General features: G+C 42.1%; 644 protein-coding genes, 3 tRNA genes, 3 pseudogenes and 1 riboswitch (1 of these 651 only partly in view). Of the genes and pseudogenes, 329 read left to right on the top strand and 321 right to left on the bottom strand.

The features are described 5' to 3' along the window. The 5 genes from HFD85_RS06850 to HFD85_RS06870 form a co-directional block, all read left to right on the top strand. Positions 1–1,444, top strand: a 1,444-nt coding sequence (locus HFD85_RS06850; RefSeq protein WP_167606812.1) for a T9SS type A sorting domain-containing protein, incomplete at its 5' end; no start/stop codon positions are given. Positions 1,445–1,706: 262 nt separating this feature from the next. Then, complete coding sequence (locus HFD85_RS06855) at positions 1,707–2,225, top strand: glutathione peroxidase (protein WP_240925018.1); 519 nt, start codon at positions 1,707–1,709, stop codon at positions 2,223–2,225. Between the two features lie 262 nt (positions 2,226–2,487). Then, a complete protein-coding gene (locus HFD85_RS06860) occupies positions 2,488–3,099 on the top strand; it encodes a helix-turn-helix domain-containing protein (protein ID WP_167606815.1) in 612 nt (203 codons plus the stop codon). Positions 3,100–3,363: 264 nt separating this feature from the next. Next, positions 3,364–3,558 carry a hypothetical protein gene (locus HFD85_RS06865; protein WP_167606818.1) on the top strand — a complete coding sequence of 65 codons (195 nt, stop codon included), beginning with the start codon at positions 3,364–3,366 and terminating at the stop codon, positions 3,556–3,558. Positions 3,559–3,746: 188 nt separating this feature from the next. Continuing rightward, the gene (locus HFD85_RS06870) at positions 3,747–3,998 is read left to right on the top strand and encodes a hypothetical protein (RefSeq protein WP_167606821.1); all 252 of its coding nucleotides are present in this window, start codon (positions 3,747–3,749) and stop codon (positions 3,996–3,998) included. A 76-nt stretch (positions 3,999–4,074) separates the two neighbouring features. Here HFD85_RS06870 and mnmE read toward each other — a convergent pair whose 3' ends face one another. Then, complete coding sequence (gene mnmE / locus HFD85_RS06875) at positions 4,075–5,472, bottom strand: tRNA uridine-5-carboxymethylaminomethyl(34) synthesis GTPase MnmE (RefSeq protein ID WP_167606824.1); 1,398 nt, start codon at positions 5,470–5,472, stop codon at positions 4,075–4,077. Between the two features lie 61 nt (positions 5,473–5,533). Here mnmE and HFD85_RS06880 point away from each other — a divergent pair, with 61 nt between their 5' ends. The 4 genes from HFD85_RS06880 (at position 5,534) to HFD85_RS06895 (ending at position 10,114) form a co-directional block, all read left to right on the top strand. Continuing rightward, a complete protein-coding gene (locus HFD85_RS06880; RefSeq protein ID WP_167606827.1) occupies positions 5,534–6,271 on the top strand; it encodes an SIR2 family NAD-dependent protein deacylase in 738 nt (245 codons plus the stop codon). A 150-nt stretch (positions 6,272–6,421) separates the two neighbouring features. Beyond that, on the top strand, positions 6,422–7,168 hold the full coding sequence (gene fabG, locus HFD85_RS06885) for a 3-oxoacyl-[acyl-carrier-protein] reductase (RefSeq protein ID WP_167606831.1): 747 nt from the start codon (positions 6,422–6,424) through the stop codon (positions 7,166–7,168). 109 nt (positions 7,169–7,277) lie between these two features. Further along, on the top strand, positions 7,278–8,153 hold the full coding sequence (locus HFD85_RS06890) for a PfkB family carbohydrate kinase (RefSeq protein WP_167606834.1): 876 nt from the start codon (positions 7,278–7,280) through the stop codon (positions 8,151–8,153). A 41-nt stretch (positions 8,154–8,194) separates the two neighbouring features. After that, positions 8,195–10,114: a SpoIIE family protein phosphatase gene (locus HFD85_RS06895; RefSeq protein ID WP_167606837.1), complete on the top strand. Its 1,920-nt coding sequence runs from the start codon at positions 8,195–8,197 to the stop codon at positions 10,112–10,114. Between the two features lie 30 nt (positions 10,115–10,144). On the opposite strand, the gene HFD85_RS06900 is transcribed toward HFD85_RS06895, so the two are convergent. Beyond that, the gene (locus HFD85_RS06900) at positions 10,145–12,670 is read right to left on the bottom strand and encodes an ATP-dependent Clp protease ATP-binding subunit (protein WP_167606840.1); all 2,526 of its coding nucleotides are present in this window, start codon (positions 12,668–12,670) and stop codon (positions 10,145–10,147) included. A 249-nt stretch (positions 12,671–12,919) separates the two neighbouring features. Here HFD85_RS06900 and gyrA point away from each other — a divergent pair, with 249 nt between their 5' ends. The 6 genes from gyrA to murI all read left to right on the top strand — a co-directional run bounded on the left by gyrA (position 12,920) and on the right by murI (position 22,053). Beyond that, a complete protein-coding gene (gene gyrA, locus HFD85_RS06905) occupies positions 12,920–15,505 on the top strand; it encodes a DNA gyrase subunit A (RefSeq protein WP_277345451.1) in 2,586 nt (861 codons plus the stop codon). A gap of 161 nt (positions 15,506–15,666) precedes the next feature. After that, entirely contained in the window at positions 15,667–16,842 is a 1,176-nt protein-coding gene (locus tag HFD85_RS06910; protein WP_167606843.1) for a tetratricopeptide repeat protein, read from the top strand. A gap of 326 nt (positions 16,843–17,168) precedes the next feature. Next, positions 17,169–18,362: a M24 family metallopeptidase gene (locus tag HFD85_RS06915; RefSeq protein ID WP_167606846.1), complete on the top strand. Its 1,194-nt coding sequence runs from the start codon at positions 17,169–17,171 to the stop codon at positions 18,360–18,362. A 265-nt stretch (positions 18,363–18,627) separates the two neighbouring features. Next, positions 18,628–19,107, top strand: coding sequence for a nuclear transport factor 2 family protein (locus tag HFD85_RS06920; RefSeq protein WP_167606849.1), 480 nt, complete (start codon positions 18,628–18,630; stop codon positions 19,105–19,107). Positions 19,108–19,273: 166 nt separating this feature from the next. Further along, on the top strand, positions 19,274–21,142 hold the full coding sequence (locus HFD85_RS06925; protein ID WP_206081895.1) for a glycosyltransferase: 1,869 nt from the start codon (positions 19,274–19,276) through the stop codon (positions 21,140–21,142). Positions 21,143–21,216: 74 nt separating this feature from the next. Beyond that, positions 21,217–22,053, top strand: coding sequence for a glutamate racemase (gene murI, locus HFD85_RS06930; RefSeq protein WP_167606852.1), 837 nt, complete (start codon positions 21,217–21,219; stop codon positions 22,051–22,053). 122 nt (positions 22,054–22,175) lie between these two features. On the opposite strand, the gene HFD85_RS06935 is transcribed toward murI, so the two are convergent. Further along, entirely contained in the window at positions 22,176–23,261 is a 1,086-nt protein-coding gene (locus HFD85_RS06935; RefSeq protein ID WP_167606855.1) for a phosphotransferase enzyme family protein, read from the bottom strand. A 41-nt stretch (positions 23,262–23,302) separates the two neighbouring features. Then, positions 23,303–24,205: a nucleotidyltransferase family protein gene (locus HFD85_RS06940; RefSeq protein ID WP_167606858.1), complete on the bottom strand. Its 903-nt coding sequence runs from the start codon at positions 24,203–24,205 to the stop codon at positions 23,303–23,305. A 323-nt stretch (positions 24,206–24,528) separates the two neighbouring features. Here HFD85_RS06940 and gluP point away from each other — a divergent pair, with 323 nt between their 5' ends. Continuing rightward, the gene (gene gluP / locus HFD85_RS06945; RefSeq protein WP_206081896.1) at positions 24,529–25,746 is read left to right on the top strand and encodes a glucose/galactose MFS transporter; all 1,218 of its coding nucleotides are present in this window, start codon (positions 24,529–24,531) and stop codon (positions 25,744–25,746) included. Between the two features lie 37 nt (positions 25,747–25,783). Here gluP and HFD85_RS06950 read toward each other — a convergent pair whose 3' ends face one another. Next, positions 25,784–26,299, bottom strand: coding sequence for a gamma carbonic anhydrase family protein (locus HFD85_RS06950; RefSeq protein ID WP_167606861.1), 516 nt, complete (start codon positions 26,297–26,299; stop codon positions 25,784–25,786). A 358-nt stretch (positions 26,300–26,657) separates the two neighbouring features. Between HFD85_RS06950 and HFD85_RS06955 the strand changes: the two genes are divergently transcribed. The 4 genes from HFD85_RS06955 to HFD85_RS06970 all read left to right on the top strand — a co-directional run bounded on the left by HFD85_RS06955 (position 26,658) and on the right by HFD85_RS06970 (position 30,761). Next, positions 26,658–28,499 (top strand): 2-oxoacid:acceptor oxidoreductase subunit alpha, encoded by a 1,842-nt coding sequence (locus HFD85_RS06955; protein WP_167606864.1) that lies wholly within the window; start codon positions 26,658–26,660, stop codon positions 28,497–28,499. Positions 28,500–28,502: 3 nt separating this feature from the next. Beyond that, the gene (locus HFD85_RS06960) at positions 28,503–29,555 is read left to right on the top strand and encodes a 2-oxoacid:ferredoxin oxidoreductase subunit beta (protein WP_167606867.1); all 1,053 of its coding nucleotides are present in this window, start codon (positions 28,503–28,505) and stop codon (positions 29,553–29,555) included. A 137-nt stretch (positions 29,556–29,692) separates the two neighbouring features. Continuing rightward, the gene (locus HFD85_RS06965; protein WP_167606870.1) at positions 29,693–30,223 is read left to right on the top strand and encodes an RbsD/FucU domain-containing protein; all 531 of its coding nucleotides are present in this window, start codon (positions 29,693–29,695) and stop codon (positions 30,221–30,223) included. Positions 30,224–30,332: 109 nt separating this feature from the next. Beyond that, entirely contained in the window at positions 30,333–30,761 is a 429-nt protein-coding gene (locus tag HFD85_RS06970; protein ID WP_206081897.1) for a dihydrofolate reductase family protein, read from the top strand. A 45-nt stretch (positions 30,762–30,806) separates the two neighbouring features. Here HFD85_RS06970 and HFD85_RS06975 read toward each other — a convergent pair whose 3' ends face one another. From HFD85_RS06975 to HFD85_RS06985, 3 genes are read right to left on the bottom strand one after another with little or no spacing between them, the layout of a single operon-like run. Continuing rightward, positions 30,807–31,547 carry a DUF3667 domain-containing protein gene (locus HFD85_RS06975; protein ID WP_167606873.1) on the bottom strand — a complete coding sequence of 247 codons (741 nt, stop codon included), beginning with the start codon at positions 31,545–31,547 and terminating at the stop codon, positions 30,807–30,809. A gap of 47 nt (positions 31,548–31,594) precedes the next feature. Further along, on the bottom strand, positions 31,595–32,881 hold the full coding sequence (locus HFD85_RS06980; protein ID WP_167606876.1) for a cryptochrome/photolyase family protein: 1,287 nt from the start codon (positions 32,879–32,881) through the stop codon (positions 31,595–31,597). 52 nt (positions 32,882–32,933) lie between these two features. Next, complete coding sequence (locus HFD85_RS06985) at positions 32,934–33,404, bottom strand: hypothetical protein (RefSeq protein WP_167606879.1); 471 nt, start codon at positions 33,402–33,404, stop codon at positions 32,934–32,936. 312 nt (positions 33,405–33,716) lie between these two features. Here HFD85_RS06985 and HFD85_RS06990 point away from each other — a divergent pair, with 312 nt between their 5' ends. The 5 genes from HFD85_RS06990 to HFD85_RS07010 all read left to right on the top strand — a co-directional run bounded on the left by HFD85_RS06990 (position 33,717) and on the right by HFD85_RS07010 (position 38,439). Then, a complete protein-coding gene (locus HFD85_RS06990; protein WP_167606882.1) occupies positions 33,717–34,208 on the top strand; it encodes a hypothetical protein in 492 nt (163 codons plus the stop codon). A gap of 298 nt (positions 34,209–34,506) precedes the next feature. Next, positions 34,507–35,538 carry a sensor histidine kinase gene (locus HFD85_RS06995; RefSeq protein ID WP_167606885.1) on the top strand — a complete coding sequence of 344 codons (1,032 nt, stop codon included), beginning with the start codon at positions 34,507–34,509 and terminating at the stop codon, positions 35,536–35,538. 1 nt (position 35,539) lies between these two features. After that, on the top strand, positions 35,540–36,637 hold the full coding sequence (locus HFD85_RS07000) for a sensor histidine kinase (protein ID WP_167606888.1): 1,098 nt from the start codon (positions 35,540–35,542) through the stop codon (positions 36,635–36,637). Then, positions 36,606–37,643 (top strand): histidine kinase, encoded by a 1,038-nt coding sequence (locus HFD85_RS07005; RefSeq protein WP_167606891.1) that lies wholly within the window; start codon positions 36,606–36,608, stop codon positions 37,641–37,643. The genes HFD85_RS07000 and HFD85_RS07005 overlap by 32 nt, the downstream gene beginning before the upstream one ends. 76 nt (positions 37,644–37,719) lie before the next feature. Next, a complete protein-coding gene (locus HFD85_RS07010) occupies positions 37,720–38,439 on the top strand; it encodes a LytR/AlgR family response regulator transcription factor (RefSeq protein WP_167606894.1) in 720 nt (239 codons plus the stop codon). Here HFD85_RS07010 and HFD85_RS07015 read toward each other — a convergent pair. Beyond that, positions 38,430–39,002 carry a hypothetical protein gene (locus tag HFD85_RS07015; RefSeq protein ID WP_167606897.1) on the bottom strand — a complete coding sequence of 191 codons (573 nt, stop codon included), beginning with the start codon at positions 39,000–39,002 and terminating at the stop codon, positions 38,430–38,432. The genes HFD85_RS07010 and HFD85_RS07015 overlap by 10 nt on opposite strands. Positions 39,003–39,050: 48 nt before the next feature. Between HFD85_RS07015 and HFD85_RS07020 the strand changes: the two genes are divergently transcribed. Next, entirely contained in the window at positions 39,051–39,872 is an 822-nt protein-coding gene (locus HFD85_RS07020; protein WP_167606900.1) for an aminotransferase class IV, read from the top strand. A gap of 22 nt (positions 39,873–39,894) precedes the next feature. On the opposite strand, the gene HFD85_RS07025 is transcribed toward HFD85_RS07020, so the two are convergent. Then, the gene (locus tag HFD85_RS07025; protein WP_167606903.1) at positions 39,895–41,049 is read right to left on the bottom strand and encodes an iron-containing alcohol dehydrogenase; all 1,155 of its coding nucleotides are present in this window, start codon (positions 41,047–41,049) and stop codon (positions 39,895–39,897) included. A 45-nt stretch (positions 41,050–41,094) separates the two neighbouring features. Here HFD85_RS07025 and HFD85_RS07030 point away from each other — a divergent pair, with 45 nt between their 5' ends. Together HFD85_RS07030 and HFD85_RS07035 are read left to right on the top strand one after the other, a co-directional pair. Next, positions 41,095–41,703, top strand: coding sequence for a hypothetical protein (locus HFD85_RS07030; protein ID WP_167606906.1), 609 nt, complete (start codon positions 41,095–41,097; stop codon positions 41,701–41,703). 102 nt (positions 41,704–41,805) lie between these two features. After that, complete coding sequence (locus tag HFD85_RS07035; RefSeq protein ID WP_167606909.1) at positions 41,806–42,501, top strand: head GIN domain-containing protein; 696 nt, start codon at positions 41,806–41,808, stop codon at positions 42,499–42,501. A 200-nt stretch (positions 42,502–42,701) separates the two neighbouring features. On the opposite strand, the gene HFD85_RS07040 is transcribed toward HFD85_RS07035, so the two are convergent. From HFD85_RS07040 to HFD85_RS07060, 5 genes are all read right to left on the bottom strand, one after another. Then, a complete protein-coding gene (locus HFD85_RS07040; protein ID WP_167606910.1) occupies positions 42,702–44,627 on the bottom strand; it encodes a glycoside hydrolase family 97 protein in 1,926 nt (641 codons plus the stop codon). Between the two features lie 453 nt (positions 44,628–45,080). Then, on the bottom strand, positions 45,081–45,608 hold the full coding sequence (locus HFD85_RS07045; RefSeq protein WP_167606913.1) for a 3-oxoacyl-ACP synthase: 528 nt from the start codon (positions 45,606–45,608) through the stop codon (positions 45,081–45,083). A gap of 24 nt (positions 45,609–45,632) precedes the next feature. Next, positions 45,633–47,045, bottom strand: a complete 1,413-nt coding sequence (locus HFD85_RS07050) for an NAD(P)(+) transhydrogenase (Re/Si-specific) subunit beta (RefSeq protein ID WP_240925019.1) — start codon at positions 47,043–47,045, stop codon at positions 45,633–45,635. A gap of 11 nt (positions 47,046–47,056) precedes the next feature. Further along, entirely contained in the window at positions 47,057–47,362 is a 306-nt protein-coding gene (locus tag HFD85_RS07055; RefSeq protein WP_167606916.1) for an NAD(P) transhydrogenase subunit alpha part 2, read from the bottom strand. A gap of 10 nt (positions 47,363–47,372) precedes the next feature. Further along, positions 47,373–48,503 (bottom strand): Re/Si-specific NAD(P)(+) transhydrogenase subunit alpha, encoded by a 1,131-nt coding sequence (locus HFD85_RS07060; protein ID WP_167606919.1) that lies wholly within the window; start codon positions 48,501–48,503, stop codon positions 47,373–47,375. Between the two features lie 290 nt (positions 48,504–48,793). Here HFD85_RS07060 and HFD85_RS07065 point away from each other — a divergent pair, with 290 nt between their 5' ends. From HFD85_RS07065 to HFD85_RS07075, 3 genes are all read left to right on the top strand, one after another. Next, on the top strand, positions 48,794–52,807 hold the full coding sequence (locus HFD85_RS07065) for a PAS domain S-box protein (protein WP_167606922.1): 4,014 nt from the start codon (positions 48,794–48,796) through the stop codon (positions 52,805–52,807). A gap of 143 nt (positions 52,808–52,950) precedes the next feature. Further along, positions 52,951–53,730: a Mut7-C ubiquitin/RNAse domain-containing protein gene (locus tag HFD85_RS07070; RefSeq protein WP_206081898.1), complete on the top strand. Its 780-nt coding sequence runs from the start codon at positions 52,951–52,953 to the stop codon at positions 53,728–53,730. 93 nt (positions 53,731–53,823) lie between these two features. Continuing rightward, positions 53,824–54,315, top strand: coding sequence for a hypothetical protein (locus HFD85_RS07075; protein ID WP_167606925.1), 492 nt, complete (start codon positions 53,824–53,826; stop codon positions 54,313–54,315). A 10-nt stretch (positions 54,316–54,325) separates the two neighbouring features. Here HFD85_RS07075 and HFD85_RS07080 read toward each other — a convergent pair whose 3' ends face one another. Beyond that, a complete protein-coding gene (locus HFD85_RS07080) occupies positions 54,326–56,095 on the bottom strand; it encodes a sensor histidine kinase (RefSeq protein WP_167606928.1) in 1,770 nt (589 codons plus the stop codon). Positions 56,096–56,282: 187 nt separating this feature from the next. Between HFD85_RS07080 and HFD85_RS07085 the strand changes: the two genes are divergently transcribed. Beyond that, a complete protein-coding gene (locus HFD85_RS07085) occupies positions 56,283–58,427 on the top strand; it encodes a S46 family peptidase (RefSeq protein WP_167606931.1) in 2,145 nt (714 codons plus the stop codon). A gap of 76 nt (positions 58,428–58,503) precedes the next feature. On the opposite strand, the gene HFD85_RS07090 is transcribed toward HFD85_RS07085, so the two are convergent. From HFD85_RS07090 to HFD85_RS07100, 3 genes are all read right to left on the bottom strand, one after another. Next, a complete protein-coding gene (locus tag HFD85_RS07090) occupies positions 58,504–59,481 on the bottom strand; it encodes a hypothetical protein (protein ID WP_167606934.1) in 978 nt (325 codons plus the stop codon). Positions 59,482–59,562: 81 nt separating this feature from the next. Continuing rightward, positions 59,563–60,369 carry a hypothetical protein gene (locus HFD85_RS07095; protein WP_167606937.1) on the bottom strand — a complete coding sequence of 269 codons (807 nt, stop codon included), beginning with the start codon at positions 60,367–60,369 and terminating at the stop codon, positions 59,563–59,565. Between the two features lie 34 nt (positions 60,370–60,403). After that, positions 60,404–60,649, bottom strand: coding sequence for a hypothetical protein (locus HFD85_RS07100; RefSeq protein ID WP_167606940.1), 246 nt, complete (start codon positions 60,647–60,649; stop codon positions 60,404–60,406). Between the two features lie 194 nt (positions 60,650–60,843). Between HFD85_RS07100 and HFD85_RS07105 the strand changes: the two genes are divergently transcribed. Beyond that, positions 60,844–62,901 carry an acetate--CoA ligase family protein gene (locus HFD85_RS07105; RefSeq protein ID WP_167606943.1) on the top strand — a complete coding sequence of 686 codons (2,058 nt, stop codon included), beginning with the start codon at positions 60,844–60,846 and terminating at the stop codon, positions 62,899–62,901. Between the two features lie 20 nt (positions 62,902–62,921). On the opposite strand, the gene HFD85_RS07110 is transcribed toward HFD85_RS07105, so the two are convergent. The 3 genes from HFD85_RS07110 to HFD85_RS07120 all read right to left on the bottom strand — a co-directional run bounded on the left by HFD85_RS07110 (position 62,922) and on the right by HFD85_RS07120 (position 66,449). Continuing rightward, positions 62,922–63,350, bottom strand: coding sequence for a hypothetical protein (locus tag HFD85_RS07110; RefSeq protein ID WP_167606946.1), 429 nt, complete (start codon positions 63,348–63,350; stop codon positions 62,922–62,924). Positions 63,351–63,482: 132 nt separating this feature from the next. Next, entirely contained in the window at positions 63,483–65,795 is a 2,313-nt protein-coding gene (locus HFD85_RS07115) for a M1 family metallopeptidase (protein WP_167606949.1), read from the bottom strand. 81 nt (positions 65,796–65,876) lie between these two features. After that, the gene (locus HFD85_RS07120; protein ID WP_167606952.1) at positions 65,877–66,449 is read right to left on the bottom strand and encodes a HupE/UreJ family protein; all 573 of its coding nucleotides are present in this window, start codon (positions 66,447–66,449) and stop codon (positions 65,877–65,879) included. A gap of 121 nt (positions 66,450–66,570) precedes the next feature. On the opposite strand from HFD85_RS07120, the gene HFD85_RS07125 reads away from it, so the two are divergent. The 4 genes from HFD85_RS07125 to tsaA are packed head-to-tail and all read left to right on the top strand — an operon-like array spanning position 66,571 to position 68,376. Then, positions 66,571–67,059 carry a DUF6702 family protein gene (locus HFD85_RS07125; RefSeq protein WP_167606955.1) on the top strand — a complete coding sequence of 163 codons (489 nt, stop codon included), beginning with the start codon at positions 66,571–66,573 and terminating at the stop codon, positions 67,057–67,059. A gap of 53 nt (positions 67,060–67,112) precedes the next feature. Beyond that, positions 67,113–67,493: a hypothetical protein gene (locus tag HFD85_RS07130; RefSeq protein ID WP_167606958.1), complete on the top strand. Its 381-nt coding sequence runs from the start codon at positions 67,113–67,115 to the stop codon at positions 67,491–67,493. A 1-nt stretch (position 67,494) separates the two neighbouring features. Further along, the gene (locus HFD85_RS07135) at positions 67,495–67,839 is read left to right on the top strand and encodes a translation initiation factor (protein WP_167606962.1); all 345 of its coding nucleotides are present in this window, start codon (positions 67,495–67,497) and stop codon (positions 67,837–67,839) included. 39 nt (positions 67,840–67,878) lie between these two features. Then, positions 67,879–68,376, top strand: coding sequence for a tRNA (N6-threonylcarbamoyladenosine(37)-N6)-methyltransferase TrmO (gene tsaA, locus HFD85_RS07140; RefSeq protein ID WP_167606965.1), 498 nt, complete (start codon positions 67,879–67,881; stop codon positions 68,374–68,376). 221 nt (positions 68,377–68,597) lie between these two features. On the opposite strand, the gene HFD85_RS07145 is transcribed toward tsaA, so the two are convergent. From HFD85_RS07145 to HFD85_RS07160, 4 genes are all read right to left on the bottom strand, one after another. Continuing rightward, positions 68,598–70,979, bottom strand: coding sequence for a penicillin-binding protein 1A (locus HFD85_RS07145; protein ID WP_167606968.1), 2,382 nt, complete (start codon positions 70,977–70,979; stop codon positions 68,598–68,600). A 62-nt stretch (positions 70,980–71,041) separates the two neighbouring features. Then, positions 71,042–71,524: a DUF456 domain-containing protein gene (locus HFD85_RS07150; RefSeq protein WP_167606971.1), complete on the bottom strand. Its 483-nt coding sequence runs from the start codon at positions 71,522–71,524 to the stop codon at positions 71,042–71,044. A gap of 70 nt (positions 71,525–71,594) precedes the next feature. Next, a complete protein-coding gene (locus tag HFD85_RS07155) occupies positions 71,595–72,419 on the bottom strand; it encodes a CPBP family intramembrane glutamic endopeptidase (protein WP_167606974.1) in 825 nt (274 codons plus the stop codon). Positions 72,420–72,474: 55 nt separating this feature from the next. Continuing rightward, complete coding sequence (locus tag HFD85_RS07160; protein ID WP_167606977.1) at positions 72,475–72,996, bottom strand: GtrA family protein; 522 nt, start codon at positions 72,994–72,996, stop codon at positions 72,475–72,477. Positions 72,997–73,147: 151 nt separating this feature from the next. On the opposite strand from HFD85_RS07160, the gene HFD85_RS07165 reads away from it, so the two are divergent. Together HFD85_RS07165 and HFD85_RS07170 are read left to right on the top strand one after the other, a co-directional pair. Next, complete coding sequence (locus HFD85_RS07165; RefSeq protein WP_167606980.1) at positions 73,148–74,281, top strand: hypothetical protein; 1,134 nt, start codon at positions 73,148–73,150, stop codon at positions 74,279–74,281. A 5-nt stretch (positions 74,282–74,286) separates the two neighbouring features. Continuing rightward, entirely contained in the window at positions 74,287–76,749 is a 2,463-nt protein-coding gene (locus HFD85_RS07170) for an IPT/TIG domain-containing protein (RefSeq protein WP_167606983.1), read from the top strand. A 13-nt stretch (positions 76,750–76,762) separates the two neighbouring features. Here the strand turns inward: HFD85_RS07170 and arfB are convergent, their stop codons facing one another. Together arfB and HFD85_RS07180 are read right to left on the bottom strand one after the other, a co-directional pair. Then, positions 76,763–77,179, bottom strand: a complete 417-nt coding sequence (gene arfB, locus HFD85_RS07175) for an alternative ribosome rescue aminoacyl-tRNA hydrolase ArfB (protein ID WP_206081899.1) — start codon at positions 77,177–77,179, stop codon at positions 76,763–76,765. A gap of 2 nt (positions 77,180–77,181) precedes the next feature. Then, positions 77,182–77,838 carry a Crp/Fnr family transcriptional regulator gene (locus HFD85_RS07180; protein ID WP_167606986.1) on the bottom strand — a complete coding sequence of 219 codons (657 nt, stop codon included), beginning with the start codon at positions 77,836–77,838 and terminating at the stop codon, positions 77,182–77,184. Positions 77,839–78,016: 178 nt separating this feature from the next. On the opposite strand from HFD85_RS07180, the gene HFD85_RS07185 reads away from it, so the two are divergent. From HFD85_RS07185 to HFD85_RS07215, 7 genes are all read left to right on the top strand, one after another. After that, complete coding sequence (locus HFD85_RS07185) at positions 78,017–78,361, top strand: NifB/NifX family molybdenum-iron cluster-binding protein (protein WP_167606989.1); 345 nt, start codon at positions 78,017–78,019, stop codon at positions 78,359–78,361. A 26-nt stretch (positions 78,362–78,387) separates the two neighbouring features. Further along, the gene (locus HFD85_RS07190) at positions 78,388–78,738 is read left to right on the top strand and encodes a thioredoxin family protein (RefSeq protein WP_167606993.1); all 351 of its coding nucleotides are present in this window, start codon (positions 78,388–78,390) and stop codon (positions 78,736–78,738) included. A gap of 71 nt (positions 78,739–78,809) precedes the next feature. After that, complete coding sequence (gene trxB, locus HFD85_RS07195) at positions 78,810–79,730, top strand: thioredoxin-disulfide reductase (RefSeq protein WP_167606996.1); 921 nt, start codon at positions 78,810–78,812, stop codon at positions 79,728–79,730. A gap of 61 nt (positions 79,731–79,791) precedes the next feature. Beyond that, entirely contained in the window at positions 79,792–80,214 is a 423-nt protein-coding gene (locus HFD85_RS07200; protein ID WP_167606999.1) for an OsmC family protein, read from the top strand. Between the two features lie 3 nt (positions 80,215–80,217). After that, positions 80,218–80,640, top strand: coding sequence for a thioredoxin (gene trxA / locus HFD85_RS07205; RefSeq protein ID WP_206081900.1), 423 nt, complete (start codon positions 80,218–80,220; stop codon positions 80,638–80,640). 290 nt (positions 80,641–80,930) lie between these two features. Next, entirely contained in the window at positions 80,931–82,340 is a 1,410-nt protein-coding gene (locus HFD85_RS07210) for an FAD-binding oxidoreductase (protein ID WP_167607002.1), read from the top strand. 79 nt (positions 82,341–82,419) lie between these two features. Further along, positions 82,420–84,144: a tetratricopeptide repeat protein gene (locus HFD85_RS07215; protein ID WP_206081901.1), complete on the top strand. Its 1,725-nt coding sequence runs from the start codon at positions 82,420–82,422 to the stop codon at positions 84,142–84,144. Positions 84,145–84,196: 52 nt separating this feature from the next. On the opposite strand, the gene HFD85_RS07220 is transcribed toward HFD85_RS07215, so the two are convergent. After that, the gene (locus HFD85_RS07220; RefSeq protein WP_167607005.1) at positions 84,197–85,540 is read right to left on the bottom strand and encodes a PQQ-binding-like beta-propeller repeat protein; all 1,344 of its coding nucleotides are present in this window, start codon (positions 85,538–85,540) and stop codon (positions 84,197–84,199) included. Positions 85,541–85,695: 155 nt separating this feature from the next. On the opposite strand from HFD85_RS07220, the gene HFD85_RS07225 reads away from it, so the two are divergent. From HFD85_RS07225 to HFD85_RS07245, 5 genes are all read left to right on the top strand, one after another. Continuing rightward, a complete protein-coding gene (locus tag HFD85_RS07225; protein ID WP_167607008.1) occupies positions 85,696–86,253 on the top strand; it encodes a Tll0287-like domain-containing protein in 558 nt (185 codons plus the stop codon). Between the two features lie 167 nt (positions 86,254–86,420). Beyond that, positions 86,421–87,833 (top strand): Gfo/Idh/MocA family oxidoreductase, encoded by a 1,413-nt coding sequence (locus HFD85_RS07230; RefSeq protein ID WP_167607011.1) that lies wholly within the window; start codon positions 86,421–86,423, stop codon positions 87,831–87,833. A gap of 307 nt (positions 87,834–88,140) precedes the next feature. After that, positions 88,141–88,977 carry a heparin lyase I family protein gene (locus HFD85_RS07235; RefSeq protein WP_167607015.1) on the top strand — a complete coding sequence of 279 codons (837 nt, stop codon included), beginning with the start codon at positions 88,141–88,143 and terminating at the stop codon, positions 88,975–88,977. 26 nt (positions 88,978–89,003) lie between these two features. Continuing rightward, positions 89,004–90,023, top strand: a complete 1,020-nt coding sequence (locus tag HFD85_RS07240; protein ID WP_167607018.1) for a glycoside hydrolase family 16 protein — start codon at positions 89,004–89,006, stop codon at positions 90,021–90,023. 239 nt (positions 90,024–90,262) lie between these two features. Then, positions 90,263–90,877 carry an ankyrin repeat domain-containing protein gene (locus tag HFD85_RS07245; protein ID WP_167607021.1) on the top strand — a complete coding sequence of 205 codons (615 nt, stop codon included), beginning with the start codon at positions 90,263–90,265 and terminating at the stop codon, positions 90,875–90,877. A 251-nt stretch (positions 90,878–91,128) separates the two neighbouring features. Here the strand turns inward: HFD85_RS07245 and HFD85_RS07250 are convergent, their stop codons facing one another. Further along, a complete protein-coding gene (locus HFD85_RS07250; RefSeq protein WP_167607024.1) occupies positions 91,129–91,383 on the bottom strand; it encodes a type 1 periplasmic-binding domain-containing protein in 255 nt (84 codons plus the stop codon). 598 nt (positions 91,384–91,981) lie between these two features. On the opposite strand from HFD85_RS07250, the gene HFD85_RS07255 reads away from it, so the two are divergent. From HFD85_RS07255 to HFD85_RS07325, 15 genes are all read left to right on the top strand, one after another. Further along, positions 91,982–93,325, top strand: a complete 1,344-nt coding sequence (locus HFD85_RS07255; protein WP_167607027.1) for a sugar porter family MFS transporter — start codon at positions 91,982–91,984, stop codon at positions 93,323–93,325. Between the two features lie 32 nt (positions 93,326–93,357). After that, positions 93,358–94,260: a carbohydrate kinase family protein gene (locus tag HFD85_RS07260; protein WP_167607030.1), complete on the top strand. Its 903-nt coding sequence runs from the start codon at positions 93,358–93,360 to the stop codon at positions 94,258–94,260. 43 nt (positions 94,261–94,303) lie between these two features. Then, positions 94,304–97,465 (top strand): SusC/RagA family TonB-linked outer membrane protein, encoded by a 3,162-nt coding sequence (locus HFD85_RS07265; protein WP_167607033.1) that lies wholly within the window; start codon positions 94,304–94,306, stop codon positions 97,463–97,465. A gap of 11 nt (positions 97,466–97,476) precedes the next feature. Beyond that, complete coding sequence (locus HFD85_RS07270; RefSeq protein ID WP_167607036.1) at positions 97,477–99,204, top strand: RagB/SusD family nutrient uptake outer membrane protein; 1,728 nt, start codon at positions 97,477–97,479, stop codon at positions 99,202–99,204. Positions 99,205–99,231: 27 nt separating this feature from the next. Next, positions 99,232–100,407 (top strand): DUF4960 domain-containing protein, encoded by a 1,176-nt coding sequence (locus tag HFD85_RS07275; RefSeq protein ID WP_167607039.1) that lies wholly within the window; start codon positions 99,232–99,234, stop codon positions 100,405–100,407. 78 nt (positions 100,408–100,485) lie between these two features. Then, positions 100,486–102,747 carry a GH32 C-terminal domain-containing protein gene (locus tag HFD85_RS07280; protein ID WP_167607042.1) on the top strand — a complete coding sequence of 754 codons (2,262 nt, stop codon included), beginning with the start codon at positions 100,486–100,488 and terminating at the stop codon, positions 102,745–102,747. Positions 102,748–102,749: 2 nt separating this feature from the next. Beyond that, positions 102,750–104,306 carry a glycoside hydrolase family 32 protein gene (locus HFD85_RS07285; protein WP_167607045.1) on the top strand — a complete coding sequence of 519 codons (1,557 nt, stop codon included), beginning with the start codon at positions 102,750–102,752 and terminating at the stop codon, positions 104,304–104,306. Between the two features lie 123 nt (positions 104,307–104,429). After that, a complete protein-coding gene (locus tag HFD85_RS07290; protein WP_167607048.1) occupies positions 104,430–107,171 on the top strand; it encodes a substrate-binding domain-containing protein in 2,742 nt (913 codons plus the stop codon). A 528-nt stretch (positions 107,172–107,699) separates the two neighbouring features. Further along, complete coding sequence (locus HFD85_RS07295; protein ID WP_206081902.1) at positions 107,700–108,467, top strand: DeoR/GlpR family DNA-binding transcription regulator; 768 nt, start codon at positions 107,700–107,702, stop codon at positions 108,465–108,467. A gap of 167 nt (positions 108,468–108,634) precedes the next feature. Then, on the top strand, positions 108,635–110,128 hold the full coding sequence (gene glpK, locus HFD85_RS07300; protein ID WP_167607051.1) for a glycerol kinase GlpK: 1,494 nt from the start codon (positions 108,635–108,637) through the stop codon (positions 110,126–110,128). Between the two features lie 88 nt (positions 110,129–110,216). Next, on the top strand, positions 110,217–111,632 hold the full coding sequence (locus tag HFD85_RS07305; RefSeq protein ID WP_167607054.1) for an L-fucose/L-arabinose isomerase family protein: 1,416 nt from the start codon (positions 110,217–110,219) through the stop codon (positions 111,630–111,632). A 79-nt stretch (positions 111,633–111,711) separates the two neighbouring features. Next, entirely contained in the window at positions 111,712–112,566 is an 855-nt protein-coding gene (locus HFD85_RS07310; RefSeq protein ID WP_167607057.1) for a transketolase, read from the top strand. A 13-nt stretch (positions 112,567–112,579) separates the two neighbouring features. After that, positions 112,580–113,542, top strand: a complete 963-nt coding sequence (locus HFD85_RS07315) for a transketolase family protein (protein WP_167607060.1) — start codon at positions 112,580–112,582, stop codon at positions 113,540–113,542. A 55-nt stretch (positions 113,543–113,597) separates the two neighbouring features. Continuing rightward, on the top strand, positions 113,598–115,496 hold the full coding sequence (locus HFD85_RS07320) for a substrate-binding domain-containing protein (RefSeq protein ID WP_167607064.1): 1,899 nt from the start codon (positions 113,598–113,600) through the stop codon (positions 115,494–115,496). 35 nt (positions 115,497–115,531) lie between these two features. Then, positions 115,532–117,313, top strand: coding sequence for a T9SS type A sorting domain-containing protein (locus tag HFD85_RS07325; RefSeq protein WP_167607067.1), 1,782 nt, complete (start codon positions 115,532–115,534; stop codon positions 117,311–117,313). 57 nt (positions 117,314–117,370) lie between these two features. Here the strand turns inward: HFD85_RS07325 and HFD85_RS07330 are convergent, their stop codons facing one another. From HFD85_RS07330 to HFD85_RS07345, 4 genes are read right to left on the bottom strand one after another with little or no spacing between them, the layout of a single operon-like run. Next, positions 117,371–119,401 (bottom strand): aceric acid hydrolase, encoded by a 2,031-nt coding sequence (locus tag HFD85_RS07330; protein WP_167607070.1) that lies wholly within the window; start codon positions 119,399–119,401, stop codon positions 117,371–117,373. A gap of 1 nt (position 119,402) precedes the next feature. Continuing rightward, positions 119,403–122,051 (bottom strand): alpha-L-rhamnosidase, encoded by a 2,649-nt coding sequence (locus HFD85_RS07335; RefSeq protein ID WP_167607073.1) that lies wholly within the window; start codon positions 122,049–122,051, stop codon positions 119,403–119,405. 22 nt (positions 122,052–122,073) lie between these two features. Beyond that, entirely contained in the window at positions 122,074–122,265 is a 192-nt protein-coding gene (locus HFD85_RS07340; RefSeq protein WP_206081903.1) for a hypothetical protein, read from the bottom strand. Further along, positions 122,262–123,770, bottom strand: coding sequence for a purine-cytosine permease family protein (locus HFD85_RS07345; RefSeq protein ID WP_167607076.1), 1,509 nt, complete (start codon positions 123,768–123,770; stop codon positions 122,262–122,264). The genes HFD85_RS07340 and HFD85_RS07345 overlap by 4 nt, the downstream gene beginning before the upstream one ends. A 276-nt stretch (positions 123,771–124,046) precedes the next feature. Between HFD85_RS07345 and HFD85_RS07350 the strand changes: the two genes are divergently transcribed. The 28 genes from HFD85_RS07350 (at position 124,047) to HFD85_RS07485 (ending at position 174,351) form a co-directional block, all read left to right on the top strand. Continuing rightward, complete coding sequence (locus tag HFD85_RS07350) at positions 124,047–124,637, top strand: RNA polymerase sigma factor (protein WP_167607079.1); 591 nt, start codon at positions 124,047–124,049, stop codon at positions 124,635–124,637. 66 nt (positions 124,638–124,703) lie between these two features. Beyond that, positions 124,704–125,882, top strand: a complete 1,179-nt coding sequence (locus HFD85_RS07355) for a FecR family protein (RefSeq protein WP_167607081.1) — start codon at positions 124,704–124,706, stop codon at positions 125,880–125,882. Positions 125,883–126,036: 154 nt separating this feature from the next. Then, positions 126,037–129,306: a TonB-dependent receptor gene (locus tag HFD85_RS07360; protein ID WP_206081904.1), complete on the top strand. Its 3,270-nt coding sequence runs from the start codon at positions 126,037–126,039 to the stop codon at positions 129,304–129,306. A 108-nt stretch (positions 129,307–129,414) separates the two neighbouring features. After that, the gene (locus tag HFD85_RS07365) at positions 129,415–130,992 is read left to right on the top strand and encodes a RagB/SusD family nutrient uptake outer membrane protein (protein ID WP_167607087.1); all 1,578 of its coding nucleotides are present in this window, start codon (positions 129,415–129,417) and stop codon (positions 130,990–130,992) included. A gap of 301 nt (positions 130,993–131,293) precedes the next feature. Then, positions 131,294–134,026, top strand: a complete 2,733-nt coding sequence (locus HFD85_RS07370; protein ID WP_167607090.1) for an alpha-d-galacturonidase — start codon at positions 131,294–131,296, stop codon at positions 134,024–134,026. A 20-nt stretch (positions 134,027–134,046) separates the two neighbouring features. Continuing rightward, positions 134,047–135,105 (top strand): uroporphyrinogen decarboxylase/cobalamine-independent methonine synthase family protein, encoded by a 1,059-nt coding sequence (locus tag HFD85_RS07375; protein ID WP_167607093.1) that lies wholly within the window; start codon positions 134,047–134,049, stop codon positions 135,103–135,105. Next, positions 135,102–136,226 (top strand): uroporphyrinogen decarboxylase family protein, encoded by a 1,125-nt coding sequence (locus HFD85_RS07380; protein ID WP_167607096.1) that lies wholly within the window; start codon positions 135,102–135,104, stop codon positions 136,224–136,226. Before HFD85_RS07375 ends, HFD85_RS07380 begins: the two co-directional genes overlap by 4 nt. Next, entirely contained in the window at positions 136,227–137,501 is a 1,275-nt protein-coding gene (locus HFD85_RS07385) for an MFS transporter (protein WP_167607099.1), read from the top strand. Between the two features lie 10 nt (positions 137,502–137,511). After that, positions 137,512–141,045, top strand: coding sequence for a malectin domain-containing carbohydrate-binding protein (locus tag HFD85_RS07390; protein ID WP_206081905.1), 3,534 nt, complete (start codon positions 137,512–137,514; stop codon positions 141,043–141,045). 49 nt (positions 141,046–141,094) lie between these two features. Further along, entirely contained in the window at positions 141,095–142,258 is a 1,164-nt protein-coding gene (locus tag HFD85_RS07395) for a glycoside hydrolase family protein (protein WP_206081906.1), read from the top strand. Positions 142,259–142,377: 119 nt separating this feature from the next. Further along, positions 142,378–145,194, top strand: a complete 2,817-nt coding sequence (locus HFD85_RS07400) for a glycoside hydrolase family 2 protein (RefSeq protein ID WP_167607103.1) — start codon at positions 142,378–142,380, stop codon at positions 145,192–145,194. A 12-nt stretch (positions 145,195–145,206) separates the two neighbouring features. Then, positions 145,207–147,621, top strand: a complete 2,415-nt coding sequence (gene galB, locus HFD85_RS07405; protein ID WP_167607106.1) for a beta-galactosidase GalB — start codon at positions 145,207–145,209, stop codon at positions 147,619–147,621. A 73-nt stretch (positions 147,622–147,694) separates the two neighbouring features. Beyond that, a complete protein-coding gene (locus HFD85_RS07410; RefSeq protein WP_167607109.1) occupies positions 147,695–149,947 on the top strand; it encodes a glycoside hydrolase family 31 protein in 2,253 nt (750 codons plus the stop codon). A 130-nt stretch (positions 149,948–150,077) separates the two neighbouring features. Further along, the gene (locus HFD85_RS07415; RefSeq protein WP_167607113.1) at positions 150,078–151,142 is read left to right on the top strand and encodes a uroporphyrinogen decarboxylase/cobalamine-independent methonine synthase family protein; all 1,065 of its coding nucleotides are present in this window, start codon (positions 150,078–150,080) and stop codon (positions 151,140–151,142) included. A gap of 5 nt (positions 151,143–151,147) precedes the next feature. Then, complete coding sequence (locus HFD85_RS07420) at positions 151,148–152,209, top strand: Gfo/Idh/MocA family protein (protein ID WP_167607116.1); 1,062 nt, start codon at positions 151,148–151,150, stop codon at positions 152,207–152,209. Positions 152,210–152,235: 26 nt separating this feature from the next. Continuing rightward, positions 152,236–153,825 carry a sodium:solute symporter gene (locus HFD85_RS07425; protein ID WP_167607119.1) on the top strand — a complete coding sequence of 530 codons (1,590 nt, stop codon included), beginning with the start codon at positions 152,236–152,238 and terminating at the stop codon, positions 153,823–153,825. A gap of 184 nt (positions 153,826–154,009) precedes the next feature. After that, positions 154,010–155,053, top strand: a complete 1,044-nt coding sequence (locus HFD85_RS07430; RefSeq protein ID WP_167607122.1) for a uroporphyrinogen decarboxylase family protein — start codon at positions 154,010–154,012, stop codon at positions 155,051–155,053. Further along, positions 155,050–155,373, top strand: a complete 324-nt coding sequence (locus HFD85_RS07435; RefSeq protein WP_167607125.1) for an L-rhamnose mutarotase — start codon at positions 155,050–155,052, stop codon at positions 155,371–155,373. The genes HFD85_RS07430 and HFD85_RS07435 overlap by 4 nt, the downstream gene beginning before the upstream one ends. A gap of 26 nt (positions 155,374–155,399) precedes the next feature. After that, positions 155,400–156,446 carry an L-rhamnose/proton symporter RhaT gene (locus HFD85_RS07440; RefSeq protein WP_167607128.1) on the top strand — a complete coding sequence of 349 codons (1,047 nt, stop codon included), beginning with the start codon at positions 155,400–155,402 and terminating at the stop codon, positions 156,444–156,446. A 12-nt stretch (positions 156,447–156,458) separates the two neighbouring features. Then, positions 156,459–159,719, top strand: coding sequence for a glycoside hydrolase family 2 TIM barrel-domain containing protein (locus HFD85_RS07445; protein ID WP_167607130.1), 3,261 nt, complete (start codon positions 156,459–156,461; stop codon positions 159,717–159,719). Positions 159,720–159,726: 7 nt separating this feature from the next. Beyond that, positions 159,727–163,140: a glycosyl hydrolase gene (locus tag HFD85_RS07450; protein WP_167607133.1), complete on the top strand. Its 3,414-nt coding sequence runs from the start codon at positions 159,727–159,729 to the stop codon at positions 163,138–163,140. Between the two features lie 36 nt (positions 163,141–163,176). Next, positions 163,177–164,625, top strand: coding sequence for a sialate O-acetylesterase (locus HFD85_RS07455; protein ID WP_206081907.1), 1,449 nt, complete (start codon positions 163,177–163,179; stop codon positions 164,623–164,625). A gap of 14 nt (positions 164,626–164,639) precedes the next feature. Next, positions 164,640–166,955 (top strand): DUF5703 domain-containing protein, encoded by a 2,316-nt coding sequence (locus tag HFD85_RS07460; RefSeq protein WP_167607136.1) that lies wholly within the window; start codon positions 164,640–164,642, stop codon positions 166,953–166,955. Between the two features lies 1 nt (position 166,956). Further along, positions 166,957–168,198 carry a ribulose-bisphosphate carboxylase large subunit family protein gene (locus tag HFD85_RS07465; RefSeq protein ID WP_167607139.1) on the top strand — a complete coding sequence of 414 codons (1,242 nt, stop codon included), beginning with the start codon at positions 166,957–166,959 and terminating at the stop codon, positions 168,196–168,198. 6 nt (positions 168,199–168,204) lie between these two features. Further along, positions 168,205–169,596 (top strand): four-carbon acid sugar kinase family protein, encoded by a 1,392-nt coding sequence (locus HFD85_RS07470; protein ID WP_167607143.1) that lies wholly within the window; start codon positions 168,205–168,207, stop codon positions 169,594–169,596. Positions 169,597–169,601: 5 nt separating this feature from the next. Beyond that, positions 169,602–170,264, top strand: coding sequence for an aspartate/glutamate racemase family protein (locus HFD85_RS07475; protein WP_167607146.1), 663 nt, complete (start codon positions 169,602–169,604; stop codon positions 170,262–170,264). After that, on the top strand, positions 170,264–171,559 hold the full coding sequence (locus HFD85_RS07480) for a bile acid:sodium symporter family protein (RefSeq protein WP_167607149.1): 1,296 nt from the start codon (positions 170,264–170,266) through the stop codon (positions 171,557–171,559). The genes HFD85_RS07475 and HFD85_RS07480 overlap by 1 nt, the downstream gene beginning before the upstream one ends. Then, positions 171,556–174,351: a family 78 glycoside hydrolase catalytic domain gene (locus tag HFD85_RS07485; protein ID WP_167607152.1), complete on the top strand. Its 2,796-nt coding sequence runs from the start codon at positions 171,556–171,558 to the stop codon at positions 174,349–174,351. The genes HFD85_RS07480 and HFD85_RS07485 overlap by 4 nt, the downstream gene beginning before the upstream one ends. 251 nt (positions 174,352–174,602) lie before the next feature. On the opposite strand, the gene HFD85_RS07490 is transcribed toward HFD85_RS07485, so the two are convergent. Genes HFD85_RS07490 through HFD85_RS07505 form a run of 4 tightly spaced genes read right to left on the bottom strand, consistent with a single transcriptional unit; the run spans position 174,603 to position 184,393 of the window. Then, positions 174,603–177,323, bottom strand: coding sequence for a chitobiase/beta-hexosaminidase C-terminal domain-containing protein (locus HFD85_RS07490; RefSeq protein ID WP_167607154.1), 2,721 nt, complete (start codon positions 177,321–177,323; stop codon positions 174,603–174,605). Between the two features lie 8 nt (positions 177,324–177,331). Then, the gene (locus HFD85_RS07495) at positions 177,332–180,067 is read right to left on the bottom strand and encodes a chitobiase/beta-hexosaminidase C-terminal domain-containing protein (RefSeq protein WP_167607156.1); all 2,736 of its coding nucleotides are present in this window, start codon (positions 180,065–180,067) and stop codon (positions 177,332–177,334) included. Between the two features lie 8 nt (positions 180,068–180,075). Continuing rightward, positions 180,076–181,254 (bottom strand): glycoside hydrolase family 88/105 protein, encoded by a 1,179-nt coding sequence (locus HFD85_RS07500; RefSeq protein WP_167607158.1) that lies wholly within the window; start codon positions 181,252–181,254, stop codon positions 180,076–180,078. Positions 181,255–181,258: 4 nt separating this feature from the next. After that, the gene (locus tag HFD85_RS07505) at positions 181,259–184,393 is read right to left on the bottom strand and encodes a glycosyl hydrolase (protein ID WP_167607160.1); all 3,135 of its coding nucleotides are present in this window, start codon (positions 184,391–184,393) and stop codon (positions 181,259–181,261) included. A gap of 308 nt (positions 184,394–184,701) precedes the next feature. Between HFD85_RS07505 and HFD85_RS07510 the strand changes: the two genes are divergently transcribed. From HFD85_RS07510 to HFD85_RS07675, 34 genes are all read left to right on the top strand, one after another. Beyond that, positions 184,702–185,697, top strand: a complete 996-nt coding sequence (locus HFD85_RS07510; RefSeq protein WP_167607162.1) for a LacI family DNA-binding transcriptional regulator — start codon at positions 184,702–184,704, stop codon at positions 185,695–185,697. Positions 185,698–185,864: 167 nt separating this feature from the next. Further along, complete coding sequence (locus tag HFD85_RS07515; protein ID WP_167607164.1) at positions 185,865–189,098, top strand: DUF4957 domain-containing protein; 3,234 nt, start codon at positions 185,865–185,867, stop codon at positions 189,096–189,098. Positions 189,099–189,369: 271 nt separating this feature from the next. After that, a complete protein-coding gene (locus HFD85_RS07520; RefSeq protein WP_167607166.1) occupies positions 189,370–190,518 on the top strand; it encodes an iron-containing alcohol dehydrogenase in 1,149 nt (382 codons plus the stop codon). Continuing rightward, complete coding sequence (locus HFD85_RS07525) at positions 190,518–191,432, top strand: dihydrodipicolinate synthase family protein (RefSeq protein ID WP_167607168.1); 915 nt, start codon at positions 190,518–190,520, stop codon at positions 191,430–191,432. The genes HFD85_RS07520 and HFD85_RS07525 overlap by 1 nt, the downstream gene beginning before the upstream one ends. 11 nt (positions 191,433–191,443) lie before the next feature. After that, positions 191,444–192,475 (top strand): 4-hydroxythreonine-4-phosphate dehydrogenase PdxA, encoded by a 1,032-nt coding sequence (pdxA, locus tag HFD85_RS07530; protein ID WP_206081908.1) that lies wholly within the window; start codon positions 191,444–191,446, stop codon positions 192,473–192,475. Positions 192,476–192,496: 21 nt separating this feature from the next. After that, positions 192,497–193,678, top strand: coding sequence for a four-carbon acid sugar kinase family protein (locus HFD85_RS07535; protein WP_167607171.1), 1,182 nt, complete (start codon positions 192,497–192,499; stop codon positions 193,676–193,678). Further along, on the top strand, positions 193,678–195,246 hold the full coding sequence (locus tag HFD85_RS07540) for a sodium:solute symporter family protein (RefSeq protein WP_167607174.1): 1,569 nt from the start codon (positions 193,678–193,680) through the stop codon (positions 195,244–195,246). Before HFD85_RS07535 ends, HFD85_RS07540 begins: the two co-directional genes overlap by 1 nt. A 48-nt stretch (positions 195,247–195,294) precedes the next feature. Next, a complete protein-coding gene (locus HFD85_RS07545) occupies positions 195,295–196,317 on the top strand; it encodes a T9SS type A sorting domain-containing protein (protein ID WP_167607176.1) in 1,023 nt (340 codons plus the stop codon). A gap of 9 nt (positions 196,318–196,326) precedes the next feature. After that, entirely contained in the window at positions 196,327–197,367 is a 1,041-nt protein-coding gene (locus HFD85_RS07550; RefSeq protein WP_167607179.1) for a T9SS type A sorting domain-containing protein, read from the top strand. Positions 197,368–197,423: 56 nt separating this feature from the next. Beyond that, positions 197,424–200,654, top strand: coding sequence for a SusC/RagA family TonB-linked outer membrane protein (locus HFD85_RS07555; RefSeq protein ID WP_167607181.1), 3,231 nt, complete (start codon positions 197,424–197,426; stop codon positions 200,652–200,654). A gap of 45 nt (positions 200,655–200,699) precedes the next feature. Next, on the top strand, positions 200,700–202,544 hold the full coding sequence (locus HFD85_RS07560) for a RagB/SusD family nutrient uptake outer membrane protein (RefSeq protein WP_167607184.1): 1,845 nt from the start codon (positions 200,700–200,702) through the stop codon (positions 202,542–202,544). Between the two features lie 26 nt (positions 202,545–202,570). Further along, entirely contained in the window at positions 202,571–204,364 is a 1,794-nt protein-coding gene (locus tag HFD85_RS07565) for a T9SS type A sorting domain-containing protein (protein ID WP_167607188.1), read from the top strand. A gap of 106 nt (positions 204,365–204,470) precedes the next feature. Then, positions 204,471–206,156 carry a pectate lyase family protein gene (locus HFD85_RS07570; RefSeq protein ID WP_167607191.1) on the top strand — a complete coding sequence of 562 codons (1,686 nt, stop codon included), beginning with the start codon at positions 204,471–204,473 and terminating at the stop codon, positions 206,154–206,156. Between the two features lie 49 nt (positions 206,157–206,205). Continuing rightward, the gene (locus tag HFD85_RS07575) at positions 206,206–206,871 is read left to right on the top strand and encodes a DUF3826 domain-containing protein (RefSeq protein ID WP_167607194.1); all 666 of its coding nucleotides are present in this window, start codon (positions 206,206–206,208) and stop codon (positions 206,869–206,871) included. After that, positions 206,868–210,014: a DUF6298 domain-containing protein gene (locus tag HFD85_RS07580; protein WP_167607197.1), complete on the top strand. Its 3,147-nt coding sequence runs from the start codon at positions 206,868–206,870 to the stop codon at positions 210,012–210,014. The genes HFD85_RS07575 and HFD85_RS07580 overlap by 4 nt, the downstream gene beginning before the upstream one ends. Before the next feature lie 2 nt (positions 210,015–210,016). Further along, positions 210,017–211,417 carry a glycoside hydrolase family 140 protein gene (locus HFD85_RS07585; protein WP_167607200.1) on the top strand — a complete coding sequence of 467 codons (1,401 nt, stop codon included), beginning with the start codon at positions 210,017–210,019 and terminating at the stop codon, positions 211,415–211,417. Beyond that, a complete protein-coding gene (locus HFD85_RS07590; protein WP_167607203.1) occupies positions 211,417–212,364 on the top strand; it encodes a glycoside hydrolase family 43 protein in 948 nt (315 codons plus the stop codon). The genes HFD85_RS07585 and HFD85_RS07590 overlap by 1 nt, the downstream gene beginning before the upstream one ends. Then, the gene (locus HFD85_RS07595; protein WP_167607206.1) at positions 212,357–215,662 is read left to right on the top strand and encodes an MGH1-like glycoside hydrolase domain-containing protein; all 3,306 of its coding nucleotides are present in this window, start codon (positions 212,357–212,359) and stop codon (positions 215,660–215,662) included. The genes HFD85_RS07590 and HFD85_RS07595 overlap by 8 nt, the downstream gene beginning before the upstream one ends. Positions 215,663–215,681: 19 nt before the next feature. Continuing rightward, complete coding sequence (locus HFD85_RS07600; protein WP_167607209.1) at positions 215,682–216,770, top strand: sialidase family protein; 1,089 nt, start codon at positions 215,682–215,684, stop codon at positions 216,768–216,770. 5 nt (positions 216,771–216,775) lie between these two features. After that, positions 216,776–218,980 (top strand): sugar phosphate isomerase/epimerase family protein, encoded by a 2,205-nt coding sequence (locus HFD85_RS21695; protein WP_206081909.1) that lies wholly within the window; start codon positions 216,776–216,778, stop codon positions 218,978–218,980. A 78-nt stretch (positions 218,981–219,058) separates the two neighbouring features. Then, positions 219,059–220,933 (top strand): right-handed parallel beta-helix repeat-containing protein, encoded by a 1,875-nt coding sequence (locus HFD85_RS07610; RefSeq protein ID WP_167607212.1) that lies wholly within the window; start codon positions 219,059–219,061, stop codon positions 220,931–220,933. A 430-nt stretch (positions 220,934–221,363) separates the two neighbouring features. Further along, positions 221,364–225,413 (top strand): hybrid sensor histidine kinase/response regulator transcription factor, encoded by a 4,050-nt coding sequence (locus HFD85_RS07615; protein WP_167607215.1) that lies wholly within the window; start codon positions 221,364–221,366, stop codon positions 225,411–225,413. Positions 225,414–225,858: 445 nt separating this feature from the next. Further along, complete coding sequence (locus tag HFD85_RS07620) at positions 225,859–229,098, top strand: SusC/RagA family TonB-linked outer membrane protein (RefSeq protein ID WP_167607218.1); 3,240 nt, start codon at positions 225,859–225,861, stop codon at positions 229,096–229,098. A 17-nt stretch (positions 229,099–229,115) separates the two neighbouring features. After that, positions 229,116–230,951 carry a RagB/SusD family nutrient uptake outer membrane protein gene (locus HFD85_RS07625; protein ID WP_206081910.1) on the top strand — a complete coding sequence of 612 codons (1,836 nt, stop codon included), beginning with the start codon at positions 229,116–229,118 and terminating at the stop codon, positions 230,949–230,951. Between the two features lie 32 nt (positions 230,952–230,983). Continuing rightward, complete coding sequence (locus tag HFD85_RS07630; RefSeq protein WP_167607222.1) at positions 230,984–232,615, top strand: DUF4957 domain-containing protein; 1,632 nt, start codon at positions 230,984–230,986, stop codon at positions 232,613–232,615. A gap of 120 nt (positions 232,616–232,735) precedes the next feature. Further along, the gene (locus HFD85_RS07635; RefSeq protein ID WP_167607225.1) at positions 232,736–234,109 is read left to right on the top strand and encodes a pectate lyase family protein; all 1,374 of its coding nucleotides are present in this window, start codon (positions 232,736–232,738) and stop codon (positions 234,107–234,109) included. Between the two features lie 15 nt (positions 234,110–234,124). Then, entirely contained in the window at positions 234,125–235,756 is a 1,632-nt protein-coding gene (locus HFD85_RS07640; protein ID WP_167607227.1) for a glycoside hydrolase family 43 protein, read from the top strand. 3 nt (positions 235,757–235,759) lie between these two features. Further along, positions 235,760–236,593: a rhamnogalacturonan acetylesterase gene (locus tag HFD85_RS07645; RefSeq protein ID WP_167607230.1), complete on the top strand. Its 834-nt coding sequence runs from the start codon at positions 235,760–235,762 to the stop codon at positions 236,591–236,593. After that, positions 236,583–237,551: a pectinesterase family protein gene (locus HFD85_RS07650; RefSeq protein ID WP_167607233.1), complete on the top strand. Its 969-nt coding sequence runs from the start codon at positions 236,583–236,585 to the stop codon at positions 237,549–237,551. Before HFD85_RS07645 ends, HFD85_RS07650 begins: the two co-directional genes overlap by 11 nt. Before the next feature lie 10 nt (positions 237,552–237,561). Then, entirely contained in the window at positions 237,562–239,256 is a 1,695-nt protein-coding gene (locus tag HFD85_RS07655; protein WP_167607236.1) for a glycoside hydrolase family 28 protein, read from the top strand. Positions 239,257–239,261: 5 nt separating this feature from the next. Then, on the top strand, positions 239,262–240,017 hold the full coding sequence (locus HFD85_RS07660; protein ID WP_167607239.1) for a rhamnogalacturonan acetylesterase: 756 nt from the start codon (positions 239,262–239,264) through the stop codon (positions 240,015–240,017). Between the two features lie 68 nt (positions 240,018–240,085). After that, complete coding sequence (locus tag HFD85_RS07665) at positions 240,086–244,255, top strand: pectinesterase family protein (RefSeq protein ID WP_167607242.1); 4,170 nt, start codon at positions 240,086–240,088, stop codon at positions 244,253–244,255. After that, complete coding sequence (locus HFD85_RS07670) at positions 244,255–245,205, top strand: pectinesterase family protein (protein ID WP_167607245.1); 951 nt, start codon at positions 244,255–244,257, stop codon at positions 245,203–245,205. Before HFD85_RS07665 ends, HFD85_RS07670 begins: the two co-directional genes overlap by 1 nt. 20 nt (positions 245,206–245,225) lie before the next feature. Beyond that, the gene (locus HFD85_RS07675) at positions 245,226–246,911 is read left to right on the top strand and encodes a T9SS type A sorting domain-containing protein (RefSeq protein ID WP_167607248.1); all 1,686 of its coding nucleotides are present in this window, start codon (positions 245,226–245,228) and stop codon (positions 246,909–246,911) included. Between the two features lie 131 nt (positions 246,912–247,042). On the opposite strand, the gene HFD85_RS07680 is transcribed toward HFD85_RS07675, so the two are convergent. The 4 genes from HFD85_RS07680 to HFD85_RS07695 all read right to left on the bottom strand — a co-directional run bounded on the left by HFD85_RS07680 (position 247,043) and on the right by HFD85_RS07695 (position 253,830). After that, positions 247,043–249,322, bottom strand: coding sequence for a pectate lyase family protein (locus HFD85_RS07680; protein ID WP_167607251.1), 2,280 nt, complete (start codon positions 249,320–249,322; stop codon positions 247,043–247,045). Positions 249,323–249,368: 46 nt separating this feature from the next. Next, positions 249,369–250,343: an alpha/beta hydrolase gene (locus HFD85_RS07685; RefSeq protein WP_167607254.1), complete on the bottom strand. Its 975-nt coding sequence runs from the start codon at positions 250,341–250,343 to the stop codon at positions 249,369–249,371. Positions 250,344–250,668: 325 nt separating this feature from the next. Then, positions 250,669–250,742: transfer RNA gene (locus HFD85_RS07690), tRNA-Pro, on the bottom strand. A 565-nt stretch (positions 250,743–251,307) separates the two neighbouring features. Further along, positions 251,308–253,830 (bottom strand): DUF349 domain-containing protein, encoded by a 2,523-nt coding sequence (locus HFD85_RS07695; RefSeq protein WP_167607257.1) that lies wholly within the window; start codon positions 253,828–253,830, stop codon positions 251,308–251,310. Between the two features lie 370 nt (positions 253,831–254,200). Here HFD85_RS07695 and HFD85_RS07700 point away from each other — a divergent pair. Next, positions 254,201–254,611, top strand: a pseudogene (locus HFD85_RS07700) (arsenate reductase/protein-tyrosine-phosphatase family protein); the annotation flags it as partial. Between the two features lie 56 nt (positions 254,612–254,667). Here the strand turns inward: HFD85_RS07700 and HFD85_RS07705 are convergent. Further along, positions 254,668–256,059 (bottom strand): aminopeptidase P family protein, encoded by a 1,392-nt coding sequence (locus HFD85_RS07705; RefSeq protein WP_167607263.1) that lies wholly within the window; start codon positions 256,057–256,059, stop codon positions 254,668–254,670. A 259-nt stretch (positions 256,060–256,318) separates the two neighbouring features. Here HFD85_RS07705 and HFD85_RS07710 point away from each other — a divergent pair, with 259 nt between their 5' ends. Next, positions 256,319–257,041 (top strand): cytidylate kinase-like family protein, encoded by a 723-nt coding sequence (locus tag HFD85_RS07710; protein ID WP_167607266.1) that lies wholly within the window; start codon positions 256,319–256,321, stop codon positions 257,039–257,041. A 16-nt stretch (positions 257,042–257,057) separates the two neighbouring features. Here HFD85_RS07710 and HFD85_RS07715 read toward each other — a convergent pair whose 3' ends face one another. The 9 genes from HFD85_RS07715 to HFD85_RS07755 all read right to left on the bottom strand — a co-directional run bounded on the left by HFD85_RS07715 (position 257,058) and on the right by HFD85_RS07755 (position 269,367). After that, on the bottom strand, positions 257,058–258,524 hold the full coding sequence (locus HFD85_RS07715; protein ID WP_167607269.1) for a DUF1080 domain-containing protein: 1,467 nt from the start codon (positions 258,522–258,524) through the stop codon (positions 257,058–257,060). Positions 258,525–258,645: 121 nt separating this feature from the next. Beyond that, positions 258,646–260,208 carry a M81 family metallopeptidase gene (locus tag HFD85_RS07720; RefSeq protein ID WP_167607272.1) on the bottom strand — a complete coding sequence of 521 codons (1,563 nt, stop codon included), beginning with the start codon at positions 260,206–260,208 and terminating at the stop codon, positions 258,646–258,648. A 70-nt stretch (positions 260,209–260,278) separates the two neighbouring features. Beyond that, the gene (locus tag HFD85_RS07725) at positions 260,279–261,622 is read right to left on the bottom strand and encodes an MFS transporter (RefSeq protein ID WP_167607275.1); all 1,344 of its coding nucleotides are present in this window, start codon (positions 261,620–261,622) and stop codon (positions 260,279–260,281) included. Positions 261,623–261,721: 99 nt separating this feature from the next. Next, positions 261,722–262,342, bottom strand: a complete 621-nt coding sequence (locus HFD85_RS07730; RefSeq protein ID WP_167607278.1) for a YdeI/OmpD-associated family protein — start codon at positions 262,340–262,342, stop codon at positions 261,722–261,724. Positions 262,343–262,851: 509 nt separating this feature from the next. Beyond that, the gene (locus tag HFD85_RS07735) at positions 262,852–263,226 is read right to left on the bottom strand and encodes a heavy-metal-associated domain-containing protein (protein WP_167607281.1); all 375 of its coding nucleotides are present in this window, start codon (positions 263,224–263,226) and stop codon (positions 262,852–262,854) included. Between the two features lie 90 nt (positions 263,227–263,316). Next, positions 263,317–265,539 (bottom strand): TonB-dependent receptor, encoded by a 2,223-nt coding sequence (locus HFD85_RS07740; RefSeq protein ID WP_167607284.1) that lies wholly within the window; start codon positions 265,537–265,539, stop codon positions 263,317–263,319. A 99-nt stretch (positions 265,540–265,638) separates the two neighbouring features. Next, positions 265,639–266,130, bottom strand: coding sequence for a hypothetical protein (locus HFD85_RS07745; protein ID WP_167607287.1), 492 nt, complete (start codon positions 266,128–266,130; stop codon positions 265,639–265,641). A 140-nt stretch (positions 266,131–266,270) separates the two neighbouring features. Then, complete coding sequence (locus HFD85_RS07750; RefSeq protein ID WP_167607290.1) at positions 266,271–267,914, bottom strand: dipeptidyl-peptidase 3 family protein; 1,644 nt, start codon at positions 267,912–267,914, stop codon at positions 266,271–266,273. An 85-nt stretch (positions 267,915–267,999) separates the two neighbouring features. Continuing rightward, on the bottom strand, positions 268,000–269,367 hold the full coding sequence (locus HFD85_RS07755; RefSeq protein ID WP_167607293.1) for a M20/M25/M40 family metallo-hydrolase: 1,368 nt from the start codon (positions 269,365–269,367) through the stop codon (positions 268,000–268,002). 224 nt (positions 269,368–269,591) lie between these two features. On the opposite strand from HFD85_RS07755, the gene HFD85_RS07760 reads away from it, so the two are divergent. Continuing rightward, entirely contained in the window at positions 269,592–270,467 is an 876-nt protein-coding gene (locus HFD85_RS07760; protein WP_167607296.1) for an enoyl-ACP reductase FabI, read from the top strand. A 147-nt stretch (positions 270,468–270,614) separates the two neighbouring features. On the opposite strand, the gene yidC is transcribed toward HFD85_RS07760, so the two are convergent. The 10 genes from yidC to HFD85_RS07810 form a co-directional block, all read right to left on the bottom strand. Beyond that, positions 270,615–272,561, bottom strand: coding sequence for a membrane protein insertase YidC (yidC, locus tag HFD85_RS07765; protein ID WP_167607299.1), 1,947 nt, complete (start codon positions 272,559–272,561; stop codon positions 270,615–270,617). A gap of 3 nt (positions 272,562–272,564) precedes the next feature. Beyond that, on the bottom strand, positions 272,565–274,172 hold the full coding sequence (locus HFD85_RS07770; protein ID WP_167607302.1) for a CTP synthase: 1,608 nt from the start codon (positions 274,170–274,172) through the stop codon (positions 272,565–272,567). Between the two features lie 612 nt (positions 274,173–274,784). Continuing rightward, positions 274,785–275,294, bottom strand: coding sequence for a flavodoxin (locus HFD85_RS07775; protein WP_167607305.1), 510 nt, complete (start codon positions 275,292–275,294; stop codon positions 274,785–274,787). A gap of 11 nt (positions 275,295–275,305) precedes the next feature. After that, the gene (locus tag HFD85_RS07780) at positions 275,306–277,357 is read right to left on the bottom strand and encodes an alpha-ketoacid dehydrogenase subunit alpha/beta (protein ID WP_167607308.1); all 2,052 of its coding nucleotides are present in this window, start codon (positions 277,355–277,357) and stop codon (positions 275,306–275,308) included. Positions 277,358–277,363: 6 nt separating this feature from the next. Continuing rightward, positions 277,364–278,671 carry a dihydrolipoamide acetyltransferase family protein gene (locus HFD85_RS07785; protein ID WP_167607311.1) on the bottom strand — a complete coding sequence of 436 codons (1,308 nt, stop codon included), beginning with the start codon at positions 278,669–278,671 and terminating at the stop codon, positions 277,364–277,366. 272 nt (positions 278,672–278,943) lie between these two features. Continuing rightward, positions 278,944–279,855: a dihydroorotate dehydrogenase gene (locus HFD85_RS07790; protein WP_167607314.1), complete on the bottom strand. Its 912-nt coding sequence runs from the start codon at positions 279,853–279,855 to the stop codon at positions 278,944–278,946. Then, complete coding sequence (locus HFD85_RS07795) at positions 279,849–280,625, bottom strand: dihydroorotate dehydrogenase electron transfer subunit (protein ID WP_167607317.1); 777 nt, start codon at positions 280,623–280,625, stop codon at positions 279,849–279,851. The genes HFD85_RS07790 and HFD85_RS07795 overlap by 7 nt, the downstream gene beginning before the upstream one ends. Positions 280,626–281,408: 783 nt before the next feature. Beyond that, a complete protein-coding gene (locus HFD85_RS07800) occupies positions 281,409–281,831 on the bottom strand; it encodes a helix-turn-helix domain-containing protein (protein ID WP_167607320.1) in 423 nt (140 codons plus the stop codon). Positions 281,832–282,793: 962 nt separating this feature from the next. After that, positions 282,794–285,673: a TolB-like translocation protein gene (locus HFD85_RS07805; RefSeq protein ID WP_167607323.1), complete on the bottom strand. Its 2,880-nt coding sequence runs from the start codon at positions 285,671–285,673 to the stop codon at positions 282,794–282,796. A 99-nt stretch (positions 285,674–285,772) separates the two neighbouring features. Continuing rightward, positions 285,773–286,474 carry a DUF7847 domain-containing protein gene (locus HFD85_RS07810; protein ID WP_167607326.1) on the bottom strand — a complete coding sequence of 234 codons (702 nt, stop codon included), beginning with the start codon at positions 286,472–286,474 and terminating at the stop codon, positions 285,773–285,775. A 198-nt stretch (positions 286,475–286,672) separates the two neighbouring features. On the opposite strand from HFD85_RS07810, the gene HFD85_RS21840 reads away from it, so the two are divergent. Then, positions 286,673–287,620, top strand: coding sequence for a helix-turn-helix transcriptional regulator (locus HFD85_RS21840; protein WP_277345452.1), 948 nt, complete (start codon positions 286,673–286,675; stop codon positions 287,618–287,620). A 6-nt stretch (positions 287,621–287,626) separates the two neighbouring features. Here HFD85_RS21840 and HFD85_RS07820 read toward each other — a convergent pair whose 3' ends face one another. The 7 genes from HFD85_RS07820 to HFD85_RS07850 all read right to left on the bottom strand — a co-directional run bounded on the left by HFD85_RS07820 (position 287,627) and on the right by HFD85_RS07850 (position 294,079). Continuing rightward, positions 287,627–288,874, bottom strand: a complete 1,248-nt coding sequence (locus HFD85_RS07820; protein ID WP_167607328.1) for a tetratricopeptide repeat protein — start codon at positions 288,872–288,874, stop codon at positions 287,627–287,629. 64 nt (positions 288,875–288,938) lie between these two features. Then, entirely contained in the window at positions 288,939–290,360 is a 1,422-nt protein-coding gene (locus HFD85_RS07825; protein ID WP_167607331.1) for a M56 family metallopeptidase, read from the bottom strand. Next, a complete protein-coding gene (locus HFD85_RS07830; protein WP_167607334.1) occupies positions 290,344–290,739 on the bottom strand; it encodes a BlaI/MecI/CopY family transcriptional regulator in 396 nt (131 codons plus the stop codon). The genes HFD85_RS07825 and HFD85_RS07830 overlap by 17 nt, the downstream gene beginning before the upstream one ends. A 100-nt stretch (positions 290,740–290,839) precedes the next feature. After that, entirely contained in the window at positions 290,840–291,235 is a 396-nt protein-coding gene (locus HFD85_RS07835) for an energy transducer TonB (protein WP_167607336.1), read from the bottom strand. Positions 291,236–291,262: 27 nt separating this feature from the next. Next, complete coding sequence (locus HFD85_RS07840; protein ID WP_167607339.1) at positions 291,263–291,955, bottom strand: energy transducer TonB; 693 nt, start codon at positions 291,953–291,955, stop codon at positions 291,263–291,265. A 313-nt stretch (positions 291,956–292,268) separates the two neighbouring features. After that, entirely contained in the window at positions 292,269–293,036 is a 768-nt protein-coding gene (locus HFD85_RS07845; RefSeq protein ID WP_167607342.1) for an amidohydrolase, read from the bottom strand. Positions 293,037–293,038: 2 nt separating this feature from the next. Then, positions 293,039–294,079, bottom strand: coding sequence for a zinc-dependent alcohol dehydrogenase family protein (locus tag HFD85_RS07850; RefSeq protein WP_167607345.1), 1,041 nt, complete (start codon positions 294,077–294,079; stop codon positions 293,039–293,041). A 145-nt stretch (positions 294,080–294,224) separates the two neighbouring features. Between HFD85_RS07850 and HFD85_RS07855 the strand changes: the two genes are divergently transcribed. Beyond that, positions 294,225–295,493, top strand: coding sequence for a metallophosphoesterase (locus tag HFD85_RS07855; protein ID WP_167607348.1), 1,269 nt, complete (start codon positions 294,225–294,227; stop codon positions 295,491–295,493). Between the two features lie 80 nt (positions 295,494–295,573). Here HFD85_RS07855 and HFD85_RS07860 read toward each other — a convergent pair whose 3' ends face one another. Beyond that, entirely contained in the window at positions 295,574–297,178 is a 1,605-nt protein-coding gene (locus HFD85_RS07860) for a fumarate hydratase (RefSeq protein WP_167607350.1), read from the bottom strand. Positions 297,179–297,416: 238 nt separating this feature from the next. Here HFD85_RS07860 and HFD85_RS07865 point away from each other — a divergent pair, with 238 nt between their 5' ends. The 6 genes from HFD85_RS07865 (at position 297,417) to HFD85_RS07890 (ending at position 305,185) form a co-directional block, all read left to right on the top strand. Then, on the top strand, positions 297,417–298,034 hold the full coding sequence (locus HFD85_RS07865) for a hypothetical protein (RefSeq protein ID WP_167607352.1): 618 nt from the start codon (positions 297,417–297,419) through the stop codon (positions 298,032–298,034). After that, positions 298,027–298,323 (top strand): transcriptional regulator, encoded by a 297-nt coding sequence (locus HFD85_RS07870; RefSeq protein WP_167607355.1) that lies wholly within the window; start codon positions 298,027–298,029, stop codon positions 298,321–298,323. The genes HFD85_RS07865 and HFD85_RS07870 overlap by 8 nt, the downstream gene beginning before the upstream one ends. 136 nt (positions 298,324–298,459) lie before the next feature. Further along, on the top strand, positions 298,460–299,677 hold the full coding sequence (locus HFD85_RS07875) for a T9SS type A sorting domain-containing protein (protein ID WP_167607358.1): 1,218 nt from the start codon (positions 298,460–298,462) through the stop codon (positions 299,675–299,677). Positions 299,678–299,756: 79 nt separating this feature from the next. Beyond that, complete coding sequence (locus HFD85_RS07880; protein WP_167607360.1) at positions 299,757–301,763, top strand: sialate O-acetylesterase; 2,007 nt, start codon at positions 299,757–299,759, stop codon at positions 301,761–301,763. Positions 301,764–301,848: 85 nt separating this feature from the next. Then, positions 301,849–304,257 carry a TonB-dependent receptor gene (locus tag HFD85_RS07885; RefSeq protein WP_167607363.1) on the top strand — a complete coding sequence of 803 codons (2,409 nt, stop codon included), beginning with the start codon at positions 301,849–301,851 and terminating at the stop codon, positions 304,255–304,257. A 145-nt stretch (positions 304,258–304,402) separates the two neighbouring features. Further along, positions 304,403–305,185, top strand: coding sequence for a PhzF family phenazine biosynthesis protein (locus HFD85_RS07890; protein ID WP_167607366.1), 783 nt, complete (start codon positions 304,403–304,405; stop codon positions 305,183–305,185). Here the strand turns inward: HFD85_RS07890 and HFD85_RS07895 are convergent. Then, on the bottom strand, positions 305,175–306,422 hold the full coding sequence (locus tag HFD85_RS07895) for an outer membrane protein assembly factor BamB family protein (RefSeq protein WP_167607369.1): 1,248 nt from the start codon (positions 306,420–306,422) through the stop codon (positions 305,175–305,177). The genes HFD85_RS07890 and HFD85_RS07895 overlap by 11 nt on opposite strands. A 99-nt stretch (positions 306,423–306,521) precedes the next feature. On the opposite strand from HFD85_RS07895, the gene HFD85_RS07900 reads away from it, so the two are divergent. From HFD85_RS07900 to HFD85_RS07915, 4 genes are all read left to right on the top strand, one after another. Then, positions 306,522–307,247 (top strand): class I SAM-dependent methyltransferase, encoded by a 726-nt coding sequence (locus tag HFD85_RS07900; protein WP_167607372.1) that lies wholly within the window; start codon positions 306,522–306,524, stop codon positions 307,245–307,247. 167 nt (positions 307,248–307,414) lie between these two features. Beyond that, entirely contained in the window at positions 307,415–307,648 is a 234-nt protein-coding gene (locus HFD85_RS07905) for a hypothetical protein (RefSeq protein ID WP_167607374.1), read from the top strand. Positions 307,649–307,755: 107 nt separating this feature from the next. Beyond that, positions 307,756–308,565 carry an FRG domain-containing protein gene (locus HFD85_RS07910; protein ID WP_167607376.1) on the top strand — a complete coding sequence of 270 codons (810 nt, stop codon included), beginning with the start codon at positions 307,756–307,758 and terminating at the stop codon, positions 308,563–308,565. Positions 308,566–308,613: 48 nt separating this feature from the next. Continuing rightward, complete coding sequence (locus HFD85_RS07915) at positions 308,614–309,522, top strand: aldo/keto reductase (protein ID WP_167607378.1); 909 nt, start codon at positions 308,614–308,616, stop codon at positions 309,520–309,522. A gap of 17 nt (positions 309,523–309,539) precedes the next feature. Here the strand turns inward: HFD85_RS07915 and HFD85_RS07920 are convergent, their stop codons facing one another. Next, a complete protein-coding gene (locus HFD85_RS07920) occupies positions 309,540–310,586 on the bottom strand; it encodes a Gfo/Idh/MocA family oxidoreductase (RefSeq protein WP_167607380.1) in 1,047 nt (348 codons plus the stop codon). 207 nt (positions 310,587–310,793) lie between these two features. On the opposite strand from HFD85_RS07920, the gene HFD85_RS07925 reads away from it, so the two are divergent. The 3 genes from HFD85_RS07925 to HFD85_RS07935 all read left to right on the top strand — a co-directional run bounded on the left by HFD85_RS07925 (position 310,794) and on the right by HFD85_RS07935 (position 316,038). Beyond that, entirely contained in the window at positions 310,794–311,474 is a 681-nt protein-coding gene (locus HFD85_RS07925) for a cytidylate kinase-like family protein (protein WP_167607383.1), read from the top strand. 303 nt (positions 311,475–311,777) lie between these two features. Next, positions 311,778–312,233, top strand: coding sequence for an RNA recognition motif domain-containing protein (locus HFD85_RS07930; RefSeq protein ID WP_167607386.1), 456 nt, complete (start codon positions 311,778–311,780; stop codon positions 312,231–312,233). Between the two features lie 142 nt (positions 312,234–312,375). Continuing rightward, positions 312,376–316,038, top strand: a complete 3,663-nt coding sequence (locus tag HFD85_RS07935) for a T9SS type A sorting domain-containing protein (protein WP_167607388.1) — start codon at positions 312,376–312,378, stop codon at positions 316,036–316,038. Positions 316,039–316,065: 27 nt separating this feature from the next. Here the strand turns inward: HFD85_RS07935 and HFD85_RS07940 are convergent, their stop codons facing one another. The 3 genes from HFD85_RS07940 to HFD85_RS07950 all read right to left on the bottom strand — a co-directional run bounded on the left by HFD85_RS07940 (position 316,066) and on the right by HFD85_RS07950 (position 320,715). After that, a complete protein-coding gene (locus tag HFD85_RS07940; RefSeq protein WP_167607391.1) occupies positions 316,066–317,061 on the bottom strand; it encodes an isoaspartyl peptidase/L-asparaginase family protein in 996 nt (331 codons plus the stop codon). A gap of 95 nt (positions 317,062–317,156) precedes the next feature. Further along, positions 317,157–318,944 carry a chloride channel protein gene (locus HFD85_RS07945; protein ID WP_167607394.1) on the bottom strand — a complete coding sequence of 596 codons (1,788 nt, stop codon included), beginning with the start codon at positions 318,942–318,944 and terminating at the stop codon, positions 317,157–317,159. Then, positions 318,937–320,715 (bottom strand): chloride channel protein, encoded by a 1,779-nt coding sequence (locus HFD85_RS07950; RefSeq protein WP_167607397.1) that lies wholly within the window; start codon positions 320,713–320,715, stop codon positions 318,937–318,939. Before HFD85_RS07950 ends, HFD85_RS07945 begins: the two co-directional genes overlap by 8 nt. Before the next feature lie 103 nt (positions 320,716–320,818). On the opposite strand from HFD85_RS07950, the gene HFD85_RS07955 reads away from it, so the two are divergent. Beyond that, the gene (locus HFD85_RS07955; protein WP_167607400.1) at positions 320,819–321,697 is read left to right on the top strand and encodes a TIGR01777 family oxidoreductase; all 879 of its coding nucleotides are present in this window, start codon (positions 320,819–320,821) and stop codon (positions 321,695–321,697) included. Between the two features lie 129 nt (positions 321,698–321,826). After that, positions 321,827–323,971 (top strand): FUSC family membrane protein, encoded by a 2,145-nt coding sequence (locus HFD85_RS07960; protein ID WP_167607403.1) that lies wholly within the window; start codon positions 321,827–321,829, stop codon positions 323,969–323,971. An 81-nt stretch (positions 323,972–324,052) separates the two neighbouring features. Here HFD85_RS07960 and pckA read toward each other — a convergent pair whose 3' ends face one another. Together pckA and xerD are read right to left on the bottom strand one after the other, a co-directional pair. Next, positions 324,053–325,657 carry a phosphoenolpyruvate carboxykinase (ATP) gene (gene pckA / locus HFD85_RS07965; protein ID WP_167607406.1) on the bottom strand — a complete coding sequence of 535 codons (1,605 nt, stop codon included), beginning with the start codon at positions 325,655–325,657 and terminating at the stop codon, positions 324,053–324,055. A 241-nt stretch (positions 325,658–325,898) separates the two neighbouring features. After that, positions 325,899–326,798, bottom strand: coding sequence for a site-specific tyrosine recombinase XerD (xerD, locus tag HFD85_RS07970; protein ID WP_167609579.1), 900 nt, complete (start codon positions 326,796–326,798; stop codon positions 325,899–325,901). Between the two features lie 140 nt (positions 326,799–326,938). Between xerD and aroQ the strand changes: the two genes are divergently transcribed. Both aroQ and pyk read left to right on the top strand, forming a co-directional pair. After that, positions 326,939–327,355 carry a type II 3-dehydroquinate dehydratase gene (aroQ, locus tag HFD85_RS07975; protein ID WP_167607409.1) on the top strand — a complete coding sequence of 139 codons (417 nt, stop codon included), beginning with the start codon at positions 326,939–326,941 and terminating at the stop codon, positions 327,353–327,355. Between the two features lie 103 nt (positions 327,356–327,458). After that, on the top strand, positions 327,459–328,871 hold the full coding sequence (pyk, locus tag HFD85_RS07980) for a pyruvate kinase (RefSeq protein WP_167607412.1): 1,413 nt from the start codon (positions 327,459–327,461) through the stop codon (positions 328,869–328,871). 72 nt (positions 328,872–328,943) lie between these two features. Here pyk and HFD85_RS07985 read toward each other — a convergent pair whose 3' ends face one another. Continuing rightward, a complete protein-coding gene (locus tag HFD85_RS07985; protein WP_167607415.1) occupies positions 328,944–329,414 on the bottom strand; it encodes a hypothetical protein in 471 nt (156 codons plus the stop codon). 256 nt (positions 329,415–329,670) lie between these two features. Between HFD85_RS07985 and HFD85_RS07990 the strand changes: the two genes are divergently transcribed. Continuing rightward, the gene (locus HFD85_RS07990; RefSeq protein WP_167607418.1) at positions 329,671–330,198 is read left to right on the top strand and encodes a nitroreductase family protein; all 528 of its coding nucleotides are present in this window, start codon (positions 329,671–329,673) and stop codon (positions 330,196–330,198) included. Here the strand turns inward: HFD85_RS07990 and HFD85_RS07995 are convergent. The 8 genes from HFD85_RS07995 to rpmB all read right to left on the bottom strand — a co-directional run bounded on the left by HFD85_RS07995 (position 330,191) and on the right by rpmB (position 335,503). Beyond that, positions 330,191–331,336, bottom strand: a complete 1,146-nt coding sequence (locus tag HFD85_RS07995) for a pyridoxal phosphate-dependent aminotransferase (protein ID WP_167607420.1) — start codon at positions 331,334–331,336, stop codon at positions 330,191–330,193. The two genes, HFD85_RS07990 and HFD85_RS07995, sit on opposite strands and share 8 nt — an antisense overlap. A 56-nt stretch (positions 331,337–331,392) precedes the next feature. Further along, complete coding sequence (locus tag HFD85_RS08000; protein WP_167607423.1) at positions 331,393–332,331, bottom strand: SIS domain-containing protein; 939 nt, start codon at positions 332,329–332,331, stop codon at positions 331,393–331,395. Between the two features lie 82 nt (positions 332,332–332,413). Then, a complete protein-coding gene (locus HFD85_RS08005; protein WP_167607425.1) occupies positions 332,414–333,298 on the bottom strand; it encodes a fructosamine kinase family protein in 885 nt (294 codons plus the stop codon). Between the two features lie 92 nt (positions 333,299–333,390). After that, positions 333,391–333,723, bottom strand: coding sequence for a TraR/DksA family transcriptional regulator (locus HFD85_RS08010; RefSeq protein WP_167607428.1), 333 nt, complete (start codon positions 333,721–333,723; stop codon positions 333,391–333,393). A 2-nt stretch (positions 333,724–333,725) separates the two neighbouring features. After that, positions 333,726–334,676 carry a signal recognition particle-docking protein FtsY gene (gene ftsY / locus HFD85_RS08015; protein WP_167607431.1) on the bottom strand — a complete coding sequence of 317 codons (951 nt, stop codon included), beginning with the start codon at positions 334,674–334,676 and terminating at the stop codon, positions 333,726–333,728. Positions 334,677–334,904: 228 nt separating this feature from the next. Next, positions 334,905–335,057, bottom strand: coding sequence for a DUF4295 domain-containing protein (locus HFD85_RS08020; protein WP_167607434.1), 153 nt, complete (start codon positions 335,055–335,057; stop codon positions 334,905–334,907). A gap of 9 nt (positions 335,058–335,066) precedes the next feature. After that, the gene (gene rpmG / locus HFD85_RS08025; RefSeq protein WP_167607437.1) at positions 335,067–335,249 is read right to left on the bottom strand and encodes a 50S ribosomal protein L33; all 183 of its coding nucleotides are present in this window, start codon (positions 335,247–335,249) and stop codon (positions 335,067–335,069) included. A gap of 11 nt (positions 335,250–335,260) precedes the next feature. Further along, positions 335,261–335,503, bottom strand: a complete 243-nt coding sequence (gene rpmB, locus HFD85_RS08030; RefSeq protein ID WP_167607440.1) for a 50S ribosomal protein L28 — start codon at positions 335,501–335,503, stop codon at positions 335,261–335,263. Between the two features lie 197 nt (positions 335,504–335,700). Between rpmB and HFD85_RS08035 the strand changes: the two genes are divergently transcribed. The 27 genes and pseudogenes from HFD85_RS08035 to HFD85_RS08165 all read left to right on the top strand — a co-directional run bounded on the left by HFD85_RS08035 (position 335,701) and on the right by HFD85_RS08165 (position 368,240). Beyond that, entirely contained in the window at positions 335,701–337,137 is a 1,437-nt protein-coding gene (locus tag HFD85_RS08035; RefSeq protein WP_167607444.1) for an MBOAT family O-acyltransferase, read from the top strand. A 3-nt stretch (positions 337,138–337,140) separates the two neighbouring features. After that, a complete protein-coding gene (locus tag HFD85_RS08040) occupies positions 337,141–338,103 on the top strand; it encodes a hypothetical protein (protein WP_167607447.1) in 963 nt (320 codons plus the stop codon). A 302-nt stretch (positions 338,104–338,405) separates the two neighbouring features. Then, positions 338,406–339,059: a peroxiredoxin gene (locus HFD85_RS08045; RefSeq protein ID WP_167607450.1), complete on the top strand. Its 654-nt coding sequence runs from the start codon at positions 338,406–338,408 to the stop codon at positions 339,057–339,059. Between the two features lie 197 nt (positions 339,060–339,256). Continuing rightward, positions 339,257–339,793 (top strand): UpxY family transcription antiterminator, encoded by a 537-nt coding sequence (locus tag HFD85_RS08050; RefSeq protein WP_167607453.1) that lies wholly within the window; start codon positions 339,257–339,259, stop codon positions 339,791–339,793. A 118-nt stretch (positions 339,794–339,911) separates the two neighbouring features. Then, a complete protein-coding gene (locus HFD85_RS08055) occupies positions 339,912–340,760 on the top strand; it encodes a hypothetical protein (RefSeq protein WP_167607456.1) in 849 nt (282 codons plus the stop codon). Between the two features lie 268 nt (positions 340,761–341,028). After that, positions 341,029–341,556 carry a helix-turn-helix domain-containing protein gene (locus HFD85_RS08060; protein ID WP_167607459.1) on the top strand — a complete coding sequence of 176 codons (528 nt, stop codon included), beginning with the start codon at positions 341,029–341,031 and terminating at the stop codon, positions 341,554–341,556. 24 nt (positions 341,557–341,580) lie between these two features. Continuing rightward, entirely contained in the window at positions 341,581–341,982 is a 402-nt protein-coding gene (locus HFD85_RS08065) for a BT0820 family HAD-type phosphatase (protein ID WP_167607462.1), read from the top strand. 139 nt (positions 341,983–342,121) lie between these two features. Beyond that, positions 342,122–342,826, top strand: a complete 705-nt coding sequence (locus HFD85_RS08070; RefSeq protein WP_167607465.1) for a polysaccharide biosynthesis/export family protein — start codon at positions 342,122–342,124, stop codon at positions 342,824–342,826. Positions 342,827–342,904: 78 nt separating this feature from the next. Next, a complete protein-coding gene (locus HFD85_RS08075) occupies positions 342,905–345,259 on the top strand; it encodes a GumC family protein (protein ID WP_167607469.1) in 2,355 nt (784 codons plus the stop codon). A 638-nt stretch (positions 345,260–345,897) separates the two neighbouring features. Beyond that, entirely contained in the window at positions 345,898–347,697 is a 1,800-nt protein-coding gene (locus tag HFD85_RS08080) for an SLC13 family permease (RefSeq protein WP_167607472.1), read from the top strand. 1,384 nt (positions 347,698–349,081) lie between these two features. After that, entirely contained in the window at positions 349,082–349,312 is a 231-nt protein-coding gene (locus HFD85_RS08085; protein WP_167607475.1) for a hypothetical protein, read from the top strand. After that, positions 349,302–349,568, top strand: a complete 267-nt coding sequence (locus tag HFD85_RS08090; protein ID WP_167607478.1) for a type II toxin-antitoxin system RelE family toxin — start codon at positions 349,302–349,304, stop codon at positions 349,566–349,568. The genes HFD85_RS08085 and HFD85_RS08090 overlap by 11 nt, the downstream gene beginning before the upstream one ends. 1,031 nt (positions 349,569–350,599) lie before the next feature. Then, complete coding sequence (gene cysC, locus HFD85_RS08095) at positions 350,600–351,214, top strand: adenylyl-sulfate kinase (protein WP_167607481.1); 615 nt, start codon at positions 350,600–350,602, stop codon at positions 351,212–351,214. 957 nt (positions 351,215–352,171) lie between these two features. Then, complete coding sequence (locus tag HFD85_RS08100) at positions 352,172–353,713, top strand: oligosaccharide flippase family protein (RefSeq protein ID WP_206081911.1); 1,542 nt, start codon at positions 352,172–352,174, stop codon at positions 353,711–353,713. A 334-nt stretch (positions 353,714–354,047) separates the two neighbouring features. After that, positions 354,048–354,314 (top strand): annotated as a pseudogene (locus tag HFD85_RS21890) (LbetaH domain-containing protein); the annotation flags it as partial. Next, positions 354,314–355,099: a hypothetical protein gene (locus tag HFD85_RS08110; RefSeq protein ID WP_167607484.1), complete on the top strand. Its 786-nt coding sequence runs from the start codon at positions 354,314–354,316 to the stop codon at positions 355,097–355,099. The pseudogene HFD85_RS21890 and the gene HFD85_RS08110, both read left to right, overlap by 1 nt. Then, positions 355,087–356,082 carry a hypothetical protein gene (locus tag HFD85_RS08115; RefSeq protein WP_167607487.1) on the top strand — a complete coding sequence of 332 codons (996 nt, stop codon included), beginning with the start codon at positions 355,087–355,089 and terminating at the stop codon, positions 356,080–356,082. Before HFD85_RS08110 ends, HFD85_RS08115 begins: the two co-directional genes overlap by 13 nt. Then, positions 356,083–357,066: a hypothetical protein gene (locus HFD85_RS08120; RefSeq protein WP_167607490.1), complete on the top strand. Its 984-nt coding sequence runs from the start codon at positions 356,083–356,085 to the stop codon at positions 357,064–357,066. It begins immediately after the preceding gene. Between the two features lie 37 nt (positions 357,067–357,103). Next, complete coding sequence (locus HFD85_RS08125) at positions 357,104–358,339, top strand: hypothetical protein (RefSeq protein ID WP_167607493.1); 1,236 nt, start codon at positions 357,104–357,106, stop codon at positions 358,337–358,339. A gap of 1 nt (position 358,340) precedes the next feature. Continuing rightward, positions 358,341–359,174, top strand: coding sequence for a glycosyltransferase family 2 protein (locus tag HFD85_RS08130; protein ID WP_167607496.1), 834 nt, complete (start codon positions 358,341–358,343; stop codon positions 359,172–359,174). A gap of 17 nt (positions 359,175–359,191) precedes the next feature. Continuing rightward, the gene (locus HFD85_RS08135; RefSeq protein WP_167607499.1) at positions 359,192–360,310 is read left to right on the top strand and encodes a glycosyltransferase; all 1,119 of its coding nucleotides are present in this window, start codon (positions 359,192–359,194) and stop codon (positions 360,308–360,310) included. A 19-nt stretch (positions 360,311–360,329) separates the two neighbouring features. After that, complete coding sequence (locus tag HFD85_RS08140) at positions 360,330–361,193, top strand: ATP-grasp fold amidoligase family protein (protein WP_167607502.1); 864 nt, start codon at positions 360,330–360,332, stop codon at positions 361,191–361,193. Next, a complete protein-coding gene (locus tag HFD85_RS08145) occupies positions 361,190–362,365 on the top strand; it encodes a glycosyltransferase family 4 protein (protein WP_167607505.1) in 1,176 nt (391 codons plus the stop codon). The genes HFD85_RS08140 and HFD85_RS08145 overlap by 4 nt, the downstream gene beginning before the upstream one ends. After that, the gene (locus tag HFD85_RS08150) at positions 362,359–363,108 is read left to right on the top strand and encodes a WecB/TagA/CpsF family glycosyltransferase (protein ID WP_167607508.1); all 750 of its coding nucleotides are present in this window, start codon (positions 362,359–362,361) and stop codon (positions 363,106–363,108) included. The genes HFD85_RS08145 and HFD85_RS08150 overlap by 7 nt, the downstream gene beginning before the upstream one ends. A gap of 548 nt (positions 363,109–363,656) precedes the next feature. Further along, a complete protein-coding gene (locus HFD85_RS08155; protein ID WP_167607511.1) occupies positions 363,657–364,403 on the top strand; it encodes a hypothetical protein in 747 nt (248 codons plus the stop codon). 837 nt (positions 364,404–365,240) lie between these two features. After that, positions 365,241–366,674 carry a capsule assembly Wzi family protein gene (locus HFD85_RS08160; protein WP_167607513.1) on the top strand — a complete coding sequence of 478 codons (1,434 nt, stop codon included), beginning with the start codon at positions 365,241–365,243 and terminating at the stop codon, positions 366,672–366,674. Positions 366,675–366,854: 180 nt separating this feature from the next. After that, entirely contained in the window at positions 366,855–368,240 is a 1,386-nt protein-coding gene (locus tag HFD85_RS08165; protein WP_167607526.1) for an exopolysaccharide biosynthesis polyprenyl glycosylphosphotransferase, read from the top strand. A gap of 248 nt (positions 368,241–368,488) precedes the next feature. On the opposite strand, the gene HFD85_RS08170 is transcribed toward HFD85_RS08165, so the two are convergent. Then, complete coding sequence (locus HFD85_RS08170) at positions 368,489–368,722, bottom strand: hypothetical protein (RefSeq protein ID WP_167607528.1); 234 nt, start codon at positions 368,720–368,722, stop codon at positions 368,489–368,491. 562 nt (positions 368,723–369,284) lie between these two features. Here HFD85_RS08170 and gmd point away from each other — a divergent pair. The 3 genes from gmd to HFD85_RS08185 all read left to right on the top strand — a co-directional run bounded on the left by gmd (position 369,285) and on the right by HFD85_RS08185 (position 374,883). Beyond that, positions 369,285–370,442, top strand: coding sequence for a GDP-mannose 4,6-dehydratase (gene gmd / locus HFD85_RS08175; protein ID WP_167607530.1), 1,158 nt, complete (start codon positions 369,285–369,287; stop codon positions 370,440–370,442). Between the two features lie 226 nt (positions 370,443–370,668). Beyond that, positions 370,669–371,778: a GDP-L-fucose synthase family protein gene (locus HFD85_RS08180; protein ID WP_167607532.1), complete on the top strand. Its 1,110-nt coding sequence runs from the start codon at positions 370,669–370,671 to the stop codon at positions 371,776–371,778. 237 nt (positions 371,779–372,015) lie between these two features. Further along, positions 372,016–374,883, top strand: a complete 2,868-nt coding sequence (locus tag HFD85_RS08185; protein ID WP_167607535.1) for a bifunctional fucokinase/fucose-1-phosphate guanylyltransferase — start codon at positions 372,016–372,018, stop codon at positions 374,881–374,883. Between the two features lie 1,205 nt (positions 374,884–376,088). Here the strand turns inward: HFD85_RS08185 and HFD85_RS08190 are convergent. Together HFD85_RS08190 and HFD85_RS08195 are read right to left on the bottom strand one after the other, a co-directional pair. After that, complete coding sequence (locus HFD85_RS08190) at positions 376,089–376,469, bottom strand: RidA family protein (protein WP_167607538.1); 381 nt, start codon at positions 376,467–376,469, stop codon at positions 376,089–376,091. Positions 376,470–376,583: 114 nt separating this feature from the next. Then, positions 376,584–379,259 (bottom strand): putative LPS assembly protein LptD, encoded by a 2,676-nt coding sequence (locus HFD85_RS08195; protein ID WP_167607541.1) that lies wholly within the window; start codon positions 379,257–379,259, stop codon positions 376,584–376,586. 208 nt (positions 379,260–379,467) lie between these two features. Here HFD85_RS08195 and HFD85_RS08200 point away from each other — a divergent pair, with 208 nt between their 5' ends. The 8 genes from HFD85_RS08200 to HFD85_RS08235 all read left to right on the top strand — a co-directional run bounded on the left by HFD85_RS08200 (position 379,468) and on the right by HFD85_RS08235 (position 387,141). After that, on the top strand, positions 379,468–380,643 hold the full coding sequence (locus HFD85_RS08200; protein WP_167607543.1) for an N-acetylmuramoyl-L-alanine amidase family protein: 1,176 nt from the start codon (positions 379,468–379,470) through the stop codon (positions 380,641–380,643). A 45-nt stretch (positions 380,644–380,688) separates the two neighbouring features. Beyond that, the gene (locus HFD85_RS08205) at positions 380,689–381,942 is read left to right on the top strand and encodes an MlaD family protein (RefSeq protein ID WP_167607546.1); all 1,254 of its coding nucleotides are present in this window, start codon (positions 380,689–380,691) and stop codon (positions 381,940–381,942) included. 288 nt (positions 381,943–382,230) lie between these two features. Continuing rightward, on the top strand, positions 382,231–383,658 hold the full coding sequence (gene dnaA / locus HFD85_RS08210) for a chromosomal replication initiator protein DnaA (protein WP_167607548.1): 1,428 nt from the start codon (positions 382,231–382,233) through the stop codon (positions 383,656–383,658). Between the two features lie 41 nt (positions 383,659–383,699). After that, positions 383,700–384,554, top strand: coding sequence for an EamA family transporter (locus HFD85_RS08215; protein WP_167607550.1), 855 nt, complete (start codon positions 383,700–383,702; stop codon positions 384,552–384,554). Beyond that, entirely contained in the window at positions 384,554–385,156 is a 603-nt protein-coding gene (locus tag HFD85_RS08220; RefSeq protein WP_167607553.1) for an IMPACT family protein, read from the top strand. Before HFD85_RS08215 ends, HFD85_RS08220 begins: the two co-directional genes overlap by 1 nt. 313 nt (positions 385,157–385,469) lie before the next feature. Beyond that, positions 385,470–386,378, top strand: a complete 909-nt coding sequence (gene pyrB / locus HFD85_RS08225) for an aspartate carbamoyltransferase (RefSeq protein WP_167607556.1) — start codon at positions 385,470–385,472, stop codon at positions 386,376–386,378. 7 nt (positions 386,379–386,385) lie between these two features. After that, the gene (gene pyrI / locus HFD85_RS08230) at positions 386,386–386,862 is read left to right on the top strand and encodes an aspartate carbamoyltransferase regulatory subunit (protein WP_167607559.1); all 477 of its coding nucleotides are present in this window, start codon (positions 386,386–386,388) and stop codon (positions 386,860–386,862) included. Between the two features lie 192 nt (positions 386,863–387,054). Further along, a tRNA-Leu gene (locus HFD85_RS08235) sits at positions 387,055–387,141 on the top strand. 502 nt (positions 387,142–387,643) lie between these two features. Here HFD85_RS08235 and HFD85_RS08240 read toward each other — a convergent pair. From HFD85_RS08240 to HFD85_RS08525, 59 genes are all read right to left on the bottom strand, one after another. Further along, entirely contained in the window at positions 387,644–390,508 is a 2,865-nt protein-coding gene (locus HFD85_RS08240) for a TIM-barrel domain-containing protein (RefSeq protein WP_167607561.1), read from the bottom strand. A gap of 355 nt (positions 390,509–390,863) precedes the next feature. Next, complete coding sequence (locus HFD85_RS08245; protein WP_167607564.1) at positions 390,864–391,790, bottom strand: alpha/beta hydrolase; 927 nt, start codon at positions 391,788–391,790, stop codon at positions 390,864–390,866. Between the two features lie 2 nt (positions 391,791–391,792). Beyond that, positions 391,793–393,580, bottom strand: coding sequence for a glycoside hydrolase family 2 protein (locus tag HFD85_RS08250; protein WP_206081912.1), 1,788 nt, complete (start codon positions 393,578–393,580; stop codon positions 391,793–391,795). A 71-nt stretch (positions 393,581–393,651) separates the two neighbouring features. Continuing rightward, positions 393,652–395,199 carry an alpha-L-fucosidase gene (locus HFD85_RS08255; RefSeq protein WP_167607566.1) on the bottom strand — a complete coding sequence of 516 codons (1,548 nt, stop codon included), beginning with the start codon at positions 395,197–395,199 and terminating at the stop codon, positions 393,652–393,654. A 103-nt stretch (positions 395,200–395,302) separates the two neighbouring features. Beyond that, positions 395,303–397,726: a glycoside hydrolase family 2 TIM barrel-domain containing protein gene (locus tag HFD85_RS08260; RefSeq protein WP_167607568.1), complete on the bottom strand. Its 2,424-nt coding sequence runs from the start codon at positions 397,724–397,726 to the stop codon at positions 395,303–395,305. 126 nt (positions 397,727–397,852) lie between these two features. Then, positions 397,853–399,379: an alpha-N-arabinofuranosidase gene (locus tag HFD85_RS08265; protein WP_167607570.1), complete on the bottom strand. Its 1,527-nt coding sequence runs from the start codon at positions 399,377–399,379 to the stop codon at positions 397,853–397,855. Between the two features lie 148 nt (positions 399,380–399,527). After that, positions 399,528–401,165: an alpha-L-fucosidase gene (locus tag HFD85_RS08270; protein WP_167607572.1), complete on the bottom strand. Its 1,638-nt coding sequence runs from the start codon at positions 401,163–401,165 to the stop codon at positions 399,528–399,530. A 13-nt stretch (positions 401,166–401,178) separates the two neighbouring features. Then, complete coding sequence (locus HFD85_RS08275; protein WP_167607575.1) at positions 401,179–403,221, bottom strand: beta-galactosidase; 2,043 nt, start codon at positions 403,219–403,221, stop codon at positions 401,179–401,181. A 138-nt stretch (positions 403,222–403,359) separates the two neighbouring features. Then, positions 403,360–404,970: a glycoside hydrolase family 43 protein gene (locus HFD85_RS08280; RefSeq protein ID WP_167607578.1), complete on the bottom strand. Its 1,611-nt coding sequence runs from the start codon at positions 404,968–404,970 to the stop codon at positions 403,360–403,362. A 28-nt stretch (positions 404,971–404,998) separates the two neighbouring features. Then, complete coding sequence (locus HFD85_RS08285; RefSeq protein ID WP_167607581.1) at positions 404,999–406,918, bottom strand: T9SS type A sorting domain-containing protein; 1,920 nt, start codon at positions 406,916–406,918, stop codon at positions 404,999–405,001. 219 nt (positions 406,919–407,137) lie between these two features. Then, a complete protein-coding gene (locus HFD85_RS08290) occupies positions 407,138–408,493 on the bottom strand; it encodes an alpha-L-fucosidase (protein WP_167607584.1) in 1,356 nt (451 codons plus the stop codon). Positions 408,494–408,524: 31 nt separating this feature from the next. After that, positions 408,525–409,697, bottom strand: a complete 1,173-nt coding sequence (locus HFD85_RS08295; protein WP_240925020.1) for a sialate O-acetylesterase — start codon at positions 409,695–409,697, stop codon at positions 408,525–408,527. Positions 409,698–409,790: 93 nt separating this feature from the next. Further along, positions 409,791–411,737 (bottom strand): sialate O-acetylesterase, encoded by a 1,947-nt coding sequence (locus HFD85_RS08300; protein WP_167607587.1) that lies wholly within the window; start codon positions 411,735–411,737, stop codon positions 409,791–409,793. A 12-nt stretch (positions 411,738–411,749) separates the two neighbouring features. Beyond that, positions 411,750–413,744, bottom strand: a complete 1,995-nt coding sequence (locus HFD85_RS08305; protein ID WP_167607589.1) for a glycoside hydrolase family 97 protein — start codon at positions 413,742–413,744, stop codon at positions 411,750–411,752. A 165-nt stretch (positions 413,745–413,909) separates the two neighbouring features. Continuing rightward, the gene (locus HFD85_RS08310) at positions 413,910–415,397 is read right to left on the bottom strand and encodes a cellulase family glycosylhydrolase (RefSeq protein ID WP_206081914.1); all 1,488 of its coding nucleotides are present in this window, start codon (positions 415,395–415,397) and stop codon (positions 413,910–413,912) included. 119 nt (positions 415,398–415,516) lie between these two features. After that, the gene (locus HFD85_RS08315) at positions 415,517–417,076 is read right to left on the bottom strand and encodes a glycan-binding surface protein (RefSeq protein WP_167607592.1); all 1,560 of its coding nucleotides are present in this window, start codon (positions 417,074–417,076) and stop codon (positions 415,517–415,519) included. A 23-nt stretch (positions 417,077–417,099) separates the two neighbouring features. Further along, the gene (locus tag HFD85_RS08320; protein ID WP_167607595.1) at positions 417,100–418,695 is read right to left on the bottom strand and encodes a RagB/SusD family nutrient uptake outer membrane protein; all 1,596 of its coding nucleotides are present in this window, start codon (positions 418,693–418,695) and stop codon (positions 417,100–417,102) included. Positions 418,696–418,707: 12 nt separating this feature from the next. Beyond that, positions 418,708–421,908, bottom strand: coding sequence for a SusC/RagA family TonB-linked outer membrane protein (locus HFD85_RS08325; RefSeq protein ID WP_206081915.1), 3,201 nt, complete (start codon positions 421,906–421,908; stop codon positions 418,708–418,710). 528 nt (positions 421,909–422,436) lie between these two features. Continuing rightward, a complete protein-coding gene (locus HFD85_RS08330) occupies positions 422,437–423,261 on the bottom strand; it encodes a hypothetical protein (protein ID WP_167607598.1) in 825 nt (274 codons plus the stop codon). A 23-nt stretch (positions 423,262–423,284) separates the two neighbouring features. Further along, entirely contained in the window at positions 423,285–424,928 is a 1,644-nt protein-coding gene (locus tag HFD85_RS08335; protein ID WP_167607601.1) for a RagB/SusD family nutrient uptake outer membrane protein, read from the bottom strand. Between the two features lie 21 nt (positions 424,929–424,949). Continuing rightward, complete coding sequence (locus HFD85_RS08340; RefSeq protein ID WP_240925021.1) at positions 424,950–428,123, bottom strand: SusC/RagA family TonB-linked outer membrane protein; 3,174 nt, start codon at positions 428,121–428,123, stop codon at positions 424,950–424,952. Positions 428,124–428,241: 118 nt separating this feature from the next. Continuing rightward, on the bottom strand, positions 428,242–432,255 hold the full coding sequence (locus HFD85_RS08345; RefSeq protein WP_167607604.1) for a hybrid sensor histidine kinase/response regulator transcription factor: 4,014 nt from the start codon (positions 432,253–432,255) through the stop codon (positions 428,242–428,244). Positions 432,256–433,110: 855 nt separating this feature from the next. Further along, positions 433,111–433,296 (bottom strand): hypothetical protein, encoded by a 186-nt coding sequence (locus tag HFD85_RS08350; RefSeq protein ID WP_167607607.1) that lies wholly within the window; start codon positions 433,294–433,296, stop codon positions 433,111–433,113. A gap of 496 nt (positions 433,297–433,792) precedes the next feature. After that, complete coding sequence (locus HFD85_RS08355; RefSeq protein WP_240925041.1) at positions 433,793–435,928, bottom strand: ATP-dependent helicase; 2,136 nt, start codon at positions 435,926–435,928, stop codon at positions 433,793–433,795. Between the two features lie 5 nt (positions 435,929–435,933). After that, on the bottom strand, positions 435,934–436,230 hold the full coding sequence (locus HFD85_RS21895; protein WP_420844392.1) for a DUF5681 domain-containing protein: 297 nt from the start codon (positions 436,228–436,230) through the stop codon (positions 435,934–435,936). A gap of 277 nt (positions 436,231–436,507) precedes the next feature. Then, entirely contained in the window at positions 436,508–437,047 is a 540-nt protein-coding gene (locus HFD85_RS08360) for a hypothetical protein (RefSeq protein ID WP_167607613.1), read from the bottom strand. A gap of 9 nt (positions 437,048–437,056) precedes the next feature. Then, complete coding sequence (locus HFD85_RS08365; RefSeq protein ID WP_167607616.1) at positions 437,057–437,530, bottom strand: hypothetical protein; 474 nt, start codon at positions 437,528–437,530, stop codon at positions 437,057–437,059. Between the two features lie 11 nt (positions 437,531–437,541). Beyond that, a complete protein-coding gene (locus HFD85_RS08370; RefSeq protein WP_167607619.1) occupies positions 437,542–438,876 on the bottom strand; it encodes a replicative DNA helicase in 1,335 nt (444 codons plus the stop codon). Positions 438,877–438,879: 3 nt separating this feature from the next. Further along, the gene (locus HFD85_RS08375; protein WP_167607622.1) at positions 438,880–439,512 is read right to left on the bottom strand and encodes a hypothetical protein; all 633 of its coding nucleotides are present in this window, start codon (positions 439,510–439,512) and stop codon (positions 438,880–438,882) included. Between the two features lie 511 nt (positions 439,513–440,023). After that, entirely contained in the window at positions 440,024–440,200 is a 177-nt protein-coding gene (locus HFD85_RS08380; protein WP_167607625.1) for a hypothetical protein, read from the bottom strand. 5 nt (positions 440,201–440,205) lie between these two features. Continuing rightward, positions 440,206–440,502, bottom strand: a complete 297-nt coding sequence (locus HFD85_RS08385) for a helix-turn-helix domain-containing protein (protein ID WP_167607628.1) — start codon at positions 440,500–440,502, stop codon at positions 440,206–440,208. Positions 440,503–440,953: 451 nt separating this feature from the next. After that, positions 440,954–442,228, bottom strand: a complete 1,275-nt coding sequence (locus tag HFD85_RS08390) for a tyrosine-type recombinase/integrase (RefSeq protein WP_167607631.1) — start codon at positions 442,226–442,228, stop codon at positions 440,954–440,956. A 250-nt stretch (positions 442,229–442,478) separates the two neighbouring features. Continuing rightward, positions 442,479–442,952, bottom strand: a complete 474-nt coding sequence (locus HFD85_RS08395) for a sugar-binding domain-containing protein (RefSeq protein WP_167607634.1) — start codon at positions 442,950–442,952, stop codon at positions 442,479–442,481. Positions 442,953–443,051: 99 nt separating this feature from the next. Continuing rightward, positions 443,052–444,467, bottom strand: a complete 1,416-nt coding sequence (locus HFD85_RS08400; RefSeq protein WP_167607637.1) for a sulfatase-like hydrolase/transferase — start codon at positions 444,465–444,467, stop codon at positions 443,052–443,054. Between the two features lie 77 nt (positions 444,468–444,544). Beyond that, positions 444,545–446,089: a sulfatase family protein gene (locus tag HFD85_RS08405; RefSeq protein WP_167607640.1), complete on the bottom strand. Its 1,545-nt coding sequence runs from the start codon at positions 446,087–446,089 to the stop codon at positions 444,545–444,547. 12 nt (positions 446,090–446,101) lie between these two features. Further along, on the bottom strand, positions 446,102–447,115 hold the full coding sequence (locus tag HFD85_RS08410) for a family 43 glycosylhydrolase (protein ID WP_167607642.1): 1,014 nt from the start codon (positions 447,113–447,115) through the stop codon (positions 446,102–446,104). Positions 447,116–447,632: 517 nt separating this feature from the next. Then, positions 447,633–449,123 carry a RagB/SusD family nutrient uptake outer membrane protein gene (locus HFD85_RS08415; RefSeq protein ID WP_167607645.1) on the bottom strand — a complete coding sequence of 497 codons (1,491 nt, stop codon included), beginning with the start codon at positions 449,121–449,123 and terminating at the stop codon, positions 447,633–447,635. Between the two features lie 12 nt (positions 449,124–449,135). Beyond that, positions 449,136–452,192, bottom strand: a complete 3,057-nt coding sequence (locus tag HFD85_RS08420) for a SusC/RagA family TonB-linked outer membrane protein (RefSeq protein WP_167607648.1) — start codon at positions 452,190–452,192, stop codon at positions 449,136–449,138. Positions 452,193–452,488: 296 nt separating this feature from the next. Beyond that, a complete protein-coding gene (locus tag HFD85_RS08425; protein WP_167607651.1) occupies positions 452,489–456,499 on the bottom strand; it encodes a hybrid sensor histidine kinase/response regulator transcription factor in 4,011 nt (1,336 codons plus the stop codon). Between the two features lie 335 nt (positions 456,500–456,834). After that, the gene (locus tag HFD85_RS08430; RefSeq protein WP_167607655.1) at positions 456,835–458,262 is read right to left on the bottom strand and encodes a sulfatase-like hydrolase/transferase; all 1,428 of its coding nucleotides are present in this window, start codon (positions 458,260–458,262) and stop codon (positions 456,835–456,837) included. Between the two features lie 81 nt (positions 458,263–458,343). After that, positions 458,344–461,217: a glycoside hydrolase family 2 protein gene (locus tag HFD85_RS08435; RefSeq protein WP_167607657.1), complete on the bottom strand. Its 2,874-nt coding sequence runs from the start codon at positions 461,215–461,217 to the stop codon at positions 458,344–458,346. Between the two features lie 89 nt (positions 461,218–461,306). After that, positions 461,307–462,572, bottom strand: coding sequence for a uroporphyrinogen decarboxylase family protein (locus HFD85_RS08440; protein WP_167607660.1), 1,266 nt, complete (start codon positions 462,570–462,572; stop codon positions 461,307–461,309). Between the two features lie 257 nt (positions 462,573–462,829). Then, entirely contained in the window at positions 462,830–465,697 is a 2,868-nt protein-coding gene (locus tag HFD85_RS08445; RefSeq protein WP_167607663.1) for a sugar-binding domain-containing protein, read from the bottom strand. Between the two features lie 57 nt (positions 465,698–465,754). Then, on the bottom strand, positions 465,755–468,181 hold the full coding sequence (locus HFD85_RS08450) for a beta-galactosidase (RefSeq protein ID WP_167607666.1): 2,427 nt from the start codon (positions 468,179–468,181) through the stop codon (positions 465,755–465,757). Between the two features lie 156 nt (positions 468,182–468,337). Then, on the bottom strand, positions 468,338–469,069 hold the full coding sequence (locus HFD85_RS08455; protein WP_167607669.1) for an SGNH/GDSL hydrolase family protein: 732 nt from the start codon (positions 469,067–469,069) through the stop codon (positions 468,338–468,340). Positions 469,070–469,096: 27 nt separating this feature from the next. Next, the gene (locus HFD85_RS08460; protein ID WP_167607672.1) at positions 469,097–471,007 is read right to left on the bottom strand and encodes a sulfatase family protein; all 1,911 of its coding nucleotides are present in this window, start codon (positions 471,005–471,007) and stop codon (positions 469,097–469,099) included. Positions 471,008–471,057: 50 nt separating this feature from the next. Next, positions 471,058–473,847, bottom strand: coding sequence for a sugar-binding domain-containing protein (locus HFD85_RS08465; protein WP_167607675.1), 2,790 nt, complete (start codon positions 473,845–473,847; stop codon positions 471,058–471,060). Positions 473,848–473,867: 20 nt separating this feature from the next. Then, on the bottom strand, positions 473,868–477,203 hold the full coding sequence (locus HFD85_RS08470; RefSeq protein WP_167607678.1) for a DUF5107 domain-containing protein: 3,336 nt from the start codon (positions 477,201–477,203) through the stop codon (positions 473,868–473,870). 40 nt (positions 477,204–477,243) lie between these two features. Continuing rightward, on the bottom strand, positions 477,244–478,629 hold the full coding sequence (locus HFD85_RS08475; RefSeq protein ID WP_167607681.1) for a sugar porter family MFS transporter: 1,386 nt from the start codon (positions 478,627–478,629) through the stop codon (positions 477,244–477,246). A gap of 472 nt (positions 478,630–479,101) precedes the next feature. Continuing rightward, positions 479,102–480,400 (bottom strand): NHL repeat-containing protein, encoded by a 1,299-nt coding sequence (locus tag HFD85_RS08480; protein ID WP_167607684.1) that lies wholly within the window; start codon positions 480,398–480,400, stop codon positions 479,102–479,104. 18 nt (positions 480,401–480,418) lie between these two features. Continuing rightward, positions 480,419–481,771 (bottom strand): ligand-binding sensor domain-containing protein, encoded by a 1,353-nt coding sequence (locus HFD85_RS08485; RefSeq protein WP_167607687.1) that lies wholly within the window; start codon positions 481,769–481,771, stop codon positions 480,419–480,421. A gap of 4 nt (positions 481,772–481,775) precedes the next feature. Further along, positions 481,776–483,665: a glycoside hydrolase family 30 beta sandwich domain-containing protein gene (locus tag HFD85_RS08490; RefSeq protein ID WP_167607690.1), complete on the bottom strand. Its 1,890-nt coding sequence runs from the start codon at positions 483,663–483,665 to the stop codon at positions 481,776–481,778. A gap of 34 nt (positions 483,666–483,699) precedes the next feature. Beyond that, positions 483,700–485,436 carry a DUF362 domain-containing protein gene (locus HFD85_RS08495; protein ID WP_167607693.1) on the bottom strand — a complete coding sequence of 579 codons (1,737 nt, stop codon included), beginning with the start codon at positions 485,434–485,436 and terminating at the stop codon, positions 483,700–483,702. 6 nt (positions 485,437–485,442) lie between these two features. Next, entirely contained in the window at positions 485,443–486,444 is a 1,002-nt protein-coding gene (locus tag HFD85_RS08500; RefSeq protein ID WP_167607696.1) for a beta-propeller domain-containing protein, read from the bottom strand. 12 nt (positions 486,445–486,456) lie between these two features. Next, positions 486,457–488,394: a glycoside hydrolase family 30 protein gene (locus tag HFD85_RS08505; protein WP_167607698.1), complete on the bottom strand. Its 1,938-nt coding sequence runs from the start codon at positions 488,392–488,394 to the stop codon at positions 486,457–486,459. A gap of 36 nt (positions 488,395–488,430) precedes the next feature. Beyond that, positions 488,431–491,247 (bottom strand): glycoside hydrolase family 2 protein, encoded by a 2,817-nt coding sequence (locus HFD85_RS08510; protein ID WP_167607701.1) that lies wholly within the window; start codon positions 491,245–491,247, stop codon positions 488,431–488,433. A 70-nt stretch (positions 491,248–491,317) separates the two neighbouring features. Next, positions 491,318–494,167: a sugar-binding domain-containing protein gene (locus HFD85_RS08515; RefSeq protein ID WP_167607704.1), complete on the bottom strand. Its 2,850-nt coding sequence runs from the start codon at positions 494,165–494,167 to the stop codon at positions 491,318–491,320. Positions 494,168–494,495: 328 nt separating this feature from the next. Then, positions 494,496–495,977: a RagB/SusD family nutrient uptake outer membrane protein gene (locus HFD85_RS08520; protein ID WP_167607707.1), complete on the bottom strand. Its 1,482-nt coding sequence runs from the start codon at positions 495,975–495,977 to the stop codon at positions 494,496–494,498. An 11-nt stretch (positions 495,978–495,988) separates the two neighbouring features. Continuing rightward, positions 495,989–499,120: a SusC/RagA family TonB-linked outer membrane protein gene (locus HFD85_RS08525; protein ID WP_167607711.1), complete on the bottom strand. Its 3,132-nt coding sequence runs from the start codon at positions 499,118–499,120 to the stop codon at positions 495,989–495,991. Positions 499,121–499,386: 266 nt separating this feature from the next. Between HFD85_RS08525 and HFD85_RS08530 the strand changes: the two genes are divergently transcribed. Next, a complete protein-coding gene (locus tag HFD85_RS08530) occupies positions 499,387–500,304 on the top strand; it encodes an AraC family transcriptional regulator (protein WP_167607714.1) in 918 nt (305 codons plus the stop codon). Between the two features lie 328 nt (positions 500,305–500,632). Here the strand turns inward: HFD85_RS08530 and HFD85_RS08535 are convergent, their stop codons facing one another. Together HFD85_RS08535 and HFD85_RS08540 are read right to left on the bottom strand one after the other, a co-directional pair. After that, on the bottom strand, positions 500,633–502,105 hold the full coding sequence (locus HFD85_RS08535; RefSeq protein ID WP_167607716.1) for a sulfatase family protein: 1,473 nt from the start codon (positions 502,103–502,105) through the stop codon (positions 500,633–500,635). 514 nt (positions 502,106–502,619) lie between these two features. Continuing rightward, positions 502,620–506,168, bottom strand: coding sequence for a family 78 glycoside hydrolase catalytic domain (locus HFD85_RS08540; protein WP_167607719.1), 3,549 nt, complete (start codon positions 506,166–506,168; stop codon positions 502,620–502,622). 654 nt (positions 506,169–506,822) lie between these two features. On the opposite strand from HFD85_RS08540, the gene HFD85_RS08545 reads away from it, so the two are divergent. From HFD85_RS08545 to HFD85_RS08595, 11 genes are all read left to right on the top strand, one after another. Then, entirely contained in the window at positions 506,823–507,569 is a 747-nt protein-coding gene (locus tag HFD85_RS08545; protein WP_167607722.1) for a hypothetical protein, read from the top strand. A 36-nt stretch (positions 507,570–507,605) separates the two neighbouring features. Continuing rightward, the gene (locus HFD85_RS08550; RefSeq protein WP_167607725.1) at positions 507,606–508,475 is read left to right on the top strand and encodes a universal stress protein; all 870 of its coding nucleotides are present in this window, start codon (positions 507,606–507,608) and stop codon (positions 508,473–508,475) included. Between the two features lie 28 nt (positions 508,476–508,503). Further along, on the top strand, positions 508,504–510,279 hold the full coding sequence (locus tag HFD85_RS08555; RefSeq protein WP_167607728.1) for a V-type ATP synthase subunit A: 1,776 nt from the start codon (positions 508,504–508,506) through the stop codon (positions 510,277–510,279). Further along, positions 510,276–511,580: a V-type ATP synthase subunit B gene (locus HFD85_RS08560; RefSeq protein ID WP_167607731.1), complete on the top strand. Its 1,305-nt coding sequence runs from the start codon at positions 510,276–510,278 to the stop codon at positions 511,578–511,580. Before HFD85_RS08555 ends, HFD85_RS08560 begins: the two co-directional genes overlap by 4 nt. Positions 511,581–511,599: 19 nt before the next feature. After that, positions 511,600–512,205, top strand: coding sequence for a hypothetical protein (locus tag HFD85_RS08565; RefSeq protein WP_167607734.1), 606 nt, complete (start codon positions 511,600–511,602; stop codon positions 512,203–512,205). Between the two features lie 11 nt (positions 512,206–512,216). Further along, a complete protein-coding gene (locus HFD85_RS08570) occupies positions 512,217–512,705 on the top strand; it encodes a DUF2764 family protein (protein ID WP_167607737.1) in 489 nt (162 codons plus the stop codon). Continuing rightward, a complete protein-coding gene (locus tag HFD85_RS08575) occupies positions 512,705–513,313 on the top strand; it encodes a V-type ATP synthase subunit D (protein WP_167607740.1) in 609 nt (202 codons plus the stop codon). The genes HFD85_RS08570 and HFD85_RS08575 overlap by 1 nt, the downstream gene beginning before the upstream one ends. Then, a complete protein-coding gene (locus HFD85_RS08580; RefSeq protein ID WP_167607743.1) occupies positions 513,310–515,145 on the top strand; it encodes a V-type ATP synthase subunit I in 1,836 nt (611 codons plus the stop codon). Before HFD85_RS08575 ends, HFD85_RS08580 begins: the two co-directional genes overlap by 4 nt. Before the next feature lie 21 nt (positions 515,146–515,166). Further along, complete coding sequence (locus tag HFD85_RS08585) at positions 515,167–515,637, top strand: hypothetical protein (RefSeq protein ID WP_045026960.1); 471 nt, start codon at positions 515,167–515,169, stop codon at positions 515,635–515,637. Between the two features lie 117 nt (positions 515,638–515,754). After that, a complete protein-coding gene (locus HFD85_RS08590; RefSeq protein WP_167607746.1) occupies positions 515,755–516,993 on the top strand; it encodes a sensor histidine kinase in 1,239 nt (412 codons plus the stop codon). A 9-nt stretch (positions 516,994–517,002) separates the two neighbouring features. Further along, positions 517,003–517,659: a response regulator transcription factor gene (locus tag HFD85_RS08595; protein WP_167607749.1), complete on the top strand. Its 657-nt coding sequence runs from the start codon at positions 517,003–517,005 to the stop codon at positions 517,657–517,659. Between the two features lie 126 nt (positions 517,660–517,785). On the opposite strand, the gene HFD85_RS08600 is transcribed toward HFD85_RS08595, so the two are convergent. The 5 genes from HFD85_RS08600 to thrS form a co-directional block, all read right to left on the bottom strand. Beyond that, positions 517,786–519,114: an MFS transporter gene (locus HFD85_RS08600; protein WP_167607752.1), complete on the bottom strand. Its 1,329-nt coding sequence runs from the start codon at positions 519,112–519,114 to the stop codon at positions 517,786–517,788. Positions 519,115–519,338: 224 nt separating this feature from the next. Further along, entirely contained in the window at positions 519,339–519,683 is a 345-nt protein-coding gene (gene rplT / locus HFD85_RS08605) for a 50S ribosomal protein L20 (RefSeq protein WP_167607755.1), read from the bottom strand. 137 nt (positions 519,684–519,820) lie between these two features. Beyond that, the gene (gene rpmI / locus HFD85_RS08610) at positions 519,821–520,018 is read right to left on the bottom strand and encodes a 50S ribosomal protein L35 (protein WP_038562273.1); all 198 of its coding nucleotides are present in this window, start codon (positions 520,016–520,018) and stop codon (positions 519,821–519,823) included. A gap of 98 nt (positions 520,019–520,116) precedes the next feature. Then, the gene (infC, locus tag HFD85_RS08615) at positions 520,117–520,674 is read right to left on the bottom strand and encodes a translation initiation factor IF-3 (protein ID WP_167609603.1); all 558 of its coding nucleotides are present in this window, start codon (positions 520,672–520,674) and stop codon (positions 520,117–520,119) included. Between the two features lie 17 nt (positions 520,675–520,691). Next, on the bottom strand, positions 520,692–522,641 hold the full coding sequence (gene thrS / locus HFD85_RS08620) for a threonine--tRNA ligase (protein ID WP_167607758.1): 1,950 nt from the start codon (positions 522,639–522,641) through the stop codon (positions 520,692–520,694). A gap of 429 nt (positions 522,642–523,070) precedes the next feature. Between thrS and HFD85_RS08625 the strand changes: the two genes are divergently transcribed. Both HFD85_RS08625 and HFD85_RS08630 read left to right on the top strand, forming a co-directional pair. Then, positions 523,071–523,400: a chorismate mutase gene (locus tag HFD85_RS08625; RefSeq protein WP_167607761.1), complete on the top strand. Its 330-nt coding sequence runs from the start codon at positions 523,071–523,073 to the stop codon at positions 523,398–523,400. 138 nt (positions 523,401–523,538) lie between these two features. After that, entirely contained in the window at positions 523,539–524,489 is a 951-nt protein-coding gene (locus HFD85_RS08630) for an aldolase catalytic domain-containing protein (protein WP_167607764.1), read from the top strand. Positions 524,490–524,552: 63 nt separating this feature from the next. Here HFD85_RS08630 and HFD85_RS08635 read toward each other — a convergent pair whose 3' ends face one another. Together HFD85_RS08635 and HFD85_RS08640 are read right to left on the bottom strand one after the other, a co-directional pair. Beyond that, the gene (locus tag HFD85_RS08635) at positions 524,553–525,485 is read right to left on the bottom strand and encodes a PorP/SprF family type IX secretion system membrane protein (protein WP_167607778.1); all 933 of its coding nucleotides are present in this window, start codon (positions 525,483–525,485) and stop codon (positions 524,553–524,555) included. 14 nt (positions 525,486–525,499) lie between these two features. Beyond that, positions 525,500–527,611, bottom strand: a complete 2,112-nt coding sequence (locus HFD85_RS08640) for a T9SS type B sorting domain-containing protein (RefSeq protein WP_167607795.1) — start codon at positions 527,609–527,611, stop codon at positions 525,500–525,502. 249 nt (positions 527,612–527,860) lie between these two features. Here HFD85_RS08640 and HFD85_RS08645 point away from each other — a divergent pair, with 249 nt between their 5' ends. From HFD85_RS08645 to HFD85_RS08665, 5 genes are all read left to right on the top strand, one after another. Further along, positions 527,861–530,077, top strand: coding sequence for a S9 family peptidase (locus HFD85_RS08645; RefSeq protein WP_167607798.1), 2,217 nt, complete (start codon positions 527,861–527,863; stop codon positions 530,075–530,077). 76 nt (positions 530,078–530,153) lie between these two features. After that, positions 530,154–530,741, top strand: a complete 588-nt coding sequence (locus HFD85_RS08650) for a DUF502 domain-containing protein (RefSeq protein ID WP_167607801.1) — start codon at positions 530,154–530,156, stop codon at positions 530,739–530,741. 147 nt (positions 530,742–530,888) lie between these two features. Continuing rightward, entirely contained in the window at positions 530,889–532,046 is a 1,158-nt protein-coding gene (locus tag HFD85_RS08655; RefSeq protein ID WP_167607803.1) for an efflux RND transporter periplasmic adaptor subunit, read from the top strand. A 10-nt stretch (positions 532,047–532,056) separates the two neighbouring features. After that, on the top strand, positions 532,057–535,218 hold the full coding sequence (locus HFD85_RS08660; RefSeq protein ID WP_167607806.1) for an efflux RND transporter permease subunit: 3,162 nt from the start codon (positions 532,057–532,059) through the stop codon (positions 535,216–535,218). A gap of 8 nt (positions 535,219–535,226) precedes the next feature. Next, a complete protein-coding gene (locus tag HFD85_RS08665) occupies positions 535,227–536,645 on the top strand; it encodes an efflux transporter outer membrane subunit (RefSeq protein ID WP_167607809.1) in 1,419 nt (472 codons plus the stop codon). Between the two features lie 268 nt (positions 536,646–536,913). On the opposite strand, the gene HFD85_RS08670 is transcribed toward HFD85_RS08665, so the two are convergent. From HFD85_RS08670 to HFD85_RS08710, 9 genes are all read right to left on the bottom strand, one after another. Beyond that, positions 536,914–537,792, bottom strand: a complete 879-nt coding sequence (locus HFD85_RS08670; RefSeq protein ID WP_167607811.1) for a tetratricopeptide repeat protein — start codon at positions 537,790–537,792, stop codon at positions 536,914–536,916. A gap of 741 nt (positions 537,793–538,533) precedes the next feature. Then, on the bottom strand, positions 538,534–539,718 hold the full coding sequence (locus HFD85_RS08675; protein ID WP_167607814.1) for an alpha/beta hydrolase-fold protein: 1,185 nt from the start codon (positions 539,716–539,718) through the stop codon (positions 538,534–538,536). Positions 539,719–540,004: 286 nt separating this feature from the next. Next, a complete protein-coding gene (locus HFD85_RS08680) occupies positions 540,005–541,072 on the bottom strand; it encodes a hypothetical protein (protein ID WP_167607817.1) in 1,068 nt (355 codons plus the stop codon). Positions 541,073–541,132: 60 nt separating this feature from the next. Beyond that, on the bottom strand, positions 541,133–541,849 hold the full coding sequence (locus HFD85_RS08685) for an alpha/beta fold hydrolase (RefSeq protein WP_206081916.1): 717 nt from the start codon (positions 541,847–541,849) through the stop codon (positions 541,133–541,135). Between the two features lie 2 nt (positions 541,850–541,851). Beyond that, complete coding sequence (locus tag HFD85_RS08690; protein ID WP_167607824.1) at positions 541,852–542,940, bottom strand: SGNH/GDSL hydrolase family protein; 1,089 nt, start codon at positions 542,938–542,940, stop codon at positions 541,852–541,854. A gap of 73 nt (positions 542,941–543,013) precedes the next feature. Further along, positions 543,014–543,307 carry a 4a-hydroxytetrahydrobiopterin dehydratase gene (locus HFD85_RS08695; protein ID WP_167607826.1) on the bottom strand — a complete coding sequence of 98 codons (294 nt, stop codon included), beginning with the start codon at positions 543,305–543,307 and terminating at the stop codon, positions 543,014–543,016. Between the two features lie 245 nt (positions 543,308–543,552). Beyond that, positions 543,553–545,250, bottom strand: coding sequence for an FAD-dependent oxidoreductase (locus HFD85_RS08700; protein WP_167607828.1), 1,698 nt, complete (start codon positions 545,248–545,250; stop codon positions 543,553–543,555). A 39-nt stretch (positions 545,251–545,289) separates the two neighbouring features. Further along, positions 545,290–545,865, bottom strand: a complete 576-nt coding sequence (locus HFD85_RS08705) for a flavodoxin family protein (protein ID WP_167607830.1) — start codon at positions 545,863–545,865, stop codon at positions 545,290–545,292. A 32-nt stretch (positions 545,866–545,897) separates the two neighbouring features. Then, positions 545,898–548,534: a VPS10 domain-containing protein gene (locus tag HFD85_RS08710; RefSeq protein ID WP_167607832.1), complete on the bottom strand. Its 2,637-nt coding sequence runs from the start codon at positions 548,532–548,534 to the stop codon at positions 545,898–545,900. Between the two features lie 136 nt (positions 548,535–548,670). Here HFD85_RS08710 and HFD85_RS08715 point away from each other — a divergent pair, with 136 nt between their 5' ends. Together HFD85_RS08715 and HFD85_RS08720 are read left to right on the top strand one after the other, a co-directional pair. Continuing rightward, on the top strand, positions 548,671–549,354 hold the full coding sequence (locus HFD85_RS08715; protein WP_167607835.1) for a DUF6962 family protein: 684 nt from the start codon (positions 548,671–548,673) through the stop codon (positions 549,352–549,354). An 81-nt stretch (positions 549,355–549,435) separates the two neighbouring features. After that, positions 549,436–552,060, top strand: coding sequence for a DUF5916 domain-containing protein (locus tag HFD85_RS08720; RefSeq protein WP_167607838.1), 2,625 nt, complete (start codon positions 549,436–549,438; stop codon positions 552,058–552,060). Positions 552,061–552,063: 3 nt separating this feature from the next. Here the strand turns inward: HFD85_RS08720 and HFD85_RS08725 are convergent, their stop codons facing one another. Next, the gene (locus HFD85_RS08725; protein WP_167607841.1) at positions 552,064–554,679 is read right to left on the bottom strand and encodes a glycoside hydrolase family 3 C-terminal domain-containing protein; all 2,616 of its coding nucleotides are present in this window, start codon (positions 554,677–554,679) and stop codon (positions 552,064–552,066) included. 100 nt (positions 554,680–554,779) lie between these two features. On the opposite strand from HFD85_RS08725, the gene HFD85_RS08730 reads away from it, so the two are divergent. Continuing rightward, positions 554,780–555,307 carry a YkgJ family cysteine cluster protein gene (locus HFD85_RS08730; protein WP_167607844.1) on the top strand — a complete coding sequence of 176 codons (528 nt, stop codon included), beginning with the start codon at positions 554,780–554,782 and terminating at the stop codon, positions 555,305–555,307. A gap of 1 nt (position 555,308) precedes the next feature. Then, entirely contained in the window at positions 555,309–555,728 is a 420-nt protein-coding gene (locus tag HFD85_RS08735) for a DsrE family protein (protein WP_240925023.1), read from the top strand. A gap of 66 nt (positions 555,729–555,794) precedes the next feature. Here the strand turns inward: HFD85_RS08735 and HFD85_RS08740 are convergent, their stop codons facing one another. The 3 genes from HFD85_RS08740 to HFD85_RS08750 all read right to left on the bottom strand — a co-directional run bounded on the left by HFD85_RS08740 (position 555,795) and on the right by HFD85_RS08750 (position 557,448). After that, a complete protein-coding gene (locus tag HFD85_RS08740; RefSeq protein ID WP_038562297.1) occupies positions 555,795–556,016 on the bottom strand; it encodes a DUF2795 domain-containing protein in 222 nt (73 codons plus the stop codon). 92 nt (positions 556,017–556,108) lie between these two features. Beyond that, positions 556,109–556,666 (bottom strand): cob(I)yrinic acid a,c-diamide adenosyltransferase, encoded by a 558-nt coding sequence (locus HFD85_RS08745; RefSeq protein WP_167607847.1) that lies wholly within the window; start codon positions 556,664–556,666, stop codon positions 556,109–556,111. Positions 556,667–556,746: 80 nt separating this feature from the next. Then, entirely contained in the window at positions 556,747–557,448 is a 702-nt protein-coding gene (locus HFD85_RS08750) for an ABC transporter ATP-binding protein (RefSeq protein WP_167607850.1), read from the bottom strand. A 235-nt stretch (positions 557,449–557,683) separates the two neighbouring features. On the opposite strand from HFD85_RS08750, the gene recG reads away from it, so the two are divergent. Next, complete coding sequence (gene recG, locus HFD85_RS08755; RefSeq protein WP_167607853.1) at positions 557,684–559,786, top strand: ATP-dependent DNA helicase RecG; 2,103 nt, start codon at positions 557,684–557,686, stop codon at positions 559,784–559,786. Between the two features lie 5 nt (positions 559,787–559,791). Here the strand turns inward: recG and HFD85_RS08760 are convergent, their stop codons facing one another. The 11 genes from HFD85_RS08760 to HFD85_RS08810 form a co-directional block, all read right to left on the bottom strand. Further along, positions 559,792–560,454 carry a cation diffusion facilitator family transporter gene (locus HFD85_RS08760; RefSeq protein WP_167607855.1) on the bottom strand — a complete coding sequence of 221 codons (663 nt, stop codon included), beginning with the start codon at positions 560,452–560,454 and terminating at the stop codon, positions 559,792–559,794. A gap of 244 nt (positions 560,455–560,698) precedes the next feature. Further along, the gene (locus HFD85_RS08765) at positions 560,699–561,172 is read right to left on the bottom strand and encodes a hypothetical protein (RefSeq protein ID WP_167607858.1); all 474 of its coding nucleotides are present in this window, start codon (positions 561,170–561,172) and stop codon (positions 560,699–560,701) included. A 146-nt stretch (positions 561,173–561,318) separates the two neighbouring features. Beyond that, on the bottom strand, positions 561,319–562,164 hold the full coding sequence (dat, locus tag HFD85_RS08770; RefSeq protein WP_167607861.1) for a D-amino-acid transaminase: 846 nt from the start codon (positions 562,162–562,164) through the stop codon (positions 561,319–561,321). A gap of 85 nt (positions 562,165–562,249) precedes the next feature. Next, on the bottom strand, positions 562,250–562,444 hold the full coding sequence (locus tag HFD85_RS08775; protein ID WP_167607864.1) for a cold-shock protein: 195 nt from the start codon (positions 562,442–562,444) through the stop codon (positions 562,250–562,252). A gap of 2 nt (positions 562,445–562,446) precedes the next feature. After that, complete coding sequence (locus tag HFD85_RS08780) at positions 562,447–562,767, bottom strand: RNA recognition motif domain-containing protein (protein ID WP_167607867.1); 321 nt, start codon at positions 562,765–562,767, stop codon at positions 562,447–562,449. A 325-nt stretch (positions 562,768–563,092) separates the two neighbouring features. Beyond that, positions 563,093–563,806, bottom strand: coding sequence for a tRNA threonylcarbamoyladenosine dehydratase (locus HFD85_RS08785; protein ID WP_206081917.1), 714 nt, complete (start codon positions 563,804–563,806; stop codon positions 563,093–563,095). 24 nt (positions 563,807–563,830) lie between these two features. Beyond that, on the bottom strand, positions 563,831–564,517 hold the full coding sequence (locus HFD85_RS08790; protein ID WP_167607870.1) for a TatD family hydrolase: 687 nt from the start codon (positions 564,515–564,517) through the stop codon (positions 563,831–563,833). Positions 564,518–564,524: 7 nt separating this feature from the next. Then, the gene (gene elbB / locus HFD85_RS08795) at positions 564,525–565,175 is read right to left on the bottom strand and encodes an isoprenoid biosynthesis glyoxalase ElbB (RefSeq protein WP_167607873.1); all 651 of its coding nucleotides are present in this window, start codon (positions 565,173–565,175) and stop codon (positions 564,525–564,527) included. A gap of 92 nt (positions 565,176–565,267) precedes the next feature. Beyond that, positions 565,268–566,185 (bottom strand): homoserine O-acetyltransferase MetA, encoded by a 918-nt coding sequence (metA, locus tag HFD85_RS08800; protein ID WP_167607876.1) that lies wholly within the window; start codon positions 566,183–566,185, stop codon positions 565,268–565,270. A gap of 106 nt (positions 566,186–566,291) precedes the next feature. Then, positions 566,292–567,593, bottom strand: coding sequence for an O-acetylhomoserine aminocarboxypropyltransferase/cysteine synthase family protein (locus HFD85_RS08805; RefSeq protein ID WP_167607878.1), 1,302 nt, complete (start codon positions 567,591–567,593; stop codon positions 566,292–566,294). A 28-nt stretch (positions 567,594–567,621) separates the two neighbouring features. Next, entirely contained in the window at positions 567,622–568,938 is a 1,317-nt protein-coding gene (locus HFD85_RS08810; protein WP_167607881.1) for an aspartate kinase, read from the bottom strand. A gap of 349 nt (positions 568,939–569,287) precedes the next feature. Here HFD85_RS08810 and HFD85_RS08815 point away from each other — a divergent pair, with 349 nt between their 5' ends. Continuing rightward, positions 569,288–569,773, top strand: a complete 486-nt coding sequence (locus HFD85_RS08815) for a MarR family winged helix-turn-helix transcriptional regulator (RefSeq protein WP_167607884.1) — start codon at positions 569,288–569,290, stop codon at positions 569,771–569,773. A 14-nt stretch (positions 569,774–569,787) separates the two neighbouring features. On the opposite strand, the gene HFD85_RS08820 is transcribed toward HFD85_RS08815, so the two are convergent. Continuing rightward, complete coding sequence (locus HFD85_RS08820; RefSeq protein ID WP_167607887.1) at positions 569,788–571,593, bottom strand: glycoside hydrolase family 15 protein; 1,806 nt, start codon at positions 571,591–571,593, stop codon at positions 569,788–569,790. 82 nt (positions 571,594–571,675) lie between these two features. Then, a complete protein-coding gene (locus HFD85_RS08825; RefSeq protein ID WP_167607890.1) occupies positions 571,676–573,883 on the bottom strand; it encodes a bifunctional alpha,alpha-trehalose-phosphate synthase (UDP-forming)/trehalose-phosphatase in 2,208 nt (735 codons plus the stop codon). A 230-nt stretch (positions 573,884–574,113) separates the two neighbouring features. On the opposite strand from HFD85_RS08825, the gene kamA reads away from it, so the two are divergent. The 5 genes from kamA to HFD85_RS08850 all read left to right on the top strand — a co-directional run bounded on the left by kamA (position 574,114) and on the right by HFD85_RS08850 (position 579,100). Next, on the top strand, positions 574,114–575,418 hold the full coding sequence (gene kamA / locus HFD85_RS08830) for a lysine 2,3-aminomutase (RefSeq protein WP_167607893.1): 1,305 nt from the start codon (positions 574,114–574,116) through the stop codon (positions 575,416–575,418). A 117-nt stretch (positions 575,419–575,535) separates the two neighbouring features. Continuing rightward, entirely contained in the window at positions 575,536–576,378 is an 843-nt protein-coding gene (gene ablB, locus HFD85_RS08835) for a putative beta-lysine N-acetyltransferase (protein ID WP_167607896.1), read from the top strand. A 167-nt stretch (positions 576,379–576,545) separates the two neighbouring features. Next, positions 576,546–576,800 (top strand): hypothetical protein, encoded by a 255-nt coding sequence (locus HFD85_RS08840; RefSeq protein WP_167607899.1) that lies wholly within the window; start codon positions 576,546–576,548, stop codon positions 576,798–576,800. Beyond that, positions 576,797–578,203: a sodium:solute symporter family protein gene (locus tag HFD85_RS08845; RefSeq protein WP_167607901.1), complete on the top strand. Its 1,407-nt coding sequence runs from the start codon at positions 576,797–576,799 to the stop codon at positions 578,201–578,203. The genes HFD85_RS08840 and HFD85_RS08845 overlap by 4 nt, the downstream gene beginning before the upstream one ends. A gap of 57 nt (positions 578,204–578,260) precedes the next feature. After that, complete coding sequence (locus HFD85_RS08850) at positions 578,261–579,100, top strand: mechanosensitive ion channel family protein (protein WP_167607904.1); 840 nt, start codon at positions 578,261–578,263, stop codon at positions 579,098–579,100. A gap of 47 nt (positions 579,101–579,147) precedes the next feature. On the opposite strand, the gene HFD85_RS08855 is transcribed toward HFD85_RS08850, so the two are convergent. The 3 genes from HFD85_RS08855 to HFD85_RS08865 form a co-directional block, all read right to left on the bottom strand. Continuing rightward, the gene (locus HFD85_RS08855; protein ID WP_167607907.1) at positions 579,148–579,699 is read right to left on the bottom strand and encodes a 1-acyl-sn-glycerol-3-phosphate acyltransferase; all 552 of its coding nucleotides are present in this window, start codon (positions 579,697–579,699) and stop codon (positions 579,148–579,150) included. Between the two features lie 202 nt (positions 579,700–579,901). After that, positions 579,902–583,132: a S41 family peptidase gene (locus HFD85_RS08860; protein ID WP_167607910.1), complete on the bottom strand. Its 3,231-nt coding sequence runs from the start codon at positions 583,130–583,132 to the stop codon at positions 579,902–579,904. A gap of 390 nt (positions 583,133–583,522) precedes the next feature. Then, the gene (locus tag HFD85_RS08865; protein WP_167607913.1) at positions 583,523–583,963 is read right to left on the bottom strand and encodes a hypothetical protein; all 441 of its coding nucleotides are present in this window, start codon (positions 583,961–583,963) and stop codon (positions 583,523–583,525) included. Between the two features lie 460 nt (positions 583,964–584,423). On the opposite strand from HFD85_RS08865, the gene HFD85_RS08870 reads away from it, so the two are divergent. Next, positions 584,424–584,900, top strand: a complete 477-nt coding sequence (locus HFD85_RS08870; protein WP_167607916.1) for a hypothetical protein — start codon at positions 584,424–584,426, stop codon at positions 584,898–584,900. Positions 584,901–584,941: 41 nt separating this feature from the next. On the opposite strand, the gene HFD85_RS08875 is transcribed toward HFD85_RS08870, so the two are convergent. The 17 genes from HFD85_RS08875 to HFD85_RS08955 all read right to left on the bottom strand — a co-directional run bounded on the left by HFD85_RS08875 (position 584,942) and on the right by HFD85_RS08955 (position 618,255). Continuing rightward, the gene (locus tag HFD85_RS08875) at positions 584,942–586,339 is read right to left on the bottom strand and encodes an alpha-L-fucosidase (protein ID WP_206081918.1); all 1,398 of its coding nucleotides are present in this window, start codon (positions 586,337–586,339) and stop codon (positions 584,942–584,944) included. After that, entirely contained in the window at positions 586,340–587,392 is a 1,053-nt protein-coding gene (locus tag HFD85_RS08880) for a glycoside hydrolase family protein (RefSeq protein ID WP_167607919.1), read from the bottom strand. Positions 587,393–587,410: 18 nt separating this feature from the next. Next, complete coding sequence (locus HFD85_RS08885) at positions 587,411–588,331, bottom strand: endonuclease/exonuclease/phosphatase family protein (RefSeq protein ID WP_167607921.1); 921 nt, start codon at positions 588,329–588,331, stop codon at positions 587,411–587,413. An 11-nt stretch (positions 588,332–588,342) separates the two neighbouring features. After that, positions 588,343–590,328 carry an alpha-L-fucosidase gene (locus HFD85_RS08890; protein WP_167607924.1) on the bottom strand — a complete coding sequence of 662 codons (1,986 nt, stop codon included), beginning with the start codon at positions 590,326–590,328 and terminating at the stop codon, positions 588,343–588,345. A 416-nt stretch (positions 590,329–590,744) separates the two neighbouring features. Then, positions 590,745–591,713 carry a glycoside hydrolase family 43 protein gene (locus tag HFD85_RS08895; RefSeq protein WP_167607928.1) on the bottom strand — a complete coding sequence of 323 codons (969 nt, stop codon included), beginning with the start codon at positions 591,711–591,713 and terminating at the stop codon, positions 590,745–590,747. A gap of 156 nt (positions 591,714–591,869) precedes the next feature. Further along, positions 591,870–593,012 (bottom strand): endo-1,4-beta-xylanase, encoded by a 1,143-nt coding sequence (locus HFD85_RS08900; protein ID WP_206081919.1) that lies wholly within the window; start codon positions 593,010–593,012, stop codon positions 591,870–591,872. 58 nt (positions 593,013–593,070) lie between these two features. Further along, positions 593,071–594,525, bottom strand: coding sequence for an MFS transporter (locus HFD85_RS08905; protein ID WP_167607931.1), 1,455 nt, complete (start codon positions 594,523–594,525; stop codon positions 593,071–593,073). Between the two features lie 24 nt (positions 594,526–594,549). Then, positions 594,550–596,475 carry a sialate O-acetylesterase gene (locus HFD85_RS08910; RefSeq protein WP_167607934.1) on the bottom strand — a complete coding sequence of 642 codons (1,926 nt, stop codon included), beginning with the start codon at positions 596,473–596,475 and terminating at the stop codon, positions 594,550–594,552. Between the two features lies 1 nt (position 596,476). After that, positions 596,477–599,029: a glycosyl hydrolase 115 family protein gene (locus tag HFD85_RS08915; RefSeq protein WP_206081920.1), complete on the bottom strand. Its 2,553-nt coding sequence runs from the start codon at positions 599,027–599,029 to the stop codon at positions 596,477–596,479. A gap of 12 nt (positions 599,030–599,041) precedes the next feature. Continuing rightward, on the bottom strand, positions 599,042–600,259 hold the full coding sequence (locus HFD85_RS08920; protein WP_167607938.1) for a glucuronyl esterase domain-containing protein: 1,218 nt from the start codon (positions 600,257–600,259) through the stop codon (positions 599,042–599,044). Between the two features lie 284 nt (positions 600,260–600,543). Next, positions 600,544–602,688, bottom strand: coding sequence for an endo-1,4-beta-xylanase (locus tag HFD85_RS08925; RefSeq protein WP_167607941.1), 2,145 nt, complete (start codon positions 602,686–602,688; stop codon positions 600,544–600,546). 20 nt (positions 602,689–602,708) lie between these two features. Next, complete coding sequence (locus HFD85_RS08930; protein ID WP_167607944.1) at positions 602,709–603,743, bottom strand: DUF5627 domain-containing protein; 1,035 nt, start codon at positions 603,741–603,743, stop codon at positions 602,709–602,711. A gap of 36 nt (positions 603,744–603,779) precedes the next feature. Then, on the bottom strand, positions 603,780–605,558 hold the full coding sequence (locus HFD85_RS08935; protein ID WP_167607947.1) for a RagB/SusD family nutrient uptake outer membrane protein: 1,779 nt from the start codon (positions 605,556–605,558) through the stop codon (positions 603,780–603,782). A 25-nt stretch (positions 605,559–605,583) separates the two neighbouring features. Continuing rightward, positions 605,584–608,448, bottom strand: coding sequence for a SusC/RagA family TonB-linked outer membrane protein (locus HFD85_RS08940; RefSeq protein WP_167607949.1), 2,865 nt, complete (start codon positions 608,446–608,448; stop codon positions 605,584–605,586). A 44-nt stretch (positions 608,449–608,492) separates the two neighbouring features. Continuing rightward, positions 608,493–610,427 (bottom strand): RagB/SusD family nutrient uptake outer membrane protein, encoded by a 1,935-nt coding sequence (locus HFD85_RS08945; RefSeq protein ID WP_167607952.1) that lies wholly within the window; start codon positions 610,425–610,427, stop codon positions 608,493–608,495. Positions 610,428–610,438: 11 nt separating this feature from the next. Then, positions 610,439–613,594 carry a SusC/RagA family TonB-linked outer membrane protein gene (locus tag HFD85_RS08950; RefSeq protein ID WP_167607955.1) on the bottom strand — a complete coding sequence of 1,052 codons (3,156 nt, stop codon included), beginning with the start codon at positions 613,592–613,594 and terminating at the stop codon, positions 610,439–610,441. Between the two features lie 740 nt (positions 613,595–614,334). After that, entirely contained in the window at positions 614,335–618,255 is a 3,921-nt protein-coding gene (locus HFD85_RS08955) for a hybrid sensor histidine kinase/response regulator transcription factor (RefSeq protein ID WP_167607958.1), read from the bottom strand. Between the two features lie 219 nt (positions 618,256–618,474). Between HFD85_RS08955 and HFD85_RS08960 the strand changes: the two genes are divergently transcribed. Next, a complete protein-coding gene (locus tag HFD85_RS08960) occupies positions 618,475–619,170 on the top strand; it encodes a hypothetical protein (protein WP_167607960.1) in 696 nt (231 codons plus the stop codon). Positions 619,171–619,325: 155 nt separating this feature from the next. Here HFD85_RS08960 and HFD85_RS08965 read toward each other — a convergent pair whose 3' ends face one another. From HFD85_RS08965 to HFD85_RS09170, 42 genes are all read right to left on the bottom strand, one after another. Continuing rightward, positions 619,326–620,861, bottom strand: a complete 1,536-nt coding sequence (locus tag HFD85_RS08965; protein WP_240925024.1) for an alpha-N-arabinofuranosidase — start codon at positions 620,859–620,861, stop codon at positions 619,326–619,328. A 47-nt stretch (positions 620,862–620,908) separates the two neighbouring features. After that, positions 620,909–622,207: a family 8 glycosyl hydrolase gene (locus HFD85_RS08970; protein ID WP_240925025.1), complete on the bottom strand. Its 1,299-nt coding sequence runs from the start codon at positions 622,205–622,207 to the stop codon at positions 620,909–620,911. Positions 622,208–622,217: 10 nt separating this feature from the next. Then, positions 622,218–624,671, bottom strand: a complete 2,454-nt coding sequence (locus HFD85_RS08975) for a glycoside hydrolase family 95 protein (RefSeq protein WP_167607962.1) — start codon at positions 624,669–624,671, stop codon at positions 622,218–622,220. A 52-nt stretch (positions 624,672–624,723) separates the two neighbouring features. Next, positions 624,724–626,073, bottom strand: coding sequence for a family 43 glycosylhydrolase (locus HFD85_RS08980; protein ID WP_167607964.1), 1,350 nt, complete (start codon positions 626,071–626,073; stop codon positions 624,724–624,726). 10 nt (positions 626,074–626,083) lie between these two features. Then, positions 626,084–628,693: a glycoside hydrolase family 9 protein gene (locus HFD85_RS08985; RefSeq protein ID WP_167607967.1), complete on the bottom strand. Its 2,610-nt coding sequence runs from the start codon at positions 628,691–628,693 to the stop codon at positions 626,084–626,086. 55 nt (positions 628,694–628,748) lie between these two features. Next, positions 628,749–630,821 carry an alpha-glucuronidase gene (locus HFD85_RS08990; protein ID WP_206081922.1) on the bottom strand — a complete coding sequence of 691 codons (2,073 nt, stop codon included), beginning with the start codon at positions 630,819–630,821 and terminating at the stop codon, positions 628,749–628,751. A 34-nt stretch (positions 630,822–630,855) separates the two neighbouring features. Beyond that, entirely contained in the window at positions 630,856–632,805 is a 1,950-nt protein-coding gene (locus HFD85_RS08995) for a glycoside hydrolase family 97 protein (RefSeq protein WP_167607969.1), read from the bottom strand. A gap of 268 nt (positions 632,806–633,073) precedes the next feature. After that, positions 633,074–633,964 (bottom strand): alpha/beta hydrolase family protein, encoded by an 891-nt coding sequence (locus HFD85_RS09000; protein ID WP_167607971.1) that lies wholly within the window; start codon positions 633,962–633,964, stop codon positions 633,074–633,076. Between the two features lie 33 nt (positions 633,965–633,997). Beyond that, positions 633,998–635,563, bottom strand: a complete 1,566-nt coding sequence (locus HFD85_RS09005) for a carboxylesterase/lipase family protein (RefSeq protein WP_167607973.1) — start codon at positions 635,561–635,563, stop codon at positions 633,998–634,000. A 109-nt stretch (positions 635,564–635,672) separates the two neighbouring features. Continuing rightward, on the bottom strand, positions 635,673–636,863 hold the full coding sequence (locus tag HFD85_RS09010; RefSeq protein WP_167607976.1) for an esterase: 1,191 nt from the start codon (positions 636,861–636,863) through the stop codon (positions 635,673–635,675). A gap of 18 nt (positions 636,864–636,881) precedes the next feature. Continuing rightward, the gene (locus HFD85_RS09015; protein ID WP_206081923.1) at positions 636,882–638,054 is read right to left on the bottom strand and encodes an alpha/beta hydrolase; all 1,173 of its coding nucleotides are present in this window, start codon (positions 638,052–638,054) and stop codon (positions 636,882–636,884) included. A 10-nt stretch (positions 638,055–638,064) separates the two neighbouring features. After that, positions 638,065–639,207, bottom strand: coding sequence for an alpha/beta hydrolase-fold protein (locus HFD85_RS09020; protein WP_167607979.1), 1,143 nt, complete (start codon positions 639,205–639,207; stop codon positions 638,065–638,067). Positions 639,208–639,210: 3 nt separating this feature from the next. Beyond that, complete coding sequence (locus tag HFD85_RS09025; protein ID WP_167607983.1) at positions 639,211–640,335, bottom strand: alpha/beta hydrolase-fold protein; 1,125 nt, start codon at positions 640,333–640,335, stop codon at positions 639,211–639,213. Positions 640,336–640,577: 242 nt separating this feature from the next. After that, positions 640,578–641,753 (bottom strand): alpha/beta hydrolase, encoded by a 1,176-nt coding sequence (locus HFD85_RS09030; RefSeq protein ID WP_167607986.1) that lies wholly within the window; start codon positions 641,751–641,753, stop codon positions 640,578–640,580. Positions 641,754–641,781: 28 nt separating this feature from the next. After that, complete coding sequence (locus HFD85_RS09035) at positions 641,782–642,981, bottom strand: alpha/beta hydrolase (RefSeq protein WP_206081924.1); 1,200 nt, start codon at positions 642,979–642,981, stop codon at positions 641,782–641,784. A gap of 25 nt (positions 642,982–643,006) precedes the next feature. Further along, positions 643,007–646,819 (bottom strand): glycoside hydrolase family 3 C-terminal domain-containing protein, encoded by a 3,813-nt coding sequence (locus HFD85_RS09040; RefSeq protein WP_167607988.1) that lies wholly within the window; start codon positions 646,817–646,819, stop codon positions 643,007–643,009. A 122-nt stretch (positions 646,820–646,941) separates the two neighbouring features. Next, entirely contained in the window at positions 646,942–647,913 is a 972-nt protein-coding gene (locus HFD85_RS09045; protein WP_167607991.1) for a hypothetical protein, read from the bottom strand. A gap of 20 nt (positions 647,914–647,933) precedes the next feature. Further along, a complete protein-coding gene (locus HFD85_RS09050; protein WP_167607994.1) occupies positions 647,934–651,803 on the bottom strand; it encodes a glycoside hydrolase family 3 C-terminal domain-containing protein in 3,870 nt (1,289 codons plus the stop codon). 24 nt (positions 651,804–651,827) lie between these two features. Further along, entirely contained in the window at positions 651,828–652,979 is a 1,152-nt protein-coding gene (locus tag HFD85_RS09055) for an alpha/beta hydrolase-fold protein (protein ID WP_167607997.1), read from the bottom strand. A 28-nt stretch (positions 652,980–653,007) separates the two neighbouring features. Further along, positions 653,008–654,897 carry a sialate O-acetylesterase gene (locus HFD85_RS09060; protein WP_167608000.1) on the bottom strand — a complete coding sequence of 630 codons (1,890 nt, stop codon included), beginning with the start codon at positions 654,895–654,897 and terminating at the stop codon, positions 653,008–653,010. Positions 654,898–654,942: 45 nt separating this feature from the next. Continuing rightward, positions 654,943–656,511: a glycoside hydrolase family 43 protein gene (locus HFD85_RS09065; RefSeq protein WP_167608003.1), complete on the bottom strand. Its 1,569-nt coding sequence runs from the start codon at positions 656,509–656,511 to the stop codon at positions 654,943–654,945. 18 nt (positions 656,512–656,529) lie between these two features. Further along, positions 656,530–658,053 carry a DUF5605 domain-containing protein gene (locus tag HFD85_RS09070; RefSeq protein WP_167608006.1) on the bottom strand — a complete coding sequence of 508 codons (1,524 nt, stop codon included), beginning with the start codon at positions 658,051–658,053 and terminating at the stop codon, positions 656,530–656,532. A gap of 6 nt (positions 658,054–658,059) precedes the next feature. Continuing rightward, positions 658,060–660,456, bottom strand: a complete 2,397-nt coding sequence (locus tag HFD85_RS09075; RefSeq protein ID WP_167608009.1) for an alpha-L-fucosidase — start codon at positions 660,454–660,456, stop codon at positions 658,060–658,062. A gap of 19 nt (positions 660,457–660,475) precedes the next feature. After that, positions 660,476–662,869: a glycoside hydrolase family 127 protein gene (locus HFD85_RS09080; RefSeq protein ID WP_167608011.1), complete on the bottom strand. Its 2,394-nt coding sequence runs from the start codon at positions 662,867–662,869 to the stop codon at positions 660,476–660,478. Between the two features lie 16 nt (positions 662,870–662,885). Beyond that, on the bottom strand, positions 662,886–664,967 hold the full coding sequence (locus HFD85_RS09085) for a discoidin domain-containing protein (RefSeq protein WP_167608014.1): 2,082 nt from the start codon (positions 664,965–664,967) through the stop codon (positions 662,886–662,888). Positions 664,968–665,009: 42 nt separating this feature from the next. Continuing rightward, positions 665,010–667,409: an alpha-L-fucosidase gene (locus tag HFD85_RS09090; protein ID WP_167608017.1), complete on the bottom strand. Its 2,400-nt coding sequence runs from the start codon at positions 667,407–667,409 to the stop codon at positions 665,010–665,012. Between the two features lie 22 nt (positions 667,410–667,431). Then, positions 667,432–669,519, bottom strand: a complete 2,088-nt coding sequence (locus HFD85_RS09095) for a beta-galactosidase (protein WP_167608020.1) — start codon at positions 669,517–669,519, stop codon at positions 667,432–667,434. Positions 669,520–669,759: 240 nt separating this feature from the next. Beyond that, positions 669,760–671,142, bottom strand: coding sequence for a glycoside hydrolase family 43 protein (locus HFD85_RS09100; protein ID WP_167608022.1), 1,383 nt, complete (start codon positions 671,140–671,142; stop codon positions 669,760–669,762). A gap of 33 nt (positions 671,143–671,175) precedes the next feature. Then, positions 671,176–671,739, bottom strand: coding sequence for a DUF3237 domain-containing protein (locus tag HFD85_RS09105; RefSeq protein WP_206081925.1), 564 nt, complete (start codon positions 671,737–671,739; stop codon positions 671,176–671,178). A 17-nt stretch (positions 671,740–671,756) separates the two neighbouring features. Beyond that, entirely contained in the window at positions 671,757–674,234 is a 2,478-nt protein-coding gene (locus HFD85_RS09110) for a glycoside hydrolase family 31 protein (RefSeq protein WP_167608025.1), read from the bottom strand. Positions 674,235–674,264: 30 nt separating this feature from the next. Then, a complete protein-coding gene (locus HFD85_RS09115; protein ID WP_167608028.1) occupies positions 674,265–674,444 on the bottom strand; it encodes a hypothetical protein in 180 nt (59 codons plus the stop codon). A gap of 17 nt (positions 674,445–674,461) precedes the next feature. Continuing rightward, complete coding sequence (locus HFD85_RS09120) at positions 674,462–676,516, bottom strand: glycoside hydrolase family 5 protein (protein WP_240925026.1); 2,055 nt, start codon at positions 676,514–676,516, stop codon at positions 674,462–674,464. 50 nt (positions 676,517–676,566) lie between these two features. Then, positions 676,567–679,356 carry a carbohydrate-binding protein gene (locus HFD85_RS09125; RefSeq protein WP_167608031.1) on the bottom strand — a complete coding sequence of 930 codons (2,790 nt, stop codon included), beginning with the start codon at positions 679,354–679,356 and terminating at the stop codon, positions 676,567–676,569. A 9-nt stretch (positions 679,357–679,365) separates the two neighbouring features. Then, entirely contained in the window at positions 679,366–680,736 is a 1,371-nt protein-coding gene (locus HFD85_RS09130) for a glycoside hydrolase family 43 protein (RefSeq protein ID WP_167608033.1), read from the bottom strand. Then, a complete protein-coding gene (locus tag HFD85_RS09135; protein ID WP_167608036.1) occupies positions 680,733–683,069 on the bottom strand; it encodes an endo-1,4-beta-xylanase in 2,337 nt (778 codons plus the stop codon). The genes HFD85_RS09130 and HFD85_RS09135 overlap by 4 nt, the downstream gene beginning before the upstream one ends. A gap of 44 nt (positions 683,070–683,113) precedes the next feature. Next, positions 683,114–685,723 (bottom strand): xylan 1,4-beta-xylosidase, encoded by a 2,610-nt coding sequence (gene xyl3A, locus HFD85_RS09140; RefSeq protein ID WP_167608038.1) that lies wholly within the window; start codon positions 685,721–685,723, stop codon positions 683,114–683,116. 13 nt (positions 685,724–685,736) lie between these two features. Further along, positions 685,737–687,662, bottom strand: a complete 1,926-nt coding sequence (locus HFD85_RS09145) for a glycoside hydrolase family 97 protein (RefSeq protein WP_167608041.1) — start codon at positions 687,660–687,662, stop codon at positions 685,737–685,739. A 111-nt stretch (positions 687,663–687,773) separates the two neighbouring features. Further along, a complete protein-coding gene (locus tag HFD85_RS09150) occupies positions 687,774–689,525 on the bottom strand; it encodes a glycoside hydrolase family 43 protein (RefSeq protein WP_167608043.1) in 1,752 nt (583 codons plus the stop codon). A gap of 140 nt (positions 689,526–689,665) precedes the next feature. Beyond that, positions 689,666–690,502 carry an alpha/beta hydrolase gene (locus tag HFD85_RS09155; RefSeq protein WP_167608047.1) on the bottom strand — a complete coding sequence of 279 codons (837 nt, stop codon included), beginning with the start codon at positions 690,500–690,502 and terminating at the stop codon, positions 689,666–689,668. Between the two features lie 215 nt (positions 690,503–690,717). Continuing rightward, on the bottom strand, positions 690,718–692,553 hold the full coding sequence (locus tag HFD85_RS09160) for a RagB/SusD family nutrient uptake outer membrane protein (protein WP_167608050.1): 1,836 nt from the start codon (positions 692,551–692,553) through the stop codon (positions 690,718–690,720). Between the two features lie 27 nt (positions 692,554–692,580). Further along, on the bottom strand, positions 692,581–695,835 hold the full coding sequence (locus HFD85_RS09165; RefSeq protein WP_167608052.1) for a SusC/RagA family TonB-linked outer membrane protein: 3,255 nt from the start codon (positions 695,833–695,835) through the stop codon (positions 692,581–692,583). Between the two features lie 310 nt (positions 695,836–696,145). Further along, positions 696,146–696,409 (bottom strand): hypothetical protein, encoded by a 264-nt coding sequence (locus HFD85_RS09170; protein ID WP_167608055.1) that lies wholly within the window; start codon positions 696,407–696,409, stop codon positions 696,146–696,148. 388 nt (positions 696,410–696,797) lie between these two features. Between HFD85_RS09170 and HFD85_RS09175 the strand changes: the two genes are divergently transcribed. Genes HFD85_RS09175 through HFD85_RS09185 form a run of 3 tightly spaced genes read left to right on the top strand, consistent with a single transcriptional unit; the run spans position 696,798 to position 702,571 of the window. Next, entirely contained in the window at positions 696,798–699,314 is a 2,517-nt protein-coding gene (locus HFD85_RS09175; protein WP_167608058.1) for a glycoside hydrolase family 9 protein, read from the top strand. Between the two features lie 44 nt (positions 699,315–699,358). Then, positions 699,359–700,663, top strand: a complete 1,305-nt coding sequence (locus tag HFD85_RS09180) for an AGE family epimerase/isomerase (RefSeq protein ID WP_167608061.1) — start codon at positions 699,359–699,361, stop codon at positions 700,661–700,663. A 27-nt stretch (positions 700,664–700,690) separates the two neighbouring features. After that, entirely contained in the window at positions 700,691–702,571 is a 1,881-nt protein-coding gene (locus HFD85_RS09185) for a hypothetical protein (protein WP_206081926.1), read from the top strand. 100 nt (positions 702,572–702,671) lie between these two features. Here HFD85_RS09185 and HFD85_RS09190 read toward each other — a convergent pair. Continuing rightward, positions 702,672–702,745, bottom strand: a tRNA-Arg gene (locus HFD85_RS09190). Positions 702,746–702,847: 102 nt separating this feature from the next. Beyond that, a complete protein-coding gene (gene asnA / locus HFD85_RS09195) occupies positions 702,848–703,882 on the bottom strand; it encodes an aspartate--ammonia ligase (protein WP_167608064.1) in 1,035 nt (344 codons plus the stop codon). 122 nt (positions 703,883–704,004) lie between these two features. Between asnA and HFD85_RS09200 the strand changes: the two genes are divergently transcribed. Next, on the top strand, positions 704,005–705,180 hold the full coding sequence (locus tag HFD85_RS09200) for an MFS transporter (protein ID WP_167608067.1): 1,176 nt from the start codon (positions 704,005–704,007) through the stop codon (positions 705,178–705,180). 121 nt (positions 705,181–705,301) lie between these two features. Beyond that, positions 705,302–706,801, top strand: a complete 1,500-nt coding sequence (locus HFD85_RS09205; RefSeq protein ID WP_167608071.1) for an esterase/lipase family protein — start codon at positions 705,302–705,304, stop codon at positions 706,799–706,801. A 44-nt stretch (positions 706,802–706,845) separates the two neighbouring features. Here the strand turns inward: HFD85_RS09205 and HFD85_RS09210 are convergent, their stop codons facing one another. Beyond that, complete coding sequence (locus HFD85_RS09210; RefSeq protein ID WP_240925027.1) at positions 706,846–707,631, bottom strand: MBL fold metallo-hydrolase; 786 nt, start codon at positions 707,629–707,631, stop codon at positions 706,846–706,848. Positions 707,632–707,699: 68 nt separating this feature from the next. Here HFD85_RS09210 and HFD85_RS09215 point away from each other — a divergent pair, with 68 nt between their 5' ends. Further along, entirely contained in the window at positions 707,700–708,401 is a 702-nt protein-coding gene (locus tag HFD85_RS09215) for an SAM-dependent methyltransferase (protein ID WP_167608074.1), read from the top strand. A gap of 95 nt (positions 708,402–708,496) precedes the next feature. On the opposite strand, the gene tnpA is transcribed toward HFD85_RS09215, so the two are convergent. The 5 genes from tnpA to HFD85_RS09240 all read right to left on the bottom strand — a co-directional run bounded on the left by tnpA (position 708,497) and on the right by HFD85_RS09240 (position 712,437). Next, on the bottom strand, positions 708,497–708,949 hold the full coding sequence (tnpA, locus tag HFD85_RS09220; RefSeq protein WP_167608077.1) for an IS200/IS605 family transposase: 453 nt from the start codon (positions 708,947–708,949) through the stop codon (positions 708,497–708,499). Positions 708,950–709,086: 137 nt separating this feature from the next. Beyond that, positions 709,087–710,157, bottom strand: a complete 1,071-nt coding sequence (locus tag HFD85_RS09225; protein ID WP_167608079.1) for an NUDIX domain-containing protein — start codon at positions 710,155–710,157, stop codon at positions 709,087–709,089. Between the two features lie 21 nt (positions 710,158–710,178). Further along, on the bottom strand, positions 710,179–710,706 hold the full coding sequence (locus tag HFD85_RS09230) for an FKBP-type peptidyl-prolyl cis-trans isomerase (RefSeq protein WP_167608082.1): 528 nt from the start codon (positions 710,704–710,706) through the stop codon (positions 710,179–710,181). A 56-nt stretch (positions 710,707–710,762) separates the two neighbouring features. Further along, entirely contained in the window at positions 710,763–711,275 is a 513-nt protein-coding gene (locus tag HFD85_RS09235) for an FKBP-type peptidyl-prolyl cis-trans isomerase (RefSeq protein ID WP_167608085.1), read from the bottom strand. Between the two features lie 133 nt (positions 711,276–711,408). Continuing rightward, positions 711,409–712,437, bottom strand: coding sequence for a DHH family phosphoesterase (locus HFD85_RS09240; protein WP_167608088.1), 1,029 nt, complete (start codon positions 712,435–712,437; stop codon positions 711,409–711,411). A gap of 107 nt (positions 712,438–712,544) precedes the next feature. Here HFD85_RS09240 and HFD85_RS09245 point away from each other — a divergent pair, with 107 nt between their 5' ends. Beyond that, entirely contained in the window at positions 712,545–712,964 is a 420-nt protein-coding gene (locus HFD85_RS09245; protein ID WP_167608091.1) for a nucleoside-diphosphate kinase, read from the top strand. A gap of 7 nt (positions 712,965–712,971) precedes the next feature. Here the strand turns inward: HFD85_RS09245 and HFD85_RS09250 are convergent, their stop codons facing one another. Together HFD85_RS09250 and recF are read right to left on the bottom strand one after the other, a co-directional pair. After that, the gene (locus HFD85_RS09250) at positions 712,972–713,262 is read right to left on the bottom strand and encodes a DciA family protein (protein WP_167608094.1); all 291 of its coding nucleotides are present in this window, start codon (positions 713,260–713,262) and stop codon (positions 712,972–712,974) included. Beyond that, entirely contained in the window at positions 713,259–714,365 is a 1,107-nt protein-coding gene (recF, locus tag HFD85_RS09255; RefSeq protein WP_167608097.1) for a DNA replication/repair protein RecF, read from the bottom strand. The genes HFD85_RS09250 and recF overlap by 4 nt, the downstream gene beginning before the upstream one ends. Positions 714,366–714,546: 181 nt before the next feature. Here recF and HFD85_RS09260 point away from each other — a divergent pair, with 181 nt between their 5' ends. Beyond that, positions 714,547–715,233, top strand: a complete 687-nt coding sequence (locus tag HFD85_RS09260; protein ID WP_167608100.1) for a tetratricopeptide repeat protein — start codon at positions 714,547–714,549, stop codon at positions 715,231–715,233. Between the two features lie 130 nt (positions 715,234–715,363). Next, a complete protein-coding gene (ribH, locus tag HFD85_RS09265; RefSeq protein ID WP_167608103.1) occupies positions 715,364–715,852 on the top strand; it encodes a 6,7-dimethyl-8-ribityllumazine synthase in 489 nt (162 codons plus the stop codon). A gap of 76 nt (positions 715,853–715,928) precedes the next feature. Here the strand turns inward: ribH and HFD85_RS09270 are convergent, their stop codons facing one another. Both HFD85_RS09270 and HFD85_RS09275 read right to left on the bottom strand, forming a co-directional pair. Next, the gene (locus HFD85_RS09270; protein WP_167608106.1) at positions 715,929–716,327 is read right to left on the bottom strand and encodes a DUF4890 domain-containing protein; all 399 of its coding nucleotides are present in this window, start codon (positions 716,325–716,327) and stop codon (positions 715,929–715,931) included. Between the two features lie 84 nt (positions 716,328–716,411). Next, the gene (locus HFD85_RS09275; RefSeq protein ID WP_167608108.1) at positions 716,412–717,050 is read right to left on the bottom strand and encodes a DUF2490 domain-containing protein; all 639 of its coding nucleotides are present in this window, start codon (positions 717,048–717,050) and stop codon (positions 716,412–716,414) included. Between the two features lie 181 nt (positions 717,051–717,231). Between HFD85_RS09275 and HFD85_RS09280 the strand changes: the two genes are divergently transcribed. Further along, entirely contained in the window at positions 717,232–717,810 is a 579-nt protein-coding gene (locus HFD85_RS09280; RefSeq protein WP_167608111.1) for a TetR/AcrR family transcriptional regulator, read from the top strand. A gap of 69 nt (positions 717,811–717,879) precedes the next feature. Continuing rightward, positions 717,880–718,545, top strand: coding sequence for a porin family protein (locus HFD85_RS09285; RefSeq protein WP_167608114.1), 666 nt, complete (start codon positions 717,880–717,882; stop codon positions 718,543–718,545). A gap of 269 nt (positions 718,546–718,814) precedes the next feature. On the opposite strand, the gene HFD85_RS09290 is transcribed toward HFD85_RS09285, so the two are convergent. From HFD85_RS09290 to HFD85_RS09305, 4 genes are all read right to left on the bottom strand, one after another. Beyond that, positions 718,815–719,654 carry a DUF4843 domain-containing protein gene (locus HFD85_RS09290; protein WP_167608117.1) on the bottom strand — a complete coding sequence of 280 codons (840 nt, stop codon included), beginning with the start codon at positions 719,652–719,654 and terminating at the stop codon, positions 718,815–718,817. 26 nt (positions 719,655–719,680) lie between these two features. Continuing rightward, on the bottom strand, positions 719,681–721,189 hold the full coding sequence (locus HFD85_RS09295; protein ID WP_206081927.1) for a RagB/SusD family nutrient uptake outer membrane protein: 1,509 nt from the start codon (positions 721,187–721,189) through the stop codon (positions 719,681–719,683). Between the two features lie 26 nt (positions 721,190–721,215). Then, complete coding sequence (locus HFD85_RS09300) at positions 721,216–724,416, bottom strand: SusC/RagA family TonB-linked outer membrane protein (RefSeq protein ID WP_167608120.1); 3,201 nt, start codon at positions 724,414–724,416, stop codon at positions 721,216–721,218. 392 nt (positions 724,417–724,808) lie between these two features. Beyond that, on the bottom strand, positions 724,809–725,699 hold the full coding sequence (locus tag HFD85_RS09305) for a M23 family metallopeptidase (RefSeq protein WP_167608123.1): 891 nt from the start codon (positions 725,697–725,699) through the stop codon (positions 724,809–724,811). A gap of 56 nt (positions 725,700–725,755) precedes the next feature. Here HFD85_RS09305 and HFD85_RS09310 point away from each other — a divergent pair, with 56 nt between their 5' ends. Beyond that, positions 725,756–726,232: a DUF4268 domain-containing protein gene (locus HFD85_RS09310; RefSeq protein ID WP_167608126.1), complete on the top strand. Its 477-nt coding sequence runs from the start codon at positions 725,756–725,758 to the stop codon at positions 726,230–726,232. A 6-nt stretch (positions 726,233–726,238) separates the two neighbouring features. Here HFD85_RS09310 and HFD85_RS09315 read toward each other — a convergent pair whose 3' ends face one another. The 4 genes from HFD85_RS09315 to HFD85_RS09330 form a co-directional block, all read right to left on the bottom strand. Then, positions 726,239–726,724: a cupin domain-containing protein gene (locus HFD85_RS09315; RefSeq protein WP_167608128.1), complete on the bottom strand. Its 486-nt coding sequence runs from the start codon at positions 726,722–726,724 to the stop codon at positions 726,239–726,241. Continuing rightward, positions 726,724–727,098 carry an SRPBCC domain-containing protein gene (locus tag HFD85_RS09320; protein ID WP_167608131.1) on the bottom strand — a complete coding sequence of 125 codons (375 nt, stop codon included), beginning with the start codon at positions 727,096–727,098 and terminating at the stop codon, positions 726,724–726,726. Before HFD85_RS09320 ends, HFD85_RS09315 begins: the two co-directional genes overlap by 1 nt. A 185-nt stretch (positions 727,099–727,283) precedes the next feature. Then, positions 727,284–729,281 carry a DUF3078 domain-containing protein gene (locus HFD85_RS09325; protein WP_167608134.1) on the bottom strand — a complete coding sequence of 666 codons (1,998 nt, stop codon included), beginning with the start codon at positions 729,279–729,281 and terminating at the stop codon, positions 727,284–727,286. A 122-nt stretch (positions 729,282–729,403) separates the two neighbouring features. Beyond that, entirely contained in the window at positions 729,404–729,862 is a 459-nt protein-coding gene (locus HFD85_RS09330; RefSeq protein ID WP_167608136.1) for a CYTH domain-containing protein, read from the bottom strand. 88 nt (positions 729,863–729,950) lie between these two features. Here HFD85_RS09330 and HFD85_RS09335 point away from each other — a divergent pair, with 88 nt between their 5' ends. Then, on the top strand, positions 729,951–730,505 hold the full coding sequence (locus HFD85_RS09335; RefSeq protein WP_167608139.1) for an HD domain-containing protein: 555 nt from the start codon (positions 729,951–729,953) through the stop codon (positions 730,503–730,505). 81 nt (positions 730,506–730,586) lie between these two features. Here the strand turns inward: HFD85_RS09335 and HFD85_RS09340 are convergent, their stop codons facing one another. Genes HFD85_RS09340 through HFD85_RS09350 form a run of 3 tightly spaced genes read right to left on the bottom strand, consistent with a single transcriptional unit; the run spans position 730,587 to position 734,927 of the window. Beyond that, positions 730,587–732,086 carry a TolB family protein gene (locus tag HFD85_RS09340; protein WP_167608142.1) on the bottom strand — a complete coding sequence of 500 codons (1,500 nt, stop codon included), beginning with the start codon at positions 732,084–732,086 and terminating at the stop codon, positions 730,587–730,589. A gap of 10 nt (positions 732,087–732,096) precedes the next feature. Then, entirely contained in the window at positions 732,097–733,095 is a 999-nt protein-coding gene (locus tag HFD85_RS09345) for a GntR family transcriptional regulator (protein WP_167608144.1), read from the bottom strand. A 50-nt stretch (positions 733,096–733,145) separates the two neighbouring features. Continuing rightward, positions 733,146–734,927, bottom strand: coding sequence for an L-fucose isomerase (locus HFD85_RS09350; RefSeq protein ID WP_206081928.1), 1,782 nt, complete (start codon positions 734,925–734,927; stop codon positions 733,146–733,148). 277 nt (positions 734,928–735,204) lie between these two features. Between HFD85_RS09350 and HFD85_RS09355 the strand changes: the two genes are divergently transcribed. Together HFD85_RS09355 and HFD85_RS09360 are read left to right on the top strand one after the other, a co-directional pair. Beyond that, a complete protein-coding gene (locus HFD85_RS09355; protein ID WP_167608147.1) occupies positions 735,205–736,371 on the top strand; it encodes an MFS transporter in 1,167 nt (388 codons plus the stop codon). A gap of 146 nt (positions 736,372–736,517) precedes the next feature. Next, positions 736,518–739,163, top strand: coding sequence for a DUF5686 and carboxypeptidase regulatory-like domain-containing protein (locus HFD85_RS09360; protein ID WP_167608149.1), 2,646 nt, complete (start codon positions 736,518–736,520; stop codon positions 739,161–739,163). Between the two features lie 271 nt (positions 739,164–739,434). Here the strand turns inward: HFD85_RS09360 and HFD85_RS09365 are convergent, their stop codons facing one another. Continuing rightward, entirely contained in the window at positions 739,435–745,365 is a 5,931-nt protein-coding gene (locus HFD85_RS09365) for a hypothetical protein (protein ID WP_167608152.1), read from the bottom strand. Positions 745,366–745,546: 181 nt separating this feature from the next. On the opposite strand from HFD85_RS09365, the gene nhaC reads away from it, so the two are divergent. From nhaC to HFD85_RS09380, 3 genes are all read left to right on the top strand, one after another. After that, a complete protein-coding gene (gene nhaC, locus HFD85_RS09370; protein ID WP_167608154.1) occupies positions 745,547–747,016 on the top strand; it encodes a Na+/H+ antiporter NhaC in 1,470 nt (489 codons plus the stop codon). 395 nt (positions 747,017–747,411) lie between these two features. Continuing rightward, positions 747,412–748,209: a hypothetical protein gene (locus tag HFD85_RS09375; protein ID WP_167608157.1), complete on the top strand. Its 798-nt coding sequence runs from the start codon at positions 747,412–747,414 to the stop codon at positions 748,207–748,209. A 122-nt stretch (positions 748,210–748,331) separates the two neighbouring features. Further along, positions 748,332–748,670, top strand: coding sequence for a helix-turn-helix domain-containing protein (locus tag HFD85_RS09380; RefSeq protein ID WP_167608160.1), 339 nt, complete (start codon positions 748,332–748,334; stop codon positions 748,668–748,670). 320 nt (positions 748,671–748,990) lie between these two features. On the opposite strand, the gene HFD85_RS09385 is transcribed toward HFD85_RS09380, so the two are convergent. Together HFD85_RS09385 and dinB are read right to left on the bottom strand one after the other, a co-directional pair. Further along, positions 748,991–751,984 carry a DNA polymerase III subunit alpha gene (locus tag HFD85_RS09385; RefSeq protein ID WP_167608162.1) on the bottom strand — a complete coding sequence of 998 codons (2,994 nt, stop codon included), beginning with the start codon at positions 751,982–751,984 and terminating at the stop codon, positions 748,991–748,993. A gap of 316 nt (positions 751,985–752,300) precedes the next feature. Continuing rightward, positions 752,301–753,515: a DNA polymerase IV gene (dinB, locus tag HFD85_RS09390; RefSeq protein WP_167608165.1), complete on the bottom strand. Its 1,215-nt coding sequence runs from the start codon at positions 753,513–753,515 to the stop codon at positions 752,301–752,303. A 281-nt stretch (positions 753,516–753,796) separates the two neighbouring features. Here dinB and HFD85_RS09395 point away from each other — a divergent pair, with 281 nt between their 5' ends. The 9 genes from HFD85_RS09395 to HFD85_RS09435 all read left to right on the top strand — a co-directional run bounded on the left by HFD85_RS09395 (position 753,797) and on the right by HFD85_RS09435 (position 761,443). Then, entirely contained in the window at positions 753,797–754,507 is a 711-nt protein-coding gene (locus tag HFD85_RS09395; RefSeq protein WP_167608168.1) for an XRE family transcriptional regulator, read from the top strand. A gap of 73 nt (positions 754,508–754,580) precedes the next feature. Further along, positions 754,581–755,894: an outer membrane protein assembly factor BamB family protein gene (locus tag HFD85_RS09400; protein WP_167608170.1), complete on the top strand. Its 1,314-nt coding sequence runs from the start codon at positions 754,581–754,583 to the stop codon at positions 755,892–755,894. Positions 755,895–756,550: 656 nt separating this feature from the next. Beyond that, positions 756,551–756,871, top strand: a complete 321-nt coding sequence (locus HFD85_RS09405) for a NifB/NifX family molybdenum-iron cluster-binding protein (RefSeq protein ID WP_167608173.1) — start codon at positions 756,551–756,553, stop codon at positions 756,869–756,871. 5 nt (positions 756,872–756,876) lie between these two features. Then, entirely contained in the window at positions 756,877–757,134 is a 258-nt protein-coding gene (locus HFD85_RS09410; protein ID WP_167608175.1) for a DUF5320 domain-containing protein, read from the top strand. A 7-nt stretch (positions 757,135–757,141) separates the two neighbouring features. Further along, the gene (locus HFD85_RS09415; protein ID WP_167608178.1) at positions 757,142–757,483 is read left to right on the top strand and encodes a NifB/NifX family molybdenum-iron cluster-binding protein; all 342 of its coding nucleotides are present in this window, start codon (positions 757,142–757,144) and stop codon (positions 757,481–757,483) included. 142 nt (positions 757,484–757,625) lie between these two features. After that, on the top strand, positions 757,626–758,495 hold the full coding sequence (locus HFD85_RS09420; RefSeq protein WP_167608181.1) for a nucleotide-binding protein: 870 nt from the start codon (positions 757,626–757,628) through the stop codon (positions 758,493–758,495). Beyond that, positions 758,492–759,361, top strand: coding sequence for a 4Fe-4S binding protein (locus tag HFD85_RS09425; RefSeq protein WP_167608184.1), 870 nt, complete (start codon positions 758,492–758,494; stop codon positions 759,359–759,361). The genes HFD85_RS09420 and HFD85_RS09425 overlap by 4 nt, the downstream gene beginning before the upstream one ends. A 65-nt stretch (positions 759,362–759,426) precedes the next feature. Continuing rightward, positions 759,427–760,644 (top strand): MFS transporter, encoded by a 1,218-nt coding sequence (locus HFD85_RS09430; RefSeq protein WP_240925030.1) that lies wholly within the window; start codon positions 759,427–759,429, stop codon positions 760,642–760,644. A 16-nt stretch (positions 760,645–760,660) separates the two neighbouring features. Beyond that, the gene (locus HFD85_RS09435) at positions 760,661–761,443 is read left to right on the top strand and encodes an MBL fold metallo-hydrolase (RefSeq protein ID WP_167608187.1); all 783 of its coding nucleotides are present in this window, start codon (positions 760,661–760,663) and stop codon (positions 761,441–761,443) included. Here HFD85_RS09435 and HFD85_RS09440 read toward each other — a convergent pair. After that, positions 761,440–762,792, bottom strand: coding sequence for a M23 family metallopeptidase (locus HFD85_RS09440; RefSeq protein WP_167608189.1), 1,353 nt, complete (start codon positions 762,790–762,792; stop codon positions 761,440–761,442). The two genes, HFD85_RS09435 and HFD85_RS09440, sit on opposite strands and share 4 nt — an antisense overlap. Before the next feature lie 228 nt (positions 762,793–763,020). Between HFD85_RS09440 and HFD85_RS09445 the strand changes: the two genes are divergently transcribed. After that, on the top strand, positions 763,021–765,312 hold the full coding sequence (locus tag HFD85_RS09445) for a patatin-like phospholipase family protein (RefSeq protein ID WP_167608192.1): 2,292 nt from the start codon (positions 763,021–763,023) through the stop codon (positions 765,310–765,312). A 4-nt stretch (positions 765,313–765,316) separates the two neighbouring features. Here the strand turns inward: HFD85_RS09445 and HFD85_RS09450 are convergent, their stop codons facing one another. Together HFD85_RS09450 and HFD85_RS09455 are read right to left on the bottom strand one after the other, a co-directional pair. Next, positions 765,317–765,670, bottom strand: coding sequence for a PAS domain-containing protein (locus tag HFD85_RS09450; RefSeq protein WP_167608196.1), 354 nt, complete (start codon positions 765,668–765,670; stop codon positions 765,317–765,319). Beyond that, positions 765,667–767,490, bottom strand: a complete 1,824-nt coding sequence (locus HFD85_RS09455) for a glycoside hydrolase family 16 protein (protein ID WP_167608199.1) — start codon at positions 767,488–767,490, stop codon at positions 765,667–765,669. The genes HFD85_RS09450 and HFD85_RS09455 overlap by 4 nt, the downstream gene beginning before the upstream one ends. 243 nt (positions 767,491–767,733) lie before the next feature. On the opposite strand from HFD85_RS09455, the gene HFD85_RS09460 reads away from it, so the two are divergent. Further along, positions 767,734–768,603 (top strand): nucleoside phosphorylase, encoded by an 870-nt coding sequence (locus tag HFD85_RS09460; protein WP_167608202.1) that lies wholly within the window; start codon positions 767,734–767,736, stop codon positions 768,601–768,603. 2 nt (positions 768,604–768,605) lie between these two features. Beyond that, entirely contained in the window at positions 768,606–769,478 is an 873-nt protein-coding gene (locus tag HFD85_RS09465; protein WP_167608205.1) for a transglutaminase-like domain-containing protein, read from the top strand. A 407-nt stretch (positions 769,479–769,885) separates the two neighbouring features. Here the strand turns inward: HFD85_RS09465 and rplS are convergent, their stop codons facing one another. Together rplS and HFD85_RS09475 are read right to left on the bottom strand one after the other, a co-directional pair. Then, the gene (gene rplS / locus HFD85_RS09470) at positions 769,886–770,233 is read right to left on the bottom strand and encodes a 50S ribosomal protein L19 (RefSeq protein ID WP_167608208.1); all 348 of its coding nucleotides are present in this window, start codon (positions 770,231–770,233) and stop codon (positions 769,886–769,888) included. Positions 770,234–770,436: 203 nt separating this feature from the next. Beyond that, positions 770,437–773,706 carry a S41 family peptidase gene (locus tag HFD85_RS09475; RefSeq protein ID WP_167608211.1) on the bottom strand — a complete coding sequence of 1,090 codons (3,270 nt, stop codon included), beginning with the start codon at positions 773,704–773,706 and terminating at the stop codon, positions 770,437–770,439. Between the two features lie 264 nt (positions 773,707–773,970). Between HFD85_RS09475 and HFD85_RS09480 the strand changes: the two genes are divergently transcribed. From HFD85_RS09480 to HFD85_RS09535, 12 genes are all read left to right on the top strand, one after another. Beyond that, complete coding sequence (locus HFD85_RS09480; RefSeq protein WP_167608214.1) at positions 773,971–776,604, top strand: LuxR C-terminal-related transcriptional regulator; 2,634 nt, start codon at positions 773,971–773,973, stop codon at positions 776,602–776,604. Positions 776,605–776,783: 179 nt separating this feature from the next. Further along, positions 776,784–776,915, top strand: coding sequence for a LuxR C-terminal-related transcriptional regulator (locus HFD85_RS21900; protein WP_167608217.1), 132 nt, complete (start codon positions 776,784–776,786; stop codon positions 776,913–776,915). A 241-nt stretch (positions 776,916–777,156) separates the two neighbouring features. Further along, entirely contained in the window at positions 777,157–778,821 is a 1,665-nt protein-coding gene (locus HFD85_RS09490; protein ID WP_167608220.1) for a M81 family metallopeptidase, read from the top strand. 46 nt (positions 778,822–778,867) lie between these two features. After that, the gene (gene bla / locus HFD85_RS09495) at positions 778,868–779,869 is read left to right on the top strand and encodes a class A beta-lactamase (protein ID WP_167608223.1); all 1,002 of its coding nucleotides are present in this window, start codon (positions 778,868–778,870) and stop codon (positions 779,867–779,869) included. Positions 779,870–779,986: 117 nt separating this feature from the next. Beyond that, a complete protein-coding gene (locus tag HFD85_RS09500) occupies positions 779,987–781,486 on the top strand; it encodes a serine hydrolase domain-containing protein (protein ID WP_167608225.1) in 1,500 nt (499 codons plus the stop codon). Positions 781,487–781,534: 48 nt separating this feature from the next. Further along, positions 781,535–781,705, top strand: a complete 171-nt coding sequence (locus HFD85_RS09505) for a hypothetical protein (RefSeq protein WP_167608228.1) — start codon at positions 781,535–781,537, stop codon at positions 781,703–781,705. Between the two features lie 138 nt (positions 781,706–781,843). Then, positions 781,844–782,011, top strand: coding sequence for a hypothetical protein (locus HFD85_RS09510; protein WP_167608231.1), 168 nt, complete (start codon positions 781,844–781,846; stop codon positions 782,009–782,011). Positions 782,012–782,179: 168 nt separating this feature from the next. Next, positions 782,180–782,437, top strand: a complete 258-nt coding sequence (locus HFD85_RS09515) for a hypothetical protein (RefSeq protein WP_167608234.1) — start codon at positions 782,180–782,182, stop codon at positions 782,435–782,437. Between the two features lie 42 nt (positions 782,438–782,479). Beyond that, complete coding sequence (locus HFD85_RS09520) at positions 782,480–784,153, top strand: amidohydrolase family protein (protein WP_167608236.1); 1,674 nt, start codon at positions 782,480–782,482, stop codon at positions 784,151–784,153. 104 nt (positions 784,154–784,257) lie between these two features. Beyond that, positions 784,258–785,679 carry a DcaP family trimeric outer membrane transporter gene (locus tag HFD85_RS09525; protein WP_167608239.1) on the top strand — a complete coding sequence of 474 codons (1,422 nt, stop codon included), beginning with the start codon at positions 784,258–784,260 and terminating at the stop codon, positions 785,677–785,679. A gap of 4 nt (positions 785,680–785,683) precedes the next feature. Then, positions 785,684–786,466, top strand: a complete 783-nt coding sequence (locus HFD85_RS09530; protein WP_167608241.1) for a hypothetical protein — start codon at positions 785,684–785,686, stop codon at positions 786,464–786,466. A 71-nt stretch (positions 786,467–786,537) separates the two neighbouring features. After that, positions 786,538–787,110, top strand: coding sequence for a hypothetical protein (locus HFD85_RS09535; RefSeq protein WP_167608244.1), 573 nt, complete (start codon positions 786,538–786,540; stop codon positions 787,108–787,110). A gap of 80 nt (positions 787,111–787,190) precedes the next feature. Here the strand turns inward: HFD85_RS09535 and HFD85_RS09540 are convergent, their stop codons facing one another. The 4 genes from HFD85_RS09540 to HFD85_RS09555 all read right to left on the bottom strand — a co-directional run bounded on the left by HFD85_RS09540 (position 787,191) and on the right by HFD85_RS09555 (position 793,966). Beyond that, complete coding sequence (locus HFD85_RS09540; RefSeq protein ID WP_167608247.1) at positions 787,191–788,879, bottom strand: dipeptidase; 1,689 nt, start codon at positions 788,877–788,879, stop codon at positions 787,191–787,193. 198 nt (positions 788,880–789,077) lie between these two features. Beyond that, positions 789,078–790,337: an outer membrane protein assembly factor BamB family protein gene (locus HFD85_RS09545; protein WP_167608249.1), complete on the bottom strand. Its 1,260-nt coding sequence runs from the start codon at positions 790,335–790,337 to the stop codon at positions 789,078–789,080. Positions 790,338–790,534: 197 nt separating this feature from the next. Continuing rightward, on the bottom strand, positions 790,535–791,716 hold the full coding sequence (locus tag HFD85_RS09550; RefSeq protein ID WP_167608252.1) for an aminotransferase class V-fold PLP-dependent enzyme: 1,182 nt from the start codon (positions 791,714–791,716) through the stop codon (positions 790,535–790,537). Between the two features lie 555 nt (positions 791,717–792,271). Further along, on the bottom strand, positions 792,272–793,966 hold the full coding sequence (locus tag HFD85_RS09555) for a M23 family metallopeptidase (RefSeq protein WP_167608254.1): 1,695 nt from the start codon (positions 793,964–793,966) through the stop codon (positions 792,272–792,274). Positions 793,967–794,171: 205 nt separating this feature from the next. On the opposite strand from HFD85_RS09555, the gene HFD85_RS09560 reads away from it, so the two are divergent. The 3 genes from HFD85_RS09560 to rny all read left to right on the top strand — a co-directional run bounded on the left by HFD85_RS09560 (position 794,172) and on the right by rny (position 796,425). Then, positions 794,172–794,465 (top strand): hypothetical protein, encoded by a 294-nt coding sequence (locus HFD85_RS09560; RefSeq protein WP_167608257.1) that lies wholly within the window; start codon positions 794,172–794,174, stop codon positions 794,463–794,465. 6 nt (positions 794,466–794,471) lie between these two features. Beyond that, entirely contained in the window at positions 794,472–794,774 is a 303-nt protein-coding gene (locus HFD85_RS09565; RefSeq protein WP_167608260.1) for a cell division protein ZapA, read from the top strand. Positions 794,775–794,862: 88 nt separating this feature from the next. Beyond that, positions 794,863–796,425: a ribonuclease Y gene (rny, locus tag HFD85_RS09570; protein WP_240925031.1), complete on the top strand. Its 1,563-nt coding sequence runs from the start codon at positions 794,863–794,865 to the stop codon at positions 796,423–796,425. A 191-nt stretch (positions 796,426–796,616) separates the two neighbouring features. Here rny and HFD85_RS09575 read toward each other — a convergent pair whose 3' ends face one another. Then, positions 796,617–797,708, bottom strand: a complete 1,092-nt coding sequence (locus HFD85_RS09575; protein WP_167608263.1) for a ligand-binding sensor domain-containing protein — start codon at positions 797,706–797,708, stop codon at positions 796,617–796,619. A 120-nt stretch (positions 797,709–797,828) separates the two neighbouring features. Continuing rightward, positions 797,829–799,136: an alpha/beta hydrolase family protein gene (locus HFD85_RS09580; protein ID WP_167608265.1), complete on the bottom strand. Its 1,308-nt coding sequence runs from the start codon at positions 799,134–799,136 to the stop codon at positions 797,829–797,831. 472 nt (positions 799,137–799,608) lie between these two features. Between HFD85_RS09580 and HFD85_RS09585 the strand changes: the two genes are divergently transcribed. Then, positions 799,609–800,619: an LLM class flavin-dependent oxidoreductase gene (locus HFD85_RS09585; RefSeq protein WP_167608268.1), complete on the top strand. Its 1,011-nt coding sequence runs from the start codon at positions 799,609–799,611 to the stop codon at positions 800,617–800,619. 317 nt (positions 800,620–800,936) lie between these two features. On the opposite strand, the gene HFD85_RS09590 is transcribed toward HFD85_RS09585, so the two are convergent. The 6 genes from HFD85_RS09590 to HFD85_RS09615 all read right to left on the bottom strand — a co-directional run bounded on the left by HFD85_RS09590 (position 800,937) and on the right by HFD85_RS09615 (position 810,002). After that, positions 800,937–802,250, bottom strand: a complete 1,314-nt coding sequence (locus HFD85_RS09590; protein ID WP_167608271.1) for a Gfo/Idh/MocA family protein — start codon at positions 802,248–802,250, stop codon at positions 800,937–800,939. 107 nt (positions 802,251–802,357) lie between these two features. After that, positions 802,358–803,284, bottom strand: coding sequence for a DUF6807 family protein (locus HFD85_RS09595; protein ID WP_167608274.1), 927 nt, complete (start codon positions 803,282–803,284; stop codon positions 802,358–802,360). Continuing rightward, entirely contained in the window at positions 803,271–804,212 is a 942-nt protein-coding gene (locus HFD85_RS09600) for an FAD:protein FMN transferase (RefSeq protein WP_167608276.1), read from the bottom strand. Before HFD85_RS09600 ends, HFD85_RS09595 begins: the two co-directional genes overlap by 14 nt. A gap of 129 nt (positions 804,213–804,341) precedes the next feature. Further along, positions 804,342–805,685 (bottom strand): Gfo/Idh/MocA family protein, encoded by a 1,344-nt coding sequence (locus HFD85_RS09605; RefSeq protein WP_167608279.1) that lies wholly within the window; start codon positions 805,683–805,685, stop codon positions 804,342–804,344. A gap of 237 nt (positions 805,686–805,922) precedes the next feature. Next, positions 805,923–807,251 (bottom strand): 3-keto-disaccharide hydrolase, encoded by a 1,329-nt coding sequence (locus HFD85_RS09610; RefSeq protein WP_167608282.1) that lies wholly within the window; start codon positions 807,249–807,251, stop codon positions 805,923–805,925. Positions 807,252–807,278: 27 nt separating this feature from the next. Continuing rightward, positions 807,279–810,002, bottom strand: coding sequence for a glycoside hydrolase family 78 protein (locus HFD85_RS09615; RefSeq protein WP_167608285.1), 2,724 nt, complete (start codon positions 810,000–810,002; stop codon positions 807,279–807,281). Positions 810,003–810,299: 297 nt separating this feature from the next. On the opposite strand from HFD85_RS09615, the gene HFD85_RS09620 reads away from it, so the two are divergent. Together HFD85_RS09620 and HFD85_RS09625 are read left to right on the top strand one after the other, a co-directional pair. After that, the gene (locus HFD85_RS09620; protein ID WP_167608288.1) at positions 810,300–812,303 is read left to right on the top strand and encodes a M14 family metallopeptidase; all 2,004 of its coding nucleotides are present in this window, start codon (positions 810,300–810,302) and stop codon (positions 812,301–812,303) included. 2 nt (positions 812,304–812,305) lie between these two features. Further along, positions 812,306–814,033, top strand: a complete 1,728-nt coding sequence (locus HFD85_RS09625) for a M14 family metallopeptidase (protein ID WP_167608291.1) — start codon at positions 812,306–812,308, stop codon at positions 814,031–814,033. Positions 814,034–814,356: 323 nt separating this feature from the next. Here the strand turns inward: HFD85_RS09625 and HFD85_RS09630 are convergent, their stop codons facing one another. From HFD85_RS09630 to HFD85_RS09640, 3 genes are all read right to left on the bottom strand, one after another. Beyond that, on the bottom strand, positions 814,357–814,818 hold the full coding sequence (locus tag HFD85_RS09630) for a magnesium-dependent phosphatase-1 (protein WP_167608294.1): 462 nt from the start codon (positions 814,816–814,818) through the stop codon (positions 814,357–814,359). Between the two features lie 71 nt (positions 814,819–814,889). After that, positions 814,890–816,218: an Omp85 family outer membrane protein gene (omp85, locus tag HFD85_RS09635; protein WP_167608297.1), complete on the bottom strand. Its 1,329-nt coding sequence runs from the start codon at positions 816,216–816,218 to the stop codon at positions 814,890–814,892. 137 nt (positions 816,219–816,355) lie between these two features. Then, positions 816,356–818,029, bottom strand: a complete 1,674-nt coding sequence (locus HFD85_RS09640) for a M20/M25/M40 family metallo-hydrolase (RefSeq protein WP_167608300.1) — start codon at positions 818,027–818,029, stop codon at positions 816,356–816,358. 335 nt (positions 818,030–818,364) lie between these two features. Between HFD85_RS09640 and HFD85_RS09645 the strand changes: the two genes are divergently transcribed. Further along, positions 818,365–819,090 carry a hypothetical protein gene (locus tag HFD85_RS09645; protein ID WP_167608303.1) on the top strand — a complete coding sequence of 242 codons (726 nt, stop codon included), beginning with the start codon at positions 818,365–818,367 and terminating at the stop codon, positions 819,088–819,090. Positions 819,091–819,137: 47 nt separating this feature from the next. On the opposite strand, the gene HFD85_RS09650 is transcribed toward HFD85_RS09645, so the two are convergent. Then, positions 819,138–819,737 (bottom strand): superoxide dismutase, encoded by a 600-nt coding sequence (locus HFD85_RS09650; RefSeq protein WP_167608306.1) that lies wholly within the window; start codon positions 819,735–819,737, stop codon positions 819,138–819,140. Between the two features lie 183 nt (positions 819,738–819,920). On the opposite strand from HFD85_RS09650, the gene HFD85_RS09655 reads away from it, so the two are divergent. Next, positions 819,921–821,222, top strand: a complete 1,302-nt coding sequence (locus tag HFD85_RS09655) for an MATE family efflux transporter (RefSeq protein WP_167608309.1) — start codon at positions 819,921–819,923, stop codon at positions 821,220–821,222. On the opposite strand, the gene HFD85_RS09660 is transcribed toward HFD85_RS09655, so the two are convergent. Next, complete coding sequence (locus tag HFD85_RS09660; RefSeq protein ID WP_167608312.1) at positions 821,223–821,981, bottom strand: SGNH/GDSL hydrolase family protein; 759 nt, start codon at positions 821,979–821,981, stop codon at positions 821,223–821,225. A gap of 336 nt (positions 821,982–822,317) precedes the next feature. Between HFD85_RS09660 and HFD85_RS09665 the strand changes: the two genes are divergently transcribed. Then, entirely contained in the window at positions 822,318–823,058 is a 741-nt protein-coding gene (locus tag HFD85_RS09665; protein WP_167608315.1) for an energy transducer TonB, read from the top strand. 57 nt (positions 823,059–823,115) lie between these two features. On the opposite strand, the gene HFD85_RS09670 is transcribed toward HFD85_RS09665, so the two are convergent. Continuing rightward, the gene (locus tag HFD85_RS09670; protein WP_167608318.1) at positions 823,116–824,318 is read right to left on the bottom strand and encodes an FprA family A-type flavoprotein; all 1,203 of its coding nucleotides are present in this window, start codon (positions 824,316–824,318) and stop codon (positions 823,116–823,118) included. 100 nt (positions 824,319–824,418) lie between these two features. Between HFD85_RS09670 and HFD85_RS09675 the strand changes: the two genes are divergently transcribed. Together HFD85_RS09675 and mltG are read left to right on the top strand one after the other, a co-directional pair. After that, entirely contained in the window at positions 824,419–824,649 is a 231-nt protein-coding gene (locus HFD85_RS09675) for a hypothetical protein (protein ID WP_167608321.1), read from the top strand. Between the two features lie 84 nt (positions 824,650–824,733). Next, positions 824,734–825,795 carry an endolytic transglycosylase MltG gene (gene mltG, locus HFD85_RS09680; RefSeq protein WP_206081929.1) on the top strand — a complete coding sequence of 354 codons (1,062 nt, stop codon included), beginning with the start codon at positions 824,734–824,736 and terminating at the stop codon, positions 825,793–825,795. 76 nt (positions 825,796–825,871) lie between these two features. On the opposite strand, the gene murB is transcribed toward mltG, so the two are convergent. Continuing rightward, complete coding sequence (gene murB, locus HFD85_RS09685; RefSeq protein ID WP_206081930.1) at positions 825,872–826,888, bottom strand: UDP-N-acetylmuramate dehydrogenase; 1,017 nt, start codon at positions 826,886–826,888, stop codon at positions 825,872–825,874. 109 nt (positions 826,889–826,997) lie between these two features. On the opposite strand from murB, the gene HFD85_RS09690 reads away from it, so the two are divergent. The 3 genes from HFD85_RS09690 to HFD85_RS09700 are packed head-to-tail and all read left to right on the top strand — an operon-like array spanning position 826,998 to position 828,706. Next, entirely contained in the window at positions 826,998–828,113 is a 1,116-nt protein-coding gene (locus tag HFD85_RS09690; protein WP_167608324.1) for a glycosyltransferase, read from the top strand. A gap of 58 nt (positions 828,114–828,171) precedes the next feature. Beyond that, the gene (locus tag HFD85_RS09695; protein ID WP_167608327.1) at positions 828,172–828,381 is read left to right on the top strand and encodes a hypothetical protein; all 210 of its coding nucleotides are present in this window, start codon (positions 828,172–828,174) and stop codon (positions 828,379–828,381) included. After that, a complete protein-coding gene (locus tag HFD85_RS09700) occupies positions 828,353–828,706 on the top strand; it encodes a type II toxin-antitoxin system RelE/ParE family toxin (protein ID WP_167608330.1) in 354 nt (117 codons plus the stop codon). Before HFD85_RS09695 ends, HFD85_RS09700 begins: the two co-directional genes overlap by 29 nt. Here the strand turns inward: HFD85_RS09700 and HFD85_RS09705 are convergent. Then, a complete protein-coding gene (locus HFD85_RS09705) occupies positions 828,695–829,417 on the bottom strand; it encodes a cell division ATP-binding protein FtsE (protein WP_167608333.1) in 723 nt (240 codons plus the stop codon). The two genes, HFD85_RS09700 and HFD85_RS09705, sit on opposite strands and share 12 nt — an antisense overlap. A 206-nt stretch (positions 829,418–829,623) precedes the next feature. On the opposite strand from HFD85_RS09705, the gene HFD85_RS09710 reads away from it, so the two are divergent. The 6 genes from HFD85_RS09710 (at position 829,624) to HFD85_RS09735 (ending at position 840,129) form a co-directional block, all read left to right on the top strand. Further along, positions 829,624–832,698: a tetratricopeptide repeat protein gene (locus tag HFD85_RS09710; protein WP_167608336.1), complete on the top strand. Its 3,075-nt coding sequence runs from the start codon at positions 829,624–829,626 to the stop codon at positions 832,696–832,698. A gap of 12 nt (positions 832,699–832,710) precedes the next feature. Beyond that, positions 832,711–834,486: a TonB-dependent receptor gene (locus HFD85_RS09715; RefSeq protein ID WP_167608339.1), complete on the top strand. Its 1,776-nt coding sequence runs from the start codon at positions 832,711–832,713 to the stop codon at positions 834,484–834,486. Positions 834,487–834,787: 301 nt separating this feature from the next. Continuing rightward, positions 834,788–836,770 (top strand): DNA topoisomerase (ATP-hydrolyzing) subunit B, encoded by a 1,983-nt coding sequence (gene gyrB, locus HFD85_RS09720; protein ID WP_167608342.1) that lies wholly within the window; start codon positions 834,788–834,790, stop codon positions 836,768–836,770. Between the two features lie 138 nt (positions 836,771–836,908). Then, the gene (locus tag HFD85_RS09725; RefSeq protein ID WP_167608345.1) at positions 836,909–837,499 is read left to right on the top strand and encodes an LOG family protein; all 591 of its coding nucleotides are present in this window, start codon (positions 836,909–836,911) and stop codon (positions 837,497–837,499) included. Between the two features lie 220 nt (positions 837,500–837,719). Then, the gene (locus HFD85_RS09730; RefSeq protein ID WP_167608348.1) at positions 837,720–839,162 is read left to right on the top strand and encodes a Do family serine endopeptidase; all 1,443 of its coding nucleotides are present in this window, start codon (positions 837,720–837,722) and stop codon (positions 839,160–839,162) included. A gap of 106 nt (positions 839,163–839,268) precedes the next feature. Continuing rightward, positions 839,269–840,129: a sigma-70 family RNA polymerase sigma factor gene (locus HFD85_RS09735; RefSeq protein ID WP_167608351.1), complete on the top strand. Its 861-nt coding sequence runs from the start codon at positions 839,269–839,271 to the stop codon at positions 840,127–840,129. Positions 840,130–840,184: 55 nt separating this feature from the next. Here HFD85_RS09735 and HFD85_RS09740 read toward each other — a convergent pair whose 3' ends face one another. The 3 genes from HFD85_RS09740 to HFD85_RS09750 all read right to left on the bottom strand — a co-directional run bounded on the left by HFD85_RS09740 (position 840,185) and on the right by HFD85_RS09750 (position 844,977). Continuing rightward, the gene (locus HFD85_RS09740) at positions 840,185–841,462 is read right to left on the bottom strand and encodes a cation:proton antiporter domain-containing protein (RefSeq protein ID WP_167608354.1); all 1,278 of its coding nucleotides are present in this window, start codon (positions 841,460–841,462) and stop codon (positions 840,185–840,187) included. A gap of 253 nt (positions 841,463–841,715) precedes the next feature. Further along, complete coding sequence (locus HFD85_RS09745) at positions 841,716–843,026, bottom strand: PKD domain-containing protein (RefSeq protein WP_167608357.1); 1,311 nt, start codon at positions 843,024–843,026, stop codon at positions 841,716–841,718. Positions 843,027–843,048: 22 nt separating this feature from the next. Next, positions 843,049–844,977, bottom strand: coding sequence for a TonB-dependent receptor (locus HFD85_RS09750; RefSeq protein ID WP_167608361.1), 1,929 nt, complete (start codon positions 844,975–844,977; stop codon positions 843,049–843,051). A gap of 83 nt (positions 844,978–845,060) precedes the next feature. Then, positions 845,061–845,288: riboswitch (cobalamin riboswitch) on the bottom strand. A 167-nt stretch (positions 845,289–845,455) separates the two neighbouring features. Between HFD85_RS09750 and HFD85_RS09755 the strand changes: the two genes are divergently transcribed. Both HFD85_RS09755 and HFD85_RS09760 read left to right on the top strand, forming a co-directional pair. After that, positions 845,456–846,523 (top strand): sensor histidine kinase, encoded by a 1,068-nt coding sequence (locus HFD85_RS09755; protein WP_167608364.1) that lies wholly within the window; start codon positions 845,456–845,458, stop codon positions 846,521–846,523. A gap of 5 nt (positions 846,524–846,528) precedes the next feature. Further along, positions 846,529–846,900 (top strand): response regulator, encoded by a 372-nt coding sequence (locus tag HFD85_RS09760; protein WP_167608367.1) that lies wholly within the window; start codon positions 846,529–846,531, stop codon positions 846,898–846,900. Here the strand turns inward: HFD85_RS09760 and truA are convergent, their stop codons facing one another. After that, positions 846,901–847,662 (bottom strand): tRNA pseudouridine(38-40) synthase TruA, encoded by a 762-nt coding sequence (gene truA / locus HFD85_RS09765; protein WP_167608370.1) that lies wholly within the window; start codon positions 847,660–847,662, stop codon positions 846,901–846,903. It lies immediately after the preceding gene. Positions 847,663–847,910: 248 nt separating this feature from the next. Here truA and HFD85_RS09770 point away from each other — a divergent pair, with 248 nt between their 5' ends. From HFD85_RS09770 to HFD85_RS09835, 14 genes are all read left to right on the top strand, one after another. Then, positions 847,911–848,906 (top strand): AAA family ATPase, encoded by a 996-nt coding sequence (locus HFD85_RS09770; RefSeq protein WP_167608372.1) that lies wholly within the window; start codon positions 847,911–847,913, stop codon positions 848,904–848,906. Between the two features lie 99 nt (positions 848,907–849,005). Continuing rightward, positions 849,006–849,884: a DUF58 domain-containing protein gene (locus HFD85_RS09775; RefSeq protein WP_167608375.1), complete on the top strand. Its 879-nt coding sequence runs from the start codon at positions 849,006–849,008 to the stop codon at positions 849,882–849,884. A 5-nt stretch (positions 849,885–849,889) separates the two neighbouring features. Further along, positions 849,890–850,900, top strand: coding sequence for a hypothetical protein (locus tag HFD85_RS09780; RefSeq protein WP_167608378.1), 1,011 nt, complete (start codon positions 849,890–849,892; stop codon positions 850,898–850,900). A gap of 6 nt (positions 850,901–850,906) precedes the next feature. Next, positions 850,907–851,914 (top strand): vWA domain-containing protein, encoded by a 1,008-nt coding sequence (locus HFD85_RS09785; protein ID WP_167608381.1) that lies wholly within the window; start codon positions 850,907–850,909, stop codon positions 851,912–851,914. A 12-nt stretch (positions 851,915–851,926) separates the two neighbouring features. Then, entirely contained in the window at positions 851,927–852,964 is a 1,038-nt protein-coding gene (locus HFD85_RS09790) for a vWA domain-containing protein (RefSeq protein WP_240925032.1), read from the top strand. A gap of 9 nt (positions 852,965–852,973) precedes the next feature. Beyond that, positions 852,974–853,786 (top strand): tetratricopeptide repeat protein, encoded by an 813-nt coding sequence (locus tag HFD85_RS09795; protein WP_167608384.1) that lies wholly within the window; start codon positions 852,974–852,976, stop codon positions 853,784–853,786. Positions 853,787–853,897: 111 nt separating this feature from the next. Next, positions 853,898–855,715 carry a BatD family protein gene (locus tag HFD85_RS09800; RefSeq protein WP_167608387.1) on the top strand — a complete coding sequence of 606 codons (1,818 nt, stop codon included), beginning with the start codon at positions 853,898–853,900 and terminating at the stop codon, positions 855,713–855,715. A gap of 4 nt (positions 855,716–855,719) precedes the next feature. Then, complete coding sequence (locus HFD85_RS09805; protein WP_167608390.1) at positions 855,720–856,475, top strand: tetratricopeptide repeat protein; 756 nt, start codon at positions 855,720–855,722, stop codon at positions 856,473–856,475. A 122-nt stretch (positions 856,476–856,597) separates the two neighbouring features. Continuing rightward, positions 856,598–857,350 carry an NYN domain-containing protein gene (locus tag HFD85_RS09810; protein WP_167608393.1) on the top strand — a complete coding sequence of 251 codons (753 nt, stop codon included), beginning with the start codon at positions 856,598–856,600 and terminating at the stop codon, positions 857,348–857,350. Positions 857,351–857,409: 59 nt separating this feature from the next. After that, entirely contained in the window at positions 857,410–860,550 is a 3,141-nt protein-coding gene (locus HFD85_RS09815; protein WP_167608396.1) for a WD40/YVTN/BNR-like repeat-containing protein, read from the top strand. A gap of 372 nt (positions 860,551–860,922) precedes the next feature. Next, complete coding sequence (locus tag HFD85_RS09820) at positions 860,923–863,184, top strand: aconitate hydratase (RefSeq protein WP_167608399.1); 2,262 nt, start codon at positions 860,923–860,925, stop codon at positions 863,182–863,184. A gap of 181 nt (positions 863,185–863,365) precedes the next feature. Further along, on the top strand, positions 863,366–864,592 hold the full coding sequence (locus tag HFD85_RS09825) for an isocitrate dehydrogenase (NADP(+)) (protein WP_167608402.1): 1,227 nt from the start codon (positions 863,366–863,368) through the stop codon (positions 864,590–864,592). Positions 864,593–864,750: 158 nt separating this feature from the next. Continuing rightward, complete coding sequence (icd, locus tag HFD85_RS09830) at positions 864,751–866,016, top strand: NADP-dependent isocitrate dehydrogenase (protein WP_167608405.1); 1,266 nt, start codon at positions 864,751–864,753, stop codon at positions 866,014–866,016. A gap of 32 nt (positions 866,017–866,048) precedes the next feature. Continuing rightward, on the top strand, positions 866,049–867,368 hold the full coding sequence (locus tag HFD85_RS09835; RefSeq protein ID WP_167608408.1) for a citrate (Si)-synthase: 1,320 nt from the start codon (positions 866,049–866,051) through the stop codon (positions 867,366–867,368). 69 nt (positions 867,369–867,437) lie between these two features. On the opposite strand, the gene HFD85_RS09840 is transcribed toward HFD85_RS09835, so the two are convergent. From HFD85_RS09840 to HFD85_RS09855, 4 genes are all read right to left on the bottom strand, one after another. Next, positions 867,438–868,019 carry a nitroreductase family protein gene (locus HFD85_RS09840; protein WP_167608411.1) on the bottom strand — a complete coding sequence of 194 codons (582 nt, stop codon included), beginning with the start codon at positions 868,017–868,019 and terminating at the stop codon, positions 867,438–867,440. A 1-nt stretch (position 868,020) separates the two neighbouring features. Beyond that, positions 868,021–868,917, bottom strand: coding sequence for a pirin family protein (locus HFD85_RS09845; RefSeq protein WP_206081931.1), 897 nt, complete (start codon positions 868,915–868,917; stop codon positions 868,021–868,023). Positions 868,918–868,941: 24 nt separating this feature from the next. Next, the gene (locus HFD85_RS09850; protein ID WP_167608414.1) at positions 868,942–869,559 is read right to left on the bottom strand and encodes a YceI family protein; all 618 of its coding nucleotides are present in this window, start codon (positions 869,557–869,559) and stop codon (positions 868,942–868,944) included. A 93-nt stretch (positions 869,560–869,652) separates the two neighbouring features. Beyond that, positions 869,653–870,225: a Crp/Fnr family transcriptional regulator gene (locus HFD85_RS09855; RefSeq protein ID WP_167608417.1), complete on the bottom strand. Its 573-nt coding sequence runs from the start codon at positions 870,223–870,225 to the stop codon at positions 869,653–869,655. A gap of 253 nt (positions 870,226–870,478) precedes the next feature. On the opposite strand from HFD85_RS09855, the gene HFD85_RS09860 reads away from it, so the two are divergent. The 7 genes from HFD85_RS09860 (at position 870,479) to creD (ending at position 880,329) form a co-directional block, all read left to right on the top strand. Beyond that, positions 870,479–872,719, top strand: coding sequence for a GH92 family glycosyl hydrolase (locus tag HFD85_RS09860; protein ID WP_167608420.1), 2,241 nt, complete (start codon positions 870,479–870,481; stop codon positions 872,717–872,719). 29 nt (positions 872,720–872,748) lie between these two features. Next, positions 872,749–874,998, top strand: coding sequence for a GH92 family glycosyl hydrolase (locus tag HFD85_RS09865; RefSeq protein WP_167608423.1), 2,250 nt, complete (start codon positions 872,749–872,751; stop codon positions 874,996–874,998). Between the two features lie 69 nt (positions 874,999–875,067). Next, entirely contained in the window at positions 875,068–876,327 is a 1,260-nt protein-coding gene (ilvA, locus tag HFD85_RS09870) for a threonine ammonia-lyase (protein ID WP_167608426.1), read from the top strand. An 18-nt stretch (positions 876,328–876,345) separates the two neighbouring features. Further along, positions 876,346–877,887: a T9SS type A sorting domain-containing protein gene (locus HFD85_RS09875; protein WP_167608429.1), complete on the top strand. Its 1,542-nt coding sequence runs from the start codon at positions 876,346–876,348 to the stop codon at positions 877,885–877,887. An 89-nt stretch (positions 877,888–877,976) separates the two neighbouring features. Continuing rightward, positions 877,977–878,648, top strand: a complete 672-nt coding sequence (locus HFD85_RS09880) for a hypothetical protein (protein ID WP_206081932.1) — start codon at positions 877,977–877,979, stop codon at positions 878,646–878,648. A gap of 4 nt (positions 878,649–878,652) precedes the next feature. Further along, positions 878,653–878,949: a winged helix-turn-helix domain-containing protein gene (locus HFD85_RS09885; RefSeq protein WP_167608432.1), complete on the top strand. Its 297-nt coding sequence runs from the start codon at positions 878,653–878,655 to the stop codon at positions 878,947–878,949. Positions 878,950–879,006: 57 nt separating this feature from the next. Beyond that, the gene (gene creD / locus HFD85_RS09890) at positions 879,007–880,329 is read left to right on the top strand and encodes a cell envelope integrity protein CreD (protein ID WP_167608436.1); all 1,323 of its coding nucleotides are present in this window, start codon (positions 879,007–879,009) and stop codon (positions 880,327–880,329) included. 152 nt (positions 880,330–880,481) lie between these two features. Here the strand turns inward: creD and HFD85_RS09895 are convergent, their stop codons facing one another. Further along, complete coding sequence (locus HFD85_RS09895) at positions 880,482–882,941, bottom strand: outer membrane beta-barrel family protein (RefSeq protein ID WP_167608439.1); 2,460 nt, start codon at positions 882,939–882,941, stop codon at positions 880,482–880,484. Between the two features lie 174 nt (positions 882,942–883,115). Between HFD85_RS09895 and HFD85_RS09900 the strand changes: the two genes are divergently transcribed. The 5 genes from HFD85_RS09900 to HFD85_RS09920 all read left to right on the top strand — a co-directional run bounded on the left by HFD85_RS09900 (position 883,116) and on the right by HFD85_RS09920 (position 886,867). Further along, positions 883,116–884,696, top strand: coding sequence for an arylsulfatase (locus HFD85_RS09900; protein WP_206081933.1), 1,581 nt, complete (start codon positions 883,116–883,118; stop codon positions 884,694–884,696). Between the two features lie 164 nt (positions 884,697–884,860). Further along, positions 884,861–885,217: a 30S ribosomal protein S6 gene (rpsF, locus tag HFD85_RS09905; RefSeq protein ID WP_206081934.1), complete on the top strand. Its 357-nt coding sequence runs from the start codon at positions 884,861–884,863 to the stop codon at positions 885,215–885,217. Between the two features lie 3 nt (positions 885,218–885,220). Beyond that, positions 885,221–885,490 carry a 30S ribosomal protein S18 gene (gene rpsR / locus HFD85_RS09910; RefSeq protein ID WP_158872365.1) on the top strand — a complete coding sequence of 90 codons (270 nt, stop codon included), beginning with the start codon at positions 885,221–885,223 and terminating at the stop codon, positions 885,488–885,490. A 14-nt stretch (positions 885,491–885,504) separates the two neighbouring features. Next, on the top strand, positions 885,505–885,951 hold the full coding sequence (rplI, locus tag HFD85_RS09915) for a 50S ribosomal protein L9 (RefSeq protein WP_167608441.1): 447 nt from the start codon (positions 885,505–885,507) through the stop codon (positions 885,949–885,951). A 151-nt stretch (positions 885,952–886,102) separates the two neighbouring features. Further along, positions 886,103–886,867: a hypothetical protein gene (locus HFD85_RS09920; RefSeq protein ID WP_167608444.1), complete on the top strand. Its 765-nt coding sequence runs from the start codon at positions 886,103–886,105 to the stop codon at positions 886,865–886,867. A gap of 115 nt (positions 886,868–886,982) precedes the next feature. Here the strand turns inward: HFD85_RS09920 and HFD85_RS09925 are convergent, their stop codons facing one another. The 5 genes from HFD85_RS09925 to HFD85_RS09945 form a co-directional block, all read right to left on the bottom strand. After that, positions 886,983–887,831 (bottom strand): tetratricopeptide repeat protein, encoded by an 849-nt coding sequence (locus tag HFD85_RS09925; protein ID WP_167608447.1) that lies wholly within the window; start codon positions 887,829–887,831, stop codon positions 886,983–886,985. 204 nt (positions 887,832–888,035) lie between these two features. Further along, positions 888,036–888,314, bottom strand: coding sequence for a hypothetical protein (locus HFD85_RS09930; RefSeq protein ID WP_167608451.1), 279 nt, complete (start codon positions 888,312–888,314; stop codon positions 888,036–888,038). 7 nt (positions 888,315–888,321) lie between these two features. Then, positions 888,322–889,431 (bottom strand): glycerate kinase, encoded by a 1,110-nt coding sequence (locus HFD85_RS09935; RefSeq protein ID WP_167608454.1) that lies wholly within the window; start codon positions 889,429–889,431, stop codon positions 888,322–888,324. Between the two features lie 7 nt (positions 889,432–889,438). Next, positions 889,439–891,628: a RelA/SpoT family protein gene (locus HFD85_RS09940; protein WP_167608457.1), complete on the bottom strand. Its 2,190-nt coding sequence runs from the start codon at positions 891,626–891,628 to the stop codon at positions 889,439–889,441. Between the two features lie 137 nt (positions 891,629–891,765). Next, complete coding sequence (locus tag HFD85_RS09945; RefSeq protein WP_167608459.1) at positions 891,766–892,278, bottom strand: ferritin; 513 nt, start codon at positions 892,276–892,278, stop codon at positions 891,766–891,768. 283 nt (positions 892,279–892,561) lie between these two features. Here HFD85_RS09945 and HFD85_RS09950 point away from each other — a divergent pair, with 283 nt between their 5' ends. The 6 genes from HFD85_RS09950 (at position 892,562) to HFD85_RS09975 (ending at position 898,595) form a co-directional block, all read left to right on the top strand. Then, positions 892,562–893,872 (top strand): acetyl-CoA hydrolase/transferase family protein, encoded by a 1,311-nt coding sequence (locus tag HFD85_RS09950; RefSeq protein WP_167608462.1) that lies wholly within the window; start codon positions 892,562–892,564, stop codon positions 893,870–893,872. Positions 893,873–894,081: 209 nt separating this feature from the next. Beyond that, positions 894,082–894,486: a methylmalonyl-CoA epimerase gene (mce, locus tag HFD85_RS09955; protein WP_167608465.1), complete on the top strand. Its 405-nt coding sequence runs from the start codon at positions 894,082–894,084 to the stop codon at positions 894,484–894,486. Positions 894,487–894,513: 27 nt separating this feature from the next. Next, on the top strand, positions 894,514–896,073 hold the full coding sequence (locus HFD85_RS09960; protein WP_167608468.1) for an acyl-CoA carboxylase subunit beta: 1,560 nt from the start codon (positions 894,514–894,516) through the stop codon (positions 896,071–896,073). 9 nt (positions 896,074–896,082) lie between these two features. After that, on the top strand, positions 896,083–896,454 hold the full coding sequence (locus tag HFD85_RS09965) for an OadG family protein (RefSeq protein ID WP_167608471.1): 372 nt from the start codon (positions 896,083–896,085) through the stop codon (positions 896,452–896,454). A gap of 58 nt (positions 896,455–896,512) precedes the next feature. Further along, on the top strand, positions 896,513–896,938 hold the full coding sequence (locus HFD85_RS09970) for a biotin/lipoyl-containing protein (RefSeq protein ID WP_167608474.1): 426 nt from the start codon (positions 896,513–896,515) through the stop codon (positions 896,936–896,938). 13 nt (positions 896,939–896,951) lie between these two features. Further along, a complete protein-coding gene (locus HFD85_RS09975; protein ID WP_240925033.1) occupies positions 896,952–898,595 on the top strand; it encodes a sodium ion-translocating decarboxylase subunit beta in 1,644 nt (547 codons plus the stop codon). A gap of 148 nt (positions 898,596–898,743) precedes the next feature. On the opposite strand, the gene HFD85_RS09980 is transcribed toward HFD85_RS09975, so the two are convergent. From HFD85_RS09980 to HFD85_RS09990, 3 genes are all read right to left on the bottom strand, one after another. After that, positions 898,744–899,421 (bottom strand): hypothetical protein, encoded by a 678-nt coding sequence (locus HFD85_RS09980; protein WP_167608477.1) that lies wholly within the window; start codon positions 899,419–899,421, stop codon positions 898,744–898,746. A gap of 417 nt (positions 899,422–899,838) precedes the next feature. After that, entirely contained in the window at positions 899,839–901,740 is a 1,902-nt protein-coding gene (locus HFD85_RS09985) for a CocE/NonD family hydrolase (protein ID WP_167608480.1), read from the bottom strand. A gap of 102 nt (positions 901,741–901,842) precedes the next feature. Next, on the bottom strand, positions 901,843–902,883 hold the full coding sequence (locus HFD85_RS09990) for a GMP reductase (protein WP_167608483.1): 1,041 nt from the start codon (positions 902,881–902,883) through the stop codon (positions 901,843–901,845). A 158-nt stretch (positions 902,884–903,041) separates the two neighbouring features. On the opposite strand from HFD85_RS09990, the gene HFD85_RS09995 reads away from it, so the two are divergent. Then, positions 903,042–903,644, top strand: coding sequence for a short chain dehydrogenase (locus HFD85_RS09995; RefSeq protein WP_167608486.1), 603 nt, complete (start codon positions 903,042–903,044; stop codon positions 903,642–903,644). 239 nt (positions 903,645–903,883) lie between these two features. On the opposite strand, the gene HFD85_RS10000 is transcribed toward HFD85_RS09995, so the two are convergent. From HFD85_RS10000 to HFD85_RS10010, 3 genes are all read right to left on the bottom strand, one after another. Then, complete coding sequence (locus tag HFD85_RS10000; RefSeq protein WP_167608489.1) at positions 903,884–905,137, bottom strand: T9SS type A sorting domain-containing protein; 1,254 nt, start codon at positions 905,135–905,137, stop codon at positions 903,884–903,886. Positions 905,138–905,398: 261 nt separating this feature from the next. Beyond that, positions 905,399–906,694 carry a 30S ribosomal protein S12 methylthiotransferase RimO gene (gene rimO, locus HFD85_RS10005; RefSeq protein ID WP_167608492.1) on the bottom strand — a complete coding sequence of 432 codons (1,296 nt, stop codon included), beginning with the start codon at positions 906,692–906,694 and terminating at the stop codon, positions 905,399–905,401. Positions 906,695–906,803: 109 nt separating this feature from the next. Continuing rightward, entirely contained in the window at positions 906,804–907,100 is a 297-nt protein-coding gene (locus tag HFD85_RS10010; protein WP_206081935.1) for a DMT family protein, read from the bottom strand. 267 nt (positions 907,101–907,367) lie between these two features. On the opposite strand from HFD85_RS10010, the gene HFD85_RS10015 reads away from it, so the two are divergent. From HFD85_RS10015 to HFD85_RS10030, 4 genes and pseudogenes are all read left to right on the top strand, one after another. Further along, a complete protein-coding gene (locus tag HFD85_RS10015) occupies positions 907,368–907,904 on the top strand; it encodes a DUF2975 domain-containing protein (RefSeq protein WP_167608495.1) in 537 nt (178 codons plus the stop codon). Between the two features lie 2 nt (positions 907,905–907,906). Then, on the top strand, positions 907,907–908,113 hold the full coding sequence (locus HFD85_RS10020) for a helix-turn-helix domain-containing protein (RefSeq protein WP_167608498.1): 207 nt from the start codon (positions 907,907–907,909) through the stop codon (positions 908,111–908,113). A gap of 24 nt (positions 908,114–908,137) precedes the next feature. After that, entirely contained in the window at positions 908,138–908,695 is a 558-nt protein-coding gene (locus HFD85_RS10025; RefSeq protein WP_167608501.1) for a DUF2975 domain-containing protein, read from the top strand. A 70-nt stretch (positions 908,696–908,765) separates the two neighbouring features. Beyond that, positions 908,766–908,903 (top strand): annotated as a pseudogene (locus HFD85_RS10030) (helix-turn-helix domain-containing protein); the annotation flags it as partial. 97 nt (positions 908,904–909,000) lie between these two features. On the opposite strand, the gene HFD85_RS10035 reads toward HFD85_RS10030, so the two are convergent. Continuing rightward, complete coding sequence (locus HFD85_RS10035; RefSeq protein WP_167608507.1) at positions 909,001–909,876, bottom strand: creatininase family protein; 876 nt, start codon at positions 909,874–909,876, stop codon at positions 909,001–909,003. A 90-nt stretch (positions 909,877–909,966) separates the two neighbouring features. Between HFD85_RS10035 and HFD85_RS10040 the strand changes: the two genes are divergently transcribed. The 5 genes from HFD85_RS10040 to HFD85_RS10060 all read left to right on the top strand — a co-directional run bounded on the left by HFD85_RS10040 (position 909,967) and on the right by HFD85_RS10060 (position 916,641). Then, positions 909,967–911,253: a glycosyltransferase family protein gene (locus HFD85_RS10040; RefSeq protein WP_167608510.1), complete on the top strand. Its 1,287-nt coding sequence runs from the start codon at positions 909,967–909,969 to the stop codon at positions 911,251–911,253. Beyond that, positions 911,210–912,127, top strand: a complete 918-nt coding sequence (locus HFD85_RS10045) for an HAD family hydrolase (protein WP_167608513.1) — start codon at positions 911,210–911,212, stop codon at positions 912,125–912,127. The genes HFD85_RS10040 and HFD85_RS10045 overlap by 44 nt, the downstream gene beginning before the upstream one ends. Beyond that, on the top strand, positions 912,124–913,575 hold the full coding sequence (locus HFD85_RS10050; RefSeq protein ID WP_167608516.1) for a glycosyltransferase family protein: 1,452 nt from the start codon (positions 912,124–912,126) through the stop codon (positions 913,573–913,575). Before HFD85_RS10045 ends, HFD85_RS10050 begins: the two co-directional genes overlap by 4 nt. Before the next feature lie 136 nt (positions 913,576–913,711). Next, complete coding sequence (locus HFD85_RS10055) at positions 913,712–914,929, top strand: glycosyltransferase family protein (protein ID WP_167608519.1); 1,218 nt, start codon at positions 913,712–913,714, stop codon at positions 914,927–914,929. Between the two features lie 14 nt (positions 914,930–914,943). Further along, the gene (locus HFD85_RS10060) at positions 914,944–916,641 is read left to right on the top strand and encodes a sugar phosphorylase (RefSeq protein ID WP_167608522.1); all 1,698 of its coding nucleotides are present in this window, start codon (positions 914,944–914,946) and stop codon (positions 916,639–916,641) included. A gap of 53 nt (positions 916,642–916,694) precedes the next feature. Here the strand turns inward: HFD85_RS10060 and HFD85_RS10065 are convergent, their stop codons facing one another. From HFD85_RS10065 to HFD85_RS10075, 3 genes are all read right to left on the bottom strand, one after another. Then, a complete protein-coding gene (locus HFD85_RS10065; protein ID WP_167608525.1) occupies positions 916,695–918,365 on the bottom strand; it encodes a ribulokinase in 1,671 nt (556 codons plus the stop codon). Between the two features lie 87 nt (positions 918,366–918,452). After that, entirely contained in the window at positions 918,453–919,136 is a 684-nt protein-coding gene (gene araD / locus HFD85_RS10070; protein WP_167608529.1) for an L-ribulose-5-phosphate 4-epimerase, read from the bottom strand. Between the two features lie 276 nt (positions 919,137–919,412). Next, the gene (locus HFD85_RS10075) at positions 919,413–919,859 is read right to left on the bottom strand and encodes an Hsp20/alpha crystallin family protein (protein ID WP_167608532.1); all 447 of its coding nucleotides are present in this window, start codon (positions 919,857–919,859) and stop codon (positions 919,413–919,415) included. Between the two features lie 254 nt (positions 919,860–920,113). On the opposite strand from HFD85_RS10075, the gene trmD reads away from it, so the two are divergent. Both trmD and HFD85_RS10085 read left to right on the top strand, forming a co-directional pair. Continuing rightward, entirely contained in the window at positions 920,114–920,806 is a 693-nt protein-coding gene (gene trmD / locus HFD85_RS10080; protein ID WP_167608535.1) for a tRNA (guanosine(37)-N1)-methyltransferase TrmD, read from the top strand. Between the two features lie 4 nt (positions 920,807–920,810). Continuing rightward, positions 920,811–921,449 (top strand): DUF2817 domain-containing protein, encoded by a 639-nt coding sequence (locus tag HFD85_RS10085; RefSeq protein ID WP_167608538.1) that lies wholly within the window; start codon positions 920,811–920,813, stop codon positions 921,447–921,449. On the opposite strand, the gene HFD85_RS10090 is transcribed toward HFD85_RS10085, so the two are convergent. Continuing rightward, positions 921,450–922,746, bottom strand: the 3' portion of a protein-coding gene (locus HFD85_RS10090) for a PD-(D/E)XK nuclease family protein (protein WP_167608541.1). It continues 1,547 nt past the right edge of the window; only the last 1,297 of its 2,844 coding nucleotides appear in the window; its start codon lies off the right edge, out of view; its stop codon occupies positions 921,450–921,452.

Below are 922,746 nucleotides of genomic sequence, written 5' to 3' on the forward strand. Positions count from 1 at the left end.
TGATGCCTGTGGCGGCAGTGTAGATGTGATGTGGATAGTAAGCAGTGACTGTGCTGATACGATACGAGCCACCCGGACCTTTACGGTAACGGATGCACCGGCAATAGAGGCAACACCACCTGCAGATCTGACTTTGGGTTCATGTCTGACCCAGGATTCAGTTAATACGGCCTATGATGCATGGGTAGCCAGCGGCGTAGTAACCGGCGGCTGCGGCTTGGTAGTTGACATTGTTAAGCCAGATGCACCTGATGCCTGTGGCGGCAGTGTAGATGTGATGTGGATAGTAAGCAGTGACTGTGCTGATACGATACGAGCCACCCGGACCTTTACGGTAACGGATGCACCTTTAATTGATGTAAGTTGTCCAGCTCCTGTGAATATGAGTTGTGCATCACTTGAAGCAATCCAGGAAGCATACGAAACTTGGGTAGCTGGATTTGTAATACACGAATCCGGATGTTCAGGTATCGACACAATTACCGATATACCGGAACTTCCGGAGGATGTAACTTGTGCAGGCGCAGATTTAAGCTATACTTTGCACGTGGAAGATAATTGCAGTAGTGATGAATGTACCAGTACATTTGTTGTTACACCGTGTAAGGAAAGCTGCGAAACAGCATTTGCAAAATTGCCTATGATTGGTGAAGAAGAAAATCCAAATACTGAATGCTTTATTGATCATGGATTCAATAGATGGGGCTGGACGAATAGTTTTGAACCAGTTGACAGCACCTATACTTTGCCACTTTATGCAGGCGCAGCACAATGTGACGTTGATAAAGGCATGCTTGTAGGTATGGTAGAAATAACATATAGCGGTGGTACATTAACGGTACATTACGTGATGGATGATCCACATTATCTGAGCGAAGTTCACGTAAATGTTGGATGCGAAATGTTCCCATCAATGAAGAATGGCAAGGAAACAGTTGCGCCAGGACAATTCACTTATGGTGAAAGCGGACTGGATAAAGTAACTGAATACACTGTTGAATTTTCAGAGATATATGGTAATTTCTGGGTAATCGCACATGGTGTATCCTGTTATGTTGAATACTGTTCACCAGTCGCAAATCCTGGCGATGGCGAATATGTATTTGATGGAGGTACGCTTGAATGCGGTCCAAAATCTGCAACTATAGGATCTACGGTAACTGATGTTATTAGTATCGAACAAAACGAGTTAAAAGTTTACCCGAATCCATTTGACGAGGTAGTAAACATCGAATTTGTTTCATCGGTAAGTGGTCATGCAGTACTCGAGATACACAATATGGTTGGTCAGAGAGTAGCAACACTCATGGATCAATTTATTGAAGCAGGAGTAGAGAATAAGGTACAATTCCGTCCGGATTCTGAAGTTTCAGGATTCTATCTCTACAAACTGAATATAGATGGTGATATTCAAATAGGTAAAATGATTTACCGACATGAATAATAACGAAATACCCGAAATTAATTCAGATCAATTATTGCAAAAGACTCTTATTTATAGTAGTTGATTTCGGGAGGTTCTACTTTAAAAAGTAAGATTGGAGGCCGACTCAGAGGAGCGGCCTCTTTTCTTTTTGTAGATATGGATGAAAGAAAAGATTCTAAACTTTTCTCCAAAATTCTTGTTTGCTAATTTGTATATGAATTAGTTATATTGTTTAGAGCTATTCAATAACATAATTTACCATGAAAAAAAATATATTCTGTTGGCGTCTTTAATTTTTGTTCATGTCATCTCTTTTAGTCAGTCAGATTTTTATGACTTTACAGTAAAAGATATCGAAGGAAAGAATTTCGAATTTTCCAAATTAAAAGGAAAAAAGGTGTTGATTGTGAATACCGCATCAAAATGTGGTTTTACACCGCAGTACGAAGAACTACAAAACCTTTACGAAAAGTATGGAGGAGAGGATTTTACAATTATTGGATTCCCTGCCAACAACTTTTTGAAACAGGAACCTGGCACGAATGAAGAAATCAAGTTGTTTTGCGAACAGAATTACGGAGTAACTTTTCCAATGATGGCCAAGATCTCGGTAAAAGGAGATGATATGCATCCAGTATACAAATGGTTAACCGAGAGGAGTAAGAACGGTATTATGGATTCAAAAGTCTCTTGGAACTTTCAAAAATACCTTATTAATGAAGAAGGGCAGCTGGTTGATATGGTCATACCGAAGATAAAACCAGATGATCTGAGTATTGTTAGTTGGATTACGCAATAAAAGCTATATACTTCTAATTATTCGCATTTTGCTTTCTTCACATATCAATCAGTTATCCTCTATGGTAAATGATGGATTTTTTCACTCGTTTTTGTGATAAAAGAATTATTCATTGTAATAACTGGAAGAAATTTTAATAATTCCATGCTGATATAATTTTTAAATGATTTTAAAAATTACCAAACTTATTGGTTAAATTTAGGTAGTATTCAAAGTTCTTTTGTCATGCCCCATTGATTCGTATACTTTAAAGACCACTCTTATGACCTGGATAAGCAACCTGAAGCAAATAATGACTGAGAAGCAGATCAATATTGAAGGCCTAAAAAATAAGATCTCTCAGAACGGCCATTCGTTAAGTCGAAATTCTATTGGCAATATTCTCAATGAAAGGAATAGTCCCAAATTTGACACCATGCAGATTATTGCTGATGCTTTGGAGATAGACCTTTCCGAGTTATTCTCTAGTCCTAATAGCGCGATTAATTCAGAAGTTGCAGAAATTGTTGGATTTATTGATTTTGCAGGAGACTTATACCGAATTAAATCCAGGGAAGAATTAAAGAATCTTTACGTGAAAGTCTACGGAACTGATCTAGTTTCGAATAAAGAGGAAAATGTAGTGATAATTGAAAATCAGCAAGCTGATTCAGGAAGACCTCTGCTTGCCAGGGCAAGAAACAAAAGAACTTTAAATCGATTTCAACGTCGTGTTTTTGATCGTTATAATGTTACTGTTGGCACCAGAAAGGAATTGGAATACCCCAATAACTTACCCAGAGATGTTAAAATATGGATTTTCAGTTCAAAACAGGATGAATTACAGGCAAGAACTACACTCCATCGATTGCTGAAATTCAGTTTTAATGCATAATATATTTGTTATCATTGACAACTACTTAACTTGTTTATATCCAGTCGATAATACATTGGTATTCCTTCTTGATCGATCTTATTAATTCAATTTATTCATTTTTTTTTTCTAACTGAATTGGGTAATAATTATATAGGAAGAAAACTTGTTATGAATTAAGTAATTTAGTAAGAATATTTGTATGTTCTTGTTCTTATAAATAATTGATAAACAATAATATATTTTATAAATTTAGGTGTACGAAACAACTTAACTGATTTGGATATGGATACTGAAACCAAACTCTTGGGTTTGTTGCAAGAAGCCGCAACTATTGTTCACAAGTATTCTTACGAAACTGCAATGCCAATAAAGGATGTTTGCTCAATTGTTCAGCTATTGGCAAATAATTATGCCGAGAATATTTACGAGATGCCCGAGGATGAGTACACCATCATGAAAGCTGAGTTAGATTATTAGTGGTTTAATTGATTTTACGTTAATGATGTTGATGGTTACGAAAATATTACTGACTGAATTTCATTGTGAGTATAACAGGATTATATGAGTGTATGAACAATTTTAGCTATCCATTAAAAATACTTCGATCGAGAGATATATACTAAAGTTTGTAAAATACCTATTATTAACGATTAAAAAATAAGATCATGGATGTTGAAAAGAAATTACTAGGATTACTAAAAGACGCGGCTGTAATGGTTCACAAGTATTATTACGAAACAAACATGCCAATAAAGGAAGCATGTATGATAGTACAGTTACTGGCAGAAAATTATGCAAATAATATCGATGAACTGCCGGAAGATGAGTATTCTTTAATGAAAATAGAAGAAGAACCTGCACCGGTAAAGAAGAGGGTCGCTCCAAGCGTTAAAAAGGAAGAAGAAGTTGAAGAATAACTCAATAATGAATCTGGTTTTTTCAATTTTAATTGATGATTAAGCCAGATTCTTATTTTTATTAGTTTGACTTTAATTACTTCCCGATACAAAAATTCTTAAAAATATGCCCCAAAACTTCGTGGTTGGATATTTCTCCAGTGATCTCTGAAAGATAATGTAAACATTCGCGAATATCCTGTGAAAGTAAGTCTCCAGGAATTTGCTGATCTAATCCATTTAATACACGTAGAATGGCCTCGTGTGCATTCTTTAATATTTCGTAATGTCGGGCATTGGTGACGATCACGTCCTGCTGCTCGGTAGCATCAAGGTTTATCGCGTGCTGCATGTAATCAATCAGTTCATCAAGGTTTCTTTTTTCTTTGGCCGCGATAAAAACCATTTTTTCGTTATCAGTCAGGTCAATAACTTCAAGTTGTTGAATGGTTTCCTGTAAGCCTGAATCAATTTTATTGGCAACAATTATCAGCATCTGTTGATGTGCAACACGTTCCCTGATTTTATCGATCCTGCTTTTTACCAACTCGAATGAATTATTGGTATCAACCACAAGCAAAACCACAGTTGCCTGTTCCAGTTTGCTGTAACTTCGCTCAATTCCAAGGCTTTCGATGTGATCGCTGGTCTCGCGGATTCCGGCTGTGTCGAAAAAGCGAAATGCAGTTCCGTGTATATTCACCACATCTTCAATAACATCGCGGGTGGTGCCGTGAATATCGGATACAATAGCTTTATCTTCATTTAATAAGGCATTTAATAGGGTCGATTTTCCAACATTTGTCTCGCCAACAATGGCAACGGGAATTCCATTTTTAATGGCATTTCCAAGTTGAAATGAATCTTTGAGTTTTCGTAACAGGACTTCAATGCGTTCAGTTAAATTCCTGAGTTCGGTTCGATCAGCAAATTCCACATCCTCTTCACTAAAATCAAGCTCCAGCTCAACCATAGCTGTAAAATGCAAAAGTTGTTCACGGAGCGCTCCGATTTCCTTAGAGAATCCTCCGCGCATTTGATTGATGGCCAGTTTATGTGCAGCTGCATTAGATGAAGCAATAACGTCGGCAACAGCTTCAGCCTGAGATAAATCCATTTTGCCATTCAAAAAGGCACGCTGCGTAAATTCTCCCGGCAATGCCATTCGTGCACCGTTTTCAATCATAACTTCAAGAATCTTCTGCTGGATGAAAGTTGAACCATGACACGAAATCTCCACAATATCTTCGCCGGTATATGAATGAGGACTTCTGAAAATGGCAACAACAACTTCATCAATCACCGTGTCGTTATTAACAAGCTGGCCGAAATGTAATGTAGTAGCAGACTGATCCGTGAGTTTTTTGCCTTTCTTAGGGCTGCGGAAAACCTGGTCGGTAATGTTTACGGCCCGTTCACCCGACAAACGAATAACAGCAATAGCACCTGCTCCGGGCGATGTTGATATGGCACAAATGGTAGATTGATCGAGCATGGATAAATTTGTTTTCGCAAAGATAATTCATAAATTTAATTCTTTGATTTCACTTTAACATATGGAACTTCTTATAAAGGAAACAGCCAAACTAATTAAGCAATCGAAATTTACCATTGCATTTACCGGTGCCGGTATCTCTGTTGAAAGTGGTGTTCCACCGTTCAGAGGCGAGCATGGTCTATGGAACAAATACGACCCAAAGGTGTTGGACCTTGGGTATTTTAATGAGAACGGAGCAGAATGCTGGCATTACATCCGCGAGATTTTTTACGATTTTTTTGCCAATGCCAAACCAAACAAAGCGCACGAAGTACTTGCGGAAATGGAAAAGCATAAACTGTTGAATGCTGTAATAACTCAGAACATCGATAATCTGCATTATGAAGCAGGAAGCTTGACGGTGTATGAATTTCACGGAAACTCAAAAAAACTAAAATGTAGGAAATGTGGCCGAATACACGAAGCCGCAGAAATTGATTTTAATACCATTCCACCACGATGCATTGACGACGGAGAAATTTTAAAGCCAGATTTCATTTTCTTTGGTGAAGGTATACCTCAGGATAGCTATGCCAATTCGTTTGAAGCGGCTGAAGCGGCTGAAGTGTGCCTCATTATTGGTTCAACCGGCGAAGTTACGCCGGCATCGTTTGTGCCGCGAACTGCCAAACAACAGGGGGCAACAATCATTGAAATAAATCCGGAAGAAACCTTGTTTACACGACAAATAACCGATATCCATTTGAAAGGTAAAGCATCGGAAGTACTGGAGAAACTAGCTGCACATTTGTTTTGAACTTTTCACTCAAAAGTTTGAACTTTAAACAAGAAAAACGGATTCTTCGACTGATTGTATCAAAATGAAAGCGCCAAATTTTAATAGAGGTGAATATCGTTTATATTTGCGCATTCGACTTGAAAGCATAATTTATTAATTATATACGAAATGAAACTACTCGAAGGAAAAACAGCGATCATCACCGGAGCATCGCGTGGTATCGGAAAAGCTATTGCAGTAAAATTTGCACAGGAAGGCTGTAACGTTGCTTTTACCGATCTGTTTAACGATGAAAACATGAAAGCTACTGAAGCCGAATTAAAAGAACTTGGCGTGCAGGCAAAAGGTTATGCATCGGATGCAAGTAATTTTGCCGATACCGATAAAGTGGTGAACGAAATTGTAAATGATTTTGGCCGTATCGATGTGCTTGTAAATAATGCGGGCATTACAAAAGATACGCTACTAATGCGTATGACCGAAGAACAGTGGGATGCTGTGATTAACGTAAACCTGAAATCAGTTTTCAACTTCACGAAAGCTGCACAACGTACCATGCTAAAACAACGTAGCGGATCGATCGTAAACCTGAGTTCAGTTGTTGGAGTTAGTGGAAATGCAGGACAAGCCAACTATTCAGCTTCAAAAGCAGGGATTATCGGTTTTACCAAGTCTGTTGCACGCGAACTCGGATCTCGTGGGATTCGTTCAAACGCCATCGCACCCGGTTTCATCATTACCGAAATGACTGGAAAAATACCTGAAGAAGCGCGTAAAGCATGGGAAGAGTCAATCCCGATGAAACGTGGTGGTACACCGGAAGAAGTAGCTGGAGTTGCAACTTTCCTGGCATCAGATCTTTCATCATACGTTAGCGGACAGGTAATTACCGTTTGCGGCGCCATGAATACCTAATCATGATAAGGCGAATACGTTAAGTTAATTTCGTGGAAATGGAATAACTTAATTGTATAACATAATATTATTTAATAAATTAGCTGTCAAAATACTGGCAGCTTTTTTTATGATTTTTAAAGGACTCTTTTTCGGATTAACAACTATCGATATTCAGTATTTTGTTGATTCCTTTCCCACGAGTAATCAAAAAGTAAAAACCGATACACCTGAATTTCTGGTGGGAGGTCCGGCGACAAATGCTGCAGTTGCTTTTTCTTTTCTGAATAACGGAACTTTCCTGGTTTCATCGGTAGGAGAGAACAGTTTTTCGCCATTTATTATAGAAGATTTCCTAAAAAACAATATTCAGTTCATCGATCTGGGAAATAGCGAATCAATGCCAGTGGTCGCATCCGTTGTAACCTCGTCAAACGGCGACAGAACTATTTTTACGCACCACCCGGAATTAAAAGACAATAATTTCGATGTAAACGAGGTTTTAAATTTAGTGCAGCCGGAGATAATATTACTCGATGGATTTTATCCTGAAGCGGCTGTTTTACTGGCAAAGGCAGCGTTCAGTAAGAAAATACCAATAGTGTTGGATTGCGGAAGCTGGAAACCACAATATGACGAGCTTCTGAAATATTCGGAAGTTGCAATTTGTTCAGCCGATTTTCTGCCACCGCATTGTGAAACTAACGACGATGTATTTTCATTTCTGAAAAATAAAGGAGTGAGGAATATTGCGATTACGAGGGGGGAAAAAAGTATTCTGTTTGAAACCGTTGAAAGTAAGGGCGAAGTTGAAGTAACAACAACAACCGTTGTTGATACCCTGGGAGCTGGTGATTTTATACACGGCGCATTTTGTTTTTACAGACTTAAATATAAAAGCTTCGAGCAGGCCTTGACCAAAGCATCAGAACTGGCTACATTTACCTGTTCGTTTAAAGGAACACGCCAGTGGCTTAATATGAAAAGCATGATGAGTTTTATATAAAATTTACTTAAATTGTAATTACAAGTTGAAATCCGGGCTACATGTTAAATAAATCGATAGCTTACAGGCTAAGTATATATATATCGCTTGCAGTAATAAGTGTATTTGTGGCATTTATTATTATTAATTTTCTTTTCAACTTAAAGATTATAAAAGAGAATATACAATTCAAGGCTGATAATACGAGCGTTGAAGTAAATTCTGTTGTTAAAAAATACGTGGTCACTACCCAGGAGGTGGCAAAGAATATTGCCGATCAGATTATTTTTTACGAAAAAGAGGATGCTATTGGGCCATTTCTGGATAAAATACTTGAGAAATATCCGTTTATCAATAGTATTCATATCAGACTTGATTCAACTATAGAAGTTTCGCATCATTACCTGTTTACATTTAGAGAGGCTGATTCTACATATATGTATGAATCCAATAAGCCCATTGTTACTTGTGTCGATAAAAATCCGAACTACATCGAATTAGTACAGGATCCTGATGTAATTTGGTCTGAGCCAATAGTCTGTGAAAGAAATAAGCATGTTGTAGCCTCCTATTATTCGCCGGTTACACAATCAGAACCAAACAATAAAAACAAGCTTGTTGGTTCGGTCATATGTGAGCTTTCGCTATTGCACATTAACGATGCTGTAAATAAGATTAAAGTTGGAAAAAGTGGCTATTCCATTTTATTGTCAAGAAAAGGTGTTTATATTTCACATCCAAGAAAAGATTTTATCCTCGAGAGAAACGCATATGATATTCCTAAAAAGGTTATTGATCTGGATGTGTCCGAAATTAATGATATACTTTCGGGGAATAAAGGCGCCGGAATAATCGCCTATCCTGAGGTTCTTGATTATCAAAAAAGCTGGTTGTCATTTTCCAAAATTCCGGAAACGGGCTGGCTTGTTGTTATGGTTATTCCATATGCCGAGCTTTTTGAACCGCTTTATCTGCCAATTCTTAAAATGTTGTTTTTCTCTGTGCTTGGAATTCTGGTAGTATATATTTTGATCACCTATATCTCGAATAAACAGATTCAACCTTTGAGCAGTTTAACTTCTCAGTTAAAGCGCTTTAGTGATATTTCAGGAGAAGCCTATGCCGGTGAAGCCTCATTAAATGAAATTCAACAGGTTTCTGACAGTCTGAACCTGATAAAAGCGTGGTATGAAAAAAATAGACTCAAAGTATCGCAGGATGCCAAACTCGACAAAATCAGGTATGATGATATTCTCGAAGCTGCCGAAATTCAGCAAAGCCTCATAAAATTGGAATATCCGGCATGCCCGAATGTGAAAGAGATTGATCTGTTTGCTTTGTATAAACCAGCAAGGATCGTAAGTGGCGATCTTTTCGACTATTTTTTCAGAGACGAAAAACAAATGGTTTTTACGATGGGAGATGTTTCAGGAAAAGGTGTACCTGCTGCATTTTTTATGAGCATGTCGCAAACAATTATAAAGTCGGTTGGAGCCAATCCTGAATTAAAGCGAAGTGCCGGCATTGTTGAGGAAGTAAATGAACAGCTGTACTCTAACAATATTCACCAGTTTTTTCTCACACTATTTCTGGGTATCATTAACATTGAAACCGGAAAACTCTCGTATTGTAATGCGGCCCATACAACATCTTATGTTTTAAAAACCAACGGACACTTGGATGAATTAAAGGAAGCGCATGGTCTGCCTCTGGGGCTTTATCGCGACAGGGGTTATCACGAAAGTAAATACCAACTGGAAAAAGGCGATTCAATAATTGTTTATACCGATGGAGTAACAGAACTTCAGGATGAAAATAATTTACAATATGGTGATTTTCGGCTTCAGGAGAATCTAAAAAGTTTGGCAGGATTAAAACCAAAAGAAATGGTAAAGAGGCTTGAGAAGAGCTTGAAGCAGTTTATCGGAGATACTGATCAAAGTGATGATATCAGTATTTTAGTCATCAAATATGAGGGATAAAAAAAGACCGGGAAAACCCGGCCTTTCATTTTATTCTTTCAATGCTTTATTCTTAGATAAGATTCGCATTTGTAATTTTTCATTCTTCTTATCGAAACCAACTGAAATGGTATCTCCTTCCGTTATCGAGGCTTTTATAATTATTTCAGCCATCTCATCTTCCAGGTATTTCTGAATAGCTCTCTTTAGCGGGCGTGCACCGAATTGTGGATCGTAGCCTTTTTCAGCTATGAAATCCTTCGCTGCAGGAGAAATTTTCAGTTTGTAATTTAATGCCTCCACGCGTTTATATAAGCCCTCGATTTCGATGTCGATAATCTGGAAAATATGTTTTTTCTCCAATTGGTTAAACATGATAACATCATCGATCCTGTTTAGGAACTCAGGCGCAAAAGCTTTTTTCAAAGCCTTCTGAACGATGTATTTTGCATGTTCGTTATCCTGTTCCGGTGTTTTGGCAGAAGAAAAACCAACGCCACGCCCGAATTCTTTTAACTGGCGTGATCCAATGTTGGATGTCATAATGACAATGGTATTTTTGAAATCCACACTTCTTCCAAGGCTATCTGTTAGGCGACCTTCATCCAGAAGCTGTAACAGCAGGTGGAAAACATCGGGGTGTGCTTTTTCAATCTCATCGAGCAGAACAACCGAATAGGGTTTTCTGCGTACTTTTTCTGTCAGCTGACCACCTTCTTCATAACCAACATATCCGGGAGGCGCTCCAACCAAACGTGATACCGCGAATTTTTCCATGTATTCGCTCATATCAACACGAATCAAAGCATCCAGGTTATCGAATAAGTAGGTGGTCAAAACTTTTGCAAGTTGCGTTTTCCCGACACCGGTTGGGCCAAGAAATACGAAGGATCCAATTGGCCGGTTCGGATCTTTCAATCCTGCACGGTTACGTTGAATGGCCTTTACAATTTTTGCAATGGCTTCGTCCTGTCCAATAACTTTACCTTTCAGGTCTTTACCCATGTTCATCAGGCGCTTGCCTTCGGCCTGGGCGATTCGCTGAACGGGAACACCTGACATCATGGCAACAACCTCGGCAACTTTGTGTTCGTCAACGGTTTCACGATGGTTGATCAACTCTTTTTCCCAACGTTCCTTTTCCTGTTCCAGTTGATTCAACAGGTTTTTTTCTTTATCTCTGTAATTCGCAGCGAGTTCAAAATTCTGGCTTTTTACGGCACTGATTTTTTCCTCTTTTGTTTTTTCGATCTTTTCTTCCAGTTTAACAATCTTCTCCGGAACATTAATGTTGGAGATATGAACACGCGATCCAGCTTCGTCAAGTGCATCAATTGCTTTGTCCGGTAAATACCTGTCGGTGATGTAACGTGCCGTCAATTTTACACAGCTTTCAATGGCTTCAGGCGTGTATATCACATTGTGATGTTCTTCGTAACGTTCTTTAATGTTATTGAGAATTTCAATTGTTTCATCTACTGAAGTAGGATCTACCATTACTTTCTGAAACCGACGTTCAAGAGCACCGTCTTTTTCAATTTGCTGACGATATTCATCGAGTGTTGTGGCACCAATACATTGAATGTCGCCACGCGCCAGTGCAGGTTTTAGCATGTTTGCAGCATCGAGCGATCCGGTAGCACCTCCGGCACCAACAATGGTATGTATTTCATCGATAAACAAAATAACGTTGTTTACTTTGGCCAGTTCATTCAGAATGGCTTTCATTCGCTCCTCAAACTGACCGCGGTATTTTGTACCGGCTACAATTGAAGCGATATCAAGACTAACAACACGTTTGTCAAATAATATGCGTGATACTTTTTTACTGACAATTCTTAAGGCAAGACCTTCAGCAATAGCCGATTTACCAACTCCGGGTTCTCCAATCAGGATCGGGTTGTTCTTTTTACGGCGGCTCAGGATTTGTGCCAGGCGTTCGATTTCTTTTTCACGACCCACAATAGGATCCAGACTGTTTTCCTCGGCAAGTTTGGTAATGTCAATTCCAAAGTTATCGAGTACAGGGGTATCCGATTTGGCGCCGGCACCTTTTTTGCCTTGCTGCGAACCCGACGGATTTTTTGAAAAACCTTCTCCCGGTCCGTCATCTTCACTCTCCGGAAAATCTGATTTGGCTTCAGGCAGTTTGTAATCCTGAAGTTGTGATTTTACCATATAGTAATTTACCCCCATTTCAATTAGCAATTGAGTTACCAGACAATTACTGTCTTTAAGAATAGCTAGCAAAAGGTGTGCACTGTTAGCAGTAACGCTTTTAAAAGAACGGGCTTCAAGATAAATCAGTTTTAAAGTCTTTTCGGTTGATTTTAACATCACCAAATCAGATTTCGAATTGATAGATTTATCTGTTTTTATCTTTTTTTCAACAAGCTGTTTTACCTCAGCAAGATCAATTCCAAGATTTTCGAGGATGTCGGTGGCAATACCCTCACCATCCCGAAGAATTCCCAGAAAGAGGTGTTCCTGTCCGATGTAGTCGTTTCCCAAACGAATCGCTTCCTCCCTGCTGTATCCTATTATATCCTTTATTCTTGGCGAAAATTGTGAATCCATATATTTAATTGTTTACATCGTTTCAACAAATACTGTTCCCAAAAGGTTGAACGACTAAATTACTTAAAATCTCAAATCCGGGGGAATCCTATTGTCATAAGTTATCAAATCATTAAACCTAAAACTGCATTTATGGCAGTTGAATTGTTGATATCTTATCTAAATTGTAGATTCAAAAGACTTTCGAGAGCGGCTTAAAAATCAATGATTTTACTATTTTTGTGGGTCTTTTAAAAGTGATAATTTTTAGTGAAAGGAGATATAATGTCAGAAGGTGAAAAGATTATTCGAATAAATATTGAAGAGCAGATGAAGTCTGCTTACATAGATTATTCAATGTCTGTAATTGTGTCACGTGCATTACCTGATGTACGCGACGGTTTTAAACCAGTGCACCGCAGGGTTTTATTCGGTATGCACGAACTTGGAATTCTTTCAAACAGACCCTATAAAAAGTCGGCCAGGATTGTTGGTGAGGTACTTGGTAAGTACCACCCGCACGGTGACTCTTCAGTATATTTTACCATGGTACGTATGGCCCAGCACTGGTCGTTGCGCTACCCAATGGTAGATGGTCAGGGAAACTTTGGTTCGGTTGATGGCGACAGTCCTGCTGCCATGCGTTATACCGAGGCCAGGATGTCGAGAATTTCGGAAGAAACCCTGGCAGACCTGGATAAAAATACAGTAGATTTTAACCCAAACTTTGATGAATCGCTGAGCGAGCCTTCGGTGTTGCCAACAAAAATACCGCAATTGCTGGTTAACGGTACATCGGGTATTGCGGTTGGGATGGCTACCAATATGCCACCACATAACCTTACCGATACCATCGATGCCATTATCGCATACATCGAAAATACCGACATCGAAATTGATGATTTGGTTGAGATCATAAAAGCACCCGATTTCCCTACAGGTGGTATTATTTATGGCTACCAGGGAGTGAAAGATGCTTATGAAACCGGCCGCGGGCGTGTTGTAATTCGTGGTAAAGCACATATTGAGAATGAAGGTGGCCGCGAAAAAATCGTTGTTACGGAAATTCCTTATATGGTTAACCGTGCCGAAATGATTCAGAAAACGGCGGACCTGGTGAACGAAAAGAAAATTGAAGGTATTTCGAACATCAACGACGAATCGGACCGTGAAGGTATGCGTGTGGTTTACGACCTGAAACGCGATGCCATGAGCAACGTTGTACTGAATAAGCTATACAAGTACACGGCGCTGCAAACTTCGTTCAGTGTAAATAATATTGCGTTGGTAAAAGGCCGGCCAAAATTACTGAACCTGAAAGAGCTGATTCATCACTTTGTGGATCACCGTCATGAGGTAGTTACCCGCCGCACCCAGTACGAACTGGAACAGGCCGAAAAACGTGCACATATTCTTGAAGGGCTTATTATTGCCAGCGACAACATCGACGAAGTGATCGCAATTATCCGTGGATCTTCAACTCCCGAAGAAGCTCGTAATAGTTTGATTGAACGCTTCAATCTTTCTGATGTACAATCGCGTGCAATTGTTGAAATGCGTTTGCGTCAGTTAACCGGACTGGAACAGGACAAACTTCGAAAAGAATACGAAGAAATCATGTTACAGATTGAAGAATACAAAAAGATTCTGGCGGATGTGAATCTTCGTATGCAGATTATCAAAGATGAACTGCAGGAGATGAAGAACAAATACGGCGACGAAAGACGTACTGAAGTAGTGCCAAACGCTGAAGAGTTCAATCCTGAAGATTTCTATGCTGATGAAGATATGGTAATCACCATTTCGCACCTGGGGTATATTAAACGTACACCGCTTACCGAATTCCGTACACAGGGAAGGGGAGGTGTTGGCTCGAAAGGAAGTACAACCCGCGATGAAGATTTCCTGGAACACATTTTTATTGCTTCGATGCACAACACGCTGTTGCTGTTCACCGAAAAAGGAAAATGTTACTGGTTGAAAGTTTACCAGATTCCTGAAGGAACGCGCTCATCGAAAGGCCGCGCCATTCAGAATGTGCTGAACATTGAACCGGATGACAAAGTGTTGACCTTTATAAAAGTAAAAACACTTGCCGACCAGGAATTCATCAACAACAATTATATTATTCTGGCTACTAAAAAAGGTATCATCAAAAAAACCACTTTGGAGGCTTACTCTCGTCCGCGTCAGAATGGTGTGAATGCCATTACCATTAAGGAAGGCGACCAGCTGCTTGAAGCAAGGTTGACCAACGGCAGCAGCGAAGTAATGATCGCAGTTCGTTCGGGTAAGGCTATTCGCTTTAACGAAAGCATTGTTCGTCCGATTGGTAGAACAGCTTCGGGAGTTCGTGGTATTACACTTGGAAGTGAGCAGGATGAGGTGATTGGTATGATTTGTGTAATGAATGAGAACGAAGACATCCTGGTTGTTTCTGAAAACGGCTACGGAAAACGTTCTAAAATTGATGATTACAGGGTAACCAACCGCGGTGGAAAAGGTGTAAAAACCATTAATGTAACCGAAAAAACCGGTGACCTGATTGCAATCAAAAATGTCTCGGACGAAAACGATCTGATGATCATTACCGAAAAAGGATTAACTATCCGACTGGCTGTAAGCTCGATTTCAGTTTTGGGCCGTGCCACTCAAGGGGTTCGGGTAATTAATCTTCGTGATGACGACAGTATTGCATCGGTAGCCCGTGTTACAGTGGAAGATACCAACGGAGAAGAAGAAGCTTCTGAAACTGAAGGTCCTGAGAATGGAAGTCCTGAGGATGACGCTTCAGAAAATGTAAATCGTGAAAATGAAGGTTCTGAAAATGAAGAAAATAACTTAGAACAGGAATAAATAACTGATATTTTTTGTTCGGGTTGCGATAACATTTGAAAACGTATATTTTTGCATAAATTTTTAAAAACAAAAAATTATAAAATAATATGATGAGTCGCGGCACTTCTGAACAGTAAAAAAGAAGACGTGATGGACAAAAAACTTTAAAATTTTATCAGATGAAAAAATCAATTATTCTACTGGCCTTATTGTTTGCCTTTGGAGGTGCTTTTGCCCAAAAAGGTAAGGTTACAAGTGCTCAGAATTTTAAAGACACCGGTAAACTCGACAAGGCTTTGGAAGCCATTAAGGAAGCCACTGATCCTTCTAACGAGAAGGCTGAAAAATCTATTCCATGGTCAAAAACATGGGAAGTTCGTGGCGAAATTTACCAGGCAATATTTGAGAGTCAGGATGCCAATGTGAAAGCTTTAGCGGAAGATCCGTTAACAACAGCTTTGGAATCGTACAAAAAAGCTTTGGAACTCGACGACAAAGGTAAAGGCTCTAACAGCGTTAAAATTAAACTGACACTGTTGACCAACGACCTGACCAACCAGGCAGTTGAAGCTTTTAATACTAACGATTACGAAACTGCACTGAGATCTTTCGAGCAGATTCTTGATATTCAGAACATCGACATAGTAAAAGCTGATAATCCTGATGCTGTTGATACTGTAATTATTTTCAACACCGGTTTGGCTGCATACAATGCGAAGAAGTATACCAAAGCTATTGAGTATTACGGGGAAGCTGCAAAACATGGTTATAATGCAGAAAGCTGTTACCGAATGATGTCGGATTCTTACCTGCAGATGAATGACACTACAAGTGCCTTGAAAGTGGCTCAGGAAGGATTTGAAAAATATCCGGACGATAATAATATTCTGACCAGCATGATCGACTTGTACCTTAAAACCAATCAGACTAAGGAAGCGATGAAATATTTGGACATGGCAATCAAGCAGGATCCAAATAACGTTACTTATCACTTTGCACAGGGTACTTTATACGAGCGTTTTGGCGATGAAGAAAATGCAATTAAATGCTACGAAAAAGCCATGGAAGTTGATCCGACTTTCTTTAATGCCTACTACAACCTTGGCGCTTTGTATTACAACAAAGGTGTGAAGCAAATAGATGTGGCCAGAGAGGTTCCTGCAAACGAAAACGAGAAATACGAAGCAGAACTGAAAAAAGCTGATCAGTGGTTCGAAAAATCATTGCCTTACATGGAAAAATGCCTTGAGCTGAATTCTGAAGATATTAATACGCTTGAGTCGTTGAAAAACCTGTACTACCGTATGAAAGATATGGACAAGTACAACGCCATTCTTGAAAAACTGGGGCAGTAATCACACTGTTTCTTTAAGATATCGAAAGCCGTTCTGTTTGCAGAGCGGCTTTTTTTGTGCTAGCACGGATCCGATCCGAACGTGTTTCAACAGACTCGGATCCATATTTTACATTGTCTGTGGCTTGACTATCCCCGGTCTTAAAAATAGGGATTGAATAAAAAAGGCGTGATAGACTTGAGCCAGGGTTTCATATAGAAAAGTTGAATGTTTCCTCTAAAGTTGTGTTAGCACAGTATTAAGCCACAACATTTGCCTGTTCTTTGCACGCAGCTAAAAACTAAAGATCGCATTAATGCTTTACTTTTGCAGGCAAATATAGTAGTATGAATATCAAGACTCCTGCCTCCGAGTTAAACCAAAGAATGACGGTTTTCTGTGGAATTATGGATGAGCAACATCCGGATTGGAAAATGGCCATGATTTTCAGTAAGATCAACCTGTTTTATTTTACGGGAACCTACTCTGAAGGTATGTTGATAATAGAACGCGACAGAAGTTCGGTTTTCTGGGTACGCAGAAGTTACGACCGGGCAATCGCTGAATCTGAATTCGCCAACCTGAGGCCGATGAACAGCTATCGCGATGCCGCTGTGACTTATTCTTCGGTGCCGGATGAAGTGTACCTGGAGGTTGAGTTTGTACCTCTGGCAATGCTAAGCCGCGTTCAGAAACATTTTCCTTTTAAAAACTACCAATCGCTCGACTTTCAGCTAGCCATGACACGATCGGTGAAATCAAATTGGGAGTTGAAATTTATGGAAGAGGCCGGAGAAATTCACCGCAGTATTCTCGAAGAAAAAGTGCCGGGTTTATTGCGCGAAGGAATGAGCGAAGCCGATCTGGCAGCCGAGTTGTTTGAGTTGATGGTGAAGGAAGGCCACCAGGGAACGGCACGTTTTGCCATGCACGATACCGATATTGTTGTTGCACAGCTCGGCTTTGGCGAAAGTTCACTTATGTCGACCAACTTCGATGGACCGGGTGGAAACCGTGGTTTATCAGCTGCCGTTCCAAGTCTGGGAAGTCGCGAGCGGCTTTTGAAAAAGGGCGACCTGGTATTTGTAGATATGGGATTGGGCGTAAATGGCTATCATTCCGACAAAACAATGACATACATGTTTGGTACCCCGCTTCCAGCAGAAGTTCAGGAAATTCAAAAGCAATGTGTTGAGATTCAAAATAGCGTGGTCGATTTACTCAAGCCAGGCAATTCTCCGGAGGTGATTTACGAAACGATTATGGACAGCCTAAGTCCTGATTTTCAAAGAAATTTTATGGGTTTTGGAAGCCGACAGGTGAAATTCCTGGGGCACGGTATTGGATTAACTGTTGATGAATTGCCGGTAATTGCAAAAGGTTTCAAACTGCCCTTGCAGGAAAATATGGTTTTTGCAGTTGAACCTAAAAAGGGAATTGCCGGAGTTGGAATGGTTGGAATTGAAAACACCTTTGTGGTTACACCAAACGGCGGGCGAAGCATCACCGGAAACCATCCTGGGCTTATTTTTGTGGAGTAAATCTCTAATGGTTATTGCTATCCGAATTAAATTTATTCTTTTGTTCGGCTGCAATGCAAATCCTTTCCCAAGCAGTTAAATCTTTTATGTTACGCGATACATTTGCGTAAGAGCGGCGAAGATCCAACCAAATATTTTCTTTTTGGAATGGCAGAAGGTGGAGTGTATACGTTTAACGGAAAATCGTTTGATAAAAGGTTTTGAAATGAAAGACGAACAAACAACAATTGCTTGCGTTTAAACCAAAATCCTTATTTTACATACCATGAAGCTTCAATTACCTTTTACATTTTTAACCGGATTAGTGTTTTTGATTTCAAGCTGTGTTCAGCTGACAAATAGTAAGGAAACTGATACAGCGGTGGTCATTGACCAGGTTAAAAGCCGTGTTTATGATTTTCATGCGGCTGATACAGCCATGAATGCACAGGCAATAATCGATTTATTATGGCCCGAATTTACCATGCTGGCTGATCGAAATTATACGAACTACGAGCAGGTAAAAGCCGGCTCATTTGCATTCATGGAATCATTGGCAGCCTTTCATTCCGATTGGACAGACTTGAAAATTATTCCGCTCGGAGATCAGTATGCGGTTTCTTCTTTCATTTTTACTGACTCGATTGTTGCCAAAGACGGTACCATCACCCGTGCTACCGGCCCCAATACTTTTGTGTGGGAAAAACGTGAGGGAGAATGGAAGCTGATTTATGCCGATGCCGACCATTATCCTGTTAAAGAATGAATTTCAAAATAACGCGTGAGGCTTTTCGAATAAATGCAAGAATCGTTTTTAAGAAGTATTCATTGCCTAAAAAATAAACGAATTTTAATAAAATACCACTTGTTTTACGACAGGTGGCTTTTTTATTGGCTGGTGTTGGTGGGAAAAGAGATTAAACTTATATTTAGTGTCAACTAACTTTAATGAATCAAAGAAGATGAGCACCGCCGAAAAGAAAAAAGAGGGGACAAGCCGGGCAACTGTACGGAGTACGAAATTATTCGAGATTGCATGGGAAGTATGTAATCAGGTTGGCGGAATATATACGGTCATACGTTCGAAAGTTCCATCGGTGATCGATAAATGGGGAGTTGGTAATTATTTTCTGGTTGGGCCTTATTTCGAAGACCAGGCGGCAGCACATTTCGACCCGGCAACGGATTATTCAACACCCATCGGCAAGGCTGTTCTTGAAATGCAGTCGCGCGGTTTCGATGTGCACTACGGAAAGTGGATCGTTTCAGGCCGGCCCAATGTTGTTTTGTTCAACCCGTATTCGGTTTACGATAAGCTCGACGAAATAAAGCACATGCTTTACCAGGATTATCACATTTCTATACCTAACGGCGATGAGTTGCTGGATAAGGTTGCTGCGTTTGGTTTCCAGGTAAAAGAATTCTTTCATTTTCTGTGTGCCAACAACTATTGCGAAAGTAATGTGATCGCACATTTCCACGAATGGATGGCCGGAATACCAATACCCGGAATCAGAAAGTCGAACCTGAATATTAAAACCGTTTTTACTACGCATGCCACCTTGCTTGGCCGCTACCTGGCTATGAATGATCATGAGTTTTACCACCACCTGCCGTTTTACAACTGGGAACAGGAAGCTATCAAGTTTAATGTAAAACCTATTGCCGAAATTGAACGGGCCTCGGCACACGGAGCACATGTTTTTACCACGGTAAGTGAAGTTACTGCCAAAGAATGTACGCATTTGCTTGGCCGAACTCCCGACAGAATTCTCCCGAATGGATTGAACATTCAGCGCTTCGAGGCGATACATGAAATACAGAACCAGCACGTGCAGGTGAAGAACCAGATCCATGAATTTGTGATGGGGCATTTCTTTCAGAGCTATCCTTTCGATCTGAATAAAACACTTTACTTTTTTACGTCGGGGCGCTACGAATACCAGAATAAAGGCTACGACCTGACACTGGAAGCTCTGGCCCGGCTAAACTGGAAAATGCAGCAAGCCGGCACCGACATGACCGTGGTTTCGTTCTTTATTACCAAGCGGCCGTTTTACACCTTTAATCCCGATGTGTTACAGTCGAAGGCGATGATAGAAGACGTTCACCGCGTGGTTGACGAAATAAAGGAACAGTTGGGACAAAGACTATATACACGAATTACAACAGCCAGCGGTGCCTACGAATTTCCTGACCTGAGTGCCATGGTGGATGACTACCTGAAACTGAAACTCCGACGAAATGTTCAAAGTTGGAAATCGCACAATTTACCAAAGGTTGTTACCCACACTTTGGTGGATGATGCCAAGGACGAAATACTAAATTTCCTGCGTACCTCGAACCTGGTGAACAACCGGCACGATAAGGTTAAAATTGTATACCATCCGGATTTTATATCTACTTCGAATCCTTTGTTCAAAATGGATTACACGCAGTTTGTAAGGGGATGCCACCTGGGTATTTTTCCGAGCTTGTACGAACCTTGGGGTTACACACCGCTCGAGTGCCTTGCAAGTGGAATACCATCGGTTACCAGTAACCTGGCAGGTTTTGGCGATTATGTGGTGAATAATGTTAAGGATCACGAAGAAAAAGGTATGTTTATTATCGACCGTACCGACGGTAATTTCCACCGTGGTGCCGAAGAACTGGCCAATATCCTGTTCGATTTTGTTCAGAAATCGCGCCGCGACAGGATTGCCTTGCGCTACAAGTGCGAAGAAGCATCGATGCATTTCGACTGGTCGAACCTGGGTAAATTTTACGACGACGCTTACGAACTGGCAGTTCAACGTTAATAAAGTTGATTGAAGTAAGAAAAAGGATGAATTAATTAGAAGCGAACACTTTTTCAACTTTTGATATCCTCAATATGTCAGAAAAAACTTACGCACCAATCGGTGTTTTCGATTCAGGTTATGGTGGTCTTACTATTTTAAAGGAACTCGAAAAGACCTTGCCGAAATACGACTTTCTTTATCTTGGCGACAATGCCCGGACGCCATATGGAACACGTTCGTTCGATGTGGTTTACCGTTATACTTTGCAAGCGGTTAAATACCTTTTCGAGCAGGGCTGTCCTCTGATTATTATAGCTTGTAATACCGCTTCAGCCAAAGCATTGCGAAATATCCAGATGCTCGATTTGCCAACTCTTGCGCCCCGGAACCGGGTGCTTGGAGTTATCCGGCCAAGTGTTGAAAAGGTGGCCGAAATAACTAAAAACGGCCATGTGGGGGTGTTGGGTACCGCGGGGACTGTTGTTTCCGAATCGTATCCGATTGAGTTGGAAAAGTGGTCGGAAGGCAGTGTGAAATCTACGGTGCAGGAAGCTTGTCCGATGTGGGTGCCGATAGTTGAAAACAACGAGATTGAAAGCGAGGGCGCCGACTATTTCGTTCGTAAGAACATTGAAAATATCCTGGCAAAAGATAAAGACCTCGATACGTTGATCTTAGGTTGTACGCATTATCCATTGCTCGAACAGGTGATCAAAAAATACGTTCCCGATCATATCAGTATTTTGAAACAGGGGCACATTGTTGCCGAGAAACTGGTGGATTACCTGCAGCGTCATCCCGAAATTGAAACACGACTGTCGAAATCGGGACAGGTGGTTTTTGACACCACCGAATCAGCTGAAAACTTTAACAACAAAGCCAGCCTTTTTATGGGGCGGCCTGTTGAGGCAAAAACCGTTTCGTTTTAAGTTGTTTTTTCAATATTCAGCCTTCAATAATGAATCAGCGGACTAAACCGCATGAAAAATCAACGGGTGACTCTTTGTTTTCACCTAAAGTCACCCGCCGAAATATGAATTGCTTCAAACTATTAACTTAATTCTTTAATCGCATTTTGCATGGCTGCATACTGTTCTTCCATGCTTTGCAGCAATTTATATTGTGCGCGAGTACGAACCAAATTGTGTTCCGGCGATTTTACTTTGTAGTAATTGTCCCCGTCAATATAATCCATTAAAAAGCGAAGCACCTGCTCGTAGGTAATGTATTTTGCCGAAAATGCCAGGTAATCTTTCTCCAGCGGCGTTAAGAAATGGCTGGTTTCCTCTAAATAACCTTTTGCAAAAGCTTTGTAGATTTCAAGATCCATCGAAACATTGTCGAGGTTCTCGTCGTCTTCGAGCCCGGTGTTGGTGTAGAAACGCATGGCATCGCCAAAGTCGTTCAGAACGGTGCTGCTAAGCACGGTATCCAGGTCAATCACGCAAAGCACATCACCTTTTTGGTCGAATAGTATATTGTTGATTTTGGTGTCGTTATGGCTGATTCGGGTTGGAATGCTTCCATCTTCCACCAACTTCCAGAAATCGAGCATTTCCTGTCTTCTTTCTTCAATCCAGGCAATTTCTGTTGCAACACTTGCTTTGCGGCCAACAGGATCTTTTGCCAACACTTCGTCCCACTGTTTAAAACGGTAACGGATATCATGAAATCCGGGCAGGATATTTACCAGCGTTTCATCTAAATCGGCCACCAGCGACTGGAAACGACCGATACCTTTTCCACCCGAATATGCTAATTCAGGAGTTTCGGCAGCTGCATAAGCAATGGTGTCTTCAATAAACAGGCAAACCGCCCAGAATTCTTCTTCTTCATCCACAAAATACAGTTTTCCGTCGTTTGCCGGAATAATGGTCATTGCTTCACGCAGCGGATCGCCGCCTGCAGCTTCAACCTTTTCTTTAATATGGAGACACACCTTCTGGATATTATCCATCATATCCGGAATAGGAGAGAAGATGTTCTTGTTTTTACGCTGAAGAATGTATCGGGGCGAGTTGCCCGCAGTTTTAATAATGTAAGTATCGTTAATAAAACCTTCGCCGAGAGGAGCTACTTCTGTTATTTGTCCTTCAAGCTGAAAGTTTGCTGCAATTTCTGTTAAGTGTGTCGTCATAAATGTTTGTAGAATAGTTTAGTAATTAATAATAAGTGCGTTTAGTCCCACAGTTTTTCAGGGTATTCGCCGGCATCGATCAGTTTCCGAAGTTTTTCCACAACATAAGGTTTGTCTTCTTTGTAGGTTACCCCGAACCACGGCGAATTCGCTTCCAGCACTTTTACTGTCGCCAGTTTTTCACCGATCATTTCGAAAACAACCGACGGGATATACATTTCCGATTTTGGTTTATCAATATCAGCTTTCAGAAACTCGATGAATTTTTGTTCCAGCGTTTGAAATATCGAAGGCATAAATCCCCAAAGGTTCATCGAAACACTTTCGTTTCCGGTCATCGGGTGTTCGCTTCCGTCTTCTTCGATTGAAACTACACTGTTGCCCTTTTTTACGATTTTGGTTGTTTCAACAATCTTTTCCAGGTTGTTGGCAGCGTCAACCGAACAAACACCACGCGAAACCGAACCAAATTCGGAAAGTGTATTTTTGAGTTGATAACCTACCATCGAATATTCCGACTCGCTTTTTGTGGTACTCAGGAAATTAGCCATCACACTGTAGGCTTCGCGGCCATAAAAGTCGTCGGCATTAAGTGCACAGAAAGGTTCATGAATAACATCTTTTGCAACCAGGATAGCATGGGCAGTTCCCCAGGGTTTTTCGCGGCCTTCGGGCAAGGTAAAACCTTCGGGCAGATTATCCAGTTCCTGGTACACGTATTCCACGTCGATTTTCCCCTTTAGTTTGGCATCGAATTTCTCGCGGAACGCATCGGCAAAACTTTCCCGAATAATAAAAACTACTTTGCCAAAGCCTGCGCGAATGGCATCAAAAATGGTATAGTCGATTATTGCTTCGCCGTTTGGCCCAACCGGTTCAACTTGCTTTAATCCGCCGAAGCGGCTGCCCATTCCGGCTGCTAAAATTAGAAGTGTAGGTTTCATTTTATTTTCACTATTTAGTATTCCCGACAAAAGTACATATCAATTTAAATGACAGCAGCATTTGGTGAGGAAAGTAACGTTCTTTAATTCTCTTTTAAAGCTATTGCGAAGAAATAAAAATTAATTCAGGAAAAAAAACAAAAGACTTAAAAGAAATTAAAAAAATTAAAAAGAATGGCTGGTTATTTGAAAATAAATCGAAACGATTATCTTCGCAATGGTATAATTTTTAAAGTATTAAAACGAGAAAATGACGTGGTTTTGCCAGGCTTTTTTCTATGAAAATACCGATTAACTAATTTAATAATAATAATTTACAACGAATGAAGACAAATTCATCCAACAATGCAGCGCGCTATTTATGGCCTCTGGTCATTATCGGAGTCATGTTTTTTGCCATTGGCTTTGCGCTCGGTATTAACAGTTACCTGGTGCCATTACTGAATAATGCACTTGAAATTTCTTCAGGTGAATCGTACCTGGTTCTGGCAGCAACCTTTTCGGCATTTTTGATTTTTGGTTATCCGGCTTCACTGCTTATTTCAAAAATTGGGTACAAACGTACTATGGCTGCATCGTTTCTGTTGTTTGCTGTTGGCTTTGCGCTTTTTATCCCGTCAGCAAAGAACGAAAGCCTGATGTTGTTTCTGGTAGCCTCGTTTATTAGTGGGGCAGGAAATGCTTTTCTGCAGGCATCAGTAAATCCATACATTACTATTATGGGGCCGATTGAGAGTGCCGCCAAGCGAATGAGTTTTATGGGTATCGCCAATAAACTGGCCTGGCCGATTGCTCCGCTGTTCCTGGCGCTTGTTATCAGCAAAAGTGTTGATGAAGTTGTACTTACCGATATTTACCTGCCATTTGCTATAATAATTGGTGTATTTCTGGTGTTGGGTGTTCTGGCACTTTTGGCGCCGCTACCTGAAGTTAAAGCAGCAGGAGAAGATGACGAAGCTGCTGAAGATTGTCCGTACGCCGTTGGAAAGACGTCAATCTGGCAATTTCCGCACTTGCTGTTAGGCGTACTTGCCCTGTTCATTTATGTGGGGGTTGAAACCATTTCGCTTGGAACGCTGATCGATTATGCCGAAAGTATTGGCTTGCCAAATCCAGAAGCTTATGCCTGGATTGCTCCGGTAGGAATGGTGCTGGGGTACATTGGAGGTATTCTGTTTATCCCAAAATATTTGAGCCAGTCGCAGGCACTCAAAATCGTTTCAATCATTGCCATTTTTGGTTCGCTGATGGTTGTGCTCATGCCTGAAAATATTTCTATCTTCTTTATTGTATTTATGGCATTGGGATGTTCGCTGATGTGGCCGGCACTTTGGCCACTTGCCATGACCGATTTGGGTAAATTTACAAAAACAGGATCGTCGCTAATGGTAATTGCCATTGTAGGTGGAGCAGTGTTCCCAACATTATATGGTTTTGTAAAAGATGCAGTTGGTGCGCAGGATGCTTATTGGATCGTAGTTCCGGGATTTCTTTACATCCTCTACTACGGATTGAAAGGACATAAAATCAGAACAAAATAAATTTCAGATAAGCCGGGATTCCTTCAGGGATTCCGGCTTATTCTTTATACCAGCCAGCATAAATGTGGTAGGCGTTGGCAATTCGGTTGACTTCGCCATGCAGCAGTTCCGGGCTGATATCTTTTACCTTCTTAGCAGGAATTCCTGCATACACACTTCCCGATTCCACAATCGTACCTTTTGTAACCACCGATCCGGCAGCAACAATCGAGTTGCTTTCAACAACAGCATTGTCGAGTACCACTGCATTCATTCCAATCATTACATTGTCCTGCAAAGTACAACCGTGAATAATGGCGCCGTGTGCAATGGTTACGTTATTACCAATGTTAGTTGGCGACTTCTGATAAGTGGCATGAATGGTTGCGTTATCCTGTACATTTGTATTGTTACCAATCTTTATATAATGAACATCTCCGCGCAGCACTGCACTGTACCAGATACTACAGTTATCACCTATTTCAACATCACCGATCAACGTAGCTGTTTCAGCCAAAAAACAGTCCTTCCCAATCTTCGGCGTTTTCCCTTTTAGTGTCCTTATTAGTGCCATTATCTGTATTGAATTTAAATAGGATACAAAAATATAAAATCCCAAAAACTATCATATAAGTCATTAATATACTTATTAAATAATGCTTACATTTGTCTTGTAAGTAGACATCAACCATCAGCGAAATCGGTTCTGAAATTATGAATTATTAATTTTAGAGTCGTTTTTTTTATGATTTGAATATTCTTTACGGAATAGAAAAACAGAAAGAAAGCGTACCGGGATGTTGGAATTCGAGATGAATGATCCGGTTTAATTAAACAGAAATCGGATGCTTAAAACTGATATGAACTGACAATTTTTCAACAGTTGGGATGAGTTTCAGGCGATGCTGTTGAAAATAAACAATTTTAATCGTATGAAAGATACTAAGGTAATAGAACTTGAGGAGGTTGCGATTCGGTTCTCCGGTGACTCGGGTGACGGAATGCAGCTGACGGGAACTTTGTTTTCAGATGCTACGGCGCTACTGGGAAACGATATCTCCACTTTTCCTGATTATCCGTCCGAAATTCGTGCGCCCCAGGGAACAGTTGGTGGTGTTTCCGGTTTCCAGGTACAATTCGGACACAAACAGATTAACACACCGGGTGATAATGCGCATGTACTGATTGCCATGAATCCGGCCGCAATAAAAGCTAATGCCCGTTTTATGAGTCCGGGCGGTACCATTATTTACGATTCGGATTCTTTTACAGAAAAGAATCTGAGGAAGGCCAACTTTGCAACCGATGATCCTTTTGCAGAACTTAACATGCTGGATTATACTAAGATTGCAGTTCCAATCTCCAGTCTTACACAGGAAGGATTAAAGGAATTTGGGCTCGACAATAAAAGTGTACTCCGAAGTAAAAATATGTTTGCCCTCGGATTGGTTTGCTGGATGTTTAACCGTCCGCTGGAATATATCGAGGAGTTTATTCAAAACAAATTCAAAAAGAAACCGGTAGTTGTCGATTCCAACATTAAAGTGTTGCGAGATGGTTACAACTACGGAATGAATATGCAGCACATGACACCAAGTTATCTGGTGCATCCTGCTGAAATTGAAAACGGAACCTACCGGAATATTAACGGAAATCAGGCTACTGCCTGGGGACTTTTAGCCGCAGCCGAAAAATCAGGTCTGCAGCTTTTCCTCGGATCGTATCCGATCACTCCGGCTACAGATATTCTTTCAGCACTTTCGCAACGTAAAGATTTAGGTGTGAAAACTTTTCAGGCTGAAGACGAAATTGCCGGTATTGCTTCTGCAATTGGTGCTGCTTTCACAGGAAGTCTCGCTGTTACAACAACATCAGGCCCCGGTTTGGCATTAAAGTCAGAAGCCATTGGTTTGGCTGTTATGGCTGAACTGCCGCTGGTTATTGTCAACGTTCAGCGCGGGGGTCCATCAACCGGATTACCGACTAAAACCGAACAATCTGATTTGATGCAGGCACTGTATGGAAGAAATGGTGAGAGCCCGGTTGTTGTGCTGGCTGCCAGTACACCTTCTGATTGTTTCTACTATGCTTACATGGCATCGAAAATTGCGCTCGAACGCATGGTTCCGGTATTGTTGTTAACCGATGGTTTCCTCGGAAACGGCAGCGAACCATGGAAAATTCCGTCAATGGCTGAGCTTCCTTCCATAACACCACGAATTGCAAAAGATGCCGAAGTATTCCAGGCTTATCGCCGCGATGAAGAAACTTTGGCACGCGAATGGGCTTACCCGGGAATGAAGGGATTTGAGCATCGGATCGGTGGCCTGGAGAAGAATGTATCGGGAACCGTTAGTCACGATCCTGAAAACCACCAGGTAAATTCCGAGATCCGCGAGAACAAAGTGCAGCGGGTAGCTGATATGATACCAGAACTTGAAATCTGCGGTGATGACGATGGTGGAGAAGTTTTAGTTGTTGGCTGGGGTGGAACCTACGGTCACCTGATCAGTTCGGTGCGCCAGCTGCGTATGGAAGGAAAAGATGTAAGCCTGGTACAATTCAATTATATCAAGCCACTTCCAAAAAATACAGCAGAGATCTTCAGCAAGTTCAAAAAGATCATAGTTTGTGAATTGAACCTTGGACAGTTTGCCGCTTATCTGCGCGATCAATTGCCACAGTTCACCTATCATCAGGCAAACAAGGTAAAAGGATTGCCATTTACGGTTAGCGAGTTGAAAGAGAGTATCAACAAATTGCTGGAGGACTAAACAATGACTGAATTAAATTACACAATAAAAGATTTTAAGAGCGACAACGAAGTACGCTGGTGTGCCGGTTGTGGCGACTTTGCCATTTTAAATGCCGTGCAACGTACAATGGCCGAAATGGGAATTCCGAAAGAGCAATTTGCCGTTATTTCAGGTATCGGTTGTTCGTCGCGTTTTCCGTATTATATGAATACTTTTGGTTTTCATACCATCCACGGTCGTGCAGCGGCCATTGCATCGGGTGTGAAAGCTGCCAATCCCGAACTGAGTGTTTGGGTGATGAGTGGCGACGGCGATTCAATGGCTATTGGCGGAAACCATTTTATACATGTTATTCGCCGTAACATCGATCTGAACATGATCGTGTTTAACAACCGGATTTACGGGCTTACCAAAGGACAGTATTCACCAACTTCCGACCGAGGTTTTGTAAGTAAAACATCGCCATTCGGAACAGTGGAAGATCCTTTCGTTCCCGGGCAGCTTGTAATTGGTGCACGTGGTTCGTTCTTTGCCCGTTCAATTGACGGTAACCTGAAGCTCAGCCAGTCTGTTTTAAAGGAAGCTGAAAAGCACAAAGGAACTTCGGTGGTAGAAGTACTGCAGAACTGTGTGATCTTTAACAATGGAATACACTCAGAAATTACTGACCCGAATCACCGTGCCGATCGTCAGCTGATACTGGAACATGGAAAGCCAATGTTGTTTGGTGCCGAAAACGAAAAAGGACTGATTTTCGATAAAGGTAAACTCAGAGTTGTGGTTATTGGCGAAAACGGCGTTACATTGGATGATATTCTTGTTCATGATGCCATGGAAGAGGATCCGACTTTGCACCTGGCACTCATCAATATGAAATTGCCGGATTTCCCTGTTGCCTTTGGTGTGATTCGTGCAGTACCTGCTCCGGTTTACGACGTGGAAATGGAAGCCCAGATAAATGAAATTCAGAAAACCAGGAAAATTACCTGTGTTGATGATTTGCTGAAATCGGGCAATACCTGGGAAGTTACCGGAAATGTCAATGGTAGTGGGAGTTCTAAAAAATGTTTGTAAAATAGCACTTGAAATATAATTAATAAAGACCCTGCAGCAATGCAGGGTTTTTTTATGACTTGATTCAAATCTCGAAGCTTGTACATTCGTCAGCTTTTGATAATTTTGAAAAAAGGGGTTTGTTAATATTTTATATCATGAATAAATTCGTAATTGCATTTATAAGTGTACTCTTTATGACATCAACAAGCTTTTCACAAAATAACTGGAGAGAGGAACTAAAGGAACAACTGCCTTTACTCGGACATCGAAACTGGATTTTGGTAGTTGATGCCGCTTATCCGCTTCAAAGCAAACCAGCAATTAAAACACTGGTAACAGGAGAAGATCAGTTGGAGGTAGTAAAAGAAGTTTTGGACGCTGTTGAAAAGGCTTCTCACGTATTTCCTGAAATATACCTGGATAAAGAACTTGATTATGTGCCGGAGGGAGAGACAGCGGGAATTGAAGCTTATCGCGATAATTTGTACAAGCTGATACAGGGCAGGAACACAACAAAAGTCTTGCACGAAGAGCTTATAGCTGATATTGACGGTGCTGCCAAGTTATTCAATGTTCTGGTATTGAAAACCAACCTGACAATTCCATATACATCAGTATTTATTCGTTTGGATTGTGGTTACTGGGGAGCTGAGCAGGAAGAAAAATTACGCGAACTGATGAAATAAGAGTGATGACTAACCGCGCTTTTTTAGCCTGCAGCCTCGACGGTTATATTGCCGACAGTAACGGGGAATTGATTGGTTAAATGATATTCCTATTCCAGATCAGATTGACATGGGTTATCGCACTTTTATGGAGCGCACTGATGCTTTATTAATGGGACGAAAGACTTATGAAAAAGTGCTGAGTTTTGGAATTCCCTGGCCTTATGAAAAACCCGTTTTTGTTTGGAGTAGCAAGTTAAAGACCGTACCTCAGGAGTTGGAAGGCAAAGTTGGTTTGGTAGCCGGCCCGGTCGCGAAGATTCTTTCAGAGATTCATAGCCAGGGCTATTCGCAATTGTATGTTGATGGCGGATCAACCATTCAGGTATTTTTAAAAAAAGACCTGATTGATGAAATGATCATTACCAGAATTCCCGTTTTGTTGGGTGGTGGAATTCCCTTGTTCGGAGAACTTTCCAATCGTATGAGGTTTTCTCTGGTAAAATCAGAAGTGTTTTTGGGTGAGATGGTTCAGGATACCTATCTGCGGAAGCGATAGCTCCAAAATGGCATTTTCAGTTGTATTGTTAGCTTTTTTGTTGACCTATTTAAGTACTAAAATTCCAAGGAACATTATTAAAACTACAAAAATATAAAAGCTTATAAATGACAAAAAGTTGGTTAGCAATGCCAGCGTTATGGATTTAATTCTGCGTACTTGTTTGAAAAATTGTGCATAAATCCAGGCAATTAAAACAAAACTAATGATAACTGTGCTGTCAGTGTAAAAGTTGTATTCCAGATTTAAAATATAAAATACCGGGAAAATAAGAAATCCGACAACAATTCGCTGGGCAGCAACAAAGATATTCAGAATGAGCAGCTCGGCGTAATTATAGTTCTGACGCCTAAAGAACAGCCGGGTCCAAAAAGCATAAAATGGCAGGGAAGCTAATATAATGATCGACTGATGTTGATCCATCCACTCGCTCATAGCCTCCAGTTGAGTCGCAAATTCAGAATTCGGATCAAAAGTTGCTACCTCATTTTTAAAGCCGGTGAAATGAAAAAGCAACGCTTCGATTGTGGTAATTACTATCAGGAACGAAACTGGTCGAAAATGAGCCACTCGTTTACCCTCGATAAATTCACGGGCGGTATGCCCCGGGCGGGAGAGTAGTTGCTTAACGGTGTAAAAGAATCCGGTATCGAAATTGAGCAATCCCTGTGTTAAATCAAACCAAAGGTATTTCAGGTTGATTTTGTGAAGACTGGCATTCTGGCCACAATTGTTACAAAATTGTCCGTCAAATTCGTTATCGCAGTTTTTACAGGTTTGTGGCATGGTAGTTCATTTGATCCAACTAATTTAAATATTTTGAAAATATCACGCTAGTCAGTTTCAATTATCCCTTTTTTGTAGGTCCTCAATGCACGTTCGCGGGCGTACTTGTGGTCGATCATCGGGGGAGGGTAGCTAAAGCTGTCCAATTCGGGGATCCACTTTTTGATGTAGCTCAGATCCTTGTCGAACTTTTTTTGCTGTTCAGCCGGATTAAATACCCGGAAGTATGGAGCTGCATCGCAACCGGTTCCAGCAGCCCATTGCCAGTTCCCGTTGTTCGACGCTAATTCAAAATCGAGTAATTTCTTTGCAAAATAAGCTTCTCCCCAGCGCCAGTCGATGAGCAGGTGTTTGCAGAGAAAACTTGCGGTTATCATTCGCACACGGTTGTGCATATATCCGGTAAGGTTGAGTTGCCGCATGCCGGCATCCACCATCGGGTAACCTGTTTCGCCACGGCACCAGCGTTCGTACTCCATTTCATTGTTTCGCCACTGAATACCATTGTATTTGAGCTTAAAATTTTCGTGAACAACACGAGGATAGCGATAAAGTATCTGCATAAAGAACTCGCGCCAGATCAATTCACTTAAAAAGACAGGGTATTTCTCGTATACTTTTCTAACAATTTCGCGAATACTTACGGTACCAAAACGCAGATGAACACTTAAATAACTGGTTTCGTCTTTTCCGGGGAGATTACGGACCTTGTTGTAATTTTCAAGATTTGAAAGATCGTAACCTCGCACTTTTATCGAAGATGCCTTAAAGCCGAAAGATTCAAGCTCGGGAAACTGTTCATCGAGTTTAGCCAGGTGTTTCCATTGTGTTTCCTGTACAGGCGGCAAACCTGTTTCCTTGAATTTATCGAGCCATTTGTTTTTGTAAGGCGTGAAAACAGTGTAATTGCTGCCGTCGGCTTTTACTATTTCATCTTCTTCGAAAATTACCTGGTCTTTGAAATTTTGTACGGACACGTGATTTTGTTGCAGCAACTCATTTATTTTTTTCTCTCGTTTCAGGGCATACGGCTCATAATCTTTATTATAAAATACAGCTTGTGGTTGGAGTTCTTTTAACAGTTGGCGCCAAACATGAACAGGTTTGCCATTGCGAACTATCAAACCCGAACCTTTAGCTTTTAATTGCAGGTGAAGCGACTCCAGTTGCTGGTAGATAAATGAAACGCGAGCGTCGTCAGCCGGTAATTCATCCAGAATGTTGGTGTCGAAAATAAAGAGTGGAATAACCCGATCGTATTGCTTAAGCGCTTGAATGAAAGCTGTGTTGTCTTCTAAACGCAAATCCCTTCGAAACCAGAAAATAGCAGTCATGTTTGAATGTTATATATAGTGCAACACCGGGTTTAGTTAAAAGTTTTGGCGCTTAAAGTGCTTCCAGCGCTTCGCGGTAATCGTATTGCAGATCTTCATGCATCATGGAAATAACCTTTTCAATACGTTTTACCTGGTTAATGTACAAGTTAAAAATTACGCGGCTTGATTTATAATTTAATTTTGAATTTTTTAGCTTTTTACAGAAATACAATAAAAGTTCAATTTCTGTTTCTTTCTTCCCTGAAAAACGAATGTATTTCTTGGTAGTGCGCAGCACTTTTCGAATGGTTTTCTTGGCGAGGTAAAAACTGCTTCGGTTTAAACTCCGAAATTCCAGGTCGATTTCTTCTTTTGCTTGACGTATGTATTCATTTTCGTTCCATGCATCGAAAAGCAGGTAGCTGAGCAGCTCCTTATTTTCTTTTTTGTACTTGGCCAGTCGAAGAATGATCTCATTGAGCTCCTCAGGTGGCAAATTTTGCAGTTCCTTTTTTATCTGACTGATCGATGCAATTTCCATGATATATACAAAGAAAACAGATAAATGCAGAACTTTGAAATGCTTTTCGCAATATTTAATGCTGGTCGGTAAAAATGGGTGTATCTACGCCAAAATAGCCTTTCGCTCTGCAAAATGGGTATTTCGATCTTCAAAAAGCTACTAAATACTCTTTTATTAGGGTGTTTGTGGTGCAAAACCAGTGAATCAAATTCGTAGAATAAAATTACCGTTCGCAGATGTTCGTATGTTGCTTGCTGAATTAAGTGGCGCTGCATCAAAGTCTTATCTATATTTGATTACGAAAACAATAAACAATTAAAACAGTAAATCATGAAAACAAGATCAGTTCTTTTAGCAATTTGTGTCATTCTTCTTAGTGTAGTTGCCAATGCAAAAATTAAAGACGGACAATCAATGAGTGGAAATTCATTGAGTGAATTAGGACAATACACTATTACGCACTCTGAAGCACCTATCGTGTTCGACAACCAGGTTCTTGAAACTTACGATTTGAGGTATGAAAATGCAACCAACGGAGTTAAAATAGCAGTGGTGGACGAGAAAAAATGCAAAACTTTCATTGTACGCAACGACGATTTCGAAGTTCAGTACAACTGTCAGAACGGAGTTTTTGGAGTAAAGAAAATTGAAAAACGTTTCCAGGAAATTCCTGAAGAAGAAATGAATATGAAATTAAACAGGGTAAGTTACTATTCACAACGCGTAATCTGCCAGGGTAAAAAATCAACCGACGATTACCTGGGATTGATTGCCTGTTACTTCCCTGAACTGGTAAATGAAGAATACCAGGCAAATTTCTAACAAAGTAGAAAACATTTAAACAGCGCAATTTTTCATAGAAATGTATGAATTGAAAGGACCCCGCCAGAGGGCGGGGTTTTTTTTGTTGACAACACCGAAACATTATAATAGTGAGAATTTTTGAGAGTGAGATTTAAAATACCTCGTGTGAAACACGGGGTATTTTTTCATAATTAAACTAATAAGCTAACATTATTAAAGAAACCGACTTCCTTTCGTAAACATGGTGATACTTGCAAGTAAATTCAATAACTTTAATCGGACAAAAAGATAATTCTAGGGATTTGTGTATCAAACTTTGATTTCTGAAACAACAAAAAAGACAATAACCCGAATCAGTCTGCATGTGGCTTTTTGGGCGTTTTATGTCTTGTTTTTTGGCCTGTTTTATGGCAAATACGGTAAGAACTACAATCAGCATCTAATTGAGACAGCTGTAATGTTACCATTTGTAATGTCGGCCACTTACCTTACAATTTACGGTATTTTGCCTTCGTATCTGAAAAGCAGGAAACTTCTGAAAAACTTCGTTCTAATCGTACTTCTAATGTTTTTTACGACCATTGGCGAAGCTGTTTCTCTGATGATCATTAGCGGAGTGCCGCTTACCTTTGGTGCGATTTTCGATTTAACGTCGATATACCTGCTGCTGGAAACAAACTTTATGGTGGCCATTGCTTTTGTCATCAAGTTTTACAAATTGTGGCACGAGCAGCAGGAAGAAAAATACAAGATTGAAAAACTAAACCTCGAGAAAGAGCTCAATCTTCTAAAAGCACAATTGCATCCGCATTTCCTTTTTAACACCATGAATAACCTCTATGCACTATCTTTGGAGAATAAGACAAAAACATCGGAAGGCATTGCAAAAATATCCGATCTTCTGCGCTCGGTTTTGTATGAATGTAACGAACGCGAAATACCGCTGGAACGCGAGATAGGAATTATTCAGAATTACATTGAACTGGAAAAAATGCGGTATGGCGATCGTCTTCGTATAGATTTTAAGGTAGATGGCGATGTTACGCGTATGAAAATAGCTCCGATGATTTTGTTCACATTCGTTGAAAACTGTTTCAAACATGGGTGTTCACCCGATCCGGATCGTCCATATATAAATATCGGCATAAAGCTACAAAACGGACAGTTTCAATTTAGAACTAAGAACAGTCAACCCAAAATTCAGCGCGGCTCCAATTCAAAGAAAAAGGGTGGAGTTGGCCTTGCAAATGTGAGAAAACGGCTTGAAATTTTATATCCCGGAAAGTATGAGTTAAATTGCATGGGTGATGAAATATGTTACAATGTTTCGTTAACGCTGAGGCACTAAAATGAGAAAGCTTTTGTATGATAACTCGTTTGCATACCGGGGAACCAGGCATCTCCTGTTTTTTTCGTTAACGGTACTGTTGTTTTCTGTCATTCTGTACAGTCAGAACAATAGTGGAAAGTACTTTCACTTTCTTCTGGTTACTTTTATAAATGCCATTTTCTTTTTCGGTTACGCCTATCTAACCATTTTTTTGCTTATCCCTGAATTTCTCATTAAAAAGAAAATCGGGATTTTTATTTTGTTGTTCGTGCTCGTAGGATTCGGACTTTCAGCTGTAAAGTTGCTTGCTTCCGGAACCATTTTCTATGCCTCCATTTCGCCTGAAAATATGACTGGAGAAGAGTACTTCGATTTGCGGCTTATTCTGGTCAACACCAAGGACATGTCGTTTATAGTAGCCGTATTTTGTATTGCCAAATACATAAAGGATTTTATTTATGCCGAACGAATACGCAGCAATCTGGAACAGCAACAAAAAGCCGCCCAGAAAAAACTTCTGGGCTCGCAGTTCGATCCGCATTTCATGTTCAATACCATAAATAACCTGTATGCCCTTTCTTTGCTGAATCCCGGGAAAACCAGGGAAGTTATTTTCAGAATTAAAATCGTACTGAATTATATTATCGACGAAAGTCAAAAGGAATTTGTGGACTTAGCACAGGAAATTTCGCTGGTCGAGAATTACATTCAACTTGAAAAACTACGATATGGGAAACGCTTGAAAGTCAGTTTCGACTGGGTAGGAGAAGTTGAAAACACACGGATTCCTCCAATGATACTCTTCTTTTTGGTTGAAAACTGTTTTAAACACGGCAGCAGTTTAGATGCCGGAGTTCCGTGGATACAAATTAATGTGAGGGTTGAGAATGATAAAATTCGGTTGACTACCGAAAACAGCAAACCCAGATCGGTTATTGAAAAAAAAGGAAATGAGCTGGAAGGCGAAGGTTTTAAAAACCTCGTTAAACGGCTAAAAATATTATATACGTCCGAAGGTTATTCTTTGCGTATTGAAAACCACGAGGATATTTTTAAAGTTGACCTTGAGCTATTAACAAAGCATAATGTTGAGATTTTACAAACAACATATCGATAGGAATGACATTCTGATGCACATCCTTTTCTGGATGACCTGGATATTTTCGTTTGTGATTATTCAGAGTCTTGGACATGGAAGGCACGAATATTTTGTATGGCTGATGTACTACCTGATTACATTGCCCATTTTTGTTGTACATACCTATCTGATCGCGTACTGGCTGGTTCCGGCATTCTTTTTCCGACGTCACTATTTAATGCTAACAATAATTGGTTTGGCATTTCTGGTTATTTTTTCGGTGATTGAGCTGGTGGTCAGCAACGAGTTGGTTTTTAAAGTCTTCGATCCAAAGAAAGCATTCAGTCCCGGATACCTCAATCTGAAGAATATTTTGATCAGCGGATTGGGCAATCACTACATCATTTTTGTTTTTTTGGCCATCAAAGCCGGAAAGTCGTGGTACAGTTCAGAGCAGCGAAAAGACGAACTTTTGCTCTCGAGTGTTGAAACGGAACTGGAGATTTATCAGTACCAGTTGCAGCCAAAACTTATTTTATCGCTGGTTGAACAGATGGAACAGCTGGCGCATCAGCATCCCGAAAAAGCGCCCCAAATGATTGTTAAGATCTCGGGCTTCCTAAACCGCTTTCTTTTCGAAGGGAAAGAGGATTTGATCTCTTTACAGCTTGATGTAAATCTTTTGCAGGAATACCTCGAAATCCATCGTGTGGCATTGGATGATCGATTAAAACTGAATTTTGTTGTAAGCGGTAACCTGAAGCCCTATGTTGTTCCACCGCTTTTATTGCTCCCGTTTTTATACGAATCGTTAAAAATTGTTTACGCGTGTAACAATTCATTCGAAATTTCAGTCCTTATAAAGACGGAGCGTAATTACCTGCTAATCTCTTTTTCGGTATGGAGTGATAACGATTTCAGAATAAACGATGATAACGATTTAGAGATTACCAGAAAACGCTTGAATTACAGGTTTCGTGGTAAACATCGATTGATAGAAAACATCGATGAGAATTTTCGTGAGATCAGCCTCGAGATTTACTAATGATGATTTGTAACATTTTTTTCCTTATATTACTAATAGAATAGCTAGAACAGAAAACAAAACTACCGTGTTATCCATGAAAACTAAGTGCCTCATTATCGATGATGAGCCTCTCGCGCGCGATTTGATGCGGAGCCACATCGAAAAACTTGAAAATTTTGAAATTGTCGCTGAATGTGGCGATGCAATGAAAGCTCTCCAGGAATTACGAAATAATTCCATCGATCTCATGTTTATGGATATTCAGATGCCGCAGATTACCGGTATCGAATTCCTTAAAACACTTAAAAACCCCCCAAAAGTCATCCTTACAACGGCCTATCGGCAATATGCAATCGATGGGTTTGAACTGGATGTTGTTGACTATTTGTTAAAACCCATTACTTTCGAACGTTTCCTGAAAGCCGTAAACAAATACTACGAATTAAGCACCGATGAATCGATGAGCAACGGTTCGGTGGTGATGCACAACCATAGTAATGGTGAAGAAGCCTTTATTTATGTGAAGGAAAACAAGAAAGTATTAAAAGTTCATCTGAATGATATCCTCTATCTTGAAGGATTAAGTGAGTATGTACAGATTTACACCGAAAACAAAAAGATCGTTACAAAAAACAGCATGACCAACATGGCCAGTAAATTGCCCGACACTGAATTTATGCGCATTCATAAATCGTATATTGTTTCTATGTCGAAAATACAGGCTTTTACGACAAGCAGTGTTGAAATTCCGGGGAAACAGTTGCCCATCGGACGGAGTTACAAAAACTCGGTCATTGAAGCGCTTCAGGTATAAAGTCGATTTTGGAATAACTCCCAAAGACGCAAAATTCCTGATTCGCTTTTGTGCAGCGACTTGATTGGCGAAAGGCCAAGCAGGTCCATACGCGCCGTATTCACCGCTTCCAGATTTTTTGCTGCGACAGGATGCTGTCTTACTGATAAAATTTCGAGCGCCAGTACCGTTTTTAGTGTGCTTGCACGAACGCGTATGCTGTGTTTCGAGTACTTTGCCGGATGGATGTGAATGAAGCGTTCCGGATCATCACCTTGTTTGATTAACCATTCGGATTGATCGGACAGAACGATCTTTTTCCAGTGTGGCGGGTTTAGCCATTCCAGAAAAGCATCGTAACTCAACAGTTGCCGTTTTCTAAAATAATCGAGCGTTTCCGCTACTAATGTTTCAACCGGGAGACTGCCGGTATAAAAGTCGACAAGGTTTTTCCCGATTTTCAGTAATGATTCATTGCCTTCTGACATTGGCTGTTTCCTCCACACGTCCAGCTCGTTAAGTAAAAAACGAAAATGATGTTTGTACGGATTAAACGTTATTGGAACAGGAATTTCTATCGGCATCTCGTGGTTTTAGAAACATTTCAATAAATTTACCATAAATCACTTACAATGGCACTTTTCCCGATCCATCAATATTTTTATCGTAACGGAAAGCTAAAACCCTGCGGCGAGTTTGTTGCATCAGAAAATGAAGGAGGAGTTTACGAAGTACTTCGTGTAGTTGATGGCATTCCTTTGTTTGTTGAAGATCATTTGGAGCGTTTTTACTGTTCTGCTGAAATTGCAGGAAAAACTTTGCATTTCAGTGCTGGCGAACTATTGAAAATGCTTTATGAGTTGATTAAAAAGAACGGTGTGAACGAAGGCAATATTCTTATTTCCTGCAAAGTAAATTTAAAGGCTTTTTTTATTGCGCACTCCTATCCGGGGGTTAACGATTACATGAATGGTGTAAGCTGCGGACTTTTGCATGCTGAGCGCCATAATCCGAATGCCAAAGTTTTTCAAACACAGGTGCGAACGGAAGCAAACCGGTTAATTGCAGAACACGATTATTACGAAGTGCTCCTGGTCGATCACAATGGAAATATTACAGAAGGTAGCCGAAGCAACGTTTTTGTTGTTCGCAACGAAAAAATACTTACTCCATTAGCCAGTAAAGTACTTGTGGGAATTACACGACAAAAAACCATGGAATGTGCCCGTAATTTGAATATCGGGATTGAAGAAAAGGAATTGCCGCTTTCCGGTCTTCAGGAAAATGATGCTGTATTTCTGACCGGTACTTCACCTAAAATATTGCCGGTAAATAGAATTGAGAATGTTGAGTTTGACGTGAACAGCCTGCTTTTAAGACAATTGATGCGTGAATACGACCGGATGATCGAGGATTATGTAGCTGAAGAAAAAAAACGCCCCTTTCGTTCGTAACAAAAAGGGCGCTTCGTTTATTTTAAAGACGGTCTTTCAAAATGGCTTCAACTCCCTGGTAGTCAATGTCTCCTTTTTCCCCGAATTTCATGCCACTTTCTTTAAAACGCAGCGTAATTCTATCAATGGTACTTGCCGGAACATCATACTCGGGCAGGGTAGTAGGTACCCCCAACGATTCGAAGAATTCAACGGTTTTAGCAATCGTCGCATCAATGCGTTCATCTGTCGTTCTGTCGCTAATTCCCCAAATGCGTTCACCAAACTGAAGCAGTTTATCTTTTTTGTTCTCGCGTTTCAGGTTCATCATCCCCGGTAGTACGATGGCCAGTGTTCTTCCGTGGTCGATACCATGAAAAGCTGTGAGTTCGTGCCCGATAAGGTGGGTGCCCCAGTCTTGAGGAACGCCAACAGCAATCAAGCCATTCAGTGCCATGGTTGCACTCCACATAAAGTTAGCTGCTGCTACGTAGTCTTTTCTGTCCGCGAGAACTTTTGGTCCTTCTTCAACCAGTGTCAGTAAAATTCCTTCGGCCAAACGGTCCTGTAAAGGAGCATTCACATTAAAAGTGAGGTATTGTTCCATTACGTGCACAAAGGCATCAACAACACCATTGGCCACCTGTTTGTCGGGGAGGGTGAATACACATTCAGGATCAAGGATGGAAAATTTGGGCATTACAAGTGGCGAGCCAAAGGCTTTCTTTTCCTGTGTTGCGGCCTTTGTAATTACTGAATTTCCGTTCATTTCCGAACCGGTAGCAGGTAGTGTTAGTACATCTGCCAGTGGCAGGGCTGCTTTTACTTGCGCTCCTTTGGCAAGAATATCCCACGGATCGTCGCCTTCGTAAAGCGCTGCGGCCGCAATAAATTTGGTGGCATCGAGTACCGAACCTCCGCCAACTGCCAACAGGAAATCGATGTTTTCTGCTTTCACCACTTCAACGGCTTTCATACAGGTTTCGTAATGCGGATTTGGCTCAATGCCGCTAAATTCAACAAGTACACAATCTTTAAGCGCATTTTTTACCTGGTCGTAAACGCCGGTGCGTTTAATACTTCCGCCTCCGTAAGTCATCAGTATTTTAGCTCCTTTCGGAACTTCGTTGGCTACCGAAGGAATAGTGCCTTTTCCAAAAATAATTTTTACCGGATTTTTGTATTCGAAATTGTACATGATGTAAAATTTGTGTATTATGATTTTATATTTAAATCGATTCCATTGTCAAAATTACAGCAAATATTTAAAAGGAGGGCAAGCGAGAAGCAGAAGGATTTTCATGATCTGATTCCGGGAAGTAGCGACGAAGAACTGATCCGGATTTTGAAACAAAGAACTTATTTTATTCCCGAAGCCGCGCAACTGGCAGTTGAAGAGGCCATTAAACGGGGGATCATTCATTCTGAAGACGACCTGTTGCATGAAGATTACCGGGTGAAGGAACTACGCTTTTCCTGGTTTCCGGAACCTGCCAACGATAAAAACCGGAAACGACTGATCAAGAGCCTGGGACGAAGCCTGGTTTTTTGCGGAATTTTTCCACTGGTTTACGGCTTAATTAAGATGAATGCCGGCCATCAGTTTGAAGGCGCATTACTTGCTCTTTTCGCCCTGATATGGATGTCGCTGGCATCGCAATTAACGCGCACGTTTCATAAACAAATTGTATTTGTTATGCTAGCTGCCAATGCAGTTGGTGCTTCTTATGTTTTTATTCGCCTGATTAGTTTTAACCAGTCTCCGTTAATGGATCTATTTGTTGCAGTGGTACTGTTTGCGCTTATCACCTATGCCCTGATTTATATGTACACTATCCGCAACCGAGTGTAAAAACTGTCGGCTGGTTCCATTTATCTACTAAAATCCTCTATTCATCGAAATAAAGCGCATCTGGAGGCGTTCTTCCCTTACTTTTACATCAAATTGAAAACAATGAAGACTTTTGTAACCGTTTTATTAGCCGTTTTACTTTTTGCCCCCGGAGCTTTTGCCCAGGAAGATGAAGATTGGGCAAGCCGTGATTATTCAATCGACGATTTCTCGGAACTCTATCTGTATGGTGGCTATAAAGTGTTTCTCAGCCAGGGAAAGAAGACAGCGCTCACCATAAAATCAAGTGACGAAGATGTTCTGGATAACCTGAAAGTAAACAACCGCGGTGATGAATTGCGTATTGAAATGAAAGAAGATTATATCACTTATCGACGTATTCGGGTATACCTTACATTCAGGAACCTGGAAGAAATTGAAGTGCAGGGTGGATTGAAACTGGAATCGGATGGCTACCTCGATCTGAAAGATCTTTTCATCAGTGTTGAAGGGGGTGCCAAAGTTGATTTGCAACTGAAAGCAGACGATGTGGAAGTGCGTGGTGAAGGCGGTGTACTGGTCGACCTTGAAGGTGTTGCCAATTCGCTGGAAGTTAGGTTGTCGGGAGCCGGTCATGTTGGCGCCGACGAACTAAAGACCAAAGACAGCCACATTGAAATTGAAGGAGTTGGCACTGCCAGTGTTTATGCTACTGAAAAACTGTTTGCCAAAATCGATGGCGTTGGAAAGGTCTCGTACAAAGGCGATCCGAAGGTTACGGAAGATATTAACGGATTAGGTTCGGTAAGTAAGAATTAACAAAATACTACAGCCGGGTACTCATACCGGCACATTTTTTAGGTTTGGTTTAGGTTTTATTAAAGGCTGCTATTGAGCAGCCTTTTTCTTTTATGAGTGTGGTAAACTCCACCATTCAGAATTTTGTACGAACAACACACTTCGTCATTTTTACTCCATTGCCACATCGCCTGACAATACTTAAAAAAGTTGGCATTTCGTTATTCTTTTACATTAGAAATAGCTTTGAAATAAATTGCATTGCCACCTCCTGGTGCCAAATGTACAGTAAGTTCACTTTTCGAATCGACAAGTTCTTTGCGTATGTTATAAGTCTCCTTATTATTCATGAAATGGGTATCTTCAGCATCTTCATATATGGTTGCCTCGTATTTTTTCCCGTCTGACAAAAAACTTAAATCCATTGTAATTGAACGTGAATCTCTATTGGTAAGCGAACCAACAAACCAGTTTTCACCTGATTTCCGAGCAACACATACAAATTCACCCAATTCAGCATCAAGTACTTCAAAGCTGTCGTACTGTGTTGGCATCTTTCGTACGCATTCGAATAAGTCATCTTTCTTTGCATACTCCTCGGGACTATCGGGCAACACCATCCAACCCGAGTAATTTGTTATCAATTTGGCTACCTCTGCCACTACCGTTCCTGGAATTTCCTGAAATACCCTTACCCGGGATTGCGCATTGTTTAATCCGAACCAACCGTTCGTTGCGTCTATCGGTCCGGCAACCATATTAATTAACACCTGATTAACCGCAGTCTCCGGGAAGTAAGAGCGCAAGCCATCGGCCTGAGCATGGCAAAACTCCTTTGTAACCAGGTTTGGATACGTCCTGCGGTCACCACTTGGTGGTATCGGATAGTCATGAAAGTCCACCATCAGCTTATATTTTGCGCATAACTCAACCACTCTCCGGGTTTGTTTTACTTTATCCTCCGGACTCCCTGTCATAAATCCGTATTTCACTCCAACTGCTCCCCAATCTGAAAATTGTTTTAACACTCTTTCCAGCCCAAACCTTTTAGCGCCAACGTCATTCAAATACAGGATGATACCAACGCCTTTTTCTGAAGAATATTCCATACATTCTTCAATGTTGATCCCTTCCCGGGCAGATGTTGGGTCGGAGTTTTCGTTAAATTCTTCACCATACCAGTCAGCATCGATCAACAGATACTGAATGTTGTTTTCTGCGGCAAAATCGATTAGCCTTTTATGTGACTCGGTATTTAAGCCATATTCGTAACCGTCCTGTGCTTTGTATCCCCATACGCGCCAGTCCCATAGCGATTTACCGGGCTTAATCCACGAAGGATCGTCTATTTTGCAAGGTTCGTTTAAGTTTACAAGCAAGTCTGATTCAACCAGGTCGCCAACATGATCGCCCAACATAAAGGCTCTCCATGAAGTATTAAATGTTTTGTTTCGCTCGGAGAACCTGGTGTTAAACGAGAGTGAAAGATTGTCTGAAGCGGCATTGACAGTAAATGGTGCGAATTCAACAATTTCAGCCTCATGAATAGCAATGAAGCTTTCCGGACCAAACTGCATCACAACTGGCGGAGTAATAGTTTCAACTTTCTTTTCCGATCTTACTATTGGCCCCAGGTTATGATGTTCTCCATTGGTTGCCCAATAGGTAAAATCGCGGTTGAAATTGATGTTCGTTAATTCTTTCTTTATTAATAAAGTATCATGAACTGCCTCTGCAGGAAAGCTGTACCGATAGGCAAAGCCATCGTTATAAAGCCTGAAGATGATGTTATAGAATTGCAGTGGATTATCAATCCGTTCAACCTTTATGGTATATTCATTATAATGGTTACGCACACTCAATTGCTTCCCGTTTATAGTTGTCCACGTTTCATCAAATTCTTTTTCAGTAAAGCCGGAAAAGGAAACGTTTTGCGTGAAATCTGTTTCCATAACCTGCAACCCCAATGCAGAAGGCTGAACCAGTGTATCGCCGTTATATGTTACCAAAAAACTACACGTAGTATTCTGGTTCGAAACATAAATGCCGAGGTCTTTATCAGGAGACAAAAGCTGAAAATTATCCTTTTTTGAACAGGATATTAAGCTTATTACTAGCAATGTCAGTGTGTAAAGTTTAAATTTCATTTTTCAATATTTTATTGGTTATTTGAGTGAACGTTGCTATAACGTATGTGTATCATTACTAGTGATGTTATATTCATTATATTTGTGTTAAAGGTAATATTATACCTCCAAATCGGCGGGATAACAACATTTATTATGTTGAATTGTCAAAAATATCATCCAGCATATTCTTAATCCCTTCGATATAGCGTTTCGATACATGAGTATATTTTTCTGTGGTTTTAGTCGATTCATGTCCTGGTAAATTGGTGTCAATCGCACATCGAATCCAGGCAAATATGATATAGAAAGTGCAGTACAACTACTTTGTGTTGTCGGTGTGTGCCGTAATCAGGTTTTATTTGCAGGAGCGTAGGCAAGGTGCATTGTTTTTGGTGCTTCTAAAATTAAACATAAAATCAGAAACAGGCTGGCTCTAAATGCAATAAATGGCACCAATAATTGGAATCTTTTTTAGCTCAGTTCCAGAATTTTGAGCTCCCGGCCCTGGAAAATCACCGATTCGCCGATGCTTTTACCGGCCAGTGCCTGGCCAATGGGAGAGGCCAGCGAAAGACAGAAAACGGGTGTTCCTTCTACCTCTATTTTGCCGTAGGGGAGTGCAAAAAAGTAAAGCCCCTGCGAAGTAAGTACGAGGCTCCCGAATGTTATCGCGCGCACTTGGGTGTTGCTGTCTATTTTTGTTAGGCTGTTTTTAAAAGCCTCTGTTTTACTCAGCTGTGCCTGGTTCTTCTCGATTTCCATTTGCACCATGGCACGGCCGGTTTCGTACTTATCGCCAACACTGCTTTTGGTTTCGTTGTCGCGCGATTCTTTGGCAGCTGCAATCGCTTCGTGCAAGAGCTGTATCTTCTTATCGATCTCAAACGTTAGCCGGTCGATAAGCTGAGTTTTAAACGATAGCTTGTTTGGTATCATACGCTGTTCCTCACAGGCAAAGTAAACAAAAATGCCACTCCTGTCAAACGACGGAAGTGGCATTTTTTAAGCCCTAGGCTCTTCGCCCTACATGCTCTTAATTTCGTTCACCAGCTTGGTGATACTGCTTTTGGCATCGCCAAACAACATTCGGGCCTTGTCGTTAAAGAACAGGAAGTTCTCGATTCCTGCATAACCTTTACCCATACCACGTTTCATAATGATGATGTTTTTAGCAAGGTGGGCATCGATGATCGGCATGCCGTAAATAGGGCTGCCCGGATCGTCGTAAGCCGCCGGATTCACCACGTCGTTGGCACCCACTACAATGGCCACGTCAACGTTTGGCATATCCGGATTAATGTCGTCCATCTCAACCAGTTGTTCGTAAGGTACATCGGCTTCGGCAAGCAACACGTTCATGTGCCCCGGCATACGACCGGCAACCGGGTGAATGGCATATTTCACTTCAACACCTTTACTTCCAAGCAGGCTGTCGAGTTCGTGTGCAATATGTTGTGCCTGAGCCACGGCCAAACCATAACCCGGGATGATCACCACTTTTTGAGAGTAGCTCAGCAATACAGCGGCATCGCTCAAGGTAATTTCCTTGATGCTTCCCTGCACTTCGGCATTGCTTGCACCACCGCCACCAAAGGCTCCAACGATCACGTTGATCAGCGAGCGGTTCATGGCTCTGCACATTTGAATGGTAAGAATGGTTCCGGCTGCACCTACAAGGATACCGCCAAGGATCATCGCTTCGTTCTGATAAATAAAACCGGCCATAGCGGCTGCAATACCTGTTAACGAGTTCAGCAGCGAGATAACTACCGGCATATCGGCTCCACCAATCGGCATTACAAAGCTTACCCCGTAAACCAAACTTAAAACCAGTAATCCGTACACCAGGTAAGTTCTGGTTTGAACGTCGAATCCGCCAAAAATTACGAGCAGGATCAAGGCAACGATCATAGCCATGAACAGCAGGTTTACATAGGTCATTACCTTCGAGAAGATGTCGCCAACTTTGCCGTCGAGTTTTCCGTAGGCGATCATACTACCGCTAAAAGCAACACTACCTACCATTAAACCCAGCAAAGTAACCAATACTGCATTGTTCGGATCTTTATTAAACTCAATTAAAGCAACGGCTGCCGAAGCGGCACCACCTGTTGCGTTGAAGAAAGATACCATTTGTGGCATGGCGGTCATTTTCACTTTACGCGCCATAATCGAGCCGACGATAGTTCCTGCACCGATAATCAATAAAATGGCAATTACATTCACCAGTCCAATTCCTTCGCCTGCGGCATTTTTATTCAGCACTAAAGTGGTGATCATAGGCAGGATCATTCCCGAGGCCGCCCAGAAATTTCCTTTACGCGCTGTTTCGGGGTGACTTTCCAGTTTAAGACCGATCACAAACATGATCGCCGACAGCAAATAGCTGTATTCCAGGACTACCTGTCCCGGCATCATTGTATTTAGTAAAATCATAGCGTTCATGGTTATTTTTTCTTCTTTTTAAACATTTCGAGCATACGGTCTGTCACTACAAAACCACCGGCCACATTCAGTGTAGCCATAAAAAGTGCTACGGAGCCCAACACCCATTCAAGGGTTGTAGTGGCGTGACCAACCAATATGATCCCCCCAATGATAATAACCCCGGAAATTGCGTTGGCTCCCGACATCAGGGGAGTGTGCAACACCGAAGGCACATTTGAAATAACCTCAAAGCCAAGAAAGACGGACAACACAATAATGAATATCGCGTCCTTATTTGCGGTTAAAAAGCTTAATACGTTTTCCATATTTTAGATTTTATTTTGTTTCGATTACTGATTTTACGCGTTCGTTGTAAAGTTCCTTTGCGTGAGTGATACAAGTTCCTTTTACAATATCGTCTTCAAAATTCAGGTTCAATGCACCTTCTTCACCGATAATGAGTTTCATAAAATTCAGCACATTCTTTCCAAACATTCGGCTGGCATCCACTGGCTTTTGTGCCGGGTAATTCGATTGCCCGATGATGGAAACACCATTGTGAACAACGGTTTCGTCGTTTTTGGTGAGTTCGCAGTTTCCACCCGATGAAGCTGCCAGGTCGATGATAATCGATCCGGGTTTCATGCGTTCAACTGCTTCTTTCGGAATCAACAGCGGAGCTTTCTTTCCGGGGATCTGTGCGGTACAGATCACCACGTTTGCTTTGGCAGCGTGATCATTGATCGCCTCCTGTTGTTTCTTTTTGTATTCTTCGGTTTGCTCAACGGCATACCCCCCCGCGGCCTTGTCTTCAGTGGCACCTTCCACTTCAACAAACTTTCCGCCCAAACTCATTACTTCTTCTTTTACGGCCGAACGCACGTCGAAAACCTGTACCTGTGCGCCCAGTTTACGCGATGTTGCAATGGCCTGTAACCCGGCAACTCCGGCTCCCAGGATCAACATATTTGCCGGACGGATAGTACCGGCAGCCGTCATAAACATAGGGAAGAAGGTTGGTAATTTTACTGCAGCTTCCAAAACTGCCATGTAGCCCGATACCGTGGCCATCGACGAAAGGATGTCCATTGCCTGCGCACGCGTGGTACGTGGGATCATGTCGAGGCTGAATGTCGTGATCCCCGCATCGAGGAACTTTGTAACCAGATCAGTTTCCCATAAAGGGTTAAAGGCACTGATCCAAACCTGCGAATCTTTAATTTTCTGGATATCTTCATCAGCCGGCGGCTGAATCTGCAAAAGCACTTCGGCCTTTGCAAACACATCGCTTCGGCTTGCAATTTTTGCACCGACAGCTTCATAATCGGCATCTGCAGCGAATGCACTAGCCCCGGCACCTTTTTCAACCAATACCTCAACTTTCAAATCGGTAAAGGCTTTAACGGTTTCCGGTAACAATGCAACACGGGTTTCTGTACCGTACTCTTTTAGTAAGCCAAGAATCATAAATTTTGATTTAGATGTTTTTTAATGGAAAGTAAAGCTAACAAATAAATATTAGCGTGTGCGTTAACGGAAAATCATTTTATTATGATTTATCTCAAATTTTTCAACATTTTTTTGTGACCGTAGTCACTAATCGCCTAAAAATCATCTTTAAATACCAAAATCAATAAGCAATTTGCTGAATTCGTATAGCAAACAACAATTATTTTGAAAATGAAAAAATAATATTACATTCATGAACTTTGACGCATGTTTTACTCAATTGCTTTATAAAAAGAAATCTAAACGTTATGAAAACCAAAAAACTGACCTTCACTGATTTTTTTGATGTCATTGAGTTACAACGTTTACAAGATCTTTTTTCCGATGTACATGAAATAGCGTCAATAATTACGCTGCCGGATGGAACTCCTGTTACAAAGGGATCGAATTTTTGCCGCTTGTGTAACGAATTCGTCTGCAAATCGGCAAATGGTTTTTCGTTGTGTTATAGGGGTGATACTGAAATTGTCAGGAAGAATCCTACGGGCCCACACTTGCAGAAATGTGAGAAGGCAGGATTACTGAATGCCGGAGTTAATATCATGATTGGAGACAATCACATTGGAAATTGGATAATTGGCGAGGTAAGAGATAATGCTATCGACCGGGAAGAAATACTAAAATATGCAAATGAAATAAAGGTAAGCCAATCCGACTTTTTAGCAGCATATAACGAGGTGCAGTACATGCCTGCCGGGAAGCTCAAAAAGATTGCCGACTTGTTGTCTGCTTTTGTTAAAGAACTGTCAGATAGAGTGCTTATAAATGATCAGTTAAGAGCTGAAAAGGAAAGAACTGAAAAAGTAGTTTTGCAAACTATCGAAAAAGAACGGAAACTGGAAAGTGCGCTGTCGGAAATAAAAATCATTTCAGAAAATTTGCCCAATATAATTTGGAAGGCAGAAATTACATCCGAAGGAAATTTTGTAAATACATACATCTCCGACATTGCGGATGAACTCCTTGAACTTCCCGCAAGAACGATTGGAAACAGTTTTGAAAAGTTCTTTTCATATATTGTTCCTGAGTACTTACCCAAATTGAAGGAAACTATTGCAAAAGGACTAAGCCATCCCGGCAGGTCATATGCGGCTTCTTATCAGGTAATTAAGGGAAATAAAGAATCGGCCTGGTTTGAAAGTACAGGTAAGGGGTACATTTTTGATGGCAAAGTTCAGATATTTGGAATAACTGTTGACATAACCGAAAACAAACAAATAGAAAACGAACTTAAGGAAAGCGAATTGCTGCTCAGCCAATCTCAGAAAGTGGCGAATATCGGTTCATATTACTTTGATATTGAATCCGGACATTGGATAAGCACTGCATATTTGGATGAGATTTTTGGAATAGATGAAACATTCCCTAAAAATGTTACGGGGTGGTTGGAAATTATTCACCCCGAGGATAGAATAATGATGCAGGAATATCTGCTTTCTGAAGTGATTGAACAAGGTAAACCTTTTAATAAAGAATACCGGATTATTAACAGAAAGGATGGTAACTTAATCTGGATTCATGGTTTGGGACGTCTTGAATTCAACCAATCGGGGCAAGCCGTTAAAATGATTGGTACCATTCAAAACATCAACGAAAGAAAGCTGGCTAACGAGTTGCTGACGGAAAGTGAAACCCGGTACCGTAGTTTGTTGGAAAATTTACCTGTTGGCGTATTCCGGTCAACATTAAAGGGCGAAGTTCTTTCGGCCAATTCAGCGATGGCCAAAATTTACGGCTACCAATCGGTTGAAGAACTTTTAAAAGTACCTGCGGCAGATTATTATGCCAGTGAAAATCCACGCGAAGTTGTTATAAGCAAATTATTGGAAAAAGGATCCATTCTCGATTATCAAACGCTCGAATATCGAAAAGACGGTTCTCTGATATGGGTTTCTGCAAACTACAAATTAACCATCGATCAAGTAAAAGGGGAATCGTATATCGATGGCGTTATTCAGGATATTACAGTACGTAAAAAAACTGAAGAAGCCATTTCGATTAGTGAAGAAAAATTTCGGAGCATTACTGAGCAGACCAGCGATTTTATTGGATTAACCGATGGAAATGGACTTATAACTTATGCTTCACCTGCAGCCAATAAACTTTTTGAATGTCCTCCGGAAGAAATGATCGGTCGTAATTTTCTGGATTTTGTTGACGCACCAGATGCTTCCAATGCAATTTCGGCATTTGGTGATGTAATGAGAACCGGAAAAAAATTGAGAAACCTGGAGTTCACGCTGAAGCGAAAAGATGGTTCAACATTTATTTGTGAGTTAAATGGATCGCAATACAATATCGCTTCAGCCAATGGCACAATTGTAAATATCAGAGACATCTCCAAACGTAAACAGGCAGAAATCGAACTTCAAAAAGCAAAAGAAGAAGCCGAAGAAAATGAAAAACGTTTTGAGGCACTTCATAATGCTTCTTTCGGTGGAATTGCAATTCATGACAAAGGTTTAATCCTGGATTGTAATCAGGGGCTATCTGCCATGACAGGCTATAGCCATGAAGAACTAATCGGGATGAACGGGCTGCTGCTTATTGCCGAAAATTCGCGTGAACAAGTGATGGAAAATATTTTGAAGGAGTATGAATTGCCTTATGAATCCATCGCATTGCGTAAAAGTGGCGAAGAATTTCCGGTTAGGATTGAGGGTAAAATGATTCCGTATGAAGGGAAAAGAGTACGTGTTGTTGAATTCAGAGATATTACAGAGATTAAAAAAGCGGAAGAGACACTGAGGCAGAGTGAAGAAAATTTCAGGTTATTAGTGAGTAATACATTTGACGGGATAATAATCAGCGACAAAAATGGTGATTACTTGTACGCTAATAAAAAAGCTGCCGAGATAACAGGCTATTCTATTGAAGAGTTGTTACATATTAATACCAGGCAATTAACACCCGAAAGGTACAGAAAAGAAGTAGAACAAAGAATCGCAGATCATTTTTCAAAAAGGAGTGAGCAAGCTAAGTATGAAGCAGTACTTGTTCAGAAATCGGGTAAAGAAATTCTAATCGAAATTACAAGTTCTTTAACTTCCTGGAAAGGCGTTCAGGCCCAGATTATTTCGTTTAGGGATATTACTTTACGAAAAAAGAACGAACTGGAGTTAATAGAAGCAAAGCAAAAGGCAGAAGAAAGTGATCGCCTGAAGTCGGCATTTTTGGCAAATATGAGCCACGAGATCAGAACTCCAATGAACGGAATCCTTGGTTTTACCGATCTTTTGCAAGATCCGGATCTTAGCGGCGATGAACAGCAGAATTATATCGAAATTATCAAGAAAAGCGGCAACCGCCTTTTAGATACCGTTAATGATATTATAGAAATATCAAAAATTGAAACGGGCCAGGTAAGTTTGTCAATGAATGAAATTAATGTAAATGACCAACTGGACTATTTATATAATTTTTTCAGTCCCGAAGTGCAGGCTAAGGGAATGCAACTGGTTATCCGTAACAATCTGTCGTCAGCTCAGTCAGCGATTGTAACCGATGAAGTAAAGCTACATTCCATACTTTCGAACCTGATTAAAAATGCGATCAAATTCACTAATTCAGGTTCAATAAGTATTTCCTGTAATCAAATCGGCAGGTACCTTCAATTCGACGTTACAGATACAGGAATTGGCATTCCGCAAAAGAGGCTCGACGCCATTTTCGATCGTTTTGTTCAGGCCGATATTAGCGACACTCGTGTTCATGAAGGTTCAGGGCTGGGTCTGGCCATTTCGAAATCTTATGCAGAAATGCTGGGGGGAAGTATTGGGGTTGAATCAGAAGTGGATAAAGGAAGTAGGTTTTATTTTACAATAGAATTTATCCCGGTTGAAACTCTTACCGGTAAAGAAAAACGAAAGGTTATTAAAAAATTGGCGGAGCCTGAGAACTACCATTCCATATTGGTTGCCGAAGATGAAGATATCAGCTATTTGCTAATAAAAAGCATTCTTTCAAACGAAAACTATAGCTTATTAAGGGCAAAAAATGGTGCAGAAGCTGTTGCTTTGGTTCAAAATAATGCTGAAATAAAAATGATACTAATGGATTTGAAAATGCCGGAAATGGATGGATATGAAGCTACGAAAAGGATAAGGGAGTTTAATCCTTCTATCCCGATTATTGCGCAAACGGCACATGCATTGTTCGGAGATATGGAGAATGCGCTTAAAGCAGGCTGTAACGATTATGTTTCCAAGCCAATTAATAAAGAAGTTTTACTGGAGAAAATTGAAAAGTTGATTAAAAAGTAAATTTGGACCCCGATCTGAGAATGCCTTCAATTACTCGCGGGAATTTGTCTGTTTTGTTCGCTTCTGATTAATTGTCATGTTTTTCTGTTTGCCCTTATTTTGAGCACGTTTTATTTTGAATTACCTTTATTTATGTGAGCACAGTGCATAAAAATAAGCCGATAGTCGATCATGCTCCACGCATCAGGAACGCCAGGTTCCGGTTTTACGAAGAGCTTAACGATCATCTTCCGGAGGCATTCAAAAAGAAAGCCTTCGCCCATAATTTTAAAGGGAATCCATCGGTAAAAGATACAATTCAGGCACTGGGAATACCGCACGGCGAGGTTGATCTGATTCTTGTAAATGGCGAACCTGTAGGCTTCGATTATAACTTGCAGGGTGGGGAAGAGATCGCGGTTTACCCGGTTTTCGAATCACTGGACATTTCGCCCCTCATGCGTTTGCGAAAAGAACCTCTGCGGCAGGTGAAATTTATTGTTGATGTAAATCTTGGAAAACTGGCACTAAAACTCCGCTTGCTGGGTTTCGATACGGTATTTAGAAACGATCTCGTCGACGATGAGATCATCAGAATTGCACAAACCGAGCATCGCATTATCCTAACCCGTGACCGGGGAATATTAAAGCAAAATGCAGTCAGTCACGGTCTTTTTGTGAGAAACGACAATCCGAAAAAGCAACTCACCGAAGTGATCAGTCGCCTGCAACTTCAAAATTTATTCCGGCCGTTTTCGCGGTGTTCAGCATGTAACGGAAAACTGGAGGCGGCAAACAGGTCGGAAATTGAAGATGAAATAAATGCTGATACTATTAGGTTTTTCAATGAATTCTGGCGTTGTAAAAGTTGCAGTAAGATTTATTGGAAAGGTTCGCATTACGATCGTATTGAACATTGGATAGATGAACTCCGATCGATTTAATGAATAGTTGATCAGGAAATTTTATCTTTTGCCGAAAACATTTTACACGCTTGTTGGTTGTATTTGCTCTGTTACAATTTTTTTATTTATCAAATGACGAAAAAGTTTTTATTAGTAGTTCTTATTGCCTTGTCGTTTTTAAGTTTGGAAGCTCAGGAACACGATCAGCACGACGATCACGAACACGAACATCATCATGTACATGAGATCGGTGTATCGGCTGCTTCGGTATATTTTACCGGAGAAGGAGAATTAAGTATGGCCACGCATTTTCATTACACCTACAATTTTCCGCACACGAAATTCGGGCTGGGAGTTGGTTACGAACGTATTTTCGATGAGCACAAACACAATTTCGTGGGAGCCGAACTTTCTTATCGTATCGTGCATCCACTTAGCATCAGCCTGTCGCCCGGCATTGCCTTTGAAGGCGAACATCGCGATGAAAAGGAGTTTGCGTTGCATTTCGAAACGGTGTATGAATTTGAACTGGGCGTTTTTCATTTAGGCCCGGTATTGGAGTTGGCTTATCATCCTGAAGATTTTCATGTGAGCCTTGGCATTCACATTGGGTTAGGTCTGTAAAATACATTGCCTATTCAGCGGGAAGAATAAAGAAGAACTCGGCTCCTTCACCTTTCTTCCCGGTACTTTTTACTCCCACCGTTCCATCCATTTTTTCTACAACCCGTTTTGCAATAGAAAGTCCAAGGCCATAACCAAAGGCCTTATCCGGGTCGAGCCGGGTGTGTTTTTTGAATAATTCCGGTTGCTTCTCGGGTAGTATTCCGTCGCCCTTATCTCTGATCCAGAATTTCACTTTACCGTTGTCGAGTTTGTGGCTACCCACTGTTATTTTTGGTGGTGTACCACCATATTTTATGGCATTGCTGATGAAGTTGGTCCACACTTCAATGATCCACGGACCATAGGCAACAACCGGCACCCAGTCAGTTTCTATTTCAATTTGTGCACCATACTCTTTTATCAAATTGGTTACCTGTGCTTTGGCATCATCGAAAATCAGTTGCATGTCTACCTCGTTTTTCTGAACATCGGTATAGCTGGTAGTAGCCAGCCGCATGAGTTCGTCGGTGATCTTAATGGTTTGAGAAGCCGAATTTTTTAACAGCTTCGCAATTTCCCTGATTGTTTCCTTATCACCTTCTTCCTGAAGATCAACAAGAATTTCGCTGGAAGAATAAATGCCACCAAGCAAGTTTTTTAAGTCGTGAGCAACTGTATGAGCAAAGGAATCAAGATCTTCAATAAGCTTTTCGTTACGTTCAATTTCTTTCAGTAACTGGTGGTTTCTGTTTTTTAAGTGTACTTCCGATTTTCGAATCGAAGTTACATCTGTAATAATGATAAGTTTGCCCGATGGTTGTTTGTTATTGTCGAAAAGCGGCGACATTTTTACCATGTAATATTTTGTGCCAGCATTTCCTTTCAGGTGCAACTCTATTGTATTCTCCTGTGCTTTTTCTATGCACGAAATCAGGCTTTTATGGTCCTTGAATACTTCCTGGAATGAATGATTTTTGAGCTTCGTTTCGTCGAGGTTGAAAATTGAAATTGTAGCGGGATTGTATTGTTCAATTTCCCACTGTTTATTTACCACAATTACACCATCCTTCAACTCTTTAATCAGCTTTTGGGTGGCCAGCGGAATAATATCGAACATGCGGTGCTGGTAAATACCAATGGCAATGATCAGTCCGGTTAATACAAAGCAGGCGGTTGTCCAGTCGAAACCCGGAATGGGATTTAAATTAGTAATGTAAACCAGGTTACCAATAACCGGAATGACGGATGCAATGATTAATATGGAAATTTGTGCACGATAATAGCGGCTGAAGCGGAAATACGCACGGATGAGGTTCAGCAATCCAAGGGCGATCAATAAAAATGTATAGCCGTAGAAAATCCAAAACCAGGGTCCGTGCTCGTAAAACATGATATTGGAATTCTCGGGCAGACTAATTTTCTTCCATACCCAGTGATGTTGCTGGTTGGTTAATACCAAAGCAATGGTAACAAAGGATAGAATGCTCAGCAGTAAATAGTTTTTTGTGCTAACAAAATGGTGTTTTTGATTGTATGCCTGTGTAAAAAAGAAGAAACTTACCGGCAAAAAGGCAATTCCGAAATACGAAAGTTGCGACCAGAAGATTTTGGTTTCGAGTACCGGGGTGCTAAATTCGCAGGCGTAGGCAAAGGCCCATACTGCAACATTTATTTCAATAAGAATCAGGTAGCGGACTTCCACCAGGCTCCTGTTCTTCCATAACATCGACACCACCAGCAACGCAGCTATAGTGGTTACAAACTGAATAATTCCGTTCGTAGAGAGTATATCAAGCATGTAATCGTCAGGTCCTATTATAATCGGTAAAAATAGCTAAATAATTCAAAGACCTTCTCGTATTTTAATCGAGTAATTAACAGCTTTGATTAGCCCGAACCTTCCGGCCTTGCCGAAAATCATGTTTTATTTCTTCATTCTAAGCTTATTTGCACCTCCAATTTTTAATTTGAATTCAATAGTGAAAATGAAGAAATTTCTTTTACCGGTACTGCTTTTAGTTGCGAGTTGGCAATTAACGGCGAAAGAGGGAATGTGGATTCCCATGTTACTCGAAAAATACAACCTGGCCGAGATGCAGGAAAAAGGTTTTAAACTGAGTGCTGCTGATATTTACGATGTAAACAATGCCAGCATGAAGGACGCGATTGTTCTTTTTGGAAGAGGTTGTACCGGCGAATTGATTTCGAATGAAGGATTGCTGATTACAAATCATCACTGTGGCTACAGTAATATTCAGGCACACAGTTCGGTTGAAAACGACTACCTGACCGATGGTTTTTGGGCGATGAAAAGAAGTGAAGAACTTCCAAACCCGGGATTAACTGTAAGTTTTCTGGAATACATGGAAGATGTAAGTGATCGTGTCTTGAAGGGCACCGAAGGACTGGAAGATGAAGCATTTCAGAATAAAATTCAAGAGAATAGCGAGCGAATAAAAAGCGAGGCAGCGCAGAACGGGAAATTTAAAACCGATGTAAAACCTTTGTTTTACGGGAACCAGTATTTCCTGTATGTTTACAAAGTATACCGCGATGTTCGTTTAGTAGGGGCGCCTCCTTCGGCGATTGGCAAATTTGGCGGCGATACCGATAACTGGATGTGGCCGCGTCACACCGGCGATTTCTCTGTATTCAGAATTTACGCCGGAAAAGACAACGAACCTGCCGATTACTCGCCCGAAAATGTTCCGTATCAACCCAAAAAGTTTTTCCCGGTGTCGTTGAAAGGTATTCAGCCCGGCGATTTTACAATGGTTTTCGGGTATCCGGGAACTACCATGCAGTACTGGCCGCACCAGGCTGTTGAACTTACCATGGATCAGCGCGATCCGGATCGTGTAATGTTGCGCGATAAAAAACTGGAAATTATTGGCCGCGATATGGAGGCTGACCGCAAAGTGCGGATTCAATACGCCTCCAAGTATGCCAGTATCAGCAATGCCTGGAAAAAGTGGCAGGGCGAAATAAATGGCTTGGAGCGTTTGGATGCCGTTGCTAAAAAGCTGGAGTATGAAGCCGCTTTTAAAAACTGGGCTACCGGCAACGGCCGTTGGGAAAGTGAGTACAAACCGGTGTTCGAAAATTTTGATACCCTGTATACAGAATATGGAAAATACATTAAAGCCAGCGATTATTATTCGGAAGTGGTGTACAGAGGTGTGGAGTTGTTTGGGCGGGCGAAAACGCTGAATTCAATTCTTGCAGACATTGAAGGAAAACAAGCCGATAAGGCAAAGGCATTGTGCGAGTCGATGAAAAAGGGGCTGGATGGTTTTTATAAGAATTTTAATCAGCCTACCGATGAAAAGTTGTTTGTATCCTTGTTGCCAACACTTGTAAATGATCTGGATGCTGATTTTATTCCTGTCGAGGTGAGTGAAATTGTGCATAAATATTCAGCTGAGGAACTCATTAGTAAAGTATACCGAAAATCTATTTTGGCAGACAGGGCCAAACTTGAAAAACTACTTGAGAGTGGTTCTGATAAACAAATCCTAAAGCTGCGTAAAGACCCGGTTTTGGCGATATTTAACGCGCTAAATTTTCTGCATGAAACTGCCATTTTCCCAAATGTTAAAAGCTTGAGTGCAGCTATCGATGCTAATTTGAAAAAGTACGTGGCAGGATTGATGGAAATGAAAAAGGAACAGGCATTTTATCCGGATGCCAACCTTACCATGCGTGTTACATATGGACAGGTTGAAGGTTACAAACCTCGCGATGGTGTTACCTACGACTATTTTACTACACTAAAGGGAATTATGGAAAAAGACAATCCTGAGATTTACGATTACGATGTTCCGGAACGATTAAAAGAATTGTACCGGGAAAAAGATTTTGGCCGCTATGCCGCGCATGGAAGTGTGCCGGTAGCCTTTGTGGCATCGAATCACACCAGTGGCGGAAACTCCGGCAGCCCGGTAGTTAATGCCAATGGCGAGCTGATAGGTGTAAACTTCGACAGATGTTGGGAAGGAACCATGAGTGATATTATGTACGACCCGGAAGTCTGTCGTAACATTTCTTTGGATATCAGATACGCATTGTTTATTATCGACAAGTTTGCCGGTGCCGGTTATTTGCTCGATGAAATGCAGATTGTGGAGTAAAGAAATCAGTTCAGAGTTCAGAGTTCGAAGAACCGAAAAAGGATGTCATCCCGCAGCTGAGGGATGACATCCTTTTCTATTTGCCAAAAACATAAATAATCGACAACTGTTGCTGCTGGTCAATTGTTTCCCAGTCAACAATGTGCATCGAAAGGTTGAATTTTCCTTTTATTTTTTCGTGATTGATAAAGTACCAGATCAGGTCGGTGCGTGAGTAGTTTTTTGCGCGGTAATACGGATCGCCCATCATAAATTTATGGCCTCCTCCGAGGCTCATTACCGATTTTATTCCAAGATTTTTATAACGCATGGCGGCTTCGGCAAAAAAGCTGTTCGAAGTCAGGTAACCATCGGTCACACTCCGTTCGCGGTAGATCGAAGTAAGAACGCCCATTTTTAGCTCTCCCTGAACGGCGACATTTTCAGGAATCCTGAAACCTCCCTGGATGGCAAATCCCATGTAATCTTCAATATGCAGCGGTGGATCGTTGTACAACGTGTGCGCATTGTGAAACATTAACAGGTAATTCTGTAAAAACAGGTTTTTATGGAAAATCTCGCCTGAAAAACCGGCCATAAACTGTTCGCGTTGGACTTCGGTTTGGCGGCCTACCCAATCAACAAAACCCAGTTGATGTCCCCAGTCCCAGTTTATTTTTCCATAAAGTCCTTCAATATTTGGCCGGTAATACAGGAGCGTATCGGTGAGCATAGCCAGCGGAAAATCAATTTTATCGCGCCGTGGGAAAGCCCCAAAAAGGAATTCCTTTTCTTCATCGAGGTATTGATAATACAAGGTCAGTTTAGGTTTCCGGGCATCCACATCGCTTCCAAATTCAAACAAGTGACTCAGGCCACCACGTAATCGGTGATTATCAATGGCGACACCCAGTTCAAAAGCTCCGCGTGTTCCCAATATCGTTTGGGGCATGGAATATTCGCGGGTAAACTCACGGTTATCGCCGATTCCTTCAAACAGAACCTGGTATTCAAAATCCTGAGCAGAGGTGAATAATCCAGTCAGCAAAAATATAATGATAAGCCCTTTTTTCATTTAAGTCGGTTGAAGTTGCTAAAGTAATAAATCATTTAGGATGTCTCAAACTCTGAACACTTAACTCTGAACCTTGAACTTTTAGTCACAAAGAATATAATTGTCACGGCGGGGATTAATGACCATCACAGGAAGTTTTCCGGCCTTGTTTATGATTTTCCGTTCGGGCAAACCAACCAGGTAGTCAAGTGGCGTTATGCTCGAACTTCCCAGTAAAACAAAAAGGTTGCAATCGGACGCCAAAGCATGATCAAGCACTTCAAACGCATTTCTGAAACTTGATCTGCTTCCCTTGTAAACAGTGTGCTTTATACCAAATTTGGTATAAAGTTTCCGGCTTAGAACCACATTCTTTGCTACATTTTGTTTGCCTTCTTTCGATTTGTCGTTGGCTGCAACCATCACGATTTCTGCCTCGTTATAACGACCGAAATACGAGCACCACAAACTGCCGTCGCTGTTCTCCTTTCGCAGATCCATTGGCTGAACCAGCCGGTTGTACTCGATTATTTGCGATTCAGGATGAACAAAAATAAACGGAATCGGACTTTCGCTAAGCGAGCTTGAATACTGCTTAAACCTGTTGGCATTGGCCACGATCAGTACACCTTCATGGTTTTCGGCCAAAACATCAGGCAAAGCACTTTTTTTCTCCGAAAGAATTAAAGTAGAAAGGGCTAATGCAGGCAGCTCCTCTTTTATTTTTTGAACATATCGTGAAAGCTGTTCCCGACAGGCTTCTTTTTGCTTTTTCGCTGCAAGATTGTATACCAGGCAAAGTTCCTTTTTGAAAATAAAAGCAAGTTTAATCGCGTGTTGGATAATGACGTCATCGCCTTCTCCCAAGGTAGTAAACACAATAATTTTTTGTTCCTGGATAGTTGGCATTCCGGTTAAGGCTTTTTAGCTCGAACTTAAACTGCTACTTTTTTGTCCAGGCTTTCCAAGTTTCCTTCAACATAACCGGAAAACCCTTCATCTTCAACTTTTGGCCCGACTGGGTATCAATGACTTCGAAACGTGGAGATAATACGAGTGCGGAAATGGTTATAATCAACACAGCCATACGCGGAACTGCACCAAAAATGGCCCAATATCCCAGAAAAACAATTATTCCTACAAGTACGACTATCAATAAACGGTAAATAAAACTTTTAAAATAAATCATCTGAATAGTTATTTGCTACAACGGTTTTGTTTCGTGTAGTATTTTGATTTAACACCATTTCACGTTTGTGCAATTGCATAAACAATGGCTACCCAACAAAAATAAAGATTTAGTGATAGCGACCTCACTGATATTGAAAAAAATCAGGAAAGGTTAAGTGTGATTTGTCTACTTTTATAACCAAAATCAAAAGCATGATCAACGAACAGTTGCTAAATCCCAAAAGTATAGTAGTTGTTGGCGCCTCGAATAACATTCATAAGCCCGGTGGCAAAATTGTTAAGAACCTGATTGACCACGGTTTTAAAGGAAAACTGTATGCCATTAATCCAAAGGAAGACCGGATTCAGGGGATTCCGTCGTTTGCATCGGTTGATGAATTGCCTTCGGTTGAGCTGGCAGTTTTGGCAATTCCGGCAAAATCGTGTTTACCCGTTGTGAAATTGCTGAGCGAGCAAAATGATACCAAAGCTTTTATAATTATTTCTGCCGGTTTTTCGGAAACCGATGAGCAGGGGAAGCAGCTGGAAAATGAACTTGCTGAAGTTGTAAACAAACACAATGCCTGTTTAATAGGTCCGAATTGCATTGGGGTGATGACACCTTATCACGTCAGCGTATTTACGACACCGGTACCGGAATTGATCCCCGATGGTTGCGATTTTATTTCAGGATCGGGCGCAACTGCAGTTTTTATCATCGAGTCAGGAATTCCGAAAGGCTTGCGATTTGCCAACGTTTTTTCGGTAGGTAACAGTGCCCAAACCGGGGTAGAAGATGTTCTGGCATACCTCGATGAAAATTACGTGGAAGGGAAAAGCCCGAAAGTAAAATTATTGTACATCGAAAATATTGACGACCCGGATAAGTTGTTGTTTCATGCTTCGTCGCTCATTCAAAAAGGATGCAAAATAGCCGCGATTAAAGCCGGAAGTTCATCGGCCGGAAGCCGTGCTGCATCGTCACATACCGGTGCACTAACCAGCTCCGATGCTGCTGTTGATGCTTTGTTTCGGAAAGCAGGGATCGTTCGGTGCTACGGACGGGAAGAATTAACAACTGTTGCCAGCGTTTTTATGTGTAAAGAGCTGGAAGGAAAGAAAATGGCCATTATTACACATGCAGGAGGTCCGGGAGTTATGCTCACCGATGCACTGGAAGATGGCGGATTGAAAATACCGGCTATCGAAGATTCGCCGGAAAAAACAGCGCTGCTTCAAAAATTATTTCCAGGTTCATCGGTTGAAAATCCGATCGACTTTCTGGCTACAGGAACAGCAGAGCAAATGGGCGAAATAATCGACGCTTGCGAGCATGAATTCGATGTGGATGGCATGGCCGTGATCTTTGGCAGCCCCGGACTTTTCCCGATTCGTGATGTGTACGATGTACTTTCTGAAAAAATGAAGGTTTGCAAAAAGCCCATTTACCCGATTCTTCCTTCGATTATAAATGTGAAGGAGGAAGTATCGCGGTTTATTTCACTTGGCCATGTTAATTTCCCGGATGAAGTTTTGCTGGGACGTGCACTTACGAAGGTGATTCATACTTCGAAACCAACTTTGGAGAATCAACCTGCACATAAAATAGCTGTTGATGAAATAAGGGCTGTGATAGATGCAGCCGAAAATGGTTATCAACCGCCGGCAATCATTCACCGTTTGTTTGATTTGGCCGGAATACCGCGTGTAAAGGAAATTGTTGCCACCAGCGAATCGGAAGCAGTTCTGGCAGCTATGAATATCGGATTTCCGGTAGTGATGAAAGTAGTTGGCCCGGTGCATAAAACCGAAGTTGGGGGAGTGATCCTAAATGTCAGAAATGTGGCGCAGGTGCGAAAAGAATTTCATCATCTTTTCGAAATTGAAGGAACTGAAGGTGTTTTGATCGCTCAAATGGCTTCTGGTACCGAGCTATTTCTGGGCGCCACATATGAGGAAAAATTTGGTCACGTAGTTTTGTGCGGGATGGGCGGAATATATGTTGAAGTGATGAAAGACGTAGCATCCGGCCTGGCTCCTTTGTCGAATGTTGAGGCGATGGCAATGATCAAAAGCCTGAAATCGTACAAAATATTAAAAGGTTACCGCAAACAACCCAGTGTAAATATTGAGCGATATGCCGATATCATTGTACGTTTATCGTGGCTGCTGCGCTATGCAACAGAAATAAAGGAAATCGATATTAATCCACTTTTAGGAAACGAACAGGAAATTCTGGCTGTTGATGCCCGAATCAGGATTGAAAAATAAGTGCACACGCTTTTTATGTTTTACAAAAACAGATTGGCGAGCTTGTACTTTTTGGTTAGCGGCTCAATGTTGTTTTTAATGAGTTTGTAATAATCGGCGGCTTTACCTTCACCCAGTAAATTCTCAATAAAATCTTTGCGTTCGCTCTGCAGCGCATTAATTTTTGTTGTTTTTTCATCTTCAGTGCCCGAACCGTTCACAACACCTAAAATATTGCTCACATAATCTTTGTTGTTACCCAGTAATTTCAAAAGCTTGTCAGGCGATGTAAAGCTTTTTCCCGGATCGAGTGCTTTTAAAATATCTTTGCTGAAATCGCTGTTAGTTACGTCATCGATAACTGAGGTATCAACTTTTTTTACAGAAGCAGGAACCTGAATTTGAGCTGAAACGCGGTTTGAAATGAATAGAGTAAATACAAAGCTGAAAAGGAAAATGCATTTTTTCATGATCATGTTTTTTGAAAGTTAATACAAGAAAAACACAAATATAGATGAATTGTTGCCGGAAGCTTATCAAAAAAAATCCTCTGACTTTGTTACTAAAAGTCAAAGGATTGATCTATAATTACCTAAATCCTGTTATTGCTTGTCTTTTGCTTCCTGCATCGGATTCCGTCCTCCACCATAATTACCGCTTCCGTAGCGCGATTTGTACACCTGGAAACGACTTGGTTGCTGACGTTCAGGCCAGTAGTTATTGTCCATGTCGGTATCTGCAGTCTCGTAAAAAGGATCGAGCATAATTTGTTTCACTTCTTTGTTGAACATAAACAGTTTGCTCACTTCTTCATTATTTTTTCTCCAGATCTCGGCAGGAATACGTTGCACTTCTTCTGTTCCGTCGGTAAACTCGAATTTGATGATCAATGGCATAACCAAACCTCCAACATTTTTAAAATCCAGTTGGTAGAAATTCAGGTTGCTGCCCAGCAATTCTTTTTCATCTTCATCGAGCGATGAAAGGAAACGCTCGTATTCTTTTTTGTCCTTTTCGGTTACTTTATATTTATCGTAAGTAGTGTAAAAGTCGGCTGCTTCCGGATTATTTGCCAGGTAAGTTTCATCGGCAAGTTTTGCGTTTCGAATATCAATCATTGTAACTTCTTCGGTATCCAACTTTTTCTTTAGAGGTTTTTCAATTTCAGGATTTTGTGTATCCGGTTGGTACCAGCTTACTTTTTCCAGCGCGATATCGCAATTGTCGGTAGTGTAAAACCAACCTCTCCAGAACCAGTCAAGGTCAACCGCCGAGGCATCTTCCATTGTGCGGAAAAAATCAGCAGGGGTAGGGTGTTTAAACATCCAGCGCTGTGCATATTCTTTAAAAGCATAATCAAAAAGCTCGCGCCCCATAACGGTTTCACGAAGAATATTTAGCGCAACTGTTGGTTTTGCATACGCGTTACTTCCCAGGTTCCAAACCGATTCGGAGTTGGTCATGATCGGTGAAATGAATTTTTTATCGCCTTTCATGTAAGGTACAATTGAACTTGGCATACCGCGGCGCGATGGATAATTAGGTTCCCATTCCTGTTCGGCAAGAAACTCGCAGAAAGTATTCAGCCCTTCGTCCATCCAAGTCCACTGACGTTCGTCGGAGTTAACGATCATGGGGAAAAAGTTGTGTCCTACCTCGTGAATGATCACGCCGATCATTCCGTATTTGGTGCGTTCGCTGTAAGTACCGTCTTTTTCAGGACGACCGCCGTTGAAGCAGATCATCGGGTACTCCATCCCAATTCTGTCGGTATGTACCGAAATAGCAACCGGATAAGGATAATCGAAAGTATATTTTGAATACGTTTTTACGGTATGTGCCACTACCCGGGTTGAATACTGTTCCCAAAGCGGATTTCCTTCTTTTGGATAATAGGACATGGCCATAACCGTACGATCGCCGAATTTTACTCCCATTGCATCCCAAATGAATTTTCTTGAGCTTGCAAAGGCAAAATCACGAACGTTTTCAGCTTTAAAAATCCAGGTTTTTTCTTTATCCGATTTGCTTTGTTCTGCCTTTTCAGCATCTTCCTGAGAAACAATCATAACCGGTTCATCAGAAGTTTTGGCTTTTTCAAACGAGTTGATTTGTTGCTTCGTCAGCACATCTTTTGGATTTTGCAGTACTCCGGTAGCACCAACAACATGGTCGGCCGGTACAGTAAGCGAAACTTCAAAGTCGCCAAAAGGCAGCGTGAATTCACCGGTTCCAAGGAATTGTTTGTGCTGCCAGCCTTCAACCTCATTATAAACCGCCATTCGCGGATAAAACTGTGCAATGGTGTAGAGGTAATTGTCTTCGTCTTCGAAGTATTCATAGCCTGAACGACCACCGTCTTCCAAACGGTTATTGATGTTGTACCACCATTTTACCGAGAAAGAAAATGTTTCTCCGGGTTTCAGTGGCTGTGGTAATTCAACCCGCATCATGGTCTTATTAACGGTTGATACAAGATCGTTTCCTTTTGAATCTTTTATATAATCGAGTTTAAATCCACCATCGAAATCGTTTTGCATGTTCTGAAGCTGACCAAATGAAACACGTTCACGTAACGATGAACTTTGAATTTTATAAGTATCCGAGTTTTTTGCACGCATGTTTTGATCGAGCTGCAGCCAAATGTATTTTAATACGTCGGGCGACTGGTTATGGTAGGAAATGCTTTCTTCTCCATAAATGCGTTGATTCGCATCGTCGAGCCGAATCTTAATTTTATAATCAGCTTTTTGTTGCCAGTATTCGTGACCGGGTGCACCCGAGGCCGTTCGGTAAACGTTAGGAGTTGCTAACTCTTCCTTTAACTGTTTGAACTTGTTGTAATTGTAATTTTCCTGGCTGAAAAGTGTTAATCCCGAGATTAATAAAATGATTAAAAATAGCGTGCTTTTCATTTCTTTTTGATATGATAATATAAACTTAGTTGGCATTTTGATGGTTGCTAAAGTAATAATTCTTGTCACTTATTGTTCTTTTTACCAGAATTTATTCTCAATTAATAAAATTAGGGAAATTCCGAAACCGGCTCCCGAAACGTACAATTTCCAGAAATCGTGTCTGACTTTTAATAAGTTAACCGTAATCAACAGTATTAAAAAATACGCGGCTAAAATTACAATCTGTCCGGCTTCGAGCCCGAGGTTAAAAGCCAGCAGGGGAGTGAATATATTCGACTCGCGTCCGAGCAGCTCTTTCAGGTAGTTTGAAAATCCCAGTCCGTGAATCAACCCAAATAAAAGTGTAACCACATAAATAAAACTTTGTCGGCCCGATTTTAAAGGGAGAACATTTGAAACCGCCGTCATCAGGATCGTTGCAGGGATCATAAATTCCACAATATCAGAAGGGATACTAACAATATTCAGGGTTGATAAAGCCAGGGTTAACGAATGGCCGATGGTAAATGCCGTGACCAGAATGAGTACTTTCCTGATCTGGTTCAGGCTGTAACCCGCACATAAAACCAAAACAAAAACAATGTGATCGTAACCATGAATATCAATAATGTGCTGAAAACCCAGCCGAAGGTACATTTCAAACAGACTCATAAATTTTTATAATTTAGCAGCGCATTTAATCGGAACGATTACACTTCAATTTGTTTTGAAGCGTTGACCAAAACCGACAAACAGTAATTTTAAGCGCGTGAAAATAGCTAAAAAATATTTTTTGGTACTTTTATTTTTCGTTTTATCTGCGAGTGCATCTCTGGCGCATCCGTATTATGTGAGTATTTGTCAGATTGAATACAATCGCGAAACCCATGCACTTGAGATTTCATTGAAAGTATTTGCCGACGACCTTTTACTGGGGCTTGAAAAAGCCGGACACAAAGAGGTCTTTCTGGGTGAAGAGCGCGAAAATCCTAATACCGACAGCCACATCAATCAATATGTCCATTCGAAGTTAAAATTTGAGGTTAACGGCAATCCGGTTGAATACAAGTTTATTGGTAAAGAGTTGGAGGACGATGTGGTTTGGTCGTATTTTGAAATAAGCAACGTGGAGGAACTTAAAACCATTGATGTGCACTGTACCTTGTTAACAGAAATTCACGAAACGCAAAGTAACGTTATACAGGTAGACAAGGATAAAAACATAAAAAATTTATTACTTGGCAGAAGAAAAACATCGGGAGTTCTTAGTTTTGAAGATTAACAATAAGAAACTATTTAGCCCTTTCGGGTGTTCATACTGAAATAAAAAAAAATATGGATCCGGTTTCAGTTATTGGAGCGTTTATTATGACCCTGGCTTTTTTAGCTTATGGTCTTGGCAGTATTACCCTCGAAAGGTTTCGAATCGTTGGGAATGTTGTACTGGTTTTTATGACATTGGGTATCATATTCGAAACCACAGCGATTATCCTTATGATGTTGGGAAGTGGTAGTGCCGAATTCAACCTGCACATGGTGGTTGGGGCTTTCGCATTTATTTTGCTCCTGGTAAATTCCAGTTGGTCGTGGTTGGTTTATATACGATACGGAATTGACGCCTCGGTAAGCAAGTCTTTATTGACGTATACCAAAACGGCCTATTTTGTATGGGTATTGGCATACCTCTCGGGAATAGTATTTTTAATTTGGACGTAAGATGGCAAACGATTGGAAAGATAGGTTGGGAGTAGTATTTTCTACAAATCCCGATTTTCAGTTTAATAAAGACGATCAGGAAGAAGCAGCAACACTTCCTCCGCAGCAGCAGAATCTTAAAGTGATGCTCGATCGCAAGAAGCGAAAGGGCAAGTCGGTAACACTGGTAACCGGATTTATTGGTTCCGATGATGATCTTAAAGATTTGGGAAAAATGCTAAAAAGCAAATGTGGAGTGGGAGGTACTGTTAAAGATGGTGAAATTCTGATTCAGGGAGATTTTTGCACGCGTGTAATAGATATTTTAAAAGCCGAAGGCTACAAAGTAAAAAGAGCAGGCGGGTAACTCAGCTTCATTGTTTTCTGCTTCTAAATCTTAAAAACCATGTCTGAACCTATCGAATCAGTTAACCTAATAGTAATTGGCAGAATATCCACGGCACATTCCGAAATTGCAAATATGCCCATTCAATCGAGCGTGGCAGCCCATCAGGAAGGTGTTGCTGAGGTATTCCCTCAATTTGCTGAAGGACTAGCCGATATCGAAGGATTCTCTCACCTGATTTTACTGTACAATTTTCATCGCCAGGATGGTTATAAACTCATGGTAAAACCATTTATGGATGATGTTGAACACGGTGTTTTTGCAACGCGTTCGCCCAAACGGCCGGCAGCTATCGGAATGTCGATCGTTAAGGTTTTAAAAGTAGAAGGCACTAAAATTTATTTCGAAGGTGCAGATATGCTGGATGGTTCGCCGCTGATTGATATTAAACCTTTTTTCAAAGTTTTTGATAACCGCCTCGATGCGGTTAGTGGCTGGCTTGAAGGGAAGGATGAAACGCAGATCAAAAAGGTGCGATCTGATGATCGGTTTAAGTGAATACCGGATACTTGATACCAGATGTTGGATTCTGGATTTCATGCCCAAAAAATGTTTGAGATTTCTAATGTAGAATATACAATATTCAATGCTGAATTTCCAACTTACAAAATGTTGAAAATTGAATATTGATCATTCATTATTGGATATTAGATACTTGATCCATGATACTTGCTCAAAGCTCATTGCCCTATGCTCTTGGCTCAAGGCTCCATGCTCTACTACTTCTTTTTCTTAAAAATACTTTTTATTTTTTTCCAGATCTGACCGTCATCTTTCTTCTCAGCTTCAACTTTCTTTCTGTTTCCAAGTTCACCAGGTTTTTCCCGGTCTCTTCTGAAAATATCGGCCAGATTAAAATCATGTTTTTGAATATCGAGAACATCACGGTACCCCGGCTCGCTAAGCATGGCCAGCATTTCTTCGCTGGGTTGCTGAAAAGTGTGAGTAGCCAGGTTGGCAAATTTCCGGTCGCGATAAGTTTTGTAAAAGAATTTACCAACAATTGGCAAGGCCATATACGCTCCCTGACCGTAGGTTGTAGTTCGGAAATGTACCCGGGGATCGTCGGCGCCAACCCAGCACCCGGTTACCAGATCAGGTGTAATTCCGATGAACCAGCCATCTGAGTTATTCTGTGTGGTTCCGGTTTTCCCGGCAAAGTCGCCCGGAATATTGTAAACGGTGCGGATACCACGGCCGGTTCCCGTATTGGTTACTTCTTCCATCATATTAATAATGGCTCTGCAATTTTCGGGCGCCACAACCGGGTAATAGCCCGATTCGTGTTTGAAAGTGTGTAATACTTTACCGTTCTTATCTGCAATTTCAACCAGGTAGTTGCTCTCAACCGGCACCCCGTCATTGACAATTCCGGCATAAGCTTCTACAATTTCCTTTAACGAGATAGAAGCCACACCCAGCGCGAGCGAAGGGTACTCTGGTAGGTCGGAGGAAATGCCAAGATCGCGCGCAATTTCAATTGTTTCATCAATACCTGCTTCAAGCAAAACATCTACCGAAACGGTGTTGATCGATTTGGCCAGCGCGCCTTTCATATTGTAATAGCCTTCGTAATCGTCGTGCGAGTTACGTGGTGCCCAATCGTTATATTCTTCGTAAACTTTATACTGATTCGGGAAATAGGTGTCGGCGGGGATATTTTCCTCCAATGCCGTCAGGTACACAAAAGGTTTAAATGTAGATCCGGTCTGGCGTGGAGCCTTCACATGGTCGTATTTAAAAAAGCGGTAATCAATTCCACCCACCCAGGCTTTCAGAGTTGAATTATGCGGATCGATAGCAATGAAACCGGCATTCAAAATTTTTAAGTAATGCTTTAATGAATCAAGGCGGGTAACATCTCTGTTTTCGAGGCCATCCCAGGTGAAAAGTGTTGTGTTTATTTTCTTATCATATTTCTTCAGTTCTTCGCTGTACGAACTTCCGCTGTGATTGTGATTTTGAACGGCACTTTTAATTATTTCCGGATTTTCCTTAAAAATATCGCGGTTGCGCCAGTGGTTATCGAAAACCTTTTGCAGGTCTTTCATGTATTCTTTTACGGCTTGCTGAGCGTACGTCTGCAGGTTGTAATCCAGAGTCGTTGTGATCTTTAAGCCATCGGTATACAGGTTGTATTTATCGCCTTTTTCGTTGGTATGAGCCTCGCACCAGTCCATCAGTTCGGGCTTGATCATTTCGAGGAAATACGGTGCCGGACCCTGATTATAAGATATCAGGCGATATTTTACGCCCAGCGGTTTTTCTTTGTAAACAGCCGCTTTTTCTGCGCTCAGGTAATTATGGGTTACCATCAGATCTATAACCACATTGCGGCGTCCGAGCGCGCGATCGGGGTGTGTTCGCGGATTGTAGTAATTATTGGCCTTCAGCATTCCAACTATAACCGCTGCTTCATGCACATCGAGGTTTTTAGGCGATTTGCTGAAAAAACGTTCGGCAGCCACCTCAATACCATAAGTATTTTCTGCAAAGGGCACGGTATTCAGGTAAAGTGCAAGAATTTCGTACTTGTTGTAAATCCGCTCCAAGCGATAAGCAATTATCGCCTCACGCAGTTTATTGACAGGCATTGAAAGCGGGCCGTAATTTACACGAGGAAACAGGTTTTTTGCGATTTGCTGACTGATGGTACTACCTCCGCCGGAGTTGTCTTTCCGAAGAATGATAGATTTTACGAGAACTCGCGCCAAAGCGATCTCGTCGATTCCACGGTGTTCGTAAAAACGGGCATCTTCGGTTGCAACCAGCGCATTAATCACGTTTGGAGAAATCTCTTCGAAAGTGGCGTAGCTACGATTTTCAATGTAGTAACGTCCCAAAATTTTTCCATCGGCCGAATATACTTCCGATGCCAGTGGATTGTTGATCTGGTGAAGTTGTTTTTTCGACGGTACCGGCCCTAACACACCCAGAAAAACCAGGATGAAAAACAGGCAGCCCAATAAAAAAAGTACCAGTGCACTTTTCCATAGCCACTGCCAGATGGGGTACTTAGAGTTTTTCTTTTTCGATTTTCCGCTGTTCTTCTTCACCGGTTTTCGGCTGGAAGTTGTTGTATTTGTTTTCTTTTTTGCCACACGACAAAACTATAATTTAATGGTAACCTTTGCTGATTAAACTCAAAATTATGTTGTTTATTTTACGAAACGATTAATTCTTTGAAAAAGTACCAGGTCATCATTCCTGAGGTAATCAGTTTTAGAAGAGTGCCAACAAGAAATCCAATAAAAGAACCAAAACCTGATTTGATGGCAACACCCGAATCTTTTCCTGAAGTTAATTCGCCAATTACGGCACCCAGAAATGGCCCTATAATAATACCGAAAGGTGGAAAGAAAAACAAACCGATTACCAGCCCGATCACACTGCCCCAAACACCGCGTTTACTGCCACCAAAGCGTTTGGTTCCCCAGGCCGGGATGACGTAGTCGAGCGCATAAACTACTGCGGTTATTATTCCCCAGATTACAAGGAAACGGGTGGAGAACTGATAGCGTTCGGTAAAGTGCAGTAAAAGTAAACCAAGATAATTCAGCGGTGGCCCCGGAATTACGGGTAAAACACATCCCAGTATTCCGCTGATCATAAAAAGTACTCCTAATCCAATCAATACATAATCCATTCTCAGGCTTGTTTAAATTTTGCTCAAAAATAGGTTTTTGCTTTGGTCAGGTGCAAACTTTTCGGTGAACTCACGACTTTTCTCGGTGTTTGCGAAACCAGCGAATACTTGTGAAGTAAATCAGAATTAAAGAAATTCCCATAACAAGTCCGCTTACAGCCAGGAACTTTTCCTGTTCCAAAAGGTATATAGGGTGCTCATGCATCCGATCGCCATAAGTGACCGCCAACAGAACAAGCGAATTATTAATGGAGTGACCAAGAATAGCGACCAGAATGTTATTGGTACGAAGCATCAGCCAACCCAGTAACAGGCCAAGCACGAAGGTGGCCGGCATTTGCCACGGATTCAGGTGAAAAAGCGAAAATAACAGGGCCGACATAAACACCGCCACAAAACCATTGTAATTCTTACGGAAGCCGTTAAAAATAAGTCCTCTGAAAATCAACTCTTCAACTACAGGAGCAATGACCGCAACTTTTAAAAATACACCCATAAATCCATAATCGCCTTCAAAAATTTTATTGAATAATTCCCAGAACCAGGGGGGTGGTGGAATTGCTTTACCAACCCAGATATTTACCAGGTCGAGAAAATTATGCGCACCCCAAAGAAAGGTGATAATCGGAATGATAACCAAAGGATTGAACAACTTAAAAGGGAAGATCTCCAGAATCGGTTCCTTCGATTTTTTGATCCCGTATATAAGGATAAAAAGCACCGACCCTACGCCCAAAACAACTTTTTTTATAGGATTGTACAGGTATTCGGTGTCCTTGTAATAATCAATCAGCGCCAGCGGAAAATCAACCAGCGTCTGAATAAAAATATACAGAATAACCAGGTGGATCCCCTTTAAAATCGTCGGATAATATCTTTTCTCGTACGTTTCCATACAAGAACTAAAGATAGCTAAATAGGGAGAAGTTCAAATGAAAGCGAAATAAAAATTATGCACGGCTTCGGCTGGCTACCTGCCGTTTCCCGGTTTGAAAGGTGAAATAACGCTGAGCCACATAACTATAGATCACAACAAGGAAAGTAGTTATTACTTTCGAAAGCGGTGCATACCAGCCAAAGTATTCGACAAACAGTTTCAGGAAAACGTAATTCAAAAGGATAGAACCGCCTACAGAAAGTAAATAGCGGAATAACTGAATACGTCCTTTTAACTCTGAAGCTGTGAAAGTAACATATTTAGCCAGAAAGAAACCGGAAGTAAAGGTAACAGGGAAGACCATCAGAAAAGCGGCAATGTGTCCGCTGATGGCCACAAAGCCCAAATGAACGATTTGACCCTGAAGGATGTATTGATAGACTACAAAGTACAGAATGATATCGAGCAGGGTATTGGCACCACCTGTTGCCGCATACCTGAAAATTTCGCGTGGAATAAAATGCAAGAATGGAAAATAAAACCAATCTACAATCCGGATAATAAAGTTGCCTATTCTGTCAAAAATGTTCCGCATGAATTTGTGTTAGACAAATTATGCTTGCAAAGAAAAGAAAACAATTTAAAATATGCCGGATTTACGTTTTTCTATGGCGGGTATTTTAAAACATTTTGTAAAATATTATGTACATTCGCCATCCAAAAATTATTGAACCTTTACACATATCATGAAATCTTTTATCGTTATTTTATTCCTGATCGTTTTAGCAAAAACAATTTATGCTCAACCTAAGGGATACATTGTGGCAGGCAACGATACCACAAATGTTATACTTAGTGTTAAGAAGAAACATCAGGAATATACTGTTAATTTTAGGCGTCTGCATGATGTTCAAATGAATTCATTAACAGCTCCGAATGCCAACGAAGTATTCGTTCCGGGGCAATGGAAGTACGTTTCTGTTAAGTTGGATTCTTTGGGCAATAATGTGTGGGCCAAATGTATTTTTGAAGGCGAGTACAGCCTGTTGGAATATAGGTCGGAATATTATATTGTTACAGCAACTGAAGTGTTCCATTTACCTGCTCCCGATGACAAAAACAATCGCAATAAGTATAGCGGAATAATGACCATGTTGTTTTTTTCAAAGATAGATTACAATTACAGGTCGCTGGATTATTCTGCCAAATCGTTGGTAGAACCATTGATTATCTATCATAAAAAGAACAATCTCCCTTATTTTGATTACAACAGTTATTTAACTGTGTCGTCATCAAATTTTGTGGAAGCTAATCTTGGTACTACACAAGGATTTTACCTTGCTGACCTAAATAAATATTCCTTTGACGGGCAATCGCTGGGGCTTGCTTTCAACAAAACATTTTTGTTTCCAGACTGGTCAAAAAAGTTAGGACTTTCTACAGGAGTAACACTCAATGTCGTATTTTTCGACGAGTATGCCAAAACTACGCTGGTAAATGGAAACGCTTATGCTGATTTCAAAAATACCCTGTATTCTGCCGGCATTGTTGGGGCCATTGATTTTTATGTTGTCGATAATGCGAAGCTTACCGTAATGTTTGAAGCCGGCGTTGAATATGCCAGGTTATTTGCTTCTGATACGGAAGTCAGGATTGAACAAGAACGTGGGAATATTGTCAACACAGCAGTTAGGCCCGCTTCCTTAAATCAGAATTATCTTATTTCCCAATTCGATCGGCTAATTATTGGGGTTCCAAAACTGAATGAGTCAATTTTAGTAGGGTTGGGAGCTAAATTTCCATTGGGCACAAATTCAGAGGAAGCGAATGAGTTCGGTGTCGGGCAGTCACTTTGGTTATCCGTTTTTTATAAATTTTAGCAATCATGAAAAAATTATATTTCCTGTTAATTGGTTTAATATTACTTCTTGCCGGATGCCAAAAAGAAGAATCCAGGGAATTTCCTTCAGTTCTTACTTCGCCTGATATAATAATCGAAGAGGATGGAGTATCCGTAACGGGATTGGTTGATGGTGATTGGTCTTCAGCAATTACCGATTATGGTTTTGTTTATAATATTAACGGTTTGGGCGAATCCAATGAAATTCGTATTTCGTTGGGGGCAACCATTCCAGGCACTAATATTTTCGGTACTAAGATCGAACGAAACCTGCAAATTGGAGAAACATATACTTATAAAGCTTATGTTGTTACTTCGTCATACGTTGTGTATGGAGAGGAGAGATCATTTGTAAGCCTCGGAGGGAAAGCTCCTGAACTGGAGAGTTTTACCCCGGCAGTAGCTTCTATTGGCGATACGCTTACGATTAGAGGAAAGTATTTTTCTGATTTAAAGGGAATGAATAAAATATATTTCAACAATGCTTTTGTATATCCAGAAACTTCGAATGATACAATTTTGACTGTGATCGTTCCCAACACTTTAACTTCATATGAAAGTAAAATCCGGGTTGAAGTTGCAGGGAAGAGTTCGTTTTTTTCGAAAACCTTTAAGATAGCAGATCCGCTGATCGAAGAGATATATCCGAAACAAGTACTCCCAGGCGGCACAATTTATATAAAAGGGAAAGGTTTGGACGCGGTTAAAAATGTTATAATCAATCAAAGATCAGTCTCTGTTCAGTATCGTCCTGATTCCATTGCCCAGTTTAAAATACCAACAGATATTTCCACAGGAACTCAGGATTTAAGTGTTATGGTCTTCGAAAAACAAATTGACCTGGGGCAGAAGATCGAAATTGTATTGCCCAAAATTGTATCGGTAACTCCCGAAATCGCATGGATCGATACAATCCTTACAGTTACCGGAAGCTACCTGAACTATTTGACTAATTTCAAACTTGGCGAATATCAATTACAGGAGGTTTTAAAAACTGACAGTTTAGTACAGCTTCGGATTCCTGACATATTTACATCATCAACAATTACCGCCAGCTTTTATTCCTACACTATTCAATCGGGTCGGCAAATAAAATTGAATATGCCCGTTATTACGTCTATTACGCCCGATGTCGCTTATGCAGGGCAGATTATTACCTTAAAGGGTGAACGTTTCTTTTACGGTATGTCTCCAAGTATCGGAACCTTTCAATCCATAAGTTCAAATGAAGCTACTTTGGCCCTTCCATGGAATCTGGATGCCGGAGAATACACCATTGATTTGGAGTACTGGTACAGCATTTCGGAGGGGACTGTTAGTTTTTCAATTCCCGAAATATCAATAATCGATTACTATCCTAAACAAATTAAGAGAGGAGATACGGTAAGCGTAGTTGTGGAGAATCTGCCTGAACAACTTGCCGGATATTATGCCGTAGCTTTTGATAACAAACCCAGCGAATTTTTCGAAAAAAAAGGAAACATTTTAAAGGTAACGGTTCCACAGAATGCAGAAATAAGTGCGTCCCCAAAATTGTCGGTTTATTTGGGAGGGCAGGTTGCCGAAATTCCCAATGCATTTGTTTTTAGCGATCCCTGGATTAAACTGGATAAAAATTATTCCATGTTAAACGGTGCCTGTACCTTTGTTGAAAGCGCAGGAGAACACTATTTGCTATACCAGGATCAGCTAAAATCTTCGCTAAAGAAATTTAATCAGGATACCGAAGAATGGGTACAAATATCAAATACCGATTTGTTTAATTCTGTTCAGGTTTTAACTGCCTTTTCAACAGCCGATAATATTTATTTCCTGGTTAGCGGGTGGAATTCGCAAAAAATCAGTTACTGCTATTCTATTTCGAACAACAAGTGGTCGCGGGTTGCCGATTATCCGGTTAGGGAGGATTATATTGCCACGACGTATTCATTTGTTTTCGATAATGTTGGCTACGCCGGAAATATCGATGCCTTATACAAATATGATGAAGCGACAAATACATGGGAAAAGAAGTCTACTTTGCCTACCACACATTACGAGTTAGAGGATCCTTTCTATTTCAACACATCAGGTCGCGGTTATGTAGGTTTTAAAAAGTCAATTATAAATTCAACAGAATATAACGAGTTCTGGGAATATAATCCCGTGTCTGATACCTGGTCCGACCTGGGTAGCGCACCCATGCATGTGTACAGAGGGGGGAGTGCTGTTGTTTTAAATAACCGTGCTTACATTATTGGAAAAGGATATACTATTTTAGGTGAATTTGTCAGCTATGATTTGCAAACGCGGGCTGTAACTAAATTAACTTCTCCTCCCGGCTACTGGGATAGAGACTATTATCTTTTTTACGAGAACGAAACTGTATATTTTATGACCAGGCCTTATCCCGAGGGATGGAAAATTTATAAAATTCCGGCAGAAGAATTGTCCAATCAGGTTCGGTAATCAATTGGAAAGACTACAAATCTGGTCGACGTCTTAAATTCTTTTTTAGCGAAAGTATTTTTTTTGTTTCCATGCGTTTTAAGCGCGACGCACGTGTTGGAGCTGTTTTCTTTCGAGGTTTTTGTTTGGTAAGCGCTTTTTCCAGTAAATCGAAAAATAAGGCGGTAACTTTCATTCGGTTCCGAAACTGACTGCGTTCGGCATCGGATGCTAATATCAGTTCACCCTCGGCATTTATCCTGTTTTTCAGTTTTTGAAGTAAAGTGCTTTTTTCATCCTCTGAAAAAACTTCAGAATCGGGTATTGAGAAACGTAATTCCACACGCGTGTTCACTTTGTTCAGGTTCTGTCCGCCCGGGCCACTGCTTCGGGTTGCCGAAAAGCGGCACTCATTTTCGAGTTGTTGTTGTATGGCTTCAGAAAGTAGCACGATCACCCATTTTTGCTGATACCAACAAGCAACTTCGCGTCAGTAATTTCTATATTCTTGCCGTTTAGTGCGATCATGCCTTCTTTCTCGAACTCTTTCAAAAACTTGATGGCACTTTCGGTAGAAATAGAGGCAAAATCAGCCAGATCCTGGCGGGTGAGGTAACTAAAAATATCTTCCTTCAGGAAATCTTCCTGCGAAAGATAAAGCAGTGCAGAAGCCAGTTTACCGCGCATTTGTTTGTATGAAACATTTTTGATAATCTCGAGCAAATGTTTTTCCTGTCGGTAATTTTTAGAGGTAATCTGCAAGGCAAATTCAGGCTGATCGAGCAGTATTTTCTTAAGGCTTTCTTTTTCTATCATGCAGATCTCGGCAGTTGTAAGCGCCTGTGTTGAATAGGTATGCACGTTCTCTCCAAAAATGGAAGCGAAGGCCAGAAAATCGCCGGGTTTGGCGATTGCAATGTTAATCTGTTTATCGAAACCGGTTTGCAGGTAAACTTTTACCAGGCCCTTCACCACATAGATCACGTATGGCGCAAAAGCTCCCTGTTTAAAAATATTCTCGCCTTTTAAATACTCAACTCTTGTTTTGTGTTCGTCGAGATCGGTAAAATGTTCCAGGCGGCAATCGTTATATGGTTCCGGATTATCCATTTTTGTATAACTGCAAATTTATCATTTCCGCTCAAATATCAGGCTTTAAAAATCAATTCTGTTATTTGACAGGAAAAAAGCTGCGAAAGTTCATTCGGCCGGCTACCACCTTACAGCATCAATTTCTGGCACAGGTCAAGGGCTCAATCTATCTTTGTAAACGTAAATAAAACAAAAAATGAGACGGGTAGCCATACCAATATTGGATAACACTTTAAGCGAATATTTCGGAGGATGTAATTTCTACGAAATTTTCGAGATCGAAGACGGAGAAGTCAGGAAGTCGTCGGTGGAAATACCAACGGTTGATGCGGTTGACCAACTTCCGCAATGGCTTGGAGAACGGGGGATAACCGATGTGATCGTATACAAGATCAAAAAAGAGATCATTCGCTTATTTGCTTCTCAAAAGATCAATCTGTTTGTTGGTATTCACCAGGATACACCCGAAAACCTGATAGCAGACTATCTGCATGGAAATCTGGAATCGGATGAAAAAATCATTCAGGAAATAACAGTTTAATAAATAACATTCTAATACAATTTATCATGAAATTATTGAGTACCGCACTGCACGAGATTGAAACTGCAGCAGAATTGGAAAAATTCATCAACGAAAACGAAAATGTAATGGTATGCTGTGGCCGCATGGGCCCAATGTGTCTGCCGGTTTACGATGTTATGGAAGAACTGGAGGAAGAGCGTACCAATGTAAAATTTGCGGTAATGGGATTTGATAATCCTGAAGCAGCCGTAATTCGAAATGCACCCGAATGTCGTGGTTTTATGGGCTTACCATTTACCATGTATTACAAAAACGGTGAGGTTGCACATGCTACCAGCAGCATTCAGAATATGCAGCAGGTAACCGACATCCTCGACGAGCGATTTGGTGCATAATAAAAACCATTCAAGATACAGTCATCCCCGGTTCGCCGGGGGTGGCCCTTTTTAAAAGAAATTCCAGAAAGATGAACGAAGTTTTCGATACCATAATTGTAGGTGCAGGGGCTGCCGGATTAACAGCCGGAATCTATGCATCACGGGCAAAACTTTCCACTTTAATTTTGAATGAAGGAGCTGTTGGCGGCCAAATGGTGTTGACAGAGGAAATTGCCAACTATCCGGGTGTGCCAACAACCAAAGGATACATGCTGGCCAATAACATGAAAATGCAGGCCAAAAGTTTTGGTTGTAAAATCAAGTCGAACGTTAAAATTGCAAAGTACGATCTTGATGGCGATATTAAAACCATTGAACTGGAAGACGGCCGCACGTTTCAGGGAAGGTCGGTTATTCTTACTCCCGGAGGAAGGCCACGATCGTTGAATATCGAGGGCGAAGATCAATTTAAAGGAAAAGGAATTTCGTACTGCGCAACCTGCGACGGTGATTTCTTTACCGGAAAAGAAGTGGTGGTAGTAGGCGGTGGAAATTCAGCTTTGGAAGAAGCAGTTGCACTTACAAATTTCGCCACAAAGGTTACTATTGTTCATCAGTTCGATCAATTTCAGGCGTTCAAACATGCGGTAGAAGAGGCCGAGAAAAATCCAAAAATCGAATTTGTAATGGAATCGGAGCTGCGTGGCTTTTATGGTAACGGATCACTTCAGAAGGTTTCAATAGAACACTTGCCCACAGGAAACCGATCGGAATTAACAACCGACGGTACCTTTATTTTTATCGGTTATCAACCCAATACCGAAGATTTAAAAGAGGTAATTGAATTGAATAATCACAATGAAATTGTTGTGGATGCCGATATGAGAACCAGTGTTAAAGGCGTTTTTGCTGCCGGCGACTGCATCAACAAACGCTACCGTCAGGTTACAACTGCTGTAGCCGATGGTACAATCGCTGCTTTAAGTGCTTCAGACTACCTGCGTAATTAAGTATTGTTTGCAGTAATTCTATCTTTGCAGCGCAAAAAGAAATTTTATCAAAAAAAAATACATGTCGAAACAACAGGTAAAAGTAGATTGGTTAGAGAATATGGCATTTGAAGCCGATGTTAATGGTCATAAAATTGTATTGGATGCCGCCGACGGAGTTGGAGGCGAAGACCGTGGTCCACGCCCAAAACCATTGATGCTGACCGCACTGGCAGGGTGTACCGGAATGGACGTGGTTTCCATCCTTAAGAAAATGCGGGTAGAACTCGATGGATTTAATGTGGTGGTTGAAGGCGACCTTACCGACGAACATCCTAAACAGTTTTATAAAATGAATGTTATCTATGAATTCACAGGGAAGGACCTGCCATTGGAAAAACTTCAAAAAGCTGTTTCTTTGTCGGAAGAAAGATATTGTGGAGTCAGTGCTTTGTATAAAAAAGCCATCGAACTGACTTCGGAAATTAAAATAAAAGAAGTATAAGTTATGTCTGTTACACTCATTGTTATTTTAGCTGTTGTGCTGGCCCTGGTTGGAATGATTACGTTCACTTATTTCAAAACAAAAAATGCCAAGCCGGTTGAAAACAGCAAAAACATCAAAGTTTTAAACAAAAAGAATTTTACTGCAGTCACCAAAAGGGGAGTGGTGCTGGTCGATTTCTGGGCAGCCTGGTGTGGCCCCTGCAAAATTATTGCTCCAACATTGAATGAAATTGCCGATACGCAAAATGAATTCAAGGTTGCAAAAGTAAATGTCGATCACAACCAGCAGTTGGCTAAACAATTCAAGGTGATGAATATTCCTACTTTGCTGATTCTCAAAAATGGAAAAGAAGCAGGAAGAATTGTTGGCATTAAAACAAAACGCGCCATCCTGAAAGAGGTGGAAGCTGTAATGGCGAGTTAATTCGAAAATAAACAAAATTTAGATAATTTATTATCAATTGAAGGAGGCAGAAGCCTCCTTTTTTTATGTCTAAAATATTGGTATTAAGTAATATTAGGATAAAATACTTGTTCGTCTTAAATATAGTTCTTAACTTGAATAGACTCCCTAAATTTCAATTAGTTGTATATGATAAGCATTTGAAAAAGATCCAGAGTCCATTTTCTTAATCCGTTATGTGCGAAAGAATCGAGACAATTTCTTTTGCAGTTATTGAATCTTAATAATAGCTAACTAAAAAAAGTAAAGAAATGGAAAAATTAAAGGTGTGCCTGAATTCGGGAGAACTATCCGAACTGGATGTGACTAAACTTGAGGAATTCAAGAGTGGATTAAAAGGTGAGTTATTAACGCCTGTAGACCCCGGTTATAACGAAGTTCGCGCGGTATACAACGGTATGATCGATAAAAAGCCAGGGTTGATCGTAAAATGTGTAGATGTTGCTGATGTTATTTATTCGGTAAACTTCGGACGGGCTAATAACCTTTTAACAGCAGTTCGTGGAGGTGGCCACAATGCCGGAGGACTTGGTTCTTGTAACGATGGTATGGTAATAGATCTTTCGGGAATCAAATTTGTCAAAGTTAATACAGCCGATAATACGGTTTTTGTAGGTGGAGGAAATACCCTAAATGAACTGGACCATGCGACCCACGCGTTTGGATTAGCAGTTCCCGGGGGAATGGTCTCGAGTACAGGTGTTGGAGGCTTAACGCTCGGCGGAGGGGTGGGGTATCTTTCCCGCAAATATGGATTAACGATCGACAATTTACAGGAGGCTGATATGGTTTTGGCAGATGGCAGTTTTGTTACCGTAAATGAAAATCAGAATACCGACCTATTTTGGGCGATCCGCGGTGGTGGCGGTAATTTCGGAGTTGTTACCTCATTTAAATTTCAGGCTCATCCGGTAAAAACAATTTATGGTGGTCCAACTTTTTGGCCTAATGAGAGAACCGAAGAAATAATGGAATGGTTTGATGGATTTATTCACAGTGCCAATGAAGATTTGAATGGTTTTGTAGCCACACTGGAAATACCAGGCCCGCCGTTTCCTCCTCATTTGCACAATAAGAAATTTTGTGCTGCTGTTTGGTGCTATACCGGTGATTTAAATAATGCAGAAGAAGTTTTCAAGCCTATCAGGGCCAAAAATCCAATATTTGAACATGTTGGTGCAATGCCGTATCCTTCTTTACAAAGCTTATTCGATGGACTAATGCCTCCTGGCATGCAATGGTACTGGAAAGCCGACTTTTTTAACGATATTCCAAAGGAAGCTGCGGCTCTTCATAAAAAGTTTGGCTCCGAAATTCCAACTCCACTCTCGCAAATGCATCTCTATCCCATCAGTGGTGCTGCGGGCCGCGTTGGTAAAAATGACACTCCGTGGGTTTATCGCAACGCGAAATATGCCGGTGTATTTGTTGGCATCGATCCCAATCCTGCCAACGCCGGTAAAATTACCAAATGGGCAAAAGATTACTGGGAAGCTCTTCATCCTTATTCATCGGGAGGTGTTTACCTTAATTTTATTATGGATGAAGGACAGGAGCGAATTAAAGCGAGTTACGGCGAAAATTATGAGCGACTGGTTCAGATCAAAAGAAAATATGATCCTGATAATTTCTTCAAAGTCAATCAGAACATTAAACCTTAATTGCTCAGATGATTATTTTGTGTGTGATTAGCAAAATGAAAACTCTTAATCAAACAGAACGGATTAAATATATGATGAAATGAGAACACTTTTAAATTACACTCTCATTGTTTTGCTATTTTCTTTGGGAAGTTGTAGCATGGGTAATAAGGAGAAACAACAACTGAGTTATACTACCGTAACTTGTGGTTCATTACCTGTATTTTCAGATGATGACTGGTACAAGTCAGGCAAAAAGGCTCCGTTGTTCAACAACCTGGGCGACTATTCTTTTCCCGTCAGTACAAAAAATGAACTGGCACAAACATATTTCAATCAGGGATTGGTATTGACTTACGGCTTTAATCACGCCGAAGCCGCGCGTTCTTTTTATTACGCTGCAACTCTCGATCCAGAGTGTGCAATGGCTTATTGGGGCTATGCCTACGTTCTGGGGCCCAATTATAATGCGGGTATGGAAAGCAAGAATTATCCAATTGCGTTTGACGCCATTCAGAAAGCAATTTTATTAGCCGAAAATGCTACGCCTAAGGAAAGGGATCTGATTCAGGCCACTGCGAAACGATATTCACAAACAGTACCAAGAAATAGATCCGAATTGGATGCGACGTATGCTGAAGCCATGAAAACGGTATACGAAACTTATCCGGATGATCCTGATATCGGTACCATTTATTCGGAATCGTTAATGAATCTGCATCCCTGGGATTTATATGAATTTGACGGAACGGCCAAACCATGGACCGCAGAAATCGTGGAAACGCTGGAAAATGTGATATCAAAAAATCCCGATCATCCCGGTGCCCATCACTTTTATATCCATGCAGTTGAAGCCTCCGATTCACCTGATCGGGGACTGCAATCGGCAAAAGTATACGACGACGGACTGGTTTCAGGTGCAGGTCACCTCGTGCATATGCCATCACATATTTATATTCGTACCGGCGATTATCACAAAGGTACATTGGCCAATATTCGTGCTGTTGAAAGCGATAGTTTGTACACCACAAGCTGCCATGCTCAGGGAGTTTATCCATTAACTTATTATCCGCATAATTATCACTTTCTGGCGGCTACCGCAACACTTGAAGGCAATAGTTTCTGGGGAATTCTGGCTTCCGAGAAAATGTCGGATCAAATCAGCATTCAATTAATGCAGGAGCCCGGATGGGGGACTCTGCAGCATTTTTATGCCATTCCATACTATGTATATGTGAAATTTGGTAAATGGGATAAAATTCTGGATCACCCAGATGAAGTGCCTTCTTTGACTTATCCTGCGGCAGTTCGGGCTTATGCGCGGGGAATGGCGTTTTTGGGTAAGGACGATATTACTAATGCACATAAGGAGCTCGAAAAACTGGAAATACTGGCCCGCGACGAAAGTTTAAAGGATCTGACCATTTGGGATATCAATTCAACCTATGATTTGGTACGGATTGCCCAAAATGTGCTGACAGCTGAGATTCTCGCCAGTGAAAAAGATTATAATCAGTCGATTCAGTTATTGGAGGCAGCAATTAAAATTGAAGATGCCTTGAATTACAACGAACCACCGGATTGGTTCTTTTCGGTGCGGCACCATTTGGGGGCTGTGCAACTTGAAGCTCAGAAATACGAGGAAGCGATTGAAACATATCAGGAAGATTTGAAACATTTGCCCCGAAATGGCTGGGCTTTACACGGAATGAAATTAGCATACAACAAGCTTGGAGCAGCCGACAAGGTTGCAGAGATCAATCAGCAATTAGCTGAAGTATGGTCAACCGCCGATACGCAAATCAGTAGTTCCCGAATAAAATGATAAAAAAAGGCCGGATTATTCCGGCCTTTATATTGTTACATGAGGTGCAATTTTACTTTCCGATACAGTAGATCTTTTCCACTCCTTTAAAAATGTAATCACTACCGGCAACGGCAACCGACGCCCAGAATTTATCGTTGAGTAAGTTACTGCCCAGTACTTTAAATTCCGATCCGGTTTGAACAATTTGAGTCACTCCCTTTTCATCGTAGAAATAAAGCTGATCCTTGTATATCCAGGGTGTTGACCAGCATGCTGCTGCTTTGCCGGCCTTTTCCTTGTACAAATGTTCTCCCGTAGAAGCATCGATGCATATTACATCTCCACCACGATCGGAAACAAGGTAAATGAGTCCATTGTAAAGTACAGGCGATGGATTACCCAAACCTGCAAGTGTATCCGACCAGGCCACAAATTCGTTGCTGTTACCGAAAGCCGGAGATAATTGTCCGCTGGCACCGGCTTTTACTGCGTGCAACGGACCAACATCACGCGGACCACCTGAGAGACCGACGTAAATTTTTTCTTTGTCGAAAACAGGTGATGCAACAGCTCTTCCTATATTAAATTCGAGCTCCCAAAGCACTTCACCCGTTTCCGGGTTATACGAACGCGCCTTTGATCCAAGCGTAACTAATTCACTTCGCACATTGTTCTCCCAGATTACCGGAGTACTGTATGTTGTTTTTTCATCGCGGCTTACTTTCCATTTTTCATCCCCGGTTAATGCGTCGTAAGCTATCAGAAATGAGCTTTTTTCGTTATCCACAAGTACGTACAAGGTATTGTTGTATAGTGCCGGTGATGAGCCGGTTCCCCAGTCGTTCAGCGTTGGATAGGCTCCGGGATCTTGTTTCCATACTAAACTACCGTTTAAATCGTAACAATAAACGCCATGCATGCCGTAGTAAACCCACACATGTTTTCCGTCAGTTACGGGTGTTTCACAGGCATAAGTGCTCCCCGAATGTTTTTTAATTCTTGGTGTTCCTTCGTAGGAAACCACATTCCAGAGTTCATTTCCGGTTTTAACATCGAGGCAGGTAAGTTGCCAGCGGTAAATGTCTTCGGGCAAGCTATTTTTATCGGCATCCTGTTGGGTCGGGTCTTCCGATTTGGGTTTCTCAGGTGCTTTTTTAAGCAGAATTGCTGAAGAATAAAATACTTTATCGCCATAAACGATGGGTGACGACCAGCTTTCGCCGTTCAAACTTTGTGTCCATTTTACATGGGTACTGTCGTTCCATTCAGTTGGTAATTCTCCGGCGCTAATAACCATGCTATCATTAGGTCCACGGAAATTTGGCCAGTTATTGGTGCTGCAGGCTGATAAAATTATTACCAGAACAAAAAGTGAAAATACTCCCCTTAGCAGGTTGAAATGTTGTTTTTTCATACGGATTACAGTTGTTAATTTTTGGTTGAATCAGGATAAATTTATGAAAATTAGTGAAAGAAGAGAATCTTTCCTTCGAATATTAATAGACTATCAGATAATGATTTAACCCAGTATTTTTTTTATCTTTTTGTGAAAATAAACATATGATAGTTATGTACAGAAAATTATTATTTGCGGGAATGCTCGTTTTAAGTCTTTCAACATGTAAGCAAGGGATTGATAAAGAGACGTATACTAAGTTTCAGACCAGAGGGAATGAAGTTACAAATTTAGCACAGGGAACTTTGCTGGCTAAGGTAGGTAGTGCCATTCAACAGGGCGGTCCTGAATATGCCGTTGAGTTCTGTAATCTGAAAGCCGGAAATATTGTAGATAGTTTAAACCAGGTTTACAACTGTACAATTTCGCGGGTTTCAGAAAAAAACAGAAATCCGGAGAATGAATTAAAAGATAAGATTGATGAAGATATTTGGCGTGCCTTTTCGACAAATAATCAAAGTGATACTCTGCTGGTGGGGAAAAATAATTTTGTTTATTACAAACGAATTAACACTGCTATGCCGGCTTGTTTAAAATGCCACGGAAATCCGGAAACTGATATTACTGCTGCTACTAAAGAAAAGCTGATGACACTGTATCCAAATGATTTGGCTGTCGGTTATAAACTGAATGAGTTCCGCGGCTTGTGGAAGGTTGAATTCATGCCGTAAAATAAACCGGATATTGTTGGGGTTGCTGTTTGGTGGAACTAATATTTGTTAGATTCCATTTATGTTGTTCAATTGGATACTTTTTCTAAATTTATGTGCTCAAGAAAAGTTAATGTTGGATAAAATCGAACCTATTAGTATTATATAAACAACTAAATCAATAAACTATGAAAAATAGCAGAAGAAATTTTATTCGGAACTCCGTTCTGGGAGTAGGTGCAGTAACCATACTTCCATCGCATGTTGTATTTGGAAAACCAGGCAGGGTAATGCCCAGCGATAAAGTAAATGTGGCATTTTGCGGTATTGGAAACCGCGGAGGTCAGATTCTTGGTCAGATTATGCAGACCGGAATGGTAAATAATGTGGCCATGTGCGATACCGACATGGGAGCCCCGCACACAACGCGTTCGATTGAAGCTCACCCCGATGCACAACAATTTCAGGATTTCAGGGTGATGTTCGATAAAATGGACAAATCAATCGATGCCGTAGTGGTTGGAACACCCGATTTTTCGCACTTTCCGATTGCAATACTCGCCATGTCGATGGGGAAGGGCGTATATGTGGAGAAACCATTAACGCGCACCTTCCAGGAGTCGGAATTGCTAATGGCAGCTGCAAAAAAATACAAAGTAGTTACTCAAATGGGCAACCAGGGACATTCTGAAGGCAATTATTTTCAATTTAAAAGCTGGGTTGAAAACGGCATCATAAAAGATGTTACCAAAGTAGTGGCGCACATGAACAGTGCCCGTCGCTGGCACGGCTGGGATACAAGCATGACCTCATTCCCTAAAGGAGAGCCTGTGCCTGAAACACTTGCCTGGGATACCTGGTTGGGGACGGCACAGTTTCATGAGTACAATCACGATTACATAAATGGCCAGTGGCGTTGCTGGTACGATTTCGGTATGGGAGCACTTGGCGACTGGGGCGCACACATTATCGATACGGTTCACGAATTCCTGGACCTGGGACTTCCTTACGAGGTTGATCCGGTAAAAATTGAAGGTCATAATCCGTTGTTTTATCCACAGGCTTCTACTCTCGATTTTAAATTTCCAAAACGTAAAGGAATGCCGGCGCTTACCATTTCGTGGTACGACGGTGTTGATAATGTTCCTGAACTGCCATCGAACTATGGCGAATCGGAACTGGCATCGGATATCCCGGCAGCCAGTACAGGACAAATTGAGAAACGGAAACTGAATCCTGGTAAAATCATTTACAGTAAAGATCTCACTTTTAAAGGTGGTTCGCATGGCAGCACGCTTTCTATTCTGCCTTCGGCAAAAGCTAAAGAAGTTGAGAAGCAGTTACCGAAAGTACCTGAAAGTCCCTCGAATCATTTCGAAAATTTTATTTTGGCCTGCAGGGGAGAAGAGAAAACGCGATCGCCGTTTGAAGTATCTGCACCACTCAGCCAGGTTTTTGTTCTGGGAACATTGGCGCAGCGACTCAATACCAAAATTACATTCGACAGGAAAACGAAACAAATTACCAACAACAAAATGGCAAATGATCTTCTGGTTGGCACTCCGCCACGAAAAGGCTGGGAGGAATTCTATCGATTATAGATTAGATCTTCGATAAAACATCAAAAGTCCGAAATTCAACTGATTTACGGGCTTTTGGTGTTTTTTCACTTTTGTCTAAGTCGGGATTGACAGGATTGTAACCCGATCTGTTTAGTGCCTTTATATCAGTTTTTTTACTGAAGTTTTTTTCTGGTTCATTGTTTATGCAATTTAAAGAACTTTGCTTATTTGAACTAAAAATAGTAACCTATTCAAGCGGTATGTATATGATAAAGGTGAGGAATGAAAAATGGAAAAATCGTAAAATAAGAAATTGATAATCAGATAAAACTTAGCTATTACAACAATGAAAAAGATAATTACTTCTTTTCCGTATTCAGTCCTACTTTTAATAATATATGCTGCGCCGGTAAAATCGCAGGTTATTTGGTATGGAGATCCCAACCAGGGATTGAGAGATGTTTTTTATCGTTTCGATATTACCGGCTATACCAGCGGAGAATATTGTGTTGATAATGTTACCGCCGATCCAACGATGTCTACTCCAACCGATTCGATTCATGGAAAACACTGGGAAATATTTAAGCCTGCAAATAGAAAAAGAGCCGAGTTTGCGCGAACTAAAGGCTTTATTCCGCAGGAAAACGGAGAATATTATTTTGGTTGGAGATGGAAGATTTCTTCTTCTCCATCACTTAATAAAGGTATTGCTGTATTTCAGTGTAAAACCGAAGCCGGCACAAATAAACCCAGTACTCAAAATTATCCATTTACACTTGAATACGATGGCACCAACCTGGCACTTGCCTGCTTTGGTCCGGGATATCCCGACTGGTCGGTAGGCTCTTCAATAACTAACCGTAAGACAACAATATGGAGACAAGCCGTCCCTCAGGATAAATGGGTGACTTTCGTTTTTCATGTTAATTTTTCGAGAGACGAGTCGGTGGGTTTTATTGAGTTTTGGTACAACGGTGAACAACAAACTTTAATGAATTCGAATTATAAAGAGTACCAGGTTACTTTATCGGATAACAATAAACGGGCCTACCATAAAACCAACGATGGTAACCAGGTCTATTTCAAGTGGGGATCGTATGGTAAAAATGCGTGTGAATTTAATATTACCACCAAATATGACGAGATGCGCGTAACACATAACTTCGAGGAGGTTGCTGATTAACGAATAAACTAACTAACATATAACTTATGCCTAGCTTTGCCACAATTAAAATAATACTTTCCCTATTCGTTTTTTTGGGGCCGAATTTCTTCTGCACAAAAGGAAATTCGCCTAAAAACCTTGGTCAAATCAACAGTAAAATACCGGAGAACAGAGAGTCATCTGCAATCGATCCTTATCTGCCTGATCTTAACACAGCACCACAAAAAATTGGAGCTTATGAATTGGTTTTTTCTGATGAGTTTAATCATGAAGGCCCGATGAAGGAAGAATACTGGAATGCAGAAACCGGATTCAGACGAAACAATGAGGCTCAGTGGTACCAGACAGAAAATGCAACTTGCACCGGAGGACGTTTGCTTATTACCGCCAAAAGGGAAAAGGTTAAAAATCAGGCTTTTGTTGAAGGAAGCGACGACTGGAGAAAACAGCGCGAATATGCTTATTACACCTCGTCGAGCTTTATAACAAAAGAAGCATATCATCAGAAATATGACAATATAATGATGATTGCCCGGGCAAAGCTTCCGTTAATAACCGGCGGTGACGAAGATTATGGTGTTTGGCCTGCCTTCTGGACAACCGGAAGTGGTTCCTGGCCGCATGGAGGCGAAATTGATATTATGGAGTACTATACCGGGAGAATGATGGCTAATTTTGCAACCAAGGGAAAAAACGGTGCAAAATGGACTTCCAACAAAGACCAAAACCCGACTACTTCCTACATCCAAAATATAATCGACGGCACTGCAGAGGGATTTGATGCAGACCCTGACTGGCTGAAAAAGTACCACGTTTGGAAACTTGTCGGGGACGGGGAGTGGTTAACAATTTATCTCGATGACGTTTACATGGCCAGAATTGCACTAGATACAAAGAATATTGATACATCAAAAAGAGAGTATCCGTTTAAAGGTAATCTGTGTAATTTTTGGCTTAACCTTGCTGTTGGTGGAAACCCGCATCCGGATAAAGCAAAAATTGAAACGGTTCTGTTTCCCCGAACTTATGAAGTTGATTATGCCAGGATATATGTAAAGAAGTAGTTAGACTTGTCGGAAAAAACGATTTGTCGGTACAGTTTCCTGAGGTGAAAACTCAATTGGTAGAAAAGCTCAATTGTTGAATCGCCTCTCTTTTTTATGGAAGTCATGAGCCCACCGGGGTTACGAAAAAGACTCGTGGATAAAACAAACCAAGCAACTTAGCGCTGCAAAGGTTCCTTTTGCACCATAAAGTATTACATTTGGATGATCCAACATTTTAAATAACAAACAATTAACAAATGAGTAAACCAGGTATTTTAGTTATAATTCTGATTTTCAGCATTTTCATTCTATCATGCGCTTCCAAGACCAGAAATGAATCAAAGACGGTCCAATCTACTACTGAGCGCAGTTTATCCGAATATGAAATTACAGATTTTGACACAACATTAATTTTTCAGGCCTCACTTGAAGGAAATACACAAATTGTACAAAATGCTCTGGACAAAGGATTTGATCCTAATTCTGTTGATGTAAATAAAAGAACAGCATTAATGCTGGCAGCATACAATGGAAATACTGAGATTGTAAAACTTCTGATTAATAAGGGCGCAAGCGTAAATTTTACTGACGAGATTAATCGAACAGCTTTAATGTATGCATCAACGGGGCCTTTTGTAAACACTGTTTTAACTTTATTAGAGGCTGGGGCAGAGCCGAATTTGATAGAGAAAGAAGAAAATTGGACCGCTGCTATGATGGCAGCTGCAGAAGGTCAGCTAGATGTTTTAAAAATACTTATTGCTTATGGTGCCGATCTTGACATGGTCGATGTTGATGGCGAATCTTCATTGGATTTTGCCAATTCAAACGGACATACGGCTGTAGTTGAATACATTAAATCAAAAAAATGAGAAGTCAATTTTTGTTATAGAGATTTAATTTATTGATGTTTTTAGACTTTGTAAAAAATAGAAAGCCCGCAAATCAACTGATTTACAGGCTTTTGATGTTTTTTAGATTTTGAATCTGTCGGGATGACAGGATTGTAACCTGACCTTGTATGTGCCTTTGTATCAGTCTTTTAGTGGAGATAATTATTTTTGGCTCACCGTTTAGTTCACATTGAAAGAACTTTTCATTATAACCTTAAAATTACATAAAATTAGAAGCAAAAGCAAAATGTTCTCGATATAGTCTCTCTTCTATCAACCAATACCGGTATACTTTTTTTAAATACCGCATCGATAACCGGTTGTACGGGATCAATTTGATAGGGAGATACAATTAACAAGTCGATACCCATTTCAACCAATTCGTGAATCTGTTGCACCTGTAAGTTGGCATCGTCATAGGACTGTTTTATGATCAAGGATAAATCATCATGAAACATTATTTCACGCTCCATTTCAGCTTCCATGTTTAGTCGCCAATCTCCATGTTGGGCGCACTGAGAAAAACCTATTAGGTATTTATCTTTGGCGAATCCATATTCTGAAATGAAAAGAAGGAGTAGAATTGTTGATATTTGTTTTAAAAAAACTCATTCCTAATATTTGAATAGCCTGACTAAAATAGAATAAATTTGCTTAACGTTCTTACCAAACCAAATAAATCGAGTGCTAGTCCCACTCTTATTCTGGGTACTCGTTAACATTATTATCAATAAATAAATTAACGGTCTGAAAATTTGATTCATATTGATAAGAAAGGGTGATAAGCTGTGAGTAATAATAAAAATTTCAAAATGAATCTCGTTCATTTTGCATAAATATAATGCTTAAATCAAAATTCGAGGATAATTATTGTTTGCTATTTATAATTGGAACAATGGAATAAGATTCCTCTTACACTAATGTTACATTTACTTGTAAAAATGTTTCAGTGGTGTTGCTTGTAGGCCTAGTTGCTAAAGTGTTGAAACATCATTGCTTGTATTTGTAACATTCATTAATGCCTTCAAATTGGCGTCCCGCTACTTTTGGTTCAGAGTTTTAAACCAATAATTCTGAATCGAAATGAAACAACAGAACGTTTTAACCGTCGCATTGATCATAGCTTTAGGCGGATTTCTCTTTGGCTACGATATTGCCATGATGTCGGGGACGACAACACAACTTGAAGAGCAATATAATTTAAATAGTTTTTGGTTAGGTTTTACCATAGCAATAGCTATTGTAGGTACTATAATTGGTACTATTATAATAGGGAAACCAGCTGAAAAGTTTGGCCGACGTAAATCTTTAATCATTTTATCAGGTATCTTTTTTATTTCAGCTTTAGGAAGTGCTTTTTCAATAGGCTGGGGTATGTTGCTATTTTTTAGATTGGTAACAGGCATAATGCTAGGTTGTATTTCAGTGGTTACACCCATGTTCATTGCTGAAATATCACCGGCAAAAAAACGTGGGCAATTAGTGTTACTCAATCAGTTTTTTGTTGTAATAGCTATTTTCCTGGCATTTGCAGTTAATTATTTTTTGGTCAGCACCATTGATCTCGATTCCTGGCGTTGGATGATTGGAATTGAGGCAATTCCTGCCCTTTCATTCTTTTTATTGTTGAATCTGGTTCCTGAGAGTCCGAGATGGTTAATTAACCATGGACGATATGAAGAGGCTTTGTCCACTTTTGAACGTATCAAAGCTGAGGATCCGGAAGAGGAAGTCAGGATTGTGAAAGAATCAGTTGAGCAGGAAGAAGCTATCGGTTATGGTAAATTGTTTGTAAAAGAAAACCGTTTCCCGGTGATGATTGCCATAATGATTGCTGCTTTCAACCAATTAGCCGGTATTAATGCCATAATGATTTATGCTCCGCGTGTTTTTGAAATGGCAGGATTCGAAACCGATATCTCTTTACTCCAATCTATTTCGGTAGGCGCTACCAACCTGCTTTTTACTTTTATAGCCCTGTTTCTTATTGATAAGTACGGACGCCGTACTTTATTAATGGCCGGATCGGTTGGGATGGTATTTTTTCTCGGAATGCTTTCAAAATCTTTCTTTACCCAAAATTACTCCGATCTGGGAGGCTACGGGGTAATGATTTACCTGATGGGCTTTATCGCGTTTTTTGCGTTCTCGCAAGGAGCTGTTCTTTGGGTAGTTATTTCAGAAATATTTCCCAACAAAGTGCGTTCGCAGGGACAAGCGCTTGGAAGTTTTACCCATTGGATTTTTGCGGCTGCGCTTATATGGGGATTTCCGGTTTTAAACAATGCAGTTGGCGGCGGAGTCTCCTTTGGTTTTTTCGCGATCATGATGGTATTCCATTTCTTTTTTGCATGGAAAGTTCTTCCTGAAACCAAGGGGAAATCGCTGGAGGAAATTCAGCTTGAAATGAAAATGAAAAGAAAATAATACCCATAATTTAATTTCAAAAGAAACTAATCATGAAAATTAAAAACAAAGAAATATTGTGTATTGGTGAAGTGCTTTGGGACAAGTTGCCTTCAGGAGCAAAACCCGGCGGGGCTCCAATGAACGTCGCACTTCACCTGAATGCTATCGGAATGGATGTTGCCATTGCAAGCAGTATAGGGAATGATAATGAAGGAAAGGAATTGAAAGCTTTTTTGAATGAATCTGGGCTAGGAACTTCGTTAATCCAGGAAGATGGATATCTACCAACAAGTGAAGTTCTTGTTCACCTTGATGAAAATAATAATGCAACCTACGAAATATGTGAACCAGTGGCATGGGACAGTATTCGACTAACGGATGATCTAATGAATAGGGCAAAAAGTGCCGGGCTGCTAATTTATGGTACACTGGCTTCCCGAAATCCGATTTCTCGTGAATCTATTATGTATTTGATTGATTATGATGGGATAAAGCTTATTGATGTCAATTTTAGAAAACCATATGATTCGCAATTTGTGGTTGAAGAGTTATTGAAGAAATCAAATATTGCAAAACTTAACGATGATGAACTGGTTGTTTTTGCCAACTGGTACAATAAACACAAATACGACGAAAAGAGCTTGGTAAAATGGTTTGCCAGACAATATAATCTACAAATGGTCTGTGTTACAAAAGGAGAAAATGGAGCCATGCTATATTCGGATGGTGAATTTTATGAGCATCCGGGCTTCAAAGTAAACGCAGTTGATACAGTTGGAGCCGGCGACGCATTTCTGGCTGGATTAATTTCTTCGCTTATGAATGGAAAAACCCCAGATGAAGCCTTGGCATTTGCATGTGCAACCGGCGCCTTTGTAGCCACAAAAACGGGAGCGACTCCGAATTACGATATGAGAGAAATCAATTCGATACTATCTAATATTTCAGTGTAAGTGAGAAACAAATTATACTAAAACAAAGTAATCTTATCTAATTATGATGAAACTATTCAAATTTAAAAAAGCAGGCAAAGGGATAATTATAGTCCTGTTGAGTTTGCTTTCAACAGTGTCGTTTGCACAGCAAACTACTGTTAACGGGAATGTTACCGACTCTAATGGAGAAAGTTTGCCCGGCGTTACTATTGTTGAGAAAGGAACAACAAACGGAACTGTTACTGGTGTTGACGGAGATTATACTCTTTCAGTTTCAACAGAGGCAACACTTGTATTCAGTTTTGTAGGTATGCGTACTCAGGAAATTACGATAGGCGGACAAACAACGATTAATGTACAATTGCATGAAGAAGCAGTTGGTCTGGAACAGATTGTTGTAACTGGCTATCAAACTCAGAAAAAAGCTGATTTAACAGGCGCTATCAGTGTAGTTGAAATGGATGAAGTGAAAGAAACGCCAACAGGAAATGCTATTAAAGCATTGCAGGGTCGTGTTGCCGGGGTTTATGTAACCACTGACGGTAATCCGGGTTCTTATGCAACTGTTAGAATCAGGGGAGGTAGTACTATGGGAGGCGGAAGCAACGACCCTTTGTATATCATCGATGGAGTTCCCACAACAGGCGGGATAGAACAACTTAACCCCAATGACATTGAAACAATGCAGGTATTAAAAGATGCATCGGCTGCCAGTATTTATGGTTCTCGGGCAAACAATGGTGTAATTTTAATAACTACTAAAAAAGGGAAAGAAGGTGTCTCTAAAATTGAATTCAGCTCTTATGCTTCGGTGCAGCAATATACATCGAAACTTGATGTGTTAGACACATATGGCAGAGGGTATGTTAACTGGCAGGCTGCTATTAACGACGGATTGACACCAACTTCAAGTATTTATAAATACGACTGGCATTTGGATGGCGACAATGCAGTGCTCGACAGGATATTATTGCCTGAATATATCGATCCGGCACAAACCATGCGTCCGGCTGATACGCGCTGGTACGACGAGATTTCTCAGACTTCACTCATTCAGTCCTATAACCTCACAATCTCTAACGGAAATGAAAGGGGAAGTTCACTTATTTCTTTGAATTATTACAACCACGATGGAATTATTAAAGAAACCAACTCGAATAAAATTACCGCACGTATTAATTCCGATTATAATTTTTGGGATGGTAAATTAAAAGTGGGAGAAAACCTAAATGTTTCAAAAATATACAATGCCGAAATTCCTACTGGCGATGTAATGTATCTTGCACTGGTGCAACAACCCGTGGTTCCGGTACATTCTGTTGACGGTGGTTGGGGTGGCCCGGCACCGGGAATGACAGACAGGCACAATCCTGTACGTTTAATCGAGCAGAATAGGCAAAACAAAGGAAAATCAGCAAGAATATTTGGGAATATTTATGCCGATCTTGAAATAATAAAAGGATTTCATTTTAGAACCAGTTATGGTGTGGATTACACCCAGACGTACCGACGTAAAATGGATTACAGTTATGTGTCTGGCTTTTTGATTAGCGATATTAACCGTACAACCACCTCTCAGTCGCACAATTTATCGTGGACCTGGACCAATACAGTGAATTATAAGTTCGAAAAAGAAAAACACAACATCGATGTAGTAGCTGGTACAGAAGCCATAAAATACGAAGATGAATGGTTCTGGGCAAGCCGTGAAGGTTTTGTTCTTGAAGATCCGGATTATATGTATCTCGATGCCGGAACTGAAAAAGTACTAAATGGAGGTGGTGGGGCAGGTAATTCATTATTTTCTGTTTTTGCGAAAGCTAACTATGTATATGATTCAAAATATTTGTTTTCTGCAACTCTTCGCCGCGATGGTTCATCACGTTTTGGTAAAGATAATTTGTACGGAATCTTCCCGGCCTTTTCTTTAGGATGGAGAATCAGCGAAGAAAACTTTATGGAGTCTGTTTCATCTGTTTCGAACTTGAAACTAAGAGCTGGTTGGGGTATTACGGGAAACCAGCAGATAAGTAACGAAGCCATTTATTCAATCTATCGTACGGATTATGGGGTTGACCCTACTTGGGTTTTCGACTCTGGAACAGCTTATGATATAATGGGAGTTGATACTGGAACGCTGCCTTCCGGATTTAGAAAGATACGTGAGGGAAATCCATTGCTCAAATGGGAAGAAGCCAATCAAACTAACCTCGGTATCGATTTTGGTTTCTTCGACCAAGCGATTTACGGAAGTATCGATTATTTCTTTAAGGAAACAAAGGATATTTTAATTGAACCTCCCTATCTCGCAGTTAAAGGTGAAGGTGGAAACCAATGGGTAAACGGAGCAACGCTTGAAAACAAAGGATGGGAAGTAGTATTCGGTTACAGAAAAGATTTTGCAAGTGGACTTAGTATGGATTTAGCGGCGAATGTATCGTCGTATAAACGGGAAGTAACCTATTTGCCCGATGAAGTTCTTACCGGATACCCTGGCGACCCGGGAACTAACAAAACTGTAATCGGACATTCTGATTTGGTTCATTTTGGATATATCGCGGATGGAATATTCCAGAACCAGGATGAAGTGAATGCCCATGCTGAACAAACCGGCAAAGGAGTTGGTCGTATTCGATATAAAGATATTGGAGGATTGGATGCCGATGGTAATTTCGTTTATGAACCAGATGGTGTTGTTGACGCTCTTGACAGGACTTGGCTTGGAGATCCCAACCCGGATTTTGAATACGGATTAAACGCCAGTTTCTCCTATAAAAATTTCGATTTAAATATATTCTTTCAGGGAATTTATGGTGCCGATGTTTACAACGAATTTAAACACCTCACCGATTTCACTTCAATCTGGCAGGGAACAAACTTTGGAACAAGAACTTTGGACGCCTGGACACCGAATAATATGAATTCTACTATTCCAATGTTGACTCTGACCGATACCAACAACGAAAACCGGGGATCAACCTATTTCATTGAAAACGGTTCGTACCTGAAATTAAGAAATTTACAGTTCGGTTATAATCTTCCTAAGGATCTGGTTAATAAAGCAAAACTGTCATCAGCACGGGTTTATCTGCAAGGACAAAACCTTTTCACAATAAAAGATTCGAAAGGTAACGACCAGTTTACAGGTGTTGACCCTGAATCACCCGGATTTGCATATCCGATTCCGGCAAGTTATACAATTGGTGTTAATCTAACTTTTTAAAACGGACTATCATGAAAAATAAAACAATAAAAGTATTAGCAATCGTAGCAGCAGGATTTTTGATTTCCTGTTCGGACTCCTTTCTGGAGATGACTCCAAAGAGCATCATCAGCAACGACCAGCTTTTAACCCCCGAGAATGCAGAAGGAATGGTAGTTGCGGCTTATGCCGAGCTTGGCAATGACCATTATACAGCGCCCAATTCACTTTGGCCTTATGCCGACAATACCAGTGGAGATTCTTATAAAGGTGGAGGTGGTACCGGTGATATCTGGGAATTTAATTTTATGGAACTTTTTGCTTTCAACACTACTGATAATCCTCTTGTTGACCAGAAATGGTACAGGTTGTATGTGGGTGTTGGGCGTGCAAACGAAGCGCTTAAAGTTATCAACCAGCTTTCGGTAGAAGATTACCCAGAGAAAACAGAACGTGAGGCAGAAATGCGTTTTCTCAGGGCGCATCATTATTTCATTCTGAAAACTATGTTTAAATACATTCAGTGGATTGATGAAACAGTAGTTGGCGAAGCTTATGGCGAGGTATCGAATCGTGAATTTACTGACCAGGAACTTTGGAATAAAATTGCAGCCGAATTTACATTTGCAGCCGATAACCTCCCCGAAACACAAAGTGACAAAGGGAGACCGAATAAATTTGCTGCTAAGGCTTATCTTGCAAAAACAAAACTTTACCAGGCGTATGAACAAGGTGAAGATAACTCAGTAACCAGTATCAATTCATCAAAATTGCAGGAGGTTGTAAGTCTTGTTGATGAAGTGATAAACTCGGGCCAGTATGCTTTGTTTGCCGATTTTGGCTACAACTTTCTTTGGAGCCACGATGAAGGGAGTACGGAATCTGTTTTTTCTATTCAACGTTCAGTTGACGACGGAACACCAAAAGGACGTTTGGATTGGGGAAATATGTTGAACTATCCTATGAATCCTGAATATGGCTGTTGCTGGTTCCATATTCCAACACAGAACCTGGTTAATTCATTTAAAACCGATGGGAAAGGTTTGCCTCAGTTCGTTACCTTCAACGACTCCGATGTACTTGAAGGCGCTGATTTTTACGACAATTCTTTTGATGTGCGATTAGATCATACCGTTGCCATTCCGGGGCATCCCTGGAAATACGACCCCAATTTTATCTATCAGAAAGACTGGGCCAGGGCAACACATATTTATGGGCATTTCTCCTCACTGAAAGAAAATCAATCGCCTGATTGCGCTTGTTTCCAAAAAGTTCCGCCGTTTATGGCAAGCTCGAAAAATACCGACATTATTCGTTTTGCCGACGTGCTACTATGGAAAGCTGAAGCATTAATTGAACTGGGACGCCAGGATGAAGCACTGCCGATTATTAATGAGATTCGGCAACGTGCAATCAATAGTACAGCCATGTTGAAAATGAACGACGGTACCCCAAGCTCAAACTACAAAATGGACATTTACAAACCGGGCGAAAATTGCGACTGGACCCAGGATTTTGCCCGTCAGGCTTTGCGCTGGGAAAGAAGGCTTGAATTGGCCATGGAGGGAATTCGTTTTTATGATTTGGTGCGTTGGGGAATTGCCGGGGACTATATCAATAGCTATTTTGAAATTGAAAAGTCAAAGAGGGAATACCTGAAAGATGGACATTTCACCAAGGGGAAACATGAATATTTTGCAATTCCTCAAAACCAAATTGATTTTAGTAAAGGATTATATCAACAAAACCACGGTTGGTAACAGGTCTAACATTTAAAGGAAAATAAAATGAAAAAATATTTAATATATCTAATACTATTCACCATTTCAGCCGGATTATTTTCTGCCTGTGAAGAGGAATACAACAGCCCGCTAAATCTGGATGCTGATGTAAAAATAAAGAGTTTTTCAGTTGATGGCACTGAAGGCGAAATTGATGAAGTAAACAAAACCATTACCGTAACCATCGAAAGCGGTAGCAATATTGATCTTAGCAATATAAGCCCAGAGATTGTGCTTCCTGAAGGAGCTGTTATTACTCCCGCAATCACATCTAATATGGATTTTACCAATCCTGTTGAGTTTACGATTGTTAACGGCGATATTTATTGCCAATATGTAGTAACAGTATCAGAGAAATTCTACTTTGCCTTTTTGGGCGAACCGGCCAGTGTTTCGGCTATGACAATTTTAGACGACCAGAGAGCAGCAGAATGGTTTTTAAAGAAATATCCTTCCGCTGAATATGTAAGCTTCAGCCAGGTTGCCGATGGCTCTGTTGATTTGAGCAAGTTCAATGCTGTTTGGTACCATTCCGACCAGGGTACACGCCCGTGCTGGCCTGATGCCCAAATGCTTTACGGAGTTGCCGATAATCCTGCAATTGTATCGAAACTGAAAGCGTATTACGAAAATGGAGGTAACATCCTGTTAACCAACTTTGCAGGTTCGCTTGTTGATGAGTTGGGAATTGTTAGCGAAGCAAAATATGCTCCGAACAATGCTTTTGGCGATATCGAGGCAAATCCAGACTCACATAACTGGGGCGATTGGGATTTGAGATGGTACGGTGACCCGGAAAGTCCGTTAGCTCAGGGTTTAAACTATAAAAGTGACGACCCAAGCAAATTCATTATGTTGCCTAACGGAGTTGCACGCCGTAACCGTACCAACCAGTATAACGTGGATGACTGGACGGATTACGCGGTTGGTGGCTCAACGATTGAAGAACGGGTGGCATACTTCGAGACAGTTAATAATTGCAAGGCTTTGGTTACTAACTGGAATGGGATGGAAATTAACCTGGTACTTTGGGATAAACAAAATGGTAAAGGTGCGGCTATTTTTATCGGTTCAGGAACTTATGATTGGTATGCTGAGAATGATGTTGAAAACACCGCAGGTAACCGCGAGAAACTGACCTCGAACAGCATTGCGTATCTTTTGGCAAAATCGAAAGAATAATACTTAAAGGAAGGAAGCCTGGAAATGGTTTCCTTCCTATACCGGCTTTGGGAGATTAAATGATTAAAAGGAATTTTTATGAAAACAATATCTGTGACCATACTATTGGTTGTCTTGCTCAGCTTCCCGCTTTTTATTAAAGCTCAGGACTATAGTGAGCAGTACCGGCCACAATTCCATTTTTCTCCCAAAAGTGGCTGGATTGGTGACCCGGACGGAACCATAAAATTCGACAGTCTGTACCATCTTTTTTGGTGGGGACACGCCGTTTCCGAAGATTTGGTGTACTGGAAAGAATATCCCTGGCCCATGCAGGGAGGAAACTCGTCTTTCGATTACTACACAGGTTCGGTAGTTGTAGATACTGCAAACACTGCCGGGTTTGGAACCGGAGATGACACGGTTGCCGTGGCGATTTATACCATGCACAATAGAACAACAAATATTGAAACGCAGGGAATCTCATCGAGTACTTCGCCCGATTTTAAATACTTCAATTATTACAACGATAACCCGGTAATTCCTTCCACTTCAACCGATTTCAGGGACCCCTCTGTATTTTGGGATACGCAACTCAACCGTTGGGCAATGGCTATTACACGTCCGGGTGAACATCGTATTGAAATTTATAGCTCTCCTGATTTGAAAAACTGGACTAAACAATCGTCTTTTGGGCCACTTGGTGCACGAACAGGCGCCTGGGAAGTCCCCGACCTTTTTCAACTCCCATTAGATGGTAATCCTGAAAATAAGAAGTGGGTTATGATTTGTGGGATGGGTCCTAATCGTGGGCAATACTGGGTAGGCGATTTTGATGGAAGTACTTTCACTCCTGACGGTACAACCCTGGCTTATTTGAAAAATGGCACCGGTATCAACGGTGAACTATTTACTGATTTTGAAGCTTCTGATTACGGAACATGGACTACAGAAGGAACTGCTTTTGGCACGGGCCCGGCAAATGGATCCCTGTCCGGCCAAATGGATGTATCAGGTTATTTGGGCGACTACCTGGTGAATTCTTTTAATGGTGGCGATGCCGCAACCGGGAAACTGGCATCTCCGGAGTTTACGGTTTCCAAGAATTTTATCAACTTTTTAATATCTGGCGGAAACCACAATAATTTAACCTGTATTAACCTACTTGTAAACGGAGAAGTTGTAAGAACGGCTACCGGTGACAATTCGGAACAGCTAAAATGGTTTGGCTGGGATGTAAGTGAATACATCGGACAAACTGCTGTATTACAAATTATCGACAATTTCTCAGGTAGTTGGGGACACATTAATATCGACCACATTATGTTCTCGGATATTCTTACCGACCATAGATACGAACATGCCTACTGGATTGATTACGGCCCCGATTTTTATGCTGTAAGAACTTATCGGAATTACGATGCAGATGACGACCGTACCGTTTGGCTTGGTTGGATGAATAACTGGGATTATGCCAATAGCATTCCGACCTCCTGGGGAGGAAGTACAGCTGAGTCGCTGCCCCGCGAAATACAGCTGGTTAGCACTCTTCAAGGTTATATAATCACTCAAAAGCCAATTGAGGAATTGAAGAAGTTAAGAAAGGAAGAAGTAGTACTAACGAACAAAACAGTAGAAGGAACAACTGTATTAACAGAGTTTAAACCTCTGAAAAATACTTATGAGTTTGAAGCAGTTTACGAAGTAAACCCGGGAAGCGATCAGAAAGTCGGCTTTAATCTTTGTGTGTCGGATGCCAATAAAATGGTATTGGGTTACGACGCTAAAACCTCGAATGTTTTTATCGACCGTACACAAAGCGGATATGTAAGCTTTAACAGCAAATTTCCGCGGGTTATAAATGCTCCTGTGCAGTTAAAAGAAAATAAAATCAGTTTTCATGTTTTTGTTGACCAACTGTCGCTTGAAGTTTTTGTGAATGATGGAGATGTTGTATTAACTTCATTGATGTTTCCTAATCCTTATTTTCAAAAAGGCATCGAATTATTTTCTGAAAATGCACCTACTTTACTACAATCATTTAATGCCTGGGAGCTTAAATCAATTTGGGCAGAAGATCCGGGCACAGGAATACAGGACAGAAGAGAAAACATAAAATCGATTGATGTATATCCTAACCCGGCCAACCACAAAATACACTTTACGCTGAATGCTGGAACCAGTAGAACCGCCACTGCAAAAGTTATAAACCTGCTGGGACAAACCCTGAAAGAAAAAATAATATTTCCCGGTATTTCCTCGTCCGAAATCGATATAAGCGATTTAAAAACGGGACACTACATTCTTTATGTTTTGAATGACAACCAAATATCAACTCAACAATTTATAAAAGTAAATTAATAATGATGAAGACATTTTATAAGCTTCTGGTGGTAGTTTTTATCTTAAGTGCCTGCGAGCCGTCGGCAAACAACCAACAAGAAAAATACAATGAACAATACCGTTCCAAGGTTCATTTCTCGTCTGAAACAGGGTGGGCTAATGACCCGAATGGGATGGTGTATTACGATGGTGAATACCACCTGTTTTTTCAGCATAACCCGGATACTACAATCTGGGGGCCAATGCACTGGGGGCATGCGGTAAGCAAAGACCTCATTCACTGGGAACAGCTCCCAATAGCATTATACCCCGACAGTTTAGGCTGGATATTCTCGGGAAGTGCTGTAATTGACTGGGAAAACACATCTGGTTTAGGAGAAAACGGCGTTCCGCCCATGGTGGCTATTTTTACCTATCATAATCGGGAGTTGGAAAATACTGGGACTGATAAATTTCAGTATCAGGGAATTGCATATAGCCTTGATAAAGGGTGTAGCTGGACGAAATATGAAAACAACCCGGTTTTACCTAATCCCGGAATTCGTGATTTTCGTGACCCAAAAGTGATGTGGCACCCCGAAAGTGAGAAATGGATAATGACCCTTGCCGTGCTCGACCATATCAATTTCTATTCTTCGCCTAATTTAATCGACTGGACCCTGGAAAGCGAATTCGGAACTGGTATTGGGGCGCATGGTGGCGTGTGGGAATGCCCCGATTTATTCCCTTTGCAAATTGAAGGAACAGACGAAATTAAGTGGGTATTACTGGTTAGCATCAATCCTGGTGGTCCTAATGGAGGTTCGGCTACACAATACTTTGTCGGCGAATTTGATGGACATGTTTTTGAACCGCACGGAGAAAAAACCAAATGGCTCGATTACGGCAAAGATAATTACGCTGGTGTGACTTGGTCGGATATCCCGGATGAGGATGGCAGAAGGATTTTAATTGGCTGGATGAATAACTGGCAATATGCAAATAAGATTCCGACATCAGTCTGGAGGGGTGCTTTTACCCTCCCGAGAACCCTGGAATTGACAGAAATTTATCACGACTATCTACTTGTATCTCATCCTGTCAAAGAATTAAATAAAATTAAATTGGATACAAAGGAGATTCCGACTTCCAAAATTGAGGAGGAAATGGAGATTAACCTGAAACCAGAATATCCAATGGAGATTGACCTGAGTTTCAATACTGGCAACAATACTGCCATCAATTTTGGCGAACGCTTTGGAATACAGTTTGCGAATGACAAGAATGAATTGGTTAAGATAGGCTATGATAATCTGAACAAACTGTTTTTTATTGACAGGAGTAACTGTGGCTGGGACAGTCCGAACCAGGAATTTGCAGGTATTCATTATGCACCTTATGTTGTGAGTTCCCCGTCGCTGGATATAAAACTCATCATAGATGAATCCTCAGTTGAACTATTTGCGGTGGATGGTCTGGTAGTAATGACAGAGCAATTCTTTTCAAATGAGAAATTCACCATGATCAGCTTGTTTTCTGAAAAAGGCGAAGTTGAGCTTTTAAAAGGTAATATAAGTAAACTATCATCAATTTGGTAGTATGGGAATAATCCGATACATGGTTTAGTTAGAACTTAAAGGTCTGGTGAATACATCAGGCCTTTTTGTCCATTATCATGATATAATTTTGTTAATTTTAGAGGTTATAATTTTTAAAAATTAATGCGTCATCTGTTACTCGTAATATTGCTGATATTTTGTTTGAACCTGCATGCAAAAGAAAAATTCCTAATCGGTTTTTCTCAATGTTCTGCCGGTGACTGGCGAGAGAATATGGAAGCGGAGATGGAGCGTGAACTCATGTTTCATGATGACATTGAGCTTATTAAAAGACAGTCTGAAGACAACACACTTTTACAGGTTCAGCAAATAAAAGAATTATTAGAGGTGGGGGTTGATTTAATGATAATAGCTCCAAATGAAATTGATGCCCTTCAACCTGTTATTGAAAGAATTTATGATTCCGACATCCCGGTTATTCTTGTTGACAGAAAAATCAATTCACAAAAATATACAGCTTACATTGGTGGTAATAACCTTGAAATAGGGAATGCTGGTGGTGTTTACATTGCGAATAAGTTAAACAACCGGGGGCAGGTAGTTGAACTGTTAGGCATGCTTAGTTCTTCTCCAGCCCTGGAGCGTATGAATGGGTTTAACAGTACACTTGATAGGTTTCCGCACCTTCAGAATGTACATAAAATTTATGCACAGTGGGAAGTTGACTTAGTGCGGGACAGTCTGGCATCTGTGTTACAAAAATATCCTTTGGTTAAAGCAATTTTTGCCCATACCGATTTAATGGCTGAGGCAGCAGGTGAAATCATAAGTGAGCAATTTCCTAATCGTAATATATTAGTAGTTGGTGTTGATGGTTTACCAAATGAAGGAGGAGGTATAGAAATGGTTGAGAAAGGAACTATTTCAGCAACGTTGATTTATCCGTCAGGAGGGAAAGAGGCGATTCAAATAGCTGCTAAGATATTACATAGGCAGCCTTTCCAAAAGAACAATTTATTACCAACCACTCTTATTGACCGTTCGAATGTAGATATCACCAGGATACAATTTCAGAACATAAATGCGTTGCAGGAAGACATAACAAAATCGAAGAATATGCTTGAAATGTTGAACGTAAGATATCGCGACCAACAGATTTTGTTATTCGTTAGCCTTGTGTTACTAACTCTTGTGGCCATATTGTTTGGTATGTATTTATGGTCATTCAAACGTTTGAAAATATCGAATCGAAACCTTGAAAAACAGAAAGAAGCCATCTCGGTACAAAACATTGAATTGAAAAGATTGTCAGACGAACTGGAAAAGGTAACACAGGAACGATTAAGATTTTACACCAACATATCTCATGAGTTCAGGACACCGCTAACATTAATATCAGGGCCGGTTGATAATTTATCCAGGAATAAAAACCTGACAAGTGAACAAAGAGATTTACTTCAAATTGCACAAAAAAACGTTTCCATTCTTTTAAAACTTATCGAACAAATAATTGATTTCAGGAAGTATGAATTAGGGAAACATGATTTTTCGCCTGTCTCGGCTGATTTAAAAAAACACATTGAGGACTGGAATGGACTTTTTGCCGAAGCAGCAAAACTTAAACAAATTGATTTCAGGATGGAAGCTGTGTCTGAAGACGATTTCATAATCGATTTTGATGTGGAAAAAATGGAACGGATTTATACCAACTTATTATCCAATGCATTCAAATTTGCACCGGAAAAGGGCATTATTCAAATTTTGATGGGTCGGAAACTTATTGAAGGGAAAAACTCTGTAGAGGTGCAGGTAATGAATTCCGGTAAATCAATTCCTGAAAATAAGATAAAAGAGATATTCGACCGTTTTTATCAAGCTGGCTCAAAAACCGGTGGCTCTGGCCTCGGCTTGGCACTTGTGAAGGGTTACATCGATTTACATGGAGGGAAGATTGAGGTTACTAACCGTAATGGTTTTGTTTGCTTTACTTTTTCGATTCCTGCAAAGCAGGAAGATAAGAACATAAAAATTGAAGTGGAAGAGTCTGATGAAAAAATAGTCGCCAGAAAGGAAATTCAAGATGTTATTTCTTCCGTAATCGGGAGTGAAGATTTGTACATTTTTGATGATGAGTTTGACAAGGAGAAAACAACAATTTTACTGGTTGATGATCATCCCGGAATACGTTCTTATCTGAAATCTCTCCTGAAAGAAAATTATTGTGTGCTTGAAGCCCGTGACGGTATCGAAGGAATAAGAAAGGCAGTGAAATATGTTCCCGATCTGATTATCTCTGATGTGATGATGCCTGGAATTGATGGTGTAGAAATGTGTAGCCATCTAAAAAAAGAATTGTCAACCAGTCATATCCCCATTATTTTACTTACGGCAAATGCGCAGGATGAAAAACGAATTTTGGGTTTTGAAAGTGGTGCAGATGATTACATGTCAAAGCCGGTGAATTTTGATATACTTGAAGTCCGAATCCGTAATCTAATTGAAGGTAGAAAACAGCTAAAAACTACATATAGTTCAGATAATGTTCCAAACGAACTGCCTATAAATACTTCTAAAATTGAGAAATCGTTTATTGATAAACTGGAGGAACAAATTGATAAACATATTGAGAATACTGAACTAAGTGTTGACTTTTTAAGCAACGAATTGGGCATGTCTCGAATTCAGTTGTACCGAAAGGTAAAAGCTTTAACTAACTATTCTCCTGTTGAATTCTTAACAATATTTCGTCTAAGAAAAGCGGTTCATTTAATGAAAATGACAGATTCTAATCTGGCACAAATAGCATATCAGGTTGGTTTTTCAGCTCCATCTTATTTTTCTAAAAGTTTTAAAAAGTATTACCATAAAAGTCCTTCTGAATTTTTGAAAGAAATGAGGAAATAGTAAACTATATTCTGTTGTGAATCCCATTATTTATTGGCAGCGAGAGGCGGGATTGAAACGCCGACCTCATGATATGAATTATGTGGAGCAACATAAATTTGAAATTATACCTATTTAATTGTACTTGATGAGAAGTGGGGATAGAAGATTTCTATTGGCTATTTTAGAATATTTTCGAAATTTTCTTTGTTGATACGGAAAACAAAAAGGTGTAATCAGAATATTTAATTTCGATAGAAGTAATGATTCTAGTGACCTAGGCCTACTATACAATGATTGCAAAAATGATAATCTAGTATAAGTTTCCAGAGCGGTTTACTTGGCTACTAATGTGCGTTTCATAATGTTTTTTCTAAACGTTATTAATCTTGAATGTTTAATGATTACCATTTCGAAATATTAATAGTTTTATTTCGAATATTTATCTTATGCTTTTTTATCTTTGTATTTCTTTCGTTTAAGGGTTTCGAAAATGAGTGTATTCGAAAGTATGATAATATTGAAGTAAATAGAACCAATTATCAAAAAATGAAAATATTACCAAAACAACGGCGACAAAAAATATTTGAATTGATTCGTGAAGACGGACAGGCAAAGGTTTTGAATTTAAGCAGAATCTTTAAAGTTACTGAAGTAACCATACGCCAGGACCTGGAAAAACTCGAAGAAGAAGGACTAATAGTTCGGGAGCACGGAGGAGCCTACCTCAAGGATATTGGAATGAGCGTTAGAAACATTGAGGTACTCAGTAAGGAGAATATGCCGGAAAAAGGCTCTATTGCTCAAAAGGCCATTGATTTGATCAGTGATGGTGATACGATTATCCTGGATTCAGGTTCTACTGTAACAGAGTTAGCAAAACTGATCACCGGATATAAGAACCTGACTGTGATAACAAATGCTCTGAATATTGCTTTTATTCTGGGTGCTGATCCCGACATTAATCTGATCCTTACCGGTGGTGAATTTAAGGCCCCGACGCTTTCTTTGACGGGACAAAAAGCTGCCGATTCGCTCGAAGGTCTGCACGTAGATAAATTATTTCTGGCAACCGCCGGAATTACCCTGAAGTCAGGATTAACTTACCCCAGTATCAGCGATATAGTTGTAAAGCGAGCGATGATCGAGTCAGCTGAGGAAGTGTATTTGCTTGCCGACTCATCCAAAATAGGCAAAAGTTCTTTTGCCAGCCTTGGTGCCCTTTCGTTGATCGACTACTTGATTACGGATTCTCAAATTAAGGAAGAAGACAAGGAAATGTTTTTGCAAAATGATATTAAACTGATCATCTCATAACATCGCTGTTCAGCGAATTGAAGAATGATTTGCAAAAGACGGTAAATCAGCCCTATATTAAGTTTTCGTTCTTCAAAATTAAAATTTGGTATTTTCATTAATTTTCATTTATATTTGAAAACGAAAATAAACGAAAGAACAGACTTGCAGCTATTACCATTTCTAAAATGAATTCAAAAACAAAATACATTCTGGCCATCGACCAAAGTACTTCGGCAACCAAGGCGATGATATTCAATCGCAATGCCGAACTGATACATCGTGTAAGCATCCCACACCAGCAATTTTATCCACAAGCCGGATTTGTTGAACACGATGTTGTTGAGATATTCAACAACGTGATCACCGGGATGAACCGCGTGGTGAGCGATGCCAAAATCGATACGAAAGAAATCGAAAGTATTGCCATAACAAATCAACGCGAAACTTCGGTGATCTGGGATAAAAACACCGGAATTCCGGTGGCAAATGCTGCTGTCTGGCAATGTCAGCGTGGAGTAGAGTTTTGTAACGAATTAAAAGCAAAGAAGCTTGAAGCTTTTGTTCAGGATAAAACCGGATTGATCATCGATCCGTATTTCTCGGCCAGCAAATTAAGCTGGATGATGAACAACATTGACGGGCTAAAGGAAAAAGCCATAAAGGGCGACCTTCTTTTAGGAACCATCGACAGTTGGTTACTTTTCAAACTGACAGGCGGAAAAGTCCATGCTACGGATTATTCAAATGCCTGTCGCACAATGCTTTTTAATATTAACACGCTGGAATGGGACAAAGAACTTGCCGAACTTTGCAACCTTGAAATGTCGATGTTTCCGGAAGTGAAATTCAGCGACGAGGTTTTTGCTCATACCGATCCCGAATTGATTTTTGATGAACCGCTTCCAATTGCCGGTCTTCTTGGTGATTCGCATGCAGCCTTATTTGGTCAGAATTGCTTTATCCCCGGATTTGGGAAAGCTACCTACGGAACCGGCTCGTCGGTGATGATGAACATCGGCAAAGAACCACTGGCCGCACCCAAAGGATTGGTAACGTCTATCGGATTTGGCCGGGCCAAAAGCATCGACTATGTATTTGAAGGAAATATTCATGCCACCGGCGATACCTTAAACTGGTTAAAAAACGAACTTCAGCTGATTAACGATGCCTCGGAAACAGAAACTTTGGCAGAATCAGTTGAAGGGAACGACGGTGTTTACCTCGTGCCTGCTTTTGTAGGACTTGGTGCACCTTACTGGGACAATGAAGCACGTGCCTGCATTGTTGGAATGTCACGAAATTCAACAAAAGCTCATGTGGTTCGGGCTGCACTCGAAAGCATTGCTTATCAAATAAAAGATCTTACCGACCTGATGGGATTGGGAGCTGCAGTTCAATTGAAAGAATTGCGGGTTGACGGTGGCCCGACAAGAAACAATTTTCTGATGCAGTTTCAGGCCGACATGCTGCAAGGAAAAGTTGAGCGCTCGAATATTGAGGAGATTTCGGCGCTTGGCGCCACTTTTATGGCAGGTCTGGCAACAGGTTTCTGGAAAGACCTCGATGAAATAAAATCACTGCGTTTAACCGATCGTACTTTTCACCCGGAGATGAAAGAAAGCAAATCTGGTGAGCTTTACAAAGGCTGGAAAAATGCCGTTCGCAAATCAAGATTATGAAACGAGTCCCGATTTATCGGGGCGAGTTCCATGCTATGCCATTGAAAATAAACAATTTGAATAGTATGAATTAAAAAATGAAAATAAAATGAAAAAACTGGAAGTCTCATTTGGAGTTATCATTGCCACACGAAACATTTTCAATTTTCAACTGGCGGTTGATTCACGGAAAAAGGTGTTGGACAAACTCGCGTCGATGGGTTTTAATACGGTTATTTTGCCCGAAAGCGAAACGCCAACCGGAAACATTGAAGGCTATGAAGATGCCAAGAAATGTGGTGCTTACTTCAAGCAACATGCTGAAAAAATTGATGGAATTATCGTAGTCCTTCCCAACTTTGGCGACGAACTGGGAGTAGTGAACTCTATAAAATTATCGGGTTTGAAAGTACCGGTGCTGGTAGTTGCTGTTGACGATGAAAACGACAAAGTAGATGTAAAAAGTCGTCGCGATGCCTTCTGCGGAAAATTGTCGGTATGCAACAATTTCTACCAGTATGGCATTAAATTCACCGATACCATTTACCATACGTACAGCCTCGACAGCGCTGAATTCACAAAAGACATTTACAAGTTTGCAGGAATTTGCCGGGTGGTAAAAGGTTTTAGCAACCTGCGTGTTGGTGCTATTGGCACACGCCCCATCGGTTTCCAGACCATGCGTTTTAGCGAAAAGTTATTGCAGGAATACGGAATCACCATCGTTCCTGTAGATATGTCGGAAATTCTGGCTGCAGCCGAAAAGATCGATGAAAATTCACCTGAAGTTGCAAAAATGGTGGAATCGATTGAAAACTACGGAACCTGCAATATTCTTCACCGCGGACAGATTTATAAGCAAGCTCGCTTTGGTCTGGCCGTTGAAAACTGGATCAAAGAAAACGATATTGATATCTCGGCTTTACAATGTTGGGAGTCTATCGAAAAGAATTTTGGCTGTGCTGCCTGCGTTACCATGAGTATGATGGGCGAAAAGTTCATGCCGTCGGCCTGTGAAGTGGATGTTGCCGGCACAATTTCGATGTATGCGCTGGCACTGGCTGCTCAAAAACCGTCTGCAATTCTCGACTGGAACAACAACTTTGGTGAGGATCGCGATAAAGTGGTTTGCACACATTGCAGCAACTATCCGAAATCATTCTTCGAGAATGAAATTGAAATCGGTAGCCTCGATGTACTGGGAACTGTGCTCGGAAGTGAAGATACTTTTGGAGCGGTGAAAGGAAAAGTTGCCGCAGGCAATATGACGTACTTCAGAATTTCTACCGATGATAGCAAAGGCCTGATCAAATCGTACCTGGGCGAAGGGAAAATGACCGATGATCCTTACGGAATGGACGGAGGAATTGCCGTTTGCGAGATTCCAAACCTGCAAAACCTGATGAAGTACATGTGCAAAAACGGATACGAACATCACGTTGCCATGGTACGTGGTCATGTTTCTGAAATTTTGGAAGAAGCCATTGGAAATTACCTGGGCTGGGACGTTTACAAACATGAATAGAGTTTAGAGTTTAGAGTTCAAAGTTCGGACTTGCAGCTTGTGACTTGTAGCTTTAATATTCTTGGAGAAATAATTAGAAATGAAAAAATTCACTGATCTTGAACTTCAGATAAAATCGGTAGAGTACCGTTTGGCTTTGTTGAAATACATTAAAATAGCCAAGGCCGGTCATACCGGGGGAAGCTTGTCGTGTACTGATATTTTGAATGTTTTATATAACGATGTGCTGGATGTTACCCCTGAAAGTTTCGGTGACAAAAACCGCAACCGTTACATTCAGAGTAAGGGGCACTCGGTAGAAGCTTTGTATGTTGTTCTGGCGGATAAAGGATTTTACCCCGAGTCGGACCTGGAAACCTTATGCAAAGGCGGGTCGAAATATGTTGGACACCCGACGCGGAAAATTCCGGGCATCGAATTTAATACCGGAGCGCTGGGCCACGGCCTGCCGATAAGTGCAGGAATTGCTTTGGCAGCAAAAAAAGATGAGGCCGATTACAAAGTATTTACTTTACTTGGCGATGGTGAGCTGGCCGAAGGTTCGAATTGGGAAGCGGCTCAAATGGCGGCTCATTACAAACTCGATAACCTGGTGGCCATTCTCGACCATAATGCACTGCAAATTACAGGTACCAACCGCGAAGTGAACAGTCCGTACCCGATTGATGAGAAGTTCAGGGCTTTTGGCTGGCATGTGGTTGAAGTGGATGGTAACAACATTACCGAACTGCGAAAAACATTTCAGGCTGTTCCTGAAGTGAAAGGAAAACCAACTTTCGTGATTGCAAACACCGTGAAAGGAAAAGGCGTGAGCTTTATGGAGAACGAAAAGAAATGGCATCACGGCGTTCCTTCGGATGAGCAGTATGAGCTGGCGATGAAAGAGCTGAACGGGGAGTTGGAACGGCTTTCAGCAATAAAGGTGGGGGAGTAATTCAAAAAACACAATGATGACAACGATTGAAAAGAAAGAAACACTAATAAAAGGGAAAGCGAACCTGGAAGTTTTTTCAGAAACGCTGATCAGCCTGGCCGAAAAGGATAGAAACATTCTGGCCGTAACCAGCGATTCCCGTGGCTCGGGTAAGCTGGTTCCTTTTGCTGATAAATTACCTGATCAGATTGTTGAGGTGGGTATCGCCGAGCAAAACCTGGTGGGTGTTGCCGCCGGTCTGGCTTCTGCAGGTAAAAAGGTTTATGCCGTTTCACCGGCTTGTTTTCTGACAGCCCGCTCGCTCGAACAGATCAAAAACGACGTTGCCTATTCCGATTTTCCGGTAGTGTTGGTGGGCATCAGTGCCGGAGTGAGTTATGGCGCACTGGGCTCTACTCATCACTCCATCCACGATGTTGCCGTTTTGCGTGCTATAAATAATATTGAAGTTGTTGTTCCGGCTGATAATTTCGAAGCCGAACAGACAATCATTGCAGCATCAAAAGCTACCAAACCGGTTTTTATCAAGTTCGGTAAAAAAGCAATGCCGGTTTTACCACGTTTGGAGCAAACTTTTGAAATAGGAAAAGCAAGTACCATTTGCGAAGGTAGCGATGTGGCTTTTATTGCCTGTGGCGAAACGGTGTTGCCTGCATACGAAGCAGCCCAGATTTTAAAAGAAAAGGGGATAAGTGCCGAAGTGATAAGCATGCATACCGTAAAACCACTGGATGAGCAGGCAGTGCTGAAAGCCGCTCAGAAATGCAAGGCTGTAATCACGGTTGAAGAGCACAGCGTTCATGGCGGTTTGGGCGAAGCCTGCGCTTCGTTGCTGATGCAAAACGGAGTTTCACTACCGTTTAAAATTGTCGGCATTCCAGATGAGGATACAGCCACCGGCTCGCAGGAAGAGATTTTTGAATATTATGGAATAACAGGTGATGCATTAATGGAAACTGCATTAAAACTAGCGTAGCAATGTGTAAAACTTAAACCTTTAATTGCCATCATGGCAATCAACAAACCTGAAGATGAAACGACCAAAACTAATAAAACTTATACTTCTACTGATTATTCTTTCCGGAACATTTGCTTGTTCCAGAAAGAATGTATTTCAGTCCTCAAACAAAATTGCTGTTGTAATTTCCACATTAAACAATCCATGGTTTGTAGTACTGGCCGAATCGGCTGCCGGAAGAGCGAAAGAATTGGGCTACGAAACTCAAATTTTTGATTTGCAGAACGACCCAGCAAAAGAGGCCGAACACCTTGATAACATTCTGGCCATGGGCTGCTCAGCCATCCTGTTTAATCCTACTGATGCCGATGGTTCTGTTCTTAATGTAAACAGAGCAAAGGCAGCCGGCATTCCTACATTTTGTATGGATCTGGAAATCAATTCACAAGATGCAGCCATCACTCAATTGCTCTCCGACAACTTTACCGGATGTGTAAAACTTGGGCAGTATTTTGTTAAACAAATGAAAAATAAAGGCAAGTATGTTGAAATTCTGAGATTGGTTGGTGACAACAATACCTGGAACCGTTCCAACGGTTTTCACAGTGTTGTTGATGAGTTTCCGGAATTGAAAATGGTAGCCCAACAGCTTGCATTCCCAACCGCCGAAGGATATGGGAAATATGCCAAGGGAGGTCGTGGTGGAGTTGTTTTTGAAGTAACCAATTTAAATGACAGCGGAGAAGGAAGTTTAAGGGCCGCAGTTGAGGCTTCAGGTCCCAGAACAATTGTATTCCGATTATCGGGAAACATCGAACTTGAAAGCCCGATAACAATCAAAAATCCGTACATCACCATTGCAGGTCAAACTGCTCCCGGTGATGGCATTTGTCTAAAAAATCATCCTCTTAGCATTAATGCCGACCATGTAATTGTCAGGTATATTCGGGTAAGGCCGGGAGATGTATCAGGTAAAGATTACGACGCGGTGTCAAGCAGGTATTGTAAACACCTTATCGTTGATCATGTTTCTGCTAGTTGGAGTGTCGATGAATGCCTTTCCATATACCATTGCGACAGTATTACCGTTCAATGGTGTTTAGTTGCTGAAAGTTTGTATGGCTCCAACCACATTAAAGGGCATCATGGATTTGGTGGTATTTGGGGCGGTAATCATAGTACGTATCACCACAACCTGTTAGCAGATCATAGTAGTCGGAATCCCCGTATGGCTTCTGGTTCAGGATATACGGATTATCGGAATAATGTAATTTATAATTGGGGATACAATAGCTGCTATGGCGGTGAGGCACAACAACAGGGACAGAAACTTGAAAAATTTAATTTTTCAAGTTTCAATCTTGTGGCAAATTATTACAAACCCGGCCCAGCTACAAGACCTGGAGAAATAGCTTATCGAATTGCGAATCCTGGTTTTAGAAATGAAGCCGATGATTTTGGGCTTTGGTATATCTCTGATAATATTGTTGAAGGGAATGCAAAGGTGTCAGCCGACAATTGGGATGGAGGTGTGCAAACCAGGATAGCTTTTGATAAAATAAAACTGGATAAACCCTGGCCAGCAATGCCGATCCATCAACAAACGGCAGAAGAAGCATATCACTTAGTTCTTAACAATGTCGGTGCAACTTTACCCAAAAGGGACGCTATTGACTTGATGATCATCAAAGATGCACGCAGTGGCACTGCCACCTATGAAGGTAAATATTATAAAAAGGAAAATGAAGTTGCCGACGCTTCAAAGATATGTGGCATTATCGATTCTCAAAATGATGTTGGTGGTTGGCCGGAACTGAAAAGCTTACCTGCCCCTGTTGACACCGACCATGACGGAATGCCTGATAGCTGGGAAACAAAGAATAATTTAAATCCTAAAGATGCCAGCGACAGAAATAAAGTTGGCAAAGATGGATACACGATGTTGGAGAAATATTTAAATAGTATTGATTGACCACGAAATAAACTTTAAATTCAAAATTAAAAGGGATGCATAAATATCTCAGCAAATCAATATTTGCAGTTATTTTATTGTTAAGCCCAGTGTTTGGTTTCGCTCAAAATCTGTTGGCATTTCCCGGCGCAGAAGGTTATGGGAAATATGCATCAGGAGGTAGGGGTAATGGACAAAACGGAAGAATTGCTATTGTTACCAATCTTGAAGATGATTTGGATAATCCTCCCGTTGGTAGCATGCGCTGGGCCATTAAACAAGGAGTTGATACCTTAACCGATCCAATTATAGGAAAATATCCGGTGAAGCGTCCTTTAACAATTGTCTTCCGGGTTGGCGGAGTTATTAACCTAAAAGGGGATCTTCGTGTAAACCGCGATAATCTTACCATTGCCGGACAAACAGCACCTGGCGATGGTATCTGTTTTCGGGGTGCCACCCTAAATTTTGGAGGATCACATAATCTTATTGTTCGATACATTCGTTCCCGGGCGGGCGATGAATTGGGACTGGAAACATCGGCCTTCCGTGTTGAAAATGGTGGTAATTTCATTATCGATCATTGTTCGTTTAGCTGGGCGATTGAAGAAACCACTCATTTTTCAAGCAGCCCGAATTTCACGGTGCAGTGGTGTATTATCAGCGAATCTTTATATCATTCATTTCATAAAAAAGGCGAACGAGGTTATGGTTCCCAACATGGAGGAATGTATGCTTCCTATCATCATAATTTAATGGCACATCATAATTCCAGAACGCCACGAATTAATGGTTCAAATGAAAATGATGTGGAAGCCCTGGTAGATTACCGAAACAATGTAAATTACAATTTTGGCAGAAGTGGTTCTTTTTATGGAGGAGAATGGATGAAAACCAATGGCTTGGGGTTTGCCCATACCAATGTTGTCAATAATTATTTTCTTCCCGGTCCGGGCAATTACGGAACGCTTTATTTTGCAAGCCCGGGGACAGGCGATAATGGCTATGCCGGATGGTATTTTAGTGGCAATGTAATGGTAGGTGATGATGCAAAAACCGCCGATAACTGGTTGGGTGTTAATTACAGTTTTAAAGACAGTATCAGATCCGATGTTGTATTTGTGCATACCGATGGAGTTGTCGAAGATTACGAAAACTATACTCAAAGTGCCGAAGAAGCCTACCAGTCGATAATACACGGGGTGGGAGCCACTTTGCCCAAACGTGATGTACATGATATCCGACTGATTAAAGAAATGACGGGTGAGATTGAAATTGTACGTTATGCGTATACCGACAAGAGCGGACAGGAATCACCGGTTAAAGGTTTAGAAACCGGGATAATTGATACACAAAATAATCTTGTTTCACCCGAAGATCGGGCAGCAGGAAAAACGGCCTGGGATGTTTATCAATCAACTCCGGAAACTGAGGCACCGGTTGATAGCGACAAAGATGGAATGCCCGATTCATGGGAAACGGAACATGGCCTTAATTCTCAGGATAATACTGACTTCAGATTAATCGCTGAAAATGGTTATAGCAATCTCGAAAACTATTTGAATGCAATGGATGTCGGAACATCTGTCTCGAAAACAGAGCTAAAGGAAATGCCTGCATTTTACCCGAATCCCTTTTCAAATTCTCTGTTTATTGATTCTAAATATCAGGTAAATAAAATTGAGGTGTATAATTTATACGGCAGTTGTGTTTATAGCGAGGAGAATAGATCTGGAATTAGAAGTATTGAATTGCCAATGCTCGTTCCAGGAGTTTATTTGGTAAAGACGACCGATATAAGAAAACAATTTAATGTGGTAAAAGTGGTTAAACACTAATCAGAATTGAGCTTAGGAGCAGTTGGATTTCAATAATCCAAATATTAAAAATTTCGTTTATTCAGCAAAAGGTATCCAAACAGTCATTTCTGAAGGCCCGCGGTTGTTCCAGGCGTAATAGGGAATCAGTTTAATTTTTGTTTTAGTGATACTTTTGTTCGAAACCTCGCGGTACAATTTGTTGTTCCAGTTCACGGGGTCATTTGAGATAAATTCCCCTTCGAGTGCAACCAACTTTGAATTGGCAATCTCAATCTCTTTTGGATGTAATTCAATATCTGCAGGGATTTTATAGTCAAAAATGCGCTTACCATCTTCTACATCAGGCGATTCGAGGCAATAAACCACCGGACCACGTTTAACAGCCACCTGGTTGCGTGTTTCTTCCACCAGCGGGTTGGCTTCAATCAGCATCGTTCCCATGGGCAGAATCAGTTCTATAATATCTTCCTGTTTCCATTTCCGGCTTAGTTCAAGGTAGGTTTCCGATTCAATTGGCTTTTGCAGCGACTCTCCATTGATGCTTAATTTAGCTCCTTTTGCCCATGCCGGAATTCTAAACGAGAGGGTGTAATCAGCAGGTATTTCATCCAGGAACAAGGTAATTTTCCCATTCCAGGGATAATCACTTTGTTGGCGAATTTTGATTTTTGTTCCATCGTCCATCGTTGTTTCCAACTTGTTGCTACCGTAAAAATTTATGTAAACACTTTTCTCTGCAAGAGAATATGCATATTCCTGTATTTCGGCAATGGTGCGGATGGTATTTGGTGGACAGCAGTTGCAATACGAAATATACGGCTCGCGGTCTTTCGACCAGCGCAGGTCATCGCTCAGTTCATGCGCCACCATCAGCGGATTGGTATAGAAATACCCTTTGCCATCAAGGCTCACTCCTGCGAGCAGGCTGTTATACATCACGGTTTCCATGATGTCGGCATATTTTGCATCGCCGGTAACCTGCAACATGCGCCAGTTCCAAAGCAGGTTGCCAATGTTGGCACATGATTCGTTGTGTGCTGATATATTGGGCAATTCGTAGTCGTGTCCGTAGGCCTGATGTACCTGTTGAATAGAAGGCTGATCGTAAGTAGTGCCGTTTGGTGAAACACCGTCGTACAGGGCACCGCAAGCTCCGGTAATGTAAATCTTGCGTTCTACCAGATCGTTCCAGATTTCATTGAGGGCGATCATTAGTGAATCATCGCCACTTTCGGCATAAACATCCGCTACACCGGCATACAGGTAATTGGCGCGCACAGCATGTCCGATAGCTTTGGTTTGCTGATTAAAGGGAATGCGGTCCTGGTTGTGGTCCGTGCCATTTTCAACCAGACTGCGTATTTTTATAAGGTTTTCGGCCAGTTCCAGGTATTTCGGATCGCCGGAGGTGCGGTACATTTCAACCACACCCATGTAATGCGACGGACAAATGGCATTTCTCGCCAGTTCAGCCGAAGCCCTTTTGAAAAAATCGTACAAGTAATCGGTAGCTTTTATCGCGATATTCAGCAGGTCTTTTTTCCCGGTTGTCCGGTAATGTACGCAGGCGGCTGTCATCAGGTGTCCCATGTTGTACGTTTCAAAATCCATCCGCTCGTTGAACTCGTGCTTCAAGGTTGGATCTTTTAGTTCTTTAATCGATGTTGGCGTATGGATGTAGCCATCTTGACGCTGGGCTCTTCCGATCATTGAAATGATCTCATCGATCTGCTTACCCAGTTTTTCATCTCCTGAGATTGCGTAAACCATAATTTCCGCTTCCAGCATTTTGTAAAAGTCGCCATCGTGAAACGGAGGCCCAACATGCGAACCGGTATCAAGTCCGGCTGCAATCTCAAAGTTTTTGTAGGCGTGACTGATCTCGTCGTCGAGGTAGCAGCCCATCATATGTGGCACCATCGAATCTTTGCAAACCTCAAAACGTTCGGCCCAAAAACCATCGGTCCACTTCACGTCGCCAATATTGGTGCTTTGCAGTTTGGCAAATTTGCTGCCGGAGGTGTTGGTTAATGCCTTTTCCTGGGCTGAAATATTCCCGCTCCAGATCAAAACAGCAAGGATAAGTATGGATAAACTATGCTTCATTTCAATTCATTTTAGATTTAAATGAGTAGGTTCCTGAGCCTACTTCGTGAATTTCGTACCCGTTCGCATTTTTAGAAGGGACAAAAACGGTTGCAGTGGTATTGACAGGAATGGTGACTTTTAGTTCAAAATTTTCTCCATTCTGTTTCCATTCCGAGGCTGCCAGGCCATACATCGTATTCAGGCTCGCTTTGGCAAAATCTAGTTTTTCATTGATCACCGGTTTGATGATTAACTTTTTATAACCCGGAACTTTCGGATCTGTTTGTAATCCGGCCACTTTTGCGTAAAGCCAATTACCGACAGCACCGTAGGCATAATGGTTAAAAGAATTCATCCCTTCGTTTTGAAAAGTGCCGTCGGGCTTAATGCCATCCCAGCGTTCCCAAATGGTAGTGGCACCCATAGTGACTGGATATAGCCACGAAGGATATTTTTTATTGAAAAGCAGCTTGTAAGCCAGATCCGGCCATCCTACATCGGTGAGCGCATCGCAAAGCACAGGAGTGCCCAAAAAACCGGTAGTCAAATGCTGAAAATGTTCTACATTTTTTGCCAGTTCCTCAGCAGCTTTTTCAAGGTATTCATCCGGAATTATTCCAAAAGTAAGCGCAACGGCGTAAGCTGTCTGGGTATTCGAAATTAGTCGTCCGTTTGGCGTGATGAATTCATTTTTAAATGCAGCTTTTATCTTAGGAAGAAGAGCAGCGTACTTTTTAGCATCCTCTTGTTTCCCCAAAATCTCAGCAGTTTGCTGCATAATTTTGGTAGAATAGTAAAAGTAGGCAGTAGCCAGCAAATCTTTTTCGGTGTGGGCTCCTGCATACCCATAATCGGGTGCGTTGTATATGTAGCTCGAATACTCGGCAAACGACAGCCAGTCGCCAAAATGAAAACCGGTGTTGTACAGGTGGCTTTCTCCTGCCTCGCGGATCATGAATTCTTCCCAGACCTGCATGGAGTTGTACTGTTGCTCGAGTATGCGTTTATCGCCAAAACGTTGGTAAACCACCCAAGGGATTATGGTTGCAGCATCGGCCCAACCGGTGCCACCAAAACCATCCGACCATCCGGTCCCGCCACCGTCTTCAATTAAATTAGGAACCACCCACGGCACATTTCCGTCTTCGCGTTGTTCGGCTTCCAGGTCCTTTAACCACTTTCCAAAAAATGGCGCGGCATTAACATTGAAACAGGCTGTTGGAGCAAAAACCTGTGCATCACCGGTCCAGCCCATGCGCTCGTCGCGTTGCGGACAATCAGTGGGAACATCGAGGAAATTGCCACGCAATCCCCACTGGATGTTTTGCTGAAGACGGTTCACCAAAGCATCAGAACATTCAAAATTTCCGGTGAATTCCATATTGGAATGCATCACTTCGGCAGTAAAATCTTCCGGATTAATTGCTCCCGAATAGTCTTCAATTTTTATGTAACGGAAACCCATAAAAGTGAAATGTGGACGGTAAGTCTCCGTGCCTTCACCTTTAAAAGTATATTCTATGCGTTGTTTTGCAGGCCGAAGGTTGGTAGTGTAAAAGTTACCTTCATTATCCAGCACTTCGGCGTGATAAATGCTGATTTTTTCTCCCGCTTTTCCTCTTAATGAAAAACGGATCCGACCGACCAGGTTCTGCCCAAAATCAAGAACCGTTTCTCCTAATGGTGTTACAATATTTTCTATTGGTTTGATTTCCTGAGTAACTTTTACTTTGGGGCCGGTTGAGGAAACAAGTTCTTCAAATCCGTAATTTTTTTCAACTACTCTTGTCCACAGCGCATCATCAAAGCTGGGTTTGTCCCAGTCAACTTGTTCGAGCCGGGCATTGTATACTTCGCCGTGGTAGATTTCTGATTCGAGAATCGCACCTGTGGATGCTTTCCAGCTGTTATCGCTCACTATGGTTTCTGTTGTTCCGTCGGAAAAAGTTAGGTGCAACTGCATTAACAAGGCTGTTTTTTCGCCGTAATGGTTTTTCTTGCCCTGCCAACCAAAAAATCCACGGTACCAGCCGTCTCCCAAAATTGCGCCGATGGCATTTGCTCCGGTTTTGACCTGTTCGGTGACATCGTAAACCTGGTATTGAATGCGTTTTTGGTAGGCTGTCCAGCCGGGTGTAAATTCTTCATCACTTACCTTTCTGCCGTTAAGATGTAGATGGTACAAACCGCGTGCTGTGGAATAAATCCTCGCGCTTTGTATTTCTTTATCAATTTTGAATTCTTTGCGAAGAAGCGGGCAGGGGTTCGATTTGATAATGTCTTCCTCCAATTCCGGTTCTATCCATTTGGCTTTCCAGTCTGAAGTATTCAGTAATCCCATTTCCCAGAAGGCTGTTTCGCTCCAATCTGATTCTTCCCCCCGGTTGTTCCAGACTTTTACCTGCCAGTAAATTCGATCGCACGAATGCAGCGCTTTTCCTTTGTATTCAACATGAACTGACTGATCGGACGCAACCTTTCTGCTGTCCCAGGCCAGGTTTGTCGTATTTTCGAGATCGGCAACGGAATAGGCACAGCGGATCTGGTAAGCTGTTTGTACAATGTTTTTTCCGTCACATTCCAGTTTCCAGCTTAGCCTGGGCGACTGGCAGTCGATCCCAAGCGAATTTTTATGGTACTCGATTACTAATCCAATAACTTTTACCACGGTAGTTTACTAATTGCAGTTTCTATTCTTCTTCAGTTTCGTCGAGCGATTTGCTTCTCATCCAGAACGGAGCGGAGGCAAACCACAGTATCATTCCAACCCCCATCAACCAGAAGTGGTTTTGCAGGGTAACAACTCCTTTTAGCACAAGTATCGAAGGGAGAAAGGTAAATGCCAGTCCTGTGTACGATATAGTTGTAAGTAGCTTTTTCATGATAAACCTCCTTCTTTTATCAATTGAGCGTTAGTTTTTTGTTTCTGTTGATAATAACTAAATGCCAGGTATAAAATGGCTGCCATTATCCATTCCGGGCCTACGAGGAACGTAAGGTCCATTTTTATAGAGTGGAGCCAATCGGGCAGTTTCCCGTCAGTCATGCGCTGTAAAAAGGCGATATTGTCCTTACCATATATAAACATCGAAATCAGGAAGGGGCCGAACCAGGCAATAGCCGCCGGCCAGCTAAATGTTTTTCCCGATTTTTCGGTAAAATCGCTGATTAAGCCAATTTTTGGGAACAACCAGACATCTAGAATAATAAAAGCGCCCAGCGGAACAAAAAAGAGTCCGTAGTAGGCAACAATCCTGTCTAGATTAGCAGTAACTGCGGGGATGCAGGCAGTGATGATCATAAATACTCCGGCGGCAAAAGTTACTTTCCAACGTTGCCAGTTCGGTGTTGCCACCTGGATGGCTAAACCGGCTCGGTACAGGGTAGGGTTGGCGGTTGTCCATCCGGCAATCACTACTGCAACGGCACCGGCAAAACCGGCTCCGTATAGCGCAATGGTTCCGGGTTGTGGATTGGTAAAACCATCAGCCAGATATGCGGCACATAAAATCCCTGATGCGATCCAGGCGCCAAAGTGGCCTAGGAACATTCCGAATGCTGAGGCAAATCCCTGTGTCCAGCTTTTGGCATAACGAAAAATGGTGACATCCGACATTCCTAAATGCTGGGTGGCGTTACACAGCCAGGCAAAACCGGCTACGTGCCAGAAGGTATATTTCGAATTATTCCCAATGGGCTCGCCTGTAAATATCCTGTCGCTCATGATCTGCCAGAATCCTTCGTCGGGCGTGGCTGCCTTAAGTTTGGCTAAAATAGCAATGGCAGAAGCAAAGAAAACCAGTACCATCCAGGGCGCACAAATTTTTGAGAACTGAGCTATTTTTTCGAATCCAAGTACCGCCAGCAGAGCAATTACAATACCTACAATCAAAGCAATCATCATCCAGGGGAAGGTCGGGATTACGTCTCCCATTGCGAAATTCGGATTTGGTACGTCAAAAGGAATGGAAATTGCTGTAACCGCCACGTTTACCATCGATCCGGCGAGTAGGCATAGAATAAAGGCATAAAAGGCACTGTAGGCAATGGTGAGGTAAGGGCCAACAATTTTTTTAAGTTGCCAGTAGATGGTCAGTCGGGTTTTTACAGCTACCGGTGCGGTTAACAAAGCCCAGCTTAGTACTGCCAGTGTATTGCCCACAAGCAGTCCCCAGAAAAAATCTTTGGCCGAAACGCCGTGCATCACCATCAGCGGGCCAAGGACAAACTCGGTACCGGCAACGTGCTCGCCGGCAAACATGGCAATAAATGTTTTCCAGCCGTGGAGTTTTTTCTCGGAAACAGGTTCCCTGTCGTATTCATACAGTGCGTCGAGTCGTTCGATCATACTCGACTTACCCGCCGATAGTTCTTGGTTCGAATTCATAATGTTATTGGTTAGAAAGAACTTAATTTTTGAATGCCTACAAATCTAAATTTAATTCTTGGTATTTGCAATAAAACGTTTGCATTAATTAAGATATTTGAAAACTTGAAGAGCCTGAAATATAAACTAAAAGAGAAATGTAAACGTTAACATTTTTTTGTATGTTTGTGAAGGAATCGAGACCGGTGAATATGCAAATAATTAGCATTTTTAGTAATTGTGTTAAGAACAATATTGCAGAATATCCGGGGTCAGTGAAAAAAATAAACCAATAGAATGAAGGATTGGCGTCAAACCTGGCTTAAATTCAAAGGAGGTGATATGGATGCATTTCATCGTATCTATGTGGCTTATTTCGACAAGCTTTACGCCTATGGTTCCAAACTCACAAACGAACATTCAGTTCTGGAGGATAGCATTCAGGAACTTTTCTTGCAGTTATACACCCGAAGAAGCCATTTGAGGGAAGACGTTAATCTGGAATATTACCTGTTAAAATCCTTAAAACTTACCATTTACCAGCGTCTGCGCAGAAAAGAGCGCATTATTCCTTCCGGTTTGGCGAATGAAGATCACGAAAGCAGCCTCTTTAAGTTTAAAATTGAAAACGCGGATGAACAGACTGACAAAGAAGGAAACGATGAATTGCTGCAGGCCCTTAGTGGTCTCGATCCCAAACAACGCGAATTGCTATATTTGAAATTCTACAACAGTTTGTCATACAAGGAGATTGGTGATATTTTGGGAATTAATCCCGACTCGGCCAAAAAGCAGGTTTACCGGATCATCAAGAAACTAAAACACAATTTCAGGGGATTTTCTATCGAATTATTCTTGTATGTTGTGCAGCATGTAAAAAAAAGCTAAGAAGCTGTCCACTTTTTACTTCCCCATTCAATTATATACAAACGCCATCAGCGAAAAATGACAAAATTGGAAAGATATATAGAAGATAAACGCTTTGTAAAATGGGTGTTTCTGCCCGATACAGAAGTGAAACACTACTACGCCAAGTACTTTCGGAAGCATCCTGAAGAAAAGGAGGAAATGGTAAAATTGCGCGATCAACTCCGCTGCCTCGAATTCTCGAACAAATCGTATGCGACCGAACTGCCTGAAAATATTTTCAGAAAAATACAGGCTGATATTATTGAACTCGAATCAAGCAAAAAATCACAGATCAGAATCCTGTCAGTATTAAAATATGCAGCCATAGCTGTATTGCTTTTGTCTACCGGATTTTTTGCCAACTTCTTTGCGGGTGGAAATAGTAGCGGTCATCAGTTTTCAGAGGATCTGCTACTGATAGGAACCATGGTTGAGCCCAGGCTTTACCTGTCGGACGGAAGTAGTGTGATCGTTCCCGGGCCTGACTACGAAGTCAGTTATGCTCAGGCTAACAAAATAATTGTTGGGCACGATACCATTGAGGTAAACCGACTGAAAAAGAATGACCGGGGAAAAGATGCCCTTGTTGTTTCTTATGGCAGAAAAGTAAAGTTGGTGTTGCCCGACCACAGCGAGGTGTGGGTGAATTCTGGTAGCCGTCTCATTTTTTCACACAACTTCGAATCTAAAATACGTGAAGTTTTTCTTTCGGGAGAGGGGTATTTCGATGTGGAAAAAAATCCTGAGCAACCATTTTACGTGCGCACAACTGCTATGGCAGTAAAAGTGTTGGGTACCGAATTTAATGTGTCGGCTTATCCTGAAAATGAGACCATTGAAGCGGTTTTGGAAAAAGGCAGCGTTCAGATTGAAGAGAATGACCGGATGTGGTTTGGTAAAAAAGCGGTACTTGTTCCCAACCAAAGAGCATCTTTCGATAAGCAAACCCACGAAATTAAAATAGCAGAAGTTGAACACGAAAATTATACCCTTTGGAAAGAGGGGCTGGTTACCATCGACGATGAAACACTCGACGATGTTTTCGGAAAAATTGAACGGTATTTCAATATAGATATCAAGATTGCGGACAGGGAAAAAATTGATATGCAGATCTCCGGGAAACTCGACTTTAATGTCGGGCGCGAACGGGTATTTGAATACATAGAGAAACTTACTGATGGTAAGTTCACTGAAATCGGACCTGCTAAATACAAGTTTGAATGAAAAGAAGCCGGGAAATGGTGGCTCATCTCCCGGCTGAAATTAGTTACATATTAAACCTATTTACATTTAATAATTACTAACAATCAAATGTATGAAAAATGAACTAAAAACTATCTTCTCGGAAACGGGAAGGCTAAAACAATTGTGGAGAATCATGAAACTAACAGTACTCGTGTCTCTGTTTTTTGTGGTATCGGTTGCAGCCAAAACCACGTATTCGCAGGCTACCAAATTAAGCCTGAATCTAACTAACAAGACTGTCAAAGAAGTGTTTAAGCAAGTAGAGGAACAAAGTGAATTTGTTTTCCTTTACAAAACGAACGAAGTTAACGAGAACCGCCTGGTTTCCGTAAACGTTGAAAATGCCCGGATTAACGACATCATGGATGATGTTCTTGAAGGGCAAAATCTCGATTATTTTATTCTCGACCGGCAGGTGATCATCCGTGAGAAAGTAGAAGCTAATAACCCGGAGACCGTATCGATCAATATGCCACAGGAAAAAGTGGTAAGTGGAACGGTAACGGATGCATATGGCAGTCCTTTACCTGGGGCTACCATTGTTGTTAAGGGAACTACTTCTGGAGTTTTGTCCGGCCCCGACGGAAAATTTACCATCGAAGGTGTGAGTGCCTCTGATGTGCTTGTTTTTTCATTTGTAGGTATGGTAACCAGCGAGATGCCTGTTGGCGGACAAACAACAATTAATGTACAGCTTCAGGAAGATGTTATTGGTCTGGAAGAAGTGGTAGCCATTGGTTATGGTACCATGAAAAAAAGCGACCTGACCGGTTCTGTGGTTCAGGTGAAATCGGAAGACCTTGCAAGTGTTTCAACTTCAAACCCGATTGAAGCTTTACAGGGACGTGCATCGGGTGTGGCCGTTGTTAATGCAGATGCTTCACCGGGTAGTACACCTACCATCAGAATTCGTGGTGTTGGTTCTATCAGTGCCGGCAACGAGCCTTTGATTGTAGTTGATGGATTTCCACTGGTTAATAGTAATCTGAACGATATTAGTACAAACGACATTGCATCGATGGAAGTGCTAAAAGATGCTTCGTCAGCAGCTATTTATGGTTCACGTGGTGCTAACGGCGTAATTCTTATTACCACTAAGAAAGGTGCAAAAGGAATGAACGATCTTGAAGTAAAAGCTTCCTATGGAGTTTCTACTCCGGCCAGAGTTCCTGAGATGTTGGGACGTGATGAGTTTATTACCTTTATCAATGAAGCATATACTTATTCTTCAGGTAACCCGGTTTATTCAAATTCGAATCCGGCCCCGGCATACGATACTGACTGGCAGGATGAGATCATCAAAAATTCTTCAGCAACACAGGATTATTCGATAATATTCCGTGGAGGTAAAGACAAAACAACCTATATGATCTCCGGAAATATTTACGACCAGGAAGGAATGCTGGAAGCGTCAGGTTTTAATAAATATACCCTTCGTACCAATCTCGATCACGAATTCAGATCTTGGTTAACCATCGGTACGCATCTTCAGGTTGGGCGCACGCAACGTGATGTTCGTGAGAATGCCACCGGAAATATTTTCCGTTATGGCTGGCCAACTTTGCCCGTTAAAAATGAAGATGGAAGCTGGTATTATGCCACTGAAGATCCATCGATCAGTTCTTATTTCGAAGGTACATGGAATCCTGTTTCAGAGGCTTCTGAAGTGACCAATACATTGTCGACCGACAGGATTCTTGGAGATGTGTATGCTGTTTTCAAACCGATTGAAAACCTTACCTTCAAAACAAACTTCGGTGTTGATATTGCCAACCAGAAAAACTATCAGTATTATTCTTCGTTATCAACTGCCGGAATTGGTTCGGGAAGTACTGGTGTTGGCCAGCAAAGCTATTTCAGAAAAACAAGTCAGTTGACTGAAAATATTCTGACTTATTCAAATACCTGGGATAAACATCGCTTAACGGCCACCGGCGTTTATTCGTGGCAGGAATATGTATATGAAAGTTTAACAGCCAGCGGATCGGGATTCGAGAATGATGCAACCGGGGCAAACGATATGTCTTATGCCAGCCAGGAAAGTATTACAATTGGTTCTGATAAATATTCAAACCGCCTGATTTCTTGGACCGCAAGGATGTCGTATACCTATGCTGATAAATACCTGGTAACTGCAACCGGAAGATACGACGGTTCTTCACGTTTCGGTGAAAACAACAAGTGGGGATTTTTCCCGTCGCTGGGATTGGGTTGGAAAGTCGACCAGGAAGCATTTATGCAGGATGCCGACGCGATCTCAAATTTAAAATTAAGAGCCAGTTATGGTGTGACCGGTAACCAGGAAATTGGAAACTACAGATCACTATCTTCCTTGAATCCCTCTTATTATGTATTTGATGGTGTGCCGCTGTTAGGCTTTGTAGAAACCATTGGAAATCCCGACTTAAAATGGGAACGTAATATTCAATATAACCTTGGAGTTGATTTGAGTTTATGGGGACGTTTGGATTTGAATTTCGACTATTATCAGCGTCGAACATCCGACTTGCTGTATAATGTTCCAATTCCAACAACATCGGGTTACAACAGTATGCTTAAAAATATTGGTGAAGTTAAAAACGTTGGTTTTGAATTCAATGCGCATGCAAGAATAATCGATACGGAACTGAAATGGGATGTAAGTGCAAACTTGTCGACTAATAAAAACGAAGTTGTTGAGCTGTATGGCGATGTTGAAGAAATCAACCTTGGATCTTCAACAGCTGGTATCGCACGCTATTTAAAAGTTGGTGAACCTGTAAACAGCCTGTGGGCACGTGAATCGGCCGGAATTATTACAACACAGGAACAACTGGATGCCTACCGCGAAATTCGTTCTTCGGCTCAGTTTGGCGAAGAAATGTACGTTGATCATATCGACGATAAAAGCATAAATAGTGAAGATTATATCAATATCGGATCAACCGAGCCTGATTTCTTCTACGGTATTTCTACTAATCTGTCGTTCAAAAATTTCACACTTGATATTTACGGACAAGGAGCTACCGGGATTTCTGCCCAGGAAAATAACTCTACTGGATATTTGCTTTATGGTGAAAATCAGATACAAAACCGGAATTATCTTCCAACAAAATATGCGTATGATAAAATGTGGAGTGAAAGTAATCCTTCAGGTACTTTCCCAAGAGCGGGAGCTCAGGAGATCTACTTGTCAGACCGGACCAACGGAAACTGGAAGTACTTTGTTTTGAAAAATATAAAATTAGGATACGACCTTTCTTCTCTGATCGACAATGCAAGCTGGGTAAAAGAGTTAAACTTCTATGTTAATGCTCAGAATTATTTTACAACTGCTAATCACAGAGGATATAATCCTGAGACGGGATACACAAACTATCCTTATGCAAAAACAATGTTGTTCGGAATCAGTGCTAAATTTTAAACTTAAAAAACTATGAAACGAGCGAATGGTGATTTTATCAAAAAGAATGATGGATTTATTTTAAGCGAGTTACATGAGTTACCGTTGAAAACTAAAAAAAATAAACGAATGAAATTCATTAAATATATAATACTGAGTTGTACAGTTCTGATCTTTTCACAATGTACAGACTTAACGGAGGTGCCTTATACGTTTTTATCGCCAAATAACTATTACAACAATGCTGATGAGCTCGGTACAGCTCTAACAGGTGTTTACGATGGGTACCGCGATGCTTTTGATGGTTATAACAAGTACGTTATGTACCTTGAAGTTTTAACTGAGTTTGGTTCGCCCGCCTATGCAAAAGATAACATGCATCTTTGGAACGTATGGAGCGATATGAACAACGCCGATAAAATGGTAATTACCAATTGGGATAATGCATATGATGTGATTAACCGGGCAAACCTGGTTATCGGTCGTGGCGAAGATGTTGAAATGGATGAAACGCTGAAAGCAAGATTCTTTGCAGAGGCGCGTTTTATCAGAGCAGCTACCTATTTTAATTTGGTTCGCCTGTGGGGCGGAGTACCAATTCCAGAAACATACACCGAAGGTCTTGAAGGCCTCGAGATTCCAAGAGAATCGTTTGACGCAACTTACGAATACATCATCAAAGATTTGGAGTATTGTATTCAGAATTTACCCAAAAAATCGGAATATGACGCAACAGATATCTGGAGAGCATCAAAAGGCGCCGCTCAGTCGCTTCTTGGTGACGTTTACCTTACCTATGCCGATATGAGTGGGGATGCGACGTATTACGCAAAATCAAGAGATGTTTTAAGTGATGTGATTAGTTCAGGTGAATATGAGTTGGAGCCGGATTTTAAAGATTTATGGTTTTGGTGGAATACAAACAATAAAAATGGGATTGAATCGGTTTTTGAACTTCAGTTTGCAAACCTAAGCGGCCAGCACAATAATAACCATGTAATGTTTGGTGTAAATATCACCGAATATACTTTGGGTTGTTATATGTATCGCCGCTTCCATCCATCAATCCAGCATTACCTCACTTACAGCGATACCGATGCACGAAAAGAAGGTACCTTCCTTACCAAATTCAATACTACAGAAAAAGGAAATCCAAGTCATATTCTGGATACTTTGGTGTGGCTTCCCGAAGACAAAGGTTTTTACCCGGGAACTCGTGGATGGAAAAGTGCCGGCCCTGGTAACGTTAAGTTTTACGACCGAACTCCTGAATCTGCAACCTTGAAAAGGCCTCAGGCTCAGATGTATGTAATTCGTTATGCCGATGTGTTGCTGAACTATGCTGAAGCTGAAAATCACGTAAACGGAGGTCCGAATGCAGCTGCTTATGATGCCATTAATGCGGTGCGCAACCGGGCTAATCTCGACGATCTTCCCACAGGATTGTCACAACAGGAATTTGCGGATGCTATCTTCCGTGAACAAGGCTGGGAATTGGTTGGTGAGGCCAAGTTGTATTACGATGAAATTCGTACCGATCGTATTGGAGAGAATGTGAAAAAACACGTACAGTATGGTAACGACGAGGGGATTTATATGTATGTGGAAACTCCTCTGGAAATGATTCCTTCGAAAGACTTCTTATTTAAAATTCCACAGTACGATTTTGATTCAAATCCGGCACTGGTACAAAACCCGGATAACTAGTGAAATTGTGACCGATTTTAGTTCATAGTTTAGATGGGGGACAGTCAGTTTGGTTGTCTCCCATTTTTGCAAGAGAACGTTCTTGTTTAAACTTTGTAAGCCTAAAATACACACTGCTTATTTCTAGTGTATATGCAAAATATCGCCAAATAATTCAAGGGTTTGATATTTAGTGGTATTGAATAAAACGTTTGCATATTTTGTGTTTTCTAATTTATCAAACTACTTGAATAATAAGAACAATAAACCATGTAAACGTTAACATTTTTTTATACATTTGTAATCCTAAATTTTGTGAACTATGATTTTTCGAGCGCTAAATCTTTGCCGTTTTTCAGTAGTCCTTTTATCTGTTTCAGTTTTGCTTATTTCATGTAGTAAGCCCAAAACTGTTATCCTTGTTTCCGCCAACTCAAATGTTCGCACACAGTTTGGGGTCGAACGGTTGTCGGAGACGCTTAAAGATGCTGGCTTTAATGTAATTTTAGGCGAAGCAAAAACCGCAGATACAGAAAGTCATAAAATCATAATCGGTAAAGCCGACGATGCTGCCGTCTCAGGTTTGGATTGGATTGGAGAGCCAAATGTAACAAAGGAAGGTTTTCATATTCAGTCGAACCAAAATACGATAGTAATTTCCGGAGCTGATGAAAGCGGAACTTTGTATGGCTGTATCGAATTATCGGATCGAATTAAAAAAGAAGGCGAATTACCAACTTCTATTGATTTTTCCGATCAACCTGAAATGGTGTTGCGAGGTACTTGCATTGGCTTACAAAAAACCGAGTACCTGCCGGGCTATCACGTTTACGAATACCCGTACACTCCTGAAAATTTCCCTTGGTTTTATGATAAGGAACAGTGGATTGAATACCTCGATATGATAGTGGAGAACCGCTATAATTCACTATATCTGTGGAACGGTCATCCTTTTGCATCGCTGGTTAAACTCGACGATTATCCCTACGCAGTGGAGGTGGATGACGAAACCTTCAAACTGAATGAAGAAATGTTTGGTTTCTTAACTGAAGAGGCCAACAAACGTGGTATTTGGGTGATTCAGATGTTCTATAATATCATCGTTTCAAAACCTTTTGCCGAACATAACAACATTAAGACACAAGACCGTGGCCGACCGATCATTCCGTTGATTGCCGACTATACTCAAAAATCGGTAGCTGCATTTATCGAGAAATATCCGAATGTAGGTTTGCTGGTTTGCCTGGGAGAAGCCATGAATACCATCGACGACGATGTAGAGTGGTTCACAAAAACAATCCTTCCGGGTGTGCAGGACGGGCTCGAAAATCTTGGTGTCACCGAAGAGCCTCCGATAGTTTTGCGTGCTCACGACACCGACGCTGAACAGGTGATGAAAGCAGCGCTGCCCATTTACAAGAACCTTTACACGATGTCGAAATACAACGGCGAGTCGCTGACTACTTACGAACCGCGTGATTCCTGGGAAAGCATTCCACGCAGTTTGAGTGAACTTGGATCGGTACACATTGCCAATGTTCATATTCTTGCCAATCTTGAGCCTTTTCGTTATGGTTCACCCGATTTTATTCAGAAAAGTACGCAGGCCATGCACGATATTCAGGGCGCCAACGGACTGCATCTTTATCCGCAAGCTTCTTACTGGGATTGGCCATACTCAGCAGATAAAACTGAGCCTAGGTTAAGAGAAATGGAACGCGACTGGATCTGGTACCAAGCCTGGGCACGCTACGCCTGGAACTGTCGCCGCGATCGCGCTGAAGAAATTGATTTCTGGACGGAGCAGTTGGGTGATTTCTACGGATGCGGTGATTATGGCAAAGACATTCTTGCTGCATACGAGCAAACGGGAGAAATCGCACCGAAGCTGTTACGACGATTTGGAATCTCGGATGGTAACCGCCAAACCTTGTTGCTCGGTATGTTTATGAGCCAACTCGTGAACCCCACAAAATGGCATGTTTACCAGAACTTTTATACATCGAATGGTCCCGAGGGCGAAATACTTATCGATTATGCTCGTAAAGAGTGGAAGGGTGAAGAACATCAAGGTGAGTTGCCACCTCAGATTATTGATGAAGTGGTTGAACATGGAAAACTGGCTGTTGATGCCATTGAAAAAGCTGCTTTACATGTAGGGCTGAACAATGAAGAGTTTGAACGATTACGCAACGATGTACATTGTTACAATGCTTTTGCCAATTTCTTCGACCAAAAAGTAAAAGCGGCCATGTTGGTGCTTCGCTACAAATATTCTAACGATGTGGCTGATTTGGAAGCTGCAGTTCCTTTTCTAGAAAAAAGCTTGGAATACTGGCAGGAACTGGTGGACTTGACTAAAGACACCTACCTGTACGCCAACAGCATGCAAACCCAGCAACGTCGCATCCCGATCACCGGCCGCGACGGTACCAATAAAACCTGGGTGGAAATGCTGCCTCATTACCAAAACGAGCTCGATAATTTTAAACGCAACATTGAAACCTTGAAAACGACCGGAGCAGGAGGTCAGGAAGTTCCTGTACTTCAGCCTGCAAATGTGAAAGTGCTGAATGCAAATGCTCAGACTTATTCGCTGCTACCCGGTCAAAAAGCATATTCCGATCAGAATACTGAAATAATTGAAGTTGCTGATGAGCTGAAACTGCTGAAAGGTGTTCAGTTCTCGGATAAAACACAGCAGGAAGAAGGAACGGTACTTCGTTTTGAAAATGACAAGCCAGTAAAAGTGGTGGTGGGATATTTCAATACCAATAGTTACACGGCGCTTCGTCCGCCAACTCTGGAAACCAATGCCACTGCTAACGACCGCGGTCAGGCCGACATAAAAATTGCCAACGCCATGCGTTTTAATGGTTTGTATCCGGTAAATGTTTACACCTATTTATACGAACCCGGAGTGAATGAACTTAGTCTCGGAAAAGGCCGCGTTTTGATTCTCGGATTTATTGATGGTGCTGTGGACATACCGGTTCACGATGCCGGAATTTCGGACACAAAAGACGGCGTGCCGGTTGACTGGTTATTTTATTAATCTAAAGAAATTTGAACGAGATGCTGACCAACAGAAAAATGTTACCTGTCGATATTGTTTTGGCTCCCGAATGGTGGTACCACAACGAAGGACTAACCTTCGATGAGGACTTTTTTTATCATCCTGTGCGACGTGTAGAGGCAGAGCAGCAAATGGAGAAAGCTCTGTATAACAGATGGGGACAATACGGACTGGGAGCGCATCATCGCGAAGCCAGACCCGAAATCGGCGCGGTTCATCTGGCAGCCGGTTTTTTACTTTCCGAAATGTTGGGCTGCAAGGTGAATTATTCTGAAAATCATCCACCGTTGGTGATACCGGCCAACTTCGATTCGCTTGAAATTGATGTGGAGGAGCCTTTTAAAAATCCGGCTTTCAAAAAAATGATTGCATTGCTTGAGGAGCTTCGGCTTAAGTTCGGTTATCTAAGCGGCGATATTAACTGGGGCGGCATTCTCAACCTGGCACTTGATCTGAAAGGCGAAAACATTTTTATGGACATGATGATGGAGCCTGATCAGGTGAAAAAGTATTTCACGCAAATCGCTTCTGTCATCCAGCGATTTACTTCGCTTATGGAGAAGGAAACCAAATCGACCTCCATTTCAGTAAACCGGGTGGTCGGACATTTCAACGAACCAGTGTTTTTGCACTCCGAGTGTTCTCACACCATGATCTCAGCCGAAGATTATGAAGAATACCTGCTTCCTTTCGATATTGAATGGAGTAAGCAACACCGACCCTTTGGGATTCACTACTGTGGCTCCGATCCGCACCGAATGGCCGAAAAATTTGAGAAAATTCCAAAGCTCGACTTTCTTGACGTCGGCTGGGGAGGCGATCTTAAAGTGCTGAGAAAACATTTACCAAATACTTTTCTGAATATTCGTTTGAGCCCGGTGGAGATCATTCATCAGTCGAAAGAAGAGATCAGGGAAACCATAACACGTCTTGTAGATGATTCGGGCAATCCCGATCTGACAGGAGTGTGTTGCATTAACATTGACGAAAAAGTAACCGATGACAAAATCGAGACGATCTTCAAAACGGTAGAAGAGTTAAGGGAGGTGCTTGTATGAAAAAATTCAACACTCAACTGGCCGATTCGCAGGCGACAGTGGTAAAGCCCATTTCTCCCGAAAACTTTAATTTCGGGGATTATGCTGAATATGCCTCGAACCTGAACCGGAGATGTTCTGCTTTCTGGCAATCTGACTCCGGTGTTGTTGTGTACCGTAGAATGCGCGTTGCAGCTTGTTTTTCGTATGGCTGTTCCGATATGCAACAGTCACTTGAATGGCAATTGGGTGCCCTCGAAAAAAGTATGCTGTTCAACGCCGACGTACCCAATTTTCTGGAGCCCTGGTACGGGCTTGGAACGATAGCAAGCGCTTTTGGCTGCGAATACAGCTGGAAGCAGGGGAATGCCCCGGTGGTTAAACCTCCTTTCAAAAATTTGGACGAGGTGCTGGATTACCCGGTGAAAAAAGTAGCAGAAACCGCTATCGGGAAACATACATTGAACATGATCGAATATTTCATGGACAAGACAAAAGGCCAGGTTCCGGTTTCTTTCACCGATTCTCAGTCTCCGCTCAATAGCGTGGCCAATCTCCTTCCGCTTGATCAGTTTTTTGTCGAAGTATTACTCAATCCTGATAAGGTTCTCTCGCTTTTCGATCTGCTGGCCGACCTCTCAGTTGAGTTCAACAATGAACAACAGAAGTTAATCGGGGATGCTTTGGCACTTCCCGGTCATGGATTTGCATCGTCACAAAAGTGGTCGGGAATGGGCATGAGCGACGATAACGCGATTATGATCTCGCCCGAGCAATATACCGAACTGGCTGTTCCTTCGGCTATAAAGGTCTGTGATCCGTTTGGGGGCGTAGCTTTTCATTCCTGCGGCGACTGGTCGGGATGGATTGATGCCGTGCTGAATATCGAAGGCATAAAAATGGCAGATGGTGCCTTTTCTCTTGAAACCGATCCGGGAGCTACCAATAATTTGGAAGCCTTTCATGCCTTTGCCGGAACAGGAGTGGTGTTAAATGCAAGGATCGTAGGGGATACCGAAACCATCGAACAGCAGGTTAAACGCGTGTGGATGCCCGGAATGAAACTAGTAGTGGTTACCTATTGTGAGACACCTGAAGAGCAAACAAAAGCATACAATCGAATTAAAGAAATTTGCAGATAGATGATGGCAGTAAGAACAGATAAAATCGGGAATTACAGGTGGCGTATCGTCGTTTTGTTGTTCTTTGCTGCCACAATCAATTATATCGATCGTCAAGTGTTGGGAATACTCGCTCCCGATCTGCAGAATCAGTTCAATTGGTCGGAAGCCGATTACGGTTTTATTATCATGGCCTTTCAATTGGCCTACGCCATTGGTTTACTTACCACCGGCGCCATCCTCGACCGGATTGGAACCAAACGCGGATTTTCGATAGCAATTATTGTTTGGAGTCTTGCCGGAATGCTTCATGCAGCGGCGAGAGGAGCTTTTTCTTTTGCCGTTTCCAGATTTGCACTTGGGATAGGCGAATCGGCCAATTTTCCGGCTTCTGTGAAAACTGTGGCCGAATGGTTTCCGAAAAAGGAAAGGGCATTGGCCACTGGTATTTTTAATACCGGCCCGAATCTGGGCGCAATCGTAACTCCACTCCTCATTCCTTTCATAGCACTTAAATGGGGCTGGGAATGGGCATTTATAAGTACCGGAGCTTTGGGATTTGTCTGGCTGTTCTTTTGGTTAATAGCATACAACCGTCCGGAAGATGAAAAGAAACTAAGTGAAAAGGAAAGAGAATTCATCCTACAGGATGGAGAAGAATCTGTTCAGGAGCGCGTTTCATGGAAAGAGATTATCCGCCATCGTCAAACTTTGGGCATCAGCCTGGCGCGTTTTGTAACTGATCCGATCTGGTGGTTTTTTCTGTATTGGCTGCCAAAATTTTTAAATACAAATTACGGCATCGACTTAATGAACATTGGTCTGCCTCTGATTACTATTTATGTTATTTCAATGGGTGGTTCGGTGCTGGGAGGCTGGATCTTGTCGCGAATGATCGGAAAAGGAAAAAATCCGGTTAAGGCACGTAAATTCACCATACTAATTATGGCGCTGCTAGTGGTCCCGATCTATTTTGTGTCGGGAATTTCGAATATGTGGCTGGCTGTCTTGTTCATCTCTATGGCAGCTTTTGCACACCAAGGCTATGCGGCCAACATTTTTACCATTGTTTCCGATATTTATCCCAAAAATGCAGTCGCTTCGGTGGTCGGATTATCAGGATTTGCAGGTGCAATCGGAGGAGTTCTGTTTTCAATGGTCGTAGGACTTATCCTCGAATTTACCGGAAGTTACCACGTGGTTTTTGCCATTGCCAGTTTGGCTTACCTGCTGTGCTGGTTGTTACTCAAAGCTTTGGTGCCGGATGATGAAACGATCAGAATTTCGGGAAAATGAAAGTAATGGAATGAGAATACAAATAACAGTCATATTAGTATTGCTGGTTTTTGCCGGGTGTAGCGGGGACCAGGCATCCCGAAAAGAAATTCGTTTTAGCCAGAATCTGAATGAAAGTTGGTTTACTTCGTTTGCCGATTCTTCGGATTTTTATGCTGAATTCGAAAAAAATGAATTCAACATTACGGCATGGAATGAGGTGGATGTCCCGCACAACTGGGACGACTACGGAGGTTACCGACGCCTGCGTCACGGAAACCTACACGGAACAGCGTGGTACCGCAAAACTTTTTCGCTTGAAAATCCTGATCCCGCAAAACAGTATTTCCTGTTTTTTGAAGGCGTTGGTTCCTATGCCACCATTTGGTTAAATGGCGATTCAGTGGGCTACCATGCCGGAGGACGAACAACATTCACGCTCGACATTACTCCATTTGTAAAGCTCGATGGAGAAAACCTGTTGGCCGTTCGTGCCGATCATCCTGCAGATATTCGCGACCTGCCGTGGGTTTGTGGTGGTTGCAGCCCCGAGTGGGGGTTTTGCGAGGGTAGTCAGCCGCTTGGAATTTTTCGTCCGGTGACTTTAATAGCCACTGATCCAGTTCGTTTGGAGCCTTTTGGTGTTCATATCTGGAATGACTCAACCATTTTGTCGGGAAAGGCTACTTTGAATCTGATTACTGAAGTCAGAAATTACGGCTCAGAAAATAAAATCATACAGCTTAAAAATATTTTAATTGATGCCGGCGGAAAACAGATCACGTCGACTGAAACTGAGATTGAGCTGGATGCGAAAAATCAGCAAGTGATTCAGCAACAGATAGAGGACATTACGAATCCGCATCTGTGGTCGATTGAAGATCCTTATTTGTACACTGTTCGAACCGAGATCCTTCAAAATGAAAAAGTGATCGACAGAATTGAAACGCATTACGGAATACGTTCTTTAAAGTGGGATATTTTCGGAGAAAATGCTTCCAATCGTTTTTATCTGAACGGAGAGCCAGTCTTTATCAACGGTACTGCCGAATACGAACACATGATGGGGCAGGGGCACGCTTTTTCCGACGAGCAGGTGAAAGCCCGTACCAAGCAGGTAAAAGCCATGGGATTTAATTCTTTCCGCGACGGACATCAACCGCACAACCTACGCTACCAAGAAGTTTGGGACGAAAGTGGTTTGCTGTGGTGGCCGCAAATGACCGCGCACATTTGGTTCGATAATCCTGAATTCAGAAGAAACTTTAAAACGCTGTTAACTGACTGGATCAAGGAACGACGTAACAGTCCATCGGTTATTTTATGGGGGCTTGAAAATGAAAGCACCCTTCCCGAAGATTTTGCCCAAGAATGCACTGATCTGATCCGAAAACTCGATCCTACAGCTTCATCCCAGCGCCTCGTAACCACCTGCAACGGAGGTACCGGTACTGACTGGAACGTAGTGCAAAACTGGTCGGGCACGTATGGTGGCAATCCTGATAATTATGCCAACGAACTCTCGGAACAATTGCTAAATGGAGAATACGGTGCCTGGCGCAGCCTTGACCTGCACACCGAAGGCGAATTTGATCAGAACGGAATCTACAGCGAAGACCGCATGAACCTGCTGATGGAATCAAAAATCCGATTGGGAGAAGAGGCGGCTGATAAAAGTTGTGGACAGTATCACTGGCTGATGGCCTCACACGATAATCCCGGCCGCACACAAAGTGGTGAGGGGATGCGAGACATCGATCGCATTGGACCTGTGAATTACAAGGGAGCGCTCACGGTTTGGGGTGAACCGCTCGATCTGTTCTATATGTTTCGTTCGAATTACGCACCCAAAGAAAGCGAACCGATGGTTTACATTGTTTCGCATACCTGGCCGGATCGCTGGACCGAACCAGGCATAAAATACGGCATTCGCATTTTTACCAATTGCGATGAGGTGGAGCTGTTCAACGGTGTAAAAGAAAATTCGCTGGGCAGAAAAAAACGTGGTCCGCTTGGTACACACATCGTTTTTGATAATGTAAATGTGCAAAATAACCTGCTGTATGCCGTAGGCTATGTAGATGGAAAAACGGTTGCCGAAGATCAGGTATTACTACATCACTTACCGGAAGATCCTGGTTTGCATAAACTGTCAGGTGAAACCTTACCGTTAACAGAAAACGGAAGGAATTATATCTACCGTGTAAACTGTGGCGGCGATGAATATACCGATCAACAGGGAAATCTTTGGATGGCTGATGTGCATCAAACCGATCCGGGAACCTGGGGCTCGCGTTCCTGGACCGATGATTATAACGGTATGCCCGCGTTTTACGGTAGTCAGCGACAAACGCATGATCCGATTTCCGGAACTTACGACTGGCCGTTGATACAAAGTTTTCGTTACGGGCGACACAAACTCAGCTATAACTTTCCGCTGCCTGATGGAAAATATAAAGTTGAATTCTTTTTCACAGAGCCGTGGTATGGAACCGGTGGCGGATTGAATTGCACCAACTGGCGGGTATTTGATGTGGCTATCAACGATAAGGTGGTAATCGACGATTTAGACATTTGGGCCGAAGTTGGCCACGACCGACTGCTTAAGAAAACGGTTGAAGCTGAAATTGAAGGTGGCGAACTAAAAATTTCATTTCCGCAGGTAGAATCAGGGCAGGCAGTGATTTCCGCAATTGCCGTTTCTTCGGAAGATAAGGATATTCAACCGGCTCCGGCAGCTTCAGGGGTGATTTCAAAATTAAATACAAAAAACAACGCTTGGTCAGCCAAAAAATGGATGGACACCGGCATCGATCAATATTCCGATGCCAAAGGCAGGTTTGCCCAACTTGCTCCTGAATTATACGGTGCTGAATGGATTAAAACACCTTCAATTCTCAAATCTGGGGAGCAGATTCCATCTTTCGAAATTACTGCTGAATCGGATGTTTGGATTGGAATAGATACGACGCTGAGTAATCTTCCGGACTGGCTGAACGATTGGAAACCACTGGATAAATATGTAGAGTCCACCTTCGAAGGAAGAACTGATTATCAGATTTACCAGAAACGGTTTAAGAAAAGAGCTGAAGTACAACTGAAACGCTTTGCTGAAGACGATTTTGAAATGTACCCGATAGCAGTTTTGCCGGTGACGAATTTGGATGATCCGATCGATCTGCGGACATCAACACGTTGGGAAGCCGAGGACGGAAAACTTTATGGCAGTGCGCGTAAGGTAAATCACCTGGATAAAGTCTGTGTGATGACATCCGGCGAAACAGGAACGATTGGTCCTGAATTCGCTGTAGGTCTGGCATCAAAATATGGTTTGGAGTTCCGCTACATCAACCTGTCGGGAAGTGAGTTAAAAGCCGATATTCAGATTCTCGCCGCTGATGGCCGTGAAATGTGGGCAGGTGAATGGACTTTCCTGCCGACTCCGAATCAATGGAAAAGCTTCCGAACCGATACGCAAACAACGATCAATGCGGGAACTTATACAATAAAAATTACGCCCAAAAGCAATGGGCCATTGTATTTGGATTGGGTAAAGGTTCAGTAACCCCTCCAAACCTCCCCAAAGGGGAGGTGAAAAGGAAAAAGTTTAATGAATGAAAAAAGGAGATAAAATGATAAAACAGGTAAAACCATGGTTCTCCCCCTTTGGGGAAGTTAGAGGGGGTTTACTTCTTCTAACAATCGTGCTGATATCAGCCTGCTCGGGTAAAAAGGAGCTCCCAAAAACGGTTTCGCCTGAAAAAATGCAGGAAGTTTACGAGGAGGTGAAAACGCCTTTTAAATACGGTCTTGTTGTTGCTCCAACAGCTGATTCGTTAATGATCGACTGCCCAACAGTTTTTCAATACGAAGGCAGTTGGTACATGACTTATTTTTATTTCGATGGCCGTGGCTACGAGACCTGGCTGGCTAAAAGCGGTGACCTGCTCCACTGGGAAGAGATGGGGCGCGTACTTTCATTTTCGGATTCCACCGATTGGGATGCCAACCAGAAAGCCGGTTACCCAAGTCTGCAGGACCCGACCTGGGGAGGCAGTTACGAGTTGAATCAGGTGGATGGAAAATACTGGATGCCGTATTTTGGAGGAAGTTCTACCGGTTATGAACACGGTTTGCTTTCGATCGGAATGGCTTACTCCGACCAGTCGCCGGCTATGGTGCACGAGTGGGATCGTCATGATCACCCGATTTTTAAAGCTACTGATGCGGCTGCCCGTTGGTGGGAAAACAGTACCATCTACAAAACCTGGGTATTGCTCGACGAGAGTAAAACTACCGGGTATCCATATGTGATGTACTACAATGCCCGTGGCGACAGTATCAATCCCGGGCGCGGTGCGGAACGCATTGGGATGGCGGTTTCTGACGACATGATCAACTGGCAGCGTTTTGGTGAGAGTCCGGTGATCAATCATCACAAGGGAATCTCAGGCGATGCCGTGATCCAGAAAATGGGCGATGTTTGGGTGATGTTCTACTTTGGTGCTTTTTGGCCCGATCGCAAAGATCACGATGCCTTTAACCGTTTTGCCTGTTCGTACGACCTGGTGAACTGGACCGAGTGGGAAGGTGAAGATCTGATCGCTCCTTCAGAATCCTACGACAACTGGTTTGCACATAAATCGTATGTGGTAAAACACGATGGCGTGGTGTACCATTTCTATTGCGCCGTAAACAAAGACAGTCAGCGTGGAATTGCTGTCGCAACATCGAAAGATTTAGGGAAAAGTGAATTGAGTTTTCAGCCAAAAAATTAATGTTGACTGCGATAAAATATTATTCATTATATCCCCGGCCCCTAAAGGGGAACCGGAAAAGTCCCCTTTAGGGGATTTAGGGGTAACGGTAACTTAATAATTGAACTAAAAATAAGACCATGCTTCAAAGGCTTAAAAAACTATATCTGATCATCATCCTTGCATTGTTTGCATTAGGAATAGCGGCACAGCAAACCGAGAAAATCTACCTCTCGGGAACTGGAAGTGACAACACTGTTGATTGGGAATTTTTCTGCACCGGTGGTAGTAATTCAGGTGAGTGGACTACCATTCCGGTGCCATCAAACTGGGAGTTACAGGGATTTGGAAAGTACAATTACGGCCATGCCAAAGACGAGGAGCGTGGGAAAGAGTCGGGTTTGTACAAGTACGAATTTGAAGTTCCTGCAGCGTGGAAAGGAAAGCAGGTGGAAATTGTTTTCGATGGCTCGATGACCGACACTGAAGTAAAAATCAATGGTAAGTTGGCCGGTCCGATTCATCAGGGGGCATATTACCGCTTTCGTTACAACATTACTCCCTTGCTGAAATTTGGCAAACAAAACCTTTTGGAGGTAAAAGTCGACAAACATTCAGCCAACGAATCGGTGAACAAAGCCGAGCGTTATGCTGATTTCTGGATCTTTGGTGGCATTTTCCGGCCGGTATGGCTCGAGGCAAAACCCGGTGAAAACATAAACCGTGTAGCCATCGATGCCAAAGGCGACGGTACTTTTTCGGCAGAGGTTTTTCTGAATAATATAAAAAACGCCGACCAGCTTGTGGTACAAGTTATTACTCTGGCCGGAGAACCGATTAGTGAAAATTTTTCAGTCCCGGTAAAAAATGCCGATGAAAGTGTTTTCATTAAAAGTAAAATTAACGACATAAAATCGTGGAATCCCGAATATCCGAATTTATACAAAGTCAACTTTAACCTGATTCAGGATGGGAAGATTGTTCATCAATTTACCGAACGTTTTGGTTTCCGTACAATCGACGTGCGAAAACGTGATGGAATTTATGTAAACGGCGTCAAAATAAAAATCAAGGGCGTAAATCGTCATACTTTCTGGCCTACAACCGGGCGTGCGTCAAGTAAAGCCCGAAGTATTGAGGATGTGTTGACGATTAAAAGCATGAACATGAACGGAGTGCGCATGGCACACTATCCGCCAGATTCGCATTTTCTTGATGTTTGCGATTCGCTGGGGCTTTTTGTGCTCGATGAACTCACCGGCTGGCACGATGCTTACGACACCGAAGTGGGTACAAAACTGGTTGAAGAAATGATCGTTCGCGATGTGAACCACCCTTCCATCATTTTGTGGGACAACGGCAACGAGGGCGGACACAATGAAGAATTACTGCCTTTGTACGCCAAATTCGATATTCAGAAACGTGAAGTCCTTCAGCCCTGGCAAACTTTCAACGGATTTTCTACCGAACACTACCGCAGCTACGATTACGGAACCGGTACTTTCTGGCACGGGCACGAAATTGTTCTGCCCACCGAATTTTTGCACGGAATGCACGACGGCGGACAAGGCGCCGGCCTTTACGATTACTGGGAACTTATCTGGAAAACACCCGTGGCAGCTGGCGGTTTTATTTGGGATTTTGCCGATCAGGGAGTGGTTCGTGTGGATAAAAACGGTGAATTGGATACCTACAACTCAAAAGGTGCCGATGGTATTCTGGGATCGTATCACGAACCAGAAGGCAGCTATTTTGCGATCAAGGAAATTTTGTCGCCGGTGCAACTCGAAGAACGGAACCTGACCGAAAAATTTGACGGGAAAATATACATCGAAAACCGGTACCTGTACACCAACCTGAATACGTGCAGGTTTAGTTGGAAACTTGTGAAAGAACCTACTCCGGTAGAAACCGAAATTGAAAAAGAAGTGTCGGGAACTATTGTTTCACCCGATCTCGAACCGCGGCAAAGAGGACATATTCAGCTTGATTTACCAAAGGACTGGATGACTTACGATGTGCTTTACATCACCGCAACCGATCAGTACGGACAAAAATTGTATACCTGGAGTTACCCGGTTTCACTGCCTGATGATGTGGTTAGCGAATTGATTGCAGAAACGAAAGTGAATGCTGCCATTACTTTTACCGAAACTGATTCTGCGTATCAGGTGAATGCAGGAGGCATTACATTTACCATCGGAAAAACGGGTGGTTTGCTAAAAAAAGTGGAGAATGCGAATGGTGAAATTCCGTTTAACAACGGACCGGTTATTTCTGCCGGGATAACCGATTTTAAGGAAATTTCAGCTCAAATGGTGGAAGACACGTTGACGATCACCAGTACTTTTGAAAAAGATTCGAGGATGAAAGAATTTACCTGGTCGTTTTTTTCAAGCGGTTGGGCAAAACTCAGTATCTACTATCTTGCCAAAGAATACGATGTGCCTTACGATTACATGGGCGTTAATTTTTCGTATCCCGAAAATCTGGTTGAAGGCGTAAAATGGATGGGACACGGCCCGTATCGTGTTTGGAAAAACCGCATGCAGGGGGTTGAACTGGGAGTATACCAAAAAGACTACAACACAACCTTGACTGGAATTCCTCCGGTGATTTATCCCGAATTTAAAGGATATCATTCCAATTTGTACTGGGCAAAAATTCAAAGTAAAGACCAATCGTTTACAGTGGCCACAGGAACAGAGGATGTGTTTCTGCGACTGTTTACGCCCGATAAACCGGAAGTTGCCGATCAGCGGTTAACGCCACCATTCCCCGATGGCGATATCTCGTTTATGCAGGGCATTCCGGCAATCGGAAGCAAAACCAACGATTCGTGGAACATGGGGCCATCGGGAAAAAAGAACCAGTTTTTCGATTTTGGGCCCTACGATCATTGGCGCAAACGCTGTAAAAAGATGGAACTGTACTTCGATTTTCGTGTAAATCAATAAGACAATGAAACGATGAAAAATATAAAGTGGCTGAGTTTTGCGATATTGATATCCCTGTTTTCCTGTAGCGAAAAACAGGAAACAATTCGGGAAAGGCTCGATTTCAACGCCGCCTGGAAATTTTCGTTGGGCGACGATCCGGCCTGGCAAAATCCCGGTTTTGATGATGCCGCCTGGAGAACCTTGAACCTGCCTCACGACTGGAGCATCGAAGGTGAATTCAGCAACGATAATCCTGCCGGAACGGCCGGTGGTGCCCTGCCGACAGGAATTGGTTGGTACCGAAAATCGTTTACTGTTCCGGCTGCCGACAGCACGAAAACGATCTACATCGATTTTGATGGCGTTTACCGCAACAGCGAAGTCTGGATCAACGGAAAATACCTTGGCAAAAGGCCGTATGGCTATACTTCGTTTCGATACAATCTCACGCCGTTTCTACATTTCGGACAGAAAGAAAATGTGCTGGCTGTGAAAGTGGACAATTCGCTGCAACCCAACTCTCGCTGGTACACCGGCTCCGGCATTTACCGTAACGTGTGGCTGGTAAAAACCGGAAAAACGCATGTCGCTCATTGGGAAATGTTTGTAACAACTCCCGAAGTTTCTTCGGAAAAAGCTACTGTTCAGGTGCAGGTTTCGCTGTTGACAGCAGCTGCGGAACAAAAGCAGGTTGAGCTAAAAACAATAATTACTAATCCTCAAGGACAGGAAGTTGCGAACAAAAAGTCTTCGTTTAAAATTCCTGCTTCGGATAATTCAGTAACACAACAATTCAAAATTCAACATCCACAGCTTTGGTCGGTGGATACACCTCAACTTTATTCGGTAAAAACCACTGTTTTTGTTGAAGGGAAACTCACTGATAATTATGAATTCAAATTTGGAATCCGCACTTTTCATTTCGATCCTGAAAAAGGATTTTTCCTGAATGGTGAGCACCTGAAAATTCACGGAGTGAACCAACATCATGATCTGGGCGCATTGGGAGCTGCATTGAATACACGTGCCATAGAACGTCAACTCGAAATTCTGAAAAAAATGGGCTGCAATGCCATACGAACTGCCCACAATCCGCCGGCTCCCGAATTTCTTGATCTGTGCGACAAGATGGGATTCCTGGTAATGGACGAGGCGTTTGACCAGTGGGCAAAAAAGAAAAACAAATACGATTACAACATCGATTGGGAAGCGTGGCATCGGGCTGATTTGGTAGATATGGTACTGCGCGACCGCAATCATCCTTCGGTGTTTATGTGGAGCATTGGCAACGAGATTCGCGAGCAGTTTGATAGTACCGGAACAACGATTGCCCGTGAACTGACAGAGCTGGTAAAAAGCTTCGACAATACACGGCCGGTTACCTGCGGCCTCACCGAACAGGATCCGGAAAAGAATTACATTTACCAGTCGGGTGCACTGGATGTGTTGAGTTTTAATTACAAACATTTGGAGTACCTCGATTTTCCAAAAAACTATCAGGGAGAAGCGATGCTGGCATCCGAAAATATGTCGGCGCTTTCAACCCGCGGGCATTACGACATGCCATCGGATGAAGATCGTTTGTGGCCACCGGCGCATGACCAGGAATTCGACGGTAATCCCGATTATACGGTTTCGGCTTACGACCATGTTTACGCTTACTGGGGATCAACGCATGAAAACACCTGGAAAGTGGTTTCCGGGAACGACTTTGTGGCGGGCATGTTTATTTGGTCGGGTTTCGATTTTATTGGCGAACCGGTGCCTTATGAGTGGCCTGCACGCAGTTCGTATTATGGCATCATCGACCTCTGTGGTTTCCCGAAAGATGTTTATTACCTCTACAAAAGTCTCTGGACGAATGATACGGTTCTGCACGTTTTCCCGCACTGGAACTGGCATGAAGGTCAGGAAGTGGATGTTTGGGCTTATTACAATAATGCCGATGAAGTGGAATTGTTACTGAACGGAAAATCATTGGGAAAAAAAAGTAAAGAACAAGAAAAATTCCACGTAATGTGGCGTGTAAAATACAAACCGGGAATCTTGACAGCCATTTCATACAAGGATGGTAAAAAAATACTCGAAAGGACCATAAAAACTGCGGGAGAGCCTGCAAAAATTGAATTAACTGCCGATCGCTCAACAATTACTGCCGACGGTCGTGATCTGTCCTTCATCACCGTTAAAATCCTCGATAAGGATGGCAATATGGTTCCAGATGCTGATAACCTGGTGCATTTCGATATATCAGGAGCAGGTTTTAATGCCGGTGTTGATAATGGTTACCAAGCCAGTATGGAATCCTTCAAAGCCGACCACCGAAAGGCGTTCAACGGCATGTGTTTGCTGATCGTTCAGTCGGACGGTGACAAAGGAGAAATTAAGGTAGAAGCTACTTCCGATGGTTTGGAAGCGGCTCAATTACAAATAAACGCGAACTAATTTCAATAAAACAAACCTGGCGACGAAGCGCCCCCGTCTGAATGGTTCAGCCGGGCAGATTTGCGAGAAATATATGAAACAAACAAATTATCAATTATACGATTTTCTGGATTTTGATCCTGCAGCACCCGATTCGGAAGGGTTATGGCGGGCCTGTCATCCGGTCGATATTGTAAAGGAAGGAACCGATGTAACGGTTTTTATTCCCTTCCAGAAACAAAATCCGGGAAATGATATTTATCCGGATCTCACTATTCCGAGGCAGTATTATTACATGAAGCTGCGTGCTTACGGCGAAAAGATCCTGCGGGTAGCCATCAGTTTTAACGGCGAATCGATGGAACATTCCCCGATGCTGCAAATGGATGCTGAACTGGAAGTTGTTCCGCTTCAGTTTGAAAAGCAAAAAGACCAGTGGATCATTTCGGATGAGAAAGGGGTGAAGCGGGCAGTGATCAATTTCAAGGAACCTGAGACCGACCATTGGAGCGACCTGTTGCCTCCGCCCAATGAAACGCTGGATGTGACTTTTTATCCCGATGGAAAACGCGAGGTGAAGTTGAGCGCCTACGACCAGTTTTTCCCGGCACGACACGATGCACACGCGTTGGCTTTTGTTGAAAAGGACGAGAAAGTGAATCGTGCCACTGTTTCGTTTCATTCCGAGCCCGATGAGGTGTTCGTGGGAAGTGGCGAACGTTTTACCAAGCTCGATCTTTCGGGAAAAACCTTTCAGCTAAAAAACCAGGATGGCCAGGGAGTAAATAACCGCCGTACCTATAAAAATATTCCATTTTACCTTTCGAGCCGGATGTATGGCGTATTCCTGCACACCAGTTCATACAGTAAATTTTCATTTGCCGACCATTCTACGCGGTCAGTGCAGATTCTTTGCGAACAAAAAGTGCTTGATCTTTTCCTTTTCGGTGGAGACACAGCAGAAGAAATTTTATACGGTTACAGACAAATCACCGGCTTCCCGTCGATGCCGCCGCTCTGGAGTTTTGGCACCTGGATGAGCCGCATGACCTATTTTTCGGCCGATGAAGTGGAAACGATCTGTAACCGCTTGCGAAAAGAGGATTATCCCTGCGATGTGATCCATCTCGATACCGGTTGGTTTCGTACCGACTGGTTGTGTGAATGGAAATTCAATCCTGAACGTTTTCCTGATCCAACGGGATTTATATCAAAGTTGAGGAAAGATGGTTTCAAAGTGAGTCTATGGCAAATGCCCTATGTAGCTCGTGAAGCCGAACAACTGGAGGAAGCAACACAAAACAATTACATCTCGAAACCTAAGGAAATAAAACAGGCAGGCGGCTCTAATTTTAGCGCACTTGATTATGCCGGCACCATCGATTTCACGTATCCGAAGGCGGTGGAATGGTACAAAGGCTTATTGAAAAACCTGCTCGACATGGGCGTGGTGTGTATCAAAACCGATTTTGGTGAAGACATTCATATGGATGCCGAATACCATTCGATGTCGCCTGAGAAACTGAATAATTTGTATGCACTTTTGTATCAGAAAGCGGCTTACGAAATCACCAAAGAAGTTACAGGTGATGGCATTGTTTGGGCACGGGCCGGCTGGGCCGGTTGCCAGCGTTACCCGTTGCACTGGGGTGGCGACGCAGCCGCTTCATGGGCAGGAATGGCAGGTTCGCTTAAAGGCGGACTGCATCTCGGATTATCAGGCTTTGCTTTCTGGAGCCACGATGTCCCCGGTTTTCACGGCGTACCCGATTTTATGAATTCGATGATCCCAAATGATCTTTATGTGCGCTGGACACAGTTTGGTGTATTCTCTTCACACATCCGCTATCACGGAACTTCAAAGCGAGAACCCTACGAATATCCTGAGATTGCAGACGTGGTGAGGAAGTGGTGGAAGCTGCGTTATGCACTCATTCCATACATTTTGAAACAAAGTGAAAAAGCAACTACAAGCGGATTGCCTGTGCTTCGTGCTTTAATGTTCCATCATCCGGAGGATAAAATTTGCTGGCACATCGATGACCAGTATTATTTCGGAGACGATTTCCTGGTGGCTCCGGTGATGAATTCGGAAGACAAACGCGATGTATATATCCCTGCGGGAATCTGGGTGGATTTCTTCTCGGGCAAAATTGTGGAAGGCGGAAAGTGGCTGAAAAACCTGGAAATACCATTGGATGAAATGCCGGTTTTGGTAAAATACGGAAATGAAATTCCATTTTATCCCGGGCATGTGAACAGTACCGACGATATTGATTTTGAGAAAGTAATAAAACTGAAAATTGATAATTCCTTTACAGGAGTTTTTAATCTGGATTTAAAATAATTCTTAGCGACTCAACGCCTTTGCGAGAAAATAAATCTCACGCAAAGCCGCAGAGACACAAAGAAATAGAATAAAATAAATACACAACAAGGAAATAACTCGGCGTCTTCGCGCCTTAGCGGTAAAAGAAATGAAAACCTGGAAAACAAACTGGGAAGAATCCCAAAAACGATACATCGATTGGTGGAACCAGAAAGGAATTGTGCTCACTATGTGGGAACATCTTGAAAGGGAAGGTGAACCGCGTGAAAATATAGCAGCCCCTGCGGCTGCAGTTGATTTGAATCAGTACTGGTTTGATCCAAAATGGCGGGCGCAGAATCTGGATTACCAGCTTTCAAGAAGCTCGTTTAAAGCTGATATTTTACCGGTCGCCAACACGCATTTGGGACCTGGTTCACTGGCGGCCTGTTTGGGAGCGGAATTGTCGGGAGGAGAAGATACCATCTGGATCAAAGAAAACCACGCTTTTGATGGTGAGATCAAACTCGATGAAAACAATAGGTGGTGGAAGTTGCACCAGGATCTGTTGACCGAATGCAAAAAACTCTCCGCCGGAAAATATTATGTGGGCTGCCCCGATTTGATTGAAGGATTGGACACACTTGCCAGTTTACGAGGGACAGATACAGTTTTGATGGACATTATGCTTCAACCAGAAGTGTTGGAAGAACAACTGCAAAAAGTAAACGATATTTATTTTGAGGTGTTCGAACGCATTTATAACATCATTCGCGAAGGTGATGAAATGACCTTCTGTTATTTCTCACTTTGGGCACCCGGAACGGTTTCGAAACTGCAGAGTGATATTTCGCTGATGATTTCGGAAGAAGATTTTCGTCGTTTTGCACAACCCTATTTACGCGAGCAGGCGCAAAAAATCGATTATACCCTATACCACCTCGATGGAGTAGATGCCATGCGCCATTTGGATGCCATTCTCGAAATTGAGGAATTGAATGCCGTGCAATGGACTCCGGGCGTTGGCGAGCCGCAGGGCGGCGATCCCCGCTGGTACGATCTTTACAAAAAGATTCTGACCAGAGGAAAATCGATAATGGCCAACTGGGTAACGCTTGACGAATTGGAGCCGCTAATTGATAATGTGGGCAACCAGGGTTTGCACATCAATGTCGATTTCAAAAGCGAAAAAGATATTGAAACTGCAGTGAAAATTGTAGATAAATACAGATAGGAAAAATGAAAAAGCTGGGAATTTTAGGACTGGGAGAAGGACGAAGCACCGTTTCGGCGGCGTTGAAGAGTGAGAAAGTAGAGCTCGTAAAAATGTGCGATCTAAACAGAAGCATGTGCGAGTTGAGGGCCAAAGAATTTAATTTCCACAAGTATACAACGGCTTACATGGATCTGCTTACCGATAAGGAGATCGATATTATTGCCATTTATACGCCCGATTTTTTGCATGCCGAACACATAAAAATGGCGCTGAAATACGGCAAACATGTTATCTGTACCAAACCTTTGATCGACGATCTGAAAGATGCAAAAGAACTGTTGCAATTGCAGCAGGAAAGTGGCAGGAAGGTATTTGTGGGGCAGAGTTCGCGGTTCTTCGAACCGATGAGCCGCCAGCGCAAAGACTTTGAAAAAGGATTGATTGGCGATTTGGTGACTATTGAGTCGAACTATAATGCCGATCATCGCTGGTTTTTGGGTAAAGGCTGGTCGCTTGAAGAGCGCTTTAAATGGTTGTACGGCGGACTGAGTCACCCCGTGGATTTTGTTCGGTGGTACCTGCCCAATATCGAAGAGGTGATGGGTTACGGAATGCTCAGCCCGAATGGCTTTGCCGGCGGACTAAAGAACGAAGATACGATGCATTTCATATATAAGGCCGATGATGGCCGTGTAGCCAGTGTGAGCGGAACTTATTCGTCACCTACTCAACCAGCCGTTCGCGAAAGTGAAATGACCTGTATTTTGCGCGGAACAGAAGGCGCCAGTCAGGGCGATTACCCGGTATTACGCTATGCCATAACCGATAAAGACGGCGAAGAGCGGATGGTTACTTTCGATCATCGCGATAAACATTACTTCCGTTTCGAAGGCCACAGTCACCATGCCGGCGAATACCAGAATTACATCGAATATTTTGTGGATTGCCTCGGAAATGGCGAAACAGCTTACCCCGATCTGAAGGAAGGCATCGGGACGATCGCACTGTTGAAAGCGATGGAAAGGTCGCTGGAAAGCGGAAAACCAATCAGCGTAAAAGACTTGTTAGACGATCATAATTTATAGCTAAAACCGGAATCAATACCAGACGTATGAACAACATTTATGAATTACTAAAACCTATTGATTTTGCGGTAGTTGGAATTTACCTGCTGGTGCTGATCGGCATTGGTTACTGGGTGAGTTTTGTAAAAGCCCGCAATAAAGACGAAAACCTTTTTCTGGCCGGTCATTCACTGGGTTGGGGTAGTATTGGCTTAACCATGTGGGGAACCAATGTAGGCCCGTCAATGTTGATCGCTTCGGCAAGTATCGGTTACACCACCGGTATTGTAGCAGGTAACTTTGCCTGGTACGCCTTTGTTTTTATTCTCCTGCTGGCGGTGGTTTTTGCCCCACGTTACCTCGATGCCAAAGTACTTACACTGCCTGAATTTATGGGTAAACGTTTTGGCGATTCAACCCGAAATATTCTGGCCTGGTACACACTCGCTACCATCCTCATTTCCTGGCTGGCACTTACGCTCTTTGCCGGTGGAATTTTAGTGGGCCAGATCCTGAATCTTCCCTTGTGGTTGTCTGTGATCATTTTGGTAATGATTGCTGCTTTTTTTACCATTGCCGGAGGATTAAAGGCAATTGCCTATACCAATGTTTTTCAGATGTTGCTGCTCATTGTCGTTTCGCTGATTTTAACTGTCGTTGGCGTCCATAAAGCAGGCGGAATCATGGCGGTTTATGAAAATACTCCAGGCGAATTCTGGAACCTGCTTCGCCCGATGGACGATCCGAATTACCCGTGGCTGGCCATCGTTTTGGGTTACCCGATCATGGGAGTCTGGTTCTGGTGTACCGATCAGTCGATGGTGCAGTCGGTACTGGGGGCAAAAAATCTGAAGCAGGGACAACTTGGCGCCAATTTTACCGGCTGGCTAAAAATCCTTGACGTAGCTTTATTCATCATTCCCGGAATTGTTTGTTTCATTCTTTTTCCCGACCTGAAAGATCCCGATGAAGCGTACATGACCATGGTGACCCGCTTGTTTCCGGCAGGAATGACCGGACTGGTTATGGCCGTTCTGATTGCTGCATTGGTTAGTACGATCGACTCGGCACTGAATTCGTTGAGTACCGTTTTCACGATGGATATTTACGTAAAAAAATACAAGCCGGAAGCCACCCAAAAACAAATCATTGCCATAGGTAGAATAGTAACTGTTTTGGGTGCCGCTCTCGCAATTCTGATGACGCTGGCCATCGACAGTATTAAAGGACTCAATCTTTTCGATGTGTTTCAGGCCGTTCTTGGGTTTATTGCACCACCGATGTCGGTAGTGTTTTTATTTGGTGTGCTTTGGAAACGAACTACCACCAAAGCAGCCAACTTTGCGCTTTCGTTTGGTACTGTTTTCAGTATGGGAACCGGTATTTTTTATTTATGGGTTTTTCCGAATGAGCAATACGATTTCTGGCCGCATTTTCTGTTACTGTCGTTTATCATCTTTGTGATCCTGGCCGTTTTGACATGGCTGATCGTGGTAACCGATAAAAAATCGAAAGCAGAAGCAGCGAAAACCATGAGCTTTGAAAATCTGCCCAAACCGGGTAAAACAGTCTGGGCACTTTGGATAGTTCTGATTATAGTGATGATAAGTATGTATATTGTTTTTAACGGACATTAAAAAAGATCTTTATATTTCAGACTTTTAGACAATTATAACGCTCTCACCAATAGGCTTTAAATATTGAATTTCAAATAATGATAAGATTTTTACGAAATACGTACCTAGATAGTGATGAGATGACAGGAAGTGATCATTTTGATCGTCTCAAAGTCTAATCTTCTCATGTCTCAAAATCTAAATAATGAACCATAAAGAACGATTTTTAGCAACCATAGCCAATGCACCGGTCGACAGGCCGGCATCCTGGATGGGGTTGCCGGTTCCGGCAGCAATTCCAGGTCTAACAAAGCATTTTGGTCTGAAAACAATGGAAGAAGTAAAAACACTTCTCGATGACGATATTTATCCGATTGAAGTACCGTATAATTATGCACCTTCGAACCACATTGCCTGTGCTTTCGATTTTGCCAAACGCGATCATCTGGACAAACCCGATGACCGGACCTTAACAGCTCCGGGCTTTTTCGAAGATTACGACGATCCTGCTGACGTGGATAAATTCAATTGGCCAGATCCGGCAAAGTACCTCGATAGCCAAGAAGCAAAACGAAGAGTAAAAGCAGCGGGAAGTGATTATGCAAAAATGGGCATAATGTGGAGCGCTCATTTCCAGGATTCATGCTCGGCTTTTGGAATGGAAACCGCGTTGATAACGATGTTGATGAATCCGGACATATATCAGGCAGTTTTGAAGAAGATTACTGATTTCTATCTGAAAGCAAATGAGATATTTTACGAAGCTACCAAAGGCCAACTGGATGCGGTTTTGTTTGGCGACGATTTTGGCAGCCAGACCGGTTTAATGCTCGATCCCGATCTCATCCGTCAATATATTTTCCCGGGTACAAAACTGTTGATCGAACAGGCAAAAACTTACGGACTGAAAGTGATGTATCATTCCTGTGGATCGATCTTCCCCATTATTGAAGATATTTTTGACCTGGGAGCCGATATCGTTCATCCTTTGCAGGCACGCGCTACCGATATGAGTGTGGAAAATATTCAAGCAAATTTTGCCGGTAAAGGCGCTTTTTGCGGTGGCATCGATGCCCAGTATTTAATGGTGGAAGGAAGTCCTGAGGATGTCAAAAAAAGAGTGAATGAAGTGATCGATCTTTTCCCAACCGGACTGATTGTTTCACCAAGTCACGAAGCAGTTTTACCTGATATTCCACCGGCAAATATTCAGGCGCTTTTTCAAACCGTAAAAAACAGAACTAAATGAAACGATTTGGACAAACGATATACTTGAAGCCTGAGGGAGCAGAAGAATACATCCGGCAGCATGTAGCAGTTTGGCCGGGAGTCCTGGCCAAAATCAAGGAATGCAACATTTCTAATTATTCCATTTTTGTTCGCGACAATGTGTTGTTTGCCTATTTTGAATATGTGGGCAACGATTTCGAAGGAGACATGAAACTTATGGCTGCTCACGAAGAAATGCAACGCTGGTGGGACGTGGTAAAGCCATTGATGCAACCCATTGAAAGTGCCGGACCAAAAGAATTTTGGGCCGATATGCAGGAAATTTTTCATCTCGACTAACTCTAAAGTATGAACACTGAACTAATATGATCACACCAAATCCAATAATAGGGACAGGATATCACGCCATCGGAGGAATTTCGGCCTCTACTTGTTACTTACCTTTTCAGAAAATAAAAAAGTGGTCGTGGGGAACCTATTGGCTGGTGCAGGCCTTTTTTGCATGGATCGTTCTTCCGCTGGTGATCGGCTGGATCACCGTTCCCGGTTTTTTTCATATTCTGGCAACCGCGCCGAAAAATGTGATTTGGGGGGCTTTTCTGTTGGGAGCCGTTTACGGTTTTGGCGGAATGAGTTTTGGCTTTGCGATTCGCCACATTGGCTATTCGCTTACCTATACTTTTGCGATCGGGCTTTCCGCCATCCTCGGAACCTTTGTTCCGCTGATCGTCTATGGCGGCCTTGTTGAATATTTCACTGCTCCCGGAGGCATGGTTATTTTGCTGGGAATCGTTATAGCATTACTGGGTGTTGCTCTTAGTGGGCTTGCCGGTTTCCGAAAGGAAAAAGACCTGAAAGCTCAAGCCGGTGAGAAAGTGCAGTTCAACATGAAAATTGGTTTGGTGCTAGTGATGATTGCCGGAGTTTTATCTGCGGTTTTCAATATTTCGCTCGAACACGGACAGCCTATTTCCGATATGGCCCGCGCAAACGGCGCCGGAAATTTTGAAGGAAATGCCAAATACATTGTCTCTACTTCCGGAACTTTTCTGGTGAACCTGGCGTGGTTTATAGTAGCCGGAATCCGTCAAAATACCTTAAAAGAATTTTCGCTGAAATCAGGTATCAGCGCCGGTAACTGGATGAAAAACTTTTTCTGGTCTGCGCTATCCGGAGCTTTGTGGTTCGGGCAGTTCTTTTTCTATGGATTGGGACACGTTAAAATGGGCAAATTCCAGTTTATCAGCTGGGTGCTCCACATGTCGATGCTTATCTTCTTCAGCTACATCGTTGGAGTAATCATGAAAGAATGGCGAAACGTTTCAGGCAGGACATTCTGTACACTGATTGTCGCACTTGTAGTGCTGATCCTTTCGTTTATTGTTATAACTTATGGAAGCTCATTCCAGTAAACCGGTACGATAATGAAACAATCAATTGTATATATTTTATTGCTGATCATCGCTTTTCGAGGTAATGCGCAAACAGTAACCGGTGAACCGGCTGGTATTCCGCCTGCACCTTCGGTTTATACTTCCGAGCCCTGGGAAGATCCACTGGTAACTTCCATTAACCGCGATGCTCCGCGAACAACGGCGTATTCTTTCCCATCCGAAAAGGAGGCGCTCACATATAACCGAAACCGTTCAAGAATGCTCTTGCTGAATGGTGAATGGGATTTCCATTTTGCGATAAATCCCGGAGAAGCTCCGGTCGATTTTTACCTTAGTCGCGTTTCGGGGTGGGATAAGATCGAAGTTCCTTCCTGTTGGGAGATGAAAGGCTACGACAAACCCATTTATAAAAGTGCGGTTTATCCCTTCCGACCGGTAAATCCGCCGTGGGTACCGCGCGATTACAATCCGGTGGGTTCGTACCAAATCACTTTTTCGGTTCCTGCCAACTGGGAAAATATGAACATTACCCTTCATTTTGGTGGGGTGCGTTCAGCCTATAAAGTTTGGGTGAACGGAAAATTTTTAGGTTATGCCGAAGACAGTGCTTTGCCTTCAGAATTCAATGTTACACCTTATTTGAAAGATGGTGAAAATATTTTGTCGGTTCAGGTGATCCGCTGGAGCGATGCTTCGTATTTGGAAGATCAGGACCACTGGCGGATGAGCGGCATTTACCGGGATGTGATGTTGCTGGCCGAACCGAAATTACGAATTGCTGATTTTCATGTGCAAACTAAACTCGACAAGAATTACAAAGATGCCACGCTGAGCATTCGTCCAAGGATGGAAAACCTGACCGGCGACACTGTAAAAGGCTATGTTCTGAAAGCACAGCTTTACGACGAAAATGAAGTGGCGGTTTTAAGCGAACCATTGAAAATTGATGTTCAGAAAGTTCTGGATGAAAGTTATCCGCGGCTAGATAATGTGAAATTTGGTTTGTTGGAAACGACTGTCAAAAATCCCAAAAAATGGAGCGACGAAACCCCAAATCTGTACAAGCTTTTGCTGACACTGGAAGATAAGGATGGAAATATTCAGGAAGTAAAAACTGCAAGAATCGGTTTTCGCAGCATCGAATTTTCGAAAACGAATAGCAAGTTGCTTATCAACGGAAAGGAAACGTATTTGTATGGCGTCAATCGTCACGATCACGATCCGATAAAAGGGAAAACCTTATCGCGTGAAGATATTGAAAACGATGTCAAACAAATCAAACAGTTCAACTTTAACTGTATCCGAACAGCCCATTATCCGAACGATCCGTATTTCTACGATCTGTGCGACAAATACGGTATTTTGGTGATGGACGAGGCCAATCTCGAAACCCACGGACTAGGTGGCAAACTGAGTAACGACCCGATGTGGACGCACGCGCATATGGAACGCATGACACGAATGGGTTACCGCGATAAAAACCATCCTTCGGTAATTATCTGGAGTTTGGGTAACGAAGCAGGCCGTGGTCCCAACCATGCTGCCATGGCCGGATGGACACACGATTTCGATATCACCCGACCAATACATTATGAGCCTGCACAGGGTAATCCACATGTGGAAGGTTATAAAGATCTTTCGCATTTACCAAACGTAGGACGTCTCGGTAATCCGATCGACGAATTTTATGTGGACATGGTTAGCCGTTTTTATCCTACGATTCCATACATCACAGAACTGTTGGCGCAACCCGGCGACAATCGACCTGTGATTTTTGTGGAATACGCGCACTCGATGGGAAATTCAACGGGGAACATGAAAGATTTCTGGGATTTGTTTCGATCGACACCACGGTTGATTGGTGGTTGTATCTGGGATTACAAAGATCAGGGCCTGCTAAAAACTGACGCGCTCGGTAATGAATTTTATGCTTATGGCGGCGACTTTGGCGAAACACTTCACGATGGTAATTTCTGCATAAACGGAATTGCTGCTGCCGACAGACGCCCCAAAGCGGCCATGTACGAATGCAAGCGCGTTTATCAGCCTGTATGGTGCGAACTTGTTTCCGGTACTACAATAAAAGTTGAGAACCGGCACGCAGTGTTGTCGCTCGATGAATACGACATTGTGTTAACCGTCCTTGAAAATGGTTTTGAGATCGACAAAATTTCGCTGCCCGACATGGATCTGGCCGCTGGTGAAGGCACAACAATTGATCTTTCGGCTTATCTACCAGAAGTGAAAGCCGGCAACGAGTACCTGGCCACCATTCATTTTCTGTTGAAGAATGACAAAACCTGGGCCGACAAAGGTTTTGAGGTGGCTTCTAATCAGTTTGCTTTGACGGGACTTGCACAACCAGGCGAAAAGACAAAGAAAGATGCTGACCTGCGTTTAACAGGCGATGAGGAGCACATTCAGGTGATGGGCGATGACTTTGAAGTCGTTTTCAGCAAAAAGGACGGAGCACTGGTGTCATATCTAAATAAGAGACAAGAGCAGATATTCGCACCCTTGTTACCCCATTTTTCTCGTCCGCTTACTGATAATGATGAACGAGGCTGGAAGCCACAAAAGAAACTGAAAGTGTGGTACGAAGCACAACCTGTCATGATTGAAATGGAAACTTCGAAACCGCAGTCTGACGAAGTGAAAATTACCAGCACTTATCGGATCGTTGATGGGCTGGCAAAAGTGATTGTTGATTATACGGTACGTGGATCGGGTGTGATAAAAATAGACTACAAATTGCAGGCCGATAAGACGCTTCCTAATATCCCAAAAATTGGAATGACAATGGGCATTAAAAACGATTACAGAGACATTACCTGGTACGGTCGTGGTCCTTTGGAAAATTACCTTGACCGCCGTTGGGGATTTGATGCTGGCGTTTACATATTGCCAATCGACCAGTTTAACGAACCTTACATTATGCCGCAGGAAACCGGGAATCACACCGATGTGCGTTGGATGTACCTGGCAGATCCTGAAAATGATGGATTACTCGTTGTGGCCGACAGTCTGTTGAATATGAATGCATGGCCATGGACCGAGGACGAAATCAACAAGGCAAAACATACCAACGAATTAAGCGAAAGTGGATTTATAACTCTGAATATCGATCTCATTCAGATGGGTATAGGTGGTAATTCATCGTGGTCGGATGATGCACAACCGATGGAAAAGTATCAGGTTCCTGCAGGAAATTATTCGTACTCTTTCTTTATTCTGCCTGGAAAATTTGATCTGAAACAATTGAAAAAAGTGCCGCAAACCATAAAGTTCTAACCAAAGCATGAGGACCATAATTCCATATCTTTTTTTGTTTCTGATTCTTATCTTCAGTGGCTGTAAAAACGGACATCAAAGTCCGGAAGAATTTCAACCTTTAGGGAAGGTAGATGATGCCAAACCCTGGGTGTACTGGTTTCTGACAGACGCAAGCATTTCAAAAAAAGGAATCACTAGAGATTTGGAGGCGATGAAAGAAAACGGGATCGGTGGAGCCTTTCTATTTACCATTCGCGGAGCAGCCGAGCCTTCGTTGTACGAGCCGGTTGCCGTGCAGCTAACGCCTGAGTGGTGGGATATGATGAAGTTTGCGGTAAGCGAGGCCAACCGCTTGGGAGTAAAGCTTGGAATTCACGCCTGCGACGGATTTACAGCTGCCGGCGGTCCGTGGATCGCGCCCGAACTTTCGATGCAAAAAGTGGTATGGGCCGATACGATCGTGGTTGGAGGGCAACATTTTGAGGGGCAGCTTCCACAACCTGAGAGAATGGAAAATTATTACGAGGATATTGCCACATTTGCCTATCCTGCTCCGGCAGGAAGTGGTGTTTCATCCTATAAACTAAAACCCACAATTACAACGAGTATTCCCGGTAAAGACGCTTCTTTTTTAGCTAAAAAAGGAAATACCGAAAACTTTTCGAGTCGGGAAAAATGCTGGATACAGTATCAATTCGACGAGCCTTTTGCCTGTCGTTCGATTACCCTGCAGTCGGGCTGGAATAACTACCAGGCCAATCGCCTGATCGTAGAAACAAGTAATGACGGTTCAAATTTCACGCGTCACGGCCGACTGGAAGCATACCGTCATGGTTGGGACGATCGTGGTGTTACAGTTACACACTTGATTGAACCCGTTGACGCAAAATATTTTCGTTTTGTTTTCGATCCCGAGGGAACTGAGCCGGGTGCTGAAGATTTGGATGATGCCAAGTGGCGACCGCGTCTAAGGATTTCAGGCATTGAATTATCGGGTGAAGCAAAGATTCACCAGTACGAAGGGAAGTCAGGGGCAGTTTGGCGCATCAGTAAGTCAACTAATGAGGATTATTTGCAGGAATCGGTTTGTATTGATCCTGAAGAAATGATTGATATAAGTTACAAACTCGGAACGGATGGAAAACTGTCGTGGGATGTTCCCGAAGGCCGGTGGGTGATTCTTCGCATGGGGCACACTTCAACTGGAGCAACCAATTACATTGGCGGAGGTGGTGTTGGCCTGGAAGCCGACAAATTAAATCCGGAAGCGGTGAAAGTACAGTTCGAAAACTGGTTCGATTCCATATACAATCACATGGGGGATTTGGCCGAAAGTACGATTGAAGAATTGTATAACGACAGCTGGGAATGCGGTAGCCAGAACTGGTCGCCGGTTTTGCTCAACGAGTTTAAACAACGTCGTGGATATGATTTAGGTCCGTACCTGCCTGCATTGGCCGGAGTTCCTCTGAGAAATACACATTTTTCGGAACAGGTTTTACACGATGTGCGCACAACAATTGCCGAAGTACTCGTGGACAATTACCACGGAACCATGAAAAAGCTGGCACACGAAAAAGGTGTTCTTTACAGTTCCGAAAGTGTGGCTCCGGTTTTTGTAAGCGATGGGATGTTGCATTTTAAAAATACAGATGCACCAACCGGCGAGTTCTGGTTTCGCAGCCCCTCGCACGATAAACCCAACGATATTTTAGATGCCGTTTCAGGTGCCCATATTTATGGCAAGAAACTGGTGCGTGCTGAGGCCGGAACTGAAATCCGCCTCGATTGGGACGAGCATCCCGAAATGCTAAAAACGCTTTTCGACCGTAATTTTGCGATAGGCGTCAATAAAATGATCTTTCATGTTTTTGTACACGATCCCTGGACCGATCAGTTGCCCGGAAAAACACTTGGAGTGGTGGGAACTTTTTTTCAGCCCAACCAAACCTGGTGGAAGCCCGGTAAAACATGGATTAATTACATTGAAAATTGTCAAACTCAATTGCAGCAAGGAATTCCAGTTGCTGATATTGCCGTTTTTACCGGTGAAGAAATTCCCCGGCGGGCTGTTTTACCCGACCGACTGGTGCCTGTTCTTCCCGGAATATTTGGTAAAGAGAAAGTACGCGCGGAACAGCAGCGGCTTGAAAATGTTGGTCAGCCTTACCGCCAGTTGCCTAAAGGTGTAACTACTTTAGAAAATCTGGCCGATCCTGTCGACTGGGTAGATCCTCTAAATGGATATTCGTATGATTCCTTTAATAAGGATGCCTTGTTAAATCTGGCTTCGGTACAAGATGGAAAGATCGTATTGCCGGGCGGAGCAAGTTATTCTTTGTTTGTGGTTCCCGGCGAACGCCGGATGAATCCTAACGGAGGAATGAGCCTTGATGTTGTTCAAAAACTTTTCAGTTTGGTTAAGGACGGAGCCATGATTTATTTCCAGGAAAAGCCTGCCAAGTTCTTAGGCGCTGAAGAAGATGAGTTGGTTTTTGAAAAAGTAACAAACGAATTATTCGCGGAGGAAAATAGTACAACGATTTCGGAAAACCTGCGTAGTCATAAAATTGGAAAAGGGCAGGTTCTGATAGGTAAATTCGATTTGCCGTCGTTTGCTCCCCTGGATATTGAAAAAGACTTTTTCGCGCTTGAAAACAAGAAACCGGCAGAAAAACTGGCATGGATTCATCGCACTGATGGTGAAAAAGAGATTTATTTTATCGCCAATCAAAAAAACGAACGACGTGATGTTGAGCTCTCCTTCAGAGTTGATGGAAAGGTTCCGGAGTTTTATTTTCCTGTCAGTGGAGAAACAAGATCCTGCAAAGACCGCCGCATCGAAAACGGCAGAACAATAATTCCATTTCAGTTTGAAAGTAATGAATCAGTTTTTGTGCTTTTTGAAGAAGGGATTGTTGATTCTGAAGTAACGGGAGCGAAAAATAATCCGGAGTTTGTACAACAGCTAATACTGGATATCGATTGGCTGGTTGAATTCGATAAAGCACTGGGAGGGCCGGAAAGTCCGGTGGCACTTCAGCAACTAAGCGACTGGAGCAAAAATAAAGACGAAAAAATAAAGTATTATTCAGGCACGGCTGTTTACCGGAAATCGTTTGAGTGGAGCGGTAACATTGAAAATGCCTTCCTCGATGTGGGAGAAGTATACAATCTGGCTGAAGTAACGATTAATGGAATAAACTGCGGCGTTGCATGGACGGCACCTTATCGTGTGGATATTTCAAAAGCAATTAAAGAAGGTACCAACCAACTCGAAATTGCCGTAACAAATACCTGGGCAAACCGCTTGATAGGCGATCATGAGCTGCCGGAAGAAGACCGAATTACATGGACAACCTGCGCGTATCGTTTGGAAGGAAATGAATTGTTGCCGGCCGGTATGATGGGGCCGGTGAGAATCCTTGTAGAAAAATAGAAGTAAAACGAAACATACCTGAAAAAGGAGAATAGAATGAAAGTAATGAATACGGAATTAAAAAGAACAAGTGTAGCGTTTATGCTACTTGTTTTTTTGATGAGTGGATTAACTGCAAATGCCAAAGTAAAACTTCCGGCGCTTTTTGCCGACCACATGGTGTTGCAACAACAGACTAAAGTTGCTGTGTGGGGATGGAGTGAGGCAAGAGCTACGGTTGAAGTAAGTGGTTCGTGGAACAACGAAAGTGTAAGTACAAAAGCCGATAAAGACGGGAAATGGAAACTGATGCTTCAAACACCTGAAGCAGGCGGACCTTATCAATTGTCAGTTAGCGATGGAGAAGTCATAACATTAGAAAATGTAATGATCGGCGAAGTATGGATTTGTTCCGGGCAGTCGAATATGGAAATGCCTATGAAGGGTTTTCAGGGGCAACCCGTAAAAGGATCAAATATGGACATCTTGAAGTCTGAAGATCATACTATCCGGATGATCACTGTTCCCCGTAATGCGCAAACCACACCGCAGGATAATTTTGAAGCAAAATGGAAAGAGGCGGATGCGGCGGCGGTACGAAATTTCAGCGCCACCGGTTATTATTTTGGCAAATTATTGAATGAGATGCTCGATGTTCCAATTGGTTTGATCGAGGTGAGTTGGGGCGGTTCCTGTATTCAGGCCTGGATGAGCAAAGAAACTTCTACGGCTTTCGAAGACAAGGAAATTCCGGCACCCGGCGATTCCATATTGGTTGAAAACCGGACTCCGACCGTACTATTTAACGGCATGCTGAATCCGGTTATCGCTTATGGAATAAAAGGTTGTATCTGGTACCAAGGCGAAACCAATTACCAGGAACCCGATCGTTACCTGGAGTTGTTTCCGAAAATGGTGAAAGAGTGGCGAAATTTATGGGGCATCGGAGACTTCCCGTTTTATTACGCCCAGATAGCACCTTTCGATTATTCGGTTTTTACTCCCGATGAACCGCTTGAAAAATACAACTCAGCTTTTTTACGTGAAGCGCAGTTAAAGGCTATGGACATCATTCCAAATAGCGGCATGGCAGTGTTGATGGATGTTGGTGAAGAAACTAATATTCACCCGATGCGGAAAAAAGAAGGAGGCGAACGATTGGCGCTCTGGGCTCTTGCAAAAACTTACGGATTTCGCGATTTTAGCTATCAAAGTCCTGGCTATTACGCGATTGAAATTAAAGGAAGCCAGGTAATCGTGTCGTTTAAAAATGTAGCGAACGGATTAACCACTTTTGGAAAAGAACTAATGGGATTTGAGATTGCAGGCGAAAACAAGGTATTTTATCCTGCCACTGCTTTTCTGCGCTCCAAATCAGTGATTTTATCTTCTCCGCGAGTTGAAAAACCGGTGGCTGTGCGCTACTGCTTTAAGGATTATGCTTTCGGAAACTTGTTTGCAACCGACGGTTTGCCGGTTTCATCATTTCGTTCGGATGATTGGTAATTTTAATGAATTGCATGAAAAATATTCTGTACATATTATTTCTGATTATTCCCGCAGTCTCGGCTGGACAAACCTTATTACCTGAAAATTACAATGTGGTTTGGAACAGTCAGAGTACCAACTCATCGGAATCGATGCCATGTGGTGGTGGCGATATAGGCCTGAATGTTTGGGTGGAAAACGGAGATCTGCTCTTCTACATGGCACGGAGCGGCACTTTCGATGAGAACAATACCATGCCAAAGCTGGGGCGGGTGCGCATTCAGTGCGATCCCAATCCCTTTGTTGGAGCAACTTTCCGGCAAGAACTTCAGCTCGAAAAAGGAAGTGTACTGATTTCAGCCGAAAAAGAGGGAACTAAAACTCAGTTCGAAATTTGGGTCGATGTTTTTAATCCGATTATTCATGTTGAGGTGGAAAGCGATAAGGCTATCGATTTTCAAGCTTCATACGAAAGCTGGCGGTATGAAGACCGCAAGCTCCGCAAATTTGAAAGTTTTCAGAATTCCTACAAATGGGCACTATCCGAAGGCCTGCTTACAAGAAAGGATGAAATCTATTTTGACGGGGACGCAGTACTGTTTTATCACCGAAACCAAGGAGAAACAATTTTTGATGCCACGGTAAATCAGCAAAAACTAAATTCCGTTAAAGACAGCCTTTTTAATCCGCTTGAAAAACTCACTTTTGGTGGATTGATGTGGGGCGAGAATCTTGTTCAGGGTGAAACATCCGAAGGAAAATACCAGCAAACAGCATTTAAAAGCTGGAGGCTGAAAAGTAAAAAAGCAGCTAAGAAATACCATCTGAAAATTGCCTTAAATACAGGACAATTCGATGGTGTGGATGAATGGAAAGCTGAATTGGAAAATCGTATTCAGAAAGAGAATAAGCAAAAAAGTACACGAAAGTTGACGTTGGACTGGTGGCGGGATTACTGGCAACGAAGTTTTGTTTTAATTCAACCTGAAAATACTGATTACAGCAATCCTTCCTGGCAAGCAGGGCGCAATTATCAGTTGTTTCGTTACATGCTGGGTTGCAATGCTTACGGGAAATATCCCACAAAGTTCAACGGAGGATTGTTCACGGTTGATCCAATTTTCACCAACGATGAACGGCCTTTTACTCCAGATTTCAGGAATTGGGGTGGCGGTACTTTTACTGCACAGAATCAGCGCCTAATATATTTCCCAATGTTGGCATCAGGCGATTTCGACATGATGAAACCACAACTGGACTTTTACCTGAGGATTTTAAGAAATGCTGAGCTGCGAAGCCGGTGTTACTGGGATCATGATGGTGCTTGTTTTACCGAGCAGATTGAAAATTTTGGCCTGCCAAATCCCAGTGAATACGGCTGGAAACGACCAGAAAATTACGACCCTGGAATGATGTACAACGCCTGGCTCGAATACCAGTGGGATACTTCGCTTGAAATTTGCTGGATGGTTTTGCAATTAAACAAATACCAGAGGGCAGATATTTCTGACTACTTGCCATTGATTGAAAGTTGCCTGACCTTTTTCGATGAGCATTACCAATATCTGGCGAAACAACGGGGCACAAAAGCTCTCGATGAGAACGGAGATTTGATATTGTACCCGGGATCGGCCTGCGAAACCTACAAAATGGCTTACAATGCCACTTCAACAGTTGTTGCGTTGTATAAGGTTACCGAAGGACTTCTTCAACTAGCGGAATACTATCCTCAGGAAATTGATAGCGAGAAATGGCAAGCTTTCCTGGAAAGAATTCCGCCATTTGCTTTTCGTCAGTTTGGAGATAAGGTAACCATTGCACCGGCAAAATTATGGGAGCGCATAAATAATACGGAGGCGCCGCAACTGTACCCCGTTTATCCCTGGGGGATTTATGGAGTTGGAAAGCCGGGTTTGGACATTGCACAAAACACCTACCTCTACGATCAGGATATCATCAAATTCCAGGATCACCAAAGCTGGAAGCAGTACAATATTTTTGCTGCCCGGCTCGGATTGACAGAAGAAGCTGTAAAATATACTTTGCTGAAAATGAAGGATTCCGGCCGTCGTTTTCCGGCATTCTGGGGACCAGGTTTCGACTGGGTGCCTGACCATAATTGGGGTGGATCGGGAATGATCGGAGTTCAGGAGATGTTACTGCAAACCAACGGCGATAAAATTTACCTTTTCCCGGCCTGGCCGAAAGAATGGAATGTGCATTTTAAATTGCATGCTCCCGGAAATACAAGTGTTGAAGCAGAATTGAAAGATGGTATGGTAAATATTATTGATGTTCAGCCTGAAACACGGAAAACAGATATTGAAATCCTATTGAAACAAAATTAGCATGGAACGAATTATTGCGACATATTTGATTGAAACGCCACATGATGTGGAAAAAGCTGCTGCGGTGCTGGCCGGCGAACAGTCGAGCGGAACTTTTGTGGCTGTTCCCGGCGAAACCGATGAACTAAAATCGCGGTTTGCTGCGCGAGTAGAAGAGATTAAAATTCTGGGAGATGTTACTGAACCAAGCATGCCCGGCGATGATCTGGGATTTAAAACCTATCATCGGGCAAAAGTAAAAGTGTCGTGGTCGCTCGAGAATTTTGGCTACAATATTCCGGCATTGGTCTCCACGGTTCAGGGAAATTTATACGAATTGCGCCAGTTTACAGGTTTGAAATTGGATGACCTGGAACTGCCTGCTTCTTATGCAAAACATTTTCGGGGACCCACTTATGGCATGCGCGGAACTAAAGAGTTGGCGGGAGTGGGATCGGAACGACCAATGATAGGAACCATCATAAAACCCAGCGTTGGACTGACTCCCGAATATACAGCCGACCTGGTAAAAACATTGGTAGAAGCCGGAATTGACTTTGTGAAAGACGATGAGCTGATGACTTCAACGGTCAACTCGCCTTTTGAAGTTCGGCTCGAAAAAATAATGAAATTAATAAATACCTATGCCGACAAAACCGGTAAAAAAGTGATGTATGCTTTTAACATTACTGGCGATCTTGATACCATGAAAACCAACTACGAGAAGATCGTAAAAGCCGGGGGAACCTCTGCCATGCTTAGCATTAACAGTGTTGGTTGGACCGGGGTAAAAGAAGTTTGCAGTTGGGGGGAGTTATCCATTCATGGTCACCGAAACGGATGGGGAATGATCAACCGCCACCCTTTGCTGGGAATCAATTTTCCGGCATACAATAAATTATGGCGATTAGCCGGAGTGGATCAGATGCATGTAAACGGCATTCAAAATAAATTTTGGGAATCAGACGATTCGGTGGTACGATCAATAAAATCCTGTCACAAGCCCTTTTTAAACAATGAAGCTGTTTTGCCGGTGGTTTCATCGGGGCAGTGGGGCGGACAGGCCTTTGAAACCTGGCAACGAACAAAAACCACCGATTTATTGTACATGGCCGGTGGTGGAATAATGGCACATCCTTCGGGACCTGCAGGCGGAGTGAAAGCCCTGCACCAGGCCTGGCAGGCTGCAGTTGATGGACTTTCGCTGGAACAAGCCGCGAAAAAGTTCAAGGAGTTTGGCGAATCAGTGGAAAAATTTGGGTAGTGAATAATGGCAGAGAATAACAAGATACAACTGGCTTTTTACGGCGACGATTTTACGGGATCGACTGATGCGCTGGAGTTTTTGACCCGGGCCGGACTTAGGACGGTTTTGTTTTTGGATAATCCAAGTTCGGAACAAATAGAACGTTTCGGAAATCCTGCAGCGATTGGTGTTGCGGGAATGACCCGCGCTATGATTCCATTTGAAATGAAACAAGCGCTTGCAAAGGCTTTTACCGAATTGAAAAAGTTAAATCCGCGCCACGTTCATTACAAAGTGTGTTCAACTTTCGATTCATCGCCGGAAATTGGCAACATTGGAATGGCCATCGAAACCGGTCAGGAAATATTCAAAAATGATTTCACGCCGGTGTTGGTAGCGGCACCTCACCTGGGGCGTTATTCGGCCTTTGGAAATCTGTTTGCAAGAATGGGAATTGGTAGCCAGGGAAAGATTTTCCGCCTCGACCGGCATCCTTCAATGTGTGCACACCCTGTAACGCCGGCCACTGAAAGTGATTTGCAGGTTCATTTAGGGCGCCAAACGCAGCTTCCTATCGGATTGATTGATCTTGTAGATTTGCAAAGCCCGGTCGAGGAAATTCAGCAAAAAATTGAGCAAGAGCTTTCAACCGGCAAGCGAATTCTTTTTTTCGATGGTATATACGAATCACAAATGGCCAAAATCGGAGAAGTGCTCGACCGGCAGGTATTTGAAGAGCGGCCACTTTTTTCGGTAGGATCATCGGGAATTGAAAAAGCCCTGGGTGATTATTGGGCTGAAGAAAATCGCTGTCAGCCGCGACAAACCTGGGATGAATTAGTAGTAAGCAGTCCGCTGATGGTGCTTTCGGGGAGTGTTTCTCCGGTAACAGCAGAGCAGATTAACCGCGCAGTGGAACATGGATTTGAGGAAATTGCGGTTGATGCGATGAGCCTGGATGTGGATGATCCTGAATCGTTTATTAATGGATATCAGCAAAAAATCGTTTCGTGCTTTAAAAATGGGAAAAGTGTTATTTTGCACACTTCAAAAGGCCCTGATGATGTGCGTGTTAAGCAAATAAGTGAGCTGCTTAAAAGAAAAGGCTGGGACGAACAAAACCGACGCATTGAAACTGCCAAACGCTTTGGAAAAATCCTTGGGCAATCTGCACGGAGAGCTTTGGAAGAGTTTCCGGTGAAACGCATGGTTATTGCCGGAGGCGATACATCGGGTTATGTGGCGCGTGAACTGGGCATTGAAGCCGTGGAAATGATCGCACCTGTATTTCCGGGAGCGCCGGTGTGCAGGGCTTTTGCAAGTGCCTCGCCGGTTGATGGTTTGGAAGTGAATCTGAAAGGCGGACAGGTTGGAGATGCGAATTATTTTATAAAGATTAAAAACGGGAAAATTTAAATACTATGACTAAAACATTGGGATTGATACATACTTCGGCGACACTGGTTCCCGTATTTCAGGAACTGACAGATAAATACTTAGCCGGGAAAGACATCAAGGTTTTTAATATTGCAGATGATAGTCTGATCAAAAATACAATCGAACGTGGAAAACTCACACCCGATACTTCACGCAGGGTAGTGGGGCATGTTGCCTCCGCCGAAGAAGCAGGGGCCGATTATATTTTGGTTACCTGCTCTTCCATCGGACCTGCAGTGGAAATGGCTGCAAACCTTGTGAAAATACCAGTTTTGCGGGTCGATCAACCCATGGCCGACAAAGCCGTGCAGATGGGTAAAAAGATTGGCGTGGTAGCAACCTTGTCAACAACTTTGGAACCTACAAGCGATTTGGTGCGTCGTCGTGCGATTGTTGCAGGAAAAGACATTGAGCTGACTTCAAAACTTTGCGAAGGTGCATTCGATGCGCTCATGGGAGGGAAACCGGAGATTCACGACGAAAAGGTGGCTGCTGCATTAAAAGAATTGTCGCAGGAAGTGGATGTGATCCTGTTAGCACAGGCATCGATGGCACGTGTTGTTGATCAGCTTTCGGAAGAAGATAAAAAAGTTCCTATCATTACCAGCCCCGAATTGGCGGTTCAATACCTTGCGGAGGTGCTGTAATGAAACAAAAGCTTCAAAGACTTGCGCTTTGGATCGGACTGACGGCACTTGCACTGTTGCTGTTTTCGCTGGTGCTCAAATATCATCAGGCGTCACAGGTACTGGCAGTGATAGCTTCCGTAGGAATTGCGTTTGGTTTGGCATCGGTTCATTCATTCCGTTCCTACCAGTACACAGCCTGGATTATTGTAGCTATTGTTTGTGGCATGATCTATCCCTCAGCCTTTCTTCACTGGGGCAACTTCGATCTCCGCAATAAATGGATGATCATGTTCATCGTGCAGCTGGTAATGTTCGGTATGGGAACACAAATGAGTTTTCGCGATTTTACCCACATCAAAACTATGGGCAAAGGCGTTTTTGTCGGAATTTTGAGTCAGTTTACCATTATGCCGATTGTGGGATTTACGCTCACAAAAATATTCAATTTTGAACCTGAAATTGCCGCCGGAATTATCCTGATCGGCTCCTGTTCAAGCGGACTGGCATCGAATGTGATGGTTTACCTGGCAAGAGCAAATCTTACTTTGTCGGTGACCTTGACTTCTGTAGCCACTTTACTGGCGCCGGTTATGACGCCGTTCTGGATGAAGGTTCTGGCCGGAACCTATGTGGAGGTGAAATTCTGGGCTATGTTTGTGCAGATCATCGAGATTGTTATTGTTCCCATAGGTGCTGCCATGTTATACGACGTTTTCAAATCGGGTTCAAAAAAATGGATAAACAGGATCAATCTTGTCCTGGTCGTTTCAGTTTTGTGGTTGATGGCATTGATTTTTGGATTCTGGCCAGTACTTGAAACGCGTTTTGGAAACACCGGGATGAAGGTTTTTGAATTGGTATCTTTTTTTGCAGGAGCCTTTATTGTCGGGAAATTGTATTACTTGGCAACCCGGTACTGGGGAAAGATCAAAGATTTTATGCCCAAACTTTCAATGTTTGGCATCGTATATTTTACGGTGGTTACAACAGCAGCCAGCCGCGAGAATATCCTTTCCATTGGTTTGCTGATGTTGCTGGCATCGATCATGCACAATTCACTGGGTTATACTTTTGGCTACGGAATCAGTCGTTTGCTGGGACTCGATAAAAATTCGTGCCGAACTGTGGCGCTTGAAGTCGGTCTGCAAAACGGAGGAATGGCATCGGGGCTGGCTGGGGTGATGGGCAAACTGGCAACCCTTGGACTGGCAGCTGCGGTTTTCAGCCCCTGGATGAATATTTCAGGATCTGTACTAGGAAATTACTGGCGGAAGAAATCCGAACGATTTGAGAAAATTAATAGTCAAGAATGATGAAAAACGCTGTTTTAATCCATAGTGTTGTTTTGATATTTGTTCTGCTTTCCTGCCGGAGCAATGCTGATTTTCAAGTTACTGAAGCCAGTGTTAATAATGCTATCGTAGCTACAGGAGTTGATCCTTCGTCATTCTTTTTTAGCTGGAAGCTGGCTTCTTCAGAAAAAAAAGTAGTACAAACCGCTTATCAGATTCAGGTATCTGAACAAAACAACTTTGCCAATCAGGTTTGGGATTCAGGGAAGATCCGAAGCGAGAAAAGTATTTTGGTCGATTATGCAGGAATGGAACTTCACCCCGGACAAACGTATTTTTGGCGGGTAAAAACCTGGGATAATTACGGAAATGAAACTTCGTGGAGCATGATAAAAACCTTTACTACCGGAATTTTTGCAAAAAGTGATTGGAGCGGAGCACAATGGATTGCTTACGATAAACTGCCGGAAGAAAAGAGGATAGTTCCCGGTATTCACCTTCCCGGGAAATCATGGAGAGGGAAAGATCAGGGATCGCATAAACTGCCGCTTTTGCGCAAGGAATTCGAAGTGAAGGAAGGACTGAAACAGGCGTTGGTTTTTGTTTCGGGAATGGGACATTACGAAATGCATTTGAATGGCGAAAAGGTGGGCGATCGCTTTCTTTCGCCCGGCTGGACCAATTACGATGAAACCATTTTGTACAATACCTTCGATTGTACCGACCTGCTAAAGACTGGTAAAAATGCGGTTGGAATACTGCTTGGGAACGGCTTTTTCATTATTCCCAACGAGCGCTACCGGAAAACCATGACAGCCTATGGAAATCCCATGATGATCATGAAACTGAAGTTGGTTTACGAGGATGGCAGTGAGGCAGAAATCGTTTCCGACGAAAGCTGGAGAACCGTTCCGGGCCCGATAACATTTTCGAGTATTTTTGGCGGCGAGAATTACGATGCCCGGCTTGAACAAGCAGGTTGGGACCAACCGGAATTTGATGAGGTGAACTGGCAGAAAGCGATTGTTGTGGAGCCGACAACTGATGAATTGCATCCCGAAACCGATTACCCGGTGAAACTCACACAGGAACTGAAGCCACAAAAGATCACCAAAATTGAGAACTCCAATAACTCCTGGCTGTATGATTTCGGTCAAAATGCATCGGGAATTTTTGAATTAACAGTCAAAGGAAATGCAGGAGACACAGTGGTTCTAACCCCGGCAGAACTGATTTTTGAAGACGGTAAAGTCAATCAGCGTGCTACCGGAAGGCCACACTATTACACCTATGTTTTGAAAGGAGATGGCGAAGAAGCCTGGCGTCCGCGATTCTCGTTTTACGGCTTGCGTTACATACAGGTTGATGGTGCTGTGCCTGCCTCTGAAAATGGGGAATCCAATGTGCCGGAGATTGTCAGCCTGAAAATGTTACATAATCGAAACGCTTCACCAGAAACGGGCAGTTTTCATACCTCGTTCGAGCTTTTTAATCAAATTTATACGCTTATAAAATGGGCTATAGAAAGTAACTTCCAAAGTGTGTTGACCGATTGTCCGCACCGCGAAAAGCTGGGCTGGTTGGAACAGAGTTTCCTTATGGGCGGCAGCGTTCACTATAATTTTGATATCTACCATCTTTATTGCAAGATTGTAGACGATATGATTGAGGCACAAACAGCGAACGGGCTGGTTCCGACCATTGCGCCTGAATATGTGCTTTTCGATTTTGCCAATGGCGATTTTCGCGATTCACCCGAATGGGGAAGTGCAGCGGTGATCCTTCCCTGGCTAATCTGCAAATGGTACGGCGATTTGGAGCCGATGAAAAAAGCCTGGCCAATGATGGAACGCTATGTGGCATACCTGGAAAGTCGGTCTGAAAATCATATTCTTGATCATGGTTTGGGCGATTGGTACGATCTTGGGCCCGAACGTCCCGGTTTTCCGCAACTCACCCCGCGAGCACTTACCGCAACTGCCATTTATTTCTACGATGTAAAACTGATGTCGGAAATGGCTGCTTTAATTGGAAAGCAGGATGAAGTAAAGCATTTAACTGACCTGGCTTCCGAAATAAAAAACGCATTCAACGCTACTTTTTTCAATCCGGAAACAAAGATCTATTCCACCGGAAGCCAAACGGCTATTGCCATGCCTTTGGTAGTGGGCCTGGTAAATGAAAATGATCACGATGCAGTGGTGAAGACGCTCGTTGAATCGATACAAAACTCGGGAAAAGCGCTAACTGCAGGAGATATCGGTTTAAATTACCTGGTAAAAGCTTTGCAAAATAACGGACTAGGTGAACTGCTTTTTGAAATGAATGCCCGCGACGATGTTCCGGGATATGGTTTTCAACTGAAAAAAGGAGCTACAGCGCTTACCGAATCGTGGCCCGCGCTGGAGGTGGTTTCGAACAACCACTTAATGTTGGGGCACTTAATGGAATGGTTTTACAATGGCTTGGGAGGAATCGGTCAGACCGAAGAATCAGTGGCATATAAAGAAGTTAAGATCGAACCACAAGTAGTTGGCGGTATCGCCAAAACCAGTGCAAGTTTTGAGTCGCCTTACGGGACGATACGCTCCGTATGGCAGGATGCTGAAGCTACATTTGAACTCGATATTGAGATTCCGGTGAATACCACCGCAATTATCGTGTTACCGGCCAAGAATACGGATCAGGTTTTTGAAAGCGGAAAGTCATTATCTGACAAACCAGGTATTGAATTCATCAATCAGACTGATGGCGAAATTTTGCTTCGTACGGGTTCCGGACAATATTCTTTTGAGGTCGTAAAGAACAGATAATTGCCTTATCTCAAGTACATGGTACTCGTTTCGTCGCTTGTATTACCTTGCCGTCGATGTAGTCAATTGGATCGAATGCCATTTCTACTATAATTACTTTGCAACTTATAAAAACTATTGGCACGCCATCAGGTCTGATTTTTACCTTATTAAGAAATTGGAAGAGGGAAAAAGAAAAACAAATAAAAAAGGATGGCATCCGTTTCCGAATTGTCTCGACGGATGCCATCCCTTTGCCCAAATAATACAACTTATTTCTTCCGGATCATTTTTCCGGTCAGCACTTCTTCGTTGGCTTTAATCCTGTAAATAAACATTCCAGTCACGTCGGATTGCGGGCTCCAGTTAACGCTGTATTCACCTTCAAACTGATATCCTGAATACAATTTGTCTATCCAGTGCCCGTCGATTGTATACACGTCGATCTCCACTTCGCTGCTTTTGGGAAGCGAATAGGCGATGGTAGTGGAGCGGTTGAAAGGATTTGGATAGTTGGTAGCAGCAAGTCCTGTTTCCTGCTCGATCAATTCCGGTAATCCGGTTACAAAATCGTAGGTGGCTGTGGTTACAGCCGACCACTCGTTGCCTGACTTGGTGCGTGCTGTAATGGTTACACTTGACGATAGCGGCAGTGATCCGGTGTACAATGCTGCAGAAGCTGATGTTGCAGAAGTAATCTGCTCACGTGGATCGCTGCCATCGGTTGTGTAATAGATTTCGCCCATATCCGCGCCCATGTTCAGGTTGATTGCCGAGGGCCATTCTCCCCCTGCATGACTGAAAACCGGTGCATCCAGACTGTTCAGATAACCTTTATCTTTTAGCTGCTGTATTACGATATCCGTTCTCACCGGGAAATAATTACTAAGCAGTTCCTCTTTTCGAGGCAGCCAGTTGTCGTTTTTTGTGTACAGTTGATTGGCAATGTTGCAATCGCCCCAACGTGCCGATTCGCCAATAATTGGCATATCAATTTCATCAGCCAGCCTGTTGTAACGTTCAGCAACTGCTGATGGAGTCAATGCTCCGCCTTCATCCTGCATATGCCGTTTTACCCGGTCGGCAAAAAGCACTTTGAAATCTTTGTTGCCCATAAGGAACTGAATAAACCACGCCGGATTTTTGGCATCCATTTCTTCACGTACAATGTTTACTTCCGGATCGGTCATGCTGGTTTCGGCATCCCAGCATAAAAACCGGAACCCTTCTTCGTTTGAATTGCGGTTACGCATCATCACCCAGTTATTTTTGTTCCAGTCCTTATTGCCGATGTAGTAATTTAGCAACATGTAATCGATGTAGTTTTCTACTTCCAGCAGATTCTGATAGGAAGCATTCACGCTACCATCCGCATTTTTACCTTGAATTTTCTGATAATTCGAATTATCAGACAAAGCAGAGGTCATCTGACTGACCAGCGCATTAAATGCCGTAATCGTTCCTGAAGAAACTTCCTGTTTTTCTTTGATAATATCAAAGTCTTCTTCCTTTCCTTTCAGGTACTCTTCGGCAAAGTCGTTGGTATATTCTTCGGCAACGTTGTACAATCCCCAGTATAGTCCATTAATGTAGAGGTGAGCAAAGCGCTCGTGTCCCGAAAGGTTTCCCATTTCAAGCTGGGTGGTTTTTGTCCAGGGATCCTGTAAATACTGGGCTTTCTCGCGGCCTTCTATATGACTGCTGTAGAACGTGCTCATTAGTGCCCAGGAATAATTGTAACCGGCACGCAGTACCAGCGAGTTAAATTCGTTGGTGGCATCTTCTTCATCGAATAAATTAAAATTGAGTTTGGAAGGGCCGTACGAAGAACTGAATTTAAATTCGAAACCGTGCTTCAGACTGTTTGAAGGATTTCGGCTGTTGCCACCGTGCAGTTTTAAGCGACAATTTAGCTGGAATTCTTTGCCTGTTTTGGGGTCGTAATATTCAACCGATGTTGGACGAACCCAGTCTTTTCCGGTTGCGTTTGGTTTTCCGGTGTAAATATAAATACCGCCGGTGGTGGCATTATTAGCACTCGAAAATAAATAGTCCTTGGTGGTAACAATGCTTATTGATGGAATTGATGTGAGCGCTTCTTCCATTTGATTTTTGTAGTCCGTTCCTTCGCACACTTCCGGATCCATTTCATAATCAGGTTTGATGCTTGTTGAAGAAATGTCCATTTTCCAGTCGGCAGGATAGCCTTCAGGAAGCACCGGCTGCTTGAGTATATCTTCGATAAACCAGTAGGTGTTTGTTACAATCTCGCTGCTTTCGTCAGAATCGTTGATGACTACCGCACTTAGCGGTGTTGTTTTTTCGACATGAATTGGTGTGGAATACAACGTTCCCGTGGTTTTGTTAGGCCTTGTACCATCAAGGGTGTAATAGATCGATCCACTTACCGGGGAGGATAATGCTACATCGACTGGTGTGGTATAAAAACCTCTTTTTACGCTGAAGCTCGGTGAAAAAGGTAAACTACTCGGTACATTTTCGGCCCCGGGTGTCGGCGTCGAAAAAAAGACATATTGATTTTGGTAAAGCCCGTATGAAACATCGTTGCGTTGAGCCGGGAACATCGGACTATAGGAAAAAGAAATTGAGCTGTCCGGTTCGCAGATGGCGAGGAATTCGCCCGAACCCGAAAGCTTGAAATTGGTATGCAGGTTATTGGCCGGATCATTCCGTTTTTTTTCCGAAGCAAAAATCACCAGGTATTCATTCCTTTTTAAAACAACAGATGGAATTTTCCACTTCATGAGGTTATCAGCTTTGTCGGTCAGGAACCAGCCTTCGAGATTAATATCAGTTTCGCCGGGGTTATACAATTCAATCCAGTCGGAATAGTCGCCATCTTCATCCGCAAGCGTCATTGAATTGATGGCCATGAATTCAGAAATAATTACTTTCCCGCTTTGGGCAAAAAGGTGAGTGGTGTTCAGAATAAGGACAAGAAGAATTGCATATTTCAATACGTTTATTTTCATTATAGCTTTTAGTTTCTGATTATTTTTCCGAAGTAATAGCGGTTTTCATATCTGATTTTACAAATAAAAACTCCTCTTTCGTGCGGTGGAGGTGTCCAGTTTAAGGTAGTTGCACCCTGAGGTACAGATCCTTGAAAGATAGTTTCAACCAATCGGCCATCAATAGTGTATGCATCCAGCTGAATTTCTCCCTCATGGGGCAGATTCAACTTTATAGTTGCTGAAACCGAAAAAGGATTCGGATAAATGTTAAAATCTATTCCAACAATATTTTCTAAATCGTTTGTGGCGGTAACCTTATCGAAATTGTATGTAGCTTCTGTAATTGGCGACCACTCGTTGCCCGATTTCGCTCTCGCTTTTACCGTTACGTTTGAAGCAAGGTAAACATTGGCGGAGAACAGGTTTGCTGAAGATCCAACGTTTGAGGAAATTTGTTCCCGTGGATCAGAACCATCCGTGGTAAAATAAATGTCACCATAGTTACTTGACATTGCCAGATTTATAGCCGCCGTTTTTTCTCCGCCTTCCTCGCTAAAAATCGGCGCTTCAATGTTCGGGAACAAACCAATATCTCGAAATTGCTGAACAACGATATCGGTTCGGTAAGGGAAATAATTGTTTAGCAAAAATTCTTTTTGTATCAGCCAATGCTTGTTTCTGGTGTACAAAATTCGCTCGTTGTCAGAAGGAAATACATCTTTTCTGTAATCTCCCCAACGCGCAGTTTCAGCAATAATAGCCAAATCAATTTCATCGGCAAGTTTTGTGTATCTTTCAATACACGCTTCGGGAGTTAAAGGACCACCGTTAAAAAAGTTCTTTTGCAGATGATCGGCAAACAACACCCGAAAATCTTCATTTCCTTGCATGAGATGATAAAACCAGCTCGGATTTTCCTCGTTGTTTTCGTCTACAATATTTGTATTCAAATTAGTTAATGAGGTTTCAGAATCCCAGGCAAAAAAACGAAATCCGACATTGTTGGTCACTCTGTTTCGGGCAGCAATCCAATTATTGTGGTCCCAGTCGACGTTTCCAATATACATATTGAATTGCATGTAACCAATCAGGTTTTCAACGTCGAGCAAGTTGTCGTAGCTTGAATTTATGCTTCCATCAGGATTTCTACCTTGTACTTTTTGGTAGTTGGTATTACTCGCCAAACCGGCTTTTGCCTGGTTGTAAAGCTTCGTCCACGAAGTCCAAAAACCATCTACCACATTTCCATGGTCACTTATCACATCGTAATCATCTTCATTCCCGCCTAAGTACGACTCCATAAAATCGTTGGTTATTTTATCCGAAATATTATACAAGCCCCAATACAAACCATTGATGTACAGGTGAACAAACTTCTGGTGGGCAGAAACCTGGCCAATGGCCCGTTGTGTGTCTTTTGCAAAAGGATCGCGAAGAAATTGTGCATTTTTGCGCGAATTTGGCACATTGGTCATGTACGAATAATTGTATCCGGCACGAAGAACCAGCGCATTGAACTCGTCGCTTGCCGTTTCGTCATCAAAAAGTTGATAGTTTAGTTTCGAAGGACCATAAATGCTTCTGAAGGACAAGCGAAAGGAATGTTTAGCGCTGTTGTCGGGTATTCTACTGTTTCCGCCATGTAGCCGCAAACCGCAATTTACCTGAAACTGCTTTTGTGTGGCGGGGTCGTAATATTCAACCGAAGCCGGTCGCTCCCAGTCTTTACCGGCAAATCCCTGCCCGGTATTGCCAGTGTAAATATAAATTCCACCTGTTTCCTGGTCCAGCTCGTGCGAAAATAAGTACCCGGGATTTGTAACAACAGAAAGACTAGGAATGGCTGTTAGCGCATCATCCATCAAATCTTTGTAGTTGGTACTCTTGCAAATTTCAGGATCCATTTCGTAATCGGCTGGGGCATTTTCGGACTTGAATTTTAAGGGCCCCCAGGTTGCGGGATATCCATCGGGGTTATTGGGTTGCTTCACAATATCGTCAATAAAAAGATAGGTGTGGGAAACGATTTGACTGGCTACTCCAGTTTCGCTAATAGCCACGGCACTTAATGGGGTAGTAGTAGAAATGGGCACTGGTCCTGTGTACAATGTTCCGCTGCCGGCATCTGGCCGTATGCCGTTGGTCGTATAGTAAATTTTTGCATTCCCCACTATTGAAAGTGAGACCGAAAAAGGTGAATTGTAAAATCCTCGAGTGTGGCTAAATTGTGGTTCCCGGACCAAATCGCCTAATTCATTTTGGATACCTGGAGTGGGATGATCAAAAAATACGCTTTGCCCCTGGAAAAGCCCATAAGAAATATCCTGTTGTTGAGGTGGAAATTGCTGGCCATAAGAATGCGAAATTGTGGTTCCGTCAGCTTCAACCAAAGCCAGAAATTCGCCTGAAGCGGAAAGTTTGAAGTTAGTATGTAACGCGCTGTTTGGATCGTTACGTTTTTTTTCAGAGGCAAAAACCACTAAGTATTCGCCGGCACCAAGAGTAATGGATGGAAAATCCCATTTCGGAAGGTTATCTGCTTTATCGGTCAGGTACCAGTTTTTCAGATTTATTGCTTCATCACCCGGATTGTAAAGTTCGATCCAGTCCGAAAAGTCCCCGTCTTCATCGGCGAGGGTAGCCGAGTTGCTTGCCATGAATTCATTGATCAAAACTTTCCTGCTTTCAGCAAAAAGATTTATAGCAACAAGAAGCATAAGACTAGTCAGCAATCCTTTACTGAACAAGAAGTTGTAATTCATTTCCTGATCTATTGGTTGAGTTCGATGGCTGCAAGTATAAAGGGAGCAACACCTTTGCAATCGTTTTTAACAATTTTTTCGCCGATGTAATAGTCGTACGAACCGTCGCGGTATGGATTTCCGCCCAGTCCGCAGCTTCCGCAAATATTGATCATGCTGGGCAGTCCGTCTTTATCGGTTATAATGAAAGTTTTTACCATATCGTCGAAAGCACTGTTTGCCACATCGAGGTACGATTTATCGAGGTAGCCTTTTTTTGCTCCTTTGGCAAAAGCATAAATGTACATCGCCGTTCCCGATCCTTCAGGGTAATTGCCTTCATCTCCTGCCCGGTCGAGCACCTGGTACCAGACACCTGTTTTCGGATCGCGCACTTTTATTAAAGCATCGCAGGTTTCTTGCAGAATGTTAATTAATTCGTTTCGTTGTGGGTGATCTTCAGGCAGGTAGTCCAGCACATCAACGATGGCCATTACATACCAACCCATTGCACGGCTCCAAAAGTGTGGCGATTGACCGGTTTCAGGATCGGCCCATTTTTGCTCTTTACTTTCGTCCCAGGCATGGTACAACAGCCCGGTTTCCGGATCACGTGTTTTTTCGTAAACCAGCTCTATATCGTGTGTCACTACATCAAACCACTGCGGTTGCTTGTATTCTTTGGCGTACTCTGCCAGAAAGGGAAGACCCATGTATACACCGTCGAGCCAAATCTGCCAGGGGTAAACCTGTTTGTGCCAGTAACCACCCGAGTGAGTTTTCGGGTGTTTTTCCAACTGCTCAACGAACTGCGGAATGGCCTTTTTGTAACGCTGATCGTCGGACCGTTGTGCCAGGGTGAGCAGGTTTGTCGCCGGGCGAATCAGGTCGATATTGTATTTTCCCATATCGTATCGTTCGATGTTGCCACTACTGTCGACCAGCATGTCGATGGAGGTTTTCAGGTAGGCTGAATATTTGGGATCAATTTCGCCAAGCATGTCGATGGCACCTCCTAAAAAGAACACATCGTACGACCAGCCTGCCCGCGTGCGGCCATTGTAAAATGCGAGTGTATCGTAGCGTTGCATCACTGCATCTGCCATTTTTACGCTCCACTTTTCCGGAGCCGGTTTTTGTGCCGGTTTACATGAAAAGAGTAGTACGATAAGACTTGCTATAACTATTAAGTTGACTTTTTTTATCATGATGTTAATTGCTTTCAATGCTTGTTATTTTGGCCGATTCGATTAAGCCAAACGGAATGTTATAATATTGGTCGGTCCAAATAGGATTATCGCCATATGTTTTTCGGATGTCGTACCAGTCTTTTTTGCCCCGTCCATCGGGGAATCCGCCGGCACCCGTAAAACTGTTGGGGCCAACTTTAACCAACTCACCTTCTTTATGATGGTGTGGCCCCAGCAGGTTTCGAAGCGAGTTAACCAGAACTAAACTGACCCGGTTTTCACCTTCGACCAGGTATTCTGTAATGTCGGTTTTAAACGGCGACCAAACCAGTGAGTCAACAGCCTGTCCGTTAATTTTCACAACGCTTGCAATGGCTTCGCAATTGGGCAGTTCAAGAAAATAGTTTTTATTCGGTTCCAGCGGATCGATATTCACGTTTTGTGACAACTCGAAGGCTCCGGCATAAAAAGGATAACCGGATTTGGTTAATTCGCCACTAAAACTGTCTTTTTCTTTGCCAATGCTAAACGAAGTAAACGAATAAACCGGTCTTTCCTGAAAATCTCCGGTACCGTTTCGTTGTGTATTGTTTGTGATTTCTTCGTTGTTGCCAAATACTGCAAAATCACCAGTCAGGTAAATGCTTTCAATTTCGGTTCCGTAACGCGATTTCGGATCGTCGCTCAAAGGTTGTGGCGCTTCAAAATTCAGCCTGAACTGAATTGAATTTTGTCCTTGTTTAAGCAATCCTGAAATATCCGACGAGCGGAAGGTGTGATCGATATAGAAGCCTTCGTCGCTAAACGAATATTTTTCTCCGTTCACTTTAATTTCACTGAACATCCTGGGTTGTTCAACAACCAGTTTGCAGTTTGCAGGTACTGCTTCAATGTCAACTGAATAATCAAGAATCAGTTTGCCCGAATAATTTTGGTCGGCCAGCCGGTTAAAAATACCGATTACAGGTTCAGGGTTACTGAAAACTTTACCATTTGTGGAATAGCTTGCGAAATCAAGTGTTAACGCATTTGGCGACAGGCGATGACCTGTCCAGTTATTGTCCAAAATAATGTCGTCTTTGCCCGGGTTGGGCAATTGATATGTTCCACAAATTACAGCTTCTTTACTCAAGTTGCTTGAAGTAATCCAGAAGTTAGAGGAAGCCGGCAATTCCAGCGTGAATATTTCATTTGATCCGGCTTCAAGTTTGTAGCATTTTACTGCCGATGGATCCCATAAAACAATTTCTTTGGTTAATAAAGTGCTACTCATTTTAAAACGAATGGCTCGGGTATGTGAGGTGTTGGCCAGCTGAATTAAAGTTCCGTTGGGAACGACGCGGGTTTGCACCCAAATTTTATCTGATCCATCGCCCGAAACAAGAACTTGCGGATTAACATACTTTTCTAAAGTGGTCCCAGGATTATCTTCGGATAAATCAATTATCGTATTTTTCAAGGCATCGAGTTGCTCCCGATCCGCTTTGCCATCAACAAACTCAGGAAACCGGCCGGTGTTAAATACGAGTCCACCTTTCAATTGCAATTCTTTTATAAGATCGATCGTACTCTGCCTGATCGAGATCATATCGGGAAGCAAAATGTGCTGATAGTTCATTTCGCCGATAACCAGGTTTTCGCCATCAACAAAAGCTGTGTCGGCCATAATTTGTTCGTCACCAATATCGTAATCGTAATGATGCGCCTGCAGCATTTCAAGCACTTTTAACATTCCCGAAGTAAATTCACCTTCGCTGTTACTTTTGATGTATTCACTTTCCAGCGGACTAATCACCAGTAATTGAGGCTGGTATTTTCCGATGGAAGCGGCGTATGCAATGCGCCCCAGGTAATCTTCTATTTTTTTGTTGTAGTTCCAGTATGGCTGCTGGTACGAAAAAGTTGGCGGATAATCTCTTTTACGGTGGCCTTTCATACTGTATAAAGTAAGATGCGGGCAAAAGTGGTTCACGCCCAGGATACTGTGCCATCCTGCCAGCCATTTTCGGTCTTCGAAATTCATGTTCTGCCCGCTGATTCCAAACAGTTCGCTCAGCCTTTTTTGTTTTCCGAACTGGTTGGCAACGCTACTCAGATTTCGGGCTGTGATCAGTTTGTTATCGATGGACAGTCCCAGCATATCCATTCCGGGCTGCTGCATGGTGCGGTAGTGCAACATGGTGTTGGCCGCACGGTCACGTACTTTTTGAAGCACATCTTCAGCCAGGTAATGGCCGGTGTAATCCATGTTGTTGGCGGCACAAAAATCGCTTAGTTGTTTGGTATAGCTTTCTTCGAACAGGAGTGCTTTGGCCCGGTAATACTGCATCCGAACTTCACGCCAGTTATCCTTCTCTTCGTATAAAAGCGGCAGTTTGGTTTTCAGATCGTAACCGTATAATTCTTTAAACTTTTTTTCGAGCCAGGGCGAGTAGGAGAGTGTTCCCAGGTTGGGTGTATTTCGATCGAAGTACCGGGCATGAACGTGGGGTTCATCAGAAAATATGGCGGGGGTGTAAGTGGTGATCTGTGAGCGGTATTTCTCCGAATAAGGACGGTAAGAAACATCGATAAATGCCTGAACCGCTTCAGGATTGAACAAATCGACATAACAAGTGCCATTAAAAATATCGTAGCCAAACTGCGCGGTATACAATACATAATTGTATAGACTGTCGCTGGCAATTATTTCAGCACCAGCGGGTAGCTTCGTTTTTTTATCAAGTTTAGCCAGGCATTTTGCCCGGTAGTCTTTGCTCATACGCGGAATAATACCACCGGCATAACCGCTCGGCCATTTGTCCTCGTCGTAAAACATGCAACGCAAACAGGATTCGTTGGCGGCGTCGACAGCGGCCTGCATCACTTTCCACCAGTCATCGCCCAAAAAATCGGTGATCAGTCCCGAGCGACTGTGCAGGTAAAATCCACCAAATCCTGCATTTTTAAAATCTTTAATCTGCCAAGCTATTTCTTCCTCGGTCAGCGAATCATTAATGGAATAAAACGGGTGTGAACGGAATTCATTGATTGGATCAACAAAATAACTGTAAGGTAAGCTATTCAGCGCATTAGCATCCGGTTCTGTGTCCGATTTTACGCAACTCCAGCATAGTGGAATCAGCAGAAATACAATATATAATAAGGTTTGCCTCATTTCTTTACCGGATTGTCAGAACCTCAAAATTAAGAAGATTTTTGATAATGTAAACGTTACCATAGTTATTCTTTGTAATCTTTCAGAAAAGGCACTTCACAGAATTTTCTTTTTTAAAGAATAGTATTTTCTGAAATATATCGAAATTAACTTCAAGTTCCTTTATTACAGAGTTTTGTTTGAGAGGAAGGCATGTGCTTTCGCGAAATATTAAAATAAAATAATGTGAATCGTTTTTATTTTTGAGTGAAAACGTTTACATTAGCTGCACTGAATTGAACGGTAAAACTAAATTAAAACTTTGTCTTATGGCCAGTATGGATGATGTAGCAAAACGCGCCGGGGTTTCAATAGCCACGGTTTCGCGTGTACTCAATAATAATGGCAAAGTAAACGAAGCCACCCGCGCTCGCATCCTTAAAGCAATCAAAGAACTTAAATATCAACCCAGTAGAGTTGCCAAGCGTTTGCGGTCGAAAAGTGTTTCGAGCAATTTGCTGGGTGTTCTAATTCCTGATATTCAGAATCCTTTTTATGTTGAAGTATTGGAAGGCATTGAAGAAGTAGCTTACAATAATAATTATGCGCTTATCATGTGCAATTTTGGTCAGGATGAAAAAAAGGAGAAGCTTTACCTTGAAATATTGCAGTCGGAAGCGATTGATGGTTTGATTGCGGCGCCAGCCAGCGAAGAAGATGTTCAGCTAAAAAAAATGGTAAAAGACGGTTTGCCGGTAGTTTGTGTCGATCGAGGGCTTTCCGGAATCGATGTCGACGTTGTATTGATAGATAATGAAACCGGTGCTTACAATGCCGTGGATTTTTTGGCAAAGTCGGGTTATAAGCGAATTGCTCACATTACGGGTTTGTTATCGATTCCGTCGAGCGTTTTAAGGGAGAAAGGATATAGAAATGCATTGATCGACAATGGCTTGCCGGTAATCGATGAGTTAATCAAAAACGGCGATTCGAAATTGCCCAGTGGAATAAAACTGTGTGAAGAACTGCTCGCATTACCCGAGCCTCCTGATGCTATTTTTACTGGTAATAACCTGATTACACTGGGCGCACTCGAAGTCATTCATAAAAAGAATTTAAGAATACCTGATGATGTTGCCATCCTCGGATTCGATGATATGTTTTGGGCCAGCTCACTCAATCCTCCGTTAACTGCGGTGCGTCAACCGGCGCGCGAGATCGGAAGAAGAGCCGGTGAATTGTTAATCCAACGGATAAATGAGCCCGATCGCTCGAGTATTCAAATGATTTTAAATACCGAATTAATGAAACGTAGCTCGGCCTAAATGCGTAATAGTTCAGACAGAATTTTATGTCTCCAAAAATGTAAACGTTATCATTTAGTAGGTTATTTCGCTAGTGTAATGATCTGTAATATAGGGTGATAAAAGAGAAAAACGTAAACAAATAGCAAATCAGATTAAATTTTATTGTGAAACTAAAAATTATACCTATGAGAAATTCTACTTTTAAGATTCTTTTGATGGCTTGCATGGTTATCATTGCAGGCTTTGCAAATGGTCAGGCAAAACCAGAGAATTATCCTACAATCGGACAATCTTTTGTTAAAGACGCCGAGACCGCAACTGCGGTTTTTACCATCGATTTTAATACTACTGTTGTGCCCGCCAGTTCGTGGACCCAGGTAAATGATTCAACCGTTGAGTTTGATATGAAAAAAGCTCGTACAGGTAGAGGTATTGCAGCGTGGGTTTATGCATCAGATACTGCCGGTGCTCCAACATTGAATCCGAACGAAGATTTTAAAGTAAGAGCTTCAGGACGGTTTCGTAGCAATGAAAATCCCAACCACGTAGCGAGTGTCGATTCTTTGCAGGCAATTCTTGCGAAGTGGGAAGAAGTTTATGCCGGAACTGATAAGGCTGGTGATAACACACTCAATAACTATTCTGCCTGTGTTTTTGATGTAGATGGCGACCCAAACAACCAGGCATACGGTGTGCACCCCGGTATTTACAAAAAACTGGATAACGAGTTTGTTTTCAGATGGGCAGGTCAGGTACTGACATCTGATTTCGAGTTTGATATGTGGACTTACGATCCGGGAAATACGGATTCAACTGCAACTTATTATTTGCGTGTTGATTTTAGTGATATCGATACAACTATTGAGAATATCTATACTACAGGAAGTGGCCTGAAACATATTAAACTTGCCGAACTAACCGGCCTTGAACTTTCTGATTTTAGCAATCAAAGCGAGGTTCATATTTTTATTGGAACCGAAGGTACGAATACAGAAATTGCAGAAGGTGTTTATGATCCTGTAGTTGTATTTGATAACATGACTGTTTCTTTTGCTGCTCCTGCATGGATTGAACCCGCAGGTGGTCAGGACGGAGGAACTTTCGGAAATGCTGATGCACCATTTGAAGGTGTTATTGGAGAAAATACTATGGTTTCTATTCCTCTTAAATTGAAAGGTCGTGTTGCTCCGATGACAATAACCGATAAACTTTATAAAAATAATACAGGTGATAAAATGAACAAAGTGCTAACTTTTCCTGACACTTTGGGTATAATGGCCAATGACGGTAGTGGTAACTATACGGTTGAGGTTCCTTATACATTTACACCTGCAGCTTTTGACATGGGAACTCAGACATGGTCAGAGCAGAAAATTACCATTGCTGCTCCTGAAATGGCTGAGGATTTTGATGTAATGTTTTCGTTTGAGGTGCTTCCGCAATCTAAAAGTTATTTTTCAAACATTGAGATAGAATCTACTGTTCGTGTTACCTATCAGGCTCATGTAGTTGGTAATGGTTCTACTATTATTGATTTAACTGGTGTTGAGGACGGGTATAGTCTTGCAGATACTCTTTCGGGGGTACCAGATAGTGCACAGGTGCTGCTCGCTCCGGGGAAAACCTATAATGTTGGCGGATATTCTTTCGATAAGTCAATGGTAATTACAAGCAGCAATCCTGATGCAGCCGATATGCCTCATATCTTTAGTGATTCAAACTTTGATATGGTAGAAAATGCGTCTGTTGGGTATTTAGTTTTCAGAAACTTACACGTAACTGGTGAATTTGACAGTGATTATCTGATCAACATTAGTAAACAAAGTAATATTGGTGACTTTGTAATCGAATCATGTAAAATAAAAGCTTTGCGTGGTATTGCGCGAATAAAAGATAATCCATCAACTATCGAAAATTTCATGGTGTCGGACTGCGTAATGGACAGTATAAATAATTATGGTCTGTTAACCATGGATAAGGATGGTGGTGCAGTGAATAACATCATGATTACGAACTCAACATTCTCGCGTTTTGTTTATTTTATTGTAAGCAGAAACAATTCTAATTCATTGGTTATTGATCACTGTACTTTATTTGAAGTTCCGGAGAAAGGTCGTCAACTATTAAGATATAGAGGAGGAGATGGGAAAAATAATATTTTTGGAGGATTGTCAATTCAAAAATCTATCCTTGGTCACGGCTGGAACCTGAGCGGTGAAGATGATTATGGTATTAAAGGAAAAGAAGGTCTTGTGTCGACACCCATATCCCTTAAAGACGTGTATGCAACAAGTGATTTTGCATATTCAGGAGATACTATTCCAGGTGTGCCGACACATACATTTGATGTAACTTCAATGGATCTTTGGATAGCTCCGACAGCTGGTAACTTCAATTTCTCAGATATGGATATCGCTAACAAAAAATTGGGCGATCCACGTTGGGTATATGAAGATACTACTGTTTATCTGTTATATGCCGGTGCCGGTACTCCTGAAGCAATGGAGCCAAGTGATTCACTCGCTGTTGATTACCTGACAGGTGCAGGATACAATGTAATGTATGTTGATGATAACGATCTGGTTGCCGGTTACGATTATTCTTCGTACCAGGCACTTGTGATTGGTGAATCTTGTAGCTCGAGCAGAGTAGTTCCTTTTGGAAAAGACGATAATTATCCAATTCCATTAGTTTCAATGGAAGGATTTGGTGTTAGAGATGACAAGTGGGGATGGATTAGTACAAGAGATTATTTCCAGGAAAGCAGAGCTGCTGTTCAGAATATGGATATGAAAATCCTCAACAATTCGCATTACATTACTGAGGAACTTGCAATGGATCAGGTTGTATCCTTATCAACTGCCGATCCAAGTGGCAATATTTATGCCTGGGGTCTTGCCCTGGCCACAGATGTTCCGGGAGCGATCGCATTAGGACAAAATACCAATTCGGAAATCACAGCTCCAATGATGTGGGCTGTTCCAAGAGGAACATTGCTTGGTGCTTCAGGACAGGTTAATATGAATCGTATAGTGATTTTTGCCGCAAACGCCAAGGGATTGGATGCATCAACCAGCGACTTCTTTATGTTGCTCGACCGTTCTATTCAGTGGGTACTGGGAGCCGGAACAACTGTTGGTATTAAGCCAGAAATTGAATTCGCCAGCGATGTAGTATTCTATCCCAACCCAGCAAGAGAAATGGCAACTTTACGTTTCTCAATGGACAGAATGGATGATGTGAACCTGTCGGTTTACAACCTAGTTGGACAGAAAATGAGAGTTGAAACCCCATCATTCCTACCCGAAGGCCAGCATGAAATTCAAATTCGTACCGGCGAGATGAATGACGGAATGTACATTTACGTTCTTCAGATTGGTGACGAAGTGCACAAAGGAAAATTCAATGTTATGAAATAAGAACAAGTTGTAATCCTAATATAAGGTGGGGCTTTGCTCCACCTTTTTTTTGTCTCTTTTTGTCAGGTTTAAAGGCTTGATGCGGCTTTTATGATAAAGGTGTATTATTCTCAGTGCTATATAGAAAAACGTTTACACCGAAGTTCATATTTGGTAATTTAAATACTTTGTTAATAGCGAAAATAAATAATGTAATCGTTTACATTATTTTGCACTTTTTTTTCTATTTTTACAGTCTGATATATAAAACTAATTTGTTCGAACTTTACTTATGGGGCCTATCATATCGATATATAATCCATCAAAGCTGGTTTTTGGGGCTGATAGCTTCTCTTCCTTTGTTGCCGATATTATTACATCGGGTGCAAAACGCATTTTTATTTTAACCGTTTCCGAAATCCTGGAGCAGGTTGAATCGGGTTTTGCACAAATTCGTAATTCAGGTTGCGAAGTTGCAGTCAATACCGATATCAGACAAGAACCTTCGTTCGACGATTATAAAAAACTGTTGGCAAAAGTCGATCAGTTTAATCCGGATGCGGTTGTTGGAATAGGAGGAGGAAGTGTGCTTGATGCTGCAAAGCTGATTGCTGCGACTACCGGAAACGAAGTAAAAATTGAAGAGTTTTTAAAGGGAAATAAGAAACTAAACCGGAATACGCAACTGATATGCCTTCCTACTACTTCTGGTACCGGAAGCGAAGTTTCGCCAAATGCCATTTTTTTCGATCCTGAAACCGGAGGCAAGGTTGGAGTTATCGATCCGCAACTTGTTCCCGATGCAGCATACATCGATCCGATGTTGACCATTAGTGTGCCGCCTGCCGTTACAGCTTCTACCGGTCTCGATGCTTTAACGCATTGCATTGAAGCTTATGCGAACCGTTTAGCAAATCCGATTAACGATTTGCTGGCTTTTGAAGGCATAAGGCTGATCGGACAAAACTTAAAAACAGCTTTCGAAAACGGTAACGATGTAAAAGCACGCGAGAAGGTAGCCCTGGGAAGTATGTATGGAGGAATGTGTCTGGGGCCGGTAAATACAGGAGCCGTGCATGCCTTGGCCTACCCACTCGGAAGCAACTATAAGATTGCACATGGTGTGTCGAATGCCATGTTGCTGCCTTTTGTGTTGGAATATAACCTGGAAGCTGCGGAAGAGAAATATGCCAATGTAGCCTTAGCATTGGGTGTTGACGACGAAGGCAACGATAAAGAAACGGCTTTGGCGGGAATTCAGTTGATTCGTGAAATGATTCGGGATTTTAAAATTCCAGGAAGTTTGTCCGACTTGAATATTGGCGAAAATGAAATTGAGGAAATGGCGCATTCGGCACTAAAAATTCAGCGCTTACTAAAAAACAACGTACGCGAGGTGAAACTGCAGGATGCCATTGATATTTATACGAAAGCAAAGTGATGAAGAGCGATTTGAAAAAATATGAAGGTGTAATTGTGCCTATGGTAACACCGGTTAATGCTGATTATTCCATCGATAAAAAAGCGGTAGGAAAAATCATCAATTCATTTATTGATGCCAAAGTGCTGCCATTTGTTTTGGGTACAACCGGGGAGGTAGCGTCGCTTTCACCCAGTCAGAAAACTACGCTGGTTAAGGAAGCAGTTGATGCAGTGGATGGGAGAGCACCTTTATTTGCAGGTCTGGCCGGTAACTCCATTCTGCAAACCATCGACGAAGCAAAACGATATACCGATATGGGAGTTAATGCACTTGTTGCTCTGGCTCCCAACTATTATCCCATCGAAGCGAAACATGCTCTGAAGTGGTTCGAAAAACTGGCTGACAGTGTAACCTTGCCTTTGTTTTTATACAACATCCCGGCAACTACACATCATTCTATCTCGCTTGATGTGGTGGAAACGATGAGCCATCATCCGAATATAGTCGGTATTAAGGATTCGGAAAACAACCAGACCCGCTTGGAAGAATCGCTGGAAAGATGGGCTTCGCGCGAGGACTTTTTATTTTTGGTAGGTTGGGCGGCTATGTCGGCTTTCGGATTAAAACGTGGAGCCAATGGAATCGTCCCGAGTGCGGCCAACCTCATTCCTGAATTGTATGCGGGATTATATGAAGCTGCAAAAAATAACGATTTTGTTGAAGCTGAAAGAATTCAGGGACTCACCGACAAAGTTTCGGCTTACAACCAAAGTGGCCGAACTGTAACAGAAGCCATTCCTGCACTTAAAGCACTGATGTCGTTAAAAGGATTGTGCGGAACGCAGGTAATGCCGCCAATGTTACAAATGGAAGAAGCAGAATTGAAAGCTTACCTGGATGAAATGGAAAATAAAATACTGAACCTGGCTTAACAGGAAAATATATGAACGGTACTAAACCAATTTTAGCAATCACGATGGGAGATCCGGCCGGTATCGGTCCGGAAATCGCCATAAAAACATTCGAAAATCCTGAACTTCATAACTTGTGTCGCCCGATACTTGTGGGCAATACGGCCATTATGGAGCAGGCACTTCAGTTTTCAGAAAACGCTTTGCTGGTTAAAAAGATTGAAAGCGTTAAAACTGCCACTTTCGAACCGGGAGTAATGGAGGTTTTGGATATTGATCTGGAACCTGGACAACCCATTCATTTTGGTGAAATTTCAGCGACTGCCGGCAATCTTGCTTTTCACTCGGTTGTAAAAGCTATCGAACTGGCAAAAAGTGGCGAAGTTGACGGGACGGTTACAAATCCTATTCATAAAAAAGCTATTAACGAGGCAGGTCATCATTTTTCGGGACACACCGAAATTTATGCCGAATACACGAATACGCCAAAATATGCCATGTTGCTTGCCGACGATGCTATTAAAGTAATTCACGTGAGCACACATGTTTCGTTGCGCAAAGCTTGCGACCTGGTAAAAAAAGCGCGTGTGCTTGAAGTGATTGAGATCATGAATGCAGGTCTGAAACGACTTGGAATTTTGAATCCGAGAATTGGTGTAGCCGGATTAAATCCGCATGCAGGCGACGAAGGATTGTTTGGCGACGAGGAGATCAACGAAATAAGTCCGGCCATTAAAGAAGCCCGTAGCAAAAGGATTGATGTAACAGGGCCGGTACCACCCGATACTTTATTTGCACTAGCCAGCGGTGGCCGGTTCGACGGGTGTGTGGCCATGTATCACGACCAGGGGCATATTCCGTTTAAACTGACCGGTTTTCACTGGGACCAGGAAAAAGGGAAAATGAAAAGCGTGAACGGTGTGAACATCACTTTGGGGCTCCCGATCATCCGCACATCGGTTGATCATGGAACCGCTTTCGAAATAGCCGGAAAAGGAATAGCCAGTCCCGATGCATTGTTGAACGCAGTTCAATATGCAGTAAAACTGACAAGGAACAAATAATATAAAAAGAAGAATTGCTAAATGATTGCAATAATTGCAGATGATTTTACAGGAGCCGCCGAGATTGGAGGGGTTGGATTAAAGTACGGGCTCAATGTGGTCATCGAAACTAAGTTTGAAAACAACGTTTCGGTTGATCTTTGGATTATTGCTGCAGATACCCGCTCACTTTCTGCGAAAGAAGCCTCAAAAGAAATCGAAAAGATTACCACCCAGTTACAGGTAAAAAATCCAAAATACATATTTAAAAAGCTGGATTCGGTTTTGCGGGGCAATATTGCTATCGAGATCGAAGCACAATTAAAGGCAATGGGTAAGAGTCGGGCTATTTTAATAGCAGGAAATCCTTCATTCGGAAGAACAATAGAAAATGGCAAGTACCTCGTGGATAATATTCTACTTGAAAATACTTCATTCTCTGAGGATCCAGATTTTCCATTACAATCTTCCAATGTTTTAGATATTGTCAAGTCGACCGATATAAGCGTTTACTCCATACCTGTGAATTCAGAATTACCTGAGAAAGGCATAATTATTGGTGATGTAAAGAACCAGGAAGAAATGGAATATTGGGCGGATCAACTCGATGAAAATACAATGGTGGCAGGCGGGGCCGGTTTTTTCGATGTTTTATTGAGTAAAAATCACCACGAAAATATAAGTGATTGTCGGGGCTGTCTCGAACTTGGCAATAAAACACTGTTCATTTTTGGTAGCAAATTTCCCAAAGATCAAAACCTGCCGATGGGGATTAAGAAAGAAGAAACCGTGAGGCTGAACATGCCCGATGAAATATACGGAAACCGGGATTTTAGTCCGGAGCTTATACTGGTTTGGGCCAATCAGATTGTTGCTGAGCTCGAAGGCGGAAAGAAGGTGATAGTTACTATTGAGCAGGATTATAGTAATGAAGATCGTCTGTCGGCCAGAATTCGTAAAAATATTGCCGAGATGGTAAAAACAGTTGCTGAAACTACCGAACTTACCGATTTGCTTATGGAAGGAGGGGCAACTACTTCGGAAATTTTGAGGACACTTGAAATTGTAAAGCTTTTCCCTACGAAATTATTATACCCGGGAATCATACAGCTTTCAACCAGCAAGTATCCGGGGCTTACGATCACCACAAAACCCGGGAGTTACCCCTGGCCCGATAATGTAATGCTAAATTTAACCGATAACGAAGAACTTGAACAAACCTGATGAACAATACATCAATACATATCATCGACTGGATCATTATCATTGCCACTTTTGTCCTCACAATAGGAGTAGGATTATACTTTTCGAAACGGCAAAAAGATACTGGCAATTATTTTAAGGCGGGTGGAAAAATTCCATCGTGGGCGATTGGAATGTCAATTTTAGCAACATTGATCAGCGCCGTTACTTTTCTGGCTTATCCGGGTGAAGGTTATTCATCTAATTGGATTCGTTTAGTTCAGGGACTGATGGTACCGCTTGTGCTGGTGTTTATTGTTGGTATTATTGTGCCTCTTTTCCGAAAAGTGATCCGATTGAGTGCCTATGAATATTTCGAACGACGATTTGGATTTTTTGCCCGTTTGTACGCTTCACTTGGATTTGTCCTCAATCATTTTGCAAAAATGGGGACGGTTTTTTATCTGGTTGCAGTTACTTTGAACGGGATGACCGGTATAAATACGGTTGTTATAATATTGGTGATTGGAGTAATTGTGGTACTCATCACCATGATAGGAGGAATGGAGGCTGTTATATGGCTCGACGTGATACAGGGATTTTTATTGATAGTTGGAGGTTTAATCTCGCTTGGGATTTTGCTTTTCTCTGTTGACGGAGGACCATCGGCAATTTGGAATGTAGCTATGGAAAACGGGCGAATCGGATTTGGTCCGTTCGACTTTGAATTTGTGCGGCTGACATTCTGGGTAATGGCACTTAACGGAATCTTTTATGCCATCCAAAAATACGGAACCGACCAAACAATTGTTCAGCGCTACCTTGCTGCAAAAAACGATAAGGAAGCAGTAAAAGCTTCGTTGATTGGCGTGTTGTTGAGTGTTCCGGTTTGGGCTTTATTCATGTTTATTGGTACGGCGCTATTTAGTTATTATAAAATTATGGGTGGCTTACCCGACGATATTATCGGCGATCAGGTCTTTCCGCATTTTATTATGTCGAATCTACCAGTTGGAGTAGTAGGATTGATCTTGTCAGCGCTTATCGCGGCTGCATTTTCCAGTCTCGATTCCGATCTTAACTGTCTGTCAGCAATTTGTCTCGAGGATTATTACCTGAGATGGAAACCGGAGACTCCGGAAGCGAAACAATTAGTATTAAGTCGCTTATTTACCTTGTTTGCTGGTGTTGGTGCCATTGCTGTTGCCCTGTTCTATGTGGCTGCCGGAGGACAAGGAGTGCTGGGAATCATTTTTACCCTGTACGCCATTTTCTCGGGCGGAATTGCAGGTATGTTTCTCCTCGGCATTTTTAGTAGAAAAGCCGGGAAGAAAGGTATTTATGCGGGAATCGCAGCCAGTATATTATTTACACTTTATGCCTTGTTATCATCAACACCAATGGGTCTTGGCGAAAATAAAATTTTGTTGCTCGACCTCGGTAGGCTAAATTTTCATCAACATAAATATATGATTGGAGTTTACAGTCATATTGTACTGATGATAGTAGGGATTGTTACAAGTTACCTTGTTAACGAAAAGCCGGTGGATGACAGCCTTACGTATTATGGCTGGTTAAAGTTAAAACGGGCAGATAAGAGAACTGAATAGAAAAAAACGCGTAGATAAACAATCAATAACTAATTAAAATATAAGACTATGAAAGAAAAGATTTTTACTTTAATTATCGCTTTAGTTGTTGGTATTGGTATTTCAGCCAATGCTCAGCTCAATATGGGTACCGGAGTTCCTTGGGGAAGTCTGGGGGCAGGAGAACCACTTGTTTTGAACGAAGACTTTAGCGGATTCACCTTTTATCATTCGGATAGTACTACCGATATGGGAAACAGTAATAACTATTACGATACTGATGGTACAACCGTTATATACGGTTATAAAAATGACACAACGGAGACACCCATTCTCGGTTCTACATCCGGTAAGATTAAATACTATTTCGACCAGTGTGCTTTTGCACCAGAATGGAAGACTGCCTGGGCTTTTAAAGATGGTGGCGGCCAAACAGCTAACGTTAGCAATGGTTTTGTTGAGATAAGCAGGGATTACGGTGCATCGGGTGAATACCTGCCAACAGTGCGTGGTAGCTTTGTTGTTGATTTGAGAGAATTGGAATTTGTTGAAGTAATTCAATGGACGCATTCGAGTTGTGGAGGAAACAAGCGTGGCGTAATGCTCGAATTCTCGTTGGATGACGGAAACTCGTGGGATACCTTGAGGTATCAACCTGCAGGGGGACTTTGGGGATATAGTTTTACCAAAGATGTAATGACGCTTGAAAAAACTTCCAACGGTTATAACTGCCAGCCGTCTGCCTATGGAATGACGTGGGAAGATGGCATCTATGCTGAGAATGTGATGCTGCGTTTTGGTGAGGCTGGAGGTCAGGTTCCTCGTATTCACGACTTAAAAGTATATGGTACGTACACACCACCTACATCAGTTAATGTAGTAGATAAAGAGGAGTTGAAAATCTATAGCTTCAACAAAAAAATTCGAATTTCAGAACCTGCTGATGTACGTGTTTATTCCATTATGGGAAATTTGATTAAACACGCTGTTAACACCAATTCCATCCAAATGAATGATGTGCCCAATGGTATCTACCTGGTAAAGGCAAAAAATCTTAATAGTGAGGCCGTTTCGAAAGTATTAATACGATAAATAGAAAATATGAAAGCAAAGATTTTTACGTTAATGATTGCTTTAATAACTGGAATTGGTTTTTCAGCTAATGCACAGAATTTTGGGACTGGTGTTCCATGGGGGACAAACGGATTGGGAGGAAGTCCGCTGGTATTAAATGAGGATTTTAGTGGCTTCCCATTTTTTCATACCGATGAAAATCCAGGCCAGGGGAACAGTGAAAACAGCCTTGATGGTGAGACTGTAATTTATGGGTATAAAGATACAACTTCAGAAGTCCCCATATTAGGATCTGCTTCAGGGAAGATAAGCTACACATTTCGTCAATGCGCTTTTGCACCCGAATGGACAGTTTCTGCAGTACCTGAAACAGGTGGTTCGCAAACTCTAAATGTTAGTAACGGTTTTGTTGAAATAAGCCGTTTCGATACAGTTTACTCCGAGGTACCTACTGCCGAAGGATATTTCATTGTGGATTTACGTCAACTGGAATTTGTGGAAGGTATTCAGTGGACCCATTCAAGTACCGGAGGAAATAAACGTGGAGTAATGTGTGAAATTAGTTTTGATGACGGGACAACATGGGATACCTTGCGATACCAACCAGCTGGAAATTTATGGGGCTACAGTTTTACCAAAGATTTTTCAATGGGAGATCCGGCACCAAAAACATACAATACCTTCAATTGCCAGCCTTCAGCTAATGGGATGACTTGGGAAGAACTTATTCTTGCAGAGAATGTAATGCTGCGTTTTATTGATGCCAGGCCCCTGGAAGGTTTAAGTGGAACCATTCAAACTGCCCGTATTCACGATTTGAAAGTTTATGCCGATTTGCCTACTTCAGCGAACATTATCGAACAGGATGAATTGAAAATTTACACGGCAAATAAAACTATTCATATTTCCGAACAGGCAAAAGTAGCAGTATACAATATTTCAGGAGCCCTGGTACGCCAAGCTAATTTCACCAACACAGTTTCGATGAACGACATGCCAAACGGAATTTATTTGGTAAAAGCCCAGACCGAAAAATTAATCAGAACTGCAAAAGTTATCGTACACTAATCAGCTATAAATATTGCTGATTGATATAAACCAATAACATGATAAATCTATAGGCAATGAGTAAAAACAGAACGAATCAAATCACGAAACAAATTTCGGGAACAATTCCCCAAAGGGTCATTGTCCTGATAGCTTTTATTGTGCAGTTGTTTGCCGTTTCAGTGGCGTTCGGGCAGAACCAAATTATGGTTAGCGGTAAGGTTACCGACAATAATGGCGAACCAATGGTGGGTGTAAACATCATTGTAAAAAACACGCTAAAAGGAACAGTAAGCGATATTGATGGAAACTACACTTTGTCGGTTGCTTCAACCGATACCTTGCAGGTTTCCTTTATTGGTTTCGTTCAGCAGTTTGTACCTGTAAAAGGGCGAACCTCAATAGATATTGCGCTGGAAGAGGCAACAACTGACCTCGATGAAGTTGTTGTAGTGGGGTATGGCGAAGTTAAACGGGCCAACCTGTTAGGATCTATCTCCAGTATTTCTGCTGATGAAATCGAGGATATTCCTGCTGTGAGTATGACCAACCTTTTAGAAGGACGAATGGCAGGTGTATCTGTTTCTCCAGCGCAACCAACTGGTAACCCGGGTGCTTCAACAAGGGTAACCATTCGAACTGAGACAACTTTTGGTAACTCGGGAGAAGGAGCAAAAGATCCTTCTCCGCTATATATCGTTGACGGTTTCGAGGTTTCACAGGAAGAATTTGATATTCTAGACCCTTCTGAGATTGAAAGTTATTCGGTGCTGAAAGATGCTTCGGCCTCGGTCTATGGTAGTAAAGGAGCCAATGGTGTAATCCTTGTTAAAACAAAGCGTGGAAAAGAAGGTAAACTTCGTGTAAGTTATTCAGGGAGTGTGGGAGTCAGCGATGCAACCACTCAAACCGAAATGTTAAGTGCTTACGATCACGCGCGTATGATCAATGCACGCTATCGCGACGATACTACAGCACTAATCAGTTCTGCGGAAATGGCTGATATGAAGAATCAGAATTTTCAGTGGTTGGATGAAGCCTGGCAAAAATCCATGGTTACACGTCATACCGTTAATATTTCAGGGGGTAGCAAAGCTGTAAAATATTTTGCCGGAGGTACCTACATGTACACCGAAGGTAACTTTCCCGAAATGGGAGTTGGTAAATTTTCTTATCGTCTTGGAATTGACGCCAATATTACCGATCAATTAAAGGCTTCGGCAACTATTTCAATCGATAGCCGCGATTTCAAGCGTCCGTACATTTCCGGTGTTGGGTCAAATACCCTCGAAGACCTGTTTCAGCAGTTGTTGCAGGCACCAAAATGGACTCCGGCGTACATCGACGGTTACCCGGTTTCTAACAACCTTGACTTTAATCCTCTGTACTTGTTTGAGACCAACAGTTACAAACAGTCAGTTGATAAAGGACATACACTTAATTTAAATTTATCGTACGATTTCGAAAGGGTAAAAGGCTTAAGAGCTTCAGTTAGGTATAGCCGAAGAGAGGGACACAGTTATGCAAAAGATTACCTCGTTCCCTATACACTTTATCAATTCAAACCACTTGGAAACGGGTATAAATATATATTGAGTAATGAAATTGAAGAGGTAGTTACCATACAAAACAATAACCGGATATCGGAAACATACGGATACAACGAAAATTACCAGTTGAATGCCAGCTTAAATTATACCCGTACTTTTGGAAAGCACGATGTGGCTGCATTTTTTACGTACGAGCAGTCTGAAGGCAGGTCAAACGATTTTAGGGCAGTTGGTGAAAATATTGAAGTCTTTGGTCTGGAAAATCAAAATGCTTTTCAAACCAAAACTACTAGTGGTGGAATGTACGAAAGTGGAGATATTGGAGCTGTATTTCGTTTGAATTATTCGTACGCTAACAAATACCTGTTCGAATCAGCCACGCGTTACGAAACCACAACCAAATTTGCGCCCGGAGAAAGGGAAGGAATTTTCCCGTCCGGATCAGTGGGTTGGGTGATCTCTGAAGAAAATTTTATGAAAGATAATGTTAGTGCCATCAACTTTATGAAATTAAGATTCTCCATAGGTTTGACTGGCTATGCTTCGGTTTCTCCGTACGAATATGAATTGCAATATGCATTGAAAACCAGCAACGATCGTTACCTGTTCGGAGGTGATTCACCGGTTGGAGGTATTGGCATTGGAGGAAAAACCGATGTGGTAAGTTCCGGTGTAAGTTGGGAGAAATCATTGATGCACAACCTTGGGCTCGACATGAAATTCTTTAACAATAAGCTAGGACTCTCATTCGATGCCTACTATACTTATCAGTACGATATCCTTGACAAACGTACGGTAGAATTCCCCGAGACTGCCGGATTAGGTGTGATGCCGGGGGAAAACCTTGGCCGTCTCGAAGCCTGGGGGTACGACATGTCGATCAATTACCACGGAAGGATTACAGATGACATTTATTTTGATATAACCGGAATTTTCAACTATGGTACAAACCGTATTATCGAACGTCCAACTGAGTATATTCCCGATGATTTCAGGTATCCGATCGGTCAAAGTACAATGGCGGCTGGACGTGAAGAAGGATTTATTTCTAACGGAATCATTCGCACCCAGGAACAACTTGATGCTTTAAATGCACAATGGCAGCAATTGTGGGGTCACGATTACATGATTGAGGGTCGACCTGTAAGTTTGGGAGCCCTGATTTTTGAAGATATTGGTCGTCCGGGTAACACCGGCGCCGGTGAGCCAAGAACCGTTTTCGAACCAGATGGTGTAATTAACGAATACGACAAAAAATATGTTGAACGTGTGGGCGATGAATTAAGCTGGAAACACATGCTGCCAACCAGCATCAATATTGGTGGAGGATGGAAAGATCTGAAAATTACAACGCTGTGGACCATGGAATACGGTATTCGCAACCAGGCCGTCGATAAACTGGCAAGGACAGTACCTACAACCAGTGAAAACTCGCCGGCTTTCTGGAGCGATTTTTGGACTCCGGAAACTCCCAATGCAGCTTACCCAAGTCCATATTATGCAAGTTCCGACCAATGGGTGTCAACTTTCTGGATGAAAGATGTTTACCAGTTAAGGTTGAGGACCTTGAACATTTCTTACAGCATTCCAAAAGAACTGTCGAAAAAATGGGGTGTTCCCGAATTGCGCGTCTACTTTGTAGGAACCAACTTATGGTCACCCATTCAGACGTTTGATTATAAGGAAGATGCGATCGCAAGGTACAACACCTATCCTCTGCTTAAAACTTTTAGTTTTGGCTTAAGCTTTAAAATATAGAAAGTAAAAGGAAAGTAATTAAAGAACATTTTAAAATTGAAAAAGATGAAAATCAAAATACAACATACGAATTCACTTCCTTTGGCTTTAGTTATTCTGGTTTTAATGCTGGTATTTCCGTCATGTCAGGATGTGTTAGATAAAAGAGACCTTAACGTTCTAAGCGAGGAGATTTGGAACGACGAGGATCAGGCAACATTGTACGTTAATAACTTGTATAACGATAACATGCCAAAAACTTATTTTGGCACCAACAGTCAATTAAGCGACGAAACCTATTCAGCTGATCTTCAATATGGTGACTTGTTATACGGATTCAAAACTCCAAGTGATATCAACTCAGTTACCGTAATGCACAAAGATAAATATGCGCTGATTCGCAGAATCAATATTGCACTAGAAGGTTTGGATGGATCGAACCTCAGTACTGAGGTGAAAGCACCTCTTCGCGGTCAGGCTTTGTTTTTCAGAGCATGGCGAAACTGGGAAATGGTACGTTTATATGGCGGCATTCCAATTATTAATACAGTTCAGGATCCTTATACCGAGGATTTGAACGTAGCAAGGAGCACAACTGCTGCTTCAATTGATGCTATTGTTGCTGATTTAGACGAAGCAATAACTTTGTTGCCCACCGACTGGACTTTCGATAACGATAAAGGCCGGATTACCCGTGGTGCAGCTGCAGCCTTTAAAGGCCGGATTCTGCTGAACTGGGCAAGTCCGTTATTCAATAGAAATAACGTTCAGAGTCGCTGGCAAAGAGCTTATAATGCCAACCTGGAGGCTCTGAGTATTTTAGCTCAACAGAATATTCCAGGTGCATTGTACCCCGATTATTCCGGAATTTTTACTTCTGATGTTACCTCAAATCCTGAGGCGATTATTTACCGTCGTTTTAGTTTGAGTGCAGGAACGGCTTACACGCAAGGGTGGGAAAACAGTGTGCGTCCTCCTTCAGGTGGTGGAAATGGCGGATACACCCCAACCTGGCAGTTGATTGAAGCTTTCCCGATGGCGAACGGTAAACTCACCCACGAAGAAGGTTCAGGATACGATTCGACATATTTCTGGCAAAATCGTGATCCACGCTTATATGCTACCATCGCTTATAATGGAGACCAATGGGAAATGAGTGGCCGCGACCAGGTAAATGTATGGACATTCAGAAACACCAAAGAACTAAACCGTGTACCAAGTTCGGGCTTTTACAATAAGAAGGCGACTGATCCAACAATCGCTCGCGAAGATATCAATCAGACCAGCACATCCTGGATTGAACTGAGATATGCCGAAGTGTTACTGAATTTTGCCGAATGTGCCAACGAATTGGGAAAAACAGCCGAGGCGCTCGAAAAAGTAAGAGCTATTCGAGAGCGCGCTGGCATCGAAGCCGCTGACGGAAGTTACGGTATCGATAATTCAGTTTCAAAAGAGGTGCTAAGGCAAATTATTATGATAGAAAGACAAGTGGAATTTGCTTTCGAAAATAAACGCTACTGGGATATTCGCCGTAGATTGATGTTCCGTGAGGACCTTGGCGAGTATGTGAAAAAGCTTAACGGTACAATGAGAACGGGATTTACCTATCGTACCATTGGTGCCTGGGGTCGTGAAATAACCGACGAATCGTCGCCTTATTACGGACAGTTACGTATTGATGAGGCATTGGCCAAAGGTGATCTCAATCTGGATGATATTGAAAGTTCGGGTAAGTATTTTTCACAAACCGAGAAAGTGCTTGACGTTTACTTGGGAAGCAATCAAACCATAAATTACCTGGAACTCTACGACTTTTTTGCCATACCGACATCCATGATAGAAAAAAGTCCTGCCGTAGAACAGACAGCAGGATGGCTGAACGGTACATTTGATCCGCTGGCTGAATAAATATTTATTTAAAAGATAGTAAAGCAATGAATTGGATGTATCGGTTTTTGGGAGCAAGTTTATTATTGGTTACCGTCTTGTTTACTTCGGCTCAGCAAGTCGCTTTCCCGGGCGCCGAAGGATATGGACGTTTTGCATCCGGAGGCCGTGGAAATGGCTCCACCGGCCGCGTTGTTGAAGTAACCAATCTTGAGGATGATCTCACTAATCCACCGGAAGGAAGTTTAAGGTGGGCTTTTAAACAGGCAATAGAAATAGTGCAGAATCCGATATTGGGGCCAATTGAAACTCCAATGCCGCTTACAATTGTATTTCGGGTTGGGGGTGTTATCAATTTGAAAGGAGAATTACGCGTACAACGAAACAATATGACCATTGCGGGACAAACAGCTCCGAGCGATGGGATTTGTATACGTGGAGCGACGGTTAATTTTTCGGGCTCAAAAAATGTAATTGTCCGATATATGCGTTTTCGCCCTGGCGACGAACTGGGAGAAGAAACATCTGCTTTCAGAATCGAAAACGGTGAAAATTTCATTATTGATCATTGCTCAATGAGTTGGGCAATTGAAGAAACTACGCACTTTTCGAGTAATAAAAACACAAGTGTTCAGTGGTGTATCATCAGCGAATCGCTTTACAATTCCGTCCATAAAAAGGGAGAACGGGGTTATGCCACACAGTGGGGAGGAGAATATGCCAGTTATCATCATAACCTGTTAGCACATCATAATTCACGCATGCCACGCATCAATGGTTCAAATAAAAACGATATAGAAGCACTGGTAGATTACCGCAACAATGTGAATTACAACTGGGGCAGTACGGGCGCTTTTTATGGCGGCGAATGGGAGGAAACAAACGGTCAGGGATTTTGCCATACCAATGTAGTGAACAACTACTTCATTCCCGGACCGGCTACACCTTCGTCACCAATTTTTGCTCGCCCTTCTTATAAACGTTCCGCCACGCAGGTGGATGGTTATGCAGCCTGGTATTTCAACGGAAACGTGATGGAAGGAAACAGCAATATGACAAGTGATAACTGGCTTGGTGTTGATGGCTCAAACATTCCGGGAGGAAAAGACAGTATACACAGCGAATTTGAATTCGTAAAATCCGATGGCGTGTTGGAAGATTATGAGGCGTACACCGAATCAGCCGAAAATGCACTGGAATCGGTGTTGAAATCGGTTGGTGCCATTCTTCCTCAGCGCGATACCATCGATGCCCGGGTTATTGCCGAATTAAAAGGCGAAATTCCGGTGGTGAGGTATAAACACATCACTGACGATAATCAGATCACACCTAAAAAAGGTACTTCATCGGGCATAATCGATACACAAGCAAATCTGGTACCTGAAGATCAGCAAGACTCGGTAAGTGCCTGGGATGTCTATTCCGAATCATCCGATGCTCCTGTAGATACCGATCACGATGGAATGCCGGATATATGGGAAATGGAAAATGGACTAAATCCTGAAGACATTACGGATGGAAGGTTAATTGCCGAGAACGGATATAGTAATCTGGAGAATTATTTGAATGGTCTGACCTTGACAGTCGAGATAAATGATATTTATGAAAATTCAGGCTTAATAATCTTCCCCAATCCCGCGGCGGACGTCATTCAATTGAGCTCTGACAAAATCATTCAAAAGATCGAGATTTACGCTTTGAATGGCAGCTTGATAAAGTTGGTTGACCAAAGCAGCGGTATTACTGAGATTAATGTACAAGCTATTCCTGCCGGGATGTATGTTTTAAAAGCGAAAACAACCAATAAACAGGAATACATTCGGAAACTGATAAGAAAGTAATTAGAGTTAAAAAATTTGATCTGGCTTGATTCAGATTGAACACAGTTGAGGAAACAAATTTAGTGAGAACAGAGATATTTGGCTTAATAGAGAAGAAGATAGTATTATGAAGGTATTAAGATTAATTGCAACAATCGCAATCGTAAGTTTAACAACACAAGTAACATTTGCACAGTATCCGAACATTCCGGATTCGGTGAAACACGCAGAAGCCGAATTGATGCAAAAAGCGGAGGCACATTCCAACATGATGTGGGAAAAAGCGATTCCGGCCATCGAAAAGGAAGCCGCCGAGGGCAAACCTTATGTGCCATGGGCCAAACGTCCGACTGATTTACCTCAGGCCAGTATTCCGGCTTTCCCCGGAGCTGAAGGCGGAGGTATGTATACCTTTGGTGGTCGTGGCGGACAGGTAATTACCGTTACCAATCTTAATGATGACGGCCCCGGAAGTTTTCGCGAAGCCTGCGAAACAGGAGGTTCCAGAATCATTGTTTTCAATGTTTCAGGTATTATTCGTCTGAAATCGCCGCTGATTATACGTGCACCATACGTAACCATTGCAGGGCAAACTGCACCAGGAAACGGTGTCTGTATTGCCGGCGAAACTGTTTGGATCAACACCCACGATGTAATTATTCGCCATATGCGTTTCCGTAGAGGGGAAACCTGGGTAGGCCGTCGCGACGATGCAATTGGTGGCAACCCAATCGGTAATATCATGCTCGATCACATTTCAGCCAGCTGGGGACTCGATGAAAACATGTCGATCTATCGTCATATGTATTTAACCGATCCGCGAAAACCAGAAGAAAAACTGGGTACCGTAAATATTACCATTCAGAATTCAATTTTTTCGGAAGGTCTTGATACCTGGAACCACGCTTTCGGAAGTACCATCGGTGGCGAAAACTGTTCGTTTATGCGTAACCTGTGGGCCAATAATACCGGACGAAATCCTTCTATTGGCTGGAACGGCGTTTTCAATTTTGCCAATAACGTAATGTTTAACTGGGTACACCGCTCGGTTGACGGTGGCGATCAGACTGCGCGTTACAACATCATAAACAATTATTATAAACCTGGCCCGCTTACACCGAAAGACAGTCCGGTGGGACATCGAATACTGAAACCTGAATCGCGTTTTACAATGAACGGCCGCAAAGTGTACGGTTTGGTTTATGTGAACGGAAACGTAGTTGAAGGCAACGAAAAAGTGACCAAAAACAATTGGGATGGCGGTGTTCAGATTGAAGACATGGAAGATGCCGGTGAGTTTACTCCTTATATCAAGTGGGATAAACCACACCCAATGCCTTACATGACCATTACTTCTGCAAAGGATGCTTTCGATTTTGTGCTGAAAAATGCAGGAGCAACATTTCCGCAACGCGATGCTGTCGATCAGCGAATTACCCGTGTGGTTAAAACCGGAAAACCAGAATACGTTGAAAATGTAGATCTCTCGGATGTTCCAAAATTCAAGTATAGAAGATTACCCGAAGATTCCTACAAAAATGGTATCATCACCGATATCCGTCAGGTTGGTGGTTATCCTGAATACAAGGGAACTCCTTATATTGATATCGATAAGGACGGAATGCCCGATGAGTGGGAAAAGAAATATGGGCTGAATCCAAACGATGCTTCCGATGCCAATGGCGACCTTAGTGGTGACGGATACACCAACATCGAAAAATACATCAATGGTATTGATCCTACTAAAAAAGTGGACTGGACCGATTTGAAAAACAATACGGATACTTTGGCCAAAAAGGGAGGAGTTCGATAGATTGACACGAGATTGTTAGACTTGGTATTGAGGCAAGGAGGATTTGAATATGAAGATTAAACATACAATACTGTTTTTAGGAATTCTGCTGACAAGTTTTTCCCTTTCAGCACAACAAGAAGTTGAATCACCGCAGGATGAGTATACCAAGGTGATCACTGGTCGTGCCGACAAAATCGTCGACGGAATGGAGTTTGCAGATCAGGCTGTTAAAATCCAGGTGCGCGATATCATTGTTGAACACTATCGTTTTCTGAATGATGCTGAAGAAGCACGGAATGCCGATGTTGCTAAAATCCGCGAAGAATACGCCGATCAAAAAGAATTGCGCGACGCAAAAATCGATCTTCGGAAAGCTGAGCAGGAGCTCAAAATCAGAGATCATCATTTTTCATTTTGTTCGCAACTTAAAAATCTTATTTCCGAAGAGCAGATTGATCAGGTAAAAGACGGATTGACCTACAACGTTTTAAATGTAACTTACGCAGCCACATTGGATATGATTCCCACTTTAACGGATGAGGAGAAAGCGCAGATAAAAGTCTGGCTCACCGAAGCCCGCGAACATGCCATCGACGGTGGTTCTTCGAAAGAAAAACACGGGTGGTTTGGTAAATACAAAGGACGAATTAACAACTACCTCTCGGCAAGAGGTTACGATTTACAGGCCGAGCGAAAAGCCTGGGAAGAACGTTTGAAAGAAGAGAAAAAGTGACAGGTCACATTTATAAAGAAGGTAAAGTAAAGCGGCAGCACATGATTCATGTGTTGCTCGCTTTTATTATGTTTGTTTCCTTTTTATCGAATGCACAAGAAGCACAACTTCCATTATTGCGCTGGGAAAAAGGACAACTTGCATACCGTGCCGACAGTCTGGGCAATCAAATTCCTGATTATTCCTGGTGCGGTTACCGTGCTTCTAACGAGGCCATTCCAACAGTTCCGGTCAAAGTTGTAATTCCGGCAACTTCCGGCGATGTAACTTCCGATCTCCAAAAAGCTATCGATTATGTTTCAGCTTTGCCGCTTGATAAGAACGGTTTTCGTGGTGCCATACTTTTGGAAAAAGGCACCTTTAAAGTCAGCGGTCGTTTTACGCTCACCACTTCAGGAATTGTAATTCGGGGTAGTGGTGCTGAAACGGTTATAAAAGCCACTGGCACCGATCGGTCAACCTTATTGCGCGTGGCCGGACAAAACAATATTCAACTTGAAAATACGGTTGCAATAGTTGCTGATTATATTCCTGTTGGTTCAACCGAAATTTCGGTCGAAAATGTTTCAGCATTTAAAGCAGGACAGAATATAATCATTGAGCGGCCTTGTACCCAGGAATGGATCGACGAATTGGGGATGAAAGATTATGGTGGCGAAACCGGTTGGTTAGGCTGGAAACCCGGTCAGCGTGTAGTTCGCTGGGAGCGTACCATTGAGAATATACAGGGAAATAAGCTAATTATTGATGCCCCACTGACTACAGCCATCGATAAGAAATTTGGTGGGGGAGAAGTCCACGCATTTTCGTGGCTTGGAAGAATTTCCAACATTGGTATTGAAAACTTATCACTTGAATCGGAATTCAATGCCGAAAATCTGAAGGATGAAAACCATTGCTGGTTTGCAGTAACCATGGAAAACGTTGAAAATGCATGGGTGCGACAGGTTCAGTTTAAACATTTTGCGGGTTCGGCAGTGGCACTTTACGAAACAGCCGGGAAAATTACGGTGGAAGATTGTATTGCTACCGAACCGGTTTCTGAGATTGCAGGCTGGCGCCGAAATACTTTCTTTACAATGGGACAGCAAACGCTTTTCCTGCGTTGTTATTCCGAAAATGGCCGGCACGATTTTACCACCGGTTTTATGGCTGCAGGTCCAAATGCATTTGTTCAATGCGAGGCCATGAATCCGTACGGTTTAAGCGGCGGACTAGATAGCTGGGCGTCAGGAACGCTGTTCGACATCGTGAGCATCGACGGACAAACGCTAAGTTTTAAAAATCGTGGTCAGGATGATCACGGTGTTGGCTGGTCGGCAGCCAATTCCATGTTTTGGCAGTGTTCGGCTGCCCGCATCGAATGTTTTGCTCCACCAACTGCTCAAAATTGGGCTTATGGTGCGTGGTCGCAATTTGCCGGCAACGGACTGTGGTACGAAGCCAACAGCCACATCAATCCGCGCAGTTTGTTTTTTGCACAACTTGCAGCCCGACAAAAAAAGAATTTAAAAGAATTTCACGAGGAGGTACTACCTTTTGAGGGTGAATCAACCTCAAGTCCTACCATTGAACAGGCAACTGTTTTCACTGCTCAATCAACAGCACCTCCGGTTCAGTTAAAAGATTATATTTTGAGTGCTGCAAAGAGAAATCCGATCTCGCTTGAAATGGTTGGTGCCGTAAAAGTGAAAACTATCGCTTCAATAACGATGGAGAAATCACTTCCGGGCAATCCTATAATTTTTAAAAATGGCTGGTTGACATACAATAACCATGTTGTATTCGGAAGAAGATTGAATGTACCGTGGTGGCGCGGCGATGCACGACCTTACGAGGTTCCAAAATCTCAACCGGCGATCACGCGGTTTGTCCCCGGCAGAGTTGGCCTTGGTTACACCGATGATCTCCAACAGGTGGTTGATACCTTGGATCAGTTTGGAGTGGTGGCTGTCGATCATAATTACGGCTTGTGGTACGATCGCCGACGCGATGATCATGAACGCGTAAAACGCCTCGACGGAGAAGTTTGGGCACCGTTTTACGAGCAACCATTTTCGCGCAGCGGACAGGGAGAAGCCTGGGATCGACTCAGCAAATACGACCTGACCAAACCCGATCCGTTTTATTGGGGCCGATTGCGGCAGTTTGCCGATCTGGCGGCACAACAAGGAAAAATGTTGATCCATCAGAATTATTTTCAGCACAATATTTTGGAAGCAGGAGCACACTGGGCTGACTCACCCTGGCGTCCTGCCAACAACATCAACAACACCGGTTTCCCCGAACCGCCGCCATATGCTGGAGACAAACGAATTTACCTGGCCGAACAATTCTACGATATCAATTATCCGGTTCGCCGCGAATTGCACCGGCAGTTTATTCGCCAGTGTCTCGACAATTTTAAAGGACAGTCGAATGTTATCCAGAGCATCAGTGCCGAATTTACCGGCCCGCTACATTTTGTTGAATTCTGGCTCGACGTAATTGCCGAATGGGAAAAGGAAACAGGTGAGCAGCAGTTGATAGCTTTGAGCACTACAAAAGATGTTCAGGATGCTATTTTGGCCGATCCGGTACGTTCAAAACTTATCGATATTATCGACATCCGTTACTGGGCTTATCGGCCCGATGGAACAGTGTATGCACCGCCGGGTGGGGCAAATCTCGCACCCCGTCAACATGCCCGACAGGTAAAACCGGGGAAACGGTCATTTGAAAGTGTTTATCGTGCCGTTGCCGAATACCGGACGAAATTTCCTGAAAAAGCAGTCATTTACTCCGAAGGAAATTACACCGATTTTGGCTGGGCAATTTTGATGGGAGGCGGGTCGATGCCGGTCTTGTCGCCACAAACAAATAAGGAACTGTTAGAAGCCGCAGTAACCATGCTTCCGTTCGACACTGGAAATGAATATAGCTATGGACTGCAAAATCATGAAATGGGAATGATTCTCTACAGTAAGGCTGGGGAGAATGTTTCGGTTGACCTAAGTGATTTCAAAGGAAAATATACCGTTCGTTTTGTTCAGCCTGAAAATGGTAATGAACTTGGACAAACACAAGAACTAAAAGGAGGTTCGAAACAACAGATCGAATTACCCGAAAATAAAAAACAAATAATCTGGATTCAAAAGAAATAGACATGAAACAAGTTCTGGCAATACTGGGATTGATAATTGTTTTTGCATGTACGCCAACAGAAAAGAAACAGCATGAAGAACCGGCAGGTTTACCCTTGTTGAAAGTATCGGAAAATGGCCGTTTTCTCGAAACCGAAGATGGCGATCCCTTCTTTTGGCTGGGCGATACAGGCTGGCTACTGTTCTCGAAACTTACTCGCGAGGAAGCGGAAAAGTACCTTGACAATCGTGTGGAAAAAGGTTTTAATGTAATTCAGGTGATGGTCGTTCACAGCATAAGTGTTTGTAATATTTACGGCGATTCGGCATTGGTAAACGGGAATGTGGCACAACCTAACACTACGCCTGGAAGTGATTTCAACGATCCTGAAGCTTACGATTTTTGGGATAATATGGACTATGTTATCAATCTGGCAGAAAAAAAGGGACTGTACATGGCACTGGTACCGGTTTGGGGAACCAATGTAAAAGAAGGTGGAGTAAGCCGCGAACAGGCTGATGTTTATTCCACATGGCTGGCCAAGCGATATGCCGGTAAATCGAACATCATCTGGCTGAACGGTGGCGATACACACGGAAATGATTCTACTTCTACCTGGAATATTATCGGGGAGAACATTCATAAATACGCTCCTAATCATTTGGAAACTTTCCATCCTTTTGGGAGAACGCAGTCGTCGCTGTGGTTTCATAATGCCGACTGGCTCGATTTTAACATGTTCCAGAGCGGACATCGCCGTTACGATCAGGATGATACTGAAAAAGCTTACGGACAGGATAATTACAAATACGTTCGCGACAATTATGCCATGGTTCCGCCAAAACCAACGATTGATGGAGAACCATCTTACGAAGGTATTCCGCAGGGATTACACGATCCGGCCGAGCCATTTTGGAACGACGCCGACTTGCGCCGCTATGCTTACTGGTCGGTATTTGCAGGTGGATTTGGTTTTACTTACGGAAACAGTGCCGTAATGCAGTTTTACAAACCAAGCGACGAAACACCGGCTTACGGAGCGCGTGAATACTGGACCGAAGCTATTGATATGCCCGGAGCCGGACAGATGCAGTACCTGAAAACGCTGATGCTCTCAAAACCTTATTTCGAACGGGTACCTGATCAGAGTTTAATTGCCGGCGTACAGGGAGAAAAATACGATTATCTGGCGGCAACACGAGGCGAAAATTATGCAATGATCTACACTTACAATGGAAGAAACTTGGACATTGCTATGGGCAAAATTGCCGGTGAAAGAGTAAATGCCTGGTGGTTCAATCCACGAAACGGCGAATTAACAACGATCGGTTCTTTTGAAAATACGGGAGAACATCTTTTCGATCCTCCGGGTGAAGTGGTAGATGGAAATGATTGGGTACTGGTTTTAAATTCTGTTGAATAATGAGAATTCTAAGAAATATTATTCCGCTTGTGTTGATCATTTTGTTTTTCGGATGTAAAAATGAAAAACAGGTATACCTGTTCAGCACTTTCCGCGAACCGGCCGACAAAGGTTTGTACCTGGCTTACAGTTACGATGGTTACACCTGGAACGATCTTGGCGGCGCATGGTTGGCTCCCGAAGTTGGACAACAAAAAGTAATGCGCGATCCATCGGTGGTAAAAGGTCCCGATGGAACTTTTCATATGGTCTGGACTTCCTCATGGAGAGGTGATCTGGGTTTTGGTTATGCGAGCTCAAAAGACCTCGTGAATTGGTCAGAAGAGCAATTTATTCCGGTGATGGCCTACGATACATCAACGGTGAATGTGTGGGCACCCGAACTTTTTTACGACGACGAAAAGGATGAATACATCATTATCTGGGCCTCAACAATTCCGTTCAAATTCGAGAAAGGACAGGAGGAAGAGCGCAACAATCATCGGATGTACTACACAATCACTAAAGATTTTAAGGCATTTTCGGACACAAAGTTGTACCTCGATCCGGGTTTCAGTGTGATCGATTGCGTGATCGTAAAGCGTGGCAAAGGAGATTATGTCCTGGTTTTGAAAGATAATACCCGCCCGGAACGAAATATTAAAGTGGCTTTTGGAAATACTCCGCTTGGTCCCTGGAAAAATATCTCGGAGCCATTCACCGATAACTTTACGGAAGGGCCAACAGTCTTGCGTTTGGGCGATAAATATCTGATTTACTACGATTCGTATCGCGATAAGACCTATTCAACTCAACTTACCACCGATTTTGAAATTTTTACCGACATTTCGGATGAAGTAAGTTTCCCTGAAGGACACAAACACGGAACGGTTTTTCAGGCCGATGAAAAGATTTTGAATAATCTGATCAAAATATCAGAAGAGAAAAAGGAAGAAGGAAATGAGTAAGTGGATTCGAAATAGCATTCTTATATTTTTAACGGTAAGCGTATTCGGAGCGAATGCGCAGGATACGGTGCATTACGTTGGCGAAACTTTGGTGAACATCGATTACCACCACGGACAATTGAGTCCGGCACTTGGTGTGCACAATATTCAGGTAATGCGCGCCAATCGCGAGCAACCACAGTACGCCGACGATTTGGGCTGGACATACAACCACGCACCTAACCTGGCCTACTGGAACAACACTTTTTACTATCATTACCTGAACGATCCGGTGGGCGAGCACATTCCACCCGGTCGCACTATGTTGCAGACTTCAAAAGATGGCTACAACTGGACGAAACCAGTAACGCTTTTCCCTGAATACAAAGTGCCAAACGGATTTACAAAAGAAGGCGTGGAAGGCAGAGCCAAAAACCTGGTTGCTGTGATGCACCAGCGGATGGGCTTTTTTGTTTCTTCCGATAATCGCCTGCTGACGTTGGCTTTCTATGGAATTTCGCTGAATGAAAAAGACAGCCCCAACGACGGCAACGGCATTGGCCGCGCTGTTCGCGAGATAAATGAAGACGGCAGTTTTGGTCCCATATATTTTATCCGATACAATCACGGATGGAGCGAAGAAAACACAGATTTTCCCTTTTACAAAAGTTGCGACGACAAAGGTTTTGTTGACGCCTGCGACGAGATGCTCGCCGATCCGCTGCAAATGCAACAGTGGGTGGAAGAAGCCGACCGCGACGATCCATTGATCCCGATTCAGAAAGAATACAAGGCATTCAATTTTTACCACGTTCCTGATGGAACAGTTGTAGGACTTTGGAAACATGCTCTTACTGCCACCAGTACTGATGAAGGAAAAACATGGACGGTGCCGCTGCGGGCTCCCGGTTTTGTAAATGCCAATGCCAAAATCTGGGGACAACGTACTTCGGATGGTAAATACCTCACCGTGTACAATCCTTCAGAATTTCGCTGGCCATTGGCACTTTCGGTAAGTAATGATGGCTTCGAATACGATAAATTACTTTTGGTGAATGGCGAAATTTCTACCATGCGTTATGGCGGAAACTATAAATCGTATGGCCCGCAATATGTTCGTGGAATCCAGGAAGGAAATGGAACTCCGCCCGACGGAAATGCCTGGGTGGCCTATAGCATGAACAAGGAAGACATGTGGATTTCGCGGATAAAAGTGCCGGTACTCGATCGTGAAGCGCAGGAGGTGAACGAAGTTTTTTCTGAAATTAAGGAAGGAACTGAACTCGACCGTTGGAACATTTACAGTCCGGTGTGGGCTCCAGTGAAAATAGAAAAAATAATCGACGAACGTGTTCTTTCCTTAAAAGACAAAGATGAATTCGACTTCGCCAAAGCTACCCGTTTATTTCCATCTACCAAGCAAGCAGATGTTGAATTCACCATAAAAACCGGGCAAAACAATACGGGGAAACTTGACATAGAATTGCAGGATGCTAAAAACACTCCTGCCATTCGCCTAACATTTGACAACGACGGCTATTTAAAATACAAGGCCGGTTACCGGGTGAACAACCTGCGGGAATACGAAGCAGGCAAAGAATACATAATCCGCATTGTGGCAACCACGGAAGATCGTTTTTATAATGTTTATATTAACGGAGAACAAGTGCTTCGACGCTTGTTTTTTGCGCCTGTTCATGAGTTAAACAAAATTGTTTTCAGAACCGGCGATGTGCGTCGTTTCCCTAATGCTGATACACCAACCGATCAGGATTATGACGTGAAACAAAACGGGAAGCCGCTTTCTGAAGCTGCTTTCTACATCAAAAGTTTGAAAACACAGAATGCTGAAAGTGCTGCAATTCTAAAAGCGGATGACTACAAACATTACGTCGACTATTTCAACGGAATGGAAGATGAGAATATCATTCAGATGATCCCGAACTCGGAGTCGTGGAAATGGATGAAAAAAAATATTCCGCTGTTTGAATGTCCGCAGGAAAATTTCGAAGAGCTGTTTTACTATCGCTGGTGGAATTTGCGAAAACACATTAAAGAAACGCCTGTCGGCCTAGCAATGACCGAATTTTTGGTTGAAAGAAGCTATTCCGATAAATACAATCTGATTGCCTGTGCTATTGGCCATCATACTTACGAATCGCGCTGGCTCCACAATCCTGAGTACGTAAAGCAGAATTTGAAAGTTTGGTATCGAGGAAATGAAGGGGGACCGATGAACAAATTACACAAGTTCAGCAGCTGGACACCCGATGCTGTTTACAATTATTACCTGCTCACCAGAGACACCGATTTTGTAGTTGATTTGCTTCCTGATTTGGAGGCCGATTACAGAAAATGGGAACAGGAAAGAAGAAAACCGAGAGGAATGTTCTGGCAAGAAGATGTTAAAGACGGTATGGAAGAGCAGATATCGGGGGGAAGACGCGTGAAAAACGAGCGACCAACCATAAACAGCTACATGTTTGGAAATGCCGTAGCAATCTCGAAAATGGCTGCTTTGGCCGGAAAACCGGAATGGGAAAAACTATATGCCGCTAAAGCCGACACGATGAAACAACTGGTGGAACAAAACCTGTGGAATCCTGAAAGCAACTTTTTTGAAACGGTAAAAGAAGAGGGTGGTTTTGCTGAGGTTAGGGAAGCCATTGGTTACATTCCATGGTATTTTAACCTGCCTGAAAAAGGTTACGAAAAGGCATGGGAGCAAGTGAAAAATCCAGCAGGATTTCTGGCACCGTTTGGTTTGACGACAGCTGAGCAACGACACCCTGAATTCCGAACGCACGGTTGCTGCAAATGTGAATGGGACGGTGCTGTGTGGCCTTTTGCCACCTCGCAAACGCTTACCGGAATGGCAAATCTGCTGAATAACTATAATCAAAATGTGGTGAACGATTCGGTGTATTTCGATCTGTTGGAAACTTACGTGGAATCACAATATTACCGCGGGCGCCCATACATCGGTGAGTACCTCGATGAAACCACCGGCTACTGGCTGAAAGGCGACCAGGAACGAAGCCGGTATTACAACCACTCAACGTTTAACGATTTACTGATTACCGGACTGGTTGGATTACGTCCGCGTGCTGATGAGAAAGTAGAAGTAAATCCACTGATCCCTGAAAACAAATGGAACTGGTTCTGCCTTGACAATGTGTTGTACCACGGAAAAACCGTGACCATTGTCTGGGATAAAAACGGTGATAAATACGAGCTTGGAAAAGGGCTATTTGTATTGATAGATGGAAAAGTAGCCGGACATTCTGAAAACATTGGACGCATAATTTGCGACCTCTAACATTTGAAAATTTAGATTGATGAAAAAATACACAGCTATTTTAGGTTTGATTCTGATTGTATTATTGTTTGCACAATGTTCGCAACAAGTCGATTTCAAAAGCGGCATTTTGGTAGAAGAATTCATATACACCGAAGCGCCTTATCCATCTTGCCATGCTTCAACCATTGCAGAAACACCTAATGGATTGGTGGCTGCCTGGTTTGGCGGCGAGTATGAACGACATCCGAACGTAGGGATTTGGGTGAGCCGACATGTAGACGGCGAATGGATGCCCTCCGTGGAAGTGGCTAATGGTGTGCAGAATGATACTTTGCGTTACCCGACCTGGAATCCCGTCTTGTTTCAGGTGCCGGATGGAGATTTGTTGCTGTTTTACAAAATCGGACCAAGTCCATCGACATGGTGGGGAATGATGATGCGTTCATCGGACAGTGGCGTAAGTTGGTCGGATCCGGAAAAATTACCGGAAGGAATTATTGGTCCGGTAAAAAATAAACCGGTTCTGCTTGAAGATGGGACATTGCTGTGCCCAACCAGCACGGAAGGAGACGGTTGGCGTGTTCATTTCGAAATGACCAAGGATTGGGGAAAGACCTGGGAGAAAACCAACGCCATCAATGAACCTAAGATATACAACATTATTCAACCGAGTATTCTTTTTCATAAAGATGGTCGACTGCAAATGCTTTGTCGCAGCCGAAACAGTGTGCTGGCTTCAGCGTGGTCGGATGACAATGGCAAAAGTTGGTCACTGGTTCAGGATTCCGGGCTGCCAAACAACAACTCGGGAACCGATGCTGTGACGCTTAAAGACGGCCGGCAACTGGTGGTTTATAATCACGTGAAAACACCGATAGGTGCAAGCAAAGGACATCGCACTCCTTTGAATGTTGCCGTGTCTGAAGACGGTAAGCACTGGGAAGCCGCGTTGGTACTCGAAGATTCAGAGATCAGTCAGTATTCCTATCCGGCTGTTATTCAAACTTCGGATGAAATGGTGCATGTGGTTTATACCTGGCGACGCGAGCGGATCAAACACGTTGTAATCGATCCTGCAAAATTGAAATCCCTGCCAATCGTTTATGAGCAATGGCCTGAAAATTAAGCTTTATGTCTGCTAAAAAAATCATAGGACTTTTCACCCTGAACTTGCTTGTATTATTCGTTCTGGCACAAACTTCCGATACAAAATATGCCCGTCCTTTAACTGATGTTCTAAAGGATATTGAACAAAGTTATGATGTAAAATTGCGTATTTCCGGCGATCCTATCGATGGTTTGATACTGGACTATGCCAACTGGCGGTTTCGTCCCGATGTGGAAAAAACACTGACCAATGTATTGACTCCTTTCGATTTGATTTTCATCCCCGATGGGGCTCCAAATAAATTCAAGATTCAGGGTTATCGTTATCATCAGCGTTCGGTGGAAGATGCCGGGGAAACGCTGAATTACCTGGCCTCGCTTTACAGCAATAAAAGCGAATGGGAAAAGCGTCGTGACGAGCTTAAAAAGTGTATCATGGAAGCAATCCGCCTGGATAAAATGCCGGCTAAACCAGCTACTAAGCCGCTACTTTCGGATATAAGAAAAATGGATGGTTATACAGTGCAAAATATCGGGTTGGAAGTATTGCCCGGTTTTTATGTGGCAGGTTCCATTTACCGTCCTTCGAAAATAGAGGGAAAGATTCCGGTCGTTCTATGTCCGAATGGTCATTTCCCGGATGGAAGATATCATGAACAGATTCAAAAAAGGTGTGCAGGTCTGGCCCGAATGGGTGCCGTTGCCGTAAACTACGATCTGTTTGGTTGGGGAGAATCAGCTTTACAGGTGGGCTACGAATCGCATCGAACCAGTATGGCCAATACCACTCAGGCACTGAACAGTTTCAGGATGTTGGATTATTTGTTGGCGCTGGATTATGCCGATCCTGACCGTGTTGGGATTACCGGTGGTTCGGGTGGTGGAAGCCATACAATTCTTATGTCGGCCATCGACGACCGCATTGACGTGTGTGTTCCAACGGTGATGATGTCGGCTATTCATTACGGTGGCTGTCCCTGCGAAAGTGGGAATCCGATTCATTTCTGCGGCAGCGGAACAAATAATGTTGAACTGGGTGGCATGTTTGCACCAAAACCACAATTGGTAATTTCCGATGGTGGCGACTGGACAGCGAATGTTCCTGACCTGGAATTTCCTTTTCTGAAACGCATTTATGGTTTTTATGAGGGAGCTGTTGTTGAAAATGCACATTTCCCGAAAGAGAATCATGATTATGGCCCTTCGAAACGAACAGCCATGTATCACTTCATGGCGAAACAATTGGAACTGGATGAATCAAAAGTATTTGATAAAAAAGGCAATCTGGATGAATCTGCCATCACAGTTGAATCGGCAGACGACATGAAAATATTTGGCAAAGAAGGTGATAAGCTTCCTGAAAATGCAATTAGGAGTTTTGATAAACTGGTGCAGGTGTTCAATCAGCAAACCGGTCGGAAACCAAAGTCGGGTGTATATAAAATTGCGGTTTGCGACTGGATGATCCTTAAGCGCCAGAAGCTTGGCGTATTCGAACGTACTGCAGAAATAGGCGCCGACGGAATTGAACTCGATATGGGCGGCCTTGGAAACCGTCCAACTTGGGATAATAAAATGCTGGATCCGGTTGAACGTAAGATCTTCCTCGATAAACTGAAAGATTACAAGCTTGAATTTTCATCGGTGGCAATGTCGGGCTTTTATTCACAGCCCTTTCCTACACGCGACGGAATTGAGCGCCTGATTGACGACTGCATCAACACCATGAACCTGATCGGGGTAGAAGTGGCTTTTCTTCCGCTCGGAGTGGAAGGCGATCTGACGAAATATCCTGAAAGACGGGAAGCCATTATTGAACGTTTGAAGATGGCCGGAAAGAAAGCAGAAGCTGCCGGTGTGGTAATCGGAATTGAGACTTCGCTGGATGCCAAAGGCGAAATTGAGCTACTCAATGAAATTGGATCGCCGGCCATCAAAATCTACTTTAATTTCCAAAACCCGCTGGAAGCCGGTCGTGATTTGTACAGCGAATTAAAAACACTTGGTAAGGATCGCATCTGTCAGATTCACTGCACCGATACCGATGGCGTTTTGCTGGAGAATAATACGCGGCTCGATATGCACAAGGTGAAAGCAACATTGGATGAGATGGGTTGGTCGGGCTGGCTGGTGATAGAACGCTCGCGCGATGCGAATGACGTAGGAAATGTGGTGGGGAATTTTGGGGCCAATACAAGATATTTAAAGTCCATATTCCAGAATAAATAGCCTCTCGCAAAGACGCAGAGTCGCAAAGAAATAATCTTGTAGACTTTGTGTATTAGCGAGATTAAAACCAATAAAACTATGAAATACCTGATCTTTTTAATTCTTACAACGCTGTTTTTACAATTAAATGGCCACGAAATATGGGTGTCAAAGTCGGGGAACGATAAAAATCCCGGTACAAAAGAGCAACCTATGGCAACTCTGCTCAAAGCACAACGAAAAGCAAGGGAATTACGACGCTTAAACGATCCTTCAATAAAAGAAGGCATTCGAATCATTCTAAAAGGAGGTACGTACTTTTTAGATGAAACCTTGTTTTTTCGCCCTGAAGACTCGGGTAATATTCACAGCCCAACAATAATAATAAGTGCTGATAATGAAAATGCTGTTTTAAGCGGAGGTGTAAAAGTAAGCAGCTGGCAAAAAGCTGGCCCAATAAAAGGTTTACCCAAAGAAGCGCGCGGGAAGGTGTGGGAGGCAAATGTTCCCAAAGTTGGAGGCCGTGCAATTGAGTTTAGGCAAATGTGGGTGAATGGCGAAAAAGCTACGCGTGCATCGACATTGGGCGATGGAGTTTTACCACGTATTTTGTCTGTTGATAATGAGAATGAAACTTTTGGAATACCAGTTCCAGATTTTGAAGTTGATAATGTTAAACAACTCGAATTTGTCATTCACCAATGGTGGGCAATTGCTAATTTGCGTGTGAAAGATTTGGTTAACTCGGGAGACAGCACAATCATTTCATTTCATCAGCCTGAAAGCAGGATTGAATTTGAACACCCATGGCCTGCGCCATTTCTCGATGTTGAAAAAAATCAAAATGGTAATTCAGCTTTTTATTTTGTCGGTGCAATAGAATTACTTAACCAACCAGGCGAGTGGTACGAGGATTTGGACGCAGGAAAAGTTTATTACTGGCCAAGAGAAAGCGAGAATTTAACCATGGCTGAAGTAATTGTTCCAAATCTTGAAACACTTGTAAGAGTTAAAGGAACACTTGAAAGTCCGGTGTCTAATATTATTTTCGAAAACATTGGTTTTGAACATACAAGTTGGCTACGACCTTCACAAAGTGGACATGTTCCGTTACAGGCTGGATTTTATTTGTTAGACGCCTACAAACTGAAAGTTCCAGGAACTCCGGATAAGGCAGGATTAGAGAACCAGGCGTGGGTTGGAAGACAGCCTGGAGCCGTTGAAGTTCTAAATTCGACTAATATAATTTTTGAAGGTTGTAATTTTCAACATTTTGCAGCAACCGGCTTAGATTTTATTGCTGGTGCCAGTCATTCTCAAGTTGAGGGTTGTGTTTTCAGTGACATTGGCGGAACCGGAATTCAGGGTGGCTTTTTTGGAGACGATGCGTTTGAAGCTCACCTGCCATATAATCCAAGCGATGAACGAGAAATATGTCACCATATTAAAATATCAAATAACTTAATAACAGATTGTACCAATGAAGATTGGGGTTGCGTGGGAATAAGCTTTGGTTTTGCTTCGGATATAAACATCGAACATAACGAAGTGAGTCATCTAAATTATTCCGGTATTTGCACCGGGTGGGGGTGGACATCTACTGTTTCATGTCAGAAAAATAACAGGGTACATGCCAATTATATTCACCACTTTGCAAAAATGATGTACGATGTTGGCGGAATCTATAATCTTTCGGTTCAGCCTAAAATGGAAATTAGCAATAATCGAATAGAAGATCTGCTAAAGGCGCCGTATGCACATATTCCTGAACATTACCAGTATATTTATTTGGATGAGAATTCAGCCTACGTTAAAATCATTAATAACTGGACTGAAAAAGATAAGTTCTTTTCGAATTCACCCGGTCCCGGTAATGAGTGGGAAAATAATGGCCCTCAGGTTTTGGATGAAATAAAAAATGCTGCGGGAATTCAACCTGAATACAAGCATATTTTGAATTCAATAGCAAAATAGTAACTACTCTTAGAGATCATCTACAATAGATTTAAGAGAACATTTAAACAGTTTTTATAGTTATTGAATTTGAAACTAATATTGCTTCCGAGTAATCATACTCAACCAGCTTAACCGCCTAATACCGATTTGTAATTGAAAGTCAATAAATTCAATCCGTTCTTTGTTAACTTTCATCGGCATTATACCACAATTACCAGGTAAATTGAGTCCTAAAAATGCTATATGTGAAATATATCAGTCTTTTTTAAAATAGATTCTAATGTATACAAAAATAATACTTGGTCGCTTTCTTTTAACATCTTTAGTGACAGAGATCGGGTATTATTTCCCATATTTAAACAAATGAGAATGTAGGTTTTGAATGTTTTATTTAAAACTCGTTATTTTAAAATACTGAATTGTATTCCATTATAGAATAGACTATGAAATGAAAAGTAAATTAAATTTATTGCCATTTACTATATTGGTATTTCTATTTTTATTGAAATACCAAAAAGCTGTTTCAGAAACAAACGAATTTAGTTTCGATATTTTTACCCAAGAGAACGGTTTGCCCAACAATCAGATACAAAGCCTTTTTCAGGACCGCAAAGGTTGGATGTGGATTGGGACCAGTCAGGGATTAAGTCGTTTCGACGGTTACGACTTTGTGAACTTCTTCCCTAATGATGCAGATGAGAACGGTTTACACGGAACACTTGTAAGGGTTATTAAAGAAGATCGGGCAGGCAATCTGCTGGTTGGAACCGAAACTGGTGGATTAAATATTTTCGATCGCGAAAAAGAAACTTTTAGTCATCCGCTGAAAGATGTGGAGGGCTTTCAGTACCGTGAAATTTCGGTGAATGATGTTATTGAGGATGAGGAGAGGAATTTGTGGCTGGCCACCGATTTTAATGTTCTTATCTTAGATTCAGCGCAACATATAACTCCGCTTACACCTTCAAATTCGGAAATTTCGTTAGATGGTATTTATGTCAGAAACCTTGTTGCTGATTTGAGTGGAAAACTTTGGATTGGAACTGATAATGGATTGTTTACTTACAACAAATCAACAGAACGTCTTGTCTATTTTGAATTGCCTTTTGAGGATAGTGATAATCACGAAATCTGGGAGATCTACCTGGATGACGACGGTATTTTGTGGGTTGGAACATATGCTGCCGGTTTATTCCAGATCGATCCGGACGAAAATTCCTATAAAAGGGTATTGCTGGAGCCGGTTGCACCTCGTACAGAAACGGTAAAAGCAATTTCGAAAGGGATTTTTGGCGAATACTGGATTGGTACGCGTGGTGGTTTATTCAAATATTCAAAAGAGAAAGGTGTTACCGGTTTTTTCAGACATAGTGTCCAGGAACCAAGGAGTTTATCGAATAATTCAATACTTTCGATATATCACGATTCAAAAGGTGAATTATGGATTGGTACCCGTGGAGGTTTGAATGTTCTGGCAAAAAGCAAACAGGTATTTCATAATTTTACAGCGCTCCCGGGCGACAACAAATACCTTAACAGCGGCATTGTTTATGCTATCTGGATCGATGACCAGGGAAAAATATGGTTGGGGACCGAAGACGGTGGAATAAATATTTACAATCCTAAAACGCAAACCTATCGCTACCTTACAGCCGATAAAAATCAGCCAAATCCTCTTTCTCAGAATTGTATAAAAGCGTTTGTCGATGATGGTAGAGGAAATCTTTGGGTGGCTACTTACATGGGAGGTATTGATGTAATTGACCGGAACAACGGAAATGTTAAGAACTACCAATACGATCCGGAAGTTAAGGGGAGTATTTCTGATAACCGCGTTTGGGATTTGTGTTTGGACAAACAGGGACAGATCTGGGCCGTTACCAACAGAGGTGTTGACAGGTTTGACAACCAAACCGGAACTTTTATTCATTATCCCCAGCTTAATGGTTACGAGGCGGTGAACTGGATTGAATGCGACCTGAACGGGAATTTATGGATGGGAAGTAGCGATGAAGTTATGATTTTCAATCCCCGGAGGAATACAATAAAACGATATTTTGAGCATTCGCGTGCCATGTTCGAAGACAAGCAAGGACGGCTGTGGGTGACGACCAACGATAAAGGCATAGCTCTGTATTCAATTGGTTCAGGACCATTAAAGTATTATACCGAAGACGAAGGACTGGCCAATAACCAGGCCTTATGTATTTTACAGGATAATAATGACAACCTTTGGATAAGTACAACGAATGGTTTATCGAAATTTGATCCGGTAAGCGAATTTTTTCAGAATTTCACCAGCAGCGACGGACTCGGTAACAACCAGTTTTGTTATGGAGCTGCCTGTAAATCAAAATCAGGCGATCTGCTGTTTGGTAACGTAGAAGGTTTTAACAGGTTTAATCCCGACGAAATTCTTCAGGTTGATATGGATGTGCCGCTTGTTTTTACGAATCTAAAAATCTTCAATAAAATCGTAGGAATCAGCGATGATAAAAATGCGGTATTGCATAAAAGCATTTCCGAAACCGACCGTTTGGTTTTTAATCATACCCAAGATGTGTTTACTATAGAATTTGCGGCGTTGAATTATGTGAACAGCCAAAACAACCTCTATTCTTACAAACTGGAAGGATTTAACCGCGAATGGATTGGCCCCTCAAAAGACCGCAGTGCACCCTTTACCAACTTGAATCCGGGAGATTATACCTTACGTGTAAAAAGGGTAGTTCCGGGAAGCAGGCAGGAGAGTTCAGAATTGCAAATGGCCATTACCGTTCTTCCTCCATTCTGGAAAACAAATTGGTTTATTTCAATAATACTAGCCCTGATTCTTACACTTGGTTACCTGATTATACGTTTCCTGCTTAATCGCGAAAAAATTAAAAACCAGTTAGTGCTCGAGCGGGTAAATGCCCGAAAGCTTCACGAATTAGACATGATGAAGCTTAAATTCTTCACCAATATTTCACACGAAATTCGAACGCCGCTGACACTTATCCTGGGACCGCTCGAGAAACTCACCAAAAAAACGGATGTTGATGCCGAGGTAAAAGAAAATTTGCACATGATGCAGCGCAACGCGCAGAACCTGAACAGGTTGATCAATCAGTTACTTGACTTCCGAAAACTTCAAAGTGGCAATCTGAAACTGAATTTGACCGAAGCCGACCTGGTTTCTTTTATTCGAAACATAGTAAACTCGTTTACCGATTATGCCATTGAGAAAGATATTAAGCTTACGTTTAAAACATTAAAGAAAAGGTTGTTTGTGTCGTTCGACCCTGATAAGATCGAGAAAATTATGAATAACCTTTTGTCGAATGCCTTTAAGTTTACCGAAGCCAAAGGATCGATCTCGGTGAATCTTTCTCTGATTTTTGATGCCGACAGTGATGAGTTTTCAGAAGAAGGAGGCGAAAAGCAATATGTAGAGATCAGTGTAAAAGATACTGGCAAGGGCATTTCAAATAGAAATGTAGAAAAAATATTTATGCGCTTTTTCCAGTCGGATGAAAGCGATAAAGACGCCGGAGCGGGAATTGGATTGGCGCTGGTTAAAGAACTGGTACAACTGCATAAAGGAAAAATATTTGTCACAAGTAAACCTGGGAAGGGATCGAAATTTACCATTCGCTTTCCTTATGCCATGGCTCACGAAACCGAAGTTGCAACCGAGGTTGAAGAACTTGAAACACAGGAACAGAAAATAGTTGAGCAACCTGAGAACATGAATGCCCGTGTGATGCTAATAGTTGAAGATAATGCGGACGTAAGGCAATTCATTCGAAATCATTTTAGCCCGTTTTACAAAATTTACGAGGCAACTAACGGTGACGAAGGTTGGAAAATGGCACTAGAAACAATACCTGATATTGTGCTTAGCGATATTATTATGCCAAAGTTGGATGGATACGAACTTACCAAACATCTGAAAAACGATGAACGAACTTCGCACATTCCGATTCTGCTGTTAACTGCCATGCACTCCAAAGATCACGAATTAAAAGGTTTATCTTCGGGAGCCGACGATTATATTACAAAACCGTTCGATCTGTCGGTACTACAAGCCAAAGTGGAGAATATGCTTTCGATGCACGAGCTACTAAGGGACAAATACACGGCCACCATGGTACTCGAACCATCAAATGTGGTGTTAGCTTCTCCCGACGAGCGTTTTCTGCAAAAAGTGATCAGCGTGGTAGAAGAAAATATTGCCGACAGCGAACTGGATATCGAGCAGTTTGCGACCCTGGTGGGAGTTAGCCGTATGCAACTCTATCGGAAACTGAACGCGCTTACCAACATGACGGTGAAAGAATTTATCCGTCACATTCGTTTAAAGCGGGCTACGCAATTACTCGAGCAGCAAAAACTCAACATTTCAGAAATTGCATATGCTGTAGGGTTTAAAGATCTTTCGCATTTCCGAAAGTGCTTCAAACGCGAATACGGCATGAGTGCCACCGAATTTCTTAGTCGAAAGGCTGATAATTAGCTCTCTTTTTTTTACTTTTTTAACATCCTGTGTTGGCTGCTGAAAATCAGTTAGTAATGTGATTTTTGGGGCCAAATTGACCCATTCTATGGGAAAAATATCCCGCTATTTGGGAAAATTTTCATCGAACGGGAAGTCTGCCACTAGGTTTTGGGAAAATTTTAAGCCGGCTATCCGGCAGTTGCAATTAACTTGCACACCTACCTAAGTGAGAACTAAAGCGAATGGGACAAATGCAACAAAACCTAAAAAAAACCAATTGGATAATTATTATTTCAATTGCGGTGCTTGTGGTTCTGTTAATTGTTTTGCTCAATCTCGTATTAAAATAGGTATTAGGCTAAACGAATATTATTTAATTAAATCTAAATGGTAAACTATGGTAAATTCTGAAAAGAAACGTCATGCTCTGTCTCGGAACGGTCTGTTCCGTAGCCTAGGAGTTATGATTCTCATCCAGCTATGTTTTGCATTTACAATCTACGCGCAAAACATTACAGTTACGGGTAAAGTTACCGACGCAAGTTCGGGAGAAGAACTGCCTGGTGTAAATGTAATCCTGAAAGGAACAACAAAGGGAACAATTACGATGGCAGATGGTACGTATACGTTAGAAGTGCCAGCAACCAATGCAGTTCTGCAATTTTCATTTATTGGTTACACGTTAAAGGAAGTGCCGGTGAATGGAAACACAACTGTTAATGCGGCACTTGAAACCGAAACTACTCAATTAGATGAAGTAATTGCGGTAGGTTATGGTACAGCCCGAAGACGCGATCTTACCGGATCGGTATCAACGGTAAACAGTGAAACTTTAAAAAAGATCCCGGTTGCTAACGCTGCTGAAGCCATCAAGGGACGACTCCCCGGAGTAAACATCATTACAACCGATGGTTCGCCCGATGCTGAGATCGTAATCCGCGTGCGTGGTGGTGGTTCTGTAACTCAGGACAATTCACCCTTGTATGTTGTTGACGGTTTTATTACCAGCAGCATCCGAGGCATTCCGCCTAATGACATTGCCAACATCACCGTATTAAAAGATGCTGCAGCTACAGCAATATATGGTGCACAGGCTGCAAACGGAGTAATTCTTATTACCACCAAAAGTCCAACCGAAGGAAGAACAACGGTAAGTTATAATGGGTATGTTAAAATTAGTACGCTCCCTCAGGAACGTAAATACGATGTACTTGATCCGTATGAATTTGTGATGATGCAGTATGAATATGCTGCTCTTCGCTCAGATGCAGATTTAAGAAACTTTGAACGTTATTATGGGAAATATGATGATCTTGAGTTGTACCAAAAAAAACCATATACCGATTGGCAGGATGAACTCTTTGGAGATCCGGTAATTTCACAATCGCATAACGTTAGCATTAGCGGGGGAACGGCAAAAACCAAAATGAGTTTAAGCTTAACTTCTGATAATGAAGAAGGTATTATGATTGGTAACGGATATAAAAGAAATGTAATCAATTTCAAATTAAACCACGATATATCCAATAAACTGAAACTGGAAGCTCAGACAAGGATTACCGATACCAAAGTGGATGGAGCCGGAACTTCGGGAAGTTCGCAGTTACGTGTCAAGAATGTAATTACTGCTCGCCCGTTGAATGGTATTGCCGACGAACTCGATATTGATCTTACAACGGTTGATTCTGATGATGATTATCAGTCTTTCCTATTAAGCCTGATCAATCCGGTTGAATTGGCGAAACAAGATTGGAGACAGCGAAATACAACTACTTATGTCTTGCAGGGAGGACTTACCTGGGAAGCCATGGAAGGACTTACGCTGAAGTCAACCATCTCGAGCAGTCAGAGTTACGAAGAGCGCCTTAGGTATTATGGCCCACTTACCAGTACTGCACAACAACAAGGAAACAGCCTTCCATTGGGAGACATTAACAATCGCAAAAATACTTCCATTCGCTGGTTGAATACAGCTCAGTATGTATTCCAGGATTTGGGTGAACACAACCTGGATATTATGTTGGGGCACGAAGTTTATTCAAACGGTGGTAAATCAGACGATGTTAGGGCGATAAACTTCAGAGAATCAATGCAACCCGACGAGATGTTTGCAAATATGGCGCTGGGTACTGTAGTGTCTTATTCTACATCTCAGAGTACGGATCAGAACCGACTTTCATTCTTTGGTCGTGCCAATTATCAGTTTAAGAATAAATACCTGTTAACGGCTACATTGCGTTCCGACGCCTCGAGTAAATTCTCAAAAGACAACCGGGTAGGTATTTTCCCGGCAGTTGCTCTGGGTTGGAAAATCAATGAAGAAGCATTTATGGCAAATGCCAACAATATTGATGAACTGAAACTAAGACTTAGTTATGGTGAAACCGGTAACGACCGTATACCGGCAAATGCTACCAAATTCCTCTTTAGTGCTGATACAAATAATGGCCCTGGCATGGGTACCAATGCATACAACGCCTATTATTCACCTGACGGATCAACCCTATATAATCCGAATATTCTCTGGGAAACTACAGTGAACCAGAATATTGGTCTCGATTTTATGTTCTTCGGGGGTCGACTGAGCGGTAGTTTAGATGCTTACAACAACAAAACCAAAGACCTCTTGCTCGCATCGGCTATTTCCCCGATTTCGGGTTTTAGTACACAGTGGAACAACATTGGTAGCACTTCCAACAAAGGTTTTGAAATGATGTTAAATGCCACCCTGATTGAAACTGGAGATTTTCAGTTTCGTACGAACTTCAACTTTGGTATCAACAAATCCAGGATAGAAGAATTGGATGGCACTGATGAGCGATTTATCCAATCGAACTGGGCGAGTACCGACCTGAAAGACCGCGACGATTACTACCTGGCAGTTGGCGAAACCATAGGTTTAATCTACGGCTATGTAAACGATGGCATGTATACAGTGGACGATTTCAGCGGCTACAACGAGGTTTCTGGAACTTATACCTTAAAAGATGGTGTTCCCGACAATAAAAATACGCTGGGAGTATCAAGTCTCCGTCCTGGATACATGAAACTTAAAGATATTTCTGGCCCTGACGGAAAGCCGGATGGTGTAATCAACAGCATGGACCGCAAAGTGATAGGCAGCGCATTGCCCGATGCATTTGGAGGTTTCAGTTTCGAAGCAACCTGGAAAGGTTTCGACGCTTCCGTTCTGTTTAACTGGATGGTTGGTAACGACGTGTATAACTCAGGAAAAATCGATTACAACCAGCTTTACAGAACCAGATATGGTAATATGCTGGCTGATATGAGTTCTGACAAACGATTTACATACATTAATGTAGCAGATGGTTCGGTAATTACCGACCTCGAAGAATTGCGCCAACTTAATCAGGATAAAACCATTTGGAGCGGTAGCAACTCTTTCGGACAGGCAACTGCTGTTGTTAACGATTGGGCAGTAGAGGATGGTTCCTTCCTGCGCTTGAGTACACTAACACTGGGATATACCATCCCAACAAACATTAGCTCTAAAGTTGGAATTTCACAATTCCGCTTATATGCAACAGGTTATAACCTGTGGTTGTGGACGAAGTATTCAGGATACGATCCTGAAGTAAGTACTTCGAGAAGCAGCAACTATGGATCTCTGATCCAGGGACTCGATTATTCATCGTACCCACGAAGCCGATCGTTTACCTTTGGTGTTAATGTAACCTTCTAATCTAAAATGAATATAAGATGAAAGAGATGAAAATTAAACATTTATTATATGCGCTGGTGGTATTCTTTTCGGTTACTGCCTGCCAGGATTTCTTAGAGCCGGAATCACTTTCGACCTTCGACTCTAAATACATCTTTTCGAATGCTGAAGATGCAAGGAAAGCGGTTAACGCCATGTATGTTCACTTCAGTCACGACGGTTTCCGCTCGCGTTTGTCGAACAACATGACCGGAAATACCGATATTGAACACGCCGGTGGTACGAGCGATGGAGCCCGTTACCAGATTTGGAGACTCGATGCCCAGGAAAACAATGGTGACTTGGGTTATGTATGGGATATTGGTTATAAGGCCATTCGCGATGCCAATATTGCCATCGAAGGTATTTTGGCCAGCGATGCTTTAAATTCAGAAGATGTAACACTTTCAAAAAATATGTACCATCTTTTAGGAGAAGCATACACCATGCGTGCCTACTGGTACAGTATGCTGATCTACTATTTCGGAGATGTGCCATTCTCAACCAATGCTCCTTCGGTGGATGTTGAATTTAACTTGCCAAAAGAAGACCGCAATGTTATCCTGTCTACCGTGATACAGGATATGATTGATATCGAAGAGAAAATGATGTGGGCTGACGAGTTACAGTTTGGTATAGAACAGATCAACCGCGAATATACACTGGGAATGATTGCACGCTTAGCCCTTCAGCGTGGAGGTTACTACCTCACGCCTGAATTAACCATGGAGCGCGAGAGCGACTATCTGGATTATTATACCATTGCGAGAGATTATACTAAAAAGCTGATGACGCTGAAAGACCGCGATCTTCCTTCTGATTTCCGTCAGATCTTTATGAATCAATGTAAGTTTATTTCGCCAAGTAACGACGATATTCTTTTTGAAGTTCCTTTTGCAGTAGGCGAAGGCGACGTGGGCTGGAACATTGGTATCCGGGTTGATGCAGGAAGCCATCCTTACGGTAGCGGATCGAACTACATGGCCATGCCACCTACTTATTACTATTCTTTCGACCAGGAAGATAAACGTCTTCCGGTAACCTGTGGACTTTATATGATTAACGGCGATTTTGTGCAGGAACTGATAAGTACAAGCAGCATGAACATTTCTCAGGGTAAATGGAGTAGGGCATACCTGGATAATCCTCCCGGCCCTTCGACCAATAAAGGAACAGGTATAAACTGGCCAATGTTGCGTTACGCCGATGTACTATTAATGTTCGCCGAAGCCGAAAACGAATTGAACGGACCAACAGCTGCCGCACAGGAAGCTTTCAAAAGGGTACGTCAACGTGCATTCGACGAAGCCGCATGGGATACTAAAGTCGATCAGTATATTGCCGGAATCTCGGGTAGTAAGGAAGCTTTCTTCAATGCTATTGTTGATGAGCGTGCCTGGGAATTCGGTGGTGAAATGATTCGTAAATACGAACTTATTCGATGGAACCTGTATTCAGAAAAGGTAACTGAAACAGTAGAAGGCTGTAAAAAAATGGCCGACGATGCGGTTGCAGGTACCGGAACATTACCTGATTACGTGTATACCAAACTGGATGAAAAGGGTGACCTGGTTATTTTAAATACTCACGAAAAAGTAGTTTCAAATCCTGATGAAGATGTTTGGGAGCGTCAATCCTGGTTGATTTCTCTATCAAGCGAAACAACAGCAGATGGATACGCCGAATGGATCAGCCGAGATTGGGATAACTACATCAATCCAGGGAATATTGGAGTGCCGGATGGTATAGTCCGTTACATCTTCCCAATCCCGGTACTTGGAATTGATAATAGTAAAGGATTATTGAAGAACGATGGATACAACTTCGGATTCTAAGTTCAATCAATTAAAATTAAAAGTTGATAATTATGAAAATAAATATTAAAAGTTTAGTTTATATCATGCTTGCCGGGCTTTTGGGAATTATAGCCTGCAATAATGATGATGAAGTCTTTGAAAGAACGAGGTTATTTCAACCTGTTCTGAATGAAGATTTGTATTCGGAAGATAACACCATTATCGTGAATCTTGGCAACATGAAGCAGGCGGAGAATTATTTTATTGAAGTAAGCCGTGATTCCGGAGTTACGATCGATTATTCCTTTACGGTGGATACCAACTATTTTATTATTGACGAGAATTTGGTTGGTGAAGAACTGTTATGGTATACACTATACCAGGTTCAGGCAACAGCTAACGCCGATGAATCACAATACAACAGTTTGCCATCATTTCTGGGAAGTGTTCGTACACAGAAATTTCCTTCGAACATGGGTACACCTACCTATTTCGATATTCTCGACAACCGTGCTAAAGTATTCTGGACACCATCAGGTTCATCAATCACTACTATAAAAGTGTTTGCTGCCGACGATGCCCGACTGACAAATCCTTTGTCGGTAAAAGAGCTGACGGAAGAAGAAATGTCAGCCAGTGAAGCCGTTGTTGGGGGGCTTTCTCCTGCAACGGAATACCAGATTGCCATATTCAGTGGAGAAACCATTCGTGGCTGGGAAGTGTACCAAACACGTGAAGCACTTGAGTTGGGTGATAATGTGATTGATCTGACAGGAATTGATACTATGGTTAACTTTGCAACGGCGTTGGCCGATGCTACCGAAGGAGCCGTGGTAGTGCTCGAAGGAGGTAAAACTTACGAAGCCGGTGGGTATGAATTCAACGTTTCATTAGCCTTTGTTTCAGGTTACAGTTTTGTTGCTGCACTGCCGGTTATCGATTGTAATTCGAACTTTAACCTGCTCGATGGCGCTACTGTTGGAACCATTTCATTTAAAGATATCAAACTTACTGCTTCCGATGGTGGCTTTGGTGGCCGGTATGTATTCAATATCGACAAATCCGGAACCATCGATGAGATTAAGTTCGATGGATGTGTTATCCGTACGCTTCGCGGTATTGGCCGTATGAAAGGCGGAGAAGGTGTATTAAATAATTATACCATCAACAATTGTCAAATCGACAGCATCAACGGATATGGCGTGATCAGTGTAGATAAGAATACCTGGGCGTGTAATAATATAACTTTAAAGAATTCGTCTATTTCAAAATGTCAGTATTTCCTTGTTAGCCGTAATAACACAAACTCGCTGACCATCTCTGATTGCACAATAAACGAAGCTCCTGAAAAAGGACGTCAGCTATTGCGTTGGAGAGAAGCGGGACAGGACGAAGTTACCAACGTTAGTATTACCAATACAATAATTGGTCACGGTTGGAATATGACCGGTGAAGAGGATTACGCCATTGACGGATTTGATGGAATGGCCAGTACAAACTGGAATGTCGTTAATTGTTACACCACAGGAGATTTTAGTTATGGTGAAGGCAAAGACGAAATTCCCGGATTACCGATAGGAAACTATACAGGTTCGGTTAACGACCTGTGGACCGATCCTGGCAATGCGATCTTCGAAATAAAAGACAACGGATTTGCCGGTAAAAACGACTCGGGTGATCCACGATGGAGACCCGGATTGTAACTGTATTACACTTAAAGTTCATAAGTAACATAGTTAGTTAGTTAGTTAGTTAGTTAGAAACCGGGGTGCATGTTGATGTACCCCGGCTTTAACTTTCTTTTCTGGAAAAGGTATTTTGCAATGAGATTTTTACTGGCTTTCCTTTTGGTTATTGCAGCCCATTTTACACAGGCTCAAACGCCTGCTTTCCCCGGAGCCGAAGGTGGTGGCAAATATGTTACCGGCGGGCGTGGCGGAAAAGTACTGTTCGTTGATAATCTCAACGATAAAGGAAATGGAAGTTTCAGAAAAGCCATCGAAACTGAAGGCCCGCGAACCATTATTTTTAGGGTTTCAGGAACCATTGAACTCAAAAAAACTTTACATATTAGAAACAACGATTTAACTATTGCAGGACAAACTGCTCCCGGAGACGGGATATGCCTGAAAAATTATGGCATTCGTGTCGATGCTGACAATGTGATTATCCGATATATTCGTGTTCGTCCCGGCGATGAGGCACAGGAAGAAAATGACGCCATTTACGGACTTCGCCGAAGAAACGTGATCATCGATCATTGTAGTTTTAGCTGGGCCGACGATGAAGTGGCTTCGTTTTACGACAACGAAAATTTCACGCTACAGTGGTGTATTCTTAGCGAAAGCATGTACCATTCTTTTCATCACAAAGGGAACCATGGCTATGGTGGAATCTGGGGCGGTTTAAATGCCTCCTTCCACCATAATTTGATTTCCGATCACACCAGCCGAAATCCACGGTTTTGCGGATCGCGTTACAGCAACGATCCCGAAAGCGAAAAAACCGATTTCAGAAACAATGTGATTTATAACTGGGGATTTAACAGTGCTTACGGTGGCGAGGAAGGTTATTATAATATGGTAAATAATTACTACAAACCTGGCTCGGCAACCAGAAAAGATGTCCGTGACCGGATACTGAACCTTACGCAGGAATTTTTTAATGCCAGTTACAATACTGATACACTTGGTGCAGGTTGGTTTTACATCAATGGAAATGTGGTGGAAGGCCATCCCGAAATTTCGTCTGATAACTGGAACGGCGGAGTTCAGGGAAAAGGGGTGAATGAAACCACTTTGAAAAAGTCGAGATTATCAGAACCCGTTGAACATGCACCTGTCACAACCACCGATGCAGAAACGGCTTACAAACAGGTACTTCAATCGGTTGGCGCCAGTTTGGCTCGCGATGCTGTTGACAAAAGAGTAATTGAAGAAGCCAGAACAGGAAACGAAAAATACGGAAAAACATTTGGCGGAGGAGGTGTAGGTATCATCGATTCGCCTGCCGAAGTGGGAGGTTGGCCCGAGTTAAAATCGCTTGAACCACCGCTGGATTCGGATAAAGACGGGATGCCCGATGACTGGGAAAAGAAATACGAACTTGATCCAACGAAAGCAGACAATAATTTGTATACGATCGATAAAGCATACACCAACCTTGAGGTATACATTAATTCATTGGTAACAAAATAGAACTAGTACAAACAGATGAAAAACAGACATTCATATAAAATATACCTGGTGCTTTTGGCTGGAATATTTATTTCTGTTCAGTCCATGGCACAGAATGATATCTCGAAAGTTTGGGTGGCCGACAATGGCGACGGAACCTACAAAAATCCGATTCTCCATGCCGATTATTCCGATCCTGATGTGGTGCGCGTTGGAGCCGATTACTACATGACAGCTTCGTCGTTTAACTGTGTTCCGGGATTGCCGATTTTACATTCAAACGACTTGGTAAATTGGAGGCTTATCGTTTATGCACTCGACAAACAAGTGCCGGAGGAGGTATTTAATACGCCGCAACACGGAAATGGTGTATGGGCACCCTGCATTCGTTATCACAACAATGAATTTTACATTTATTACCCCGATCCTGATTTTGGAATTTATATGATTAAGGCCGAAAAAGCTGAGGGACCCTGGTCGAAACCTGTTTTGGTAAAAGGGGGTAAAGGTTTGATCGATCCTTCGCCGCTTTGGGATGACGATGGTAAAGTATACATGGTTCATGCATTTGCAGGAAGCCGGGCACGAATAAAAAGTGTAATAGTGGTAAATGAGCTGAATGCTGAAGGTACCGAAGTGATTGGAGAAAATGTAATGGTATTTGACGGTCATGACGGTCATTCAACCATTGAGGGCCCCAAATTCTACAAAGCAAACGGTTACTATTACATTTTTGCTCCGGCCGGAGGTGTTTCAACAGGTTGGCAAACAGTGCTGCGTTCAAAAAATGTTTACGGGCCCTACGAAATAAAAACGGTAATGGCACAAGGCCATACTGATATTAACGGACCGCATCAGGGAGCTTGGATCAACTCTTCCACAGGTGAAGACTGGTTCATCCATTTTCAGGATAAAGAAGCTTATGGACGGATTGTTCATCTGAATCCGATGAAATGGGAAAATGACTGGCCGGTAATTGGTATTGATGAAGATGGTGACGGAATAGGTGAACCTGTGTTGACCTATAAAAAACCCAATGTAGGGCAAACTTACCCGCTTGCAACTCCACCGGAAAGTGATGAGTTTAACGGCAATAGTTCGGGAGTTCAATGGCAGTGGCATGCCAATCCACATATTTCTTTTGGTTTTCCATCTGGAAACCTGGGTTTTTACCGACTGAACTGTATTGTTCGTCCAGGAGGCAGCGAAGGACTTTGGGAAGTTCCCAACATTCTCGCACAAAAATTTCCTGCTGAAGAATTTACGGCTACTACCAAACTCGATTTTACTGCCAGAACTGCCAGTGAAGAAACCGGTTTTGTGGTGATGGGTGAAGATTATCAATACATCTCGCTGCGCAACCTGGAAGATAAAATGGTGTTGCGTGTTGTGCGATGCAAAAATGCGCGGACTGGTGGAAAGGAAGAAGAACTGCATGTTGAAGATTTCGATGGAACTGAGATCTACTTCCGTGTAAAAGTGCAAAAAGGAGCCATGTGTAGTTTTAGCTACAGCACCGATGGAAAGAAATTTAAGGAAGTGGCAAATGGTTTCGAAGCCAGACCCGGACGCTGGATTGGGGCTAAAATAGGATACTTTGCTTTGCGCGATGACATAACAAACGATTCGGGAACAGCTGATATCGACTGGTTCAGAATTACAAAATAGTACATGACGAGATTTCAAAAATATATATTGATTGTCGCTCTTCTGGCTTTTTTCGCTTGTACTCCATCCGAAAAAAGTGAGGAAAAGAAATCCATTACCGTTTGGTTAATTGGAGACTCAACGGTTGCCAATTATGCTGATAATTATGATCCGGTCGGCGATTATATGAAAGACAGATATCCGGTAACCGGTTGGGGGCAGGTTTTTCAGCCTTTTGTTTCGGGAGAAAACCTGAAGCAACTCTATCCGCTGCTGCAAGCCGATAGCGCAGCAGTTGACGACCGTGCACGTGGTGGCCGAAGCACCCGTACCTTTTTCCAGGAAGGAAGATGGCGTACAGTTTATGAATCTCTTCAATCCGACGATTTTGTGTTGATGCAATTCGGACCTAACGATGCTTCGGAAAGTAAACCGGAACGCTACGTAAACGAAGAAGGTTATAAGGAATTTTTGCGTTTGTTTATTCAGCAAACACGCGAGAAAAAAGCCACCCCGATCTTGTTAACGCCTGTTGCCCGTAATTACCCGTGGGAAGACGGTCGTCTGATAAATGTACACGGCGGCTACCCGGCGGCTGCAAAAGAAGTTGCAACCGAAACCAACACCATGTTGATTGATTTAAATGAAATGTCGATCGAGTTTTTTTCGGAGAAAGGCCGCGACTTTGTTTCGCAGAATTATTTCATGAATCTGCCTGCTGGCAAATACGAAGCTTATCCCGAGGGTCAAAACGACAATACCCATTTTCAGCCCGAAGGTGCAAAAGCGATAGCCGGATTGGTGTTTCAGGGATTGAAAGAGCTGGCCAACAAAAAGGAGTTAAAAGATGCCAATTAAGTACCTGATCATATCACTTTTGTTCTTATGTTGGGTAGTTCCAACATCGGCTTTCGATTTTGTTGTGGCAAAAGATGGCAGCGGTGATTTTTCCACTGTTCAGGAAGCCATCGATGCGGTACCCGATTTCAGAAAAAACAGGACAACAATATTTATTAAAGCTGGTGTTTACAAAGAAAAGTTGGTACTTGCAGCAAGTAAAACCAATGTCACTTTTATTGGGGAAGATCTTGAAAAAACGATTTTAACTTACGATGATTTCGCATCCAAAAAGAATCGTTTTGGCGAAGAAATGGGAACAACCGGTTCAACATCGTTTTACATTTTTGGCGATGGTTTTATTGCCGAGAACATCACCTTCGAAAATGCCGCAGGTCGGATTGGGCAAGCCGTTGCTGTTCGCATCGATGGAGACCAGGTGGCTTTCCGAAATTGCCGTTTTCTCGGAAATCAGGATACGCTGTACCCACACGGAGACCGCAGTCATCAATATTTTAGGAATTGCTACATCGAAGGAACCGTAGATTTCATTTTTGGCTGGTCTATCGCCCTGTTCGACGGGTGTACGATCTTTTGCAAAGATCAAGGTTACGTAACAGCTCCTTCAACTTTGGAAGAAACGGAATTCGGATTTGTATTTCTGAATTGTGTCATCACCGGCGATGCTCAAAAAGGCTCGTTCTATCTTGGACGTCCGTGGCGGCCATACGGAAAATCGGTTTTTATTCAGTGTGAATTGGGAAATCATATCAAACCCGAAGGCTGGCACAACTGGGGTGATCTGAACAAAGAAAAGACTGCCTTTTTTGCCGAATACAAAAACACCGGTCCCGGAGCCGATATTAGCGAACGCGTAAAATGGTCGCATCAACTTAGCGAAGAAGAGGCTCAAAATTATACCCCGCTGGTTGTTCTTGGAGAATGGATTGAGAAAATTGAATGGTTTGAAAATAAATAAATGATAAAAGATGATAAAGCTACCTTTTTTAAAACTGATTGTACTGCTTCTGGTAATAGGTACTTCATGCAGTGTTGACAGCACAAATAAGGAGGAAAATAATACCATTTCTTTTGAAGGAATTGAATTTGATATGCCCGCGATATCCGAACCGATAATTCCTGATTATTCGGTTTCCATAACCGATTTTGGGGCAGTTAACGGTGGAAAGGTTCTAAATACGCAGGCCTTTTCCGACGCTATTGATGCTGTTACTGAAAAGGGAGGTGGCAAGGTAGTTATTCCTCCTGGTGTGTGGCTCACAGGTCCAATAATACTGAAAAGCAACCTGGAGTTACATGCCGAAGCAGGTGCGTTAATTATATTTTCCAAAGATAAAGACCTGTACCCCTTGGTACATACCAGTTTCGAAGGATTGAATACCTGGCGGTGTATTTCGCCTATTTACGGTGTTAACCTCGAAAATATTGCCTTTACCGGCAAAGGAGTTTGGGACGGTTCGGGCGATGCATGGCGCTTCGTTAAGAAAAGCAAGGTAACCGAATCGCACTGGAAAAAACTTGTAAAATCGGGAGGTATTGTGAATGAAGATGGCGACGAATGGTATCCGTCGGAACAATACCTGGAAGCTGCCTCAGGGCCTGCCGATCAGAATGTTCGATCAGATCTGAAAACCAAAGAGGATTTTATGGCCATCCGCGACTTTTTGCGCCCGGTGATGCTAAGTATCCAAAACAGTAAAAGAGTAATGCTCGACGGACCCACATTTCAGAATTCGCCCGCATGGTGCCTGCACCCACTTATTGTTGAAGATCTGATCGTCCGGAACGTTACCGTACGCAATCCCTGGTATTCGCAAAACGGCGATGGCCTGGATGTGGAATCGTGTAAAAATGTACTGGTTGAAAACTGCAGTTTCGATGTTGGCGACGATGCCATCTGCATCAAATCAGGTAAAGACGAACATGGCCGCGAACGTGGTGTTCCCTGCGAAAACCTGGTCATCAGAAATAACATTGTATATCATGGTCACGGCGGAGTTACCGTTGGAAGCGAAATGTCGGGTGGCGTAAAAAATATGCACGTTTCAAACTGTACTTTCATTGGTACCGATGTTGGTTTACGCTTTAAAAGTAACCGTGGTCGTGGCGGAGTTGTCGAAGGCATTTACATTTCAGGCGTTCAAATGAAAAATATCCCAACTTTTGCCATTTCGTTCAACTTGTATTACGGTGGAAAATCAGCTTCCGAAATGCTTGAAGAAGGAGGTGCAGATAAAAAGTCGGGAGAAGAGCCGGTCACCGAGAAAACGCCGCAGTTCAAGGATATTGAAATTTCTGACATTGTAGTTGATGGGGCCAACCAGGCTGTTTTGTTGCAAGGTCTTCCCGAAATGAACCTCGAAAATGTGAAATTAAGCGACATGATACTTTCTGCCGATATGGGAATTACGATAGCTGATGCCACAGGTATTGAAATGAAGAACGTTCAACTCGAAACCAAAGACGGTAAGGCGATTGCCATGTACAACGTGAAAGACGTGGATGTCGAAAATATTAGATTCGATTTCGATGCAGCCGATAATGTTATTATCATGGGAAATAAATCAGCAGAAGTTTCAATAAAAAGTGCCGAAACAGGTGATTTAACAACTTTTGTTACCGTTGGAGCTGAAGTTAATAAAGCAAGCATCAAATTAAAATAACGGAGATGCGTAATTTTCTGAAATACCGTTTACTGGTTTTGTTAACAGGAATTATTCTTTTAAGTGCGTGTAAGCAAGAACAGGCAATGAATATTTTTTGCATTGGCGATTCAACAATGGCCAACAAAAAAGCTGAGGTCTATCCCGAAACAGGATGGTGCCAGGTAGTTGGCGATTATTTCGATGAATCGGTAACCATCCATAACCATGCAGTAAATGGCAGAAGTTCAAAAAGTTTTATCGACGAGGGCCGCTGGCAGGTGGTGCTTGATAGCATGAAAGAAGGCGATGTGCTTTTCATTCAGTTTGGACACAACGACGAGAAATATTATGACTCCACACGATATACAACTCCCTGGGGAACCTACACCGAAAATCTTGAACGATTTGTAACTGAAGCCCGTAAAAAGGGTGCCGAACCTGTTTTGTTTACTTCCATTGTACGCCGTAAGTTTGGCGATGATGGCAAGCTGATCGATACCCATGGCGATTATCCACCCGCAACAAGAAAGGTGGCCGAAAAATTAGAAGTTCCGCTGATCGACCTGCAGAAACTTACAGAAGATTGGGTTAACGGAATAGGCGATGAACCTTCGAAAGCCATGTTTTTATGGACCGAACCGACCGACCGCTATCCGAATGGTAGGCAGGACGATACGCATTTACAGGTTGAAGGAGCAAAAAACGTGGCACGGCTTGCAATGGAAGAATGCCATCGTCAGGATTTGGATTTTTCGGGCAGAATAAAATTGAATAACTAGATTTTAAAACACAAGACCATTTACGACGGTTTTTGTGAGAAACACAGATCAATAAACGAATTACGAAGATGAAAAGAATTTTACAACTGGCAATTTTAACCCTGGTATACTTTGCATTTCTGCCGCTTGTTTCGGCGCAGAATCCGCAGGATGCCGACATGGTAGTAGCCGCCGATGGCAGTGGCGATTTTACGACGCTCCAGGCAGCCATCGATGCAACACCATCAAACAGCAACAAACGCACGGTAATTTATATAAAGCGTGGCGTTTACGATACAGAAAAACTGATCGTACCAGCCGATAAAATTAACCTCACGCTAATTGGTGAGAGCCGTGAAGAGACAATTATCAGCTATCATATTTACGATTGCGGCACAGCTGCATTGGGGAAGTGTCCGGAAGAGGATGCTACAAAATGGACCGGCGATAACATACGTACCTCGGCTACACTTACAATTATGGCGGATGGCTTTAGAGCCGAAAACATGACCATCCGAAATACTGCCGGACCGGTTGGTCAGGCTCAGGCCATTACCGTAAGAAGCGATAAATGTATTTTTATCAATGTTGATTTTTACGGTTACCAGGATACCATGTATTTCTGGAGCGATAAAAAACGTAGCTATTTTGAAGGCTGTCTGGTGGTTGGTCGTACAGATTATATTTATGGTTCGGGAACCGTATTTTTTCAGTCGTGCGAAATTCGTACCTGGGGCGGAGGTTATATTACTGCGCCTTCAACCTACAAAGATCAACCCTACGGATTTGTGTTCAACGAGTGCGACATTACTTACGGAACAAACAGCCCACGTGGAGGCGACGATGGTCAGATGATCCGGATGGGGCGTCCATGGCACGAGTATCCAAAAGTCGCCTGGTTGCGCTGCAACATTACAGAAATGATGAATCCACTTGGATGGGGTGACAAATGGAACATGGATTATGCCGATACCAGCGAAGACCTGCATTTGTACGAATATCAGAATACAGGCCCCGGTGCCGATATGAGTGGTCGCGCAAACTGGGCCGGAATAAAAGAACTTACAACTGAAGAAGCCGCTGATTATACGGTTCAAAAAGTAATGGCAGGTAACGATGGTTGGGATCCAACCGCTGAGGCACCACTGGTTACTACCTACAAATGGGTAGGAGCTGCAAGTGGCACAGGCTGGAAAGAAGCTGAAAACTGGAATCCTGCAGGAATACCTGCAACAGGCGAACTGGCAACCGTAGACAGTGCATTTACACTAACTTCAGGAAACGATACTTTTCAGGCTGACCTGGCGCTAAAAAATTATGCCCAACTCGAGGTTGCAGGCAACAGTGTTGCCACTTATATTTCTGCAGCCAATGCGGTTTTATCTGCCTCAGGCGATGCTGTGTTAGATGGAAAAATAGCTACAAAAGATTCCTTACATTTTGATGTAGATGGAACACTTACTGTGAATGCAGATTTACAAGGTATACATGCTCTTACTAAAACGGGTGAAGGGACAGTGATTCTTGCTGCGGATAACTCCAATTTCTCGGGAGATGTTCTGGTGAAAGAAGGAACTTTGGAGGCAACAAACAGCGGATCGCTTGGGAAGAGCTCCGTAACAGTCGGAGTTGGCGGGACTTTGTCGGTTTCAAATGATAATGCCTTTTATGCAAAAGCACAACTTTCAGTGGTTACGGGTTCGAAGCTAATTCTTAACTCTACCGTAACTCTTAGCCAGTTTTATGTAAATGGCGTAATGCAGCCGGTAGGAGAATACAATGCAACGTTTGAACCTGTTTCTATTAGTGGTCCGGGTAAAATAGTCATCGGTAGGCCCGATACACTAACCTTCCACCGGTCGGGCAACGGAAACTGGGATGAAGCTGCTAATTTTATACCTGCACTGATTCCTCAAACTGGTGAAACAGTTATCGTGCAAGAGGAAATGGAAACGACCTCAACCGTTTTTGAGGCAGACATCCTTTTGCAAAGTCCCGGAAATATTAGGATGCGCGGTGCTCACAAAAGCACCGGAACTTTATACATGGGCGATGGCACTAACTTTAAATACAACACCGGAGGTACTGGAATGTCACTCGAAGCACCCATCGTTATTCAGGGCGATGTGCAGATGATCATGGAAAGTGGCAACACTGCCGGAAGTACTCTGGGCTTATCAGGTCCAATTTCAGGAAAATATTCTCTTCAGGCTTTAAACAATGGAAAAGGAACCGTAAATAATGGTAAACTTTTATTGAGCGGTGATAATTCAGGATTCTCCGGAACCTGGGATTTAACAGCGTATAGTAGGAAATATCCTGGTGTAAATGGATACAATACATTAATAGAAGGAGAAAGCGAAAATGCTTTTGGACATGGTACGATCATTGCCGGACATGAAAATCAGGTAATTTTCAGCCATGCAAAAGTTGCAGGTGATTCCTTAAGACTAACGTTAAATGAATCAGCAACTGCGGTTTTAAATGCCAATGTTGAGGTTAAATATTTTCTTTTCAATGGCGAAGAAATGGCTGAAGGAGAATATGATGCCACAACTCATCCGGATTTATTAACTGGTGGCGGAAAAATTATAGTAGGCAATGGTGGCGGTGGACCGCTAGAAGAACTGGCAGCATTTCCGGGAGCCGAAGGCCATGGAAGATATGCAACCGGAGGTCGTGGTGGCCAGGTGATTTACGTTACCAATCTCGAGGATAATAATAATCCCGGATCTTTGCGTTGGGCAGTCAATCAATCCGGACCAAGGATCATTCTTTTTAAAGTGTCTGGTACCATTGACCTTAAGTCAAAATTGAGCATCAAAAATGATAACATTACTATTGCCGGACAAACTGCGCCCGGCGACGGAATTACTTTGCGAAATTATTCTGTTAATGTTGACGCCGATAATGTAATCATACGTTTTATGCGTTTTAGAATGGGAGATACAGCTCAACAGGAAGACGATGCACTGGGTGGGCGTTTTCATAAAAATATAATTGTCGATCACTGTTCCATGAGCTGGTCAACCGATGAATGCGTATCATTTTATGTAAATGAGAACTTTACTTTGCAGTGGAGTATCGTTTCTGAAAGCTTAAGAAATTCTGTTCATGATAAAGGGGCTCATGGATATGGTGGTATTTGGGGCGGAAAGAATGCTTCATTCCATCACAACCTGCTGGCGCATCATGATAGCCGCAATCCACGTCTGGGTGAATCGGCCGGAACGACCTATGCACTAACCGATTTGGTTGATTTACGAAATAACGTTATCTACAACTGGGGTGGAAACAGCTGTTATGGTGGCGAAGGAATGAATGTAAATATTGTGAATTGCTATTATAAACCGGGTCCGGCAACTTCTAAAATCGAAAGGATTGTTTCCATCGATAAAAACAAAACTGAAGGAACACCTATATATGGAATTTGGGGGAAATTCTATATTGATGGAAATGTGCTCACTGAATCTGCCCGGGCAACCAACGATAACTGGACTTATGGAGTCTACAACCAGTTTCATAGTAGCAATGGTACGGTAACCCAGGAAGAACGGGATGCAATGAGGATATCACAACCACACGATCCGGGCAAAGTAACCACACACACCGCCGAAATGGCTTACGAAAGAATCCTGGAATATTGTGGTGCCAGTTTGGCGACAGATTCTGTCGACTTGCGTATCATTCACGACGTTTCTACGGGAACGGCTACCTACATGGATGGTGGAAACGGAAGTAAAAACGGGATTATTGATACACAAGGTGCAGTGGGAGGCTGGCCGGTATTAAAATCGGAACCGGCCCCGACCGATACCGACGACGATGGCATGCCGGATGATTGGGAAACTGCTAATAGTCTGAATCCAAACGATCCATCGGATGCTCAACTCAAATCGGTAGATGGTGTTTATCCGAATATCGAAGTTTACATCAACAGTCTGGTATCGCATATTGTTGAAGCACAAAACGAAGGCGGAGAATGGACCGATGCAGGAGAAATCCGCTTGGACGATAACGGAGATCAGCAAACGATTAAAGCATATATCGATCATTCAGCGGCTAAACTGGTTATTTCACATAAGGAAAAAATCAGTGATGTGAAAATTTACTCCATAACCGGTCAGTTACTGATCAACCGCGAATTCAACGAAAGAGATGTTCGCATAGATGTATCTGCTTTAAAAAACGGACTGTACATCATTTCGGTTAGAGATGAAAACAATCGGGTTTATTCCGAAAAAATAATGACATTTTAATGAAGAATATTTTGTTCAGCCTTTTGTTCGTAGCCAGTGTTCTTCAGCTAATGGCGCAAAATGGCGTTCAATATGAAATAACGGTGGCGCAGGATGGATCGGGTGATTTTACCACGATCCAGGCTGCCATTGATGCTACCAAGGCGTTCCCCGATAAACGAATTACTATTTATATTAAAAATGGTGCTTACAAGGAGAAGGTTTTAGTTCCCTCTTGGAATAACAAATTATCGCTGATCGGCGAAGATGCCACAAAAACAATAATTTCCTGGGACGATTATTTCAAAAAGATTGACCGCGGGCGAAACAGTACGTTTTTTACATATACCTTAAAAGTTGAAGCAGATGATTTTTATGCCGAAAACCTGACCGTAGTAAATGCTGCAGGTCCGGTAGGACAGGCGGTAGCTCTGCATGTTGAGGGCAATCGTTGTATGTTCAAAAACTGCAAAATTTTGGGGAACCAGGATACGATGTATCTGACGGGAGAAAACAGCAAACAATATTTTAAAAACTGTACCATCGAAGGCACCACCGATTTTATTTTTGGCTCGGCAACTGCTGTTTTTTCGGAATGCACCATTATCAGCCTTGCTGATTCGTACATTACGGCAGCCAGTACGAACGAGGGAAAAGCATTCGGTTTTGTTTTTGTGAAGTGCAAGTTACAAGCCCGAAAAGGCGTATCAAAAGTTTATCTCGGACGCCCCTGGCGACCTTATGCTAAAACAGTTTTTATGAATTGTGAAATGGGCGAGCATATTGCTCCTGAAGGTTGGAAACAATGGAGCAATGCAGACCAGTTGAATACCACTTTTTATGCTGAATACAAAAATACCGGTTTCGGTTCTTCTATAGAAAACCGGGTGAAATGGTCGCATCAATTAAATAATAGATCCGCTAAAAAATATAATAAAGAAAACATTCTGGGAAACTGGATTTCAAAATGAAAATAGAGGGAGGATAAGTGATGAGGAAATTAGTTGGAGGCATTTTGTTAATGCTATTTGGAATTTTTAGTGGTGTTGCTCAAAGCAACGAGGTGCCGGCTTTCCCGGGTGCCGAAGGTTTTGGAAAATACACCACTGGCGGACGCGGGGGAAATGTTTATTATGTAACTACCCTCGAAGACAATGATAGTGCAGGCAGTTTGCGTTATGCTGTCAGCAAGTCAGGGCCCCGGATCATCCTTTTTAAAGTGGCCGGTACAATAAAGTTGAAAAAGAGTCTGAGCATCAGTCATGGTGATGTAACTATTGCAGGGCAAACTGCTCCCGGTGACGGAATTACCTTGCGCGACTATCCGGTAAGCGTCAGTGCCGACAATGTGATCATTCGTTTTATTCGCTTCCGAATGGGGGATGTTACCATCCAGGAAGCCGATGCGTTGGGAGGCAGACGGCATAAAAGAATTATTGTTGATCATTGCTCCATGAGCTGGTCGACAGATGAGTGCGCCTCCTTTTACGACAACGAGGAATTCACACTTCAATGGAGTATTCTATCTGAAAGTCTGCGAATTTCAGTACACGAAAAAGGTAAACATGGATATGGCGGAATCTGGGGCGGGCGAGGAGCTTCTTTTCATCATAACCTGCTGGCACATCACGATAGTCGTAATCCTCGCTTTTGTGGAAGTCGTTATTCCAACCGTCCTAAAGATGAGTTGGTGGATTTTAGGAATAATGTGATTTATAATTGGGGTGGAAACAGCGGTTATGCCGGAGAAGGAGGTCGCTACAACATGGTCAATAATTACTACAAAGCCGGACCGGCTTCTTCAAATAAATCCAGGATTTTTCAACCTTATCCGGATAATGGATCAAATAGTCAACCTGCCGGAGTTTATGGTACTTTTTTCGTTGATGGCAACTATATGACGGCCAGTTCGCAAGTTACAAATGACAACTGGTTGGGAATAAACATGCATTCCTCATTTTCGACTTATGCTCCCGGAGTTACACTGGAAGATATAAAATCGGATGCTGAATATGATGCTGGAGAAGTGACTACTCACTCTGCTGAACTGGCATTCGAACGGGTACTTGATTTTGTAGGTGCCAGCCTGGCACGGGATTCTGTGGATATTAGAATTACCCACGAGGCTTCAACGGGCACGGTAACTTATCCCAACGGTGGCAATGGTAGTTCGAATGGATTAATCGATACACAGGATGCTGTTGGAGGCTGGCCGGTTTTGCAAACGGGTAATGCACCTGCAGATTCCGATGGCGACGGAATGCCTGACGATTGGGAAACAGCAAACGGATTATTACCAAACGATCCGAGTGATGCACAGTTGAAGTCGGTAGATGGTGTTTATCCAAACGTTGAAGTGTATATAAATTCATTGGTAGCCACAATTGTTGACAACCAAAATCAGGGTGGAATACCAACTTCCGCCCCAACCATCTCCGCACCACGTTCATTTATAAATGCATACTATAACGGGGCAGTAAATGAAGTGGTTATTAAGCATACAGTAGCACTACAAAATGTTGATATTTACGATATCTCAGGCAAGTTGCTCATTCAGAAAAATGTAGATGGAACAATTGTGAATGTTCCGGCACATGAACTTAAGAAAGGAATTTATATTCTACGGGTACAAGATGCAGAACAACAGATTTTTGCAAAAAAAATAGTTGTGTTCTAAGTCACATTTCCAAAAAGAAAAAAATGAGCTGTGAAGTCATTTTATAGCTCATTTTTTTTAAAAAACTATAACCGAAACAAATAGTTGTTTTTCCTGAATTTGAGAAAGAAAACCATTGCCGAAAGAGTGATTTATTTCTTGACGATTTTTTTAGTAATGGTTCCTTCTTTCGTTAAAATCCGGAGTAAATAACTTCCTGATTTCAGCTCACCCACATCAATGTTTTTGATATTGCCTTCTGACTTTTTAACCAATCCACCATTCAAATTATAGATTCCCACGCTGGTTATTATTTGGGAGGATTTTATGGTCAGTTGATCATTCACCGGATTTGGAAATACAATCAGACCGGATAATTCATTATCACGAATTCCTGTTGCCAGGTCGAGGTTGATCAGGTAAAGGTTGGCCACATCGGTTTTTGTAATCTGATGGGAGCCTGCCGGGATGGTTAGTGTTATAATTCCGTTTGTTGCCGAGTAATTGGTTCCATCCACTTTAATTCTTCCAGAGTAATTGTCATTAAATACTAAAGTAAGAACTGCTTCTTCAGTAGTTGTAAATTCGATAAGGGTAGTCGACTCAATCTTCAAACACTGTGTTAATGTCAGTCCGCCATATACCACTGTTCCTTTCGAATCAGAAAGATTTCCGGTAATGCTGAAATAGTCGCTGGTCAGACCCGATTTGGTAAAATTATGAACGATATCGCCGCTTATTTCACTACCTCCAGTTCCGCCGCCACCTCCTGTTGTATCTTCTACTGTAACCGTGTCGCCCATAACTGCGATCAGGCTGGTCTGGTAATCGACAAGTGCAGTCTTTAAAGCAGAGTTTGCGGAATACGAAGCATCATCTACCGAATTATTGAAAGTCCACTGAAAGTCGCCTCCGTTCATACGGCCCGCATATTGCATCACTTTTTCTTTGGCTGCCTCCGGTTCGTCGGGAGTATACGTATACATCACCGCTTCGTTGGTATCGAAGTTGTTGTAAGTGTTACTTCCATATGCTGATTTTATAGAACTGTCAATCTTTTCGTCCCTGCTGTCGGCCACGTAGGCGTCAAAATCAACCGTTGAATTCGGATATGCAGCATCGCCGTAAGGCACAAACCGACGTTGTCCGCTCATGCAGTTGTTCCAGGCTTTAATGGTTCCGCCATCTTCTTTCGAGAAAGTAGGCATATCGGAATAGTCGTTCGACTGGGTGTTCTCATCAAACACATCGGAACCCTGCATCGAAGTCAGCATCGGATACCTGCAATTGCGGAAATAATTCGCCTCCACAAATACTGACGACCCCATAGTTGAACCTACGCCATACTTTGCAATTCCATCGTAATAATTATTGTAAACGTGTGCCGAATAAAAACGAACACGTGGGTGGCGCGAATCGGAATGATCGTACCAGTTGTGGTGGTATGTTATAAAAAGTCCTTCGGTAGTATCTTCGTTAAGGCCTAAAAGGTTGCTTTTGCCGGTGTCCCAAAAGTGGTTGTACGATAAAGTTACATAGGTCGACCGTTTACAATCCATGGCGCCATCGCCTTTTGCTTGGTCGGCATCGCCACCGGCATCGCCATAAAAAAGATCGCAATGATGTACCCAAATGTATTCATTCTCTTGTTGCAGACCAATATCGTCGCCTTCATCGCTGTTGGTATTCATCAACCCAATATTCCGGATCTCAACATTAGAGGCATTTTTTACCCGGATTCCCCAGCCATCGGCAACTGCGTCGTTACCCACACCTTCGAAGGTAATGTAACCTGATTGATTGTTGTTGTTTTCAATTACAATATCGCCTTTGTCCATATATTCCAGGTCGGTAATTTGTCCGATTAAACGAACAATCAGCGGCCTGTTGTCTTTACCTTTCTTGAAGCCTTCAAGAATCGTTTGCAAACCCACGCAGGGATTGGCATTTGCTCCTGTTACATCAAGCGAAATGGTATTTTTTGTGTTCTGGGTGATGTACAAAATCACAGCATTGTCTTTGGGTGTTCCATTGGCTTTGTAGGCGCCCGGAACTTTCTCGTTTGCAAAAGCGAAACCAGTTCGGTCGTGGGCAGTTATGATTAATGAACCGGTTTCAGTGCTTTCACCTGCAGTGCCGGCAATCACCGGTATTATTTTCAAGGTATAAGTTCCCGGTGCCAGCCCCAGTGCATCGGCGCGAAAATAAGCCCCGTAATCACGAACGAGCTGTCCGTCGATTTGTTGATTGGTAATGCCTTCTCCGCTTACATATACGTTGTAGCTTTCAGCTCCTTCTACAGCGTGCCATTTTACCCAGACCGATTCAAGCCACCCCCCGGCATCTTCAATCGTTACCGGTTGTGACCAGGCAGCCGGGTTGGCCAAACAGAGAGTCAAGAACAGGAGAAATATTTTAATTCGATGTTTCATTTGTATCAATTGGTTATGGCATTTTTACTACCGTTCATAGCAACGATTATTCTTCTTTAAAAACGTAATCCAGGAAATTCACCACTTTGGGCCAGGTTTCGTCGAACCAGGGATAAAACAGCCAGAACGGATGCGGTGTTTTTGGAATGTTATGTACTTCGTTATAGGTTCCGTAGCTGTCGAGCACTTTTAAAAAATCGCCTCGCCCGGCATGAAAACGGGCATTCTTGCTATTTATGAAAATTGTTGCTGGTGTTTCTGCATCCACGTAATTAACGGCAGAAGCTTCCTTCCAAAGCTCCGGTTTTTGTTTATAGGTGGCACCAAACCAACGTGCACCTGCTGAAGGTTTTGCCGGATCTTCGTCTTTTGCACTTTCCGATGGAGTAGTAAAATCAGGTACACCGTCGATGTTTACCAACGCTTGCACACGATCACCCGCATTCCCTTCCGCTTTGTGCGAAGGGTAAACAGCTTTACCGCCGGTTGTGGCCAGCAAACTGGCCAATGTAGCACCTGCCGACGTGCCGAGCACAGCAATAAGCGAACTGTCGCATCCAAAGCCCGAGGCATTAATTTTCAGCCATTTTACTGCAGTCTTCAAATCGATTACTGCAGCCGGGTATAGTGCTTCGGGCGACAGACGGTATTCAACACAGGTAGCTACATAACCATGTTCTGCCAGTTTTTGGGCCAGCGGAACAAGATGCGACTTGTCTCCCGATGCCCAGCCTCCTCCGTGGATTAGAATTACACCGGGATATGTTTCCGATTTGTCTGACGGATAAAAAACATCCGCATGCAGTTTTCGTTTTCCAAAAGAATAATAAACCACATCTCTTTTTTCCTGAACTCCCTTTATGTTGAATGCCTTAACCGGCTCGATAAAAGGGTAATATTTTCGTTCTTTCAGATAGGTATCGTGAATATTAAAAGAGGTATCTCGCGGAAAATCTCCACCGCTGATTTGTGATAACCCAACGAACGGTAAGAACAGAAGGGAAATAATTAACAACTTCATATTCTATGCTTATTGTTAGTTTTTCGCTTTTCAAGAAAACGGATAAACTTTTTCATTGTATTAATCTCAGGATCACGGGCACAAGCCGATGATACCCATATTTCTAATTGCTTGCAAGGTGTACTGATTAAAAGAAACAGTGTACCATCATAAATATAATAGATATATAAGCGTTTCCGGTGAACCAATTCCAAAAAATATTTTGGTTCACCGTTTTGTTCACATTTACGATGGTTTTAAATGGTGTTATTTAACTTCATAGAAATAAAAAAGCCCGCAAATCAACTGATTTACAGGCTTTTGGTTTTTTTGACTTTTGTCTCAGTCGGGATGACAGGATTTGAACCTGCGACCCCGTCGTCCCGAACGACGTACGCTACCGGACTGCGCTACATCCCGAATATTTCAAAGAATGCTCGCCATGTGTCCTTAACGGACTACCTGCCCGAAAGAATTCGTTCAGGCGGGCGCTACATCCCGAAATGATTATTTAAAATTTACTGTTCAAATAACCGATAGCAAAAATAAACATTTTTTACTTTTTACAATAGGGAATCGGTTTTCATTATTCCTGTAAAAATCCACAACATTTCAATATATATAAATTAACATAATATAAATTATAAGACTTGTCAGAGATTGGATTTTATTAAGGTTTTTATATCCCAATTTATGTCTGACTCCGCTGTTTTCCTAAAATCAGATATTTGGCAGTAACTGTTGAATATCGCAAGGGATTTATGAAAAGTTAATAGAATGTACTTTAAAACAATTTTCAGATAATACATTTCCTTCATTGATAGAATTGAAAAAAAATCAAATACTAAACGCATCGAGATTTTGTTTTTCTGTACAACCGCACATAAATATTTTTTTATGCGATTCTCGCTCGTTATGAATATTCGTGCATTTAGTCGTTGAACCAGGCATAAAAAAAGCCGGTTTAAAACCGGCTTGTATTCTTTTACTCATTTTCGTCTACTTCATCAATAACCCTGATCTTTTCCTTGAGCAATTCAATTTTCTGTTTGGTCATTTCTATTTTCTTCTGCACATCTTTAATCAACGATTCAGCATTTTTCGATTCAGCAAAGAAACCAATATTATTGTCTAACAATACCAGATCGTTTTCCAGTTGCTTCATCTTATTCATGTATTTATCGCGCTCAAATCGCATTTTATTCTGACCACGTGATGATTCAGAATAAGTAGTCATTTTTGTCCTGAATTTAAGCAGATTACGTTGCTCATCATCAATTTTCAGGTCGTCATACAATTTATTGATCGCTTCACGGAAATTAACCTGAATTTCGTCTTTCTTTTTAAAAGGAACATGGCCTATTTCGGCCCAGCGACGTTGAAATTCCTTCAGTCTGTCAAGATTATTTTCCACATCTTTAGAAGACTTGAAGTTCTTAATCTCCTCAATTAGATCTTCTTTTAATTTCAGGTTATCAACCTGTTCAGTATCCATTTCAGAGAAATGTTCCGATTTCTTATCAAAGAAATAATCACAGGCAGTGCGGAAGCGTTTCCAGATACTGTCGGACTGTTTGCGCGGTACCGGACCTATCTCCTTCCATTTTTTCTGAATTTCAATCAAATCCTGTGTGGTTTTCTTCCAATCGTTGCTGTCTTTCAACGATTCTGCCTGAACACAAAGATCAATTTTCAGCTGCAGGTTATTCTGCTGCTCTTCTTTATTTTTGGAATAAAAGGCACGTTTAGCATCAAAAAAGCGATCACAGGCAGAACGGAAACGATCATAAATCCGGTTGTTATCCTTGCGTGGAGCAAAGCCAATTGTGCGCCAAACTTTCTGTAATTCAACAAGTTCTTTCGAATGTTTATCCCATTCCTTGTGCGAGTCTATTTCGTCGATTTTGATTGCTTCAACTTTCTCGCAAAGTGCGGTTTTGGCATCCAGGTTATTTTTTTGTTCCTGTTTACGCTCTTCGAAAAATTCCTGGTGCTTTTTATTGATTTTAGTTGTTGCAGCTTTAAAACGCTCCCAGATATCGTCTTTTTGTTCGCGCGGAACAGGTCCGATCTCGCGCCACTGTTCGTGGTATTTTTGTAGCGTATTAAAAGCCCTGATAATGGATGAATCCAACAACAATTCTTCGGCTTTTTCGCACAACTTTATTTTGGCTTCCAGGTTTTTCTTCAGATCAAGATCACGCAGTTCGCGGTTGATCTTTACGTAATCGTAAAAATTCTCGACATGAAAATGATACGTATCCCACAATGTTTTCATTTTCGACTGCGGAACCAAACCAATTTCGCGCCATTCCTGTTGCAAACTTCTGAATTCGTTAAAGGTTTTATTGATCGATTCTTCGTTATTGATTAATCCTTTTATTTTTTCGATTACCTCGTATTTTTTTGCGAGGTTTTCTTCTTTTTCCTGCTCATGTTTCTTACTGTACTCAATCCGAATCTGACGGTATTCTTTCAGCAGGTCTTTTATGTCGTTTTCGTATGGATCTTCTTCTTCAACAAAATCTTCTTCTGCCCCACCCGCTTCTATAAACTGCTTTTTAGCTTCCTCAACTGCGTCTTTCATATTTTTGTAGAAGGCAGCCTTCATGGCGTCGACATCGGCTTTTACATCACGATCGTCGCTTTCACCCAAAACATCGCGCATGGCATTTACCAGCTCGATTTGAGAGAATTTTGTGTAGTCAACTTTCTCTTCAACCTTTTTTTCCTTTTTGGGCGCCTCCTCTGAAACATCCTTTTCTTTTGTATCCTCAGGAGTATCTTCCTTCGTTGCTTCTTCAATTACAGGAACAGATTCAGGTACCGTATCAATAGGAACTGTTTTCTCTTTGGATGCTTCTTTCTTTTCCTCTTCTTTTTCCTTTTTCGGCGCAGGAGTTTCTTCTGCTACTTCATCCTCAATTACCGGAACTGATTCAGGAACAGTATCGATTGGAACCGTATTTTCGGCTGATGCTTCAGTCGCTTCCTCTTTCTTTTCCTTTTTTGGTGCAGGATTTTCTTCTACTACTTCATCCTCAATTACCGGAACTGATTCAGGAACAGTATCGATTGGAACTGTATTTTCGGCTGTTGTTTCAGTCACCACCTCTTTCTTTTCCTTTTTTGGTGCAGGAGCTTCTTCCTCAGCTACTTCTTCAATTACAGGAACAGATTCAGGGACTGTGTCGATTGGCACTGTTTTCTCACTTGTTTCTTCTTCCTCAACATCCTTTTTTGCCTTTTTAGGCGCAGGCGTTTTTTCTTCAGAAATAGCCTCAATCACCGGAACTGATTCCGGTACCGTGTCGATCGGAATTTTATCTGATGCGGTGGTTTTCACCGCTTCTTCTTTCTCTTTTTCTTGTTCGGGTGCTGGTTCCGCTTGAACCGGTTCTTCTTTTTTTACTTCTTCAGTAACCGGTTTTGTTACGTTCTCTTTCTTAAGGTCCTCCTTTTCCGGACTTTTTAACTCGTCAGAGTTTTTTAGATCTTTAGGTTCCATACGCAGTTTATTTTACCATTTTAGAATGGTGTACATTGTCATTCAATTCTCTACGAAAATAGGCAAAAGCGCAGTAATACTCAATTTTTAGCCTGAAATAAAAAGGCAATTGTCTATTTTGTTTTGATTTTCAATTATTTGTAGCTGATAATCTTCTGGATCGGTAACTCTAATATCTTCATTTTGAGGTATTTTTAACAAAAACTGATTGCTGCATTAAAATATTATGTTGCTCCTGATTATGCTCCAAAACATTGCCATAGTTATTTAAGCAGGACTTTCAGCATATTTTGAGCTTCAATTTTTACTTATCTTTTCCATTCAATAACAGTAAAACCAGTGGAAAAATGGGGTAAGTGTATTTTTCTTAAGCGAACGAAATTCATGCCGGAGCCAGATGGCAGAAGCAATTTTGCGAAGTTTCGATAGCGATCTTGAAATTTATTCAGCAGGTATCGATCCGGCCGATCATGTTAGTCCGATAGCCATTGAAGTGATGCAGGAAATTGGCATTGATCTACAGCCCGGTTTGCCCAAAACGGTGGAGGAAATTAAAGTACATTCTTTTGATTTTCTGATTACAGTTGGCGAAGGGACACAGGAAGAGCTGGAAATCCCGGAAATACAATACGAACGTAAACTTCACCTGGGGTTTCACAGCCCTTATAAAAACTCGAAATCGCACGACGAAATCCGGGAAAAATGTCGAGAAGTAAGGGATGAACTTATGACAGAACTGGAATATTTCTATTATCGAATAATAAAAAAGAGCGTCTGTTAAACGCTCTTTTTTATTAATTATGTATACAGTATTCCTACTATATATTTTGCAATGCTTTATTTGCTGTTTACCGTTGCTTCAACTTCTTCAGGAGTTATCGGGATACGCTTTCCAAGAATCCGACTTCCTGTTTCAGTTACCAGGATATCGTCTTCTAACCTGACGCCGCCAAATCCACGGTATTCATTCACCTTATCAAAATTGATGAAGTCTTTGTTAATGCCTTCGGCCTGCCATTTGTCAATCAGTGCCGGAATAAAATAACATCCTGGTTCGTTGGTGATTACATAACCTGGTTTCAGGCGTTTTCCAAGTCGCAGAGCCGCTGTGCCAAACTGATCAACCGGACGGATTTCATCGTCGTAACCCACATAAATCTGTCCCAGATCTTCCATGTCGTGAACATCGAGCCCCATCATATGGCCGAGTCCGTGCGGGAAAAACAGAGCGTGAGCTCCGTTCTCAACAACTTCTTTTACATTGCCTTTTAACAACCCAAGATCAATCAAACCTGAAGCAATAACTTCTGCCGCAGCCAGGTGAACCGATAAATAGGTTACGCCCGGTTTAGTTAGCTCAGTGGCTTTGTTGTTGGCGGCCAGGACTATTTCGTATATCTCGCGCTGCTTTTGGGTGAATATTCCCCCTACCGGCGTTGTGCGTGTAAAATCGCTGGCATAGTGCATTGCAGATTCAGCACCGGCATCGGTAATGATGAGCCTGCCTTTTTCGAGGTATTGTGAATGATTATGGTTATGTAGTGTTTCGCCGTTTTGTGACAAAATAATGGGGAATGCAGTCATCGATCCTCCGGCAATAGCAATTCCTTCAATAGTACCTGCTATTTTTTGTTCCCAAACTCCCGGATGTGCCATTTTCATAGCAGCAACGTGCATGTCGTAACCAATTGCACAGGCCTTTTCAATTTCAGTAACTTCCTGGTCTTCTTTAACCTCACGCAAAGAAATTACAGCCTTTACAAAATCGAGGGAAGCATGTGCATTGATTGATAAAGCGGACAAGCCGGTCAATTTCTCGAGCAATATTTTGTTGTCTCCACGGTATGGCGGCAGGAAATGTACTTTTCGGCCTTTTTGCTGAGCATCGCGCACCAGATCGAAAACTTTTGCAAAAGGCGCGGTTTTTTCTACTCCCACTTTTGCGGCATTTTCCTTTAATGTGACTTGTGGTCCAGTCCAGATAATGTCATCGATTTCAAAATCATCGCCAAAAATAAAATCTTCTCCACTTTCGAAATCTATAACACCGATCAATCCCGGGAAATCAAGTCCGAAAAAATACAGGAAATTACTGTCCTGGCGATAATGATAAGTATTATCGAGGTAATTCATGGGGGCTTCACCATTTCCGGTAATGATGCCAATTCCGCTTAATCCTTTTTCTTTTAATGCTTTACGTCGGTTTGTATAAGTATTTTTATCGAACATATTACTTCTTTATTTTGATGATAATTGAAATTACAATACTCGTTCAGTTTTGTTCATATTCAAAACCGGGCATGAAATTAGAAATATCCTGCTGAATATTCGATGATGCATGTCATTCCTCCCCGAATTTAAGGCTAATTAACAACTATAAAATTTTCAACTGATAATGCGAATGTATTTATCGCTAAAATATTTTCTGTAAAACATAACCAAAAGGTAATTGCCTCGTAAATTAAACTGAACTTTAAAAAACTGCGCCATGGGAAACGCCCTTTTAAATTACCTGAATAAGCGACTGGAAGAATCAAACTCCTTTCACAAAGTCGCAAAAGGGCCGGCCGGTCCGGTAATCACTATTTCGAGAGAAGTAGGTTGCAACGGTCTGCCTCTGGCCCGCGAACTTGCAGCGCATTTAAACCAACAACGCATGTTTACCGAGTGGAAAGTGTTGAGCAAGGAAGTGTTTTATAAAAGTGCACAGGAATTGAACCTTGAACCGGAAAAGGTTCAACGCATGTTCAAAAAAGCCGATAAATACACTTTTGAACAAATCCTTACAGCCTTTGGCGAAAAGCGTTATAAAAGCGAAGCGAAGATATCGAATACAGTTCGCGATGTAATTCATTCGCTTGCAGTAGACGGCTTTAATATTATTGTGGGCCGCGCCAGCCATATAATTGCCGGCGATATTAAAAATGCTTTTCACCTTCGTTTAACGGCACCACTCGACTACCGTGTTGCAAACATTATGGAAAACAATAAGTTGAGCCGTAATGATGCCATTAAATTTATTGACCGTGTTGAAAAAGAACGCGATGCTTTTCGCAAGGCTATTAAGGCAGGCGATTCGCAGGATGATAACTTTGATATGACCATTAACCGCGCAACTTTTACAACAACACAATGTATTGAAATTATTATGATGGCCATCGAAAAGAAAAGCATTCTCTCCGATTACAAACAAAAGGTGGAATTCTTCTGAAATGTCACATTATGAATTACCCCGTTATTTTAGCCGGCAGACCTTTTACAATAACCGGTTTTAATGAATTGGGTTTGATTTCGAACATATCATTCGGTTCCAGTTCACATTCTTCGAGCATTTGCAGGCAATAATCCAGTTTTCCCAATTCATGGGTTACGTTATTTGTTCCGAAAGTGAATTTAACTCCGGCTGCTTTGGCCATTTTAATCATTTCAGCATTTGGCGTTTTATACCTTGCGTTAATCTCCAATGCAATTCCATTATCGGCCAGTACTTTCACTACCCTTTCCATTCTTTCTTTTGTCCAGAGTGTTTCGTATTCGGGCATCAGCGAGGCGGGTAAAACCGTTGGATTCACGTAAATATCAACCGGTTCCTGTGAAAATATGGCCTCAATCTTGGCCACCAAATCATCCATGAATTGTTGTTTGTCATCCACCCAAACTTCTTCGGGTATCCAAATACGGTTTCTACGGCCTTTCCTGTCGGTAAAAGTCATGGCGTCGGTAAATACATAATCAAATTTGGCCACAGCTTCCGGCGAAAATAAAGTAATCCACTCCCTGCCCTCGGCTTGCATTCCTTTGAAAGTGGGGCTTCCTTTTACTTCTTCCATGTAAGAATAAAGTGATTCGTCGTCGGTTACCGGGAAATGCAGCCCGCAATTGGGTGCAATGCCGTAATTAATTCCCGTTTTTTGTGAATTGGCCACACAATCTTCCAGCGTTAATCCGCCCTTTAAATGCACGTGGTAATCGACTAATGGAAATCCGGCCCGCATTAATTTGGTCACTTTGGTATCCCACTCCAAATCATCCACTTTTTTGCGTTCGCCATCGGGTAAAGCTTTAATACGAAGGTTCCGGAAATAAACTGTACTTCCCGGATCATGCGCCTGTAAAGCAACCGTGCCATGACTCAATCTAATGTTTTCACCGCCTTCCCATCGCCATGGATCTTCCGGTTCGGTGTACTCATTTACCTTCACATCGTTTACAAAAACCTCGACGAAATTTTCCACCACTTTTATTCGCATCGTAAACCATTCGTCGTCTCCGGCCAGTGGGTAATAAATGTTTCGAATATTGTATACACTCGCCGTCTTTCTTAGTTCAGGATGTTCTTCCGAGCCACGAAAAGAGTTGTTTACCTGTATCTCGTAACCTTTAGCCGGCCAGCCTTCACTTTGGTATTCAGTATGAATAAAAACGCCTGAATTGGAATGTTCCTGCGCCTTAATTTCAGCTTCAAACTCAAAATTTTTATAATCGCCTTTGTAAAACAGATGCGAACGTTTGCCCGAACATTTTATCATTCCGTCCTCAACGCTTATGCTTTCGGGATTTTCGGCGGCTTTTTGCCAGCCATTCAACGATTCGCCATCGAATATACTTTGCCACTCTCCTACCGGAGCTTGGGTGTTACAGGAAATAAGTCCTATCAGAAAAGCGAGTAAGACTGCCAATTGAAGTTTTTTCATTTTATTTCAGGTTTTAGTTGGTTTCAGCTATGATTTGAGAAGATTAATGATTCTTAATCATGTATTCAAAGTTAAAAAATAATACTTCTACATTCATCCTTCGTTAATCTTCATTTATAATTCACTTCAGTGCTTCATCGGCCAGTGGTATAAGCTGCGCATTCAGGTCGGGATCCGTCATGTCTTTATCGAGCGGAAACATTGGCCGATTGATTCTTTTGTAGCCCAGTCGCTCCAGGTCCTGATCAACACCTCCCGGTGTCAGTGCCATCAGCCAGCCTGCGCGCATGTTGTATAATTCCGGTACCAGATAGCCAATTTTTACAACTACTATATCGGTTTTCCTTGGGTTCAGTCCCAGGTCAGTGAAATCTTTTTCGTAGTGATAAGGTTTTCGTTTTTTGGTAACGATTACCTGAACACTGCCGGCCTGAACCACGACTTCGGTTTCGGCATTTTTGTCGCCTTGCTTTATTGCTTTTACGGTACCAGTGAGTTTTAATGGTGGAGCAAAGCGGTCGTCAACGATTGCGCCAACATATCCACTAACTTTTCCTCCAACACCAGCTTGAACAGCTTTAGCCACCAGGTCAGGCCCCGGAATAGAAGCATAAATTAACGATGGTCCGTTTTCGCTACTGAATGCTTTATGTTTCAAAATTTCTGTCAAGGTCCAGGTGACATCACCGGCACCTCCTGCGGTTGGATTATCGCCCATGTCGCTGATTATAAAAGGTTGTCCTTTGAAAGCAATAGCTGTATCCAAACATTCCTCAAGCGAGGCGACAGGGGCTACAAACTCAAATTCATTGCGAACATTCCAGAAACTATTTGCCAGTTGTTCGGCTGCAAAACTTACGGCTTCCTTATCGTCACCATAAGCCATTACAACGCCATGATTTCGCGGTTCGTCGGCCCAGGCATAACCAATCCAGATAGCTGCATCAATAACACCTTCCTGTTCGGTTAATGGCTGAACCTGTGCATATAAACTTTTACCGGGTTCGATGCGGGTACTTGTTTTTTCGCCCGGCAACAGTATCGGAACCGGGATCCAGGCTTTGTATTTTGGCTTGCCTAAGCCGCTTTCCATGCGATCGAACAAATTTTCAAGTGCCCGTTGTTTCGATTCCAGGGCGTCCTCGTGTGGTGCCAATCGGTAGCAGGTGATCAGATCGGAATAACGTGCGAGCGTTTTACTCACATTTCCATGCAGATCCATTGAGGTTGAAATCATGGTTTCAGGCCCTACAACTTCGCGGATTCGCGTAATAAAATCACCTTCAGGATCGTCGAGTCCTACAACGCTCATGGCGCCATGAATATCGAAAAACAATCCATCGTAAGGCAGGTTTTCACGGAGGCGATCGAGCGTTTCACCAACCAGCGTTTCGTAGGCTTCGCGCGTTACTATTCCGCCAGGTATTGCATGGCCGCGCAATGTTGGAAACCACTCGGCACGGCTGCGGTCGGGGGCAGTGTCGGCCATAAACGGATAATATGAAAAAATCTCGTCACCCCTGCGTGCCTGAAAAGCATCTATATCCGATTGAGCAGGCGAAAACGTGCTCGATTCAATGGCCAGTCCGGCAATGGCTACACGAGGCAGCTTTTTCTCTTTTGGTTGACAGGAAAACAGTACTACCTGTGCTATCAGTATAGTTAAAACAAGAAATTTCTTCATGATCATTCAAATTAGACTCGAAATACACAAAGTTAAACGAAACAGGGAGAAACAAAAGCCTTTCGGGTCTTTAATCGCCTGTCCTTTCACTTTCATATTTATCCTGCGGATTATGCGCTTTATAAGCCAGCGCCGACAGGATAAGTATTGCTATGAGAAGCAGGTAGCTGGCGTGCGAATACGTTCCGAAATGTGAGTGCGACAAACTAAAAAGAATCGGCCCCAGTGCACTGGCAAACACAATTATCGCCATTACAAAACCGGTGATTTTACCGAGGTGATCGCGGCCATAAAAACGTGGCCAGGTTACCGAAAGCAACACATTATACATTCCACTCGGAATACTACTCCCGATGATGAATGCGTAGTAATAGAATCCGTGGTTGATACGAGCCAGAGAAATAAGTGCAACGATCATTCCTGCAAGCATCAAGAACAGTAAATATTGCAATTTAATTTTATCACTTATCCAACCTCCTGCAAATGCGAGGGTAACCGAAATCAGAGAAATAGGAATAAACACCGAGAGTGCCTTATCCTTGTCGATGTCGGCTTCAGCAAATACCGAAACCAAATGAAATACATAACCGGTTATAAACATGGCATAAATGGCTATCGGTAGCACAAACAACCAGAAAGTAAGTCCGCTGCGGGCTTCTTTTAAAGTAAACTGTTTGAATGGTCTGATAATCACATCGCGTTCTTTGTTGCCATGCTGTTCGCCGTCGGGAATCTGGTCGCAATCTTCCGGGTTGTCGCGGAAAAAGATAAAAACAAATAAGAAGAAACCAATTCCGATTCCCATCGCCATTAACAACCAGGCCCAGCGCCACGAAGTACCTTCAATGAGTAAATCGAAACTCAGGGGAGCTATTGAAAAGCCCAACGAAACAAATACCGATGAGATACCGTTTACCAGCCCCCTGCGGGCAATAAACCACTTCATCAGCATGTTCCGCGAAACCATGGTTATAACTCCCTGGCCCGAAAAACGCAGCATGAAAAAGAACAGGATGCAGGTGGCAATAGCCACACTTACATAAGCACTTGAATGCTGTGGAACGATGGCTTTTATAATGCGATCGGATTGACTGAAAAGCACCAGTACAAATCCCATGAGCAATGCTACGGCCATCCCCACCCAACGTGCTCCGTATTTGTCGTAAAGTTGCCCGGCATAGGTAAGAATAAACGAACTTCCAATGGTCCCGAACATATAGGCAGTACTGATCTGGTCGCGGCTGATGCCGATGTTTTCAATCAGGTAATCGGTGAATGTAGCTACGCCGGTTGTTTGGCCCGGGGCACTGAACAATACACCAATGGTAGCGGCAAATACCACCACCCAACCGTAAAAGAATGGGATTTTTGATGGATTAAACGGGAAGTTATTGAACCGCTGTTTTAACTGCATGGGCGTATTCTTTATACAAAGCTAAACTTAAACCAACGATTGAATACCGAAAAAGGGAAATAGTAAACATTGGTAACGTTTTTTTATTGGGTAAGAATACTACCGATCGTGAATACCCTTCCCGTTTAGAATATCGGAAATGTGTTTTTCAATTCTTGCTTCACGTGTTTTTGATTGTTTTGGTGCCGAGAAAAAAAGAATATAGCCACGTTGCCGGCCAGGAGTCAGGACTTCGAAAGCCGATTGCAATTCGGGCATTTCAGAAAACTTATTCAGTAGCTCTTCAGGCAAAGGCTCCGATTCTTTTTTAAAGCTTACTTTTAATCCGGCCTTTTCCACTTCGATGGCTTCGTAGACATAGGCTTTGATATCGGCCTCCAGTTTCCTGATATCAGCAACACTCGTAAACCGAAACTGGCGCGTGGCCTGCGAATTTTCACCGGGTTTTGCCAGTAAATTGTTCGAGTCCTTTAATAACGAACCTTTAAAGAATGCGATTGCTGCATACTCTTTGAATGCTGTAACCAATAATACATTATTGCCTTTCCAGGTATAGCAGGGTTGTTTCCATTTGAATTCTTCGGTGAGGCCACAGCTGAGAACAATGCTTCGCAGCAATTTCAATTCTTCCTGCCAGCTGTTTACTTTACATTCGGGCGTTTTGTAGAACGAACAGCGGCCGCAACCGTCTTCCAGGTAGGTATCAATTTTTGGATTCATGATTTCACAGATTTCGAAAATAGAAACATACTAATTAGAAATTGGTTTGATTTCTTTTTGAATCAATTCGGTTTGTTAAGAAAGAAGAGGTCATGTAATTGCTTTATCATGAACGCTTGTTCGATAACATGTTTTTTAAACTTGACTCGAAACAATGAAAAGCCTAACTTTAATTAACAAAAATTAAAATAACCTGATAACACGTTTCTGAATTCCCAAACAGAAGCCCGTTTCAGCAGATAAACCAAAAAACAGACAGGACCTCGGCATGAACTATAAGCATTATAAGGAATTAACGTTTTGCAGGTGGTCTTTTGCAATTCAATAAAAGCTTGGAGGAAGAGGACAGCCCTGTTGTTTCTATTGAAGAATAACAGGTTACACATTCCCGGAAAGGCACCCAGTTGGGTGCCTTTTTAGTTTTTTGTTTCCGTTATTCTTAAAACAAAACGGACCGGACAATTATTGCCCGGTCCGTTTCAAATAATATTACTAACAACTAAGTTAGTTTAATTCTGTGTCCGGTCTTTATGCTGTTCACTGCCATGTTCGTGGCCATGTGCACTGGCAGCAACAATCTTTTCGTATTCCCCGGTACTGATTTTTTCAGCTTTATAGCCCTTTTTCTCAATTGCCTTGGCCAAACCTTCATCGGTATTCTTTCCGTCATTATATTCCACTTTAATGGTGTTTGTAACATGATCTACCTTCAGGTCTTTCACTCCCTTCTCGAATTTAAGGTAATCGCTAATGGTTTGTTCGCAGTTGCTGCAATCCATATTGCTTTTAAAACAAACCACCTTGTTTTCTTTTTTCTGTGCATACAGCGGATTGGCAGCAACACCAATCAGCAAAGCAACGGCAATAATCAATAGTTTCTTCATTTTTCTTTAGCTTTTAGTTTCGAGCAACGAGCTTCTAGTCTGTGAGTCCGATTAGCTCGTTACTCATAGCTCACAGCTCGTAGCTTCTTATTATTCATAATTCAAATTAAATCGTAATCCTAAATATACTTTTCGACCCATAACCGGACCCCATATGTTGGTGGCATCAAAGTCCGACCCGAAAGGATTGTCGGCACCGGCCACCGGATTGGCTTGCGTAAAGTCGGTAAGGTTTTCGGCCCCTAAATAAATACTCCAGTAACGGAAATATTTGGTTACCTGGGCATTCATGATCGTGTAAGGCTTAAAATGCCCGAAATCTGATGACATATCTACTCTGCTCATCCACTCCTCATAAACATAGGGAATACGTCCACCCCCGTTAAACTGAAGGGTATAATCGAACATCCACTTTTTCAGATTCGTGGTGTAATTCAGATTAATCAAACCCTTGTAATCACTTTGCAAAGGTTTATCACGCAACTCGCCGCCAACGGTTTGTTTGATATCGTTTACCCGATAAGCCAACAAAAGATCCAGTCTTTCAATCGGTTGCCAACGCACATCGAACTGAAGGCTGTTGGCGTATGAAGTGCCATCAAGCGGTGCCAAGATCACGTAATCGGCCGAAGTTTCGCGGTCGATTACCAGTTGCGTTTTAAAATCGGTGCGGAAAAATTCGGCATTCAGTGTAAGGTCGCGCCCCAGCAGCATGTAATTCTGAATCAGCGAAAATCCATAATTCCAGGCTTCTTCCTGCATTACATCGTCGGTGTATTGTAAAGCACGCGAGCTGGCCAGCAAATAGGTGTTCTCCGATAAAACATTTGCCGTTCGATAACCTTTCCCTGCATTGGCCCGAACCGTAAAATGCTCGGCAAATCGATAGCGGAAGTGCATACGTGGTGTTACAAAGGTTCCGAAAATATTGTGGAAATCGGTGCGAATCCCTGTCATCAGCGTCAGGTTCTCATTGGGTTTGAAGGTATATTCAGCAAACAATCCGGGCACTTTTTCGGTACGTTGAATAGCGTCGGAATAAAGCTGCTCGTTAAAATCATCGTAAATATAACTTCCCCCCACATTTAAAGTATGCTCCTCGAGCGGGCCCATGTATTTGGTGTAAATGGCACTGGCAAAAAGGCGTGTTTCGTCGCCGATATAGTCAGTCAGACCATAAAACGACTCGGTTTCGTGACGCGAGAAATTCGACAGCCAGGCAATGGCATTTTTGCCGTTTGGTGTTACATAACCTCCTTTTAGAAAAGCTTCCAGGCGTTTGGTATCGATACTTACTCCGTAAGGATTGCTCAGCGAAGGTGTCATGTCCCAGTCCACTCCCGTTTGTCCGCCAAGGCGGTCTTCCTGAAGGTAAGTAAACCCGGTTTGCAGCATCAATCCTTTGTGGTTGTTGTATTTCCAGCGGTTGGAAATCTGGTACATTTGCGACATGGGAATATCCAGAAATCCATCATGGTTGTGATCGTTTTTTGTCATTAACTGATTGGCATGAACAAAAATTCCCGTTGTAAGCGTGTCTCCGATAAGCCTGATATTTCCATTAGCGTTAAACTCATAACGCCCTTCCATATTTCCAAATGCATTCAGAAATAGTTTTTCGTTGCTATCCGGCTTTTTCAATTCAGCATTGATCTGGCCGGCAATAGCATCGTAACCGTTCAGTACCGAAGCCGCACCTTTCGAAACCTGTATCGATTCCATCCATGGTCCTGGAATATAAGTCAGTCCGAAGGTTGTAGCCAAACCACGCAGGTTAGGCATGTTTTCTACCTGCATCAGCGAATAGGTTCCGTCGAGGCCCAGCAGTTTAATTTGCTTGGCACCGGTCACAGCATCACTGTAACTCATATCCACCGAAGGATTGGTCTCGAAACTTTCGGCCAGGTTACAACAGGCTGCCTTGTGCAGTTCGGCACCACTGATACTTTCGGTTTGAATAGGATTAATAACCGACAAATAGGTACCGCGGTCTTTCCTGATCACGGTTACTTCCTCCAACTCCACGTTGGGTTCCATAAGCACTTCCAGTGCTCCTGCGCTCTCAACACGAACTACTTGTTGTTTGTAGCCAACGAAGCTGAACACCAGCATATGTTGCCCGTCTTTTTGTTGAATACTGAAACTTCCGTCGTCAACTGATGCTGTTCCCTGAGTTGTTCCCTCCCAGTAAATATTTACACCCGGGAGCGGTTGTTTTCCGCCTTCCTCTCTTGTAAATACAAAGCCTTTAATTTCGTCGGCAAACGAGAAGACGGGTAAAAAAATAAGTAGTAAAAAATAAAATCGTTTCATTGCTTAAGATTTATCAATAACACGGCTGAACTGCTGTTCAACCATTATCCTGATAGTACGACATTGTAATTTTCTCTGCCAATGCAGAGAAGCTGAATCTTAAGCCGTTAATGAAGGGATTTTAAGTTGTTGTATCTCAACCAGGAAGTCGAGAGAGGTGTCTTTTACAGGTGGAGGATCGCCCTTGAAATTTTCAACCTCTGTATCGTCAATTACCGGAAGTAATAATTCAAAAACCTGAAGTCTGGCAATAAGCATGACAATCGGTTCTGTCTTTACAAATCTTATTCCTTCGTTGGTGACGTCATGTTTCAATTTAAAAAAGAAAACTATCGGCGATTCACAACCACAATCATCGGAATGGTCCGAACAGTCGTGGCATGTTTCTGCTGAGCATAAAAACTCACTTCCATCATCTTCGTGTTGATGATGTTTATGAAAAGAAGTCTCGCAGGTTTCGGGCCGAATGAAGACACTTGTTTGCTCCTCTCCTGTACATGAACAGCTGCTTTGGTACAAAACATAACCCGACGAAGACAATAGGAAAATTGCCCCGAAAAGGAATATCGTAATGTTTTGCAACAGTTTCATTTCACAAATATAACAGAAAATGCAGGCAGGATGTTGTTAACGCAATGTTAAACAGAAATGTTAAGCCAATGAAAAAGGGATGACATCTTAACAGAAAGATGTCATCCCTTTTCTTATAACTTGAAGCTTGTAGCTTGAAGCTATTTCAACACTTCCGGGCCTTGCTCAAAAACAATATCACGCGGAATACCGGCCTCTCCTATCCTGTCGAGGTCTTTTTGTAATTCTTCGCGGATAGTGCCTTTTTCCTCGATCATAGCTTTTGCCAGGTCATAATCGCCATCGCCCTGAAGTTTCAGAATGGTTCCGGAAAGATCGAGCATGGCCTGTTTCATTTTTTCGTAATCAACACGGTAGGTTCCGGTAGCTTCGTCGCGGGTAAAAGCGCCGGCTTCCTGGAAATAATAGAAGCGCATCATGTTGGCTTTTCCATGTGCGCTGGCAGCTCCAAAGCGCACCGAGCGGAAAATGCCGGCCATAAATGTCACGAAATTATCCATCATGTCTTTTTCGCCCAATTCGCCCATTTCATTCAACTGGTACACGCACCATAAGCCCAAAATGTCGGCTTTCCCTTCTTCAATCGATGAATAGGTATCTTTTAAGGCCTCGCGAACTGTTGAACGCTGGTCTACAGTATTTCCAAGTCCCAGCCCGTGAGCTACTTCGTGAAACATGGTATTTTCGAAAAAGGCATCGAATTTCACATGTTGGCGCTGATCTTCGGCAATTAACAAATCCGCAATCGGAACGAGTATCTTATCGAATTTCGCCTGCATCGAGTTTTTCAACTGCAACTTGCGACTACCTTTTGATTCGCGAACTTTCTCGTCGTTGGGCAGGTTAATGGCAATGGTTTTACTTCCGGCATTACAGTCTCCGGCATAATAAATGGCATCGTATACATTCATGTCTGACTCTACACCAGGCGTTTCATCCTTGTATTTTTGCTCGCAAGGCAGGGCTTTCTGCAAACCGGGCAGCAGCGCAGCATATTTCACCAACTTCTCGCTCCAGTCTTTATCTTTTACAAGAATGAATGATTCATGGGCGGCTTTGTAACCGTACAATTGATCTTCGTAATTTTCGATGGGGCCAATAATAAATTCAATCGTATTGTTTTTCATCTCTATCCAGGCCACGTCACTCTCGTAATAGTCATCGGTGCGCAATGCGTCAGCACGTTTTTCGAGGTAAGATTTTAAGCCGGCATCTTCGGCCAGTTCAGCGGCCTGCATCAACAAATCAGCTGCTTTATCAATCTGTTCTTCAAATGCGATGTGGTACGGAATCGATTTTAATTTGCCGTCTTCGTCGCGTCTGATCAAAGTGTACAGGCTTGTTTTTGTTGCATCGTCCCAGGCTTCAAATTCTTCCTTCGTCATATCATTCGGGTAGAAATTGGCACCGGCAGGCTTAGCTCCATAGCCCGGTAAAAAAGGCTCGTTGTTGTTCAGGCGCTCCCACGGGCCGTAATTTATTTGAAGAAATTTCCGGGTGTATTCATCCATGTCTTTCGAAAACAGCTCGTCTTTATCTCCAAAAGCTTCCATCCAATAAATGTCTTCCATTAATTTGGCTGCTTCGAACAAGAGCGGAAGCATCTGTTTCTCTTTTTCTGAGAGTACACTTAAATCAGTAGTAAGCCTGAAAGAAGCGAATTCCTCAGCTTTTTGCTTAATCTCCTCGTTATTCATTGTTTTCTTACTTGTTTCTTTTGTTGTGTTCGTTGTGCATGCAAATGCCAATAGTCCGGCCAGCATCAGAATAAAACCTCGTTTCATTATGAATAGTTTTGAATTTGTTTCAAATTTATAAAAGTGCTGGCGGAAAATAGCCTGTATTCGTCAGCTTTTATACCAGTGTGAATTACAAATCGTATTTGTCAATCAGGTAGATAAACGAAGCGATGGCAGCACTTCCCATCTGAAATTCACGAAAATTCACCTGCTCAAATGTGTCGAATCCCGAATGGTGAAAATCGAAATATCGCTGATCATCGGGAATGTAAGAACTCAAGGGAGTGCCAAACTCGCGCAGCGGACTGATATCAACTCCTCCACCGCCTTTTATAAAATCTGTAATTCCGTAAAGTTCGAAATACTTTTTAAGCGCAAGAATCTTTTCTACACGTTCTTCAGGGCCACTAACACCAAAGCCGCGAGGTACCAATGCACCACGGTCGGATTCCAGGGCAAAATAATGTTTCTCGCCTTTCATTGCCGCCTGACGGGCGTATTCTTTACCGCCACATTGCGCTACTTCCTCGTCCATAAACATGACAGCACGAATGGTTCGTTTGGGTTGAATTCCCAGCTGTTTGTATAGGCGAAGGACTTCGATGCTTTGCATGCAACCAGCCCCATCGTCGTGTGCCCCTTCCCCATTTTCCCAGGCATCGAGGTGGCCGCCAACAGTGATTATCTCTTCGGGGAATTCACTGCCGCGAATCTCGCCAATCACGTTATTCGATTCTACATCCGGTAGTGTTTTGCAGGTAGTTCGGAAATAAAACTTCAGCTCCGGATCTTCAGCAAGCTGTTTGTGTAGTAATTCAGCTCCATTTGTGCTGATTGCTACAGCAGGTATTTTCTCCACTTCAGGATTGTAACGCATCACGCCGGTGTGCGGATAATCGTCGAGGGCGGTTGTTATTGAACGTACAACCACACCCACGGCACCATATTTCGCGGCACGAGCAGCTCCAGTGGTACGATAAGAACTTGCCTCGCCATAAGCTAAAAAAGTGTTTATTGAAGTAATTTTCATGGGATAATTAAAAAACACTATTTTTCCTTTTATCTGTGCTTCACCCGCGTTTTCCATTTCATCGAAATTGTTGAATTCAATAATCCTGGCCTGTAATCCGTTGTTTCCCGTTCCGATGGTCATTCCCAATGCAGTAACAGGAACCTCAGTTTTCCCGAATTTAGATGAAGTAATGTAGGCTTGTTCATCCTCTCCTCTCACCCATTGCGGCACCTGGACGGGCTGTTTGTCAACTGCATCCAGGTTCATTTTATTCATTAATTCATAGGTATATTCCACTGCGTTTTCAGCTTCAGGAGAACCTGTGATTCTGCCTTTGTGTTCTTTGCATAAAACACGCAAATTTTCGTATGCAGTTCTGTCGGTCAATGCTTCATCAAAAATGCTTTTTAAAGTTGAGGCGTCGTCCTGTGCGAAGGTTCCCAATTGTGCGAATAGTAGAACTACCAGAAATATTTTGTGTTTCATCTTCCATATTTTGCTTCTAAATTTAACAAGATCGCTTTCTCAATCATCCGATTTCCAGCAAATATTTGAAAAATTGCGCGTAACTTAATTTTTGAACATTAGCGAACAATATTCGGCTAGTTCGGTTAATTATGCTGAAGTTTTAAATGGAAACAGCTAGCTTTTACCTGTATTTATTTAAACTCAATTAAATTTGCAGCTTGTATATTTATAAAAACAAACCAATGGGTAATAACTTACTAAAAGGAAAAAAAGGAATCGTATTCGGGGCTTTAAACCCTGATTCAATCGCCTGGAAAGTGGCTGAAAGAGCCCACGAAGAAGGCGCAACATTAACCTTAACCAATACTCCGGTTGCCATTCGCATGGGCGAAACCCAGGCATTGGCTGACAAACTGAATACCATTGTAATTGGTGCCGACGCCACAAACACCGACGATCTTAAAAACCTGTTTGAGAAATCGATGGAGTACCTTGGAGGCAAAGTGGATTTTGTCCTCCACTCGATTGGAATGTCGCCAAACGTTAGAAAAGAACGACACTACAGTGACCTTGACTATAACTATCTGGATAAAACGCTTGATGTTTCTGCCATTTCGTTTCATAAAGTGATGCAGACGGCACGCAAACTGGATGCCATTAACGAATGGGGTTCGGTAGTAGCATTGTCGTACGTGGCCGCACAACGGACATTTTATGGCTATAACGATATGGCTGATGCCAAGGCCCTACTTGAGTCGTTTGCCCGTAGTTTCGGATACATTTACGGACGCGAACGTCGTGTACGTGTAAATACAATATCTCAATCGCCAACCTTAACCACTGCCGGCAGTGGTGTTAAAGGTTTCGATCGCTTGCTGGATTTTGCAGAACGCATGTCGCCGCTTGGAAATGCTACATCAGACGAATGTGCCGATTACTGTATCACCCTGTTCTCTGACCTTACACGTAAAGTAACCATGCAGAACCTGTTTAACGATGGAGGATTCTCGAATATGGGTATGAGTTTGCGTGCTTTGGAACAGTATGAGAAAGGCTTGCATAAAGATTGTGCATGTGGCGAAGATTTGCCATCTGCAGACGAGCACCGTTACGATTAATCGTAATTACTTATTAATATATATCTAAGCCGTTCTTTTTAGGACGGCTTTTTTTGTTTCAAATTCTGCTGCACCTTCGGGTTATAAAGCAAAAAAAACAGTGGCTACATCGTAACCACTGTTTTCTTTTATATCGTCGTTTTCAGCTTATTTCTTTTTCTTCTGAACTTGCTGCTGTTGTTTGGCCATATCTTCCAAACGTTTCTGGAAACCCGATTTCTTGGTAGGTTTCTTTTTGTTGGCCTGCAGTTGTGCCCTGATCTTTTCATCATCAACAAACTGACGGATTGCATAGGTTTGACCGATGGTGATTAGGTTGGCCAGAAAGTAGTAGTAACTTAAACCTGAAGGGTAACTGTTCAACAGGAAGAAGAACATTACCGGCATCATGTACATCATGGTTTTCATTCCCGGCATTCCCTGTGAAGTGGCCGACGATTGGCTCAATTGAGTTGAAATAATTGTTGTAATCGTCATTAAAATGGTAAACAAACTCAGGTGGTTACCCATGAAATTACCAATTATCGGGATATTGAAATTCCAGCTAACAATGGAATCGTAAGTCGATAAATCGTGTGCCCATAAGAAACTTTGTCCCCTTAATTCAATAGAAGTCGGGAAGAAAAAGAACATGGCAAACAGGATTGGCATTTGCAACACCATTGGCAAACACCCGCCCATCGGATTCACTCCGGCCTTTCGATACAGGTTCATGGTGGCCTGTTGTTTTTCCATCGCCTTATCACTTCCGTATTTTGCATTAATCTCGTCAACCTCAGGTTTCAATGCACGCATTTTTGCCTGACTCATGTACGACTTGTAGGTGAACGGGAACAATGCCATCTTGATCATGATGGTGAGCAACAGGATAATGATACCGAAATTATCGATGTATCTTCTCAGAAAGTTAAAAACCGGGATAATGATGTATTTATTTACCGGACGAACAATGGCATAACCAAGGTCGATCTGGCGCTCCATATCCAGGTCATATTGTTTTAAAGTCTGGTAGTGGTTAGGTCCAAAATAAAAACGCATATCCATATTTTCGTTGGGTGCGCCATTATATGGAATCGCTATATCGGCTTTAAAATAAGCCAGGTAATCTTTGTTATCCTCGTATTCGTATTTATCCTGCTTTACCGATGCATTCGGAAAAGCATCGTCGGCAATGATTGTTGAACTAAAGAAAAGCTGTTTGAACCCGATCCATTTTACACGGGTAGTCAGGTTTTCTTCGTCAGTCTTTCCTTTTGTCAGGTTATCCACCTCGTCTTCGAAAAACTTATAGGTAATATTGGTATAACGGTCTTCACCAAAACGCGAATAATGCTCCTGGCGTGGCACGTCGTAAGCCCAACTAAAATTCAGGTACGATTGATTCCCTGTGATATACTCGTTCATCCCTTTCATGTTCACGCTAAAATCAACCATAAATGAGTTGTGTGACAGCGTGTACACGTATTCGATGTATTTTCCCGGTTCAGGTTCCAAACGGAAAGTAACACTTTCTTTGCCACCCGGATTTTCGCGGTTAACTTTTATTCTTCCTTCATCTCCGGTTTTAACGGCAGGCCCGGTTACTTTTATATTTTTCTGACCTCCCAACTGCTGGAAAAACAATTGTTCGGTCTGAATACTGCGGTTTTGTGAGAAAAAGTTAAGACCAAATTGCGTTTCAGGTCCGTCGAACAGTACCAACGCCGTTGAATCATAACGCTTATAATCTTTTAACTGAACTGAATAAATACGCCCTCCTTTGTTGGAGAAGGTAATGATCATCCGGTCGTTTTCCAGGGTCGAGAACTCCTCTTTTCCAAAAGCTGCTGTTCCGAAAATACCAAGTTCATTCTTTTTTTCCTGTTCCAGTTCGTTCCGTAAAGTGCTGTCACCCGATTCAATCGCAGTTTCGTTAACGATTTGTTGCTGCTGAATTTGCTGCTGTTCGAGTGCTCTCTGGGCTTCTACTCGCTCTATGGAATCGCGACGGATGTTTGCTGCTTCAATCTCTTCTTTCGAAGGCTTGGTGACGTATTGAAACACCACCAATATGGCAAAAATCAGAACGATTCCGATTATCGATTTTCTATCCATTTTTTATTTTTGAACTATTGCGTTTTTAATAAAATCAACAAAAAGCGGGTGAGGATTAAGTACTGTGCTTCGGTATTCGGGGTGAAATTGTACGCCAACAAACCATTTGTGTGATGGAATTTCCATAATTTCTACCAAATCGGTATCCGGGTTAATTCCTACCGGAACCATTCCATTTTCGGTGAATTGCTCACGATAAATATCGTTGAATTCGTAACGGTGACGGTGTCTTTCGTGAACCGTTAATTTATTGTAGGCTTTGCAAACATTCGAATCTTTTTCAACAATTCGGCATTCATAAGCACCCAGTCGCATGGTACCTCCGTAGTTGGTAATGCCTTTTTGCTCTTCCATTAAATCGATTACAGGATGCGGAGTTTTCGGATTCATTTCCGATGAATCGGCACCTTCGAGATTGAGCACATTACGTGCGAATTCAATTACTGCCACCTGCATTCCCAGACAAATTCCCAGGAAAGCGATATTATTTTCACGAGCATACTGTGCTGCCAGAATTTTACCTTTCATTCCGCGATGTCCAAAACCGGGAGCAATGATAATTCCATTCAAATGCGAAAGCATTTCTTCCGTATTTTCAGCATCTATCTCTTCAGAATGGATCCAGTGTAAGTTGACTTTACACCTGTTTTCGGCACCTGCATGGGTAATGGCTTCGGCAATCGATTTATACGCATCGTGCAATTCCACATATTTTCCTACCAGGCCTATCTCAACTGTTGTGGTCGGATTTTTATGCTTATCGAGGAAGTTGTTCCAGGCATCAAGATCAATCTCTTCATTTATGGCCAGATCCAGTTTTTTAAGTACCGTAATGTCCAGCTTCTCCTCCAGCATTTTTAGAGGAACTTCGTAAATAGTAGGTACGTTTACCGATTGAATAACAGCATCGAGACCAACATTGCAGAAAAGGGCTACTTTTTTACGTATCGAAAGATCGATGTCATGTTCCGTGCGCAATACAAGAATATCCGGCTGTACTCCGGTTTCAAGCAGCATTTTTACTGAGTGCTGTGTTGGCTTGGTTTTCAATTCGCCGGTTGCCGAAAGATAAGGAACCAAAGTGAGGTGAATTACCATGGCCTTGTTTCCAAGCTCCCATTTTAACTGCCTTACCGCTTCAATATAGGGTAACGACTCAATGTCGCCAACCGTACCACCGATTTCAGTAATAACAATGTCATATTTACCTTTTCCGCCGAGGATCTTGATACGTCTTTTAATTTCATCAGTAATATGCGGAATGATTTGAACTGTCTTTCCGAGATAATCTCCCCGACGTTCTTTGTCGATAACTGACTGGTAAATCCTGCCGGTTGTTACGTTGTTTGCCTGCGATGTTGTTTCATTCAGGAAACGTTCGTAATGCCCCAGGTCGAGGTCGGTTTCTGCACCGTCTTCGGTTACAAAACACTCACCGTGTTCATAAGGGTTCAGGGTACCGGGATCCACATTAATATAAGGATCGAGTTTTTGAATGGTGACATTATAGCCACGCGCTTGCAGTAACTTGGCCAATGATGCGGCCAAAATACCTTTTCCGAGCGATGAAGTAACTCCACCGGTAACAAATATGTATCTTGTTTCAGGCACGACAAAAAACTTTAGAATTCGAAGCCACAAAATTAATTAAATCTGCTGAACCATAAACTAAACCCAAACTAAAATGCCGGATATTCTGAATAGTTAACAACACTGCTCTTTTAACAACTTGTTTTATTTAACAATAATTAAACGCATTTCCTTGTCGTATTTCAGAACACATTGATTCATGGTCGGAAATTTTAAATTTATTGTAATCGTTCGATTTTTTACGTTAGCACTCCTTACAAAAGTGTATCCAGAGTTAATTACGTGCCTGTTTTACAAATATAATTACATTTGTAATGCAATATGGTTGGATATATAATGACTTAAAGCGCTGTAGCTATTCGATTTTACTTGTCGGTCTTTTCTTCTAAAATAGCATCACTGACAACATGACATGCAGGTTGTTTACTTTTGTAATTAAAATGTAAATAAAGAACCTTCTAGGTTCAACTATTGATAACGGAATGGAATAAATGTGTAAAAGGGAGTTGTACATATAGCTCTTTCAGCAAGCTTATATTTCAGATAATATGCATTTTATACAAAAAAAGAAGGCCATCCATCCGTTGGTTGACGGATGAACAGCCTTGACTTATTGCAAATAGAAAATCTTTACTAATTAAAGAATTCTCCTTTTATTTTCTCAACCCAGTCGCTTACTCTTTTTTTGGTCAAACGAGCCTGGTTTTCCTGATCGATCAATAAACCAACGAATACATCACCACGCTGAGCTTTCGACGATTCATAGTTATATCCTTCAACAGAAGTCTCTCCAACCAGTTTCGCGCCACAGCTTTCCAGTATTTCAGCCATTAAGCCAATGGCATCGCAAAAGTTCTCGGGATATCCTTTTTGGTCGCCCAAGCCAAAAATGGCAAAGGTTTTCTTCGAAAGATCCATCTCTTCAAGGTCCGGAATAAACTCATCCCAATAGTTGGGAAGTTCACCATCGAACCAGGTCGGAGCACTTATTACAAAGTTATCGTAGTTTTCAAGTACTTCCTTTGTTAGTTCTTCAGCATTGATAGCTTCTATCTCCTCTTTACCAAAAGCCTCGATCACTTTCTCGGCAACCTTCTTCGACTTTTGCGTATGAAAGCTGTATATAATTGCGTTTTTACTCATGATTTCAGTTTTTAATATTCAATGATTTCTTTTGCGGCATTGTACACTTTTTCCATATCAGGTAAAATAGCTTTCTCCAGAATACGGTTAAATCCTACAGGTGTGAACGGAGAACCAATTCGTTTGATAGGAGCATCGAGGTATTCGAATGCTTTTTCGTTAATGATAGCACTCAACTCGCCACCAAAACCGCCAAATACCTTGTCTTCGTGAACAATAAGTACCCGGTTGGTTTTCTTTATCGATTCAAGAATTGCTTCTTCGTCAAGCGGGACCAATGATCGTAAATCGATTACCTCGATATTTCCAATACCTTCTTCCGCCAACTTATTGGCAGCCTTAAGACTGAAATGTGTAGCATTTCCGTAAGTAAGTATGGTTAAATCACTTCCTTCGCGGCGAACGCGTGCTTTACCAAAAGGCACTTCGAAATCGTCGGGAACAACCGTGGCAGCTTTTGGATCCTGATACAAAGCTTTTGGCTCCATAAACATGGTTAAACCTTTCGAACGAATTGATGTACGCAACAAACCGGCTGCATCGTCAGCAAACGAAGGATAAACAATGCGTACTCCGGGAATAGCAGCCAGCGAACCTTCAATGTTTTGCGAGTGGTACATTCCACCACCGATATAACCGCCAGAAGCCAGACGAATGGTGATATTTGGCGCAAATTTTCCATTCGATCTCCAGTAATCGTGACTGATATCAACATACTGTTCCATGGCCGGCCAGAAATAATCGGCAAACTCGGCACCTTCAACAACAACACGTATTTTCTCGTCGTAACGCGACATACCGTTTGCGGTTCCCAGTATAAAGTCTTCGGCGATCGGTCCGTTAAATACACGTTTGTCACCAAATTCCTTCTGCATGCCTTTCGACACGTTGAAGATTCCGCCTTTATCTTTGTTCGCCATGTCCTGTCCCCAAATAAATGTATCCGGATTAGCACGGAACTCGGCTTTCAATGTCTCATTTAGTGCAGTGATCAATTTTTTCTTTTCACCTTCTTCATGGTGTACACCTTCAGGGTATTTTTCTGATACCACAGGCTCGGCAAAAACAAAGTCGTAGATCGATGCAGGATCCGGATCCGGAGCTGCCATAGCCGCTTTGTGAGCAGCTTTAATCACCGCTTTTGTATCCACCTCAATGGCTTGTAATTCCTCTTCGGTGAAGCGCTCGTAACGCAGCAACATACGTCGGAACTTTGCCAGCGGATCGTAATCTATAACATAGTTTCTTTCCGAGTCGGAACGATAGAGAAGATGATCATCGGAATTTGAATGCGAGCCCATTCGCACGCAGTTTGCCTGCAAAATAACGGGTTTGCTTTCTTCGATGGCATAACGCTTGGCTTCTGCCATTGCATTCATCGAATCGAACACATCTTTACCGTTACAGTGAATGATGCGGGTATTTTTAAAACCAATAAAGTTGTTGGCAACTTTACGTTGAGCGGTCTGGTCTTTTTTCGGAACCGAAATACCATATCCGTTATCCTGGAAAACAAATATCACCGGCAATTCTTCTTTATCGGCACCGGTGATGGCTTCGTATACATAGCCTTCGCTCACCGACGATTCACCCTGGCTACTGATTGATACAACTTTTTCGTTGTAGTATTTAATGGCACGAGCCACCCCTACTGCGTGCAGCGTGTGGTTACCGGTAGCTGATGAAACACTGTGAATGTTCCACTCAGGTTTTGCCAGGTGGTTCGACATGTGACGCCCACCACTCGATGGATCGGTAGCTTTTGAAATACCGTTCAGAATTATTTCTTCCGCAGTCATTCCACTTGAAAGCGCAGTAAGCATATCGCGGTAATATGGGAAAAGGTGGTCTTTATTTTTATCGAAATGTTGCCCGATAGCCAGCTGAATTCCGTCGTGACCTGCGTAAGGTGCGTGGTACGACCAGCCAATGGCCTGTTTCAGGTAATTCGGAGCTTTTTCGTCGATAGCACGTCCGATTGTCATCAGGCGGTACCATTTCTCCAAATCCTCTTTCGGGGTTTTCTTGATCGTGTATAATTTTGGTATTCTCAAATCGTTCATATCAAATTAAATTGTGCGGTTTGTATCAAAATTCTCCAAAATGTCTGCAATTCTGCGCAGGAATGCACCTCCAAGAGCACCATCAATAATGCGGTGATCGTAAGAAAGCGACAGGTACATTTTATGACGGATAGCAATTACATCTCCGCTTGGTGTTTCCAAAACGGCTGGTTTTTTCTCGATAATTCCGGTGGCCAGAATCGCAACTTGCGGTTGGTTGATAATTGGTGTTCCTATAATGTTTCCAAATGAGCCGAAATTGGTAATCGTAAATGTTCCTCCCTGAATATCTGAAGGATCGAGTTTATTTGTACGTGCAGCATTCGCCAAACGGTTAAGATCTTTAGTAAGTCCAACCAGGTTTTTCTGCTCGGCATTTCTGATTACCGGTACAATAAGGTTTCCATCAGGTTTGGCAACTGCGATACCCACGTTGATGTCGCGTTTCATAATGATTTTGTCGCCATCAACCGATGAATTTACCAATGGAAATTCTGACAATGCAGTAGCAACAGCTTCTGTAAAAATTGGCATGAACGTAATTTTATCGCCATGTTTCTCCTGGAATGCATTTTTATTCTTATTTCGCCAGAGAACCAGTTCCGTAACATCGGCTTCCACTACTGAAGTAACATGAGGAGAAACTTGTTTCGACATTACCATGTGGTCGGCAATGAGTTTACGAATACGATCCATTTCTACTACTGTATCTCCTTCGCCAACTGTTACCGGAGCAGGTGCCTTACGCTCAACTGCAGGTGTAGCAGAAGCAGCAGCCACTTTTTTCTCTGGTGCCGGTGCAGTAGCTTTGGCACTTCCCCTGTTTTCAAGGTAATCCAGAATATCTTTTTTCTGAACACGTCCGCCGGCTCCCGAACCTTCAATGGATTCAAGCTCTTCAAGCGATACGTTTTCTTCTTTTGCGATGGTTTTTACCAATGGAGAGTAGAAACGATTCGAAAGTTTTCTGCTGTCGTCAACATTACTTTCTGCAGTTGTTTCTGTTTCTGATTTGGTTTCAGTAGTTTCTGCAGCAGCAGTTTCAACGGCATCAGCTGATTCTTCAACTTCGCCATCGAGGCTTATAACCGCCAGCACTTCACCAACAGCTACCAGACTATCTTCCGGGAACAGGATTTTAGTAATAACTCCGTCAACCGGCGAAGGAATCTCCGAGTCTACCTTGTCGGTAGCCACTTCGAACAGCATATCGTCTTCTTCTACTGTATCTCCCTCCTTTACAAACCATTTAGTAATAGTACCTTCCTGGATACTCTCACCTAATTTGGGCATTACAATGTTAAAACTTGCCATAATATAAATTCTTTAATTATCTATTTTGCTATTTGCAGTTTCTATAACGAAACTAAAATTGAAATGTTCACATTACAATTTTAAATTTGCGCAAATATAGATTGAAAAGAAGATTTTAGGCCCTTAGAAGCGTTAAAAAACACTAAATAGTATTTATCTGTGATAGATATTTTCGATCACAATAAACACATAATCAATAAGTTGAAATTGAGTTGTTTAGCAATGAAATACTGCCTTCTTAAAATGCACCTAAATGGTAGGTTAATTAACGTTTAAAGCTGCAGTGAACCAATCAGTTCTTCAACGGAATTCATGTTATGACGTTCCAAATATTCTTTTACCCCATCAATAATTTGCAAGGCTACCAAAGGATCTTTAAAAACTGCCGTACCAACCTGAACTACCGAAGCTCCTGCCAACATAAATTCAATGGCATCGGCTGCATTCATAATACCCCCCATTCCAATAACCGGTATTTTAACTGCATTGGCCACCTGCCAAACCATGCGTAAGGCAATTGGTTTAATGGCCGGACCTGAAAGTCCGCCAGTAATGGTAGAAAGTTTTGGCTTTCGTGTTTCTGCTTCGATGGCCATTCCAAGAAAAGTATTTACCAGGGAAACGGCATCAGCTCCCTGCCCTTCTACAGCCTGGGCAATGTCGGTAATACTGGTTACGTTTGGCGAAAGTTTAACAATTAGAGTTTTATCGTAAACCTTGCGTACTTCGCGGGTTACCATCTCTGCACTCGGGCAGCTAACACCAAATGCCATTCCACCTTCCTTCACATTCGGACATGAAATATTTAGTTCGATCCCCTGAATCTTATCAAGTTCGTTTACCTTTTCAGTAAGTGCGATGTAATCTTCAACGGTCGATCCGTTTACATTTATAATAAGTTGAGTATCGTAGTCAATTATTTCGGGGTAGATGTTTTCAATAAAATAATCGATGCCTTTATTTTGAAGCCCAACAGCATTTAGCATTCCCGATGGAGTTTCTGCCATTCGCGGGTAAGCATTCCCGTCCCTGTTTTTAAGGGTTGTGCCCTTCAGAAAGAAACCTCCAACCAACGACGGATCAAAAAAATCGGTCATCTCACGCGCAAAACCACATGTTCCGGAAGCCAGTGTTATAGGATTCTTGAATTCTAAGTTGTGAACTTTTACCTTTAAATCTACCATTTTAATTCATTGATATTAAATACCGGACCATCAGTACAAACACATTGATTCCCATTCTTAGTTGGCTCGATGCAGCACAAACACACTCCGAAGCCACACGCCATAAGGTTTTCGAGCGAAACCTCGCAGTAAACTTCTGCATCTTTAGCGTGTTTGGCAACAGCGCGCATCATTCCGTCGGGTCCACAGGCATAAATTTTAGTATAATTCTTGAGGTTAGTTGTAAACACCGAATGTTGTGTTACAAAACCCTTCTCACCCAGAGAACCATCTTCTGATGCATAATGTAAACTGGCATACTTAGCGTAATCTTCCACATTTACATGATCCTGGCTGGTTCGGGCTCCTAATATTAAATCCACCTGGCTGATAGGTAATCCTGATTCTTTTGCCAGGAATAACATTGGAGCTACGCCACTTCCTCCACCAACAAGCAGAATTTTATCATCCTTATCCGGATACGTGAAGCTCTTCCCCAGCGGATAAACCAGACTCAGCTTGCTTCCAACCTTTATTTCTGTAAGTTTTCCTGAACCTTTCCCCAGAATTTTAACGATCATCGATAAGGTATTATCTTCATAATCGACTTCAAATACAGAAAAGGGACGCCGCAGAAATATGTCTGTAGCTTCATGTATTTCAACGTTTACAAATTGTCCGGGCTTAATTTCAGGCAGCAGAGTTGGTGCTTTTACCTTGATAAGAAAATTTGTAGCATTTAACGCTCTATTTTCCACTACCACAAACTCTGCAACAAACTTTTTTGGCATCTGATTTTAATTTGAGGCCAAAGATAATAGTTTTATTTCGCTTTTTTTCTGAAGAAACTGCAATAAAAAAGACCGTCGTGATGCGGTCTCTTTTATGCTTGAAAATTATTGATTGATAAAAAATAAAGGGTCATTTGTTAATCGAACAGTACAAATGTAATTATTAATATTTACATATGCAAACTGATTTCTTAAAATATTTAAAGTAGAACACTCACCTCTATAAAACCAGAAAGGCCACTATTACTAGTGGCCTAAAGCGACTTCTGGATTTATCTACTTAAAAAAATTGGGTTTGTAAATTGATCTATTATTTTGTGATCATCTTGTCTAATAACTTTTGTAAAAATCTTACGATACAAATGTAATGCATAGTTTTTACATATGCAAACATTGCGCGAATTATTTTTACATTATTTTGTAAATTGATTTAATACTACCTTACAACACTTGTAAATACAGGTGTTTACATTTTTAGAGATATGAAAATTACATTTAGGATTGTACAAACATGAATTATTCATCATTCTATTTCTCCGAAACTAATTGATCTCATTACCGAATAAAAATAGGAAGACCGACTAAACCAGCCGATCTTCCTATTCTCTTTCATCGATTAGTTCCTGATTGAAACCATCGATTGTTACCGATACAATTATTCTCTACAACAACAAATTAATGTATACAAATATACAACAATAATTTACATATGCAAAAAAGGACTTTCAAAATGTAAAAGTCCTTTAATCGTTACTCTAAATCTATGATTGGTTTTTCGACAGATTATTTCTTCCTGTAAGTAGTAAACGTACCGTCATTAAATAGTAAAACAACTTTGTTTACATCATCATCCGAATACGGTATCCCTGGTTTTGTTTTACTAGCTTTTTCTGCTATCGGTTCTGATTTCTCAGTTTCTGACGGAGTATGTGTCTTATCTACTGGTATGAAATGTTCTTGATGTGCTGCAGGTGTAATGTCCTGGCTTACATTATTAGCTTCCACCATAGTTCCCTGGCCTGTTAAAAGCCACCTGGCATTCAGATCCGGGAATACATTCAACATCTTTTCTATTAAGGCCGCACTGGGTTTGTTTCTGCCATTTAATATATGTGAAATGTTAGAACGCTGAACTTCCAGCTTTACAGCTAGTTCTCCGGCGTTAATTCCCTTGTGATCCATATACTCCTGTATTCTATCCTTCATTCTTATTCTATTAGATATACAATTATAAGAACCTATTAAGTTGTATAACTAAACCATTAACCTACATACAATACAAATGTAACAAATAATTTAAAACACACAATAGCATTGTGATCAAAAAATACGATCTAGTAACTCTATTCTTTTTGAAATTTAAGCATATAACACTTTATTTAATTGCTGTATAAAGCAGATATACAGGAACATAATGCCAATTATATGTTACATTTTGATAGATTTTACGCAATCATACTCAAAATTCAATAATGAACTTTAAATAAACACTTTAAATAACTGATATAATGAATAATAAATACAATTAACATGTATTTTAGGTGTTGGTTTAAAATGTGAAATTTAATGTGGGTACTTCTTTCTTGTAATTCAGATATGTAATAATAATTCTTGCGAACTGGATTCATTGGATTATTTATTGTTTCAATATCAATTTAATAATGTATAACGAATATAGAACTCATGTAACAGATGTATTGATTGATTCACATGAGTAAAATATATTATATATTACACTTGTAACAAATTACATATTACTCCTATCCTATCGTATTTACAAAAATACAGTCGCTTAATTTATGCTTACAATAATCACTCGTTTGATAGATTACTAAAAATGGGGCACACTAGTTTTAAAGAAAAATGATACATTCTGGGAATGTAAATTCTATTAAACTGTTCTTCATAAAAATTGACAAGCATTTAACAGAAAGAAACAAAAAGGTAAAGATTGTGGCTTTAAAATAGAATTAGGCTGGATATAAATCTATCATTTATGTACCTGAGGCAATATTCTTTAGAATATTTAATTCTCAGAGCGGTTAAATGCAACTTTTCAATACGCAATTAGTAGATAAACAAATACTTAGCAACAAATACCAGTGCAGGTATATTTTGGGCAGATATTGAGAATTCCGGCTATCCAACAAAATTTAGCAAATTTTGCGCTACAGTGAATTGAAATCAACCGAAAGGAGGAAATCAAAACTGACATCTTTTATCTCGGGTAGATAAGATGTGCGCCAACCAATTTTAACCGGAGCATAAAAACGCAGGAAGTTCATATCTCCAGTTATTTCTACTCCATACGATGAAATGTTTGTGTTGTACTTCCCGACCACACTTCCATTCTGGTATTGATAACGACTTAAAAGTCCGTAATCGTAGAATAAATTAGCGGTAATACGTCGAATGTAACTCAGCCCTCCAATACTCCAGTCGGGATTTAGTATAGGAAGTTCGTAGTCGAACTGTAAAACTGAAAGTTCTTTTGTGGTTACCCTGGCCCATCCTCTTGGAAAACGTATAACATCAGAAAAACTGTAATGATTGCCATTGGTTCGCTGTTGCATTCCACAATATATTGTTGTACCGTGATTGGCCAATATTCCGGGGAGATATATGATCGACTGGCCCCCTATCATTGATCCCATATTTCGGGAACCAAAAGGCGAATGATAATAACTACCGTCCAGCAAGAATCCGAAATTCGGTTGTACATCCTGATAACTCCGGCGAAGCAACTGATGAAAATACAAACGATACGAAACCGATGAGTAAGCGCCTTCGGGAAAACCTTCAGGTGTTGAATCATCATTACTATTAGAAGTGTATTCGTACTTGACCTGAGGTTGAAAAAGCCTGGAATATTTGCCCGACGATAAAACAAGCGGCAACTTTCCGCTTACCGAAAAGTTGGTTTCATTCCAGGTATAACGTTTTGATACCGTATCGCGCTGAACAACGTTCCCATTATTATCAATATATTCGGTGATCTGGCTGTAGTTAGAAGCTCTTTTACCACGGCTTGCTTCAAAATCGAGAACCGGGTACCAACCTTTGTAAATATAGTGCGCATAAAACTGTCCCGTTTTTTCAGAAGTATCCCATTTGTAACCTAAAACGGTTTCGGCAGTACCCAAAACATTCTGCGACATTACGCTTACACCGGGTGAAAATTCATAAGCGTAAGGATCGACAAACAGTGGTGCCCAGCTGTGAAAATTCAGTAAGTGTTTGGCTTTGTTGTACTTTTTTGAAGGAAAAGTAATGGAATCGGAAACTGAAAGATCCGGTATTCCCATTTCCTGTTTCGCTATAGTTCCAGCCAGAGGATATTCAGCAGAAGCCAGAGTAGCAAGGCCTTTTGACTCAGATTGTTCGAGTTCAATTAATCGATAGCCACCAGCAGAATATTCACTTAAAACGATTTTTCCATTAGGGCTTTTTGCAGGATAAGCTACACCAAATCGAGGTTCATATACTTGTTTGATTTCACCATTTTTGAAGTTGTAAAAATAAAGTGCATCCACTCCGGTATGAGAAGCAATAAAATACAAGTCGTTTCCTTTGATTACTAATTGCTTAATGTTTCCCAGTTCGTGATCGAAAAGCAAGTCGTGCCGGCCTGTTTTTAAACTGAATTTAGCCAATCGTTTTCCCTCGTGAGTGAGTATAATTGCAACCAGTTCATCAGCATTCAGCCATTGTGGCGACAATATATAATTGTTGTCGGGAGTTTGAATTCGGGTAATAAGTTCGTTTGTAACCAGGTCGTAAACCGACAGGAAATAGTTGCTCGAGAAGTCGGCTTCAACCATTGCAACTTGTTTCAGATTGGGTGATAGTGCCGGTGCAAAGGCTTTAAATTCGGGTTGAATCTGCATTTTTTTCTTCGACTTTACATTCAGTAACCGAATTAACGAACGCCCGCTGTGCGACCAGCGAAGGTCGGGTATTTGCTCCGACCAAACTATCCATTCTCCATGGTAATTGATCGATTCGTCGAAAATTGTACCCGGTTGATGAATGATTTGCTCCTGCCCGTTTTTATCGATCTTCACAAAGGCCGGAATTCGATTTAAAGATGTTCTATACGAAAGCAAATCTCCATTTTCGAGCCAATGATTAAAGGTATAACTGGAATATACTTTTTGTGATTTTGTGCGGTAATTCATTTTTTCATCCTGCACAAAATCCCGGCTGTTCCAGGTGGTAGCCAGGCTATCGAATATTGAATTGTACAAATCGACCTTGCCAAAACCGGTATTCTCTTTAAGTGCTTTATTAAATGGAGTCAGCGAAAAAGGTTTGTCGCCTACCCGCTGCATAACCTTTTCCCAAACATCGGCACCATATCGTTGACGTGTATTTCCAACCAAATAATACCCCAATTGGTAATGATTCGGAACATAATCTTTGTAAGATCCCAGGTATGCTTTGTCGTACGAATATTTTCCTTTTTCAATTAGCTGGGCGCGATGCTCCATAAGAAAAGAGGGCAATCGACCTCGGCCAAAATTGCTCAATCCGGTTTCGGTGGCAACGGCATCGCCTTCAATAAACCACCAGGGTAAATAAGCACCAAACACCAACGCAGTTCCCTGTTCGCCAAGCAATATTTTAACAATGGCAGGCAACTCAGAATTCACCTTGTCGATTTGAACAACATGCCGGAATTCGTGAACAGCCAGTTGTTCCAGCCAGTCGAGTGGATAAATATCCTGATTTGGTGTAGTATAAAACTCCGAACGTTTGGGCGCGTACGCCACCAGTCCATTTGACTTTACTGTTTGCGTGTGCAGAATAATCGAAATTTTACTCGGTTTATGTTTAAGGGAATAGCTGGCATAATCGTAAACCTTTTCCAATTTTTGGGTAAGTACCTGTGCTTGGTCTTCGTAATAATCAGGATAAATAAGCTGAAAATTTTCGGTATTGATTTGGCGCCATTTGATGGAAGCCGGATCTTGTCCTGTTTGAAAATACTGGGCTACAGAAATAAGCGTAATCAAAAGAAAAACAGATACAACTACGAGCTTCTTCATGTGGTTAAAATTGCACACCCAAAATACACAATCCCGCTCAATAAAAAAGAAAAAGCCCGGAAAAATCCGGGCTTCGCTGCTTGCTTTGTTTTTTGTTTTTTATACTACTTCGTTGATTCCTAAAATCGGAATCGGATTATCATCGTCGCTTTCATTCAATACTGATTGGTACAGACTGGCAAAAGCGGAATGTATCCACATTAACGAAACTATTGCTCCCACGAAGAATACAATCACACCGGCAAAAAATATAAAGAAAGAGAGAATGGCCATTCCAAATATCTTCCAGCCGTGACCGCGTGTCATCTGCCAGCTTTTTTCTACGGCTTTCATTGCTTCCATATCTTTATCCATTACCAGGTACGAGACAAACGCCAGGCGACAGGCTACAATAATTCCCGGGATAACTAGCAACATCACACCGAGAATGACGAGTGCCGCCACAATCAGATTCGCCAGAACGATATTAAGGTACTTGGTTTTGAAGCCTTCGAATAATGTTTTCAAATCTACGTCCTCGTCGCGAATGGCCTGAACAAAGATGTAGTCTTTACCAAATTCGAGAACCGGCAAAAATAAAAAGGCATACGCCAAACCGAACAAGGCCAGTGGCAATAAAAAAAACATCGGTCCCCAGTGATCATTGTCAAACTTCAATCCATACGACGGACCATTCAATAAGCCCATTATTATAACTGTAAGTAGTAAAGGCAGAAATTGTTTTCCAAATATTCTGCTCCAGCCATGGCTGAAACTTCCTCCAACCGACGGAACCAGGTTTCTGTAATTATTGTTTTCCATGATTTAAAATTTTAAAGTTAAACTGAACATTGTTTTTTGCCTGCCTGCGGTAGGCAGGTTTTTGTTGAATCAAATGTACGTCAGGCAACAAAAATTTCCTTCCTACCAAAGTTGGATTTCTTAAATTCACTACTTTCGTAGTTAACAGTAAACACAGGGAGTTTGTAAACTTGTAGTACACTACTTTAGTCTTGGCTCATGTGGATAGAAAATCTTACGTATGTTATAACATTTGTTGTTTCGGCAGGTATGTCGGCACTGGGAATTCTGGTTGCTTACCAGCTGTATCAACAGTATAGAAAGCCGGTGCTTTCAATACTTCTGTATCAGCAGATCTTTCTTTTTTCGTTTCTTTTCTACAGCATTTGGGGGAACATCGCACTCCGTGTAATTCTTAGTGACATCCAAATTTCTGAAGCAATTTCGACCAAGCTGGCTTTGTTTGTTCCAATTATTGGAGTTCCTTTTATGGTTGTCAGTTGGTTTATGTTGCTGAAAATTGCATTAAAACTGAATGGCATTAATTCAATAAAAACACTTGCAATTTCGTTCTTTCCAACTTTAGTAGTACTCGTTTTAGTCTTTACAATACTCTTTCAAAAGCAAATAATACCACTTCCGGTAAATGCCGACTTGTTTGTGGTGAGAATTTTAAGTGGGATAAACCTGGTGATTCATTTCATTTTTCTGCTGATTTTTCTGAATCAAAAAGCAGAAAGAAAAGAAATAAAAGAAAGTGGGTTTTCTTTAAAAGAGGCAGCTATTCTGTTTGGACTTACGCTCCTTTACTCAACAGCAATGAGCTTCTTCGATATTTTCGGATTTATTTCGACCTGCATTTCCATTGCTTTTATATTTGCAGTTGGAGTTTATATTCCGATAAGTATCAGGCTGAGGCAACAGTTTTCTGAAACAGAAAAGATCATGGATTTTAATGCTTTTTGTTCGGCTTACGAAATTTCGAAGCGCGAGGCCGAAATCGTACTTGAGATTTGTTCGGGTAAAACCAACAAAGCCATTTCCGAAAAATTGTTTATAACGCTGCAAACGGTAAAAGACCACAACCACCGTATTTTCACCAAAACAGGTGTTAAAAGCCGCGTTCAGCTCAGCAACCTGGTTCGCGAGAAAACCGGAAAAAAATAACGCCGATTACTCGTCGAAAAACAAATCTTCTTTTAGTTTTTCGATTCGGGTAAGTGCATATTCAGTGTTCTTGCCAGCCTCACCTGCTTCCTGTAAATAAATCCGGTAGTAGTTCATTGCCAGCGTTTTATTCGAATTGAATTCCTCGTAAGTTGTTGCAATTTCGAACAGGACCTCAACTTTATCAGGATTCATTTGATAAGCTTTTTCCAAAGCTTCCACCGATTCTTTGAACTTTCGCTGCTGCCCGTAAATTTGCCCCAAATGGTGATACATTTCAGAAACATAATCAGGAGTTGAGCCTTCAATTGCCCATTTCATCAACTTTTCAGATTGCTCAAAATCCTTCAGCTTTTTATAACATAAACTCTGGTAATACATCACCAGCGGATCGTTTGGATTCTGGTTGTATAAATCGCCAAAAATTTCCAGAGCTTTTTCTTCGAAACCGGCAAAATATGTTGCAATTCCGTAGTTCATTATGGTCTCGTATTCCGGCATTTCTTCTACGTCGAGGTATTTTTCAAACTGAACCATGGCCGGGCCATAGCGCTTGGTTTTATAAAAATACATGGCTTCTTCGTAAAGTAATTCCGGATCAGCTGGAAATTCTTTCAATCCCTTCTGAATGGCCATCATTATCTCGTTTCCCTCTTTTTTCCAGTTGTAGCAGTTAATCAGGTTGATGTACGAGCCATGATCGCGCGGATTTGCCTCAATCACTTTTTCGTATAAATGAACGGCTTCCTCGCGCTCAAATACCCTGAATGCACAGTAAGCCAACTGTTTGTTCCAATACACATTACTTGAATCTTTGGCATAAATCGACGAAAATACCTGGTAAGCAGGCTTGTAAAGCTTCAAATTGATATAAACCCGCCCCAATTTTCCGGCCAAAGCCAGATTAGTAGTATCCAGTTCCACCGCTTTTTTATAGAATGAAATAGCATCCTGGTTGTTACCCAAAACCGAAAAGCTTTCGGCTGTTTCTTCCAGTAAGTTTACATTGTTTGGTTCATATCCAAGTCCTTCGGTGTAGGCAGCCACAGCATTCTGGTAATCCTGAAGGTTTTTATAGACCAGTCCTTTTTTCAGAAACAGACCGGCTGACGGATGGCTTGCTGCTTCTTTGTTGATTGCAACCAGGGCTTTATCATATTCCTTATTCAGGATAAGTTGATCGATATGATTTTGAGTTTGCGCCATTAACGGGAATATTAACAGCAGCAGAATTGAGTAGATTTTTCCTGACATTTTTTTGAAGGTTTCTGATTATTGTTTTATTGTTTTACTCGTTTTCGTTCTGAACTCTTAAAAATTAATTAAGCGTGAAATTTATTGGTACAGTATAACTTACGTTTACCGCTTGTCCGTTTTGTTTACCCGGTTTCCACACCGGCAACGAATTAATCACACGTAGGGCTTCCTTGTCCAGGATCGGATCAACACCTTTTGCAATCTTGGCATTGGCAATGTTTCCGCTTTTTGTCACCACAAAATTCACGAATACTTTTCCCTGAATTCCATGCTCATGAGCCAATTCAGGATATTTTACAACGCCAACAATGTATTTACGCAAGGCTGCATCACCGCCGGGAAATTCCGGCATTTCTTCCACAACGTAAAATACTTCGGCATTATCTGGCAGAATCCTGCTGATTATTACATCAGTTTCGGCATTCTTTTCCGCTGAAACATATGTTATTCCATCATCGCTGGTGGTGTCAATACGGTAATCTTTGGCACTAAGTAAGTCCTTCAGTACGCCCATTATTTCGTCGCCCGTAATTGTAAGCTGCTTTCCTTCAATGCTCAACACAACTTTCTCTGTTACCGTTGGTGCTGTTTCGATGGCTTCTTTTTGCTCGCAGGCAAAAATGATGACGAGAATAACAATACTGAGCGCACCGGCAACATATTTCAAATTTGCCAGTTTCGACGATTTCATTTTTGAAAACATTTTTATGCGCTTTTTAACCAGCGACGAATTGAAATTATTAGCCAGCTGTACGTCGAAACCAACAACCTGGTTCAGCAATAATTTTTTGTACTGAGTGGTTGTCACTCCTGAATCGAGCACGGCTTTATCGGCCAGAAATTCGTGGTTTTCGCGAATCACATTCTTAAGAATCCACATAAAAGGATTGAACCATTGCAACATGGTGAGCACTTCAAGAATAACCACGTCGAAAGAATGGCCCTGACGGATGTGTTCCAGCTCATGTTCAATGATTTTTTCGTAGCCTTCTTCATTCCTTTTTTCGGGATTAATAAATATGTAATTCAAAAAGGAAAATGGACTAAACTCGACATCGATAAGCACAAATTTTACATTCCCCACCCGCCTGATTTCATTTTTTCGAACGAGCTTTTGAATTTGTGAGATTCGCATAATGAACTTCAGCATAAAAAACAGCAAACCAAGCAAATAAACCAGAATTATCAGCCGGCTTGAACTGATTTGATGCACCATGTTACCCGACAAATCCTGGCCGTAAATGGTTACTGCTTCCAGCAAATTTCGATATGGAGTTACCGTAACTTCCGACAGCAGGAATGATTTCGGTTCGTATACTTTTAAATGCAGAAACGGCAGCAACATGGAAAAAGCTACCGACACCAGCAGAAATATCCGGTTTAACCTGAAGAAAGTTTCCTTCCTCAGGAAAAGAATGTAAATCAGGGAAAAAACTGCCAGGCTAATTCCCGATTCTACCAGAAAGTTAATCGCGTGATTCATCGTCTTCCGGTTTTTCAGTTTCCAGGTCGCGTTTTACATCTTCCATCAATTCGTCCAGTTCCGAAATACTCATATTGTCTTCCTTGGCAAAGAAAGAGACCATTTCCTGGAACGAACCACTGAAATAATTGCGCATAAAGTTCTTCATGAACAAGCGTGTGTACTCCTTTCGGCTGATGAGCGGAAAATACTCGTGCGTTTTTCCATAGGCGTTGTGCCCCACAAAACCCTTTTTCTCCAGAATTCGAACAATGGTAGAAACCGTGTTATATGCGGGTTTAGGTTCCGGCATTTTTTCGATCACGTCTTTAACGAAAGCTTTTTCAAGCTTCCAGAGCAATTGCATCACCTGCTCTTCTGCCTTGGTTAGTTCTTTCATCTTATACAATTTTAGCTATTTGCAACTAACAAAAACTATACCTAAGATGTTAGTCGTACAACTAAAATCTTAGGTATTTTGTATAAAAATTAAATTCAGATTAACTCAAAGCAAAATTAATCGGCAAAGTATACTTTACTTTTACCGCTTTTCCTTTTTCCTTTCCGGGAGTCCATTTTTCTAAAAGCTTGATAACGCGTACAGCTTCTTTATCAATATCATCGTCAACACCACGAAGCACTTTAACCTTGGTTACTGCACCACTTTCGTCAATAATGAAGTTTACAAACACTTTTCCCTGTATCTCGTTCTTAATGGCATTTTCGGGATACTTAACGTTCTCGCTAATAAATTTTAGTAATGCTTCCTGTCCACCGGGATATTCGGGCATAATTTCTACTTTGTCATAAACTTTTTCTTTTCCAGTGTCCTGAGCACTAACTGCAAAAGCTGCAGCAAAAGTGAACAGGATCAAAAATAAGGCCGTTTTCATCATTTTAGAATTTAAATTATTCCACTTTTATTATTGCAATTGAAAGTTGATAACTCCGCTAAATGAAACACGTACAGCTTTCCCCCTTTGCATGCCCGGTTTCCATCTTGGCATAGTTTTAAGAACTCGTATCGCTTCTGTGTCAATAGCGGAATCTACTCCTCTCATAACTTTTATATCAGTAACCGAGCCATCTTTCTCTATGGTAAAAGAATAATAGACCTTTCCCTGAATTCCATTTTCCTGGGCAATAACAGGATATCTTATCTGTTTCACCAAATAGGGTTTCAGTGCATCTATCCCTCCCGGAAACTCCGGCTGTTGTTCAAGAATAAAGAATGGCACCGGGTCATTCGACTCCTCTTCTTCATCACCAGTTTCAATTATCGGGGCAACATCAACAAAAGTGTTGTCATCGGCTTCCGAATCATCTATTTCCAGTTCATCTTCGATCTCCACATCATCTTCAACGATGTTCAGTACTTCTACAACTTTGGGAGGCGGCGGAGGTGGCGGAGGTTGAACCTGTTGCTCACGCGTTACGGGGATGATTTCCTCCTCCACTTCAACACTCGTAAGATTTCCAAGCGTTTCCGTTTTTGTAGGTTTGCTACTCCACTCAAATGCCAGTAGTGTGCTTCCTAAAGCCAGTACCAGACCAATCAAAAAGAAGGTGTTTCTTTTTCCTTCGAGATCGGCTTTTTGCGATTTTTTTAGTTCCATGAATTTTAAATTTTAAGTTCAACAATCCTTTTACCGTTCAGATGTACTAAGCTTTACTTCGCGCGAAATTATTTTGAACAATGTCCTTCACAAACATATAACTAAATATTTAGTTTTCAAACTAACTCTTTAGTTTAATTCAGAACAAAGTTCATACCAAACTCATTAAAAGGAATATACAAGAACTAAATTTTTAGTTGTAGCGGATTGTACAAGGAAGACTAAATGTCTGAAAACGAATGTTATGATCAACAAAAATAAAATTTCAAAGGCATTAAAAACAAGGTGTGTACTGTTGATGAATTCGTAGCAATTATAAGATTCTGAATTGATCGCGATCGCTTAACAATGGGAATGATTTGCGAAACCGGTGCAAATCGTCGTAGGAAATTTCAAAGGTTTGAACGGCCTCCTGCTCTCCCATGAACTCAGCGAAACCTTTCGGCGAAACCATAGCCGAGTCACCCAGATAATTCAGTCCTGCCCCGTCGGAACCCACGCGGTTACACCCGATGCAGTAACATTGGTTCTCGATTGCGCGTGCAACCAACAGGTTTTTCCAAACGTGGTGCCGTGGCGAAGGCCAGTTGGCCATGTAAATAAGTACATCGTAATCTTCTGCATTTCGCGCCCACACCGGGAAACGCAGGTCGTAACAAATAAGTGGACAAAATTTCCAGCCTTTGTATTCCACAATTGTTTTCGAAGTTCCGGCGGTGTAATGCTCGGTCTCCTGTCCCATGGTATACAAATGATGTTTATCGTACGTACTGAGACTTCCTTCGGGAAATGCCCAAACCGCACGGTTATATACCTTTCCATGCTCTTCAATGATCAAACTACCAACAACTGCAGCCTGTTTTTCTTTTGCCAGCTGTTTCATCCAGCTCACACTCTCGTCGTCAATCGTTTCTTTCAATTCGTCGATTTTCATCGAAAAGCCAGTGGTGAACATTTCAGGCAGCACGATTACATCCGTTTCTGCAACACCGGAAATGATGTAATTGTACTTATCCAGGTTGGTTTCTACATTTTCCCAAATAATATCAGGTTGAATGATGGTAATTTTCAGATTTTGCATTATCAGAATTTATCAATTACAGTAACTCCCAGGTTTTCAAATTTATCCATATTCACCAGTGCTTCCGGTGCTTCTTCCAACGAAATGGTACGACCGAGCAACTTTTCGGGCTGAACTTTCCCATTTTTAATCATCTCGAAAACAGCTTCGTAGCGGAAAGCCTGCATGCCGTGACTTCCGATTATTTCGAGTTCGTGCGCTACTACCCTGTCCAATGGAACTACCGGATGTTGGTGATCGCCGGTCATTAGCCCCACCTGGATGTGTTTACCCCGTTTTCGCAAACAGGATACCGAGTTAAAACAGGTTTCCTGGCTGCCCAGTGCATCGATGGAAACATGCGCTCCTCTCCCGCTCAAACGAATTATTTCTGCCGCGACATCCTTCACCAATCGGGCGTTAAGAACACGATTTGCTCCCAGTGTTCTGGCCAGTTCCAGTTTTTTGTCATCAATATCAACGGCAATTACTTTAGCACCTGCTCCTGCAGCAATGTTAATGGCAGAAAGACCAACGCCACCGCAACCATGTACGGCTACCCACTGCCCGGCACCTGCTTTTCCCTGATCAATCACCGCCCGAAACGACGTAATAAAGCGGCAGCCCAGGCTGGCGGCCGTTACAAAGTCGATTTCATCGGGCAGATGAACGAGGTTGCCATCGGCATATTTTATTTCTACGAACTCGGCAAACGAGCCCCAGGCTGTAAATCCCGGCTGAAACTGCTGGTCGCATACGTGCTGATTACCGCTACGGCATTCAGGGCAACGTCCGCAGCCGCTTACAAAGGGAACGGTTATGCGATCGCCCACCATAAAGTTTTTGATGTTGCTGCCGGTTTCAACAATTGTACCTGCCAGTTCGTGTCCCGGAACATGTGGCAATTCAATATCCGGATCGTGGCCCATCCAGCCATGCCAGTCGCTGCGGCAAAGGCCGGTGGCTCCCACTTTTACAATTACGCTATCAGCTGAAACTATCGGTTTGAGAACTTCCCGAACATCCACTTTCCCTTTAAATTCTTCGTAATAAACGGCTTTCATTTCTTACATTCTTGTCTCTCAAATGTAGTCATTATAGTTTTATATTGTTTATCACAATTCCATCACCTAATAAAAGTTAAACAAACAACATTTTCCCCAAAAAACTGTTGTATTGCCAGAACCATATCAACGCGTTTAAACAGATATGAGAGTAAGTGCTTTATTATTGATTCCTTTGTTATTGTTTATGCTGCTGGTGGATGTTTATACCTGGCGTGGCATTAAACCGCTGGTCGCCAGAATCGGATTCCGGCTGGTAAGGCAATTTATTCGAATTCTTTTTTGGGGAATTTCAATATTAATTTTTGCTGCATTTATCCTGTTTGTTTTCGGGATAAAACATGTAAAACAAGCTGAAGCTTATATATTTGCGGGCTGGTTGGTGGCCGGATTTGCGTTGTTTTATCTGCCCAAATTTGTGTTTATCGTCTTTGTGCTGATAAAAGACATACAACTGGCCATTAGCGGGTTGATCAGATGGTTTAGAAAGAAAAAAAGCAGTAAGGATTTAAAAGTTAAGTCGGGAAGAAAAATGGAGAGAGCAGAATTCTTGTATCAAATGGGGTTGTTTTTGGCAGCTATACCGTTTGCATCAATTCTTTATGGGGTGACCAAAGGGAAATTCAAATTTCGGGTAATGCGCGAGCGTTTAAGCTTTAATCGCCTGCCTGAATCGTTCAAAGGATTAAAGATTGTTCAGATATCGGACATGCACCTGGGTAGTTTTAATAAAAAATACGAACCCATTGAAAAAGCGATTGAACTGATTAACGAGCAGGAGCCTGACCTGATCTTTTTCACCGGCGACCTGGTAAATAATTTTGCCGAAGAAACCGAAGGTTGGGCACCGATTTTAAAGAAAATGAATGCCAAAATCGGTAAATATTCCATCCTTGGCAATCACGATTACGGTGATTATTCGGAATGGAAAACACCGGAAGAAAAGGCGAAAAATCTGGCGGCTATAAAAGGCTTTCATAAAAAGATAGGTTTTAAGTTGCTTTTGAATGAAACGGAAATCATCCGTATCAATGATGAAGAAATCAGCCTGATCGGCGTGGAGAACTGGGGCAAACCGCCCTTCCCGCAACACGGCGATTTGAAAAAAGCGATGGAGAACGTTGATCCCAATTCATTTAAACTTTTGTTGAGCCACGATCCCTCACACTGGGATGCCGAAGTACTGGGCAAGACTGACATCGAGCTCGCCTTCGCAGGCCACACGCACGGGATGCAGTTCGGCATCGAACGTGCCGGAATTAAGTGGAGTCCGGTGCAATACAAATACCCGCGCTGGGGAGGATTGTACAAAGAAAAGCAACAATACCTGTATGTAAACCGTGGTTTTGGTTACATTGGTTTTCCGGGCCGCATTGGCATGCCACCTGAAATTACTGTAGTGGAACTTGTTTAATTCCTAATCAATATTTTGGACAAAAAGGAACCGTTCTCTCGAAAAAGAACGGTTCTTTTTTTATATCTGAAAAGTTGCTTTTACAGCGCTTTAAAGAAATCGTTTCCTTTATCATCAACAATAATAAATGCCGGGAAATTCTCCACTTTAATTTTGCGAACGGCTTCCATTCCCAGTTCAGGGAAATCGACCACTTCAACCGACTTAATACTGTTTTTAGCAAGAATTGCTGCCGGTCCGCCAATAGAACCCAAGTAGAAACCTCCGTGTTTTTTACAAGCGTCGGTAACAGCCTGCGAACGGTTTCCTTTGGCCAGCATGATCATCGAACCACCATGATCCTGAAACTCGTCAACGTACGGATCCATACGCCCCGCAGTTGTTGGTCCGAAACTTCCTGATGCCATTCCTTTTGGTGTTTTTGCCGGTCCTGCATAATACACCGGGTGATTTTTGAAGTATTCCGGCATTGGCTGGCCATCGTCAAGCATTTTTTTGATCTGCGCATGCGCAATGTCGCGGGCAACAATCAAAGTTCCGCTTAGGTTTAAACGGGTTTTTATCGGGTATTTTGTAAGTTCTTTCAATATATCTTCCATCGGTTGATCCAGGTCGATATCTACTGCCGGTTGCATCGATGGCGCTTTTGAAGGCAGGAAGCGTGCCGGATTTTTCTCCAACTGTTCCAGGAAAATGCCGTCTTCGGTAATTTTGGCTTTAATGTTACGGTCGGCACTACAGCTAACTCCCAATCCAACCGGACAGGATGCAGCATGACGAGGCAAGCGAATCACACGTACGTCGTGTACAAAATATTTTCCGCCAAACTGCGCTCCCACTCCGCTTTCCTGGCAAATTTTTGTTACTTTCTCTTCCCATTCAAGGTCACGGAAAGCCTGTCCACCATCGTTTCCTTCAGTCGGTAAATTATCGTAATAGCCCGCCGACGCTTTTTTAACCGTTGCCAGTGTAGCTTCAGCCGAGGTACCACCAATTACCAGGGCCAGATGATACGGTGGACAAGCCGAAGTTCCCAAATCCATAATTTTTTCCTTTACAAATTTGGTCAGGTTTTCTTCGGTCAACAGCGATTTGGTTTGCTGGTATAAATATGTCTTGTTACCCGAACCTCCACCTTTGGTTACAAACAGAAACTCATATTTATTTCCTTGTTCAGCGTAAATATCTATTTGGGCCGGAAGATTTGAGCCGGTATTTTTCTCCTCAAACATGCTGAACGGAACGACTTGTGAATAACGCAGGTTTCTTTCGTCGTAAGTTGTGTAAATCCCTTTCGAAAGGTATTCGGCATCATTTGCTCCCGTAAAAACGTTCTCTCCCTTTTTACCAATTACAATCGCCGTTCCGGTGTCCTGGCAGGTTGGTAATTCACCTTCTGCAGAAACAGCCTGATTCATCAACATGGTGTGCGCCACAAAACGGTCGTTGTCTGTTGCTTCCGGATCTTCCAGAATTTTGGCTAATTTTTCAAGATGAGCCGAACGCAGGTAGAACGAAACATCGCTAATGGCTTCGTTGGCCAGGTATTCCAGGCCTTTCGGATCGACTTTTAATATTTTACGTCCGTCGAGCTCAAGCTTTGAAACAAAATCTTTTGTGAGTAAACGGTACTCTGTATCGTCTTTAAGAATTGGAAATGGTTTTTGGTATTTAAAATCTGACATTATAGAAACGGTTTAATGAATAATTTTACCAAAGATAAAACTATTCGTTTTTATTACATGGTTTGAGGTTTTGGAATTCTGCAGAACCTGCATCATTTAATATTTACAGGATTTGCCTTTCCCTGACATTTATACACAGTTGAAAGACAGGAAACGATCTGTATAATTTTCAACAAAATAAACGAACCAAAGTTTGGTCTGTATTACAAACTTGTTTAATTTTATAAACAAAAACGACATGGAATCAAAAGCAACACCACGTGAAATGAGCGAAAGCGAATTGCTAAAGACACTCAAAACGGCAGTATCCACTTCCAGACAAACCCTCTACAACGACTGGATTCTTCTTGTTTTATGGGGTACTTCATTCACTATCGGATATTTTTTGATGTATTATAAATCCACCCGGATAGTGGTTTGGTGGGAACGCAATATAATAGATACCTTGAATATACTGGCGGCAATTTTGCTGATTGGCTTTACTGTATACTATCTCTATTTTCGTAAACCAAAATACAGTACTTACACGGCCATTTCCACACGTTATGTTTGGATCGGGATTATTGTCGCTCATAACCTGAATGTGATCGTAACAAAAAGTTTTTTACAGGAAGTCAATTTTTCGCTGCTTCATCCTTTGCAAATGGTATTACTTGGTTTTGCACTATTTGTCACCGGAGGTATTTATCGCTATAAGTTGCTCTCGATAAGTGGCGTGGTTATGTGGATTGCAGCTGTACTTTGTTCGCGTTTCGAATTGGTCGATCAGTTCCTGATTCGCTCAATTGCCAATTTTATATGCTTTGTTGTTCCGGGAATTATTATGTACACCAAAAGCAGGAGTCAGCATGTTTAAAGCGCTCGATCCGGTTCTTCATTCTCAGGTCAGGCTTTCTATTATGACCATTCTGCTGCCCTTAAAGTCGGCAGAGTTTTCATATTTGCTGTCGAACATCGAAACCACAAAAGGAAATCTCAGTTTCCAGATTACCAAACTGAAGGATGCAGGTTATATTGAAGTAAAAAAATCGTTCAAAAACAATTATCCGCTTACTACGCTTAAAATTACTTCAAAAGGAATCGACGCCTATGAACAATACATTGCGTCGATCTCTGAATATTTCAAAAAATCAGGGAAGATTTAGATTACTAAACACTCCTTTTATCTCTTTTATTTTGTTGATATTCAACTAGGTAGTGTTAATAAGTTTGATGCTTTTTTTGCTGTACTACTTCAGGTAATTATAGTTTTGTGGCAGCAAAAAGACAAAAGATTAGCAAATGAGGGGGGCATTATATGCATTGGTGAATGTGTATGTTCTTTTATACGCACCAATATTATTTTTACTCTCAAGCACTCCTTCAAATTCATACAGCGAAAACAACACGCCGGTGGCTGTTGACGATCATTATACATTGATGGTCAACTGCAACAACGATTTTCTAAGCGGCAATTTGTTAGACAACGACCTGATTGATTCAACAATTGTTGCACAGATTGCCTACGTAGTACCTTCTGATACCGGAAAGTTTACCTGCGATCCGGATGGAAATTTCGTTTATATTCCGGAAGATGGTTTTACGGGAACGATCACAGTTAGTTATTGTGTTTGGAATGCCTATCAGCGGGAATGGCATACCGAAGCCCGGGTTTTTATTTCGGTTTTGCCCGACAACGATTGCGATAATGTACCCGACGATGAAGATATTGACAACGATAACGACGGAATCCTGAATATTCACGAAGGAAGTGACGATCTGCTGGATTCAGACAACGACGGCATTCCTGATTGTTTTGACATTGACTCGGATAACGATGGCATTACCGATCTTATCGAATGGCAACAGGAAGATTATTTCATCCAGCCAAAATTAGTGGATGAAAATCGCGATGGCTGGGACGACGCTTTTGACGCTGTATTGGGCGGCGATTATTACGAACCGGTTGATACGGATATGGATGGAATACCTGATTATATTGATCAGGATTCGGACCATGACGGGATTAGTGATTACATTGAAGCAAACGATTTGAATAACGACTTCGTTGCAGATATTTCCATAACATTTCACGACGAAGATATGGATGGACTTGACGATGCATTTGATACCATAAATTGTTGTTCGTACCAGGAATGCACGGTCGTTAGCAATGTTGCCCTGCCTGATTTCAACCAGAACAATGTGCGCAACTGGCGTGATGTGGAAAATGTGACAGAACCGGTTGAAGAGAATGCTGCAAAAGCGCTTAATAATTTGTTAGTTTATCCGAATCCGACAACAGGCAATTGTACCGTCGCTTTTCTGGAACCTTTATCTTCCAGCGCTGCACATTGGCAATGTCACCTGTACAATCAGTCAGGTAACCTGGTTATGCAGTTCAAGATCCAAAAGCTGCCTTTTAATCTGAATATTAGCAATTTACCTGAAGGAACTTATCATTTACAGATTTTCGACAAGTACAACAGTTCGCATGCAACGCTAATTAAAACGAATTAAATTTCCTGTTAAATTCAGCCTAAAACTGAGATTTATTGTTGCAAATAATTAGCTTTATGGAAACATCAAACTTATTATAATGTACACAAAAAGATTTCTTTTAGCTATCCTATTGTTAGCCCTGACAATTGGAGTAAACGCCAACGTCAAACTTCCGAGAATTTTCAGCTCAAATATGGTACTTCAGCAAGGAATAGATATTCCTGTTTGGGGTTGGGCTGATAGTGGTGAAGAAATCTCCGTAATGCTGACGAAAACAGTCGTTCGCATGAATGAGAATACAAATGAGGGGGAAAAGCTAACCATAATGACAGCCTCAGCAAAAGCCATTGCCGATGAAAGTGGAAAATGGATAGTAAAATTACCGGCACAAGAATATGGAGGACCCTTTACATTGAGAATAAAAGGCAAGAACACTATCACTTTTGACAATGTAATGATCGGTGAAGTTTGGGTGTGTTCAGGACAATCGAACATGGAATGGCCACTTATAAATGCAAAAAACGGAGAGAATGAAGTCGCTGCTGCCAACTATCCTAATATTCGCTTATTCACGGTATCAAAGCGCGTGTCGCAATTTCCGCAGGAAGATCTAACAGATGGTGAATGGGTGGAATGCACCCCGGAAACTGCTCGCTTATTTTCTGCTGTAGGCTATTTCTTCGGTCGTTCCCTACTCGAAGAATTGGATGTGCCAATAGGTTTGATTCACACTTCGTGGGGAGGAACCGTTGCTGAAACCTGGACCAGTCCTGAAACCATTAAAAATGATCCGGACTTCAGGGAACCCATGGTCGAATTGCAGCAAATGGATGTGGAAGCTTATAAAAAGGAGAAAGAAGCCAAGGTTCGAAAATTGTTGGGCGGCGAACTTCCAACTGAAGATAAGGGTATGCAGAATGGGAAAGCGCTGTGGTCGGATCCGGATATGAACGACAGTGACTGGAGCAAAATAAAAGCTCCGGGTTTGTGGGAAGAACAAGGCTACCTCGATATAGATGGGATTGCCTGGTACCGAAAAGAACTGGACCTTATCGAAGAACAGACGCAAACTAACCTCAACCTGCATTTGGGCAAAATCGATGATGCTGATATCACATTTATAAATGGAATTGAAATAGGAAAAACCAATGCTTACGATGAAGAGCGGGTTTATACTATCGATAAAAAATACCTGAAACCGGGTAAAAACATGATCGTCGTTCGTGTGAACGACACCGGCGGTGGCGGCGGAATCTGGGGCGATCCGAAGGATCAGTATGTTGCTATTGGCCAGGAAAAAATTGATATTTCGGGCGACTGGAAATTCAAAATTTCCAAAGCTGTCGTACAAGCCATCGATTTGGGACCGAATTCGTACCCTACCCTTTTATTTAATGGAATGATCAATCCTATTGTTCCTTACGGCATTAAAGGAGCGATCTGGTACCAGGGCGAATCGAATGCCGATCGTGCGAAACAATACCAGCGCATTTTCCCGAATATGATCAAAGATTGGCGCACACACTGGAATCAGGGTGATTTTCCGTTTTTGTTTGTACAACTGGCCAATTATATGAAACCTACACAAAAACCTGCTGAAAGTGCCTGGGCTGAACTCCGTGAAGCTCAAACCTTGACGCTCGACCTAAGCAATACCGGAATGGCTTCTGCAATTGACATTGGTGAAGCAAACGACATTCACCCAAGAAACAAGCAGGATGTTGGAGAACGTTTGGCATTGAATGCGTTTAAAGTAGCTTACAACAAGGATATTGTTTACACCGGTCCTACCTACGAATCGGTAGAGTTTAAAGACGGCAAAGCATACATCACTTTTACCAATACCGGAGACGGTTTGGCCGTAAAAGACAAATACGGTTATGTGAAAGCTTTTGCGATTGCAGGTGCTGATAAAGTATTTCACTGGGCTAAAGCTGAGATCATCAACCCAACAACGGTGGTGGTACAATCCTACGCAGTAAAAGATCCGGTGGCAGTTCGCTTTGGCTGGGCTGATAATCCCGATGATCTGAACTTATATAATCTTGAAGAGCTTCCGGCTAATCCGTTCCGAACAGACGACTGGCCCGGAATAACTAAATAAGAAATGTGAATAAAATTGCTTCATTTGCACAATTTATTTATCAATAAAAGGTTGATAATAAATCCTGTTAATTAGTTTTGCGCCAATGAAGCAATTTTACATCCTCATAATTCTCTTGCTAACCGCCACTCTCAGTTTTGGGCAAAGCAGTAACGCAACCTTAAAAGGTGTTCTGAAAGATTCAAAAGGAGTGCCAATTGACATGGTCAATGTGGTATTAAAAGAATTTCCTACCCTGGGAACTACTACCAATGCAAAAGGAGAATTTTCGCTTCGCATTCCTGCAAAAAAGCAGCTAACGGTGGTATATTCCTTATTGGGATATAAAACTTTCCAGGATTCTGTTTTTGCCAAAGCTGAAGAAACAATCATCAAAAACATTGAAATGCCGGAGCAAAATCTGGAACTGGCAGAGATTGTGGTGCGTGAACAACGGCGAAACGGAGGAAGTCTGACCAGCCTCGATCCTAAAATTGTGACGGCCATTCCAAATGCTTCAGGCGCTTTAGAAACCATGCTGAAAACATTGCCCGGTGTATCCTCAAATAATGAACTGAGTTCGCAATACACGGTTCGGGGTGGCAATTTCGACGAAAACATGGTGTATGTGAACGATGTGGAAGTTTATCGTCCATTCCTGATTCGCTCAGGGCAACAGGAAGGATTAAGTTTTATAAACAGCGACATGGTTTCCACCATCGATTTTTCGGCCGGTGGTTTTAATGCCAAATACGGCGATAAAATGTCATCGGTGCTCGATATTAAATACCGAAAACCCAGCGATTTCAGAGGATCGGCGACCATGAGTCTTCTGGGAGCCACTGCACATTTTGAGGATGTTGGTTTAAAAGGAAAACTCTCTCACATTACCGGAATCCGGTATAAAACAAGTAAGTACATACTGGGAAGTTTGGATGAAACGGGCGAATACGATCCAAAATTCCTCGATATTCAGACTTATATTTCATTCCAGCTTTCCGAAAAATTTGACATTTCGTTTCTCGGGAATATTGCCCAGAACCAATACAAATTTATTCCTGAGGACCGAGTGACAAGTTTTGGCACCTGGCAAAATCCGTTGAATACAAAGATTTATTTCGAAGGACAGGAAGTGGATGATTTTAAAACCTACCTGGGAGCGTTAACGCTGAATTATCACCCGAACAGAAACCTGAACCTGAAATTTATAGGTTCGGCATATCATACCAAAGAAGAGGAAACTTACGATATTTTGGGGCAATATTATTTGAATCAGCTTGAACGAAACCTGGGTTCGGATGAATTCGGCGACAGCACCTTAAACCTTGGCGTTGGAAGTTTTCTAAATCACGCCCGTAACTACCTAACAGCAAACGTATTCAGCTTTTACCACAAAGGAGCATACAATTCTGACAAACATTTACTCAACTGGGGAATAAAATTTCAGCATGAAGAAATTGAAGACCAGCTGAATGAATGGATTTACCGCGATTCAGCAGGTTATTCCATTCCTTATTCTGACACTCAGGTTTTGTTGTATTACTCGATAAATACCAAAAACCGTATCAGTTCAAACCGAATTTCGGGCTACATTCAGGATACCTGGAGTTTCCCGCTTAGTTCAGGTGACCTCTACCTGAACGGAGGAATCCGCTTTAATTACTGGGATTTTAACGACGAACTGCTGGTCAGCCCGCGGGCCACGTTAACCTATTTTCCGGAATGGGAAAAGAAAATGTCTTTTCGCTTGTCCGCCGGTATGTATCACCAGTCGCCTTTCTTCAAGGAAATTAAAAACAGCGACGGAAGCATTAATTACAATGCAAAAGCACAGCGTTCGATGCAGGTTGTTGGAGGAAGCGATCTGTTATTTCAGGCCTGGGGACGTCCGTTCCGTTTTACTTCTGAAGCCTATTACAAGCACATGAGCCGTCTGATTCCCTATCAGATCGATAATGTTCGTATCCGCTACCTGGGCGAACAGGAAGCCACCGGCTATGCAACGGGTATTGATATGAAGGTAAACGGTGAATTTGTAAGTGGATTGCAGTCGTGGGCAAGTTTATCCTTTCTTCAAACCGAAGAAAATATAAAAGGCGACGGTCATGGAAATATTCCGCGCCCAACAGACCAAACGGTTAATTTCAGCCTGTTTTTCCAGGATTATTTCCCCGGAAATCCTACATACCGCATGCAACTGTCTGCCTTTTACGGTTCACGTTTACCCACTGGACCACCAAATGGCGAACGCTACCAGGATGTGTTCAGAATGCCGGCTTACCGCAGGATCGACCTGGGTTTTTCAAAAGTATTCATCAGCCCGGCCAACACCAGCAATGCATGGCTGTTGAAAGACTTAACCGATCTTTGGCTAAGTCTCGAAGTGTTTAACCTGCTCGACATCAACAATACCATTTCCTATTTTTGGGTATCGAGTATTTATGGCGATCAGTTTGCAGTACCTAATTACCTTACCGGAAGAAAGATAAACCTGAAACTTACGGTTAAATTCTAAACCACCTTGCCTCTTTGTTAAACACTACAAAATGAGAAGATTAGATTAATTCTTTCTTGTAAAAACTTTTTTGCAGAACTCGGTGTTCAATATCTACTAACTTTGAGGTACTGAAATTTTAACTCACACCATACAATATTTAAAGATGAAACTTACCATCTACCAGGTTGATGCATTTGCAGAGAACGTATTCGAAGGGAATCCGGCTGCCGTAATTCCACTCGAGAACTGGTTGCCGGACGAAACGATGCAAAATATTGCGCTTGAAAACAATCTTTCGGAAACGGCTTTTTTCTGCCCCACCGAAAATGGCTTTCAAATAAGATGGTTTACGCCACTGGCCGAAGTGGATCTTTGCGGACACGCAACACTGGCCTCTTCGCACGTATTGTTTCAGCATTTGAAATACGACAAGGATGAGATACTGTTTGAATCGCGTAGCGGCATTCTAAAAGTTACCAAGGAAGAAGATCAAATGGTGATGAATTTTCCATCGGCGAAGATTGAGGCCAAATACATTCCAACACGGCTAAAAACGGCCTTTAACGTGCATCCTGTGAAATGTTATATCGGACGTGATGATCTGATGCTGGTGTTTAACCGCGAATCCGATATTCAGAAATTACAACCCGATTTTACCAGTGTTGCTGAATCAACTAAACGCGGTTTGATCTGCACGGCAAAATCGGAGAAATACGACTTTGTCTCGCGTTTTTTTGCACCGGCTGTCGGAATTAACGAAGATCCGGTAACGGGCTCGGCACATACCATGCTTATTCCATACTGGGCCAAACAGCTGAATAAAACTAAAATGGTTGCCCGGCAAGTTTCGAAACGAGGCGGCACTTTATATTGCAAATACCTCGACGACCGGGTTGAAATAGGCGGTAAAGCCGTGACTTACATGCAAGGTGAGATCACGATTTAGCACTGATATCGTAAGCCATCAGCGCATCGCCATGACGAACATATAAAACGCCGTTTTTTATCACCGGATGAGCCCAGTGTTCTTTGGTTCCAAGTGGCACCTCGAATTTACTGACAATTTCAAAACTTTCAGGAGTTGCTTTAGCCAGTGCTATTTCGCCTTCGCGTTCGGCATAACAATAAAATCTGTCGTCGGCATAAATAACTGCGCCGCCGCCAAAATCTTTATTTTCAGCCAGTGTTTCCCCGTTTTTCCAGTTCATCACCCGCCAATCGGCCTTCATGTACGAAGAACCATAAAAACAACTATCAAGCTTAATTACTCCGCCCATCAGGTTTGTGTATCGGTTATTGCGCCATACTTCTTCCACACTTTTCCCGTCTTCGGATAATTGCAACTGAACCATTCCCGAAGTTTTTTCGCGCCCAGCACTAACCACCAGGATTTTCCCATCGGCATAAATTGGTGTATTGGCGTGAATTTTATTGCCTTGAGTTTGCTCCACACGCCAGTATTTTTCGCCTGTTTCGGCATCTATTCCCATAACCGAAGCCGAAGTCATCGCAATAACGAGCTTTTTACCGTTGTGCTCAATCAATATCGGGGAATTGTAAGTCGCTATCTCCCCTTCTCCTTTGCAGCTCCAAACCGGTTCGCCTGTAAAACGATTTAATGCAACTACATTCTTTTCGTTTCCGCCTGCAACACAAATCAGGTGATCGCCATCAATCAGTACCGATTCGGCATTCCCGAACTGGATTACTGAATCCACTCCAAAATCAGTTTGAAAGTCTTTCGACCATATTTCGTTACCGGAATTGGCATCAAGGGCATAAATTGCTCCCATTCCACTTTCGATATAAATAATATCACCCACAACAACCGGAGTTGAACGTGTACCATGAAAATTCAGGCTAAAATCTTTTCCGTATTCTTTTTCATAGAGCAGCTGGCCTTTATCGTTGAAAGCAAACAGTTTGCCCATCGATTCGATTGTATCGTTTACTCCAGTGACAAATACTTTGTTATTAGCAGCTGCAACCGAGCTGTGTCCGTATCCCAGTCCTTCAAACGACCACAACATTTCAGGACCGTTTTCGGGCCATTCTTTTAACAATCCGGTTTCGTTATAGATTCCGTCGCGATTGGGGCCGCGCCAGTCCGAAATTTCCTGCTTCTGCAAACAGCTGAAAGTGAATACGATTAATATGAAGGCGAGAAAAGAATACGTTTTCATACGTTTTGGTTTAAAGTAGTTGCGACTAAAATAGAAATAAATTACACGATTAGTATCTTTGCGCTGCAATTGATTACAGCAATTTAACAGCATTTATATATGAACTCAACAGCCGTGAGCAACAACGATCCGTTTGGAGCTGCCATTCATGATTTTTTTGAACAGGGTAAGGCGCCCGACATTGCCGTGAATACAAATTATACCGAAGATGAAATAATTCCTGTTTCCTATTTGTTTCGAAAGGAAAATGAAATGCCCGGACTCGAGAAAATGGCGTTGAAACTGTGTAAAGGAACGGTTCTGGATATTGGCGCAGCTGCCGGTTGTCATGCACTTGTTTTGCAGGAAAAAGGTCTGGATGTTACAGCGCTCGATAATTCGGCTCTTGCTGTTGAGGTGATGAAAAAACGAGGAGTTAAACAGGTATTGAATGCCGACATTTATGAGTTTTCTGAAAGGAAATTTGATACCCTCCTGTTATTAATGAACGGCACCGGAATTGGTGGTACGATTTCGGGATTAAAAAAACTCCTTGTACACCTTAAAAGTCTGCTAAATCCAAATGGTCAGGTTTTAATCGATTCTTCCGACATTAAATATTTATTTGAAGAGGAAGACGGATCAATGTGGATTGACCTGAACAACAGCAACTATTATGGCGAAATGCAATACGAGCTGAGTTATAAAAATCATAAAACAACGTTCGACTGGCTTTTCATTGATTCTAAAAAACTTCAAAAGCTTGCCACTGAGGCCGGTTTTCGATTCGAACTGGTGAAAAAAGGCGAACACTTCGATTACCTGGCGCAACTAACTATAATTTAGGCTTTAAAGTAATAAGTAGATGAAACATTGGTTTTCATCTTCGAGTGTTTTTGCAGACTGTAATCAGTCGTTTGCAGAATAGTTGGCGTTGTTCACCGATATTATTTTACACTTTGTTGTGATTTACATAATTTGGAATCGAATTTTTACAACAAAGCAAAAAAACCATGAAAGTAATTATTCTACTATCCTCCATTTTCTACATTTTAGGACTAAAACTGAGTAATAAAATCGACTTGATTAAATCAACTCCGAGAATAGAAAAAATCAGTATTCAAAAAGCAACTCCCTCCAAATCTGAGAAAACAATCGAATATAGTGAAGCGGAGTCGCTAAAAGCAAAAACCGACACGATTAAATGTGGCGGCAGCTGCACCAGTGAGGTGCTGGAATACAAATGATCTTACATTTAAGATAGATAAAAATTATATTGTTTAAGGGAAATCTTGCTGCAGGATTTCCCTTTTTCTTTTAACTTACAGGACCTAAAAACCAAAGATCGGCGAGTATGAATTGCAGAATAACTTCAAACGACATTCGGATTGAAAGCTGGAACCAACTGGTGGATGAAGTGTATTTTGATTCGTGGAAATCCTCGCTGGGAAGATTCCGCAGCGATTTTGCTTTTCGTGGTTTATCCGATTGCCGCTACCAACTCGCAAACAGTTTTCTGCGCAATTGCGGCAACCGGCCTGAATTGGAATATCATCTGCTTCGTAACTTCAGAAAATACGCACGAACAACAGAATCGGGACAGACTGAAACACAGCTTCGCTCGCTGGTACTGGCTCAACATCATGGTTTATCAACCCGCCTGCTCGATTGGACCTATTCACCATTTGTGGCCATGCATTTTGCCACTGCCAATACCGAAAAATACGATATCGACGGGGTGATCTGGCAGGTTGATTTTGTAAAAGTAAATGCGCAGATTCCTGAACCTTTAAAGGTGCTACTTGATGAAGAAAAGTGTAATGCCTTTACGGTTGAAATTCTCGAATCGAAATTTTCAACCATTCATCAACTGGATAAAACCATCGGAGCCGGACAGGTCTTATTTTTTGAGCCACCTTCGCTTGACGACCGGATTGTGAACCAGTTTGCTTTGTTCTCGGTTATGACCACTCCAACATCTATTCTGGATGAATGGCTGATCAGACATCCCGATTTTTACCGGAGAATAATTATACCCGCTAAATTAAAATGGGAGATCAGGGACAAACTCGATCAGGCCAACATTACTGAACGTGTGCTTTTCCCCGGGCTGGATGGTCTGGCCGCCTGGTTAAAGCGGCATTATCAACCAAAAGGCGGCTAAAACGTTATTGTTTATAGAATTAATATCTAAGCTATGTCTATATCAAACATGAATCGTCGGAAATTTATCGGAGCCCTGGGATTGGGAACCGCCCATTTAATGTTTTCAAATCCATTGTATGCCGGTAATTCACATGCACTGGGAACCAGTCCTGTACAACGTATTAAACTCGGAAATTCAGGCATTGAAACCACATTGATCGGGATGGGAACCGGCGTTCATGCCACCAACCGCACCAGCTATCTTACACGGCAAGATAAAGCTAAAAGTCTGGAAGCACTTGAATTTGCATACGATAAAGGCATCCGGAATTTCGATTTAGCCGATACCTACGGCACGCATCCATTAATGGCCGAAGCTTTGAAAAAAATGGACCGCGATGATTTGACATTAACCTCAAAAATATGGTTTCGTGGCGGCGGAATTCCCGAAAAAGAACGTCCGGATGCAGATGTTGTGATCGACAGGTTTAGACAAGAATTACAAACCGATCAAATTGATTTGGTTCAGATACATTGCATGGTTGAGGAAAACTGGACGGAAACCATGAAGCCGCAAATGGAGATCATGGAAACGCTAAAAGCCAGAGGCATAATTCGTGCCCACGGTGTTTCTGTGCATTCGCTCGATGCGATGAAAGATGCATTGAAGAGTCCATGGGTTGACGTGATCCACGTTAGGATCAATCCGTATGGAATTGCAATGGATAAACCTGACCCAAAGGAAGTGGTGGATGTGATTCATCAATTACACAACTCGGGTAAAGGTGTGATCGGTATGAAACTCGTTGGTGACGGCCAGTTACGCGATGACAGTCAGAAAATTGACAATTCGCTGCGTTTCGTTCTTGGTCTGGGAAGTATAAATATGATGATCGTAGGCTTTGAAACACCGGAGCAAATCCAAAACTATCTGGCTCGAATGGAAAGAGCTTTATCAGAGATGAATAAAGGATAATTTGTCTTACAGGCTCATCAAAGAATTATCGTTCGCTTTTCGCGGTTACTAAGCAGGCAAGCCTCCAGAATTTTTAGCACTTTCGCTGCTTCTTTCGGTTTTACCAGTAATTCAGCCTTATTTCTGATTGCCTCAAAAATATTATCGTAAAACATATTGTAGTTGCCAGGAATGGTTTCAATCAGTTCTTCCACATCCTCACCGTCTTCTTCGTAAACCAACGTACCCCATAACTCCGGCTCTTCCCTGCCCCAGTCTTCACCTTCGGGTAAATTCCCGGCTTTCAAGGTCTCTTCCTGCGGATCGATGCCATATTTATAAAAGGTACCGTATTCACCATGAATGGTATAGCGTGGACCAGGATCTTTTACCAGGTAGGAACACTTTAGCAAGGCCGCAAATTCATCGTACTCCAGGCGAATATCGTAGTAATCGGTAACGACCCCGTTTTTCCGAACAATTTTTAAATGCGCAGTAACTGCTTTTGGCCAGCCGAATAAAACAAATGCCTGGTCAACCATATGCGATCCCAGGTTATAGAGCACGCCACTGTATTCGTCTCCTTCTTCTTTCCATGTATCAGGAGTGATAGTAGTTCGGTACCTGTCGAAATGCGATTCAAACTCCACCAACCGACCGAATTTAGCTTCTTTAATCACTTGCTCAACCGTTCTGAAATCGGCATCCCACCTGCGGTTTTGAAAAACTGAGAAAACCACTCCTTTTTCTTTGGCAAGTTCTGCTAATTCTTTTGCTTCACTACTTTTTAAAGTGACAGGCTTTTCTACAACTATATGTTTTCCTGCAATGATGGCTGCTTTTGCCATCTCGTAATGTAATTTGTCGGGGGTATTCACAATTACCAGTTCAATATCCGAATCGTTCAGTATAGCATCGTAATTGCGTACAATTTTTGCATCCGGAAAAAGTTCTTTCGACAGTTCTTTTGATCGCTCAAGAACAGCAAGCACTTCGAAGGAAGGATTCACTTTTAATAAGGGGCCGTGAAATACTTTACCCGACATCCCGTACGAGGCAATTGCGGTTTTTATAGCAGTACTCATTTCATTCTATTTTTTGATTTTTAAATGTAATGAAATAAGCTGAGCCGGCTAAAACTTGTTGAAAAACATCTGCCGTTTTCCCTATTGTATAACACATTCATCGCTAAAAGAAAAGAAATGATCGTAACTTAGAGATACAATAAACCAGATTGGCTAAGCTAAATTATGGAGACATTTATCAACAGTTACCTTAAAAATCTCAAATGCATGAATCTCGAAACCGGTGATTTTCCCGGTCCGTTTCTAACCATCTCACGACAGGCAGGTTGTTCAGCACAACGAATTGCGATTAAGCTATCGAAAATCCTTACGGGTTACAGTTACATGTCGGAAACCAAAACTGACGCCGAATGGAAATGGGTCGATAAGAAGGTGTTTTCGGATGCTGTAGACGAAATGATCGACGAAGTTAAATCGGGCGATTTCGATGATGCAGAAGAATCGGTTCAGTTTTTAAAAGAGGTGTCGCGTGCATTTTCCGACGAAACGATTTACGACATTTCGGATGAAAACCTCATAAACACTTTAAAAGGAATCATTTGCAGACTGGCCAATCAGGGAAGAACGATTATTGTTGGCCGATCGGCGGGTGTAATCCTGAAAGATGTTCCCAACAAGCTAAACATCAGACTTGAGGCACCAACCGACTGGCGCATTCACCGGGTAATGCAGTTAAAGGATCTTAGTCGTGCCGAGGCTGAAACCTATATTAACCAGGCCGATTCGAAACGTGATTCGTTTATTGAAAAAATAATTGGGCGAAAAGCCGAGAACAATGATTTTGATGTCATTTTTAATTATGCATCGCTGGAAGATGATCAGATTGTTGATGCGGTTATCAACATTTTGAAGAATAAGCGAATTATTGCTTCGTTAAATGATGCATAAAACCTTAGAATTATTAAATTTACTCACATGAATTAACGTCTCCGCTAACGGAGATATAAATACTTAAATCTCACCTTACAAGGGCCTTTTTTCGAAAAGGCCTTTTATTTTTGAAAAAACTTGCCCTACTGTGATGCATTTCTGATAAATATGACTTTAATTTGTATATAGAATTTTAAACGTACTTCACTTTCAAGCGGTTGTGTTGCCGTATAATTTTCTAAACGTTCTTCTTAAACTTATTTTGCAGGCGTATTTAACGCCTAAACTTATTACATTTTAATTTAATTTTCTTTTTATTTTATGAATTTATTTGTTGCACGGTTGAAGCCTACAATTACAGGCGAAAACCTCGAGGAACTCTTCTCAGTATTCGGAGAAGTAACATCAGCTAAAGTTATTATTGACAAAGAAACCGGAAACTCAAAAGGTTTTGGTTTTGTTGAAATGCCTAACGAAGAAGAAGCAAATGCAGCTATTGCAGGACTAAATGAAACGGAAGTAGAAGGTAACAACATCGTAGTAAAAGAAGCCAATCCACCACAGGAACGTCCACGTAGAGATTTTCGTGGCGGTGGCGGCGGTGGTTTTAACCGCGGCGGAGGCGGCGGTTATAATCGCGGCGGCGGTGGTGGCGGCTACAATCGCGGCGGAGGCGGCGGTGGTGATCGTCGTGGTGGCGGTGGCTACAGTCGTGGCGGCGACCGCAGAGGCGGTGGCGGCGATTTCGACAGAAACCGTGAAGACAGATGGAGTTAAAACAAACGAACGGTTATTAAAAAAGGCGCTTTTATCAAAGCGCCTTTTTTATTGATTCTAAATAACCCAAGCCATTCATTATAATACCAATTTTTATATTTTTATATGTAAATAAACTAATTAATCCACCTTAACTGTTTCTATGAAAAAGATTTTATTACTAATCGTTATCCCCATTATTTGTTTTTTCATTGTTTCTCCTTCCAATGCTTCAGAAAATAATTTTAGCTGGTATAGAGAAGAACAAGCTAATTCTTCTGAAGTCTGTAATGCAGCAGTTAAGGAAGTTCCTTTTTCTGAATATAAAGCCCTGGAAGATCTTTACTATTCTACAGTTGGAAGTTCATGGAAGAATAATAGCAATTGGCTTGATACAATAAATAATTCAATTGATGACTGGTATGGAGTAACAGTGGAGAACGGACATGTGACAAGACTTGAGCTCTCAGGAAATAACCTTCAGGAATATATTTTTGAGAATGAAGTACAATTACCCTATCTACAAATTCTGGATTTAAGTAATAATTTAATTGATGGTGCTAATTTCAATAGTCTGGACAGTTTAATGAACTTGTCTGAAATTCATGTTGAAAATAATGTTCTCCTCTTTCGTCAAATCCGTCAATTATTAAATTTGCCCAATACTGATGTTGTTACGTATATCCCACAAGGAAAAATTGGAATAGCTCAAAAAATTGAATTAGAAGAAAGGGAAGTACTTGAATTGAGTTTTAATCCGTACATCTACTCGGAAGATGATCAATTTCAATGGTATAAGAATGGGGTCGCAATTTCGGGAGCTCAATCAGGCAGCTATCAAAAATCGGCTGCTGAAGAAACAGATACTGGAATTTATACCTTAAAAATCACCAATCCGAATGTTCCCGGCCTAACCTTAGAAACTGAAGCAATCAATGTTAATGTCGCTCCTGCTCCAATATTCGTTAGCGGAATTCCGGAGGCAGAATACCTGGCCTTGCTGGAATTATTTAATGCGCTTAATGGGCCAAGCTGGAGGGACAATACCAACTGGCTTGATATCACTAATCATACTGTCGACGACTGGTATGGCATAACCATTGAAAATGGTCATGTGACAATGATCAATATTGATCATACAAATGCCTCCGGAAAAATTCCAGCCAGTATTGGTAACTTTACTCAATTACGTTCACTTCAACTGTCTTTTTGCGGAATTAGAGGAGCTATTCCAAAGGAGATTGCCAATTTGAATGAGTTGATGTTTTTGGATCTTTCTAATAATTTTATTGGACCGCAATTCAATAACGGAATTCCAGATCAGGAAAGGTGTATTCCGGATGGTCTCGAGAGCTTAAAAAAGTTAACTTATTTACAAATCGAGTGGAATAAGCTCTTTTTTAATGATATAGAAGCCGTGTTCTCATGGGATAATTTTGATAAAATACGTTTTCTGTATCGTGGACAGGAACCTATGAGTATGTTGTATAATGAGGTTTGGACAGATCCAAATAAAACATTTATTGTTTCATTATCGGATTATATACCTGGACCATCTGATCAATATCAATGGTATAAAGATAATGTTCCGATTGAGAATGCCAATGATTCAATACTAATCCTTGAGAATGTCCAAAAAGACGATGAAGGCAAATACTATTGCGTCATTACAAATATCCTGGCAACAGAAACAAAGATCTTCTCCAATTTTACGGATCTTCGGGTAAGGGTTATTCATGGTGCTGGTATTCCTCTATCTGAGTATAAAGCCCTGGAAGCGTTTTACAGCACTACTAACGGTGTTTCCTGGAGTATGAAAACCAACTGGTTGGATACTATGAATCATACAGTATCTGAATGGGCAGGAGTTTTGATTCGCGACGGACATGTACGTGGATTACAGTTGGATTCGAACAATATTGTAGGTATAATTCCCGAACAATTCTACGATCTAGTTTATCTTGAACAAATTGCACTGGCTCATAATCATCGACTTTCAGGTGGTCTGTCCGGCAAAATAGGCAGGCTGCAACAGCTTAAAGTACTTTCGCTTTCCGGTACCAGCTTGAACGGTGAACTTCCGAATGAATTAGGAACTCTTAATAATCTAACACATATTTTTCTGGCTTATAATCAGATGTCGGGATCAATTCCGGCTACAATCCAGAACTGTAAGAATTTAAAGTTTATTCAACTTAGGAACAATAAAATAACAGGAGAAATACCTGTTGAACTGGGTAATCTTAGTCAACTTGAAATTATAGATTTGGCAAATAATCAATTTGTGGGAACCATCCCTGCTTCTTTTGGGAGCTTAGAATACCTCCGAATTTTGGACTTGTCGAATAACCAATTGGTAGGTCCTGTTCCTTCTGAACTTTCAAATGTGACAGGCATTACTCGTTTCGATATTTCAGGAAACCTGTTTGGATCTACTTTAGGATTTAAATCAGCATCGGTTAAAAACGACTATTCACACAGACAATTACCTGATGAATTGGGGCAGGTTCTAACCATGGACACCTTGATATTAGCAGGAAACAGCCTGCAATTCAACGACATTGAAGCTATTTTCTCGTGGCCGAATTTTGAAGACATGAATGAATTTGTTTATGCGCCACAAAATAAAGTTGGAGTATCAAAAACTATAGACGCAGAACAATCAGCCGACATTCTACTTTCCGTTGATAATTATTTTCCTGGAGAATCGGATACTTACGAATGGTATAAAAATGGTATATTAATTACCGGTGCAAACAATAAGGATTTTAAATTAGTTGATTTACAAACTGAAGATAGCGGAATCTATAACTGTAAAATTTCGAATTCAAAAGCAACTGATCTGGTTTTATGGAGCGAAGACATAAGATTAGTAATCACTGAAAAAGAGCCCATCACTCAGATCTCAAAAAAACAATATGCTGCATTAGAGGACATAGTCCTCACATATCCAACAGCAAATTTTGGCATAAACTGGCTCGATACGACTAATGTTGATATTAGTGAGTGGGAAGGGCTAACGGTAAGAAACGGCCATGTTATCGCTCTCGATCTCTCAAACCGGAATCTGGAAGGAGAAGTGACGGATATTTTCTCAGCCTTCGATTCACTGGAGTGGGTAAATTTATCAGGCAATAATTTATACGGACGATTTCCAACATTTAATGAATCAAAATCAGGAAAGGTTCAATTGGCAGAAAATAATGATTACAACCTAAAATATTTGAACATTGCAAATAACCGGTTCATATTTTCCGACCTGGAACCGTTAGCCGATGAACTGCTTGCAATTGATACGTTTATTTATTTTCCGCAACAGCGAATAGGATCAGAGGTAGATACTTCAGTATTTAAAAATGAAGATCTTTCAATCGAAATTGAAGCGTATATCAGCGGAAATAATGATGTACAAAGCTGGTTTAAAAACGATGAGTATACATTGGTGAACCAGCCGACTTACCTTATCAACAATGCAAGTTTGCAGGATAGTGGCATCTATTATTTACAGGTTACAAATTCGGTATTTAGCGAATTAACATTGAAATCAGCTCCCTACAAATTATCAGTTTTGACTCCGGTCGAAATTAATGATTTGCAACGTTCAGCTATTGAGGTTTATCCAAATCCTGCAAAAACAAAGCTGTTTATTGCTTCAGAAAATATTGTGATAGATTTGGAGTTGTTCAATGTTTTAGGTGTGAAGGTGTTGGAGTTAAATCAGTTTCAATGTGGATGGATTGATATTAGCGGCTACCCAAAAGGAATATACCTGATAAAACTGAATTCAGATAAATCGACAGTAAGTAAAAAAATAATTTTTAAATAGAAAAAGGAGCTTTAAAAGCTCCTTTTTTTATAATTTCTTCAGCCAAGCCTCCGCATCAACCAATTCAGTTTTATCGTTTGTTTTTAGCGCATAATTAAATCCAGGCTGTATACAAAACGATCCGTATTCGCCTTTTGTATTTAGTGCGATGTAGCCTATCTGGTGGTTTTGGTAATCCGGTATTTTTCTGGCAATTCGTTTAACAGCTTCCTCGCAGGCTTTTGAGGGCGACATTCCCTGTCGCATTAATTCAACCACCAAAAATGAACCAACTGTTTTCATAACCAGTTCGCCCGATCCTGTTGCTGTGGCACCGCCAACCTCTCCATCAACAAAAAGACCTGCCCCGATAATGGGTGAGTCTCCCACCCTGCCCGGCATTTTGTAACCCATTCCGCTGGTAGTACATGCCCCGGAAATCCGGCCGTCTTTATCTAATGCAAGCATACCGATCGTATCGTGGTTGTCTTCGGTCACATTTTCAATATTGATCTTATTACTGAATTTGGCGTTTTCCTTTTTCCACTTCTTCCACGATTCTTTACGTGCTTTTGTCAGCAGTTTTTCCTTTTTAAAACCATTGTCAAGCGCAAATTCCAGTGCTCCTTTTCCGCTAAGCATTACATGTGGCGTTTTTTCCATTACCAGGCGTGCTACCGAAACAGGGTGTACAATATGCTGAAGATAAGTAACACTTCCTGCCCTGCCTTTTTCGTCCATGATACAGGCATCGAGTGTAACTTTTCCACTGGCATCGGGAATACCGCCTTTTCCTACAGTAATCACATCCGGATCTCCTTCAGGAACACGAACACCTGCTTCAACGGCATCGAGCGAATGACCACCTTCGGCCAGTATTTTCCAGGCTGCTTCGTTGGCCGGCAAACCATGGTTCCACGTTGAAATTACTATGGGGAAATTACCTTCTATTTCTGTTAATCCTGTGGCAAAACCATGCTTTGCCATTCCAATTCCAGCCAGTGCCAGTGAGCTTTTTGCCAGAAATGATCTTCTTGAAATCATACTAAAAAATTGTAGGTTAAAAACGCAAATTAAATAAAAAGAATACCATTACGAACGGTATTTTGTTTTTCATAGCAGCCAAGCACCGTAAGTATTTAGTCGTGAGAAAAATACTCCAGTGTTTTTCTGTAATTTGAAAAGACCATAGCCCGGGAAATAAAACCAAGATATTTGCCATCGTCGATTACCGCCAGATTGTAACGGTTCGATGTCTCAAATTTCTCGGCAACAGTTTCCATACTGTCATGCGACGAAATGTAAAACTCAGGCATAAACATCAAATCCTTCACCTTTACTTCGTCGTATAAATCAGGTTCGAATATCAAATTCTTGATCTTCGAAAGTTTGATCATTCCTTTCAGATAACCTTCGTTGTCGACAACCGGGAATAAATTCCGGTTCGATTTTGATATGGCTTTAACCAGGTCTCTTAAAGTATCATCGGGAGTGAGCCGTTCAAAATCATTCTCAATAAGTTTCTTTACTTCCATGGAACGCAATACTGCTTTATCCTTATGGTGCGTGATAAGTTCACCTGTTCGAGCCAGGCGTTTTGTATAGATAGAATGCGGCTCGAAAGCCATAATGGTCACATAGGCAACCGTAGAAGTAATCAGCAAAGGAATGAACATGCCGTAGCCTCCTGTTATTTCAGCAGTAAGGAAGATCCCGGTAAGCGGGGCATGCATCACGGCTGCCATCATTCCGGCCATACCTGCAAGTGCAAAATTATTTTCGGCGACACCTATTCCAAAAACAGTATTCAACAGTTTAACTACGAAATAACCCGCCATGGCACCTGCAAACAAAGTAGGAGCAAAAATACCACCATTGCCACCTCCTCCGGTGGTTGCCGACATTGCCAACACTTTGAATATCAATATTGCGGCCAAAACCAATAACAAGACGTATGGATTATCTTTCCACGATTCAAATAGCGAAGAATTTAGCAGATCAGGACCGTGGTTCATAAAAACGGTGCTGATACTTGTGTAGCCTTCCCCCCATAACGGCGGAAATAAATATACCAGAATGCCCAGAATAAATCCTCCGGCCAGCAAGCGTAACAACCAGTTTTGTATGCCTTTAAATTTGCTTTCGAAATACAAGGTAGCCCGTGTAAAATAAAGGCCCAGAAATCCGGTAAAAACACCAATCAGAAGGAATATCCAAATCGTACTGATATCAAAAGGTGCTACCTGAGGAAATTTCAACAACACGGCATCGCCCATAAAAAAATAGGACAAAACAGTTGCTGTTACCGATGATATGAGCAAAGGAATAAGAAATGCCATATTCAGGTCGATCATCAGTACTTCGAGCGTAAAAACGATCCCAGCCATTGGGGCATTAAAAATACCGGCAATAGCACCGGCTGCGCCACATCCTACCATCAGGGTTATGTATTTGTAGCGCAATTTAAACAGACTTGCCAGGTTGGATCCTATGGATGCACCGGTAAGAACAATTGGCGCCTCCGCTCCTACTGATCCTCCGAAACCAATGGTGAGCGAACTGGCAACCATTGAGGAGTACATTTTATGAGGCTTTAACCGACTGCTCTTACGTGAGATGGCATACAGAATTTTTGAAACACCATGGCCTATGTCGTCTTTTATAACATATCGAATAAACAGAACTGTTAGTAAAATACCGAACATTGGGAAAAAAAGGTAGAGGTACTGAAAGCCTTCCACATTTATATAGGACGTTAGCTCTTCGGCCACAAAGTGAATGCTACGTTTTAAAATTAAGGCAGCCAAACCACTTAACAGACCAACAACCAGACTCAAAATATAAATGAAATTCTTTTCACTTACATTTGCAATCCTCCACGCAACTAATCGCGTTAGTATCCGCTTGAGCCGATATTTTTTAAACATGCGAAACATCAATTATTTGTTTTCGGTAACGGGTAAACACCCGTGCTCTTGAAATAAATCCTAAATATTTTCCGTTCTCGATAACCGCCAGATTGTACCTGCCCGATACTTCAAACTTATTTGTTACAACTTCCATGCTATCATTTGGATCGATGGAATATTCAGGCATATACATCAGATCTTTTATTTCAACTTCGTCGTACAGTTCGTGCTTAAAAATAATGTCGCGAACATCATCCATTTTAACCATACCCACCATCGTACCGTCATCAGAAACAACCGGAAACAGGTCACGATGCGCCTTTGTAATTGCATCGGTAAGATCGCGTAAAGTCGCATTGGGCTTTAGTACCACAAAGTCGGTTTCAATCATTTTTCGTACATCCATTAACTGCAACACATTGGCATCTTTGTCGTGTGTCAACAATTCCTTTCGTTGTGCCAACTGAATATGATAAACCGAGTTCGGTGTGAAAGCTCGTACAATAAGGTATGAAAAGGTTGCGGTTATCATCAGTGGTACAAACAATTGGTATCCACCTGAAATATCTGCTATCAGGAAGATGCCCGTTAGCGGGGCATGCAGCACTCCGGCTATCAGTCCGGCCATACCGATTAAAGCAAAGTTGTTAGTGTTAATATTATGGATTCCGGTCTGTTTGATGATCAAGGCGAAAAGCATTCCGGTATTAACTCCCATAAACAGCGTGGGAGCAAAAATACCCCCAACTCCTCCTGCACCAAAGGTTAGCGAAGTTGCCACTATTTTTAGAATAATCACTGCAGCCAGCAGCATGATAACAATCCAGAGCTCTTCATTCAAGCCATAAAATATGCTGTTATCAAATAAGAATTCTGTGTTTCCGGCCAGGCATTCATTAATGGATTCGTACCCTTCGCCATATAACGAAGGAAATAGAAAGATCAATACTCCCAGGCTTACTCCACCAACAATTAAACGGGTACGATTATTTTTCAGCTTTTCGAATAATCCACCGATAAACAGGTACATTTTGGTAAAATAAACCGAAACAAATCCGGCTACAATTCCGAGTAAAATATAATAAAGTAAGTCGTTAAAGTTAAAGGCTTGTTGTACTTCGAAAGGATATAGAACATCCTGTCCGAGAAAAAAATAGGAAGTAACAACACCAGTTGCTGAGGCCAGGAGTAAGGGTACCAGCGAAAAAACCGTCAGGTCGATCATGATTACCTCAACAGCAAACACAATAGCTGCGATGGGTGCTTTAAAGATGGCAGCCATAGCCCCTGCGCACGCACAGGCCAGCATAAGGATGGTATTTTTATAATTCAGCCGAAAAGTGGTGGCCAGCCACGATCCCCAGGCTGTTCCGGTAGCAACTGTAGGGCCTTCCAACCCAACCGATCCACCAAAACCTACCGTTAACGAACTCGACACAACCGATGAATACAGGTTGTGAGGCCTGATCCTGCCCCGGCTTTTTGAAATACTGTGAAGCACGTTTGGTATTCCGTGCCGAACCTCGGACCTAACCACATATTTGATGAATAAAATGGCGATAAAAATACCGATTACAGGAAGGGCAAAATAAATGTAGTTTTCAACGTCGGTAGTAACAATCGAATGAACCGCTTTTTGAGTAAGCCTAACCGTATTTTTGATAATCACTGCTGCCAATCCGGAAAAAATCCCGACAACAATACTTAAAATTGTCAGGAATCCCCTCTCGCTCAGGTTTTTCAGTCGCCAACGATGAAAACGTGCCCAAATATGTAAGTTGCCTTTCATTATACGAAACACAAAAGTAACAATTAGGTACTTCGGTTAACGAATTTTAAGAACTAAATTCGGATACTAGTTGTTAGTTTAACAAAAATGGAGCACTGTATTTATGTCGACTCAAAAATCAATCAAAAAAATAGCGATCACCGGGCAAAGCGGTTATCTGGGAAGCCTGATTTCACAAAGATTGGTAAGTGAAGGATATGAAGTTCATGGAATTCCCCGCGCAAAGCTTCAACTTCCGGAACAACTTACTGAAGAAATTCGCTCGGCATACGCAGTTATCAATCTGGCCGGTTCACCCATTCTGCAACGATGGACGGAGAAAAACAAAAAAGTGATTTACGAAAGCCGTGTATCAACCACAAATAACCTCGTAACTGCCATCAATAACTTGCCAAAAACACAACGCCCAAAAATTATTATCTCGGCTTCGGCCATAGGTATTTATAAATCCGGAGAACTGCACGACGAACGTAGCCAGAGCTATGACATTGGCTTTGTTGGGAAAGTCGTTCAGGACTGGGAAGCTCCCATCAGCAAATTGGAGGACGATGTTCGAAAAACGATTTTCAGAATCGGGCCGGTTCTTGGAAAAAATTCCCAGATGATTTCCAGGCTTAGATTGCCATTTAAACTGGGACTTGGTGCACGAATTGGAAGCGGAAATCAGGCATTCCCATTTATTCACATCGATGATTTGGTTGCAGCTTTTGTTTGGGCCATCGAAAACGAACAAGACAGTGAAGTGTACAACCTGGTTGCGCCACAAAACAGTACTAATAAAACATTTACAAAAGTATTTGCCAGGCTGCTGCACCGACCGGCATTTCTCACAATACCTGTTTTTGTATTGAGATTGCCGTTTGGTGAAGCTGCTAAAATGCTTGCTGACTCTCCTATCGTATCCTCGTCAAAACTCGAAAAAGCTGGCTTCAACTTTCGTTTTCCGAATATCGAATCTACATTAAAGGAAATAGTTGAGTAAGTTCATTTCAATTTATTACATTACATAATCGTTTCCTTTGCAGTATTTTATGCTGGCAATGTACAATTTGTATGAGACATGTGGATGTCAATCACTAGCTTTGTAAAACATCCTTGTATTAAACAATAAATGCGAGAAAAAAGGAAAATATATCTGAAAACTAATTTAAGAAACTTCAGAAACGTATTCTGGCGTTATCCCGATCGACTTTTTGCCTTGCGGTCAACCATTTCTATGGCAATTTTGGCGATTCCATTTATAATACTTGGAATTCCTTATTATGGCGTAACACTGGCTCTTGGAGCCTTAGCCGGCTCGCTCTCGGAAACTGACGATCATCCAAAAGGCCGTGTAAAAGCGCTCACAATAACAATTTTAAGTTTTTTTATTTCCAGCCTTGCAGTTGGCCTGCTACATAATTATCCTTTGGTGCTGGGTGCCGGCTTTATTTTGTCCACTATTGTTTTTATTCTTCTTGGTGGAATTGATGAACGTTACCGAACCATCACATTTGGCTCGGTATTAATTGGTATTTATGCCATGCTTAGTGTTGAGATTAGTCCGGCATGGTATTGGCAGGCTATTTTGTTGCCGGCAGGTGCTCTCTTTCACGGGCTGTTAACGCTTATTTTAATGTACCTGAATCCCTGGCGCTTACTAGACGAACAAATGGCCGGTGGTTTTATTACTCTTTCAACTTACCTGGAAAAAAAAGCCATGTTATTTCCCAGCCGGAAAGAAGACCAGGCTGCAATTAATAAGGATTTGGCAATGCTAAATATCAACGTTGTCAATTCGCTCGAGAAAATTAAGGACGTATTAAACAATTATGGTCGGGAATTAAAAAATCCGGAAGTACTGCGTACTTACCTTCAACGATTTATGCTCCTGCAAAGCCTTCACGAAAGAGCTGCTTCAAGTCACGAACGTCACGATAAACTCAGCAACGAAGATGACACTATTGAAGTGGTGGAAGGCTTTGGTGAAATGTTACGTCAGTTGTCGTATGCCACCAGGCAAGTGGCCGAAAATATGCTGACCGGAACACCATATCATCACCCGCTTGCGCTTGAATGGATTTCAAATGCCATTGAAGATAAACTGAAGGAAATGGATGAAAATAAAGCCCAGCCTCTTGTTTTGCTGCATCACAACTTGCACCGGTCGCAAATTTCGCTGAAATACCTCGATAATCCGGTTGAAGGCACTTCCATCCCACGTTTACGACAAGAAGAACGCAGTGCATGGGAACGCTTTCGTGCGCAACTCAATCTCAAACATCCGCGAATGCGCTATGCTCTCAGGCTGAGTCTTACTTTCCTGATCGGCTTTATCATTGAGAAACAACTTCAGCTGGATAAAGGAGCCTGGGTGATGTTGACCAGCCTTTTTGTTAGTCAGATCACCTACAGCAGCACACGCCGCCGTCTTTTTCAACGTGTACTGGGAACTGTTACAGGAGTCATTCTGGGTGTATTGTTGCTGCAGATTTTCACCAATACAGCGGCGCAGGTACTACTAATGTTTGGATCGGCCATGGCTTTCTTTTACTGGCTGCGAAAGCAGTATTCAATTGCCGTTATTTTTGTTACCACATTTGTGTTGAGTGCGTTCAGCATTATTACAAAAGACGGAGGGATGAATATTATGATCCCGAGGCTGGTAGATACCTTAATTGGAGCCTCGCTGTCATTTTTGGTTATTCGCTTTTTATGGCCTGCCTGGCAATACCGCCAGATGCCGGAAATAATTTCGAAAGCCATGCAAAAAAACAGGACCTATCTGCTTGCTATAGCCAATGAATACAAAACCGCGAGTTCTGACGATTTGGGCTATCGAATTGCACGTCGTGAAGCACATTTGGCGGATAATGAACTGGCGCAAGCCTGGAACAGTATGCGTCAGGAACCGAAAAGCAAACAAAAACTCATGCAACATGCTTTTAGTCTCACCTACCTCAACCACGCGCTATTATCGCACATATCGGCTTTTGGTGTACATCGCGAAACCAATATGCCAACACTTGAAAATTTTAACGAAATTGTTTTGCAGATCAGTGACGCCATAAATGAAGCCAGTCAGTTGATAAAGCCAAATGCACAGAATATGCTTGTTGACCTCAGTCCGCTGTTACTCGAACTTAAATCGCAGATTGTTGATACGGCTTCAGGTCTGAAGAAACAACAGCTTCGTTTGCTGTACAACATTGCCGGAACCACTTCAAAAATTGTTGATGAGCTTGAAAAGACGCGAAAAGAGATCGTCAACTCGTAAAATTCTAACTACCAAAAACCGGACATAAAAAAACCTTCTGCCAATCGACAGAAGGTTTCTATAGTTGAAGTAATTAATGTATTAATCAATTTGCGGACCGGCAGCAACCAATGCTTTTCCTTCTTCGTTATCAGTATATTTAACGAAGTTTTTGATAAAGCGGCCACCCAGGTCTTTTGCTTTTGTTTCCCATTCAGTAACGTCGGCATAAGTATCGCGTGGATCCAAGATTTTAGGATCAACACCCGGCAATGCAGTAGGAACTTCAAGGTTAAAGATTGGAATAATCTTAGTTTCAGCCTTTTCAATTGAACCATCGAGGATAGCGTTGATAATACCGCGTGTATCTTTGATAGAGATACGTTTTCCAGAACCGTTCCATCCAGTGTTAACCAGGTAAGCTTCTGCTCCGTGCTCTTCCATTTTCTTCACTAACTCTGCACCGTATTTAGTTGGGTGTAAAGTAAGGAAAGCAGCACCAAAACAAGCTGAGAAAGTTGGAGTTGGCTCAGTGATACCACGCTCTGTACCTGCTAATTTTGCAGTAAATCCTGACAGGAAGTGATATTTTGTTTGATCCGGAGTCAGTTTAGAAACCGGAGGCAATACTCCAAATGCATCAGCACTCAGGAAGATAACTTTTTGAGCGTGACCTGCTTTTGAAGGAACTGCGATGTTATCGATATGGTAAATCGGATAAGAAACACGGGTGTTCTCAGTTGTAGAACCATCGTTGAAATCGATTTTACCTTCAGCATCAACTGTTACGTTTTCCAACAAAGCGTTACGTTTGATAGCAGCAAAAATTTCAGGTTCTGAATCTTTATCTAATTTGATGGTTTTTGCATAACATCCACCTTCGAAATTGAAGATACCGTTATCATCCCAACCGTGCTCGTCGTCACCAATTAACTGACGGTTTGCATCTGTTGAAAGAGTGGTTTTACCTGTTCCTGACAAACCAAAGAAAATAGCAACATCACCTTCTTTACCAACGTTGGCTGAACAGTGCATTGAAGCCATACCTTGCAGTGGCAGGTAGTAGTTCATCATTGCGAACATACCTTTTTTCATTTCACCACCGTACCATGTACCGCCAATCACCTGCATTTTTTCGGTCAGGTTGAATACAGTAAAGTTTTCAGAGTTCAATCCTTGTTCTTTCCAGTTAGGATTGGTTGTTTTTGAACCGTTCATTACTACGAAGTCTGGTTCACCATAAGCTTCCAGTTCTTCTGCAGTTGGGCGAAGGAACATGTTTGTCACAAAGTGTGCCTGCCATGCAACTTCCATAATGAAACGAACTTTCAAACGAGTGTCTTCGTTTGCACCGCAGAACGTATCTACTACAAATAATTTTTTACCAGAAAGCTGTTTCGCAACTAATCCTTTCAACTCAGCCCAAACTTCAGGAGTTGTAGGTTTGTTGTCATTTTTTGCCTGTTCTGAAGTCCACCAGATTGTGTCCTTGGTGGTGTCGTCATTAACAATGAATTTATCCTTTGGGGAACGCCCGGTGAAAATACCGGTCATTACATTAACTGCATCAAGTTCGGTAAGCTGTCCTTTTTCGAATCCTTCGAGGTCTGGCTTCATTTCCTCTTCGAACAATTGTTCATAAGATGGATTGTATACGATCTCTTCAACATCTGTAATACCGTACTTGCTTAGATTTAGATTTGTCATAACTACCTAATAATTAACTTATTAATAATGAAATATATTTTATAAAATCGGTCATCAAATTTAACCTTTTTTTTATACGACGGGTCTTTGACCTGGATTTGACCACAAGTTTACCGGCTAAATAAACACTTATTTAACATTGACAATTCACAGATATAAAGACACTTAAGTATATAATTTAAAATATAAAAAGGTGCAACTGGAACACCAGTGCACCTTTCCTTAAAATATTATGTACAATTTAGGACCTTGGGTGATATTGATGAATTGTATCCTTCAGATAATCCCGGTCGAGATGGGTATATATTTCGGTAGTTAAGATCGACTCGTGACCGAGCATTTCCTGAACCGCCCGAAGATCGGCTCCACCATTTATCAAATGTGTAGCGAACGAATGTCTGAAAGTATGCGGACTTATTTTTTTATCCATGCCCACTTTTTCAGCCAGGTTTTTAATAATAGTGAAGATCATTACCCTACTCAGCTTCCTACCTCTTCTGTTTAGGAAAAGGATATTTTCACTGTCTTTACTAACCCTAAGTTTTTTCCGGTAGGTATTCAGGTATTTATTGATTTCTTCAATCGCGCTCTTACTTGCAGGTACCAGTCGTTCTTTCTCTCCCTTTCCTTCAACCTTGATATACCCCTGCTCAAAAAACAGATTAGTAATTTTTAGGTTAACCAATTCCGAAACCCTCAGACCACAACTGTATAAAGTTTCGAGCATGGCCTTGTTTCGTTGACCTTCCGATTTATTCAAATCAACTGCGTTAATCAGTGAATCGATCTCCTCCATCGTTAAAATATCCGGAAGTTTTCGTCCGATTTTTGGCGATTCCAGCAACGAGGTAGGATCGTTTTCAATACTACCTTCTATCAACAGGAATTTATAGAACGATTTGATACCGGAAATCGTGCGCGCCTGTGTACGCGGACTCACCCCCCGCTCGTTCAAAAACTCTACAAAGGCTTTTAGATGGTTCAACTTTACCTTATCGGGTGCTACTCCTTTGTATTGCTTTTCTAAAAAATCAGCCAGTTTATTAATGTCGTTTATATATGCAGCTATTGAATTCTGCGATAACGATTTCTCTAATTTCAAATAATTCTCGTAGCCTTTTTTACTCTCCTCCCATTTCATAATCTTCAAATTAAAGTTATTTTTATTGTCTGTTTGTATTATCTTCTTGTCATAATTTCAGTGCTATTAAACACTGCCACGTTTTGGAAATACGATCTGTCTACTTTAAAGTTACATAAAAAAAATTAAAATCGAAATAAATGAATATATTGATAATCAACGGCCCCAATTTAAATCTCTTAGGTGTTCGGGAGAAATCGATTTACGGATCAGCGAGTTTTGAGGAATATTTCGAGCAATTGAAGCAAGAATTTCCCCAGGTTCAGTTTACATATTATCAATCGAACGTTGAAGGAGAGATAGTTACCAAATTACATGAGTTTGGATTCAGTGCCGACGGTATTATTATTAACGCAGGGGCTTATACGCACACTTCCGTAGCCATCCGCGATGCAATTGCGGGAATAAATACCACGGTAGTTGAAGTACACATATCCAATACGCTCACCCGCGAAGAATTCAGACATAAATCATTGATTGGTCCTGTTTGCCGGGGTTGTATTATGGGCTTTGGTCTTCAATCATATAGTTTGGCAGTAAAAAGTTTCGTAAATTAGAAAGCGAATTTTTGCATTAATTATTTGTTCACATCCGTTTATTTTTTTCACCGAAACCTGCAATATTTATACTTTTGCAGCCACAATTAAAGAAATAGAAAGTATGAGACAAACAAAAATAGTAGCAACGATATCTGACCTGAGATGTGATGTCGAATTCGTTCGGTCGCTTCACCAGGCAGGAATGAACGTTGCAAGGATGAACACGGCGCATATATCTACCGAAACCGGTAAAATGATGGTTGATAATATTCGGAAAGTTTCGGAAAAAATAGCCATTATCGTTGATACCAAAGGGCCGGAAATCAGAACATGCAGTGTACAAAACGAATTGGCTGTATCGGAAGGCGAAGACATTGCCTTTTCATTTTCTCCGCTTACATTCGATATGAAAAACGTATGTGTAAGTTACGAAGGCTTTGTTGAAAACCTGGAAGTTGGAAACAAAATCCTGATTGACGATGGTGACATTGCGGTTACTGTTAAAGAAAAACACGACGACTACCTGGTGTGCCGTGTTGAAAACGACGGTACCATTAAGAAGAAGAAAAGTATAAATGTTCCGGGAGTTGAAATCAAACTTCCTTCACTTTCCGACCGTGATGTGGAATTTATTCATTTTGCCATTGAAAATGACCTCGATTTTATTGCACACTCCTTTGTAAGAAATAAGGAAGATGTTTTGGAAGTGCAAAAAATCCTCGACGAGCACAACAGCAAAATCAAAATAATTGCAAAGATCGAGAACTTGGAGGGTGTTGAAAACATCGATGAGATTCTCGAATATGCCTACGGAATTATGGTGGCCAGGGGCGATCTTGGTATCGAACTTCCTGAAGAGAGCATTCCTCCGGTTCAGCGTAACCTGGTTAGAAGAGCTATTTTCCATCAAAAACCGGTAATTGTTGCCACACAGATGTTGCACACCATGATCGAACACCCGCGTCCGACCAGGGCAGAAGTGAGCGATGTGGCCAGCGCCATTTATATGGGAACTGATGCAATTATGTTAAGCGGCGAAACTGCTTATGGTAAATACCCTGTGGAAGCAGTAAAAGTAATGCACAATATTGCTTCAAAAGTTGAACCGGACCGCGATCGCAGAGAGCTGATGACTCCATTGAAAAATGATATTCCAGCATATTTGGCTCAATCTGCTATTCGGGCAGCTCGTGAGCTTAAACCTGACGCAATCGTTACCTCGACTACCACCGGTAAAACTGGAAGATACCTGGCGGCATACCGTTCTTTTTTCCCGGTCTACGTGATGTGTCACTCTAGGCGGGTAGTTCGCGAAATGGCACTTTCATTTGGTATCCACCCTATTTACCTTGAAATTAAAAAGAACAAAATGAAGATCCAGAAAGCAGCAATTACTTCGCTTGTAGAAAAAGGCGTGATTGAGCTGGACGATCTGGTAATCTATGTTGGCGGACGTTTTGGTGAAGATGCGGGAGCTTCATTTATCGAAATTTCATCAGCCGATCGGCTCTGTGTGAAGCCCAAAGAAAATTAAGCTATCTGAAAAGTATAAAACAAAAAAAACCGCGGTTGCCCGCGGTTTTTTTATTTAAAGAGTTTTTGATTCTTAATTCAGTAAGTGTGTGTACCCGTCGTTAAGCAGGTCTGGCAGATAGCTGGCAATTAAATCCAGCGCTTTTTCGTCTTCTACCTTGTTCGGAGTAATAATGCGCTGATTTTGCATTTCTTTCTGATTCAATACTGCCTTGTTGATTTTTTTAGGAACCTCGCTCCATGAATTACGAGTAGCTTTTACACCAAAACCATCGGCGGTTGAGCAGTAACTTACTACGAAATAATCCGATTGAACAACATACTCTGTTCCCTCAATAGTATTTCGTTTCACAACTGTAACAGGAACTTCATCCTGACTGTAACTAATGGTCCAGATTGCTTTTACCTGTTTTCCCATGTGAAGATCTTCCACAGGGGCAATTTCATAATTATTAAGAGCTGAGCGTAAGCCTGTAGCATTGGCTACTGATGCGCTTAGGAAGAATACAACTACTAGAACTGTTAATGCATTTAATTTTTTCATGACTTAAAGTTTAATGTTTACAATGTTTTCTGTTTTCGCTTTATTTGTACAAAAATGACGATTGAATTACATTTACGTTACACATTATAATCTGTTGTAAAACACCTGTTCAGTTCATCATAATTATTGCTTATTACAAAGTATAGTTTTTCGAATCGTCGGTATTACAAATTGTAAGCAAGAATATTTTGGCAATGGTATTTCTAATACAATATGATTATTTTTTATTACAGAATTTTTTTCAATAATAATTACCATGGAGCTCAAAAAACTTATCAATCAGCGCTTTTCAGTCAGAAAATATCAAAAGAAAGCAGTAGAAAAAGAGAAACTGATGCGGGTATTAGAGGCAGGTCGCATGGCTCCTTCTGCTGTAAATTATCAACCCTGGCATTTTATTGTTGTTGATGATGCCGAAATTTTGAAACAACTTCACAACTGTTACAAAAGAAGCTGGATACAGGAAGCACCTTTAATAATTGTGGCATGTTCTGATCGTTCTCAATCCTGGAAACGATCATCGGATGGAAAAGACTCGGCGGATATCGATGTTGCTATTGCCATCGACCACATGACATTGATGGCTGCTGAGCTGGGACTCGGAACTTGTTGGGTTTGTAATTTTGATACGAATGAATGTACCACAATACTAAATATTCCGCCACAAATCGAACCGGTGGCATTAATCCCTTTAGGTTACCCTGACATTGAATCACCGGTAAAAAAACGAAAACCGCTGAACGAAATCGTTCACTTTAATACGTTTGGCAATACGATTAACTAAATTCTTGCTGAAAATATTTTTGCAAACGATCCATGCCTCTGGCAATGTTTTCAATCGAATTGGCATACGACAAACGGATAAATCCTTCACCATTCTCGCCAAAGTCAATCCCGGGTGTTACTCCAACATGCGCTTTTTCCAATATATCGAAAGCCAGTTTGTAACTGTCGCGGGTTAGGTGTTTTACATTAACAAACACATAAAATGCACCGGTTGGTTCCATCTTTATCGAAAATCCCATTCCGTTTAAACGTTCGATCAGGTAGGCGCGCCGTTTATCGTAGGTTTGTCGCATATTTTCCACCTCGTCGTGTGCGGTTCGCAAGGCTTCAATTCCTGCACGCTGGGCTGTTGAACTGGCACAGATAAACAAGTTCTGTTGTATCTTCTGCATGCAGCGCACATATTTTTTGGGAGCAATTACATAACCCAGTCGTAGCCCTGTCATAGCATACAACTTCGAAAAGCCACTTAACACAAAAGCATTATCAGTAACTTCCAGTATTGAATGTGCCCGTTCCTTATACACCAGACCGTGGTAGATTTCGTCGGAAAGAATCGGCACATCAAGTTTGGCCAGTTCTTTCATCACTTCCAGCGACAAAAGGTTACCTGTAGGATTCATAGGGCTGTTGATCATGATGGCCCGGGTTCGCGCGTTTATTTTTTGCTGAATAACTTCGGGCCGGTACTGAAACCCATCTTCTTCGTAAACCGGAACTTTTACCGCTTTGGTGTCAAGAAAGCGAAGGAAATTAGGATAACAGGCATAGCCGGGATCAGAAATGATCACCTCGTCGCCGGGTTCGCACAACACGCTCAAACTTAAAAGTATCGCAGGCGAACTTCCCGAAGTTATAATGATTTGATCGGGTGAAACTTCAACACCATATTCCTTCCAGTATTTTTTTGAAATCTCTTCGCGTAACTCAATATCTCCTAAACTGTGGGTATAATGTGTTCTTCCTTCCTGAAATGCTTGCTGAACAGCAGCAGCAACACCTTTGGGCACGTTAAAATCGGGTTCGCCAACTTCGAGGTGTATAACATCGATGCCTTTTCGCTCCATCTCTGCTGCCTTTTCGAGCACCTCCATTACAATAAAGGGTTGAATATCGTTTGCCTTTTGTGTGGTCATTAGCTGAATGTGGTTTTTGCGTTTAAAGGTAATTATTCAGCTAAATACAAAGCATGCTATTTAATATCTTTTTCTTCGTCTCCAACGCGTGTTACTTTTTCCCCAACCTGGAAAATTGATTTTACTTTTAAAGTATCGATCAGGAATTCGGCTGCAAAAAAGAAGAACATCGGATATATAAGGGGACTGTAGATTGTATTCACAAGGGGATCGCTAAGTTCGAAAACATCGGCTCCGGCCTTTTTCACCACTTTCAGCAACTGTTTTGTTCGTTGATATTCGGGGCCCTGATGATTAATGGCAATGATCATTACATTACGTGAAGTCTCTTTAAAGCCGTGATCGTACTGCGATGCCGACATCGAAAGTACAGGTGTTTTCAGCACTTCGCTTAACACCAGTGCTGCTTGTTCGGCTGTTGCAATATTGGGGCCGTTCCCAAGTACATAGATCGCTCTTTTTCGCCATCCTTTGCGGCTCTTTCTGATCAGTTCGCCTAGTTCGCAGCCAACTTGTTCAAAATGATTCATCTGATTCTTATACACCGATAATACCTCCCGCGGATCGAATCCAAAGCCCATATACAACACCATCAAAGTATTCAGGTAGGTTTTCGACGGTATTCTGCTTTCCTTGCCCGAGTAAAGTACAACCTGTTTTGTACAATTCTCATGTTGGGTAAGCGGGCTATTTTCTTCATTAACAATTCCGATAAACGACGGAAAGAATTCTGCACACCAGATAGTCTCAGAACTTTGACCCGACTGCGAAATCAGCACTCCATTGTTCGCTCTTCTGTTTTTAACAAGATAATTGTAATATTCGGCTGCCTTTTCAGGATAGATATTTATTCCAAGATAACGAAAGGCATTGGTTGCAATATGCGACGCTCCCATGCCGATATACGGCATTTCTTCCGGCAAAATCAATCCTTTGTTTTTCTGATAACAAAGCTCCGTCCGATACGGAATTTCGTATAATTCGTCTTTTACCATGTTGTACCCCCGATTTGAACTTTATTCAAGTTACGAAAAAGCAACTGAACGATCCAAACCATAGCGAACTTTTAACGGACGACTACAAATAGCTTTTGGCGAGATAATAAGCCTGCGATCCGTAGGAACCGCCAAACAAGTAATAATGATTCAGAATATGATACAATTGATAAAGTTTGTTACGGCCCTTCCAATCGGGATCTAATGGAAATGCATTGGAATAGGCATCGAAGAATCGAGATGAAAAACCGCCAAACATGGTTACAATCCCAAATTCCATCTCCCGATCGGCGTAATAGGTAGCAGGATCGATCAGTGCCGGACCAGCACTGGTTAGCATGTAATTTCCCGACCAGAGATCACCGTGAATCAGCGATGGCTTCGCAGTGTTTGGAATCAGTTTTGACAAACGTACAGCAAGCTTATCGTATACTTTTAGCTCTTCCATAGAAAGCGAACGCTTCTGTTTGATGAGTCCCAGTATGTAATTCAGCCGGTGTTCACGAAAAAACGTAATCCAGTCTTTTTCGGGTTGATTATTTTGAGGTGTATCGCCGCAATAATTATTGTGTGGAAATCCAAATGTGTCATGTTTATACCAGTGAATAGTGGCCAGTCCTCTTCCAAGCTTCTCGTCATCGTTGCCACTTCTTCCTGAATCGAAATATTCCATGACCAGAAAACCGGGATGCTCCCCCACTTCCTGGTAACAAATCACTTCAGGGATCATCAATGAATTTGAAGCCGCTTTTTTGAGCTCCTGCAAACCTTCAGCCTCGCGCTGAAACATATCCGCAGGACAACCGGCATTCCATTTTAAAAAGTAGGTTCCTGCATTCGTTTGAAGTTTCGAAGCATGATTAATACAACCTCCACCCAGCGTATCCGACGATAGGATATGCACCGGCTTTCCAAAGCTGTCAGACATTTTCAGCTCCACATTTCTCAAAACGTTTTCCGAAGTCATAAGAAATTGTCTTTTCTGATTGCGTTTCAGTTAAAGATAGGAAGTAATACAATCAATCTGAAATTTTGATTCGGGGAATAAATCAGAAAGTATTAGTGCGAACAAGCCACACAGGTTCTTGATTGTGGCATAATGAGAATGCGCCCCAGAGGAATCGGCTTTTTACAACTTACACAGATGCCAAAGTCATCTTCATCGACTTTTGTAAATGCGAATTCCAGTTTTTCGAGTTTTTCCTTTGATTTGCGGAGGGCAGCTTCGGTAACACTTTTATTCTGAATGGCGTCCATACGTGAAATGCGCCTGATGGCATTTTCGGGCTCAACCGGTTTTGTTAGTTCGCTATATTCCTGAACCAGCTTTTTTGTTTTGCTGATCTCAGCTTCAATTTTCACCCGTATTTCACTCCGGCTGAACTCTGCCATTTCTAGGAGAATAGCGAGTCAACAAACTCACGACGACGGAAAACCTGAAGATGTTCCAGCTTTTCGCCAATCCCGATGTATTTTACCGGAATCTTAAATTGATCAGAAATACCGATCACAACGCCGCCTTTGGCAGTTCCGTCGAGTTTGGTAAGTGCCAAAGCCGTTACTTCGGTTGCTTTCGTGAATTGTTTGGCCTGTTCGAATGCATTTTGTCCGGTTGAACCATCAAGTACAAGCAATACTTCGTGCGGTGCATTCGGCACCAGTTTTTGCATCACCTTTTTAATTTTCGAAAGCTCGTTCATGAGGCCAATTTTGTTGTGCAAACGACCTGCTGTATCAATGATCACCACATCTGCTTTATTTGCAATTGCCGAAGCCAGTGTGTCATACGCAACCGAAGCGGGATCGGAACCCATTTTTTGTTTTACGATCGGCACATCAACGCGTTGCGCCCATATTTCGAGCTGTTCGATGGCTGCAGCTCTAAACGTATCGGCAGCACCAAGAACAACGGATTTACCCGCCTGTTTGAAGTTATAAGCTAATTTACCGATGGTAGTCGTTTTTCCAACACCGTTTACGCCAACCACCATAATAACATAAGGACCTTCGGTTTCAGGCAGGTCAAAATCCGATTCGTCATCAGAATTATTTTCCTCGAGCAAAGCGGCAATTTCTTCCTTTAAAATACCATTGAGTTCGCTGATGCCCATGTATTTGTCGCGCGATACACGTTCTTCTATACGCTCGATGATCTTCAATGTAGTATCAACACCCACATCCGAAGTAATCAGCACTTCTTCAAGGTTATCAAGGACTTCTTCATCAACCTTCGATTTACCAACAACCGCGCGGCTCAGTTTCTTAAATACGCTTTCCTTGGTTTTCGAAAGTCCCTCGTCGAGGCTTTCCTTCTTCTTTTTATTCCAACTACCGAATAAGGCCATAGTTATTTGATTTACGGGCTAAAATAATACATTTATTTTGAATGGTGCCAACGATGCAATTGCGAGGTCTTTATTTGTTAATACCAAACATTCGACTCGTACAAAACACCTACTTTCACACGAGCTTAACTACTGCAATTTTAGCTAATTCTATTTCGGCGTTCAACAGTAGGAACAAAAAAAGCTTTCATAAAAATGAAAGCTTTCCCTGTTATACAGTATCTCTTCTTATTTGCTAAAATAAGCTTTAACGTCGTCGTTTGGTACAATTTCTTCTTTAAAAGTGTACGCTCCGGATTTTTCTGATTTTACCATTTTAATTACTTTGGAAAAACCTTTACCGGCACCTTTTTGTAATGTTGCTACTGCCTTCTTTGCCATGTCTTACACTTATTTAATTTCTTTATGAACTGTAACCTTCTTCAGGATCGGATTGTATTTTTTCAACTCCATACGATCCGGAGAATTTTTTCTGTTCTTGGTGGTAATGTACCGTGAAGTTCCCGGCATACCACTATCCTTATGCTCTGTGCATTCCAGGATTACCTGTACTCTGTTTCCTTTTTTAGCCATCTCTCAGATCTTTAAATATTATCAACCAAACCTTTTTCTTTTGCTTCGGCTAATGCGGATTTCAATCCTTTTTTATTGATGGTACGCATGCCTGCAGCAGAAACTGTTAACTGTACCCAACGATCTTCGCCAGGCATGTAAAATTTCTTTTTGAAGAGATTCACGTCAAAACGTCTTTTCGTTCTTCTTTTAGAGTGCGAAACATTGTTCCCCACCATTGCTCTCTTCCCGGTAATTTGACAAACTCGTGACATTTTATTATAATTTCTTGATGTTCAACCTAACACGTTATTCAAAACGGAGTGCAAAGAAAATACTTTTTTGGAAAATAATCAAACAGTTAGCGCAATTTTTGCAAAAACAATTAACATTGTTTTGTTAACTATTTTTATCGGGATTAAAAATTGTTGCTCGAAATAGTTTTAATTTCAGCTGCAAAGATAAAATAATAATGCTTTTTAACACCAGTATCTTTTTTGTTTTCCTTCTGATCACATTTGTATTCTACTGGTTTTCTGCCAAATACAACAATAAAATCAGCAAATTTATCTTACTTACAGCCAGTTATATTTTTTATGGTTGGTGGGACTGGCGGTTTCTAATTTTGATTGTAATTAGCTCCCTCACCGATTATGTTATTGGTAAATATCTTTTTCGAAGCCCCAAAAAATCTACCCGAAAATTGTTATTAGCTGCCAGTCTGCTGGTTAACATCGGCATTCTTTTCTTTTTTAAATACTTCAATTTCTTTATTGATTCTTTTCAGGCCGTAAGCGGCATCGATATCAACAAAAGCTGGAGTACCTTAACTATTATTCTCCCGGTAGGTATTAGTTTTTATACCTTTCAAACACTCAGTTATACCATCGACATTTACCGAAACAGAATTACCCCTACCCGTTCGCTACTTACCTTTTTCACTTTTGTAGCATTTTTTCCGCAATTGGTTGCCGGCCCCATCGAACGAGCCGGGCGCCTGATCCCGCAATTTGAAAAACGCGCTTCCTTCACATACAAACAGGCGACTTCAGGTTTAAAACTGATGTTGTGGGGCTTTTTCAAGAAAATGGTAATTGCCGATCAACTGGCAAAAATTGTAAATGCTGTTTATGCACAACCCGATCAGTTTGGCAGTTGGGGAATTATTTTTGCCACCCTTCTGTTTGGCTATCAGATCTATTGCGACTTTTCAGGCTATTCCGACATTGCCATCGGTACTGCCCGCTTATTTGGAATTGAGTTAATGACCAACTTTAAAACGCCCTACCTGGCCACTTCGTTTCGAGAATTCTGGCACCGCTGGCACATCTCGCTTTCTACCTGGTTTCGCGATTACGTTTATATTCCTCTTGGTGGAAACCGTGGCAGTTCACTCTTTTGGATGCGCAACATCTTTATCACTTTTGTGGTTTCGGGACTCTGGCATGGTGCTAACATTACTTTCTTGATCTGGGGGGCATTACACGGACTTTTTCTGATTATTGAACATTTTATATCGAAGGGCATCAAAATAAACAGGAAGCTAAAATCACGTTTAGGATGGATAATCACTTTTTTGCTGGTCAACTTGAGCTGGATATTTTTCAGGGCCGAATCGTGGCAACACATTAAAAAACTGGCTATCGGGATTACGATTAATCATCAGTCTGGCAATTTCGCATCGCTTTTAATAAAAGAAGGCCATTTTTCGAATGCAGGCAGGATGTTGCTGCTCATATTTCCTGTCTTTATTCTTATTGAATTCCTGATGAAGGAAAAATCCTTCGACGAATTCCTTTCTGGCTTTTCAAGACCACTTCAGTGGGGAATTTTCTACTTAATAATTGTAGTAATCTTATTTTTTGGCGTACTGAATGCAGCGCCTCAGTTTATTTACTTTCAATTTTAACCGGTGAAAAATTTTATCAAAAATAGCCTTCTCTTTTCGCTGCCCTTTCTCGCAGGAATTATTGTCTTATTTGTACTTCCGCAGGATAAATATTTCGCCTATCACTTTATAAGAGGCGAATGCGACAACAAAGCCGATTGGATGTACCATCGCATTTTTGAAGATTCGCGATCGGTCGATGTTGTGTTTTCCGGGGCGTCGCATACTGGCAGCGCAATTATGGATCAGTTGATTTCGGAAGAGCTCAGTTTAAAAGCCGGCCAAAAAATCGAGGCGGTTAATTACGGTTATTGCCGTGGCGGTCGCGACATTCAGTATGTTATGTTGAAAGACCTGTTTGAACAGAAACACCCGAGAATTCTGGTAATTGATGTTGCTGAGGATGAGCCTAAAAAAAGCCATCCTGTTTTTCCATATTTGGCAGAATGCAAAGACCTGTTTGGTTCTTTCGTACTATTTAACCAGCGTTATTTCACTGCTATTTGGAAAGGAATAACGGTAAGATTTGAATCGCTTCGGAATAAAATTACCGGCGGAAATCCTGTCACTTCAGAAAATCAATACCGGGATTTTGGATATCGACCGTCGTCGCATTTAGTCGATGAAGCAGCTATAAAAGAAAACGCTGCAACCTGGCACCGCCGTTTAAGTTCCCCAAGACCTCAGATTCTCCGAAACATAGAAATGAATTATTCCTTACATTATCTTCAAAAAATTGCCAGGCTGGCACAGGAAAATCAATGTACCTTGCTTTTTGTTTATTTACCGGAATCAGGTTCCAACCTGAAAGAGCCATTATTGGAAAGCTATTACGAAATCCTTGCACCCGTAATCATCTTGCCCGAATCTATAATCCACGAACGAACCAACTGGAAGGATGCCACACACTTCAACGATTCCGGGGCGAGGGCTGCATCCCGGTTTGTTGTTCCCTTTTTGGAAGACGCATTGAAACAGATACCTTAAATAAATCATTTGTTCATTAAAAGAATTCGACAATACCGAATAATTAGTAAAGCATTTTAGACTCGGCCTACTGAAGCTAACTTTTGACTCTGAGGAAACAAATCTGTAGAAGGCACACTAAAACAGCCTCTTCAACAACAAAATGCATTCATGTTTTGCTACAATTGGTTGTGAATACTCCCCGATAGATTTTGCCAAATAAACATCGAAAAATACAATCATAAAAGCATTTAATTCAGTCGGTTTAATGAGTCGATTGTCGTAATTTTGGGAAACGATAAAATTTAATAAAAACAAAAATCATGGAAGAACAGAAAGTTACACAAATGCCACGCATTGGCGATATGGCACCTGATTTTAAAGCAAACACAACACATGGTCCACTTCAATTTTCAGAATACATTAAAGACAGCTGGACTATTTTATTTTCTCACCCGGCTGATTTCACCCCGGTTTGTACTACAGAAATGAGCGGATTTGCTGTCCGCGGCGACGAGTTTCGTGCTTTGGGCACCAAATTGATCGGTTTAAGTATCGACAGTATCCATGCACACGTAGCCTGGGTAAACAACGTTAAAAAGAACACCGGCGTTTTGTTCGATTTCCCGATCATTGCCGATATCGACATGAAGGTTGCTCAGTTGTACGGGATGTTACAGCCTAATGAAAGCGAAACAGCAGCCGTTCGTGCGGTATTCTTTATCGACCTGACCGGAAAAATCCGACTGATCATGTACTACCCGCTGAACGTAGGACGTAACATGGACGAAATTCTACGTGTCCTGAAAGCTCTTCAGATATCTGACAAATACAGTGTTGCCTTACCATTGGACTGGACGCCCGGACAAAAAGTGATCGTTCCTCCGCCAAAAACTGTGGCTGATATGGAAGAACGCGAAAAAAGCGATTATGAAATGGTCGATTTCTACCTGGCCAAAAAGGACCTGGACGTTTAATTCATATCTGGATTTAATATAAATAATAAAAAAGGCTGTTCGTTTTTGAACAGCCTTTTTTATTGATAATCAGCACCCATCTCTTCAAAGACACCCTTTTGAACCAAATAATACTACCTCAAGCTGCATAATACACTATTTAATATTAATCATAAATCGTTTTTTTTGTAGTGCATTTTACAAACCGAATATTCAACATGCACACAGCAAAAAAAACCGCAAAGCACTGGTATGTTATTTACACGCGATCAAGGACTGAAAAAAGAGTACAATCCGAACTTGAAATTAAAGGGATTGAATGCTTCCTACCCTTACAGAAAAAACAAAGGCAATGGAAAGACCGAAAAAAATGGATTGAAACTCCGCTTCTTCCAGGTTACTGTTTTGTAAATGTCGACCGCATAGATTACGATCGTGTGTTACAAACCAACAACGTGGTTTGTTACATTACATTTGAAGGCAAAGCCGCTGTTGTTCGCGACGACCAGATCGAAAGCCTAAGAGTATTACTGGATCAAAATGACTTTGAAATTGATATTACTCCCGAAACTTTTGAACTTGGAAAAAAGGTTGAAATAATACAAGGCCCTCTGATAGGATTGAAAGGAGAATTGTGTGAAGTAAGGGGGAAAAATAAATTTCTGCTTCGGATTGAACAGATCGATAAATCCATTTTAGCAGAAGTTCCTTGCGAATGTCTGAGTACAGTACACGAACAATCCATTTTGGTTTAATACAAAGCCAGTGCTTTACAGAAACTATTATTATGCCAGCAATCAACTTAGTAATACATCTTTAAAAGCTATTTTCGAATTGGGTAATGCTAAATAAGTTTGAAAAAAGTGGTAATAATTGAAAAAAGATGTTGTTTTGTACTCCATGAACCGTTTTACATCTGACCTTGTGAAAAGAGCATTTTTTGTTTTGTTAGTGACTCTGACGCTTAGCACTGTTCATGCTCAAAACCCGTCTTCCGGTGTTATATTCGGGATTAAGGCAGGTACTTCAAAAATGCTGAGTGAGGTTAGTTCCGACTTTTCTCAAAGCTATAAGGAATTTGATCAAAGTGCAGGTCTGGCAATTGATCTGGAGCTTTCAAAATTATTGTTCAATCACTTTGAAATAGGAACTTCGGTCGATTTCACTAATCTCCACGGGACACTTGATGATCCTTCTCAATCGCTTAACCGGTACAGGATTCAGGGAGACTACTTTCTACGGGACCTTGAAAAACCCGTGGAATATAAAAACCGCCTGGTAGGGCAAAAGTTTTTTGTTGGTTACTATTTCCGATCATTCAGCAACATTACAGAAACACTCAGCCCGGAACCCTTTTTACGTCTCGGAGCCGGATACATTTCTTACGGAGTGGAATTGTACCAGAACGGAACTTCCGTTTATGGAAAAGGGACAGAAGATTATTCAGACATTCCAATGTCTTCGACTTTGTTTTTTGCCACCGCCGGCGTCAAAAGTTATGTATCACCTCATGTTTTTCTAAACCTGACATACACTTTCAATTATACCAATTACGACTACCTGGATGCAGTTTTCAACTTTAACAGCGCCGGGGAACGACTGGGACTAAATGGAATATATTCTGAAATAAAAATAGGCTTATTTTATCAATCCACCGGCAGGGGCAAAAGAAAAGGATCGGCCGGGAGCGGCCTGGGTCCCAACCTGCCATTCTCCCGCTAAACAACTAACTATAAGCACGTTTAAACGGAGTCCTGAAAAATCACAGTACACAGCATCCTTAATTCAAGGTTAACAAATTCTGTTTTTATTAAAATCCCCGACTTTTTGAATGGACTTTATCGACAATGAGTATATTTGCTACTCAAATTTAAAAAGCACTCATACATTTTCAATGTAACTGAGGAAGCGAAGCCGTCTAAACACTCCACACTTTTCTACCCAAAAACATAACAATTTCCGAAGAATCCATTTTTTTTTTAAATCAGTTATGCTCCAATCGCTCATAACCAGTAAAACGCGTATAAAGCTTTTACTCAAATTTTTCCTGAATAAAGATACCAGGAGTTATCTGCGCAACCTTGAATCAGAATTCGGTGAATCTTCCAATGCCATTCGATTGGAGTTAAACCGTCTCGAATCAGCCGGATTGTTGAACACCGAGCTTGCAGGCAACAAAAAGTATTTTAAGGCCAACACGTCTCATCCCTTTTATGCCGACATTCATAACATATTGAAAAAAAACATTGGCATCGATCACATCATAAACAAAATTATTAACTGTATTGGTGATTTGAACGAAGCCTATCTTGTCGGGGACCTTGCCGTTGGCAAAGATTCGGAGTTAATCGACCTGTTGCTTGTTGGCGATCACATTAACCGCACATGTGTTTCGCAACTTATCGAGAATGTGGAACAAGATATAGAGCGAAAAATCCGCTACCTCGTCCTGAGCAAAGAAGAAAGCGCAAGTTATCTTCAATCGAACGGCTCGCTGCTGATCTGGAGAGCAGAATAATTATCGTTGAAAAGAATTACTACTTTGAAAAAAACATTAACCATTGCCGTTGATTTCGACGGCACCATTGTAGAACACAAATATCCGGCACTGGGAAAAGAACTTCCCTTTGCCACACATACACTCATCGCCTTACAGAAGAAAGGCCATCGCCTGATCCTGTGGACCTACCGGACCGGCAAAGAACTGGAAGAAGCTGTAAATTTTTGTCAGGAAAAGGGGCTTACCTTTTATGCAGTAAACAAAAATTACCCTGAAGAAAAGATTGATAAAGATATGCGACGAAAGATCCTTGCCGACCTGTACATCGACGATCGGAATTTCGGTGGTATACCGCCGTGGAACGAAATTTACCAAAGCCTTCACCCTGAAGATGCCACCGACAACTCCGGCTCATCAACAAAAAGGAAATGGTGGAAAATTTAGTGATATCTGCAACCAATCCAATAAATCACAAAATATTAATCGCATGAAAAAGCCCAAAAAAAATCAATTTTACGCTTTATTGCTCATAGCTGTGAGTTTAAGTCTATTTTCCTGCCGAAGCAGTAAGGAACTCATTTACATGAAGGATGTACAAAACAACCAGATGATCAAGGCCCTGGCGGACAGTATCACCGAATACATCATTGAACCGGGAGACATCCTGTATGTGAGCATCAAATCGATGAACGCCGAAGTAAATGCCTTGTTCAATCCGGAATCAAATATGGAAAACAATAGTGGTAATTCATTCCAGCGCTTTACAACACCCCAGGGCGCTTATCTTTACGGTTACGAAGTGGATGATAAAGGAAACCTCACACTTCCCATTTTAGGCGATATCCCGGTCGCGGGTCATCCCAATTCGTCGATCGAGCAAATCGTTCAGAAATATGCCGATGAGTACCTGAAAGAAGCGATTGTTAAAGTGAAACTATTGAACTATAAAGTCACGATAACCGGTGAAGTAAAGAATCCGGGGGTTTATTACAATTACAACAACAATTTTACAGTGCTCGAGGCTCTTGCCATGGCCAACGGAAATACCGATTATGCCAACATTACCAATATTATGGTCATCAGACCGCAACCCAACGGGCAAAAAGCCATGATCCTTGACCTGTCTTCGTCAGACTCGTGGCTCAAGGAAGGCTTTTACCTCCATCCCAACGATTATATCTTTGTTGAACCCGATAATCATAAAAACTTCCAGCTAAATGCACAGGCATATTCCATGATCATTTCATCAGCCAGTTTGCTGCTGGCCGTAATCGGCTTACTAAAATAGACAGGAACAGATCGTTATAAACAACTACAAGAATCAGGTTTGCAGGGAGCTGACACTTCCTTCCCAAAAAATATTACTATGACCAACAACAATTACAATCAGCAGTTAATTGCCGGACAAAACGACGAAATAGACATCAAACGTCTCCTTTTTCTTTTGGTGCGAAGATGGTACTGGCTGGCCATTGGATTGATCCTTGGCGTTGCCGGAGCCTATTTCTATGTAAAATATACACCGGCTAAGTACCTGGTCGACACCAGTCTGCTGGTCACTAACGAGAGCAAAGGCCTCGACATTGAGAACATGTTCATGGAAAACATGATGGGAGCTTCTTCCAAAGTAAGCCTCCAGAACGAAGTCGAATTCCTGCGTTCCTATACCCTCAACCACCAGGCGGTAGACAACCTCAACTGGCAAAGTTTCTGGCAGAAAAAGAACCTGGTTGTTTGGGAAGGAATCTACCTGGATGAACCTTTTATCATTAACAAAAATAATAATGCTATAAATCCTGCGGGACTAAACATGGAAATTATCCCGGTCTCGGCTACTGAATATCACATTGAGGCCGATGGAGAAGTCAGGATAAACAACAAACTCACTAAAATTGTTTTCAGCGAAACAGCCCGGTACGGCCAACCTTTTATTAACGACTATTTTAATTTTACCCTGACTCCCAAGGAAGATGCAAACGAAATGGTAAATCAAAGTTATCGTTTCGCCTTTATTGATAAAAGTAAACTCACAGCTTCATACATCAAAAAGGTAAAAACCGATTACGGGAAAGACAGTGAAGTAATCAAGTTGTCGGTGGAAAGTATTGAGCCATTGCGCGACATTCACTACCTCAATGAACTGGTGCGTGTTTACCTCGAGCTAAAACTCGACCTGCAGACACAGACCCAAAAACGCTCGCTCGAGTTTATCGACTCACAACTGTCGGGTATTTCAAACGACCTGAGCGAAGCGGAAAGTACATTTACCGAGTTTCGTTCGAAAAACCAGATCATCGACCTGAGCAGCCAGGGAAGCCTGATCATGGAACAGCTCAAGGATATCGAGCAGGAAAAATCGCAGTTGCAAATGCAGCTCGACTATTTTAAGAACCTGCAACGTTACCTGGGCAACATCCAGGCTGCCGACCAGTTGGTTGCGCCATCCGTTGTGGGCATTACCGATGCCACACTGAATTCACTGGTACTAAAACTCAGCGAACTTTACAGCCGCCGGAAGGTACTGTCCTTCAGCGCCCGCGAGAACAATCCTTCACTTATACTATTGAATCAGGAGATCGGACAGGTAAACGAACAGTTGCGGGAGATGCTGGTTAACCTTATCGACAATACCGAGTTATCCGTGCGCACGCTGAATCAACGCTACAACCGTATCAACAATCAGCTGAACAATATGCCGGAACAGGAACAACAGCTGATTAACATCCAGCGGCAATATGAGCTGACCAACGAAATTTACACCTTCCTTCTGCAACGCAGGGCCGAACTGGAGATCTCACTGGCTGCTGCTGTTGTGGACATCCAGATCATCGATCCGGCACAGATTGAAAGGCTTATTCCTCTCAATAAAAGCACGATACTTATTCTTATGATCGGAGCTTTTCTCGGACTTCTTTTCCCGGGAATTGTGATTCTGCTTGCCGATTTCTTTAACAACAAAATACACCTCCAGGAAGATGTGGTAAAACTGACTCCACTTACCATTCTCGGAAACGTATTGCACAGCAACAGGAAAAACGAACGCGTGGTTATCGATGATCCATCTTCGCCGATCGCCGAATCGTACCGTAACATACGTACCAATTTGCACTTTAAATTCACCACCGAATCAGAAAAAGTAATCGGAATACATTCAGTAATGCCGGGCGAAGGTAAGACCTTTAATGCGACTAACATTGCCACCATCATGGCGCTGAACGACAAAAAAACAGTACTGATCGGTGCCGACATGCGCAAACCCAGGATACATAAAGTCTTCGAAATTCCAAATACTACAGGATTGAGCAATTACCTGGCCGGGCAGGCAAAAATAGAAGAAATTATTTTCGAGACCGATGTAGAGAATCTCTCGCTGATACCTGCCGGTCCGATACCGCCAAATCCGGCAGAACTTATCGAACGCAAAGCTTTTAAACGGCTTCTCGAGGAATTAAAGAAAACGTTCGACTACATTATCATTGATAATGCACCTGTATCGATGGTGACCGACGGACTGGTGACCAGTAAAGAGTCTGATATCAACCTCTTTGTATTGCGTTATGGAGTGAGCAAAAAAGATCAGCTGCGCTTTATTAATGAAATAGCCGAAAGAGGGATAATGAACAAGCCTACCATAATAATCAACGATGTAAAACTGAGTCAACTCGGCCTCGGTTACTCCTACGCTTACAAATACGCTTACGGAAAAGGATACAGGGAATAACACCACAAACCGGGCATTGCTGAAGCTTATATTTTTAGCTTTGCCCGCCAGGTTTGAACGATTTATATGAGCAAAACCCCAATAACAGATATTGCGCTAAAAGCTGCTAGTTACAAGCTTTGAGCAATGGTCTCTGAGCTAAAAGTCAGTGAATACCGAATAAAGATTAACGATTTGGGATTACAACATTGTCTACAAACAATTTCCCCTCCTATTTTAGGAGGGGTGGTCCCGATCCGTCAGCTGACGGACGGGGCCGGGGTGGTAATACAAGCTTCGAGCCAGAAGCTTTGGGCCGTGAGCCAAAGAAGATGTCAAAAACAATAAAAAAAGATTCCGTCGCTCTCCCTCCGTCGACTGACGGATCCCTCGGAATGACAAGCAGAAAAAATATTTAAGCGGCATCACTAATATCAAATTAAAACAATAAAATCATTACGCCGCTATATAAGGCATCAGCAAACACAGAGAACGAAGCTCTGAGTTATGAGTAGTAAGCATCAAGTATCGAGTCCCTCAATTACTCAGTCACTCATTCCCTTGTTCACTGAACACTGAACTCTGGACTCTGCCCACTGATACACTTTGAACATTCAAGAATAAAAGATAAATTGCCGAAAACAACGTTAAACTAATCCATGTCCATCGACATCATCATAGCTTTACTGGTTATCGTCTACATCTTCGTAGCATTTATTTTCGATTTGCTGCGGCCCGGACTGATTCTCTTTAGTGCTGCCGTGATCTTTCTGGCTACCGGGATTATTTCGGCCGAAGAAATGATCAAAGGCTTTTCCAATACCGGGGTCATCACTATTGGCGTGTTGTTCCTGGTGAATGAAGGGATCAAGCAATCGGGACTGATCACCCGGCTGGCAAAGGCCTACCTGCCGCGGAAGAAAAGCAAAATGCCTTTTCTTTTGCCACGTATCATGATACCTGTATCCTTTTTGTCGGCCTTTTTAAATAACCTGCCCATTGTGGTCAATGTGGCGCCAATCCTGATCAAGTGGACCGGCATGATGAACCTGTCGTACAAAAAGTTCCTGATCCCTCTCACCTATGCCGCTATTTTCGGGGGGATGTGCACGCTAATCGGCACCTCTTCCAACCTGGTGGTTCATGGTTTGATGCTGGAAAACGGTTACAAAGGATTTCACCTTTTCGAACTCGCTAAACTGGGACTGATCGTAGCTGGCTTTGGTTTTATTTACATGGCCTTTCTTGGCAACTGGTTGCTCCCCGGCGAACGTATCCTCTTACATAAAAAGAAGACCGAAGTAAAAGACTACCACTATAATGTACTTTTAAAACCCGAAAGTACCCTGATCGGTGCTACGGTCAGCAATAAACGTATCGAGGGACTGGGAGGATTGATGGTGATCGCCATCGAACGCCAGGGGAAAATCATACGTCCCGGAAACGGAAGTTTCAGGATTGAAGCTGGCGACGAACTGTTGCTCACCGGTCAGGCCGACCGTCTGAATTACATTCTTGCCCACAAGGAAGTGACGCTCAAAGGTATCGATGCTTTAAAAGATGTTCCACCTGCTGAACTCAAAAAATACGAAGTAGTGCTTTCACCCCGTTTCCCGGGAGTGGGAATGACACTCAGCGAATTTCAGTTCTTCGAGCACTTTAATGCAGCCGTTATGGCCGTTCACCGAAACGGAGAACGCATTACCAACCTCAACGAACTGGAATTGAAAGAAGGTGATAACCTGGTGTTACTGGCCACCGATAATTTTGAAAAGAACTGGAACGACCGGCACATGTTTTACCTGGTGAATTATGTGCAGGATATGCCCGTTGAAAAAACCAGCAGAAAAAAATGGCTGGCCTTTCTTATTCTAACAGGAATGGTGGCAGGCATCCTGATCAACGAAATGGTAAGTTATGGTTTTGGCATCCGCCTGAACATTTTTGTAATGGTGGGTATTGCTGCCGTTTTAATGGTATGGCTAGGGGTTTTACCCTGGGAGAACTACACCAAGAACATCAGCTGGGACCTGCTTATAATGATCGCCTCGGCGTTTGCAGTGAGTAATGCCATAAAAAATACGGGTATTGCCAATGCCCTGGCACGCGAATTTATACAGACCGTGCACGATCTCGGTCCGCTGGGGGTACTGGCCATATTGTACATTTTCACCTCGCTCCTGTCCGAGATCATTACCAACAATGCAGCTGTGGCTATCGCCTTTCCGGTGGCCATTGTGGCTTCCGAAATGCTGGGCGTCGACGCGAAACCTTTTTTTGTGGGAATAGCCATGGCCGGAGCTGCCAGTTTTATGACCGCCCGTGGGTACCGTGCCAACCTGATCATAAAAGGGATCGGCCACTACTCCAAAGGCGACTTTTTTAGAATCGGCTTTCCGCTGCAATTGCTGACCTTTTTACTCAGTGTATGGTTAATACCCTTGATTTGGAGTTTTTGAGGAATAGCTACAAGCCACAAGCTGCAAGTATCAGGGAATGACAACAATACTTTACAAACCGGCGGCGCACAATGAATTTAATCGATTAAAAATGTTTCACGCGCCGCCTCAACATAATTACACCATTGTCATCCCGATCACGAGAATTCGTGAGAGGGATCTGGTTGCAAACCAAGAGCAAAAGAATGTCGAATGAACCCATCAGTTTACACCCGCCGGGCTGGGATTAACGATTTATAATTACAAATACGATTGCATTCCAAAAATTTCCCCTCCTTTTTTAGGAGGGGTGGCCCCGATCCGTCAGCTGACGGACGGGGCCGGGGTGGTAATACAAGCCACAAGCTGCAAGAATCAAGGAATGACAACAATAAAATACAATCCGGCGGCGCACAATGAATTTAATCGATTAAAAATGTTTCACGCGCCGCCTCAACATAATTACACCATTGTCATCCCGATCACGAGAATTCGTGAGAGGGATCTGGTTGCAAACCAAGAGCAAAAGAATGTCGAATGATCCCCTCAGTTTACACCCGCCGGGCTGGGATTAACGATTTACAATTACAAATACGATTGCATTCCAAAAATTTCCCCTCCTATTATAGGAGGGGTGGTAGCGACACATAGCATGTTGTGGAACAATCAACTAGATTTCGCTACCGGGGTGGTAATACAAGCTTCGAGCCAGGAGCAATGGGCCGTGAGCCAAAGAAGATGTCAAAAACAATAAAAAAGATTCCGTCGGCACACAATGAATTTAATCGATTAAAAATGTTTCACGCGCCGCCTCAACATAAAAATATCTTGTCATCCCGATGACGAGCACCAGCGAGGAAGAGGGATCTCACGCAACGAAGAACCGAATACCGATTGCAGATACGAAGAAAAGTAATGAGACATGAGTAGTGAGAATTGGGAATTGAGAATTGAGAATTGAATATTTGTCACTGGTCATTTGTCAATAGTCACTGTAAACTGGGACTGAGACTGCGACAGCGACTGAGACTGTAAACTGAGACTGGCAACTGCGACTGAAAACTGAACAATGAACACTGAACACTGATAAATTGTTGAATTGAGCTGTGAGCCACGAGCCACGAGCCGCGAGCTGCAAGTAGCAAGTACTGAGTAGTGAGTAGTGAGATCGAGAATCAAGCATCAAGCATCCAGTATCAATCCTTCAGTCCCTCAATCACTGAGACTGAGACTGGCAACTGCGACTGAAAACTGAACACTGAACACTGATAAATTGTAAAACTGATAAATTGTTGAATTGAGCTGTGAGCCACGAGTTGCGAGTATCAAGTATCAAACATCCAGTATCAAAGATCCAGTATCCGGCATAAAAGTCATTTTCGTATATTTGTAAAAAGAATGAATCATGGATTCCATCATCATACATCCAAGAGATAAAAAAGAATTTAATTTTTTTGTGGAACTGGCACAACGACTGGGTCTTGAAATCAATACCACCAGCGATGTTATCGACGCTCAACTACTGGCGGATATGGAAACAAACAAAAAAACCGGATATGTTGCTAAAGAAAAAGTTTTAAGCACGATCCAAAATATTCTTAACGAGCAGAAAACAGACTATAAAAATGAGGATTAGCTTTCTCAGTGGTTTTGAGAAAGACCTAGCTCGTAGTAAAGATCATACACTGGCTAAAATTGTCTTTCAGTGTATTCAACAAGTTGAACAAGCTGATACCCTCGATGAAATACCTAACGTCAAAAAACTAAAAGGCCACCCTACTGCGTATCGCTACAGAAAAGGAAAATACCGGATAGGTTTCTTTTTTGAAAACGATACAATAATTTTCGCAGCATTTGCACCAAGAAGTAAAATATACAGTAAGTTCCCTTAAACGACAGTTTATTGAAATTAATCCCTATCCATCGGCAGACAGGCATTAACAGCTACAAGCCGCAAGCTTCAAGCTGCGAGCCACGAGCTTTGCGCTTAGCGAATCACAGCCGCTTAGCGCATAAACAAGTAGAGAGCACAACGCAAAGAGCGAAGAGTAAAGAGCATGGAGCTGAAAGCAAAAAAACAAATAATGAGTACAGGGTATCAAATATCTAGAATCAAGCATCAAGACAAGAATCACCGGCCATTTGGACATTGAACTCTGAACTTTAAACTTTTGCCTTTGTCCTTTTGCCTTTAACTCAGTCCTTCAATCCTTCAACTTCGAGCCGCAAGCCGCAAGTAGCAAGTACTGAGTCGGAAGTACTGAGTATCGAGTATCAAGCAAGAGATTCCGTCGGTCGTACCTCCCTCGGAATGACAACTATAAAATATAATCCGGCGGCGCACAATGAATTTAATCGATTAAAAATGTTTCAAGCGCCGCCTCAACATAAAAATATCTTGTCATCCCGATGACGAGCACCAGCGAGGAAGAGGGATCTCACGCAACGAAGAACCGAATACTGATTGCAGATACGAAGAAAAGTAATGAGACATGAGTAGTGAGAATTGGAAATTGAGAATTGAATATTTGTCACTGGTCATTTGTCAATAGTCACTGTAAACTGGGACTGAGACTGCGACTGTAAACTGAGACTGGCAACTGCGACTGAAAACTGAACACTGAACTCTGAACTCTGAACTCCGGATAGTGAAATAAAAGATTCCGTTGGTTTCCGGTAAATCGTGAAAGGCTATACCTCTTTTGGAAAGACGATTTCATTGATTTTAGCCTCTTGGCGTAGCTTTTTGGAGCGAACAAAACACAGCCTTGACTTTTTTTGTAACTTTTCGGTCACAAATGTTTAAGCCCGTTTGGTTGAGTGTAATGAAATCCCGACGATATACCGGGGCAGGACAAAAGCAACAAAAAAGCGCTGAAGTATCCGAATTGAAGTTAACATCTCAACAGAAAATACTTTAACAATGACAGACCATATCTACACAACATTTGATAGTATAAAAGACAGAAGCGCCAAAGAGGTCTATTTGAAACAGCGTGGCAAGGTTATCTGGATGACTGGTTTAAGTGGTTCAGGGAAAACCACCCTGGCCAGTGCCCTCGAAAAACGACTTTTTGAGCTCAACTATTTCTGCCAGATCCTCGACGGCGACAACGTTCGTTCGGGGATCAATAAAAACCTGATGTTTACCGATGCCGACCGTATGGAGAACATCCGGCGGATAGCCGAGGTGGGTAAACTGTTTATGAACTGCGGCATTATCCTGATCTGTGCCTTTATCTCCCCTACCAACGCAATGCGCAATATGGCCCGCGAGATCATTGGCGAAGCGGATTTCCTGGAGGTGTTTATCGATACTCCGCTGGAAGTGTGCGAGCAACGCGACCCCAAAGGGCTGTATAAAAAAGCCCGTGCCGGCGAGATCCCGAACTTTACGGGTATCTCCTCGCCTTTTGAAGTGCCTGAAAAGCCCTTCCTGCACGTCGACAATACCCAACCCGACATTAACGAAACCGTTCGCGAGATGCTGAAAAGGATAATTCCGGAAGTACGCTGGGATCCAAGTGAGATACTGTAAAGAAGAGCCACGAGCCGCGAGCTGCAAGTAGCAAGTACTGAGTAGTGAGTAGTAAGTAGTGAGATCGAGAATCAAGCATCGAGTATCCAGTTTCAATCCTTCAGTCCCTCAATCACTGAGACTGAGACTGAGACTGTCAACTGCGACTGAAAACTGAACAATGAACACTGATAAATTGTAAAATTGAGCTTCGAGCCACGAGTTGCGAGTATGAAGTACAGAGTAGTGAGATTTGGGAGTTGAACATTGAATATTGGACATTTTACTTTATCCTTTTGCCTTTTGCCTTGACACAGACCTTTTGCCTTTTAACTTTTTACTTTTACCTTGAACTCAATCCTTCAGTCCTTCAGTCCTTCAGTCCTTCAACTTCGAGCCGCGAGCTGCAAGTAGCAAGTACTGAGTCGGAAGTACTGAGTATCGAGTATCAAGCAAGAGATTCCGTCGGTCGTACCTCCCTCGGAATGACAAAAAATGGTATAAAATCCGGCGGCGTAGAATGAATTTAATCTAATAAAATCGTATCGCGCGCCGCCTCAACATAAAAATATCTTGTCATCCCGATGACGAGCACCAGCGAGGAAGAGGGATCTCACGCAACGAAGAACCGAATACCGATTGCAAATACGAAGAAAAGTAATGAGACATGAGTAGTGAGAATTGGAAATTAAACCCTGAATACTGCGACTGAACACTGATCTTCGTGCTTACAACATTAAAGCATTTTCGCATTCATGCATTAACTCAGTCCTTCAATCCTTCAGTCCCTCAATCAATGAGACTGGCAACTGCGACTGAAAACTGAACAATGAACACTGATAAATTGTAAAACTGTTAAATTGTAAAATTGAGCGACAAGCAAAGGAATATCGATTGATGATTAACGATTTACGATTGCAGATTTGTTCTCTGAACACTGAACTCTGAACTTTTAATACTAAACTCTGAACAAAAAAAGTGAGCACCGCCAACCGAGTAATAAAAAATACCGGCTTTTTGTATGCCCGCATGGGGATTACCATGTTTATCTCGCTCTACACCACGCGTTTGATTTTAAACGCCCTGGGAGCCGAGGACTTTGGTATTTTTAATGTAGTAGGTGGCGCCATTGCCATGATGGGTTTTCTGAATGCCGCCATGACAGCGGCCACACAGCGATTTATGTCTTACGCCGAAGGTGAAGGGAAAATTGAAAAACAAAAAAGCATTTTTAATGTAGCTATTGTACTTCATTTTTTTATTGCTATAGTTCTTGGCATTGTTCTGCTTATTGCCGGCTATTTCTTTTTTAACAGCATTCTTACAATCCCTGAAGAACGTATGTATGCGGCAAAACTGATCTACTATTTTATGATAGTAAGCACCATGCTTACAGTGATGACCGTTCCCTACCAGGCCGTACTCAACGCTCATGAAAATATGCTGTATTTTGCTATAGTGGGTGTAATTGAATCACTGTTAAAGTTAGCTGTTGCTTTAATAGTAGTCAACACCATTCTCGACAAACTAATTATGTACGGAGTCTTAATGGCAGGTATTTCACTGACTGTAATGTTGATCATGCGGGTATACACGCATAAACATTATTCTGAATGCGTTTATGCCCCACGAAAATACTGGGACAAAGATTTGATGAAAGAGATGACTTCCTTTGCAGGATGGAGTTTATTTGGCAGTTCTTCAGGTATAATTTCCGGATACGGTACAAATATAATTCTTAACAACTTCTTCGGTCCTGTTTTAAATGCCGCAAATGGAATATGTGGACAACTTAATGGACAGTTAATGGCATTTTCAAATAACATGATGAAAGCCGTGAATCCTGTAATCGTTAAAAGTGAGGGACAGGGAAATCGGAATCAGATGTTTAAAGTGACTTTCACTGCGGGCAAGCTTTCTGTTTTGTTATATTCCTTTTTTGCAATTCCCTTTATACTCGAAACTTCCTTTATTTTGAAGTTATGGTTAAAAGAAGTACCACCGTACACGGAAATCTTTCTTCAGCTAATGTTTATTCAGGTACTTATTGAAGAAATAACAATGCCATTAGGTACATCAATTTCGGCTATAGGTAAAATAAAGCAGTATAATATCATTGTTTCAATAATTCTGTATTCTGAGATATTCCTTTTGTTTCTCGCTTATATAATAGGATTTCCACCACAAACTCTTCGCATTGTTGCGATCATTGGGGCCTTTGGCATTACACTTTATAAAGTTTGGTATTGTAAATACTACTGTAATATGCCTTTGGTAGAATTCATAACGGATGTATTTATGAGAAGTGCGCTTGTAATAATTTTAACATTGCTCATTGGCTATATATTGCAGTCATTTTTCGATATTTCTTTAGCCCGAATGATTATTGTAACCTTTGTATCGTTCCTATCCTTCGGTGTACTTTCTTATCTTCTTGGACTTAACCAACAGGAAAGATTAAGAATTAATGACTTTATTCTACAAAGGCTTAAAAAGATTCTTAAACATAACTATGATTAATAATAAGATCTTAAAACAAATAATATTGGATGGATTAAATGGAATTAAAATGACTTTTTTCCTCAAGAAAAGACCGTTTCGGCTATTTTGTTCCGACTTCGAATATTCGTACACCATTTTGGGGAACAAAGCAAAATGTTTTTATACATGAAAATTGCGGTATAAATGTTTGCGCGAATTTTGTTTGCCAAATAGGTAAATTCACGATGCGACGCAATTGCTCAGTTGGCCCAAACTTGACAGCTATAACTTTTAACCATAAATATGAATCTGTTGGACAAAGACCTGAATTACAAGACTGGGATGATTTGAATCCAATGATGTACTCGTAAACGAAGATGTTTGGATTGGAGCAAACGTCACTCTTTGTCCAGGGACTATTATAGGAAGAGGATGTATTATAGCCGCGGGAAGTGTCTGTGTAAAAAACAAAGATTATCCCCCTTATTCAATTATTGGAGGAAATCCGGCAAAATTTCTGAAATTCAGACTTACACTTAATGAGCAAATCAAGCAGGAGGAGTTGTTCTATACAAAGGATGAACGTCTTTCAATTAAGATTTTAGAAGAAAATTTTATGAAATTCACTAATACTCATTAATGAAAAATTATTCGGTTTTTATTTCCTCGTCAGATGCCTATTCCGACATCTGGCCACTCTTCTTCGACTTATTTCAGATGAACTGGCACGACTTTAATGGAGTAATCTACCTGAATACAGAAGAAAAAGAATATAGTCATCCAGGATTAAATATCGTTTGTACAAGAGTTGGCAAACTGGGAAGTTTTGGAAAAACTTTTCGGGCTGGTCTAGATAAAGTACCAACTGATCACGTACTCCTAATTATGATCGATTATATTTTCATGGATAAAGTACGACCTTACAAATTGGAAGAATACTACAATTATTTTGTATCAGAAAACCTGGATACACTTTGCCTGGTACATCAAAATTATCCAAATCAAATCCCATCCGTACATCCGGAACTCAACAATGTTATTCCACCAGCGCCTTATGTTATGTTCTCGTATCAAGTTGCATTTTGGAAAAAAATAATACTTAGAGAAATGGCTTTACCTCACGAAAATCCGTGGATGTCGGAGTGGTATGGTTCCAAACGCGCAGAAAAAATGAAAATAAGATTAGCTTGTTTGAAGCAGGACCTAGAAAGGCCAATACAATACGATTTAAAAGGTTGTTTGCACCAGGGAAAATGGTTGGATAATGCTGTTGATTTCATCCGAGCAAAAGAACTAAAAGTCAACTTCGATAAGCGTGGATGTTACGTAGATGGATACAACTCCTTAATATTTAGAGTTAAACTTAAATTAACTATCTGGTCAACCGGATTAAGAGGAAGCTACTGGGACTTATGGAAAAGATAAATTCAAAAATAGATATCTTCATTTTGAAAGCCAGACGAAAACTCTGGAGTAAGGTTGTTGCATACGCCACACCAACTCGATTCTATTGCTTATTATATCGTAGTTATTGGCATTATATTTTTCATATTTCCAGAAAAGATATCAATTCTAATAAAATCTATTTTTCCGCACGACCAAATCCCGGAGCAGGTATTGGTCACCAAATGGCCAACTGGATAGCTGGTTATTGGTTTGCAAAAAAGTTTGAACTCAAATTCGCAAATATTGCATTTTCTGATCAGGCATGGGAAGATTTCCTGGGATTTGGACAAGACGAGATAACAGTAGATGCCCTTATAAGAAATGGATATAAAAAGAGAAGATTACCATTGTTTGGTGAAAACAAAACAGAAGAAGTAGAACGAACTAAAAAAATAATCGCTTCCTATGCCGGTCAAAAGGTGGTTTTTATTTGTGAACAGGATCAGTCTTATAGCGATCAGTTTGGTGTAATGGACGACATACAACGAAAATTTTTTAAATCGCATGCCCGGAAAAAAGATCAATTAATTTATTCACCTGATCATTTTAATATTGCTATACATGTTCGCCGAGGTGATATACTTTCCGATCCACACAATCCAAACTTACAAATGCGATTTATTAGCAATGATTATTTTTTGAATACATTGAATAATGCTATAAAACAAGTTCATACGACAAAGCCTGTTCATATGTACTTTTTCTCACAGGGTAAACCCGAAGATTATCCCGAATTTGACAGTTTCAAAAACTTGCATTGGTGCATGGATATGGGGGCAAAAGAAAGCTTTTTACACATGGTATTTGCCGACTTACTGATTACGAGTAAAAGTTCTTTCTCGTATAAACCTGCCTTATTAAATCAAGGGATCAAAGTGTGCCCAAAAGAATTTTGGCACGGATATCCCGATACTAAAGATTGGATATTGGCAGATAATGAAGGAAATTTAATTGTAAAATAAATGAACCAAATTGTCAATTATACCCTAAAAATCTTGCGTAAAATATATGGTAAACTCTTTAAGACACAAGCTTTGTCTAAACCAAAATGCGTAGAAGATCCAGAAAAGGTCTCTCAAATAATTTATAACAAGCTCATAGGCAATAAACCATGCATGATTGCTCGTTTCGGTGGTTTTGAGCTAAGCACTGTCGTGAATTATTTGAATGTAAAACAAACAGATAGAAATTATTTGAAATATATCCAAGGCAAAAAAGAACAGTGGTGGTGGAATAATAAATTGTTGAACCATATGCAAAATAACGCAGGCTTTTTCCCACCCACCCAACGTAAAATTGAACAGTTCTGTGAACTAATGCTGGACGATATGAAAGAGGTGGATATATTGGGAAGTTGGTTATCTAATGAAAGGTATTTTGAAGAAAGTACAAAAGCGGCAAAAAAAGTTAAGCTGGTTTTACTTGAGCCTTACACTGCTGTTCTCCCGTGGAGTAGATGTCTGAAAGGGAAAAAAGTACTTGTTGTTCATCCTTTTGCTGAACTAATCGAAAAGCAGTATAAAAACAGAAATTTACTTTTTACCAATTCTGATGTTTTGCCAGAATTCCAGTTACAAACAATTAAAGCTGTTCAAAGCATGGGGGGGGTCAACCAGGAATTTAAAGATTGGTTTGAAGCACTGGAGTATATGAAAGATGAAATTGACAAAAGAGAGTACGATATTTGTCTAATTGGAGCTGGGGCTTATGGTTTTTCTTTGGCCGCACACGTTAAAAGAAACGGGAAAAAAGCCATTCATTTAGGTGGGGCTTTACAACTATTATTTGGGATAAAAGGAAATAGATGGGAAGCTAAAGATTATGCGGTAAAATGGGAATTACCAAAAGACACTTATCTTACATTATTTAATGAACACTGGGTAAAACCAACTGGAAAATTAAAGCCAAAAGCAGCCAGTAAAGTAGAAAACGCCTGTTATTGGTAATCAATAATCAAAAGAGAGATTTTACAGACCCTGATTTATGAAGATAAGTAAGATTATACCATATTTAATTATTACCATCACATTGCCTTCTATTGCTCAATGGTTAAATTTCGACACCAATAAGCTTACTGCAGTGTGGTGGACGTTGTATTTTTTTATCATTTTAATTTTTATAAAAGGAAGAAAGGTCTATTCCAGAGGTCAGGCTTTGCCACGAGAAATTCGCTTATTCATTTATGTTGTTTTAGCAGAAGCTATATACGGAATCTTTATATCTAAGGGATATTGGGACTTTAAAACGCTTATAGGAAATTTATTTACATATCTGTTACCCCTGTCTTTTTTTGTTTTCTCGAATCCAAAAATTCTAGCTAATACAATTCATAAATGGTTTCGTTATGCTTTAATTGCTTTTTTTCTCTTCATTCCTATTATGCAACCTGAAGCTCCTGCAAAATACCTGATACCCATTATGTTTGTAGTGTTATTTTTAAAAGCAATACCTGCAAGAAACAAACTAATTGTTTTGCTATTCTTCTCTTTTATTTTTATATATGGATCTTTGGGAGCAAGAGCCTCGGTTATAAAATATTCCATCGCTCTATTAATGGGTATAAGTTTTTACACCGGTATTTATAAAAGAGTAAGTTTGCTAAAAATCACACATTTTTTAATGATGCTTGTTCCCTTTCTATTTTTAATTTATGCGTCTTTGAACATTTTTAACATATTTAAATTAGGTGATTATATCTCTGGCATTTCTGATCTGGAAGTGAAAAATTCTTATAATACCAGTAAAACAGAAAAATTGGGCTCCGATACCCGTACTTTTATTTATGTTGAAGCTTTTTCAAGTGCTATTAAAAACAATTATATAATACAAGGACATTCATTAGCCAGAGGCTACGAATCTGTATCTTTTGCTGATACTGATTTTTATAACAGAGGAGAACGTTACGATTCTGAAGTCTCTATTATCAATATTTTCACACATATGGGAATAATTGGGGTTTTTCTCTATTTCCTTATTTTCTTTTCAGCAAGCAATAAAGCTATTAACAAGTCGAATAATAGTTATATGAAAATGCTGGGAATTTATGTAAGTTTTAGGTGGGTGTTTGCCTGGGTTGAAGATTTTAGCCGCTTTGACTTAAACTATCTTTTCCTTTGGATAATGATTGGAATGTGTTTCTCAATTTCATTCAGGCAAATGACAGATCATGAATTTGAACAGTGGGTAAAAAGTTTGTTTGGCATAAAGAAGTTAGTATAAAATGAAATCCATAGCAGTCCTTCTAACTGTTTTTAATCGTAAGGAAAATACCTTAAATTGTTTGCATCATTTGTTGGAACAAAATTTGCCTAGAGGCTATATTCTTGATGTTTATCTCGTAAATGATGGTTGCACCGATGGTACTCCAGATGCTGTAAAAGAGCAATTTCCGGATGTTCACATCATTGAAGGCAACGGCAACTTATTTTGGAACAGAGGTATGCATTTGGCTTGGCAAACCGCAGCAGAAGTCACAGACTATGATTTCTATTTATGGCTAAATGATGATACAATTCTTTTTCCCAACGCTATGACTACTTTACTAGAAAGCTCGGCTGAAAAACAACATAATTCCATCATTGTTGGAACGACTTCCGCTATAAAAAACACAGAACATATAACCTATGGGGGACGTCGATTAAAAAAAGGATTATTACATCCAAATAAAGAAATACAATCGTGTGATTATTTCAATGGCAATATTGTACTAATTCCACAATCGGTTTATCAAAAAGTCGGTACAAACGACCCTATGTTTAAACATGCTTTAGGAGATTTTGATTACGGGCTTCGTGCCAGAAAAATGGGAGTACAATCTTTTATTGCACCAGGTATTCTAGGTCATTGCAATGAGCACGAATGCTTATCAACCTGGTGTAATCCGGATAAATCATTTAAGCAGCGTTGGAAGGTTTTTCGTTCCCCTTTAGGACAAAATCCTGAAGAGTATTTTTTATATGAAAAACGTCATAATGGACTTCTTATGGCTTGCTTTCACTATTTAACTAATCACTTAAGAGTAATTTGTCCTTGGCTATGGAAATTGAAGAACTAAATTTAAAAATTTAAACAGTGAAAAAACTACTTGCTTTCCATCCTACAATAGCCCCTTATCGAATAGATTTATTTAATAACCTAAATAAAAGATTTGATGCAAACTTTTATTTCTACTCAAAAAATCTTATATCTCAGAAATTTGATCAGTCAAAAATTATTAAACAATTAGACTTCAATCCAAAATTTTTAACAAATGGATTTATCTTAAAGATTAAAAATAAGATCAGGATAATTCGATTTGGTCAAATAATTCAAATAATTAAACATAAACCCGAAATAGTAATTTGTATTGAATATCATCCTTTAACTGTCATTTCAATATTATTTATCCGATTGTTTACACCGAAAATAAAAGTTTATACAATCTGTGATGATAGTTATGAAATAGTGAATAATGTAGGATTATTACGAAAAATTGCGAGATATGTCAGTCTAAAATATATTGATGGTTTGATTCTGGGAAATGAAGAAACAGAAAAATGGTATAATAATAATTTTAGAGAAGTAAATACAATAACATTTCCCATAATTCAAGACGAAAATCGATTATATAAAATTTTAAAAGATTCCAATACTTACTTGCAAAAATATATTTCGGAGTATAAACTTGAGGACAAGGTTGTTTTATTGTATGTAGGAAGATTAGCCCCCGAAAAGAATCTTTATTTCCTGATAGAAGTCTTTTCATATTACGCGAAAAACAAACCAAATGTTGTTCTAATTATTGTTGGTGAAGGAACTGAGAAAGAATCACTAATCAGATTCGCTCACAATCAAGGGATTCATGAAAAAATAATATTTGCAGGTCGTTTCGAGCATACAGAACTTTATGCTTGGTATTTAGTTGCTGATTGTTTTGTTTTGCCAAGCACCTATGAACCATTCGGTGCAGTTGTAAATGAAGCACTAATTGCTGGAATTCCTGTTTTATGCACCAGATCAGCAGGTGCTTCAGTTCTAATTAATTCAAAGAACGGAGCAACTTTCGATCCGCATAATAAAAAAGAGTTAGAAAAGTTACTCGCTGAATTTCTTATAAAAAAAAGTACAAAGAGGAACTCAATTAGCGATTCAAGAATGCCATATACATTTAAAGACCGAATGGATGGACTAATCAAATTTCTTAATTTATAGTACTATAATATTTCCCAAAATGAATACTTCGATAGATAAATTTAAAAGAATTGTATTAACAGTCTTACGAAGAATAACCAATGATTTTTTATACTATAAAATTCGTTTTCTAATTAAATATAGAAAAAAGCTAAATTTTAATAAGCCGGAAACTTTCAATGAAAAAATTAACTGGCTTAAGCTTTATGATAGAAAAGCTATTTATACCAATTTAGTTGACAAATATGCTGTTCGTGAATATGTTAAAAATAAAATAGGCAAAGAATATTTGATTGAACTAATTGGAATATTTAAGGATGCAGATGAAATTAATTTTGATTTATTGCCAGATAAATTTGTTCTGAAGGCAACACACGGATCAGGGTGGGTTTTGGTGTGCAATGATAAGTCATCATTAAATATTAAACTTACGAAAAAAAGAATGAAACATTGGTTAAACAACAACTTTTATAGTCTCTGGGGAGAGTGGCCCTATAAAAATGTTCCACCTGCAATCATTTGTGAAAAAAATATATCTAAAGAGAATAAGGCTTTATTGGACTATAAATTTTATTGTTTCAATGGTAATCCAAAATTTATTCATGTTGACTTTGACAGGTTTGAAAACCATACTAGAAATTTTTATGATCTAAATTGGAATAGACTTCCCTATCAACATTGTTATCCTAATAATGATCAAGATGCTCTAAAACCAGTTAAGATTAATGAAATGATCTCTATCGCAAGTAAACTTTCTACTAATTTCAAGTTTGTTCGTGTCGATTTATACGAAGTTGATGAGAAAATATATTTTGGAGAATTAACATTTTATCCTGATAACGGATTTGGACAATTTTCTCACTATAAACATGATTTAGAAATAGGAAATCTATTAGAACTATGAGGATCTTATTTGTCCATAATAATTACAAAAATGATAATAGCGGTGAGGAATACGCAGTGAAAAGTCTTGCAAAAATACTCGACACTAATGGATACAGTATTGATTGGTACAGGCGGAGTTCGTCTGAAGTGACGAAATCAACATTCGTTAAAATCCTAGCGTTTTTCACAGGCATATGGAATCCTGCTTCAGTTAGAAAAATCAGAAAGAAACTAAACGCGTTCAAGCCGGATGTGGTTCAGATACAAAATTTATATCCTCTAATTTCACCAGCAATAATCAAAGCCATAAAAAAAGAAGGTATCCCCATTGTAATGCGTTGCCCAAACTACCGCTTGTTTTGTCCCAATGGACTTCATTTGGATAGAAATGGTAAAGTCTGTGAAAAATGCCTTTCAATTGGTCGTGAAATCCATTGTGTATTAAAAAATTGTGAGATTAATATTTTTAAGAGTTCTGGGTATGCATTAAGAAATTTTTTTGCTAGAAAATCCTGGGGTATTTTGAAGAACATTGATAATTATATTGTTCAAACGGAATTTCAAAAGCAAAAATTTATTAAAAATGGGATACCTTCAGAAAAAATAAGTATAGTGCCGGGGTTAACACCTAAAATTTCAGAATGGACAAATATTCAAAGCAAAAATATAGTTACTTACGTTGGACGAATCAGTTTCGAGAAAGGAATTATTGAGTTTTTAAAAGCGGCTGAAAAATTGCCTGAAATTTCTTTCGCAATAGCTGGTAGTGTTGATCAATCTTTACAACATTTGATTACACAATCTCCTTTAAATGTAAAATGGCTTGGTTTTGTCGAAGGAGAACGATTAGACGACTTATATCAATCGTCTCGAATTATTGTTGTTCCCGGAAAATGGTATGAAGGTTTTCCAAACGTCATTACAAGGGCAATGCAACACGGAAAACCCGTGATTACAAGCAATCTTGGTGCAATGGCATCCATTATTGAACATGGAAAAAATGGAATGCTTGTAGAACCGGGAAATATAGATGATTTGGTGGAGACCATTAAATTACTGCACAATAATCCTAGGTATTGCAACCTTCTAGGTAGCAATGGAAAAGATAAAGCGAACAGTGAATATTCTGAAAAAGAGATATACAATAGATTGGTAAGTATTTACAAAAAAGTAGTTGAAGACAAATGTTAAAAGACTATAAGCTTTTTGAAAATCAGCTAAAAAGCTTGTCTTCGAAGAAGACTTTGATTTCCACTATTAACGCTCACTCCTACAATACAGCGCTGGCGGATAATGAATTTTCAACAGCCCTGCAAAACAGCGATGTGTTAATACCCGATGGCATCAGTGTGGTTTGGGCCATTCGCCGGTTGACCGGGCAAAAGTTGAAGAAAATTGCCGGGGCGGATCTGTTTTTTTATGAGATGGAAAGGCTAGCCACAAGCCACAAGCCACAAGCCGCAAGACCAGGAAGAGTGTTCTTCTTGGGGAGTACGGAGGAAACGCTGGAGAAGATTAAAACAAGGGCAGCCAAAGAATACCCCAATGTAGAAGTGGGGGCTTATTCCCCACCCTACAAACCTGAATTTTCGGAGGAAGATAACAAGGCCATGATTGAGGCCGTAAACACCTTTCAACCCGATGTGCTTTTTGTAGGTATGACCGCTCCTAAGCAGGAAAAATGGGCCTACCACCATTTCCAGCAACTGGAAGTCGGCCATGTTTGCTGCATCGGTGCTGTATTCGATTTCTATGCCGGCACCGTTAAACGTGCCCCGCAATGGATGATCAAGCTCGGGCTGGAATGGTTCTACCGCCTGGTAAAAGAACCCAAACGTATGTGGCGCCGCTACCTTGTTGGCAATACAAAGTTTATTTACTACGTGGTAAGAGAGAAATTGTGCGGGAAGAAAAGAATATCGAATGTCGATTGATCCCGCCCGGATGACTCCAGTCGGACGGGGATTAACCCCGCCTGAACGAACGGGCAGGCATTTACGATTACAGATCTGAACTTTGAATACTGAACACTTACTCAGTCACTCAGTCACTCAGTCACTCAATCCTTCAATCCTTCAATCCTTCAGCCGCGAGCTGCGAGTAAAAGATTCCGTCGGACTCCGTCATCCGTCAACTGACGGAAGAGGGATCTGTGGAGAGCCTTGTACTGTGAGCTTCCGGCTTTAAACATAAACGACATTATTCACTTTTAAATTATCTTAATCAACTCTGTATCAACCCTATTTAAATTGATTCTTTCTTCAGGATTTTTTAACTTGAGTTTCGAAACAAGCAAAAAACACCAAGGCATGTTCCCAAACATGACTGCTTAAATAGAAGAAAGTTGAAAGAATAAGAAGTTGAGCACTTGCTCAGCTTTTAACAGGTATAAAAAAACCGGCAAGTAGTGCGATACCTGCCGGCAGAGTTAATAAACGTCCCGTAAGGGACACATTTAAGAACATTTTAAAAATAATGAATTATGTCGAATCTAGACGATTACAATGCAAAATTGTCGGAGATCAACGCCCTCACCGAGGAGGAAACGATGGAGCCTACCGAACCGGTTGCCGGTTACCTCCAGGGAGTTGAGAACCTGTATCACTGGGCATTGGACGATGCCCCACAACTGAATGTAGTTGGAATCAGTAACGAAAGCATCAGTGAACTACCTGTTTATGCAGGAGCCTGCCGCGAAGCCCAGTCGATCTGGAACAAAAATTTCCGTTCCCAGAAGGAAGCTCAAAAGCAATGGAACGAACTTTCGCCCGCTGCCTACCAACTGCGCGATGACCTCTTAGCTACCATGCGTTATGCCTACCGCCTTGATCCCGCACTGCTTAACCGGGTACGTGCCATTTCCGAAGGTTACGGCCACGCGGATATGATCCAGGATTTGAACGACCTGGCTGTTTTGGGCAAGGAGAATCCCGGGCTGCTGGAAGCCATAGGAGAAGACCTCTCGCGTTTGGATACAGCTGCCACCACAGCCGATGAAATGGCCGATCTGCTTGCAGAGGCCAATGGTGATAAAGCGGAACAAAACGATTCGAAAGTGATCCGCGATAAAGCCTTTACACTACTTAAAATACATGCCGATGCGATCAGGGAAGCGGGTAAATTTGTTTTCCGAAACGATTCTGCCCGTTACCGCGGATATACAAATACTTACTGGCAGAAACGCAAAAGAAGCAGTTCTGCCACCACGGTCAGCGAGGAAGCCGAATAGACGGTCCTGCAATAGGAGGAGGGCGCCCTGTAGTGCCGCTCCCCTTTCCTGTCACTAAAAAAGCCGCCCTGCCGCATCAACAGCTTTCCCTGCCCGGCAGGGCGACTCACCGGGCTCCCCGGGCCGCCCGTCCAGGTGACAGGGCGGGTCACCAAGCCCCCCGGATCAGCTCACAAGCTGGCAGGACGCCTTACAAAGCAGCAGGGAGCTTCATTTACCTCGCAGGGCGGGTAACAAAGCCGCAGGGCGATGAATAACAGGATTTTAGGACAATTACAACAAATAATCTCCTCTGCACCTCGTTTGTAACGAGGGGTCGGTAACAGGTCGTTTGTAACGACAAAAACAGCAACAATAAAAAATCAATTCACGATAACACTGAATGTCGGTAAACGCTTTTCCTCTGCCCCTCGGTTGTAACGAGGGGTTGGTAACAGGTCGTTTGTAACGACAAAAACAGCAACAATATAAAAACCAATAACTTTGCGGCACAAACAACCAGGCATCATTGATCACGGACATAGCGTGCGCCTGTTTTATTCGCTAACGCTCATTAACCCCGGCATGAATGCCGGGGCTACCAAAATATAACCCCTACGGGGTTTTGTCAACCAGTTTTAAGATACGGGCATTCCTCTGCCCCTCGTTTGTAACGAGGGGTTGGTAACAGGTCGTTTGTAACGACAAAAACAGCAACATTAAAAAATCAATTCACTATAGCACTGAATGTCGGTAAACGCTTTTCCTCTGCCCCTCGTTTGCAACGAGGGGTTGGTAACAGGTCGTTTGTAACGACAAAAACAGCAACAATAAAAAATCTATTCACGATAACACTGAATGTCTGTAAACGCTTTTAAACAAATACTCCTGATTTTTATCGTCTGCCTGCTGCCGCCCGGTGGCTTATTGGCACAATCGTTACAATTGGAGTCGCACTCGCTTGCAGGAACAAAAAACCAGTTACCTTTCTGGTTATGGGCCAACCAGCTGGGCCACTATGACCGAAACAGCGATGTTCTTCAGAACCTCAGAATAACAGCTTTTAATCAATACATACCCGGTGATTCGATTTTCAGGTTTGAAGCAGGTATTGATCTTGACCTGCTGATCGCTGATAATACGGATCTCCGTTTTACACAACTCTTTGGAGGTTTCAACTGGAAATTTCTACAGTTACAAATCGGGGCCTTCGCGGATAAGGAAGTGTATGCCGGACTGTCGTCCACCAATGGCAACCTGGCGGCTTCGCGCAATGCCCGACCCCACCCGCGCGTCAGAGCCGGATTTAACCGTTTTGTTCCGGTATTGGTAAAGTGGTTCTCCATCAATGGTTTTTATGAAGAAGGACTATTGAACGACAAGCGCTACTCAGAGGATGCACACCTGCACCGAAAAGCCCTGTACCTGCGCTTCGGACAAGCGAAAAGTATAGAAGTTACAGGAGGTATGGAACATTTTGTAATGTGGGGAGGCTCCCACCCTGAGTATGGAAAATTACAGGGCTGGGATTCCTATTTCGATTATGTACTTGGCAGCACCGGCGACGAAAATTCGCTGATGACCGATCAGCTGAATGTTATTGGAAATGGTTACGGGGTATACCAGCTTCAAATAAAAAAAGCCTGGGAAAAATTACACGCAGTTCTTTATGTCAGCCATCCTTTCGACGATCGTTCAGGAATGGAACTCGATAATATTGTTGACAACCTGTGGGGCTTGCACCTCGCTTTCAGAAACAAACAAACAGCGATAGAAGACCTTGTTTTAGAATGCTTTAACACAAAAAACCAGAGTGGCAAATACCATTTGGTTCCTGATGAAAACGGAAGTGCACACGGTCGTGGCCGCGACACCTATTTCAACCACGGCGTTTATAAATCGGGCGCTACCTACCATCAGATGGCCATGGTAAGTCCGCTGTTTGCACCGGTAATTGTTGAAGATGGCATCAGCATGGGTTTTGAAAACACACGCTATACCGGTTTTCACATCGGTGCCAGGGGAGCATTGTCTTCAACTTTGCAATGGAAAGGCCTACTCACCTGGTCCAATAATTTTGGCCATCACGATGGCAATGGCGGATCGACCTATAGTCCATCGCGTAAACAAAGTTCAGCTTTAGGCGAATTAAACTGGATTCCGAATGCCAAAAAGATAAGTATAGCGGTAGCTTTGGCCGCCGACTACGGAAGCCTGTACGACAATGGTATTTCCACCGCTCGTTTAGGAGCAATGCTGTCGTTCAACTACTATTTATACGAAAAAGATTAAACACCTGAAAAAACAATACCGCAGATACACCTTGAACCGGCTCACAGCCGGGTTCAAACAACACCCTGTAATACCAAACCTCAACGAAAAAAGAATTTCAAACCTGTTACAAAATTCAACATAAAAATTCTGAGTATTTATTTTTAAAATTTCACAACTGTACTATCAACTTAATTCAAGATGAAATCCCGCGAAACTGAACTATTATTGACTTTTCTACTTATTGACCTGGTGCTGCTTAACCTGGCCCTGGCTTTCACTGCCTGGCTTGACATGAGCATATCGTTGCGCGACATTCGCTTTGTCAGCATCTATATGTTACACGGAAACCTGTCCTGGATCATCGCCTACATTGCGTTCTCGAAAAAGAACCTGTTCCTGCGCGATAATTTTAGGAACCGCCTGACGCGTATTACCAAAAGGCAGATCGTATTTTACCTGGTGGCTGGCTTAATTGCACAGATCATTCTTCCCCACAATTTCTCACGTCACTTCTTTTTTGAATACTCCGTGTATTTTTACCTGGGAAAAATGGCCATGTACTGGATCATATACCGCTACCTGAAGTTTAAGCGCAGCAAAAACATCAACATGTCGCAAACCGCCATCATCGGGTACAACGAAACCTCGCACCTTATCCGGCGCATCATCGAGAGTAATCCCGGCCTTGGATATCGCTTTGCAGGTTTTATCAGCTCAAAAAAAGCCGATGATGAAGCCATCATTGGTCATCCTGATCAGTTGGAAGAATTGATCGACAGCAAAGGCCTGCACTTGATCTTTTACTCCATTTCCTTTTTTAACGGCGACGATGCCGAGAACAAGGGGAAAAGGGTACTTCAGATTTGTAACCGCAAAGGTGTACGCCTGCGCTTTATTCCCAAAAATCAGCGTTGGTTCCGCGATCAAATGAACATGGAATCGTTTGGCAACCTGGTGGTGATCGATCCCCAGGAAATACCGCTCGACAATTTTGGCTATCGTCTACAAAAAAGACTGTTCGACCTTGTTTTTTCACTGGCCGTAACGTTCTTTGTTTTATCGTGGCTTATTCCTCTGATGGCGCTTTTGATCAAACTCGATTCAAAAGGCCCGGTGTTCTTTATACAGGAACGCACCGGCATCAATAATAAAACCTTTAAGTGTTTAAAGTTCAGGAGCATGAAGGTAAGCGATACCGCCCACACTACACAAGCCACTGCCAACGATGAACGGATCACCCGCCTGGGGCGTTTTCTGCGCAGATCGAACATCGACGAAATGCCGCAGTTTCTGAATGTACTTGTCGGTTCAATGTCGGTAGTGGGCCCGCGACCGCACATGCTGAAACATACCGAACATTACTCGGAACTGATCAACCATTACCTGATCCGCCATTACGTAAAACCCGGAATAACAGGCTGGGCTCAGGTGAAAGGTTACCGGGGCGAAACCCGAAAACTGAGTGCCATGGAGAATCGTGTAAAAACCGATATGGAATACATCGAGAACTGGAAGTTCCTCTTTGACCTGAAAATTGTATGGCTGACCATTTTCGGAAATCGCGCGTGGAAAAACGCAAGATAAGTTTAGGGTTGCAAGCCACGAGCATGGGGCAAAGGGCATGGAGCATGGAGCAGAGAGCAAATGAATTTCGATTCCTCTGCCCCTCGTTTGTAACGAGGGTCGGTAGCAGGTCGTTTGTAACGACAAAAACAGCAACAATAAAAAACCAATAACTTTGCGGCGCAAACAAGCAGGCATCATTGATCATGGCCATAGCGTGCGCCTGTTTAATTCGCTAACGCTCATTAACCCCGGCATGAATGCCGGGGCTACCATAATGTAACCCCTACGGGGTTTTGTAAACCAGTTCTAAGATACGGGCATTCGGGAAAGCGACCTGCTGTAGGCTGGAAATATCGGTAAAACACAAAATGCATAAACTCCTCTGCCCCTCGTTTGTAACGAGGGGTTGGTAACAGGTCGTTTGTAACGACAAAAACAGCAACAATAAAAAACCAATAACTTTGCGGCGCAAACAACCAGGCATCATTGATCATGGCCATAGCGTGCGCCTGTTTAATTCGCTAACGCGCATTAACCCCGGCATGAATGCCGGGGCTACCATAATGTAACCCCTATGGGGTTTTGTAAACCAATTCTAAGATACGGGCATTCGGTAAAGCGACCTGCCAGGAGCAGAGTGCAGAAGATGGTCTATTCCAGATCTGTTCTTTGAACTTTACCCTGTGAAATAAATCGAAGATTTTAAGCGCAGCTTAATTTCACAGAGTGAACACTAAACTCTGAACTCTGAACTTTGAACACTGAACACTGAACTCAAACAATCCTTCAATCCTTGACTCACAGAACGCTGAACACAAAAGAACATCGAATAATGATTAAACGGGAGCTTTAGCTTACCATCGAAAAATCTGAACGGACACCAATGCTTTAAAATAAAACATCGTAGCTTCGTATAATGAAACCGAATAATTGTCATCCCGAACCTATGGCTGACGAAGCGGGATCTGCTGCAAGCTATTGCAGGCATGCCTGAAATGCCACAAAACAAAAATCCCGGTATTACGCGGGAATATTAAGAACAAAACTGATAAATTAAATAAAATGAAAACAGCACTCATCACAGGAATTACCGGTCAGGACGGCGCGTACATGGCCGAATACCTGATTAAAAAAGGCTATGTGGTTCACGGTATAAAAAGACGTTCTTCGTTGTTTAATACCGACCGCATCGATCACCTCTACCAGGATCCGCACGTGGATAACCGAAACCTGATCCTGCACTATGGAGATTTAACCGAAAGCATGAACCTGACACGGATCATCCAGGAGGTGCAGCCGGATGAAATCTATAACCTTGCCGCCATGAGTCACGTGAAGGTGAGTTTCGACACACCCGAGTATACGGCTAATGCCGATGGGCTGGGTACTTTGCGTATCCTGGAAGCCGTTCGCCTGCTGGGGCTCAGTAAAAAGACCCGGATCTACCAGGCATCCACATCAGAATTATACGGACTGGTGCAGGAAGTGCCGCAAAAGGAAACTACTCCTTTTTACCCGCGTTCACCGTATGGCGTAGCTAAATTATACGCCTACTGGATCACGGTAAATTATCGCGAAGCATATGGCATGCATGCGAGCAACGGCATCCTGTTTAACCATGAATCGCCAATCCGGGGGGAGACTTTTGTTACCCGAAAAATCACACGGGCACTGTCGAGAATCGCTCTGGGCATGCAGGACACCGTATTCCTGGGCAACCTTTCTGCTCAACGCGACTGGGGGCACGCCAAGGATTACATCCGGGCCATGTACCTGATCCTTCAACAGGATGTTCCCGATGATTATGTAATTGCCACAGGGATTACAACGTCAATACGCGATTTCATAAAAATGGCTGCCAAAGAAGTTGGGATCGAGATCAGTTTTTCCGGCAAGAATGAAGAAGAAAAAGGTTTCATTGCTGCTGTGGATGAGAAGCTGTTTAAAGAAAAAGTTGGTGACGAATACCTGGAACAGATAAAAGCACGTATTAAAGATCAGAAAACGGCAACTGTAGCGGTTGATCCAAGTTATTATCGACCGGCTGAAGTCGATTTGCTGATCGGTGATCCAACTAAAGCCAACACCCAGCTCGGTTGGTCTCCGAAATACGATCTGCAGGGTTTGATCGCTGATATGATGCAATCGGACATAAAACTGATGAAAAAAGACTGCTATTTGCAGGAAGGGGGATATCGTACTTTGAATTATTTTGAATAACTCTGTATTTTCCCCTCCTTTATGAGGAGGGGTGGCCCCGTTCCGTCAGCTGACGGACGGGGACGGGATGGTGATATTCTTTGAACTGACATCTAAATTTCGGCGCATTTAGCCAACAGTTTCAAAATCACCTCCCTGTTGCGCCGATTTATTCGCTACGCTCATTCCCCCGGGTTAAAACCCGGGGCTATAACATAAAGCCCTTTCAGGGTAGCACAATAATAAAATGAATAAAAACAACAAAATATACATCGCCGGTCACAGGGGCCTTGTTGGTTCTGCTATTTGGAAGAACCTGCTGGAAAAAGGATACAGCAATCTGATCGGAAAAACAAAAGATGAACTGAATCTGCTGGATCAGCAGTCGGTAGAGGAATTCTTTTCAAAGGAGCAACCGGAATATGTTTTTCTGGCTGCAGCCAAAGTTGGAGGGATCGTGGCCAACAACACTTATCGCGCTGATTTTATTTATGAAAATCTGATGATTCAGAACAATGTTATTCACAACGCATGGAAATACGGTGTGAAAAAGTTGCTGTTTTTGGGAAGTACCTGCATTTACCCGAGGGAAGCGCCACAACCCATGCCTGAGGATGCACTCCTCACCTCCCCTTTGGAATACACCAATGAACCGTATGCCATTGCCAAAATAGCCGGGATCAAGTTATGCGAAAGCTATAACCTGCAATACGGTACCAATTTTCTTTCGGTGATGCCTACCAATCTGTATGGCCCAAACGACAATTTCGACCTGGAAAAATCACATGTGTTACCGGCACTGATCCGTAAAATACACCTGGGCAAATGTCTGGAGGAGAACAACTGGGAAGCCGTCCGTAAAGACCTGAATCAACGCCCTGTTGAAGGAATCAACGGTGCTGCTTCCGAAAAAGAGATACTTGATGTTCTCGCCAAATACAATGTCTTCCCTCCTTCGGGGGGACAAAAGGGGGCCATCGAAGTGTGGGGTTCCGGCACTCCCCTGCGCGAATTCCTGTGGAGTGAAGAAATGGCTGATGCCTGCGTTTACCTCATGGAAAACACCGATTTTAAAGATGTGAGCTCTGTGCCCTCTACTCCCGGCCACATGCCCGAAACCCGAAACACCCACATCAACATCGGTACCGGAAAAGAGATCAGCATTAAGGCTCTTGCGGAGTTGATCAAACAAACCACAGGATTTAAAGGAGAACTGGTATTTAACACCTCCAAACCAGATGGGACCATGCGAAAACTCACCGATGTAAGCAAACTCCATGCGCTTGGCTGGCAGCACAAAATAGAAATTGAAGAAGGTGTTAAACGAATGTATGAGTGGTATCAGGGCAAAAGGTAAGCGGTGTAAAATGATAATCACCCTTGGTCTGTACTAAGGTTATTCTGCAGGTTTTACCTGTAGCAGGAAAATGGAGCCTGCCCGTTTAAATGACCTTTCTGTTTTAAACAGAAATTATACCTTTATTCCCTGTTCTGAAGGCGAGAACCAAATCGTATGAAACGAACATGAATTTTAGGCTCTTAAAATTCAATGTGAGCTACATCGAATGCCGATGAAACAACCAATTTTAAAGAAATGAAACACCTGATATCGGTTCCCACCAACGTAGTGCCCCACTTTCACAAAATAGCTGAATTAAATCCTGACGATTGGTTTGTAGCGTCTGATCCGGCAACCACCAAAGTTGGCTCCGGGGGTGGAACTGCTCACATATTATCGGAAATGTTCCGCAACGAAGATGCCATGGATTTTTCGGCCTGGTTGCCGAAAGAGAAAAGAGCAATCATTCACGCCGGAGGCCAAAGCCGCAGACTTCCTGCCTATGCTCCAATGGGGAAAAGCCTGATTCCCATGCCTGTCTTTCGCTGGTCGCGTGGACAGCAATTAAACCAGCGACTGGTGCATTTACAGGCTCCGCTCTTTGATCAGCTGCTGGAACATGCACCGGAAAAACTAAACACGTTGATTGCCAGTGGCGATACACTGATATTTGGTGGTAAACAGCTTCCTGAAATACCTGAGGCCGATGTGGTATGTTTCGGACTTTGGCTCGAACCTGAAAAAGCAACCAATCACGGGGTGTTTTTTGCGAAACATGAGACGCCGGAGCAACTGGAATTTATGTTGCAAAAACCCTCCATCCCAAAAATTCAGGAATTGGTGCATGATCATTACTTCTTAATGGACATTGGAATCTGGCTGATGAGTCCAAAGGCCATTGCTATATTAATGAAAAACTGTGGCTGGGACCGGGATAAATTCACAAACGGAATTCCTGATTTTTATGACTTGTACAGCACCTTTGGTACCGCCCTCGGTAATGCTCCGGGTGCTGATAATGCCGAAATAAATGAACTAAAAGTGACACTGCTTAACCTCGAAGGCGGAGAATTTTATCACCTTGGAAACACCTCTGAACTGGTAAGCAGCAACCTGGCTATTCAAAACCGGATTAACGACCAACGTGAAATATGGCACAAACAAATAAAACTACATCCTTCGGTTTTTGTGCTCAATTCTGCCATTAAAAACAATTTCACACCGGCAAACCAGAACATCTGGGTAGAAAATTCAGTAGTACCCGATTCGTGGTCCTTTACACACGCGAACGTACTTACAGGTATTCCGGCTAATAACTGGAGTATACGACTTGATCCGGGTTCCTGTCTCGACATTGTTCCATTTGGAAAAAATGAAGTTGCCTTGCGCAATTATGGTTTTAATGACAAATTCCGGGGTGAACGTAAGCGCACATCCACCCTTTTTATGAATGTGCCCTTGACCGAATGGCTGCAAAAAAGAGACCTTCAGAACGCCCTCGATGCATTTGACGAAAATGAAGATATCTTTCAGCTACCATTGTTTCCTGTGGTGGATCAAACTCACCTCGATGGAGCTTTTATTCAATGGTTGCTGCAAACCAATCCGGCCCCGAATAAGGAATTTACAGAACGCTGGGTTAAAAGCCGGCGCCTGAGTTGTGTTGATCTGAATGATCAAAGTCAAATCGATCGCCTGGAAACTCAAAGAACGGATCTAAGAAAATCAAATTATCAGGCCCTGGCAGCCAATTATCAGAATTCGGTTTTTTACCAGCTTGACCTGAAAAAAACTGCTACTGACTATTTGAACTTCGACCTTGAACTACCTGCAGAAAAAAACTTCTCGGGTAATGACTGGTTACCCATACACGATCTCATGTTCCGATCGCAGGTACTTCGCTTAAAAGGACAAGATGGTGTAGAGCAGGAGAAAGCGGCATTTAAGTACCTGCAAAAGCAAATCGTTGACCTCTACAAATCGAATCGGGTAGCTCCGAAAATCAGCCTCCTACCCGACCAGATTGCCTGGGGACGAAGCCCTGTACGCCTTGACCTTGCCGGAGGCTGGTCCGACACACCTCCCAACTGTTTCCTCTATGGCGGGAAAGTTGTAAATGTTGCTGTTGAGTTAAACGGTCAGCCACCGTTGCATTGCTATATCAGAGGAAATACGGAACCAAAAATCGTTTTGCGTTCCATAGATCTTGGCGCACGCGAGGTGCTTACAAGTTTCGAGGACATCAGATCGTACGAGAATATCCAGTCGGCTTTTTCCATACCCAAAGCTGCGCTCGCTCTTAGCGGATTTTTACCGGAATTCGCGCAAAACAAATTTGATACCCTGAAAGAACAGTTGGAAAGCAACGGCGGAGGTCTTGAACTCACCATTCTTTCGGCAGTGCCTAAGGGATCAGGGCTGGGAACAAGTTCTATTCTTGCTGCCACGGTTCTTGGAACGCTTTCGGAAGTTTGTTGCCTGAACTGGGATAAACAGGAGATCGGTAAACGCACTCTGGCCCTCGAGCAGTTACTCACAACAGGTGGAGGTTGGCAGGATCAGTTTGGAGGTTTGTTTGAAGGCATAAAACTGCTGGAAACCAATGCAGGAAAACAACAGGAGCCACGTGTTAAATGGCTGCCCGAATCGCTTTTTACTGATCCCCTTACCAAAAACAGGATCTTGTTATACTACACCGGGATAACACGTGTGGCTAAAAATATATTGGGAGAGATCGTTCGTGGAATGTTCCTGAATTCAAAAGAACATCTGGCGGTACTGGAAGACTTAAAACTACACGCCATCAATACCTACGATGTGCTTTTACAAAAAGATCTGGCTTTGTTTGCAAAAATGATCGACCGAAGCTGGAAATTAAACCAGAAATTGGATGCAGGGACCAACTCAGCAGAAATACAACAAATGATCGACCGGATTCAGGACGATACACTTGGTTTAAAACTCCTTGGAGCAGGTGGTGGTGGCTTTATGCTGATCGTGGCCAAAGACGAAGCAGCTGCTGCACGAATCAAAAATAACTTAGGCAACAATCCGGTAAATGAACGTGGACGTTTTGTTGATTTTAAAATATCTCAATCCGGATTTCAGGTTACAAAAAGCTAGTTGGCTTTCTGCATTCTATAGCAAAAAGTATGAAGGGGTGTGTATTGAGAAAGATCCCTTCCTTACCATCAATTGACGATTTGGGATGACGGAAGAGAGACCTGCCACGAGCAAAGGACATGGAGCCTGGAGTAGAGAGCAAATGAATGTCGATTCCTCTGCCCCTCGTTTGTAACGAGGGGTTGGTAACAGGTCGTTTGTAACGACAAAAACAGCAACAATAAAAAACCAATAACTTTGCGGCGCAAACAACCAGGCATCATTGATATTGGCCATAGGGTGCGCCTGTTTAATTCGCTAACGCTAATTTACCCCGGCATGAATGCCTGGGCTACCATAATATAACCCCTACGGGGTTTTGTAAACCAGTTCTAAGATACGGGCATTCGGTAAAGCGACCTGCCGCAGGCAGGAAATATCGATAAAACACAAAATGCATAATCTGCTAAAGTCCCATAGGGATGGAATGAAGAGAGAAAGAATCCAGGATGTTCCCGCCATCGCTGACGCGGATCCCTGCGTCCGGCTGACGGAAGAGGGATCTTTAGCAAGCAAATGGCATGGAGCCTGGAGCAGAGAGCAAAAGAATGTCCATTGCAGATTTGTTCTTAGAAGTTTGAACGCTGAACTCTGAACTTTGAACTCTGAACTCAAACAATCCTTCAATCCTTCAATCCATCAGTCCTTCGGCCTTGAGCTACAAGTAAAAGATTCCTTCGGACTCCGTCCGTCAACTGACGGATCCCTCGGAATGACAACAATACTATACAATCCGGCAGCGCACCGTTAAACTATTTCAAAAAGAACAGTTCCTGCGCCGCCCTGACATACTACGCCATTGTCATCCCGATTCGTCGGCTGACGGAGAGGGATCTGCTTCGAGCAAAGAGCATAGGAATATCGAATGATTCCGCCCGGATGACTCCAGTCGGACGGGGATTAACGATTTATGATTGCAGATTTTGAGGAACAGCCACAAGTCACAAGCTGCAAGTATCAAGGAACAGGTTCCGTCGGTCTTCGTCGGCTGACGGAAGAGGGATTTGTTGCAAGCGAAGAGCATAGGAATGTCGAATGACGATTAACGATTTATGATTGCAGATCTATTCTTTGAACTCTGAACTCTGAACTCAAACAATCCTTCAATCCTTCAATCCTTCAGCCGCAAGTAAAAGATTCCTTTTTCTTACTTCGTGCTTCAAGCATCAGGATCTCACCGCCACAGTCTCAATCTCCACCAATACACCCAGCGGAAGCTCTTTAACGGCGAATGCTGCCCGGGCAGGTGGATTTTCGGTATAACGCGAACCGTATACCTCATTCATGGCTTTAAAGTTGGCCATATCGCTTAAAAGGCAGGTCGACTTCACTACATCAGCAAACGAATAACCGGCAGCATCAAGGATGGCGCCAATATTCTTCATAACCTGTTCCGTTTGTTCCTTAATTCCGCCTTCAACCACTTTCATGGTAACCGGGTCGAGTGGCACCTGACCAGAAATATAAAGTGTTCCGTTTACTTCAACAGCCTGACTGTAAGGTCCGATTGCCTGAGGCGCATTTTCTGTAGAGATTATCCGTTTCATTTCATTAAGATTGTTTATTTCATTTGTATTCGATGTAACTATCGATGAATTTAAATTATCCTTGATCTTGAATTTGAATAATAAAAATTCATGTTCGTTTCATTTCAATCTGTTTTAGAAATTATCGTAGTGACTTTGTTGTTTCTGTAATTTCAGGTCGGCCAGCATCGACGATTTGGCACTAATGGTAAAACTGTAACTTTTGCGGTATCCAAACGGCACAAAGTTAAACGACATTCCCCAACAGTGCAGGTCGCGTGTTAAATTAAAGGTGGTAAATGAAAACTCGCCTGCCTGAATATCAAAGTTAGTGTTCATACTGGCGTTCCATTTCTCGGTAATCTTTACATTACCCCGCACTCCGATGGTTTGCGAAACCCTTCCGTTAGGATAAGATCTGGATGGCCCCGTGTAATTCAAACTATAATCGAAGCCAAAATCCCAGGGCATGCTAAAATCAAGGTAACTGTCGTAAACCGATGGTAATATGCGTTCCTCAGGCTGATCTTCTCCCGGAGTGTCGGATGCTCCTTCGGCACCTGTCTTCGCTCCCTGTTTATTATCCTTTTTATCTTTCTTCGAGTTAAAACTCATCCCAAACGACAGGTTGGCACGTGTTACCCTACCCAGTTTTCCAATTCCGCTTCTTTCGTTCCATACATATTGATGGATTCTTTGGTAATTTTCGTTGACCATGTACGGGTCGAGTGTTGTGCCCATGTTGATGCTAACACCCGCTACCGTAGTGCGCGCCCGAATATTAAAGGGTGAAAGGTTCATTGAGTCGGCAATCAGATCGTACGATGAAGAAATACTGAGGTTATCGATCAGTTTTACCTTTTTATATTTTTGTTCGCCTTCTGTTTTAACAGAATCAGCTTTCTCAAGCATTTTCATTTCCAGGTTATTGTTCAAACTGAACGAAATAGCGCCTGACTCTCCCCTTCCCGGCGATCCACCATAAACACCATCACGGTTAATATCGAAATACTGCGTCTTTCCTTTATCGTCTACCTGTACTTCCTGCCAGTAACCAAACTTATCTCTTCCAAAATCGGGGCGGTAACTAAAACCAATCGAGGGTGTCATTTTGTGGCGAATGCCTTTTATCCTCGAATTTGGATTTCGAGGCATGAACATCCCGTAAATATTGGTCGATGAACTCAGGCTGTAGGCATAGTCGTATACCCTGTTTAATCCGGTAATGGTATCAACACGCACCGTACTCGGCACACCAGAAGGGTTGTTTGTAAAATTACCGTCGGCCACGTATTCGTAATCGTATTTCTTAAAATACCATTTCTCGTTGTAACTGATTCCCGGGCTAAAATTGATGTATTTAAACAGGTTGAAGCTCGGGAAGGATAAAGGCAGTGTATGTTTGATTCCGTTTTTCCAGTCTTTGGTAAACGAACTACCCAGAATTTCGTACTCTTTTGCCGAAATAGTATTTTTCAGGTTACCCGTATAATTAAAGCCGAGTTTCTCGTAAAATTTTAACTTCCCGCTTCTTGTCTTTTTACGAAATGGATACACCTTCGCCATACTGAACGTCATTTCGGGCAACGACAGCGACATGGTACTGTCGCGGGTATTTTGCGAATGCCTCAGGTTCATCGAAAGGTTGAAAGGTGTATTCTCAAACCGGCGGGAATAAGAAATACTCGATGATTTTGTTGTGGTTAAATAGTCGTTGGTATTGTAGGCATTCTGTTTATCGTATCCGCTGGATGAAAGGTTTACACTGGCCGAAAACGTACGGTTCGGATTGGCTTTGGCATCCTGCGAGTGCGACCAGGTAAGTTTGTATTGTTTCGATTTTGAATAGGTATCCTGCCCTTTTTCACCATATTTGTTTATGGCATAATCAAAACCAAAATTTCCACTGAATTTATAGCGTTTCCTGTAGCTGGTTTTCATGCGTGTCCCCCACGATCCCCGGGAGTATATATCGCCTTGTACAGCAAGGTCGAAGTACTCACTTGCGGCCCAGTAATACCCCCCGTCGCGAAGAAAAAACCCACGGTTGTTCTCTTCCCCGTATTTCGGTATAAGAATACCCGAAGAGTAGGTAGGAGAATTGGGAAAATACCCAAATGGAAGTATCGGGAAATAGATCGGAAAATCTTCGACTACCATATATGCCGGACCTGTAATGATCTTTTCGTTTGCAATAACTTTAGCTTTTGTCAGCTGCAGGTAAAAGTGCGGATGATCAGCATCGCAGGTGGTGTATTTGGCTTTTTCGGTAATAAACACTTCTTCACCTATTTTCTTGGTCCGGTCGCTGTGGATAAAGCCCTCGCCCTGTTGCGAAACCACTTTTGTAATAAAAGCTTTTTCGGTCTCGAAATTGTAGCGCATCGTTTCCGATTCATACTCTTCAGCGCCTTGCTTAAATATCGGCTTTTGTGTCATTTCGCCCGTTGAGTCGGGAATACCTTCGGCATAAATTTCCTTTGTATCCAAATCGAGCTGAATGTAATAGGCTGTCAGTTCAATATTTTGGTAAGTAACGTGGGCATTGTTGTAGAGGTAGACCTTTTGTCCGTCGAGCGAAACCACCATCGAATCTACTGCTTCATACTGTATCGGATCGTTGATAAACGCCGCTTTCTCTTTAAGGGTGGTATCGGCCGAGATCACATGTAAGGTATCCACAATTGTTGTATCACTCAAGGTTCGGGCCCCAACCACGGTATCCATTTTGAATCCGGGTTCAGTTTCCTGACCAAAAAGTGAAATGATGGGAAGAAAAAGGAATAAGTATGTAAATATTAATTTATTCAAAATGTTCTCTGAATTCAACGATTATAGGCTGGACAAAAATATAAATATGACCTATACGATTAAGTTAAAAATGCGAAAATATTTCTAATTTTCTATTTTTATCAGATAATGCAGAATAAAAGCCGTTCCCCGAAAAATTGGGGGAAGCAATACAATAAGAGTTGCTGTGTTTCGGTTTTTAATTCAAAACTGCTGCAAGAAGATCATTATGAATAAGATCCGCATTAAATACATTTACCTGCTGCTTACATTTTTTATGTTTGAGGTAGTTTGTGCGGATAATTCCGGACAAGTCCAAAAAGATGAATCGCTGGTGACTGTTGTAGTGATCGACCCGGGACATGGCGGAAAAGATCCCGGAACCACCGGCGGAAATGTGGAAGAAAAGAATGTGGTGCTCGATATTGCGCTGAAACTGGGCCGTTACATCGAAACCAATTTTCCCGAAATCGAAGTGATCTACACCCGCAAAACCGATGTTTTCATACCGGTATACCGACGTGCAGCCATTGCGAACAAAGCCGATGCCGACCTTTTTATTTCCATTCATGCCAATGCCGTTGATTATAAATATGTGCAGGGAACCGAAACATTTGTTTTGGGGCAACACCGTAGCGAAGATAACCTGGAAGTGGCCAAAAAGGAAAATTCGGTAATCCTCCTCGAAGATGACTATACGACTACCTACGAAGGTTTCGATCCGCATTCACCGGAATCGTACATCATGTTCGAACTGGTGCAGGACGAATACAAGGAACAAAGTATCGCACTGGCTAATGCCATTCAAAACGAATTCAGGCTGCAGGCACAACGTAAGGACCGCAGTGTGAAGGAAGCAGGATTTGTTGTCCTTCGCCGCATAAGTATGCCGGGAGTTCTGGTGGAAACCGGCTTTTTAAGCAATACTTCGGAACGAAACTACCTCAACAGTGATAAAGGCCGCGATGAAATTGCAGCCTCCATCTTCAGGGCGTTCAAAGCTTACAAAACCGATATCGAGCAAAAAAGCAGCTTTCATTTGGTTACCGGCGACGAATCAGAACAAGCCGCTACGCAAAAGACTTCAGTTTTAACAGCTAATTCCGAAGTTCAGGAAGAATCAAATACTGAAAAGCAGCCTGAAGAAAATGTCTACTACTCAGTTCAAATCATGGCTCTTCAGAAAAAAATAGAAACGAAACCGGAAAACTTCAATGGACTGGACAACGTTTTTCGCGTGGATTCTCCCACTGTAAGCCGTTACTTTGTTGGCAAGTTCAACAAACTGGAAGATGCCGAGTTAAACAAGGAATTGTTGCTTTCGAGGTATGAAGAAGCCTTTGTGGTTGCGTTTAGGAACAACGAGTTAATTTCTGTAAAAATGCTTTTGGGAAACGAGAATTGACACTTGGATTACCTAAGTTTACAATAAATATTGTAATTTTCGCCCATGAGAATTTCAAAATATGCAAAACTTGGAGTACTGATCGTTTTGTCGATAACGATCCTTATCTGGGGATTGGCTTATCTGAAAGGCAACGATTTTTTTACCAGTAACGATAAATACTATGTTTATTATAGTCGGGTTGATGGATTGGCCAGTTCGGCCAACATCGCACTGAACGGTTATCCTGTTGGAAAAGTAAGGGATATTACTTTTGCGCCCGATAACAGCGGTCGCCTGTTAGTGACACTCTCGGTAGATGCCAATTTTAAAATTCCGCTAAATTCTGTTGCACAGATTGTCAGCAGCGACATCATGGGAACGCGCTCAATAAAGCTGTTGTTAAGCAATGATAAAGAACTTCACCAGCCAAACGATACCATACTTGGTGCCATTGAAAGCGACCTGAAAGAACAAGTGAGTTTGCAGGTACTTCCGCTGAAGAATAAAGCCGAAGAACTGCTGAGTACTGTTGATTCGGCAATCACTGTGCTTACAATGATCCTGAACGAAGACGCGCAGAAAAACCTTTCGGCCAGTTTTGCCAACATTAACCAAACCATCAAAAATATTGAAGCGACAACTGCCGATCTTGAAGAGATTGTAGCAGCCGAAAAAGAGAGCATGAAGCGCATTGTTTCGAATGTAGATGAAATAACCACCAGCTTTAAAAATAACACTGCTCTGTTTGAATCAACGCTTCAAAACCTGAATGCTTTTAGCGATACACTTTCGCAATTATCGGTTACGCCGATGTTAAACAATATCGAAACAGTATCGGAACAATTGGTGCTTACACTTGAAAAACTGAACAGCGACGAAAGTTCGGCCGGACGCTTACTCAACGACGACGAACTTTACAACTCGATTAATATGTTGTCGGAAAATCTGGCTTTCCTGGTAAAAGACATTCAAAACAATCCGAAACGCTACCTGCAGTTCTCTGCTTTCGATTTTGGGAAGGAAGTGTATGTGAATACCCGCGAAGATGTTTCATCCAAGGATATCATATTTAAAGTCCACCTCGTATCGAGCAAGATAAAATTAGATATGAACAGTGAAATGTTCAAAGGTCTCGACGATGTAGAAGAATATTATTCGGGAGGCGTTTATTCGTATTTAATTGGCAATACCGGTGTTTATTCCGAAATAGAAGAAATCCATCGAAAAGCGAGAAGAAATTTCCCCGAATCCAGCATTGTCGCCTTTAAGAAAGGCAAACTTATCAAACTTGATAAAGCACTCAAAGCATTGAATTAAATTGCCTCTTTTTATCTGCTATTTTCTTCGTTTTGCAAATACCCTACTACTACCAACCAGTTATTCCTTTAGCTATCAAGGCATTAATTCTTGTCGCTTGATTTTCAGTCGTTTAGCAATATGGGAAAAAATATTTTTTTTAACAGCCTGATAGATAACTTAATATAAAGTTAAATTGGAAAACAATAGAAATGTGATTTTTTTTTTCATTTTTTTTTAGCAATTTTTGTCCTCAGGAATACCACTAAGGAAAAATTTTGTAGAACCTCAATTAGCCTGCAATTGTAAATGAACAATGAACATCAATCTGCATGGGAAAAGTGCCTTAACGTTATAAAAGATAACGTTCCTAGCAGCAGCTTCAAAACCTGGTTCGAGCCGATCGAACCCGTTAAACTCGAGAACAAAGTATTAACCATCCAGGTGCCAAGTGCTTTCTTCTACGAGTACCTCGAAGAACAGTTTATCGACATTCTTCGGAAAACGCTACGCATGGTTATTGGAAACGGTGCAAAACTGGAGTATAATGTTGTAATGGGCAACAAAAACAGTAGCCAGCCTTACACGGTAAGCTACCCAACCAACAACAATACCAAAATCCAGAACAAGCCGCTGACCATTCCTCTTAAAGCTGACGAAAAACCAACGATCAGAAATCCGTTTATCATCCCCGGAATCCAGAAGCTACAAATTGATCCGCAGTTAAAACCGGACAATACCTTCGAGAATTTCGTGGAAGGCGATTGCAACCGACTTGCTAGAAGTGCCGGTTATGCTGTTGCCCAGAATCCAGGAGGAACAGCTTTTAATCCGCTGATGATCTATGGAAATTCAGGCCTCGGTAAAACGCATTTAGCCCAGGCTATCGGAATCGAAGTTAAAGAGCGTTTTCCGGATAAAGTTGTGTTGTATGTAAATGCGAACAAATTTCAAACGCAGTTCACCGAAGCAACCCGTAACAACAACCGGAACGATTTCCTGCATTTCTATCAAATGGTAGATGTGCTGATTCTGGATGATGTGCATGAATTTGCGGGAAAAGAAAAAACACAGGAGACTTTCTTCCATATATTCAACCACTTGCACCAAATGGGTAAACAGTTGATCCTGACTTCGGATAAACCACCCATTGAGCTAAAGGGAATGGAACAAAGACTGCTGTCGCGTTTCAAATGGGGTTTGACTGCCGACTTGCAGATGCCTGATTTTGAAACCCGCATGGAGATATTGCGTCGCAAGATCTATAAAGATGGTATAACGCTTTCAGAAGAGGTATTGGAATACATTGCTTCGCATGTAACGAATAATGTGCGTGAGCTGGAAGGTGCACTGGTTTCATTGCTGGCACAATCGATGCTCAACAAACGCGAAATTACACTCGAACTCGCAGCCAAATTGATCAACAAACTGGTGAAAAACTCGAAACGCGAATTGTCGATCGAGTACATTTCGAAAGTGGTTTGCGATTACTTTAATATGCCGGTTGAGGCACTTCAGGCAAAAACACGTAAACGTGAAATTGTTCAGGCCCGGCAGATTGCCATGTATTTCTCAAAAAGTCTTACCAAGTACTCGCTGGCGAGTATCGGGGCACAAATCGGAAGTAAGGACCACGCAACTGTTCTGCATGCCTGCAAAACGGTGAATAACCTAAAAGACACCGACAAAAATTTCAGAATATTCGTAGAAGAAATAGAAAAGAAATTAAAAATGTAAAAACTTAGGCAGGCTTTTTAGTCTGCCTTTTTTATTTCACAATGATCTATCTTGCAGCCAGCGTCCTCTCCTCTTCCATGATTTACGTGGTATTCCGGATCGCTAAAAACTACGATTGCCGGCTCACACCACTCATTACCTATAATTACCTGGCAGCTACATTACTTGGTCTGCTGCTTTTTCAACCGTTTCGGGAATCAGCCATTGAGGATACAATCAACTGGATGCCTTTCGGGATCTTTCTTGGTGTTCTTTTTATTGCCATGTTTTTCCTGATCGGCACTTCATCGCAAAAAGCCGGGATTACCATCACCACGCTGGCCAATAAACTTTCACTGGTTTTCCCGGTGCTGTTTTCGTTGTTCTATTACAACGAAAGTATTACAACGCTAAAATACATTGGATTGGCCGGTGCTTTTGTCGCCATTGCTTTAACCGTTTACAAAAAAGATCTTCGAAAATCGAACTTGCTTTTAATTGCTTTGCCACTAACCATCTTTTTCGGAAGCGGCCTGGTTGATACACTTGTAAAATTTGTTCAGGCTGAAAAAATTACAACTACCGAAGCCAGTGCGTATACCACGCTGGTATTTTTTGTGGCCTTTCTTTGCGGCTTAGTAATTCAACTTATTTCGGGTAAAAACCAAATCCGAATTCATCCTCCTACCCTGCTTTTGGGTATTTTGCTAGGTGTGGTAAATTTTGGCTCACTCTATTTTATCATTATGGCGTTAAATCATACGGGCTTAAAAAGTTCGCTGGTATTTGCGCTTAACAACATGTTGGTTGTGGCATTCACCGCGGTTTTGGGGACTATTCTTTTTAAAGAAAAGCTGAATAAAATTAACTTTGCAGGTATTATTCTGGCCATCATCAGCCTGTACTTTTTATTGTAATGAACGACGAATACAAAACCATAGAAAAGGAAGCCACCGGTTATTTTAAGGATAAGGGAAGCAAGTTTTATTCGTATGCTTTCCCGGTGAAAAATGAAGATGAAGTAAAGGAATACGTTCAGCACCTGAAGAAAGAACACCACAGCGCCCGTCACCATTGCTATGCATGGCGCATCGGAACCGAAGAAATACAAACCCGTGCCAACGATGATGGCGAACCTTCATCAACAGCCGGAAAACCTATACTTGGCCAGCTTACCAGCTACGAAGTCACCAACATTTTGGTGGTTGTTGTCAGGTACTTCGGAGGTACTTTGCTGGGAGTAAGTGGTTTGATTAACGCCTACAAGAATGCCACGATAGAAGCTCTGAATAATGCTGAAATAATTTCGAAACTGATTGAAAACACGTTTGAACTTAAGTTTGAATACCCGCTTTTAAATGCTGTTATGCAGGTAATTAAGCAGGAAAACCTCGATAATGTTGTAACCGATTTTAAGGAGACGTGCCGCCTGACCTTTTCGGTTCGGAAAAGTGAAGCTGAACGCGCCTTTAAGAGCTTCGACACAATATATGGTGTTGAAATAAAAAAGCTGGCTTAAAATAAGCCTATGTTAATAAAATGCTGATAAGTACAAGTACAAACTTTTAGTTGAAAATCGAATTCTGACTAATTTTGAACCATGATGCAACGTCCGTTATTCCTGACTACTTTTCTTAAACGGGGCATTAACAGCCTCACTAAGTGGGTTCTATTTCCTTACCGTTGCATCAGACGATTTTTAAAAGCAATCGTGTTTCTCAATAAAAAAGTAAAAACTTTTTTTCTGATCACTGAAAACCAACATTTTGTTTCCAAAAATGTTGGTTTTTTTCTGTCATTACAAACAACCAATAAAATCAATATTTAAGGCAATGAAGAAGGATTTAATTTCGATTACCGATTTCTCGAAGGACGAATACCTGAGGATCATGGAGCTGGCGGCAGATTTTGAAGCCAATCCTAACCAGGACCTTTTAAAAGGTAAAGTTGTAGCATCGTTGTTTTTTGAACCTTCTACACGTACACGTTTGAGTTTCGAAACTGCCATCAGTCGTTTGGGGGGACGTATTGTTGGCTTTGCCGATCCCGACAGCTCAAGTGCTACGAAAGGAGAAACCTTGCACGATACTATTAAGATGGTATGTAACTACGCCGACCTGATCGTTATGCGACATCCGCTCGAAGGCGCCTCGCGTTATGCAGCAGAAGTGTCTTCGGTTCCGGTTATCAATGCAGGCGACGGTGCGAACCAGCACCCAACGCAAACGCTGCTCGACATGTATTCAATACTAAAAACGCAGGGCACGCTCGATAACCTGAACCTGTTTATGGTGGGCGATCTGAAATACGGGCGCACTGTTCATTCGCTGTTACAGGCCATGTCAGAATTCGAAAATCCGATCTTCAATTTTATTGCACCAGAAAATCTACAAATGCCACCCGGCTATAAACATCACCTCGATGTTAGGGGTATCCGTTATTTTGAGCACGAAGAATTCACGGATATTATTTCGGAAGCCGATATCATTTATATGACCAGGGTTCAGAAAGAGCGCTTTTCCGATCCGATTGAATACGAAAAGGTAAAAGACGTTTACATTCTTAACAAGGCCATGCTCGAGAAAACCAAGCCTAACGTTCGTATCCTTCATCCGCTGCCGAGGGTAAACGAGATCAGCACTGATGTTGATTCAAGCGAAAAAGCCTACTATTTCGAACAGGCACGAAACGGCGTTTTTGCACGCGAGGCCATTATTTCACACGTCATGAACCTTAAATAAACGAACAATGGAAGCCAACGATAATTCAAAAAAGAAACTAAAATTAAAAGTCAGTGCCATTAAAGAAGGTACTGTAATCGATCACATTCCGGCTAAAAACCTGTTTAAGGTTATAAGCATTCTTGGGCTTGATAAAATTGAGAACCAGATCACTTTTGGCACGAACCTCGACAGTGGTAAGCTGGGAGCTAAAGCCATTATTAAAGTATCGGACGTGTTTTTCGAAGACCGCGAGATTAATAAGATTGCATTGATCGCTCCACATGCCAAACTGAATATCATACGCGATTATGAGGTTGTGGAGAAGAAAATTGTTGAAACACCCGAGAAAATAACCGGGATCGTAAAATGTTTCAATCCGAAATGTATCACTAACCACGAGAAAATTACTACCTGTTTCACCGTAATCAAGAAATCGCCAATTGCCTTAAAATGCAAGTATTGCGAAAAGATTACAAACCTCGACCAAATCAAAATGGTATAATTTTTTCTCGTCAACAGATAAATCCGCTTTTTGTATTTGCAGAGAGCGGATTTTTTATATATTTGCACGTCCAAAATCGAAGGGGAAACACCCCGAAAGATTGGGAAAGTTCAAAAACAAAATGTCCTGTTGACGGCCCCGATATCCCGAGAGTTATCGGAAGGAAGTAGACGAGGAATTTGAAACATAAATGCCCAGTTGGCGGAATTGGTAGACGCGCTAGTTTCAGGGACTAGTATCCGTATGGATGTGAAGGTTCGAGTCCTTTACTGGGCACCAATAAAAAAAGCAACGATCTTATTTTCAGATTGTTGCTTTTTTATTTTCCATTTAAATATAAATATAATATAAATATTTTAATTCAATATTCAACTTTATTGCCTCTGATTCATAATCATGAGGTCGGCGGTTCAAGCCCGCCTCTCGCTACTGAAAGTCAAGGGGTTGCAAAAGTAAGATTTGCAACCTCTTTCTATTTGCACACAATTTGCACACATTCTTATGACAAATAAACAAATTTATAAAGTTTCATTCTCAAAATATTTAAAAATTGTGGTTTCAGGGCTTCCTGAATATCATCGTCATAGCCTTCTAAAATACTTTTGTCGCAAAAAAAATCCCGGGAGTTCTCACCCCCGGGAAATTTCCCTATTTTAAATAGGGACGACTAATAAAAAAACTAAACTATGGTACTCAACGTGGCGTAATATTTTAAATGACCTACCTTCTTCACCAGTTGATATCCCCAAAAAAGAAGGATATTTTCCCATATTTTTCTAAATTATAGATTGATTTTTAGCTTATGACCATCGTAATCGACATACTGACCTGTTGCATCAACTTTGAAGCCTTGAGCCTTGTCTTTACTTACTTGTACGACCACAAACGATCTCTTTTTAAGCATCCCGTCAAATTCTCCTTCCCTGTCTCCAATTGTCAGTGTCCCTTCAGCTTCGTTATAGGTGAATGGAATATTAGAGTAAGCTCCTTTCTCATAGTTGTAATTTGTTCCTTCATCTTCATAAAGAGTGAAAGCGCCATCCTGCCCGCGATAAACATATAACATGATTTTTGCGGCCGGCTTCTCGTCGGTGTATTGAATTTCAGGTCCAACCGGAATGATGGAGCCTGCTTTTACAAACAACGGTATCCTTTCATAAGGCGCTTCAACAGTCATTTTTTGACCACCGGCAATGTACTCTCCCGAATAAAAATCATACCAGCCGCTCTTATCGGGGAAATAAACATTCCGTTGTCTGGCTTTATAATGATATACCGGACAAACCATCAAAGCCGGCCCAAACATAAATTGGTCGTCAATGTTTTGCACCTCTGTGTCGGACGAAAAATCCATGACCAATGGACGCATGATGGTATAATCGTTGAACCAGGTCATACCGGCCATTGTATAGATATATGGCATTAACCGGTAGCGCAGATTGGTATAATACAAAATTGAATTATAAGCTGGCTCACCTTTCGGCGCAATATTCCACATTTCGCGGAACGGGTACTGCCCGTGCGAGCGGTATAAGGGAGCAAATGATCCGAATTGGTACCAACGGGTATTCAACTCACGCCATTCGTTATAATCAGCATTTACTTTTTCGGTTTTATTGTACTCCATCTGTCCGGCAACATAACGGTCTTCGACACAGAAGCCGCCAATGTCCATTGTCCAATAAGGGACGCCGCTTATCGAGAAATTTAAGCCTGCAGAAATTTGCGCTTTCATATCCTCCCAGCGAGTGCCAATGTCGCCGCTCCAGGTTGCAGTTGAATACCGTTGTAAACCGGCAAAACCGGAACGGGTAAGCAGGAAAACTCGTTTATTGGCGTCGACGCTGCGTTGTCCGTCGTAAATAGCTTCGGCATTCATCAAAGCGTATGTATTGAAATATTCTGCTGAAGGACCCAAAGCAGTCGGCCCGCATAAGGCTTTCCGGTATTTCATATCAGTGCAGTCGAGTACGTTCGGTTCGCTGGCATCCATCCACCAGGCGTCAATCCCTAAAGGATATAACTTATCATAGATTTGTTTCCAAAATAGCTTCCTGGCTCCGGCTGAATAGGCATCGTAAAACGAACCAACATAGCCCGGGCCGACCCAGTCGCGGATGCTGTCTTTTACTGCTTGCCGGTACATCCATCCTTTTTCATCAAATTCCTTGAAATGTTCGGTCGTAGCATAAAACTTTGGCCACACCGAAATCATCATCCGCCCGTTCATGCTATGAATGGAATCGACCATTGCTTTGGGGTCGGGGAAACGTTTCTCGTCAAACTCATGGCTGCCCCATTCGCTTTCTCGCCAGTAATTCCAATCCAAAACAATGTTGTCGATAGGAATTTTCCGCTCTCTGAATTCTTTTAGTGTTGAAAGTATTTCATCCTGTGTTTTATACCGTTCCCGGCTTTGCCAAAAGCCCATAGCCCATTTAGGCATGATTTGCGATTTTCCGGTGAGTTTCCGGTACCCTTTGATGATTTCATCCATCGAACTGCCGTACACAAAATAGTAATTCAGTTCTTTATTCATTTCGCTCCACCAGACCTGACTGCTCTGTTCCTCCTCAGGAAGAGGCGTTTGAACACGCAGGCCGAAGTACGATCTTCCGCCGTCAGGCTTCCACTCAACACGCAGCGGCACACGTTTCCCGGCCTCAAGCTCAAACTCAAATTTGTAACTATTAGGGTTCCAGGCAGTCCTCCAACGTTCCGGCACTACCAATTCATTATTCACGTACACTTTCACATATCCGGCGTAATACAGGATAAAACGGTAGGTTCCGCTTTGTGGCGCTTCAATCTCTCCTTCATAAGTTACATTGGCCCCTTTCAACGGAAAATTTTCAGGAAGATTCTTAATGGTTTTTACATCTTCAAAATACAGCGAATCTTCTTTGCGTTCCAATCGCTGTAATTCATTATTAAAAGGCAGATAAGTTCCGGTCAAGCTGCCTGGCTGACTATTTTTATCATACAATTTAAAAACCCTGTTTAGCTGCTGGTAGTCACGACTGTCGCCAAAGCGGCTTAATGAATAGCTGTCCCACAAAAGCCCATAGTTTTTGTTGGAAACAATAAAGGGCACCGAAACTTTAGTATTGTATTGAAATAATTCTTCGCTTTTTCCTTTATAGTTGAACTCGTCCGACTGATGTTGTCCCAATCCGTAGAATGCCTCATCGACAGGCGAATCGAACAATTGCCGAACCGAATAGGCGTTTGTACCTTCTACTTCAATAGGAGTGAACGTTTTGCCTCCTCCTGACTTCTCAGCCAGGATTACCACTCCATTTTTGTTTTTAAATTTCACACCTCCGTCCGATTTCGAAACGGCAACAATCAATCGGGAAGTGCTCAACACAATTGAGTCTTTCCCATCTTCAACCTGATAAGGTACCGTTTGAATACAAGGAATGATAATAAGGCTTGAATCCGTCGGGAATTCGTCATCGGGGGTTGCTGACACGTGAATCAATTCATCGCTCAGCACCTGTATGCGTAACTTGTTCGCTTTAGTTTTTCTGGTTTGTTCCAGATTTAAAATTATACCGTCATCTGTTATTATATATTGTGGCTGAGAGCACGCTGCAAATAACCATACGGAAAAGACATATACAAGTATTCTTTTGTTTTTCATTAGAAGTTCTATTGGTTTAAATTTAACAGCTCTAATTTCAGCAAAAGACAGCAAGCGAAGGGGTCTTTATGTGTCGAAGAGTGTATTACAATGTAGTTATTACTGAACAGAAATGGTTTTAAATAATTATCATCCGATTAATAGTCTGTAATATTTCTGGAGGAATACGGCCATAATCAAGGACATTGGCATTAATATCCGCATTTTGCAGGCAACAAAAACCATAGCCCGGAGAGGGGTATGAGAAACGAACTAAAATATTGAACGTTATCATATCCCTCTCCTGTGAAAGCCAATAAAATCCTAAATTCTGACAATCAACGCGAAATAATTAGCAAAACAAGCCCGAATGCCATCAAAAACCATTTGCTTCAAGCCATTTACGACAGGCTTCAGTCCATGTGCCTTCTGTATTTGCCGGATGGCTCATGCCATATCCATGTCCGCCCGATTCATAAATATGAAGTTCGCAGGGTACATCATGTTTTTTCAGCGCTAATGCATAATCGATACTGTTCTGCACCGGAACGACATCATCGTCGAATGAATGCACCAAAAATGCCGGTGGAGTTTGCTCATTTACCTGGTACTCATTGGAAAAATGCTTCACCTGTTCCGGCGTAGAATTGTTGCCAAGCAAATTCAGGCGTGAGCCCCAATGGGTAATTGTCGAATCCATCGAGATTACCGGATAAATAAGCAAGGAGAAGTCGGGCCGGGCGCTGATCGAATCTTCGGGTTCATACACTTTCTCATTATAATGGGTTGAAATTGTGGATGCTACGTGTCCCCCCGCAGAAAATCCCATGATGCCGATCTTATCAGGATTAATTCCCCATTCTTTGGCATGGCGCCTGACGAACCGAATCGCTCTCTGCCCGTCTTGCAGGGGGCCAATCGATTTGTTTTCCATGATGACATCGTCAGGCTGACGGTAAGTCAACACGAAAGCGGTTATACCCAAGCTGTTGAACCATTGGGCCATCTGCAGCCCTTCATGCCGGATGGCAAGTCCTGAATACCCGCCTCCCGGACAAATAACAACTGCCGTACCCGTTGCCTTTTCCTCCGAAGCAGGGTAAAAATAGAGGTCGGGACTGACAATGGAATGTTTATCGACCCAGCCTGCCGTTGTATCGACATTCTGTTTGAATTCTTCACTCTTGATTGCTCCGGGAACTTTCCCATTCCAAAGGTCAATAACTTTGTTTTGGGCTGAAAGACTCCCGATTGTGGCTACCAGGCCAACAAATGCCACAACTAATTTTTTAAAATCTAACATTCTTATTTTCTTTTATAGTATTCGTTCATAATATACCACGCTTTCTTTTTCTCTCCATTTTCGGATATCAAGCCTTTCCGGTTGTAGCCATTTTGGTAAACCTGGTTCATCCGGCTTAACGACCGGTAGTCGAACAACAGCCACGGGCACACCCCGCACAGATTGGGAACAATGCCGAACATTTCAGTCTGATCCTTGTAGATTTTCTCCTGATAGGCTTCTGTCCAGTACGCTGCCTCATCGATTGGGCCACCAGTGCTACCAAACAAAGCTTCGCCGCCAAACTCGGAAATAAATACAGGTTTGTCGGGGAAAGCTACATTCCATTTTGTTTCCGATGGTTTGCCTTGCCAAGGTTTGTACCAACCAACATACTCATTAATGGCTATCAGTTCGGAATAGTTGTAAAGTGGATCCCACACCTTAAAGGTATTGTTGTTGTATCCGTGAGTATTTATCACGTGTACAATCAACCGGGTTGAATCCAAAGCCCTGCACTTTTGAGTTAGCTCAATAAGCGCCTCGTTGCGGTTTGGTGTTCCGGGATAGGTTTCGTTCGAAAGACACCAAATGGCAACTCCACAGTGATTTTTGTCGCGACGAATCATCTCGTTTAACATGGTCTCCAGTTTTTGAGGAACAAGGCTATCGGAAAACTGAATATGCTGATACACCGGCAACTCATCCCAGACCATGATTCCCATTCGCTCTGCTTGTTTAACCATGTTTTCACTGTGAGGATAATGGACTAATCTCACCAGGTTACACCCTAATTCTTTTGCAGCGTTCAATAATTTCCCGGCATCCTCAGCAGTATAAGCCCTCGCAGCTTTTGATGGGTTTTCTTCGTGAATATTTACTGCTTTCAGAAAAATTTCTTTGTTATTCAACAGTACTTTGTTTCCCAGTACTTCAACGCTCCTGAAACCAATATCGTCGGCAAGGGTATCGGTTTCACTTTCAACCATTACCTTGTAAAGCTTCGGGTTTTCGGGCGACCAAAGTTTAAAAGCCGAGTTAAACTCAAGCTTTGCCCAACCTTCTTTATCGGTTTTTGTACGATATTCCAGATTCTGTTCAGGAATTTTAACCACAATATCCTGTTTAAGCTTGTTCCCGTTCAGTTTTACCCAGCCAGAAACGGTGTTTAAGCTCCCCTTCTTGAGCTGAATGAAGTAATCTTCAACAAAAGTTTCGTTGGTTTCGATTAAATCCACATCGCGGGTAATTCCACCATAATTGAACCAGTCGTAACCGGTACCGGGCAAACCGTTGCCCAAACGCTTGTTGTCAACCTTTACAACAATGGTGTTGCTACCATCCTTTACTTTACCTGTAATTTCAAACTGAAAAGGGGTAAAACCGCCTTCGTGGCTTCCCAGCTTTTCGCCGTTAAGGTACACATCGGCCAAATAATATACCGCCCCGAAATGCAAAAACAATCGCTTGTCTGCCTTCACGGAATAGTTAAATTGTTTTTTGTACCAAACCGTTCCTTCAAAATAAGTCAGCTCGCATAATTGCGAGTTAAAATCGCCCGGCACCTGCAACTCTGGGCCCCCTTCAAATGAATATTCCACAAAATCTGTCTTCTTTTGTGGCTTCTTTTCCTGCCATACCTGTTTCCCTTCGCCAACCCCTATTGGGTCGATAATGACTGTCCATTTGCCATTTAAACTTGTCGTTTTTCTTGCCTGAACATTAATCATGGCCGTTTGGGCATTTGCACTGCCTGCGAAAAAAATAAAAATCAAAAAGACTAACATCCATTCTTTTACTTCTGTCTTCATGTATTCCTTTATTTTAAAATATTGTTTCCCTTATAATTTGCCAGGTAGTTCAGGGAAGTAACTGTTTAATCCTATATAAACTCAACTTTAAAAACGGTCGCAATTTCATCCATAGCTTCAGCACTGGGTGTTGTAAGCGTCAATTTATTTTCGCTGGCCGACCATTTTAACTCTTCGCCACTTCCAACCACGCTAACTCGTTTGATATTCTGCCCCGGATTTGTCTCGAATACATGCTCCAACCCGATTTCTTTGCCAGAGTCGGGCAAACCCAATAAATAAACATACAGGGTATTTCCATCTTTCGATTTGGCAAAACGAACATCGTCTTTTGTGTATTTCATGGTAGCTGATTGTCCGCCAAAATGACCTTTCTCAAATTCAGCAATTCCGTAGCCAAAAACAGAATGTACACGCGTATTGTACACCGCTTCCTTGTGTTTCTTAATCCATTCACCAATTGTAAGTAAAACGTCTTGCTGTTCTTGCGGGATGATGCCATTGGCCATTGGAGATACATTTAACAGTACCACGCCTTTTTTACTCCACACGTCAATCATATTACGTATTATTAAATCGGCTTTTTTGTATTTCAGGCCATTGGTGTAGCACCAACTACCATCACTAATGGTTATATCGGTTAGCCAGTATTTTTCCGAAATTTCTGTTTTCCCGCCCTGCTCAATGTCAAGAAGAGCCACACTATCAGGTAAGTCTTCCTGTTTATAAAAAGTTATCGGTTCCTGGCCGCGTTTTAAGGCTGTATTGTAATGATGGGCCACCATTTTTTGCCGGTATTCTTCAGGAACCATATCCAGCCACGAATCAAACCAAATCATATCCGGGGCATATTTATCAACTACTTCATTTACCTGTCCCAACCAACGGTCGTGAAACTCATTAACGGGAATGTTGCCGTACAGGTATTTAAGCTTTTCATCTTTGGTACTTGTAATTCCATTGGGGTCGTAGGCGAAATGACTATCAAAACCAACCTGACCGCTATTGGCCCAATGGACACTGTCGTTGGCATAACGTTGCAGGTTTCGCGCATGATGGAAGGTTGCTATGGTTTTCATATCGCGCTTTTTAAGCTCCGATAACAGCTCTCCGGCAATGTCCTTTTCAGGCCCCATATCTGCAGCATTCCACGGATTTATTTCACTATCCCACATGGCAAAACCATCGTGATGTTGCGCAGCCAGGCCGGCAAATTTGGCTCCGGCATTTTGAAACAGGTCGGCCCACTCCGCGGCATTAAAATGTTCGGCCTTAAACAAAGGGATAAAATCATGATAATCAAAATCAGCTCCGTAGTTTTTCACATGGTAATCGCGAATTTCCGCTCCCCAATGTTCTTTTTCAAGCTTGGTATAGTACATCCATGCAGGATACCATTCGGAACTGAAAGCAGGTACGGAATAAATTCCCCAGTGGAAATAAATCCCGAGTTTGGCATCTTTAAACCATTCGGGTTGACTGTTGTGTTGGGCTAACGATTCCCAGGTTGGCTCGTAAACATTCACCTCCTGTTTGGTTTGTTTCGAACTGCAATTAATTAAGGTGCAAGCTGTAGCCAACAGGCTAACTGCTCTTAAAGTTCTTTTAAGTTTATTCATTTATTCAGTTTTTATTGGATGATAACTGCTCTGTTTCTTAAGTATTAAACGAAATGGTACTAATTTATCAAACGCAAACCTATAATAAGCCTGCTTGCCCGAATTATTTTGCTGTCAGAATAGCTGATGTCACCGGAAGCGAACCACTTTGGGCTGTTATTTTTATTTCTCCTTTCCCAGAGGTTGATTGTATTACAGCCAGGCATTTTCCCTGATAAGCTTCCATTTCTCTGCCTTTAAACGGGGTATGACTTTTCTGGCTGCCATTGCCTACGGCCAGAAGTTTTCCGGCACCGCTCACTTCAAATTCAATCAGGTTGTCGGCAAACGGAACAGGCACGTTATTGGCATCAAGCAATTGAACCGTTACATAGCTTAAGTCCTGCCTGTTTGCTTTTATGATCTGACGGTCGGGAGTGAGCACTATCTTCGCAGGTTCGCCGGCTGTTTGTGCGACACAGGTAACGGTTTTGCCGTCTTCTGTTTTTCCTACAGCCTCTAATATCCCCGGTTCGTATGGCACTTCAAAAAACAAAAAAGCTTCGTTATTTAGATCCCATTTACGGGAGCCCAACGATTTTCCGTTTAATTTTAATTCCACATCAGGCACGTTGGTATAAACGTGAATGGCCAGCGTGTCGCCAATGGTTTCGTGGTTCCAATGCGCTTCAACCTTAGGCCAGTTCCAAAACGAAGACCTATTTCTGTTACGTGCCGATTTATCGGTTTGAACAGCAATGTAAACCATGGGCTCATCGTTCCATAACGACTTGCGGAACCAATAGCCGGGTTTTGGATTGCCACACATGTCTATCACACCACAATCGGCACCACGCCAAGGCCAGTTGGGCCATGTTTTCCAAAATTCAAAGCCGGTACCAACATGCCCGATGCCTGCTTCGCCAAGATAGTCAAAACCGGTCCACAAGAACTCGCCTGCCACATAATCTTCTAACTGGCCATCGAGCCATTGCTGGTATGAGCGCATTTGCCACGCTTTGTGATCGTGATACGGGTACATCACCGTTTCGGAACCATAAATCACCCGGTTAGGATATTTTTCGTGGTCTTCCTTATAAAAAGCTTCCTGGTAGTTGTATCCTACAATATCGAGCAAATTAAGCACGCCAAAAGAGTTGAAGTTTACAATTTCGTTACAGGCCAGGGTAAAAGGCCGCGTATTGTCGTGTTTTTTGGCTGCATCCAGCAGCATGGGGATAATTTTCTGCGCACTGTCCTTGTTGTATTGTTCGCGCAATTCGTTGCCTATGCTCCACGCAATTACCGAAGGATGGTTTCGGTCGCGCCGGATCCAGTTTTCCACGTCGCGCTGGTACCATTCTTCAAAATGAGGGGCGTAACCATGGAAAGTTTTTCCATCCATCCATTCGTCGAAAATCTCGTCAATAACCACAAATCCCAGGCTGTCGGCATAAGCAAGCAGTTCCGGCGATGGCGGATTATGACTCATTCTTAACGCATTGCATCCCATTTCTTTCAAAATTGAAAGTTGTCGCTTGTGGGTTTGATTGAACACTGCGGCCCCAAGCGGTCCGCCATCGTGATGGTTGTTCACCCCTTTGAGTTTTACATGCTTACCATTGAGCGAAAATCCTTTATTGGGATCGAACTGGAAAGTACGGACACCAAAAGCCGTTGTATAACTATCCACCACCTCATCGCCGCTCCATACTTCAACTTGCAGGCGGTACAAGTTGGGTGCTTCGATGGACCACAATTCAGGGCTGTCGATACGAATGTTTTGTGCTAACTTCTGCTGCTGACCCGCTTTAACATCAACACCGGTTTCCGATTTGGCAACTTCTTTATCTTCCGAATCAATGAACCGGGTCAACACGGTGCAAGGCTGATCGGTATCGTTGTCGTTATTTACTTCCACCGAAACATCTATACTGGCAGCGCTTTTGTTTACTTCCACAGTGTTAGCAAACACACCCCATTGGTTGATGTGTAGCTTATTTTTTGCAATGAGCCAAACATGGCGGAAAATGCCCGAGCCCGTGTACCAACGCGAATTTGGCTGTTCCGAAGTATTTACTTTAACCGCAATCAGGTTGTTTTCGCCAACCGGGTTTAAATAAGGTGTCAATTCGTAATAAAACGACGAATAGCCATAAGGACGAATTCCAAGATAATGGCCGTTAATCCATACCTCGCTGTTGCGGTAAACACCGTCGAACAAAATCCATAATTTCTTGTCAGCATACACCTTTTCCGTTACAAACTGTTTCCGGTACCAGCCAATTCCGCTATATGCGTAACCGCCACCGGCACCGGAGGTGTATGCCGAGTCGAAGGGATATTCGATGCTAAAATCATGTGGCACATCAAGTACGTGCCAGCCCGAATCGTCGAAACCGGGCTGTTCAGCCCCCGGCTGTTCGTTCAGTGCAAATTTCCAATCAAAATCGAAGGGAATTCTGGCATCATCTACCGTTTGATTGTTTTTGCAGGATGTGATTGCCAAAAGGCAAATCAAAATATAAGTTATTTCTATCTTATTCATTGTGTTGATTTAATATTGATTTATTCAGTAATCACAGCCACTTCTGCATAACAGCTACTCATTTTTACCCATTCAAATATTTATTTTATTGCCTTAGGATAAAGATTTTGAATGAGATTAAAATTCCTACTGCAACTGAAGCAACAATACAGAATGTGCAGGAATACTAATGTTTAGTTGTTTATCTCGAACTTCTGCCGTCGAAAAATCCGATAAGCTCACTTTTTCTTCTTTACCAAAATCGTTATAATCAGTATAACTATTACTTGTCAGAATTTTTGCATCTGCAACCTTTAGATCTTTATTCAACGAACAATTAATAGTAACTGTTTTATTCGGATTGGCATTGGTAATTGTAACGCTAACCACACCGTCTTTTTCAGAAGCAGAGGCTGTTATGGCCGGTATTGATTCTCCTTCAAATGAATAGTTTTCTGTTTGTAACTCTATAGGAACAAGGTTGGCATCCTGATGCACATTATACATTTTAAATATGTAATAAGTAGGCGTTTTAACCATTTCCTTACCCTTTGTAAGAATAGGTGACTGCAATACATTTACGATTTGTGCGATATTAGCCATGCTTATCATATCAGCATGATTATTAAATATGTTCAGGTTAATACCTGCAACCAATGCATCGCGAACCGTATTTTGCTGTTGCAAAAAACCGCCTTTTGTTCCGGGCAATTGATCATACCATGTTCCCCATTCATCAACAATTAGTTTAACTTTGCCTTCTTTGTCGTATTTACGCATTACTGCAAGATGTTGACTAATATAATCCTCAATTTTCATGGTTCCATGCAATGTTGAGAAATACATATCTTCTTCAAAATCTATTGATGATCCCTTGCTCCCCCAGTTACCGGTAGGCAACGTATAATAATGCATAGAAACACCTTGTGTAAGATTGAGTTTTCCTTGCAGTTTAGACATAATAGTCTCGGTCCAGTGTGTATCGTCGGCCGAAGGGCCGCATATCACCTTCTGATAACCATTACCCCTGATATAGGCGGAATAATTTCTGAAAAGATCGGCGTAATAACCAGGCGACATTTCTCCGCCACAGCCCCATGTTTCGTTGCCGATCCCCCAAAACTTCACATCCCAGGGATCTTCTCGTCCATTCTCTTTGCGCAGTTCTGTCATCGGACTTTCATCACTTGAGGTAACGTACTCTACCCACTCCATGGCTTCCTGAACAGAACCGGATCCAACATTTATACTCAAATAAGGCTCGGTACCAATCAATTCACAAAAATCTAAAAATTCATGAGTTCCGAAACTATTGTCTTCTGTTACCCCACCCCAGAAAACATTCACAATTGAGGGGCGATCTTCCTGTGGCCCTACGCCATCTTTCCAATGATAAGTATCTGCAAAACAACCTCCGGGCCACCTTAAAACAGGTACTTTCATTTCTTTTAAAGCTTCAACAACATCTTTTCTGTACCCATTAATGTTAGGTATTTCAGAATCTTTTCCAACATAAATTCCTTCATAAATACAAGTTCCTAAATGTTCAGAGAAGTGCCCATAAATTTCCTTGTTGATTTTAGGGCCTACAGAATCCACGTTTAACACAATTGTATTCTGTGCAAATACGTTCACTACAAATAGAGAACTGATAACCAATAAACTAATTTTCATATTTTGTTTTTTTTATTAACTGTATTTTTTTTAGTTCACATCCCTATCGACCACAGTTTTGCTATGCTATGCTACCCTGCACATCTGGTCGAACAATTACCGGGTGCTTTTTACAGCACTTAAATCACCGGCAACTAAACGATTTGTGTTATTCACTAAAAATTTTGAAGACAACAGCGATGTCATTAGGAATTGTTTTTGATTTTTCGATAACCAGCGATTCTGAGTTTTGATTCCACTTTAGTTTTTCATTGCTTCCCAGCATTTCTATTTTTTTGATTTTCAAATCGCAATTAGCAAGCGCTAATGATTTTATAGTTATTGTTTCTGAGGGAACTCCAAGTATCGTCGCGTAAAGAATGTCACCTTTTTGATTAAAGCGGATGTCCTTAGCAGTCATCTGAACTTTACCCTCGTTGAATCCCTGTTCCTTCATAGGGTTAACCTCTTCAACAGACGGCCCCTCACCAAACACAATCCACGGACGGGTATCAAAAATACTCTCCTTGTTCACTTCCATCCAGGCAGCAATTCCTTCAAGAACGGCTACTTCTCTGCTGTCAATAGAACCATCGCCGCGAACCGGTATATTCAGTAACAAGTTACCGTTTTTACTAACGATGTCCACCAGTGTGCGGACAACAGTTGCAGCCGATTTATAGGCATCGTCATCGTAGCGCCAGCGGCTGTAATGCCAATCGCCAATACAGGTGCAGGTTTGCCAGGCCAAATCCTGCCCTTTATCGGGGGCACCACGCTCAACATCCCATACCATGCACTTTTTCTGTTCGTCAGTCAAAATCTTCCCGAACAAAACGGCCTCCAGTTTGCCATTATGAGTTGCCATGTTGTGGTTGTAATAATGCGCCGCCAGCTTCAAGCCTGCATCGCTAACAGGATAAAGAGGAAGAGCGGTGTCATCAAAATAAATCAGGTCCGGATTATACTTGTTAATCAAATCCATCGTGCGATTGTAGAAATTCTGGCAGTATTCCTTTGAAGGCGGAGTAATAACACCTTTCTGCCATTCCCAGCCCCAGCCTTTACTCATCTCGTGGTTTTGGGCATACAGTTCCTGAGGGTCGAGTCCTTCCCACCAGGTACCTTTTCCATCTGCTTTGGTTAACTTACCATCATAAGATACCCCTTTGTACTGCCCGGTCGTATCGGCTCCCTGGGCAGTTTCGTAAAAAGTCCATGCATGGGATGCATGCACACTGATACCGAAAGGAAGTTGGTATTTCTTGGCAGCTTTGGCCCATCCCGTCATTATATCTTTTTTTGGTCCCACACGTACCGAATTCCATTCCTGGTACTTGCTGTCCCACAAATCAAGGTTATCGTGATGGTTAGCCATAGCAAAAAAGTATTGGGCACCGGTACGCTTATACAAGGCAACTAATTTCTCAGGGTTCCAGTTCTCGGCTTTCCAGTCGTGTATAACATCTTTAAAACCCACTTCCGAAGGATGTCCGTAATGTTCAACATGCCACTTGTAGTAGTCTGAGCCTTCATCATACATACCGCGAGCATACCAATCGCCACGTTCCGGCTGACACTGAGGCCCCCAATACGCCCAAATGCCAAACGTGGCGTTGTGGAACCACTCGGAAACCTCGTATTGACTAGGCGACTCCCAGGTAGGTTCAAACTTGCCTCGCTCAACAGGTTTTTTACTTTCATCTACAGGGGAAACATAAGTCTCCTGTGCCAATAAAGAAGAATAACAAAAGACACAAATAGCGGCAAAAAATATAGTTTTTATAGTAAGAGTTTGTGATTTCATTCCAACCAATCAATTAGTTTATTTCAATAAATTCAGGTTCGTACGGAGCAATGGTAAAGTTACCCGTGTACTCTTTATCAAAGAGAATGCTCTTCGATTTGCCATTCATTTTAATTTCCTTGGGTTCTCCACTCACATTCAAGTATAGGAAATGCCTATCGTCGATTTGCCTGGCCATTACACCTGAAGGCACATCAGGGCCTTTTTTGATGCCCAGTTCTTTGATCAGATCATCCACTATTCCGCCCAGCACGTTGCCGTTGGCTGGCAATCCAACATAAATTGCACGACCTTTACCGTAGTTGTTGATGGTCATTATTGGATAATCCTTGTCCAAACTGGTAAGCGTACCGATTACTTTTGCACTCTTAGGTTGAATGATATCAAACCTTGATGATTCAGTATCAATTGCTTTTCCCTTATAGCTGAATTCAAGCCTTTTGCCTTTGTAGCCTTTCCGCGAAATCTCGTTCATGGACTCAGTTTCTTCAAAGCTTGCCACTCTGATGCCAAATACATCGCTCAACATTCCGGGAAGTGTGGTTCTAAAAACCTGACCGGTGGTATCAACCATAGCTGAGTTCTCGGTCATAATCACAGTTCCCCCACCATTGACATAGTCACGTATTTTTTGGGCAGATATTGAATCCATCACCGTTACACCGGGCACAAACAAAAGCTTGTAATTGAGTTTACTTTGGCTTATTTCAAGCATTTTACAATCCATATTGCGCCAGTAAAACATACCCCAACATGCCTGTATCTGATTATCGTGTGACACCGGAAAAGTATTGCTTGCAATTTGACTTGGAAATGAATAGGCCAAGCCTACATCGGCCTTTAGTTTATACGGAAAATAATTTTCAATCTTTTTAAATTCAGTGGCAATCTGCTTGTACTCATTGTACTTGCGATTGGGTATTCCATCCCAGTCGATCATCCCTTCGAGGTATTGCTCTTCACCTGCCCACATGCTTTGCCAGGTCCAGCCGCAAACCATTTGGTTGCCATACATCAGGGTGGCGTAAGCCGATTTTCGTATCGAATTCGGGACAGCCGTCATAGTGGTGAATTCACTGCACCAGAATGGTTTTGTGCTTTCAAACCGGATACGGGAAATCCCAAACAAGGCGTTCATAACTCCCCAATTGGTTACAAGCGAATTGCCCGGATAAAAACCGCAACCGTGGCGTGTCATTTTTCCGGAATAGGCAATCTCGGAATAATCAAAATACTTCGAAGGGCTATAATACCAGGCATTGGTATTAGTCAGGGCATTCGGGGCGTTCGTGTTCACAACATCGAGTACTTTAAACAGGATGCCGTTTATCTCGTCTGAAATGAAACGTCTGAAATCGAGCATTTTTTCAGGAACATCGGTCAAATGAGTGGCTACCGGAAAGCCAATTTCTTCCCACTGGTTAAGCCTCCGCGACCACCGTTGACCAGCCCAGGCTTTGTTAAGATTATCGATGGTTGAATACCTGATTTTAAGCCAGTCGATAAAACGTTTCCGCACCGTTTCGGAATACGAAATTTTTCCGTCTCCCGATTCGTTGTCAATTCCAAAAGCCAGCAAAGCCGGATGATTGGCGTAGTGTTTCGTAAGCACATCGGTATACCGCAAGGCATATTTTTGGTAGTTTGGGTCGCCCACATCTTCCATATAACGATGATTGGGATAATGTACATCACCATTTTCATCAACTACATCAATCGATGGGAATTTTTGGTGCAACCAAATTGGCGCCGGTCGAATGGCGATATCGAGAATCACTTTTATCCCCGCCTCATCCATCATGTCCATCACCTGGTCAAACCATTCAAAATCAAACTTGCCTTCGGAAGGTTCGTAGCTATCCCAGGCCAGGTGTCCGAGTCGCACACAAGTAAAACCGGCATCTTTCATCAGCTGGATATCAGATTTGATTTTCTCCATGTTTTTATCATCATGCGGATGATAATTAGCTCCAACATACAATTGCTGTGCACTTCCCGCCAATACAAAAAACAATAATGCAGCGATGGAAAGTAAAAGGTTTGTTCTAAATCTCATAGTCTTTTTTTTAGTAACGAGGAGGCCATTCATTAAATTTTTTCTCCCTAACAATGACCTTTCTTTGTTTGCTTACACCTAATTATCAATATAATTACTTAAAATTTGTCTTATTTTCAAGTTTGTAATTCGTAGAAATTATTTCTCAAAAGCAGAGTACCTATTTTTCGGATTCGCTTCATAATCAAACCAATCAAAATCGGCAGGATTGGTGTTGGCACTTCCATTACCCGATGCATACATTCCGATAAAAACACCAATGAATCCGTGAATTTTTTCATTCGATAATTCCTTTGTGGCAGCCGTTCCAAGTAATATCGCTTCTTTGCCTTTGGGGTGTACCCAAAATTTGTATTCCAATTCGGCTGCACTAATTTTCAGAATAACATCATCTTTTGATATTTCTTTAAATTCTTCGCTTTCAACTTTATCCTGAAGATACGTTTTGAAAAGCACCACCCGTTTCCCTTCGCGTTGGGTAATGACCAGGCAGAAATGATTGGCATCGTTGCCACGTACCACCAAACCTGCTTCTTCATTATCGGCCACAGGGACAAAACTCACTTTCGCCGAAGCCACCATATTGAAGTTGGGCTGTCTGCGCCCAACAAAAGCAGGTGAATCTTTCTCGTTCAAGCTCACTTTTGAACCGTTTAGTCTCAAATAGCCGGGTTTCTCAGTCAACGACCAATCGGCCTCGTAAGGATTACGAAGGAAATTCCATTGCAAACCAAGCGTTGGGCTGCTGAAATCATCGCGAATCGGTTCTTTCTCCCACTTATGTTCCGGAAGATTCGGTACAGGAAATTCTTCCAGCATTACGCCGTTGTCGCCACCAATGGGCCAGCCATCGTCTGTCCATTTTACCGGTGCCAAATAAGTTTCACGACCTAAATGTTGATACCTTCCACCTTTTGGCCTGATTCCCAAACAAACCAGCCACCAGGAACCGTCTTGTAATTGCACCAAATCGGCATGGCCAATGGCCTGGAATGGACTTTCGGGATTATTCATATTAGAAATTACCGGATTGTATGGACTGGGCTCGAAAGGCCCGTAGGGTGATTTGCTTCGCTGAATCACTTCACGGTGCTCGTAACCCGTACCACCTTCGGCCGACATCAGGTAATAATATTCACCAATTTTATACATGTGCGGCCCCTCAGGCGACGAACCACCCTGTCCTGTTGCTACGACTTGTAATGGTTTAATAAATTTTTTCTGAACAGGATCAAAAGTCCCGACCATAAAATTTCCATCATTACCAGGGCTTACCCAATACATACTGTCGTTGGCAAACATCATTGACGGATCAACATACCAATTGCCTATCCAAACCGGATCGGACCAGGGACCTGCCGGGTTTGTAGCTGTTACGTAAAACACGCCTTGTGAACCTTTGCCACCATAATTGGTGCACGAAATGTAGAAAGTGCCATTGTGATAGCGAAGTGCGGGCGCATAATTACCGCCCGATGAACCAGCCCCTTCCATCGGACAACTAGCCGGCCGATCTAAGGCATAGCCGATCATCTTCCAGTTAACCAGATCTTTGCTGTGATAAATGGGCAATCCGGGATAAAACTCAAAGGTTGAGGTTACCAGATAAAAGTCATCGCCTACCCTGCAAATGCTTGGATCAGGGTTCATACCGGTAATTACCGGATTTTTATAGGTTTTCTGGCCGATAACGCTCCCTGCTGCCGTAGTGAGCAGGAACATAAATAATAGTAATCGTTTTATTTTCATGATCAATTTTATACTTGTTGTTGACAACTCATTTTCTAAGAATCATTTTTTGTGTTGTTGCACTGTTTCCAACCTTTAGTTGGTAGAAGTACAGTCCGGCGGGCAATAAGCTTCCATCAAAATCAACGTGATGGGTTCCTGAAGGCAATTTCTTGTTGATCAGATTTGAAATCTTATTTCCTGAATAATCAAAAACATCCAACACTACCAACGCATTTAATGAAGTTCGGAATTGTATGGTTGTAATATCGGTGAATGGATTGGGAAAATTCGTCAGATCCGATCCGTTTTTCAGCTCACTTGCAACCGATGTTGGGTATAGCAGATTGTCACCTGCTTCAATCATAATAAACTGAACCGAGCGCGCGGGAACCTCTAGTTTTATAGAACTACCTATTGAAAAAGCGTTTGCAGGAATAGTCTCAAGTGTCTCACGAGGTCCCCATTGTGTCCCCGTTGGTCGCTCCTCATTGACGGTTACATACATCGAAAAATCGCCATTATCAGTACCTCCGGTTAATGAGTAATTATAATACTGATCTCCGACACCAATCTTCAGTGGATCTATTTTTACAACTTGTGCAGTTTTCCCTTTATTTACAAGTACAATCCCGGTTTCGCCAGAAGCAAATTTAGAGGCATAGGCCAAAATTGTGGTGTTATCTGATGTGGCATTAATTACATGATCGCCGGTAAATTTTTGGGTATAATACGCATAATAGAAATCAGGCCGTGGCTGCCACCTTAAACTTACATCATCGCCCTGATAAAACATACCATCTTCGCCTGAGGCGAGTAGCCACCTGGCACCCAACCCAAAATTATTCTTAATCAATTCATTATAGAGAATGGTAGCCTGCATTCCATTTATGTACGATTTTCCCATCGACTCATTGGCAGAATTATAATTCACATTATACTCTGTGATAGCTACAGGTTTAGGAGAAGCGTTTTTATCAGCAATATCCTGCTGAATAAAGCTGATGTTTTTCTTGGGCTCAGTAGCCGCGACTGACAACAAATTTTCCGCGTTAGCATCCGTTCCAAAATAATTGTGCATTACATAGAAATCGGCGCCATCGCCAATTTCGCTAAACACCCCTTCATTCCAGATTCTGTCCACAGAATTCCAACTCGTCGTACCATCATAATGCAATACTTGTGCCCCAATATATATTTTGGCACCCACGTCAGCAGCAGCGGCTCTCATCGAATCGGCAAAAACCCTGAAATGCTGTCCGTAAAGCTGACCTGTTATAATTTCGGGCTGCCCATCCTTATTGGTACGGGTATCGATCTTCCAACCGGCTTCCCATGGACCGGCATTTTCGTTTCCAATTTCCCAAAATTTCGTCCTTCCGTTATCGTAACGTACCCACTGAGCGGCCAGATGGGCAGCCTGCGCTACCGGATTATCGCTCAATCCGTAACGGGCATAACCATAGTTGATAGTAATGAGCCCCTGCGAGCCGGTTTGCTCACGTAATTTATAATAGTTCCCGGTTGTGGTAGGCCAGTCATTTTTTCCTGAAATGGCGTAAAACTTTACTCTTTCTCCCGATGAATCATAAGCAGAATCCGGGACATCGGAAGGAGCACCATTCCAGAAAAAGATATTGGACCAACTTCCTCCCGGAAACCGTATTAAAGAAGGATTCAACAGTTGGGTGTTTTCCACAAACGTAGGATTATCGGTGTTATTTCCCATCCAAACAGCTATGGCATTTCCAAAAACATAGTTGGAAATTTTGCCCAGTGTATCGGCTGATAAAGTAACTGTAACAGTTGGCGAATTTACCGTTTTGCTTGCCGTCACCGAGCCTGGGATTGTAGCGTTTTTAGGCGTAAAGTCTTCTAAAAAACAATTCGTTTCCTGTGCCAAAAGCGATGTTGTACAAAAGATCACAGAACACAATGATGCTATAATTTTAAGTTTAGCGTTTTTCATGTTTTTATATTTTAAGCAGCAAGACCGACTTCAGAAGTCAGAAGACAGAAGTGATTTAATGATTCTTCCGAATACTGACGTAATGCCGGGATTCTTATTCACTTATCGATTTAGTACTTTAAATTTTCATTCTTCTTGTTCTGAATGTACAGGTTAGTCTGTAAATTAATTCCAGACGGCATCCAGCCAACAGAACAATAGAACCAGCTTCTATTATCTCTAAAATACTGTAGCTTCCGGCAATCCTGCTACCTCAAGAATAACCACGGAATCGTTGTCGTTCGGGGTATTCGCAGGTAACGAAATCCTTATACTCCCATTTTCAACGGAATAATCAAGCGCCTTTCCGGGCTCATTCATCAGGTAAATTTTTGTTATGGAGTTTTTAATTGCCGGTATCGAAAGCATTCCTTCCTGAGGCCATGAAAAAACATGGACAAATAATTTGCCTTCTTTTTTAGTATAAAAACCCCACTCGGGTTCAGCCGCAAACGGGCTGCGTGTTGTACCGTAAATACTTTCTCCGTAGGTATCCATCCATTCTCCGATTGCCTTTAAGGTATCGGCCGTTTGTTCCGGTACTGTCCCGTCGCCCTTCGGGCCAATGTTTAGCAAGTAATTTCCATCCCGGGAAACCACTTTAACCAATTCTCTAACCAGGTATTTGGTCGATTTATAGTCATTATCGTTTTTATTGTAGCCCCAGGTTCGGTTCATCGTTTGGCAAGTCTCCCACTGGCGGCTCCGCGGTACATCAGGTACTTCCTGTTCGGGGCATTCGTAATCCCCCAGGCCAAAACTGCGGCAAACACGTTCGTTAACTACCAGATTCGAATCAAGGCCGGTTAAGTAATTATACAAATCGATTCCGTCGGCTTTTGTCCACCATTTTTCAGGGCTTGGTTCTCCGGCATTGTAGGTCCAGTCGCCATCAAACCAAAGAGAAGCGGGATGATAACGATCAATCAACTCCCTGAGCTGCGCTTTCATATCGCGAATGTAGGCTGTTCGTGCCGAATCCGATTTCATGGTTGAAAAAGTAGAGCCATTCACGTGGTTAATCTCCTGCGAAGAATGGCCCCAGTCAAGAATTGAATAATAGAGACAAAATTTAATCCCGTTGTCATGACAGGCTCTTTTCAATTCCATTAGCACATCCCGTTCTCCGAATGATGTAAAGCTCGGCAAGCTATACATCTTATCTCCTGTAACATCTTTAAAACTTTTCACTTTGGTATCCCACATACTAAACCCTTCATGATGTTTGGCCGTGATAACAAGGTACTTCATACCGGCAGCTTTTGCCAGTTGAACAATTTCGCGGGCATCGAACTCCGACGGGTTAAAATGAGGCGAGACTTGCTGCTGATAATCGCCTTTTTCCCAGTTTTCGATACTAAATGCCCATTCGCCATGCGCCAAATACGAATAACTACCAAAATGGATAAACATACCAAAACGGTCGTTGTACCACCATTTTAACTTCTCAGGAATTTGATACTGGGCATTTGCCCTAAACAACGGATTTAAAAACAACACTATTATCCACAACAACAAAACAGAATTTCTTTTCATAACTTCTAATTAAAACTTCAACCTCTTTTTGTTATTCATTTACATCAACGCCCAATATTGAAAGCATTTCAATACCGTATCGTTTACCTAATTCCCGGTATCCTTCTGAATCAAAATGTGCAACATCCTGCCCGGTACAACCATCGGAAGAAATTACATGTGCGGTTGGAATTATATCAGGCAGAGTACCTATTATCGGATTCATTGATGAGCAGCAATTTCCCTCACCAGAGAATAATTCACCTGCTAAAAGAGGAACCGAACCGGCATCTAAGTCAAGGTCAGTTAACATGTCGGTATAAATTTTCTTTACATAAGTCGGCCACTGCTCCTGTCCGGTATTTGTTTCTCCCTGGTGCAAAAGAATACCTTTAACAACACCATCCTTTTGCGCCAGCTTTGCCTGGTTAATTAAATATTGATAGGGATTTCCATCATAGCCAATTACCTGAGACGTAAACCAGTCGTCTGTAGATGTAGAATCGTAATCCATGTACAAATCCTTGTCAAACAGCCTGATGTCGCATCCGGCAACAGAAACATTGATAATCCCCACAGTAATGCTGTCGGGCAAATTGGCAACCAATGTTCGTCCGAAATAATCGGCAGGCGAAAGGCCCGAGCCACATTGACAAGTAGGCGGCACAGCAGTGTACCATGTTGCTTTTTCCCTGTTCAGATTGCTGCAATCCAATGCCTGAAACAACTTGAAACGGCTGTCAACGGTCAAATCCTGGCTTTCAATTGCTGCGGCACCATGCATATTCGATTGTCCGAAACAAAGGAAAATGTAAAAATTGCGATCCTGTGCAACGGGCTCAATCGGGGAATCCTGCGAATCCTGCGAAACCGTAATCCGTCTGTCCTGCCCGTTTTGCGAGGAAACTTTCAATACGCCGGAACGTGTTGAACCGGTATCATTAAGGTCGGCTGTCAACTGAATTTCAGTGTTGCCGCTACCACCACTTGTTTTATTTAACTCCAACCAGGAAAAAGCAGAATTGGCAATACTCCATTGGTCGTTGCCGGTTACTGTTATATTCGAAGTTCCCCCCTCAGCCGGTAACGAAACCGATGTTGTGGAAACATCCAGGATAGGTTTGATATCCTCATCATTTCCACATGATGAAAGAATGGTGCACCCCAAAAGCAGTGCTAACATTAGTTTTCCAAACAATTTGTGGCGAATCATGTTATTTTTCATTTCAATATAAATTTCAATTTGTTTATTTTAACACAAACCCTAATCGTTTAAATAGCAGATTTATGCGATAACTTATCTTATTGGTCACCAATTCTATTTTTGGGTTATTCCTTTCCAATCGTCGGTTCTGAAAGGCACAACCGGCAATCCCTCTGAATTCACCAGGTTGCATTCTGGATTATCGGCCCAGGCATAGCGCACCGCAACCGGTTCGGCAACCTCATCGGAATACACAACGATGTCATTTCCATCAATTTCTGCTTTTGCCCAATAGAATTTCCGGTCGTTGCCGGCAATTGCAAAGCCTGTTACTTTGTTTCCATCTTTTGTTAAAAGGGCTGAACCACCATTGGTAAAATGGATGCGTATACGGCCTTCTTCTTTTTGAAAATCATGAAACATGGGGCCGTATGCTACGCAATCTTTTTTATACACCATTTTATTGGCAATTAGTGCCAGCCTGCGACCTACTTCCTGTTTGTTTCCCGGGTGAATATTATTGTCTTCACCAAGATCGATAGCACAAGCCATTCCGGTATTTGGTTGCGTTAGTGTCAGTGTTTGTGCTTCTCTCAGTTCAGCCCACTCACTTTCTGAAGGCAGTGTTTTTCGTTCCATGTAATTAGCCAGTTGAACAAATAAAAACGGGAGATTTCCCTGCTGCCAACGCTGCCTCCAGTCTTTAATTAACATGGGAAATAATTCGCGATAATTGTAGGCTCCCGCTGCATTCGATTCGCCCTGGTACCAGATGTAGCCTTTTATGCCGTAAGGAATTAGCGGGTTTATCATGGAATTAAAAAGCACAGTAGGATAATACTGGTAGTTGAGTATTTTCGGGAAAGAAGGTTCAAGGTCTTTCTTGTATAACCAGTTTCCGGCTAAAGAAATGCTGGAATTCCCATCAGTAATATAAAGCTCATCAGCCGGTGGGTTTAAACCACCACCGCCCCAAAGCATGGCAACTCGCACTGCAATTGTATTTTCTTCAGTTTGTTGCACCAGGCTGCCCGGAATAGTATAAGAATGAGTAGAATCGGAATACCAAACGTTTTTGCAAATCTCCTTACCGTTAAAATAAAACGAATAGTTCATTTCCGGGTGACCAAGGCTAACTGTCAGATCTTTTCCGGCAAAGGATTCAGGCAACGATATTATTTTCCGCAGCCAAACCATGCCCTCATAACTGCCAATCCCGAAATCTTTCAGCACATTGGGCATTTCAATTTCTGCCCAGTCGGCATCATCATAATCTGTTGCAGTAAAAATATTGTCGGCATTATTTTGCGGGTTATATACAATATCCCAAATACGCACCCAACTCAGACTGTCGGCAACAAGGTCATCGCGATCTAAAGTAAGAGTATCCGTTGCCAGTGTATTTTCCCTGGTAATGGGCGATGTTAGCAGCATCTCCCTACTGGTCCAGGCTTCAATCGGTGTGCCGCCCCAGGTACTTTGAATAATTCCTACCGGAACGTTTTGATCCTGATGAATTTTGCGGGCAAAAAAGTAAGCAACTGCCGAAAACTCCTTTACACTGGAAGAATCGCAGACTTCCCACTTGCCGGATGCAATATCCGGCTGAAGCTTTATTTCTTTACTGTGGTCGACAACAAGAAAACGTACCTGCGGAAAATTGGCGTTGGCAATTTCCTTGCCTGCATCTTTGGCCTGCTGTACCTGCCATTCCATATTCGATTGCCCGGATGCCAACCAAACATCGCCAATAAGTATTTCATCCAATACTATCGCCTCGTTTGGTTTGTCTTTTTCATAAATTTTAAGCGTATATGGGCCGCCGGCTTTGAACTTCGGCAAACGAAGCATCCATTTCCCGAAGCTATCTGCTTTTGTTGTCGCTTTGGCATTGCCGAGTTCTGCAATTATCAGTGCTCCCGGAGTTGATTTTCCCCACAACGGAATTTTAATATCTCTCTGTAGTACCATGCCGTCGCCAAATACTTTTGGCAAGGATATTTGCGCAGAAACCGCCGCAACAAATGAACAAAGCAGAATACTTAAAACAATTTTTCTCATGGATGTAATATGTTACAATTTTTCAAATCGTGCCGCCCAGCCGCCACCGGGTGCCAGATTTATTTCAATTTCATCGATGTTGGAAACCATTTTAATCTCACGTTTGTAGTCGGTGGCATCACGGTCAGCATTCACCCCGTCGCTAAATATTACGGCATTGTATTTTCCTTCAGGTAAAAACGACAGATCAATAGTCAGCGACCGGCTGTTCCAATTGGTCATTGCACCAACATACCAGTTATCACCTTTACGGCGGGCAATAGCGATGTATTCAGATACTTTCGCATCACATACAACGGTTTGATCGGATACAGTTGGTGTTTTGGCAATAAACCTTGCACACTCCGACTCTTTCCGGTAGGCTGTCGGATTATCGGCCATCATTTGTAATGGTGCTTCAAACACCACGTACATAGCCAGTTGATGAACGCGGGTTCCCTGGCTCATCGGCATTGAATTGGAAGGGTAAAAATTGGCCATTGTCACATTACGCATGGCACCAGGGGTGTAATCCATCGGGCCGGTCATCATTCGCATAAACGGAAGAGTCACATCATAAGGCGGAACATTGTCGGTTGTCCATTTTACGTTTTCCATGCCTTTAACCCCCTCAAAATTCAGCACGTTTGGCCATGTACGGTGTATGCCTGAAGGTTTCATGCCGTGATAATCGAGGATCATTTTATAGCCGGCGGCCATTTCGGCCAACTCGTAGCAAGAATGCATCGCCGGTTGATCGTCGCGGTCAAAAAAATCAAGCTTAAATCCTCTAACACCCATTTCCGAATATTTGGCAAACGCCTGTTCTTTCACCTCATTAAATTCATGCCAGGCTGCCCAAAGGATAATATCCACATGCTTGTTTTTGGCATAGTCCAGAATTTCCTTCAGGTCGATCTTATCCGATGTGGTCATCACATCGTGTCCATTGTACCAACCTTCGTCAAGCACCACATATTCCACACCGTATTCAGAAGCGAAGTCTATGTAATATTTGTAAGTCGGGGTATTTATCCCTGCCCGAAAATCGACATGTGAGATGTTCCAGTCGTTCCACCAGTCCCATGCCACTTTGCCCGGCTTAATCCACGAGACATCGGCAATGCGGGATGGCGCTGCCAGCCGCTGCACCATATCATTGTCGGCCAATTCTTTGTCGTTATTGCTAAGGAAAACGATCCTCCATGGAAACTGGCGGGGAGCATTTGTTTTAGCAATAAAATCCGCTCTTTGATCGACCATAAAATTAAGGTTGTTAAAACCACCTACGCGTTCCTTTAAGGGATATTTTGGGAAAATACCATGAACGCCAAATTTTACAGGGTCGTTTATTTTGTAATACATCCCGGGATAATCTTCCAGGTCAGTTTCCATAAGCATGGCTTTTTTCTGGTTCCCTAAATCGACCAAAAGAGGCAGAATCGCCAACGAATCGGCCCTAAACTGAGACAAAGAAACAGGATCGTACACCGCTTCGAATGCCGATTCAAATGGGTCTCCTTCCCTCAAATCGCGCACATATGGTACCCAGGCTTTATGATCTGTTTTAAAGTTAAAATTGGCTTCTTCATTGGTAATTACGATGCCTCCTTCTTTTGAAGAAAAGAAGCGATAGGCCACACCATCGTTGTAAGCTCTGAAAATGATGCCAAAGTCGCCTTTACAGGTAATTGTGAGCTGATTATAATTATCCGAGACCATTTCTTTACGGTAGTTGATGGCTTTAAATTCGGTGTTCACAGAGCTCCGGTTGGCTGATTTTACCTTTACATTTCGGCCCAAAACCGTACCGTCTGACAATTGAAGCGAGATCGGTGACGGTGCCAATACAGTATCGCCGGCACTTATCAATGCCCAGAATAAACCGGCACCAGCCTGTATACTCAAAACGACCTGTTTATCAGGCGATTCCAATTGATATATTTTCGGTTTGGTTGTAGCGTTGCAATTGAAAATAGAAAAAATTGCAAGCAAAAAAAAGGCAATGGAATAGGTTGTTGTTCTCATTATATATTCATGTTATTTCATTTCAAAAAGCGCAATTCTTTAGAATCTTTTGCTTTGAAATTGAAGACTTAAATTCATCGGTTTAGGGCTTCATATTGAAGATTCTACTACTTCAACTCTTTTTCAATATTATGTTGATGTAAAGACTATTTTTTATTTTGATTTTTATTGGTTTGCTCCAGCCATGATAGCATCAAGCGTCCGCTTGTCTTTTACGGTATAATCTGATCGATCAATTAAACCACCTGTGTCCCACCAGAATGGAATCAGACCATTTTCCAGAGCTTTTCCTGTTACATAAGTAATCCAATGATCAACTGAATTGTTGTGTTTCTCCAGTTCTTTGGGAACATTATCGCTATTCCCCCTCCGGTAAGTACCGTACTCTCCCAGAATTACCGGGATACCCTTATCTACAAACTTGCTTTTTGCCAAACGAAACGACTGATCTACTTCATCCTCTTCCCCGTATGTAGCATTGCGTTCCGGCTCAATATCAGAATGATAATCTTTACCCCAGTAATAAACCATTTTACCCCAACTTACGTCTTCAGTCAATATGCAGAATTGAGAAGGACTGTAAAAATGCACCTCAGCCATTAAACGCCCCTCAATCTCATCCGAAGGCATGTTCATCAGATCATTACTTTTTTCAATATTTGTACCTGGCCCCTGAACTACAAGCACCCTGTAGCTATTTCTTCCACCTGTAGAGCGGACTGCATTAATGAACGTTTGATGATACGTATGAAGAGCCTCCATCTCTTCTACTGTTTTAACAGCCGGTTCGTTGGCACTGGCAAACATCAGATGCTCATCAAAATCGCGCATTGCTGTAGCAATTTGCTCCCAATAAGCTTTTTGTTTGGCACTCACAGAGTCCACTTTTTCCGGTTTACAATTGTGCTCAAGCCAACCACCATCATAATGGATATTCAGAAGTACGTACATATCGTTATTAACACAATAACCAACCACCTCTTTTACCCGGTTAAGCCATTCCGATTTAATGCGGGCTGTTTTGTAATCTTCAATATGGATATTATCTCCAGCCCAAGAGTAATCCTTTCTCCAATCCCAGTCCCAGGCACATGGGATTCGGATAGCGTTAAATCCTTGTTGTTTTACAGCTTTTACATAGTCCTCGGTGATGGCAGGATTACCCCACGCTGTTACTGCGGGAGCTTCCATGGTGTTGCCGATATTCCACCCCAGTTTCATTTTTGCTGCAAGCTCTGTTGCTGAACTACTCATTCCTGTGGCATCCGGTGCCTGGGGCGATGTATTGTAAGAGGGAAATAACCGGCTTACCTGCAAAACTTTAACCCGGCGAGACTGTCCATTTGACGAGTTAATAACCAAGGTAGTTGAACGGGTTGCGCCGGTACTGTTTACCGTTGTTGACAATTCAATGGTACTGCTTCCGCTACTCCCTGAAAGCTGACTTAACTGCAACCACGACACGGAATTGCTTGTACTCCATGAGTCGTTCGCATCTATTATAATTGTTGCCTGCCCGCCTTCTGCTTCAAAATTTACCTCGCTTACAGAAACGGTTAGCACAGGCTCCACCGGGTCGGTACTTTCGCAAGAGAAAAAAAACAGAATTACACTAAGAAAAACTAAAATTTTCTGATTTAATCTAAACATCATTTTACTATAAAAATTATTGAACACTTGAAGAATATACATCTGCCGGGTAGTAGTCCAACAGATTTACAAAATAAGTTGTGGACAAACAGGAGTCTCCTGCCTGCCCACAACAAAAGATACTATCGTCGTACCACCCTGAAATTATCAAAAGCAGCTTCAAAATTTTCTGTAGCTGAAGTGCGATAGTTATGGAGATAAACTCTCATGTAAGTCTTTCCTGAGTCTGCATTTAACAAATCCGAGACTTTTGAGATCGAATCTCCTTCGCCGTCATTAAGACGGAACGCTGATAACGGAATACTAATAGTTTGCCACCCGTCAGTAGTAACAGCAATAGCCTTAGTTGCTGATACTTTCCACGGTTCGTATCGTGCGATATAATTACTCGCACTTGCTGTTCTGAAACAAAGCGTACCTCCGCTCCATGGTTTCGTAACATTCATTTCAAATTTTATGACCCAATCGTCGCCGGAATCACCAAGGTTCTCTGTTGGTACCCACTGACCACCGCCATCGTTAATAAGAATTTGATTTCCTCCCCAGCCATCAAGATAACCATCTTCTCCGGCTTCCAGAGGAGTGCTCTTATATACAAGGTACATACCGTAACCAACGCCATAATCGGTATTATAGGAAGGCCAGCCTGAATTAGGATCTGAGCTATAAAGATTCACATCACCATTACCCCAGCCCCAGCCGAAGTAATCGCCCCACTCCATATTGGCCAAAATACCTACGCCACCAGAGTTTATTAAAGCAATCTCATTCACATTGTAAACAGTTGTAAATGAACCCGCCTGTGTTGTAATCTCAACCGGACCGCTTTGCGCCAATGCCGGAGAAACAAAGCTTAGTACAGACTCATTAGCTGACACTTCGTAGTTGGTTATTGCAGTACCAGCAAAAGTAAGACTTTGAATTGCGGTAAAGTTATACCCGTATAAATAAACCATGTCACCCTCATGAGGCACCTCTAATGAGATATATGAAATTACCGGAGGACCAACAATTCTAATTGAGAAATTGGTAGACCCTACGTCGGTGGTATAAGTAATGGTATTTGCCAATAAAGGATTGGAGCCCGACAAATCAGCAGGCACCTGTACAATTGCGCTTGTGTCGGTATAAACAACCTCGCTTAAATCAGCCGCTATACCCTGAAATGATATTTCGGTGGCATCCTTGAGGTTATATCCAACAATATTGATTTCATCGCCGGGGTACAACACATCCACAACTGTATCATTTGGAGCAGCTTCACTGCTTCTCACGCGAGCAATCTGTGGGTCTCCTATAATGTTGATATTAAATGTAGCCATCCCCCCTTCACTGATTGCAGTTACGATATTAAGTTCATCAGCCGGAACTGATTCAAATGGGATATCAGGCAATTGTACTACAAGGCTTCCATCAGCAAAAAGCGCTGTGTTAATTGTAGCAGGTACAGAGCCAAAATTCACCTGAGTAACAGTGCTCAGGTTTTGTCCCAACAAAACGACCCATTGGCCGGTTTGTATCGTTGTTACAGCCGTATCGTTGGGAGAAGCTTCATAATTTATCACACCAGTAATAACCGGTGGTTCCATTTGTTCCTTCTGGCAAGCCGATCCAAATAAGATCACCACTGCTAAAAATAGTAGCTGCCAGTAATAGGCGTAATTATTTATTCTATTTTTCATTGTTGTTACTTTTTTCTTTTATACTAAAAATAAGGTACGGGGGCGTCTAACAACATTGGGTTAGCCGTTATTTCAGGTGATGGGATTGGGAGCCTGAAAGAATTGGCTGTAGCCGGCGTAATAACGCCAAAAGGATTCTCCGGTTCCGCAACTCCGTCGTTATATTTGAAGGTAACACGCTCTCCTCCATTCAGAAGGCTGATCGCTTTCTGGGGGTTGTAGTATGAAAGGCTTACCAAATCCCCCCAATACTGGCTTTCGGCAGCCAGCTCAATCCTTCGTTCTTTAAGCAGAATATCGGCATCAATCAAGTTTAACGGCTGAAGCCCCGCCCTTTCACGAACTTTATTAAAGTACATCAGCGCATCAGCATCTCCGGTTGAGCTGTTGTTACCCAGAATTGCTTCGGCGTAAACCAAGTAAACATCAGCAATGCGCAGCAATGCGTTATGCTCGGCAGAAGAATATAAGGTCATAATTGGGACGTTGTTATCTTTTTTCGTTCCAATGATGTGTTTCTTTAGTCCGTTTTCGCCAGTAAAAGTATATCCGCCGGCGGCCGCGTTTAACTCCGGATAAAAATCGCCCTTAAACATAAAGGTTGCTTTGCGTCGGATTGTATCATCCTCTGAATATTGCAGAAACATATCGTAGCTGGGCCTGATTCCAAACCAACCAGCCTGTCCGTCGGCAGAAATTTCAGTACCGCCCGGAGAATAAATTTGTAACATATTCCCGTGAAACCAATCACTGGTGGTGGGATCCCAACGCAAAGCAAACAGCGCTTCATCGTTATAATTGTTCTTTGTTTTGAATAGATCCGCGTAATTTTCCATCAATTCCAGTCCACTGTTTTTACAAACATTGCCTGCATATACTTTGGCACTATCCAAAAGTGCCTGGTCACGACTTCCGATACTTTGCGGATCTAAACCTGACCATGACAAATAGACTTTAGCCAGCAACCCTTGAGCAGACCAAGAGGTAACTCTTCCGCGCTCCCAGTCTGAATCGACCGCCTCAGGAAGATTCTGCGCGGCAAATGTCAGGTCGTTTACAATAAACTGGTACACATCATTCACCAGGTTGCGGGGAACCAAAGGCGAACTAATCAGTTCGGTATTGTCTTCGATGATTGGAACGTCGCCCCATAACAGCCCCAGGTTATAGTAAGCATATGCACGAATAAACCTGGCTTCGGCAAGGGCTGCATTTTTATCGGCTTCGGGAACAGATTCCGGTGTTTTTGCATTTATCGCATTTATGGTGGTATTACAATGGGCAATTACCTTGTACATGCCTCTCCAGTTGGCAATTACAGTTCCGTTAAGGCCTGTAACCGAGAAGGTATTGAGCTGAACAGCATCGTCATTATATCCGAGGACCATGTTTCCACTCATCACATCGCCTATGGTTAAATAACTGGTATAGGTATACTCGGCCCAGGGCGCACCGGCATATAAAGCAGCGGTTGCCAGTTTCAAATCAGATGTAGTTTGATAGAAGTTTTCCGTACTGATCTCTGATATTGGTGGGCGATCGAGAAAGTCCTTACTACAGGAGGCCAATAATCCGGCAAAAAGAAGCGCCAGATAAAATATTTTTGATTTCAATTTCATAGCATTCGTTTTTTATTTCGACAAAGTGATGTTTAGACCCAATGTAAACCTCCGGGCCTGAGGATAGTAACCATTATCAATACCTGCATTTATTGGATCCCACGATCCAACTTCAGGATCCATACCTGAATATTTTGTGATTGTAAAAGCATTGGTAACGTTTGCATAAACCCGTAAGGCACTGATGTGAGCTCTACTCAGCAGGTTCTCAGAGAAGGTATACCCCAATGAAATAGTTTTGCATCGAACGAAAGACCCGTCTTCAATAAATTTGTCAGAAAATCTCAGGTTATCGTTAGTATTGTCATTTCGAACTCCCGGAATATCCGTGTCGGGATTGGTAACGATAACATTATAAGGATCAGTATCTGATCCTTCCTGATCAATTAGCTCTAGTTTAGCATAATTGCTCAATGAATTGAAATAGCCAAAACTTGAGCGTGGATTTTCAGCGGTTACACGCAATTCGTTAAATACTTTATTTCCAATACTGGCACTGAGAAATACATTCAAATCAAAATTTCTATAATTAAAGGTGTTGTTTAACCCCATTTGTACTTTCGGAATTGGCGAACCAAGATAGGTTTGGTCTTTTTCATCAATTATTCCGTCGCCATTCAAATCTTTAAATTTGAGATCGCCATACCAAATACTTCCGGCAGCATTCGCAAATGGCAAGATTTCGCCATTTTTAACCGGCCTGGCGTGAGGCTTAATACCATTTTCTTCATCGCCAAAAACATCAATGGCCGATGCAAATACGCCGCCATCAACAACGTATCCGTAAAAATCACCAATTGATCTTCCAACCACCGTCTTACTGTACCGGCCCATGATAGGTGCCCCGTCTGCGTTAAGTTTTAAAACCTTATTGATGTTTCGCGACACCGTCAGGTCTGTCTTCCAGGTAAAGTTTCTTCCCTGTATATTGGTAGAACTGATTCTGAAATCAAATCCTTTGTTTTCCATGGATCCTACGTTTACCCATGGTGCGTCCAACCCTCCTGGATTCCAGCCGATAGCGGTACCCGAGTACATGGGTAGCGATGTTTGCATGGCCAGGCCTTCAGTCTTTTTCAGGTAAAAATCGACTGAAAAATTCAAACGCCAGTTAAAAAATGTCGCGTCGAGACCAATATTGGAGCTTTCGGTTTGTTCCCATTCCAAATCAGGGTTTGCAATGTTTTGCGTAAGTTGCGATACGGTGCTTACACCGGTAGGCACAGTGGCCAGCGTTGATGTGTAAACGTAATTACGTCCGGCTTGCCTGTTGGTTAATCCATAACCCAAACGCAGTTTTAATTCGTTAACTTTATTTACACCTTTCAAAAAATTCTCGTTGTTGACTTTCCATGCCAGGGCGCCGGAGTATGACAAGATCCAGCGTTTGTCTTCGGCATACATGGAAGACCCGTCCTCGCGAATGTTCCCGGTAAACAAATATTTATCGTTAATCCCCAAATTTAAACGGCCAAAAAACGATTCCTTGGAACTATGGGTTTTCGCTCCGCCATTTGTTGCCGTTGTAGGATCGCCCCCATTTATTACCTGCACATTGTTGGACGGATAATTTTTACGTGAAGCCTCCAAAGATTGTGATTTGTCCAGTGACGCCTCGTGACCGGCCATTGCCTTTAAACTGTATTTATCGTCAAACTGGTGGGAGTATGTAAGGTAATTCTTTAAAGAGGTATAAACGCCTTCGTTAAAATAAGACGCCCCCTCGCTTATTAGTCGCTCCAGATTTCCCATCTTGTAACTTGGGTTAAAAACATCTCTGGTGGCTATGGTAAAATTCCCTGAAGCTTCGTTACGTAACACCAGGTCTTTGGTAAAGGTAATTTCGGCATAAAGGTTACCAAAAACCTGCTTCCGGTTGGCCTCATTTTTATTAATTAACGCAATTGCGTAAGGGTTAACCCGTTGTTGTACCCATCCTACGGTACTGGTAGATCCACCCCAACTGCCGTCGTTGTTCTGTACCGCAATATCAGGAGTTTGCTCTAAAGCTGCCCTAATAACACTTGAATTTGTGCTGTTGATGTTTTCATCAATATTCACCAGTTGAAGGCTTGTACCTATTTTTAGCCAATTAGTCGTTTTATTGTCAAGGTTTAGACGAAAAGAAACCCGCTCAAACTTCGACCCCAATGCAATGCCTTCCTCGCTTTGGTAAGCTCCCGACAGCAGATACTGGGTGCGTGTATCACCCCCACTAACGGTAAGCGTATGAGTTGATGTAGGTGCGTTTCGGAAAAGAACCTCCTGCCAATCGGTACCTTCGCCAAGGTATTCGGGATTAGCCAGCTCTGGTCGTTCGTCGAATCCCCAGCCAATACCGGCATTACGCTCGTTTACAAAGGTGGCGAATTCTCTCAGGTTCATCACCGGCAGTTTATCTGTCAACTGTTGGGTACCGGCAGAAAATTCGTAGGTAATTTTAGGTGGAGCTATCCGGCCCCTTTTGGTTGTAATAATGATTACACCATCGGTTCCTTTTGAACCGTAAATAGCTGTGGCAGACGCATCTTTTAAAACGTCAACCGATTCAATATCTGAAGGATTTATACCGGCGAGCGGATTGGTGCCGCCTCCAACCCCGGCTATTCCCTGTAGTTCCACCCCATCAAGTACATACAAGGGACCAGAACTACTAAAGCCCGTAATACCACGAATTTGTACGGAGACAGCGCCTCCTGGCTGTCCGGATGTTTGTGTAACCATCATTCCCGGGATACGCCCCTGAAGCGATTGTTCTAGCGTTACCGACTGCGACTGGCTGATTTCCTCAGCGTTAACAGATGATACCGCTCCGGTAATGTTTTTTCGTTTTTCCCAACCGTAACCAACAGAAACAACTACTTCTTCCAGTCCGATAGACTCTTTTTCCATTGTTACATCTATTTTTCTTCTTCCGGCAACCTCAATTTCGGTCTTTTTCATCCCCACGAAAGAAAAAACAAGGACTCCATCTCCGGGAACATCCTCCAATGAATATTTTCCATCAGCATCAGTGATCGTTCCTCGATCTGTGCCTTTTACAACAATGCTAACACCAGGCAAAAACTCTCCTTCGTGCTGAGATTTTACCACCCCGGAAATTGCAATGTTTTGTCCGAAGGAAGGAATGCCCCATAGTACCATTAATAAAATGACATAAAGACTCCTAACTGAAGCCCTTTGCCATATTAAAAAACTTCGCGTTTTTTTCATAGAACATAAATTTAGATTATTAAAGTCCGCTTTAATTAGCTCAATATCAGCTGCTAATTTAGACCCAATAGCATCCATAGAGGGGCTACCATGTATTTTATGAGGGATGATTATGTGTTATTTGAAAGTGGCCTCAGACCATAGTTTCTAGTAAACTTTTAAACTCTAACTGTTTAATCCTATTCTTTAAACCTGCTAAACGTTTTATGGCTGGCGACCTCTCCTAATCATAAGTAGGATAACAAAACCGGAAACATGGTAAAAGATAAAAACGGGACGGAGTCAACCGAATTGAAAGTAAAAAGCTAAAAGATCTTTCAAGCACTTGTTCCTGATGTTTCGGGGATAATCATCGTTACCTGACATTTTTTGTATTCGAAGGAAGAATTTAAAAATAGTAAAGGCCCTTGATTGTTGGCTTGGCGGGTTTCGAAGTTTCACTTTGTGTTATTGACTTTTCAAAAAAAAGGGGCAACTTGTTTTAATATAAAAACAGCCGCCCCGTATTCAAATCCCAAGATTTATTAATCAATGTGAATCATAATAGTCTTTTGTAATATAGTTATAGATTAACCAGTTGTTTGGATCTTTTTTTGCAATCAATTGCATGTGATCCGCGTCAAGGCTTTTTATCGTCATTATTGCATTCCAGTTAGCAACCTGGCCTCCTTGTGCTTTATCATGAATAACCTCGGCACCATAAGTGATCAATTCACTGCTTTCCGGGAACAACATAAAAGTACCCGTACCTGATAAATCAGGGAACATTTTATTGTCACAGGTGAAATTCGCATTTCCAATCAAATCAAAGGTCATGGTTCCATAATCGCCGGCGCTAACTCCAGCCCACGGAATATCTGAAAAAGCAGGATCCCATTCCCATCCGGTGCCACCAAAATAAAATGGCCCCGCAAAGTATTTGCTCACAGCGTTGGCATCCAAATCCAGCACCCAGGTTTTCGATTGGTTAATCCCCCCGGTAAGGTATGTCCACATCGGATCGCTTACAAAATCTTCGTCTACGGTTGTTATTGTAAACGTGTATGGATCCGCAGTTACAAGTCCGCCGGGAGTTTCAACGGTATAAGTAATGGTGTAATCACCAGGGAACGGTATGGTTATGGTCTCATCCAATTTAATTGAAGTACCTACGGGTGTTACCCAATATGGCTGAGCCCCCGGAGTTTCACTTTTCAGATAGAATTTATTTGGATTCTGAGAATCTACCGTCACAGAGAATTTCACTGCGCTTTTGTCCAACGGCTCCTGCAATTCATATTCGTCGGGCAAACATGCTGTGAACATGATTGCCACCAATGACAATACCGAAAATATTCTTAATATCTTGTTCATAATAATCGTAATTTAAAGTTCATTTATTCCCATCCTGGATTTTGTGTCAACGTTCCGTTTGAGAGCGTGATCTGCGTATTAGGAATCTGCATAAATCCTTTTGTAGCCTCAAATTTAGCAGCATCATAAGTAACCTGATCTTCAACTCCGCCACTCACAACAGTTTGCGATGCCCCGGCAATTACACTCGCTGCGTTATCCAACCCGGTACGTAACAAGTCCCAGTAACGAATCCCTTCAAAGGCAAACTCAAATTTGCGTTCGGTCATAATATCGCTTGCAGCAACTGCTGAAACGGCTTCTAAACCTGCACGGGTGTGAACTTGATTAAAGTAATCCAACGCATTGGATGACCCAAGTTCTGCAGCCATAAGCAGCACATCGGCATAACGAATAAGAATGTAGTCCTGATCCTGCGATATTTGGAAGTCTTTTGAACCACCGGTATCCGATGTTCCGTCAGGCAAAGCGGTAGGCGTATATTTTTTCACGGTATATCCAGTGTATTCGCGCTGATCGTTAATATCAAAAGAGCCTTCAATACCTTCTCCAACTATGTCGATAACAGAAGCGGCTTTACGTACATCGCCAGCTACATAAGTGTCAATAAACTTAGGATTAACCGTACAAGCTCCCCAGCCTTTTCCATAAGGAGAGAAATTTGTACCGCGCATTCCCATCATCACCAACCAGCGATTTCCATCGCTATTACCGTTATAGTCTGATGTACTGTTGAATTTTTGAGCAAACACAACTTCCTTGTTGCCTTTGCCTGCATACGCAGATTTGTCTAATGTATTATCGTCGGAATTTGGAACATAACTAGCAGCTGGCCAGAGGGTTTCAAAATCCTCAACAAGACCAAACTCGTTGCTGGAAATAACATCTTCAAGTCCGGCCAGTACTTCCTGTTTGGTTATCCCAAGATCGTCCTTTCCATAGTAGCCGGTGTAAAACAGATAAACACGTGCCAGCAGTGCTTCTGCGGCATACCGTGTTGCACGCCCGTCGTTTGTTGCGGCCTGTGCTTTTGGGTAAGCATCTGCCGGTATATTTTCCACTGCAAATTTAAGATCCTCAACGATCTGCTTATATGTATCTGCAGGGTCTGCCTGTGGAACGTAGTCTGTGGTAGGTTCGGTCAACAATGGAACACGTTCGAAAAGACGAACCAATTCAAAATACTCCAAAGCCCGTATAAAACGTGCTTCACCTTCAATACGGTTCTTTGCAATCGAATCTGTAGCAGCTTCGCCGGAATCCCATTCCACAACATCAGGAAGTTTTTTCAACAAAGTGTTACAACGATAAATACCTGTATAATACAATTTCCATCCATCGTTGAAGATATCAACATCTGCCGGTGACTGGCTCTTGTCAAACCGATCCATCAATTGTAAGCCTCTGCCGTCGTTGGCACCACCGCCACCGAGGCATTCGTCAGCTGCAACTACCGAAGTTAAATAGAACGAAAATGCAGTAACAGTAACTTGATAACCATCATAACACCCCACCAATGCCATCTCGGCATCGGCTTGCGTTTTGTAAAAGTTTGCATCCAGAAGCTGAGTTTTTGGCTCGACATTCAAAAAGCTGTCTGTACATGATGATAAAAGCCCCAGAGTTATTACCCCGGCTATCATGATATATAATCTTAATCTCTTCATAATAATTTTCATTTAATTGATTTAAAATTTAAGATTAACTCCAACCAGTACCGTTCTCGGACGTGGATAATATCCTAAATCAACACCGGAAACCCAGGATTCCACACCATATCCGATTTCAGGATCCATACCATTGTACTTGGTAAATGTAAAGGCATTCTGTACCGAAGTATATAACCGGCATTGACTGATTGCTTTCAAATTAATCAGTTTTGAAAAGTCATAACCAAGGCTAACATTGCTTATCCGTAAATAATCTCCATCGTGCACATACAAATCAGAGAATATCCAGTTCAGATTATTTACCGTTACGCGAGGAATACGATTTGATGTACCTTCTCCGGTCCAACGTTGTAATATAGCAGTGGTGTAATTTGATTGCTGCCCAACCTGTCCGTACGATTGAACGATTTTGCTGCCCATCGAAAAACTGGCATCAACGCCAAAATCGAAGTTTTTATATTGGAAGCCAAAGTTAAATCCTCCACTTAATTTTGGAAGACCGTTGCCTAGATCAACTTTATCGTTGTTGTCAATTACACCATCCATATTCTGATCAACAAATTTCACATCGCCAGGCGTAGCACCACCAGGCTGCAAAATTCCTTTTCCGGCTGCCATCCATGCATCAATATCCTCCTGATTCTGGAAAAGCCCATTGGTTTCGTATCCCCAGAAATATCCAATGGCATATCCGTTTTCTGTCCGATAAAATTCTTCTGAGTTGGCATAAAGCATATTTGTCAACCCATGTACAATTCCATCTGCAGTTGGAATTAGCCCTACTGAGTTTTTATTATAAGCGCCATTCACCCCGATGTAATAGCTGAAATCATTAATATTGTCGTTCCAGTTGACAGCCAGTTCAACCCCTTTGTTTTTCACACTACCACCATTAATCCACGGTGCTTTTGCACCGGCAGTTGCTGGTACCGGCGCTTGCACCAACCAGTCTTTGGTAGTTTTTACATAGTAGTCTCCGCTTACGGTTAAACGCCCCTTCAGAAAGCGGGAATCAAAACCGATGTCAGTTTGTTCCGATGTTTCCCAACGCAGGCTTTCGTTTGACAATTGCCCCTGGTAAGCTCCCGGAGTGTTTACTCCGGCGTTACCAAAGTTGTAAAATGCTGCCGGATTGTTGCCACTAACTGCAGTTGAAGTACTGATTAGTGAGGCGTATTTAAAATCGGGAATACTCTGGTTACCAACCTGTCCCCAGCTTGCGCGTAGTTTCAGTTGTTCGAGCCAGCCTTTTGTTGAACTCATAAAAGACTCTTCGCTGATTGTCCAACCAGCAGAAACCGAAGGGAAATAGCCCCAATGGTTACCTGGAGCAAACTTAGAAGAACCGTCAGCTCTCAACGTTGCGTTTAAAATATATTTTTCCTTGTAGTTGTACCCAATTCTTCCAAAATACGAAAGGCGGCGATAATCAACCGAAGGAGCACCTCCAACAGATTTTGTTTTAATAACCGTTGTTCCGTCATCGGCAAGATGAGCTACTCCTGTTGTATTATCCAAATAGGCATGTCCAAAATCATCCAATTGCGGTACCAGGTTCCAGTTGCTACCTGACATTCCTATGCCTTGATATCTTACCGACTCAGTTCCGAGCAATACGCTAAAAGCGTGATCTTCATTAATATCGAAGTTGTACCCTACCGTATTCGTCCAGGTTAGCGTAAAACCGCTGCTCATACCCTGGCTAACAGTTTCATGGTCTTCGTTGTACGAATAAATCGAAAACCGATAATAGGGAGTAAAACCCCGGGAATTGGAAGAATAGTAGTTGAGTCCAAAAACGGTTCTTACCTTCAGGTTTTTAATGGGTTCCAATTCGGCGTAAACGTCGCCTAAAAGTCTTTGGCTTCTGTTTATCCTATGGTTGGTTAACATGGCACCGTATGGGTTACCATCGGCCTTATTCCATTTTGCGTCACTGGTATCGTTAAAAGGACTGCCGTAAATATTATTATCGCTATATACAGGTGCTAAAGGAGAAGTATTAAAAGCACTACGCAACGTATTATTGTATTGGTTCCCATCGCTGATGCCTTTAGTGTCGATAAAATTCAGGTTTAGATGCTGCCCCACAACAAGCACATCTTTGTACACTTTGTGTTCGGTGTTTAACCTGAATCCATACCGATCGTAGTTCGATACTGCGGAACCGCCAACCACACCTTCCTGCGAAGTATAACTAAGCGACATAGCATAAATGGAAGTTTCAGAACCACCACTAATATTCAGCGAATAATTTTCGGTTTTAGCATCTTCCTTTAGCATCTGCCCCATCCAGTCGGTATCAGCGAGATAGCCATCCTTTGCTTCCCAGTCGAAAGGATTGAGACCAGAGTTAATCTGTTGCTCATCCATAATCATCCGGTATTCCTTTGCATTCAATAACGGAACTTTCCTTTCAACATTCTGAATGCCTCGATATGCATCGAATGAAACCTGGCCATGTCCTTTCTTACCTTGTTTTGTTGTAATAAGAATTACACCATTAGCTGCCTGCGATCCATAAATCGCGGCCGAAGCAGCATCTTTTAAAACATCAATTGACTCGATATCTGCTGCATTCAGGGTTGTAATATCACCTTCTACTCCATCAACAATATACAATGGTTGTGAACTACCGATTGTACCTAAACCGCGAATGGTCACTTTCATGCCAGCTCCTGGTTGCCCTGAAGTAGATGAAATGTTCACACCAGGAGTTTTTCCTTGCAAAGCTTGCAATGGGTTAGTGGTATTCATTTTTGCCAATTCCTCACCCTTCACCTGAACGGTAGCACCGGTTACCAATTTTTTCTTTTGAACGCCATAACCAACAGCAACAATTTCTTCCAGTCCGATAGCGTCTTCTTCCATTGTAACATCTATCGTACTTCTTCCTGCTACCCCAATTTCGGTCTTTTTCATCCCCACGAAAGAAAAGACGAGAACTCCATCTCCGGGAACATCTTGCAATGTATATTTTCCATCAACATCAGTAATTGTTCCCCGGCTTGTTCCTTTTACAACAATGCTAACACCCGGCAAAGACTCTCCATCGTGTTGAGATTTTACCTTTCCGGAAATTGCAATGTTTTGTCCGAAGGAAGGAACGCCCCATATTACCATTAACAAAATGACATAAAGACTCCTAATTGTAGCCCCCCGCCATATTAAAAAACTACGCGTTTTTTTCATACAACATAAATTTAGATTAGTAAATTAGCTTTTAATCAGCTCAATATCAGCGGCGAAATTAGGGATCGACAACACCAGTACAGGGTATGCCATGTATTTAATATAGGACAACGATGTCTTAATTGGGATTATTTAGTCTGCGTAGATAGTCGGAAGGAGAAATACCAAATTCATTTTTGAAGTTAACAGAGAATCTTTTAGGGGAGTTGAAGCCGACTGCATAAGCAATTTCGGCTATATGTAACTGACTTTTCTCCAAAAGCTGGCGACCGCGTTTTAAACGAATTGTACGGATAAACTCAGCGGGCCCTTTTCCTGTGATGCTCATTAATTTTTTATACAAGTGGCCCCTGCTAAGGCCAACCAAACTGCCAAGATCTTCAACCGAAAATTCGGGATCATCAATGTGTTCTTCAACTGCCTTAATAGCATCCTCTATCAGTTGTTCATCCAGCGAAGTAATTGTTATCTCGGAGGGAGAAACATCCATTTTCTGGCTAAAGGAAAGATGGCACTTCTCTGTCCATTCAAGAAATTTTCGAATGCGCAGTTTTAATAAATTGAAATTAAAGGGTTTGGTGAGATAATCATCAGCTCCCAGTTTCAGTCCTTCCAACTGATATTCTTCCGTAGTACGTGCGGTCAACAAGATCACAGGAATATGTGACCACTGGATATTGGTTTTAATTTTTTCACAAAGTTCAGTTCCGCTCATAACAGGCATCATTACGTCGCTCACCACTATAGATATATCATTCTCCTGTAATTGGTCCAGAGCTTCTTGTCCGTTATAGGCCACTAATACTGTATATTCATCTGAAAGGCTGTCGGCCATAAACTCACAAAAATCTTTGTTATCATCCACAAACAGAAGTACCGGATTGGCAGCAATCCTTTGTTCCACTTCCTGTTCCTGTTCAAACTGCTCTTCATTCCCTGTTGTATCATCGGAGAGCTCATCCTGAATATCTTCATTCCAAACCGGAAGCCTGACTAAAAATGTACTTCCCTGAGGTTTGTTATCCTCAACGGTGATACTACCTTCGTGCAACCGAACATATTCATTCACAATATGCAACCCAATTCCACTTCCCGTTTTTTCAGGGTGCCGGGAAGACTGGAAAAACCGGTCGAATACATGGGGCTTGTCAATGTCCAAAATTCCATCTCCCGAGTCCGACACAGACAAATAAATATCATCATCTTCCCGGGAAATACAAACTGTTACAACTCCACCATCAGGCGTAAATTTAAAAGCATTGGAAAGCAAATTCAACATTACCTTCCGTAATTTGTCCGGATCAAATTGTGTTGTCAGCACTTTTAGTTTGCTATCAAATGAAAACTCAATCTGGCGTTCGGCGGCAGTACCCTGAAATGTGAAACACAACTCCCTGATAAAGCTCACCAAATCTCCTTGTTTACTCCTCAAAACCTCACCTCCCGCATCCAGTTTCCGGAAATCAAGCAAGGTGTTGATTATGTGCAATAACTGCTCGGCACTTTTGTTTATCATTTCTAGCTTTTTACGTAAGCCAGCATCCATTGATCCATTTAATAATGTTTGCAAGGGTGTGAGTATTAGTGTAAGCGGTGTACGAAGATCATGACTTATATTTGTAAAAAACCGAAGCTTCATTTCATAAAGATTAGTTTCCTGTTCTCGTACCAATTGTAATCTTTGCGCTTCGAGCTTCATTTTTTGTTTCCTTCGGCTTCTATATATACTGTAAACAACAAAAGAAATTCCCGACAAAATGTACAGGCCCCAAGCCCAGCCCGACAAATAAAATGGAGGAGTTACTTTAATATCCAAATAGGTAACCTGATCGCTCCATTCGCCATCGCTATTGCATGCTTTTATTTCAAGTTCATAATCGCCTGGTGCTAAAGAAGAAAACACAATCCGGTTTTCCGAAGTGTTTTGCCATTGTTCCTGTAATGCTTTCATTCGGTAGGCGTATCTCACCTTATTGGGATATAACAAATCGCCTGTTGTATATTTTATTTGAATTAACTTATCGGTGTACCGAAATGTCAACGAACGAGTCAGTTCCATAGGACGTTCCAGCAATTTACGTCCTTTGTAAAGCGAGTCGACCGCGATTTGATCAATCCCCACACTCAAGCCTGTAAAAATTACCTTAGCGGGAGGTTGGTTTTTCTCCAGCATTTTATTTGGATTAACAACTGAATATCCTTCGGTGCCACCAACAAGAATATCTCCGCTACGAACTTTACAAATAGCACGATTATTAAAATAGTTATCAATCAGTCCGTCTTCATCTGTAAAGTTTTCACAAGTAATCATTAGGTTGCCTTGCCTGTCTTGTTCTGCAGTAATTACAGAAAGCCCGTTACTTGTTGTTACCCAAAGGTTTTGATGATCATCTTCAACAATACCGCGAATGATGTTATCACGCAGACCATTTGTTTTATCAATGTAATAGATGGTATCTTTCTTTACATCCCATAAACTCAATCCTTCGGCGTGCCCCAGCCAAATATTGTCCCTACTGTCTTTGTACACACTGCTAATTAACCCCTGTTTGAAATTCTGTGTACCTGATCTATTTCCCAGGTAACTGCTGCAATCGTTTGTTTTTATATCAACAATATACAGGCCGTAAACAGTTGCAATGTATAATTTATCGCCTCCATCATAAAACATATCCATTGGGTGCTGCATTCCTTCACACTCAATCTCCATTGAGTTTAAATCCTCCTCTCCGTTGCGCAATAGCTGTATAGCTCCCCCCAAAGTACCTATCCATAGATTGCCATACCGGTCTTCTTTCAAACTCCAGATATTATTGCCTGCTAGGTCGCTGTTTTCAGTAGAAAACCGGTCAACCTTTCCGTTATCATAACGATAAAGGCCATCTAAATATGTCCCGATCCATATTCGTCCTTTCCGGTCCTCCAAAAGCGACACTATCGGACTTTTCGGGACTGATAGCTGCCTGATACCCTTTTTCTTATCTTTTACAAATAATCCATTTCCATCGGTACCCAACCATATTCTACCACCACTATCTTCAAGAATTACGCTTACATCCTCACAATTTGCCTGCTCAACATTTACGACACTCTGTAAACTGTTATGATAATACGAAATACCATTTTTATTGTGCCCTATCCATATAATCCCATTGTCATCATGGTATAAATATTCAATATGATTAGAGGCAATTGACGAACTTATATTCTGATCTTCCTGCAAATTTATTACCTCTCCGCTGGCCACATTATAAATCAGCAGCCCGTTATGGTCGGTACCAATCCAGATATGCCCGTTTCTGTCATCCATAAAACGCAACATACGCTTGGGTTGTCCTTCTGTTTTTAGCTGTAACCTTACCCATGCAACCGTTGGTTTTTTCCTGTAAAAAACCACATCGGTACTACTCGACCAAAGCCATAAGCCGCCCTTATAATCAGCATAAAGTTTGTTATCTAATTGAGGATTAAAATCATCAGGCAAATCAAGCACTTGTTGTCTGCCGGTTTGTTTGTTTATTTGCCACAAAAGGCCTGGCCTCAAAAAACTATACAGGTTCTTCCCGTCATCGCTCAACTCAACTGCTACAACATCGTCCAGCCTCAGATTCAAGCTAAATGTTTTTAACACTTCTTTTTGTGTATCATAAAAAAAGAGTTGCTGCCCATTCAAAACCCACAAGTCTTTTTCCTCATCAATGTATACCCTGTAATTGCCATCAACTACTATTTCAAATCTTTGTAAAAAACCAGGAACATCGTTTATAAAATTATCTTTGTCGCGGTTGTACACCGTGTAGGTGCCAGTACTGATCCAAATGTTACCCAATCCATCTTCCTGCATTCCCTGGATATTATTCGACAGCATGGAATTCGAAAGGTTGGCTTCTGTGGTATATGTTTTAAATCCGTACCCGTCATAACGATTCAGGCCGTATTCTGTACCAACCCACAAAAAACCATAGCTGTCTTTTAGAATTGAGCTGACATTGCCGTTTGAAAGCCCATCCTTTGTTGTCAGGTGGAGGAAAACATAAGACGGTTGAGCTATTGACTGGACAACCACCGAAACAAAGAAAACAAGCAAGCCCAATAAGCCTCCTATCCTTTTATTATGTTTTCCGTGCTTCATTGTAATTTATTGACCTACCAAGATATGGAAAAATGTAATGTACAGAAGTTTAACAACAATTTATTATGGGGTCATTTGGTATCAAATATAGTATCATGATGTAACATGTTAACTTTAAATATTCCATCCGATGAAAACGCAAAGTGAATCGGGCAGATTTCTCAATATCCTTCAGTGATATTGTATTTTTATAGCATACTAATTTTTATCAGAAACAAAATTGTATTAATCTTTCATCACTACCCATTAAATAATTTTTTAAATAACTAGTCAACTGCCTGACTAAACATTTTAATGTTTATACGCTCTGCTGAGCTAATAGGTCTCATTTTTGCTTCATTAAATATTATCGAAAGTCTGAACTTGTAAATATGGCGCACAATACTATCGAAAGCTTCCAAAAGAAAACTGGATCAATGGAACAACCGGAAATTGTAAGTAAGAAAGGATATTATTGCGAATTTAATATTTGGCGTTTTGGGCCGGTTCCTGAAATTCTGGGCATTTAATTGAGAAAAGCAGATAACGGAGATCAGCACTACTAAAACGAAATGCAATTTGAATACTTCAGTAATTTTACCAACCAGGCAGGTGCGCAAATTAATTAGACGATGTGAATATTTAAATAGATTATGATACATAAGTTTAGCTTTGATTTTTAATATCTATATCAAGCAAACTTACTTAGTAGTTCTGCTGAGGTAAAGCATATATTGAACATAAATAGAAAAGAAATTCCCAAAATCATAATTCAAAATATAATAGATTTCGCTTTGACAAGTTGACCTATGGATTGAAATTCTTCAGAATAGCATAAAATTTATGTTATAAGTTTGAATCAAAATGTAAGTTTCCCTACTCCACCCAAATACTGTCCATCAGTCCAGTTGAATTAGCAGTGTCCCATAAGTACCTTTTCAAGTTGGTTTTCATTGTATCAAATATCCGATACTGGTAAATCAATGAAATGTACTCTTCAATTTTCGAAGCATTAATGTCAATATGAAGTTCCAATAGCCGTGTATCAATGCCATGTTTCATTAATGGTAACATTACATTACATCAAATGGGATCTCACCTTGCTTTAATCCAATAAAATATCCGTAGTAATTATACTGACCCATTCCAGCCGAATGACTGTCAATAATCTTGATAAATTTTGTAAAATTCTACAACGACTAAATAATAATAAGTTGTTCCTCTAGCGATAAGTTATCGCCTTCTAACATTTCAGTGTTTCAGCGTAAATTTAGCTTGGCTTGCATAGTTCTTCGTTCATATGCTCTTTACCTTTAATTACCGAATTTCTACTACATACATCGTTGACAGCTAAAAAAACGCATCTTTAAATGCCATTTATCATGGCATTGTAACTATCAGGTTTCCCTTTGTACAAATACAGGCGACATATAACAACCTGTGCTCGTCATACAACTCTTATATGTGAATATGATGCACTGATATTCATTTCATTCTGATCCTAGACATTATGACATGTAATCAGGAGGTCAGCTACTCAATAGAATCTTTAGCGACTTCAATTTGGAAGAAACCTCGACGGCAGGGTGAAAACTGCATCCCATGAAGAAACGAACGAAGGCATAGTGATGTAAAGATTTTCCTTAGTTCGGCTACATGCTACGTAAAATAGTCTACGCTCCTCTTCCACTTCATCAATCGAATTTAGGGACTTAACCGAAGGGATCATTCCGTCCAAAGCGAAGGGGATAAAAACGGTGTGCCATTCAAGTCCTTTCGCAGAATGGATCGTCGATATGGTGACCGGTTTTTCGTCTGATTGATCGAATAATGGAGTTACTGAATCCTGAAATTTATTTGATGGTGGTTCCAGCGTAAAATCACTTAAAAAGCGTTCCACAGAATCATATTTCGAAGCAAGTCCAACAAGTACATCCAGATCCTTGAACCTTATTTCAGCATCGGCCTCAATTCCTTCCAGAACGGGCCGGTAATAATTCAAAATATCTTCAATGGCCTGCACCGGATTCTGTTGCAATTTGAGTAAGCCATTAATCAGGCCGGATAACGCATTTAATGCTTCGGCATACTTTTTCCCTCTAAAGCTGGAGAAATCCACTGCCCCATTTTTGGCTCTGATTTCGCTCACAATTTCGCGAGCTGTAACCTTTCCGATACCCCTGACCAGTTTCAATACCCGGTGCCATGAAACGGCATCCATAAGGTTGAAGCTTATCTTCAAAAAGGCCAGAACGTCCTTGACGTGCCGCCGCTCAACGAACTTGATACCACCGATCACAACAAACGGGATCGATCGTTTCATAAGCTCAGCCTGGACATAGTTCGAGTGCCACATTGCCCTGACCAAAACAACGATCTCTGTTAAAGGTACTTCGTGGTTCCGTAATTCAAGCATCTTATCTACAATAAAGGTAGCTTCCAGTTCCGGATTATAAAATTTCTTAATGGATGGAACATTTGGCGATTCCTTTATTCCAGCCAGTTTCTTCTTAAACCCAAGAGGAGCCGATTCTACGATCTTATTTGTAAAATTCAGGATCTGCTTACTGCTCCGATAGTTCGTTTCAATCTTTACCACTTTACAGCTTGGGTATTTGGCTGGGAAACATAGTATGTTTTCAAAATTAGCCCCACGAAATGAGTAGATTGACTGCATGTCGTCCCCCACGACGGTTACACAACTGCGGTTTCCTGTAAGTAACTCAACGATTTCGTCCTGAGCAAGATTCGTATCCTGATATTCGTCTACCAGAATGTATTTAAACCTATTTTGCAGGGCATTTCTAAACGGCGTATTGTTTTTCAGCTCGAACCGTAGCTTGTCCAACAAATCGTCATAATCGAGTAAGTTAGACACTTGTTTGTAGCGTTTAAAATAGTCATTGATCGTGTTTATTTCCTGCTTATACACTTCAAGATTTCCATAGTAGGCTTCGATGATTTCGTCTGTTGACCGTTCAAGATTGCTTGCCTTGGATATAATATCGTAAATGGTGTCTTTTCTCGGGAATGCTCTGTTATTCTTTTGGATTCCAAGTTTCATTTCTGTTTTCACCAGATCAATAATGTCAGCGGCATCCTGAGTATCGATAATTGTAAAATTGGGAGGCATATTAATCAACTGGTGGTATTTACGCAGGATATAATTGGCGAAAGAATGAAACGTTCCACCAAATACATTACGCGGGTAATCACCTTTCAGAAGCGCACTTACCCTGTTGAGCATTTCTTTTGATGCCTTCTTTGTAAAGGTTAGTAACAGGATCTCTTCCGGCAGATACCCATTTTCGATCAGGTAGCTTACCTTATAGGTTATCACCCGTGTTTTACCACTGCCGGCACCGGCAATAACAAGTAATGGATTATTGATCTCCAATACTGCACTTAACTGTTCGCTGTTTAGCTGACTTTTGTAGTCAATTTTAAACTGCTTCGCCGGATCCATAGAGTGACTCACCAATTTAGTCTCGATGGAAGCTGCAATTCTTTGAAGGCTAGAGATTCGTTCCAGGGTACAATCGTCGATTTGTAGTTCCGGGTAATACTGATCGCGTGATGACTCTTTATTGTCCTGCTTCATCGCTTTACCTGAAACGAATTGGTTTTCCCGACTTACGAGGTCGAACAGCTCTTTTAAGCTGTCATTGGGCTTTATTTTAGGCAGGTTGTCCATGTGGTTCACTCGTCTATTCTTAATCGGTCCATGATTGAATTCCAGTACGCTCTACCGTCCCGTGAATTTTCTTGTTCTAACTCTGTGGATGACGGCTTTGGTAATACAAACTCAAGCAACTTGAAAAAGTATTGCAACCTTAGCTTTGGAGACAGAGCGTCCAGGTCTCGCTTGATATGTGAATTGGTAAAATTCCCTGCCAGGATCTCCTGAATGAACTCACGCAGTTCCGCCGTAGTTCTGTTTTTAGCCCCTTTTGGGCGTCCCGAACTGTTTCCTGAGTGTCCTTTTTTAAATGCCATGGCGCTTTAGTTGATTGTTTTTTTATTGTTCTTTACAATGGGTAGGATATAAATATCCAGTCCTATTTCAAAATTAACCACGTGGATTGATCAATATCAGTACCCAATACTTAAAATAGTGTACTGGGTGCATAAAATGGTGTAATCGTTTCCTACTATTTATTATCCATTTTGCATCGGCGAATTTTACCTCATCCATTCCAGTTGAATTCCGCAATAGCCTGGGGTGTTGCCACCACTTTAAATGTTGAGCACTGATTTCGAATCGCACCTGTACTTAGTTCTTGCAAACACCGTGAATCGGGAAAGCGCATTCTCCTTCAAACGCCAGCCGTGCTGCCATTTTCTTCTGTAAAACCAGAATTGTTTTTTGTCCGTCTGATTCACTATCCGGAACCATTTTTTTAACGATTACTACACCAATTCCTTCCGAATGCAAATACTTATTTAATTCTTCTACAGAAATCCGTTGCTTGCCAAAAAGCATTAAATTCGAAAACTGATCCATGAAATCCTCGATAAGACAGGATTGCTCTATTATGGTTTTGGTCGATGCAATCAGGCATATATTAAAGATCAAAACAAGCCTTACAAGCAAAACAGTGGAGTCAATTGGGGACATATTAGTGGTTTCTGATATGTCTGAAACCAGTTGATTATATTCCTGATACGCCAGCATTTCTAATAAATATAATTTCCGGGATTGAAAATCATTCAATTCACAAATCTTCAGGATTTCGTCAAAAACTATCCAGGAATAATTCGGGTCTATGCTCGAAACCTGAATCACTCGGCCTTTTACTGTTACTTCTTTCATGATGTGTGTTTAAGTTATTACTGACAAAAAATTTTCCGAAAACTGACTAAACTCCTCAAAGTATTCATAGCATTCATATGCTTCTATTTCTTCTTCCTGGAGGATGCTTTGCAATTCTGTAACTGAGATTTTCGTTTTATCGGGCGAAATAATGTCGCAAAATGTGTGTGTTAAGAGTTTTAATATTTCCACCTGGTATTTCAATGTATCGGCAACCATTATGATAGTTAAGCACCAGATCAGTATGAATCTTTTAAGTCCAATCCTGGCCTGGTCATAATCGATATTGGCAGTTCGTGAAATCCACGCGACAAGCTGCTGACGAGTTCTTTTATCTAACTGGTGGATAAATTCATCATACTGCTCGGCTATTGTTGACAGCCCTGCCAATTTCAATATCTGACCAATGTATGGTCCTCCGGTTTGCTCGTCTAATTCGATTGGTTCAATCACTTGTTCTTTTACACGAATATATTTTTTCATGACTATTGTTTTTAGGTGTTGTTATTTTCCTGTTTAAATTTTCCCGGATCTTCCGAGAATCGGGTAAACTGGTTATTACTATATATATCCAAATCGCCCAGTTGCCCCCTGCGATGCTTTGCCAGAGTTAATCGGATCTTGTGTACATCATCTTCGGGCCGGTGTAAGAAGATCACGTTGTCGGCATCTTGTTCGATAGCTCCTGATTCACGTAGTTGGGATAATTTTGGTGTTTCGCCATCAGCCCCACGGTTCAGCTGCGAGAGTGCCAGAACCGGGATGTTTAAAGACAACGCCAAAATTTTTAGAGCACGACTCACCTCCGAAACTTCCTGCTCGCGTATGGCGACCTTCCGGCCCGGTTTCACCAGTTGCAAATAATCGAGAATCACAAAATCACAGCGACCGTGTTTGTGGTTGTTCCGCACAATGGCATAAACCTGCTCGATGGTCATACCAGCGGCATCCGAATAAATTATTGGAAGGTTTTCCAGGTTACCTGCAGCAACATTAATTTGCTTCCAGTCTGACTCATTAAGTTGACCGTCCCTGATCTTCGATCGATAAACCAGGCTGACCGTAGCCAGTTTAATACGCATTAGATCCTCTTTCCGCATTTCAAACGAAAAGATATTTACCCAGCGTCTGTCATACGCTGCACGTAAGGCAAAATGCAAGGCAAACGAACTCTTCCCTACTCCCGGTCGCGCTGCCAGAATGCTCAGGTCGCCGTCACGCCAGCCGCCTGTACTCATATCTAACGACGGGAAACCGCACGGAATTCCGGGGCTTTGTTTTTCTTTTAACCTGGCACAATCCTGCTCTATTTCCAGTAGGGTATTTTTCAGCACAAGGCTTATATGGCTGCCACTATCAGCCACCGTAAATATGTCTTCCAGACCGTCACTGGCCAGTTTCCATTGCTGGCTTATCAAATCTACATCCTGCCCTTCGTAACACATGCTAATGATCTCGCTGGCCTTAGTTAACGATTCTCGCTTATAATACATTTCAGCTATTATACGTGCATGTGATTCTATATGGGCTGCAGAAGCAACTTTCCTTGTTAATTGGGTGAGATAACCAGGGCCGCCAACTTCATCAAGCAATTTAAGATCCTTTAGTTCTCGGGTTACCGTTAACAAATCCGTTGGCATTTTATCGGAAACGGCCTTAATCGTTTCAAAGATTTTTCGATGCGTTTCGAGGTAAAAGCAGGGAGTATCGATAATGCCCAGAACATTTTCCAGCGCATCGGCCTCTAGCAGCAAGGCTCCCAGCGTTGCAGCCTCAATATCCAATGCTTGTGGTGGTATTTTTTCGTATGGTTTGGGAGTTCGTTTCATAATTTAAAATTTTATTCCGTTTGCTTTTGCTGGATGTGGTTTTACTTCTTCATTACTAATTACTTCATCTAACCAATTTTCTCCGTATAAATAAGTGGCAGGGTCCTTTCGGAATTGCTTGTCGGGTTTGGACTTTACATATCCGGGGACATGAGCCAGCACTTTTTGCTTGTTTTCTTCCGAAAGCCTGTTCCACAGTGCCAGACACTTCTTTTTCCCGGTTTTCTTATCGTAAAGATTCCAAAATTGATCAAACATATTATATGTATTCTTCTTATATTCTTCTATGACTGTGGCCCTTTGTTGGCCCTCAGACGGCCCTTTCGCTGGCCCTTTCGCTTTGACTTGAGATTGATAAAGTGCCCAATTACAAATCGTTACAATACTAAATCGGTTGGCCCTTTCAATGCTAATTGTTCCAGACTTTTCGAGCTTTGAAAGTGAATTCCTTATCTGCTTCTCGGTAAGTTCCAACTGAGAAGCCAGTTTCTTACGGCCGGTTATCAGTTGTCCTGGCTGAAGATTGTACCCCTTCCATTTCGAAAAACCAAAATTGGCATTTAGAAGAAGGTGAATGAAAACCCGCATCACATTAGCGTCGGTGTACCATTCCCATTTTAATATTTCAATATGCAACTTAATAAACCGCATAACTATACGTGTGTGTTTTGTAAGATCACCTCCTTCTAAATCGTCTACCACTCTAATATTTGTAGTACGCGAACACATACTGTTTCACGATCCTCCACCAACTGTATTTCTTACCGTAGAAACGGCAGAGGGGTGAAACACTAAATGCTTTGAACGCTTCCTTTACTAGAGCGGTGCTTTCAGGGAATTCCTTCCAGTGGTGCGAACCACATCGTATCCTAAGCTTTTTCGCTATACCTAGACGCTTTATACACGTGGGTAATGTTTCCGACTTACCGTTCATCTTCTTGTATTCAATTTTCTGTAAGAAGGAGCAGCTAATACAACTTCGGGTTAAACGGTTACTATAACACCGTGATTCGTGTCGGAGGCATGTTTGTACTTGTGTGTACAGTTTGCCGCAGTAACTGCATTTGGAGGCTGTTAAAATTTCCATTTTTTTGTGTTTTTGCTGGTTAACTTTAATTTAAATTGATCTCATATTAGTTTAGTTTGGTTATGGCGGCATTTGCTCTACAAAGTTTTCACACTCGTGCTGTTCACCATAATAAGCATTCGACCAGCCATCGCAACACCGGAATTCCCTCGGTACTATTCTGTATCCAAACTGCTCGTGCTTGATAACCTGAAAAGGCATCGGCTTAATTTCAATCTCATTCATTTCTGTATTCATAACCTTTAATTTAATGGCTTAATAGCCTGTTCAACTTCACTTCTTTTGTAATAGACACGATTGCCAATACCGTAAGCTTTAAGTTTGCCCCGTTTGGTCCAATTGTGAATCGTAGATAAATCGACCTTTAACAGATCCTTCACTTCATTGCGAGTAAGATATTCCTCGGGTTCCTTCGGCTGAACTTGCCGTTTCAGTTCCTTGAATTCTTCCTTAATTTGGTTCTTCAAGGGTTGAATCAATTCATTAAGTACTATGCTGATGAATTGAATCAGTCTGTTTATATTTTTTTCGCTTGACATCACGGATGCAAATTGCAAATAAGAATATTGAGCCAAATGCACCCAGTACCGTAAATTCGGTACTGGGTGCAGTAAAGAATTGAACTGGGTTGAGAACGACAGGATAAGAGTTATTTTGAGTGAATTCCGTGCAACGCGATTGATTTTGTAGTTCGAAAGAAACTATACTGCGGAATTAAATATTAAGTGGCTTTATAGCTGTTTCGACGCGACACAACGAATCATACAGTACTGACCTACTGCGACTTCTCATGATTCTAAATATTTCCGAACTGATTGACTCCGACTACCGGTGCTAATTATCAGATGAGTAAGGACTACATTAATTTCTAAATAAAATTGATAGGTTACGGTTTGGAACAATGCCAAGAAAAAGAATTCGATAATAATATTGGTTAGTTCAGTTGTGTATTTTGGCAGTTATAATTATCGCATATGTTCGATCAATTCTTTATTTACTTCCAGACTTGTTTTTCTGTATTTCATACTCAAACTGCTTCACGTGGTCTATGGCATCCTTATGAATGTATTCCAGAAACTGCCTCTCTGTGGAATGCTTAGTAATTTGCATCAGCAATGGGGTTGGGTACTTCCCATAATAATTCGTGGCAAAACTCCGCCGCATAATATGACTGGATACCAGTTGCCATTTGGGGTACTCCCCCTTCTCCTTCCGGTTAGTTTTTGGATTATTCAGTTCGCCGTACTCCAGGCTCTTCAGTCCGGCTGCTTCTGCAACCTTTTTTATCAGTCGGTTAAAATGCTGATCCGATATTTTTGGTGGAAATTCACCATCATACTTATCTAATACCTCCCGAACCTCATCAAACAGAGGAATGTAGAGCTCCTTGCCGGTTTTCTCGTTCGACATATCTATCACTTCACTGCCTGATACAACTTTTAGGTTCTCCTTAGTCAATCCCAATAAATCGGAAACTCTTTGTGCTGTATTACACCCAATAAGCAACCAATCCCGGGCTATTTTCTGAGAATCATCCAGCTTATCACACTTTTTGATCGTTTCCAATTCGTCGAGTGAGAGTATGGTCTTAATTTTTCGTTCTCCACTGTACACACCAATGTTTCTGACCTTTGGATGGTTCTTTTTATCATCCTTATCGCCGGCGTATAAACACATGGTCTTTAGTGCCGCAATATATCCACCTGTTGTTGATGGTCCGAGCTTTTCTTCTTCTGTCAGATACTTATCAAATTCGATGGCGAACTTTGGAGACACATCTTTAATGTAATATTGTTTGGTATTGTGTTTTTCAAAGCCGGACAGCTTTTCTTTTAAAGTATGGTATTTCTGAATCGTGCGCTTGCTGACGCCTTTAATTTTCCCTTTTTGCGGCTTATAAGGTAAAACTGAGTCGATGTAGTGATCCAAGTATGTAAGTAACCGATCATCATCCGTAGCCTTGCGTATGCTGAAAAAAGTATCGACTACTTGGTCCAGCCACGCTTTATTTATTTCAATATCATCAAGTAGAGCCTGATCATACTTATTATAAACCACCTCGCGGAGTTCGATCAGTTTGTTGCGCTTTCGTTTTTCAAGATCATCGTTAGGCTTGGGAAGACCATTTTTAGTATCCCAGTTACTTTTTGTGATGGTAAAACCAGTCTTTCTACGGAATACGCGTTCAACTCCATCCGATAAGCGAACATGGATCGCATAACGTTTATTTTTAAGTAAATTTATCTCGAAAGCAACAGTAGGCATAATGTTCTACTTTCAAAAATTACCCCTTAAAAATATAAATATAATCTCAATATTACATCAATACTATTAAATAAACTACAATATTATACAACAGATTGGCATTTTTAGAATTGGAGTGAGGCATGGAGAATATCAGTAAATACTGGGATTCAGGGGACTTCAGGAGTTCTTGAGATGGAGCTGCGCTGCTTCTTTACTGGGCACAAAGGAGAGTCAAAAAGGCTCTCCTTTTTTATTGTATACCAACCACTTACAATCCAAAAAGAACTTCGTTCACCGAATTTGTGAAACATTTGCGAAACGCTTCTGGTTGGAAACGCCAGAAATCCTGATCTTCCAGGTAACTTCCATCGGTAAACTGAAATACCTGAACTGCCAATTTATTTTTTCCTTCTTTTAAATACGGTGTAAGGTTAAACTCTGCCGGAAGTTTTGAATCCTGGTTATAACCCACTTGTTCTCCATTCAACCAGATGTAATAGCCTGATTTTACGGCACCAAGCTGAATATAAACTTCACGGCCGTCCCAACTTTCAGGTAAATCAAAAAAAGTTACATACGAGCCAACCGGACTGTAAGAATCTTCAATAAGTGGTTGATTCTTTGTTAAAGGATATTCTACATTTGTATAGTTCGGAAATCCGTAACCATATAACTCCCAATTGCCTGGTACCGGAATCTCAGCCCATCCCTGTTCCTTTGAAAAACTTGCGGATTCTCCCAATCATTCTGGGCAAAAGTGCCAGAGACCAATGCAAATAGCGGTAAAATTATTAAGATTAGTTTTCTCATGTTCGTCGTCCAATTTTATTTGTAATTTATTTTAGTTTTTATTCGACAAATACTCTTTCAACTCTGCCGGATCTTTTACTCTTACCTCACGGTTATTCATCAAATCCTGGTGTATCATCCATGTAATCGTATCCCAGGTGTGTCCTTCCGTCCAAAGTGGATCCATTAATTCTTTTTCCCATTCGCTTAATTTGGTTTCCAATTCATTAAGCTTTTCCGGGTTCTTATCTACCAGATTATTGGTTTCGCCAATATCTTCAGATAAGTTGTACATTACAGAAGGCAGTTGTTCAACACGTATTAATTTATAATCGTTAATTCTTGCAGCAGCTTTTTGGTCTTTTCGCCAAAACAATTCCGAATGCGGCTCCCCTTCTGTTTCCCCTGTCAAATAAGGCAGTAAGGAAACCCCATCAAGTCCTTCGCATTGTTCCAAAATACCGGCTGCATCTGCCGAAGTGGCAAAAATATCCATAGATGAACTCAAACCATCGAATTCTCTACCTCCCTTTAATTTTGAAGCCCAGGTAGCAAAAAAGGCCACACGAAGTCCGCCTTCGAATTCATTTCCCTTCCATCCTTTTAAGGGCAAACAGGATGATTGGTTATTATGCGCTCCGCCATTGTCGCTCAGAAAGAAGATTAATGTATTGTCCAACAGCTTTTCTTGTTCCAGCTTGTCAACAATATTACCAACCGCCCTGTCAAGCGCCCAGGTCATTGCGGCCAGTTGCTGACGCGGATGACCTTCAAACTTTTTCAAGTCCTCCTCAGCAGCTTCCATAGGTGTGTGCACAGCATTGGGAGCCCAGTAAATAAAAAAAGGATTGTCTTTATTCCGGTCGATAAAATCCACAGCTTTCTCGCCAAGCCGATCGGTTAAATAGCCATCGAATGTAACGTGTGTCGTATTTTCGGTAATGGCACGTGTGTTTCCTTCAACATCCTGTGTTGGATTTGGGAAATAACTTCTGCCTCCGGCCAAAAATCCCCAGTAATAGTCGAATCCCCGTTCGGTTGGCCGATATCCGGGTTTTGCCCCCAAATGCCATTTTCCAAATGCAGCAGTTGTGTAGCCTGCCTTTTTTAATGCAGCAGCAATTGTTTGCTCATTGGAATCTAGTACAGCACCATCTCCCGGATTACACTCAAAACCAAAGCGTTGCTGATAACGTCCGGTAATCAATCCGGCACGTGAAGGTCCGCAAACCGAAGCAGAAACATGTGCATCAGTAAATACCACGCCCCTGGAAGCCAGGTTATCGATATTTGGAGTTTGAAGATCTTCACATCCCATAAAACCAAAATCGGCGTAACCGGCATCATCCACTAGCATAACTATTATATTGGGTTTCCCGCTCTGATTCGTTTTACATGAGCTGGTTGTTAAAGCAGCTATAATCAATAAAAGCCAGATAGCTCGGCCTACAAAAATTTTAGTATTCATTGTCCTTATATTCCTATGAGTCTGATACTCATTAATTTCATTATTAGTCAAGGTGATATTCTTACCTTAAATTATCTCTACAGATGTTTTTCCGCTATTACCGAATAATCAATATAATTAGAATGTAATTTTTCACTCACCCAGGGATCCTGAGATAATTTCAGCCAGTAGCCGAGCTCCTCTCTCAACATCTGCTGATCTTCCGCAGGCAGCATATCGAATTCGAGATTTGCCTGTTGATAGGGATCACTCAAATTATCGAATAAGGTTATAGTGCCATCACCATATACTGTAAAAGTGTATTTATTTGTACGTAATCCCTTTTTATTGCCTTCTATTGAAATGAACGGAGTAGAGACAGGCCTATCCACCGTCCCGGTTTGATCATCTTTAATTGTGGTAGAATAATCTGTTCCAAGAACCTGTTCCGGAATTAAATGATCCAAGCCCATTAAACCCAGAAATGTTGGATAAAGATCGGTGGTTCCTATAAGAAGATCATCGAGTTTGTGCTTTAAAACACCTTTGTAACGTATAATTAAAGGTACACCAAAAGCTTCCTCATATTCACAGTTTTTTTGCATTCTGTCGTGGCTGCCAAGCATCTCGCCATGGTCTGAAGTAAAAACAACCAATGTATTATCTCCCAATCCCAGTGAATCGAGTGTGTGAATAACCTTACCGATATATTTATCGGTTGAAGTTACATTGGCATAATAAACCCTGGCGTTCAAATCGGAAGCCTTATCTGTTCGGTTGGGTCGGTTAAAAAGTTGGTCGTGCGACATGTTTTCATATAGTTCGTACGATTCCTTTTCACAATCGGCTAATTTATTGTATGGTGGATGCGGTGGGTTTAGCGACCAGGTGATACAAAAAGGTTTGTCTGAGTCACGTTGATTACGATTATTTTTAAGATAATCGATAATTGTCCGGGCCTCATGTTTTGATGAAAATTCCATGGACTTGTACATTTCACCGTCGCTTTTACCACCTACAGCATCCGGATCATTGGAATAAACATAGTGCTCAAAATGGTTGTCTTTCAGCACCTGATACCAGTATTCAACACTGTGCCTGTCAGGACCCGGCGGAATGTAGATGTCATATTTATTTGGCATCTCTCCACCGGGAGCTTCTGTCGTTCCAACATAATTGGCATCCTGGTCGAAAACGTTGGTTGGTTTAATCCAATGACACTTTCCAAAATAGGCCGTATTGTAGCCGTTATCATACAGAACATCGGTAAAACATGCTAAATCTTCTTTAAGATCGGTATCAGAATTTAAATGGCAATTTTTCCAAATTCCATTTTGCATTGGGAAAGTACCACTTAAGAGCATGGCCCGGTGAGGGCTACAAACCGGATGTGTGCTCATTGCCTGCGTAAAAACTACACCCTCCGCTGCAAGATTGTTCAAATTTGGAGTAAATACCGGATCGCTGACACCATTTATAGCTCCCTTGTATTCGGGCAGCTGCCAAAACTCCATCGACTGCCTTCGATGTTCATCAGTGAAAATAATCAACAGATTGGGTTGTTTTTGAGCTGACTTTTGAGCCTGGTTACATGCTGATAAAGTAATCAGCAATAGTAACAAGAAGGAACTTAGCTTATTCATTTTCCGAAATATTTAGTGTCTTTTGCTTTCTGGTGTAAATATGCTTAGATCCCACTCGTCACGCCAGTGTATTTCCATCTTACCCTCCTCTGTAATCGTAATGGGTAAAAATACATATTCCGACTTTGGACTGCCACCACCATTCCATCTGTCGCCCATGTATAAAAAGGCATCTTTATAACCGGTGATTTTAAAAATAAAACAGGGTTGCGAGTTAAAAGAGTTGTTACCGGCATCTCCAATAAACGGACTTCCCTGGCTGGTGTATGGCCCCATAATCGATGATGCTGTATAATACGTTCCCGGATTGGGTGTCCATCCTGAACACTGGCTTGTTAAAAGATAATAGGTTCCGTCCTTTTTCAAAATACCAGGCCCTTCACAATGAGCTTCAATGTCCACATCGTTGGTTGTTGTACTCAGATAATCTTCAGATAATTCAACCATTCTGATTGTTAGGTTTACATGATCAGCGGCATAACCAATGTAAGCCTTTTTTGTATCCGGCTCGAAATACATACCGATATCTCGCGACTCATGACCATTCGGACGGTAATGATCCTGAAGGACAAAAGGCCCTGTAGGACTGTCGCTAATGGCAATACCCAGTTCTGCAATGCCATAACCCCGACCATTCAGAGTACCATCGTAATGAAACCACATGACGTATCTTTTGTTGACTTCATCGTAAACAACTTTAGGACGTTCGAAAACCTGAATATCTCCTTTTTCAATTACAACTCCCTCTTTTTTCCAATTGTACAGGTCGGTTGATGAGTAACAGGATGCCCCCCTGGGTTGCCCACGGTGTTCACCATACCAGTAAAAAGTTTTTAAATGCTCAACATAAAGGATGTTCCCTCCATGACAGTCAATGTGCACTCCATCCGTATCCAACCATTCGCCTCCGGGTTTAAAAGAGGTATATTTTTGCTGCTCCTGGGAACGGGCAGGAATTATCGCTGTACTTACAATAATTACGAGTGCGAAAAGCTTTAACGCAAAAAGTGATACTATTTCTTTCATTTGATTTTTGTGTAATTTAATTTCGGTTTATAGTTCATTGTTTTATAACGACTGATTCTCCCCCAAAAAGAAGAAAGTTACTGGTTCAAACTTTCCGTGTATCCGGCTGTATCCAATCCAACCACCTCCATTGGTCCAATTTGGTGTTTGAAGCTTTGATTCCCGCGTATTGAGTTTCTCTATCAATTGAATTTTTGCTTAATCAGCTTAGGAGATATCATCTGGAAAAGTTGGAATTACAACAATAGAAACAAGTTGAATAAATATATTACTTTTCAAATTGGTTCCTTTGTTAATGACCTGAGACCACCTATAATGACAAGTCGCTAATTATCAGAATATTAACACCTGAATTTTGGATTATATAAAGATTGTCTCTTCATAACACTTTACCAAACTCAATAAAACCCGACGAAAAAACATTTTGGGAATGATCTAAACGATCAAACCCAAAGTGTTTTCTCATTCATTAGCTATTCATTATACAATGACTAAATAAGCAGGTCGAAACTGAACACTAATTGTATCCCGGGTTTTGCACTAAATTAGGATTGTTATCCATTTGAGCTTGAGGTATTGGATACAAATTCATATAGTCTTTTGCAGGCCATCCTCTTTCAATGGCATTAGAAACAAACTTACCATGCCTAATAAGGTCGTCCCTTCTGGCTTGTTCCGTGTAAAGCTCTCTACCACGTTCTGCTAATAAAAAGTCCCTTAAGGATTCTTTATTTGGGTAATCACCTAATGCAATTGGTGTCGCTTTAGCTCGGTTCCTTACTTGATTAATAAGGTCGATAGCTTCTTGAGTAGGGCCATTTAATTCATTTAATGCCTCAGCTCTTGTCAACATAATATCTGCCAAACGTATTAGAGGAATATCATTTCCATGTTGCGTATTCACAGCTGCAGGATCAGGAACATATTTAAAACTGCGTGCATTATCCAGAGCAACTCCGGTTACAGGATCTCTAAGCATGTATTGTACCTCAGTAGTATTATTTGGAATATACTCTGTAAGGAAGAGTTTTCTTCTCTCATCTTGTAGTTCAAAAGTTTCAACAAATGCAGTATAGGTTCTAAATTGAGCTCCGTAATTAGTCCAGTTAGGCAATACCCTATATCTCTGTGGAAAAGCATGTGGCATGTATATGTTCACTTGATTAGATCCCACTTTGCATTCGGTTCTTAAAATAAACTCATTATTATTTTCACCTTCAATGGAAAATAGTTTTGTATAATCTGGGTATAGTGTGTAACCTAAGCCCAAAACAGTATTCGCAGCATCTGCGGCTTTTTGCCATTCTTTATTGCTTAGATAAAATTTGCATAAAGCAGCATATGCATTTCCTTTGTTTGCTCTACTACTATAACCTCCGGCAGCTAATGTCGATGCTGCAAACTGGAGATCTGCTTCTACATAAGCCCTGTACTCCGCTTCTGTAGCTCTGGGGCTTGTTTTACCAATCGCTTCAATCTCATCTAAACTAGCATCAGCAGGAATTTCGATAATAGGTGTTGGCCCAAAAAAGCCGTGTAGGTAAAAATAACTATACCCTCGAATAAAACGACATTCAGCTACTATTTTATCAATCACATCCTGATCGGTAGAACTTAAGGTTTTAGTAACATTTATAACATTATTTGCTCTTGATATAGCCTGGTACATCTGATTCCAAAGACCATCTATATATGGTAATCCAGAATTCCAGTTAAATTCTTGCACTGGTTTCAATTGAGTTGCAAGCCCCCCATCGGTTTCAAAAGAAATATCTGTAACAAATTCACTCAAAATGTAATAATAATTTCTGGCTTCAAATCCAGTTACGGTTGACCCGGAATAAACACCTGTTAACAAGGCATCAATACCTTCCTGGGTTGCCAGAAAACTATCCGGATCATATTCTGTATATACCTCTTCTTCCAAGAAGTTTGTGCAACTAAAATTTGATAATAACAATACCGTAAATACTATCAAAAAGTTGTTCTTTAAAATATATTTTTTCATAATTTTTACTTTTTAGAATTTAATATTCAATCCCAACCTATAAGTCCGTGCGAGAGGATAACCATTATACGCTTTTGATTCCAGACTATCTCCAAAAATGCTATTTTCCGGGTCATAACCAAGATAATCGGTCCATGTAACAAGATTTTCACCTGCAATATAGATGCTTAAATCTGAAAACCAATTAGTATTGTTTACTGGTACTCTATAAGTCAGCGTCACATTTTTTATCCGCACATAAGAAACATCTACAACATCCAATGAATTAATTACTTGCTGTCCTCCATAGAGTGAGAAATTTTGACCGGAAGGAATACTGGTATTTGGATTGTCTGGTGTCCATCGATCAAAATAAAAAGTGGAAAAAGTATTGCCATAAAGATTTTGTGGATAAATGGTTTCCGCAATGTATGAATCAAATGTTTCAGCTCCCTGAGAACCGTTGATAAACACATCCAGCGTAAAATTTTTATAGCTAAACTCATTACGGAGTCCAAATGTATAATCCGGAAATGGAGAGCCTAAAATGGTTCTATCGTCTGCATTAATTTTACCATCGGGTACACCATCCGGACCGCTAATGTCTCTAAAACGTGGCATGCCAGGTTGAAAATTATCTGCAGGAGTTGGAGAATTTGCGATATCATCCCCCTCCTGGAAAAGACCATCTATGATATACCCATAATATGACCGGAGTGCTGCTCCTTCTTTTACAACCCAATAAGTCCCTCCATTATTGAAAGCATAACCTCCCAGTAATTCCTGTTGGAACTCAGGTAAACTGGTCACTTCATTTTTAAGATAAGACAAATTTAACGACGTACTCCATTTAAAATCACCCGTAAAATTTATGGTGTTTAAAGAAAAGTCGATACCAGAATTTGTTACTTCTCCAATATTGGTTCTTACACTTGTAAAACCTACCACAGAAGGTAGTGGTTTATTAAATAATTGATCCCTTGTTATCCTTTTAAAATAATCTATTGAACCATTAATGCGGTTATTAACAAATCCATAATCCAATCCGATGTTGATTTCTGAAGTTGTTTCCCATGTTAAATTTGGATTAGCTAAACGTGGTGGTACAACACCCTGTGCAATAACATCTCCAAAAACTGAGTTTCCTCCCGGTACTAAAGTTGTTCTGGTTTCAAAGTTATTAATACCTTGATTACCTAACTGTCCATAACCCGCTCTTAATTTCAAGTCGTATATCCATTCAGTATCTATTAAAAATTCTTCATTAGAGATACGCCATCCTAAAGAGGCAGAAGGAAAGTATGCATATTTGTTGCCTTTAGCAAAACGAGAAGAGCCATCAACCCTTAATGTTGCTGTCAAAAGATACCTATCATCATATCCATAAGTTAAACGTCCTAAAAAACCGTTAAGCTGGTTTACAGTTCTACTGCTAGATACATTGTCACCTAATTCACCATCACCACTCTGTAATGCATTAGTTTCTAAGACATCTGAAAGAAATCCTCTTGCACTGGCACCAACATTTCTTGAATCAAATTTTTCCCAGGTGGCTCCACCTAAAATAGAAAAATCATGTGTTTCGTTAAAGTTCTTTTCATATTTTAACAAGGTTTCAACCAACCAATGGGTAGATTCACCAGCATTAATGTTAGCGACGCCGCCAGCACCTAAACCACCTAATGTTAATCTATTAGTATACCTATCACGGCGGCTATTATTGTCTTGTGCTGCCAGGTTAAGCGTGGCTGTTAAATTGTCAATAATTTCGTAATCTGCTTTTAAAAACGAATAAAATCTTCTATACACAGTTACATCAGATTGACCCACAATTTGTGTATACGGAGTATCTGTATTATTGTAAGAATCAATATAATAACGCCCTGTTTCTGGATCGATACCAGTAGGAACTGCGGGAGACATTCTTAACGCAGCCTGAAACAACCCTGAGTCTGCCGTTGGATTATTAAGACTACTTGTTGTTTGATGGGTATAATTAACCCCAAAATTCACAGTAAGGCGTTCAATAGGTTTTGAAGTAATATTACTCCTTAAATTATATTTTTTAGTATCTGAGCCCAAAACAATACCATCCTGATCAAAATAATTCACGCCAAAATAATAGGTGCTGCCATTATCAGCACCACCAGAAATTCCTATTTGATGGTTTTGCAAATATGCCTTTCTTGTGATTTCTTTTTGCCAGTCTGTACCCTGACCTGCATTAGCTATATCACTGTCACTATATGCTGCCGCTCTATTAGCCCAATCCAATCGTAAGTTAACAAATTCCATATAATCCTTTGCACCTAAAACATCAATTAAATTCTCTGGTTCTTGAATTCCGGCATACGCACTGTAGGTAAATACTGGTTTTCCTACCTTTCCTCTTTTAGTGGTAATAAGAACTACACCATTAGCTGCGCGTGTTCCATAAATAGAAGAAGCAGAAGCATCTTTTAAAACCTCGATACTTTCAATATCACCCGGACTTAAAGAAGATGGCGCTACGCCCGGAATACCATCAACTACATACAAAACGGCATTACTACTGTTAATAGAGCCTGCCCCTCTAATCCTTATTGAAGGACTAGCTCCCGGAGCCGAGCTGGTTTGGCGTACAACAACACCGGCTGCTGTACCTTTAAGCAATTCTATGGCATTCGAGTTTGCCCCAGGTGTAAAGTCTTCTTCTTTAACCGTTACAACAGATCCGGTAAGATCTTTCCTTTTCTGGGTACCATACCCTACAGCCACCACTTCCTCAATTCCAATTGTTTCTGCAACCATGCTAACGTTAATACTGGTTTTACCTGATACAGTAATTTCCTGAGTTTTCATGCCCACAAAAGAGAATACAAGTGTGCCTTCCTCCGGAACATTGGAGATTGAGAAGTTACCTTCATTGTTGGTAATGGCGCCGTTGACAGTGCCTTTAACCAGAACGGTTACACCTGGAAGCAGTTGCCCGTTTTCATCGGTAACAGTCCCGGTGATAACCTTTTGCTGTGCCCATGCAGAAGCAACTAAAAAAAATGTCGCTATTACAAAGCACAATTTTTTACATAGAGTTCGATTTGCTTGTTTCATTAGATTTCATTTAGTTAATAATTAATATGATTAAAAAAATTACAATTGCAATCAATAGAATATACAAAAGGAAGTTAATTGTGGGGTAATTAAAGATACGCAATAAGAATGATTTCCATTCAGTCATAAGTTCTGCTATAGTTTAGTTTGTTCTATAGGCAAAGTTGAAGAATTCTAACTTCAGTACAGGGATATATTTGGGTAAATAAAGGGGAAGATATGGTTCAGAACACAGAAAATGGATGGTTCAACAAAAGGGGGTAATCAGTCCAAATACCTCTTTAGTACACTGAATATCATTCATTTAATTTATTCCGATAATCCGAAGGCGTGCAACCAAACTGTTTTTGAAATATCGAACGGAAGTATTTTGCATCACTAAAACCAACTGAATAAGCAATCTCGGTTATGGTGAGTTCTTTGTCGGCCAGGAGTTGAGCAGCACGTTTTAATCGAATTGACCGAATAAACTCGCCAATGGACATATCACTTAATTCTTTCAGTTTGCGATAAAAAGATGTTCGGCTCATGTTCATTTTTTGACTAATCGTATGCGAAGTAAAATTTGGATTTTGCAGGTTAGCTTCAATTATTGCAATAGTTTTATCAAGAAATACTTCATCCGATGATGAGATTTCAAGTGCTGATGGTTCCAAACGAACTATTTTGGTGTATTGCTCCTTTAGTTTTTTCCTGCTTTCAAGCATATTCTTAACTTTTTCCAACAAAAGATTTGGGTCGAAAGGTTTTGAAATAAAATCGTCGGCTCCTGATTTTGTTCCCAGCAAATTAAATTGTTCATCGCTTTTTGCCGTGAGAAAGATAAAGGGGATGTTTGAAGTGTCTTTGTTATCTCTGATTTTTTTACAAAATTCAAAACCGTCGACATTTGGCATCATAATATCTGAAATAATCAGTTGTGGTTTTTTAACCCTTGCAATTTCAAATCCTTCTTTGCCATCAAAACCACTTTCTAAGTTATAGTATGGTTTCAAAATTTCAACCAGATAATTGTTGAGATCAGGATTGTCCTCTACTACCAGAACACAATCACCGGTTCCTTTTTTTGAATTCTGTCGGACGGAAAGCCGGTTCACAATAAATTGATCCTGAATTGCAAAATTGGACTTTTCAATAATCAATTCATGCATCTCTGCAGGTTTTAAGTGATCAGAGCCTTTTTGAAACGAGATACTAAATTCGGTTTTAATATTTGGTTCACTATGAACTGAAATAGTACCCTTATGAAGTTCAACAAATCTTTTAGCAAGTGCCAGACCAATTCCGGAACTGCCATCTCCTTCCTCTTTTTCAACCCTGTAAAAACGGTCGAATATCTTGTCTATTTCATGTTCAGGAATACCCGGGCCATTGTCTGAAACGCTTAAAAGAACAGTTTTTTTAGTATGAGAAAGTTGCACTTTAATCGACCCATTTTCTGGAATATGTTTAAACGCATTTGACACTAAATTATTAATCACAATTTCTACTTTGTTGCGATCTATCCAAATATCCTCATTTTCCGGATCGATGGTTAATTCAAAATTAATTCTATTTATTTTCGCCAGTTCAAAAAACGGGTGACATACTTCTGCAACAAATTTGTTAATATTTGTAAAACTTGTTACCAGTTTCATATTTCCCGATTCAACTTTCCTGAAATCGAGTAACTGATTCACCAATTTCAATAAACGCAGCGAATTATTCCGAGCAATTTCAATTTTATTTTGGATTTCAGACGGAAGTGGGGAATATTCCTCTTTTGTCAATAATTCTTTTAGGGGCGCCAAAATTAGTGTCAATGGAGTGCGAAACTCATGTGAAATGTTGGTAAAAAACCTCAACTTCATTTCATTCAACTTCTGGTCCTGTTTATGCAATATCTTTTCCAATTTCAAATTATTGGCTAAGTTTAATTGTCTTATCGAATTCCAACGTATTAAAGAGGCCATCCCGATAACAAGAAAAGCGTATATGGCAAGGGCATACCACGATTTCCATGGCTCAGTCTCTATAACTATTTTCAGGGAATTTCCTTTTGAATTCCAAACATTATTGTTATTCGATCCAATAACTTTGAAAATATAGGTACCTGGCTTTAACCCGATGTACGTTACCGATCTTTTTGATCCTACATATAACCAATCCGAATCATATCCTTCCAATTTATGGGCGTACTGGTTTCTTTCCGGAGCATTATAATTCAATGCAGCATATTCTATTGTAAATTCTTTTTCCTTAAAGGTGAGGTAAATTTCAGGATTAGAGTTTAATGGCTTCTTAAAAATCTCCTTTCCATTTACTTTTTGCATCGGAAATACTTCCTTATCATATACCTTAAGTCTTGTAAATACAATTGGCGGAATCGTCTTATTAATAACTATTTCATTCTGTTTAAAATAGTTATATCCCATATTGCCGCCAAAATACATCGTCCCGTCAGTTGCCATGTAGCCTTGGTCTTCGCTAAACATCATTCCCTGCAAACCATCGGTTTTATCGAAAGAGAAAATCTGGTTATTTTCGATATTTAACTTCGCCAGACCCGAATTTGTACTTACCCAGATTTCTTTATTATCGGGCGATAAGATTCCATGTATAAAATCGTCAGGTAGTCCGTCCTCAACGCAAATATGAGTTACGCTAAATTTTCCACTTTTAGTTTGTGTGAGTTTATTTAATCCATTTGGCGTGCCTATCCAAAATACACTATCGCTGGTTTGGTGCCAGCAATAAATAATATCACTGGTCAGCTTATTATCATCAATAAAATTAATATCCAGTATTTCCCGGCTGTTTTTATCAAAGAAATAAATCCCTTTATAAGTACCCAGCCAGATACGCCCGCTCAAATCTTCTTTAATAAAGTTAATCCTCTCATTTTTCAACACAGGATTATTTTGGGGTGTGAAATTTATCAATTCACGAGAACCAATAAAATAATTTGAGATATAAAACAATCCATTTTGCTGGCTACCAACTAACAAACTATTATCCACTTTTAAGAAAGATGTGAGTTTTTTGATGCCAAAAATGTTTTTATCCTGAATAGGTCTCAACATGCTTTTTTTCTCAGTCAAATCAAGTTCGTAACTATCCTGGCCGGTGCCAATCCACAAAATATGCTCCGAAACTGGTTTAACAAACCTTATAATAGACGTGGAACTTCCAGACCTGGTAAATGGGATTAAATCAAATTTTTTATTGTCCGTAGTTTTGTATAATCCTCCCCCACGTGTCCCTACATATAAAACACCTTCAGGGGATTTATAAAAAGCGCTGGTGTGAAAATTCTTTAATCCACAATCGGGATTACTGTTGACTGAAACTACCCCAAATGGCTTGCTGCTCCCAATACGTACAATCCCTCCTGCATCCGTTGCTATCCATATATTATGATCCCGATCTTCATAAATATCCAGAATAATATCAAAATCTGTATTCTGACTACCCATCTGTTTGGGTTTGATTTCCACCCTGGAAAATGTTTCATTTTTCTGGTCGAAAAGAAATAAACCACCATTCCAGCTACCAACCCACATGCGTCCCTGGCTATCGAGCAATAATGTATAGGTGTTATCCTGTGAACTTATTACGGGATTAATCTTGTGGCTTTTGATTTTAAAGCTCCTTTTATCTACCGACATTAATCCACCTTCCCAGGCTGTAACCCATAATAGGTCGTTGGAAGAATCAGAAATTGATTCTGTATAATTCAGACGTCCACCTGGATTAACCTCCACCTGACTATAATCTTTCAGATTCATGCGTAAGAATGCACCATTTGTTGATAGCCAGGCAAATTTTTCGCCATCAACTAAAATGTGGTTCACCTGAGATTCAGTAAGTAAATGCTGCAGAGTATCATTTATAAAATCAAGAATATAGAGTCCATCCGACCAGGTACCTACCAATATATTACCATCCTTTGTTTCGGCAATGCTAACAATTCTATCACAATTTAAAGCTTGTTTGTTCTTGCCGAACTCTGTTATACGCGAAAATGTTTTGGTGTGTATATCATAAAAATTTAATCCACCAGATTTTGTTCCTATCCACAAATTTCCTTTTGAGTCTTCAATCAATGTTTCAATGGATGGATTTGACAAATGATTCTTTACACTCGCTTTAGATTTATAATGAATGAACTCGTAACCATCGTAACGATTTAAACCGCCACGGGTGCCGAACCACATAAATCCATTTTTATCCTGGATAATTCTTGTAACTTCATTTTGGGAAAGACCATCTTCCCCTGACAGATACGTAATATTAAAATCATTGGCTCTGCCAGTAGAATTGGACATGAGGATTAGCAAGCACAGTATGTATAAATCAAGTCTGTTCAATTGCTAATTTTTTTTGTAAAAATATAAATCCTACCCAAAGCGAGGTCCGAAATTGATTAGATTTTTTTATCCCGAAGCAGGATCAATTTTAATAGTAGAAATTAATTTCTGCCTCATAAGAAAAATTGTAGTAAGTACATTATAATTTCAATCCCAACGCTATATTCTTATCTCTTAATTTCTAATCATTTGAAAAGATTGTCTCTAAAAATACATTTTTCAATTCCGTATCCAAAAAGAAATAAAAAAGAAAGAGAATTAAGCTTGATTTCATCTGTTTAAAATTTTCATGATTATGGGTGCTTATCTTTCGCTTTATAATCCTGAACCACTCCGCCATCGGGAAAGCCCGGAGTTTCTGCACGCTTATCTTCAAATATGTCATTCATTTGCTTAACAATTTCGGGGTGATCTGCGGCCACGTTATTTGTTTCCGAAATATCGTCATTAAGATTGTACAGTTGTGTTTCGTTCATAATTCCGTAGCGAACACCTTTCCATTTCCCGATACGTGCAGCTTGCCTGAAACCGCCATCAGGCATTTTCCGGCTCCAGCCATCGAGCTGAAACTCCCAGTTTAAAAAATCCTGCTCCTTTTGATTTTCACCGGTAAGTAGAGGTACTATCGAGGTTCCGTTAGATTGGGCAGGAACATTAATTCCGGCAATCTCCGCTAAAGTTGGCATCAAATCCTGAAATCCGCTGATATAATTTGTGGTCGCTTCCGGAACAATTTTTCCTTTCCAAAACGCAATCATAGGTACACGAATACCTCCTTCATACAAATCTCGTTTAATGCCTTTTAATTCTCCATTACTGTCAAAAAATTCAGGATCGTGCCCCCTTCCTTCTCTGTGAGGGCCATTATCGCTGGTAAAAACTACAAGGGTATTATCGAGTTTACCCATTTCTTCCAGTTTATTCAAAAGCCTTCCTACCTGCTTGTCCAACAAAGTGATTTTTGCAGCATGCAAACGTTCTGCAGCAGGCCATCCCTTTTCTGAATATATTTCTTTGTTACCAATTTCGTATTCGTGCCCATGAGGAGCTCTGAATGACATAAACAAAAAGAAAGGTTTGTCTCTTTGGATTTTATCAAGGTACCCGAAAGCTAAATTTGTTCTGAAATCATCTTTACATTCCCATTCATCAATATGGTAATAAACCGAGTCTTGCTTCCCATTTATCCAATGCATTTGTTCATCGTATTGTTTTCCTCCAAAACGTGATCCCCATTGTTCCTGCACAGCATAATCAAACCCCCGGTTATAAGCCCAGGTTGAAATATCTTTGGGATCATCGAGGTGCCATTTCCCAATAAAGGCTGTTTGATACCCGGCAGTTTTCAACATTTCCCCCAAAGTCAATTCATCCTTTTTCAGGGCCACACGCATCCAGCGATCGTCACTAAAACTTCCACTATTCCCCCGAACCGTATTGTACGAAGAAGATTTGCCAGTCATTAAAACCGCGCGCGAGGGTGAACAAACCGCATTTCCGGCATAAAAATCGGTAAAGCGCAACCCATTTTTGGCCAGTTTATCCAGCTCCGGTGTTTGTATCACCTCCTGTCCGTAACACCCCAGTTCCCCGTACCCCAGGTCATCGGCAAGAAGAAAAAGGATATTGGGCTTTTGAGGTCCCGGATATTGTTTTGCCTGGTTTTGGCAAGCATTTAACAGTAAAATCGCAACTACATGCAGGAAGATTAATCTTTTCATGCTACTATTTTTTTGTACTTAGTCTATTCTATTTTCTTGTTTATTTTTCAAAAACGTTTCTACCTCCCTATCTCTATTTCTTCAAGGCTGACTGCTATCAATAATTTTCTGTAATTGCCAATCCTCCAATTCAATAGCAGGATCAAAAGTATTTGACTGCATATACTCCAATAAACTTTTCCGAAACTGATTCACAACCGGACTGCCGGTGGTATCATCCCTAACATCGATTGAAGACACCAAAATTTTGCCTTTTCCGATTTTTGCTTCAAAAACAACTCCTAACTTTCGGTTTTGGTGGTAATCGTCGATTAATTGAACAATTGGCATCAAATTTTTTGGAAGGTCATCAAGTATCATTGGACGGGTTTTTACTAATAAATCGTACCAATGCCAGTTGGAATAAAAATCAGTAGGAAACTGATTAAACAATTCATGTTTCGGATTTACCAGTATCCCCATTGTTGATGATTCGCCAACATTTGTCCAGGGAACATTCCAATATATCGTACTGAAACAGGGAGGTAAATTGCCTTTTATGTTTTTCTCATCCGGCACCAATAAAACCTTCTTTCCTGCTTTGGCTTTTGAAATGGCTTCGTTCAGTTCCGCTGTAATTAAAATCTCTTTCGAGTCAACATTTGAAACCTTATCAGGAAATACCCAGAAATCCCAATCATTTATGTAAGACGTACCTTCCAGTTGAATTTCAAGATTATATTTTGCAGGCGACTGAAATGACGACAAATCAACGTTTATATCTTCCAGGTGAATACCATTCCCGAGGTTTACTATTGGTCTTATAAACTCACCGCTATGTACCACCAAACCTTCTGCATTTTTGATGATCCATTTAAAACGGGCATCTTTCAATTCGGTATTCGAAAAATTCGCGATTTCAAAACTGCCTGTAAACTGTTCGTTATTCTGCCAGACCCGTTTCTTCATTCGGAATAATGGAACCACATCGTTACAGAAACGTTTAAATTGAGCAGCAGTAACATATTCCTTACTATTCCAGTTGGCATCTACAACACCAACCAATGCTGCGCCTTGTCCGGGAAAGTCGTTTAAAGAAAGCAGATGGAAGCCGCCCATCCCCGGTGTTCTCAATTGAGATTCAATTTCTTCCTTAAACAATTGAACCTGCCATTTCCCGGAAGCCTGAATAAAATTATCTACTTGTTCCAACAATCCATTTTCTTTAAGCTGATCTTCTGCAATATCAAGGTAAGATGGAAACAGTAAACCCTTATAATTTTTTCGGCGTCCTAAATCGGGATAGGTACAACGTTGTACGGTTTCGTGAGCAATTAAAGGTTTGCCATATAAGTTTGTTGGTTTTCGGTAATCGATGTTGGTTGAGGGCTCCAGCGTATTCAGGTAATTATTTTGTGGCAGCGGTGGCCACCCTTCCTGGTACCTTAACCTCAGCGAATCGTTTCGGTGCCTGTTCTTCCCTTTTTTGGGATATGCAAGCGCAATCGAATAATCTGCTCCGTCAGTAATATTTGCATTTGCTGCACCGGTATATAATCTTCGGCTATCTTTTTTCCATTCGGCAAAAAGTTCCTCCATAAACTCAGTAGGAACACCAGCCTCATTTCCATACCCAAAAAACACAAACGACGGGTGATTGCCATACTCCGTCAAAATCCTTCTGGCCTCATCACGAATAAAATCTTTTTGATCCTGCGTAGCTGCCCAAACCCAAACCACATTTTCTGCCTGAAGGTACATCCCTTCAATATCAGCTGCTGTAAAAGCAGCTTCTGGTGGACACCAGGAATGAAACCGAACCGTATTAATTCCATATTCCTTCTGAGTGCGGTAAATTTTTCGCCACGATTCCACATCCATATCCGGATAGCCTGTATCTGGGAACACACAACAATCGAGGTTGCCACGAACAAACATTGGACGCCCGTTGATTTTAAACTGTGTGCCTTCTGTTTTAATGTCTCTGCAACCAAAAGTGGTTTCTTTCTGAGCGAGAATTTGGTCGTCAGAATCAATAAGGCTTAACTTTAAATGATAGAGATTGGGATTAAATTCATCCCACAAATAAATCTTTTCACCCAGTTGAAGATTCAATTCCTTATCACTTTTCCCTTCCAAAAGATTAACATCAAACTCCTGAATCGGAAATAAAGCATTTTGATCGGAGTTGTAAAGTGCAATCTCAACCCTTATTTTACCTTTCAGTTCTTTATCCGAACTATTTTCAAAAGTTATCAGTGTTTTTGCTGTTTTATCTTTTACCGATGGAAAAACATCAACTAGCTTAATCTCATGTAAAGCATTTGGCTTTAAACTTATTTTCCCGATAATTCCGTTCCAGTTGGTTTGTGTATGATCGGAAACACTATGTGCGTTTACTCCCACATTTATTTTTATCGAATTGTCGACCAATACTACGAGTGAATGCTTTCCTTCTTTAAGGTTCTTTAATGTATAACGGTGGGGCGCAGAAAGACTGTTGTTAGTACCTATCTGATTCCCATCAAGCCATACAGTGGTTTCCCAGTGACAACGTTCAAATAAAAGTTCGAAATCATTTTCTGCATCACTTTCTGAAACTTCAAATTCCTTTTGATACCATGCCCATCCGATGTAATGTTTTTTGGGTTGCAACCAATACGGAAATTTGAAATTATCAGACGACTTATATTTGTCGTAGTTAGGATGAGTGAACCAACTGTCGTAATTTGTTGCGTTAACGCTTTGTTGGGTAACCCATGGTGTATTAACATCTATATCATTGCCAAATCCCCGGTTTTGAAGAGAACCCGGCAAAACAATGCTTTCCTCAAAAGTTGTATTAAACCAACTTTCTGTAATCCCTTTCTTTTCAGGATCGAGCTTAAATTGCCATTTGCCTGTGAGATTCTCTGCACAAGAAAGATTCAGGTTAATCCATAAAATGGTTGTAGCAAAGCAAAAAAAGTATTTCATCCTTTAGATTGTAAGTTCAAAATCAATAAGAATCAGAATAGTGAATTCTTCATATTTACGGTAATTCACACCTGTAATCACCGGGCTAACTACAACTTACCCTCGCCATTAAACGAACGTAATGCATTTAGCATGGCCACAAAATTTTCAACCGGTATTTGTGCCTGTGTATTATGAACAGTATTAAACACATAGCCACCTCCTTTGCTAAATATTTTCAGATGTTGTATCACTTGCTTTTCCACATCAGAGGTTGTACCATAGGGTAACACATTTTGAGTATCGATACCACCACCCCAGAATACAATGCGGTCGCCGTATTTTTGCTTGAGATGCTGAGGATCCATTCCCGCAGCACTCGTTTGAACCGGATTTAAGATATCGATACCGGAGTCGATAAAACTTTCAATCAGCGATTCAACCGCACCACATGAATGTTTAAATAATTTCCACTGCGTGTTTTCATGCACCCACTGCGAGACTTTTTGGTAGTAGGGCATCCAGATATCGCGATAAGTAGCCACATCAAGGAAAGTTGAATTTTGGGTTCCAAAATCGGTTCCACACAAGAATACAGCATCAACCCTATCACCTACAACCTGGTATATTTTTTTCAAATTATCGATTGCAATATCGGTTTGACGATCAAACAATTCTTTCATAAAATCAGGGCGAATCAGGGAAGATATGTACCATTCTGCAATGTCGCGCACTCCTTTTGGATTTTTCAGTTGTACTCCCGGAACGAGTGCCACATCACCTAAGGCTGTTCCTCCAAAATTTGCCATTAAAGCCTTGCCGCTGTTCTCATACCGATCTACCAGCTTTTTCCAATACTGCAAATCGTCATCACTAATGTATCCAAATTCTTCAAGGTTATCCTCCGGTTTTAAAGTGGCATCATCAACCGTAGCCCCGCGAATTATTGCATCGAAAAAGTAGCTTGCTTTTGGCATTTTCGCTGACGGATCAACTGATTTATCGCCTTGAGGATACACTAATAGATCGCCATAATCATCGTATTCGGGAGTTATTTTTTCGGGCATTAATACAGTTTGGCCCCAGAAGGTTTTAAATTCATAAAAGTTTTCCTGCGGTATGCCAAACATGTTCAAATGCCCGTTTAAACCAATCACATCACCACCCAGTATTTCCAACAACTCCTCATCAATTTCCCCTAACATTTGAAAGGGCTCAACCACTTTAACCGGCTCTTTCTTCAGTCCGAAATAATTTCTCAGTTTCTCAACAGTTTCCACATGTATACCGGTTTGCCCCGTTCCTCCGAAATCGACCGCTACTTTATCCGGTTCAATATGATTTATGGTTTTTTGAATTCTTTCTTTTGAAGTCATCTTATAAGTTTTAGTTGATTGGTTAATTCTTCTTATTCAATTCCAAAATTATCAAAATCAAGCTGATGAAAAAGATTAGTGTATCGATTACTAAATTGGCGAAAACCCCAGCACTTAAAGCTCCAATTCCTTCGTACACTTTTCCCTTTTTGCTGAGATCAAAATTAACAGTTTGCCGGGCTCTTACAACAGTTGATATCAGCACGGTGAGAATAAAAAAATAAACTTATAACTACGCATGTTTTACTTGTGTTGCTTTACTTTAAAAACAGACTTTCAATTTCATTTAAGGGAAGTTCTGTTTGCGGATCAAACTTTTCTCCGCTCATATAGCTTTTCAGGCTGTATAATAACTGTCGTGCTTCAGGACGAGTCTCAAGGTCTGATTGCAAATCAACCCCGGCCATTACCAGTTTGCCTTTGCCAACTTTCGCTTCAAAAATCAGTGCCAGGTTTCTGTTGGTCACCCAATCATCTATGATTCGAACAATAGGTTCCGGTTTAATCTCGAAATCTTCAAGCGAAATCGCATTCGAGTGGCTCATGGCATCCCACCATTGCCAGTTGGAATGGTATTCAGTTGGAAAATCAGCCAATGCCGGATGTTCGGGGTTGCACAAAATTCCCAGGGTATGCGGCTGTTGTCCGTTTGTCCAGGCGGTATTCCAGAAGATACTGGAGAAACCAACTGCAACTTCGCCACCTTTACCTTCTTTTATGCTTCCTTTTTTTGTTGTCAGTAAAACTTTGCCACCTTTTTCCAAAGTCGCAATAGCCGCTTTGTTTAAGCTTGAAACAACCAAAATATCATCTTCAATTTTTGGTAACTCAGTCGGATAAACCCAAAAATCCCACGTATTTATAAATCCGGCAATAGTAAGCTGTAATTGATACTTTGCAGCAGATTCAACATTTATGTTCTCGCTGATGGAACCTAATTTTTGGCAATTGCCCCAGCTTATATTTGTTTCAGTTAATTGACCTTTTTTAACTACATCCCCTTTCGCGTCAACAATTTGCCACGAAGGAACAACCGATTGAAGTTCCTTTTCGCCGTAATGTGCCACTTCAATTTCGCATTCAACTTTTTCATCGCTCGTGAAAATCATTTTTTTGAATCTTGCCAGCGGAACTGTTTCGTTACAGAATTGGCTGAATTCTTCGGGCGAGATGTATCCTTTTTCGTCCCAAAACGGATCGAGCACACCTACCAACGCGGTACCCTGTCCCGGGAAATCGTGCAGGTCGAGTAACTGAAAACCACCAAAGCCTTTTGTTCGAAGAGCGGCTTCAATATCAGCTTTGTAACACAAGGCCTGCAATTTCCCCGACGCTTTCAGAAAACTATCGGCAAGATCGAGCATTCCATGTGCTTCGAGACTTCGTTTGAAAATTTTGAAATTGGTAGCTTTTAAAACACCATCGTATTTTGGTATTTCCTTGAAATTGGGATATACACACCACTGCCCTATTTCGTGGCTCACCATCGGTGCGGTTAATTTGGCCACTGTTTTCTCCCAGTCGTAATCACTGCGCGGCGCCTGGCTGTTAATGATACTGTTCAGGTTTTGATTCCAGCCCTGGATACGTGTACCACTGTGAACATTGTGGTAATCGCTTTCGGGAATAATTGGCCACCCGGCAGCGGTAGTGTAAACTCTGCGCGTATCCTTTGCTTTCCAGAATTTTACAAAATCTGTTAAGTATTCCCGATGGTTTTTGCCGCTTGGTTCATTTCCGTAAGGCATCATACAAAACGATGGATGGTTGCCATATTCTGCTACCATTCTTTCACTCTCGTCGTAAATCCATTTATCGATTGGGGCACCATCTCCTATTGTTGCCCAGGCCGAAACCTCAACCTGGTAATAGAATCCCAATTTATCGGCAGCTTCGAAGGCAGCTTTTGGCGGGCACCACGAATGAAAACGGATGTGATTCAGTCCGTGCGCCTTACAGATTTTTATGATCCGTTCCCAAGGCTTTACCTCGGTTGGCGGGAAGCCTGTTTTTGGAAAAATCGCACATTCGAGCGTTCCCCTTAAAAATACGGGACGATCGTTAATTACAAAGCTTTTCCCTTCCGTACGGAAATCGCGCATTCCAAAAGTCTCGATGTGTTCGTCTTTGTAACTTCCGGAATTAAGTTCAACAGTAAGTTCGTACAAATTCGGATTAAATTCATCCCACAATCGAACATCATCGCCCATCGGGTAAATAACCGTGATTGTTTTTGACGTGCTGTTCAACTCAAATTCAGTACTTTTTTTCGACAACTTCTGAGGAGAATCTACCGAAGTACTTTTGGCAGAAAGTTTTAATTTACCGGTTTGCGCGCCACCCGTTTCGTTTTTTATCCCGATTTCTACACGAATACTTTTATTCTTCACATCAGGGAAAATCTGCACATCGGCAACCGACAAATCATCTTTTCGGATCAACTTTATATCGCCAACAATCCCGTTCCAGTTGCTTTGAGTATTATCGCTTACACTGTGTGCATCATCACCAACCTTTATCTCTTTCACCCGGTTATCAACGCAAATTGTAATCCTGTTCTTACCCGGCTGAAGCTCCGAACCAATATTGTAACGATGCGGAACACCCAGAGCGTTGTTCATCCCGACATAATCGTTGTTTACCCAAACCCGGGTTTCCCAGTGACAGCGCTCTAAATACAATTCAACATCCTGTCCTTCCCAGTTTTCAGGGATTTCAATTTCCTTTTGGTACCAGGCGGCACCAGTATAATAATAATCAGCAATCAGCCAAAAAGGATACAAAAACTCATCATCGCTTAAATAAGGCTTATAATTTGGATCGTCGTACCACGATTTTCCATCGGCATACTCCTTCCATGAATTACCAGTGAATTTTGTGTCGTAACCCACCGGATTGCCTTTAGCATTAGAGGTCATTGAACCGGGCAGAACAATGGTATCTGATAAATCTTTGGCAAACCATTTATCGTTTACTCCCGCATCTTGTTCGTCCATACTAAAATTCCATACACCGGATAAATCCAACTCTGATTGCTCTGGTTTGGAACAACTTATTGCAACAATGGCAATAGTGAGCAACAATCCTGTTCTTATTAATCTAAAGCGCGCTATAAACTTCTTCATTGTTCTGATATTTGTAATCTATTTTATAGTATCTGATTTCGATTATTTTTTAAAAAACTATTGATTGATCGTCATGTTTGCTTTGTACTCTGGTAAAACTTCGATGTCACCAACATTTAAAATCCGCTTTTGAGTGCCATCACCAAACAGCTTTTCCTGGTCCAAATCAATCATGTATTCCGCATCTTTATGAAGTGGATGAAAGAAAAACTGCAAATTGCCCGGCTTTAAATCAAAACCAAATTTGCGTAGCCCAATTTCCCAGGGTAAGCCGTAATAAAAATGGTCGGCAACCAGTTTTCCATCGATAAAAGCCATCGACCGGTCTCCAATATAATTCACCTTCAGAAAAACATCGTTTAAACCTGAAAGACTTTCCTTATCAACCTGAACGGTTGCATGCCTGTCGTCGCTTCGCATAATTTCTATGGCTGGTTTGACCACATTAAATTCAATATTATACGATGACATGTTTTCTGCAATAGGCTCCATTTTAGCAATCTTTGCACCGCTTACATTGGGAATTCCTATAACCGCAGGATAAAATGACAGAGCCACATTTGTTTCATTGGTGCTGAAAATATTGAATGTTCCAAGATTATCGGTAACAGTTGCTTTGGTAAACAACAGTTGGTTGTTAAAAAGCCAGGCCTGGTTAGCCATGTCACGTGGAATAACCAGGAAGTTTACAGTTTTGCCATCAGCCTTTTTGAAACTGAAACTGAAAATTTCGGAATTGGATGTTATTTTATCTCCTGAACTGCCTTTGCTTCTTTTGCAGCCCGTCATTTCAATTTTATCGTCCAGTTTCGAAAACACTATTTCCGGTTTTATTCCGTCAACCGTAAAAAACACATGATATTCATTTCCTTTATTTTCAAAGGAAGTAAGAGGCTGAACGGTTGCGTAGCTAATATTGGCACCACCAAGAACCAGATTGAATGGCATGATAATACTTTCGTCTTTCTTCAATGTAAATCCACCTTCAGCAGGAATGCGGATGGCAGCATTTGCTGTTTTTATGGAGACACTCAAGTCGGTTAAATCCGAATTTTCGATATGATCCTGATAATTGTGCATAAAAACAAAGCCGCTGTTGTTTTTTGCCCTCACTGCATAGCGCAATATTTCGGTGTTCTCTTTTTCAATTTGCCGGTTGGTTTCGGGAAGAATAGTTCCCATTGGAGCCAGCTTTTCGCCGTACGAATGTAAAAACAAGTGTAAGTTTTTGAGGTAGTTGTACGAAGGCCTGATTTGCCCAAACTCGCCGATGGGTGCCTGAAAATCGTAGTTGATTTTTGGAAGGCCTCCAACTTCTTCGCTGTAGAATACATTGTCGATTTGTGGTGTTGAGCCGCCGTGAAACATGTAGTAACCTATTCCGTTTGAACCACTTCCAAGTATACGAACGATTAGAGGCACATGACTTTCATAGGGTACTTCCGGACGGCGGGAGTTTGTTATCATTATACCGCTTCCTAATTCAGCGGAAATAGACGGATAATCTTCAGGCTTGTAACTTACAGGCGAGTAATCCGGATTCTTGTGAATATCTTTGAAAAGGTAAAAATTGGACGGCACACAATTGGTCCAGGTTGGATAGGTATAGGCCGCCATCACGGGAATACTTCCGTTTTCAACAATTGAAGCATTTCCCCAACCGGTTGCGTTATAAATCGGAACATAGAGGCCGGCTTCTTTAGCCAAACGCTTCAGCGTATTCATGTGGTTTTTGCCATAATTGGCAAATTTGTTATTAATTCCTGAACCTACCCCAAGCTGTGTAATTTCCTTGTCACGGCGTGCCGAAGTAAATTCCTTTGGACTTCCCGGGTAATGGATTCCCCACGAAGCGGCTGAATGCTGAAATTCGTTTTCAAGCTGAATTCCGATGATTTTACCGCCATCTTTAAACAACATCCCCTGTAACTGTTTGCCAATGTTTTGATACAGGCGATCAACATAAAATAAATACTCAGGATCGTTGGAGCGGACATCGAAGTTCTGCCCGTACAGCCAGTCGGGTAAACCTCCGTTTCGTATTTCGCCGTGGCAAAACGGCCCTATGCGAACAATGACATAAACATCATGTTTCTCGCACAGCTCAATAAAACGCCTCAGGTTTAAATCGCCCTCCCAATCAAAAACACCCTTTTCGCGCTCGTGCATGTTCCAGAAAACATAGGTTGCAATCACATTTAATCCGGCCGCTTTCATTTTTAATATCGATTCCTCCCAATACTGATTGGGATAACGCGAAAAATGAAACTCGCCAACAATGGGGAAAAATGGTTTTTGGTTTAACTCGATGTAACGATTGTTCACCGAAATTGAATCTCCGCGTGGGTTACTTCCACCCAAATCCAGGTGACCGGTTTTAATGCTGTTATCCTGCGAGCGAATATCAATTTCATAATTGTTTTGCGCCCATAGTGTTGGCAGTCCTAAACAGAAAACCAGAACCAAAAGTATAACTCGTTTCATCTCATTAAAATTGTTTACTTCATTTGTATTCGATGGAACTCTCGACGAATTTTTATTCTTCTTATTTGTGAATTTGAAGAATAAAAATTCATGTTCGTTTCATATACACTTTTCTAAAAAATACAATACACCGCTGCTTCGGTGCTTTACGTTTCATTATAGTTCACTAAAAAGTTCTTTTATAATCTCCTGTGCCGCAACCTGGTGACCCAGCTCGTTCGGATGGTTATTCTGACTCATGTATTCTGCCAGGTCTTTACCATCCTTCTTTAGTTTTTTAAATTGCGAATACACATCGATCACCGGGATATGATTTTCTTTCCCCAGCTTTTTAATCATTTTTGCATACCCGGCAAGCGGCGAATTTTCATCCAGTATATCTTCTTTCAGATCGGGCGTTGGCGTAAGCAGCACCAATTTAATATCGGCATCCAAAGCTTCTTTTATCATCGATCGCCAGGCCACTTCTGCCCGTTCAAGCCCAATGCTTCTGTCGTTTAAGGCATAGTCGATAAAGAGCAAGTCGGGTTTCAGACAGAGTACATCATTTTTAAAACGTTTCGCCCCCTGTTCGGCCTGCTCGCCGCCTATGGAGGTAGTTATGCAATTAATTACCGCATAGTGGTAGTTCTCGGTTAGAAATTTCAGGAATAAATGTGGATAAGCTGCCAATGAATTTACACGCCCCGCCTTGAAATAACCTGACGGAACACTGTGCCCGTGAAACACCACATTAACAGTCCTGTTATTGGGCCATTTTAGCTTCAACTCTGTTTTTAATTCGGCCAGGTAATCTTTTTCGTTGGCCGTTTGTTGTGCTGACGATTTTTCGGGATACACAGAAACCAACGACAAAAACACAACTAATCCTGTTATCAATATCTTCATTTTATTACTATTTATTAAGAAGTTGTTTTAGCTTTCGTGTTCTGAATCGTTGGGAACTAAGTTTAGTATCCCCATAAAATCCAGACATGCTGCTTTAACATTGTAATTTCTTCCAGGCATTTGGTAAACCTTTTTTATGGTTTCAATAAAAGGTTCTTTATTTTCCACGTACAACAAATGGTTAATCGCCATTAAGGCAATGTCCATGTTTTCACTTTCACAATATTCTTTTAGCTTATTTTCGGCTGCGTTATTATCGAAATTCTGATAAGCAATTGCTGCTGCCGTAGCTCCCACAGGTGGGTATCCATCGTCCATCATTTGGATAATTTCAGCATCGAAATCTTTCAAAAATTCCCGGGGCTGAGAATGCAAACCGGTTATGGCCCAGTACCTGATAATTTTATTTCCGTTACTTAACAAGGCAACCTGTTTTTGGGCAATTTCCTTGCTCCTGTGGCCTGAAAGCGATGCCGCTGCATAAATCTCTTTAATCGGATATTTAGTATTATCCAAACGATATTCGTAAGCTGTTCCATTTTTTGAGATCAGTCCAATTTCATATTCCGGAAGGAAATGAGCATCGCGAGTTTTTAGTATGTTTTTATCCAACTGCTTACGCATCCGGCTTAAAACATTTTTGTAATTCGGATCTTTCACCAGGTTTCTGGTTTCCCAAATATCATTTTCAATATCAAAAAGAAACTCGGCAGGACGCTCTTCTAAAATACTTTCTTGCAGACTGTTTAATTGCTTATCCTGAAAATCACGACGTATTACGTTGGTAATATCTGCAATATCGACATACCGGATGTAACGCAATTGTGGCATGTAGGGGGTAAAATTCCGTGAATAAATGTATTTCCCGTCGGTAATGCTTCGCACCATGTCGGGGCCATTGTCTGCCCGGTCGGAGGAAAGCGCAAGAAACTCAACCGGCTTCGACCGCTCTTTTCCCATTAACACCCGACCTTTCAGATAGTCAGGCCGTTCCCCACCCGCCAAACTTATTAAAGTTGGAGCCAGGTCTTCAAAGTCAATTAATTCGTCGCTCACCACTCCCGCAGTTCCCCAGGGAGAAAGGTGTTTATACATTTCGGGGAACCAGATTATAAATGGTACGCGATATCCAAGATTGATTCCATTGGTTTTGCCTCTGGGAATGCCCTCGCCATGGTCAGCATAACAGAAAATAATTGTACTGTCGCGCAGCTTGTCTTTATCAAGTTTTGCCAATAAATCGCCAATCCGATTGTCGGTTAATTTTATTGAATTATAAACACGCGCAAAGTGTTTTCTCATTTCAGGAGTATCACGGTAAAACGGCGGCATATCGAATGCATCTTCTGTAATCCGGTCTTTTTCAGGTAGCTGTTCCCACACATTCTTCAGGTACCATTCGTAAGAATTGGTCATTGTGCGTGACTGGTGCGAATCGTTGAAATTAAAAACAGCGAAAAAGGGTTGTCCGGATTTCCGGTTCCACCAACCCGCTTTATTCGAGCTTTCGTTCCAGGCCTCCTGGGTAAATTGTTTTACATTGCCAACGTTGTAATCTGTTTTAAAGTTATTACTTACGTAATATCCCTGTTTTTGCATGTAATACGGAAAACCGTGGATAAAATCAGGGATCGAATAATTACTCCGATGATTTCCGGTACCCATGGCATAAGTCCGAACCCCGGTTATTATTGTACTTCTGCTGGGAGAACAAACTGTTCCGGTAGAAAATGCATTGCTAAACCGGATTCCTTCTTCTGCCAGTTTATCGATTACAGGTGTGCTGGCATTTTTATCTCCGTAGCACCCTATAAACTGAGGCGATGTATCTTCGATAGTTATCCAAAGAATGTTTGGTTTTTGTTGCCCCCAAACGACAACAGAACTCAAAGATAAAATCAGGGCAAGGCTAATCGTTATTAATCTGTTCTTCTTCATCGTATTATCGTTGATCATTTTATTGTTTTTCGCTTGTAATAGTCTCCATTCTAATCTTCATATATATCCGAAGCCTCAAATTGCTTTTGTGCCGTATTGTTAGCAAAATCAAGCTCATCGATAGTCACAGATCCGGAAGGATCAAATGCTTCGCTTTCCATGTATTTTAACAGGCTTGAGCGCAACTGACGCGCCACGGGACGCTCATCGAGATTATTCATTAAATCGATGGAAGAATAAACCAGTTTGCCCTCTCCTACTTTTGTTTCGAAAACATTAGTAAGATGGTGGTTCGTTACAAAATTGTCGATTACCCGTACGATTGGCGTTACGTCCATTTTATCTACAACCAATGATTTAGACCTGATACACAAATCCCACCACTGCCAGTCAGTATATTCATCGGTTGGAAAATCGTTAAAAGCAGCATGATCTTCATCCATCAACAAGCCCATTGAACTTGGCTGATTCGGGAAATGAACCGGGCTCCAGAACACGGGCACAAAACGGCCGTCAATTCCTTTCAGCTTTTTATAATCAGGATTTAGCAGCACTGTATTTCCTTGCTCTAATTCCTGCTTAGCGTGCTGTAACGAGGCTGTTACAACTACTTTATCAGAGTTAACTTTTACCTCTTTCGGATACACCCAAACCGGCCAGCTGTTTTTATAATCAGTACCTTTTAATGCTACATTGATCATTAACTTTTCAGCTTTATCAGCATTAAGCTTAAACTCAATATTGCCCAGATTACCATTGTTACCCAATTGTAAATCGATATTGTTCTCAGTTCCCGAATGCACAGTTTCGCCGGCTTCGTTAGTAATTGACCAATCCAGCGTTTGTCCGCTCATTTCCTTAAAGAAATTGGCAACCTCTAATGAAGCCTTAAAAGTTTCATCATTTTCATAAACTGCTTTTTCGAAACGAATGAGTGGTACCAGTTCAGAATTAAACTGTCTGAACTCATCAGCACTAATAACACCTTTCGATTCCCAGAAAGCATTCAACAAACCAACCAATGCGGTTCCCTGCCCCGGAAAATCCTGCAACTGCAGTAATTGGAATCCATCGAAAGCCGGAGTTTTCAGGGCACGTTCAATTTCTTCTTTGTAGAGAATGGCCGCCAGTTTTCCCGATGCATAAGTGAGTTTATCTGCCATATTCAGCAAACCGTTTGCCTCCAAACTATTACGAATGGCCATAAAGTTAAGCGGCTTCAATACACCTGAGTATTTCTCAATCTCGGTCATATCCGGATATACCGAGTATTGTCCAATTTCATGTGAAATTAACGGAACCGGTACATGTTCGCTGTTAGCTGTATAATCCTCGTCGAAATTTGGCGATTGTGAATTAAATATCCCTTGTCCGCGTATCCAACCTTTATCAGTTCTTTGGGTAACAAAGTAATCATCTTCCGGTTGGGCAACAACACCCAAAGGTTTTTGAAACGAAAAACAAGTAGTCATGTATAAATGACGTGAGTCTTTTTTTCTTAGATCTTCAACGGTAGTATTCATCAAGCTGGCATCGCCCTGCAACTCATTCCCCAGTGCCATTAAAACAAACGATGGGTGGTTGCCATATTCAGTCAAAATTTTATCGGCTTCTTCCAATAAGAAATCCGTTGTTTTTTGGTCTTCGCCAAAGCGTAAGCTCCAGTGTGGCAGTTCTACCTGGAAATAAAACCCGGCTTCGTCAGCTGCTTCGAAAGCTGCTTTTGGCGGACACCACGAGTGAAAGCGTAAATGATTCAAACCATAAGCTTTCGCCTGTGAAATGAGTTGATTCCATCCGGTTTTATCCATCGGCGGATGACCTGTTAACGGAAATATCGCACACTCCAGGTTTCCTCGCAAAAAGATACGTTTACCGTTTAATTCCAACACGCCGTCGTTCTTCCGAATCTCCCTAAATCCAAAACGAACAGTTGTTGTATCAATGCCCATTTCATTTTCAGCAATAATCTTGAAATCATATAAATTAGGGTTAAACTCATCCCAGTATTTTAATGCTTCTGGTTTCATAATTTCTATCAGTGAAACATCACTTGGAATTTTATCCTCAACAATTACTTCTCCACCGGCGTCAGAAATCACATACTTCAAATTTGCTTCAACAGCTTTATGATTTTGAAAAACCGCCCGAATCCAATTTGCCTGTACATTTGTTTCAACCTGAATATTTTCAATCTTTTTTATCGCGGATGCAACCAGCTTAATATCTCCAATTATACCATTCCACTTTATTTGCGTATGATTGGTATAGGCATGCGCCATATCCTGATTTACAGGATCGAGATACTTGTCCCCCTGAACATTTATAAGCGGATAGAAATTGGAATTATCAATACGAATGGTAATAGTATGTTTTCCGGGTGTAAGCACTTCACTCAGGTCGTACCGGTGTGGTGCAATTAAACTTTCACGTCTTCCAATCGGAAGTCCATCAATAAATACCTTCGATTCCCAAATAATTCTTTCCAGTTCCAAATCAATGTTTTTCCCCTTCCAATTGGCAGGTATATTAACCTCTTTCTGATACCAGGCAGCGCCAATGTACTGGTGTTTGCGGGTTAGTCCCCACATTACGCTGTTGTCCATAACCGGCAGCTGGGTATTTTCTTTCCCAAGACCGGCATCATCCAAAGTTCCGGGTAATTGGATTGTGCTTCCTTGCAAATTTTGTTCCGCCCACCCCTCTTCAATACCAACATTTAAAGAATCAAGTACAACGCTCCATTCTCCCTCCAGGCTAATCTCATTAACCGGAGTTTTTGAGCAACTTGCAAATCCCGCGGCTACAATTAATACTAAAAAACGATATAACAATTTCATATGAAACTCCTTTCAAATTTTTACGCAACTTCAGTAGTAAGCTGTTCCAACAAATCTTTTGAACCCACATGCATCGAATTCAACTGCAATACATCTTTCAGGTTATCTATCGCATCTCCATACGATCCCAATCCAACGTGAGCAAGAGCAATCAGGTATTTTGCATCAATGGTATTTCGTTTCTGGATATCATCTTCGAATACCAGTAGCAGTGGTAACGATGTTGCAAAATAGTCGATCTGAGCTTTTTCGTTCAATTTGGTTTCACCAAATTTTCTTATATCAGCCAATAGATTCTGAGCCTCAACTTTTTCGCCCAGCTCGTTGATCGACAAGGCTTTGTAGTACGACAACTCAGAATAAGCACTCACAGCCATATCGATAAAGTCGCCTTCTTCATTTTTACTTTCAAGGAAATGTGCTTTGGCTTCTTCTGTTTTCCCAAGCGTTTTCAGTGCCATTCCTTTCCAGTAATTAATGTGTGCAACTGCCTGTAGCGGATGGTATTTTTCACCCAGATTATCAGGTGTATTCACCGATTTATTAAAGTACTCCAAAGCAGCTTCAGCATCTCCGTTTTGCAAGGCCTGTTGTCCTAGCTTCAAGCAAGCGTAAGTAAACTGTCGTAAAACCTGACCTTCTCCTCCTTCCCACGGGTGAAAATTTCGGTTTTCAAGCAGGTATAACGCCTTGCTGTATTCACCGTTAAAATTGTATAACGCAGCCAGTTCTACCGAAAAGTCATCGCGGGTTGTTATCTGGTCTTTAATCGGCAACAAATCTTCCAAACGTTGTTTAGGATTGTCGTTCAGCTTTTTACGCAACTGGTCGAATTCGTAACGGATACGCATATCGTTTGGAGCCAGTTCTACCGCTTTCAGGAAAGCCTTTCTCGCTTTGTCGCCATCTTCAAAGGTATTCCAATAAGCGATTCCAAGATTGCGGTAGAGTGTTCCGTAGTCACAATTGGCTTCAGCGGCTTTTTCCCACACACCTATTGCGTCTTTATGTCTCTTTAAATTGAAAAAGTAATTACCCAAACCGAAAGCTGCAATCGTATTTTCCGGATCAACTTGTAATGCCCATTCCAACACCAACTGTTCGTATAAACGTGATGGGAAAACATAGTCGTAAGACGCTGACTTTGTTTTTTCCAGAATCTCAGCCGATTTGGTGTTTTCGCCGTTCAATTCGTAGATCCAGGCCAAAACAAACTCAGTCATTACTGTTTTTGCCATTGGATTTGGAACAGCACAATCCGGAACTTCATTTTTATGATGTAACTCAATCACATCAATAGCTTCCTGGTAAAAACCGGCTTCGGCATAATCAAAAGCGATATCAATTATGGTTTGTGCATCGTTTCTTGATGATTCGATAAACTCATCGTAGTTACCCGACAAGCTTGTCTTTTCAAATTTAGCCCATTGGTCAAGCGCATCAGTTTTGAACAATTCTGTCAGTACAGTTTCTGCTGTTGCGGTTTCACCCTGATTTTTCAGAACTACAGCTTTTAAAATGTATGCTTTATTATTCTGGCGGTTTGTATCTAAGGATGCTTCAAGATGCTCCAAAGCGGTTTCATAATCCGACTTCAAACAATCGAGCGTAGCAAGCTGATAATAGGCAGCCGAACGCCACTCGAAGTTCCAGGTCGATTTGTAGAACAATCCGTAAGCTTCATCTTTTCGGCCCTGTAAAGAACAAGCCAAACCACCGAAGTAATGCGCCTCGCCAGATGCCGGGTTTGGATGATAAGTGGTCATAATATCAATCGCCGTTCTGAAGTTCTTTTCCGCTTCATCGAACTTGCCGTTTTTAAGCTCAACCCGGCCTAAAGCCATGTATGATTTGTAACTTTTCGGATCTTTTTTGATGGCTTCTTTCCAATAGGATTCCGGGTAACGTGTAGGATGACGATACAACTCCAGGTGTTCGCCAATTAGTTCCAACTCGTTGGCACTTTCAATTTCGGTGGGTTGTTTTGGCTCGAATGCCACCTTGCGGTTTCGTTCTTTGCTAAATTCGCGATGATGATATGCGATTAATTCTTTTCCCGTTTCATTAAGCACAATTAACGAAACTGAATTCTCCTGTCCTGCCTCAATTTGCATTGAAGTATCTTTCCAGGGCTTTTCAGGAGATATCGATTGTTTTTCAAAAACTTTCTTCTCGTTTCCAATAATTAGAATGAATTGAAGGTTTTCGAATTTACGGCTGCCCGCAACACCCAAGTCCAATCTGTTTCCTTGCTGAATCTCAAGACGGATAGCCAAGTCTTTATTGGCATTTTGCACCGGCCCCAGGTTTTTATAGCTCCACCAAAATTGAGAAAAGGTTTTTGTCTCATATGGAAGCAGGTAAGTAAAATCTGGCTGATTATCGGTATAAACACCTGCCATCAACTCGAAATAGGGTCCGCCTTCGTCGGTCAGTTCACGGTCCCATGCGCGACCAAAATCTTCACTTCCCCAGGTCCATTGTTTTTTACCCGGAGCAATATGTCGATTAGCTACGTGAATAAATCCGCCATCGGCTTTAAAATCGTAGCCTCCAAAAAAATCGAATTTTGTATCGCATACCATGTAACTGGTAGGCACCGGAATATTATCGTAGTTACGCAGATCGTTTTTACCCGGTCTTTCGTGGTAAGGAATTCCGTAATAATCGTTTTCAGCAATGGGGAAGCTACTCTGTGCCCTAACTGCATGATCGGCCACATAGTGTACATCGGGCGGGAAAAAGCTTTGGTAATCCTTATGCACCTCAACGGCTACGTTTGCCCACCACAAAAAGGTTTGTGTTAACGGCGTGCGGTTAAAGAGGCGACCGCGTAGTTCAATTAATGCACTTTCGGGACGTAGACGAATTCCGTGCATGCCTTTGAGGCGGTACATCGGATCGTATTCCGACATCCATATTGTTCTCGCTCCATCGGCTTCTTCTTCAATATATACATCGGTTGGCAAATAAGTTCCCGGGCGGTGGTGCTGTGGCCAGTTAAACTCTACCCCTCCGCTAATCCACGGACCGGCTAAACCAACAAGCGCCGGTTTTATCACCTTCTGCTGGTAAAAAAAGTTGTAATTTTTATTGGTTTTATCTTGTGCTTCAAATATTCGTCCACCGATTTCGGGCAACATTACCAGTTTCACAAAGTCGTTTTCAAGAGTTGCTGCCTGGTAATTCTTATCCACTTTATGATCGTAAACCTTATCGATAAACGGAACCGGGTAAACTTTTCCCGATGATCCCTGGTAAACTCTTTTTTCAAAGAATACGGGATTAATTTCTGATTTTCCCAATTCGTAGGTTGGGATTACCAGGTTTTGTTTAAAAGCTTTTACTTGCTTCATCTTCTATTCTTTTTCTCTATTAATGAAATCTCAATTCTCATTAGTTCAAAATTTCCTCTTCAATTTCTTCCAGCGATTTACCTTTTGTTTCCGGCAATCGTTTGAATATAAACAGCAGGCCGGCAGCACAAATAAGTCCGTATAACCAGAATGTACCTGAGGCACCAAATGCTGAATTTAGCAACGGGAATGTGTAGGTCAACAGGAAACTTGCAATCCACAATGCTGCCGTTGCAAACGACATGGCAGCACCACGAATCCGGTTCGGGAATATTTCCGAAAGAACGACCCAGGTAACCGGTGCCAACGACATGGCATAACAGGCAATTCCCAAAACCACCAGGAGCAACAAAGGCCAGCCTGTAACATGGAAATAATATCCGGCCCCCATTAAAGCATAAATTCCGGCCAGCCCGGCTGCACCAATTATCATCAACATTCTGCGGCCTAATTTGTCAACCGTATAAATAGCCACGAACGTGAATACCAGATTTACACTTCCGGTAACCACAATGTTGAATAACGTGTCGGAAACTCCATAACCGGCAGCTGCAAATACTTCCTGCGCATAATTGAAAATAACGTTGATACCGCACCACTGCTGAAAAGCAGCGATAACAATACCTATTAACAATATCTTGCGCATGCCCGGGGAATTCAGGAATTTTAAATTCACCCTTCCTGCATCGTGTACCAGGTTTTCGTGAATGCTTTTGTATTCTTTTTGGGCGTATTCTTCACCACCAATTTTTGCGAGAATACTCAGCACTTTATTTTCATTGCCATTTTTAGCCAACCATCTTGGGCTTTCAGGCACAATAAACATTAATAGAAAAAACGCTCCTGCCGGTAAAGTCTCGGCCCAAAACATCCAGCGCCAAGCCATTTGTCCGTTCCACGACGCCAGAATCTCAGCGGCGGTTGCGCCTTCAGGAACAGGTTGAGCAATTTGCCAGTTGGCAATCTGAGCTCCAAGAATCCCTATTACAATGGTCAGCTGGTTCAATGAAACAAACTTCCCACGCATTGCTGCAGGCGAAACTTCGGCAATGTACATTGGCGATAAATTGGACGCCAGACCAATGCCAACACCTCCTAAAATACGATAAATAATAAATGGTGTAAAATTGTTAGCTGCTCCCGTTCCTATTGCGGAGAGCGTAAACAGAAAAGCTGAGAATATGAGTAGTTTTTTTCGTCCCAATCTATCGCTAAAAGCGCCTGACGTTAAAGCACCAATCAAACATCCGAGCAGTGCGCTACTCATTGCCCATCCCTGCAAAAAAGGACTTTGGCTGATATGAAAAAACTGCTCGTAAAACGGTTTGGCACCGCCAATTACTACCCAATCATATCCAAACAAAAGACCTCCCATGGCCGACACCATTGAGATTGTAAATATGTACTTTGTGTTTAATTTTTGCATTGTTAAATTTAAATCGTTGATTTTTTATTTTTCAATCACTAAAGTTTAAACTGAACGTTTGGGAATCCAATACACCAGGCAACTTCCATAATTTTTAGCCATCAGTTTTATTCTTTTGTAGTTCACTATTGGTATAATAAATCCATTACAAAAGTACAGCAGCAGCCATATTATAGAAATGGACAATAATGTTTACTTTTGTACAATCCTGTGATCTGAAATATTTCACACAGAAACAATCTTGCTATTAAACAAACACACAAAACACTAATTATCAAACCATTTAACCCAAACATCAGGATAACGTCACTTGAATTATCGCAGTTGATTTTCAAGAAATACTGAAAATACTATTCTTTACATGATGTAAAACGATTCTACTATCGATGAACTAAATATGGACCGCTTATAAGACAAAGGACAAATAAAGTTAACCCACTAATTTTCTCTTGAATTAAATGATATTGGCAACTTATCTCGGATTTTTGGGATTCAATTCTCCTTTGAAAATTGTTGCCCCCGGAATAAAAATGAACAGCTTTCCCCGGCGGTCACTCTCACCAATAAAAACTGATCCATCATTACCAATAGTCATTGCATCGAATTGGTAAGCCCTTTTTTCATAGTAAGGGCTACGATCGACTGAAATATAGCTCCAGTTTTTGAAGCCTTCCAATCCACTAGTGTTGTAAGAGAATAGTTTACAGGGCTGCCCCAACTCTCCGCAAACCATGTATAAGTTATTATCCTTTCCAAGTGACATGGCACGCACCCTTCTTGATATGCGTGGCTTTCCTAAATCGATCAGCTTATTTAATTTCAAATCAATCTTAAATATAAATCCATCGCTGGTAGAACCATAAATTAAGCTATCTCCTGCATTGATTAGTTGCTCCACAACCGGGTAGCCGATATAGTTCCACGACTCCCAATATTCTCCCGGAATTCGCATATGGGTTTTCTCAAACTGCTCTGTTTTCGGATTAAACAGGACGATCAAACCATCGTTACCGGCGGTCAATATTTTTCCATCACTTAAACACAAAAGAGCTCTGGGAACACTGCGCCAGCTTCGTTCCGGACCTGAATAAACCAAAGTATCGAGCATTGTACCGTAATCCGTTGTCTTTTGGCTTTTCAAATCAAACTTAAAAAAATGAGCTTCAGGGTAAGTGATACCATAGAGCAGGCTCTCCGCTTTATCAATAGTTAGGGCATAGATCGAATTTTGCGGCAACACAAGTCCCAGGTCTTCAACAATCGCATCATCGTCATTCAGGAACACCTTTTCATCATTACTGGTACTATATTTTAAGATTCGCCCACCACTAAAACCTGAATGATAGTTCAAAATATCTTTCCACAATTGTGTTTCTATTTGTCTGTGACCACCTGGTATATCACGTGTCAAAGGTATCTCATCCAATAAATTCAGACCGGTTCCGATATACATATTTCCATCATCATCAGCAACCATGGTATGATAAACTCCCGTTGTTTCCGGTATCTTCCCCAATGGCCGTACTTTGTTGATATAAGGGTCGAATAAAAAAAGATAAGACTGTTTACCACTGGTAGCGCCAAATACATAATTGTTTTCGCCTGCCAACAGCGCTGAGATCCGGCTATTGTCGGCCTCAATTTCGTTAACTCCGGGATAACCTAAATCTCTGTAATCAAGGTATTGATTGCTGTAATTCGGGCTTACCCATTTCTGGGCAACACCATTAAGTGACAATAAACTAAGGAGGATATAAATAATGCTTTTCATTGTTTTTCTTTTTGTCGGTTATTCTGTTGGAACAGGCAAACTAAAAAGTGCCATGGAATAATTCCATTTCATGTCAATCTGACCGGCCACATATTTTGGATCTTTTTCTTCAACAGCACCGGCGAAGTACAACTTATTATCAATTGGGCTGTATACAGCGGCACCAAGTCCAAATATTTTTCTCCCGTCTTCTGTTTCCATCGTCCCGAGTTCGCGTCTCATCCCAGATGTAATATCATATTCTATCAGCACCGATAGCGGGATAAGGCTCTCATTGTTTACTTTATAAGTAAATTCCCGTTCATTAACAACATCCCAAGATTCGGCGGAATAATCGAATCCCACCGAGGTTACCGGCGCATAAAACACTTTATTCTCAGGCGCAAGGGTAAATGCCAGGGTAGCAATAGGTATTTTTTTGGGATCTTCATCCAGATAACGATCGGCACACATTAAAGAAAGTGGAGTAATATTTCCTTCTTCCCCGTCGAAAGGATCGAAGCGGAATAGCCGACTGTCGGAATTGGTTATTCCGTAAAAAACACGTTCATCGGGTTTCCATTCGAGAATACGCCACAAATTTTTTCTGTCAATTTGCGGATTTGACATCGTACGCGGAGGCACCCGCGGGTCGTTGGGAATACGCACATTCTGCAAATCATATGTTCTGTCTGTCTTTGGGTCGTACTTCCACACCCGATTTACAGGAAAAGCTCCGTAAACATTACCGAGGTCGTCGGCAACAATGGTCCTGCAAATATCCCAATCGTCAACCCGGCCTTTATCGATGGTAACTTGTTTATCCATATCGAACATATATAAATGACCATCTTCTCCCAATCCGTATAAACGTCTTCGCTCCTGATCAATAGCCATCCCCAGTAAACCCGAATTTTTACTGATCATCCCAATATTGGTTAATATTTTGGATTTGGGTTCGTATTTAAACCAATGAGCGCCCCGATAACTGGAAGGATCAATCGCTTCGGGGCCGTTGTCTTCACAAAAGTCACCAAAATATATATTCCCCTCATTATCTTCCACAAATACTACATGGATTTTACCACTGGTACGGATACCTTCTCCCCGTTCTCCTTTAAAAATGGTAAGATCGGCGATATGCTCCATTTTTTCACCGGCTGGGTCAAATTCATAAAAATTGGCAGCATCAGCGTGGGTACACAGTCCTATGTAGATCTTCCCCGACTTGGCCGTGTACATTCCACTCCACATACTATCGTCTTTTTTATTGCCGGAATAACGATATGCTTTTAACTTTATCTTTTGTTGCTGGGCGTATGCGTTTGGCAAAGCTACCAGACCAACCAGTACAGCAATAAATATAATTTTCCAAAATCCTAATTTTATCATGGTATCAATTTGATTGATTTAATGCGACATTCGTTATCGTAACAAATGCCCCGGGTTGAACTTTTACTATGTCTCCCTCAAAAGGCTTAACGACATTTGGCGAATATGGATCAACCACTTCTATTTCTGAAAATCGAATACCTTTCCAATCAATTTCAAGGTTGACCGGATGAACTGACCGATTTAAAACGACCAGAGTTCCCAAATTATTAGCCCCTTTAAAAGCTACAATTTTCAGGTCGTTGTTTGAATTTTCCACATCAACACGCGTCATTCCTTCCTTTATCCTTCGGGAATAAGCTCCAAATACTCTTAGTTGATTGCTTGAAGGAACCGGCATAAACCCATTTTCAGGACTGGAAACGAATAAGGAACGGGATGCGCCATAACTTGGTTGTTCAACATTCAGAATGGTCCAGCAATAAGCAATAAGAACGGCATTCGTTAATGTCAGGTTTTTATCATACAATTGCCCCATCGTTAATGCGATACGATAACTATCAGTTTGATATCGTTTATCGTTGATACAAAGCTCGGTTGAAAGGAATGGTTTGGTGTTTACTTTACTATCCCATAGTAATAACTGCGAATCAAAGCCATCGGGATTGGTGAAATAGCCCTGATAATCGTACATATTGGTCGCACCATAATCGATACAATCCCATACTTCAGGATTTTTGGTGTAGTTACCTACCCTTTGCAATGCAAGATTGACTCTGCCTGCATTGGCCATATGTATTTCCACATCATTGAACCCGGCTTTGTCCAATTCTTTTCGCAACTCCGGAACAAATTTTTTGACATTCTCTTCGGGCATTGGTACTTCGTTTTGGATGCCTACAATCCTTGGGGCTTTTCCGGTCTTCTTCACGGCTTCCTCACAATAGCCAACCATAGCGCGGGCATATTCTTTTTCACTATTGCCTATCCAACTTGGAAAATCCCAGAATTCTAACATCACAAAACCGCCCAGTTCCTGGATCTTTTCGTTGTATTCAAAGTCACTGACTTCTCCATTCGGAAAGTTATCGCCGTAATAATGTGCTTTTGCAAAACTCAGGTCATCCCAGTTATCCAGATTTTTATGCAACAACCGGCCAACCGGATATTCACGTTGACAAAGCAAATTATATTCATTAATGTATTCCCACCATTTTACTTTCCCGGCCTCACTTAGTTCATTGTAGGCAGTAGGCGTACCAATACCGCCCCAGCCAAGCATTTTCTGGAAAGTAGCTTTCGGATTGACTTTAACCTGCGCTTCTAATGTTTCCGGTTCCAGTATCCGACTTGATAGAGAACCTTCCATACCTGTAAGGTGAATTTGATTTCTGCGAATATCTTCAATGAACGTTTGTCGGATGACCTCTTTCCCATTTAATGAAACCAGCAACTCAAGTTTATGATTCATTTCAACCGTAATCGCTTTAATATTCACATCTGCAGTAATGGCTATAGTATCGGCCTTTGATTGCGGATAACCCGGAAGTTTCTCCAGTCCTTCGTTGAAACCAAAAGAATCGTAATACTGATGGTAAAAGCTCAATTTGTTTTGGGCTACTTCTATATAAAATCCCTCACGTGGTCCGGTAAAAATCCATTTTATCCCGCGGTCTCCTTCGATTGAATCCAACACAAGGGTTCTTTTGAAAACAGAAGGCAATACTTCATTAAAATAGGCACGCTCATTTGGGGAATAATGCCCCCAGCCCGACCGGTCGATTTCACCAACACCAAGAGACAGATCGGTGGCACTCATTCCTGAAGGTTCTTCCCAATTGGGTAAGTTTACTTTCTCATTGATTTTAACCTTTGTGTTCCCGAAGGCAACTGATAAAAAGCAGAGACAAACAACGAGAGTTTGCCATTTTTTAATTGAGAATATATTGTCCATGATAAAGCTATGTTTTTAAAAATTTCTCTCAAAACTAATTCGTTTGGCTACCCAACTGAAAATACAAAAACTCAATTCCTTTCCCGTTTTTCGGATCAATGTTTCGGGAGTATTGCATCGTTGCATCATCATCCCAATGCTCAAATACGCCAAGGCTTTTTATAGGTTTACCATTAAGCATGTATTTAGTCCCTGAAGGTGGATTTTCTGGAGTCGCCATTTCCACTAAAAAGTCATCTGCGTTTTCGCGCACCGCAATTCGCGGAACATTGTGGTACGACGCTTCAAAGTTATTCTTGCTCTGCGCATACATAATATCCAACCCAACAGACTGAATAGCTACCGGATCGAAAGACCCCAACAGACATGCCGGCCATTCGGGATTTTCGTATGGATCCACCTTATTATTAAACGGAGGATTTGGAAAGTGCAAGGGATAACATTCCCAACGTCTTCCGCAGTAAAGACCATCCAATAGATACAAAATAGTTTTTGCTCCCAGGTTTGGAGAAGCTTCAATATCAACAAAAGGCGAATACGAATTTGGAGTTGCCAACTCGTGGGTATTTAAATATTTATGTATTTCCCATGGTTGTTTTATCGATCCAAAATGGTTTTTGCTCGACATGGTAAGCGCGGTTTGTCCATCAAGACCAACTTCCATATAATTATACGGATATGAATGCAATTTTAAAATTGCCATGTTGATCAGGTAAGTTGCATTCACAACCTGCTCAGGTATAAACCTGCATTCTTTGATATCGTCTTTTGAATAGCTAACTCCCTGCACCCACAAAACCGAATCAAGTCCGGTGTAGTCACCATATTTAGGATTAAGAGGCTGAGTTTTTTCTGGGTTTGCTACCTGCACAAAATGAACATCCGGAAATTCTTTCCAAACAGAAGAAATCATATACGCATAAATTTGCCGACGGGCATCATATACCAGAATATCTTTCTCTCGCACTCCTGCTTCATTTACCAACTGCCTGATTGTTGCAAGTATCATCTGAGGAGAAGCATCGGTCATGTTATTCGTTTTTAATCCTTTGGGACTGTTGTTCAGGTTGATCTTAATAGCTATTTTTTCACCCGGTTTATAACCTTGCTTTTTGAGTCCTCTCGAATTCTTATTGTGGTACTCAAAGATCTTGTTCCAGGCAGATTTGTCATTTTTTGTTCCTGTAATTTTTTGAACTGTTACAGACAACATTTCACCGACCTTTTCAACATCAGTATTCTTATCCAGCCACCATTGGTCTTCATCCACATTCCAGTTTCCTGCCCATTTGGTTGCTTCCGGATTGCGGGTCATTACAACTCGCCCCGGAAATATTCCTTTGGCTTCACCAACCGGTGTATTTGAAGCGCCAGGCACCCAATTGTGCGAAAAATGTGTATCGCTGGGTATATAAGTAGTATCGGGTTTGGCTGCAGCCGATTCGTAAATACCTGATGGAATAATTGTAACCCAAAACGACAATACAACGATAGCCAGTACTGAGCTACTAACAACAATCCATCTGTGTTCTGAAAATATTTTGCCTAAATGTTTAATACCGAACCAGCTGGCAAAAACAGCCATCAACCACATCACAAAAGCGCTGGCGAGCGGAAAAGCAGCCCGCTGGCAAGGATATGCAGCCCTGCTGGGCTTGGGTATTACACGTATTAAGAACCAGAGTAAGGCACCAAATCCAACTACAAAAAGTACGAGTTTGTTAAATACTGGAAGAAATTTCAATCGATTTTTTTGTTGTTTATCCTTCATTACAAATTATTTGTATTTCCCGAAACTTACTTTTTCAGAAATTCCCTTATCACTTAAAACCTGGATGGTTGTTGCAGGCCCAAGGTCAGCAGGTTCATTCCAGGAGCTCAGCTTCCACACCAACTGTTTTTCACGGGTTATTTCGATGGCCTGAACAGGAGGATTTGCCCGATCTACCGGCGGGCCATTAAAAGTATTTGTCCAGCTTGTAACCATTAGGTTTCCGTTCGGACGGCAAATGGCTAAAACCGGCCATTCCAGTCCTTTCTCATTCAACTCGTCAACACTCATGCTCCAAAGCACCTGGCCTTTTTTATTCACTTCTTTTATCCCCAATTTTCCGCCACAAAGCATCATATTACCGTTTTTCATGGGTTCAACTCCCCATACTCCAGGGGCATCAAACGAAAAAAGGACCTTGCCGTTTACATCATATTCACACACTTTTCCCAAATCCATGTGTGCAAGCAGATAAGTGCCCTGTTTGGTTAACCTCGCATGACGGAAGTGCCCGTGTACATTCGACGGATTTTTAACCGGAACCTCAAAGCTATGCACTTCCTTGTTTGCCTTAATGTCCATTACAATTACTTTGGCCGGATTACCATTTTGTACAAACACCACATATTTTTCGCCAATGGGTTGCGCCGAATGTGTTTCACAATTCTCGGGGGTTTTATACTGCCAGAGTATTTCTTTTTGGGGCGACATCAATGCAATACCCTTCTGATAAGAAAAAAGGATGTTCCCAGTGGTCATCAAAACGGCATCACTAACTTCTCCCAGGTAGCCCTCATCGGTAGGTCCATTATATTGCCAGGTGATCTCTCCGTTCTTTAGGATATAAATATTTTGGAACGGTGCCTCTCCGGCATACAAAAAATCGATTGGAGGAATCTGATTCGGAACATTTTGGGCTACGGTTTCGGTTTGTGGCCAAAAACCCATATTTACGAGGCACAGTAAAAACAGTACCACATTACTATTTATTCTTTCAATTTTTTTCATTTTGAATTTATGTTATTCTGTAACCAGAGGTTCCACTTTTATATTATCAAACAAATTACGATCGTAGGTGGCCGCAATAAATGCCATTCCCTTCATACCCGATTCAGTTGTAACAGATGCCAGTTTTTTGCCATCAATAAGGCCTGTAATTTGATTGCCTTTCATTTCCAGTCGGAGATGGTGCCAGTCTGCAGGCTTGAATTTCTCAATTTGTCCTGAAGCAAGCGTAGTGTATTGCCAGTTCAGTTGCCAGCGTCCGTCGCTTGTAAGGATCCAGCGAAAACCCAACTTATTGCGATCGGCGTAACGACCGCCAATTTCAACATCGCCACCCGTGAGTAAAATATCGCTTTCAATGGCATAATCTGTCCAATTGAGATCACCAAAAAGTGAGTGTGGTTTTAATAACCAGTTGCTGTACCATAAAATACCCTGTTCAGGTACTATCTGGGTCAGGCAACGTCCACCTTTGGGAGACAGGCAGGTCTCGAACGTACCTTTCTGATCGGAGAAATAACGCGGAGTTTCGCCGTAGGAATAACTTTCAAAATCCTCAGTGTAAGGGAATGGGAATGGTTTGCTTTCCGGTAAATTTCCGTATGATCCTTTTACTTGTCCGGTGGTGCTCGTTAGCGTATAAATCGCATCTGCTTCCATTTCAATTTCAACAGAACCATTTTTCAACGTCGATGATTTTTGCTTAACAAACTGGTCCGTTTCTGTTGATTTCCAAACATAAACAGTTCCAGTTTTCAGTCCTTCTCCAATAGCTAACTTTACTTTCTGTTTTTCACCAGTTACCATTATAACCGACCAATCTCCCGTATCCGGATTACGTAAAGCCACATGGCTTCCCTGCCAGGTAGCCGGATCAAATTGTCCGCAGGCTCCATCCATATAAACCCAACCCGGCTCCGCAAACTGTGTTGTGTGAGCCAGCGCCCAAACAGCTGGCCAAACAGTATAGTGTCCATCCCATGGTGAGTCGGCCTGCAAGGCTCCGGTATTGGCCCATATAATCTGGTTATAAATGCCATCAAACGGACTCCAAATCTCGTATTTAGTGATCCGGTCTCGAGTATAAAGTTTGTTCATGAGTCGTGCAAGATAAAGGGCTCCTTTACCACCCCATTCTTCACCCGACTGGCTCCATTCCTCACTAGCCCAAAGTGGTTTGCCCGATTGTTTTGCTTTTTCTGTTGCATCGCGACCTCCTTTTTGATCGATCTCCCAGGGTTCGCGACCATCCACATAATGGTAGCCAACAGCATCAATCAAACTATCATATTCAGGATGCTTCTCAAACTCATCAAACACCTGCCAGAACTCACTGTCATCGTCCGGTGCCTGGATTTTTACTTTTGCGAAACCATGTGCATCCAATGTTGGACGCAGGTTTTTGGCAATCCAGTTCAGATCGCTTCCCATTTCGTTTTGAGCGGCTGCAATCCAGTCAATCTCCAAACCATAGTATTTTCTGGCTACTTCCAAAAAAGCGACAAACCAATCGGCCGACTCCTGCGAAAACCGATCTCCAATCCAACCGGGATAAGCCCAGGGAAGACAATCAAGTATGATCTCCGGGTTTCGCTTCCTTGCTTCGGCCATAAACCAGAATTCGTAACCCCGAGGTTTCGGATCGAGCAATTCCTCGCGTGTGATTGCATGCGAAGGTTCACTTCCACAGGTGGAATTTTCACCACTGCCAATTTCAACTTTGAGGTGCTGAAACCCAGCTCCAAATTTTGGTTTGAATAGAAAATCGAGTACTTCAGAACGTTGCTTTTCAGGATAGTCAAAAAGATTCCGGGTAGAAGCCCCGGCACTGACAGCACCGATTCCCTCAAAAACTCTTCCTGAGTCATCTGCACTTAAAGAAATCGTTTTTTGCCCTTCCACTGCCGAAACAAAGAAGAACATTACCACGAGACTGAATACATATTTTTTCATTCTAAATAATTTATTTTCAAAAGGTTTAATCTGAACTTAATTTTCAACATACTTGATGGCTTGTTCCAGATTATTTAGTTCAACTGAAACTGCGGGGTCGAATTTTTCTGAGCTCATGTAAGACAGCAAACTCTGGCGAAATTGTCGGGCTGCGGGACGTTCTTCCAGGTTCTCCGAAATGTCAATCGAACAAACCAGCAGCTTCCCGTTGCCAACTTTGGCCTCAAAAAGAGAACCCAACTTCCGCGGTTTGTTCCAGTCGTCAATCGGTTCAATCATTGGTCGTAATTCACCGGGTAGCTCTTTCATAATCATTGGCTTTGAGTTCTCCAGCAAATCGTACCATTGCCAATCGGCAAAATTTTCGGTTGGAAACTCATCGAAAACAGGATGGTCGGCCTGGCAATAAGTACCAACGGTATGCACAGGGGCGGTCATAAACATCACTTTCGTCCAAAAAATTGGTGCAAAAGCTCCATTTGTGTTGCAACTAATTGAGCTGGCTGGAAGAGCCAGAAGAACAGAACCTCCTCTTTTTAACGCTTCTTTGGCTGCATTGTCAAGCTTATTTGTTACCAGAACATTGGTTGGTTCAGGCTTGTTTTGTGACGGATAAATCCACAAAGGCCAATGATTTTTAAAGCGTGTACCGGGTAAAACGAGCTCAAGTTTGACCTGTGACGCATTTTCAACGGGAGCCAATGGTAATTGGATTAAACCTACCTCCGTTACTGTACCTGTTGGAAGATCATGCGTAAACTGGCCGTCTCCAATTACCTTTCCGGTGGCATCCGTTAACTGCCAATTAACTTTTTGTGACTTCAGATCAGCAGGGCCATAATTTGCGACAACAACCGTTGATTGAAAAGTTTGATCGGAATTCCAAACGTAAGATTTAAACCTTGCCAGAGGTACCGTTTCATCACAAAAAGAACGGTATTCTTCAGGAGTACAATATCCTTTTGAATCCCAAAATGGATCCAAAATGCCCACCGGCGCAAAGCCCTGCCCCGGGAAATCGCGCAGATCAAGTAACTGAACACCTGAATGATCGGGTGCCTTTAATGCAGTTTCTACAGTAGCTTTGTAAAGTAGCGTTTGTAACTTTCCACTGGCCATATAGTAATCGTCATAGCGTTCCCAAACGCCTGCTTCTTTCATCAAATCACGGTAAATTTTCAGGTAATACGGATGAAGGCTTCCCTTGTACTTATTAAGAGTTCCCATATTCGGCCAGGATGACCACTGGCCATCTTCGTGCGTTATTTCAGGTCGATTTTGCTGCGAGAAAAAATCGTTACGGTCATAATCCGTATTGTTTGAGCAAACTCCATATGTTTTTCGATATAGAAATTTTTGGCCTTTGATGTTGAAGTCGCAATACTCACTAAAGTTATCGCGGGTATTATCCAGATACAAACGACGGGGATCTATACGCTGGAATCTTTGGATCGTAGAATCCATATACTCCATGCCACCGTTACTATTTTCATTGCCAATTGAAAATAGTGCAAAACAAGGATGGTTGCCATAGTATTTAAATGTGCGGTCTGCCTCGTCAATAATCCACTGATCGATTGGTTGGCCTTCCCCAAAACGAATCCACATAACAAATTCGGGTTGAAGGTAAACTCCGGCTTCGTCGGCGGCTTCATAGGCCGCTTTGGGTGGTGTCCAGGAGTGGTAGCGAACGTGATTCAATCCATGTTCTTTGACGATTTTAAATATTCTATCCCATGATTCTTTGTCAGTTGGGGGGTAACCTGTGTTTGGAAAAATACAGCAATCGAGTGTGCCTCGTAAAAAGATTTTGCGCCCGTTTACCAATAAATGATTACCCTTTGCTTCTATGGTACGAATACCAAAGGTTGTGGATTGATTGTCTGTAAAATTCTCCGTTTTAAGTTTCGCATTAATGGTGAAGATTGCCGGATCGAATTCATTCCATAGAGGTGCATTCTCCCCTAATGAATATTTCGCTTCAACAACCTTTATTGTCCCGGCAGCTATGGTTTCTGTTATCGACTGGTCGGGAGCCTTGTATTTTTCACCGAATGTTGTTGCTGCTGAATAGTCTATTTTCACTTTTGCAGGTTTATCAGTCTTGTTCCGAACGGTAAACTGAACCAGGGCAACCTTATCTATATAGTCGCGTGCATCAACGCGAATATGGTCAATGCCAACCGGGGGTGCTGCAGTAAGATTTATTTTCCCAACAATTCCGTGCCAGTTGCTTTGGGTTTGATCCGAAATGGCATGGCCATCGGGACCAATATTCACATCTTTAATGCGGTTGTCCACGCATAAAGAAATCTTATGTTTTCCGGGTGTTAAATATTTCGAGAGGTCATATTCATGCTGAACACCCATTCCATTTTCCATTCCAACATATTGGTCATCAATCCAAAGTTTCGATTCCCAATGTACCCGTTCCAGGTTCAGCACAATCTTTTGATCTTTCCAGTTTTCGGGAATGGTTACATCGCGCTGGTACCATCCGGCCCCCTGATAAACGCGATCGGGTGTCCACCAAAAAGGATGACGGAATTCACCATCCTTTTCCATGTAGGGTTTAAAATGTGGTATCTTTTCAATTTTTTCAGCATATCCCTTGCCAACTGTCCATTTGGATTCCATCGAAGGAATTTCTCCAAACCCCTGCTCTAGGCAACTGCCGGGTAAATGAAGCGTATCTTCGAGATGTTTGGAAAACCATTTCTCTGTAATACCGGCATCTGCAGAGTCTAGGGCAAACCGCCACTCTCCTGCCATATCAATTTCTGAAGATTTTTCCCGAGTTGAGCACGAGAACAGAGCCAATGCCAACAAGGCTAATAAAATTATATTTTTCATTTTTTTGATATTGTATAGTTTTTTAGCAAAAAATGAAACTGAGCCTAACCTCTCAGGCTCAATCACTTAGCTATTTTAAGAGACTTTTGATTTCATCGATACTCAAAGAAACTTGCGGATTAAAACCATCTCCGGACATATGGCTTTTCAGACTATACAGAAGCTGGCGTGCTTCCGGTCTGGTCTCCAAATCTGATTGCAGGTCGATACCAGAAAAAAGCAACTTTCCCTTTCCAACTTTAGCTTCAAAAAGCAAGGCAAGGTTTCTGTTGGTTACCCAATCATCAATTACCCGGACAATTGGTGTTACTGTAGATGAAAAACCTTCAATATTAACTGCATTTGAATGGCTCATAGCGTCCCACCATTGCCAGTTTGAATAATACTCTGTTGGAAATTCGGCCAATGCAGGGTGTTCAGGATCGCACAAAATTCCAAGTGTATGAGGTTTCTGTTCGCCAGTCCATGCCGTGTTCCAAAAAATACTGGAAAATCCTATTCCAACTTCTCCCCCTTTACCTTCTTTAATGCTCCCTTTTTCAATGGTCAGTAAAACATTCTTCCCCTCCTGCAAAGCCGTAATTGCCTTTTTATCCAGTTTTCGTACGATCAATATATCATCATATGTTTTTGGTAGTTCTGATGGATAAACCCAAAGGTCCCAACCGTTTTTGAAATCAGCGACTTCAACTTCCAACCGGAATTTCGATGCTTTTTCAACCACAATATTTTCACTGATTGAGCCCAATGGAATACCGTTTCCCCAATTCAAATCAACAGGCATGAGCGTTCCTTCTTTTACGACCTTACCGTCATTGTTAAAAATCTTCCACGAAGTTGTTACTCCCGAAAGCTCTTTGGGTCCAAAATGTGCTATTTCCAATTCTACGTCAATAGCCTCATCACTGGTAAAAATCCGCTTTTTGAAACGAGCCAGCGGAACGGTTTCATTACAAAACCGGCTGTATTCTTCGGGAGTAATATATCCCTTTTCTTCCCAAAACGGATCAAGTACTCCAACCAAAGCTGTTCCCTGCCCCGGGAAGTCATGAAGATCAAGCAACTGGAAGCCGCCAAAACCTTTCGTTCGAAGGGCAGCTTCAATATCTGCCTTATAACAGAGTGCCTGTAATTTTCCTGAAGCCAGCAAAAAACTATCGGCCAACTGAAGCATACCATGAGCCTCAAGACTTTCCCTGAATATTTCAAAATTCTTGGGTTTCAATACACCATCGTATTTAGGTATCTCCTTGAAATTAGGATAAACACACCATTGTCCGATTTCATGGCTCACCATCGGAACATCAAGATCCTGAATGGCTTCATCAAAGTCGTAATCACTGCGGGGAGGCTGACTGTTTATTATGCTTTTCAGTCCTTCTCCCCAACCCTGAATTCTCACACCCTTTCCTTTGTGCGTATGTTCATTTTGATATTCATTTTCAGGAAGTGCAGGCCAACCTGCACCAGCAGTATATACACGCCTTTTGTCTTTTTCTTTCCAGTAAGAAACAAATTTTGCCAAATATTCTTGGTGTTTTGGGCCACCCGGTTCATTTCCATAAGCCATCATCAGGAATGACGGATGGTTTCCATAGGCGTCAACTATGCGTTTGCTTTCGTCCCAAACATATTGATCGATGGGTAGGCCACTGCCTATCCGGGTGCTACCGTTTGCCCATGACGAACACTCTACTTGAAAATAAATCCCCATGCTGTCGGCTACCTGAAAAGCTGCTTCGGGTGGACACCATGAATGGAAACGCACATGATTTAAACCATGCGCTTTTACTGCTTTAAAAACCTTTTCCCATCCTTTATGATCAGTTGGAGGGTAACCTGTTTTGGGGAATATTGCACACTCCAGCGTTCCGCGTAAAAATATCGGACGGCCGTTTACAATAAATTTTTTGTCTTTGACATAAACTTTCCGAAGGCCAAAATCAACATAATCAATGTCCTGTTCCTTCTCTGACTTCAAAGCTAAGGAAAGCTGATATACGTTTGGATTAAATTCATCCCACAACAATGCATCTGGTCCTAATTGATAAGCCATTTTAACAGTGTTCTCTCCCGGTTCAAGGCTAAACTCCCAACTCGTTTTTTTTGTTTTTCCTCCTGTATTTCTCAGTATTGCTTCAGCACTAATTTTGACATCTCTTTTTTCATCAAGGAAATTATCGACAACTGCAATAATCTCAATTTCTTTATTTTCCGGGTCAGGAAAAACTTTAATGTTTTTAAATGAAATCCTATCGGTAGCCTGCAATTTCATATCGCCAACAATTCCATTCCAATTTGACTGGGTATGGTCTGATACACTGTGCGAATCTCTGCCTGGATCTACTTTATCCAACCGATTATCAATTCGAACTGCAATTGTATTCGTACCAGTTTTCAGGTAAGATGAAATATCAAAAACATGAGGAACCGCAAGACTGTTATGGGTCTCCACTTCATTTCCATTAATCCAGACTGTAGACTCCCAATGCGGACGTTCCAATACGAGTTGTACGGTTTTACCTAACCACTCCTGAGGCAAATCAACTTTCTTCAAATACCATGCGGCGCCAGTATATTTTTTAAGGGGTTGAAGCCAATAAGGAAACCTTATGATACTGGTATCGACGTATGGTTTATAGTTTGGATTATTATACCATTCTCTGTCTCGAATTCCTCCCGTCCACTTTGTATCAACACTTATATCGTAACCTTTACCGTTTTCAACCATGGAACCCGGCAAAGAAACAAGCTCGTTTAAATTTTCGTTATACCATTTTTCAGCTATTCCTTTATCTTGCGGATCCATTTGAAACCGCCATTGGCCGGAAAGATCAATTGTTGACTGATCTTGTTGTGTACAACCTGAAATAGTAATAATTAACAGGATAAAAAGGAATGGTAATAATTTAGGTTTCATTGAATTAGTTCTAAAAGTTAAATATTTTGCAGCTCTAATAAATATCTATCTATGCCAGATGATAAGTCCATTCTGATAGAAAACATAGAAATTCGAAATTATTTATTGGATTTAATTTACATTTTGAGTTTAGAAAAGAGTTATGAAAATCTCTTTCATGATTAAAAAGAAAGGGACCATGAAAGTATGATCCATGATCCCCAATTAATCTAACCAAACTAAAATCTATGAAAATCTAATAATCTACGGTTCTAATTAGGTTGGTATATTAACAAAGTATCCTAATCTGGAAAAAGTACACCCTATTAATATACTGTATTGTTCTCTGTTACCAGGGATCATTCTGTGTCATTGCTGGATTGTTATCCAGTTCTGCTTCTGGAATTGGATAATACAAATGTTTTGAAGAAAAATTCTCCCAGCCAAGCGCCTTACCAGCCTTAATTACTTCTTCCGTTATCCCCCAACGTCTCAGATCATACCAGCGAAGTCCTTCGCGGTTGAACTCCACATTACGCTGGTGCATAATTTCTTCCATCATCTGCTGCTGTGACCATCCCATCATTTCGGATGTTTTATCAGCCAATTTCGCTCTGTCCCTAATCCTGGTAACAAATGGAACTGCCTGTGACACTTTATTTGTCATGGTTAAAGCTTCAGCATACATAAGCAAAACATCGGCATAACGCATAGCATATTCATCAACGGACGAACGCCAATTGCCTTCGTTTTCCAACCAGTAGCGCTGATATTTTTTAATCCAAATATCATCTTCGTTCCATTCATCAAGGAAATTTCTCTGATAAAAAACACAGCCAGGATAATTCCATGCCAACGAAGCCGTTGCCCTAGGATCAAAATCTCCATCAGCCGCTTTTTCCATGGTTAATGCATCCAACAATGTTTTTGTAGGCATAAGTTCCCACCAGCCAACATTAGCAGGTCCATTTTCCTGGCCAATAACAGTGTGTAATCCAAGTTCAGGTAAACCAAACTGTATGGCAAATACCGATTCAATGCTGTTTTCATGGCTTCCATCAAACAAATCTTGATAGTTATCCAATAAACCATAACCGTATTTGCTTTCGTTGTTTACAAGTTCAGATAATTCAGTGATCACTTTGTCAAATTCACCCCGGTACAAATAAGCTCTTCCAAGAAAAGCAATTACTGTTCCCTTAGTTGCCCTTCCTTTTTTATCATTAGAGTAAGAAATGGGCAAATCTGCCTTTGCAGCATTCCAATCTAAAAATACTTGTTGCCAAACTTCCTCCATACTTGATTTGGCAACAAAATAATCATCTGAACTTTCAGCTATATCCGTAATAAGTGGAATAGCTCCAAAATCGCTTACCAAATAAGAATAAAACAAACCTCTTAAAAACTTGGCTTCTGCAATAAGCTCTTTTTTTGCGGTTGCATCAATATCTTCCATTAATTCTCCATAGTGTATGGCCTGATTACAATAGAAAATACTTCTGTAGGCGCCTCTGTACAAAGCTGTACTGGCACCATTGGCTGGTTCATTTAAAAAACGACAAATCCGGTATCTGGCAGCAACATCAGTTCGCATTATAAAATTCTCTGTTCTTCCCGCTCTTGTATGTATACCTGCCTGATCCCAGTATGTATTATTCCATGCTCCACCAAGGTTAGCATATATAGCAGCAACCCCTGACTCCAGGTCTGCCTCGGTTTTCCAAAAAGACGATTGAGTAAGTAAGTTAGGGTTTTCGAGTTCTAAAAAGTCTTCGGTGCATGCTCCTAAGAAAATTGTTAAAACAATTAATATAAAAATTTTATTTTTCATCTTGTTAAATTTTAGAAGTTAAACTGAAGTCCAATATGATACGATCTGTTTAGCGGATACACAGAGTAATCAATTCCTCTTGCTCCAAGACCACTACCAGCTCTTCCACCACCTGCAATATCAGGATTATATCCCGAATAGTTTGTAATGGTTAAAAGGTTTTGAGCACCAACATATACCCTTAAATTAGCATTGGGCGAAAGTTTATTCACAAATGAGTTTTGTGTAAAAGTATATCCCAATTGAACATCTTTTAACCTCAGGTAAGAACCATCTTCCAAAAAACGATCACTATAAGATTCCCCATTTCCATTTGGATCTACCAAATCCAGGCGCGGAAAATCAGAATCTGGATTAAATGTATACGAATCCAAAGTGGCTTTAGAATAATTGATATTGATTCGAACTGCATCCTGATAGGCCCTGATACCGTTAAATATTTTGTTTCCCTGAGTTCCCTGCAAGAAGGCAGAAAAATCAAAGTTCCGCCAATCTAAGGCAAGTCTTAAACCATAATCAATATCTGGGAAAGGTGACCCACTATACACTCTGTCTTCAGTGTCGATTTTACCATCGTCGTTTGCATCAATGAAACGAATATCACCTGGTACGGCATTGGGTTGTATCAACTCTCCATCTTTACTGTGAGCCTGAACATCTGCTGTACTTCTAAACAGTCCGTCAGTCTGAATTAAGAAGAAAGAATACATTGGATATCCTTGCTTTGTGTACGTAACGGCAGCATCGTGATGAACTGCAGATCCTCCTGCTAATTGCTGAGAACCAGTTGCCAGACTTTCAACATTATTTTTAATGTGCGAAAGTGTTGCTCCTATAGAATATTTTACTTCACTGCCAATTGTTCCACTATGATTTAGAGCTAATTCAAATCCTTTATTTGAAATTTCACCTGCATTCCCATAAGGATACGAATTTACACCTGTTGATAATGGTATAGGTACCTGGAGTAACAAATCGGAAGTAATCTTGTTAAAATAGTCAAAAGTAAGGTTAGTTTTCCCACTGTTAAAACCTACATCCAATCCTATATTACTTGTAGCAGTAGTCTCCCATTTAATATCAACGGCAGGATAATTCAATTGCGTATTACCAATCCATAAACTTTCCGGATCGCCCACAACATAATTACGTCCTGAACTTATTAATCCGAGATATTGATAATCACCAATGTTCTGGTTACCTAAAACCCCGTAGCTTGCTCTGATCTTGAGTTCCGTTATTGGCGTATTAAGGTCTTGAAAAAAAGATTCGTTCCCTACATTCCACGCTGCGGCCACAGATGGGAAGTTGGCCCATTGATTTTGCGGACTAAACCGTGAAGAACCATCTCTCCTGAAAGTAGCAGTCACACTATATCTGTCTTGAAACGCATATACTGCTCTTCCAAAATAGGATATCAGATTATTTTGATATTCACTCCCACTTGATCCCGGATTAAGGCTTCCGGCAGATAAAACCTTAATACCTTCCGGCAACTCTTCGATAGATCCACCAACTGTTCTGCTTTTCCAACTTTGCGATGATTGGCCAAGTATTGCGTTAATTGAATGATTCCCAAACGATCTGTTGTATGACAAAATATTCTCGATTTGCCAAAACTTGTTCATTTGATTTGATTCACTTAAATCATTGATCGGATTTGAATTGGCTACTTCCTGATCGTATACAGGCTTATAGTTATATGTGTAATGTAAGTGTGCTGATGCACCAACCCGAGTTTCAAAATTAAGATGTTCTGTAAATTCAAAACGTGCAAAAGTATTTAAATTTGCCCTGTAATTTTCAGTCTCACTTTCTACCAGGTGCAAGCCGGCCAATGGGTTACCAATATTCATAACGTCACCGGATGGACCATTATACCCACCAACATTTTCAGGGGCATAAATATTGAAGGCAGGAATAAACAATAATGCTTCGAAAAGCGCATCTCCTCTTCCACCTCCGGTTGAACCTGCCTGATCATAAAAATCTTTTACCAGAATCAGACTTTCACCAAAAGTAAACTTTCCCTTTTTCAATTCGGATTTCATTCTAAGATTCATTTTTTGATAACCAGTTGACTGTGCAATACCTTCTTGATCCAGATAGCCGAATGAAGTATTAAATTTTAAATCATTTTTACCTCCACTCATACTTACCTGATAATTTTGTACAGGAGCATTTCTGTATATCTCATCCTGCCAGTCCACTCCTTTTCCCGGCACCTCGGGATTTAGTGCAATTGCCGCAGGTTGTTGACCGGCAGCAGCGCGGGCTGCATTATTTACCTTAATCCATTCATCGGTGGTCAGCACATCCATTTTTTTACTTAGACTCTGAACTCCATAATCTGCAGTAACTGATATTTTGGTAGCACCGACTGAACCACTTTTTGTTTCGATTAATATAACGCCGTTTGCAGCTCGTGTACCGTATATTGCCGCTGCAGAAGCATCTTTTAATACCTGAATAGATTGAATTTCAGATGGATTAACATTATTTAAATTCCCAGGGAAATTATCAATCAGAACTAATGGATCATTGTTGGTCAAAGACCCGGCACCTCTGATTTGTATCTTCATTGAAGCACCAGGTGCGCCTCCCATGTTTTCCACAGTCACTCCGGCGAGTTTACCCTGAATGGCATTGGCCACATTAGTATTCAATTCCTGATCAAGCGATTCTGTTTTAATGACCCCAACAGCACCAGTGAGATCCGACTTTTTCACGGTACCATAACCAATGGCAACCACTTCTTCTAGCCCAATGGCATCGGTAACCATTACTACATCAATCGTTGTTTGGTTTCCTACAACTATTTCCTGAGTAACCATCCCAACATAAGAAACCACTAGAGTAGCGTTTGCCGGAACATTTGCAATAGCGTACTTACCACTATAATCTGAAACGACACCAGTTGAAGTACCTTTAACCAATACCGTTACTCCGGGAAGTGGTTCTCCTGATTCATCCGTAATCGTTCCGCTAATTCTCACATCTTGCTGCGAAACAATCACATCATTTTCCTTGACTGGTGATGATGCATTTGTAAATTTTGCACCTGCCAGAAAAAGAAGTAACATAAAAACCCAAATAGGTTTAAAACTAGCATTATAAATGCAGTTCCTCAATTCATTTGTCATAAGCATAGGATTTAAATTAATTCATAACTAAAACGGTTTAGCACAATTCAAAAATAGTGTATGCAATACGTAAAAAGAATGGACAATAATGTTTAATTTTGGACAATCCGATTATTGTAAAATATACTATATGAAAATAATGGACACTATCAAAGCATTCTTATTATTAAATAAATCAGTACTTTTGGTACAATTATAGGCTATAATTAAATTAGGAAAATCGTTTAAGATTGCAGCATTTATTGATATTTCTATTTTTTTCAAAAATGAAAGAACATAAAATTAGCACGAAACCGGAATTAGGTAAAAAGGATAGTTTTTATGGCGACAGAAGTATTGTATTATCAAAAAAGCAACTTGAATCAATCAAAAGCAATCCATTAATAAATGGTCTGTATATTAGTGATATTGGTTTTTATCCCAACGCGAAGAACCATTTCCGGAGAAGAAAGAAAGGCATCAATGAGCACATTTTAATTTATTGTATTGATGGATCGGGATCAATTCAGGTTTCAGATACAATTTTTGAATTGAAGCCGAACTCTTTTTTTATTATTCGTGCTCACGAGATCCATAAATACTGGTCTTCGGATGATTTCCCCTGGTCTATTTACTGGTTGCATTTCGGAGGTAAAAAAAGCCGCTATTTTGAGATATTTTTTGATAAGGTGATACAAATAGAACAATCGAACCGTTCAAGAATAGACGACCGATTAAGTTTATTTAACGAAATTCTCACCGCACTCGAATCGGGTTTTTCGGCTGAAAATATTAATTATGCCAATATGTGTTTGAATAGTTTATTGGCATCTTTCTTTTACATTGAAACATATAGATTGGTAAAAGGTTATCATAATCCGAACAAAGTAGATCAAGCCATTATATACATGCAAAAAAACTTAAATAAATTTTTAACGATCAAGGAAATTGCATCACATGTGGAACTTTCTGAGTCACACTTTTCAAAAATCTTCAGAAATAAAACAGGCTCATCTCCTCTTGACTATTTCATCAACCTTAAATTGCAGGAAGCCATTCGTTTATTGACAAACCAATCCTTGAAAATAAAGGAAGTTGCCTTTAAATTAGGCTATAGTGATCCTTATTACTTTACACGCATTTTCTCGAAACATATAGGCTCTAGTCCCGGAACCTTTGTAAAAACAATTAATCCCCAGTCTTAATTTCTTTTTTGTTTAGTCAGCAAATATGATTATTTGGTAAAACTTTAATCTTTTGCTTCTGTGTTTCAGATGTGATATTCTCTCTTTCAATGAGACGATTTCTAACTTTCCCTATTCAATATCTTTCCCGAACCTTCCCGTTAAATTGTCCCGGTCCTTTCTGGTGTTTCGATTGTTACAACCGGATTGCCACTATACGCTTTCGTTGTTGCAAATGAAACAATTCAAACGAAGTGACATTGCTGTTGTAAACTAATTAAAATTAGTCTGCTCCCAATACTTAAATTTCAACAAATAAGCTGACTTAATTTGATTTAGAAACTAATTACTATTTTATTTTGATGACTTTGTTCGGCGAAACGACCGATTCCACTCCACTTGTTTTTGCAATATGATAATCCGATCGGAATTCTTTTAGGCCATAGTAACCAAATTTTTTCAGGTAGAATTCACGGCTGTGAATTTCTTCTTCTCCAATGCGTTCTAGTTCATCCTGAAGTTGCTCGTCCAGTTTTTGTTGTACATCGGCATATTCGGGCCTATTCAACAAATTGTTCATCTGGGAAAAATCGTTTTTGTCATCGAACAGCATCGATGCCCCTTGAGGTGTTTTCACATAAGTGTATCGATTGGTTCGAACCGCACGGTATTCATCAAAAGGAAAGGCAATTCCAAAAGGGCTTAAATTCATGTACAAGGCTGCCCGTTCCGTATCTTTTTCGGGTGATTTGAAGATGTACGACAAATCGTAACCCTCAATGGTTTCAGGTATTTTTATGTTGCACATTGAAAGCAACGAAGGCAAAATATCAGGTGTGGTGATAGCGGCCTCAGCAAGTTTTCCGGCAGCATTTCCCATATTGGGGTACGACACCAAAAACGGTACATTAGCTGACTCGGAAAAGGGCTGGTGTTTCATATAAGGTCGAAAATCATGCCCTCCCATCATCTCGCCATGGTCAGAAGTAAAAACAATAATCGAATTGTTATAAATTCCCAGTTCTTTTATTTTGTTGATTATTTCGCCAATTGCCTTATCGGTTGCTGTGCAGTGTGCATAATATCCCTGCAACTCGGTTAATGCTTTTTCTTTCTGGTTTTCAGGAACATTTGGAGGCAGTTGTAATTTATCAGGCGTGTATAGTGCCTTGTATTCTTCAGGGGCTGTCTGATGTGGAAAATGAGGTGTAGCAATTGAAACAAACAAACAGAAAGGTTTGTCATCGTTAACATGGTCTTCCATAAACATATTGGCTTCATTTGCAATGGCATAAGTTGAGTAGCCTTCCCAATGCGTTTTAACCGAGTCCTCATTATCAAAATAATGTTCATTGTTGTAGTCATGGTCACATTCCGATCCTTTCCAGAATGTCCATCCCTGGCGACGCTCGGGGGCTACATTACTCCCTCTTCCATGGCCGTCGAGGTGCCACTTACCCAGATATGCTGTATTGTATCCTGCTTCATTAAAAATTTCAGCAAAACAAAGTTCTTCCGATGGCAAATAAAGGTCGTTAATAAACATTCCGGTTGACGACGGATAACGACCAGTCATTAAGGAAGCACGGTAAGGTGTACAAACAGGAGTTACAGAAACAGCATTATTAAAGTTCACGGCCTCTTTCGAAAATTTATCGAGATACGGAGTTTGAACAATTTTATCGCCGGCGTAACCCAATGCCGATGCACGCCACTGGTCGGTGAGAATAAAAATCACATTGGGCTTTTGTTTTTGACAAGAAATGCTTGCACTTACTATTACAAAAAGGAATAAGGTTTTATAAAGTTCTTTTCTCATCATCGGTAATTTCTTTATTTAAATTCGATTTCAATCCGTTCTATTTTCAACAGTCTTAACTGTCTGCCCGGCATTAGTGTCGGCCATCTGTCCAGTTTTCATTGGCGAACTGGCAGAGAACCTTCCTTTTTCATCCATTATATTGTTAAGATTAATTAGTTAACTTATCAATATTATCATATCGGCTTACGTATTAACCAATGGGTATCATTTCCTCCTTTTCGGTGCGCCCCAATACATTAAACAAACATTGTGAAGAAAGCGATTTTTCCGCTTTAAAAATCATGGTAATCGCTATGAATTAAACATACTCGTTTCATCGTTTTCTTCTTTTAGATTTTTTGAAATTCTACCTTTCCACCCAATAATATCATCGGTTTTTATCCTTGTTTATTTTGTGGCTTTTAGTTCAACAACACTCGATTCAGATCCTGGTGAATACTCCAGTCGTTTGGGAATTTTTATCCCGGCTTGCCAGGAAAAGTAAATGTTGTTGTTTCACCAGTGTATGACTCATTTAAAACGAATTCACCTGAATCTCTATCTCATTTTTTCCGGGATTCAATCGCACTGACCCGAAAACAGGATTTAAGGTTTCACCATTTACTGTGAGAACATCTTCAGACGACAGATTAACACGAAAATCACCAACCATATTTGCCGGTAAGTCAATGGAATATAAAGTTAAACGATTGTTGACTTTTTTAAATTCGCCTTTAATTTGCCCCCTAATTGTTGGCAATGTAATGGAACAGCTTTTCAGATTACCCATTTGAGGTTTAATTTCAACCGATCCAAATCCGGGAGTAACAGGGCGAATCCCCCACATACCGCGCGGAATTATATTTGCGGGTGCGGCTCCCCATGCATGGTTCCAGTCAGCATTGGTTTTATACTTCATGTCCCAGGCTTCGAGCGTAATGGTAGAACCAATTTTTATCATATTGTACCAACTACGATCATTTGTAGCAGTCATTAAATCCAACGCATATTCATCTTCTCCGGCATTGTAAAGGGCCTCCATTAAATACTGGGCTCCATAAACACTGCACGCCATCCCTCTCGATTTCACAAACTCTACTGCACTTTTCATTCGCGATTCGGGCACAACATCAAAGGCAAGCAAAATCATATTGGCATGCAACGAAGCATGGTCGGTTCCCACTCCATCCACGTAATATCCTTTTTCCTCGTTGAATAGCTGCTCGTTAATCGACTTTTTAACCCTTGCTGCTCTGTATTCAAAATCGAGTGCTTCATCCGGCTTATTTAAAACGGCAGCAAATTCTGCCATAATTTTCATATTATGATAATAAAAACCATTGACCACTGTGTTGATGCGTTCAAATACATACCCGTCGCGTTCACCTTTTTGATAGCCTCCTTTACCGCCAAAATTGTTCGATTCCGGTGGCCAATCAACGATATCAGTCAAAAACTTCGTGCTATCAGGAAAACCAAGGCTTAACAAAAACTGTCCGTTGTGGTTGGGCGACTTACTACTAATAAACCCATCCTCTACTTCAAGCGCCATCAGTGTTTTGGCTTTCAAACGCTCGTAATAAAGTTCAATTAATTCGGTATTACCGGTATACATATAATCCTGGTACATCATCATGGCAACATGCAACTGCCATTCGGTTGGCCAGGTGGGTTTATTTTCAAAAAAGTATTCAATGGTTTTTCGTGCTATCGCATATTCATTATCTACCGAATAGTGGCTAAGCTGGTTTAAATAGGCATCAGCTTCATACGGAATGCGTTCGCGGTCTCCATCCACATAATATCCTGCAAATGTGGTTGCTTTCATCGAATACTTACACAAATCCCAAACCTGGTTCAAAATTGGATTGGAACTCAGAAACGAGCTTGTGGAATAATCGAAGTAATTAAAGTAGGCCAGCTGGTTGACCTTATCCGGTTCGAAAGTATCTTCCACCCCTTCGATTTCAACATACCTGAAAGGCATTATTACAGGAAATGAATCGGGCAAAGCTACCGCAAATTCGTTGGTATTGCGTTCATCGGGGATTAATTCCACGATATAATTCGTTTTCTCCGGAGTAACTTTCAATTGTACTTGCTGATAACGAATTGTCCCTCCCGGGTTTTGGTCAATTTTATCCTCCAACAGTTTTTCACCCAAACGAATAGTCAATGTTTCTGCTTTTTCAGGTTGATAATTGATTTCGAGCGTACCAAATGCAGCTTTCCCAAAATCGAGAAAATAACTGCCATCAGTATTTTTTCTGTATTCGGCAGGTTTTATATGTTCTATCTGAAAGAAATTTTGTGACGTACTCTTTCCTTTAAACGAACCGGTTTTAAATTCCTGAACCGCCGAATATTCCGAAAGACGATTGTCTTTGTCAAAAATGCGTACTTTCCAAAAGTAGGTGGTATTTGGCTTAAGCGCTTCGCTATCCAGCTCAATATTAACCGATTTATTACTGCGTACCTGCCCACTGTTCCATACATCGCCTATGTTCTTATTTGCTAATTCCTTGCTCGAAGAAACCAAAACCTGATAGGCCTTTTGAATTCCTGCTTCCTGTGGCACAATCCAGCCAAACTCGGGTTTGCTGTCGTTAATCAAAGTCTTTGAAGGTTCCCGAATCAATTCAACGGTTAATCCCGAAGGAATTCCAGAGTAAGGATCGGCATATCGCCTGCCCAATTCGTCGTTTTTAGCCCTGAACTCCAGAAGAACTTTTTCGTATTTCGGATTACCGGCAAGGTTGTTTATTTCTTTTGGGTCATCCTTTAAATTGTACAACTCTTCCAACGATTTGTCGTTTATGTAACGCAGGTATTTCCATTCGTTGGTTCGAACACCCTCGCTGGGAGGAATATTTTCAAACTCCCAAAGATGTTCGATCAGAATGGTGTCACGTCCGATTGATTCTTCTTTTCCGGTGACCAAAGGCATTAAACTTTTTCCCTGCCAGGCGTTGGGAGCCTCCACTCCCGCCAAATCAGCAATCGTTGCGGGAACATCAATGTTCAATGCCATATCATTGATGTCTCTGTGTCGTTTTACCCGCGGATCGTAAACAATCAAAGGAACCCGAACGGAGTTATCATACATCAGCCATTTCCCCGAGATTTGACGTTCTCCAAGAAAAAAGCCGTTATCTCCCATCAGAATAATCACAGTATTTTTATCTAAGCCTTTTTCTTCCAGTTTCTTTCTGATTTTGGAGATCTCCAGATCCACTCCGTAAATCATTCTGTAATACCCTTTTGTACTATGCTGGTATTTTTCAGGGGTATCATTTCGCCAGTGCCAGCGCAGGCGGTTAAATCCATCCCGCACAATCTGGGGTAATGCATTAAAATACTTATCATCGGCCAGCTCAGGTTCGGGCATATCCATGTTTTGATAAAGCTTGTCAGGCTCTTCCTGCCAGAAATACTGCAACGGGGCACCGTCATGCGTATGCGGTGCACTAAAACATAAAGACAATGAAAAAGGTCTGTCGGATGGTACGCTGTCTAAAAAGTCGAGTCCTTTCTGACCTGTATAGCGAGTCAGATGAACCGTGTCTCCGTTTAGCGTTTTATAGTAGTAACCCCGGTAATCTTTGTACTGAGTGGCCCGGTCATAATCTTCAAACTCATCAAATAGCTTGTCTTTGTCGCTGTACTTAACACCAAATTTTCCATAAAAACCGGTATAATACCCAGCCTGCTTTAAAATCTTTGGGTAAGAGGTTTCCATAAACTCACTGCGAATATCGCCGGTTTGAAAAGTATATTTATGGGTGCGCTCGTGCAGGCCGGTAAAAATACTCGAACGACTTGCCGAACAAATCGGGGTTGTAACAATTGCATTTCTGAAATATGCGCCTGATTCTGCCAACTTATCCATTTCGGGAGTTGTGGCAAGCTTATTCCCGGCATAACCCAAAGCACTCCAGCGCTGGTCGTCGGTTAGTATAAAAATGATATTGGGCTTCTGTAACGGATGATCTCCTTCTCTATATTGAGGCTGTGCACCACATAAGAAATGTACTTTAAAAAGAAAAAGTAAAAGTAGAGCGGTTCTAATTAGTTCTCTATTCATTTTTTTGATTTTTATCAGCCAAAATTTTATCCATTGTATTGCTTAAATCTCCAGGTCAACACCTCACCTGGTAAAGATACCCCGTTCCCTATCACGTCAATATGGCTGTCATTGAATTCTGTCTGTAAATTAATAAAACAAATTTCGTTTAATACACCTTCGAATAATAAAATGGTAAATAGAATTTTAAGAGTGCTTAAAAAGAATACTTCGGGACGATTATGCTTTGGAACTTACGAAGGCCTTTCTAGGCTTGATATATAAAAAGTGTCTCTTAACTTTAACTGAAGATTGTCGAATGATATCTGGTATAAAATAAATGTTAGCTAAACGGTGAAATAGAAATGCAAAACCTCAGTAAGCAACTGATATAGATATACTAAACGAATGGAATTACAATCCCTTAATTCCGTCAGATTCAAAAGTCAAAAAACACCATAAAAAGCATTGTAAATGGACCAATCCGGTGAGCTCTCCATTTTTCTAACTGAGAGGTTATCATGCTGCTGCTCAGATTAACTGATGCGAAGTCTAACAAAAGGTAGGGATGTCCCTACCTTTTGTTAGATTTTATCCTCATACAAAGTAGGTTTTCACCTGAAGATATTACTGTTTTCAGAATGTAATTTTGTACGAAACAAAACAATTGTGGAAATGAGTGCAAGATTAAATAATCATCCTTCAATCGTAATATTAGCAGATTTTTCAGATGGAAGTTGGCACGCTACTTCTTTTGCCATGCAATTTCTTTATAAAGAAAAAACACCGATAACAATTTTACAAACCTATCAAAATCCGGGCTGGGGGCACCTAATGATGCGTAAACTTAGCCATCACCTCAAAAAAATAACAAAAAACGAATTACGAATTTTAAGAAACAGATTATTAAAACAATTTAAAATTGAAAAGCAGAATATAAATACCCTTTCTATTGAAGGCGAACTTAATTCGGTTTTAAATTATAAACCAATAATTAACGAGCAGGATAACCTAGTTTTATCTACACACAACTCTTTTGAGGATTCGTGCAAAAGACAAAACGGATGTCTGGAAAAAATAATTGAAACCGTTAGGAATCCCCTATTTATTCTGCCCGAAACTTTCGAAGATGAAACTTCAAAAAAAATATTGTTTGTAGGAAATCCAGAAAAAAAACCTTCGAATCAGCTGTGCAGGCAGCTTCTTGAGTTATGTAAAAAGACACAATCAAAGCTTGAAGTACTCATTGTACTACCAATTCAAACTGAAAAAGTACCAGAGGAATTACAAGCATACTATCACAACTACTTTGACGGTATTGATATTTCATTCAATACGGTTCATAGTAAAACAAAATGTAAGGGAATTAATAATTACCTAAATCGTTCGAACAGAGATTTAATAGTAATTGAAAATGATTAGCCCTGCTATAAATGAAATAAGAATAAAACACTAGCAATGGAAAGGAAAGAATACAGCATTTTGGCATTAATTCCGCCAAATAAAGAAGGAGAGACAGTTTTAAAAGAAGCGTTGTACCTGCAGCGCACTTTGGAAGTAAAGCTTGTTGTTTTAAATGTAATAAAAGAGCCTGGTTTTTTTGAGCGAAATTTTCAACCTGAAGAAACAGAAATAGCCATAAAAAATGCCAAAGATGAGCTTACTAGCTTTGTCAAAAAGGTTATTGGGAATGAAATACCGGACAATGTTCTTCTTTCGGTGCGGGCCGGTGATCCGGTAAATGTTTTATTGGAAAAATCAAAAACGGATAGTCTTGAATTTCTGTTAGTAGATAAAAGCGGTGGAAATTATCCGGGAGCCTTGGAAAAAGAAGAAATAGATAAACTGGTTACGTTGTCGAAATGCCCGGTATTAACCGTAAATAAAGACTTTGGCGTTCCCAATATTAAAAATATTGCCATTCCGATTGATATTACCCAGTCAACCAAGAAAAGACTGTTATGGGCCACCTTTTTAGCCCAAAAGCACAATGCAAAAATCACTATTTTATCAGCACTTAAGGCAAATATAAACGAAGCTCAAAGCCTGGCTTTAAAGAATGCAGAAAAAATCCGGTTCTTGCTTGGGGAGCACAATATTGATTGTGATATAAAAATCCTTAAGGCATATGATAAGGAAACACATCAGGTTGTTTTAAACTATATAACAAAAGAAAAACCTGAGCTGGTAATAATTAGAACACATCAGGAATCAGTATTCTCAAATACCAGCATTGGTAGATTTGCTTCAGAAATAGTGCATGGGTGTAAGTTTCCCGTGTTTACTGTCAACTATACCCCAAACCCGGTCGACTCGCTTTTTCTTTAAGACATGTAAAAATTATCAGTAATAGATTATGATAAAAAATAATAAAACCAGAACAGGCAAACTCATATCCATTCAGGATTCGTTGGTGAAAGCACGATTCTACGGAAATGTGATAATGGGTGAAACTGCCAACGTTATAGTAGATGGTAAGTCGTTACAAGCCGAAGTTTTACAGATTGCACCCGACCCCAGGAATTCGGATGCCGGGATTGTGGAAATGCAGGTGTTTGAAGATTTAACAGGTGCTCAGATTGGCGATCAGGTTGAATTTACAGGCAAGTCCTTATCGGTACTTCTGGGTCCGGGGTTGCTAACCAGTATTTGGGACGGACTGCAAAATCCCTTATACAAACTGGGCGAACAGAATGCTTACCTGGTGCCCGGCATGAAAGCTCCGGCACTTGATGAAGAAAAATTGTGGGAATTTACCCCATCGGTAGCAGTTGGCGACAAAGTAAATGGTGGCGATGCCATCGGTACCGTTCCTGAAGGACGTTTAACTCACAGCATTTTGGTACCTTTTAATTTTGGCAAATGCAAGGTGGAAAGCATTATCGAAAAAAGCGAGGTGAATATTACCGAAACCGTTGCTGTTATTTCCGACAGTCAAAACGTAAAACACGAGTTAAAACTGGCATTCCGATGGGCGGTTAAATCCCCTATTCCGTTCAAGGATCGCGCTATCCCGAGTAAAACAATTTCTACCGGAGTGCGTGTTATCGATTTACTTGCCCCCGTTAGTTATGGCGGAACGGTTGGAAACCCGGGTCCTTTTGGTGCCGGAAAAACCGTATTGCAACACTCGCTGTGTAAATATGCTTTAGCTGATATTATTATTATGGCAGCCTGTGGCGAACGTGCCGGAGAGGCTGTTGAGGTGTTTAAAGATTTTGCCGAATTGGAAGATCCGTCAACCGGCGATTCGCTGATGAACCGTATGTGTATTTTCGGGAATACAAGTTCGATGCCCGTTGCAGCGCGTGAGGCCAGTGTGTTTATTGCACTAACCGTTGGCGAATATTACCGCTACCAGGGATACAATGTGGTGCTTTTGGCCGACTCAACTTCGCGTTGGGCACAGGCACTTCGTGAGCGAAGTGGCCGCCAGGGAGATATTCCGGGCCCGGAGGCTTTCCCGATGGATATCCCTGATCAGATTAAAGGAATGTATCAGCGTGCCGGTGCCGATCAGGGCACAGGCGGTTCGCTAACTTTTATCGGAACAGTTTCGCCTGCAGGTGGTAACTTCCAGGAACCGGTAACGCAGGCAACAATGGATGCAACGGGTGGTTTCTGGGGATTGTCGCAGGACCGTGCCGATGCAAAAAAATACCCGGCAATCGATCCGCTTTCATACACATCATCGGTGTACGACAGTTTTATTTCGTGGGACGACCGCAATAAAATGCTTCAAACGCTTTACGAAGCAAATGGTATCGATCAAACCATCAGTACCATTGGTTTGAAAAAGGTTCCGGTGGAGAAATATGTTCTATATCAAAAAGGACTCACTATCGATTTCTGTGTAATGCAGCAAAACGCTTTCCACAAACTGGATGCGTGTACCCGACCTGAACGCCTGATCGTTATTAACGAGGCCGTTCAGAAACTTATCGATAGTACCATCAATTTTGCGCAGGACGACAAGGAAGATGAAGAAGTAAAAGAAATGGTAAAGGCAAAATTTGATGAACTGCGCCAGTGGTGGAAAGACTGGAACTTATCTGCACAAACCATCGACAAAATGGCCGTTCTTCCACAAAAAGTTGAACAATTTATTTTACAAGAAGAGTACACACTATGATACGAAAAGAAATAAACAGAATTAGCGAAGTTGGTAAAGCACTGATTTCGGTTGAAGGAAATCCGGGTGTAGCACTCAACCACGTGGTAGAATTGCTGGAGGCCGGAACCAACCAAAGTCTTTCGTTTGCCAAAGCCATTAATATTACCGAAGACTCAACGCGTTTCCAGGTGTTTAACGGAACGCAGGGTTTAAGCACACAAACAAAAATACGCATGCACGAGGTTCCGCTAACTGCAGGTTTCTCGTACAATATGCTGGGCCGTCGTTTCGATGGAATTGGTGATGTGGCCGACGGTGGCCCGGAAATTATTTTCGACAAATATGTTTCAACGCGTTTAGATACCTTAAATCCAACGGTTCGTTTGGTTCCCAAGCAACCACTGTGGACAGGTATACCGATGATTGATGTATTTAATACGCTGGTAAAATCGCAAAAGATTCCAATTTTTGCCGGTCCTACAGAGCCTTACAACCGTTTGCTTTCGCAGATTGCACAGGGTGCACAGGCCGATGTTATTATTTTTGCCGGTATTGGTTTGAAATTCGACGAGTACCACTACTTCAAAGAGCAGTTATCGCAATCGGGCAATATCGATAAAACGATCATGTTTACTCACCTTGCCGGCGACTCGCAGATTAAAGGCCTTATGTTACCTGATGTGGCATTAAGTGTATCGCGCGAATTTGCGGATCAGGGAAAAGACGTGTTGGTACTGCTAACCGACATGACCAACTGGTCGAACATTTTGCGTAACGTTGCCAACTATCAGGATCAGATTCCTTCGTTGCAGGGTTATCCGGGTTCGTTGTATTCAGAACTGGCCAAACGTTACGAGGTAGCTGCCGACATTGAAGGCGCCGGTTCGATAACTATTATCGGGGCAACAACGCTTGAATCGCTTGAAGATCCGGTTCCGGATAATACCGGTTATATTACCGAGGGACAGTTTTTCCTTGACAATGGCAAGCTGAAACTGGCACGTTCGCTGTCGCGTTTAAAGCAGCAGGTTAACGACACTACCCGAGATGATCACCGTCCTATTATGACGGCAATGGCATCGTTGCTTGCCGATGCTGAAAAAGCATACGAAGCAGCTGAAGTTGGTGCAGCAAACGATACATTCTCGCAAAAACTGCTGCGTTACCGCGAAGATTTTATAGCGAATATGGAAGAACCATTTGGAGAACCCATCGAGCTGGAAGCCGCATTAGACAAATGCTGGGATATTTTAAAACGACATTTTGAACCAACCGAAACAGGGTTGAGTAAAAAACTGATCGAGCAATATTGGAACTAACTACTAATCGGAAAAAGAGATGACAAAAAATAAAGAAAACCTGGAAGGAATTGTTTCCAAACTAAAAGAGCAGGGTGTTAATGCCGGCGAAGCAGAGAAACAACGCATAATTGAAAATGCAAAGCAGGAAGCCGAAAAACTGATTGCCGAAGCAAAAGCTACCAGCAAAAAAATTGTTGAAGAAGCTGAGACAAAAGCTGCGCAAGCCGAAAAAAATGCAGAAAAAGCCATTGCTCAGGCTTCGCGCGATATGGTTGAAGCCACAAAAATAACCATCTTAAACCACCTGAAAAAGGTGTTTGGGAAAGAGTGCAAAACTTTATTCCGTCAGGAAGAATACCTGCAAGAACTGCTAAAAGTTGTGATCGATTCGATTTCAGGAAAAAAATCGATAAAAGTACCGCCGGAGTTGCACAAAGAAATGGAAGCATTTTTATTAAAAGAGGCACTTCTGGAAGAGGTAACTTTACAACCACTTTCGGCAAGTAAAGCCAAAATAAAGGTAAAATCGACCGACAAAGACGGAATCAGTTTCGTAGTAAGCTCAAAAGAAATTGAGAGTGGTTTATTTTCCTTACTCAACAAGGATTTAGTTGACCGAATCATTAAAAGCCAGGAGGATTAAATATGTCAAACATGGTTTATCTTATGACCAGTTTGCCATCGTTGTCCCTGGGAGAGGCACCTCCGATTACAATCGATGAATTTAACGATGACGCAAAACGCCAGCTGTCTTCACGACATTTTAAGGCGCTGCAATCGGTTGATATTCAGAAATTGGATGCTAAGGTTGGAGTAAAAAGCATTTCCTCGCTTTTAAACAGTATTAAGGAAGATCTTTCAGAAGTTAGAACGGCCAAAGCGCAAAACCGTCAGCCGAAGCCGGAACGGATGCCAAATTCGTTGCTGCGCGGAAATCCCATGGAGCGCGAGAGGAATATCTTGCAGTGGCAATGGGAAGAATTGCAGGACATTGAGGCCGGAAAAACATTCACCCTAACCGAAGTTTTGGTGTACAAACTAAAACTTCAGCTGGTGGAAAGATTGTATTCCTTCGATGAAATTAAAGGTGCCGAAGTATTGGCATCGGTGGTAAATCCGGGGAAAAACAAGGAGGGTAAATAATGGCAGGTATAAAAATAAAATATACAAAAACAGAACGGGCCCGTCAGAAGAAAATTCTGAAGGTTTCGGAAAGGATGCTGCCGTTGTTTGAAGCGATGGAAAAATCGTTGATGGCAACGATAAATACCATCGCTGAACGGATTGAGCAAATTCGCGAAGAGATTGAAAAGAACCGAAAGGCAGCAGAACCATGGACGGCCGTTATGAGCGACTCGTGGGTAAACATCGATGAATTTATTTCGGTGAATAAAATAGTAACCAAAACCATTGATGTGGCCGGAGTTCGTGTTCAGCAGTTCGTTAAGGTTGACTTTAACGTAATGCCAATTAACGACAACACCCCTTTGTGGGTTGACGATGCCATTGAACTGATGCAGGTACAATTGCAACTGCTGGCCGAAATCGAGTGTTTGAAAGAACAAATCGAACTTTTGGAAGAAGAACTGCTGGATGTGCGTGCACGGGTAAAACTGTTCGAAAATCGACGAATTCCGAATGCAAAACTGGCCATCCGTAAAATTGGTCAGAAGCTGCAGGACGACGAACGTCTTACAATTGCAACGGCGAAAGTGGTTAAAACAAGCAAACAAAAGGAGGGCAGCTTATGATAGCAGAAATGAAGAAACTGATGCTGTTTATGCCCGACTCGGCCGATGATATTGATGCCGAGCTTACCGCTTTGGGAGAGCTTGGAGTGTTACACATTGCGCCTTTGCAACCGGCAAAACACGAATCGATTGAACGTGTTGATGCCCGGATAAAACAGCTCAAAAATGCCATCGAGGTTCTGAATCAATACGATAATGAGCAGTATTCCGGCCAAAAAAATGAGGAAATTCCGGATTACTCGAAACTGGAACGGGGAGCGGTTTTTCTGATGGAAAAGGTGCTGGATGCTGAAAACCACCGGCTGGAACTGGAAAATATTAAACTCAACCTAACCAGCGACATAAGGTGGTTCGAGAATTGGGGAAATATTACCCTAAAGGATATTAAAGACCTCAACGATAAAGGAATTTGGATAAAAACCTATCTGCTTGACGACAAGGACTTAAAAAAAGTATCCGATCGTGATGACATACAGGTTGGTGGCAAATTCTCGGATCTGAACCAGGTTATTTTATTAACCAAGGATGCCAGCGAACGGTTGCTGGATATGGAAGCACTACCTTTTCCGCAGAACGAGTATGAAAATGCAAAAGAATTATTAGCTGCAACCATTAAGGACCTGGAAAGTAACAAGGAGTTTTTACTTCAGTTACACGCCCAGAAAGCCGTGCTGAAAGACGGATTAAAAGAACGCTTGCGTCGTTTTGATGTTCGGAATGTGCAGTTTGGAGGTTTGGCTGTGGATAAACACGTTCGTTTCTGGAAAGGTTTTATTCCGCTGGAACACGTTGACGAATTTATTGAAACAGCAGAAAAACGTCATTGGGGTTATGTGATAGAGGATCCTTTACCGGAAGAAGAGGAAGAGGTCCCTACCCTTGTGCGAACGCCAAAATGGGCACAACGCATTCAGCCGGTTATGGATTTTATGGGTCTGGTTCCGGGCTACAAGGAAATGGATGTTTCCCGGGTATTTATGGTATTCTTTACCTTTTTTACCGGAATTTTGGTAGGAGACGCCGGCTACGGTCTGGTATTCTTGCTGATCACCTTTTTGGCCCACCGGAAGAAAAAATTCGCCAAACAGATTGAGTTTGGTCTGATCTATACACTTTCGGTGTCGATTATGTTTTGGGGTGTGTTAACCGGAACCTATTTCGGATCGGAAGCAATTGCCGAACTACCGGTGCTGCGCAGCTTAAAAATTGACGCACTGGCCAGCTTTGGTGGCGACAACCTGATTATACAAAAAATCATGTTCCTGATTGGTGCAGTTCACCTTACGGTTGGACACCTTCAGGTCGCATGGAAATTTAATAACAGCGTAAGGGCCATTGCACAATTCGGCTGGATAGCTATTATCTGGGGCTTATACCTTATTGTAAACCAAATGGTACTGGGCATTGAAGCTCCGGGCTTAATGGTTTGGCTGTTTATTGGTGGCGCAGTGCTTGTGGCTTTGTTCTCAAAACCGGGAACAAGCTTCTTTAAAGGCATGCTTTCATCCATCGGTAATTTACCACTCAGCATCATCAACGGTTTTTCCGACATTATCTCGTACATCCGGCTTTATGCAGTTGGTCTGTCAACTGTATTAATGGCAGCAAGTTTTAACCAAATGGCTATTGGCGATGGTATAACAACCGTGGCTTCCGGAATTGGTGCTGTGTTGGTATTAATTCTCGGACACGGATTAAATATGATTCTGGCGGCAATGGCAGTGCTGGTTCATGGCGTACGCTTAAACATGCTCGAATACGCCGGGCACGCCGAAGTTGAGTTTTCAGGAAATGAATATAAACCCTTCAATTTGAAGGACAACAAACAATAAAATTTTTAAAATAGTATAAAAATGACTTTAACAACAATTTTAGCAACAACAGTCACAGGCTTTGGCGGACACGCTATTGCTCTGGGTATTGCAGGTGTAGGTTCAGCAATTGGAACCGGTATTGCAGGCATGGGAGCTTTAGGGCTTTGGAAACAATCGATCAGAGATAAGAAAAAACTTCCTTCGCTGGCTTTGGCAATGGTAGGTATGCCATTAAGCCAGGTAATTTATGGTATGATTTTTATGAATTCGATGATAGGTGCAAACCTGAGTCCCGACAGTTATACCAACCAGATGATCTGGGCATTTTTTGTAGGTATTGCCATTGCTGCCTCTGCAATTATGCAGGGACGTGTGGGTGCTGCAGCTTGTGCCAACTTAGCTGTTGATGACAAACAGGGATCGGGTATGTACATAGCCGCCATGGGTATCATCGAAACTGTTGCACTTCTTGCCATGGTATTTGGTATGGGAGGCATTCCGAGTGCTTAATAATACGCAAAGTATGACACTATAATATTCCCCCGCTGTTTTTCGGCGGGGGATTTTATTTTATATATGTAAATACAATTGAATATCTTTATCAAAAGAAATCGTTGAATTTACTAAATGAGTTTAAAGATATTATTTCGCGGAAGGGTCTTATTGGCCATTATAATATTCACAACAATAACCTGTACCGGAATTATTTACACCTCCATAAAAAGTTTGCGTCTCGACCGTGAACACCTTTTATTACTGGAACTATCAAAAAACATCGACCTCGAAATTTCACACAGCCGAATATTTCTGGATGACTATCTTTTACTAAACGACTCTCCCAAAAAATCAACGATCTTAAACTGTTTTACGAAAACCAATATATACATCTCCTCACTCGATTCACTTATTTCAGAAAAATATAAAGGAAACCGCGAAGCCATACTTCGACAATCGCTTGAAGTAGTTTCCCTACAAGTAAAACAGTTACAGAATAATGTATCAGCAATACTTCAAAATAATGCTGAGGGTTTTAACGAATCACTATTAAATGAATACCGTGATTTTCAGCTTTCGTACCAGCAACTGGACAGAAAGATTCATGATTATATCTTACGCGAAAATACAGGATTCAGACAACGGGTATTTACGCTGGTGCTGCTAACCTTTTTTCTGTTGGTGGTATGTATATTTTTAATCTATCGAATAATCAATTCGTATAACGCTATTGAAAAACAACAGGCACTAAGAGCGCTTGAGGTGGAATATAAAGAGCGAAAAAGGATAGCAGCCGACCTGCACGACGGATTGGGTTCAATACTTTCGAGCATTGCTCTTTTTATAAAATTAATCGAAAAAGACTGCACAAATAATTCCGAAAACAAAAGTCTGGTTCAGGTTAAAGAACTATCGGGTATAGCTTTAGAAAACCTGGAGGCTACAATAAACAACTTAAATCCATCAATTCTTAATAAATACGGTTTAATAAAATCGCTAGAAATACTCTGCGACAAAATAAACGATATTGGAGAAGTTTCCTGCGTGGTAAATTCAACAAATTCTGAAATCAAGTTAGATCAGAATATGGAACTAAACGTGTACCGCATTTGTAGCGAATTAATCAACAATACACTTAAACACGCCAACGCATCAAAATTATACATCGACATTCAACGGATTAAAAGGACAGTAATTATACTGTATCGCGACAACGGAAAAGGATTTAATCCTGATCTAATTCATAAATCTGACGAAGAGAAAATGGGATTACGAAATATTATCAACCGCATTGAGTCGTTTGGTGGAAAATATGAGTTCAAAAGCGGCGAAGGAAAAGGAGTGGAAATTATGCTAAGTTTCAATTTATAACCTACAACCATGGAAAAAACGAAGATTATTATTGTTGATGACCATAAAATTTTCAGAGATGGTTTGATCTTGTTGTTAAGTAATTTCGACTTTGTTTCGGTTGTCGGACAGGCAGCAAATGGTGAAGAATTTTTGGAACTTATTGAAAATGTTGCACCAGACATTGTTTTAATGGATATCAATATGCCAAAAATGAACGGCATTGAGGCAACAAAACAAGCCTTGAAGAAGTATCCTGAGCTAAAAGTTATTGCACTAACATCTTTTGCTGACGATGAATATATTGAGCAAATGATTTCAGCCGGAGTAGAAGGCTACATGCTAAAACGCTCGGACATTGAGGATTTTGAAAAAGCCATAAAAAAGGTTGCCGCCGGTGGAAGTTATTTTTCTTCGGAAATCATAAAAGTAATTTCGCGCAATTTGCATAAAGACAAAGAGCGTAAGTCGGGCGAACAACAATTTGAAAAGTTTACTTTGCGAGAAAAAGAAATTTTAGACCTGATTTGTAAAGGATTAAATAATGAGCAAATTGCCGAACGAATTCATTTAAGTCCTAAAACAATAGAGAAACATAAAAGTAACCTCTTTCAAAAAACAGAAACTTTTAACACTGTTAACCTGGTTATTTATGCTTTTAAAAACCAACTTATTTCGCTTGACTAACCCCCTATTACTAAAATAATCGATTTAAAGTACAAAATTGCTATTATAAGGCTTGCTTGCATCCAGGCAAAAAAAAAAGCCCCTACAAAATCTGTAAAGGCTCCCAATTATACTATTTCAAAACAACTATTGCTGAGCTGTGTTTTTTCTGTTAATAATTACCGAAAGCAGTATAAAGCTTACAATTAATATTATCGGTAAAACAGACATATTTCGTAGTGTGATATGCGGGCCGGCAGTTTCAATAGATTTACCCATTATAGGTAGCACCATTGAGGTAGCAACAAAACCGGCGCCTCCAAGTATTGACATACCCAAAGCTCCACTTTTGGGAATGTATTCTGATGCTACTCCAATCATTGTAGGCCAGAAGTAACACACTCCTACTGCAAATACTGCTGCCGACAACAAAGTCGTTATCGGTCCCTGCGAAACACTTAAAAGAAGTAATCCCGCGGTGGAAAGCAGTGCAGATCCAAGCAATACTCCGGGTGGATTCAAGCGGTGAACCAAACTTCCGGCGAAAAAGCGCCCGACTGCCATTATTCCGGTAACAACTACCAAAATAATCATCGGACTGATTCCATTCGTCTCAAGTAATGCATTGATCCACTGCGTTGTACCAAGTTCGGTTGATGCCGTTAGTAACATGCAGAAAAATACAAACGGAAACAGTAAGCTGATTTTATTTACAACTTTTCCTTCAATTATAATAAATACAGCAACTATCGCAACAATCGCTACCGGATAAGCATAATTTGAAGTAATTGCATCAGAAATCGGTGAAATATTAGCTACCATTATCATAAATATTACTGCCAAGGTAATGGTAACGGGGGCACCAATATTTCTCATCATTTCTTTGTAACTAACACCTGAAGCCACACGTTCGGTCTCCGGTATTGGCTGTCCGAAGAATAAAAATCCGTACAATGCAAGCGGAATAAACAAAAAGCCAACCAAGGCCTGCCAAGGAAGATTTATCTGGTCCATAATCAACCAGGCCAGTACTCCCCCAATTACTATTCCACCCGGAAACCAAACGTGGAAACGGTTAAGCATTTTAGTTTTATTATTAGGAAATAGCGTCGCCACTAAAGGATTACAGGCAGCTTCAACACTACCGTTACCAAGACCAATAAACACATTGGCGATAAAAAGTGATGTGTAATCTTTCGCAAGTAATAACAGTACAATTCCTATGAGATGCATTGCAAATGCCAGCCAAATAATGGTTTTTGTTTTAACAATGTCGATAAAGTACCCTCCGGCAAACATGGCAATGGCAAAACCCCAGAAAGCCGGCGCCAGTGCACGACCTACTTCTTCTTTTGTTAATCCGTAATCGGTACTAAAAACACCCTCGATTTTTGCGCGGATGGCAAATGTAATTGCGGTTACGAGTAAGGCCAGACAACTCGCTACAAACAGCCTCTTTTGATTCACTTCTTTCATACTTCAATTAGTTACAGGTTTAGTAATTCTTTATAGTTTAAGAAAAATTGTTGTTTGTTTCTATAACTGTTTCCTGTACTAAATAATAATGACGCAATTCATGACCCGTTCTAAGATACATTTTTTTTGATTAATTGTTGCTGAATGTACTTATTTGATAAAAAAAGCCCGCCGGATAATTCCAGCGGGCTTTGTATGTAGTTCACCTAAAAAATTCAGTAGTCTTATTTTACTTTTGCAACGATAGCTTTGAATGCATCAGGTTGGTTCATAGCCAAATCGGCTAATACTTTCCTGTTGATCTCGATATCGTTCTTTTTCAACAATCCCATGAATTGTGAATACGACATTCCTTCAAGACGCGTTGCAGCGTTAATACGCTGAATCCACAATGCACGGAATGTTCTTTTCTTTGCTTTTCTATCGCGGTATGCATACTGCTGACCTTTTTCCCAGGTATTTTTTGCAACCGTCCAAACGTTACTACGCGACCCGAAATAACCTTTAGTTTTTTTCAGTAATTTCTTTCTCCGGGCACGTGATGCTACATGATTTACACTTCTTGGCATACTTTTTACTTTTTCGATAATCGGCGCTCTCCGTTTGTCAACCGACAGGTGGAGATACTTTAAAGCACAATGATCTGGTTAATAACTTTTTTTACCTTCTCTTTAAAAGGATAAATGAACCAATCGTCAAAAGACGACTATTTCATACACAACAAAAGTTTAACGTTGCTTTCGTTTGTCTTATCGATTGTTGTCCAATAAGTCAAATTACGCTTACGTTTTGTACTCTTTTTAGTCAGAATATGACTTTTGTAGGCGTGTTTCCTTTTAATTTTACCACTTCCGGTTAATCTAAAGCGTTTTTTAGCTCCGGAATTCGTTTTCATTTTTGGCATAATTCCTACTTAATTAAAATGTTATCAAAGAACTACAATTTATCAGGTGCCCGGGATTTAACTCCTTCAAACACCCGGAAACAAGCCCCAAACGGGTCTTATTTCTTTTTAGGTGAAATAAACATCGTCATTCGTTTGCCTTCCAGTTTAGGCATCTGTTCAACACTTCCAAGCTCTTCGAGTTCGGTTGCCAGACGTAGCAACAAAATCTCGCCTTGTTCTTTAAACAGGATCGACCGTCCTTTGAAGAATACAAAGGCTTTCACTTTTGCACCTTCCTTCAGGAACTTTTCGGCATGACGTAATTTAAACTGGAAATCATGCTCGTCGGTCTGTGGTCCGAATCGGATTTCCTTCACCACAATTTTAGTGGCTTTGGCTTTCATCTCTTTTTGTTTCTTTTTCTGTTGATAAAGAAACTTCGAGTAATCAATGATCTTACAAACCGGCGGATCGGCTTTTGGTGAAATTTCCACCAAATCCAATTCTAACTCCTGGGCCAGTTGCAGTGCTTCGCGCAGTTGGAATACTCCGGGATTTTCGATGTTATCCCCTACCAAACGTACCTGCGGCACTCTGATCTTTTGGTTAATCCGATGTTGTGGTTCCTGTTCTCTTCTCGGTTGAAACTTTGGACCTCTTCTCTTAATAGCTATTTTACGTTCCTCCTTAGTTAGTTATACAATCCTGATAGTTGTTCTCTTACTTCGTTGTTTATGAATTCAGCGAATTCATTTATGCTCATCGAGCCCTTGTCGCCTTCTCCCTGTCGACGTACCGAAACGGTTTCTGATTCGGCTTCTTTTTCGCCAACAATCAACAAATAAGGAACTCTTTTCAGCTCGTTGTCGCGTATCTTCCTACCAATCTTTTCGTTACGCTCGTCAACGACGGTGCGAATATCGTAATTATTTAGTAAATCTGAAACTTTTTTAGCATAATCGTTATACTTTTCACTTATTGGTAAAACGACAGCCTGCTCGGGTGTGAGCCACAAAGGAAATTTACCGGCGGTGTGTTCAATCAACACAGCCACAAAGCGTTCCATCGATCCGAACGGCGCGCGGTGAATCATTACAGGGCGGTGACGGTTATCGTCAGATCCAATGTATTCCAACTCGAATCGCTCCGGCAGGTTGTAATCCACCTGCACAGTTCCCAACTGCCAGCTTCTTCCAAGTGCATCCTTGATCATGAAATCAAGTTTTGGTCCGTAGAAAGCAGCTTCTCCGAGTTCGGTTACGGTATTCAACCCTTTTTCCTCGCAAGCTTCAATAATCGCACGTTCTGCTTTATCCCAGTTTTCAGGCGATCCGATGTACTTTTCCGGTTTTGCCGGATCGCGCAACGAAATCTGAGCTGTATAGTTTTCAAAACTCAAGGCTTTGAAAATGATAAAAATAATATCGATTACTTTTTTGAACTCTTCTTTTACCTGGTCGGGACGGCAGAAAAGGTGTGCATCGTCCTGAGTAAAGCCACGTACACGGGTCAAACCGTGCAATTCGCCACTCATTTCGTAACGATAAACTGTACCAAATTCAGCCATTCGAACCGGAAGGTCTTTATATGAACGCGGCCATGCTTTGTAAATTTCGCAGTGGTGCGGACAGTTCATCGGTTTCAACAGATACTCCTCTCCCTCTGCCGGTGTTGTTATCGGTTGGAAGGAGTCTTTTCCGTATTTCTGAAAATGGCCTGAAGTTTTATACAGTTTCACATCTCCGATATGGGGAGTAATTACCTGTTCGTAGCCGTGTTTCTTCTGAACCTTTTTCAGGAACGATTCCAGTTGTTCGCGCAATTGAGCTCCTTTCGGCAGCCACAATGGCAAGCCCTGTCCAACATTTTCTGAGAACGTGAACAGTTGCATTTCTTTACCAATTTTGCGGTGGTCACGTTTTTTGGCTTCTTCCACCATAACCAGGTACTCTTCCAGCATTTTCTGCTTTGGAAAAGTTACACCGTAAATACGTGTCAGCATTTGGTTGTGCTCGTCGCCACGCCAGTATGCTCCGGCAATCGAAGTTAGTTTAATGGCCTTAATGTAACCTGTATTCGGCAGGTGCGGCCCGCGACACAAATCGGTGAAATTACCTTGTTTGTATAAAGTGATGGTTCCGTCTTCCAGTTCGCTGATCAGTTCCTGTTTCAGCTCGTCGTTTTTATTGGTGAACATCGCCAGTGCATCGTCTTTCGATATCTCTTCGCGTACGATGTCGTTTTTCTGGCGAGCCAGTTCAAGCATTTTTTGCTCAATCTTCTGAAGGTCTTTTTCCGAAATCACTTTTCCTTCGGGAAGAGCAACGTCGTAATAAAACCCGGTATCAACAGTTGGCCCTATTCCGAATTTTGTACCCGGATAGAATGATTCAATCGCCTCGGCCATTAAGTGTGCCGACGAGTGCCAAAATGTATCTTTTCCTTCCCTGTCGTCCCACGTGTTCAGCTTTACCTGTGCATCATGGTCGATTTTACGCGTCAGATCCCAAACCTGTCCATCAACCGATATCGACAAAACATCTTTTGCCAAACTGTTTGAAATAGATTTGGCAATCTCATAACCATTTACCGCCTCTTCGAATTCGCGTACGCTTTTATCGGGAAGTGTAATTTTAATCATTCTGTTTTTATTTCTTTTCAATTCGCGGGAAGTGCTGCTTCGTTTCTGCTTTCAATACCTTACAACAATCTTTCAGGCGAACAGTTTTACTATTCTTTTTCTAATTTAAAAAGTGGGGACAAAGATAATCAATCCTTTAATATTTCAATCTTTCAGAAGATTTCATTCCGTTTATTTTAACCTTATTTTCAACACCTGGTATCTCATAAGTTTTATGCTGGATTCAAACGCTTGGTTTTTTGATTTTTCACGTAATTCAATTTACACATTCCAAAATCAGAAATACTTAACAATTGTAATAACAAATCGGTTTTATATTTTAAATTCAATCTAAATACAAGCAAACAGCTTTAAATTGTTATTAATTTGGAAAAAATATTCCGTTATTTGTGGCGACAGCAAATCGGGAAATTGATTTAAACATCAACTATGATGAACCTAAAAAATCCGAATCAGTGTAATTCGCTCGAAGAGCTACGCGTTGAGATTGATAAAATTGATCATCAGATCATTCGCCTGTTCGCAGAACGGTTAAAGTATGTTGAGGCCGTTGTAGGTTTTAAAAACGACGAAGAAGGTGTGATTGCCGCGGAACGCAAAGATTTTGTTATTCGCCAGCGCGGCGAATGGGCTCAGGAAAGTGGTCTGGATCCAATTACAATCAAACAAATGTACACGGTACTTATTGACCGAAACATACAGCATGAGTTGGAATTGCTGAATAATAAAATTAAACAAACCGGAACTGAAAGTAAATAGAGCATGGTCGGAAGATCGAAGCTGACAGACGGAAAATCTGCTTCATTCTCAGATTTCAGGCTCTGAACTGAAAATAATAGTAACTAAAACAGCTTCAATTAAATTGAAGGAATAAACCAAAACCGGAAAATTGAAAATATGTACAAGGCTGATATTAAAGTGATGGACTGCACCGTTCGCGATGGAGGATTGATGAACAAGTGGCAGTTTAGCGACGAATTTGTAAAAGGTGTTTATAAAGCCTGCGTTGAAGCGGGTGTCGATTACATGGAAATTGGCTACAAAAGTAGCGAATTCGCATTTTCAAGGGATGAAGTCGGTCCCTGGAAATTTTGCGACGACAAAGATTTACGACGTATTGTTGGCGACAACAACACAAATCTAAAACTATCTGCAATGGCGGATATTGGCCGTATTGCTCCGGAAGATATTCCACCCAAAAATGAAAGTTTACTCGATATGATACGGGTTGCATGTTACGTTCACCAGGTAGATAAAGCTGTTTGGCTGGCCGAGCATTGCATGGATAAAGGCTACGAAGTAACCATTAATTTAATGGCAGTTTCAAAAGTAAACGAAGCAGAACTGGATGAAGCGTTGGCCGATCTGGCGAAATCGAAAGTGCCTGTTATTTATGTTGTGGATAGTTTTGGAAGTCTGTATTGTGAAAGCATTGAGCACCTGGTAAAGAAGTATAAAAAAGCTCTGCCGGGAAAAGAGTTGGGAATACATGCCCACAACAACATGCAACTGGCCATGTCAAATACCATTACCGCGCTGATGAATGATACTACAATGCTCGACTCCACCTTACTTGGAATGGGGCGCGGAGCCGGCAACTGCCCTACCGAAACACTAATTGCTTTTCTAAAAAATCCGAAATACCGTTTGCTGCCTTTGCTGGAGGCCATTCAAACCCATGTTAAACCGTGGCAGGATAAAATCGACTGGGGTTATCATATTCCATACCTGATAACCGGTGCGTTAAATGAACACCCGCGAAGTGCCATGCAATGGATGGATTCGGAACGAAAAGATGATTTTGTTGCTTTTATGAAAGAAATGCACGACTACGAACTTTTAGAATAAGTTATTGAATAAAATGTATCAAAAAACGCCATTCGGAAATTATCGGAAGGCGTTTTTTTTGCATCAGTTGTACCAAATGTAATTGGTGTAGCGCGTAAGCTTTAACGGAATCCGGTACTCTAAAACAATTTCGTGCGTGCCGTTACCATTCAATTCAATTCCAAAGTTAAAATCATAGGTGTATCCTATCCGAAAATTTCGTGTGATATTCAATCCCGTTAGCAGTGTAACCTGGTTTGTTGAGCGATAAGTTAGTCCGAGGTCAAGAAGTTCTCTCGGACCTTTTTGTAAGCCTGTTGGCATTTTAATTCGAATAATTCCGGTGCCCTCAAAAACAGTTACATTGTTTCGTCTCGAAAGTTGAATGCCGGCCGTGAGGTTGTAAAGCTCCGGATCCGTGTTTTTGTACAGGGCGTAAACATATTGGTGATTTGTGATCAGGTATTCATCGTCAGGATTCCAAAGGGCAAACAAGTGTGAAGATGAAAGCCCCGCAATAAAATGCTTTCCTTCCAGCTCGAGTCCGAAGTTGGCATCGGGCGAAGTAAAACGCTTGTCGGTGTAATCAAGTGCAGGATCGTCAACTACTTCAGGATCGTAAGCAGAAGCATTCAACCTTCGGGAATAGAAGCCGGCTGCCAGGCCAAGCGAAAGGTCAAGATTTTCTTTTAAACCTATGCGATATGCATACTGAAAGGTTGGATTTATCGCGGTTGTCAAACCTATTTCATCACGAACCATTGAAATACCGAAAGCAGAGTTTTGTTTCTCAGAAAAGCCTGAAGCCTGCAGGTTGTATACCGTTGGCGCACCATCGATACCCGACCATTGTTTCCGGTAATTCGAAAAAAAGTAAATGTAACCCGGACGGGCAATGGACGCCGGATTGTAATTGGCCCGGTTATACCAGTGGCTTGTTGTTCCCAGTTCGGTTTGAGCCTTACTCTGAACACTAAACATCAGGATTCCGGCAAAAAATAACAGTAGTCTTTTCATCTTATTTGCCGGATTTACCTTACCAGTGTTGTGTAACCTTTTCGAACTTGATCTTCACCATCAGCATCGGTGTACCTCAGCACATAAAAATAAGTATCAGGATCGGCATATTTACCTTGATACAGTCCGTCCCAGCCATCAATTCCTGTATAAAAAATCACCCCGTGCCTGTCGAAAACCTCAATATCGTATCCGGGCATAAAAAGATCGTTAATCCCGTCGTTGTTTGGTGTAAATACATTCGGTACAAACGGCTCTACAATCACCTCGGTGGCTTTTTGTGTAAAGCAGCCCGCCATATTGGTTGCGGTAACATTCACCGGAATTGCTTTTAATTCCGACGTGAGTGTATAAGAATGACTAAACTGGGCGCTGGCAGAGATTGTTCCGTCGCCCATATCCCAGTTGTAAACCAAATCGCTGTCGGAATGCGCAACACATTCCACAACATTGTAGCGCTTGTTTATTGTGGCAGGAGAAACCGAAAAATCGAATTCAGGATTTTTAACTTCCAAAACTTGTATGCTGCGCTCCTGTATACATCCCCTCAAATTGGTTCCAACAACCTTGTATATTCCTCCCTGGTCAATATGTATATATTCAGTAGATTCACCGGTGTTCCAATTGTAAGCAACTGCGCCAGTAGCTGAAAGTTTAACAGTATAGCCGGCGCAAAGATTACTGTCTCCCACTAAATCAAAATACCAGTCAGGTTCTTCCATAATGCTAAAATAGTTCGTATCCGAAATGCATCCTTTCGACGAGAATCCGAGCATCCAGTAATCTCCTCCCGGAGCACCAACAGTAATTTCCTCCGAAGTAACCCCCGTGCTCCATTTGTAACTGTAGGCGCCAAAGGCTTCTAATTCAGTTTCCAGTTCAGGGCAATAAGTTGTATCACCGATAAATCCGACCAGGGGTGGCGAAAAGGATTCAACTGTTTGGTAAATCGTATCAGTACACCCCGATGGAGGATTATAAATGATCAGGCCAACTTGATGTAATCCGGAGGTTGCAAATTTATGGGTAAAACTTTTCTGGTTTGAGGTAGTGTCACCGAGATCCCACGAGTAACTTAACGAACCGTTGTTGGTAGTTGACTCATTTACAAATTCAACCTCATTCGAAAAACAATCAATCATTCTCCACGAAAAACCGGCCTTTGGCTCATACCTCGCAATGGTTGATGAAAGGCTTACTTCGCAACCTGTTTCCGACTCCATTGTGCAATAATACAGATCCCCTTCGTTCGGGTTTTCAACAAGCAGGTTTTGTTCAGCGCCAATAACAGTTGTATTGTCATTACTCAGCCACTGATAGTTTTCGAAACCATCAGGTGCCTCCAGAGTAGCGTAGGAATCATCGGTACAGTAGTCAACCGTAATGTATAACGGCATGCAGTCGACCACAAAATACGCATAGCCGTAATGGTAATGCCCGGTACAGTCGGCAGTTAAAAACTCAATCGTAATTTCTTCTCCGATATACGCACTCAGGTCCGCGCCAACAGTTGTCCAATCCCGCCATTTAACCGTACTTTGATTACCAGATGGGGTATAACTCCGAAATTCAGCGTCCATATTTCCTGAAGAAAAAACATCGTAATTCGAGCAGTCATCAATGGTATTGTTATCCTTATCGTAAAGGGTAAGTTGAAAATGTGGTTCCATTTCGGTGATGTTATCATGCGATGTTGAATATTGCAGCACACAGGCAAATTTCATCAGTAAAAATGCATTTGAGGTATCCACTTTCATGGTATAGCGCAAACTTTGCTGCCAGCATCGTGGACTTACATCGTTCGCTATCTCACATCCCAGGCGGGCAGAATACTTGTATCCATCAGGGATCATTTTGAGTTTATTTCCTGTGTTGGGATCGTAAGCCGACTTGTCGGAAATAATAACATGCCGCCGCGAAGAAGGAATAGGAACCGCAGTTGGCAAGGTGTTAAAACTCGAAGAAACATCAGATGCCGTACTGTATCTCCATTGATAACCAATCCAACCATTAAAATTCCCCGCCTCAAAGCCAATGTTCTTTTTGTCAATGGATTGAGCAATTGCCAGATTACAAAAACCAAAGAAAATGCCAAACAGAAAAAACACTGAAATACAAACCCTCATACAATTAAGCCTATTGCAGTATCGAAATACAAACAGTTGTTAGAAACAATACAAACTACCCAAAGGCGGTTCTTAAATCAATACTGGTAAAGTTACAATTTACCTAAATATTTTTGTCTTGTAATTCCAAATACGTCAAAATCTGTTTTTTAACTTTTAATACCTTTTCATGCCTCGAAGAATGGTTAAACTTTTTCTATTTTTGTTGAGTTTGGAACAGAAATCTAAAATTATATAATCATTGGTTTTATGAAGAAGATATTGATTTTGTTATTACTTGCCGTCGGTTTTTCGCTCGCAGCACAAGAGAGCCGAAAGATCACTCTTGAAGATATTTTTGTTAACGGAACCTTTCGTACCTATTCGGTAGAAGGTCTGCGATCGATGAATAATGGCATTCATTACACGACCATGGAAAATGGAACACAGATTGTAAAATACAGCTACGAAACAGGCGAAGAACTGGAAGTAATTTTTGATGTTACAAAAGTTGAAGACTCCCCTATTGAATCGTTTGTGGATTACACCTTTAGCGATGATGAAACCAAAATATTGCTAACCACCAACAAAAAGGCAGTGTATCGTCATTCATTCACCGCAGAATATTACATATGGAATTCGGTAACTAAAGAATTGACGGCGCTTTCTGTGGACGGGCCACAACAGGGAGCCATGTTCTCTCCCAACGGCGATCGTGTAGCTTACGTTCGAAACAATAATATCTTTATTAAAAATCTGAAATTCGGGAGTACCAGCCAGGCCACTTTCGATGGCGAAAAAAATAAGATTATCAATGGTTTGCCTGATTGGGTTTACGAGGAAGAATTTGGTGATTTCATGTCTCCAACCGGTTTTAATACGACTATGTGGTGGTCGCCAAACAGCGAGTTTCTGGCCTACATAAAATTTAACGAAAGTGAAGTGCCGGAGTTCTCTATGACCATGTATGCCGGGATGACTCCAACTTACGACCAGTACAAGCTTTATCCGGGAGAAGAAACATTTAAATATCCCAAAGCAGGAGAGAAAAACTCGGTGGTGCAGGTAATGAGTTACGAGCTAAAAACAAAAATGAGCATCCCTGTAAATATTGGCGAAGAAACCGATATTTATGTGCCCCGCCTGAAATGGTCGCCGAATAACGACCTGGTTGTAATGCGCATGAATCGTTTGCAAAATCAGCTGGACGTTTTGTTTGCCAATCCCTACACCGGCGAAACACGTGAAGCCATGACAGAAAAGAACGACCGCTATATCGATTACAATTTTCTGGGTGCCTTTACTTTCCTCGAAAATGGAAACTTTGTTGTGCTTAGTGAAAGAAACGGCTGGTCACAACTTTACCTTTACGATAAGGAAGGCATTGAAATAGGTCCGATTACCGAAGGCGATTTCGATGTGACGGCATTTTATGGTTTCGATGCCAAAAAAGGCCTTTATTACTACCAGGCTGCTGCCGAATCGCCATTACGCCGTGAAGTTTATTACATCAGTCAGGATAAAAAGTTAAAGGGAAAACTGTCGACACTGGAAGGCACGAACAAGGCAGATTTTAGTGCGAATTTTGGTTATTACGTGAATTATTACAGTAGCGCCAGCGTGCCGAATTACGTTACCTTGCACGAAACAAAAAAGAATACGCAACTTCGTTTTCTTCAGGATAATACAGTACTGAAAAACACGGTCAGATTAATGAATGTTCCCCAAAAGGAATTCTTCACTTTTAAAACTTCTGAAGGCATCGAATTAAATGGATTTATGATAAAACCCGGCGGTTTTGATCCATCAAAAAAATACCCGGTTGTAATGACACAATACAGCGGACCAAATTCGCAACAGGTCACCGATTCGTGGGGACGTGGAGTTGGCTGGAATGAATACCTCGCACAGGAAGGATTTCTGGTAGTTTGCGTTGATCCGCGCGGGACTGCCGCCCGGGGCGAAGATTTCCGTAAGGTAACCTACATGCAATTAGGTAAATACGAATCAGACGATCAGGTAGAGGCTGCAAAATACCTCACAACCTTGCCTTATGTCGATGCTGATAATATGGCAATTTGGGGATGGAGTTACGGCGGTTTCATGACGCTGCTTTCGATGGAAAAGGGTGGCGATTTATTTAAAGCCGGAATTGCTGTTGCACCTGTCACCAGCTGGCGTTTTTACGATTCGGTGTACACCGAGCGTTACATGCGCACACCGCAGGTGAATGCCGCGGGCTACGACGAAAATTCGCCCCTCTCCCATGCAGGTGATATCAAAGGCAGACTACTGATCATTCATGGTTCGGCCGACGACAATGTACACGTTCAGAATACTTTCGAAATGACCGAAAAGATGGTGCAGGCCGGTGTTCAATTCGATATGGCCATTTACACCAACCGGAACCATGGCATACGCGGTGGCAATACCACCATGCACCTGTATACGAAAATGACCAATTTCCTGAAGGAGCAATTGCAATAATAAATGCTGATAACTGCCTGATTTTTTCAGAAAAGATTTAATTTCACTCAAAGGTTGAAACTAAATCGAATCCAAAATGAAGAAGTTAGGCAGTTATTTCTTTCAGGGAGTCATTCTTGTTGCCCCCATTGTTATTACCATTTACATATTATACGCGGTTTTTGTACGAGTCGATGGCTGGCTGGTACATAACCTCGAACCGCTGATAGGTTTTTATATACCCGGTTTGGGAATAGTAATACTTGTAGCTTCAGTTACGTTGCTCGGATTTATCGGTCAGACTGCTTTAGTTCGCCCAATAAAAAAGCTGGCGGGAAATCTCATCCGCCGCATTCCGCTTTTAAACCTTTTATATTCAGCTCTGAATGATTTGTTTTCAGCTTTTGTCGGGAACGAGAAAAAATTCAATGTTCCCGTTAAAGTACTTTTCAACCAGGAAAACAACCTCTGGAAGCTCGGATTTATAACCAAGGATTCGCTGGAAGAATTCGATCTTGAAGAGATGACTGCTGTTTATTTTCCGCATTCCTATAATTTTTCAGGTGAATTGTATATTGTTCCCCGCGATCGAGTTCAGCCTGTATCGGTTTCACCGGCCGATGCTATGAAATTTGTAGTTTCAGCAGGAGTAACCCGTGTTGAAAAAACCGCACAGATCAACTAAACATTTGTCGACTATTGATTCCTGTGATTTGACGAACTCTAAAATCACAGTCTATTTTAACACGCACAAAATCGGATTATTAAACAATAATTCTGTTTAAAATTTTTATATTGCATAGAGGAAAATCGACTTTAAATACTCAATAAAATGCATAGACCAAACTTTTTCAGAAGCAAATTCTTTTTTGCCCTCTTTGCCATCGTAATATTCGTTGGTTGTGAAAATGGCAAACAAAATCAAATGCCTCCGGCTCAATTAAAAGTTGTTGAGGTGGTTCAGAAAGACATTATCGACAAAGTTGATTTTGTTGGCGAAGTATACGGTTATCAGGATATCTCAATTCGAGCGCGTGTCCCCGGTTTCCTCGAAGGCATTCACTTTCGTGAAGGATTTCCGGTAAAAAAGGGCCAGTTGCTTTATACGATTGACCAGCAGGCATACCGTGCCGAGGTTGCCGCCAAACAAAGTCAGTTGGCAGAGGCTAAATCGCGGTTTGCAAAAGCACAAAGCGATCTGGAACGCTACAAACCACTGGCCGAAACAAATGCGGTTAGCCAGGCTGATTTGGATGCCGCACAACTTCAATATGATGCTGCGCAATCGATGGTTGAAGCCGCTGAAGCTAACCTCGAAATTTCGCAAATCAATTTAAGCTATACACAGGTAAAATCTCCCATCGACGGTATCATCGGTAAATCTTTGTCGAAAGTTGGTGAACTCGTAGGTCAGGCGCCTCACGTAATGCTAAATACTGTTTCGAAAATTGACGAAATATTTGTGGAATTCTTTCTCCCCGAAAATCAGTATTTGGAATTGGTAAAAAAAGTTACCAATGGTGAAGATGTATTTGATGAAAGTCGCTACAACAATGATAATCTCGAGCTGGTACTTGCAGATGGTTCCATACACGACCATACAGGGCATGTTACATTTATCGACCGCGGCGTAAACAGCAGTACAGGAACGATTCTGATACAAACAGTATTCGAAAATCCTCAGCGGATAATACGACCCGGACAATATGCTAAAGTGCGTATTCCTGTAACTCACAGCGATGCTTTGATCATTCCTCAGCAGTGCGTAAAAGAACTGCAGGGACAATATTCGGTTTTTGTGGTTACCGATGAAAACAAAATAGAAACGCGTTTTGTGTCTGTCGGCACAAAAATCGGTGACCTATGGCTGATTAACAGCGGACTGAATGCCGGTGATAAAGTTGTATTGGAAGGCATTCAGAAAGTGAGAAACGGAATGGTTGTTTCGCCGGTAGTAGTTGAGTTCGAGAGTCAGGTAAGTTCAAAATAAAACGGAAGATATGTCGGAAAGTAAAGGTAACTTTTTTGTACACAGGCCAATTGTTGCAATGGTAATTGCCATTGTGATTGTAATAGTTGGTTTTGTAATGCTAAGCGGTCTTCCGATTGAGCAGTACCCTAACCTCACCCCTCCAATCGTACAGGTTAGGGGAACGTACACCGGTGCTAATGCACTCAACGTGGAAGAATCGATGGCCACACCACTGGAACAACAGATCAACGGTGTGGATAACATGATCTATATGAAATCGACCAACGCCAACGATGGATCGATGAACATACAAATCTCATTTGAAGTGGGTACCGACCCTGATATGAACACGGTTCTGGCTCAAAACAGGGTTTCAGCAGCCACTGCCAAACTCCCGGAATCGGTAAAAAAATTCGGGGTAACCACTGAAAAATCTTTGCCAAATATTCTAATGCTGATCACCCTGACTTCGGATGGTCGTTACGATCAGGATTTTTTAGGCAACTATGCACTCATCAATATAAAAGATCAGCTGGCACGTATTAAAGGAATTGGCCGTGTGAATGTGATCGGAGCATCAGATTACTCCATGCGTATCTGGGTAAAACCCGATCGTCTGGCGTCTATCGGAATTACCATTCCTGAAATTCTGAATGCCATTAACCAGCAAAATGCCATTGTTCCCGGTGGAAAATTTGGTGCAGAACCTGCTCCTCCCGGAACAGAATTCACCTACACGGTGCGCATGCCCGAACGTTTTAACTCTCCCGAAGAATTTGGCGAGATCATCGTTAGAACTGAAGATGACGGAGCCCAGGTTAAACTCAGGGATATTGCCGAAATCAAACTCGGTGTTGAAACCTACAGTGCATTTACCCGCCTTAATGGCGAAGAATGTTCGATTATTGCTCTTTACCAGGCACCCGGATCAAATGCCGTGGAGCTGGCTTCGGAAATACAGGCTGAAATTGCCCGCTTATCAGGAAACTTTCCTGAAGGTATCAAATACGATGTTTCATTAGACTCAACTGCTGCCATTAACGCGGGGATCAGCGACATTATAGAAACTTTGATCATCGCACTGGTTCTGGTAATTCTGGTGGTTTTCATCTTTATCCAGGACTGGCGGGCAACCCTGATTCCAACAATCGCTATCCCGGTTTCCTTAATCGGAGCATTTATTTTCTTCCCGATGCTTGGATTTACGGTCAATGTACTTTCATTGCTCGGACTGGTGTTAGCCATCGGAATTGTGGTTGACGACGCCATTGTTGTGGTTGAAGCTGTACAGGTAAACATCTCGCATGGTATGAACGCCAAAGAAGCCACATTGGATGCCATGCGAAAAGTAACAGCCCCGGTAATTGCCACTACGCTTGTACTGGTTGCGGTGTTTATCCCCGTTGCAGGGATGGCCGGTATTACCGGACGTTTGTACCAACAATTTGCGATTACGATCGTCGTCTCGGTACTTGTTTCTTCGGTAAATGCTTTATCATTAAGCCCGGCACTGGCCTCGCTCCTGTTAAAGGAGCCAAAACCCTACAAAGGTCCTTTAGGCTGGTTCTTTGGCAAATTCAACAAGTGGATGGGCAAATCCACCGAAAGCTACATGAGTTTCACCAGCGTTGTTACCCGCAAAATAAAACGAAGTATTGTATTCATCCTGGTATTGTGTGTGGGCATGGTCATATTCGGGAAACTGGTTCCGGGTGGATTTATTCCTGAAGAAGACATGGGCTATTTCTTTGTAAACATGCAGCTACCCGATGCGTCGTCATTACAGCGTTCGGATGTTGTTGCCAAACAGATCGAAGATATACTGGCTGAGTATCCCGAAGTTGAATATGTAACAAATGCAACCGGATTCAGCCTTTTATCGGGGGCTATGGCCACCAATACCGGGTTCATGTTTATCAGTCTGATCAACTGGGATGAGCGTGACAAAACGGTGAAAGAACTAATGCAGGAAATAAATGTGCGATTGGCAATGACAATAAAGGGCGCTCAGGCTTTTGCCTTTGGTCCTCCGGCAATTCCGGGACTTGGAAACGGATCCGGCTTTAGTATTATGTTGCAGGACCGTGGTGGAAATTCTGCGGATTACCTGGCTGCCAATGCTATGAAATTTATCCAGGCTGCCAACCAACGTGAGGAAATAACCAATGCTTTTACCACTTTCCAGGCAAGTGTTCCGCAGCGGTATATGAACATTGATAAGGAGAAAGCCCTGAAAATGGGTATCTCACTCAACGATCTTTATACCACGGTTGGGGCATTTATGGGAGGTGCTTATGTAAACGACTTTACCCGCTTTGGGCGGCTTTACAAAACATACATTCAGGCCGAACACGAGTACCGTGTTTCTGAGAAGGATATCAACAGTTTTTTCATTAAAAACAAAAACGGAGAAATGATTCCGCTGGCGACACTCACAACGATTGAGCCGATCTCAGGTCCGGAATACACCAACCGTTTCAACCTTTACAGGGCCGTGGAAGTAACAGGTGCCCCTGCCGCTGGATTCACTTCGAAACAGGCCATGGATGCACTGGAAGAAGTAGCAGCCGAGGTGCTGCCCGAAGACATGGGCTATCAATGGAACGCCATGTCGTACCAGGAAAAGAAAGCTTCCGGATCGCTCGGAATTATCATGATATTCTCCCTGTTGTTTGTATTTCTGATTTTGGCCGCACAGTACGAAAGCTGGTCGCTGCCCTTTAGTATTCTTCTGGGTACACCCTTTGCCATTTTCGGTGCTTTGTTCGCATTATGGGCTGCGAGGTTCATGAGTCTTTCATTCGAAAACAACATCTTCGCGCAGGTGAGCTTTGTGATGTTGATCGGTATGGCCGCAAAAAATGCTATTCTGATCGTGGAGTTTGCCAAGGAAGAATTTGATAAAGGGAAGAGTCTTTTCGATGCCGCTATTGAAGCTGCACGGTCGCGCTTCCGGCCGATTTTAATGACAGCCTTTTCTTTTATATTGGGTATTTTCCCACTGATTGTTGCTTCCGGATCGGGAGCCGAAGCGCGAAAAGTAATGGGAATGGCGCTTATGGGAGGTATGGTGCTTGCCACGTTGCTGGGAGTCTTCCTCTACCCCATGTTGTTTGTGTTTATTGGCAAAGTAGCCAAATACGAAAAGAAACGTGATGCGTTACTTCAAAAAAACAATGCTAAAAAATAAAACACATCATGGAACTGTATAAAATGAAAAACATAAAACTCGTAAACCAGATCCTGCTGGCCCTTGGTGCTTTTGTGCTGAGCAATTGCATGGTAGGCCCTAACTTTCAAAAAGTGGAAACAGCGGCTCCGGAAACTTACCGCACTATGGATCATGCCATTGATTCGGTGAACCTGCCCGATTATAATGCCATTTTTAAGGACACCATTTTGCTGACCCTGATCGATTCAGCCTTAAATAATAACCTGGATTTGCAAATGGCGGTAACGCGTATAAACGAATCCAGAGCCTACCTGGGAATGGCACAGGCAGATATGATGCCTTCAATTACGGTTGGAGGAGCCGGAGCATTTGGAAACACTTTGGGAAGTTTCCCAACCGGACAATCGGCTGATGCATGGTTTACAGCTTCAGCGAATGTAAACTGGGAACTGATTTTCTGGGGCAAGTACCGCCGTGCAAGCGAAGCTGCACAAGCCGAACTTACAGCCACTGAATACGGTTACCGGGCTATTGAGTTGAGTTTAATTGCACAAGTTGCAAATACTTATTACTCCTTGCTGGATTACAAAAAACGTTTGATTATAGCTGAACGCACACTACAGACACGAACCGAATTCTTAGACATTATTCAGCAACGTTACGATAAGGGAATTGTGCCGGAAATTGACCTAAACCAGGCACAGGTGCAGGAAGCCTATGCAGCGGCTGCTATTCCGGTTTATACACGGTCGATTGCCTTTACCGAAAACGCGCTGAGTGTGCTGATTGGCAACAATCCACAGGAAATAATTACCGTTTCTACTATCGATGATCTGGTAACGCCCGACAGTATTCCTGTTGGTCTGCCTTCGCAGTTGCTCGAACGCCGTCCTGATGTATTGGAAGCAGAACAGCTTTTCAAAGCTCAAAATGCACGTATCGGAGTTGCACAGGCCATGCGTTTCCCATCGATCAGTTTAACCGGTTTATTTGGACTGGCCAGTACCGATCTGGCAGCATTTAATGCCGGCGATGCCTTGATGGGATCGGCAGGAGCAAGTTTGTTTGGTCCGATCTTCCAGTTTGGCAAAAACAAACGGCGAGTGGAAGTTGAACGCGAACGCACCGAACAAATGCGTTTGAATTACGAAAAAGCAGTTTTGTCAGCCTTCCGCGAAACCGAGGATGCACTGGTAAATATTCACACACTGGAACAGGAAATTGTTGAAATAGAGAAACAGCTGACGGCTTCAACCAACGCCTCTCTGCTTTCGCGACAACGGTACGACGGTGGCATTACCAGCTACCTGGAAGTACTGGATGCCGATCGTACTTTGTTCCAGATTGAATTGTATTACTCCGAACTGCAAAACCGACGGTTAACGGCTTACACCGATTTATACAAAATACTGGGCGGCAGCTGGCCGCCAGAAACCACAGAATAGACTTCTATTATTAATAAACAGTATCATGCAGCGTACAGGAATTTTCTTTGTACGCTGTTTTTGTATACAATAAAACAATCTTTAACAAAGATGGATTTTGGATACTTTTGCACCGTCCTTTAGGGCGGTGAAACATGTATTTGAGTCAGATTGGATTTTTAAGATTTTTGTAAAATACAAACTACAAAAATCTTAAAAATCCATAGTATGTCGGTTTCTTTTCATGACACCGCCCTGAAAGACGGTGCGAGTAATAAACTCTTGAATCCTATTGCTTCAAATACTTCTTGTAATATTCCGCCTTTTGTTCGTCGCCAAAACGGGCGTAGATATTGGCAAAATAAGCCGCATATTCTTTGCCTGGATTTTGTTTCCAGAGCTTTTCCAGGTATGGCAATGCTTTTTTAAAGTCGACAGTTACCTTGTCCAGCTCTTCGAGTAAAATTTTGTATTGCTTGCGTGTTTTGTTTTGCTCGTATTTTTTCATTTCACTGTCGTAGCGATTTTGACCGGCCCAGTAATATTTTTTTGCCATCCGGTCCAACGCATCGGCCTGATCCGGATTGAGTTTCAAAATTTCAGTAGCTACTGAATCCGCTAACTCATCTTTTTCCAGTTTCTGCGATACGCCAAGGTATTTTATCAGGTTAGCTTCTTGTTTGCGGACGTCCTCCCCCATTAAGTTCCAGTATTCTTCTGCCTTTACGTAATCGGCTATTTCGGTATAAATACTAAACAGGCGGGCGTCAATTTGTTTATCAGCTTTACCATAATTTTCGGTATAAAACTCCAGCGCTGTTAACTCTTTCGAAAGGTTGTCCTGATCGTGATAAATGGCTGCCAGCGTTTTGTACATATCGGCACTGGCAAAGTTTTTATAACGCGCCTGATCGAACCATGAAATGGCTTTCTGGCTTTGTCCGGCTTTGTAGGCTGTTTGAGCTGCTTGTGCAAACTCGTCTCCGCTAACTGTTTCAACCGGAGTTTGTTCGAGGTAGCTGTTCCAAGCCGTATAAGCCTGCGAATAATCGCCTGCATTTGCAAAGGTTTCAGCGTTCGTCTTTAACGAGGTCAGCTGAGAGCTTGAAGAGCAGCCGGCCAGAAATAGCAGTGCCACAAATGCACCTAAAAGAAAATTAAATCGCATAGTATTTGTTTTGTAAGGAGCAAAACTACAAATTCTTTTAGGATTCGCCTGTAAAATGCCGCCTTCGCGGCTAAAGCTAAAAGGAAACTTAACGGGAGGTCACTTTTTTATTTCATAAATCGCGGATTACATGAAATTTCAGGAGGAGAAAACTTTTAAATTAAATGAACTTCTTACTAAATGCAAATATGTTTTTACCTTATCAGGCGGATTCAACTCTTTGGCTTAGCCCAAAGAGTTGACAGAAAACCCAAGGCTGCGCCCGCTTCTCTCAGAAAAGCTACGCGATGCCGACTAAAATTCCTGAACTCGTCGTACCTCCTCAAACAGTAGTAATTTTTTAACGTCGTCACCGCTTGTTTTCTGGCTCATCGGACGAGGCCATAGCTCCGAAGAAGCCTACCAATTTACTGTCTTCGCATAAGTGGACCGGCCTTTTTTGGTCGTTGCCCTGAGTTAAAATAAAGCCTTAGTGAGAGCGGGAAGCTCTCCCGAGTACTCGGGAAGGAGATCACCCGTCCGAACTTAGGTTTTATGAAAACGCAGGGGAAGGATTAAAAGCAGCCTTAAACTTTGTGCATACTATTTGGTTCAAGCCAAATAGTATGGCTGCCGGCAGGCATAAAAATCAAATAGTTTTACCGTCGTTCTCAAATTGAAATCCGAAGTTTTTTTCAAGGTGGTCACCAATCGCTGAATTAAAGTACGGGATTAACAAAACAAAATTGATCCGAATTTGCATTATCGGTCTTCAAGTTCCGACAACACTTTTCGAACATCCTCATTTCCGGGATTCAACTCCAGTGATTTTTTGTAATTCAAAATCGCCTGATCGATGTTCCCCGATGCCTGGTTTGCTTTGGCCAGAAACTCAAAGGCTTTGGAAGAATTTGGATAGCTGACCGTATTTAGCGTAAAGAATTCTGTTGCCAGTGCATATTCGTTTTTATCGAACAGGAAATACTTTCCCAGCATTTCAATCAGGTTCTCAGGCGGCGGAATTTTCATACCATATTCCTTTGAAATATTTCGGTAATATTCTTGTATAAATGAAAGATCTTCAGAAAATTCAGGACTCTTAAAAATGTAGTAATCAGAAAAAATGTACGTCAAACCCTGGTACAAACTGCGGTAAGGCACCGTTAAGTGTATCTCGTCCTCAAAAATTTCAAACTTAAAGTTTTCCGCACCTTTCTTTTTCAACTCCTGTGTAAACGACAGCTGCGATCTCCGGAACGGTCCCTTATCCGGTTTTCCTTCGGGTGCGTTGTGTGCCGAAGACATATACAGTTTATTGCTGAAATTTTCAGCCTGATCGGGAAGCGATTTCAGTATTCGTTCGCAAACAAAATCATCCCAGTTTAGCGCAGGATCCATTGAAATAAATCCCTTAAACAAATGGCTGTAATTCAGGTAGGCATAAACACACAGCAAACCGCCCAACGAATGACCGGCTAATACCCGGTACGACGAAGCCCGGTACTTGCTTTCAATCTGAGGGATGAGTTCCTGTTCCATAAACTGCAGAAGCTTTTCGCCACCGCCGCTTATTTTTGCCGCATCGCTTTCAAAACCGTATATATCGGTTAAGCTGTGTGTTGGAGTGAGGTCGTGGTTACGGTCTTTATGAAATACGGCAACAACAATAAATTCGGGAATCATAAATTGCGAACTCATAAATTCAATCAGGCCCGAAGCCAGGTAGAAATGCTCATCCCCATCGGTGATAAACAATACCGGGTAGTTATCGGCACTTTTTTCGTAATTCACAGGTAAATGCACCCAGTATTCCCTGTCTTCGCCAAGTACTTCAGATTGTATGCGGTTCTTTTCGCCAAAATACAGTTGATTGTTTGTTTGACCGAACATCATTTTTGAAACAAGCAAAAGGCTGATCAAAAAAAGTCGGAAAACTAAGGTTTTCATTGTTTTTGGTTTTTGTTTAAAAATATGCATAATAACGAGACAAGACAGCACTTGAAACTATGTATTTAAGCTGGGCGGCATTTAGATTTATTCCCTCGAGAATTTCCGCTTTAAGTCTACCCAAAAACACACTTGTTTTCTATAAAAACACAGGTCTTTTTTAAAAATACACACTACATTTTTACAAAAACCTAAGGTGTTTTATCAGCTTCTGAGATGTACTGTCTTCAAGACCTGCAGCAAAAGATTATTTCTTTTATTCTGCAGTTAATTTGCGGAAAACCGTTCAATCCTCTTCCTTGCTTTCAATATTTCGCTGGGCCATTTCGAGCAGGGCATCCTGTACTACCGGATTGGTCAGCACATAATCGTGCCCCATGCGTTTCATATCGTCTTTGGTAATAATGCCTTTAATGTTCGAAACCTTTACAAAGCCGGGCAACTTATCCGGATCTTTTGGCCCCTTGTTGCCAATGCGGTTTTTCAGGTGGGCCACACTCGACATTTTCAACAATACATCTTTCGAATTAACGATCAGTCTTACGGTATCGACCATCTGATCGAGGTTATGAAAGGGTTCGCCTTCCTCGAAAACATCGCGCGGAGCAACGCTTCCAACAAAAATGGCACTGTTATAGGTTTTTACCAGCGGAATATTCTGTTTCTCCCGCTCCAGGATATAAGTGCGGAAAAGCTCGTTGGCCATCGACGAAAACAGGATACTGATTTTAATGTCTTTGGGATGAGTCCCCCAGTATTCGGTATCGCTCATAAACTCGTCGAGCATGTGCTGGAAAATGGCAAAATCGGCAGCTCCCCGTTTCGACACCTTCAATGCATGGTAATAACGGTAAGCCTTGTCTTCGGTTCCCCAGGCAAATACGCTTATTGATGCTTTATGGAAAAGTGAATCGCCATAATTTTGCTTTAAGCGCTGCATGTAATAGCTAATCTGTCGGTCGAAATTCTTGCCATAACCTCCAACAACGATATAGAAGTTTTTAATCCCCCGTTGCAGGCGGTTGTACTCGTAAATATCGTACATAATGTTGTGCTGCACCTTTTGCGTGGGGTACTTATCCTCGAAATTAATCGCCCTCAGGTTTAGCGAAATCGAGTCGTTATCGTAGTTATAGTTACAGAAATAAAGCGTGTTGGTTTGCTTGGTACTGCTGTTCTTAAAAGTGAATGTGTTGTCGGGATTTACCACCAGTTCGCGGTTGGTAAAAAAGGGTACTGTATTAATATCATCTTTTTTGTCGAGACTTAAAATGGTGGTTTCAATTTGTGCCTTTGTTAGAAACGATGTTGCCAGAAAAACCAGCAGCAATGAAAGTTTTAAATAGTTTGTCATAATTCCCGGGTTAAATTTTACTTAAAAATAGGGAAAAATGACCGAATTCAAAGCCTGTTTTTACTCCGATGTTTCGGATAAAATTTCATTTAGCAGATCGCTGATCAGATCGCCCTTAGTCAGCACCATCATATGCGAACCATCTTCAACCAGGTAATCGAAACTTACATTGCGTGCCGGAATGGTTTTATCCAGATCGCCATGAATATGAATGATGCGCTCATCATACGTTTGCCGTTTCCATTCCAGAATCATTTTAACGGTTCGTTTCATGAATTTCGGGTCTTTGTCGCGCAACATGGCTTTAAAAGTGCTGGCATCCTTTCCCCGGTCGGGCTCAACAATGGGTTGCAGAATTTTAGCACTTACCTTAATCACAGCTCCAGGGATGATCTCGTGAATAGGAATTACCCGTTGAAAGCGGTAACGAAACGGCAATTCTTTCCGGCTTTTGGCGCTTGAAATAAGGACAACATTCCGGGGGTGCAGAAAATCGTTCATTTCGGTTGCCAGCATGCCGCCAAGCGAAACACCGACAATCGAAAATTCGCGGGTAGTATCAATTTGATTAGCCAGATGGTGGGCAAAATCGCTCATGTTCCATCCTTTTTCGGGTGTTGAATAAGTAATGTTTCGAACTTCGTAAATCGAATCGAGGTGAATGTTTTTGTACAAACGGGCATCAGCTCCCTGCCCCGGAATGAGATATACGACCTGTTTTTGCGCCATTACGGCAAAAGAGCTCAGAACAATTGCTATGATAGCCAGTTGTTTCAAAATTACCAATTAATATTTTCCTCTATAAAAGCACTCAAATGCTTTGCCATTGTTTGCTGCTCGGCAATTGTCGGATGCCCCGGGCTATTTTTGTAAGGTTCGAAGAAGGTGTAAATTTCAGAGTCACCCACTCGTTTTACAGCTGCCTCTACCAGACCCGGCCAGCGCGATCCTTCGCGGGTGGCATCCATATTCCCCAGCATACAAATAATTGGCGTAGACGGGTATTCTTTTCTGATGGAACGTACAAAGTCGGCATACTTTTCGATGATAAATTCATCAGTAGGTTTTTCGGTTCCAAACTGGCGTTTAAATTCATCATGCCGCGGATTTTCAACCAGCCACGAATCGTTTTGGAAAAGATTGATAACCACCAAATCGGGCGAATACCGCGAGAAGTCCCAGCGGCTTTCCGGATCGGCAGGATCGAGCCGGTTGTACAGTTCGGGCATGATCAGCGGAAACCAGCTAATGGTTATTCCAATTCCGCTCTTGCAAATACAGCGGTATTCAGCATCGAAATGATCTGCGGTAAGTTTGGCGTAACTCAAATAGTTATTGGTGAAAATACTGTCGGAACGATCGCGGCCCGAAAAATCGTCTACAGCATATCCAGCTGTGATGGAATTCCCATAGAATTCAATTTTACGTTTTTTTGAAGGTGGTTTGGGCAGCACTTTGGAGGCACCTTCAATCTTAAAACCATAAAAGCGGCTCCAGCCCCTGTCCCACTCGGTTCGCTTAAAAATTTCGATTTGATGCGGACCTTCACTTAATCCTTCTGCCAGTGTATAAGAGTGCTGAACCGTATCGGGATGGAAAACAAAGAGGCTGTCGTTATCGATAATTACGTTGTAATAGTTGTCACCCCGTTCTTCGTCGAACATAGCAGAAACAGCGCTTCCTTCGAAGTTCAGGAGAATACTTGTTCCCGACCAGTATAATTCGGCGGCATCGGTTTTTGTAGTATCAATTCTGCCCCAGTATTGAATTTCAGGATTAGTACAGTTTACTATTAAATCGTGTTTTGGCGAGCAGGAAACTACCGCGGTAATAAAAAACAGCAGTAGCAGTTTAAAGGTTGAAGTCATAATATACAGCTAATTTGTCATGTACCGCAAAAGTACCAAATCCTTCAAAGTAAGCATTGTAATTATGGGATAATTAAAGATAGCGTTTGGATATCTTATCAATTTTATCGGCCAGTTCAAAATCCTTCATGGTTAAACCGCCGGCTTCGTGTGTGCTTAATTCAATGTTTACTTTTTTGTACGAATTGTCCCAGTTGGGATGGTGATCCGCTTTTTCGGCTACTAAAGCCACGGCTGTCATAAATGAAAATGCCTCGGTAAAATCACTAAAAATAAACTGGCAGACAATGCTGTTATCTCGTAATTGCCAGGATTTGTGTATGCGCGCTAATTGTTCCTGAATTTGTTGTGCAGTTAATTTTTCCATTGCTGTTGTTTTTACTGATTACACAGAGCCGCATTTTGAACGGCTCCTGTAATAGTAACAAACTGAGGATAATTGTGTTTTGAAAAGTCGTTTAAAATGAAATGCATGAATTCCAGCCATTTCGTAGTTAGGTGAAGAACGATTCCATTTTGGAAAGTGGTCCTAATTGCGGCGCATAGAATTACTCATTTTCAATCTGTTGATGCAGATGCGCCTTTTTTATTCTTTACATTTTTGGGTTAAGATCAATTCCTTTCCACAAAATTTCTTCGCTTAAACGAGGTGTATTCCACTATCTGGCCTTTATCTTCCAGTGCCTCTTTTAACAGCTCGTAATCGAGTTCCTGAAGGTTTATGTTGTCATTCATAGCCATATCGGCCATTATTGCCGCACTTTGCCCGAGTATCATAAATACCGGTTCCATGCGAATGGAGCCGTATGCAATGTGCGAGCTGGAAACAGCCACCGGTACCAGCAGGTTGTGGCATTCGTTTTCTTTAGGAAGGATCGATCCCATGGCAATCTGGTACGGTTGCTGCGGATGAACGCCAATATCGCCTTCATTTTGTACAAATCCATCGGGTGTAATGTAGCGCTGAACATTGTGTGAATCCATGGTGTAAGAACCCATTCCAATGGAATTTGGAACCCGTTTCTTTCCCAATACTTCATTTTCGGTCATTACGAAGTCGCCTTTCATGCGTCGCGCCTCACGCACATAAATCTGGAAAGGCCAGTTTCCGGTATCGGTAAACTCGTCTTTTGCAAGTCCCCACTGCTGCATTTCCTCCTGAATTTCTTTTGGTACCCGGGGATCGTTCGCATAAAAATAGAGCAATCCCTTCTGGTAAGTCTGATGTTCTTTAAGAATTTCAGCACGACGTTCATAACCGGCTTGCGGGTAATCGTAATTCATTCCGATATTGTCGAAACTAAATGGTCCGTGGTTGTTCACATCGGTTTTCAGGTTCGGAATCGGGTCGAACTTATTAAAAGTTTCATCCCAGCCGGCATCGAATAGCCTGACCAGCAGTTCGTACTGTGTAGAGTCGTAATCTGCAGGACGTTCAAAAGGAATCCGGTTCTCCGGCACTTTTGTCAAACACATGCGGTAACAATAGGCCTGCACCTTCTGATCGGCCTGACCTTTTTGTCCCGGTGGTTCCGTTGAAATCCGGGGCAGTACGCCGCTATCCGCATCTCCGGGAACAACATACGGACTGATGTTCAGGTTTCCAAAATGGTGGCCGTGATGCAGTACCCCGGTTTGTACACCGTTCCATTGTTCGTTGTATGCTCTGTTCGATTCGCGCCCCACTGTATAACCAATGCCTGCCGCAGCCATTAAATCGCCTTCGTAAGTGGCATCGATGAACATTTTTCCGGAGAAAGTCATTCCGTCCAACATGCGAATGGAAACGATTTTTTTTTCTTCCAAAACGACACCGCTTTCGCGATCGAGCCACTTATCACGGTATACTTTAATGTTGTTTTCAGCCACAAAATCTTCAAAAATTTGCTCGGCAACGTGAGGTTCAAAAATCCACATGGTTCTCTTGTCTCCATCCATTGCAGGTGTTCCCTGACCTTTATTTCCGTATTGTTCTTTCGATTGCCATGTCCATGAATCTTCGTCCTGATAATGCGAATAAACGCGTTGATAAAACTCACGGGCCAGACCGCCGATTACTTCTTTATTGCCGGTGTCGGTAAATCCTAAACCCGACGATGTCATTCCTCCCAGGTGTTTCTCAGGACACACAATTACAACTGATTTATCCAAACGGACGCATTCCACAGCAGCTGTTACTGCAGCCGAAGTACCTCCATAAATGATTACATCAGCCTGAACAGCATTTTTTTGTTGACCGGATTTGCACCCTGCAATCAATAGTATACCCAGCAAGAATAAAATAGTAAGTTGTTTTAGATTTTGAATCATTGTTTTTTGATTTCGTAAGAAATAGATTTTAATAGAATTTTAATGTTTGACTGGCATCGTTTTTTTATCGGGATGCCGCTGGTAATGTTCGTTTAGCGGATGTTGATCTCCTCTGCCTTCAACATAAACAGCCACCCATTCTGCGAGTCTTCTGCCTAGTCTCATGCACGCATCTTTTTCCTTCTCCAGTCTTGGTTCGCCGGCTTGCATAGCACCATAATGGGCAGTGTACTGGTGTGCCACATAATCGGTAATCCCAAAAACCAGGAAGCCAAAATTCATCATAATAATATTTAAAGCCTGGCAGGTGAGTTCTGCTCCTCCGCCCCAGCCTCCCTGTGAACTAAAAGAACAACCCAGTTTACCGTCAACTTTCATCCACACTGGAGTACAGTCTTCCCAGAACTTTTTCATTTCGGCTGCAACCGTTCCCAGGTAGGTAGGCGATCCAAGGGCAACGCCATCACACCAAACGATATCTTCAATGCTTGCTTCATTTACCGAAAGCAGCCTTATGTCGTGCCCGGGCACCTGTTTCGCTCCCTGCATGACATATTCGGCCATCTTTCTGGTATTTCCATCTTTCGAATAATACAATATCAGAATTTTACCCATAAGCAGTTTTCATCTTAAATCAAAAGTTCATCTTACCTGTACCTTCTACGCACTTTAACCTCGAATTCTTTTCCAACTTCAAAGCCGTCTCCGGAAACACTCAGCTTGTAAGTACCTGGTTTTACAGCTTCATCACTGTCGTCCAGCAAATTCCAGTCGATGTAATTTAAGCCGCTTTCGCCGTTTATTTTTTCCACGAAAATTTCGGTTCCGTCAGCATCGTTAATACGCCAGTCAACTTCTCCCGCAGCCTTCAAATAAACCGGGGCGTGCATGCCTGCGGCATTTCTACGATAGTATCTGCCCGGCGCATAAACTTCCGGTATATCCAGAATCACGGCAGCTTCGTTACTTTCCTTAGCTTTAGAAACCTGTTTCATCAAACGGATATCCAAAACCCAGATACCACGACCGTGAGTGGCGATTACAGCCATATCGTCGCGCTGATGAATTTGAATGTCGTGCACGTAGGTGGTTGGCAAATTGCCGGTCAATACATCCCAGCTTTCGCCGCGGTTGGTTGAAACGAATACACCGTAATCAGTTCCAACGTAGAGCATATTCTCATCTTTTGGGTCCTCGCGAATTACATTCACAGGTCCGTAAGGAATGTTAGCCTTAATGCTTTCCCAAGTCTGTCCATAATCTTCCGATTTCCAGATGTAGGCCGCAAAATCATCGTCACGCTTGCCATTCTGTGTCATGTAAACACGTCCTTCAGCAAAACGCGAAGCTTCCATTTGCGACACCCATTTCCGATAAGGCAATCCTTCGTTGATCTCAGCCCAGTCGGTTCCGCTGTTTTTGGTTACCCACACGCGGCCATCGTCGGTTCCGGCGTAAATCAAACCAAATTTCAAAGGCGATTCGCTGATTGCAAATATGGTTTGATACGGGATATCGCCTTTCATGTCCTCATTGTTGTAAGTCAAATCGGGGCTGATCCGCTCCCAGCTTTTTCCTGCATTCATCGAGCGGTGAACAAACTGGGTACCGTGATAGACAATCCTCGGATTATGGGGCGAAAGAATAAAAGGTGCCAGCCACTGGCCACGCAATTTATCCACTCCTTCGGGCACCGGCGGCATGATATTTTCGCTGTTAAAGCTTTTCATATCGGTTTTCGTGATGGTGCCGTAAAATCCCGCAGAATAGACCTGATCGGGATTCTCAGGATTGATCACATGGTTGCTGCCTTCACCACCCGGAGCATATTCGAACTCAACCGGCTGGACCTGGTCGCGGCCACGGCTCAAATCAACAGTTCCCCGGTAACTTCCGTGATCCTGAACAGAACCATACACTTTAAACGGCTCCGACATATCGATACCCACATTAAAAAATTGTGCCAGCGGAAGGTTGTTGTAAAAGGTGCGAAAGTTTTCGCCATCATAAGAAACAGCAACACCACCATCGTTTACATTCACGAGGTAATTCGTGTTATCCGGATCGATCCAAAGCCCATGGTGGTCCATGTGCATTCCAGGCAAATCCTTAAAAGTTTTACCGCCATCTTCTGAAACATTGAGGTAGAGCCCCATCACATAAATCTTTTCCGGATTAACCGGATCAACCCTGATTTGTCCGAAAACCCATCCGTAAGTTCCCGACATATTTTCCATGTATTCATTCTGCCCGCTCACCTGACGCCAGTTTTCGCCACCATCATCCGAACGATAAACGGTTGCTCCTTTAATTCTTCCGCTGCTTGGGCGGCCGTATGCATCAACGGTAGCGTTAAATTCATCGCTCTCTTCCAGCTTTTCATAGTTATCGACAAACGCATACAATGTTTTGGGCTGTGCCTTGCAGAGATCAATGCCGATTCTTCCCAAATGTTCCGGCGCAGGCAGCCCCTTAGTTATTTTCGACCAGTTTTTTCCTCCGTTGGTTGTTTTATACAATCCGGTTTCTGTGTAATTTGCTTCGGTGCGCGGATCGTTCCATTTTTTGCGAATACGTTGCCACATGCTTGCATAAATCACATCCGGATCAGAAGGATCCATCACCAGATCGTATGCTCCGGTCATTTCATCGACGTACAACACTTTTTCCCAGCTATTTCCCCCGTCGCTTGTTTTGTAAACGCCCCTTTCCTTGTCGTTCGTCCATTCGTTTCCTCCGGCTGCCACATAAATCACATCCGAATTTTTCGGATGCACCAAAATCCTCGAAATGGTATTTGTGTTAATCAATCCTTTATGCTCCCAGGTTTCGCCACCATCTTTCGACACATAAATTCCTGCCCCGGCATTCGAACTTCTGAAAATATTGGCTTCACCCGTACCGGCCCAAATCGTATTCTGATTCTGCAGATCGAGTGCCAGATCACCAAAAGCGGTTGACATACCGTGTTCTAAAATCGGTTTCCAGGTAATTCCTTCATTTTCGGTTTTCCATATTCCTCCGGATGCTCCGGCTACATAAATGGTGTAATTTTCACCTTTTGGCCTTACCACTTCCACATCGGTCATTCGTCCGCTAATGTTTGTGGGGCCTGCAAATTGCCACGGTACTTGTTTGTAAATTGAATTCTCCTTAAGTTCAAGAAATTCGTTATACCATTTCTGACGTTCTTTGGCAGGTGTTTTTTCAATTACTTTCTGAGCAGTTGCCGATCCCAAACCAATCAGCAGAAAAATTAGTATGGTGTAAATACTTCTAAACATAAAATTGATTGTTAAATTTGTTGAAAACGATTCTTGATCCTAAAACTAAATATAAAAAACAGAAATGTGAATATTTACAAACAAAAGTCGTTTTAATTATGTTAGTTGATTATGTAAGTAAAACCAGGGCAACCCCGTGGAACATATAAATATCATTCACATAGCAGGAATTCAAATTAACGAGCCGATCGTAACGCTGACCGACCTGGTAGTTTCGTTGGTTTGTTTTGTTGCGGCCTGGAAAATCCACCGATCAGGAAAAAAAGAACGGGTGTTTCTCTATTTTAAGATTTACTTTTTTGTAATGGGAATAGCCACAACCTTAGGAGGATTAGTTGGTCATGCCTTTTTGTATAATTTCAATTTCTACTGGAAACTTCCCGGCTGGATCACCAGTATGATATCGATTATGTTTGTTGAGCGTGCCGCCATTGAACATACTCGCATTCAGCTGCCGCCCAAAATTGTAAAAGTACTGGGTGTCATTAATATTTTCGAATTTCTGACTTTCCTAACGCTCACAATTGTTACCTTGAATTTCTTTTTTGTTGAATTTCACTCGGGGTATGGATTGATGTTCGTAGTGCTTTCGCTTGAAGGCTTTCTATTCATAAAAACAAAAAACCAGGCCAGTAAAATGATGTTGACAGGGGTGTTTTTTGCTGCGATTGCGGCCCTGTTTTTTATGAATAAAATTTCACCGCACCAATGGTTTAACTACCTTGCCGTGAGCCATACATTTATGGCCCTTGCTGCATTATTTTTCTATTTAGCCGCCAGTAAAATCGATATGTCCACCAACTCTAATCCGGTGAATTAATCCACTTATCTAAAATCGATTTAAATAATCCCGGAGCTGTAACACAAATCGCAAATTTTAGTCTTATCTAAAAACCAATTTATGAGACTTACGTTTGTTTTCGTTCTGTTACTATGTTCATGTATTGCTTTTGCTCAGGAGAAGCGCACTTATACGGCATCCACATCAGAAAACTTATCCATTACCATTAACGGAAAACTGGATGAACCCGAATGGCAGGATGTTGCTCGTTGGGAAGATAATTTTACACAATTTGAACCTGTTGAAGGTGAAGCTCCTTCACGTCAGACCGAATTTGCCATTTTATACGATGCCAATAATATTTATGTAGCCATACGTTCATTCGACAATCCCGACAGCATTTCCATGCGCATGTCGCGAAGAGACGAAATAGAAGGTGATTTAGTTGGTATTGCTATTGATTCGTATTTCGATAAAAGAACACACTTTTTCTTTATTGTATCGGCGGCCGGTGTGCGTTCGGACAATGTTGCCAGTAACGACGGAAATAACGAAGATGATACCTGGGATCCGATCTGGATGGTAAAAACACAAACTACTTCAAGCGGCTGGACCGCAGAGATGCAAATTCCACTCACGCAGCTCCGCTTTAAAGAAAGTGAAGAACAACTGTGGGGAATGAATGTATTCCGTTATATTTTCAGAAAAGATGAGCTTTCGACCTGGCAGCCGATGAAGCGCGAAACAGCAGGTTTCACCTCGCAATTCGGACTGATGAACGGGATAAAGAACATTAAGCCCAGAAACGCGCTGAATGTTACACCTTACGCTGTTACCCGAGCCGAACGCTTTGAAAAAGAACCTGAAAATCCGTTCAGAAGTAGCGGAAAAGAAAATGGTTTTGATGCCGGTCTGGATGCCAAAATAGGCCTGACCAATAACCTGACCATGGACCTCACCATTAATCCGGATTTTGGACAGGTTGAAGCCGATCCCTCGGAAGTAAACCTGAGTACTTATGAAACCTTTTTTGAGGAGAAACGCCCGTTTTTTATCGAGGGGAAAAATATTCTTTCCTACAGCCTTTCGTTTGGCGATGGCGATCTGGCTGCCAATAACCTCTTTTATTCGCGCCGAATCGGAAGACGTCCGCATTACGGACCGGATACGGAGGATGGCGAATATGTTGATCAACCTGATTTTACCCGAATTCTGGGAGCCGCAAAAATCAGTGGTAAAACTTCCGACGGCTGGTCGTTTGGTTTGCTGGAAAGTGTAACCTCAGAAGAATACGCCAAAATCGATGGCATAAACGGGAAACGTTCGCAATCGGTTGAACCGCTTACCAATTACGCAGTTGGGCGCATTCAAAAAGATTTTAACGAAGGGAACACCTATATCGGGGGCATTTTAACTGCTGTAAACCGGTCGATTGACGATGAACACCTGGAATTTCTGCATAAAAGCGCTTATTCCGGTGGCGTTGACTTTGTACACAAATGGAATGATAAAAAGTGGCTGCTCGATGCGGGCTTGTATTTTAGCCGAGTGGCAGGTACCGAAGAAGCGATATTGAATACGCAAACCATGTATTCGCGCACTTATCAGCGTCCCGATGCAGATTATGTGACACTCGATTCATCCCGGACTTCGCTTGGCGGATATGGCGGGAAATTTACTTTTGGCAAGGTTGGAGGCCGCTTTCAGGCTGCTGCAATTTTTAACTGGAAATCGCCGGGGCTGGAAATTAATGACGTTGGCTTTACACCCCAGGTTGACGAAATTATGCAGATTTACTGGATGGGTTATCGCTGGTACGAGCCGTTCTCCATCTTTAGAAGTGCCAACGTGAACTTCAATGAATGGACCGTTTACGATTTTGGTGGAAACCTTTTAAATGTTGGCGGAAACATGAACGGACATGCTCAATTTAAAAATTTCTGGCGTGCCTTCGCCAATGTGAACTGGGAAAGCGAATCACTTTCGCACGCTGTTCTGCGTGGCGGCCCATCGATGAAATTAGCAGGGAGTACAGGATTCTACACTGGTGTATTCTCCAATCCACAGAAAAAATTCACTTATGGTCTGGATGGCGGAATGAGTTGGAGTAATGATAAAGATTACAATTCACGTAAAAGTTTTGAAGTAGAATTTGGTTACCGGCCAATGGAGGCACTGCAAATTGAAATAGCACCGGAATTTATGGTTAACGACAACATGCTGCAGTATGTTACCCAGGAAGACTATCGGAACGATACTAGGTATATTCTAAGTACCATTCACCAGAAAACTTTTGCTACTTCAATTCGCATAAATTACAGTATAACACCCGATCTTACTATCCAATTTTGGGGACAGCCATTTGTTGCGACCGGCGATTATCACGACTTTAAATACATTACCGACAGCAAAGCAAGCGATATCGATAACCGATACAGCTTATATACCGATCAGCAGATTACTTTTGACGCCCATGCTGAAATGTACCGGATAGACGACAATCTTGACGGCACAGTAGACTATGCCTTTGACAAGCCCGATTTTAACGTACGGGAATTTTTATCGAATCTGGTTTTGCGTTGGGAATACCGGCCGGGTTCCACTGTTTTCCTCGTGTGGTCGCAAAACAGAAGTTGCTTTGAAAACATTGGTCATTTTGATTTGAGCAACGATTTCAGAGCACTTTTCGAAGAGAAACCCAACAACGTGTTCCTTGTGAAGTTTTCGTACCGGATTGGCCGATAAATTCTAATTATCCAACAGCGTATTTTCACCGGTCAGGGTTATTTTTCCTGAAGTGTAAGAAACATCTTCGGTTGGTTGTCCACCGCCCACAAACACTTCAAAATCGCCGGACTCGATAATGCGTTTATCATCCTTTCCGATTATTGAAAATTGACGTGGATTTAAAGTGAACTCTACCGTTTTTGATTCACCGGCTTTAATAAATACACGCTCGAAGCCTTCGAGTTGGTATTTTGGACGAGGCGTACTTGCGACGTCGTCTTTCAAATACAACTGAACCACTTCTTCGCCATCTGCCTTACCGGTATTTTTAACTTTAACGCTCACTTTAACCGTTTCTCCGTTTTTTGCTGATTTTGGAAGCTCCAATCCCTTATAATCAAAGGAAGTATAACTTAAACCGTAACCAAAAGGATAAAGCGGTTCACCTTCAAAATATTTGTAGGTTCTGCCTTCCATGTCGTAATCCTCAAAAGGAGGCAATTGTTCTACCGATTTGTAATAAGTAACCGGAAGTCTGCCCGCCGGGTTATAATCGCCAAACAAAACATCGGCCACAGCATTACCACCTTCCTGGCCTGGATAACCGGCTGTTACAATGGCATCAAGGTTTTCTTCAGCCCAGTTTACTGCCAGTGCACTTCCATTCAGTAAAACCAGAATTACAGGTTTTCCTGTTGCTGCAACGGCCTTCATCAGTTCGCGTTGTGTTCCAGGAAGCTTTAAATGTGTGCGGTCGCCGCCTTCAAATCCATCCACTTTTATGGGCATTTCTTCGCCTTCAAGCCGTTGAGAAAGACCAAGCACCAAAACAACCGCATCAGCCTGTTTAGCGGCTGCCACAGCTTCTTTTTGCATATTGTCATCAGGCATCGACCATAATAAACGTGCATCGCCATCGCCAAAATTATTCTTGTACTCGTACACCACTTTGTATTTTTTACCGGCCTTCATTTCAACAGCTTTCTCGTGATGAAAAGGATGATGCTCCGATTTGTGACTTAAAATCTCATCGCCATCGAGTGAAATCTTCAGATCAGGCATTCCCCAGCATCCTATTTTGTAGGTTCCTGATACCGGAGGGACAATATAACCGGTCCATTTGATACTGAAATTATCATCATCGAGTTGCTTTGAAGGAGCATGTGATTCCCAGTAAAAATCAACGTTCTCATCTATTCGGGTAAAGGCCGGCTCGCCTTCCAGATCGGCATTGGCAAAATATTCTCCGGTAATTCCCTTTTTGCCGTCTTCAGTTTGTAAGTATTCTGCAGGAATAGCGTGTAAATTGCTTACGCCTTCAGCCAGATGACTACCTTCAGCATATAGAATCTCGGTATTTTCAAGTTTATTCTGGAGGCCTTTTAACACCGTTACAGGATGTTTTGCTATTCCGTTGTAGTTTCCTACCAACGACTCCCAGTTGTCGGCATTAGGCCCAATTACGGCTATCTTTTTAATATCCTTTGACAAGGGCAGAATTTGCTTTTCATTTTTCAACAGAACAATACTCTTCTGAGCAGCTTCCAGTGCCAGTACTGAATTCTCTTTTGATGTATTTACCGCGTAGGGAATTTGTGCATAAGCAACATCTTTATCCGCATCGAACATACCCAGTTTAAACCTAGCCATAAAAAGCCTTTTCACAGCTACATCAATCTCTTCTTCACTAATCAGACCCTGTTTAAACGCTTCCGCCAGTTTTGAATAAGCCACTCCGCAATTCAGGTCGGTTCCGGCTTTTACTGCAGCTGCACTCGCCTCTTCTGCATTGGCCGAGAAATCCTGGAAAGTATAAAAATCGGAAATGGCCCAGCAATCGGAAACCACATAACCATTAAATCCCCACTCATTTCGCAGAATACTGAATAACTCGGGACTGGCGCAACACGGATAACCTTTAAACTGGTTGTAAGCGCCCATGATGGAGTAAACTCCGGCATCTTTGACCAATGTTCTGAAGGCCGGCAGATACGTTTCTCTTAAATCGCGTTCACTAATTAGTGCATTAAATTCATGCCGAAGCGGTTCGGGGCCCGAATGAACGGCATAATGCTTGGCTGTTGCCACAACTTTCAGATATTTAGGATCGTTTCCCTGCAGGCCTTTTACGAATTCCCCACCAAGAACACCTGTCAGGTATGGATCTTCTCCGTAAGTCTCGTGACCACGCCCCCATCTGGGATCGCGGAAAATATTAATGTTTGGCGACCAAAACGTCAGTCCCTGGTACATTCCGCGTTTTCCGCGACGAACAAATTCGTGGTGTTTGGCTCGTGCTTCATCAGAAATTGCATTGGCAACACGGTGCATTAAATCCTGATCCCACGAAGCTGCAATAGTTATCGATTGCGGAAAAACAGTGGCATAACCAGCCCTTGCAACACCGTGCAGGCACTCGTTCCACCAGTTGTATTCCGGTACCTGTAACCGTTCGATAGCCGGTGCTGTATAAACCATCTGGCCTACTTTTTCTTCAAGCGTCATTTGCGAAACCAGGATATCCACCCGTTCATCGAATGGCAAATTCTCATCGAGGAAATCAAAGTTTTCCTGTTGTGCGACACTAATTTTACTAAGAAATAAGAAAGTCAGGAATGTTAAGAATAATCTATTCATTGTTCGTTAATTTAGGCCGTTCTGCTCTGTTCCGGCAAAAATAATGATTTGAAAATGTAATTTTGGAATTTTTAGCGTAATTTAATAAGAAATATACTTGATGTCAGATTTATTTAAACAATACAAAAATCTTCGGGACAAAGTAGATATACAGAGCAATAAACTTGAAAAGCAGCATTCGCAACACATGGCCTGCAAAATGGGTTGCGACCTTTGCTGTATGGATTACAGCATTTTTCCTGTAGAGTTTTACAGCATTAGAGAGGCACTGAACACAAAAGATTTAAAGTTGGATTTGTCATCTGTAAACAAGCCAGGTACGTGTGTATTTTTAAAGAATCACAAATGTACAATTTACGACGAACGCCCCATTATATGCAGAACCCATGGACTGCCACTTCTATTTATGAATGATGAAGATAATTGGGAATTATCGGCTTGCGAACTGAATTTCACCGAGTTCGACTTTTCAGATTTTACAAATGAAAACACCTTTCCGCAGGACAGAATCAACAGCGAACTGTTCATGACCAACAAAACTTTTTTACAAAATTTCGACGAGAAGGAGTTTGGAGAGTTCGACTTGATTCCGATTAAAAATTTGATTGACGAAATTAAATCAGAATAATATGAAACGAGCAATTTTAATCTTATTTGCACTTATCCTTTTTAGCGGGGTATTTGCACAAAACGAAAAACCAATGAATGATAATTCGAATAAATTAGCGGTACTGTGGACCAGCGGAGATCCCAACGTTGCCGAAAAAATGGTTTTTATGTACACTTTGAATGCGAAAAAACAAGGTTGGTTCGACGAAGTGGTATTAATTATCTGGGGACCATCGGCCAAATTATCTGTAGAAAATGAAATGATTGGTGATTATATTAAACGTATGCAGGAGGCCGGTGTAAAAACCGAAGCTTGTATGGCTTGTGCCCGAATGTATGATGTTCAGGAAAAACTCGCCGAAATGGGCGTTGATGTAAAAGGCATGGGAGTTCCTCTTTCGAATTACCTCAAAGAAGGCTGGAAAGTTCTGAGTCTTTAGAATAGCGGACAGCAAAAGAAAAAGCACCCATTCTCATGGATGCTTTTTTATCGTTTCATCAAGCTCTTAATATTCGTCTTCGTTGAAAAAGAAGTCATCTTTACTTGGATAATCCGGCCAAATGTCTTCTATACTTTCATACATTTCGCCTTCATCTTCAATTTCCTGCAAATTTTCGATTACTTCAAGCGGGGCACCCGAACGAATTGCGTAGTCGATAAGTTCATCCTTAGTTGCAGGCCATGGTGCATCTTCTAATTTCGATGCCAGTTCCAGAGTCCAATACATGTGTTAAAAATTTACGTGGTTAAACTCGCGTTTTAAATTGTCGCGAATATAACAAAAAAACAATACGAAAAAACTTTCACGAAATTTTTTTATCAATACTTCCAATGTGTTTCATCAACACCTCTCCGAAAGCCAGTAATACGGGCCAATACAAAGAAAAAATCGGAAAGGCGGTTAATGTATTTTATAAGATCGGGCTGAACCTTTTCTGTTTCTGAAAATTCAACGATACGCCGTTCAGCTCTCCGGCAAACGGTGCGCGCCACATGGTATTGAGCTACAACTATATCACCACCGGGTAAAATGAAATTTTTGAGCTTCGGCAGTTCTTCTTCGAAACGATCAATTGCATCTTCCAATACAGCAATGTCTTCAATTTTAATGGCGAGATCAGCGGTAAAGGCCTCTCCTTTTTCGTCGGATGCCAGGCGCGATCCAATGTTGAAAAGTTTGTTCTGAATATTTAACAGAAGTTCTTTGATATCATCTTCCACTTCATTGGAACGGATTACGCCAACTGCAGCATTCAATTCGTCTACAGTGCCATAGGCTTCCAGCCGCAGATCGTACTTTTTCACCCGGCTGCCACCTACCAGTCCCGTTGTTCCGTCATCACCTGTTTTTGTATAAATCTTTATTTCCTTAGCCATGTTTGCAATATAGTAAAAGATCCCGGTAAAAACTTACCGGGATCGAATCAACATATACTCCAATCTACCCTTCAATAAGTTTAATAGACCGGATTTTCGTTTATCGTGTCTGAATCAATTTCGCCGTCTTTTAATCGTATTATTCGGTGTGCATGCCGGGCAATATCTTCCTCGTGCGTTACCATCAATAAAGTATTTCCTTTGCGATGGATATCAGCAAAAAGCTTCATAATTTCTTCTGAAATTTTTGAATCGAGGTTTCCTGTAGGTTCATCCGCCAGCAATAATGAAGGTTTATTTACAAGTGCCCGGGCAATGGCAACACGCTGGCGCTGACCTCCTGATAATTCGTTTGGCCGGTGTTCCATTCGGTCTTGCAGACCAACATCAACAAGTGTTTCCTCGGCACGCTTCATTCTTTCGTTTTTACGCACCCCGGCATAAACCAAAGGTAACATCACGTTTTCTAAAGCTGTGTTACGTGGTAAAAGGTTAAAAACCTGGAATATAAATCCGATTTCTGAATTTCGTATTTCCGCCAATTCGTTATCCGATAAGCTACTGACATCTTTCCCGTTCAGGACATATTTACCACTGGTAGGCGTATCCAAACATCCAATCACGTTCATCAGGGTTGATTTTCCTGAGCCGGATGCGCCCATAATTGCTACATATTCTCCTCTGTTAATGGTAAGCGAAACAGAACGTAACGCCCGTACTACCTGGGTGCCAACTTTATAATTTTTGACAATGTTTTCAATTTCAATAACTTTCTCTTTCATCGGCTTTGGTTTTTAAATTTTCTGTTTCTGGTGTTTAAAGATACGTTCTGAATTCAAAATTCGTATAAATATATTCTTTCTTTTTTATGTTGATTAAGCATTTCTGCTGTTTTTTTGAACTTTAACCTGTCATTAAGTTTTTTTATCATTTACGGAGAATCAATTAAATCGGGAGATTCAACAAATCACATGCCATAACATTAGATTGAAATGACTAAAAATTTATCTTTGTTTTATGTCGGAGTTTCTCGATCAGGAAATACAATTTTTACCGGGCGTTGGTCCGAAACGTGCCGAGATAATTAAGAAAGAACTAAAGGTTTTTACCTTTAGAGATTTGATCTATTATTATCCTTACAAATACATCGACCGCACAAAATTTTACAAAATAGCCGAAATTCATTCGCAAATGCCATACATTCAGGTTAAAGGCGTTATACGAACGATGGAAACCATTGGCAGCGGCCCAAAACAACGTTTAAGTGCACGTTTCTACGACGATACAGGAAGTATTGAACTGATTTGGTTCAGGGCAATAAAATGGCAGAAAGAAAACCTGAAACTGAACAAGGAATACATTGTATTTGGGAAACCTGCCGAGTTTGGAGGTAAGATAAGCGTTGTTCATCCTGAATTGGAAACCGAAGAGGAAAAACAATTAAAACCAGTGGGATTGTTCCAGGGGTATTACAATACCTCCGAGAACATGAAAAAGAAGTACTTGAATTCGAAGGCCATTAACAAAATGCAATTAACGTTGATCAGCCTGTCCCGGGGAAAGATTAAGGAAACCTTACCAGCGGAACTGGTGGACAGGATGAAACTGATGAGCCTGGAAGAAGCACTTTTCAACATTCATAAACCCGAAAACACCCTGCTATTAAAAAAAGCTACCTTTCGTTTAAAGTTTGAAGAGCTGTTTTTTATTCAGTTAAAAATTCTCGCGTTAAAACATAACCGCGATCAAAAATTCAAAGGTTTCAGGTTCGAAAATGTTGGCTACAACTTTAATACCTTCTTTAACGATTTCCTGCCATTCAACCTTACCGGGGCACAGAAAAAGGTAATCAAAGAGATTAGAAGAGACGTAAACCGAAACACACAAATGAACCGCCTCTTACAAGGCGACGTGGGCAGCGGAAAAACCCTGGTGGCACTAATGACCATGCTGATCGCCATGGATAACGGATTTCAAAGCTGCCTGATGGCCCCGACCGAAATTCTCGCACAACAGCATTTTCAGTCGATTTCGAAGTTTCTGATCGGAATGAATGTAAAAGTTGGATTGTTGACCGGCTCAACAAAAACCAAAGAACGAAAAGAACTGTATACAGCCCTGCAATCGGGCGAAATGTCGATCATTATCGGAACGCACGCTTTAATTGAAGATACGGTAGTATTTAATAACCTGGGATTGGTTGTAATCGACGAGCAACATCGTTTTGGAGTGGCCCAACGTGCAAAACTTTGGCAGAAAAACGACCTGATTCCGCCGCATATTTTGGTGATGACCGCCACTCCTATCCCGCGTACCCTGGCGATGACGGTTTACGGCGACCTTGACGTTTCGGTGATCGATGAACTGCCTCCGGGAAGAAAACCCATCCAAACCATGCATTTTTACGAGAACCGCCGCAAACAGGTGTACAACTTCCTAAAACAACAAATTGAAAAAGGCACCCAGGTTTATGTCGTTTATCCGTTGATCTCAGAATCTGAAAAAATGGACCTCAAAGATCTGGAAGAAGGTTATCGTCATCTGTCGGAAGTATTTCCCGAATACAAACTGAGCATGGTGCATGGTAAAATGAAACCGGCGATTAAAGAGAGTGCCATGCAGCATTTTAAAAATGCCGAAAGCCAAATAATGGTAGCCACCACCGTTATTGAAGTGGGAGTTGATGTGCCAAATGCTGCCGTTATGGTGATTGAAAGTGCAGAACGTTTTGGTTTATCGCAACTGCACCAGCTGCGTGGCCGCGTTGGCCGGGGAGCCGAACAATCGTATTGCATATTGATGTCGTCGTATAAATTGAGCAACGAAAGCCGGAAACGCCTGGAAACGATGGTGCGAACCAATGATGGTTTCGAAATTGCCGAAGTAGACATGAAATTACGTGGCCCCGGCGACCTGGAAGGAACACAACAAAGTGGCATGGGCTTCGATCTGAAAATTGCGAACCTGAGTAAGGATGGTGAAATTCTGCAGTTGGCCCGAAATGTTGCTAACGATATTCTCGATGATGATCCTTACCTGCAAAAGGAACAAAACCAGCTACTGCTTAGAAATTTACTGTCATCGAAAGAAACCGGCTTCGACTGGAGTTCGATCAGCTAGTTCAATCAATGATGATGGTGGTGATGGTGTTCATGAGAATGATCGTTGTTGCTCATATCCAGCAGCACAACTCCTGAATCCTTTAACAAACCAACCGACCACTTAATAATAACGAACGAACTAATTATAGCCACAATCGGATCGACAAAGGCGATATCCCAGGTTTTAGCGGCAAGCAAGCCGACGATTGCAGAAACACTCGTCATGGCATCCGCAATAACGTGCAGATACGCAGCCCGGATATTATGATCGGAATGTTCATGATCGTGATGCAGCAGAAAGGCACTGGCAATATTCACAAGCAGACCGATAACAGCTACTTTAATCGCGTCGGTGTAAACAATTTCAGCCGGAGTGATAAAGCGCTGAACAGCCTGAAACATTATAAACAAAGCAAAAACTAAAAGCAAAAGTCCGCTGCTATAACCTGAAAGCGAAAGAATTTTATTGGAGTCAGCATCGTGATGTTTACTTTTCTCAACCTTTCGAACAAACACATAAGCCAGCCAGCTTAATCCAATAGCCAAAACATGCGATCCCATGTGAATGCCATCGGCTAAAAGTGCCATCGATTTTGTGGTCAATCCAAAAATAATTTCAACAACCATTGTAATCATGGTCAGCATAACCACCCACATTGTTTTTCTTTCGTACTTGTGTTTATCCATAATTTTTAAGGCTTAGAGCTATTTACCTAACAAACCAGGTCACGTTTTGATTATTCTAAATAAGAAATCAGTGAAAGAGAGTAAAACCTTTGAACATAGAATCTATTTAACAAAATCTGATTATCAGGAGATTATCATTTCAAGGTTGCATTTTACAGCAGAAGTTAACCAGAAAAAATAAAGCAGGGTAAATTTCGTTTTCACCCTGCTTCTTTAGCTTACAAGTAGCTTGTTAATACTGACATTATTTATGCGGAGCATGTATCCTACTATGCATTTGTGGGTAATCATCTTTTAAGAACTGGCTTCTTATCGAATCCATTTGCTGAATCATTTTGTCCATATCGAAAAATTCGTCTTTGAAACGATCGTGGAAATAGTTTTTACCAAACAAATCGCGCGGAAGCAAAGAATCGTTCAGCATCGGTTCCATAAAGTTCTGGCCAAAAACCGATGGCATGCGGTCGTTAAAATAGCTTTGAAACGACTGCATCAGACTGTCGACATTAACATTTATAGTGTCGCCATCGACATTTGAATACGACCAGGTGTAAGTGGAATCATAGCGAACAACATTCCCGTTCTCATCAACTTCTTTGTCAACTTTCCAACTCTCTTTTGGTTTGTTTTGAGTGCCCTTTTTATCTTTTTCTACACTTTGAGCATTGCAACCAAATGTAAAAAGAGCAACAACCGTAATAGCAAATAGCAATTTCATTTTTCGTTCCTCCTTTTTTAAAATTAAACACTTTTGTTTGTCGGACACAAAAGGCGCAAAAGCTGTTCCAACACCGGGTTAACAACTCTTAAAAAGTGAACGATTTAGCAAAGTTTAACAGAAGTAATATCCTGTAAGAATGAAGTCTAATTTCGTGAAGTAATTTCAGCAAACAGCTGTTGTAACATTCGGGTGATGGCACCGGGAGCTCCTGTACCAACCATCTGTTCTTCAATCTGAACGACCGGCATAATCTCACTGCCTGTTCCGCATATGAACACTTCATCCATGTGGAATAGTTCAGCTTTAGTGAACAAGCGCTCTTCAAAAGGAATTTGGTGCTGGGCGCAAAGTTCCAGAATGACTTTTCGAGTAATTCCGGGTAAAATTAAGTTCGATAAAGGACGCGTAATTAAAACACCATCTTTAACAGCCATAACACTCGAATGCGTGGCTTCAGTTACAAACCCGTCGCGAACAAGTAAACACTCTCCTGCCCCGTTTTCAACGGCCTCGTTATACAACATGGTGTTCGGGAGCAAGGAAACCGACTTTATGTCGCAGCGCTGCCAGCGAATATCTTCGCGCAAAATTGTTTTTATGCCATTCTGAAGTTTATCTGTAGCTGAAGGCAGCAGAAATGCAAAAGCATAAAATGTAGCTTCAATATTTTTCGGGAAATGATGTACCCGCTGATGAGCTCCACGAGTAATTTGCCAGTAAACACCGGCTTCTTCCGATTGCAGATTGTTTTTTTCGAGCAATTCCAAAGAAATACGCTCCAACTGGTCTGTTTCTGTGAACTGAATACCTGTTTCTCTGAGGCTTCTAATTAACCGCTCCAGGTGATCGGCCATGCGGAATGCCTTGCCTTTATAGAACTTAGTCACTTCGTAAACACCGTCGGCAAAAATAAATCCACGGTCGTTAGGCGACAAACAAGCTTCGTTTTCGGCAATAAAGCTGCCGTTCAAATAAACAATCTTACTCATTTCAATACAATCGGATAGTTTTTCGAAAATAGTTTAAGTGCCTAAAAAAGAAAAGGGATCCGCAACCGGATCCCTTATATCTCATTTATTTTGTTTCAACGTCAATGGCTACCGGGCCTTTTTCACCGTCTTTTACATTGAATTCGACTGTTTGGCCTGCTTCAAGTGAAAAAACATCGTCCTTCACTCCTGTACGATGCACAAAGTAATCTTTGTTATCATCACCCTGGATGAAACCAAATCCTTTAACGCTATCGTACCATTTTACGGTACCTTTCATTTTTAGTAACGAGGTCTGCGTTGGAAGCCACCACCGCCACCACGACGGTCACCGCCACGATCACCACCACGGAAGTTATTTTCGCGAGGTTTTGATTCGTTAACTTTGATGTTTCTTCCGCCAACTTCAGCGTTGTTCAATTCTTTGATGGCGTTGTTAGCGCTGTCATCATCTTCCATTTCAACAAAACCGAAACCTTTGCTTCTTCCGGTCATTTTGTCTGAAATGATTTTTGCTGATGCTACTTCACCATACTCTTCAAAAATTTCTTTCAAATCTTCTTCACCCAAATTGAAGGGTAAATTACCAATGTAAATGTTCATTTTATACTGTTTAAAAAAATTAATAATTGTCTCTACATTGAGAACCAACAGCAAACCATTCAAAATGGATTACTCCAAGTGTTACTTAAATACAGTATAAAATATTATATCAGGATTGAAATAACGTCGGGAATGCACTAGAAAGATGAACTGTCCGGTTTACAAAAAATCAATAAATAAAGACCAACTTGCTAATTACCAGACAACTAAAGCAAAAATTTCTCCGTAAATCCAAAAATTAACAACTCAAAGGTAATTGATTCTTTGTAATCACAAATTTTTTTATGAAAATTTATCTCATAACGCTGATTTACAGCAGGTATTTTTAATCAGCAATCAGATCGCGTATAACCACACTTGCAATATGGCAACCAAACAACGGAGGCATGTACGAAATGGTTCCGACAGTTGATTTTTTGTTGCGGCCTTCTTCTATCCTGACTGCTTTTTCATCTATTTCCTCGGAAGAGAAAACCACCTTTACTCCTTTCTTCAAACCCAGGCGGGATAGGCGTTTTCGCATCATACGTGCCAGTTTGCAGTTGTGCGATTTTGAGATATCTGCCGACTGTATTTTTGAAGGATCCATTTTGCCGCCGGCTCCCATCGAACTTACAACATTCAATCCCAGCTGCTTTGCATGAAATACCAAAAACACCTTGGGTGATAATGTATCAATCGCATCAATAACATAATCAAAAGGCTGGCTATTTAACAATTCCAGGGTTTTTTCGTCGCGGATATAATCATTAACAACTGTCAGCTCAATTTTGGGATTGATGTCTTTGAAACGTGCTGCTAAAATTTCGGCTTTGGGCAAGCCGGTAGTACTGATCAGTGCTGGTAACTGCCGATTGCGGTTACTGGCTTCCACCACATCACCGTCAACAATTGTCATTTTTCCAATTCCTGCCCTGCACAACTGTTCTGCGGCGTAAGCGCCTACTCCACCCAGTCCGACAACCAGTACATTCATGGTGCTAAGTTTTTCAAGTTTTTCCTTCCCCAGCAACAATTCACTTCTTTCCAACCAATTCATAAAAATCAATTTAGCGAACAATAATCAAACACGATCGATCAAAGTTCGTTCAACACGATTAAAATTTTTCCACACTGCCACTTTCAATTCATCTTCTGTAATTCCCTTTATTTTTGCTGCCTGACGGTATATAACACTAACATCTTCTTCCATTTCATCGGTCTCAAAAAAGATCTTTTCAAGGGGAAGTTCTTTGAATGTTTCAATGACTTTGGCCTTGTCATTAAATAATAAATGACCAAACGAAAACATGAAACCGTGGGGCAGAAATTGTTCGGTTAATTGCAGTCCACCGGTATATCCGTGAAAGATCCATGGCATTGATGGTTGCATCTTTTTTCGAAGTTCGAACACTTCGTTATAGGCTTTTACACAGTGAATCAACAAGGGATACTGATATTCTTCGGCCATGAAAGCCTGGGCTTTAAACACACGCTGTTGTTCTGCGAAGTCCTTTTCGATAGCTTTATCCAATCCGGCTTCGCCCACAAAAATCACGTGATCGAATTCCAGCGCCTCTTCTACTAAACGCAAGGCCTCATTATTCTCCTGCTCGGAAGTAATGTGCCAGGGATGAAGCCCAACTGAATAGAAATTCCTGCCTGAAAAAGGCGCAAAACCGTCGCCCGGAAATATGTTTTGAACCGTTACCGTTTCCTGCTCGTAACGCGTGGAGTGTGTATGAATATCGATATATGGTAGCGGTCTCACTTTATGCTTATTTCAACATTTCCAGAATTTTGGCAACCACATTGTTGGCACCATCGGCAATCTGACTAATTGTTGCATCCAGCATGTAACAAGGCGTTGTAATTACCTTGTATTTTTCGTCAACAACAATTTCGCCGTGTGTAGTTTTAACATGCTTTGCACCCAGCGTTTCGATGGCATCAGCAGTCCCCTGATCCTGGCCAATCGTTACCTGAACATCGCCCAATACTTTTGCAATAAGTGCGGGAGAAATGCACAGTGCTCCAACCGGTTTTTCGGCAGTAACAGTAGCGCGTATGGCATCTTCCACCTCTTTGTTTACGGTGCAATCCGGCCCGTCGAATGCGAAAGTGCACAGGTTTTTAGCGGCACCAAATCCTCCAGGAAATACAATGGCATCGTAATCTGCGGGTGAATATTCAGATAATGCTTTAATATTTCCACGTGCAATACGTGCAGCCTCAACCAAAACATTGCGTTTCTCATTCATTTCTTCTCCGTTGAGGTGATTTACCACATGTGCCTGTTCCATATCCGGTGCAAAACACTGGTATTCGGCACCCTGCTGGGCAATAGCCAACATTGTTAAAGTAGCTTCATGAATTTCTGCTCCATCGTAAACACCGCATCCCGCAAGTACAACTGCAATTTTCTTCATCGAAAATGATTTTTATTTTCTACCAAAAATACGGCTAAATAGCGAGATATTGAAATGTTAAACACAGGCATTCCCGAGCCTTTTTGACCTAATTAGCTGATCTCTTCCAGGTTATAAGGAGTTTCCTGGTAGACGTAATAATTCAACCAGTTGGAGAAAAATAAATTCGCTGTGGATTGCCAACTCATTATAGGTTTTTGCCTTGGATCGTTATCCGGATAATAATTCACCGGAATCGTTATCGGTAATTTCTTTTTAAGATCACGTTGATACTCACCATCCAGGGTATGTCGCGAATACTCTGCATGCCCGGTAATAAATAACTGGCGTCCGTTTTTGGCTTTTAAGATGGTTACTCCTGCCTCATCCGACGTAGAAATAATCTGCAAATCGTCAACTTTTTCAATGTCCGACGCTCTTACCTCGGTATGACGGGAATGCGGCACAAAAAATACATCGTCGAATCCCCGGAATATCGGAAGATTTTCGTCGACATGGGTGTGTTTAAACACTCCGAATTTCTTTTCCGACAAAGGATATTTCGGTACACCGTAATAATGATACAATCCGGCCTGAGCCGCCCAGCAAATAAATAAGGTTGATGTTACATGGTGCTCGGCCCAATCGAGAATCTGTTTCATTTCATCCCAGTATGTCACTTCCTCAAAAGGCAACTGTTCAACCGGTGCACCGGTAATAATCATGCCATCGTATTTCTGATTTTTTAATTCATCAAAATTCCGGTAAAAAGCACTCATGTGCGACGAAGGCGTATTCTTGGGCGTATGCCCTTTAATCTTCATGAAATCGATCTGAATTTGCAAAGGAGAATTCGACAACAGTCGTAAAAGATCTGTTTCAGTAGTGATCTTCAACGGCATCAGATTAAGGATAATGATTTTTAAGGGACGGATATCCTGGTGCGAGGCACGCGACTCATCCATCACAAAAATATTCTCTTCCTGAAGAATTTTAATCGCCGGTAATTTATCCGGAATATTTAATGGCATAACTTTTTTAGTATTGAGATTTCTGGTATTGAGTAGTGAGCAGGTACTACCTGAACTCACTACTTTTTACTTTTGATTTTCTACTTTAAACTTTAAACACTGAACTCTAAACCTTGCTCAGCGCTTGCTCAAAATCGGCAATAATATCGTCAATATGCTCTAATCCAACACTTACCCTCAGCTGAGTTGGGAAAACTCCAGCTGCAATTTGCGCTTCTTCAGGCAACTGCTGGTGTGTTGTTGCAGCAGGCTGAATAATCAACGTTTTTGCATCACCCACATTGGCCAGATGGCTTACCAGCTCCAGATTATTCACCACCTGGTTGGCTGTTTGCTTATCGCCTTTAACATTAAACGACAGCACGCCGCCGGCACCCTTAGGCAGGTATTTTTTAGCATTTTCATACGAATGATTTCCTTCCAGTCCCGGATAATTCACGCTTTCCACTTTTGGATGCTGCTGTAGCCACTTGGCCAGTGCCAGCGTGTTTTCCACATGCCGATCCATACGTAATGAAAGCGTTTCGAGTCCCTGAATCAACAGAAATGAATTAAACGGACTTAAAGCTGCTCCCCAGTCACGCAGACCTTCAACACGTGCTTTAATAATAAAAGCAATGTTCCCAAATGGCCCGTCAAAATTAAAAACATCCCAGTATTTCAATCCATGATATCCTTCTGAAGGCTCGGTAAAACCGGGAAACTTGCCGTTGCCCCAGTTGTACGTTCCCGCATCAATAATTACACCACCAATGCTGGTTCCATGTCCACCAATCCATTTTGTAGCCGATTCTACTACAATATCAGCTCCGTGTTCGATTGGCCGAAACAGATAACCGGCCCCGGCAAAAGTGTTGTCAACAATCAGCGGAATGTCGTATTTCTTTGCAACCGCTGCAATCGCATCGAAATCAGGAATTACATACCCCGGGTTTCCGATGGTTTCCAGATAAATAGCCTTTGTTTTATCATCGATCAACGATTCAAAAGATTCAGGCTCAAGATCCTTTGCAAAACGCACCTGAACTCCCAGTCGTTTAAACGATACTTTAAACTGGTTGTACGAGCCTCCGTACAAATATGGCGATGCCACAAAATTGTCACCGATATCCAGAATGTTATTTAACGCGATAAATTGCGCAGCATGACCTGAACTAACAGACAGGGCTGCTACCCCGCCTTCGAGCGCCGCAATGCGTTGTTCAAACACATCGTTGGTCGGATTCATAATACGGCTGTATATATTGCCAAATTCTTTTAGAGCAAACAAATTGGCTGCATGTTCGGCATCGTTAAATACATACGAACTGGTTTGATAAATTGGCACTGCCCTCGAATTTGTTGTTTTATCGGGTTCATGCCCGGCATGTAATTGAAGGGTTTCGAAGTTTAATTTCTTGTTAGTCATTGTTATATAAATTTTGGGTAAAAAACTGTTATTCAAAAAATGCTTTGTAAATCTCACGAACGCTTTTTTCTTTGTCAGATTTATTGATCACGAGGTAACTCACCAAATCGGAAGCCCCTGAACCACTTAACACTACATTGATTTGATTGTTTGCTACAGCGGTAAAAATTTTAGCAGAAACACCATAGGCATGTTGCATTCCATGGCCTACAACACCAATCATTGAAATATCTTTTACTACCGAAATGTCAGTTACAGAAGAAAATACCAGGTCGTGAATAAGTGCCTGCGCTTTATCTCCATTGTCTTTACTAAGAATAAAGTTGATCGACGTCTGCGAGGTAATCACCGACTTAATGTTCAGGCCGGCTTCATTCAGCTGATTGGTGACCCTGGCCAGGATTCCCGGCTTCAAGCCAACACCCGGACCATCCAGTTTCAACAGCGAAATATCATCGGTACAGGCCACACTTTTTACGATCTGCTCCTCAACAAAAGTCTCGGTATTGATAATGGTCTCCACTTCGCCTGAAGCTGAATCAGAATTCAACACCACGATCGGAATGTGTTCGTTTTCCAAAGGTTCTACCGTACGAGGGTGAAACGAATAATGATCGAAATAAGCCAACTCACTTGCTTCTTCGTAGGTTAGTCGTTTGATTAAAGGCAGATTGTCAATGATGGCAGGGTCGGCACGAAGAAAATCGTGATCCAGATCCCACAATTCCAACTTCTCAACTCCAAGAACTTTGGTCAGAAATGCAGCAGTATAATCGGCAGCCGATCGCCCGGTACGTGCCACTTTCCCATTTTCAGCAATGCCATATGTGCCTGATATCAAGTAGGTTCCGGCTGCTAATCCTTCTATTTCCTCTTCATTGAGCGCGATAAAAGTGGCATTGCCAAAATCGCTGGTCGTTAACAACCCGATACTCTCAGGTTGCAATACCAGTGCTTCGGGCCAAACGGCTTTTAAAATCTCCACCGACAAACGTTCAGCATAACTTAAAACCTGGTCTTTTAACGCAGTAGAATAATCGCCAATCAAAGCAATTCCACGCAGCAAATTCGCGGCCTGATTCGCCAGTTCAACATAGCCCGAAGTAACTTCAGTTTTGATTCTGGCTTTAAAAACTGCTAACAATTGTTCGCTGATATTTCCGTTTTCCGTTCGCTTATCCAAAACGGTAAGAAGATGTTCTTCCAGAATATCCAGTAAGCCGGGAACCGGCGAAACCACTACGAAGTTACGACCGCTATTGTGACTTAAATAGCTGCTTAAATTGCTTATTGAAGTTGAGTTGCCAATGTGACTTCCCCCTACTCGAATAACTTTATCCGACATGTAAAAAATAATTTTTGTAGAAAAAATATGATTGAAACGCTCGAAATATGAATGCCTTCAAGTCAATGGAATCCACCGATTGAAGGCTAGCGCATAGACATAAACATCGACGACATAAATAAAGTTACACAGTTCATTTGAACTGAACACAAACTTGTATTTTTCGTAACTAGACTCATTACTGTCGATTTTATTTGCACCAAATATAGGCCGAATTTTTAAAACAGCAAGCTTATCTGGAATGATTTCAGATAAAATTTACATTTGAATTGCAACCATTATGTTCATCTCATTTGCTGATTTTAATATAGTTTCAGGATAATTTCAAAACATTTGTATTTTTGTTCGTATGGAAACCACTGATATTCTGATAAAGATCCGGAAGATTGTTCGCTCCATCGATATCGAATCCAAAAAGATTCAGAAAGAACATGGTGTGAGTATACCGCAGGTTTTGTGTTTGAATTTTCTGCACAATTCTCCCAATTACCAGGCTACGCAGGGCGAAATCAGAAGATTCCTGAATTTGAATCCAAGCACGGTCAGTGGAATTATCGATCGCCTGGAGAAAAAAGGTTACCTGGCCCGGCTTCCCAAACTGGGCGACAAACGCGTGGTGAATATTGCACTTACTTCTGCCGGCGATAAACTGCTCAAAACCATTCCTTCGTTACTACATGTTCAATTATCGGAAAAGCTGAAGAAACTGAACGAAGAAGAATTTATCAAAGTTGAAGAAGGACTCAATACACTGATACGGATTCTCGATATTGAAGCCATTGAAGCTTCTCCGATGATCACCATGGAGACCGGACTTGAAGATATCGAAGCATAGACTATTTCAGGCGCTTAATGGATCGCTTCCAGGATCTGGTCGTCTTCTGCAATTTTTCCTTTTCCCAAATTGATTGCTGTTTCTATTAAAGCCAGGTGTGAATAGGCCTGCGGGAAGTTCCCTAGTAAACGTTTGGTTTTAAAATCGATGTCTTCGCTAAACAATCCTACATGATTGCTGTAACTCAGCAACTGCTCGAATATTTGTTTGGCATGTTTTCGCTCACCAATCGAATCCAGTGCGTTGATCAGCCAAAATGTGCAAATGGTAAACGACGAACTAGGCAGTCCAAAGTCATCCTGATTTTTATAACGATACATCAAACCATCAACACACAATTCTTTTTCGGTGATTTTTACGGTTTGAACATAACGCGGATCTTTCGCCGAAATAAAACCATAAGGTTCCATTAGCAATGTTGCTGCATCCATATCCACAGAACCGTAGGCCTGCGTAAACGCACCGATTTCAGGATTCCAGGCTTTATCCAAAATTTCATTTTTAATGGTGTCGGCCAGTTCCTGCCATTCTTCAACGTACTTGTTCTTATGGATAAATCTGGCAATTTTAATGGCTCTGTCGATGGCTACCCAACACAATACTTTTGAAAAAGTAAAATGCTTTTCATCGGTTCTGATCTCCCAGATTCCTTTGTCGGGCAGGTGCCAGGTATTTTTCACGATCCGAACTATACTTCTCACAATGGTCCAAAGTGCCTCACTTTCTTCCAGCGAAATTTTAAACTCCGTTAACTGCTGGTAAATCACATCGACCAGGATGCCATAAATATCGTTCTGTTTCTGAAGGTAAGCCGCATTTCCGATTCTTACCGGCGACGAATTCTTATACCCGCTCAAATGATCCAGGGTCTCCTCTTCCAGCCTTTTTTCGCGATTAATGCCATACATGATCTGGATTTTTTCATCCTTATCGGGAATAATATCGATGATGAAACGCATAAAACGTTTAACCGTATTCAGGTGACCAAGGCTCGACATCACTTTAATAACCATCGAAGCATCGCGTATCCAACAAAAGCGGTAATCCCAGTTTCTTTCCTCGCCTATGGTTTCTGGCAACGAAGTTGTAGCAGCTGCCAATACAGCACCGGTTTTGTCGTAGCTTAATAATTTCAGAACAAGCGCACTTCTGACGATTTCGTTATTGTATTTCTGATAACTGGTTAGTTTGTTTGTCCAATCGAGCCAGTAAACTTTGGTTTTTTGGAGTTTCAGGTATTGTTTGTTAAGTGTTTGTTCAAGCAGTTTCTGATCGTACGAAAGCAAAACAAAGGCATCTTCCTTTAGGACAATCATCTCTTGCTTCAGAATTTTTTCGTGATCAAAATCGGTGTACAGGTACAATGAATCGTAATCACCTTCAGTGGTAAAACATTTTATGTACTCTTCTTCGGCAACCAGTTCAACATTAAAACGGGCATATTCCACCTGCGGATCATATTTCAACCTGAATTCGGGCTTACCCGATTTGTGTTTGAAATAACGAATGATCTCGGCCGGATTGTAATAACCATCGCCATTGTTTAAATAGCGGGGCATAAAATCAACTACCTCGAAACAGTCTTTTCCGCTGGCAAACCGGGTGACTACAATATTGGTGGTACGCAAATACGACTGCTCGATGGTATAACTGTCATCAACCAGCACTTCAAAACTTCCTCCCCTGTTTTCGTCTAATATTTTCCCAAATACCGATGATGAGTTAAAATCCGGCAAACAGCACCAATCTATTGAGCCTTTATCTGAAATTAGCGCTGCGCTTTTGCAATTCCCGATGATTGCATAATTCAAATTTTCCATAGACCATTTAAAAGTTCTCTTCTGTAAAGAAAACAATACGCATTAAAATGTTCATAAAATCGAAAATGTTCTTCTCTGTTGTCTATTTGGCTTTTCTGAGTTCATCCAAAAATTCGCGAACTTCCTTGTAGTTGTTCAGAAAATACTTGGCTACTGAATTCTCGGTGCCCACTTTAATGGTGTGCGAACTTTCAGGCAATTCTTTGAAAAGAAATTCATCGGTCCAGTCGTCTCCCAAAGCCATGATAAAATCAGCAGGATTATCCATAAGAAACTCGGCAGCTGCTGTTCCCTTATTAATTCCGGAAACTTTCACCTCGATAACCTTCTTTCCTTCCATAATCTCAAGATCCTGGTTAAAGATCAGGTTCGACATATCGTGCACCAGTTCCAGAGCCCGCAATGCACCCAATTCAATATCAGCTTTGCGGTAATGCCAAACCAGCGAATAGGTCTTTTCCTCAATTAAGCTACCCGGTGTTCGGTCAACATACGATTCCAATACCGGCATAATGTTCTCTTTCCACTCGCTGTTTACAGGTTTTCGTTCTTTCCAGCCTTCTCCTGTGTTTTTCAGCCAGGCACCATGTTCAGCAATCAAGGTATAATTTTTCGAGCCAAACCAGCGATCGAAGGTTTCGCGGTCGCGGCCACTGACCAGCACAAGTTTTGTGTGTTCAATCTTCGACAAACTATTTAGCAAATCGTACAATTCCTCATCAGGACCGGCCGCCTGCGGATTATCAAAGAACCGCTGTAACGTACCGTCGTAATCAAGGAAAATGATCCTGGATTTGGAATTTGTAAAATCTTTGGTGATCGAACTTTTAATCCGTGTAGAAACCTTGCGCGCATGATAATCCATTTGCCTGTCGATAGTGTGATCCAGCGCTTTTATAAATTCAGAGGCCCACTTGTAAATATCGTAACGTTTTATGCGGCGCTGCATGGTTCGCATAGCCTTTGTCCGATCTTCGTCGTTCATGGTCAAAGCTTTGTAAATGGCATCGGCTGTTTGCACAATATTGTTCGGATTCACTGAAATAGCTTCGCCAAGTTCTTTGGCTGCGCCTGCCATTTCGCTCAAAACCAAAACTCCCCGCTGTTTCACTTTCGAAGCAATGTATTCTTTGGCTACCAGGTTCATTCCATCGCGCAGTGGAGTAAGCAGAGCAACATCTGCCGAACTGTACAATTCGATCAGGTTCTCAAAAGGCATCGAACGGTAGAAATAAATTACCGGCGCCCAGTTCAACCTGCCAAATTCGCCATTAATGTTACCAACCAGTACATCAACTTCATTCTTCAGGTTCTGATATTGTTCTACATCAGTTCGTGAAGGCACGGTCAGCATGATCAACGACACCTTTTCAATATACTCGGGGTGTTCCTTCAGAAAATGGCGAAAAGCTTTCAATCGCTCAGGAATACCTTTGGTATAGTCCAAACGATCGATGGAAAGGATAAGCTGTCTGTCCGGCATCCCCATTAAAAACCGGTCGATATCCTGGTGAACCCTGGAGCGCTCCTGAATGGATTTACTCTGGATTTCGGTAGCAAGCTTTTCAAATTTCTTGTAGTCGATTCCCATCGGAAATACATCGATAAACACCTGGCGGTTTTCCAGCTTTATCTGGTTAAAATCAACATCGTATCCCAGCAAACGTTTAACAGAGCTCATGAAGTGTCGTGCATAATCATAGGTATGAAAACCAATTAGATCGGCGCCCAGCAAGCCTTCGATAATTTCTTCGCGCCATGGCAACACCCTGATGATCTCGTACGATGGAAAAGGAATATGAAGAAAAAATCCGATTTTCAGATCGGGACGTTTTTTACGTAAAATATTTGGTACCAGCAGCAACTGATAGTCATGTACCCAAACACGGTCGTTTTCCTTGGCATTTGCGATAATGGCATCTGCAAACATTTCGTTTACCTTTAAATAGGCTTCCCAGTATCTCCTTCGGTATTCAATGTATTCAGTAAAATAGTGAAAAAGCGGCCATAAAGTGGCATTGCTAAATCCATCGTAGTACATCGAAATTAACTCTTCGGTAAGAAAAACGGGCAAACATTGTTCTTCTTTTACAAGCGTTGTAACCGTTTTCTCTTCTTCTTTGCTTTCCGGAATAATTCCGGGCCAGCCAATCCAAACACTGTCGTTTCCTTTATGGTATGATTTTAATCCGGTTGCCAATCCACCCGCACTGGGTGTTACGATCATTTCATTTTCGTTTTTTTCAATTTTAACCGGCAAGCGGTTAGATGCGATTATTAGTCGTCCCATGTGGTTTATTTCTGTAGAAATTAATATTCGTACAAAGTTAAAAAATTTGTATCAACTGTTTCTAACCTGTCAATTAATTCAATGTGAACAAAGGAATTGATAAAAGAGTTCAATCAATCTCCCACACAGACTTTTCAAATTTAGTTCGCATAGAAACTTTTAAAAAATCTTGTTACTTTTGTAGCGAAAAACAGACAGCAAACCTTAAAATCTCATTTTAAATAAGTTTTATGATATATGATCAGGTACAGCAACAAATCGCAAACAAAATTGAAGATGAACCACGAATCAGCAACTGGAAGGACTGGAAGTGGCAACTGAAACATTCGGTTAAAAGTTTAGATAAGTTTGAACGACTAACCGGCATTAGTTTCGAAGAGGAAGAAAAAGCAGGGCTGAGAAAAACATTTGAAAAATTTCCATTATCAATAACTCCGTATTACCTGTCGCTAATAAACAAGGAAAATTTCAGGAACGATCCGGTTTTTAAACAAGCCTTTGGTGGCATTGGAGAGCTTGTTACATTAAAATCGGAATTGGAAGATCCATTGTCAGAAGACCGCGACAGCCCGGTAGAAGGGATCACCCACCGTTATCCCGACAGAGTTCTGTTTCATGTGAGTAACATCTGCTCGATGTACTGCAGGCACTGCACCCGAAAACGTAAGGTTGGTGACATCGATTATGTGCCTTCGAAAGCGCAACTAAAAAAAGGAATCGAATACATTGCCAACACACCGCAGGTGCGCGATGTGCTGCTTTCAGGCGGCGATCCTTTTATGCTCCCCGACAGTGTGATCGACTGGCTGCTTTCGGAGATTTCGGCCATTCCGCATGTCGAGATTATTCGTATAGGAACAAGAATGCCGGTTGTACTACCCTATCGCATTACGGACGAACTGGTTGCTATTCTGAAAAAATACCAGCCTCTCTGGATTAATACGCACTTTAATCATCCCAACGAAATGACCAGTTCGGCAAAAGAAGCTCTGGCAAAGTTGGCTGATGGTGGCTTTCCGCTTGGAAACCAGTCGGTTTTACTGGCCGATGTAAACGATTGTCCACGTATTATGAAATCCTTGCTGCATAAACTGGTGCAAAACCGTGTTCGCCCTTACTATTTATACCAGTGCGACTTGTCAGAAGGACTTTCTCATTTCCGCACGCCAATCGGAAAAGGGATAGAAATTATGGAAAGCCTTATTGGTCATACCAGTGGATTTGCACGCCCAACTTATGTTATTGACGCCCCCGGCGGTGGTGGAAAAATTCCGGTGATGCCGAATTATATTATTTCGTGGTCGACCAATAAAGTGGTATTACGCAACTACGAGGGTGTAATTACAACCTACAAGGAACCTGATAGTTACGAACCAAAAATGTGCGATCGAAATTGTGACGAGTGCAACCTGGATTTGAATCTGAAAGAAATTGACGAGTCGGAAGCAATCGGTATTGAAGGACTTTTATCGGACTCGAACGACTCTATTTCGCTGATTCCGGAAGATAATGAAAGACATTCGAGGAGGGATTAAAAGGACATTCGACAAACAAATAAACCTGCCATTCGCACACAACAGTTAACCTTCAGAAAAAAGAAAATTAGAACAAAGTGGCGCATTACTTCGTCATGTTTAAACAGAAAGATTTAAATGATAACAGATAAAATCGAGAAAATAGGACAAGGAACAATCATTCATCACGGGGATTTAAATAAGCGTGTTTACCTGATGAAACTTGATAAACGCGACATTCCGGGCATTATTGGTGAGGTTAACCGGATTGCCCGAAGCAACAGGTACACTAAAATAATTTGCAAGGTTCCGCAAAGTGCAGTTCCGCAATTTATTGCCGACGGTTTTTTAACTGAAGCCCAAATTCCGCTTTTTTATGAAGGTAGAGAAACGGCCTTTTTTATGTCGAAATTTTTAAGCTCCGACCGCTTACTTGAACTCGAAACCGAACAATTGCAGTTCTTTGGTGGCATGCTTGAAAAGCAAAATGGCAGGAAAAACGGAGAAGCTGACCCGGATAACAAGTACAATGTAAAACGATTGACTCCCGCCGACAGCGAGGATATTGTTGCCATTTACCGTGATGTATTCGAAAGTTATCCCTTCCCAATATTCGACCCAAACTACATTAAAGAGACCATGGAAAGTCATGTGGAATATTTTGGAGTTGAACACAAGGGGAAATTACTTGCCCTTGCTTCAGCCGAAATGGACAAGAAAGGACTGAATGCTGAAATGACCGACTTTGCTACCCCAAGAAAAAACAGGGGGAAAAAGCTTGCTTTGTTGCTGCTTGATGAAATGGAAAAGAAAATGAAAAAGCAGGGTTTGAAAACTTTGTACACCATGGCACGGCTCAACTCAGTAGGAATGAACAAGACATTTTTACGGAAAGGCTACGTTTATTCCGGTACGGCGTTAAAAAACACCAACATTGCCGGAAAAATCGAAAGTCTGAATATTTACTATAAACACATCTAAAATGAATCTAGGAAACAGGTGTCACTTTGCGAAAGAATGCCCCCTATTTCTGGGAGAGGAAAAGACTAAAATTGAGCTTTCCCTTTTCAGAAATGTATTTTGCAACCGGGGATACAAAGGATGGAAAAATTGCGATAGATATGTTGAAATCACAGAAAATCAAGACAATGACGGAAGAAACGAAGAAAGAATCAAACATCGGGAACGAGGTTAGTATCCAAAACATTAACAATCCTTTTGAAAAAGACATTTTACTGTTCTTGCAACAAAACGGAAAATGTGTTTACGGCGATATTTTCAAAGCACTTAAAATATCGGGCCGACGCGGACAGGAAGCTGTTTTTTCGCTGCTAAAAAAGGGATTGGTCAAACACATGGAAAAATCATCTTACATTGAATTAAATGTTGAGCTCAAAGCATGAGTTGGATAGACCTGTCTATTTTTATTGTTTACCTGGCTGCCATGCTGGGCGTTGGATTTTACTTTTTACGAAAAAACAAAAACACTGAAGACTATTATGTTGGAGGCCGAAAACTTAGCAGTATCCACATTGGATTATCTGTTGTAGCCACCGATGTTGGTGGCGGTTTTTCCATTGGTCTTGGAGGACTTGGCTTTACCATGGGTTTGTCGGGAAGCTGGTTACTTTTTACGGGTCTTTTAGGAGCCTGGCTAAGCGGAGTTCTGCTGATACCTCGTATTTCGGAGCTGGCACGGCTCAAAGGTTTTTTGTCTTTTCCGCAATACCTCGAACATGTATTTGATAAACGTGTGGCACTAATTGCCGGAATAATTTCGGCCATTGGTTATCTAGGATTTACCAGCTCACAAATACTGGCCGGGGCCAAACTGGCATCTTCTACTTTCGATGGCCTTAACCTGGAAAATGCTTTGTTGATAATGGGTGTTATTGCAGTAGGCTACACCGTATTAGGCGGATTAAAGGCCGTTATTTATACCGACACCATTCAGTGGATAATTTTAATGGCGGGGCTTGTATTTGTTGGCATTCCTATCTCCTATTTCAGCATTGGCGGAATGGAGGCCATAAAAAGCACCATTGAGCCTGAGTTTTTGTCGCTTCGGAATATATCGTGGCAGCAAATCATAAACTGGATGTTTACCATAATTCCCATCTGGTTTATCGGTATGACGCTTTATCAACGTATTTATGCCGCGAAAAATACTCGGGCTGCGCAGCAAGGCTGGTTTATTGCCGGTTTGTTTGAATATCCAATTATGGCTTTTATGGGCGTTATTCTTGGAATGTTTGCCCGGGTAGCGGTTGAAAACGGGATGTTAGCAGGTTATAGCATTACAAATCTGGATGCTGAAATGGGGCTTCCGCTGTTACTAAAAACAGTTTTGCCTGTGGGATTTCTTGGCATTGTGCTTTCTGCATATTTCTCGGCAATTATGTCTACCGCCGACAGTTGTTTGATGGCAGCTTCGGGCAATATTTTAACCGATGTTTTAAAGAAACACGATTCTCCTAACAGTTTGCGTTTTTCGCAATTCCTTACCCTAATTATAGGAGGAGTAGCTTTATTGCTTGCGCTAAAAATGTCGAGCGTTTTGGAACTGATGCTCCATTCCTACTCATTTATGGTTTCCGGAATGATCGTTCCGGTGCTTGCAGCCTTGTTCACCAAACATCCAAATTCCAGGTCGGCATTATTGGCGATGATCGCCGGCGGAACATCTACACTCATACTTATTATCGGTAACTTTAACCTGCCCCTGCAACTCGATGCCAACATCTTCGGAATATCATTTTCGGCACTGGTGTATGCCATTTCCCATATGTTCTTTACAAAAGTTTAGGTAAATTAGGTGTTTGGTTTGTTAAGGTTATAAGAAAAAGATAAAACCATTTTGAGCATGGACCGAATAAAAGAATTTCTGAACTTCGAGTTTTTCACCATTAAGGATTTTACTCTCACTGTACAATCCTTATTTGTTATTCTCATTGCATTTTTAATTACTCGGGTGTTGTTATGGATCATCAAAAAAGTCATGTTCCGTAAAAAGGACATCGATTTTGCCAAACGCGGCACCTTAGCTTCGGTTTATCAGATTATTGCTTACACTGCCTGGATCTTTACCATATTGATTGTTCTCGATTCGTTTCATATAAAAATTACGGTACTTCTTGCCGGTTCTGCAGCATTGCTGGTTGGAGTTGGATTGGGACTCCAAAATACATTCAACGATTTTGTTTCAGGCTTTATTTTGCTTTTTGAAGGATCGATAAGAGTGGGCGATATTCTTGAGGTTGACGGCGATTTGATTAAAATCAGAAAAATTGGGCTGCGAACATCCGAGGCTTTTAACCGCGACGATATTGTAGTGATTATCCCAAATTCAATAATTACTACTAATAAAGTGATTAACTGGAGTCACCAGTCGAAAAAAACACGTTTCCGGATTAAGGTAGGTGTGGCTTATGGTAGCGATGTTGATCTGGTTGAACGTTTATTAATTGAAAGTGCCCGCGAACATCCTGAAGTAGTAAACGATGAAATGATCCGTGCCCGTTTTAGTGACTTTGGAAATTCGTCGCTCGATTTTGAATTGTTGTTTTACAGTAAAAATATTTTTAGAATCGAAAATGTAAAATCCGATATCCGTAAAACAATTAACCGCAAGTTCATTGAGAATAAGGTGACCATTCCGTTCCCGCAAATGGATCTGCACCTTAAATCGGATGATACGAAATAGCAGTTTCAGAAATAATAATTGAACTATTACTGCAAAAGTTGCACTTTCTATTCCTCCGAATGAAATGCAAATTGTGCCGGATTTTTGCCTTTTACGTCTTTATAAATGGCATTTATTTGCTGCATTACAGTTTTAAAATCCGACGTGTCGTAAATGATGGCTTTTACGCCCATTTCCTTTTTCTCGTAATCCATTGAAGCAACTGCAATGGGAACACGGGCTTTTTGCGCCATGTAGAAGAAACCTTTATTCCATTTGGCAACTCGTTTTATCCAACCTTCCGGAGACACTACAATGTGCAATTCCTGACTGTCATTTAGCATTTCAACTACCTGAAAAATGGCATTTTGACCTTTAACTCCTCTCACCGGAATCGATCCTAATCCTCTCATAACATAGTTCATCGGAAAAAAGAAAAGTTCTTTTTTGGAAAGAAACCTGAAGTTCACTCCAAGTTCGGTAAAGCCCAATTTTCCGTAATAATAATCGATATGGGCTGTATGCGGTGCAAAAATGGTTACTGATTTTTTTAATCCTCCATAATCACCTACAATCTTCCATCCCTGCTTTTTTAAAATCCTCCCCGATAAGGTTCTCATTAAATTCCGATTTGTTTGGGTTTGAAGGTAGGAATAATAAATGGTTATTATTTTTAAACAAGAGCAATTACTTAACAAATGCCTGCATGTGTTGTCAGTGGTGACCTTTCGAACCGAACATAGATTTCCAACACCCCACGATTAAATAAAAACGGGGAATAATACAATTCCCCGTTTTATTAACTATTTCATTTCACTGTTTTTATCGTGTTTCGTAGGGCTCATGCTTCGGCCATTTTACCGGATTCTGCTGCAGCTCATCTTTTACCACTTCAATAGCTTTTTCAAGCTGATTATCAACTCCTTTTGCCAGTTTCTCGTGATCCTCAGCAACTGGTACATCCGGATCAACACCATGACCTTCAAGGAACCATTTGCCATCCGGATCATACATTCTGAACGTTGGAGCCGTTATACCACCACCATCGATCAGTGCAGGAACGCCGCTGATGCCAATTAATCCACCCCAGGTACGCGAACCTATTAATTCGCCTAATCCGGCTTTTCGGAAGAAATCGGGGAAAGCATCACCACCAGATCCACTCCAACCATTTATTAGCATCACCTTCGGACCGAAATGACCAACAGGAGGCCATTGCCAGTCGTGTCCGTCGCGAACGGCCCAGTATGCCAGTGCTTTTCTGTTCAGCAATTCGATAAAACGGTCAGGTATCTGGCCACCGCTGTTAAAGCGTTCGTCAATAATCAATCCTTCTTTATTCCACTGTCCGTAAAACTGGCGTGCCAGTTCATTCTGTCCGTCAATTCCGGTACTTCTTACGTAAATGTATCCAACTTTTCCATCGGTAACTTCATCAACTCGTTTACGTTTTGCTTCAATCCATGCCAAATGACGCAGTCTTGTTTCATCGTCGAGCAGCTTAACAACTACCTTTTTTGCATCGGCTTTCGACGTTGTTTTACTGATGGTTAGTTCTACTGTTTTACCACCAAGACCCTGGAATGCAGCAGCAGGTTCTTTATCCGCTGTCAGCGCCACACCGTTCACTTCAAGCACATAGTCTCCGGCTTCCACATCCACTCCCGGTTCGGCAAGTGGCGAGCGTACTTCGGCATCCCATTTGGCGCCTTCAAGTATCGTTTTAATCTGGTAAGCACCATTACTAAGGTTCCAGTCAACACCCAGGTATCCTGTTTTTAAACGAGGTGTCTCTTCCAGATCGCCACCACCTTTGTAAGTGTGCGAGGCATTCATTTCGCCGATCAATTCTCCAAGTATGAAGTTCACATCTTCGCGGCTGGAAGCCTGTTCAACAAGCGCTCCGTATTTCTTCTTCATGGCCTCCCAATTAACGCCATGCATATTTTTATCGTAGAAATAGTCGCGTTCAATGCGCCACGCATCCGCAAAAAGTTGTTTCCACTCTTCTTTGGGTATTACCCGCATTTCCATGTCCTGCAAAGGCACAAACTTCTCAGTCTTTTGATTCTCGTTCACATCAATAACACTGAGTTTACCTTTACTCATTACCAGCATTTTTTCGCCGTTGGCAGCTACTGAAAAACCATCAGCATCTTCCAATATCGTTTTAAGCTTGCGATCTTTTAAATCCCAGTAAACAATTGGCCGCTTGCCATTTTGTCCGCCGGCATTGCTTGCATCCTGAAAAATAATCTTTCCTTTAGTTGCCGTCAGGTCGCTATAAACACCGGCATCGATCGGTAAAAGAACCAGTCGGCTTTCTAAACCATCAAAATCAATCGTTACTGATTTATCTTCATCTGCTGAATCCTTTTTTTCATCATCTCCATTTTCTTCCTTCTTCTCTTCTTCTTTTACTTCCACTTTATCGTTTTCAGGTTCGATTGGTGACGGAGTGTCTTTCTGCAAACTGATGGCCGCAACCAGTGTTGATTTTGAGTAAATAAAAGTATTGTCGAAATTGCTGTAATCCGGGGTCATTGAGCGATTAGTGAGTAGGTAAAGGTATTTACCATCCGGATCGAAAGCAGGTGACGAATTGTTATAAAACTCGGAAGTAACTGCGTGTTTCTGATTGTTTTGAACATCATGTATAAAAACAACGGCATTGCGATTTTCTACTCCCCTGCTCCAGGTTACGTAGCGGCTGTCGGAAGACCACGAAACAGAAAATCCCTGCAAGGGGCCATGCATCATCCACAATGCTTTATCCATCTCGGTAACAGATCCACTTTCAACATCACAAACCTTTATACTCATGGTTTGATCGACAAAAGCCAGTTTTTTCGAATTTGGCGACCAGTATAGATCATAGCGAAATCCCGGGCCCAGTTTGGTAATTGTTTTCGTGCTTTCGTTTTCAATATCATAAATCGTCAGTTCGTACTCCCCGGATGCATCACTCCACCAGGCTATCGACTTTCCATCGGGCGACCAGGCGGGCGAACGCTCGGCAGTTCCTGAGCTTTGAGTCAGGTTAAGTACAAATCCTTTTTCTGCAGGAAGTGAAAAAACATCGCCTCTGGCTTCTGCAACAACACGATTGCCGTCGGGAGAAATACCGCCTCCCATCAGGTATTTTTCAACTTTAACGGTTTTAGGCATACTTGCCATCTGATCAGTAATCACATTTATTTTAACCTGCTTGTATTCTTCAGTATCCAGGCTTAATAAATACAATTCGCCACCGGCTTCAAAAACAATATCGTTGGGGCCAATTGAGGGAAAATGAATATCAAAATCGTCAAAATCGGTTACCTGCCGATTGGTTTTTGCGGTCACATCGTAACACCAAATATTGTAACGTTTTTCCGGGCCGTTATCCGAGAGGTAATAAATCTTATTCTGATGCCACATCGGGAGTTCATCACTCGCATCATTCTGAGTAATATTCAGGGTAGAATAGTCATTCAAATCCATCAGGTAAATGTCCGGCGCCATTCCTCCGCGATACCGTTTCCAGGTGCGATTTAACCGCGATTTATCGGTAAAAGCAAGCTGCTTTCCATCCGGAGAAATAGCACCTACTTCGGCATAGGCAGGTGGTAATACCTCGGGCAAACCACCATCTTTATCGATTGTAAACAAACGTGAGAAACGTTGCCGGCCGCTTTCTTTACCCGTAGCAAAAATGATCTTTTCTCCGTCGGGATGCCAGTCGGCAACAACACATCCGCGCCAGGTAACACATTGTGGCTGACCACCGTCTACAGGTACGGTATAAACATCCAACGATCCGTCGTAATTGGCCGAGAAAGCCAGCGTTTTCCCATCGGGCGAAAATTTGGGTTTTACTTCTTCCCCGTCAGGAGAACTTAACCTTGATGCCTGACCGCCATCCTTGTTCACCAACCAGATATCGCCGGCGTATACAAAGGCGATTTTCGATTCTGAAACATCAGCGTAACGAAACAGCGAAGCATCTACTTGCGCCACAGAAGATATTGCTGATAAAATTGCGACGACAAGCAGGAGTAAATTTGTCTTCATGTTATATGTTTTTGTGATTATGATTACTAACAAATAGCAAACAATTGACAAACTTGAAAGTTTTGTTCAATCGGCAGCAATTCGGTTTTCATCAATGATTAAAATTTCTATTAAGTTATTAATTACGATTGAATTGGCATGAACTTCTGCCGTATTTTATTTCTTTACGATGGTGTTTAACATTTATAAATGAAAATTTAGTTGAAGATAACAACACGAAAAAAAGGAGTTACATCCGTGTAACACCTTTAAAAAATACTACGATTAGCATTCTGTCTAATCGAACTTCAAGGAGAAAGAAGGTCGTCCGTAAATGGAAAACCTTCTCCCAACTTTAAAATCTCGTATGATTGTGAGATAACTAAAAAGTTAACAATTGATTGAGATTTTCTAATGACAAACTGTTTTAACATTTACGGTAGTGAAATTTGGATCTACTGCCCAATCCGTATAATGAAACGTCATATGAACTGTTGCTACCAATTTCCCGGTTTCGACAGAACACACCCGAAATGTCCACGCCTGGTTACTATTTCCTGAGGCTGAAATATAGCTGACAAAATTGTGGCAGTTAAATAAGCTTTCGATGGTGTAAAAATTCCCTTCGGAATCCTCAATTGTACCGCTGGCTTTATTCAGGACTTTTCCGGTTGCAAAAAATGTCATATTCATGACGACAGTACCCGAATACTGGCCGATACATTCAATTGGTGCAATCGTTTCATCCCAGGTCATGGGAACAGGAACAGTGAATTTATTTCCCTGAGAATAACTTGTACTTACTAAGGTAAATACAAAAACAAAAACGGCTAAAAATCTTAAGTTTTTCATGGTAATTGATTTTAAAGTTTAACTACCACAAGTTCATGAATTGCAAGGATTACAACATATTAAGCATGTCGCACAAAATCGTAATTTTGAAGCATTTCTTGCAATTTTAAAGCCCTGATTCTGCCGGGATGTTTTTCAACCTAAATCTGATGATTCTTTTTGACTGATTTTTTAGTCTTTTTTCTTTACAATTTGATCTGCCAGATAAAAAATAGTCAAATAACACACGGCTATAATTCAAAAATATATTTCTTCATTTATTCACCAATATTCCTACTTCAAGAGCAAATTATTTCAACATAGGTCATTAATGTATCAAAATGTCATCGCCTAAAAATAGATCAAGAATTGAATGTTGTACAATACAATATATTTCTTCATTTAACCATTTATTAACTTTATTTTTCTCACATAAAAACTGAAGATAAAATCCTTTAACAGTTCAATTTTTTATCGTGTTATGGAAAAATTCGATTCAAATAGCTTTCACTCCAGTATTCTGGCAGAGTTTAAAAAGCTGGATGATATCATGGAAGCATTTCAAAATGAATTTAAAACTGAAATTCTGGATATAATTAATAATTCTTTCAAGCAGGCAAATTTCAGTGAAGAGTTGAAAGAAATGGTCTTAACCTATGCTAACCAGATGTTTAACACTGCCGAATCTGTTTCTGACAAAGACAAAAACTACAATGAATTCCGTTTGGCCGACGAGGTTAATATCATGACGAAGGTTGTTACTGAACTTTCTGAACAAAACAAAGAAAGCAAGGAGCTGGCGGATAAAATTCATCAAAAAGCAAAGGAATTGATGGTGAATTACAATCCCTTTATAATGGATTTGTCAGCAAATGGATTTCGCTTGCTTGAGAAATACACCTTGATGTACAATAACTTCTTCATTGGAAGTTTCACGGCCCATATTCAAAACGCTTAATTGAACCATTAGAAATAGATAGCTCGCAATGCTATTTTCACCTACTCAATAAAGTACGAAGAAAACTCCTTAATTTGAGGTTCTCCTCTTGTTTCTGTAACCTTTAATCTTATTTCCTTTAATTCAAGATCGTCGAAACGGTGTATAAACTTATGACCGATACATGATCCTTCAAAAATAGTTTTCCAACCTGTACTTGTTTTTCCTTCCAGCACGAATTCCCTCACTCGCTCGCCCGACTCAATATTTTCAGCCAGCACTAACTGGTTTACTTTTTGGCCTTTTTTCAACTTTAGCGTGAATTTGGTACCGGCACCGGATGTGGTAGCCAACGGATTTTCAAACCTGCTTTTGATCTCATTGCCCAGTTCTTTCAGACGTTGTACATCGGGCTCGGGAAGCAAACCATCTGCGTTGGGTGTTAGTCCCAAAATCAGCGAACTGTTGTGCCCCACCGAATTGTAATACATATGGACCAGTTTTTCCAGTGGATAAATTGCGTCTTCGTCGCCGGGTTCCCAGAACCATTCGTGCCGACCGTTGTAGCCACGCAGCGGGGCATCGCTCATGGCGGGCATATAATACGGTCCATTCGGATCGCCCGTTTTTAAAAGTTGAAAGTTATTCTTGAAAATTTCTTCCTGGTTAGCAGAGTGTGAGTAAGGATATGGGTAGGTTCCCCAACTTGGGTATGGAACCGTTCCGCTTTCGCTTCCTCCCCAGCGGATGTCGGCACGTTGTGTGTTGTGGTAGAAAATGCCATTCGGTTGGTGTTTTTCGAATATTCCCAACACATCGGGACCGCCTTTTTCCGGACCATGAGCTCCACCGTCGAACCAAACGATCGCCAGGTCGCCGTAACGCGACATCAGTTCTTCGGTCATTCCCTCGCACATGCTGTTGTAATATTTTTGCCTGTTTTCGGCAAAAGCACCTTCGCCACTCACTTTAAAATCGTAAACACCAAAAAACGAATTCCAGCGTATGCCAATATAAATTCCGGGCAGTATATCGTATTTCCGGCACGATTCAACAAAATCCTTTACAATATCTCCGTTGCCATCTCTCCATTTTACAGCTTTCAAACTATATGGATTTACATCGCTTTGATAAAGGGCGAACCCGGTTTCGTGCGTCGCTGTAAGAATTGCGATTTTACAGCCGGCATCTTTCGCAGCTTTTATCCACTGGTCGGTATCCAGATTTTTCGGATTGAAAATATTGTAATCGGGCACCGGTGTTATTCGGTTTTCGCGCTGAACGTATTTCTTGCCGTCGAACACATGCAGGTCGTAATGAAAAACGGCAACCAGTTCGGCATTCTGCCAGTTGAGTTGTGCCTGTGTTGGAACGGGAACTTTCTGAAGCTCCTGTGCTTGTAAAAATCCAGCGCTTAAAATCACAATACAAACAATTCCCAGAAATCTTGATATCATCATTTATTCATCTTTGAATTTTAAAACATAACTAACCGTACAGTCACCACCATAAATGTTGGTTCCGGAGGGGACATAAAGGTACTCGGGCTTTCCGTTCTTTAGCAGCAATTGCGGTCGCTCGAACTTAGCATAAAGTCGGTTTTTAGGCCCGTAATGAACGGCTACCTTATTCATGTCAACATTTGTATATTGATTGATGCGATGAAAACCTTTTTCGTAAGTATCGAAATGAATTCCATCTTCCGAAGTCCAGAGAATGCCGCCTCCCTCCTCTATAATTCCATGATTATCGGTAGTGAGCAAAGCAAATTTTCCCTTGTACACAAAAGCGTATCCATCCTCGATATTACGATTGTTGGATGTTACAGGAAACGGCATTTGCACATAAGGTCCTTCCAGATTTTCGGCAACAGCCAGTCCCATTTTTGCCTTTTCTGATTTGAAGTACAGAAAATAGCCTCCATCGGGATGTTGCAGGAAAGCAGGATTATTTACACCGTTACTCGCCTGGTAATTCCAATAATCAGGATTATCCGGAGGAGTAAGTATTTTGCCATTTTCGCCTGCCATTTCCCATGGTCCGTACAAACTCTTCGATGTTGCCAGACAAATAAACTGGTTTGAAGGGTGTTCTTCAATTCCACTGTTCTTTATAAAAAACAACGCATATAAACTGTCAACTTTGTGGATAGCCGGGTTATGTGGAGCATAAGTTTTTTGTATGGCCGGATTGCAGGTAGCTTTTTCCACAATGTCACCTTTCACCGCTACATCGGAAAATACAAAGGGGCCCTCGGGAGAATCTCCAACGTAATGGGCAATTTCGCTGTGGGTGCGCCATCCCGGATCCACCTTTAGTTCTCCGGGCCAGCGTGCTACAAAAAGGTGTACTTTTCCATCGTCGCCATAAATGGGCGATGTTCCCCAAATGGTATAGCCCGAATCCTGTACTGCAATCCCTTTATATTCCCAGTTCTCGGCAAATGTGCCCTGGGAGCGTGCATTTACTGAGCACAAGGAAAACAAAAAAATGGTTATCAGGAAACGAGTCATATTAAAACTTTTTAACTGCTAATTAGAAGCAGAATCGTTCATGTTAAAATCAGCAATAACCGGATAATGATCGGACAAAAACCAATTTTCTTCGCCGTTACATACCTTTGCATTCACACATTTGGATTCCAGTTCAGGAGAAACGAGAATGTAGTCGATTCGTTCCAAACGCGACAAAAATTGTTCATGCGTTTCGTTATTTAACGGTGCCAGTACCATTGATGGAAAGCTTCCCCGATCTTGTATTCCACTGGTATACTTACGCGTTACATCGTACAGTGGAAACGAGAGGAAACTTGAAATAACCGAATAATTCAGATCGCCATTATCAATATTTCCATCCAGCCCTTTACCCTCGTTGCTTTTCCTCATATGGAGTAACAGATCGCCATCCGGCTCATAAAGGTCGGCATCGAATGGTGAATTGGCATTAAAATCGCCCAAAACTATGTATTTCGTATTCTCAGTTTTTATTTCCTCCAGCTTTGCAAGTAATATTTCCTTTTCTTCGCGACGGCGTTTTATACTTCCCGGGTGAAGATGAACCACGAGGAAATCGATACCATTGGTACTACAATGCAAAGCCCCGTGGTGCATTCCTTTTATGATCTTTTCTTTCACTTCTATCGGGTATTTTGAAGTTAAACCAACGGAGTAGCCGGTCTTTTTCAACAATACCGAATATTTATGCCCCCACGATTTTGCATCTTCTGCCAGTTTCCCGGGTGTATAATCACACAATTCCTGCAAAGCAACAACATCGGGCTGTTGCTTTTCCACCCAGTGTTGAAGATTCATTCTTCGGGTTTGGTCTTTTCCCCAGTCAAAGCCGTTCCAGATGTTGTAGGTCATCACTCTTAGATGCTGCTCATTTTTTTGAGAAAATACGAAAAGAGGCAATACGATTACCACCAAAAGCATTACAAACCGTTTGATCATACTTTATCCATTTAGTGTACGTAAATATGTGCTCTTTTTAAATGAAGTGCATCTTCGGTATTAGCTTTTAGCAAGATTTTAACATAGCGTGCTTCCACTCCCGGCAGCTGAATTCCGGCATTGAACTGTGCCACTGTAACTTCCCACTGATTGAATGCTTTATCGTTTTTTTCGATTGATTGCCAGTTTTTTCCATCATCAGAAACCAGTACTTCAAAGGTACCCGGATTTCCGTTGTAATGTTTATCATTGTATAAATCTACACCGGTTACCGAATACAATTTGCCCAGATCTAATATCGCGTATGGTTCTCTTTCTGCTTTTGTATGAAATGCAAAAGCGCTGTTAAATAAGGTGTTTCCCTGAAGTAGTTCGTGATGCTCAGGATTGTCGAGAGCTGATTGAGAACTTAGTTCCAGTTTTACATTTTCGGTGAGTTGTTTGCCAAACATCGGGTCGTCAAACCTTGATTTCGACCGCTTTTCTGCCACCATTCCTTTAATTTCATTTTCGAATGAAAGTTCAACGATGACTGACTCTACATTTCTATTTACTTTTTCAAGTTTGATGAGTACTTGCTTTTCTTTTTGGCTAAAGGAGGCCTGTCCTCCGGTGAGAACCTTTGCCGACACGATTTTATTTTCAATTGCCGGCAACGTAAGGGTATCTCCCACTTCGCCCGTAATATGTACAAAAGCTGTTTTTCCACGATAAGTGCTCCCGCCCCATTTCTCAGGGTACCAGGGTCCGCCTTTTGTATTGTAAATGGTTTGTCCGTATTGTTTCAGCCATTCGCCAACTTCTTCCAAACGCGTAACCTGAACAGGATCGAACTCTCCATCCCATTTCGAGCCCCAGCTCAACAACATATTGCCGTTTCCGCAAGCGGTTGCGGTCAACATTTCAACGATTTTCTTTTTCGATTTTGTGGGTGTATCCGACCACGACCACGAACCGCAAAGGGTTACGCAACTTTCCCAGGGACGAGACTGATACATACCAATCTTCTGCTCCGGAGTATCAAAATCTCCTGGAAGGGATGCACGGTTATTGATGATTATCCCGGGTTGCAACTCACGAATCATTCGTGTAAGTTTTTCCGACTCCCACATATCGGCAGTGAACATACCTCCCCACCAAGTAGCATCGAACCAGAAAACATCCACTTTGCCGTAGTTGGTGCACAACTCTCGAACCACATTAAACTGGTAGTCGATGTATTTTTGATGTCTTGGTCCGGGTTTCACTTCTTTTACTCCGGGTTTTGCCTTAAAGTATGGCGCTTCGTCTTGTACTTCAATTAAACTGGTATCAACCGGTGCATAGTCGGGATGGTACCAATCGCGCTGCGAATAGTAGATACCAAACTTCATTCCCGCTTCGTGACAGGCATCGGCAATTTCTTTTAAATAATCGCGTCCAAAAGGTGTATTGGTCACCTTAAAATCGGAATACTGGGTATCCCACATATGAAAACCATCGTGGTGTTTGGCAATGGTGACGATGTATTTCATGCCGGCACGTTTGGCAATACCTACCCATTCTTTGGCATCAAAGTTCTCGAAAACAAATTTCTCAGGGTATTTCACCCACACCGAATCAGGAATCGGGCCGTGGCCTTTGTCAGGTGCTTTCCGGGTGTAACACATTCCCCAGCTCAGGTCTTTGCCAATGTATGTCGATAATCCGAAATGAATGAACATGCCGTAGCGGGCGTCATTAAACCATTGCATTTCCTCCTTCGTAGCAAAATTGCTGACATCCCATTCTTCTTCCGTAAACATCTGAATATGGTTCCAGCGGGCTTTTTTATCGGTTGTTTCGCCCTTTACTGACCATTGTGCATTGGTAGTATGAATTCCAACTCCGACAAAAAGGAGAATTAAAAATACCGTTTTTACATGGAAAGACTTTACATTTTTCCTGTCGATATAAAACCAATAACTGAAATATGAAACAATCCTTCTTACCGGATTCTGATGAAAACAATCAAACATGATAATGTTAATATTTTTTACTACTTAAATCTAAGTTCGTAAAATTATCCAAAAGTTTAACGATGTACGAAATTATGAGATACTTTTTTGTGCCAAAGAGTCAAGTTTTGATAGAAAAGCATCCTATTGATGTGATTACCCAAAGAAACATGCCAGTTTCTATTTTGAGCAAAACAAAAAAGAGCTACAAACTTTGTAACTCTTTTTTGTTTTGATTAGTACCCCGGACGGGATTCGAACCCATGACCTACTGCATTGAAACCAATTCATCACACGGTATTCAATAGCTTCGCTTCAGATAGAAGGATTTTATTATTATGTATTGCTACCGAATTAAGCCAGGTAAAAAATTTAGCAGATAAAGAATGCATTCATCAATTAGCAAGATTTTTCAAATCTCATTAATAAGAATGATATTAGGCTGTTCCTTCAATGGTTTGTATAGTTCCATCTTCGTTGTACTCCAATTCTACCACTTTCATGCTGCGCAGCCAGGTTTTTCCGCCCGATGGCACGCTGTCGTGGTGAAACAGGTACCACTTGCCCTTGAATTCAACGATTGAATGATGGGTTGTCCAGCCAACTACAGGAGTTAAAATTACTCCCTGATAGGTAAACGGTCCGTATGGATTGTCGCCAATTGCATAACATAGTTTATGCGTGTTTCCGGTGGAATACGAGAAATAATATTTCCCCTGGTATTTATGCATCCACGATGCCTCAAAAAAACGTCGGTCGTGATCGCCGGCTTTTAAAGGTTCTCCGTTTTCATCCAAAATAACAAGCGCTTTGGGTTCTTCTCCAAACTCCAACATATCGGCACTAAGACGCGCAACGCGGGCTGTCAAGGCAGGCTCTTCATCGGCAGGCTCCTGTCCGCATTCAATGGCTTTATTGTTTCGGTAGCGCTGTAGCTGCCCGCCCCACAATCCGCCAAAATACATGTAATAGCTACCATCTTCATCCTTAAAAACGCAGGGATCGATGGAGTAACTACCTTTCATTGGAGCATCCTGAGGAAGAAACGGACCTTCCGGTTTGTCACTTATAGCGACACCAATCCTGAAAATATCAGTTTTATCTTTTAAAGGGAAATACAGGTAAAACTTTCCGTCTTTTTCAGCACAATCGCTGTCCCACAACTGACGCCCCGACCAGGGAATATCTTTTACATCGAGCGCTACACCATGATCGGTAACCTCCCCTTCCACATCGTCCAACGAAAAAACGTGATAATCGCGCATATCGAAATGATCGCCAAGATCGTTTTCCGGTATACCCGATTCAATATCGTGAGAAGGATAGATATAAATCTTTCCATTAAAAACATGAGCTGCCGGATCAGCGGTAAACATATGATCGACTAAATATCTTGGGTTTTTCATTTAATTAATATTTTCTATTTGGTGGAATAAAATGATGCTCTCCGATGAGCTAATCATTAATATTATTCACTTATTTCTTTCCTTGATTTTTAAAACCGGGAGCAGCCAAATTCAGCTACTCCCGGAAAACTAACTAAACTAATTACATTGAGCTAACTATTTTGTATCCCAATTGTTCGCTTCATTGATTAATTTGGGAACAATACTTTTAGGCTGATTTTCGCGATCGAACAACAATGGATAATCAGTACGTCCCCGAATAGGAAAATTATTTTTCCATGAAGTGGCATCAGAAACACCCCAGAGTGTCACACGTGTAACCGCATCAGAATGTTTCAAAAACAAGCGGAAAAAATCGAGCATTCGTTCGTCCCATTCATTCATTTTTTCTACCGGAACTCCCTCCGTGTATGGATTCAGGCTTTGCTGATATTCAAAACTGGTGGCAATATCGGCACCTACATCTCTGCGTCGGTTAGGTAAGATCGACATATCTAGCTCGGTAACCATGACTTTCATTCCTTCGTTGGCATAAGCTTCAATAGCAGCTTCATATTCTTCCAACGACGGGCTATCCATTCCAACGTGTCCCTGCATACCAATTCCGTCAATTCGAATACCTTCGGCTTTTAAATCGCGTACCATCTGAACAATGGCGTCGCGTTTTCCCGGATACCACTCGTTATAATCGTTGTAATATAATTCGGCATCAGGATCGGCTTCGTGTGCAAACTGAAATGCCAGTTTGATAAAGTCGTCACCTACAATCTGGCGGAATTTACTGTTTCGCATACTACCGTCTTCCATTATGGCTTCGTTAACCACATCCCAGCCTTTTATGCGGCCTTTGTAACGCCCAACTACCGTATAAATGTGACTTTTCATACGCTCGATCATTACTTCCCGTGAAACATCATTTCCTTCATCATCGGTAAAAAACCAGCGTGGAGCCTGCGAATGCCAGATTAAACAATGGCCAGTAATAAATTTGTTGTTTTCAACTCCAAATTCAACAAACTGATCAGGCAGATCAAAATTATACTCGTCTTCTTTTGGATGAATTGGCCCGCTTTTCATACAGTTTTCTGCGACTATGGCACTAAATTGATTTTTGATCACTTCAATGCCGGCAGTATCCCGGCCAGTAATTTGCCAGGCATTCAATGCTGTACCAATATGAAATTTGTCCTTATAAGCATCTTTTAAAGTTGCAGGACTTTCGCTTTTCGAAAGGCTACACGATGATAATACCAGTACCCCCAATGCGAATAATAAGTAGTATTTTTTTACATTTTTCATGATAATAAATTGATTAGAGTTTTATTCAGTAAGTATGTATTTATCTTTAATTTTAAAATTAAACTCGTTTGGATAAAAGATCCTGTTGGATTTGAATTTCCTTCTTTTTATTGATTTCGTAGAAAAACAGTAAAGCAACACCAATCAGAAACGGGATTGACGGGTAGATACTTACCAACATTTTGGCGCCTTGAGCCACAGTTTCGGGCTGAACGATTTTCTGCCCGGCATTCATAGCATCTTTCGCTATGTATCCATACAAACCAAGAATTCCGGTAACAATAGCACCTCCGATTGCCAAACCTGCCTTTAAGCCTACCATCATGGCTGAAAAGATGATGGCAGTAGCCCGGCGGTTGTTAATCCACTCCGAATAATCGGCAACATCTGCAATCATCGCCCAAAGAATAGGAGTTGTTACGCCATAGAAAAACATGTGCAGTATCTGCGCCAGAAACATTAAGCGAACATCTTTTGGATTGAAAAAGAAAAAAGAAACAATAAATAAGGTGGCAATAAACAGGGCTGTTCCGAAAACATCACGTTTCCCAAACTTATCAGCGAGTTTCCGGGATACTGCAATACCAACCATCGAAAATACAATTCCACCTGCATTAAATAAACCAAAACCGGCCGATGGCACATCCGATTCAAAAAAGTTGAGTCCAATACGGTTCAGAAAATCAAGAATTGGTTGAATAAAACTGTGCAATTCAGTTTCATCTACGTAATTATTGAAGTAGTAAACATAAGATCCTCCTTTCATGGCCAGTGTTATAAAAACCAAAATGGTTAATGTAAGCATGATAATCCAGGGCTTGTTTTTAAACAGGTCGCCAAGATCTTCTTTTAAAGTTGATGCCTGTTCGGGTTTTGGAATTATTCGCTCTTTAGTAGTAAGAAATGTAATGAGCAACAACACGGTTCCGATAATTGCCATCCAAGTCATAACCGATTCAATACCGGCAGCTTTGTCTCCGTTTCCTACATGCAAAATTATGGGCAACATAAATACCTGCACAAAAAACTGTGCAAACATTACGGCGGCAAAACGGTACGACGATAGACTGTTTCGCTCCGACATATCGCCGGTTAAAACTCCGCTCAGGGCCGAATACGGCAGGTTACTTGATGCGTAGGCCAGCAGCAATAAGGTATAGGTTACGGCCGCATAAATTAGTTTTCCTTTGTACGAAAAATTCGGTGTTGTAAACGCCAGTAAAGCAATTACGCCAAGCGGAACGGCCGTAAATAAAATCCACGGGCGAAATTTTCCCCAACGCGAATTTGTACGGTCGGCCAAAGCTCCGATAACCGGATTAAAGGCAACAGCTGCTACCAGTCCAACTACCAGCATAATTACTGATGCGTGTTCGTTCTGAAGTCCGTAAATGTCAGTATAGAAAAATGCCAGGAAAGTAACCAGGGTTTGAAACACAAGGTTGGCAGCCAGGTCACCCAGGCTATATCCGATTTTTTCCAGTACAGAAACTTTCTGTGAAGTAGAATTCATAATTTTTTAGTGTTATTTTGTTTTTTATTTTTCTGTTGTAAATGGCGATGCCGGTAGTCCTTCTTTGTTTTTCAGATTTGATCCGGCCGGATTATCATCCCAGGCATAACGCACTTCAGTCGGTTCAGGGACTTCATTACTCCAGACTTTAACCGAATTCTTGCTCATTACCACCGCTTTGGCCCAAACAAAATTGCCATCGCTGCCGGCTATCTGAAATCCTTCGAGTAAACTGTTGGCATAAAGTCCGGCTCCCACAGAAGTGAATGTAAGCAGAATGCTTCCGTCTTCAATTTTCATCGATTCGTACAGTGGTCCGGAGCTTACTATGTCCTTATTTCCATAAGCAACTTTCTCAGCTTCCAATGCCAAACGACGTGCTACTTCCTTTTTATTCAACGGATGTATATCATTCCATTCGCCAATGTCGAAGGCTACAGCCATTCCGGTATTGGGAAGTTCGAGTGCTCTTCGCTGTGCATCCCGGGTTTCTGCCCAGCCGCTTTCTACAGGTTGTTTATTCGGAATTCCCAGGTTGGCCAATTGTACGTACAGGAATGGCAGATCGGGTTGATCGAGCTGCTTTCTCCAGTCCATGATCAGATCTTTAAACAACTGGCGGTATTCAAATCCCCGTCCGGCATTGGTCTCTCCCTGGTACCAGATCACACCTTTTATGTTGTAATTCTTCATCGGATTAATCAGGGAATTGTACAAGCCCCCGGGTCGGAAAGACAGCCCACCAAAGCCACCGCGAGGAGGATGAAGTTCTGCACCAATATGGTAATGCCAGTCACCTGTAATATCGATAATTTCCGATCCTACACGCAATTCATACGGTTTTTCTTCTACAAAACCACCACGTCCACCCTGGCAGAAAACACGAACCATTACCGTATTTTTACCGGCTTTTAATAATCCGGCCGGCAGATCGTAAATGCGGGGAGGATACTGGTAAGTTATATTTCCAACAAAGGTACCGTTTACAAAAGCCGAGTCGCTGTCAATTATTCTGCCCAATCGCAATACCGCTTCTTTTCCTGCCAGTGATTCGGGCACATCAAATTCGCGGTAAAACCAAATTGAACCGTTCCGAAAATCAACACCTTTATCGGTCCAATAACCCGGTAACGAAATTTGCGGCCAGCCTGTAACATCCACTTCGCCTTTCGACCACTTCCCTACTCCGGGATCGTTTTTGTTAACTTCGTACCACCAGTTAAACGGGGGTTCTTCATTTTCCTGTTTTTGCCGTGCCATACGCATAGAGTCTATGCGAGCTGCCCGCTCCAGCCAGGGATCAAGAAATGGAGCAACTTTATCTTTGCTTAACCAGGCTTCAGCCGGAGAACCGCCTATTGCAGTACTGATGATACCCACCGGAACACTTTGTTCCTGATGAATTTTATCGGCAAAAAACCAGGCAACAGCCGAAAATTCCATAATATTTTCAGGCGTTGACGATAGCCATTTTCCATCAGGGTAATCCGCTTTTTCGTTTTCGGCATTTTCGCGAGTCGATGAGCGGAATAATCTTATCTGGTCGGTGTTTATTTTTTTGATTTCATCGGCATACAAATCCATAACCCTGCGAAGTTGCAGCTCCATGTTCGATTGCCCCGAAGCCAGCCATACATCGCCTACCAGTATATTTTCCAGTTTAATATCGTTTATTTTCATAGTATAAGGACCACCGGCAGCCATCGCGGGAAGCTCAAGCTGCCAGGTTTCGTCCTCGCCTGTCATTGTCGTATAATTTTCTCCTTTAAATTCAATTGTAATTTGTTCTTTCGGATCTGCCCAGCCCCAGATTTTCAAGGGTTGATTACGCTGCAAAACCATTCCGCTGCTCACCAAGATGGGGAGTCTAACTTCAGCCTGTGCCTCTACCGAAGAAAACGCCAGAATGAACAAAAGAAGAATGCTGTATCGAAATTTATAATATTTCATTTTAATCTATTTTTACCATTTTACTTTGAATTGGCCCCAGGTAACTTGGTTTCAGTCCACCAGTATCAATCAGAATTTTCTGCAGAACAATTCCGGGTTCCAATACGCGAACACGCAATCGGTGTACGCCAGTATTTTCAATTTTATGTTTTGTAGTCGATTTAATTATCCGCCTGGCTTGCCAGGGACCCAACTCACCGCGATACTTTCCATTAAAATTTACGATCTGTTCCGCTTCTCCATCAAAAGAAACAGCATATCGTAATCCTTTATTGGCATTGAAGTTCAGCGTCGGCGACACGAGCACACTCACATCAAAATCTCCGGTTGATGCAAAATCAATGGCATATTCCAGGTAAATCTCCTCGTTCTCTTTGGGGTAAGCGTTTTGCGGAAAAGTTGTAATTGCCGATGTCGTTTTTCCAAGATCCGGAATCACTTCCCAACTAATGTTTTCGCTACCTTTTGCTTTTTGGCAGTTTTCTGCTTCAATCGAAACATAACCATCAGCCTCTTTAAAAATCATATCGGCGTTTGACACTTCCGGCAAAACAAGGCGTTCCACATTAGGCATTTTTGCTTTGCGGGGTTCCTGCCAGTAGGTGTATCCAATTCGGATCTGGTCCATCATGTGGTTCCACTTTCCTCCTGCTATTTGCTGGTTGTAGTGAACGGTCAACACCGAATCGCGTTTAAAACAAGCTTCCGCAACATCGGCCCAGGTATTGGCTTCGAAATCTCCGTTCGCTATTAACTGTTTGTTTTTGGCCACCGCATAATACATTTCGTACAAATTGGCAGTTGCATTTGCTGGGAAAAGCACGAGTTGGTCGAAGGCATCTTTGTATTCGTTTGGAATAATGTTGTAAAGCCGAAGTGCATCAAATGCCAGGTTGCGGTAATCATCCCGAACTCTTTCGAATTCGTTGTAATTTTCCAGGCTGTAGGTCTTATCGTCCAGTAACTCAGGAGTAACCCTGTGGTTGTATTTGGTATACAGATTGATAATTCGTGCAGCTTCTTCGGCATATTTCTCTCCAAACTGTTGTCGGCTCCAACTAACTGTATAAGCATACAGGTTCTGAGGGTTAAACTGTGACGGATCCCAGGCCATATCCAAAAAGAAACTTATGGGAAATTCCATAGGCTTCAGGTCGCCAACATTTACGACCCACAGGCGATCGACACCATGACTGTAGCTCAGGTTCATCTGCTCCCAAACGCGCTGAATCTGGGTAACATTTATCCATTTAGAATTTCGCGGCCCGCCCACATAATCAAAATGATAATACATTCCGAAACCGCCTTCATGCTTTGGCGCGTTTATATCAGGCAATTTGCGAACATCGCCCCAGTTGTCGTCACACAACAGCAGGGTAACATCATCAGGCACACGCATTCCTTTATCGTAATAATCCTGAACTTCTTTATACAAGGCCCAAACCTGAGGCGTTTCTTCGGGTTTTTTACCCGTAACCTCACTTATAATTTTTCGCTGATCTTTTACAATCCGCTCAAGCAATGCAATGTTGGTTCCTTCTTCCATGGCTTCATCGCCATCGCCTCGCATACCAACGGTCACTAGCGTTTCATAGTCCTTATTCCGCTCCATTCCTTTGGTCCAGAAATCCGTCAACACTTTTTCATTCTTAGTGTAGTCCCAGGCCCCGGTTCCGTATTTATGCCATTCGGCCTGTGCCCGGCCTAAAGGCTCGTGATGCGATGTTCCCATAACAATACCCAACTTGTCGGCCAACACACCATTTTCGGGATCATCATCGTAAAATGCTTTCCCCCACATGGCCGGCCACATAAAGTTACCACGCAAACGGAGCACCAGTTCAAAAACATGTACATAAAACTGGTGATTGATACCTCCGAATTTTTCGCGCGCCCAATTACCGAGGGCCGGTTCTTCATCGTTCAGAAAAATACCACGATATTTTACTTTTGGAGATTCGGTAATAAAGCGACCGGCTTTTACGTACAAGGCGTCCTTTGGTTCAACCGGAACATCGGCCCACCAGTACCAGGGAGAAACTCCCATATCGCGCGAGAGGTTGAGCATGGCATATATCGTTCCACGTTTATCGCTACCTGTTAAAACCAGTGCTTTATCAATTCCGGGAAACGGATTTTCTACCACCTGCGTGAGGCTTCGCTCCCATTCTCCTTCGAATTCAGAAATATCAATTTTGCCCGCTTTTACCAGCTGATCGATCCATCGGTTCTTCCCCAGTGTTCCAACCAGAACAATTTCATTGGTTTCGGGTAAAGCATTTCTGTAGATCGCACCTGATTTTCCACTCACCAATTTTAGGTCATTAATAAACCAGTCGGCAACCATGGCTACACCCGAAAAGTCTTCCTGATCGATCACTATCGGAGTGATTTTTTCGGATTCGAAAAGTGTAAAACTGTTTTCTTCTTTTACATCAGAAATACAATTATCAGCGAATTGCGCCTCCGCAGCGAGTGGCAGCAGTGCTGTTAGCTGTATAAGAGTAAGCACCATTAAAATTCTACCGTCTATGAAATAGCGTAATTTCGACATTCAATGTAATCTTTAAATCGACTCGGTTCCCCACCAGTCTGTCCATTTTTTGTAATCTGTTTCCGGATAAGGATGAACCGCCACATTTGTATCCACCGAGTCGATACCTAGCATAAATTTATCGATAAAGGCTTCCACTTCCGGACGTTGCACGTCGGGCAACTGACAGTGTGGATGACCGGCTACAATGGAAAATCCGAAGCGGTCGGCGATACCGAAAGTCTCCCAAACGCGTTTTGCAGCCTGACACGAAACGTAGCCAGATTCATCAGCTAACCACTCATAATCAGGATTTCCGAGCACCAATAAAGCACGTGGTGCAACCATTGCCATCAACTCATGATGATCAAAAGGAAGTTTATTAACATCATTTGCAAATTGAAACATGCTTTCCATAAACCAAACGTGACTTGTTCTGCCAAGTGTTTCAACGTTGCCCAGTGTTTCGGAAACGCGCCAGGCAGCTGCACCACCTCCTCCTGATTCCTGTGCTATTGTGAGCGCAATACGTTCGTCGAATGCGCCCGAATAAAGTGCCATTTTGCCTGCAAACGAGCAGCCTGTAATGGCTATGTGTTTTAGATCGATTGGTAATTCATCGGCCACCAGTTCCAGGCCATCAATTAAACGACTGACTCCCCACGACCACGCTGCGTAAGCTCCCATGTAGATAAGTTCGGGGTATAACTGGTTTATGGGTTCAGTTCCGCGTTTTTGTTGCCAGGCCATCACCTGCCCAAAATTATATGGAATCTGAGCAATATTCCTGTCAACAAAAATATCGGACGGAAGACTGCCGGAACCTCTGCCAACACCAATTACGGCAGGAAACAGGCCATCGCCTTCGGGTAAAATAATTGCTGAAGTTAAGGTAAGTGTTTTTCCTTTTACCGTAACATTCACGGTTAAGGTATCATTTTCGAATGTGGCTGAAATGGTATGTTGAGCACCCGGTTTCGGGCCAATTTCGTAGTGTTGGATTTCGGCTGCGATCTCGTTACGACGCCGACTCCAGTCACCGAATTTTGTTGATCGGCCGCTTCCGTCCGACCACTCAAAAGGATCGGTCAGACCTTCAACAACCGGTAATTCTTCTATATCGGGCAACACCGGTTTCTGAAAATCTGCTCCCCTGTTTTCTTTCTCGTATACCAGTGGAATTTCTTGTTTGCATGCTGTGCAAAAAAACAGACTTAGCACAAAAGTTAACAGGCTTAATTTGGTTTTCATTGGTCAATATAGATTTATTAGTTTATTAGTTATGCCGATGGCCGTAAAGGTTTCTGGCACCAATCACCGGATATCTGCATTAAAAACATTTTTTTCTGCCTGTTTTGCAGTTTTTCTATATAAGTAAAATTTAGTCCCAAGCTTTAATCAAAGATAAATAACGAGAAAATGTATTTTATACAATATTGAATATTAGAATTTCATTTTTGGATATATAGCTTATGAAAAGAGACTGTTTACAATAAAACAGCCTCTTTCATACTAAATATTAAACTATGCGAAAACTATTGTCCTGATAATCCATCGGCAAAACCTGCATATGCCGGTTTTCTGTTGTAGCCTTCGGTCCATAATCCAATTGGTTCTCCCGATCTCCACGAAGAACTCGCAGGACTGTCAAGCGGGCTCCAGGCAGTTATTCCATATTGTTGATTGGCTGGAATTATTTCCAGGTATTTTTCAACTACAAATTTGTACAGCTCGGCCTGTGCCTCGTAATCTTCTTTGGTAGCATCCGGCGTCTTTTTGCCAACTCCCATATCGAGTTCCGAGATTTTAATAAGTTTACCTGTTGCTGCCAGCAGTTGGAACATTTCAACAATTTTGTCCTTATCGGAATTTGTTGAGATATGCATTTGCGTTCCAATTCCGTCAACGCGGGCACCTTTGCTTTCTATGTATTCAACATAGGCGATTAATCCTTTACATTTATCAATGTTGTACTCCAGGTTATAATCGTTGATAAATAGTTTATCATCAGGATTACCATACTGAACTGCCATATTGAAAGCATCAACAGCGTAATCTTTACCCATGTAGTCTTGCCAGTAAAAATGATCAGCCGGAATATTTTCGTTTCCGATACCCGTTTTTAGTTCGTATGGATTTCCATCATCCATCGGCTCATTCACAACATCCCAGGCTTTAATGTAATCTTTCGAAACTTCCATCATACCTGCAATCCAGCGATCAAGTTCTGCGGTAATCGTATCTTTCTTTTCTTCGGGTGTCATTTCAATAATCTGCCCACCACCATCTTCGTTATACCATTTCAATACAATATTATCAAAGTAATACGTGGTTGCCACAGCTCCCAGGTTGAAAGCGATGGTAGTACATCCCGATGTATTGTCGGCAATGGTAACTTCTTTTACAAAATGTGTCCATTCGTTGGTGAAGCTAACTTGTCCGAAGAAATCCCAGTGTTTGTACGCATAAGGTACCGTATGGGCTTGCGTAGGAACATTAGCAGCAGCTCCTGCTTTTACATCCATTTCAAGAATGTATTTCTGACCAACCTCGGTGGCTTCAGGAAAAGTGAAGAAAAACTGGCAGTCCCAATCGTTTGGACGAACCGATTCGTTCACAATCTGAAGTGCTCTTCCGTTACCTTCGGCACCTGTACCCGGAGCTGTAAAACTCATTTGGGCATTTGAATTACCCATGTAGTTGGCTGCATTGTCGGTTTCGAAATTGTTTTCTGAAACAACATCCCATGTTGGCCCACTTGCATCCGGATTGAGCCATTCTACCTTAATATTATCGAAATTGTAGGTGGTAACGTTGTGTCCCAGGTTAAATGCAATTGTTGTACACTCCGATGTGCTTCCATCAATGGTAGTTTCAACTGAAATCTGACTCCATTCAGTTGTTGGACTAATTGTACCAAAAAAGTTCCAGTGTTTGTAAGCGCCTGGCGAACGATGAGCCTGAGTAGGATAACTCACTCCTGCATCAGCGGCCTTTACATCCATGGTCAATCTATATTGCTGGCCTTCCACGGTCTCCTGAGGAAAAGTTACAAAAAGCTGCACATTCCAGTCGTTCTCCGTTTTAGTTGGATTCACGATTGTTAATGCTCTTCCATCGCCATGACTGGTAAAAGTACCTTCGGCACCGGTTATTGAATAATTTGATGCATCATCATCTTCAAAATCAATTTCGGTAAGTGTTTCCCAGGCAGGTCCACCTGATCCCGGAATTTTTATCGGCGCAATAATGCCGTTCAGGTACTCTGCATTCTGATTGGCATGCCAGGTAAGAGTATGTCCATAGATGGTAACTCCTGCCTCTTCAGCGGCACCAATAAAGTTTTCCACTCCCGAAAAATCCATGCTACCATCGCTTTTTACAATGGCTCCGTGTTTCATGGCATATCCGGCAGCAACTTCGTCGAAATTAGAGCTGATATGACTGAATACCAGTCCTTTTTTGTTAAAGTCGCTTAACGAAACACCGGCACCCAGTTTAAAATCCGGACTGGCACTACGATCAACATATGACTTTAATACATCGTATTCCTTCAAATATTCTAATTCTGCAATACTTTCCGGTTTGTCAACTTTATAATCGAGTAAGCTATCATCGACGCATGACGCCATTACAGCAACTGTAACTGCACCAAGCAAAAACTTATATAAATATTTCATTTTCATTTTGATTTTAGCGATTAGTTAACTTTAAATGAAGGCGAGAATGTTTCCATAGCAACACCTCTGTCACGCACAACCAGGGTATCTTTGGTAGCATATGATTTGCTTCCCATGTCGATGGTATAATCCAGATAGATCACGTTACGATCCTGATTACCCCAGCTGTTTTTATCGCCGTCTTCAACAAACGAACCACTACCCGACGCAGTGAATCCTTCACTTGCAGAAGATACAGTACACTTGTTTTGGTCATCGAAGGTGAGCAATAAAGTACAGGTTACGTTTGTATTATCGGCGTTTATCACGGATACCGGATACTCAACCGAATTTAATGATGCGGTATGCATTGAAACCACTTCATCGTCTTCGACATATGCAGCACGTCTTACAACAGTTGTGCTTGATCCTCCTTCGGTAATTTCATCGGTTCCGCGGCGCAGGTAATTGGAGTGAAACGGATTGATGAATTTTACGCAGTACAATACATAGTCTTTTGGCAATACATCCCAATCGGTGATGTTTCCTCTAACGGCACCATCGAATTTTGGGACTCCGGAAAGAATCGAGTCGGCATTTTCTACGTTTGTCATCCGTAAAGGAATTACATAGGTATTCTTTAGCGAATTCGGATCGGCAAAAAATGCATCCGACAACTGAACCTCAACACCATCAGACAGGGTTTTATCAAGCACAACCTGATTTGCTGCCAGGGAATAGTAATTCGCCGGCATGGCCTGAACAGGAGAAGAAAATTCAGAATCGAAATACAAGTTGTTGCACAAATTGTTGTCAACACTTATGTCGATACCGATACTTTTGTCGTTTGAATAAACTCCACCCATGGTGGCGTATATTTCGCATTTATACTGATTGTCCAGTGTATTGTCAATAATGTCCTCCCCCAGCACAATGGTCCTTACCGGATACTGGTAAGCAAAATATACGATGCTGTAGTCAAAATCCGGAAATTCTATATCCTGATTTTCACACGATGTGAACATCAAAGAAAAAAGTCCGGCTACCACTATCAATAAAAATTTAAACTGTTTCATACTTTCAAATTTTTTCATTTTTAATACTTCAGAAAATTACCAACCTGCATTTTGTTCCAGGTTACTCCATTTCTGTATTTCACCGTATGGTATTGGTCCGTGATACATGTAATCCTTGTAATCTCTGTTCTCAACATCAATTGGTGTGTACGTGTATGTTCCGTTCGGATCATCGATTTGCATACCACGGGCAGTCTCGTTCAGGTTAGCAACGTTCCAGCGGCGCAAATCCCAGAAACGATGGTTTTCAAAACACAACTCGAGGCGTCTTTCATTTCTAATCAGTTCTCTCATTTTATCCTTATCGCCTTTAACTGATTCAAGGTATGCATCGCCGTTATCGAGGCCAATTCCGGCTCTTTCGCGAATGGCTTTAATCACATCGTAGGCCGAATAGCTGTGGCTTCCGCTTCCAGTTGGTCCCCAGGCTTCGTTAGCAGCTTCTGCATAAGCCAGGAACAACTCGGTGTATCTGATACGTGCAGCATAGTGTTTCTGTTCAGTATCGTACTGTGGATTTGGATTACAATCGTAACGCAATAATTTACGCATGTAATAACCGGTGCGTGTTGACAATCCGTTTTCCTTATTTAAACCGTCGTTATTGTCGCCATAGGTACCTGTAATTATCACATCGCTGTTTGGTCCCTGAGTGCTTTCGTTAACAACCACATAGTGGTTTAAACGAGGATCGCGGTTTTGGTAAGGATTTGCCGGGTCGTAATTGGCTGCCGGATTGCTAATAGGATATCCGTTTAATGCAGGGAATGCATTTACCAGGTTCTGTGTTGGATTTACACGTCCGTTTCCGTAAAGGGAAGGTGGAAAATTGTCGGTTTCCAAATCGTTGCTTTGTCCCACATCGCCTCTCCAAATAATTTCGGCAGGAGCTACACCTGAAGCCAAACCTTCTATTTCGCTGATGTTGGCATACCAGGTAATACCGTTTGATGCCAATCCGCTTGGACCACCAACCCTGTCGATTACTGATGCGGCAAAATTTGCGGCTTCTTCCCATGTAACATCAGTTCCTGCGTTATAAGCCGGACTTGCAGCTAACAATGCTACCTGCGCCCTAACTGCTTCAACAATACGGCCGGTGATACGGCCACGCATATGGTTTCCGTTAACACGGTTATAATCGCCGGCATTGGTAACTCCCATAGACTGATATTTAGCAGGTATATCGGCATCAGAGATGTCGCCAAAATCGAGTGGTAAAAGACCGATTGCCTGGTTCGCATCGCTAATAATCTGATCAACACATTCCTGAAATGTATTTCGTGGCAGGTTAAAATCAGATGAAGCCGTTTCCGGCTCAGTTACAATTGGGAAACCCAACAGCTGACCACTTTCAGACCATCCGCCATGAGCCAGTAAAAGCGAATACATTTGCACTGCTCTCAGGGCATAAGCTTCTCCTTTTAAACGGTCGTTATACATGGTGTTTATCACCTCGTCTTTACTCCAAACTACCTCGTCGGTATTGGCAAGGAAGAGGTTTAAGTATTGAATCGCATTTCTGCGGCTTTGCCATTGCGACAGCGGATTATTGTTGGCAGTCCACGATCCTGTGGCCATTGCCAGGTAATTATTTCCGTTATCGTTGGTAACTGCATCGTCAGTAGCCACATCGCTGTTCGGTGTCGAAGAGTATGGCAATAGAATATAGGCATTCGCCAATATACCCTGTGCATAAGTTGGTTCATTGTACATGGCTTCGAGTCCTCTGTTGTTCTCCAATGCTGGTTCAAACAAATCGTCGCAAGCTGTAAACAACAGTACAAGCACCACTAATTTTATTATATTCTTCATCGTTAAAATTCTTTATAGTTACTTATTAGAAGGTGGCCTTTAAACCAATATTAAAGAATCGCGTTTGCGGAGCACTGTCGAACTCGAGTTCCAAAAGATCGCTTTCCTTGGAAATGGTTAACAGGTTTGCTCCACTTACATAGATTGACATGTTTTCGAACAAACTGTTTTGAATAAGGCTTTGTGGCAAATCATAAGTGATCTGTACTTTGGCCAGATTAAAACGGTCTGTTTTGTACATCCAAAAATCAGAGTTGCGGAAATTGTTACTTCCACTTTCAGTTGTCAAACGTGGATAAGTAGCAGTTGCTTTGGTTGCTTCTGTCCAGCGGTCGAGCACTACTTCCGAATATTTCCGGTCGCCGTACACCCAGTGGTATGTATCGTTTTTCATCGCATAAGCGCCGTAATTACCGGTACCCAATGCGAAGAAAGTTAAGCCTTTCCATTTTGCAGTGAAGTTTACACCTAAGGTAAGAGGTGCTCCGCTCCAACCGGCACGTTCGAGGTAAATTACATCTTTATCGTCAATTACGTCGTCGCCATTCTGGTCAACATATTTGATATCGCCGGGTTTAACAGTTCCACCAAATTTTTGTTCGGGTGAATTGTCAACTTCGTCCTGGCTTTGGAATAAGCCTGCACTTTCAAGTCCCCAGATTCCGTCAATGCTTTTTCCTTCACGGTACTGGTAATCGTACTCGTTGTTCTCGTCGCGCTGAGTGGCCTCGGTGGTATAATAAATACCTGAAAGTCCGAGAGAAAGATCAACCTCTCCTACCCGCTTGTTGAAATTCACGTTAAAATCGAATCCAACGCGCTTATCGTTATTATAGTTAACGTAAGGAATAAATGAGGCATCGGGCCAGTAAGTAAAGAAATAGTTCGGGAAAATGGTCAGTGGCTCAATCAGTAATCCTTCAGTTGAATTGATGAAGAACGAAGTATTAACTGTAATCAGTTTTTCCCACATCGAAGCCATCAACGTAGCCGAAAACTCTTTTCTTTTAACAAATGTAAGATCTTCGTTTCCACCACGTAAAGAGTTCGTAGAGCGTTCAACAGCTCCGTCGTACCATCCCCACCAGGCACCACTTGCCTGCGTATAGTTTTCTTCGTACATGTAGAAGTTTTCGATATCCAGGTCAGAATTCAGGATACTTGCAGAAAGATTCAAGGTCAGGTCGTCGAACACCGACGAATTAGCCATAAAATCTTCTTCACCTATTTTCCATCCTAAGGAAACCGATGGCGACATAGCATTGCGGTGCCCCGGTGCCAATTTAGCCGAATGAATTACGGCAGCAGCGAGTTCGGCATAATACTTTTGTTTGTAATTATACCCTACCTGAAGTCCGATGTTGGCGTTGCTGGTGCGGTGATATTCTCCTGAAATGGTTTGCTGATAACCATTTGCCAACAAAATGGCCGACACGTTATGATCGTCTTTGAACGTTTTGTCGTAGGTAAAATAACCAGAGAATGCAATGGTTTGATTGCTTGTACTTCCACCAATGTTCTGCGAACCCGACTTTTCATCGTTGTTGTACTTAGTAAGGCCGGCAATAACATCGGCACCGTTGTAGTTGTACCAGCTTGGCTGGTAAACGGCGTACGAATTATTATAAGAAGTATTGTACGAAGTAGCATAATCAACTGCAAACAATGTGTGAAATGCGAGTCCTTCGGTAACTCCGCTCAGGTCGAAATCCAAACCGGTATCGAACTGAAATTGACGGCTGGTCCATTTACTGGTTCCGGCAGCATAGTAATCGGCAAAAACATTGGTTTGATCTACCTGGGTACCACCAAGAAAATACTGACCACCAATAATATTCGAACTTCCATTTACAAGTCCTAATGATTGTTGGTCGTTCGGATCAATATAAGCAAGTGGAATTAATGGTGATACTCTGTTTGGTCGCATTATAGATGCATATGTCCAATAGTTATCAGTAACTCCGTCATTTGCATCACGATCCGTAGCATTGGCACTTCTCGAATTGTAAAAAGTAGCGTTGGCATCAATTCTGGCACTTATGAAATCGTTAAGTTCCAAGTCAATGTTACCACGAATATTCAGGCGATCGGTATAATTATCGGCTGCCTTTCCAAAATCAAGAACATCGCCCTGACGGTAATAACCAATATTCGTATAAAACCTGGCACGTTCGTTTCCACCCAGAATTTCGGTAGAAACATCGGTGCGGTTGTAATACGATTTCAGGTAATCTGATGAATAAAAATCTACATTCGGGTAACGGTAAGGATTGCTTCCCGATGCATAATTGTAAATATCTTCATCACTGTACGAGGCTGATAATCCGTCGTTCTGGCGTGCTTCATTAAAAAGTGTCATGTATTGGGCCGATCCGAGGTATTTAGGATGGCTTTTCGATACATGATAACCGGTGTTGGCACGAACATTAATTTCGAGTGGTTTAATCTTTCCGCGTTTCGTGGAAATGTAGATCACGCCTTTGGCTGCACGGCTACCGTAAAGCACAACTGCAGAAGCAGATTTGAGAAAGCTGATTTGTTCAATCTCGGTTGGCAAAACGTTGTTTGCTGCACGCGGAATACCATCAACCAATACGAGGTACTCGCCCATGCCCCACAAAGAATTACCTGTGAAACCACCGATATAACCCTGCATATTATCCAAACTGTAGGTGTTGTAGTTCTTTTTTGTCAGCTCTTCGAGGTTGACAACAGAAACACCTCCCAAAATGTCGCTTTGTGCCACCTTGCGATAAGATACCTGCACCAAAGGATCGTTGGATGTTATGATCGTATCAGTTTCATTTTCTGCCGTTATTTGCGCGTTTATAAAAAACGGAGTGACAAATAACAAGGCAAATAGAATGAATCTTTTTTGTATATGTTTCATTGCTTATTCGTTTATAATTACATAAAACTTTAACTCAATTTGTATTACCATCCCGGATTCTGTCCAAACTCAGGATACATGGACACATCTGAAATTTTCAGCGGGAACCAGTAATGTTTTACTCCAAATTGACGTGTTAAAATAACTTCTTCTCTAAAGTTGGCGACTCTGGCATCTCTTGGATCGTTGTTCTCGTAGAAGTCCAGGTTTTCAACCCGATCAAACTCTTGAGAGGTTTTCACATTGTAAGGATACTCAGTAAGCAACAACCAACGCTGCAGGTCGTTAAACCTGAAGCCCTCAAACGAGAGTTCAACAGCACGCTCTCTTCTTACCTCGTCGATGAATTTTTCGCGACTGCCGGTGTAGGCAGCATTTACATGGCCGGCGCCACAACGATCACGAAGGGTATTGATTGCGTCTTCGGCTGTTTTTGAGAAGTTACCGGCCTTGCCTGAAGCGCCACCAAATGCAGCACATGCTTCGGCATACATGGTATAAATATCGCCTAAACGCATGTAGGGCAAATAAGTATGAAGATTAAAACTCCAGTTGTAAGCTCCATCGTATTTATTGGCCGTATGCGGTACCAGTTTCTGGATAAGATAACCTGTCCGGCTACCGTCTGCAGGATTTCTCATGGTTCCGCCTGAAGCAAGACCTGTATAACGCAGGTATTCCATATCGGCCGGCATTGTAGCGTTAACATATTTAAAGCCATCGAATACAATGTCGTGGTAAAAACGAGGATCGCGGTCTTTAAACGGGTATTCAGGATCGAAACCTGAATTAGGATCATCCAAAGGCAATCCGTTTGCCATTCCGTAATTTTTTACGTAGTTGGCTGTTGGATGGTGGATAATGTTATCGTGTTCAACCAAACCTTTTACTTTTGGGCCAAAAGTTTTTGTAGTGTTCCAGTTACTACCGTTGTAATCGGTTGAAGGACCACGAAAGATCGCTTCTGTTGATCCGGGCATTAACCAGTTTTGGCCTGTGGTATAAAACATGTCGCTGTATTTGGTTTCAACACCACTCGATTTTTTGTGATTATAAATGTCTTCGTAATCAAAATCTACAAGTGAATATTGTGTTTGTCCGCTTTCAACCAAATTCAGTAATTCGCCAAAAGCTTCTGCCGCTTTACGTGCATACTCTTCGTCGTAATTATAAGTATTGGCACCACCGGTTTGCGCACCGTTTTTCATTAACGGACTGGCTGCCCACAGGTAGTTTTTACCCAGGTAACCTAAAGCCATAATTTTATTGGCACGCAGTTGGTTTTTACCAAGTGTGTTTTTACCAACGTTTGTGTCATCCCAGTCGATGGGCAACAAATTGGCTGCTTTTCTTAAATCGGCTCCGGCTTTGTCAGCACATTCCTGATAGCTCAGTCGTGGTAAGGTCAGTTTTTCACCGGCAGGTAATACCTGATCAATATATGGCAAGCCACCAAAATATTGCATCATTTCGAAATGCCACCAAGCTCTGAAAAAGTAGAGCTGACCTTCAATAAAATCTCTTTCTTCCTGTGTTGCCACGGTAAGCTTGTCGAGATTTTCCAATCCTGTGTTTGCTTTACGGATGCAATACCAGGCATGTGCCCACAGGCCATGATCGAATTTATTGGTAGAAGTAGGATTTGCATTATCGTCGTCTAACCAGGTACCGGGTGCATTTTGCCAGGCCCAGAAGTTACCGATGTCAACCTGGTTGGTCATATGCCAGCTACCTTCAAGATTAAATAATTCATCATCACCCCAGTTCCACGACGTAGTCCAGTATTTCTTTTCTTTATCCGGTATACAATTGTATATCTCTTCGATAAAACCCTGGAAATTTGTGAAATTACTAAACGCTACTTCCTCGGATACTATCGATTCAGGCTCTTTTTCCAGGTAATCTTCGCAGGAAAAGAGTCCCAATATCATCATGAACAGTAAACCACTCTTCAAAAGCGTCTTATCTATTTTTCTCATTGTACTCATAATTATAATGTAAATCTTATTCCTAAATTATATCGCTTCAAAGTAGGATAAGCTCCCTGCCCACCTGAACCGGCAAAATTCGATTCACGGTCATCAGGCATTTTCGACCATACCCAAAGGTTATTTCCGTTAACAAATATCTTCAGGGAACGGAATCCGATGTTATTTATCCAACCACCATTCATGGTGTAGGCTATTTCAGCATTTTTTAAGCGAACGTACGATCCGTCGTACAGGTACTGGGTACCTGAGTTGTAACTCGGACGTGACAACCAACGCGGAACAGTTACATCTGCATTGGTATTATCTTTCGACCACCAGGTTCCTGCATCATACACCGTATTCAACTGGCTTCCGAAACTGGTAAGCGGTACGTTTCGTGTAACATTGTTTACACCGTAAAACTGAACAAATCCGCTAAATCCTTTCCATTCGAAACCAACAGTTGCATTGTATGTATTTTGAGGAGAATCAGAATATCCCCATGGAATCTGATCTTTACTGTCGATTACACCATCGCCGTTAAAGTCCAGAATGTAATAATCGCCCGGAACTTTGTACTGGTCGTTGGTATCGTGCATCGGGCTGCCATATAATGCATCGTAAGTATTGAAATAGCCTGCATCGACATGAGCTCTGGTTTGACCGAGGCTGTATCCGGCTTGCTTACGATAATCCTCGTAAAGCGCAGGATCGTCTCTTTCCAGGATTTCGTTCATGGCATGTGTCATACTCAGGTCGGCCCAAAGACGTACCTGGTTGGCAAGTACTTTATTAATGCGTAACTGAAGTTCATAACCCTCGGTGCGAACTTTCCCCAGGTTAGCTGTAGGTGGTGTTGTACCATAGTATGAAGGTACGGCACGATCGCCACCTCTGATAAGAATATCAACACGATTATCGACAAAATATTCGATGCTACCGGCAAACAATCCATTAAGGAAAGCGTAATCTAAACCTGAGTTAAACTTCTTAACGGTTTCCCACCTTACATCAGGGTTTCCAACTGTCGATTCCCGGTACCAGGTGTATGGGCTGGTTCCGTGGTTCAGGTCTAACGACGAGTTTCCGCCGTAGGCCCACTGAGTAAGGTACAACCAGCGACCTCCGCTGTCGTCACCAATCTCACCATATGATGCCCGCAGTTTCAACATATCCAAAAAACTGAGGTTTTCCATAAATGATTCTTCCGAGATCATCCATCCGATTGCTCCTGAGTTAAAAAATGCAAAACGGTAATCTTTAGCAAATTTTTCCGATCCGTTATAGGCACCATTGTACTCAAGAAAATATTTTGATGCAAAATCGTAAGTAGTACGGAATGCCCAGTCCTCGCGGAATTCCGGAATCATACTACCGGTTGCACGTTCTTTGCGGCTGAACAGGCCCATGGCAGTAATGTTGTGTTTACCAAACTCGCGCGCCCAGTTCAACTGCAACTGGTACTCCAGGTTACGCTGGGTGGCACCGTTTTGAACCGATCCAGCCGAAACATTCCACAATACTCCCTGCTGGAAATCGAATTTATTGTTGTTTTCGTATTCCTTCTTATAAGTGGCAACGCCGGTTTCCGGGTCAATCCATTTCTGCTGGGCATCGTTATAGAGGTCGTTAATACCCCTGTTTCTTTCAAGAAATGTGTTATCCCATGAAATGGCTCCCCTGAATTTCAAACCTTTAGTAATGAAATCCAACTCTTGCTCCAGGATAAAGTCAGTATTGATTTGTGTGGTAGTAGAAAGCATCGTTCCCGAAAGCGAAAGATTTTGCGCCGAGTTCGATACGTTCGAAATATTTGGATAAAATCCCCATGAACCATCTGAATATTGTGGTAAAAATACATCGGGAGCAATGTTGTAGGCACCGGCCCATTGCTGAGCTACTGCCCAGTCACCCGAATTTGTTTGCCCCCATGGAGTTTTTCTGGCACCATTCGATCCGGCAAGGTTTAACCTGAAAAGTGTAGATTTTGTTAATTGAAAATCGAGGTTACTTCTCACATTGATACGGTTATAGCTGTATCCCGAATCGTAATTACGTCCGTTATCGAATACATAAAAAAGGTCGCCTTCATTAACAAAATCGGCTGAAGCAAAATACTTTACAAACCGGGTACCTCCTGAAACGTTAACATTTGCATTGTACGACATGGCATAATCTTTAAACAATACGTCCTGCCAGTCGATATTTGGATAACGCTCTGATTCCTCAAGGTTGGCAGGGAAACGGTATTTGTTGATTATGTCTTGTGGTGTCATATAACCCCACGAATCGGGATATACACCCAGCTCGTGTTCGATGGCATAGTTACGAGCCGCTAAAGCATCGTACGAATCAAGTTTATTTGGCAATTTCGATGGTACTTTCATGGTCATGTTGGCCGAAACATCGATACGTGCCGAACCTTCTTTACCACGTTTGGTAGTAATAAGAATTACTCCGTTTGCACCTTTTACACCAAAAACAGCGGTTGCCGATGCATCTTTAAGTACCGACACCGATGCAACAGAGTTGATATCGACACTGCCCAGCGGACGTTCAACACCATCAACAAGTACAAGTGGTTCGCTGTTGTTCCATGAACTTGCCGAGCGAATAAGAATTTTAGGATCTTCCTCACCTGGCATACCCGAACTTGAAATGGTTATAACCCCGGGAAGGTTACCGGTTAAAGCGGAACCAATGTCGGTGATCCCCGCCGATCGTTGCAAAACCTCACCAGTGGTTTGGGTAATAGCACCCACAACACTTTCTTTTTTCTGTTGTCCATAACCAACCACAACGGTTTCTTCCAATTGTACACTCGACGATTCAAGTGTAACCTGAACTTTATTTTGGTTGGCAACATTAATTTCCTGTGTTTCCATACCAATAAAAGAGATAATAATTACCTCCTTATCGACCGGAATTTGCAGCTCAAAATTTCCGTCCACATCAGTGGGAACACCGATACGCGTATCTTTAACAATTACGGTTGCACCAATAACAGGATTGTTCTGTGCATCAACAACAGTTCCGCTCAATGTTCGTGTATCCTGCGCGAATACCGATACATTGATGAGAATCGCAAATACAAATACCAGCGTTTTTATCAAGCAGTTCTTTATTGATAGTAATAAAGTAACTTTTTGAGATGATAATTTAATTCTGTGTTTCATTATATTCTCTAATTAAATTGACAAAAGAGTTCTAAATCTCATTAGACATTGTTTTACTCACCTTAAATATCGACCTCTACTAAGGCCACGAGTAAAATGTTAAAAGGAAATAATGAAAGACAGAATGTCTGAAAATGTTTCTACTCATAAGATCTAAGTTTTAGTGTTTAAAATTGAATTTATACCTATAATTAATATTAGCTTGTAAGTTGACACAAGGCTAACTCACGAAAAACCTGCCTAAGGATATCCGGGCATCTGGTTATGTGTGCCAGATTGAATTACTATAAATTTGTACCTGAGATCATAAAAAAACATAGCAGCATTTACGGCTGCAAAATGCCGCAAACCTGTACGAATTTTCATTAAGGTGGAAGGGATTAAGTTGTCGCCCGAAATATATACGGTGCGAACTAATTTATTCCTAAGCGTCTCCAACTTCATTTAGTCCTCCATTTAGGCGTTTAGTTTATTGGCTTCTGCGCGTCCGCTATAACTACGCACAGCATTTCAAAAATATTATTGCTACTGTGGGGAGGTATTAAATATTAGATATTTGATTTGTGATTTGAGATAAATCACCTTTAAACCAACCTACACTCCTTGCCTACAGGCGTTTTCGGAATAATAGATTCTTAAGACACACTTCTTTTATCTACTCAAATTCATAGCTTATTGAGCAATTTCAAACCTAAAAAGCTAAATTTTGAATACCCTCTGTATGGAAAAGAGCTAAAAGATTATTTTTCGAATACCTGTGTGGGCGACTTACCGTAGTGTTTTCGGAAAACCGTGCTGTAATAACCAACGCTGGCAAAACCGCACAATTCGCTAATCTCGGTTATGGTATGTTTCTGTTCTTTTAACAGGGTAAGTGAATGTTCCAATCTGAAAATTTTAATAAACTCGGTTGGAGACTGATCGGTTAGCGACTTTACTTTTTTATAAAGCAAGGATGGACTAACGTGCATTGCAGCTGCAAAATCGTTTTTTGAAAACTGAGGATTAGCCAAATTTGCACGTACCGTTTCAACCATTTTTTTCAGAAACTTGTCGTTCAGTTCGTTATCAAGAATAACTTCCTGCTCGTCGTCGAGTTTTATTATCCTAACTGCCTTGTCTCTGATGGTTTCGCGGTTCCTAATCAGTGTTTTAATCCGTTGCTGTAATAAGGTAACATCAAAGGGTTTGGTAAGATAATCGTCGGCCCCCATTCCCAGCCCTTGCAGCTGCTGGGCTTTACCGGCCAAAGCGGTTAAAAGAATTATGGGAATATGAGAGGTTTCATAGGTTGATTTGATTTTCTTGCAGAGCTCGAAACCATCCATTTTTGGCATCATGATATCTGACACCACTAAATCGGGCGAATTTTTCTGAATTATTTTCCAGGCCTCCTCGCCGTCCTCGGCCAGGTATACAATAAATTGCTTTTGCATGGCCGAATTCAGGAATTCCCGAAGGTATTCGTGATCTTCAACAATTAAAACTTTCATTTTATTGTTACCTGAATCAGCTTCCTTGTTGATCGTTGATCCTACATTTGCAAGCGTGTACATGTCTTTCATGGACTGGTCAGCCGTTTTCGATTCGCGGGTAGCGTCATTTTTCTCGCTGTAAGGAATTGTAACCTGAAAGGTTGATCCCATTTTCTTCTGACTGACACAGGTTATTTTTCCACCATGCATCGACACATAATTCTTTACCAGCAAAAGCCCTATTCCGGATCCAACGATTTTTGTGTTAATCGCATTTTCTCCTCTGTAATATTCTCTAAACAACAGCTTTTGTGCTTTCTTACTTATACCAATTCCAGTGTCCTGAACTTCCAGTGTCCACCTGCTTGGAATACAACGTAAAGTGATGTTCACCATCGAATTAGGAAAAGAGTATTTAATGGCATTCGATATCAGGTTATCAATTACCTTATCGATCATCCGCTCGTCGACCGACGTTTGGTAATGCTCGCAGTTGGCATTAAATACCAATTCTATATTATTTCGTTTTGCCAACGATTCGAACATCATCACCCTGTTTTCGATCACTTTAATGATGTCAACCGATTTAAAGGCCACTTTTTCCTTTCCAACGTCAACTTTCTGGAAATCCATCAGTTGAGTAACTACTTTCGACAAGCGTTGAACCTGGTCGGTTGCAAGGTGAAGGTAATTCAATCCGTCGTTCGATAAATTTTCTTCTTTGTTGAGTTCTTCAATAGGTCCGGTAATCAGCGTGAGCGAAGTACGTATATCGTGTGCCGTATTCGCAAAAAACCTGATTTTTTCTTCTGAATGCTGCGTTTTAAGCCTGTCGATGTAAAAGAAGAAGCCAAAAATAATTATACCGGCAACAAATAAAGTTGCTACCAATTTAAACCACAAGCGTTCCCAAAACGGCGGCACAATTCGGATATTAATGATACGTTCGGAAATGATTTTGGTGAGCGAATTATCGAACATCCTGATTTTTAAAGTAAAATCGCCGGACGACAGGTTGGAATACGATAATATCCTGTTGTTAGCCGGCTTGCTCCAATCCATATCCATCTCCTCAATCATCCACGAAAATTTGGCTCCCGGAGACTGCAATCCAATCGGAATTAACTCCAAACTAAGCGTATTCTGGAAATACCTGAGCGAAATTTCATCCAGCTTATTTATAGGTACCGATGGCGCGAGGTTTTCGATATCGCGAATTGACCGGCCCGAAACCGAGATATCCTGAATGTAAATTTGTCCCTGCTCCTGCGTCGACTTCAGGTCTTCGGGGTTAAACATCAATGCACCCACATTCGATCCAAGAATCAGGTTTCCGTTTGAAAGCAGGTAATGCGCGTCCTGATTAAAAGATACATTATTGAGGTACAATAGCGAATTAAAGGTAAGAATCGTCATATCGCTTTCATCCAGGCGGCACAATCCAAGTTCGGTTCCAATCCATAAGTAACCGTTGGCGTAAATAATGCTGTTCACAAAATTGCTGGGCAGCCCTGAATCAACGGTGAAACGTTCCACTGTTTTATTCCGGATATCGTAACGAATTATTCCGTCACCATTAGTAGCCATCCATATAACATCGTCATCCTTTAGAAGAATATCGTACACAACAAAGCCTTCTACCATAACTTCATGCGTTCCTGTATTTTTATCGAACAGCAACAAACCGTAGGTCGTTCCCATTAGCAGTTTATCGGGCCCGAATTCTTCAATGATGTATATGGTATAGTTATCGTATGAATTATACGTATCGTTTTTGGTGTTATACCGGATCAGGTCGCCACGAACACCGCCAATCCAAACAGTTCCCTGGCTGTCTTCGGTAATATTAAAAATAAAATCACCTTCGAAATTTCCTTTTGTTTGCTCATAATTTAAATGTTTGAGCTCAGTTCCCGTATTACCATCAAGAATATAAACTCCGGAAGAATAAGTACCGGCCCATATTCTTCCTTTCGAATCCTCGTAAAGCGTAAGAAATACCTGGGCATTCTGCTCCATGTTGTGGTAGAAAGAGTTCCATGTGTTAGTTCTGACATTCCAGCGGCTGATACCATTATTGGTGGCAAACCACAGGTTTCCGTTGCGGTCTTCCAAAACACTGTTAACATCGTTGTTTACGAGCGAATTTCTATTATTAACAATATGTGAAATCTTGGTAACCGCTGAACTGCTCGCCTGATCGAAAAAAGAAACTCCTCCGCTGTAGGTACAAATCCAGACCCTGCTATTCCGGTCGCAAAAAATGTCGTAAACACCGTTTCCTCTCAGTGAGTTCTGGTTGTCCGAATCTTCCTTGTATATTGAAATTATTTTTTGCGTTTCCTTATCAATTTCCCAAACTCCCTGCCCGTCAATACCAATAAGCAAAGCTGTCCCTGAAATGGGTTCAATGGCCTGAATAGGTTGCCCGGGGATTTTTTCGATGGTCTTTAGCTGAAGTTCTCCGTTTTTAAAATTTAAGTAATACAATCCGTCACTGAGTGTTCCCAGCCAAAGTGAGTTTTCTTTACGATCGTATTCCATATACGAAATGTAGAATTGCTTGTCTTCAGGGAAACTGAAATATTCTTCTGAAACAAGTGTTTCGGTATTAAAAATTTGAATGGAACCGTCGATGGCACAAAAAAAACGATGGTCATCCAACCACTCAATGAATTGAACCTGTTCGTTGGGGAAATAAATTTTGAATTCTTTATTATTGTTATAACTCAGCAGACCAAAGCTTGAAGCTTCCCAAAAAGTGTTTGACGCATCAACCAGCATGCGTTCTACGGTAATGTGAGTATCTTCAAGGTATTTAGTAACATTGGTTACGATCTCAAACTTATCCTGAATGGTGTTGTATTTAAAAATCTGTCCATTGTTAGTATAAGCATAAAGGGTTTTATTCATGTATTCCAAACGAACCGTAATAATATCCTCCGACTCATACGGAACCTGGTAAACACGAATATCATCATGCGTGTACCGAAGTATTCCCATTTTCGACGATATCCAAATAAATCCGTTGTCGTCTTCACAAACCTGGTTGGTTTCCCGCATCGAAATGCCATACTCCTCATTCAGGTTATAGAACTGAACGTTCTTTTCGTTTTGGGCTGCAGCCTGCAAAAATATCAGCAACACCAGCTGCAGAGTATATATAATTTTAGTAATGGTTTGCATAATCCGGTTCCTTGAGCAACAAAATAAAGCAATACAATGAAATAAAAAAACTCAGACGAATGAATTTGTACCATTCATCATTCACTCAACGTAGTAAAGAAACTGGTGCGTGAAGGGATAATCGCTTAAAAATATTTAAATCATAAAATGTTATAACCAAATTTGTAACATTTAATAATTTATCATTTGTTTATTGAGAAAAACTTAAAAACCGAAATTATGCATCGAATTGTATTTCTCGCATTTGTTTTGTTGGTGGCTCATTCAGTTTCTGCCCAGTCGTTTGTAATAGGCGATATTAGTACACTTTCTGATCATATAACCTACAGAAACAGTAAAAATCCTGCTTCGATATATGATAACATAGACGGAATACCGTATTTGAAAGCCGAATTTATTCAGGGAGAAGTGCTGATAAATGACAGTCTGCGCATTGTGAATGTTCCCTTGCGTTATAACATTCTGAATGATAAAATTGAGTTTCGAAACGAAAATGACCAGGTGCTCGAACTAAATATGGAGGAACAAACCTACACATTCAGGTTTGACAAACACGTATTTGTGCCCGGCGGCTACGTGGCGGATGGCGAAAAAAAAGTGGGAATATTAGAGCAACTGGTTGAAGGCCGCCTCAGTCTCTTTAAAAAGTACTCGGCCGAGTTTAAACCTGCAACAAAAGCCATCGGTTTTCAGGACGCCGAACCCGACAGGATTGAAAGAAAGGATGAAATTTACCTGCTTGCTGAAGGACAGGGAATTCCGAAAGCGATAAAAGCCAATAAAAAGGAAATTTTTGCAGCGCTAAAACCTTTTAAATCCGACATTGAACAATTTGCAAAATCGAAGAAGTTAAATCCCCGGAAGGAAGCTGACTTTATTGAACTTGTCCGCTACTGCAACAGTGCTGAGAACTAGTTTAAGCGTTAGTATAGGGGTGTTAACCGAATGCAAAGCATATTTAAAACCTAATCTCCAACTCAAAGTGTGATCTTATCAATTAGCTATATATTTTGACAAATAAAAAAAGGAAGCCAGCAGGCTTCCTTTTGTCGTATTTAGATCTTGTTAGCTTATTTTAACTGAACGAGTACAACCGATTTCGATGGCAGTTCGAGCGTAAGCTTTCCATTCTTAGGTTTCGCTACTGCAAATTCTTTCATGCTAACCAACTCTTCCTTTCCAAAATCGTTGTAGGCATTCATTTTTTGAGCGCTAATAATCTGTCCGCTTGCTTCTGAAAAATCGCTTCCGGGAATAGTAATCTCCACACTTTCGCTTTCGTTTGGATTCAGGTTACAAATTGTAACTGACACTACCCCGTCTTTGGTTGATGCCGATGCATTAACGGTTGGTACCGACCTTCTATCCATTTTGTATTCTCCGGTTTTTACGGTGGCAGGTAACATTGTTGCCTCCTGATGAACGCTGTACATTTTAAATACGTAATAGGTTGGTGTTAAAACCATTTCGTCATCTTTCGTTAAAATAACCGATTGCAGCACATTAATTGTTTGAGCAATGTTCGACATTTTAACACGATCGGCATGATTATTAAAAATGTTCAGGTTAATACCAGCAACCAGGGCATCGCGCAAGGTATTTTGCTGATAAAGAAATCCCGGGTTGGTTCCGGGTTCAACATCAAACCAGTTGCCCCATTCGTCAACAATTAATCCTATTCGTTTCTCAGGATCGTACTTGTCCATAATGGTAGAATGCTTCTGGATCAGTTCGTCCATGAACAGGGTTTTATTTAAGGTGGTAAACCATTCATTTTCATCAAAGTCGGTAGCCGAACCTTTCTTCTGCCAATTGTGGGTAATCGTATAATAGTGCAACGACAATCCCTGCATGATGTTCCTTTTGCCCTGCATTTTTTTCATCAGCACATCGGTCCAGTTGTAATCTGAATCACTTGCGCCACAGGCAATTTTGTACCTGGCACCACGCGCATAAGAGGCATAGTTCCGATAAACATCGGAATAATATTCAGGTGTCATTTCGCCACCGCAGCCCCAGTTTTCGTTACCTATTCCCCAATATTTTACATCCCAGGGTTCTTCGCGTCCGTTTTTCTTTCTCAAATCCGTCATCGGGCTGATGTTCGACGAAGTAACATATTCAATCCACTCCGAAGCTTCACGAACAGTTCCTGATCCAACATTCACATTAATGTAAGGTTCTGCATTAATTAACTCACAAAAATCGAGAAACTCATGGGTTCCAAAACTGTTGTCTTCGGTAACGCCGCCCCAGTGTACATTCACCATCGAAGGACGTTCCTGGCGAGGTCCAATTCCATCTTTCCAGTTGTATGTATCGGCAAAGCAACCTCCCGGCCAGCGCAGTAAAGGTATTTTCATATCGATAAGAGCACCGGTAACGTCATCGCGAAATCCCCGGGTATTTGGAATATCCGAGTCTTCGCCAACAAAAATCCCCCCATAAATGCACCGTCCGAGGTGCTCGGCGAAATGGCCGTATATTTCCTTGCTGATTTTTGTTTCAGCCTGATCGGGATAAAGAGTAATTGTAGTTTGCCCGTAAATTATGCCGGTAACAAGCACTAACAAACCGGCCAGAGTTAATTTCATTTTTTTCATCATAGTTTATTCTTTAATATTGATTGAATTCTTTTTAAGGTCCTTGCGTATTATTCAGTTTGATGGGGTAAAATTGCCTGGTAATTGCCGCTTAAATGCATTAAACTAAACAGGTACATCAAGCCATCGTAATACGGATCGAAATAGCCATCTTCGTAAGGTTCCAACTTTGCATTCCAGATTTTATGCACAAAATCCAGCTCCGGATCAACATCATCAACCAGCGAAAGTGTTGCTGAAGTGGAGATTAATCCCAGCGAATGGCGTAATTTCCGGAAACCACCGGCCTGAAGTATCCATTCAGGTTTCGTACCGTCGGGATTGTACTGATCGGCAAAGTCGTTCATTCCCTGCGATCGTAAAAAGCCCTGGAATCGTCCGGCATAATCTTCCTGCCAGTTTTTGTCCTTTCCAAACCAAACATAGTCCATGGTAATGTTCATCGGTACCCGCCACGAATCGTAACGGAACGCCGCCGGCATCCAGCGTGTTGAATGTGGAGTTCCGTCAAAATTGGCATAATCGGTGTTTAAACCGGTAACCGGATGGCAAGCCCTGTGCAGAAATGCCCGCGCGGTATCGGCACACTCACGGTAAAACTGTTCGTGCCCGTCGTTGGCAAAATCGGCCCACACTTCTAAAAAGGCCGGAACATGGTACGAAGGATCGGTCCAGTTGTAACCCCCGCCTTCGGGAACAAAGCTGATTTGCTTGTGTTCAACATTTATAATGTGATGGATACCACCGGTGCCGTCTTTTTTCCACATGGCATCCAGAATTCGGCGGGCCTCGGCATAGTAGTCAATTCCTGTTTCGTTTCCCCAGCGATTGGACGCAAACAAGAGAGCTGTAACATAATACAGTTCTCCATCTGAAGCCGATCCGGGAGAGTTCATCTTGCCGGTTTCCGGATTAATACTCCAGCCAAAATAGGCTTCGCGTGGCCCAGTCTGGTGCTGCGAATATTTTACCGACCAGCGCCAAATACGGTCAAAGACGTCTTTTTTATTTAACTGAACGGCCACCATCATTCCGTAAGAAAGGCCTTCGGTGCGGGCATCGTGGTTTTTAATGTCGGAAACATAGCCCATGGAATCGCCTACTTCGAAATAAATGCGATTGGGGCCTTCAAACAGATCGCTGTAAACCTTATCCAGCTTTGCCTGTATTTCTTCCTCGCTGTAACCGGCTTTTAAAAAAATATTGGGGTATTTACCTGTATAATAGGCACCTTTTTTTGCTACCTGTGCGTGTAAATCACCGGCTGAAACCAGCAGTAAAGCAAACAGCATTGCAAACATGAATATCCTGGTTTGTATGATTGTAATTATTGATTCTTTCTTGTTCATATTCATAGTTTTATTCAATTCCCTGAAGCGTAATAACCTCACCCGGTTCCGTAAGCATATCGTACTCGTAAATTTCTTTTAATGCTACGGGTTGAATGTTATTTTCAGCGTGATTCAGTGGATTCTTCACTTCGTGCAGACGATAAAAGCCATTCGAATTGCTTCCTTCTGCTTCTTGCAACTTATCGCCTTTTAACGGTTGATGCGAGCGTATTCTGCAAACACCTCCCAACGTTGATTCAATTTTAGCCTCAACCAATTTACCACCATTCCATTCCATATCAACTTCAAAACCGCCCCTGGCTTTCAGTCCACTAACATTTCCCTTTGCCCAAACCGATGGAAGCGCCGGTAACAGATGTATCGCTCCATCGTGGCTCTGCATCAGCATTTCGGCAATACCGGCAGTACAACCGAAATTTCCGTCAATCTGAAAAGGCGGATGTGCATCAAACAAATTCGGATACGTTCCTCCGCTCATTCTTCGGCCGGCAACTGGTTTTAACTGGTCGGTAATCAATTTGTAGGCATGATCGCCGTCGAGCAGGCGAGCCCAAAGGTTTACCTTCCACCCCATCGACCAGCCGGTGGATTCGTCGCCACGTGCCAGCAATGATGTTTTGGCAGCCGAAAACAATTCCGGCGTGCGGTATGGCGAAATCTGATTCGACGGATATAATCCGTACAGATGCGAAACATGCCGGTGGTGATCGTTCGGATTATCAAGGTCGTGCATCCACTCCTGCAATTGCCCCCAGTTACCAATTTGCATGGGAGGCATTCGGTTTAATGTTTCAGCCAGTGTTTCTGCAAGTTCTTCATCAGTATTCAGAATTTGCGCTGTTTCCATTGTTTTTGTAAACAGGTCGAATACCAGCTGATTGTCCATTGTTGTTCCGGCAGCCAAAGAAGTCGGGCGACCGAAAGGTGTATTTTCAGGCGAAACCGAAGGACAAACTACCAACCAGTTGTTTTCGGGTTCTTCCACTAAAAAGTCGAGAAAAAAGCGGCTTGCATCTTTAAGTACCGGATATACCGATTTCAGAAATTCGACATCGCCCGAGAACAAATATTTTTCAAATAAATGCTGCGATAGCCAGGCTCCGCCCATTGGCCACATTCCCCAGTTTGCTCCGTCAATTGGCCCGTTAATGCGCCAGATATCGGTGTTATGATGTAACACCCAACCGTTGGCTCCATACATATTGCCCGCCGTTTGCTTACCTGTTTCTGCGAGTTCGCGAACCATCTGAATCAGCGGCTCATTCATTTCGGTAAGGTTCGTAATTTCCGAAGGCCAGTAATTCATTTCAGTATTGATATTCACGGTATATTTACTGTCCCACGCCGGAAATAACTGATCGGCCCATATTCCCTGAAGGTTGGCCGGCTGACCACCGGGGCGCGAAGAAGAAATAAGCAAATAACGACCGAACTGAAAATACAGTGCAACCAGCTGCGGGTCGTTACCACTTGCAAAGTCTGCTACCCTTACATCGGTTGGATTTAGTATGGAATCAGTTTCACCCAGATCCAGTTTCACCCGGTTAAAATACGTTTGATAGTCGGCAATATGATCCTTTAAAATTCTATCGTATTTCTTTTGAAGTGCATTCTCAAGATAAGTATCCACCCTTTTTCCGGCATCAGCTGTCAAATCATCGTAACGGTTAAAATTAGTGGCCATCGAAATATATATGGTGGCCTCATTTGCATCCTTGATTTCGAGCAACTCCTTTTGAGCCGATACATCCCCGCCGGAGGTTACAATTTTTGCTTTCACATCGAACTCAACTGCACCTTTAACTCCCTCGTGATCGCTGCTGACACCCCTCATAATGAGTTCATCGTTATTGGATTCTACAGTAACATTTGATGGTCGGTCGAAGGCAACAGAAAAGTCCAGCGATCCGGGTTTGTCTGCTGTAATGTTAACCACAATCACCTGATCGGGAAATGATGAAAACACGGTGCTTTCGTAGCTTACCTCACCAACTTTATACGATGAACGAACCAACGCGCTATTCAAATCAAGCTCGCGATAATAGTCGCTGTAGTTTTCATGTCCGGGAAAAGTCAGCTTCAGGTTTCCGGCTGTTTGATACGACATGCCGTGCGATTTTTTGGTAATCATTTTCTGATCCACCAATTCCCTGGCCTTTGCGTATTCTCCTTCAAAAATCAGCCTCCGAACTTCCGGCAAAGCTTCCATTGCATCCGGATTATCGTTCCGGTTCGGACTTCCCGACCATAAAGTGTTCTCATTCAACTGAATAATTTCATGCACAGGATTGCCAAAAACCATGGCTCCAAGTCTGCCATTTCCAACAGGCAGCGCTTCCACCCATTTTTCCGCAGGTTTATCGTACCACAGCTTTAAAGGCGGAGTTCCGACCGGTGTGCATGAGATTAAAACCACAAATAAAATTAAGGCGTAAGTCAGGTTTCGCTTTTGTTTGTTCATCGTTTAAGTTTTTTATATCAATAACTACTCTCCGATTTTTTGAGCTGCGCGCTTACTTAAAACGGATCCAGTCAATTTCAACCGGTGCATCGTTTACCGATGACACCACCACATTGTGTATTCCGGGTTCAATTTTTAGTGTTTTGGCATCTATCGTTTTCCAGCCTGTTGTTTTGGGAATTTCGACTTTAGCAACAAGAGGTCCATCCAATTTTTCTGAACGCACCTCGATTCTTCCTCCTGATTCAGCTAAAACCTTCAACTCAAGCGTTTTTACTTTTTTACTGAACTCAACAGCATTGTACTTCACCCAGGCATTACTACCGTCGAAAACTGTTTTCCATCCCTCAAAGGTATTCAAACTGTCGATAAATTCCACTGTTGCACCTTCGCCAATGGCAGAATACCGGTCTATTTGAATCGGGCTGCCGGCAGAAGAAAGGCCAACACCCCGTTTTGTTGGAATGACTTTTTTAATGGTTCCATCAGCATTAAAAAACAGGCTGTCGATACACACCGATCGGTTTTTGTCGAATTTGGGAGAATAATCGTTATGATGATAAAATAAGTACCACTGTCCCTTGTAGTCAATCATTGAATGATGATTCGTCCAGCAACCCGTTTCTGATTCATCCATAATAACGCCGGTCATTGTATACGGCCCCATCGGGCTGTCTCCCATGGCATACTCAAGGCGTTCGGTGTTGTTCTCAACGTGCGGAAATGTGAGGTAATACTTTCCTTTTCGTTCAAAAACAAAGGGGCCTTCTTTTAGTCCTTTTTCGGGCAAATTGGCAATCGCCACCGGCTCCGAAGCCAGCTCCGTCATATTGTCCTTAAGCTTTGCCACAAAAATATGCCGCATCGAATAATACAAATAAGCCTGTCCGTCTTTATCGATCAGAATATTCGGATCGATACCAAAAACACCTTCAATTGCATTTTCCTGCGGAACGTATGGCCCTTCCGGTTTATCGGCAATGGCTACTCCAATTCCAAAACCTTTTCGGCCATTTGGACCCGCCACATTTTTATTGGCCGGAAAGTAGAAATAATATTTCCCGTTTTTTTCAATACAATCGGGTGCCCACATGCTGTATGATGTAGAATCAACCCATGGCACTTTATTCTGAATTACAATTACACCATGGTCGGTCCAATCGCTTAGGTTTTCTGATGAAAACACATGGTAATCGGGCATACAAAACCAGTTCTCGCGCAGGTTTTTGTCGGGCGGAGTAGGAATATCGTGTGAAGGAAAAACATACACTTTCCCGTTTATTACACGTGCCGTTGGATCGGCCGAAAACTGATCGCGGATAATTGGATTTTGAGCACCGGAATTCACGGTAAACAGGGTCAAGATAAATCCCAGAGCAAAAAATAATTTGATATTATTCATTTCTTTTTTTCTATTCGTTTACAAGATCAAGAATGGCATTCGCAAGCACAATGTACTCTGCCGATCCTCCGATAGTTACCTCATTCTCGCCCCACAGGAACGGCCAATCATCTTTATTCTCCAGAAAATCGGGTTTGAGCAACATTAATCCGGGAACTAAACCTCCGGCAATGGTAGTAAAGTCGGCCCTGTTATTTCCGTAAGCCACTTTCTTCGATTTTGTTCCAACTGCATTTACAAACGAAAGGTTGGAATACGGATGGCAACCAAAAATAAAATTCACCCCTTTAAAAACCTGTTCCTTGTCAATGATATCCGGAAAAGCTTTGTGGGCATAGTAATTGGTAATGGCAGCGTTAACAACCATTCCGCTTCCCCCCCAGCCGCTACGCGATACTGGCAGGCCGTAAGGATTGTTTTCTTCCATTTTTGTAATTGACTCGCGGTACTTTTCGATATATGTTTTCAGTTTTGCCTTATAAGCTGCATCCATATAAGGTATGGCTTGCAGAGCGGGATTCAGACTGCGGCTGGAAAAAAACATCTGGCCAAAATCAGACCCACGATCCGATTGATCAAGAACGGTCCAGATAGTTTCCTCGAAACGATCGATGTATTTCTGCTCCTTTGTGGTGATGTACAATTGGAGTACGGTGGTCAAATCAGCTCCAACACGCATTCTTCGCATCCAGGGCTGATCGGAATCTCCGCTTGCATTTTTGACCGCCTCATCAGCTTCTTCAAGCAGTTTTTGGGCATATTTCAAACTCTTTTCAGCCAGTTCTTCATTATAGCCTCTTAGCGCCCGGCTGGCTGCTGCAAGTGTAGCTGCGGTTTGATAATCAAGAAAGGAGCTTCGGTTGGTAAAAGCCCATCGGTCATCCAGAGTTCCACTCGAAACGCCGTCGGTTTCGTATGGCTTGAGTTCAGGATTGTACGGCAGGTTGTCGGTTTCGGTCATTGCATCTCCCAAATGGTGATACTGGTGCAGGTTTGGAACAATAATTCCGCGCACCGGGTGACCAATGTTTTCAACCTGAGCAACCAGGTTTAATACTCCATGTTCAATCTGCTGAAGAATATCAGGTTGTCCATCCGGGCGATGGATATCAACGTAACGGGTTTCCTGGTCGATGTAAGTTTCATCGCGATCAACTTTAAATTCTTCCCAAAGTTCAACAAAGCTGGAAATAACGCTATTGTGCGAACCGGTTTGAATGTCGAAATCGCCTGCATCAAACCAACCGCCAACGGCCATATTCGGAATGCGTTCCAACGGTTTGTATTTCGTATCGGTGGTTGGTCCCTGACGGTAACCGTCGAAGTGCTGCCAGTTCACCGGAGCCTGTAAACAATCGTCTTTATAAGGTTCGCCATGCCAGGTGCGGTAAGCTTCGTTTACCTCCATGTGGTCCATTTGCACCGGAAACCAAACATCTAAAGTAGGATGCCAAACCGTGTTGTACACATCAGGGCCGATGGCAAAAGTATTGCTTAGCTGATCGCCGTATTTTATGCAATAAATTCCCGGATCTTTTATTTCACTAAAATCGAACTTAGCGTAATTGTAACGGAGATAATCGCCCCATACATTTACTTCTCCCTTCAATTTTTCAACATATTCACCTGTTTCTGTTACCTGCAATACGGAAGCAACTTTCCGGGGGGTATCATTTTTATCCAGTTCAATTACAGCCACTTTTTTCTGATCGGGCACATAACCCACCTGCGAAAATCCAATCACCGGTTGCCGTTTCCATCCTGCTATGGCATTGGGCTCGAGGTACCATGTCAGTACTTTTCCGGATTTATTTACAGGCAATAAACTGCGCACAATAAACCAACCGTTTTGTGCTACATTTCGTCCATCGAACAGCATCAGATCGGCTTCTGAACTCGATACTCTAATCAAATGTTCCGGATCTTCAGGTGCTAAAACCAGGGTTTTTCCGGTGGCCAATGGAAAAGGAACTATAAACTCGTCTTTACCCCGGTTGTCGAAAGTTGTGTGCCCACCAAACTGTTCAATTTTCTCTGCTCCGGGCGCAATTTTTGTATTGCTCGACGGATAGCGAGGGAAAGAACCCGGCTTGCCATCCATTAGATACATTTTCTCGAAATAAGCTGATGGCAGAAATTCGAGATTAAATCCGGCCTTCCCGTGCAATTTTTCAGGAAGTGGTTCATCGAGAAAAACACTAATTTCCACGCCTTTGTCTTTTGAAGAAACCAGTAATCTCGAATCGAAATCAAGCTCCTCGTAACGCATGGTTACCTCAATCGTGTTGTTTTCACGATCAACTTTCCGATCGATTAGTTTGGGTACCAAATCCCATTGTTCGGGTGTGTTTTGAAGTCGCACCGCCCCACCGGTAGAAGTACGCACTCCATGATGTATAATTTCAACAGCTGCCGTTTTTTCATCAAAGAACATTCCGTTGTATTCACTGCTAAAAACCAGGACATTCACACCTGTTTTCTCGAAATATTCCAGCTCGTTCACCTTTAGCGCCTGCCCTAATACCGGAAGTGAACTGCCAAGCAGAAACAAAGCAAAAAATCCATATATAACTTTTTTTCTAACGGATATGCACTTTTTACACCTCACTATTTTTGTCATAATTGTTTAATTAGGTTGTTGGTTTACCAAATTCTTTAATTGTTGTTTGAGCCGATTACTGACTTGCTCTAACCCGTTGTCGGTCACGTTTCAGTAATTCATCCATAGTATGCATCGGACGCTCCAGTTCATACGGTATCGGCAGTTTACTAAACTGCTGAAAATACAGCAAACAGGCATCTTTCCATTCCAGTGCGTTCATACTTTGTTCGGTAAGTTTATGCTGAACGGCTGCAAAACGTTCCGGATCGACAAAACGCTCGGTCCTGTCCCAAACCTGTTGAAAATTCCGCACTTGTTTTACTCCGGCATCATAGCGGTAACACATCTCATCCCATAAACTACGTCCGTTTTTCATTTGGTAATCCCACGGTAAATGATGAAACCAAAGTAAAAGCGATTCGGGACACACATTGACATTGCTGAGCTGAGTGGCCAATGGTTCGTGGTACTGACTAATTGCATTGCTGCCTGCAGCTGTTCGATCAAATCCAATTCCAAGGGAATCGGCCTGGTGATAATATGGTGGAGTCCAGTCTTTTCGCATTCCCGGAGGGGCCCACCAGGGGCCCGGTCCATAATGTGCATGTGCCGAAAAAATATGATGCAGTCCCAGGGGCATCATATAATTAACAGTTGCTTCGCGGCTTTCAAGCATCATGTTTTTAACCGGTTCCACAAACGCCAGGTTCCATTCAATTTCCGGTGTGATTTCTTTGTCGTTAAAACTATCCGGGCCAAAGGTTAATTTTATCCATTCCTCAGCAATTTGAGCGCTGCTTATAGAATGATCCCAGGCCTGTCTTCCGAACGCGTACCAGTTGGCCTGAGCAAAGTCGTGCCCGCACCAGTTGTCATCGAGTCCGATGTTGGCAACACCTGCAATGGCACTGTATTTCTGATTAAATATACTTCCATCAGTACATCGCGCCACCGTGCTACCTGCACCTTCTTGCCAGGTTTCGCTTTTTAGAAACTCCTCCCACATGGTTCCCAGAAAAACCAGGTGCACCGACTGTCCCAAATATTCCATTGTAATCTGCAATTCGGGCATTACAGTTGTCTTTTTCATAGCACCAAATAAGGGGCTAAACGGTTCGCGTGGCTGAAAATCGATAGGACCGTTTTTTACCTGAATGATCACATTGTCATGAAATTGTCCATCCAGTGGCATAAATTCATTGTACGCTTGTTTGGCACGGTCTTCATCCGATGGATCATAAACAAAGGCACGCCACATTACAATGCCGTTGTACGGTTCAAGTGCTTCAGCCATCATATTTGCACCATCGGCGTGAGTGCGCCCAAAGTTTTGTGGCCCTGGCTGTCCTTCGCTGTTTGCCTTTACCAGGAAACCACCAAAATCGGGAATCAAATCATATATTTCCTTTACTTTTTCGTTCCACCAGGCTTTCACCTCCGGATCAAGAGGATCGGCCGTTTCCAGGCCTCCAATCACCTCGGGAGAAGCAAAATTAACGGCCAGATAAGTTTTAATACCGTAAGGTCGGAGTTCATCGGCAACAGCTTTTGCACGCTCCAAAACAGGTGTAGTTAAAACTGATGGCGAAGCATTTACATTGTTCAGTACCGTTCCGTTAATACCAACCGAAGCATTGGTGCGGGCATACTCCTTCCAAAGCTTTAAATCTCCTGAGGTTACTTGCAAAGAATCGATTCCGTGCCAGAAAATGGAACGGCCGGCATAACCTCTTTCAACGCTTCCGTTCAGATTATCCCAATGATTGAGCATGCGAAGGTTATAGTCAGGATTTATCAGTTCATTTCTGATTTCCTGCCCGGTGTATTGCCGGCGCAACATTTCATAAGCTCCGTATAAAAGTCCGGCATCAGTTGTTGCCTGAATGCCATCCTTACTTAATCGAAAACCATCTTCCTTTAATAGCTTATCTTTTATAACCTTCAGCTCAATTGTTTGTCCGGTTTTACCTTGCCAGCCATTTTTAAGTTCGTTTATGGCAATATCAATGGTAGGTGATTTTTTTGCACACGTTACTTCCACCGGTACTGAGCTCTTTGCCCTCAACCATAAATTGTGACCATTTTCGGCATAAATACCTGTGCTGATCAAAAAGCAAGCAAGAAGGATTGTCAATAGCTTCATCATTAACTTTACTTATCTTTTTTAGCTTTTCCGCTTTTTAGTTCACGATTAATGCTCCGCCATTTTCCGGAATCGACAATTTAATCTCCTGATTCCTGTTAAGTTCGATAGTTTCAAGTTTACCGCTCAAACCGGCATCGTCGCTATATATCCTGCAGCTGCTTCCGGCAGCTATCATTGGCAGTTTTACAGTTAACTCCAGGGGTTCTTTCTGTGCGTTAATACCAGCCACATACCAGGTATCACCGTGCCTGCGCGCCAGTACAACATATTTTCCGGGATAACCGTCGATAAAACGTACATCGTCCCAGGTAGTGGGTACTTCTTTCAAAAAATCGATGGCCCATGCAGGGGCATCAGTAAGGTTGTTGGGCGCCAATGCAAAATGCTGCACTGCACTTTGAAACAAAACAGCTGTTGCCAGAGCATAAACATCTGAAGTCAGTCGTTTCGTTCCTCTTCCCGGCGTATTGTTCGCATTGTAAAACTCGTTGAGGGCGCTTCCGCCAAAATCCATGCTACCAACAGCATTACGGATAAAGGGATGCAAACAGCCGTTTAACGCTTCAAGGTCGCAGCTTCGTTGACCGAAATGCAGGTTTTCGCTGGCACGAACAGCTTCGGCAGAGGCAAAGTTCGGAAACATGCGTTCCCAGCCACGTGGTAGAGTACAACCATGAAAAACGACCAACAGCCCGTAGTCATTGGCATCGTATAAAATGTCTTCGTACACCTTCATGGTTACCTGTTTGTCGCCACCAAAAAAATCGACTTTTATACCACGAATTCCAATACTTTGCATCCAGGCCATTTCTTTGCGGCGATTTATGGGATTGTCCATAATACCGCGTGGTCCCTGAGGAGCATCGTTCCAGTAACCGTTTGAGTTGTACCACAAATACAAGGCAACGTCTTTAGAGGCAGCGTACTGTGCCAGTTCCTCAATTTTATCGCGGCCAATCTGTGTATCCCACAATGCATCCACCAAAACGGTTTCAAATCCCATGGCTGCGCTAAAATCAATGTATTCTTTTTGAACGTCAAAAGTTGTAGCACCGTCCATTTTTATGATCCAGCTCCAACTGCCGCTTCCATATTTGTATTCTTGAGAAGCTTCGTAAAGTGGCTCCACAACATCAAAAGGAATCGTTGTTTCAACAATCGGAGCCAGTGTTTCGCCCACGGTAATGGTTCGCCATGGAGTAAATCCCGGCAAAGGAATTCCGGCAGTGTTTGTACCGTTGCCATTATTCTCTTCAGCCAGCGGGTAGGCTATTGAATAAGATTTGTCTTCGTTTCCCACCAGTCGGCTGGCACAATAACGGCTATCAACTCCTGTTTCAGATATCAACACCCAACCGGCATCGTTCACCTTAAACAAACACGGGAAGGTGTAGCCAAATCCCCAGCCATTTTTTCCCATTTCGTCGTCAAGCGTATAATCGGTTTCGTAGCTCGGGGCAGTGCGGGCAAAACCGGTCATAGGCTTCATCTGCGGACACATAAAGGTTGTTGTTCCCTCCGGAAAAACAAAACCTGTTGATTCGTTATTTACCACACACGAACGGGTATCTCTTCGCTGATGAACCTTGTAACGAAATGCAATATTGTTGTTACTCACCCTGAAAATGATATCCATAACAGGCCGGTTACCCTTTTGGAAAGAAAAAACAGCTTCGTTTGCCTGATAGTCTACCTTGCTTTTTTTTATGTTTCGAAGTTCGTACGAATCTTTTACCTCATTTCTTTCGATGTTTTCTGCCAGGGTCAAGTCCTTGCTGAAATCGCCAATATTGGTTTCAATTCCAAGAGGCGATGATTCAATGAAATTCTTTCCATTTAAAGTAACACTGTATACCGGCAATCCGTTTTCAATGTTCACAGAAACATTCAGTTTTCCGTCAGGACTTGAGACCTCCTGAATTTGTGCTTTCAATTGGGAAAAACTAAAAATCAGAAACAGCGAGATAATGCTTATTTTATTCATATAATTAGGTTTAATGCAGTTTAAAAAAAATTTAAAGGCCCCACCGGGCTTCGTCTTTATTACGAAATAAAAGCCCACAGAAACCGACACCATTTACAAATTTAAAATTACCCATGATCACTTACTTTTATTTCCCATTTTAGACATTCTAATTACCATTTTAGATATTAATTGGCAAAAATGTCAAAAAGAAGCAAGCTCAACTTACTGGAATTCAACATACAGTGAAACATGAGTAATTTATTTACCAGGACATTTCAGTAGCCTATTAATTTTTGAATTCAAATTTCCAGTCAGGATCGTTACACAACTCGCAGTCGTCGCCTACAAACATTTTTGATGCTTCTTTGTCGCCTTTCATCTGCCACTGGTACCAGGCGGTTGCCACTTTTGCAAATTCGCCGCCATGTGGCTCACGATAGGTTCCGCCATGGCCCACATCCAAATTTGCCACATATACCGGCACATGGTTTATACGTTTGTAGTCGTCCATTCCGTTATTGTAGGCAATATCCGTTTCGCCTCCCAAAAGGTAGAGCGTAGGCGTATGTAACTTTTTCAGGTCGTCTTTTACCAAAGCCGGCATTCCCGGCATACCTCCGCCCGGAGTTGGTAAAACACCGCTGTTGCACACCACCACAGTTGTTACACGTGGGTCGGGTGCCATTTCAAGGGTTTGCAGCCCTCCACACGACATTCCGCTTACGGCGATGTTTTCCACATCTACTTTTTTGTAATACGGACTGTTTTTGTCGCTGTTTTGCGCGATAGCCCAATCAATGGCATCGGTTAATTGCGACGATTGCGAACGGCCACCGCCACGCTCTCCTTCTGCCGGCATAGGGCCAATGGCAATCACTAAAAATCCGTGCGACGCTACTTCGTTCAGAAAGTTAACATGTTCCCAGGGCGAGTTGGCACAAGCTCCGTTTCCCCAGGCAATAACAGGCAATTTGCTTTTCTTGCCAAAAACGCTTAAATCCTGTGGACGGAAAACAGTGTGTGTAGCCAACGAAGGCTCAGAAATCATAATGGCTTTGTATTCGCCGGTTCCGCCGTCTTCAACCACTCGCGAAGCACTTTCCTGTGCTGTAAGCTGATTGGCAAACACTGCCGCCAATGCAATTAGTAAAAATAAAACTCGGTGTATTTTCTTCATTTTAATTCTGATTTATAATTTATACTTCTATAATTATTCCAGGCTATTTACCCATTCTTCGCCTTCGGGCGAACGTCGCCACTCAAAGTACTCGTTGAGCACCTCTAACGACGCTGCACTTGGCACCTCACCCACAAATGGTGTTGCCCCTTTTAAGTACATCACATCCGGATTTTCGTTGCTGAAAACCGGCCATTCCGGAACTCCTTCACCATTGGGATCGCCATATTTTGCAAAGTTGGTCCAGTAATCAACCATTACTTCCGAAAGTGCAAGGTCTGACTCATTCTCATGTTTATCTTCGGGCTTCAGTCCAAACACAAAGGCAACATCCTGCCCATGTGGCGAACCATAACCGTAACGAGGCGAATCTTCAGGATAATCGGGGTGCTGATCGAAATAGTACAAATACACATCCGATTGTCCGGTTTCCGATTGCAAACGCGCCCAACTCCAGGTATGCCAGCCAAAAGCGGCATCGCGCGACAGGTCGCGTGCGGTTTTAGGAACCGTGTTTTCACCTGCCGGATAAGCTTCAATCAGTTTGTCGGCAAATTTTCCGTATCGTGCTCTTACCCCGGCATAATATTGTTCGGGATCTTTTTCGCGCGAGAAACTTGCTCCCTCATCCGAATTGTACCCGATAAGCACAGGCACATCGTTGTATTTTCCTTCTTCGTAAAGTTTATACTGATCGTCGGGGATTACATAACCATCAACAATTGGCCAACCTCCGGCCATTCCGAAACCACTTGGCACTTCGTCGGCATCCAAAGCACGAAGTTCGGCCAAACTGGAAACGCCTGCTTTTTGCATGTACTCCACGCCATCGGCTTCTGCCTTTTCCAGTGTTTTCATGTTTTCGCCCGGGAAAGTTCTTGGACGGGTTGGCCCAAACGAACCTCCACTTTGCGAAATGGCTCCGCTAAAAAGACCTTTTCCCAAAGGCGAGGCACACAACATACTTACAGAAATACCTCCGGCTGATTCGCCAAAGATGGTAACTTTCGAAGGATCGCCACCAAAAGCGGCAATGTTATCCTGTATCCATTGCAAACCGGCAATCTGGTCGAGAATTCCGTAGTTTCCAGAAACATGATTTGGGCTTTCGGCACTCAATTCGGGGTGCGCCAAAAAGCCAAACTGATTTACGCGGTATGCAACACTTACCAAAACAACTCCCTCTTTTGCCAATATGGTTCCATCGTAGTACGAAGTTGCGCCGCCGCTAAAACCTCCGCCGTAAATCCACACCAGCACAGGCAGTTTTTCTTCGGCCGACATTGCCGGAGTCCAGATGTTCAGGTACAAACAGTCCTCGCTTATTCCAGCAGGAGGATTACCCCCTTGCATAGGAGAAGGCCCAAATTCTTTGGTTTCTTTTACTCCCTCCCACTTTTCTGCAGGTTGTGGTGCTTTCCAACGCAAATCACCTACCGGAGGCGCTGCAAACGGCACGCCTTTAAAAACCCGAAGCCCATCTTCGATGGTTCCTTCTACAATTCCCTGTTCAACTTTTACCTGCTCGGGCGGAAGCTGAGAACAAGCATTCGTTAAAACAATGATTGCGAATGCAATTAAATAGAATGTTTTTTTCATTATTGATAGCTATTAAATTTCAGTCTTTTAGTTTGTATTATCAGACTTCGACTACGCTCAGTCTGACTGTCACCCTGAGCGTAGTCGAAGGGTAATTATTATTTTTTCGCTATTTCCAGAGATTTGGCAGAAACCTGTAATACAACAAATGACGCCAGGTTGACCAATCGTGACCACCACTGCCGCCCACATAATATTCGTATTCGATGTTGTGATTGTCAAGTGCCTTACACAATCCATCAACCCGCCGGCTAAAAAATCCTTTGGCTTCTTCCGTTCCTTGTCCGATAAAAAGATAATCTACTTTGTCGTTTACCTTCGGATCATTCAGAAAGTGCGAAAGTGTAGTTTCGGCAGTTGCGTCACCAGCGCTAAGGATTCCAAAATTCGCAAACAAATCGAGCGAACGAAAACCGATAAACATACTGTGTCGTCCACCCATCGACAAACCTGAAATGGCACGTCCTTTTGGATTTTGAATGGTGCTGTAACTTGCGTCAACCAATGGGATAACATGGTTACGCAGTTCTTTTTCAAAAATATCGAAAGTGAGTTCGGTATGCTGTGGATGATTCCGGTGAATCACCTGGTTGTTCGGAATGGCAATGATCATCGGTTCCGCTTTTCCTTCGGCCAGTAGATTATCCAAAATCAGGTTGGCACGTCCGTCGTAAATCCAGTTTGATGGCAATTCGCCGCTACCCCCCACAAGATAAAGCACCGGATATTTTTTAGATGCATCATAACCCGGAGGTGTATACACATACATTTCGCGCTCGCCGTTGGTAACATCCGAATGATAAATGTGACGCGTAACGTTTCCGTGAGGTACGTTTTTGGCATCGTAATACGCCGGGCCGTCACCGTGCACAATCAACTGACTGTAAGGCGGCATGGCCGTAAAAGCAGCCATTGTATTGCTCGGATCGCAAATTTGCATGCCGTCAACATTAAAATGATAAGCATACATATCGGGTTTAAAAGGTCCCACGGTTACCGACCAAATTCCATCTTCTCCTTTTACTAGCGGAAGTGGCTCACGACCTCTGCCAAGCGCGGTAAGAATCGTTCCATCGGTAATTGTAACCACCTTGGCTTCGGGTGCTTTTAAGCGAAAAGTTACCGTATGGTCGTCGTGCACTTCGGGCGAATTTAAAGGCGCACTAAAAGGAATCAGTCCTTTGGTGTCCTTCTGCGGATTATAATCGAGATTAACATTGGCCTGCTGTGCTTGTGAAACTAACGGGCACACAAACAATGAAGCAACAAAAATTAGTAGTAGATTCTTTATTCGTTTCATAATTTAGATTTTAGTTTTTTACTGAAATACTCTTGATGCAAAATCGTGTAATGACTTTCGCCAAACCTGCCATTCATGGTCGCCGGGAAAAGAATTGAACTCCACATCCAGTCCGTTTTCGCGCATAGTTTTTACCGCTTTTTTGGTATGCTCAATACGCATGTCCTGCTCGCCACACGAAATATAGAATAAATCCAGGTTCTTATTGAATTTTTCGGACTCTGATAAAAGTCCCGGAATTTCTTTTTCGGCATCAAAACCACTTCCCGAAGTTCTGATTCCACCAAACAGCCCGGAACTAAATACACCAACAGAGCCAAAAAATTCAGGGCTTTCGAGGCCCACATAAAATGATTGCCCGCCTCCCATCGAGAGTCCGCAAATGGCACGATTTTTAGCATCCGTCAGTGTGCGGTAATTCTCATCGATAAACGGAACAATATTTTTCGTCATTTCTTCTTTGAAAGGAGCCATTCCCTTACTGCTGTAGCCACCAAAACCTCCACCGGGTGCCCTAACATTTCCGTTGGAAATTACCACGATCATTGGTTTGGCTTTTCCTTCGGCAATCAGGTTATCCAGTATAATGTCGGTTTTTCCCTGCACAGCCCAGCCGGTTTCATCTTCGCCACCACCGTGCTGAATATAAACCACCGGATATTTTTCGCGGGTATTATTATCGTAACCCGGAGGCGTATAAACAAACAGGTGCCTCCAGCTTTTGGTGTATTCCGAATAATAGTATTTCGAACTTAAAGCGCCGTGCGGAACATCTTTAATTTCATAAAAATCAACTCCTTTTTCAGGAATTTCAATGGCGCTGGTCATTTTTCCGGTTCCGTAAAACGACTGGCTCGCCGGATCGGCAACCGGCACATCATCAATCACCAAAAAGTAATAATGAAAGCCGGGAACAATAGGCTCGGTTTGAACCGTCCATATTCCATCCGCACCTTTTTCCATGTCGTACTTTTTACCAAGGTCGATTTGCACTTTTTGGGCATTGGGCGCTTTTACCTGAAAAACCACCGAGTTATCGGGCATAATGCACGGGCACTGGTTGGCGTTGTTATTGGTAGGTGCCGGAATGCCATATTCGGGCATTTGTGCCGAAACAAAACCAGCCAGCAAACAAAACACCAGCAACAGCTTCGCTCGCCTGAAATCTGTTTTATTGAGTATATAGTTCATTATTCAGTTTTTATTTGAAAAGCAACTGTGCATACTGATGTAAACTACGCCGCCAGGTTTGCCACTCGTGGGCAGTTTCGGGCGATTCGTAATACACATAATCAATGCCTTGTTTTTCGAGCATGTTGCGGAAAGCACCAACTGAGCCGGGAAAAGGTTCGGGTTCTTTGGTTCCCAAACCCAGCCAGAAAACTTTTATCTGGTCATTTACAGACTTCCCTTTTTTAAAGGCTCCGTTTAAAAAAGTTTCCACATTAATTTCGTCGGAACTGGGGTAGTTTGAAGTACCGCTAAAACCGCCGTAATATGCAAACTTATCAAGGTTGTTCATACAAATCCGCATGGTTTGGTTGGCGCCCATCGACAAACCGGCAATAGCCCGGTGTTCCCCATCAGCAATGGTTCGGAAGCGATTATCGATCATCGGAATGATTTCGTTGAGCATCACTTCTTCGAAAACCATTGCCGGACGACCACCCCCTGAAGTTTGAGGCTTATAGGCATAACCGTTGTCCATAACAATAATCATCGGTACCGCCTTATTCGCTGCAATCAGGTTATCCAAAATGCGGTTGGCATGTCCTTGTCCGGGCCATCCGGTTTCGTCTTCAAAACTTCCGTGCTGAAGATACAATACCGGATAACGTTTTTCAGGATTATCGTTGTATTCGGCAGGCGTATAAACAAAACAACGACGAAATGATTGTGTAATTTCTGAAAAATAGTTTTGTTCGCTAACCAAACCGTGCGGCACATCTTTCAGCGCATAAATATTACTATCGTCGGCCGGAATTTCAATACCACTTCCCCAGCGGCCGGCACCATAAAAATATTTGGTTCCCGGATCGGGAACTGATGCACCATCCACATTTAACTGGTAGTAGTGAAAACCAACATCCTGAGGTTCCGATTCACCGGTCCACACGCCGTTTTCGTCCTTTACCATTTCATTTTTTACGCCGCCAATATCGAGCCTCACATTGTTGGCTTCGGGTGCTGAAATCTGTGCACGAACCCGGCCCTCAGAATTCACCTGAGGAAATTGTTTGCCGGGCTGGTTTACCGATGATGGCTTAAAATCTTCAACCACATCCTGAGCGGCACAAATTCCGCTGATAAATAAAGCCGCAATTAGTAAGAATGTATTCTTCATAACCTATTCTTTAAACAGTAGCGGAGCCAGTTGATACAAGCTTCTGCGCCAGGTTTGAAACTCGTGGGCAGTACCTTCGGAAACATAAGAAACCGCATTGTAACCGGCATCTTTTAAAGCCACAACTGCATTTTTAACGCCATCCGGACGTTCTTTGCTACCGCAGCTGATAAATACCAGTTTCAGGTTAGAATGATCTTTAAGATCTTCAGGTGCATAAACACCGCCACTTAGCAGGGCATAATGCGAAAACACCTCCGGTTTGTTTAAGGTGATATCTTTTGTTTCCATACCTCCCATCGAAAGGCCGGCCATAGCGCGGTGCGCCTGATCAGGAATAGTGCGGAAATGCTCGTCAACGTATGGAATCAGCTCATCTACCAAAACGGTTTGAAACGGAGTGATGTCGAAATTGCGCAAACCGCCAAACTTAATTTCGTTGGTCATACCATAGGTATTCACAATAATAAACGGATCGATTTTACCTTCGGCAATCAGGTTATCCATAATAAGGTTAGCGCGTCCCTGGTTCATCCAGGCTGTTTCGTCTTCGCCCCAGCCGTGTTGCAAATACAATACAGGGTAGCGCTCCGACTTATTTTTGTCGTAACCCGGAGGTGTATAAACAAAAGCCCTGCGAGAGGTTTCTGTACTTGGCGAAGGAAAAAGCACTTGTTGAACATGCCCGTGAGGAACATTTTTCAGCGCATAAAAATCCTGGTCGTGTGCCGGAATTTCAATACCGCTCTCCCAACGTACTGAACCGTAGTAGTTCAAGGCACCCGGATCGTTAAAAACACCGCCATCGATGGTAACATGATAATAATGAAAACCTTCGTCCATTGGGCCGGCAGTGGTTCCCATCCAAACGCCATCGTCGTTTTTTGTAAGCGGAGTTCCGCCTCTTGTTCCGCCCAAACCAAGGCTCACCACCACACTTTGTGCTTCGGGCGCTTCAATTCGGAAACGGGCATAACCCTGCGAGTTTACCATGGGATATTCTTTTCCGGGCTGGTTTAAAACTGAAGGTTTAAAATCTTCTTTTATCTCTACCTGGCTGGTTTGTGCGAAGCAAAAGCTGCCTGTCATTACCAGCACAATTATTAAACTGAATATCTTGTATTTCATAAATGGTTATAATAAGTTTTTATTGAAGTAATTGTCAATATCCAAATTGATGTTTTCTGGTTACTCTATCCTGAGAAAGTTTGTTAGAGTTGACTAACGCCGGCATTTATGCCGGTGATCTTGAGTTGCACTATTCCCGGACTTTAGTCCTCAATTTCTGACAATTTGGGCTAAAGCCCATATATTCTTGCAACTTGTTTCCCCGGGGATAAATCCCCGGGTTAGTCAAAACTTGTTTCTTATTATTTTTTGAATAATAAAGGTGCAAACTGATAAAGGCTGCGGCGCCAGCTTTGCCATTCGTGGGCAGTTTCGGGCGACACATAAAAATGGGTGTTCATACCGGCTTTTTTAAGAGCTTCGGTATTTTCCTTTGGATCTCCCCATGGTCCTGGGCGCGGATTCTCGATTTCGCGACTTCCGTAGCTGACGAAAAGCAGTTTTACTTTTTCCTTAAAATCAGGATTTTGCTCAATGTCGTCCATGGTGATGCTGCCACCGCTAAACATTCCCACATGCGAAAACACATCGGGGTTGGCCAGCGTTATCACACGTGTTTGCATTCCACCCATCGACAATCCGGCCATGGCACGGTGTTCGGCATCAGCCATTGTGCGGTATTTTCCATCAATCATCGGAATAATATCTTTCAGCAAGGTATTCATAAAACCATCGGCCCAACCTTCGGGTGGCCATGTGCGCGGGCGCTCGCCACCTTCGCGGTTACGCGGAGGCCTTGGCATTGCCCAGTTTCCGTTGTCCATAACAATGATAAACGGAACGGTTTTTCCTTCGGCAATCAGGTTGTCCATTATCAAACCTGCGTGTCCCTGGCTTGACCAGCCTGTTTCGTTTTCGCCACCACCATGTTGCAGATACAACACCGGATAGCGTTTTTCAAGATTTTCGTCGTAACCCGGAGGCGTGTAAACAAAGCACCTGCGCATGGTATTGTTGCTTTCAGAGAAATACTGTAGCTCACGAACTTCTCCATGCGGAACATTTTTCAGGGCATAAAACTCCTGGTCGTGAGCAGGAATTTCAATACCACTTCCCCACCGGCTGGCTCCATAAAAATACAAGCTGTTTGGATCAGGAACAGCGGCTCCGTCAACCCAAAGCTGGTAGTAGTGAAAACCTTCGTCTTGTGGTGCCGATTCGCCGGTCCACACTCCGTTTTCATCTTTTACCAAATCGTATTTTACAGCGCTGATATCAAGTTGCACTTTTTCAGCTTCAGGCGCAGAAATTTGAACGCGTACCCGTCCTTCGGAATTCACCATCGGGTATTCCTTTCCGGGTTGATTTACGGAAGAGGGTTTGAAATCCTCAACTACTGTTTGTTCTGTTGTTTGCGCCATGGCAAATACAGCAGAAAAGGCCAGCAATACCGTTAAAATAAAAGAATATCGTTTCATAAACTTAGTTTTGAAGTTTTAAATGGTTTTAGTTTTTAAATACCAGTTGAGCAAACTGATAAAGGCTGCGACGCCAGGAGTGCCATTCGTGTGCAGTTCCGGGCGACACATAAAAATGAGTGTTCATTCCGGCTGCTTTTAATGCTTCGGTGTTCGCTTTTGGATCGCCGCCAAAACCCATTCTGCGGTTATCGAGCTCGTGGCTGCCATAGCTAACAAACAACAGTTTTACATTCTCCTTAAAAGCAGGTGAGTTTTCAACGTCTTCAGGGCTTATGCTTCCGCCGCTAAACATACCAACCTGTGTAAAAACCTCTGAATTGGCCAAAGTAATCAGCCTTGTTTGCATACCTCCCATTGACAAGCCGGCCATGGCACGGTGGGCAGGGTCGGCAATAACGCGGTAGTTCGCTTCCACATAAGGAATCAGATCGTTAAGCAATACTTTTTTGAAATCGGCAGAAAAATCAAAACCGCCCATCGGCCCGCGTCGCCTTGTTTGTGATGAATCGGCTTCTGCTCCTCTTTCAGGTCGCGGCCCGCGTGGTCTTTCAAAATTTACGCTGCTGTTTTCCATTACAATGATAAACGGAAGCGCTTTCCCTTCAGCAATTAAATTATCCATGATCAGCCCGGCATGGCCCTGGTTTCCCCAACCGGTTTCGTTTTCGCCCATACCGTGTTGCAGGTACAGTACCGGATAGCTTTTCGACTGGTCTTTTTCATAACCGGGAGGCGTGTAAATGTAGGCACGACGAACTTTATCCGACGATTTTGAATAGTAGTGCACCTCGCGTAAATCGCCATGAGGAACATCTTTTAAAGCAAAAATATCCTGGTCGTCGGAAGGAATTTCAATACCACTTCCCCAACGGCTGGCTCCGTAAAAATACAGGCTGTTTGGATCGGGAACCGCGGCTCCGTCAACCCACAACTGGTAGTAATGAAAACCAACGTCCTGTGGCGCCGATTCCCCGGTCCACACACCGTTTTCGTCTTTTACCAAATCGTATTTCACTGCGCTAATATCAAGCTGAACTTTTTCAGCCTCAGGTGCCGAAAGTTGTACACGAACCCGTCCTTCGGAATTTACCATGGGGTACTCCTTTCCGGGCTGATTTACTGAAGAGGGCCTAAAATCCTCCACTGCTTCTGATGACGATTGTGCGAAGCTAATTCCGCTGGCCATCAGAAGAATAACGAATATGTTTAAAAATTTAGACATCATAATTTGTTTGTTGAAAGTTTATGTTTTACTGTTTTAGTCCACTGTTTGTAATTCGGAAATAATCGAAAGCCACGTCAAACGGCGAATCCGGTTTTGTTGTGTCGGAATCAAACCAGAACGTACTTTTCATGTAGCCGGTAATAATTCCGTCGCCTACCATTAAACCTGTTTTTATGTCTTCCAATGCCAGATCTGCTGTACCCAGGATTTCGAAATTCTCGCCATCCAACGAGTACGAAGCAGTGTAAATACTTCCTTTTTTATCGAGCTTAAGTATCAAGGCCTGATCACCTGTGATTTCGTTTTTCAGGTTGAAAGAAGCCAGCGATTTTGCAATGCCGTTTTCTTCCATCATCAAATCGATGGTACCGGGTTGCGGTTCTCTTTGCCGTGTGGTTTTTATTACTGCACGGAACATGAGTTTCACAAAATTATCATCGTCCTGATAAGCCAGAATTCCTGCATTTGCAGGTTGAGAAGGCATCCGTGAAGCCGTCAGTTTTGTTTCCGCTGTCCAGTCGTTATTGGCGCTTTGCAGCAGAATGTTTTTGGCATTGTTGGTACCTTCCGAAACATCGCCAACTTCGCTGGTAATGGTAAGGCTGCCATCGTTTGCCGAAAGGCTGTGTGTTGCAGCATTTTCCCTGATCCACTGCCACTGACTTCCAACAGCACCATTAAACTCGTCGCTAACTGCTTCCACATCAAAATTGAAATAGTACGTGTTGGTTTCGAGTGTGATGTTATCAATAAACTTCACCACAGCAGTTCCGGGAATTTGTTTTGCCTGCTGTATATCAACAGTAATTCCATTTCCGGCGGCCGTTGCTTTTAGTTCAGGCACTTTGGTTTTATCTTTCAGCAGATAACTGTAAGCTTTTACTTCTTTATCGAAGCTTTCGATGGGCTTGCCGTTTACCAAAATTGATTTTGGGTTGAGGTCGGGCATTACTTTAACAGGAAAGCTGCTTGATTCGGTTACCCCATCAACAGTTACAATAGCAAATACCAATGCAACACCTACTCCGGTAGCAGTTACTTTGCCGTTTTCATCCACGCTTACCACCGCCGGATTATTGCTTTTGTATTCAATTTCAGCTTTCGAAATATCGTAAAAACTATCGTCCGACATAGCAGCGGTCACACTTGTTTGTGCTGGATTTCCGGGACGCAGTATCACCTTGTCGCTTTCAGCAACTACGGTTGTTAACACCGGTTTGTACTCGCCGCTCATAATCGTCTCCAGTTCGGCTTTTATGTCTTTCGATGATGCCCCGATTTCGAAAATATAACGTCCCTGGTCGAAGGTAATTTTACCGGCTTCGGCATCCCAAAACCATAGGTCGTCGCAATCGATATCAATCGAAACACGTTTTGTCTGCCCTGCCGGAATGGTTACGCGTTTAAATCCTTTCAGACGTTTTATCGGACGCTCCAATTCTGCCGGACTGTCGGGTGTTTTTACATATACCTGCACCACTTCGTCGCCGTCAACTGCACCAGTATTTTTTACATCAACGCTTACGGTAACCTTATCGTGCGGTGTTAGTCTTGTTTTGCTGATACTGAAGCGATTATATTCAAAAGTGGTGTACGACAATCCGTAACCAAATTCATACGAAACCGGTTTATCGAAATACCAGTACGTTCTTCCGTTCGAGCCATCGCCACGCAAGGTGTAATCGTTAAATCCGGGCAGGTCGTTTAACGATTTATGCCAGGTAACATTCAATTTTCCACCGGGATTTACATCGCCAAATAAAATGCGCGCCATCGCGGTTCCCTGTGCCTGTCCGTTGTAGCCGGTCCAGACAATTGCGGGAATATTCGGGTTGTTTTTAAACTGCTCCGCTTCTACCATTCCCATGGTTTGCATTACCACAATGGTGTTTGGATTTTCGGCAGCAACAGCATCGATGAGTTTATTCTGATTTCCGGGTAATGTAATGGCAAAACGGTCAGACTCTTCGCGGCCGGTAGTTTGATCGGTTCCCACAAAAACCAGCACCACATCGGCAGTAGCAGCCATTTCAAGTGTTTCCTGATCAGTTGCAGGACTTTCGGCCTCGCGGTAAACCAGTACCAGCGTTTGCGGCCCTGAAATTCCCAGCGTATTGATTTTTACTGCCACATTTTGCGGACGGGAAAATCCACGGAATCCACCGCTTTGCTGAACGGCCTCAATTTTTTGTGTTGCCAGAATATTTCCGGTTGCCGAGCTAACACGCACTTCAAGCAAACCGCCGTTGCCGGAGGCTGCCACGTTAAAGCGGATGGAATCGACATCGGTAATATCCACATTGTCGTAAGCTGTCCAGTCGCCATCTTTTACACCGCGAATTGAGGTTCGTCCAAAACGTGCTGCCACAATTAATCCGGGTGCCGAATCATCATATTTTGTAGCATCGAATTCGGCCACTACTTCGCCGTTACGCACGGTGGAAAAACTGTTCATAGTCAAAAAATCGGTATTTCTATCCGTATTTCCTGTTGATGCAGAAACAACTTCAATGTCGAGGTTATGCTCTTTTATATAATTCTGAATTCCCAAAAGCGGCGAGATACTCAAATGAGGTTCAATTGGCCCCGAGTAATCTCCCAGTTCCACTTTATCGGCCTGTGGCCCCAATACCGCAATTTTTTTGATGTGTTTGGTATTAAGCGGCAATGCTTTTTCGGCAGGTTTAACCGTTACCTCATTTTTTAGCAGAACCGGTGTTTTTGTAGCTATTTCAATGGCCAGATCGTTGTGCGAAGGATCATTCACAATATCCGGCTTTATACCTGCGTAGGGTACAATTTCTGCCGGGTCGAACTCGCCCAAACGCATCCGGGTGGTAAAAATATTAATCAGTGCTTTATCGATATCGGCCTGAGCAAGCATCCCTTTTTCCAAAGCATTCAAGGCATGGTTTTGATACACTCCGCCGCAGTCGGTATCAACCCCGGCTTTTAAACCCAGCGCCGCTGCTTCTTCATAACTATCCGTAAAATGATGGCCGCGAACGATATCGTCGATTGCACCGCAGTCGCCGGTAACGTATCCGTCCATTCCGTAGGTTTTTCGCGCTACCGTATCCACCAAATATTTACTGGCCGACATGGGAACGCCGTTAACAGCGCCATAAGCGGTCATTATCGAAGGTAAATTGTAATCCCGAATCAGCGTCCGGTAAGGAAGCAGGTAAAACTCGCGCATGTCGCGGTCGTCCATATCCGAGCTGCCCGAATGCCGGTTAAACTCTGTATTGTTCGCAAAATAATGTTTCCCGCAAGGGACAGTTTTCAGGTAGGTGGGGTCGTCGCCCATCAGGCCCTGAATAAATCCTTTTCCGATTTCAGAAACCAGAAACGGATCTTCACCAAACGTTTCGGCGGTTCTTCCCCAACGTGGATCACGGGCCGGTTCAATTACCGGCGACCAGTAAGTCAGCGTAAAAATCAGGTCGTGGTTAAAACCACGCGCTTCGTCGGAAATTACTTTTGTTTCGCGTTTAATCAGCTCCGGGTCCCAGGTTGAGCCCACGGCTACACTGTTTGGAAACGAAGTGGCTGTCATTCCGCTGTTGTTGTTTCGGCCCATAATTCCGTGCAGCGCCTCGCCCCACACATCGTAGTGGTTTACGCCAAGCCGCGGAATTGGTGGCATGGTATTTCCCAACTGACTTTGTTTTTCTTCGGGAGTCATCCGCGAAACAAGGTCGATGGCCCGCTCTTTAAACGAGTAAGCCGTGTTGAGGTAAATGGGTTGCTTCGCTATTTGGCTTTGCGGAATAAATGCCAGCGCCAGCAGCGAGAACAATATTAAAATCAGAGATGTTGATCGTTTAAAATTCATAATCAAATGGAGTATTGTTTATTAAAAAGGTATTTCGATTTGTGTATATGTTTAGTTATTATTACTATGGAATTTATCCGGCAATTATTTATCGTTTACGTTCAGTTTTCATCGTTCCTAACTCATAGAAACTCAGTACTTATTAGTTTTATGTAATCCTTTTCGCCTGCAAGAATTATGTTTTTGTAATTTCCCGAAATCGCGTGAATTTCGGCATCCGTGATTTTATAAAGCTGATGACAATGCGAGCAGGATGGGATGGTCATTACTCTTCCCTGCTGCAGTAATAAGAGGTATTGATCGTGCATTGCATCGTAAAAAATATCACGGGGTTCTTCATTTAGTTTTGCTTTAAAACCTTCCTCATCAGTGTATATCAACGGGCGTTCGGTCCAAACACTTCCTTTCGACGAAAAATACAAAACAGGTTCCCCATCGGTATTTTTACCCACCACTGCAATTTGATTTTCGGTAAGCAGTATTTTACTGAACGTGCACGATTGGTAATACCCTTTGTACGTTTCATTAAAATCGATTACGTTCCATTCTGTTCCATTGCTGGTATAAAAAATTTCGCCATGGTTTGTAAGTCCGTAGCAATAAGTTTTATTTGATGATAAGGATAGAATGTTTCCTGTTAATTCCACGTTGGCAAATTCCAGTTTTTGGTCCAAAGACCCGATTCGTAATTCTCCTGAATTATAGCCTGCCAAAACTTTGTTTTTGAATAAAGTCAGGCAATTAACGTTTTTGACTGTTCCCGAGCGAATTGGTTTAAAAACCTTATTCTCGTCGACACAATAAATTGTCCCATCACTGCCCGCAGAAACTACATATCTCTCGTTGGAAGCAACAGTGCTGAATTTTACATCCTGAATGGTTTTCGACTGTACAATCTCTCCATCACCTGAAATCCAGTTGATACCGCCATTTTCTGAAACAGTTATGAATCCATCGCCAAAGGCTGTAACCGAAATGTTATCCGTTTCTTTTTCAACATTCAAATCAGAAGAAAAAGAAAACCCAAGACCAAAACAGGCAACTACTAAAACAAACGGTTGTAACAGTTTTGATATCGGGTTTCTTCTCTTCATAATTTGTATATAAAAAGTGCTTATTTTAATCCACTGTTTTCAATTTTGAAATAATCAAAAGCCACATCAAAAGGTGATTTTGGCTGGTTGTCTTGCTGCATAAATCTTCTGAAACGTACCATGCGGGCAGGCATCACGCCGTCGCATGCCAGCATTCCGGCCTGAATATTTTTCAGCACAACACTGGCCGTTCCAACTTCTTCGAATTTCTTTCCGTCGGCAGAGCACAAAGCGGTGTAGGTTTCTCCTTTTTTAACCAGTTTCAACACCAATGTATTGTCGTCTTTAATTATGTCAGCCATGCTGATGTTCACTGCCGATTTTTCATCGCCGCCATATTCAACCGAGAGTTCAACAGCACCGGGTTGCTCTCCCGCCCCCTGGACAAATCCTCTTCTTCCAAAACTGGCTTTGTACACCAGCTTCACAAAATTGTCATCGTCCTGGTAGGCAACCAAACCTGCATTTTCCGAAAATCCTGTAGGTTTTCGCGAGCAAACAATTTTTGTTTCAATGGTCCAATCGGTGTTGGCACTTTGCAATACAATGTTTTCAGCATCGTTACTATCGCCGGCAATACCCCCTTTGGTGCTGGTAATCACCAGTGATCCTGCTTGTTTTGTTAAGCTCAGGTTTTCCGCATTCTCACGCACAATATTCCACTGTTTACCCAATTCTGCAGCTTTAAATTCGTCGCTTTCTGAGGCCACACCAAAATTCACGGCGTATTCATTTTTATCGAAAGTGATGTGATCGATCAGCGAAATGGATGCTGTTCCCGGCACGCCATCGGCCTGCTCAATCTTTACTTCAACATTCGCATCGTTTGCCGAGGCCTCCACCACAGGAGCCTTATCGGAACTGCTTTTCATCAGGAAACTGTATTGCGCCGTTTCCGGGCTGAATCCTTTCACCGGGTTGTTATTCACCTTAATTGATGCCGCTTTCAGATCGGGCATTACTTTTACCGGAAAGTCGTCAGATTTTGTTTTTCCATCGATGGTAACATGCGCGAAGATGGTGGCAACGCCTGTTCCGGTTGCTGTTACTTTTCCGTTCTTGTCAACATCAGCAACAAGCGGATTATTGGAGCTGTAAACCACTTTAGCCTTCGAAATGTCGATGAAACTGTCGTCGGTCAAAGCTGCGGTAACACTGGTTTGTGCAGTCTCTCCTTTTCGGAGTACAACCGTGCCACAATCGGCAACCACTGTTTTAATTTCAGGAGTAGCTTTGCCACTCATTGTGGCACTTACAGTTCCCTTAATATTTTTGGAAGACGTTCCTATTTCGAATACATATTTTCCCTGATCATATGTAATCCTGTCTTCTTCCAAATCCCAAAACCAAAGATCGGCACAGTTGATGTCGATGTCAACAGTTTTGGTTTGCCCCACCGGAATGGTAACACGCTGAAATCCTTTCAGGCGTTTAATCGGGCGCTCCAGTTCTGCAGGACTTTCAGGAGTTGTCATGTAAACCTGTACCACTTCATCTCCATCGTAAATTCCGGTATTTTTCACATCAACGCTGATGGTAATTTTATCACCAGGAGTGATTGTATTTTTGCTGATTCTGAAATTGCTGTATTCAAACGTGGTATACGACAATCCGTATCCAAATTCGTAAGAAACATCTTTATCGAAATACCACAATGTACGGCCATTTTTATTGGCTCCGCCACGAAGTGTATAATCGGTTATCGGCGGAAGATCGTTCAGCGATTTGTACCAGGTGGCGTTTAGTTTTCCTCCGGGATTGGCATCGCCAAACAAAATACTGGCAATGGCATCGCCCTGCGCCTGTCCGTTGTAGCCTACCCAAATAATTCCGGGAATGTTTTGCAGGTGTTTAAATTCCTCCACTTCCACACATCCCAGCGTTTGCATAACAACGATGGTATACGGATTTACGGCTGCCACCGCTTTAATCAGATCAACCTGGTTACCCGGAAGCAACAAAGTCAGACGGTCGGCCTCTTCAGTAGCTGTTTTTTCATCGGTGCCAACAAATACCACAGCCACATCGGCATTTTTAGCCGTTTCTATGGTTTTTTCATCAATTGGAGCATCGTTGGGTGCCGAGTAACAGAAATACAAAGTTTGCGTTTCGGTTACCCCCAGTTTGTTCACCTTGATTTTCATCAGGCTTCCTCCGCCATACACACCACCGGCTCGTTTTCCTGAAGCTACGGTAGCTTCTAATGTAGCCACCAGGTTTCCGTCGGGTGAGCCCACCCGCACTTCAATAATTCCACCTTCTGTTGGAATATTCACCACAATTCCCATGCTGTCGACATCTGCCAGGTCGATGTTTTCGTAAGCTGTCCACGAGCCATCATCGATGGTTCTCACCTGTTCGGTTGATCCCATTCCAGAACCTACGGTTATTCCTTCTGAGGCAGCAGAATATTTTGTGGCATCATGTTTACTTACCGAACCGTTGCTTTTATATAATTCAAAATCGGCTACATAAAGCAGGTTGCTTTTACTTAAAGTATTTCCACCTGAACTGTGCACAACTTCTGTATCATATCCTTTTTCTTCCAGATATTTTTCAATTCCCTTTAGCGGAGTGATCATATTATCGGCCTCCGGTCGTCCGGAATACGGGCCAAGTTCCACTTCATCGGCCTGCGGCCCGATCAGGGCAATTTTGCTTAACTCTTTTGGGAACAATGGAAGCGCCTGTCTGTTGGTAACTGCCAACAAATCGTTCTTCATCAACACCGGAGTTTTTGTGGCAATTTCTTTTGCCAGTTGTCTGTGCGCCTCCGAATTAACGGTTGTTGGCGGGAACAGTGCATACTGAACCTGTGCAGGCGGATCAAACTCGCCGGTTCTCATCCTTATCGTAAAAATATTTAGCAGTGCGCGGTCGATATCGGCCATCGAAATCAGGCCCTGATTATAGGCATCGATGGTACTGCGCTGGTATACATTCCCACAATCGGAATCAACGCCGGCTTTTAAACCCTGTGCCGTTGCCTCTTCCCCGGTTTCAACATAGTAGTGGCCGGTATAAATGTCTTCAATGGCAGCACAGTCGCCGGTAATGTAACCTTTCATTCCGTAGGTTCTGCGGGCAATCGTATCCAGATAATACGGGCTTGCAGAAGTTGGCACTCCGTTTACCGCATTGTACGATGACATAATGGAAGGCAGATCATCCTCTTCGATCAGTTTTTTGTAAGGCGCCAGGTAAAACTCGCGCATATCGCGGCTGTCCATATCCGAGCTGCTTACGTGCCGGTCGAATTCGCTGTTATTGGCCAGATAATGTTTGGCACTTGGTACGGTTTTCAGGTAATTCGGGTCATCCCCCATTAATCCGCGTACAAAACCCGCGGAAATTTGAGATACCAAAAACGGATCTTCGCCATACGATTCCCCTGTTCTTCCCCATCGCGGATCGCGGATCGGCTCAACCACCGGCGACCAATAAGTAAGGCCTTTTGTTCCGGTGGCATTAATTGCCCGGGCTTCGTCGGAAATAGCTTCAGCCTCGCGCTGAATGAGTTCAGGATCCCAGGCAGAACCCAGTGCCACGCTATTGGGAAAGGATGTTGGTCCCTGAATCCCGGCGCCGGGATCGGCAAATCCCAACACTCCGTGCAGCGCCTCGCTCCATGTGTTATAGGCTTTTACACCCAATCTTGGTACGGGTGCCATGTTGTTTCCAAGCAGGCTTTGTTTTTCTTCCAGTGTCAGCCTCGAAACCAGATCGGCGGCACGTTCTTCAAACGAATAAGCCGTATTCAGGTAAATTGGCATTTTAGAAACCGGTGTTTTATTTTCAGCAGGTTTTAAGGCCATAAACAGACCAATGGCGATAATTCCCGCGAAGACGAACAGGCTTCTTTTTATGAATTTGTTGTTCTTGTTCAACATTTTTATGAGTATTGAATGTTTCAATTATTTGAAAAGTAGCGGTGCAAATTCGTTCAATGCCCGTCGCCAGGTAAGCCACTCGTGAGCTGTTCCCTGAGATTCGTGAAATACGATATTATCGATACCGTGTTCTTTGAGTTCGAGTACCTGATCTTTAGGGTTACGTTCTTCGGTACCTGTACTTATGAAAAGGAGGTTCATTTTTGAGTTAAATGCATCGGCATCTTTAAACACACCGTTAAAAGCGTCAACAGCATCACCACGAACAAAAAATCCGCTGAATGTTCCCATCCAGGCAAACATATCCATGTTGGCGAATACGGTCATTGTGGTTTGGAAACCACCCCGTGATAATCCGGCCATAGCACGGTTTTCCCGGTCGGTCTTTGTACGGAAGGTTTTATCGATGTATGGTACCAAATCTTTGGCAAAAATTTCAGTTACATTTCCTGAAGCTTCGCGTACATCGGAATTGGTTTTAATATCGCCACTTGGCATCACCACAATCATAGGTTCTGCTTTTCCGGCTTCAATCAATCCGTCCATAATATTGGCCATGTGGCCTTGTACCGACCAACCGTTTTCATCTTCGCCCCAGCCATGAACGAGGTACAAAACCGGGTATTTTTTATTCGGATTGGCTTCGTATTCTGCCGGAACATACACATTGATGTGGCGCTCCAAACCATTGATATCCGACCAGTAATGAATGGAACGAACCTGTCCGTGCGGAATATCTTTGTTGAAACGGTAGTAATCACCTTCGGGGCCTTCGGGAATTTCAATACCCGACGATTCCCAGTTGCTTCCAAAAAATGCTTCGCTATTTCGGTCCATCACAGCCACACCGTCAATCAATATTGCGTAGTAATGAAAACCAACCACCTGCGGATCAGACGTGCAGGTCCAAACACCGCTCGTATCTTTGGTCATGTCGTATTTTTTCCCGGCCAGATCCACCTGCACTTTTTGCGCAGTAGGTGCCACCACTTTAAAGATCGCCTCGCGTGTTTCGGCATTTACCGCCGGATAACGCGCCAAAAATGTATTTGTAGAAGCCGGTTTAAAACCTTCGGGTAGAGGCTCAGGTTTTTGTCCACGCTGAATGCCCGCAAACTGGGCTGAAACCACGCTGCAAAGGAATATTGCAGCCAATGTTATATATAATTTTCTCATGATTATTTTATTGGTTTATTGATTTGAGTTACAGTTTGTATCGTTTGCCCAGAATGAGTTTATCTCCTGAGTCGTCGATTTTATAAACCTGAGGTTTACGAGGGCCATTTTCTTCGGCATGGTGAATGATAAAAAGCCGCTCGCCATCGAAAGTGGTAAAGATCATACCGTGACCTGAGTTATCGCCTTTAAAAGAATCTTCTTCCTGAACCCACGGGCCTTTTATGCTTCCCGATTCAGAGTAAGCAATACCCTGAGCATAGCGAGTATCGCCCCAGCTCGACCATAACATCCCTAATTTTCCGGTTTGTGTTTTAAACAACTGAGGTCCGTCGGTAACCCAGCCCGGCATTTTCATTCCAAAAGTAGCTTCGCCAATGCTGTTCATTTCTTTCGACCACGGAGCTTCGCTTGCCCTGAACATTGTGGTAGGCTCTGCGGTTCGGTGCGTCAAATCTGTTGATAGCGGCATGTAATCCATCGTACCGTCAATCAGTTGTGTCCACTCGTGTACAAAAACCATGTAAACGGTATCGTTCTCTTCGTAAAGCGTTCCATCGATGATGTCCCAGTCGCGTGGCCCAAGGCAAAAATCATATTCCTGAACCAGTGGTTTGTATGGGCCTTCGGGTGAGTCGGCCACCAAAAGCTGCGTTTGGTTGGTAGGCACAGTGTATCGGCGCGCAACATGTTCAATCGGGTTACCGTGGTCGTTCCAGGTTCCGGCGAGGTAATATTTATCGCCAAACTGGTGAATTTCGGCAGCAGCCACAAAATGCCCATCCATCCAGGTACCTGTGAGGTCGATTATAGAATACGGGCCTGTCCACATTTTCAGGTCTTTACTTTTATAAAGACGTCCACCTGTTCCGGTTAAATAATACGTTTGTGTTGTTTTATCAGGAAAAATAAACGGGTCGCTCATCGATATTTCATCCAGCGAAACGGTTTTTATTTCGGGCTCCGGACGAGGAGGTCTTGGCGGGCGTTGTCCTCCGGGAAGCATTGTTCCTCCGAAATTCCGTTGCCCGGCATTTGCACGGGGAGCACCCTCACCTGTGATAACCTTTGGCGCAGTGTTTTTATAATCAAGTAACGAAAGCATTCGTAAACCATAGCGTTTTCCCAGCATCCGGTAACCTTCGGCAGTAAAGTGCAGACGGTCGCCACGTTGCGGGCATCCAACCGACGGGATTACATATGCATTGGAAATTACTTCGGGCAGCGTGGCAATAATTTTATTCATACTGGCACAGGCTCCATTCTGGTCATCGCCAACCACCTCACCGGCCAGCAAAGGCACATTTTCAGCCTGAAGCCCAAGATCTGCAACCAGGTTTTCGTATACACCTTTAACTTTCTGCGTCCATAACGAATCGCCGGTGTTCGACTCTCCCTGATGCAACAAAATACCTTTAATAACACCATCTTTCTGAGCCAGTTTTGCCATTTCAACCAGGCGGCCATAAGGATTATTATCGTATGGTTTGAGCATGCCGATCATCCAACCGGGAGCAGTTTCCACATACGATTCGTAATTTTCCTTGTCGAACAATTCAATTTTGCAACCGCCAACGGCAACATTAATTACACCAACCTTAATATGTTTTGGCAGATTTTCAACCAGCGTTCTGCCAAAATAATCGGCCGGAGTTAAACCTGTACGGCACCGGCAAAGTGGCGGCACTGCTGTGTACCAGTGACCTTTTTCACGCCCTGAATCCGGACAATCAACCGCTGACATAACCTGAAACCGATCATCAATATTTAGTGAATCCTGGTGTTCCAGGCGTGCATTTCCTTCCATATTCGATTGTCCGAAACAGAGGTAAATATGGAAATTCGGATCTTGTGAAAAGGCTTGTAACTGAATCGCAAATAGTGCAACAACAATCAGTAGGCCTGTTTTTAATTTCATCGTTTGAAGTTTTTGATTTAGTTTGATAATTAGATTTCTGTCTTTTTAGTCCATTTCTGAAATCTTGTCGCTGATTCTGAAATAATCAAAATCGACATAACCGCCTGTACTTTTGGTGGCGTAGTTAAACAGCCCGAAACGGTAACCCATAAAATGTTCCATAAGTGTATATTCCATTTTTAGCGGACCGCCAATTGCTGTCCATGATTTTCCGTCGAGACTGTAGTAAAACCGGGCAATATCTTTTCTGTCGCGGAAATCGCAGTCGATTTTAAAGTACACTTCGTTTTGTGTTAACGGAAGACTTTCCATTTCAACCGGGGTATCGGTTTCGTTGCTGATCATGCAAATGAATTTCTTTCCACCAGTCATCTTCACTCCCACCTGACCATACTTTCGTTGCAAGGCGCAGAATCCGGCAAAATCGCCATCTTTCATATTCGAAGCATCCATTAAAGTGTTGGCCGAACTTACCGGGCCAAAAGTTCGCTGAGTAAGGGTGTTTCGGGCATACACAAAACTTTCGTCAACACGGCCGGTGGTCAGGCGTAAATAACCTTTTCTGTCGCGCACCGACCAAAGCTCGTTAACCGGGTTGTGATTCCACTGCCAAACCAGCGGTAGATCTGCATCCTTTTTCTTGCGATTGAATTCATCGGAGTTTACAATTCCGGGGATTAAACCTTTGCTTGCCGGCAAATCCAGCGTTTCGGGAACTTTACCATCTACACCCAAAACAGGCCAGCCGTCTTCCCATGTTACAGGCACCAGGTATGGAATACGACCTACTGATCCGTTATCACGGAAAAGAAATGAAAACCATTTTCCATCCGGCGTATCGATCAATCCGCCTTGTGCTACACCTTTATCCTGCAATGCCAGGCGGCCTTCCCAAGGACCATTAATATTATCGGCCCGGTGAATAACAACCGTACGCATACTGCCTCGTGGCCAGGTAATGTTAAACAGGTAGTATTTTCCATTTACTTTAAACAACTGCGAGCCTTCGGCAGGCAGCATAATCCTTTCGCCAGCCGGTGCACTGGAGTTCTCTATCAACACTTTTTCGGTTCCTTCCTTAACACCCGAAAAATCAGGTTCCAGTTCAGCAATCATTAATCTTCCGGCTCCCCAAATCATATAAATTTTGCCGTCGTCGTCGAAAAACAAGGTGTTGTCGTGCAAACTCGGAGAAAACTCGTGTCGTTTCCATTCGCCTTTTTCAATGTCTTTTGTTGAGAAAACATATGTTTTACCGGTTGTGCTCGAAAAGGTTGACACATAATACATGTTGTTGTGGTAACGGATAGAGCTCGCCCACGATCCTTTTCCATAGGCGCGTTTTTCGTTATCGAGATTCATGGCATCATTGTCTGCCAGCCTATCGTAAGCGTAACTCACCATCTCCCAGTTTACCAGGTCTTTCGATTTCATGATGGGCACACCCGGCACCATGTGCATGGTAGTGCTGCTCATGTAATAATTGTCGCCCACACGTATCATCGACATATCGGGTACATCGGCATAAATAATGGGATTGGTAGCTTTTTGTGCCTGGCTGGTTGAAATAACAAACAGCAGCAGAGCAATCAGTAAATAAGAATGATTCTTCATTTTATTGCGTTTTTGTTTTTATTGTTCTGTTTTTGTAATTCGCAGTGCCATATAAGGCTTGGCAGGCAGTTCAATTAAACTGTGCCCCGTAAATTTCTTTTGCAGGGGCGTAATTGTCATGTTCCAGGTGTCGATTACCTCAACCTGAAAAAAGGCATCTTTTGGTAAATCGATTACCATGCTTCGTGGTTGTGCGTCGTTTAAATAGCCGAGGTAGTATTCACCTGCCACTCCAATGCACGAAAACGGCATCCAGGTAAAAAGCGGAACGGGTTTCATTTGAGGGGGTGCCTGTTCCAGAATTCCGCGAAGGAACTTAATCCTTTCGGGACTTGTGCCCCGTAAAACACCACCTTTCGACCACCACAATACATCCGACGATTCATTTGGAAAACCAATAGGCTGTTCTGTTACATAGGTATCTCCGTGTCCTACGTATCCGCCATTGGTAACCCCCCGCCAGAATTTCAGGGTTAGTGATTCGCCAGTTAAATTTCCCCACGACCACGGAATGTTTCCTTCGTAGCGGCACTCGTCGTACACCACCGGTTTTTTAAACTTCAACCTTAACTCTTTTGCCCGGTAGGTATCTTCGTTTTGAATACTAGCATGCGTGAGTTTTGGATTGGTATGATCGTAAATTCTAACTCCGTTATGGATGCCAATGAGGCGATGAAAAGGATCGGTTGAGGCAAACTTATCAATGTAATGTTCCCAATCGTTTAATGTTTTGTCGCGCATAAAATCGTATTCGTTCGCCATGCTCCACCACACATTTTTGTATGCTGAAAACCGGGCGATAATGTATTCGATGTAGCGGTCTTCCACCTCGCGGCTTAAATGTGCAAATCCCCAGCGATCGTAAGGATGAAAAATAATAAGGTCGGCTTCAATTCCCAGCGAATCGAGCTGTACGATTCGCTTTTCGATATTTTGAAAGTAATTAGGATTAAACCGGCTGTAATCCCAGTTTTTCAGGGGTGTTCCTTCAAAGGGGTAATACAACGGTTCGTTGTTGTTCCAGTCGTAACTTTTTGGGAAAATGCACATGCGCATCTTATTGAAATAGCCTTCCGACAATGTTTTAAGTGTCAGTTCGGCTAAACTGTCGCCCTGATGCACCCAGGCGTAACAGGTTGTTCCGAATGAGTGGTGAGGAGTGCCATCGGCATAAGCAAAATAAAAAGTATCCTTAACTGCCACGGGTCCGTGGTTACTTCCGGTGGCCGGTAAACAGGAAAAACTTCCTTTTTTACGATCGAGTTTTTTTATGTTGCTGCTGGTACTATACTTCCATTCTCCCACTTTATGCGGCATAAAACGGATTCTATATATACCGTCGCCATCGTAAAAACCGGAAACGGTTACCGTATCACTCTCCCATACAAATTGTCCCGTCAATTTTACGTCCACAAAAGGATTTCCATCGGCAGGCCCTTTCAGACTTACTTCGAAGACTTTCCATTGTTCAACTTCCGGTTGTCCGAAAAGCAATACACTGTTTAGGAGAGAAAAGACAAGAAGAATGATTTTTTTGTCCATAACATTCTATTTTACTTTTTCGAAAACCATTTTATCGAGGTTAAAAGGCCCGGATTCAATAACTACTTTCAGCAGATGCTCACCGGCGTCCAGATCAATAGTTTTGTTTATTTCCTGATAGTTCTGAAATCCTCCGGTATTGGGTACTGAAATACTCCCGGTTTTATCCTTGCCATCACATTCAAGCCGCATTTTCGCCTGATCGGAATTGGTACTAACATTTAATTTCACCGTGTAGCTGGCCGATTTTTCAACATAAACCGTATAAACCAGCCATTCTCCGCCACTGGTCCAGCCCACTGCATAACCACCTTCGCAAACATCGATATCCACAGCTTCTTCCGGACGGTACTTGCCTCCCTGGTTTCTTTCTTCCGAATCGTGATACGCATCTTCGGGGCATCCGATATCGTAATCCTCGGCCTCAACTGTTCCGGGAATTGTATGTGGTTTGTAAGCCGCTTGTTCGGTTTCGCAGACTTCTTTTAATTGCCATTTAAAACGATTGTTCCCCAGATCAAAGATTGCAGCCCCCGCTCCTTCGGCCAATTCGCCATTTATTCCCAGAATTTTTCCGGGAAATTGTTGGTTTGTAATTGTAAAATAACCGCTGTGTGCATCGTGAATTTTCCATACCTGGTTTTCGTTTTTCGACAAATCAGCCAGTTTGAGTGTGTCTTCAACCGTACATTCCAATGCTTTTTCAGGATTTTCGCGGTTGAGGATTAGATAAAGTCCGTTTCCTACTTGTTCCAATTTCCACTGACTGGCAGCATCTCTTCGTGCGCTGCCAAGTTTTAATTCGGCATTGAGCAACAGCGTTCCTTTGTTATTTCCGGGTATCAGGAAGTAATGTGGCGAAGTATTAAAATTTACATAATTGTTATACTCCGGAATTTCGTCTGCAAAACTGAGCTTAAGAACATAAGCCAATTCTATAAAAGATTTTTCCGGAAGCTCCACCTCCAATCCATTTTCATTCTGCCTGTAGCTCAACGTCTTGTATGTTCCGGCTTCGTTGTCGATCAATTCAACCGATGTCAGGGAACTTAAATCAATCCGACCGGAAGCCAAAGCCCCGAGCAGGACATTCTTCTGTCCTTCATCCCAGCCTAAAAGAATGGCATAAAGTGTAGAATTGTCCTTCGAGCGTGTGTAGCGGATATCGGCAGCAGTTCCGGCAGCCGGTTCCATAAATACGCCATGATCGGCCCCCATTTTTGTAGGTCCTTCGCCATATTTGTCCCAAGCGCGGGTTGCATAAACTGCTTCGCCATACTTTTTAAGCCAATTGCCCATTGCATGCAAAATATCTTTTTGCTCCTGCGGGATTGTACCATCAGCTTTGGGAGAAAGGTTCAGTAATAAATTGCCATTTTTACTGATCCGGTCTAAAAAACCATGCAGAACTTGTTTTTCGGAATAGTAACCAATTCCTTCGGTGTAACACCAACTCGACGAACTAATGGCATCGTCGGTTAACCAGTAGTTATCGGTAATATCAACCGGGCCTCCTCGTTCGTAATCGAGCACTGCACATTTTGTGTTCAAGCCATCTTTGTAAGTAGCTACCACTTCTTTATCCCAGCTGTTGGCCTGGTTGTAATAATAGGCCAGAAACTGCAAAAGCACAGGTTGCGAAATTTTGTGAAGGTTAAAATCCTGCCAGATAATATCGGGCCGGTAATCATCAATAATCTCTTTGTGTTTGGCCAGCCAGAGTTCTTCGTTTTTTTCTTTACCCTGCTGACCGTAGAGAATCTTCAGTTCCGGATCTTCCATTTCAGGAACATGATCGTAAAACCCCGTAATGTTGTAGGCATGATGCATCGACAGGATCACTTTCATGTTTTGTTCGCGGATGGCATCGGTTAGTAAGCCTACCAAATCGAGCTGCGGACCTTTGTCTTTGGCATTCCATGGATTTACCTTGCTGGCCCACATCGAAAATCCGTCGTGGTGCTCGGCTACCGGACCGGCAAATTTTGCACCTGCGTCGGCAAAAAGCTGTGCCCATTCCTGCGGGTCGAAACTGCCACCTTCCGATTTCAGTTTAGGTTCGAACTTTACAAAATTCCCCTGTTTGTCGTTGGCTCCGGTAATGAAATTATTGTATGGCCAGCTTGCAGGATCTCCATAAACCTGCTTGTGGTGTCGATTTTCAGAAGTTCCGTCAATATACATGTTGCGCGGATACCACTCGTTGGCAAAGGCCGGAACGGTGTAAACGCCCCAATGGAAGTAAATCCCAAACTTGGCATCTTTAAACCATTCAGGAACCGGATTGGCTTGCTCCAGCGATTCAAAATTGTTCTCGTAAGGCGTTTTGTCTTGCGTTTGTTCGGAACAACTTATCAGTATTGCAATGAATACTAACAATACGGGAATGTTACTCCATTTCATAGTTACCGTTTATATTGGTTTAGTTTTTTTCAGCACGTAACAAGCGAACGACATACACAGCGCCAGCCGTATTTCCGGGAAGCGCTTCAAACTTTATTCTCACACTGCTTTTGCCTTCAACCATCGAACTGGGGATCGGATACACGATATCCTGTAAGGCTGAAATCTCCCAACGCCTGGTATTGTCTTCGGTTACCAGTTTTTCATCGTCGATATAAATATTGAATTTGCGGCCTCCCCACTCTGCTCCCCAGTAACGCACGAACAAACTCAGGTTCGTTTCGGAGTTGGTTGCCAAATCATAACTGAAATAACCTCCGCCAAAAGCCTCGCGGTAGAATTCGTTTTGGTTATTTCCCGATCTTGATCGTTCCTGTTGCATGGCATGGTCGGTTTCAGGCTGTTGTTCGCCGGTGGCTACATAATCAACGGTTCTTTTTTCGATGGCCAGTTTTGCCTGTTCGTTAGCTGCAAGCGAGTCCACATAAGCCTGATAGCCATCGTTGGTTAAAGCCAGCCAGTACATCATGTACCTCGAATCGTGAATCTGGCTGAACGGCTCAAGCGTCAAATCCATTGGATTCACCATCTTCACATTCAGCTTAAAATGAAGCGGATTCCCCTCAATCGGCTCCAGTTTGTCGCCCAGGTTCTCCATATCGTCTTCCACCAGGATCGGTGCTTTATCAACCGGCAAATATTCGCCACTCGAATATTGTCCCCAGCGGCCATCGTCAGCAATCAATCCCCTTAAATCTTCGGTTCCGGTTTGTGCTCCCAGCAAAATTGGCCCGTGCATAAAAGCAATGTATTCGGGCACATTTGGTAAATGCTCGATGGTACTTTGCATAGGCAATTCAATTACCACCTTATCGCCCTTTTTCCATGTTCGGTTAATATTGATGTAAGACGAAGGACGTTCGGTATATTCAACCGCTTCGCCATTTACCTTAATTTTTAGTGCTCCTTCTTTTACCCAAGCCGGGTATCTTACTTTTAAATTGAAGTCTGAATTACCTTTTGTAATGGTGAGTTTTGTTTGTTCTGAATAAGGAAACGTTGTTTCCTGTTTTAGCTGAATGTCTTTTTCTTTCCAGTTGAGTTCCGAAGCCACAAACAAATTCAGGTACAAGTCATCATCAGCATGGGTGTAAATAAAACGGTTGTACTGCCCGTGGTTTTCCATTCCGGTTCCTACGCAACACCACATGGCCTCGTTTGGCGCCGAATAAACACGGTAATGTCGTGGCCGCGCCGGAGTAAAATAAACATAGCCACCGTGCTCGGGATGTTGTGATGAAAGAATATGGTTGAACATCGTACGTTCGTAATAATCAGCATATTTGGCCTCGGGATAAACACGGAATAAATCTTCAGTAAGTTTGAGCATGTTATACGAGTTACAGGACTCAGGCCCGTCGTTTACATGTACAAAATCGATACACGAACTTTCGCTTGGAAAGTGCTCTCGGCGGCTGTTTCCTCCAAATGCCAGCGAACGGTTTTGGGTAATGGTTTCCCATGAAAAGCGTGCTGCCTCCAGGTATTGCTCATCATCAGCAAGCTCGGCAATGCGCTCGAAACCAATAAATTTGGGGATCTGCGTATTTGCATGCTGGTTATCAAGGTTGTCGATATCGTGCGACAAGGGCTCCAAAAATTTTCGATGCGAATAACGTTTTGCGGCAGTCAGGTATTTTTCATCACCGGTAATCTGGTAGGCATCCGCGTAAACTTCGTTCATGCCACCGTGTTCCATACCCAGCATTGTTTCCATCTGCTCGTCCGACAAATCTGCTGTCAGATCGATTCCCCAGTCGCAAAACTTCAGAAACAGGTCTTTGGCCTCTTCACTTTCGCCATAAAGCCATGCATCGCGCAAACCGGCATACATTTTATGCAGGTTGTAAAAAGGCGCCCACGAACCAAAATACACTCCAAAATCGCCTTTTTTGAACGTTGACCAAAGTTTGGCGCTATTCGGGAAACCGCCGACATAACCAATACCCCATTCGGGGTTATTTACCGCATTGGCTTCCTGGCATTCTTTTAATTCTTTCAACATATAATCCATCCGGCGCTTGCACTCTTTGTTACCTGTTGCGGCGTAGTTCATTGCCATAGCCGATAGGTAATGACCGCCAACATGGCCGTCTAATCCGTCCCAGTTCGGATAGGTTGGTTTGCGAGGTTCCAACCCGGCTTCCTTACGGTATGGTGCCAGAAAACGATCTACATCGTATTGTAACAAAACTTCTATATTCAGGTCGCGCGCTTTTTTAAACGGGCCATCAAGCAGTTGAACGTCGCTTAATGGAAATTCGTTTGGGTACAATTTATTTTGTGCGCCGGAATACATGCTCGCGGCAAGAACAAAAGTAGTAATCAGAGAAAGATAAATAAGTTTATTCATAGTAAGTTTATTAAATTCAGTTGGTTATGATATTGAATTCGGCATAGCAGATGTTATTGTTTCCTTCGGTATTTTTTAGTGCGCGTAGCTTAATGTAACGGGCTTTTGCGGGCTCGAAGTTTTTAGCTTGCCACAATGGATTGTTTTTAATATTGGAGAACTCACCTTCACTAACCAGTTTCCATTTTTTATTGTCGGATGAAACAAAGAATTGGTAATCTGTAATAATACCCGGGCCCCATAAAGTTTGGTCGGGGAAATACCTGAACCCGGTGAGTTCAAGATCATCGCCAAGATCGATAACCAGATCAGAAGGTAATTTGATTTGGCGAGGCTGGTGCCATGCAGTCGCCTGGTTACCATCGAGAATGGCGTAGGCTTTTTCGTCGTCAGTACTGATTATTTTCCAGTTTTTACGCGAAAGGTCAAACTCTTCTGTTGTTGCGGTGCTGCTTTTTCCCGATGATGCTTCAAAGGCAATAGCGCTTACTTTTATTTTTCCTTCAGTTTGAATTGGCTCCTTGTATTTTGTTGAGTTACTGTCGGGTGTTGTACCATCGAGTGTATAATAGATTTCCGATTCGGTATCGGCAGGAATAATGCTGACTGTGCCCGACTGATCCCGAATAATAGTTGGTGGTGTCAGAATTTGTGGCGCATCGTAAACTCCAATGTTTGAAATTAACGGACAAGCTTTAGAATCGGTTATGTTTAAACGAAGTTTTGTTGCCTTAACCGTTGGGAAACGAAGAATACGTTTGTAGCCAATTGTGGTTTGCTTATCCAGTTCTTTCCACTCGCCATCAACCAGCGCCTCTATGGTAAACGACTTAACCCGTTGTCCCAAACGAATGTATTCCTGGGCCATAAAGCGATTAAAGGTTTTTGCTTCGCCAAAATCGATGGTCAGCGAGGCTGTTTTTACCTCATCATCGGTAGTCCAGTATGTATTTTTATCGGAATCGATAGCATTTTCTGCTCCAAATTTACGGCTTTTACCACGTACATTAGAGGCTTCAGCTTTGGCATTTTTAACCAGGTTTTCATCGAATACTTCTTTTACGGCTTCAGCAAGATCAAGTGCTGCTTTTTCATCACGTTCATCGATTAATCCATTTGGTCTGATTGGAAAATTCAGTAAAAAAGTAGCGTTCCGTCCAATTGACTTGTAATAGGTATCCATCAATTGTGGCAAGGTTTTTACTTTGGTGTCCTCGCTGGGGTGATAAAACCATTCGGGGCGAATGGAAGTATTTACTTCGCCCGGCACCCAGGCATTTCCGTTTTCCACACCATAATGTAACATCTCGAAAGGCACCTCGCCTGTACTATCCAGCAAACTCCAGTTGGTTTCGCCAATCCAGCCGCCTTCTGTACCAACCCAACGCAGGTCGGCACGGTCGCCACCGTCGTTCCAGATTACAATGTTTGGTTGTAATTCTCGAATCATTTTATAGGTTGGTTGCCAGTCGTAGTATGTAGTACGGTCGATTTTACGGTTTTCATTGGCTCCACCATAATAGCCGGTACCACCGTTGGCTCCATCAAACCAAATTTCAAAAATATCACCATAATTGGTCAGTACTTCTTTTATTTGATTTCTGAAAATGGTAATGTATTCAGGCTTTCCGTATTCCGGATTATTTCTATCCCATGGCGATACATAAATACCCAATTTGAGTCCGTATTCTTCGCAGGCATCGGCCAGTTCCTGAATCACATCACCTTTGCCATCTTTCCATGGCGCATTTTTTACTGAATACTCCGTTGTTTCTGTTGGCCACAAACAAAATCCGCAGTGGTGTTTGGCAGTAACAATAATACCTTTCATTCCGGCTTCTTTGCAAATACGCGCCCACTGGCGGGTATCCAGTTTTTCGGGATTAAAAAGGCTTACGTCTTCATCTCCAAATCCCCACGACTGGTCGGTGTAGGTATTCAACGAAAAATGGATAAAAGCATAGTATTCCATTTCCTGCCAGCGCATCTGGTTTTCGGATGGCGTTGGGCCGATGGGTGCCGGTGGTTGAACCTTGTTGCAGCTATAGTTTATGAAACTAATGAGCACGATAATTCCAAATAATAAGAATCTGTTCATTGTATTTACTTTTTATTCAACTATTTTTTATCGACTTATTTATCAATCTAATACAAGTGCATCTATTGCTATTTTCCCATTGCCACTATGGATAATTTTGACAGTATGATTATCCTCAGTAAGGTCAGTTTTTTCAAAGACTATTTGTTGGGGCATTCGTTCTCCTGTAATCGACAAATCAATTCTTGCCCGGCTTATCCCGTCAATCTGAATCTCCATTTTACCGGCTCCTGTTTCTTTTGGAGAAATGACGGCAATATAGCTTCCAGTAAAAGAACAACTCCAAACATTACCAGTCGTTTCGCTAATGGTTAGGTCATTGTTATAATCGCCTGTTTCGAGGTTGCAAACACGAAACCAACCAGGAGCTGATACACGCGGATCATCATCATTGAACCAGCCTTTATCGTGTGTAATGCGTAAAACACGACTTTGCGTTGCAAGTAACTCATTTTCAATATTCGGCAATGGCTGTACTTTACCTTCGGGTACTATTGTCAACCCGTTTTCATCCTGAGTGAAATTCATTGTTACATCAGCACCAAGCATTTCAACTTTGGTGACTTTACCCAATGTGTGTCCTCCGGTGCTAAGCGCATTAATGGTAATTGTACTGTCCTTCCAATCTAAAACAGTTGCATAAACATAGCCATTGTTCCGTGTGAATCTGACGCTGCTTTCTGTACACAACTCAAAAGGACGGGATCCGTAAACGGCTTCGCCATTAACTTTCAACCATGCGCCAACGTCCTTTGCTATACGAATTACTTCAGGATCAAGATCACCGCGACCATGCTGGGTGAGATTCAGCAGCATCGTACCATTCCGTGAAACATTCTCCATCAGCAATTCAACTATTTCTTTTGCATCCATGTATTCTTGTCCTGTTTGGTAGTGCCATTCGGCAATGCTGGTTTCGGTTTGAAATGGATAAGCCATGATTTCAGGCTCAATAACTTTCTCGGTACTTTTAACAAGGGCACGGTCAACAAATGGCAATAGGTCAGGATTGTTTTGAAAGCTGTTATAACGCCCTCCCACTCCTTTAAGGTTAATAACTACATCCATTTTCCCATTATTCCATTGCAGTGATTTATTATAGTAATTTGCGATTAATTGAGGTGCAAGAAATCCCAATCCCATTTGTACGCCTAAATCTACCTGCGAATCACCGGCATGTTCATCGAAATAAATCATGTCCGGATGATATTTGCTGATTGCATCATCAATTCGCCACATAAACTGGTTAGCAAACGGCGAATGCAAGGGATCATTTTTATCATGAGCCGGACCGTAAAGGCCAACCGGATCCAAGCCTTCCCACCAAAGACCTTTACCATCGGCTATGGTGTGAAGCGCATCGTATGAAACACCTTCCATAGTACCACTTCTGTCACTGGTGTAACGTACCGTCATAAACTGTCCCCATGTTCGCCCCGGCGTGTTATGAAAACCAATACCAAAGCGTAAACCATGTTGACGGGCAATTTTTTCCCAAGTTCCGACAATGTCAACCTTTGGACCAACATTTACCGAATTCCAAGGTTGGTATTTTGAATCGTAACAATCAAAATTATCATGATGTACGCCCATTGCCATAAAATAACGAGCGCCCATTTCAACATATAAATCCATTAAGGCTTCAGGATTCCATTTATCAATAATCCAATTCCTGCAGATTTCTTTATATCCATATTCTGATGGATGCCCAAAATTTTCAACATGAAAGTTGTATTGTCTGTTGCCCTGCATATACATTCCACGTGCATACCAGTCACCTTGTTCAGGCATCGACTGCGGATCCCAATGAGACCATGCTCCAAATTTTGCTTCACGCCACCAGGCTGGTACAGTGTACTTGCGACTTATACCTTCCCAGTCGGCAGGATAGTCGCCTTCGGCCACTGACAATGCCGGAAGATTCCATATATCCGGCGGCGGACCTAAATCTCCAACACCTACGACAATATGGTCAAGGTTTACTTCTACATCGTTGGAGTTAATACGAACAGACAATGTTGAATTTTCCGGAATTGCAATGTCGATTATAGCATAAATGTAATAACCCGTAAAAGCCCCTGATGAATGAACGTTCACCTTTCGTTCAGGTTGGTTATTAACCGAAACGCTAATTGTGCCAACTTTAACTGATGCATATCGGATAGCCAGTTTGTTTGCAGCCGGAAATTCCGATAACTCAATACCATCACCCGGCTTATTTAACCGTACAATCTGACCTCCCGAAGCAGCTTCGTCTAAACCTTTCGTTGTCCCTCCGACAAATACTGCATTTTCTGCTTCAATGATTTGTTTCTCAGCAGAATTGGCATAAATTGAAGAATATAACAAAAGAAAGAACCCAACAGTAAGTACTATGCTTTTCACCAAATGGCCTGGGTAAGACCTTTCGGTTTGTTTAAAAAGCAGTTTGTTAATTTTCATACTTAGGTTCATACTGTTTGCTTTATTCGGTCCAGACCAACACTCCTGCAGGTATTAATTCTCGTTCTCCAACAACAATATTTGCCGATTCGGAAATATTCATTGAATAAGTATCAGAGGAATAGTTGACAGCGATATAAAAACCGTCGCGCCAATACACATAAACTCCCTGCGGGTAGTCCATAATGGATGCTCCGGATGCTGAGTAAATGTCTTTTAGAATATCCTTTTCCAGTTTTAAATTGTCGGTACTTACTCCTATATAGGTAACCGTGCCTTTTCCAATTTTATTTTGCACCACAGCAGCCTTTCCCTTGTAAAACTGGTTATTATGAACGGCCAGTACCTCGGTATCCGTATCAGGATTTAGCAGTTCAGCCCAGTTGTTCCAGTTGTAATGCGAGTTTTTCATTACAACATCTCCGTTCTTATTATTCGATAGCATATCTTTCGATTCAACTGTTGCGCCAATAAGTTCCGATATGGGTGCTGCCCAATCGCCTTCCCAAATCCGCGCATCACGATTTTTCGTAGCAGTACGGCAGGTTAAAATCAGGTGCCCGCCATTCGAGACATAGTCCCTCCATTTATTTATCAGGTCTGAATCAACCAAATCGTAAGCCGGGGCAATCAGAAATTTGTATTTTGAAAAATCTGTTTCTTCTGAAATTACATCTGTCGGAGCTCCTAAGGACTTTGTTATTTCAAGAAAATCAATCGGGTAATTCCATGTATCCCACTGATAGGTTAATTTTTGCCTGTCGATTGTCCAGTAGTTTTCTAAATTCCAGAGAATAGCCGTTGACTTATTGGCTAACTCGTCCGGCATTTTTTGATCAGATTTGTAGTGTTTACGAAGCTCATTAATCTCCTTCATAAACTGCATGTAATCTTCTCCTCCCGGCGATGGGGTTACGCCATCGGGTTCCATAATGCCTGAGTGGTATTGCTCTGAACTGTAATTTATCTGTCGAAACCGGTATGAACAGGCCAGTTTTCCGCCCGCAGCAAAGCTATGGTACAGCCACATATGAACCGTACCGGGAAGCAGCAATGGGTTATATCCTCCCCAGTTAACCGGCCCGGGTTGCATTTCCATAACCCCGGTTGCCCCACCTACAGATTTATAATACTCCGAAGCAAAAAGGATAACCTTACTGTCGCCTAAACGAAAGCCAATTTCACCAATGTTATCACTTCCGTAATTTGGATAAGCTGTATAGGTTGCAAAATCAAGTTTTTCGGTTCGTCTTGGGTCGGAGCCGGTGCATTTTGCCGTATAATTTGTGGTAATAAATTGATTATCTAAAATATGCTCTCGCAATATTTCTGCCTGAAAATCAAGAAATTCAGCTTGAGTATCAGCCAGGTATCTTTTAAAGTCAAGTAAGGCGTGTGGATTATTTCCCCACAACCCCACCAAACTGGTGTTTGGTATTATTACTTCGTCGAAACTGTTAAACCGCTGGCTCCAAAATGCAGTTCCCCATGTCATATTCAATGCGTCAATGGATTTGTATTTGTTTTTTAACCATATTCTGAACGCTTCTTGTGAAGAGGGGCTATAATCCTCCAATGCCGGAGGTTCGTTATCGATTTGCCACCCAATCACATTTGCATTTTGACCGTAACGCCCGGCAAGTTTTGTAACAATAATTTTTACAAACTCCCGGTATTTTGGATTGGTAAGAGAATTTAACCCACGTGTACCATTCTCGCCACGAATGTAATTTCCATCCATTCGGAAGGTTTCCGGGTAGTTAATTCGCATCCATGCAGGCGTGGTTGCTGAAGGAGTGCACATCACAATTTTCAGGTTATTTTCAGTGCAAAGTGCTACTACATTGTCAAGCCAGGTAAAATCAAAATTCCCCTCAACCGGTTCCATTTTAAACCAGGCAAATTCTGCCAGATGGACAAACTCATAACCCATATCAGCAATCCGCTTGATATCTCTTTCCCATTGTTTTTCGTCCCAATGTTCAGGATAATAATACATTCCGGTAGTTATCAGTTTTTCTTCCGGGAAGAACTGATCTAAACTTTGTGCTTTCAAGTTGAATACCGAAAGCATAAAAGCCATTATAATCAGTAAAACATATTTTTTCATAGCAAGTATTATTACTTTTTAAGTTTGATTGATTAGCTATCGAATTTCAATAAACTCGGGTTCATAAGGCGCAATAGTAAAATTGCCCGAGTAATTTTTATCGAAAAGAATGCTTTAAATTCTCCCAGGACAAAGTCCTAAGCCAATTTTCGAATTAAAAACATTTGCATTTCATCCTTTTATATTGAATTACCAATTCGCTTTTCATCTGCCAGGTCTGCTGTACATATCATATTTGTACTATTCAGCATTCAATCTCCACCAATCAAATCCGAACAAATCTTTCTCTCCCCTGAATACAAAAAATACATCGTGAACACCTTTGATATCCTTTAACGGGGCTGTTATTGTTTTGTAAATATCTCCTTCGGCAGAAGCGGTTACATCCACCGTTCCCAAAACAGGGCCATTCATCTCATCGGTGTGGATTTCTATTTTTCCACCATAAATTCCAGCCACACATACTTCGATTCCCGATGCTCCTTTTGAAAAATCAACACCTTTTACTTCAATATAATCGCCGTTATGAATGGAAGTTACCACCATTCGTTCTGCCAGTAATTTCCCCTTGTTCCACGAAACGTTGCGCTCCCATTCCTGAATTTTTTGTGTTTTGAGTCCCTCGCTGTAAGCCATGGTTTCGGCCTGAACTTGTGTGTAAGGATTCAGCGGTTCGAGCTGGTCAACATTTTTCGACCAAAACGGAAGTTTCTGAATGGTGCCGTCTTCGTTATACGTTATTTTTTCGAGGCCAACAGAACGTCTTTCGTAATGTTTCGACATGGTTTGTTTGAGGATTTCGTAATTCAGGCCAAATACGTAGGAATTTCCCTTATAGTCGATGATGCCGGGATGGTTGCCGTTCGAACGGGGATTTCCGTCCATGATCATGCCTTTGAATTCCCAGGGGCCGGTCGGACTGTCGCTCATGGCGTAACCAATGCCTTCGGGGCAACAGGTAGATGCATAAGCCATGTAAATATGTCCGTTGCGTTTGTATGCCCACGGTCCTTCCTGGTAATGAAACGGATCGGGCTGGCCTTTTACTTTGGCCAGTTCGGGAACTTTAACAATTTCTCCAGAATAAGAAACCATATCCTCATTAAGTTTCACGTAATAAAGATTTGGGTTTCCCCAATACATATAAGCCTGTCCATTATCGTCGATTAAAACGCTCGGGTCAATATCCTGTGGTCCGTTTTGAATCAAAGCTTTCCCAATCGGGTCTTTGAAAGGACCGTACGGACTGTCGGCTACCAAAACACCAATTCCTACACCGTTGGGCATGGGACAGTACAAATAAAATTTGCCGCCACGTTCGATACACTGTGGTGCCCAGGCGCCATTATCGTAAGGTACCCATTTAAAATCAGCGAGTGATGCTACTGCTCCATGATCGGTCCAGTTTACCATGTCGGTGGAAGTGTAGAGCAACCAGTCGTACATTTTAAAACCAAAAGCATCGTCCTCATCGTGCGTGGTGTACAAAAAAACCGTGTCGTTGTAAACCATCGGTGCCGGATCGGCAGTGTATTTGGTTTGAATTATCGGTTTTTGGGCAATCCCCGTAAAGGTCATCGCCATGCCTCCAATTATTGCAGCTATTTTAAGTCCATTTTTCATTTTAACTTCTTTTTCGGGCTATACCAACTTTGCTCACAACACCTTGTAAACGCCAATTATCACGTAAGGCTCCTCGTTGGGTTTTAACTGAGGCATTTCTAGTGTTCCTAAAAATATAGCGTGGTTTAAATAATCGTATGAACTTTCTATTGGCGCTTCAATGTCGATAACCGATTTCACATAAAAGCCGCCATCTTCTCCTTTTGCAGGGACATGAATTAATGCTTTGTTTAAAATTTGTAGTACTGTGCCGTCATCTGTTTTCATCAAATAACGGGCATACAGTTCGGTATCGCCATCGGGACGAACCAATTGCCAGTCTTCCCCGCCGGGTAAAACTTCACCCTTTATTTTTGGCCCGCTAAATGTGCCGCCGGTGATAGGAATCACGCGACGTGTTCCGCGTTTACTTTCGCCAACATTTATCATCGTACCGATTTTCACATTGGCCTTCCACATCAGTTCGGTTTTAAAATCACGGTAAATGTCATCACTGCTTTCAGGATTGTTGTTCTGAGCAAAACCATTAGTGGAGATGAATAGCAATAACAGGATTACCGCTGTTCCTAAACAATATCGTTGATATACACAGTCCATTTGACTATTCTTCTTTATTAAAATTTGATAACAACCTCGTCCCCCGAATAAGCCACTGCTTTATCCGGATCACTCACAATTTCTTTACCTGCAGCCTTGTCTTTAGCGGCAAGTACTATGTTGAATGTCCGGTTGGTCAGCATTCCCGGAAACTCACCGTTGCATTTGCCAATTGTGAGCGTTTTTTCTGCATCATTCCACTTAAAGCGAATGGTTGAATACACTCCTTTTTCGTAGTTATAGTTATCGTTCTCATCTTCGTACAAAGTGAACTCACCATCGGCACCTTCATATATCCGGATTTCCAGGTTATCCCATTTCTTCTCGGTTGCATATTGTACTTTTGGCCCAATAGGAATAATGCTTCCGGCCTTTACGTAGAGCGGAGTGGTGTTAATGGTTGTTTCTTTCGATATTTCCTGTCCGCCATAGAATTTTTCATTTGTCCAGAAATCGTACCATGCAGTACCTGCCGGCAAATAAACCGGCGATGATTTTACCTCGGTGAAATCAACAAGCGGGTAACCATCTTTCGTTTTGGCGTTTCCTTTGTTCCAGCCACTTGCTTCATCCACTTTCACAACTTTTTCAGGTGTGTATTGCGCGTTTAGTACAGGTGCAACAAGAAAGGATTGGCCAAACATATACTCGCTGTCCATGTTCCAACCTTTTTTATCATCCGGGAAATCCATAACCAAGGCACGCATAAAACTGGAGTTATCGCTGGTAACATTCCATGAAGTGGAATAAATATAAGGAAGCAAGGCATAACGCAGGTTGATGGCACTTGCAATGGCATCGTAAATTGGCTCGCCTTGTTTGCCAAAGTAATAAATCTCACGTTTCAAGTCTGTTCCGTGCGAACGCATCATTGGAGTAAATACTCCGTATTGGATCCAGCGTACATATAATTCCTGAAAAAGCGGGTTTTTAGAAGCTGTTCCGTCGTTCCACGACTTGTTGTAGACACCTGCAAAAAAACCACCGATATCAGAGTTGAAATTCGGGTTACCGGTAAGGGTAAAGTTCAAACCGGCAGGAATTTGATTCCGTAATGAATTCCAGGATGAGCCAAGGTCGCCCGACCAGACATTCGAACCATAACGTTGTTGTCCGGCAAAACCGGAACGCGTTAAGATAAACACTCGCTTATCGGAAGACACTTTTCGCTGGTGCTCATACACCCCTTTTACGGCTTCCAGCGGAAATGCATTGCGCACTTTCCGGAATGATCCGAGATAGGTTTTATTGTCAAAATCTTCAGGTTTAAAATCGAGGTGGTCCGGTTCTGTTGAGTCCATCCACCATCCGTCGATGCCCAGCGAGAAAAGCCCGTTGTTAAGGTATTGCCAGTAAATATCTCTTGCCTCTGGATTGAAGGGATCATACACACGAACGCCTGAAGGATAATTCATATCCGGCGGCCAGGCTTCTTTTCCTGATTGCGGCCAGGTTTGAAAATCCATCAGCATGTTCTTTTCCTTTAATTCTTTGTATTGCGGCGTTTCGGGCCCAAACGACGACCAAATTGAAATGATAAGGTGAGCATTCAGCTTATGAACGTCGTCAACAAACTTTTGCGGATTGGGGAAGCCAGGGTTCAAAAACGACATGCCATTCCAGTGGTAGTTGTCGCCCCAGTACTGCCAGTCCTGGATAATACCATCAAGTGGGACACCCAGTTCGCGGTATTTTTCAACCACGCCCACTGTTTCGTCCTGTGTTTTGTAGCGCTCGCGGCTTTGCCAAAAACCATAGGTCCAGAGTGGAAACATAGGCACTTTACCCGTCAGGTTGCGCATTTCGGCAACCACGCCGTCGGCATTTTTACCATACATGAAATAATAGTCGATGCAATCGCCTACTACTGAAGCGAATTCGGTACCGGCTTCATTATCGGTAAAATCAGTTGGCGAATAGTTATCCCAGAATAATCCATATCCTTTCATCGATTGAAAAAAAGTTGAAAAGTCCCAGGTGTTGTTCTGTACCATGTGAACCTTTTGATTGCGCTGCGACATTTTTCCGTTTTGTAGAATTCCCAATCCATAAATGGCTTCGTCGGGATCAAGAGAAAACGATTGCTTAACTGAATACGTTTCATTCCCGGCATCGTTAAACGGGGTGAAAGCTGTGCTTCCTTCCTTTTCGGTCAGCAGGGCATTGCCGTTTGCGGCCCCGTACGACACAGCACCTGTTTTTGTATTCAAATTCACAGCCAGCACTTCGCTAACCAGCGAGATAATACTATCCGATTCGGATACACTGAAAGATAGGTTTTCAGGTTCTTTCACGACCGAAAGGCTCTTTTTCTCAACCGTTTCACCCGGAAGCGATTTGATTACCCGAACAATTTCCGGCGTATAAAACTGAATCTGCACGACGGTAGAATCAATGGTCGCTTTTATTCCTGAGGCTGTTTTTTCGTACGACTGCGGCTTGCAGCTTACAGCCAGGATAAGAACTAAAAACAATAGGTAGTTGCCAGGTTTCATGTTTATAAATTTAGAGTTTAAATTTCTGCTTTAACTTAAGTTGAGCCTTGATTGCTGAGAAATACTTACTCCCTCAGCGTTTAACACCTGCTGATTGCGACCAACCAGATACTGCATGGAAGTACCTGTAACCATCAAAACAATTAAACGAATGATGTTTTTCCAACCGGGGGATTTGACTATTCCTTTATTTTCCGATACTTCCGGCATGCTTTCTTCTCCTGATCTTAGTGTTTTCCAACAACTATAACTTTTTCTCTTCCAACAATATAGACTCCTTCGGGCAATCCTCGCGTAGCTTCTGTTCTTTTTACCTTCGAACGTAACCTGGCGCCTGTAATCGTATATACATCAACAAATTCCGGCTTTGAATCCACTTTGAAAAAATCATTGATTCCTGTAGGATTCGAATAATTATCGTTGTTCGTAAGGTAAATTTCGTCGATAACCAGCGGACAAGCACCATACGACCAGAAGCCAACATAATAGATATGCGAAGGATCCATTTTGGTATTTGTCCCGTCTTTGTACATTTCGTTGAGTTTAACCACAAGTAGTCCGCTGTTATCAACATCATACATAGAGGGTTTTGTCCAGTAGCTGTTTTCATCGTATAATCTGAATGAAAATCCACAGGAATTTATGTTTCCGACTTTTACTACCAGATATTTATAATAAGAAAGATCGACACCGTTATTATAGTACCAGCCACCAAAACCATACTGACCTGTGATAAGCGTGTGTGAGGTTTCATCAAAAGTGCCATTTTCCCAAATGTCGGGATTAAATACTTCATTGGTAAGCGGAAATGTTGTTGTGGTTACGTGAACGGTCTCCTGCATTTTGTTTCCGCCCGGCCCGGTATAAGAAATAACGATACTCGCCTCGCCGTCCTTAAACGCATGAATTCGTCCTCTTAAAACCTGTATAATCTCGGGATTGTCAATCGAGTATTCTGCAACAGAGCTGATATTTTCAATGTGTCCGTCGGCAAAAACAGCGTTTACAGTTAAGCTGGTTGAACTGCTAGTCATCACCGTTAAAGTCTCGCCATTTTCAACAATCAGATCAGTAAGCGCTAAATAGTCGGCTGCTGCCCCTTCAAAATCATACTCCTGTGCATACTCCTGAAACCAGTGGAAGATCGGCCAGGGGCAAGCTTCAGGATCGTTCAAAAAAGTATATGCTTCGCCATCTGCCGGGGCAACTCCTGTAAAATCGTCGAGCAGATCGGGGCTGGTAAAAAGCAGCCAGCTTACGTTGCCACATTCATCGGTTATTTTTTTAAAGTTGGCACCAAAACCGTCTCCTCCGGCAGTACCGGTAATATCTTTACCCCACGAAGAATTGTATTTTTCAGGAGCCCAGTCCATTTCTGTAACCATTACCGGCGCGAAGTCGGCTACCGGCTGAACCTGTTCGTTCCATCCTCTTTGAAAAGGCTCGTATCCGTTTCCGCTGTTAAACCAGCCCGGATAAACATGAACCGCATAGCCAATATTATCGCCTTCGATCGGATTAACAGCATAACCCGAATATTGCGACTGATAACCCAGGCCCGGTATCCAGAGTATATTATCGGCACTGGCTCTAATGGTATCAACAATGGCCTGAAAATAAGTTTTCAGATTATCGAAATGTCCCTGCGTTCCTGATCCGTATGTTCCATCAGGGCCAAGGATATGAATAGGCTCGTTGGCCAACTCGAACATGATGTTGGGATTACTTTTCAGTTTAGGATGTTGCGCAACAATGTCCCAAACTTTAAGCAGGTATTCCTGATAAACACCTCCAATTTCAATGTTTTCGGGGCTTACTCCGGGTGGACGCATAACCACATACAAACCCTTTGATACCGCATATTCGGCCATGGGTACAAAAACCTCGTCGAGGTATTTTACAAAACGCGTTTCGCTAAAACATTCTTCACCTTCGTAACGCCCTGTACAGCCGGGCGTATTGCTCCAGTACGGATCCATGTGTAAGCGTACAAAGTTCATTTTCCAGCCGGCTTCTAAAATACCGTCAATAATTCCCTGGTTGTAGCTTAAACATCCTTCCACATCGTAGTTGCTCCATTTTGTATTTCGCTCGTTAAACCAGGGCGAATAGGTTTGTGCAAATCCATGCAGGTTCACAATGTGACCTGTAGAATCTTTTAAATATCGGCCTTCAACATGGAGTTTTGGCATCGGCATTCCCTCCCACGCTTTTACATGAACAGACTGTAGTACAATTAAAAAGAGAAAACTATAATTCAGAATAAATTTCATTTGCTTCATTGTCTTATAATTAATTTTTGAATTTTCCCCGGCAAGCCGAAAGGATTCCTTTATTCATTTTTTATGATGATACTTTTAGAACGGTACTCCTGATTATTGCTTATTTTTAAAAAATATAAACCGTCGTCAAGATTTAGCGGCAAATGAAATTCCGGTTCAAAAACAACAGCCTTTTTAAAGACAGCCTTACCCATAACATCAATTATTTCAATGGTGTTATAGTGAAAGTCAGATGACCTTATCACAATTTTATCGGATGCCGGGTTGGGGAATATTTCCAATTCGATATTAGTGGTGTTAAATTCATTGATGGCTGTTTCCATTGACTCAATATCAACATAATTAATGTTGAAACCACCATTTATCACATCGATTTTTAAGTATTGTTTTCCCGGCGCAAGGGTAATGTTTCTTACAACTGATTGCCAAACCTGCCAACTACCTGTATTCGGAACATCAACCTGATCAACTACTTTATCATTTACAAGAATGTTAAAACTGCCACCATTATTTGGAGAAGCAATCCGGTAAGTAATCTCAAATTCTGTTTCGTGGGTATCATTATCGATGGCATACAATAACCATTCTCCGTTGTCGATGTATCCCACATTTAATCCTCCACCTACATCAGCGGTGTTTTCAGTTTGAGTGCCTGATTGCAGATAGTAGTTCTCTGCTTCAATTCTACTGCTTACCAACAACCATTCAGGCTCCTCCATCTGGTTTGTAACCGGAAATTCATTAAAAGCCTCTAAAGATCCGTTGTCAACAGCCATTACATTTCCAGGAGAATAACTTACTTTAACAATATCGCCATGATAAATTGAATTTAAAGCTGTAAACCGCACGGTGTTCTCAGAAATATAAAAATCTTTAATCGACTTTTTTACCCCATTTACATTCAGGCTAAAACGCGTAGCCTGTCCAACAGCAATACCCAGATTTTTTGAAAACTCCAGTACAACCGATATACCATCGGGTCTCAACACTCCGGATTCGATTGTTACAGGCAATCCCTGAGCATGGTTTTGAACGGGAATATCACTAAATGGTTGCAGGTAGCTACTGTCCGATGATACAATAGTATTTCCGGTATAGGAAAGAAGAAGATCATAATCGGCATAAACCTGTTCCTCAAGCACAAAATGTACCTGGGTTGAATCCATATCATTCACACGGCTTTCGGTAACTGGGATAATTTTTTCCCCATCAAAATTTGCGGTTAATGTTAAAGATGGGAAATCAGAGGCGGCTGTCATTTTCTTGCTAAACGAGGCAATAATTGTGTCTCCTGTTTTGTTCGTCTCGAGATTTGTTAAGACAGGAGCTGCCCCATTCAATAAATTATAAACCATTACATTGTTGAATTCAACCAGGTTTTTATCATAAACAGACGTGATATTGCCATCATTATAGGACAGGGAAATTTCATTGCTGCTTACCATATCGTTTTTCAATGTGATAACCAGATGGGTTGCAGTGTCGCCTAATTCAACAGCTTCTATTTCAATATCCTGATTGTCTATTTTTACATGAAAGCCTTCCAGTCTGTCAATATTTTTGATAGCATGGTTAACAATTAAAATAATCTGGTTTGGAGTTTCATCATCAACATACGCTTTTTTAAATCTTGGCGTACCATCGTCGGGTGCAGCCCATGTATATTCGGGCAACCAGGTAAAATAAGATTGTGCCCCTTCATGTGAACCAAGCGTGCAGTTTTGGGGTGAAGTTTGCCCGAGATCAACAAGAAGATCGGACAAGAATCCAACCAGGTATGAAACATTTCCCTGGTTGTCGATAGCCTTTCTAACAGCATTACCGAAACCGGCTGTGGTTCCGTTAAAAAGGTTATCGTACCCGGTTCCTCCCGGGAACCACATCATTTCGGTAATTATCATGGGCCACTTATCCGCTGCCGGTTTGTAATTGCTATTCCAGAGATTTTGTACTGCCCATGTTTTGTCATGAACGCCACCATAGGCCGGGTAATAATGGGCAGCAACTCCAATATTAGAACCTGAAAATGGATATTGCGCCCAACCTTGAGGTTCGCCCTGCCAGCCCAAAGTAGGCACCCAAATTACATTGTTTGCTCCTTCATTGCGGATAGTATTAATCACGGGTTGCATCCAATCCCTGAAAGCTTTCCAGTATTTTGACTGACCATGCCCCCAGTCGTTGGCACCAAAACTGGTTTCAATTGCGACCGGCTCGTTCATGAGTTCGAACATAATATTATCTGCATTCCTGATACCGGGAGCCTTGGCTAATGTCCGCCAGAAGCTAATCAGGCGTTGCTGTTCTTCTCTGCCTGTATTATTGCTGCCATTATCCGGGGTATTAATCGGTCCCACAGCGCAAATTACAAGATAAAGACCCCGCGACCTGAGATGGTCGGCATATGGCACAATAAAGTTGTTTATCCATCCATTAAACTGAGCCATATCAACCAATCCTGAAGCATGAGTCCAACCACCTATTTGGTCAGTATTTAATCGTACAAAACTTGCATGCCATCCATGGTTTTGTCCATATTTTGGTGTGGTATCACTCATAACGGTTGCTGCATCTTTCAGAAAATTCAGCAAGCCTGCCACATTATTCGGATTTGTCCAGTCTGTTGGATTACTGTAACGGTTTCCGCCACCATTAAACCAGGTTTCGGAGGGTTGCATCCATCCATGAAGTAGAACACTTTTACCGGTAGGATCTTTTAGTTGGTTGCCTTCAATGTGTAATGGTGGAGTTGGCATTCCTTCCCAGGCTTTTACGCCAATGGTTTGGAAAAGAATTAAAAAGAGAAAACTGCAATTCAGGATAAATTTTATTCGTTTCATTGTTTATAATTACTTTTTGAATTGCCACCAGTCGAAATTGAATAAGTCTCCTTCTTCACCTTTGAAAACAAGGAATACATCGTGAACACCTTTGGCCGCCTTTATTTTGGTTGAAAGCGTTTTCCAGCTTTGTGCTCCTCCGGTGCCGTTAACAGAAAGGGTTCCTAATAAATCACCTTCTTTTTCATCGATACGGATTTCGATAGTTCCTGATTTAACAGTTGCAACACTTGCTGCAAATTTTTTGGCTCCTTTGCCCAAATCAACGCTGCGTATTTTTATAAAATCGTTGTTATCGATATTGCTTACGTACACACCAACCGTTTCATCCGATTTTGTTTTTACACCTTCGCTCCATGCTATGGTTTCGGCTTCAACACGTTTAAAAGGATTAAGATTTTGAACACTTTTGGTAACGCCCTCTTGTGTGGGAACAATTAAAGGAATTGTTCCGTCGGGATTGTATTCAAACTGTTCCAAACATGTAGAACGCCTAAAACCACCACCACCTGCAAGCGCTTCGTTGTGATAGAAAAAATAGGAGTTTCCTTTGTAATCGATAATTCCCGAGTGATTGGTAAAAGCCAGTTTAGGTGCACGTTCCATTACAAATCCTTTGTAGGTCCAAGGTCCCTCAGGCGATGTTGAAGTGGAATAGGCAATGTACTCGGGAATACCGGCAGCGGCATAAACCATGTAGTACAAATTGTTGCGTTTGTAAAACCAGGGGCCTTCGGTATAAGAAGGACCGGGTTTACCGTCGCGGCCTTTGTGAGCGCCAAACGCTTCAGTAGTCATCTCAACTGAAATAACTCCGTTTTGCCCAATGCTTTGGTCGTATGAAACCATATCTTCGTTCAGTTTAACGTACCACAATTTTGGATTCCCCCAGTACAAATAAGCCTGACCATTATCGTCAATGTATACGGTAGGATCAATATCCTGCCAGATGTGATCAGTTTCGATCAAACGTTTTCCGAGCGGATCGGAAAAAGGACCGGTTGGTGAATCGGCAACCAATACCGAAATGCCTTCTCCGTGTATGGGAACATACAGGTAAAACCTTCCGTTTCGCTCGATGCACTGTGGTGCCCATGCGCCATTTGTTTTATCGAGCCATGCAAAACTTTTCAGCGAAGCCACTGCTCCATGATCGGTCCAGTTTACCATATCGGTTGACGAATAACATCGCCAGTCGTACATCGTAAAAAAGTTATTTACTGTTGAATCCTCATCGTGACTCGTGTAAAGATACACCGTGCCGTTGTAAACCATCGGTGCCGGGTCGGCAGTGTAATAGGTTTGAATTATCGGGTTTTGCGAATAACCCGATAAAGAAAAAAGCAAGGCGAAAATAAAAACTGTAATTATTGATTTCATTTCAAAAGTATTTTTTGCGTAGTGAAGTTATTTTCTGAATCCACAATTCGTAGCAGATACAATCCTTTTTTATACTGGTTGACATTAAAATTAAATGATTCCGTGTTGGATACTCCGGAATATACCTGAACTCCTACACTGTTGAACAAAGAGATTTGGTAAGGTGCATCGTCGTATTCAATATTTAAAATATCGCTTGCGGGATTTGGATATACTTTTACAATCCGGTCATCCATAAATGATATTCCAACAGCGTTATCGGGATTTGCAATTGCCTCCGGTCCAAAAGCATCGGCTTTACTTCCATCTGTTGAACTCAAATTACCGGGAAAATAGGATACTGAGATGTAATCACCTTTTGTAACATCCTTACTCAACGCCAATAAAATTGCGTTTTCATTATCCGGATCTCTTTCAACAGATAGAAGCCCCACCTCTGTATTCGAGAAGAATTTAAAATTGCTTCGAACCAAAGAACTGACGTTGATTGGTTTGTTAAAAAGTACTTTTACAGTACCGGCATTCACCAATTTCGTACTCACAAACTGAGGTCCTTTCAACTTTGCATCACCTTCATTCAAAATAAAAACTGAATCAGCATTTTCTTTCAAACATGGTATGGTAAAAATTTTCACAGTATCACCAAAAGCCACTTCAATTTCGTAATCGCCGTAATAGGCATTAAAATTCATGGTGCTCCCGCTGTTAATGCGCGAATCGAAATTGGTAGCCCATAACTTTTTGGTATAATACAATAATGTGTCGGCAGCCAATTTTGGAGTAGCATCTAGATTGAAATATCCTGAACTTGGTCGCCAGCCATTTTCATTTTCAGAGTCTCTTAAAACCCAGCTTATCATTCCGGTAACGGATGGGTGCGAAAATGCGATAGTCAATACTTTAATAAGATCTTCAGCCTGTTGTGCTTCTGTGAGATTACCACCAAAATCGTACTCGGTTAACCTTATTGGCAAACCGGCTTGTGCAATAATATTGATGTTTTTAACCAGTTCATCAACGTTCGGACGGCAACAATCCCAAAAATGTGCCTGCATACCAACTCCGGTAATCGGCCCTCCATTTTCTTTAATTTTCAGGATTAAATCACGGTATTCTGCTGCCTGTCCCCAGTTGTATTCAACATTGTAATCGTTTACAAATAAGCCTGCATCAGGGTCGGCAGAACGAGCCCACTTAAAACTATTCCAGATAATCGAGTCGCCATGAGTTTTCCGCATCCAGTCGGCATGACCGCTTAAAGGCTCATTGACTACATCGTATTCTGAGATCTGCCCCTTATAACGTGAAACATCGCGAATAACTCTCATTTTACAGGTATCAATAAAAGCCTGGGTTGTTGGCAGGTTTCTAACCCAATCGGGGGTTGAATGACCATCATTACCTCCCCAAAGCAAATTGTGGCCCCTTATCTTCCAGCCTACTTTTTGTGTCCACCGAAGTGCATTCTCGAAATTGGAATAATTCGGGGTTGTATGATTTGGCTGAACACCACTCCATTTGAATGAATTCCCGGTAACTCCGTAATTAAAGTATTTATACATCGTAGCCTGCATCCATTGTTCATTGCTGGCAACTGTATTGGCTTCAGGATCGAAATAACCTGATTCATTTACATAACTATTTCCACTTGAGGTTGTAATTGCCGAACCACCGCAATTAATTCTGATTACATTCCCTCCACCAACTTCATCAACCACAATTCCTTTAATGGCAGCATTATCTTTTGATGCATTTAATTCGATATTGATGTAGCCATCATTTGCCAAAACGGTAATGCTGGTATCAACCGCAATGTTCTTCCCTCCTGCTTCAGCAAAAATATCATAGTCGTTAAGGAATAGGCTGCCTTCAACAAATACATCAAACAACCGTGCATTTGTTGCACTTGCATAAATCTCGGCAAACTTTAAAGTAATTTTATACTCTTTGCCTTTTTCAACCGGAATTGAGTAGCCAAGATTTTTATTCCAACGTTCAAACTGATATATTTCATGATCAGCATCAGCCTGAATCGCAGAACCCGTGCTATAACTATTTCCCATGTTTGCCGATCCTTCGTAGAAATCGAATGCCATACCAAACGGGAATTCATGCTTTTTCATTCGAACCTTAACATCGCCTGTAAACGGTTGTCCTTCTTTATCAAAGATTTTTATCCCAAAATCTCCTTTCCTTAAAGTGTCAATCCGTTGTTGTGCATTTTGATACCAGGTGTAATATGACTGAGCTTTTGATTCGGTAACACCAAATGTTATCGCCAGAACAACGATTAAAACAAGTAAACTTTTTTTCTGATTTTTTTCTATCCTCATAACTCTGATTTAATGGTAGCTTAGTTTTTATTAAATGTTTTTTGTTACTGAATGCTTACAACAATCTTTTTCAAATTTTCTGTCTCCGAACTGTTCCCGTAGGCTATCTCATATTCTCCGGGAATGATTGCCATTTCGCGTTTTGCCCAATCGTAAAATTCGAAAGATGATGGAGGTAAATCAATCACTGCATCCTTCGATTTCCCTTTGGCAACTTCAATGCGTTTAAAGCCTTTCAGCGTTTTTAGCGGCCCCTCCAAATCGTTTACTTTTCGTACATAAACCTGAACGATTTCGGTTCCGTCGTACGAACCGGTGTTAGTAACCGGAACAGTTAGCTGTATTGCTTCATCTTTATGAAAAGTTGATTTACTAAGGGTGGCTTCACCAATTTCGAAATTGGTATAACTCAGGCCATAACCAAAGGGAAACAAGGCATCTTCCATGTAGCGGTAAGTGCGACCTTTCATCGAATAGTCCTCAAAATCGTTCAGCTGATCTGAACTTTTATAAAAAGTAACAGGAAGTTTTCCCGAAGGATTGTAATCGCCAAAAAGCACATCGGCGATGGCCTGCCCACCCGATTCGCCGGCATACCAGGCTTGCAAAATAGCATCGCAGGTTTCAGTTTCGGGTGTTAAAGCGATTGCTGAGCCCGAACAGTTTACAAAAACTACTTTTTTGTCTGCGTCTTTTAAAGCTTTCAAACAGTTTCGCTGAACTGCAGGTAAATCGATATTGGTACGGTCGCCTCCTTTAAAACCGGGGTACGAAACCGGCATTTCCTCCCCTTCCAGGTTTCCGGAAAGACCACCAACAAATACCACCGTTTCAACATCCTTTAGTTTTTTTATGAGTTCGGTATAATCTACATCCACTTCTTTTCCGAAGTTAAATTCAATATTTGCCTGCCAGTTATTCAACTGAGCATAGCGAATTTCGATTTTGTATTTTTTACCGGCCTCCACCTGGTATGGAATTCGCGAAGGAAGTGTTCTCCAGTTGTCGTATTGAGAAATTGTTTCGCCGTTAACCAACAATTCATAATGTCCGGTAGCACCGCCTTTAAACACAATTTCCTCGCTTGATTTGGCGGTAAATTCTGTTTCGTAGATCGCCGAAAAACCTTCAAGCTTAACGCCCGAAGCAAATTCGTGCTGTCCGGCAGTGGTCTTTTTAATCGGGTTTACAATTTGGTCTGTTGTTACCACCTCGCCTTCACGGTTGAGGTTGTTCCAATACCTTGCTTTAATTCCCGGTTTCCCTTCAAAACTGCACTGGTTAAAATAACTTTCGGTTACTTTATCTTCCACCAAATCACAAGCTTTATCGTATAGTATTTTTTGCTCCGGAAGTTTGGTTTTAATGCCTTCCAGAATAGAAATGGTACGAACCGGTGATCCGTTGTAATTTCCCCACAACATAGGTTCGTCGTTGGCATTGGGGCCAATCACAGCAATCTTTTTTGTCTTCTTTGATAAAGGCAACACCTTATTTTTATTCTGAAGAAGTGTCATGGTTTGCCGGGCCATGTCGAGTGCCAGTTGGCGGTGTTTTTCGTTGTTTAAAACCGATGGAGGGATTTGAGCATACGGGACAATGGCATCGTCGTCGAAATCGCCCAAATCGAAACGCCCGGTTAGCAAACGCACCACACTTTTATCAATAACTTCTTCTTTTATCAGGTCGCGTTCAACTGCTTCGGGTAGATTCATATATGGATAATTTTCCCAAACACATTCTACATCGGTACCGGCCAAAACCGCTTTGGAGGCTGCATGCACCGCATCGGATGAAACATTGTGTGTTGTAAAAAAATCGGTAACAGCGCCGCAATCTGAAACTACCATATACTGATAGCCCCACTCGTCGCGCAATATGCGCTGCAAAAGCCGGGTGTTTCCGCAACAAGGTTCATCGTCGAGGCGCTGATAAGCACACATTACCTGGCGCACATCGGCATCCTGCACCAAAGCTTTAAATGCGGGTAAATATGTTTCGTACAATTCGCGCGGACTAATGTCGTTCAGGTTGAGCTCGTGACGGCTCCATTCCGGGCCTGAGTGCACGGCAAAGTGTTTTGCACAAGCCAGCAGTTTACGGTATTTGGCATCGGCCGGTCCCTGCAAACCTTTCACCACCGAAACTCCCATGCGCGAAGTAAGGTATGGGTCTTCGCCATAGGTTTCCTGACCACGTCCCCAACGTGGATCGCGAAAAATATTTACGTTTGGTGTCCACACCGAAAGGCTCAAAAAGCGTTTGTTTTCGTTTCCGGCGCTGATCCATTCGTTGTATTTGGCCCGTCCTTCATCCGAAACGGCGTCGTAAATTTCAAGCAGCAATTCGTCATTAAACGAAGCAGCCATTCCAATGGGTTCCGGAAAAACGGTTACATTATCGTTGTTGGCGTAGCCGTGCAATGCTTCGCTCCACCAGTTGAATTTTTTGATCCCGAGTCTTGGAATGGCATCCGACTGGTCACACATCAATATTGCTTTTTCTTCAAGCGTTAATCGCGAAACCAAATCTTTTGCACGTTCTTCCGAACTTAATTCGGGATTTTGATACGGGTATTGTTGTGCCCATGCCGAGAAGGCTCCCAACAAAATGCCACCAACCACGATCGTTCTATTTAGGAAATGTCTTATCATCTTCTTTCGTTTGTTATTCAAGCGGCTTCAGTACAGCTGCAAATCCTCCTCTGCGAAGCATTTTCACATTTATCGAACTGCTGTTATCAACCACCATGTATTGCGTAGAAAAAACGGTATCATGCTCTCCATCCGCAATTAATGTTAATCGGTATTTTTTTCCGTTGGGCAGAAAACCAAAGTCAAGCGTTTGTTGTCTTTCTCTTCTTCCTTCTGAATTAATGCCGCCAACATACCAGTTCCCGGCTTTTTTGCGTGCGATTACGGTAAACCTGCCGGGATATCCATCCAGCAATTTTGTTTCGTCCCAAACCACCGGAACTTCTTTTAAAAATGTACGCGCAGCATCGGGCAAATTCCGAAACCCTTCGGGACGATCGGCAAAATGCTGGATGCCCGATTCGAACACAACACTTAGTGCCAGCTCGTGAGCATAAGATGTAATATGCGGATATTGCGAATTGGTAAATGTTACCGGAGTATAATCCATCGACCCGACAATATTTCGTGTGTACGGCAATACGTTATTGTGTTCGGGAGCAGCAGTGGTCAATTCAGGGCCGTTGTTGTACCATTCCGCACCACGAACGCCCTCGTACGTCATCAGGTGCGGGTAAGTACGCTGCCAGCCCCGCGGTACCAAACAACCGTGAAAATAAACCATGATATTAAACTGAGCAGCATCCTCCAAAATATCGAGGTAGTAGTCGATCATGTATTGTTTCTCGCTTAAAAAGAAATCAATTTTCACCCCGTAAACGCCCAAGTTATTCAGTTTGGTAAATTCTTCCACGCGGTTTTCATGCGTTTTCATCCGGTCAACCGGGGTTGAAGTAATCCATTTAAACATGCTCGAATTGTACCACATAAGTGGCTTAAGGCCCAGTGAATGAATATAATCAATCGCATCTTCAAGGTTACCGCCGTTTTCCATTTGGTCCCATTCCCAATCGAGTAAGGTGTACGGCCAGTTCATTTCGGCAGCCAAATCAGCAAATTCGCAAACGGTTTTAAAATCTTTTGTTCCGTGGTTGTGCGACCAGTAATTCCACGAAGCCACACCGGGTTTTATCCAATCGGTGTTTTCAAGAACCGAAGGTTTTGAAACATCATCAACCAAAGTTGATTCCACCACATCGGCCAAACTACCCACCACAATCACACGCCAGGGCGATTTCCAGGGCAGTGTAATCTGCGGCAACGCTTCGCCCTCTCCTTCTCCGGGATACGGAAGCGTAACTTTATATTGCTCGGCAACACTGTTGTTGTTCAGTTTTGTTGCACAGTAGTTTCTATCTAAACCTGCTTCATGTATCAGGTACCAGCAATCCTTTTCCGGGGTTTCGAAAAGTGCCGGGTACGACCAGTTTTTCTGAACGGAAGCACTATCGCTGTTGGCGTAAAGCCGTTCATTTGAAAGATCGAATTCTTCCAGCCAGCGGTTTGTTTTATTGGGAATGGTATAGGCGGTGAACTCGTCCTGAATCACAAAATCACCTTCTTTTTCAGGAAATTCGTAACGAAAAGTAACTCCATCGTTCCAGGCCCGAACAACTACATTCAGTTTCGATTTATTTTCATTTTCAAAACAGAAGGTAATTTCGTTGGCAGTATTTTTTCGCTGTAAACGCTTTCCGTGTAAGGCGGTATATTCCTCGTTGATTAATTTGGGTGGTTCAACCTTTGTAAGGCTCAAGGCCTTTGAAAAATCCTGATCACTTCGAACCAGGCCCAAATTAATTTTTGGGATAATGGTATTAAAATCTTCACCTGTTTGGTATTCTACTTTCAGAAACCATTCAGAAGATTCGTTATTTTCGGGATGCAGCAGTACCGCTTTTACTTTCTGATTGGGCGATACCACACTTAATTGTTGTGCAAATGCCAGAACAGCAAACAACAGGAATAGCCCGGTTGATAAAATTTTATTGGTCTGCATCTTGTTTAGTTAGGTATTAATCTGACGTTTTAAAAAACTTATTCCGGCGATGAGCCAATGAACAACATTGGCCCAACTCCGGAAATATTTGACTAGTTCAAATTTATGATCCTATTCAGGAATTGCATCGTTGGCCGAAGTAGCATACAACCCCAGCAAACAACCGGTAAAACCACCGGCCACATCCGTAGAAAGAATATCGCCTGAAACAGTTCCTCCCAGGGTTTCAAAATCGGCACCATCAACAGCATAAGCAAACTCATACTTATCACCTTTTGCCGAAACCTGTAAACGCACCGGCTTGTTGATATCGATTTTTGTGCTGGCAATTACTTTTGAGTCCATTTCGCCACGGAAACGTCGTTTAAAATTGCGTTGTAAAACCAATACATAGTCATCGCCTTTTTTGGTAACACCAAATACATAGTTTGCATTTTCGCTTTGTAAGGCCACGATTCCGGCCAGATCTTTCTCTGATTCCGGCGTATAATCCAGGGTAGCAGCATACGAAAAGCTGTTATGCATTTGACGATAAAACAATGTTGAAGTTGGTTTTACTTCTTTTACATTGGCTTCAAATGGATTTATCTGAATACCTCCTTTTGTTTTTTCGATGAAAGCTTCACGTGGTCCGCGCAGGCCAATCCAGCGCTTATCCAAATCGTCATACGAAAAATCTTCTGTATAAGTGAAGTTCCCGTTCGGGAAAAATCCATCCTGGCCAGTTTTATTCTCTACACCTTTAGGCATATCAATTTTTGGTTCCATTGGAACAAGTCCGTTAACAAAAACAGGGAATTCTCCCGACCAGTCAACCGGTAAAATAAAGGTTTCGCGACCTGTATTTACACGTTGCTCCTCATTTGGCCGAACTGCCAAAAACACTCCGTACCACTGACCGTTTGGACCTTCAATAATATCGGCATGCCCTGCCCAATCCACTTTATTTTCTCTTTCTCTCGGAAAGTGTCGCTGAGTTAAAATCGGGTTGCTTGGTGCCGGAATAAATGGTCCGGTCGGGCTGTCGCTTTTGAAGATAACTTCGCTATGCCAGCCGCCTGTTCCACCTTCTGCACACATCAAATAATACTCCCCATTTCTTTTGTAAAGGTGTGGTGCTTCAATCCAGATTGGTTTTTTTGCAAGATCAACACCTCCGTTTACGATTACTTTATCGGTTCCGGGAATTACATCGTCCTTTTCAAGATCGTATTCCCATACTTTAATTACACGGTGTCCGTTGTATAACTCTTTTCCACGCTCGGGAGCATCGTTGTGTACCACGTAAGCTTTGCCGTTGTCATCGAAGAAAATTGATGGATCAATTCCCCCAAAGCTTAACTTAATCGGATCACCCCACCCTTTTTTAGGGTCTTTTGTTTTTACAATAATGTTATTCAAACCACCGGTAAAAGCCGTGGTAATCATGTAAAACGTATCGTTATACGGATTGTAAGTAATTCCAGGAGCGTAAACACCTGCACTAATTCCACAGTCGTGTGTATCGAATGTTTCGGGATTATCAAGTACGCCTCCCAAATCGGTCCAGTTCACCAGATCTTTTGAATGGAAGATTGGAACTCCCGGAAACATGGCAAACGATGAACACACAAGATAGTAATCGTCTCCTTTTTTTGTGATGGCCGGATCGGGGTAACAGCCTTGTAAAATGGGGCTGTAAAATTCGCCGTCTTCAAGCGGATATTTTTTATACACATCATCATCACCCTGATATACAAAGTTGGAGAATACAGGGGTATTTGACGAAGCGGGCTTTTTAGCAGGCTCTAAGCCACTTACACTTCTGACAATCAGGATTATAATCAATATAAACGGGAATGTTTTTAATCTTCTTCTTTTCATTGAATCAAATTGAATAATTACTAATATTTTAAGTTTGATTTATCCCGATTCACCGGGACTGAATTTATTTTATCGATTGGTAAAAATTTATTGAATTTATATCGGTTCCAGGCAAGTACAAGTAGCTTTAACCAGTTTTACTATTTAAAAAGCAATTGAACAAAATTGTAGAGGCTTGCTTTCCAAACCACAAAATCGTGTTGCCCACCTGGAATTATGTAATAATAATGGGCGATGTTTGTTTCATCGAGGTAATCGTGAGTACGTTTACTAAAACCAATGAGCCCGTCTTTATCGCCACACGAAATGAATATTAGTTTAAGTTTCTTTTTGGTAAGTTCAGGATCGGGGACTAACTCTTTTGGCTGTTTAGTGTTTGGGGCCGATGAGAAACCGCCTACGCTGGCAAATACATCTAAATTCCCGAACCCAAAATTCAGCGACTGTCCGCCTCCCATTGATAATCCGGCGATTGCACGTTGTTCACGGTCTTTAATAGCAGGATAATTCTTTTCGATAAAAGGAATAAGATCAGTTAGCAAATCGTTTTCGAAGGTGGCAAACGCCTCCACTTTGTCACGTGCCATAATGTTTCCCGTGGCCCTGTCATCCTTCATTGCCCTGCCGTTAGGCATTACCACAATCATGGGTTTCATTTTTTTGGCAGCGTAAAGATTGTCAAAAATCACTTCAGGATGTCCTCCGTTCAACCATTCAAACTCATCGCCACCAATGCCGTGTAAAAGGTATAAAACCGGGTATTTCTCCGACGTTGAATAGCCGGGAGGAGTATATACCAGTGTCGTCCGCTCGGTACCCACTGTGGAAGAAAAGTACTGAACGGTGTCGATAGATCCGTGGGGAATGTCTTTTTGATAAACATCGAAATCCGAAACGGGTGGCTCCGTCAAATTCTGAGCCGTTGAATAAACAGTGCTAAAAATGATAACTGCAAATAAGAGAAGGTAATTTTTCATTTCATATTGGTTTTGGTTGGATAAAAGTAGCCATTGAGAATCTGCAAAGTTTCCGAATACAGATATTCTGTATCTAATTTCGGATAAATCACGCAAATTTTGGCATGCTACCGGCAAACATTTGGAAAGAAAAAGCGCCACACATAATTGGTGGCGCTTTAACTCTAATAATCCATACAACTAATCTGTATTAGTTACATTCTAATTTTTTTGCACTATTTGTAAGCGTCATTTTGATCACATAAGTCATTTTTCAACAACTCATCCGTTGGGATAGGCATATCCATTTTTCGGATATCGAAATCGAAATTACGGTAGGTGTGCCAGTTGTCCTGTACTCCGGGATCAGTATTCGGAACCCCAACTCCTTTCGGATAATTATTGGTAATATGATCTTCAATGTAACCTGAGCGGATAAGATCCTGTGCAAGACACCACTCGGTATTGAATTCCTTGCGGCGCTCTTCACCTAATGCAAGCAACCAAACCGGAGATGAAAATCCTTTATCTGATTTTAGTTGAGCATAATAAGTTTTTGCATCAGGTACTACAACAGTATTTTCGTTGAAAGGAAGCGGATACTCTTCGGGAACGACTACATTTTCGTCACCTTTTGAGATGTAGAACTGAGCAATTTGCTGATAATATGGCAGGTATTTTGCTGTTAATTCTTCTTTTTTACCAACTTCAAGGTTCCCCCAGGCGCGCTCGCGAATTTGATTGATGATTCCCCATGCTGTTGCATCGCTTTCGCCATTCAAATTGAAAAGACATTCAGCATAATCGAACAAAACATTGGCATATCTTTTATAATAAATCTGCTGAGGTCCCCACATCGCATTCCAGTCGGCACGACATGTACGCCAGGTTTTCAAACTCCAGATAGATGGCGCTGCTTCACCGTTCATGTAAAAGTGATAGTGCGTATTCAATTTATCAGGCACCGTAAGGCTTTGCTGCAAATACGGGTTGTAACCATAATTGGTTGCTGATTTCCATTCCGGTTTTATATCGGTTATTTCACCTGTAACACCTGAAGCTTCGCGACGTTTATCGCCAGGTTCATAAGATCCCCACCATTCCCACGAGAGATAGAGCGAGCCCCAACCTCCTAACGAAGGACAAGCTGAGAAATAGGTGTGCCAGGTATGTGCATCGGTAAGGTTACTCCAGCTGTTCCATTGCGAGCCTTCATCAAGTACTTCTTCCCAGATACATTCTTTGGTCCACACTTCACCTGGATCCCACAATGTGGTAAACGATGGATTTAAAGCGTATTTTCCGCTGTTTATTACTTCCAGCAATGCAGCAGCAGCTAACTGGTAGTTTTCGGTTGCTTTATCCGGAACACGAAATGCCATCCACATATAAGCTTCGCCGAGGTATGAAAGTGCAAATCCCTTTGTAATACGGCCATATTCACCGTTAAGTGGCTCCCATTTTAATTCGTCAACCGCAACTTTGAGGTCTTCGATTATGAAACTCCACATTTCTTCATAGGTTTCAGCACGGGCTTTAGCAGGCGTATTTACGTAATTTTCACCGGTTGCCAACATCGGTACACGGCCGAAGGCTTTTGCCAGCCACATGTAAAAGAAAGCACGGATTCCTCGTGCCTGTCCGTCAAGCGAGGTTTTAAGAGCAGGTGTAATATTTTCTGCTTCTTCCAATCCCGACAGGAAGTCGTTACAACGTGTAATGGCTTTATAGGCATGTTTCCAGCCACTCAATAATTCAGGGCTACCCGGATTCCAGTTCTGGGTATTCCAGTCTTTATCCCAACCGGTAGCTTGTGTATCCATAGTAGGGTGGCCACCAATAAACAGGTTTGGCTTAAATCCCCAGTCGCCATTTGTTTCGCCTACCGGAAGCATCATATCATAGCAACCAACAAGACCTGCTTTCGCGTCTTCGTCGCTTTTAAACATCTGATCAGCATCCAGAATAGAATAATGATCAACTTCCAAAAACTCTTCTGTATCGCAAGAGCTTATTCCAATAAAGAATACCGCACCTGCAAGTATGATTAATATTTTAGATATCTTTTTCATAATATTTATCTCTTTTAAGTGGCACAATTAAAATTGAATGTTCAATCCAAATGAATAAATACGTGGCATTGGATAACGACCGGTATCTAACCCGGTAAAAAGCACGCTTCCCTGGCCAATCTCAGGATCGCCATATTTATTGTAGCTTGAGAAAGTTGCCACATTTTGAATAGAAGCATAAATACGTGCACCTTGCAGGTTCAAAGGCTCTAAGAGGTATTTATCAAAATTATATCCAATTTGAATGGTACTAATTTTAAAATAGTCACCGTCTTTTACCCACGCATCAGATCCACGCATGTTGTAGTTCAAATCAAGGAATGACAATTTAGCATTTGTTGTGCTTTGGTTTTGTTCAGTCCAGGCAGCTTTCGATGCTTCGTTCAACAGGTTAGGTGTTGTACCGTTGTCACTCGGAAACATGTTCGACAATGTCATGGCCGAGTAAGAGTATATTTCTGCACCGATTACGCCGTAGGTATTCACGTACAAATCAAAATTCTTGTATGCAACGTTAATGTTCAATCCATAGTTGGCCAATGGAAAACCATCACCCAGAATAGTCATATCGTTTTCATCAATAAATCCGTCATCATTCAGGTCTCTGTATTTAAAATCGCCAGGTCCTGTTCCGGCATTTTGATATTGTTCGTGGCCGGCTGCAACTGCAGCAGCATTGGCTGCATCAACTTCCGACTGTGACTGGAATATTCCTTCTACTTCATAACCATAAAAAGAACCAACGGCATAACCTTCGCGCATAATCGAGTGTCCGTTCCAGTGTGTACCTGATGGGGCACCTACTGCACCTACATTAGAACCATCGCCGGTTGAAGTTGTATTTTCAAAGAACAAATCTGAACCAATAGATATAATTTCGTTTTTAATGGTAGAACCTGTTAAGGTAGCACCAATGGTCCAATCGCTGTTAAGTTGTTTACGGTAATCAATACTCAATTCGAAACCTTTGTTTTGAATTTCGCCATAGTTGGTATATACTTCGGTATAACCTGCTGATGGGCGAATTGCCTGATTCAACAACAGATCTTTTGAAGTACGGATGAAATAATCCATTGCAATGTTCATATCACCATCTAAAATTCCAAGGTCGAGACCGATATTGGTTTGTTCGTTGGTCTCCCATTTCAGATTGGTATCTACCAATGTACGTACATAACCGTTATTCAACATACGCGATGTTCCTAAACCTGCTGCTCCTCCATTTGGATAAAAGAAGTATTGAATAGTACTTGAAGTTAATGCAGCGGTAGCACGGTCGGTCGGACCACCTGAATTACCGGTTTGTCCCCAACCTAAACGAAGTTTCAAGTTACTGAGAGAACCAACACCCTGCATAAAATCTTCTTCTGAAATACGCCATGCCAATGCTGCTGAAGGGAATGTACCCCAGCGGTTACCTTCACCGAAGTTAGATGAACCGTCACGACGAACAGTACCTGTCAAGATGTAACGATTCATTAAAGAATAGGTTGCACGACCATAGAACGAAATACCTTTGCTTTCGAGGTTGTAAGCACCACTACCTGTTCTGGTTGACGGATCACTGGTTAAGCTAATGTCGCGAATATTTTCGGCCGGGAAATCGACAGCATTTGCCGAACTCCAGTTACCAAAACTTTTGCGAACAGTATTACCGGCCATAACCGTCAAATCATGGTCTTCATTTTTCCAGTTGTAGGTCATATACGTTTCCAACGCCAATGTGTTGTAGTTCGAATTATTGATGTTTAACTGATAGCGTGCATCGTAGTTGTACAACTGAACAGGTGTTTCACCATCGGGCATGAAACGTTTTTTATTTCCCCAGAAATTGTAATAATTGCCTGCTGAAAAATTATACGAACCCAATGATTTAATATTCAACCCCTTAAGTAATTCAATGTCGATATAAGCACTGGCAAGAACCTGGTTATTCTTGCTTATTCCGGTATTTTCCATTTGCTCGGCATAAACATTATTTCCAAGCATTCCATCGTAAGCACCTACGTTACCCTGAAGCGGAGAACCATAAGTTCCGTTCGCATTTACTACGTTCGGGCTAACATGCTCACCGGTTGTAGGATCAACATAATCCATCGTTGGACATAAGAAAGCCCAGTCACGAATTGAAGAAAGGTTACCGTTGTTACCCAAGCCACCGTTGCTTCCCTGTGATTCTGAGTGCACAAAGTTTACATCACCTCCTATTTCGAGGAAATCGGATACTTTTGTTATTACATTGGCACGGGCGGTTAAACGTTCGTAACTTGAGTTTATAACCATACCGTCGTGGTTCAGGTAATTTACTGAAAAGTTACCACGGTTTTTATCGTTTCCTCCTGAAGCCGACAGGTTGTACTGTTGTTTCAGTGCCACTTCTGTCATTTCCTCCTGCCAATTGATTGTTTTTCTCTTGCCATCGTATTGTGAAGAGAAAATCTGATTTTGCAGTACAGCACCATCGTTTGCACGTGCTGTACGTATATTCATGGCATACTGATCAGCATCGCCAACATCAAAGGTTGAAGCTAAGGTTTGAATGCCATAGTCAGCCGAAAATGTAATTTGCGAACTACCCGGCTTACCATGTTTGGTGGTAATCATGATTACACCGTTAGCACCAGCCGAACCGTAAATAGCAGTAGCCGAGGCGTCCTTCAAAACCTCGATACTCTGAATATCATTTGGAGCTATAAAATCGGCATTTGTACCAACCTGCACACCATCAACCACATACAATGGGTCGGCGCTGCCGTTAATGGTGGCAACACCACGAATACGAATGGCTGCGTTGGCATCGGGGGCACCATCCTGTGCCATAACCATAACACCGGCGGCAGCTCCCTGCAACCCTTGTGCAATGTTAGTTGGAGCTTTCTTCATCATTACTTCTGTATTAACAGAAGCAACTGATCCGGAGATGTCGCTCTTCTTGATGGTACCGTAACCTACTACCACAACTTCTTCCAACCCAAGATCCGACATGGTCATAACCACATTAATCTCAGTTTGATTACCTACTGCGATGGTTTGTTCAGCGTATCCGATGAACGAGAAATGCAAAACAGCGTCAGCTGTTACATCAAGTTCGTAGCGCCCGTTCACATCTGTTACGGTTCCCGTAGTGGTTCCTTCTATCACTACGTTAACCCCAATCATGGGCGATCCATTTGCATCATTTACTACACCACTTACCGTTTTGGTTTGCCCAAAACTAAAAAGTGACAATAGCACCATAGGCAGCAAAATGAGTGCGACCTTTACTAATTTGTTTTTTTTCATAAGTTTTGTTTTAATTGATTAAGTAATTTTCTCATTGGTACTTACGGTTGTATTTATCCGCTTTGCACCTGAATTTCGAAGATTTGATTTTAGACGATTTGATTACATAAATTATTTTATTTTAATTATTAATTCCTAAGCGGCTCCTCTTCTATTATACCTCATTGCTGTTTAACATATTTATGACAGTTTCTTAACCGACACATCCGCACAAATAATCGAACCACACTTTAAAATCGATGTGTTGGATATTTTCTTGTCGATTAACTGTTTTACCATGAATCTTCCTCTCTTTATCTGATCTGTTAAGTCAGGCTATTTTTAAAATTGATGTATTCATTTTAGCCAATATTCCGTTTTGACTAAATTGTCCACACGTCATCTTTTGATCATAAAAAAGAAATAAGAAACTGGTAGTTTCGGGAATAGTTAAAAAGAAAGAAACTCCCGACTTCGGTATTAAGCGGCACTCACCATCGAACTCAATTTTTCTAAGAAGAATCCTTAAAAGGTGTGATACAAAGCCCCAAAAAACTACGACAATGAATGTAAAAGAATAGATTTTACGTTTCATTTAGTTTTTGTTTAAGTTAGATTTGGTTTACTAATTGTTAAAATTACAAATAACTAATTGTTAAAACTACAAATAAGCTGTGTTTCGAATTTGTAATTTAGGATATTCTATTTCTAAAAATGGATAAAAATTAAATCGTCACGATTGATATTATTACGTTCATTTTTTTTACCAAAATGTGATTAGAAAACAGTGTTCATAAAGAAAGCAGCGCAAATTGGTTAAAGAAAAAATCAGTTAAAATCGTTTTAAACTGATGAATTTTAAGGAATAAATCCCGGGCACCAAAAACAGCTTATTGTAAAAACTACAACTTTTTATAATTTTGATTTTCAGGGGAACAAAACTCCTTGTCATTTTTTTTAACCAACAACCTAAAAACTGAATTATGAACAAACGATCATTCATTTTTTGTTTTCTGGCATTTTTATTTGTCAACTCAATCAAGGCTCAGGAATTCACACTGAATTCATCCGGATATTTCCAAAACCATGGTGTGGATGTTATGGCCTTCGATGATATTTACCCAGAAGGACACCAGGGAGGCGTATCGCTGATTATGCATGGAAACCGCATTGCCACCAACGGCGACATCAGGCTGGAGCCGACACCCGGCCAATGGCAGCCGGTGCCGAAACAACGGGATCGCGTTACCAACCAGGAGAAAAATACGATTACTGCGTATTTGAGTTTTCCCGACTCATCGCGCCACATTACCGGCTTCAACCCAATGGTTTACCCCGATTTACAAATAAACTACACCGTTAATGTTGAAGGCAAAGGCAGTTCGGTTATCGTTACCGTTGACCTGGAGCAACCCGTTCCGCAAAATTACCTGGGAAAAGTGGGTTTTAATATGGAGCTTTTCCCGGGAGCACTGTTTGGTAAACCCTGGATTATGGACGATGAAACCGGAATTTTTCCGCAACAACCCAATGGGCCAACCCGTTACGAACCTTCGCATTACAACGATCCGGGAAATTTTAATCCTGAAGGAAAAGCTTCGGCAGAACACCTTGCCGGAGAGGGATATAGCCCGATAATTGCCGACGATATTGTTGCCGAGCCTTATGCCCAGGGTCACCACTTTGTGGTACGCCCCGATGATCCTTACGGAAAATTCAGCATTGAAAGTGAGGGAGCTGCCTTAAAGCTATACGACGGCCGTATGAATCACAACAATGGCTGGTTTGTTGTACGAAGCGAAATTCCCGCAGGAAAAATAAAAGAGGCCATAAAATGGATCATTACACCTAATGTTGTAGAAGACTGGCAGTATACGCCGGTTGTTCAAACTTCGCAAATTGGCTATCACAGCAATCAACAAAAAACAGCTATTATTGAACTCGATAAACGCACCGAAAAGACAGAAACTCCGGCGCTGTTCAAAATTACCGCTTCGGGAGAAGAAGAAGTACTCAGTAAAGCAGGTGAAGAATGGGGCCGGTTTTTGCGCTACAACTACCTGAAATTCGATTTTACCGAAATAAATGATCCCGGGCTTTACCAGGTGCGATATGGTAATTCTGCTTCTCCGGTTTTTCGGATTGATGATGCTGTTTACGATCGTGGAGTCTGGCAACCGGTATTGGAATATTTCTTACCCGTCCAAATGTGTCACATGCGGGTAAACGAGAAATACCGTGTTTGGCACGACGACTGCCATATGGATGATGCGCAAATGGCGCCGGTTAATTTTAACCACATCGACGGTTATGTGCAAGGAGAATCCACTTTAACTGATTATTCGCCCGGAGACATTGTTCCCGGATTAAATATTGGTGGCTGGCACGATGCCGGCGACTTCGACCTGCGGGTTGAATCACAGGCCGGAGAAACGTACATTCTGGCACTGGCCTACGAAGCATTTGGGGTGGACTATGATGTCACTTCCATTGATCAGCAAAAGCGAATTACCGAAATCCACCAGCCCGACGGGAAAGCCGACATCCTGCAACAAATTGAAAACGGAGCACTTACTGTTGTTGGCGGATACCGGGCCTTAGGCCGTCTTTACCACGGGATAATTTGTAACAACCTAAGGCAATATGTAATGCTGGGTGACGCATCCGCAATGACCGACAACGAAGCGGGCAACGACGACGACCGCTGGGTATTTACCGAAGACAATCCTTACCGCGAATTAACCACAGCTGCACAGATGGCAGCCACAGCACGGGTGCTTAAAGGTTTTAACGATACGCTCAGCGCGCAGGCACTTAATTGTGCCAAAACCTTATTTGAGATTACTGATGCAAGCGGACGTTCGAAATCGGCAAAAATACACGCGGCAACCGAACTGTACCTTACCACCGGCGACGACATCTACAAAAACTACCTGCTTTCCGAAACCGAATTTATCACACAAGCTATTGGTTTTGTTGGATGGTACATCGGCCGTGCCGAGAAAAAGATCAACGATCCTACTTTTACCCACGCGATCAGGGAAGCCATGAGCGGGCTAAACGAACAGATAACAAAACAAGGTGCCGAAACTCCGTACGGAATCCCCTATCGTCCGCGTATCTGGGGTGCCGGCTGGGATATCCAGTCATTCGGTTTCAGGCAATACTTTTTACATACCGCCTACCCCGATATTTTTAGCTCAGAATATATTTACAATGCCTTGAATTTTATTTTGGGTTGTCATCCGGGCTCCAATACTTCTTCGTTTGCTTCGGGAATTGGTGCGCGCTCGGCAACTGTTGGTTATGGTTTAAATCGCGCCGACTGGTCTTACATTCCGGGTGGCGTTGTGTCGGGTACGGCACTTATTCGCCCCGATTTTCCTGAACTGCTTGAATTTCCATACCTGTGGCAACAGGTTGAATACGTGCTTGGTGGCGGCTCTTCGCATTATATGTTTTTGGCATTGGCTGCTCAACAGCTACTGAAAGAACAATAATGAACATTAGATATATACCTCTACTAGAAAAACCTGTTATACGAATGACAAAAAAATCAGTCATTCGTATTCAGGCAGCGGTGATTAAGTTCCTCACCTACCTTACTGGTATTTTATACCTGCAGTTTATTGCTTGCGGGTGCTCAACACCTTCTTCTGAAATAAAAACAACCAGTTTGGTTTCGGAAACCACCAATAATCTGACTGAAAATATTCTACCGTTCTGGGAAAGCTATACCCCTGACCATAACGGAGGCTTTTACGGAACAGTGCTTAACGATGGGACTCCCGTTCCGGAGGCTCCAAAAGGTTGTGTACTGAATGCGCGAATATTATGGACTTTCTCCAATGCATACATGCAATTTGAAAATGAAGCATATCTGGAGTTGGCCAACCGTGCACAGGAATATTTCCTTACCCATTTTATCGACGAAGAATTTGGCGGCACCTATTGGATAGTTAAGGCTGATGGCTCTCCGCTCGACGACCAAAAACAGTGCTACGGAATAGCTTTTGCCATTTACGGGCTGGCAGCACATTATCAGGCCACGGGTAAGCACGAAAGCCTGCAGCAAGCCATTAGCTTATACCACACGCTGGAAGAGAAGGCTTTTGATCCGCTTAAAGGCGGATACATCGAATCATTTACGCGCGACTGGAAAACCCCGCAGCGCTACGGTTATGATGGTACAGGCGTGGCTGCCAAAACCATGAACACACACTTGCATCTGCTTGAAGCTTATTCGCAATTGTACAAAGTCTGGCCCGATTCCGGTTTGAAAAGTCAGCTTAAAAGCCTTGTCGATGTATTTCTGGAAAAAATTATCGACCAAAAGAGATGGCATCAGAATCTGTTTTTAACCAGGGAATGGGAGAATCTGGAGCATATCGATTCTTACGGGCATGATGTGGAATTGTCGTGGTTGCTAACTGAAGCTGCTGAACTGATTCAAGAGAAAACATTGATAAAACAAACAAAGGATATTGCCTTAAAACTGGTGAATACCCAGATGAAGGAAGGCAGAAATCCCGATGGCTCCTTGCTTTACGAACGCCGAAATGGTGAAATTGAAGGTACCTTGAGTTGGTGGCCACAGGCCGAATCAGTGATCGCTTTTTTTAATGCCTGGCAAATCAGCGGGGATGAAAAATACCTGGATGCCGCGATAACATCCTGGGAATGGATTAAAGACAACCTGGTTGACGCCGAAAACGGAGGCTGGTATGGTGGGCTTGATTCCGATGGGCAGCCACTTATCGGGCAACCAAAAGTAAGTTTATGGAAATGTCCTTACCACAACAGCCGAATGGCATTTGAACTGTTTGTTAGAACCCAAAAACCTAATTAAAACTTGTTCAACCAATAAAAACCTACTATGAAACGAATTATTTTTTTACTTGTACTGGCCGGTATAACTCTACTTTCGCAAGCCGGAAATTATAAAAACTATAAAGTATCGGTGTATGTCAGGGCTTACGAAGTGGAAAAGATGAAAGACCTGAATTGGCTCGACTCTACCTGGACCATCATTTCGAACCAGATAAAAATCGACAAAATTTACCTGGAAACCCATCGCGATTTACTGATTGTACCGGATGGAACACTGGAGCAGGCAAAACAATATTTTTTGGACAAAGGACTGGAAGTTGGAGGAGGAATTACATACACCATTGATGAATCGAACAATTTTGAAACCTTTTGTTATTCCAATCCTGAACACCGGGAAATAGTACAGCAGATTGCCGAACATACTGCCCGTCATTTTGATGATTTTATTCTCGACGATTTCTTTTTCACCAGCTGTAAAACTGATATCGAAATTGAAGCCAAAGGCGACATGAGCTGGACGGTGTACCGCACAAAGCTAATGACCAAAGCCGGAAAAGAACTGGTTCTGGATCCGGCGAAAAAAGTTAATCCCAATGTAAAAGTGATTATTAAATACCCCAACTGGTACGATCATTTTCAGGGATTGGGATTCGACCTGCAAAACGGGCCACACCTGTTTGATGGAGTGTGGACAGGCACAGAAACGCGCGATCCTTCGTATGCACAGCATCTGCAAAACTACCTGAGCTACAACATTATTCGTTATTTCGATAACTTACGTCCGGGCTACAACTTTGGCGGATGGGTTGATGCCGGCGGATCGAACATGGGAATGGACCGCTATGCCGAACAACTTTGGTTAACCCTATTTGCCAAAGCACCCGAAATTATGCTATTTGCCTATAACCAGCTAACCGGCGTGCAATTGCGCCCCGAAATTCACCGGAAACAATGGCAAGGCACGGGAACCAGTTTCGATTACGACGAGATGATGAAACCCGTTCAACTGCCCGATGGTACAACTGTAACACCGTCGACCATAGCACGTGTGGCCGGTGTAGCTTTGGAACAAGCAGATGAAGTTGTTGGCCAACTGGGTAAACCAATCGGAATTAAATCATATAAACCTTATCATTCGTTGGGTGACGATTTCCTGCAGAATTACCTCGGAATGATTGGTCTGCCCATGGACATGTATTCCGAATTTCCTGAAGACCAGAAAGTAATACTGCTAACCGAGCAAGCCAAGTACGATAGCGATATTGTAAGCAAAATGAAAAAGCAGTTACAGAAAGGCGGCGATATCGTAATTACCAGCGGCTTGCTAAAAGCCATACAAAACGACATTGCCGATATTGTAGAATTACGTGCAGGAGACAAGGACGCACTGGTTAACGATTTTGGCTTTTGGGGAAAAACAGAAAAAGATATTCTGATTACACAGGTGCAATATCAAACCAACGATGCCTGGGAGATTGTAAGCGCTGGAAGACCTTTAACAAATGGAGTTAGCGGTTATCCAATGCTGCTTCGGGGCCAGTATTCAAAAGGAAACCTGTATGTTATAACAATCCCCAACGATTTTGGTAACCTTTACGATTTGCCCGACGGAGTTTTGAATGTATTTCGCCAGGTAATGAGCAAAGATTTGGGCATGTACATCGAGGGACCAGCCAAAGTAAGCTTGTTTGTATACGACAATAATACATTTATAATTGAATCGTTTTTGGATGAACCTGTAACCATTCAACTGGTTAGCACGGAAGATATTTCCACCATCTCCGATATATCAGAAGGAGTTACAATTGAGAAACTGCCCGAAGAAACACCAAGCTTCTTTAGCCGCAGAATGAGAGGGCCTGAAAAGACCAGTAAATTCAGGGTTACTTTAATGCCACATTCTTATCGGGTGTTTAAAACGAATTAAAGCATTTATAATATAAAATGGGTTACATGGCTTCGTTAAAATCTGTGTAAAAAAGAAAAATCAGTCAATTATACCTAAGTATAACTGACTGATTTTAAAGTACCCCGGACGGGATTCGAACCCATGACCTACTGCTTAGAAGGCAGTTGCTCTATCCAACTGAGCTACCGAGGCGGCCTTATTTTGCGGTGCAAAAGTATAAATCAAAATTCAAAAAACAAACATCAGGATGCAATTTACAAAACTGAACACTGAAATTCGTTTTCTTTCGTGCTGCTAAAGCAGGTTAATTCCGTTTTCCTTACACATTTCAATCATTTCGTCGGGCCATATACTCGACTGAATTTCACCGATATGTGCCTTACGCAGGAAATACATACACAACCTCGACTGGCCAATTCCACCACCTATTGAAAGTGGCAATTCACCGTTCAACAATTTTTTATGCCAGTAGAGGTCTTTTCTTTCTTCTGCTCCCCTTATTCGCAACTGCTCCAGCAAAACCTCGCGGTTTACACGAATTCCCATCGACGAGATTTCAAAGGCACGGTTCAGCACATTATTCCAGAGAATAATATCGCCGTTCAAGCCTTTAAAACCTTTTTCGGTAGGCGTGCTCCAGTCGTCGTAATCGGGTGCACGTCCGTCGTGAATATCACCACCTGGCAGTTCTCCCCCAATTCCGATAACGAAAATGGCTCCGTGTTTTTTAGCCTCTTCAGTTTCACGTTCAAACGGCGTTAAATCGGGATATTTGGCCTGTAATTCTTCGGTATGAACAAAGGTGATCCTGTCAGGCAATTCGGGTTGAATATCGAGGTAAGTTTCACAAATGTGAAATTCGGTGCGGATAATTGCGGCGTAAATTTTTTCTACAATGTATTTCAGGTAATCGAGGTTACGCTGATCTTCGCTGATTACGCGTTCCCAGTCCCACTGATCGACATATAATGAATGAATATTGGTCAATTCTTCATCAGGACGAATGGCGTTCATATCGGTATAAAGGCCAAACCCTTCACCAATCTCCTGTTCTGCCAGCGCCAAACGTTTCCATTTTGCCAGCGAATGCACAATTTCAGCCACCTGGTCATTCATATCTTTCATCGGAAACGCAACAGGGCGCTCAATTCCATTCAGATCGTCGTTAATACCGGTGCCTTTCTTTACAAAAAGCGGCGCTGTAACCCTGTGCAAGCGCAACTCGGAAGCCAGGTTCAACTGAAAAAAATCTTTGATTTGCTTAATAGCTTGTTCGGTTTGATTAATATCTAAAACCGATTTGTAATTCTTCGGAATAGTAATTTGCATATCTCTTATGTCTTATTGTCTGTTAGTGGCAAATGTAAAACTCTTCTTTTAATCTCATCTAACCTATCATAGAATATTTCATTCTAAATTATTCCGGCGGTTTGCTATTTTTGCGCCGTATAATGTCGAATTTCAGCAAAAACATACCGCGTCTCTACCTGGTTAAAATCTCGAAATGGTTTAACATGGTAATGCCTATTGTAGTGCTGTTCTATCAGAGCAACAAAATGGGCATGCACGAAATTTTTGTGCTGAAAGCCATCTATTCGATTGCAATCGTTGCCATGGAAATCCCTTCGGGGTGGATGGCTGACGTTTGGGGCCGGAAGAAAACGCTGATCCTGGGAAGTATTTTAGGAAGTGCAGGTTTTTTGATTTACAGTTTTTCGTACGGATTCTGGGCCTTTGTAATTGCTGAAATCATTCTCGGTATTGGCCACTCTTTTGTTTCGGGTGCCGACTCAGCCATGCTTTACGACAGCTTAAAAGCCGATAAAAAAACCGATGCTTATATTCGTGAAGAAGGTAGGATTACCTCTGTAGGTAATTTTGCCGAAGCTATTGCAGGCATTGTTGGTGGCTTTCTAGCCGCTATCAGTTTGCGAACTCCGTTTTATTTTCAGTTTGCTGTAGCTGCAATTGCCATCCCGGCAGCGCTTACCATGATTGAACCCAAGGTACATGCAAAAGTGCAGGCAGTGACCATAAAACAACTGGCAGTAAATATTCGCGACACTTTTATCCGTGATCAGAATTTGCGGATTGCTATTTTGCTTTCTGCTGTAACCGGCACGGCCACACTCACTTTTGCCTGGTTGGTTCAGCCGTTTTTTGAAGCCATCGGTCTGTCGGTTGAGCTGTTCGGAATCTTCTGGACCGCCCTGAATTTAACCGTTGGGATTTCGTCGGTTTTTGCCTATAAAGTTGCACAGTTTATGGGCCGACGCTGGTCGATTTTAATGGTGATACTGTTACTTTCGGCCGGATACATGCTTTCGGGAACCATGATCTCGTACTGGGGATTGGCTTTTCTGTTCCTCTTTTACCTGGTTCGGGGAATTGCCACTCCGATTTTCAAAAATTACATCAACGAATACACGGCCAGCGAAGTGCGTGCAACTATGCTCTCAGTCCGGAATTTTGTTATCCGTATCACCTTTGCCGGAATTGGTCCCTTGCTGGGCTGGATTACTGACAACATCAGTTTAAACAAAGCATTCCTACTCGCAGGGGTGCTGTATCTGGTTGCTTCACTCATTATTGTTTTCCCTTGGTTTAAAAAGGATCTGGTATTGTAAGCAGTTTATTTTCCAGGTTGATTTTGGCTTTTAATACATTATTGCCTTAAATTTGGTTGTAATCGTTTGCTTTACGATTTCAATTCTTCTTAACAACCATTAAATTGAAAACACATAAATCATGGCCGAACTAAAGAAAATCAACCTCGTTTTTGTTCACGGGTACAGTGTAACAAATCTGAATACTTATGGCGAACTTCCTGTTCGTTTAAAGGCCGAAGGTGCCGCTCAGAATTTTGAAATCAATGTTGAAGAAATTTACCTTGGACAATACATCAGCTTTAACGACGAAGTAAAACTCGACGATATTTCACGTGCATTTGAATATGCCGTAAAAGAGCAGTTAGCACACCTTTTAAACGCCAATGAACGCTTTGTTTGTATTACCCATTCCACAGGTGGTCCGCTTATTCGCAATTGGTGGTCGAACTATTATTACAATGAGCCTGACTCCAAATGTCCGATGAGTCACCTGATTATGTTGGCTCCCGCCAACTTTGGATCGGCTTTGGCACAGTTGGGCAAAGGCAAGATCAGCCGGCTTAAATCGTGGGTTGAAGGCGTTGAACCTGGACAAGGTGTTCTGAACTGGCTCGAACTGGGAAGTGCAGCAGCGTGGGAACTTAATCATGAATGGATAAATGCAGTTGAAGAAGTAATTGGTTCTGAAAAGATTTTTCCTTTTGTACTTACCGGACAATCGATTGATCGCAAGTTTTATGATCATCTGAATTCCTATACCGGCGAATTGGGATCCGATGGTGTTGTCAGGGTTTCGGCCGCCAACCTGAACGCGCAATACATTAAACTGGTTCAGGGAACTTCGGAAGCCGATTCCGACAAATTGTTTGTTGAGGAGTTTCAACAAGCGCAGAATACTGCTTTTCGTATTATCTCAGGAAAGTCACATTCTGGAACCGACATGGGAATTATGGCAAGTGTAAAAAAACGCCTGACCGACAAAAAAAGCAATGAAATAATAAAAGCCATTTTCGACTGTATAAACGTGACATCCAAAATTGAATACGACACGCTTTTCAAAAGTTTTTCGGAAGAAACAACTGAAGTGCAAAAAAAGGAATTAAAAGAAATTCATAAGGGTGCCTTTAAACGAAGAACTTATCTTCATCATCGTTTTTCGCAGGTCATTTTTAAGGTTTGCGATTCTGATGGCAGCCCTATTTCCGATTACGATCTGCTATTTACCGGCCCCGATAACGATCCGAATCATTTGCCTGAAGGTTTTCTTTCAGACCGGCAGCGCAACAGAATCAATAAGGAAACGGTTACCTACTATTTTAATTACGACAAAATGCTTGGCCGCGATATTAATGGCAAACCAACACAGTCCGGAACAGAAATACCCAAACAGCTGGGAATCCTGATTCGTCCGCGCCCCACCGAAGGTTTTATTCGTTTTAAGGAATGTAAACTGGAAGCCAGCCGGGAATACCTGGACCAGGCATTAAAGCCCAACTCAACTACCCTGCTCGAAATTGTGTTGAACAGGAACGTGGATACGAACGTTTTCCGCTTGAATAAGCTTGAAAAAGATGCAATGCCGTCGAAAAAAGCTGGTGATTTCAAGGATATCAAACCAAGTAATGAAAACGTAGATTAATACAGACAATAGGAATATCGGGGGAATAATTCAATTCAAATCTATCACACTTCCAATTTTAGTCCATCATAGGCCATAAAAACATTTTCGGGAAGTTCATTTTCAATTTGGGCATGTAAACCAAATGCATGGCTGATGTGAGTAAGATAAGCTTTTTCAGGCTGAACTTCTTCAATCACCGCCAGTGCTTCTTCGAGGTTAAAATGCGAAATGTGCTGTTCTTTTCGTAGCGTATTTATGATCAGAATTTTGCTGCCTTTTATCTTCTCAATTTCCTCGTCGGGGATGGAATTAGTATCGGTAATGTACGTTAAATCGCCAATGCGGTAGCCATAAACCGGCAACTTATGATGATAACAACGAATCGGTGTAATTTCAACTCCATCAATCGCGAAGACGCGATCATCAACATTTCTCAAGTGCATCTTCGGAATGCCAGGGTATTTATATTCGGCAAAAACATAATTAAATATTCTTCGGATGGCTTCCTGAACACGCTTCTCGGCATAAATCTCCATCGGATTTTTCTGAATCCAATTGTAAGAACGAATATCATCGAGGCCAAAAATATGATCGACATGTTCGTGAGTAAGCAAAATGGCACGCAACGAACCTACTTTTTCACGCAGCATTTGCTGACGGAAATCGGGGCCGGCATCGATAACCATGTTTTGCCCGTTGATAGTAAGCAGCAGGGATGAGCGCAAACGTTTATCACGCGGATCTTCCGATGTACAAACATCGCAATTACACGCAACAACCGGCACTCCCTGTGAAGTTCCGGTTCCCAACACGGTTGCGAATATTTTTGATGGTTCTTTTGGAGTCATGTCGCAAATTTAAGAAAAGCTGAAAATTATATCGAGAATAACTACTTTTGCCAAAATCATTTTTTCGAATGGCAACTTTATATCTTGTTCCAAATGTTTTGGCCGAAGGCGACTGGCAAAATGTACTGCCGGCCAGTGTTTTTCCTGTTCTTACCGAAACCCGCTATTTTATTGTTGAAAACATACGCACTGCACGCCGTTTTATGAAACAGGTGAATCGTGAGATCGATATCGATGCCTGTACTTTTTACGAGATCAACAAACGCACCGATCAGAAAGACCTGCCACGTTTTTTAAAGCCTCTGGAAAAAGGCCATGATATTGCTGTAATTTCTGAAGCCGGTTGTCCCGGCGTTGCCGATCCAGGAGCCGATGTTGTGCGAATTGCTCATCAAAAAGGTTATAAAGTAGTTCCAATTGTAGGGCCGTCATCTATTTTACTGGCTTTAATGGCCTCTGGCCTGAATGGGCAAAATTTTGCTTTCCGGGGTTATTTGCCTGTTAAACCTAACGAACGCAGCCGCGAACTGGCCAACCTTGAGAAAAAGATCAATACCAGCAGACAAACGCAGATTTTTATTGAAACGCCGTACCGGAATAATCAGCTTGTAGAAGACATCTTAAAAACCTGCTCCCCTTCTACCCTTTTATGTATTGCCGCCAATGTAACCGGTGACGACGAGTTTATTCAAACCAAGACCGTGCAACAGTGGAAGGGCAAAGTACCAAACCTGCATAAGGTTCCTACAATATTTTTGTTAGGTACTTAATATATTGCACCAAAGGTGCAAAGTAAGAAAGCATAGTCCGAAGGGCTATGTGCCAGCACAAAAAAGGATTAGCACCAAAGGTGCGAGGTATTTATCTAGTCGAAAACATATCGTTCATCATAATCCAGATTGTATTCCCTTAAAAATCGTTTATTCTCTTCCTCAAAGGTTAATTTCAGGTGATGCTCCTCCTGATTTTGAATGTACTCTTTTATTACGTCCAATTGCTTTGGATTTACAGAAAAACAACCATATCCCCTTTGCCAATAGAAATTGCCAAAGCCATCATTCTTTGTTTTGATCCATTTAGAAGAATGTGATTTCAGTTTCTCAACTAAATTCATGAGTGCAATTTTTCGGGAAAGATTTATCAACAGGTGCACATGGTCATTTGTTCCACCAACAATTACAGGCTTTGATTCGTGTTCGTTGCAAATTCCACCGAGGTAACGAAACAATTCGTCTTGAATGTTTTTATTTATTGTTGCTTGTCGATTTTTTGTACTGAAAGTAATGTGCAAATAATTTAGAACTAATGATTGTGGCATAACATTTTTACGTTGAAGGTAATAATTGTTAGCGACATCGCACCTTTGGCCCTATGTGTATATATGCCCACATTTTTCCCCGACCTACAGTCGGGGCTTTGTGAAAACGCACCCTTGGTGCTAATTTATAGGGTAAATTACTTGATTGTTCCTAATTCTTTCAGCAATTCAACTTCATGTTCGAAGTTCGGGGTGAAAATACCTGTTCTGATATTCGATTCAAGCTGTTTTTTGGTCCAGAAGCGTAATTCATCAACTTCATCCGATTGGATGCCGATATTTTTGGAATCGTGGGTGGTAAACATGTAAACCAGTTCAGCTTCAACTTCCGACTCCCATTTGTACACTTTCTGTAAACGTGCTGTAAAATCCTTTAAACCGATTTCTTCGAAAGCTTCTTTTTTCAGTGCCTGCTCCAAAGTTTCGCCGGCCGAAATGTGGCCACCAACGGCCGTGTCCCATTTTCCGGGCTGAATGAGTTTGTTTATGGGGCGTTTTTGCAGTAAAACAGCCCCGTTTTTATTCAATACATGCAAGTGAACCACAGGGTGCAACAGTTTGCTGCCGTTATGCACCTGGCTGCGCGGGGCCCGTCCGGTTACTTTTCCCTGTTCATCAACCAGCGGCACCCATTCTTCTTTACTGAATTTCTTTTTCTGTTTGCGCTGGCGCAGCATTTCAATGGCAAAATAGCCGGCAAATATTAGGTAGAACAAACCACCGCTTACAAATGCCCAGGCTTCTTTGCTCATGTAAAAAGCCGAGTAAAAAACCAGAACAGTGTGCGCTGCAAAAATGTAGAATAATATCTTCAGGCTTCTTTTTAGCTGCCTTTCCTGTGCTTCGTTGAATTCGACACCTTTCATGTAGCGCTGCCCCATCATTCCGATTATATTCATCGACGAGAATGCAGAAACGCCAAGTACGGCAATCAGGATGAGTTCAATCAGGCCGGGCTTTATTTTGAAAAAAATATCGTTATCAAGAATTATGGAAACTGCACCCAGAACAACCAGCAATAAGGTATCGAACAGCACAAATTTCTCAAATCGTCGTTCGCGAATACCAATCCAGATCATTTCGGCAATACCAAAACCAACAGCAACAAATAACCCGATTTTAGTCCCCCAGATTTCATCGGCAGCGATGAAAACAAAAAGAGGAATAAAACCGGGTAATAATTGCTTAAGTAGTTTTGCCCTGTTCATATTCTTTCAGAACAAAACAGATTATTCAGTTTCCCGAGGAATTACTTTGTAAACCTCCACTTCCATTAAAATGGTTTGAAACATTCCGATACCTCCCGAAGTTGATCCATTTTGCCCATAAGCCAATTCAGAATTTATCACCAGGTGCGAACGTGTACCGGGTTGCATATAGGTAATTGCTTCTTCGAGACCGGCAATTGAAGTACCGGCTCCCGGGATAAATTTGTAAGGTTCGTAACGATGCCCAAGAAGATAACCATTGGTTTGATCAACCAATACACTGTCAGTACCATCATATAACGCCCAGGTAGCATAATAAATCTGAACCTGGTCGCCAAGTTTAATGGTATCGCCGTGACCGGTGCCTTCTTCATTAAAATAATAAAGCCCTGACGCGGTTGGTTCGGCTCCCGGATGTACCTTGTCAATGTACAACTTAAGGTTCGCAAGTTCCTCTCGTCTTATTTTTTCATAGTCAATTCCGTCGCTACATGAAAACAACAGTGCCAAACCTGAAATAAAAAGTAATCCTGACAGTATCTTCTTCATCTGTTAATTCTTTAATTGCTTTTATGGTCTTCGTTTGAAGTATTCAGCATGCAAATTTAATAAGCTTGCTTAATTTCCACCATTTCTATGGCAAAAATCAACGTTTCATATGGTCCGATTGCCGGATATGCGCCATAAGCGCCATATGCAAACTCCGAAGGAATGATTAAATAAACAATTGAACCTTCGTTTATTTTTTTCATTCCATTGTCCCAACCGGTTATCATTGGTGGATTTTCGAGAACAAATTCATACTTTCCGTCTTCGCTGTGTAACGAAGAGGCATCGAATAAATAGCCGCCAAGCGTATATCCTTCGTAGTTTACAACGCAAGTGTCGCCGGTGTGCGGGAAAGGCCCCGTTCCCAACGAATCAACCACATAATACACACCAATGTCAGTAGTATCTACATCAACCCCTCTATTCTCCAATGTATCGAGGTAAGTACTCAGCTCAGCGAGCTCCATTGCTTCGGTCCTCTCTACAACATCTCCTGTACCGCTTTCCAAACACGACACCGCGAACAAACCGGCAAATGCCAGCGTTAAAATTTTTGTAACTAGTTTCATTTTCTTAAATACATTTGTTTAACGAACACGAATTTTGCATTTCCTAATAAATGAGTGAGCGAAATTTTCGCAAAATTCATGTTCAATCAGTCTATAATTAACATTCGGAATATTGTAGTTAAACTACCCCATTCTAAATTATCGTATCCAATAACTGATGTTTATACTGTGGTAAAAGTTGCGTGAACTTTTTAATTGTTTCTTCAAAATTTAAAAATGATTCTCCTCCGGCAGCATTCAAATGCCCGCCACCATTAAAGTTATCGCGCGAAAATGCATTAGCCGGAAAATTTCCCTTCGAGCGGAATGAGGCTTTTACATATTCGTCTTTTTCGATAAACAGCGCGCTAAAAACAATATTGTTGATCGAAAGCGGGTAATTTACAAATCCTTCGGTATCGCCCGGTTTGAAATTGAATTGTTTAAGCTCATCTTTCGTAAGACTGATGTAAGCAGCCCTGTATTCGGGAAATACTACCATTTTATCATTCAAACTATAACCCAGCAGTTTCATCCGGTCGGGTGAGAAATTGTGAAATACCGACGATTGTATTTTGTCTGTCTCAATGTCGTATTCCAGTAATTCGGAAACTACCCTGAACGTATTTTTGGAAGTATTGTGGCTAAAACCGCCAGTATCGGTCAGTATTCCTGTGTACAAAGCTTCAGCTGCCCTTTTGTCGATAAATGATGTCATCTCAACTTCTGCCAGAACATCAAACACCAGCTCTGCAGTTGAACTGTACTGTGTTTCGGAAACTGTGTGATGACAGAAATCAGTTGGGTACGGATGATGGTCGATCAGAATTTTTGTTTTACCAAAACTGTGAATCATTTTTTCGAGATGCCCGGCACGTTTCTCTTCGTTAAAATCAACACAAATCAAAACATCAGATTCGAACAGTGCTGATTTTGCTGCTTTTTTGTCCCTTTCGTATACCAACACCGGAACATCAGCCGAAAACCATTTTAAAAAATCGGGGTAATCGTTTACCGGGATTACTGCCACTTCTTTACCCATGTTTTTCAGGGCCTGCCCCAATCCCAATGCCGACCCAATTGCATCTCCGTCAGGATTTTCATGCGGTACGATACTGATCTTCGAAGCCGCTTTCAGAATATTTTTTATTGAACTAAAAGTCTGTATTTCAGTATTTTTCAAAGCTTTGTTTTTTTGAAGGGACAAATATACAAATTCTTCACCGTGAGGGCGGTTTTAATAAACCTATTTTTGTTATTATTGCATTTTAACTAACTAAAATATGAAATATGGCAGGTAACATAACCTTCACGATGATTAAACCGACAGCGGTAAAAGCAAATCACACCGGCTCAATTCTACATATGATAAACGAAGCAGGTTTTGAGATCAGGGGGATGAAACTGATCAAACTTTGCAAAGAACAAGCCGAAGAATTTTATGCTGTACACAAAGGAAAACCGTTTTTCGAAAAACTGGTTAACTTTATGTGTTCGGGCCCGATTGTAGCGGCCATTCTTGAAAAAGAAAATGCAGTGGAAGATTACCGTACGCTGATTGGGAGCACCAATCCGGAAACCGCAGCCGAAGGAACTATTCGGAAGCTTTATGCTACGAACATGACCGAAAATGCAGTGCATGGCTCCGACAGCGACGAAAATGCCAACATTGAGGCCGACTTCTTTTTCTCGAAGACAGAGCGGTTTTAAAAATAAATTATTTGAAAACTATGCGATGGATAATTTCGCCGCCGGCGTTCTCATTTATCCGGCGGCAAATTTCCTCCCGCATCAGAAAAAGCTCGTTTTTTACTACGGCTGAACTGATTTCAACATAAAGGATTTTATTGCGGATATAAATGTTCCGGGTATAATGCGCAATGGTTTTACCCAATAAGTTTTCCCAGCCTTCAACCACATCCACTTCTTTCAGTTTACTTTCAATGCGGTTTTGCTCGATGTATTCTTTAAGCACATCGCTTAACGATTGTGTATTGCTTCTTCTCATTGGGCAAGTTTTACCAGTCCGTTTTCAACATTAAAAATACGAAAATCTGAGTGCAATTTTTTGATAATCGAGTCGAGATGTTCGCGATTGGTATCGGTAATAAAAATCTGACCAAACTGTTCGCCCGCCACCGTGCTGATAATTTGCTCAACCCGATGCTGATCGAGCTTGTCAAAAATATCATCGAGTAAAAGAATGGGTTTTTGTCCCGAAATCTCTTTTATAAACTCGAATTGCGCCATTTTAAGCGCTACCAGGTAAGTTTTTTTCTGCCCCTGAGATCCCAGTTTCTTTATGGGGTACTCGCCCAAATTCAATAGCAGATCATCTTTGTGAATACCAACAGTGGTATACTGCGCCACCCTGTCTTTTTGCAAAGCTTCGCGCAATAAGTTTTGCAGATCGTTTTTGTACAAGTCGGAATAATGCACGAGACCGACTTGTTCATTCCCCTGCGAAATAAATGTGTAGTAACGCTGAAAAACGGGAATCAGCTTTTCAACAAAAAGTGCTCGTTGCTCATGAATCCGTGAACCGTACTCAATCAGCTGCTCGTCCCAGATTGACAGTAACTCCTGATCGAAATAACGATCGGCAGCAAATTGCTTCAACAAATTGTTTCGTTGCAACAGCGCCCGGTTGTACTTCAGCAAATCGTCGAGGTAATTTTGGTTATACTGCGAAATTACACCGTCCATAAACTTACGACGTTCGTCGCTGCCGCCCAGTATCAGTTCACTGTCGGAAGGCGAGATCATCACTAGCGGCAACAAACCAATATGCTCTTGTAATTTTTTGTACGGTTTGGTGTTTCGTTTAAACTGTTTTTTTTGCCCCTGCTGAATCCCGCACGAAATATTTTCGCTCGAATCCATCCGGTGATACAATCCGTTCAGCATAAAAAAACTTTCGTTGTGGTTGATGTTCAGCTGATCGCTGGCGTTAAAAAAGCTTTTACAAAACGAAAGGTAATAAATGGCATCGAGCATGTTGGTTTTACCTGCCCCATTTTTCCCGATAAAGCAATTCAGCCTTGGCGAAAAATCGACCTTTACTTCGTTCAAATTTTTAAAATTTACTATTGAAATTTCTTCAATATGCATGCTTCACGGTGTTGTTTAAACAGCTACAAAACTATTAAAAATGGCTGCATTTTTCAGAAATGTTGGTAAAAAGCAGCGATTAACAAGTTAATGTTGATTATTCCTCAAAATAAAAGGAAGTTCGCTTAAGCAGTTTTGAAAAAAAAACTATTTTTGCGGCACAATTTCGAAAAAGAATAAGATGGCTAAGAAAAAATCTGAACAAGTTGATAATTTACAGGAACTTGAAAGTGCGTTGACCAAAACCGAACAGTTTATTGAAGATAACCAGAAAATAATCAGTTATGTTGTTGGTGCCTTAGTTTTGGTTGTTGCCGGATACCTTGGATTTAACAAGTTTTACCTGCAACCAAAACAGGAAGAAGCCAGCTCGCAAATGTTTATGGCAATTGATTATTTCGAAAAAGACTCTTTCAACCTGGCTATCAACGGCGATGGTAACTATTTGGGATTTTTAGATATCGTTGACGACTATGGAATTACCAAAGCAGCCAATCTGGCTGACTATTATTTAGGTATTTCTTACCTGCATTTAGGTCAGTACGAAGAAGCGTTGGATTATCTGAATAGTTTTAAAACCGATGATTTATTGTTGGCTCCGGTTGCAGAAGGTGCAAAAGGCGATGCTTACCTTGAATTAGGCGAAAGCGAAACTGCCTTAAAACACTACAAGAAAGCGTTCGCCATGTCGGACAACCAACTTACTGCACCGGTTTACATGATGAAAGCAGCAAAACTGCTCGAAACCATGGACGAACTGGAAAGTGCGATTAAAATTTACCAGGATATTAAAACCAAGTATCCTGAGTCGGCTGAAGCAACAAATGTTGACCGCTACATTGCACGCGCAAAAATTAAACTTGGATAAGTTGAATAAAATTCAATAAATTAACCCCTCTTTACGAGGGGTTTTTTATTGGTATAAACCGGCCCCTTAATGAACACGATTGAAATTAAGTTTTCCGTGTTAACGGATTAACCTCAAAAAATAGAACAAAATGGCAACAAAAGATTTATCGGCATACGATTACAACTCGGTACCATCGGCGGCAAATATGCGCTTTGGAATTGTAGTGGCTGAGTGGAATTGGGAGATCACTTCGGCATTGGCACAAGGTGCAGTTGACACACTAATAAAACACGATGCAAGCGAGGAAAACATTACAGTGAAATATGTTCCCGGGACTTTTGAGTTACCATTGGGTGGCCAGTATTTTGCCGAAATGGATAATGTAGATGCAGTAATTTTACTGGGTTGTGTTATCCAGGGCGAAACACGGCATTTCGATTACATTTGCGAAGGCGTTACACAGGGAACCAAAGACCTAAACCTGAAATACAACAAGCCTTTTATTTTTGGGGTACTTACCACCAATAATGAACAACAGGCACTCGATCGTGCCGGAGGTAAACTGGGCAATAAAGGCGACGAAGCTGCAATTACCGCTATTAAAATGGTTGATCTTAAAAACTCGTTTACAAAATAGGCTACAATAAAAAAAGGGCTGCACAACTGCAGCCCTCTCATACACTAACTAAACTAAACCATACTACTGTATGATTTTATCTTTGACCGGAACCACCAGGTCCACCCTGTCCCCTTCGTGAACGTCTTTCTTCCAGGTATTTTTCGTATTTCTTGTATTGATCTTCAGTGAGGATCTTCTTCATTTCTTTATTCTGCTCCTCGCGCATTTTAGTCATCTTTTCGCGCATTGCTTCACGATCTCCTCCTCCGTTTCTCATATCGTCACGCATTTCGGACATTTTATTGCCGTACTTCTCGTTCAATTCGAGAACCTTTTTTTGCTGGTCTTTATTCAGATCAAGTTGCTCGGTTAACTCTTCAGTCTGACGTTTGGCCATTTCTTTCGGATCGAAATTTCTGGGCCCCTGGTTTTGAGCCATTGTTGCAAATGATAGTGCAAAAACTGCAATTAACATTAAGGCTGCTTTCTTCATCTTATTAAAATTATGTATCATTAATCAATACTATCGATGCTTTGACACAGACGATAAAAAAAGGTTTAATAACGGTATGAAAAATTAAATGGAAAATGACAGGTTAATACCCATAATGTCAGAATCGATCCAGTGTCCAATAAGTTTCGACTTCTGTAAGCCGTAATAAGCCGATAGCTTAAAGTTTTTGCGACTGTAAGCATCAAGGCCACCATATAAACGCCAGAGGTGTGTACCGGCTCCGTTGAGCTTTATATACGATTCTTCGGAAGTATAAAATTGCAGTCCCCACGAAACCAGCTTCGGACATTGCAATTTTAACGACTGTCGGTAACGAAAATGATCCTCGAGTTGCTCAAAAGCACGGTATTCAATCCGGTTACTAAGCGTGAATTTGAAATCCTTAACCGGTTGCGATAAATTGGCGTAAAACATAGTCCGGTTCTCGGTTATCCAAACATTGTTTACCGGTTGTATTTTGGCCAGCCGAAATCCGATCCCGTATTCCAGCCAGTTTCTGGGTCGGTCGCCAACATAAGCCTCTCCGTAGGCCACATCCAGGTTCGAACTTTTTGTGGCATATTGCACTTTCTGAGCCACCTTAACCAAAATCCTTTCATTGATTTTGTTTGTTAGCTGATTCTTGTTCCAAATTTCAAACTTACGCTGAGCCGAAACTTGGAAACAGACAAATAGCAATATGAAGAGTACCAACCTTGACATATTCTGCAAAAGTAAAAATTGTTGCTTATGTTAACGTAACGATGATGTTAACATGCTTAACTTTAATTGAATATTTACTTTATGCCATCTTTGTTAAATAATTACCGAAGCTTGCAATGTATTCGTACTGGTAATTCAGAAAAATACATAAATTTGTACGTTTAGAACAAATTCGTCGAAAATGGCAAATAATAAAACACGAATAAATTTTATCAAGGCTGCAAACGAAACTTTTGATCGTTACGGTTTTAAGAAAACTACGATGGATGACATTGCATTTGCCGCAGGAAAAGGAAAAAGTTCGCTGTACTACTATTTCAAAAACAAAGAAGAGGTTTTTGAAGCCGTAGTAGAGCATGAAGCTTCGCTCTTAAAAGAAGAAATTTACCAGGTGATAGCGCAGTACGAAAGTGCCCGGGATAAACTTCGCCAGTACATTCTACATCGTATGAAACGTTTTGCAGCCAAAGGCAACCTTTATCAGGCGCTTAACGACGATCTGTTACTTACCTTTTCCTTTATTGAAAAAATCAGAAATAAGTACCGTTACTGGGAGCTCAATGAAATTGGGCAAATACTGCAAACCGGAATTGAAAAAAAGGAATTTAAGGTAGTAAACATTGAGTTTTTAAGTAATGCATTGCTAACTGCGATGATCGGTTTTGAAATGCCTTTGCTTCAAACTCCGGAAACTGATATCGAATTCGAAAAAAAAATAAACGATGTTATTAATATGATCTTTTTTGGAATATGTACGTAAAAAATTTTGCACAATTATTCGAACATTTTAGATATTTATTCAATTTATACAATTATTAAAAATGATACCATGAAACAGAAAACAGAACAAAATCAGGTTAATCCAATCAAACTCTCCAGGCAAAAGGTAGTGCTCACCTTTGCATTATTAAGCCTGTTCGGTTTGGGAACAAGCCAGCTCGCACAGGCTCAAACCGAATTTGGCGTCCGGATTTTTGGCGGTGCGTCTACTCAATCACAATTATTCAACCTGTTTGACAATAACGATTTAAAACCAAGTTACGGAGTTGGTGTTAGCGGGAAGTATATTTTTAGCGAAGGACTAGCACTTCAAAGCGGTCTCGATTATTTTATGAAGCGGGGTAAGCCAACTTTCAATGAAAGTCAGTTAAATACATCCTCTCAGTACTTGGAAATACCGCTTCAGCTCGAATTCTCGGCCGGAGAAAAAGTCGGATTTAAAAAGGGACAAAAAGTGTTTTTTGCAGCCGGCCCCTATTTGGCTTACCTGCTCGATGCGGAAAGCAAAAGCAGTAATCTCACCAGCGACATTATCTATAATGCCAACAAGGTTGATTTTGGCTTACGTTTTACATCTGGCGTGTCGTTTCCGGTATTTAAAGGAAACACTATTCAGGTCTCGATGAATTACGACATGGGATTAAGCGAAGTTTACAAAAACACTAACGATGTTCAGAATAAGGCAGGTTTTATAAGTGTGGGCTATGTATTTTAATTTGCTATTAATAGGACTGATTGGAATTGACCAAAAGACAATCATGATTCCAGAGAATCACCAACAGGAATGAAAGCCTTACAATTTTATGCAGACTCTCCCTCATTCCCTCTCTGCGAGCAGAGAGGGACGATTGTGTCGTAGGCACAATCAGGGTGAGTTAATAATAATTGATTCTACCCCTGATAACCAATTATTGCACTACGAGACTTTGCGAAAAAAAAAGGGTTGCATTCATGCAACCCTTTCTTGTATTTTACAATCAGTATTTACTGAACAGTAATAATCTCGGTAAATAGACTTTGATCGCCACCACCAATATCAGGATGGTCAACATAAGAACTGATACCGTAATCAGGTTGAGCAAAATCGTAATACAAATACATCGTACCTGAACATGCATTTAGATTACCATATCCGCTTAAAAAATAGGTAGCTTGTGGATCGCCATTGTAAGTTGTAGTAACATACGCGGCCTGTGCGATGGTAAAATCGCCGGTTTCCATATCCACAGTTACCGGTAAAGCTTCCATTGAAGTAATTACTTCACCCCAGTAACCTGTAAGGAATGCAACGCCAACACCGGTAATGTACAACTTACCTCCCTCCATGGTGGTTTCAACTTGAGTTGCTCCCCAAGGAGTATCGCCTGAATAAGTTCCAACAAAATCGTTAAGATCGAGCGAACAATGCTTCTGAACAGTGATAGAAGCCGTATTTCCGGTAAATAAACCATCACTCTCGCTTATTTTCAACGCTATTGTAACCGGATCTTCACTAAGGTTATTATCCTGGCATGTGAACGTCAGAACGCCTTCGTTTGAATTGGCTGGTACAGTAACTGTTGACGGTATGGTATAAACTGCCGCATCAGCAGTAGTACCACTTGCCACAACTTCTACATTGAAAGTGCGGTCACTACCAGTTTTCTGTGTTGTATAAACCGAAATCGATGCTTCCGTAGATCCACCCAGCTCAACAACAACTGTAGGAGTTTTAACCTCAAAAGAAATGTAGTTAATATCTTCAGTTCCCGTAAAATCGTTTTCACATCTGTTAAACAACAAAACAGATAGTGCAACTAGAAATATATATTTTATATTTTTCATTTTTCTGAATTTTAAGGTATGTAACATTATTTATTACCACTGTCGATATATGGGTTATTCTGGATTTCACTCTGTGGAATCTCGAATGTCAAACGATCGTCGTTATATGGAATTTGTTCACCAACATGCGACAAATGGTTTGCTCCCCTAACAGTAGTTGCTTTATTACGTTTCATTGCCAGATAGCTTTTTCCTTCACCCCACAATTCAATTCTGGTTTGCAGATAAATTTCATCAAGCAAAGCCTGACCTGATAAAGCGTCGATGTAGGTAACATCAGGCACCCTCAGACTCATGAGGTCTTTTAAACGAGCTTTTGCAGTAGTTTCGTCACCTGACTTTGCAGAAACTTCGGCATTCAGAAGATACATTTCAGCAACCCTCATGTAAACGTAGTCGGTTTCAACATTACGTTGTCCACCAACAGTTCTGGCGGCAGTATAAAACTTATTGTATGGCAGCAGGTAGTAACCCGAGCTGGCATCAGGATAAAACTGTCCTTTCCTTACATCGTCTTCAGGAATTTGGTTGAACAGTCCTTCGTCAATCGCTTTTCTGTCGCCTGCCCACTGGTAACTATAAGTAAAGAGGTCCATTTGGCCCCACCATGAAACCAGGTCCAAACCATTGTCAAGTGTAATATCTACACCCCACATCCAACCGCTGGTATTAACATCGCGGAAACCACCAATGCTTGGATCGCCGGTGTAAACTACTTCGTCTTCTGTCATCAGGTCGAATCCACCGTTCGTAATAATGTCGTTTGTTAAAGCTTTGGCTTGTGCCAATTTATCACCGCCCATTACACCGTACGCATACGCCAGCAAACCTTCAGCAACATATTTGTTAACCTCGTTTTTTGCTGTTCGTTGAAAATTATCCAGTAAATCAATCGCATCAGTAAGATCCTTTTCAATTAAAGCAAAAACATCAGCAGTTGTGCTTTTTGGTTGGTTTTCCTGTTGCGGATCGGTGTAAATAGGAAGAATTTCTGCCGTAGGCTCGTAATCAGTTGTGTAGAACTGTGTCAGGTAAAAATAACAGTATCCGCGAATGGCTTTTGCCTGTCCCATCAGGTACTTATTTTCTTCCAGTTCAGGAACCACATCGTTTCCACCCAAAGCGTTGATAACCGAATTTGCAGAGCGAATTAAACGATAGTAATAACGCCAAGGCATATAGTTTACATTATTTGTAAAGTCGGTGGTAGTTGTAAACTCAGTAGTTCTTCTGTACCAACCGTAAGTACTAATTGATAATGCCATATCACTTGACAGGAAGTCACTAAAAATATCATAACCTTTTTGGCCAAAATCGTCGTGACCACCAACGCCACCTGTTCCCGTTTCAAACATCAGGGTGTAGATACCACTAACGCTACCTGCAACAACATCAGGATTTTTTTCAGCTGCTTCAGCTATCTGGCTTTCCGACAGAAATTCTGTTGGCTGAACTTCCAGGAAATCATCGGAACAACTGGTGATCCCCAACAGGGCCACCGCAACCAATGATAGAATATATATCTTTTTCATCATGTTATTCATTTTACTTTTTTCACTAATTAAAACTGAATATTAACTCCGACAGTGTAGGTACTTAGTGGTGAATACCGGTACATACTGGATGCTCCGGTTTCTGCTGTCCCAGGATTAAATCCGTCGCGAGCACTTAAAAGGAACAAATTATCTCCGGTTACAAATAAGCGCAATGAAGAAATTCCATAGTTTTTCACCAGGCTACCAAAATCGTATGATAATCTAACATTGTTCAAAGTCAGGTAATCAGCTTTTGTAATAAACCTGGTTGAAGCACTGTTTACGTTGGTATCGTAGTTATTCGATAAACGAGGTACGTCGGTAATATCGCCCGGTTGTTGCCAACGATCGTAGATATCTTCCGACCAGTTATTTCCACCAACCACGCTGTTACTCATCAAAACGGCGTAGGCACCATCGTAAGCGTATCCTCCCAATCGATAAAGGAATTGAGCGCTGACACTGAACTTCTTCACATCGGCATTAATTCTGAAAGCACCACGTACTTTAGGAATAATTGATTTACCAACATATTTCTGAGTAGCGTCTGCATACGTTTTTGTAGTCGTAGTACTGATTTCATTATCCGGATTATCGTGTTTGTATTCGAAAAGTGAAGGGATTTCTTCACCTGAGTCAACAACACCGTTTCCGTTTTCATCGTAATAGTGTTGGTACCACATTGCTCTACCATCAGCAGGATCAACACCGGCCCATTCGCGTATATAAAAATCGTATGGTGAATGTCCTTCTGCACGACCATAGTTCCCAGAGATATCGAGCAATTTTGGTTCACCTGTTGCAGGGTCGATCGGCATTTCAAGCAATTCCATTTTCGGAACTTCACCGTTTAAAGTAACACTTAAGTTATAATCGTTATTTCTGATAATGTATCCGGTAAAATCGAATTCAAGACCCTGGTTACGCAACATACCATCATTAACGGTAATTAAGGCATAACCAACCGAAGGACCTACCCTTCTTTCAAAAATCAGGTTATCCGTATTTTTGATGTAGTAATCGATATTACCATCGAAATAACGGCCAATGGCAAACTCGACACCTGTAGAGAACATTTTCGAAGTTTCCCAGGTCAAATCAGGGTTACCGATATCGTTCGCCGAAATAGAGATTTCGTCGTTCAGGTTACTAACATTGAAAGTATTCAGGGCCGGATAGATTCCAACACCTTGTTGCTCCCCAACAAGTCCGTAACTTGCTTTAAATTTGAAATAATCAAGCCAGGCAAAATCATTCATAAATGATTCTTCCGACAATACCCATGATGCACCTAACGAACCAAAAGTGTCCCACTTATTGTCGCCAATAAAGCGCGAAGAACCGTCTCTACGAATTGTCGCTGATAAATAATAACGATTCAGGTAATTGTAATTAACCTGTCCGAAATAACTTTCCAAACGTACATCCCTCGTATAAGAAGTTGGCGGAGCAGCAACTATAACAAAGTTATTCAGGTCATCGACATCAGGATGAACCATTTTCGATTTCTGGGCAGTTGCGTTTTTGATTTGCCACATATTTGCTTCATGAGCTGCCAATGCTTCTACACTGTGGTCGCCAAATTGCTTTTTAAAGCGAAGCAGGTTTAATAAGTTATAAGTAAACATTTCGTTGTTGCTCTTATAAACATATCCTCCCTGACCTGCTGCCGAACCGTAGAACGGATTATTCAGGCTGGTGTATTTGCTCATGTAATATTGCGCACCGAAAGTATTTTCCAGTGTAAGACCCTCCATAAATTTGATGTTCAGGCTGAAATTACCGGTTGCCTGGTTACGTTTGGTATAACTCCTATCGTAATGAGCATCTGCAACTGAGTTGGTCAATGCGCCAAACGAACGTCCTACACCATAATCGTACTGGTGTCCGCCAAAAATCGGATCTTCAACATAGGCACCATTTTCATCTCTCAGGAATAATGGGAAAATTGAAGGAAGATTATCTACAAACCAGAAGATACTTCCCGAGTCAGAAGTCTGGCCGTTGTTGTTTGTTTCGGTAATGGCATAACCCATTTGTGCCGAACTAGTTAACCATGGTCTGATTTCAGACTGAAGGTTAATGGTTGCATTATACCTTTGGAAATCAGAGTTAATGATGTAACCAACATCTTTCAAATAACCAAAAGAGGTAAAGTATTTTGTTTTTTCCGATCCACCTCTGAAAGTGAGGTTAGTTTCTGTTCTGTTTGAATTCTGAAAACCGTAATCTTCCCAGTTTTCCGGATCATATTTTCTGGTTACACCATCTCTTACCTGACGGGTTTCAGGATCAATCAAGTCGCTAACGCTACCTTTCCACATGTTGTATTTCGGGTCGATTCCTGATCCTGAAAACAGATTGGCATTGGCATAGGCAACCGGATCGCTTGCATTTGCAATTACACCCCTGTTATACATGGCTTCCCACGAAAGACCGATGTAATCTTCAGGAGATTTAATGGTATTGTAACGAGGTAAGCCACTAACGTTAACACCAACTTTTACATCCGCTTCAATAATTGCATCACCTTCGCGGCCCGACTTGGTTGTAATTAAAATTACTCCGTTTGCTCCGCGCGAACCATAAATAGCTGTTGCCGTAGCATCTTTAAGAATTGTTGTTGATTCAATATCGTTCGGGTTAATCGCGTTAAGTGCACCTGAATAAGGAACACCATCCAAAACATAAAGCGGATCGCGGTTACCGTTAACAGATCCAAAACCACGGATACGAACAGTAGCAGTCGATCCCGGCTGTCCTGAAGTATTAATAACGTTTACACCAGCTACCTCTCCGGAAAGTGATTGTGAAACGTTAGAAATAGATTTGCTTTTAATGTTCTCGCTTTTAATAGCTTTTGCCGAACCAACGAAAGATTGGCGAGTTGCTGTTCCATACCCTACTACCACAACCTCGTCAACACCAATTACATCCGGATCGAGAACTGCATTAACTACAGACCCTTCGATCGGAAGTTCCATTGTTTTCATACCTACAAATGAAAAAATCAGAGTTTCTCCATCTTCAGGTACATTTAAGTTATAAACACCATCGATGTTTGTAACCGTACCGATAGTTGTACCTTTAACAACTACCGAAACCCCAGGCACCCCTAAACCATCTTCGGAACTCGTAACTGTTCCGCTGATACTTTTTACCTGGGCTTCAACCACAAGCACCCCAAAAAGGGCTATGCTCATGAGCATAAGCGCAATTTTTTTCATAGATAATAATTTAATTTAATAACTTACTCACTCATTTAAAAGCTGACTAAAATAGTAAAAAATTCAATCTTTAACATTTTTTCACATCGAATTAACATACTAATTTCAATGAATTTGAAGTGCATTTTATAAAAGCACCAAGCGACCATACTTTTTAAAGCAATACCTCAAAACAAACACACAACCCTGAAATTCTGTCCATTACACTTAAATTCTTTTCTTAACAAAAAGATTTTGATAAATGAGATAAATGATTGATCAATTTTTTTGATACCCCAAAAGACTACCGATGAATGCACAACCGGAGTTTAAATCAAGACCCATCTTAGATCGTAATCCGGTAAACAAAATCTTAATAATTGAACAGATTAAGGATCTCAAAATTATGATAACTACTGACTTTTAAGGTTTTTACCAAGCACCTGGCGTTGTTCTTTTTTGGTCATTTCCAGTGCTCTCACTTCGTAAGGATGAGTAACAACATAAGGAGTACTTGAATTTAAAATATCTGTCTTACCATCGTCGTGAATAAATTTGGGGATGATAAACTTTGGGTCGTCCGAAAACAATGAGGTATAATACATTAAAAGCACCAAATCACTAGCTCCTTGTATAACCTGACCCAATATTTGCCCTGCATATATTTTATCGCCAGGTTTTAAGCTCTTTTCATCCACGGTAAGGTTATGATAGCAGAGCAAAGTACCGTCGGGCTGCAACACCGTTACTGCATTCGTCCAGGTATTGTACCATGAAGCGGCATCTCCCTTCCTTTCGGCTCCTACAATTTCAACAACAATCCCGTTTCGGCTGGCAATTACGTCTTCTCCGGGTTCAACCCGAAAGCCAACTGCGGTCCACGAACTTAATTTGCCTTGTCCCCAAAAACCGTCAATACTTTCCACATCAAAAAACATGGCTGTTTTCCCTTCTTGCAAGGGAATTAAATATGGAAAATCGAAATCGATTTTAGCCAGCGGGTTTGAGCGGAACATTTTAATTTCGTAATTGAACCGCGGTACATCTTCACCCTCGTAACGCAACAGTGTAAACAGGTCGTTAAAACCGGGTGTAAGTTGTTTTACATAAGGGACAGGTTCGGAAAAACTGGTATTTTGCAGGTCGCCAAATTTCAGATGCAGAAACACCGGAACTTTCGAATTGTTGTATGCTGAAAAAACACAGTCGCCTGCCGAATTATAATCGGCCTGTACTTCAACCGATTGAGCGGATAAAACAAAACAATAAAATATAGTTAAGGATGTTAATAGTAGTTTTCTCATATCGAATTTTCGTTACAAATTCAAATGTAGAAATTAATTCGTATTAATTTTGACGAATGTATTCGAAAGAAGAACTCAAGCAACTCAACATAAATTTCTGGACAAAATTTGGCCAGTTTTGCGATGTTCATCCCGAGCTTCGTCATAAAAAGCGAAAATGGATGCTGCATCGTACCAAAGTTAAAGATGTTGCCTTTCGCTTTGAAGCAGGCCGAAAAAATGCAAAGGTGATATTGGAGCTTGGCAGCAGAAATGAAAACCAGCGTTTTAAAGCTTATGAATTTCTCGAGCGTTATAAAGTAATTATGGAGGAAGGATTCGAAGATGGATTAACCTGGGAATTCTTCCATGAACGCGAAGACAGCAAAAAACAAATTTGTAGAATATATACTGTACTCGAGGGTGTTGACCTGCACCGTCAAAACCAGTGGCCCGAAATTTTCAGCTTTTATATTGAAAATATGGCAAAGCTGGAAGACAATTTCCTGATGATAAGAGACTTGCTTATTGAAGAACTGAAAAGCCAGAACTAAAAACAGCTATTTTCTGATCAGTGGCTCAAGAATTGGCGTCAATTCAGAAAACTGCTGCAAAATTGTGGCATCGGCCAGTTCAAAATCATCAAAATGAAATCCCGGAGCAACGGTACATCCAACCAACGCAAAACCGGTATTCGCAGGCAAACGGGCCGCAAACCAGCAGTCTTTCGGAACAACAACCTGGAAGCACTCCCCTTTCTCAGCATTTTTTCCAAGCAATCTGGAATGGAGTTCGCTATTTTGTATCCACAGAATTTCGATGGCACTTGTCCCTTCATAATAATGCCAGATTTCGTCAGATTTTATACGGTGAAAAGCTGAAAAATCATTTCCCTCTAACAAGAAATAAATTGAAGTGCCGGCATTACGTTCTCCGGCCGGAGTATTTACAAGCTGTTCCGAGCGATAAATCTCCTTAAACCACGCTCCTTCAGGATGTTGTTCAAGCTGCAAGTTATCGATCCAAAACTTAGCCGATTGGGTCATTAGATAAACAATTCATTTAATGCCCCAAAATAATCTTCGTCCCAGCCATCTGAAATATTCTCGAAGGCTTCATCCGGAATGTTCGTATGGTGCAATTCAACACTGGTACCCTTTTTATGCGGGTGAAGTTTAATGGTTACAACCGAAGCTTCTTCTTCGCCAAAATACCATTGCTGAACGATTTTGGTATTGGGTTCCAGTTCCAGGTTTTTACCGCTGATACTGCCATTCCAAAGCGAAAATTCGGTGCCCGCCTCAGCTTTCATCACCACATCTTCACCCGTCCATATCTCCAGCATTTTCTGGTTTGTAAGCGCGTTGTAAACATCAGCCGGATCGGCTTTAATGGTGTAATAGCGTTTTATGTCTTTCATCTGATTAATATTGTTTGTTTTCAACGGTATCAAATCGAATCCGTCCCGGTTTCATCGGTAATCGTGTTGAACTTACTTTTAATGCGAAAATAATAATGCAAACAATTTGCATTTATTCAAAAGTAACACATCGCCTTTTAATTTTGAACAGTTGTGCCGTCAATTTCTACCATCTTATCAACCGCTTATCTTATCCGCCTGGTTCGCGTAACTTTCCGGTTGATGGTATAATTAAATCCCACAGTTATAAATTCCTTGATCTGAAGTTTGGCTTTTTCTCCCACTTTATTTCCGTCATCGTCATACACTGGGAAGAGCACATCGTCATCATAAACCATATGCAGCATCATTCTCATGTTAATGTAGTCAGTAAGCTGAATTTTGAGGTTGTTTTCCCAATCAATGTCCAACTTTTTAAACGGATCCTGGTAATTCACAAACATCTTGTATTTGGTTTCCCAGTTGATGGTGGGCGTTAGATTCTTTCTGTACTTGAATTCAGCATTTAAACCCGGCTCCCAAAATGCTTTCTTTTCTGCATCAACTCCAAATTTTGTCTGATCAATTAAAGCAGTATCACGCACAAAAACATTCTTCACTGTTATTGGAGAAATGAACAACGAGAAATCGTTGTTAGGCTTGTAATCCATACCCAGTTTAAAATACGTTTTAGCCGGTGCAAGAAAAGCCGAGATCGGATCGGGATTATTTGCTTTTGGATACTTATAACCCCGAAAGAATTGTGTATTGAAGTTGAACTCAGAACTATAGTACCACTTTTTGTGTGCACGTAAACCAAAACGCGATGTAATTTCGAATTTATCGTCGTTCTTCTTTAATTCCGAACCTTCTCCGCCCGGCTGTAACCAGCCATTTCGAATTTCACCCGAATTTTCCCATTTAATTCTTCCGCCTTTACTGGAATAATTGGCCGATCCTTTCAAACTAAATAACAACGCGAGAGCACTTTCACCCCCTTTTTTCCAGTTTTCATAGTAGGTTTGAGTGAACCCCACCGCACCTTCGCCATTTAACAACCAGGGCGTTTCAACGCTATAAGGTTTATTAATTTTCGAGAATCTCGATTGCTCTCCTTTTAAACTCTCGAAGTCGAAATCTTTGGTCTGCCGTTCCGAAAACCGGTGAAATGAGACTCCATCACTAACCAGTAGCTGAACACCTTTTTTATCGGTCGATTTCAGTACCAGTTGCAGCGAATCGTTCTGTTCGTTTTTGAGCCACATTTTAGCAAAACGTGTAGTATTGTTTTGCAAGGTGATGTCGGTTGAATTGCCATCGAGGTTAATTAGCCTGATTTTGGTAGTATCAATAAAATCGGCGTACGAGGTTAACAAATCAATTACCGCTTTAATCGTATCGTTCACATTCATGATAACCCGATCGTTGTACGCACGCAAAACCCTGTAATTATTGAGTTCTACATCATCGCGGTATCGAGTTGTTCTGAACTGCAACTGCTGCTCGAACATCCGCTGACGATAATCCCGCGTTATTTGATTCACGGTTTCGTTGGTAACTGAATCGTTGTAGGCCAGTCTTTTTTCCTCGACATAGTTATTCCTTAAACTATCGATTTTTACAAGACGTTCAAATTCTTCCGGCGAATTTAAAATACTATCCGGTATCACTTCCGGGATAATTAAACTGTCGGGGAAGGCATAAATTCCATCCGAAAAAAGCATCCTGCCTTTATCTTTAGGAACGATTGGCGCCATCAATTTGGCATTTTCAATCACCTGATCGGGAACGGGAATCGGATTCTGCTGCACTTCTGCCTGCAGACTGATCCCTATTTGTTCGATGTTTCTTTTGACTTCATCTGCCGGTATGTAACCTGGTACGTTAAGACTGTCTTCCACATTCTCGGGCAAACGGTATACGTACAAGGTATCAGCCTTTTGCTTGCGGTCGAGCTGCGTAAGAACGGTATCAAGCGGCGTATCTTCAAAGAAATTAATCAGGCTGCGAATATCTGAACGAAGCTCCGGATCAATAATTTTCCAGTTCCTGTTTTCCAGAAAATAGGTTCGCAGAATTTCAATGCCGTTATCCAGCATTTCTTTATCGGCTGAATCTGCTTGATTTTGTTGTGCAAATGTTGGGTGAATAAGAGTAACGAAAAAAAGAGCAACTAAAATTGTTCTTATTTTTGTTTGAATCATGTTTCTGTTTTTAGCTTTTTCAACAAACGCAAAATTATCATTTATGTTATATCGTTTTTCTCCGAAAGTAAGCATCAATTAACAATTTCATCTTAATAAAGTGGAGCGTATGTACAAAAACTTTACCAAGTTGAATAAGGATGCTTTGCCAGCCAGGCATTAAAATAACGTTTGTCGTCGCTTACTTCTTTTGAAATCCAGTGAGGCAATACAATTTCTTCTTTTTCGTCCTGCAGTTCCACTTCAGCCATAACAAGGCCTTCATTCACATTTTCAAACACATCAATTTCCCAGACTTTTCCTTCGAATTCCTGCACGTATCTTATTTTTTCAACCGGAAAATCAACACACATTTCGAGTAAGATTTTTGCATCGTTAAACGGAATCTCATATTCCAGCTCGGTGCGGCTTATACCCTTGCTCTCGCCTTTTATTGTCAGATAAGCGTTATCGCCTTTCACCCTCACTCTGACTACCCGATTTTTATCGGTGGAAAGATAGCCCTGAATAATTTTGTGTCCTTCCGTAGCCGGATGCCATTTATTTATGTCAACCAGAAATTTTCGTTCGATCTCAACCATATTGGTATTTATGAAATTTTAAATGCCTGACTTTAAAATCAGAAGGCACAAATTTATTACTATTTTTAAGCAAACTAAAATCGCAACCATGATTTCGAGAGAAGAAGCGCTACTATTACTGAATGAGCATATTAAGGCTGAAAACATGCGTAAACACTGTCTGGCTTCAGAGGCCGTAATGCGGGCAATTGCGCGCCGTTTGGGCGAAAGCGAAGATGAATACGGACTGGCCGGTCTGTTGCACGATATTGATGTGGAAATTACCAATGCCGATCCGCATACTCACGGCCCTTATGCCGAAAATCTGCTAAAAGGAAAAGTCAGCGACGAAATGCTTGACGCCATTGTTATGCATAACGAAATGGCCACCGGCCTGCCCAGAACCACAAAATTTCAGCATGCGCTGGCTGCCGGTGAAACCATTACCGGGCTGGTTACCGCAACAACTCTGGTTTATCCCGATAAAAAACTGGCAAGCGTAAAAGCCAAATCGGTAACCAAACGCATGAAGCAAAAAGCTTTTGCGGCTTCGGTAAAACGCGAAAATATTCTGGAATGTGAGGAAATTGGAATTCCGATTCATGAGTTTGCCGAACTTTCGGTAAATGCTATGAGCGAAATCAGCGACGAGCTTGGACTATAATCAGGACCTGCGGTTTTTAACTGCAGGATTTAGTGCTTTATTTTGACGTGGTTGCCCGCATATCCAACCCGTTTCACTTATTTAATACGTGTACGAAACAAAGGCCACTTTCCTTGAATCGGGGCTCCACGAAGGAACGTTAATCGTTCCCTGTCCACCGTACAAAAAGGCAACAACTTTAATATCGCCACCATCAACTGGCATTAAACGAAGCATTACACGTTCGTTATGTGGATGCGAAGCCGCCGGCACTTCAGGAGGATAAGAAATCATGATCAGCCACTTTCTGTCAGGCGAAGGATGTGCAAACCAGTTCTGGTAATTATCGAAAGTTACCTGTTCCTGCTCCGAACCATCGGGTTTCATACGCCAGATCTGCATCATTCCGGTTCGGGTTGAATTGAAATAAATGTGTTTGCCATCCGGCGAATATTCAGGTCCGTCGTCAAGTCCTTCGGCGGTTGTCAGGCGAATTTCCTCCCCTCCATCAGCCGGAATTTTATACACATCGTAATTTCCGTTGCGCTCGGCACAGTAGGATAGCCATTTTCCGTCGGGCGACCAGCCATGCCAGTACGAAGGACCTTTTTCGGTAATTCGCTTCGGCGTTCCACCTTCAATCGGAACGGTAAAAACGATCGAATAATTGCCTCCGTTTTCTTCCACATGATTGCTTATCGCCAGTGTTTTTCCGTCGAAAGAAATTCCGTGATCGTTATTATTCGATTGCGCAAAACCGGTATTGATTTCCTCCGGTTTCATTACTTCTGCATCAAATTTATAAAGTTTACCGCCCGAGTTATAAATCAGGAATTTCCCGTCGCGCGACCAGTTGGGAGCCTCAATATGATCCCTGGTTTCGTAGATCAGCTTACGGAAACCTGTTGCCACTTCCAGTATTTCGAGCCGGCTTGGCGATGGCTCCTCATAACCATTCACACCTTCTGCAGCCGGAACTTCAATCCGAACATTGCTGAATTTTGCGGCTTCAAAAACACTTGCATCGTGTGAGCAAATAAACATCCCGATCGACACTTCTTCACCAAGATTAAAAGCTTTCTCGGCCACTTTTACCAGCGGTTGCCGGTCTTTTGAAATGCGAGCGATGTAGGTATTTTCTTTTCTTTCGAGTTGAATAAATTGGGGTGCGTTTACATTCGATTTGAATTCATCGGTATTCTCGCCTTTCTGCCCGCGAAACTGCATTCCGGTTAATCCATCGCCGTGAACACAAACATCAACGTAAGCCGAGTTGGCATCGGAATCCGATCGGGCCATTAAACCCAGCTTCCGGTGCGGATTCACACCTTCGCCCACAAATTCAACATTGGCCGAAAAAATAAAATCGCCCTTTATCTTTTTGAAAACAAACCAAAACTGGTCGCTGTCGAACCACATGTTCTCGCCGGCTCCTTTTAGCGTAAATACTTGTAACTCGCTGTGATAAATGGTATTACCCTGCAAGGTTGGATTCCCGATGGCAATGGAGGAAAAATCAGTATTCAAGTTTTGAGCTTTTAGGGATGAAAATGAAAAGATCGAAATGATCAAAAAGAAAACTACCTGGTTTAGTCGTTTCATTACGTTGGATTTACATAGAATCACGTAAAATTAACGAAGTCTTCAAGATTTTAGCAATTTTCTGTTTGTTTTTAACAAATTCGGCAGCTTCACGGCCCATCTCTTCAAAATCGGTAGAAATTACGCTTATACCACCACCAACGATTTGTTTCATCGGGGTATCGTTATACGAAAGTACGCCAACGTCTTCACCCAATTTAAGGTTCTTTGAACGGCAGGTTTTGATAACCGTTACCAGGTCGGAATCCCTCACCACAAAATAAACAGTGTTAGATGCAATTTCACCGGATTTTATTTGACTGATCCGTTTGAATTCGAGGGAATGTTTGGCGCAAAAACCTTGCACTGCAAGAAGTATCGCGGAAGGATGTGGAGTGCTGTTCTCATCATAAACCAGCACCATGCCTGAATATTTTTTAAGCCGGTCGCTTCCCTCTTCCAGGCAATTTACCAGCGACTGGTCAAAATCCTGAAGCAGGTAGTTCATTTTGCCGTCTTCGGGAGTTCCCATATCAAGAATGAGCAGCTTGTTCGGATCGATCTTCTGAAGCACCGGATGAATGGCAGTTTCATCGATATTCATTACCACATACATGCTGTAGCGCCCCAGGCTGTTCTCGATCAGCTGCGTAAATAATTCTTCGTTGTAGTGGTGAAACAAAAGATCGACAGAATAGGAATCGGGCAGATTCTGACGAAACGATTGGTACAACTGTTCCTTAAAAGCACTAAAATCATCGAGCAACATCATCACCTTAAACGAATCGCCGGCTACGAAATAGCCTTTTGTAGGCGCCGATTCAATCAGGTTTCGTTGTTTTAAAATGGTATAAGCCTTAAAAACCGTATCGCGCGAAAAACCACTCTCGCTGCTCAGCTGATTCACCGATGGCAGCATGTCGCCGTTTTTGAGTGTGCCGTTTGCTATGGATTCCGAAATGGAATGCACCAACTGCTGAAGCTTTGTTTGTCCCGCAGTGTCATCAATGATAATTCGCTTTTCAGTCATCTTAAATATAAAAAGGGTGTCACCCAAATACTGAATGACACCCCTGATTTTTATCCGTAAATAGGTCCAAAATTAGCACAAGCGCGGTAATCCGAACCTTCTTTGTCTTCTCCAAAAGCATTCCATGCACTTGGTCTGAAAATCTGGTCATCTTCAACATTGTGCATACAAACCGGAATGCGCAAAATAGAAGCCAGCGTAATCAGGTCGGCACCGATGTGTCCGTAACTGATTGCACCATGATTTGCTCCCCAGTTCGCCATCACCGAATACACGTCTTTAAAAGCACCTTTTCCTGTTAATTTCGGCACAAACCAGGTTGTTGGCCAGGTTGGATTGGTACGCTCGTCCAGAATTTTGTGCACTTCATCTTCGATATCAACCGTAAAACCTTCGGCTATTTGCAATACAGGCCCCTGCCCTTTTACCAGATTTACACGACTCATTGTTACCGGCATTTGTCCACTGGTTTTAAATTGGCTGGAGAAACCTCCGCCACGAAAATAACCAATATCGGCCGGGCAAAAACGGGTATTTTTCAAACAGGCATCAACATCCTCATTAGTAATGTCCCAGTAAGGTTTCATAACTGAATTACCATCAGCATCTTTTTGTTGGCCGGTGGCATCCATTGTGGTCGATCCGGAATTGATCAGATGTATAATTCCGTCTTTTGCTAAGCCGGTCAGTTCTTTACCGGTAACGCGCTTAACTGCATCCGGGCTCCAATACGTGCGAACATCAGAGAAAATCTGAGCGGTATTGGTCAGCAAGTGGCCAAACAACATTGGCACTGCATTTAAACTGTCGTTTTCAGTAGCAAATACAAAAGCTTCACGAATTCCGTTCCAGTCGAACGAAGTGTTTAAAATAGTTTCAGAATAGTCTCCGTTCGGGTAATAATCAGTCCACTGGCGCTGTCCCTGGAAACCGCCTGCTATGGCATTGTGACCGTTCGCTTCTTCACCAAATCCGGCTTCCCTGAGTTTTGGGTTACCGATCATCAGGTCGCGCATGATCAGTGTCATTTTAACTACCGTCTCCCATTCCCAATCTTTTCGTGCGCGGTCCGATTGAACTTCAGGAGCATTATAATCATCTCCTTCAACAATGTTCTCTTTTGTCCAGGCTAATGCTTTTTCGAATTCTTCTTTATCGTAAATTTCCTGATCCAAACGACGTTTTACTTCGGTCATGTCAACAAACTCGGTACGCATTCCGAGGTAATCCTGGAAGAAATCGGGATTTACCATCGATCCGGCGATACCCATTGAAGTGTATCCAAGCGAGAGGTACGATTTACCTTTCATTTGAGCCACTGCCAATGCCGATTTTACAAAACGCAGAATTTTCTCCGAAACATCTTCCGGAATGGTTTCGTCGTTCGAATCCTGCACATCGCGGCCATAAATACCGAAAGTCGGGAACCCCTTTTGAGTGTAGCCTGCCAGCGCAGCCGCCAGGTAAACCGCTCCGGGACGCTCGGTTCCGTTAAATCCCCAAACTGCTTTTGGGATCATTGGTGTAGCATCCATAACTTCGGTACCGTAGCACCAGCAAGGTGTAACAGTTAAGGAAACGCCAACGCCTTCGGCGGCAAATTTATCGGCACAGAGTGCAGCTTCAGCTACTCCGCCAATGGTTGTATCGGCTATCACGCATTCTACTTTTTCTCCTCCCGGGAAACGCAGATTTTCCTCGATCAAACGAGCAGCATTCTTTGCCATATTCATGGTTTGAATCTCCAGTGATTCACGAACTCCTCTCTCACGCCCGTCGATTACCGGGCGAATTCCTACCTTAGGTAGTCTTCCAATTAATCTATTAGCCATCGTTAATAATATTTGTGTTGTTTTGAATATTTACCACTCAAACAGCCGCTATATACTGTGCTGTCCTGTACTGTGCTGCAATTTAAAAACTTTACTAAAAGTAAAAAACAGTTTTTACAGCATGTTTTCAATAAAAACAATTTCAATAACCTACATATCAACTTATTAACACCTGCGAACATTACAGACTTTAGACGATTTTTAAATTACCCTACTGAAAACATCAAAAACATAATTATCGAATTGTTGTTTCAGCATTGAATTTATAACTCAAAAAATGAAAAGTCTTCCCCGTAATGTATGGATATTAACCATATCCCAGGCGCTGTTGTTATCGGTAAGTTCGTTGGTGGTTTTTGTTGGCGGCTTGGTTGGTACTAACCTTGCACCTGTCGAAAATCTGGCTACGCTGCCTGTAGCAAGTATAGTGGTTGGTACAGCGGCAACGATCCCTCCCGTTACTTTACTGATGAATACGATAGGAAGAAGAAGATCATTTTTTGTGATCGGGATATTTTCAATACTGGTTGCTTTTCTGGCTGCTTATGCAATAACAATTTCCAGTTTCTATCTTTTCTGTTTAAGCACTTTTTTGCTTGGAACTACTTATTCGTGTGTTATGCAATTCCGGTTTGCGGCAATGGAAAGTGTGAGCGAAGACTTAATTCCGAAAGCCGCTTCCATGGTTTTGATCGGCGGAATTGCAGCAGCTTTTTTAGGGCCTGAAATTGCTGTTTTCGGAAAGGACCTGACGGAAGTTGAATTTGCAGGTTCGTTTATGATGCTTGCCGGATTGTTTGTACTGGGACTGATATTTCTTCTGGCTTTTAAAAACCCGGTTTTTCAGGAAGCCGATATCAAGAGCCCGCAACGCCCTCTAAAGGAAATTGTAAAACAACGCACATTTTGGGTGGCTTTGTTAAGTGCAACTATCGGATACGCAGTTATGAGTTTTATTATGACAGCTACTCCTGTTAGCATGCATGTGATGGACGGACATTCGCTGGGGCATACCAAATGGGTCATTCAGAGTCATATAATTGCCATGTTCCTGCCTTCGTTAATCGCTGCCTGGGTAATTAAAAAACTGGGGATTGGTAAAATGATGTTGGCCGGACTGATAGCGTATTTAATTTGTATTGCCATTGCATTTGTCGGTAATCAGTTAGGCAATTACTGGGTTTCGCTCGTGCTACTGGGTGTTGGTTGGAACTTTCTCTTCATTGGAGCAACCACCTTGTTACCTCAGTCGTACCATCCCAGCGAACGTTTCAAAGTACAGGCATTGAACGACTTTGTGATATTTGGCGTTCAGGCGGTGGCTTCGCTTTCGGCAGGTTGGTTTATTTTTGCCGTTGGCTGGCAAAATCTGCTGCTGCTGACCATTCCGTTTATCGTTTTCCAGTTTATTGTGGTAGGAAAATGGAATGCTGATAAAGCGTGATTTCTTACTCGGGTATTAGCAATGTTCAGAACACTTTGCAATGTGTTTAATTCCTTAAATCTTAGGGTAATTTAACTTAAATTATTTTTATGATGTATTGAAATTCCGTTAATTGCATCCAGAAAACAATCCAGTAAGCCAAAGTCATGCACCCAAAAAAAACTAAAACCCGGGGATTACTCGTCCTTTTGTTATTAATCCTATTTATCAGCAATTCCATTGCCCAGGTTTTATCGGGTAAAATTACCGATGAACAAAACCGGCCAATTCCGTATGCAACCATATATGTGAGTGAATCGCGTGAAGGTACTACTTCGAATGCCGATGGTAATTTTCAGTTTCAACTGGCAAAAGGTAACTATCACCTAACCGTTCGCTCGATGGGCTATTTGCAAAAGAGCATGACTGTTCAAGTCGACCGCGACAGTATTTTTCTGCCGGTCGTTTTGCAGGTGCAGGAATTCGAACTGGAAGAAGTTAAAATCTTTCCCGGAAAAGAAGACCCGGCCTATTTCATTATGCGAAAAGCCATTGCAAAAGCTCCTTTTTACCGCGAGAAAATAAAACATTATGTAGCCGATCTTTATATCAAGGCAAATTTTGAGTTTACCAACATTCCCAAAATCATAAAAAAACAGGAAGTTGAAGACGGCAAAAAGTTCAAGGACTATTTCAAGGAGAACGTGACGTATGTGATGGAGTCGCAGAACAAAATTACGTTTGATTACCCGAACCACTACGATCAGAAAGTGATCAGTAAACAAACTTCACTAACCGGAATTGATGAGCCACCGGTAATGGGTTTAATGACCACCAGCTATTACGAAGAACGCCCGGAACAAGTGATCTCTCCCCTTTCGACAATCGCATTGAAGCATTATAATTTCCGATACGAAGGATTTATAAAGGTTGGTGATTTCGACGTTTTCAAAATAGAAGTAACGCCAAAACGAAAAAGCGATGAACTGGTGGGCGGATACATTTATATCGTCGACAAATTGTGGTGTATTTACAATTTAGATTTCAGTTCAACCTTCGAGTTTGTTGATTACCGCATCAAACAGCAATTTGAGAATCTTGGCAATGAGAACTGGCTGCCGGTTTCGCACAACATTTCGGGAAAACTGGGATTGCTTGGCATGCGCGCCAATTTTTATTATGGCGCTTCGGTAAAATACGATTCGATTGTTGACAACTACACTTCGGGAATTATTCCGGAAATAGTTGAACAAACCAGTTCTGATTCGGCAGCAATAAAAGAAGACAGTGAAAAAACGAAGGAGCTTAAAAAGCAGGTTGAACAGATCGCCGAGAAAGAAGAGCTAAGCAATGCCGATGTAAAAAAATTAGCGCGACTGAACCGAAAAATCCTGAAAGAAGAATACATGGATTCAACACGTGTAATTTCCGATACTTATTCGAGCTATAATATCGACGATCAAAAGGATTCGCTGCGTGAAAATGTTTCCTGGGATACCATTCGGGCCATTCCCTTAACTCCTGCTGAAGTTGCGAGTTACCACATGGCCGATTCGTTACGATCTATGGAAACTCCAGAAACAGACACCCTACGAAGCGATGAAGAGAAACGCAAATCTAAATTCTCGAAAATTGTATTTGGCAGTTACGATTTGTACAAAGATTCACTAACCAGAGTGCGTTACAGCGGGCTGATCAATCTTGAAAACTTCGATTTTAATGCGGTTGATGGTTATAAATACAAGCAATCCTTCCAATTGCGTTACAATCCTGATTCGGCCAAATACATTTACCTCACTCCCGAAATTGGCTATGCCTTTAACCGAAAAGCAGTGTTTGGTAGTTTTAGTGCGCGCCTGGTAAATATCCTTGGCGACGGAAATCAGCTGGAAGTAAAAGCCGGGAAGATGAGCCACGACTTTAAAAGTGAATACGGAATCGATCCGGTATTGAATGCACTCAGTACCTGGTTTTTTGCTGAAAATTACATGAAGCTCTACGAAACAGAATTTGTTGGGTTTGGCATTTTTCAGCGCTTAAATAAACAATGGACGGTAGCATTGAGTAGCGGCTTTAAACACTTTTACCCGCTGGAAAATCATGCAACTTATTTGTTAAACGATAAGAAAGAATTTAAACCAAATTTGCCGGGAGGCATCGACGAAGATAATCCGGCATTGATGGAACAAAAAAGCTTTGCCTGGTCGCTGGGACTGAATCATTATAAACGCATCAGAAAACCCTGGTTGCAGGAATCGCCGTTTTTGTTTATCGACGATTATTACCGCGTTCAACTCAACTTTAAACAGGGTTTGAAAGGCGTATTTGCCTCGGTTTCCGATTACAGCCAGATTGATTTTACCTTTGAGCAGCAGGCAAACATTTCGCCTACTTCGGGTATCGTCTGGAAACTTAATGCGGGCTATTTCCTGAATGCCGATCAGTTGCATTTTTCGGAATACAAACATTTTCAGACTTCGGAAATTCCTGTGGCTTTTATACCTTTTACCAATACCTTGCAACTGTTGAATGATTATGAACCGGCTTCAAAAGAAGGCTACATCAACCTTTCGGGCGAATACCGCAGTGAGTATGTTTTGCTGCGTTACCTCTCGTTTGTTAACCGGAAAACCTGGAGCGAAAGCCTGCACCTGAATTACTTCAGCAGAAATCCCGGCTGGGAAAACTACTGGGAAGCCGGTTACAGCCTGAACAACGTATTCTTTGCAGGCAATGTGGGTTTCTTTGCCGGATTCCTTAGTGAAAAATTTGAAAGCTTTTCTGTAAAACTCTCGATTTCAATAAACGACTAGTTCCAAGCCATGTCAATCGGAAAAATATCAATTCGCTATTCCTAACTTGTTTCATTAGTTGTTCTATAACTCGCGCGAAAACTGAATAACTTCGGCATTCCTGCCTGACCTGCAGGCGGGTATGCCGGTGAAATTGAGTTCCTATAAATCCCGGACTTTAGTCCAAACCGTCACTATTTAGGGCTAAAGCCCACTTCAATCAAGTTCATGCTGTCCCTGACATAAATGTCAGGGTTAGTCATCAACGAATGTTTTTAAAATACCTTATTTATTATCTGGTTTGACTCAAGCCGGTTTTTGCCTCTTCATCATCCGGATTTAGCTCGAGCGCCTTTTTGTACCAGAAGCGCGCTACGTTCATATCCCCCGAATCCAGAGCTTTCTTAGCCGTAGCTTTATATTGGGTGATCCGTTCAGCCGATCTTCCCTGCAAGCGTTCCTGCACCAGTCGTTCGATTTCAGCCAGCTGTTCCCTAGGGTATTGTTCATCCGACTTTTGTCCGAGCGCCTGGTTGTACCAACCACGTGCCACTGCCAGTTCATTTTCGCGGAAACTGTTATCGGCCAAATCGATAAAGCGCTGGTATTCGCGGTCACGCTGACTCAGCATCATGCCATTCAAAATGCGGTTGATCTCGTCGATTCGTTGCTGCGGATATGCTTCTTCCGGTTTCAGATCGAGCGCTTTGAAATACCAGGCTCTTGATACATTGTATTGCTTATCATCGAAGAAAGCATCTGCTTTAATGATCAACTGGTCGTAAAGTGCATTAATTCCTGATTCTTCAAGGATTTTCTGTTCATCAAGTTCTTCTTGCATGGCCGCAATATTTGCCCGGCGTTGTTCCAGATTCCGCGCAGCGGCTGCCTCAGCCTGTGCCTGAGCTTCCTTCTGTGCTCGGATATCTTCGATTCGCTGAATCTGCGTGCGCGGATATTCTTCGTTTGGTTTTACGCCCAGCGCCAGTTCATACTGCAACCTTGCATCGTCGTAACTCTGCGTGCGGAAATGGCCGTCGGCCACTACGATTATGTTGCGGTATTTTTCATCGATAGCGCGTTGTTCAAGAATGCTGTCGATTTCTGAAATCTTTGTTTTCGGATACTGTTCATCCGGTTTCAATCCGGAAGCCTCCACGTAATTCTCTTTCGCCGGATTAAAATTATTGCTCCTGAAATAGCGATCAGCATTGGTGATCAGAGCAGCATATTTTCTGTCCAGTTCTTCCTGAGCAGCTTTGGCTGCAGCCAGTTCGCTCAGCAAACGGTCAATTTCACTGATCTGCTGCTGCGGGTAAGTTTCTTCCGGTTTGACAGACTGCGCTGTTCGATATTCGTTTTTAGATTTTTCGTAATCTTTAGCCTCAAACAGATTATCTGCCCGTGCAATCGCATCAGCGTAGTTCTTGTCCTTCTCAGCCTGAATGGCAGCTAAGCGCGCTGCTTCTGCAGCCGCAGCTTCCTGTGCCAGACGCTCTCGAGCTGTAACGATAGAATCGATTTTAGCCAGCTGTTCATCAGGATAAGTTTCATCGGCCTTGGCTTGTTTAGCTTCGTTGTAGGCTACTATTGCAGCATCCCAGCCTTCCTGACGGAATTCACGATCACCTTTGGCTACTGCTTCTGCATAAGCAGCCTGTGCAGCAGAAAGCTGAGCCAGCAAGTTTCCGATTTCGTCAATGCGCTGTTGCGGATAAGCTTCTTCAGGTTTTATATCCAGTGCTGTTCGATACTCGTTGCGTGAGTTTTCGTAGTTCTTTTCGTTGAACAGATTATCGGCCCGAGCAATCGCATCGGCGTAATTCTTATCTTTTTCAGCTTGGATGGCTGCCAATCGGGCCGCTTCAGCTGCAGCTGCTTCCTGTGCCAGACGTTCACGTGTACTTACAATCGAATCGATTTTTGCCAGCTGTTCATCCGGGTAAGTTTCATCGGCTTTAGCTTGTTTCGCTTCGTTGTAGGCTACGATTGCAGCATCCCAGCTTTCCTGACGGAATTCACGGTCGCCTTTGGCTACAGCTTCTTCGTAAGCAGCCTGTGCAGCAGAAAGCTGAGCCAGCAAGTTTCCGATTTCGTCTATACGCTGTTGCGGATAAGCTTCTTCAGGTTTTATATCCAGTGCTGTTCGGTACTCGTTGCGTGAGTTTTCGTAATTCTTTTCGTTAAACAGGTTATCAGCACGTGCAATCGCATCGGCGTAATTCTTGTCTTTTTCAGCCTGGATTGCAGCCAATCGTGCAGCTTCAGCAGCAGCAGCTTCCTGTGCCAGACGCTCACGAGCTGTAACAATAGAATCGATTTTAGCCAGCTGTTCATCCGGGTAAATTTCGTCGGCTTTAGCTTGCTTCGCTTCGTTGTAGGCTACTTTTGCAGCATCCCAGCCTTCCTGACGGAATTCTCGGTCGCCTTTGGCAACTGCTTCTGCATAAGCAGCCTGTGCAGCTGAAAGCTGAGCCAGTAAGTTTCCGATTTCGTCAATGCGCTGTTGCGGATAAGCTTCTTCAGGTTTTATATCCAGTGCTGTTCGGTACTCGTTGCGTGAGTTTTCGTAGTTCTTTTCGTTGAACAGATTGTCTGCCCGTGCAATCGCATCGGCGTAGTTCTTATCTTTTTCAGCCTGAATGGCTGCCAATCGTGCTGCTTCTGCAGCGGCGGCTTCCTGCGCCAGACGTTCTCTTGCAGTTACAATCGAATCGATTTTAGCAAGTTGTTCATCCGGATAAGTTTCTTCTGCTTTGGCTTGTTTAGCTTCGTTGTAGGCTGCGATCGCTTCGTCCCAGCCTTCACGTCGGAATTCACGGTCGCCTTTGGCAACAGCTTCTTCATAAGCGGCCTGTGCAGCAGAAAGCTGAGCCAGCAGATTTCCGATTTCGTCTATACGCTGCTGCGGATAAGCTTCTTCAGGTTTTATATCCAATGCTGAACGGTATTCGTTGCGTGAATTTTCGTAGTTCTTTTCGTTAAACAGGTTATCAGCACGTGCAATCGCATCGGTGTAATTCTTGTCTTTTTCAGCCTGAATCGCAGCCAATCGTGCCGCTTCAGCTGCGGCTGCTTCCTGTGCCAGACGTTCGCGGGTTGTTACAATCGAATCGATTTTTGCCAGCTGTTCATCAGGGTATATTTCGTCGGCTTTAGCTTGCTTGGCTTCGTTGTAAGCTACTTTTGCAGCATCCCAGCCTTCCTGACGGAATTCACGGTCGCCTTTGGCAACAGCTTCTTCGTATGCCGCCTGTGCAGCAGAAAGTTGAGCCAGCAAGTTTCCGATTTCGTCGATACGCTGTTGCGGATAAGCTTCTTCAGGTTTTATATCCAAAGCAGCACGGTATTCGTTGCGTGAATTTTCGTAATTCTTATCATTGAATAAATTATCGGCCCGAGTAATCGCATCGGCGTAATTCTTATCTTTTTCAGCCTGAATGGCTACTAAACGGGCAGCTTCGGCAGCTGCTGCTTCCTGCGCCAGACGTTCGCGGGTTGTTACAATCGAATCGATTTTTGCCAGTTGTTCATCCGGGTAAGTTTCATCGGCCTTGGCTTGTTTGGCTTCGTTGTAGGCTACGATTGCAGCATCCCAACCTTCCTGACGGAATTCACGGTCGCCTTTTGCTACAGCTTCTTCATAAGCGGCCTGCGCAGCAGAAAGTTGAGCCAGCAAGTTTCCGATTTCGTCAATACGTTGCTGCGGATAAGCTTCTTCAGGTTTTATATCCAGTGCTGTTCGATACTCGTTACGTGAGTTTTCGTAATTCTTTTCGTTAAACAGGTTATCGGCCCGAGCAATCGCATCGGCGTAGTTCTTGTCTTTTTCAGCCTGGATGGCAGCTAAACGTGCCGCTTCAGCTGCGGCTGCTTCCTGTGCCAGTCGTTCTCTTGTGGTTACAATCGAATCGATTTTTGCCAGCTGTTCATCCGGGTAAGTTTCTTCGGCCTTCGCTTGTTTGGCTTCGTTGTAGGCGGCAATAGCTACATCCCAATTCTCACTTCTAAACTCACGATCGCCTTTTGCAACGGCTTCTTCATATGCTTTTTGTGTGGCCGAAAGTTGAGCCAGCAGATTTCCGATTTCATCAATGCGTTGTTGCGGATAAGCTTCTTCAGGTTTTATATCCAGTGCTGAACGGTATTCGTTGCGTGAGTTTTCGTAGTTCTTTTCGTTGAACAGGTTATCAGCACGTGTAATCGCATCGGCGTAATTCTTGTCTTTTTCAGCCTGAATGGCCGCCAATCGTGCCGCTTCTGCAGCTGCTGCTTCCTGCGCCAGACGATTCTGTTCGGCAATCAAACCGTCAATCTTGCCGATCATCTCGGTTGGATAGCTTTCCTCCGGTTTTATACCACTGGCATCTGCAAAAGCAGTTTTGGCATCCACATATTTCTTGTCTTCAAACAAGCGGTCGGCTTTTGCAACCGCAGTTTGATAATCAGAATTGGTTTTGGCGATAGCGGCCAGAATATTTCCGATTTCAGTTACTTTTTCTTTTGGATAACTTTCTTTCGGTTTTATGCGAAGTGCATCGTTATAACGTGTTTTTGCGGTTTCGTAATCCTTGTTATCGAACAGTTTGTCGGCAGTTGCTAATACATCAGCATACTGAGCATCCAGTTCCTGACCGGCCATGATCTGGTTAATCTCCGAAATACGATCCGACACATGTTTGTTCTTCGAATCAAGTGCCAGTGCACGTTCATACAATGTTTTGGCATCGGTATATTTCTGCTGGTCAAATTGTTTATCTGCCTGCGAAATGTAATTATCCAGACTTTGTTGTGCATACAAAATCTGACGGATTTCTTCCACCCTTTTCTTCGTGCGTGGATCATCAGGGAATAAGGCCATCGCTTCTTCGTAATTGGATAGCGCTTCAGAATACTCTTCTTTTTTGTAAGCTTTGTCGGCTTCGGCAATCAATCGATCAAAAGTCATCTGATTCAGGATATCCTGCATCACTTTTTTGGTGTCATCAATGCGTCGAGTTGCAGCCGGATCATTGGGCCGGTAACTCAAGGCATTTTCGAATGCCGTAAGCGCGCGATCGTAGAATTGTTTTGTAAACTGACGTTCGCCTTCGCGCATGGCATCGTCGTAATTTTTTTGTTTTTCCTGGTCCTCGCGCTGATTGGCCAGCAAACCGTTTATTTCATTGATCTTGGTTTTCGGATACTCTGCATTTGGCTTAATTTCGAGGGCTTTCTGAAATTGCCCAAGCGCTTCGTTATACAAGAGTTCCTTTAGGGCCTTGTCGCCATTGGCAACCAGGTTTTGGTACTCCTCGTCCTGCATTTTCTGTTTTTGCAGATTTGCAATTTTTTCGAGTTGCCCGTGTACATATTCATCAAAAGGCTTGATGGAAAGTGCGCGGTCGTACGACTGTTTTGCCTCGGAATATTTGGTTTGTGAAAATTGAAGATCACCGGCTGCCACCAGTTTATTGAAACGTTCGAGCATGGCTTTATCCAGTTCTTCGGCAGCCATAATCAATCCGAGTAAATCATTTATTTCGGCAATCCGGTCTTTGGGAAACTGCTCATCGGGAAAAATCTTACTGGCCGCTTTAAAACCATCCAAAGCATCCAGAAATTGTTCATTGGCATATTCTTTACCCGCCACTTCCAGCAGGTCATTGTATTCTTTTCGTAATTCAGCCAGCTCGGCACGCGTGAGTTTCGACATGTAATCGGCACGCTTATCAACCGTTTGTCCCTGCAAAATAGCCTGTTCAATCAGTTTCTGAATTTGAGCATCGTTGTAATACAGCTCCGAAACAAAATTATCGACACTGGGGCTGTAAAAAATCTTCAAAACAGTATTTTCAGAAAAAGACTTATCGATACCCGGAATTTCCTTGAAGAGATTGATGTTTACCGGAAAAGGGGGGAAACGGGGATCGGTGGCAAGCACTTCCTTCGGAACCGCAGCTTCAATTACAATCTTTTGCTGAAAATTGCCTTCACACTGAAAAATCAATTCCCAGTCGTGGTTGTAATTGAGTTCAACCTTGTACCGACCGTCAGCATCAACACCATAATTATCAAGACGTTCGCCATCGCGATACATTTGAATGATGGCATTTTCAGGTGTGCCCTCTTCTACTGTAATTTTACCTTCAACCGCAAGTCCGTTACTGCGTTGTGCGAATGCAGGTTGGATTAAAAATAAGATTGATAAACCGACAAGTATCTTAATGTAAATAAGCTTCATATAAACCCTTTAAATAAAATCAAACGAAAATAGAAAGATTTAATTATCCTGCTAAGCAAAATGTTTATTGAATTTAAAAGTTGCGTAAATTTTAGCAAATTGAAGGAATTGATTTTGCTTTTTTGACACATTTCAATTCAAAAATAGTATTTTGTCGCTTCTTAAAAATTCTGGCCCATTTATGACGACTAAAAAAGAAGCTCCTCTTCTGCTGGCATTGCTGCCAATCATCATTCTTATTGTTTTACTGACCTCAAATGTGTTGTTATTCGAAGACACTTTGTCGGGTGCTAACCAAATTGCGTTAATGCTTGCAGCGGCAGTGGCCGTATTAGTGGCCTATAAAATGGGATTTAAATGGGAAGCCATTAGTAAAAAGATTGTATCAACCATTGGGTCGGCAATGCCTTCTATTCTTATTCTTTTACTGATCGGATCACTGGCTGGAACCTGGCTGATCAGTGGCGTTGTTCCGGCAATGATTTATTACGGTTTGGATATTATCAGTCCGAAAATGTTTTTGTTTACCGCCGTTGTGGTAAGTGCAATTGTAAGTGTGGCTACCGGAAGTTCGTGGTCGACGATTGCAACCATTGGCGTTGCTTTATTAGGAATTGGTAAAGCAATTGGAATAAACGAAGCTGTTGTAGCCGGTGCGATTATCAGTGGTGCCTATTTTGGCGATAAAATGAGTCCGTTAAGCGACACCACTAACCTGGCGCCTGCCATGGCCGGAACTGACTTATTTACCCACATCCGATACATGGTTTACACAACCGTACCAACTTTAACACTCACGCTAATAATTTTTCTGGTGATTGGTTTTCGCTACGATTTTTCAGCGGCCGCTATCGACGTGGAAAATGTAAAAACGGCTATTGAAGGTACTTTTAACACCAGTCCCTTACTGTTTCTGGTGCCGGTAATTTTGTTGACCGTTATTATTCTGAAAGTTCCGCCACTGCCATCGCTTTTTATCGGCACAATTCTGGGTGGAGTTTTCGCCATTATTTTTCAGCCCGATGTGGTTCGTTCGATTGCCGGACATTTTGAAACTTACACCACGTCTTCGTATTATGCCGTTATGCAGGCCATGTTTGGCGACATCAGCCTAACCACTCCAGATGAAAACGTAAACGAACTATTGAGTACATCGGGAATGAGTGGCATGCTCGATACGGTTTGGCTGATTCTTTCGGCTATGGTTTTTGGCGGTGTAATGGAATCGGCCGGATTGTTAAAACGAATTACACAACCGATTGTGAAATATGCACAGAGCACAGGTAATCTGGTGGCTTCAACCGTTGCAACCTGTTTGTTTTTCAATACCACTGCATCCGACCAGTACATTGCCATTGTTGTTCCGGGAAGGATGTACCGCAAAACCTACCAGGATAAAGGCTTGAAACCCGAATTGCTAAGCCGGACCCTGGAAGACAGCGGAACCGTAACTTCGGTGCTTATTCCGTGGAATACCTGCGGCGCAACACAGTCAAGGGTTCTAGGTGTTGATACCTGGGCCTACGCACCTTATGCTTTCTTTAATATCATCAGTCCGTTTATGACCATGTTGTTTGCCTACCTAAACATCAAAATCAGACGATATGCTCCGGGTGAAAAGAAGGTGGACAATAATGAAAAAGAAGATTAGTGTTCAGTTATAATCAGTCGCAGTTTTCAGTCACAGTATCCAGTTTTCATTCGTCAACTTTAGTCACTGGGAATGAAGGGATGTCATCTTTTGGAAAGATGACATCCCTTTAGTTTGTTTTCCAGCAGTTTTCAGTTGCGAGTCGTTACTAGTCATTTGGCATTAGAAAATTTCAGCTTTAAAGTTTTGATATGTTTTGCACCGCGGCTTTAGCCCGGTGGTTTGGAAAATTTCCGAAAGTAAGGCTTTAGCCTTTAACGGTTCAGATTAAAGTCTAAAGTAACATCTATTTTAAGCTCTAATCACCAATCCATCAACCGTCAATATATTAACAATAGTTAATATATTTATCAACAAATATTGCAATTTATCCCTTGAAGTATTACATTTGAAGCATGAGTTTTAAAATTGAACTTAAAGGAGTTAGTTTATTGGATAGGTTTGACAAAATTGTTTTCGCAGAAAAACAAACTAATATTAAAAGATTAAGCAAGCTTTTTAAGTCAGCCAGTTCTCAAGAACGCAGATTTCAACAATCATTGGAACTTGATTCTGTTCTTGGACAAAAAATTCATTTTACAGATGAAGAGATTCTAGCAGCTATAAAGAGGCAGGAAAAAAAAGATGATTTATCTAAAACATCCGTGGCAGGATTTAATTCTGCTATTTTGTTTAATGGCAATGCTGATATAGAATATACTAATAATGAGTATAACTCCTGGTATGAGGTTCTCAACAACTTAGAACCTGCCAAAATTGAAAATAATCCAAAAAGTTATTATTCATTCTTAATAAAAGAAGCACAAGTATCTCAGAACTTTTCTTTTATTAACGCAATCCTTTGTATCATTTTCCCAACTTTTTTTCAGGATTGGTATTCAAAGGAAATTGAATCACATTATCTTTTAAGAAATTATGAGATTGAAATTCAAGAAGAAATATTGGCAGATTTGTATGTACGAAATGCAATAAAAGCCATTAGAAATGATCTATCCACTACCTTTAAATTTCTACACCTAATATCAATCCAAACTCATTTAAAGGAAGTTTTATTTGAATATTTTGATATTGTTTTTTCTCTCAAAAAAGAGGTTGTTTTGATTTCAAAACATGTTATCAATTCTATTACAACATCTTTAATTACATACAATGACGAGAGAAGAAACATTAAATACATATCGGTTACTTGTTGAACTTAAAATTGGAGATTCAGTACCGGAAATAAATAAAAAAGATTTAGACCGCTCTATCTTCTATCTGGAAGAAAGCCTTAAAAAGAGTGATTTTAAAAAAGTAAAGTTAAATTCAGAAATACTTGGGACAATTGCCGCCATATTTAGGGCTTGGCTCTTCCCTCCTTAGAATTATGAAATTAGGATCAACCATTAAGAGATTGAGAAAAGAAAAAAACATTAGACAAGTAGATTTTGCTAAACAATGTGGTATTTCTCAAACCTATCTATCTCAATTAGAAAACGATGACAGAAACCCCACTATTGACGTGTTGGAAAGAATAAGTAAGACTTTAGAAGTTCCTTATCCTGTATTATCTTTTCTTTCATTGACTGAAGACGATGTTTCCGAAGAAAAACGCGACATGTATCAGCGAATGCAAAAAGTTATGTTTGGTCTTGTCGAGGATGTCTTTCTTTAAAAAGTATAAACTCAAATTGCTAATATCAAATGGCAATGAAAAATTGGCTCAATTCCTCTTTAAAGCCTTAACATACAACTGTTTAGCATATCCTGGGGAATTCTCCTGCAAAACTATTGTTTTCTGGACTTTCAATCGTGTTGACACCTCTTCCATGTTTTAAGCCTTTCAATCCAGGATCAATTATCAATTCACCGTGCTTAGAAACCGCAGCACCCGAAACCATCTGAATCCTCCGGATTCATTCCCCCAATGAACGATGACTAATGACCAGTGACTAACAACTCATAGCTAATTCAAGCATTTCCGCATTAAAGTATTTATGCCTTCCTTTCCTGTAAAGCCATGGTCTTCGGGACTTTCAAGCGCGTTGACGGCTCTTCCATATTTTCATTCGGCAGCCGGTACAACTCGCTGGCTTCGATGCTCAGAAAGCCAAATTCTTCCACCACTTCGCCATAAATGAGGTAACAACCACCGCCTTTAAAGGGGTATTTTGCAGCTACATTCGGAAACTGGACCGTATCAATCCAATGCCCTTCAAAATCGATAAACACACCAAAACTCATGTGTGCGGCCTTGCTTGTTCGGGTGCGTTTTACATGCACCAGGCTGCCAACAATCGCTACTTTCTGCCCGATCAGTTTTGGAAGATCGGCAGCCACGGTCTGCGGCAATTTCAGATCCTCCAACAAACCAAAAGGCGAACGCGTAACCGGAAAACCCAAAAGTTCGATCTCGTCGTAGGCATCTTCCAGCGGGTGAAAATACAGGTCGGGTATCGAAAACTCTTTTACTTCCTGCTGAAACAGTGTGCGGTCGGGCGCTGTTTTTTTTGATTTCGACAAGATGAAATGCGCATTCCAGAGCAGCTCCTTTTTTGATTTTTGGGTGAAGTTGAAAGCTCCTGTACGGATTAAAATACTTACCTGTTCGAGCGAAATGGGCACGCGCCCCAGAAAATCCTGCAGGCTGCGGTAATAACCGCCACGATTACGCTCGTTGAGAACCGCATGAATGGTACTCGTCTCCAGGCTTTTCAGAAAACCCATCCCGAGGAAGATCACTTTCCCGCTGATCACGGTTTCCAGGTTGCTGCGGTTTACACAGGGCGGAAAGATCTTGCCGCCGTGCATCCGCGCTTCGTGCACGTACAACTCGGTGCGGTAAAACCCGCCGCCGTTGTTAATCGTGGCCACCAAATATTCGAGCGGATAGTAAGCTTTAATAAACAGCGCCTGGAAACTCTCCACCGCATACGATGCCGAGTGTCCTTTTGAAAAGGCGTAATTCGCAAAACTCTCGATCTGTGTCCACACACGTTCCACCAATCCGTGATCATAACCTTTTTCAGCACAATTCGAAAAGAACTTGTCCTTTACCTTGCCAAATTCGTTGCGCTGCTTGAACTTCCACGACATCCCGCGTCGCAGAATGTCGGACTCAGCCAGCGTGAGCCCGGCAAACAGGTGCGCCACCTTTATCACATCTTCCTGGTACACCATCACGCCATAAGTTTCTTCCAGCAGTTTGTACAACTCGGGCGCTTCTTCTTTGGCTGCCACACAACGACTACGATCGCGGTAGCGCAGAATGTACTCGCGCATCATTCCGCTTTGTGCCACCCCCGGACGAATGATCGAACTGGCTGCCACCAGCCGCAAATAATCGTCGGCTTCGAGTTTGGTGAGCAGCATTCGCATAGCCGGCGATTCCACATAAAAACAACCAATCGTATTTCCTCGTTTCAGCAACTCCTTTATTTGCTGATCTTCTTTAAAAGTCTTCAGATCGTGAATATCGATCTCTTCTCCCCTGTTTTCGCGGACAATGTGGATGGCATCCTCGATCTTGCTCAGTCCGCGCTGCCCCAGAATATCGAACTTGGCAAAACCAAGGTCTTCGGCTTCAAGCATGCTGAAATGTATCGTAGGGAAACCTTTGGGCGGCATAATGGTGGCAGTGTACGTACTGATCGGCTCTTCGGAAATAAGAATTCCACTGGAATGTACGCTCAAATGACTCGGAAAACCGTGGATAAGTTTACTGTATTTCAGTACCAGCCGGCCAATATCATCCAAATTACGCGGGTCGCTCGTTGCCTGCAATTTTTCAATTTCGTGAGCGGGCAATCCAAAAACTTTCCCCAGTTCGCGAACCACCGATTTATACTGAAAGGTAATGTACGTTCCAACCAGCGCTGTATGATCCCAGCCATGCCGGTCGAAAATGTAACGGGTGATGTGGTCCCGATCTCGGGAGGAAAAATCGATATCAAAATCGGGCGGACTGTTTCTGGCCGGATTGATAAATCGTTCGAAGTACAGGTCGAGTTCGAGCGGATCGACATCGGTGATCCGAAGCAGGTAAGCCACCATGCTGTTGGCACCACTTCCCCGCCCCACGTAGTAGCAGCCCTGACTGCGGGCATATTCAACCAGGTTCCAGTTGATCAGAAAATAAGAGGCAAAATCCATTTGTTTGATGATCGCCAGTTCCTTCTCTATACGCTCCACCACTCTGGGCGAAGGCTCGCCAAAACGATAACGAATGCCCTCCCACGCCATTTTTCGAAGCAGGATAAAATCCTCGGCAGGCGAGTTCGTAAAGCACTTCTTGTTTTTCGACTGTTTAAAGGCAAATTCAATCGAGCAAGAGTCGATGATTTTCTGCGTATTTCGAATCAGTTGCGGAAAATCACGGAACTGCTCGTAAATATCCTGGCGAGGCCACATAATCTCGTCGGGGCTGGCTTCCTCGCTTTTTGGAAGACGGCTCAGCAGCGTGTTATTATCCATCGTTCGAAGCAAGCGATGTATATTAAAATCGCGTTTATTTCTGAAAGTAACCGCCTGCAACACCACCAGTTTTTCCTGGTAATTCCGCAAGTCGCCAAATACGCGGTTGATTTGCGAAGGCCGCACGCCAACAAATTCATTTTCCGTTAAATCCTTTGGATGAACAGCACCCAGCGGGTAAACGAAATATGCATCAGCAATCTCGGGTGCACGATCCGGAATTTTGGCTTCGGAATGCAGGTGATAAGTCAGGTGTTCGTTCAGTGCCCGAAAACCACTGTTGTTGCGGGCAATCCCCACGTATTTTTGCTGCGCCCCGTTCCGGAAATCGATACCGACCACCGGTCTGATGTCTTTCCCTTCGCAGCGACGAATAAAATCAATGGTTGCCGAAGTGTTGTTAATATCCGTCAATACAAGTTCACGATAGCCTTTATCAATGGCTTCCTGAATCAGCTCGTCGATAGAAATCGTTCCGAACTTATAACTGTAATATGTGTGGCAATTTAGTAACATGAAAAATGCATAAATGCGTTAATGCGAGAATGCTTTAATATGAGTTGTGAGCTACGAGCCATGAGCTTCGAGCTGTTACTCACTGGCCATTAGTCATCGGTTCTTACTGAACACTGCGACTGCTCACTGAACACTTTTTTTCTTTCCTTCATCAATCCAAAATCCCCGTCCGACCAAGGGCATCCGGGCGGAGTTAATCAATATTCATCATTCTCAGTTCCCTCTCCGTCAGTCGACGGAGAACGAGGAACCTACTCTTTTTCCCCATCTTAAATCATAAATCGTTAATCTTCAATCAATATTCATCATTCAAACTCTACATCCTCCGGTGTGCCGGAATTACCGGCGGTTGCCCGTTAAACGGGTTGCTCATATGCCCGATGCCGCGGATACCGAGCGTGGAAGCACGTTGCACGGCAGTCGAACCAAAACGGTTGCGCATTTTGTCCATCTGCTGGTACAGGCGGATCAGTTTGGCATTGTCCTCAAACAAACGCATCTGGTAGCTGCCCCCGATTAAATGACTGAAACGTACGCCCACCAGTCGCACCAGTACGCGGCGGTTGTACAACTGGTCGAAAAGTTCCATCACCGTCTCTATCAGGGTATGGTCGAGCGAAGTGTAAGGGATCCGCTTTTGCCGGGTGCGCGTGTCGAAATCGGAATAACGCACCGTTACCGTTACCACCGAAGTGAGTCTGTTTCCGTTGCGCAGCGCAAAGGCCAGTTTTTCGGTCATGGCCAGCAACAGGTTTTTAAGTGCCGCTACATTTATGGTATCTTTCTCAAAAGTCAGCGACGAAGAAATGGATTTCCGCTCGCTATAAGGTTCCACCAGCGAATTATCGATTCCCTGCGCTTTTTTCCACAATGCAATCCCGTTCTTGCCCATCACCTTTTCCATCAGTTCAACAGGCATTTCCTGGATCGTTTTCACATACTTAACGCCCATGCTCAGCAGCATTTTGTAGGTCTGGTCGCCCACCATCGGGATCTTTTTCACCACCAGCGGTGCCAGGAAACTCTTTTCCTGCCCTTCTTCAATCTTTACATGATTATTGGGTTTTACCTCGTTGGTAGCCACTTTCGACACGGTTTTGTTGGTCGACAAGCCAAAAGAAATCGGAAGGTGCGTTTCTTTGATGATCCGCTCGCGAAGTTCCTGCGCCCATTTGTAGCTGCCGTAAAACTTGTCCATGCCGGTAACATCAATATAAAACTCATCGATGGAGGATTTTTCGTATAACGGCGCCGACTCTTGAATGATCTCGGTGATCGTATCCGAAAATTTGCTGTAGATCGAGCTGTTGCCTTTTACTACAATGGCATGCGGACAAAGCTGCTGCGCCATTCGCATCGGCATGGCCGAATGGATACCGTACTGCCGGGCCTCGTAACTACAGGCCGCCACCACTCCACGCCCGGTGATACCGCCTACCAGCACCGGTTTGCCGTTCAATTCCGGGTTCAGCAAGCGCTCGCACGACACGAAAAAAGTGTCCAAATCAATATGTACAATGTTTCTGCCCACTCAATTGTCGATATTATCGTCATAATCCAGACTATAATTTAGTCATTATTTCTTATATTTGCATGGAAAAGTTGGAAGATTGAAGAAAAGATTGCTTCACCTCTCCGTCAGCCGACGGATCGGTTCGCAATGACATAGTTTTAATAAGTTTGGGAGTTTGGGCGCGGCAACGCCGCGCCCAAACTCCTCCTCCTTCTGATTTAAATAGTCATTGCGAAGAAGGAGGAACGACGACTGAAGCAATCTTTCAAAACTTACAAAGAACAATAAAACGAAACAAGATGTACTTTGCAGACAACCTTAAATTCTTACGGACACGGCGCCAGAAGTCGCAAATGGATCTGGCGGCGGAGCTCGGACTGACCCGCACCACCCTGTCGGGTTACGAGAAAAATGTACAACCACCTTTTAAGGTGCTGATCCGCATTTCGGAATATTTCAATATCTCGCTGGATGCACTCATCAAATACCGGCTCGAAGTATTGTCGGAATTTCAGCTTTCGCAAATAGAGAAAGGCTTCGATGTGGATGTTACCGGCAACAAACTCCGGCTGCTTACTATTTCGGTTGACAGCGAAGGTGACGAAAACATCGAAATGGTGCCGGTAAAAGCCCAGGCCGGTTACACAAGTAGTTACGGAGACCTCGATTTTATTGCCTCTCTGCCCAAATTCAAACTACCCTTTCTTCCTAAAAACCGTACTTACCGCAGTTTTCAGATCAAAGGCGATTCAATGCTGCCCATAAAAGAAGGATCGTGGGTGACCTGTTCATTTGCTGAAGACTGGACGACGATTAAAGATGGAAAGGCCTGTATTGTGGTTACAAAAGACGAAGGCATTGTTTTTAAGCTAATCTACAAATACCTGGACGAAGGCAACCTCCTGCTGGTTTCAACCAACCGCGATTATTCGCCCTACAAATTACCTGTATCGCAAATCCTGGAGATATGGCTGTTTGAAACAGTGAACACTTTTGAGATTTCTAAATAACGTCTATTTTGAAGTTCTTTTTAAACGCTAATCATGTATTTTAGTCAAAAGACAAAATTACAACTTAACCAAAATGAAAATCAAATCAGTTTTTTCACTAATCGCCCTTTTTATTTTTTCAATTACTCTTTCAGCTCAGGATAATTACATGAATTACTGGCCACAGTGGCGTGGCCCGTTGGGAACAGGAGCAGCAGTAAAAGGAAATCCACCCATCGAATTCAGCGAAACTCAGAACCTGAAATGGAAGACTGAGATTCCGGGAAAAGGCAATGCTACTCCCATCGTTTGGGGAGACAAGATAATTGTTCAGTCGGCAGTGCCAACCGACCAGAAAGGCAACAAAGACGATTCGGAAAGTGGCAACCCCATGAGTCCGGTTAGCACGGAGTTCATCCACGATTTCAAAGTATTCTGTATCGACCGGAATTCAGGAAAAATTGATTGGGAAACAACCGTAACCAGCGAACTGCCGTTGGAAAACACCCATGACCTTAGCAGCTGGGCATCGAATTCGCCTTGTACCGATGGCGAACATATCTATGCTTATTTTGGATCACGTGGTTTATACAGTCTCGATTTTGAAGGAAATGTTCTTTGGAAAAGGGATTTCGGACAAATGCAAAAACGTGCCAGTTTTGGTGAAGGTGCTTCTCCGTTTTTATACAAAGACCGGTTATTTATTTTGTGGGATCATGAAGGCGATTCGTGGTTATTCTGCATCGATAAAAATACCGGTGAAGAATTATGGAAAGTTGCCCGGGATGAAGGAACCAGCTGGTCGACACCAATTGTAGCAGAAGTGAACGGAAAACCTCAGGTGATTACTGCAGCAACAAAAGCAATTCGAAGCTACGATATTGAAACAGGTGATTTAATTTGGTCGGGAACCGGTTTAACGGGTAATGTAATTCCAAATCCAATGGTTGAAAATGGCATTTTGTACGCGATGAGTGGGTTTCGTGGATCTGCCCTTCAAGCCATAAACCTATCGAAAGCAAAAGGCGATATAACCGGTACCGAAGCAGTGACCTGGGAATACAATCAGGACACTCCCTATACGCCCGGTGCGGTATTGATGGATGGCAAACTGTACTTTCTCAGAGCAAACAACGGATTTCTAAGCTGTTTGAATGCAAGAGACGGTTCGGTTGTGTATTCAAAACAAAAAGTGGAAGGAATCAGTACGCTATTCAGTTCACCTACCGGTGCTGCAGATCGTTTATACATTGCTGCCGAAAATGTATGTGTGGTGATAAAAGCCGGTGAAACATACGAGTTGCTTAAATCTAATATCCTGAACGACAATTTTCATGCATCTCCAGTAATTGTTGACGATCAGCTTATATTAAGAGGTTTTAATGCCTTGTACTGTTTTGAGGAATAAGATCACTTCTGCCCCACCAAACCTGAATTTGGCTCTTCTCCGCCAATTGCGCATGTGGATAACAGATTTACGGGAAAAGCTTACCAGCGTTAATCTCCAATGCTGAAGAAAAGATGCAATAAAGAAAATTCTTGAAGTTGACTATCCCCGTGGCAAAGCCAAGGGGTATTACGCCAACTTCATTTCAGCTAAAACGCTGAAAACCAAATTTTCTTTATTTCACCCCTCTGTCAGCCACAAAGGCTGACATCTCCCCTCGATCGGGGAGAAAAAGCGGCCCCCCGTGGCAAAGCCGCGGAGAATTATTCAGATTAAACGCTTCCCTGGAATCGCTAACATTGCTCTTTTAAACCTAAAAGTACATGTGAAACTTCCGAAACAACAATACTGTTTCTTTGGGGCAATTTAATCCTTGCGCAAGCAGTAAAGCAACACCCTCCATATTTTCGAATAATTCATTTTTTCGAATTCTAATTCAAACACAATTCAGCGACAAATAAAATCTACACAAAAACCTATATATCTGAATATTAAATCACATACATACTAACAAAAAACCAAACAAAACCAAAAATACAAAAATATTATATTGCACATATGTTTGTTTTAAACAACGATTTAATATACATTTGTATCGATCATTAGTTAATTATAAGATGAAAACAATTATAACTTCCACCGGAGATAATTTAGCGTCGAAATTTGATTTGCGTTTTGGCAGAGCCGGATGGTTTTGCCTGTTTGACAGAACCACAAAATCAATCGATTTCATTGAAAACAGCTTCAAAAACACGAACGGGGGCGCCGGCACAAAAACCTCAGAAATGGCCGCAAAACTCGGAGCTTCCCAAGTGATTTCCGGTGATTTTGGCCCCAAAGCCAAAACGATGCTTGAAAAATTCAACATTCAGATGATCATTCTGAACGAGTCAGAATTGAGCGTGCAGGATGTCATCAATCAAATCAATCAAAATTAAAAGCCATGCCAGGATTAAATGCAACAGGACCACTTGGGGCAGGTGCCCGCACTGGTCGACAATTGGGAAGATGCAGAGAAGAAATTCAGGAAACAACTCAGGTTCAGGAGAACACAGGAAACAGACACGGATTCCGCTTTCGCTTTCAAACAGATGAACTGGAAGAATTAAGAGGACAAGAACGAGGCTGGAGGGCCGGTTTCGGCGGCCGTGGAAAAGGACGTGGCCGAGGAATGGGAAATCGATTTGGAAACAGAAAATAATAAGGATATGAATAAGAAAATTGCTATACCGGTAAATGAAACCGGAGTTCTTGATGCACACTTCGGGCATTGCAAATACTTTGCATTATTAGATGTAAACGAAGGAGAAATTCTTTCGGAAGAACTGCTTACACCACCGCCACACGAACCCGGATTACTTCCCCGCTGGCTCGCAGAACAGGGAGTTACAGACGTGTTAGCAGGAGGAATGGGGCAAAAAGCCATCCAGATTTTCAACTACAACAACGTAAATGTTTTTGTGGGAGCACCGAAACAAAGCGCTAAAGAGTTGGTTGAAGGCTATCTGGAATCGAGTATTGAATTTACTGCCAACTACTGCGACCATTAATATACGCACTTTGTTTTTAACCGTACGATTCGTTTTCGGATCGCCCTGGAAATGTTAGCTACGAAATTGATTCCCCGAAGGCAACTTCGGGGAATCCTTGTATAGTCGGCTGCCCATATTTCGGGACAATTTTGTTTACAACATGAAAATAGCCATAGCAAGTGGAAAAGGAGGAACAGGTAAAACCACTGTTGCCGTAAACCTGTACTATTTTCTTTCGAGGGAACTGGATAACCGGGTAAAGCTGGTGGATTGTGACGTGGAAGAACCCAACGACATGCTATTTTTAAACAATACGGAATTGACTGAAAAAAAGGATGTTGTCACACTTGTTCCGAAAATCGTTACTAAAAAATGCACCTTTTGTAAGAAATGTTCTGATTGGTGCGAGTTCAATGCCATCTCAATCGTAAAGGCTTTGAAATTTGCAGAGGTTAGAAATGACCTTTGCCATTCGTGTGGCGCCTGTAGTGTTGCCTGCGAATTCGGCGCCATTACAGAACATGCACAGCCACTTGGAAATATTTCGAAGTACAAAACCGATTTTGGATCAGGAGTGATTGAAGGTCGGCTTGAAATTGGTTCGGCTATGCAAACTTCGCTGATAAAAGAGGTAAAGAAATCAGTTGATTTGAGTGAAGATTTGATTTTGCTTGATGCTCCTCCAGGCACCAGTTGCCCGGTAGTTGAAACCGTTTCGGATGCCGATTTTATCATTTTGGTTACCGAACCAACTCCATTCGGATTACACGACCTGCAACTCACTGTTGACCTGATTCGCGAATTAAAGATTCCGTTCGGAGTTATTGTAAACAAAGCAGGACTTGGCAACAACGAAGTTTTCAGGTACCTGGAGCAACAAAATATTGAGCTGATCGGGACCATTCCCTATTCACGTGATTATGCTTCTGCGTACTCAAAAGGCGAATTGCTTACAACCATCAGTGATGAAATTGCAGGATATTATGAAAGTGCAGTACAGCGAATCATTCAAATTAAACAAAGCGCATGAAGGAGATTACCATATTAAGTGGAAAAGGCGGCGCTGGAAAAACATCGGTTACGGCTGCATTGGCTTCAATTACAGGAAACACTGTCTTTTGCGATAACGATGTAGATGCAGCGGATTTGCACCTCATTTTTGAACCTGAAATCAAAGAAAAGCACAAGTTCTCAAGCGGATCGATTGCAACGATCGATCCTGATATATGCACCAATTGCGGCTTGTGTGAAAGTAGCTGCCGTTTCAACGCTATTCACCCGAACGATGAAGACCTTCCGGTAGTAAATCCGTTTCAGTGCGAAGGATGCCGCTTATGTGAACGGATCTGCCCGGCAAACGCCATTTCAACCGAAGAAAATTTTAACAATAACTGGTATGTTTCCGACACACGTTTCGGAAAGATGGTACACGCCAAAATGGGACCGGGCGAAGAGAACTCGGGCAAACTGGTTAGTCGAATCCGTGAACGGGCACGTGAAATTGCGGGCGAAATTCAGGCAGAATTCATTATAAGCGATGGCCCTCCGGGAATTGGATGCTCAGCAATTTCTTCGGTAACAGGGACCGATGTTGTTCTGCTGGTTATCGAGCCCACTATTTCGGGTTTGCACGATGCCAAACGACTGGTTGAACTGGTTGAATCGTTCAATATCCCAATGTTTGCCACAATCAATAAATACGATATCAATACCGATGTATCGGCAAAAGTTGAACGCTACCTCAAAAGCAAACAAATTCAGGTTCTGGGCCGACTGCCTTTTGATGAAAAAATGGTAGAATCAATGGTTCACAAAAAAAGTGTTATTGAATACGCGCCGGACAGCCCGATCAGTAAAGAAATCAGGACGGTTTGGAATTCATTTGCAAACACTTAGTATTTTAATTTCAGCTTTGTAAATTCAAAATAAATTAAAACATTTGTGCAAATGAGATTACAAGCGTGTTAACAAATAAAAATTCCACACATAATTTCAAAGCTTTTTTATGGCATGCCACTTTTCTGGCTTTTGCCAAGAATTTTATGGATGTTGATACCATCATTCCGGCCATGATCGTGGAAGCCGGTGGTGGAGCGCTACACATCGGCATCATGACAGCCATAATGCTTGGCGGTTCAAGCTTTACACAACTTTTCTTTGCACCGTATCTCAGCAACAAAACCTATAAAAAGAATTACTTGTTACTGGGAATCAATACGCGTATTTTCGCACTGTTTGGATTGGGAATACTGCTCTTCTTTTTGCAGGCCAAACATGCAAGTTTTGTGATTTGGTTCACCTTCTTATTTATCACCTTATTTTCGCTGGCCGGAGCGTTTGCCAACATCAGTTACACCGATATTCTGGGAAAGTCAGTCAATCCGGATAAACGCAAGACTTTCTTTTCATCTTTGCAAATCATATCAGGAATTATTGTGCTGGCCTCTGCTTTTCTGGTTAAAAAAATTCTGATCTGGAAGGCTTATCCAACCAACTATGCCATCATGTTTTTTGCCGGTGCCGGAATTCTTCTAATCGCATCAGGCGGATTTTGGGCCATTAAAGAGGTGGTACCCTCGAAACTCAAAATAAAAGGGCTAAAATCGTTTTTTAAAGTGCTCAGAACCGAATTGAAAGAAAATCCCAAGCTTCCGTACTTTCTGGGCTTCATTAATACGCAGGGAATTGCTATTTCGTTCCTGCCTTTTGTAATTCTTTATGCCAAGGAAACATTCGGTACAACAAGCAGTGCCACCGGCACATTTCTTATCTTCAAAGTAATTGGAATTGTGTTTGTGAGTTTTCTGGTTTTAATCGGTGCAAAAAAACTGAAGTACAACGTGCTGCTTTTTTCCAATGTGGCACTCTCACTTATTCTGGCCTTGCTGGCTATTCTTATACACGCCCCCAACCTGGTAAAGTACATTTTTGTGTTGGGAGGCGTTGTTTATTCGCTGTACACCATGACCATGAGCGGTTTGCTCCTTGAAGTTTCGGGTAACGAAAACCGTGCCTTGTACACCGGTTTTGCCGGTGCCGGAAACATTCTGCCGGCTCTTTTCCCTTTATTAGGTGGAAGCATCATCGAAACGTTTGGATTCCGGATCTTCTTCATTATCTTTATGATAATTATACTATCGGCTACATTTTTTATACTTAAAATCGACTGTAAACGCTAACTGAAAACCATTGCTAATGAAAATCAACATCCTAACCGAAAACATTGCCGGAGGTAAATTTCTGGCGCAACACGGCCTCTCCTATTTAATTGAAATCGACGACGAAATGATCCTGTTCGACACCGGACACACCGATGTATTTTTAAAAAATGCTGCCGTTCTCGGATTTAATGTTCAGCGCGATGTTAACACAGTTGTTTTAAGCCACGGTCATTGGGATCATGGCGACGGATTGCAATTTTTAAATAATAAAATTCTATACACACATCCGGCAACTTTCGAAAAACGTTATCGAAAATCGGATGGAGCTCCGGTTGGATTATGGCAAAACAAAACTGAAATTGAGCAGAATTTTAAACTTATTGAAAGCGATTCTCCCGTTCAACTCACCGAAAATTTATGGTACCTGGGCGAAATTCCACGCTTAAATACTTTTGAGAGCAAAACTACAGATTTCGCATTTGGCAACGGCGAAGACGACTTCATTTACGACGATTCAGCCCTGGTAGCAATTAATAACGATAAACTGACTGTTATATCGGGTTGCGCTCACTCGGGTATTTGCAACATTTGCGAGTACGCGAAAAAAGTAACGGGTGTAGATAAAATTGATACAGTAATTGGTGGCTTTCATTTAAAAGATCAGGGAGAACAAACACAGAAAACGCTGGAATATTTTAAGGAAAACCAAATTAAAAATCTGTTGCCCTCGCATTGTACATCAATGCCGGCTAAAACTTTCTTTCAAAAAAGTTTCGATTTCCCGGAAGTAAAAACCGGGATGTGCTTCGAATTTTAGTAAGCCTGTTGAAAAACAATCTCACTTAAACCGGCTACTTTGTTGCCGTCGTAATAAATCCGAACATTCAGTTTGTGGTCTTCAACTTTTACCACTTTCTCGGAGGTCCATTTCTGTTCACCCGGCAATAACGAATAGGCCTCAGTCAACTGATTCTCAAAAGCCAGCTTTTGCCACGACGACTTTTCAACATCTCCTATTTTTGCCCTAATGCGGTATACACCGTTTCGCACATTTATTACGTAATCGAAATAATTTTCGGGATTAGTACACCTGGCAGGTGTTCCTTTAAACAGCACTTTACTTAAGCGTGCGTTACCTGCATCGCCTTTTGTCACCCATTCTACTTTTTCCGTCACATTCCAGTGATCAAATTCCCAGCCTTTACCGTAGTAGCCTTCAAAAGCCGAAACATTTTGCACATTGCCATTCAAACGTGGCGCACCGCCAAATTCGATTTTCCCTTTCGAAAAGGTTTTAGTAACACCATAGCTGTACTTGTAGCACATTGTGTACAATTGCGGAAAAAAGTTCAGGCAGTTCTCGTACCTGTTTTCGAATGAAGGAGCAGAATCGGAATAAATCACCGCCAAGTGAAGAAATCCCCATTTATTGTCTCCCCAGGCAGTACCGATCAACTCTCCCCGTTCAAGTTTCTGGCCTTTTCGTACTTCTATATTTTTTCTGAACAAACCGTCGTAAACGTAATAGATTCCGGGATTTGCCATGCTCGCAAGTAAAAGACATTTCGCTTCTTCCACGTCGCTGTCTTCAATCCACACAACTTCACAATCTTCAATGGCAACTATCCAGTGTTTCTGTAATCCCCGTGCATCATTCATATTTATTGCAATTCCGGGATAAGTATCGTAATTGTTATCCTTTGTTGGATAGTACGAAAACATGTAAGTTTCCTCTTCCCCGTACCATACAAATCCATCGTTAAAAGCAACCGGGAAAAAAACGGTATTCAAATCGAGCCAGCTGGAACTGCTTCCTGTTAAGCAAATCAATGCATCACCCGTTAGCAGGCCATGAACCTTTTTGTTTTTTGCCAGGTGCTTAATATTTACATTGTCGGCGACGAATACATTCACAGGGCCACTGATTACCGGCAAACTTCTTCGCGAAACTTTTAACCACAAAGTATCATTCCCTATTTTTAGCTGGTTGCAATGCTTGTCAATATCCAGAAGCTGCACTGTTGTTCCTTCAAACGAAATGCTGTCGCCAACATTCATGTTATAATAAAACGAGTTACCCCAAACAATGTCGGCTGTGGAATTTTCGCTAGCTGCAGATACCAGCCCAAGCATCAACAAAAGAAGTATATAAAATGGCTTTTTCAAGTAAAAAGAATTTTCAGGTTTACCATCGGTTTAAATATTATGATATACAAATCTACCAAATATTAGGCGATTGCGTGCACACGAATAGTAGTTAGAGGACATTAAATTCAGAAAATATCCATTCTTAATCTTGATTAAAATCATGGAAATAAATGGAATTTATTAGACATAACAATAAGCGTTTTTTGTAAATTTGATTCAGTTCAGAAATAGAAATGTGAGCAATTCATGAATAAACGCCTTTTAATTTCACTGTTACTCTTAGTTTCACTGATGCAATCCAATGCGCAATCGGTTGGACTTGTGCTTAGCGGAGGCGGAGCAAAAGGCATGGCTCATATCGCGGTGATCAGGGTTTTAGAGGAAAACAACATTCCGATCGATTACATTGCGGGCACTTCAATTGGCGCTATTGTGGGTGGTTTGTATGCTGCCGGCTATTCGCCCGATGAAATGGAGGAACTCTTCAAATCGGATGATTTCTATTTTTGGTCGACCGGAAAAATGCAACGCGAGTACCGTTATTACTTTAAGCGAGCCGAAACGGAACCAACCTGGATTACGCTGCGTGTAGCAAAAAAGGATGAAAAGTTGAAGGTTCTGCCTCCAACCAACATCATCCCGGCCGAACAAATGGATTTTGCGTTTATGGAACTTACTGCGGCTACAAGTGCTGCCTGCAACTACGATTTTAACAAACTGATGGTTCCGTTTTTCTGTGTAGCTGCCGATGTTAATGCCAGTGAACCGGCTGTGCTTCGCAACGGTGATTTGGGTAATGCTATTCGTGCCTCGATGACGGTCCCGCTTTATTTCAAACCGATAGAAATTGATGGTCGTTTGATGTTTGATGGAGGGATACTGAACAACTTCCCTACCGAATACATGAAGGATATTTACAAACCTGACATCATTATCGGGCATAAGGTTGCCGACAATGCGAAAGCTGCTGATCCCGACGATGTAATGCGCCAAATATCGAACATGGTGATGCGTCCAACTAATTTTGAAATTGATCCAAAAGACGGCATTCTGCTTGAAACAAAATTTGAAGACGTTGGGTTGCTCGATTTTAACAAAATTGATCTGGCCATTCAAAAAGGAGAACAAACTGCTTTGAGTGCGATTGACAGCATAAAAAACCTCGTTAAACGAAGGGTTCCGCAAGATGAAATAGATAGAAAAAGAAGCAATTTTAATGCGCGTAAACCCGCCCTCTATTTTCAGAATATACAGATTGAGGGAGTGGAAGACCCGATGCAACGCCAGTTTATTATTCAAAGCATTAAACACCGTTCGGATATTGTGGCTTTGAAGGATCTGAAAACAGAATATTTCAAACTGATAGCGGATGAAAACCTAAAATCGATACAGCCAATAACTTATTACAACCCAAAATCGGGGTACTTCGATTTACATTTGAAGGTTGAGCTGGAGAAAAAATTTGATGTGAATTTTGGTGGTAACCTGTCAACAAAACCGATCAACCAGGGTTTTGCCAGTTTTAACTACCGCAGTTACCATTCAAGGGCTTACAAACTTTATTCGAACCTGTATTTCGGAAGGTTTTACAGCTCGGCTAAATTTGGAGGACGCATTGACTACTCAACGCGACTGCCATTCTATCTTTCCTATTATTTTACAATGAACCGCTGGGATTATTATGCCTCGAGTACCGAACTCTTTTTTGAGAATGTTCGCCCGCCATACATTATTCAGGACGAATTGAACATGCGACTCGAATGTGGTTTTCCGTTGGGGCTTCACACCAAACTTTCTGCCGGTCTGGCTTATTCATCTGCTGATGACCGGTTTTACAGGGCTGAAGATTTTGAAGTACGCGACACACCTGATAATTCCTACTTTCGAGCATTTGTTGGCCATATCGGTTTTGAAAACAATTCGCTCAACTACAAACAATACGCCACCGAAGGATCGTGGAAGAGCATTGAACTTAGGGCAGTTTCGGGAAATGAGTCCTTCGAATCGGGAACTGTTGGAACGAAAATCGGAGGTAGAAAAATTCATCATAATTATGGCATTGTCAGTGGTAAATTGTTGAATTATTTTGAACTCAACAATTTTATCACACTAGGCACACATTTGGAAGCAACTGCAAGTAATAAAGATTTGTTTAAGACCTACCGTTCCACCAAATTATCAGCACCTGGATTTAGTCCTACTCCACATAGCAAATCACTGTTTATCGAGAAATTTCATTCCAATAATTTTCTGGCAGGTGGCTTGAAAACTATTTTCAAAATTTCGTCTGATATGCACATGCGCGTTGAAGGTTACGCCTTTCTGCCCATAAAAGAAGAGTTGATTAACGAAGATCTGACTGCTTACAGAAGTAGTAATTTTTTCGAAAATTACTATTTACAGGCGGCGGCAGCATTGGTTTACCAAACCGGAGTCGGACCAGTGAGCCTATCCATGAATTATTACGATAAAGAAAATACCCAGTTATTTGTAACACTCAATTTCGGGTACATACTCTTTAATAAACGTGGGTTGTAAAGAATTAATCGCGAATAAAATGTGGCATTTGTGAATCTAAATCAAACGATAATTCAACAATGCCGCGGAATTCACCGTTCTGCATCCAAGGCTTTTGCACAATTATCTTCTTTTTACCATTCTTTTCGGTGGTGTAGACATTTTCTGTGGGAGTTTTTAGCATTTCCTGCAGCTTAGTTCGCGATGGCTCCGGATGACAATCCAGCAAATTAGTCCCAATCAGTTCTTCGCCGCCGTAAGCTGCAAACTGACCGATTGAAACCTTATTCATATAAACAATTATACCCGCCGTATCGCAAACGGTAACAGCGCCGCTAAATTCTTCTACCCAGTCGAGGTCGGTCCCGGCAAGCTTCATTTCTTAGCGTAACATTTTACCCATTCAATATCGAAATTAGCAGGTAACTGCGATCCTGATATTTCATCGATCACCAGGCTGGAAGCCATCAAATGCATCGGTTTATTTAATTCAGAATTATCCTGAGTCAGAATTTCATGCTCATTTATCTTCCAGGTAAATTTCGGCCCCTGTTTCTCGAGGCTGAATATATAATCCCCTTTTTTCAGGTTCGAGATGTCAATTCCAACGCTTTCAACTTTTCCGTTTCCGCTAACCACAGAAAAACCAAGGTTGTTGCGCGCGCCAATTTCCACCAAATTCACCCGATTACTTGTTTCGCTGCTGGCCAGATACATTGAACTGATTACCGGTTTAACCGGATCGAATTTAATTTTAGCCTCTAGTATGCCATCTTTCAATTCAAAAGCTTTATCGCTCGAAATCAGTCCTGAAGTATAATCAAACTCGGTTGGAACAAAACCTGCCGGCATTTTCCATACCTTTCCTTCAGCTTTTTCCTTTTTCACCTGGATGCGTAATTGTTTTCCGGTTGAAACGTTTTTACCCTGCGTAAAAATGTTCAGGTCGCCGGGTAAGGCATAATTCTCGCCCAGCAATTTACCTGCCGCTGCAGTACAAACATCCCATTTGGTTTCGTCCAGTTTTGTAGACGAAAAGTTGTCTTCGAAAACCACTTCCCAATTTTTCAGAAAATCGAAATCGCTTGATTTTTGATATTTAAAATACTTCACAAACTCAGGCTTTTGCTTTTCTTTTAAATAGTCCTGGTATTTTTTATACTCGTCAGTTTTCTCCCAACGCTTCTTATCTTCGAGCCAGGCTTTTTGTTTTTTGAATTCCTCTGAATTGATAATCTCTTCGAGCTCGTGATAGCGTTTCAGGTCGAATGAATCTTTTACATCGAGGTAGTTTTTGTACAACGACGATTTCTCATATTTCAGCACAAATTTTACGGTGTCGTCACCCGCCAGTCGTTTGAATTCTGCGTACTTTTTAAAAGCCTCGCTTTTCTCGAATTTCTTTTTATCCTTCAAAAAAGCTTCACGTTTTTTAAACTCGTCACCGGCAACATAAGCCGCTAGTTCGTCGTAACGCTTCAGGTCGTGACTCCCAGCCGTTTCGCGGTAAAGTTTTAATTTTTTCGACTGCTCGAATTTAAAATAAGCCTTAATTTCGGCATCGCCCTTCAATTTATTGAATTCGGCTTTTTCCTCTTTGCTATGACCGGGGGCATTTTTTAATTGCTGGTATTTCTTAAACTTTTCGGTCTTTTCAAGCGCCTCGTGCTTTTTCACAGCGTCCGACGAATTCAATTCTTTCCAGGCTTTAATACCGGCTGATTTTTCCAGTTTCCGATATTCAAGCCAGTGCTTCTCTTCTACCGAGCCTTTAAATACCTGGCTTTGAATTTCTTTTTTGTCCTTTTCAAACTGGCCTTCCTTAACATAGTCGAACAACTCGTAGTAGCTCTTCATCTTATCCGAATCGCGCTCTTTCTCAAAACGCTTCAAATCGGAAGAACCCTCAACAGCAAAATACTTTTTGATGGCTCCCGACTTTTTCAGACGCTGGTATTCTTTTAACTCGTTTTCTTCTTTGCTTCCCTTAAATGATAAGCTTTCTACTTCGCTCTTGGTCTTTTTGAAGGCATCAGAATTTACCCATTCTTCCAATTCGAGAAAGGCTTTTAGCTCCTCCGATTTCTCGGTCTTTTGAAATTCTGCATAGTCGGCAAGCAGTTCGGCCCGCTTTTTCTCGATCGTTGCAGTAGGTTTGATCTTACCGGCTAGCTGGAGAGAAAAGATTTTGAATGACATCGGTTTGTTATTAGATTTGTTTCTACCTCAAAAATATGATTTTCCTGCAATCTTTTAATAAAGCAGCCAACTTCATTTCCACATTGAATTGTTTATATCCCAAGAAACTCAGGGATTGCGAGTTTTTAACAATTATTTATGTTTAATTTATTTTTGAATACTTGGGTGTTTATATGTTTTTAGGCTCATCCGTTGCTATTATATCAATTTTAAATAGTTTTGACAAGGACCTAAATTACAGGCATGATCAAGCATTCGGAACTGATATTAAATCCTGACGGATCAATTTTCCACTTACACCTGAAACCGGAAAACATAGCCGACCGTATTATCCTGGTTGGAGATCCCGGTCGTGTGGATACCATTGCAGATCATTTCGCGGAAATTGAATTCTCGGTTCAAAACCGTGAATTTAAAACCGTTACAGGTTGGTACAACAACACAAAACTGAGTGTTATTTCTACCGGAATTGGTACCGATAATATCGATATTGTAGTAAACGAACTGGATGCCCTGGTAAATATCGACCTGGAAACCAGAACGATCAGGAAAGAGAAAAAAAGCCTGGATATTGTTCGCATTGGTACTTCGGGAGGTTTGCAAACCGATTTGCCTGTGAACACTTTTGTGATTTCACAAAAGTCGATTGGTTTTGATGGACTACTGAATTTTTATGCCAACCGCCGAGCTGTTTCCGATATTCAGTTTGAAGAGGCATTCAGAAATTACACTGAATGGGACAAATCATTACCATCGCCTTATGTTATCGACGCTTCAGAACAGTTATTGTCGAAATTTGAGGGAGATGATTTTTCGTTTGGTGTCACCATCTCAGCACCGGGTTTTTATGGCCCGCAGGGGCGCGAACTCAGACTGCCACTGGCACATCCGCGTTTGAATGAGCAAATAGAATCATTCGAACATGAGGGATTGCGTATCACCAATTTTGAAATGGAAAGTTCGGCCATTTACGGATTGTCGAAATTACTTGGACACCGTGCCTTGACCGTTTGCCTGATTATAGCCAACCGCGTTACCCTAACCGCCAATGAAAATTATCGCGACGAAATGAAGAAACTCATTTCGAAGGTATTGGAAAAACTGACCTTATAACTATGGATAAGAAAAAACTGACAGCGCTAATCAACCTCCTCGACGACCCCGACATTACTGTTTTTGGGATGGTTGAAAAGGAACTGCTCAAACAAAATGATGATATTATTCCGGAACTGGAAAAGAAATGGGAAACAAGTTTCGATGAAAACGCACAGGAACGCATTGAAACCATCATTCAGAATATTCAGTTTAAGGAAACCAAAAGTCGCCTTAAGATGTGGCTTAAACGTAAGGAAGACGAACGCAGCCTGCTAAACGGTTTTTGCCATGTCGATCGGTTTCAATATCCCGACCTTAACCCGCTGAACCTTCAGATGAAAGTGGAGAACCTGCGGAAAACCATCTGGCTGGAGCTAAATAATTCGCTTACATTGCTTGAAAAGACTACCATTCTGAACCATTTTCTTTTTAATGTGCATGGTTACGGGGTAAACCTGAGCAATCCGCATTCGGCTCAGAATTGTTTTCTGAACCAGATTCTCGACACCAAAAAAGGGAATTCAGTTTCGATGAGTATTTTTTATACCATTATTGCCCGTCAACTCGAGTTACCTGCTCGCATGGTCGATTTCCCCAAGAATCCGCTGGTGGCCATCGTAGATGCCAAGCTGGCACGCAAGGTGCACGGATCAACCCAAAATTCGGACGTATTGTTTTACATTAATCCATCGAACAAAGGGGCGATTACCAGCCGAAAAGAAATTGAATACCATTTAAAAAAGAACGATTACCAACCACTATTTGAATATACCGAACCCAAATCGGATGTTCTTTTTATTCAGCGTCTTCTCGAATCTCTCGAGGAATCGTATCAGTCGCTGGGTTATTCCGAAAAAGAAGAAAAGGCGAAGATGTTGTTGAAACTTTTTTAAGGAATAACTGCTCCTATTAAAATTTGTGGGATTAAAATAACGTCTGTACAATTAAGTTTTTTCTTTTCCTGCCGGAGGCTCTCATTTTTGCCTTGATGCAAAAACGAGACAAAAAAATCAAGGCTACTTTTTACCTTCACCTTTCATCTTCATTTTAGCTAAGTTCGGACGGGTGATTTCCTCGCACTCTCGGAACTTCCCGCTCTCACTAAGCTAAAATTTTGATTCTAGGATCGATAAAAAGAGGCCAACTTCAACATGAAACATATCCGGGAATAGTAGAAATCGGTAATATCTAAGATTTCACTCCATCTAGAATTTATTGTGATCCTAAACTTATTTGCGTCAAATTCGGGCACAAAAAAAGGCCTCTGTAACAGAGACCTTTCGTTTTGTATGCGTAATTCTTAGAATCTTTTTTCTTTGATACGGGCTTTTTTACCTGTAAGAGCACGCTGGTAGAAAATTCTTTTACGACGAACGCTACCACGTTTGTTGATTTCAATTGCATCGATAAAAGGCGATTGAATTGGGAAAATTCTTTCAACACCGATGTTACCCGACATTTTACGAATTGTAAACGTTTTGGTAGCACCCGATCCGCGCAACTGAATAACAACGCCACGGAAATTCTGAATTCTTTCTTTGTTACCTTCCCTGATCTTGTAACTTACGGTAATTGTGTCTCCCGCTCCGAATTTTGGGTATTCATTTGCTACCTCAAATTCCTTTTGTACTTCTTGAATTAAGTCCATTTTCTATTTCTTTTATAAGTTGGCAATGTAATTCGTCACCTGACGAATAAGAGATTGCATAAAATCGGCTGCAAAAATAGTATTTTTTTTATTACTCCAAACTTATTCTTATGTTGATTTGAAGTTTTATTTTATTGAATGTCAGAAGATACAGTAAAAAAGCAGAAAATCAAAACGAATTTCTGCTCTTTTACCCCACTCAATTATTTCACTTTAAAACCTTCAGGGCGTTTCCAACGCATTGGTGCCGGCGGCTCGGGTTTCATATGAAATTCTTCTGTTTTCAGTTTATCCAGAGCTACTTCCACGGCTTTTTCAAGTTGCGGATCATGTCCCTCCAGAACCAGTTTCGGTTCCTGTATTACCTCTACATCCGGAGAAATTCCTTCGCCTTCAACTGCCCAATGTCCATCCACATCGAAGAATCCACCACGCGGAGCAACAATTCTTCCGCCATCAATCAGAGGAGGCGTATCCCAGGTTCCAACCAGGCCGCCCCAGGTCCGGGTACCTACCAGTGGTCCAATATTTTTCTCTTTGAACATATAAGGCAACAAGTCTCCACCCGATCCGGCGCGTTCGTTAATGATCATCACTTTGGGCCCCCAGATTCCGGCCATTGGTGTAGTCCACGGACGGTTATCGTTGGCCTTGCTGTTAAAGTAACCCAACAAGGTGCGCGACATTACATCGATCATGTAGTCGGCGGCCGAACCACCACCGTTGTTTCGTTCATCCAGTACTACACCTTTTTTATCCTGCTGGGCGAAATAGTAGCGGTTGAATGATGCAAATCCCGGCCCACTTGTATTAGGCAGATAAACGTATGCCAGCCTTCCGCCCGAAAGTTCATCTACTTTGCGTCGATTATTCTCGACCCAATCGATACTTCTCAGCGAACGATCGCTGGAAACCGGTTCTACCGTAATTTCTTTTGCTCCTTCCATTGATGGAGTTGAGTTAACTGTCAGGATGGTTTGTCGGCCGGCTGTTTGTTCAAACAAACTAAACGGGTTGGTTGGTGCTTTTAACTCGGTTCCGTTTACCGCAAGCAGGTAATCACCTTCCTTGACGGCTAAACCCGGAGCCGAAAGCGGTGCTTTTGTATCCGGATTCCAGTTTTCGGCGGTATAAATCTTGCTGATTTTATAATAGCCGTCGACTTCTTCAAAATCGCAACCAAGAAGGCCAATCGGCACATTATCGATGTTGGGCATATCGCCGCCCGAAACATAGGAGTGTCCAATCGAAACTTCTCCACTGATCATATCGATAATATAATTCATGTCGGTGCGATGGCGAGCCGATTTCACCCAGGGAGAATACCATTCGTATATTTTATCCCACGGAGCACCGTGTACATTATCAACGTAAAGGAAGTCGCGCATAAAACGCCACGAATCATCGAACATTTGCTGATACTCTTCGGTGGGAATTATTTTAATCTTCAAGTTGGTTTCAAGCTTTCCGTCGCCGTTTTTAGGCTTCGACTTCGTATCAACTATAGCCCAGCTACTGCCTTGTTTAACCAGCATATTTTTGCCATCGACCGAAGTTGTTGCACTGCTGACGCCACTTAAAAATTCGTCGGCTTTATTTTCCTTAGCTTCGTATTTGTGCAATACAAGTCCTCTTTCGTTCGGAACCCTTTCGGCTACAAAAACGGTTTTTTCAGGGCCGGCAACAAGTCCCGCATAATTTCGCCCGGGCATATTCAAGGCCACAATGCGTTCAGCCAATCCTTCTTCATCAATAGTAACTGAAATCTCATCATCTTTTTTCTGATCAGCTTTCTCTTCGTCATTACTGTCTTTATCAGCTTTATCCTCTTTTTCAGCTTTAATCTCCTCATCATCGCTGGTAGGCAAAATGGGTGATTCTCCATCTTTTGACAAAACAATACAATAAAGGCTTCGTGTTAAATCCGGGTCGTAAGAGCTCATATCGAGCCAGCCGGTATGCAAACCGTAATTGGTACTTGCCAGAATATATAAGTATTTTCCGCTAACATCCCAGGCCGGAGTCAGCACATCAGCCATTCCATCGGTAAGTTGCACAGTTTCTTCAGAATAAATATCGTAAGCAAAAACAGCTTTAAAACTGCTGTTCAACTGGCGGGCATACGCAATCCACTTACTGTCGGGCGACCATTTTGGCTGCATTTCGCGATCGGGATGTGCAAAAGCATCGGTTGCTACTTTCGTAACATCGCCGGTTTCCAGTTCGATGTACCAGATGTTATAATCGGTATCGGTATAAGCGATTTTCTTTCCATCGGGCGACCATTCCGGACGGAAAAAGTAGGTCGGATTTTTCAAAGTATACACTTTCTGATCCTCACCAAACTGATCGGCAACCACCAGTTTATATTCGCCACTTTCGTCGTTAAACCAGGCAATTTGGTCACCTAGGGGCGACCACACGGGATAACGGTCGGCCACGCCCGAGGTATTTGTAATGTTGCGCCAGGTTCCTTTCTCCTTCGGAACGGTAAATAGTTCGCCACGGTATTCGAAAACGGCACGTTTGCCATTTGGCGAAATGTTGGCATTGGTCAGATTACTTCCGCTGACACTCTCCCAACGCTCACGTGCAAAATTCATATCACCTTTTACATGTATCACCAACTGCTTCGTATCGCCGGTTTCAGGATTTAACAGATGCAGGTAACCGCCACACTCGTACACGATGGCATCTTTGCAGGCATCCTGACTTTTGATATCGAACTGAGCTTCGTGAGTTATCTGTTTTTCATCTCCGGTTTTCGGATCGAACATCCAGATATTGCTGGCATAATCCCGTTCCGACAAGTAATACACTTTATTGTTGAACCACACCGGATCGAGGTGACGTTCTTTGGTTGGTTGTGGAGTGCGTTTTAAATCCTTGGTTTTCATATCCACAATCCAGATCGGCATGGCCTGTCCGCCGCGATAATTTCGCCATTCGGGGTCCCAGAAAGTAATTGGAACATAAGCAATCTGCTTTCCATCAGGCGAAATTTCGCCAAAGGCTGCCCTCGGAATATCAATAGCTTTTGGCAATCCGCCCTGCATTCCAACGGTAAAAAACTTGCTGGTTTGTGTCGGACGGCCTTCTCTGCCCGAACGAAACATCACTTCTCCTTCTGGTGTCCATCCCTGAACCACATCAGCACCGGGATGCCAGGTTAATCTTTTGGGAGAACCTCCTTCTCCCGGAATGACATAGACATCGGTATTTCCATCGTATTGTGCCGAAAACGCGATCCATTTTTCATCAGGCGAAAAATGCGGATTGGATTCCTGACCTTCGTTGCTTGTCATTCGAATGGCGTCTCCCCCATTCCGATCCACTTTCCAAAGGTCGTTGGCATAAACAAAAACGATACTTTCGGCCGAAATTGTGGGTTCACGTAACAACTGTGTTCCCCGAGCATTTGTCGTATTCACAGTTATTCCGAACAAAAAAAGAACAGTGCAGAAAAATTTCATATTGTTTGTCTTTTAGTTATAGAATGAATAAAAATAACAATTAATGGGTGTTCAGGTTGCGATATCTATAATATGTTAATAATAGAAATATTATTATTGCATTTAGAACATATCCTATTCTTTTTTGCGAGATTTCAAAAAATAACCGAACTTACTAAAGTTTTCTACAATAGAACCGAACAATCTTTCTATGTAGGTTTAGCAATTGAACATTAAGTTTAACATATTGTTTTAAATCAAAATTGTTAATATTCGCAATATCTGATGCTTCATACTAAACTAAATAGACCGAAAATTTATAACGATCTTTTAGTTAGACGACGTCTAATTGAAAAATTAGAAAAATCCAAACATCAACCGTTAATAGTAATATCGGCTCCTACAGGATACGGCAAGAGCGTTATTATAAGTCAGTGGCTTGAGCATAGTGAAAATAATTTTGCTTGGCTATCTCTGGATAAAAGTATGAGTGATTCAGCTGCTTTCATTTCGTATTTTGCTGCAGCGCTTGAAAAATGCAGTTCAGTTGAAATGCCGGAATTGAAAAACCTGAATCAGGATTACCATTTTCTTTCGTGGGAATCAATTATTGATAAAATTATCAATAAAATTAACGAGTTAAAAGACCCAATTCGGCTGATTCTTGATGACTACCATTTGATCAGGAATGAGCAGATCCACATGCTGATCGACGCCATAATCAGTGAAAACATCAACAACTTTCACATGGTTATCATTACACGGAGAGATCCTCCTCTTCAATTGCGGGAGCTTCGACTATATCAAAAAATGCTGGAGCTTAGGATTAGAGACCTCAGATTTAACGAGGATGAAATTGCAGAGCTCCTGGCAATGGAGCATAATACCCATTTCTTGAAAGATGAAATTACAGAACTTTTTAATAAAACTGAAGGTTGGATATTGGCTATCAGATTGATAATGATGACAAGGTCGCTTCTGGTGTTGGAGGATAGAAAGGTGGAAAAAGGATTCTTAACCAGCGATTTGGATATGCTGGTGGATCACATTGGTGAAAACCTGGAACCTGACTTTTTTAAACAGGTGCAGCTCTGTTCTCTCCTTGACCAATTTAATGAGGATCTCATCGACTCAGTTTTTACCTATGCTTTTAAAAATTCAGACGGAGCAGGGATTTTCCTTGCAAAACTGAAGGATTTAAATCTTTTTCTTATCGCAACTAAGGATAAAGGAGCCTGGTTTAGGTTCCATCATTTATTTGGAGATATCCTTAGGAGGCGGCTGGAGAGAAATGAACCAGAAATCATTAAACCTCTGTACATTCATATAAGTTCCTGGTTTGCAGGCAAGGGTCTTATTGATGAGGCAATTCATTATATGGTTATGGCTCAAGAATACGATATGGCTGTCGATCTGATTGAACAGCATACTATCTCAAAATTTGAGTTAGGCGAATGGTGGGTTGTGAAAAGGTGGTTAGAAAATATTCCTGAAGAAATACGAATGAGCAATGTAGATTTGTTGTTAATAGAATTATATTTTTGTCAGGAAACATATGAAGTTAAGGAATTTTCTTTTTTATTAGAAACTCTTGAGAAACTTGGTGTTAAAAACTCTAGCGCAAAGAATCAATCGCTTTACCTATATCATTTGGGCTATTATTTAGCTTATATTAGGCCTAATCCTGAAAAAGCTCTAGAGTGTCTGGAACAATCCAAATCTTTGCATCATGACGAAACAGGTATGTTTGGTGCGCGCAGAGAGTTAATAACGGCAAACACAAGACAAATGCTGGGTAAAACAGCTTTGGCTTTGAAACTTCTTGATGAGCATGATAAAAACTTTCAGTATGCTTCTGTAATGCATATGCGTTCATTGCATGCCAGGATATATGTTCATTTACTCTCCGGAAATTTTAAAGAAGCAGTGTTTGAATCTGAAAAATTTCATTTTATCGCCAAGAAGGGTGAATTGAAAATTTTAAGAGCGTGGAGTTTGTATTTGCATGGCAATAGTGCCTTTCAGACAGCAAATTTGGAATATGCGTCTCAATTCCTTAGAGAGGTTATAAGCTATGACAAGGTTTTTAATTATCGTGTATATTTTGATGCTTTGGCAGGATTAGTTTTATCGTATTCTCTAGAAGGAGATACCAAAGGAGCTGAGTCCTTAATTATAACAATGGAACAAATGACTGCAAAATTTAAAAATCCAAAGTTCCAGTCCTATACACGCTCTGTAAAAGCAAGGGTTAATCTGCATAAAGGATTGGGAGGTATGGAGTTGGAGTGGGCTCAAATGAATTGGGACAAGCAAACTCAAGAACCGTATTTGTTCTTGATGGATGTGCCTAGCCTAACCAAAATCAGTATCATCGTAAGCCATGGAACTATCTTACAGGTAGAGGAAGCACTTCACGTACTTGCCGAAGTGAAAGCTCATCTGGACAGCTTTCATAACAGGTATCATGATGTAGATATTGAGTTGCTTAAGGCAATGGCACTGCTGCGGGTTGGAAGAAAAGAACTTGCTAAAGAGTCGCTAAAAAATGCCTTGATAATTGCTGAAAAGAATAACATTATAAGACCGATTATGGAAGCATACCTGGTTATGCCATCCTTGTTGGAGTTGGTGGATCAATCCGTTTCATCCCGCAGAATCTTGTCCCGAATAGGATTAAAATCATCAAACAATGAACTCCCGCCCGTCTCATATTCTAAAACTGATGTATTATCCCTTCGCGAGCAGCAAGTTATCCGGAACATCGCAAAAGGACTCCGCAACAAAGAGATAGCCTTGCAACTCAATATTTCAACGGAAACTGTGAAAAGACACCTGACTAATATCTATCGTAAACTCGACGTTCCCAATCGCACTTCCATGCTCAATAAAGCACGGAATATGAATATCTTATCCTAATAACCCTACCTTTTTGCGACGTAAGTGCGATATCCCGAATAGATTTAAAATCATCAAATAATACCAATACATATTCAAAGTGCATTTAGAAGTGAAACGCGCTAAAGGCGCATTTTGAATAGTAATCGGTATAACGTCCTTCCGCCCGTCTCATATTCTAAAACTTTTAGAATTAACTCTTGGCAAGCAACAAGGAGATAGCCCTGCAACTCCATATTTCAACGGTGACAGTGAAAAGTCACCTGACCAATATCTATGGCAACCCGACGTTCCCAATGGCACTTCCATGCTCAATAAAGCATGGAATATGAATATCTTATCCTAAAAATCACACCTTTTTACAACTTTAGTGTGATGCATTAAACCTATTTGTTGTCTTAACTTGTAGGAGATAACTATCTGTTAGTATTATTTATTAAGGTTAACACGAACAATAATTACAGGACTAACGCAGCAGATAACTATTATAAAAAAGTGAGAACATAAAAAATGAAATTGACAAGCTGAAAAACACTTTAAACTAAAAACACTTTTTAATTTAAATCAAACCTTGTGAAAAGAAGAAAACTTATTACACTAGCTGTTTTTGCAGCGCTTGCTGCAGCAGTAATACCTTTGCTGTCTTTCAACATTGGAAAAGGAGAACAAACGAAAAATTCCAAAAAATTAAGAGTCTCCTATGTTGGTTTTTTCCATGAAACCAACACCTACCTCACCGAAGGAATGGGCGAAACCACGCTCGACAGAATGCGCACATTCCGGGGCGATCAGATCAGGAATCAGTTGAACGGGACAGCCATTGGCGGGGCAGTGGATGTGTGCGAAGAAAAAGGCTGGGAGCTGCTTCCGGGTGTCTTGTACTATGTAGACTGGTGCTTTAGCACGGTGAACGATCAGGCTTGGAAAGATGCCAAAAAGGAGATCCTGGACACACTGAAATCACAGTTACCGATAGATATCGTCTATCTTGGTGTTCATGGTGCCGGTATGGTAAACAGCACGCCCGATCTGGAAGGAGACTTAGCGGAGTCGGTCAGAGAAATAGTCGGAAAGGAGACGATGATCGTCTGGAGCGGCGACCTGCATGGCAAGATCACAGAGAAAATGAAGGACAATATGAATTTCTTCAGTGCCTGCAAAGAATATCCTCACATGGATATGAATGCCTGCGCACGTGATGCGATGTATCGTGGCGCTGCAATCCTGGCAGGAGAATCGCATCCTACCCCCGCCTATCGCAAAGTACCACTGATGATGGGGATGAGTAATACCGAAGAGAAGGGCACCTTTGCAAATCGATTGAAAGAAAAGTGCATCGAAATAGAAAAGCGGCCCGGTGTTATCAACTGCTCTGCTATGCATGGTTTCCCATACCAGGACAGCGACTTTTGTGGCGTGTTCCCGATGGTCACAACCGAAAATAACCCCAAACTGGCGGAAGAACTGGTGGACGAACTGGCGCAGTGGATATGGGATCACCGGAAAGAGTCCATCCTCCCATTAGAAACGTTGGACAAAACTATGGGCACTGTGCTGGCCATGCTTGAGAACGACGGCCACTATGTACGTAAACAACCAACAAAAGGCGATATCATCGACCATACACCTATCGTGATTGGAGACGCTGCGGATAATCCGGGTGGCGGAGCCGGAGGTGGCGGCACCCACCTGCTGAAGGCCCTTATGGAGACCAAAGGCCTGGGAAAAGTCGCTTTCATGTCCATACACGATCCTGAAACCGCAAAGGCAGCAGCCGCTGCCGGTGTCGGAGCAACAATCGATGTGAGCCTCGGTGGTAAATTTGAGAAATTGGCGGGAGAACCGATCAAGACCAAAGCCTATGTCAAGTCCATTTCGGATGGGAATGAGATCGTTCGTGGAGGGACCGCTTTCAACGGCCCATTCCAGCTTGGCCCTACCGTCAGGTTGGTCATCGAGGCGGAGAATACGGTGGATGTCATCGTTATTTCCGGCCTATGCCAGACCTATGATGATACGCAGGGACGGCCACACGGCATCATCATGCAGGAATATGACGTTATAGCTGTTAAAAGCGGGATGCACTTTCGGGCGTTCTATAAAAACTTCACCGACAAAATACTGATTGCTGATGTTCCCGGAACCACTAGTCGCGATATTACGCTTTTCGAGCACACCCAGCTAACGTATCCTATCTACCCTCTTGACGAAAACGCAACTTTTACTCTAAGAGATTAATATAAATTGATTAAACGCAATTATTAATATTTAAAAGAAAAGAAAGATGAAAAGAAGCATAAAACTATTATTTGCTGTAATAATCTCTGCATTATTTGCAGTTCAGCCAACATTTGCTCAAAAACAAAATGTTGAAGCTATTTCCAGGAAGATTGAGAAAATTTCGGAAGGGCTGGTTGGCCGCATTGGTGTGGCCGCACAGGAAATTGGCTCTAAGGAGATGATCACAGTAAACGGCGATGAACAGTTTGTGATGGCGAGCACCTATAAAGTGGCCATTGCCGTTGCCTTGCTGGACCGTATCGATAAAGGTGAACTTAAACTTACCGATTTAATTGATGTTGAACAAGAAACCATGGTTACAGGTGACGGCGCGATCGCAGTGAACTTCGTGCACCCTGGTATTAAGTTATCGGTAGCCAATTTAATTGAACCAATGATAACCTTAAGTGACAATACAGCGACAGACGCTTGTCTAAAACTCGCGGGAGGCCCGGAAGCGGTAACGAAAATGATGCGAAGTATTGGTATAACAGAGCTACGAGTTGATAGGTATACCAGCGAAATTTTAAGGGACTTCTATGGTTTACCCGACAAAGCCTATGCGTCTGTACTTGCAGAGGCTATTGCCAAGGACCCAACGCTGGCGGCAAAGCAACCACTTCGAAATCTTAAGTTCGAACAAGAAGATCCGCGTGATCAGTGCTCACCATATGCCATGCTACAATTGCTGTTGGCTATCGACAGCGGAAAGGCCTTGAGTGAGAAAAGCCGCGAATTCCTGCTTGCTACAATGTCGCGCACCCGTACAGGTGATGGAAGGCTAAAAGGCCTTTTACCAAAACGAACCCCGGTTGCCCATAAAACAGGAACGATTGGTGGTGTTGCTAATGACGTGGGTTTTGTAACCCTGCCAGATGGCCGACGTTTTGCGATTGTGGTATTTACAAAGAGCAGTACAACCTCAGAAGCTAATCGTGATCGGGCCATTGCTGAAGTTACACGGACTTTATACGACTTCTATTATTTAAAGTCACAAGACAAATAAACTTTATCGCGCCTAACAATTGGTTACAGCGGACGGCACCTTGAGTCACCACTGAACCAAGGCTTTAGGCACTCAAATAAAATAGACTCAAGGATTAATATTTTAAAGAAAAGAAAGATGAAAAGAAAAATCAAACTATTATTTGCTGTAATAATCTCGGCATTATTTGCTGTTCAGCCGGCATTTGCTCAAAAAAAGCAAAAAACAATGACAAAGAAGGAGGGTCAGGCGATCTTCGATGCGGAAGTCGCTAAAGCTGCCGATCTCATCAAAAAAATGCATATACCGGGACTTGCTGTCGGTGTCATCTACGGAGACAACTCCTATAGCGCCGGACTCGGTGTCACCAAGGTAGGCACCGACGAGGCCGTTACTCCTGATACAAAGTTTCAAATTGGTTCTGTGACAAAAACCTTCCTTTCGACGGTGGCCATGCAGCAGTCCGAACAGGGCATTCTGGATTTAAACGCTCGTGTCGTGGATATTCTGCCGTGGTGGAGGGTTTCGGATCCCGACGCGACGTCGAAAGCACGGGTCGTTGACCTGTTCCACCATCGCGCTGGCTGGTATGGCGACCATGGGTTCCTTCGTGTTCCTCCGGGTGGGTCGATCAGCGAGAAGGTCATGCTCCAGGCGGCTTACGTCGAGCAGATCTATCCGTTCGATCAAACCTGGATGTACAACAACACCAGTATCACCTTCGCTACCCATGTGGTGTCGCATGTCGGAGGAAAGCCGATCGAGACCCTGATCGAAGAGAACCTGCTCGCCCCGCTCGGCATGGATGCGTCATCCTTTAATTACGACAACACCCCTCCGGCTAAAAATTACGCATGGGGTCATCCACCGATCTACGGGGAAGGCAGCATCAGTGATCTAAAGCCGTACTACATTCCAATGATAAGAGAGTCCGCAGCCTCCGGCGGAATCCGGTCTACGGTTACCGACATGTTGAAATACGCCCGCTTTCAGCTGGACGGCAAGGACGCCTCCGGGAACCAGCTGTTATCTAAAAAAGCACTGGACTATGCCCACGCTCCGGCAGTCGAGGCTGAGGCTGGCGACTTTACCGGGCTGACATGGTTTGTCCACGACTACGACGGGGTCACCAGCCCCAGCCACGGGGGGAATTGGCCCGGCACGCGTTCTTTTCTGCAGTTGATCCCAGAGTACAACTTTGCCGTGGTGGTTTTGGTCCACAGCGATCGCGGAGTCGAGGCCTACAAAAAAGTTGCGAACGCCATGGTCAAAGCCTTCACTGGCATCGAGGCCAAGTCTCCAGTCGCAGCGGGCGTTGATCCGTCTGTGCTAGATCCCTTCGTTGGCGTCTTCAAGGGTAATTCCCAAAACATCGAGATCCGCAAAGAGGGCGACAAATATGTGTTTGTCCAGTTCTCCTTTTTGACCAATGGAGCGGATCCTGCACCGGCCAATGTGGCTAACACGGCAGAGGGCTATTTTATCATCACCGAAGGCCCAAACATAGGATCTCTTGGTGAATTGCTCAAAGATCCGTCTGGAGAACTAAACTATGTGCGATTCAATCACCGAATCTTTATTAGATCCAACGGTAAGGTAGATGATATACCAAGCTCCGGATCGGTATTCGACAAATAGACGGGTCGGCAGAGGATTTATCAATTCATTCCTTATTAAATTCTCAAGATGGTGACTTCGACCAATGCTGAATTAATTTATTTGAGTGGTCCGCGTAATTCATATCAGCAAGGTCCACTTGGAGTAATTGCAGTGGGTGCCTATGCCGATATGCTTTTAGTGGATGGGAATCCATTTGAAAACATGATGGAACTAGCCAATTTGGCTAGTTCCATATGATACCCTTGAAAGCAAACAATTTAATTCTGTGAAAAAGATAGTCAACACTCAAATTAAATAAACTCAATTTTTGATTTCTAAAATCAAAAAACTATGAAACAAAAGATGTAACTATTATTTACTGTAATAGTCTCGGCATTGTTTGCAGTCCAACCTGCACTTGCTCAGGAAAACCAACAATCGTCGACGCACGTGCGGATCAGCAATGTGAATATCTACTACGGAAAAACCGAAACACCCCATAAGGGCAAGGATGTTTTGGTGGATGGATATAAACAGACTTTGGTGATTTTGATTAATGATTAAGAACCTATGATTCCAATAAAGATGAATAGTGAATTGAAAAATGAAGTCCAAATTGAAAATCGGAAGGAAGAAAGCTTTTAAATAAGTGGAAGAAAGTGCGAGAATACAACCTTTTTGTGACTTAGTATAACACGATGTTATTGAGAAATCATGTAATCTAGAACAATTATGAATAATAAAATATTGACACCAGAAAAATCGATATCCGATGAAGCCGCGATCTATCAGATTCAGGTAAAAGGTAAAATTACGGATATACTGATCCATTCGGTTGATGATATGCAGATACGGCAAAATGAAAGTACAGAAGCTGTAAGCCTGGTCGGCTGGCTACCCGACCAGTCGGCGTTACTGGGATTACTAAATACATTAAATGATATCAGGTATGCCATTATTTCCGTGCGGATTTTAACAAAAGATAATTGAAATACAATTTTAATGGAAACTTTCTATTTAAATAAATTTGACATGAAAAAAACAATTTTTGCCTTATTTATTACAGCTCTTATTTTTTCGAGCTGTCAGCAAACAGCTACTAAAAAAGCGGCAGACCCCAATCAGGAATTTGACGTAGTCATCCTTAATGGACGAGTAATGGATCCTGAAACCAGTTTTGATGCCATACGAAATGTAGGTGTTAAAGATGGTAAAATTGCATTGATTACTGAAGCTACGATTAAAGGTAAAGAAATCATTGACGCTACCGGACATGTTGTTGCTCCCGGTTTTATTGATGGCCACCAGCATTGCTTGGAGCCTTATATGTACCGTCTAATGCTTCGCGATGGTCGTACTACCATTATGGATTTGGAAGTTGGAGCCTATGGGCCCAAATTAGATGAGTGGTATAAACGCCGTGAAGGGAAGGCTCCTTTAAATTATGGAGTGGCCGTTGCACATGAGTTGGCACGTGCAGCTGTACTCGATGGTTTCAATGAGTGGGAATACTTTTATACAATGGATGCTTTAAAATCCCGTGTAAAACAAGGTTGGTCGAAAACAAGACCTAATCTGGAGCAAGGAAACGAAATTTTAGCACAAATGGATGAAGGTTTGCGTCAGGGAGGTATTGGCATTGGTTCAACGGTTGGTTATATGCGCGAGGGCGTGTCAACACGTGAAATTTATGAATTGCAAAAATTGTCAGGCTTATATGGCCGTCAAATAGGTATGCATTTTAGAGGAACTCCGGGTAACGATGTGGCCGAGGTAAATGGTATACAGGAAATGTTAGCCAATGCTGCTGCCCTGGGCGCACCAGCTATTGCCATCCATTTCAATAATCCCGGATACAATTTGGTACACGAATTATTGGTTAAAATGCGTGAACGCGGCTACAATGTTTGGGGCGAAATATATCCTTATGCTGCAGGTTCTACCGCTTTAAATGCCGTTTTTCTTGAGCCCGATGTTTGGGTAAAATCTTTAGGCAACAAATACGAAGAAACCGTGCAAGATGTAGCAACTGGCGAATTCTATACTCAGAAAAGTCGTGAGGAAATGTTGAAAAAAGAACCCACCAGAGCTGTTATCGTTTACAAAATGCCTGTGGAAGCCATTGTTGACTGGCTAAAAATGCCAAAGGTGGCCATTGGTAGCGATGGTATGCCTTTAATTCCTGATACGGGTCTGACCAGAAATACACCTTTTGAAGACATGCCGAATGTCCATCCTCGAACTTCTGGTGCATTTGCGAAAGCTTTGCGCTTAGGCCAGGACAATAACGTTCCATTAATGCAATTGGTTTCTATGACCAGTTACAATAGCGCCAAACCTTTGGGTGAAATGGGTTTAAAAGCCATGCAGGTGCGTGGTCGTATGCAGGAAGGTATGGTGGCTGACATCACCATCTTCAGTCCTGAGAATGTAAAAGACAATGCAACCTATGCGAAGGGAACCGCACCATCGTCAGGAATTCCTTACGTTTTAGTGAATGGAGTTGTTGTTGTAAAAGATTCTGAATGCATGCCCGATAATGTTAATCCGGGGCAAGCTATCCGTTTTGAGCCTGTAGCAGAGAGTAAACTTGTACCATTGAATGTTGATAGTTGGCAAAAAGAATTTTATACTGTTCCAAAGGACTTTGGTGGAGCAGGCTTAAAATGTTGCGACTTTGCTGATGCAGAAGGTCATAAACACTAAAATCACTGAACAGTGAGTCGATTATTCCTCTAATCGACTCACTGCTCAATTGCGTAGTTATACACAGAAACTGCCATAGTATCTCAAATAAAAACAAAATGATTATGAGACTAACCTCCCCCTTAAAAATTAATAGTCGGCGAATTGACAATATCAGTATTGTGAGCCTGTTATTCCTGCTGTTTGTTTTACCAGTTACATTGTCCTCACAGGAAGCCGATTCGCTTAGAAAAGAAAATCAACTGCTTAAAGAACAACTTATGCGGATGGATGAAATGGAAATGCGAATTGCAGAACTGGAGGGAGACAAGCTAAAAGTGCAGGAAAAACTAGCGCCTGAATGGCCAGACGACACCACTGCTTCACAAATGGTGGACATTCCTAAATCTGAATTAAGAGAATCACACCAGGTATTAACCGGGAGTGAACTGGTGGAAGATAATTTTCCAGCTTCGTGGCCTATGTTTGGCTCAGAATACCGTATAAAAATTGGTGGCAGAGTTAAATTGGACATGCTTTATGACATTAATGGATCAGGGGACCGATATCAGTTTTTAATGTCGCAAATACCAGTGGAGGGATCACCTGAAGATGCCAACCGTGGTTACTTTAATATGTTCGCTCGCGAATCAAGGATTAACTTCGACATGCGGCGTACAACTCAGGGCAAAGTCCCCTTGAATATTTTTATTGAAGGGGATTTCTGGTCAAGTGCCGGTAGCTCATACTTTCGCTTAAGACATGCATACATTGTTGCCGGTAATTTTATTTTCGGGCAAACATGGACTACTACGTCTATTATGGAGTCAATTCCTAATTTAATTGATTTTGCTGCGGGCGATGGTCTTTACGGTGGAAGAGCGGCACAGATAAAGTACCAAAAACGCATTAACGATAATTGGAAATGGGCGCTGGGATTAGAGATGATGGATTATATAGGCATCGATAATCCTTTTGATCTACCCGGGATATCAAGTCTCGGTCTTCCTTCCTTAGCTGGGCGCCTGGATTACAGTTGGAAAACAGGAATGATTGCCCTGGGTGTTAATCTTGCACAAATGCGCTGGGATGGAGGAGATAGTCTGTATACAACAGCCACGCAGTTTGCTGCTGTAATTGGAGGACGCCAGTATATCGGTAAAGACTATTTTACCTTTAATGTGGCGCTGGGCATGGGTTCCGGAGATAATATCATGGCCCTTACCGGCAGTAATTCCAATGCTATCCTTACTCCTGACGGCGAGCTTGAAACCATGCCTGCTGCAGCAATTGTACTTGGTTATGTCCATAAATGGAACGACAAATTTACCACGAATGCATCCTTGGCTTATACTGCACTGGATCCGTCAGTTTTCCGCGCTCCTGAATCAATGAAAGCAGCTGCTATTGGGCACGTAAATCTTATTTATCAGGCATCCGAGCGTTTATCAACTGGTATGGAATATATGTGGGGTGAACGCAGAAATAAAAACAGTGATTATGGTCGGGCAAACCGCTTACAGGCCATGGTGAAATTTGATTTTTAAAAATATGAATCCATCGAAGATGATGCAAAAACCAATCAGAATAGTGGTATTCACTGTTCTGCTGCTTTCGGTAAGCGCAGTTTATGCTCAACAATTTAATTCAGATAATTACCTGACCATGCCGCATGGAACGGGTACTTTTGTTTTAACATCAGGTGAACGAAATGCTACCATGTATTCAACTTTTACTTTATTGCCCCGTTTCGAATTAAACTTTCAAAGCAGTTTATTTTGGGCCGATGAATCCTTGAATACCTCCCAGTTTTTCAGCTTAAATGTTTTTGGTAAATACATGCTTTGGGTAAACGAAGCCAATACCAGTGGTGTGGCAGTTTTTCTGGGTGCTGGTAAATCACCCGGGTTCTTTACTCAAGATGGTTATGCATCATTACATAAAAACTACTGGACAGCTGTACCCTTTACAATTCCCTTTTTAAATAACACCATATCCTGGGATATTATGCCGGGAGCATTGGTCGATCTTGATTATGGCAATAACAAGGAAACGGCCTGGGGTTTTACTTATAGTACTCGGGTAGCTGTTTACAAAGTAATTCCTCAAACAGCCATTGTAGCTGAATTTTATGGAACCGAGGGAAAAGCATATTCGAAACCAGAATACAAGGTAGGATTACGTTGGGAACCCAATAGCTACATTATTCCTGCCATTTCATATGGAGCCTGTTTCGATGGTAGTCCGGGCGCGGGTTTCGAAATAGGAATTGTTATTTTTACTCCTCAATTTTTGAAGAAGGATTTTATAAAAAACAATTCCATTCAATTTTAAATCACTTACAAAAACGAATAAAGCATTCAATCAATTCGATTTTATAATTTGCAACGGTAAAGCTAACATGGATGAAACTTACCCGATTTCTAACAATTCTCCTTCTGACCACCTTTACTTTAAAAGCAGTTGCTCTGCAGGATACAACTTCCATCGATTCGAAAAACACGCCATACGAATTATTGTCCAGCTATTATTCCGAACATTTTCATCCTTTTAAAAAGGGTAATTTCTATACGGGTCTTGCCTTTTCAGTCACCGATAATAAAATGACCCATACCGATTACCTCGTTCAAAAAGTGGTTGACGGAGATAAACAGAATTTTGATATTTTGGTTAAAGGCGGTTACTATACCGGAGACTACGGAATGGCGCTGATAAACGTGCAATATTTTCAGGATAAATTTGAAGGTATTGTTTTCCGTGCCCCGGATACCTTGCAATCAAGTTCAATTACAAGAGGATTTGCTGTTACTCCGAGTTTTCGGGAATCATCTTCAGGAATGAAAGTCAGTCAATTTTGGGCTGACTCTCCTTCGCTCCCTCTCAATTCTTGTAGAGTGGCCTGCCTTCCGTTCACAGTTCAGGTACGGACGATCTCGAGCACTCGGGATCAGGGCGAGTCTGAAATCTTTGAATCGTAACTTGCTTTTCAGTTTCGAGGGACTTTTACAAAAAAAGGTCCCATTTCTGAGACCTTTATACTTTTGAAGTTGCATGTTTTTTAATGACTTTCGCCAATCACTTTAAAATGATCGCCGGTAGCATTTACAATTGCACGGTACCACCACTCGGGATATCCGGCAAAAATCGGTGATGCAGGCATTCCCGTTTCAGTACGTTCGAATTGCCCGTCTTTTTCGCGTTTGATGTTACCATCTGTGTATTTAATGATCAGGTAATTGCGTAGTTCTTTCCAGCGGGCTGTCATACTATTGGCTTCGTTTACCGAGAATTCTGAAAGGAATTTCCGGGCTTCAGCTTCTCCTGAATTCTTCATTAGCGATTCAGCAGCTTTATCAATCAGCGGAACATAAGTTACAAATTTATTTTCCAGCTCATTTTGAATAACTTGAACGTCCTTAATCATATCATCGTAACGCAAATATGCCATGTTTGCTACCTGGCTAAATGTCCAGAAAGCCGAAGTTTCGCTGAAGGTCAGCAAATCGCCGTTCCCCACTGCAAAACATTCCGGAATTTCGGTAATTCCGCAATACATTGGTGCATAACAAGTGCTGTAAGCATCGTCAACACCAAACCAAAGGATTCCTCCGATTGGATCTGGTAACCAGTTGCGGCACTGGGCAACAAAAGAAAAACCGGTTTGCTGTGTTGAAATTGCGCGTTCGTTGCAATATTCCACCGAATCCACCTCCCAGGTCAGGCCTCTCCAGCGGTAAGGTAATTTGTAAGGACCTGCACCGATATCTTGCGTCATATCCAGTTCGGTACCTTCAAAATGATCACGCATCATTCCCATTACATCCTGAACAGTAAGCTTTTTATCCGGTTTCACCCACAAAGGCAGGCAATTGGCAGCGAAACCATTTTTATCTTCATGCTTAATCAGACCTTTGGCGTAATCGGCATAATCTTCCATGCCATCAGTTACTTTGTTAAAGCCGGCCCACACACGTGCGTCGCAAAAGCGGGCAGCACCAAAATCAACCGGAGCATAAACGTCAGAGAAACTGAAATCTTTGTCAGTACCTTTGTACCAGCCTTTCTCGCGAGCGAAAGCGATCACGTCTTCGGCATAAACACAATTTTCTTTATCATCCAAAGGAAACGTTGTTATACGAGCCTGGTTGGCATGACCACTTACATAACCATCAGGAACACGAACAGCCACCCAAACGGCACCTTTTTCTCCCTCTCCTTTTCCGATGAGTTCCAGTATCCAGGCTTCGTCGGGATCAGCAATCGAAAATGATTCACCTGAACTGTAGTAACCATATTCGGCTACCAGGTCAGTCATCACTCCAATGGCTTCGCGGGCAGTTTTTGCTCGTTGCAATGTCACATAAATCAGGCTGCCGTAATCCATAATTGCACCTTTTTGACTTCCCAGTTCCGAACGGCCGCCAAATGTTGTTTCGCCGATTGCCAGCTGAAATTCGTTCATGTTCCCGATCACACTGTAAGTGTGTGCCGGTTGCGGTATTTCTCCCAGGAATTTACCCGTATCCCACTCATAAATTTTGCGCATGGTTCCTGCCGGATGATCGGCTGCAGGCTGATGGTACAACTCGCCATAAAGCGTGTGCGAATCAGCGGCGTAGGTAATCATTACCGAACCATCGGCTGAAGCACTTTTCGTAATGAGAAAGTTGGTACACCCGTTTGAAACCTGTTGATTTATTATTAGAAATGCAAAGATCAGCATTCCTATCATTGTTAATTTTTTCATGCTATTTCGGATTTATTTTATTCCAGATCGACAAAGATAATTAAATGCCTTATTTAGGCATTATTTATCTTCTGTTGTTGGTGTTGGGGAAGACAACTCTGAACTAAGTTAAAACCTTAATTCTCTTCAACAGCTTCATCATCGAATGATAAAATTACATCCGAACAACAAAACCAGGGAGAATTAATGATATCCTGGTTACGAAATTTTATAGGCCATTAAGGCATCACCGTGTCTAATGAATAGAATTCCGTTTGCAAGCACCGGATAAGAAAAATGTTCTCCTGTTCCGTTTTTAATTTTGAATTTTCCGGAGATATCGAATGTATTTTCAGAATAAGTAACCAGGTTCACATCGCCATTCATTCCGTAGCAAATCAGTTTATTATCGGCTGAAATTATGCTTCCGGTGGCCACTTTTACCGAATCTGCTACATTCCCGTTTTCAATGTCCAGCGCTTTCAGCCAGTTTCCCTTAACGGTTGTAAAAAGCCGGTTCCCTACTTTAACATATCCGTTAAAATTGTTCTTTATCGTTTTATTGCTCCATACTTCATTTAAACTTTTACCGTCGTCTGACAATTGAAGTTTAACTGCACCACAGCCGGTTTCATCGTTGCCAATAAAATAAATAAAACCATCAGAATAAACCGGCGAGTTGCAATGTTCCCCGTCATACTCGAAACCCTCCAGGAAATAAGAGCCCATAGTCTCACCGGTACTGCAAGCAACCGCATACAAATTATGACGCGAATGAGTTACCAACGCATTACCGCTTTCCAATGGTACCAGAATAGGCGAACAATACGAAAAGGTATCTTTCATTGCTTCCGAGGACCAAACTGTTTCGCCTGTAAAACGATTGAGTGCGGCCATATTTGTTTTTGGTCCCCCGGCAAAACAGTACACTTTATCATTATTGACAACCACCGACTCCGTATAACCAAAATACGGTACATTGCTGTTGAAGTCCTGCAGAACATCAACTGCCCATTTTTCGTTGCCCGTTGCGCTTTCGAAACAGGCAATTCGACCGTTTCCAGACGTTGCATAAACCAAATCGCCGATTACAGTTGGAGTAGATCGTGCTCCCGGATAAGAACTTGAAAAACCTTCGCCCATAAATTCCCTGCCGTTGGGTGCTTTCCAAAGCATGTTACCTTCCAGATCCAATGCAAACAAAAAACTGCTGCTGTCCTTTTCTCCATTCACAAAAATACGATCGTTTAAAATGCTTGGTGCAGCAAACCCTTTTCCAAGTCCTTCGAAAACCCAAAGTAGTTCGGGACCTTCTTCCGGCCATTCATCCAATAAATTGTCTTCGTTATAAATACCACTGCGATTAGGGCCGCGCCACTCGGCAATTTCCGATCTGCTTTTTGTTGCACAACTGTAAAGAAATCCCGCACCAAGAGAGGAAATTAGCAAAAGGAGTAGTGTTTTTTGTGTTCTTTTCATTTTGGTTCAGCTAAGTTGATTACTGTGTATTTCATTTGAAAATATCCTGAAACAAAGGTTTTTCAATTATTAGTTCAGAAATATATCGGCAAGTTACAATGAAATTGCAATTGTTGAAATTTTTATAGCTGCACACTTCCAACTTATGCGAGCGCGCAAAACAATTCTCAAAAATGTGTTCCAGTTAAAAAAGTAAGCTACAAACAGCTTTTAATCCTTTCGTATACTTCCTCGATATTATTATCCAACCCAACTGAAAGCCGCACCAAGCCGTCTGAAAGTCCCATTTCCTTTTGTACTTCGGCAGGAATTTCTGATGAAGTACTGTGTCCGGAACAACTAAAAAGTGTTCGGAAATAGCCCAGGGAAACTGCTAGATAACCAATGTTTGCCTGCTGCATTTTAAACATGATTTGATTGGCATTTTTCTCAGTACCAAAGTCAATGGCCAGCATACCGCCATAACCGAATTCACTGTTCATTAATTGCGTGTGCAAGTCGTGTTGCGGATGCGATTTCAGTCCGGGATATTTTAGAGCGAGCCCCAAAGCTTCAAATTTACGAGCTAAAAACAAAGCATTCAAACTGTGTTGTTTCATACGCAAATGCAGGGTGTGTAGGTTCTTCAAAATACTCGACGAACGCAAAGGATCCAGCACCGGGCCAAGCAACATTGCAGTACCATCGTTTACATTCGAAAGGTTATTGATAAACGCTTTCGAACCGCAAATAGCACCGGCCACACAATCATTTTTCCCGTTGATAAACTTCGTCATGCTGTAGACCACCAAATCGGCTCCTAATTCGGCAGGAGAAAAGATCATTGGCGTAAAAGTATTGTCCACCATTAACTTGGCGCCGTTTTCTTGTGCAATTTTCGCCAGTTCGGGGATATCGGAAACCTGTAACAAAGGATTGGTTACACTTTCGGTATAAATTACTTTTGTGTTTGGCTGCATTGCGTTACGTACCTGATCAAGATTTGTGATATCCACAAAACTTACTTCAATATTGTATTTTGGAAGCCAGTTTTTCAGAAAGGCATAGGTTCCGCCATAAGTAGTAACACTGGTTACAATATGATCGCCCGAATGACAAAGCTGCAACAAGGAGCAGGTTATCGCAGCCATACCGGATGACGTAATCCAGGCCGATTCGGTCTTTTCCATGGCGGCCAGTGCATCGGCCAGAAATTTATTGCTCGGGTTCCAGTGGCGCGAATACAGGAAGCAGCCTTCCATGTGTCCAAGGAAAGTCTCTTCCATGGTTTCACCCTCGAGAAAAGTATAGGTTGAAGAATCGGTAATGGATGGATTTACACCACCAAATTCGCCAAATTGCTGGATATCGTAAATTCGTTTTGCAGGATCTGATGCCATAAGAATAGTGATTTAGTTTCCCGCAATTTATAAGGAACGTTCAAGGATAAGAATGATGAAAATCTGCTTTTTCATTAGATTTCCTGTAACTATACTAATTGAAAGAATGTAAGGACAATGCCCAGGCTATAGTTCTTATCAAGTTACTACTGCTAATATATCGTTCGAATGCCTCCATCCCGAACTGCCAAAGTGGATTTTGGCGCATAGCACGCGAGCACTTTTATATACTTCGGCAAATGCGCCAATTTTTCATTGTTATTCTTTACCCCGGATTACTATCGTTCATCCGGGGTTATTAACATTAAGTCCCTCCGGGATTCCAGGTTGACACTGTAGGTGTCAAATTTTAATAGCCCCGGGTTTTAACCCGGGGTAAAAGCGTTTAACGATCTCGTCCGGCGTTGAAAGCTGATTAGTTCCTGTTCGTTGTTCCGGACGAATAGCGATGAATTTCAAAAGGTCAAAGAATAAAATAATTATCAAAATTGAAGGCTCATCCCAATTGCTTGTGATCAGAGTGAGGTTGAATATTAATGTTTGTATTGAAACAAACTATTTCCAGAAAGAAGCTTCGTAAACTGAAGTATTATCACGGTAATCGGTAACCACCAGTCTGAAATCGTGACGTTTCCCCAGTTCAAAACGCTCTTTATCGAAATAGTGTGTAATCCGGCCACTCTTGGCATCGTATTCAAACAAAGCCCACTTATCATCGAGGTAGCCATCGATTGATTTTATCCCCGACAGGTCATCATTTAACTTGAAACGAATCCTGCTCGATTCCGTCAACGCACCGTTTTCAAGACTTAAGGGAGTAATCTCAGGCGCCAGCGTATCCACCATTAAAGCGTAAGTTCCGAGTGTTCGAATATCGGTTTCAATCCAACCTTTTTTATAGTTACCACCAACCGCTGAAGGACTGCCGTCATCAGAATCCACATTTACAACAACAGCTTTAGATTGCAGTTTTTCATCCAGATTTCGTGGTTTTATACGCAAGGTAGCCGCCGTTTGCAAGGGAACGGTTTTATCGGCCACCAGCTGAAAATCGGAAGAATAAGCGTCGGTAGTCGGGCGTGTTGAATAGGTGAACTCAAGATTTTTGTACAGCGCTCCTTTCGGGATTTCCAATTCGCACTCCTCCGATTCAAAGCTATTATCCCGGTTATACGGCATTAAAATGACCTTATTTTTATTTACCAGCGGTATTTCAGCCGATTTTTGTTCAATCTTAAAAGCCAGTTCTGCCTTGTTGCCATAACTGTCTTCAATTTCAATTTCCACCTGGTGAGTTCCAGGCCCAGCTTCCACAATTCCCTGTTTCAGATTATAGGCATACACCGGCAACAAATTTCCGGGATCGACCCAGGTTTTTACAAAGCGGCGTTTTGAGCTTTGGTATTCCTCGTAATCGATATGGCTGTTGATGTACCTCGAATTGTCGAACGAAAACCGGTTGAGCTGGAATGCAAAACTGGTTTCGCCATTAATGCTTGCACTCAATTTAATGATACCGCACTTATTGTAAGTGCCATCGAAATAATCGTTCACCTGAACAGCAAAACCAACTTCGCCATAAACTTTTACCGGATTATTTTTCAGGTGATATTTTCCGTCAGAAAAAACCACGGGATAGCTTTTTGAGGCAGGTTGCAGATCGACCTGTGAAGTATCGGAAAGCGGAACAACCAGCAGCGAAAAGAATTTCGGTGGCGTGTTGTCAACAACCGAAAAACCGTATTCCAGGGGATTTAGCGGCTCTTCCGAACGGGTATCACGCAATTCGAAATGCAGGTGCGGTCCGCCTGAACTACCGCTGTTCCCGCTTTTAGCAATTTCCTGATCCTGTTTCACCGGAAAAAGGTAGGAAGGTATGGTCAGATCGACCCGGAACGATTTATTTTCATATTGCCTTTCTTTCACATATTTCCTGATTTCGGGCGAAAAGGACTGCAAATGCCCGTAAACCGACGTGGTTCCATTGGGGTGATCGATATACAACGCATTTCCGTAGCCCGTTGGCGACACTGCAATTCGCGAAACATATCCATCGGCTATAGCATATACGGGCAGGCCGGTAACGCCCTGAGTTTTAAAGTCGATACCCGAATGAAAATGATTGCTGCGTAGTTCGGCGAAGCTTCCGCTCAACAACAAGGGAACCTTTAGCGGATCGGTATAATAACGTTCCTGTGCCTGAAGAAATGAGGCGGCCAACAGCAATAAAAACAGAATTCCTTTTCGCATAAACCAATAAATTAATGCAAACAAAAATAAGCTTTTCGAAACGTTTTTGGTTAAGGATCAAGGATTCATCATAAAGTCGATCAAAAAGATTAATGCACTCCATAATTCCTAACAGCATTATGTTAGCAGAATTTGTCTTCAAACAATTGCAATTGCTTTCACAATATTGAAAAAAGGTTAACTTTGTTCGCGAAATGCAGCTAGAATGACCGAAGAAGATCGTTTGCTTCTGATTGATTTAAAACAAAATACGCAGCATTTGTTCGGGTTGTACCATCAGCTTGAACAGGAAAATAAGGTGTTGCAAGAGGAGCTGGAAGCGCTTCGTAACAAAATAGAATCGCTGGAGCAGGAAAGATTGGAACTCGGCCAGAAAAATGAGCAACTGAAAATAGCCAACCAGTTGTTATCCGGAAAGGATGAAAACATGGAAGCTAAACAGAAAATAAACAAACTGATACGGGAAATTGATAAATGTATCGCATTACTAAACAAGTAATGTAACGTGAGCGAGAATAATTTTAGAATAAATATTAAGATCGACGGCAGGAATTATCCGTTAACCATCGATCGTAAAGATGAAGAGAGATACCGGAAAGCTGCAAAAATTGTTAACGAAACCATTAACGAATACAGAAAAAGGTTTCAGAACAATGACCAACAAGATATAATGGCGATGACTGCTTTTCAGGCCGCACTGAATTTATGCAGATTGGAAGATCGCCAGGACTACGCTCAATTCATCGATGATATTAAAGATTTGAACGACGATATTTCTGATTTTTTAAACGAAAAGAAGCAGAAATAGAGACACATAATTTATCGAAAACCTGTATTAGGCCTTTCAACTATTGAGAGGTTTACTACAGGTTTTTTAGTAATAATTAATTCAGTTAATGATGGATATAAATTTGATAATAGGAATTGCTGCAGGATTTGTTGCCGGTGGTGGCCTCGCCTACCTGATCTGGGACAAAGCACTGAAGGCTAAAAAACGAAAGATCATCAGTGAAGGCACGGCCGAAGCCGAGGTGATTAAGAAAGATAAAATATTACAGGCCAAAGAAAAGTTCCTGCAGTTAAAGTCGGAGCACGAAAAATACATTAACGAAAAGAACGCATCGCTCGCCAACCTCGAAAACAAACACAAACAACGCGAGAACACTTTAAACCAGCGTCGTGATGAAATTAACCGCAAGGTTAAAGATTTTGAAACCGAAAAGCGCGAGCTTGAAATTATCCGCGAGAACTTGAATGCCCAGTTGCAGCGCGTTGAACACAAAAGTGATGAACTGGAAAAGGCACATCGCCAGATCCTTGAAAAACTGGAACAAATCTCAGGTTTGTCGGTAGAAGACGCCAAATCACAACTGGTAGAACAGTTGAAAGAAGAAGCTAAATCGGAGGCGGTTTCTTACATCAACGAAATAATGGAAGAAGCCAAACAAACGGCTAACAAAGAGGCCAAAAAAGTGGTGGTTAAATCCATTCAACGTGTGGCTACCGAAACCGCTATCGAAAATGCGGTGACCATTTTCCATATTGAAAGCGACGAAATTAAAGGCCGTATCATCGGTCGCGAAGGTCGTAACATTCGTGCCCTGGAAGCCGCTACCGGTGTTGAAATCGTTGTTGACGATACACCTGAAGCCATTGTACTTTCGGCATTCGATCCGGTACGCCGCGAAATTGCCCGTTTGGCCCTGCACCAGCTGGTTACCGACGGACGAATTCACCCGGCCCGTATCGAGGAAGTAGTTCAGAAAGTGAAAAAGCAAATTGAAGAAGAAGTGATCGAGACCGGTAAGCGTACCGCCATCGACCTCGGAATTCATGGCTTGCATCCGGAGTTGATCCGTTTGATCGGTAAAATGAAATACCGTTCATCGTACGGACAAAACCTTTTGCAGCACTCGCGCGAAGTTGCAAACCTGAGTGCGATTATGGCATCGGAACTGGGACTGAACCCGAAAAAAGCCAAACGCGCCGGATTGTTACACGATATTGGTAAAGTGCCTGACGATGAGCCGGAATTGCCACACGCAGTGCTGGGTATGAAGCTGGCCGAGAAATACAAGGAAAAACCGGATATTGCCAACGCTATCGGAGCTCACCACGACGAGGTGGAAATGCAGACCCTGCTCGCTCCTATTGTTCAGGTTTGCGACGCCATTTCAGGTGCCCGTCCGGGAGCCCGCCGCGAAGTAGTTGAATCGTACATCAAGCGATTGAAAGACCTGGAAGACTTGGCACTTTCTTACCCTGGTGTAATGAAAACCTACGCTATACAGGCAGGTCGCGAGTTGCGCGTTATTGTTGGCGCCGACAAAATGAACGACCAGGAGACCGAACAATTGTCGTACGACATTTCGAAACGTATCCAGGACGAAATGACTTACCCGGGACAGATCAAGATCACCGTGATCCGCGAAACCCGCGCCGTAAGCTACGCGAAATAAATAATTAGCATACTTAAATATGAAAGCCTTTCATCGGTTTGATGGAAGGCTTTTCTGTTATAAACCGTCACTTGCAAGTTGTCGTTGCAGTCCAGTTAGCTATCCGGATAACGGCAGGAAAAAGTACGAAAACAACTCACCGCGGTAAACGCTCGATGCTATTTACAATTGTTGTGCGTTTGCTTTTCATTTCAAAAGAGAAGATCAAACGATTTTCCGTTAAACATATACACTCCACCTTCTGCCATTCCAAAAAGCAGATTGTTATCATTATCTGTATAAATACTCCAAATCATTTGCGATTTAAGCTTTTTATCAATCACGTAGTTTGTCATTGTCGTACCATCATATTTCCAGGCTCCGGTATCCCTGTCTCCAAACCAAATATTTCCATCTGCATCTTCCTCAATTGCAAAAACATGTTCAAGCGTTCCTGCCGGTGACTTAGCTCCACTTCGTATGCTTGCCGGATGAATTAAATTGTACTGCTCTGAAAAGTTAATGATTGAGTCCTGCTCTTTCAATAATACACCAATTCCATTGTTTCCGATCCACAGCCTGCCTTTCGAATCTTCAAAAACGCTTCTGACATGAAGTTGGCCTGTTTCTTCATTCAATCCCAAAGTTTCATCGGTAATTACTTCGGCGAACTGATGCCCATTAAATCCAAAAACCGCGGGATAAGTGCCAAACCAGAGCACATCATTTTTGCCCTCAGCAATACTTGTGGTAGAATACCTGTTATCAGGATTGGCATTTCCCGGTGCAGGAAAGACTAAATAATTTATTTTCTGACCATCATACCGATATACTCCCGCATTGTTTCCGGCATTAAACCATAGGTCATCAGCTATTTTTATCCAGTTATTTGGCGAAAATTCGTTTACAAAAAGCGTATGATTTGTGATCCTGCGTCCCTGCCCCTCCTGCAGTCGGGCATCATAACTACTTACACCGCTTGCAGTACCAAACCAAATAGTTCCGTTTTTATCTTCCTGAATTGATCGGATCTGATTATCGGATAAACCTTCACTTGTTGTAAAATATTCAAACGCTTTCCCGTTGAAGCGACTTACACCTTCCTCGTGACTTCCCAACCAATAATTGCCTTTACTATCCTGAAAGATGACACGAATTCCTGAAATGAATTTTAAGGTGTCGCTCATTGAAGTACTCACAAATTTCGATTTGCTAAATTCCTTTTCAGATGTTTTCTTTTCAACACAGGAAAAGTTCAGCGTTAAAAATAAAATCAAATATATCAGTTGAAAGAATTTCTTCATTAAGGTATCTTAATTATTGAACGGTAAGTATATGCAAAGTAGGCGATTGCGGGCTTCAAACTTATCAAACCGATGAGAAGTTGAAGCGGGCTACACCCCTTGAAAATACTACTATCACGCCTATTTTGTATATACATTGTTAGAAACAGTATTTATCCAATTTTCAATCGTTTCTAAATAATCAGGATGCAATTTAGACCAATAAGGAAAATCACTTTCACCAATATTATACATTGAATGTGAGGCCCCCTCTAATAACACGGTTTTATAATTATCATTACCTGATTTCGCCAGTGCCGCGGAAATGATTTCATGACTATTGGCAGGTATTATTTCATCACTTGTCCCTTGCAGAATCAAGATTGGCTGTTTTGTTCTTTGAAAGTAAGGAATGGGACTGTAGAGAAGTTTTTTATCTATTTGGACTTCATCCAGATTTGGCACCCAAACATTGGCAAACCATGAATTAGATTTTGCATTATCTATGGCCTTTTCTATATCTGTTCTGGATAATTTACCTGCTATAAATTCAAAAACCTTTCGTTGAAATTTGGTTGCGGCTTCAATTTCATTTCCGATTATTTCTGCATTTCTATTTTTCCAATAATTTAAATCACTTTCGAGCAATGAAACTCCGGGGCAACTTACGGCAACACCATATTCCAGACTTTCTAATTCATTTAAGACATACGGTATTTTAGTAGCTCCCTGGCTACTGCCTTTAATTCCAATGTTCGAAAGAGAAATACCTGTCTTATCAGAAAAAAACTTAATTGCATTGATATCATCCTTCACAAGTTCTTCAATCGTAGCTATTTGCCAATCGCCTTCCGAATTTCCAGTCCCTCTTTTGTCATAATGAAATGTTGTAAATCCCCTTTGTGCAAATAACTTAGCCTCTGCTCTTGAGGCACTTCGGTCTGCATTACCAGATGAAGTCAGAATTATTATAGCCTTATTCCCTTTATTTTTAGGATACCAAATAGTTCCATTTATTTTCAATTCATTGGATTCAAAACTAACATCTTCATTTTTAGGATTTTGGTTATTACTCAGCAACTCCTTTTCTAACGTGTAAGGAACTGTAATTGAGTCTACAGTAAGAACTCCCTGAAGTTTGCTGTTATTTTCAATCCATTTGTTTTTAAAGGAATATGTATAAAAATCACTTTGCAATTTAAACTTTATAGAATCACCAATTGATTCGATAACTTGAAAAGGAATTCGATTTGCATTTTGTTCTAAACTCGAGAAAAAAACCTTGAAGCCGGCAGAATCTTGTTCAATTTCAAAGTTTATCTTATCCGAAAAATTTCCGTATTCAAATACACCGCTAAAACTACCTGTTTTGTCTCCATTATTAATCTCCTTGTTTGAGCTACAAGAAAATATTCCAAATGATATAAAGATGATTATTATCCTTTTCATGTGTTAATTTTTAAATGTTCAGTTTCACTTAATATTGTTTCTAATGTACGTGTATATTACACTGTAACATATATCGTATTATGCTCCACTTACACAACTCACTATCAATCTTTGTTTTACCATTCACAAATACAGACTGTTTGGCATTTATGTTTTGCAAGAACTGCGTTCAATGTATTCGGTAATTTTCGGTTTATCTAAAGGCTATCGGAATAAAAATAAACATAAAATTAATTCCATCATAGCATAAATTTAGAAACACTGCTGCTGCACGTATTCTTTCCGTTCCGTTCTAATCAAAATCACTTTTTCTTTGTTATTATACCAATTGTTTTTCAAAGTATGCCAAAGCGAAACTTTGAAATTATAATGGTTTAATGCCGATAGAAAATTAAAGGGGCTTTGGGAGTTCACGAACCAAAGGCTCAATTCAATTTCTCATCGGTATAAGAGGCCAAACGAGAAAAGAAACATGACAGACAGAAAACAAATAGCCTTTTCGGTGCTCGATTTAGCACCGGTTGCCGAAGGCTCTACTCCCGCTGATGCCCTGCACAACAGCCTTGAACTGGCACAGCACACCGAACAGTTTGGTTACAGCCGCTACTGGGTGGCCGAACATCACAACATCATAAGTGTGGCCAGTGCCGCCACATCAATTATTATCGGCTACATTGCCCAGGGCACAAAAACCATCCGTGTAGGTTCGGGAGGTATTATGCTGCCCAACCATTCGCCGCTGGTTGTTTCCGAGCAGTTTGGCACACTGGCTGCCCTCTACCCCAACCGTATTGATCTGGGCCTGGGCCGCGCTCCCGGAACCGACCCCGTAACCGCTGCCGAACTGCGTTACGACCGCATGCGCGCTGCACAGGATTTTCCGAACGAGGTGCGCAAAATTCAACAATACTTCTCGCCTGAAAACAGAACCGCCGAGGTTCGTTCCGTTTTGTCGGAAGGAGCAAATGTTCCGATATGGATTTTGGGATCGAGTACCGACAGTGCTTACCTGGCAGCAGAACTGGGATTACCGTATGCCTTTGCCAGTCACTTTGCCCCGCAACAGCTTTTTGCTGCCCTGAAAATTTACCGCGGTAATTTCAAGCCGTCTGCCCAGCTCGATAAGCCTTATGTGATTATCGGCAGCCAGGTGGTTGCTGCTGAAAGCCACGACGAAGCCGAATACCTGGCCAGCACCATGCGACGCGCCTTTATGGGTATTGTTACCGGCAGGCGCGAGCTGATGCAAGCTCCAACCCATAACCTGGGCTATGAAAAATGGGGAATCATTAAAGAGCGGATTGACCAGATGCTCGCCTTCGCACTTATTGGCGGGAGACAGAGTATCCAACGCGAGCTTCAACAGATTATCGGACACACCAATGCCGACGAAATCATGGTTTCATCGCACATCTACGACCAGCAAAAGCGGATAGATTCCTATCGCATTTTTTCAGAGGTCGTAAAAGACTTATGGCACTAGAACACAGAAAATCTGATATTTTGAACCGCGGCTTTAGCCAGGTGAAAGTGGAATATGAATGCAAAAGGCTTTAGTGTTTAATCTTTCAATCTTGAAGGCTAAAGCCAGTGTATCTGCGAAGCTTCTAAATCACCGCCCTGAAGGACGGTGCAAAAACATTTAAAGAAAAGTCATTTCCCGCCAATCTTTTCCAGGCACTAAGCAGTTTCACTTCCAATGCAGGGATCCGATCTGTGTTGGTTAAAACTCATACAGATCGGATCCTTTTACTGCTGCGTCAAACGCATTTAATTTATATGACTAAAACAGCCACAGTATTAAACTTTTAGCAAAGCCCACTCCGGATTGTAATTTAATGTGATAAGGTCGTTAGCAGCTGTTTCGTTAAATGACTTGGTTTGATCGTTCCAGTGAATACGCTGCCCCACACGGTAAGCGATATTTCCCATCTCGGAAACAATGGCTGTTTTTGCACCAACTTCAACAGGCGCATTTACATTGCCGCCTTTACGGATGCAATCAAGGAAGTTCACCACGTGTTCGTTCAGTCCGTCGCCGTACGCTTTCTGCGTTCTTCCTTCGAAGAAAGGCCCTTTTAATTCGGCGCTTTGGTCAGGGATCAGTTCGTATCCACCACGTGAAACCACCAAAGTTCCTTTCTGGCCGACATACGCCACCCCGTGTCCGCGCTGGTAAGGACCAATTCCCGGATTCAGGCCACATTCCCAAATCATTGTATGTTTTGGGTAAGCATAAATTGCCTGCTGAATATCGGGTGTTTCAATGGCACCTTTCTCGTGGTAATAAATTCCGCCACCGGGCGATATCGATTCCGGCATTCCGGCATCCATAGCATACAGCGCAAAATCAAGCAGGTGAACGCCCCAATCGGTCATTGCCCCACCTGCATAATCCCACCACCAGCGAAAATTGTAGTGAAAGCGGTTGAGGTTGAACGGGCGTTTGGGTGCCGGTCCGAGCCACATATCGTAATCCACATAATCGGGTGCAGCTTCGTCGGGCATCACCGGGTACGGAGTATCGTAGCCCTTGTAAATCCAGGCTTTTACCAGGTGTACATCGCCGAGTTCGCCCGATTTTACAATTTCCGATGCTTCGAACCAATGTTTCGAACTGCGCTGCCACATGCCCACCTGTACTTTCAACTCGGGATATTTCTGTTGTGCCGCTACCATGGCATTGCATTCTTCAATGCTGTGCCCCATCGGTTTTTCAACATATACGTGTTTTCCGGCTTGCAGTGCATCCATCATCATTCGCGCGTGCCAGTGGTCGGGTGTACCGATGATCACCGCGTGAATGTCCTGATTGTCGAGCACCTGACGGTAATCGGCAAAAGTAAGTGGCCGGGTACCTGTCATTTTCTCCACCTCTGCCGCTTTTGCTTCTAGTACTTTACTGTCGACATCGCACAACGCCACACAGTTTACGTTGTTTCCTTCACTCAAAAAGCTTTTTAAATCGTCAAAACCCATCGAGCGGCAACCAATAAGTGCCACGTTAACGGTTTCGGCAGGCGACGCACAAGCCTGCATAATAGTTGGTGCCACGCTAACCGCAGCTGCGGCCAGGGCAGTATGTTTGATAAAATCTCTTCTGTTGGAACTCATAATAATGTTGAATTTTACTATAAAATATCAGGTTGTTGGTTCTCAAATTTCGATGCATAAAACTATAAAAGATGCCCGGCTAAACAAAGCCATTAAGCCTGAAATCTTTACATTGAATTGATCAGGCTTTTAATTTTTCGGGCGTTCAGCTTCCCTGAGTAAATAAAGAGTGTATATTTTAGCACCAGCGGTTCTTCGGTACTTAAATCAACCGGCTGGCGTCCGGGCCAAGCTGCATTTTGCATGCTGTTTTTTTGCCGCAGGATCCACGACTGCGGGTATCCCGGATTATCCGGATGATCAACAATCACGATTCCGCCGCTTTTATCATTGTCGATATTTCCTGAAACGTTGATGTAACCCGGCGAAGAAACGGCCTCATTCATAGGTTCTACTGCACCATTCGGTCCGGTAAATACAACATCATCGGGCAAAACCATGCGTACCGAAAATCCCCCGTAACCTTTTTCATCATCAGAACCGCCAATCTGAACACCTTTAACTAGGGCTTTTAAATTGATCTGAAAATCGATTCTTCTCACATTTCCTGAAGCCGGCCAGATTTCCATTTTGGTGAACTCGCTAACAAAAGGTTCCTCTTTCCCCAGCTTTTTCCAGCGGTCCGACAACCAGTTTACTTCATTTTTGAGTACAATATTTCCGTTTTGGCGTTTCATGAGTTCGAATTCGAGTATCTCGTTCGAAAAATGATCGAGTTCCCACTGATCCGCAACTTTTTCGCCATTGATCAGAATCTGTCGCCAGGCCCAGAATATCCCGCGGTGATACGGGTGGTCGGAAGGAGCATCCTCGGTAAGTACGCCGCCATTCAAGCCATACAGCGGGTGAATGTAATTGCAGCGCGAACAAAAACCGCCCATGTTCTGCTGGGCCGTCCGATACAAAAGAACATCTTCACCATGTTCGGTTATCACAATTCCATCATCTACTTTTTTCATCGAAAGCTGTGCACTTGCTGAAACAACTACACTAAAAAACAGAATCAGAAGAATGGATTTTTTACTCGTCATCATCGTTCCCTCCTTCAATAATAGTATGTTTTGTTTTCACATCATTACTGATGTATTCCGTTTCGAAGATTTCAATATTTTCGAGCTGATCGGCGATGATCGCTTTATCGTTTTCCGGAAGGATCAGCCATATATGTGCAATAAATGCTGCCATCAGAGCTGAATTAGCCTTTACCGAAACGGTTTTACGGCCTTCTACCGGGTAGCCCGATTCGGGACTGATAATCGGTCTTTCTTTCAATTCACCCGTTTCGAAATTGAGGAAGGCTGTACCTGCAGTGACCATGCTCTGGTTGCTTAACTCAAAAACATGGTTGAATTCATCGGGCTGTTCCAGGTTTCTGATACCCACCGGCCACTCATCTCCACCCGGATGTTTCCCAAGAGCCAGCACCACTTCTTCCTCGAAGCTGATTATTCCGCTTAAACCGTCAATTTGGGTAAGCTCCTGTTTTAAAATGTCGAGTATATACGCTTTTTCCAGTACACTAAAATCCAACTCCATCCCGTCGGCCAGAAACATCAGGCGTTTTTGCTCTTCGTCAATATCAACATGATCGAGTCCGCATCGCGATTTTACTTCTTCTACTTCTTTTTCTGAAGGTTCATTTCCATCTTCCCAAAGCCGCATCAAAGGAGCAATCGTTACGTCAAGTGCACCGTTGCTCATTTCGTAAAAATTTTTGCTGAAGTGCAGCAACTCCAACAGGTCGTCGGTTACTTCTAACCACTCACCTTTTCCGGCCCGGTTCACCTGCCATATTTCAGCTACTTCTTCCGAAAGGCTTACCGCCAGTTCAATCTGCGAAACGTTCTTTTTAATGTTCTGGAGTAGCTCTTTGGCCTGATCTGCGTCCGTTCCGGGAAACACCACATCGCATTGAGCTCCGAAGGCAATAAATGAATCACTAAATATCTGCAGTCCCGACATCGGCCTGATTTTTTATTGGTATTATACAAGGCATAAAATTACAAAAGTAGCCGGGAATACCTAGCAAACGTTTTAAAAACAAAAAAGGACCTTCCAACGAAGATCCTTCTCTTATTTTTTCAAAACTGATTACAATTTTGGTGTCCAGTTCGGATCGTATTCGCGTCCCCATAGTTTCATGGCTTCGCGGTCGAACATGCTTCCGTTCTTGCTGTCGATATCAAAACCGTGTCCAACACGATACGCCACATTGGCATAGTGCACCATGGCCTGACTTACGGATGCATCAGCAATCGGAGCGCGTAATTCTTCTTTTCCTCTGATTCCGTTAAACCAGTTCATTACGTGACCGGTAGAAGCGTCGCCACCACCACCAAGCGCTGTTCCGGCTTCGCTGCCCGATCCAACCTGCTCGCGTACCACTTTACCTGCACGATCAAAAAGAACAAATTTACCACGATCAACAAATACGGTTCCTTCACTTCCATAGATCAAAGTTCCGCGGCCGCCAAAACCATAGGTATCCTGACCCGAGCGGCTTCTTCCGTCCCAGTTGATCACCTTATCGTTGTCGAATTTAAAGGTGGCGTACATGCTGTCGTACATTTCCCAGCCATCGTCGAAGAAATGACGTTTGCCGGCATCGACATAAACACTGCCCGGAAACTCAACCTGAAGTGCCCAGCGTGCTACATCCAGTTCGTGCGTGGCGTTGTTACCCAGCTCGCCTGTTCCGTAATTCCAGCCATACCAGTGCCAGTTATAATCCCAGGTTTCCGAGGTATAATCGCGGTGAATCGCCGGTCCCTGCCAGATTTCCCAATCAAGGCCTGCAGGAACAGCAGCTTTTTGCTGTACCGGAACTTCGCCACGTGTATTCACATAAAAAGCCACCGCCCGGTATGGTACTCCAATCACACCGTTATGGATCTCATTGATGATTGCACCAGTGTGTGGCGACGAGCGTTGCTGGTTCCCCATCTGTACCACCTTGTTGTATTTTTTTGAAGCGGCCACGAGCATCTCGTTTTCGTTCATATTGTGGCTGCAGGGCTTTTCAACATAAACGTGTTTGCCGGCCTGCATCGCCATAACAGAACCCGGAGTATGCCAGTGATCGGGCGTTGCATTTATAATGGCATCAATCTCCTGGTCTTCCAGTATTTTCCGGAAATCGTTCTCGAGTTTTGGCTTATAATCCAGGATTTTTGCAAATCGTTCGCCTGCCCTTACGCGCTGATGCTCCATTACATCGCACAAATACTTCAGCTCTACATTGCTTTCCTTCAACGAAAGAGGCTGTGTGTATGCGCCCAATCGTCGGCCAAGTCCCATGATCGCTACATTTAACTTATCGTTTGCACCAATAATCTTATTGTAACTTTTTGCCGACATTCCCAATGCCGCTCCACCAACGGCAATACCAGCGGTACTCGCTGATACTTTCTTTAAAAAATCTCTTCTGTTTGTCATTATTTCAGATTTTAGTTGAAATCCCGCTCCCGATAGTAATCGGATATTGCAGTAACTTTCACTTTCAATTGTTATTACCTATTTCAAATTGAGTACAGAGTCGTGAGTATTCAGAAGGAACCCAATTGGGAACTGTCCTGATCTCACTACTTTCTACTCATTACTCATGTCTTCTACATTGTCTTTTAAATTTGAATCACGCTTCAGTCCGGTCGTTAAAATGTCTTGGAAAAAAGTTTATAATTCTCTAATTTTTAAACTTCTAAAGTGTACCGTGTCATTATGATCCTGGAGCAGGACAGGACTTTCCTTAGCCATACCAAAGCCCTCGTAATCGGCGTATTTGCTACGTGCTACAAGCGCTTTATAAATATTATCGCCACGCGTATATTCCACTACTTTTTTACCATTCAGCCAGTGCTGGACTTTTCCGTCAGGAAAAACAACAATGCGCCCCCTGTTCCATTCGTTTGCTCCCTTAATAAAACGTTTGTCCTTTTCCGATGGTATCAGGTCATACAGCGAAGCCAGCGTACGGTTTCCAACCACACCATTTTTTGCATCCGGATGTTTACTGTCATCTAAAATCTGGTATTCCAAACCAATGGAAGGTCCGTTATTGCCTAAGCCGTATTTCACACCGCTGTTGGCACCATCGGTAAACATAAAATCGAATTTAAATTCGAAGGCAGCAAAGTGCTGTTTTGTAACAATATCGCCACCGCCTCCCCGGGACAATACTGTAAGCATTCCGTCTTCGGTACTCCATCCTTTTTCCGGAAAGGTTTCAGCATTGGCACTTTTCCATTTATTTGTCGACTTTCCGTCGAACAGCAAAGAAAATCCCTGCAGTTTCTCGGCTTCGCTCAGGTTATTCGGAATAAGGTTCACTACTGGAACACCTTCGTAAGGAGCCGGTTTTAAGTTTTCGGTTTTAATACGAATGTTACGCCACTTGATCTGCAGGCCTTCTTTATCCTTGTTGTTGCCAATGCCGTGTACCTGCAAGGCAATAAATCCTTTAGGTGTCATGTCGTCGATAAGATGGGCCACCGGAACACCGTTCAGCCAGGTGCGAATAGAGTTTCCGATACATTCAATGCGGTAACGATTCCATTCCCCATTTTTCAGTGCCGATTTGGCCGGAGGATTGATATCAACTGTGTATAACCAGCCTCTCCGCGCCTCATCGTAAATGCCGGCACTCCAGGCACGATCCGATGGGTCTACCTCGCATTGGTAACCATGTACCCGTCCGTTGTTGTAATCGGCCAGACTTTCGCTTCGAAACTGTATGCCCGAATTCATTTGCGGATCAACAAACAATTCCAGCTCCAGCACAAAATCGGAATAATCCTTCTCGGTACATAAAAATGAATTGGGAGTATTGGCGACTGTAGTCCCTACAATTACCCCGTCAACAACTTCATATTTGGCTTTGCCGTTCAACTGTTTCCAGCCATCAAAATCTTTTCCGTTAAAGAGGTCTGTCCACTGACCCTGCGCATGAACTGTAGAACCTGCAAATGCGCCAATCAAAAATATAAATACTAATTTTAGCTTCATCACTTTTTCTATTTAAGAATAATTAATCTACTTTTTTATCTCTATCGGATACGAAAAACTGTATTTTCCCGATCCTAACAACATTTCTAAGTCATCGCCTACCCTTTGCTGCTCGGCTTTTGTATTGGTTTGTAGCGCTGCACCGCCTGCATTTGGCAACACTACACTGGCAGTTGTATTTGCAGGAATTTCAACATTGTAAACCATTTCTCCGTTTTCGATTTTCCAATCGGAAACAATTTGCCCGTAAACGGATTCGAAGGTAGCTTTTACGTAGGTAAGACCACCACCGGGATGAGGAGCCAAAATGAAATGTTTATACCCCGGATGAGCCTCATCGATTTTTATACCGGCAACCCTACTGTACAACCACTCGCCTATCGCTCCGTAGGCATAATGGTTAAAGCTGTTCATGCCTACATCCTGGAAACTGCCGTCGGGCTTTTGTCCATCCCAGCGCTCCCAGATGGTTGTCGCTCCCTGTGTAACCGGATACAACCACGACGGATATTGCTTGCGGTTGAGCAACATAAAAGCCAAATCATCACGGCCGATTGACGACAGCGTGTGACAAAGTAGCGGCGTTCCTAAAAATCCTGTTGTTAAGTGGCCAAACTTTTCCACATCTTTTGCCAGGTATTCGGCGGCTTTCTCAATTCGATCTTCGGGAATAAGACCAAACGATAGTGCCAGAACATAAGCCGTTTGTGTATGCGAAACCAGGCGGCCGTTCGGTGTTACGAATTCGGCAACAAAGGCCTTTTTAATGTTGGCAGCCAGTTGTTCGTAATACTGCTGATCGGAATTCTTGCCGAGAATACCTGCAATTTTTGCTGTCAGTGACGTAGTATAATAAAAGTATGCGGTTGCAATTAAATCTTTTTCGGTAGTGGCACCCGGGTAATCGGAACGTGTGGTGGCAAAAGCCAGCCAGTCGCCAAAGTGCGAATCACCGGTCCAAAGATGATCGTCGCCGGCCCTTCCGTTCATGTAACCAATCCATTTGGTAATGGCCGGATAACTTTCTTCGAGGATGCGTTGATCGCCGTAAATCTTATAAACGGTCCATGGAATAATGGCAACCACATCGGCCCAACCGGTAGCGCCACCGTTGCCATTCAAGACATCGGGAACAACGTGAGGTACCCTTCCGTTTTCCTGTTGATCGAGGGCAACATCTTTTTCCCACTTGGTATAGAAAGGTGCTACGTTAAAATTAAATCCGGCTGTCATGCTAAAAGCCTGTGCATCGCCGGTCCAGCCCAGGCGTTCGTCGCGTTGCGGACAATCGGTTGGTACATCGAGGAAATTTCCTTTTTGTCCCCACCGGATATTATGTTGTAATTGATTGATCAAAGGATCACTGCATTCGAAGCTCCCGGTAGAAGGCATATCAGAATAGATTACCACACCCGTTAGATCTTCCAACGCAGGAGCTGTTTTAACACCGATCAGCTGAACAAAGCGGAATCCATGAAAAGTAAAGCTGGGTTCGTAGGTTATTTCGCCACTTTCGCCAAAAATATAAGTATCAGTAGCTTTTGCCGAACGCAGGTTAGCTGTGTAAAAATTGCCTTCCTTATCCAGTACTTCGGCAAATTTAATTCTAACAGTATCGCCTTTTTCGCCTTTCAGATTTATGCGCAGCCAACCAACCATGTTCTGCCCCATGTCGTACACCATTTCTCCTTTGGGAGTAGTCATTTGTGCAATTGGTTTTAATTCTTCCACCGCTTTAACCGGAGATCCCTGTGGAGCCACCAGCAAATCTTTTGATACATCAACTGATGTGGCTGATGACCAGTTGCCATCGCTAAAACCAGGCTTGTTCCATCCGGGTATTTCCAGGTTGGCATCGTACAATTCTCCATTGTAAATATCTGATTCTACTATAGGACCATTGTTTACTTTCCAGCTGCCGTCGCTGTTAATGGTTTCACTGCTGCCATCTTTGTAAGTGATTTGCAATTGTGCAATTAACGCGAGTTCATCGCCATAGTAATTGCGCTGACCGCTGAATCCGATAAAACCGCGAAACCAACCGTCGCCTAATTTTGCGGCGATAGCATTGTCGGCTTTCAGTAAATCAGTAACATCGTACGTCTGGTATTGAATACGGTTTTCATAGCTGGTCCAGCCCGGAGTGAATAACTGGTCGCCAACCTTTTTCCCATTGATGAACATTTCGTATAATCCTTGGGCACTAACATACAACCGGGCCGATTCAACCGTTTTTCCCAATTTAAATTCGCTCCTAAGGTAATGAACCGGCAGCGAAGTTTTGCTTTTCTCCGGATCGCGTGAAGTAATCCAGGAGGCTGTCCACTGAGCGGGCTCTAAAATTCCCATTTCCCAATAGGCAGGTTCGCTCCATTTGCTAAGCTTATTCTTGTTATCCCAAACACGTACCTGCCACCAGGCGCGTTCCATCGATTTAATGGCAGGTCCGTTATAAACCACATTTACCGACTGATCAGATTCAATTTTCCCGGAATCCCAAATCAGCTTTTTTCCATTTAAAGCCTTTTCAGAACCTGCAACCCGAATTTGATAAGCTGTTTGCAAAACATCGTTTTCTGTGCTTTGCAACTGCCAGCTTAAGCGAGGTTGAACAACATCAATTCCAATGGGATTTTCGTGGTATTCGCAAATTAACTTAACCGGATTGGTCTCACATTTTCCAGAGAATGAAAAAAACGCAATAGACAGGAACACTGAAATTCCTGTAAGAAATTTATTAAGTTGGTTCATTATACTTAGATTTATGGTTTAGACTTAGGTTCTAAAGATATTGTTAATTCACTGTTTCCACAAAAACATCTTAAAAAATTTTGAATGCTTCCAACCAAATAAAACAAATGCATGGTTTTAGCCTAAAAATGAAATTTAGGGGCAAATTCAGTATTTTTCATCAAAAGATTTGATCAACATTATGTTTTATTTTTAAAATAATGTAATTTCCCGCTCCCATTTTCTAACAATATGAATCTTGTTTGCCAATTAAAAGAGTTTTTTGATAAAGATCTAATTCTATAAAAATCATTCATTATGTTGAAAAAACTGTACTGTTTGTTACTGTCGGGTTGCCTGATTTTTTCGGTCAACCAGTTGGCAGCTCAGACTGCGTCATCTTTCGACCATTACCATAGTCCGGAAGAGGTGCAGCAAATGCTTAAGAAGTTGGGTAGCGCCGGAAACACCAAATTACATCAATTGACTCAAAGCCCTGGTGGAAAAACGGTAAGCGTTCTCGAAATCGGCACGAACCTCGATGATGTACCTGCAATTTTTGTTGGGGCAAATTTCGAAGGAAATGTCCCTTTATCAACTGAAGGAGCGCTATATCTAGCACAGATGTTACTCGATTCGAGTGCCTACACCCAAAATGTAAAGTGGTACATTCTGCCACAACCAAATCCCGATGCAGCCCTCGATTATTTTTCGGAAGTTAAGACCGGGAAAAGCACCAACCTGTACGAGATCAATAACGATGGTGATGAAGCCATTGATGAAGACGGTGCCGATGATTTGAATGGTGATGGACTGATCACACAAATGCGCGTGAAAGATCTTGAAGGAGCATACATGATCTCGAAAAACGATCCGCGGATTATGGATAAAGCCGATGGCGGAAAAGGTGAACGCGGCGAATACAAAATATACACCGAAGGAATCGATAACGATAAAGACGGTCAGTACAACGAAGATGGCGTTGGTGGGATCAACGTTGGAATTGCATTTCCTCATCTTTTCCCGTACCGACATGCTGACGCAGGACATTATTCGGGCGAAACTCCCGAAGTGTACAGCATTATGCGCTTTATTTTCGACCGGCCAAATATTGCCATGGTATACACCCTCGGAACATCCAATTTCTGCATGGTTCCGCCAAAAGGTGGCAGAAAAGGCGGAGCCAACCTCGAAAGGATAAAAATTCCGGCGCGTTACGGCCGTATGTTTGGCATCGACGTTTCGCAAACTTACACCATGGATGAAGTAATTGAATTATTCAAAGCACAGGTTCCTGCAGGAATGGAAGTTACACCTTCGATGGTTGCAGGTTTCCTCGGACTTGGAGCTGCTGTTAATCCGCAGGAGGAAGATCTTGTTTTCTACAAGGAATTCTCGGAAGAATATAAAAAATACCTTGAAGCTGCTAAATTCAATACAGAAACACTGGACCCGGAGCCTGCAAAAGACGGTTCGTTCGAACTTTGGGCGTACTATCATTTAGGCGTTCCATCGTTTAGTATGAATTTGTTTACAGTTCCTAAAGTAAAAGAAGAAAAGAAAAACGACGGCGACGCTCTTTCCATGGATGAAGTTGAAAAGTTAAGCGCCGATGAATTTGTAGCATTGGGCGAAGATAAAATCACTGCTTTCCTGAAAGCCAATAATGCTCCTGATCGTTTTAAAGCCGAAGGCGTAATTAAAATGATGGAAAGCGGACAGGTTACACCAAAACAAATGGTGGGCATGATGAAACAGATGCCAAAACCTGACAAAGAAGGCGAACTCAGTGAAAAAGACAAAGCCTTGCTTGCCTATTCCGAAAAAGAACTGGGCGGAGCCGGATTTGTGGCCTGGAAAAAAATGGAACATCCTACTTTGGGCGAAGTGGAAATTGGTGGATATGCACCGTATGTTGAAACTACCCCGAAAGCAGAAATGATCGATTCGCTGGCAAAAGCTCAGCTACCCTGGTTGCTAAAACTGTCGAAAAAACTTCCTGCTTTTGATATTGTTGATGAAAAAATTACCGATATGGGAGCTGGCATTTACAAACTCGAGATCTATGTTGCCAACAATGGCGAGTTACCGTTCCCTACTTCAATGGGGCAACGCAACAGTCAGCCGGCTCCGCTGGTGATGGTTCTCGACGGCGACTTCGAATTGTTGGAAGGAAAAATGCGTACACCTGTTGGCAGTGTTGGAGCTAACCAGGTAAAAAAACTCAGCTGGCTAATCAAGGCCGATAAAAAAGACATTACTGCGAAACTTGAATCGGCAGTGTTTACCGATGTTGTTAAACAAATAAATATTGGAGGTTAATCATGATACGTAAGATATTTTCACTTATAGCAATATGCTCATTGGCGCTTTCAGTATGGGCTGCCGATGATGCCAAAATAACAGTGCCGTTGCGTTTCGACCGCTATTACAGCTACGAGGAAGTGGTTAAAGCACTCGAGGCCCTGCACGCCGCATATCCGAAACTCACAACGCTGGAATCGATTGGAGAAAGCGAGGAAGGCCGTAAAATTTATGTGCTTAAAATCAATAACGCTGAAACAGGACCGGAGCTGGAAAAACCGGGTGTTTGGGTGGATGGAAACATTCACGGGAATGAGATTCAGGCCGGTGAAGTATGTTTGTACTATGCTAACATGCTGCTCACCAAATACGGAAAAAACGAACAGGTAACCAAGGCAGTCGACCGGAACATGCATTATATTTGTCCGGTTGTAAATGTTGACGGACGTGCTCACTTTTTCGAAGATGCCAACACCATGAACTCAAGCCGCAGCCTTCGTATCCCGAAAGATGATGACAACGACGGTTTGTTTGATGAAGATGGATACGACGACCTTGATGGCGACGGCAGCATTTGCCAGATGCGCATAAAAGATCCGAATGGCAACTACAAAGCCGATCCGGAAGATCCGCGCATTATGGTTCGTGTAAAACCCGGGGAAAAAGGAGAATACACGATTTTAGGTTCTGAAGGCATCGACAACGACGGCGACGGACGTTTTAATGAAGACGCTGAAGGTTATGTAGACCCGAACCGTAACTGGGGTTATAACTGGATGCCACCTTACGTTCAAAGTGGTGCGGGTAATTTCCCATTCTCGGGAGTTGGCATGAAAGCCATCAACGATTACGTGGCTAAACATCCGAATATCATCGTCAATTTTGCATTTCATAACAATGGAGGAATGTGGTTACGTGCGCCTGCAGAAAAGTCGGTTATGCTGCCACAGTCAGATGTTGCAGCCTACGACGCCATTGGAAAAGAAGCCATTAAAATTACTCCCGGTTATGTTTACATGCCATCCTACGATTTGTATCCGACTTATGGTGATACCGACGGGCAATTCTTCTTTGTTTTCGGATCGTACTCACTGGTGGGCGAATTGTTTATGCGTTCGCAGGAAACCTATTCTGAAGAAGTAAAGGCAGCGAAATATAATGAAGACCGTGGCGGTGGTGTTGAACGCGACCGCGAACAGTTGAAATTCAACGATAAAGTAGCACTCGGTGAATTATACCACGATTGGAAACCATTTAACCACCCGGTGTATGGCGAAATAGAAATTGGCGGATGGGTAAAAATGAGTTCACGTCTTCCCCACCCGTTCATGCTTCCTGAACTGGTTCACCGTAATTCGGCAGTGGTTTTGCTTGCTGCAGGCGAAACACCCGAAGTTGAAATGAATGTTTTTGAAGTAAAAGATCTGGGTAAAAACCTGAAACGTGTTCGGGTTCGTTTAGAAAATAAAAACGGACTGTCGACCATGACTGCACAGGCTTTTAAAGACAAACTGTATACACAGGATCACCTGAAAGTTACCGGTGCTAAAGTGATAGCAGGCGGAAAAATAAGCGATTACCGCCTCGATCAGGTTAGCTACAAAGAGGAAAAACCTGAAATTCAGTTTTTTGCTATTCCCGGTAAAACTAAGGCTGAATATGAATTTATTATTGAAGGAAAAGGCGAAGTTAAACTGGAATACGTATCGCGAAAAGCTAAAAACGTAAGTACGTCTGTTACATTATAATTGCTGTTTAATTATTGAAAAAAGGAGTGTTGGCAAAGCCTTCACTCCTTTTTAATTGTCCAGAATTTAATAATCGCACCTAAGCAACCATTATAAAATTCGTCTTTTTACAAAACCAATTATATTGAGAGTGATCCACAAACTTCTGTATTGTTTAGTATTTCAAATTTAATGAATTCAAAATCCTGCGCTTTCAGAAAAACACTGAAGCTTTAGGTTCAAATTGCCTAAAAGCCTCTAAGTTTTTTACTGATCATAAAAATGTGCAGCTAAACCACAAATTATGATTTCGGCCTTATGTGCTTGAACTGTTGACTTAAGCACTAGAAAAAAGCTTCCACAAGCCGTTTATTAATCCCGGAGTCGACAAATACGGCTTCAACACCAAGATTTTTTACATCAGCAATGTTTCGGTATTCATCGTCGAAAAATACCATTTCAGAATATGGCAGATCAAAATGCCGTTGAATGTTTCTGAAGTGTTTGGTTTTATCGGCCGGGTAAATTTCTTTGAGGTGAAAGAAACGATCAATATCAAACAGGTCAAGCAGATCCTGAGCCCAGTCCGGTCGGTAGGTTCGCGAAGCTGCCACAATGTATTTTCCCTTATCCTGCAGCTGTTTCAGAATATCTTCCACTTCGGGATACAGCCTGATCCAACGATTCGACCGGTCGGTTAAACGATCGCCCTGCCAGCTGTATGGCGGATTGGTGGCATCGCACCAGGTACCACCTGCATCCCAGAGCGTAAAATCCAGATCGAAAACAAAAACCTTTTTGCGCATATGCACAAAAATAACTTTTCATCCCGGTTGAACTGTCAAAAAATTAAATTTGAAAGTAGTTTAACAATCAACTAAAACAGGTAATTCAAACCAATATAAATACCGGAAGTACCATCTCGGTCGTCGGCGGCCATACCATAATCGCAACGAATGATAAAATTCTGATTCATTGCAATTCGCAGACCGGCACCAAATGAGTAGTGCATACCTTCTGAATTCGATTCATAATAATCATCACGATCCTGATCACCAACAGGAATACTTTCAAATGATTTGATATTTCCGGTCACGCGTCCGAAATCAGCAAAGGCATTCAGGCCTAAATAAAAATTGTTATTGATGAACTGAAAGTGAGAAAACTTCCAGCGAGCTTCCACATTTCCAAGAAAGATGCCGTCGCCAACCACACGGTTACGCAGTACTCCGCGCAGCGAACTGGCTCCCCCCAAACCTTCGGAAGTAGCGCCCTTTAAAATCGAAGTGATCATTTGGGTTTGATAATAGAACGGTGCGTGGCCTGCAATCGTTGTTTGATAGGCCAAACGATATGCAAACGATAAATCCTTCGGAATGATGGTAAAATACTGGCGGTGAATCACACTCATTTTTAAAAAATTGTCCTCGCCTCCCAGGAACTCGGGAGAACCGACCAGCACGACTTCTGTCCACAATCCTTTCATCGGATTTGGTTCGTTATCGCGGGTGTCGTAAACTACACCGCCTTTAAAGGTGGGAACAAATCCGCCATCGGCTTCTTCCTCAGTGATGATGCCCCATTCCTGATATTTTTGGTACAATCCGGGTTGCTGGTCATGTGTAGGTAATTTATCTTCATCACTTTTTCCCTTGTTCAACTTATCGATATCCACATAATCGAGCTTAAAATTCAGAATATTTGCTCCTGCCAGCCATTTGATCTTTTTACCCGACAGGTTTCCACTCAAATCAACTTTAAACCGAAATAATTTTCGATCGTATTTATAAAACATGCGGGTGCGGTAATCGGCCGATTCATCGTCGAACCAATCCATATTCACCACGGCATCGTAGCCGTTAAAACCAAAGAAGTCGTAGGCTTTATCCGACAGGTAGCTGATATCGAGCGAAGTTCGAATTCCTTCAATCAGTTGATCTGAATCGTAATAAAAACGATTGATCCCGCTCCCTTTTGTAAACCTCGAAATTTCGAAATACAGCGAGTGGTTGTATTCCGGATATCGGCTACCATCGCCGTAATTGTATAGGTTTATTAAACCGCCATACTGAAAGCCAAGATCGGAATCGAAGGTAATTGTTGGCAGAGCGCCAAAATTCCAGCCTGTTTTGGTTAGTTCTTCATCCTGGGAAAATACTGTAGTGAAGGTTAGCACGAGTGCAACGAGCAGCTGTAACTTTTTCATAAGATGGTTTTTGTTAGTATCAATCAAATATAGCAATTCAATAGAAAAAGTGAATGAAAATTTCGTTTACGACAAAAAAAAAGAACCGGCACAAACTGCACCGGCTCTTTTGACTAAATATATCGGATAGTTTAGTTTTATTCGGGTTGTACTTTTGTACGTGTCCAGTCATCGGTATTGGCAAATTCCCAGGTACTCAGGAAGCCAATTTTAATGATGTTCAGCATTTTGTCCCAGTTTATTTTACTCAGCTCATCCGAAGGCTGGTGGTAATCGGGATGCATGGCTGCCATGTAATAGAAAACCGGAATACCGGCCTCGGCGAAAGGCGCATGATCGCTTCCCCCACCCGGCTTTTCCGACGGGCTATAAGTTAAATCGAGATTGATATCGTAGTCTTCAACATATTTTTTGGTGGCTTCTTCAATGTTGTAATTGGCCTCGGTATAAACCATTCTTGCCATATTTTTAGCCGTATCCTGTTCAGTATCTCTCGCAATCATGTCGTAGTTCAGGTTTAACACCACGTTCATATCTTTTTCTTTGGCTTGTTCAACAAAGTATTTCGAGCCATACAAACCTTTTTCCTCGCCTGTCCAGGCGGCGAAAATAATCGAGCGTTCCGGTTTCTTACCGGTAGCTTTAAAAGCTTTGGCAATCGACAGCACACCAACTGTTCCGGAAGCGTTATCATCGGCGCCATTCCATATCCAACCATCGTGTTTTCCAAGGTGATCGTAGTGTCCGCCAACCACAATAAATTCATCTTTCTTTTCGCCTTCAATCATTCCAACCACATTGCGGGCTTTAACGATCTCGGAATTAACTGAAGTTTTAAAAGCCACTGATTTACCGTTCAAAACCTGCGACTGAGGTTTCAGGTCGTTTGCAACTTCTTTTTCGAAAGCTTCGAAATCGATACCGGTTCCGGAAATGATGGCATTAACCACACGAGGAGTTACCATAAAAGAAGGGATGCTACCCCCAAGTTCTTTACCCGGCATAGCCATTCTGTTGGTATAATACGAACTAAGTGGTTGATCAGCTTCATAATAGGCACCTTTAACCGGGTAGATCTGGTTTTTCGACCAGCTCATACTTGGATCATAATCCGGTATAATTTGAATAACGGCAATAACACCAGCATCAGCCAGGCGATCCATTTTGTCCCGCTCTATACGATACATTGCACGCCGGTCTTCCAGAGTGAACTTTTCATATCCAACCGACGATGTATCCTGATGTCCCGGATATCCTCTTAAAACAACGGCGATTTTTCCTTTCAGGTCGATTTTTGCCAGATCATCGTAACCTTCGTCTTCATTCTTAAAGCCATAACCCACAAAGACTAAACCTGCCTGAGCTGACTGGCCTACAGTTCCGGTGTTCACGCTAAAATCACTTTGATAAGCAAAATCTACCGCGCTTTCGCTTCCCGGGCTACTGGTTACAACAGAGAATTTTTGCTCGTCGCCAGGCTCGTATTGCAGCAGGCTAAAATTCTGATAGAAGGTTTTCGAGGCCGTGGGACGTATTCCGGCCATCATTTCCTGGCGGGTTGGACGGGAATATACTTCGTCGCCAAACGGTTCAACACCATAAAGTTCCATCATAGCCGCAATGTAATCAGCTGCCATATAGGCGCCCTTGGTTCCAACAGCACGCCCTTCGGTCCAATCAGAAGCTAAAAAGCCAAGCTGGCTCTTTATCGATTCCATCGTAAGTGCCTCAAGACCTTTCTCTGCCTCGGTTTGAGCAAAAGAAAATGCAGAAGCACATAAAAGAGTAATAATTACAGCAGTTTTTTTCATGAAAAAGTGAATTTGTTAATGAATTGATTTTTGATTTACATTATGAAAACCAATATTACTAAAAACCCTTCACAATATAATCTTATGTTCAGGTTAAAATTGCTCACTTACGGTTATTTAATCTGCTTCTAAATATGCCCTGTTGCTTCATTTTAAGGGCTTTGTGTGAAACATCCGCATCAGTGCTTCCGTTTTGTAATTGAAACCATAATCGATTAATACGTCACCATGAAATGAGCATGAGAATGGAATTCTCTCCAATTGAGATAATTATCCGTCAGTTGACGGACATGTGAATTCCAACTGATGCCTTAAACAATTTAAAATTCAAACAGATGAAAAAAATTATCAAAGTAGCAGGCTCCATTTATAAGGAAGAGTTGCTGATGCCGCTCGAAAAGAACATACTGCCCAATACTACTGTACTGGAAGCTACACATCCTTACGCACATTATTACGGGCAGGTGCCACAGGTTCCGAAACCGAATTCGTTATTCTTGCTAACCCGGAAATTCTATTTTCTTGAAGAATTTCTTGCACTTGTTAACCAGATTTCTGATTGCTGGCAGGACCAGATAAATTTTGCAAGCGCTTACCTCGAGTACAAAGGAAAGCAATATCCTGCCATTCGCCTGAAGCATTTTCCAAATTACGAACGCTTGCAATACTTACAGAATTGCCTGAAAGATTTTGGGATGGAATTTATGCCTAAAATTCAGTACGAAGGGAAATCGGTTTCGAGGGTACAGAAATTTTTTGAAATGTACGAAGTTGAACCCGGAATATTTTTCGACAACGAAGAGCGAAATAAAGGCTATATTTTCTGCGATGAGCAATTCAATAACCAGCAGTTCGAGTTGACGCTTCAACGATTGAGAAATAACAGTAATTGCGGACTTATGGATGCCGTTCAGGGAGATATTATGGTTGACGGAATACTTGTAAAAATTATACGTGTCTATGCCGAAGGAATTCAGAGTTCGCAACTAAAATGTTTGAAATCAGAATTTAACAAATCGTTTTCGAGGTTGGAGAGAAAAGAGAAAGTTGCCTTTTTTTAAAATAAAAACCCCGGAGCCTCTGCTCCGGGGAAAAAACCAAAAATCAACTAACCTTTAAACCGCCTGGCGACTTCATCCCAGTTGATGAGATTCCAGAATGCATTCACATAATCCGGACGTCTGTTTTGATAGTTCAGGTAATATGCATGTTCCCATACATCAATCCCGAGAATCGGGGTTCCCTGTACTTCGGCCACATCCATCAGCGGATTATCCTGATTGGGCGTAGACGAAACCACCAGTTTATTATTTTGAAGAACCAACCATGCCCAACCTGACCCAAAGCGAGTCAAAGCTGCCTTAGAGAAGGCCTCCTGGAATTTTTCTACTGATTCGAAAGAGTCTTTAATTGCATCGAGCAAAACTCCTTCGGGAGCAGGTGCACCACCCGGAGCAATAACACTCCAGTACAAATTGTGGTTGTAAAAACCTCCTCCGTTATTTCTTACTGCAGTTGATAAACCTGAAACACCTGCCAGCAATTCTTCAATGCTTTTGCCTGCCAGTTCTGTTCCTTCAACTGCTCCGTTCAAATTATTGGTATATCCCGCATGATGCTTTGTATGGTGAATTTCCATTGTTCGTGCATCGATGTGAGGTTCTAATGCGTCGTAATTATATCCTAATTTTACTAATTCAAATGACATTTTATTGTTTTTAAAGATTAAAATATGTTTTTTTCTGCATTCAAAATTAAACGCTATTTAGAACTATTCCAAATCTTCTGACCATTAAAACACATCAATATCTTTTATTGTTCATAGAATTATTAAATAATACTGTTTCAGCCGTATAAAACTTATACTTTTGTGGCTTCAGCATCGAAGTACATGAATCGAAATATCCTAAAACTAGCCTTACCCAATATTGTAAGCAACATTACTGTTCCCCTGCTCGGACTGGTTGACCTGGCGCTTATGGGTCACCTCGATTCGGAAGTGTACATTGGTGCAATTGCCCTGGGTGGAGTACTATTCAATTTTATTTACTGGGGATTTAGTTTTTTGCGCATGAGTACCTCGGGTTTTACAGCACAGGCTTATGGTGAAAAAGATGGCTCCAAAAGCGTCAATATCCTGGCAAGGGCCTTACTGGTTGTTGCTTTTGCCAGCCTGTTAATTCTGAGTTTGCAAGCGCCGATTGCCTGGGCAAGTTTTAAAGTTATTGGTGGAAGTGCTGATGTGGAAGCCCTGGCAAAAAGTTATTTCGGAATTCGGATATGGGCGGCACCGGCTGCATTAAGTTTATTTGTTTTCAGCGGCTGGTTCCTGGGCATGCAAAACGCCCGCTATCCAATGATCATAGCTATTTTGGTGAATGTTGTCAACATTATTCTCAGTGTCTTCTTTGTTTTTGCGCTTAAAATGAATTCAAATGGCGTGGCTTTGGGAACGGCTATATCGCAATATGTTGGACTGGCCACTGCGCTAATACTTTTTAATAAAAGATACAGGCACCTGATCAAGGCTATTTCGAAAAAGGCAATTTTAGATGTTCATCTGCTGGTCCAGTTTTTTAAAGTGAACACCGATATATTTATTCGAACGTTTTGTATCATTCTTGTTTTCACTTTTTTCACTTCGAAATCAGCAAGTATGAACGACACCATTCTGGCAGTCAATTCACTGTTGATCCAGTTATTGTTGTTCTTCTCCTTTTTTATCGATGGTTTTGCTTATGCCGGCGAGGCACTCGTTGGCAAATACATTGGTGCCGGTAATATCCCGAATTTGAAGAAAGTGGTAAAACTCCTGTTTGTATGGGGTTTCGGTCTGGCCATTGTTTTTACTTTAACCTATCTGCCCGGTGTAAACCTGATATTAAAAGTTCTTACTTCACAAACCGAGGTCATCGAAGGTGCACAGGCCTTTCTTCCCTGGGTGATCCTGGTTCCTGTGGCCAGCTTTGCTTCGTTTATCTGGGATGGAATTTACATTGGCGCGACCGCCTCAAAAGCCATGCGCAACACCTTGTTGATTTCCACATTCGTGTTTTTTGCACCGGTTTACTACTTCCTGAATCCAATATTAGGAAACCACGCCCTTTGGCTCGGAATGATACTGTTTATGTTTATGCGCGGAGTTGTACAAACAATTTTGTACAAACGGGCCATATTACAACCGTTGCAATAATTAAAGCACCACTTTCAGCCAGGCTTCAGCCATTAATTGTGCGCCTGCCATCGATGGGTGAACGCCATCACCAGTCCAGTATGTTCCCGGAGCATGTTTTATGGCTTCATCGTAAACAGCCTGGAAAGGCACCCACAAAGTATCAAAGGCTTCAGAAACACGTTTTGCAGCAGCCTGGTATTGCTGCATTGGCTCAATCCACGTTTGGTCTACCGCCCTTGTTTCCAGCACATAAAATGGTTCGCAAAGCACCAGTTTTACATCCGGCAAAGCCTTTTTAGTACGCTCCAGCAATTTGGTGTAGTCGTTTTCATAAATTTCAACCGTACCGTCGTAATTACCGTTTCGTTTGTGCCAGTAATCATTTACACCAATCAAAATACTCAACACATTCGGTTTTAAATCCAAACAATCTTTATCCCAACGATCAGCAAGCTGATAAACTTTATTTCCGCTAATTCCACGGTTGTAGATGGTGAGCCCTTTTTCGGGCATGGCGTTTAGTAAATTTGAGGCAGCCAAAAATGCATATCCTCCACCAAACGAAGAACCATTATTTGGTAACTCCTTTGTTTTCTCGCGACCGGCGTCGGTAATCGAATCGCCCTGAAACAAAATAGTGTCGCCTGTTTCAAATATAGAAGCCGCAGCACTTCCCGCTTCTTTACTGATACAACTTGATACAATGGCCGGAATACTCGCAACTGCCGCAGCACCTGATGTTGATTTTAAAAGAAAATTACGTCGGGAAAGATTCATTTGGTTAAGTATTTTTATGTTGAATGATAAAAGTAGTAAAAATTCAATTGTAGCTCATTTCCTATTCCATTTTTAATCCAGTCACAATAAACGTTTGATAAAAACCCAGAGATTGAACTTTTCGATGATAGAACAGGCTTTAGAATGGGATTTTGACGCTTGAATTGCAACACTACTTCCCACTAAAACATAATTGAAATAAATGCAACATAGTTGAAACATTTCGCACATAATTGCTATGTCCTGCTATGATTGTCGATGTAATTTTACTACAGGTCTTTTCCTCCATTCTTTGTGAAATTGCGCTACTATTAGTAACAATTAAAATCATAAGCCATGAAAACTATTTTAGTAATGCTAATTGCTATTGGACTCACATTAGCAGGTAATGCTCAGGAAAAAATGTCGCGGACACTGGAAAGGATGGATGTAATCCCAGCCCAATTTACCGGTACCCAGTACATCGCAAACACGGATCAAAGTGCTGATTTGTTTATGCAATTTTTACGCAGTTCGATAAGTGAGGATAACAAATTATCGGCAGTGAATTACGAAGGTACGGAAGTAGTAAAATTTACCGTTACCGAAACAGGAGAAGTGAAAGACATCAGGTTTGTCAACAGTGTTTGTGTCCAGATTGATAATGCCATTGCACGGGCCATAGAATCGACCAGCGGAATGTGGAAACCCGCAATAAAAGGTGACGAATTTGGTGAATGTTATCCAGAGATAAGTTTATGTTTCTCACATAAAACAGGTAATGTGGAAACACAGGAACACTTTATAAACCAGGCAGAGAAGCACTATGAAAAGGCTAGCCAGCAAATGTTTGTTGATCAAAACCTGAAAAAAGCTGAACGAAACTTTACTGAAGTTTTGAATTACATGCCCTACGATGGGAGTACACTTTATTTAAGAGGTATTTGTCGCTACGAAAGAGGTAATACTGAAGGAGCAATAGATGACTGGTCGCGCTTTACCGAAATAACCGGCCTAACCGCCGCACCACCAGAACTAGTGCTGGATGAAAAACAATTTAAAGGCGTTGAAGCGTTCGCCAGCTTGTACAAGAAATAATCACAAAAAAAGCCACCGATGATTCATCGGTGGCTTTAGTAAATATTCTACAAATCTTTATTCTTCTTTTTGATCGATTAACAGTTTATCGGCCATAGCGTCTGCTAATTTGATGAGCTCATCCCGGGTAACAAGCTTCATATTTCCCTTTTCCTCGATAGGTTCGTAAACCATTTCCCACTTGATCTTCTCGGCAAACGTCTTCAGGTTTTTTACTCCACCGCCATTCCACGAATAATTTCCAAAAATACCCAGGTAATGGTTTTTAGGCGCCATGTGTTCCACCGTGGTCAGCAAAGTTTCCACATTCGGGAACATGGCATTATTGTATGCGGCACTACCCACAATAAATCCTTTGTATTTGAAAATATCGTTGATGATGTACGATGCGTGTGTTTTTGATGCATCATACACACGGATGTTTTTAATTCCGCGCACTGCCAGTTGACGGGCAATGGTTTCAGCCATCTTTTTAGTGTTGCCATACATCGAACCGTAAACGATAACCACGCCACAATCGAGATCGTATGAGCTCCATTTGTTATAACGGGTAAGAATCCAGTTGAGATCGGTACGCCAAACCGGGCCGTGTGTTGCTGCGATCATTTTGATATCGAGCGGAGCAAGCTTTTTAATGGCACGTTGCGTATGCGGGCAGTACTTTCCTACAATATTTGTAAAGTAACGCATTACTTCAACCTCGTAAAAATCGAGGTTGATCTCATCATCAAAAATACCCCCATCGAGTGTACCATAACTGCCAAAGGCATCACCCGAGAACAGGATCTTATTGGTTTCTTCGTAGGTGACCATTGTTTCGGGCCAGTGTACCATCGGGATCATCTGAAACTGCAAACGATGCTTACCCAGCTCAAGAACAAAATCATCATGAACTTCCAGCACGTTTGTAGGATTCATGTAGTAAGCCTCCACAAAACCAAAAGTCTTTTTGTTACCTACAAGCGTAATATTCGGGTAACGGTGAACAATGGCCTTCAAAGCTCCCGAGTGATCGGGCTCCATGTGATTGATGATCAGGTAATCCACATCCCGGTCACCAATAATCAACTCTATTTCATCCAAATAGTCATCGATAAATGCGCGTTCAACCGTGTCAACCAAGGCAACCTTCTCATCAACAATCAGGTAGCTGTTGTACGAAACGCCATGTGGAATCGGCCAGATGTTCTCGAATAAATGGGTTCTGCGGTCGTTAAAACCCAGGTAATAGATATCTTTTGCAAGATTTACTTGTAGCATGATTTTTTTTGATTTTTCTGAATTTCGTCCAAAATTAGTGAATTTAAGCTTAAAACAACTGCTCAGAAATACGAAGCAGCTTATTTAGAATTTGAGTTAAGTGAATGTTAGGTGGGTAGAAGGATTGGTGAAGATGAATGAGATTCTTTCGCTCCATTTCATTCCGCTCAGAATGACAATGAGTTATGTATTACAGAGCTGGTGGTGTGGGTATTTTGGCCACGAGAATTTGTGGCCAAAATACCCATACCACCAGCAAATACACCAAAAACCTTGTCATTCCGATCCGTCAACCGACGGAGAGGAATCTATTTCAGCTTTTTCATTTTAGATAGTTGAAATTATATACATGGTTAATTTTTATCCATCCTTCGTGAAAGAATTTTATCTTTGACATCCGTTTAAATTTCGTTTTATGTCGATTGATCAAAAGAACAGAGCTATGACTTTTCCGCGTGTCGGAAAGCTTATAATTATTGTATTTGCCCTGGCATTTATTCTGATTGGTGCGCGTGCTTACCAGTTGTACCACTATATTTTTGATGGCAACGTTCGGTCGGATTATGTACTTCTAATAAAAGACAGCACTTCTTTCGACGACCTGATCAGGCAGTTCGAGGAAGACGAAGTACTGGAAAACTATAAAGCCTTTAAGTGGGTATCGAAAAAGAAGGATTTTCGGGATAAAATAAAGCCCGGACGTTACGAACTTCAGCAAGGCATGACCACCAACGCGCTCGTGAATAAACTGCGCAGCCGCGCCCAGGATCCGGTTGATGTTACTTTTAATAACGTTCGTTTAAACGAAGACCTGGCCGGGAAAGTGAGCAAGTACATTTGGGCCGATTCAACATCAATAATCGAATTGTTTTCAGATACCGAACAAATTGAGGAGTGGGGATTTAATCCCGAAACCTACCGAACGATGTTTATCCCGAACACCTATGAAATGTACTGGACGAGCGAAGCTCCTGAGTTCGCCGAACGTATGAACCAGGAATACCACCGTTTTTGGAACGACGAGCGAAAAGCAAAAGCTGAACAGATCAATCTCAGCCCTGTGGAAGTTACAATTCTGGCATCGATCGTTGAGCAGGAAATTGCAAAAAACGATGAGCTGAAAACAGTTGCAGGATTGTATATCAACCGGCTGCATAAAGGAATTCCGTTACAGGCCGACCCAACCGTGAAATATGCACTTGGCGATTTTGGAATTAAGCGGGTGCTGAACAAACACCTTGAAATTGATTCGCCTTACAACACTTACAAATACGCAGGATTGCCTCCGGGACCAATTTCATTTCCTTCAATTTTGGCAATTGATGCTGTATTGAATCACGAAAAGAACAATTATCTTTATATGTGCGCCAAAGAGGATTTTTCGGGTTACCACAACTTTGCTGCAACGTTGGCTGAGCACAACCGAAACGCTGCTAAATATCGTGCGGCTTTGGACGAAAATAAAATTTACAAATAAGATTTCCCGCTTAGAATTCTAGCATTCTTTCCAACAGGTGCGATTTACAGTGAGAGTCCTGCTTTCGCAGGAATGACTAGATGCAATTGACTTCTCTTTCAAGTTCAACTCCGAATTTTTCGAAAACGGATTGTTTGATTTTTTCTGAGAAATCCCACACCTCTTTCCCGGTGGCTCCACCGTAGTTTACAATTACGAGCGCCTGATCTTTGTGTACACCAACTGCTCCTTCGCGAACGCCTTTCCAGCCCGCTTGCTCAATCAGCCAACCGGCAGCCAGTTTTGCCTTTCCGCCCTGCGCTGCGTAAACCGGAACCGTTTCATAGTTCAATTTGAGACTTTCTGACAGACCTTCGTCAACTACCGGATTTTTAAAGAAACTGCCGGCACTGCCCAGCTCTTTTACATCGGGTAATTTTGATGAACGGATTTCAATAACAGCCTCGCGGATCGACTGGAGCGTAGGATCGCCTTTTGCTTTTACCTTCTCTTCCAGCTGACCATATTTCAGATTGAACTCAGGAAATTTTTCCAGGCGAAAAACTACCGAAGTAATGATGAATTTGTTCTTGAGGTAACTTTTAAAAATGCTGTCGCGATAGGCAAAGCGGCATTCATCAACGGTATATTCGCTCAGTTGCTGCTTTTCCAGGTCGTAGCCTTTTACTTTTTCCACAACCGCACAAACTTCCTGGCCGTAAGCACCAATATTTTGCACCGGCGCTGCTCCTACAGTTCCCGGAATTAGAGACAGGTTTTCGATTCCTCCGAGGTTATAGGTTACTGCGAAATCCACGAATTCGTCCCAAACTTCGCCGGCTCCCACTTCAACCCAGTAATTGTTACGGTCTTCATCTACTGTTTTTATTCCCGGCACGTTCGGGTGAATCACCAGTCCGTCAAAATCGTTCAGAAACAGTATATTACTCCCCTCGCCCAAAACAATCAGCCTTTCTTCTTTCCAACTTTGGTTTTCGTTAAGGAAAATCTGCAGATCTGCCGGATCGGTAAATTCGAAATAAAATTTGGCTTTGGCATCTACACCAAAAGTATTGTGTGCCTTTAGCGAGTAGTTTTCTGAAAAACGGATCATGAAAAAAAGTTTTGCGCAAAGATAGACGAAATCTTAAGAGTAGTCGCCACTAAAACTACCGCGACAAAATATTTCGCCCCGGTAAAAGTTCTATATTTACAAACCGAAAATGTCGCTCACATTGAAAACAGCCAAAAAGAAAATCATTGTCTCAGTAACCAACGACCTGGTTTCGGATAATCGTGTGCATAAAGTTTGTACCACCCTGCTTTCGATGGATTTCGATGTAATGCTGCTTGGCCGTAAATTACCACATAGTTTGCCGGTAAGCCGGGACTATTCCACCAAACGAATGCGTTTGATTTTCAAAAAAGGGCCTTGTTTTTATACTGAGTTCAACTTCCGGCTTTTTCTTTACCTGCTCTTTGCGAAATGCGATATTTTACTTTCGAATGACCTTGATTCGCTAGCTGGAAATTTCATCGCTGCCAAACTCCGAAACAAGCCACTGGTATACGACAGTCACGAGTATTTTACAGAAGTTCCGGAGTTGATACACCGTCCAAAAATTCAGAAGATCTGGCAAGGACTGGAAAGCAGAATGCTGCCAAAAGTTAAACACGCCTATACGGTTTGTCAGTCGATCGCCGATGTATACAACAAACAATACGGCACCAATTTTAAAGTGGTACGGAATCTTCCGCAAAAACGGGATTTTAAGCCAGTAGAAAAACAATCGGGTGAAAAAATAATTCTTTACCAGGGAGCTTTGAATATTGGCCGTGGTTTGGAGCAGGCCATTAAAGCCATGCACTTTCTTGACGGTGCAAAGCTGGTTATTGCCGGCGACGGCGATATCAGGCAACAACTTCACGATTTGGTTGAACAGGAAAAGCTGCAAAATAAAGTTGAATTTACCGGCCGATTGCCACTTGAAGAACTCTCGAAAATAACTGCAACTGCTGATCTCGGTTTATCGATCGAGGAAGATCTTGGATTAAATTATCGCTTTGCGTTGCCCAATAAATTGTTCGACTACATCCAGGCGCAGGTACCGGTGTTGGTGACCAACCTCCCCGAAATGGCAGCCATTGTAAAGCAATATAATATTGGAGAAATTACCGATTCACTTGATCCGAAAATCCTTGCAGAAAAAATACAGGAAGCGCTTACAAATAACGCAAAAAGAAAACTGTGGAAGGAAAACCTGAAATCGGCTTCAAAAGAACTGGTCTGGGAGAATGAAGAAAAAGTACTTCAGGAAATTTTCAGCAAACTTTTGTAAGACAATTCATTGAGATTAAACTCAAATTGAGTTATTTTTGTTTTATATGCTATAAATTATGCAACGAATAGTCCTTGAAATACCAGATAGTAAATTCAACTTTTTCCTGGAATTATTGAAAAACCTGGGAATTAAAAAAGTAAAAAAGTTATCGCCACGACATATGGAATATGTTGACGGGCTCAACAACGCCCTTGATGAAGTTGAAGAACATCTCGGTGGAGACAAATACCTTCAAGATGCAAAAGATTTCATCGAAGAACTTTAAAGTACTTGTTACTTCCAATTTCAAAAAAGAAGCAAAAAGTCTGGTAAAAAAATATCCTTCATTCAAAAGCGACTTGCTTCAACTAATTCAACTTTTAGAACAAAACCCACAAACGGGCACAGCATTAGGAAAAGATTGTTATAAAATCAGAATGGCAATAACATCAAAAGGAAAAGGCAAAAGTTGTGGTAGCAGGGTAATAACCTGTGTAAAAATTGTTGCATCATCGGTTTTTCTTCTTTCAGTCTTTGATAAATCGGCAAAAGAAGGTCTGACAGATAAAGAATTGGATGTTTTACTTGAAATTGCCGGTTTAAACATTTGATTCCAATAAATCCTCAAACTCGATCATCGATTTATTTTGTTCCGAATCAGAAAGTTTGCCGGCGGCGCAAATCAGTGTTCGTGCCGGATGTTTGGCAATTACTGCATAATCATGCGTTGCCATCAGTACGGTTTTCCCCTCTTTGTTAAGTCGGATAAACAGATCGAGAATTTCCTCCGAAGTTTCAGGATCGAGATTACCGGTTGGTTCATCAGCTAAAATGATTTCGGGATCGTTAAGAATGGCGCGGGCAATTACAATGCGCTGCTGCTCTCCCCCGCTCAGTTCATGTGGCATTTTATCCTTTTTCTCCGTCATGCCAACTACTTGCAGAACTTCGTTTACGCGTGCTTCAATTTCATCTTTTCGTTTCCAGCCCGTTGCCTCCAGCACAAACGAAAGGTTAGCTTTTATGTTCCGGTCGCTCAGTAAGCGAAAATCCTGAAATACAACGCCCATTTTCCGTCTCAGCAGCGGAATATCTCGGTCCTTAATGCTTTCCAACTGGAATCCAAGAACTTCCCCTTTTCCGTCGGCTAAAGGTAATTCAGCATGCAAGGTTTTAATTAGGCTGGTTTTGCCGGTCCCCACCTTCCCGATCACATAAATAAATTCGCCCTCAAAAATTTCGATATCGATGGCTGATATAATCAGGTTTTCGCGCTGATAAACCGATGCATTTGACAACTTTATAACTTTTTTCCTGTCCATTTGTAGTAATTAGCTTTTCAAATTAAAGGTAAAATAATTAATCGCCGATATAATAAACAGAAGAAATCAACAGTTTCATGTTAAGAATTACAGGAAGTAGAAACCATTCGGCAAAGCGATATTAGCTATTTTAGAAATCTAATAATAACGATTCAGAAAGAATTAATGATTGGCAGTTAATTCATTAAAAACGAGACATTAAAGGCATGAAGACAAAGCGTTTCAGCATTCTGGTGGCCATAATCACTCTTTTTCATATTCAGATAAACGCCCAGGAAACGGCGTATTACGACAATATTCAGAAAAAGATGGACGTTGCCAAAGAATTATACCAGCACAAAAAGTACATTTCGGCGTTTCGTGAGTTTGAAAAAATCAGAAAAGACGTTGAGAAAAAGTCGGAAATCTATTCCGAAGCAGAATATTTTCGTGCCGCATCGGCGCTAAATGCAGGCTATCGTTCGGGCGATAAGTTACTCGAAAGTTTTATCGAAACATATCCCGAAAGCCAATACATTAACGATGCCTGGTTTAATATCGGAAAGAATCAGTTTGATAAACAGCAATACTTGCGTGTCTTGCGCAGTTTTGCCAATGTTGATCCGGCAGGATTGTCTGATGACGATCAGGTTGAATTGCAATACAAAAGAGGATACGCCAACCTGATGCAGGATTTCGTTGATGCTGCTTTGTCTGATTTCGAGGCTATCCGGAACAGCAATAACCTGTACAGCAAACCGGCAACGTATTACTGGGCACACATTCAATACCTGAATGAAAACTACGAAGCAGCATTGCAGGGATTTACGCAGATGAACAACGATCCGGCTTATTCGCAGGTGATTCCGATTTATGTGAGCCACATTTACTACAAACAAGGCAAATACGATCAGGTAGTAAATTATACCACATCGATCATTAATGATGTACAGGAGGACCAGAAAGTTGAACTGTCTCGGATTGTTGGCGACTCCTATTTTCACCTGAAAGAATACAGCAAAGCCATTCCTTACCTGGAAACTTATTTTGAAACTTCGGGGCCCAAAACGCGCGAAGAAAATTACATTCTTGGTTTTTGCTATTACCACGACGGCCAGTATGACAAAGCAGCACCTTTGCTCGAACAAGCTTCAACAGGCGAAGATGAATTGACGCAAAATGCCTTGTATCACCTGGCAGATTGCTTGGTAAAGCTGAATGAAAAAGAACGTGCTAAAACGGCGTTTAATGCTGCAGCTGAGTTCGATTTTAACCCGGCGATTAAAGAAGACGCACTGTTCAGTTATGCCAAACTGACTTACGAACTTTCCTATTCGCCTTTTAACGAAACGATAAAAGCATTCGACCGTTATATCAGCCTCTATCCAAACTCTGACAGAAATGCGGAAGCCTATAAAATTCTGGTTGATGTATACATGGTGACCCGCAACTACAAGGACGCCATCGAATCGATCGAAAAAATACAGAACAAAACACCGGATGTGCTAAAAGCTTACCAGCGGGTAACTTTTTACCGCGGGCTCGAATTGTTCAACAATGCGAATTACGAGCAAGCCATCGAGTATTTCGACCAGTCGATGGACAACGGCAAATACAGTCAGGAATTGAATGCGCGCGCCATGTACTGGAAATCGGAAGCTTTGTACCGCGTTGGCGATTTTAACGACGCCATTATTTCATACAACCGCTTTCAGCAAACAAAAGGTGCATCGTCTGTTGAAGAAGCAGGCAGTTCGGATTACAACCTGGGATATGCCTACCTGAAAATGGACAACCGTGAAACTGCTGTCAATCATTTCAAAAAATATGTGAGCAGTGCACGTGGGACGCGCACTCCCAAAGTTGCCGATGCTCATAATCGAATTGGCGATTACTATTTCCTGAACGCCAATTACGACCGGGCAGTTGAAAATTACCGCGAGGCGTACAACATGAAAATGTACGAAGCTGATTATGCCTTGCTTCAGATCGCATTTTGCGAAGGTTTACAGCGGAAACAACAGGATAAGATCGATGATCTGAATCAACTGCTGACTGACTTTCAGCAATCGGAATACCGCGATGACGCGCTGTATGAACTTGGACGAGCTTACGAACGTGTAGGCAAAAACTACGACGCCGTTCAACAATACCAGCAAATAGTAAGCAATTATCCGGGCAGTACTTTTTACCGAAAAGCACTGCTGCAACTTGGATTGGTCAGCTACAACAATGGCGATTTCAATGCCGCTCTGAAACAATACAAAGAAGTAGCAGAGAATTACAAAGGAACTCCCGAAGCAGAATCTGCGCTTTCAGGAATTAAAAACTGCTATGTTGAGCTGAATAATGTGAACGCCTATTTTGCCTATGTACGAAAACTTGGAGGAAGTGCTGCAAATGTAAGTGCTTCGGAACAGGACCAGCTGACCTACCAGGCAGCCGAGCGTGTTTACATGTCGGGCGATGCCGGTGCTAAAAGCCAGTTGGAACAATACCTGAGGCAATTCCCGAACGGCAGCTATGCGGTAAATGCGCATTTTTACCTGGGCGAAATACTTTACAAAGAAGGCGAATACCAGCAGGCCAACGAACATTATACCTACGTGGCCAGTCAGCCCGACAATGTATTTAGCGAACCGGCGCTGTCAAAAGCTTCGGAAATGCAATTCAGTGCCGAAAATTATCCGGAAGCGTTGAGCATGTTTAACCGCCTCGAGACTCTCGCCAACAACAAATGGAACGTATTGAAAGCCAATACCGGCCAAATGCGTTGCCACATGCTCGCAAAAGAATACAACAAAGCCATTGAAGCCGCGAAAAAGGTGAAGAAATTCGACATTACCAACGACGCATTAAAATACGAAGCCGATTATACCATCGGGAAATCGAATTACGAACTGGGTAACCTTAGTTCTGCCATCGATCCGTTAAAAGATGTGTCAAACGACACTAAACTCGAGCAAGGCGCCGAAGCGAAGTACCTGCTGGCTGAAATCTACTACAAAGACAAGCGGAAAGAAAAAGCAGAGCAGGAAATCATCGACTTTGTTGACAAAGGAACGCCTTATACTTTCTGGCTCGGAAAATCATTCCTGTTGCTGGCAAGCATCTATGAAGATAACGGCGACCAGTTTCAGGCCAAACACACGCTAAAAAGCCTCGCAGATAACTATAACGACGAGAACGACGGAATTATCGAAGAAGCCAACCGTCGCTTAAATATCATCCTTGAAAAAGAAGCGCAGCAGCAACAGAATGCCAAAGACAGCGCATTTCAAATGGAAATCAAACAAAATTAAATTCGGAGAGCAATGCAGAAACAAGCAAAATACATCTTTCTAATTACTTTTCTGATCGCCGGACTGGTGAGTCAGGCTCAGGTAAAACAGGATACGTTAAAGCGCGAGGTGGAAGTTACCAAAGCTTACACTCCAACAATTTCGGATGCCAACAAACTGAACAGCATGCCTGAAATTGACGAGGAAGAAGCTGATAAACCGACTTTCAATTATAACATAAAAAGCCAACCTGTTTTTAGCACTTTTTCAGTTACACCGCTTAAAGCAGCAACCATTGAAACCACGCCCCCCATCCAAAAAGGATACGGTCTGGTGCGTGCCGGACTTGGAACCTACTACAAACCCTACGGCGAAATATTCTTTAATAACCTGAATTCGAAAAATACGGTATTTGGGATCCATGCCATGCATCTGTCGTCGTTTGGCGATGTAAAACTGAAGGGTGGCGATAAAGTTGATGCCCCATTCATGAATAACGAAGTGGAATTGTTTCTGAAACACACGGTTCAACAATCGATACTTTCAGTTGATCTAACCCTGAACCATGATGTATTCAATTACTACGGTTATCCGGAAGATCCGGTTCCCGCCCCGCTGCTGGAAGATGAACAAAGCATTAACTACTTTGGAACAAAACAGGCTTTTACAAAAGGTGGCGTGCATATCGATTTGGATGATCCCGGAGCTGAAATGGATGAGGAAGAGTTTGGCTTTCAGCTCGACTACTATTATTTCGGAACAAAAACCGAACAACGCGAGAATTTTGCCAACCTCACTTTCAACATGAGAAGACCATTGACCTCGGGTGTAGGTTTATTGGATGCCGGAGTTGAATTCGCGCAGGTTAGCAACATCACTCTCCCGGCAGATACCGCATTCGGAAAAACATCCTCAACCATACTTTTTGCCAAACCGGCCTGGTACATTGGCGACGAAAAAGCCAACGTGACATTGGGATTAAATGCGTGGTTCATTTTACAGACCGACGAAGAAACACAGGCCAAACTGGCTCCAAGGATAAATGCCAACTGGGCACCGGTGGAAGAGATTCTGAAAATTTATGCCGGTATCGACGGAGCATTTCAGCACAATCACTATTCGAAGATTGCTTACGAGAATCCATTTGTTAATCCTGATCATCACCTGAAAAATTCGATGCAGCAGTTCAGATTTTATGGTGGTTTCGACGGAAAAATGTCGAAAAGAACCACCTATAAAATTTCGGGAGAATATGCGATCAATACCGACAAACCGCTGTATTTTTTGAATGAAAATTACTATTTCGATGCAGCATACAATCCGGCTCCCTTAATTGCCGACAACACTTTTGATGTTTTATACGACGATATGAACCGTTTAAAGTTGAATGCCGAAATCCTGTACGCATCTTCAAAGAAAATGGACCTGTCGCTTTCGGTGAATTATTACAGCTACAAAATGGACAAGCAGGAAGAAGCCTGGAACCTTCCTACATGGGACGCAACTATTGCCTTAGGCTACAAAGTGACGGAACAACTGAGTGTTTCTGCCGACATTTATTTGATTGGCGACAGAAAAGCATTGATTATTGAAGAATCCGGAAGTTTGATTCCCGAAGATCTTCCCATACGAAAATCGTACACCCTTGATCCTGCTTTCGATCTTAATTTAAAAGGCAATTACCAGCTTACAAACAAATTCTCGGTATTTGCCCAACTCAATAACTTTGGTTTCCAACAATACGAACGCTGGTTTGGCTACCCGGTGCAAAGTTTTAATGCACTGGCCGGAATCAGTTATGCGTTCTAATCAATCAATTCGGAAATAAAAGGGAGCTTAAGGGCTCCCTTTTTTGTTGGTTTCAAATTCAATTTATCGCCCTCATTTTCATGTTAATAACTCGTTAACAATTCCGATGTTAAAAGCCCTTAAAAATCAAGGTTCTTTGGGTATTTTTTTTATCTTTGTCGAGTGATTTCATTATCATTTTTACAACAGCATAAGGAATTGAAAATCAACTAGTTTCCTTTTGAAAGCTCGGGTAGCTTTCGCAACAGGGAAACTATTTTATTTTACAATATCCTGAAGGATAAAAAAATAGACAAGAGAGATGAGCGAAATTGAAAAACAGAATGTCCCGACAAATGGCAATGGAAACGGTAACGGAAACTACGGTGCCGATAGCATTCAGGTATTGGAAGGACTGGAAGCCGTTCGGAAACGTCCGGCCATGTATATTGGTGATGTCAATGAAAAAGGTCTTCATCATTTGGTTTACGAGGTAGTTGATAACTCTATCGATGAGGCGTTGGCCGGATATTGCGACAAAATTACAGTAACCATCCTGAAAGATAACTCGATCCGTGTTGAAGATAACGGGCGTGGTATTCCTACCGAAAAACATACAAAAGAAAATAAATCGGCACTTGAAGTTGTAATGACCGTATTACATGCGGGTGGTAAATTCGACAAAGATTCGTACAAAGTCTCAGGTGGACTTCACGGGGTTGGTGTTTCGTGTGTTAATGCACTTTCAACCGACCTGAAAGCAGAAGTGCACCGGGATGGCAAAATATGGGTACAGGAATACAAAATAGGTAAGCCTGTCGCCGATGTTCGCGTGGTTGGCGAAACCGATAAAACCGGTACAATTGTTACTTTCCAGCCCGACGCAAGTATTTTCCTTGTAACTACCTACAAATACGAAATTCTGGCTGCGCGGCTTCGCGAACTGGCTTTTTTGAATGCAGGAATTACTTTGACCATCATTGATGAGCGCGAGGTAGAAGAAGACGGAAGCTTTAAAACAGAAACGTATTATTCGGAAGAGGGGTTAAAAGAGTTTGTTGAATACCTTGATGGTACGCGTGAAAAACTCATCGACGATGTTATTCATATCATTACCGAAAAAAATAACATTCCCGTAGAACTTGCGCTTCAATACAATACTTCATTTTCTGAAAACATTCACTCTTATGTGAACAACATCAATACGATTGAGGGAGGAACGCATTTAACCGGTTTTAGGAGAGGTTTAACCCGTACCCTGAAAAACTATGCCGATTCTTCAGGAATGCTTCAGAAATTGAAATTTGACATCAGTGGTGATGACTTCCGCGAGGGACTCACTGCAATTATTTCGGTAAAAGTTCAGGAACCACAATTCGAAGGACAAACCAAAACCAAACTTGGCAACTCAGAGGTTAGTCTTTCGGTAGACCAGGCAACCAGCGAAGCACTGCAGTACTACCTCGAAGAAAATCCAAAAGCTGCACGTCAGATCGTAAATAAAGTGATACTGGCAGCTCAGGCACGTCATGCAGCACGTAAAGCGCGTGAATTGGTGCAGCGAAAGAATGTACTCACCGGCGGCGGTCTGCCTGGCAAACTTAGCGACTGCTCTGAAAAAGATCCATCCAGATGCGAAGTATTCCTTGTTGAGGGAGACTCGGCAGGTGGTACGGCCAAGCAAGGTCGCGACCGCAGAACACAAGCCATTCTTCCTTTGCGTGGTAAAATTCTGAACGTAGAAAAAGCCATGCAGCATAAGATTTTCGAGAACGAAGAGATCAAAAATATCTTCACTGCTTTAGGTGTTACAATTGGAACAGAAGAAGATTCGAAAGCGCTAAACTTGGAAAAACTGCGCTACCACAAGGTTGTAATCATGACCGATGCCGATGTGGACGGAAGCCACATTGCCACTCTGATCATGACTTTCTTCTTCCGCTACATGAACGACCTGATTAAAAACGGTCACTTGTACATTGCAGCACCACCGCTCTACCTTGTAAAAAAAGGTAAAAAGGAAGCCTATGCATGGAACGAGAAACAACGCATGGACTTAATTAATGAGTGGGCAGACGGAAACGAAAGTTCAGTGCACACGCAGCGTTACAAAGGTTTGGGTGAAATGAATGCAGAACAGCTTTGGGAAACCACCATGAATCCTGAACAACGCACACTGCAACAGGTAACTATTGAAAATGCGGCAGAAGCCGACCACATCTTCTCCATGTTAATGGGTGACGATGTTCCGCCTCGTCGTAAATTCATTGAAGATCACGCTACATACGCCAATATCGACGCGTAAATCAGATTCGAGATTTTAGTAACGAGAGGTGAGACAGCTCACTTTCCTGCTAAAATTTCATTCAAAATAGTTCGAAAACCGGGCAATGCCCGGTTTTCTCGTCTCATTACTAAGTACTCACTACTTAAAGCTAAAAAAATGAATATCTGTGTTTTCTGTTCTTCAAGCAATGCAATAAATACTACATATTTTGAAGAGGCCCGCAAACTTGGCGAATTGATAGCCGACAGTAACGACACTTTAATCAATGGAGGAGCCAATGTGGGCCTGATGGAAGCTGTCACCATTTCAGCAAAAGAAAAGGGCGCAAAAACCATTGGTATCATCCCTGAAAAAATGATCTCAAGGTCGCTCGTTTCCGACCATTCACACGAAGTGCATGTTACCAAAGATATGATGGAACGAAAAGCCAGAATGCGCGATATGTCTGATGCATTCATTGCACTTCCGGGTGGTTTCGGAACGCTTGAAGAAATACTTGAAGTGATTACCCTACGGCAACTCTCCTATCATTCAAAACCCATTGTTTTTATTAATACAAATAACTTTTTCGGACACCTTCTAAAACAGTTCGAAGTTTCATACAACGAAGAATTTGCCAAGCCCATTTACCGAAAACTGTATTTTGTTGCCAAAGATTCGGAAGAGGCCATGAATTATATAAAAAATTACGAGGAAGTTGAACTGGATTCAAAATGGTTTGTTGTTCCTGAGAAAAATAAGGGATAAATTGTAATTGTTTAAATTAATCGAGGTCAGATACACAATAAGCACATTTCGTTACTGACATATTTGCAGCATATTTTAAAAAGTCTTTTTCATCTTTTAACACTTGAAAGTAAGAGCTGTTAAATAATGCAAAATAGCCGAAAAACTTAGACATTCGGAATAACAATGGCAGCAAATTTGCACGAAATTGGACGCTTATTATTAATTAAAATTTTACACCATGAAGAAAATTGGAAGAATCTCATTAACATTTTTACTTGTTATTGCAGGCGCCTTTGTGGCAGTGTGGACCTACAGTACTTTCTTCAATGAAACAAAAGTTGTTACAGTAAAAGAAGAGCAGGCAGTTCGTTATGCCAGTTTACCCGCCGATAGTGAACAAAAATTACCGGATTTAACCTTTGCGGCCGAGAAATCGGTTCATGCAGTAGTACACATCGCTACTCAATCAGTACGCACGGGACAATGGTCCAGCGGAAATCCGTTCATCGATGAATTTTTCGGATTAAGAAACCAGCAACCACAGGTTCAACAGGGTTTTGGTTCCGGAGTTATATTATCTGAGGATGGCTATATCGTAACCAACAACCACGTGGTTGAGGATGCGCAGAAGGTAAAAGTTATACTGAATGACAAACGGGAGTACGATGCCCGGGTTGTCGGAACTGATCCTTCAACCGACCTCGCTCTTCTAAAAATTGATGCAGAAGACCTGCCGTTCCTGACGTATGGAAATTCAGAGAATCTGCAACTGGGAGAATGGGTACTTGCAGTTGGCAATCCGTTTAACCTGACATCAACCGTAACTGCCGGTATCGTAAGTGCACGTGCACGAAATCTGGGTATCAACCAGGATACATACTCCATCGAGTCGTTTATTCAGACCGATGCAGCAGTCAATCCCGGAAACAGTGGTGGTGCACTCGTTAACCAACAGGGAAACCTGGTTGGCATAAATGCAGCCATTGCTTCGCGTACCGGTTCATACAGCGGTTATTCTTTTGCCATCCCGGTTTCAATTGTAAAAAAAGTAGTTGAAGACCTGAAGGAATTTGGTGAAGTACAACGTGCATTGATTGGTGTTAATATCAGAGATGTTGACGCAGAACTTGCAAAAGATATGAACCTCGACAAGGTTGAAGGTGTTTATGTAGCAGGAGTAACTGACAACGGGGCAGCTAAAGAAGCCGGAATTAGAGAAAAGGATGTAATCATCACTATTGACGGCGAAAAAGTTAAAACATCTGCAGAATTGCAGGAAAGAATAAGCCAGTATCGCCCTGGTGACGATATTAAAGTTGTTGTGCTTCGGGACAATGAACAGAAACAATTTACCGTTACCTTACGTAACAGACATGGCGATACACAAATTGTTAGAGATAACATTAGCGTCCTTGGCGCCGAATTCGAAACTGTGGACGACAATGTAAAACGAGAATTGGACATTGACTATGGCATAATTATTAAAGACCTTAAAAAAGGAAAATTAAAAGATGCCGGTATACAAAAAGGTTTTATTATCACAAACGTGAACAAAAAGCCCATTTACGAAGTCAATGACTTTAAAAGAGAGATTGGAAATGCAAGAGGTGGAATATTAGTTGAAGGAATTTATCCAAATGGTGAATCAGCATATTATGTTTTTGGATTAGGGACCGAGTAGTTTGTAAAAATTTCCTTAATTTTGTAACTTTTACATCCTGAATAAATTTTCTCCTTGAGCATTAATTATTTATGTTCTATATTTGCACGATTTTTAAGAAATATAAATGAGACAACTAAAGATCACAAAGTCAATCACTAACCGTGAAAGTGCCTCTTTAGACAAGTATTTACAGGAGATTGGCAAGGAAGAGCTGATTACTGTAGAGGAAGAAGTGGAATTGGCCCAGCGGATCAAAAAAGGTGATCAGGCTGCTTTGGAAAAATTAACCAGAGCGAACCTTCGTTTTGTGGTGTCGGTAGCGAAACAGTACCAAAATCAGGGACTAAGCTTACCTGACCTTATTAACGAAGGGAACCTCGGATTGATTAAAGCAGCTGAGAAATTTGATGAAACCCGCGGTTTTAAATTCATTTCTTACGCAGTATGGTGGATCCGCCAGTCTATTCTTCAAGCGCTTGCAGAGCAATCGCGTATCGTTCGTTTGCCATTGAACCAGGTAGGTTCGTTGAACAAGATCAACAAAGCATTTTCAAAATTTGAGCAAGAACACGAACGCAAGCCCTCGCCTGAAGAATTAGCCGATTCACTCGAGCTTCCTGCTGATAAGGTTGCCGACACTTTGCGAGTTTCAGGACGTCATGTATCTGTTGACGCACCGTTTGTTGACGGTGAAGATAACAGCCTGCTTGATGTACTGGTTAACAACGATTCGCCAAATGCCGACAAAAGCCTGATCATGGAATCTTTGTCGAAAGAAATTCATCGCGCGTTAGCAACATTGACTGAACGTGAAAGTGACATTATTAGACTGTTTTTTGGCATAGGGTGCCAGGAAATGACATTAGAAGAAATCGGTGAACGATTTGGTTTAACCCGGGAAAGGGTACGTCAGATAAAAGAAAAGGCTATTCGACGATTACGACATACATCGCGAAGCAAATTATTAAAATCATATCTGGGATAGTAAAAGAGAAAGGTTGTCAATTAAATGGCAACCTTTTTTATTGTATAAAATCCTCCTAGTCTTCCTTCGTACTAATCGAAATTTCTGTAAACTCCGATCGTGAATCTCCACTGTTCACAGCCATACCGCCATCTGCCAGTGCCTCATCCAATTCGGCTTTTTGTTTGCGGTATGCAATAAGTGCCCAGGCCATAATGATACTGGTGGCCAGGATTTCAACAAACAGAACTCCATTCTCAAATCCCTTAACTTTCAACTCTTCAGGAATAGCAAAGAAAAGCAGAATTGAGATCAATCCACGAGGAGTGATTAACACCTGCGGCATAATGTTCCGGCGCTCGATAGCAAAAAACAACCCAAAACGCAAACCATAAGTAACAATCAGAAACAAAACACTGATGAGCCAAACATTCCAGCTGATAAGCGAAGTGAGTGGCAAAGTCATCCCAAATACAACAAAAAAGAAGGTACGAACCAAAAATGAGGTTTCAACAGTTATCATTTTAAACTGATCGAAAAGGGTCTCCATACGTTCGTCCTTTAACCATTCTTCCAGTTTCCAAAACAACAGTACTTTATGGTTGCGCAACAATAATCCAAACATCAGAATGATTACCAACGATGATAAATGAAACAGTTTGCCAACAGAATACAGCAGAACCAAAACGGCCAGAAACAGGAAAAACTTCGCTTCACCACGAATGTTCTGGATGATATAAAGCAACACATAACTTAGAATAACCGAGATAAATAAGGTCAGAAACAAGTTACCCCCGATCGCAATACTCAGTTGCCGCATTCCTTCAACATCAATGTTCTCAACAATCATGTAAAATACCATGATGCCAAGTATATCAGAGAATGTGCCCTCGTAAATCATGAACTCCTTTTTATACTTGCTCATATTCATAACACTGGGGATAACAATGGCACTGCTCATGATGGATAACGGTAGTGCATAAACCAGCGCTTCTAAAAAGAGCATATCGGGCATGAAAGCCAAAAGAATAAAGGATAAGGAAACCGAAGTAAATGCCAGCGATAAGGCTGCAATGGTAAAAGATTTCCATATGATGGGCCAGTTCTCTTTCTTTAATTCCAAATCGAGAGCTGCTTCCAGCACGATCATAATTAAACCAACAATACCCAGAACCTCAAGTGAACTGTAAAAATCGGGTTCTAATTTAAAGTATTCAAGCAACTGGTTGAGTCCAACGCCCAGAAGAATAAGCACCAAAACACTTGGTACATTGGTCTTCTTCGATAAAATGCCGGTGAAAAATGAAAATATTATAACGACACAAAGTCCGATCAAAAAAAGGTATGCATTCATACAAATGGTTAGTCTGTTTTATTTTTGTTACTATTAAACACTGAAGAAAGATAAGTAGAATTATTTCAAATTGCATATCGAAATACCAATGGGCAATAGAAAATTCGAATCAACCGAGAGTTTCATCTGGTTATTATCCGGCCTGTTTCATTACAAGCTTCTGTAAATCAAAAAAACCGGGAAGATTCCGCATTGGAATCCGATCCCGGTCAAGCATGATTTTCAAAGAAACTATTTTAATAACTTTTAAATATTATTCTGCGGTGAGCAACATGAAGGGAGCAGCACCGGTTTGATATTCTTTAATTTTTGTACCATCGGTTGAATAACTTACTACCTTCCCGCTACTGGTTACTGTTTCTGCGATAAAGCAGAACAGCTTATTGTCGAAATACTGAATTCCGTTAATGCCCGAAATTCCTTCGATAACATTTCCTGAATCAAAACTTTTTGACGCAACATCGAATGCTGATACTGCTCCGCTCAGGTTCCAGTTTGCATCATATCCCGACGACATCACATATAATTTTGACTGATCAGCATTAAATGTCAGCGAGTTATCATAAGTTGTACCTACGCCATCCAAAGCATAAAATGCTTCTATTTCGTCGCTTGTCGTATTTAGATATCCAATTCCGGTTTGTGTTACATAATCATCCCAGGCACGTGTCAAGGCCACGTACAAATTTCCCTGTGCATCTTTTTCGAAATAGCTCGGAAATGCTGACGTTTCGATGTATGAAATTTCTTCTGTTGCCAGATCCATAACCGCAATACTATCCATGTAGTTTAAAGCTGCATATAGCTTGTTATTCACAATTGCCAATCCTTCAGGCCCGCCATGCAAAGTGATTTCCTTTTCTACAGAATTTGTTTCTAGATTAACTTTGGCAATGTACGATTGAGTGAGGTCGCCATAAAAAATATCATCGCTTCCCCAGCACGATACATACAGGTAGTTTCCATCGGCAATACAATAGCGTGGTTTGTCAACATCCTGAATGCCGTTTGCGCTTTGCTCCAGGGTTTTCGAATCGACCCAAAACAACTGATCTGCTACATTTCCAAGCATGTAAATCTTGTCGGCATAAGTATAGGCATATTGAATATTGGAATTCAAAGTGGTATTGTTCACATATTCGTAGTAATTGTTCGTTACCTCATCGGCATATTTATCGAATGCAGAAATGGTAGAACTGGCACTGTTATAACTTCCGTAATTCACAATAAAGGCCAAATCGGCATCAATACTTATTTGCTTTGTAAGAATATTTGAAATACCTCCGTTAACAGCAGTCAGCGTTACGTCGTAGGTTCCCGGCGCATCGTAAATGTGAAACGGTTCAGCTTCGGTTGATGTGGTTTCATCGCCAAAATCCCAGGTGTAATCAATGGCGTTTTCCGAGCAGTTACTAAAATACACGGTGTCGCCAACCTGCAGTGTTGTTTCCGGAGAATAGGTAAAACATGCAGATACTTCAGTCGTGTCATCACCATTATCACAGGCGGTAAAAAATAAAGCGACAGCGCTTAGCAGAAAGAAAATTTTGAATTTGTTCTTCATTTTGAATTGTTATTTTGATTGTCTATTTAAATTTATAGGTCACACTTAAACGATAGTTGATCCCCGGCATGGCGTAGCCCCAGCTCGACTGATAATCAACATCAAACAGGTTATTCAGCAGTCCTGATACTTGTAGCTGATTTGATGAATTAAGTTTAGCCTGATAAGAAAGCACGGCATTGAGCAAAAAACAGGGATATAAAACATTCCGGTCTTCCTCATCGGTGTATTGTTCGCCGGTGTAAGTGCCATTTAACGTAAAATCGAAATTTTTCCAATAGGTGGTGGTGAAGAAATTTCCGCTGTGAAGCGGCACATATTCCAGCTGCCGGCCGATGGCATTTGTAGAATTTAGCGAAGCCATACGTTTTGTCAATGTCAGCGAGTAGTTCAGTCCCGATAATGTTTTTAATCCGAACAGCAAATACTGCCAGTCAGTCATAAATTCGATGCCCTGGCTTTTTACCTTCTGAACATTTTCGGCATACCAGAAAGCTCCCCCGTTTTTCCACAATATCCAGTCTTCAATATTCAGGTAAAAACCACTTAGCTTAATATTACCTGAAACATCGCCGTTGCAATAGCTCCACTTTGTCCCCAACTCGTAATTCATCCCTTTTTCGGGTGCCAGGTCAGGATTTCCTCCAGGCAGCCAAAATCGGTCGTTAAAAGTTGGTACCCGGTAACTTCGTGCCACACTTCCCGAAAACCTTAATATCCAGTATTCTTTTGAAAGCGCCAGGTAGTTCAGCCCAAGCGAGGGTGTGAAAGGCACCTCGTAATCAGTAACAAAACCTTGCCGGAGATTCACGGTAAGCGAAAGCGTCCTAAAAAACTGTTGGTAGTATGAAGCGTAAAAATCAACACGGTCCTCTTTTTCCAAACTCGTGCTGTAGGCATAGACCTGCGGGAAAATTCGTTCGGCTTTTGCCCCCACTTTATAGCTGGCTTTAGTTGAAAAATCGTGTTCAATAAAAGCTTCCGCAAGGACACGTTGCGTACGAATAGTATCTTCCGTGTTGCCATTATTCACTGCATCGTCGAATACATAACCACCATTCACTTCGAATTTGAAGGGATTTTTCCGGTTCTTGTAACCGGCCCATATTCGCAAATGCTGATCCTGATATTCTTCCCCGAAATCGGGGTTATTCAGGTTAGTTTGCATATTTTGCTGAACCTGGTGCCAGTCGTTTTCAAGCCATATATTAAAAGTAAAAGACTCGTTGTCAGCGAATTTATAGTTCAGTTCCTGCAGCAATCCGTACTTCTCGACATTTGCGTTGCGCTGCACATCTTCAATTTCGAAAATGTCGTTCTCAAAATCGCGGTAAGTGGTATTTAAAAACGGAAAATCATTCTTCCTATAATAATAGTACGCACGTGTTACGGCTTCAAATTTTCCGTTTCCTGCAAAGATTTTGGTTCCGTAAAGTTGCTCTCCAAAAGAGCCGTGTGAGATTCTTGTTTCGAGCCTGAAACCATCGGTCCAGTTATTATTCAGCCCGAGGTAAATTGCACCACCAATACTACCTGAACCATTCACCGAACTGGCGCTGCCAAACTGCACTCCAATTTCGTCGAACAAATAAACCGGAATGTTATTAAAATTAGATTGACCAAGTGTAAGTGAATTTAGATCGATGCCACCAAAATTAACGCTGGTATGACTTGCAGCTGTTCCCCTGATGCGAATAGTCGACAGTCCGCCGGCATCGGTTTTAAAAGCGATTGGCATGGTTCTGGAAAGCAACTGCTCGAGGTTACCGTCTTGCCCCTGAGAATATCCGATTCCTGAAATCGTTTCGATTTTAGCACCAGACTGAAACTTTTGCAAATGACCATAACTCACCACTTCTTCAATCTGAACAGTATCGAGTACAGAGTCTTTTTCCTGACCTGAAACATGAATAGCGAACAATACGCTAATTATTACAACAAACCTCCTCATTACACAATTTTTAAGGAGCTTTGGATAATTGGTGAAAAATACTTTTTCGAATATTTCTCAAGCTTTTTATCCCGAAGCTTAATTATTTTAAAGGAATTATGGCAGGTCTTCTGGCTTATCCCTGTTGCTGATGCCTTCCCTTTCCTCCCGATAGCAATCGGGATCGGAAAAGTGGCCTGTAGTTCAACAACGCAATCCGTCAGTTGACGGATGGGATTTACAGCTGCGGGTACAGCTCCGGTTTTACACCGGATTCCCTTTTCATCGTGTTCATGACAAATGAACTTCGAACCAAAATTCTGATGCAAATATAAACAGAAAGTTCCCGGCTAAACTATTTTGTTAATTGTTTTTTGTTTTTGTTAATAGAAAGCTTCTTTCGCCGAGTTATTTAAAAAAGCTCATGAAATTTAAATTAAACTATATATTTTTGGGACTGAAATAACTGTATATTAAGCCACAACCACAATAAGATTAAATGCCGAAGTTCAAATTCGAATATAAAATTACCTTAGCTTACCTGTTAATTGGTAGCCTGTGGATCATTTTTTCCGACAAGTTTCTGATCACTATTATAGATGACATTGATTTTCTGACCGATGTACAAACCTACAAAGGATGGTTTTACGTACTTATTACGGCACTGTTGTTCTTTCTTTTTTTGAAACGACACCTCAAAGACCTGAGGACTACAAAGAAGGAACTGGAGAACCACAAAAACAACCTGCAGAACCTGGTACTTGAAAAAACAAAAGACCTTGATGCTGCGTTTGAACAACTGGAAAAAAAGAACAAGGAAATCAATCTGAAAAACCAGGAACTGGAAAAAACACTAACAGAACTAAAAGAAGCAGAAAGTCATTTGTTACAGGCCGAAAAGATGGCTTCAATTGGTATTCTCACTGCCGGAATAGCACATGAGATCAATAATCCCCTTAACTATATTTTGGGTGGACTGACGGGATTACAACAATACTTCGAGGAAGAGAAAATTGAAAACGAAAAAGTGACTTTATTTACCGGTAGTATTGAAACCGGAATCGAGCGCGTAAATGCTATCGTATCGGGATTGAACAAACTCAGCAGAAACAAAGAAGCCTTCGATGAAGAGTGCGATGTTCACGACATCATCGATAACTGCCTTAATATTATTGGTAACCGGCTAAAAAACGGTATCAGCGTTAGCCGTCACTTCGCGAAAGACTTGCCCGTTGTTAAAGGTAATGTTGGACAATTGCACCAGGTATTTTTAAATATTCTGGTAAATGCATCTCAGGCCATTCCGGATAAAGGTAAAATTGAAATAACGACAAAAAACGAAAAAGATGCTATATTTATTGAGGTTAAAGATAATGGATGCGGAATTGAACAAGGTGATTTGAAAAAAGTAACTGATCCTTTTTTTACCACTAAAGAGCCCGGTGAAGGAACAGGATTAGGTCTGGCAATTACCTACAATATAATTGAAGAACACAAAGGACGACTCGAATTTGAATCAGAAGTAGATAAAGGAACTACTGTTCGGATTGAATTACCGAAAAGCTAAACCCGATGATTAAGCCTAAAATATTATATGTCGATGACGAACCTCTGAACCTGATGTTATTTCGGGCCAATCTTTCAAAAAAATACGAAATTTTAACTGCTGAAAGCGGAATAACCGGGCTGGAAATCATAAGAAACACCTGCGACATTTGTGCCGTGATCAGTGATATGCGAATGCCCTATATGGATGGTATTGAATTCATTAAGGCCAGTGCCAGGATAAAACCAAATATCTCGTACTATATACTTTCCGGGTTCGATATTTCTGATGAAATTCAGGAAGCTCTCGACAGTATGTTGATTCGAAAATATTTCAGAAAGCCCTTTAACCTTAAGGAGATTGACAAAGAGATAGACTGTCCCGAGCAAAGTAACTAATTAACCTGCATCTACCATCATCGATTTTGGATACTCCACATCTACCAAAAAAAGACCTTTTGCTGGAGCTGATGCTCCCGCTGCTCCCCTATCCTTTTTTTCAATTATCTGTTTGAAATCTTCCAACGATAATTTCCCTTTGCCAATCTCGAGCAAAGTTCCAACAATGGCCCGTACCATATTTCTTAAAAATCGATCGGCCTTAATCACAAAAATCAACTGATCTCCTTCAGTCTTCCATTCAGCCTGATAAATTTTACAATTGTTTGTTTTAACGTCGGTGTGCAAACGGCTAAAGCTGGTAAAATCTTCGTAATCGAATAAAAGTTTCGCAGCCTCATTCATTTTTTCCACATCGAGCGGCAAAGAATAACGATAGGCTGTTTCAATAGAAAAGGGATCTTTCGCGGTGGTAATATAGTAATGGTAGGTTCTCGACAAAGCACTAAAACGTGCATGTGCTTCTTCATCAACGGTCCATAAACGCTGTACCGCAACATCTTCGGGAAGAAAACTGTTGAGTTTGTAAACCAGATCAAAATTTTCAGCAACCGGCTTCGTTACTTCGAAATGCAACATATAAAACGAAGCGTGCACGCCGGTATCTGTTCTGCCGGCGCCAACAACAGCAACTTCTTCACGCAATATGGTTGACAGTGCTTTTTCCAACACTTCCTGCACCGAAACGGCATTGGGCTGTACCTGCCACCCATGGTACCTGGTTCCGTTATAACTGCATTGTAGAAAGTAGCGTTGTGGCATATTTTGCTCTTTAGTCAGCAAAGTAAATACATTATTGGAAGAAAACCAGCGACACTTTACTTTGAAATTAAGTCCAGAGAACCCAGGCGAAATCTTAATGAATTCCTAATAAGCTGTTATTCTTTGTTAACATCATATTTCGTTTCTGCGTTACTTAATTTTTTTTAACAAAAGAATAGGGCAATAAATGTCATAATGACTTAAATTCGTGCCTTCGTAAAAAATTAGCAAACAAATTTATAGGAAATATGAATCAAGCAGTTGATATCAAAGAATTGAACGAACGGATTCAGAAGGAAAGTTCATTTGTCGACATGGTAACCATGGAAATGAACAAAGTAATTGTGGGTCAGAAACACCTGGTAGAAAGCTTAATGATCGGTCTGTTATCAAACGGTCACATTTTGCTCGAAGGTGTTCCGGGATTGGCAAAAACACTGGCCATTAAGTCGCTGGCAAAAACAATCAGCGCCAAATTTGCGCGTATTCAGTTTACGCCCGACTTACTACCTGCCGACTTGCTGGGTACCATGATTTACAGTCAGAAAAAAGAAGAATTTACCATAAAAAAAGGGCCGATCTTTGCCAACTTCATTCTGGCAGACGAGATCAACCGTGCTCCCGCAAAAGTGCAGTCGGCATTGCTCGAAGCCATGCAGGAACGCCAGATAACGATCGGCGACAACACCTTCAAACTCGATGAACCATTTTTGGTTATGGCAACTCAAAACCCGATTGAGCAGGAAGGTACTTATCCGCTGCCTGAAGCACAGGTCGACCGTTTTATGCTGAAGGTGGTGATCAATTATCCGAAAAAAGACGAAGAACGTGCAATCATCAACCAGAACCTGCTGAGCCAGTTTCCGGAAACCAGCACCATTCTTGCGCCAGAAGATATTATTAAAGCGCGAAATGTGGTAAAAGACGTATACATGGACGAAAAAATCCAGAAGTACATTGTAGACATTGTATTTGCCACCCGCGAACCGGTAGAGTACAAACTCGAAAAATACCAGGACATGATCTCGTACGGAGCGTCGCCAAGGGCAGGAATCAGCCTGGCACAGGCCGCCAAAGCCTACGCTTTTATCAAGCGCCGTGGTTATGTAATTCCTGAGGATGTTCGTGCGGTTTGTCCCGATGTGCTTCGTCACCGTATTGGATTAAGCTACGAAGCTGAGGCCAACAATATCACTTCAGAAGAAATTATTACCGATATTCTGAATACTGTTGAAGTACCATAAAAAGTCGCGGTTGACAGTCACAGTTTGCAGTTGTTCAAACACTACTTTGAACCTGCCCGACTGGGTCGTTCAGGCGGGCTTTAAACTTTGAACTCATAAATGGAGACAACAGATTTATTAAAAAAAGTACGGAAGATTGAGATCAAAACACGTGGACTTTCGCGAAACATTTTTGCGGGAGAATACCACAGTGCTTTTAAAGGGCGGGGAATGGCATTCTCGGAAGTACGCGAATACCAGTTTGGCGACGATATTCGTAACATCGACTGGAACGTTACTGCACGCTACAGCCATCCGTATGTAAAGATTTTCGAGGAAGAACGCGAACTGACTGTGATGTTGCTAATCGATGTCAGCGGGTCGCGTGATTTCGGATCTTTCGAAAAGTTCAAAAAGAATGTCATAACCGAGCTTTCGGCTATTTTATCGTTCTCGGCCATACAGAACAACGATAAAATTGGCGTGATCTTTTTTTCGAATACCATTGAGAAATTTATTCCACCTAAAAAAGGGAAAAGTCACATTTTGCGCATTATTCGCGAGTTGATCGATTTTGAACCTGAAAACAGCGAGACTGACATTACCGGTGCGATTCGATACCTCACCAATGCCATTAAAAAGCGTTGTACCGCCTTTGTTATTTCCGACTTTATCGATGATAATCCGGGGCTGGAGCAATCCTTGTCGATTGCCAACAACAAACACGATGTGGTGGCTTTAAAAATTTACGACGAACGCGAAACCGAACTTCCGCCCATTGGCATGGTGAAGTTTAAAGATGCCGAAACCGGCGAATATGTTTGGGTCGACAGCAGCTCGCGCCGAACCCGACAGATCTATTCAAAATGGTGGCTGGACCATGCAAAAAAAATGGATGTAATGTTCAAGAAATGTGGCGTCGATTATGTTTCCATCAACACCCGTGAAGACTATGTAAGATCGTTGATGACCCTTTTCAAAAAAAGAGCATTGAAATAAAAGCAATGAAGTTAAGACTCAAAATAATACTGATTTTTTTCGCGGCAGTTCTTGCAGGTCAGGCTCAGGCTCAGCGCATAAAAGCTACGGCCAGCCTCGATTCGGCCAATATTCTGATTGGCGATCAGGTAAAACTTTTCCTCGAGATCGAACATCCGAAATCTGTGAGCATTGAATTTCCGCAGGTGCCGGATTCTATCAACGGCGGATTAATTGAAGTTTTAGGTCGTTCAGGAATCGACACTTTTGAAGCTGACGATGAAAAGTTCATGAAACAAATTCAGGCTTACACCATCACAAGTTTCGACAGTGGCAGCTACCGCATCCCGCCTTACTGGTTTAAAATAAACATGGACGGCAACATCGACTCGGTACCGAGTAACGGAGTTAATTTGAATGTATATTCCATGCAAATTGACACCACCAAAGGCCCGACAGATATTAAAATGCCTTACGGTGCGCCGCTCACACTAAAAGAAGTTACGCCTTATATTTTAGGAGTGATTCTGATCGGAGCCATTATTTTCTTCCTCTTGTATTCCATCAAACGGAAGAAAAAGAACAAACCGATTTTTGCACGGCCACCGAAGCCCAAGCAGCCTGCACACGTTGTTGCTTTGCGTGAACTTGATCGGATAAAAGCTGAAAAGATCTGGCAGAAAGGCAAAACAAAACAATATTACAGCGAATTGACTGACGCTCTGCGTATTTATATTGAAGACCGTTTTGCAATTCGGGCCATGGAGCAGGTTACCGATGAAATACTGGACAGTTTCCGTGCGCAGAAAAACCTGCTGAGCGATAAGAATTTCGCCAACCTCAGCCAGATATTGCAAGTGGCCGACCTGGTAAAATTTGCCAAATACACTCCCCTGCCCGACGATGACAACCTGTCGCTGGTAAATGCCTATTTCTTTGTGAATGAAACAAAGAAAGAAGAACAGAAAAAGGTGGAAGGCAAAGGCACAGGAGTAGAAAAGAAAGACGATAACGTTGAAGAAGTTGAAATAAAATAAGAGAGGATGTTTGAAGGATTGACATTTAAGAACCCGGAACTGTTCCATATTTTATGGGTATTGCTACCCATGACGGTCTGGTACATTTTCAGGCAAAAAAGAAGTACCGCAAGCATTCGTATTTCAACAACTGCTTCGGTATTTAAAGCCCCGAAAGGAATTCGTTATTATTTACGACACTTGGTTTTTGTATTTCTGCTGATAGCGATCAGCTTTTTTGTAGTAGTGCTGGCAAGGCCGCAATCGTCGAAAAACTGGGAAAAACAAACCACTGAAGGTATTGATATTGTAATTGCACTCGATATTTCGAGCAGTATGTTGGCACAGGATTTTCAGCCCGACCGCCTGGAAGCAGCCAAAAATGTGGCCATGGAATTTATCTCCGGCCGCGAATACGACCGCATGGGCCTGGTGGTTTTTGCCGGCGAAGCATTTACACAATGTCCGCTGACTACTGACCGTGCTGTTTTGCTGAACCTGTTCAAAGACATTCAAAGCGGAATGATTGAAGACGGTACTGCCATCGGTAACGGACTTGCAACTGCTGTGGCCCGTTTAAAAGACAGCGAAGCCATCAGCCGGGTGGTAATTTTGCTGACAGATGGTGAGAACAACCGTGGTGAAGTGGCACCGGTTACTGCTGCCGAGATTGCAAAGACATTTGGTATTCGTGTTTATACGGTTGGTGTGGGAAGCATTGGAACTGCTCCCTACCCTGTGCAAGTGCAAACACCCTTTGGTGTGCAAACACAGTTACGCGATATGGAAGTAAAAATTGATGAAGAAACGCTTCAGGAGATTTCTTCCATCACCGACGGCCGCTATTTCAGGGCTACCAGCAATACTAAACTCGAAGAGATTTATAAAGAAATTGATGCACTGGAAAAATCAAAAATAGAAGTTCGCGAATTCAGCCGGAAATCAGAAGAATTTTTACCGTTTGCGCTGTTGGGGGCACTGTTTTTGATACTAAGTCTTCTGCTGCGGGTAACCGTTTTCAGAAGCATCCCATAAAGGAGATTACGTATGGAAATGTTTAGATTTGGAAATATCGAATACTTGTGGGGACTGTTGATCATTCCTGTGTTGATCGTATTTTATACCTGGTCGCGTATTTCAAGACGCCGGGCACTAAAGAAATTCGGAAGCAGTGAAATTCTGGAAGAATTAATGCCGTTCCGCTCGAAAAACCGTCCGGTTTTAAAGTTTATCATACTGATGCTTGCACTCGCCTTTTTTGTGGCTGGAATTGCCCGCCCTCAATTTGGATCGAAATTGAAAACCGAAAAACGCGAAGGTGTTGAACTCATCATCGCGCTGGATGTTTCGAACAGTATGATGGCCGAAGACATTCAACCCAACCGTTTGGAACGCGCAAAACGCGCCATTTCAAGGCTTGTGGATCGTTTGAAAGATGACAAAATCGGACTGATTGTTTTTGCCGGCGACGCTTATACACAGTTACCAATAACCACAGATTATAATTCAGCAAAATTGTTTCTGAATGCAGTGAACACGCAAATCGTTCCAAAACAGGGAACTGCAATTGGTGCTGCAATTGATCTGGCACACCGCTCGTTTACACCCGATGGTGAGGCCAACAAAGCCATTATCGTAATTACTGATGGCGAAAACCACGAAGATGATGCCATCTCGGCGGCTAAATCGGCTCTTGAAGACGGTATTGTGGTTCACACCATTGGAATGGGACTTCCCTCGGGATCACCAATTCCGGTGCTGAGAAACGGCCAGACCGATTATTTGAAAGACCGCGACGGTAAAGTGGTGGTAACCAAGCTGAACGAACAAATGCTGGAACAAATCGCCGCTGCCGGAGAAGGAATTTATGTTCGTGCAAACAATGCACAGGTAGGATTAAACGCCCTTTTCGATGAAATAAATAACATGGAAAAACAGGAAATGGAAACCCGTACTTTTTCGGAGTACGACGACCAGTTCCAGTATTTCTTTGCGATTGGATTGTTTTTACTCTTGCTCGAATTCGTAATTCTGGAGCGTAAAAACAAATACCTGAAAAACATCAATTTGTTTGGAACAAAATAGGAGATGAACATGAGAAGAACGATATTACTGACCATTTTGATGACGCTTTCCGTGGCAGTTTTCGCACAAAACGAACGCAAGTTTGTTCGCAACGGAAACAAGTTGTTTATGGATGCGGTGCGCGATACCACCAAAATCGATTCGGTAAAATTTGCCAATGCCGAAACCGAATACCGCAAAGCTTTAAATAAACGCCCCAACGACCAGAAATGGAATTACAACCTGGCCGATGCTTTATACAAGCAGCAACGTTTTGAAGAAGCCGAAGGAAAATTCTCGGAACTGGCAGAGAAAATGGAGGAGCCTGTTGAACGCGCCTTTGCCAACCATAATCTTGGAAACACACAGCTGATGCAGCAAAAACTCGACGAAAGTATTGAATCTTATAAAAAAGCACTTCGCGAAAATCCTTCTGATCTGGAAACAAAATACAACCTGGCTTATGCGCAAATGCTGAAAAAACAACAGGAACAACAGCAGCAGCAACAAAACAAAGATCAGAATAAGGACCAGAACAAAGATCAAGACAAGGATCAGAATAAAGATCAGCAGAATCAGGACCAAAACCAGGACCAGCAAAACAAAGATCAGAATAAAGACCAGAACAAGGATCAGCAAAATAAGGATCAGCAGAATCAAAATAAAGATCAGCAAAAACAGGATCAGCAACAAAAACAGCAGCCTCAGCAGAACAAAATTTCGAAACAGGATGCCGAACAGTTGTTGCAGGCGCTTGAAAACGATGAGCGCGATATTCAGGATAAAGTAAAAAAAGCAAAGGCGGCTAAAGCCAAACGAACACGTACCGAAAAAGAATGGTAATTAACCGGATGTTGGATACTTGATACTGGATGCTTGATTTGTATAAAAAAAGCTTGAAGCTTTAAGCTTGAGGCTCGAAGCTAAAAAATAATAATTTTGTAGGCTTTTAAGATGATGATAAAACGATTAGCAACATATTTCATTTTATTTTTCCTGGTGCTTGGAGCGCAGGCTCAGGATGTCCGATTTACCATGTCGGCACCAAATGCCGTGGAAAACGGTAAACAATTCCGACTGAGTTTTACCTTAAACCAGCGTGGATCGAAACTTCAGCTTCCACCCGGATTAAACGACAATTTCCAAATTCTGATGGGACCAAGTACAGGAACCAGCTATCAAAATATTAACGGACGTTCAAGCACCACATATTCTTATACCTATATCCTCAGGGCCACAAAAGAAGGAACGTTTGAAATCCGACCGGCTTCTATTGAAGTGGATGGTGAAATTGTTGAATCGAATTCCTTAAAAATTCAGGTTGTAAAAGCCAACTCGCAACCCAGCCAACCACAAAGTGGCGGACAAACGCAGCAAGGTGGTTCTGCTTCGAATGTCGACCTTGGAAAAGACAACCTGTTCGTTCGTGTTGAACTCAGCAATCGTAATCCCTACCGTGGTGAGCAAATTATTGCAATAGTGAAACTATATGCAAATCCCGAGATTCCAATAACAAACTTTGCCGATGTAAATCTTCCTACCTACGAAGGTTTTTACACACAGGACATTGAAATTCCGGGTCAGATAAATATGACGCGCGAAGTTTACAACGATAAAATTTACCAGGTTGGTGTTTTGAAAAAGACCATCCTGTTTCCACAACAAAACGGCACACTCAGGATAGAACCGTTTAGTATGGCACTGCTGGTTCGCCAACGTACACAGGCGCGTAGTTTCTTCGATGATTTTTTCGATAATTACCGTACTGTGAAAGCACCAATTACAAGCGAAGCGGTAACGGTAAACGTAAAAGACCTGCCACCGGCACCTGCTAATTTCCTTGGTGGCGTTGGTAATTTCAACATTACATCAGAAATAAGCGGCGAGGATGTAACAACAAACGACGCTGTTACGCTAACTGTAAAAATTTCGGGGAATGGAAATATTCGCCTGATACGGACGCCGGAACTCAAATTGCCAAGCGATTTTGAAGTTTACGATCCAAAAGCCACCGACAATGTGAAAGCAGGAAATAATGGTGCTTCAGGTAGCAAAACTATCGAATACCTGTTCCAGCCACGTTTCGAAGGTGATTATACTATTCCGGCCATTCCGTTTACCTACTTCAATCCGGCCACCGGGCAATATGTAACCAAATCAACTCCGGCTTATTCGCTGCATGTTGAAAAAGGAACCGAAGAACAGTCGGCCACAGTGGTTAGTTCGCTGCGTAAACAGGATGTACAGCTGATTGGACAGGATATTCGCTACATCAAACAAGGCAGTCCGTCGCTAAAAAGCCGTGGAAGTTCATTTTTCGGAAGTACACTGTTTTACCTGGTTTATATTCTAAGTGCATTGTTATTTGTGGTACTGTACATCATTTATCGGAAAAAAGCCCGCGAGAATGCCAACATCGCGTTGATGCGAAACAAAAAGGCGAACCGTGTGGCCATTAAACGACTGAAAAGTGCCGCAGCCTTTATGAAGCAAAACAACAACGAAGCTTTCCACGAAGCCATTCTGAAAGCTTTCGAAGGATATTTAAGTGATAAACTGGCCATTCCTGTTGCCGATTTAAAACGGGAAACTGCAGTAGCACGTTTGCAGTCGAAAAACGTTTCGGAAGAAGTGATCGCCGATTTTGTTGACGTGGTTGAACAATGCGAATTCGCACGCTATGCACCAACCGGAGGTTCTGAAGCCCGACACGAGCTCTACAAAAAAGCAGAATCGACCATGGGCCGAATGGAAAAACAAATAAAAAGGTAAAGAAATGAAACAATATATTTTAATCCTGATCCTTGTTATTCCTGGCTTACTTTCAGCGCAGGAAGAAAATACACAGCTTTGGGAAAAAGCCAATGCCTATTATACCACTGAAGAATACCAGCAGGCCATTTCAATATACGAGCAGATCCTGAGTTCCGGCGAAGAATCGGCCAAATTGTATTTCAACCTTGGCAATGCCTATTACAAAGCAGGCGACATAAACAATGCTATTTTGAATTACGAACGGGCAAAACTACTTGCACCGCAGGATAAAGACATTGCATTTAACCTGCAAATTGCCAACCAGTTTGTAGTCACCAAAATAGAACCACTTCCCCAGCCTTTCTTTTTGCGCTGGAGAACTTCGGTTATCAACAAACATTCTGCCGATACCTGGGCCTACATCAGTGCTGCATCATTTATAGCGTTCCTGGTTCTGCTCGGTTTGTTTCTTTTTAGCAGAATTCCGGGCGTCCGTCGCTTATCCTTCTGGCTCGGAATTTTGGTGATTATTTTTTCAGGCTTCACATTTTCGTTTGCAGCCAAGCAAAAAAAGAAAATAGTGGAACGTAAAAGCGCCATTGTTTTTTGTCCACGGGTAACCGTTAAAAGTTCACCGCGTGAGAGTGGCACCGATCTGTTTTTAATTTACGAAGGCCTGAAAGTAGAAATCACCGACAGTTTAAATACCTGGAAAGAAATTAAACTGGCCGATGGTAACGAAGGCTGGCTGCCTGATTCCTGCATTGTAAAAATATAGATTTCAGTCGCTGCAAATACATTTTCTGTTTCCATTTCTAAGTCCCACAGAAAGATTGTGCCTGCATTTTTGTTCAGATCCAATTTACAGGTTACCTTTATTACATCTGAAAAAAATAATTTATGGAAACTGACATAAAACTGGCCGTTCTTATCGACGGCGACAATATTCCTTCGGCCTATGTAAAAGAAATGATGGAAGAAATTGCCAAGTACGGCAATCCCACCATCAAACGCATTTATGGCGACTGGACCAAACCTTTTCTTGCCAAGTGGAAAAACCTGCTGCTCGAAAATGCCATTACTCCTATTCAACAATATGGCTACACCAGCGGTAAAAATGCTACCGACTCGGCCATGATCATCGATGCCATGGACATATTATACAGCGGACAGGTAAATGGCTTCTGCCTGGTTTCGAGCGACAGCGATTTTACGCGCCTTGCAACCCGACTGCGCGAAGCCGGAATGAAAGTGATCGGCCTTGGCGAAAAGAAAACTCCCGATCCCTTTATCGTCGCCTGCGATCGGTTTATTTACATCGAGATTTTGAAAAAGAACGAAGAAGAAAGCGAAAGTACATCTGCGAAACCAAAAGCAAAGGAGAAACGCGAATACGACAAAATTACTCCGAAAGTTGTACGCCTGATTTCTTCCACCATTTACGACCTGGCCGACGAAGATGGTTGGGCATTCCTGGGCGATGTTGGAAGTTTGCTTCAAAAGAAACAGCCAAACTTCGATTCACGAAACTATGGTTTTGAAAAGTTAACCCCACTGATAAATTCCATTGGCAAATTCGAGATCGATCAACGCGACAGTTACAAAGGGAAATTCAAACTGATCTATGTACGAAACAAAAAAGGCAGGAATTAAACACTTCTTTACTTATTCTTATTAGATTAAACCAAATTAACCACATCAATTTTATGAAAATGCTCCGCGTAAAATCAATCGTTGTATTTTCCGCATTAATGCTGGGAATCTCAAGCATCGGATTCAGTAAAAAAGATCAAAAAGCCACAACTGCAGTTCCTGACACTTCGGCATTCAGCAATCTGGAATACCGTAGCATCGGGCCATTCAGGGGAGGCCGTTCGGCAGCAGTATGTGGAGTAGACGGGAATCCTGAATTGTATTACATGGGAACAACCGGTGGCGGAGTATGGAAAACTGAAGATGCCGGACAAAGCTGGTCGAACATCAGCGACAATTATTTTGGCGGGACTATCGGGGCAGTTTCAGTAGCACCTTCGGATAACAACATTATTTATGTTGGAGGCGGTGAAGTCACGATTCGTGGAAATGTTTCGCATGGTTATGGCGTTTGGAAATCGAATGATGCCGGGGAAACATGGGAATACAAAGGTTTAAAGGAAGCACAATACATTCCTCGTATTCGCATTCACCCCAAAAATCCTGACCTGGTTTATGCAGCCGTTTTGGGTCATGCTTTTGGCCCCAATGAAGAAAGAGGAGTATACCGGTCAAAAGACGGCGGAGACAGCTGGGAAAAAGTACTGTTTGTTAGTGAAGATGCAGGTGCCGTTGATCTGATCATCGATCCGTTTAATCCACTGGTTCTTTATGCATCAACCTGGAAAGTACGCCGAACTCCTTACAGTCTGGAAAGCGGCGGCGAAGGTTCCGATCTTTGGAAAAGTACCGATGGCGGCGACAATTGGGAAAAAATCAGCAACAATAAAGGATTGCCTGAAGGAACTTTGGGAATCATCGGAGTTACCGCCTCACCCGTAAAACGAAATCGTTTGTGGGCAATTGTTGAGGCAGAAAATGGCGGGGTTTTCCGCTCGGATGATGCCGGAAAAACATGGATAAAAACCAACGATGACCGCAACTTACGCCAGCGTGCCTGGTATTACAGCCGTATTTATGCCGACTCTCAAAATGAAGATGTGGTTTATGTTTTAAATGTCCAGTTCTGGAAATCGAAGGATGGAGGTAAATCATTTTCTTCGATACGAACACCGCACGGCGATCATCACGATCTCTGGATCTCGCCATCCGACGATAAACAAATGATAATTGCCGACGATGGTGGCGGACAGGTAACATTGGATGGCGGCCACAACTGGTCGACCATGATGAACCAGCCAACCGCACAGTTTTACCGTGTAACCACCGATAATCATTTCCCCTACCGCATTTATGCAGCACAGCAGGATAATTCAACCGTACGGATTCCGCACCGAAGTTTATCATCGGGAATTTCCGAAGACGACTGGGAGCCAACCGCCGGTGGCGAAAGTGGTTTTATAGCACCTGATCCGAAGAATCCGGATATTGTTTACGGAGGATCGTATGGAGGTTACCTCGTTCAGCAAAATCATAAAACCGGTGAAAGCAGGATGATCAATGTTTGGCCCGACAATCCAATGGGCTGGGCTGCCAAAGATATCAAATACCGTTTTCAATGGAATTACCCGATCTTCTTTTCAACGCATTTCGAAAATACCTTGTATTGCGCCGCGAATGTACTTTTTAAGACCGACAATGAAGGACAAAGCTGGACTCAGATCAGCCCTGACCTGACCCGAAACGACACAACAAAAATGGGAGCTTCTGGTGGTCCTATCACTAAAGACAATACCAGTGTTGAGTATTACGGAACCATTTTCGCTGCTTGCGAATCGGCGCTGGAACCCGGTGTAATTTGGGCAGGTAGCGACGACGGCCTGATCCATGTTACTCGCAACGGTGGTGAAAGCTGGGAAAATGTTACTCCGCCGAGTTCAGTCATGCCCGAGTGGACGATGATCAACAGCATTGAACCTCATCCTTTTGAAAAGGGTGGATTGTATATAGCTGCTACTTCTTATAAAAACGACGATTTCACACCTTATCTATATAAAACAACTGATTATGGTCTTACCTGGACAAAGATCACAACAGGAATTGAGAACGACCATTTTACACGTGTAATCCGAGCCGATAAAAACAAAGCCGGCTTATTGTTTGCCGGAACGGAAAGTGGCATGTATATTTCGTTTAACGATGGAGAACTGTGGCAACCTTTCCAACTGAACTTACCGGTTGTTCCGATTACCGATCTCACCATTAAAAACAACGATTTGATAGTGGCAACACAAGGACGTGGTTTGTATATTTTGGATGATATTACCACGCTCCATCAACTCGATAAGGATTTGCTCGATAAAGATTTTGCCTTGCTTGATCAAAGTGACTCCTACCGTATTTTGGCCGGAAGAGGTGGCAACAACAGTGGTAAAAACCCACCTTCAGGTGCGGTTATTGATTTCTGGCTAAAAGAGAAAACGGATTCAACAAAAGTAACACTGGAGATTCTCGATGAAAACCAAACTCCGATAATGACTTTTAGCAATCATGCTTCGGATAAACAAATAAAAGACAATCTTGATTTAGCTAAACTTGAAGTAAAAAAAGGACTTAATCGCTTTGCATGGAATCTGCGGTATCCGGGCGCCGAAGGTTTTCCCGGACTAATTATGTGGAGCGGTGGTCTGGACGGGCCGGTAGCCATTCCCGGAACATACATGGCCAAACTGAGTGTCGATTCAGTTTCTGTTGAGAAATCCTTTGAAATACTTCCTGTACCAACTTATAGTAGCACGGAGGAAGATTACCGGCTTCAGTTTGACATTTTAATAGAAATTCGCGACAAGCTCACAGAAACGCATCAATGCATATTAGATATCAGGGCTGCAAAAGAGCAACTCAATGCTGCAAAAGAAAAGATGGATAAAGAGCAACATCAGAATATTCTTGATGAAATTAAGTCGATTACAACCAAAATGGATGTGATTGAGAAGGCACTCTACCAAACAAAAAACAAAAGTAATCAGGATCCGTTGAACTTCCCGATTCGTTTGAACGATAAGCTGGCAGGAGTTGCCTCAGTTGTTGCATACAGTGATGCCCGCCCGACAGATCAGTCGATAGCGGTGAAAAATGAATTAACTAAGCAGATTGATAAACAGCTGGAAGCATTTAGGAAAATAAAAACCGATGACATTCCGAAGCTGAATAAAATGATATGGGATGCTAAAATTCCGGCAGTTCAACTGAAAGAATAATCAATCTCCGGAATCGATTTATTACAACCAAGACCTAATTTTTGCGTTTTTGATATTTTCTTTTCGTTTTTCTGACAAGCTGATTATCCTTTGATTTTGAGCCGTGTTTACTTTCGCCAAATCGTCAGAATTTACTATCTTATGCAACCTTTGAAGACATTTTTATGTTTCAAGGACAGCATTATGAAATTATGTGATTTATGTTACAAACATATTTCCCCGATTTCGCTTTTTTTATGAAACCAATGAATCAATTAATTTGAACTGAAAGTGTTAAAATCTATCGCATTTGCTTCAACTTTTCAGGGAATTTGTTGTTACAAATTGCGACTATTATTGCTATAGCGACATTCAAAAAAATTACAATATCTTATGTTCGATTTAGATCTTATCAAAAAAGTTTACTCGGAATTACCCGGGAAAGTGAGCAAGGCCAAAAAATTACTGAATCGGCCAATGACCTACGCCGAAAAGATTTTATATGCACATCTTTTCGAAACACAGGAATTAGAAACGTTTAAACGAGGTGCCGATTATGTTGATTTTGCACCCGACCGTGTTGCCATGCAGGATGCTACGGCACAAATGGCACTTCTTCAATTTATAAACTCAGGGAAGCCCCGAACGGCGGTTCCTTCAACCGTTCACTGCGATCACCTTATTCAGGCACATGTTGAGGGTAAAACCGACCTTACGGTTTCAAAAACTGCCAATAAAGAGGTATTCGACTTTTTGGAATCGGTTTCCAATAAATACGGAATCGGTTTCTGGAAACCGGGTGCCGGAATCATTCACCAGGTAGTGCTCGAAAATTATGCCTTCCCGGGGGGAATGATGATCGGAACCGACTCGCATACCGTAAATGCAGGAGGATTGGGAATGGTAGCCATTGGTGTTGGCGGTGCCGACGCCGTTGACGTGATGGCAGGAATGGCCTGGGAACTTAAAATGCCAAAAATGATCGGTGTAAAACTCACCGGCAAACTGAATGGCTGGACCGCTCCAAAGGATATTATACTGAAAGTGGCCGGGATTCTTACCGTTAAGGGTGGAACCGGTGCCATTATCGAATATTTTGGCGAAGGTGCAAAATCGCTTTCGGCAACCGGTAAAGGAACCATTTGCAACATGGGCGCCGAAGTGGGTGCCACCACCAGTATTTTTGCCTATGACGAAAGCATGGAACGTTACCTGAAAGCAACAGGACGTGCCGAGGTTGCAGAAGCTGCCAGCAAAATAAAAGCTGACCTGGATTCGGATCCTGAAGTTTATGAGAATCCCGAAAACTATTACGATCAGTTGATCGAGATCGATTTGTCGAAACTGGAACCACATGTAAATGGTCCGTTCACTCCCGACCGCGCTACACCTGTTTCAGAAATGAAAAAAGTGGCCAAGGAAAACGGCTGGCCGATGGAGGTTTCGGTTGGTTTAATTGGTAGCTGTACCAACTCTTCGTACGAAGACATCTCGCGTGCAGCCTCAATTGCCAAACAGGCTGAAGAAAAAGGCCTGATCACAAAAGCTGAATTTACCATCACTCCGGGATCGGAACAGGTTCGTTATACCATCGAACGCGATGGATTTATTGATACGTTTGAAAAGATCGGAGGAAAAGTATTTGCCAATGCCTGTGGTCCTTGTATCGGACAGTGGGCACGCGAAGGAGCCGACAAACAGGAGAAAAACACCATCGTTCACTCGTTTAACCGTAACTTCTCGAAACGTGCTGACGGTAATCCGAATACCCATGCTTTTGTTACCTCGCCTGAACTGGTAACAGCACTGGCTATTGCCGGAAAACTGGATTTTAATCCGATTACCGACACCCTGACCAACAAAGATGGCGTAGAAGTTAAACTGGATGAACCAACCGGATACGAACTTCCTACCAAAGGTTTTGACGTTGCAGATCCCGGCTTCCAGGCTCCCGCCGAAGATGGTTCAGGAGTTGTTGTGAGCGTAGCAGAAGACTCAAACCGTTTGCAATTGCTCACACCATTCGCTCCGTGGAGTGGAGAAAATATTACAGGAGCAAAACTGCTGATAAAAGCAGCCGGGAAATGTACTACCGACCACATTTCAATGGCCGGACCATGGTTGCGTTACCGCGGGCACCTCGATAACATTTCAAACAATATGCTGATCGGTGCTGTGAATGCCTTTAACGGAGAAACCAACTCGGTTAAAAATCAACTGACCGGCGAATACGATGAAGTTCCAAAAGTTCAGCGTCAGTATAAAGAACATGGAATTCCTACAGTTGTTATTGGCGACCAGAACTACGGTGAAGGATCGTCACGTGAGCACGCTGCTATGGAGCCACGTCACCTGGGAGTGAAAGCGGTAATCGTTAAATCGTTTGCACGTATTCACGAAACCAACCTCAAAAAACAGGGTATGCTCGGATTGACATTCGACAATGAAAACGACTACGATCTGATCCAGGAAGACGATACGTTCAACTTTATCGATCTGGTTGATTTCGCACCCAACAAACAGCTGACCATTGAAGCAGTTCACGCGGATGGCTCAAAAGACACGATCAAGTTGAATCACACCTACAATCAGCAACAGATTGAGTGGTTTAAGGCAGGTTCGGCTTTGAATCTGATCAAACAACAAAATGCATAATAATCCTGAAAGGATAAAACTTGAATAACCCCGGGCTTCAGCCCGGGGAACAAACTCAAAATAGCAGCAAGGTGCATCCAATTCAGTAGATCGAAAATCTCAGGCAACCATGCGCCACATAGAATAAGTAGATTGAAACACAATCAAAAATTAAATAACCAGTAAATTAATTAAGTAGACCATGCAAAAAATTAAGGTACAAAATCCGGTCGTAGAACTCGACGGTGATGAGATGACCCGGGTAATCTGGGATTTTATTAAACAAAAATTGATCCTTCCCTATCTTGACATTGAACTGAAATATTATGATTTGGGAATGGAAAGCCGCGATGCAACCAACGACCAGATTACCATTGATGCAGCAAATGCAATCCATAAATATGGTGTTGGCGTAAAATGCGCCACCATTACACCCGACGAAGCCAGGGTTGAAGAATTTGGCTTAAAGAAAATGTGGCGGTCGCCCAACGGAACGATTCGTAATATACTTGGAGGAACCGTTTTCCGTGAACCCATTATGATTCAGAATGTACCCCGCCTGGTACCGGGATGGAAAAAACCTATTTGCATTGGTCGTCATGCTTTTGGCGATCAGTATAAAGCCACCGACTTTGTGACCAAAGGAAAAGGGAAACTGACCATCACCTTTACTCCTGAAGATGGAAGTGAGCCTATTTCGTACGAAGTTTACGATTTTGAAGGCGACGGTGTAGCAATGTCGATGTACAACACTGATGAATCGATTCGCGGATTTGCACGTTCATGCATGAATATGGCCCTTGAGAAAAAATGGCCGTTGTACATGTCAACAAAAAATACCATTCTGAAAGCTTACGATGGTCGTTTCAAAGACATCTTCCAGGAAGTTTACGAAACGCAGTTTAAAGAGCATTTTGAAGAAGCCGGAATCACCTACGAACATCGTTTGATCGATGATATGGTAGCCGCTGCACTAAAATGGGAAGGTGGTTTTGTTTGGGCCTGTAAAAACTACGACGGCGACGTACAGAGCGATACTGTTGCCCAGGGATTTGGTTCGCTTGGTTTGATGACTTCAACACTGGTTACGCCTGACGGGCATACCATGGAAGCTGAAGCAGCGCACGGAACCGTTACACGTCATTACCGTCAACACCAGCAGGGAAAACCAACATCTACCAATCCAATCGCATCCATTTTTGCGTGGACCCGTGGGCTGGCATTCCGTGGCAAACTCGACGAAAACGAGGAACTGATCAAATTTGCGCATGCACTTGAAGAAGTATGTATCGAAACGGTGGAATCTGGGAAAATGACCAAAGACCTCGCGCTGATCGTTCATGGTAAAGCATTAAAAGAAGAGCATTACTTAACCACAGAACAATTTCTGGAAGCACTGGATGAAAATTTACAGGCAAAGCTGAATTAGATGCACGCAGATAGCGCAGAATGGGCTGATTGCATTTATGTGTTGTTTTGAGTTTTAATAAGAAAAAATAGTATCTTAAAAGCAAAATGAAACTAACCTGAATCTGCGTAAATTGGCATAATCAGCGTGAAAAAATAATTTGAAAGAAAAAAATGTAAATGTCAGATAGAATAAAAATAGAAGACGGTAAGCTGATCGTTCCCGATAAACCCACCATACCTTTTATCGAGGGCGATGGAATTGGGAAAGACATTACCGGACCTTCTCAAAGGGTAATCGATGCCGCTGTAAAAAAAGCGTATGGAGCTACCCGGCAGCTTATGTGGAAAGAGGTTTTGGCGGGAGAAAAAGCTTATAAGGAAACAGGCAATTATCTTCCGGAAGAAACTCTGGATGCTTTTAAGGAATACCTGATCGGAATTAAAGGACCGCTGCAAACACCGGTTGGCGAAGGTATCCGGTCGTTGAATGTGGCCTTGCGGCAGACTCTCGATCTTTATGTTTGCCTGCGTCCGGTGCGCTGGTTCAAGGGCGTGCCCTCTCCTATTCGCTACCCTTCGCTGGTCGATATGCATATTTTCAGGGAAAACACAGAAGATATTTATGCCGGTATTGAATACCAGGTTGGCGATGAAAAAAACAAGAAGTTCCGCGATTTTCTGATCAATGAAATGGGTGTTGATAAAATTCGTTTTCCGGAATCCTCGTCATTCGGTGTTAAACCAATATCGAAAGACGGTTCGGAACGATTAACAAAAGCAGCCATTGAATATGCCGTTCAGCGGAATTTACCTTCGGTAACCATTGTTCACAAGGGCAATATTATGAAATATACCGAAGGCGCTTTTAAAAACTGGAGTTACGATCTGGCAGAGACGGAATTTGGCGAACAGACATTTACCTGGCGGCAATACGAAAACCTGAAAAAAGACAAAGGTCAGCTGGATGCCGACAAAGCTTTGGAAGAAGCAAAATCAGCCGGCAAGGTTATCGTAAAAGACTGCATAACCGACGCGTTTTTACAGGAATCGTTGCTACACCCCTGGGATCACTCAGTAATCGCTACAATGAACCTGAACGGTGATTATATCTCCGATCAGCTGGCAGCGATGGTTGGCGGAATCGGAATTTCGCCGGGAGCCAACATCAATTACAACAGTGGTTACGCTATTTTTGAAGCTACGCACGGTACTGCTCCAAATATTGCCGGAACAGGAAAAGCAAATCCGGGTTCCTTAATACTTTCAGGAGTAATGATGCTCGAATACCTTGGATGGGATGAAGCAGCAGAGCACGTTTACGATGCACTGGAACACGTTTTTGCAAAACGTAAAGTAACTTCCGATCTGCACGCGCAAATGGAAGGTGCCACTTTATTGTCGACTTCCGAATTTGCGGATGAGATCATTAAAAATATTCATTAAGAATTAGACGAATAACATAATAACTAAAACAGATGGAATACATTAAGTACAGATTTTATCAGAAAGCCAATAAGTGCGCTAAGGAGTTTCAACGACTTAAAAACGAACATGCCGACGTCGTTTTAGGGCAAGTAACACTCGGACAAGTACTTACCGGAATGAAAGGAATTCCGCTCCTGGTAACCGACACATCAAAATTAGATCCTGAAGAAGGAATCCGTTTTAAAGGATATTCGATTACTGAATTGCAGGAAAAACTTCCTAAAATTAATCCCGAAGGAGAACCACTTCCCGAAGGACTGCTTTATTTGATGTTGATTGGCGAAATACCGTCGCATGAAGATGCGATGAACTTATCAAGAGACCTGGCTACCAGGGCTCACGTTCCACAACACACTTTCGATGTGATTGACGCCATGCCAAAAAGTTCGAAACCAATGACACAATTCAGTGCAGCCATATTATCGATGGCAACTGAATCGACCTTTCAAAAGGCATATCGTGCAGGGGTTAATAAAAAGTATTTTTGGGATGCGACCTACGAGGATATAATGAACCTCATCGCACGTTTACCTCGTATCGCAGCATACATTTATCGTCGTCAGTTCTACAACAGCGATCATATTCAACCTAATCCACGTCTCGACTGGGCCGGAAACCTGGCACACATGATGGGTTTCGACTCTGAAGATATTCGTCGCTTGTTCCGTTTGTACATGCTGATCCATGCCGACCATGAAGGTGGAAACGTATCAGCACACACAGCTCACCTTGTAGGTTCGGCTTTAAGCAATCCATATTATGCTTACGCTGCTGCCATGACAGGATTGGCCGGTCCCTTGCACGGTTTCGCCAACCAGGATGTTATTTTCTGGATTTTTGAGATGATCGAACAATTGGATACAGATACTCCAACCGACGAACAGGTTGCTGATTATTGTAAGAAAACGCTGGAAAGTGGCCGGGTAATTCCGGGATACGGACACGCAGTTCTTAGAAAAACTGATCCACGTTTTACGGCTCAGCAAAAATTTGCCGATAAATACATAAAAGACGACAAAATGGTGAACCTTGCTAATCAACTGTATCGTGTGGTTCCACCAATTTTAGGATCGGTTGGAAAGATCAAAAATCCATGGCCAAACGTGGATGCATACAGCGGAGCATTACTCTACCATTATGGTATAAAAGAATATACATTCTACACTGTGCTGTTTGGTGTTTCACGTTCACTTGGTGTATTGGCATCGTTGGTTAACGACCGTATTTACGGTATGCCAATCGAACGTCCTACTTCGTACCCGCTTAGCTGGTTCAAAGAACGGGCTGAAGGCACTCCCGGAGAATGCTAATAACTGATATAAGCATAAAAAAACCCGGCTCGATGGCCGGGTTTTTTATTTTCATGACGTATTCGCTATTTACAGCTTTGTTACAAACTCATTCAGCTCTTTTCTGCTTCGTTTAGCTCTTTCCCTCGAACGGTAAGGTTCTTCCAGATCGTCAGGATTACCAAGGTAACCAAGTACTCCCATACAAAATGGAACCTGATCATCTGATAATTCCAGTGTATCAATCAACCGGTCTGCATCAAAACCTCCCAGAATATGACCGTAAACATCCTGTGATGCTGCCTGTAAAAGCAACTGGGCATTAGCCATTCCCAGGTCGTGCGCCGCATTTCGGTTTACCCTTCCGTTACGTTCGTAATACCTGTTATACAAGGCAACAAAAATAACAGCTGCATCTTTGGTCCAGGGCTGGTTTCCCTCCATCAAACAATCCCACAGCTGGTCGAAAGCAGGCGTTCCACGTTCAGCATAAATATATTGCCAGGGCTGTTCATTCATGGCACTCGGGGCCCACGATGCTGCCGTGAAAATGCTGTTTATTGTTTCTTCAGAAATAAGATCCTGCGAAAATGCCCTCGGACTCCATCTTTTCTGAATCAATGGGTCAATAGCTGTTTCGGTAAAAGGTTTTTTGATTTCCAGTGTTTCCATTTTAATTGTTTATTTGCATCGGGACTTCCATCAATAATAGTCTCGAACTGGTATTACTAGTAACTTCAAGTTCATCAACATTCCAAATCCCCAAACCATCTCTTCGTTCGAGTTGTTGTCCGTTAATCGATACTTCACCTTCAATCACAAAAACGTAAACTCCGTTTTCAGAATCATTTAATTTGTAAGTACTTTGCTTTCCTTCCTCAAAAGTTGCCAGGTTGAACCAGGCATTTTGATGGATCCAAACACCTTGATCTTCAGGATTTGGAGAAAGTATCTGGTAAAACTCGTTTTCCTTTTTAATATCACGGAGTGAAATTTGATCGTAACGGGGCGTCACATTCTTTTTATTCGGGAATACCCAAATCTGAAGCAGCTTTACAGCCTTATCATCATTCGGATTGAATTCGCTGTGGTAGACCCCTGTACCGGCACTCATTACCTGAACATCGCCTTGTTTAATGATTTCATTGTTCCCCATATTGTCTTTATGCTCCAGGTCACCTTCCAGGGGAATCGTAATAATTTCCATGTTGTCATGAGGGTGCATTCCGAAACCTTTTCCCGCTGCTACATAATCGTCGTTCAAAACCCGTAAGGTTCCAAAGTGGACACGTTCAGCATTGTAATAATTGGCAAAACTGAACGTATGATACGTTTTCAACCAACCATGATCGGCACTCCCCCGTGAATCAGCTTTGTGCAAAATTGTTTTCATGATTTTCTCCTCTCTTTCTTGTTCTGTTTCTGTTTGTGTGCCCGAAGTTGACTGGGCAAAAAGTTCACCGAAGCCGAATACCAGCGAAAACGCCAGTATTCCAACTCCGGTAACTAAAGCCTTTCGGCCTGGTTCCTCTTCCCCACTATACCGGTTTAAATTACCGGATCTACTCATTGTTTAATGTTTTATGTCTTTTTATTAAAGCGAAGTAAGTTCTTCAGCTGATTTGGCAACCAGGTCGAATTTAATCTCAAATTCGTCGTATATCAGGTTGTCGCCCAAATCGGTGAAAAATTTACCCGAACGAAAACGAATGTCCCATTTTGTACGGTCGAGTACTGCAGTTCCGCTTGCAATTAAGGTACCGTCAACAACTTTTGTTTCTACCGGGAATTCAACTTCGTGGGTAATTCCTTTAATGGTCAGGTCGCCCGTTACAACACTTTTAGCGCCTGATGCTTTTACTGATTTAACTTTTAAAGTTGCCACCGGGTGTTTTTCAACCGAAAAGAAATCGTCGGACTTCAGGTGACCAACCAATTTATCTTTCCATTCACCCTGCATATCGGTACTTTCAATTGTTGTCATATCCATATTGATCACACCTCCATCGAGTTTACCGTCTTTCAGAACTACCGAACCATCACCAATTACAACATACCCGGTGTGCTCGCCAGTTACTTTTTTCCCTGTCCAGTAAACCTTGCTGGCTTTGGTGTCAACTTTTAATTCCGATTTATCACCCGGCTTCACCGATGCGAGTGCTACACTCGCACTTAATACTATTGCTGCTGCAAATACAAATGCTCTTTTCATTTCTTTCAATTTTTAGATTTACAATTATTTTAGTGCAAACATAGTGCAGCTAAAAACCGAAAAAAATAAACTAGTTTAATAAATACAGACTTTTTAGTCTTTTTTTGCTCTTTTTGCAAGTATTTTACTTAAAAACACGGGCGTCACACCCAGGTATGACGAAATTTGGTATTGAGGAAGACGTTGTATTAGACCCGGATGATCAGCCACTAATTCCTCATAATTTTCCTCGGCGGTTTTCGAAAGAATGGAGACAAATCGTTTTTGAAGAAAAACATACGATTTCCGTATATATTGAGCCAGTTTAATGTAGCGTTTGTAAAGTACATTAAAATCCTCTTCTGCAATAGAATAAACGATACTGTCCTCAACTGTTTCAATGTAATAAGGTGTTTCAGCCGGAGTTCCAAGGTCACCTATCCACTGCCGTTCAGAAGCAAAAAGAATGTTGAACTCCTTTCCGCTCTGATCGATAATGTACAAACGCAGCAAACCCTTTTCAATGTAATAGTGCTTGGTATTGGCTTCCCCTGCACGCATCAAAAGCGTTTTCTTTTTATAGGAACGCTTCCCAAAATAAGAGGTAATCTCTTGCATTTCGGCTGCTTCAAGCGGTGCACCTTTTATATGTTTGAAGTAAGAAAGTAAAACGTCGTAATTTTCCATGCTTCTGAATTCGAAGCTCAAAAATACGAATTTGCACAGGTATTTGAAAGATAAATCGAATAGAACGGTAATTATTGAGCTCCCGTAAACGAATCGTTTCAATCAGGGCACCGTTGACCGTACATCACTACCCTACACTACTGAACCATAAAGCACCAGAAAACCGTCTCGTAATAAAATAGTAAGGTTTTCAAATCCTCATAAATATATAATATATTTGTACTTTATAAAATTTTTTACAAACTACTATTTTATGGGACTGAAGTGGTTTTTATCCTCATTCATAATGCTTTGTATACTTACGATTGACGTTTCCGCACAAGGTCAATCGCCGGCCAAATGGGTAAATCCGTTTATCGGAACCACCAATTACGGAACTACCAATCCCGGAGCAATTGTTCCCCGTGGGATGGTGTCGGTAGTACCCTTCAACGTAGCCGGAAATTCAGAATTAAACAAACACGACAAAGATGCGGGTTGGTGGTCGACTCCCTATTCATGGGACAATAAGTATTTCACGGGATATTCGCACGTAAACCTTAGTGGTGTTGGATGCCCCGAACTTGGGGTTATTCTGCTAATGCCTACAAGCGGAGAAATTAACGCTGAATTCAGAGAATACGGTTCAGAGATGAGTAAGCAGGAGGCGCATCCCGGTTACTATTCTACCTATTTGAACAAGTACGATATTCAAACCGAAGTTTCGGCAACTGAAAGAACCGGAATCAGCCGATTTACTTTTCCTGCGGGTCAGTCGAATATTTTGATCGACCTCGGAAACGGACTGACCAACGAAAGCGGGGCATCTATAAAAGTGGTGAACGATCGCGAAATTGAAGGCTGGCGTATGACCGGAACATTTTGTTACAACGATGGTACCGAGCGTCCTGTTTATTTTGTAGCTCGTTTCAGTAGAGCAGCCGATGAATTTGGCGTTTGGAAAAAGATGCCAAAAATGAAAGCAGAAGCTGCATGGTCATCAACCAGCGATAAATTCAAATATTACAGGAATTTTCAGGCAGAAATGGCCGGCGACAGCATTGGTGCCTGGTTTACTTTCAATACAAAAGCCAAAGAGCAAATTCTGGTTGAAGTTGGCGTATCGTATGTCAGCATCGACAATGCAAGGCAGAATTTAAATGCCGAGACCAATAAGTTTGATTTTGAAGCTACAAAAAAACAAGCTGAAGATAAATGGAACGAAGCGCTTTCGACTATCACCGTAAAAGGCGGCACCGACGACCAGAAAACAGTTTTTTACACGGCTTTATATCACATGCAGATACATCCAAATATTTTAAGTGATGTAAACGGTCAATACCCGGCCATGGAATCGTTTGAGATTAAAACCCGCGAAGATGGCGAACGTTACACCACCTTCTCGCTTTGGGATACTTACCGGAATGTACATCCTTTCCTGAGTTTAGCTTTCCCCGAACAGCAGCTGAACATGGTGACATCGATGATTGAAATGTACGACGAAAGCGGTTGGCTGCCACGTTGGGAACTCAACAGCACCGAAACCCACGTAATGGAAGGCGATCCTGCTCTTCCGGTTATTGTAGATACCTGGTTTCGCGGGATTAAGGATTTCGACATTGAAAAAGCCTACGCAGCCATGTACAAATCGGCAACAACACCGGGAGCCAAAAACAAAATCAGACCCGATATCGACTTTTATAGTTCACACGGCTATGTTCCGCTGACTCAACCATACGACAACTCAGTTTCGCATGCATTGGAATATTATATTGCCGACTGGAACCTGGCGCAACTGGCCAAAGCATTGGGAAAAGAAGCTGATTACGAGCGCTTCCTGAAACAATCGCAGGGCTGGAAAAATTATTACGATACTGAATTCGGGATTATCCGCCCAAAACTCGAAAGCGGTGAATTCCTGCCCGATTTTGACCCGAAACAGGGCGAAAATTTCGAACCAAGCCCCGGATTTCATGAAGGAAATGCCTACCAGTATACTTTCGCCACGCATCACGATATGGAGGGAACCATCAAGCTGAACGGCGGGAAAAGACAGTTTATTAATAAGCTGCAGGCAATATTTGACGACGGTCATTTTGATATGGCCAATGAACCCGATATTCATTATCCCTGGTTGTTTAACTATGTAAAAGGCGAAGAATGGCGTTCGCAGAAAGAAGTGAACCTGTTGATGGCCGAGTACTTTAAAAATGCGCCGGACGGACTACCCGGAAACGATGACACAGGTACTATGTCGTCGTGGATCGTTTATGCCATGATGGGAATTTACCCCGTTCTTCCGGGCGATATGAACTACGCCATCTCCTCCCCTGTTTTTGATGAAGTTATCCTTCAGCTCGACCCGAATTTCTATCCGGGAGAAACTTTTATCATCCGAAAAACCGGTGATTCTGATAAAATCAACACTATAAAGTTCAACGGGAAAAAAGTAAAAAGCTACTTTATCAATCATGCCGAACTGGTGAAGGGCGGAACACTGGAAATAATCCATTAATTTAGAAACAACAAAAAAATATATAAACCATGAAGCGATTTTCACTCATTTTGCTACTTGCAGCAATCGTTGCATTTAGTTCGTGTAACCAACCTAAAACACCAGCTACAACGCCTACTGATTACACCGCATTCGTTGATCCGATGATCGGAAGCGATTACCACGGACACGTGTTTGTTGGAGCCAGCACGCCTTTTGGCGCTGTTCAGTTGGGGCCAAACAATCCTACGCAGGGCTGGGACTGGTGTTCGGGGTATCACTATTCTGATTCGCTGCTGATAGGTTTTGCCCACATGCACTTAAGCGGAACCGGAATTGGCGATCTGGGAGATCTTCTGTTTATGCCGGTTTCGGGTGATTACACGCCAAACATCACCGAGGAAAATCCATACGACTGGCAGGCTTTATACACTCATGACGACGAACAAGTTGAACCGGGATTTTATTCCATCAACATCAAACGTTATAACGTAAAAGCTGAACTCACTGCCACCGACCGTGTTGGATTTCATAAATACGAATACAAGAATGATGGCAACTCAAAAGTGCTGGTTGATCTGAAATATGGTACAGGCTGGGACCGCGTCACAAAAAGTCAGATAAAAAAGGTAAACGGTAACAGCATCGAAGGTTTCCGCTTTTCAAAAGGCTGGGCCGCCGACCAACGGGTGTTCTTCTACACTGAATTTTCAAAAGATATTGCCAATATCGAAATTATAAGAAGCGAGGACGAAATCGGAGAAATTACTGCGCTTATTGAGTTTGAAGGAAATGGTGAGTTAATGGTTAAAACTGCCATTTCGCCGGTTAGTACCGAAGGCGCGCACAACAATATGCTGGCCGAAATTGATGAAGAACTCGGGCTGTGGAATTTCGACGGTGTTCATGATATAGCCAAAACAAAATGGAATACAGAATTGGGTAAAATTCGTATTGAAACTGCAAACGCAGCCGACAAAACGACTTTCTACACCTCGCTGTACCACACCATGATTGCTCCGAATTTATTTAACGACACAAATGGTGACTACCGCGGAACCGACAAGGAAGTTTATACTGAGCCGGGATTTGATAATTACACCGTATTTTCGTTGTGGGATACGTATCGCGCTGCACATCCATTATTCACGCTGGTACAACCAAACCGAGTTAACGATTTTGTAAATTCATTACTGGCCGCTTTCGATCAGCAAGGAAAGCTACCGGTTTGGCACCTCGAAGGCAACGAAACCAACACGATGGTCGGTTATCATTCTGTACCGGTAATAGCCGATGCTTATTTAAAAGGGTTCAGAGGTTTTGATGCCGAACGTGCACTTGCTGCCATGAAAGCTTCGGCTTTACTCGACGAACGCGGCCTGGATTACGTAAAAGAGCTGGGTTACATTCCGGCAGATAAAACCGTTGAATCGGTGGCAATGGGGCTTGAATATGCCATTGACGACTGGTGTATCGCAGCCATGGCAAAAGCTATGGGAAAAACTGAGGACTACGAACTCTTCTCGAAAAGAGCACAGTATTACAAGCAATATTTCGATCCAGGCACAAAATTTATGCGTGGCAAACTGGCTGACGGAAGCTGGAGAACTCCGTTTAGTCCGATACATTCGGCACACCGCCAGGATGACTTCTGTGAAGGCAACAGCTGGCAATATACCTGGCTGGTTCCGCAGGATCCCGAAGGGCTGATTGAATTACACGGAGGCGAAGAAGCTTTCAATACCAAACTCGACAGTCTTTTCAATATTTCTTCCGACCAGGTTGAAACTGCTTCGAATGATATTTCCGGATTGATCGGTCAGTACGCCCACGGAAACGAACCAAGTCACCATACCACTTATATGTACGCTTACGCCGGTACGCAATGGAAAACGGCTGAGAAAGTTCGTGAGATCTGCACTACCATGTATACCGACCAACCCGACGGACTTTGCGGAAATGAAGACTGTGGTCAGATGTCGGCCTGGTATGTACTTTCATCGATGGGAATTTACCCGGTAAATCCGGCCAACGGCGCTTATGTTTTTGGCAGCCCGTTGTTCGATGTAGCAGAAATCGGCCTTCCACAGGGAAAAGTATTTACCATTGTTGCTGAAAATAACAGCCACGATAATTTGTATATTCAATCTGTAACCTTAAATGGCGAGCCTTACACGAAATCGTTTATCACCCACAAACAAATAATGGCCGGTGGTAAATTGGTATTCCAAATGGGAAATACGCCGAATAAAGAATTCGGGCAACGCAGCGAAGATCGGCCAAAGTCGGTAGTTTACTAAATAATTATCCAACAATCGCGACGGTGCTAACCGCCGCGATTGTTGTTTATCTTTGCAGAAAAATAAAAGATGCAATCCGATAAATACTTTCCGCAGTTAGAAGATATCACCAGGGCAAAAATCCGGTTAAAGGATGTGACTTTGCACACTCCCCTGCAGAAAAACCCGAACCTGTCGGAAGAGTTTCAAGCCAATATTTTGTTGAAGCGCGAAGATCTGCAGGTGGTGCGTTCCTACAAACTGCGGGGAGCTTACAATAAAATTGCTCAACTTTCGGAAACCGATCGCAAAAAAGGCGTGGTTTGCGCGAGTGCGGGTAACCATGCACAGGGATTCGCCTATTCGTGTCGCGAACTCAACATTATGGGCAAAATATACATGCCCGCCACCACGCCAAAGCAAAAGATCAGACAGGTTGAAATGTTTGGTAAGGATAAAGTTGAAGTGGTGCTCTCGGGTGACACTTACGACGATTCACACAAACTGGCCACGGAGGACAGCGAAAAAACCGGGATGATTTTTATTCACCCTTTTGATGACACACAAATTATTGAAGGGCAAGCCACTGTAGGCACCGAAATTCTGGAAGACACAAAGAAACAAATCGATTACTTGTTTGTGCCAATTGGTGGCGGCGGATTGGCAGCAGGAGTTGGTGCGTACTTTAAGCAGGTCAGTCCATCAACAAAAATCATTGGTGTTGAGCCCGACGGTGCACCTTCGATGTTAAAATCGATTGAGGCAGGAAAAGTGTTACGACTGGAGAATATCGACAAGTTTGTGGATGGTGCTGCCGTTCAGCAAGTTGGCGACATAACTTTCGAAGTTTGTAAAGAAGTACTCGACAAAGTTCAGTTAGTTCCCGAAGGAAAGATTTGCACTAAAATTCTCGAATTGTACAACCGCAATGCCATTGTAATTGAACCCGCCGGGGCACTTTCGATCGCAGCACTCGATTTTTTCAGGGATGAAATAAAGGGAAAAAATGTGGTTTGTATAGTAAGCGGAAGTAACAACGACATTACCCGCACCGAAGAGATCAAAGAACGTTCGCTGCTTTACGAAGGTTTAAAACATTACTTTATCGTACGTTTCCCGCAACGTGCGGGAGCACTTCGCACTTTTGTTGATGTTGTACTTGGCCCGAAAGACGACATCACCCATTTTGAGTATTCAAAGAAAACCAACCGCGAAAAAGGACCGGCTGTTATTGGAATCGAAGTTCAGAAAAAAGAAGATTTCAACGGCCTTGTTCAACGCATGGAAGAGAACGGATTTATCTTTGAATACCTGAACGATCGTCCTGATTTGTTTCAGTTTTTGATTTAACCACCCCAAAACAATTGCTTGAAATTAGCACATAACATATTCATTCTTGTTTTAATCGGAATCACCCTTCACTCTAAAGGACAAGACTTCCGATACAGTGAAAAAGTCTTCACACAGGTTGACACGCTTAAAAACGTTGAATATGCGCAGGCCGAATGGCTGAATAACCCGATCGGTCTGTTAGCCGACTACAATATTCACGATGGCGAACAAAACACTGAACTCAGGCCACTTCTAATGGATATTTTCATGCCGGCAAACGATACGCTTTCCAAACGACCGGCCATTATCTTTTCGCACAGCGGGGCATTTTTAAAGGGATCGAGGCTCGCCGACGATATGCAGGCATTTTGCGATTCGTTTGCCCGGCGGGGTTATGTTACTGCAACCGTTGATTACCGCATTGGAATGGGAGCAAGTGTTTCTCGCATTCTTGGAGTAATTGTCGGCTTGAGTGTAGATGAAGAAAATGCAAAGAGGGCTGCTTACCGTGCCACTCAGGATGGAAGGGCAGCCATTCGTTACCTGAAACAAAATGCCGGTTTGTATGGCATCGATTCTACGAAGGTGTTTTTAGTTGGAAGCAGTGCCGGGGCCATTCAGGATCTGTCGGTTTTATACCTCGATAAAGCATCGGAAATTCCTGAAGAAACAAAAAACGAACCGGCACTTGGAGCTTTGGATGAAATCGGGCCGGCCGGGCCTGACGCCTTACCCGATGCCGTTGTCTCGATGTGGGGAGCAAGCTGGAATACTTCAATAATCGAAAACCAACAAATTCCGCTGCTGTTGATGCACGGCGAAAACGATAACATCGTTCCATTCAAAAAAGGCATCCCGCTTGAAGGCAGTGTTCCCGATAATTCCTTTGTTCATTTTAATATGCCTGAAACCTACGGTAGCTACTGCATCGACACGGCACTTACCAGGCGCGGTATTCCTCACGAGACCTATTTTGTAAAGGAAAAAGGCCACGAGTTTTATGGCGTTGATACCGGAATGTTTCCACCAGATGGCCCAAATGAATATTGGGACACGGTGCATCAAAAGATTTCGGAATTTTTGTTGGAACAGTTTAAACCAGTTGCCGGTTTCGACTTCGAATTGAACGAAAATACTCTTACAACAGTTAATTCCTCCTCCGACGATTGTCTTGTTTCATGGGACTTTGGAGACGGAAGCATGTCCAGCAGCTGGGAACCTGAGCACACTTATTCACAAACAGGAACCTACAAACTGAGCCTTAAAGTTTGTAACGAAAATCTGGCTTGTGACACAATTTCCAAAACCATAAAAGTTGATGTAATCTCCGACGCTAATTCGTATCGTTCAGAAGAAATCGAGGTTTACCCAAATCCTGTGTCCGATCGCTTAACAATTTCAGGATTTACTTTGCCTTTTGATCTTCGCCTTTTTGACCTGACAGGCGGAATTCAACTACAGCTTGAACAAGTTTCCGGTAAACAAATTGATCTGAGCGCTTTGCGTCCGGGGATCTATATTCTGGAATTGAAATCAGGGCAGACAAGCCTGGTAAAGAAGATCAGCAAAATCAATTAGCAAAAATTTTTATCCCTTCCCTATTGCAAATCTATTATTTTATCATTTACTTTGTTTTTCAAAGTACTTTTAGATAGAATAAGTCTAGTATGGGACGAGTTACATCGAATTCAACTAAAATGAACAATAATATTGAGATGAAGAATTCAGAAACATATTTATCAGAGCTCAAAGAGATCCGGAAAATGATGGAAGAATCCAGTCGCTTTCTTTCGCTGAGCGGATTGTCGGGTGTACTGGTTGGTATAATCGCACTGGTTGGTGCATACATCATCGGTCAATTCGTTTACGCTGATCCTGCTGCTCAGGCCGTTATAGTTACGCACGGATCTTTTACTACTGCAATCATTATTGCTGTAGTTGTTTTAGTGCTGTCACTTCTTACTGTAATACTTCTAACCTACCGTCGCGCAAAAAAAGCCGGAAAGAAAATATGGAACCGCGGTTCAAAACTTATGTTGCTGAACCTGGCAATACCTTTGGTAACAGGCGGGCTATTAATAATTATTTTCATTAGGAATGACATTGTTGAAATCATTGCGCCCGGATGCCTTATATTTTATGGTTTGGCGCTCATCAACGCCGCAAAATTTACCCGTCAGGAAATTTTCTGGCTCGGAATATTTGAGGTTTCATTGGGATTGTTGGCCGCTTTATTCTCTTCGCTTGGATTGATATTCTGGGCAATCGGTTTTGGAGTACTGCATATTATTTACGGAATAGTAATGTATTTCAGGTACGAATACAACACAAAAGAATAGTACAGTGAAAAGCAGTTTTCAAAATCTAAATAAAGCTTTCGAGAACAAAATCCGCTTGGGGATCATGTCGGTACTGTCGGTGAATTCGCGGGCATCCTTTAACGATTTAAAGGAGATGCTTGAATTGACCGACGGCAATCTCGCGAGCCACCTCAAATCACTTGAAAGTTCGGGATACATCAAAGTGATTAAAAGCTTCGTAGACCGAAAACCCAATACTAAATATGAAATTACTGATTCGGGTGCGGCTGCTTTCGAGAGTCATATTAAGGCACTTGAAGAAATATTAAAACAGATTTAAATTTTTTTAATCATTCACTTTGAAATTCAAAGTAAAAACTCAAAAAACAAATAACATATGGAACCAAAAGAAATGATTCGCGACGCACAAAAGTCGATCAACTGGCAAATCACCTTTAAAGTATTTATTATTGGCCTGATTGCCATCGTCCTGCTCATCCCCAAATTCATGATTATTGAATTGATTAGCGAGCGACAACAAACCGCCGAGATCACCAACCACGAAGTAATGCAAACCTGGTCACTGGCACAAACCGTTCGCGGTCCGGTACTCGTAGTTCCCTACATTAAACGAAGTTTCGACAGCGAAGGTAAAATACTGAATGAAGACATCATGTCGACCTACATTTTGCCAAAAACACTGAATATTAAAGGGGAAATCGCACCCGAAAAACGTAAACGCAGTATCTATGAAACAGTAGTCTACGAGTCAGGTATCAATGTGGCAGGCCAGTTTGAAAACCCCGATTTTAGCAGCTTAAAAATCGAATCTAAAGATATTTTGTGGGAAAAGGCAAGAGTATTGGTAGCCATCAGCGATTTGCGTGGTATTAACGATAAGATCACCCTAAAATGGAACGATTCCACCTACGCATTTATACCTGGCATGGACGATCACCAGGTTGGAAGCAACGGTATTTCTCTGCCACTTTCTAATTTATCGGCCCAGAGTTTTCCGGCTGATTTTAGTTTTAAGCTGCAATTAAAAGGATCGGAATCGCTCAACTTTGCTCCGCTTGGTGAAACCACTGAAGTTATGCTGCAATCGTCGTGGAACGACCCGGGATTTACCGGCAGCTTTTTACCGACTGATCACAGCATCAGCAACGATGGTTTTACTGCCAACTGGAAAGTGCTGAACTTTAACCGCAATTTTCCGCAAATGTGGAAAAACGCAGAGTATCGGATGACCGACGCTGATTTTGGTGTGCGTCTGGTTGAAGTGGCCGACCACTATCAAAAGAGTTCGCGTGCTGCAAAATACGGTATCCTCATCATCCTGTTTGTGTTTCTGGCCTTCTTCCTGAACGAGATCATCACCAAAAAACGGGTACATCCGTTTCAGTACATCCTGGTTGGTTTTTCCGTGCTAATCTTTTACCTTTTGTTACTTTCCATTTCAGAACAAATCGGATTCAACCTGGCCTACCTGATTTCAGCAGTCGCTGTGCTGCTCATGGTCTTGTTGTATTCGCGTTCGTTCCTGAAAACGTGGGGAAACGCGCTCATTCAAACAATGATTCTGACCTTTTCCTTCGGATTCATATTTGTGTTGATGCAGCTGGAAACGCTGGCACTTCTGGTAGGAAGTATCGGTTTGTTTGTGGTACTTGCACTGACGATGTTCTTTACCCGGAAAATTAACTGGTACGGCGAGTGAGTTCAGAGTTTAGAGTTCAGAGTTCAGAGCCCGCCTGAACGATTTCATTCGGGCAGGTTCAGAGTTTAAAGTTTTGGATTTAGATAAAAAGGATCCAATCCCTTGGAGGAATCGGATCCTTCTCACTTCTGACTTCCAGCTTCCAACTTTTTCTAAAACTCTTTCTCACCAAATTCGGTCGACGGAAGTTTGGCTTTTCCGTTCTTCCAGTTGAAATTATAACTGAGGTTCAACATCACAAAATCAGTTTCGTAAATGTAGTTGGTGGTGGTATAAAAGTCATCGCCCCAGGTAGTAATGCGCTGACGGTGCGATTCTTTCATTCCCAAATCAATATTCTGCCACTGAATGGTTGCGGTAAGGCGTTTATCCAGGAAAGTCTTTTTAAGCGAAAGATTCGGGATCAGGTAACGCGAATCTTCTCCCTGCGGAGTTGGTCGTTTCGACAGGAAATTCACATTTCCGTTCAAACTTAGAGTGGACGAAAAATGAACAGTTGAATTGAAGTTGATGGAATAAACCCATCTCGAATTGTCAACATTCAAAACCGGTTCATCGAGAATCTTTAAATCGCCAGTAAACGACTGGTTATTCAGGTTTCCTCCAAAATACAGATCCCACCATTTTGTCGGATGCAAATCGGCACCCAACTCAATGCCATAAGCCTGTCCACGTTCAACATTGGTGTAAACACGGTAGAGTATTGAGTCGTTGAAAACACTGTTTACACGCTGCACCGGATCTTTAGCAAGACGAAAATAAGCTGTGAAAAACAGTGAACCACCATCTTCAAAGGTCTTAACAAGACCCAACTCACCCAGACTGATCAGTTCGGGTTTTAAGTCGGGATCTCCCATTTCGAGTGTTTCCGAATGTTCCCGCTCGGGAATTGGATTCAGCTGGTTGTTATTCGAACGCTGAATTCTACGGCTAAATCCGGCTTTAAATTTTAAATCGGGACGAAGCGAATACTGAGCATTTGCGGTTGGAAACAAATTCGACAGCTCCTGAATGTGCTCTTCAGATTCGTAGGATAATTTTACCGAACGCCGCGAATATTCGTAGCGCAAACCAACAATGTATTCCCATTTTTCCTGCGAAACTGAATACTGGCTGTACGCCGAGTTGATAGTATTTTCCGACAAAGCCGATCCGCTAAACCGCTGGTCGTAATTCGGATCCATCGGTTCAACACTATAATCGAAAATACCATCCTGCGAATCTTTTCGGTACTGATAACCGCTCTCCAGTTTGCCCTTGCCAATATTCACCGCGTAATCGATTTTTGCACGATAGCCTTCAACCGGTTTCTGATAAGGATTTTGCACGTACTGAATAATTTCGCCGCCCGGTTCAGTTAAATTCCTGTTATGAGTTGTTCCGTATAAATCGTCGTATTCGTATAAGAACGACAGGGCCAGCGACGACTCGTTTTCAAAAACGTGCGTAAAATCGATATCTCCAAGCGTAAAAGTTCCCTGCTTAATTTGTTTGTTGGCATTGTAATATGGCGAGTCCGAAATTTTTTCGTTGGTATCGAGTGTCCACTTCGAATTGGAATAAAACAGGTTGGCATCGCGTTCCTGGTATTTCTTTCCGGTATAAATATTTGCAGAAAGCGTATTCGATTTATTCATTTTATACTGAATAGCTGCACGCAAGGCATAATCGTAACGGTTAAAACTGCGCTCCCCTTCCGACGGCATTTTGCTCAGTGTATTGTTCTCGTAGTTTTTTATCTCGACATTACCTTCTCGGTAACCGGCCAAGTCATTCCGGTTATAATTTCCGCCAAGCGTTATGTCCCACTTTTCTTTCTGATAAGTGAGCGTCATGTCTCCGCCATAGCGTTTTGCCACGCGGTCGTTGCCAAAATCGGTAAAACCGGGTAAACCATATTTCGCGTTAACAACCACACCGGTGCCTAATGAACTGGCATTTTTAGTCGTGATATTGATAATTCCGGCCGTACCATCGGGATCGTATTTTGCTGAAGGTGTTGTAATCAGTTCCACATTTTTAACTGCATTGGCCGGAATCCGGCTCAAAACAGAAGAGGGATCAGAAAGCACAGGTTTTCCGTCGAGCAACAACAAAAAGCCGCCGGTCCCGCGGACCAGTATCTCCCCTTCTGCATTCACGGCAACTGATGGCATGTTTCGAAGTACGTCGACCGCACTACCGCCTTTCGCCGACTCAAACTGTGCCGCATCAAAGGTCTGTTTATCCACCTTGTTCATAGCATTTATGCGATTACCGGTAACATTCACCTCATCAACCAGTTGCTGTGCAGGATTCAATTTAACGGTACCAATTTCAAATTTCTGTCCGGCTGCCAACTGAATCCCTTCCTCCGACTTTGTTTCATACCCCAGAAACTGAACCTGTATGTAATAATTACCGGCTTCGAGGTTTTTCAACTCAAAACTTCCGGAAGTTCCTGTAATTGCACCTGTTACTAAACTTGAATCGTTAGTCCGATAAACTGAAACACTGGCATACTCAAGTGTTTCATCCGACAAGGCATCGGTTACCCGACCGATGATTCTGCTATTTTGCGCCTGGGAAATAAATGTGAGGAGAGAAAAAACAAGAAAAGTAAAATACTTCATTTCAATTTTTTAATTTCGTTTCAAATAGCCTTCCTGTAACTATATTTCAGGAAGGAATACAGTGTAAAAGCAAGATTAACGGCTTGAAAATTTAATGAAAAAGGAACGCGAATATAAAATTAATGTTCATTGCTGCCGCACCATTTCAAGTCTGTTTTTCGCAAAATCTTAAATATGAAGCAAGTCTGGATTTACCTTTTTATAATCGTCGTGGTGATGATTGCTGCTGTCACTTTGTACCTTAATATTATCCCGGTAACAGAGTCATCTTTTAAACAACCGAATATCGTACTCATACTAGGCGACGATATTGGATACTCCGATATTAGTCCGTTTGGTTCCGAAATAAAAACGCCCAATCTTGAAAAACTGGCCGATGGCGGAATCATATTTTCCAATTTTTACAACATGCCGAAATGCGAACCATCGCGTTCAACGCTGTTCACAGGTTTATACGAAGGTGGAAAAAACGCGGTAAATGTTGCGCAAATACTGAAAAATGAAGGTTATTATGTTATTCATTCGGGGAAAGAACACTGGATGAAATGGGCTCCTGATCATGTATTTGCCAAAAACATTTTCGACCAGTCGCTTACTTTCCAGGCTATGAACGAATTCTTCGAACCTCCTTCAGGTAAGTGGTCGAATCCGTTCATTCTAAATGGCGATACGGTAGGAGTCGATAAAATATACCACGAGAAAGAGCCCTTTTTTAAAACCGATGCGCTCACCGACAATGCACTCAAGTGGTTGGAAAAACCGGTGAATGAAGGACAACCTTTTTTCCTGTTTCTTGGTTATGGCGCGGCCCATTACCCTTTACAGGCAAGACCTGAAGATATTGCCAAATATCGTGGATCCTATTTGAAAGGCTGGGACCAAATACGGGAAGAAAGAATGAAGCGCCTGCTGGCCAAAGGTTTGCTTCCGGAAAATACACAATTGAGTCCGCCCAGTTCCAATATCAATAAATTCAGAGGTCATCCGAAGGGAGATGAAGAAATTCGCAGCAAGATTCCGGTCTACACGCCATGGAGCAGTTTAAGTGATACTGAAAAAGATGAGCTGGACCTGGAAATGTCGGTTTATGCTGCCATGGTCGACCGCATGGATCAAAACATTGGTCGTGTGCTCAATTACCTCGACAAAAAAGGAATAGCAGACAACACCATCGTGATTTACCTTTCCGACAACGGCTCGTGCCCTTATGACAATAACCGGGATTTTGAACATCCACCGGGAGTAGCTGATGGTTTTCGAACACTTAGTGCTGCTTGGGCAAATGCCGGAAATACCCCTTTCAGGTATTTTAAACAATACGGACACGAAGGTGGAGCACATACACATTTCATTGTTCGCTGGCCTGACGAAATCAAAGCCGGTCAGTTAACGCATCAGCAGGGACACATCGTTGATATTGTCCCCACCTTGCTGGAGGCGCTCCGTATAAAATACCCTGAACAAATTGATGGATTTGAACCACAGGATTTACAGGGACATTCGCTTTTCCCTATATTAAAAGGAAAGACCATACCGGAATCAGATTTTTACCTGTCGGGTTGGACCGAACGATTCCGAATGTTCAGGGAACACGAATGGAAAATAGTAAAGCTAAACGACGAAGCCTGGGAATTGTATAACCTTAAAAATGATCCTACGGAAATACAAAATCTGGCTAATGATAAGCCTGAAATCGTAAGCAAACTGAAAAAGCACTACGAAGAAGTAAAAAACAAGTTGCAACCTAATGAATAGTTAGAATAAACTACAATTCATACCTATTTCGGATTTTACAGCTGGTTCGAACTTTAACAATCTCCAAAAAAACACCAAAGTGTTTGATAAATAACATTTTATTTCTATTTTTGCGCGTCCAAAAACTGGATAAAAAGATTTAATAATTTAAAAATTAGATGTTTATGTTGAATCAGTATGAAACCGTTTTCATTTGTACTCCCGTTTTATCTGAGCCACAGGTAAAGGAAGCGGTAAAAAAATTCAGAGACATTATCACCGAACACGGAGGTGAAATGCTCCACGAAGAAGATTGGGGAATGAAAAAACTGGCTTACCCAATCCAAAAGAAATCTACTGGCTTTTATCACTTATTTGAGTTCAAAGCCGATCCTGCGTTTATTACCAAGTATGAAACTGATTTCCGTCGCGACGAGCGCGTAATTCGTTTTATGACCGTAAAACTCGACAAATATGCTGTTGCGTATAGCGAGAAGAGAAGAAAACTTCAGAAAGCAAAAACAGAAAAGAAGGAGGATTAAACAATGGCACAGAATTCAAGTGAAATCAGATACCTGACTCCACCGTCAGTAGAGATCAAAAAGAAAAAATATTGCCGTTTCAAGAAAAACGGAATCAAGTATGTAGATTACAAAGACCCTGAGTTTTTGAAAAAATTCCTGAACGAGCAAGGTAAAATTTTACCTCGTCGTATCACCGGAACTTCGTTGAAATATCAGCGTAAAGTTGGCCAGGCTATTAAACGTGCCCGCCAAATTGCTTTACTGCCATTTGTAACCGACATGTTGAAATAAGAGGAGGACTTGAAATGGAAATTATATTAAAACAAGACGTAGAACGCGTTGGAAGCAAGGACGACATTGTAAACGTAAAAGACGGTTACGCTCGTAACTTCCTTATTCCACAAAAAATGGCGATTGTTGCTACTGAGTCGGCTAAAAAAGTATTGGCAGAAAACATCAGGCAACGTGCTCATAAAGAAGCAAAACTGAAAGAAGAAGCTGCTAAAATTGCTGAGCAGATTGTGAACAAGAAAATCAGCATTGGCGCTAAAACAAGTACTTCAGGAAAAATCTTTGGTTCGGTTAACACCATTCAGTTAGCTGAAGCTATCAACAAAAAAGGATTTGAGATCGACCGCAAGCAGATCACAATTCCTGAAGACAGCATCAAAGAAGTGGGTACACACAAAGCGATCATTAAACTGCACAAAGAAGTAGTTGTTGAGATCGAATTTGAAGTTGTAGCTGAGTAAGCGACTTTTACAAGATAATATTGAAGGGTTTCCGGTTTCGGAAGCCCTTTTTTATGCCTCATTCTGAACCAAATGAATAAAACCCATCATGCGATTATTACGTAAATGCGAAAGCAACACTTTAAAGTTCAACGTAATAAAAACCACAGCCATGAAAAATCATTTTTACCTTGTAGCCACTCCTGAATCGCTGATCGCATCGCACCTTGAACCTTTTGAATTTGGTAATTACCTGGCCGTAGGCACAAAAAAGAACCTGCGGTCGCAATCCGTATTTTTTGAACTTGACGCTGAAAAGCTTGATTTGCCTGATGAATATATCAATCACAAACTAGTTACCTACCCCGACGGCGAACCTAAACGTTCAGTTTACCTGTCGATTTACCGCGTTTTCGAAACAACACCGCTGGATGCGCTGCTTAACCTTTACCTGGTTACCGATGATGGTAAAGTCCTCGAAATCAAGTGTCAGGCTTTCACTACTACTTCGGAAAAGGAAATCCATCTTTACCAGCAGTATAATCCATTTACAACGCAAGTGGCAAGTAAACTCAGTCCACCCGAGTTTATTCAATTTTTAACCGATCCTGAAAAACCGGTATCGGTGCCCAAAGTATTTTTTGTTGAATTGCGATTGAACGAACTGGCTCACAATCCGAATGCCCCGCTAAATAACCTGCCTTACAGAAATCCTGCACACTTGCGCGAATGCTTAATGCGGTTGGAGCAATCATCGGAAAGATTGACAAAAACGGTATTGCGCGAACGAAAATCGGAACTCCCCTATCGCACCATTAAAAGTGGATTTTACATTGGAGCTGGTTCTGATTTTCTGTTTTATCCGTTCCCGCCTCATGAAGAGCTTGAAAGCACTTATTTCTCCTGGTGGAGGTCGGCACTGGTGCAACATTTTTAGGAATTAAGAACTTTTTCATACAACGGTCAATGCAACATCTGAAATGAAGACGTACAAAAAAGCCCCGGAAGTTATTCCGAGGCTCTACATATACTTTTTAAATAGTTATATTCTCTTACATTGCTGCCTTACAAGCTTCAATCAATTTTTTGGCGTTGGCATTTGTAGCATCCAAACCAGCTGCTTTTTCAAGAACTTCGAGCGCTGCAGCAAATTCTTTTTTTGCTTTGGCTACTTCGGCAGTATAAGCTTCATCAGCTGTCGACATGCCGCCGTCGTTTACCTTTGTATTGGCAGCACTTAAAATTTCGGCACCCTTTTTATACAGCTCATTTCCTTCCGATACATAAACATTTGCCAAAGCTTTTGTCAGCTTTTTGTCTGTAGCAAATTTCTGTACTCCCTCTTCTAATGTAGCCTTGTATGCTGCATCGTTATTCAGTTTATTATAAGCTACTGCTTTGTAATACTGCGAGGTAGAACCTTTATAGTTACCTTTGACCGCTGCGGTAAAAAAGCCAATTGCTTTTTCATACATTTCGCCTTTGTAAGCTACAATTCCGGCGTTATACGAAAGTGTGGCTGCTTCAGCAGGAGCTGCTTCAATAGCTTTTTCGTAACTCTCGATCGACTCAGCATATTTATCCATTTTACCATAAGCACCGGCTTTGTATTCCCAGGCTTTATCAACGTTTGCCTTAGCCGCAATCGCTTTATCAAAATACGTGATGGCTTTATCGTAATTATCACTGTTATAAGCCGCTAATCCGATGTTGAAATTAATGGCATCAGGAACCTGTACATCACCCAGATTCGACATGGCTGATTCGTACAATTCCAATGCTTTTGCATAATCCTTTGCCTGCATGGCATCATTCGCCTGATTAATCTTTTCTGCCGCGTCCTGTGCAAACGAAAATACCGTGAAACAAACTGCGACGACTAACAATACTACTTTCTTCATTTTTTTGGTTTCTTTAATTTCTATAATATATATTCTTAATTTTTTTCAAAATTTTTCGATGAGTCCCAAAAATAACAATTCTCTTTTAAAAACCTAAAAAGCTGTCAGATAGAATACTGCCATATTTAATCTTTCAGACTTGTATTTACCACTATTTTGAAAAAAATAATTCACTGCAATCAAAAGAGAAATTTATTCAAAGTACTAAGGATTAAACATCTCCGGGTTCCAGAAGTTCAAAATATTTCGAATTAAATGTAGGCTGTTTTGAGCTTCTGTGTGATTTGGTTCTAATTCTAAAACTTTGTTAAAAGCATTTATAGCTTCTCCCCAGTTCTGAAACTTTTGCTCAATTTTTGCTTTTAGCAAAAAATACTGCGTTGTATTTTCAGGCTGAATATTGCAAAACGCTTCACTCGCCTCCTGAGCTTTCTCGTTCTCAAGCAAAAGCAAAATTGCTTCTATCTGTCTATTCTGATCCATTCCTTTTTTATCTAAGTAATGATTTGATGGTTTTAGCCAGTTGGCTTGAAAAATTGAAAAGCAACTGTCGCGAGTTTTGCATCGCCTCCTGAAGATTCACCGGTCCGTTAACAAGCGAAAAAATTCCATCGAAGGCTTCCGAAGCTTCTACTTCTACTTTACCGCCAATAGCGATCACCGGTTTATTAAACCGGCGTGCAACTTTAGCAACGGCAAAAGGTGCCTTGTTGTTTAAAGTCTGACTATCGATTTTTCCCTCGCCCGTAATGACCAGGTCGGCCCACTTTACCTGTTCCGAAAATTGAAGTTGCTCCAGAACAAAATCAGCTCCCGGGACGATCTCTGCATTTAGAAAAGTCAGCAGAGGCAAGGAAATTCCTCCGGCTGCGCCCATTCCCGGAATATCTCTCAAGGTCCTTTCGGCATGCATTTCAAGAACCGTAGCCCAGTTTTCCAGGCCTTTTTCAAGTTCTTGTACGTCTTCTGGCGCAGCTCCTTTTTGCGGGCCAAAAACAGCTGCAGCCCCATTAACTCCCAACAAGGGATTATCAACGTCGCAAACAATATTTATTTTCAGATGTGCAGGTAATTCCTTTTTTACAATAGAATGGACTTTTCCCAGATTGCGGCCATTACCGCTTAATTCGGTTCCGTTTTTATCAAAAAACTTAAATCCGAGCGCTTCCATCAGGCCCATTCCGCCATCAACTGTTGCGCTTCCACCAATCGCCAGAAAAATTTCTTCGCATCCTTTGCTGATCGCATCCAAAATCAACTGCCCTGTACCGAATGAGGATGCTATCATGGGATTTAATTCGTACATCGCCACAAGCTTCATTCCCGATGCATCGGCCATTTCAATAATCGCCTTTTTTCCCGAGATGGCATATTTGGATGCTACTGTTTGTCCCAAAGGTCCTGTAACATTTAAACTAACAGTTTGGGCATTAAAATTTCGGGCCAAAACTTCTCCCGTAAAATCTCCACCATCAGCAACCGGTAGTTTTCTGATCTCGAAATAGGAAGAACAGGCCAGAAATGCCTCTTCAACCGTATCGGCAAAATCAAAAGCATTCAGGCTTCCTTTCATCGAATTTGGTGCTATCAGTATTTTCATCTATCTATTATTTGTCACCCCGTGTAACAGAAGTGATACCTTTAACGTTTTGCAGTCGCTGAATCAAAAACTCGAGGTGTTCGAGGCTGTTCACAAAAATCTGCATTCTCCCTTCAAAATGTCCTTTATCCGATTCAATATTTATCGAACGCATGTGGCTTCCTACATCTTTGGAAATGATATGCGAAATATCACTAACAATCCCTATTTCATCTGTACCGGAAATATGCAGGGTTGTCAGGAAGGAATTTCTGCTACTTGTTTCTCTCCATTTCGCTTTAATTACCCGGTACGGATAACGCTCGGTCATATCTTTAGCGTTGGGGCAATTTTCGCGGTGAATTTTAATACCTTGTTTGATGGTCACAAACCCAAAAATCTTATCTCCAAAAACAGGATTACAGCACTGAGCGAGTGTGTAATTCACATTTTTCAGGTTGTTATCGATCAGCAAAAAGTCTTCGCCACTGTCGTACGACAATTCTTTAGTTTGCCGGGTAGGCAGCAATTCTTCGATCGTTTTTTTGGCACTGTCGTCCTCCGCTTTTTCAGCAAAAATTGCTTTTACTTCCAGCGGATCGATTTTACCTCTGGCCACTTCGTAATAAAAATCGACGGCCAGTTTAAAATTAAAATGTTTTAATATCTGACGAATAGCTTCATCGCCCAGATCCATTTTCCAGTTTTTAAATTTCCTTACAAGAATCTCACGACCTTGTGCCGCCTGCGAATTTCGTTCTTCATTTAAACTGGCTTTTATACGGTTTCGGGCTTTAGAAGTAACCGCAAAATCCAGCCAGTCCATTTTCGGTTTCTGGTTGTTCGATGTTTCAATGGAAATATGATCGCCGTTTTTGAGCTTGTATTTCAGGTTGACTTTTTTTCCGTTAACCAGACCGCCAACACAGGTATCTCCCAAATTAGAGTGGATCTCGTACGCAAAATCGAGCATGGTGGCACCAAGCGGTAACTTTTTCAAATCGCCCTTTGGTGTAAAAGCAAAGATCTCGTCGCTGTACACATTCGACCGGAAATGATCGATAAAATCCACCACATTCATATCCGGATTCTCCAACACATCGCGAATACCGGTCAGCCATTCATCGAAACCCGAAGACTTTCCTCCTTTGTATTTCCAGTGCGCAGCCAGTCCTTTTTCGGCAATCTCATCCATACGCTTGGTACGGATCTGAATTTCGACCCATTTCTGGTGTGGTCCCATAACCGTGGTATGCAACGATTCGTAGCCGTTCGATTTCGGGATTGAAATCCAGTCGCGCAAACGATTCGGATTGGTTTGGTATTCTTCCGTAACAATCGAATACACCATCCAGCAATCGGTTTTTTCGTTTTCAGGTTTCGAATCGAGAATGACACGAATGGCAAATAAATCCAGTACTTCATCAAAAGACACATTCTTATTCTTCATCTTATTATGAATGGAAGAAATGGATTTTGTGCGCGCTTTCATCGAAAATTCAATACCGCGCTTTTTTAGCTTGGCCTCGATAGGTTTTACAAACTCGGCCACAAAGTTGGCACGTTCTGTTTCGGTTTCCTTTAAACGATCGACGATATATTTATATTCTTCCGGTTTCTGAAACTTCAGATTCAGATCGAGCATTTCTGAATTGATGTTGTACAGTCCCAAACGGTGTGCCAGCGGAGCATACAAATACAAGGTTTCGTTTAGCAGCTTTGTCCGCCTCGCTTCTTCGTAAAGATGAAGGGTGCGCATCACCTGCAGGCGATCGGCAATTTTTATCAGAATTACCCGCACATCGCCGGCAAGCGCCAGCATAAGTTTTCGGTAATTTTCGGCATGCAGATCGATCGTATCGGTACCTAAAGCATTGATTTTCGCCATCCCTTCGAGAATGGCGAATATATATTCTCCAAATTTATTGCTAATGTCGTTTGGCGATGCTTTTTCCTTCAAATGCTCGTAACGCACATTGTGCAACAGCCCGGTAATGACAGAATCGGGCTCCAATCCGATTTCCATGGCAATGATAGAAGCCACATCGAGCGAATGACTGAGAATCACCTCCCCATGCGAGAATTTTTGTTCTCCAAGGATATTATATGCAAATTCAAATGCATTGTCCAGTTTTAAAATGGCCGCATCGTCCCAGGTCAGTTGGCAGAATTCCTTGAGCTGTTCGAATTGATTGTGAATTTCCTGTTGTATCTGCATAAATTAGGATGTTAGCGTTGCAACATAGAACTTTTTATTGTCTTTTTACTTCGTTTTGCCTGAAGTTGTAAATTATGTAAACAAAAAAGAGGCTACTGAAACAGTAACCTCTTTATAAATATAATCTAAAATATACTCTATTTCGTTACTGTTTCGTCAACAAAGGTTCGGGTACGCATTTCACGATCCATCATAAAAATACCGTTACCTTGCCCGTCAATGAGCTTCAGATTATCGAGAATCTCTGTGACATTAGCTTCTTCTTCCACTTGCTCATCAACAAACCACTGCAGGAAACTCTGCGTAGCATGGTCTTTTACTTCGATGGCAACGTCTACCAAATCATCGATAAGCGAAGTAACATGTTGCTCGTGTTGCAAAGTTGCTTCGTATATTTCGATTATACCGTCCCATTCCACAGGCATTTGATCAATGGCTTTTAAAACAGGTTTTTCACCACGGTCAACCACATAAGTAAACAATTTATTGGCGTGTGTCATCTCTTCCTGGTATTGAATGTACATCCAGTTGGCAAAACCGGGCAGCCCTTTATCGTGAAACCAGGCTGACATGGCCAAATATAATAAAGCAGAATATTGTTCGGCATTTATTTGCTCGTTGAGTGCATTCAACATTTTTTCTTTAAGCATTTCTTCGTGTTTTTAGTTTCTGGTTTAAAAATAGGAAAAAGCCCAGATATACGAAAATAGAATATAGCTGTAAGTAGCAATTCTTAACATACTTTATAAGAATTCAAGTAAGCGGACAAAAACGGCTATATTATTCAAATTCATACCTTAAAGTCTTCTTTAACACTAAGTTTACAAAAACATTCGAACGAGTCGAAATAATGTTCGAAATCAGGCCAAAATAATAGAATTCTTACCTTTGGCAACCGTAACCATTTTCCGATTTTATAATATCCAATAAAGCATGAAGAACATAAAATTCATTTCAGCTGCAGAAGCAGTAAAAGTTGTTAAATCCAACGACAGGGTACACCTTCATAGTGTGGCCGTAACTCCACACCCACTTATTAATGCACTTGTTGAAAGAGGTAAAAACAAAGAGTTCAGAAATGTGCGTATTCAGCACATTCACACCGAAGGACCGGCACCTTATGCTGATCCTGAACTTGAAGGTATCTTCCAACTTGAATCGTTTTTTGTTGGTCACAACGTAAGAAAACAAACACAGGCCGGTTATGCCGATTACATTCCTGTTTTCCTGCAAGAAACCCAACGTCTCATCCGTGAAGGTTACCTGAAAGTAAATGTAGCCATGATTCAGGTTTCGCCTCCCGATAATCATGGATATGTTTCGTTAGGAACATCGGTTGACGCAACATTGGCCGCAGTAGAAAAAGCCGACACAACAATTGCTATCGTCAACCCGAATGTACCACGTGCATTTGGCGATGCCATGATCCACATAAACGACATCGACCTTTTTATAGAAGATGACAGCGAACTGGTTGCTGCCGCTCCGGGGCCGATTTCGGAAACCGACCGCAAAATTGGCCGATACGTGGCCGAATTGGTTGAAGACGGTGCAACCCTGCAAATGGGTATTGGAGCCATTCCAAACGCTGTACTTAGCATGTTGGGTAACCACAAAGACCTTGGTGTTCACTCTGAAATGTTTGCCGACGGTATTCTACCTCTTGTTGACAAAGGTGTTGTTAACGGTAAAAACAAAAAAATCGACAAAGGCAAAATGGTGGCCACCTTCCTGATGGGATCGAAAAATCTATACGATTTTATCCATGACAATCCGGGCGTTGCCATGCAGGATGTAAAATATACCAACCGTGTTTCGGAAATTGCCAAAAACCCAAAAGTAACGGCGATTAACTCTGCGCTGCAAATTGATATTACAGGCCAGGTATGTGCCGACTCAATCGGAACCATTCACTACTCGGGTGTTGGAGGCCAGATCGACTTCCTGCGTGGTGCTTCATTAAGTAAAGGCGGAAAACCTATTTTGGCTATGCCTTCCATTACTAATAAAGGAATCAGTAAAATTGCCCCAATCCTCACTCCGGGTGCAGGTGTTGTAAGTACACGTGCTAATATTCACTGGGTAGTTACCGAATTTGGTGCAGTTAACCTGTACGGAAGAACACTTCAGGACAGGGCTAAATTACTTATCTCGATTGCACATCCCGATCACCAGGAAAATCTGGATAAAAATGCATTTGAAAGATTTGGTCCCCATTTCCATTTTGTGTGGGATCAGGACTAAAAAACATATGAAAAGCAGACCTGTGTCTGCTTTTTTTTATGACCAAAATCATGCTTACCAAAGCGCTTAAAATTCAATATTAAGGATTTCTGAATTCGGCGAACCTTTTGAACGGTTTTATCTGCTCAAAAGATCCCAAAGAACTTAAAGCCGTACCTTTAATGCTATAAATTTTTGACTATTAACATTTTATAAACATTCTAAATAAGATGAATATATCACATATAGAGCACATTGGAATTGCCGTTAACAGTTTAGACGAAGCCATTCCCTATTATGAGAACATGCTGGGATTAAAATGCTACGCCGTTGAAGAAGTAGCAGACCAGAAAGTAAAAACCGCCTTTTTCCAGGTTGGCGACACCAAAATCGAATTACTCGAATCAACCGACCCGGAAGGACCGATTGGCAAGTTCATCGAGAAAAAGGGACCGGGTGTTCACCACCTTGCCTTTGCAGTTGACGATGTAAACAAATCGCTGACCGAACTCGACGAAAAAGGAATTCGCCTGATCGATCAAAAATCGAGAAAAGGTGCCGAAGGCCTCAACATCGGTTTCCTTCACCCCAAATCAACCCTGGGTGTTTTAACCGAACTGTGCGGAAAAGAATAGACCAAGAAACAAATCAACCGATTTTTTATGAGTAACCAGGATAAAATTAAGAAACTGATTGACCTCCGTGCCGAAGCCAAGCTTGGAGGAGGTATCTCTCGCATTGAATCCCAACACAAAAAAGGGAAATTTACTGCCCGCGAGCGCATCGAACTGCTGCTCGACGAAGGCAGTTTCGAAGAATTCGACATGTTCGTAACGCATCGTTGTACGAACTTCGGTTTGGAAAAAACCAAGTTTTTAGGCGACGGCGTGGTTACCGGTCACGGAACCATCGACGGACGTGTTGTTTATGTATTCTCACAGGATTTTACCGTATTTGGCGGTTCGCTGTCGGAAACCTTTGCACAGAAGATCTGCAAAGTTATGGATATGGCTATGAAAGTGGGCGCTCCGGTTATCGGAATCAACGACTCAGGTGGTGCACGTATCCAGGAAGGAGTGAACTCGCTGGCGGGTTATGCCGAAATTTTCGAGCGTAACATTCTGGCATCGGGAGTAATTCCTCAGATCTCAGCCATTTTCGGTCCTTGTGCAGGTGGTGCGGTGTATTCGCCTGCCCTTACCGATTTTATCATGATGACCGAACAGAACTCTTACATGTTCGTTACCGGCCCAAAAGTGGTGAAAACAGTAACCGGCGAGGATATTTCTGTTGAAGACCTTGGCGGTGGTAAAGTTCACGCTTCAAAATCAGGTGTGGCACAGTTCCTTGTTGAGAACGAAAAAGAAGGTCTGATGATCCTTCGTAAGCTGATCTCTTACCTGCCTCAAAATAACCTTGAAGATCCAATTGTAACAGAAAACACCGATCCGATCGATCGTTTGGACGATTATCTGAATGAAATCATTCCGGAGAATCCAAACCAGCCTTACGATGTAAAAGATGTGATCCACACCATTGCCGACTACGGCGAGTTTTTGGAGATCCACCGTAACTACGCAAAAAACATTGTAGTTGGTTTTGCCAAATTCGACGGTCAACCTGTTGGTATAGTGGCCAACCAGCCAAACTACCTGGCAGGAGTGCTTGATATTAATGCATCGATTAAAGCAGCCCGATTTGTACGTTTTTGCGATGCATTCAATATTCCAATCATTACCTTAGTTGACGTTCCCGGATTCTTACCCGGAAGTAAACAGGAATATGGTGGAATTATCACACATGGAGCGAAGTTGATGTTCGCTTATGGTGAAGCAACCATACCTAAAATTACGATTACCCTTCGCAAATCATACGGTGGTGCGCACGATGTAATGTCGAGCAAACAGTTGCGTGGCGACCTGAACTATGCCTGGCCAACTGCCGAAATTGCTGTGATGGGTGCTGCCGGTGCTGTTGAAGTACTGCACGGCCGTAAACTTCGCGACATTGAAGACGCCGAAGAACGTGCCAAATTTATTGCAAACCATGAAGAAGAGTACAACGAAAAATTTGCAAATCCTTACATGGCTGCATCTTTTGGTTATATCGACGATGTGATTGAGCCACGTAATACCAGATTCCGTATTATCCGCGGCTTACAAAGTCTGGCTACCAAAAAACTGGTAAATCCGCCGAAGAAACATTCTAACATCCCATTATAAAAAACGATTATGGAAGCATTATTTATATTGCTGGCTAATTCAGTTGAATTTGGGATAACAGTAGCGCTTGTTGGATTCACCATAGTGTTTTTTGCTCTTACCATACTTGTTATTGTTTTTCTGCGATTGCCTAAACTCATTAACAGGCTCTTTCATAAAGACAAAATAAAAACAAGGAAAAGCAAAAAACAGGAAGTGGTTACCGAGGACGATTTTGTTGTTGAAGGAAACGTAACCGCCGCTATTAGTTTGGCACTTCACTTATATTTTAACGAATTACACGACGAAGAAAGTAATGTTGTGACCATTAAAAAGGTTCGCAAAGCATATTCGCCATGGAGTTCAAAAATATACAGCGTAAACCAAAACTGGCCTAAGTAAGATAGAGTTGGTAGCAAAACAGTTAAAAGTGATAATTCACTATTGAAAAATATCAAAAATGAAAAAATATAAATTCACAATCAGAGGTAACGATTACGACGTTCATTTAAAAGATATTGAAGACAATATCGCAGAACTGGATATAAACGGTACCATATACGAAGTGGAGATAAAAAGCGAGATCAAAGCTTCGAAAACACCAAAACTGATCAGGAAACCGGTTGAGAAAATGCCCGGAGAAGGTCAGATCAAAAAAACAGAATCTACCGGAACACACAAGGTAACAGCACCGCTACCGGGTACCATTCTGAAAATTAATGTGACAGTTGGCGATGTGGTTACTGAGGGCCAGAATATAATGGTTATGGAAGCCATGAAAATGGAAAACCAGGTACAAACCACAAAAGCCGGCGAAGTTACTGCCATTAAAGTAAATGTTGGCGATAGTGTTTTACAGGACGATGTATTAATTGAAATCGGCTAACCTTTACAGCGTTATGAGAAAATTATTTCAACTACTATTGCTGCTGATTTTTACCAGCCAGCTGGCTTTTGCCGCCGGCGGTACTCAAAAAGTCAGCGAGCAACTTACATACGGTAAGTGGATCGACTATTCCGACGGATATGTTCCGATTCCGACTTATAAAGCCGATGAAGCCACCGGAGAAACACCAAAAACAGTAAAACGCTTTAAATCGATTACGTTTGAAGATAACGGCACGTTTATCCTCGATTCGGCGAAACAGCGTTATACCGGTCGTTACCTGGTTGATGGCAACACCATAAACATGGAGTTTAACAGGGTTCAGGTAACCAGTTTACATACCAACATTGACCCTAACCTTCAGAGCAATTACAAAATTGCGAACGATATGGTGAAGCTGCCGAACCGCACGCTGCAACTTGCCAGCGACGGGCATTTACGGGGCGACGGATCAAGCTATAAAAACTACAACGGAGCCATCGCAGGTCTGTTTAACTTTTACGAGTTCTCGGGGTTTGCCAACGTTTCGTGGGGAAACATCATTATGATGATCGTAGGATTTGTTTTCCTTTTCCTTGCCATTAAATACGATTTCGAACCGATGCTGCTGATCCCGATCGGATTTGGCATCCTGATCGGAAATATCCCGATGTTTCAGGTAACTGATTTCAACCTGAAACTGGGTGTTTACGAGCCTGGCTCGGTATTGAACATTCTGTACCAGGGTGTGGTTCAGGGCTGGTATCCCCCACTTATCTTTTTGGGAATTGGCGCTATGACCGACTTCTCGTCGCTGATCTCGAATCCGAAACTGATGCTGCTGGGAGCTGCCGCACAGGTAGGTATTTTCCTTACCTTCCTGGGAGCGATCTTCCTTGGTTTTGCGCCACCGGAAGCTGGTGCAATTGGAATTATCGGAGGTGCCGACGGCCCGACAGCGATCTTTATTTCATCGAAACTGGCCAACGGTATCAACTTGCTGCCCGATGGAACCACGGTGAAAAACCTGATCGGACCGATCGCCATTGCAGCGTATTCGTACATGGCTCTGGTTCCGGTTATTCAACCACCGGTAATCCGTTTGATGACTACAAAACGTGAACGACTGATTAGGATGAAACCTCCTCGCGCGGTTTCAAAAACCGAAAAGGTATTGTTCCCAATTGTTGGCTTGATCTTAACGGCTTACATTGCGCCTTCGGCACTGCCACTTATCGGTATGTTGTTCTTTGGTAACCTGCTGAAAGAATCGGGTGTTACCAAACGTTTGGCCAACACCGCCGCCAATCCGTTGATCGACGTAATTACCATTCTTCTTGGTATTACCGTTGGAGCATCAACTCAGGCCGATGTATTCCTTACTCCGTCATCAATCAAGATCTTCGCACTGGGTGCAGCTTCGTTTGTAATTGCTACAGCCGGAGGTGTTGCAGGTGCTAAAATCATGAACCTTTTCCTGAAAAAGGAGAACAAGATCAACCCGATGATTGGCGCCAGTGGTGTATCTGCGGTTCCCGATAGTGCAAGGGTGGTTCAAACTATGGGCTTAAAGGAAGACCCGACTAACCACCTGCTGATGCATGCCATGGCACCAAACGTTGCCGGTGTTATTGGTTCAGCAGTTGCTGCCGGTATTCTGTTAAGCTTCCTGATGTAAAAACCAGCTTGCTGCATATTAAAAAAGGATTTCATCAGTCGGTTGACAGATGAAATCCTTTTTTATTTACACGCCACCCTACTCGTGGCAGGCTAAAAATTTTGCTAATTGTAATCCTATGGCCAATAAAACGATTAATAAAATAGACTCATCTTCGTTTCGATGGTATATAGTAACCCAAATTAATTCCAAAGTTTAAACCCCTGAAATCCCCTGAATAGGCTATGTTGTAATCAATGTAAGGCGAAACAACAAACTTTTTAAAATAAGTATTTGCTTCTATTCCAAGGGCAAAACAAGTTGCTCCAACATAACCATCCGTAATATCCGCGTTGGCAACATCCGAAAATTCTTTCATCCTAAGCAAACTAACATAGGGTGAAATTTCCAGCTGATCATGAACAGGGATGTGATAGGCAACATGTTCGGCCGATAAAAGCATAACCGCTCCCACAAGCAAAATCTCGATTAAACCTGTATTAAAATACCCTTCATCATCATATATAAATCCTGCGCCAAGCATCCAAATCGGTATTCCAAGCAAGCCCCATCCCCACTCAGCATGATCTTTCCCGATCAGGAATCCTGAATCGAAACTAAACCGCTCTCCCAAAAACATTCGCATTTTTAGACCTCCTGAAAGAGTGGAATTGTAGGGATGGTTAGCCGATAGATAAGCTGTGGAAAGGAAAATACTAAAATCGCGTTTATGATGAAATGAAGGCTGAACTGTAGAATAATCAGTAAATAAAGATTCGTCTTGTGCATTTAACGAACAGGAACTAAAAGACATTATTATTAAAATGTATAAAATCCTTATCATCATGACATTCGATTCTTAAATTACTACAATTATGGTCACTGATAATCTAAAATCTAATTCGTATACGTTATTGTTTAACTTGAGTTATCTATCAGAATTCATAGATTCATTGTTTCTCCCCGAAACCATAAGAACCAGCTATCCGTTGCTAATTCATGCTTTAAAATGAAAATTTTATGATCAGTAGTGCGGACTTTGAAGTAATTTGATACAGGTAAATCAGGATTATTTTCTCCCTGGTACCAGCGATCGAGGATTTCAATTATTTCAAAACGAAGGGTATCCCAATAAAAGTTTATAGGGTATTCATTCGACTTGAATCCCGAATGACACTCCACATTTATTTTGATGAGATCGTTCATAGAACTAAACTTCTCCAAAGATCGGAACTTTGGAAAAGTTTAGCCCTAATCAAAGGTGTTAATTTACAGTTGGTTCGAATTCAATAACCGGCAAATCGCCACCGGCTTTTACAGTTGAACTGCCGTAAACCGTGATGGTTGATTTGATAAAATCCTCTTCGTTGGCCTCATAAATATTATCAACGTATTTTTGAGGATTACGATCGATATAAGGAAACCAGGTACTGTGGATCTGAATCATGATGCGATGCCCCTTTTTAAAGGTGTGTAAAATATCCTGCAAAGGCACGGTTACATTGGTAGGAACTCCCGGCTCAAAAGCTTCAGGATGCTCGTAACTGTTTCTGAAACGTCCGCGGAACACCTCGTGACGTACCAACTGCTGGTAACCACCCATTTTTATGTCTCGTGGATTGTGTTCGTATTCTTCGTGGTCCTGTGGATAAACATCAATCAGTTTTACAATGAAGTCGGCATCGGTGCCGGTCATCGAAACAACCAGACTGGCAAGTATTTCACCGGCAATGGTCACATCCTCATCCAGCACATCGGTTTTAAACGCCAGTACATCGGGACGGCGCGACGCCTGGCGCTGATCGTCGGTAATGAAATTTCGTGGCGTAAACGTCAAGCCTTCGGTAACTGAGCGGTAAGGTACCGGCTTCATTGGATCACTCACATAATCGAACTCAGCCTTTGGATTAACCGGCTGGTCCATCAATAGTTTTCCGTCTTCTCTGAAAGTAAAAGTTATCGGCTTCACATCTTTAGGCGGCCACTCGGCATATTGTTTCCATTCTTTAATTCCGGTATCATAAACATAGGCTTCCGGCAGGTTCATTGTACCCTCATCCTTTAAGTAATAATCAAAAAATACTTTCTCCATATTTTTCTGAAAGAAGGTTGAAATGCTGTCGCCGAAGTAAATGTGGTTAACGGTTTGTTTGCCGGGTTCGCGCGCCCAGCCACCGTGGGTCCACGGCCCCATAACAATTGTACTTTTGGCCGAAGGATCGTTCTGTTGAATGGTTTTGTAAATGTTAAGCGGACCATAAAGGTCTTCGGCATCGAACCAGCCACCAACAGTCATTACTGCAGGTCCTATGTCTTTTAAATGAGGAAGCAGGTTTCGCTTTTGCCAGAATTCATCGTAGTTCGGGTGTTCGGTAACCTGTTTCCAAAAGAAATTATCGTAATGAAATTGTTTTGTCGCATTTTTTAAAGGCCCCAGTTCCAGGTTAAAATCGTAACCATCTGCTACGTTCAGGCTAAAGAAACGCTTCATCTTTTCGCCAAACCACGATTCTTTGGTCAGCGAATCTTTTTGATAACCAAAAACGGCAAAAGCCGGCAGGTAACTCTGCAGAAATGCTCCATGATGATGGAAGTCGTCGAAAAAGAAATCGGCAATTGGGGCTTGTGGCGACACCGCTTTTAACGCCGGGTGTGCATTCGGCAAGGAAGCCGCACTGTAATAACCCGGGTACGAAATTCCGTAGATCCCCACCCTGCCGTTGTTATTTTCAATATTCTTTATCAGCCAGTCAACCGTGTCGTAGGTATCCGAACTTTCGTCGATATCCTTTTTGTTTTTGGGATTGTTGCCCGGAATATTTGGGCGCATGTTGTCGAACGTTCCCTCCGACATGTAACGCCCGCGAACATCCTGGTAAACCAGAATATAACCTGCCTCGATCAGGTACGGGTTGGGTGTTCGAAGTTTAAAATCGTTGAAGCCCTGAACATTGTAACACGTACGGTTCATCAGCATCGGATACGTTTTTGAATGATCTTTTGGCGTGTAAACAATGGTGTAAAGTTTAACTCCGTCGCGCATTTCAATAAAATGTTCGGCCTTGTCGTAATGCGACACAACAAAGAGAGAATCAGCTTTTTGAGCAAAGCTGCTGAATGCCATAAACAGCATTATTCCTGCAGCCAGGAATTTGAGTTTTTTCATAAAAGATGTAATAATATTAGAATTAAACAGCAATGAATCCAAACAAACAAAAAACCGCCCGGTTCAAACCGGGCGGTATCAAATATATATGAAACTATCGTATTAATCGTTGTACACCTGATTTTCCTGTTCTTCAACCCGAATAAAAGTAGTCCGTTTGGTTAGTTCCTTTAAGGTTGAAGCGCCAACATAAGTACAGGTGCTGCGGATTCCTCCCAGGATATCGAGCACAGTTTCTTCCACCGGACCACGATATGGCACCTGCACTGTTTTTCCTTCGCTGGCGCGGTAATTGGCCACACCGCCAACGTGTTTATCCATGGCCGTTGCCGAACTCATTCCGTAGAACTGACGGTACCTTTTACCTTCCACTTCAATTAAATCGCCTCCACTTTCGTTGTGCCCGGCAAACATACCACCCAACATCACAAAATCGGCTCCACCGCCAAATGCTTTGGATACATCGCCCGGCGTAGAGCATCCGCCATCGCTGATGATCTGTCCGCCCAAACCATGAGCAGCATCGGCACATTCAATAACTGCTGAAAGCTGCGGATAGCCAACGCCGGTTTTTACACGCGTGGTGCACACTGATCCCGGCCCGATTCCAACTTTAATGATATCAGCACCGGCCAAAAGCAATTCTTCCACCATTTCACCTGTAACCACATTACCGGCCATGATTACAATATCGGGGTGACGCTCGCGTGTTGCCTGAACGTAATGCACAAAATGCTCGGAATAGCCATTCGCCACATCGATACACAAAAATTTCAAACGTGGATGTCGCTTGAACAATTCATCCACTTTTTCAGTATCGTTTTCACCTGTGCCGGTACTCAGTGCAATATAGTTTTCGATGCCCTCGGGAGCCTGCTCCAAAAAGTCGTTCCACTGCGCCACAGAATAATGTTTGTGAATAGCCGTGAACAACTGGTGCTGTTGCAATGCGAGCGCCATTTCAAAAGTCCCTACCGTGTCCATATTCGCCGCCATTATTGGTACTCCTGTCCAACTTTTTCCGGTATGCATAAACTTGAAAGTCCGCTCCAGGCTTACCATCGAACGACTTTTTAGTGTCGATCGTTTTGGTCTGAACATCACATCCTTAAATCCCAGTTTTACTTCGTATTCTATTCTCATTTCGAATCGTTTTAGTTTAAACCAACCTTAAAAGTACAATCTTTCGATCTTTAAACAAGCTAACACTAAGACAATCTTCCAGTTGTAAAAGTTTGAACAAAACCGGCTTTAATTCCTTTACTTTGCGAGTATAAAACAACGTAAAAACATAGATCGATATGAAAATACTGGTAGTTGGAGGAAACAGCGGAACAATAGGAAAAACGGTGGCTGCACATCTTAGTAAAAAGCACGAAGTAATTACCGCGGGCAGGAATGGCGGCGATGTACTTGTAAATATCGAAAGTGCGGAATCAATAAAGAATATGTTCGAACAGCTTGATGATCTGGATGCCGTGGTTTCGTGTGTGGGAGCTGCCAAATGGGGAGCTTTTGAAGACCTGAGTGAGGAAGATTACTACGTGGGCATTAAAAGTAAACTGATGGGCCAGGTGAACCTTGTCCGCATCGGTAAAGAGTATGTAAAAGCCGGAGCTTCCTTTACATTGACAACCGGAATTTTAGCAGACGATCCGGTAAAGGGAGCCACGAATTCAGCCATGGTGAACAACGCCATCCACGGTTTTGTGCGTGCCGCTTCGCAGGAACTAAAAAATGGGTTGCGTCTGAATGCGGTTGCACCGGGTTTGGTGGAGGATTCTGCAGAACGACTGGGTGATGCTTTCCCCGGACACACACCGGTACCGATGGACAAAGTAGCTGCCGGATATGTTAGAAGTGTTGAAGGATTGCGAACCGGAGAAATTATACGTGTGTACTAACAATGCAAGAATGATTAAATGCGGAAATGCTTTAATCTTCAGCAGAGATTGGACACCACAGCTTAATCGAAAACAGAGAACCGTTCTGTATATGAAAGTTCATACACAGAACGGTTCTTTTTGAATTCAGCCAGTTGACACTTCAAAATTACGCCGGGTGACTTTGAGCATCAACTTTAAGTCACCCGGCAAATTATCAACCTACTACGAATCCTCAATCCATGTTCACACTTTGTAAACTATTGGATTATTACCTTATTCGCTTTCCTGCTTATTCCATTGTCGATGACAAAGAAATAAATGCCCGGATTGAATTGTTTCAATGAAATTACCGTTTTCTGAGCCTGTATCGGTTTCTGGTAAATATTCCTTCCGGTTATATCAAATATTTGTAAGCGGCAGTTTTCAACATCACCCATTTCAAGCGTAATCTGCGATGAAGCGGGATTTGGATAAATACTGATTTGTTGTTCGACAAGATCAGCTGCAAGCCCGATTCCCGTTACACCGCTCGCATAATAATAAAAATCTTTTGTGTCGAGCACCCAATCAGTGGCGGTACTTTTTAAACTTGAATGCTGGTAGCGATGCAATTGTTTTATCTGGCCTTCGCCATTATACACGTATTCATGTTTCCAGTTGTAATCCCATTCATTGTTGACACTGTCGTAGGTACAAAATTCGTGTTTGAATAAATACTCATTGGCATATTCATACAAATGGCATGCGCAGGAATCCCATTGATTTTTCACACTATCGTAACAAAACTGGTATTGTTTTTCAAGCTTATTGTCAACGTTATACTGGTATTCAAATTTGAATTGTTTGGCCCACTGATTCGCCACGCTGTCCCACTGGTACTGGCAACAGGAATCCTGACAATTTTGAGTGTTATACGAATACTCGTATTTGTAATAATAATTCCAATCACCGGCTTTTTCGTTCCAGCAATACAATAATTTTTGAGCAACTGAATCATTGTTATTGTAAGCATATTCATACTTGAAAGCATTCTTCCAGGCATGTGAAACTGAGTCTCTTTGCTCCATGACATGGTCGTCCTTTTTGCCATTTTTATAGCCAAACGTATTCCTGATGGTTTGTTGCCACTGAGCAGTTATAGAGTCCATCTTATAAACAGCACTTTTAACAAGTTCGCCCTGACCATTATAGGTGTACTCGTTTTTTACCTTTTCGCGCCAGCCATTTTGCCACTGATACTGAATCTCTTCTCTAATTGTCTGGCTCCCGTTTATGGTATTTCTGTACTGAACTTTGTATTGGTAAGATGAGTCATTTCCGGAATATCGGAACTGAACCATCGAATCAAGTTGATATTGTTCGCCCATTACGAAGTAATTAGGCTGGAAGTGTGCTTCATAAGCGCTTGCGCTCTGAATTTTTAGATTCTGCCAATCTTCTGTTGCGGCTGTGGAAGGTTGGAAAAAACTAAAAAATAATCCTGCAATCAGGAAAGGTAAAATCTTTTTCATGGTACGTAATTTTTTAGTTTTTGTATCTATTTACTTATCCGCTTAAAAAAAGTTTTACCCTACCACAGTTTTAACTTTTGTTCAAAATAATTAAGAAATTATTATTTGTAGCGACCAGGCCAGGAAGTCTCCAAAAAACAGAAAACCGTTCGGTATCTAACAATTCAAATACCGAACGGTTCTTTCGAAGTTCAATTTCAAATAGAATATTCAGCGGGTGACTCTACGTTCCAACCCTAAGTCACCCGGTGAATTCTAATATTAAATCAATTCTCCATACAAATCGTAGTCCTCGGCTCCGGTGACTTTAACAGTCACGAAATCGCCTTTCTTTAAAGACTTTTCAGAAGTGATAAGTACTTCGCCATCCACTTCAGGAGAATCAAATTCGGTACGGCCCACAAAAAAGTCGCCTTCTTCGCGGTCGATAATCACTTTAAATTCCTTCCCAATTTTTTGCTGATTCAGTTCGGCTGAAATGTACTGCTGAACTTCCATGATTTCGTCGGCTCGTTCTTGTTTGGTTTCCTGATCCAAACGGTCTTTGTATTTTTCGGCTGCATAAGTTCCGTCTTCTTCCGAATAGGGAAAAACACCCAAACGACCGAACTTCTGCTCTTCAATAAATTCTTTCAGTTCCTCAAAGTCTTCCTCGGTTTCACCCGGAAAACCAACCAGCATTGTTGTACGAATTACAACACCCGGTACTTCCTCACGAATTTTAGCAAGCAGCGCCTCCGTTTCTTCACGGGTAACATGGCGCAACATATTTTTCAGTACCGGATTGGCAATGTGTTGCAGCGGCATATCGAGGTATTTACACACCTTCGGATTTTCGCGCATCACCGGTAAAATATCCATTGGGAATTTGGTAGGGTATAAATAATGCAGCCTGATCCATTCAATGCCGTCAACTTCCGAGATCTTTTCGATCAACTCGGCCAATCGGTTTTTACCGTAAATATCTATTCCGTAATACGAAAGGTCCTGTGCGATAAGCAATACTTCCTTCACGCCTTTTTTAGCCAGGTAGCGGGCTTCCATCACCAGGCTTTCGATGGTACGCGATTTATGCCGCCCGGTCATTTTCGGGATGGCACAAAACGAACACGAACGGTTGCAGCCTTCCGAAATTTTCAGGTAAGCAAAGTGCGACGGCGTGGTAATTTTTCGTTCGTAAATGTATTCGGGATGGTAGGTAACTTTAAGTTCTTCCACCATGGCTTTCATATCGAATTTACCAAAGTAGCGGTCCACTTCCGGCAGTTCATCTTCCAATTCATGCTGGTACCTTTCCGACAAACAGCCCATCACATAAAGCTTGTCGATCTTCCCGCGTTTTTTAGCTTCAGCGTAATCCAGGATCATATCAATCGATTCCTGCTTGGCATCGTGGATAAAACCACAGGTATTAATGAATACCGCGTCAAAATCGGTTTCATTCGAATCGTGCATTACCTCAAACTTTCCCTTCTCCAGCTGGCTTAGTAAAACCTCGGAATCTACCAGGTTTTTCGAACAGCCCATCGTCACTACATTTACCCTTTTCTTGCTCATTTCTAAAAATTTGGTGCAAAGTAAAGATAATTTTGTCTGAATAAAAAGTATCGGGTAGATAGTCGTGAGTTCTGAGTACTGGGTATCAGTAATTAAGTAACAAGTCTGATCATTTCTTGAAAATGAAGTACACGGCCAGCACCAGAAAAGTAAATCCAATAATATGGTTCCAGCGAAAACTTTCGGTTTTGAACAGCACGATTGTAAATATGGTAAACACAATAAGTGTTATTGCTTCCTGCAAAACTTTTAATTCGATGAGCGAAAACGGCCCTCCATTTTCTTTGTAGCCCAAACGGTTGGCCGGAACCTGGAAAAAATATTCGAAAAGGGCAATTCCCCAACTTATCAAAACGATAGAAATCAGCCCGAGTTTATTGAACCATTTCAGTTCAGCAAATTTCAAATGCCCGTACTAGGCAAAAGTCATAAAAGTGTTGGAAAGAACCAACAACACAACGGTTGATATACCTTTCATAATTTGTAAAAAAATCTTCGCAAAACTATCGAAAAGAATCATCCGTTATCATCGCCTGATTACAAATTTCATGATTGAAAAAATAGTTAACCTCAAAATTCGATTAAGAATAATTAATTATTGATTTTCATACTTTATTTATTGTTTTTCGATAATTTTATATTTTATTTGCAATGACTATATAATCATTCAAATATGGAAATGAAAGTAAGTACACGTACAGAACAAATTCTTACGGTTCTAAAAATTCTTGCATGGGTTGCCTTTTTTGGCTTTGCAGTATCAGCTGTTCTTTTTCTGTCTTCATACATTTCTGGTTTCTGGAATTCAATAAATATATTTGATATTAAAGAGGACCCCAACCTGTTACAATTGAGACAAGAAAATTCCGGTCTTTACACAATTTTAATGGCTTTCTCATTTATCATGGCGCTTTTGAAAGCCATTGTATGGTGGATGGTCGCTAAAATCATCGATAAAATAAAAATCGATAATCCTTTTTCTATAGAGGTGGTGCATCAACTTGAATACATTAGTTATTCACTTTTTACAATATGGGTATTATCCGTAACCGGCGGTGGTTTTATTGCCTGGCTGGGCGAAAAAGCAGGGACTCTTAATGACTCATGGAATAAAGGGCCCTTTCTTTTTATGGCCGGACTTGTATTTGTCATCTCTCAAATTTTTAAACGCGGCGTAGAGATTCAGTCTGAAAACGATTTAACCGTTTAACCATGGCAATAATTGTAAATCTTGATGTAATGATGGCCCGGCGCAAAATGTCGTTGAACGAGCTATCAGAAAAAGTGAACATCACACTGGCCAATCTTTCGATTTTGAAAACGGGAAAAGCCAAAGCCGTTCGGTTTAGTACGTTGGAAGCAATTTGCGAAGCGCTGGATTGCCAGCCCGGAGATATACTGGAATTTTCGAAAGATTAAAAACGCTCAATACAGATTATTCATATGGAAATTAAAATTACAACAAAGCAAATTCTGAAAGTGCTGCAAATACTTTCATGGATAATTTTTATCGGTTTATGTATCGAAGCCGGAGGAATTGTTGTCAATACCGTCATTATATTCTTCAGAAAGCCATCAGTCGCCTTCAATTTTTGGGACGAAACCGCATACCTCACCGATCTTTACCAGTTCGATCATGGACATTTCTTTGCTATTGCACTCATAATGATCATTGTATCGGTTTTGAAGGCAATATTATTTTACTTAATCGTGAAATTATTTACAGATAAACAGCTGAACATAACACGCCCGTTTAATATTGAGTTGAAAAATTTCATTATCAATTTGTCCAGTCTTTCTTTTGGTATCGGTTTGTTCTCCTATTTTGGAATGAAATATTCGGTATGGCTTACTACCCAGGGAGCACAAAAAGCTGACCTGAAGGCCTTGCATCTCTCCGGAGCTGATGTATGGATTTTTATGGCAATTATACTTTTTGTTATCGGGCAGGTTATGAAAAGCGGCATTGAAATGCAAAACGAAAACGAATTGACGATTTAAATCACGGCAATAAAATTCATTTTGAGTTACAAATTGCCGTCACCAGGATTTACTCAGAAAACTTTCCGAAGAAAATGAATATACATTGGGCAAGCTTTCGATATTGAAAACAGGAAAAGCCAAAGCCATTCGTTTCAGCACACTGGAAGCCATTTGTGAAGCGCTGGATGGCCAGCCGGGAGATATCCCGGAATATTCAGCTGATTAAATAAGAGGCAGTAACAAAATGAAAAGGGATGACATCTTTTTAAAAGATGTCATCCCTCTCTTTCTGGAAGCTTGAAGCCTGCAGCTTGCAACTCCAACTATTGTTTCGTTTTTAAAGGATTCTTAGTTTGTTCAAAAAACTGTTTCTGCAGTTCAGGAACAACAGTATCAGCTTTTACCAGGCGAATCATCTCAATCAATTGACTTACCGTTTCGTTGATTAAGAGTTCACCTGCTTCGGCATTGGCCTTCGAACCGTCGCCGCCATAATGGTTAGGATAACTGGCATACCACCAAATTCCGGTGTAAACGTATTTTAGTTTATTCATCCGATTCTGATCAACACCCGACTGTTGTCCGGCCCGGTCGATATGCACCAAAGTTGGCTGTGCAGCAGCCATTTCCGAGGTTTCGCTGTTTCCCGCATGCGAGTCATATTTATCATCCTGTGTCAACGCTTCAGCTTTTTCGTTCACTTCTCGATTATCTTCGGGCCTGAACCAGTACAAAGCATAATTACGCCGTTCCGACAATTGTGCCATTCCGAAAAAGTTCAGAAAAGCGTTATTGCCACCGTGACCGTTTACGATGATGATCTTCTCGAAACCGTTTCGACTGAGTTCGTCCAGCGTTTCCTGTAACATAAGCCAGATCAGTTCAGGCGAATAGGAAATCGTTCCGGGCTGATGCCGGGCTTCGTTAATCTGGCTAAAATAATACCACGGGAAAACAACCGTATACTCCTGTTCGGCAGCACGAAGGGCATACTCGCGAGCCATATACAAATCGGTACCAAGTGGCAGGTGCGGCCCATGCTTTTCCAATACGCCTATTGGTATAATGCAGGTTTTAGAACTTTTTTCAACAGCCTTAGCAAAATCGGGTGCGGTAAGTTCTTCCAAACGATAAGGCAGCTCCTGTGCCGACAACGAAAATGAAAGTAGCAAAAGGAAAAGTTGAATTAGTTTTTGCATTGAAATTAGGTTTTAGTTAAACTTTCTCTAAAAATAGAATGTTCGAATTGTTTTAGCAATGATTTGCTAATTTTAAACCAAACTAAGAATATGCAGATACTAATTGCCCACAGTCATCTGAATCCCGGCGGAGTAACGCGGATCATCGAATCGCAGATCGACAGCCTGAAAAACATACCCGTAAAAGTGTTGGTTGGAACCTGCCCCAATCCTGAAACCATTACCTCGCGCGGAGCAGAACTGGTAATTATGGGGGAGCTGAATTACCTGGAGCATAAAACATACAGCGATGATGAAGCCAAAGAAATGCTGGACACCGTGCTTGAAAAATTGCGGCAACAGATTACAAAGGATACTGTAATTCATTTCCATAACCTTAATTTGGGCAAAAATCCGATCGTAACATTTGCGGTTTACCTGCTGGCTAAAGAAGGTGTTCGGGTGTTTAATCATGCACACGATTTTGCTGAAGACCGCCCGTCGAATCAAACTTTTCTCGAAGAAATTATCAGCGATATTTTTTCACACAACCTCAGCGAGGTGCTTTATCCCAATCTGCCAAATTACCAGTTTGGTGTGCTGAATTCGTTCGACCTCGAAAGGCTGCTTTCCTATGGTGTGGAAGCCGATCGAATTGAGTGGCTGCCCAATCCGGTTACTTTTTCATGTACGATTGAGAATCCTGACAAGGAAGCTTCGAAAAAGACGATCTGCGAAGAACTTAAAATCAGTGACGAGAAGCTGCTGATCACGTATCCTGTGCGTGTGATCCAGCGAAAAAACATTGGAGAATTCATCCTTTTATCGGTGCTATTCGACCATATCACCAACTTTGTGGTAACACAGCCGCCTCAAAATCCGGTTGAACGCGAAATGTACCGGCAGTGGGTAAAATTCTGCGAAGACCATGAAATTGATGTGGTGTTTGAAGCCGGCAATAAAGTGGATTTCGAACAATTGCTTTGTGCCTCCGACTTTTGCATTACCACAAGTTACCGCGAAGGATTTGGCATGGTTTACCTCGAACCATGGTTGCTAAATACACCGGTGGTTGGCCGCGACATCGATTATATTACCAAGGATTTCAAAGATGACGGGTTTACTTTTCCAACGCTTTTTTACAAAATAAATATCCCGGAAATAAAGATCGATTTTAAAGATCTGAACATGAAAATGCAAATGGAGATCATTTGTGACCTGAAATCGGGCCGAATAGAAAAACAGAAGATGTTTGAACAAAATCCGATCCTCACCACTTTGTTTAATAAGGTTGCTGATCAGGTAATCGAACAAAATAAAGAAATCATAAAAAGCAACTACTCTTTGCAAGGCTATGGAAGTAAACTTCAGAACCGATATAAAAAGCTGGTTGGATAAGCTGGAAAAACTGGCGCCACAGCCAACCACTTTCTGTCCCAACTTAAAAACTGATTCTCCCGATCCTATAAAAGCTGTCATTTTCGACATTTACGGCACACTCCTCATTTCCGCTTCAGGCGATATCGACCAGGCTTCGCTGTCTTCGGAAAATATCCGGACGGCCATGCAGGCAGGTGGTTTCGATCTCGACAAATGTGAACCCGTCACCTGTTCGTTTTTACTCGAGCAACTGCAAGTGAAAATAAAGGAGCAGCATGAAGCCCTAAAAAAACAGGGACATCCCTACCCCGACGTAGATATTTTTAAAGTGTGGACCGACATGTTTCGTGCAGCAGAAGAAAAGGGATTGCTGAAGTTGACCGGCGAAGAATCGTGGACAGATACCATTATTGTTTTCGAACTGCTGAGTAACCGCGTTTATCCCATGCCCGGAATGAAGGAAATTCTGCTTTGGATAAAAGACAAAGGTTTGCCAATGGGCATTGTTTCCAACGCTCAGTTTTATACCCCGGTTATTATGAATTATTTCCTGAACGGTGAATTTTCGACAAAACAGGAAATCGATCTGTTTGAAAAGGACCTTTCGGTTTTTTCATTTAATGAACTCAGGGCAAAACCCGACACGGCACTTTTCGAAAAGTTTCTTCCAACACTAAAAAGTAAATACGGAATCAAGCCCTACGAAGCCATTTTTGTGGGGAACGACATGCTAAAAGACGTTGTCACCGCAAAAAAATCAGGCCTGCGGACCGTGTTATTTGCGGGCGATGAACGGTCGCTTCGTTTGCGCGAAGACGACGACCGTGTACGACGCATTTTCCCCGATTTTATTATTAATGACCTTTCACAACTAAAAGATATTTTAAAATGAAGCTCAACGAACTCCGAATAGGTATAATCCACTCATTAATTGGCAAGAACGACGGTGTTTCCATCGTAATCGACCAAACGGTTGAAGCCATGGTAAAGCACCTCGATATTAACCTGGGGAATTTTTTCTTCCTGGCAGCTCACTCGTCGCCTCGTTTCAACGCCCAAACCAACGATGTATTCTGGCACAAAAGCGAAGCACACAAACATATACTTCTCAACTTCAACAATCCTGATACCGAAGGCTTGGATGAACTGATTCATGAAAATGCCCTGTACGCCAAACAGGTGATCCAGGAGTGGGTTGACGAAAATGATATCGACCTGATCATCGCTCACAATACCTCGCATCCCTACAATTTCATCACAGCTGTTGGATTGGGTTATTACATTGAAGAGTTAAGAAACGAAGATATCATTTGGCCGAAATTGATGGTTTGGTGGCACGATTCGTATTTCGAGCGCGATATTTTTTCAAATCCAAACCCGGTCATCAAAAAGTATTTAAAATACCTGCCCGGAAGCACCTATGTAAACGGTATTGCCTTTATAAACAAGCAGCAAATTGAACTGGGTAAAAAGGTATTTCAACAGGACAACAGCGCCATAATGGAGAAGTTTTTTAAGCTTCGTACAACGGTTGTTCCAAACACCACTGAAATTCCATGGGAATGGGAGCACCTTGATCCTGAATCGGAAACGATTATTTGTCCGCCACAGGATAATTACAACAATGATTTCATGAAAGACATTGGTCTTGTTCAGCAGGTTGAGAGCCGGGGATTTACAATGGATGATACGGTAATTCTGTTGCAACATACCCGTGTTGTTCCGCGGAAAAAGATTGAACTGGCCATCGATCTGGCTTTTGAACTCGAGAAGAAATTCAAAAAGAACAATAAGAATAAGTGTGTGGCAGTAATTGTGAGTGGCCACTCAGGCGACGAGCAGAACCAGTACCTAAACAACCTTTATGTTCATTACTCTGAACTTTGCAAGGCAAATCCCGACAGCAATGTGGTACTTATTTTTGGCGAGCACAATATTCTGTCGCATCGCGATATTATCGTGGACAAGAAATTCTACAATTTTGCTGAAATCCCTTCCATAATAGCAGCTTACGGCGGAATCGGGACCTACTTCAGCAATGTGGAAGGTTTTGGAAACAACCTTTTGGAAATGATGTCGTTTGCACTTCCGGCGGTGATCAACAAATACGAAGTGTACAAGGCCGAGATTGAACAGTACGGCTTCGATCTACCAGCTATCGACGGAGGTGGTGTAACCGATGAGCTGGTTGATTCTGCTTACCGTTTGCTTACCGATATTCCTTACCGAAACAACGTTGTAAAGCACAACCTGAAAGTACTGAAAGAAAAACTCGATCATAAAATTATTGCCGACAAGCTTGAACCAATTATAAAAAGCATGTACATGCGAGATTTGTAAGAAAAATCAGCCTTTATTAACATTTCGAAATAATATCGCCCTTAATTTGGATTTTATCCAGATTACCAAAAGGATTGATTATATTAGGGTACTATCGAATTTCAGACAAAAATTTAAGCAAAAAAAGTAACTAATTATGGGTGATTTTTATCAGAACGGATTTGTTGCCACCTTACATAACCTGCGCGCCAGGCCTTATGAAGAGTTAGAACAGAAATTGGAAAAATTCAGCAAGCGGCGACCAATCGGACTGATCATCCCATCCTTGTATTCCGAACTTTCGCGACCCGCACTTAAAGACATTGTAAATGTTTTAAAGGATATTCCTTATGTCTCTGAAATTGTTATCGGACTCGACCAGGCCGATGATTATCAGTACAAAAATGCCCTGGAATATTTTTCGGTTTTGCCACAGCACCACCGCATACTTTGGAACGATGGTCCGCGAATGACCGAGCTTAAGAAGAAACTGGCTTCAAAAAAAATCGACACATCGGTTCCGGGAAAAGGACGAAATGTGTGGTTCTGTTTTGGGTACATGATTTCTTCGGGAAAATCGGAAGCCATTGCTTTGCACGACGCCGATATTATTACCTACAACCGGGAATTGCTGGCCCGCCTGGTTTACCCCGTTGCCGATCCAACATTTAATTTCAAGTATTGCAAGGGGTATTATTTCAGAACCGACGACGATAAAATGCACGGCCGGGCAGTTCGCCTTTTGGTTACGCCTTTACTGCGAACACTAAAAAAATTACTGGGCCACCACACTTACCTCGAATACCTCGATAGTTTCAGGTATCCGCTGGCCGGTGAGTTTTCGATGCGTGCCGATATTATTAAAACCATTCGTATTCCATACGACTGGGGACTCGAGATCGGTATCCTATCAGAGGTTGAACGCAACAATGCCCTTAACCGGGTTTGCCAGGTTGAAATTGCCGACCGTTACGACCATAAACACCAGTCGCTTTCGGTGGAAGATGCCGAACGTGGCCTGTCGAAAATGAGCCGTGATATTTCGCGTGCCATCTTTGCCAAACTGGCTTCGGATGGCGTGACTTTGAGCCCCGAGTTTTTCAGAACATTAAAAGCGACCTACTGGCGGATCGCTCTCGAATTTGTTGAATTGTACAAAGCCGATGCCTCAATGAATGGATTGAGCTACGATTTTCACAAAGAGGAAGAAGTGATCGATCTGTTTGTAAAGAACGTTTACCAGTCGGGAATTGATTTTCTGGTAAATCCTGACAACGTGCCGCTAATGCCAAGCTGGAAACGTGTTCAGAGTGCTTTCCCTGATATTTTGGAAGAGCTGAACCAGATTGTAGAAGACGATAACAACATCATTTAACACCTGCAAAAAATATGGCTAATCCCACTTCTTTCAGAACAACAATTGAGAGCCGGCTGCGCTTTATCTATAAAGAAAATTACAAGGGAAAAATTACTGATGACCTGCTTTCAGTAATTGAAAAATACGAACAAATAGACGGGAGTTCAACCAAATGGGACGAAAAAGATGTGGTTTTGATTACCTATGGCGACAGCATTAAAACCACCGCTGAACAACCTTTGAAAACCTTGCACCATTTCCTGAATAAGCAACTAAAAGAACAGCTGACAGTAGTGCATATTCTGCCCTTTTTTCCCTTCAGCAGCGATGATGGTTTTTCGGTCATCGATTTCCGTGAAGTTAATCCAGAACTGGGAAGTTGGGATGATGTTACTGTTTTAAACAACGACTTCGATTTGATGGCCGACCTGGTGATCAACCATGCATCGAGTAAAAGCCGGTGGTTTCAGAATTTTCTAAAACAGGAAGGTACCGGAAAGGATTATTTCATTTGTGAAGATCCGGGAAAAGACCTATCACAGGTTACACGCCCGAGAAGCACTCCACTACTAACACCATACAAAACTGCCGGCGGAATTAAACATGTATGGACCACTTTTAGTGCCGACCAGGTTGATTTAAATTTCGCGAATCCGGCATTGCTGGTTGAAATGATGGACATATTGCTGGGGTATATTTCGAAAGGTGCACGCATTATTCGGCTCGATGCCATCGCCTTTCTCTGGAAAATAGTTGGCTCAACATGTTTGCATTTGCCCGAAACGCATGAAGTGGTAAAACTGATGCGCGATGTGGCTGAATACATCAATCCTTCGGTGGTTATTCTTACTGAAACCAATGTTCCGAATAAGGAAAATCTGAACTATTTCGGCAATGATGACGAAGCTCATATGGTTTACCAATTTAGTCTCCCTCCACTGCTTTTACATGCCTTACACACCGGGAACTCAAGTTATTTAACCACATGGGCAAAAAGCCTCCCTCAACTTGAAGGCGACAAAACTTTTTTCAATTTTACTGCCTCGCACGACGGGATTGGGGTGCGCCCACTTGAAGGCTTGCTCCCTGACGGTGAAAAACTTGCCCTAGTTGAAAACATGCAAAAGTTCGGCGGAAAGGTGAATTACAAATCCAACCCGGATGGCAGCACGAGTCCGTACGAACTGAATATTACTTATTTTGACGCATTAAAAGGGACATATAAAGGAGAAGACGAACTCCAGGTCAAACGGTTCCTGGCTTCGCAAATCGTAATGATGAGTTTTGCAGGTGTTCCGGCTTTTTACATTCACAGTTTGACCGCCACTCCAAATTACCTGGAGGGAGTTGCAGAAACCGGCCACAACCGCACCATCAACCGCAGAAAATGGCAATTGCATGAGCTTGAAGAGATTCTGAATTCAGAGACACCACAAAAAACAGTATTCAACGAATTAAAAAGATTAATTGCCATTCGTAAAAAGCAGGCTGCGTTTCATCCGAACGCAAAGCAGGAAATTCTGGATTTGGGAAGTGATTTCTTTGGATTGATACGTAAATCTAAGGATCAATCGATTTTGTGCATCGCCAATCTTTCAGCTGAAATTAAAAGCGCTGAATGGCCGGATGAATATTCCTTTGATTTAATAACAGGATCCAAAATTCAAGCTAAAGAACTGGCTCCCTATCAATGTTTGTGGTTAACGGGACCTGCGGTTTTTAAAGGTTAAAAACCTCCGAAACTCCAGTAAAAAAAAGGGGCGCTGATTGCACCCCTTTCCAATTATGCTGTAAAATCGAATTCTACAAATTTTCCAAACTTCTGGTATTTCTCGTAGAGTACTTTGTACTTCTCTACGTTTTCAGGAATCGGATGGTATTCTGTTTCAATACCACCTCCCATATTTTTCTGAGCTTCTGAAGTGCTGGCATAAACACCCGCTGCAACCGCTGCTGCCATGGCCGAACCCAGGGCACAAGCCTGTTCCGAACGTGCCACTTTAATCGGCATATCCAGCACATCGGCAACAATTTGCATTACCAGTGGCGATTTTTTGGCAACACCGCCTAAGGCGATCACCCCATCAATACGGACGCCTTCAGAAATAAATCGATCGTTAATGGCACGTGAACCAAATGCTGTAGCCTCAACCAAAGCACGGAAAATACGAGGCGCATCAGAACCAAGGTTCAATCCGGCAATCGCTCCTTTTAAAGCCTGGTTGGCATCCGGTGTACGACGGCCATTCATCCAGTCGAGTGCGACTACCCCACTTTCACCGATTGGTATTTTTGCTGCTTCTTCGCTGAGTTTCGCGATTATTTTATCAGAAGTCTCATCCATCAGCTTTTGCTTTGTAGCCTCGTCAATCAGCGTACTTTCAGCCAGAATATTTTTCATTGGCCATTCGAGTACACGTTTAAACCAGGCATAAATATCGCCAAATGCCGATTGTCCGGCTTCCAGACCAACCATTCCCGGGACAATTGAACCATCAACCTGACCACAGATTCCGGCCACCACATTTTCGCCGACTTCATCAGCCGGTGCGATTAACATATCGCAGGTTGAAGTTCCCATTACTTTCGACAGGTAATAAGGCTCAATTTCGGCGCCAACTGCACCCAGGTGAGCATCGAAAGCCCCAACACCAACAACTACATCGGTTGAAAGACCCAGTTTCTGAGCCCATTCTTCGGAGAGTGTTCCTGCAGCAACATCGCAGGTGAAGGTTTCTTTAAAAAGACGATCGCGCAAACCGGCCAGCATTGGATCAAGCGCAGTCAGAAATTCTTCTGATGGCAAACCATCAAATGCTTCGTGCCACATCGCTTTGTGCCCAGCTGCACAACGGCTTCTTTTTAAGGTTTTTGGATTGGTATCTCCCGTAATTACTGCCGGAATCCAGTCGCAGTGTTCTACCCACGAGTAGGCTGCACGATAAACTGCAGCATCTTCGCGGATCACATGTAACAGCTTAGCCCAAAACCATTCCGAAGAATAAATTCCGCCTTCGTATTTTGTAAAATCAATCTCCCATTTTTTAGCAAGCTGGTTGATTTCTTCTGCTTCTTTTACTGCTGTATGATCTTTCCAAAGCACAAACATCGCGTTAGGATTCTCTTCAAAACCGGCCGTCAATGAAAGTGGTGTTCCTTTTTCATCAACAGCAACCGGAGTTGAACCTGTAGTATCCACAGAAATTCCAACCACATTTTCCGCAACGCCTTCGGGCGCCTGCTTTAATGCTTCAACAATTGTATATTCCAATCCTTCCAAATAATCCTTCGGATGCTGACGGAACTGATTGTTTGGAGCATCACAATACATTTGTTTTTGCCATCGCGGATAATTAAAAACAACACTGGCAACTTCTTCTCCAGTTTCAACATTTACAATTAACGACCTGACCGAATCCGATCCATAGTCTAAACCAATCGTGTATTTTGCCATCTTAAGTTTATTTTGATTTTTTATTGATTTATATTTTTAGCTACTGGGCTTCAAGTCTCAAGCAGTAAGTTCTGAACTCTGAACTATTTATTGTCCATAGTAAGCATTTTTCCCATGTTTACGCAGGAAGTGTTTATCCAACAGAACCTGATCCATGGTTGTATCCGGATTCAGTTGAAAAGTTCTGAAGGTCATTTTAGCCACTTCTTCCATTACCACGGCGTTATGAACGGCATTGTGGGGATCTTTTCCCCACGAAAACGGACCGTGGTTATTTACCAGCACTCCGGGAATTGTGTCAGGATCAAGTTCTTTAAAACGCTCAACGATCACTTTTCCGGTTTCCAGTTCGTACTCCTTTTCAATTTCCTCTTTGGTCATTTTACGGGTACATGGAATTTCGCCATAAAAATAGTCGGCATGCGTAGTACCAACCGCCGGTATTCCTTTACCGGCCTGTGCCCAACTCGTTGCCCATTCAGAGTGCGTGTGAACAACGCCACCTATATTTTCGAACTGGCGATACAAAACCAGGTGAGTTGCGCTGTCGCTCGAAGGCTTGAGCTTTCCTTCAACCACCTGTCCGTACAAGTTGAGTACCACCATATCTTTTGGTTTCATATCGTCGTATGACACACCACTTGGCTTAATCACCACCAAACCTTTTTCGCGGTCAATACCGCTAACGTTTCCCCAGGTGAAAATTACCAGACCATGTTTCACCAAATCGAGATTGGCCTGAAATACCTCTTCTTTTAATTTCTCGAGCATTTTTGTTCTTTTTAAGTTATTCAGATCAGAAACAACTGAAAAATTGAAATATTTATTCAATTTCCATAAAATCTCTAACTGTCTGAAATACTGTTTATTGTTCAATCATCAACAAACAAACTATTTTAAGCGTAAAATTAACCCTTAAAATGAAAGTACAAAATAAAAATACTACATCCTGAACGCAATTTCAAATATTGATGACACAAGACACAAAAAAACCCGTTCGAATTAATGAACGGGCTTTATCTTAACTACTTATCTAACTAAAACCAATTATGAAATCTTAATTTCTACCGGAGCTTTTGCTTGCGCTTCTTCCTTTTTCGGAAGTAAAACTTTCAGAATTCCGTTTTCGAATTTTGCCGAAATAGCTTCAGCATCAACAGTTTTTGGCAAACGGAATTGCTTTTCGAAGTTATAAGCACCAAATTCGCGGTGTTCGTACTTGTATTCCTCTTTTGATTCTTCCTGTTCCTTATCCACTTTAATGGTCAACAGGTTTTCGTTTTGAATTAACTGAACATCTTCCTTCAAAAAACCCGGAAGTAGAAGTTCAATTTTGAATTCCTTTTCAGTTTCAAAAATGTTTGTTGCAGGTTTCCTCTCGCAGTTTTTTACATAACCTTCGTGGTAATCGTTGTTGAAGAAGTTATTGAATAATTCATCAACTAAAACTCTGTTTACATTGTAACGTGGATGTTGAAATCTTACTAAACTCATGACTTAATCTCCTTTTTCTTTAATTGTTATTCTAATTGTTTTTGTTTCTCAAATACACCCTCTAATAAACAACTCTTGTTCCACTACCGTTTTTCGGACAAAATTTTCCAGTTCGCACCAGAAAACAATGCCATTCTGACCGAATCAAACTAAAACAGACTGCACATATGGCATTTTATTGAATTTTTTGGATATATCATTCACCAAAAGAAGTGCTGAATTTATTTTTACCTTTGCGCAAAATCAGAAGAGCAATGCGTATTGACATCATAACAGTTTTACCCGAAATCCTGGAAAGCCCGTTTCAGCATTCCATTATAAAACGTGCACAGGAAAAAGGACTGGCGGAAATACATATTCATAATCTCAGGGATTACTCGGAAGACAAACACCGAAGGGTTGATGATTATTCGTTTGGGAAAGGCGCCGGAATGGTGATGGCCATTCAACCGATTGAAAAAGCTATTGAGACCTTAAAAGCCCAGCGTGAATATGACGAAATCATTTTTACCACGCCCGATGGCAAACTTCTCGATCAGCGCGAAGCCAATTACCTGTCGCTTTATAAAAACATTATGATCCTTTGTGGCCATTACAAAGGCATCGACCAGCGCATCCGCGACACCTATATTACCAAAGAAATTTCGGTTGGCGATTATGTGCTTACCGGCGGTGAACTGGCGGCAGCCATTATCACCGACAGCGTAGTTCGCCTGCTGCCGGGAGTGCTTTCCGACGAAACCTCGGCATTAAGCGATTCGTTCCAGGATTACCTGCTGAGCCCACCGGTTTATACCCGGCCGGCCGAATACAAGGGATTGAAAGTGCCTGAAGTTTTGCTTAGCGGAAACGATAAACTGGTTGACGACTGGAAACACGATCAGGCAATTGAACGCACCAAAAAATTACGTCCCGATTTGTACAAAAAATATTTAGGAGAAGAATAAGCCGATGACTCTTACTTCTGTTTTACCATCCATTCAACCCATTGAAAAGCGGGGATCAGCAGTTGATGCCCTGAAAATTTTAATCATTGGTGTTTTTCACGGCGAAGAACCACAGGGTGAATTTGTTATCAATAAATATTTAGCCGAAAGTAATTTCACCCAACAAAACCACCTTTTCTTCATCCCTTGTTTGAATCCCTGGGGAATGGAACGAGGCCTGCGTGTCAATAAAAATGGTGTTGACCTGAACCGGAATTACCCAACCCGAAACTGGATAAAAACCGAGCGGGACGAAAACTTTTCGGGAGAGGAAGCCGCATCGGAACCGGAAACCCGGCAAATGATGCAATTACTTGAAGAACTGAAACCGGATATCATTCTGACGTTGCATGCACCGCTGAAATGCGTTAACTACGACGGGCCTGCAAAACATTTAGCAGAAAAGATCTCAGAATTTTGCGACTACCCGGTTATTGCTGATCTGGGTTACCCAACTCCGGGTTCTTTTGGCACGTATTGCGGAATTGAGCGCAATATTCCCACCATCACGCTGGAGTATGATGACGCAGAAAGTAACGAAAGTATTTATCCGAAAACGGCAAAGATATTCGACTGGCTGGGCAACTTTAAAGATCTGCGCTAATTAATACCTGCGGCAAATGCCGTTGTACGCACAGTATTTGCATTTATCGGTATGTTCGGTTTGTGTAAAAGTGTTTTCAGCTGAATAGATTTCAGAAACGAGCTGACTCAACTCCTGCTCAAAATCGGCATCAACTTTACCGAAAACCATTTTGGCCCGATTCATTTTAACTTCCCACTCGAACTTCGATTCGAAGAATTTACGAAGTGCATAAATTGCCGGCTGAATCTCCACGCCCGGGTTTTCAGCGGCGAGTCCCCAGCAATAAATCAAAGCCTGAAGAATTTCTTTTTTGGGAGCTTTTTCGTCACGCTCGAATAATTGAGCAACATCGTTAAACGATAGCGAACTTACATAACCGGTCTTGTAATCGAGCACCCGGGTAGCACCTTCCTTTTCATCCAGGCGGTCAATCTTACCACCTACCCACAATTCCTTCCCGTCAATACTGATTTTACGCTTGTATTTTTGCTCCAGACTGACGACCTTAAAAGGAGCATATTCCATATCAATTTTCAGTAACTGCGAGAGGTAGGTTTTTATATTTTCGAAAATCAGGAGCGTTTTACCTTCCAACTTTACCGGACCTTTTATCGGCTCTTTTTGTTTTAAGTAATGCCTGGCAATCTGTATCGTAATTTCATTCTCGATCCGTATTTTGTTCTTCGCGAGCTGCTCCAAATGGATTTTGTCTACCACTTTCCCAACAAAACCCTTGTAAAGCTCTTCCATTGTATCATGAAAGATATTTCCAAACACCACTCCGTCGATTTCCTCTTTTACCTCCTCCGGTTCCGGCAATTCAGCGATATAGTGAAAATAAAATTTCAGTGAACAGTTCAGGTAAGTATTTATGGCACTTGGCGAAAGCGGGTGGTCTTCAGAATTTTTATCCAGTAATTGCTTCTGAATTATTTCTGAACCCGGAATCGAAATACTTTCCACGGGATCGTTGGCAAAAACAAAGTCGAGGTTTTGCATTTTTGGTTTGTGCACCGAATCGTAACGCAGCTGATAACCGTAGCGGCTTAATTCCCCTGTTCCAATTCCTTCTTTAACCACACTGTAAGTTGCTGTTACATTTTTAGCGCGTTGGATTAGACGGTAAAAATAATAGCCGTACATCGCGTCCTGCTCATCAATACCCGGCAAGCCAAAACCAAGGCGAATGTTATGCGGAATAAACGACGGAGCTGTGAATTTTCGCGGCCACTTGTTTTCGTTCAAGCCGAGAATAATCAGGTTATCAAAATCCAGACAACGCGTTTCAAGAATACCCATCACCTGCATTCCACTC

It is taken from the genome of Maribellus sediminis, assembly GCF_011799805.1.
Classification (GTDB): Bacteria; Bacteroidota; Bacteroidia; order Bacteroidales; family Prolixibacteraceae; genus Draconibacterium; species Draconibacterium sediminis_A.

Bases quoted from the DNA above. Each gene is read 5' to 3' on its own strand.
- HFD85_RS09815 (WP_167608396.1), top strand. From the start codon at position 857,410: ATGCTCCGCGTAAAATCAATCGTTGTATTTTCCGCATTAATGCTGGGA.
- creD (WP_167608436.1), top strand. From the start codon at position 879,007: ATGGAACCAAAAGAAATGATTCGCGACGCACAAAAGTCGATCAACTGG.
- HFD85_RS08405 (WP_167607640.1), bottom strand. From the start codon at position 446,089: ATGAATAAGCTAAGTTCCTTCTTGTTACTATTGCTGATTACTTTATCA.
- HFD85_RS09065 (WP_167608003.1), bottom strand. From the start codon at position 656,511: ATGAAGAATCATTCTTATTTACTGATTGCTCTGCTGCTGTTTGTTATT.
- rpmI (WP_038562273.1), bottom strand. From the start codon at position 520,018: ATGCCAAAAATGAAAACGAATTCCGGAGCTAAAAAACGCTTTAGATTA.
- HFD85_RS08490 (WP_167607690.1), bottom strand. From the start codon at position 483,665: ATGGACAATATATTCTCAATTAAAAAATGGCAAACTCTCGTTGTTTGT.
- HFD85_RS08045 (WP_167607450.1), top strand. From the start codon at position 338,406: ATGGAAGAACAGAAAGTTACACAAATGCCACGCATTGGCGATATGGCA.
- HFD85_RS07715 (WP_167607269.1), bottom strand. From the start codon at position 258,524: ATGAAAAAACTTCAATTGGCAGTCTTACTCGCTTTTCTGATAGGACTT.
- HFD85_RS07210 (WP_167607002.1), top strand. From the start codon at position 80,931: ATGGAAAAATTAAAGGTGTGCCTGAATTCGGGAGAACTATCCGAACTG.
- HFD85_RS08020 (WP_167607434.1), bottom strand. From the start codon at position 335,057: ATGGCAAAGAAGGCAGTAGCAACATTACAAAAAGGTGCCGGTAAAGGT.
- rplS (WP_167608208.1), bottom strand. From the start codon at position 770,233: ATGGACTTAATTCAAGAAGTACAAAAGGAATTTGAGGTAGCAAATGAA.
- HFD85_RS07835 (WP_167607336.1), bottom strand. From the start codon at position 291,235: ATGATGAAAACGGCCTTATTTTTGATCCTGTTCACTTTTGCTGCAGCT.
- HFD85_RS08865 (WP_167607913.1), bottom strand. From the start codon at position 583,963: ATGAAAAACTTAAGATTTTTAGCCGTTTTTGTTTTTGTATTTACCTTA.
- HFD85_RS21695 (WP_206081909.1), top strand. From the start codon at position 216,776: ATGTCTGCTAAAAAAATCATAGGACTTTTCACCCTGAACTTGCTTGTA.
- HFD85_RS08510 (WP_167607701.1), bottom strand. From the start codon at position 491,247: ATGAAAAATATAATTTTATTAGCCTTGTTGGCATTGGCTCTGTTCTCG.
- HFD85_RS07150 (WP_167606971.1), bottom strand. From the start codon at position 71,524: ATGGATTATGTATTGATTGGATTAGGAGTACTTTTTATGATCAGCGGA.
- HFD85_RS08470 (WP_167607678.1), bottom strand. From the start codon at position 477,203: ATGAAGCAAGTAAAAGCTTTTAAACAAAACCTGGTAATCCCAACCTAC.
- HFD85_RS08260 (WP_167607568.1), bottom strand. From the start codon at position 397,726: ATGAATAAGATAGAAATAACTTATATTTTGATTTGCCTTTTGGCAATC.
- HFD85_RS10075 (WP_167608532.1), bottom strand. From the start codon at position 919,859: ATGAGTTTAGTAAGATTTCAACATCCACGTTACAATGTAAACAGAGTT.
- HFD85_RS07290 (WP_167607048.1), top strand. From the start codon at position 104,430: ATGCGTCATCTGTTACTCGTAATATTGCTGATATTTTGTTTGAACCTG.
- HFD85_RS09785 (WP_167608381.1), top strand. From the start codon at position 850,907: ATGTTTGAAGGATTGACATTTAAGAACCCGGAACTGTTCCATATTTTA.
- HFD85_RS09090 (WP_167608017.1), bottom strand. From the start codon at position 667,409: ATGAAAATTAACAAACTGCTTTTTAAACAAACCGAAAGGTCTTACCCA.
- HFD85_RS08855 (WP_167607907.1), bottom strand. From the start codon at position 579,699: ATGAGAACCTTATCGGGGAGGATTTTAAAAAAGCAGGGATGGAAGATT.
- rny (WP_240925031.1), top strand. From the start codon at position 794,863: ATGATGGATATAAATTTGATAATAGGAATTGCTGCAGGATTTGTTGCC.
- trxA (WP_206081900.1), top strand. From the start codon at position 80,218: ATGTCTGTTACACTCATTGTTATTTTAGCTGTTGTGCTGGCCCTGGTT.
- HFD85_RS08575 (WP_167607740.1), top strand. From the start codon at position 512,705: ATGGCAGGTATAAAAATAAAATATACAAAAACAGAACGGGCCCGTCAG.
- HFD85_RS07040 (WP_167606910.1), bottom strand. From the start codon at position 44,627: ATGAAATTTAAACTTTACACACTGACATTGCTAGTAATAAGCTTAATA.
- HFD85_RS09985 (WP_167608480.1), bottom strand. From the start codon at position 901,740: ATGAAAAAACTCAAATTCCTGGCTGCAGGAATAATGCTGTTTATGGCA.
- HFD85_RS07480 (WP_167607149.1), top strand. From the start codon at position 170,264: ATGAAACAAAAGCTTCAAAGACTTGCGCTTTGGATCGGACTGACGGCA.
- HFD85_RS09940 (WP_167608457.1), bottom strand. From the start codon at position 891,628: ATGCAGATACAACAGGAAATTCACAATCAATTCGAACAGCTCAAGGAA.
- HFD85_RS09835 (WP_167608408.1), top strand. From the start codon at position 866,049: ATGGAATACATTAAGTACAGATTTTATCAGAAAGCCAATAAGTGCGCT.
- HFD85_RS07190 (WP_167606993.1), top strand. From the start codon at position 78,388: ATGAAATTATTGAGTACCGCACTGCACGAGATTGAAACTGCAGCAGAA.
- HFD85_RS07220 (WP_167607005.1), bottom strand. From the start codon at position 85,540: ATGAAAAAACAACATTTCAACCTGCTAAGGGGAGTATTTTCACTTTTT.
- HFD85_RS09285 (WP_167608114.1), top strand. From the start codon at position 717,880: ATGAAACAGAAAACAGAACAAAATCAGGTTAATCCAATCAAACTCTCC.
- HFD85_RS09040 (WP_167607988.1), bottom strand. From the start codon at position 646,819: ATGAATTTTAAACGATCAACATCTCTGATTTTAATATTGTTCTCGCTG.
- HFD85_RS08170 (WP_167607528.1), bottom strand. From the start codon at position 368,722: ATGGCCATGATCAATGATGCCTGGTTGTTTGCGCCGCAAAGTTATTGG.
- HFD85_RS08080 (WP_167607472.1), top strand. From the start codon at position 345,898: ATGTCCATCGACATCATCATAGCTTTACTGGTTATCGTCTACATCTTC.
- HFD85_RS07055 (WP_167606916.1), bottom strand. From the start codon at position 47,362: ATGGAAAACGTATTAAGCTTTTTAACCGCAAATAAGGACGCGATATTC.
- HFD85_RS09295 (WP_206081927.1), bottom strand. From the start codon at position 721,189: ATGATGAAAAAGATATATATTCTATCATTGGTTGCGGTGGCCCTGTTG.
- HFD85_RS09395 (WP_167608168.1), top strand. From the start codon at position 753,797: ATGTACTTTGCAGACAACCTTAAATTCTTACGGACACGGCGCCAGAAG.
- HFD85_RS06985 (WP_167606879.1), bottom strand. From the start codon at position 33,404: ATGGAAATTGCATCGATCAGTCAGATAAAAAAGGAACTGCAAAATTTG.
- HFD85_RS08380 (WP_167607625.1), bottom strand. From the start codon at position 440,200: ATGAATACAGAAATGAATGAGATTGAAATTAAGCCGATGCCTTTTCAG.
- HFD85_RS09690 (WP_167608324.1), top strand. From the start codon at position 826,998: ATGTCGCTCACATTGAAAACAGCCAAAAAGAAAATCATTGTCTCAGTA.
- HFD85_RS08365 (WP_167607616.1), bottom strand. From the start codon at position 437,530: ATGAAAAAATATATTCGTGTAAAAGAACAAGTGATTGAACCAATCGAA.
- HFD85_RS06955 (WP_167606864.1), top strand. From the start codon at position 26,658: ATGAAAGATACTAAGGTAATAGAACTTGAGGAGGTTGCGATTCGGTTC.
- HFD85_RS09270 (WP_167608106.1), bottom strand. From the start codon at position 716,327: ATGAAGAAAGCAGCCTTAATGTTAATTGCAGTTTTTGCACTATCATTT.
- HFD85_RS08435 (WP_167607657.1), bottom strand. From the start codon at position 461,217: ATGAAATACTTTTTTTGCTTTGCTACAACCATTTTATGGATTAACCTG.
- HFD85_RS08480 (WP_167607684.1), bottom strand. From the start codon at position 480,400: ATGAAAAGCATTATTTATATCCTCCTTAGTTTATTGTCACTTAATGGT.
- HFD85_RS06965 (WP_167606870.1), top strand. From the start codon at position 29,693: ATGAATAAATTCGTAATTGCATTTATAAGTGTACTCTTTATGACATCA.
- HFD85_RS08655 (WP_167607803.1), top strand. From the start codon at position 530,889: ATGCATAGACCAAACTTTTTCAGAAGCAAATTCTTTTTTGCCCTCTTT.
- HFD85_RS06910 (WP_167606843.1), top strand. From the start codon at position 15,667: ATGAAAAAATCAATTATTCTACTGGCCTTATTGTTTGCCTTTGGAGGT.
- HFD85_RS10020 (WP_167608498.1), top strand. From the start codon at position 907,907: ATGGCAATAATTGTAAATCTTGATGTAATGATGGCCCGGCGCAAAATG.
- HFD85_RS09035 (WP_206081924.1), bottom strand. From the start codon at position 642,981: ATGATGTCTAAATTTTTAAACATATTCGTTATTCTTCTGATGGCCAGC.
- HFD85_RS08710 (WP_167607832.1), bottom strand. From the start codon at position 548,534: ATGTTTAGAAGTATTTACACCATACTAATTTTTCTGCTGATTGGTTTG.
- HFD85_RS07820 (WP_167607328.1), bottom strand. From the start codon at position 288,874: ATGTCAGGAAAAATCTACTCAATTCTGCTGCTGTTAATATTCCCGTTA.
- HFD85_RS07880 (WP_167607360.1), top strand. From the start codon at position 299,757: ATGTACACAAAAAGATTTCTTTTAGCTATCCTATTGTTAGCCCTGACA.
- recF (WP_167608097.1), bottom strand. From the start codon at position 714,365: ATGCATATTGAAGAAATTTCAATAGTAAATTTTAAAAATTTGAACGAA.
- HFD85_RS07695 (WP_167607257.1), bottom strand. From the start codon at position 253,830: ATGGAACCTAAAGATCTAAAAAACTCTGACGAGTTAAAAAGTCCGGAA.
- thrS (WP_167607758.1), bottom strand. From the start codon at position 522,641: ATGATTAAAATTACACTTCCCGATAAAAGCGTACGCGAATTCGAAGAG.
- HFD85_RS08720 (WP_167607838.1), top strand. From the start codon at position 549,436: ATGAGACTTACGTTTGTTTTCGTTCTGTTACTATGTTCATGTATTGCT.
- HFD85_RS07535 (WP_167607171.1), top strand. From the start codon at position 192,497: ATGATTGCAATAATTGCAGATGATTTTACAGGAGCCGCCGAGATTGGA.
- HFD85_RS07750 (WP_167607290.1), bottom strand. From the start codon at position 267,914: ATGAAACGAGGTTTTATTCTGATGCTGGCCGGACTATTGGCATTTGCA.
- HFD85_RS08625 (WP_167607761.1), top strand. From the start codon at position 523,071: ATGATGAACCTAAAAAATCCGAATCAGTGTAATTCGCTCGAAGAGCTA.
- HFD85_RS07385 (WP_167607099.1), top strand. From the start codon at position 136,227: ATGATGGCAGTAAGAACAGATAAAATCGGGAATTACAGGTGGCGTATC.
- HFD85_RS09075 (WP_167608009.1), bottom strand. From the start codon at position 660,456: ATGAAATGGAGTAACATTCCCGTATTGTTAGTATTCATTGCAATACTG.
- HFD85_RS08915 (WP_206081920.1), bottom strand. From the start codon at position 599,029: ATGTCGAAATTACGCTATTTCATAGACGGTAGAATTTTAATGGTGCTT.
- HFD85_RS09880 (WP_206081932.1), top strand. From the start codon at position 877,977: ATGGGACGAGTTACATCGAATTCAACTAAAATGAACAATAATATTGAG.
- HFD85_RS09660 (WP_167608312.1), bottom strand. From the start codon at position 821,981: ATGAATCTTTCCCGACGTAATTTTCTTTTAAAATCAACATCAGGTGCT.
- HFD85_RS08870 (WP_167607916.1), top strand. From the start codon at position 584,424: ATGGAAAAATTCGATTCAAATAGCTTTCACTCCAGTATTCTGGCAGAG.
- truA (WP_167608370.1), bottom strand. From the start codon at position 847,662: ATGCCACAACGCTACTTTCTACAATGCAGTTATAACGGAACCAGGTAC.
- HFD85_RS06940 (WP_167606858.1), bottom strand. From the start codon at position 24,205: ATGAAACCTACACTTCTAATTTTAGCAGCCGGAATGGGCAGCCGCTTC.
- HFD85_RS07645 (WP_167607230.1), top strand. From the start codon at position 235,760: ATGACGAGATTTCAAAAATATATATTGATTGTCGCTCTTCTGGCTTTT.
- HFD85_RS08330 (WP_167607598.1), bottom strand. From the start codon at position 423,261: ATGAACAAGATATTAAGAATATTTTCGGTATTGTCATTGGTGGCAATC.
- HFD85_RS06920 (WP_167606849.1), top strand. From the start codon at position 18,628: ATGAAGCTTCAATTACCTTTTACATTTTTAACCGGATTAGTGTTTTTG.
- murI (WP_167606852.1), top strand. From the start codon at position 21,217: ATGTCAGAAAAAACTTACGCACCAATCGGTGTTTTCGATTCAGGTTAT.
- HFD85_RS07225 (WP_167607008.1), top strand. From the start codon at position 85,696: ATGTACAGAAAATTATTATTTGCGGGAATGCTCGTTTTAAGTCTTTCA.
- HFD85_RS07585 (WP_167607200.1), top strand. From the start codon at position 210,017: ATGAAACAAGTTCTGGCAATACTGGGATTGATAATTGTTTTTGCATGT.
- HFD85_RS08325 (WP_206081915.1), bottom strand. From the start codon at position 421,908: ATGAAAAAAACGCGAAGTTTTTTAATATGGCAAAGGGCTTCAGTTAGG.
- HFD85_RS08085 (WP_167607475.1), top strand. From the start codon at position 349,082: ATGGATTCCATCATCATACATCCAAGAGATAAAAAAGAATTTAATTTT.
- gmd (WP_167607530.1), top strand. From the start codon at position 369,285: ATGAAAACAGCACTCATCACAGGAATTACCGGTCAGGACGGCGCGTAC.
- HFD85_RS08645 (WP_167607798.1), top strand. From the start codon at position 527,861: ATGAAGAAGATATTGATTTTGTTATTACTTGCCGTCGGTTTTTCGCTC.
- HFD85_RS09330 (WP_167608136.1), bottom strand. From the start codon at position 729,862: ATGGTTGAGATCGAACGAAAATTTCTGGTTGACATAAATAAATGGCAT.
- HFD85_RS09770 (WP_167608372.1), top strand. From the start codon at position 847,911: ATGAATCAAGCAGTTGATATCAAAGAATTGAACGAACGGATTCAGAAG.
- HFD85_RS09525 (WP_167608239.1), top strand. From the start codon at position 784,258: ATGAGACTAACCTCCCCCTTAAAAATTAATAGTCGGCGAATTGACAAT.
- HFD85_RS08970 (WP_240925025.1), bottom strand. From the start codon at position 622,207: ATGAACAAGAAAGAATCAATAATTACAATCATACAAACCAGGATATTC.
- HFD85_RS07735 (WP_167607281.1), bottom strand. From the start codon at position 263,226: ATGAAGAAACTATTGATTATTGCCGTTGCTTTGCTGATTGGTGTTGCT.
- HFD85_RS08905 (WP_167607931.1), bottom strand. From the start codon at position 594,525: ATGAATTCTACTTCACAGAAAGTTTCTGTACTGGAAAAAATCGGATAT.
- HFD85_RS09995 (WP_167608486.1), top strand. From the start codon at position 903,042: ATGAAAATACTGGTAGTTGGAGGAAACAGCGGAACAATAGGAAAAACG.
- HFD85_RS08485 (WP_167607687.1), bottom strand. From the start codon at position 481,771: ATGATAAAATTAGGATTTTGGAAAATTATATTTATTGCTGTACTGGTT.
- HFD85_RS08450 (WP_167607666.1), bottom strand. From the start codon at position 468,181: ATGAAACGAGTTATACTTTTGGTTCTGGTTTTCTGTTTAGGACTGCCA.
- HFD85_RS09505 (WP_167608228.1), top strand. From the start codon at position 781,535: ATGGTGACTTCGACCAATGCTGAATTAATTTATTTGAGTGGTCCGCGT.
- HFD85_RS07955 (WP_167607400.1), top strand. From the start codon at position 320,819: ATGTCGACTCAAAAATCAATCAAAAAAATAGCGATCACCGGGCAAAGC.
- rpmB (WP_167607440.1), bottom strand. From the start codon at position 335,503: ATGTCACGAGTTTGTCAAATTACCGGGAAGAGAGCAATGGTGGGGAAC.
- HFD85_RS09735 (WP_167608351.1), top strand. From the start codon at position 839,269: ATGAGACAACTAAAGATCACAAAGTCAATCACTAACCGTGAAAGTGCC.
- HFD85_RS07430 (WP_167607122.1), top strand. From the start codon at position 154,010: ATGAACCATAAAGAACGATTTTTAGCAACCATAGCCAATGCACCGGTC.
- HFD85_RS09365 (WP_167608152.1), bottom strand. From the start codon at position 745,365: ATGAAGCTTATTTACATTAAGATACTTGTCGGTTTATCAATCTTATTT.
- dnaA (WP_167607548.1), top strand. From the start codon at position 382,231: ATGAACAATGAACATCAATCTGCATGGGAAAAGTGCCTTAACGTTATA.
- HFD85_RS08370 (WP_167607619.1), bottom strand. From the start codon at position 438,876: ATGAAACGAACTCCCAAACCATACGAAAAAATACCACCACAAGCATTG.
- HFD85_RS10085 (WP_167608538.1), top strand. From the start codon at position 920,811: ATGACTCTTACTTCTGTTTTACCATCCATTCAACCCATTGAAAAGCGG.
- HFD85_RS09095 (WP_167608020.1), bottom strand. From the start codon at position 669,519: ATGAAAAAATATGTTTTACTGATTATAATGGCTTTTATGCTTTCGGTA.
- HFD85_RS09085 (WP_167608014.1), bottom strand. From the start codon at position 664,967: ATGAACAGATTCTTATTATTTGGAATTATCGTGCTCATTAGTTTCATA.
- rpsR (WP_158872365.1), top strand. From the start codon at position 885,221: ATGGCACAGAATTCAAGTGAAATCAGATACCTGACTCCACCGTCAGTA.
- HFD85_RS10025 (WP_167608501.1), top strand. From the start codon at position 908,138: ATGGAAATTAAAATTACAACAAAGCAAATTCTGAAAGTGCTGCAAATA.
- tnpA (WP_167608077.1), bottom strand. From the start codon at position 708,949: ATGCCACAATCATTAGTTCTAAATTATTTGCACATTACTTTCAGTACA.
- asnA (WP_167608064.1), bottom strand. From the start codon at position 703,882: ATGCAAATTACTATTCCGAAGAATTACAAATCGGTTTTAGATATTAAT.
- HFD85_RS09740 (WP_167608354.1), bottom strand. From the start codon at position 841,462: ATGAATGCATACCTTTTTTTGATCGGACTTTGTGTCGTTATAATATTT.
- HFD85_RS07865 (WP_167607352.1), top strand. From the start codon at position 297,417: ATGGAATCAAAAGCAACACCACGTGAAATGAGCGAAAGCGAATTGCTA.
- HFD85_RS08460 (WP_167607672.1), bottom strand. From the start codon at position 471,007: ATGAAGAAGAACAGATTAATAACGATTAGCCTTGCCCTGATTTTATCT.
- HFD85_RS08505 (WP_167607698.1), bottom strand. From the start codon at position 488,394: ATGAAAAAATATGTATTCAGTCTCGTGGTAATGTTCTTCTTTGTTTCG.
- HFD85_RS09000 (WP_167607971.1), bottom strand. From the start codon at position 633,964: ATGAAGAAAATACACCGAGTTTTATTTTTACTAATTGCATTGGCGGCA.
- HFD85_RS08500 (WP_167607696.1), bottom strand. From the start codon at position 486,444: ATGAAAAAAATTGAAAGAATAAATAGTAATGTGGTACTGTTTTTACTG.
- HFD85_RS09945 (WP_167608459.1), bottom strand. From the start codon at position 892,278: ATGCTTAAAGAAAAAATGTTGAATGCACTCAACGAGCAAATAAATGCC.
- HFD85_RS07600 (WP_167607209.1), top strand. From the start codon at position 215,682: ATGAAAAAATACACAGCTATTTTAGGTTTGATTCTGATTGTATTATTG.
- HFD85_RS07005 (WP_167606891.1), top strand. From the start codon at position 36,606: ATGTTGAGATTTTACAAACAACATATCGATAGGAATGACATTCTGATG.
- HFD85_RS09290 (WP_167608117.1), bottom strand. From the start codon at position 719,654: ATGAAAAATATAAAATATATATTTCTAGTTGCACTATCTGTTTTGTTG.
- aroQ (WP_167607409.1), top strand. From the start codon at position 326,939: ATGAATATATTGATAATCAACGGCCCCAATTTAAATCTCTTAGGTGTT.
- HFD85_RS08220 (WP_167607553.1), top strand. From the start codon at position 384,554: ATGAACGACGAATACAAAACCATAGAAAAGGAAGCCACCGGTTATTTT.
- HFD85_RS07115 (WP_167606949.1), bottom strand. From the start codon at position 65,795: ATGAAAAGCACGCTATTTTTAATCATTTTATTAATCTCGGGATTAACA.
- HFD85_RS08255 (WP_167607566.1), bottom strand. From the start codon at position 395,199: ATGAATAAACTTAAAAGAACTTTAAGAGCAGTTAGCCTGTTGGCTACA.
- HFD85_RS09665 (WP_167608315.1), top strand. From the start codon at position 822,318: ATGAAAACTATTTTAGTAATGCTAATTGCTATTGGACTCACATTAGCA.
- HFD85_RS09705 (WP_167608333.1), bottom strand. From the start codon at position 829,417: ATGGACAGGAAAAAAGTTATAAAGTTGTCAAATGCATCGGTTTATCAG.
- HFD85_RS08555 (WP_167607728.1), top strand. From the start codon at position 508,504: ATGATAAAAAATAATAAAACCAGAACAGGCAAACTCATATCCATTCAG.
- HFD85_RS09410 (WP_167608175.1), top strand. From the start codon at position 756,877: ATGCCAGGATTAAATGCAACAGGACCACTTGGGGCAGGTGCCCGCACT.
- HFD85_RS09610 (WP_167608282.1), bottom strand. From the start codon at position 807,251: ATGAAGCTAAAATTAGTATTTATATTTTTGATTGGCGCATTTGCAGGT.
- HFD85_RS07325 (WP_167607067.1), top strand. From the start codon at position 115,532: ATGCATAAATATCTCAGCAAATCAATATTTGCAGTTATTTTATTGTTA.
- HFD85_RS07185 (WP_167606989.1), top strand. From the start codon at position 78,017: ATGAGACGGGTAGCCATACCAATATTGGATAACACTTTAAGCGAATAT.
- HFD85_RS07705 (WP_167607263.1), bottom strand. From the start codon at position 256,059: ATGTTCGATAAAAATACTTATACAAACCGACGTAAAGCATTAAAAGAA.
- HFD85_RS08110 (WP_167607484.1), top strand. From the start codon at position 354,314: ATGAAAAATTATTCGGTTTTTATTTCCTCGTCAGATGCCTATTCCGAC.
- HFD85_RS09595 (WP_167608274.1), bottom strand. From the start codon at position 803,284: ATGATGACGAGTAAAAAATCCATTCTTCTGATTCTGTTTTTTAGTGTA.
- HFD85_RS07855 (WP_167607348.1), top strand. From the start codon at position 294,225: ATGAGAGTAAGTGCTTTATTATTGATTCCTTTGTTATTGTTTATGCTG.
- HFD85_RS07840 (WP_167607339.1), bottom strand. From the start codon at position 291,955: ATGGAACTAAAAAAATCGCAAAAAGCCGATCTCGAAGGAAAAAGAAAC.
- HFD85_RS09975 (WP_240925033.1), top strand. From the start codon at position 896,952: ATGAGAAAATTATTTCAACTACTATTGCTGCTGATTTTTACCAGCCAG.
- HFD85_RS21840 (WP_277345452.1), top strand. From the start codon at position 286,673: ATGTGGATAGAAAATCTTACGTATGTTATAACATTTGTTGTTTCGGCA.
- HFD85_RS07200 (WP_167606999.1), top strand. From the start codon at position 79,792: ATGTCGAAACAACAGGTAAAAGTAGATTGGTTAGAGAATATGGCATTT.
- HFD85_RS09360 (WP_167608149.1), top strand. From the start codon at position 736,518: ATGCACCCAAAAAAAACTAAAACCCGGGGATTACTCGTCCTTTTGTTA.
- HFD85_RS07045 (WP_167606913.1), bottom strand. From the start codon at position 45,608: ATGCCACTTCCGTCGTTTGACAGGAGTGGCATTTTTGTTTACTTTGCC.
- HFD85_RS07330 (WP_167607070.1), bottom strand. From the start codon at position 119,401: ATGAAGCATAGTTTATCCATACTTATCCTTGCTGTTTTGATCTGGAGC.
- HFD85_RS07730 (WP_167607278.1), bottom strand. From the start codon at position 262,342: ATGAATCCAAAAATTGATACCTACCTGGAAGACGGTTGCGGCCGCTGT.
- HFD85_RS08760 (WP_167607855.1), bottom strand. From the start codon at position 560,454: ATGGATAAACACAAGTACGAAAGAAAAACAATGTGGGTGGTTATGCTG.
- HFD85_RS08930 (WP_167607944.1), bottom strand. From the start codon at position 603,743: ATGAAACAGTTTAAATTTTTATTGATAGTGGTAGCCGGACTTTTTTCT.
- HFD85_RS07475 (WP_167607146.1), top strand. From the start codon at position 169,602: ATGACTAAAACATTGGGATTGATACATACTTCGGCGACACTGGTTCCC.
- HFD85_RS07160 (WP_167606977.1), bottom strand. From the start codon at position 72,996: ATGCGGAACATTTTTGACAGAATAGGCAACTTTATTATCCGGATTGTA.
- HFD85_RS07940 (WP_167607391.1), bottom strand. From the start codon at position 317,061: ATGATTTCAAGAAGATCATTTCTGGCAAAAAGCTCACTGGCACTGGCT.
- HFD85_RS07090 (WP_167606934.1), bottom strand. From the start codon at position 59,481: ATGAAAAAAGGGCTTATCATTATATTTTTGCTGACTGGATTATTCACC.
- HFD85_RS07895 (WP_167607369.1), bottom strand. From the start codon at position 306,422: ATGAAAACGTATTCTTTTCTCGCCTTCATATTAATCGTATTCACTTTC.
- HFD85_RS09625 (WP_167608291.1), top strand. From the start codon at position 812,306: ATGATACGTAAGATATTTTCACTTATAGCAATATGCTCATTGGCGCTT.
- HFD85_RS07380 (WP_167607096.1), top strand. From the start codon at position 135,102: ATGAAAAAATTCAACACTCAACTGGCCGATTCGCAGGCGACAGTGGTA.
- HFD85_RS09185 (WP_206081926.1), top strand. From the start codon at position 700,691: ATGAAACGAATTATTTTTTTACTTGTACTGGCCGGTATAACTCTACTT.
- HFD85_RS07370 (WP_167607090.1), top strand. From the start codon at position 131,294: ATGATTTTTCGAGCGCTAAATCTTTGCCGTTTTTCAGTAGTCCTTTTA.
- HFD85_RS08680 (WP_167607817.1), bottom strand. From the start codon at position 541,072: ATGACAAACTATTTAAAACTTTCATTGCTGCTGGTTTTTCTGGCAACA.
- HFD85_RS07215 (WP_206081901.1), top strand. From the start codon at position 82,420: ATGAGAACACTTTTAAATTACACTCTCATTGTTTTGCTATTTTCTTTG.
- HFD85_RS08695 (WP_167607826.1), bottom strand. From the start codon at position 543,307: ATGGAAAAATTAACTGCACAACAAATTCAGGAACAATTAGCGCGCATA.
- HFD85_RS09700 (WP_167608330.1), top strand. From the start codon at position 828,353: ATGCAAAAGATTTCATCGAAGAACTTTAAAGTACTTGTTACTTCCAAT.
- HFD85_RS07590 (WP_167607203.1), top strand. From the start codon at position 211,417: ATGAGAATTCTAAGAAATATTATTCCGCTTGTGTTGATCATTTTGTTT.
- HFD85_RS07085 (WP_167606931.1), top strand. From the start codon at position 56,283: ATGAAGAAATTTCTTTTACCGGTACTGCTTTTAGTTGCGAGTTGGCAA.
- HFD85_RS08630 (WP_167607764.1), top strand. From the start codon at position 523,539: ATGTACAAGGCTGATATTAAAGTGATGGACTGCACCGTTCGCGATGGA.
- HFD85_RS07390 (WP_206081905.1), top strand. From the start codon at position 137,512: ATGAGAATACAAATAACAGTCATATTAGTATTGCTGGTTTTTGCCGGG.
- HFD85_RS09355 (WP_167608147.1), top strand. From the start codon at position 735,205: ATGAAAAGTCTTCCCCGTAATGTATGGATATTAACCATATCCCAGGCG.
- HFD85_RS08840 (WP_167607899.1), top strand. From the start codon at position 576,546: ATGACGGAAGAAACGAAGAAAGAATCAAACATCGGGAACGAGGTTAGT.
- HFD85_RS07740 (WP_167607284.1), bottom strand. From the start codon at position 265,539: ATGAAACGATTTTATTTTTTACTACTTATTTTTTTACCCGTCTTCTCG.
- HFD85_RS08880 (WP_167607919.1), bottom strand. From the start codon at position 587,392: ATGACTCGTTTCCTGATAACCATTTTTTTGTTTTCCTTGTGCTCAGTA.
- HFD85_RS08650 (WP_167607801.1), top strand. From the start codon at position 530,154: ATGAAGAAGTTAGGCAGTTATTTCTTTCAGGGAGTCATTCTTGTTGCC.
- HFD85_RS09780 (WP_167608378.1), top strand. From the start codon at position 849,890: ATGAAGTTAAGACTCAAAATAATACTGATTTTTTTCGCGGCAGTTCTT.
- HFD85_RS10040 (WP_167608510.1), top strand. From the start codon at position 909,967: ATGCAGATACTAATTGCCCACAGTCATCTGAATCCCGGCGGAGTAACG.
- HFD85_RS08805 (WP_167607878.1), bottom strand. From the start codon at position 567,593: ATGACTAACAAGAAATTAAACTTCGAAACCCTTCAATTACATGCCGGG.
- HFD85_RS07320 (WP_167607064.1), top strand. From the start codon at position 113,598: ATGAAACGACCAAAACTAATAAAACTTATACTTCTACTGATTATTCTT.
- HFD85_RS09145 (WP_167608041.1), bottom strand. From the start codon at position 687,662: ATGCAGACCAATAAAATTTTATCAACCGGGCTATTCCTGTTGTTTGCT.
- HFD85_RS08890 (WP_167607924.1), bottom strand. From the start codon at position 590,328: ATGTTTGATTGTTTTCATCAGAATCCGGTAAGAAGGATTGTTTCATAT.
- HFD85_RS08885 (WP_167607921.1), bottom strand. From the start codon at position 588,331: ATGATCAAACGGTTTGTAATGCTTTTGGTGGTAATCGTATTGCCTCTT.
- HFD85_RS07425 (WP_167607119.1), top strand. From the start codon at position 152,236: ATGAACAACATTTATGAATTACTAAAACCTATTGATTTTGCGGTAGTT.
- HFD85_RS08530 (WP_167607714.1), top strand. From the start codon at position 499,387: ATGAAAGAACATAAAATTAGCACGAAACCGGAATTAGGTAAAAAGGAT.
- HFD85_RS08550 (WP_167607725.1), top strand. From the start codon at position 507,606: ATGGAAAGGAAAGAATACAGCATTTTGGCATTAATTCCGCCAAATAAA.
- HFD85_RS07280 (WP_167607042.1), top strand. From the start codon at position 100,486: ATGAAAACAATATCTGTGACCATACTATTGGTTGTCTTGCTCAGCTTC.
- HFD85_RS09545 (WP_167608249.1), bottom strand. From the start codon at position 790,337: ATGAAAAGAACACAAAAAACACTACTCCTTTTGCTAATTTCCTCTCTT.
- HFD85_RS08495 (WP_167607693.1), bottom strand. From the start codon at position 485,436: ATGAAGGATAAACAACAAAAAAATCGATTGAAATTTCTTCCAGTATTT.
- HFD85_RS08665 (WP_167607809.1), top strand. From the start codon at position 535,227: ATGGAACTGTATAAAATGAAAAACATAAAACTCGTAAACCAGATCCTG.
- HFD85_RS09575 (WP_167608263.1), bottom strand. From the start codon at position 797,708: ATGAAGAAATTCTTTCAACTGATATATTTGATTTTATTTTTAACGCTG.
- HFD85_RS09135 (WP_167608036.1), bottom strand. From the start codon at position 683,069: ATGAGGATAGAAAAAAATCAGAAAAAAAGTTTACTTGTTTTAATCGTT.
- HFD85_RS07500 (WP_167607158.1), bottom strand. From the start codon at position 181,254: ATGATAAAAAAAGTCAACTTAATAGTTATAGCAAGTCTTATCGTACTA.
- pyk (WP_167607412.1), top strand. From the start codon at position 327,459: ATGAGACAAACAAAAATAGTAGCAACGATATCTGACCTGAGATGTGAT.
- HFD85_RS07630 (WP_167607222.1), top strand. From the start codon at position 230,984: ATGAAAATAAATATTAAAAGTTTAGTTTATATCATGCTTGCCGGGCTT.
- HFD85_RS06865 (WP_167606818.1), top strand. From the start codon at position 3,364: ATGGATACTGAAACCAAACTCTTGGGTTTGTTGCAAGAAGCCGCAACT.
- HFD85_RS09990 (WP_167608483.1), bottom strand. From the start codon at position 902,883: ATGAGAATAGAATACGAAGTAAAACTGGGATTTAAGGATGTGATGTTC.
- HFD85_RS09150 (WP_167608043.1), bottom strand. From the start codon at position 689,525: ATGAAAAGAAGAAGATTAAAAACATTCCCGTTTATATTGATTATAATC.
- HFD85_RS07450 (WP_167607133.1), top strand. From the start codon at position 159,727: ATGAGGACCATAATTCCATATCTTTTTTTGTTTCTGATTCTTATCTTC.
- HFD85_RS07800 (WP_167607320.1), bottom strand. From the start codon at position 281,831: ATGAAGGATAGAATACAGGAGTATATGGATCACAAGGGAATTAACGCC.
- HFD85_RS09385 (WP_167608162.1), bottom strand. From the start codon at position 751,984: ATGTTACTAAATTGCCACACATATTACAGTTATAAGTTCGGAACGATT.
- HFD85_RS09200 (WP_167608067.1), top strand. From the start codon at position 704,005: ATGTCGAATTTCAGCAAAAACATACCGCGTCTCTACCTGGTTAAAATC.
- HFD85_RS09920 (WP_167608444.1), top strand. From the start codon at position 886,103: ATGAAAAATCATTTTTACCTTGTAGCCACTCCTGAATCGCTGATCGCA.
- HFD85_RS08965 (WP_240925024.1), bottom strand. From the start codon at position 620,861: ATGATGAAAAAAATGAAATTAACTCTGGCCGGTTTGTTAGTGCTTGTT.
- HFD85_RS09420 (WP_167608181.1), top strand. From the start codon at position 757,626: ATGAAAATAGCCATAGCAAGTGGAAAAGGAGGAACAGGTAAAACCACT.
- HFD85_RS08250 (WP_206081912.1), bottom strand. From the start codon at position 393,580: ATGAAGACAGAAGTAAAAGAATGGATGTTAGTCTTTTTGATTTTTATT.
- HFD85_RS21895 (WP_420844392.1), bottom strand. From the start codon at position 436,230: ATGGCATTTAAAAAAGGACACTCAGGAAACAGTTCGGGACGCCCAAAA.
- glpK (WP_167607051.1), top strand. From the start codon at position 108,635: ATGAATTCAAAAACAAAATACATTCTGGCCATCGACCAAAGTACTTCG.
- HFD85_RS07455 (WP_206081907.1), top strand. From the start codon at position 163,177: ATGAAAGTAATGAATACGGAATTAAAAAGAACAAGTGTAGCGTTTATG.
- HFD85_RS07360 (WP_206081904.1), top strand. From the start codon at position 126,037: ATGAAACTAACAGTACTCGTGTCTCTGTTTTTTGTGGTATCGGTTGCA.
- HFD85_RS07755 (WP_167607293.1), bottom strand. From the start codon at position 269,367: ATGAAACACAAAATATTTCTGGTAGTTCTACTATTCGCACAATTGGGA.
- HFD85_RS07025 (WP_167606903.1), bottom strand. From the start codon at position 41,049: ATGTACAATTTCGAATACAAAAATCCGGTAAAAATTATTTTTGGAAAA.
- HFD85_RS09110 (WP_167608025.1), bottom strand. From the start codon at position 674,234: ATGAAACCTGGCAACTACCTATTGTTTTTAGTTCTTATCCTGGCTGTA.
- HFD85_RS07235 (WP_167607015.1), top strand. From the start codon at position 88,141: ATGAAAAAGATAATTACTTCTTTTCCGTATTCAGTCCTACTTTTAATA.
- HFD85_RS08560 (WP_167607731.1), top strand. From the start codon at position 510,276: ATGATACGAAAAGAAATAAACAGAATTAGCGAAGTTGGTAAAGCACTG.
- HFD85_RS09865 (WP_167608423.1), top strand. From the start codon at position 872,749: ATGAAGCGATTTTCACTCATTTTGCTACTTGCAGCAATCGTTGCATTT.
- HFD85_RS09015 (WP_206081923.1), bottom strand. From the start codon at position 638,054: ATGAACTATATACTCAATAAAACAGATTTCAGGCGAGCGAAGCTGTTG.
- pyrB (WP_167607556.1), top strand. From the start codon at position 385,470: ATGAAGAAGGATTTAATTTCGATTACCGATTTCTCGAAGGACGAATAC.
- HFD85_RS08070 (WP_167607465.1), top strand. From the start codon at position 342,122: ATGAAGGATGTACAAAACAACCAGATGATCAAGGCCCTGGCGGACAGT.
- HFD85_RS08920 (WP_167607938.1), bottom strand. From the start codon at position 600,259: ATGAAAACCAAATTAAGCCTGTTAACTTTTGTGCTAAGTCTGTTTTTT.
- trxB (WP_167606996.1), top strand. From the start codon at position 78,810: ATGAACGAAGTTTTCGATACCATAATTGTAGGTGCAGGGGCTGCCGGA.
- HFD85_RS09120 (WP_240925026.1), bottom strand. From the start codon at position 676,516: ATGAAGCAAATGAAATTTATTCTGAATTATAGTTTTCTCTTTTTAATT.
- HFD85_RS09030 (WP_167607986.1), bottom strand. From the start codon at position 641,753: ATGAAACGATATTCTTTTATTTTAACGGTATTGCTGGCCTTTTCTGCT.
- HFD85_RS09620 (WP_167608288.1), top strand. From the start codon at position 810,300: ATGTTGAAAAAACTGTACTGTTTGTTACTGTCGGGTTGCCTGATTTTT.
- HFD85_RS07060 (WP_167606919.1), bottom strand. From the start codon at position 48,503: ATGATTCTTGGCTTACTAAAAGAGTACGGTACAGAAACCCGTGTTGCA.
- HFD85_RS08130 (WP_167607496.1), top strand. From the start codon at position 358,341: ATGAAATCCATAGCAGTCCTTCTAACTGTTTTTAATCGTAAGGAAAAT.
- HFD85_RS09460 (WP_167608202.1), top strand. From the start codon at position 767,734: ATGATCAAGCATTCGGAACTGATATTAAATCCTGACGGATCAATTTTC.
- HFD85_RS09060 (WP_167608000.1), bottom strand. From the start codon at position 654,897: ATGAAATTAAAAACAGGCCTACTGATTGTTGTTGCACTATTTGCGATT.
- HFD85_RS08990 (WP_206081922.1), bottom strand. From the start codon at position 630,821: ATGATGAAGCTATTGACAATCCTTCTTGCTTGCTTTTTGATCAGCACA.
- HFD85_RS08570 (WP_167607737.1), top strand. From the start codon at position 512,217: ATGGTTTATCTTATGACCAGTTTGCCATCGTTGTCCCTGGGAGAGGCA.
- HFD85_RS07945 (WP_167607394.1), bottom strand. From the start codon at position 318,944: ATGTTTAAAAAATATCGGCTCAAGCGGATACTAACGCGATTAGTTGCG.
- pckA (WP_167607406.1), bottom strand. From the start codon at position 325,657: ATGACAAATCTAAATCTAAGCAAGTACGGTATTACAGATGTTGAAGAG.
- HFD85_RS09840 (WP_167608411.1), bottom strand. From the start codon at position 868,019: ATGGAAACACTGGAAATCAAAAAACCTTTTACCGAAACAGCTATTGAC.
- HFD85_RS08900 (WP_206081919.1), bottom strand. From the start codon at position 593,012: ATGAAAAATGTAAAAAAATACTACTTATTATTCGCATTGGGGGTACTG.
- HFD85_RS07710 (WP_167607266.1), top strand. From the start codon at position 256,319: ATGGGAAACGCCCTTTTAAATTACCTGAATAAGCGACTGGAAGAATCA.
- HFD85_RS07180 (WP_167606986.1), bottom strand. From the start codon at position 77,838: ATGGATAATCCGGAACCATATAACGATTGCCGCCTGGAACATTTTACC.
- HFD85_RS09400 (WP_167608170.1), top strand. From the start codon at position 754,581: ATGAAAATCAAATCAGTTTTTTCACTAATCGCCCTTTTTATTTTTTCA.
- HFD85_RS08125 (WP_167607493.1), top strand. From the start codon at position 357,104: ATGAAGATAAGTAAGATTATACCATATTTAATTATTACCATCACATTG.
- HFD85_RS08350 (WP_167607607.1), bottom strand. From the start codon at position 433,296: ATGAAACATGGCATTGATACACGGCTATTGGAACTTCATATTGACATT.
- HFD85_RS07075 (WP_167606925.1), top strand. From the start codon at position 53,824: ATGACGAAAAAGTTTTTATTAGTAGTTCTTATTGCCTTGTCGTTTTTA.
- HFD85_RS07510 (WP_167607162.1), top strand. From the start codon at position 184,702: ATGGCCAGTATGGATGATGTAGCAAAACGCGCCGGGGTTTCAATAGCC.
- HFD85_RS08540 (WP_167607719.1), bottom strand. From the start codon at position 506,168: ATGAATAGAGAACTAATTAGAACCGCTCTACTTTTACTTTTTCTTTTT.
- HFD85_RS06975 (WP_167606873.1), bottom strand. From the start codon at position 31,547: ATGCCACAAACCTGTAAAAACTGCGATAACGAATTTGACGGACAATTT.
- HFD85_RS07660 (WP_167607239.1), top strand. From the start codon at position 239,262: ATGCGTAATTTTCTGAAATACCGTTTACTGGTTTTGTTAACAGGAATT.
- HFD85_RS08295 (WP_240925020.1), bottom strand. From the start codon at position 409,697: ATGAAAAATAACATGATTCGCCACAAATTGTTTGGAAAACTAATGTTA.
- pdxA (WP_206081908.1), top strand. From the start codon at position 191,444: ATGAACGGTACTAAACCAATTTTAGCAATCACGATGGGAGATCCGGCC.
- HFD85_RS07230 (WP_167607011.1), top strand. From the start codon at position 86,421: ATGAAAAATAGCAGAAGAAATTTTATTCGGAACTCCGTTCTGGGAGTA.
- ilvA (WP_167608426.1), top strand. From the start codon at position 875,068: ATGCAATCCGATAAATACTTTCCGCAGTTAGAAGATATCACCAGGGCA.
- HFD85_RS06935 (WP_167606855.1), bottom strand. From the start codon at position 23,261: ATGACGACACACTTAACAGAAATTGCAGCAAACTTTCAGCTTGAAGGA.
- HFD85_RS09925 (WP_167608447.1), bottom strand. From the start codon at position 887,831: ATGAAGAAAGTAGTATTGTTAGTCGTCGCAGTTTGTTTCACGGTATTT.
- HFD85_RS07565 (WP_167607188.1), top strand. From the start codon at position 202,571: ATGAATTGGATGTATCGGTTTTTGGGAGCAAGTTTATTATTGGTTACC.
- HFD85_RS09070 (WP_167608006.1), bottom strand. From the start codon at position 658,053: ATGGACAAAAAAATCATTCTTCTTGTCTTTTCTCTCCTAAACAGTGTA.
- HFD85_RS07100 (WP_167606940.1), bottom strand. From the start codon at position 60,649: ATGATTTATTTTAAAAGTTTTATTTACCGTTTATTGATAGTCGTACTT.
- HFD85_RS08005 (WP_167607425.1), bottom strand. From the start codon at position 333,298: ATGACTTCGGAAAACGTTTTGAGAAATGTGGAGCTGAAAATGTCTGAC.
- HFD85_RS08940 (WP_167607949.1), bottom strand. From the start codon at position 608,448: ATGAAACATATACAAAAAAGATTCATTCTATTTGCCTTGTTATTTGTC.
- HFD85_RS09535 (WP_167608244.1), top strand. From the start codon at position 786,538: ATGAAACTTACCCGATTTCTAACAATTCTCCTTCTGACCACCTTTACT.
- HFD85_RS08565 (WP_167607734.1), top strand. From the start codon at position 511,600: ATGACAAAAAATAAAGAAAACCTGGAAGGAATTGTTTCCAAACTAAAA.
- HFD85_RS06890 (WP_167606834.1), top strand. From the start codon at position 7,278: ATGATTTTTAAAGGACTCTTTTTCGGATTAACAACTATCGATATTCAG.
- HFD85_RS09855 (WP_167608417.1), bottom strand. From the start codon at position 870,225: ATGGAAAATTACGACGTTTTACTTTCTTACTTCAAACATATAAAAGGT.
- HFD85_RS07810 (WP_167607326.1), bottom strand. From the start codon at position 286,474: ATGGAAAACAATAATTACAGAAACCTGGTTCCGTCGGTTGGAGGAAGT.
- HFD85_RS08440 (WP_167607660.1), bottom strand. From the start codon at position 462,572: ATGACTTCAAAAGAAAGAATTCAAAAAACCATAAATCATATTGAACCG.
- gyrB (WP_167608342.1), top strand. From the start codon at position 834,788: ATGAGCGAAATTGAAAAACAGAATGTCCCGACAAATGGCAATGGAAAC.
- HFD85_RS09790 (WP_240925032.1), top strand. From the start codon at position 851,927: ATGGAAATGTTTAGATTTGGAAATATCGAATACTTGTGGGGACTGTTG.
- HFD85_RS09245 (WP_167608091.1), top strand. From the start codon at position 712,545: ATGGCAGGTAACATAACCTTCACGATGATTAAACCGACAGCGGTAAAA.
- HFD85_RS07420 (WP_167607116.1), top strand. From the start codon at position 151,148: ATGAAAAAGCTGGGAATTTTAGGACTGGGAGAAGGACGAAGCACCGTT.
- HFD85_RS09335 (WP_167608139.1), top strand. From the start codon at position 729,951: ATGATTTCGAGAGAAGAAGCGCTACTATTACTGAATGAGCATATTAAG.
- cysC (WP_167607481.1), top strand. From the start codon at position 350,600: ATGACAGACCATATCTACACAACATTTGATAGTATAAAAGACAGAAGC.
- HFD85_RS07790 (WP_167607314.1), bottom strand. From the start codon at position 279,855: ATGGTAGATTTAAAGGTAAAAGTTCACAACTTAGAATTCAAGAATCCT.
- HFD85_RS09300 (WP_167608120.1), bottom strand. From the start codon at position 724,416: ATGAAAAAAATTGCGCTTATGCTCATGAGCATAGCCCTTTTTGGGGTG.
- HFD85_RS08310 (WP_206081914.1), bottom strand. From the start codon at position 415,397: ATGATGTTTAGATTAAATCAGAAAATTTTAGTTTTTCTTAGTGTAATT.
- HFD85_RS07745 (WP_167607287.1), bottom strand. From the start codon at position 266,130: ATGAAACTGTTGCAAAACATTACGATATTCCTTTTCGGGGCAATTTTC.
- mltG (WP_206081929.1), top strand. From the start codon at position 824,734: ATGTCGATTGATCAAAAGAACAGAGCTATGACTTTTCCGCGTGTCGGA.
- HFD85_RS08785 (WP_206081917.1), bottom strand. From the start codon at position 563,806: ATGAATTGGTTGGAAAGAAGTGAATTGTTGCTGGGGAAGGAAAAACTT.
- HFD85_RS07655 (WP_167607236.1), top strand. From the start codon at position 237,562: ATGATAAAGCTACCTTTTTTAAAACTGATTGTACTGCTTCTGGTAATA.
- HFD85_RS09340 (WP_167608142.1), bottom strand. From the start codon at position 732,086: ATGAAACGACTAAACCAGGTAGTTTTCTTTTTGATCATTTCGATCTTT.
- HFD85_RS07485 (WP_167607152.1), top strand. From the start codon at position 171,556: ATGATGAAAAACGCTGTTTTAATCCATAGTGTTGTTTTGATATTTGTT.
- HFD85_RS07460 (WP_167607136.1), top strand. From the start codon at position 164,640: ATGAAAAATATTCTGTACATATTATTTCTGATTATTCCCGCAGTCTCG.
- HFD85_RS09345 (WP_167608144.1), bottom strand. From the start codon at position 733,095: ATGACTGAAAAGCGAATTATCATTGATGACACTGCGGGACAAACAAAG.
- galB (WP_167607106.1), top strand. From the start codon at position 145,207: ATGAAAAATATAAAGTGGCTGAGTTTTGCGATATTGATATCCCTGTTT.
- HFD85_RS07985 (WP_167607415.1), bottom strand. From the start codon at position 329,414: ATGAAAAAATTAAATGCATTAACAGTTCTAGTAGTTGTATTCTTCCTA.
- HFD85_RS06880 (WP_167606827.1), top strand. From the start codon at position 5,534: ATGGAACTTCTTATAAAGGAAACAGCCAAACTAATTAAGCAATCGAAA.
- HFD85_RS07930 (WP_167607386.1), top strand. From the start codon at position 311,778: ATGAATTTATTTGTTGCACGGTTGAAGCCTACAATTACAGGCGAAAAC.
- HFD85_RS08735 (WP_240925023.1), top strand. From the start codon at position 555,309: ATGAAACGAGCAATTTTAATCTTATTTGCACTTATCCTTTTTAGCGGG.
- HFD85_RS10015 (WP_167608495.1), top strand. From the start codon at position 907,368: ATGGAAATGAAAGTAAGTACACGTACAGAACAAATTCTTACGGTTCTA.
- HFD85_RS08115 (WP_167607487.1), top strand. From the start codon at position 355,087: ATGGAAAAGATAAATTCAAAAATAGATATCTTCATTTTGAAAGCCAGA.
- HFD85_RS09695 (WP_167608327.1), top strand. From the start codon at position 828,172: ATGCAACGAATAGTCCTTGAAATACCAGATAGTAAATTCAACTTTTTC.
- HFD85_RS07340 (WP_206081903.1), bottom strand. From the start codon at position 122,265: ATGAAAAAGCTACTTACAACTATATCGTACACAGGACTGGCATTTACC.
- HFD85_RS07490 (WP_167607154.1), bottom strand. From the start codon at position 177,323: ATGAAAATAAACGTATTGAAATATGCAATTCTTCTTGTCCTTATTCTG.
- HFD85_RS08200 (WP_167607543.1), top strand. From the start codon at position 379,468: ATGAATAAGATCCGCATTAAATACATTTACCTGCTGCTTACATTTTTT.
- fabG (WP_167606831.1), top strand. From the start codon at position 6,422: ATGAAACTACTCGAAGGAAAAACAGCGATCATCACCGGAGCATCGCGT.
- HFD85_RS07120 (WP_167606952.1), bottom strand. From the start codon at position 66,449: ATGAGTCTGTTTGAAATGTACCTTCGGCTGGGTTTTCAGCACATTATT.
- HFD85_RS09900 (WP_206081933.1), top strand. From the start codon at position 883,116: ATGAAGCAAGTCTGGATTTACCTTTTTATAATCGTCGTGGTGATGATT.
- kamA (WP_167607893.1), top strand. From the start codon at position 574,114: ATGATATATGATCAGGTACAGCAACAAATCGCAAACAAAATTGAAGAT.
- xerD (WP_167609579.1), bottom strand. From the start codon at position 326,798: ATGAAATGGGAGGAGAGTAAAAAAGGCTACGAGAATTATTTGAAATTA.
- HFD85_RS08340 (WP_240925021.1), bottom strand. From the start codon at position 428,123: ATGAAAAAAACGCGTAGTTTTTTAATATGGCGGGGGGCTACAATTAGG.
- HFD85_RS08525 (WP_167607711.1), bottom strand. From the start codon at position 499,120: ATGACAAATGAATTGAGGAACTGCATTTATAATGCTAGTTTTAAACCT.
- HFD85_RS07035 (WP_167606909.1), top strand. From the start codon at position 41,806: ATGAAGACTTTTGTAACCGTTTTATTAGCCGTTTTACTTTTTGCCCCC.
- HFD85_RS09205 (WP_167608071.1), top strand. From the start codon at position 705,302: ATGGCCGAACTAAAGAAAATCAACCTCGTTTTTGTTCACGGGTACAGT.
- HFD85_RS09590 (WP_167608271.1), bottom strand. From the start codon at position 802,250: ATGAGTTCCAACAGAAGAGATTTTATCAAACATACTGCCCTGGCCGCA.
- HFD85_RS07915 (WP_167607378.1), top strand. From the start codon at position 308,614: ATGAATCGTCGGAAATTTATCGGAGCCCTGGGATTGGGAACCGCCCAT.
- HFD85_RS08455 (WP_167607669.1), bottom strand. From the start codon at position 469,069: ATGAAGATATTGATAACAGGATTAGTTGTGTTTTTGTCGTTGGTTTCT.
- HFD85_RS09435 (WP_167608187.1), top strand. From the start codon at position 760,661: ATGAAAATCAACATCCTAACCGAAAACATTGCCGGAGGTAAATTTCTG.
- HFD85_RS07470 (WP_167607143.1), top strand. From the start codon at position 168,205: ATGGCAGAGAATAACAAGATACAACTGGCTTTTTACGGCGACGATTTT.
- HFD85_RS08390 (WP_167607631.1), bottom strand. From the start codon at position 442,228: ATGCCTACTGTTGCTTTCGAGATAAATTTACTTAAAAATAAACGTTAT.
- HFD85_RS08150 (WP_167607508.1), top strand. From the start codon at position 362,359: ATGTTAAAAGACTATAAGCTTTTTGAAAATCAGCTAAAAAGCTTGTCT.
- HFD85_RS09005 (WP_167607973.1), bottom strand. From the start codon at position 635,563: ATGAAAAAAACATTCTATTTAATTGCATTCGCAATCATTGTTTTAACG.
- HFD85_RS08205 (WP_167607546.1), top strand. From the start codon at position 380,689: ATGAGAATTTCAAAATATGCAAAACTTGGAGTACTGATCGTTTTGTCG.
- HFD85_RS09895 (WP_167608439.1), bottom strand. From the start codon at position 882,941: ATGAAGTATTTTACTTTTCTTGTTTTTTCTCTCCTCACATTTATTTCC.
- HFD85_RS09310 (WP_167608126.1), top strand. From the start codon at position 725,756: ATGTATTCGAAAGAAGAACTCAAGCAACTCAACATAAATTTCTGGACA.
- HFD85_RS07785 (WP_167607311.1), bottom strand. From the start codon at position 278,671: ATGGCAAGTTTTAACATTGTAATGCCCAAATTAGGTGAGAGTATCCAG.
- HFD85_RS07995 (WP_167607420.1), bottom strand. From the start codon at position 331,336: ATGACCACACAAAAGGCAAACGATATTCAACCCTTTATTGTAATGGAG.
- HFD85_RS07575 (WP_167607194.1), top strand. From the start codon at position 206,206: ATGAAGATTAAACATACAATACTGTTTTTAGGAATTCTGCTGACAAGT.
- recG (WP_167607853.1), top strand. From the start codon at position 557,684: ATGTCGGAGTTTCTCGATCAGGAAATACAATTTTTACCGGGCGTTGGT.
- HFD85_RS08185 (WP_167607535.1), top strand. From the start codon at position 372,016: ATGAAACACCTGATATCGGTTCCCACCAACGTAGTGCCCCACTTTCAC.
- HFD85_RS07595 (WP_167607206.1), top strand. From the start codon at position 212,357: ATGAGTAAGTGGATTCGAAATAGCATTCTTATATTTTTAACGGTAAGC.
- rpsF (WP_206081934.1), top strand. From the start codon at position 884,861: ATGTTGAATCAGTATGAAACCGTTTTCATTTGTACTCCCGTTTTATCT.
- HFD85_RS08960 (WP_167607960.1), top strand. From the start codon at position 618,475: ATGCATCGAATTGTATTTCTCGCATTTGTTTTGTTGGTGGCTCATTCA.
- HFD85_RS08300 (WP_167607587.1), bottom strand. From the start codon at position 411,737: ATGAGAAAAATTGTTTTAAGTATTCTGCTTTGTTCATTTGTTGCGGCG.
- HFD85_RS08240 (WP_167607561.1), bottom strand. From the start codon at position 390,508: ATGAAAAACAAAAGAATACTTGTATATGTCTTTTCCGTATGGTTATTT.
- HFD85_RS09520 (WP_167608236.1), top strand. From the start codon at position 782,480: ATGAAAAAAACAATTTTTGCCTTATTTATTACAGCTCTTATTTTTTCG.
- HFD85_RS07415 (WP_167607113.1), top strand. From the start codon at position 150,078: ATGAAAACCTGGAAAACAAACTGGGAAGAATCCCAAAAACGATACATC.
- HFD85_RS07725 (WP_167607275.1), bottom strand. From the start codon at position 261,622: ATGCAGTTAAAACAGCGGTTCAATAACTTCCCGTTTAATCCATCAAAA.
- HFD85_RS08075 (WP_167607469.1), top strand. From the start codon at position 342,905: ATGACCAACAACAATTACAATCAGCAGTTAATTGCCGGACAAAACGAC.
- HFD85_RS08400 (WP_167607637.1), bottom strand. From the start codon at position 444,467: ATGAATACTAAAATTTTTGTAGGCCGAGCTATCTGGCTTTTATTGATT.
- HFD85_RS09325 (WP_167608134.1), bottom strand. From the start codon at position 729,281: ATGATTCAAACAAAAATAAGAACAATTTTAGTTGCTCTTTTTTTCGTT.
- HFD85_RS08385 (WP_167607628.1), bottom strand. From the start codon at position 440,502: ATGTCAAGCGAAAAAAATATAAACAGACTGATTCAATTCATCAGCATA.
- HFD85_RS08140 (WP_167607502.1), top strand. From the start codon at position 360,330: ATGAATACTTCGATAGATAAATTTAAAAGAATTGTATTAACAGTCTTA.
- HFD85_RS06895 (WP_167606837.1), top strand. From the start codon at position 8,195: ATGTTAAATAAATCGATAGCTTACAGGCTAAGTATATATATATCGCTT.
- icd (WP_167608405.1), top strand. From the start codon at position 864,751: ATGTCAGATAGAATAAAAATAGAAGACGGTAAGCTGATCGTTCCCGAT.
- HFD85_RS09475 (WP_167608211.1), bottom strand. From the start codon at position 773,706: ATGAAATTTTTCTGCACTGTTCTTTTTTTGTTCGGAATAACTGTGAAT.
- HFD85_RS07010 (WP_167606894.1), top strand. From the start codon at position 37,720: ATGAAAACTAAGTGCCTCATTATCGATGATGAGCCTCTCGCGCGCGAT.
- HFD85_RS07375 (WP_167607093.1), top strand. From the start codon at position 134,047: ATGCTGACCAACAGAAAAATGTTACCTGTCGATATTGTTTTGGCTCCC.
- yidC (WP_167607299.1), bottom strand. From the start codon at position 272,561: ATGGATAGAAAATCGATAATCGGAATCGTTCTGATTTTTGCCATATTG.
- HFD85_RS07435 (WP_167607125.1), top strand. From the start codon at position 155,050: ATGAAACGATTTGGACAAACGATATACTTGAAGCCTGAGGGAGCAGAA.
- HFD85_RS07245 (WP_167607021.1), top strand. From the start codon at position 90,263: ATGAGTAAACCAGGTATTTTAGTTATAATTCTGATTTTCAGCATTTTC.
- HFD85_RS08820 (WP_167607887.1), bottom strand. From the start codon at position 571,593: ATGGAAAATTTGAATTATGCAATCATCGGGAATTGCAAAAGCGCAGCG.
- HFD85_RS07525 (WP_167607168.1), top strand. From the start codon at position 190,518: ATGAAGAGCGATTTGAAAAAATATGAAGGTGTAATTGTGCCTATGGTA.
- HFD85_RS09160 (WP_167608050.1), bottom strand. From the start codon at position 692,553: ATGAAAAAGATATCTAAAATATTAATCATACTTGCAGGTGCGGTATTC.
- HFD85_RS07665 (WP_167607242.1), top strand. From the start codon at position 240,086: ATGAAAAGAATTTTACAACTGGCAATTTTAACCCTGGTATACTTTGCA.
- HFD85_RS07615 (WP_167607215.1), top strand. From the start codon at position 221,364: ATGAAAAGTAAATTAAATTTATTGCCATTTACTATATTGGTATTTCTA.
- HFD85_RS08860 (WP_167607910.1), bottom strand. From the start codon at position 583,132: ATGAAGACAAATTTACTCCTGCTTGTCGTCGCAATTTTATCAGCAATA.
- HFD85_RS08730 (WP_167607844.1), top strand. From the start codon at position 554,780: ATGTCAGATTTATTTAAACAATACAAAAATCTTCGGGACAAAGTAGAT.
- HFD85_RS08035 (WP_167607444.1), top strand. From the start codon at position 335,701: ATGCTTTTTAACACCAGTATCTTTTTTGTTTTCCTTCTGATCACATTT.
- HFD85_RS09845 (WP_206081931.1), bottom strand. From the start codon at position 868,917: ATGAGTAGATCCGGTAATTTAAACCGGTATAGTGGGGAAGAGGAACCA.
- HFD85_RS08305 (WP_167607589.1), bottom strand. From the start codon at position 413,744: ATGAGAACAACAACCTATTCCATTGCCTTTTTTTTGCTTGCAATTTTT.
- HFD85_RS07640 (WP_167607227.1), top strand. From the start codon at position 234,125: ATGAAAAACAGACATTCATATAAAATATACCTGGTGCTTTTGGCTGGA.
- HFD85_RS09805 (WP_167608390.1), top strand. From the start codon at position 855,720: ATGAAACAATATATTTTAATCCTGATCCTTGTTATTCCTGGCTTACTT.
- HFD85_RS07015 (WP_167606897.1), bottom strand. From the start codon at position 39,002: ATGCCGATAGAAATTCCTGTTCCAATAACGTTTAATCCGTACAAACAT.
- HFD85_RS09800 (WP_167608387.1), top strand. From the start codon at position 853,898: ATGATGATAAAACGATTAGCAACATATTTCATTTTATTTTTCCTGGTG.
- HFD85_RS09750 (WP_167608361.1), bottom strand. From the start codon at position 844,977: ATGAGGAGGTTTGTTGTAATAATTAGCGTATTGTTCGCTATTCATGTT.
- HFD85_RS08815 (WP_167607884.1), top strand. From the start codon at position 569,288: ATGGAAACCACTGATATTCTGATAAAGATCCGGAAGATTGTTCGCTCC.
- HFD85_RS09730 (WP_167608348.1), top strand. From the start codon at position 837,720: ATGAAGAAAATTGGAAGAATCTCATTAACATTTTTACTTGTTATTGCA.
- HFD85_RS08060 (WP_167607459.1), top strand. From the start codon at position 341,029: ATGCTCCAATCGCTCATAACCAGTAAAACGCGTATAAAGCTTTTACTC.
- HFD85_RS09010 (WP_167607976.1), bottom strand. From the start codon at position 636,863: ATGAAACGAATAAAGAATCTACTACTAATTTTTGTTGCTTCATTGTTT.
- HFD85_RS07620 (WP_167607218.1), top strand. From the start codon at position 225,859: ATGATTCTCATCCAGCTATGTTTTGCATTTACAATCTACGCGCAAAAC.
- HFD85_RS10055 (WP_167608519.1), top strand. From the start codon at position 913,712: ATGGGTGATTTTTATCAGAACGGATTTGTTGCCACCTTACATAACCTG.
- rimO (WP_167608492.1), bottom strand. From the start codon at position 906,694: ATGAGCAAGAAAAGGGTAAATGTAGTGACGATGGGCTGTTCGAAAAAC.
- HFD85_RS08145 (WP_167607505.1), top strand. From the start codon at position 361,190: ATGAGGATCTTATTTGTCCATAATAATTACAAAAATGATAATAGCGGT.
- HFD85_RS09710 (WP_167608336.1), top strand. From the start codon at position 829,624: ATGAAGACAAAGCGTTTCAGCATTCTGGTGGCCATAATCACTCTTTTT.
- HFD85_RS08180 (WP_167607532.1), top strand. From the start codon at position 370,669: ATGAATAAAAACAACAAAATATACATCGCCGGTCACAGGGGCCTTGTT.
- HFD85_RS07135 (WP_167606962.1), top strand. From the start codon at position 67,495: ATGGCAAACGATTGGAAAGATAGGTTGGGAGTAGTATTTTCTACAAAT.
- HFD85_RS09775 (WP_167608375.1), top strand. From the start codon at position 849,006: ATGGAGACAACAGATTTATTAAAAAAAGTACGGAAGATTGAGATCAAA.
- HFD85_RS09615 (WP_167608285.1), bottom strand. From the start codon at position 810,002: ATGAACCAACTTAATAAATTTCTTACAGGAATTTCAGTGTTCCTGTCT.
- HFD85_RS09415 (WP_167608178.1), top strand. From the start codon at position 757,142: ATGAATAAGAAAATTGCTATACCGGTAAATGAAACCGGAGTTCTTGAT.
- HFD85_RS09280 (WP_167608111.1), top strand. From the start codon at position 717,232: ATGGCAAATAATAAAACACGAATAAATTTTATCAAGGCTGCAAACGAA.
- HFD85_RS08000 (WP_167607423.1), bottom strand. From the start codon at position 332,331: ATGGTAAAAGACGAATTATACGAAATTCCGTATCGGACGGAGCTTTGT.
- HFD85_RS09970 (WP_167608474.1), top strand. From the start codon at position 896,513: ATGAAAAAATATAAATTCACAATCAGAGGTAACGATTACGACGTTCAT.
- HFD85_RS08415 (WP_167607645.1), bottom strand. From the start codon at position 449,123: ATGAAAAAATATATTTTAAAGAACAACTTTTTGATAGTATTTACGGTA.
- HFD85_RS07345 (WP_167607076.1), bottom strand. From the start codon at position 123,770: ATGAATTCGAACCAAGAACTATCGGCGGGTAAGTCGAGTATGATCGAA.
- HFD85_RS07365 (WP_167607087.1), top strand. From the start codon at position 129,415: ATGAAATTCATTAAATATATAATACTGAGTTGTACAGTTCTGATCTTT.
- HFD85_RS08955 (WP_167607958.1), bottom strand. From the start codon at position 618,255: ATGCAAACCATTACTAAAATTATATATACTCTGCAGCTGGTGTTGCTG.
- HFD85_RS07910 (WP_167607376.1), top strand. From the start codon at position 307,756: ATGAATTGCAGAATAACTTCAAACGACATTCGGATTGAAAGCTGGAAC.
- HFD85_RS07550 (WP_167607179.1), top strand. From the start codon at position 196,327: ATGAAAGCAAAGATTTTTACGTTAATGATTGCTTTAATAACTGGAATT.
- HFD85_RS09020 (WP_167607979.1), bottom strand. From the start codon at position 639,207: ATGAAGAATACATTCTTACTAATTGCGGCTTTATTTATCAGCGGAATT.
- HFD85_RS07265 (WP_167607033.1), top strand. From the start codon at position 94,304: ATGATGAAACTATTCAAATTTAAAAAAGCAGGCAAAGGGATAATTATA.
- HFD85_RS07250 (WP_167607024.1), bottom strand. From the start codon at position 91,383: ATGGAAGCTGAAATGGAGCGTGAAATAATGTTTCATGATGATTTATCC.
- HFD85_RS09585 (WP_167608268.1), top strand. From the start codon at position 799,609: ATGACAGACAGAAAACAAATAGCCTTTTCGGTGCTCGATTTAGCACCG.
- HFD85_RS07830 (WP_167607334.1), bottom strand. From the start codon at position 290,739: ATGAAAGAACTAACCAAGGCAGAAGAGCAGGTGATGCAATTGCTCTGG.
- HFD85_RS08595 (WP_167607749.1), top strand. From the start codon at position 517,003: ATGGAAAAAACGAAGATTATTATTGTTGATGACCATAAAATTTTCAGA.
- ribH (WP_167608103.1), top strand. From the start codon at position 715,364: ATGGCAACAAAAGATTTATCGGCATACGATTACAACTCGGTACCATCG.
- HFD85_RS10035 (WP_167608507.1), bottom strand. From the start codon at position 909,876: ATGCAAAAACTAATTCAACTTTTCCTTTTGCTACTTTCATTTTCGTTG.
- HFD85_RS09230 (WP_167608082.1), bottom strand. From the start codon at position 710,706: ATGAAGAAGATACTGTCAGGATTACTTTTTATTTCAGGTTTGGCACTG.
- HFD85_RS07270 (WP_167607036.1), top strand. From the start codon at position 97,477: ATGAAAAATAAAACAATAAAAGTATTAGCAATCGTAGCAGCAGGATTT.
- HFD85_RS07890 (WP_167607366.1), top strand. From the start codon at position 304,403: ATGAAACTTACCATCTACCAGGTTGATGCATTTGCAGAGAACGTATTC.
- HFD85_RS09560 (WP_167608257.1), top strand. From the start codon at position 794,172: ATGACCGAAGAAGATCGTTTGCTTCTGATTGATTTAAAACAAAATACG.
- HFD85_RS08520 (WP_167607707.1), bottom strand. From the start codon at position 495,977: ATGAAAAATAAAATTTTTATATTAATTGTTTTAACAATTTTCTTAGGA.
- HFD85_RS07670 (WP_167607245.1), top strand. From the start codon at position 244,255: ATGAAGAATATTTTGTTCAGCCTTTTGTTCGTAGCCAGTGTTCTTCAG.
- HFD85_RS09305 (WP_167608123.1), bottom strand. From the start codon at position 725,699: ATGAGAAAACTACTATTAACATCCTTAACTATATTTTATTGTTTTGTT.
- HFD85_RS09080 (WP_167608011.1), bottom strand. From the start codon at position 662,869: ATGAATAAACTTATTTATCTTTCTCTGATTACTACTTTTGTTCTTGCC.
- HFD85_RS09100 (WP_167608022.1), bottom strand. From the start codon at position 671,142: ATGAAAAATGGACTTAAAATAGCTGCAATAATTGGAGGCATGGCGATG.
- HFD85_RS07935 (WP_167607388.1), top strand. From the start codon at position 312,376: ATGAAAAAGATTTTATTACTAATCGTTATCCCCATTATTTGTTTTTTC.
- HFD85_RS09530 (WP_167608241.1), top strand. From the start codon at position 785,684: ATGAATCCATCGAAGATGATGCAAAAACCAATCAGAATAGTGGTATTC.
- HFD85_RS09045 (WP_167607991.1), bottom strand. From the start codon at position 647,913: ATGAAGAGAAGAAACCCGATATCAAAACTGTTACAACCGTTTGTTTTA.
- HFD85_RS07050 (WP_240925019.1), bottom strand. From the start codon at position 47,045: ATGATTTTACTAAATACAATGATGCCGGGACAGGTAGTCCTGGAATAC.
- HFD85_RS08285 (WP_167607581.1), bottom strand. From the start codon at position 406,918: ATGAAAAACGCTAAACTTAAAATTATAGCATCATTGTGTTCTGTGATC.
- HFD85_RS07495 (WP_167607156.1), bottom strand. From the start codon at position 180,067: ATGAATTACAACTTCTTGTTCAGTAAAGGATTGCTGACTAGTCTTATG.
- HFD85_RS07165 (WP_167606980.1), top strand. From the start codon at position 73,148: ATGAAATCTTTTATCGTTATTTTATTCCTGATCGTTTTAGCAAAAACA.
- HFD85_RS08690 (WP_167607824.1), bottom strand. From the start codon at position 542,940: ATGACTTCAACCTTTAAACTGCTACTGCTGTTTTTTATTACCGCGGTA.
- HFD85_RS08810 (WP_167607881.1), bottom strand. From the start codon at position 568,938: ATGTCGGATAAAGTTATTCGAGTAGGGGGAAGTCACATTGGCAACTCA.
- HFD85_RS07875 (WP_167607358.1), top strand. From the start codon at position 298,460: ATGAGGGGGGCATTATATGCATTGGTGAATGTGTATGTTCTTTTATAC.
- HFD85_RS08445 (WP_167607663.1), bottom strand. From the start codon at position 465,697: ATGAAGAAGTTTATAGCGCGCTTTAGATTAATAAGAACAGGATTGTTG.
- HFD85_RS07310 (WP_167607057.1), top strand. From the start codon at position 111,712: ATGAAAAAATTCACTGATCTTGAACTTCAGATAAAATCGGTAGAGTAC.
- HFD85_RS08420 (WP_167607648.1), bottom strand. From the start codon at position 452,192: ATGAAACAAGCAAATCGAACTCTATGTAAAAAATTGTGCTTTGTAATA.
- gluP (WP_206081896.1), top strand. From the start codon at position 24,529: ATGAAGACAAATTCATCCAACAATGCAGCGCGCTATTTATGGCCTCTG.
- HFD85_RS09630 (WP_167608294.1), bottom strand. From the start codon at position 814,818: ATGCGCAAAAAGGTTTTTGTTTTCGATCTGGATTTTACGCTCTGGGAT.
- HFD85_RS06870 (WP_167606821.1), top strand. From the start codon at position 3,747: ATGGATGTTGAAAAGAAATTACTAGGATTACTAAAAGACGCGGCTGTA.
- omp85 (WP_167608297.1), bottom strand. From the start codon at position 816,218: ATGAAAAAGTTACAGCTGCTCGTTGCACTCGTGCTAACCTTCACTACA.
- HFD85_RS09180 (WP_167608061.1), top strand. From the start codon at position 699,359: ATGACAAAAAAATCAGTCATTCGTATTCAGGCAGCGGTGATTAAGTTC.
- HFD85_RS07555 (WP_167607181.1), top strand. From the start codon at position 197,424: ATGAGTAAAAACAGAACGAATCAAATCACGAAACAAATTTCGGGAACA.
- HFD85_RS07545 (WP_167607176.1), top strand. From the start codon at position 195,295: ATGAAAGAAAAGATTTTTACTTTAATTATCGCTTTAGTTGTTGGTATT.
- HFD85_RS08050 (WP_167607453.1), top strand. From the start codon at position 339,257: ATGCACACAGCAAAAAAAACCGCAAAGCACTGGTATGTTATTTACACG.
- HFD85_RS07020 (WP_167606900.1), top strand. From the start codon at position 39,051: ATGGCACTTTTCCCGATCCATCAATATTTTTATCGTAACGGAAAGCTA.
- HFD85_RS07900 (WP_167607372.1), top strand. From the start codon at position 306,522: ATGAACTCAACAGCCGTGAGCAACAACGATCCGTTTGGAGCTGCCATT.
- HFD85_RS07465 (WP_167607139.1), top strand. From the start codon at position 166,957: ATGGAACGAATTATTGCGACATATTTGATTGAAACGCCACATGATGTG.
- HFD85_RS08120 (WP_167607490.1), top strand. From the start codon at position 356,083: ATGAACCAAATTGTCAATTATACCCTAAAAATCTTGCGTAAAATATAT.
- xyl3A (WP_167608038.1), bottom strand. From the start codon at position 685,723: ATGATAAGACATTTCCTAAATAGAACGATCGTGGTTGGTGGCATTTTG.
- HFD85_RS08850 (WP_167607904.1), top strand. From the start codon at position 578,261: ATGGACCGAATAAAAGAATTTCTGAACTTCGAGTTTTTCACCATTAAG.
- HFD85_RS09115 (WP_167608028.1), bottom strand. From the start codon at position 674,444: ATGCCGGAAGTATCGGAAAATAAAGGAATAGTCAAATCCCCCGGTTGG.
- HFD85_RS09450 (WP_167608196.1), bottom strand. From the start codon at position 765,670: ATGAAGCTTGCCGGGACCGACCTCGACTGGGTAGAAGAATTTAGCGGC.
- HFD85_RS08775 (WP_167607864.1), bottom strand. From the start codon at position 562,444: ATGAAAGGTACCGTAAAATGGTACGATAGCGTTAAAGGATTTGGTTTC.
- HFD85_RS07795 (WP_167607317.1), bottom strand. From the start codon at position 280,625: ATGCCAAAAAAGTTTGTTGCAGAGTTTGTGGTAGTGGAAAATAGAGCG.
- HFD85_RS07680 (WP_167607251.1), bottom strand. From the start codon at position 249,322: ATGAAACATCGAATTAAAATATTTCTCCTGTTCTTGACTCTCTGTTTG.
- rpmG (WP_167607437.1), bottom strand. From the start codon at position 335,249: ATGGCTAAAAAAGGAAACAGAGTACAGGTAATCCTGGAATGCACAGAG.
- HFD85_RS08825 (WP_167607890.1), bottom strand. From the start codon at position 573,883: ATGGGACGACTAATAATCGCATCTAACCGCTTGCCGGTTAAAATTGAA.
- HFD85_RS08705 (WP_167607830.1), bottom strand. From the start codon at position 545,865: ATGGGTAAAATTCTGATATTGTATTATTCGAAAGATGGAAATACCAGA.
- HFD85_RS10045 (WP_167608513.1), top strand. From the start codon at position 911,210: ATGGAAGTAAACTTCAGAACCGATATAAAAAGCTGGTTGGATAAGCTG.
- trmD (WP_167608535.1), top strand. From the start codon at position 920,114: ATGCGTATTGACATCATAACAGTTTTACCCGAAATCCTGGAAAGCCCG.
- HFD85_RS07540 (WP_167607174.1), top strand. From the start codon at position 193,678: ATGAACAATACATCAATACATATCATCGACTGGATCATTATCATTGCC.
- HFD85_RS08895 (WP_167607928.1), bottom strand. From the start codon at position 591,713: ATGAAAAACCCAAGATATTTAGTCGATCATATGTTTACCGCTGATCCG.
- HFD85_RS09350 (WP_206081928.1), bottom strand. From the start codon at position 734,927: ATGGCTAATAGATTAATTGGAAGACTACCTAAGGTAGGAATTCGCCCG.
- HFD85_RS08465 (WP_167607675.1), bottom strand. From the start codon at position 473,847: ATGAAATTGTTATATCGTTTTTTAGTATTAATTGTAGCCGCGGGATTT.
- HFD85_RS09580 (WP_167608265.1), bottom strand. From the start codon at position 799,136: ATGAAAAGGATAATAATCATCTTTATATCATTTGGAATATTTTCTTGT.
- HFD85_RS09215 (WP_167608074.1), top strand. From the start codon at position 707,700: ATGGCAACTTTATATCTTGTTCCAAATGTTTTGGCCGAAGGCGACTGG.
- HFD85_RS06915 (WP_167606846.1), top strand. From the start codon at position 17,169: ATGAATATCAAGACTCCTGCCTCCGAGTTAAACCAAAGAATGACGGTT.
- HFD85_RS09960 (WP_167608468.1), top strand. From the start codon at position 894,514: ATGAGTAACCAGGATAAAATTAAGAAACTGATTGACCTCCGTGCCGAA.
- HFD85_RS09320 (WP_167608131.1), bottom strand. From the start codon at position 727,098: ATGAAAGACATAAAACGCTATTACACCATTAAAGCCGATCCGGCTGAT.
- HFD85_RS07080 (WP_167606928.1), bottom strand. From the start codon at position 56,095: ATGCTTGATATACTCTCTACGAACGGAATTATTCAGTTTGTAACCACT.
- HFD85_RS07065 (WP_167606922.1), top strand. From the start codon at position 48,794: ATGAAAACCAAAAAACTGACCTTCACTGATTTTTTTGATGTCATTGAG.
- HFD85_RS08165 (WP_167607526.1), top strand. From the start codon at position 366,855: ATGAAATCCCGCGAAACTGAACTATTATTGACTTTTCTACTTATTGAC.
- HFD85_RS09025 (WP_167607983.1), bottom strand. From the start codon at position 640,335: ATGAAATACAAGATATTCAGTTTAATAATTGTGCTGGTAATGACAGGC.
- HFD85_RS08245 (WP_167607564.1), bottom strand. From the start codon at position 391,790: ATGTTAGATTTTAAAAAATTAGTTGTGGCATTTGTTGGCCTGGTAGCC.
- HFD85_RS09670 (WP_167608318.1), bottom strand. From the start codon at position 824,318: ATGCTACAAGTAAATCTTGCAAAAGATATCTATTACCTGGGTTTTAAC.
- ablB (WP_167607896.1), top strand. From the start codon at position 575,536: ATGATAACAGATAAAATCGAGAAAATAGGACAAGGAACAATCATTCAT.
- HFD85_RS08780 (WP_167607867.1), bottom strand. From the start codon at position 562,767: ATGAACATTTACATTGGTAATTTACCCTTCAATTTGGGTGAAGAAGAT.
- HFD85_RS07925 (WP_167607383.1), top strand. From the start codon at position 310,794: ATGAATCTCGAAACCGGTGATTTTCCCGGTCCGTTTCTAACCATCTCA.
- metA (WP_167607876.1), bottom strand. From the start codon at position 566,185: ATGCCATTAAATATTCCGGATAAATTACCGGCGATTAAAATTCTTCAG.
- HFD85_RS08980 (WP_167607964.1), bottom strand. From the start codon at position 626,073: ATGAATAATATCAAATTATTTTTTGCTCTGGGATTTATCTTGACCCTG.
- HFD85_RS07505 (WP_167607160.1), bottom strand. From the start codon at position 184,393: ATGAGGCAAACCTTATTATATATTGTATTTCTGCTGATTCCACTATGC.
- HFD85_RS09170 (WP_167608055.1), bottom strand. From the start codon at position 696,409: ATGAAACGTAAAATCTATTCTTTTACATTCATTGTCGTAGTTTTTTGG.
- HFD85_RS06980 (WP_167606876.1), bottom strand. From the start codon at position 32,881: ATGACTGCTATTTTCTGGTTTCGAAGGGATTTGCGTTTAGAAGACAAC.
- HFD85_RS09500 (WP_167608225.1), top strand. From the start codon at position 779,987: ATGAAAAGAAAAATCAAACTATTATTTGCTGTAATAATCTCGGCATTA.
- HFD85_RS09165 (WP_167608052.1), bottom strand. From the start codon at position 695,835: ATGAAAAAAAACAAATTAGTAAAGGTCGCACTCATTTTGCTGCCTATG.
- HFD85_RS08700 (WP_167607828.1), bottom strand. From the start codon at position 545,250: ATGATTCAAAATCTAAAACAACTTACTATTTTATTCTTGCTGGGTATA.
- HFD85_RS07110 (WP_167606946.1), bottom strand. From the start codon at position 63,350: ATGAAAAAATGCATTTTCCTTTTCAGCTTTGTATTTACTCTATTCATT.
- HFD85_RS09725 (WP_167608345.1), top strand. From the start codon at position 836,909: ATGAATATCTGTGTTTTCTGTTCTTCAAGCAATGCAATAAATACTACA.
- HFD85_RS08740 (WP_038562297.1), bottom strand. From the start codon at position 556,016: ATGTATTGGACTCTGGAACTGGCATCGAAATTAGAAGATGCACCATGG.
- HFD85_RS09540 (WP_167608247.1), bottom strand. From the start codon at position 788,879: ATGAAAAAATTAACAATGATAGGAATGCTGATCTTTGCATTTCTAATA.
- HFD85_RS09375 (WP_167608157.1), top strand. From the start codon at position 747,412: ATGAGTTTTAAAATTGAACTTAAAGGAGTTAGTTTATTGGATAGGTTT.
- HFD85_RS09950 (WP_167608462.1), top strand. From the start codon at position 892,562: ATGAAGAACATAAAATTCATTTCAGCTGCAGAAGCAGTAAAAGTTGTT.
- HFD85_RS07285 (WP_167607045.1), top strand. From the start codon at position 102,750: ATGATGAAGACATTTTATAAGCTTCTGGTGGTAGTTTTTATCTTAAGT.
- HFD85_RS08010 (WP_167607428.1), bottom strand. From the start codon at position 333,723: ATGGCAGAGTTCAGCCGGAGTGAAATACGGGTGAAAATTGAAGCTGAG.
- HFD85_RS07000 (WP_167606888.1), top strand. From the start codon at position 35,540: ATGAGAAAGCTTTTGTATGATAACTCGTTTGCATACCGGGGAACCAGG.
- HFD85_RS08335 (WP_167607601.1), bottom strand. From the start codon at position 424,928: ATGAAGAGATTAAGATTATATATCATGATAGCCGGGGTAATAACTCTG.
- pyrI (WP_167607559.1), top strand. From the start codon at position 386,386: ATGGAAGCCAACGATAATTCAAAAAAGAAACTAAAATTAAAAGTCAGT.
- HFD85_RS08975 (WP_167607962.1), bottom strand. From the start codon at position 624,671: ATGAACAAACAAAAGCGAAACCTGACTTACGCCTTAATTTTATTTGTG.
- HFD85_RS06950 (WP_167606861.1), bottom strand. From the start codon at position 26,299: ATGGCACTAATAAGGACACTAAAAGGGAAAACGCCGAAGATTGGGAAG.
- HFD85_RS07850 (WP_167607345.1), bottom strand. From the start codon at position 294,079: ATGAAAGCCGTTTATTACGAAGAATTTAAAGGGAAAGTGGATGTTCGG.
- HFD85_RS08275 (WP_167607575.1), bottom strand. From the start codon at position 403,221: ATGAGATTTAGAACAAACCTTTTACTTTCCATCGCTGCATTATTGTTT.
- HFD85_RS09930 (WP_167608451.1), bottom strand. From the start codon at position 888,314: ATGGATCAGAATAGACAGATAGAAGCAATTTTGCTTTTGCTTGAGAAC.
- elbB (WP_167607873.1), bottom strand. From the start codon at position 565,175: ATGAAGAAAATTGCAGTTGTACTTGCGGGATGCGGTGTTTACGATGGA.
- HFD85_RS08995 (WP_167607969.1), bottom strand. From the start codon at position 632,805: ATGAATAAAATAAGCATTATCTCGCTGTTTCTGATTTTTAGTTTTTCC.
- HFD85_RS07950 (WP_167607397.1), bottom strand. From the start codon at position 320,715: ATGAAAGGCAACTTACATATTTGGGCACGTTTTCATCGTTGGCGACTG.
- HFD85_RS09980 (WP_167608477.1), bottom strand. From the start codon at position 899,421: ATGATGATAAGGATTTTATACATTTTAATAATAATGTCTTTTAGTTCC.
- HFD85_RS07635 (WP_167607225.1), top strand. From the start codon at position 232,736: ATGAGATTTTTACTGGCTTTCCTTTTGGTTATTGCAGCCCATTTTACA.
- HFD85_RS09820 (WP_167608399.1), top strand. From the start codon at position 860,923: ATGTTCGATTTAGATCTTATCAAAAAAGTTTACTCGGAATTACCCGGG.
- HFD85_RS07685 (WP_167607254.1), bottom strand. From the start codon at position 250,343: ATGAAGTTGTTAATTATTTCCCTTCTGTTCTTACCGTTCGTTGGGTTA.
- araD (WP_167608529.1), bottom strand. From the start codon at position 919,136: ATGCTCGAGAAATTAAAAGAAGAGGTATTTCAGGCCAATCTCGATTTG.
- HFD85_RS07305 (WP_167607054.1), top strand. From the start codon at position 110,217: ATGAAAAAACTGGAAGTCTCATTTGGAGTTATCATTGCCACACGAAAC.
- HFD85_RS08590 (WP_167607746.1), top strand. From the start codon at position 515,755: ATGAGTTTAAAGATATTATTTCGCGGAAGGGTCTTATTGGCCATTATA.
- HFD85_RS09235 (WP_167608085.1), bottom strand. From the start codon at position 711,275: ATGAAACTAGTTACAAAAATTTTAACGCTGGCATTTGCCGGTTTGTTC.
- HFD85_RS09745 (WP_167608357.1), bottom strand. From the start codon at position 843,026: ATGAAGAACAAATTCAAAATTTTCTTTCTGCTAAGCGCTGTCGCTTTA.
- HFD85_RS07610 (WP_167607212.1), top strand. From the start codon at position 219,059: ATGAAATACCTGATCTTTTTAATTCTTACAACGCTGTTTTTACAATTA.
- HFD85_RS09935 (WP_167608454.1), bottom strand. From the start codon at position 889,431: ATGAAAATACTGATAGCACCAAATTCGATGAAAGGAAGCCTGAATGCT.
- rplT (WP_167607755.1), bottom strand. From the start codon at position 519,683: ATGCCAAGAAGTGTAAATCATGTAGCATCACGTGCCCGGAGAAAGAAA.
- HFD85_RS08910 (WP_167607934.1), bottom strand. From the start codon at position 596,475: ATGAAATATTATAAATTTCGATACAGCATTCTTCTTTTGTTCATTCTG.
- HFD85_RS07780 (WP_167607308.1), bottom strand. From the start codon at position 277,357: ATGAACGATTTGAGAATACCAAAATTATACACGATCAAGAAAACCCCG.
- bla (WP_167608223.1), top strand. From the start codon at position 778,868: ATGAAAAGAAGCATAAAACTATTATTTGCTGTAATAATCTCTGCATTA.
- HFD85_RS08190 (WP_167607538.1), bottom strand. From the start codon at position 376,469: ATGAAACGGATAATCTCTACAGAAAATGCGCCTCAGGCAATCGGACCT.
- HFD85_RS08425 (WP_167607651.1), bottom strand. From the start codon at position 456,499: ATGTCCAATTCTACTGGCAGAGCCAATGATTTTAATATTACGTATCTG.
- HFD85_RS09050 (WP_167607994.1), bottom strand. From the start codon at position 651,803: ATGTTGAACAAGAACAACAAATTCATAAAAAGAAGCCTGTTCGTCTTC.
- HFD85_RS08215 (WP_167607550.1), top strand. From the start codon at position 383,700: ATGATCTATCTTGCAGCCAGCGTCCTCTCCTCTTCCATGATTTACGTG.
- HFD85_RS07445 (WP_167607130.1), top strand. From the start codon at position 156,459: ATGAAACAATCAATTGTATATATTTTATTGCTGATCATCGCTTTTCGA.
- HFD85_RS07570 (WP_167607191.1), top strand. From the start codon at position 204,471: ATGAAGGTATTAAGATTAATTGCAACAATCGCAATCGTAAGTTTAACA.
- HFD85_RS07520 (WP_167607166.1), top strand. From the start codon at position 189,370: ATGGGGCCTATCATATCGATATATAATCCATCAAAGCTGGTTTTTGGG.
- HFD85_RS07295 (WP_206081902.1), top strand. From the start codon at position 107,700: ATGAAAATATTACCAAAACAACGGCGACAAAAAATATTTGAATTGATT.
- HFD85_RS09965 (WP_167608471.1), top strand. From the start codon at position 896,083: ATGGAAGCATTATTTATATTGCTGGCTAATTCAGTTGAATTTGGGATA.
- HFD85_RS07920 (WP_167607380.1), bottom strand. From the start codon at position 310,586: ATGAGTACTGCTATAAAAACCGCAATTGCCTCGTACGGGATGTCGGGT.
- HFD85_RS09425 (WP_167608184.1), top strand. From the start codon at position 758,492: ATGAAGGAGATTACCATATTAAGTGGAAAAGGCGGCGCTGGAAAAACA.
- HFD85_RS08675 (WP_167607814.1), bottom strand. From the start codon at position 539,718: ATGAAAACCTTAGTTTTCCGACTTTTTTTGATCAGCCTTTTGCTTGTT.
- HFD85_RS08155 (WP_167607511.1), top strand. From the start codon at position 363,657: ATGTCGAATCTAGACGATTACAATGCAAAATTGTCGGAGATCAACGCC.
- HFD85_RS08600 (WP_167607752.1), bottom strand. From the start codon at position 519,114: ATGAAAGAAGTGAATCAAAAGAGGCTGTTTGTAGCGAGTTGTCTGGCC.
- HFD85_RS09105 (WP_206081925.1), bottom strand. From the start codon at position 671,739: ATGGACTGTGTATATCAACGATATTGTTTAGGAACAGCGGTAATCCTG.
- HFD85_RS09275 (WP_167608108.1), bottom strand. From the start codon at position 717,050: ATGTCAAGGTTGGTACTCTTCATATTGCTATTTGTCTGTTTCCAAGTT.
- HFD85_RS09645 (WP_167608303.1), top strand. From the start codon at position 818,365: ATGAAAAAAATTATCAAAGTAGCAGGCTCCATTTATAAGGAAGAGTTG.
- HFD85_RS08635 (WP_167607778.1), bottom strand. From the start codon at position 525,485: ATGAAAAGACTACTGTTATTTTTTGCCGGAATCCTGATGTTTAGTGTT.
- HFD85_RS09650 (WP_167608306.1), bottom strand. From the start codon at position 819,737: ATGTCATTTGAATTAGTAAAATTAGGATATAATTACGACGCATTAGAA.
- HFD85_RS09550 (WP_167608252.1), bottom strand. From the start codon at position 791,716: ATGGCATCAGATCCTGCAAAACGAATTTACGATATCCAGCAATTTGGC.
- HFD85_RS08945 (WP_167607952.1), bottom strand. From the start codon at position 610,427: ATGAGAAAAATAGATAAGACGCTTTTGAAGAGTGGTTTACTGTTCATG.
- HFD85_RS09175 (WP_167608058.1), top strand. From the start codon at position 696,798: ATGAACAAACGATCATTCATTTTTTGTTTTCTGGCATTTTTATTTGTC.
- HFD85_RS07130 (WP_167606958.1), top strand. From the start codon at position 67,113: ATGGATCCGGTTTCAGTTATTGGAGCGTTTATTATGACCCTGGCTTTT.
- HFD85_RS09555 (WP_167608254.1), bottom strand. From the start codon at position 793,966: ATGCGAAAAGGAATTCTGTTTTTATTGCTGTTGGCCGCCTCATTTCTT.
- HFD85_RS08410 (WP_167607642.1), bottom strand. From the start codon at position 447,115: ATGAAAGAAATAGTATCACTTTTTGCGTTAAAGCTTTTCGCACTCGTA.
- HFD85_RS06860 (WP_167606815.1), top strand. From the start codon at position 2,488: ATGACCTGGATAAGCAACCTGAAGCAAATAATGACTGAGAAGCAGATC.
- HFD85_RS07720 (WP_167607272.1), bottom strand. From the start codon at position 260,208: ATGAAGAAATTTCTTGTTTTAACTATACTGATAGCACAGGTAGTACTG.
- HFD85_RS09655 (WP_167608309.1), top strand. From the start codon at position 819,921: ATGAATCGAAATATCCTAAAACTAGCCTTACCCAATATTGTAAGCAAC.
- HFD85_RS09480 (WP_167608214.1), top strand. From the start codon at position 773,971: ATGCTTCATACTAAACTAAATAGACCGAAAATTTATAACGATCTTTTA.
- mnmE (WP_167606824.1), bottom strand. From the start codon at position 5,472: ATGCTCGATCAATCTACCATTTGTGCCATATCAACATCGCCCGGAGCA.
- HFD85_RS09860 (WP_167608420.1), top strand. From the start codon at position 870,479: ATGGGACTGAAGTGGTTTTTATCCTCATTCATAATGCTTTGTATACTT.
- HFD85_RS08320 (WP_167607595.1), bottom strand. From the start codon at position 418,695: ATGAAATTGAAATCAAAAATATTTTATCTGGCGCTTCTTTTTGCCGGA.
- HFD85_RS08315 (WP_167607592.1), bottom strand. From the start codon at position 417,076: ATGAAAAATAGAATAAATAATTACGCCTATTACTGGCAGCTACTATTT.
- HFD85_RS09155 (WP_167608047.1), bottom strand. From the start codon at position 690,502: ATGAAAAATTACCTTCTCTTATTTGCAGTTATCATTTTTAGCACTGTT.
- HFD85_RS06900 (WP_167606840.1), bottom strand. From the start codon at position 12,670: ATGGATTCACAATTTTCGCCAAGAATAAAGGATATAATAGGATACAGC.
- HFD85_RS09515 (WP_167608234.1), top strand. From the start codon at position 782,180: ATGAATAATAAAATATTGACACCAGAAAAATCGATATCCGATGAAGCC.
- HFD85_RS09810 (WP_167608393.1), top strand. From the start codon at position 856,598: ATGGAAACTGACATAAAACTGGCCGTTCTTATCGACGGCGACAATATT.
- HFD85_RS06970 (WP_206081897.1), top strand. From the start codon at position 30,333: ATGGGTTATCGCACTTTTATGGAGCGCACTGATGCTTTATTAATGGGA.
- rplI (WP_167608441.1), top strand. From the start codon at position 885,505: ATGGAAATTATATTAAAACAAGACGTAGAACGCGTTGGAAGCAAGGAC.
- HFD85_RS08725 (WP_167607841.1), bottom strand. From the start codon at position 554,679: ATGAATAGATTATTCTTAACATTCCTGACTTTCTTATTTCTTAGTAAA.
- HFD85_RS09715 (WP_167608339.1), top strand. From the start codon at position 832,711: ATGCAGAAACAAGCAAAATACATCTTTCTAATTACTTTTCTGATCGCC.
- HFD85_RS07440 (WP_167607128.1), top strand. From the start codon at position 155,400: ATGATCACACCAAATCCAATAATAGGGACAGGATATCACGCCATCGGA.
- HFD85_RS09125 (WP_167608031.1), bottom strand. From the start codon at position 679,356: ATGAAACGAATAAAATTTATCCTGAATTGCAGTTTTCTCTTTTTAATT.
- HFD85_RS07255 (WP_167607027.1), top strand. From the start codon at position 91,982: ATGAAACAACAGAACGTTTTAACCGTCGCATTGATCATAGCTTTAGGC.
- HFD85_RS07350 (WP_167607079.1), top strand. From the start codon at position 124,047: ATGAAGGATTGGCGTCAAACCTGGCTTAAATTCAAAGGAGGTGATATG.
- HFD85_RS07170 (WP_167606983.1), top strand. From the start codon at position 74,287: ATGAAAAAATTATATTTCCTGTTAATTGGTTTAATATTACTTCTTGCC.
- HFD85_RS08580 (WP_167607743.1), top strand. From the start codon at position 513,310: ATGATAGCAGAAATGAAGAAACTGATGCTGTTTATGCCCGACTCGGCC.
- HFD85_RS07675 (WP_167607248.1), top strand. From the start codon at position 245,226: ATGAGGAAATTAGTTGGAGGCATTTTGTTAATGCTATTTGGAATTTTT.
- HFD85_RS08745 (WP_167607847.1), bottom strand. From the start codon at position 556,666: ATGGCTAAGGAAATAAAGATTTATACAAAAACAGGTGATGACGGAACA.
- HFD85_RS10000 (WP_167608489.1), bottom strand. From the start codon at position 905,137: ATGAAAAAGATTTTACCTTTCCTGATTGCAGGATTATTTTTTAGTTTT.
- HFD85_RS08090 (WP_167607478.1), top strand. From the start codon at position 349,302: ATGAGGATTAGCTTTCTCAGTGGTTTTGAGAAAGACCTAGCTCGTAGT.
- HFD85_RS10065 (WP_167608525.1), bottom strand. From the start codon at position 918,365: ATGGCAAAATACACGATTGGTTTAGACTATGGATCGGATTCGGTCAGG.
- dat (WP_167607861.1), bottom strand. From the start codon at position 562,164: ATGAGTAAGATTGTTTATTTGAACGGCAGCTTTATTGCCGAAAACGAA.
- HFD85_RS08545 (WP_167607722.1), top strand. From the start codon at position 506,823: ATGAGTGCAAGATTAAATAATCATCCTTCAATCGTAATATTAGCAGAT.
- HFD85_RS08925 (WP_167607941.1), bottom strand. From the start codon at position 602,688: ATGAAATATTTATATAAGTTTTTGCTTGGTGCAGTTACAGTTGCTGTA.
- HFD85_RS08355 (WP_240925041.1), bottom strand. From the start codon at position 435,928: ATGGACAACCTGCCTAAAATAAAGCCCAATGACAGCTTAAAAGAGCTG.
- HFD85_RS09405 (WP_167608173.1), top strand. From the start codon at position 756,551: ATGAAAACAATTATAACTTCCACCGGAGATAATTTAGCGTCGAAATTT.
- HFD85_RS06990 (WP_167606882.1), top strand. From the start codon at position 33,717: ATGAAAACAAGATCAGTTCTTTTAGCAATTTGTGTCATTCTTCTTAGT.
- HFD85_RS07105 (WP_167606943.1), top strand. From the start codon at position 60,844: ATGATCAACGAACAGTTGCTAAATCCCAAAAGTATAGTAGTTGTTGGC.
- HFD85_RS07515 (WP_167607164.1), top strand. From the start codon at position 185,865: ATGAGAAATTCTACTTTTAAGATTCTTTTGATGGCTTGCATGGTTATC.
- HFD85_RS09260 (WP_167608100.1), top strand. From the start codon at position 714,547: ATGGCTAAGAAAAAATCTGAACAAGTTGATAATTTACAGGAACTTGAA.
- HFD85_RS07885 (WP_167607363.1), top strand. From the start codon at position 301,849: ATGAAGCAATTTTACATCCTCATAATTCTCTTGCTAACCGCCACTCTC.
- murB (WP_206081930.1), bottom strand. From the start codon at position 826,888: ATGATCCGTTTTTCAGAAAACTACTCGCTAAAGGCACACAATACTTTT.
- HFD85_RS09795 (WP_167608384.1), top strand. From the start codon at position 852,974: ATGAGAAGAACGATATTACTGACCATTTTGATGACGCTTTCCGTGGCA.
- mce (WP_167608465.1), top strand. From the start codon at position 894,082: ATGAATATATCACATATAGAGCACATTGGAATTGCCGTTAACAGTTTA.
- tsaA (WP_167606965.1), top strand. From the start codon at position 67,879: ATGTCTGAACCTATCGAATCAGTTAACCTAATAGTAATTGGCAGAATA.
- HFD85_RS08935 (WP_167607947.1), bottom strand. From the start codon at position 605,558: ATGAAGAATATAATAAAATTAGTGGTGCTTGTACTGTTGTTTACAGCT.
- HFD85_RS09445 (WP_167608192.1), top strand. From the start codon at position 763,021: ATGAATAAACGCCTTTTAATTTCACTGTTACTCTTAGTTTCACTGATG.
- HFD85_RS07260 (WP_167607030.1), top strand. From the start codon at position 93,358: ATGAAAATTAAAAACAAAGAAATATTGTGTATTGGTGAAGTGCTTTGG.
- HFD85_RS09600 (WP_167608276.1), bottom strand. From the start codon at position 804,212: ATGTCGGGACTGCAGATATTTAGTGATTCATTTATTGCCTTCGGAGCT.
- HFD85_RS06960 (WP_167606867.1), top strand. From the start codon at position 28,503: ATGACTGAATTAAATTACACAATAAAAGATTTTAAGAGCGACAACGAA.
- HFD85_RS09315 (WP_167608128.1), bottom strand. From the start codon at position 726,724: ATGACCCAATCGGCTAAGTTTTGGATCGATAACTTGCAGCTTGAACAA.
- HFD85_RS10050 (WP_167608516.1), top strand. From the start codon at position 912,124: ATGAAGCTCAACGAACTCCGAATAGGTATAATCCACTCATTAATTGGC.
- HFD85_RS09130 (WP_167608033.1), bottom strand. From the start codon at position 680,736: ATGAAATCAATAATTACAGTTTTTATTTTCGCCTTGCTTTTTTCTTTA.
- HFD85_RS07825 (WP_167607331.1), bottom strand. From the start codon at position 290,360: ATGAATCACGCGATTAACTTTCTGGTAGAATCGGGAATTAGCCTGGCA.
- HFD85_RS07315 (WP_167607060.1), top strand. From the start codon at position 112,580: ATGATGACAACGATTGAAAAGAAAGAAACACTAATAAAAGGGAAAGCG.
- HFD85_RS08360 (WP_167607613.1), bottom strand. From the start codon at position 437,047: ATGAAAGAAGTAACAGTAAAAGGCCGAGTGATTCAGGTTTCGAGCATA.
- HFD85_RS07960 (WP_167607403.1), top strand. From the start codon at position 321,827: ATGCGAGAAAAAAGGAAAATATATCTGAAAACTAATTTAAGAAACTTC.
- HFD85_RS07095 (WP_167606937.1), bottom strand. From the start codon at position 60,369: ATGCCAACTATCCAGGAACAAAAAATTATTGTGTTTACTACCTTGGGA.
- HFD85_RS07275 (WP_167607039.1), top strand. From the start codon at position 99,232: ATGAAAAAATATTTAATATATCTAATACTATTCACCATTTCAGCCGGA.
- HFD85_RS08345 (WP_167607604.1), bottom strand. From the start codon at position 432,255: ATGAAGCACGGAAAACATAATAAAAGGATAGGAGGCTTATTGGGCTTG.
- HFD85_RS08875 (WP_206081918.1), bottom strand. From the start codon at position 586,339: ATGATGATATCAAGATTTCTGGGAATTGTTTGTATTGTGATTTTAAGC.
- HFD85_RS08750 (WP_167607850.1), bottom strand. From the start codon at position 557,448: ATGAAAGAGAAAGTTATTGAAATTGAAAACATTGTCAAAAATTATAAA.
- HFD85_RS08585 (WP_045026960.1), top strand. From the start codon at position 515,167: ATGACTTTAACAACAATTTTAGCAACAACAGTCACAGGCTTTGGCGGA.
- HFD85_RS07870 (WP_167607355.1), top strand. From the start codon at position 298,027: ATGTTTAAAGCGCTCGATCCGGTTCTTCATTCTCAGGTCAGGCTTTCT.
- ftsY (WP_167607431.1), bottom strand. From the start codon at position 334,676: ATGGCCTTATTCGGTAGTTGGAATAAAAAGAAGAAGGAAAGCCTCGAC.
- HFD85_RS07240 (WP_167607018.1), top strand. From the start codon at position 89,004: ATGCCTAGCTTTGCCACAATTAAAATAATACTTTCCCTATTCGTTTTT.
- HFD85_RS07860 (WP_167607350.1), bottom strand. From the start codon at position 297,178: ATGTCAGATTTTAAATACCAAAAACCATTTCCAATTCTTAAAGACGAT.
- HFD85_RS08430 (WP_167607655.1), bottom strand. From the start codon at position 458,262: ATGAAAAGATTAATCTTCCTGCATGTAGTTGCGATTTTACTGTTAAAT.
- HFD85_RS07625 (WP_206081910.1), top strand. From the start codon at position 229,116: ATGAAAGAGATGAAAATTAAACATTTATTATATGCGCTGGTGGTATTC.
- HFD85_RS08950 (WP_167607955.1), bottom strand. From the start codon at position 613,594: ATGAAACACAGAATTAAATTATCATCTCAAAAAGTTACTTTATTACTA.
- HFD85_RS07560 (WP_167607184.1), top strand. From the start codon at position 200,700: ATGAAAATCAAAATACAACATACGAATTCACTTCCTTTGGCTTTAGTT.
- HFD85_RS07650 (WP_167607233.1), top strand. From the start codon at position 236,583: ATGCCAATTAAGTACCTGATCATATCACTTTTGTTCTTATGTTGGGTA.
- HFD85_RS07155 (WP_167606974.1), bottom strand. From the start codon at position 72,419: ATGGAAACGTACGAGAAAAGATATTATCCGACGATTTTAAAGGGGATC.
- HFD85_RS08660 (WP_167607806.1), top strand. From the start codon at position 532,057: ATGTCGGAAAGTAAAGGTAACTTTTTTGTACACAGGCCAATTGTTGCA.
- HFD85_RS08160 (WP_167607513.1), top strand. From the start codon at position 365,241: ATGTCTGTAAACGCTTTTAAACAAATACTCCTGATTTTTATCGTCTGC.
- HFD85_RS08535 (WP_167607716.1), bottom strand. From the start codon at position 502,105: ATGATGAGAAAAGAACTTTATAAAACCTTATTCCTTTTTGTAATAGTA.
- HFD85_RS07395 (WP_206081906.1), top strand. From the start codon at position 141,095: ATGAAAAAAGGAGATAAAATGATAAAACAGGTAAAACCATGGTTCTCC.
- HFD85_RS09210 (WP_240925027.1), bottom strand. From the start codon at position 707,631: ATGACTCCAAAAGAACCATCAAAAATATTCGCAACCGTGTTGGGAACC.
- HFD85_RS10060 (WP_167608522.1), top strand. From the start codon at position 914,944: ATGGCTAATCCCACTTCTTTCAGAACAACAATTGAGAGCCGGCTGCGC.
- HFD85_RS08515 (WP_167607704.1), bottom strand. From the start codon at position 494,167: ATGAAACCTAAATTATTACCATTCCTTTTTATCCTGTTAATTATTACT.
- HFD85_RS07760 (WP_167607296.1), top strand. From the start codon at position 269,592: ATGGGTAATAACTTACTAAAAGGAAAAAAAGGAATCGTATTCGGGGCT.
- HFD85_RS07905 (WP_167607374.1), top strand. From the start codon at position 307,415: ATGAAAGTAATTATTCTACTATCCTCCATTTTCTACATTTTAGGACTA.
- HFD85_RS07990 (WP_167607418.1), top strand. From the start codon at position 329,671: ATGGAGCTCAAAAAACTTATCAATCAGCGCTTTTCAGTCAGAAAATAT.
- HFD85_RS08270 (WP_167607572.1), bottom strand. From the start codon at position 401,165: ATGAAATCACAAACTCTTACTATAAAAACTATATTTTTTGCCGCTATT.
- HFD85_RS09825 (WP_167608402.1), top strand. From the start codon at position 863,366: ATGCAAAAAATTAAGGTACAAAATCCGGTCGTAGAACTCGACGGTGAT.
- HFD85_RS08640 (WP_167607795.1), bottom strand. From the start codon at position 527,611: ATGAGGGTTTGTATTTCAGTGTTTTTTCTGTTTGGCATTTTCTTTGGT.
- HFD85_RS07845 (WP_167607342.1), bottom strand. From the start codon at position 293,036: ATGCAAAATCTGAAAATTACCATCATTCAACCTGATATTATTTGGGAA.
- nhaC (WP_167608154.1), top strand. From the start codon at position 745,547: ATGACGACTAAAAAAGAAGCTCCTCTTCTGCTGGCATTGCTGCCAATC.
- HFD85_RS09760 (WP_167608367.1), top strand. From the start codon at position 846,529: ATGATTAAGCCTAAAATATTATATGTCGATGACGAACCTCTGAACCTG.
- HFD85_RS09605 (WP_167608279.1), bottom strand. From the start codon at position 805,685: ATGACAAACAGAAGAGATTTTTTAAAGAAAGTATCAGCGAGTACCGCT.
- HFD85_RS09225 (WP_167608079.1), bottom strand. From the start codon at position 710,157: ATGAACAGGGCAAAACTACTTAAGCAATTATTACCCGGTTTTATTCCT.
- HFD85_RS08280 (WP_167607578.1), bottom strand. From the start codon at position 404,970: ATGAAAATAAAACGATTACTATTATTTATGTTCCTGCTCACTACGGCA.
- HFD85_RS08845 (WP_167607901.1), top strand. From the start codon at position 576,797: ATGAGTTGGATAGACCTGTCTATTTTTATTGTTTACCTGGCTGCCATG.
- HFD85_RS08765 (WP_167607858.1), bottom strand. From the start codon at position 561,172: ATGAAATTGCTATTTGCTATTACGGTTGTTGCTCTTTTTACATTTGGT.
- HFD85_RS07805 (WP_167607323.1), bottom strand. From the start codon at position 285,673: ATGAAGAAGCTCGTAGTTGTATCTGTTTTTCTTTTGATTACGCTTATT.
- HFD85_RS08985 (WP_167607967.1), bottom strand. From the start codon at position 628,693: ATGACAAAAATAGTGAGGTGTAAAAAGTGCATATCCGTTAGAAAAAAA.
- HFD85_RS09465 (WP_167608205.1), top strand. From the start codon at position 768,606: ATGGATAAGAAAAAACTGACAGCGCTAATCAACCTCCTCGACGACCCC.
- HFD85_RS08290 (WP_167607584.1), bottom strand. From the start codon at position 408,493: ATGAAAAGAAATTCTGTTTTGTTGTTGTGGATAATAGTGTTGTTTTTA.
- HFD85_RS08475 (WP_167607681.1), bottom strand. From the start codon at position 478,629: ATGCAAAAATTAAACACAAAGTACATATTTACAATCTCAATGGTGTCG.
- HFD85_RS07775 (WP_167607305.1), bottom strand. From the start codon at position 275,294: ATGAGTAAAAACGCAATTATATACAGCTTTCATACGCAAAAGTCGAAG.
- HFD85_RS09055 (WP_167607997.1), bottom strand. From the start codon at position 652,979: ATGAGAAAATTATATATAACATTGGCTGCAATATTCCTTTGCAGCGTG.
- HFD85_RS09250 (WP_167608094.1), bottom strand. From the start codon at position 713,262: ATGAGAAGAAGCAATACACAATCGTTAAGCGATGTGCTTAAAGAATAC.
- HFD85_RS07400 (WP_167607103.1), top strand. From the start codon at position 142,378: ATGCTTCAAAGGCTTAAAAAACTATATCTGATCATCATCCTTGCATTG.
- HFD85_RS08265 (WP_167607570.1), bottom strand. From the start codon at position 399,379: ATGAAAATTAGTTTATTGGTTATCAGTTCTCTATTTGTAGTGAACGTA.
- HFD85_RS07410 (WP_167607109.1), top strand. From the start codon at position 147,695: ATGAAACAAACAAATTATCAATTATACGATTTTCTGGATTTTGATCCT.
- HFD85_RS09455 (WP_167608199.1), bottom strand. From the start codon at position 767,490: ATGTCATTCAAAATCTTTTCTCTCCAGCTAGCCGGTAAGATCAAACCT.
- HFD85_RS09850 (WP_167608414.1), bottom strand. From the start codon at position 869,559: ATGAAAAGAGCATTTGTATTTGCAGCAGCAATAGTATTAAGTGCGAGT.
- HFD85_RS08670 (WP_167607811.1), bottom strand. From the start codon at position 537,792: ATGCGATTTAATTTTCTTTTAGGTGCATTTGTGGCACTGCTATTTCTG.
- HFD85_RS09640 (WP_167608300.1), bottom strand. From the start codon at position 818,029: ATGAAAAAAACTGCTGTAATTATTACTCTTTTATGTGCTTCTGCATTT.
- HFD85_RS09755 (WP_167608364.1), top strand. From the start codon at position 845,456: ATGCCGAAGTTCAAATTCGAATATAAAATTACCTTAGCTTACCTGTTA.